Below are 920,144 nucleotides of genomic sequence, written 5' to 3' on the forward strand. Positions count from 1 at the left end.
AGACGGTGTCTTTTTCTCGGGAAGTTTGGCCATGCCCCAAATATGGGCAGAGTCCGCCAAAATGGAAAGAGTGCAGTGGCAAGGGACACTAAGCGGGTCGAAGCTCCTGACACAAGGGTGTCAGGAGCTGTGTCACGCAAAGCCGGGCCACCTGCTCAATTGAACCACAGCGCGAAGGTCAAAAACCCACCGCCACCGAACTGACGCTGGATCTGGTCGAACTCGCCGCTGGTCACGATCTCACCGCTCTCGAGGTAGGGCGCGATGGCCGGGCCGGTAATCGACAGCACGAGGTCGAAAGGCTTCGGTTCCTCGAAGAAACGCTTCATGTTGATGCCCTGGCCGGTGCTGGCCGTGATGCGGAAATGCGGCAGCAGCTTGCGGCCTTCCAAAAGGTCTTCGGCCATGGTCAGAGTGGCGAGCCAGGCCTCGACCTGCTCCTCGCCGACTTCGAGCCCGGTGAGCGGGTTCTCGCCCTTCTGCTGCGGTCCCGGCAGCCATTCGCGGTCATTGTCGGTCTCGGCGCGGATCGCCTTCCAGTCCTGGCGCGACAGCCGGATCATTTCGAGCAGATGGCGGCGCGCCGCTTGACGTCGCTCGGGCTCGACCACCGGCCAGTTGACGAGGTGAACCATGGAGATGAAATCCGCGATGCGCCATTCCGATGAGAAGATGCTGCTGCCCATGTCCCCGGCGGGAGGCACCAGAACGTCCTGCAGCGGCAGTTTGGCGTGCGGGAACAGCATGTGGAACGAGCCGTCGAACATGGTCCTGAAATCATGCGCCAGCCAGAAATCGGCCTGCGCCATCAGGAATTCGGCATAGCCCTGCAGCCAGAAACCGTCGGCCCGGTCGAAGCGGAATGTGAGCGAGGGAGCGGCGCCGTCCGACGAGATACCGCCGCGCGACAGCGAGGCCATGATCGCGGCCATGCTTTCATCCGGCGCGATGGCACCGTCTTCGTTGAGATCGATGCCGGCATGGGTGAGGTCGACGACCATGCCGATATCGGCATCGGCGGGTACCGAGCCCAGAGTGGCCGCGGATGTCTCCAGCCGGTCGCGGAAGGCGACCAGAATGGCGCGGAACTGCTCATAGGTCAGCGGTTCGGGATTGGGATTGTCCGGAATCGGCAGCCGCATCAGCGGCAGCATGAAGGATTGCGGGCTTTCGAACCCGTGGCGGTGCAGACCGCCGGCGAGGATTTCCAGCGCGGTGAAGAATTCGCCGGCGCCGGCGGCATAGGCTGACGCCGGATCGCCTTTCGCTGCAGACTCAAGCGTTGTGAGCGCACGGTTGCGCTCGGTCACCGTTTTGGCCTCGAACAAAGCGGTCGCTGCTTCGGGCGCGGCGGCGCGGGCCGAAGATAGCGGCATCAACAGGAGGAAGGCGGACGCCAGCAGGCCTGCAAAACGTGTCATCTCATCCCTCCACTATGCGATGCGCAGACATTACACGCATTTGGCGCCGTGTCTGCCGGCGGCAGTGTTTCAAGGACTGACGGTCGACACTCCCCGGGCAGACCGTCTACACAAGCTAACCGATTGGGCAAACGATTGGGCGTCGCGTGTCGAACTATCCGCTTTCCTACAAACTGTCATGGCTGCCGCGCTTCCTGAAGCCGTCGCTTGGCGGCGATGTCAGGGATTTTGCGCCGATCGCGGCGACGACACTCATCGATCCACCGCCAGGGCGGAAGGTGCGGCTGGCCTTTGTCGGCGATATTTCGGCGGTGGCCAACCATCGTGCGCCGGAGTGCGATCCGGCGATCGCAAAGCTCTTGGGCTCAGCCGATCTGGTGATCGGCAATTGCGAAAGTCCGGTCGTCGAGCGGCCGAGCGTGGCGTTTGGCACGCGGCTTGGCACTCACCATGCGATGAGCGAGCGGTTTCTTGCCGCGGCGCTTGCCGCCGTAGGCATCGCGCGCGAAAGGCTCGTGCTGTCGCTGGCCAACAACCATGTGCTCGACCAGGGCGTCGCCGGTTTCGACGAGACGGCTGCGGCGCTGAAGCGGCTTGGCATCCGCACCATCGGCACCGCGAAAGAAGGACCGGTCGAGCAGGTCAAGGCCGGGCCGCTGACGATCGGCTTTGCCGCCTTCACACTGTGGCGCAATGGCGACGCCGGGCCATTCACCGAGCTCGTCTCGATGCAGAGCGATCCGGCGGCATGGCCGAGAGGCGCGGCCGACAAGAACATCGATCTCACCTGTGCGGTGCCGCACTGGGACTGGGAGTTCCGGCATTTTCCGCAGCCGCAAACGCAAACGCTGGCGAGGTTGCTGGCCGGTCACGGCGTGGGGCTGATTGCCGGGCACCACGCCCATGTCGTGCAGCCGGTGCAATGGGTCGGCAAGACGCTCGTGGCTTACGGGCTTGGCGACTTCCTCGGCACGGCGCTGGCGCGGCAGCCCTGGCCCGGCCGCATCGCCGGCATTTTCGTCGTCGATGTCAGCGCCGATCTCGGCAAGCGCGGTGCGATCGCCGGCTACCGGATGCATCCCTTCATGCGGCTGCGCGCAGGCGGGCATGAGCGGCTGGTTCCGGTCGAGGCGCTGACTGGCCGGATGAAGGGCAAGGTCGAGGCCAGGCTGAAGGCGATCTTTGGCGACTGACAACTTTCCCGTTATCATAGGTATAATAGGACTTTGCGAGGGGGCGATGGAAGCAGCTGAGTTCATGCCTGATGAAGCGGTGGTCGCCGGCATCAGGAAGAATATCGAGATCTATGAGGCTGGACGGGCTTCGGCCTGCCGCCAGGTGCGCTGGCGGGTGCCGGTGTTTCTGGGGCTGCTGCTGGTTTTTGTCGTGCTGGTGGCCTGGCTGTTCAACAAGGTCGCCGACGTGAACGAGCAATGGTTCTCGACGCCGCATGTGTTCCTCTATGCCGGCGGTTTCTTCGCGGCGCTGCTGCTGTACTTCCTGGCGATCAGGCCGGCGACGCGGCTGCAGCAATCGTTCCGTGACACGCTGCTGCCGATCATCTTCGGCTTCATCAGGGATGTGCGCTATCAGCACAGCGTGACGCCAAATTCCTTCGACCGGCTGCCGCGCGCCGTGGTCGGCGCCTTCAACCGGCAGAGCTTCGACGACATCGTGTCAGGCCGCTACGAGGATTTTCCGTTCGAGCTCTACGAGGCGGAGTTGCGCCAAGGTTCGGGCAAGGGCTCGTCTACGGTCTTCAAGGGCGTCATCGTTGCGTTCGAGACGATCGCGCCGTTCCCCGGCATATTGGTCGCGACGCGCCGCAGCAACGCGGTGGTCGGTTTCTTCCGCGGCATCTTCGCCGGCAAGATGCAGGAACTGTCCAGCGGCGATCCGCTGCTCGACGGCGACTACGAATTTCGCACCGACAATGTCGCCGCCGCCCAGCCGTTGGTGAGCGGCCGGCTGGCGCAGGCGCTGAAATGGCTGCACGAGACATGGCGCGATGATCCGGCGCGGGTGGCGCTTAATGGCAGCGATGGTTTCCTGCTCTTGCCGCAGCCGAAGAATTTCTTCGAACTGCCCGCCATTTCCGTGCCGCTCGATTACACCAAGCACATCGCGCCGATGATCGCCGATATGGGCGCGATCCTGGCGACCGCGGCGCTGGTGCGCAAGACCGGCGCGACGGATGGCGAGGCCTAAAGCGCCGCGCGTCGAAACGAATTCATGCGACGCGCTTCAGGTCTTGTTTTCATGCATTCGTTGCCCCAAAACGGCGGTCCTGTTTGGGCGCATGCATTAGCCAGGCTGCCGCGCGTCAGCAGGCGAAGCCGTAGTTCTGGCGGTAATATTCGACGTCTTCTTGCGCCATCGTCTTGAACATCACGCAGACGGTGAAGCTCCCGACCTGGCGACCGTTTCTGGTGTAGCCCCAGTCGGAAATATCGTCCCGCTTGAATTCGAGTTCCTGGCCGGCCACGACATTGTGCACCGCTTGCGGTTCATTGGCCAATGTTCCTGCAAATCCGGTCGCGGTCTTGTGGAAGGGGATGATCCAGAAATGCTCCGAGGCGTCTCCGTCCCTGACCTCGACTTTCAACTTGTAGCTGGTTGTCCCGGCTGGCGGCGCATCCGACAAGGACAGGAATTCATCGAGGCTGGCGCGCGCCTGCGCAATGGCCGCCGCCATGTCCGGATCGTCCCTGGCGACGCCTACAACCTTGTCGCCGCCCTGGCCGGAATCCTGCGCACCGGCCGGAACCGGCCCCAACGCCAGCATCAGGGACAGCATGGTTCGAACTGCATGCTTCATGAAATGGCGCTCCTGCGTGTCGATGCCTGACACCATCATGCATTTATCTGGAGTTTTCAACGGCAGTGCGACAGCGTGGTATGGTCCGGCGGCAGCCCGCTCACAACCCGCTCGGCACCAGCCCTGCCAGCCAGTTCGCGGACCGCTTGGCCATGCCGACCGTTGTCGACGCGACGCGGCCGAGATCTGTCTTGACCACGGCGTAGCCGTTCCTGGTGCGGTAGAGCACGCCTGTTCCGCCATCGACCACTTGCTCGTAGGCGACGGGCCGTACCGCTGCTGCCTCCATGGCCGTCGTCGGGGAGCCGACGGGAACGCTCGGCCGATGGCTCAGTTCCGGCGGCAACGGGGTTTGGACATTCCGGCTGGCCGGCTTCAGTTCCGGGCGGGATGCGGCCGCCGCCAGTTGCGAAGAAGACGCCGACCCCTTGCTGCGGCAGATGCCAGAGACCAGCGGATAGTCGAAGTTCTTCTGGTGCAGCATCTGGCTTTTCATCGCCGCTTCGCAGTCGGCGATAGTCGCCCACTTCGCCGGCGTCTCGCCGATATATTCGCAAAGCTTGGCGTCGCAGTCACAGCCGACAATGGTCATGGCGACAAGGGCGGTCTTGAGCACGGTCTTGTCCTTCGGATTGCCCCCCGGCAGCCAGTCCTTCCATCGCGCGCGAACAAGGCGGGATTTTGGCCGCGATCACGCGATGAGCCGGGGGATGCGTTTTTCGGGTACGGCTCACTATAGGTGGATTTCTAGACACCCGGTAGCAGATAGGGCGGGGGCGTGATGCATTTGCAGGAAGAAGCCTGAATAAATCTTGTCGGCTATGGCCGCGACAACTGTTTCTTGGCCCGGTTTTCTACTACGATACTCACGGGGCGATACAACAATATAGGAGGGGTTTGTCATGGGAAGAATTGTCCGGTCCGCTGAGCCTGTGCCGAAAAGGGATTCAACGCTCGAGGGCATTCCAGGCGATGCTCCGCTCGGCGTCGACGATGACAAGCAAGAAGATCAAGGATCGAAAGGCGGCGACGGCTATCTCGACCGGGTTGCGAAGTACGTGCCTGCCGAAGTCGTGGCATTTTTCATCTTCGTCAACTCCATCCTGGTCAATGCCACTGAGCAGCCGGTTGCCAAGGCGTTGACCGATGCGGTGGCGGAAGAGACCAAAGGCAATCCGGGGGACATTCCGGGTAAGGTGCAGGCAGCCATCTATAAGATTGAAATGGCCGGTATCAGCGTCTGGACCATTTCATGGATCATGTTGATCGTCGCGCTGGCGATGACGCCGGTGTATCTGAAATCGGTCAGCGATTCAGCCGACAATGCGGAGGCTCCGGGAGCCAACATCGTCATGTCGATGCTCGCCTTCCCATTCTGGGCCTATGCCGTCAACGCGCTGGCCCTCAGGCCATGGCATGACGGTGCGCTGGCCAGCATCATGCTCGCCACCTTCACGCTCATCAGCGGCGCCATACGGCCGGAATATATAAACGCTGGCCTCAATTTGATCCCGGGCATCGGCCCGAAGAAGTAGCTTGGCCCGCCGGGCAGGCCGCGGTGCAGGGCGCGTCTTCAGTCGGAGAGGTGTTCCAGCCTGGCGCCTGCTTCGAACAGCGCCGACAGCACGATGTGCAGTCTTGCGCACGGCGACGATCAGCCGGTGCGACGGGTGGCCGGATCGATCGGAACCGGTTGGCTGAACGGCGTGCGGGAGCCTTTGGGCGGAGCGAAGTCCGCCGCCGAAACACGGTGAGCATGATCGCGTCGTTGCCACCGATCTCGACGAAGGACACGCCTCTGTCGATCAGGCGCGGGATCATGTCGGTGAATTGCTGACCGCGCCTGGTGATGAAGTGGTTCCGTCAGCGCCGAAATCGCGTTCCAGCAAAGTATCGGCTTCTTCACGCGTCGCTTCGCCGACCGGACCTTGGCCCAAAAGACAGTCGGCGCCGGGATTTCTCCCAGCGCCTCCCTGTCAGATCAGGACACGGTCGCGGCAGCAACTTCCGCAAAGTCGTCGCGCCATGCCGGCCTTGATTTTGACGGTCCTGCCAGTCACCGCCCGAGGGCAGTGCCCGTTCCAGACCACGCCGTTCTCCACCCTTGCGAGCTTCGTTCGGCGCGCCATCGAAGGTTTTCGCCGTCCTTCATGGCAGCATCGGTCCGCCGTTGGCGTTCGCACGCTTTCCGCGGCCCCGTAGGTCTCGGCATCCGTCCCTCGAACAAGCAAGCCTGCTCTCGCTTCGGGCCGTACGGGCCTCAGGAAATCCGCCTTTTCGCTTTGCCTTTCGGCGTGGCGATCGGTAGCCGCCTGAGATGGTTAAACTTACGCCGGGTAAGGGTTTTGGGGAATGGGCGTGAGCCTGTGGATAACGGGATTATCGGGGATCGTTTGCCACAAAGCTCGGAATTTCGACTCCAGCTGCATTAGACAGCCCGCCGGCTTTTTGGCGCCTGATCGGCTGTGCCCCTTGCTCCGCCGGCTGGCGCGGGCTTCAATGCAGGCAAAGCATCGAGCCTATCGGCTCGGTGCGGGGAGGGTGCGCATTGAAAGTCGGGGTGGTGCTCAATCCGATTGCCGGCGGCGGCCGGCTGAAACGGCATTGGCCGGAGGTCGCCGCATCGCTGAAAAAGCATTTCGGCGAATTCGAGCTGCGCGAGACGCAGGCCGAGGGCGACGCCGAAAGGCTGGCGCTCGACCTCGCGGCAAGCGGCTTCGGGCTGGTGATCGCGGCCGGCGGCGACGGCACCGCCAGCGAGGTGGCCGACGGATTGCTGCAGGCATTCGATGAGAGCGGCCGGACAACCGAACTTGCCTTGCTGCCTTGCGGCACCGGCATCGATTTCGCGCGCGGACTTGGCCTGCCGAAAGAGGTGGATGCGGCGTTGAAGCGGATCGCCGAAGCCAAGGCGCGCAAGGTCGATGCCGGGCGCATCTGCTACATCGACGACCATGGCGCGCTGGCCAGCCGGCACTTCATCAATATCGCCAGCCTCGGCCTGTCCGGCGCCACGGACCGTGCGGTCAATGCCGACAAGCGCAAGGGCAGGATGTCGGCCAAGGCGCTGTTTTTCTGGCGCACCGTGGTCGAGTTCATCCGCTACCGCTTCCAGGACGTCAGGATCACCGTCGACGATGGCACCCCGGTCGAGGCGCGCATGGCGCTGGTGGCGGTTGCCAACGGAAAGTTCTTCGGCGGCGGCATGATGATCGCCCCGGACGCCGAACTCGCCGACGGCCAGTTCGACATCGTCATCCTGCGCGCGGCCGGCAAGCTGAAGCTGATCTGGGATATTCGGCTGCTCTATGGCGGCCGGCACCGCAACCATCCGGCCATCACCATATTGCGTGGCCGGAAAGTGGTGGTCGAACCTAGCGGCGATGTCGAGAAGAACGGCGCGCTGGTCGACATAGATGGCGAGTCGCCGGGGCGTATACCCGCGACGTTTGAGATCCTGCCCGGAGCGCTGACGCTGAGATATTGAATCAAGGCGTTGAGGGATTGATTCAGGTGGTTTGAGCGGCGATTCCGGCGAACCGGCCAAGGGCCTGAAATCGCAGGACATATTTACCCGGCTTAGCTTTCCAGCTTGGCTGGGAAACCGGGCGCGCGCAGATCCATGTCGACGGCATCCTCGAGCAGTTTGATGATCTGGGTCGACCAGGCGCCGCCGCCATATTCCTGTTTGCCCATCAGGAAAATCTCACTCACAAGCGGCGCCAGTTGGAGTGGCAGTCTGAACTCCCTGCCCATCGCAAGCGCAAAGCCGAGGTCCTTCAGTGCCAGGTCCATGGTGAAGCCAATGTCGTAGGAGCCGTTGAGGATGAGCTGGCTTTCGGTCTCATGGACGAAGCTGTTGCCGGAGGAGGCGACGATGGCGTGGTAGGATTGCGCGAGGTCGAGGCCGCCTTGCTTGGCCAACATCAGCGCCTCGCCGGCGGCGACGAGATGGATGAAGGCCAGCATGTTGGTGATGACCTTGATCACCGCCGCCGAGCCGACCGGACCCATCAGGAACGACTTTGCGCACATCGCTTCGATGGCCGGACGATGGCGCTCGTAAAGCGCAGCATCGCCGCCGACAAGCGCGGTGATCTTTCCGACCGCGGCCAGATGCACGCCGCCGGTGACCGGGCACTCAAGCGTTTCGACGCCCTTGGCCGAGGCGAGGGCGGCGAGGCGCAGAATCTCGTCGCGGCCATTCGTCGACATCTCGATCCATGTGCCGCCCTTGGGCAATCCTTCCAGCAGTCCACCGGGACCAGCCAGCACCGCTTCACTGACCTCGGGCGAGGGCAGGCATGTGATGGCGTTGCCGGCTAGCGCTGCCGCTTCAGCCGGGCTGTTCGCTGCGATGGCGCCGAGCGCAACCAGGCGCTCGACGGCGGCGGGGTCGCGGTCGAAGACGATGACGACAAAACCGTTGCGCAACAGGCTGGCGGCGAGGTTGCCGCCGAGATGGCCAAGGCCGATGAAGGCGTAACGTTCGCTCACGGCATCAGCGGCATTTGCATCATCTGCAAATGCAGGTCCTTGCCGGTGTAGGGATGCGCCTCGCAGACCGCCTCGTTGAGCTCGACGCCGAGGCCGGGCTCCTTCGACGGAATGACATTGCCGTCCTGCCACTCGATCTTCTTCTTCAAGAGCGTGGCGTGGAAACCGTCCCACTGCTTCAGCGATTCCAGGATGAGGAAATTGGGCAGCGTCACCGCCAGCTGGATGTTGGCGGCGCCGACGATCGGCCCGCAATAGCAGTGCGGCGCGATCTGGATGTGGTATGCCTCGGCCATGGCGGCGATCTTCTTGGTTTCGAGAATGCCGCCGGAACGGCCAAGGTCCGGTTGCAGGATGGTGGCGGCGCGGTTCTCGATGATTCGGGCGAATTCGAACTTGGTCGTTAGCCGCTCGCCGGTGGCGATCGGGATCGACGTGCCTCGCGCCACCTGAGCCATCACTTCGGGCATGTCGGGCGGCACCGGCTCTTCGAACCACAAGGGATCGTAGGGCTCGATCGCGCGTGCCATCCGCAGCGCACCCGACGCGGTGAACTGGCCATGCGTGCCGAACAGAATATCGGCGCGGGTGCCGACGGCTTCGCGGATCGCCTTGACCATGCGGGTGGAGACATCGATGTCGATCAGGCGCGGCTGGTGGCCGTCGAAGGCGGTGTAAGGACCGGCCGGGTCAAGCTTGACGGCGTTGAACCCCTGCTCGACATATTCGAGCGCGCAGGCCGCCGCCAGTTCAGGGTCGTTATAGACGTTCCTGCCGTCCGGCGCGTCCTCCGAATGGACGCTGCCGGTGTGCGGGTAGAGATAGGTGTAGGAGCGCAGCGTCTCGTGCACCTGGCCGCCGAGCAGTTTGTAGACCGGCTTGTCGGCTTCCTTGCCGACAATGTCCCAGCAGGCCATTTCCAGCGCCGAGAAACAGCCCATGCCGGTAACGTCGGGGCGCTGGGTAAATCCTGAGGAATAGGCGCGGCGGAAGAAGGTCTCGATGTCATGCGGATCGTGGCCGATCAGGTAACGCTCGGCCATGTCCTCGACCAGCTTCGCTGTTATGTGAGCCGAGAAGGTGGCGTTGTAGGCCTCGCCGTAACCGACGACGCCGCCATCGGTGGTCAGCTTGACGAAGATGAAATACTTGCCGCCGATGCCGGGCGGCGGGTTGCCGACTACCCAGGTCTTGACGTCGGTGATCTTCATTTTTGGTCCTCCAGAACCAGTTCGGCGCCCTTCCATCCGGTCATGACCGAGGCGGCGTTGGTGTTGCCGGTGATGTTGGCGGGAAAGATCGAGGCGTCGATGACACGCAGACCTTCGAGCCCGTGCACTTTCAGGCGCGGGTCGACGACGGCGGCCCCGGCGTCCGGCCCCATGCGGCAGGTCGAGACCGGGTGATAGACGGTGCCTGAGCGCTTCCTGAAATCCTGGATCAGGTCGGCATCCGATTGGATCGATGGGCCTGGCAAAACCTCCTCAGTGATGATCTCGGCCATGGCGGGCATCGAGGCTATCTTGCGCACGAATTTCACCGCCGCCAGCATCTCGTCGACATCGGCGTTGGTGGAATAGGCGTTGGCGACGATCCTGGGATAGTCCAGCGGATTGCTGGAGCGGATCATGATCTCGCCGCGGCTGGACGGGCGGCAGTTGGAGAGGCCGATGGAAAAGCCCGGCCACGGATCTGGCGTCAGGATCGGCCGCTCGCCGCTCTTCGGAATGACGGTCGAGAAAGCCTGGAAATAAAGCTGCATGTTGGGGCGCGAAAACGCCGGGTCGGTTCGGAAGAAGCCGCCGCCATGGTTCATCGACAGCGACAGCGGGCCGGAGCGGGTGAGGATGTACTGCATGCCGACCAGCAGCTTGCCCCACCAGGGCCGCAGGATTTGGTTGAGCGTCGGCACGTTTCCCTTGAAGGTATAGTTGATGCCGACATGGTCCTGCAGATGCGCGCCGACATTTTCGTTGGCGTGGACGACCGGGATGCCAAGCCCCTTGAGCAGTGACGAGGGGCCGACGCCGGACAGTTGCAAGAGCTGCGGCGAGTTGATCGAGCCGGCGGACAGGATGACTTCGCGGCCGGCCCGCGCCGTCTTGGTCTCGCCGTTCTGCAGATATTCGATGCCGACGGCTCGCTTGCCCTCGAACAGGATCCTGCTCGCCAGCGCATTCGTCTCGACGCGGACGTTTTTGCGCTTCATCGCGGGGCGCAGGAAGGCGCGCACGGCCGACATGCGGCGGCCGTTTTTGGTGGAGATCTGGTAGGTGCCGACGCCTTCCTGGGCGGCACCGTTGAAGTCGGGGTTGAGCGGCAGCCCGGCTTGCTGGCCGGCGGCGAGGTAGCGCCTGGTCAGCGGATGGACGGCGTTCGTCGTGTCGGTGATATGCAGCGGCCCGCCGGTGCCGCGCCATCTATCGGCGCCGGCCTCATTGTCCTCAACCGCCTTGAAGCCCGGCAACAGATCGTCATAACCCCAACCGGGATTGCCGGCATCGCGCCAGTCATCAAAATCCTCGCGCGCGCCTCGGATCCAGACCATGGCGTTGATCGAGCTTGAGCCGCCAAGCAGCTTGCCGCGCGGCCAATGGTCGACATTGCCGGCAAGGCCGGGGTCCGGCTCGGGCTTGTAGTTCCAGTTGACCGCGGGGTCGAAGAAAGTCTTGCCGTAGCCAAGCGGCATCTGGACATAGAAGCGGCGGTCGCTGCCGCCGGCTTCCAGCACCAGCACGGAGTAACGGCCGGAAGCCGACAGCCTGTCGGCGAGAACCGAGCCGGCTGAGCCGGAGCCGACGATGATGAAGTCATAGGTCTGCATGATTGGTGTTGGCGGCTCCGCAAAACTGGCTGCAGCCTATCCGCGGCAGGCTTCCGAAGTCGCGGTGCCTTCCGGCATGCGTTGTGAAAAATGCGACCGTGAGACGCCTGGCCGGAAAAGCTGCCATGGAACCGACATTGCGCCGGGAGCCTCGCCCGTCGCGTTGACCTCTTGGGTCCATGACGCTAGGGGATCGAGGGCAATCGTTTCAGGGGATCCGGCAGATGGTGCATTACGCGGACGGACGGCCGATCGGCGATCTGACCTTGCGTACGCTCGCCATGCCGGCCGATGCAAATGCGGCCGGCGACATCTTTGGCGGTTGGGTGATGGCGCAGATGGATCTTGCCTGCGGCATCCGTGCGGCCGAGCGGGCCAAGGGTCGCGTGGTGACGGCGGCTGTCAAGGAAATGTCCTTCGCCAAGGCGATGAAGATCGGCGACACGCTGTGCATCTACACCCATGTCGAGCGCGTCGGCCGCACCTCCATGACGCTCAAGGTCGAGGCCTGGGCGCAACGCTACCTCTCCGACCTGATGGAGAAGGTCACCCACGCCGATTTCGTCATGGTGGCGCTGGATAGCGACGGCAAGCCGAAGCCGATTCCAACCGAAAGTTGACATCGTCGATTCTGCCAAGCTTGCGCTTATGTAACATCCCCCGCGCGGGCGATGCGCTGCGCGACATCCAATGGTTGCCTTCACATCCGATTCTGCGGGCGGCGGAGGGAAGACAATGCGTCAACACATGCTGAACGGCTGGCTCGTGGCGGCCCTCGTCGCGGTGATCTGCCTGCTTGGCACGACCGCTTATACCGAGATCAGGAAAGAGCTTCCAGGCGTTGCCTGCACGCACGACCGGACCGTTGGCAACGAGCGGACTGCCCAGCGGTCTGCAAGGGTAGAGACGTGCGGCGCAGTGTGTTGCAGCAACCCTGCGTCAAAGGCCTGAGGGCCCGTCAGCGGAAGACCTCGTCAGCCTCAAAATGATGATGCGCCAGCGAACGAAACGCTGCAGCTATGTCGCGATGGCGTGACCAACGATGCAAGGGCGGATCCAGTTAAACCCGGGTACGCGTCGTCGACGGCAAAATCCGTAAACTATTGCTGGACAACGGTTTTCAGGCGTGCACGCCATCGAATCTTTCACGCGCCGCCTGGACCCGCGAGGTGTTCTTCCGCGCCCATTCGCCGAGCGCGCCGACCGGCACCAGCAGCTCATGGCCGAGCTCCGTCAGCTCATAGTCGACGCGTGGCGGGATGGTCGGGAACACGGTTCGGGTGACGAAGCCGTCGCGCTCAAGACCGCGCAAGGTGGTGGTCAGCATCTTCTGCGAAATGCCGCCGACAGCGGCGCGCAACTCATTGAAACGCAGCGGTCCGCCGCCCAGCTTGCCGACGACCAGAACGGTCCATTTGTCGCCGACGCGCTGCAGGATTTCCGAGACGGCGCGGCAGTCTTCGGTGTTGTGCGGGTGCCTCAGTAACATAACGGTGCCTCCTTGCGCTGCCATTTGTCAGTATCTCATATAGCGCCGGTATCCAAACGATACCAGCTTTTGCATATATGGAGAGCCCCATGTCCAAGCCCAAAATCGCCATCGTCGTCGGTTCGACACGCGCCGCGCGTTTCGCCGATGTGCCCGCCCAGTGGATCGCCAAGATCGCGAAATCTCATGCCGACATCGACGTCGAGACCGTCGACCTGCGCGACTGGCCGCTGCCCTTCTTCGACGAGGTCGCCTCGTCCGCCTGGGCGCCGTCGCAGAACGAAGTTGCCCAGCGCTGGCAAAAGAAGGTCGCCGAATTCGACGGCTTCATCTTCACCGCCGCCGAATACAATCATGGCCCGACGGCCGTGCTGAAGAACGCCATCGATTACGCCGCCAATGAATGGAACAAGAAGCCGGCCGGTTTCGTCGGCTATGGCAGCGTCGGCGGCTCGCGCGCTGTCGAACATTTGCGTCTTGCCGCGGTCGAATTGCAGATGGCGCCGGTCAAATCCGCCGTTCACATTGCCTGGAGCGATTTCCTGGCGGTGCGCCAGGGCGAGAAGAAGCTCGAGGAGATCGAGCATCTGAACCAGGCTGCCACGGCGCTGGTCAACGACGTTGCCTGGTGGGCCCGCGTGCTCAAGGCAGCGCGTCAGGCCGACGCGATTGCCGGCGAAGCCCAGGCGGCCTGAGCCTTATCCTCCCAAGGATCGATGATTTTTCCAAAGGGCGGCGTTTGCGCCGCCCTTTTTCATTCGCGTGAAGAGGCGCTCTCGGCTCCCTTGGCCGGATGGTGGAGTCGGACCGGCAAACTCGCGCTGATGCCTTGACGATCCCGCGCGAAGGATCGCCGCCTGTCACAGCCAACCGCCGGAAAACCCGGCCCGGCGCAGTCCTGTGGTGATGGCCGGCACGCGGCGCATCAATCGCCACAGGAAGTCGGACCGGTAGTTCTCGATCATCAGGGCGATCGGCCCCTGGTTGATGCCGACATGGTCCGGCGATACCCAACCGCAGGCGCGGCCGTCGTCGGCAGCGATCGTCGGGTTGAAGCTCGCGGTGAAGCCGTAAGGGTTGCCGTCGCGCAGGTCCATCTCGTGGAAATGGCGCAGCGCCGGCAGCACGATTTCCGGCGCAAAAGGCAAGGAGGCGATTGCCGCCCATGGCGACAGCGTGCCGTCATCGGGGCCAAACGGTGCGCCGCGGGCGAGATAACCGAAGAAGCGGCGTCCATCGGCCCGCCGCGCGATCGGACCTGGGCCGTCGCTGGCGGTGACGCCCCAGCAATTCTCGCCATAGCCCGCGAACCCCCTCGGATTGCGGATTGCGTAATCGCGCTGCAGATACGTCGCCTGGCGGCTGTTTTCGAAATAGTCCCGGTCGTGATCGCGCATGAAGGCATCGCCGATGTCGCGAAAATCGATCCAGATATGCGAGAACTGGTGGATGAAAAGCGGGCCGGCATAGACCATCTCGCGGCCGTAGATGGTCTTCCATTTGTAAGTGGACAGCCAGGCCGCGTAGCTCTCGGGCGGCAGCGAGTGGGTCGGCGAACCGAGACCCAGGACGTACAGGATCAGCGCCTCGTCAAATCCTTCCCAGCGGTAGCGGAGAAAGCCTTTTCCAGGCCGCCAGCCATGGGTGACGGTGGCGCCGCCGTTCTGCGCCCAGCGCCAGTCGGCACGGCGGTAGAGCGCATCGGCAAGCTGGCGGATTTCCAGTTCGAGCTCATCGTCCTCGTCGAAATAAGCGCCGGCGGCCAGAACACCGGCAAGCAAAAGGGCGGTATCGATCGTGGACAGTTCGCAATTCCAGACGCGGCGGCCGGTCTTCATGTCGAGGAAATGATAGTAGAAACCCCTGTAGCCGGTGGCATCGGGCTCCGGCCCGTGCGGGGCGTTCCAGAAGAAGCGAAGCGTCGCGAGCGTCCGCTCGATTGCGGCATCGCGCGTCATGAAACCGCGCTCGACACCGACGGGATAGGACGACAAAGCGAGCCCGACGGCGGCTATGCTGGCAGGCGACGCCTGCGTGTTGCGGTCGGCGACCAGGCCGTTGGCAGGGTTGGCCTCGTTGAGAAAATACTCGAAGGACAGGCGCTGGATATCTTGGAGAAGCTCGTCGTTTAGCGCGTGTTCGTTCGATGCATCCATGACAATCGATATAGAGGCTTTGCCTGCTTTTGCCATTCTTCCAGCGGATCAATCATGGGTGAGGGCAGGCTGGGGCCGATAGCGAAAGGCGCTGCCGACGCACCGAATTCAAATCGAGGGGCTGCGAAGATCGGTTGGACCGCCATATGCACGGCCCTGCCATCTGGCCTGGCCGTCCTCCCCTGATATATCCGGCTGCGATCCATCACATGAGCATGCCCCGTGAAGTTACCCAGCCCGTCAGGCGTCGTTTCCCCCATGACCCCGGTGCTGGTCTGTGCACTTGCGATCTTCCTTCTGTCCGCCATGGATGCGGCAATGAAGATCCTGGTCATCGCCGTCGGTGTCTACAACACGGTGCTGTGGCGAAGCATGCTTGCGAGCGTGGTCGCGGGCACGGCCTGGGCGGCGGGGCCGCGTTCCCTTCCCACGCCTTCCGTGCTGCGGCTACACGCGCTGCGCGCCGTGGTCGTGGGCATCGTTCTGCTGTCGTTCTTCTGGGGCCTTGCCAGATTGCCGCTAGCGGATGGGATCGGGCTTAGTTTCGTCGCGCCGCTGTTCGCTCTCCTGCTGGCGGCGCTGCTTTTGGGCGAACGCATACAGCGCCAGGCGATCTGGGCGTCGCTGGCGGGCATCGCCGGCGTCGTCATCATCATGGCCGGACAGTTCGGGCAAGGGAACTATACCGGGGATGCCCTGCTTGGCACGGTGGCGGTGCTCGCATCGACGGTGTTCTACGCCTACAATCTGATCCTCTCGCGGCGGCAGGCGCTGGTGGCCAAACCAGTCGAGATCATGCTGTTCCAGAACCTGTGCGTTGTCGCCGTCCTTCTCCCCGCCGCTCCCTGGCTCGCGGTTGCCCTGCCGGGCAATCTCTGGCTTCCACTGGCCGGAGTGACGGCGCTGTCGCTCTCCGGCCAGTTCCTGATGAGCTGGTCCTACGCGCGGGCCGAAGCGCAATATCTAATCCCAACGGAGTATTCTGCCTTCATCTGGGCGATCGTGTTTGGCTGGCTGTTCTTCGACGAGGCGGCGACCTGGACCACGCTGGCTGGAGCGGCCCTGATCGTGGCCAGTTGCCTGATCGCCTCGCGCTCCAATCCGAAGCTTGCCGAACCGATCGAAGCCGCGGTCTGAGGGCGCTATTCGCTTTGACGGCAGAGTGTCAACGCACCACTTCGCGATGGCCGCTGGGCAGCCGGGTGGCGATCAGCTTGTCGATACGGCGGCCATCGAGGTCGACGACCTCGAAACGCCAGCCTTGCGCGTCGACGCATTCGCCGGTCGCCGGCAGATGGTGCATGTGCGACAGCACATAACCGGCGACGGTCTCGTAGTCGCGGTTTTCCGGCAGGTCGATACCGAGAACGTCAGCCATCTCGTCGGCTTGCATGTATCCCGCGAGCAGCCATGAGCCGTCCTCGCGCTTGACGGCGTTTTCCTCGTCGCCGGCATCAAGGTCGGCGCGGAAGACGCCGGTGATGGCCTCGAGAATGTCGGCAGGCGTGACGATCCCTTCGAAATGGCCGTATTCGTCATGCACCAGCGCCATCGGCACGTCGGATTCCTTCAGCTTCTGCAGCACATCCAGCGCGTCGGCCTGGTCGTAGACGATGGGGGCGGCGCGCACATGCTTGCGCGGATCGAGTGCGCGGCCGGCGAGCAGGGCGGCCAGCACGTCGCGCGTCTGAACAACGCCAACCATGACGTCGACGCCGCCATCGCCGGCCGGCAGGCGCGAATGCTGGGTCTCCATCAAGAGCTTGCGGATGGCACCCTCATCGGACTGCAAATTGATCCAGTCGACCTCGGTGCGCGGCGTCATCACGGCGCGCACGGCGCGATCGCCGAGCCGCATGACGCCGGCGATCATGCGCCGCTCGTCGGATTCGATGGTGCCGTGGTGCTCGGCCTCGGCGACCAGCATCTTGATCTCTTCGTCGGTGACTTTCTCCTCGCTCTCGCCGCGCTGGCCAAGCAGCCACAATATGGCGCGGCCGGAAACGTCGAGCAGGAACACCAGCGGCGCCGAGACGGTGGCTAGGATGGTCATCGCAGGCGCCGCGCGGGCCGCAACACGCTCGGGATCGCGCAGCGCGATCTGCTTGGGCACCAGCTCGCCGACGATCAGCGAGAAATAGGTAATGATCGCAACGACAATGCCGACGCCGAGCGGGTCGGCGATGTTTTCGCGCATGCCGGTCGTGGCCAGGTACACCGAAAGCCTGTCGCCCAGCGTGGCGCCGGAGAAGGCGCCCGACAGCACGCCGACCAGAGTGATGCCGATCTGCACCGACGACAGGAATTTGCCGGGATTGGAGCCGAGCGTCAGCGCACGCCCGGCGCCATTGACGCCGCGGTCGATCATCGCCTTGAGCCGCGCCGGGCGCGACGACACGATGGCGAGCTCGGACATCGACAGAAGGCCGTTCACACAGATGAGGACGACCACGGTGGCGATTTCGACGTATAGCATCAGGGCTCAATAGCATTGCGGCGGGCCGCAGGAAAATAGTCCGCGATGATTTTTGGGAAATGACGGTGGTTCAGGGGAATTGCCTGAGCACCCCGACAACAGCCTTGCCGTCGGTGAAATAGGGATCGCCGCCGCCGTTGCGTCCGGTCCTGGTGGCGCCGATGCCCGGGATGTCGCTCGCCGAGGTCACCATGCCGGCCGCCGACAGGTCGTGGATCACGAGATCGCGCTCGGCGTCGATGTCAGGGGCGATATGGTGGGTGATGGCGCCGGTATCGTGGCTGAGACCAACGCCGCGGTCGAAGCTGGCCGAGCCCATCCAGAGCGTTCGGCCGTCGTCGCCGGTCGCATCGCTGCGCCAGAAGCGGACATGATGGCGCCGGTCGGCGCTCCCGCCGACCGGCTTTTCGAAGGCGAGATCCTGGGCGCGGCCTTCGAACAGCAGCCGGCTGACCGGGGCGTCAGGATAGGGATGGTCGAACAGCACGCTCTCACCGATTTCGATCGCGGTCTTTAGCGTCACGCCATCGGCCGTATCCCATCCGGTCATGGCGAAGGCATGGACCATCTCTTTTTCGGTACCGACAAGGCCGATATTGATCGGGTCGCCCGGAATGCCTTGCGGCGTGTGTGTCACCATCTCGAAAGTCTGCGTGCGAAAGCCGCGGTCGCGAACCGTCCAGAATTCCGGCGCAGCGACATAGGCGAGGGCCAGCCAGACCGCCAGAAGAGCGGCGAGCCAGGTCAATGCGCGTCGTTGCAGGCTTCGTCGGCTCATGAAAGCGGCTCGATCCGTGCGGTATCTGTGCCTGACGGACCCTGGAAATCAATGGCCAGCGGCGAGCAGCCGTTCTATCGTCGGCCATCGTTTTTGCGGGGGGGTGAGCAGGAATGGATAAGAAGCCGGTGGGTCGCAGCTCGATGGCATTGACCGCGGACCTTGTCGCAAGGGTCGAGCGTGTCGAACCGGATCCGGGTCCCGAGCCCGGAACAACCGAGCATACAGACGCGGAGTTCGATAGTCTTGTCGAGCAACTTCTGTCGGAGCATCGGCCTGAAGCGCTATGGGTCTTTGCCTACGGGTCGCTGATCTGGAACCCCGAATTTGCCCATGTCGAGCAGCGCCCGGCCACGGCGCCAGGATGGCACCGCTCGTTTTGCCTGACGCTGACCCGTTGGCGCGGAACCCGTGATTTGCCGGCGCTGATGCTGGCGCTCGATCGAGGCGGCAGCTGCAACGGCATCGTCTATCGGCTGCCCGCGGAAGACCATGTCGGGCAACTTGGCCAGTTGATGCGCCGCGAGATCGATGCCAATCCGCCGACTAACGTGCCATGCTGGATCAAGGTCAAGACCAAGGATGGGCCGTTGCGGGCCTTGGCTTTCGTCGCCGCGCCCGACGGCAGGGCCTATGCCGGCCGGCTGCCATTGGAGCAGGTTGCCGACACGCTGGCGCGGGCTGCCGGGCATTGGGGCTCGTCGGCTCAATACCTGTTCCGAACCGTCAGCAAGTTGGAAGAAAGCGGTATCCGCGACAGGAACCTTTGGCGCATCCAGGATCTGGTGGCCCAGCAAATCATCGCTTCCATAGGGAACGCCAATCCGACTGATTTCTGAACGGTGAAACGCCTTAGCGGCAGGCGCGGTAGCCGCTTTTGCGGTTCTTGATGTCGAAATGGAAATGGTTGCGGTGATCGTAATTGTAGCCGGGACCGAGCACGGTGGTGAAATACTGGCAGCCGTCGGCGCGCACATTGTTGAGGAAGCCGCGGGTGCGGAAGGCAAACAGGCCGGGCTTGCGCACGTCGATGTCGTCGCCGTTGTTGAGCTCGATGCTCATGACGTCGAGGGCGTTGCCCTTGCCGTGCTCGGACAGGACACCTTCGCCGGCGATGTTGCGGCAGGAATAGCTCGAGCCCTGGTGGATGGTCTTGACGCCCGAGAAATAGCGCCAGCGGGCGGAGGGAACCAGTTCGTTGCTGGTCCAGGCGGCGAAACTTGCGGCCATGTCGCAGGTCAATGTTGCGGCGGGCTTCATCTGGATGCCGCCGATGGCGGATACCTTGACCGGCCAGTCTATGCCGCACTGTCCCTCATGGATCGGCTGGACATCGGTGTAGACGACGCGAAGGCGCTTCAACTCGCCACGGCAATCGGTTTCGCTGGCCGGCATCTGCTGCGGCTCCGACTCCGACATCGGCTCGTCCATGCGCGGATAGGCGGCAGTCATATAGGGATTGGACGGGACGAGCTTCTGCATGCCTTCATATTGCGGCACGGCCGCGGTCTGCGAGCCGACATCGACGGCCGGCTGCAGCGACAGCACGCTGCCAGTGTTGCAAGCCGAAACGGCGGCCAGCGCAAGACCGGCGGCCAGTATCGCTGCGCTTTTTGCCTTCGCGGCGCGAAATATTGCGGCCATGGGCGGAATCCTGTCCTTGATCGGTGGGATTTTAACGATCAAGGGTAAAGGAAAACTCAGCGTCCCCGTTCATGCCTGCGGCCGAAATGCGGCAGCCAGACCATCACCGGCATGACGATCACTGGAGGGCCATCACTGGCAGAAAGTGCCACCATTCCGGCGCGGTTCGAGATCGAGATGGAAATGCAGGGAATGGTCCGGGTCCGCGCCCGGTCCAAGCACGGTCTTGAACGGTCCGCAGGCGGCCTTGCGCACCGCATTGAGGAATTTGCCGTCCTTCTCGGGCGGCGTTGGACCGACTTCGACCTTTCTGCCATCCGACAACGTGAAGCTGGCAATATCGAGCGCGTTGCCGAAGGCATGTTCCGACAGATGGCGCGTGCCGTTGCGCGGCCGGCAGACAAAGGCCGATGCCTGGTTGATCGATTTCAGGTCGGCTCCGAACTCGGCTTTCGCCGCCGGCTGTATGATTTCGGCGGCAAAGCGGGCTGCCGCTTCGGCCATCGGGCAGTTGAGTTCGGTCGCGGGGCCGATGGCGATGGATTTTCCGAGCGACTTCAGCACCAGGGGATAGGGGATCGAGCAGCCGATGTCGGGATTGCTTTCCGCCTTATGCTCCTCGAATTCGACACCAAGGGCCGTCAGCCGCTCGCGACAGGCGACTTCCGCCGCCGGCATTTTTGCATCGGGCACATCGGCCGAGCGCGCATCGGGCAGCATCTTCTTGTCGCCGGCATCGGGTTTTTCAGGTGGTTGCGGAGCAACGGCCAGCGGCTGAGCTTCAGGTTCCGAAGTGTCTGGCTTTTGTGTCGGAATCGGCACCGCGGCCGGCGGCTCGGGCTCGCTTTGCCTATCGGTCGACGGCTTCGGGGCTGACGGTCCGGGCCGCGCCTGCTTTTTAAAACGGGACTTTTCTTCGTTGAATCGATCGTCATTGGACCGGTTGGGCGCGCCAAGGGGGTTCGGACCTTCGGCCTTTTGCTTTTCGATCGGTGCCGCGCCGGTCTTCGGCGCCTCTGAAGGACGCGCCTCGGGCAGCGGGACAACGCGCGAGGGCTGCACCGGAACATCGGCGGGCGAGGGCTCTTTATCCGGGGTCTTTTGTTCCACCTGCTTTGGCGTGATGTGCCGCTGTGGCCTGGGCTTCTGGCGGTGTTTGCTGCGCGGCTTAGGATGCGAGTCGACCCGCGGTGAAAACAGCTGCTCCAACCGCTGTGACAGCGGCGTGTAATGCTTTTTGCGCTGTTTGGCGTCAGCTTGCGTCAGCAGGGGCGCCAGCAGCAGAGCCGTGACGACCATGACCAGTGCAACCCTGCATGTTCGGGAAAGTACAACAGACCCCATCGTCCTCAACGGCGCGAACGCCTGGAGGTTGCCTGCGGCCCATCACGAACGGTAACGACGTCGTTACGCGCCAATCGCTTCCAGCCCTTCTTCCAGCCAGTCGGCCAAAAGCGGCATGCCGAGCAGGTATTTCGCCGTGCGCTTGTTGGCGCGGTCGCGCGCGGCGGCAACCGCATCGGACCATTCCGCTGCGTCATAGTCGCCGCGGCCGACCCAGGCCAGCGCGATCAACTCGGCCGCTTCGTCGACGTTGAGGTCGTTGATCAGCTCGCGCAGCTCTTCCTCGGTGAGGTCTTCCGCGCTTTCCTCCGCCAGACCGTCATGGTGGTGATTGGCATGTGATTCACCATCGAGCTCGACTTCATGCTCGGCACCGTCGGCATAGTCTTCGTTGACGGCAGCACTCAGTCCCTTTGCCTTGAGAATGAACAGGCGCACGGTGTCCGGGCCGATCGATAGCTCCCATTCCCGCTCACGGCGCTGTTGCACTCTCGGGCACCCCCGCTGATCATTTCCCGAATGATAGCGGATTTGCAGCGCGCGTCACGTCATGTTCTGATCCCTGGCTCCCGCCTTTGACCGAATTCAGGTTAGGCACGGCCGCACAAATAGTTTCGGCGGCTGCGGGTTTCCGGGATGAAAAGTCTGCATCCCGGCGTTAGCTTTTCATTATCGTCATTTTCCCTCAAGATCGTCATTATCCCTCAAGGAGGCTTCGATGCATAAAAGAGTGTTGATCCAGGCGGCTGCGGCGCTTGTGGCGCTGCAGTTCTTTGCGGTTCCGGTGTTTGCGGCCGGCGGCGGTGGCGGTGGTACCGAGACCACCACCCAGTGCAAGAAGGGGCAGGTCTGGGACAAGAAAAAGCAGAAATGCGTCGCGCCGAAGTACGGCATGCTGGACGACGACAACATCTACGATGCTGGTCACGACCTGGCCATGGCCGGGCGTTATGATGAGGCGATCGCCGTGCTCAGCCTTGCCGCCAACAAGCAGGATCCACGCATCCTCAACTACCTCGGCTATTCGCATCGCCATTCCGGCCGTGTAACCGTCGGCCTCGGCTATTACGAGGAAGCGCTCCGCATCAACCCGGACTACACGCTGGTGCGCGAATATCTCGGCGAGGCCCATCTGCAGATCGGCGATCTGGCCGGCGCTCAGGCGCAACTGGCCGAGATCGAGAAGCGGACGGGCAAGGATTCGCGCGAATACGGCATGCTGGCCGAACAGATCTACCATTTCATGAGAAGCTGACCCCACCCCAACGGCTTCTCTGGGCCGGCTGCGAGCAATCGCAGCCGGTTTTTGTTGTCGCAACTGCAACACGCTGCACATGCCGTGACGGCAATTGCGCAAGTCGGCTCATGATTTTTCAAAAAGCCTGCTTTTTGAGCGTGAAAAACGCGCGAGGATCGCTATATTGGGGAAAATTGCGGTGAAACGGTTCCGTTAGCCCGAGGCTGCCGGACCCGTTTTCTTTTTATACCCATCGACAAGGCTTTCCCCGAAATGCGGGGGTGGCGGCAGGAAAGGTCAGGCATCATGAACAAGGTCCCGATGACAGGCGAGGGATTCGCGTCATTGAAGGAAGAGCTGCGTTGGCGCCAGCAGGAGGAGCGGCCGCGCATCATCGAGGCGATCTCCGAAGCGCGCTCGCATGGCGACCTGTCCGAAAATGCCGAATATCATGCCGCCAAAGAGGCGCAGAGCCTCAATGAGGGCCGTGTCAACGAACTGGAAGACTATATTGCTCGGGCCGAGGTGATCGACGTCACCAAGCTTAGCGGCGACAAGGTCAAGTTCGGCGCCACGGTGGTGCTGGTCGACGAGGACACCGAGGAAAAGAAGACCTACCAGATTGTCGGCGACCAGGAAGCGGACGTGAAATCGGGCCGTATCTCGATCTCATCGCCGATCGCGCGCGCGCTGATCGGCAAGGAAGTCGGCGACGCCATCGAGGTCAACGCGCCTGGCGGCGCCAGGGGTTATGAGATCGTCCAGGTGCAATTTATCTAGCACCTCAGATACTTCTGAAAGGCTCTAGGCTGGTGCTCGTGATTTGAGCGCCAGTTGCTTCTTAGCTTCCGCCACCACCTTCGCCGGCGTTAGGCGCTCCCCCGATGCGGCCAGCAGCGTTGAGGCATATTGCCCGCGCGGGCCGGTCAAACCCGGCTCGGTCGCCAGGAACACCGCGACCGTCGGCAGGCCGAAGGCGCTGGCGAGGTGGGTCAGACCGGTGTCGGCGCCGATAACCAGCGTCGAGCGGCCAAGGATCGCGGCAATGTCTGCCAGCGGCGATCTCGGCACCACGATCGTTGACGGCACGGCTTTCGCGATTGCCTCGGCGACCGCCTTCTCACGCTCGTTCGACCAGGTGGTGACCGGCGTCATTCCGGTACCAACCAGCAGGCGAGCGGTTTCGATCCAGTCTTCGGCGGGCCATTTCTTGTCTTCGCGGCTGGTGCCGTGCAGCAGGAAGGCCGTCTTGCCGTCGATGCCGGCCAGGTGGCCCGGAGGCGGCACAATCCCGGATGCCAGGGTCGAAAGGTCGGGCTCGTAGCCGAGCGCCAGCCCGAACAGCCGGCGCGTGCGTTCGATGGCGTGCAGGTTGCGCGGCACGGCGTATTTGCGCTGGTAAAACAACGTTGCCGAGGGCTCCCGCGCGCTCGCGCGGTCGAAACCTGCGATTGGTGCCGCTGCCTGTTTCGCCACCAGGGCCGATTTCAGCAGCCCCTGCGCATCGATGACGAGGTCGTACTCGCCTGCTTGCAGAGCGCGGCGCAAGCTTGTCGCCTCCCGCCATGTGCGGGCGTTGAACAGATGCTTGCGCCAGCGCCGGATGGCGACGGTATGGATCTTTGCTATCGCCGGATGCAGCGCGACGATGGCGGCAAAGGCTTCTTCGACGCACCAGTCGAAGGCGATATCGGGGCGCTTGCGGCGTGCATCTTCGACGGCGGGGAAGGTGTGGGTGACGTCGCCCATCGAGGAGGACTTGACGATCAAAACCTTCATGCGGCGGCCGGGAGTTCCAGCAACCTGTCCGCCGCCGCTGCCACTTGGGCAACGTCCAGCGTCTTCAGGCAGTTGAGGTGGCCGAGCGGGCAGATCTTCCGGTGGCAGGGCGAACAGGACAGATGCAACCAGATCAGTTCGCGCTGTTCAGCCAACGGCGGCGTGTTTTCCGGCGAGGTCGAACCGTAGACGGCAACGACCGGTGTGCCGACGGCGGCCGCGACATGCATCAGCCCGCTGTCGTTGGACACCGCCAGCCTGGCCGCGGCGATCAGGTCGATGGCGTCCTCCAGCCGCGTCTTTCCTGCCAGATCGACGACACCGGGCGCGAGTGCTGCGATCTCGGCGGTGACGTCGCGATCGTTCTTCGAGCCGAACAACGCGACCTCGAATCCTTTCGCCATCATCTCTCCGGCGAGGCCGGCATAGCTTTCGCTAGGCCAGCGTTTGGCCGGACCGAATTCGGCGCCGGGCATCATGGCGACGAATTTTCCCGGCTGCAGGTCGAAGCGGGCGAGCAACTCTTTCTGATTGCCGCCATCGACGGTCAGGTGCGGCGCCCGGAAATGGCCACCCTGGGCAAGACCGAAATAGGCCTGCGCGGTGCGCCGTTTGACGGCATCGGGCAGCGGCACGATGTCGGTCAGCAGGCCGTAGCGCATTTCCCGGAGATTGCCGAAGCGGCGGGGGATGCGGGCAAAGAACGGGATCAGCGCCGATTTCCAGCTGCCCGGCAGGACGTAGGCCATGTCGTAGCGGCCGCGCAGCAGGCGGCCGAAGCGGCGGCGAATGGTGAATTCGAGCGCGCCCGGTTGCAGCGGGAAATCGATCTGCTGGCGAATCTCGGGCATGCGCTTGACCAGCGGGGCCGCCCAGGCCGGGGCCAGCACGTCGATGGCGGCGTTGGGATGGACGTCCTTCAGCGCTGAAAACAGGCACTGCGCCATGACCATATCGCCCACCCAGCGTGGGCCGATCACGAGGATCGTTGGGCTTTCAGCCATTCGACATAGTCTCTGACGCCGGTTTCCACGCTGCGGAATTGCCCATTATAGCCGGCTGCGCGCAAGCGGGACATATCAGCTTGGGTAAAACTCTGGTAGCTGCCCTTGAGGTGATCGGGGAATTCGATGAACTCGATCTCGCCCTGGCCCAGCGTATCGATCACGGTCTCGGCAATGGCGCGGAACGGCTGGGCGCGGCCGGTGCCGCAGTTGAAGATGCCGCTCGAGCCGCGCTTCCACAGCCACAGATTGACGTCGGCGACATCGCCGACATGAATGAAGTCGCGGCTTTGTTCGCCGGGGCCGAAGCGGTCATAGGCGCCGAACAGCTTTGGGTTTTCGCCGCGCCCGACCTGATTGAACAGATGGAAGGCGACCGAGGCCATCGCGCCCTTGTGCGCCTCGCGCGGGCCATAGACGTTGAAGTAGCGCAGGCCGGCGACCTGCGAATGATCGGTGTCGAACACAGTGCGCCTGACATAGTCGTCGAATAGTTTCTTCGAATAGGCGTAGACGTTGAGCGGCCGCTCAAGTGCGGGGTCCTCGCGAAACTCCGAACCGCCGCCGTAGACGGAAGCCGAGGAGGCATAGAGGAACGGTATGCGCAGCGAAAGACAGCCATGCAGCAAGCGCTTTGAGAAGGCGTAGTTCACGTCCATCATGAACTTGCCGTTCCATTCCGTGGTGGTCGAGCAGGCGCCCTGGTGGAAGACGGCCTCGACGCGGCCTAGGTCGCCGGCTTCCAAGGTGGCCAAGAATTCGTCCTTGTCGAGATAATCGGCTATCTGCAAATCGGCCAGGTTGGCGATCTTGTGGCCGTCGGTGAGGTCGTCGACGACGAGGATGTCATCATGGCCTTCGGCATTGAGTGCGGCGACGATGTTGGAGCCGATCATGCCGGCCCCGCCCGTGACGATGATCATGAATGCCTCTGGTTGCTTGCGATTCCGGTCCTTATAAGGGAGGCCAAGCGTACTGTCGATGAAGCACCACGACGCCACAGTGAGACCGCGAAGCGGCCCGCTTTATTCGAGGCCCGCAAGCTAGGGGACAAAAAATGCCGTCGACCGAACTGCTCATTGCGTTTTTCGCCACCACGGCGATCTTTGCCTATATTCCAGGACCGGCGATGCTCTATGCCGCCGCGCAGACCATGGCGCGCGGGCGCTGGTCGGGGCTGACGGCGGCACTTGGCATCCATCTTGGCGGTTATTTCCATGTCTTTGCGGCTGCCGCCGGGCTGTCGGTGCTCTTCCATGCGGTGCCGCCGCTCTACATGGCGGTCAAGCTCATCGGCGCGCTCTATCTGATCTGGCTTGGCGTGTCCTTGCTCCGCAAGCGCGGGGACGGTGACAGGGCGATGCCGGCGATCGAGCGCAAATCGGCGCGCCCCGCATTTTTCGAGAGCATCACCGTCGAAGTGCTCAATCCGAAGACGGCGATCTTCTTCATGGCGTTCCTGCCACAGTTCATCGATGCCTCGGCGGGGTTCCCGGTGTGGCTGCAATTCGTCGTGCTGGGCACCATCGTCAATTTAATGTTCTCTTCGGCAGATATTGTCTGCGTGTTGCTGGCAGGCATGGTGATCGCCCGGCTGAAGCGCTCCAGCCGTGCGCAGCGGATCATGCAGCGGGCGGGCGGGGCGGTGCTGATCGGACTGGGCGTCCACGTCGCGCTGCAGAAGAGCTGACGGCCGCCCTGACGTTGCGCTGCGCGGATTTGCGGTATATCGGCTTCGCCATGAACGATCCGGCCCGTAAATTGACAATTTTCAGCGTGATTGAGGTCGGCCTTTCCCTCGCATTGCCAGTGACATGATCAAGCACAATCCGCCTTCGCCCGAACCTTTGCACCGCGCCATTGCCCGCTTTGGCGACGTTGCCGTGCTGGTGGTCGGCGACTTCATCCTCGACCGTTTCGTCAACGGTGTCATCGAGCGCATCTCGCCGGAAGCGCCGATCCCGGTGCTGCACGGGCGCGGCGAGACCTCGACGATGGGCGGCGCAGGCAACGTTGTCGCCAACATCGTCTCGCTGGGTGCCAGCGCTATTCCCATATCGGTGATCGGCACCGATGTGGCCGGCGACAATCTGGTGCGCATGCTGCGCGAACTCGGCGCCGATACGGCTGATATGGCGCAGGAGCGCGGTCGCATGACGTCGTCGAAGAGCCGCTTCAGCGCGCTCAATCAGCAGGTGCTGCGCTTCGATGAGGAAGAGATCAAGCCGCTCGACGACAAGGAACGGGCGGACCTGGTCCGGCATTTTCGCGCCGCACTCACGCGCGCCGACATCGTCATTCTGTCCGACTATGGCAAGGGCATCTTGCTCGACGGCGTCGCCGCCGACCTGATCGCCATCTGCCGCGAGGCGGGAAAACCGGTGCTGGTCGATCCCAAGGGCCGCGACTATGCGCGCTATGCCGGCGCGACCGCCATCACGCCCAACCGCAAGGAGCTTGGCGAAGCTGTCGGTCGCCCGGTTTTCGCCGACGACGAGATCGTCGCGGCGGCACGCCAGCTGATTTCGGCACATGGCTTCGACTTCGTCGTCGCCACCCGCAGCGAAAAGGGCATGAGCGTCGTCGGCGCGGATGAGGCGCGCCACATCGCCACCCAGGCGCGCGAAGTGTTCGACGTTTCGGGCGCCGGCGATACGGTCATCGCGAGCTTCGCGCTGGCTCTGGCCGCGGGCGCCGATCGCGTCATGGCCGCCTCCATCGCCAATGCCGCCGGCGGTGTGGTGGTGGGCAAACGCGGCACCGCGCGGCTGACCGTGGAGGAACTCACCGGCGCGCTGTTCCGCTCGCACGGCCCCACCGCCCACAAGGACGCCATCCTCGATGCCGCATCGGCCGCGCGCATGGTGGCGGCGTGGAAGGACGAGGGCCTGAGCGTCGGCTTCACCAATGGCTGCTTCGACATATTGCATGCCGGCCATGTCAGTCTTCTCCACGCGGCGCGCAGCCAGTGCGACCGGCTGGTGCTCGGCCTCAACAGCGATGCCTCGGTGCGTCGGCTGAAAGGCGCCGGGCGCCCGGTCAACGATCAGCATGATCGTGCCTGCGTGCTCGCCGCCCTGGCCTCGGTCGATGCGGTCGTGGTGTTCGAAGAGGATACGCCGCTGGCGCTGATCGAGGCGCTTCTGCCCGACATTCTGGTCAAGGGCGCCGACTACACGGTCGAAACCGTTGTCGGCGCCGATGTGGTGCAGAAGGCGGGCGGGCGCGTCGTCCTGGTCGACCTTGTCGCCGGCAAGAGCACCACCGGCACGATCGGCAAATTGCGCGCCGGCGGCGGTACCAACTGAGGGATTTCATGTCCGGACTGAATGACTATCTGGTCCGCTCGGCGGCCGCGATCACCGCGACAGTCGAGCGTGACCTGACCGCCGAGATGGAACGTGCTGTGAGTGCGGTCGTCGCCGCGCTTTCCTCGGGCAAGGCGCTGCTGGTCTGCGGCAATGGCGGCTCGGCCAGCGACGCCATCCACATTGCCACCGAACTGGTCGGCCGCTTCCTTAAGGAGCGCAAGGCCTACAATGTGATTGCGCTGCCGGCCAACGCGGGCATGCTGACCGCCTGGGGCAATGACTATGGCTTCGACACCGTGTTTTCGCGCCAGGTCGAGGCGCATGGCGCGCCCGGCGGCGTGCTGCTTGCCATCTCGACCAGCGGCAATTCGCCGAGCATTCTGGCTGCCGCCGAACAGGCTCGGATGATGGGCATGACGGTGGTCAGCCTCACCGGCGACAGCGGTGGCAAACTCAAGCCGCTCACCGACATACTGCTCAACGTGCCCTCGACCTCGACGCCGATCATCCAGCAGGGACATCTCTGCCTCTACCACTATCTCTGCGAGGTGGTGGAAGACCGTCTGTCGAATGGCTGACACCGGGGCCTACGGTCCATACCCGCTGGCTGAGCCCGGCCTGTGGGTTGAGCGGGTGGGTTCGCGGGTGTTTCCAGCCAACGCGCCGGCGCTGTTCCTCGACCGCGACGGCACCATCAATGTCGACACCGGCTATCCCGACGATCCAGCCAAAATGGCGCTGCGCGACAGCATCGTGCCGGTCATCGCCGCCGCCAACCGGGGCAACATCCCGGTGGTCATCGTCACCAACCAGTCCGGCATCGCGCGCGGCTATTTCGGCTGGAAGGAATTTGCCGCGGTCAACGGCCGGGTTCTCAAGCTGCTTGCCGCCGGCGATGCCTTCGTCGACATGGTTCTGGCCTGCGCCTACCACGAGGCGGGCAGCGGGCCACTGGCGGTCGCCGACCATCCAATGCGCAAGCCCAATCCGGGCATGCTGCTACAGTCCCGGCAGCGCCTCGGCCTCGATCTCAAACGCTCGCTGATCGTCGGCGACAATCCCGCGGATATGCAGGCCGGACAACGTGCCGCCCTGCCGCGCGGCTGGCTGGTGGATGGCGAGGGAAGTAATGAGCCGGGCTTCGAGGTTCTGCCGCTGCGCAACCCCGATGATCTGGAAGGGCTTTTGAGGGCTGTCGAGTCGCTCGGATCGAGACTGATTTAGCTTTCCGGATCTGTTGCGACGCAATCTCAATGGGTTAGCTTGAGCGTTTCACCGTTTCGCAGAAACGGCGAGCCGATCCATTTCTTTGCTTTGACGCTATTCCCCAGGAAAGCACCACGCTCTTTTGCGGAAAACTGCAGAGATCAGACATCATTCAAGCAAGAAATTTGCAGATGTCATTCCATCGAAGAACGAGGGGAATTCATTGAAGAAAGCAATCTCTGTTGCCGTTGTCTTGTTGATATTGGCTGTGCTTTCAGCCGTGGGGTATGTCTGGCAAAAACACGGCGTGTATGGGCTCAATGCACTTCTTCGCCGCGGCGGAAGCTACTGGATCGCCGTTGCACCCGACGATGCGCGTCTCTCGCCTGCCATGCAGCTTGCGTTGAAATCGGAAATTCCTGATGTGACCGCTGGAGCCAGCTCATGGAATGAAACCGAGCCTGGATTTCAGGTCAGAGAAATCCCCGTCATGGTGGGCGACCGTGAAATTGACCGGCTCTATCTCAACCGTTTCGATCCAGCTAAATTCCGTTTCGTTGCCCGTAACGAGCCCAGTGGTGCCAAGGACATCGACCAGTGGGAAGCGGCACTCAATCCACAAGGCACAGGCGGCACCGTTCTGATCGTCAATGGCAGTTATTTCGGACTGAAGGGCGAAGCCGACACGCCCTTTGTCAGCATGGGTGCGAGGCTCGGGCCGGATGAATACGATGCGAAGGCCGGCGCCTGGTTCGTGAATGCCTCCGGCACGCATGTGGTCGATCTCAATTCACGTGAATGGCGCGCAGTCACGGAGAATGCCGAAAACGCTATGGTTTCCTATCCATTGCTTGTCGGTGAGGACGGCCGCAACAATGTACGCGCCAAGAGCAACTGGTTGGCCAACCGCACCTTTATCGCGGAAGATCGTCAGGGCTGGATCATCGTCGGTTCGACCAAAGACGCTTTCTTCTCGCTGGACCGGCTAGCAAACTTCCTGTTGCAGACCGACCTCGATCTCAAGACGGCGCTAAACCTCGATGGCGGGCCTGTTGCCTGCCTCAGCGTCCGCTCCGGGAACTACCGGTTGAAACACTATGCCAAGTGGGAAGCCCAGGTCGCGGATGGCGACGTCTCACTGCTTCAAGCACCGCTAGATGTGCCCTGGGGATTGCCTGTTGTTCTCACGGTGGAGCGCAGGTAGCAAATCCTGCCCTTGGCAGGGTGGGTCAAAGTACTCCCGATTCCGTAGCTGAAACCGGATGGCATATTCAACCTTGGCCGCTCATGTTCACGCAATCTGACCCGGAATACCCTACGATTTCGGCGCCAGAATTCGCTTTCTGGCTCATATTCGTCGTCAACATAATTGTGATCGGCGCGGCGTTTCTCGCGTCAAAAAACATTTTCCGTCTCGAATGGTTGCCGCATGTCATCACATTCGTCTGGCTTGCTTGCTCACCTATTTGCTAGCCTTTTTAGCTTTGCCGGAGATGTCCCCTGGTGAGAGCCCCGGCCTTGGCGACGGCTTCATTCTTTTGCCAGTTGTCGGAGAGGTAGCAGTGTGTCTGTTGGGGTATGTCTTGGTCGGCGTCGCACATGCTTTTTCGAAGTTAATCTCGCTTATCATGCGTTGAACGCAACCAGCCCCTCATCCTTGACGCGGCGGATGGTCAGCGCGGTGCGCACCGTGTCGACATTGGGGGCCGAGGCCAGTTCTTCAATGACGAAGGTCTGGAACGTGCCGAGATCGCTCGCCACGCAATGCAGCAGGAAGTCGGATTCGCCCGAGACCATCCAGGCGTCGCGCACGATCGGCCAGCCGCGAGTGCGCTCGGCGAAAGCTTTGAGCTCCGCGTCGGCTTGGTGATGCAGGCCGATCAGGCAGAAGGCGACGACATCCATGCCGAGCGCCGGCGCGTTGAGCAAGGCGCGATAGCCTCTGATGATGCCGGTTTCCTCCAGCCGCCGGACACGGCGCAGGCAGGGCGGGGCGGAAATGCCGACTCGGCTCGATAGTTCGACATTGGTCATGCGCCCGTCGGCCTGAAGCTCGCGCAGAATCTTCCAGTCGATGGCGTCGAGGTCGGCTTTCAGGGGCATGGCGGTCTCGGCTTAGCGCAAGAATCTTTCGCGCTCTCGTCCTTAAACGACTTTTGTGTCGATGCCAGCCCTTTGGTCGGGCGATTTCGCAACCGTAACGAAAGCGGCCATTGCGCGAATAAGCCTGTAGGCCGAAGCTTTCCGGGGACGACTGCCTGATCGTCTTGCTGGTGTGGTTGGCAACCCTTACATTACCAGCAACATTTCACGTCGTTTTCCAAGGCACACTCGATTGTCTGCCCGCAGAGGCTTTAGATGACCACCAAGCACGCGCCTGTCCTTATCATCGGTTCCGGCCCGGCCGGCTATACCGCCGCAGTCTACGCCGCGCGCGCCATGCTCAAGCCGATGCTCGTAGCAGGCTTGCAGCAGGGCGGGCAGCTGATGATCACCACCGATGTCGAAAACTATCCAGGCTTCGCCGATCCGATCCAGGGCCCGTGGCTGATGGAGCAGATGCTGAAGCAGGCCGAGCATGTCGGCACGGATATCATCAACGACATCATCACCGAGGTTGACCTCAATGTGCGGCCGTTCCGCGCCACGGGAGATTCCGGCACCACCTACACGGCCGACGCGCTGATCATTGCCACCGGCGCGCAGGCGAAATGGCTGGGCATCCCCACCGAACAGACCTTCATGGGCTTCGGCGTGTCGGCCTGCGCCACCTGCGATGGTTTTTTCTATCGCGGCAAGGATGTCGCTGTCATCGGCGGCGGCAATTCGGCGGTGGAGGAGGCGCTCTATCTCTCCAATCTGGCGAAGAGCGTGACCGTCATCCACCGGCGCAACGATTTCCGCGCCGAGCGCATCCTGCGTGAGCGGCTGTTGAAAAAGGACAATGTCCGAGTCATCTGGGACACGATCGTCGACGAGATCACCGGCCGGCCCGGCAAGACGCCGCTGCCGCCTTCGGTCGAAGGGCTGAAGCTCAGAAATGCGGTGACCGGCGAGGTCAGCCATCTCCAGGTGGACGGCGTGTTCGTGGCGATCGGCCATGCGCCGGCGGTGGAATTGTTTGTCGGCAAGCTGAAGCAGAAGCCGAACGGCTATCTGTGGACGGCGCCGAATTCGACCCGCACGGACGTTCCCGGCGTGTTCGCCGCCGGTGACGTGACCGACGATATCTACCGTCAGGCGGTGACCGCCGCCGGGCTCGGCTGCATGGCCGCGCTCGAGGCGGAAAAATACCTGGCCGGCATCGAGGTGCACCGCGAAGCGGCGGAATAAAATCTATCAAGACGGCGTCGCAAGCCGTTCAAAAGCCTGATTTTTCATTCAGACGCCAAAAACAGAACGAGGGGAACTCAATGGCGTTGGACTGGGACAAGCTTCGCGTGTTTCACGCAGCGGCGGAGGCTGGGTCGTTTACCCATGCCGCCGAGACTTTGCACCTGTCGCAATCGGCGATTTCACGCCAGGTCAGCGCGCTAGAACATGATGTCGGGGTGCCGCTGTTCAATCGCCATGCCCGCGGCCTGGTGCTGACCGAGCAGGGCGAAATGCTGTTCCGCACGGCGCATGACGTGCTGATGAAGCTGGAGACCATCAAGTCGAAGCTGACCGAGGCCAAGGACCGTCCCTCAGGCGTGCTGAGGGTAACGACCACGGTCGGGCTCGGCGCCGGCTGGCTGACCGAGCGGGTGCAGGAATTCATCGAGCTCTATCCGGAAATCAGCCTGCAGCTGATCCTGGCCAATGAGGAACTCGACCTCACCATGCGCCAGGCCGACTGCGCGATACGGCTGCGCCAGCCGCAGCAGCCCGACCTTATCCAGCGCCGCCTGTTCACCGTGCATTTCCACCTCTATGCCTCGCCGTCCTATGTCGGCAAGCACGGCAAGCCGACCTCGGTCGCCGATCTGAAGAACCATCGCATCGTCACTTTCGGTGTGCCGGTGCCGTCGCATCTGTCGGAGCTGAACTGGCTGGAAACGATCGGCGATTTCGACGGTGGGCAAAGGGTGCCGACGCTGCAGATCAACGACATCTTGTCGATCAAGCGCGCCGTGCAGGGCGGCGCCGGCATCGCCATGCTGCCCGACTACGTGATCTCCAAGGAATCGGATCTGGTGCAGCTTTTGCCGGAGACCGAGGTGCCGTCCTTCGACACCTATTTCGCCTATCCCGATGCAATGAAGAACCAGGCCAAGCTGCACGTCTTCCGCGACTTCATCATCGCCAAAGCGCGCAGCTGGTCATTTTAAACATGCCCTTGGGAGGTGCTGGTCACCCCCGCCAAGGCGTCAGCCGTGGCAGCCAGCCGGGAACATTGCGGCGGTATGTCTCGTATCCGCCACCGTAGCGGCGGGCGAGAGTCGGCTCCTCATAGAACCTGACGAAAGAGCCCATGACGATCGCGCCGATGGCGGCATAGGCAGGCAGCGACGCTCCAGCTTGAAAACAGCAACGCCTGGCCGAGGATGATCGACAGCACGGCGACGTACATCGGGTTGCGGACATGGCGGTACACGCCGCCGATCACCAGTCTCTCGGTGGGCGCGACAGGCGCCGGCGTGCCGAGGCCTTCGAGCGCGAAGCGGGCAAAGGAATGGACGAGCAGGGCGATGGCCGCGACAATCAGGATGGAGCCGGCCGGCACGAAGCCGGGCGCCGTCGACAGCGGCAGACGGTAGCGGTCCGTGAGCAGCCAGGGCACCAGCCCGGCGACGACACAAGGTGCGGCGATGAAGAAGACCGCGCTGCCGGCGATCGCCTGGGGTGTCCGCATGTCAGGTCTGCCTTCTTCCGGCCGACCCTTCCCATCCCGCTGCCGCAAAAATAAACGCCTGTTGCCCGATTCAACGTCATTCGGCTTTTTGCCCGCGAGCGCGAGAATCAGCCCGACTTGCGGTTCTGCGAAGGCAACAGCACGGTCGCGCCATTCATTTGGCAACTTTTCGTGGTCTTATGGCCCCTAGACATGGGTTAGTCCACAGCCTGTACCTTTTTGCATGCGTGTGTTGCAAAATAGATGCTTGTTTCTTGGGCATGAACAGCACATATATAGATCATCTCCTGGGCGCGTTCTCCTCCCATTAGCGCCCTCGAGTGTTCCCCTCTGGAGGTTAGCCTTAACAGGCACTTCCAATCAAACTCAGCCGGATCTTCATTGATCCGGCTTTTTTGTTTCCGGGCCTGCCGTAGCCAGCGAAAAATCGAGCAAAATCGCCGCGTAACAGTGACATGTAACCTCAGGTAACATGCCGCAGGCGCGATTCATCGTTTAAGCAGATCATAGGACGCGGTGTGGTTCGACCGGGAGATGGGGGCATCACTCGGAAGATCCGGGCTCAGGCGGCTACCGCGTCCGAACCTATTCGTCTGTCAGTGCCGTATGGCGCGGCGGATACGTGCGGCGGACCTGCCGTTTTCCTCCCAAGAAGACGGTCCGCAATAAGAGCGGCGTCCGGGTCATCCGGGCGCCGTTTTTTGTGCGGATCATCCTTCGGCCTGTCAGGCAGCCTTGCCGTTGGCGTTCATCGCCTCGTCGGCCAACCGTCCGGTCAGCTCGGCCATGTGATCGAAGGCGCAACGATAGCTGGCGACGCCGGAGGTCGCCGAGCGCAGTTCGATGATCAGGTCGCCGATCTCGGCCTGCGGCATGGTCGCCTCCACGACATCCCATCCCGGCCAGTCAGGCCGCGCGTCGTAGCCAAGGATCTGCCCGCGCCGTTGCGGGATCAGCGCGATGATCTTCGAAGTGGCTTCGGACGGCGTGACGATCTCGACTTTCATGACCGGCTCGAGCAGCACCGGCGAGCAGGCCGCCATGCCTTCCTTCATGGCCAGCTTGGCCGCCATCTGGAAAGCCATGTCGGAGGAATCGACGGCGTGGTAGGAGCCGTCGGAGAGGTTGACGGCGACATCGACGACAGGGAAGCCGAGCGGGCCGGATTTCAGATAATCGCGCACGCCGGTTTCGACCGACTGGATGTAGGTCTTGGGCACGACGCCACCGGTGATGGTGTCCGAGAACTGAAAGCCGGAGCCGCGCGGCAGCGGCTTGATCTCGATCACCACATCGCCGAACTGGCCATGGCCGCCGGACTGCTTCTTGTGGCGGCCGCGCTGCTGCACCGTCTTTCGGATCGTCTCGCGATAGGGGACGGCAGGCGCATGGCCTTCGACCGGAATCTGATTCTTGCCTTCCAGCCGCTCGCGCACGACCCGCAGATGCATCTCGCCATGGCCGGACAGCACGGTCTCGGCCGAGTCCTGGTTGTGGCGCAAGGTGAGCGAGGGATCTTCCTCGGCCAGGCGCTGGATGGCCGCCGACATCTTGACCTCGTCCTTGCGCTCCTTCGGCCGCAGCGCAAAGGCAAAGACCGGCTGCGGCGGCGTCAGCGTGACCAGCGGCTTGATACCGCCCTTCCTGGAGCTCAACGTCTGGCCGGTCTTGACCTCGTCCAGCTTGCCCAACGCCACCGTGTCGCCGCCCTTGGCAGCGGTGAGCTTGGACTGGTCCTTTCCGAGCATCTTGTAGATGCCGGAGACCTTCGCCGTCTCGCCATTCGACAAATAGAGTTCGGCTGCATCGGCGATCTGGCCAGAGAGTACGCGCGACACGGACAGCTTGCCGCCATGCGCGGTGTGGATGGTCTTCATCACCTGGACCACGGTGTGATTGCCGTCGGGGACGCCGAGCCGTTTGCGCGTCGCCTCGACATCCGGTGCATCATGGCGGATCGCCTTCAAAAGGCGCAGCACGCCGTTGCCTTTTTCTGCGGTGCCGATCAGCACCGGCGTTATGGCGCCGGCGCGCAGGTCGGCGGACAGATCGTCGAAGACCGCGTCTTTCGGCGGCTCGATCTCCTCCAGTAACTGCTCCATCAACTGGTCGTCATGGTCGGCAAGCGTCTCCAGCATGGAGAAGCGAGCCTCCAGTTCGCGCGCCTTGTCGTCAGTTGGAATTTCGGCAACCTGGCTTTCGGCATATTCGCGGTAGATGTAGGCGCGCTCCAGCGCCAGGTCGATCGAACCGATCACCACATTGTCCTTGCGCAGCGGGATCTGGCGCAGCAACAGCGGCGCCGCGCTCGTCGGCTGCAGCATCTTCAGCGTGTCGCGTACGCCGGCAATTGCCTTGTCGACCTTGTTGAGGAACAGGATGCGCGGCACGCCGAGATCGTCGAGCTTGCGCATGATGAGCTGCAAGGCTGGGATCTTCTTCTCGTCGGCCTCGGCGACGACCACCGCGAGATCGCAGGCTGCCAGCACCGGCTCGGCCTCGAAGGAGAATTCGATCGATCCGGGACAGTCGACGAAGGTGATCTGCTCGCCCATGAATTCGGTGGTGGCAAAGGTCGCCTCGACGCTCATGGCGTGCGCCCGCGCCTCGGGCGAATGATCGGAAACGGTGCTTCCCGATGAAACGGGATTTTGGCGGGGGATGGCGCCCGTACGGGCGAGGATGGCTTCGAGAAGTGTCGTCTTACCGCTTGCAAAGGGACCGACTATGGCAATGCATTTCGGTCCCGTGCGTCGTCCTCCGGCGCGAGTACCCATGGCTGACCTCCACTCAGGCGTTGCCCTTGGAGTGCGATCAGCAAAAGTGGAAACGGTTTTGCGCCGATCGCACCCTGTCGTGAGCGGCGGCCGGCCTGTTCGACCGTCGCGGGCGGTTTGTTTTCATTTAGCCACCTGCCCAACCCATCGTCCCACGGGTTAGCCGGCAGGGCAAGGAAAATAGAAATCGCGCCGCCGCCAGACGGACGGAGCGAGAGCCGGGGTCAGAACCGCCGGTAGATTTCAGCGGGCCTGGGTGCGGCGCGCCGGCCTGGCTGCGCTTTGCTTCACCACCGTCTCGGCGTAGCGCGACAGCAACGGGTTGAACAGGTCCGGACGTTCCCAGAAGGGCGCATGGCCGGCGCCTGGTATGACATGGCACTGTTCCCACAGCGAGCTGTAGGCGACGGTCTCGAAATAGCTCAGCCGCACCAGCGGATCATGCTCGCCATTGATCACCGCGACGGGGAACGGAGCGTGTTCGACCACCTGTTTCTGGTCGGCGCCCTTGCCGGCAAACATGGAGCGCGCCACGGCGGCGCGAAGCCGGCCGTCGGTGCGCCTGATGGCTTCGCGGAAAGACGGACTGGCGGTGTCGCCGTAGCACAGAGCCTCAAAACGCTCGATGTCGCGTTCGGAGTAGACCTTCTTGGAGGCGAGCAGCATGTCCCAGTTGGCGTGAAAGCCGCGCAGCATGCCAAGCGGCCCCCGCGACACCGGCGGCGCTCCGGTCAGCACCAGGCCGCTGACCGCATGGTGAAAGCTGGCCAGTTCGACCGCCACATGGCCGCCGAGCGACCAGCCGAAGATGATGGCGTGGCCGATGCCCAAAGCGTCGAGAAGCCGGGCTGTGGTCTGGGCAAGGCCGGTAATCGTATAGGCGGTCGCCGGGTCGCGGGCATCGGAGGACTCGCCGTGGCCGGGAAGGTCGAAGGCGATCAGCCGATGGGCGTCGGCAAGCGGGCTATCGAACTGACGGGCAAACACGGCGCGCGAACTGCCCGAGCCATGGATCATGACGATGGGCATGCCGGACCCAGACGACTGGCTGAGGCGCAAGTCGGCCTGCGGCGTGCGGATGGTGCGGTGAGTGATGCTCATGCTGGATTAGACCTTGAGATTTGCCTGACCGCCAACATCGCATCGCTGGCTCTATATGTTCTTTAAACATGTGGTTAAGAAACGATTTCTAAAGAGATAGCCGGCACGAACCTCCGGCTCCATGGCAACCACCCGCGGAATCCCGACAATGGAACCAGTCCTCGATCTTCTTGTCTCGATCTGCAGCATCGCGACGCTTGGCCAGTATGTCTGGTCGATGCGGGCGCATTTCCAATCGCAGGCGATGTCTCCAGGCGCCATGGTGATTTCGGCGGCGGTCATCGCCACGGCGCTGTTCTTTCTCGCCATCCTTTGGATCCAATCGCAGCCGGGTTCGGCAAAGCTCACCGGACTTGCCGTCGAACTGGCGAGCTCTGCCCTGTTCTGGTGGGCGATTGTCACGTCGCGCAAGGCGCGGTTGCGCTTCGCCTTCGCACCCGACGATCCGCACAGCCTGCTGACCGACGGCCCCTACGGCCATGTCCGCCACCCCTTCTATACGTCCTACATCGTCTTCTGGATCGGGTGGGGGATCGCGATCTGGTCGGTCTGGGCGTTGGTGCCGGTCGCCGGGATCGCTATCCTCTATGTGTTTGCGGCGCTGGACGAAGAGAAGAAATTTTCGCGCACGCCGCTGGCCGGAGCCTACGCGGACTATCGCGTACGTGCCGGCCTGTTCTGGCCCCGGCTGGGGTGGTAGCCGGCACCGGGGCAGGGTAGGTTCTGCCAAACTTAGGGGTCACCAGAGATGAAGATCATTGCCTGCGGCAGCGTGCCGACCCTCATCGCACCGGAGAAGTATTTCACTGGCCGCGTGCTGCAGACGCCCATCATCGAGAAGGAAGCGCCGGCGCGGCTGCGGGCCACGCTGGTCAGCTTCGAGCCTGGCGCGCGTACCCACTGGCACACGCATCCGCTCGGCCAAACGCTCTATGTCACGTCGGGCGCCGGCCTTGCGCAGACATGGGGCGGGCCGATCCAGCAGATCAAGGCGGGCGACGTGATCTCGTTCGAGCCGGGCGAGAAGCACTGGCACGGCGCGGGTCCAAAGACGACAATGACCCACGTCGCCATGCAGGAAGCGCTGGACGGCGTCCACGCAGATTGGATGGAAGCGGTCACCAGCGAGCAGTATGGCGGCTGAGGTCTGCTCCTGACAAAAACCCGGCTCGAAGCCGGGTTTCATGTCTCGGTGCCGCCAGTTCAGGTCAGCGATGCCGTGAACCGCTGGATGCGGGTGCAGGCTTCCTCCAGCAGCGTCTCCGACGTGGCGTAGGAGATCCGGAAGTTGGGGCCGAGGCCGAAGGCCGAGCCGAACACCACTGCGACACCCTCGCCTTCGAGCAATTCGGAGCAGAAAGTCTCGTCGGTGTCGATTATCTTGCCGGCTTTGGTCTTCTTGCCAATCAGCTGGGCACAGGACGGGTAGACATAGAAGGCGCCTTCCGGCGACGGGCAGGTTATGCCGCGCGCCTGGTTGAGCATCGACACGACGAGGTCGCGACGGCCCTGAAAGATCGCCTTGTTCCTGGCGACGAAATCCTGCGGGCCGTTGAGCGCCTCGACCGAGGCCCATTGCGCGATGGTGCAGGCGCCCGAGGTCTGCTGGCCCTGGATCATGTCCATCGCCTTGATCAGCTGGACGGGACCCGCGGCATAGCCGATGCGCCAGCCGGTCATGGCGTAGGCTTTCGAGACGCCGTTCATGGTCAGCGTGCGCTCGTAGAGTTTCGGCTCGACCTCGGCGATCGTCCTGAAGACGAAGTCGCCATAGGTCAGGTGTTCGTACATGTCGTCGGTCAGTGTCCAGACATGCAGATGCTTCAAGAGCACGTCGGCCAGCGCGCGCAGCTCGGCTTCCGTGTATGCGGCGCCGGACGGGTTCGACGGCGAGTTCATCAACAGCCATTTGGTCTTCGGCGTGATCGCCTTTTCCAGCACGGCGGGAGTCAGCTTGAAACCATTGTCGATCGAAGTATCGGCGAACACCGAGGTGCCGCCGCAGATCGCCACCATTTCGGGATAGCTGACCCAATAGGGGCGGGGGATGATGACCTCGTCGCCTGGGTTCAGCGTCGCCATGAAGGCGTTGAACAGGATCTGCTTGCCGCCGGTGCCGACAATGGTCTGCTCGGGCTTGTAGTCGAGATTGTTCTCGCGCTTGAATTTTTTCGCGATCGCCTCGCGCAGCGGCGCGATGCCCGAAACCGGCGGGTACTTGGTCTCGCCGCGGCGGATCGCCTCGATCGCCGCATTCTTGATGTTGTCGGGCGTGTCGAAATCCGGTTCGCCGGCGCCGAGGCCGATAATGTCGCGGCCGGCATTTTTCAGCTCGCGGGCTTTCTGCGTCACCGCGATGGTGGCGGAAGGCTTTACGCGGGCAAGGGCGTCGGCAAGAAAGGCCATGGCCAGATATCTCCAGAGGGGTCGGCGCAACCGCAAACAGCTGCGGCGCCTCTCATGTCGCATCGACCCGGCAAGTGCAAGCATTGTCGGATGCGCCAGGGTCAAGGACCCGTGGAGATCGGCTTTTTGGAGCGCGTGCATGACGGTTTCACTCTGCGTTGCGGGCTCTGCAATCGACGCCTATCCCCCGGCAAGACTAAATTCATCAACGGCCGCTAAAACCTTTGACGGCAGGATCGCCAGCCATTTCGCCTGTCTCGCGGAGCGAGGGACCCTTGTCGCGCAGCACCGGGCTTGCCCACATCATCCGTCACGATGACGGCACCGCTTCAGGTGTCTGGGGTCCCTACACGCTGCAGAGCGCCTTTCAGCCGATCTTCGCCTTCAAGGACGGCAAGCTCTCGATCGCAGCGTTCGAGGGGCTGATCCGGCCGTTTCGTGACGGCGAGCCGCAATCGCCGATGAACTTCTTCCGCACCTGTCCGGCCGGCGACCGCCTGCATATCGAGGCGCTGACGCGCACGCTGCATTTGCTCAATGCCGGCGCCTGCCTGCCGCAAGAGGCTTCGATCTTCGTCAATTTCGATCCGTCGGTGTTTACCGAGCGCTCCATCGCCGACAACGCGTTGCGCGACATGCGGCTGGTGCTGCACGAAGCCGGGATCGATCCGCGCCGCATCGTGTGCGAGGTGACCGAGCAGAAGTCGGCGTCGCAGGAAACGCTCTACAGCTTTGTCGAGGCGCTGCGGGCCAATGGCTTTCGCATTGCCGTCGACGATTACGGCGCCGATGAATCCGACATCAACCGCATCAAGGAGCTCAAGCCCGACATCGTCAAATTCGATGCGCACTGGATCACGCAGCTCATGGAATCCGGCGCCGGCTTTGCCCTGCTGACTGCCATGGTGACGAACTTCGAACTACAGGGCATCCGCACGGTGTTCGAAGGCATCGAGGAAGGCTGGCAGCTTGAACTAGCCGAGAAATCCGGCGCATCGATGGTGCAGGGCTTTGTGCTGGCAAAGCCGGAACTGGCGCCGACCAGCTTTCGCGCTTTCGGCAAGGATACGCAGCCGTCTGTCGCGGCGGCCGAGCCTGGCAAGACGCCTGCCGGCCCGACTGCAGCGCCTCCGGCGCGGCCGGGCAGGGTGTTCGGGCGCAGGACCGGGCCATGACCGGGCAGCGCGAGAGGCGTCGCGATATCGGCGAAGCGATCTTTGCCGACGAGGTCGGCATCGAATATGGCGTCTATGGCGCGTTCCGGCTGAAGAGCGCCTACCAGCCGATCTTTGCGCCACGCGGTGGCGCGTTGGCCGCGGTTGCCGTCGAGGCGCTGATCGAACCGCAGCGCGCTTCCATGCCGGTTGCACCGGCCATGTTCTTCGACAGCGTCGCGCCGGGCGACCGCCTGTTTGTCGAGACGATGTGCCGGATGCTGCATCTGAAAAACTTCCGCAACATCGGCGTCGACGGGCTCGACCTGTTCTTCAATTACAATCCGATGATCAACGATCATCTCGGGCGGGCGCTGGCCGAGATCCGGCTGATGACGCGGCATCTCGGCGATCTCGACCTGCATGCCGCCATGCTGGTCTGCGAGATCACCGAACAGGCGGCCGACGATAATGTGCTGGCCCCGCTGGCGCGCGAGATGCGGCGCCACGGCATCCGCATCGCCATCGACGATTTCGGCACCGGCCACTCGACCGCGGAGCGGATGAACCTGCTCCAGCCGGATATCGTGAAGATCGACGGCGGCTGGTTCGCCGAATTCTGCCGCCACGCTGCCGCCGAGCGCTTCTTCCGGCCGCTCGTCTCGTCGCTACACGATCGCGGCGCCAAGGTGCTGGTCGAAGGCATCGAGCAATCCGTGCATCTGCGCGTCGCGCTGGATGGCGGCGTCGACCTGCTACAGGGGTTCCATCTCGGCCGCCCGGCGCTGGCCGGCACGATCTTCAACCGGGAGCCGCTGTCGATCGAGGCGCTGCTTGGCGCCGACAACAAGGTGGTGCCGCTGCATCTGCGGCGCTGATTTGTGCTCGCGCTTGCCGCCGCTTCGCGGCTCGTTCCGGACCGGACGCCAACGGGCGCGATGCCCGGTTGGGCTTGCGGCCTTCGGCCGTAGCGCGCATTCAAAGAGGGCGAACTCGGCCCGCGTGAAGTTCAGCCAAAGCCTGCTCGGCAAACTTATCCAGCCGGCCAGCCTTGGCGTCCGCCTCGATCTGCATATCCCACACCTCTGCCTGATACGCTGCGAACCATTTGGTAAAGGCCTTTAGTTCTTTGGTCTTCAGGGCTGCGATGGATCTTTCAATCTGTTCGAGCTTGGTCATGGGGCGAAACTAGCATGGCCATCGTCCAATTCCAGACAAACAAAAAGGCGGGATAAATCCCGCCTTCCCATTTTCGGTAGCCTGATCGGAGCTTTAAGTCCGGGCCGGCAGCTATCTGCTGATCCAGCTTGTCGGGTCTTTCTGCTCCAGCGCGCTTCTCGCGCGACCGTCAGTACATCCGTGACTCGCCGCGCGCCCCGAACTCTCGTCCGGCGCGCGCTATCGCAAAATCAGGCTGCCTTGCTCAGAGAACCAGCGGACGACTTGCCTGTGCGGCGGTCCTGCTCGATCTCGAAGTTGATTTTCTGGCCTTCGACCAGGGTCGACAGTCCAGCGCGCTCGACAGCGGAGATGTGAACGAAAACGTCCGCACCGCCCGAATCAGGCTGAATGAAGCCGAAGCCCTTGGTGGCATTGAACCACTTGACCGTACCAGTTGCCATATGAATAGTCCTCGCATTTGCTTTGGTTTGACCGAACCGAGGTTCAGCCGGTTTGTATCGAGATTTTGGAGATAGACGTCAGCAAACGCGAAGATCGCGAGGCCCGGATCGATCGGCCGAAATATCAATGGAGCTGATATAGGCGGGTTTCGCACCAAAAACAAGATGGCTCGAAAAATGGCGTTGCGGTGGCGCCGCCCAAAGGCCGCCCCAATCGCATGAAAGCGTCGAGCAATCGGGAAGATCGGGACGCCCGACGGCGTTAGTCCGGTTTTGGGAGACTGTCATGAAAACGGTTGTGAAAACCATTCTGCTTGCCGCCTGCCTGACGCTGGCGGCCGCCGAGGCGCAGGCGATCTCGCGCTACGACCCCACTCGTATGAGCTGCGACAGGGTGCAAGGCACGATCGCCCGCCGGGGCGCGGTCATCCTGCGCTATCAGTCCAGGCGCGTGCCGGGGCTGCCGCTCTTCGACCGCTATGTGCAGAGCCAGCAATTCTGCAATATCGGCGAGGTCAGGAAGCGCGCCTATGTACCGAGCGCCGATACCGAGTCCTGCCCGGTCTATCTCTGCAAGCGGGTCGAGAACGACCATTTTCACCGCCGCTTCCTGCGCCGTCATTAGGCATATTGATATTCAGGTGAGGCCGGCCTGCGAACGATGGTCTTCTGCGCGTCCGGTGCCCACGTACATTAAGTACGCTCCGCTCCGGTTCTCGAAGACCATAGTTCTCGGTGCGGCCTGACCTGAATCTCAACATACCCAGCCGGCATACCATTCAAGCTCTTAGAACCCGAACGAGACCTGCGCCGCCGGCGGCGGGCCGACGCGCACGCCTTCCATGGCCAGCATCTTTGCCTTGGTGGCCGAGCCGCCGGGCGCCGAGAAGCCGCCGATCTTGCCGCCCGCGGCTAGTATCCGATGGCAGGGGATGACCAGCGGCACCGGGTTGGCGCCCAGCGCTGCCCCGGTTTCGCGCGGCAGGCCGGCTTGGCCGGCGCGCTTGGCCAGTTCGCCATAGGTGGTGGTTTCGCCGTAATGCAGTTTCCGCGCCGCGTCGTAGATGGCGAGACGGAAGTCGTCGACGCCGTCGAGATCGACCGGCACGCCGGAGAAATCGACGTCCTCGCCTGACGCATACGCCTTGATCGAGGCGATCAGCTCGACCACCCATTGCGGCTGCCCAATGTTCGCAGTCGTATTGGCGGCAACACCGGCATGCCGCATCAGCCGGCGCTCCACTGCTTCGCGGCTCCTTTCGGGCAGGCAGAGCCGGATCAGGCCCTTTTCGCTCCAGGCGATGCCCATGAAGCCGATCACTGTTTCTAACACTGCGTGGCCGGCTGTGATCGAAGATGCCGTTTCCATGATGCGCTCCTTTCCGCAAAGCGGCGAAAACCGGGATACCGACCGGTACATATGCAGAACAATATGGCATCTGAGCCCGGCTCTCGCCACCCGAAAACCACCAGATGGTCCCGATTGCCCACCAGGAATCGCTGGTGTAAGGACTTCTTAACAACCGACAAATCGGACCCGCGCGGCTTGCCAGCAAAATTCAACCTTTTCGCGATCTCTGTGATCGTCGGCGCAGCTGCCCTCAGCGGCTGCCAATCGACCTCGCAGATGAAGGCCACGCCTGCGCTGACCGAAACCGCGACCGCTGCCGGCAGCGATGCCGGCTTTACCGTGCCGCTGCCCGATACGGTTTCGGTGCTGCCGCAATCCTCGGGCATAACACCCGTTCAGTCGGCCGAAGCGACGCCGGGCACGCCAGCGCTCGATGCCGCTGCGCAGCCGGTTGCCGCGACCGCGGCCTTTGCCGGCGCGACGCCCACGGCCCCGGCCGTGCCTGCGGTGATGGCCGCCAATGCTTGGCAGGCGCCTGCGCCCGCCAAGGCCGGACAGCCGGTCGCGGCGCAATATACGACCGCCAGCCTTGTCATGCCGGCGACCGCCAAGGGCGGCCAGAACGCCATGCCCGGCGTGCAGCAGGTAGCCTATGTCGTGCCGCAGAACCCTGCTTCCCTGGGCCAGTTCCCCGCCGCGCCCCTCGGTCTCCCGGAAGAAGAGCATGCGACCGGCATGCGCGGCGACGTCGACCGGCTGATCCAGAAATACGCTGCTCTCTACGAGGTGCCGGTCGATCTGGTGCGCCACGTCGTCAACCGCGAAAGCACCTACAATCCCAAGGCTTACAATAACGGCCATTGGGGGCTGATGCAGATCAAGCACGCGACGGCGCGCGGCATGGGCTATGACGGGCCGGCCAAGGGCTTGTTCGACGCCGAAACCAATCTGAAATACGCGGTCAAATATCTGCGTGGCGCCTGGCTGGTGGCGGGTGGCAACGCCAAGAAGGCCGATTGGCTCTACCAGACCGGCTATTATTTCGACGCCAAGCGCAAAGGCCTGCTCGAGGCCACCGGCCTCGGTGTCGACCGCAAGCGCCGCCGGCTGCAGCCCGACGCCTGAGCGCGATGCCTGAACCGCGCCCGCCGGCTCCAAACGACATCCGGCTGCGCAAAATCCTCGACGAGACGCTCGTTGCACCGCACTGGCCGGCCGGCTTTACCATGCGCTGCTTCGAACATGGTGACGCGCAGCCCTTGCATGCGCTTTTGACCGAGGTGTTCGACGACGGCACCGACGGCCCGTTCGACGAATGGTGGCCGCGCATATCCAGCGATGCCGAATTCGACCCGGCGCTGTGTTTCCTGGTCATCGACGCCAAGGGACGGCTGGCGGCGGCAGCGCTGTGCTGGACGAGGGCCTTCGTCAAGGACCTCGCGGTCCATCCCGGAGCGCGCGGCAAAGGAATTGGCGAAGCGCTGATGTGGCAGGCCTTCAACGCCTTTCGCGATCGAGGCGCGGCCCATGTCGACCTCAAGACCAACACGGTCGAGAACGCCGCCGCGCTCCGGCTCTACGAGCGGCTGGGAATGATGCCTGTCGCCTGGGAAGGGTAAGGGCTTTTTTCTTGCCGCAATTCCCTGGGGAAAACGCTACGCGCTTTTCCCGGGAAAACCGGTTCCCACCTTTCCTGGAATTGCTCGAGCGCTGTTGAAAACCTCCGGATTGTGAACTGCTTCACATTGGCCGCCGCAACCGGATGCTACCTCACCATCCATGCCTTTCGACCGATGGCGGATCGACGACTGGCAGATGTGGAGGGGCTGCACCGGCATGTGTTCAGCCGCTCCTTGGCGGGTCCCAGGCGGGGGTTTGGGGCCCGCCAGTCGTTTTACGGTCGCCCTCAGATATCGGGCGCATTGCCGATCTTCTTTTTGAGCTCAATCGCCCAGGCGCGGCCCTCGTCGCCGCCCCACAACAGCCAGGCGATATGGCCGGCCGAAGGATTGTCTTCATTGCCGTAATTCTTGCCGCGCTTGTCGACCTCGTGGCGGGCGAAGTAGCTGACCATGCGGCGGATGGTGGATGGCGCCAGCTTTTCGCGGTTCTTGAGTTCCGTCCCCCGCGCGACGCCGATCTCGGTGCCGCCACGGCCGAACTGCTTGCGCAGCCTCAACCCCTTGGCGGCATTGTCGGCCACCACTTGCGGGCAGCGCAGATCGATCTCTTCATCCTCTTGCATGTGTCTCCCCAGCTCCGGAAGCCTAGCCTGCGGACCCAATGCGGGAAAAGCAACCGGTTCCCAATGCCGCGCCGTCCATCAGGACCAGGATCCGCGCGCCATCGGCGCGTGCGAGATCCTGTGGAACCTTATGGATGTCACGCCTGAGGTCGGCCGAACTGGACCGAACAGCTGCAATATGGCGAGGCGTGCTGTCCTGAGGTTTGTCCGCCAGGGGCTCGGGACGGCTCTTCGGCAGATGGTCGCTGACGAATAGTTCTCCGGACGCAACCCTGCCGCCAATGCCGCGTTTGATTAGCCGAGGGAAATTTTCAAATCGGAGACCTCAGATGAAAACGCTTCTCACCATTGCCGCCGTCGCCTTGTTCGCCGGTGCCCCTGCCGCCTTTGCGGCCAACTCGACTGCGGTCGCGCCTGCCTTGGCCGCCAGCAAGGTCGATACCCCAACCTTCGTCAAGACCGTGCCTAGCTCCAACGAATTCGAAATCCAGTCGAGCAAGCTCGCGGAGGAGAAATCCAAGGCGGCTGACGTGAAGAAATTCGCCAAGCAGATGGTCAAGGACCACACCAAAGCCGGCAAGGAGTTCAAGGCGGCGCTGAGCCAGGGCCAGACCACCGGTTCGACCAAAGCCGCGGGACCGGCCCTGCAGCCGAAGGAGCAGGCAATGCTCGACGAGTTGAAGAGCGCAAGCGGCAAGGATTTTGACGCCAAGTACATCCAGATGCAGACGGACGCGCACAAGGAGGCCGTTGCCCTGTTCAGCAGCTATGCCAACTCGGGCGACGACCCGGCGATGAAGGAATTCGCCAAGAAGACGCTGCCGACGCTGCAGATGCACGAGAAGCACGTGAAGGAACTCGCGGCCGCGCATCAGGGTTGAGGGTTGGTGACTGGCCAGCAATAGCATTCTACGGCGCCCCCTCTGTCCTGCCGGACATCTCCCCCACGAGTGGGGAGATCAGCAGCGTCGGCGCCGTGCTTTTCTTGCGACGGTGAAAATTGGCGAAGGCTGAGGCGACAGCCAATCTCCCTTCTTGTGGGGGAGATCTCCGGCAGGACAGAGGGGGCGCCGTAGAGTGCGACGGCCGATGCCTGCCGTTGGCAAGGCATTGCGGCAAAGTGGCTCTGTGGCTGCGCCGGCAGTGACATACACTGCCGCCACCAATTCAATGGAGCTCCCATGCCCAAGATCGACCTGTCCACCGTGCCTGTCCGCAAGGGCTCCGGCTACCCCGCGCCCTTCGACGCCCCTTGCGCCGAGCGCACACGCCACCGCCTCGGCGATGCCGGCGGCCTCACCGATTTCGGCGTCAACCTGATGACATTGCCATCAGGCGGCTGGTCCAGCCAGCGCCACTGGCACAGCCATGAGGACGAGCTCGTCTATGTGCTGGAAGGCGAACTGGTGCTGGTCGAGGATGGCGGCGAGACGCTGCTCAAGGCCGGCGACTGCGCGACCTTTGCCAAGAACAGCGGCAACGGCCACCACATGATCAACCGCTCGTCCACAACGGCGCGCTATCTCGAAGTCGGCTCGCGCAATCCGGATGATCTCATCACTTGCTCCGACATCGACATGATGAGCCCGAGTTCGGATGGCAGGTTCCTGCACAAGGACGGCATGCCCTATCCGGGGCAGGGGTGAAGGCTGGACTATGGTTCGGCGCTGGCGTTCGCTGGGCGGGGGGATAAGCTCCTCACAATCAAAGGTGGCGCAGGCCCCCTCATCCGACCGCTTCGCGGCCACCTTCTCCCCACTGGGGAGAAGAGGGAAGCGCTGGCGCTGACCGGCTCCTCTCCCCTCGGGGAGAGGTCAGCCGAGCGAAGCGGAGGCTGGGTGAGGGGGCCTTGGCGCCAGCTTGGCAAACAAAGGGAGCATCACCGTGAAAAAAGAAGTCATCGAAGTGCCCGTGATGTCGGCCAAAGTGCGGGCGCTCGGGCTGCCTTGCTCGACGGCGGTAAGGGCCAACGGCTTCGTGTTCATATCGGCGACGCCGCCGGTGGACATGGTTACCGGCGAGATGGTGCGCGGCGACATCGAGGTGCAGACCGAGGCGTCGCTGAAGGCGCTGAAACACTGCCTGGAGGCCGCCGGCACCTCGCTGGACAATGTGGTGATGGTGCGCATCTACGCCGTCAATTCCGGCTTCTACAACGCCATCAACCGGGTCTATGCCAGGTATTTCAGCGTCAACCCGCCGGCGCGGAGTTTCGTGCCGGTGGCGTCATGGCCGATGGAGTTCGACATCGAGATCGAGTGTGTGGCAGTGGCGTAAGCTTACCTGTAGAGTTGGTCGAAGGCGGCGGCGAGACGCTGCCCAAGCTAGGCGACTGCGCCGCCTTGCCCGCAGCAACGGCCACCACTTGATCAACCGCTCGTCGAAGACAGGGTGTTACCGTGGCTCGCGCAATCCTGACGATGTCATCACCTGCTCTGACATCGACATGATGGGCCCGGTTCGGATGGCGCTTACTGCACAGGGGGGACGCCGTAGCCGGAGGGGATGAACGATGCATCCGCGAGCATCCGCTAGGTGACAGGGTATTAAGAATCGCGGAGTCGGTGCTGGCCCCCTCATCCGGCCGCTACGCGTCCACCTTCTCCCCGTTGGGGCGAAGAGGTTGGTGCGGCGCTTCAAGCCTCCTCTCTCCTCGGGGAGAGGTCAGCCGAGCGAAGCGGAGGCTGGGTGAGGGGGGCTGCGCCAACCTCAACCAAGGGAAATCATAATCACCAAATAATCGTCGATATACCAGCGCTGTCGGCCGCCGTGCGCGCTGGGCGTGCCCTTTCGCTGGTGACCAAGGGACGCGCTTGTGTTCGTCTCCGGCACGCCGCACCTCGGTGGTGCGCATCCACGCGCCAACATGGGCTCCCACAGCGTCGTCAGTGGCTTTCTTGTCTAAGACAAAGACAATGTCTAACCAGACAAGAATTGTGTTGCATCTCGTCCGAATCGTGTTATTGCTTATCCAGAGGATGGCCCGATGGACGGAAAAAAGTCTCGCAAATCACTACTTGATTTCCTCGACTACCTTGCAAAAAAGGGGTTGATGAACAAGGCAACAGCTAATGCCCGCAAGGCTGCAGCTAATAATGTTCTAAGTATTTTGGATGAAAATGAGGCTGACGACGTCACTGTGGTTGATATCGATCAGCTTTTTGTCCGATTCGCTAATCTCCAAGGCTCTAAATATAAGCCTGAGAGTTTGAATGTTTACAAAGGTCGTTTGAAGGCGGCGATCGTAGACTTTAAGAGCTATCAGAACAATCCAATGACGTTCCGACCTTCGGTCCAATTTAACGGGCGCAAGGCAGCGGAGAGACCGAAAACCATCGGTCAGGGCGAGGTAGGTCCGCCCGACCCGCCTGTGTTCCGACCGGTGGCGAGTGTTTCGGGCCCTCCCCCAGCATCTGTATCCGTCTTGCCTATACCAATAAGGCCCGATCTCGTCGTTCAGATACAGGGATTGCCTTATGATTTGACAGCAGCGGAAGCCAGTAAGATTGCGAATGTGATTCGCGCGATGGCGTCGACCGAATAGTTTCCCAGTCCAAATGGGAGACTAGCTCAGCCCAGCTGAGACCACGGGAGCCGCTGGCTCGGTGTCCAAAACCGATGTCCAGCGGCCCTCCTTGCCCGTACAAGTACTGGCTAGGATAGGATAGCTTATCATTTTGACGGCTGCAATCTGCGAACAAAATTCACTAGGCAAAATACTCCTGCAGCGGCCTGACCTCCAGGCTCCCTGCCTTCAGCGCCGCAATCGCCTCGGCCACCGCCGCCGCCCCCGACAGCGTCGTGTAATACGGCACCTTCTGCATCAGCGTGGCGCGGCGGAGCGACTTCGAGTCCGACACCGCCTTCTGGCCGTCCGTCGTGTTGAAGACGATCTGGACCTGGCGGTTGCGGATGGCGTCTTCGATGTGGGGGCGGCCCTCGAGCACCTTGTTGATCTTCTGCGCGTCGACGCCGTTCTCGGCGAGGAAGCGGGCGGTGCCGGATGTGGCGAGCACCTTGAACCCCTGGCCGGCGAGGCGCTTGACCGCCGGCAATATGCCTTTCTTATCCTCGTCGCGCACGGAGACGAACAGCGTGCCGGAGCGTGGCAGGTCGACGCCGGCCCCTAACTGGCTCTTGGCGAAGGCGAGCGCAAAGTCGCGGTCGAGGCCCATGACCTCGCCGGTCGAGCGCATTTCCGGGCCGAGCAATATGTCGACGCCGGGGAAGCGGGCGAAGGGGAAGACGGCTTCCTTGACCGCGATGTGGCCGGGGTTGCGCGGGTCGGGCATGGCGCCGTAATGGGCGAAGGCGTCTTCCAGTTTTTCGCCGGCCATGATGCGGGCGGCGATCTTGGCGATCGGACGGCCGATGGTCTTGGCAACGAAGGGCACGGTGCGTGACGCCCGGGGGTTGACCTCCAGCACATAGACCGTGCCGTCCTTGATCGCATACTGCACGTTCATCAGGCCGCCGACGTTGAGCGCGCGGGCAAGCGCCGCCGTCTGGCGCTCCAGCTCGTCGACCAGTTCGGAAGGCAGCGAGTGAACGGGGAGCGAGCAGGCACTGTCGCCCGAATGGATGCCGGCCTCCTCGATGTGCTCCAGAATGCCTGAGACGAAGGTCGACGTGCCGTCGCACAGGCAGTCGACATCGACCTCGATGGCGCCCGAGAGATAGGTGTCGAACAGAAGCGGGTTCTTGCCCAGCAGCGTGTTGATCTGGCCGGTCTTGTCGTTGGGGTATTTCTGCTTGATGTCCTCCGGCACCAGGCCGGGCACGGTGTCGAGCAGGTAGCTCTGCAGCATGCCCTCGTCATGGATGATCTGCATGGCGCGGCCGCCGAGCACATAGGAGGGGCGCACCACCAGCGGGAAGCCGAGTTCGCCGGCTACAAGGCGGGCCTGCTCGACAGAATAGGCGATGCCGTTCTTCGGCTGGCTGAGGTTGAGCTTGTGAAGCAGCTTCTGGAAGCGGTCGCGGTCTTCGGCGAGATCGATCATGTCGGGCGACGTGCCGAGGATCGGGATGCCGGCCTTCTCCAGCGCGTCGGCCAGCTTCAGCGGCGTCTGGCCGCCGAACTGGACGATGACGCCGACCAGTTCGCCCGAGGCCTGTTCGGCGCGCAGGATCTCCAGCACGTCCTCGGCCGTCAACGGCTCGAAGTAGAGCCGGTCCGACGTGTCGTAGTCGGTCGACACTGTCTCGGGATTGCAGTTGATCATGATCGCTTCATAGCCGGCGTCGCGCAGAGCGAAGGCGGCATGGCAGCAGCAATAGTCGAACTCGATGCCCTGGCCGATGCGATTGGGACCGCCGCCGAGGATGACGACTTTTTTTCGCGACGACACTTGCGCTTCATTGGCCAGCGCGCCGGCGAAGGGCACTTCATAGGTCGAGTACATGTAGGCGGTGGGCGAGGCGAACTCGGCGGCGCACGTGTCGATGCGCTTATAAACCGGATGAACGTCGAGCTTTTCACGAATCTTCGCAATCACTTCGGCGTCGGTCTTCGTCAGCGAGGCGAGGCGGGCATCGGAGAAGCCCATCGCCTTCAGCATGCGCAGATTGACGGCGTCCTGCGGGATGCCGTGCTCGCGGATGCGGGCTTCCATGGATACGATGCCGGCGATCTGTTCGAGGAACCACGGGTCGATCTTGCACATTGCGTGCACGTCTTCCAGCGAGGTGCCCATGCGGATCGCCTGCGCCACCATGCGCAGCCGGTCGGGTGTCGGCGTGCCGAGTGCGGCGCGAATGGCGTTGCGGTCGTCGGCGTGGTTGGCAGCTACGGCGCCGTGGCCGAGGCCGGGGATCTCGATTTCGTCGAGACCAGTCAGGCCGGTTTCCAGCCCACGCAGCGCCTTTTGCAAGGACTCCTGGAACGTGCGGCCGATGGCCATGACTTCACCGACCGACTTCATGGCGGTGGTCAGCACCGGCTCCGCGCCGGGGAATTTCTCGAAGGCAAAGCGCGGGATTTTTGTGACGACGTAATCGATGCTTGGCTCGAAGGAGGCGGGCGTGGCGCCGCCGGTGATGTCGTTCTCCAGCTCGTCCAGCGTGTAGCCGACGGCGAGCTTGGCCGCGATCTTGGCGATCGGGAAGCCGGTCGCCTTCGAAGCCAAAGCGGAACTGCGCGAGACGCGCGGGTTCATCTCGATCACCACCAACCGGCCGTCGGCCGGGTTGACGGCGAACTGCACGTTGGAGCCGCCGGTCTCGACGCCGATCTCGCGCAGCACCGCGAGCGAGGCGTTGCGCATCATCTGGTATTCCTTGTCGGTCAAGGTCAGCGCGGGGGCGACGGTGATGCTGTCACCCGTATGCACGCCCATCGGGTCGATGTTCTCGATCGAGCAGACGATGATGCAATTGTCCGCCTTGTCGCGGACGACCTCCATCTCATACTCCTTCCAGCCGAGCACGCTTTCCTCGATCAGCACTTCGGTGGTCGGCGAGGCGTCGAGCCCGGACTGGACGATGTCGTAAAATTCGGCGCGGTTGTAGGCGATGCCGCCGCCGGTGCCGCCCATGGTGAAGGACGGGCGGATGATGGCGGGCAGGCCGACATGGTCGAGCGCCTGGGCGGCAATCGCCATGCCATGGCTGATGTAGCGCTGCTTGCGGTCGCCTTCGCCGAGGTTCCAGCGGGTTTCCAGCGCGTCGAGCGCGGCATCGAGGTCGGCAGGCGCCTCGGCCTTGACGGCGGCGCGCTCGGCCTCATGGGTCTTGCGGTCGGCGTTCTTGACGTCGGTGGCATTGGCCAGCATCGACTTCGGCGTTTCCAGGCCGATCTTCTTCATCGCCTCGCGAAACAGCGCCCGGTCCTCAGCCTTGTCGATCGCCGTGGCGTCGGCGCCGATCATCTCGACATTGTAGCGCTCGAGCACGCCCATGCGGCGCAGCGACAGAGCGGTATTGAGCGCGGTCTGGCCGCCCATGGTCGGCAGCAGCGCGTCGGGCCGCTCCTTGGCGATGATCTTGGCGACGACTTCAGGCGTGATCGGCTCGATATAGGTGGCGTCGGCCAGTTCCGGGTCGGTCATTATGGTGGCCGGGTTGGAATTGACCAGGATGACGCGAAAGCCCTCTTCCTTCAGCGCCTTGCAGGCCTGTGTGCCGGAATAATCGAACTCACAGGCCTGGCCGATGACGATGGGGCCGGCCCCGATGATCAGGATCGACTTGATGTCGGTGCGTCTTGGCATCGTTGTGAGTTCCGTTCGGCGAGCGGCTTGCACGAAAAACCGGGACGGGAAGACCCGGCCGGTTGTGCTTGCGATTCTGGTATCAGGCTAGGAGGGCCTTATAGGGAAGAGTTTTGGGAGATGTAACCCCGAAAATGAGGCTATGCAGTAGGGATCAGGCAGTAGGGCTCAGGCAGCAGGGATTAGGCAGGAGCGAGGTTAAGCCGTCTATTGCCTATCCCTACTGCTTAACACCTAATCCCCCAGCGCGAGCTGATCCGTAATCTCAAACCGCTCGGCAGCGCCGATCCGGATCATGTTGAGGCTGCCTTCCCTTGTGAAGCGGAACTCGCTGGGCGAATCCGAGTTGGCCGGCATGCCGGCAGAGAAGGAGATGACGCGCGTGCCGCCATCGGGCCAGGTCACGATGATGTCGGCCTTGTCAGCGCCCTTGTGGACGATGTTGACGGCGCAGCGGGTCATCGGCTGGCCGACATAACGGGCGCAGGGGATATCCGTGGTAGCGCCGAGGGCGGGCGGGGGTTCCAGCCGTGCAACGGTTTGCGTAGCGGTCGCAGCTTTGGCCTGGTCTGGCCGTGGCGTCGGGGATGGTACCCCCGGCGCGGACGCCGTATCCGGCGCTGCTCCCGCAGACGCGGCGGCGGCGAGTTCCGGCGTCCCTGTGGCCTCCGTTGCCGGAGCCTCTGTGGCGGGGATTTCGTCCATCGGCGGGCTTTCATTGGCTGCGAAGGCAAGGCCGTAAGCATCCTGCATGGCGGTCCTGCCGATCTCGGCGGCGGATTTCGGTGCGCCTGGATCCGTGCCGCCAAGGCGCTCCGTCAGGTCGAGTGGGGCCGGCGCGGGTGCAGCCGGGGTGGGTGCACCCCGAGTGGGTACAGGCGGAGCGGCAGAGGCGGCAGGTGCAGTTGCTGGGGGTGTTGCGGCCACGTCGGCCTGCTGCGTCGGCATGTCGGGCGCGACCGCCGGGCCGCCGGCTTCAGCGCTGGCGGTCACCTGGGGCGGCGCGGCGTCAACTTCGACCACGGTCGGATTGTCGGGGATAAGATATCGCGCGGGCGCCCAGCCTTTGACCAGTGGATTGTCGATCTCCTCGACCTTGCACCAGCGGTGGCCGTCCACTTCGTTGCAGCCGAAATTCCTGACGCTCGAGCCGATCGGCAGACGCGCCTGGGTTCTGCCGACCGGCGACGGCGTGGCGCGGATGTTGAGGAGATCGCCTGGGCCGAGCTCGGTCACTATGGAAACGATGTCAGCAGGCGCGTCCTCGGCATTGGCCGGCAAGCTCACCAACAACGGGCCCACCACCAACGGACCCGCCAACAACCGGGCTGCCCGCAGGAGCGGAGCGCCAGTCAGTCGATGCAAAATGGTTCGGATTGTGCGCCTCATCATTTGGCCGTGCGCCGATTACCCTTGCGGCAGCAGTCCTGCCGTATGCCAAGGCGGTTTTATAAGGGACGATACGCGGCCATGTAAGTCTGAAAATGCGTCCGATGTTTGGTGCCGCGAGGCGGAAGCAGGGCGCAGCCATGCGGTCAAGCGGAGCCTTGCCAAGAGGGTTTCGGCATGAAGCCGGTCCTCAGCGCATGCGCCCATTCCGGTCGGCCCGCCTGTGCGGCCTGTCTCGCCGCCGCTTCGTGGTCGTAGTCGACGGCGATGGTCTCGAAACGGTCTGGACCATCGCCATCCAAGGTGAGGATGCCGTAGCGCGCATGCGGGCTGCCTTGCTCCGAAACATGCGCCGGGGGCGTGTCATCTTCATAGGCGGGGGCGCCGACGCTGCCGGGATTGAAGAGCAAGGGGCCGCCGGGGAAGACGGACCAGTTCCGCGCGGTGGCTGTGGCCGCACAGCACGATGCGGCAGGCCGGGTCCAGCGCCTGCAACCGCCGCTGAATAGCGGCAAGCGGCGCGCGCACCAGTTGGCCATCGACGATCGCGTCGAGCAGGTATTTCTCGTCATGGTCGGGCCGCGCATGGAAAGCGACCACGCCGGGAACAATCTCCAGCGTGAAGGGCAGGGCGAGCAGGGCTTCGCGCTGCGCTGATGTCAGCCGTTCCTGCGCATAGCGGTCTGAAGCCCACATCACATCGTCGGCCGGATCGACCGCGACCCGGCGGTCATGGTTGCCGCGCACCGTCGGCAGGTCGAGCGCTTCGAGCCGCTCGAACGTCTCGCGCGGCCAGAGCGGGCCGGAGACACAGTCGCCAAGGTTGACGGTGAGATCGGCGCCGCCGCGCCGCGCCAGATCGGCGAGCACGGCATCCAGCGCCAGCACATTGCCATGGATGTCGGCGAGAACGGCAATGCGCATGCGGCGGGCTCCTTGGTGCAGCCCGTTGAGGCTTGCGGCCCGTCTTCGTTATCAAGCCCCTGCCTTCATTATCAAGCCCTTGAGATCGTTCGAGACAGCCGGGAGCCCCGCCTATCGCGGAAGCACTCCATCTGCTAGCGTCCACGCCGCTCCAGAGTTCATCCGGGGGAGGACAGGCGATGACCCGCGACCAGATGGTTGCCCACCTTCGCGCCGCCAATGACGTCGCGCGCGAGACTGCCGCGCACGGGCACCATCCTTTCGGCTGCGTGCTCGTCGGCCCCGACGATCGCATCCTGATGCGGCAAGGCAACATCAACACCGTGCGCCACGCCGAAACCGAGCTCTCCCGGCGTGCCGCCGACACCTATCCGCCGGATTTCCTCTGGTCCTGCACGCTGGTCACAACCGGCGAGCCCTGTGCGATGTGCACGGGAACGCTGTACTGGGCGAATATCGGCCGGCTGGTCTACGGCTTCGAGGAGACCAAGCTTCTCGCGCTGACTGGCAACCACGCCGAGAATCCGACGATGAACCTCTCGTCGCGCACAGTCCTCGGCTCCGGGCAGAAGCCGGTCGAGGTCCACGGACCCTTCCCCGAGATGGACGAAGAGCTCCTCGCCCCGCATATCGGTTTTTGGCAGCGCTAGGACCTTGACCTCTGAACCGGTTAGCCCGGCATTTCGATGTCGTGGCCACCGACGATGGGCAGAGCCGGATCATCTCCGGCCGCCGCAATCACGCTGTCGAGCAGGCCGGGGAAGCGGGCGTCGAGGTCGGCGCGGCGCAGCGTGATCATCCGGTTGGTGCCGGCCACTTCGGCGCGGGTGACGCCGGCCTCGCGCAGTTTGGCCAGGTGATAGCTGAGATTGGTCTTGGAGCCGAGGTCGAGGAACCGGCTGCAGTTCAGCGGCACGCCTTCCTTGCTGGCGAGATAGCGCACGATGGCGAGCCGGGTCGGGTCGCCAAGCACGCCGAGCACGACCGGCAGGCTGATCTGGTCTGTATTGGGGTGCGGCAAAGTCATGGCCCGAAACTAAGCACAGTCGGTGGCGATTTCAACGCGTCGATCTTTCGCGGGCATGCACAGTCCGTTTCGCGATTGGCCCAATGGCTGTCCTGACACAGGGCTGTCAGCAGGCTTCAGCTATTTTCACCTGGCTTCATTGACATCATGTCCTGTTATGTCCAATTGTTCAATAAGTTTTGAACTAAGGACACGCCCTATGGACAAGCGCCTCTTCTGGCTTGCGCTCGGATCGTTCACGATCTCGACCGAAGGCTTCGTCATCTCCAGCCTGCTGCCTGATATCGCCACCGACGCCCGCATTTCCATTCCGCTCGCCGGCACGCTGATCACCGCCTTCGCGCTGGCTTACGCCATCGGCACGCCGATCCTGGCAACGCTGACCGGCGAATGGGACCGGCGCCGCGTCATCTTGTGGACGCTGGCGTTCTTCGTCATCGGCAATGTGGTGGCGGCGCTGAGCTCGTCCTTCGAGCTGCTGCTCATTGCCCGCATCATCATGGCGCTGTCGTCAGGCCTGTTTGCCGCGACCGCTCAAGGCACGGCGGTGGCGCTGGTCGATGACCACCACCGGGCGCGGGCCATTGCAGTCGTCGTCGGCGGAACCACGGTGGCGGTTGCGCTGGGTGCACCGCTCGGCGCGCTGGTTGCCACGATAGCCGGCTGGCGCGGGACCTTCTTTGCCATTGCCGGGCTCGGCGCGCTGGTCGGCGCCATCCTGTGGTACCGGCTGCCGCGCGGAATTGTCGGCACCAAGCTGCCGCTCAGGCGGCGGCTGGCTGCGGCGCTGCGCCCCGGCGTCATGCCGATCCTGCTGACCACCGCTCTTGCCCTGATCGGCGCCTTCTCGGTGTTTTCCTATATCGCGCCGCTGGCCATCCAGAGCGGCGGCCTCAGCCCGATTGCGCTGCCCGGCATGCTGCTCGCCTTCGGTGTCGGCGCCGTCATCGGCAACATAGCCGGCGGCCAGGCGGCCGACCGTTTTGGTGCGACGCGCACCGTCGGCTGGTCGCTGGCGCTGAGCGCCGTCATGCTGGTGATGCTCTCGGTCATCCCGACCTTCCTGCCGCAGCATCTCGCCGGGCCGGCATTGATGGCCATGATGGTGCCGTGGGGCATGGTCGGCTGGGCATTTCCGCCGGCGCAGGCCAGCCGCATCATCAAGCTGGCGCCCGACGCCGCCCCGATCGTGCTGTCGCTCAACGCTTCGGCCCTCTATCTCGGCGTGGCGCTGGGCGCTGTGGCCGGCGGCGCCGTGCTTCGCTACGGCGTGCCGGCCGACCTCGGCCTAGTCGCCGCCATCTTCCCGCTGATCGGGCTTGGCGTGGTGCTGGCCGGCCGCTGGGCGGCCCGGCCGGTCGCCATGCCGGCGGAATAGATCTTTGCAAAGGACCGGCGGCCGTTCTTTCAGCTTGAAGGGGCGGCCGCCGGCACGTCGTAGTCCAGCGCCGCGACTTCATCCAGCATAGCGCGCAGATCTGCCGCTCGTTGCGGGCCGACCAGCGCCTCGAAGCGCTGCTGAGCAGTGCTCCACAATTGCGTCGTCTCCTCGAGCTTGGTCTGGCCTTGCGGCGTCAGCCGCACCCGCTTGACGCGGCGATCGTCCTTGTCAGCGAAGGTGTCGACATAGCCGTCGCGGATCAGCGGCTTCAGCGTGTGGCCGAGCGCCGAGAGATCCATGACCATCGCTTCGGCTATCGTGCCCATCGCCGGCTCGTTGCTGACATCGATCTGGTAGAGCAGGCCGTACTGCGTGCCCTTCAGACCCGAAGGCGAGATTACATCGTCATAGAAGCGGCCGAGCTTGCGCGCGGCGCGCCGCAGCGTGGCGTTGTTGCAAAGGCTGAATCCCGGCAGCACGGTCTTGCTCATCACGACTCCTTGCCGGCAAAACCGCTGCCGGCCTGTCGCAGAAATAGTTTCTGCCGCCTCCGTTGACAAGATGGTGGTATATGCCTACTTCCCGGAAAGTGGTATATGCCACTAATTGGAGATCAGGGCGGGACAAGGGTTCATCGACCTGTCTCGCCGGGCAGAAAAAAGGAACAGGACAATGAGTGGACAGGACAACAAGGGTACCGCAGTCGTCACCGGCGCATCGGCCGGCATCGGCGCGGTCTATGCCGACCGGCTGGCCGGGCAAGGCTACGATCTGGTGCTGGTAGCGCGGCGCGCCGACCGGCTGGAGGAACTGGCTGAAAAGCTGCGATATGCTTACAAGCGCAAGGTCAGCGTGATATCAGCCGATCTTGCCGACGACAATGATGTGCGCCGCGTCGAGCAGGCGATCGCAGCCGACGACAGCGTCACGCTGCTGGTCAACAATGCCGGCATTGGTGGCCAGGCCGTGGTGGCAACGGCCGACGCCGACGAGGCCGAGCGCATGATCAAGGTCAACGTCATCGCCTTGACCCGCCTGACCCGCGCCGTTCTGCCGGGGCTTCTTGCGCGCAACCGCGGCGCCATCGTCAACATCGCCTCTGTGCTCGCCTATGATACCTCGTTCGGCGGCATCTACAGCGGCACCAAGGCCTATGTCGTCAACTTCACCGAGGCCCTGCACCGCGAAGTCGCCGGCACCAATGTGAAGGTCCAGGCGGTGCTGCCGGGCGCGACCCGCACCGATTTCTGGGAGCTCGCCGGTGGCGATATCGACAATCTGCCGAAGGAGATCATCATGTCCGCCGACGATATGGTCGATGCCGCGCTTGTGGGCCTATCCAGGGGCGAAGCCGTCACCGTGCCGGCACTTGCCGATGCGACCAAGCTCGACGCCTTCCTCGGCGCAAGGCAAGTCTTCTACGGCAGCCTGCACGCCGACAAGCCTGCTGCCCGCTACGCGGTCTGAGGAGAGAGCTGGTTCGCTTCGCGAACCAGGACCCCCACCCCACTCACTTCGTTCGCGACCCTCCCCACAAGGGGGAGGGTAAAGTGCGCGCTCCCCTACCTCCCCTTTGTGGGGAGGTCGGACCGCAGGTCCGGGTGGGGGTACTGGCGCCGACCTCTGCGTTTACGCTCCCCGCCACATCGGAATGATCGACGCAGCCAGCACCAGCGCCAGCACGATGTTGAGCGCGCGCCATTGCCATTCGGTCTTGAGCAGCCGTGCCAGCACCATGCCCGCCACGCACCAGATCGACAGCGAGATGGCTGCGGTGAAGCCGAAGGTCGAGCCGAGCAGCAGCGCGAGTTGTCCCGGACCGTCGGCAAGGGCTGCGAACGAGGCCGCCGCACCCAGTCCCATCGCCCAGCCCTTCGGGTTCATCCATTGAATGCCGGCGCCGCCGAAGAAGCTGTTGGGTTTTGCCATCGCCACATCGAGATCAGGCGGCCCGGCGCGGCCGATCTTGATTGCCAGCCAGATGAGATAGAGCGAGCCGATGATTTTCATCGCCAGTTGCAGCGAAGGCATAGCCAGCAGCAGACCGGCGAGCCCGGCGGCGGCAGCAGCGGTCACGGTGGCGAGGCCGGCAGCGCTGCCGATCAATAGGGGAACGGAACGGCGAAAGCCGAACTGCGCACCTGAAGCGGTCGACAGGGTGGTGGCGATGCCCGGCGTGACGGTGGCCACGAAGGCAAACAGGATGAGCGGAAACATGGGCTGCAACATGAGGCGTCCTCCATCGAAGGCCCCACGGTAGACTTCTGCATACTTCAGTAAATGCAATGTTTGCGATGGTTGGCATTAGCAGATATAATGCCAACCATGATCCGTAACCTCGACACAGCGCTGATCCGCACCTTCGTCACTGTCGCCGACAAGGCCAGCATGACGGCGGCGGCGAACGCGCTGCATCTGACGCAAGGCGCCGTCAGCCAGCAGATCAAAAGGCTGGAAGAAGCGCTCGGCTGCAGCCTGTTCGAGCGCGACCGGCGTGGCTTGCGGCTGACGCGGCCCGGCGAGCGGCTGTTCGGCAAGGGCAAACGGTTGCTTGGCCTCAATGACGAGATCTGGGCCGAGATGGCGGGCACCGAGGTCGCCGGCCAGGTGCGGCTCGGTGTTCCCTATGACCTTGTCGGCACTTTGCTGGCGCCGGTGCTGAAGGCCTATGCCGAGACCTATCCGCAGGTCGAGATTTCACTGCTCTGTGCGGCTTCGCCGGACCTTGCCGCGGCCCTCGCGGCCGGCACCATCGACCTTGCCGTCATCGAGGAACCGGTCGGCCCGTCGGCCGGTGAGTGCCTGGCCATTGACCGGCTGGTCTGGGTCGGGGCCAAGGGCGGCGTCGCCCGCGCCAAGCGGCCGCTGCCGGTGTCGATCGTCGCCGATACCTGCGCCTTCCGCCCGGTGGTGCTGTCGGCGCTGAACGAGCACGGGCTGGAATGGCGCACCGTGTTCGAGAACGGCAACATCGACGCGACGACCGCGACAGTGCGCTCCGACCTTGCCGTCACCGCCTGGCTGGCCTCCACCGTGCCCGCCGACCTCGACATCCTGCCTTTCGATGCCGGGCTGCCGCCGCTGCCGAATTTTTCCATCAATCTGCATTTGCCGAGGTTTGGCGCGGCGCCTGCCGCGCAGGAGTTCGCGCGGTATATCAGGGATGGGCTGGAACGGCGGGCTGTGGCGGCTTAACAGAACTTGCCTTTCCTCTCCCCCGTCGATCGGGGGAGAGGAAAGGTGCCAAGCCTGTCCCTGTTACTTCCAGTTCTTACGCCGCTCGAGCTCGGCCTCTGACGGCTTCTGCGTAGCGAACGACCCGACCTTGACCTCACCCCCGCGTTCGTAGGTCGCCATGATAACGCCTGTGGTAGTGGCCTGCGACTTGACCAGCTTGAAAGCGGCGGGCATCGCAACACCATCGAACAGCCGCTTGCCCTTGCCCAGCAGCAGCGGGAAGATCATCAACCGGATCTCGTCGATCAGCCCGTTGGCGAGCAAAGTCTGGATCAGCTCGCTCGAACCCTGGATGAGCAGGTCAGGCCCATCTTCCTTCTTGAGGCGGCGCAACGCCGCGACGATATCTTCTCCAAGCCATTGCGTATTTTCCCAGGTGAGCGAATCCGGCCGATGCGTCGCCACATATTTAGTCGCAGGGTTGAAGGCATCTCCGATGGCATCTTTCTGATACGGCCAGTAAGCGGCGAAGATGTCGTAGGTTCTGCGGCCGAGCAGCAGGGCGAAGGGTTTGGAGAACAATTCCTCCATGGCCACCCCCGCCACCTCGTCGAAGTAGTGGAACGTCCAGCCGCCGAATTCGAAGCCGCCAACCGGGTCTTCTTCCGGGCCGCCTGGCGCCTGCATGACGCCGTCGAGGCTGACGAAGGTGGAAGCGATGATCTTTCGCATTGGATTTTCCTTTTCCAGGATCCGCGCCGTCAGGGCCGGATTTCGATCTAAGGACGGACAGGCCGGCGGCCGCCCGACAGGCGTTGGCAAAAAAACGCTGCGGCCGACAAGAGTACCTACCGCCGTCGCCCGCCGCCAAGCGCCTGCGACGAAAACCAGACATCGCCGATGATGGCGGTGGCGGTCCGGTCCGGCGCCCTGTCTGATGTCAGCCAGATCGAACGGCTGCGCGCGGCCTTCTGGAGGTCGGGGATTTTGGCCGCCGAACCGGCGACCGAGGCGCCGACGCAGGGGATGAACCACGAGCGCATGAAGGGGTCGCAGGCAAAACCTTGTTTGGTGCGGGTCACCATTACGGCCAGGCCGACGCCCTGGGACGGGCGCCAGGGAAAGATCATGCGGCCGCCCGCTTTCAGCGCCCTCAGCCAGGCAGCCGGCGGTGCGACGACACCGGCATTGACATAGATGATGTCGGACGGCGGCAGATCGCCGGTGACGGCATCGCCGTGGACGACGCTTACATTGCCGTAGGTTTCGAGCTTCTTTGTTGCTCTGGCAGCAAGATCGGCCTCCATTTCGAAGGCGGTCACCGGGCCGGGCGCAACCAGCCGGGCCAGCAAGGCGGTGTAGTAGCCGGTGCCGGCGCCGATATGGGTGACGGCCTCGTCCGGCCTGGGAGCGATCCTGCCTATCCACATGGCGTGCAGGGAGGGTTCGCCATTGTTGATGCCCTTGTCGGCATCGAGCGCCACCAGCACGTCCTGATAGATGTGAACAGGATCGGCGCTCGGCGTCATGATCTTGCCGTTGCCGGTGGTGAGCGCCCTGCCGGCGACGACCGCCCAGGGTCCGGGACCGAGAAAGGCCTCGCGCGGCACGGTGGCAAACGCCTCTTCGAGGCGCGGGTCGGCCGAGCCGGCATTGGCCGCCATCAGTTGCGCGTAAAATTTCCTGGCGTCTTCGACACTTGTCATGATGGCGATCAAGATAGCGCAAGCGGCCGGTTTGTCGCGGTCGGGAATGAAACTCAGCCGACGCCGAAGACGGTGTCGTAGAGCAGCTTGAAGTTGAGCACCAGGATGACCGCCGCGACGACCCAGGCGAGGACCGCCACGCCGCGGGGAATGGCAAGGTTGCCCATCTTCTTCTTGTCGGAGACGAACTGCACCAGCGGGATGACTGCGAAGGGCAGCTGCATCGACAGTACCACCTGGCTGAAGACCAGCAACTGGCCGGTGCCCTTTTCGCCATAGAGCGCGGTGACGACCACCACCGGGACGATGGCGATGCCGCGCGTCAGCAGCCGGCGCGCCCATTGCGGAATGCGCAGGCGCAAAAAGCCTTCCATGACGATCTGGCCGGCAAGCGTTGCCGTAACCGTCGAGTTGAGGCCGGAGGCCAGCAGCGCCACCGCAAACAGGATGGAGGCGATGCCGAGGCCGAGCAGTGGCGACAAGAGCTCGAAGGCTTGGCCGATCTCGGCGACATCCTGATGGCCGGTGCCATGGAAGGCCACCGCCGAGACGATCAGGATCGAGGCGTTGACGAACAGCGCCAAGACGAGCGCGATGGTCGAGTCCGTCGTCGCCCATTTAATGGCGTCGCGCTTGCCTTTTTCGGTCCGTTCATAGGCGCGTGTCTGTACGATCGAGGAGTGCAGGTAGAGATTGTGCGGCATCACCGTGGCGCCGATGATGCCGATGGCGATGTAGAGCATCGCCGGATTGGTGACGATCTCCGTCGACGGCACGAACATCGAATGCAGGATCGAGCCGACCGGAGGGGCAGCGGCAAAGATCTGGATGGCGAAACAGCCGAAGATGATGATCAAAAGCGCGATGACGAAGGCTTCGAGATAGCGGAAACCCTTGTTCATCAAGAGCAGCACGATGAAGGCGTCGAGCGCCGTCAGCAACGCGCCGCCGATCAGCGGAATGCCGAACAGAAGCTGCAGCGCGATCGCCGTGCCGATCACCTCGGCGAGGTCGCAGGCGATGATGGCGAGTTCGCAGGCGATCCACAGCACGAAACTGACGGGACGCGGATAATAGGCGCGGCAGGCCTGGGCGAGGTCGCGGCCGGTGGCGATGCCAAGCCGGGCGGCAAGCGCCTGCAGCAGGATCGCCATCAGGTTGGACAGCATGATGATGAACAATAGCGTGTAGCCGAACTGGGCGCCGCCGGCGAGGTCGGTGGCCCAGTTGCCCGGATCCATATAGCCGACCGAGACCATGTAGCCCGGTCCCATGAAGGCGAACAGGCGACGGAACCAGACGCCGGACTGCGGCACCGCGATCGTGGAGTTCACCTCGCGCAGGCTGGGAGGATTGTCCTCCGGCCTGTCAAATCGCCAGGATGATCCCAAGGTAGCGTCAGCTTCGGACATGGAGGGCTTTCCACTGGGTGGATCGGTTGACGTCATCCTATCTATGCCAGGGCTCAACATTATGCAATAGGCTATATTTCATTGTATGTGCTTCCTGTTGCGCCGACCGGCAGGCCGGCCGGGGATCGCAAACGCCGGTTGCGCCTACCATGGAATGGAAATAAACGGCTGGAACAGTTAAGCCCGTGCTATGAATGGCAAAGGGCGATTGCTTTGCCCAAAGCCGATTCTTGTCAAAAGATAGGAAGGAGCGCGTGTTGGCGCTGAAGCACAGACCGGTTGGACGCGAGGAGCCGCTGCCTGACGCCGAGATTCATTCGAAAGGGTTCCGGCAGCAGCGCGAAGCGCGCCGCGGCGCGCTGGTCGAGGATTATGTCGAGCTGATCGCCGACCTGATCGAGGACGGCAATGAGGCGCGTCAGGTCGATATTGCTGCGCGGCTCGGTGTCGCCCAGCCGACGGTGGCCAAGATGCTGACCAGGCTGTGCGCCGACGGGCTCGTTTCCAGAAAACCCTATCGCGGTGTGTTCCTGACCGACGCCGGGCGCAAGGTGGCGGAAGAGAGCCGCATCCGCCACCAGACGGTAGAAGCGTTTTTGCGTTCGCTCGGTGTCAGCGCCGAGACGGCGCGCATCGATGCCGAGGGCATCGAGCATCATGTCAGCGCCGAGACGCTGGAAGCCTTTCGCAAGGCGATGATCGCGCCGCGCTGAGGGGTGCCGGGGCCGCACCACTGGAACCTCCGCACGTCAGGCTCGTTGCTCCTGACGTTGCGCGTGATTGTCGCGCGCCAAGGAGGAAAACATGGGCGTCGAACAGGCACCGACCGCGAAGGGCAAGCAGGCGGCCGAGGGTTTGAGGCAGGCAGCGGCAAAGGACGAACGCAAGACCGAGGTCGAAACCGGCCATGCGCTGAAAAAGGGCGCCGCGCGTTTCGAGGAACGCTCCAAAAGCTCGGACGGCAAAAGCGCCGGCACCAAGCAGAAGATCTGAGTTCTGTTCGCAAGCGGCAACCTGCCGCTCATTCCTCGGTGTCCTGCACCCAACTGCGCGGATGGCCGTCGACGCGGAACTGGAATATGAAATAGGGCGGAATGCAGGAGCCCTTGCCAGGCTTGGCTGCGGCCAGATCGTCGTAGCCGGCGGTGCAGATATAGTCCTCGCGGCAGGGATGCGCCTTGTCGCAGGCGCGCAGGCCGGCGGTCTTGGTGAATTCCTTGGTGCAGAATTTGTGGTCCTTGCCCGACGCGATGCAGTCGTTGAAACCGGTCTTGGCGAGGCGGCCGCAAGTCGCCTCGTCGGGAAGCTTGTCGCAGCTTGCCTTGCGCAGCATGCCCCCGGGAAAGCCACCGGTCTTCTGCTCGGGGTTGTCGTAGCGTTGGCGCGCCGCGCCATAGCCGGCGAGCTTGATTACCGGTTTCTTGTCGCGCGCCGGATCGATGGCGCAGGCTTTTGCGGTGGCCGGCGACAGGCGGCAATATTTGTCGCTGCCCCAGCTCGACATCTTAATCTCGCCGAACTCGACGGGGTCGCCGACTGCGGTGGCCGCCTCGCTGACGCAGGTGCCGAAGCCCGGATGGATGTCGCTTTCATGGACGCCGGCGCAGCGCAGGCTTTCGCCGCAGCTCCAGTCCTTGAAGCTGGCATCCTTGCCGCTGTAGCAGATCGAGCCCCAGCCATTGTAGAGATCAGTGCCTTTCAGCGCTTCGGCGAGTTTGGCGTCCGGACGGGCGGCGAAGCCGCGTGAGAAATCCGGATGGCCGCCGGCGGCGAAGTCCTCGACGATGGCGCGGCGGCGAGGCAGGTCGGCGAAGAACACCGCCGAGCCGGGGACGAAGACGGCGTTGCGGCGCGGCTCGCTGGCCGGATCGGCGCCGGTGTAATGGAAGCCGGCAATGCCGTGCGTCTGGTGGCAGCCGGTGCAGGTCATTTCGTTGAGACGCAGATTGAAGCCGGCCACCGATTTCACGCTGCGCAGCTCGTTGCCCTTGGCGACATAGTCCTGCAGTGCCTTGTCGATGTCGGCATCGTCGAGCAGCCCATAGGCGATGTTGTTTTGCGATCTGGCCATGCCGCCGGGTGCGACCGAGACGGCGCTGGTCGCCAGGAATTTGTCGTCGATGACCAGCCGGCCGCGGTCGAGATCGTAGATGTTGCGGTCGGTGAGCAGCCATTTGGCGAAGGCCGGCCGGTCGGCCAGAACCACTTTCCGGTCGATCTGGTTCTCCATCTTCGATTCCTGGAAGGTGGACGTCGTTGGGTCCCATTTGAAAATCTTGAGGAGATATTCGGCGTGGCCACCGAAGTCGCGGCGGCTCGAGGCCGACAGCCGGAGAACCTGCATGTTCAGCTCAAGCCGCATGATCTGCGACGAATTCAGCATGGCGTTGGAGAGCGGCCCTTCGTCGGAGCGCAGCCAGGCTGCCAGTTGCTCGGGCGCAAGGTTCTTCTGGCCGGCGGCGAGCCAGCGCTTGGCGATTTCGGCACAGGAAACGGCGGTGGCGCTTGGACGGTCTCTCGAAGCGCGGGGGCGAGCCTCGCCGGGCCTGGCGTTGAAGACCAGACTCATGGTCAGCGGCAGCCGCGACGAGATGCGTTGCGCTGTCTTTCCCTTCGTGGGCTTCTCCGCCACCGAATAGTGGAAGCGGTAGATCAGCCTGATCTCGCCGCATTCGGTGTGGCCGAGATAGCCGCGGTCCATGCGGTTGACGACGCCGGTCAGGTCGAGCGTCGAGCCGTCATCGTCGATGTATTTCGGGTTGAATTTCTGGCTGGGGTCCTTCGACTTCGCCAGCGCAGCGACATAGGGATCGGGGCTATTGGCAGGCTCGTCGGCGATCTGCTGCTTGACGGCGTTGCGGACAGGGGTCAGCGCGCGCACCGAAAACAGGCCGCGATTGTCGACCTCGCGCGTGAGACCCAGCGCCGGGCCGAGCAGGCGGCTGATCGAGAGGCCGCCACGCTCAAGCGCCTGCAATGTCTCGGGATCGGTCACGGCGACGCTGGAATCGAGCGTCACGGCGCGCGCCGGCAACGGGCCGAGGCATAGCACCACCGCCAGCAGCAGAAATCGACCGATCGTCCGCAAGTCCCGACACCCCCGTTCGAACCGGATGCTACAGCGCGCATGCCGCCTCGACCAGAGTGCGAACGCGATGCCGCTGCCACGAAAAATACTGTGACTTGGCGCAACCATTGCGATAATTGTCTGTTGGGTCGGACTGGGCCACGACATCGGCCAGGCCAGCCGAAAATTTGCATACGGGGAGTTGCCATGCTCTGGAAGGGCCGCCGTCAGAGTGACAATGTCGAGGACGAGCGCAGCGACAGCGGCGGCGGTGGTGGTTTGGGCGGCGGCAGCCCTGGCCAGTTCCGCATCCCGATCGGCGGCCGCACCGGCGGCGGCGGCAGCATATTGCTGGTCGTCCTCGTGGTGCTGGCCGGATGGTATTTCGGCTTCGACCCGTCGCAGATCCTGGGCAGCGGCGACGGCGGCGGCGTGCTGCCGGGTGGCGGTGGCCAGATTACCGACAACAGCGGCGGCCAGGACGACGGCGCCGGCACGCCTGCTTCCGACGAGATGAAGCAGTTCGTGGCGACCGTGCTGGCCGAGACCGAAGAGACCTGGACCGGCATCTTCCAGTCGCAGGGCCTGAAATACGAGGACCCGAAGCTTGTGCTGTTCAGCGGCCAGATCCGCTCGGCCTGCGGCTCCGCCTCGACGGCAGCCGGACCGTTCTATTGTCCCGGCGACCACAAGGTCTACCTCGACACCACCTTCTTCCAGCAGCTCGACCAGCAGTTCGGCGCCTCGGGGGATTTCGCCCAGGCATATGTGATCGCCCATGAAGTCGGTCACCATGTGCAGAACCTCACCGGCATCCTGCCCAAGTTCAACCAGATGCGGCAGTCGATGGGTGAGGCGGAAGCCAACCAGATGTCGGTGCGCATCGAGCTGCAGGCCGACTGCTTCGCCGGCGTTTGGGCGCATTTCACCGCGCAGAAGGGCATTCTGGAACAGGGCGACATCGAAGAGGCGCTCAACGCCGCCAAGCAGATCGGCGACGATACGCTGCAGAAGAAGATGCAGGGCTATGTCGTTCCGGAAAGCTTCAACCACGGGACGTCGCAGCAAAGGCAGACCTGGCTGGCGCGCGGCTACAAGAGCGGCAAGCTGTCGGATTGCAACACGCTGACCGGTCCGGTTTGAGGCGCTCGCAAGTTCCAGCCGACCGCGGTTCAAAGCGCATCCGTCGGCGGGCCGATTCACCACCGGCAACAGATGTCAGGAGGAGAACGCCTGAGGCGTTCTCCTATTGTTCCAAAGTGGCGCCTCGCCTATAACGGGCGCCCGCCCAAGGGCGGTCTCAGGGAGCAGACGCCATCATGATCGACCCCAAAACCGCCAGGCGGGGCCTTGCGCTCGTCTTCACCACGCTGCTGCTCGACATTATCGGCTTCGGCATGATCATGCCGGTGTTGCCGGCCTTTCTCAGGGAGCTTTCCGGCGTCGGCATCAGCGAAGCGGCGATCGAAGGCGGCTGGCTGTTCTTCGTCTATGCGGCGATGCAGTTCTTCTTCGCGCCAATCATGGGTGGATTGAGCGACCGCTTCGGGCGGCGGCCGATCCTGCTTGCCTCGGTGCTTACATTCTCGATCGACAATCTGATCTGCGCCATCGCCTGGTCCTATCCGATGCTGTTCATCGGCCGCGTGCTGGCCGGCGTTTCGGGCGCCAGCTATTCGACGACGTCGGCCTTCATTGCCGACATCTCGAACGACGACAACCGGGCGAAGAATTTCGGTCTGCTCGGCATCGCCTTCGGCGTCGGCTTCGTCATTGGGCCGGTGCTGGGCGGGCTGCTCGGCACGTTCGGGCCGCGAGTGCCGTTTTACTTTGCCGCCGGGCTTGCCTTCGTGAACTTCCTCATCGCCATGTTCTTCCTGCCTGAAACGCTCGATGAAAAGCACCGCCGCCGCTTCGAGTGGAAACGCGCCAACCCGGTCGGCACGCTGCTGCAGATGCGCCAATATCAGGGCATCGGCTGGATCGGGCTCGCCTTCTTCCTGATGACGCTCGGCCACATGATGTATCCTGCGGTGTGGTCGTTCGTGTCCAATTATCGTTATGGCTGGAGCGAGCAGCAGATCGGCTTCTCGCTCGGCGCCTTCGGCCTGTGTGGGGCGATCGTCATGGCGACGGTGCTGCCGCGCGTGATCCCCAAACTTGGCGAATGGAGGACGGCGGTGATCGGCCTGACATTTACTGCGGCCAGCGCCTTCGGCTACGCCTTCGCCTCGCAAGGCTGGATGATCTATGCGGTGATCGTCGTCGGCTGCCTCGAAGCACTGGCCGATCCGCCGCTGAGAAGCCTTGCCGCCGCCAAGGTGCCGCCATCGGCGCAAGGCGAATTGCAGGGTGCGATGACGTCGATCTTCTCGATCACCTCGATCATCACGCCGCTGCTCTACACCGCGATCTTTTCCTGGTTCACCGGACCGAATGCGCCCGTAGTGTTCGGCGGCGCCCCCTATCTGGTTGGCGCGTGCTTCCTGACGCTTGCCGTCATTGTCTTTGTGACGAAAGTTGCGAGGCCGACGGCGGTGAGAAGCGTTGCCACCGGCGCTGCGGAAGATGGAGCCCAGATATGAGCCATGACAGCCGCATAGAGCTGACCAAGGACGGTTTGTCGCTGTCGCGGCTGGTGTTCGGCGCCTGGCGCCTGCTCGACAGCGCCGCGCGCCCGGACGCCGACCAGATCGCGCGGCTGATCGGCACTGCGGTCGATCTCGGCCTTACCAGCTTCGACCATGCCGATATTTACGGGCATTACCAGGTGGAAGCTGCCTTTGGCGCCGGCTTGTCGCGCTGGAAGGGCAAGCGCGATAGCATCGAGCTGATCTCGAAATGCGACATCATTCTGGCATCGGCCAACCGGCCTCAGAACCGGCTGAAGCATTACGACACCAGTGCGGCCCACATTGCCGCCTCGGTCGACCGTTCGCTCGCCAATCTCGGCACCGACTATCTCGACCTGTTGCTGCTGCACCGACCGGATCCGCTGATGGATGCCGACGAGACGGCGGCGGCCCTTGCCGGGCTGGTCAAGTCGGGCAAGGTGAGAGCGGTCGGGGTCTCCAATTTCACGCCGTCGCAGTTCGACCTTCTGGCTTCGCGGCTGCCGTTTGCCTTGGCCACCAACCAGATCGAGATGTCGGTGCTGAAAACCAATGCGCTGGTGGATGGCAGCCTCGATCACGCGCAACGCCTCGGCTATGCGCCGATGATCTGGTCGCCGCTCGGCGGCGGCTTGCTGTTCACCGGCAAGGAAGGGCGCGAGGCGCGGGTCAGGGCGGCAATCGCGGCGGTGGCTGCCGAGATCGGCGCCGGCGATCTCGCCGCCGTCGCCATCGCCTGGCTGCTGCGTCATCCGGCGCGGCTGGCGCCGGTGCTCGGCACGATGAAGCCCGAGCGGCTGGCCGTCATGGTCAAGGCGCTGGAGATCGACCTCGACCGCCAGCAATGGTTTGCCATACTGGAGGCCAGCGAAGGCCGGCCGGTGGCGTAAGGTTAGATACTAGGCTTCGATCCATTCGCTGGGCACGTCCAATGCCTTCGACAGCATGGTGCTGGTTTGCGCCGATGGCTTGCGGCGATTGGATTCAAGGTCCGACAGGAAGCCCTGGCTGACACCGATGGCATCAGCGAACTCGCCCTGCGTCAGCTTGCGCCAGTTGCGCAGCGCCTTGAGCCCGGCTGGAACCTCGCAAAATATCCATGGTCACCTCGGCGGGCAGAGGCTTTTCCGTTTTGAACTCGGCCTTCCGCTCATCGTAGATCGCCACATCCGCAGCGTCTTCTCTGGCTTCTTCGGCGGCATGCAGCAATGCCTCGTAGTCAGCCTTCGGGATGACGACCAGTTCTTCCCCGGTTGAAGTCCTTATGATTTGCGGAGCGTTCATGATGTGCTGTCCTATGGCCGGCTGTAGGTCGTCGTTTCGCGCTTGCCGATGTAGATCGCGAGGATTGTCGTGCGATCTTCATCAATATAACGCGGTAGCAACCGATCCGAAGTCTGTAACCGTCTCGGCCGGCAAGACGTTCTACATCCCCACGCCCGCTGATGGCATAAGTGTTCAAACCCTCAGAGACCTGCTCGCGGACATCGGCCGGCAGGTTGTCGAGATCGCGAGCTGCCGACACCGAGAGGATGATCGTCTTCACTCGCGCAATACCGCAGATTTATCGCTCGAGGCTAAGCGATATTATCGCTGCTACACAGAGGGCTCAGGCCCGTTCGGCCAGCAGTTCCTCGCCGCGCTTTTCGCGGATCAGGTTGACGAAGCGGCGGAACAGATAGTGCGAGTCCTGCGGGCCGGGCGAGGCCTCGGGGTGGTGCTGGACCGAGAACACCGGACGTCCGGTCAGCGCGATGCCGCAGTTCGAGCCATCGAACAGCGAGACATGGGTTTCCTCGACGCCCTCGGGCAAGGAGTCGGCATCGACGGCAAAGCCGTGGTTCATCGAGACGATCTCGACCTTGCCGGTGGTATGATCCTTGACGGGGTGGTTGGCGCCGTGATGGCCCTGGTGCATCTTGGCGGTCTTGCCGCCCAGCGCCAGGGCCAGCATCTGGTGGCCGAGGCAGATGCCGAACACCGGAATATCGGTCTTGAGCAGGTCCTGGATGACCGGCACCGCGTATTCGCCGGTGGCTTCCGGGTCGCCGGGGCCGTTGGAGAGGAAGATGCCGTCGGGCTGCATGGCCAGGATTTCTTCCGAACCGGTACCGGCCGGAACCACGGTGACCTTGGCGCCGAGGCCGGAAAGCAGGCGAAGGATGTTACGCTTGACGCCGTAGTCGATGGCGACGACGTGCATCGACGGCTCGGCCTGTTCGCCAAAGCCTTCGTTCCACACCCAGGGCGTTCCACGCCAGACCGAGGACTGGCCGGAGGTGACTTCCTTGGCGAGGTCAAGCCCGATCAGGCCCGACCAGGCGGCGGCCCGCCGCTTCAAATCGTCGAGGTCGAAGATGCCGTCGGGCGCGTGCGCAATGACGGCATTGGGCATGCCCTTTTCGCGGATCAGCGCGGTCAGCGCCCGGGTGTCGATGCCCGACAGCGCGACGATGCCGCGCTTCTTCAGCCACTGGTCCAGCCCGGTGTCGGCGCGGTAGTTGGACGGGTTGGTGACATCGGCCTTGAACACCGCGCCAACGGCGCCGGCACGGGCGACCGGGTTCAAGTCCTCGATGTCTTCGTCATTGGTGCCGATGTTGCCGATATGCGGGAAGGTGAAGGTGACGATCTGGCCGGCATAGGACGGGTCGGTGAGAATTTCCTGGTAGCCGGTGAGCGCGGTGTTGAAGCAGACTTCGGCAACGGCGGAACCGGTGGCGCCGAGGCCGCGACCCTCGATGACGGTGCCGTCGGCCAGCACCAGGACGGCGGTCGGCTTTTCGGTTGCCCAAGGCGGGGTCAGTTCGGGGGTCATCTCGGCCATGGCGACGCTCCTGTCACGCTGCGCGCTTCGATGGCGGGCCATCTGCGCAGCAAACGGCGCGGCCGATCTCTCGAGCCTGCGCGCATCAATTCTTTGTCTTGTGCAAGGCCGAGTACATAGGGGAAGGCGCCAGAGCGGTCAATGATGCCCGTGCCAAAAACGGCGAGCATTTGTTTCGTCGAACGATATCAGGGCTTTGGCGCGTTTGCTTTGCGGATGGGCCGCGGTTATTGTCCGCGCCGTTCGAAGGAGAAAGCATCATGCGCGCAAAAATCGCCGAATCCCTGAAAAGCGCGATGAAGGCGCAGGACAAGCACCGGCTGCCGACGCTCAGGCTGATCCAGGCCGCCATCCACGACCGCGACATCGCCAATCGCGGCTCGACCAAGGACCCCGCCAGCGACGAGGAGATCCTGCAGATCCTGGCCAAGATGGTGAAGCAGCGCGAGGAATCGGCCAAGGCGTTCGAGGACGGCAAGCGCCCGGATCTGGCCACGCAGGAGCGTGGCGAGATGGAGATCATCCGCGGCTTCCTGCCGACGCAGCTGGACGACGCCGCCGTAACAGCTGCGGCGCGCGAGGCGATCACTGCTACCGGTGCCGCCAGCCAAAAGGACATGGGCAAGGTGATCGCTGTGCTGAAGCAGAAATATGCCGGCCAGATGGATTTCGGCAAGGCCAGCGGCATCGTCAAAGGCCTGCTGCAGTAGGAGCCGACACCACTTCAATGGCGAAGGAGAGCAGGGGCATTACCTCTGGGCAAGAAACGGTCCGCACCGGCTTAAGCGAGCCAAGCCTTGACCTGCCGGAGAGACCCACCATAATCGAAATCGTCAAACCCACGCTCGAACATCTGCCCTCCTACAAGGCGGCGCTCGAGCGCGGCTGGTCGCCGGACAATGTCCGGCTGATGGAAGCGACGCGCGAGCAACTTGCGGCGATCGACGAGGATCCCGCGGCGTTCCTTGCCAGCCTCGACGATCCCGAGGCCAAAGGAGGCCCGATTACCTTGCCGGACGGCACGACAGTGCCGCGGCTGCCGGGCTTCCGGCGCTGGATCTGGGACGGCGAGGCCGCCGGCTCGATCGGCTTTCGCTGGCAGCCCGGTACGGCCGCACTGCCGTCGCATGTGCTCGGCCATATCGGCTATGCCGTGGTGCCGTGGAAGCGCGGACGAGGCTATGCGACCGAGGCGCTGCGGCTGATGCTGGACGAGGCGAGGGCTGTTGGTTTGCCATATGTCGAGCTCACCACCGACCTCGACAATCCGGCCTCGCAGAAGGTGGTGCTGGCCAATGGCGGCCGTGTGGTCGGTCCGTTCATCAAGGACGCCGCGTATGGCGGCGCCGAGAGTTTGTTGTTCCGGATCGATTTGTAGTCCGACGCTATTCGGCCGGTGCCGGCAGCGGCGGCGCTGCCCGGCTGCGCCCCTCCCAGATGTAGGAGGCAAGTGCCACCACCACCGCCACCAGCATGGCGGCAGCGCCCACAACCGGCAGGCTGCGATAGCCGTAGCCGGCATTGAGCATGGCAGCGCCCAGCGACGCGGCGAGCGCGATGCCGACATTGAAGCCGGAGGGGATGAGCGAGGAGGCGAGGTTGGAGGCGTCCGCCGTCCAGGCCAGGATGCGGGTCTGGATCGGCGTGCCTATGGCGAAGTTGAGGCCACCCCAGATAACGATGGCGATGACCATCGGCACGGGGTAGGGGCTGACGGCATAGATCACGCCCAACATCACCGCCTGCAGCGCAAGCATGGTGATCAGCGACGGCATCAGCTTCCAATCGGAAAGCTTGCCGCCGAGAAACACACCGACGGTGGCGCCGACGCCGTTGAGCAGCAGCACCCAGGGGATCAGGCCCTCGTCGAGATGGGTCACCTCAAGCAGTGTCGGGGTGATGTAGGTGAACAGGCCGAACTGGCCGATCATCAACATCAGCATCAGGATCAGCGAGGTCCAGACTTGCTGGCGCGCCAGCACGCGAACCTCGCTGCCAAGGCTGGTGGATGGACTCGATGCGCCCGTTTTGCGCGGCAGGAGGGCGGCCATGGCGGCAAACGCCACCACGCCCAGCGCGCACATCACCCAGAAGGTGGCGCGCCAGCCCCAGAGATTGCCGATTGCGGTGCCGGCCGGCACGCCGATGACATTGGATACTGTGAGGCCGGAGAGGATCACAGCCACGGCCATGCCGCGCTTGTCCTCGGGCACGAGGCCGACCGCCACCACCATGGCGACGCCGAAATAGGCGCCGTGTGCGACGGCGACCGCAATGCGCAAGAGCAGCATCGAGGTAAAATCGGGCGCCAGCGCGCAAGCGGGCTGGCCGATGGTGAAGGCGACGGTCAGGCAAAGCAGCAGCGTCTTGCGGGAAATGCCCTTGGTGGCGAGCGCCAGCAATGGGCCGCCAACCGCGATGCCGCCGGCATAGCCGGAGACGAGGTAGCCGGAGGTCGGGATCGAAACGCCAAGGCCGTCGGCCACTTGCGGCAATACACCGGCGATGACGAATTCGGTGGTGCCGAAAGCAAAGGCGGCAATGAACAGGGCAATGAGCGGGAGCATGGCGGAAGCGATCCTCGGATAAGGTCGCCTCAAACCATGGATGGGGTTCGTGGGCAATGCAGAAATTATCGACGCCGCTTTAGGTTTTCTTGATCAGCTTGCCTTCAACCGCGACCCACCCAGCAACCCGCGCTCTTCCAGCACCGGGTAGGCCATCGACGCCAGCAGCGAGTTGATCTGCTTCAGGTCGCGGATGGTGTCGAGGTGGATGGAACTTGTTTCGACGCTCTTGGCGGTGCCGTCGCGCAGGCGCACGAAATGGCTGGCGCTGGTTTCCTTTTCGCGGTCGCGCAGCCGGTCCTTTTCCAGCACCAGCTGGCGGGCGGTCTCAGGGTCGCGCGACACCAGCACGTTGAAAGCAAGCCTGGCATTGGCCAGCACCGAGGTGTGAAAGGCGAGCAGCTCGCTCCAGCCCTCGGGCGTGAACTCCAGCCCGCGCTCGAACTTCTTCTTCACATGCACCAGCATGTTGCGCACGATGATGTCGCCGACCTGCTCGAGCTTGACGCAGGCGCCTATCAGCTCCTGGCAGCGCAGCGCCTCGTCCTCTGTGAGCGAGTTCCTGGTCAATTTGGCCAGATAGAGCTTGATCGCCGCGTGCTTCCTGTCGACGCGGTCGTCAAGGGCGGCCAGCGCCTTGATCTTGTCGCCGTCGGCGCTTTCATACAGCTCGATGATGCGCTTGAGCATGATCTCGACCGTCTCGCAGACGCGCACCACCTCGCGGGTGGCGTTGGCCAGCGCCTGGCTCGGAACGTCGAGCGCGCCGTCGTTGAGGGCGGAGAGTTCGACCACATCGAGCTCTGTAGCCGGCGCTGGCTTGGTGCCCATTGCGACGATCTTCTCAGAGGCACGATAGATCAGGCTGGCAAGCGGCAGGCCGGCGAGCAGGATCAGCACATTGAACAGGATGTGGGCGTTGACGATCTGGTCGGGCACGGTGGCGCCGAGGAAGGCGACCGGCGGCTTCAGCGTCATGAACAGGATCAGCATCATCAGCGAGCCCATGCCGCGCATCAACAGATTGCCGATCGGCACGACGCGCACGCCAGGTTCGGCACTTCGGGTGAGCAGCGGCGCGATGATCGACGAGCCGAGATTGACGCCGAGCACCAGCACGATGCCGAGTTCGGGCGGGATGAAGCCGCGGCCGGCCAGCGTCACCATCAAAAGCACGGCGGCGATCGAGGAGTGGAAGAGCCAGGTAACGAGCGCGGCGAGCAGATAGGCGGTGACGTAGTCGCTGGAGAAATATTCGATGATGAGCGGCATCAGCGTGCTCTGCCGCAGCGGCTCCGACGCCTGGCCGATCATTTCCAGCGACAGTACCAGAAGGCCGATGCCGACCAGGATACGGCCGAACTGGCGCCAATCGCGCCGCTCGGTGGCCATGAACATGACCGTGCCGGCGACGAGGCAGATCGGCACCAGCAGCGTCAGATCGAAGGTCAAGAGCTTGACCACCAGCGCCGAGCCGATCTCGGCGCCGCGCACAGCCAATTGGCCCGACATGCCCGAGACGATGCCGGCGCCGGCGAAGGAGCCGACGAGAAGCGTGACGGCGGTCGAGCTCTGCAGCGCGATGGACAGGCCGCAGCCGGCCAGCACCGCCATGATCGGATTGCGCATGGTGGAGCGCAGCCGGTGACGCAGCACGTCGCCATAGGCGCGCTCGACGCCTGTCTTGACCATGCGGGTGGCAAACAGCATCAGCGCCACCGCGCCCGCCAGATGCAGCAGGACGACGGAGCCGCTCATTTCGAAACCCGCACGCAGACAGCTACCGCGACGCGGAGGGCGCGCAGTGCAGGGAGGAAAACGGGGCTGCGAATCATGGTCATGACAGTCTTGAACAATATCCGGAATATTTTAGCCGGGTAATAAAATCTTGTCGATTTCAAGAGCCGTCGCGGCGCGACAGGGCGTGTCGGAAAATGGACGGATGCGCAAATGGTTGCATGGCGGATCCCTGGTGATGGCAGCGGATCGTCCCGGTTTGCCGGACTCCCGGCAATCGCCTTTGCGATGATGTTCAAATATCCAGGATAAGCACCGGATTTCATTACGTAAATGTAATGCTAGTGTTCAGTTTCGGTTCATCCTTCGGGCGCTATTCCCTAGGCATCGACAACCAAGGAGCCCCGCTATGAAACGTATTGTTCTTTCCGCCCTCGCTTTCTCGATGCTGGCCGCCACTTCGCTTACCGGCCAGGCCGCACCGGTGAACGCACCGGTCGCACCGCAGTCGAATTACACGCAGGTCGACTGGCAGAGGCCCGGCAAGCATGTCGATATCAGGAAGCGCGTCGTGAAGAATACGGTGGTCGTCAAGCGCAGCCATTGGCGCAATGGCCAGAAATATTCCAGCTGGAAGCGGCACCAGCCGATCCGCGATTATGGCCGCTATGGCCTGCATCGCCCCGGCCGCGGCCAGGAATGGATCCGCGTCGGCAACGACTATGTGCTGGTCAGCGTCCTGTCCGGCATCATCTTCGGCGCCATTGCCGCGCATTAAGCCCGGCGCTCGTCCCGACGATGAAAGAAGGCGGTCTGCGATGGCCGCCTTCTTGTTGCGTTAAAACTTAATCATCGCAAAGCGTGTCGTTTTCCTCGATATCCTCTAATTGATTGAAAAACAGACGTGGCCAGTCCAGTTTGATATCTATAATCTGAATTTCCTAGGTTTTTTATCCTAGGTATGATATACTACCGAATCCCACAGACGGCTTGCCCCAGAGTACGTGATGCGTTTCCCAGATACATTTCTCGATGAGATACGCGATCGCGTGCCGATTTCATCGGTAGTCGGTCAGCGCGTCGCTTGGGACAGGAAGAAGACCAACGCCTCGCGCGGTGATTATTGGGCCTGCTGCCCGTTCCATGGCGAGAAGAGCCCGTCCTTTCATTGCGAGGACAAGAAGGGCCGCTACCACTGTTTCGGCTGTTCGGTTTCGGGCGACCACTTCAAGTTCCTGACCGAACTCGACGGGATAAGCTTCCCCGAGGCGGTCGAGAAGATTGCCGACATCGCCGGCGTATCGATGCCTGCGCGCGACCAGGAGTCTGAAAGGCGCGAAAAGCAGCGTGCAACACTCCACGAAGTTATGGAGTTGGCGACACAGTTTTTCCAGGAGCAATTGCAGGCTGCTTCCGGAGCCAAGGCCCGCGCCTATCTCCGTGATCGAGGTCTGACTTCTGTCACTGTCCAAAAGTTTAGGCTCGGATATGCGCCGGATAGTAGAAATGCGTTGAAAGAGCATTTGGCCGGGAAGGGAGTGGAAAAATCGCAGATTGAAGCCTGCGGCCTTGTCGTCTTTGGGGACGATATTCCCGTGTCCTATGACCGCTTTCGCGATCGCGTCATTTTTCCAATTGAGGATACAAGGGGGCGAGTGGTTGCCTTTGGCGGGCGCGCGCTCTCGTCTGAAGTGTCAGCAAAGTATTTGAATTCGCCTGAAACGGAGCTGTTTCACAAGGGCAACCTCCTTTACAATTTTGCGAGAGCGCGGAACGCCGCCACCAACGGTGGGACCGTGATCGCAGTGGAAGGTTATATGGACGTAATTTCGCTAGCTCAGGCTGGCATCGACAATGCGGTAGCTCCGCTTGGTACCGCTCTAACGGAAAATCAGTTGGAGCTCCTTTGGAAAATAAGCCCAGAGCCAATCATGTGTTTTGATGGTGACGCAGCGGGAAGCAGGGCGGCGCTGCGTGCGATTGATGTTTGTTTCCCTAAGCTCAGGTCCGGCTACAGCCTCAAGTTCGCTGCTTTGCCGGACGGCAAAGATCCTGACGATCTCATCAAGATGGATGGACGGGACGCATTTTACAAACACCTCGGTTCCGCCATTCCGCTGCATGAGTTTTTCATTCTTCGCCGCCGGCAATTAGGCTCTGAAATTTCGCCAGAGCAGATGGCTAGAGCTGAAACAGACCTGTACGCTGACGTCGATAGAATTGGGGATGCTACGGTAAAGCGATATTATCGTTCCCACTTGCGCCTCCGTCTGTACGAAATGTTTGGTCGTTCGCATCGGCTTTCGGCTGACACGAACACCAGAGCGCGGATTTCCCTCGACAAGCTTGGGGTAAATAGACTTCAACGTATATTGCTTGGTCTATGTGTTGAGTTTCCTGGCCTTTTGACAGACTATGTCGAGCAGCTTGCGGAATTTGAGTTTTCAAATGCGGAATTTCAACTTTTTGCGAAAGAGCTTCATAGGTTATATGTCGAGTACAGTGATCTAACTGTGGCATCAGTGTATGAGAAGATCGACAAACGGTTTATATTTGTCCTTGAAGCAATCCACGGCTCTGAAAAAACAATCAAAACCCGTGAAAATCGTCATGGCAATTTTTATGAATATCAAGTGACGCGCGGGCACAAATTGCGAACACTTTTTCCGATGCTTCGTTTTGAGCCGCCATATGAAACTATCAAACAGACTTTAGCGCATTTATTTTTAGAAATCGAAGTTCGGCAGTTTCGAGATCATTATTTATCAGTGGCGCACGAACTCGATCAGGCGGGTTTCGAATCGATGCAACGCCAACTCGATGCGATTGAAGCCACAAGGGCCGAATCAGAGATCGAGCTAGATCAGGAGTATCAAGCCTTGGCCGGCAGGCATCAATTTATGGCTGCTTAGACGTTCAACCAGGCGCTGCACTTGCAGCGCAGCGCGCGCACCTTACATAAGGAGCTGAAACAGGCGGAAGCAGCGCTCGCCAGCGATCCCACTGACGAAAACTACCGGCACCTCATCGAGATTCAGGCGCAGTTCCGTGATGTACAAGCAACGGAAGCGCTGATCGAAGGCTTCGGTGTGTCCTCGGGCAGGGGTGGGCGCGTGTAGGTCGAAACCTGCGCAAGAATGGATGATGTACGTGCTGCGCGTCGAATCGACGCCTCTAAGTCGGGTAATTGATTCGCTTTTTTGATGCGAATCATGCGAGAGGCGCTTGACCTTCTGGCAGAATGACGGAATCAGGACGATTCGAAACCTTAACCCGTGCCGGCGTCGATGGAAATGCACTGACGCGAGGTGCTGATCACTGGACAGGCTGTCAGCCTGCCACAGATATCAGGGTTAATCTGGACTTAATGCATATCGCCCAAAAGTGAAAACCGGTTTTGGGGGCACGATATGAACAAACAAAAGAGTTGATTCGGTTACCGGCCCGGTTAAGCGCCACCAGCGCATGTAGTTTGACCGGTGCGGCAGCTACGCGGCTTCGATGCTCGGCCGCTAGGAGAAGATAAAGACTATGGCGACAAAGGAAAAGGAAGAGGTCGAGACCGAACGTGAAGGCGCCACCGATGGGCCTCTGCTCGACCTTTCCGATGATGCTGTCAAGAAGATGATCAAGGCCGCCAAGAAGCGCGGCTATGTGACTCTCGACGAACTGAACGCGGTGCTGCCGTCGGAAGAGACCGATCCGGATCGCATCGAAGACATCAATGCGATGCTGTCCGACATGGGCATCAACGTGGTCGAGGACGACGATCAGAGCGAGGAGCCCGAGGCCGCCGACAGCAATGCCGACGCCGAGGAAGACGCCAACGAGCTGGCCGAGCAGACCGGCACCGCCGTCGCCGCCACGACCACCAAGAAAGAGCCGACCGACCGCACCGATGACCCGGTGCGCATGTATCTGCGCGAGATGGGCTCGGTCGAGCTCCTGTCGCGCGAGGGCGAAATCGCGATCGCCAAGCGCATCGAGGCCGGCCGCGAGACGATGATTGCGGGCCTCTGCGAAAGCCCGCTGACCTTCCAGGCCATCATCATCTGGCGTGACGAGCTCAACGAATCCAAGATCCTGCTGCGCGAGATCATCGACCTCGAAGCCACCTATGCCGGCCCCGAAGCCAAGCAGGCGCCGGTGGTCGAGCGCATCGAGGAGGCGCCCAAGGCCGAGGACAAGCCGAGGCGTGGACGCGACGAGGAAGACGACATCACCAATGTCGGCGCCGACACGCGCGGCCTGGTCGATGACGACGAGGAAGACGAGGATGAGGCGAGCCTGTCGCTGGCGGCGATGGAAGCGGAACTGCGCCCGCAGGTGATGGAGACGCTCGACGTCATCGCCGACACCTACAAGAAGCTGCGCAAGCTGCAGGACCAGCAGGTCGAGAACCGTCTGGCCGCGACCGGCACGCTGTCGCCAAGCCAGGACCGCCGCCTGAAGGAGCTGAAGGACCAGCTGATCAAGGCGGTGAAGTCGCTGTCGCTCAACACGGCGCGCATCGAGGCGCTGGTCGAGCAGCTCTACGACATCAACAAGCGGCTGGTGCAGAACGAAGGCAAGCTGCTGCGCCTGGCCGAAAGCTATGGCGTGCGCCGCGAGGAGTTCCTCAAGGAATATCAGGGCTCCGAGCTCGACCCGAACTGGACACGCTCGATCGGCAATCTCACCTCGCGCGGCTGGAAGGAATTCACCAAGAACGAGAAGGACGCGATCAAGGATCTGCGTTCGGAAATCCAGAACCTCGCCACCGAGACGGCGATCTCGATCCTGGAATTCCGCAAGATCGTCAACCAGGTGCAGAAGGGCGAGCGCGAAGCCGCTATCGCCAAGAAGGAAATGGTCGAGGCCAACCTGCGCCTCGTCATTTCCATCGCTAAGAAATACACCAATCGCGGCCTGCAGTTCCTCGACCTGATCCAGGAAGGCAATATCGGCTTGATGAAGGCGGTCGACAAATTCGAATACCGCCGCGGCTACAAGTTCTCGACCTATGCGACATGGTGGATCCGGCAGGCGATCACGCGTTCGATTGCCGACCAGGCGCGCACCATCCGCATCCCGGTGCACATGATCGAAACGATCAACAAGATCGTGCGCACGTCGCGCCAGATGCTGCATGAAATTGGCCGCGAGCCGACGCCGGAGGAACTGGCAGAAAAGCTCGCAATGCCGCTCGAAAAAGTGCGCAAGGTCTTGAAGATCGCCAAGGAGCCGATCTCGCTCGAAACCCCTGTGGGTGACGAAGAGGATTCGCATCTGGGCGATTTCATCGAGGACAAGATGGCGATCCTGCCGATCGATGCGGCGATCCAAGCCAATCTGCGCGAGACCACCACGCGGGTGCTCGCCTCGCTGACGCCGCGCGAGGAGCGGGTGCTGCGCATGCGCTTCGGCATCGGCATGAACACCGACCACACGCTGGAAGAAGTCGGCCAGCAGTTCTCGGTGACGCGCGAGCGTATCCGCCAGATCGAAGCCAAGGCGCTGCGCAAGCTCAAGCACCCGAGCCGGAGCCGCAAGCTGAGGAGCTTCCTCGACAGCTGATACCGGCAACAGACCAGAATTCGAAAAGGGCGCCGATGGCGCCCTTTTTGTTGCCGGGTGAAGGCTCTTGTCGCCCATCTCCGTCGGGAGGATACTTGCCTGGTCGGATGCATGTTCTGGGCGAAAAACCGGATGTCCGCCCCGGCTGATGTCCTCAGCCGTGCTCCGTGGCGCCGGAGGGAGGTGTGTGATGACAACCTACATCCTGCTGATGAACTGGACGGAACAGGGCGCCAGAAATATCCGAGAGTCGCCGAAGCGGCTCGATGCCGCCAAGAAGCAACTGGCCGACATGGGCGGCTCGTTCAAGGCGTTTTACCTGACTATGGGCGAATATGACATGGTGGCGATTATCGAGGCGCCCGACGATGCTGTGCTTGCTCGTTTCGCCCTGATGCTGGCAACGGGTGGCAGCGTCAAGACGCGAACGCTCAAGGCTTTCCCGGAATTTGCCTATCGCGAGATCGTCGCCTCGCTTGGATAGCGCTGGGCGCGGGTCCGTGCGGCTCGGCGTCATATTGCGGGGCCGTGCCGTCAGGGTGATAGTCGCGCCATGTCCAAGCCTGCGCTGACCGTCTGGTACAACACACGCTGCCCGGTTTGCGATGGCGGCATCACCCGGCAGAAACGGCGGCTGATCGAGGCGATCAAGGCCGGGCGGATCGAATTCCGCGACATCAACCTCGAACCGGCGGCGCTCTCTGGCTACAGCGCCTCGCTGGAGGACATACGCCGCCGGCTGCATGCCACCGATGCCGAAGGCAGGCTGCTGGTCGGCGCCGATGTCGCGGTTGCCGTCTGGCGGGCGACGCCGGGCGAGGGCTGGCTGGCGACGCTCTTCGGCAATCCGGTCGCGCTGCCGCTGACGCGGTTCGCGTACAATCGCTTCGCCGATCTTCTCTATGCCTGGAACCGGCGCAAGGGCCGCTGGTAGCGAGGCAAGGCCCGAAGATATCTGCGGGCCTTACCGTCATGGGCGTTACCGGGACGCCGGCTCGCAAAGCCAGCCGACAATGCGGCGCACCGCCGGCAGCACCATGAGCAACGTTGGGAACGCTACCAGCCAGGACAGGCCCCAGGCAGTGAGCCAGACAGCCGGCAAATCAGGTTGCAGTCCAAGGCTTTTCAGCGTCGATATGAACGAGACGATGAAGGTCATCAGCAGCGACAGCACCAGCGGGCTGACGATCGCGGCATAGCGCGCCGGCAGCTTGCCGCGCTTAGGGGTCGTGGTCATTTTTTGATTTTCCTGAAACATCCGGTCCGTCGCATTTGGCATCCATTGCGCCGGGTTTCCGGCGGAACTGCCCGGAAAGACCGGGGTGGATGCGTTGCTTGACGTCAGACGCTTACGGAGAGGTTTTGGCCCTCACGCGCTTTCTAGCTGCCGGCGGCGGCGAAATCAACCTTCTGGCGCCGCCTTTAGATACATCGTAAGATATATCTTGACTCGTCGGCGGGGCAAGCCTAATTAAGATGTATCGTAAGATATAACTCAAGGAGCAATTCATGCACAGACATCATCCCTTTGGCGAGCGCGCCGAGCGCGCATTCCTGCACATGGCAGGCAAATTTGGTGGAAGAGGGGGCGGCGGCTTTGGTCCGTTCGGCCACGGCGGACGTGGCGGTGGACGCGGCGGCCCGGGCGACATGTTTCGCGCCGGGCGCATGCTGGCCGACGGCGATCTCAAGCTGATCACGCTGTCGCTGCTGGCCGAGGCGCCTCGCCACGGCTACGACATCATCAAGGCGCTGGAAGAGCGCACCAGCGGCATCTACAGCCCGAGCCCGGGCGTCGTCTATCCGACGCTGACCTTCCTGGAAGAGGCCGGCTATGCGGCTTCAGCCGCCGACGGCAACAAGAAGGTGTTTTCGATCACCGAGGCGGGCCAGGCGCATCTCGCCGAGAACCGCGAGATGATCGACGGCGTGCTGGAGCATCTCGAGCGCTTCGGCCGCAAGATGGCGAAAGCGCGGGACTGGTTCGGCTGGAACGACGACGGCGAGGAAGGCGGACGGCGTGGTGGACGGGGTCGCTCGGAAGCCCGCGAGGAGTTCCGCGCCGTGCGTCACCGGCTGCGTGCCGCGCTCGGCGATCTCGTCGACGCGTCGGCTGAAAAGCAGGCCGAGGCGATTGCAGTCCTGGAAGCCGCCGCTGAAGCCCTGGAAGCGCTATCGCGCGGTTGACCCCTGGCGAGAACGCTTGCCCGTTCGACTGAGGAACGGTACTGAAAATCATCCTGCACCGCGAGACGTGGTGCAGGATGATTGCCGTTGGAGGAAGCCCCATGTCTTTTCTGAAGCGTCTTTTCGGTGGTGGCGGTGAGGGGGGCGAGCCCAAGAGTGCAGCACCGGCAAAGCAGGTTGAGCACAAGGGATTTTTGATCAGCGCCACGCCCTACAAGGCGGAGGGGGGCCAATACCAGACCTGCGGCGTGGTTTCGAAGGAAGTCGACGGCGTGATGAAGGAACACAAATTCATCCGCGCCGATCGCTTTGCCGGACTGGACGACGCCGTCGACATCTCGATCAAGAAGGGCATGCAGTTGGTCGACGAGCAAGGCGAGAGGATGTTCGGGTAGCCTACAGCCTCGGATCGATTGGCTCGCTCTCCAGCGCCAGGACGCCGAAAACACACTCGTGAACACGTCGCAGCGGTTCCTTGGCGACAAACCGCTTCAGTGCCTCGTGACCGAGCGCGAACTCTCTGAGCGCCAGGCTGCGCTTGCCNCGGTTCCTTGGCGACAAACCGCTTCAGTGCCTCGTGACCGAGCGCGAACTCTCTGAGCGCCAGGCTGCGCTTGCCACCCAAGCCTCGTTCGCGCAGGCGCACGAGATTGTCCGGCGCATCGTATTCGGGGCCATATATAATGCGAAGATACTCCTGGCCGCGCACTTTCAGCGCCGGTTGCATGAGCCCCTTCTTGTTTCGGCTGACGACGTCGTGCGGCTTCACTACCATCCCTTCGCCGCCTGAGTCGGTCAGCGTCTCCCACCAGGCGACGGCCTCCGCACAAGAACCGGCATCGGCCAGGTCAACCATCCGCCATTGCGTTCGCGTTACCACGCCGCCCCCGGCAGCCAGACGGTCCGCAAGCGTCATGTGCCAAACGTGGTTCTGGTCGTACCAGACGCATCCCTCACTTGCCAGCAGGTGGAACGGCGCGACCTTCAGGTCGTCGACGCCCGAGACCGGCCACACGTAAGGCGCCCAGGCAGTGGCGTATCTGGCGGCACGCGCGGCGCGGTCCTCAATGCGAGCCTTGAGCGCGGCCGTATCCACGCCGCGTGCCATCGCACGGGCCAGCGCTTCGCGGCTGGCCTGGAGCCCAGCGGCCGCAGACGTTGCCACTGGGGCGTACTGGCTTTCAATCAGGCTGCTTGCCTTGGCCGACCATGGCATGATCTCGGTGTCCAGCAGCAACCAGTCGCTGTTCAATTCCTGCCATAGATCCGCAGCGTCGACGCTGGCGCGCAGGCGATTGAGCAGGCGCTCCGTCATGCCGCTGTCGCTGAAAAAGGAGCGTCCGGTCCGGGTCCAGATCGCGCCTGTCTCGTCGCCAGATACCCCGAACCGGTCGCGCGCCGTCTGCGCGTTTCGGCACAGAGCGATGACTGCCCGCGAACCCATGTGCTTCTCTTCGCACAGGATTTGGGTGACGCCACGCTCGCGGAAATGACTGAAAGCTTCCTCGGGGCGTTCCAGCCAGCCGGCTTGGCTGCTGGTCTCGGATGGCGACATTGTCGGCGGCAGATATACCAGCCACTGCGGCGACAGCGCGAAGCGGCTCATCACCTCAAGTGCCGCCGACGCGTTCTCCTCGGCCACGACAACCCTGCCTTTCAGTTCGGTCTCGATCCAGCGTCGCCCAGAGACATCCTGATAGTCGAGCACGCCGTCGGCATCGGCCTGTGCCGATTTGCCAAGGCCCGGTCCACCGAGGGGACGCACGGGTTCGGACCAGGTCTCGACTGCCGGCACGTCGACCAGTTCGCGTTCCGGCCAGCGCAAGGCAGTCAGCTTGCCGCCGAACACGCAGCCGGTGTCGATGCAAAGCGTGTTGTTGACCCACTCCGCCGACAGCACCGGCGTGTGCCCGTATACTACGCTGGTTTTGCCCCGATAGGCGGCTGCCCAGTCGGCACGGACGGGCAGGCCAAATTCGTCGATTTCGCCCGTGGTTTCGCCATAGAGGGCGAACTCGCGCACCGCGCCGGAACCGCGCCCGATCATCTCTTCCTTGAGTCCGGCATGTGCCACGGCGAGGCGTCCGCCGTCCAGCCAGACGTGGCTGCGCAGGCTGTCGAGGAAGGCCGGCAAAGCCTCTCGCAGGCCGCGATCCTGAGCGTCCAACTGGTCGATGGTTTGCTGCAGGCCGTGGGCGATCGTGACCTTGCGGCCTTCCAGCCAGCGGCTGAGTTTGCGTTCGTGATTGCCCTGGACACAGTAGGCGGTTCCCGCCGCGACCATGCTCATGGCGATGCGCAAGACGTCGGGCACGTTGGGACCACGATCGACGAGGTCGCCGACAAAGACGATCTTGCGGCCTTCTGGCGGCGTTACAGTGACGGTCCGATCACCATGGCCGTCGGACCAGGCGATGCTGTAACCGAGCTGACAGAACAAGGTCTGAAGTTCGTCGGCGCAACCATGGACATCACCTATGACGTCGAAAGGACCGCAATCGTCGCGCTTGTCGGTCCATAATGGCTGACGCGAGACCTTGGCCGCGTCGATACTGGCCTCGCCGGTGAGCTTCCAGACCTGACGGAAACCTTCGCGTTGCAGGCCGCCGAGGCCCTTGCGAATTTCGTTCGTCATGCGCTGGGCAACGCCGGCGCCGAAGGGACGATCGGCTCGTAGCGCGTTGCGGGCGACGCAAACATCAACACCCGGATCGATGACCACGGCGACCGGCAAAGCGTGCCATTTGCGCGCCAGCTCGACCCACGCCTTGCGATCAGCGGGTCGCACATTGGTCGCGTCGATGACGGCCAGCTTTCGATGCTTGAGCCGTTTGCCGGCGATTTCGCGCACCAAATCAAAAGCGTCGGCCGAGACATCCTGATCAGTCTCGTTGTCGCTGACGAGCGCGCGGCAGCGATCCGACGAGATGATTTCGGTCGGCAGGAAGTGCCTGGCGGCGAAGGTCGACTTGCCCGATCCCGTCGAGCCGATCAGCACGACGAGGGCGAAGTCAGGGATGGTGAGGTCGGTCTTGTCTGGCTCTCTCATCGGGTGAACACCGCCATCTGCGTCGGCGCGCCGAGCACGGGGTCCACGGCTCCGATGCCACTTAAGGCGGCGCTATAGCCATAGATCTCGCCGATCCTGACCGCCCAGGCTTCAAACCGAACCCGGCCCCATTCGAAACGGTGATCCGGATGGCGAAAAGCGCCAGCGGCCAGACTGGGGAACAAGGGGTTGTAGTCAGCGTTCGGCGTAGTCACGATCACGAATTTTGGCGCTGTCTCGCCGAAGATAATACGCTCGATCATTGGCAGCCGGTCTTCGTCGAGATGTTCGATGACCTCGACCAGCACAGCGACGTCGGCTTCCGCCCATCGGCTGTCGCGATATGTCAGCGATCCGTGCAGCAACGTGACCCGGTCTTCAGGCGGCCCCCCGAACTCGTTCAGTTTGAGACGCTTGGCGGCCCATTCCAGTTCACGAATAGCGGGGTCGAGCCCGAACAGCTTGTGGACCCATTTTTCGCGCACGAGCCGATAGAGCAGCTTGCCTTCGCCACACCCCAAATCTGCAACACTGGCCCCTCCGGTCGCCCGAATGGCTTGCACCACGGCGTCCATGCGCAGGTCGTTCAGCCGGATGGGCGCCTCCAGCGCTTGCTCAGGTGCAGCCCGGGCTTCGGGGGGTAGGACCTCATTGGCCGTCTCCGGAGCCAGCCGCTCCAGGGCGATGCGGGCCAACGCACCTCGGTTGCGCAGATAACGGCGCACGATCAGGTCTTTGGCTGGGTGGTTTTCCAGCCAGCCCTCGCCCTTGGACAGCAGCTTGTCAATCTCGGCCTCGCCAACCCAGTAGTGCTTGGTGTCGTCCATCACCGGGATCAGGACATAAAGGTGGTTGAGCAGGCTGCTTAGGCGGCCGGTGCCAGTCAGCCTCAGATGACCGTATCGTGGTCCACCCGCGCCAGATCCGACAGTTTCGACCGGCGCCAGGTTGACGGTCCATCCCAGCGGTTCGAATAGATCTCGAACCAGGGCCTCGCCGCCAGGCATCGGCAGCGGGGTCACCACAGCTTCGAGCGGGAGGTCGCTATCGGCCAGTTGCTGGCGCTCTTTCGAGATGCCGGTCATCGCTGTCCGCAGTACCTTGTTCAAAGCCACAGACAGAAAAGACGATGCCGTATAAGGTCGGTCGTTTACATATTGATCCAGCAAGCCCTCTGCTTGGCCTTTGCCCCGAACGAGCCCTATCGGATCGACATCGAGCAGAAGCACAGCCTCACAACGCTCATCGGTCGCCTCCGGATAGAACAGCCAGGCCTTGCCGAAGGATAGGTCAGTCTCGTGCAGACGTTCGGGATGCTTGTGCAGCAAGAAGCCGAGATCTGTGGCTGGATGATGGGTTGTCGCGACGGAAAGGAACATCAGCGACCGATAACGCAGACAGGCCGAATAACCAATGGCGTTGCGCGGCAATCTAGTAACGCGATAGATCCGTTTTCGACACGCAACCTATCGCGCCGCCTGACAAGGAAAAAGGCAGGCGCCGAAGCGCCTGCCTTTCAATGCGAATGACGGGGTGTGCTTACGCGGCGATTTGCGCGCTCGCGGTCTTGGCCACCACGGCGTCGACCTTGGCCGTCGCATTGGCGAGCGCGGCGGTGACGGCATCAGGGCCCATGCCGACGCCTTCGATGCGGATGACGTCGACATCGGTCATGCCGAGAAAGCCGAGCACGCCGCGCAGATAGGGGATGGCGTGATCGAACTGCACGGCCGCACCTTCGGAATAGATGCCGCCCGAGGCGAGTACGATATAGACCTTCTTGCCGGTGACGAGGCCCTTGGGACCACCCTCGCCATAAGAGAAGCTCTTGCCGGAGCGGGAGATGTGATCGACCCAGGACTTCAGGGTCGAGGAGATGTTGAAGTTGATGAAGCCGGTGGCCAGGATCACGGTGTCGGCTGCGAACAGTTCGTCAAGCACGATGTCGGAGACGCCGACGACTTCGGCCTGGCGCGGCGTGCGGGCTTCAACGGGGGTGTAGATGCCGGTCGCATAATCGGTGTCGATATGCGGCAGCGGGTTGGCCACGAGGTCGCGTACGACGAGCGTATTCGACGGGTCGGCGGCGACGAGCTTTTCAGCGAATTCGGTAGCGATACGGGTCGAGTGCGAGGCAGCGCCGCGCGGGCTCGAGGTTACAAGCAGGATAGACATAGCGGTTCTCTCCAGTGGGAATTGATTTCTCCCGCCTGATATGGGCCTACCGACCCATCCAAAAAACTGGTATATTATCTATATGATCCATCCATAAAGTAGGTATGCCGTGCAGCCCAATCCGACGCTCGACCAATTGCAGATCCTGGTTGCGGTCGCCGACACCGGCAGCTTCTCAGCCGCCGGCCGCAAGCTTAACCGCGCGCAGTCCGTCATCAGCTACGGCATCGCCAATCTTGAAGCGCAGCTTGGCCTGAAACTGTTCGAGCGCGAGGGCACGCGCGAGCCGCAGTTGACCGAAATCGGCCGGGCGATGCTGGAGGACGCCCGGCGAATGGTCGGCGTGCTGCAGCGCATCCGTTCGCGTGCCGACGGTCACCATCAGGGGCTGGAGGCTGAAGTTTCGCTATCGGTTGACGCGGCGCTGCCCTCGCCGGTGCTGGTGCGGGTGCTGAAGGCGTTCGAGGCGCAGTTCCCGACCGTGATGATGCGACTGCATATCGGCACGCTCGGTCTGATCCCCGACCATGTCGTCAGCGGACAGTCGGATCTTGGCATCGGTGGCCTGCTGGGCGAGGTCGACGTGCATCTCGTGCGCATCGGCTTCATGTCGATCGTGCTGGCTGCCGCCCCCACCCATCCTCTGGCACTGCTGCCGAAACCGGTGGCGCTCGAGGATGCGCGCGAGCACACCCAGCTGGTTGTCACCGACCAGTCGGAACGCACCAAGGGACGAGACTTCGGCGTCTTTGCCTATCGTACATGGCGGCTGACAGACGTGCGTATCAAGCATACGTTGATGCGCGAGGGGCTGGGCTGGGGCGGGTTGCCGCGCTGGCTGATCGCGGACGATTTGGCCAGCGGCAGGCTGGTCGAACTCGACCTTGAACCCTTTAGCGAGGTGCGCTCATCGCTCTATGCCATGCACCGCGCCGACCGCAGCCCGAAACCGGCGGCGGCCTGGCTGATCGACCAGTTCAAACGCCAGCTCGGCTGCTTCAACGAGTTCGAACCGGACGACCTGCCTGAGGGCGAGCCGGAGACAGCCCATCGATCAGAGCCATGAGCACGGCGCGATAGTCTTCGGCCGAGGCGCCGGCCTCGACGGCAAGTGCTGCGCGGTCGAAGGCAGCGGCGAGCAAAGCGGTCAGCGCATCGGCAGGCAGTCTGGTCATCGACTGTTCGCGCATCGCCGCAACCAGGCCTTCGCGCAGCGACCGGTTGCCGTGGCGATTGTCGATCGCATCCATGGCGGCGCGGCCAAGCACGGCCGGCCCGTCGAGCAGCAAAAGCCGCGTGCGGCCGGGCGCGCGCATGGCGGCGAGATAGGCGTCCGAGCCGGCAATCAGCGCATTGCGGGCAAACAAAGAAGGCGGCGAGGCGCGCTCGATCTCTTGCGCCACCGCCGCCGCCTCCTGCTCGACCACGGCGGCAAACAGCGCCTGCTTGTCGGCAAAGTGGTGATAGAGCGCGCCGCGGGTGACGCCGGCGGCCGCAACGATCTCCGGCGTGCCGGTCTCGGCATAGGACTTTTCGATGAACAGTTTGCGCGCCGCAGCGATCAGGTCGGCGCGCGTCGCTTCGGTGCGGTCGCGGTTGGAGCGGCGCGGGGTTTCTCGTTGCATACATGCAGCCTGTATGTTATTTCGAATTACATGCAAACTGTATGTTGGCTGACGGGAGAAAGAAAGATGAAGACGACGAGCTATTATCCGGTGCTGATGACGGGCGACGTAGCCGGCACAAAAGCCTTCTATATCAATCACTTCCGCTTCAAGCCGCTGTTTGCGAGCGACTGGTATGTGCATCTGCAGTCTGCCGAGGATCGCCGGGTCAATCTCGGTATCGCCCAGGGCGACCACGAGACGATCCCCGAGGGGGGGCGCGGCCGCACATCGGGGCTGCTGATCAATTTCGAGGTGAGGGATCCTGATGCTGTCTATGAACGGATCGTTGCGGCCGGCCTGCCGATCCTGTGCCCGCTGCGCGACGAACCCTTCGGCCAGCGCCATTTCATCACCAGGGATCCCAATGGCGTGCTGATCGACGTCATCAAGCCGATCCCGCTCAGCCCGGAATTTCAGGCGCAATTCGCGGCGGGCGCGGCGGGCGCCTGAACGATGGCAGCAAATGTCGGCAGCGGCTCCGGCCGCTGTGGCCGGACCCGCACCATGCGGTCTATGTTGGTGATGTTGAAGCTGGGCCTGCCGCATGCGTGACATCTGCCTTGTTCGTGCGCCATCCAATCTCGGCCTTCGGCCCTTGGAGCCGGGCCATGTGCCCGGCACCTGGCGTGCGCCGCAGGCGCTGAGCGAAGCTGGTTTGATCGAGTCGCTGGCGCCGGGGCGGGTGGTCGATCTCGACAGACCCGCCTACAGTACCGAACCGCAACCGGGCACTAGGCTGCGTAATGGTCCGGCGATCCGCCGCTTCAACCTCGATCTTGCCGAGATCGTCACCCGTGCGCTTGGGCAAGGCGAGTTCCCGCTGATCATCGGCGGCGACTGCTCGATCCTGCTTGGCGCACTGGTCGCCGCGCGGCGCTCGGGCGCAGTCGCCCTGATCCATTTCGATGGCCACAGCGATTTCCGCCATCCCGGCAACTACGATGTCAATGCCTCACTCGGCTCGGTTGCCGGCATGGATCTGGCACTTGCCACCGGACGCGGCGAGGCTTTGCTGGCGCAATGGCCAGGTGTTGTCGGTCCGCTCGTCGCCGACGATGCGGTGGTTCAGATCGGCGAACGCGAGAGCCGCGATGCCGATTTTGCCTGGCCCGACATCAATGCGACCGCCGTGACGCGCATCGACGTCTTTGCCGCGCAGGAACTCGGCGCGGCTGGAGTGTTGCAAAAGACAAGAGCGACGCTGGCGCGCGCCGGCTGTCCCTACTGGCTGCATCTCGATGTCGATGTGCTCGACCAGACGGTGATGCCGGCGGTGGATTCGCCCGGCAGCCCCGGCATCGACCCCGATGAACTCGTTGCCATTCTGTCGGCGCTGGCAGCGGACCAGCGCTGCACCGGCTTGGACATGACGATCTACGATCCCGACCTCGACCCGACCGGTGACCTTGCGCGACTGCTGGTGTCGCTGCTCGGGCGGGTGCTCAAGCCTCGATAAAGGCTCAGCTCGCCCTTGCTACCGGCGTCACCGTCACCTGGCTGACGCCGGTGCGGCGCACCACTGTGCATAGCGTCTCGCGGCCGATGCGTTCGGCGTCGAGCATGCGCACGAGGTCGTCGACGCCGGTGACCGGGCGACCGTCTATCGCCGCGATGATGTCGCCTTCCCTGAGGCCGGCCTTCGCCGCGGGTCCGTCTTTCTCGACGCTGCGCAGCCGCACCGCAGTACTGGTGGTCACCTGCGACAGGAGCGCTGCGCGGCGCGGCAAACTGGTGGTGTCGGCCGAGATGCCGATGAAGGCGCGCCGCACGCGGCCGAAGCGGATGATCTCCGAAATGACGAAGTTGGCGGTGTTGGAAGCGACCGCGAAGGCGATGCCTTGCGCGCCGTGGATCATGGCGGTGTTGACGCCGATGACTTCGCCTGCCGACGACACCAGCGGTCCGCCGGAATTGCCGGGATTGAGCGCGGCATCGGTCTGGACGACATCGTCGATCAGCCGCCCGGTCGAGGCGCGCATCGAACGGCCAAGTGCGGAGACCACACCTGACGTTACGGTCCATTCGAAGCCGAGCGGATTGCCGATGGCAATGGCGATCTGGCCGCGCCGCAGCCGCTTGGAATCGCCGAGCGGCGCGACTTCGGTGAAGCTGCCATCGGCGCGCACCAGCGCGATGTCGGTGTCGGGGTCGCGGCCTAGCACACGGCCTTCGCTGGAGGCGCCGTCGGGCATAGAGACGCGCACCGTTTTGGCATCGCCAACGACATGGAAATTGGTGACGACCAGCCCGTCCGGGGTGATGACGAAGCCGGAGCCATGGCCACCTTGGCCACCGACGCGCTCGATGCGGCAGACGGCTGGGCCGATGCGGTCGACGGCGTCGGCGACTGTCGTCGAATAGGCGTCGAGCAGTGTGTCGTCGGTTTCGAACTCGTGGGCGGCGAGGGCCATTGGCGGGGCTCCGTGTTTTCAGGCGCGATGATGACTATATGTGCGGAGCGGCTCGAACTGCCGCGACCTGACCAGATGGCCAGTCAAACCAGTAACTAGCCGTCAGACGAGTACCTCCGGGCGCACTGCCGAGCGATATCTGGGGCATGAGAAAACCCAGGAGATCATCATGAGTGACTTCAACCTTAATGCATTTTCCGAGGCCATCGCCGATCTCGCCGCCAAGGCTGCGCCGGCAACGGCAAGTTTCACCACCCATCACCATCGCACCGCCAGCGCCTTCCACTGGCGTGACGGCTATTTCGTCACCGCCGAGGAAGCTGTCGAGGCCGGTGAGGAGATCGAATTGACATTGGCTTCGGGCGAAGCGGTGAAGGCCGAACTGGTCGGTCGCGATCCGTCGACCGGCGTAGCGCTTCTGAAGCCGGCCGGCGCTGCCGCAGCGCCTGCGCTGGCCAAGGCTGACGCGGTACGGCCCGGCAATCTTGCCATCGCCATCGGCAGTAGTCAGGGTTCGGCGCTGGCCGTATCGGGTTCGGTCGGCGAGGTCGGCCCCGCCTGGCGCTCGATGCGCGGCGGCAGCATCGATCGGCGCATCAATCTCGCCGTCAATGCCGGCGGCCGTTTCGAGGGCGGGCCGGTGCTTGACGCCAAGGGCGCGCTGATCGGCATGCTGCTGTTTGGGCCACGTGGTCGTGCGCTGGTCATGCCTTATGAGACGATCGAGCGGGCCGTGGCGACGCTGCGTGAAAAGGGCCATGTCGCGCGCGGCTATCTCGGCGCCGGCCTGCACCCGATCCGTGACGGCGCGGCGCGCGGCGCCATGGTCATGAGCCTCGACGACAATGGTCCGGCCAAGGCCGCCGGCCTTGCGCTGGGCGACATCATCGTGGCGTGGAATGGCGAGGCCGTGCACGGCCCGCGCGAACTGATCCGAAAGCTTGGGCCGGATAGCGCGGGCGCCGCGGTGACGCTCGGCGTGGTGCGCGGCGGCGAGCAGCGCGATGTCGCGCTGACCGTCGGTGAAAAGCCGCTGAGCTGAGAGGGGCGATGGAAAGCGACACGCTGACAAGGCCGGAGGCGAGTGGATCGGAGGCGGGTGGGCCGGAGGTGGCGGGCGGCGGACGCCAGCTCGTGGTGCTGATCGCGCTGCACGATGCCGCGCGTGCCGAGCGCCTGTCGGCTTCGCTTGCCATGGCGGACGATCTGCTTCCGGTCGTGGCCGGCAGCGGGATTGCCGACGTCGCTGTCGTCGATGACGCTGTTGCGAACAGTGCGGCCTGGCTCGATCGGGCCGATGGTGGCAACAGCGCAATCCCACGGGTGCTGCTATCCGCGAGCGGTGGCCGGCCGGAAAACCGGGTGCTTGCCGTGCTGCCTTTGGCGTCGGATGCGAATCTGATCGCGGCTGCCGTCAGACTGGCGGCGGCCGGCTACCGGGTGTCCAGGGATGGGCGTTCGACGCCCGCTCGCCACGACGATTTCGATGGCGCCGCCAACGGCGGAAGCCATAGCGGGCTGTTCGGCGAGGAGCCGTTGGACGATGGCGCTACCGCCCGTCCGGCGCTGTCGCCGCGCGAGGCCGAAGTGCTGGCGCTGCTGGCCGAAGGCGCGCCCAACAAGGTGATCGCGCGGCGGCTGAACATCTCCGTGCACACGGCAAAGTTCCACGTCGCCGCGATCCTGATCAAGCTGGGTGCTGCGAACCGCACGGATGCCATCGCGATCGCGATGCGGCAGGGCCTGGTGCTGGTCTAACCCCCTTATCCATTTGAGCCTACGTTGCGTAACCCGTTGCAGGCTGCCGAGGCCTTGCGCAGTGCATTGCCGCCGCGCAATGGTTCGCGTCAGTGATGTAGCAAGGGAGGTGCCAAGACATGTCGCTCAAGGGAAAGACGCTGTTCATCTCCGGCGGGTCGCGCGGCATCGGTCTTTCGATCGCGCTGCGAGCTGCGCGCGACGGCGCCAATGTGACGATCGCGGCCAAGACCGCCGAGCCGCATCCGAAGCTGCCGGGCACGATCTACTCGGCAGCTGAGGAGATCGAGCAGGCCGGCGGCAAGGCGCTGCCTGTTTTGTGCGACATCCGCGAGGAGGCGCAGGTGGCTGAGGCGGTTGCCAAGACCGTCGAAAAGTTCGGCGGCATCGATATCTGCGTCAACAATGCCAGCGCCATCCAGCTCACCGGCACGCTGGAGACCGACATGAAGCGCTACGATCTGATGCACCAGATCAACACGCGCGGCACTTTCCTGGTGTCGAAAATGTGCGTTCCCCACCTGAAGTTGGCTGAGAATCCTCACATTCTGAATCTGGCACCGCCGCTCGATATGAAGGCCAAATGGTTCAAGAACCATGTCGCCTACACCATGGCCAAGTTCGGCATGTCGATGTGCACGCTGGGGATGAGCGCCGAGTTTGCCAAGGACGGCATCGCGGTCAATTCGCTGTGGCCGATCTCGACCATCGACACGGCGGCGGTGCGCAATCTGCTCGGTGGCGCGACGGTCGCGGCGATGAGCCGCTTGCCCGACATCATGGCCGATGCCGCACACGCCATCTTCCTGCGGCCATCGCGCGAGACATCAGGCAATTTCTACATTGATGAAGAGGTGCTGCGGGCCGAGGGCGTGACCGATTTCGCGGTCTATGCGCCGGGCGCGACCGGGCCGCTGGCCGGCGACTTTTTCGTGCCGGACGCGGTATTTGCCAATTCGCCGACGAACGTCAAAAGCATCTACTGACGGAAATCACGGGCCGCCGGCGCTGCCCCCCATCCGCCTACCGGCGTTGTTCGAAAAACCAAGCAATTGGCTTTTCGCCCGCTGTGCGGACCAGCCTCACCTCCCTATGAACGGGGAGAAAGGGGCTCATCACTCCTCGCCCTTCTTGCCTTTGCTCAGTCCCATCAGCCGGTCGATATAGGCCAGCATCAGCGCCGAGACGACGAAGGCGAGGTGGATGATGGTCAGCCACATCAGCTGGTCGATCGTATAGGAAGAGGAATTCAGGAACACCTGCAGCAGGTGGATCGAGGAAATAGCGACGATGGTCGAGGCGACCTTGACCTTCAGCGAGCCGACATCGATGGTACCCAGCCAGTGTACGCCGCCATCCTGGTCGTCGAAACGGCTGACGAAATTCTCGTAGCCGGAGATGATCACCATCACCACCAGCGAGGCGACAAGTGCGGCGTCGATGAGGCCGAGCATTTTCAGGATGGTGTCGGTGTCGTCGAGTGTGAAGGCCACCATGACGAACTCGTAGAGTTTCTTGCCGAAGGACAGCGCATAGACGGCGAGCGCCAGGGCCAGCCCGATGTAGAAAACCACCAGCAGCCAGCGTGAGGCGAGGATGATCGATTCGATGGCGAGTTCGAGACGTTTCATGCAGCGGTTCCGGTCAGCTTTCTGAGGTCGACTGGGGTATTTCGATCAGCTTGCCGCAGTTTGCAAGGCAAATTGCGACGCAAAAAAACCCCGCCGGGAGGGCCGGCGGGGTTCAATGCATCCCGCTGGAGTCGGGACGGGGCAGGGAACGCCCAGGCTTGAATCTGGGGAGGGCGGCCGCTCTATTCAATGAGCCGGTTCTAATACCAGTACAATTCTTGCTGAACCGGGATTGCTGTCCGCAGCTCGACCCATCCCGATCTGCCGGGATGGGTCCTTGTTGTCGATCTGATTCCAGAAAGCTGCTCAAGCCATTGGAAAGCAGATCAATTGTTACTCGCCACCGGTGCCACCAGCGAGGTGATGCGACGGATGCCGACACGGCGGTTCTCGCGGTTGGGCGCCGTGGTGTTGACCTTCAGGTATTCCTCGCCATAGCCCTGAGTGGTCAGGTTTTCCGGCGGGATCCCGAAGGCATTGGTCAGCGCTTCGGCGACAGACTCAGCGCGCCGGTCGGACAGAGCAAGGTTTGCTTCCGGCGTGCCAACCGCATCGGTGTGGCCTTCGATCAGGAAGGTTTCGGCCGGGTTCTTCTTCAACAGTTTCTCCATGGCCGTGGCGACGCCTTCCAGTTTCTGCACTTCGGTGTCGGATATCGAGGCCGAGCCGAACTCGAAGTTCAATGTATCGAGGTCGACGCGACGGGCAATGTCGCGCACGCGCGCCGAACGCTTCACTTCGTCGATGGAGTAGAGGCGCTGGACCTTCTCCACCGGCGGTTGTTCGAGGAACTCGTAATAATCGTCCGGGCTTTCGACATCTTCCGAATCGAGGATGTACTCGCGGCGCGGGATGGTGAGCCGCATCGGCGGCAGGTCGTCACCGGGATCGCGCCAGTCATTGTCGTCGTCATAGCTGCGCTCGTCGACATAGCTCAGCACATATTCGTGCCCATCCGGCGTGATGCGCGATCGCCTGATGACGTCGCCATTGCGGTTGCGGATGGTGACGATCTGGATGCCATTGTCGCGCTCGACGATTTCCCGAGAGCGATCGCCCGACAGTTCCTCATAGTAAACATTCCTGGCGCCGCGGTGCATGCGCGGAGCGTCATTGCTTTCCACGATCGTCTGGTTGTTGAACTGCAGGATGACGCGGTCGCCGAGTTCCTTGACGACGTCGACGCCTTTCGGACGCCGGCGGTCGCGGACGTTCTCATCGGGTGCACGCTCGACGCGTTTGCCTTTTTCCTCCGTCACCGGGGCGATCTTTTCTGGCTGAATTGCCTGCTGAGCTGACTTGTCGTCGGTGGGCGGCGGTCCCTGGTCGACCGGAGCCGGCTTCGGGGCTTGCGCCTCGGTGCCGCCCTGCGCGGGCTGCTCGCCCGTCTGGCCGCCAGCATTCTGGCCGTTCCCATTTTGGCCGTCGCCATTCTGGCTGTTGCCGCCCTGGTCCTTGCGGTGCTTGCGCCTGGCATCCTTCTGGCTGTCCAGGATGGGTGCTTCGTCGGGGTTGGCCGTGGCTTCGCCTTGCGCCGGCGTCTCACCTTGCGCGGGCTGCTCGGCATTGGCCGGTTGCTCCGCAGGCTGTGGTTCACCGGTCGCAGGCTGCTGTTCGCCCGTCACCGGCTGTTCGCCGACAGTTTTTTTGCCGTGCTTTTTCGCCTGATCCTTCGGCTGTTCACCTTCGGCGGGAGCCGCTTGCTGATCGGCCGGGGGCTGAATCGGCTCGGCCTGCGGCGCGGGCTCTCCGGCAGGCGCAACTTTGACGTCTGGCGCTTTGTCGGCGGGCGCGGCCTCGATCTGCTGATCCTGCTTGCGCTTTTTCTTGCCCGACTTGTTGTCGTTTGCCGGCGCCACCTGTTCGGTGGGCGCTGCCTGCTCGGCAGGCTGCTGGGCCGGCTGTTCAGCGGGCGCCGCTTCGATCTGCTGTTGGTCGCGCTTCTTCTTGCGTGGCTTTAGCGGCTGTTCTTCATTTGCCGGAGCTACCTGTTCGGCCGGTTGTTCAGCCGGTGCTGCCTCGATCTGCTGCTGGTCACGCTTCTTCTTGCGTGGCTTGAGCGGCTGCTCATCGGTCGCCGGCGCTGCCTGGGCGCCGCCCTCATCCGCAGGCGCCGCCTCGATCTGCTGCTGTTGATTGCGCTTCTTTTTGCGCGGCTGCTGTTCCTCGGCGGCAGGTGCGGCCTGTTCGGCCGGGGCCTGCTCGGTCTGCTGCTGATCCCGCTTCTTCCTGCGCGGCTGTTGTTCCTCGGCGGCAGGGGCGGGTTGCTCTGCAGCCGGTGCAGGCTGCTCGGCGGCCGGCGCTGCCTGTTCGGCCTGCTGGCGTTTCTTTTTGCGCGGCAGTTCCTGGTCGGTCTGCTGACCATCTGCAGCAGGGTCGTCCTGGACCAGGATCAGTGGCGCGGCCGTGTGCTGCAAGGGGCCGAAAACGGCGTTGCCCTGCAACGGGGATGCGCCCAACGGCGCGGATGCCATAAGCAGGCCAAGTGCCGTACCTGCCAGTACCCGTGGTTGGCGTTTCATCTTAAATTCTCCTTGTGGGGTCCCATCCCTGCCCAAACTGTCCTTGACCGGATTGGTTCCGGTTTGCAGGCATTACCCGCACCCAAGGACGATTGACCGGCGTTTTGAAGGCAACTTCATGTTTTTCCTATGGTGCGGCCGGAACTTGAAGTCACACAACAGCTTGACCTTGCCGCATGCGGAGGCCACATCTCGACCCATAATGGAAACGCCGTTCTGGAAGACCAAGACGCTGGAAGCGATGACGCCCACCGAGTGGGAATCGCTGTGCGACGGCTGCGGAAAATGCTGCCTGTCTAAACTCGAGGACGAGGATACCGGCGAGATCTACTGGACATCAGTCGGCTGCCGGCTGTTCGATGGGCAAAGCTGCCGCTGTTCGGACTATGCCAACCGGCTGGCGCGCGTGCCGGACTGTGTCGGGCTGACGCCGCAGAATGTGCGCACCATCACGTGGCTGCCGAAAACCTGTGCCTACCGGCTGGTTGCCGAGGGGCACGACCTCTATTGGTGGCACAGGCTGGTGTCGGGAAGTGCCGAGACCGTTCATGATGCCGGCATCTCCATGCGCGGCCGCGTCCGCGCCAGTGAGACCGATCTGGCCGAGCCGGACAATTATTTCGACTATATGCTCGACGACGAGCCCTGAGCATTCTGGAACGGACGTTGCCATAGGGCGTTCCGCGCCATTGGACGTTTTTGACGGTCAGGATCGTTTGCAGCGGTGGAAGGGGCGGTTGCTTTTGACCTGTCGGGCAGATTAACCGAAAATGAACGGCCGGTTCGCGAAGAGTTCAGATTGCAAGGAGCATTCTCCCCCCATCGGTTCGACCAAGACGGGCGCAAGCCCTCAACAAGGAGAGAAGACAATGTTCAACTCATTCAAGACGGCAGCCCTTTCGGGTCTCGTAGCTCTCGGCACCCTTGCCGCAGTGCCCGCCCAGGCGGACTCGATCTATCTCGGCTTCGGCAACAACCATGACCGCCGCGTCGGCGTCTACACCGGCGACGATGAGGACGGCTTTCGCCGTGACCGCAATTGGCGCCGCTGCTCGCCGGACCGCGCCCTCGACAAGGCCGAGCGCATGGGCCTGCACCGCGTCCGTATCGTCGATGTCAATCGCCGCGTGGTGAAGGTCGCCGGCCGCCAGTATGGCGATCGCGTAGTGGTCGTGTTCGCCAATGAGCGCGGCTGCCCGGTTATCTATCGCTAGAGAACCAGACTGATCTTCTGCGAAGATCAGTCTGAGATACGACCTTCTGCGAAGGTCGATCCGGAGGCATGTTCCTCTGCGAGGATCAGCCTGGAGTAGCGGCATGACCCTTCTAGGGTCAGCCAGGAGCCCCTTTCCCTCCGCGGAAAGGTGCGGCTCGAAAAAACCCCGGAGGCCAGTCCTCCGGGGCTTTTCATGTCGGAAATCTGCGGTTCCGGCCGACGGGTTCAGCAGAACCGCGCCCGGCCCGGCGGCCTGCTACTTAAGCTCGAATGTAACTGTTACCTGCACGGCGTAGGCATTCTCGCCGGCCTGCACGGGAACCGCGGCGCCTGCCGCATCGAAGGCCTTGGCATTGATCGGCATCGGCGCCGGCGCAACGTTCTGGTCGGTGATTTCCAGCACCCGGCCGATGCTGACGCCGGCGGCTTCGGCCAGCGTCTTGGCCTTGGCCATGGCATCGGCGACCGCCTTCTTGCGGGCTTCGGTGACGGCAGCTTTCGGGTCTTCGTTGGAGAACGAAATGCCTCCGCCCTGATTGACGCCGAGCGACACAGCCTTGTCGAGAATCTCACCTGTTTTGTCGATGTCGCGGATGCGCACCGAGAGTGTGTTGGTCACCTGGTAGGCGACAAGCTCGGCTTCCTGGCTGCCGTCCGGTTTGTTGGTGTAGTTGTAACGCGGGTTGATCTGGATGCCGGCGGTCTGCAGGTCGCGGTCCTTGATCCCTGCCGACTTCATTGCCGCGATCACGGCGGCCATGGCGTCGTTGTTGGCGTCGAGTGCCGCGCGTGCGGTCTTGGCCTCGCGCATGACGCTGAGCGTCAGCAGCGCCAGGTCAGGCGCCACGGTCGACTGGCCTTCACCCGACACGATGATGCGGGGCGGGGGCAGCGAATCGGCAGCGCTTGCCATCGCCGGAAAAGCGATCGCGGCGGCAAGTGCGAGCGGCAAAATATGTCTGGTCATGAAAATCTCCTCGGTGTGCGATCCAGTCGCGCCTGTCGACTAGGGCGCGAATATGGGCTGATTTGGGCGATCTCGGCCAGCCCGTCCGGAAAGCCTTGTGCCGCGCAAGGAAAAACACTAATCCAGCGCGCGTGGGGCCTGTAGCTCAATGGTTAGAGCCGGCGGCTCATAACCGCTTGGTTGGGGGTTCGAGTCCCTCCGGGCCCACCATTCTTCATCCGACATGATGCGGCTAAGTGTGATACGCCGGTACAATCCTAAGCAATTGCTCAATTCCTCGGCCAGTAGCGTCTTGCTCAGTGCGAGGACATCTCGCTAGATTGTTGGTACATTTTTTGGTATGCCAACAGCGACTAACGGAAATGCCAACATATGCCTCTCTCTGATGCTTCTTGCCGAAACGCCAAGGCCGGAGATAAGCCGCGTAAGTTAAGCGACGGCGGCGGGCTGTTTCTGCTTGTACAGCCAACTGGAGGAAAACTTTGGCGGCTCGCCTATCGCTTCCAGCTGAAACAAAAAACGCTAGCTTTTGGAGCCTTCCCTGCGGTTGGATTGAAGGATGCGCGCCGCCTGCGCCAAGATGCAAAAGAACTCATGGCCAAAGGCTTGGATCCTGCTGAGCAAAAGAAGATCGCAAAGCGTGAAGCGAAACTTAAGGCTTCAAATACGCTCGAAAAGGTGGCTGAGGAGTGGTTTGGTGCGCGAAAACACGCTTGGACGCCAGGATACTCAGATCGAATATGGCGCCGCCTTCAGTCTGATGTTCTCGACGTCATGGGGCATCGGCCCATCAACGCGATTGAGCCACCTGAACTACTGCAAGTTATCCGCGCGATCGAAAAACGTGGTGCCATCGTACTGGCCAAACGTATACTGCAAATCGCCGGTCAGGTGTTTCGATTTGCGATCGCGAGTGGAAGAGCATCGAGAGATCCGTCTCAAGATTTGAGAGGTGCGTTGAGGAGTGCTGGAGCGCCAAAACATCGCGCCGCCCTTAAAGCAGGCGAGTTGCCGGCATTCCTTCGAAGCCTAGAACAATATCAAGGCGAGCGAGCGACGGCACTGGCTTTGAAGCTGATCGTGCACACGTTCCTGAGGACGGCAGAGCTGAGGTTTGGCCAGTGGCAGGAACTTGAGAGTCTTGATGGGAGTTCACCGGTGTGGCGCATTCCGGCGCATCGAATGAAAACACGAAATGAGCATCTGGTTCCGCTTACGCCGCAGGTGACGGCCATACTGAGCGAGTTAAAGCATCTTGCAGGGACAAGCCGGCACATTCTGCCGGCGCCGACCAAAGACGGTGTGATTTCTCAGAACACATTGATCTACGCTCTTTATAGAATGGGCTACCATTCTCGAGCGACTGTTCACGGTTTTCGCGGGACAGCTAGCACCATTCTGAATGAGCATGGGTTCAATCGAGATTGGATTGAGCGCCAACTTGCCCATAGCGAGCGAAGCGATGTTCGGGCAGCATATAACACGGCGGAATGGCTTGTGGACCGCCGTAAAATGTTAGGTTGGTGGTCTGAATATCTGGACAATGCACGGGGCTATCAGGCCTAAATTGTTTTCCATCAATTACTTTCCAATCTAGGAAATATAATTAAATTCTGAGGTGTCCATGAAAGTGACAAAAAAAAGAATTAGCGGGAAGGATGACCTTATCACCGATATTGTTGAACGAAGGTATCCCGAATTCATCGAATTGTGTGAGGGAATTCTGGACGAGTTTCAAGATATAGATGAAGATAACCCTCGAAAATTGCGTCTTGCAGTTCGTGACGCGATTCTTTCACCTTCAGGCACTGCTGTTGAGTTATCTGCTGACCAGCGAACGATCCTTATGGAGGCTGTTGATCTACAGGAAAAGCTTTACAAAAAACGAGAGTATGAACTAAAATTTATGAAAAATGAAGATTATTTTGCGAAGTCTTCACTAGAAGATGCGGAAAAAGACCGCTTTCAATTCTTCAATGAAGATCGAGCTATTGCGGATTTTCCGTATTGGAGCAAGATGCCGACTTGGTCTGTCGCAGAGACGGTATCATTATGTTTGGGGAAAGCGCCGGAGATTGTAAATGCTTCCAGTTTATCGAAATTGGACAAACAGTCGCCGTTTGTCTATAAATACCATCAGTTGTGCACGATAGTGCAGCGGGCGGTTGACGCAGGCCTGCTCGGAGATAGGCCTGTTAATGAGAACCCTATTGAGCCTCAGTTGTTTGTCGAGTGGGCAAAAACAGCGGAAATTGAAGTGGCATCAGAGCTGGAATCTGAGCTTAGAGCGAGGCGCAAAGTGACCCAAGGGCACGAAAATCGCCTGACTCAGTTGATGAATGAAAAAGAGGATCTCGCTCGCGCAGTTGAACATCTAAAAGGCCAGCTTGCTGAAAAGGTATTAAGTCAAACTGAACGAAAGACCTTTCTCGCGATAATAAAAGTAATGTCGGAGAGCTATAGATATAACCCTGCGACGGCGAAAAGTGATGTTACCGCGAGGATAAAGAGTGAAATGGATCTAAAGAGGCTACCAGGTTCGGATAATACCACCATCCTAAATAAGTTGCGGGAAGCCCACGACTTTGTGCCAAAAGAAAAGTCCAAGCGGTCATCCGATAACTAAGCGCATATCTTATTAAAACCGAGGAAACCGCTTCCAAAAATATACTATTTCGGCTTAACGCAATGAGGGCGCTTAGCGGACATGGGGCTGACCATGACTCAACGACGTCTTTGCGCCTCATCTCGGTTACTACACTAGCGGCGGTCGGAGCCCAGAAACGGACATGGGCGAGCCAGGGCACATTGGCACCTTTGCCCCCAGAGGTGGGATGGACTTCTGAGGACGGGGGCGCGGACTTTCGAATGGCTAGGGTGTCAAGACGCTATCGAAAGCGCTCGGCGGGGATGTGATGCGCTGGGTGAAACCAGTACTCGATCTCAGGCAGTTGCCCTGCGTCCCCGATCGCTGCCTCAAGCACATCTGGAATGCCGCCGTAGAATAGAAGGATCGCTCGCTCGTAGCCCGCACGATCCCGGAACTGCGATAGGGTCAGAAGGTCTTTTTCGATGCCCCCGCGGCGCGCGTTACCTGGCTTGATCTCAATGACGCAATGGTTGCCATCCATGTGGCCCGGCGTGTGCACCAGCATATCGGGAGCGGCGATGCGGGCCTGAATGCGCCCCCACTGAGGATGCGCTCGCTTATCGACTTCGCCGTTAAGGGAAAACCGAGAGTCTTGTGGCCAGAGCGATCTCATCTGATGATATAGTTCGTAGCAGTAGACGCGCTCGCGGTAGACAGGGTCGCCCCCATCCACAGGCAACTGGAAATAGACATCAATAGCTGCGGTGGCTTCCCGAATGATGCGGTCTAGTTGTTCCATTTTTCTCCCGTCAGTGTGATCCCTATTCGTCTTTCTTTCTAAATGACGCCAGCAGCTCCGTGACCCCTAACTTTGGCGGATTTGCTTTATCGAGCGGGACGACCGGAGGGGTATCTCGGTCGAGCTCAGATGCATAATATCTACCGGCCCGATAGCCCAAGCTTCGGGTGTTGTTACTGCCAAGTCGTCGAACAAGGCCACCTTGATCGGCTTTCGACGCCAACATAGATATAGTAAGCGGGAATCGCCGCGGGGCACTATCCATTCAGGTTCGTCCGTCGTGACGCACTTGGTCAGGTCTTGGGACATGGCCTATCCAAGTTGTCGGACGACATGCGCCTTCCGGCGCAAGCGCCGGTGGTCGTGCTCATCACTGGGTCAGCAGGATGAGGGCGCGATGGTTACGATTACAAAGGAAGCCGAGGGCTTCCTCGAAGCACTAGCAGACGAGCTCACGATCTCGCCCACCAGACATGAGCAGGCGGTCGCCCGATACGAGTCGCTGGGCAAGTGGCTGCATCGCGACGCTTCGAAGGTGAAACAATACGACCCGCAAGTCTACTCCCAGGGTTCGTTCCGACTGGGTACGGTAGTCAAACCCGAGGACGAAAGCGGGCACTACGACATCGACTCGGTTTGCGAGTTGACCGCCCTGACGAAGGGACAGTTGACCCAGTACACACTCAAGGAACTGCTTCGGGTCGAGATCGAGGCGTATCGCACGGCACAGGCAATGGTGAAGCCGCTCGGCGAAGGCCGTCGTTGCTGGACGCTAGAATATGCCGATGGCGCCCAGTTCCACATGGATATCGTGCCGGCGCTCCCAAATGGCGCGGCCACGCGGTTGTTGCTGGAGTCTCGCGGCCTAGACGCGCAGTGGGCCGGCACCGCGATCGCCATCACGGACAACAAGCACCCCCTGTTCTATCAGCCCACCACCGACTGGCCCCGTTCCAACCCAAAGGGCTATGCCAACTGGTTCCGTTCGCGGATGGCCGTGGCTTTCTCGCGCAAGCGCCGCAAGCTTGCCGAAGCGGCCCAAGCCAGCGTTGAGAGCATTCCCGAATACCGGGTTGTCACCCCACTGCAACAGGCGATCATGATCTTGAAACGGCATCGCGATCAGATGTTCGCGGAACGCAAGGATGTCAAACCGATCTCGGTGATCCTCACGACCCTGTCCGCCCACGCATACGAAGGCGAGGAAACAATCGGCCAGGCTCTCGTTTCGATCCTGACCAACATGCACAGCTTCATAGGCTTCGATGGCGTCCGGTCCTACATACCAAACCCGTCTGACCCCTTGGAGAACTTCGCCGACAAGTGGGCCGAACATCCGGAACGCCGGGCGGCGTTCTTCGAATGGCTGGAAGCAGCCAAGCGAGACTTCTTCTACGCAGCGCAGGTGACCAGTCGTCAGGTGATCACCGACTCCGTGGCCCCTCGCATCGGTCGTAGACTTGCGGAGCGAGCCAGGGATCGTGCGACGCCAAAGCCCGCTCCGACCCTCCTGCGCCCCGCCACTGCAGCGTCCGCAGCGGCTGCTGTACCAACCTTCCCCGCGGAGGCGCGTGTTCCGGGCAAACCGGCAGGGTTCGGCGGCGGATGATTTGGTGGGTTTCGGATCCGGGCCGGGGCCTGTCGGAGCGACTTGCGATCGCTCGGCTGGAGCAGTCCACCGGCTGGCTGCAGAACTTACGGTGGCGCCTTGACGGCCTGAAGTTGCTCTTGGATTTCGAGATTGTCGAAGCCGACTCCAGGTGGCGTCTCGTGATGCACTACCCGGACTTCTTCCCCTCCATCCCCCCGTTGATGTTCAACGCGGACGGCGAACCTCTATCCGGACATCAATATGGTCTGTCAGGCGAACTTTGCCTGGAGTTTCGGCCCGACAACTGGGAGCTCGGTTGGACGGGCGCGATGATGATCGAAAGCGCCCATCGACTCCTCGTCGGAGAGAGCCCGGAGTTGGTGGGTCACGGGGTTCCGTCTGCTCATGCGGTATCTGAAGGCCAGCGTCTTCGTGGGACCTATCTCAGGCTGGTCATACCCGAGGAACCATTGCGCCTGATCCAGGCGATGGCTGATGGCCACGTAGAGCCGATCGAGGTCGACGAACACTATTATGGCGAAGCCGCCGTGGCCCATCTGACTGCCCTGGGTCCGGACAGTGCTCGGATTTGGCATCGGAACAAGCCGGTCTCGACTGCATCCAACTACAAGGGTACCGCAATCCGTGTTCCACGGGGGCTGAAATTTCCAGGACCGGTCACCGAAAAGACCCTCGAGGTTGCTCTCCTGTCTGCGGGCATCACGACTGAATATCCGGCGTGGCCGCCTGCCACCTATCTGCTTGTAGACGACACGACCGCGTGGTTGGCGATGGTGAACCGCACGGCGGACGGTGGCGTTCAGGCTTACGGCTACGCCACGTTTGTTATCGACGCCGACCAACAGCGACTGCCCACTACGAACGCGGCGCTGGCCGAGAAGCGGATCGCGCTGATCGGCTGTGGGTCACTCGGATCGAGAACAGCGGCAATGCTTGTGCGATCGGGTGCCCGGAAGCTCGAACTGTTCGACGACGACATTCTCTCTCCCGGCAACCTGGTGAGGAACGAGCTGGATTGGCGCGGTGTCGGGGCCCACAAGGTCAAGGCACTGCGGGCGCGGCTGCTCGAAATTGCCCCAGAGGCGAAGGTCACGGTGCAGATCGTGAACCTGGGCGGCCAGGAAAGTTCCGAGTGGACCGTCACCGCGCTGGAGACGCTAGCCAACTGTGACCTGATCATCGACGCTACGGCGGACGCGACCGTTTTCGGCCTCGCTGCGGCGGCCGCGAGATTCAAGGTTCGACCCATGGTATGGGGCGAGGTCTTCGGCGGTGGAATCGGCGGAATAGTTGCACGATCCCGACCCGGCCACGATCCGTCTCCCGACATTGCGCGCCGCCAAATCTTGGCGTGGTGCGACGATAAGGGCGTCGAGTGGGAGATGCCCTCTCGACAGGTGGAGTACGGCGTCCTTCGGGCGGATCAGCCACCGTTGATCGCTGACGATGCAGACGTTTCCGTGATTGCCGGTCACCTAGCGCGTCTGGCGATCGACACGCTTCGCGGCGGTGGGAGCCAGTTCCCCGCTCCGGCGTATGCAGTCGGCCTCGGTGAAGGCTGGATATTCACTGCCCCGTTCGATACCCACCCCATTGTTTATAGCGGCACCGAAGGCTGGGACGCGGGATCGTCTCGCGATGAGGTGAAGCTGAAAGAGCTTGTGACCCTTCTCTTCCCCAAACAGGCCCAAGATGCAGATCGCCCTGCCTAGTTCTGTCCGCAAGAAAATTTGCAGGGAGCTGTCCCTATCAGGACGCCGGGAAACTGGGGGCCTGCTGCTCGCGGAGCAATTGGACGGCGAAGGGCGATTTCGGATAGTGGACGTCACTGTGGACCCGAGGGGCGGCGAGAGCGCGTACTTCGAGCGCCGCCCGGAACTGCACACCCAGGCACTGGAAGCCTTCTTCGAGAAGAATGGCAACGACTTCAGTCGTTTCAACTACTTGGGGGAATGGCATTCCCATCCAAGCTTTCCGGTAAGCCCGAGCACGACCGACATCAGGACCATGCAGGCAATGGTCGAGGACGTGGGCAACATCGACTTCTCGGTCTTGATGATCTTTCGGCTGAGGATGTTCGTGATGTTGCAGGTGGGAACATACCTGTTCATGCGCGGCCAGCACCCTCAACGCGTCGAGATGATCGACGACCCGGTGCCACGATCGAAGAGAAGATTCATTTGAAAGGCGTCGCCTTCGGTGCGGCAATTGAAAGGTCGACATGTCCAAGACTTCTATTCCACCAAAAGTTGCAAACGCGCTTTGGGCAAAGGCTGCGGGACGGTGCCAATTCCGTGGATGCAACAAGCTGCTGATCGGTGATCTGATCGCTGGTAAGCGCACGGGCAAGTTCGGTTATATCGCCCACATCGTCGCTGACGAGGCAGACGGGCCCAGGGGTGATGCAGTCAGATCGCCCCTGCTTGCCCAGGACATCGACAACCTGATGCTGATGTGCCCCGTCCACCATAAGGCGATCGATGTGGATTACCTGGCTGACTATCCCGAGGACGTCCTCCTGGCCATGAAAGCGGGACATGAAGACCGGATCGAGATCGTTACTGACATGGATGTCGACCGCGTCTCCCATGTCGTTAGGTTCGCGGCAACTATCGGCCAGCGCGACTCCTTGGTGACAACCCGTTCGATTTTCAGCGCTATGCCCCCGGATCACCATCCCGCGGAGGGTCGGACAATCGACATCGAGTTGATCGGGTCGGAGCGCCAGGATCATGAAGAGGCCTACTGGACCCAGCAGAACGAGAATCTGGAGCGCCTTTTTGCGCGCAAGATCAAGGAACGGATCGAGCAGCGGGAAATCCGCCAACTCAGCGTCTTCGCCTTGGCGCCTCAGCCCCTGCTCATCCGTCTCGGGACCCTTCTAGGCGACATAGTGCCGGTCGCCGTGCATCAGAAGCACCGCGAACCAGACACCTGGAAATGGTTGCCTGACCAGCCGCGCATCACCTACAACGTTAACGAGTATAGCGGCAGGAAAGACGTGCCGGTGGCGTTGAAGCTGGCCCTGAGCGCCACGGTGAATGACGACCGCATTACCTCGGTCTTGGGCGAAGATGCTGCCATCTGGTCAATCACCTGCGACCACCCCGGCAATGACATCATGCGGCGGAAGGACGACCTTGGAGCCTACAAGCATTTGCTGCGCGACCTATTCAACCGGATTAAGGCATATCATGGGGAAGGCGTGCTGCTGCATGTCTTCCCGGTAGTGCCGGCGTCCGTAGCGGTGGAAACGGGCCGAGTCTGGATGCCTAAAGCGGACCTCGCGATGAAGCTCTACGACCAGAACCGAACTGCACAGGCCTTCGTCCCGACGATCACAATCGGCTAGTACATAGCTGCAAGGTGAGCTGGCAACCTCTGATAATCCACATCCGGAGGGCTGGAGCGGAACATTTGCCACTCGATATCAAAAGGATCGCAATCAAAGAGCGCCTCAAAAGTACCGAATTTTTTCCAGGGTTTGTGCGGTAGTAGCCGAAGACGGCGTTGTTCTCTCTACAGGCTCCCGCCGCGAGGCTGGCAGGGCACACGCGGAAACTAGCGTCTACTTTTCATAGTTGATGGCCACATAGCGGACATTCCCCTATCGGCTCCAAAGCTGCCTGCCCGAAAAGCGCCTCATCTCGGTCATTCAAGTTGATTTTGCTGTCTCCGGAAATCGGACGTTGCCGGGGTCCCTCGACAGAGTTGCAAAGGCAGCTTGAGCGCCTGCCCGTTAGCCGGGAGCAGGGCAGATAGTTGGCTCTAAACCTTGGACAGTTGCGTGATTAGGGCGATCGTAACATCCAGTGAGTTCTGTGTAGCGAACGTTCCGACTGGCTTCGATGATGGAAACTTAGGACAGGCCGACAAGCATCCGGCAAAGCGGATAACTTTCAAGCGCCGTCGAAACTGCAATCGGCGCGTGCAAGGGCAGTACGCGCCTTTCACGAGGCCATTCGACGGGAGCAACCTAGTCGGATCAGACCACCACCTGTGTTCCGATTTCCACCACACGTCCGGTCGGGATCTGGAAATACTCCGTCGCATCGGCGGCTGTCCGCGCCAGGCCGATGAACAGCCGGTCCTGCCACACCGGCATGCCAGAATTGGGCGAGGCCTTGAGCGAACGTCGCGACAAGAAGAACGATGTCGACATGATGTCGAACTTCCAACCCTGCTTGCGGCAGATCGCCAGTGCGCGCGGGATGTTGGGCTGTTCCATGTAGCCGAAGGTCAGTGTCACCCGCATGAACAGTTCGTTGAGTGTCTCCATCTTGACTCGGTCGCTGTCGGGCACCACTGGCTGCGGCGCCGTCACCACTGAAAGGATGACGTTCTGCTCATGCAACACCTTGTAGTGCTTCAGGCTGTGCATCAGCGCGGTTGGAGCACTCAAGGGATCGCTGGTCAGGAACACTGCCGTACCTGATACGAGATGGGGCTGTTTCTTCAACAGATTGCCGGCGAGGAAATCGAGCGGGATCTCATTGCGGCGGGTCTTGTCGAACAGATAGCGGCCGCCGCGCACCCAAGTCCAGATAATGAGGCACATGACCAATGCAATGGTTAGCGTAACCCAGCCTCCTTCGATCACCTTAATGACGTTCGAGCCGAGGAATACCAGGTCCACGACCAGGAAGAGTGCCGACGCCATAAGGGCACCAGTGAGAGACCAGCTCCAGATTCGTCGCATAACAATGAAGAGAAGCAGGTCAGTGACCACCATCTGGCCAGTGACAGAGATGCCGTAGGCTGAGGCGAGATTGCCCGATTTCTGGAACCCGAGCACCAGCATCATGACGCCAATGCCGAGCAACCAATTGACCCTCGGAAGATAGATTTGACCCTCTTGCGTCTCGGACGTGTGCAGGATGCTGAATCGCGGCAGAAGATTCAGCTGGACAGCTTGGCGTACCAGCGAAAACGCCCCGGAAATAACAGCCTGACTGGCGATGATCGTAGCCGCGGTGGCCAAGGCGACCATCGGCACCAGCGCCCAGCGAGGCTGCATGTCGAAGAAAACATTCTCCGGTAGTTCGGTGCGGTTCAAAACAAAGGCGCCCTGTCCAATGTAGTTGAGCAGAAGGCACGGGAACACGATCCACAGCCAAGCCATCACAATCGGTCTGCGACCAAAGTGACCAAGATCCACGTAAAGCGCCTCAGCGCCGGTCACAGCTAGAAAAACAGCGCCGATTGTACCGAGCGCAAGTCCTGGATTGGCCACGAGATAGTGGACGGCGTAGTAGGGATTGACGGCCCACAACACTCCCGGATTGGTGACGATGTGGCTTACTCCGGAAACCCCTAGCGCGAGAAACCATGCGAATGTAATCGGCCCGAAAACGCCCCCAATGGCGCCGGTCCCGAATCGTTGGACCGCGAAGAGCCCAGCAAGAATGACAAGCGTGACTGGCAAGACGTATGGCTCAAGGGCTGGCGTGACGGTCTCAAGACCTTCCACAGCAGCGAGTACCGAGATCGCTGGCGTGATCATAGAGTCGCCCGTAAACAACGCCGCGCCGAGCACGCCCAAGACCAAAATGGCAGCTGAGCGAGCCGGAAGACTACTGCCGGCCAGGGACATCAGGGACAGCGTGCCGCCCTCGCCCTTGTTGTCCGCCCGGAGAACAAATGAGACGTATTTAACCGTTACGATGAGGGTCAGCGCCCAAATGATCAACGAAAGAATGCCAAGCACATCCTCACGTGTCGCTGATCCGTCCGATGCCGCAACAAACAGGGCTTCGCGAAACGCGTAGAGAGGACTTGTTCCAATATCGCCATAAACGATGCCGAGAGCTCCCAGAACCAGTATTCGCAGGTTCTGCTGGGAGTGGACGTCAGCCGCTGGCTGTGCTGCTGCATCGCCGCCGTCGCCCGCATCGGCATTGCTCATGAACTGCTTCTCCGCTTAGAGCAAGATCTCGTGTCGTTGTCTGGCGCCGTTTACCGATTTTCGCCCTCCGGGGTCTTTACGGTCGAGCATGCCGGAAATGTTGACGATCAAGGGCCAGGGCCAGGAAGCGGCCCACGATATCGACCGACGTCGAAGGCGCCGCGGGACGTTCTTCGGGGTCGAATGCGAGCCCAATGGCGGCGCGCGGGCCCCCTGCCGTTGTTTTTACGGGCCAAAAGTCAAAGCGCGAGGTCAGCGCCGGATACACTCCGGCGCTCACTACAAGTCCCGTTGCCAAGGACGATTGCGCCGCCTCGATCTCGGCTTCCTGAAGTTCTACGTTGCCGGCTTTCTCGACGGAAACCACTTTGCCGTCCAAAACGAGAATGACGACGGCAGGAACCTGGAAGAGCGCCGCAAGAGTGCGGCAAGTGATTGAGACGATCGCCTTCGCATTGTCGATTCCCGCGACGTCGCGACTATAGGTTTGCAGCATCGTTGCTTGCCTTCTCAGGAGCCCTCCTTCAATTGCGCGGCGACGGGAGGTAAAGGCAAGGCCACTGACGATAAGTCCGACGACGAAAAGCAGTCCGATCGCCCAGACATTTGCCGGGTCGTCGACGATCAGAGTGTAGCGAGGCTCGGTGAGGAAGAAATTGTAGGCGAGTGCGCCAAGTATCGCCGAAAAGAGCGATGGGCCCAGGCTTAGGCCAACGGCCGCTATGATCACCGGCACCACGAATATGAGCGAGATGTTCGGGATCGCCACCTGGGTGTCGACACCGACAGCCACGATCGTCGCGAAGGCGGTCATTGCAAACGAAGCAAGATAGCGTACCGCGGCGGGAGCCTCCGCCAAGCCGAAAAGCGAATCGCCACCTGGCGACGATGTGATGTCCAGTTGCATCCTCGGATTGCCCATCGTATCGCTCCCCGCCGGGGTTGCCGTATAAACCCAAACCTAGGCCGATACGCATAAAGATTCCATTCGTGCGGGAGGCCCAAGATATAAAGATCCCATATTCGAAAAGCGGCGGATTGCGCACTCCCTGCGCGCAATGTTGGCGAAAGGGGGGGCGTCGCTTCTCTCGCCGAGGAGGCTTCGGCAAGCCACCGCGCGTTCGCACGCCCGACAGGATTCGGCCTTGGCAGGCTTGGGCCGTGGTTGAGATGACTGCCCGCGCAACCTGAATGTCCGCTCTTGAGGAATCGCAGCGTGAAGCTGCCCGTCCCCTTGCGGCCCCAAAGCTGACGATGAGATGAAAATTGGCCGGGGGCGCGGTCTCAGACTCCAATTTGCGACCTCTGGTCCGTCGAATAGCTCCGTATCGCTAACTCCCCAAACGCTGACGTGAATGCAAACTGCTGCGCTTTACCCTCAAATTCGTAAGCTGCACCGCAGGACGAAATTGTCATCGGCTAAAGCGTCAGGACATTGCTTGCTCCGCCTGTATAAGAATTCCAACTCGCGTCGCTGGCCATCAATGGTAACGGGTTCGCTTTCTAGCAACAAATCGGATGCGCTAAGCCGAATCCTTCGGCCCTAAGCCGAATTCGGCTTAGCGGTTTTCCGCTCGGCCTCAACTCGCTCAATCTACGCTAGCACCGGCATCTTTCCACTGAAGGAGTGCCGCCGATGCTTAAGAATACCCCGCTGCCCGCGACCGGCTTTGTCCGACTCGCATCCATCCTCGCCCCTCACGGCCCGATCCCCGTATCTCGTTCGACTTGGTGGGCCGGCGTCCGCGCCGGCAAATTCCCGCCGTCGATGAAGCTCGGTCCCCGCACCACCGTCTGGCGCGTCGAAGATATTCGCGCACTTGTCGAAGGAGGCATCGATGACCGCTAATAACATTGATACCTACGGTGGTGTCGAAGCAACCGTCTCGCCCTCGACCGATGACGAGCGTACCGCCCCGACGGTTGAGGGCCCCGATGTGGGTTCGACCGCGGCCAATTTCGGTTCAACCGAAAAAGATGACGGCGACGGTGTGCTCGATAGCGCTGGATCCTCGCGTGCTCTCGTGGTCTCCGACGGCGGCACGGACGGTCCTGCTGACGCTCTGTGTAGCTCTTCTCCGCTGGCGGCCGCCATTGCACGTTGTGTCCACTGGAATGAAGGGAATGGCCTGTTTGGCATTGCCTGGAAGGACAAAGTTAACGAAGGATTGGTGCCGGCGCTTACTCTTGCTCTCCGTCTCAAGGAAGAAGGCAAAGAGGCCGTTGAGCAGGTCCTTCGCGAACCTTATTTCAAGAACACGAAGGGTAACACGCAGAAGGATAAGGTCTTTGTCATTGCGGTGCGCTTGACCTTCAAGCCCACGGAACCGAGCCATATGAAGCTCTGCTACGAATATGCCGCGATCATCCAGTGTGCAGAACAGCTGGAAATTCCTTTAGCCGACTTCGCTAGTTGGGTGGCCAACACGAGCATCGCGACCTGCAAGGCGAAGCTTGCCAAAATCAAACGCGAGTCTAGCCAGAACGATGTTGGCGGCGTCAACGCTCCAGCGACTGACACGCATCCGCCGAACGTCGTCAATGTTCCCGAAGATGTATCTGCTTCTAAGATGGCGATCGCCGTCGCGAACAAGGCGGAATGGCAGGCGATCATTGAAACGGCAGATCCCAGCGCGCTGAAGGGCGCGTTGGTGCAGACGATCGCTGATTACAAAGGCGACGATGTCGCCGGTCTTCTGAACGCTCTGCGGGAAAGGCTTGCCGCCTTCCCCCAGGCGTCCGCGCAGGCAAGCAATCAGTAAAATAGTGACGGCGCAGGCGTGCCGCGCCGTCCCCTCCCTTCCACCTGAATTAAGCGACGCACTCGATAGTGGCGTCGCCCGAGGACCCATACATGCACAAATTTCTGCTCGATCCGTACAACAAATTGGCCATTCCCAAGGCTGAGCCGATGGCCATTTCCGCCTTCTTTGAGACCAAGCAGTTCTGCAAGGATGAAGACGCCGTGCGCGTTGCTAAGATTGAGGCCGACCTACGACGCCGGACGTCCCAATCGGGCGGGCGCAAAACAAAGTCAGCACTACGGGTAGCAACGCTACTAGCACTACTTGAAAATGGTCTAGCCACTGGCAAACCATACCCGACTCTGGCATCCTCCCAGTACATGCGCCAAGTGCGGTCAAACACGATTGGCGCACTCCTCGACGCCGTGGTGCATTTTGCAGACAGCGATCTCCGCACCGTTACCGTGATCAACCGGAAATGGCGCTTCACTGCCCGCCAACTCCATAAAGTCACCGCGGCGCAGATCAAGCAACAGTTCCGCACTCACCTGCAGCGTGCAGGAATTCTCGACGAGCCGGGCTTTCTGGTCGCCTTCTTGCACGGCGAGTACGAGCCAACGACCGGCGAGTTCCAACTGCATTTCCACATCCTGACGACGGCTGAGAAAGCCGCTCTCTTTCTCAGTCGCCTTCGCGGGCGCTGGGGTTACGAAAAGACTGCCACGGGTGCGGTGCCGATCAAGCGTTGTAAAATTGAAAACCGCCCCAAGCAGTTCTCTTACCTGCTGAAGTCATTCTGGCCCGAGCGCCCGGTTGTCACCATCGACGGCGTCGAAAAGCGGGTGCGCGCGAACCGTCGTATCAAAAGAGAATTCCATACCATGTACTTGCAGTGGCTGGACCGCTGCGGTCTGGCCGACATTATGGTCTTGAACAACTGCGTCTTCCGTAATGAAAAATTTCATGGTTGCTGATTTGTATTTCTCGTTTTCTCTGCTTTCAGCGATCCTCTGCTCAAACAGTGCCTTAGGAGGCATGGAGATGTAGTTTCCTTCACTTGGTGCCGACAACACTGTGGTCGTGCGCCGAAGCTCGCGTCGTCGTGCTTTTGATCGCCGCGAAAAGCAACTGAAATCGGTGGGAAGGGTGGGAACGGTCTTCCCACTGCCACCTCAAATCACTCCACTTCAAAGGGAATTATCAATGTCGACCACACGAACAACTACAGGCCTCGTGTCATCTGACGACGGGCCACAGATTATAGACGCAGTCATCGATCAACACGGTAATTATTGGATCAAATTCGGCACGGCGACGAACTCTTGCTGGGTTTCGCTAGCCGAGTTGGCGACCGATGAGAAGGCGTTCTTCGCGAAGCTCACTAATGGCGGTGTCCGCCTTTATACATCCAAGAGCCGTAACAAATTTAAAGGAGCAGTCGAGGAACATAAGGAATATCGGAAGGGGCTGGTGGCGGCCACCTCAGGATGGGTTGGTAGGCACTTCGTTTTTGGCGATGGAACGGTCATTTCCCCGAAAAATGATGCTCGCGAACTCATCGTGACATTTCCCCCGGATCGGAAATTCACGCCAGTGGGAAGCTTGATTGCGTGGCAGGATGCTATGTCACCCGTCAAAAAGCAGCCGGTCTGCCTCTTTGTGCTGATCTATGCACTGGTTGCACCACTGCTCAAATTCGCGCCGCCGAATTTCCTCAACCCGCAGCTGGAACTCGTAGGTCCGCCAGAGTGCGGAAAAACGACAATCGCTGTGGCGGCGGCATCAGTGTGGGCGGGCAACCCTGACAGCGAAGTCGGGGGCGGTCAAACCTGGGACGTGACCGCGCTGTATCTCGATCGCGCCAAGGCAGCCCACGCTGGCGGAATTTTAGTTCTCGATGAAGGGAATTTGGCTGGCGCCGACAAGGCGGGCCAGAAGGAAGTCATTCGCCGCGGCATCTTTTCCATGTCGTCGAAGGGCATGCGCCGTCGTTTCATCGATGTGACTGAGACACCGCTGGTACATGTGGCTGTACTGAGCACAAGCAACACGCCCCTTCGAGATTTGGTCGAAGTCCCTGGAAATACTCGAGACGCTCTGATGTCACGCATGCCGACCATTCAAGTGGATGATCGGCACGAATACGGGGTGTTCAAGTTTCTTCCAAAGGGATTTGCTACATCGCGCGAGGCGGCCGACGCGATCCGCAACGCGGCTCTTGCCGACTACGGCGTGGCATCAAGGGCGTTTGTGGAGCATTTGATGAACGCCTCTGAAGATGAGGCCGGACTACGCATTCGTATCCAAGACCTGATTGGAAAGTTCCGCAAGGAGGTCGGTGAGGTCGAAGGGGTAGGGCTTAATCGCGTGCTCAACACCGTGGCCCTCACGTTCGCAGCAGGTGTTTTGGCCAAGGAATGGGGTGTAGTTCCAAAGGGCTGGGGCAGGTTGCTTCCCGCTTTCGCCGAAATTCTCCAGTCCATCCGCGGAGCAAAACAAGCGAAAGCCAAGCCCAGGGCAATAGACCGTGTAGTCGATTACGTAAGCCAGAATGACCTTGCGAACGCAAAAAATTTGCGCAAGCGGCCACTCACTGCTGAACAGTTCCATCAGGCTAGAGGGATCATGAAGGCCGACGACAGCGAAGTTCTGATCCCGACATCAGTCTTCACGTCGACGTTTTCTGATCATACCGCGATGCTGAACGAGCTGAAGAAAGAGGGTTACCTGAAGGGCGAAGGGGGGATGAAGCCCAAGATGAGCATCAAGACACCGAAAATGGTATGCGCGGTCGGTCGGGTCTACCGGATCGTACTTCCGGCACAAACTCTCTAACGCTCGTTGCGACGGGTTGGCTCACAACCTCTTGGGGGGCGCCGATAGGCGCCCCTTTCTGTTGATCGACCGGTTTGATCGAAAGCAACGCCGGACTGCGTTCTATTAGACGGGAGCCGCGGGCCGTGTCGGGGCGGCCTCACGGCGCGTTACCCCAAGTGTGCACTGTGGCGGTTGTTGTAGAGGCGGAATTCGTACTGCAAAGTTATTCCCCGGCCACCCCGCTATTTCCCTGTTCCTCATAGTATTAGGTGTAATTGATTTTTTATAATATATGTATCCATTTGACATCGCTTGATGTTCATGTTATGTTCTATATTGTGAACTGTGTTTATTAGCTGAAAGGATTTAGGTATGGAACGGTATGCTGTGGTTTTAGACGATGGCGTTGTAGGTAAGCCGCGCGCCTGCACGTTTGCGGGTGATGCGATCGACGGTGGGGCTGCTGCGGCCCATCTGCATGGTCTTTCGGTGGTTGTCCCAGCGACCGACGAATTGGTAACCGTCGCCAGGGAAATATCATCTGGCCGGGTATCATCGGCTGGCAAAGTTGTATGTGCATCCGTCAAGCAGGAAGTCTACGATAAGTTCGCAGCGCTGATCGGCACCGAACATCAGTTGAAGCCGGGTGATCAAAGCAGCGTTGGGAAGAGTGGCGCTACCAGCGCGCCTGCGACGCCGGATTTGTGGTCAACGATTGACGTGGGCTCGGTGGTGCTTGCCACGGTCGGCCGCGAAGACGGCTGGTGGGAGGCCGTGGTCCTTGCTGCCGATCCCTCTAGCGACCGCTTGACGTTGTCGTGGCGTGATTGGCCGAAAATGCCGTCGTTTGGCGCTTCGCGGCGCAGCGTGGCCGTTACTTCGCCCAAAGCCTAAGCATGCGCCAACCTTCGGCGGGAGGTTGCCCGCCGAAGGCGCTTTGTGCAACCAAAATTTGCTTATACAATCCTCGGTTGCATTTGGCTTGAACAAGTGCTATGATGGTGAATGCCGCCGGTTGGTGCTTCGGCTAAAGCCAGCCCGCGGTTTGACAGCAACCAATCCCAAGGAAACCCTTCATGCGAGGTCAGCCAGCAAAGTTGCTGCGGCCGTCGGAACTGCGCGCGCTTCTGACTTGGAGCAAGCGAAGCCGACTGCCGCTGAGAAATCGTGTAATAGTACTTTTGAGTTTCCGTGCTGGCCTCCGGGCTTGTGAAATCGCTGCCCTCGATTGGTCGATGGTATCGACAGCGAATGGCAAAATCGCGCCATTGATCGAGTTGCCTGGTTGGGCGGCGAAGAAGGGGAGCGGTCGACGCATTCCAATGCACCCCGAAATCAGCCAGGCGCTAAAGCAACTCGTTCGCGGTGCCGACCTGATCGGGCCAGTCATCGTATCGGAACGCAGAGACAGAATGAGTGCCAAAACCATCGTCAATTGGTTTGCTCGTGTCTATGGCGATCTAAGCCTCGACGGCTGCTCATCACATTCCGGCCGCCGGACATTTATCACCCATGCTGCTCGAATGATCCATAAGGCCGGCGGCTCGTTGCGCGACGTACAGCAGCTCGCCGGCCATAAGTCGCTGAATACCACCCAATCCTACATCGACGGCGACGCTACCGCTCAACGCAAGCTGATGCGTCTCCTCTAACCCCCACTGAACATCCAACGACCGTCACCTCGGCAGCAATCGCTGCCGTGCCGCCTTCGCTCGCGCTCAAGAAAGGAAAAGCTCATGACCAAGAAAGACAACGGAATGTCACCGGCAGATATCGAAATGATCCGCGGAATGCTCGATGAAAACCTAGTGAAAATCCGTCAACTCAACGACGACCTTAGGATCCGACGCCTTGGCGGAACAATTGTCATTACCGCTGGTATCGCCGGCCTTGGCGCATCGGCCGTAACGAAGACCATCGCCGCAATCGCCGCCTTCGATGCTTTCACGCCTGAGAACGATCCCAACGGCGAGCATGACTGCGCAGTCATGACCGTCGACGGCGTCAAAATCATTTGGAAAATCGACTATTACGACCTGAAACGGCAGTTTCTTTCACCAGATGCCGCCGACCGAAACGTCACCTCTCGCGTCATGACCGTCATGCGCGCCGATGAATATTGAGAGCGCATGACGATGGTGAAAACAATTGATGACGCCCGAGCGATAATGGCAGCGCTGGTCTCTCTGCCAGCCCAATCAAAACATCATGGCATTGATCCATTGGCGCTCGGCCAATCCTCAGATGCGTCAGAGGCAATTGCCAATTCCGATACTTCCTGGCTGTACCGATCACTGATTGACGGTTTTAGCTACCAGGGGATTCGTGACTCACACGCCCGCGCTTATATCGAAAAGCACGGCAACGCCGAATGGTACGGCGTCACCAATGCGCTCAGCAGAGAAGGGCGTTCCAGCGAGCAGGAACTCTGCCCGAAGCTGGCTGACTTTGATAGCTATCGCGGTTGCCGTTATCGCAAGGCAATTCAGACCTGCGCTAATCCCGACAGCCTGGCCACGTGCCCTGTGCCGAAGCTCGCATTGAGGAAGGGTGTTCTTAACGAGCAAGCTTTCTCGCTCTACCTGTTCATCCGGGACGAATGCCGCAGCGATCTGGTCGCGTTCATCGACCGCTTGCTCGATGTGACCAACACGAGCGAAGACCCGGTCTCTGCCGGGCGAGAGGAGCTTCTGGCGGCTTTCACGCAAGTCGTTGGCGTCTCACGCAAGCTTGCCGGCATGATGCTCTCACAAATCCTCCTCAACGCTGGTCCCGATCGCCAACGATGGCACGCCGTCGGCGCATCAGTTGTCGTAGTCGACTCGCTGGTGCATAACTTTCTGCACCGGACTGGCATCCATGCTGCCTATCAAGCTGACCATCTCTATGGGCAACGCTGCTACAGCGCTGTCGGCTGTGAGTTTATCTTGCGCGACCTCGCAGCAAAAATGGCTGACGAGCCGACCCTCTCCATCTCGCCACGAGCGCTGCAGCATGCCGTCTGGCGTTTCTGCGCCGCTGACGAACTATCCGTCTGCAATGGCAACAACATTCGTGACACTCTCCCCTGTGAACTCCATTGGTGCCCGCTCGGACACCATTGTAGCCGCCTTGCGCTCCGACCCGCCATGCCGTCGCAGGGGGAAGCCTGATGTCACATCACGCACTTCTCCCCTTTCGCCAAGGCGAACTTGATGGCCTCTGCGGCATTTACGCCGTCATCAACGCAATCCGGCTCGCGCTCGGCGTGCGTGCCAACCTTTTCCGGCCGCCCGTTTGGCAGGATCTTTTTGTCGCATTGCTGGAATCGGTTGATCAGTCAGTAGGGGCGGCCCACGCCGCGTCGAACGGTATCGATACACAGCCTCTAAGATATCTGTTGAAGGCCGCGATCTTGCATCTGGCGACCGAACACGACGTGGCCATCCGAGCCAAACCTATGCTGGGTCGAGACGAACAGCCATGTTTTGAAGAGCTCTTGCGTCGTCTCGGCGATTGGGTTGGACAACCAGGTCAGGCAGTAGTGTTGTCGGTCTTCGGCTCGCTTAACCATTGGACGGTCGTCCGCCGTATCAGCCGCAGCTCTCTCATCCTCTTCGATAGTAGCGGCTATGCTCGGATCTCGCTCGATGCATGCCGCATGGCCCACGAGCGGCCAAGGCCCAAAGGACGACAGCACATCGTCCCGCACGACGCCATTTTTTGCGTCGCGGCCACTCTGAGTAGGCTGGCGACTGTACCAACTCGACGTGGCTAACTCCCAACGCTTGGAGAGAGCGAATAGCGTCTCGACGGTAGGGTTCCGCTGGCCTCGCTCCAATCCGCTTACGTATTGCTGACTGAGGTTGGCCCGTTCGGCCACGGCCTTCTGCGTCAATCCTGACCGAGACGAAGGCGCGCAAAGTTTCGGCTTACGAGCTTGCGCATGTCCATCCGCAAGCAATCGTCGAATTACCGCTGGACGATCACCCAGCGTGCTTGTTCGCCGCCAGTTGCGGGAGCTGCGTTTTGGTCGGGTCAATCGACCAACGCTGATTTCCGCGCGACCAATTTGGGGGCCGGAAGCTGACCGACTGGTTTTAGGTCAAGGCGCGAAAACTCCGCCTACGACCTTCGCACGAATTCCCATCTGCAATAGCTCCGAAAGCCGGCGCTCAGTTGCATCATCCAGCGGCTGCGCTGGTCACAAACGGGAGTTGCAGGTCACCAAACTTGACGCTGGGCTGGCCAAAGCCGACACTGAGCAGAGAAAAAACAGGAGCACCTCAGTGGGAGGGCCTGACTCCGACTCTGAGGTCACGATCAGCTCGCTCCGGTCCGAGTTGATAGCGGCGCGCGAAGAAAATCAGGTACGCACCTCGGAGGTAGCCAATCTCCTTGAACAGCAGAATGCGACGAGTGCGATCCTCAGGGTGATCGCCGCATCGCCGACCGACATCCAACCGGTACTGCAGACGCTGGTCGACTCCGCTATACGCCTGGCCGGGGCGGACATGGGCGCAATCACGTTGCGCGTTGGCGATACGTTGCGGTTCATGGCAGGCGGGGGGCAGGCTGCTGAGCTGCATGCTTATGAACGGGCCAACCCGCATGTCGTGGGACGAGGGACGTTTCAGGGCCGCGCCGCGCTGGAGGGATTGACGATCCATGTGGCGGACGCGCTTGAAGACCCGGAATACGAAAGGCCGGAAGCCGCAATCATCGGCAGTTTCCGCGGAGTACTTTCTGTTCCGCTGAAGCGGGGTCAGGAGACCATCGGCGTATTCGGCATGGCACGGCGGACGATCGGGCTATTTTCACCGCGTCAAGTCGAACTGGTCGAGAGCTTCGCCGACCAGGCCGTGATCGCCATCGAGAATGCCCGGCTGTTCGAGAAAGTCGAGGGGCACAATCGTCAGCTGACCGAGTCGCTGGATCAGCAGACAGCGACGGGCGCAATATTGCAAGTGATCGCCGGGTCTCCCACGGACATTCAGCCTGTGCTGGACGCCGTCGCTGAAAGTGCCGCTCGGCTCTGCGACGCCTATGACGCAACGATCTATCTGCTGCGCTCCGACAGGCTGGCTGTGGGAGCGCATCACGGACCGATTCCGGTTGACAGTGCTGGCTTCCCGGTCGCGCGCGACATCGTTACCGGCCGCGCCGTATTGGATCGGGTGCCGGTCCACGTTCACGACTTGACCATCGCTGGAGAGGAGTTTGCAACCGGCCGAATGATGGCTCAACGTCTTGGTTTTCGCGCGATTCTCGCCACTCCGCTGTTGCAGGAAGGAAAAGCAATCGGAGCGCTTATGATCCGGCGCATCGAGGCGCGGCCCTTTAGCGACAGCCAAATTGGCCTGCTCAAAACTTTCGCCAACCAGGCCGTCATCGCGATCGGCAATGTGCGGCTCTTCGAAGAGGTGCAGGCTCGCACCGCCGATCTTGGCGAAGCATTACAGCAGCAGACCGCGACCGCGGATGTGCTCAAGGTCATAAGCCGCTCCGCGTTCGACCTGCAGAGCGTCCTGCAGACACTTATCGATTCTGCTGTGAGGCTCTGCGGTGCGAAAACGTCTGGCATCTTTATGCGGGACGGCGATGTCTTCCGGCTTGCGGCAGGCTACGACCAAACTCCGGAGTATCGCGCGTATGAAGAGGCGAATCCGAGTCCGATCAGCCGACAATCCTGGGTCGGCCGAACAGCACTTGACAAGGCAGTCGTCCATATTCCGGATGTTACAAAGGACACAGAACATGGCCTTCCCGAAGCTCCGCGACTCGGAGGTTATTCGGCTGTGCTCTGCGTACCGCTCATGCGCGAAGGATCGGTAATTGGCGTCTTCGCAATGACGCGACCTGAACCCGGGCCCTTCACCGATAGCCAGATCGAACTTGTCCAGACCTTTGCCGACCAGGCCGTAATTGCGATCGAGAACGTCCGCCTATTCGAGGAGGTGCAGCAGCGGACACGGGAGGCCACAGAGGCGCTGGAGTACCAGACGGCGACCAGCGATGTGCTTAGCGTCATCAGCCGCTCGCCCACCGATGGGCAGCCAGTGTTTAATATGATCGCGCAAAGCGCCGCCCGTCTATGCGAAGCACAGTTCTGCTTTGTTTACAGATTTGACGGCGAGCTTCTGCATTTCGTCGCGCATCACGGCATCACCGAAGAAAGCGTTGAGATCGTGCGCAACACCTTTCCCGTTGCACCTACTCGCGGCAGCGCTGCCGAAAGGGCAATTCTATATCTTGACGTGGCGCAGATCCCGGACCTCACCCTGGATAGTGAATTCACGCATCGCGCCGCAGCGGCTTTTTCAGGCCTGCGCAGTGCTGTTGCCGTGCCGATGCTGCGTGACGGCCTGCCCATCGGTTGCATAGCAGTCGGGCGTGCTGAGACGGGCTTTCTTGCCGCTAAGCAAGTCGAACTTCTGAAGACCTTCGCCGACCAGGCCGTGATCGCCATCGAAAATGTCCGCCTGTTTGATGAGGTCAAGGCGCGGACCGCGGAGCTGAGCGAGTCGCTTCAGCAGCAGACAGCGACAGCAGAAGTGCTCAAGGTCATCAGCCGGTCGGCCTTCGACCTGCAGAACGTCCTTGACACCCTGGCAGAGTCCGCCGCGCACCTCTGCGACGCGGACATTGCCGATTTCTATCGTCTGGTCGACGATGGATTTCAGTGGACCACGACCTTCAGCCGAAATCCGGAAGCGGCCCCTGCCCATACCAAGATCATGCGCCGGCCGGGGCGCGAATCGGTGTCAGGGCGCGTTCTGCTGGAACAGAAAACCGTTCACGTACCGGATTTCGAAGCCGATCCCGAGTTCACCTTCACCGACGTGGCGCGGCAGCGCGGCGTTCGCTGCATTCTCGGCGTTCCGCTCCTGCGCGGCACGGAGCTAATGGGGTTGCTTCTGGTCATGCGCAAGGCGCCCGGGCCGTTCTCGCCAAAGCAGATTGAGCTCGTCGAGACTTTCGCCGATCAGGCTGTCATCGCCATCGAGAACGCGCGGCTGTTCGAGGAGGTGCAGACGCGCACGGCGGAATTGAGCGAGTCGCTGCAGCAGCAGACGGCGACGGCCGACGTGCTGAAGGCGATCAGCCGCTCTACGTTCGACCTGCAGCCGGTTCTCGACACGCTGGTGGAATCGGCGGCCAAGCTGTGCGACGCGGACACGAGCGTCATCTTCAAACGCGACGGCGATCTCTACCGGTGGTCGGCCGAGTACGGCAATTTGCCTGAAGCCGCGGTTTTCGCCAAAGCCAATCCCTTTGCCCCTAGTCGCGACAGCATCACTGGAAGGGTGGCCCTCGAAGCCCGTGCCGTCCACGTGTCGGACGTGCTCGCCGACCCGGACTACGGGGCAACGCAGCTTCAGAAGCTCGGCGGCTACCGGACCATTTTATGCGTTCCGATCTTGCGCGAAGGCGCGCCGGTCGGCGTATTCGCGCTGACGCGGTCACAGGTACGGGACTTCACGCCGAGGCAGATCGAGCTCGTCGAGACGTTTGCCGACCAGTCCGGCATAGCGATCGAGAACGTCCGGCTGTTCGACGAGGTGCAGGCGCGTACCCGCGAATTGTCACGCTCGCTCGAAGATCTGAGGACCGCGCAGGACCGCCTCGTGCAAACGGAGAAGCTCGCCTCACTCGGCCAGTTGACCGCCGGTATCGCCCACGAGATCAAGAATCCGCTCAACTTCGTCAACAACTTCTCAGCGCTCTCCGGCGAACTCATCGATGATTTGAGCAGTGTGCTGGCCGGCGCGCCTTTGGAGGCATCCGTGCGCGAAGAGCTTGCCGAGCTGACAGGCATGCTCAAGAGCAATCTCGACAAGGTGGTCCAGCACGGCAAGCGGGCCGATTCCATCGTCAGGAACATGCTGTTGCATTCGCGCGCGGGTTCAGGAGATCATCGTCCGATCGATATCAATGCCGTCGTGGAGGAGAGCCTGAACCTTGCCTATCACGGGGCGCGCGCCGAAAAGCCAGGATTCAACATCACGCTGACGCGGAATTTCGACCCGCAGGCGGGGGATGTCGATCTCTACCCGCAGGAGATCACGCGGGTGCTTCTCAACCTCATCTCCAACGGCTTTTATGCAACGGCCAAGCAGAGCGCGGTGACGAATGGCACGGGCTATGAGCCGACGCTCTCCGCTATGACCAGAAGTCTCGGCGACCGTGTCGAAATCAGGATCCGCGACAACGGCATCGGCATTTCGCCGGAGGTGAAGGAGAAGATGTTCAATCCATTCTTCACGACCAAGCCAGCCGGCGAGGGCACCGGGCTCGGCCTGTCGCTCAGCCACGACATCGTCGTCAAACAGCATGCCGGCACGATCGACGTCGACAGCCAGCCAGGCGAGTTCACCGAGTTCCGGATTGTGCTGCCGCGCGCTGCCGCCTCGCTCGCAAAATCGGGAGGTGAAGCATGAGCCTCCTCATTCTGGTTGTCGACGACGAGCCCGACGTCGAGCCGTTATTTCGCCAGCAGTTCCGCCGCGACATCCGAGCCAGCCGCTTCACCATGGAGTTCGCGCAATCGGCGATCGATGCGTTGGAGCAGATCGACCACGCCGAAGGGGTGACACTGATCCTAGTGCTGTCCGACATCAACATGCCCGGCATGAGCGGGCTCGAGCTGCTGCCGAACATCAAGGTGCTGCGGCCCGACGTCCCGGTCATCATGATCACCGCCTATGGCGACGCCGAAACCAAGCGCAAGGCGTTGGAGAACGGCGCCGAAGCGCTGCTGACCAAGCCGATCGACTTTGCGATGCTCAGGCAACAGATCGAAACGCGGCTGGGAATGGTGGCGTGACGGCGCGCATCCTCGTGGTCGACGACGAGCCCGATCTTGAGGTTTTGATCGTCCAGAAGTTCCGGCGTCAGATCCGCGACGGTGCGGTCATTTTTCTCTTCGCCAGCGATGGTGTGGACGCCCTGTCCGTCATCGACGGCAACAGCGACATTGACGTGGTGCTGTGCGACATAAACATGCCCCGTATGGATGGCCTGTCGCTGCTGGAGAAGCTGCAGCAGGCCGAGGGGCAGCAGCTTTCGACCGTCATCGTCTCCGCTTACGGTGACATGGCCAACATCCGCACCGCGATGAACCGAGGCGCCTTCGACTTCATCACTAAGCCGATCGACTTTGCCGACCTCGAGACCACGATCGCCAAGACCTTGAAGCATCGCGAGGTGCTGCACGAGGCGCATCGGCGGCAAGCGGTCGCGGAGCGCGCGCATGCATCGCTGTCGCGCTACTTCTCGCCCAATCTGGCCGAGCGGCTGGCCGGCGACGCCGACGGGTTGGCGCTAGCCGGACAGTGGCGCGAGGTCGCCTCGCTGTTCACCGACATTACCAGCTTCACCACGCTGGTGGAAACGATCGACCCTGCCACGCTAGGCGCGCTCCTCAACGACTATTTGGCCGGCATGACCGACGTCGTGTTCGCTCATGAAGGCACCGTCGCCAAGATCGTCGGCGATGCGCTACATGTCTTGTTCGGCGCGCCTGGCGAGCAGCAGGACCATGCGGCGCGCGCGGTTACCTGCGCGCTTGAGCTCGACGCGCTGTCCCAATCGTTCCGCGACAGCTGGCGCGACAAGGGCGTCGCGGTCGGTACGACCCGCATCGGCGTCCATGCAGGTCCGGCGCTGGTCGGAAATTTCGGCGGAGGCCGCTTCTTCGACTACACGGCCTATGGCGACACCATCAATATCGCGGCGCGGCTGGAAAGCGCCAACAAGCAGTTGGGCACGCGTATCTGCGTCAGCGGGAGCGCGGCTGCAAGGGTCGACGGCTTCCGCGGACGGCCGGTCGGCGATCTGATGCTGCGCGGCAGGGCCGAGGCGCTACGCGCGTTCGAGCCCTTGTCGTCAAAGCAGTATGATGATCCTTCGACGGCGAGCTATCTCGAAGCCTTCGGTAGATTGGAGGCCGGCGATGCAAACGCGCTTACGGCTTTCGCCGCGCAGATCGGCAAATGTCCGGACGACCAGCTCGCTAGCTTCCATCTCAAGCGGCTGCTCAACGGCGCCAAAGGAACGCGGATCAGCCTCGACTGATCTTTGCGCCTGTCGCGACCGCGGGCGTCATGCCTCGTCGCCGACAATGTCCGTTTTCACAAGGTGGCAAAGGTGCCCTCAACGGCTCACAAGAGGCGCAAAGCTGTCACAATCCAACGTGGTCACTCACCCGTGTTCAATGGTAGCTTTTGCCACGAATCGCTTGAGGCGTGCATCCCGAAGTACTTGGGCTTCTCGTGAGAAACCGAGGACGAAATCCGCGGCGCTGTCATGCCGTGTTGGCGATCGAGTGTATCGCACCTGATGGCACGAAAAACATGTCACCAGCTATGTGCTTCCGACCGGAGCCGAAGGTGACGATTCGTTTGAGCGACGCATGAGGAAACAATCGGATTGAGGTCCACGTTGACATCTTCTCAGGATTGGAACAAATGTAGAACGTGCCAATTTTCTCGACGCTATTAACGGCTTCCGTGAAGAGCGATCGCTCAAGCCTTCTCAGGAATGGCATGCGTCGAACTGCGTAGCGGATATGAACCTGAATGAAGCTGCCTGTGTTGCCGGTCTATTATTATCATGATCATTTCACCGAAATGCTCGACATCGTCAGCGATACCTATGGTGCGGTGCTGACGGATCGACACCGCGCGTTTATCGCGACTTTTGCGACAATTTCGAAGGATGCGCAGTGCCTTCTGATCCGCATGATAAATCGGCGCGGAAGCATCTTTCGACAGTCGGCTTTTCGTTACGCCGAGATATCGAACCCTGGCCGCGCCGTGGCAGTGCTCCGGGCCCTTGGATATGTGCGGTCACTCGCGCACAGCGACTATGCATCCTTCATCGTCTGCCATGCGAAAGAAGCGCTCACGAAGGCTGGGAAGGACGCCGGCCTCACCGATCTGCGAACGTCCTGGGCGAAGGGAAAGGTGGTCGAATATTATCTGGCGAACGTCTCATTTGAGACAGCCTATCACCATTGCGGAGGCGATGATTTCATCGCGCTCGGCGACACGGCCCCGGTCGAATTCCTGCTGTACCTGTATTTCGGGAAGACCGAGCGAGATTTGAAGAACTTCGCCCTGCGCGACCTCGGCATCCTGCGCACCAACAAAAATGCAAACCTGAGTGCCCGCTTCACCGACGCTGAAGAGGCTCATGCAAGCTTCCACTACAGCCGGCTACTTGATCGATTTGAGATCAAATCCGAGGTTACCTTTCGCGCCTCTATTTCTGAAATTCTCGATGGTCCCGAATGCACAACCGACTACGCCGAGGAATTGAAAAGCCGAGCGGCGCACAAGGCAGGACAGTTTTTTGAAAAAGACGGCGAGAAGGGAATTGCGATACAACTGTATCGTGCCGGTTCATCCTTTGTTTGTAATGAGCGCCTGACGCGTTTGCTCTACTCAACGGGAGATAAAAAAGGGTCGGAAGAGCTTCTTCGCAGGATGATTGACGATCCGGCGAGCGATGATGAATTCGTCTTTGCAAATGATTTTTATGCCCGCAAGTTCAACGGTCGGAGAACAGGGCTTTGCACCGAACTACTGCGGGCCGGCCATACCGTCACAGTCGACGACAGCTGGCGCGGAAATCCTGAGGCTGGCGTAGCGGGCGTCATGCGAAGGCAGGGGCGCACGGTCTTCTATGCAGAGAATAAGCTCTGGCACTGCCTGTTCGGTTTGCTGTTCTGGGAAGAGCTGTTCGAGTCTGGCCAGCTCCATTCGAGCTTCGACTGGGTGCCGCATTGCTTGAAAGACAAGAGCTTCGCGCGTCTGTTCGCGCGCGATATTGACGCGAAGCTGTCTGCCGTGTCGTCGCAGTCCGTGCTCGCCCTAATTTTGCGCACCATCGCAGGAAAGTGGGGGACACCGAACGGGCTCTTTGCCTGGGATCATATCGACATGGATGCGATACGACCCTTGCTTGCCGCTCATCCCGGCGGGGTGAGCACCATCCTTCGGCTCATGAGCGAAGACTTTCGCGCTATGCGCGACGGATTTCCAGACTTGATGATCGAGTTCAATGGCGAGGTCGCTTTTCTTGAAGTCAAGGCGGAAGGAGACGCTGTACGCCGCAATCAACTCACGCGCCTGCGTCAGTTGTCCAGCGCAGGTATCAAGGCTGAAATCGTACGTGTCGATTTTCGCTTCGATCCTGATCAAGAATATGTCGTTGTCGACATCGAAACGACTGGAAGCTGGTCGAATGGCGACCGTGTTACCGAGATCGGTGCCGTAAAAATCCGCAATCATGAAATTGTCGATGAATGGACGTCGCTGATCAACCCGCAGCGGTCGATCCCGGCGGCCATCACACGGCTCACCGGCATTACAAACGCTATGGTAAGAGACGCTCCACTTTTCGCGGAGATCGCGGACAGCTTCATGCAATTCATGGGCGACGGCATCTTCGTCGCCCACAATGTCAACTTCGATTACGGCTTTCTCTCCGGCGAATATGAACGGCTCGAGCGTCGCTTCCGGTTTCCCAAACTCTGCACGTGCGCGACCATGCGCAAGCAATTCCCAGGTCATAAATCCTACAGTCTTGCCAATCTCTGCGACGTGTACGACATCGACCTCAAAGGACATCACAGGGCACTCTGTGACGCACGCGCCGCAGCTCATCTTCTCAACCTGATCAATGGGAAACGCGATACCGGTCCTGCAACGCTTGCGGAGCAAGCTGCATAGGCTGGCCCGGCGGTGAGTTTCGATTTGCACACGCGTCCATTGCCACTAATCGCCGCAGTTGCGATCTCGGCATCGCCCTAATTATGTCTTTGACACTTGCCGCACTCGCCCCGCGCTGATGGGCGACCAAATTCCGGCTAGCGGACTATTCCGGCGATCCGGCCAGTGACGCGCATGGACGTCCCGCGAGGGGACGCTCGACGATTTTGGGCTGTTTCCGAATGACCCTGATCTTACCTTGCTTGTGCAATCCTTGGAGCAGCTGGTAGCGCGGCCCCGCAAGCGCGTACTTGACGATTTCCGCGAGACAAAAAATTGCCGGTGTCGCAGCCGCCCGGGCGGCAGCAGCCCGACGCACCGATTATTGCCGTCGACGTCAGCGTCTCAGAATGGGGCACTATTGTTGGCTCCGTAATTGCAAGGCACATATCGGGGTAGGGCACGGGAAGGTCCGCCGTCTCGCGAATGGGACGGCGGCTTTCGTGTTAGGTAGTCAGGCGCGTTCCTTCGCTTTGTGCTTAACCGGTGCCTTTGCTGGCGTAGTCTTTCGACCTAGACCAATTGACTTTGCCATTGCGGACCGAACGGCAGCGTAGTTCGGCGCCACCATAGGGTAGTCGCGCGGCAAACCCCATTTGGTGCGATACTCGTCAGGCGTAAGATTGTGTGACGTCGCCAAGTGTCGCTTCAGGGATTTGAATTTCTTCCCGTCTTCTAGGCTTACGAGGTAGTCGGGGAATATCGACCGATTTGGATTGACCGCAGGGATCAGCTCTGCTCGATCGGCTGCGACTGGCTGGCGGATGCCAGACAATGACGCGTGCACAGAGGCTATGAGGTCAGGTAGGGCGCCTACGGGAACCGGGTTATTGGTCACGTAAGCAGAGACTACATCAGCGGTTAGCTCGGCCAGGTGAACGTCGTGGTTGTGTTCGTCCATCATAAGTCCCCGTTTGTGGGGTCTGTCTATTAGAACGCCCTCATCCGTGCAACCTCCTCCATGCGAGCCACAACGACATCGCTTCATCCCTTGGCCATTAAGGGGCACCGGCAGATAGGCGTTGGCAATTAGCCAGTCACCGATGATGGTTTTGACAAGGTCAAACTTCGACATGTCCATCTCGACCGCAATGACGGACAGCGAATCCTCCACTCTCGGAACGAGTTCGATACCGTCGGTTTTTCTAATTACGAGCGCCGCGTCGGAGCATGAATTGTAGATCGGCGCGCGTAATCATTTGCCGCGTTGCGCCCGTGGGGCTATGACTGGCTATGAGTGAAAAAACTGATGATCTAAAGATCGAAATTCAGAAAGCTGTCGCCATGCTCAATGAATGCGAGGCGGCTATGCGTCTTGGCGAAAGCAACCTTGCCCACGATTTGATTCGCCAGACGATTGTTAGGTTTGAGCGATTGCTTCACGAGGCTGAAACTGTTCCTCAGACTTGATGGACATGCGACTTCAGCTTCGATGAGCGGCCGAGTTTGGTGCTTCCGTTGTAATTGTAGTCCGTGCAAAGCGATATGACATGATTACCAATCTTTCAGCAGAATATCTCTGAGGACAACGGCATCGTTGTGGGCTTCATCATGAGCCGAGTAGACGAGCGTGATAGCTCCCTGCCGTATCATATCGCGCAGTCGGTCGAGCTCACCGCGATGCTCGTTGATCTCCGCAACATATCGCATGCGGAATTCCTCCCAGCGTGCTGGGTCGTGTCCAAACCATTTCCGAAGCTGGGTGCTCGGCGCGAGTTCTTTCATCCAAAAATCAATGCCCGCGTCCGTCTTCTTCACCCCTCTCGGCCAAAGCCTATCCACCAACACCCGCGTACCGTCGCTGACGTCACGGCTCTCATATGCCCTTTTTAATTTTACTGGGTGGAGAAGTTTTTCGCTCATCGATGCCCTTTCCTGTTCTGCCCGTCTTGGTGTCGTCAGCTGCACTCTCAGAAGCAAGCAGAATTCACTTCCGAGGCTGGGTTACTATTCTTTGCGCCGACCAGCCACACGTTCACACATAGTGGTGTTCCTTCGCGAAATTCGGAGACATTGAGCATTATCAGCCTGCCATGACCGCCATCTCTCAGCAATTTTGCAGGCTCTCAGCACGCTACCCCCGTCGCGGTGCGGATCCAATATGGTTTCGGGGACCATGGCCATTCAAAGATATCCCTACGCTCGCCGAAACCGGTGTAGCGGGCAACGCGACCGGAGAGTATCCATCATTGGTATCGGTGCAATAAAAGACGGCGGCATGGCTGTCCCACCGCCGGCAGATCGCTGACACCTATGATCACTTCAAGCAGCTGACGTTGAACGGCAGACACGTATAGGCAAAGCGTTGAAACCGAATTGCGGCGAAGGCTAAGCCCGGTCGCCAGTTGCACGTTCAGTGTCACCTGCCTTGCTCCTGCTTCTTTCGGTGGCGACAGGAATTGTTGATCGGCCACGTGCTGGGCCTGCGGCGCGCATTCACCGCGAGCACAAAGGGCAGTATCGTTTTGGCTGCTTTTGCTGCGGTCGGTGTCCCAGATTGTCTCTAACGCCACAACTTGGCTTGCTGCTGGCTTCGCTTGATACGCCCGTCTTGCCGGCAGATCGGGCAATGCGCTCGGCCGCCTGAGCCTGACAAGTTCGTCAAAGCACAAATCATTGAGGTCGTAATCCAATCGCGCGGATGTCCGCCCATTGACATCCTGTGTCTACGTCGAGCCACCCATTGCTCAATGGTATTGCCGATACGTTCGTTCAATAGATGTGTCCTCATCTCGGCTCAATTCTGTAGCGAAGCGGAGCCTTTTGTTGAAACGCCGGGAAACGGGAGTACGCGCGATGCCGCATGAACGATTGGATGTGACCCAGAGAGCGGTTGTCGCCGCGACGATGCTAGCGTTGTGTATCGGCGGTATCGAGCCCGCGTGGAGCTCTGATCACTTCGATTCCCCCGCCATGACCGCGAATCCCCAAGCGGATATTGCTGACGTGTACGCATGGACAGCGCCTGATGGTCGCCGGTTGAATCTCGTCATGACAGTGGTCGGACACAGCCTTTCCGACCGTTTGCAATATGTGCTGCATATCGATAGCGGGAAGACCTTTGGTCATACGACAGCTTCCACGACCATCACCTGCCGTTTCCCAACGCCTAAATTAGCGAGTTGCAAGCTTGGCAACTCGGATCGGGTGGACGGGGATGCCAGCAACATAGGTGGTCTACGGAGCCGCAATGGCAGGTTCCAGCTGTTCGCGGGACTGCGCGACGATCCCTTTTACAACAATGTCAAAGGTTCAATTAGCGCCTACGGCGTGGGGCTTGCTGCCATGAAAGGTGGAAGCGCCCCCCCCGATGCTGCCGGATGTCCTCAACTAGACGCTAAAGCCACGAAGGCGGTTGCCGATCAATGGCGGCACACGGATGGCGGTCCTGCAACCAATCTCCTTGGCAATTGGACGGCGTCCGCGATCGTTGTCTCCGTGGACCTGGACGCCATCTCGGCAGGGGGGTCGATATTGGCGGTCTGGGGTTCCGCCGCCACCTCGAAGCGACTACTCGATCGGATGGGCCGGCCGTTTGTTGGAAATACTTTGCTGGGCGTTTCTCCGTTTTCGACTGACGATGCGAGTGGTGATGAACGTGAGAAGTTCAACGAGGTCGGCGTGAAAGGAGGTGGTACCTTTGAGACGCGGATCGAAGGTTCGTTGGCATTCCAGGACAGTCTTGACGGAGAATGCGGCAATCAGCTGCTTGCGGAAAAGATGCCTGCTTCTCCGGCACGCTATCGCGCGCTTGCTAAAATGTTCGCTGACGACCGGCTCTGGGTCAACAGCGCGGTCCGTGAGTGCAAGCAGTTCCTGGCGGTCGAACTGGCAGCATTGGCCGGCCGGACTGCCTACCGCGCCGATTGCGGGGGCCGCAGCCCAGTTTACGACACACCGAATATGTGGCGATCTCTGTTAGTCCAAGGAACCACAAACGAAATCGCTTGGGACGGTCTGCTTGGCGATGAGCATCGACCTTCTGCAACAGACTTTCCGTTCCTTGCGCCGCCCGATCCGAAAGGGGTGGATCATTAAAATGCGCCGCGGTGCTCCGTGTCGCAGATCGACCATGAAGATCTTGGTTGGAATCGTGCTGATCTTCGCATCGAGTTCGGCGCAGGCCCACATGGGAACCGGTCTTCCTGGCGGGTTCGCGTCAGGGTTCTTGCATCCGCTCAGCGGCGCAGATCACATGTTGGCCATGGTTTCGGTGGGTCTATGGGGAGCCTATTTGGGACGCCCGCTCATCTATTTGCTTCCGGTAATTTTTCCGACGGTCATGGCAGGCGGCGCTCTGCTGGGAATGGTCGGCTTGCGCCTGCCGGCCGTCGAGGTTGGCATCGCGCTTTCAGTTCTGGTGCTGGGCGGCTGCATCGCCTTCGCTGCGGCCGCTCCAATCTGGTGTGCCGCCCTTATCGTCGGTGTTTTCGCAATCTTCCATGGCTATGCCCATGGGGAGGAACTGCCCTCGGCGGCCGACCCCGTGGCATATAGCACAGGCTTCGTGCTCTCCACCGGCTTGTTACACGTATTCGGTATCGGGATTGGCGCCCTCAACGGCTATCGTTGGGGCGCAGTGGCGACCCGCCTGACCGGTGGCTTCATCACAGCAAGCGGACTCTGGTTCCTATATGCGGCGACACGGCCGTGAGGGGAGGGGTACTTCCACCGGCGCTGTTGTTTGCGGCATTAGGTCTCGCGCTCGCTTTTGCTCCGCTTCGCGCGCGATTGTGGAGCTTGGTCGCACTCGTCGGCATACTTGCCTCAGTTTTGCGGGTGAATTTGCCGCCTGACTGGCTCGAGATGGCATTTCTCGGATGCTGGATAAGCACCGCTATCACCGCCGCGGCTGTTCACCTGCCTCGCGGGCTCGGCCTATCAGGCAGCGTTGCACTTGCAGTCAATGCAGGCGTTTGGGCTCACATGGTGGTAGCGTTCTCCGGCGTGCCCTCCGACGCCTTCTGGGCGCTGCTTGCGGTTACAGTGATCGTCCCAGCAGCCGGGTTGATCGCGTTAAATGCATCGATCGCTATCAAGGTGGCATCGAGTTGGCTCATCGCGATCGCTGTGCTTGCCGGAACACTGCCATTCCTTCATGTCACCCCCGGATATCTTCCTGACCACCTCGAATAGGAACTGTCATGACAAGAGATGGGCGAAGCCAATTTAGTCGGATTTTGCGCTCGCGCGGATGGCTCGCACTTTCTGTTCTGTTTGCTTGCAGTGCGTTTCCCGCAGGCGCCCATGATTTCTGGATTGCGCCAAGTTCATACTGGATTTCACCCGCCGGCGTCGTTGGGATGACTCTTCAGGTAGGGCATGGGCCATCTCGCCAGCGATCGCCAATCCCGCTGCGCCGCATAGTCCGTTTCGAAGCGGTGGGACCCGACGGTGCGAGAACAGATTTGAAGGCAGGGCTAAATTTGGGAGGCAGTGCGGAAGATGGCAGTTTCGCCCTTCAGAAACCCGGGTTGAACGTGATTGTTCTTCAGACGGACAGCCTCGCTCAAACACATTTGCCGTCAATCCGATTCAACGACTATCTCGAGGCCGAAGGACTGACCCCGGCGCTCGATTTGCGGACCCGTCTTGGTCGCATGGACCGCGATGGATCAGAAAATTACAGCCGATGTGCGAAATCGATAATGCAGGTCGGCCCCGTTGGCACAGGTCCTCAAGGGCAGATAACTCGCCCCCTGGGTTTACCACTGGAGATCGTACCGGACCGCAGCCCTTATGCACTCCCACGATCCGCGGAGTTTCCCGTGCGGGTTTTATATTTGGGCCGGCCGTTGGCCGGAGCGTTGGTCAAGTTGACCCATTTGGAGGACGACGCCGCGCCCTTGGAATCTCGCCTTACCGATCAGGCGGGCAGAGCGACCTTCACATTGCCGATTGACGGTTCATGGCTGCTGAATGTGATTTGGACGCGGTCTCAGCCGAGTTGGGCCGAAACGGACTTCGAAACCACTTTCTCCAGTCTCAGCTTCGGCTTCCTGCGGAGCGCGTCAACTCCAAGCCGTTAGGTTCCGCTCGAAAGATGGTCCATCGGACGTGAGGTGAACGCCGCACGGTCCATCCTGGACTTTCTCGTGGCGCTGCATAGGAAGGGTCAAGCCATGATCACGGCCTGCCATAGCGCCACCTTCGCATCCTATAAGCTGGCGTAATTTGGTTGTGTGCCACTGCCTTCGAAGCCGCTCTTGGTCACAAACCTGAACCGTATCTACGCTCAGCAGCAGATTGCGATTGATCGGCTCGACATGCTAACCATATCCATTGCGCCAGCGGCGACTTTTCCGATGGCTGCTGAGGCAATGAGACAGGATCCGCCGTCCCTGTTCAGATTCTCGTCCACGTATCTTTAACCGGTAGTAGAAAGTTCGGGACGACAGGGCGGCAGACGGAGCACTACGGGATTGCTAACCAGCCGCCTGCGAGAGGTCATGGTTTTGGTCACTCAAGGCTTGCGAGTCGAACCGGTGCGAGACGCGGCATAGGCGGATTGAGATGCAAGCACCTCATGGGAGAGTGATGCAAGAATGAAAGTTCGTTCGGTTACGGACATGGTGAGCACGGCCGCGAGCGTCAGTCTGGTGGCGGGAATGTCAGCAGAGCGTAACTGTCTTCGGAGGTGGTAGATGGCCACACCGCATGAGACGGACACAGGTCGGGCCACTGGCCAAAAGGTCCTAATCTCGATCATTGATGATGACGAGTCGATCCGCGAGTCCGTTGCGGGCCTAATTCTTTGGATGGGTTTCCGGGTCGCGACATTCGCATCTGGCCCCGAGTTTCTAGCCTCCCCTGAGGTCCTGGATAGCGCTTGCATCGTGTCCGACGTGCAAATGCCGGATATGAATGGCTTCGAGCTGCACCGTCGATTACGGGATCTAGGTCATAGTATTCCGACGATTCTGATTTCGGCATACCCCAATGACGAGGTCGATGTGCGCGCTTCGGCCGAGGGTATCATTGGTTACCTTTGTAAGCCCTTCAGCATCGAAGAATTGGTAATGTGTGTCCGTTCGGCTTCTCTAGCTCCCAAGGGATGATGCCGTAGCTTGGGGTCTCAGCAACAGTGAGGGATGCTATCTTGTGCTTAGAAGGCTTCGTCGGCAAAAATGACTTTGGAAGGTAGCCTGATGACTGCGATCGCTGGGTCTTCAACCAGCGTTCCGCTCCAATGCGCCGTTTGCTTCATCAATTTTGCCCGCCATCAGCCTCATCAGCTGGTTTTCCGTAAGGTCAGACCTCTTGAACGTTCCGAGTTGGCGCCCGAGAAACAGCACTACGAACGTATCTCCGATCGAGTACGCGTGCTGAGCGTTATGCGTAACCAAGATCACGCCGATTCCCGCCTCCTTCGCCTTCTGTATGTAGCCTAGGACGATCTCGGCCTGATTCACTCCAAGAGCCGACGTCGGTTCATCGAGAATGAGAATGCGAGCGCCAAAATGTACGGCTCGAGCGATCGCGACGCACTGACGTTGACCGCCCGAGAGGGTGTTGATCGACCTACGCACGGCGGCCGAGCTGACGCCTAGATCACGCAGCGCTTCCTCGGTCATCGCGATAGCGCTGCGGGAATCAAATCGCTGGAACGGTCCCCAGCCAATCCGTGGCTCTCGCCCGAGAAAGAAATTGCGATACACGGACATGATCGACACCAAGGCAAGGTCTTGGAAGACTGTTGCAATGCCCATGTCTAGAGCGTCGCTCGGCGACCCCAGACGCACTCCAACCCCTGATACGCGTACAGTCCCGTTGTCGGGCTTTGCCACGCCACATAGGATTTCAATCAGCGTAGACTTGCCGGCTCCGTTGTCACCTAGCAGGCAAACCACTTCCCCCGGCCGGACGGAGAGGCTCACGTCAACCAACGCTGCAACATTCTGGTACGATTTCGAGACGCAGACAGCCTCAAGGTAAGGGTCATCTTTTATGAGCCGCACCCTCCGGTTTCATCGCCTTTAATCGAGTGTAGTTATTGATAAGCACCGCTATCAGAAGCATGAGACCAAGAAATGTCATGAACCAGACATCGGGAAGCGGCGTGAAGAAGAAGCCTTGGTCGACCATGCCAAAGAGCAGGGCTCCGAAAAGGGATCCGATTGGCGACCCGTAGCCGCCGGTCAGGAGCGCACCGCCGATGACCGCAGCCGTGACCACCTCGAATTCGCGCCCGACCGCTGCGTTGGCATTGCTTTGGTTTATGGCAAAGATATCCAGTGCGGCAACTAACGATGCTGAAACCGCCACCGTCACATAGAGTAGGATTTTGACCTTTTTGACCGGGATACCCAGCCGCACAGCGGTCCGCGAATCTCCGCCGGTGGCATAGATCCAATTGCCGAAAGCGGTCTTTTCCAGGACCCACGCCGCTAAGATTGTTATGAGAACCCACCAGCACAGCGAAATGGAAAACGGACCGATCGAGGATGCAAACAATGCCGCCGACGCGTCCCCGGCCGTCACGTCTCGAACGCCATCCACCGTGCTTGTGCCAATCAACATCCGTAAGCCGCCTTGTGCAGCACCGCGCAGAATGAACAGCATCGCCAACGTTATTATGAAAGAGGGCAACCTGGTTGTCACGACAAGGAGGCCGTTGATTATTCCGACAACTGCTGCCGCCGAGATGGTGACGGCCAAAGCTGCTGAAAGTGGCCACCCACATTCAACTAAAAGGTAGCCTAAAATCGACTCGGCTGCCGCCACCATAGATCCAACAGAGAGGTCGAACTCGCCCGCTACCATCAGGAGCGTGACCGGTGCGGCAATAATGCCGATTTCCGCCGCGACCTCCAGATAATTGCGTGTCATCGGCAGTGTCAGAAACCCTGCCTCGCCTGTGAAAACGGCAAAGAAGACAAAAACGATTACCGTCCCGGCGACGGCGGTCAATTCTGGACGGGCCAACACTGAAGCAATGCGCTTGGCGCTCAGGATTCCCATGGTGGCGCCTTAGTATCAAACGACATGCAGCGCCTCCAGCCCTGGATTCTGGTTACTCCTAGCGAGCGGAAGCCTCAAGTCTGTTGACGTTGTTCGGAGTGATAACGACGGGCCCGGTCACGAGCACTGGCTCGGCTGGTTGAATGGCTTGGCGAATATACAGCGCCAGCATTATCACCGGATAGTAGCCTTGAGCGTACTGTTGCGCATCAAGGGCGAAATCTAGTTGGTGCGCCTTGAGGGACGAAACGGCGCCTGCTGTTAGATCGATCGTGCCCCAATGCATCGCCTTTCCGCGCTCACCTATGTCGGTGCGGACCTGGGTCATTGCCGCGATGCAACATCCACCGATAGAGAATACGGCGTCTATCGAGGGGTCTTTTTGCAGTTGCGATTCGGTAATCGTCTTGATCCGGTTTGAATTGTTGAAATCGGTGAGCGGGATCTCGGCCAAAGCTGAAGTTCCAGCAAATGCCGCCTTGAACCCGTTGGTACGCGCATCAAGGAAGGGCAATGCGCCAATAGGGGCGGTGATAATCAGCGCGTGTTTCGAGCCGAGAGCATTGAACTGCGCTGCGCCCACCGCGCCCTGTCTACCCGGGTCATCGCCAACGAACGCAAGCGCGCCGACATCGGCCACCTGGTCGCCTCCCTGATTAACGATAATTACTGGAATGCCGGCTTCCGACGCTTTCTTAATACTCTCGTTTAATGAAGCGGGCGTTGGATCGGACACGATAATACCGTCAGGTTTTGCGGCTATGGCGGCTTCAAGATTCCGGCGCTGCTGGTTCGGGTCGTTTAGATTGTTTTCGATGCCGCGATACTGCACATTCACGCCAAGGTCGTTGCCTGCCTGCTCTAGGCCTTTGATAACGCCCGACCAATACGTATCGGACGGCGGGGAATGGGTCACCATTATGAAGTTTGGCTTGGCGATGGCGACGCCTTCGACGCTGGAGACGCACGCAAGTGCGATGGCTATCATTGCAACCTTGTTGAACATGATCTTTCCCTCTGGTGCATCCCTTACGCTCTTCTGGCGCGCCGACCCGCTCATCGCGGCGAGCCGCGTATTTTCGGCATTCGTAGTAAATGTACCAAACCCCATTTTTTTGCAAATCAGAGGGCACTGTCTAGCGACGGAGAAGGGAGCCAGGTGAGGATCAACCGCTCGCGCAATGACATTGGCATATTGTTCGCCAGAACTCGCTGAAGTTTCCTTGCCGTGTACCAAGAAGCGGCCACGGGGATTGGTGTCCTTTTTTCATTTTACCGCATTTGGACAAACTAGGCTCGCCTGCCAGTCGCGGAACAGTCGCCCGGTGGCGAGTGGAGCCTAGTCAGCACGGTTTCTTTGTGAAACGCTCCTCCGCAATATCCAATTGGAAAAACCGTGGAGCGTGATGGATGGAGCCGCAGATCTCGCTTTTTGCGCGCGAAAGTGGTCCTGAAGTTCTGTGGAAGGACGGCGAGCGCGCGCTCCATCGAGAGCTAATGGCTTATGGTGATCAGCCGCCGCGCAATGTGCTTGCGCTCAGGTTGACCACAGTGCACCCACGTCCGACGAGCATCGCTCAGATCGCGCATGAGTTCGAACTCAAGGACCATCTCGACAGTGCTTGGTCTGCCCGTCCCATAGAGCTCGTTCCAGACCGCGATAGAACGATACTGATATTGGAAGATCCCGGTGGCGAAACACTTGACCGCCATATCGGTAAACCGATGTCGATACCTCAGTTCCTTCGACTGGGTATAAGCACTGCAGCGGCCCTAAGCCATGCACATCAACGAGGCTTGGTCCATAAGGATCTGAAGCCGATACATATTCTGGTGAACCAGATATCTGAGCGAGTGTGTCTGACGGGGTTTGGCCATGCCTCCCGACTGCCGCGTGAGCGTCAGGCACTTAGCCCACCAGAGTTCATCGCAGGAACGCTTGCGTACATGGCACCTGAGCAAACCGGACGAATGAACCGCTCGATCGACTCGCGTAGCGATCTCTACTCGCTCGGAGTGGTGTTCTACGAAATGTTGGCGGGCGTGTTGCCATTCACCACGTCCGACCCCCTCGAACTGATTCATTGCCACATTGCCAGGACTCCGGCGCCGCTGTGTGAAAGAGTGGCGAATATACCAGGCCCGATCTCCGATATAGTCACAAAACTGCTCGCGAAGACAGCCGACGAACGCTACCAGACCGCCACTGGCGTCGAGCATGATCTCCAACGTTGCCTGTCGCAGTGGCAAGCGGCAGGGAAGATCGTCCCATTTACCATAGGCGCCCGTGACACGCCTGATCGACTAATGATGCCAGAGAAGCTCTACGGAAGAGATATCCAAATTGCGTCCCTGCTAAATGCCTATGGTCGCGTCGCGACGACTGGGGCAACGGAACTGGTGATTATCTCTGGGTATTCCGGGATCGGAAAATCCTCCGTCGTGAACGAGATGAATAAGGCCATATTATCGTCTCGCGGCCTCTTTGCTTCCGGCAAGTTCGAACAGGAAAAGCGCGATATTCCGTACGCAACGGTCGCTCAGGCATTTCAGCGATTGATCCGCAGCTTCTTAGGCAAGGGCGACTCGGAACTGGCAGGCTGGCGCAGGGCATTGCGCGAGGCCGTAGGGTCACAAGGACAGCATCTAGTCGAACTCATGCCCGAACTGAAGCTGGTTATCGGGGAGCAACCGCCTGCTCCGGATCTTCCGCTGCAGCAGGCGCAGCAGGCTTTCCAAATAGCCTTCCGAGGCTTTGTCGGCGTGTTCGCAACGGAAGAGCATCCGCTGGTACTGTTCCTAGATGATTTGCATTGGGTCGATGCGGCATCGCTCGACCTCCTCGAAGATCTGATGACCCGTTCTGAGCTTCGCTACCTGCTGGTGATCGGCGCTTACCGGGACAACGAAGTCGATTTGGATCACCCGCTCCCCCGCAAGTTGGAGGCCATTCAAAGCACGGGCCTGAAAGTCGAAAAGACTAAGCTGACGCCTCTCAGCCGAAAACATCTTGAAGAGCTGGTGATGGACGCGTTTCATTGCGTTCGGGCTCGCGCTGTCGCTCTAGCTAGAATTCTTTTTGAAAAGACCGCTGGTAATCCTTTTTTTGTAATGCAGTTCCTGTCTGCCCTTGTCGATGAAGGCGTAGTTGAATTCGATCGGACAATAGGAGCTTGGACTTGGGATCCTGAAGGCATTCGAAGCAAATTATACACCGAAAATGTGGTTGAACTGATGGTGGGCAAGCTTGCCCAGCTGTCAACAGTTACGCAATCTGCACTGCTCCAATTGGCTTGTCTTGGGACCGCCGCTTCCACCGCGATGCTTGCGACGGTCCTCTCGAGGTCGGAGGATCACGTCCATGCAGCGCTTTGGGATGCCGTTCGGCGGAATTTCATCGAGAAGAGTGACGATAGCTACAGATTTATTCATGACCGAATACACGAAGCTGCCTATTCGCTGATCCCGCACGACAAACGGATCGAGATGCATCTCCACATCGGTAGAGTGCTGGTCTTGAACACGCCCTCTTCAATGCGAGATGAGTTGATTTTCGATATCGTCAATCAGCTCAACCGCGGCACTGCACTTATCTTCTTGAAGGAAGAGCAGGAACAACTCGCCGAGTTCAACCTGATTGCAGGCAGGCGAGCTAGGGCGTCGGCCGCCTTTCTTCCAGCACTCAATTATTTCGCTACCGGCGCATCACTTTTGGGAGCCCAAGCTTGGGTAGATCGCCATGAACTCGCGTTTGCCCTTGAGTTCTATCAGGCTGAATGCGATTTTCTTATCGGTCAGAAATGGGCTGCCGAAGAACGCCTCACTACGCTCTCTGTCCGAGCAGGAAGTACGCTTGAGAGAGCGACTGTCGCTTGCCTGCGCATTGATTTGTATACGACCCTCGATCAATGCGACAAAGCCGTTGACATCTGCATCGAGTATCTGGGTCACTTGGGAGTGAACTGGTCACCGCATCCGACGCGAACTCAGGTGAAGCGCGAATACGGCAAGATTTGGAAGCGGATCGGCGATCGGACGGTTCAAGAATTGGTCGATTTGCCGTTGATGAAAGACGCTGTTTCCCTCGGCACACTAGACGTGCTCACGAGGATCTTTCCGTCGGCGCTTTTCACCGATGCAAATCTGCTTTCGCTTGCCATCTGCCGCGCAATTAATCTGAGCCTGGACGAAGGGCACGGCGACGGCTCCTGTGTTGCCTACGTCTTTTTCGGCAAAATAGCCGGGCCCCAGTTCGGCGATTACAAAGCTGGGTTCGCGTTCGGTCATCTCGGTTATGAATTGGTGGACAGGCCGGGCCTGGAGCGATTTCGCGCCCGTGCCTATCTCTGGTTTGCGCAGTTTTCATTAACGTGGACCCGACATGTCAGCGTTAGTCGAGCGCTTATTTGGCGGGCATTTGAAACGGCGAAGGAGGCTGGCGACCTCACGTTCACCGTGTATAGTTTCGATAACCTTAACACGAATTTCTTAGCGGCGGGTGATCCGCTTGAAGAGACACAGCGTCAGGCGGAGCGAGGTTTGGAGCTCGCCGTGCGAGCGAAATACGACCACATAATCGATCTCATGAAGGCGCAAATGGGTGTTATACGATGTTTGCGGGGACTGACTTACAAATTTGGCAGTTTCGATGATGGGCAGGTGAGCGAGTTTGAGCTCGAACGGCGCTACGCGGCCAACTCTGCAACTAAACAACCCGAATGTTGGTATTGGATTAGGAAGCTTCAGGTCCGCTTCTTTGCCGGGGAATATTCTACTGCATTAGCCTGCGCGGCAAGAGCCCGTGAGTTGCTTTGGACATCCGCTGCGATGTTTGAGACAGCGGAATATCATTTCTACGCGGCGCTTTCTCTTGCTGCTTTCTGCAATCCAGTCCTGGCGAAATCCGCCGATCCAACATCGCACTTCTCCAAGAGGCCAGGTGCGCTCGAGGACCACTGTCGGACACTCGTGGCGCATCACAGACAGCTCGAGCTGTGGGCTGAGAATTGTCCAGAGAATTTTGAAAACAGAGCTGCGCTGGTTGGTGCAGAGTTAGCGCGGCTCGAAGGCCGCTATCTAGAGGCGGAGCAGCTGTATGAACAGGCAATTCGCTCCGCCCGTGTCAATGGGTTTTTCCACAATGAAGCGATCGCCTATGAGACAGCCGCGCGGTTTTACTCCGCCAGGGGGTTTGAAGACATCGCAGAAATGTATCTTTCAAAAGCCCGCGACGGCTATTTGAGATGGGGCGCACTGGGCAAGGTAAGACAGTTAGAGGCTGACCATCTCAGATTAAATATCGTCAACCGATACGTCGGAAGCAGCGACGGGGCGACGCCTGCCAAACACCTCGATCTCGCCGCCGTTCTGAAGGCTTCTCAGGCTCTATCAAGCGAAATTCTGTTGCCACGACTCGTCGAGCAGTTGATGACGATCGCCTTGCAGAGTGCGGGCGCTGACCGAGGACTGCTTATCCTACCGCGTCAGGACGATTACGTGGTCGAAGCTGAAGCTCGAATAGTCGGCGACGGCATCGTCCTGCAATATGGCCACTCCACAGAACTGGTGGCTCCCGAAACCATCCTTCGCTACGTCATGAGGACGCAAGAAGCGGTAATTCTCGATGACGCAACCAAGCAGCATCTCTTTTCAGTCGACCCATATATGACTTTTCGCAACCCGCGATCGGTTCTCTGCCTTCCGCTGGTTCGTCAGGGGGTTCTGGGCGGAATGCTTTACCTTGAGAACACCTTGGCATCGCACGCCTTCACGTCCGATCGCATAACACTCCTGGAACTCTTGGGAACCCAGGCGGCGATTTCTTTGGAGAACACGCGTCTCTACAGCGATCTGCAAGAACGCGAGGCGCGTGTTCAGCGGCTGTTCAACGCCAACATCATCGGGATATTCACTTGGGATCTTAATGGTAGAATCACCGATGCGAATGATGCGTTCTTGCGGATCATCGGATATCGACGTGAGGATCTCGAGTCTGGCTCACTGCGCTGGAAGAGCCTGATGCCCGATGAATGGGATCCGCAAGATGATCGCATTATGGACGAAATGCGCGCTACTGGCGCCGCGACGTCATTCGAGGGAGCCTACGTCAAAAAAGATGGCACCCGCGTTCCTGTCTTGATCGGTGCGGCACTCTTCGACATGCGGTCAACCGAGGGCGTTGCATTCGTCGTCGATCTGACGGATCGGCAACTAGCCGAGGAAAAAGCGCGCGAAAGTGAACGTCGATATCACGAAACCAAGCTGGCGCTCGCACACGTAAACCGTGTAACCACAATGGGACATCTGGCGGCCTCGATCGCCCACGAACTGAGCCAACCTATCTCAGGTGTGGTTGTCAGCGCGGAGACGGCGTTACTATGGCTGGGCGAAGCGCCAAACGTTCCTGAAGCTCAAAAAGCGATCGCACGAGTTGTCCGCGATGGCACCCGCGCTGGGCAGGTGTTCAGTCGGATCCGTACACTTGTTAAAAAGGCACCCTCGCTAAAATCGATTTTGGATATAAACGAAGTCATCCTTGAGACCATCAGCCTTACACATGGCGAAGCCATCAAAAGTGGCGTTTCAATCGAAATGCGGCTCAACGAGAGGCTGCCGCTGATCTTGGGCGATCGAGTCCAGCTGCAGCAGGTCGTTCTCAACCTCATTATGAACGCTCTTGATGCCATCAAGGGGACCGGCGACACTGCAGGAGAAATCCGAGTGAGCTCTGCGGTCACGGGCTCCGGTGAAGTCCATGTATCGGTGCAAGACTCGGGACCAGGCATCGATCCCGCAAACCTCGAACGCATTTTTGGAGCGTTCTATACGACCAAGGCTGACGGGCTCGGCATGGGGCTCTCGATTTGCCGCTCAATTATTGAGGCGCATGGTGGAAAACTATGGGCAACTATGGTCCAAACTCGAGGAGTAATCTTCCATTTTGTCGTGCCTGTTGAGGAGAGAAGTCATGCCAGGCAGTAACCAAAAATACGATTCCCGATCTTCCATGAGGACGCACTCACGATGCTAGATGCGTCGTGCGTGCGGGGAAAGGACGCATTTCATAATGAGTCACCAACAACCTGGCGGATTTTCTAGCAGTTTGGCCCATAGACTCCTGCCGAGCGTTCGATATGACGGCAACAAATGCGCTACGGCGATTTTTCAATTGGCAGCATAACGTTAAACACGGCGCCATGAGGTTTGTTCGGAGTTGCCCATAGCCTGCCGCCATGCGCTTCCACGATCGTGCGGCAGATCGGCAATCCCATCCCCAACCCACTGGACTTGGTCGTGTAAAACGCCTCGAAAATACTCTCAGGATTGGCCTGAGATAGACCCGGACCCGTATCGCTGACCGCGACAAGGACGCCGTCTGAGTCAACCTTGCTGGTGCTGATCGACAATTCGCGCAGTACCTGCCCAACCTCGCTCATGGCTTCGATGGCGTTCATGATCAAATTCAGGATCACCTGTTGTAATTGGACTCTGTCCCCCAAAATGCGCGGCAACCCCTCTGCCAGTTGCATCTTCGCCACGACGCCTCTCTCTGACATTGGGATACGGGCTAGTGCCGAAATTTCCAAAATTGTTTCGTTGATTTCCAAATTTTCCTTCCGGGCAGGGGCATTTTTGGAGAAGTCACGAATACGGCTTACAATATCAGCGGTCCTCTTACCGTCTCTCATAATGCGATCGATGGCGTGCTTGGCCCCATCCAAATCTGGCGGCTGACGAGCGAGAAAGCGCATCGCGGTTCCAGCATTCGTCAGCGTGGCAGCTATAGGTTGATTGACTTCGTGAACAATGGAGGCTGCGAGTTGGCCCATTGTCGCTACGCGGTTCGCGTGCACCAGCTCGGCCTCGGCGCGTTTTCGCTCCGTCAGATCTACAACGAATGCGACGCCCTGATGTCCGAGTTCGTCGAAGGTCGCCCCACCCACAAGCACGGGCACGAGATTGTCGTCTTTCCGAAGAAGATCCTTCTCGTACGGTCTGCAGGTTCCAGTAGAAGCCATGTCCGCGAATGCTCGTTCGTCCGCCCAGCTCCATTCGGCGGGTGTCAAGGAGGTCCAACGCAACGAGCCCGAAGCAACATCGCCGCGGCTATATCCCACGATTTGGAGAAAGGCCTCGTTGGCTTCCATGATGCGACCGTCGAGATCGAAAATACATATTCCGATGATATTGGAGTCGACAAGACGCCGAACCTTTGCCTCCCGCTCTTGGAGATCGCTATACAAGCGTGTGTTTTCAAGCGAGATCGCTGCTTGCGCCGCAAGCAGTTCCAGGACCCCGATTCGTCCCGGCGTGAACGCGTGTGAGGTCAGCGCGTTTTCCAGGAGGACAATTCCTGTCAACTCTCCCTGTTTGATCAGCGGTACGCACAGGATTGACTTTGATAGTTGATGGTGCAGATACCCGTCCACGGAGAACAGGTTAGGTTTGGAGGCATCATCGAGAATGACGCTTTCCCGTGTGCGGATGACGTAGCGCACAAGGGATTCTGGACACGTGATTGACGTGATCGGCTCTTGATTTAATGTGACTTCGATCTGATTTCCGGCCGCCCGCGCTTCCGCATGGATCAGATATTCACCCCCTGACGGCAGGATCAAAAGGCCGCGATCCGCGCCCGCGTTCTCGATCAAGGTCCTCATCAGCCGCTTGATTAACTTGGGCAGCTCGATCTCTCCAGACAAAGCCTGAGAGGCTGCTATGACACTCTCTGCGTCGAGATGTTGAACCCGGGAGCCAATGCCCGCGTCACGACCTTGCACTTCCGGAGCGGTCAGGTGCGGATAAAGCCGGTCTAGCTGCCGCGCCTTGCCGTCGGCGCCCCAGCGGACATAACATCGCCGAGCATGACCTAAATGGGCAATGGCGGAAATCTTTGAGCCGCGCGCATTGTAAAACCTCGCGGCCAACTCATAGGCAAGGCCTTCGTTCTGCACGAACCCTTGATCGCGAGCAGAGGAAATTGCCTCCTCGTAGAGCCGCATGGCTTCAGCATCCCGTCCTTCGATACGGGCGAGCTCCGCGGAAACAAGTGCGTGCTTGTCGCCGAAGGTCGGTGGGTAATTTGCAGCCCACTCTCTGAGTTGCTCCAGGTGCAGCGCCAGGAGATCATGCCAAGCTCCCTTCTCGCCGACCGAAGCGCTCTCATAGAGAGCAGTCACGGTCAGCGCGGTATAGTAAACATAGTCGAGCTTCTGGAAATGAACCGGTGCAGCCCAAAGCAATTCTTTCGCTGTCTCGGCCGATGCGAGCGCCTCGACGTAGTCGCCCGACAAGAACCGGGCTTGTAACTTCAAGATCCAGTACAGGCAGGTCGCCGTGGCCGTCCCGTCAGCCATGATCTGCGCCTCGAAATCCGCTTCGTCAAATTGCGCATCGCTGAAGGTAGAGAAAGTTAAGGACCGGCCCTGCATGGTCGCTACGAAGCGTTGCTGGGCCTCGATCACGGTAGCGACGTCATGGAACCGAGCTTTCCGGACAAAATCCAGGGCCCTTTCCGACTCCCGCCACACTGCGTCGAGCGGGTCGTTCCGCGTCAGAAAATTCGTTATCGACTTGTCCATGCAGTAGCAGGCGACAGTCAGATCACCGGTGTCGTTTGCTATACGAAAGGCCGTCTCAAGAAAATTTATCGAGGTTGCGATCGGTTGTGTCCAGACGGCGACAACGCCTTTCGCATGGTAGGCCTTCCCCCGGTAGGCGACGAAACCTTGCTTATTGACAAGCTCGCAGGCGAGCTCAGCGAATCGATAACCGTCGCCGTAACGGCCAAATACTGGTCCCAGGATTTGGCCGAGATCGGCATAGCCATGGGCCGATGCGCCGCAGGTTCCGTGCTGCATTGTCATCTTCGCTATCCGGCACGCGAGCAACGACCACAAATGGAAGTCGGTATGGTTAGCAGGGGAGAGGAGCACTGACAGCACATCCATCGCGGCCAGCATTTCTGGATCCGTCATAATTGGCAGATCAATCAAGTTTTCGATCGGCTGTCCGCCAAGAGTTTGCCAGACCGTTTCGTATTCCGCCTGGACTTGCGCCTCAGTCGGGTGCGCCGAGATGTCAATGCCGAACAGGCGCAGGCACGAGAGTGCGCTGTCGACGGCTTGGGCATTTTCCGATTTCAGAGTGTGGAGCAGGACTTTCAGACGATAGGTGGTCGCCAGGTCGACTTTCGACGCCGCGCGTTGCAGCAAATCAATTATCAATTGCTCAGCTTCTTCGAAGTTGCCGCTCAAGATTTCGCATTCCGCACGTTCTAACCAGAGGCCGAATGTCAGTTCGTATTGTTTGTTCCAGCTTGTTTTGTCGAGCATGGTCATGCCGGCCGCTAGATACACGGATGCGGACACATAGGCAGCGGACGCTTTGGCCTTTCTCCCTGCGCGCAGGTTGAGCGTCGCTAACTGGGATTTCTCCTGCGGTTTAATCAGTTGTCCAGCGCCCCGATTGAGCTGGCCGGCGACATCGAATAGGTGCTCGGCGAGCTGGTCATCCGTCATGTTCGCCAGAAGCGTGCGGCCGACGAGCAGGTGGGCGTCAACTCGATGTCCGTCGGGGATAAGCGAATAAACCGCCTGTTGAATTCGATCATGCAGAAACCTGTACGCGCCATCCTGCTGATCGATGAGACCTGCATAAACAGCTTCCCGGAGCGTCTCGTGCATTGCTTCCTCTGTCTCTTTCTGAACCAGAGTCAGGATGGCGACGTCGGTGGCGTGGCCAAGACAGGCGAGCTGTTTCAACACGTCTTGGGTCAGGGGAGAAAGTCGCTTCAGCTTCTCCACCATGAGATCCACCACATTATCGGTATAGCCCTTGGCGTGTATGAGATCGATTTCCCAATGCCAAGCTCGCGCAACAGGATCAAATGTGAGCAATCCCTCGTCGGCCAATTCCGTCAAAAACTGGATTGCAAAGAATGGATTTCCCCCGGTTTTCTCCTGAACCAGCTCCGACAAAGGCCGCGCACGCTCGATATCACAGCGGATTGCACTCGCGGTAAACTGGCTGATCTCGTCGGACCCGAGGGGACCCAGCTTTATCTCACCCACCCTCGCATCAGTTTTTTTGATCGTATCCAGCATATGCAAAAGCAGGTGAGCGGGCCCGACCTCGTCGTCTCGATAGGCGCCAACCAGCAGAAGGTTGCGCACCTCCGAATGCGTGATCAGGTGCCCGATAAGGTCGAGTGTGGCTGCGTCCAGCCATTGCAGATCATCCAGGAACAGCGCGAGCGGGTGCTCCGGCGTCGCAAACGCGCCAAGGAAGCGACGGAACACAGCCTTAAATCGGTTTTGCGCCTCTTGGGACGGCAGGTCGGAAACGGACGGTTGTTTCCCGATGATGAACTCCAGTTCGGGAACGAGGTTGACGATCAGCTGTCCGTCCACACCGACCGCCTCTGACAAGATACGCCGCCAGCGATCCACTTCCCCTTCGCTCTCAACGAGAATCTGACGGACCAGGGTCTGGAAGGCCTGTGCCAGAGTTGCGTATGGGCTATCGCGCTTGTACTGGTCGAACTTGCCTGCAGCGAAAAGTCCCCGCGACGGGACGATGACCTTATGTAACTCGTTCACCACTGAGGATTTGCCGACACCGGAATAGCCGGATATCAATACGAGTTCGGAGGTGCCTTCGACCACTACCCGATCGAACGACGCGAGCAGAGATTCGATCTCGCTTTCGCGCCCATAGAGCTGCTCCGGGATCATCAACTGGCCCGATGTGTCGTGGGCGGCTAGTGGGAATGGTTCGATGCGACCATGTAGCTGCCATTCCATTAGGCACCGACGCAGGTCGGCCTCGACCCCCCCCGCGGTCTGATAGCGTTCCTCGGCCGTCTTCAGGAGAAGCTTCATCACGATTGACGAGAGTACCTGAGGAATTTCGCTTATACTTTCAGTGGGCGAGACAGCACGCCTCGCAATATGGCAGTGCACCCATTCCATCGGATCAGAAGCGGTGAATGGGAGCCGGCTGGTCAAGATTTCGTACAGCGTGACCCCGAGAGAATAGAGATCGCTCCGGGAATCGATAGAACGGTTCATACGCCCCGTCTGTTCAGGAGCCATGTACGGAAGCGATCCGGCGATGAATTGGGGCGCTTCAGGCTGCTGACGCTCCCGCGGAAGCCGAGACGCAACCCCAAAGCCTGTAAGCCAAACGCGACCGCGGTCGTCTACAAGTGCGTTCGCCGGCTTGATGTCCTTATGGATGAGCCCTTGCTTGTGGACTTGACCAAGCGCCACTGCCAAACCAATGGCAATACGCAGCAAGTGGGATAAATCGATGGGGAGTCCTTTGTGCTCCTCTATTGCTTGGTCCAGGGGTTCACCGCCTGAATCCTCAAGGATGAGGAGCATTCGTCCTTGGTGGCGAGCAATGGCGAGGGGCCGGGCGGCCCATGCTGCATCAAGTCCGCTCGCCAGCGCGTATTCGTGTTCGAGCCGCCGAATACTCTGAAGTGACGGCTGCTCACCAGCGACCGACACCGCTAGAATCGGTGTCTGGTTGCCGACCTCTTTGCCGCGGTAGAGCGTGAACTCCGCCCCTTCGCGAAGCACCTCCAAGGCGTACTCGGAATCCTCGGCCATCAAGCTTCTTATTGCTAGGAGAATGAGCCCTTGTCACAGAAAGAGATTGGCCCGCGAAACCCGGAGTCGAGCACGACCCTACTGTCAATCTGCCGGAGCGTCCATCTTTATTGGTTTGCTGCGAATGAGCCGCAGCCCGATCCCAGCCTTGCAGGACAAACGCCACTTTACATAGACAGCCTTTCGTCCTGGAGTTCCACCTGTCAGGAGTCCGTCGCATTGATCAAGCTGACCGCTCTGATCCCGCAGCTCGGTATCGAGCAACTCGCTCTCGAGCTGTCGCTTGACGATGAGGCTTCGACAGGAAGGACGGCGCCACACAACTGGCCAAAGCGGCACATGGCGAAATGGCTAACTCGAAACTCAAGGCGCGGCTTTGAAGGAAGACGCCCGGAATTTTCGACACTCTGAGAGGCTCGCCGTATATCTGGCACATGTCGAGCCAGCAGAAATGCAGACGTCTACAAAACTGCGTGATGTGAGGCCGATCAATCGCGACACGCTCTTTCGATTCGAGACAATGCATCCGGCCAGGCGAGACCCCGTTATCGTCGATGCAAAGCTTGACTGGTCTCGGCGTCGAACAGGCTCACCTTGGCGATGTCAGGCTCTACAAAGAGAATCTCGCCGGGGCGGGCACTGATTCTCTCACGAAACACGGCGACCGCCGGCGTGCCGGCGATCCTCAAATGAACCTGTGTTTCGGAGCCTGTTGGCTCGACCACGTCAATCGATGCGGCAATACCCTTGCCCGAGAGAGGGATCCTGAGATGTTCGGGCCTTAAGCCGTAACGCACCTGCTTCCCCTCCGCCGCGCTGAAGCCCGGCGCGACCGGCAAAAGCGTGCCGTCGTTGGTTCGCACCGCCGGCGCGCCGTTGTTTCGCGTCACGACGCCATCTATGATGTTCATCGACGGCGAGCCGATGAAGGTCGCGACGAACAGATTGGCCGGATGATCGTAAAGCTCGAGCGGGCTGCCGATCTGCTCCACCCTCCCGTCATTCAACACGACGATCTGGTCGGCCATGGTCATAGCTTCGACCTGGTCGTGCGTGACGTAGACCGTGGTGGTGCGCAGGCGTTGATGCAGCGCCTTGATCTCGGCGCGCATGGCCACGCGCAATTTGGCATCCAGGTTCGATAGCGGCTCGTCGAACAGGAACACCTGCGGGTTGCGCACGATGGAGCGGCCCATGGCGACGCGCTGGCGCTGGCCGCCTGACAGCTGGCGCGGATAGCGATCGAGCAGCTGGGTCAGGCCAAGGATTTCCGCCGCCTTGGCCACCCGCTCGTTTTTTTCCGCCTTCGGCGCTTTGGCCAGCGTCATCGAGAACGCCATGTTCTCGGCGACCGTCATATGCGGGTAGAGCGCATAGTTCTGGAACACCATGGAGATGTCGCGCTTCTTTGGCGGCAGGTCGTTGACGACCTTGTCGCCGATGCTGATCGTGCCGCCCGAAATATCCTCCAGTCCGGCGATCATGCGCAGCAGCGTGGACTTGCCGCAGCCCGAGGGTCCGACCAGTACGACGAACTGACCGTCCGGGATCTTGACCGAGACGCCGTGCAGCACGGCGTGCCCGGCGTAGGATTTCAGCACGTTGTTGATTTCGACTGAAGCCATTCAGATCTTCCCTATGATCGTAGGTGCAGCACGTTCAGGCGCCGCTCACATGTAGTTCGTCGGTGGAGAGCGCACCTTCGGCGATGAGCAGTCCGATGCCGCCATCGGGCAATGCCTCGGCGCTGGTGTCGACCGCCTCGATCGCCACACCATCGAACAGCGCTTTGATGTGGCTGCCCTTTACGGTCAGCGTCACCGGGATCGCCTTTTCGAAAACGAGATCGTATGCCGTCTCCGCCAGAACGGCGGTGTCGGCGTCCCGTGTGCGCACGATTTGCAGCTTTCCGTCGCGAGTGGCGCGCACGGCGTAGTAACGCCGCAGGCCCTGAACGCGCGCGCAGACGCCACCATAATTGCCGAGGTGAATGACGATGTCGCCGAAGACTGTATAGTCGGTCCATTGCCGCGTCCCGTGAATCACGATGCCTTCGTCGCGGCTTTGCGAAATGCGGAAGCTCGGAGGATAGCGTTTGGAAAAGAAGCTGACGCCATTCACCCAGGCCATGCGCCAGAAATCGCATTCGCCGGCGGGACGGTGCAGCGTGAGTTCCGGCGCCCCGTCCCAGCGGAGATAGTCAAGCAGCACACGGCCATCCGCACGCTTGCCCCCGCTGGTGAGTACGATGCCGATCTCGGCGATCGGCTGGCCGTCCAGATCCGGCAGGCGCCATGACAGGACACGGTCTTCGCCCGCCTTCAAGATGACCGCATCGCCATCGAAATCGCGCAGACGATCCTCGCCATCATAGGCACGGATGCGCAGCCGCACCGACACCGCGCCCTGGTTGTGGCGATCGGCGACGACGCGCGCCTTGACCACTTGCCCGGGATAGACTAGCGGCGTCGCCATCAGATCGTAGGTGCGCATCGACAGCACCTCGCGCGGCGAGAAGGTCGGCGTCGTCACCGCGGCGCTCAGCCCTGGCGCCAGCGCCCCATAGTTTATGGTCAGTGCACGCGCGTTCTCGAATTCGACATTGCCGACGCGAACGCCGATCGCTGCGCCATGGCCTTCAACCGGGCGGAACCCTTGCTGGCTGCCGGACAGCGAGAAATGGAACTGCGCGCCGCCCTTGGGCGCATCGAGCGGATTGCCGCCGGCAAGCGTCATGCCGAGATTGGCGATGTAGTATGCCGTCCGCACCGCGTCGTTGATCGAATTGCCGCCATCGGCCGACGAGATCAGCAGCCGGTCGGCGATCGGCCCGCGCCAGTCCGGACCTGCCTCGACGCCATCGAGGCCCAGCATCAGCGCGAGCAGGCAGCCGACATTGCCGGCGTTGCAGTCGGTGTCCCAGCCGGACGTGTTGACGATCATCTGCGCCTTCTGGAAATCGTCAGGCGCATAAAGTACAGCCATCACCATCAGCGCGTGGTTAGGCACGACATGGCAATTGCCGGGATATTTGTCGTAGCCGTATTTGTCCTCGATCTTCTGACGCGTGTCGTGCCAGTCGGGATGCTGTTTCACCCAGCCTCTGATATCGGCGATGAGCTTGGCGATCAGGCTGTCGCGCGGGATCACCGACAGGCCGGTGTCGATGAGATGGTCGATGTCGCTGGACACGAAGGCTTCCGCCTCCATCGCTGCCCACAGCATCGCCGCATAGACGGATTCACCGTCATGCGAGACCTTGCCGGCCTGTTCGGCAAGTTTTGCCGCCAGAAGCGGCTGCCCCGGCGCCACCATCGCCCAGCCATCGATGAAGATCTGCGCGCCGATCTGCTCGGCCACGGTCGCACCATTGGTCGCGATCGACCCGGAATGTGGGGCAGGAATCCCCTTCTTGAGGTTGAGCCAGGCGGTATGCTCGGTCGAATTGCCCGAGCCGCCCCACCACAGGATCGAGCGTTCCTCGACGATGTAGTTCAGCCACGCCTTGCCGATGGCCTCGGCCGGCAAATCCGGCGAAATGCCGTAATCCTCAAGCGCGCGGATGAAGGTGAAGGTGCCGGCGACATCGTCATCCGTCACCACCAGCGGCTGGTTCAGCCGCTCATGCACGTAATAGTCGATCGGCCCGAGCTCTTTCATGATCTTCTGGTAAGTCCAGCCCTCGAACGGCCGGCCGAGATAAACCCCCACCAGCTTACCAAGCACGCCGGCATAGACCCGTTCCAGATAGTCATTGGGTAACTGCATGTTCTGCTCCAGATACTCGAAATATTTCAGCCCGGGTTTCAGCCCTTGACCGAGCCGCCCGCCATGCCTTCGATGAACCGCTTCTGCATGGCGACAAACAGCACCACCACCGGCACCACGATGATCAGCGCGGCGGCCATGATCTCACCCCAGTCGGAACTGTATTGCCCGCTGAGCAGGTAGAAGCCGATGACGGCAGTGACCTTGTCGGCCTTCTGCAGGAAGGTCGTCGCGATCAGGAATTCGTTCCAGGAATTGAGCCCGATGATCAGCGCGACTGTCAGAATCCCGGGTGACACGATCGGCAGCATGACCTTGGAAAACACCTGCCAATGGGTGGCGCCGTCGATCAGCGCGGCTTCCTCGAGCTCCTTCGGCACGGCGATGAAATAGGTCCTCAGCAGCATCACCGCGAACGGGCTGTAGAGCGCGGTGTAGATCAACGCGACGCCGAAGACATTGTTGACCAGGCCGAGCTTGGCGAAGCCGAAATAGAGCGGGAAAATGTAGAGCTGGATCGGCGCCGTGGTGGTCGCCAGCAGGTAGAACGTCCAGATCTTCCACGAGGCGACTTTCTTGCGCGCCAGCACATAGGCCGACAGCGAGCATGTCGTGCAGACGAGAATGATCGTGGTGCCCGACAACAGCAGCGAATTGATGAAGGTTTTCGAGAACTTGGCGTGCGCCCAGGCGTTGGTGAAATTCTCCCAGCGGATCGGGTTGGGCAGTGACAGCGGGTTCTGCACGATCTGCGCCGCCGGCTTCAGCGCGTTGAGCACCAGAAGCGCGATCGGAAACAGCGCGATGAAGGCGCCGATGCCCAGCACGATGTAGGAGATGGTGAGCGTCGTCCGGCTTTCGACCATTCTCATTGCTCGCCCTCCTGCGTCTGCAGCCGGACATAGAAGAAGGTGCCTACGAGGCCGAACAGGCTGATCACCAGGGCCGCCGCCGCTGCCTGGCCGACATTGAGGTCGTAGAAAGCGTGGCGATAGGCGAGCGTCGACAGCACCTCGCTTGAAAACGCCGGGCCGCCCTGGGTCAGGATGTAGACGAAGTCGAAGGCGAGAAAGCTCCAGATCACCGTCATGATCAGCATCAGCATGATGGTCGGCCGGATCCCCGGCAAAAGCACATAGCGCATCATTTGGCCGTAGCTGGCGCCCTCGATGCGCGCCGCTTCGATCTGCTCCTGAGGCACCTGCCGAAGGGCGGCGAAGAAGATGACGCACAGAAAGCCCCACCAGTGCCATAGGTCGACGGTCGCCACGCCGAACAGCGCGGTCGATGGCTGCGCCAGCGGATTGGCGACCGGCAGGCCCATGCGCTGCAGCATGCCGAACACGCCGGTGACCGGGCTGTAGATCATGCCTTGCCAGACGCGCGCGGTGATGACCGTGGCGATGACGACCGGCAGGAAGTAGACGACCTGGAAGAAATTGCTGCCGCGCCGCACGATCAAGAGCATCGACGCCGCCAGCAGCCCCATGGCGATCGGCACCACGAGGAAGATGCCGGTCCAGATGATGTTGTTGGTCAGCGCCGACCAGAACACGCCATCGGCGAGCAGCGCCCGGAAATTGTCCAGCCCGGAGAAAGTCGTCGTCGAAATACCGTCCCAGTTGCAGAATGCCAGGACAACCGTCAGCAGTGCCGGAACCAGCACGATGACGAAATTGATGATCAGCGTCGGGACGAGATAGAGCCGGTGCATGGACAATTGCCCTGGGTTTTGGAGCATGATGCCGAAAAGTGTGAAGCGGTTTTCGGACGACATCATGCTCTATTGATTTAGCGCCGGTCAGGCGCCGCTCCGTCGCTGGTTCGGTTGGGTTTTGCGGTGCCTCAAGCCCGCTTCGGTGCCGCCGGCACCTTGCCGGCCGTCTTTTCCTGCTGAAACGTTTCGTCGAGCTTCTTGAGGTAGTCCTTCGACGAGATCTTCTTCAGCCAGACTTCCTCCATGCCGCTGACCAGATAGGTGTCGGTGGCGGGCGGCAGGAAGGTCCATGTCGTGTAGCCATATTGGCCGGCGCCGACGGCGGTCGACAGGTTCTTCATCGACTCGGTGTAGAGCGGCAGCACCTTGTCGGAGAGTTTTACCCCTGACAGATCCTTCAAAGGCAGGTTCCACTCGCCCTGCCAGGCCGAGTTCATGGCGCCGTAGAATGTGTCGCTGAAGATATAGTCGAGCACCGCCGCCGCGCCGTCCGGATTTTCGGATTTCGCGTTGACCGAGAGCGTCGAGCCGATGCCGAGCGCATAGACCGGCGGGCCGCTCGTGCTCGGGAAACCGACGAAAGCCGGTTCGGCATTGTTGGGCGGGAAATAGGTCGGGACGTTGGTAAAGCTCCAGGTTCCGCTCGGCGCCATGCCGGCCTGGCCGGTTGCCACCTGGGCAAAGGCCTGCTCCAGCGTCAGCGAGAAATAGTTGGGGCCGAAATAGCCCTTCTGCCACCACTCATCGAGCTTATCGATGGCCGCCTGGATGGACGGATCGGTCCATGGAATGGCGCCCGTCAGCGCCTTGTAGACATTGTCGGGACCAGCCACCGAATTGAGCACGATCGAGACATGGTGCTCGTTGGCCGGCCGCCAGTCGGCATTGCCGGCGCCGAACGGCACCAGGCCCTTGGCCTTCATCTCGTCGGCCAGCGCCTCGAGCTCGGCGATGGTGGTCGGCGCCTTCCAGCTGCTCTTGTCGAACAGTGTCTTGTTGTAGAACAGACCGAGCGTCTCGTAGGTCTTGGCCAGCGCATAGAGCTTGCCCTCGTACTTGCCGAGTTCCGTGAACAGCGGCAGCAGCCGGTCGTTCCAGCCGAGCTTTGCCGCGTAGTCGTCGAGCGGCAGCAACTGCCCGGCCTGCGCCATCGACGCGACATAGCTCGGGCCGGCGGTGAAGACGACGTCCGGGCCATTGCCCGACAGCATGGCGATGCGCAATTGCTTGTCGAGGTCGGAGCCGCGGAAGTCGATCGACAGATCATCCTCCGGATGCGCCGCATTGAACGGGTCGATCAGAATGGTCTTGAGGTTGTCCTGGTTTTCCGGTGAAGCGGATTCGTACCAGAAGCCGACCGGCTTCTTGTCGTCGGCAAAGGAAAGGCGCGGCAGCAGCGGCAGGGCGACAAGCCCGAGGCCGGTCTTGACCAATGTACGGCGTTGCATGATGTTCTCCTCCGATATCGTTTCTTATGGCAGTCAGGTCGAACCGCGTTCGATCAGGCTGTAGGGCATTTCGAGCGCGGTCCCCGCGCCCGGTGAGGCGCCGCGCAGGCGCTCCATCAGGATCTGTGCAGCCTTTTCCCCCATGTCGCCCTGGAATTGCGCGACCGTGGTCAGCGATGGTGTGACCAGCCGCGCCGCCGAAATGTCGTCGAAGCCGGCAACCGCAATGTCGCCGGGAATGGCGATGCCGCGATCGCGCAGCGCCTGCATGACGCCGATGGCCATCAAATCGTTGGCGGCAAAGATCGCCGTCGGCGCATAGCCGCTGGCCAGCACCGCCTCGGCGGCACGGGCGCCGCCGGTCTCGCTGAATTCCTCGTCGACGAGGATGTAGGGCGTGCCGCCGGCCTCGGTCAGCGCGGTGCGATAGCCTTCGACCCGCACGCCCTGGGGGCCACCGCGGCCGGCGACCATGGCGATGCGCCTGTGGCCGCGGCCGATGAGAAACTGCGTTACCGAGAAGGCGGCGGCGTAGCTGTCGACAAAAATGTCGTCGATGGCGATGTCGCCGCCGCGCTTCTTGCTGGACTCGATACGCACCACCGGCACGCCGGCATCGAGCAGCGGTTTGAAGTCGCCGGCGCGCAAGGTGAAGAACACGCCGATCACACCGTCGACCCGCCCCTGACGGGACCAGTCGAGAAAATGCCGCTCGCGCTCGGCCGAGCCGTCGGTGCTGACCGCGATCACGTCATAGCTGAGGTTTTCGGCCACCGACTGGATGCCGCGCATCAGCGCCGGATAGAAAGGGTTGGTGATGTCGGGCACGACGCAGGCGATGGTCATGGTGCGGTTGGTCTTGAGCGCCTGCGCGAACCGGTTCGGCGTATAGCCAAGCTCCGCCGCCGCCTTGGTGATCCGCTCCCAGGTCTCCGACGAAATCGCCGGAGACCCGCCACCGCTCATCACCATCGACACGCTCGCCTGCGATACGCCCGCCAGCCGCGCAACGTCTTTCTGTGTGGCCCGACCAGTGCGCAATCAAAATCGTCCCTTATACGTAACAACAACCTATTAATACGTATTAAAGTACTGCGAATGGGGCGTCAAGAGGCGGAGTCTCGGGTCTAATCGCCGAAGGTACGCAGATGCATTTAGCCGGCGTCTTCGGGCCGATATTTCGCTCAAGACACCCGACCTGAGGGGCTTCATGATCGTCGTGGGGCAACGAGAAAGGCATTCGTTGCCCAGCGTGAGCATCGGTTGGTTCTTGGCCGATCGGATCGCACTGCGAAGCGAACTCATGACGGTACGGAGAAGCGTCAGGACCGCGTCCACCGGACGAATTGACGGCTCCCATATCAACCAGGGTCGCGACTCTATTCAGTGTTGCAAATGCTGCAATGTAGGTTCATCGGACTTGGATCTGCGCTTGTGACGCATTATCATTTTGCGTTCGCCGCATCCTCGATCAGAGCAGCCACCTCCCGAGGGTGGGAGACCATAACCAAATGGGAAGCGCCTGGGACGACCACTGTCTTCCGCGCATGGGCACGTTCAGCCATGAAAGCCATAGCGGCCGGCGGGATGTTGCGGTCTGAACCGCCGTAAATCGACCAGGACGGAATGGTTTTCCAGGCCGCACGAACTGCCCGTTCGGCCAGGGCGGCCTGATTCACTGGACGCTGCGCCGCACTCATCAGCCGCGCGTCCGCCTCGGGGAGGTCTGCGGCGAACTGGGCATGGAATTTGTCTTGCTGTATGTACAGGTCCTGGTCACCGTTCGGCAGATTGACTGGAGGCGCAAGCGTGGACCCGAGTGTGCTTCCCGGAAATTTACCAGTTAGTTCGAGGCTGCTCTCACCAATCTCGGGCTCGAAGGCAGCAACATAGACGAGCGCCCGCACATTAGATAACTGGCCCGCCATGGCGGAGATCACCGCCCCAGCGTAAGAATGGCCGACAAGAACGACCGGTCCCTTTACTGAACCAATGACGCTTGCGACATAAGCCGCGTCACCAGAGACGCTTCGCAAAGGGTTGGCCGCCGCGATCACAGTGAATCCGTCATGGATCAGATCCGCGATCACGCCGTTCCAGCTGGCAGACTCCGCGAATGCGCCGTGGACCAGGACGATTGTGGGCTTTGGCTCGTCGCCGAGGGCGACGGTGGCGCCGGCCAGACTAAATGCCCCGACTATCGCACCGATATTGACGAAACTGCGCATGATTCAACCTTTCTGTTAACTACTCCGCCACCAGAGCCGCTCAGTGTCGCCAAATCTATCGCACCAAGGTGTCGTCGACACCTTGGTGTAGGTGTGTTCAGCTTGAATAGGGCGAATCAGATCGGACTCGAACCGCCATCGCCCTTCCGTGGCTGGTCTCAATATTGAAATACGTGACCTGCCTTGCATTCAAATGTGCAACTGCCGGCTCGGGACTGACGGTATTGAGGAGATATGCAGAACCGGAGCTATCTGCCCTCCAAAGAAATCCTTGCGTGCGGATCAGCGAAAAAACGCTTCACCGTCGGACTACGTGGGTAAGTCAACAGACTACCGTCCTTCATGGATTTGTACCGCCAACGCTCGGCCCCTCATCTCTGATCTTTTTGGCCACCGGGAGCGCTGTGGCTCGTCCCCAAGCCCTACGACTTACCAACACTTGTTTGCCGCTCCATTTCCACCTCAGCTTCCAAGCTCTCGATGTCACGGAAGATCGAAGCAACGGCCAGCGTAAGCCCTGCGCGCTTGAAGCGCAGCAGGCAGTCTTTTGCACCAATGTCTCCATCAACCTTGATCTCGTCCCATCGCTCGGCATGACCAACGTAGTTGATCGGTATGTTGTAATGCTGGCTCCAAAAGAACGGCAGTGCGACGAATTTCTCGCTGTGGCCGAGCATATTGAGTGCTGCAGTTTGCCCTTGTCTCTCTGCAACCACCCAATGCTCGACACGAATCTTTTCGCCACTATTTGGATCGGGCCACCGCGCAATGTCGCCTGCCGCGAAGATCCCAGGCGCGCTCGTCTCCAGAAGGGCATTGACTGCGACACCGCGATCTATGTTGAGTCCAGCCTTTTCGGCCAGCCTAACCCGCGGTCGCACCCCGATACCGGCGACAACGAAATCCGCCTCAAGCATATTTCCGCTCCTGAGAGTCAGCTTCTTGCCATCGATGCTGCTCGCGATGTCCTCGAGATGGAATACGACACCGTTCTCCTCGTGGAGGGCGCGGATGAAGTCGCCCATTTGCGAACCAAGAACCCGCTCCATAGGACGTTTATCCGGCGCCACGACGTGAATTTCGATACCACGCGAGCGCAGGGCCGCGGCCACTTCCAGTCCAATGAAACTGGCGCCGAGCACGATGGCGCGGCGCGCGGTCGAGGCGTGCTCGATGATGGCCTTGCAATCCGCGAACGAGCGCAGCGTGTGAACGTGTGGCTGGTCGGCGCCGGGTATGTCCAAGCGAACCGGCTCGGCTCCGGTCGCAAGCAGTAGCCTGTCGTAGGGTGTCCGGGTCCCGTCCGCGAGTACAACCTCATGGGAACGTGCATCGATGCTGGCGACGTCCGCATTGAGACGCAGATCGATATCGTTCTTTGCGTAGAAGCTTTCCCGGCGAAGCGGAACCCAATCCTCCGGCGCATTGCCAGCCAAATAGTCTTTGGAAAGAATAGGCCGATCAACCGGCGGCGCGTCGTCGTTGCTGAGCATGACGATGCTGCCTTGATAGTTTTCGCGCCGCAGTTTTTCGGCTGCTGCGAAGCCTGCCGCGCCGCCGCCGACAATGACGATCTTCCCGGGAGGATGGCTGGACCCTCCTACGCGCTGCTTTGGTTCCGTCCGTTTTCGCTTTTCTCTCACGAATATCCGATCATCGCGCAGCTCCACCGACCAGCAAGCGAGTGGTTTTAAGGCAGGCGCGCGCAATGCTTCGCCCGTGCGCAAATCGAAGCACGCGTGATGCCATGGGCACCGAACCGTGCTCTCAACCAAAAGACCATCAACGAGTGGCCCGCCGTAGTGGGTGCATGTCGCCCCGATGGCGAAAACTTCAGTCCCGCGGCGTACCAACAACACCTGTTCACCGCCAGAATGACCGACGAGCTTTCCGCCATCGGGAAGGTCAGATAAAGCGATGCCGTTGACCAGATCCGGTCCGTTCGGTTTGGTATGATATTCAGCCATCTTCTTCTCCCTTCCCGATGCATTTGAGATCGCCTCCGACATTCCTGCCTCCAGCCCTTGGCCAGGCGGGCGGAGCTGATAGCTAGGGTCGCCTGTTTCAATCCGCCCCGGCCAACATACTGTGGATCTTACGGCGGCCATTGGGCCGGCGGTCCATGGCTAACGGCTCTCTGGCGTTGCTGTGTCGGTGACATCTTGCGCCTCAGTCAATGCGGACGGCAGGACGAATCAGCGCCGCGGCTCTGATTTCGTTTTCTCATTCCGAATCCATTTCGGAAAATCGAAGTCGCTGGCCATTATCGATTCGCGGGTATGAGACCCGCGCTGCCCCGCTAAATCAATTGGACCCAAGTATCGCCGATACCTTTGTGCCGACGATGAAATGCCCAATCCTTCGCGCTGTCTGCCGCAAGCGCCTCCGCAACAGCCCTGAGCTCGAGTGGCGGAGCCTCGGCGTTGTCGCGAGATGCACTTGGAGCATACCAAGGTATCGGCGATACCAACGTTCAATAGAAGTGACCGGTACTTACTGGCCTCATTGATTCGTGCTGTCTCGAGGCGAGCAGCTTTAGTCAAGTTATGAGGAGGTACAGATGTCATCATTATCTTCAATGTCCACCCGCCGGGAAGTTCTCGCGGCATCCGCCGCAGGGGCTATTGCGATGATTACCTTGCCGGGTGTCGCGGGAGCAATGAAGAGTGGCGGGTCTGAGACCATTCGCCCGTTCCGCGTCCACGTTGAGGACGCTGATCTCGTCGACCTCAAGCACCGCCTCAAAGCTACGCGGTGGCCTGAGCGCGAGACGGTGAATGACACCGCCCAAGGTGTTAGGCTCGCGACGATGAAGGCGCTCGCGCATTATTGGCAGACCGAATACGACTGGCGCAAATGCGAGGCGTACCTGAACGGCTTGCCGCAGTTCGTTACCGAGATCGACGGGCTGGATATCCATTTCATCCACATTCGCTCGAAGCATGCGAACGCGCTACCGGCCATCGTCACCCATGGATGGCCGGGCTCGATCATCGAGCAGTTGAAGATCATCGGTCCCTTGACCGATCCGACGGCCCATGGGGGCGGCGCTGCAGACGCCTTTGACCTTGTCATCCCCTCGCTGCCGGGACACGGCTTCTCAGGGAAGCCGACGGCAGCTGGCTGGGATCCAATCCGGATCGCGCGAGCCTGGGGCGAACTGATGACGCGGTTAGGGTACACGCGATACGTGGCGCAGGGCGGCGATTGGGGAAATGCCGTCACCGAGCAGATGGCGCTGCAGAGTCCGCCGGGTCTGATCGGCATTCATACGAACATGCCGGCCACGTTGCCGGATGAGGTCTCGAGTGCGCTCGCGGCGGGCGGCCCTGCGCCCTCCGGTCTATCGACCGACGAACGTTATGCCTGGGATCAACTCGACTTCTTTTGGAAGCATGGGTTGGCCTACGCCCAAGAGATGGCAAACCGACCGCAGACGCTGTACGCGCTGGCGGATTCACCCATCGGGCTCGCGGCCTGGATGCTCGACCACGATGCACGCAGCTACGACCTGATCGCCCGAGTCTTCGACGGAAAGTCCGAGGGTCTGTCCAAGGAAGACGTCGTTGACAACATCGCGCTCTACTGGCTCACCAACACTGCGGTCTCTTCGGCGCGCCTCTACTGGGAAAGCAAGCTAGCTTTCTTTGCGCCGAAAGGTGTGCCGCTCCCCACTGCGGTGAGTGCATTCCCGGACGAGATCTACACAGCGCCGCGCAGCTGGACTGAGAAGGCTTATCCAAAGCTGATCTATTACAACCGTCTCCCGAAAGGCGGCCATTTCGCGGCCTGGGAACAGCCGCAGGTTTTCGCCAACGAGCTCCGGGCTGCGTTCAGGTCGATACGTAGCGCCTGATCCCCGCCAGTGCAGACCTGCACGCCTCCCAAGTGGGCGTGGTGAGCGCAGAGTCCGGCCGTCCCCGCAGGCGGAGCGGCCGGCTCTGCTTCAGGACGTCATCATCGATGATCGTCACGAGCGGACGGTTGGTCATCGGACTGGGCGCCGCGTTTTCCGTATGCACGGTTTCAGGCCCGCGATTTGTTCCGAGATGTAAGGGATGGCGAACGGAACGCTCGCTCCCGGGCCGGTATGCGCTCTCCCAGATCTGTCCTTTGTGGTGCTCATCGATCGAGCGGCCAATGGAGAGCCCGACGCCGCCCTACTTGCTGCGACAGCAGCTGATCGGTGCGTCGGAAAACCCCGGTTTTTGTGATCCGACAACGATAATCCCAATATCATCCCGGTAGCCCGATTGGCATTGTCACGGGCGACACTCGGCGTCGCCAGAGCCGTACGTCCGGCAGCCGGCCACTGCGAGACAAGCCTCCGAGCGCCCCGACAACGACGTACCAACCTCGCCCGGCTGAAGGGTCTCTCCGAGCGATTGTGCGAGGGTGGCCACGGCGCAAATGCGCCGCTGCCACCATTGAGAAGCACGTAGACGAAGTCGACAGGGAGCATGCCGAGCAATGCGTACAGCAAGGTTCCCGTGGCAGGCAGCCAGTCCCCGAGGGCGCTTGCTAGTACCAGCAGAAATGCTGCGTCTGAACGAAATCATCTCCCAGAAGAAGGGAGGAAGAGTGATCCAAGGGACCTGACTTTCGAATTACGATTTCCAAGATTGAACCATTTTCTAGTCTCGGAAGAAGAGCGTGCACGCGCGATATTCTGTATCCTTTTACGAGCGAATCTTTGCCCAGCGACCGGCGAGAAAGACTCAGACCGATACCAAGGTGCTATGGAGTTTCGGAATGGGAGGGAGCAGCGTTACACGAAAGTCCTGCGCTGGGCAGTTAAGTGGCCACGTCAGGTCAGCCTGTGCTGGTTGAGGGCGCTCAGCTGGATCGAGCGCGTGCCGTTATGTATTCCTTCAATAGTGAGGACCAAGGATATCGCGTTTTATGTCATTAATAAAATGCTTCGACCGCGGCGATCGAGTAGTTCAGATGGCGGGTCGACGTCGCCATCGTCACAATGCTAACCAATGGGGTAGCGACGGGATCGATCACAGTGCAGCGCATTGACGAGTTGAAGTTTCGCAGAACTACCGGCTTGGACCCAGGCATCAGTCAGTTCGGTATCCTCGAGAAAAATTCTTTCGTACCCACCACGCAAGAGTTTCTTCAAAGACTGCTTCAACGCCGTGCCGACAAAGCGCTCTCGCAACGAACTGCAAGCTGATGATGCAAATCGACGTTCTCCTCGCCGAGAATAACCGACTTCAGCGCTGTCTCAGCGACCTGGGTAGCGTTATGGCGCTGCCCAGCACATGGGGTGGCCGCGAGCCATCCCTGATGGCCGGTCAACTACTCGACTTGGTTCTCGGCATGCTGGACCTCGACTTCGCCCATTTGCACTTCAAGGATGCCAACGACAATACGCGACGGCAAGTAACGCGACTGTCACAATGGGCGCGAAGCGTGGCCACATCGGAGGATTTCGGGGCGATGCTGGGGCCCTTGACGACCGCCGAGGCGACAGAATGGGCGCAACGACTTACGGTTGGCGGCAGTGTTCTTACGATCCTGCCTGTGCGCCTAGGCGCGCTTGGAGAGTTCGGGCTGCTGGTGACAGGTTCGCGGCGGGAGGATTTCCCGCGCGAGACCGAAACAGTTCTCCTGAGTGTCGCGGCCGCTCAGGCGACGATCGGCTTGCAGGCGGCTTTGCAACTCGACGAAGAGAAACGCTCTGCCCATGCAGAGCAAGCGATCGCTGCAAACGAGCGTAATCTTGCGCAGTTCGTAAACACGATTCCGGGTCTAGCGTGGTCCGCCCGGATCGATGGCTCGGCCGAGTTCTTCAACCAGCACTACCTCGACTACGTCGGGCTTACGGTCGACGAGGCGCTTGGGGCCGGTTGGGTGAACGCAGTTCATCCGGAGGATCTAGAGGGATTGATTGCGAGTTGGCATGCGATGTTGGCTTCACGTCAGGCAGGCGAAGCGGAGGCTCGGCTCAAGCGCTTCGACGGCGAGTACCGCTGGTTTCTGTTTCGTACAAATCCTCTGCACGACGAGGCCGGCGGAGTCGTCAAATGGTTTGGTGTCAACATCGACATCGAAGATCGCAAAAAAGCCGAGGAGGCGCTGCGTACTGGTGAGTGGAATCTTCGTCAGTTAACTGAAACCATCCCTCAGATGCTGTGGAGCGCTACACCCGATGGATCCATTGACTACTGCAATGCGCGCTTGTTGGATTACACGGGGTTCTCGGTTGGTGAAATCATCGGCGGTGGTTGGATCAAAATGCTGCACGCGGACGATGTCGAGCGGGCCAGGAAAGTCTGGCTTGCTTCCATTGAGAATGGGACGCCCTATCAGGTCGAAGTGCGGACGTTCCATGCTGCCGACCGCAGTTATCGCTGGGTTTTGACCGATGCGTTGCCGCTCCATGACGACTTCGGTCAAATTCTGCGATGGTATGGTAGTTGTATCGATATCCATGATCGAAAGGAGGCCGAATCAGCTATTGCAGCAAGCGAGCGAACCCTCGCACAAATTATCGATACGATTCCGGTCTATGTTTGGTCGGCTGGCGCCGATGGTAGCACCGATTTTCTCAACAGTGGCTATCTTGAATATCTCGGAATTGGGCGAGACCAGATGCAGGATTGGCCCTGGTCAGCCGTGGTTCATCCGGACGATCGTCAGGCAAGCGCCGGTGTCTGGAAGGACTTGTTAGTTTCGGGACGTGCTGGTGAAGTACAAGCCCGCTTCCGTCGTTTCGACGGGGAATACCGTTGGTTTTTGTTTCGGGCAAATCCGCTTCGTGATGAGACTGGTGCCGTCAAATGGTTCGGAGTTACGATAGATATCGAGGAATTGAAGCGTGCGGAGGAGAGGTTGCGCGCCAGCGAATGGAATCTGCGTCATCTCACGGAGACCATTCCTCAGATGCTCTGGAGCGCCAAACCTGACGGGGCGATCGACTACTGCAACACGCGTTTGCTTGACTATGCCGGATTCACTGCCGGGAAAATCACGGGCGACGGTTGGAAAAGTCTCGTTCATCCGGATGATCTCGCTCAAGCTGCGCGCGCGTGGTCCACGAGTGTCGTGACCGGCAGGCCTTATCAGGTGGAAGCGCGCCTCATTCACGCTGCCGACCGTTCGTTTCGCTGGTGTCTAACCACAGGCCTACCGCTGCGTGATGAAGACGGGCGAATCCTCAAGTGGTACGGCGTATGTGTCGACATGCATGAATGGAAAGAGGCGCAAGACGAACTACGCGAGACCCAGGCGGCGCTCGCTTACATAACGCGCGTGATGACCATGAGTCAGCTTACAGCATCGATTGCCCACGAGCTAAATCAGCCTTTGGCCGGCATCATGACGAATGCCGGTACGGCCCTGCGCATGCTGACTGCCGAACCGCCGAACATCGACGGAGCTCGTGAAACTGCAAAGAGAACAATCAGAGATGCTCAGCGCGCATCGGAGGTAATTTCTCGGCTACGCGCCCTCTTCACCAAAAGAATCACCACCTCTGAGGTCGTGGACCTGAATGCCGCCGCACAAGAGGTAGTTGCATTGTCATCGAACGAATTACACAAACGCAATGTGAGCCTTCGAGTCAATTTTGCCCAAAATCTACCACACGTAATAGGTGACCGCGTTCAGCTGCAGCAGGTAATTCTCAACTTCATACTGAACGGCGCTGAAGCAATGGATGAAGTGATGGATCGGCCGAGAGAATTGTTCGTCTCGACTGAGCTAGAACGAACGGGCCATGTTAGGGTTTCGGTCAAGGACGCCGGCGGCGGTTTCGATCCTGCTCTGGTCGAGAAGCTCTTCGGCCCGTTCTATACGACCAAAAGCGACGGTATGGGCATCGGTTTGTCCGTTAGCAAAACTATAGTCGAGAATCATCAGGGCCGTGTTTGGGCTGAGCGTAACGACGGCCTTGGCGCTACGTTCAACTTCTCAGTTCCTTCTCTGATTGCGCAAACATCATTCAACAGCTCTAGGAATGTCCCGTCGAGTTTGGCGGAAAGTACTGGACATACATGATGATAACACGGGCATACATCGCAGTTGTTGACGACGATGAGTCTGTTCGCGAGTCTCTGCCGGATCTAATCGGTATCTTTGGCCATGAAGCCGAAGCATTCTCCTCGGCAGAGGAATTCCTGGCTTCCAAACGGGTCAATCAAGCCAAGTGCTTGGTCCTTGACATCGCAATGCCTGGTATGTCCGGCATCGAGCTCCAACGCCAGCTGGCTCTCCAAGGTCGGCAGATTCCGATCGTCTTTATTACAGCACATGGAGATGATCGGGTCTGTCAGCGTCTGCGTCAGAGCGGGACAATTGAATGTCTCTTAAAACCGTTCACTGATACTGCGCTGCTTGATGCGCTCAACGCTGTTCTCCACTAGCTACTAGTTCAGGATGGTGGGGGCGTCGCCCTCGGACCGTGCTCTACTCGTCGCACACACCCCTCCCGAAGTCCGTTGACGCAGAGAATGGCGGGGATCGTCCTGCGCTTCATTCGTGAGCTTCGCGATGACTGATCCTAGTCGGCGCGTGACACTGAAGTGTTGTATGGCGGCCAAAGCAGGAGGGGGCGGTCTCTTATTCCTGATGCTCTGCCCGATATCGCCGGATCCGTGGGTCATCGCGTACGAGCCATAGCGGCCGTTCGCTATAAAGATCGAGCCCGTCGAGCGAATGATTGATCGGCAACGCCTGGGCGAGCCTTCCCGGTCCTCATGCCAGGTCGCTGAACCGCTCGATACCGCGATTGAGCCGCATGATCGCAGTGCCTTCGAGCGGCTCGAGCTTTCGACTCGGCATGCCCGGTCCGATCTCAGGGATCTAGCTCGAGACATTCAGCATGTCGAGATGCGGTAGGCGAGATAGAAATAGGCGTGACCGCGCTCGAAAAACAGCGAGCGATCGCACCCCAGTGGGGATCCAGAGCCGCTCGTATCTCAAGTCTTCCATGCTAGATCTTCTTAACATCCTCAGGCCAAAACCCCACACGGCGACTAAAGCTCGTCACCTTGCCAGCACGGACAGCGCGCACCCACAAATTTTCGAATTCATTCCTGTTCGCGAAATGTTTGAACGCGCGTCTTTCCGTAAGGATAGAAAAGCTCCTTACGACCAGTCTGCCACGCAGCCCTGAGTTCCGGCCTGTTGATGTCCCAGTCCGGCCGGCATTTCATAGTCACCGCTCGCATGTCCTGCCGCAGTTCCTCCACCGTGGGTCGCCCGAAAAACCAATACCCATTGTAGACCTTATAGACGACAAGACCCGGCTCCATGACGATAACGTGAGGGATCATGGGGTTGTGCGTCGGATCCGTGTACTCCGCGATGTCGAGGTCCTTCTGCACAACGCGCCGCGGGTCCGAGAGAAAAGGCCAATGGGCGCCCACGCCAGTACGATATTCGCTCGTCTCCAGAAGATTGTCCGTCGTAATGGTGACAAGCCGGCAATAACCCACGTCCATTTCTCGATGAAGCTGGACTAGCCCTTCAGCCTGCCGGCGGTCCTTGGGACAATACCCGCCCCTACCGAGAACGAGGACCAACGGATCCCGTCCCTGCAACTCGGAAAGCGTTCGCCGCGCGGCAGTGTGATCTGAGAGTTCATAATTCGGAAAAATAGAGCCGGGAACAATATCGGATCGCATAATAGCACCACTGATTCCGACTGATAAATGTCAAGTCGCTAACGCAAACAGCAAGTAGTATACAATAGCAGGAAAACCGCAAAATCCATTTATACGATAGTATTGACAATACCATTGGATGACAAAGTCCGTGTCCAATCCTGACCCCAGACCAGGTCTAGCCGATATCATCGCGACCGCCCGGAGCCGCCCCAAATCCTTGCGTTTTCACTGTGTCACCGCAGGAGGTTTGGATGAATACGAAAACGAAAATGCTGCACTTCGACTCACCCACTCGTCACTGCCTATTGCCGAGTGACGTTTGACAACCGCCGCTACACACGTCCGTCTAGATCGATCCAGGATTAGCCGAGTTGGAGCAAAAAGGTGATGGCCTGACGGTGGTTTCGATCCCTGGCGCGCGAGCGTGCAGGAATGGAGGACGATAAAGTCGCGTTACTAGAGACATGGACGAACCGTCGATCGCAGATCATTGTCTTGCAGCGTTGCACTCCTTTTTCCCATCGCGCATTCGATCTCGTCCCAAAACCGACACCTACGCATAATAGACGTTAGTGTTGTCCCGGGGGCATGGTGTGTCAGGACGTAGGCCTGTTCTGGTAGGCGGCAACGGTCATGAAGAAACTGCCGCATCCGCTCCCTTCGCTGGATCTGAACTCGGCGACGTGGGTCATGGCTGTTCTTTCTTCAACGGCGATGAGGTTTTTGGCGTGAGCGCGGCAGAACAGAAGAAGCACTGTGCAAAAAGCGATGAATCCCTCGTGACAAGCCAGCACGATTTCAAACTCATCATCGATACCATTCCTGCGATGGCATGGTCAGCTCGCCCAGACGGCCTCACTGAGTTTCTAAGCCAGCATTATCTAGAGTACACCGGCCTCTCCGGCGAGCAGGCGAGGGGGTGGGGCTGGACGACTGTGGTCCATACTGACGACCAGGATGGGCTGCTCACCCTATGGCAGACAATCATAGTGTCGGGCGAAGCCGGAGAAACCGAAGCCAGATTGCGCCGATTTGATGGAACTTATCGATGGTTTCTTATCCGCGCTAACCCGTTGCGGGATGAGTCGGGCAACATCGTCAAATGGTATGGGTTGAACATTGACATCGATGATCTGAAGCAGGCTGAGGACAAGGCCCTCGAAGCTGAGGGCGAGCTACAACGAACGATCGACGGGATACCGGCGCTGGTTGCGGCTTATTACCCCGACGGCTCGCGAATTTCTATTAAAAAGCGGGGGCGCGAGTTCACTGGACTGTGTGCTGAGGATGTGACGAATGGTGGCTGTAGGGGCGCAATCCACCCAGATGACATCGAGCTCGAAGAGAGCAAATGGCGCGCATGTGTCGCGACCGGAGAAACGTTCGAGCATGAGTACCGCGTTCGTGCGAGTGACGGGACATATCGCTGGCACATTGCCCGTCGCGTGCCGGTCCACGACAAAGCGGGTCGGGTGATCCGATGGTACGGTATCAGTCACGATATTGAGGGTCGGAAACGGGCGGAAGCTTTTCTCGCCAGCGAGAAGCATTTGCTGAAGATGATCGCGTCGGGCAATTTGCTTCGGGATGTTCTCAGCGCGTTGTGCGTTTTTGTCGAAGACGCCGCCCCCGACTGCTTCTGCGACGTCCACCTGATAAATTGGAGCAGCTCGACATTCGAATATGCCGTGGCTCCTTCCTTGCCTCCCGACTACAGCGCGCCGATTGCCGGCATGCCCGTCGACGGCGACCTGTTGCCATGTGGCATAGCGGCCTATCAAAAAACGCAGGTGGTCGCAGTGGACATGGAATCTGATCCCCGTTGGTATACGTCGCCTGTGCGGCTACATGTTCTGAAGCACGGATATAGGTCGGTGTGGAGCACTCCGATTTGTTCCAGAGAGGGGCGGGTGCTTGCCACCTTTTGCATCGTCCAACGGAAGCCTGCGAGCCCTTCGCCGCACCATCAGGATCTCATCGCGCACGCCACACAAATCGCCAGCATTGCAATCGAACGTTCCCTTATCGAGGCAGCGCTCAGGCGGAGCGAAACGTTGCTTTCGGAAGCACAACGCTTAAGTTCCACGGGCGCGTTCTCCTGGCGCTTGGACACTGACGAGATCGCCTTTTCCGAGGAACTCTATCATATCTTCGAACTCGATCCGAACTCCCCCGTGACGCTTGAACGGCTCCGTGAGCGAATCCACGCGGATGACCTCCAGTCGCTGTCCGCCCAGATGACTCGGGTTCGAGCCGGGCAGAGTTATCTCGGCTATGAGATCCGGCTGCGGATGCCGGATAGCAGGGTCAAATTTCTACGCACGTTTGGCAAGGTCATTCGCCATCAGGATGATCGCATGGAATGCCTCACCGCAGTGCAGGACGTGACGGGGCGGCGACAGGCTGAACAAGCACTTGGCAGAGCCCGGTCTGAACTCGCACATGTAACCAGGGTTTCGAGCCTCGGAGTATTAACAGCCTCGATTGCCCATGAAGTCAGTCAACCTTTATCGGGGATCATTACGAACGCCAGCACCTGCCTGCGCATGTTGGCGGCCGATCCTCCAAACATTGACGGCGCACGCGAAACCGCCCGCCGAACCATCCGCGACGGCAATCTAGCCGCAGATGTGATAACGCGATTACGCGCCCTCTTCAGCAAGCGAGCACCTACCCTTCAGTCGGTGGATTTGAACGAGGCGGCAAGGGAGGTGATCGCTTTGTCGTCGGGCGACGTTCAGAGCAGTCGCGTGGTTCTTCAGCCCCAATTGGCTGAGGGTCTGCCGCTCGTTGCGGGCGACCGTGTCCAGCTTCAGCAGGTGATCATGAACCTGATGCGAAACGCGGTGGACGCCATGAGCGGGGTAGATGATCGCCCAAGGCAGTTGATAGTAAAGACCGAGGCGGATGGAAATGACCATGTGCGCCTGTCTGTACGGGATTCCGGCACAGGTTTCGGCCCAGATGGTGCGGAGCGGCTCTTTGAACCCTTCTACACCACCAAGAATGAAGGCATGGGGATGGGATTGTCCGTTAGCCGTTCCATCATCGAGAGTCACTGCGGGCGTCTATGGGCAGCAGCAAATGATGGCCCGGGAGTGACGTTCACGTTCTCCGTGCCCGAATACTCCAGGGAGCGATTGTCTTTGCAGGATGTGAGTGTTGGTACGGCGTCCGCGGTCGGTGGTGTTCGAAGATCGGCGGGAGCGAGATGAAGCCTGCGGATGCACTGGTGTCAGTGGTTGACGACGACACGTCTGTGCGCGAGTCCTTACCAGATTTGCTCAAGGAGTTGGGCTTCAGGGTGGACACATTCGCTTCGGCAACGGAGTTTCTGGCGTCTGACAGCATTCATGAAGCCAAGTGCCTGGTTCTCGATGTCACCATGCCCGTCATGACAGGCCCCGAACTGCAACAGGAACTAGCGCGTCGCGGGCAAGAGATTCCGATCGTCTACATTACCGCGCAGCGGACCAGTGCCATGCGGCTTCGTCTCATCGAACAGGGTGCGGTCGAGTGCTTGTTTAAGCCGTTCAGCGATAGGGCCCTTCAGGAGGCTCTCCATCTGGCGGTTTGTAAGCCTTGAAAGTGATGGATTGTTAATGCCGGCTTAGGAGGATAATTGCCATGTACACGGGTGTAGCGGCTGAACTAGGCAGTGTCGCGATGTCGGACGAAGCATCCGTGGTGTTCATTGTAGACGACGACATTTCGGTGCGTGAATCATTAGAGTTGCTAATCTGCTCGTCAGGTTGGCAGCCGGAGGCGTTCGGTTCAGCAAAAGAATTCCTCGATCGACCCCAGGTTGCCCTGGTTTCGAGCTGCCTCATCTTGGACGTCAATCTACCGGATCTGAGTGGGCTCGACCTGCAGAGTCTGATGGCTAACGAGCGTACCCCTATGCCCATCATCTTCATAACCGGCTACGGGGACGTACCGATGACAGTCAAGGCGATGAAGGCCGGGGCTGTCGAGTTTCTAACCAAACCATTCGACGAAGAGGAACTATTGGGTGCAATCAAGCTGGCACTCCAAAGGAGCAAGACCGCTCTCGCTCTGGACGCCGATTTGCAAGCTCTCAGGCATCGCCACGGATCGCTCAGCCGTCGCGAGCAAGAGGTTATGACGCTGGTCGTCTCTGGTCTCTTGAACAAGCAGGTCGGCTTTGAGCTTGGCATCAGCGAAATCACAGTCAAGGCACATCGTGGCCAGGCTATGCGAAAAATGCAGGCCCGCTCGCTGGCCGAGCTGGTGAACATGGCAGCCCGACTCGCCACCGCTGAGTAGTCGCTTTTCTCCGCGACTGGGTACCGATTCAAACGCCATCGCGCGGTGGGAGGCTCCATCAATCCCAAGGTATTGACGATACCATGGTGCTATCGTCTCAGCCCCGACATTCGTACATTATTGTGGTGTCTGAAGTAGATTTTATATATAAAAGGGACAGTAGAGCTTCTGTTGCTGATAAGAGGCAGTGACGGGTGAGTTGTGCGCGTGAAGTGGCTTAACTGAACCCTTGGTGTCGCGATGTGATCATGTTGTATGTGGCGGATTTTGACATTTAGCGAGGTAAATTGGCTATGATGTATTCCAAGGTCAAAAAGTCAGTATTGTTGGCCGTTGTCGCATTCCTGCAGGGGCCTCCGAACGTTTTCGGACAGGAAACAACGTTGCCCAGTGTTGCTAGCGCGCCGCTTGCAGCGACACTGAGCAAAACGACCGAAAAGATCCGCCTGACACGCAAGAGCGAGGCCTACTGGGAAGTCACTTTCAATAATCCTCCACTCAATATCATTGGCCCGTCCGAGGTCCGCGAGCTTGCAAAAATTGTTGGGCAGATCGAAGCTGATGGGAGGGTCAAGGTAGTAGTGTTTGACAGCGCGGTCCCTGGTTATTTCATCGCCCACTACGACCTGTTAGGTCCCCTCAAGGATTCCACAGGCATGGAGCCGGGGCCAACAGGTATGCATCCCGTGCCTGATGTCATGGTACGCATCAGTCGGCTGAAGGCTGCGACGATCGTTTCAATTCGTGGGCGGGCGAGTGGTATAGGCAGTGAGCTTGCGCTCGCCGCGGATATGCGGTTTGCCAGTCGAGAGAAAGCGGTTGTGTCGCAGTTTGAAGTTGGCGCCGGCTTCGTCCCTGGGGGCGGCCCTATGGCGCGGCTGCCTCGGCTGGTCGGCCGCGGCCGCGCTATCGAGATGTTGATCGGTGCCGAGGGCTTTGATGGCGAATTAGCCGAGCGCTACGGTTATGTGAATCGGGCGCTGCCCGATTCACAATTGGACAGTTTTATCGACGCCTTGGCGACGCGAATTGCGTCGTTCGACGGGCAGGCGATCGCTGACGCTAAGACCTTGATCAACCAAGCTAGCCTGCCACCGGACTCTGAGATGCAGCCGGGGTGGGATGCGTTCATCACTTCCGTACAACGGCCTGCGGCCCAGGCGCGTCTAAAGGTACTCGTCAACGAAGGACTACAGCGGCCCGGAAAGGTAGAGAGAAACCTAAACGAATATACAGCCAAGTATCGGTAGCGGTCTACGGAGACTCGAATCAACGAGCAATATCAAGGGTTGTGAAGAGGACGGACCGTGACTCGCATGCGCAAGGAGACCGACAGTCTGGGTGTGGTGAACGTCCCAGCCCGCAAGCTGTGGGGGGCTCAGACGCAGAGGTCTCTCGATCATTTTTCCATCGGGAGAGATTTGATTCCGCGGGAAATGATCACAGCTTATGCGGTGCTCAAGAAAGGCGCTGCCAACGCCAATCAGGCAGGCGGACGGCTCGATGCTCAAGTCCATCGACTGATTGTGCAGGCATGTGACGAGATATTGGCGGGGCAGCATCAGGACATGTTTCCGCTCCACGTGTGGATGACGGGCAGCGGTACTCAGTTCAACATGAACGTTAATGAGGTGATTTCCAACCGGTGCTGTCAGCTGACCGGGACCGTCCTTGGGAGTAAGACGCCAGTTCATCCAAACGACCATGTTAATATGGCGCAATCGTCAAACGATTCATTTCCTTCCGCGATGAACATCGCGACGTCAACCAACGCTAAACGGCGCCTGATTCCGGCGGTCAAGCAGCTCGAGGAAGCCATCCGGTCCAAGTCCGAGGAGTGGAACGACATCATCAAGATCGGCCGTACTCATATGCAGGATGCAACGCCGCTGACTTTGGGCCAGGAATGGTCTGGATATGCTGAAATGCTGACCGACAACCTTGATCGGCTCGAGAGTTCATTAGGCGGCGTCTATCGTCTCGCCCTCGGCGGGACGGCGGTTGGCACCGGGATCAATTCCGCACCAGGTTTCGCAGAAGCAGCCGCGGCCGAAATCGCGAGGCTGACCCAGCTCCCATTTGTAACCGCGCCCAACAAGTTTGCCGTCCAGGGCGCACACGACGCCTTGGTACAGTTTTCTGGCACGATGCGCACTCTGGCAACTTCACTTTACAAGATTGGCAACGACATTCGTCTCATGTCGTGCGGACCCCGAACAGGCTTCGCCGAACTGATAATACCGGAGAACGAGCCGGGTTCCTCCATTATGCCCGGCAAGGTGAATCCCACCCAGGCCGAAGCGCTAACCATGGCTGCCGTGCAAGTGATGGCCAATGATGTTGCAGTGGGGTTCGGCGGGGCCGGCGGATATCTTGAGATGAACGTCTACAAGCCCCTGATCATCCACAACATCACCCACTCGATCACGATCATCACCGACAGCTGCACGAACTTTCGTCGGTTCCTGATCGAGGGTACGAAGCCCAACACGAAGAAGATTGCCCGGGATGTCCGCGATTCGCTGATGCTCGTCACCGCACTCTCGCCTGTCGTTGGTTATGATAAAGCTTCGAAGATTGCGCACTATGCGATGGACAACGATCTCACGCTGAAAGCAGCTGCTCTGAAGCTGGGCCTCGTTTCCGAAGCAGTGTTCGACCGCGTGGTTAAACCAGAAAAGATGGTGAGACCGTACGTCGCAACATCCGCCTAGGTGAGCGTTAGCTCGTCCAAGCCGGCGGCCGCTGCTGCCGTCCTGGGCAAGGCGGTCATCACCTTCAACTAGCTATTCCCAGGAGGATATCCATGAGCACCCATCCTGTTGGCTTCGGCGAGGCCGCTCTCGCACTGCAGATCGGCGAGTCTCGTTTCAACGCAAACTGGAAAAGTCCCCGACATCGGTTCAGGCGCCTATTGTCAGAGTTTATCGGCACTGCAGGATTGACTTTCGTATTATCAGCCGGTGCAGCCATTCTGGTTTTGCACGGCGGGATAAAGGTTGAGCCCATCATCGCTGCGTTCATCCTGTCGGCGATTTCTGCATTGTGGCTGGTCGCGGCGATCTATTTTCTCGGCGACATTAGTTCGCACTTCAATCCTGCCATGACATTTGCGTTTGCCTTGCGCGGCGATATGGGTTGGCCGATGTGCATGGCCTACGTCATTGTGCAGTTGATTGCCGCGGCGGCGGGATCACTTCTTGCCCGTTCGTTCTTCGGTATCGAAGGCAATCTCGCGGCCACGATTCCGCAACCTGAGCAACTCATCCAAGCAGTGTTCTTCGAGGCCATCCTGACATTTGGCATGGTTTTGATGGTGATCTCGATGGCAAACGGCCCGAAGCTCAATGGCCAGTTTATCCCTATCGCCGTGGGTGCCTACGTGATGTCGCTGGGGACCCTGGGGGGCCCCTACGAAGGAGCAGCGATGAACCCTGCCCGTGCTTTCGGACCCGACCTGGCGCGAGGCGATCTGTCAACGTGGTGGGTCTACGTCGTGGGACCGGTCGTAGGCGCGATTATTGCCGCATTCGCTGCCAAGATTCTCCGAGGCCCAGCCAATGCTCAAGAGGCACAGGCGGCGATGGGAACGCCCCAGGACGAGTCCTGAGTTAGGTCGACTATGTTTCGTCATCTGTTGAGTACAGATGTTTCCCCGGCGTTTCCGACAATAGCAGCCTAGATCCTCGGTAAACTTATTCGCCCGAGGATCGACGGCCAAGAACCCTCTTGCAGACGACTAGGCAAGGCCCCGCGATCAAGAACAACAGCACAAGCGCGAAGAAGGCCTCATTGAAGGAAATGGCGATCGCCTGCCTGTCGACAGCCTGCCGCAGAAGCGATAGCGCGGCCCTACCAGAGACAACACTGTCGAGGCCCCTGCCCGCAAGTTGGCCTGCCACCGCTTTCAGACGCTCCTCGAGCGAGACATCGCCAACGGCCAAGTGGGACGCCAGGATGGTCCTGTTATAAGTAAGTTGTCGATCGAGATAAGTTTGCAGCAGAGAAGTACCGGTCAGACCACCAATCTGTTTACCAAGACCGAAAAGACCGATCCCGAATGGCAAGGCCTTGACGGGAAGCCGCATGAAGGCAGACAGCGTCAGGCTGATGAACAGGAGACCCAGCCCAAAGCCGCGCAGGAGCAGTGGAAACTCCAGATCCACAGTTCCGCTGTCGCTTGTCGAACCCGACAGGAACCACATTGACGAGGCGAAACACACGACACCGACAGGAGCCAAAGCAAGCGGATTTATTCTGCTTTTCTGTACCCCGACCCCCGCCAGCAGCAGGGTGCACCCCAAGATTACTCCACTCGGCAAAAGGAGTGTTCCAGCATCCGTAGCCGTGAAACTGAGAACGTTTAGGGCAAAGGCCGGGATGAGAAAGGCGCTGCCGGACAACGCGAATCCGGCTACCAGACTGACGACAAATGCGAAGCGAAAGTCGGGATCACCCAAAGGCGACGTGGGGAGGATCGAACGGTCCGATGCAAATCCAAGTTCCCACAGCGGCAGGAGGATGACCGCCAGCAAGCCGCTCAGGGCGAAAAGAGTGATGGGCCCGTCATCGAACCAATTGAACCTGCTGCCTTGCTGCGACACATACGTCAAAGATGCAGCGGCGATTCCAACCAGCACGACCTGGGGATAGGGGAGGCGGATCTTGTCGCGGAACGCTTGCCTCCGGTCCGCCGCCAGCATGACCAGGGCGACAATGCCCACCGGCACGTTGCTCAGGAATATCCAGTCCCATGACCGGTGGTCGACAAGCCAGCCTTGCAGGGCTGGCGTCACGGTCGTCGGGGCCATCACCGAGCCCAGGGCTAAAACAGCTTGCACTACCGGTTGCTGAGGGCTTGAGAAACGCAAGAACAGCAGCGTCTGGCCTGCCACGAGCACAGTCGCGCCGGCAAGACCCTGAACGATGCGGCAGAAGTCAATCCAGGCAATATCGGCGGAAGTGATCATTGCAGCAGACGCCAGGAGAAGCGCGACCGCGCCGGCGCGCAAACAGGGTGTAGGCTTCAGCGCTGCAACAAACAGCGGCGCGACCAAGAAGCCGGTCATTTTGGCCGCGAGAAATGCGATGTCTAAAGTCGCGAATTCGTCGCTCGTGGCATGTATGTCGCCCAGCATATCCAGGCGCCCGATAGAGAGCGCCGTGCTGGCGATCGAATCCATGACGGCGGTCAGTACAACTCCGATCAAGACCAACACGTCGCCCAGCGCTTCGGGCTTCGCCACTGAGTGTCGCGGTCCGATCTGACGGCTCATTTCGCCGCACCAGGCCGATTTCCGGCAAGCTCGCCAACCGGGTTCGAAGAGGTGGTTGCGGGATCGGTCTCTCGGCTCACCCGGACAGCAATGCGGGCTGAAAGTCCGGGAAGCAGCCGGCCTGGCAACGGATTGTGTGTAAGTCTTATCTTGACTGGAACGCGCTGAACGACGCGGATGAAGTTACCAGTCGCATTGTCCGGTGGCAGCACGCTGAAGGCAGCCCCGCTACCCGGGGCAAAGCTGTCAACGACACCATCAATCTGAACACCAGGGTACTCGTCAATCATCACCCGAACTGATTGCCCGATTTCCATTCGATTTAGCTGGGTTTCCTTGAAATTGGCCACGACCCACACATCTTGTACCGGAACGATGTCCATACCCGGGGTGCCGGGAGTGACGTACCGCCCGACGCGAACTTGCCGATTGCCTACGACACCGTCGATTGGCGACTGTATGAGGGTATTGGCAAGATCCATCCTGGCCAGGCTGACTGACGCTTTCGCCTGAGCCATCGCTGCTTGGGCGCCGGCGAGTTGGGCACTTAGCACGCCAAGCTTGAGCCTCTGCGCCAGAGTATTGGCCGCCGCGGCTTTATCCGCAGCCTCGGCTTTTGTGAACCCGGTCTGTGCATCCTGGAGTTTTTGTTCGCTGGCTGTTCCGCTCTTCTGGAGAGCGGTGTAGCGGTCAAGATTGGCTCTTGCAAACAGCAGATCCGCTGAGACCGACCGCTCCTGTGCCGCCGCTTGTTCTATCAAGGCATCTTGCAGATTCTGCGTTGCTCCAATGTTTGCGATATCGGCTTGTCGCGTGGACAGGGTGGCAATGGCTTGGTCGAGTTTCGCCCGGTAGTCACTATCGTCGATGCGAAACAGCAAACTCCCCTTGCGAACGTTGGCGTTGTCTCCAACCGGGACTTCCACCACATAGCCGGAGAGCTTGGGCGCGATGCTCGTTATATCGCCGCGCAGATAAGCGTTGTCCGTGGTCTCCTCGAAACGGCCGTGAAAATACCATTGCCAGGCCCAGGCTCCCGAGAGCGAAATCGTTACAGTCGCCACCACCACGATAGCTACCTTCCGAGCCTGACCTATTGGTGCTCGCGTTGATGCAGACGAAGCCACAGAACCGATTGCGGGAGATGCCGCTGGTTGCGATTGGTCATCACTCTCAAACGGCGGTTGCGCGGGTCCTTCAAAGCCTTCAGCTCGGAGCATTTCAACGATCCAATCTCCAACATGTGGCTAGTCAACTTGCGAGTTGGCTCGGTGTGGCCGGATCGCGGATCAGTCGCCGTATTGGCTGCTAGTCCGGCAAACCCATTGAACGCCCCCGCACCGCCCCTCGACGAGATCGCCCAGAGGGACAACCCAGTCTGAAACCCTCGGATTGTAGGCCTTCAATCGATACGAAGGCTCTGCTCCATCGCGTAGCACTGGTCCCAGATGAACACGTCATACCCGGCCAGTCGGGACTGCCACTTGGGCGTGACCGCATTGACGCATTGCACGACGACGCGGTCGATATAATTGTCATAGACAGCCCAGAGGTTGGCCGTGTCTTCTGCTTCCATTTCTTCGCCGGGCGGCGTTGACTTCAGCGCAGCAGCTGCGGCGGCCTTCAGGTCATTCATGAATTCGAGCTGAGTACGGACGTCGGAATGCGTGCCTACGCGATTGACATGACCCCCAACAAGCGTTTCGAACGGCAATGTATCGATATAGGCCACTTGGTCGAAGTAGCCGGGGATGTCCTTGGCAAGTGCGAAGCGACGCCAAGGCATCCAGCCAGGAAAGATCACGTCCACCACCATCAGGACCTTCTGTTCTGGAGCATAGATGAAGATGTTGCCCGGCTCATGTGGACTGCTGCCGGGATAGGTCAGTTCAAGAACCTGACTACCGACGTTCAAGGTGTAATGGTCCTTGAATGTGACGCTCGGTAGGGGGCGCCTGGGATCTTTGGCCCGATCGAGCAGCCTCAAGGTTTCTTCCTGGGCGATGATAATTGGACGGCCGCCGAGGTCGTTCGCGCCGCCAATATGATCCACGTGCGCATGGCTGTAGACGAGATATGTGATAGGCCGATCCGTCACCTCAGCGATTGCCTGGCGTATGTGAGCCGAGTACCCCGGAGGGGCGTCGATCACAACCACACCTTTTTCATACACCAGGAACATCGACTGGTACCCGTTGTCGGTGACCATGTAGAGGCCGCGACCCAGCTTTTGGCTCCGGTATCCCTTCTTCCAGTCGATGGCGGGGGTTACGTCCTCCTTGGGAATCGGAAGGTACTGATCGACGCGCGCGCCTATCGGCGCCAACGACGGCATACTCTGGTAAGGGGCACCAGCCTGTCCGGGCAACGTGTCCGCGCGGGCACCGCCGATTGGCGCCAAGCCGAAGCCAATAGTGAGAATAAGACAACCGGCGCTTGCTGCTGCCCTCGAGATAGCGAAGCGGTATAGAAGCATAACAATCTCCTATCATCGAATAGTATTTAACATTGACGGTTTGTCGATAAATCTGAACATCATTTGATGATCGTAGATAGCGCCAATAACCTGGCGTTAAAGTAACGCCCTGACTGCGATTCTTAGAATGCACACCTCATGACCCGGCAATCACCCGAACCGATAGCGATAGACCGAATCACCTGGCACCTCGAACAATACTGACGGATAGGTGATCCCCTGTTCGATCGGAACAGCTTCAATGCCCCTGGCCAAGAGCATTCAGATCAGCACAGAATTCTGCGTAAGGTTTGGTCATCCCCGCGTCCTGACATTCTCTTATCATCGCCTTGCGCTTGCCCATTGGGAGGGTTCCAAGGGCTGCCCTAAACCTGCTCCTCATAACCGGATCCGTATGGGTCTGCCTCTTAATGGAACTGGTATGGCTAAACGACAGCTGGTTGATCGGGTCGATGACATCAAGTGCGCCGGCAAACGCGCTTCCCCCGATTACTGAGAGTGCAAATGCGGTGACGAGACATTTAGCTCTAACGTCCATGACGTATTCCTTTTCCTCACTGAGCAACCGCCGAGCTGACAATCGCCACGATAAACTACCGATACTTCTCCCGACCACGCTATAACGGGACGAATTGAAGTGTACCTGTAGACCGTCGCGAATCTATTGTTCGATGGTATCGCCGATACTTTGGCATTGTTCGTCGAGAAATGCTGACCTGAAGTGCGTCTGTCGGACGCCAAGGAAGGAATTCGGTGCGATCGGGGCTTGTTGCTCAGCTCTCCGATGGCTTCCCGCCGTGTGCAGGTAGTCCTTGGCGCGATGCCAAATGCTCCACCTGATACCAAAGCGTCATGGATCCCATACTTTAAGCGGCCCACAATTTCGGTTTGCACGATAATTGCATTCAGTAGGTGGCGCACGTGTCCGGAGATAGGTCCTTGATTTTCCATCGGGAGCAAATGAGGCCGAAGCTTATGCCAAGGAGATCATTGTTGCCTGCAGAGCGCGAGTTCCTGGCGGCGTTGGCGACGGTGGGGATCGTCGGCGCCCCTCCCGGAACGCTGAAGGCGTGGATCCAAGACGATTCTCAGCGAGCGGGCGAGGGCCGTGGCGAGGTGGCTGCTCGATCCAGTCATTGTGTACAGTGGAACGCCAACCACCGATACCATCGGGTAATTGATGGGGTCGCGTTGCTCTGCTCTCGTGTTGGCACTGGGGGGAGTGTTGCCGCCGAACCGATGGAGCTTGATATGAGCGATGATGTAGAGCGCACCGATGCAGTCAAGAAGCGCCAGGAATTGCCGGCGGTCGATATGAAGCTTGAGGTCGTTGTCATTCCTGTTTCGGATGTCGACCGGGCTAAGCGGTTTTACGGCGACCTGGGTTGGAGGCTCGATGCCGACATTGCCGTCGGTGACGCATTTCGGGTTGTCCAGTTCACGCCTCCCGGCTCGCCAAGTTCGATCCACTTCGGTATCGGCCTCACGTCCGCCGTGCCCGGTTCCGTACAGGGGCTCTATCTCGTCGTCTCCGATATCGAAGCGGCGCACGCCGAACTCGCGGCTCGCGGGGTCGATGCGAGCGAAGTGTCATATCGTACAGGGCCTGGACAGCCGACGATCAAAGGGAGGGATCCTGAGCGGCGAACCTACAACTCCTTTACTTCGTTCAAGGATCCCGACGGCAATGGGTGGCTGTTACAGGAAATCACCACAAGACTCCCGGGACGCGTCGATGGCGACACGACGTTTGCCTCGCCAGCCAAGCTTGCAGCTGCGCTCCGACGCGCGGCAGAAGCCCATGGGGAGCATGAGAAGCGGAGGGGCGGACAGAGGGACGACAGCTGGCCCGATTGGTACGCCGAGTACATTGTAGCGGAGCAGACCGGCAAACCGCTGCCGGCCTGAGTGCTGCCATACTCGTACACGCCGGCGCAAGAAGGATAACGCCCACGGTGCATCGGACGAGTTTGTGTTGTGGGAATCGTCGAAGTTCGTGGGTATCAGGGTAGTAATTAGTGCGGTGCGCGGCGTTGTTCGAGCAGGTGAAGCACAACGCAAAATTCGTCGACAAGCACACCCAGCCCGAGGATTGTTCGACAACGGCTTGACGGCCATTGGAGGATTTCGGCCGATGTCCAGCAGGTGCGCTTTCTAACCACGCAGTACCTGACGATTCTGGATGACGTGACAGCGCGTATTTGGCGCTTGATCCAACCAGCGAAAGTATCGCCGATACCATCGTTCTATAGATTTTTGCACCTTGGATAAAGACCTTGTAATTATTGTGTGGATAGACGTGAACCAGGAGGATTTAATGTCAGCGACGTCGTTATCACCAACTCGTCGCGATGTCGTTGTTGCGGTCGCTGCGGTTGGAGCTGTCAATCTGGCGCCAAGAGTGTTGCGGGCAGCTGCTAGCGAAGAATCCATCCGTCCGTTCAATATCCACGTTCCGACATGGGCGCTTGCAGATCTTCGCAGGCGTATCAAAGCCGTAAGGTGGCCGGAACGGGAGACCGTCGATGATCGTTCGCAGGGCGTCCAACTGGCGAAGCTTCAGGCCCTCGTTGAGTATTGGGGCAGCCGTTATGACTGGCGCAGGGTGGAGGCAAAACTGAACAAGTTGCCGCAATTCATCACCAGCGTGGACGGAGTGGATATCCAATTTGCGCACATTCGCTCACAGCATGACGGGGCACTACCCCTGCTTATGACGCACGGCTGGCCTGGCTCGATTATAGAGCTCTTGAAGGTCATCGGTCCGCTGACTAATCCTACTGCGCACGGGGGGAGGATCGAAGATGCTTTTCACCTCGTTCTTCCAACCATGCCGGGGTACGGCTTCTCGGGTAAGCCAACTGCCACTGGTTGGGCTCCGGCGCGGACGGCTGCCGCGTTTCATGAGTTGATGCTCCGGCTGGAATACACCGAGTACGTGTCGCAGGGAGGCGATTGGGGTGCGATTGTCTCGCAGTTGTTGGCTGTTCAGGCTCCGAAAGGTCTTCTCGGCATTCACGTTAATATGCCAAGTACTGTACCGCCGGGCATTCTTCGGCATCTCCGCAATTTCGACCCGGCGCCGGCCGAATTATCGGATCGGGAGAAGAACGCCTACGATCGGCTGCTGCACTTCTATCGCGATGGCTTTGGCTACGCGGCGATAATGAATCAGAGCCCCCAAACCATCGGCTATGCCCTCTCCGATTCTCCCGTCGCAATGGCAGCTTACTTTTACGACAAGTTCTCTGAGTGGACGGATAGCGACGGAGAGCCAGAACGGATCTTCACCCACAACGAGATGCTGGATGCCATCTCTTTCTATTGGTTTACCAACTCGGGAGCTTCATCATCGCGAACGTATTGGGAAAGCTCGCAAGCAGGCGGTGGCCCGTTTGACGCGTTTGACATCCCAAAGGTCCCTGTGGCGGTCACCGTGTATCCGGCCGAGATCTACCGCGCACCACGGAGTTGGGGCGAGAGAAGCTTCCGCAACCTCATTTATTGGAATGAAGTGGACAGAGGGGGCCATTTCGCGGCGTGGGAGCAGCCTTACGTCTTCACTGCCGAGCTCAGAGAGGCGTTCAGATCGTTACGCCGATCAATCTGAGGCGAAAGAGGCGATCCTCCCCCCATCGCCTTCGCCCAGTAGCGCGGCCGGGTCGCCCCTCCACCCGGCCGCGCGTTTGAGTTGCAGGGGGCAAGAAGACACGGATCATTTCCCTGAAGGAGGCTAACAATGAATGACGTGCCCCAACAAATTGACCACAATCGCCGTCGCCTACTCGGGACGGCTGTTGCGGCTATGACTGCGTTAGAGCTCGGGACAGGTAGTCCCGCCGCGGCGAGATCCTCTGTCGATCACACAAGCAAGGGTCTCGCGACCAAAGCGACACAACAGTTGCTGGATTCTTTGAGGCAGATCGACGCCGGAATGCTTAACATGGGATACGCGGATATGGGATCGCGAACCGGCGCGCCGGTGGTCCTCCTCCATGGCTGGCCATACGACATCCAGACTTATGCCGGTGTGGCGCCTTTGTTGGCTGCCGAGGGGTATCGCGTGATCGTTCCGTATCTGCGCGGATACGGCACAACGCGGTTCCTTTCGGACAGTACGATGCGCAACGGTCAGCAGTCGGCAGTTGCCCTGGACGTCGTTGCACTGATGGATGCGCTCGGTATTGAACGGGCAACTATTGCCGGCTGTGACTGGGGCGCCCGAACGGCAAATATAATGGCAGCCCTATGGCCGGAACGGTGCAAGGCTATGGTCTCGGTGAGCGGCTATCTGATCGGCAGTCAACAGGCCGGGAGGCAGCCGTTGCCACCGAGCGCGGAATTGCAATGGTGGTATCAGTACTACTTTGCGACCGATCGCGGGCAGGCTGGCTATCGGAAATTTACCCGCGATTTCGCAAAGCTGATCTGGCGTCTCGCCTCGCCGCGATGGGATTTCGACGATGCGACTTTCGACCGTAGCGCGGTCGCCTTTGACAATCCCGATCATGTGGCGATTGTGATACATAATTACCGTTGGCGTCTAGGCCTCGCCGAGGGCGAACCTCAATATGATAACCTGGAGAAGCGGCTTGCGCAGGCGCCCGTCATCACCGTTCCTACAATCACGCTGGAGGGCGACGCTAATGGCGCGCCTCACCCTGAAGCCAGCGCCTACGCGAAGATGTTCTCAGGAAGGTACTCTCACCGCCTGATCACGGGCGGCGTAGGGCACAATTTACCGCAGGAAGCGCCGCGGGCTTTCGCCGATGCAGTAATCCAGGTCAGTGCGGGCACATGACGGTCCGACAAGTCCTGTCTGACTACCTTAGAGATCAAGGACGACGTCCCCAGTAGGCTGGGAACAGCAGATCAAGGTGGTGCTGCTTGTCGGCGGCTCAATTGGATCAGGCTGAAAAGCGACTGTTCCAGCCACGAGCCCGGTCTGACAAATGTGACAAACCCCCGTGCGGCACGACCATCGCGTGGGGACGTCGCACGCTTCAGCAAGTTCAAGCAGACTCTTGAATCCTGACCCCCAATGGACGCTCAAGCCACTGCGTGCGAACGAAACTAGAGGGCCCGTGCCGGCGGATTCCGCAGGTGGATGGGGCGGCCGCCCTGGGGATGTAGTAATACCTGGTGTACTCGAAGGACGCGGGCCGAACAGCTCCGTATGGATTGCATCTGCGGCGACACCCCAGTCTGCAAGCGCTGCGCCGAGGTCGCCCATAAACGCAGATGGCCCGCAGAGATAGAAGGTGCCATGGCGCGGAACATCGAGTTGTTGAAGCACCTCGATGTTCAAGTGTCCGGCGGAATCAAAATCCAAACCTTGCCTGTCCTCGCGATCAGGCGCGCTGTAGCTTACATGGCTGTGGCTGCGGGGCAGGTCTTTCAGCAAGTCTCGAACCTCTTGGGCAAAAGCATGTTCGTGGCCACATCGAGCTCCGTGGAGCCACCAGACTTCCCTTGTCGAACCCGTTGCCGCCAACGCATGGAGCATCGCAATCACGGGCGTCGAACCCACCCCGGCACTTAGAAGCACGATTGGACCGTTGCCTGGGCGTAGAGTGAAGCTGCCGCGTGGTGCGCTGATCTCCAGCACGTCTCCGACTTCAACCCGGTCATCAATGTAGGCACTCGCCACACCTTGTATTTCCCGCTTTACGCTTATTCGGTAGTAGGGCTCACCGGGTTCACCCGACAAAGAATAACTGCGCATAATGGCCGGGGCGTCGGGCGTCATTTGCAGGCGCAGTACGACAAACTGCCCAGGAAGCGCCGCTGCGAGGCGAGGTCCATCAACGGGCTCTAAGACCAGTGACATCACACTGATGCTCTCGCGGATCTTGTGCATCACGCGCAGCGGGCGAAATCCCGTCCACGCAGGAGGTGATTCCGACATGGGATCAAGCCCGGCATTGCGTCTCGTGGCATCACGGTCCTTGCTTTGTGCGAGCAATGCCCGGAAGGATCCCTGCCAGCCTTCGCTTAGCGCGGGGATGCGCAATGCTCGCTCGATTTGGCTGCGAGGGTGACTGGGCAAATATAGCAAGGCATTGACCTCCGACACGGTCATTTGCTCAGGGCCGCTCGCGACCTGGACGATCTCGTCTCCAGCCTCGACCTGGCCTTCTTCCAGGACGCGCAGATAGAAGCCGGGCCTGGCTCGCGCAACCAGCAGCGCAGCCATACGCGGCTCATTCATGCGAATACCGATCCGGTAGCAAGTGACGCGCGGTTGGGTCACTTCGAACAAGGCGCTCCCAATCCGGTAGCGATCGCCAATGCACACATCATGGTCCGGCAGGCCATCGACTGTGAAGTTCTCGCCAAACTGTCCGTAGGAAAAATTATTGCGGCCCAGCTCGCGTTGCCAATACTGATAGGATTCGGATTGGTAGACCAAAACGGCCCGCTGTTCGCCGCCGTGCCCCACCATGTCTCCCTGCTTGTCGCCATCGACGTTGAGCCGTCGTACCTGGCGTGGGCCCTGAACGGATGTTTTCCAGACTGCAGTATCAACTGTCCTTCCGCTCCAAGGAACGCCACGCGGCAAACCCACATTGACCGACAGCAAGCGAGCCATCCCTGCGTCCTTTCTGCCAGCCACCACCAGCCAGTTGCGCTCGGGTAAGCCCTGATCGGGGGATACTTAGCGTCAGCGCCCACCAATGGAAACTAGCACGTCGGGCCACCGAATCGATCGACACCAAAGTATCGGGAATACCATCGTTCAATATATCCGGACTTTGACCGCTGTCAGTAATCTATTAGTTGAACGCTTTTGATTGGCATATGTACAGGTATCGAGATCGGACGACGCAAGGGACTGTCATCTCGAGTTCTCAACCGGTTCCATCAATCCTCCACTGACGTAACGATGTCATCATCTGTCTGGCTGCTGGCGCGGGATTGTATGCGGGAGCTGTGTGAAACAAACGGCGAGGAGAGCGCTCCTGGGATTCAGTTGGTTTGTCCTCGATCACGATACGCAGTGATTATGCTTGGTTTCTGAACGTAAGCGAATGTTGAATCGAACAAGCGGAGAAGTCGGATGTCGAGCCTGCAAGTAGATAATAGTATATTTGAAGGGCATCGGAACATTCCGCAAGGGCGCCTGGCCCTGCAGATGTCCACCGCCGGCGTCGTCCATGACCTCGGTAATCTCATTCAAGTCGCGTCATCCGCGTTAAACCACCTGGGCAGAGACCCTAACATCGCAACGGCTCCAGGCGCAGGGATGGTGATTGCTGGCGCCAAGACCGCTCTCGAAAAGGCGGGTTGTCTCGTCAGGCAGACCATTAGGACAGCTAGAGAGATTGAAGAGGTAGTATCCCATGCGAATGTGGGCATCTGCTTGGCCGACGTCGAAGCTCTTGTACGTAGCGCGTGGGATGAAAACCTCCGTGTGGAGGTTTGCATCGACCCCGACCTTCCTTTGGTAAGGTGCGATCGAGCCGGGCTGCAAAATGCCGTCCTGAATCTTCTGCTCAATGCGCGCGATGCGATGCCCGACGGCGGCTTGATATCAGTTCACGCCATGGTGTCGGGAAATCCCAGGGAGGTGAATGTTCGGGTTGAAGACCGAGGAATTGGGATGACGAGCGAGACGATGGTGCGAGCATTTGATCTCTTCTTCACGACCAAAGGCGAGGGGTTGGGTGGAGTTGGATTGCCGATGGTCAAACGTTTCGTTGAAGATTCGGGTGGAAGCATCGATCTAGCAAGCATCCTCGGGTCAGGCACAGTCGTGACGCTGAAATTGCCGGCGATGCGTTAGCGACCTAAGGCGTAGGGTGTGCATTCAACTGCCCATGTCCTTTGATTGGATGGCTCTGCGATTTTGGGGCAGGCTCGTGAGGATGCAATATTAAAGAGTGGTTCGAATCGGAAGGCGTTGCGAAAGTGACTGGACCGCATTCCAAGGGAAAGGTGGCGCTAGAGCACCAGGCCTTGATTCATCTCCCGACGGAGCGATCTCCAATAGCTCGGTTTCCCGCCTCGCTTTTTTCTATCGGCCTCGGGACAAGTTCGTTCTCCATAATGTGGCAGGTCGCGCATCAACTGTGGGCGGTCCCCAAAGGAATTGCTGTGGCGTCCGTGGTATTGGCCATGTGCATATGGACAGCTCTTTTGACGCTTTACGCTTTGAAGTTGTGGTTGGCCCTATTGGCCGTACGAGCTGAGCTCGCGGATCCTGTTCAGAGTTGCTTCCCTGGTCTGGTGGGTGTCGGGATGATGCTAACTGCGGTAAGCGTGTTGCCGTTCGACGCGACGGTAGCCACCATTCTGATATGCATCGGTGGAGTGCTCGCGATTGGATTTGGGTTTTGGCACTCGCAAAAGATCTGGAAACACGCAATTGCTCTATCGGACGCGACACCCGCCTTATATCTGCCTGTAGCCGCAGCGTCGTTCGTCCTTAGCATTGGCCTGTCGGCATTTGGGCAATTTGAGTGGGCCCAACTGGCTTTAGGCGCTGGGCTCTTCTCGTGGCTTACAATCGATTCCGTCTTGTTCCGTCGTCTCTATTTTGGCGAACCGCTCGGACATCACATTAGGCCGACCCTTGGCGTACAGCTCGCCCCTCCAGCGGTTTGTTCGCTAGCTTATGTCAACTCGTCGGCTATATCCGGAGATGTCTTTGTTCACTGTCTCATCGGTTACGCAATCCTGCAGGCCATTCTTCTTGCCGGCTTGCTTCCACGGATCATGGACCGCTTTTCCGCCGGTCTATGGAGCGTCAGCTTCGGCGCCACGGCGTTGGCGACAACGATTGAAAAATTGGCCGTTCGTGGCGACGCTGGTTTGGCTGGCATTCTGGCTGTTCCCATTTTTACGGCCGCAAACCTGCTGATTATATGGCTGGTTGTTAGGACAATAATTTTAGCCATGACAGGCTCATTATTGCCGTCACTTCCGGACGGGCAAGTACAGCATCCTGCATCTCGCTGAAGGGAGGCTACTTCCAGCGAAAAGCAGTTCCAGCAGGATGTGCAGCCTTGATCGCCGTGATCTTCCGGGAGCCAAGGACCAGGGGCACCCGGCTGCCAACCTTCGCCGAGAGATGGTCGCGCTGCACGATCCGGTCGGCCGCCGCGAGGCGCGCAAGCGGGCGTCTGGTATGTTGCAACATGTACCAGACTTCCGACGCTGATCCCGCGTCGACAGCTATATGCACCAGATAGCAGGCGATATATGCGTCAGCGCGTTATGATACCCATTGCGCTTGTGAAGTGTCTTTGCTTGTCCCTGATGAGCGAGCCGTTATGCTCGACGCACGATCCAGGCGCAAATCCTCGATCTGCTGAGCTACCGGAGCGATGGCGAGATGCTCGAGCCTCTGCCGATGCTAGTTCATTGAAACGAGCGGCGTCAGCCTGACCTCTTGAACTGAGGACAGTCCGGCGTTGCCGCCGTCCGAGCTAATTCTCCGTAGAACTTCGAAGGCGACTTGGTGAACTCGGCAACGAAAATGCTTTTTGGTTGCAGCAGAATGCCTGCGCCGAGCAACAAGCTCAACAAAACCGCTATTTATCGCCGCAGCCTGAGCCAGCGTCGTGATTGCCTCGACTTATAGCAACTCGGTCTGCTAGCCACCCAACGGCGGAGCGGAAAAGGCGTCCGCAGCCCGCCTTGTTCTACGCCTTTGTAAGCTGGGCCGCGTCGTCGAAAACGCCATGTTCCCGGCAATCATCATATTCAAAAAGGCATATGTAGTGGACGGCCCGCCGGTCGATAACAATCGTGCCCCGGGGATGTTTCTCAAAGCAAGGTTCAGCAAATCTTCCGCAGCAGATCTGGCGAGCAACCCATGAACTCGCCGTCGTACGTGTCCGAGAGACGCTGTGTACCTCGGTCAAAGTGCATGGCCTGGTGCGCTTGTCGATCATGACGTTAGCCACAAGACCGCTCCGACCAATATTTTGTGACAGGACGCAGGACCGCTATGGAAATCTCGGCTACTGCTCTCCCCCCACACCGATGTTCGGTTGGGCTCCAAGGTGATCCCGTCGCCCCTAGCCGAGGGTTCTGGCGAATTTGGCCGAAGCGCAGTTAGCGGACACTAGCTTCCACAATCCAAACATCCTCTTCTGCAGTGCCGCCGCTAACGCCGACACCTGCATACACATTTCCATGCTCGTCGAGCAGCGGAACACCTCCACCCATAGGGCAAAAGCGCCCCCCGCCGACTGTGGGCAACGCGTATAGCGATTGGCCCGGCTGTACGAGCGGCAGGATGTCCGCCGTGCGAAGGCGTACCAGTGCCGAAGTATACGCCTTGCGCTCGGAAATCTCGAGCGCGAAGACAGGCGCGCCGTTCATCCGGTGTTGGAGAACCAGATTGCCGTGAACATCGATAATACATACGGCGACAGGGACGTTGACCTTTGTCGCTTCTGCCTCCACACGTTCGGCAACCGACTTCGCTTTCGTGAGCAGATCCATGGAATGATCCTTATCGTTGAGGGGACGCCGTCGCCATCGACTGCGGTCTATCGCTGAGGCAGCTCGCCCAGGTGAAAAGCCAGCCGATTCTCGACATCTCCCGGCGACTGGAAGCCCTTGGCGGTCAGCGACTTGATGCCTTCCTGAGCGGCGGGTCGGCTTAGCGAAGCTATGCAGGCTTCCCATCCTGCGCCCAGCTCTACATCCGACGGAAGACTGGTATTGACCAAACGCTTGGTTTGCCCGATGGCCCATTTGTCGAACCTCGAAATCCGAGTGGCGAGCGCATCAACGTACGCGTCGAGCTCTGCGTCCGGCAGGGCTTTGTTCACGTAGCCATACGCCTCAGCCTGTTCTCCACGGATGTCCTCGGAGGTCAACAGAACCTCCATGGCGCGATTGCGACCGATCAGGTGAGGCAGGCGAGCCATCGGTCCGCCGCCGGCGACCATACCCACGCCAACCTCCCACTGTGAAATGATGGCCTTTTCCTTACTGGCGAAAGCCATATCGCAGGAAAGGGTGATTTCGCTCCCGTTGCCCGTAGCGCGGCCCCGGATGAGGGCGATCGAGGCCACCGGCGCGCGCGTCAGCCGCACAAGAAAATCCGGCCAGGGCGGCAGGCCCGTCGGTCCCGGCGGCAGCGCGAGCATATCCTCGATCCGCGCCTTGAAGTCTGAATGGTTGAGGAAGTATCCCTCGACGCTACTGTCGAACACCACCACCCGAAGATCTTCGTCAGCCTCAATGGCGTCAATCAGATGGGTGAACTCTTTCACCATCTGTGGACCCATGACGTTGAGCGGGGCATTGTCGAATGTGACTCGCCAATAGGTGGGCGTCCGGCGTGTCAGGCGAATCTGCGGGGTGGTTGTCGTGGTGTCCACTGGAAGCTCCTTGGATGTTTACCTGCTCGGTGCCTCGAAGATGATGCATTGGGTGCTGGCCCGCGATTGGACGAACGTGTCGCCAAGACCATGGTGTCGGTCTGGCAGGGCGGGCCCATCGCTCGGTGATCAAACGGGCACGACCCTCAATCGCGCTGCGAACCTCTGATCTGCAGGTCCCCTGCAGGATAAGCGCTGCATCAAGTGAACTGCGTAGTCATCGCGCAAAATATGGACGTGAGGGACGCTGTCCAACCGGACAGGCGATGGTACCACCCGATGCGATCTGAATATCGATCTATTGCTCGCGGCGGACGGCAGCCGGCTCCGGATCAATGGCGCCGGCCCTGACACGAACAGGTTTCAGCGGCTTGGCACCGGTGTCGTTGACGATTGTCAGGCCACGCGGAAAGAACCGGTTGTGATGCTGGCCGCGCCCGATATTGATGATCGCGGCTCCCTTCAGATGCTTTTCCAGCATCGTCAGCACGCGCCTCAGCGAGGGTCCGTCGAACGCATCCATCGCTTCGTCGATGATCACCCACTTCGGCTGCCGCAACGCGAGCCTGGTCACGCCCAGCAGGCGCTGTTCGTCATCGGCCAACTCATGGTCCCAGCGTCCCACGCGGTCGAGTGACGATGACAGCCGTTCAAGACCAACCTCGGTCAGCACGGCCGAAATGTCGGCATCGCTGGCGGGCGCATGCCCATTCGCGTGATTGAGCACCTCTCGCAACGTGCCGGCCGGCAAATACGGAACACGCGGCACGAAGATGAGAGTTTCTCCAGCCGGCAGGCCGATTTTCCCGCTGCCCCAGGGCCAAAGGCCGGCAATGGCGCGGAAGAACAATGTCTTGCCGGCGCCTGGGTCGCCGGNCCCGCTGCCCCAGGGCCAAAGGCCGGCAATGGCGCGGAAGAACAATGTCTTGCCGGCGCCTGGGTCGCCGGTGATCATGACGCGCTCACCGGGATGGATCTCGACATGGCTGTCTGAAAGTTTGGTGCAGCCCTCCGGCGAGGCCACTTGGAGCTTCTCGAAGGTCAGGCTGCCATTGGCGTTATCGCCGAATTCGATGCGCTTTTCCTTGTCGTGCAACACATCGGTTTCATCGAGCGCAATGCGGAAGTCGGCAACGCGCATCAGCGTGGCGCGCCAGTCGGCGATGCCGCCGATATTGTTGATGAACCAGCGCAGCGACGAGTGCACCTGGTTGAAGGCGCCGACCGCCATCATCAACCCGCCAAAGCTGATGTCGCCTGAAAAATAGACCGGCGATGCAACCAGGATCGGCGCCACCACGGTGATCCAGCCATAGGTATCGGTCACCCAGGAAAGGTTGATCTGCGCTTTGTAGATGNTGATGAACCAGCGCAGCGACGAGTGCACCTGGTTGAAGGCGCCGACCGCCATCATCAACCCGCCAAAGCTGATATCGCCTGAAAAATAGACCGGCGATGCCACAAGGATCGGCGCCACCACGGTGATCCAGCCATAGGTATCGGTCACCCAGGAAAGGTTGATCTGCGCTTTGTAGATGTTTCGCATCGCGCCCAGCACCGTGCCAAGGTCGATTTCGAGCCGTCTCTTGGCATCGGCTTCGCCGTGATAGAGCGCGATGGCGTCGACATTCTCGTTGACGCGCACCATCCCGGAACGCAGCTCGGCCTCGCGGGTGTAGCGGTCGCTGTTGAGGCGGATCNACATTCTCGTTGACGCGCACCATCCCGGAACGCAGCTCGGCCTCGCGGGTGTAGCGGTCGCTGTTGAGGCGGATCAGCGGCCGCCCGACCAGCCAGCTCAGCCAGGAGGCGATGCCGGCATAGAGGAACGCGGCCCAGACCATGTAGCCCGGTATCGCCAGCGACCAGCCGTTGATGTGGAAGACGAAGCCCGACGAGAGTTGCCAAAGCACGCCGACGAACGACACCAGCAGGATGAAGGATTGCAGCAGGCCGACGCCGAGGTCCGTCGACAGATCGGACAGATGCGCGGCATCCTGCTGCATGCGCTGGTCGGGATTGACGCCGATGGCGCCGGCATTGGCGAGCCGGAAGGCCCGCGCCGGCCGCATCCATTGGTCGATCAGGTCGAGCGTCAGCGCCTCGCGCAGCTTCAGCCGGATCATCTGGTTGAGCCAGGTCTGAGCGATGTTGAGCAGGAGCAGCGTGCCGGCAATCACGGCAAAGATCATCAGCTGATGCAGGAAGGCCGCCATGTCGCGACGCGCCAGCGCNCAGGTCGAGCGTCAGCGCCTCGCGCAGCTTCAGCCGGATCATCTGGTTGAGCCAGGTCTGAGCGATGTTGAGCAGCAGCAGCGTGCCGGCAATCACGGCAAAGATCATCAGCTGATGCAGGAAGGCCGCCATGTCGCGACGCGCCAGCGCATCGTAGAAAGGCTGGTTCCAGCGGTTGAGCAGAACCTGGCCGATCGACGTGGCGACGATGACCGCCATGATGCCGACCGACGTCCAGACCAGCCACTTGAACACCGGTGAGCCTATCAGCGCCCGTTTGATCGTCGCCACCTGATCGCGCAGGCTGCTGGCATCGACGGTTACCGGCTGAGCGGTGGCGGACTTGTCCGGTTGATCAGCCATGCACGAGGTCCTTGCGTTCAGAAGCGTTGCTGAAACCAGATGGAGAGNATGTCGCGACGCGCCAGCGCATCGTAGAAAGGCTGGTTCCAGCGGTTGAGCAGAACCTGGCCGATCGACGTCGCGACGATGACCGCCATAATGCCGACCGACGTCCAGACCAGCCACTTGCGCACCGGTGAGCCTATCAGCGCCCGTTTGATCGTCGCTACCTGATCGCGCAGGCTGCTGGCTTCGACGGTTACCGGCTGAACGGTGGCGGACTTGTCCGGTTGATCAGCCATGCACGAGGTCCTTGCGTTCAGAAGCGTTGCTGAAACCAGATGGAGATACCTGAAGGCATCCGCCGCTCAAACGGACCGCGAATACACTCGCCGCAGAGAGGCCGGGAACGGGCCCAACCCCAGTTTCCATCATGACGACGAGGACTTCATCGAGCGACGCGATGCTACGACGCGTCGTGCTTGGCCCAAGCGGTATCGGCGACAGGTCTTCGTCATTTGGACATCGGTTTAACGACGCGTACACGATGCCGGTACTGTCCGACACCGTCCATAGCACCTAGGTGTCGGCAAGCAGCTTGAGCTTAACCAAATACGGTAGTTTTTTACGGGGTTTGACGGTGAAGGCGGCCAAATCCTCCTTGCGCCAATTCACGCTTGAAGCCCAAAGTACGATGCGTAGCGTCCCTACGATCGTCCGACACCTTCGTCTGATTGGATCAGAACACGGCGTTTCCTATGTGGTTTGTCGAAACGGCGCCGGTGCGCGGCCTATAGAGGGAAGTTGAAAAATGACGCAACAGTTGAGCAAGACAGCCGGTTCGGATCGCTTCCTTCGCACTCCGACAGACCTTGGTTCCGAGGCAACCCGCGACATCGCTGCCGGCCTGGCCGGTCTGCTTGCTGACGTGTTCGCCTTGTATCTTAAGACCAAGAATTTCCACTGGCACATGAGTGGTCCGAATTTCCGGGACTATCATCTCTTGCTCGACGAGCATGGCGACCAGATTTTCGCGATGACCGACGCGATCGCGGAGCGTGCGCGTAAGATCGGCGGAACCACGATCCGTTCGATCTCCGATATCGCGGGACGCCAACGGATCCTCGACAACAACGCCGACTATGTTGATCCCCAGGACATGCTCTCAGAGCTTCATGGCGACAACAAGCAGTTGGTTGCGGAGCTGCGTCGTGTCCATGAGCTGTGCGATAGCTATTCGGACATTGCCACCGCGAGCCTGATCGAAGGATGGATCGACGAAAGCGAACGGCGCAGCTGGTTTCTCTACGAGGTTTGCCGCGCGTGAGCGGAACGTGGGCAAGGTGGCGGATGAGATCCTGCACGCCCGAAAAAAGCACCGGCAAGGATCGCGCACTCCGTTCCGCCGGTCGGGTAGCATGGATCCGTATCGACTCTGCCGCGTGAAACCGGCTCGCCCTCTGCTTGACTCCGATAGGGGACCCAGACCGCGCGATAGCAGTCTCGGGTGCAGAAGCTAGGGCGCTATCAGAGGGAAACGCACACCCACGATCGATCCACGCGGGGTGAATTTCCATTGCACCGAGCCCCCAATTTCCGCCGTCAGCGCGTGTATCAACCACCGCCCTCTTTCTTCTGGCCGATGATAGGCCGCGCATCCGTCGTCGCAGACAACACAACAGACACTGTTGCCACTCCTGTTCAGTGAGACACGGATTGAACCAGGGCTATCCCCTAGGCCGTGCCGTGCTGCGTTCCGGACCAACTCGGAGACGATCAGACCGACCGGCCAGCACCGCGCGGCGTCAAGCCGGATTTCGTCCGTTGCAACAGTCAGCTGAATGCTCCGCTCGCCAAGGGAGGCACGTGAAAGGCTGTGACACAGCTTCCCAACATGATCACCGAGGTCGATGTATCCCTCAGTGATGGGCACGAGAAGCGATTGATGCGCCTCTGCCATCGCCCGCAGACGATCCGCTGCGCGCCTTAACGCCAGCGTAGCCTCTCCGCTGGACGAGGCCAGCGACAGAATCGCTATCGCTTCGCCATATTCGTTGATTACCCGATGGCTAATCTCTTCGACAAGATGCCACGCCAGCGGCTGGCACGATGCCGATGATGGATTCGCACGTCCTGTTAGCATGACCAGATCCTCCGCTAACATCGCCGCACCTCGGAAGCACCGTTCGCGATGTTTCGGAAAATGACAGCAGACCGCGCCGAAACATTCTATTGGGCCAAGGTGTCGGCAATACTTAAGACGGACACACCCCCCTGTGGATGGGCATCGGAGTATTGGCGAGCAGTGCTCGTCCCAGTCAAAAATGCCCGGCGCTGTGGAGACGCCACCCGCCCGCAAAGCGGGTAGGTCGCTGTATAAACCCCGATACCTAAGTATATGCGATACCATTGGACGATGGTTGCCGGGCCATACTGCAGATACGTGTTACCTGGAAAATGACGGGACGCAGTCTGGTTGTTAGTGGTCAGTATCGCCGAGGTCTGTCATGGAAACTGGTCGTAAAGTCGTTGTCATCACCGGCGGGTCGCAGGGCATTGGCGCGGCGTTGGTTGAGGCGTATCTCGGCCGAAATTACCGCGTTGTCGCTACCTCTCGATCTATCAAATCTTCCGATAGGTCGGACTTGCTCACGATCTCGGGTGACATCGGCAACCCGGCGACGGGACCGAGGGTGATCGAGGAAACACTGCAGCGTTTCGGGCGGGTCGACACGCTGATAAACAACGCCGGAGTTTTCCTTGCCAGCAGTTTCACGCATTACACCGCGGAGGATTATGCCCGCGCCGTTGCTACCAATCTGACCGGTTTCTTTTTCGCCACCCAGGCCGCGATCGCCGCAATGGAACGTCAAGCGGGCGGCCATGTCGTCAACATCACAACCAGCTTGGTGAAGCAGGCCAGTTCGAAGGTGCCATCGGTGCTTGCTTCGCTGACCAAGGGCGGAGCTGACGCCGCGACCCGTAGTTTGGCGATCGAATATGCCCGCAGCGGAATCCGGGTGAACGCCGTGTCTCCGGGCGTCATCAGGACGCCGATGCATGCGCCAGAGACGTACGAGAGGCTGGCGGCCTTGCATCCACTGGGTCGGCTGGGTGAGATTTCCGATATCGTCGGAGCGGTCCTCTACCTGGAGGATGCCGCTTTCGTGACCGGAGAAACGCTTCATGTCGACGGCGGCCAGAGCGCTGGCCACTGAGCCATCAGTCAAGGGAGGTTCTTATGCCTATTGTCACCGTCCAGCTCACCCGCGAAGGCATCGAGCCTGGTGTGGATCATGTAACTGTGGAGCAGAAAGCAGCCATCTACAAGGGCGTGAGCGAGGTGCTGCTCGACGTCCTCGGGAAGCCGCTGGACTGGACCTGGGTAGTGTTTGAGGAAGTGGAGATGGAGAATTGGGGTTGGGGCGGGATGCCCGTCGCGGAATACCGCAAGTTGCTGGCCGCGAAGGGCGTTTGAGCCCTGATAGCCTTTCCTGAAAAACATGCTGGGGGTTCAGGTGGGATAGTTTCGTTTTCGACGTAAGCAGCCATGCTGTGTGACGCCGTGGAGGTGGAATGCCGTGTACGTCGCCGGCGTCGGCTAAGAGACGGATCATACAAAAGGCCAACTAAAACCCGTGTCGGCGGAGCGCTATTGAAATCTGTTCTCGCGGGCCATGGCGGATCGCGAAGACCTCGAAATAGGAGTCGCGGATGACGGAAGTACGAGTTGAGGATGAAATCTATGCAATGCCCCCGCAGCATGGCTTCACCGTCGCGCATTTTCTGACCGTCGCCGACATCGAACGCTCAGCTCGATTCTATGAGATGGTCTTCGGAGGACGCATTCTTAGCCTGGGCGATAGCAGCGGCGCGCCGGGATATATCCGCATCGCCAATACCTGGCTCATCGTCAACATCGGCGGCGGCCCCACACCTGACAAACCGTCGGTGACGCTCGGCGTTCCCCCAGATCCCGATTCACTCAGCAGCTTCATGAACATCCGCGTTGCTGATATTCATTACTGCTATCGACGTTGGCAAGGTCGGGGCGCTGAGTTCATCACGGAACCGATGGAAAAGTACGGCGAAACTCGCTGTTACATTCGCGATCCAGACGGCTACATCATCGAAGTGGGTCAGAGTAAGCCGCATGTCGTTTACGGTTAAGCCCTAGAAGGACGTATACCTTCTACTCGAGCCAGGCCTCGGTCTCCGCTAAGATGCTGAGCGGGTCATGCCGGAAATCTGGACGAGCGCCGTTCGGTAGATATGTTCGGGAGATCGCCTGGAAGGTTTCGGGCTATGCTCGCACAAGAAGTTCCATAGGTCGGCCGACATGATAGGTCGGAGACGCCGGGGATCGGTCTGCGCACAGCGAGCTTCCCGATGTCGGCCGTGCGCGTGAACAAAACCGACGTATCCCGGATGAATGGCTCGTCCGGAAAAGAGCAGAACCGCTGTCCTTCGGTGCGCAACGCGGCGAGCATTCCATCGCGCTCGCCGCGGACTAATTATCCAAGCGTGCCTAGTACGGGCTTTTGTCACTGATTTATGCTACAGGCGTGCTACTTTTTTAAAGAAATAGACCAATAAAATCAGCGCTTAGGCGAAGGCGCGCTGCGTCTCTTCGGGCGCGCCACTTTTCGCCACAAGTCGCTTGAGGCTTGCATCCCGGTACTCGGGCTTTCTCGTGAGAGAAACCCATGACGAAAGCTCGTCGCTCAGGCTCAGGTCGACGACCGCATCGCCGGCGTGCACGATATGACTGCTCGCGGCCGGGTAGTTCGCTTGGTCGTGGTGTAAAACAGCGGTTTAGAATGTTGGTGTTATTGTTGGTATCAAGCGCTACGGCGAGATATTAACTACAGGAAATCGCGAAACCAAATTGCGATAATGTGGGTTTCTCCGGGCCCACCATGACCTTTGATTTTGTTATTAAAAATATGCCTCGGCCCAAAACGTTTTGGGCCCATTATGGGCCCGAAGAAAAGGGCACCCGATATGGGACCCTGCTCATGGTCGGTTGATTTCACTTACTTGACGACGCGCAGCCGCTCGCTGCTTCATCGCATCGCGTTTGGTCTCGCGCTCGTTGATGGCGCGGGCTATGTCGACGGCCATTCGCTTCTTGTTAGCCTCCCGGACATATTCGTCCGTCACCGTCATGGAAGAATGCCCCATCGCCTCCATGATGGCACGCGATTGGATGTTGCATTCGGCGAGATACGTGCCGAAGGTGCGGCGTAGCCCGTGGAGAGTGTAGCCCTCCGGAATGCCGGCCTGCTTGTTCCAATGTGCCATCATGCCGGTGAGGCTCTTTTCCGCGAATGGACGCCCATAGGCATTCTTCAGTACCGTTCCGCCTTTCGAACGTCGAGCGGCGCCAAGGCTTGCGCCAGCTTGTCGAGGATGGGGATAAACATCTCGCGACCGCCGTGACGGTTGCGGTTCTTCTTCTGCCGGAAATCGAAGGCTTCGATCACCTCTAGGGAGCCATCGAACAGTTCGATCTCCTCGAAAACCAAATCGTCCCATTGCAACGAGGCGATATCGCCTCGTCGGTTGCCCAGCCAAAAGGCGAGCGCGTAACAGGTGCGCGGCGGGGAGCCGATCGGATGGCGCGCCTCGAACTTTTCACAAATGGGGACCGGCCACGCGGGATTGGTGGTGGATTTAGGAATGCGGACGCGGATCGACAGTGAGGGATTGTTCTGCGGTTTGATCCATTTCTCAACTTCGATCCCCACCCACAGGAGCTTCTTGATTGCGACCAGCAGGTGCTTGGCAACCGTCCGGTTGGCGGCAAAGGCGCTTTCGACAATCGCACGCAGATGGTCGGCGTCGAGATGTTCTACTGGCGTATCGCGCCAAGTCAGCGGGTAGGCAGGTTCGACCTGCATCCCAAGGAAGCGTTCAATCAGCCTGACATTCTTCCGCTGCGTTGCTTCGTCAAAGTCCAGCCATTCCATAGTCCCTTCAAGTCGCCGCGCTGCATGACCGAACGTCTTTGGCAACGCCCGACCGGGTAGGTCGATGATAATTGCCTTCAGGCCCTGGCTCTGGGTCGCCCTCCGTCATCAACAAGCGATTCGTGTGTCATCGCAGTGTAGAATCACACCCGATTCCGCAGGGCAATACCTATCTTAGCGCCTATGCCCTCCAGGGGGGCGATTGGCAGCTCGCGCNCCGTCATCAACAAGCGATTCGTGTGTCATCGCAGTGTAGAATCACACCCGATTCCGCAGGGCAATACCTATCTTAGCGCCTATGCCGGCCAGGCCGGGATGGTCGTTGGGCAACGTGTTGACGGCACTTGTCTTCACCTCACGCCCAACCCGGTTGAACTGCAGCTGACCGTCGATGTCGTGGCTGAGAATGTCCTTGAGGCTGACCTTGGGCGTCGCCGGTCCAGCTAGGCGTCATTGCATGCCGGTCGAGAATGAGAGGCTGTCGATCATGCAACTGCTTCATCGGGTCTGCGGCAGGCTCTGTAATGATGGTGCAGCTGGTTATGTCGAGATTGGACTTGTAAGCCCATATGCCTGCAAACGAGAAAGGCGCGTGGCCAGGCTGGTAGATGTGCCAAGGGTCTTTCTTCCCGTCGGCTGGCGATATCGTCCATTCATAGAAGCCACCTGCCGCGATCAGACATCGCTTTGACTTGAAGTCGTCGCGGAACGCTGACGCCGTGTCGGCCCCCTCAATCCACGCATTGAAAGGGACCGGCCACCAATTCCCCATGGGGATATTCGGTGTGCGTCGCAGTCCTAAGAGTGAGAGGGGTGCGCCCGTCTTAGGCCGGAAGGCGTAGTTGCATGCAATTTGAGCCTCAGCTAATGTTGTCCTGTGACGAGAATTCAAACCCCTCGTCAGCTTTTAATGAGATTTTACGCCCGCTGGCTCGCGCCGGCGGGTTTTTTCATCCTACGCGGGAATTTGATAAACGTCGCTTCGGTCTCTGGCTGAACCGGTTCACGCTAATCGACGGCTGTCCGCAGATCGGGCAGGCATAGACATGGTCGCGACGTGGGCTGGCTCGGCGTTGCATCGCTCGCCGGCAATCGGGCCGAGATCGGACAGTTGGTCGTTCAGTTAGGCCTTGTCGACAAGCGGCGTTTTCGCTTGGGTGCAACGTGGCTCTCCACCAAGCGAACGTGCTCGATTTCGACAGTCACCAGCGGCCGATCGGAGGCGCAAGTTTCTACATATCAGGCTCGTTTTGATCGCGCTTGTCGGCGCCCCAGCACGACCCTTATTTCGTTCGCATTTCCGCCTAATGGGCGCTGCAAGCCGGCGCCCTAGTTGCAAGGCTGCCAGCCGCGACCGCCGGCCTTGTTCTTGATGTTCATTCCAGGCCACGAAGGTCGGCCGCGCAACCGCAACCGGAGGCCTACCTATGGGTGAGGTTGTTGGCTAACGCTTGTTCAGCCGCGGGGTCTGGCTTTCGGCCCGGGAAAGGTAGCCGATGGGTTTGCAGCCAATCTGGCTGACCGCTTATCTCTGAGCCAGAGCGACATCGTTTTCCTTGCTAGCAACTCATCGCGGTCGCTATCCGCGCTGCTCTTGCCAGCAATTGCATAGTCGGCCCTGTTGGTTCGAAAGTCCTGTTTCTGCACGGGCATGGTTGCTACTCCCGTCGGCCTCCCCCTCGGCCCGACGGAGCCAGTAGCTGCCGATGCATCGCGAGAGTCTACCAATCGGGGATTGCGTTAAAAATGAAAACACTCAGCGGATGTTAAACGCCGGATTGACCGGCGCGCACCGCACCTGGCTCGCACGGGACAGCGCCGGCAAGGCACCCGTCGACACGCCGCGTCGGGCAATGGGTGACCTTCTGAGTCACGCGTCCGCTTCGGCGTACCCGACAGCGTCATGGCGGCAGGCGAAGGTCGAGACGACGCTGTCGCTCAGATGCGCCTTGCCTGACATGGCGATGGCTGCAGCACTCTCGGCAGCCCATCTTGCCGCCATCCTGTTCCCTCCGAACCTGCGGCGGCTCTACGTCATCCGCGACAACGATCCGGCCGGTGACGGTGCCAGAGACAGCCTGATGGAGCGCGCGACCGACGCCGGAATCGAGGCAATCGTGCTGTCGCCGGCTATGGAGGACTTCAACTAAGACCTCGGCCGTTTCGGACTTGCCGCCTTCCGTGCCCCGATTGCGGACCAACTGATGCGCAAGGACTGCCTCCGCTATCTGAAGCGGTTTACTTGAGCCGGCAGGGAAGCGTGCGGCGGCGCACGGTGCCGGCGGCGTTGCCTGGATGCGGTAGAGAACCGCGATCCGGCCTTCGAGAGGGCGATCAGCCCACAAGCTCGCCGGCCAGGCAATGGCGGCGGCCGACTATTCTCCGGCGGCGCGCGATTGCTGGCGAAAGCCAGCGATAGGGTGCGACGCCTTTCCATCGCGATGCAAAATAGCCGGCCGCCGCCATCCTTCGCTACGCTCCGGCCCTCCGCTTCGCTTCGGGTGTCCGGCCAACCCGCCCACGGGCTCTCGTCGCCATGAAGGCCGCGAGGGGCGCGGTCAAACCGACGGGAGCATCCCATGGCCGAGCACGACGACACCGAACCGCACCACGCAGCTTCTCCGACCGCTCACATCCTCACCGAACTCCAGCTCTATGGCTGGCGCCCCTATGCCGACGAGCCCGACCCGCGACTGCTTCCCAGCGGCGACCACGTGGCCGGAGCCGTGGCCGACATCTATGACGCTCTCATCGCCACCTTGGCCGACACGCGCCTCGAACCCGACCTCGATGACCTGCTCTGGTCCGTCACCAATGTCTTCCACCGAGCTGTACACCGGATCGAGCGGCAACTGGACGACAACGAGCATGCCCAGCGCTGCCTGCAGCGCGAACAGGATGGCAGCGAGATCAAGGCGGTTGAACTCGAGACACTCACCGCCCAGGGCCAGACCATGATCGACGGCGCGATGCCTTCGACCTGATGCGTGACCAGGCGGCCAACCACTACGATCAGGCCGGCGCAATCTTCGCCGCGAGCAGAACGCGGTTCGCCAATGTGTGGACGCTGAGTTCCTTACGATGTTGGGCGGAGAGATCGAGCGGTTTGAACGCGCCGCCGAGGTCGAGCGAGAGCAACTCGGCGTAGATCGGTCCGACCTCCGAGGGATGTTCCCCGTAACGTTGAACAATCGCGCGAAATTTTTCAGCGCGCATGGCTTCGCTGTCGGCGGATGAAAAGCCTGCAAGCCGGCTTAGGCGTTGGATGATGGGGTAGAAGGCTGAGGTGATGTGATAGGGGGAGCACTGCAGCCGGATTAGCTCATGATGGCTCTCATAAAGCCGTTCCTCGAGCGCATCCACGAGGCGCGACTTCCCGATGCCCGCTTCTCCCGACACGAAAACCGCCTGGCCTTGGCCGGCTTCGGCCAACTCCCAGCGCTCGAGCAGAATGCCGATTTCGCTGGTTCGGCCGACGAACTTCGACAAAGCGCGATCGTGCGCTGCGTCGAACCGGCTTTCCACCTCCCGCTCGCCACGAACCGCGAATAGGGCAATAGGCGATTTGAAGCCTTTCAACTCCTGCTCACCGAGGCTCTCGATCTCGAAGGACTGCCCGGCGAGCCGACGCGTGCTGTCGGCAACGACGATCTGACCGGGAGCGGCAGCGCTTTGCAGGCGCGCCGCGAGATTGGGTGTGTCCCCTGCGATTGAGGCGCGCTCGTTCACGCTGCTGCCCGCAATGTCGCCGACCACCACGTGGCCCGATGCGATGCCAATACGCGCCTTCGGTTGCTCGCCGTCGGGCGATTGGATGGCCTCGACTGCGGCGAGGGCCTGGAGGCAGCCCGAATGGAACGCTCTGCGTGATCCTCGTAAGCCATCGGCCACCCGAAATAGGCAAGCACGCCGTCTCCGAGATATTTGGCAACATCGGCCTCGAATTGTGGGGCAGGGAAGGGCGGGCACGCTCCCGAACGTTGATCATGCAGTAGCACGGCTATGACTGACGTCTGTGCACGAAAAGGGAAGGCAGGAAGGAGGGTAGTAGTGACGACGGATATGGCTGGACAGAAATCGGATGGCCTGCTCTTCCACAATCGGAGCCGTGAGGCTCGATCGAATTGCACCCATGATGGATGGAGCGGATAGATAAGTAATATCAGACGTTGCGGGAGACCGTGCAGAAATCGCACACGGAAGTCCTGCTTCTCTTCTTTTTCGTTCCCACGACGGAGCCGCCGACAGCCCCATTCGGACGTTCTTTGCCGACGATATTGCGTTGCAATAGACGTTTGAATACAAACAATCCGACAGGTCCATATCGCATGCTTTATACGCTAAGGGATTGGATTAGCCGAAGCAGGCCCATATCCTCGAAGGAGTCGATGCCATCCAGATCCGGTCTTGCCTCGGCATTTACCCGGGTTTTCCTGCCAATGTCGGTTTTGCGCTCATCCCTTCCTGCACACGTCGATGCGGCCTTGCCGGCGCCGCGCATCCGCTTCTCTCCAGGCGGCTGGCAGGTCCCCAACATGTCCTTGATGTGCCGCGAACGAGCCGCGGCCGCCAGCAAGGGTCCAAGCGATTCTAAGAGGCATTTTGCGCAGCAGATGTTTCAGGGTAAGGTCTGGAAGGAATACGACTGCACCGAAGCCCTTAGCCGCTGCGGGCGTTGTAGATGAGTGCGGATCTCGTCGGTGGCGCGTTCGCCAACGTTGTCCCAGATGTAGAACACGGCGGCAAGGATCAACAGAACTAATCGCATGATCTGCGCCTCGGTAACGTGGTTTGCCCACGGCGCTTAGGCGAGTTGAAGGTTTCGGCCCGAGTCCGCGCGCATCCTCAACACCAGCAGGCGCGTCGCTGCGAATGGCGTCAAAACAATAAGCGCCATCGTGGTGTTGACTAAGAGCGACAGCAAACAGATCGAGCTTTGGGCGTAGCAAACGGATTCCATGACGTTCCCCTTTTCCATCGTTACTGGTGGCCTCCGTGCGGCAAGAATGATCCTGGTTCACGAGAAATACAAGCAGTTGCTAATACGTTGATATTTCCCCTAGGGTTGGGGCAACGATGCGAAATCGACGCCGGTCAGTTGTTTGGATAGCGATTGCCCTTGTCCTGGCGGCGTTGGCGATCACGGCGGCGATCATTGGCTTTCAGAATTTACAGCGCTCGTCACCGATCATGGTCTCGGCTGTCTCGGCCTTTAATACTGGGGGGCTCGTCCCTGGCCCCACGGTTAAGGCGCCCTCGAAAAACCTTGGTGCTGTTGCTACCGGTAGGGATATCTGGCTCGAAGTCTCATGGAAGTTTTTCGGGGAGTTGCGGACGCTAGATACCGTAACTGTCGGCGACCTTCGGGCAAGGCGCCTGGTGCGCAGTCATGATGTGCCCTCAAGCGCCAATTCCGAGATCTGGTTCATATCAGCCGGCAGCGGCGACATATTGGAAAACACAACGTCGACCGACATCGGGTTCACTTTTGATGGCGGCAACCCGTCTGTCACGGCGCAGATTTACAGAGTGGTTGGAGCTTCTGAGATACCTGCCGCGATAGCTGCAGAAAGCGGCGACAGGATTACCATCACCATTCCAGCCGATGGCATCGCTTTTATCTCGCTCATCGCTTCCGGCACCACCTCCGGGTCCATGAGCAATGTCACCGAAGATTTTAGTGCCCTTTGTGGAAAGGATTTCCTTGGCATCCATGCATCAACAAGTTCGACCTCCGCTGAATCAGAGACTGCTACGTTTTCGGGAAACTCAACGGCAGATTTTGCAGCTGTCGCACTTCAGTCGGCCGCAGCGAGATAGCTAACCAGCCAGCGCCATTCCAAAGCAAACGCCTAGGCCGACAGCGAGGCCAAGGAACAGCTTGGCGGCAAGATCGAGGGCGAAGGCGCGGACTGGGCGCCACACGTCTGAGCGGGGCTCTCTGAGGGCATTGGCGATATCATCGAACACCGTTTCCATGGAATGATTCCAAATCGGAACTCCGGGAATGTGAATCCTCAGTTTGTTCCACTGTCGCCCCATTGGGCAACCTGCACGGTTCACCCGAAACCGTGCAGGCAGCAAAGGTGGCTTAACGCACCACTCTGAAGCCAGTCGACTCCAGCGACGCTAGTGCCGTCTCTGCAAAGGTCGCGCAATTGTCCAAAGGATCATTGTTTTCATAGAGCGTTGGCTTGATAGGCTGCTGCTATGCCTTCAAAAATGGCGGTTAGAACTTGGTCGCGGCCTCTGGCGGCGCCAGCGGCCGGTTCAACAGTCATCTTTGGTGTTTCTGGGTGTTTGCCTTCCATGAGGAACTCGAGGAGCGCCGACACCAGCCACTCGGTGCTGTCCCTGTCCAGGGTCCCGCAAGACTCGGCCGGGCTCGCGTCACCTCGCCGGGCGGTGCGAGCCCACAATCGCGGGCCATCTGGTCCGCTGCTTCAGCTTGGGCTTCATCAGAATGAAGGGCGACATGGTTCATCCGAATGTAGAAATTTGCGTTGGGGGGAAGTGAGAATGAGGCTACCAGGAAATGTGTTGGCTGGGAGAACGCCGAGGTGCAGTGCGGTCCGCGAAAGCGATCAATGAGGTTGAATGCACAGAACGTGCCGCCAAGACAGCCAGGTTGAAATCGCTACGCTTGGCTCAGATCTTGCCAGAGGCCGACCCGCACTTTTCGTTCAACGAGGAACTCGACTGCTCGGTACTTGTCGCCGTGCTGGCTCGGGAACCGCATTATAATCCAAAGCGGCCCGAATCCCATTCTTTCCGGCGGCTGCCCCTGCGACGAGGCCTTTGATCTCCTCAAGCAGCGCCGTTAGGCTTTGTTAACAATCGGCTTTTTTCGCCGTGGCGACCCCACATGGCTCTCAACAACGCGCACGTGCTCGGCGTCGACAGTCACCAGTGGCCGCAGGCTGACGGTTACCTTGTCGCCGATGCGCGTGACCGGGCCGACTAATTCCATATCTGGCCGATCACGGCCTTCGAAGTCGAATCGACAACCGCATGCGGGAAGTCATAGGAGGGAATCGTCACGCTTATGCGATCGGGTGTCACCCGGCCGCGGGCGGGTGCAGTGTCAAGGATGAGAGGTTGCTAACAAATGAGCGTCCGTGGCCTGAGGTTTCTCGATAAGTGGGTAGCCAACAACTGCCCATTGTGGCGCGGGGAGACCCCATCTCGGTTGGCGACTTGAAAGACCAGTTGATGACAGCTGCCGAGAAGGCCGGGATTCCTGCCGACGAGATCAACGGCGAGCTTGAAAGCGTCTTCGAATTGATTATCGAAGTGAATCGTCGTGTCGCCGAAAGGGTGGACTGAGCCTGAGGCTTCCCCGACGTGCCGGTCATGTCCTACATGCCGGACTGCCTGACAAGGGGCTCGCTTACCTAACCGGCCAGCGCCACGCCAATGCCATCTCAGAGCAAATGTAATCGACACCGCGAATCCGTGAATCCCCGGTTTGTTCTGGTCATGGCTTCTGCGCCGGTCCGGTCACACAGCGCTAGTGCGTTCACCCCTCCGGCTGGGCAGGGTCCGGTTCTTGGTGCCGCTCTCGTTGATTTTCGAGGAACAGCTTGGCGAGTTCGCCCCACTCAGGATGATCCGTGGTTTTATGCTCTTCTACGAACTCGAGGAAAGCCTTGCGCAAAGCGTCAAGGTCGAAAACCCCAAGATGCTCGCCCATACCGTCGTCCATGCCCGCGACTCTCAACGGTATTAGCTTGTCCTCTCGTTTGAGCCTTCAAGAGGGATTCCCTGAGTTTTGGCTTGGGAGCGCCTACATGGTTAATGGCGTGATTGCTGATATGACTATATCTAGGCAGCGCGGGGGCTCTATCTTCGCGCGCGGTGGCCGGTGCGGCCCCACACCCAAAGACTGCAGCGACCATTTCTGTGGATGGGTAGTGCTAGCCGATGCGACATCATGCTGCAGCGATATTTTAGAATCGGCTAATTGTGCAATCGCTAAATTAATGAAATGCGTGAGGAATGTATTTTCCACAGTTCCTGGTCGGCATGTCTGCCACTGCGATCATTGTGGCGATCTGGACCTACATCGAAGCCGGTTCAATTTGGACCGCGCTCGGCTGTGCGGTCCTTGCGCTGATCGTTCTGCAAGTCGGGTACGCCGGGCTGGTCGTTTGCTTGATATACTGGCGATCATCGGAAGCGGCTGACTCGACTAGTCGAATTTCGGTCGCGGCTCAAGAGAACGTCGACGGCATCTGATAGCCCGCGATCGTCTCGGCACGGTCACGTGACCCTGGGGCAGCAGTTTTGCCTCGCAGTGCCGCCAGCAAGTGGGCCTACAACGTGTTTGCGGTGACAGACACCTACCCCGAGCTTCGGGCTGAAAGCCCTATCATTGATCCAGACGCGGAACTGGAGGACGGGTGCGTTGTGGTCGCCATGTTTGGAGGCGGTCATCCGCAAACCATGAGCTGGTGCAACAATCACGGGCGAGGCTATGGGGGCCGCTTTGCCGCCAAGGGAAGTCTGCACGAGACGTTCCTTCTCGATTCCCTGGTGTGCGGACGAGGGCCATCTTCTTGCATTCGCATCCTCGGCCGGGTGTTCGGCTACCGGCCGCGCTTCCCGCGCTACAGAACCTGGAACGATCCAGTTTGCTTCTCGAATAATTTGGCTCGCAGCCTCACGGTGGCGGGCTTTTTTGTTGCTCAGCCCCAACGTCTCGACGCCGGGCTGCGGAACGCAAACGTCGTGATGTCGTCACGGGAAATCCCGATGTCGCTGAGCATGTCGTCTGGTGACGCGCTCAACTCGTCCGTTGCCTTCAACAGCGCGTTCTGCTCGGCTCGATGACGGACCCAATCGGCAAGGGGACCAACTGCGACAAGAGGAAGATTCACAAGCATAGGAAGGTTCACAAGCATCGGGACCACTCCCTTTACCCCTGCAGGAAACTGCACGTAGCCTACGCCGATACGTCGATGCGTCTGTGACAAACCTCACAGTCCGATCCGACGGGGCAAAAACTGCCCGGATGCCTGACGGTGGCGGGCTTTTTATATATTAGCAATGCATAAAATTCGAGAAGGTTCATGGCATGGTTGTTAGCAAACTCGCTGCTATCGTGCGACGCAGGTCTCGGTGGATGGTGTGCTGGAATGCGCGGGGCTGGATGGATCAGGGGTCTGATGGAAGCTGACGCTCGCGATCTGCGGAGCGAGATCAGTCGGCTCCAAATAGACTTGATCGCTGCCGCCAACTCTCAGGGTAAATCCAGGCTGCATGACGTCGCGCACACACTGCGATGCCAGAAGGCGCGGCTGGAACGTCTGGAGGAGTGCCTCGCTTCAATGACGTCGAATGTCCGGCCAGAGGCATCCGCAACCCCGCCCGATGAAGGCCGGCCGTAAAAGGCAGCTCATCATTTCCGAAAGAGAACCCGCTGCCTCACGGTGGCGGGCTTTTTATTGCTCAGCCCCTTGCCGGCAGCGTCTTGTCCGTGTTGCGGCGGAAGGTCATGCGAAGCCGGAAATTTTTTTGCCAGGAATGGTCGCCTCCGCGCCGATCGCCGGCTCCCGAGGCAGATCATCACCAGGCGACTCCTGCAAAAGCAGATAGTTTGGGAGACTGTGTGCAGAAAGCGCACAGATTCTTCTTCTCTTCCTTTTTTCGATCTGGAACCTGCCATTAAAGCAACCTTCGATGATCGTGCCAATGTCGTTAGGAGCGCTGGGGAACGCATGGCACGCTGTGCAGGCGCGAACTGAGGCGGGGCGGCGGGCGCGCGGCCGCTAGCAAGAGATCCTGGCGGTCTTCGCCGCACGGGTCGGCGAAACCATTGCCGCGTTATGAACTCGCCGGTGACGATTCGGAAGTCGGCGAGCGCACCATCGACGTCCAGATCAACCGCCTGCGCCGCAAGATCGAGCGCGATCCGTCCAATCCGGTCTGGCTGCAGACGGTACGCGGTATTGGGGACAGGCACCAGTGATCGCCTATGTACGGCGCCATTTTCGGACGAACGTCTTTTTGATGATTGGGAGCGGTGGCGGTTCGGCGCTGATAATTGTTAGTGTCGCCGGTCTGTTGACAACAGCCGCAAACGGGAACGCCACGGCACCAACAATCAATCCAGCCGCCAACCAGGCTACTGTCGACCGGTAATCCTGTATCATAGCCCACCCTCAATAGGCAGATAGACTGCCAGTTCGGCATTAAGCAAAGGTTACGTCGGCGCGCGCTTCGTGCAGCAGAGCGGACTGCCGAGGTTCAATTAAGCTGATCCAGGATTCCGGAGCTGCTCGCCAGCACCAGACTTTTGTAGATCACAAACGCGATCGTGCAGATTGCCGCGACCGAAATCGGCACGCCAAACGGCACGACGCCCTTGCGGTCCAAGTGCTGGACAAAGAGCCGGAAGGCGCCTGCCGGCAGCATAAGCGGGTTTCTCACGATCGCCGCGGTGGCGAGGGCGAGGATCAGCAACAACACTGAAAACATGGCGAGATTGCCGCCGCCGATCAGGAACGGCGTAACCGCCATCAGCTTGACGTCGCCGGCGCCGATCTTTCGCAGGCCCCAGAACGGGAAAAGCATGACAAAAAGCAGAAGCCCGGCAACCGCGCTCAGCCCCATTCCAAACCATGATCTCGAATAGAGCGAGAAAAGCGCAAGCGACCCCAAGCCCAGGCCAAGCAGCAGCAGTACATCGCGATTGGCTATCTTCTGGGTAGTAAAATCGAGCCAGGCGACTCTTGCGAGCAGCGGGACGGTGAGCGCCTTGAGCAGTACCGATCCAAAAAACAGCATGCTACTGCCGCTCGACGTTCTTCACACTGGACGACAGAAGCTTCAGATTGTTGACCACGGTCGGATCGTTGGGCGCCAGTTCATAGGCCTTGAGGAAATTCGCACGTGCGTCCTGCAGCTTGCCGCGCAGCAGGTAGGAATAGCCGACATTGTTGTAATATTCGGGCGACGCGCCAACCAGTTTGAAGGCTCGGGCGTAGGCTCGGTCGGCGAGGTCGAAGCGGTGGATGCGGTCGCTGCAGGCGGCCAGGCCCATCCATGCGCCACCATCGCTGGGTGCCAGTTGCGTCGCCTTGTAGAACAGCGCTCCGGCATTGCCGTAATTTTCCGCCCGGAACTGGTTCTTGGCCTCGGCAACGGCCTGGTCCGAGGCATAATATTCGACGTCACCGACAGTCTTCAGTCCGTCGAACGCATCACCAAACGAAGTCACATCGCCTTTTGAAGGCTCGTTGGTGCGAACGACACCGTCGGTGGTGACCGCCCCGTTCGTCTGGCAGCCGACGAGTGCCGCCATGAACAGGCAGGCCACGACTGCAATTGGCCTTTTCATACAATCTCCCCGTGAGTCCCCCGACCCATATTAGGACCAAAGCATATGCGCAACTAGAAGAAAATGCCCTTCATGCGAATGATCACCGGCAGCATGATGACCATCAGCACGACAGGAAAGATGCACAACCCTAACGGAATCATCATTTTGACGGGCAAGGAGTTGGCCTTCTCCTCTGCCGTCAGGATTCTCTGGCCTCGCATTTCGTCACTGTAGACGCGCAGCGCCTCCGTCAGGCTTGTGCCAAGCTCTTCCGATTGCCTAAACAGCACGGCTAGAGCCCGTGCCTCTTCAAGCCCGATGCGTTCCGCGAGCTCGCGCAGCGCATCCCGCAACGGCTTGCCGGCGCGCAGCTGCAGATTCATGATCGACAACTGAATACCCAGCCATTTGTGCGTGGCGGCAAGTTCCGCGCCGACCCGCTCGACCCCTGCTTCCAAGCTCATGCCGGCGTCCGCGCAGGTGATCATCATGTCCATGAAATCTGGAAACCCGCGACGATAGGTTTCCTTCTGAGCATTCTCGAAGCGATCGAGCAGAATGGCTGGGATCACTATGCACCCCAGCCCCAACAAGGCGGAGCCGGCTAGAGCCACGAAACCGGGTAAATGCGGTGGCAACACCCGGGGCAGGATTGCGTAGGCAGCCAAAAATCCGACACACACGGCGCCGAGCCGCGACAGGGTATAAAGCAACGGAGCGCTCGCTTGATAGAAGCCGGCGCGAAACAGCTTCGCTTCAAGCGCGCTGGGCTCCTGCCGCTCCTTTTCCATTGTTCGAAAATATGCGTCGACAGGTCGCTGCGCCGCAATCCTGGCCAGTTCTTCCTGACCCGCGAGCGAGCGGGCGTCGACCACACCTTCGCCTACAAGGCTTTGCGTGACCAGTTTTCGCGTCTGCAGGGCCGGCAAGAAGACAAGCGCGCCAAACAGGAAAAGCGCCACCGCCGCCACGAAAACGGCGATGGAGACCATGAAGCCCAAGTCGCTGGGGTTGGAAAGCAGGTTAATGGCTCGCTCCTCAGAAGTCGAAATTGACCATTCGATACATGATGAAGTCGCCCAACAGGGCCCACACTCCAAACCCAACAAAAACAGGGACAATCAGCGGGTCGTGCCATACTTTGCCATAATAAGACGGAGCCGTAACCTGAAGGATCAAGAACATCACAATTGGAAACAATGAGATGATCCAGGCCGAGACTCGCCCCTCGGACGAAAGCGCTCTGATTTTCATCCGTAGTTTTTGCCGTTCACGCAGCACGGATGAGAGATTTGCCAGTATTTCGGTGAGATTGCCGCCGGTCTTGGATTGAATTGACAGCGCTATCGAAAGCAGGTGGAGGCCCTCGAATCCTACCCGCTGAGACAGTTTTCGCACGGCCTGTTCCATGCTGAGCCCAAAGGTGATCTCGTCGGACACGATTCCGAATTCGGTTCCCAGGGGGTCGGGCATTTCCCGCGCCACAAGGCCAATTGCCACTGAGGCCGGATGTCCAGCGCGCAGCGAGCGTACGATCATGTCGAGTGCATTCGGGAGTTGCTTCGCAAATTTCTGGATTCGCTTGCTGCGGGCCCGGCGAAGCACGAGAAGGGGCAGCGCAAACCCGACAACAAGAAAAACGACGAGTGCGAGCAAGAACGACTTTCCCAAGACGAATGACAGCAGCAGCGCCAATGCCAAGGAAGCGCAGACGAACATCCCGCCGAATGTCAGCGGATTTCCGGTAATGCCGGACTGGGTATAGAGCCTATTCAGCCCTACCAGGCCAAAAAGAAAGTCCCCCGATTCCGTCAGTCCCCGCTCGCGCAGCAAGTTTTGCAAAGTCCGCTCAGCCGGAATTTCATCTGACAATCTCTTCAACCGACGATTGATCGCCCCGGCTGCCGCACGGCGACCGGCAAAGGAAAGATACAGAGCCTCGCCGGCGAGAATGACCGACGCCGCCGCAAGCACATAGATGAAGTAAAGCAGCCCCTGACCGGTCAGCATCAGAGGGCGACCTGCGGATTGAAGGCGTCCTTGGTGAAATGATGGCCGAGCGTCGCTGCTTCCGCTGCAAACCGGGGCCGGACGCCAGTGGCGCGAAAATCACCTATGATCTTGCCATCGGCCGCGACCTCGCGGCGGACGAATTGATAGATTTCCTGCAGCTGCACGATATTGCCTTCCATGCCGGTAATCTCGGAAATCGACGTTACGCGCCTGCCTCCATCGGCGAGCCGTTGCGTCTGCACGATAATGTCGATGGCCGAAGCAATCTGCGCTCGAATGGAATCGTGCGTCATCGGCATGCCGGCCATGCCGACCATCTGCTCCAGACGCGATATCGCGTCGCGCGGGGTGTTTGCGTGAATAGTGGTCATCGACCCTTCATGGCCGGTGTTCATCGCCTGCAGCATGTCGAAGGCCTCCTCGCCACGAACCTCGCCGACGATGATGCGATCGGGCCGCATGCGCAGCGCGTTCTTGACCAATTCGCGCTGGCGCACCTCGCCCTTGCCCTCGACACTGGGCGGGCGGGTTTCCAGTCGCCCGACATGCGGTTGCTGCAATTGCAGTTCCGCCGCGTCCTCGATGGTGATCAGGCGTTCCCTGGAAGGAATGTAGCTCGACAGCGCGTTAAGCAACGTCGTCTTGCCGCTGCCGGTGCCACCCGAAACCAGAATCGACTTGCGCGCCTGAACGGCAATCCGCAGCAGATCGATCATCGGCTGCTTGATTGAATTGAGCGTCATCAGTCGTTCGAGCGAATACGGATTCTTCGAGAATTTGCGGATTGAAACCAGCGGACCGTCTACCGAGATCGGCCGCACCGCGATGTTGACGCGCGAGCCGTCGTCCAGGCGCGCGTCAACCATTGGCGACGATTCATCGACCCGGCGGCCGATATTGGAGACGATCTTGTTGATGACGCGCAGCAGATGCGCCTCGTCACGAAATCGGATTGCCGTCTCTTCGATCATGCCGCGCCGCTCGATGAAGACACGCTTGTGTGTATTGATCATTATATCCGTGATGGAATCGTCCTTGAGCAGCGGCTCGATCGGACCGAGCCCCAGCATCTCGTCGGCCGTGTCGATGGTCAGTTGATCGAGCTCGCGGGCATTCAGCGGCACGTTTCGACCGCGAACGAACTCACGCACGATCGGCCGGATCTCATTGAGGATTTCATCCTTGGAGGCATTTTCAAGGGCAGTCAGATTGAAGCGATCGATCAGGTGCCGATGAAGCTCGACCTTGAGAGTCAGGAAATCGTCGCCGCGCGATTCAATATCAGCGGCCGGCGAAAGGGCCGGAGCGACATGCAGCACCGCCGGCTGCTCGGCTCTTGTCGCGACCTGCTGCTCGCTTGGTCCCTTGATAAACCGCCCCAGCATAATCCCTTATACCCCCGCTAGTCCCTTATTAGCGGAAACTAAACGTTAACCAAGCGAGGCACAAGCGCTGGAGGGTCTCACCTGAGGCCAATGCTTTCAACATAGTTAAGGAGGACGCCAGAAAAATGTCGTTTTATTTCGATCCGCCCGCTTAACCCTCTACCCCAACGTCCACCTCACGGAACCTTTCATGCCGCAACAAATGAGATGCGGGCGAAAAATCTCCGTAAACCCTTAGATATAAAGGAATATGCAGGTTTGCTAATACTGCTATCGTTTTGCCTTGGCTGCTGCCAAATTGTGAACGAATGGTTAAGGAGGATTGAAAAATCAGCAGAATCAAGCTCTTGTAAGGATTCAAGTCGCCCTTGAACTCGCGAGCATAGGTATTGGAAGGTTAAGGAATTGTTAATCCCGTTTGACTCTGCTTTTTCGCGAGCCTTAGGATTGAGGTGACGGGGGATGCTTGGGTATGGAGTTCATCCTTGGCTCTGTCTCGTCGGGTTCAACTCCAAAGGGGAGAAATTGACATGAAGAAGCTCATGACGATGACCCGGCAGTTCCGCGACGATGAAAACGGCGCTGCTATGGTCGAATATTCTATCTTGGTCGGCATTATCGCTGCGGCCTCGCTGCTGGCGATCCTGGCCATCGGCGGCTGGGTCGGTGATCAGTTTACAGGCCTTTGCGCCAATCTCGACGGCAAGGGCGTTGACGCCCTCGGCACCGGCACTGGCGCTTGCGATCCTACGCCGTGATATGAAGTGAACTCCCGGGTCGGGATCGATCTCGACCCGGTTTTTTCTGCATCAGGAAGAAACTTGCATCGTCCTGGGGGCGATTTGGGGGTGGAGAGATGCGCGCCAATACTCTTATCATGATTGTCCTCGCCGGCGTGTTCGGCGTACTTGCGGTCGTGCTTGCCAATATTTGGCTGGCGAACCAGCGCACCGCGATGGCGGCATCCAACGGAGCGCAGATCAGTACTGTCGTCGTTGCGGCAATGCCGCTGAAATTCGGCGACACGCTGGGTGCCGACAAGCTGCGCGAGATCCCGTGGCCGGCGGGCGCAATACCGGCAGGCGCGTTCAAGACAACCAAGGACGCGATGGCCGGCAACGGCACGCGGCAGGCGCTGCAGGCTATCAGCGCCAACGAGCCGGTGCTTGCTAGCAAGATCACCGGCCCTGGCCAACGCGCAACACTTTCGGCGGTGCTTGGTGAAGGCATGAAGGCCGTTTCCATCAGGGTCAATGACGTTCTCGGCGTCGCCGGTTTCGTCTTCCCAGGCGACCGGGTCGATATCTTGCTGACACGCACGGAGCGCGGCGATGACGGTGCCGACAAGAGTTTTGTCGACGTTCTGCTGCAGAGCATGAAGGTGCTCGCCGTCGACCAGGTCGCTGACGTGAGCAAGGACAACCCGACGGTGGTTAAGTCGGTGACTCTCGAAGCCAGCACAAAGGACGCGCAGAAACTGACGCTGGCCGCCGGCGCGGGGCAGTTGTCTCTTGCATTGCGCCAGGCGGCCGCCGGCAAAGGCGAAACCACCGAACGCGTCACGCTTTCCGACCTGACCGGCGAGACGCCGGATGATGTCGCAAAGAGGCAGGCCGAACTGGACAAACAGGCCGCAGCCGACGCCGCAGCCGCAGCCGAACGTCAGCGCGCGGATGACAAGATCGCCGGATTGGAAAAGGCCGTGGACAGGGTGGGAAGCCAGCTCGACGAGTTGAGCAAGGTCAAGCCGGTTCCAGCCGTGGTGACGGCACCCGCATCAAAAGAAGTCGTCAAGGAAGTTATCAAGTATGTGGAGCCGGCACCGCCGAAGAATGTTACAGTGGGCGTGTTTCGCGGTGTGAAGCTCGAATCCTATGACGTGCCGCGACAACCATAAAAGGACGCGGCGAAGCGGGGGCTGCCGGCGGCAGCAGTTTGGGAGATGGGGATGCAGGGGATTTGGATGAGGGTAGCGGCGGCCGTGCTGTCATGTTTGGCTGCGCTGCTGGCGTCGAACCTTGGGGCTGAAGCAGCCGACCGCTTCATCGACGTATCGAACCCGAGTGTCCATCGCATCTTCCTGCCCATGTCGCAGTCGGTGACCCTCCAGGTGAGCGCCAATCTCGGCGATATCGTTGTCGGCGACGAGAAGATCGCCGATGCCCAGCCGATGACCGACCGGACGCTTTATATCATCGGGAAAGGCGCCGGCACCACCACCGTCAATCTTTTCTCTCCGGAAAAGCGCTCGCTCGGCGTCATCCAGATCGAAGTCGGTGTCGACGTCAGCGACATGGCGCAGGCGATCCGTCAGGTGGCGCCTCGGGCGCGCATCGANATCGAGATCGGTTCGATTAACGGCAAGGTCAGGCTCGGCGGTCACGTCAAGGATGGAGCCACGCTGGCGTCAATCCTGGAAGTGGCGCAGCAGTATGGCCCCGACGCCATTATAAATTCCGTCATTGTCGACGACAGCCAGCAGGTCAATCTCGAGGTCCGCGTGCTTGAGGCCAAGCGTAATGCCGGTAGGGATCTTGGTGTTTCAATAAGGAGCACGAATCGCAGCGGCACAACCCGTACGGGCACGGGTGTTGCAGCCGCCGACGAAGATGGCGTGGTGCTGGGCCCGGGCGATCTGCTCAGCGGCCTCTTGTCGGGCAGCAATCCATTTGCGGCTTTGATCACCCGGGTTATCGACAGCAACATCAAGGTCGACCTGATTATCGAAGCACTCGAGGCCAAGGGTGTGGTACGCACGCTGGCTGAGCCCAACCTTACGACGCTTTCGGGCGAGCCGGCCAGCTTCAATGCCGGCGGCGAAGTGCCCATCCGTGTTATCGGCACCGATGGCCAGATAACCATCACGTACAAGCAATTCGGCGTCAATCTGCTGTTCACGCCGGTCGTACTCGACGACGGCAAGATCCATATGAAGCTGGCGCCGGAAGTGAGCGACCTCACCGGCTTCACCACTGCCGGCGACCCGATCTTCACCAACCGCAAGCTTGATACCGTCGTCGAATTGCGCGACGGCCAGAGCTTCGCGGTCGGCGGGTTGTTGTCCAGCAAGACCACCAAGCTGCAGAACCAGGTCCCATGGCTCGGTCAGGTGCCGGTCATCGGGACACTGTTCCGAAATTCGAGCAACCAGAAGGAAGAGACCGAACTGGTCGTCATCGTCACGCCGCACGTCGTGCGGCCGGTGAAACCCGGCGAACAACTGGCAACCCCGTTCGACAAGACACGGCCGGCCAACGATCCGGAATTCTTCGTGCTCGGTCAGCTGGAGGTTAACAAGGATATGATCCGCAAATACGAAACGGGCGACGGCGTGACCGGACCCTATGGCCACATGCTGGACTTCAAATCGAAGGACAAGATGCTCTATGTCAAGAAATAGCGTCCTGATCCTCCTCTTGTGTGCCGGCGCGCTGTCAAGCTGCGCCGCCGACTATCTGAACCATTACGATTCGGTGACCCTGGCCGCCGGCGACACACAGAAATATAATTCGCTGGCGCAGACGGTCGATCCGTTCAACCCAAACTCGAAGAACACACATATCGAAGGCGACGGCAGGCGGGCTGCCGCTGTTGCCCAAGGCTACAAATTTCCACCGCCACCACCGCCACCGCCTGCGATAACGGTCAATGTCGGCGGGGCGGTGAACAACGGAGCGAATTGAACAGAAGGATGCGGTCGCAATGCGCCGGGTGAGCGAGGGGCCTGGTGCAAGGAAGCAGAGAGTAAGGTCATGTTGGGGACCATTAGGGCGTTCTGGAACGATCAACGCGGCATAGCGATGATCCTTGTAGCGATTATGTTGCCTGTGCTTATCGGCTTCGCGTTGCTTGCCATCGATATGAGCCGGGCCAACGGGCTGCATAACGATCTGCAGAAGGGTGTCGATGCGCTTGCGCTTGCGACAGCCGCGGAACTTGATGGAAAATCGGATTCGATCACCCGAGCCAATCTGGCGAAAACGACCCTTCTGACCAGCCAGACGACCAAGTTTTCGACGTCAGGCGATCACACACTTGCTTTGTCTGACGTGACCATTACCTACCTGACCGGTATACCCGCGAGCGACAGCATAGCATTGGGCGCCGACGGCGTTGACGCGAATGGCGTCAACTGGGCAAGCACCGATCCCAAGGCCGTATCATTTTCCCTGGTGACGGTGAACGCTTCCGGACTTGCCGATGGCGCCGGTGCCTTTGAAACGATCTTCCCCGCCAGCTTTATCGGCAGCAAGGACACCATCGATATCCAGCCACAGGCCGTGGCCGGGTTCGTTCAGTCGATCTGCGAAACCGTGCCGATCTTCATGTGCAACCCGTTCGAGACGTCCGACCCGTTGACTAGTAAGACGATCCAACAGGCCTTTGCATCGGGCGATACTTACAGCCGTGAATTTCGTATTCTCAAAGTCGACAGCAACCCCGGCCCAGGCAACTTTGGCCTGCTGGACAACGGTTTGACGTCGGTACAGGACGGAATGGCCAGGGGATCCGCAGGTACCTGCTACAGTCGCACTTCGCTGACTTCCAAAACCGGCGTCACCTTGGGACAGGTCAACACTGGCCTTAACGTCCGCTTCGATCTCTATCAGGGATCTTTGAAAAATAACAAAGACCTTGGCTACCGCCCGGCGAGCAATGTACGCAAGGGAGCCAGCAAGAACAGCAATTGCAACAAGTTTGATGTCGCGACAGATGGTTCCGCAGTGCCTCTGCCGGTTGGCAGCGGCTATGACTCGGCTAAGGGCATGACGCTGCCGATCGCAGCGAATTCGTTCTGGACTGCCTACTGGGCCGCCAACCACAAGAACGCTGCCTATCCGAACCTCCCGGCGAAGACTGACCCGCTCAAGCGTAGCGTTCCCGCGTCCAGGTATGACGTCTACATGTATGAAATCACTGCCGGGATCGTGGCCGACAAGTCGAAAGGGCCTTCAAACGAAGTGGGAACGCCTTCCTGCTACAAGGGAGACCTCACCAAGGCAGATCCGAGCCGCCGGCTGATGAACATGGCCATCATCGATTGCAAGGCGAACCAGGCGAAGCTGAACGGGCACACCGCAGTCCGGCCGGATGGCTATGCCAGCGTCTTCCTAAACAACCCGATCCAGAAGGTGAATCCCAACGACGAGGACAATCCGGAAAGTACCGGCGCCGAAAAACCTATCAGCCTGGAGATCGTCGACGTCGATGGCGGCTTCGCCAACAACACCCTTGTCGACAAAGCATTCCGCAATGAAGCCCAGTTGTATCGGTAGAGCCGACATGACCAAGCTTGGCCAAATCATCCGGCGGTTCCAAGGCGACGAAAGGGGCGCCGCCTTGGTGGAAGTCGCGATCACCGTACCACTCGTCTTGCTGTTGTCGGCCGGTGTGTTCGAGTTCTCCAACGTTTTGAACACGCGCCTGCTCCTTGCAGCAGGCGTTGAGGATGCAGCCCGCTACATGGCGCGCTGCAGTAGCGATTGGGAGACTACTTGCAAGGGTCAGGCCCAAAACCTTGCTGCCAATGGCGCGGTCGTTGGCGGCAGCGCAAGAGTAGCTGGCTGGCTTCCACCGACAGTTTTGATCACCAAGACATCCACTCCTGCGACCGATGGCAGTGGCAACATACTTTATCTAAGTAATAGCGCCAACGTTGATGTTGTGCTGGTCAGCACCACTTTGCCATACAACGGCATGGTGTTCTGGGATTATCTGGGCTTTGGAAGCATCGACATCAAAGTATCGCATCAGGAGCGCGTCTTCGGATGGTGATGAAAGACCGAAGGTTCTGCGCTGAGCAGTCTGGCGCTACGATGGTCGAAATGGCCATCGCCCTGCCATTGCTGTTGACGCTTCTGCTCGGTTTCGTCGATTTCGGCTACGCCTTTTACCAATGGAACGCTGGAAACAAAGCTGTGCAAGCCGGCGCAAGACTCGCGCAGATTTTTACTCCTGTCGCCATCGGGCTTCCATCTGAGACGCTGACGCAGAGCGATATCACCAAGGTCGGCACCGCGGTCCCGGCCGGCACGTATGACTATGTCTGCGCTGCGAGCACAGCAGGTGTCGCTTGCTGCAGTATCGGAGGCGGCTTGTGCAACCCCGTCAACGCGAGCCAGGTCGCGTTCGACGCGATCTATGACGGCACCGCCAACCGTGCCGGAATGCATGACTTTCTGCCGATGCTGGAAAAGTCAGAGGTGCGGATCGAATACGCCGCCTCCGGCCTTGGCTACTGGACGCGGCCCAGCGGGCCGGTGCCGACGATCACCGTAAGCATCAAAAATCATCCCTTCCAATTCTTCTTCCTGGCCGGACTGCTCGGATTCGGAAACATCACCATGCCCTCCATGCTGAGCACGGTCACGGGCGAAGACATGAAGAGCACGTGGACACCATGAACGCCATCAACACCAAGGTTACACCGACCAAGCGAAAGCAGGTGGCGCTGTTCTCGTCGGATGCGAATTTCAAACGCGATGTGGCGACGCGCCTTGATGCGCTGGCGATCTACGACGTCAGGGTTTCCGAGACCGGCGACTTCCTTAAAGGGCCGCCCGCGGACACGCGCCCCGGCATCGTCATCCTCGACCTCGGCAATGGCGAGTTGCTCGGCAGGCCGGGCATCGTCGAGGCGCGCGCCCTTTGGGCAACCGTGCCGCTTATCGCGGTCTCGGACGAACTGTCGTCGGAGCAGACGCGAGTGCTGGTGCGCATGAACGCTTCGGACTGGCTGCACAAGCCGCTCGACGGCAAGGAACTGCTCAATGCGGTGACCTTCCACGACACCGGCAACCAGGGAACCAAAAGCCGTATCATCACCTTCATCAGTGCGAGCGGCGGCGCCGGCGCGACGACGCTCGCTTTGTCGGCGGCCGAGTTCCTGTCATCGAAGTCGAAAGAGCGGGCGGCTTCCACTTGTCTGGTCGACCTCGATTTCCAGAGCGCCAATTGCGGCGCCTATCTCAACCAGTTCAACCAGTTCGACCTCGGCGGCATCATCGGCCAGCCGGAGAGGCTCGATGTCGAACTGATGGACGTCATCAAGCTCTCGCGCCCGTCCGGGCTGACGCTCTATTCCTTCGAGAGGCCGCAATTGCCTTTCGAACCGCAGGGCAGTGATTTTGTCTTCCGCCTGCTGGACCTCGTCGCCTACCGGTTTGACGACATCGTCATCGACCTGCCGAACATCGAGACGCCTTGGCACAATTCCGTGCTGTCGACGAGCGATGAGATATTCATCGTCTTCGAACTCAACGTCGCCTCACTGCGGCAAGGCAAACGGCTCTACAAGAAGATCCGTGAGTTGCGTGGCAATGCTGTCAGCATCACGCTGGTGGCCAACAAGCACAAGCGCAAATGGTTCGGCAACCACTTTTCGCGCAGCGAGCTGGAAAAGATCTTCAAGGCGCCGCACATCAAGTCGGTCGCGCTGGACAATGCGCTTCTGACCGATGCGTTGAACCGTGCTATCCTGCCTGCCGAGGTGGATGGGCGTGCGCGCTTCAACAAGGACCTGAAGCGGATGTTCAAAGAGCGGCTCGATGACGCTGCTGCCAAATAGGTATCGGATCGTCCTTGGGTTGGTCTGTGCCATGGGCATGGCGCTGGCGATGTCGGTCCAGGATTTTGCCAGCGCGCGATCGGCACTTTCGGATCCGCCGCCGCTGCCGGCAATGGGCCCCAGCCTGCGCAAGACCGTCGCCTTTGAAACCACGGAACAACCCGGAACGATCATTATCCGCAAGGGCGAGAAAGCGCTTTACCTGGTGACCCGACAGGGCCAGGCGCTTCGCTATCAGATCAGCGTCGGACGCGACGGATTTGGCTGGACCGGGGTCGTCAAGGTGGGGGCGAAGACCGAATGGCCGGAATGGCGCCCACCCCGCGAAATGCGCGCCCGCCAGCCGGACCTGCCGCAAATGGTGCCTGCCGGTCCCTACAACCCACTCGGCGCCAGGGCGCTTTATCTGCTTCGGGACGGGCGTGACACGCTCTATCGGATACACGGAACCAACGATCCCAAGGGTGTTGGCTTCGACGGAACATCGGGGTGTTTTCGCCTTACCAACACCGATGTGATCGATCTCTTCAAGCGCGTCGCGATCGGCGCAAAGGTGGTGGTTCAATGACGATGATCAGCGAACCGGACATGCCGGCAATCGAGATTGGGACAGCAGCCCGCATCGGAGAGCAGGCTGTCACTGGGAAACCGAGCGACAAAAGCATTATCGGCGCGGTCATCATCGGCACGTCCCTGCTCACTTTGGTGAATATGGTAGCCGCGGTTTATCTCTACCGCGGCATCAGCGATATGCGCTTTCTGGAAGGGCGCCTGGAACAACTCGGGACGTTTGAACAACGAATCGGGGGCCGGCTGGACACGGTCAACAACGGTTTTCAGAGCCGATTTGAAAAACTGGACACTCAACTGCAGAGCAGCTTTGGCGAAATCAACCGGAGCATAGCCCGGCTGGAACAGAACCAGCCTATTGTCCATGACGAAATCACGTCGAGCGCAGCGGAACCTTCCGTCGACACGACCAGCAGCATGGCGGAGGCGCCTGCTGTTCTCGATGGTGAAGACGCGACCGAGCCCAGCGTCGTCGATACACCGCGTCCGCCCAAAAGGAGGATTGCAGCTGCAGCGCCTGCCCCAAGCCCCGACTACCAGCGCATAGAGCAGGCCGACGGCAAGGTTTACTACCGGAAGATCAACTAACGCCGGAAAAAGGTGGGGCTATCCTAGAGATCTCGCTGCAGAGCAACGAGCCTAGCGGCCAGCGCTTCGGACCGCTGTCGGGTTTCGCTGAGGAAGATGACATGGCAGTAGGCGCATGCCGTCACGCCCAGAAACAGCACAAGACTGTTCTTCAAGGTGAAATCGACCGTTAGTTGGAACGGAAGGCCGCCGGGTACCGTGAAAGAGGCGATCGTGCTGGCTGTTTCGGAATGGCTGGTGACAGCGATCATCAACCCGGCGAAAAGCAGGGCGACGTGGTTGGCAAGGAAGAAGAACGCGGCCGACCTTCTTGTGCGGCACGCCATCCAGCAAACCATCGACGCGGCGGCCAGCATCAAGGCATCAAGGACCATCGACGACCCGAGATAAAGATCGACCTGTTGCCAGAACATCGTCGACAGCGGCCTTAGTTCAAGCCAGATCCGCCACATTGCGGGACTGGCCGGATATGCTCCCAGCAAGAAAGTCGCCATGCGCTCCCCTGCCAAGATCAGCAGGATCAGAGCTGGGAAGGCAAAGAGCATTACCGACTTGCGCTTCATGTCACCCTCGACAAACTGGCGACAAGATAGCTTGCAGAGATTGAGCGAGGCTTAACGGAGCGTTGGTGGTCCCGCGGCAGCGCAGCCAGCGGCGCAAGCCAGCTGCATATCAGAAAGCGCCATGCGCCATTAGTTGTTTTGGGTGAGCACGAGCGTCACCACCTTCGGCTCGACTCGTTGCAGACATCGTTCCGGAATATTGGGCCACATCGCCTTGGCGCATCCCTCTTCGCCTGGCGCCGGCGCCAGCGAGAGTTCTGAGCTACGGGCTTCCTCGGCGGTCGACAGGAACACCTGTGTAGCCAGCGCGGTCGCCATGGATACCTGGACGAGGATAAGGGCGTAAGCGAAACTTCTGATCATCCGCTCGAAACGCTGAATTCGCGAGCTGGTTCCAATGGCCTGCCCACCGGGTAACCACGATCGCGATTTTTGCGCTTCAGTGCCTTAGCAGTCATCGAATTCTTAGATAGCAAACCTTCGTCCATGTCCCAGCTCCTCGCCCAGACCGCGGAAACGGACGCGGTGGTTGTGGGCTCAACGTAGGTCTTGCCATTGCTGATCAGCGTGATTGCGCGGCAGACGACCGGTTCGATCTTCCGCGCGTGGCGCAAGGACGATGTGGACGCGAGCCGCCTCCAAGTGCCGCTCAAGATTATCGAGATTCTGGACGATGGTGACATCGAGGAGATCGCGCCGCGCATCTCCCAGTCGGCCAACAATCAGAACAAGGTCGACATGGCCGACTTCTCGTCCAATCATCCTTCCACCGACGGATGCAGGAGCTTTCGGGTCGATCTGGGCGCGCCCGGCGGGCGGTATGCAACGTCAGTCACGCTGGTTCTACGAACGTGCGCGCGGTAGCGACGAAAGCTTCCTGCGCGGGCGTTTGACTGCGGCGTCGGCGCTGGCGCACCGGAGAAGTCTGCTGTTCGGGCTTCGTGCCGGCCGCTGCTCGCGCCAACTGTGGGTAAGTTCGCCGTCCCATCCGCTCGTCACGCCCTTCAGCATCGAACGCCTGGCTACCCTTCTCAGTCCATAATCGTTGGGCTTGCTCGCCTTCGGGGCTCTGGACCTTCGCGGTCATCCAGAGCATCGCGCCGTAGTTGGCAGCGCGATCGTAGTTGGTCAGATCAAGGATGCCTGCCTTGACGAGGAGGCCGATCGGACGAACATACACGAACAAACATATCGATTTGTGTTGCAGCCATGTTGCAGGCACAGCAAGGAATGGGCCGAGACATGCCCGGAAAGAAAGGATTTAAGCGACAGAGAGCCGGAAAGTTCGTGCAACATGGAACTAGCCCAACCGTTATCGCCGGAAATCGAAATAAGCTCCCGGACGGGTTGGGCCGCCTTGGAGATGGCGCAGACCATCGAATAAGATGGGTCTCGCCACCTACCTTGGACCGCGTCCGCAAATTGAAAAAACGCGAATATGTTGGGCGCGAAGCTCGTTACTTCTGGCGAAACGCGGAGTGGAACGACACAACCAGGGGGCCTAAAATGTAGTCCAGTGCGGTGCGTTCCTCGGTGACGATCATGACTGACGCCGGCATGCCCGGATAAAGCGCAATCTGTGGGGCCCCGGCCAATTCCGCGGGATCGACCGCTACGTCGGCAAGATAGTAGGGAAGCCCGGTCTTGCTGTCGGTGACGCGATCCGCCGAAATGCGGGTGACCCGTCCATGAATGACCGGTATCGAACGCTGCTTGTAGGACGTGAAGCGGACCTCGGCCGTCATGTCGGCGCGCAGGCTGGATATGTCCTCGACCTTCACCTGCGCCTGAACGATCAACGAATTCCTAGTCGGCACGATGTCGAGGATGGTCTGGCCGGGGGCGACGATCGCGCCGGTCGAGAAAACGGTGAGATTCATCACCTGGCCGTCATAGGGCGCCCGCACTTCGGCGCGGTCGACCGTGGCCTGCGCGGCGAACATTTTCGGTACCAGGTCGGCGAGGTTGGACTGAGCGTCGATCAGCATGGTTGAGAGTTTTGCGCGGCGCTCGTTGGTGAGCTGCGCAATCTGGCTTTCAAGCTCGGCCTTACTCTGGCGGTTTCCGGCTATATCGCCGAGAGCCTGGTCGATCAGGCCCTGCAGGTCGGAGGCGGAGCGGTCGAGCTCCAGGACACGCGTGCGCGTTGTCAGGCCGGCCTTCAGCAACTTGTTGAGGCCTGCCTTTTCGTCAATTGTCGACTTGAGCTGCGCACGAAAAGATTCGACGCGCGCCTGCTTTCCATCGATCTGCTCGTCGAGTTCGGCTATCCGTTTCTGCAGGATCTGCTTGGCACCGGCCATCGAGGCGCGCTGGCTCCCAAGGTCGGCAATTTGGTTGGCCATCGCGTCCTGCAGATAGGCCTGGTGCTCAGCGGTGATGTCCTTCGGAAAGGCGACTGCCTCATGGCCGTCGAGCTCCGCACGAATGCGGGCATCGGTAGCGCGCAACAACGCATATTGCTGCGAATAGAGGTTGAATTCGGAACGGGCGTGCGTGTCGTCGAGCACCACCAGCACATCGCCTGCCTTGACGATGTCGCCATCCTTGACGCGGATCTCCTTCACCGTGCCGCCGTCGAAATGCTGTACGCTCTTTCGATTGCCTTCCACCTTGACGATGGCGTCGGCGAGCACGGCGCCGTTCAGCGGGGCAAAAGCCGCCCAGCCGCCGAAGATGCCGAAGAAGGCAATGATGATCAGCAGGCCGACACAGGCCGGCACCCGGATCGAATCCGGGGCCAGGATACCGGTTTCGCCGGACAGGCTCCGGTAGGTGAGGGCGCCGTCGCTCATCGATCTCTCCGGCCACAGCTCATTGGGTTGCCACCGCCATTGGAGCCGCGCGCTGGTTGAGCAGCGCCACGATCTCGTTTCTCATGCCGAAGGCCTCGACAGCGCCATCGCGCAACAGAAGGATCTTGTCGACATTGGCCAAGGTCGAAGGCCGGTGCGAGACGATGATCACTGTGCTGCCGCGGCGCTTGAGCTCGATCGCGCACTCGCTCAGCGCGCGGTCGCCATCGGCGTCGAGATTGGAGCTCGGCTCGTCGAGAATGATCAGGTTCGGCGTTCCGAATACCGCACGAGCAAGAGCAATCCGCTGCCGATATCCTCCCGACAGCACTGCGCCGCCTTCGCCGATCTGGGTCTCGTAGCCCTGCGGCAGACGGATGATCATCTCGTGCACGCCGGCGAGCCGCGCGGCGGCTATCACCTCCTGGTCGACATTGGTCTTGAAGCGGCCGATGTTGGCGGCGACCGTATCGGCGAAGAGTTCGATATCCTGCGGCAGGTAGCCGATGTGGTCGCCGAGCGCGTCGTGCCCCCACTGCGACAGGTCGGCGCCGTCCAGCCTGACGGTGCCGCGGCTGGGTTGCATGACGCCCGCGAGATGACGCGCCAGCGTCGACTTGCCGGCGCCGGAAGGGCCGACGATTCCCAACGCCTCGCCTGCGTCCAGCCGGAATGATACGTCGCGGAGAAGCACTTTCTGCTGGCTGGCAATTGCAAAGCTGACCTGCTCGACCGAAATCTTGCCGGTGGGCTTCGGCAGGTTGAACGATCTTTCGTTCAGCGCGCCCCCGTCGACCAGCTTCTCGACCCTTGCCAACGCCGCCCGGGCCAGGATCAGGCTGCGCCAAAGGCCGACGGTCTGCTCGACCGGCTGTAGCCCCCGGCCCAGCAAGAGGCTCGCCGCAAACATGGTGCCGCCGGTGATCTGCCGCTCGATCACCAGATAGGCGCCGAGGCCGAGGATCAGCGACTGCATGGTGAGCCGCAGGAACCGGATCAGGCCGGACATCAGGGCGGCGCGGTCGCTTGCCTCCGCTTGGCGCCGCAGCGCCAGGTTACGGTCGCGCCCCCAGCGGCGGATGAGACCGTCGATCATCCCCATGGCGCGAACGACTTCCGAGTTTCTGAGGCTCATCTCGGTAAAGTTATAGTTGGTCGTCGCCAGATCGTTGGCCTGCTTCAGCGGCGAACGCACGAGATACTCGTTGAGCACGGCCATTGCGATCAGGAGCAGGGAGCAGCCCAGTGCGAAGAAGCCGAGCCACGGATGCAGCAGGAAGATGATGCCGATGTAGATGGGTGACCATGGCAGGTCGAACAGGGCATGGATGCCGCTGCCGGTGATCACCTGCCTGAACGTGTCGAAATCGCGGATCGGCTGGCTTTGTGAGGAGCCCGGCGATGGGGTCTCGACCGACGCGGCGAGGACTTTTGCCGAGAGCAACCGGTCGAGCCGCGCGCTGGCGCGCGTCAGGATGGAGGCGCGCACCAGGTCGAGGCCGGCCAACGAAAGGAAGGCCGCCAGCAACACCAGGGTGAGCATCACCAACGTGGTTTCGCTGCCGCTTGTGACGACCCGGTCGTAGATCTGCAGCATGTATAGGGGGGACGCGAGGTAGAGCAGATTGATCGCCAGGCTGAATGCCGCCGCAACCAGGAAATAGCGGCGGCATGCCCGAAGGGCGTCCCTCACGATCTTGGATTTGTTGTCGAGACTCAAATACCCAGCGGAAAACCGCCCCCCTGTCCACGCCCGGAACCGATACTACTCCTGATCGTCCAACCGGCCACGTGGTTCCCTTTCTATTCCTGCCGTAAACCTCAATTCGTAAGCTGAATCAGGAACCGGCAGCATGAGGAGAGCCGCGCCTGTCCGCGCGGCTCTCCTTTTGGTTCACATCACAAAGTCGCTCACTTGCACCACCGTCCTGCCGGTGCCGTCGTCGGCAAGTGTGAAGCTGTGGGCATCGTAGACGCCGAGCAGGTGGAGCGTGGCGTTGTGCGTGCCGTCCGAGACGGTCAACGTTCCTCCGGTGCCGTCGAGGTCCGCCTGATAGGCAGCGGACGTTCCGGTGCCGAACAGGATGTCTTCGAGGTTCACCTTGTCGTCATTGGTGATGCCGGCGATGCTTCCGCTGAAATCGAAGGAATCGTCCAGCTGCAATGTGCCGGCGGCATCCGCCGCGAACGTGACGTCGGTTGAAGAGGCCGCACCGAACTCGAGCTTCGACAGATCGCCGATCGTGGCATCGCCGTCGCCAGTGACCTGGCCGTTGATGGCAATGTTGCCGCCATTGGCCCAGATCATGCCGGAATTCGCCAGGCCGCCGGTGATAGTAAGGCCGCCGGAGCCCGTTGCCTCAAGCGTTCCCGAATTGACAACGACGCTGCCTCCGGTATCGATGACCAGCGCATTCGAGCCGGTGGCGATGATGGTGCCCCTGTTATCGAGGCTGAGCATCCCGCCGCCCAGCTGGCCGGCGCCCGAGATCGTGTTGTCGACATTGACCAGAGTGACGTCCGGCCCTGTGCCGGAGATGACGTTGGCGGCGCTGTCGGAGAGCAGGATCTGCCCGCCACCCTGCAGGGTCACGCCATGCTGGATGATCTGCAGCAGCGTATCGCCGCCGACCGAGTCGAGCGAGATGAGGCCGCTGTTGTTGATCGTGCCGCTCAGTGGCAGCAGAGCGCCGTCGCCGATCGTCATGGTGCCTGAATTGTTGACCACCGGCGTCTGGTCGAAGACGAAATTGCCGTCCGTGAGCGCGCTTGAGTGCACGCCATCAAGCGTGATCGACTGCCCGTCGCCGAGCGCTATCACCGCGTTGCCGTTGGCGTCGTCGACCATATGCGCCTGGACGTCGGCGAAGCTTGCCAATCCGTTGTACCCGATGAGGTCGATCTGGTCGGCCGCAGCGTCGAAGCTGTGCACCGTGTCGTTGCCGATCGGCTGCGAGAAGACGAAGAGATCGTTTCCGCTGGAGCCGGTCAGCACGTCGTCGCCGGACCAGGCAAAGATCGGCGAGCCCGGAGCGTAGGCCTCGACATTGTCGGCAACCGACGCGGTGCCCACGGTGCCGTCGACGTTGATCCAGGTCATCTGGACGTCGAGCACGGCTGCTCCGGTGAAACTGGCCGGCGTGGTGACGGTCAGGCCGTGCAGGTCGCTGGTCACAACCGTCCAGCTGCCGTCGGCGTTGTCGGTTGCGCCATCGATGCTCCAGCCCGAAGGCACGTCCTTCACTGTGACGGTGATGAGCGCGCCTTGCTGTGACGGATCGGTCAGGGCGAGATTGATGGGCTCGCCGGAGACGCCGGCGGGAAAGCTTTGGTTTCCGGGATTATTTATGGGAATTGCATTTGAGCCTAGGCCTGGGTTTCCGGCAACGTCGGTATAGCCGTTTGCGAGTACCGTAATCGAGTGAGTTCCCGAGCCGGAGTTGCCCACGCCTGTCACAACTACTGTAAATTGGGTTTGGGTGGCGTTCGCAGTCACTGAGAAAATCGTTCCACCTACGACCTGCAAATCTGCGGCGGTAAATGTACCTGCTGTCAAAGCTTCACTGAACGTGAGAACAACAGTTCTATCGTTATTTGTGGGTGCCTTAGTGACGGTGGCTGGTGATACGACGAACGGTTTTGTGGTATCGCCGCCGGTATCGATGGTGACCGTGTCGGAGCCGGCAGCGCCGGTGTTGCCGGCAGGGTCGGTGTAGCTGCCAGCCGCCACCGATACTGACCCCGTCGCAGAAACCCCGTCGGTCGCCGTGAAGGTGGCGTGGTAAGTGGTCGCGGTATCCTGTGTGAAGCCGGTGATCGTGCCATTCGTCGGCGTGATGTCGCCTACCGTGAAGCTGGCGCCTGGCGCCTCCGAGAAGGTGAAGGTGACGTTCGAGTTGTTGTCGGTGTCGCTGAGCGCGCCGTCGACGATGTTGACGATGACGCTCGGGTTGAGCGTGTCGATGGTGACCGTGTCCGTCCCGCTGGTGCCCAGATTGCCCGCCACGTCGGTGTAGCCGGCGTCAACCGTCACCGAGCCCGCCGTCTCGCTGGCGTCGGTCGCCGTGAACGTCGCCGTCGCCGCGGTATGCCCGGCGTTCCAGGTGAGAGCCGACAGCGTGCCGCCCGCCACCGTGATGCCGGCGCCGCTTGCCAGACCGGCAAACGTCGCGTCGCTGACCTTCTCCGAGAAGGTGAAGGTGACGTTCGAGTTGTTGTCGGTGTCGCTGAGCGCGCCGTCGACGATGTTGACGATGACGCTCGGGTTGAGCGTGTCGATGGTGACCGTATCGGAGCCCGCCGCGCCGGTGTTGCCGGCAAGGTCGGTGTAGCCGCTGGCCGTTACCGAAACGGAGCCAAGACCATCAAAACCGTCTGCCGCCGTGAACTTCGCCGTATAATGCGAAGCATCAATCTTCACAAAATCAGTCAGCGTGCCATTCATTGCCGTAACATCGGCAGAATCGAAGCCCGTCACCGGACCAAGAAAAGTGAACGTCACGACCGAGTTGTTGTCACCATCATTTAAGGAAGGGTAGACAATATTTACGGAGACAGGAACATGCCCGGCGTTATCGAGAACGACAACCCGCTCGATCGCGGAGACCTTGAGGTTGATCGTGGCGAATGTAAATTCTGCCTGACCTGCTTGGCCGGTATTCGTGTTCGAGTTCGCGGCAATGAAGGCACGAAACTGAGCAAGTTCGGTGTTAAACGCCGTCATGAATGACGTATTGGCTAGTTGATCATTGCTTAGATAGATAGCGAGCGTATCGATCTCGGCAGTGCCTTTCGCAGCATTGCCGTTACCGCCGTCGTAGGTGTCGTAGCCGGAAAAGGCTGTTTGTCCGACGGTTGTCCCTGTGCCGTAGACTTGGCTACCAAACTTGTACTGATTTTCCCACGCGCGATAGATGAGCGTGTCCGCTCCCGATCCGCCCAGGACCGTATCGAAACCACTGCCTCCATCGAGCGTATCGGCGCCTGAACCGCCATTCAGGCGATCGCTTCCGGCACCGCCCAAAAGCACGTCGTCTCCACTACCGCCGACCAGATTGTCGTTGCCGCTTGTACCAGTTGCCGTTGCCATACCCCGTCCCCTATCTCGCTAGTTGTTCTTGTCGATCGAGAAGTGCCGACATTGACCTGCCGCTTGCAGCGGCGTCGCTCAAAAATTGTGAACCTATGAGGGCAAGTTCGCCTTCGCCAACAAACGGCTTGATCCTGGGAAAGAGCGCCGGACCAAATGAGTTCGCATCCAGACCAATGGCATGTGTACCAATGCCAAACGCCCACGCTCGCGAGTCCGGCAAACACAGCTTGATGCCTGCTGAATCTGCGCAGGCAACAGCGGGCTTCTTCGGATCGGTCGAGGCGGAAAACTCATCATTCGGAGAGCAAAGTGTGATTTCGGCCAGATCGCTACTCGACCCATCGAGAGATATAATGGTCAGAACGGTGGAAATGGGGACGGGCGCATTTTCGGCTAAGCGGTAGGTATAGTCTCCGCCCTGTGGCGTATCGGGAAGCAACGTCGACATTCCGTCGGCGTTTATGATTTGAGAAGCAGCCATTATAACCCCCTTACTCATACACAGATGCCCCCACATCCGTTTACCGACCGCACTGAAAAGACAAAGCACTCGCTATCAAAGCTCATAGACTTAGTCAGCCCACCCAGCCACCGCTATGTTACGCCTTGCGAACGGCTGACTCAGCAGTACCGTTTACGGATGGCGGCTCGATGTTGATGATGATGATGATGATGTTGCGACGAGATTGGTCGTCGCGCTGCGTCTCCCCTTGCGTCGGCAAACTCGTCGGCTGCCGATCATGTTTTTAAGAAAATGCTTATATTAGGAGATTATTAACTCTTCCGAGGGGGAGTCGTCAACATTCGACTAGCGTGACAGTTAACAGTCAAAATAAAACGTGCACGGAACCGGCTGCGGACCGTGTGTAGCAGCAACCGCCGATCTCATGGACAATTGCGTTTCACTGTGTCGGTTGCTGTAACCATCTGAGAAGGTCCCAAGAGTCCGAATTTCCGCACCTTGGCCTTGTCTTTCGACCAGGAAGGGCAGGGATGGTCTGATTTCGATGCATCGTCTCCGGTAGGAGAGGTAATTAGGCGCGATCAATATCCGGTTTCGATCATTCTCAGGCCGGCTCGAATTGTCCTGGAAGTCTTAATTGGCATCGAGAAGGTGATGGGGCTGCCCGTCAAGGATCTGCTCCAAGCAGTTAATCCAAAACCTCACCAATCTTTTGGAAAACGCGGCGGCTGAAAAGGCGGGAGCAACCCAAAAATGGCCGGCACACTGATCTCCTTCAAAATTGCCGATATTGCGCGCGGATCAAGAGCGCACGCTAAGGCAACATGGAGCCTGGCAGGGTAGAGGCGACGGGCAAGATCGTGGTCATCGCCGCTACACATACGAGCGAACCGGAAAACCCCATCGACCAGTGTATAAAAAATCATGCGCGTTCGTCTTAAGGGGCTGAACAGCCGCACGAAACAACTCGCCGACGGCAGCCTCGTCACCTACTAGTGGGCTTGGAAGGGCGGGCCACCTTGCCTGGCAAGCCTGGAGATCCCGAATTCATCGCGGCCTACAAAGCTGCCGCCGCGACCAAGGCCAAGCCGCGCCAGGGCGCGCTCCTGTCCGTGATGAATGAATTTCAGGCCAGCTCGGATTTGGATGACCTGGCGCCGCGCAAGCAAGCCGACTATGTCAAGCTGATCAAGGTTATCGGAAAGAAATTCGGTGACTTCCCGCTGTCGGGCATGAGCGACCGCCGCACGCACGGCATCTTCATGGAGTGGCGCGACGAGCGCGCCAAGGCATCGCGCCGACAGGCAGACTATGGCTGGCAGGTGCTGGCGAGGATCCTGTCCTGGGGACACGGTCGCGGCCTTGTTCAGCCAATCCTTGCGAGAAGGGCGGGCGCCTCTATCGCGGCACCAGGGTGGCTAACGTCTGGACTGCCGCCGACGAGGCCGCATTCTATGCCAGCGCTCCCGCGCACCTGCATCTGCCGCTCACACTGGCCTTGTGGACCGGCCGGCGCCAGGGCGACCTGCTGCGGCTCACTTGACAGCAGTATGACGGCAAGGTGATCCGCCTGCAGCAATCCAAGACCGGAACTCGTGTGGTCATTCCCGTCGGAGGGCCGCTCAAGGCGTTGCGCGACAAGGTCGGGCAGATACTTTTGAACAGCGACGGCGTGCCATGGACCTCAGATGGCTTTCGATCATCGTGGCGCAAGGCCTGCGCCTCGGCCGGGGTGGTCGGAGTGACCCTCAATACATTCGCGGGACTGCTGTAACGCGCCTGGCGCTCGTCGAGGCCTGGGTGCCGGAAATCGCAACGATCACCGGCCACAGCCTTCCTCAACCGAGATCCGGCGCTCGGCGAAAGCGCCATCCGCAAGCTCGAAACGGGAACAAAAATTACCGACCGTGCGTCCGACTGACACGAAATGTTCTAATGATCAAACGGAAAAATCGCTTTCTGGGGAACCTGGATTCGAATCATAGCTGCAGGTCACGTCGCACCTTTACCGGATAGCCGTCGGCATCCTTGCGCTTGTCGAACTGCTTGGCGCGGCGATTGCAGCCGGCATCGAAGTAGTCTGCCGGCCAGCGAACTTCACCGGAGGGCAGGGTGCGCTTGCGGACTTTAGCCATTCCTATTCCTCGCGGTACTTTGGATTAGGTTGCGTGGTGTGGGAGCGAGCTTGCCAGACCGTATAGCGTTCCGCCTCTTTCGCCAACTCTCTATCATTTCTTTCCGCGACGCTCCGATGGCCTCGAAAACCTCTTGGCCGATGGGGACGTCTCCCGAGGCGTATTCATTCGCAAGCTTGATTGCTTCGCCTAACTTTGGATTGTTGGCGAATGGCGCAAGTTCAACGAAAAGATTGAACAGGTTGTCCAGACCGGAACAGTGCCGACTAACGGTTAATGTCGGCAGTGTCCCGAATCATGATTGGCTGGAGCGATGGCGGTACTGGCGTTCGATCTTGTCTATTTTTCCGGCCTGACCCTAGGCGACCTGCTGGGCAGCGTCATTTCGTTGCTGGCGTGTTTGGTGCTCTACAACGTTTTGGCTACGGACCGCCCGAACCGATAGGTCGGGTCTAACCCGCGTTCGCCATTCCAAAGCCAAGGCCCAGGCCGATTGCGACGCCAAGGAACAGCTTGCCGGCCATGTCGATGCGAAGGCGCATACAGGGCGCCATGCGTCTGTGCGGGCGCTCTGAGGCCGTTGCCGACGTCATCGAAGATCGTTTCCATCGGTCGAGTCTCCGAATCTGTGAATCCCCTGTTTGATCCGTCAAAGTCTAACGATCAGGGAAGCGCCATGAAAGCACGTGCAGTAACGGTTGATTCAACCATTGCTGGTATAAGTGTGGGGTGGGTGGCGGCTCCGACAGCTCGGGGGTGGAACTGAGTGCCGAAGCCGCCTGCGCAGCCAAGGTTGGGGTTTGACCGCGCCGTCCTATTCTGGGACAGCGCGGTCAACGATTCGTTAAAATTTTCCGGACCTAATTAAGTCGGTGCTAATTGCGCCCTTCGGCCTTTTTGGGTCAGCCGGGAACATCCCCGCTCCGAGGCTGTTCGGTCACACCCGGCTCGTTCTCAGCGGTCCCTGCCGGTGACCAAGATGGCCCCTCACTCATCATGGTCGGCCCGCGCTCGGAAGCAGGCGCGGGCCATCCCTGCACAAGCCCGGCGTCTCCAGATGTCAGCGCTCTGGCGCGAGCCGGACTGCATAACGATTGCGGATGTGGCTGTTAAAATAGACGCCCTTGGCAAGGCAGCTTTGAACGCAGCAACTGCCTCAGCAGGTACGTCCAAAAACTCGTAATGCTTCCCGCACCACTGCGGCCGTTCTAGAGCGTGCCTCAGAACGTTCTCAAACGAGGTTAGCTGGAATGGACTTCATAGCGTCACGGGAAACATACGGAACGATACGGGAAGATTTCTGATTTTGGCCCAAGAAAAAACTAATAAAATCAACGATTTTTAGACACCCTCCGGGCCCACCAGTCGCCTTCATGCACAAGGCTTTGCGTCGAGGGTAGACAACCTGGTTAGACAGTGGGTTAGACAAACCGCTTCAGAAGCTTCGCCATTCCATCCACGGCGAGCCGCTCCTGCTCCGTCCTTGCTGTAAAGCTCTACGTGGTCCAGGTCGTCGTGGCCGAGAATGCCTGCCGATTGTTTCGGGGTCGCGCCCTCCTTGGCCAGTACTTCCCCAGCGTCTTCCGAAGTCCATGCAGCGTGCAGCCGGGCCCCATGCTCGCCATCTTGCTCCAGTGCGCCATCATGCCGGTCAGCGACCTCTCCGAGAAGGAATTGCCGTAGGCGTTCAAAATCACCGTGTCGGCCGAGCCCCAATGCTTCGGTGAGCACATAGGTGATCGTTAGCGGACTTCAAATGCGATCCGCTGCTCACTAATTACTTGATCCCGTAAGTTACATGATCACGTACCGACTTTTTTATTGAAATCCCGAATTCGGTGGCCTTATAAGACCGATGTTGCCATTGCTCGTAGGTCGGCTGTGATGGATAACGTGGTTCCATTTCGCAAGGCCGTGCCTTGCGTCGAAGTGACAGAAACCTGCGGCGAATGGTTCGTCCGCGTGGTTGAGAAAGATCAGGAAATTGCCCGGTCATTCAATCAGGATCGTTCGCGTTGTCCTTTGCAGAAGGCCAGCGGATACGCCTAGGGCTAGCGAAGGTCGTGGGCCTGTAGGGCGCTGTGGTGCGGCATTGTAGGCATTCAAGCATGAGCGGAACCTAATTTGCAGCCGCAAATTAATTCCAATGGATGAACTCCCAAACCGGAAAAAACTCGTGGCTGACCCTCAACCTCGGCGGGGCTCCAACAAAGGTGTGTTGCTAGCGGCTGCAGCGCTGCTGTTTGCCTTTCTCGCTCTTATTCTGTTTGGTTTTTTTCAGTAAGTGTGCGCGGCGCCGGCTTCCCAGAGAGGGCAGAGCACCTGCCGACGTGATCTTCGATCCGCTCGCGTCCTTGCGGCGGGGCGACTATCCAAGCCGGCTCGGTTCGTCGCTCCTGACGGGTTCGGCGGTCCCACCGCAGCAGGATGATCATTCGGCAATTCTTGGCAGCGCCGGTATTCAACTCACGCCCAAAGCGATTGAACTGAAGCTGGCCGTCGATGTCGTGACTGACGCAGCATGAGCCGAACAGGCGAGGCAAGCGCAAGCCTTGGGGCCTAACCTCAGACAGACGAAGCACGCTCGTGCAGTCTGGAGACAGCGCAACGAGTTATTCATTCGGGCGCCTTCGCATCACCAGCGGAACGAAAGAGTTAATTGGCGGTTTACTAGGGAAGGATTGCAGGACGAAAAACATTGAGGATTTCTGCCATGACAATGTTGTTCGAACCACTCGACTCTGAAGGTTACAAGCGCAGCGTGGTCTACCATGCCGCACGCTTGTCCATGCTCCACAATCGAATGCTGAAGCGTTTCGACAAGGTCGATAAAGCGGCTGAAAAGGTTGAAGCCGAGGTGGAGCTGTTTGATGAAGCTGTTCGCACTCTCTACGAATGAGCGGCATGTTGACCGCCGACGTTCCTGCTAGCGCGTATACGGGCGCGGGGTTCACCGTTGCGTCACCAGGCGATGTCGCGCCGCGTATTTGGGCTTGATAAGCACGATCTAATGTATACGATTCACCCAGCCGGCCTGGCTCCCCCGCCATCGGGCCGGTCAGGCCCGACGGTTCAACGCACCACCCCAAACGACTGTCGGGCCGCCAGGACGCTCACTGCGCAGCCGGGTTCATGCTTTGCCTTTTTTTGTCGAAAAGCGCGAGCTTGGTCATATAACCAATTCTGATTTTTGCATGGCATTGGGTGCAGTTGAAGTTGGATATCACCTTCAACCACGATCCCTTTTTTATGATGACATGAGAACAGTTTGGACATTCCAGTTCCAGGTACTCGTCGCCCATATCGTTTGAAATCGGCACTACGACACTCCCCAACAGTTGCCCGTGAAACTTGCGCTTCGAGATCGGCCGGCACCTCCGTGCTCAAGCCCCGAACGTGGGTCCTTGGCAGATGTTCCGCAATCCGACCTCTGGCGACGGGATCGGACCTAAGTCCAAATCGCCGCCAACAGGCCGAGAAGTGGAACCCGGCGGATGCTTTTTGAACGCTGAATTTCCGTCCTCGCCGGTCGTAGTCCGCCGTCCTCGTGGCCAAAGCGCCAATGTTGCCTTTTGTGAAACTGACCTCGCCCGGCCTACCAGGTCGCCAGGGCGCAACTCCGGTAATGCTACGGTCGGAGCGAATGTCAGCGCGAAGCTGTGCGCAGGGACGCCAACTCGCTGACAGCAGCAAGGATGACAGCATCGGTTGCCGGCTTCGGCAGGAATCTGCAGTCGCGGAAAGCCGCGGGAACGTCGGCGGGGCCAAATCCCGACAAGAAGGCAAAGGGGATGCCTCGCGCCTGCAATATCCTCGCCACCGGCAGACCCGTTTCACCGTTCAGCTGGATGTCTAGCAACGCCACGTCAATCTTGTCCGATTCGACAAGACGCAGAGCGGCGGATACCGACGGCACAGGTCCGACCACCTGATAACCGGCGCGACGCAGCCGCGCGGCAGTGTCCTGCGCGACTAGCCATTGATCCTCAACAATCAGAACACTCACGCTTTCGCTCACGGCCCCTCTCTGCGATTGACCGGAAATGAGATGTCGATCCGAGACCTTCGGACAGTTGTTTCGACATGTCCGCAAACCTATAGGTAACCTCTCCATGCAGCAAGGTGAGGCTGATGCTGGAGCGGAGGCGCTTCCACCGACCACTTGCTGAATTACCGGAGCCGAAGATTAGCGCGTCAATGGAGCTGCGGTCCGCCTCCGCTCCATCAGAGTTGGATAGGCATTTACCCTCTCCACGATCCGCAAAATCTAAAAGCCTCCGTATCACGCCATTGGCTCTTCAAAGCATCAGCAGCACCTCTCTCTCTCTCTCTCTCTCTCTCCATCTTGGGCGACCTGAGATTGCGGTCGGTCAATGAGCGTCAGAAGTGCGATGCACCGAGTTTGTGCCTGCAGTTTTTCGAAGGAAAGGCTTGAGAATTCATGATTTCGGAGCAGGTTTGGCTGGCGCATGAGCGCCGCAGATCTATACTGGGGAGATCAAGCGATGGGGTCGGCCATGAGCAAAGAGTTCAGTGTAGCTGATGCCTATGGCGCCGGCCGCGCCATGTTCATGGGACTTGAACTGCTGGTTTCGCCCGGTGCGCTCGTCCCCAGACCTGAGACCGAGTTGCTCGGCAAGACCGCGCTTGGTGTGTTGCATCAGATGAACCTGCCGGCTCCGCGCATAGTTGATATGTGCTGCGGCACTGGGAATCTGGCGTGCGCGATCGCCTACCATGTGCCCAGCGCCCTTGTCTGGGCAAGCGATCTCACCGATGAATGCGTCGAAACGGCACGCCGCAACACCTCACATCACGGCATGGCTGAGCGTCTTTCGGTGCTTCAGGGCGACTTGTTCGACTCTCTCATCGGCCTTGGGCTAGACGGAACTATCGACGTAATCGTCTGCAATCCGCCTTACATTTCTGAAAAGCGGCTCGAGGGCGACCGCGCCCATCTGATCGAGCTTGAGCCGCGCGAGGCGTTCGCAGCCGGCCCTTACGGCCTGAGCATTCATATGCGCGTGCTGAAAGACGCACCGCGATACCTGCGGCGTGGCGGCATCCTGCTCTTCGAGGTCGGGCTTGGCCAAGACCGACAGGTAGCGGGTCTGCTGGAACGCAGCAAGGCATTCGAGAACATCCGTTCGGTCTCGAACGAAGCGGGCGAGGGCCGGGTGGTTCTGGGGCAAGTCAAGACGCAGGCATGAATCCTGCGACAGTCAGACCAAATACGGGGCTGCTCTGGGCGTTACGCTCACCCATCAGTTCATTTTGCGGATGATGTATTGCTCGATCCCCTGGATGGAATCGAGGTTTTCAGGCAGAAGTTCGCTGTCCTCGACGGTAATGCCAAAGGTCTCCTCGATGAAGCCGATAATCTCAAGCACACCCGTCGAGTCGACAATGCCTTGATCGAGCAAGGATGCGTCATCCAGCAATGCCTTGACGTCGCTGACGTAGAAATTTGAAACCAAGAAACTACGAATCTGCTCGCTGTAGATTCCGGTGCGTTCCTTGATGGTCAACATGAATTCGTCCTCCGTAGCGACGCCATTAAATCAGCGACTTGGTTCTGGCCCCGCATCATGACAGCGCCGTTTTCTTGAGTTTTCCCGTGTCCGTCATCGGCAGGTTCGCAACAACGACGATGGATTTCGGGACCATGAAGTTTTCCAGACGCTTCTGGCACTCCTTCTGCAGTTCCCTTTCGCCAATGGCTCTTCCATGCTCCATCACCACAAAGGCTTTCACCGCTTGCCCGAGGAGCTCGTCGGGAACACCGATGACAGCCGCTTCCCGGACTCCTGGAATGTCCATCAGTACGTTTTCCACTTCCCTTGGCGCCACCTTCTCGCCTCGCGACTTTATGATCTCATCCCCACGGCCAACGAAGTAGAGGTAACCCTCCGTATCCATCCGGCAGTAGTCGCCGGTGTATAGGACCTGCTCGCCGGGCAACGGGCCGGGTTTGAGTTTCCTGGCCGTTGCCTCGGGCTTGCCCCAATACCCCTTCATCACCGTTGCGCCGCGAATGACGAGTTGGCCGACAACGCCGGGGCCTATCCGCCTGTCATGCTCGTCAACGATCCACATCTCCGTATTCGGGATTGCGATCCCTACGCTCAATGGCTTTCGCTCGAGGTCCTCTGGCGGCAAATAGGTGCAACGTTTGCATTCGGTGAGACCGTACATCGAATAGATGCGTGCACCCGAAAACAGCTCGCGAAGCATGAAAATATGCTTGAGGGGCAGGGCTGCCGCAGTGTTTGTGACGTAGCGGATGCTCGAGAAATCCTGGTCTTTGAGGGACCTGAGTTCGGAGAGTGCGGCAAAGATTGTGGGCACGCCGGGAAAGCCCGTAACTCCCTCCTGCCTGATCAACCCGAGGATCTGTGCCGGGAAAGCGAACGAGCGTTCGAGCACCAGCCGGGCGCCGGTACGAAAAGCCATGATCATCTGGTACAGTCCATAATCGAAGGCGAGGGGTAGGACATTGAGGATCACCTCGTCCTCGGCAATCGCCAGGTAGGAAGCGACAGACGCGCACGCGGCCATCATGTTTCTGTGCGTCAGCATCACGCCCTTGGGTTCGCCCGTCGACCCGGACGTGTAGATGATGGCTGCCAGATCAACATCGATGCACTGCCGTGCCGGCGGCGTATCCGCGCCATTGGCGAGGGCGGCGTCCCAGCGCACGGCAAACGGCAGCTGGGCGAGTTCGACGTCGTCGATCGGTCCCGATACGATCACCCGCAGAAGTGACGGGCAGCCGCGCGCCGGCTCGCGGAAGATCGCGTGCAGATGGCCGTCCGTGATGAGCGCCGTCGGCCGGCAGTCGTTGAGCAGATAATCGAGCTTGTCGCTCTTGGTAAGCGGGTTGACGATGCACACCACCGCATTCGCCTTTAGCACCGCCCAGAAGCTAACCACCGTCTCGACGGTGTTGTCGGCGAAGATCATCACGCGATCACCGCGGACGACTCCGGATGCGGCCAGGTCCCGGGCGATCGCGTTGGCTCGCGTTTCCAGTTCGAGGTAGGTGACACGCTGCCTGTTGCACACCAGCGCCACCTTACTTCCGTGTCGGACGGCGGAATGGGCGAGGTAGTCATGTAGCAGTGGTATGGCATCATGCAACATACAGGCGCTCTTCCCGATGTTCGCAGTCGACGTCGACGCTGAGCGTGCATTCGAGCGTTGCACTGGGACAACCCGCGACGAACTGCTGATGAAGAAGTTGGGTCGACAACACGCCGACCAGCGCCATGTTGTCGGCATTGGACAGGTCGCCATCGCCAGTTCTGGCCTGGCATTTGGCAAGCAGGTGCGTGACCCCCTTTGGATCGAAGACATTCGCCTCGCGCAGGGCCGTCTGCGAAACGGCCTCGCGAGCGTAATCCGGAGCGTCTGCGCCGACGAAGCAAAGCGCGTTGGGCGCGCGGAAGGGCTGCTTCTTGCGGGCTACGATCTCGGAGGGCAGGATGGGTGCCGCCATGCGCTTCAGCACGTGCTTTTCGTCGAGGCCGCGGAGTTTGAAGGAGGGTGGCAGCGAATTCGCGAGCCTCACAAGTTCATCGTCCAGGAACGGGAAGCGCCCCTCGACGGAGTGAGCCATCAGCATCCTGTCGCCTTGCGAGGAGAGCAGATAGCCCGACATCAGTGTTTGGACCTCGAGATACTGGTCCTGCGCAAGAGGGCCCCAACGGGCAAACTGCGCGGGCAGACGGGCGAGCAACTCGGACACGGCGTCGCGGCCCTGCGTTTGAGCGCGCATGTCGGTCGTAAACAAGCGCTTGATGGCCCTGGTGGTTTGCCAGCGCGTTTCATGAGCAAAGCCCGGCGCGTCGTAAGCCTGAATATTTCGCCCGAAGAACTGACGCGCCATCGCCTGCTGTTGCACCGGCGAGCGGGTGAGATAGGGGTAAAGGCGTTCCAGGAGCCGAGAGCGGCGTGTCGATGTCGGGTGGCGCCCCCAGAAGCGGCGGACCTTGCCTTCGCGGAACAGGTCGTAGCCGGCGAACATTTCGTCAGCGCCTTCGCCGGTCAGCACGACCTTGATGCCACGCTCGCGCACCAGGCGCGAGAGCAGGAAGAGCGGCGCCGGGGCAGTCCTCAGTATCGGGCGTTCGGTGTGTTGGATTACCTCCGGAAAGATTCCGGCTATATCTCTGCGCGAAACGACCACTTCATGGTGCTCACTGCCGATCGTCTCGGCAACCATACGCTGGAAGCGGGTCTCGTCATATTCGGCGTCAGCAAAACGCAAGGAGAAGGTTTGGAAGCGCTCGCCCGCGAAGCGCCTTGCGAGCGCGGCCACAAGCGAACTGTCCAGCCCTCCGGAGAGGTAGCACCCGACAGGCACGTCTGCGCGCGCCATTCTGAGCGCCGTCGCGGCTTCAAGAGCGCTAGATACGCGGTCCACCGCGTCATCGCTGGACCCGGTGAACTCGCCCGGCCGCGATCCGAACTTGTCGGGATAGGAAGGCTGCCAAAAAATCCGCTCACGAACGGTGCCATCCTGATAGATGCGGACATGACCCGGCTCGAGTTCGTTGATTCCGTGGAAAACTCCTTGCGGCGGAACGACCGTCCAGAGCGTGAACGTCTGATCGATGCCGGCTGGATCAAGGGCGCGAGGTATGGTTCGATCGGCCGCGAAAATGGCTTTCACTTCGCTGGCGAAATAAAGCCGGTGCGCATGCTCGCTGAAATACAGCGGGCAAATGCCGAAGCGGTCGCGCGACAATATGAGACGATTGGCCACTGAATCCCAGATCGCAATTGCCCATTGGCCGTTCATCCGCTCGAAGGCCGTTTCTCCCCACTCACGATAGGCGTGTAGCGCGACCTCCGTGTCGCTGCGGGTTCGGAAGCGGTGGCCGAGCGCCGTGAGTTTTTCACGCAATTCGACGTAGTTGAATATCTCGCCGTTGAACACGATCCACGTCGTATCGCCTGTGTCCGCCATCGGTTGCTGGCCACTGGAAAGATCGACGATGGACAGGCGCACATGCGCCAGCCCCGCGCGTCTGTCCCGGTAGAGACCGCGCCCGTCGGGGCCGCGATGCGCCAGCGCGCCCATCATCTGCATCAGCGCCTGCCGCGAAGGAGAAGCCGCTGTGGCATTCAGCGCCACGATTCCAGCGATGCCGCACATGCTCGGTCAATCTCCGCCTTCCGCGGACAGCAAAGGCCGCGCGTGAAGATAGTGGGCCGCCCTTCGTTTCGCTTCGATGTCCTTGAACACTTTCTGAAGCTGGGGCTCGGTGAGGCCAGCAACCGCCGCGAGCTCATTGCTGGCGACCCCGTGGTTCAGGCCGTAGAGGCATAGATCCATCAGGTGATAGGGCAGCGCGAAATAGAATTCTTCCTGGCTTTGGGTCATGGAAAAGGTGTCGGTGGTCGGTGGCCGCTGCCGGATTTCATCATCCACCTCGAGATATTCCGCGAGTTGATAAACCTGGGTTTTGTAAAGGTGAACGATCGGCATCACGTCGGCGGCTCCGTCGCCCTGCTTGACGAAAAAGCCCTGGTCGTACTCGAGGCGATTTGGAGTGCCGACAACCGCGTATTTGAGGCGGTCGGCGTGATAGTATTCCGTCATCTTGCGCAGGCGCTGCTTGTAGTTTGTCGCAGCAACGATCTGCAGATAGGCAGCTGGCGGCAGACGCACGGTATCTACTTTACCCTGCGGATCCTGGACCGTGAGGCGGGTTATATTGAGCCCGCTGCTCTCCAGAACCGACGCGATCACCAGCTTGCATTTCCACCCTTCCCCATAGTCGGGAACGACGGTCTGGATCGCATCGATCTGCCGGCGGTAGGCGCCAATGGCCTCCAGTGCCGGTGCTATGTCCTCAAGGACGCTTTCAATGCCAAGCTGTGCCGCGACGCGGCGGCCAAGTCTCAGGGAGTCGCCGGAAGAATCCCGCTCCGGCATGAACAGTCCCAGGACCTTGTCTTTCCCGAACGCGCGCATGCACAAGGTCGCGACGACGGAGCTGTCGATACCGCCGGAAAGACCGACAACCACGCCGCGACGATGCAGGGTGCCGAGAACCTGAGTGCGCAAGGTGTCAACGATGCGATCGACCTCCGCGCGGGCATCGAGCGTCAGCATGTCCTTGCTGAATTCCGGAATTATGTCGATGACAAGTCCTCCCTTTTGCGAGATTCGGCGGGGGAATAGGTCTGCACGATGGCCGTCTCGATAAGCGGACGGTTGGTGGCAAGGTTTGGTTCGACGACAAGGTCGATGTGGCTGCCCGTGATCGAAATGACGTCCAGGTGTGCCAAGACGCTGTCCCAGCCCAAGGCCCGCGGCATTCCCTCCCTGCGACATCGGAACAAGGTACCGGAGAGGGGCAGAGCCGGTTTCGGTGCCTCAAGCCACTGGAAGAATGACTTCGCCCTTAAAACCTCCTGCAGTTCCAGTTTGGTCCTGAAGATCGTCGGGTTGAACTCTCCATTGGCAAATCTGTCCAGAATCCTGGCCAGACGCGCTTCGCCGCCCACGGCGACGGTGATCTTCGCAAGGGCTCTGCAAGCCATCCGGTGCGCGGATATGCGGTTGGTGCGAATACGATAGAACGTACGGGTAAGAGTCTCCCAATGGTTGCTCGGCTCGTCCAGAAGGCTCGTGTCGAGGATGCCCAGGAACCGCACCGTTCGCCCGGCCTTCATGAGCCGTGCGGCAACCTCGAATGCAACCGCGCCACCCAGAGAATGGCCGAGAAGTCGCACGGGGCCCGCAGGTTGGATGCGGCTTATCTGCTCGAGTGCGGCGCCAGCCATGGCGCTGAGGGTGTTGTGTCCGTCCAGTATCGCCGCAAGGCTCGGATATCGGATGGGGTTTACACGGGCGACTTTCCCCATGGCGGCTGCGAACGCAGCCAGGCTCGGACCATAGCCAACGGACCCTGGAAACAGGAAAAGAATCGGGGGGTGGTGCTTCTTTTCGCGCCCTTCGCCTAACCGTGCAGAGACGACCGCCTCAACCATCTCGTCCAAGCTCATGCCGACGGTGAATGCCTCGAGGCCCAGCTCTTGCCCGATGGCGTTTTCGATCGCCATGACGCAGTGCAGCAGCTGCAGCGAATCTCCTCCAGCATCATCCCAGTTTCCCGTGGCAGTGCCTGTGTTGAGAACCTGCGTCCACGCGTGCTGCACTATTTGACGCGTGTCCTTTGCTCCTCCGGCGGGCGGAGCATCGAGAGTGGACGACCGGGCGGCTCGCGCCCTCCTTCCGTGCGAACGATCTATCTCGGCCAGTGTTGCCAAATCGACCTTACCTCCCGACAGGCGTGGGATTGCGTCAACTGTGTGCAATCGCAAGGGACGCAATGGTGCCGGCAAGGTCATTCTGAGGAGCTTGCGAAGGTCGTCTGCAAAAGCGCCGCCTGCGAAGCGCTGGGGAACCGCGAAGGCGATGAGTTCCTGCGCGGCAGTTACCATCACCACGGCATCCGCCACCGAAGGCGCGCAACGCAAGACCCGTTCGAGTTCGGCGGGCTCGATGCGTCGACCATTGATCTTGATCTGGCGCCCTTTGCGGCCGACGATCCTCAAGATGCCATCATCGTCGAGCCGAACGAGGTCCCCGGTCGAAAAAAGCCGAGCCTCGGGATCGTCGGGGTCCGGCTGCGAGGGAACGACCACACCGTTCTCCCAATGACCAAGCAGGACATAGCGGCTTTTGATAAGAAGCTCTCCACTTTCGCCTGGCCCTACATTGCGCTCCGCTTCGTCGACGATAGCGAATGTCATACCAGGGAGCAGCCTGCCGACGGGAACCGACGCGTCTTGCTCGGGCCAGTCAGGCGGCAAGAACCATTGCGAACCGATGGTTTCAGTCGATGAGTAGCCGATCTGGATCAGACACTGGTCCGAAACGGCTTTGCGCAGCAAAGCGATGTCCGTCCATGACACTTTCTCCCCACCGATCCGGGCCACTCTGAGCGGCCAGGAAGCGTCGGCGGGCGCCTCAGCCAGGAGGGCTCGAAGCAGTGCCGGCACAAGATAGGCGATCGTCACACCTTCGGACTGCAATCGAGCGCGCGTAGCGCGCAGGCCGACAGCCTCCACCTCGAGAAGATGCAACGTGGCGCCCGTCAGCAGCGCCGCAAAGATCTCCCGGCAACCGGCGATCGTGGCTGGCCCGGTCAGCGGCAGGAAAACGTCATCCGCGCTGATATGGCACGCATCGACATATTGCCGGACCCGCCATAGCAGGCTGCGTTGGCTGTTGACGATTCCCTTGGGGCGCCCGGTGCTGCCCGAAGTGTAAAGCACCAATGCGGGCGCATCGACCGAAACCATAGGGGGCTTATGCTGCTGTTCTGGGTGTTGATCGTTGGACGCCACGGCGGCCGCAATTTCGATCCAGATGATCTCTTGGGCCAATTCGACCGGGCGAACATTTTCGGCGCCTATAATCGCGCCGAGCCCCGCGGCACTGACTATATCGAAAATGCGAGAGGCGGGATCTCTTGTGTTGAGCGGAACCGAAGGCCGTCCCGCCGCCATGGTCGCCAACATCGCCACAGGATACCAAGCGGAGTTTGCTTGCAGGATGCCGATGGCCTGCCCTTCGGGGACGACGGCAGCGATATGAGTTGCCAGCGTCTCGACCGCCCGGAAAAGCTCAGAAAAAGTCAGGCGGTTCGCGCCGTCGCTGATTGCGAGCTTGTCAGGATGCCGCCTGGCGACATCTCCAAGGTGGTCGAAGATTGGAATGTCTGCAAATTTGGCACCCATCTGTCGGTAACGGCGCCAGACTGGCCCCCCTTGGTCAAGGTCATATTCGGGAACGACTGACCACCTTCGGGTGGGTCGCAGATCCACCTGTAGGTTTTGATTTGCCACTTCCGAATGCAAACACACTGAGGACATTCAGGGCCCCGCCAAGCTGTCGGTCGAACATCGCTCGCCACGGAGATCTTTTCATCAATCATTCGGATGATGCCTCGATCTTGCCTAGCCAGCGCTTCCCGAGCGTCCTTCAGAAGTTTTGCCATTTGTGTCCAGCACCGGTCGTTTTTCCTTGCAAGCTCCGTGGAGCGCAAGACGGCTTGCCCAGGCGAACGGATGCGATCGGCATCTCCGCCAGAATCCGGGCTCGGTGCCTAGATTCACTGACTGGAACAATCATTCAAATGAACGTTGGTGTGATCTGAAATCCGGCTAAGCTTGATCCGTAGGGGAATGACTGCTCGTTCGGAGACGCTTGAGCATATGATCATCGAGTTGTTTGGGCCGCCTGGCGCGGGTAAAACCACGCTGCTTCGCGGCCTCTGCCAAGGGCTGGCGAGACACGGCATCAATGTGAAGACAGTAAATGGGTATCGCCTGATTGAACCTGGATCGGCTCAGGATGACGCTCCGGAAATCCGCCATGGCATAGGAAGAATTGGCAAAAAGATTGCCACATCCGGTCCTATCTTGCTGTCGACCTTGCCAAAGGACAGTGTCGCGGCCCGGCTTCTGGCATCGATCCCTCTTCGAAGCCGCGTGTGGTCATGGCGAATGAAGGTCGACATCGCCCAACTGTGCCAGTCCTGGCGCCAAGCGCGGGAGTCGCCCGGTTGCTTCATCTTCGAAGAGGGCATGATTCAGGCTTTGTGTGCGCTGGGTGTGCTGGCTAGAACTCCAAGCCTCGACGCGGTCCGCGAGTGCCTGGCGTTCCTGCCGCGGCCGGATCTCGTTGTGCAACTCGACGCGCCCCAGGAAACGTTACGCCGCCGTCTTGTGGATAGGCATGCGCAGCAACCGCTCCTCGAGGTTATGCTGTTCGAACTTGGCGTGGACAAAGGATTAAGGCAGGCCGAAATCTCAAGAGAGGTCGGCGAGTGCCTGCGCCAGGACCGATGGCCGTTGATACAAGTCAATGGTGCTGAACCTCACGACGTGGACGGGGTCGTCGCGCGCGTTCTGGGAGAGCATGTTGGTCATGCTGCCTAGGCTGGCCCATGACCTATGATCCACGACACATTTATGCATTTGGCGCCAAGCCGGGCAGCATCTGCCGCCAAGCGCGCAATCATGTCGAATCGTGCTGATCGAGCACTTCGAGCATGGTCGTCAACATGCTTCCGACTTCCTCAGAGATTTCCTCGGGGCGGATTCCCGCTCTGATGGCATCCGCCGTTGCTTGGTCCGCAAGTTTCGCCGCAAGAGCCGGATCGGCCTTGGTGTAGAGTGGGATCTTGTCCTCTACCCATTTCTGCAGGAATTCGATGCCGCGCGCGCTCATACCAAGTACAAGCTCGGCGGGGCTTCTTGGTTCCGTCAGCCATATTCAAGAACGTCAGACCATCTTGCTCAGCTGACGTTCCCACGGTCACGTCACGATGAACGAGGACGCCGTCAGAGCCAGATGTGGCGATAGAGTGGCAAATTGGATCTGATGTGCGCCGCCCGAGCCGTCGCTGTCAAAGGAAAGCGCGCCGGTCGTGCTGTTATAGACGATGTGATCGCCGCTGTCGTGCGCGGCCCTGCCGGCGTAAAACGCCGAAGAGGGAAGGGCGCCTGTATGCAGGCCGGCAAACACGGTGTGGTCGAGTTGGATCTTGTCGTGGCCCACTTTGAAATCGGTGACCTTGTCGATATTGCCGACCTTGAGAGCCGAATCGAAGACAAAGACGTCGTTGCCGCCATGTCCCGTCAGAACGTCTCTCCCGCCACCGCCGTTGATAGTGTTGCTCCCGGAATTGCCATCAATGGTTTGGGCGAATTCGTTTCCCGTGAGCTTGATGGCGGCAGTTCCCAATTTGCTGGTGGTCGCAAGATGCTCGACCTGCGAGCCGGCCGACAGCGCGTAGCTGACCGATGCCAGCACGCTATCGTTGCCGCTGTGCCGCAGTTCCACCACCTTGTCGCCGGCGTTGTTGACATAGTAGGTGTCGTTGTAGCCGCGGCCCATCATCGTGTCCGCGCCAGCGGTGCCGCGAAGCACATCCGCGCTACCCGTGCCGTAGAAAATGTGATCGCCGGTGCTGGTCGGAGGGACACTTGTGGGCGGAGGCACTGTGCTGGTAGGCGGCGGCGTCGGTTCGCTGGCCGAAGGACCGCCTGCGGTGCTCTGGTTGTGTTGAAGGAACAGAGCCTGCAGCGTCGGCGAGCTCTCAAGCGCCGTGTCGCCCTGTTGAGAACCCCAAGCATAGGCATAGTCGAAGGCCGGCGAAGGCGCTACCTTGGCCCAGTGGTCCAACATGGTCTTTTCCTGAGCAACGCTGGGCAGGACATAGCGACCGCCCGTGTCGGTCGTCCAGTCGCCGCCGCCGAAGGTCTGATACACGGGAACGACCTGACTGAGCGGGATGCCCGAGGCGACGGCCGCCGCCACAGTCCTGTCGATCATGTTGTAATCAATCGTGCTTGTTCCGGTCCGTACCGGGTAGGGATCCAAGCCGTAATAGTCGATATGCGTGTTGGCAGGATTGAATGTGTTTGAAAAGTCGGGGTTAGCGGAAGACCCCATGTTCATCATGGTTATGAAGGTCTTGGCGCCCGGCAGGTGGCTGTGGATCCAGTCTGACTCCGCCTTCAGATCAGCGGCGGTGGCATAAGTTCCCCATTTGCCGGTCGGGTCCGGCTCATCGACCAGGAAGAAGCCAAACACTTTCGGATTGCCGATGAAGGGCGTGACCTTCTGGATAAAGGAGGAGGTTGCACCATCGGCTTCATTGAGCCACACCAGGCCTTTCTGGCCGGCCGGCAAGGCGTTGAGCTGGTCCAAGGAAGATACATCAACAAGATTGAATCCGGCTTTCGCGACCTCGGAGGCCGACCCGCCCGAGGCGTAATGGAGTGTTGTCATTGACATACCCTTCGTCCGATTCGGTAGGCGCCCCACACCTGCCTAGGGAAAGGATCCATTAGCGACAAATCAAATACCGGCGTCCCTTGATAGAATCTTTGATCATCGTCCGGAAAACACAACAGCCTCGATGCTACGCTTGCGTTAGAGGTTTGTAGATGATCCAAGTATGTCGGGCGCTCAAGCCTGCAACGAAAGCATTGCAGCGAAGTCTGCCGGAGCGCCTGCGCATTTGCAGTGGCGGCAATCGGCCAATGCGCGCTTCGGTTGCGCGAGCCACCGCCCAAATGCGCGCTTCCGCAGGATTTATTCGAGCTCAGACCGCAAAAGGAACCGCGTCCTGGCGAAGCCCTCCCATTGCAGCCGCTCAATGCTCCTCGTAAAAAGCCTCGGCGCCAAAATGAGCAAGGCAGTACTCCACAAGGGCATGCGAGGCGCGCGCCGCTGGCAATTGCGGAGAGGCACTGAACTGGATCCCACCGGGTTCAACGGAAAGGCGGGCGTGCCGGTCCGGATGACGGCGAGCATGGCAACGCGGTCGCCTAGCCGCGGGAAGATGCGGCTGGTGGGTCCGACCATATCCAGAGACCGGGTGAAAGCCTGTTTCCAGACGAAGCGATCGGGAGAACTGGCGGTGCGAGTCATCACACCGCCTGGTCGCGATGTTGATCCGGCGAGAGAAGGCGGGCGGAAGTTGCTTTGAACGCGGCGCGCGGACCTTTCGAACACAGCCCTTTTTTATATCCGGCCCGCCGTGTCGTACGCGAAGATGTCGTCCTTGCACCGTCAGACCGGATGAACCCAACTCACTGACCGAGGCGACAGCGGTTGTGGCTGCATTGCCGCATCGTTGATCAGCTTGCTTCATGCAAACAGACGAGGACAGCACGAAAGCGTGCTCCTAGCGTGGGACTGGCTGTTGTGTGTTCAGGGGCGATGAAACCGGCCATGGAAACCGCGGATAGGATCAGCTGTTTTACGCGATTGGTATCGCATCCAGGAGCGACAGGATGAGTCCGCATCTGGTTTGCGTTGGAGGCGAGGATCATAGACTAAGAATCCCGTTTCTTTTGGCGCTTCGCGAAAGGGGTTTTCAAGTCACTGCCGTTTCGAGTGATCTCGGAGCCGCCTTTTCACCCCATGGCATTGCCCATCGCCGATTCGGGTTCGACCGCTTTGGCAGCGGCGGTGCAGAATGGGGTGCTGTCAGCGCGATCCGTGAACTGATGTCCGAACTGCGTCCGGACATCATTCAAAGTTTCGACACCAAGCCCAATCTCCTAACTCCACTGGCGGTGCGCGGGCACGTTCCCGTCGTTCGCACCATCAACGGGCTTGGTTGGACATTCTCGTCGCGGGAGCCGCGGGCCCTGGCATTGCGTCCTTTCTTTTGCGGCCTTCAGGGGGTGGCGTCTCGTTGGACAGCCATGACCGTCTTCCAGAATAGTGATGATCAGGCCTTCTTCGAGCGCTACCGGCTGGTGGCTCGCGGCAAAGGGCGACTGATCCGGAGTTCTGGCATCGACCCCGATGCATTCTCGATGGCAAGGTATCGTGGTCCTTCGGCTGCCACGATGCGCGAGGAACTTGGCCTACAATCGGCCCAGGTCATAATATTTGTCGGCCGGCTCACGCGGCAGAAGGGGATTCCAACCCTCATCGAGGCGGTTCCTCGCGTTATCCGCGAGAGGCCCAACGCGCGTTTCGTACTTGTCGGCCCGCAAGACTCCGAAGGTCCGTTTGCCGTCAGCAGAGCCGATATCGAGCGCCATGTTCCCCACGTTGTCGCATTGGGGCCAAGGCGCGACATTCCAGCCCTCCTTGGCATGGCGGATATCTTTGCGTTTCCGACGCAATATCGCGAGGGAATTCCGCGTGTCCTGCTGGAGGCGGGATTGTCCGGATTGCCGATCGTCGCCTCGAACATGCCGGGCTGCAACGATGTGGTTGAGGATGGCTGGAACGGCTATCTCGTGGCGCCGCGCGACGCGGGTGGCTTGGCCTCCCGGATAGTCGATCTTCTTTCCGACCCCGCCCGTGGCAAGACCATGGGCAGCCGTTCCGTCGGATTCGTGCGGGAGCGGTTCTCGCTGTCGTGGGTAATCGACCAGTATTGCGACCTGTACAAGACAATCCTGGGTGGCAGATATCGCAGCAGGCTTGTTCAAGCGGCGCAGGCGAATCCGAGGGAAGAGGCGGTGCCGAGCCCCCATCGACTGGGTGAGGCGCGGCAATGATGCGTGATGCGCTTCTGGCCTTCGGCGTCGCAATGTCCTACGCGGCGCAACTCAGCATCCCAGGGCTGCCCTTCGGCTACAGCGAACTGTGCCTCACGCTCTGGATAATGCTGTCGATGACGCGAATCCTTGCTGGCGGCCAACTGGAGGTTACGCCGGCACTGGCTAAGCTTGGGCTTTTCTGGCTGATCCTGGCGCTTGCCATGGGCGTGGGTTACATCATCGGTTTTCTGACAACCACGTTGTTCCTGGATCCGTTGTTGCACGACACGCTGGCCTATGTGCTGTTGGCGTGCGTCACCTGTCTGGCCGCTGCGGAGCCCAACGCGTCTTTCCGTTTGCGTCGTATCGCCTGGTGGATGGTTGCTGTCGCGAATGCGGGCTTCATCGTTCAGGTAGGGCTTGGATTCGGCTGGCTCCATCAGGCTGGGGTCGAACCCTGGTACTGGGACCGCTTCTGCGGGTGGTCCGATAATCCGAACCAGCTTGCGCTCTACTGCGCCCTGCTCGGTCCACTGGCCTTGCATCTTGCCACAACCACCAGCAATAAATGGGGAAGATGCCTTGCCCTATGCAGCCTCATATTCACCGTTTACGTCGGAAGGCTGACAAAAAGCGATACCTACCTTTATACCACGGTCCTGGCTTGTCTGATCCTTCTCGGGCTGCGGGTCCGGGCCTGGCTGGCGAGCGACGGCAATAAGGCGAGCCTTTCAAGGCAGCTTGCCGTCCTGATGGCCGTTGGCTTCCTGCCGCTGGCCCTGTCTATAGCGCCCTATGCCCTCAGCGAGGCCTCCAGCGCCGAAGACTTCGCCAAGAGCCTGACCAAAGACAAGGGCGGGGAAGCGACTGCCCAAACCGCGGCGCTTCGCCTCTACCTCTGGAATGCAGCCTTGGAGAAGGGGGCACGATCGGGATCGCTTGGACTGGGTCCGGGCCCGCACCTAGATAGTCCCCCCGTGGTCAATCAACAGTTTTTGCCGCGGCCCTTCGAGGCGCACAGCACCATCCTGGATCTCTACACTCAGGGCGGCCTGATTTCGGTTCTAGCCCTGATGTGGATCTTCGGCTCGGCTGCGTTGTCCGCCTGGCGGGCGAAGCTGGATGCTCTGGTGGCGCTCGTGGCATCGATCGCCGTCTTCAGTGCTCCGCATTTGGTCATCCGCCATCCGATCGTGTGGTTCTGTCTGACCCTCTGCCTTGTCGCTGGGACGCCGGAAGCGATCCCCGCGATTGTTCGCGAGAGGAGATGCTAGAATGTGTGGGATCGCCGGAATTTTGTTGGCGCCCGATGCACCCAACGCAAGTGCGCTTAGGGCCATCGGACCGATGGCGACGGCGCTTCGTCATCGCGGACCTGACGGTGAGGCCTTCTGGGTGAGCCGTGAAGGGGGGGTAGCCTTCGGCCACCGGCGACTGGCCATCGTCGATCTGTCCGGAGCGGGTCGCCAGCCAATGCTCTCCGCGAGCGGTCGGTATGTCATCACCTTCAATGGCGAGATATACAACTTTCGCGATCTGCGCCGTGAACTGGAAGGGGCGGGCCATCATTTCCGCGGCGCCAGTGACACGGAGGTCATGCTGTGCGCGATCGAAAGCTGGGGCCTTGATGCAGCCCTCGCGCGCTTCGCTGGCATGTTTGCTTTCGGGCTGTGGGACCTGGAGAACCGAACGCTTCAGCTTGCCCGCGACCGAATGGGCAAGAAGCCACTCTATGTCGCCTTGACACGTGACGCGCTTGTCTTCGCCTCGGAGCTGAAGGCGATCACTTGCTTCCCAGGCTTCACTCCGGAACTCGATGTCGATGCGGCGACGACGATGGTTTCCAACGGCTGGGTGCCGGATGACCGTTGCATTTGGCAGGGCGTGTTCAAGCTGCCGCCTGGTTCAATCCTGTCGGTCACTGCGGCGCAATTCGCCGACGCCCGCGGCACCGGTTCGCTTGCGCATCGCATTCACCCTTGGTGGTCGCTGGCCGATGTCGCCAGCAAGGGACAGCGCGATCCGATAGCCGCCAGCGACGAGGACCTCGCGACCGAGCTCGACAGCCTGCTCCGCCTGGCCGTCAAGCAACGAATGATTGCAGATGTGCCGCTGGGCGCCTTTCTGTCGGGCGGAATCGACAGCTCGACTGTCGTCGCGCTGATGCAGGCACAGTCCCGAAACCCCGTTCGTACGTTCACCATAGCGTTCGGCGAAGGTGGGTTTGATGAAGCTCCCCATGCGGCCGCGGTGGCTCGGCATCTGGGCACCGATCATACGGAACTTCATCTCTCGCCGGCCGCCGCGCTTGAGGTCATTCCGGAGCTGCCCCGGATTTGGGACGAGCCGTTTGCCGATGAATCGCAGATACCGACGCTGCTGGTGTCGCGGCTCGCGCGGCAACATGTAACCGTGGCGCTTTCAGGCGATGGTGGCGACGAGTGCTTCGCAGGCTATTCTCGACACTTCCTGGCAACCCGCCTCACAAAGCAGCATGAGCTGCCATTGTCATTTCGCCGGCTGTTGGCATCGGGGGCTGGGTTGCTGGCCCAAGCCTCTCAGAAAGATATCTTCGGCAATCTGCCGCTTTCATCGAATATGCGGCATGGCTTGCGCGGTGACCGCCTGGCTCGCCTTGCCCGCCTGCTCGCGGCGCGAGATGAGGACGAACTCCTTCTGCAACTGACCAAATCTTCAGCCAACGACCTTGTTCATCGCAAGCCGTCGACAGCACCTACCGACACGACAAAGCTCGACGGCCTGCTCTCGCGTCTCCTATTCGCCGACATGACAGGCTACCTACCGGGCGACATTTTGGTGAAGCTCGATCGAGCCACCATGGCCAGCAGCCTCGAGGGGCGATGCCCGATCCTGGACCATCGCGTCGTTGAATTCGCCTGGCGCTTGCCAGCCCGTGCCAAAGTCCGAAACGGGAAGGGCAAATGGTTGCTTCGCCGACTGCTTGATCGTTATGTACCACGCCGACTGGTCGACCGGCCCAAGCAAGGTTTCGACGTTCCGGTCGGGACTTGGTTGAAAGGGCCCTTGCGCGGCTGGGCAACCGATATAATCGCCACGATCGGCCGCTCCGGGGACGGGGTCATCGACCGTGAGAAGGTCGACGCATGCTGGCGCAATCATCTGCATGGAAGCCAAGATAATTTCCGCGACCTGTGGCCGGTGCTCATGTTTCAGGCGTGGCGCAACGAAGCCATGCGGCCATCGACGGTCGCCACGCACCCTTCTTACCATATCGAACTGACAGGGGATTGAGATGGAAGGTTCCATAGCCAACCGCGCCCGGCGTCCGCGCGCCAAGCAGATGGAAGCTGGGACACTTGAAACCAATCTGCGCTTGATGCGGCCGCCACGCGAGCCAACGCAATCGTCACCCTTCCACCAGCTCGTCATCATCCTGACGACGCGAAAATGGTTCTTGCTTGCCATGGCCCTTCTGGGCGGCATCCTGGCCGGACTGGCAGGCTTCACCCGCCCGGTGCTGTTCGAGGCAACTACCCAGGTCATTATCGATGCCCCGAGCAGCAGTGCTTCGGGCGGCGTGGCATCCGCCCAGGACTCGCTGGAATCGAACATCGATGATCATCTGACGATGCTCTCCTCGCAAGGCCACCTGCGTCGGGTCCTGGCAGCACTGCGCAAAGCCCAACCAGTCGACGGTAACGGAAAGACCGTCGTCAATGCCGTCCCGCCCGCGGCTGGCTCGTTCCTCATCGATCTCCTGAGCAGGGCCTGGAGACAGGATAACACGGTGGCGGAAAATCCGGACGCAGCGGACGCGCCCGAGCTGAAGGCGCTACGCAACGGAATGAGGGTCGGACAAGAGCTGCGATCACGCGTCATCACCATCGGCTTCACCGATCCAAGTCCGGCGCGTGCGGCACTTGTCGCGAACACGTTTGCCCAGGTCTACATTCAAGATCTGGTACAAAAAAGCCGGGCATCGGATCAGGTTAATCTGGATTCGATAGTCGCCAGCCTTCCGCAAGTACAAAGGGATCTTGTCGAAGCGACAGATCGGCTGGAGACATACCGGCTCACGCATGGCGCCGTCGATCAGACTGCGGCCAACAACGCAGCCAGTGAGACAGCGGAACTCGGCCGGCAGATATTCCTATCGAAAGCCAGTCTTTCCGCGTCGGAAGCGCGCCTTCGCCGTATTGAGGACCTGCGCAAGGCGGGCGCCCCGGTCACGGCCATCGCTGAAGAAATCGGGTCGCCCGTGTTGACGGACCTGGTGACACGCCAGTCGGGTGCCGCCGCCGACGGCGATCTGCGCAACGCGATCGCCCGCGAAATGGAGCAAAGCGTTGCCCGAATCGCTGCCGAGGCAAATGTCTACCGGTCTCAGGCTACGGCTCTTGAAAGTCGCAAGGCGATGCTCGACGCGGCCGTGGCCGACACGGCGAGCCAACTTTCGGGGCTGCGTTCCCTTGAGCCTAGGGTAGCCATCGTGACGCAGCATTACAACGAACTCCTGAGCCGGCAGCAGGATCTGATACGTCGCATCGCCGCTCCTTCGCCAGGCGTAGCGGTCCTTTCGACCGCCTGGCCGCCGTCGACCCCCGTGACATTGTCGCCGATTTTCCTGATTCCCCCCGGCATGGTCGTCTTTGGTCTCATGGGGGCGGTCATTGTCCTGGTCCGCAACGGTCTCAACCAAACCTTGCGCAGTGAAGCCGAAGCCGAGGCCGAGCTTGGGGTCCCGTGCGTAGGACTGCTTCCCAGGGTTGCGGGACTTAATGCCAGAAAGCTGCGGCATCTGGTTCTGAGCCAGCAGAACTTGCCGTTCAGCCGCGCCGTGACTTCGCTGCTCGTCACTGCGGCGCCAACTCAGGGGAAGGGGCAGCCGCCGCATATCATTCTCGTGACGTCCAGCATCCAGGACGATGCCAAGACCGAGTTGGCATGGAGCCTGGCGCTGGCGGCAACGCGGCTGGGAGGAAGAGTGCTTTTCCTCGATCTCGATCGCAAGGATGTACGGCTCACGAACGGGTTTCGTGGTGAATTCAGCACCGACAAGGCCCGGAACTCCTTCGGCGACTATGTGAATGAACGTTGCGTGCTGAAGGATGCAATTACGAGGATGCCGGAAATCGGTATCGACCTCATGGCCGCTCCAGCACCTTCCGATGATCTCCTGACGCTTCTGTCCACCGTCGACAAATGCCAGTTCACCGAGGAGCTGCGTTCGGCCTACGACGTGGTCATCATGAACGGTCCCCTGGGCCTCGGGGGGCCTGAAACCAGGCTGCTTAAGCGCTGGGCCGATTCGGTGCTTTTTGCCGTTCGCTGGGCAAGGACGAGGCGCAGCATTGCCCGTGGTGCTCTGGATGCAATAGGGGCCGGCGGATCCGCCACCGTTCCAGTAGGGAGTGTGCTCACCCGGGTGAACCTGAAGAGGCTAGCCGGCTCCAGGCTCGGAGACAACGCCGATCTTCTGTTGGAGAGGGTTTGAAGATGCGTGTGCGATCTTCAACAGAAGCTCCAGGGAGCGATCGAGCCCCTAAATCGAGCCAGCTACACGATGATCATTGAATTTTTCGGACCTCCAGGATCCGGCAAAACAACCTTCGCACATGCGCTTGCGCAGCAGCTGCGCGGGAAAGGCTATCACGCCAAGGTCGCTCTCAGCTACAAGCCAAGCACCAGGGCCGCCAAATATGATCTCGGAATCTTTCTGTTCATATCACGGATCGTATCGGCGATGTTTTCAACAGCCAGAATACTGCTTTTTTCGGCAGGGCGAGCCGATGATATTTCCAGTTCCTTTGCAATAGTGAGGATGATACCGCCAAAAAACCGAATATGGCGCGCGCGAATCTGGCGATACATCCTGCACCTTTCGCGTTGCTGGAAGTCTGCGGAGCAATCGCCCGAAATTATAATTTTCGATCAAGGATATGTTCAAGCGATTGGTTCGCTTGCGATGTTCAATGGGAGCACCAACCCCAGAGCGCTGGAAAAGGCGCTCAGCCTCGCACCGGCGGCCGATCTCACCGTCAGGCTCTTGGTGCCAGCTGCGGTCGTGGAAAGTCGCCTTCGTCGGCGGATGGAGCTTGAGCCGCCGGCGGAACGGATTTTCGAGGCCGACTTGAGCGTTAACATGCGCTCATTCGCCGTTTTTGAAGCGATGCATGACCTCCTGACAACATCTGGCCGGGAAATCATCTCCGTCGAAAACACCGATGGTCCATCGACCTTTAAAAGTATTTGTCGGATTGAGAGACAAATACTTTCTGCATTGTCGCGCTTCGATAGGTCGGTCGGCGAAAAGCAAATTGAGTTGCCGGCTCATCGCGCAGATGTAACTGGTTCAGCAACCGCACCGCCGCGCAACAAGGACATGGGCTCGCGGCTGGCTTGGGCAAGCATATTCGCCTTGCTGATCTATATTGGTGGCGCTGGTTTGACCAGTCTTGCACAGTTGGCAATTGCACGCCTTATCGGACCTCACAACTACGGTATCTATTCCTACGTTCAGGCTTGGACGTCAGTGCTCGCCTATCTGGCAACGCTTGGCTTTAATGTATCATTGTTGCGTTTCCTCCCGGCCTATAGGGCCAGTGGCAGGCTTGATCTGGCCCGCGGGGTGATAAGATTTGCGCTGCAGAGATCGCTGATAGCGGCAACCTTGTTCGGGATGATCGGCGCTGCGTCCGTCCTGTTCCTTTCAGATCCAACGGAAAGAGGGCTTGAGACAAGCATCGTGCTCGGCATGATGGCTGTGCCCTTGGTTACGGCCTATGCTCTCGGAGCCACGCTTGTGCGTGCTTTCGGCGGCGTTGTCTCGGCGTTGTTGCCGGAGCGCATCATGCGAGACGGACTCCTGCTCGTGTTGGTAGCGCTCCTGGCATTGTCGGGATTTCGAACAGTGGATGCGCCCTCGGTGACGATGGCGGTGCTTGTGAGTTCCGCTTTCACAGCGGCGCTGGTGTTCATCATCGCGAGGAGGTTTGAACCACCCGGCCTGGGACACGCCAAGCCAAGTTATGCCTCGAGGGAATGGTGGCTTGCCGTCCCCCCGCTCATGCTCATCACTGGGCTCGATGTTTTCGTCAGTCGGGCAGGAGTCCTGGTTTTGGGCTGGACAAGCCATATTGCTGAAGCGGGTATTTTCGCGCTGGCCTTGAATGTCGCGATGCTCGTGGGCCTGTCCCGTATCGCCGTGGCAACCATGTTTTCGCCAACAGCAGCCGATCTCTACGTCAGAGGCGATCGCAGAGGCCTACAACAACTGTTCGCGCGCGCAACCCTGCTTTCTGCTGGCGGTGCCATCCTGGTGGCCGTCCCAATGATGGTGATAGTCGAGCCGTTCTTGAGCTATTTCGGTGAGGGTTATAGCGCGGGAGCGCCGATCGCACGGGTTCTGATTTTGGGATATGTCTTTGTCGCGCTGTGCGGGCCCCAACAGAATCTCCTGACCATGACTGGAAATGAATGGGCTGCGGCAACGACGATGGTAGCGGGTGCTGTGGCCAATATAATTGCCTGTGCAGCCGGAGTTGCGGTGTACGGCCTGCTTGGCGCTGCGGTGGGTGTGGCACTTGCACTGAGCATCTGGAGCATTGCCATGGCCGTCTATATCCGCAAGCGACTGAAAATCATGCCAGGCTTGGTTTTTGCCTTGCTGTCGATGAGGCCGAGCGCGGTCGATGCCCGTCAATGGCATTGGTTCTTGAGGGCGAGCAAATGAGAGCACTGTTTTGGCTACGGTGATCGCCGTCGTTCGGGCAGGAAGTCACGAAGCCCGGATCGCACAAAGGCCATAGGGCTGCACAGACGCTTCGGCGTATCTCTGTTCCGGACACCCGCGCGGGCAGCCGATACTTCGCGGGCTGTGTCCGTCATTTGAAGGATGCATCAGTTTCGGAGGCGCCCCAGGGTGTGCTCACAATCTGCGGAGCATCCATGGAACAAGCCCGAATGGCGAGCGCCTCGGCGCCTGCAGTGCGCCGTCGCTCGGAGAGATCGACGCCTGTCGAGCGCAGCCAACGCGAAACCCTCACCCAGGTCCAGGTCCTGCGCGCCCTCGCGGCTAGTTCGGTCGCGCTGCGACACGCCCAGCATGATGCGGCCACCCTGGAATTACAGGCCGGCCGCACCTTTCAGAGCTGGAATCCGATACCATGGAGCGCTGGAGTCGATATTTTCTTCGTGATTTCCGGCCTTATCATGGTGCATACGTCGCGACAGCTGTTCGCAAAGCCCGGGGGCGCGCGTCTCTTCATTTCCCGCCGGATCGCGCGAATTGTCCCGCTATATTGGGCGCTCACCTCGCTCTACATTGCGGTAGCGGTGGCCGCCCCAAATCTTCTCAACCAGAGCTACGTCGATTTCAGGTTTGTAGTCGAATCCTACTTATTCGTTCCGGCCAGTCGCCCTGACGGCGTCGTTCAGCCGGTCTACGAGTTGGGTTGGACGCTCAATTATGAGATGCTGTTTTACGTGCTGTTCACGGCGACGATCGTGCTGCCCATGCGGTGGGCAGTTACGGTCCTGCTCACGATCCTGGTTGGGATGGTGCTCTCGGGCGCTCTTGCGGCTCCTTTGCCTGAGCCCTGGGGTTTCTGGACCAATCCGATCATCCTCGAATTCGCTTTCGGCGCGATGATCGGGGTCATGTGCGCCTCGGGCCTGCGGCCTTCCGGCCCAATCAGGGCCTGTGTCGCCGCAACGGGACTGGGTGCCCTGATGCTTGCGGCGGCGTTTCCCGATATCTCGGCCGGCCTTGGTCGCCCCGTCGTGTATGGCATTCCGGCGTCTCTAATAGTTTGGAGTGCTGCCTTGGCACCGCCGGGTAAACTGAGGCATGACAGCCTGGCGGCGAGGTGGGCCGCTGGCGTTGGCGATGCGTCATACGCTCTTTACCTCATGCATCCATTCGTGATCCGCGCCATGCGCATATTGTTCTGGCGTACAGGGTTGATCTTTGTGCTCGGCCCGTGGGCTTTCATCGGTTCGGCCTTGGCGATAACCCTGGGCGTGGCATTTGTCACCCACCGTCTGTTCGAGAAGCCGCTCACCCGCTATGCGCGGCGCCTTTTGGGGGTCGGGCACGGCACAGGACGGCAGCTTGGGTCCCTTCCAGTGCCGGCGTATCCCAAGACAGATTGAAGGCGAGCCGCGACCCTGCCACACCTGGGAACGGCGGCGTTGTGCTCACTATGCCGTTGCCGGAAGGCCAGCTGGTCGCACCTGTCCGACAGGGCGTGCATGGAATTCCCGATACCATTCCACGAAACGTTGCACGCCGTCCTCCAGTGTTGTCGCCGGTGCGAAGCCAACGGCGCGGCGCAGGTCCCTGACATCGGCGCGGGTTTCCAGGACGTCACCTGGCGGTAAAGGTACGTTGACGCGAACGGCGCGGCGACCAAGGGCCGTCTCGATGAGCGCGATCAGATGGTTGATTTCTTCCGGCCGATCATTGCCGATATTGTAGAGCCTATATGGCGCCGAACTGGTGGCAGGATCGGCAGCGCGACCGTCCCAACCGGGATCCTGACACGGTGGTTTGGCGAGCACGCGAACAACCCCCTCTACGATGTCGTCGATATAGGTGAAATCCCGCCATACGCGCCCGGCATTGGCGATTTCGATCGTTCGGCCCTCGGCGATGGCATGGGTGAACGTGTATACTGCCATGTCGGGCCTGCCCCAGGGACCATAGACGGTGAAGAAGCGCAATCCGGTTACGGGCAAGCCGAACAGATGGCTGTAGGAATGCGCCATGCATTCGTTGGCGGCCTTGGTGGCGGCGTAGAAGCTCACCGGATGATTGGCACCATGATGTTCGGAGAAGGGTATGCGTCGATTGGCGCCATATACGGAGCTCGACGAGGCATAAACGAGATGGCTGACGCCGGCGTGTCGGCAGCCCTCCAGAACGTTGAGAAATGCGACAATGTTTGACTCCACATAGGCATGCGGGTCGACGAGCGAATGACGCACCCCGGCCTGGGCGGCCAGATGCACGAAGTGCGATGGCTGGAATTCGCAGAACAGCGCTTTCACCAGCGACCGGTCCGCCAGGTCGAAGCGCATCGGCGTGAACCTCGGCTCGGCGCAGAGCCGTGTAAATCGCGCCTCCTTCAGCTTCAGGTCGTAGTAAGGCGTGAAGTTGTCGACGCCGATGACCTCGGCGCCGAGCCGCAAAAGGCGTGACGCAACATGAAATCCGATGAAACCAGCGGCGCCCGTGACGATGATCGGCCCCGTGTGCGTAAGGTTCGACGCAGCACCATCCTGCAGCGCGTGAACGATATCCGCCAGCTTGTTGACCTTCGAATCTGCTTCGGCCATGGCAAGTCACTCCCGTTTCCAGGTTCCGCGTTCTGCGCTATCTCGGCAGCGCCTTGAACGATCGGAAATGGCGCCGCCGGCCTTGTCATCTACGCGACAGCGCGCTCAATGCGGGCCGCCGCTGTCTGAATCAAAGCGGATGCAGACAGCAGTCGATTTCTCATGGCAAAACCGAAATGCGCCCCAAAAGAGCCACTAGTTCCGCCTGACGCCTCGTGTCGGTCTTGGCGAACAGCGAGGCGAGCTGAGAGCGGATAGTCGTGCGACTGAGATGCCAGCTACGGGCGATCTCCAGGGGCGCGTCGCCATGGGCGAGGCGTAGCGCCAACTGCGTTTCCGCGCTGGTCAAACCGAACATCCTTTGCAACGTGCGAGGGTTGGCCGCCGATTTGTTATCCCGGTCCAGCAATGCGACGACGGTTGTCCCATCCGGCGTAACGACCCCCGTCTCGTTCATGGTCACCGGCCTGTCGCCTCTGCTGTGGATCACTACCCATGAGAGTGAGCCCGGCTGGAGGTGGACCGGAACATTCGCGACCAGCCGCCTCAACCCGGCGGCAAGCTCGACGGCTGTATCAGTTGCTTCGCCCTGGCGTGCGAGGGTGTCCCGAGCGGCAGCGTTCCATTCTATTACTTTCTTGTCTCGGTCCAGGACGAGATAGCCGCAACCCATACGATCAAGCATGCCGGTGATGGATTCCAGGCTGCGTCGTCGAGATCCGCCGACCCTTGCGTCCGGTCGGTCCACAAGGCTTATCGGCCGTTCGTGGCGGGTATCGTTCAATACAATGTATTGCCTGCCTGCGAGCGTATCGTTTCGCGTTTCAATCAGTGTCATCGCTTCCACCCAACCCATTGCTACTGACGCAACTCAAATCGGTTGAAGTTGCTGCTTCAACTTGAATTTCCACATACTGCGAGAAATCTGCGAATGGTTTTTCCGCAGCGTCTCTTGGATATACCTTTCTGAAGAGCGCTCCTGACACATGATTTTATTCGCCGGCAAAGTCATGGCAATCGGGCATTGGGATTAGGTGCCACCTCTTCGGACTAGTCTCGACGGACTAGACCGAAAGTTGTAGTCTTTGCGCATGGGTTCGGACCTGCGCTGGCTCAAATCGAATGTGTCGAGCACTACGTTGGCTCATCTAGCTTCGCTGTTGGTGTTTGCAGCATCGATAGCATTCGAGGCGATAAGTACGGTATATGGCGGCCAGCCGTTGCCGCTTGTTGCGTTTATCCCCATAACCGTTGTCATCGTGTATCTTGAGGGCCGTTTTGTTGCCATCGCAGCAACGCTTCTGATGGCGGTCGCCGGCTTGTGGATGCGACACCTGCTGGACGGTCACCTCACTGGTGGAGACTGGACCGGGGCCGTCTTCCTCCTGGGTTCGGGTAGCCTGATCGCAGCTGTGTTCCACCGCCTGCGACAAGATCTGCACGGTGCGCTCAGGGTGGCAGAAGCGAGGCTCGCTGCCATCGACGCTGCCGCCTTGGGCTTTGCTAATACCAATCGCCATGGCGAACTGCTGCAGTCGAACAGACGGCTTTTGGAGATGACCGGCTACGCGCACAAGGAACTTGCCCAACTCGAGTTGCAGGAACTCATTGTCCCCGACGATCGAGGTACTGTGCGGAAACTTTTGGAAGATTTGGGCAATGGGACCGCGTCTGCGACGGATATCCGCGTTTTGCGCAAGGATGGCACGGCATTCTGGGCTCACCTGGCCCTGTCTTCGTCGCGGCCGGACGAGGCGCCAAATGAGAGCGTATTCGTGGTGGTTGACGATATTTCCGAGCGACAAGCGGCACGCGAGGCCCTTCGGGCTCAGAAGGAATGGCTTGATCTCGCCGTGTCTGCCGGGCGCCTGGGAACATGGCAAATAGACATTGACGATGGGACAGTCGCCGGCTCGAGCAAGTTCTGGGACATTCTTGGTCTGCCTCCGGCCCCAGTCCGCCGCTTGGAAGAACTCTCGGCTGTAATCCATCCCGTCGACTGGCCGAAGCTGTCCGCCTCGGCAAAGCCTTCATCGGCATTGAACTATGACGTCGAGATCCGTGTCCGGCAAGTGGATGGTCACACACGCTGGATTGCTTTGCGTGGACGGCAGGAAGAGCACGGCGACCGCAAAATGCGCATCGGGGTGGCGGCGGATCTGACCGAACGTCGACAAACAACTTTGCTTCGCGCCGCCGTAAAGAGACGCGAGCGCATAATGCGCGAAGAGCGCCATCGGTTCAGCAATGTGTTTCCAGTGATCAGAGCTCTGGTCAACATGATCGATATTCCCGACAATGACGTTGCCAAATACAAGGAGATGTTGATCGATTGGATTCGAACGCTGGAGGCGACCCATCGCATCCTTTCTCGTCACGCCAACCTGTCAGGGATGCTCCATGAGCTCGTGGACCGGGAATTGCAGCCCTTCAAGGAGACACGCGACATAACGATCAGTGGACCTTCCCTCACTGTGCCAAGCGGCGCCGCCGAGGGCTTGGCGATGATCCTTCACGAGTTGACGACAAACTCGGTGAAACATGGTGCGCTGGGTGACCCGAATGGCAGGGTCGAAGTTAAGTGGCGATTTGCATCCGAGGACGAAGGTGACGACCTCGTGTTCGATTGGGTGGAATCGGGCCGACGGAAGAGTTCAAAAGTCGTACGCCGCGGGTTCGGGTCACTGATAATCGGTGTGGACAGCACGCCGCTTGTCGGTCATTCCCCGAATATGGAAATAACCGAAGATGGCCTTCGATATTCGCTGCGTGTATCGCGCAAAGAAATTGAGGAATTTGGATTGCAATAGAGCCCCTCCAAGTCGAAGCCGAATTGGCCAATTAACGGATGGTGTGGGCCCTTTGCTGCGATTTCCTGCAAGCAAACTCGGGGCGGTTCGAGGGGCATACGTCAACTCGCCTGTCTCGTCAGCCAGCTTTGGAGCAACACAGCTGCTTCGGTACGGTTTCTAACCCCAAGCTCACGCAGCACGGCTGCGGCATGGATTTTCGTTGTCGCCTCGGCAATGTCCAGATTGCGGGCAATCTCCTTATTCGAGTACCCCTCTGCCATCAGCTTGAGGACGTCCTTCTGTCTAGATGTCAGCCTAGCGACGTCGCCCGAGCCCTCGTGCCGGCGGCTGGCATTTTGTACCGGAGGTGGGGGGGCATGCGATCTCTGGTCGGCAGACGTTCGAGATAGGAGAGATGGCACATAGATCCGGCCAGCGAGGATTTCGTTTACAGCCAGCACGACTTCTTCGTCGCTCTGCGATTTGACGATATACCCGTGAAGTCCGATCGAAAGCGCGGTCAGTATCTCCGAGCGGGAATCATCCCCGGAAACGATCGCAAAGCGAGTGTCAGGATAGGCAGCCATAAAGTCGCTGAGCACTTCCTGATGGAACAGCCCAGGCATGTTCAGATCGAGGATCGCAAGATCGATGGACGCCTGCTCCTCTAGAAGATTGACCGCGGCATCGAAACACGAAGCTTCGAATATTTCGGCGCTTGGAATTCCAGCCATGAGTGCCAGCCGGAGACCACGCCGATATAAGCCGTGATCGTCGGCAATGACGATCCGAGCCATGCAACTACCCCAACGCGTTACTCGGTTCCCGACGAGAAAACCCGCTGGAACCTCCCATTCGCCTATGATCGACAATCCGTGGTGGTCCTAAAATGGCGGCCATCCACTGGTCAACGCATCACAGTGATGTCCGCAGCGTCCCATCCACGCACATCCAGAACGTCTAATATAATACTAAATTGCGAAGCTCATCCATAGATTTTTAACCCTGGCGTGCGGTGCCTGTCCGCAAAACGATGCCGGTTCCCCATTTGTGGGTCCAAAGCCAGCTGTTCAGGACCATTTCTGTTATGTCGCCACCCGCTGTCGCTGGACCTGTAGGCCGGCCCGGCCCGGGCGGATCGCAGCTTTTTTGAAAGCAACTGCTTTCGTTTTATCGCCGTCATGATCAGTGCCCAATCGCGCTTCTATCGGCTGTTGATCTCGTGGCCATCTAATACCTTGAACGTTTTGAATCCCTACCATTCGAATGCACGACGACAGCCGCCCCGGCTGTCACATACCTTTTCACATATGATGTTCGGATTGCCGCCGAGGTTTGGCCGGATTTGAGGGTATGCCCTGGCCGGACAATGGAACACCGATCCCGAACAAAGCCAACTGCAGATCAGGAGGATCGAATGAAAGCGGTGATTCAATGTGGTGGGATGGGTACGCGCCTTCGACCGTTTACATCGGTCCTGCCGAAACCATTAATGCCGATAGGGGCCCGGCCTGTTCTTGAGTTGCTTTTGAAGTGGCTGCGGCGCAACGGCATTGAAGACGTGTATATTACGACAGGGTATCTAGGGCATTTGATCCGTAGCGTCTGCGGCGACGGATCGCAATGGAACTTGAAGATCAAATATACCCAGGAAATGGAGCCACTCGGCACCGTCGGACCTCTCTCTCTGATTAGGGATGAACTGAACGAAACATTTGTCGTTCTGAACGGCGATGTCCTCACAGATCTAAGCCTGAGCCGGTTTGTAGCCGCGCACCGCTTGCATAGGGATCCCGTTACGATTGCCACGGCGTGCCGTCATATCAAGATGGACTTCGGGGTCATCGACGAGATCGACAATACCGTCCAGCTCTTCCGGGAAAAGCCGACGCTTTCCCATCTCGTCAGCATGGGGATTTACTGCATGAACCCAGATGTCCTGCGGTTCATTCCGTCCGGGATCCCATTTGGGTTCGATGACCTGATGCTGCAGATGATGCAGGGCGGCACGACCGTGCATGTTTACAAGCATGACGGTCTTTGGCTCGACATCGGTCGTGTCGATGACTTCCAGAATGCACAGGCAATTCCCTGGGAAGATCAGTCGTCCTCAATCGAGGTCGCGGCTGCCGCTGCAGCCGCATGAAAGTCTGATGCAGAGGTCTAGCCACTAACAAGGCTTTCAGGAGGTCAAGATGCTCTTGGTGAGCGCCCCGATCCTAGGCGTGCCAGAGAAGGCAGCCCTGTCGCAGGTGATTGATAGCGGCTGGCTTACGATGGGGGACAGGGTACGAGAGTTCGAACAGGCCTTTGCCGGCATGCATGGCGCGCGAGATTGCGTTGCGGTTGGTTCCTGCACCGCAGCGCTCCATCTTGTCCTCCATGCTTTGGGCATCGGCCCTGGCGACGAAGTACTGGTTCCTTCGCTGACGTTCGTGGCGACGGCGAATGCGGTGCTGTATGTAGGGGCGACGCCGGTCTTCGTCGATATCGAGTCCGTCGACGTGCCGTTGATCTCGGTTGCGGAAGCCGAAGCGCGGTGCACGACGCGCACGAAAGCGGTCATTCTCGTTCACTTCGCCGGGTATCTCCCCGATCGGGAACAATGGCAGCGGTTCGCCCGGCTTCGCGGGCTGCATATCATCGAGGACGCTGCGCACGCGCCCGGGCTTAGGGAAGTCGGGACCTTCGGCGCCGCGGCCGCGTTCAGCTTCTATGGCAACAAGAACATGACAACGGCCGAAGGGGGCGCCGTGATCGCACGTGACCCCGATCTGCTCGACAGGGTTCGCCTGGCCCGCGGGCACGGAATGACCACGGGGACGCATCAGCGGCTGAACAGTCGTACGCCGCAATATGATGTCACGATGCTCGGGTTCAACTACCGAATGGACGAGATGCGAGCGGCAATAGGGCTGGTTCAGTTGCAGAACCTGCAAGAGTGGAACGAAATCAGGCGTATCATAGCTGTCTTGTACCGACGCCTGATCGCGGACCGTTGCCCAGCCATTGTCATTCCATTTAGCGAACCCCGGACGTCGGCTTACCACATCATGCCGATCGTCCTGCCGCGCTACGCGAGCCGGCAGGATGTCATCGACGAGCTGCGGACACAGGGCATACAGACCACCATCCACTACCCGCCGGTGCACCAAATGACGTTCTACCGCGAGCGCTTTCCCGGCGTGAGTTTGCCCCGAACAGAGGATTTCGCTGAGCGAGAGCTCACAATTCCGCTGCACCCCCAGATCACTTCCGCCGCCGCCGAATCAGTCGTGGCTGCCCTGGCAGCCGCGCTCAAAACAGGCGCGCTCAAAGCAGGCGCCCAAAGAGGAACTGCTGCATGAATGCGTTAGACCCTGCCTTTCACCGGATGTTCGTTCCAAATCCTGATCACGGCTTTGCGAGACGCGCAATCGATCTTGCGGTGGCGGGCATCGCTACCGTCGCATTGGCGCCATTGATGCTGCTGATCGCCGGAGCGCTTCTGCTCGAGGGCGGTGGCTCGATCTTGTTCGCTCAGACCCGCATCGGGGCCGGCGGCCGAACCTTCCGCATGTACAAATTTCGCAAATTCGGTGTGAACTGCGGCTCTCAAGGCCTTGCGCTGACGGTCGTGGGCGATACACGCATGACCACCGTTGGCCGCTTTCTCGCAGCGACGAAGCTGGACGAACTACCGCAGCTGTGGAATGTCCTCAAAGGCGAAATGGCGATCGTCGGTCCACGACCCGAGAGCCTGGCTTTCGCCGATTGTTTCCGGGGCGAGCTTAGGGCCGTGCTGCAATACAAGCCAGGCCTGCTGGGTCCAGCCCAGGTCGTTTTTCGGCACGAAGCACATTACTTCCCCCAATCCGTGGATCCGATCGTGTTCTACCGGGAGGTCATGTTCCCCGCCAAGGCAACACTGGACCTCTCGTATTATCCGCGACGCACCATCGTCTCCGACCTCGCGTGGATGGTGCGGGGAGTGCTGGCAGTGGTCGGTTGGGTTCCGGTACCGCCAATCGACGTTTGAATATCCAAGGGAAGCGTTCCAAACAGCCAAGGGAATGCGCAGTGATGAGCTACAATGGAAAGAAAGTCCTGGTGACCGGCGCGGACGGATTCATCGGTTCGCATGTCACGGAGGCGCTTGTTCGCAACGGGGCAGATGTCACAGCCCTTGCCCTTTACAATTCCTTCGACAGCCATGGATGGCTAGACGATCTGCCGGACACCATCCGCAGCCAGTTGAGGCTCGTCCGTGGTGACGTCCGCGACAGTGCGTTCCTTAACCGGATCATGCGCGGCCAAGCCGCGGTTTTTCATCTGGCGGCGCTTATTGCGATTCCATATTCCTACGCCGCTGCCCAGTCCTATGTGGAAACCAACATCCTGGGCACGGTGAACGTCCTCGAAGCGGCGCGCCTATGGGAGACGGAGCGGGTGATCCATACCTCCACGAGCGAGGTCTATGGAACTGCCCAAACCATGCCGATCGGCGAAACACACCCCCTGCAGGGACAGTCACCATATTCGGCATCCAAAATCGGCGCCGACATGATGGCGGAGTCTTACGCCAGGTCGTTCGATGTCCCTGTGGTCATCATGCGACCCTTCAACACGTATGGCCCGCGCCAGAGTGAGCGCGCCATCGTGCCGACCATTATCCGGCAAGTCCTCGACCCGAAATGTCCTGCGATCATGGTCGGCGATACCAGCCCGATCCGCGACCTGACCTATGTCGAAGACACCGCGACAGCGTTCCTGACCGCAGGTCTCGCCCAGCTCGAGTTCGGCCACGCCTACAACGCTGGCAGCCAACGCGCTGCGACCGTCTCGGACGTATTGGCCATTGTTCTTGAGTTGACCGATTGCAAGAAGCCGGTCCGTCGTGATGAAAGGCGCCTGAGGCCGCAAAATTCCGAAGTTCGCGCCTTGCTCGCCGACTCCTCGCGCTTTGAACGCGAGACTGGATGGCGGACACAGACCAGCCTGCGCGATGGGCTGGAGCGAACAATCACGTGGTGGCGCGAGCGCCTTAGTGAAGGCCGGGTACGGCGCGAAGTGGGTTACATGACATGACCCTGGGCGGCCGTCATGCGTTGGCGTTGTTGCTGGCTGCCGGTGCCATATCTCCCAACATCTACGTTGCCGGTGGCCGTCAAAGCAAGGCAGCGGAGGCGGCGGCCACCGCGGTTGTGGACAACCTGCCGGGCCATGTGCCCGAAACAAGGGATCCTTGGTCTGGCATGGTTTTCGCACGGATCACCAGACCGGGCGTTCTCGGCGGGGCGGGTGTATGCGGGAAGAAGTACTGCACCCACCGTTACTCAAGCGCACAGGCTTGGAATGCCGACCAGAGCCTGCTCCTGATCGCCAATGGCTGCGGTGGCCTGTGCTTTCTCGACGGACAAACCTACTTGCCTTTGTTCCACCGCAACCGCGCTACCGAATGCGAATGGCATCCCACTGATCCCGAGTTGATGATCTGCGTCGGGGGCCGGCAGATTGCGACATGGGCGCCACGTACCGATCATGAGGACGTCGTGTTTGCCTCCGCAGCGTACTCCAACCTCAAATTTGGACCCAACAAAGGCAATCCGAGCCGCGACGGCAGCCGGATTGCGGTGCGTGCAACGAACAATGACGGCAGAGCGGTGGTCTTTGGCTACGATCTAAAGCTACGGCAGAAATTCCCCGATATCGATCTTGCCGAATTCCCGGGAACAACCGGCTCCTGCTCAATCTCACCACTCGGAATCAACATATTGTGTTCCCACCAATTACCGGACGGAATCGAAGCGAGTTTCGTCTTCTCCATAGACGGCATATTGCGCCAGAAGTGGATGGAGCACCATCGACCAGGCCATGGCGACATGACGGTCGATTCCGACGGAAGCGAAATCTATGTCGGGATCAGCAAATCGGATCCTGACAAATATCAGGTGATCAAGCGCCGCTTGGCTGATGGCAAGGCTACCTCGCTGATGAAATATGGCGAGGCCATGCATGCGTCACTCAGGTCGCTCGGCAGGCCCGGCTGGGTGTTTCTGAGTTATGGCGGCACGCCAGCCGAACTATCGCAGCACCCGGATTGGGCGCCTTACGCTCAGCAAGTCATTGCGCTGCGTCTAGACGGCAGTGGAGAGGTCCGCCGTGTCGCAGACACGCACAACGCGCCCTTCGACTACTGGAGCGAGACGCATGCCTCTCCGTCTCCAGACGGCACCCAGGTGGTCTGGTCCAGCAACTGGGGCGTGCCCGGTGGCCCGGTATACGATTTCGTTACTCGTGTTGAATGGCCTTTGAAGCCGGTGTTCGACCGGAAGGAGATTGTCGCAAATGACCTTCAGTAGACGATACGTTCTTGGCGCAGTCGTGATGATGTCGCTAACCTCGATGGCTTGCGCAGGCGAGGTCGAGCCCTATCAACTGTCACCTGGCGATACGGTCGAGATAGGAATAGCGCCGATCCCTGATCGGACGCAGCGCGCCGTAGTCCAGATGGATGGCAATATCGCCCTTCCGGAGGCGGGGATGATCATGGTCGCAGGCCTGACGGCGTCTCAATTGCAAAGGCGAATGCAAGAGCTCTTGCCAAGCAAGATTTTTCACGTGCGTCTGACTGACGGGCGGGAGCAGACAGTTACTGTCGAGCCCGACGATGTCACAGCAATCATAGCGGACTATCGCCCGATCTATGTAACGGGCGATGTGCTCACCCCAGGACAACAGGCCTACCGTCCGCTCATGACTGTACGGCAGGCGCTGGCCGTTTCCGGCGGCTTCAGTTTTTTGCGATCACGGGCGGGCCAGGCCGGGCCTGATCCGGTCGATCTCAAGCGCGATTACGAAATGCTCTGGGGAGATTACACGAAAGAATACCTTCACGCTGCCCGCATTCGCGCCGAGCTTCAGGGCCAGGCGGATTTCGACAAGAAGACACCACAGGGATCACCTCTTTCGCCGAGCGTTGTAGCCGCGATGGCTCAGGCTGAAGCAGAGGCGCTAAAGGTTGCGCTGAGTGATTTCCGGCAAGAGCAGGATTTTCTGGAGAAGGGCCGGACGGACGCTGCCGAGCAAATTGGCGTTTTGCAGAAACGCGAACGAGTCGAGGGCGAGAGCGTGAAGGCGGATGAGCAAGATTTGGCGCGAGTGACGAAGGCATTCGATGCAGGCAATCTGACCAACACCCGGCTCGCGGATGTCAGGCGCGCGTTGCTTTTATCTTCAAGCGGCGCGCTTCAAACCTCGGTCGAACTGATGAGGGCGCGGCGCCAGCAGGAGGACTTTGTCAGACAGCACGAACGCAACGACAATCAAAGGAGGATTGGCCTGCTGACGGATCTGAAGGACACCAACGCCCGGCTGGCGGATGTCACCGCCAGGCTCCATGCCGCCAGCGAGAAGCTGCAGCCGACCGGAGCATCCACACAGCCATTGCCGATTGCCGGCGAAACGGTACGGGCCCAGGTGACCATCGTGCGCAAGATCGGCAATGAATGGCGCAAGCTGTTGGTTGACGAAGATGCGATTGTGCTGCCGGGGGATACTCTCGAAGCCAGATTCAGCAGTGAACTGCAAAGTGTGGCAGTCCAATAGGGCGTCAGCGCAGTCCGTGCGGAGCTTACTGTTCTATCGGGGGGGCAACCCAATTGAACGGAGATCCAAGGTGAGGCGCATTTTCAACCAGGGAGCGACCCTGACACCCTCAACGAACGCGGATCAGATGACGCAGTCTGCAAGTTATGCTTCCCATATGCCGTCAGCGCGAATTGTGCGGTCCAGGTCGCGCGCCGGTGAGTCCGGAAATTGGCAGGAATTTACGTCCAGCAAGGAGAGCAATGCGCAGGGCGGCTGGGTGTCGGACGGCTATAGGACCAGCCATTGCGCGCCCGGCTACGGCCTACATTACAACAAAACGCACAGTTCCGGCTATTATGGCGCGCTTTGGGAGAACATCGAAAAGCCCCTGATCCTCAACGTTCTTCGCCCCTTGAGCGGAGCGAGCCGAAACTGCCTCGATTTCGCATGCGGAACAGGTCGCATCGCCGAGGTAGCCGCCGGCCTCTTCAGCGAGGTGGTTGGCGCCGACGTTTCCAGAACTATGCTCGACAGCGCTCAAGTACCGCCCAATGTGAGTTTGCGTCACGTCGACGTGACAAGGGAGAAGTTGGGTATGACGTTCGATGTGGTAACCGCATTTCGTTTTTTCCTGAACGCAGAGGATGAACTGAAATGGCATGCACTGAAAGCGATCAATGAGCACCTGAAAGATGGCGGGCGGCTTGTGTGCAACGTTCACATGAATGCGACGTCGCCCGTCGGCCTGGCGTGCCGGCTGCTCAATCGAGTGTCTGGACGCACAATTCGCCACACGCTGAGCGCGGCGAGGTTCAAGGCCCTCCTGACTGCCTCGGGATTCACCGTCGAGCAGACGATACCGTACGGTTACCTGCCTCGGCCGGGAAACCTGTTGCCAGGGTTCTGTGAAATGATGATGCAGCCTGTCGAGAAGGCCTGCAGAAGGCTTTGCGTTCCTGGCCAGCTGGCGCAACACTTCCTGGTTGTTGCGAGGAAGCGCTAAAGCGCGAAAATGTCCCGAAAAAGGGCAGGGGGTGGTTTTCTTGGGCCGCTCCGCCCGGCATGAAGCCCCGCCCAAATACCATGGAACGGCAGTTTTCCCCCGATTTGACATGTGGGTTCCGGGTTTCTGAGGGCAGCGCCACGATTTTGCTACATTTTGACTAAAGTCCAAGCATGTTAGTGGGGCGTAATATTAGAAGGCTAAGGGGATACGCTCCTGAACAGCAAGAGATTGTCGGTGCCCAGTGGGGCCAGTGAGCTTGCGCAACGATCTCTCACGGGAGGTCGAAGCCTATGAACCCTGGTGGAAGGAGTTCGTCGGATCTGCGAGGCGCAATGCTTGGGACCGTGCCTGGCCTGGTAGGCGTCGGCATCTTCTCGGCAGTCATAAACCTTCTCGCCCTGACCGGCTCGGTCTATATGCTGCAAATTTACGATCGCGTTTTACCTTCGCAGAGCGTTCCGACGCTTGTCGGGTTCACCATCGGAATGCTGGGTCTTTACGCTGTCTACGGGCTGCTGGATTTCGTGCGGCTGCGCCTGCTGGTTCGAGTGGGCAATCGTGTCCATAGGAATTTGAAGCAGAGGGTGTTCGGCCTCTCGCTGTCCTTGCCGCTCATTGGCGGGCAGGATGCGAACCGGATACAGCCCCTCCGTGATCTCGATCAGTTACGCGGCTTCCTTTCCGGAATGGGGCCGACTGTTATATTCGACGCTCCGTGGATTCCATTTTACCTGCTGATCATCTATTTCCTGCATCCTGCGCTCGGTCTGTTGTCCACAAGCGGTGCGATCATTGTCGTGCTGCTCACGGTCATGGCGGAAGTTCTTGGCCGCACATCGGTGACACGCGCGTCCGAGACGCTGGTGTCGCAACGCAATCTCGCCGAATCCGGACGCCGCAACGCGGAAGTCGTACGCGCGATGGGCCTTTCCGCACGGCTTGCCCACCGCTGGGGCGAGATCAATAACGCATATCTGCGGCACCAAGAGAGGCTTTCCGACGTCGTCGGCGCCACCGGGGCACTCTCTAGGGCACTGCGTTTGGCCTTGCAGTCCTGCGTTCTTGGACTGGGTGCCTACCTGGTGATAGGAGGCGAAGCCTCGCCAGGTGTGATCATCGCATCCTCCATCTTGCTGGGCCGCTCATTGGCTCCTGTTGACGCCGCTATCGCGAACTGGCGAGGCTTCGCCGCGTTCCGGCAAAGCTATTCGCAACTGGCAACGGCGCTGGCCGCTTTTCCTGACCGGGACGAACATATGGAACTTCCGCGCCCCCAAGCGGAGCTTGCGGTCGAGGACCTGACCATAGCGCCACCGGGCCAGCAAAAACCGACGGTAGCCAATGTCAACTTCCGCCTGGCTGCAGGGACGGGAATGGCCGTTGTCGGCCCGAGCGGCTCTGGCAAAAGCACGCTTGTGCGCGCGCTGGTGGGCGTCTGGCAGCCACTTCGCGGCACGGTGAGGCTGGACGACGCCTCGCTTGACCAATGGGACCAAGAACACCTTGGAGCACATATTGGCTACCTGCCCCAGGACGTCGAACTGTTTGATGGAACGGTTGCCGATAACATTTCGCGATTTGGCGGGAAGGGCGACGCCAAGGGCGTGCTGGCAGCTGCCAAGGCAGCGGGCGTCGACAAAATGATAATGCGATTGCCGAACGGTTTTCAAACACGCATGGGCGAGGGAGGAACAGCCTTGTCGGCTGGACAGCGGCAACTCGTAGGGCTTGCAAGGGCACTTTACGGCGATCCGTTTCTTGTCGTTCTGGACGAGCCGAATTCAAATCTGGACGTCGATGGCGATACCGCCTTGGCCGGCGCGATCCTGGCAGTGCGCAGACGTGGAGGCATCGTCATCGTAGTTGCGCACCGTCCTTCTGCCCTTACCAACATCGACAGGGTACTCGTAATGTCCAATGGGATGCTTCACGCCTTCGGCTCACGCGAGGAGGTCCTGGCCAACGTCATCCGCCCCTTTGCTGCGCCGGTTGAACGCCCGGCAGCGGCCGTCGCGATGCACAAAGGGGTGAGCGGTCACGCATGAGGAATATTTTTTTGTCTGAGGCGACGATGGCTCCATCGGCCCCGATCGGCAATGGGAGCCGGCGCAACGCGATTTCGGGCACGCGCGATGGAATCGGGGCCAACCTGATCCTGGGTGCGGCGGTCACGGTTATGTTGCTTGCCGGCGGCGGGCTCTGGCTCGGTCTGACCAAGATTGCTGGCGCGGTAATTGCGCCGGCGACCGTGGTGGTCGAGAGCAACATAAAGAAGGTGCAGCATCTGACGGGCGGCACGATAGGTGGCATCTTCGCGCAAGACGGGGATCATGTACGGGCCGGCGATGTGATGGCACGGTTGGACGACACACTGACACGAGCCAATCTGCAGATAATTAGCAAGGATCTTGATCGGGCAACGGTTCGGCTTGTGCGGCTGGAGGCAGAGCGGCAAGGCCTGTCGGAGATGCAGCTTCCGTTCAGCCTTCAAGCGCGAATGGGCGAGCCGGAGCTGGCTGCGCTGGTGAACGGCGAGCGCACGCTGTTCGACAGCCGCGCTACGGCCCTCAACGGGCAGAAGGCACAATTGCAAAGCCGCTCAAAGCAACTCGAACGCCAAGTTGAGGGCCTCAAGGCGCAACAGACCGCGGAAGAACAATCCGTGGTCCTGCTGGATGGCGATCTTGTCGATGTACAGGCGCTTTTTACAAAGAAACTGGTGTCCAAAGAGCGACTTAGCAACATCAGACTGGATGCCACCCGGGCGCACGGAGAATCAGGGCGCCTCGCGGCGGCAGTTGCCGAGGCGCAGGCCCGGATCAGCGAGACCGAATTGCAGATTCTTCAGCTCGATGAACAAAGGCGTAGTGACGTAACGAGCGAACTTCGTGAAACGGAAGCCAAGCAAACCGAACTCAGCGAGCGCAAGGTTGTGGCACAGGACGAACTGGCCAAAACCACCATCCGCGCGCCGCAATCGGGAACCGTACAGGAATCTTCCATTCACACGATCGGCGGCGTGATTGCCGCGGGCGAGGTTCTCATGATGATCGTCCCTGACACCGGCAACCTTGTCGTCGACGCGCTGATTGCGCCGTCGCGCATAGATGACGTTCGTCCAGGTCAGCGGGTCTCGATCCGGTTTCCGGCTTTCGACGCCGGCACTACGCCTGCCTGCCAAGGGTCTGTCAAGCGCATCTCGGCGGACCTGATAAAAGATCAACAGCGCCAGCTTTCTTATTTCTCGGCGCGCATCAATGTCGAAGACAAGTCCACCTGTCTGACCGATGCCAAAGTGCTCAAACCCGGTATGCCAGCGGAGGTTCACATAAGTACGGACGAACACAGCGTCTGGTCTTATCTGCTGAAGCCGCTTACCGACCAGATGTCGAGGGCTTTCCGGGAATGACATGGCGGCTGTGAGCGGTCGACCGCGGGAACACGGCAGGCGTGCTTGCTGACATATTAGGGTAGGCGACGTGATGCCACAGGGGTGACGCCTGCGGCCGACGCGCGAGGCTCGTCTGGGACATTGTCCCGGCTACAAGGATGCCCCAACAGGATTTTCCTGGCCGCCTCACCAAGTCCTGCCCCGACAACAGCGTTAGTGTCCTGTCATCTTTTGCGCAACAAACAGCGCATACCGTTCCACGATCATCGACATGGGCAATTGCCTCACGAGGAGAGGTTCTTTGCTCCTACGACGCGGCGAGGGCCCTGCGGCGGACACGGCGTGCGGCATGCACCGTTCGGTCTGCAGTCACCGCTACATTTGCCACGTCAGATGTATGCGGCAAGGCGTTCGCGCTTCCATGCGACCTCTTGTAGGGCAGCAATTCCCTGACCCGAGCATTGACCGAGGCAATCTCGACCCGCAAGTCCTCGCATTCCTGCCGTCTCACATCGAGTTCAATCTGATCGGACGCCTGCTGCATGGACAGCTGTGCAAAATCTGCGGCGATCTTGGAAAGGTTCACCTTGTTGGTTTCGGCCTCCTCGGTGAGTGCGGCCAACCTTTCGTCGGTCACCTGTTTTTCGGCCAGGGCGTCGCTCCATTGTAGCTGGAGCCTGGCGATCTCGGCCGCGGCCTCGTTGTTTGCGTTTGAGGCGAGTTCGAGGCGCGATTGGAGACTTTGAATTTCTGAGCGCAATCCTCGGTTCTCAGCCTGGCAGCGTTTAAGCTCGCCATCCATGTCCGCCTGCATAATCCTGGCTGCTTCGGTCACCTCCCATAGCTTCGCCTGCGCAACCTCGAGTGAGGTGTGCAATTTGATTGCCTCTTTTTCGCTCTTGCCGAGCGCACTCAGCATTTCGGAATTTCGCGCAGCTTCGTTGGCATGGATCGTGGAGAAGGCATCCAGCCTATGCCGTGCCTCTTCCTCCCGCTTCATGGCCTTTTCCAGGTCAATAGACAGGCTCACATTCTTTTCACGCAGCTGTTTGTTCTCTCGGGAGCGCCTGTCGGCCTCGACATTTGCGGCGGCAAGCATGTTCGTGAGGTCGCCAAATTCCGCTTCGTTCTTTGTGGTGGTGTTCGCCGCTTCGACCAGCTCCAGCCTTGCCGCGGCCAACGCGCCACGGAGCACTTCACACTCCTGAACAAGGCTTGCCTGGCGCTGCTGCAATGTCTCGACGGTGCCTTGACGCTCACAGTACCGTCTGTTCAGGTCATTGAGTGTTTCCGACAAGTTCCTTTGATCTGCGATCAGATTTTGATTCGCCAGCTCCAGTTCGTTCGCACGGAGAATGTCCGCGTGAAGGATGTGAAAAAACTCGAACGTCAGTTGACATGTGCCTGTAATTTCGGAGATTTTTGCGTTGATGTCCTCGAAATGGAGCTTGGCATCGTGGAACAAGCCGTTAAACGAGCTCACGGCAGCAATTCGGCTCTGCGTGTGTGAGGTCAGCCGATGCGCTGGTATCGGCGAGCTATCATCGTCGTCGCCGGCACCGCCCTCACTCCGTACGCTGTCATCCTGTTCGTTGTTGTCGCCTGCCATGTTTGGCACGTCGGCGACATCCTCCAAATCGAGGCACTGGTCGACAGCGTTAGCCAAGTCAGCTTCGAGATCGTCGAACGACCTCTCCACATTGTCCTCGGCGCGTCTGATCAAATCCCTGAACTTCATGACTTCATCCCCTGCAGCCGCATGCCCGGAACCATTGAGGCACGAGGACTGAGATGCTTTTGTATCGAGAGCTCAACTCAGCGTCTTCGTTCAATCAAACGATGCCAGGGCGCCGGCGCCGCGAGGAGCCGAGAGCTGCGATTGGAAGGCCCTACATCGGTCTAGGTGCCTGCTGACTTATTCTTGAGGACTGCGCGACTCCCCTTCTTGCCATCGTCTTGGCGTCGATGGTGTGTTGCCTGGGCACATTAACGCTCAGGTGCAGAAGCCCCGACGAACGGCCCGGCACAGCCTCTTGTGGGGCGCATCAGGCGGCCGGGCCTAACCGGCGGTTGAGTGTTTTGGTTTGCCGGCTGACTCACCATGCGACCTTGGCGAGGCAAGCGCATCATTCGAACGAATTGGGGACCGGCCGCCTGGCCGCGCAATCACACTAAGCTTCCGTTGCCGGAGCTGGCGACGAGGTGCTTTGCCTTGAGCCTTGGTATCTACATACGAAGCGGCAATACGCGCCGGCGGAGCAGTGGCCCGACCCGTCAAACTAGCGCTGCAAAATGCGCGGCAGAGATATCCGAGAATATTGTCCAATCAGCGGTATGAGATCGAAGGCGGGCGATCTTGCTGAACTCCCAAACAATCCCGGCGTATATGTGTTCGGCAAGGAGGATCTGGAAACCATTGCGACATTGCCGAGCGGCACAATCTATGGATCATCAGCGATGAGGTTTACCGCAGCACAATATTCAACGGCGAGTTCCTCTCAATAGCATCCATCCCCGGAATGAGAGAGCGGACGATAATTGTGAACAGCCTGTCGAAGTCTCATGCAATGACCGGCTGGAGGCTAGGGTGGACGCTTGGGCCGGTCTCGGCATCAGTTCATCTGGAAAATCTTGCGCAATGCATGCTCTTCGGATCGCCGACCGTATTCAGGATGCCGCAGCGGTGACTCTCGATGAGGCGGTGACGCAGAGATGCGTTTCTTTTCGGACGCCCTTCTGCCGTTGATGTTGACCAATGCTGTGCGGATGTTCGCCGGGGATATGCGTGAACCTTATCGTCCGCTGCGGCGCTCAATTTGCTTGGGGTTCTTGGAACCGTTCCGAACTTTCTCCTTGCGCCTCCGATCGAGTTGCGCGTGCTCATGCGGGGCGCTGAGGTGTCTCGATCCGCAGTGGCGCGGCCATTATGCGACGATCAGCTTAGTTGAAATTTGTCCCCAGCGGACGGGAACGACGCTTGGCCATGTTAGTTGATGTGAATGGAGCAGCTAAGAAAAGATCTGGCATTGCTTACGCGACCCGGCTTCTGGATAGCTTTCGGCATTTTGTTGCTGCTTTACGGGATTCAGGTCTTTTTTCTAATTCGGGCATGCCAATGCCTTTAGCCTGGAACATCGATACCCCTAGCTGGAACGCGGTCTGTCCATCTCCCGGCGGCTGCGCCGATAGCGTTGATCAACGATATATTCATTTATAAGCCTGCTATTCCCGGGGATGCCGAGGTTGGCAGCGCCTGCATCGTTGACTACGCACGTGGCGCTCCCCTCAAGGTAGGTGGTTACCATTCTCGCGCAGCCGGTGAGCATTGGAGCCCGCACTGTGTTGGACGTGCGCTCATGCGTCGGGAAATTTCTTATAGACAGGGGAGGGTCTGTCAGGCTGGAAAATCACAAGCTGCCCCGCGAATGAGGAAGCAAAAAAGGTGCAAGACCAGATCGATTTCTTCCAGGCAACTCGGTCCTCGCATCATCGCCGATCAGCGGCCGTACCGTCGAGAACCAAAATGCGCACGATCTCAGCCGGTCGGCTTCGACCAAAACATGCGGACTACCGGACGGGGACAGTCGGTGCCGCGTCCCATCCTGTGGCCGGCGCTATGCTGACGCTCCTACGGTATCCCGTTCACCGCCCGCGCAGGAGGGCGAATTTCCTCCGTCCTGCGCGCGACAACCGTCCACTGTTGCGGCCGCACGCAGGACTGCGGCTTATACGCCGTTCTTCCTTTGAGCGGCGTCCAGTTCGCAGGGCTAAATCACCATTGGTATGCAGACGAGCCTCTCGGCGTCTGGACAGAGATCAATTGCGCTTTGCACCAGGGTTCCTGGATCGTAAGCTCCAAACACGCTGCAGTCGCCTGATATGGTCCACTACGTTGGCCGGCTCATACGGCTTCGCAAGGTGCGGGCCTTCCTGACAAAGGTCGCCCGCCGCGATCGCAGTTCGTTCTACTGCGGCGGAAAGCACTATTTTGACCTCGGGCTTGTTCTCGCGAACCCACTTCGACAGTTGGAACCCGTTCATGTTGCCCGGCAGGTCAACGTCACACAAGACGGTGTCGACACCGAACTCCGCATAGTTCAACGCTTGTTGCGCCTCACGTGCGAAATGGGCCTCAATCACCCTGTAGCCACAGTGGCGGAGATAGTCCGCGATGACGCATCGGGCGATGACGTCGCCGTCAACCACGAGGATCGTTTGGCTCTGTTGGTTCGGGGCTTCCATTGACGGAGAACGGTCAGCAACCGGCAGGGTTCCACGCATCATGACCTGCGCGGGATGCCGACCGAAGATCGCGGCGAGATCCTGCACGAAATGATCCCTGCCGGCGGGCGCATTCAATTCAGCGGAGCGATGCCGCACTGGTGACGCCGTCTACCACCTGGTCGACGAGACGGGCTAGAAGACGTGGTCTCGAAGCTCAAGGGCAGCCCATATCGCAGCGGCAAACGAGCGCTTGGCGCAAGATCAAGTGCTTTGAGGAAAAGGAAATGCAAATCATCGGTGCACAGCGCGAGCGCGGCAAAGCTACCCAGGTGATCATCGCTGAAAAGGGCCTCTATAAAGGCGGCGCACTCGTCAACTTCAGTGCCGATGAGCGGCAAGCGCTTTGGGATCGCGTCCAGGGCAAGGTTGGCGGCCCGGTCCCGAAGGGGCATAAAAAGGACAAGGCCGAGTGGCTGAAGCCCGGACTGGTTGGCTGGGTCAAGACCCTCAAAGGCGAAGAGAAGCTGGGGCACGCAAGGCTGCTGGATTTCCGGGAGGATGATGCAAATGGCCATGCCTAAGAAAGATCAGGAACGCGCCACCTACGCTTGGATGTACGGCGCCCAAGCGCGCAAGGATGGCAAGGAGCGTGAGGTGCTAGCTGGCTGCAGGGCTTGACGGTGTGGCGATGGACGGTTTTGGCAAGACCAAAACCGTCAACGACGAGATGGAGGCCGAGGTCGACGAAGCCGCCGTCGAGCGCCCCACGAATACCATTTGGTGTATGAATCTGTACGGTCGTTTTTGATTGAAGAAAGGGTTTCGGCGGGCCTATAAAGATTGCGTTTACCATTGCCTTTTTTGGGAGGATGCGATGGTTGCAACGCCCATAGATATCGCTCAAGCGGCCACTGCGACTACGGCTACCTTGCTGAAGTGGCAGAAGTCCATGGAGGAACGCGCCACGTTTCGCCAGAACATGGATCAACCGCGCAGGGCGATCCAAGCCTCACGCGAACTGCTGAAGCGCCTTCGCCAACGTCATCGCGACGAGATGTCGGAAAGTTCGGAAAATGCCGACCCGTCTACTGCGCCGATATCGCAACGCGCCGGCAGCTAGCGGGAGGCGACCAGAGCCGATGTGATGGGGAAAGTTTCACTGGCCGTTCCTTGGGTGGGCAGGCAAGTTAAACTTTGTCAACGAGCGGCCTTTTTCGCGCTCGCGGAAGCGCCACGTTGCTTTCGACCAGGCGCACGTGCTCGGCGTCGACAGTCACCAATGGCCGGAGGCTGACGGTTACCTTGTCCCCGTCGATGCGTGTGACAGGGCCGATCAATTCCATATGCTGGCCAATCACAGCCTTCCAAGTCGAATCGACAACAGAATGCGGGAAGTCGTAGGAGGGGATCGTCACGCTTATGCGATCGGGCGTCACCCGGCCGCGCACAATCGCCGTGACTGCGACCTCGTCGCCAACTTTGATACTTCCCCGAGCGATGCCCAAGACTTTGGAGCAGCCGGCGCCGGCGTCAAGATGAGGGGGAGCTAATAAAACCCCTCCGCGCCGCGATNATGCCCAAGACTTTGGAGCAGCCGGCGCCGGCGTCAAGATGAGGGGGAGCTAATAAAACCCCTCCGCGCCGCGATTGTGGCGCAGGGCGATCCGATCGCCGCCAGCGACTTAGCAGACCAATTGACGACAGCGGCCGAGAAGCCTGGCATCCCTGCCGACCAAATCAACGGCGAAATCGAAAGCGTCTTCGAACTGCTCTTAGAGGTGATGCGGCGCGAGAGTTGCGCGAGGAGAACCAGCCCGGAGGCTTCTCCGGGGCTGTGCCGGTCCTGTCCCGTTCCAGCGGATGAACTGCGCCTTCTGACCGGTGACCGTCTCAATCGACTTCAACAGGGGTCCATGGGCCTCAGGTAGAGCTTGGCAGTGCTCCCTGTGGTACGCCAGGAGCGGCCCGGCGATGCTCTTGTGCAGCGCTTCGGCTGCCGCCAGGAAGCGCTCGATTTCAGCCCGGGAAAGCTGTTCGGAAGGTTTGTTCTGGCCATTGGCGCTCTCCATTGAGGGCGTCGCCGCAACGAGGACCATAATTCTACATGCCAGGCCGTCTGACAAGCGCCTCGCCGGCCTTACCCGAAGGAAGACGCAGGGCCACGGCGCCAAGCGGAGCCATCAGGAGCAACCCGCAAAGATGAGCAACGGCAGGCCCGGCGACCTCCTTTGGCACACGGGACAAACAAGAAGGGCGCCGAGCCTTACCGGCGCTGCTTTGTGAGGGAGACGACGCCGGATGATGAGAGTATGCGATCGTGCTAATCTCTGCGAACCATGCGAATGAAGGAAAGCCGCGTGGCAGTGCCAATCAACGACGTTGAGACCAAGGTCGGCGGGTGCGATCAGGTTCGGACCATGATGACGGGCTGGTGGGCCTGCACATGGTGGTGGCTACCGCGCTACCGCCTTGCTTTGCGCCAGCCGGCGGCCCATGCCTCTGCCTCGCTGCACAGCCAGCGCTCGCTGTACTGAAACTGATCGTCGTCTTCCAGTAATGCTCCTGCCCTGGAACGTGATAAATCGCTCATCGGTACTGGTGGAAATGTTGCCCTTGATATCGCAGGCTCCCCGCGCCGGCCGTGCGGGTGCCACTCAGCCAGCCAGCTGGGATGAGCCGGTCAGGGAACCATCACCAGCGCCGGCAGATATTGCCGTCGCCACATCCACCGCCGCTTTGCGTTCTTGCGCCAGCGGTCGGCCTGATCCGCACCTTGATGACGCTGGACTTTGCCCACGCCCTCTCCCCCGAGTGCAGAATGCTTCCAAGGCGGTAGCGAGTCCCGACCGGAACATTAGCGCCGACTAACGGTTATTTCGGCAGTGTTCCGAACCGTGATTGGTAGAGCGTTGGTGGCGTTTCATCTTGTCTATTTTTCCGGCCTGACGGCAGACCAGCTGCTAGGCAGCGCCGTTTCTATGATAGTGTGTTTGCTGCTTTATCACGCTCTAGCTACGGACCCCTAACTGATGGTCCACTTCCCGGCTACCCGGCAATCGAAGCTCGCGCGACGTTCCCGACTTTTTCAGCATGATGAGAAGCGCCTCTAGGATTTGTTGTGCGCCCGTAGCCAGTGCCCATGCATTCGCGACGATCTCTTGCTCACGCTCTGTCATCCCGCCCTCCTAAAATATGTGGTCGGAGAGTGCTTTAGAAAGCTTCGCCCCAGCAGGGGCGTGCTTGACGATTTCGGCGAACAGAAAAAGTCGCCGGCTCCGCCCGACCAGGCCGGGATGGTCGTTGGGAAATTTGTTGACGGCGCTCGTGTTCACCTCACGTCCAACGCGGTTGAACTGCAGCTGACCGTCGATGTCGTGGCTGAGAATGTCCTTGAGGCTGGTCCTTTGGTCCCCGGGTCCAGCCAGACGTCATAGTATGCCTGGTAGAGAATGAGAGGCTGTTGATCATGCAACTGCTTCATCGGTTCTGCGGCAGGCTCTGTGATGATGGTGCAGCTGGTTATGTCGAGATTGGAATTGTAAGCCCAAAGCCCGGCGAACGAGAAAGGCGCGTGGCCTGGCTGGGGCAGCGAAGGGAGAGGCAATGAGCGCGTTCGCTATTGTTCTCCCTGAGCAGCACGTTCACGCGGCGGGTGCTCGGCCGGCAATCTGGGGAGCATGGCAGTTGCCGGCGCGGTTGATGTCGTCGACAATATCGTGCCATTCTACACCGATGCCTCGATGAAGACACTGAAGTCCATGCCCGAGTTCAAGGCGGTCTTCATGGCCAAGCCTAAGGCCATGCGCGAAATGATCATGCGCGAATGCAATGACGCGGCAATGAGCAAGCCCTACGCCGAGTTCTGCGCCGACGTGAATTCCCTCCGCGGAATGCAGTAGGTCATTCACGGCCGCGCAGTTTGACCACGAGGTGGGCGAATTGCCCTTATCACAATGACTGTCAGCTTCCGCCGGCAACAGCGTAATGCCAGCGGTGACCGACGCCGGCCCAGAGACTCCCCGGGCCGCTCCTCCCCAGCCTCCAGGCGAGCAGGCCGGCATCGGTCAGTAAGGTCCCGTCGGTGTGCAATATATCGTTGACGCCACGAATTGCGGACGTTCGAAACCGGCGATTGGCCATTTCGTGTGACCAAATTCCGCGACTGTTTACTTGCGATCACAAGGCCCCGCAACCTGGAGGTTCCGAAGCGCCATACTGGAGTACCATTGGCGTGGTCACGCGATTTGAACCCGACAACGGTACTTGAACCAGACCAGGTTAAACGTCCGTTATCGTTTTGCGCCAGAAGCGGCCAGTCAGCTTCCGGCCAAATGCGGCAGCGCTCATACTACCATGCTCAAATACAGCTCGCATGGAACTAGTTGTCTTCTTGGGCCTTTGGTTCGCCAGACCATACGAGAGAATACGAGAGAAACGGCTTGGCGAACCATCCACTAACGTACTGATTTCCTGTAGAAAACGCTGACCCTCCGGGCCCACAAACTTACTACATCAATGGATTACGCTTAATTCTCAAAGTTTGAATTGAGCGTTATTGGCTAAGTCTTTCCGCTAGAGTGAAATGGCTTTGGGCCTGTTCGTCAATTTGTCGGTCTTTCGTTGGCGCCTGTCACAGTAGCTAAGCCTCCCGGTCTCGAAAGAACCTGCAACGATGCGTGCGGTAATCGGCGGCAACCACGTGCAATTAGGCGGGTTCTGAACTCCGTATGGCGAGGACACGTATGAAGACGACTACCTGGGCGCATCCAGATCGTCATCCATAAGAATACGCTCGGCCTCGGATCGCCAAGATCTATGGCCTTCCGCATGCGATGACCGATGCCGGCATTTCCTATGAGTTTCACGGGCTTACCTATAGCCATATCGCTTCGCAGCTTCGGACCCGCTACGGACCCGCAGCTGGCGGCAAGGTGATCGTCGCCCATCTCGGCAGCGGTGCCAGTCTGTGCGCCATGAATGCTGGAATAAGTGTTGGGTTTTCGACATTGGACGGCCTCGTCATGAGCACGCGTTGCGGCGCGCTCAATCCTGGCGTCACCCTCCATTTGCTGAATGACCGGAAGCTGCAGACGGACGATTGGTCACCCTTCTCTACGAGCAATCCGGCCTGCTCGGAGTGTCGGGGATATCCGGTGATATGCGGACGCTAATCGACTCCGATGATCCTCTTGCCGCCGAAGCAGTCGATCTCTTCGTCTATCGTATCGCACGCGAGATCGGGTCGCTGGCCGCTGCGATAGGCGGACTGGACACGCTGGTGTTCAAGGCAGGCATACGCCAAAACGCGCCATATATTCGAGAGAGGGCCGGGGCTGTGGCCGGCTGGCTTGCGGTTAATATCGACCACAAGCTGAATGGGCGAGGCGACGAGGTCATCAGCCTTGCTGGTTCCGACGTCGACGCGCTTGTGATCCCCACCGATGAAGAGAGAGCCGTGGGGATCCAGCATCTGTGTGCCTCAAGCTTTGTCGCTCGTACCCTGAGCGCCGAACCTGATGCTACTCGCGCGGCGGGTGTCTCGACCTGTCAGGAGTTCGGCGGCAGCAGCATGGTCCGATAGCCGGCCATCAAGGCGATCAAGGTTGCTGCAACCAGCGGCAACCAGAACTTGGTCGGTCCGGCAAATACTGCCAGCGATGCGCGGCGATGCCGTCAGCACCGTCAGGAACCAGACCTCCCACGGGTTGAAACCGCCCATGGGTCAATCGTCCGGTTTGGCAACAAGGGCCAAGATGATCGCTGCCGCAGCCGTGCGGCAAGACATTTGCGGCGGTGTTCCTCCGGCAACGACTTGTTTCAGCTAGTTGTGGAGGTGCGACAATTGAAATCCGGGCTGGCGTTCGACGCCGGATAACAGCGATTCCGCCGATCGAAACATGTCCTCGAATTCCAACTCGTTTTCAAACACCACGCCGCCGACGCTGATGGTCAGCGTGTCCGCGGTTCCTTTTGGCGCGAAATAGGCTTGGGCCACGCGCGCCCGGATACGGTCGCCGATCTCCCTGGCGTCGTCTTCTGTCGCACCGGGCAGAAAGACCCCGAACATGGAGGTTCCGATCCGGCCCACCAGATCTTCCTTGCGTACCGATGACTGGATGGTCGAGGCTATGAGCCGCAAGGCTTCGTCACCCCAGCCAAGGCCGAAGCGCAGATTGATGGACCTGATGTGTTCGGGATGAATGACCAGGAAGGCGCCAGATCTTGGACCAGACGATTCCGGCCTGGTTGCTCTCCTTTCGACCATCGACGTGAAGACTGTCCGGTTGAGGCAGCCTGTCAGGCTGTCAAAGGTCGCCGACTTGTTGAGTTCTCTTCGATAACGGACGAGCTCGGTCCGCTGCAGTCCAATGAACAGGAAAAGTGGGCCACCGACGATGACCGGCAAGAGGATCGCTGTGACCATGCTGCGGCCGAAGGGCGTCAAGGCTTCCGAGAACAGAAGCAGATAATTTAGGCCAACCGAGAGGAGCAGAATTCCCGCCGATCCCAGGGCAGTCAGCCATGCGATATCTTTCCATTGCCGGGGCGAGCTATTCGCCATTGGTGTCATCATTAGCCAATCTCCCGCCTGATCGGCTGTCATAAGGCCAAGGTGCTGCACTTTCAGTTTCGAGGAAACATACAATTTTAGTAATGGCGCAATCACCTACCATCGGCCCGAAATCAGCCCTTCAAAAGCAAGGCTACGGCGGCAAAAGCAACGACACCGAATTATCGGCTATTGCGGCGGGCCGAATATCCCCATCTGCGCGTCTCTGGCCACTGCCTCCGCCTTGCCATAGATGCCACTCGCCAAGGCCGTCGCCCAGCCATTGGAAACAAGCCACGCGCCGACATCCTGCTTGCCCAAGCTGCACGGTGCCGCAATGGCAAAACGATCGATTTCCGGCGGCACGACGCATTTCAGCGCCCGGCCGCGCAGCCAGGAATTGAACGTCGCGCGCGCACGCTGGCCGCAAGGCCAGGCGATGCCACGAAAGGAACAGGTCTCATCCAGGTCAATGCCTTGGATCCCGCTGATGACTACCTTGCGCCCCATGGATTCGAAGGTTGCCGACGAGGTGGCAACCGGTTGGTAAAGCAAGACCCCTGGCCAATCCTTTGGCATTCGCATCCCTGCAGGCGCGGCCAGACCAAGGTCGCTGAGCGGCGGGCGCGGCTCGACCCGTTCGATTTGCGCCGAATCAAGCTGTGGCGGCGCGATAAGGTCCTGAGCAATCTTGCGTGCCCGTCCTCGCCATGGCGTATTGGCGACGGTCGCAACTGGTCGCATTGGCTGGCTATCGTCGATGGATTGACGCGGCGCTGGTATCGGCCGATCGATGGGAAGCAGATCGGCGGCCCGGATTATCAACAAGACCCCGGACAGGAGCAGCAGGCTTCCGAGCAATATCAAGCGATTGTGCCTCAGCCAGCCCATCAACTCAAGCAAGGTTCCTTGCCCCTCAATACCCCGATGTCGATTTGGCGACCAGCTTGAGTGCACCTTTTCGAACCTGGTAGAAGGGCATGGATCGCTCACTGGAGCCATCCGCCCGAAACCGGAACAGGCCGGTCGATCCGCGAAATCCGCTCCGATTTTCGAGCACCTGCTTGCTGAAGCCGTCAGGCCCGGCCGAACTTGCAATTCCTGCTGTCAGGGCGACCATATCATAGGCGTAGGCGACATTGGCGTCGGCTGGATAATTGTAGGTCGTCTTGAAGCGGTCGGCGATCGGGCCGGTTTCGGTTGGGTCGAGCGTGGCGATGTAGGAGCTCTCAAACAGCGGCTCCATCGGATGTTCCAGCCAGCGGTTGGTTCCAATGACGGCGACTGCTTTTCCAGGAATGCCTTTCGTTTTGAGCGCCGCAAGGATCTGCGCCGGATTGTCGTCGCCGCTGGCGATGATGATGGCATCGGGAGCCTCGACCAGCGAGCCCATATCATTGACCACTTTGGTGCCGCCATCGCCGGCCGGATACGGAATGGTGACGGCGAGCGTCGCGCCATAGATGCTGAGGCTGTTGGCGACCCGCGTTTCAACCGCGCCGGCATTCGCTCCTGCCGCGACGAGCAACACGAACTTCTTGCTGCCTTTGGCCGCCAGGCCGGCTGCGCCCGCGGCCGCGCTGTCGGCCTCGTTGAGGCGCACCGCATAGACGCCCGGGCCGCCGGCGAAATTGTCGGCCAGCGCCAGCACCGGCGGTCGCTTCGATCCCGAGAGCTTGGCTATGTGCTGCGCGGCCGCGAGTTCGACCGGGCCGATGACGATCTTGGTTCCAGTGGTGATCGCCTTCACAGCCAATTCGCTGGCGTGCGCGCTGTCGCCCTTGGTGTCCTCGACCGTGACCGTGAGCAGGACATTTCCAAGGTCGGCCATCGCCAGCTTGGTCGCATCGAGCATCTTCCGGCCGTTTTCGCCGGCGACTCCCGGGGCCGACAAAGGCAGCAGCATCGTGACCTTCGTCGACCCGGTGCCGAGCGATCGCGTGGCTTGGGCCGGGCTGGCAGCGGTGCCGGCGGCCGGCGCTCCGGGTGCGGCGATCGCCGCCTGGTCGAGCGCGTCCGAGACGCTGCCTTTCGACTGGCAGCCCGACACTATGCCCGCTAACGCAAAGACGATCGCCCACGTCCACGAACCGTGTCGCTGCCGGCCAGAATCCATGATGCCTCCCTCATATCCCGCCGGGTATTTGTCCCGGTCTCATCCGTTCATCTTACGGCAGACTTGCCTCGCCGTCTTTGCAATTGCTGGATTATGGCTCAGCCGTCGAAAAGTTTTGCCCGGAGCGCCTTGATCATTCTGGCTTGCCCGGCGCTTCGATAGTCGGTGCATTTCATGTATCGCGGGCCCGGCACGAACAGTCGGCGCACACAAATCCGCCTCGCCGGGGCAGGGGCACCATCGTCTCCTGCTGTCGGGAATGCGGAGAAGCCGAACGTCGCCACCGGTAGCGGGCCGGCCACCGCAAAACCTTCTCTCGCCAGGATTGCGCGCGCATGCCGGCAGTAGCGGACCGAAAGTTCAGAGAACCGGGTTTCACCGTGCCCGGCGCGATATTTCATGACGGTCGTGCAAAGATCGCCTGCGGCAAGGCTGTTTGCCTGCGCCAGATATCTGACGCCGAGCGCGATGTTGGTCGCAGGGACCGCGAGTTCGTCGAGCGAACCGCGAAAGCCGAGCATTCGCGCCGTCGCCGGCATCACCTGCATCAACCCGACTTCACCATCGGCGCCGTGCACATCGGGATCGAATCCGCTTTCGATCTCCATCACCGCGTGCGCCAGCACCGGCTCCAGGCCGTAGAGCGATGCCTGGCACGTCGCGAACGCCTTGAATGTCTCGCGCGTCCATTCCGGCGCGGCGTCGCAGCGGGCGGGCCGCGTCGAGCCGGACGGAGCTTGCTGCTCGAGGGCAGGTCGTTCCAGCCAGTTGGCGCGGGCTTCAGGGGCAAAAACGGCGAGTGCGATCGCTCCGGCAATCGCTCTCGACAATCTTCCATGGGTGATCATCGTCAGCCTGTCGGCGCGACTTGATCCCTTTCGGTCAGTTCATGTACTCGACCATGCGGTCGTGGAAGCACTCGCACTTGTTAAGCGTGTCCTCGTCCTTGTAGTTCGTCTTGAGGTAGCCGTAGGCCATGCCGCAGGCGACCTTGGCTTCCGATGCCCAGACGAAGGCGGGGCGGGACGAATTGATCCATTCCGAGCTGTTGGCGACGGCCACCGACTCGTCCATCAGCTTGACCACCTGGGCCTTGAGATCGACGATGTTGTCGTTCAACACCAGGTTCGACGTGCCGACGGTCCTGCAATAGTCGGCCACCGGCCCTTCGATGATGTCGGCGGCCTGAAGTCCTGTCGCGCACATCGACAGCAGCCCGGCCCCGAAAGCCACTCGCAAAATTCTGTTCATGCTCCTCACCCCGTCCCTTTCGCCCCTTAGGCCACGTCCGTCTTGGTGCCGTGGCTGTCATCGTAGAGTATTTTGACCGCATCGGCGGCGCTGTGGAATGTGTAGTTCTCCAGCACGGCGACCGTATGATAGTTGTCGCCGCCGCCGTCGGTATCGACCTTGACCTCGGCATTGGCCGCATTGGCCGAGGACTGCGCGATCTCCACGAAACCGCCGCCTACGAGATCGGTGACGCCGGCAAGGCCCTTGAGCAAGGAGGAAAGATCGATCTTGTCGCCATCGTGGAAGTCGGCGATCAGGTCGGCGACCTCGAGCGAGCCGATGGCAAAGGTCTTGCTGCCGTCGGAGGCGATGGGCGGCTGCGCCGGGGCGGCGAGCGAAGTGTCGAGCTCGACCTCGACGTAGTTGCCGGTCGTCCCGTCGGCCATCTGGAAGGTTCCGTTGCCGGTCACGGTCTGCCCATCGATTTCGCCGACAGCGGAGGTCGTTGTCGTGCTGATCGAAGTAATATCGTTATGGGCGAGGTTCGACAACTCCCCGGCGTCGCTTATGCCGTTGGCGTTGGCGTCTTTCCAGATCAGCAGGCTGTCGAATGCCGCGTCGCTGTGGTCGATGACGCCGTCATGGTTGCTGTCGAGCGAGGCAAGTGCCGCCGCGCCGCTGGCGAAGTTGCCGCCGCCGAAGCTCGGCGTGAACAGTTCGGTGCCGTCGTCGATCTTGCCATCGTGGTTGAGGTCGATGGCCAGCATGCCGTCGTTCGACGTGTTCCAGGCAACTTGGTCTTTGTGCCCATCGCCATTGATGTCGAATTGGACACCGTGGTTGAGGTCGGAGAAGGCGAAGCCGTCATGGTTGAGGTCGAGGATGATCGGATCGGTTGCGCTGTTGTAGACGACGAAATTCGTGTTGGTGAGCGCGGTAAGCTGCGCTTGCGTGGTGATGTTGTCGAAGGTTGCGACCTGCGTGCGGCCCGGGGCGTCGCTCCAATTCGTGTCGAACCAGAGTTCGCCGTGTCCGGTGGTCGAGTTGAAGACAAGCACATAGGTGTTGGCTGCCACCGCAGCTGTCGCCGCCGCGATCTCGGTCGACGTCTGCGCTGTGTCGATTCTGACGATATGCGCCGAGTCGCCGGCCGTGAGAACGGAGATCGATGCCCGGATCGCGAAGTCGCTGGCATTGAGAGCATTGCCGGCGGAAGTTCCGGTCGTCCCCGCGAAATTGACGCTGCCGGCTCCGGTTGAGCCGTTGTCTAGAAGGCCGATCTTGTCCGTCCCGACCACGAAGTCCTTGATGGTATCCGTCCCTGTGTTGGTCGCCAGCCGGAATTGATCGACACCGGTGCCACCAATAAGGACATCGTTACCGCCACCGCCGCAGATCGTGTCGTTGGCGGAACCTCCGGTCATTATTTCATCGTTTGCCGTGCCTTGCAGCGTATAACCAGGACCTTCGCCGCCCTGCAGGAGGACGCTCAGCGTAGCTGGCGCACTTACATCACCATCCCCATCCTGCGCCGCAATACCGAAGGTGAGCGGCTGATCTTCAGGAATGACAGTCGTAACGAGTTGTACGCCGTCAATTCTGGTGTTTCCGCTACCGCTCTGGCCGGTAAACCATACTTCCATCGTCGCGAATTCTCCGGGCGGGTTTATAGTGACAAACCCGGTGTTCGGCGACTTCACGACTGTAAAGGTTTGAGAACCCGATCCAGCGTTAAAGCCGGTGCCCCCTGAGATCAGATTTCCATCTGCGTCGAACGCGCGCCAGTTGACCACCATGGTGGTGGTGCCACCACCACCATTTCGATCTATTTCAAATGTCAACGCGTCCGCAACTGTGGGGTTTCCGTTTGATGTGACGTTTACAAAGAAACCTTCGTTGTTCTCGATCGTCGTTTGGGCTGTCGTGTCTCCTATGCCAAAACCGGTACCCGTCGGCTTAACGTCGTCATCGTTATCACCTGGCTGTCCTTCGCCCAGGTCGACCAAAGTCGTTCCGTTGAAGATACCGCCATTGAACGTCAGTTCGTAAGCGCCAGCGGGCACCGTCAAAGTCTCTGCGCCTGCGCCGCCACTTGCCGAGCTGAAGTCAAGTGGAATGGAGACGACAGGGCGCTCAGTGTGGGTCAGGGTATATGTGTTGTCGGTGTCGTTCAGGTTAAGTTTGAAAAACTCCTGGGTTTCGCCCGCGTCATGGATGCCGTCATTGTTGGTATCGATGAAGCCCGTCAGTGTTTGACCCCCGTTTGACAGAACTTCGACGATTCCAGCCAGGTCATTGTAGCTGGTGATGACCAGCGCGGAACCGGCATTCGGCCCATCTGCTCCATACTGAACATCGATGTGGCCGGTAACAGTGCCAGTCGTATTAGCTACGATTGCATTCTGGATCGAATTCAGCACCGGAATGTCGTCGACGATGGAGATGACGATCGAGGCCGGGGTGGCATCGCTGTCGCCTGTGGCATCCGTCACCNAACCGGAATGTCGTCGACGATGGAGATGACGATCGAGGCCGGGGTGGCATCGCTGTCGCCTGTGGCATCCGTCACCGCCATGGTGATGGTGTCGCTGAGCGGATTGATCTCGCCCTGGCCGGTATGGGTCAGCGCGGCCGTCAGCGTGTAGCTGTAGCCGTAGGTGACGACACCGCCGGCATCGGGCGCCGAGATCGAGGTGATCGTCAGCACGCCCTTGGAGGTGTCGACATGGTTGCCCACCGCCGTGATCGTCACCGGACCGCCGGCATCGCCGTCGAGGGTGAGTGTGTAGCCTTCGTTGTTGCCGTCAACCGTGAAGGTGCCGGTCTTCGTCTCGCTGGTCGCGCCATGCTGCACGCCGTCGGCAAGCCCGTCTTCGTAGACGGTGGCCGTCGAGCCTGTCGTCTCCGGCACGTTCAGATCCTGGTTGAGCCCGATCACCAGCTGCGCAAGGTCGGTGTCGCCGTCGCCGTCCTTGATCTCGTAGGTGAAGGTCTCGTTGGTCACACCCGCCGGGATCGACGCCGTCGTCAGCGCATAGGTGTAGGTTCCGTCGGTGTGCAGCGTCAGATTGCCATAGGTACCGGCAATCACCGTCGCTCCCGAGATCGTCGTGTAGGTCGCGCCGGCGGCATTGGCTTCGAGGCCAAAGTAGGCTCGCGTCACCGCACCGCCAACCGCGGCGCCATCGGCGCCGATGGTGTCGGCATCGTCGCCGGCACTTGCACCGGCAGCACCGAACACGTTGCCGCTCGTCGAATGGCCAAGCCCTTCCGTCACGCTGTTGGCATCGTTGTCGGCAACCGGAATGTCGTCGACGATGGAGATGACGATCGAGGCCGGGGTGGCATCGCTGTCGCCTGTGGCATCCGTCACNCCGGCAGCACCGAACACGTTGCCGCTCGTCGAATGGCCAAGCCCTTCCGTCACGCTGTTGGCATCGTTGTCGGCAGCCGGAATGTCGTCGGTAACATTGACCTGAACCGTTGCGGTCGCCTGATCGCCGTCCGTATCGGTGGCGACCACGTTGATGCCGGTCAGGTTGATGAGATTCTGCCCACCCGCGTCCGGATGCGGGAAGTTGTCGAGCAGCGTCACATTGACTGTCGCGGATCCGTCCGTGCCCGCCAGAATCGGCAGCGAGGGCGCGACAAGGTCGATCCGGATGGCATCGATGCCGTTGATAGAACCAATGATCTGGGTCGGGTCGACCAGCGTCCAGACGATGTCGGCGCCGGCAACCCCGTTGACGTCCGCCGTGATCCCGGCAACCGAAGTGAACGCCACCCCGGTGATGTTGTCCGAACCGGCATGGAACGATACCGTTCCGCTGCCATCCTCGACGTTGGTCGCGGCGGCGCTGCCGGTCGCATTGACAGTGCCGAGCCCTTCTTCGTCCACCGCGATGACCGCATTCGTCACCACCGACGGATCGGTCCCATCGTTGATGGTGATGGTCAGCGTCGTCTGCGAGGTGTCGCCGTCGCCGTCCTTCAGCGTGTAGGTGAAGGTATCCGTCACCGGCGATGCGTTGCTGATGCTGGAATTGGCGACGTAGCTGTAAGTCCCGCCCGGGCTCAGCGTCAGCGTGCCGTACTGGCCAACAACATGGAAGTCGCCACCCACTACCGTGGTTGCCCCGGCACCCGTCGCGCCGCTCACCGAAGCGTCGTCGGCACCCTTGGTGTCGGCGCCGGCCGGATTGCCGTCGCCGCCGAGCCCGGCGATCACATTGCCGCTCACCGTGCCGCCTTCGGTCACAGTGTCGGTATCGGCAACCGCCGTCGGCACGTCGTCAACGATGGCGACGGCAAAGGTTGTGCTGGCCGTATCGCCGTCGACATCCGTGACGGTGATGCTGAAATTGTCCGGAACCGTGTCGTTGGGATCAAACCCGTTTGTTGGATTCTGATGGGTAACCGACTCGGTGACAGTGTAATTATATTGGATAGCACCGGTGTTCGGATCGAAGGAAACGATCGTGATGTAGCCGAACTGCCCCGGAATTTGCTGGTTGACGCCGGTAACGGTGACGCCGTTGATGACGATCGACCCAATTCCATCCGGTGCGTCGATGGTGATTGATCCGATACCGGAGGTTTCCTCGCTGCTCGGCGCGTTGCTGCCCGGCGATTGGCCCTGGCTGGCGTCAAGACCGGTTTCGCTGGCCGCCTCGTCCGGGGCCAGCAATGATGTGGCCACCACTGAAACCCCTCTGTCGACGATAGACGGGAAGAGTTCACGCCGATCCAGAAGCCCAAATTGCAGAGCCGTGGGCGGCAACAGTGCCGACAGGTCAAACCCGTCGCCGATGCCACCGGGGGGGACGGAGAAGTCTGCGCCCGCGCTTGGGTTCGCACCTCCGGGGCCAGCCGATATCGAACCATCGGCACCGAAGGCGACATCGACATGGCTCGCCTCAAGAGCGGCCAGCAAGGCCACGCGCGGAACCTCGACATCGCCGATGATGAAGGTCGGCACGTTGAGCGCGCCATCCTTGATGACGATGACCGAACCGTCGGCCTGCTCCAGCAACAGATTGTGGCCGTCGACCTTGATATTGTCGATGGAGACATCGGCCGGAAGTTTCACGACATTGCTGGCGTCGGCGACATATTCATGCGGCGCGGCTGCCGCCGGCACCTTCGCCTCCGCGGGTGCTTCCGATTTGACGGGTGCGCCGCTGCCGACATCGACCGGCACCGGTTCGGCAGGCGCCGCCTGAGCGGCCTGCGCTACCTGGATGCCTGCCTGCGCTGGCGAGCCACCATGTTCATGTGAAGAGTGCTCGTCCCAAGAATTCGAGACGGTATCCAAATCGTTACTGGTCGTCATCGCCAAACCCCTCCGGCATTTCCCGGATAGAGACAACGACGACTTCTGTTTTGCAACTATCCCGCAATCAATTTCATATATTCGGATATGCACGTCTCGGCATTTTTTACACGTGGTAAACCCGAAAGATATAACCTGATATACATTGGCCGCGCTGCGTCTCGTTTGATGTACGCCGGTTGAGCTGGGTTGGTAAACAGAAGTATAAATTTGAATAAAGTTTTACACAAAATAGACGTTCTCGATTGCAAGAAACTTATCCACCTTCCTTTCCAGTAATTTGAGACAAGATTGGTAGCGTCCACAGTCAAAGGTGGGCGTTATGAAAAAAGAAAAATCTGCCCTGGGAATAACCGGGCTCAAACTCTTCCTGCTGGCAGTGGCGATCACAGGCCTGCCGCAGCCATCCTCCGCGAGAGCAGTTGCCGTGAATGCCGGCGCTGTCGCTGGGGTGCTGGCGGCTGTCGAAACCCCGTCCAGTCTCGGCGGCGTTTCGCTGGCTCGGCCGCAACCAGTGCAGCCCGTTTCAGCCTACCGGATCGGCATGTTTTTTGGCAGCTATGGTCCTGTTGCCGTTGATGAAAAGCGTGATTCTGCGCTTGCGCAGGACGACGCCGGGATCGACCCGATCCAGACGGCGGCGATCATTCCCGGCGTGTTCGGTTCGGTGGCCCTGTCGATGCGCAATTTCCCGGTCTCGGCGCGCTGGGCGCCGGTCTACAAGGCAATTGTCGACTGCACCACGGACAGCGCGTGCGAACGCAAGAACATTGCCTTTGCCGGAATCGTCAAGGCAGCCCGGGACAAGCGCTTCATCGACAAGCTGTCCTTTGTCAACTCAAGTATAAATCGCGCCATCGCCTACAAGAAGGACAGCGTGGTCTACGGCAAGCTCGACTACTGGGCCAAGCCCCGGGAAATCCTTGAGCGGCGGGCAGGGGACTGTGAGGATTTCGCCATCCTCAAGATGGCCGCGCTGCTGCATGCAGGCATCCCGGCGCAGAGCATGTCGCTGGTCGTCTTGCAGGATCGCAAGCGCGGTTTCTTTCATGCCGTGCTGTCGGTCAGCACCGGCAGCGGCGTCTTCATTCTCGACAGCCTGAGCAATGTCGTTTCGCGCGACACAGACCTGCCGACCTACGTGCCGCTCTATTCGTTCAGCACCGATCGCGCGTGGATCCATGGCTCGAAGACCGGTTCTGCTCAAATAGCCGATATCAAGGGCGGCCTTTCGACGGTCGCGCCTGGTGAAGGTGTGCAGCCGTAAGCTCCCATCAGAGAGTCTTGAGCGCTCTATCTCTTGTTTGACGCAATTTTCCACGGAAACCGCTCACATTTTTCCCGGAATTGCTCTAGCCGCCGAAGACGAACGCCATCAGCAGTTCCGGCTCGACCACCGGCGCCCGCACCGCGCTCAGTTGACCGCGGTAGCGGCGGTCGCCGGCGCCTATGACGAAACCGGTCGCGACCGGCGTCTCGCCATTGGCGTCGAGCCTGGCGAATATGTCGGCGACATTGAGGTCCAGCGCCAGCTTGAGATCCTGGCGCGCGTCCTCGTTCGGCGCCACCGGCAATTGCCGCCGCACCAGTTGCTGGAACGGCGCATTAAACGTCAGGATCTTCTTCGACGATGCCAGGGCAAAGGCGGGCGAGGGACAGGCGACGAGAATGGCGTTGATGGTTTTGATCGACGCCAGCTTCTGTAGTGTGAGGTTCTCGTCGGCCAGTCCGAGCATACAGGCCACCCGGATTGCCGATGTCAGGTTCCCGGCGTTGGCGTGGCTCTCTGCAATTTCCTCGATCAGTGTGCCGATCGTGCATTTGCGGCTTTCCGCCATCTGCTTCAGCGATGTCCAGAACGCCCGTTCCAGACGAATGCCGCGGCGCATGCCGCCACGCGCCACAACCCGGAACTCCAGTCCGAAATCCTCTGCCGCCAGCGGTGGCAGCAGCCGGTCGGCAGGAAGGGAGACCGCGCTATCGCTCACTCATTGCCTCCTCTCGCGCCTTGTTGATCGGCTTCATAAGGTAGGTGAGAATCGTTTTGCGTCCGGTCTTGATGTCGACCGAACAGATCATGCCGGGGATGATCGAATAGGTCTTGCCGTCGCGTGTCAGGGTCGATTTGTCGGTGGCGACACGGACCTGATAATAGGGTTCGCCGGTCTTCTGGTCGACCAGGCTGTCGGCAGTGATGTTCGAGACCTTGCCTTCGATGCCGCCGAAGATCGAGAAGTCATAGGCGGTCACCTTGATCAGGGCATCCTGGCCCGGCCGGATGAAGGCGACGTCCCGCGGTGAGACCCGGGCTTCGACCAGCAGGGTCTCGGACGTCGGCACGATACCCGCGACGACCGCGCCGGGCTGGACGAAGGCGCCGACCGTGTTGATGTCAAGCGTGTTGACGATACCATCGACAGGCGAACGGATATCGGTACGCGCCACCTTGTCGGTGGCACCGCGTATCGTCTCGTCCACCACCGAGAGATCGGCCAGCGCCTGCGTCAGATCGCTGAGCGCTTCCTGTTGCAGCTGGAGGCCAAGTTCGTCGACCTGAAGCTTGGCTTCCGTGATGGCAGACCTGGCTTTCTTGATGGTCTCTCCGGCAAGCGTCAGCTGACCATTGAGCTCGGTCTGCTCGCGCTCGACGCGGAGCTGCTCGGTTCGCGCCATCAGGCCCTTCTTGACCATCGCTTCGACCAGCTTCGCCTCCTGGTCGCTGACGGCCAGGTTCTTGGTGAGGCGATCGGCATTGGCGTTGGCTTCGTCGAGTTCCTTCTCACGCTGATCGAGGCGCGACTTGAGAACCGACAGTTTGACTTCGAAGTTGTCGCGCCGCGCGATTAGCAGCTTCTGCTCGTTGTCGCAGATTTCCGGCGCCACCTTCTGGATCTCGGGCGGGCAGGGAAACGCGCCCTCTAGACTTCCGGTCTGTTCGAATTTGAGCCGTGCAATGCGCGTCTGCAATGCCCGCGCCTTGGCCTGCTGCTCGCCAAGGCTGGAAGTGTTGAAGGTGTTGTCGAGACGAATGATGAGGTCATTCTTCTTGACGACCTGACCGATCGTCACGGCGATTTCCTGAACCACGCCCGGCTCGCTGGCCTGGATGATCTGGGTCTTCGACGCCGGTATGATCTTGCCGTCGCCGCGTGCGATTTCATCGACCTCGGCGAAGGATGCCCAGGCTACCGAACTCGCAAAAAGCGCTCCGATAATGAATATCGAAGCCGACGCAAAAAGCGGCGGACGGTCTTCCCTGGCTAGCATTTCCAACGCTCCAATGTGTTGAATTAACTCGGTAATTCTGTTCGGTCAGGCGCTTGTTTTCTGCAGCGCCTGTATCACCTGGTCTTTCGGTCCATCGGCAACGATCTTGCCCTGCTCGATGACAATCAGGCGGTCGGCCAGCTCGAGCATGCTGAAGCGGTGCGTCGATACGATCAGGGTCGTGTTGCGATCGAAAGCCACTTTGAGCTGCTTGATCAGCTGGCGCTCGGAAGCCAGATCCATCGAGCCGGACGGCTCGTCCAGGAACACGATTTTCGGTTTGGTCAGCAACAGGCGGGCAATTGCCATTGTCTGCCTCTGACCGCCCGAGAGATTGGTGCCGCGCTCGCCGACATTCATGTCGTAGCCTCGCGGATGGCGGGAGACGAAGTCGTCGACGCCGGCAGCCTTGGCCGCCTCGACGATCTGCTCATCGGTCGCCTCCGGGCACGCCATCAGGAGATTTTCCTTGATGGTGCCGGAAAACAGATCGTTGGCTTGCGCGACGATCCCGACCGCGGCGCGAACCTCAGATGGGTGGTATTGGCGGATGTCGATCCCGTCCAGCAGCAGCTCGCCGGAGGTCGGCAGGAAAAGCCTGCCGATCAGCCTCCCCATGGTCGTCTTTCCCGAGCCTATGCGGCCGATGATGCCAATCCGCTCACCGGGCTTCACCGAGAAATTCAGGCCGGTCAGCACTTCGTTTTCGGAACCCGGGTAGACAAAGCCGACATTCCTGAATGCCATTGCACCGTTGCGAATGGGGCGGTTGACGAAACCAACCGTGTCCGGCCGATCCTCAGGCTGCGCCATGATCGAATTCACCATTCGCAGGGACAGCATCGCCTGGCGAAGTCTGGACAAGGTGATCGCAATCTGCCCAAGCGGGGCCACCGCCCGGCCCGCCAGCATGACGGTGCCGATGATGGCGCCGGTCGAGACATGCCCTTCCGAAAAGGCATAGGCGCCGGCCACGATCAAAGCGACGGTGACCATCTGCTGGATGGCTTGCGTTATGTTGCCGGCGGCAGCCGAAAGCTGTTTGATCTTCTCGGACGTGTTGGATGCGTTCTTGGAATGCTCCGCCCATTTTCGCAGAAGGTACGCCTCTGCCCGCAGCGATTTGATCGTTTCCAGCGTGGAGATGGATTCCACCAGCAGGGCCTGGCGCTGCGAAGCCTCGTTCATGGAAGCGGCAACGCGTTTGCCGATGCGCCGTTGCGTGATCAGCCCGACGATCACCGAGGCGACAAAGGCAATGGCCGGTATGACGACCAGCCAACCGCCTATCGCATAGATGACAAGAAGAAAGACGAAGACGAAGGCTGTGTCGATGAAGACGCTGATGGTGTTCGACGTGAAAAACTCGCGCACGAACTCGTACTGGGTCACCCGATTTGCATATTCGCCGGTTGAGCCGGGCCTTGCCGACAAGGACGAGTTCAGCACCTTCTCGAAAAGCATATAGGAGATGCGAAGATCGGCCTTGCGCCCGGCATAGTCGATCAGTGACGCTCTGGCGGTCTTCAAGAGCAGGTCGAACAGAATGACCGCGCCGATCCCGATCGACAGCACCCAGAGCGTCGATATCGCCTTGTTCGGCAAGATCCTGTCGTAGACGTTCATGGTGAAGATCGGTGAGGCAAGAGCCAGCAGATTGATGAATACCGCCGACAGGATGACCTTCGAATAGGTGCGCCAGAACGGCCCCATCGTGCCGGTCAGCCAATGTCGCCGCTCGATCTTGGCCGCCGAACCGACGCTCATTGCCTCTACTGCGTTGGCATAGGTTATCGAGAAGGAAACGCCGCCACTAATATAACTTCCGGAAAACTCGGATTTGCTGATTGTCGTGCGCCCGTCTTCCTGGGGAGCGGTCGTAAATCCACCGTCCTCGGTCTGGGCAAGCAGCGCAACCGGCAACTGGCTGACGCGAAACAGAATGGCGGGAAGGTCGATGCGTCCGCGAAGAAAGTCGCGATGGCTGAATTCCGTGATTTCAAGACCGATGCGTTCGGCAAGATGCCGGATGGCGTCGATATCGATGCGGGTGTCTGACAGCGGCACGCCGGCAAACAGCACGGTCTCGGAACTCGGCCTGCCGAGGTACCCGGCAACAGCGGAGAAGCAGGCCTTGAACGCCTCTTTTGGGGAGAGGATTTTGGGTTGTGGGTTCACGATCGGCCCGCAGGACTATCGTTCGTCCTTGACCTTCCTACTTCTTTCTTACCGGTGCGAGGATGTCGAAAGGCAGATCGTTCGTCTGCTCCGACGGCGTGCGCGCATAGGTTTCGGTGTCGGCCGTTTCAGGCGCATTGAACTCGGCCTTGGCATAGGCGGTGGCCTGTTTTGCCGGCTGAAGATTCATGGTCTTCAGCAACTGCCCGGTTGCCGCCAGCAGCCGGTACTGCGCGAAAAGCGACGCGTAGGATGCGGTGTCGGCAAGCGTAGCTGTGTTGAACCGCGTGTTCTGCGCGTCGAGCACGTCGAGCAGCGAGCGCTGTCCGACCTTGAACTGCTCGCGATAGGACGCCACCAGCCTTTCGTTGGCGGCAGCCTGAAGCTTCAATGTCTTTGCCAGATCGGCCTGCCGGAAGCGGCGATCCCATGACGTACGGACGGCTTCCTCGATCTCGCGCAGAACCTGGTGCAGCACAAGGCGCTGCTCGCTGGTGCGGCGGACCTGCTCTTGCTCGTTGGCTTTGTCGATGCCGCCGCGATAGAGGTTCCAGCGCAGCACCAGCCGCGCCTGCAGGTCGCTAGCGTCGCCATCGTCGCCGTCGATGTCATAGCCGCCGCGGGCGCGGCCTTCGGCGATGACGGAGGGCCCGAATTTCGCCCGCGCCGCATCCACCAGGGAGGCGGCGGCGTCGATATCGCTGTTGGCCATGTGGACGCGCGGATTGTTCTGTCGCGCCAGCCCTAGCGCGTCGTCGAGCGACCTTGGCAGCGCGCTCGAGACATCGCTCGGCCTTGACGCGTTGGTCAGCGGCTTACCGACCGTCTTGAAGAACCGTATCTTGGAAGCCTCCAGTTCTTCGGTCGCCTCCTGCATACGTGCCTTGGCAGCGAACAGCCGCTCCTCGGCCTGCTGGCGATCAGCCTCGTTCAACGCCCCGCCTGCAATACCTTGCCGGATGTCGCCGAGGATTGCCTGGTGAAAGCCCAGATTCTTCTTCGCTTCTGAAACGATCGACGCCTGCAGCATGTATTCGAGATAGTCCTGGACGACAGACAGTCCAATGAATTCAGACCGTTCCAGCACCCGGAACGATGCGCCGTCGACCCGCGACGCCTGACGGTTCAGTTCCGCCCGCCTTGCGCCGCTGTCATAAAGCGTCTGCGTGACAACGACATCGGCTTCCGCCGGATAGAGCGCGTCATCCTCTATGGACAGCGAACGCCGGGAGGAATTGTCGAGACGACGAACCCCCGCCGACGCCTCGACATCGACGCTGGGAAGATAAAGTCCCTTCGCTTGGCGTAGCTCGAATTCGATTGCTTCGCGGTTTTCGATCGCTTGGCCAATTTCGGGGTTGGACTCCACCGCAACCGCCATCGCCTCCTGGAGAGTGAGCGCGTGAGCATTCCCACAACTCAATATGGCGACCGTCGTCAGCAGGCCGAGGCGCTTGCCTATCGCCGACATAGATGTCGTATTCATTTCACCCCACCCCAACGTTCCCCTGCGCCATTATTGCCAGGCGTTACAACTCAACCGTGATTGTTCACAAATTTGCAAAATATGGGAGCACTTATTGATTTAGTGACCGCTAAAACGCTAAATTCAAGCAAAATTCTATAGAATGTCGCAAAAATGGCACATAAAATACCCACTGCGGTTTTTGAGTAACAGCCGTCCGAGTTTGAACAGGCAAGCGAAACCGCTCCGGGAAGGAGGACCGCAAGGCCACCTTATGACCTATTTGCTCCTGATGGCTTGACTATTTCTGGGTGTACTTTTTCAGCGAGGTGACCGACAACATCTTGGTGGCAGCTACAATCGGCAGGATAATCTTAGCCCGCCTGCCAAGAGCCTGGAACGGACACCCCTGCCTTTCTTCGACCTGAAGCGTGGGCATAAATCCCTGAGCCGGCGAATAAACGCCGGCGACTGCTTCACTGGCCAGCGTGCCAGCATAGGGCTCGTATGACGGCCGATCAACGACTGGGTCAACCGAAGAGGTGACGGTACTTTTTGAGGCGGTTCTGTAGGCCATCGAATGCCGCAAGGTCCAAAAATCGCTCGATTGAGCCCATAGCTGGTGAAACCTCAAAATATTTCTTGCGGCGATTTTCCGTTAAAATCAAAAGCGTAATTTTTTTGACGGTTCTAGTGTCGGCCTTTCGCAGCTCAGAAAAAAATTTGACTGTAACGAGTCATACGCTGTTTAAACAATGCGGAACGAAGTGGTCGGTAGCGCCACCACTTTGCGGGACGACATACGAGAGTTGCAGGACGAGCGGTCAAACATCGAGGGGCCGCCGGCTCGTTAGATACCGCTACTCGTTCTTCCGCGCCATTCCAACAGGCTGAACTTCGAGGCAAGTGAGCCCGTCCTGGTCCGGCGCCTCGACTCGTAAATCCATTCCACCGATTACAACTGCCTGCAAGCTGCCGCTTGTTTGTTACTTCCCGAGTCTCATCGGCCATATCGAGGCGCTAGACCGTCAGCTGGTCGCGCGCTGTTGCCACAGCTGCCGATCTGCAACCGCCCCCATTTCCGCGGTTCTGGACCCTATCTCCCAACGTTTGCAAAACGAGGTCAGCTATGGTCGGCAGTTTGGGGTCGCGGGAGCATACGGAATGACACGGGAACCTTTCAGATTTTGGCCCACCAAAATTCAGCAAAATCAACAATTTCCGTTCGCCCTCCGGGCCCACCAATAACTCACGGCTTACGCCGAACTCTTTGTTTTGTGATCGCATCCGCGAAAAAGCGCTCTGCCGTCAAAGCCTTTCCCCACCTCTCGATGAGTTCCGCAAGCTGCTGCTGGCTATCGGCGGATCGTTGATGCGCAACTGTGACGGCGGTCGTTACCGTGGCTCGAGTGTCAGCAGATGTGGTAAGGCTGATTGTCGACGAGTAGCAGAGGGGTCCAGCGACAATGACTTTGAGACGAACCAGAGCTTACGGCGGATCCGGCTTGGTTCTGGCGGTTTGCACTGTATTGGCTTGGCAAAACGCCACCGCCGCTCAAGATTGCTACGCAGCCGCGACGCCTGGCGTCAATTGGCAGGAGTGTGACAAAAAGCTTCTCATCCTAGAAGGACAGGACCTGAGCGGGGCAAACCTGTTCGGTGTTGATTTCACTTCGACCGACCTCAGGAACAGCAATCTCCTTGCGGCAAATTTTGAGAAGGCAACGCTTGTGCGCGCTTCCCTGGCCGGCTCGACCGCCAAAGGCGCCCGGTTCGACAAAATCGAGGCGTACAGGACCGACTTCAGCCATATGGACGCGCAGGGCGCCGTGTTTACGGGCGCGGAAGTGCAGCGCTCGAATTTCCAGGACGCCAATCTGGTCAATGTTGATTTCACAAAGGCGGAATTGGGGCGTGCACAGTTCCATGACGCCGATGTCAGCGGCAGCCACTTTTCGTTTGCCAATCTCGCGCGGGCGGACTTCCGAGGAGCGAAGTTCACCGCACCGATAGACTTTGACGGCGCTTTTTTCTTTCTGACCCGTATCGAGGGCCTCGATCTATCCAATTCGGCGGGTCTGTCCCAGTGGCAGCTCAACATGGCTTGCGGGGACGCCCGGACCGAGTTGCCTTCTGGCATGACGAGGCCAGAAGATTGGCCCTGTCAATTCCAGCAGGAATAGCCCGCCCGTCCGCTTCCCGCCAAAGGCTGCCGGGCGGCAAAGCGCCTCAATTCAGTCCTCGGCCAGGGGGCAAAGCACGACACTGCGGGACATTTCCGGCAATCTCATTTACCGGCGAACGACAACGACCAAATGGAGGACGGATGCCCAAGGTCAAAGGTGATACCGCTCTGGACAAGGAGCGCGCCAAAACAGAGAAGCTCCTCAAAAAGGTTGGATACACCGCCTTGAAGGAGGCCGGTGTGGTATCCAAGCGACCCGACCTCCCAAATCTAAAGGTTGAAAAGCGAGGGAAATAGCGCGGACACTCGCGTGCTGATCTGACCGAAGGCACGCCCAAAATGTAGACGTCTGCTTTGCCTTCTCAAGCTAGGAGGGTGCAGGCGGCGCTTGCGAGAACCACAAGGCGGACTGCTGGGGCCGGAAGAAGCTGTCGTATTTCCGCCCCGGTGCGATCCGATACTTCACTACTTTTTCACTTTCAATTGCGGGGCCATATCATAATGAACGAAGAGACCGGCGTTCAGAAGTTGGTGCGCACGCTGCGTGCTCGAGCACCTGATGACGCAGCTGAATTGCTCGCTAAAGAGTCTCCCGAGTTCATCCGCGACACACTAAAGCTGTTGCCTGACGGGCACGCCCGTAAGGTGGCCGAGCATTTGCCACAGCATATGCGGCCCATCAGCTCTCATGATAGTGAGATGGGTTTCGCGATCCCCGAGTCGCTCATCGAGGTGATGGACCCGATCCCCGCCAGCGTTCCTGTCGGGACGACGGTTGCTGCCGCAGTGGAAGCTGTCAGAGGCGCCCAGGTGCCGACCGAGCTCACTTATCTCTACGTTACGGACAAGGGCAATAAACTGGTTGGCCTGGCGGTCCTGCGCGATCTGATGCTGAGCGAACCAGACGCGATTGTCGATCACATCATGCTGCCCAGGCCGTTCGCTCTTGATGTCGGTCTCTCTTTGAGTAACGCATGCAAAGCGGCGGTACGGCGTCACTATCCTGTCTATCCGGTGGTGGATGCGGAGAACCGGCTGCTCGGGCAGGTTCGCGGCTGGCGATTGTTCGAGCAGCAAATCATCGAGATTTCCGCCCAGTCTGGACAGATGGTAGGCCTCCAGAAGGAGGAGCGCTCTTTTACGCCGCTGTTTTCAGCCTTCCTGAAGCGTCATCCGTGGCTGCAGTTGAATCTCCTGACGGCCTTCATGGCCGCATTCGTGGTCAGTTCGTTCACAGGCACGATCGAGAAGATCGTCGCTCTGGCGGCGTTTCTCCCAGTCTTGGCCGGGCAGAGCGGAAACACCGGCTGCCAGGCACTGGCTATGACGCTGCGTGGCCTTGCCCTGGGGGATGTGGACAAACGACCGAAGCTGCACTTGGTGATGAGAGAAGGCGCGCTCGCGGCCGCCAACGGCGCGCTCGTCGGCGTTGTTGCGGCTGCGGCGATGTGGTTCTATGCCTCGAGGCAACCGGCGTCGGCGGCGCAGGCGCCGATGCTGGCACTTGTGATCCTGCTTGCCATGTCCGGATCGTGCCTCATGTCCGGCATCTCCGGCGTGCTGATCCCGTTGGGCCTGCGCCGGGTAGGCGCCGATCCGGCGGTCGCCTCGGCGATCTTCCTCACCACCGTGACCGATATTGTAGGCATGGGCCTGATGCTGGGGCTGGCAACCATGCTCGTGCTCTAGACTAGCAAGCTGCGTGCGGTGACGCGTCCCTGGGAGTCCGGGCAATGAGCTGACCTCGCGTTCAAAGAAATTGCAAGACCCGGGCCGAATCGCACACGCCTCGTGAGAAGCACCTTCCGGCAGCTCTCCGGCCTCTTGCGAAACGCGACGGAAGGCCTTTGGAGAAGCCGTGGGTGACCTTGAAGCCTGGTGACCAGATACGCAGAATCGCCCACCCAATATTAATCTTGTCGGCTGTGCGATCCACTACTGATGAGATTTGAGTTTGTTAAGCCTTGGGCCAAATACTTCAATCACGTGCAGCAATGTCGAGAAGAGTTTTTGACAATCAGCGCATCCGAAATAGGAATAAACCCGATATCTTGTTGCGCAGCTGCAACAGCTGCTGAGGACTCGCATAAGTCCGGCGACCGTTCAGTCGCCTTTTTCTTGCAGTCGTGCTAAATCTCTCGCACTAGTCGGGTTTGGGGTGGGTTCTCGGCATGCAATCTTCGTTTCGAACGATCTTCGGCGTCGCCGCAGCGCTGCTTTGTGCCGGCGTGTTGCCGGCCGGCGCACAAGGTCTTTTTGGGGCCTATGACGATGCGTTTGCGGCCCGCATCGCCAGTCCGGCCGACAATGGGACGCTCGCCCAATTCGTCACGGTTGCGGTCAACGCTGGGCAATACGATCAGGCGATCTCCTCGATCGAGCAGTATCTGATCCAATACCCGCGCGATGCGCGCGCCCGGCTTGCGGCCAGCCGGTTATATTATCATGTCGGGTCCTATGAATTGGCCCGGCGGCAGGTGCAGTACGGCATCGAAGTCGGAGGTCTGACCGCAAGTGAGCAACAGGAAGCTGTTCGCCTGCTCGCCCGCATCGAGCGCGCGTTGCGTGGCGTCACCTGGGAACTCGCCCTGACCGGCGGCGTATTCAGCGCATTCACCGATTTTGAGCCAGGCGGGGCGCAGGACGACGACAGCTTCGTCTCGCCTTACGGGCAGGCGGAAGGTTTTGTGCGGTGGGACCTCGGCACGCCAAGTGCCGACGCGCTCGTTCTTTCGGGGTCGTTGACCGCGACTGAGCGTCTTTTCACGGAAGACCTGTCGGTTCCGGGTGGCGAGAAGACTTTTATCCACGGCAACGCAGCGGTAACCTGGGACAAGGGACTGCCCAACAGCGGGATCGATTCGCTGCGCCTGCTGCTTTCCGCGTTCACCGTTACGGATCGTTTCGACAGCGACATTTACGAAACCGGTATCGGCCTCAGTGGACGTTTCGTCGTTCGCCCGACGGTCGAGACGACGCTCTTCGCCGGTGGCGGCTACATCGATCTAAGCGCCTCGCAAGGCATTTTCGCGGATAGCAGGGTCTTCTATGAGGCAGGCGGCAGCTACCGCTTCCGCAATGGCCAGGCGCTCGGCTTGCGCTTTGTCGGCTCGAATGACTTCGCTTCCGGATCGGGCGAAATCAGCCGCAGCTATACGGGCGAGGTCCGCTATGGCGGCCTGTTGATGAACGTACCGGATTTTTTCGCATGGTCGCACCAGATCGCCTTATCGGCCGGCCACAGCGACACTCCCGATCTGTCCGTCGGCATCGGCACAAATATCAAGAGCGACTTCTGGCGCATTGCCTCGGAAAGCGATTTTCAGCTGACGGAAGCGCAGAAGATCAGCGTCGATCTCGCCTACCGCAAAACCAACTTCGCCCTCGCCAACCGCGACCGAAAATCGTTCGAAATGCTCATGAGCTATACGTTGACGCTCAATTGAAAGAGGCCGCGATGAGGTATCATCAGATCGTCATTTTTGTCGCCTGCCTCGCCTTCGCGGCACCATCCGCTGCTGAGACGGTCGGGTCGATGACGGCCTACCAGACCATCATCGTCCGCAATAACGGCGGGACGATGAACGTTGGCGCCGGCGTCGAACTCGGCGACCAGTTGCGCAGCAATCCCACCGGTCTCGGAATGCTGGTGTTCCGGGATGAATCGAGCGCCAAAATTGGTCCAAACACCAGCCTGACGATCGATGAGTTCGTCTACAATCCGGGCTCCGGGTCGGGAAAGATCGACATCGGGATGAACAGCGGCCTGGCCCGTTTTTATGGCGGCCAGGTTTCGAAAGGGGGCGTCATGCAGGTTGCGACGCCGCACATGGTGCTCGGAGCGAGAGGCGGCATCATCGAAGTGCTGGTGGCAGCCGGCCAGACCGTCGGCATATTGCGCGCCGGCCGCATGACCTGCACGATCAATGGCAAACGGCTGGTCATCACGAACCCGGGCTACGCCTGCACGTCGGACGATGGCAAGCTTCTGGCCGGCTACGGCGGCATCGACGCCTTCCCGATCTTGGACAGTATCGACCGGATAGCGGGAACCGGCCTGCCGGGCGCACCGGGTCCTGGGTTGGACGTAAGCGCAATTTGTGCGTCGGCTCTAGGCTCCTCGCTCAAAGTCTGCGGGTCCAGGGACGGCGCACTGCCAGGAGTGGTCATGGAATTCCCTGACAGCCCAACGCCACCTGCGGGCAGCGGGGGGCGGCGGGGCGAGTGTGAGGGTGAGGGTTGCTGCTACTACTACAACTGCGATTAGGCCTGGCTGCACGAGATGAGCCACTCGGTCGGTAGGCGCTGGGCTGATTGGCGGCAAGCCGGCAGACGCAAAATATCCGGCCTTGTGGTCGTGCTCCTGCTGCTCGCTTGCCATTTGGCTTTTGACGGGCCGTTGTCGCGCCTGCGTGAGCGGACGTACGACTTCTATCAGTTTCTCGCCCCACGTCAGGCGACGAGCAATCCTGTCGTGATCGTCTCGATAGACGACGACAGCCTCAAGGCACATGGGCGATGGCCCTGGAACCGTGGCCTCTTGGCCGATCTGGTCGATGGCATCACGCAATCCGGCGCGGCGGTGGTCGGGCTTGCGCTGGTACTCCCCGAGGCTGACACCTCGCCTGAGGGCATGGCCGGAGACAAGCGCCTGGCAGCGGCGCTGTCCAAAAATCGAACGGCGCTTGCCGTCAGCCTGGGCAATGAAGCGACGGTTTCAGAAGCAGAACCCAAAGCCGGCTGGTCGATCGTCGGGCAAGTACCCGATACACTTCCCGGCTTCACCGGTCTTACCGGGTCGCTTGCCGAATTCTCGAACGCCGCCGCAGGCCTCGGCGTGATTCGCACCTTGCCCGATCCCGACGGCGTACTGCGCCATGTGCCGCTGCTCTGGCTTCGCAATACCCCTCAACGCGCGCAGCTGTGGCCGTCTTTCGCACTCGAGCTCCTGCGCCTTTACGCTGGACAGGACGGTTACACAGCCCGGATGAATGCAGCCGGGTTCGACGCACTCAGGATGGCAGGCGCCATTGTGCCGCTCGAGCCGGAGGGGAGCATCCGCCTCTGGGAAACCGCCACGGACACGCCTCGCCTGTCTGCCAGCACTATCCTTTCGGGCCATGGCGATCCGCGGCTGCGGGACGCCATCGCCATTGTCGACCTGTCGGCTGTGGGCCTGACGCAGTACCTGCCCACGCCGACGAGTCCAGCGCGACCAGGAGCGGAGATCCACGCCGATGCGATCGGCCAGATGCTTGCCGGGCGCTTCCTGGCAGAGCCAGCGCACGCGCGTATGCTCGAGCGGCTCTGGTTTCTCCTCAGTGCCGTCGTTTTCATCGGGGTTTCCGGAGTGCTCGCCGGGCGTGTCGTGCTTGGCGCCCTCTCCCTGGCGCTGCTGGCCGTCACGCCGTTCGTGTTCGGCGCTCTCGAGTACAGCCTGCAGGGTGCACTCTATGACCCGCTGCAGCCGGCGCTTGCAACCATCATGGTTGCGGGCTTCGAAGGCTATGTCCTCTACAGGCGCAGCGAGCAGCGCCGGTCCACCCTGACGCGACAGTTCTCCCAATATCTGTCGCCCTCCGTGGTGCAGCGCCTCGCAAGCTCGGACACCGAGGCAATCCTGTCCGGCGAGAAGCGCGAGATCACCATTTTGATCAGCGACATACGTGGCTTCACGACCATGAGCGAACAGCTCGACACCCAAGAGATCGCCAAGGTGGTCAACCATTTCCTCGGCATTGCGACCGATGAGATCCTCAAGCGCGACGGCACCATCGACAAGTTCATGGGCGATGCGGTGCTGGCCTTCTGGAACGCACCGCTAGATCAACCCGATCATCGTGAGCGTGCGCTCGACGCGGGCCTGGCCCTTATCGAGCGGGTGAGGCGCGAAGACGCCGCCTTCACCGCGGATGGCCATCGCTCCATCGAAATCGGCGTCGCCATCGAGACCGGCATCTGCTCGGTAGGCAATTTCGGCTCCGAACGGCGCTTCGATTACACCGCGATCGGCTCCCCCGTGAACCGCGCGGCACGGCTCGAATCGACGACCAAGAAGCTGGGCATCCCCCTGGTGCTTGGACCCGGCTTTGCGGCAGGAGCATCGATGCCGGTCGTCCAGGCGGGCGCCTTTGAGCTCCAGGGTTTCAAGGGCGAGGTGCCGGTTTTCACCGTTCCGGAGATGCAAGCTGCTCAACAAGGTATGAGCCGCGAAGTAGAGAGCCAACGTGGTGAGCAATCTGGCGCCCCCGCCATGGTGGTTGGTTCGCCGCCATCCGTGCAAATGGCGCCGCTTGACCTGACACCCCGAACCCGGAGCATCCGCTGATCGGATCCAGCGGATCGCAAGATGCGATTGTCACGGGCACAGACGGACATCTCGTTTCGGCGACCATCGAGGGATGCGACGGCTTGCGTCACTCGTCCTTGAAAGTCACCTTCATATGTTTGTGCACCATTGAGGCGAGGTCCTCGGCATCCCAGTTCGTTAGCCTAATGCAGCCGTGAGAGAAGGTCTTCCCGATCTTGCCGGGTTCGGGCGTGCCGTGAATGCCGTAGCTTTCGATGGAGAGGTCGATCCAGATTGATCCCACGGGATTGTTAGGGCCGGCAGCAATGGTGAAGGGCCGCTTGGTTTTGACTCCCTTGAATGCAAAATCGGGATCGTAGTGATAGGTCGGGTTGTGCACCACCCTTTGGATCTCTGCCTGCCCACTTGGTGCCGGCTTCTCGTCGCTCCCGATCGACGCAGGGTAGACGGCAAGCGCTTTATTGGAGGGGTCGAGCACGCGCACCTGATGAGCGCCTTTGTCGACTTCCACGCCGGCAATGGTGGCGGGAGGTTCACCTCGGCCAACATCTGGTACCAGCAGCGTGGTTCCAGCTTTCCTGAATCCGGTGCCTGGGTTTAGCCTCCTGAGCAATGGTTCGCTCACATGGAAGCGCTCCGCCAGCTTCTCGATCGAGTCGTGATAGCCAAGCCTTCTCAGGCGAGCCATCCTCTCCATGCGCCCCGGAATGCGTTTGGTGAAGGGGCCGCGTACATCTTTGCGGTTCAGTTCATAGGTGACCAGAGCTGGGCTGGTGGAGGTTGCCATCAGCTTGTCCCAAGTCGCCTGGGTGAGCTTGCCATCTGGCGCCAGTCCGTTCGACGCCTGGAAGGCCTTGACCGCCTTGGCGAAGTTCTCTCCAAGGCGGCCGTCGATAAGCCCCGGTGAGAAGCGCGCACGATCCAAAAAAATTTGCGCCTTCAGCACGGCAGGATCGAGCCCTTTCGGGTCGCCGGCGGAGAATTGCGCCTGATTTACCGCGGCTAGATCCAGCTTGGCCGCCTCCGTCCCGCCGCATGCGAAGGCGAATGCAATGGCGAGGAGGAGAAGGAGCCTGATCATCGATGTCACTCCTTGCGTTAAATCGCACCTGATCTGCTTCTATGACGCGCTGTGGCAGATCTGGTTCCATTCGCCGGTAGGAGGATCATAGGCAACCAGCCTTACGCCGCCGACCGGTCCGAGACGTTCGATGCCCAATGCCTTGCCCCTCACGAGAGGCGTTGCTGGCCTCGCAGATCGGCAGTGTAAAAATGGTCTGGCCATGTTGACGTGAGCTTCTACCTTCAAACTGCCCACTACCTGGACCGGCAGTCAAATGGTCTCAGGGCAGCAAGTGAGGAGATGCGCTGGGAACCGGCTTATCGGGCGGGTATTCTATTGATCTTCGGTATCGATAGATCCATGTTCCGTCGTCACTGTGATCGCGTTGTCGCCCGCGATTGCTCTAGCGTATTCGAAGCGCTCCAACTTCTGTTCTGCCGATAGGCCTTTGAACATCGCGGTGGCCGAGTTCGTGATTTTGAAGTCGCCGCAACTCGGACAGCGAAACTCCCGGATGTCACCAACTGTCTCCGAATTAACGAGCGCCTGCTCATCTGTAATCGGGCAAATTGCGGCCATCCAAGCCATCGTGGTCCTCCGTCCTAAGGCCGTCCTCGATTACCCAAAAGGCATCGTCGAGTGCAAAATCCATTTCTGCCGACGCTCACCCCACCTGGAGTACTCCACCGAGTAGATTGCGCTCTCCACTCTCCAACCCAGAATGTGGATTAAAGCCAGTTCCTCGGCGAGCGATTTGCTGGTGAGCGGTAGGCGCTCTCGCTCTGGAGCCTCTCCCAAACGATCGGAGATGTTCATGTAGCGTCGGGCAGGACCGAAGGGCCGGAACGTGGCGTTTTCATCTCTTCGGCAATCACCAGTAGCGCCTCCAGAGCGACGGCGATCCCCGACATCACCGTACTTATGTCTGCGCTGCCGCCGAGCGTCGAAAGTTCGGCCGCTCGCGTTTGCATGCTTTGGCTCAGCTCTTGTAACTTCAGGCGCAGCTCGTCATCCATGTATGTTCTCCAAGCTTGACGCTGGAGGAACGCGCCTGCTTACAACCCGTTCCGCCGGTGGCCGCAGAGAACCGGAGACACCGCAGATGCTACAACTTGCGCTGTGGCGGCGCTTAGGATGGGCGGTGGATTGAGCCTCAGCGACTGACCGTCGGCAAATAGCGGATGCTTCAGTCTCGAAAAGGTGCTGGACGGCTCGATATGCACCGCCCCTTGGCCCAGGGTGCTGGTCCCATGCACAGTAAGGCCGTGCAAGTGCGCGCGGCCTCTGGGCTCAACATTCCAGTCGTCATGGTCCAAAGTTGTCCCAAGGTGGGTTCTCACCAAAGCGGGCGGCGAGAAGCGTCACGAAGCTTTGAACTTTGGCGGAAAGATGCCTTCTTGACGGGTACATCGCGTATATCGACCGGCTTACCGGCTTGAACTGGGGCATCACTGTCTCCAGCTGGCCCGAACGAATGGCTTCTCCAACAAGGAAAGTGGGGCAAAGTACTATGCCTGCTCCACCCAGCGCCGCATCGCGCAGGAGCTGCCCGTTCGTTGCCGTCATCCGTGCAGTGATTTTTACCGCCACTTCCCCCTTTGGTCCGTCGAACCGCCATTTTCCGCGGCTGGCGCGCAACGCGTAGTCCAGACAATCATGGTCGTGGAGATCCGACGGCTTTGTGGGACGCCCGCGTCTGTCCAGATAGTCGCGCGAAGCGCAGACCACCTCGCGTGAGGGCGCGATTCGGCGAGCAACCAGATTGGAAACCGTGAGTGGAGCGATGCGTACCGCGACATCCAAGCCCTCTTCCACGATATCAACCACACGGTCGTCCAACACCAACTCAACCGACACCTCCGGATAGACCGCGAGATATTCTGCAACGACTCTCCCAAGGTGCATCGCGCCGAAGGAGATCGGCGCGCTGACACGCAGTGAGCCGGTCGGACGTGTCTTGCTCTCGGCCGCGCTCGTACGAACTTCCTCGACATCCTCGATTATGCGCAGACTGCGCTCGTAGACGGAGGCGCCGACCTCTGTCAGGCTGATGCGCCGGGTCGTCCGGTTGAGAAGGCGTGCGCCAAGCCACTCTTCCAGCATTTGGACATGCTTGCTCACGGCCGCTGGCGATAGTCGCATCCGCTTGGCCGCTCCAGCGAAGCTGCCTTCACCGACGACGTTGGCAAACACGGTCATGCTGGTCAGCCGGTCCAACTGCAATCACCTCTTTCATTCACGTTTCGTGAATTCACCATTCATATTTCCCTCCATTATCAATCCACGGTGGACAGATTATCTGAAGTCAGGCCGGGATCAATTGCCCGATCCGTCTCTCTAACATTTGCCCGAAACGTCGGCGTCGAGTGCCTTCTTGCGGGCTGGAGGTGATCATGTCTCTGACCAAAGCAGCCCTTCAGGAGAAACAGGGAGCCACTGTTCGCATGTGGCTCTCCGTGCTCACCGTATCGCTGGGTATTTTTTCGATGATCACTGCGGAGCAACTCCCTGTGGGGCTGATTCCGGCAATTTCTTCCGAGTTGAATGTCTCTATTGGGAGTGGCGGTCTCACGGTGACGATACCCGGCGTAATTGCGGCGTTCGCTTCTATCGGTTTGCCGTTGGCAGTGGGGAGGCTCGACCGGCGTATTCTGATGGCGGGCCTGCTCGCGGCAATGGCTGCGGCGAGCGTGATTTCAGCGCTTGCAACGAACTTTCCCGTTCTGCTCGCGTCCAGGCTGCTCGTCGGGATCACCATCGGTGGCTTTTGGGCGATAGCCGGGAGCATCGCAGTACGCCTTGTTCCTGGACCGTCCGTGCCGCGCGCCATGACTATTGTCTTCGGCGGTGTAAGTGCCGCTGCGGTGCTGGGCGTGCCGGCCGGCACGATCATCGGTGATCTAGTCGGCTGGCGCGGCGCGTTCTGGTCTCTCGCCGGTCTGAGCTTTGCCATACTGCTCGCCGCCCTGCTTGTGCTTCCGAAGCTGGAGGCGGCGCAGCCTGTGGAGGTGAAAGCCCTGCGTGCGCAATTGCGCAATCCCGCCCTTCTGGCGGGCGTGGTTGCGACCGCACTGCTGGTGGCTGCTCACTACGGTGCCTACACCTTCGTGAGCCCGGTGTTGCTGGAGGTCTCGGGCGTCACTGCAGGGAGCATAGGCTGGCTACTGTTGGGGTATGGCATTCTCGGAATGATTGGCAACGCCGTCGCAGGCGTCTGGGCCGCCAAATCCGTCGGTCGCACATTGGCCTGCATCGTCATTGGGCTCGGCGCCACGCTGGCTCTCTTCCCTTTGCTCGGGGTCACGCCGCTCACAGGAACCATCCTGCTGCTGGTGTGGGGCTTCGCGTATGGCGCGGCGCCCATCACGCTGCAGACGTGGGTGCTGAGTGCAGCACCAGAAAGCGCGGAGACCGCGACGGCCATCTACTGCTTCACTTTCAATCTTGCCATCTCCGTGGGTACCCTAGCGACCAGTCAGATCGTCGACACGATGGGCGTGAACAGGGTCCTCTGGGTCGACTCCGCCATCATCCTGCTGGTGCTGCTGCCGGTGTGCCGCGCACCCATGCTTAACCGGAACATCGGAAACTCGTAGACAGCAAGCCATCCTGTGCCGCCATCTGTCTATGATGCTGTGTAGGTTGAAGTAGACCTTCGTTCCTCTGTCTTGAAAGTCACGCGCGTCACATCAAACGCGGGTTCCGCCGCACCGTGCGGGTGCCGATGCTTGCGCCCCCGGAGGACAACTGGCTACTTGAAAAAGGACTTGATCCCCTCGTCGATATGTGTGCTGATATGAGATCGATCTCATGCCGCGCTCTCAATTGCTGTTTCTCTACGGGAGCGCGCTCTGGGAAGCATATGTCTGAATGACGATGAAGAGGGAGGTTCAAGTGAGGAAATTGATCGCGTGGCTGGCCTTGGCCACTACCACGCTCGCGTTCGCGTCTGCGGCGTCGGCGGGTGAAACCATCGACCGGGTTACCTCGAAGAAGGCAATGGTGGTCGCCACAAACAGCGGTTGGCCGCCGCAGAGTTTCCTCGACGACAGTAATCAGTTGGTCGGCTTCGATATCGACGTCTCGAAGGAGATCGCAAGGCGCCTCGGTGTGGAGGTCAGTTTCGACACGCCGGACTGGGCGACGATGACGGGCGGCCATTGGCAGGGACGCTACGATCTGGGTGTCGGCTCGGTGACGCCGACCAAAGCGCGGGCCAAGGTGATCGATTTCGAAGGCATCTATTATTATAGCCCCTACGTTTACGTGGTTCACAAGGACAGCCCGGCCAAATCGGTCGCCGACCTGAACGGTAAGATCATCGGCGTCGAGACCGCCACCACGTCGGAGGATTTCATCCGCAGACAACTCGAGATCGATGCTCCCGGCCTGCCGCCCATCGAATACAAGCTGGAGCCAGGTGAGATCAGGACTTTCGCCGACTCAATGCTGCCGTTCGACGATTTGAGGCTTGGCGACGGCGTGCGCCTCAACGCGGTCATCGCACCAGAACAGACGGCTCAGAACGCGATAAAGAACGGCTACCCGTTGCGTGTCCTGGAAGGCGGCTATGCCTTCCGTGAGCCGCTGGTGGTGATCGCGGAAAAAGGTGATGCCGAGTGGAATGCCAAGATCGGCGGCATTCTCGACGAGATGAAGAAGGACGGTACCCTCGCGAAACTGACCACCAAGTGGTACGGCAAGGATTACAGCGCCGACTGAGGAGCGTCGTGGATAAAGCTTGAGCGGGATGCATTCAATTGAACATCCCGCTCCATCTGTTTTGTTTCAGCCGCATTTCCACGACACCGGGCGGCCACCTCATCATATTGATCATGACATGTCCTGACACCTATTACCGACGCACGCTTGCCGACAACACCATCAGGCCGCCGCTGAGCGGCGTTTCCGAGTGCGAGACAGTCGTTGTCGGCGGCGGACTGGCCGGCCTGACGACGGCGTTGCAGCTGGCTCGCGCCGGCCAGCAGGTCGTCGTTCTTGAGGCGCAGCGGATAGGCTTCGGCGCCTCCGGTCGCAATGGCGGCTTCGTCAATCCCGGTTTCGCCACCGGCACCGACAACATCGCCGCGATGGCCGGCGTCGACGCGGCACAAAAACTGCACCGCCTGTCCATCGAAGGCGTCGACTTCGTGCGGCAGACGATCCGCGATCTAGACATCAAGGCGGCAGAGCCGCGCTCCGGTATATTGAGCGTGCTTCGCCACGATGGCGGCGCCGCGCTCAAGGCATATGCGGAGCAACTGGCGCGGGATTTCGACTATCGGCTCGACTATCTCGATCGCGACCAGGTGCGAGCGGTGCTGCATTCGGATCGCTACCACCAAGGCCTGCGCGATGCCAGCGCCTTCCACATGCATCCGCTTAACTATCTGCGCGCCGTTGCGGGCGAAATCGAACGGCTGGGCGGCAGGATATACGAGAGAACGGCTGCCGTTGAAGCTAACCTTGACGGCGCCGAAAAGATCTTGCGTACCGACAGCGGCGAAGTGCGCGCCCGCCAGGCCGTAGTTGCCACCGGCGGATATACGGGGCCACTGGTCGGTCGGCTGCAGCGGGCATTCCTGCCTATCGCCACTTACGTTATGGTGAGCGAGGAGGCGCCTGACCTCATCGCCAAGGCGATTACGACGACCGACGCCGTCGGCGATAACCGTCGCGCAGGCGATTATTACCGTGTTGTCGAAGACGGCAGGCGGCTGCTCTGGGGAGGGCGCATCACCACCCGGGCAGCCTCATCGGGCGTGTTGGCGAGGCAATTGCGCCGTGAGATGGTCACCACTTATCCGCAGCTCGAACACCTCAAGACCGAACTCGCCTGGTCCGGGCTCATGTCTTATGCCCGGCACATGATGCCCCAGATAGGCCCGTTGCAGCCGGGCGTCTGGTACCTCACGGCTTTTGGTGGCCATGGCATCAACACCACGGCGGTCGCCGGCAAGTTGATCGCCGAAGCCATACTGGGACAATCGGACCGGTACCGGCTGTTCGCACCCTTCGGCCTTGCCTGGGCGGGCGGCCCGGCTGGACTTGCGGTTGCGCAACTCACCTACTGGAAGCTGCAGGCGCAGGATTGGTGGCGCGAGCGGGCCCGCTGACCGCAGGGAGATCGAAGACGTGATCGGCCGACTATTGCTCAACCACCCGGACGCGGCGCGCCGCGTTGGCGTGTTCTTCGTGCTCGCCGCCATCGCCGCCGGCCTGTATGGGCTCGGCATCAAAGCGAGTTGGCTCGGCAAGCTCGTTCCGGGGTCGGTCGAGTGGCTCGCCGCCAACCCGGACGTCGGGCGGGCGGTCTCGGCGGTGCTGATCGCATTGATCTTGGTGGCGAACTGGAACGCGCTGCGGTATCTCAGCCGCAAACAGCAGATTGTGGCAGTTTGGATAGAGCTGTTCGTGTTGCTAATGTTGTTTTTCTATTCCTTCGACTTGTCCTTCGCGTTCATCGCCAAGAAGATCGGCTTCCTCGTCTCGAAGGGTGTGGTGACGACCCTCTACATTTCGGCCATTTCGATCGCCATCGCCACCCTCATCGCCTTCGTTGGCGCCATCGCCAAACTTTCCCGCAACGGCGTGGTCTATGGCTTGGCGACCTTCTATACCTCTCTGTTTCGTGGCTTGCCGTTGCTGATGCAGATCTACATCATCTATCTCGGCCTGCCGCAGATTGGCTATGTGATCGGCGCCGTGCCGGCCGGTATCATGGCGCTGTCGCTCTGCTACGGCGCGTACATGACCGAGATCTTCCGGGCCGGCATCGAAAGCATCTCGCGCGGCCAGACCGAGGGTGCTACGGCACTCGGCCTTAGCGCTAACCAGACGATGTTCCTGGTGATCCTGCCGCAGGCGATGCGGGTCATCGTGCCGCCAACCGGCAACCAGTTCATTGCGATGCTGAAGGATTCTTCGCTGGTCTCGGTGGTCGGGGTCTGGGAGATCATGTATCTCGCACGCACGCAGGGCCAGACCGAGTTCCGCCACATCGAGATGCTCATCACCGCCTCGATGATCTATTGGCTGCTCTCGATGGGGCTCGAGTTCCTGCAGTCGCGGATCGAGGACCGGTTCGGGCGCTCACTCAAGCGCTGATCGTCATCCGTGATTTTCGCCAAAGCGAGTTGCACAGCACCGCAACAGCCAGCTTCGGAGAGCAGCTGCAGATTGTACGCCACAGCACGCCGTTCGGCGACGCCGTCAAGGGTGAATCAACCCGGTATTTCATCGGCTTAGCCCGATCGGAGGGCAGAATAGAGCAAGTGCTGGACGAGCATGGTCGTTGGCCGACTGCCCGGCAACTTCGACCGATTGCTGGATTTCACCCGCGCCGACAAATCGATAAAATCAACGACTTTAACATGTCCTCCGGGCCAACCATTATCGCTATGTATCGATGGTAGCCGAGTTCGCCACGTGGTTCGCCAATAGGTTTGTCAGGCAGTGGTTTGCGCGTTACCAGCCGCACGACTCGGTCCATGCCCTGCACAGCCAAACGCACCGGCGAGGTTCCCGGGAATGAAGCTCGGCATGGTGTTTCGTTCCTTTGAAGTGGGCGTGTTTGGGGGAAGACCGTAGTCGGCGTGTTCGCGCCCGGTGGAATTTTCGAAGAGTTGTTTCCAACGGCGGGAACGAACCAAACTTCCATGCATTTAGCTCTGGCTTCGTTCATTCACTCTTTCTTCTGGGAGCTGGACCATTGTCATCCGGAGGCTATCTCTTGGCCGACCAACAAACCAATGACGTTTCCATCGTTGATCTGATACCTGCCCTGCGGGCTTTCGCGCGCACCTTCTGCCGCGTTCCAGACGATGCCGACGATCTGGTGCAGGAAACGTTGACCAAAGGGCTCGCCAACATCGACAAGTTCGAACCCGGTACACGCATGAAGTCGTGGCTCTTCACCATCATGCGCAACACCTACTACACGCGGATCAAGATCGCTGCACGGGAAGCGCCAGGCCTTCTCGACTGCGCGTCTTCGAGACCGATTTCGGAAGCTACCCAGGAATGGACCGTTCAGAGCAAGGAAGTTCACGGCGCCATCCAAAAGCTGCCCGAACATCAGCGCGAGGTGCTGATGCTGATCGGCGTTTTAGGAGTGGGCTACGAGGAAACCGCCGAAATCTGCGGCTGCGCGGTAGGGACCGTCAAGAGCCGGCTGAACCGTGCCCGCGCCAACATCCTTGAGCTACTCGGGGAGAGCTCGTTGCAGACATTGATAGAAAGGCGAAATCAGCTGTCGGATGGTCAGCTCGATATAGAGGTCGACAGCCGCAGATAATCAGCTCTTCACGTCTCGCCGATGCTTCTCGACGAGAGCATTTTGCAATTCGATCGCCAGCTTGGATAGGCGGTCTGGTATCTTTTCCTGCTCTATGGCGGCCAGCAGGGAAGCAATCTCCCGATCCACTGCCATCTCGACAAGCAGATCCGTGGTATCGTCGCTCGAATGAGACATCACGTTCTCTTGATAGCATCCCTAGATCCAAGTCTGGTGGATGAGCGCTCGGCACTACAAGGCGTTGTCGGCCGCTGAGAGGCTCACCGGCGGCCCTTGCACAGTTTTTCCTCCGTGCCGCGGCAAGACGCGGCGCGGTGGCGTCAGTCCTTCAGCAACCGGTTTGCGGCGTGATCCTGAAATTGATCGGACTTGGTTCGATTGCCGTCCAGCCCGCGCTCTCGGCCATGCTGCTTCCTGTCGCGGTTGGACAAAACCGCGTTTTCCTCGATCTTGTCCTTGTCCAAGGTGGTCATTGCGCCGGCGCCGGCACCTTTGCCTTGGCTGCCTTGGCCGAAATGCTTTTTGCCGCCGGATGCCATGATCTCCTCCTTCGAATCCAGGACACCGATCGGTGCCGACGCCCGAACCGGCATCGCGCTGTAATGTTCCGTCTCACCCAGCAAGCAGGAAGGCGTCGCCATCCCATGACCGAAACGGCTTCTCGCCGTCGATGACGACCCGCAATTGGTGAGCTTGCGCAAGACGGCCGATGTCGGCCCGGTCCAAAGAAAGCGATCCGCGATAAGAATAGTTCAGCAATGCGAGCCGGCCCGGCCGTTTGAGAACGCGCGCAATTTCATCGAAAAGCCGCTCAGCCATGCCGGCCAGGACCAGGTAGGGAAAGCTGTCGACCGCCAACACGCAATCGAAACTGTCGTCGTCGAAGTCGGCCAGATCGAGACCGGAGGTTTGGCGCAGTTCGACATTGCCGAGCGTTGCGCATTGCTCGGAGGCGATAGAGATCATCCGCGACGATATGTCGATGCCGACCATCCGCTTGAAGGAATTGAACAGCGCGCGCTCGAAACGTCCGATGCCGCAACCGATGTCGAGAATGTCTCGTTCAATTCCGGTGAATTCTCGCGCCTCGAGCCATTCAACGATTTCGTCGGTCATGGCTGTCAGCCGCTCGTCATCGCCAAGGGATCCTAACTGGACACTTGCGGCTGTCGAAATTGCTGCCGCGGCATCAAAACTCGAGGCCAGCCGCGTGACGACGGCGATATCCGTCTCGCCGTTACCGCGTTCATGCCGAACGGCGCCGCCTGTCGCTCGCAAAGTGGCAAGGACGCCCGGTTTGTGGCGCAGCAGTCCAGCGACCTTTCGCAGTCTTTCAGCATCGCCGGTATCCGCCGGACGGACTTTCAGCACGACCTCCGCCAATTCCGCCGCTTCAATTGTGGGCGGCAGGTGAAGCGCCAGCCTGACGAGAACAGCTTCGGCGCAGGCACCATCGGCCATGCAATCTTCGACCGCCCGTCTGACCGATGTCCGGCGCTGCGCGTGCACACTCATGACATCAACTCCGCGTCCAGATCCTCCGCATCGTCCACCTGTCAACGGCGCCCCAGCCGTATTTGTAGGGCTCCTGGCCGCGCAGGAAGTCGAACTCGCGCGCATCCTCGCGGATCGACTCCGCGATCGCGTGGCCGATCAGGATCGCCCCTGGGCTCTCCTCGGCATAAGCAGGATCGAGGCCGCCGAGATAGGCATAGGCGCGGCCGCGGTGGTGAAATCCGTAATAGGCGGCGACAGTCGTGCCATCGATCGCGAGCAACCAGCATCGGACCAGACCGTGAGCATCGAGCAAGGGAAGTGAAAGCTCATGGAAGTGCTGCACGGCGGGGTCGGCCAATACACCACCTCCATGTCCAACCCAGCGTGCATGGTGCAGGCGGATCAATTGATTCAGGAAGTTCTGGTGATCACCCCGAGCTGACGCCAACGCGAGCCGGCCGCGTCTGGACGCCGCTTGGCGCGCCCGGCGCAACTGGCGCCTGCGCCGAGCGGGAACGCAGCCGGCCAACGTTTCGTCGCCGGCAACAGCAAGCACGGGGCAGGCTGCATGAATTACCGGCCTCTCGACCGTTAAACCGGGATGCGCGATCGTAAGACCGGCACTGTTTTGCGGCAGATCAGACAAGATCCATTGTGACCACCCGACCGAGCAGATCGTTTCGGCAATTGTGGACACGACCGCCGCCTCGATATCCTGGACAGCCAGGATGTCCAGATAATCGCTGAGCGAAATGCCGACCGGAAGCAGCTTCGAACCGGCCGTTCCATGCTCGAGATAGAGTGGCGCCAGCCCGACCAGATCGCCGCCACGCCAGACCGCGACTGTCGCCAGTTCACCGGGTGCGAATGCGCGCCACCATGGCACCAGCCAGGCGGGGGATTGGAACGGCGTCGCAGAGGAACTCTGCTCCCACAGTTTCCACCAGTGCGGCGTCAAGGCATCGAATTTTACGGGGTCATCGATGATTTCGCTGCGCAACACTGCTTTTCTCACGGTGCCGCAGCGAAGCGCCGGCAATCTGTGCCAAGTTGTGCCAGCGCCTGATAGGCAGCCATATACGACGAGATCATCCGTTCCAGCGAAAACCGCCGTCGCGCCTCCACCCGGCACGCCTCGGCGTCCAGGCTGGGCGCCGCAAGAATGGCTTGGGCCATCTCGTCGACTGTGTTGACGAGAAAGCCCGTCCTGCCGTGCTCGATGACATCCGCAAGCGCACCATTCGGGAATGCGACCACCGGGGTACCGCAGGCGAGGGCCTCCATGGCGACAAGCGAGCTTGTCTCGGCGGCGAGGCTTGGAATGACCAGACAGCGGGCTGCGTTGAGAAAGCGCCTCTTGGCGTTAAAGCCGAGCGGGCCCAGGAAGCGGCGGCGAGCATCAAGACGGGATTGGACCTCGTCGCGAAAGTAGCGCGTATGTGTTTCGTAGGGATAGACCTTGCCGCCGATGACCAGGGGCACGCGCGCCTGTTTGGCCGCGTCCAGGGCCAGGTGAATGCCCTTTTCCGGGCAGACCCGGCTGAGAACCAGGGCAAAGTCTCGCTTCGGCTGCACCAGGCTCAGTGCTTCGATGTCAACGCCGTTGGGAATCGGCGCCACCAGTCTGGCCCCTGGTGGCGCCGTTTGCTGCTGGGTGGGCGAGACCGCATGGAGCCACAGGTCGTCGCGCGTCGGTCGCAGAGCCTCGGCCGGATACCAGTCCAAGGGCAGGTGGAGGCTCACCAGGGTCGGACCATCGTCGGGCAGATAGGCATGAAAATCGATGCCGTGCAGATGAACCACATCGATCGGCCATCGGGCGCGGGCAGCGGCGATCGCTTTGCGATGAGCCTGCTGCGCGCGGCTCTTCGCCGCCTCGTCGAGCACGCCGTTTTCAGCCGGTATTTCCACAAGGGTACCGCTCGCGCTGGAGCCGCGGCAGCCAATGACGATAGAGCGGTGGCCGGCGCGAACCAGCTCCCGATCGAGCATCGACAGAACCTGTTCGGCACCGCCGACAGCATCGGGTCCGACGGGTGCGAGAGGGTAGGCGACATTGAGGACAGTGAGCGCCGCGGCTGGTTGCGCCTCGGTCCCGTATGCCGCACCACCTGCCGATGATGCCGCTAATTCGTCCAATGTGTCAGGCGTCTGATGCATTGGCAGCATGACACTTTCACGCTGCCGAGGCCCGCCGCGTCGGGAGCGAAGCGGACGTCATGCCGGGCGCATAGCGGCGGATCATGGTTGCGCAGAATTCCGCGAACTCCTCCGGCGCCAGTGGCGGGCTGGTGTGGTGGGGCATCATTCCGCGATGCTGCGGTGTAAAGCAAAAGGTGACCGTCACGTCGAAATCGGCGAGTGCCTCCATCTGCCGGTCGAACCAGTCCAGCGCGTTCGGCCGGAAGCTGTCTGCCCAGGAAAGCCCCGTGCGCATATTGGTGACGCCCAGCCGCTTCATCCAGGCGACGGCATCGTCCAGCCGGGGGTCCTCGAAATGAAACCACTGCACCAGCCCCATTGCGGGCGTGTAGCGCAGGAACTCCTCCAGCGCAGGTTTTGGCGTACCGTCCTGGCGCAGCAGCCCCATGTGGAAATGTCGATAGTAAGAAGAGCCCTCCGCCTCGCGATGCCGCGTCGTTGCTTCCCATTCGCGCGGAAGATCGTAGAGGCTGTACCACTGGATGCGTGGTGCGTTGCCAATCAGCAACTCGGCGGTGCGCTTGAGCCCCCAAACCTGGATTTCTTCCGCGCCGAAGGTCGATACGCCGACTTCGCTGACCCAGATGGGAAGGTTGGTGACGGTCGCGATCTCGCCGATCTTCTGTGGCCATTCGTGGATCTGCCACAGGTTCCAGTCGAGCGGAAAGCCGTGCACGGCGACGGCATCGACATGGTCCAGCACGCCGAATTCCTTCATGCGGGTGATAAAGCCCGGATCTATCGGCGAGATGCCACCGAGTACTTTCGTCAAAGACGGGTTCTCCGACGCGATTGCGTCAGCCGACAAGATCGCCATCCTGGCAAAGCGGCTCCAATCGGGATCGAGCTCTGGGTCCCAATGCGATTTGTTGTTGGGCTCGTTCCAGATCATGGCGGCTTCAATCATGGAGCTGTCCTTTCGAGGGGTAGATGGCGCCGCCGCCGGCCGGGTCCCCGGCTGCGCGGCAGAAATAGACCTCCTGCTCGGGGTGCAGAACGATCTCGAAACCGGCGCTGCGCAGCATCGCTTCGGTGCAGGCGCGGTTTGGAATCCACCAGTTGGTGGGATCGTCGGCATAGCGGTGCTCGATGAAATGCAGCTTGGGAAACTGCGGCTGGTCGAACAGGTCATGCGTCCAGAAATGATAGTTTTCCTCCAACTCGGGCAGATCCGCGCTGCCGCGCTGCATGGACTGGAAGATCATCAGGTCACGGGCGACATGTTCGCGGATCAGGTCGAGCGCGAGCAAGGGGTGGCGCAAATGGTAAAGCACCCCCATGAACAGCACGACATCGAACGTCTCGCGCAGCGACCCGACATCGTAGACCGAAAGCTTCTGGAATTCGATCTCGCAATCGGCAACCTCGGCGGCAAAGCGAGCTTGGGCCAGATAGGCGTCATCGAAATCGATGCCGAGGACACGGTCAGCACCTCGCCGCTTCATCTCGATGGAGTAAAATCCTGCATTGCAGCCGATATCGAGTACCGCCTTGCCCGTCAGATCAGCAGGAATGGCATTGGCAAATTTGCGCCATTTGATCAGCGGGTAGTTGCCCAGAAAATGGTTGGGAGCGGTTTCGACGCCGGCAAGTTCCATGTTGTGGAACCACGGGCCGAGCGCATCGATGCGGCGGCGGATTTCGGCATGGGAATGCAGCATGGCTCAGGCTCCTTCGCCAGGAACGACGGGTACATGCGACTGCGCGCCGGGCATGATCATGGTGGGCCGGCGCTGCGCGGATGAGGCGTCGTTTTCAAGCAACCGCAGAGCTGTTCGATAGCCGTTGAAAGTGCCGACATCGACATAGTCCGACCCAGCCCTGACACCAAAAGCTGTACCGCCGGCCGCAATATAGGCGTTGACCAAAGTGCCGATATATTCGTCACTGCGCTCGCGCTCACGCCAGAGTGCCGCAAGCTGATGCAGGATATGGCCCGGCATCTTGAACGCACCCCAAACCCAGTTCGTGGCGGCATCCTGTCGTTTGACCTGGATTTCGATCACGCGCTCGTGGACGTCGGTGACGACGGCGTCGAAGAATTCCGGCTGATCCACCGGGAAAAGCAGAAATGAGAGCTGATCGTCGGGCAAATGGCGGAAACCGTCCTCGGGAAACCAGATCGTATCGGGAAGGCCGACCAGGACGACCTCGTCGGGCGCGACGAGGGGCGCCGCCCGGAAGATCGCATCGCACAGACCGACGGGGTTCGGCTGCACCACGAAGAGAGCCGCCGCGTCACCGTAGCCGGCGGCGTAGTATTCAAGGATGTCGGATTTGCCCGATCCGATGATGAAGCAAATCTTGTCGACGCCGGCCTGCACCATGCGCCGTACCAGATACTCGCTCACGGCGCATGGACGCTCGGTCTGTCCATCGATCCGGCTACCGACCGGCAGCAGCTCTTTCGAGAAGCCGAGCGGCTGAATGCGGCTGCCGCGCCCGGCAGCGGGTACGATGCCCAACATTAGACCGCTTCCCTCATCGGTTCGCCGGGAGATCTTTGAAAGGCCTCGTTCAGGATGCGATCCAGTTCCGCCGCGCGCCGTGCGGAAGTGTGTTCGCCCAAGACCCGGTCGCGGGCACGCCTTCGAATGCCGTCGAGCTCGCGCTCCGGCAATCGCAATGCGGCGACCACATCATCGGTGTCATGCGCCAACAAGATTTCGCGGCCGGGTTCGAAAAATTCGGCCAGGCCCGGCCATGCATCGGTGACGATGGCAGCCCCACACGCGGCCGCTTCGAAGAGCCGTCCCGACGGGCACCAGCCCTTTTGCGCCATCGCCTCCCGGGTGACGTTCAGTGTCAGGCGAGATGATGAGAAGAAAGCCGGATGGTCGGCTGGCGGAAGATGCCTGACAAAGAAGATGTTGTCGCTCCATGGGAATTCCTGCGGATATTGCGCGCCGCCAATGATGAAACGGTGGTCGGGCAGGCGCGCGGCCGGGCGGACCAGCAGCTTTTCGACGCCGGCCTGGCGATCCGCCGCGTAAGTTCCGAGATAGGACAGATCACCGGCGAATTCGGCCCGCTTCTCTGCCGGCCGGTGTTGGTCGGGATCGACATGCCCATAGAGAGGCACCACGTGACGCGCGCCTAAAACCGACTTAAGCGCCTCGATCGCAGAGCCGCCGGTGTAACTCAAAACGAGGTCGAAATCGGCAAGACCCTCAGGTCCGAAATAGGGCGGACGCTCGCCTTGCTCGATGCGGGCAAGCGTGACCGGAGTGTCGAGATCGTAGAAGACACGCAATCCGCGACCTGTCTGCTGCGCCAGCCGCGAGGCCTCCACGGCGTCGGCACAGTAGGAGGTAACGACGACGACATCCGCTTGCTTCATTGCCCGCTCCGCAACGCGACGGATGTCTTCCCAGTCCGGATAAATGACGACGTTGCCGCCATCGAGCCGATCGAGATCACGCGTCCCGGCATAGTAGGGGGTATCGCGTTCGAAGAAGGTGATGGACCATCCCAGCCGACCCAGGGCGCGGATCAGTCCGCGCCAGAGCGTGGCATGGCCGTTGCCCCATGATGATGTAACGGTGAGACCGAAAATGACCATCTGCATCCGGAAAGTCCTCGTCAGGCAGCTTCGTTCATTCGCAGGAGCTTGGAGCCCCAGTCACCCGACACGATCGTCGTGATCGAGGCTGGATCGATGTCGAAGCGGAAGCAGTCGCCGACCGGCAAGCCAAGCACCTTGCAGACGGCGGCTTTGATCACGTCGGCGTGGCTGACCAGGGCGACACACTGATTCGGATGCCGCTCGCGCACTGCGTTCATCAGTGCGACGATCCGCTCCTGGACATCCAGCATGGTCTCGCCGCTCGGTGTCCTGGCCTCCTGCCGCTGGTCGTTCCACGCCCGCCAACCGGCATCGCCATTCAACTCGTCGAAAGTCTTTCCCGACCAATCGCCGAAATCGATCTCGTCGAGTTCGGCGCAGATCGCGATTTCGCCGACGCCGCAGGCAAGCGCGATCGGCACGGCCGTCTCTTGCGTACGCTCACGCGGGCTGCACAAGATGGCTTCAATCGGCTCCCGGGCCATGCGGCCACCAAGATGCGCGGCCTGCGCCTTCCCAGCCTCGCCAAGGCAAACGCCGTCCATCCGTCCTGCAAGATAGGAGCCGACATTGTCGTGCGCTGCATGACGGATCAAAAAGAACGTTGTCGTCATTCCGCGGCATCCAGCAAAGGCTCGTCCTTGCCGGCGATGAAAGCGAGCGTGCGCTGCCGCGCTTCGGCGTCGGTGAACTGTTCGGGAGGCGACTTCATGAAATAGCTGCAGGGGCCGGTCAGTGCTCCCGCTATGCCACGATCGAGCGCAAGCTTGGCGCAGCGTATCGCATCGATCACCACGCCGGCTGAATTTGGAGAATCCCAGACTTCCAGCTTGAGTTCGGCGTTGAGCGGCACGCCGCCGAAGGTCGTCCCTTCCACCCGGATATAGGCCCATTTGCGATCGGTCAGCCACGGTACGTGGTCGCTGGGTCCGACATGAATATTGCCCGGCTCCAGGGGAACATCGAACTGGCTGGCCACGGACTGGGTCTTGGAAATCTTCTTTGATTCCAGCCGCTCGCGTTCCAGCATGTTGAGGAAGTCGGTGTTGCCGCCGAAATTCAGCTGATAAGTGCGATCGATGCGCACGCCGCGCTCGCGGAAGAGATTGGCCAGCAGGCGGTGAACGATGGTCGCCCCGACCTGGCTCTTGATATCATCGCCGACCAGCGGCAGCCCTCGCTGCTCGAAGCGCCGGCGCCATTCCGGACGTGAGGCGATGAAAACGGGTATGCAGTTGACGAAGGCGCAGCCGGCCTCGAGCGCGCATTCGGCGTAGAAGCGCGTCGCCTCCTCGGAGCCCACCGGCAGGTAAGAGACCAGCACGTCGGCGCCGCTGTTGCGCAGGATTTCGCTGACGTCGGCAACCGGCTCCGGCGCCTCCTCGATTTCGTCGCGCAAGTATTTTCCGATGCCGTCAAGTGTCGGTCCGCGCTCGACGCGAACGCCGTTTGCCGCCGCATCGGCAAAGCGGAACGTGTTGTTGGGGGCGGCGTAGATTGCTTCAGCGACGTCGAGGCCAACCTTGCTCCTGGCGACGTCGAACGCGCAGACAATCTCGACGTCGTCGACATGGTAGCCGCCGAGGTCGGCATGCATCAGCCCTGGGATTGGTTCGTTGCTTTTTGCGTGACGATAATAGGAGAGGCCCTGCACCAGGGAGGATGCGCAATTGCCGACCCCGACGATACCGACACGAACCTTTTTCGATCCCACGAAACTGCCGCCCTATGCTGTTCAAAGGTAAGTTCCTGCCGCCGAACCACCAGCGTGCCGGAATGTTCCTTGGCCTGCCGAAAAATTGCGCAAGACAGCATGGATCGAAGCAGCGCTCGCTGCGTTGCCGCAAGGCAAAGCATTGGAAAACCGATCGATGATCGTTTACGGCGACCAGAAGCGGAGGCAGAGCGCAGAACGGCTTCGCGAAGCTGCCAGCGAGATTGCTCAAAGTCTGGACCGCATGGCTCGTGGCCTCCGACGCCATGCCGCGTTGGTTGGACTATTCATCAGCGTATCGGAACTGGTTCGGGCGCTTGCCGATGTCGATTTCGAGACCAGCGGCATCGACATCTTTTCGCCGCGGCAACAGCAAGGCGCGAGATTGCTGGTTGGTCTTGCGGCCGAGGTGGCGAAGTCGTGGCGAAGCGGTTTCGCCGTGGGCGGTGGCATCGACCCAGGACTTCTCCAACTGCTGGACGGGTTGGATTGCGAGGCTGAGGTTCTGACCGGTTCTGCCGAGGGTTACGCGCATTACGCGCTTTATCCCGAAAGCTATTTGGGAGCGGCGCAGGAGTCAGGTCTCGATGCGAACACATGCGTGATCGGCATCCGCAGCATCGGCCTGGGGCTTGCCGCCATAGTGGCTGCCGCGATTGGCGCGCCGGCGCCGTTCAGCGTTCGTCCGGTCGGCCATCCTTTCCGCAGGCACATCAATGCCGATCCGCGCTCGATCGCTTCCTGGAAGAACAATCCATCGGCACGCTTCGCCGTTGTAGACGAAGGTCCCGGTCTGTCCGGCAGTTCGATGCACGCCGTCGTCGCGTGGCTGCGGGAACTGGGTATTGGTATGGACCGCATTCACCTGTTTCCCAGCCATCCTGGCAACCCGGGCATCGAAGCGTCACGGGAGGCCAGGGAGACATGGTCGCGCTGTCCGAAACATGTGGCGACGGCGCTCGAATGCACCTTCCCCGAAAGCTCGAACATTCCCACGCTTAGCGAATGGGTGGCCGAGGCGGTCGGCAGCCCCGAATTACGCCTGACCGAACTGTCTGGTGGCGAATGGAGGAGCGTCCACTACGTCGACGAAAAGCATTGGCCGCCGAGCCCGCGCGGCATCGAGCGGCGTAAATTCCTGGCGTCCGCGGGGTGTGGTCGCTGGCTCGTCAAATTCGCCGGCCTCGGCGAAACCGGACGGCGTAAGAGACGAGCCGCGGAAATGTTGGGGAAAGCCGGGTTCGGATCGCAAGTGGTCGGGCTTTGCCACGGCTTTCTGGTCGAACGGTGGATTGACGGCACCACGATGGACCAGGCGCCGCTGCCAAGAGGAAGGCTGGTCGCGGAGTTGGCGCGCTATCTAACCTGGCGGGCGCTCAATCTCCGAACCTGCGAACCGGGTGCATCATTGCTCGCACTCGCGGAAATGGCTGTTTCCAATACATCTGAAGCCCTGGGCGAGAACCGAGCGGCGACGTTGCGCCGTTGGCTCTCGAAAAAAACCCCTGCGTATGTTCTGCAGCGGGTGGAAATCGACGGAAAGCTTCACGCGTGGGAGTTTCTCGTTTGTGCCGACGGCACGGTGCTCAAGACAGATGCCGTCGACCATTGCCGGGCACACGATTTGATTGGCTGCCAGCCGATAGAGTGGGACATTGCCGGCGCCCGTGTCGAATATGGACTATCCGACAGCGATGTGACGACATTGGTCGAGGGGATGGGGCTCGATATTGACAATGGCCACATCGATTTTTTCGAACCCTGCTATTTGGCGTTCCAAATCGGGCTCTGGAGCACGGCTGCGCAATCCGAAAATGGCCAGGAAAAAGCAAGGCTGGCCGGGACGGCAGACCGATACAGGGCGGGGCTGATACGATTCCTGGACGAATCTCAGGTGTAACGTTTCGATCAATCCAGCCTTCGCAGCATGTCTGCTTCCTGCTCAAGAATAGCGGCCACTTCCTCGCGCTGCAGATGCGTCATCATCAAGCTGACGCAGCACTCGAGATAGGTGATCGAGGAGCGCCGCAAATAGGCAGCCGCCTCGCGTTCGGCAATCTTGTCGACATCCTTCGCGGGTCGCTTGGGTTGCATGAGGATGATCCTCCGTATCGGGTCCCTCCCGCCAAACTACAAGGTTGGATGGATGTTCCGCACGATCTCCGGGCAGGTCCGGCCGCGGCCCACGTCATGCAGGAAGGTTCTGCAGCCCGCCTGCGGGTCTCCTTTTGGCAAGGCCTGTCATCTGATCGCCGATGCCGGTGCCTTCGAGCGCCGCGAAATAATCGATCGTCAGCTTGAGCCCTTCGTTGAGCGGCACTCTCGGCGACCAGCCGAGCAGCGTTTTCGCACGCGTAATATCAGGCTGCCTGCGCCGAGGATCGTCTTGCGGCAGGGGCAGAAATTTCAGATCCGACTTGGTGCCGGTCATCGCCTTCACCAATGCCGCCAGTCGCACGATGGTGAATTCTCCGGGATTGCCCAGATTGACCGGCTTGCCCGGATTGGGGTCGATGTTCATCAGGCGCATCAATCCATCAATCAAGTCGGAGACATAGCAGAAGGATCGCGTTTGCTGGCCGTCGCCGAATATCGTCAGCGGACGCTTCTCGAGCGCCTGCATGATCAAATTCGAGACGATGCGACCGTCGGCCGGATCCATTCTCGGACCGTAGGTGTTGAAGATGCGCGCGACGCGGACGTCGGCCTTGCCGGCCCTTAGATAGTCGAAGCAAAGCGTTTCGGCGGTGCGCTTGCCCTCGTCGTAGCAGGCGCGTGGGCCGGTGCAGTTCACATGGCCGACATAATCCTCCCTTTGCGGGTGTTGTTCCGGATCGCCATACACTTCGCTCGTCGAGGCCTGCAGCAGTCGCGCGTCATTGCGGACAGCGAGTTCGAGCAGGTTGAGGGTTCCTATCACGCAGGTACGCGTGGTGTGTATCGGGTCGGCCTGATAACGCGGCGGTGAGGCGGCGCAGGCCAGGTTGAAGATGTGATCCACGGGCTCGCCGAGATCCAATGGCCGGCAGATGTCCTGCTCGATCAACCGGAAACCCGGCCGGTCCATGATCGAGATGATGTTTTCCATGCGCCCGGTCAGAAAATTGTCGACGCAGATCACGCGCCAGCCGTTGCGGAGCAATACTTCGCAAAGATGCGAACCGAGGAAACCCGCGCCGCCGGCAACAAGCACCGTCTTTGCCCTGTGCGCCTTTCTTGTCTGTCGCATCGCTGTTTTCTCCTGTCTGCCGTTCATGCTGCACTTCCAATGTCGAGATCGAGGGCCGTCGCCGTTGGTTGGGTCAGCGCCGCCACGAATTCGCGAGCCCTGGCCCCACCGGTGTGGGAAGCGAGGACGAGTTTGCGAGCCCGGCCGGCCATGGCCAGGCGTGCGCGCTCGGACTCGCCAACGAGGATATCGATGACTTCGTCCGTCTCCGCGGCGGTGTGGATCGCCGATGCGGGAAAGAAGCTGTCGAGCCCTGGCCAGTGGTCGCTGACGATGGGCGTGCCGCAAGCCGCCGCTTCGAACAGGCGCACGCTGGGCGACCATCCTGCGGTGATCATGGAACTGCGTGTGACATTCAGCGTGTAGCGCTGACGGCTATAGAACGCGGCGTGATCGGCTGGCGGCAAATGTTCGATGCGTTCGACATTGTCCGGCCAGATGATGTCGGATGGATATTGGGAGCCGGCCACGACGAAACGGAGGTTCGGCATATGCCGTGCGGGCTCGAGCAGCAGAGCGTTCAGCGTTGTCTGCCGGTCCATGCTGTAGGTGCCGAGATAGCCGAGATCCCAGCGGATCGGATCTCCTGTCGGGTGATGCCGTTCTGGATCGACCGAACAATAGAGAGGTTCGGCATGACGCGCGCCGAAGTCTTGCGCCAGATGGTTGAGCGTTGGTCCGCCAGTGAAGGAGAAATAGACATCGAAATACGGAATTTGCCGCGAACTCAGATAATCGCAATCGTCGGCTGAAACCTTGGCCAGGGTCACCGGGGTGTCGATGTCGTAAAAGCAGAGCTGCCCCTTGCAAAGCGAGGCGACGATGTCGATGACCTGGCGTCCTTCTGGAACAAAGGATCCGATGACGATGATGTCGGCCTGCTCCAGGCACTGTGCGTAGTCGCGTTGCAGCTCCGCAGTGGTTTCGTAGTAGCGCAAGGCGCAGAACTCCGGATCGCGCAGATCGCGGTGATTGGCGTACCAGGGCACGTTGCGCTCCAGAAAAGTCACCCGGTGACCGAGTCCGTGCAAGCCTTTCAAAAGACCCCGGAAAGTCGTGGCGTGGCCGTTTCCCCAGGATGAGGACAGCGACAGGCCGAGAAAGACGATGTCCAGTTTCTTGGTCATTCCGCTGCCTCCACGGCCCCGTGCTCGAAATGACGTTTGAAGACGGCATCCGCCACATCCGCCCGAAGCGCGTAGGTATGGTCCGCCAGCACGCGGTGAAGTGCGGCTTGGCCGATTGCCTTGGCCCGCCCGGGGGTCAGCGAGCGCATTATTTCGGCGACATCGCCGCCGTCACGCGCGACCAGGATCTCCTCGCCTGGTTTCAGGAACAGTTCCACGCCCAGCCATGCATCCGTGATGAGACAGGCGCCCGCGCCGGCCGCCTCGAACACTCGCGTGGCCGGTGAAAAACCGTTGGCGGCCATGCTGTCGCGGCTGATGTTCAACACGGCTTTTGGGGTGACATTGAAGGCGTTGTGATCGCGGGTGCCGACATGGCCGAGCCAGCCTACATTGGTGGGGAGCGGCTTGTCGCCCCAACCCGAGCCTCCGAGCAGGAAACGCTGTTTCGGCAGCTGGCTGGCGGGATCGAGGAAAAACGATTCGACACGCGCTTCACGGTCCGGCAGCCGGTTTCCGAGGAACGCCAGGTCGCAGGCAAAACGCGCTTTGCTGGCGACCGGATGGTGCGTTTCGGGATCGAGCGCATTGTAGATGGGCACGCACTCCTTGGCGCCCATGGCACGATAGGCCCAGACAACGGGATCGCCGCCACCATAGGTCAGCACGAGGTCGATCTCCTGCAGTGCACGATGGAGCGGGTGGTCCGGCTCGTCGCGCAACTGGGCAAGCGTGGCTGGCGCATCCACGTCCCAGAATACGACAAGCGCGTCGCTGCGGGCGTGGTCGAGAACGGCGCGAAGCAGCGCCTCGTCTTCGAAACCGACGCCACTCGCCTTGACGACGATGTCGGCGCCGGCGGCACGTGCCGCGACCTGCATCAGCGCATGCTGGGTCGCCTCATAAACGACGACAGTGCACCAGTCGGGAGCTTCGATGTCGCGGTTCTTCTGCCGGTCGTAGACATCGGGTTCGTAGAACGTGATCTCGTAACCCAATTGCGAAAGTGCCTTGAGCAAACCGCGATAGTACGTCGCGGCACCGTTCCAGTAGGACGACAAAAGGCTCGATCCATAGAATGCGATCTTCATGCGACGGCTTCCTTTGCGGCTGTCGGGACGGCGGTGTGTCGGTTCGCGCATTGCGTGAGCACGCCGAGCAACTCGTCGACGCGGTGGCGGCAGGTGTGCCGCGAGCGGATGGTCTCGAGACCCGAGGTCACCAGGGAGGCCGCAAAGTCCTCGTCGGACAACACCGTCCGAAGCTGTTGCCGCATTTGCGAGCCATTCTCGGCAAACAGGAAGTCGACACCGGGCCTGAAAAGCTGCTCGACATCGGACCATGGCGCTGAAATCAGCGGAATGCCGCAGGCGAGTGCCTCGAACATGCGGATCGTCGGGATTCCGGGCAACCTCTCGCGATAGGGGCGCCGTGGAACGTGAACGGTGACACGATGCGCGGCGAAGGCCTTCGGCACGTCGGCATTGGCGATCCACCCCTCATAGCGCAGTCCTGCGGTGGCCAGATCCGCAAGTGCGGTCTTGGGGTAGCGTACGCCGTGAACAGCGGCATGAAGGCCGAGATCGTGCACCGGCTCGATCAGAAACTCCTTGAGTTCGGCGGTCCGCTCATCATCGCCCCAGTTGCCGATCCAGACCAGATCGGAGGTGGGGTGGATCTCCGGGTGCGGCTTGAACAGGCGATCGTCCGCCGCTTCATGCCAAGTGAAGACGCGCTTGCCCCAGCCGGCGCGCAGATAGCTCTCGCGCAAGGTTTCGCCAAAGGCGAGAACGCCGTCATAGTGCTCCAGCCGGAGCGCCGAGAGTGCCTCGGTCGCAGACACGGCCCGGTGGTGGGTGTCGTGAAAAAGAAGGATGAAGTTGCCGCCGGCGGCCCGGGCACGGCCAATACGTGCGACAAGCTCCGGATCCGTCCACTCATGAACGATCACAACGTCGGCCTCGGCAATCCAGGCTTCGTGATCAAATCCGGCGTCGTAGGTCACCGGCATCAGTTCGGGAAAATCCTTGCGGAAGCGTTCGATGGCGAACGACCCCTTCTCAGCCAGCAGATTCGACCGGCTCCAGCCATTCGCCGGCTCCAGCGCAATAGTCTGATGCCGGCGCTGGACCAGCTCTCGCATGACGCCGCGCAGGAAATGGGCATTGCCATGGTTCCAGTCGGAAACGACCGAGTGGGTGTAAAACACAAAGCGCATGATCAGCGCTCCGCCATCGCTAAGGCCGCTTTGTCGTAGACGCCGCGCATAGCCGCTGTCTGCTTTGTCAGCCTAAACCTGCGGCTGCGTCGGATGGCTGCCTGGCCAAGCTCTCGCCGGAGCTCGGCATCGCTGGAGAGACGGTTGAGGCAGGCAGCGAGATCGTGCGGATCGCGCGCGTCAAAGAATATCGCGGCCCCGTCCCATAGTTCGCGATAGGTGGCGATATCGGAAAGCACCAGGGGCGTAGCCGACATGGCGGCTTCCAGCGCGGCCAGGCCGAATGGCTCGTAGAGCGATGGCGATACGAAAATACCCGCGCGAGCCATCAACGAACGCACCTCATCGGACGGCACTGCTCCCAGAGGAACAGCATGGCTGAAGCTGACATGCTCGCCGTTTGGGCCGTTCGTCGAACCGGCGGCAAACAGAGGCCATCGCGTCAGGGACGCCGCCTGATCGACCACCGCCGCATTTTTGCCCTCGTCCCACCAGCGGGCAGCGGCGAAGACGAGCGGTTGATGCTTTTCGGCCTTCGGCAGAGGACGGGCACCATTTGTGACCACACTCAAGCGCGCGATCGGGCCGTAGCAGGTCTCTAGCATGTCGGCATGGCTGCGGCTCGGCGCGATGACCGCGTCGGCCCGATCCATGCCGCGTCTGTTGCGCTCCTTCTGCCAGGCCCATGCCCCATCCGCCGCCTGTCCTCTGACCGCATGGAACCAGGTCGTCACGCAGGAATGGGAGACCACCACGACCGGGCATGGCGCGTCGAATCCCGCCGCCTGCGAAGGCGCGTTGAAATGGACAAGGTCGATGGCGTGGTCGCGCATGGGCGCATGCAACTCCCGCGGCAGCGCGTCGAGATCACCGCCGTTGCGGGTCATCCAATCCGGCGGCGTGTTCAGCCAGATCAGCTTCGCGAAAGCCTCCGCCTCGTCGGCCTGGTGCCTGGACGGTGGCGGACCGAGACCGGCAAGCACTACGCTATCGCCGCCGTTGACAAGTTCCCTGGCCAGGTCGAGCGCATAGCGCCACACGCCGCCCACGGCATCGACCGTCATCAGGATGCGCCGCGAGCGCGGCGTCAGTGTCCGCAACATGTCGCCTCCAGTTCCGCCAGCGGACGCGGGCGCCTTTCCTGGATATCGCTGAACTTCTGGAATGATGCGAGATAGTGATCATGGGCGCGCTCCCAGGCGAGGTCGTCGGGTTCGCCCCAAAGCTCGCGATAGCTTGGCGAACTCGGATATGGATAAAGCGGTACGGGTTCATTGGCCCATACGCCGTTGTCGATGAGGTGCGTTCGCCAGTAATCGACGAGGGCAGGGTCATCCTCGACGACGCCGATCAGATTGGCCTGTACGAATGGAACGTGACGCCTGGCATTGACGAGCAGCGCGGCGAGTTCCTCGGTACCCAGCCGGCAGCGCTTCGCGAGCATCGCACGACCTTCCACGGTCAGGCTTTCGAGACCGGCCTCGATGGAGACGCAGCCGGCCGCACCAAGCAATTCCAGCAGCTCGGGCTTCCAAAGGTCGATGCGGGTCTGCACACCGAACTTCACGTCGCGATGGATCAACGCTTCCAGCAGCGCTTTTTGCGGCAGGAAGATTTCATCGATGAAATAAATGTAGCCGACCCCCTGGGCAATCAGCCCATCGATTTCCGCTATGACAGCCTCGTGGTTTCGGCGGCGATAGGCATCGCGGAAATCGATCTTGGCGCAGAAGCTGCAATTGTAGGGGCAGCCGCGCGATGCTTCGACCTCCGCGCCGAACCCAACCTGCTTGTCATCGAACCTGTGATGGTGATGCGAATGGGCTGCGATCCAGTCTGATGGCCATTGGAGTGGCGGATGATCGACAAACGAGCTGGCGTGGACGCCGCCGTTCAAAACCACCTTGGCGTCGCGCAGGTAAGCGGTCGAGGGGACCGCGCTCCAGTCGTCGCGCCGGGCAAGTTCCGCGACGATTTCCTCGCATTCGCCGCGCACAACAATGTCGACGCCAAGCTTGCGCAAGGTTGGCGCGGGCGTAGCCGAGCCATGCGGCCCGACCGCGACTGTGCGTCCACCGCGCCCGGCGAGACGGTTGAGGAAATCGGCCGGCACGCGCAACTCGGGTGGTGCGCAGCGCCAGAACAGATAAGTCGGGGCGGTACTGACGACCGTCATTGCAGGCGCGAAATCAGCCACACGCTCGGAGAGGTCCGAGTTGTCGAGCTTCTGCAATTGCCCATCCAGCATCAACACCTCATGGCCGGCTGTTTCGAGGAGGGATTTCGAATAGCCGAGTTCCAGCGGGAGATGTGGTTGGCGGCAGCCGAAATAGATGCTGTCGTCATAGGTCCAGAACGGGTTTACCAGGGCGATTTTCATGCGACGTACCTCACGACTTCGGGGCGAGGCTGGAGCCGGTGTTGTTGCAGCCAGTCTGCGAGATCGCGAATGCCTTCGCGCCATGAAACACGAGCTTTCCAGCCAAGCATCGCTTTGATCTTGCGGGTGTCGGCGACGAAGAAGGGCTGATCGCCGGTGCGTTCGTCATCATGGCGGATCGAAAGCTCATGGCCGGTCAAGCTACGGATTTCGCTCAACAGCATGCGCAGGCTGATCGCATTATCGGGGCCGCCGCCAAGATTGAATGCCTGGCCTTTGGTCGTCTCGATACGATCGAGCGCGGCCCTGTAGGCGGCGACCGCATCGGAGACATGCAGTATATCGCGCACTTGTCTGCCGTCGCCGTAAATGGTGATTGGACGTCCCGTCAGCGCACTCAGCAGGAAGTGCGCGACCCAGCCTTGATCCTCGGTTCCGAACTGGCGCGGCCCGTAGATGCAGCTCATCCGCAGCACCGCCGTGGGCATGCCGTAGGATTTGGCATAGTCGAGCACATATTGGTCCGCCGCGCCTTTGGAGCAGCCATAGGGCGTGCAGAAATCCAGGCCGTGGGTCTCGTCGATGCCATTCGCTTGGATGATGCCGTCGCAAGGCAGGTAACGATCGCCGTCCTCGCGCACCGCGACGTCGGGCAGGCTGCCATAGACCTTGTTGGTGCTGGCGAAGACCACCGGAACAAACTCACTGCTCAGCCGCGCCGCCTCGAGGACATTGAACGTTCCTCGAAGGTTGATGTCGAAATCCTCGTCCGGTTGGACCAGGCTCGTTGTGACGGCGGTTTGCGCGGCCAGGTGGAAGATCGCCTTGGAACTCTTCAGAACGGGCGCAAGCGCGTTGGCGTCGCGCACGTCAATCGTTTCGACCATGAGGCGGCTTCCGTGTTTCTGCGCCAGCCATTCAAGGTTCTGTTCGACGCCGGGGCGGCTGAGATTGTCGATCACCAGCACCGGCTCGCCATCCGACAACAGGCTGTCGGCCAGGTTCGATCCTATGAAGCCGCTGCCGCCGACAATGGCGACGGGCGCGTCGCGTCGATTGCGCGTATTCATGACACCAGCCCACGTTCTTCAAGCTCGCGTTTCATGTCGGCGCCGCGGTCGATGGCGGACGAGTTGCGCACCCAGGAAACGAAATCGGCGAGCGAATTCTCCAGTTGTTGCCTCGGCTCGAAACCGAGCAGCTCACGGGCCTTGGAAATATCGGCGAAGCAGTTGCGGATATCGCCGGAGCGCGCCTTGCCGAGCAACTCTGGCGAGCGGTCCGGCGTTCCCATGGCCTCGGCAAGTACCCGCGCGACGTCGCTGATGGCATAGGCTCGGCCGCTGCCGATGTTGATGACGTGACCCCTTGCCTGGCGTTGCTGCAGCGCAAGACGAAAGGCGCGGGCGACGTCATCCACATGGACGAAATCGCGTTTCTGTTCGCCATCCTCGAAGATCATTGGACGTTGGCCGTTGGCGAGACGCGAAGCAAAATTGGCCAACACGCCGGTATAGGGGTTCGATAACGCCTGGCCGGCGCCGAAGACGTTGAACAGGCGCAGCGCCACCGCATCGACGCCATAGGCTTCGCCGAAGATCAGCACGGCGCGTTCCTGGGCGTATTTCGTCAGTGCATAGATAGAGGCGAGATCGACCGGCTTTTCCTCGTCCGTCGGCAGGGGGGAGAGGGGTTCGCCTTCCGGCGACAGCGGATTCCACTGCCCGTTTTTGATGTCGCTCGCTTTGCGCCGGGCGTTGTCGATGCGCCGGCCGTCCGATGTAGCATAGAGGCCCTCGCCATAGACACTCATCGACGAGGCGACGACAATGCGCTCGACCGGGTGTTTGATCAGCGCCTCAAGCAGCGTCGCGGTGCCGAGATCGTTGGTGCCGACATAGCGCGCGATCTCGTACATCGACTGTCCGACGCCGACTTCCGCGGCCAGATGAATGACCGCGTCAACGCCTTCCAGCGCATTGGCGACTGCCTCCCGGTCCCGAATGTCGCCCTTGATCAGCTCGGCCCCGGCGGGAAGGGCGACTGTTTCGCCTGCGTGCACCTGCTCCAGCAGCACATCCAAAATGCGAACCGAATAATCCTGCTCGATGAGTTCCTGGGCGACATGCCGGCCAATGAAGCCGCAGCCCCCTGTAACCAATATCCGTTTCACGACCACTCCTCAGACAGGTAATCTTGGCGACCCGAACTTTTCGGCAAAAGGTTTGTTCCCTTGGCTTCAACAAAGTTCCTTTGGCCGGCTTCGTTCGGAAGCAGCCACATCGCGCTCGCCGCGCCGTGCCGGAACATTGCCGCCCTTGTGCTGTTAGGACGCCGGCAGCCCCGACGATGCCCGATGTTGGCAACGCCGATGATCAAAGGAGATTTCAATGTCCCAGTCGCAAACGACCACCAATCACGACGAAATCCGCAAATGGGCCGAGGAGCGGGATGGACGGCCGGCAGTGGTTCGCACCAAAGGCGCGGGCGGCATCCTGCGGATCGACTTCGGCAAACCCGAGGAAGCATTCGAGCCGGTCGAATGGGACGAGTTCTTCCGCATATTCGACGAGAACGATCTGGCCTTTCTTTACCAGTCCAAGACTGGTGACGGACAAACCAGCCGTTTCAACAAGTTCGTCGAGCGCAACCAGAAAGGCGAATGACGCACTTCGAGCCGGCCGATTTGCCTGACCTGGTTCTCGGGCAAATTTTTCTGGATGCAGTGGAACAATAGAGGGCTCCGATCCTTCGGTCGCTGAACCACAGCCGCAGCAAGGATCGAAGGCCTGGGCCTGAGCGCAGGAGGCGGCGGGGCTGGATAGGCGTCAAAAGCTGGAAACCCGCTACTCGTCCTGCCGTGAAACCAAAACGCCGCTCATCAGTCGTCCTGCTGCCTGCGGTGGCGGTGTTTTTCGATTTCCTCGGGCTCTTCATCGTCGATCCGCGTGATGTTCGAGGCATTGTGGTCTGATCGCAGGATCTCATCCAGTTTGGCGTGAATGGCCTGAGTGTCGCGGTGCTCGGCACGCTGGATGAACAGCGTCATGGCCCACGTAAACAAGGTAGCCGCTCCATGCCAGTCCAGGGTCTGTCGCTCGAAGATCATCCAAAGGATTGCGTAGACCAACAGGATCAGGAATGCCGCGGGGCGGGAGGTTAATGTGCCGATTGAGGTAAGCACGCCGGTGACGGGATGACTGGCCATGCGAAAGAACTCGCGGCAGTGACCGTGGTTCCCGACCGCAGTGCATCGCGCCGGCAGGAGCCAGCTAGGCGCGACGGATGAATTCACGGCGCAGTGCTTGCCGATCACAGCTACAACGATGACCACTCGATTGCCGGGCGCGCAATCATCAGCCAGAAAATGGCGAGCACGGCGCCGAAAGCTGGGAAGCCGAAGACAAACCAGCGTCTGAACAGCTGATGGTAGCGCTCGGGAGGAGGTTGGTTGGAGAGTGCGGCCTGTGTGGCTAGATTTCGCATCTCGATCTGCATCCACACGACAGGCAGCCAGAACAGGCCCGTTAAGATGTAGAGCAGGATCGAGAGAACGATCCATCCTTCGGACAGCGAATACCCCGCAACCCTAGCGAGGCCCAGTCCGGTCAGAGGTTGTGCGACAACGGCCATAGCCGTGAACAGGAAATCAGCCAGCACGACAATGCGGGCGACGGCTGCGATCGTCGCGGCATTCCCGGTCCGGTGTGCCAAAAGCATGAAAAAAGCAATGCCGGCACCAGTTCCGAGCAGCACAGCAGCGCCGATCACGTGCAGGTATTTAAGCACGAAGTACGTCATCAGCGTTCCTCCAGAATGGCCAGCGCTGCAAAATGCAGAACGAGGATCGGGAGGATTTTGATCAGCGGCCCGAGTGGCTCAAGCCAAAGATCCGGCCGCAGAATGCTCCCAGCGATCGCATAGCAAAGCGATACCGCGATTGCGCCGAAAAGACCAAGCCGGCTGGTTGGGCGCCAGGCGATAAGCGCCCCGACGGCGATGTCAGCCAGCGCGCCGGCGACTACCGCCGGTTCGGCCAAGGGGCCGGCAGCAGTGCCAATCAGCAAGTCAACTCCGCTGCGCCAGCCGGCAGTGAGGGAAATGATGCCGGTCATGATCCAGAAGAGCGGCAAGATGACAAAGAGCGCCGGCTTGACGAAGTAAAGACCGGCGAACCATCGCTCCTGCACCGTCGCAGGATTTAAACGCAGTGCAGATGTAAGACTTGATGGTTGAATGCCGGTCGCCGTCATCCAGGGTTGGGGATCGCCGACAGCGCCACGGGCAATCTCTTTTGCTGCATTGCTGCGCATCGGCGGGCGCCAGCCCAGCTGAGCCGCGGCATCCCCGAACCTGTACAAGATAGCTGCGGCCCAATTCGGCAAGATGAACTCCCGAGCACTGCTCCATCCGAACCAGCGGCGATAGCGACCCACGACCTCGCTCATCGAAAGTGCCTCGGGCCCAGCCAGGTCCAGCGTGAGGTGCGATGGGCTGCCGGGTTTGAGGAAGAACAGGACGGTGGAGATGACGTCATCGAGTTGGACGACTTGGAGACGGCCCGTGCCGGGCATCAACGGCAAGAGCGGCAAAGCCGCGAGGCCGCGAACCAGTGCACTTGCGCCGAAGGCCGGCCTTCCCAGTACTACGGAGGGGCGCAGGATGACCCAGTCAAGGCTACGTGCCATCAGTGCCTCATCGCCGGCGAGCTTGCTGGCGGAAAAGGCGGACGGCTGCTGGCGATCGACCCCGATGGCAGAAAAGTGGATCACCTTGTTCACACCTTCTTGCTCACACGCGGTGAAGAGAGCCGAGGCGCCGGTAGAATGGACATGCCGGGTGTTTTCCCGGGCACTATCCTGCAGGACGCCGGCACAGTTTACGACGGCGTCCACACCGGCGAGGTAGGGGGTCCAGTCCTGAGGTCGCAAGCCCCGCGCCATATCCAGGGAAACGGTTTGGATCTCCGGGTGGACGCCAGTGTCTGCGTGGTGAAGCACGCGAACCACTTCATGACTCTCGCCGGCCAGGCGCGCGCAAAGCGCGGCTCCAATCAGACCTGACGCGCCGGTGACGAGAATTTTCATTCCTTCCTCCAGCCGTTCGCCAGCGCGTGCCCGTCCATCAACCCAGCGGCTGCGCCTGGGACAACTCTAGCAAAGCCGAAGCCGGTAGTCTCACGCCGGGTGGAACAGGTTCCGGGCATCAACGCAGCCAAAGGTGAGCCGGTACGGTGCGTTCGCATCTGCAGGTCAACTTCGCCGGAAGTTCGTCGCCGGCTCGGCGCAATCGCGGAGGTCGTTATGAATGTGAGTTGCAGCCTTGGCGGCGTCTCCGAACGCAACAGCAATTTGATTGAGCCCCTCGGCCACGTCGCCAATGGCATAGAGTCCTGGCGTTGAAGTCTCAAGGTGTCGGTTGACCAGGACATAGCCTTCTGCGTCACAGTTAGCCCCCAGAGCAACCGCTAGTTCGGAGCGTACGTCGCTGCCCATCGAAGGGTACACCACATCGATGTTGCGCATCGGGGCGCCCTCGGCCATGACGACATCGAACCCGGTTCGTCGAGGGATCAGGTCATCGACAGCGTCCCAGATTTCAACTCCGCCTGCCAAGGCGGCGCCGCGGGCAGCTTCGGAAACATCATCCTGGTTATTGGCGAGCAAGGCGACCTGACTGCCATATCCCTTCAGGAACAGAGCCTCCCTGACGGCGAGATGCTCCGGACCAACAACGCCGATGCGGCTACCCCGGGCCTCATATGCATCGCAAACCGGGCACAGTCTGACAATGCCGGTTGCGATCGCCTCCTCCAGTCTTTCAATGGGAGGTGCCTTGTCCACAATGCCCGTTGCCAGAATCACGCGCCTTGCTTGGACAATCCCGCAGGTGGTCGTCAGAACAAAAAACCCCTCGCGTTTTTCGGCGTGGCCTACGCAACCATGGACAAGGCTCGCGCCGTATAGCTGTGCCTGGGCTCGTAGGCGGCCGAGCAGTTCTTCCCCGCTGATGCCGTCGGGGAAGCCGGGACAGTTACGGGATTTTGGGATGAGCTTGGCACGCGCATGCCCCGCGTCGAGCGAGATCACCGAACGCAGAAACCTGGCTAAATACATGGCTGCAGCGAGCCCCGCGGGGCCGCCGCCGACGATGGCAACGTCAAAAACTTGTTCGCCCGAAAAACTTGGTTCGCCCGAAAAGCTTGGCATAGGGCCTAACTTCAACTCAACAAGCTTGTTCCACAGGGTCGAAATGGACGCAATCAGGATGCACACTGCGCGATAAGAGTGAACTCCAATCGAGTCGTGAAGAGAAAGGCCACTGCCTCATCAAGCCTGCAAAAACCTCGTGGCTCCCAACGCTGTGAGTACAGCACCACTGGGAAAGTGAACGCATCATGGAACTTCGGCTCATCGTCGCGCTTAGTTTGGCGAAAGGGTGGTCTGAGATGAGCGCGACCAGAGAGTTTTTTCAAAACTGGCTACAGGAGAATGTCGGCACACTTCCTGGTCGAGAGGAAGTCAGCGTCGCGGTGCTCGCTCAGCAATTCGAGCAAGATGCCGAGGTGGCTGGTTATGGGCGTGAAGTAAGGGAGGACGAACTCGGAAACATCGAAGATGCTATCGTGCAAGCGATCGAGAACGCCGGGTCCGGGGTGCAGAGCCCGAGCTCCGAAAAGAGCGATCCGGCACCTGTAATGGACGCGTTGGAGGTCGATGATGCCAAGAGCGGACCGTAGCCCCTGACACCTTCTTCTGTTCGCCTGAACAAGCCCCCCCGGGCTGCTTACGAGCTGAAAAACGGACCTTAGGTGCTTTCCCGTTAGTTCCATGCACCATTGAGGAACATTCCTGCCGCCACGGCGTTAGGAAAGTTCCTTCACACCCGGTGCGCCCGTGCTGACTGCTACCCTTCCAGGCGAATGGCTGACCCGGCATGATCAGGGTCACATCTCGCGGCGGGCCGCTCTTGCGGGTATTTGTTGCTGGCTATTGGGTGCTTCCGCAGAAGCCGCGCCACAGCCATCGCCGCTCGTGCGATTTGGCGTGCTGGGATTTGGCACCGCCGCCTGGGAAGTTGACGTCATGCGGCGACATGCGTTGGACACTGTGCACGGCGTATCAATCGAGGCTCAGCGGCTTGCCGGTACCGAAGCCGGTAAGACCGCATTGCTGGCGGGCAGCGTCGACGTCATCGTTTCGGACTGGGTGTGGGTCATGCGCCAGCGCAGCGAAGGCGCTGATCTGGTCTTCTATCCCTATTCTCGTGCCGTCGGCGCGCTGGAACTGCCGCAAGGCTCGCCCATTCGAACTCTTGCGGACCTCAAGGGCAAAAGGCTGGGGATCGCAGGTGGTCCGCTGGACAAAAGCTGGATCCTGTTGCGCGCGCTCGGCCTCCGTCAGGTGAAGCGCGATCTTGCTGAAGAGGTGGAGCCAGTGTTCGGCGCGCCGCCTTTGTTGGAGCAGGAATTTCTGGCGGGGCGACTGGATGCACTGCTGACGTTCTGGAATTTCGCCGCCCGTCTCGAGTCAGAGGGGGCAAGGCCTCTGCTCAGTGTCGCGCAAATCCTGCAGGGGCTTGGCGTATCCGTGGACTTGCCGATGCTCGGCTACGTCTTCCATGAAAGCTGGGCGCGGGCCAACCCGATAGCCCTCGCGCGATTCACGAGCGCGACCGCGGCAGCGAAGTCGCTGCTCGAGTCTTCGGACGACGAATGGCGGGTGCTCGCGCCCCAATTGGGCACGGACGATCCTCACCTACAGGCGGCGTTACGCGCCGCCTATCGAGCCGGAATCCCTCGTCGGTTCGGCAAAGCCGAACGTGATGGCGCGGCCCGGTTGTTTGCAATCCTGGCCGAATTGGGCGGCGAAGATCTGGTCGGCAAGGCGACGAGCCTCGATCCTGGTGTCTTCCGGGCCATACCGGCTTGAGCTCGCGCCAATGACCGATGTCCCAGCGTTCCCCATCACAATGCAGCGTTCGCAATCCACTGCGGCATTGCTGACCATGGTGCTCGTCTGGCAGATTGCATCATCGATCGCCGCCGATCGCCTGTTTCCTGGTCCGGTCCAGGTTGTTTCGGTTCTCCTGCACGAAGCGGTTCGGGGCGAGCTGCCATACCATTTGGGCATCTCGCTTGCGCGCGTCGTGGCAAGCCTCGGGTCGGCAATCGTCATTGGCGCGGCCCTTGGCTACGCGGCAGGCCGCTCGCACAGAGCCGACATATGGATGAGGCCTTGGATCGTGTTACTCCTCAACATGCCGGCGCTGATCACGGTCATTCTAATTTATATCTGGCTTGGTCTTGCCGAGACCGCGCTTGTCCTTGCGGTCGCGCTCAACAAGATCCCCAACGTCGTGGTGACTATTCGTGAAGGCGCCAGCCGGCTGGACAAGGACTTTGCCGAAATGGCTGAGCTCTATCGCTTCGGGCGTGCTGCAAAGCTGCAGCATGTCGTGCTGCCGCAATTGGCGCCGTTCTTTCTCGTCACCCTGCGCAGCGGGCTGGCACTAACGTGGAAGATCGTGTTGCTCGCCGAACTGCTCGGCCGCTCCAACGGCGTCGGGTTCCAGCTACAGGTCTATTTTCAGAACTTCGACGTCACCCACATCCTTGCCTATGCGATCAGCTTCGGCGTTGTGATGCTTGCCATAGAGTATGGACTGCTTGTGCCGTTGGAACGTCGTCTGTTCGCCTGGCGACGCTGATGCTGAGGATCAGGATCGAGGACAAGACTTTCCCCGGTGACGACGGCCAGCGCCGGACGATCTTTCGCGCGCTGTCGCTTGATATAGCCGACGGACAGGTCTGCGTCCTGACCGGCCCTTCCGGTGTCGGCAAGTCGACGCTGCTGTCGATCGTTTCGGGCGTCGACCGCGAATTTCGCGGCAGCGTGAGCGGACGACCGCTTCCGATAGGCATGCTGTTCCAGACACCGAGGCTGCTGCCCTGGCTCACCGCCTTGCGCAATGTAGAGCTGGCCATCCCGGATCGCGCGCCCGATGCGGCCCGGTGGCTTGCCGCTGTCGGCCTGAAAGGCAATGAGAAGAGCTATCCGCAGCGACTCTCGGGCGGTATGGCGCGGCGCGTAGCGCTTGCCCGGGCGCTCGCCGTGGAGCCTGCGCTCCTGCTCCTCGACGAGCCATTCGCTTCACTCGACGAGGCGACCGCGCAAGCCATGCGCCGCCTGCTGCAGGATTGTTTCGCCAGTCGGCGGACTACCACGCTGCTGGTTACGCATGATCTCGCCTATGCCTCGTCGCTGGGGGATCGGGTTATTGTTCTGGAGGGATCGCCGGCGCGCATCGTGCGCGATGTCGCAATCTCTCGTGGCGATGAAGCGGGATCGTCGCGCTTTGGGCTGGGGGCGACACAATGAGACTGTTGCTGGGCCTTCTCTTTCTTTTGCTGATCACCGGCCCTGGCGTCACCGAGCAACAGACGATGGTGATCGGGTATATCGGCCAGGAGCGCAAACCGGCTCTGCCCCTTGGACCCCTTGATGAAACCGTCACCGACGACGGCCTGCAAGGCGCACGGCTCGGCATTGCCGACGACGAAAGCACCGGCCGGTTTCTTGGGCAGAAATTTCGGCTGGAGGAAAGGATATTGAAACCAACCGAAACGCCGGACGACACGGTAAGACAATTCGCCGATGCCGGCATCGCCTTTGTCATCGCCGATCTCGACGCCCGTCAGCTTCTACAGGCCAGTGCCGCGCCCGGTGCCGAGCAGATGACGTTGTTCAACAGCCGGGCGCCGGACGACGAGCTTCGCCAGCAGGACTGCCGTCGGAACGTGCTGCACACGATCCCGAGCCGCGCCATGCTCGCCGACGGGCTGGCGCAATATCTCGCCTGGAAGCGCTGGCAGCGTTGGTTCCTGCTTGTGGGGCCGCATTCGCAGGATCAGGCGATGGCGGCGGCCTTTCGACGGGCGGCGGCTCGCTTCGGAGCCGAGATCACGATCGACCAGCCGTGGACATTCAGGCCCGCCAACGGACGTGCCGATACAGGGCATGTCACGCTGCAGACCGAAATACCCGCGGTCACGCAGGTCAGCGACTATGATGTGCTCGTGGTCGCCGACGAGGCGGATGAATTCGGCGCCTATCTGGAGGGCCGCACTGCGCTGCCGAGAATCGTCGCCGGCACGCAAGGGCTGGTCACCACAGGCTGGAGCGCTGTCAGCGAGGAATGGGGCGCCACGCAATTGCAGGACCGTTTCCACAGGCAGGCAGGGCGCTGGATGTTGCCCAGCGACTACGCGGCCTGGCTCGCTGTGCGCAGTACCGGCGAAGCGGCGACGCGCCTGCACAGTCTCGATCCCGCGGCAATCGGCAGATATATACGCGGCGACGCGTTTCTTCTCGCTGGCTTCAAGGGGCAGGGGCTTAGTTTCCGTCCCTGGGACGGACAGATGCGCCAGCCCATTTTGATCGCCGGGCCTCGCCTCTTGATTTCCAGCTCACCGCAACCGGGCTTCCTGCATCAGCGCACGCCGCTCGACACGCTGGGCATCGACCTGGAGGAGAGCACATGCAAGTTCTGATGACGCTGTTGTTGGCGGCGTTCGCTCTTGCTGCTCCCGCCGCCGCCGAGACCATCTACGTTTCCAATGAGCAGGATAATACCGTCGCGGTCGTCGACGGCGTGACAATGACTTTGCTGGCGACGATCGATGTCGGCCGCCGTCCGCGCGGGCTGGCGCTGTCGATCGACAACAAGATGCTTTTCGTCGCGGAAGGCGACGACAACCGCATCGACGTGGTCGACGTCGCGAAGCGGCGGGTCGTCGGGGAACTGCCTTCGGGAGCCGATCCGGAATTCTTCGCAGTCCATCCCGATGGCAAGCGGCTGTTCGTCGCCAACGAGAATGACAATCTGGTGTCGGTGGTGGACATCGCCGCGGCCAAGGTCATCGGCACCGTGGATGTCGGCGTCGAACCGGAAGGAATGGCGGCCAGCGCCGACGGCCGCTATGTCGCCTGCACTTCGGAGACCACCAGCATGGTGCATCTGATCGACGCAGGCACGCTTGAACTCGTCGACAATCTGCTGGTCGATACCCGGCCGCGCGCGGCTTTATTCTCGCCGGACGGTAAGCAATTCTGGGTGTCCTCGGAGATCCGGGGCACCGTCACCGTCTTCGACACGGCAACGCGCGCGCAGACCGGCAAAGTCGAGTTCGAGGTGCCGGGTATACGACGCGAGGGTGTGCAGGCGGTCGGCATGGCGACGTCCCGCGATGGCACGACCGTCTATGTGGCGCTCGGCCCCGCCAACAGGATTGCGGAACTCGATGTGAAAACGCTGGCGGTCCGTCGGCTCTACCTTGTTGGTCAACGACCCTGGCACGTTGCGCTCTCCGGCGACGAGAAGCGCCTGGTCAGCGCAAACGGGAATTCCGGCGATATTTCGTTTATCGATCTGGAAAACCAGGAGGTGGTGAAATCGCTGCCGGTGGGGCGGGGGCCGTGGGGCGTCGTGATCGGGCCATGAACGCCTTGTCGGTCGAGAATCTGGGCCATAGCTTCGGAAACCGGCGGGTTCTCGACGGCGTCTCTTTCTCTGTGGCCCAAGGCAGGATGTGCATCTTGCTAGGCCGCAATGGCGCCGGCAAGACGACGTTGTTCTCGCTGATCACCGGTCTTTATCACGCCCGCTCCGGCTCGGTGCATGTCTTCGACCAGGCGATGGATGTCAACCCGTCCGCCGCGTTGGCGCAGATGGGCGTCGTCTTCCAGTTGCCGACCCTCGACCTCGATCTGACGGCCGGCGAGAACCTGCGTTACCACGCGGCCTTGCATGGGCTTAGCCAGGCCTTGAGCAAGGAGCGCTCCATCCACGAACTCGGCCGGCTGGACGTGCTGGACAGGATCGACGATCCTGCCCGAGCGCTTTCCGGGGGGCAGCGTCGCCGTGTCGAGATCGCACGTGCTCTGATGCATAGCCCACGCCTTTTGCTGCTGGATGAGCCGACCACCGGGCTCGACGTGCCGGGCCGCCGCGCGCTCGAGCGGCACGTGCGGGAGCTTTGCCGCCAGCGCGGCATTGCCGTTCTGTGGACAACACATTTTCTGGAAGAACTAACGGCGGATGACGATGTGGTGGTGCTGCATCGAGGCACCATGCGGTGGGCCGGCCGCGCCGATCGCCTGGCTACCGATCTCGGTGTAGCGAGCACGGGCGAGGCCTTCGCGTCGCTGACGGAGTCCGAATGAAAACGTCTCACGCGGTGCGCGCGCTCAACGGCATCCTGCGCAGGGAGATGCTGCGCACGTTGCGGCAACGCGGCCGGCTGCTCTCGGCGATGGTACGGCCGCTGGTCTGGCTGGCAATCTTTGCCGCTGGCTTCCGCTCCGTTCTCGGTCTGTCGATCACGCCACCCTACCAGACCTATGTTCTCTATGACGTGTATGTGGTGCCCGGGCTAGCGGCCATGATGCTGCTCTTCCATGCCATGGCGAGTTCGCTGGCCATGGTCTACGATCGCGAGATGGGCAGCATGCGCTTGTTGCTGACCGCACCATTGCCGCGCTGGTACCTGCTTGCGGCGCGCCTGCTGGCCAGCGTGATCGTCGGCGTGCCGCTGGTCTATTTGTTTCTGTTGATCGCGCGTTTCTGGGATGTGCGGCCGCCCGTTCTCGGCTACGTCGCGGTATTTCCGGCGCTCGTGCTGGCGGGCCTGATGCTTGGCGCGTTCGGCCTGCTTGTCTCCTCGGTTTCGACACAGATGGAGAACTTTGCCGGTGTCATGAATTTCGTCATCTTTCCGGTGTTCTTTGCCTCGACGGCGCTCTATCCGCTGTGGCGGCTTGCCGAGGCGGGACCGGTGCTGGCAACAATCGCCGCCTGGAACCCGTTCAGCTCGGCGGTCGAGCTGATACGCTTCGCGCTCTATCTGCGGTTCGATCCTGTCGCGGCGATTGTGGTCCTTGGCTGCCTCATCGCCTTCTTCCTCGCGGCGGTCATCGGCTACGATCCCGGCCGCGGCTTGTGGTCCCGGCGCGGCGGCGAGGGCTGATTTACCTCAAAGCATAGAGATAAGCGGCGATGTCCCGCGCCTGTTGCTCGGTGATCCTCGTCGACGGCATGGCCGTGTGCGGATTGACTTCCCTCGCCGAGCGTATCCAGCGGATCATGTTCTCCGGATTGTTTGCCAGCAGGCCACCGATAAAGACCCTGTCGGCAAGGCCACCGTCCAGGCGGGGTCCGACCTGGCCTTGCGCACCCGGCACGCCGGGTATCGTATGGCAGCCGGAGCAGCCATTCGCCGTCATGATCGGAATGGCGCGAGCGCCTACGCCCCCGGTCGCCGCATCCGACTCGTGCCGGACACGGTCGCGCCGGTCGGACCACAAGGTCGCCGCTGCCACAGCCGCGGTCAGCAGCAGGATTGCGGCAAGGGCGCCCCCGATCAGCCTACCCAGGTCGGAGCGCATGTGTTGCCTCCCTGGTTGCGCTGCTGCTTATCCAAAGGCCGGCGAGCAGCAGGGCGGCGCCGCCATAGATCAAGCCGGCCGGAACCCACATTACCAATCCGGCGAGCTGCTGGTCCTCGATCGCGGTCATTCCCCACAATGCCGCGCCGGCGCCATTCTCCGGATACCAGAGTTTGGGCGACATCAGCAGCAGGACACCGAGCAGGCCGGTATGGAGCGAGGTGAAGAAAAGATGCATGACGGAGTTGCCATAGGTCTGCTGTCGACCGGGGCGCGGTAGGAGCGCCCACCAGAACAGCAAGGCTGTGCCGAGGAAGCTCGCATGCTGGGCATAATGAAGAAAGCCCTGCTGGAGCGCTGCCTGGAACAACGCCGGAATGTGCCAGATCCAGATGGCGACGCCGTGAATGATCGTCGCGTTGAGGGGACGGATCACCAGGGCCCAAACGGATTGCAGCGTCTTTGCGCGCGTGAGCTTGCCCGTCCCGCGGCGAAGTGCGGCCGGCAAGGACCAGAGCAGGACTGCGCCTGGGCAAGCGGCGACAAGGAGGGGCGCCGCCACCGCCATCAGCAGTTCATGCTCGATCATATGGGCGGCAAACACCCGCTCGCCGAGCGCATGGATGGGGCTGACCAGTGCTGCCGTCAGCACGCCCCAACCGGCGGCGAAAAACAACGCCTGCCGCATCCGCTCGGGACGGCCTCGGCTGCTGCGGCGCCACAACCGAGTCGCTCCGATGGTATAAAGGAAGGCAATCGCGGCCAGCGGAAACGTGATGGGAAATGCGAGCGTCCATCCGGCCTCGGGCGCGCCGGCGCCGTAGCAGATCGAGGTCGAGAAGAACGCGTCGAAGCTCATCGCAGGCACACGTCGAGAATGAGAGCCGCGCTGCCTTGCATGATGATGACGAGGGCAAACAGCAATGCCGCAAGCATGCCGAGATCGGCGACGAACTGCTCGGTGCTGCGCGTGCGCTCAGGCTTGAAGGCGGCGCCGCCCTGCCGCTTCGCCCGCCATGACAAGGCACCGCCGAGCAGCGAAAGCACGGCGAGCACCAGTGCCACGGGAAGCACCACCGGCACCTGGCGGTTGCACTGCCATGGTACGAGTGCGTAGTTCAGCTGCGTCGAGATTGCCCAAGCCATCGGCCCCGACAGAAGACCACCCCAGGACGTTCCCATTTTCAACGCACGCATCAGCCTAGCCTCGGCATCCAGTAGATGAGCAGATAGATCGGGATCCAGGTCAGCACCACGAAATCCCAATAGAAGACATTATCGCCGACATCGCCGAAGCGCCGGCCGCTATAGCCATGGCGTGTGAACATCAGCACCGTCAAAACGATGGTGTCGCCGACATCCGTGATCAGGTGTGTGGTGTGCAGCCCGAGCAGCACCCAGAGCATCGAGCCATAGGCGTTCGTGTCCCAGTAGATGTTCAGCGCCGGGAATTCGAACCAGCGCACGACAAGCGGGGCCAGACCGAGCAGCGACATCACCACCAGCCCGATCCGGACCGGTACGATCGCGCATTGCTTGGCATGGCCGTGGAGGATGTGATTCGGCACCACGCTGATGATAAACAGGATGGTGACGATCGTTCCGGGCCAATGGTTGGGGTGCGGGGCGCTTAGACGCCAGTTGGGCCACAAAGTGGCGAGATAGAGATATGCGCCGGCGGCCAACGCAAAGCCCATGCCTTCCAGCGCCATGAAGCCGAGCGTTCCCCACCAGGTCGGGCTGCGCGGACCATGTCCAAAGGTCGGGAGGTCCGAAAGATCCAAGCTGGGACGCTCACTCATCCCTCATCCTCCGGGTCGTCCTTGGGCCAGAACCAGCCGATCAAGGTGATGGCGATCGGCGCGGCGCCCCAGACGATCGCCCAGGGCGTGAAGATCGAATAGACAAACGTACCGCCGACAGCGATTGCCGCCAGCAGCGGCCAGATCGACGGTGTCGCCGATTTTTCGCGAATGTCGGGGTGGGCTTCCGCCACGGTTGAGATCAACAGCTCACGGACATCGACGCGGAGTCCGGTCGCCACAGGCGGCGCCTCCCGTTCGGCCCAGAGCGGCTCGACGTGTGTGACAATCGGTATCCGCGCGAAATTATAGCTTGGCGGCGGCGAAGACGTCGCCCATTCGAGCGTACCGGCATCCCAGGGATTGTTTCCGGCCAGTTCGCCCTTCAACGCGCCGTGTACAAGATTGAACGTGAACAGTACGAAGCTGAGGAAAAAGAGCACCGCGCCGGCGCTGATGAACAGGTTGATGTTGCCCCAGCCAAGCTCGGCCGGATAGGTGTAGACCCTGCGTGGCATGCCCCAGAGCCCGACGAGATGCATTGGGAAAAAAGCCGCGTTGAAGCCGATGAAAGCCAGCCAGAAATGCCAGCGCCCGAGACGCTCGCTCATCATGCGGCCGCTGATCTTGGGGAACCAGAAATAGGCCGCGCCCAGCAGCGGGAAGACCGAACCGCCGATCAGCACGTAATGGAAATGGGCGACGACGAAATAGGTGTCGTGCACCTGGAGGTCCAGCGGCACCGAAGCGAGCATGACGCCGGTGAGGCCGCCGATGACGAAGATGAAAAAGAAGCCGAACACGAACAGCAGCGGCGTGCGGATCACCGGCCTGCCGTCCCACAAGGTCGCCAGCCAGCAGAAGATCTGAACGCCATTGGGGATGGCGATCAGCATGCTCGACGCGGTGAAGAAGCTGGCGCCGAGCTTGGGTAGTCCCGTCGCGAACATGTGATGGACCCAGAGGCCGAACGAAAGGAAACCGACGGCGATCAGCGACAAGACCAGCCCGAGATGCCCGAACACGGGACGCCGGGCGAAGACCGGGATGATCGCCGAGACCATGCCCGTCGCCGGCAGGAAGATGATGTAGACCTCGGGATGGCCAAAGAACCAGAACAGATGCTGGAAGAGCAGTGCGTCGCCGCCCTCGGCCGGGTTGAAGATATGTGTGCCGACCAGCCGGTCGAGGATCAGGAAGGTCGAGGTGATCATCACCGCGGGCATGGCGAAGACGACGACGAAGGAGGTAACCAGCATTGCCCAGACGTAGAGCGGAATCCTGTCCAGCGACATGCCGGGGGCTCGCTGCTTGAACACGGTGACGATGGTTGCCACCGCGACGGCCAGGGAGGATACTTCTGTATAAGTGATCATCTGGGCCCAGACGTCGGCCCGCTTGCCCGGCGCGAATTCGGGGCCTGACAGCGGCACATAAGCAAACCAGCCGACGTCGGGCGCCATGTTGAGCGCGAAAGACACCCAGGCGAATATGCCGCCCGAAACATAGATCCAGTAGCTGAACGCATTCAGGCGGGGAAAGGCGATGTTGCGGCTGCCGACCATCAGCGGGACGAGATAGATGCCTGTCGCCTGCACGATGGGCACGGCGAACAGGAACATCATGGTCACACCATGCATCGTGAACAGCTGGTTGTAGAGGTCCGGGCCGATCAGACCGCGCTGCGGCCCTGAGAGCTGGATGCGCATGGCGACAGCGTTGAGCCCGCCCAGGCACAGAAACACGAAGGCGGTGATCAGATAGCGCCGTGCGACGACCTTGTGGTCGACGCTCGACAGCGCGCCGATGATGCCGGGGGGCGTGCGCCATGTCCGCGCCAGCCAGCGATCCAGGCTGGCATCGTCCATGCCGGTGTCGCGCGGTCCATCATGCTCGGGTGCGACGTCGCCCGCGGTAGAGGTTTCACGCACCGGCGGCAGGTCGCGTTCGCTTGTGAGATCCGCGCTGCTCATTTAAGCGCCTCGAGGTAGGCGACCATGGCGTTGAGTTCGTCGCCGCTGAGCTCCACCACCGGCATGTGGGATCCGGGCTTAATGCCCTGTGGGTCGGCTATCCAGGCGGCGAGATTGCCGCGGCTCATTGTCAATGTCCCGGCGGCAAGCGTCTGCCGGCTGGCTATATGGGTGAGGTCGGGGGCGACCGTTCCTCCGGCAGGCGTGCCGCCTATTCTGTGACACATCACGCAAGGGCGCTTCAGAAACAGATCCTGGCCGGCCTTGGCGTCGTCCCCCGTCGGAGTAGCGGCCGGCTGCAACTGGTGGTTCCACCAGGCGTCGAACTTCGCACGCGGCTCGGCGATGATGAAGGTGCCCATGTTTGCGTGCTGCGCCCCGCAGAACTCGGCGCATTGACCTCGGTAAACACCAGGCTTGTCTGCCTTGAGGTCGAGCACGTTCATGTGGCCGGGAATGAGGTCGAGCTTGCCCGAAAGGCTCGGGATCCAGAAGGAATGGATGACGTCGGTCGAGGTCAGAAGAAGCCGCACCGGCTCCCCGGCTGGGATATGGATCTCGTTCGCCGTGGTCAGGATGCGGCTTGGCGTGGCATCCTCATAGCGCACCTCCCACCACCATTGATGGCCGGTGACCCGAATGGTCAGTGCGGCATCCGAGCCGATCGCGGCGAGCGTCCTGTTGGCGAAGAAGCTCAGCAAGGTCAGTCCGATCAGGACAATGGCGGTCAACCCGACGGCGGTCATCACCGCGCGCAGCTTCCGGTCGTCGGCGCCGGCCTCGATCGCGAGCGGCTCCGCCTGCGCGCGCGACCGCATCATCAAGGGCACGACGAGGGCGATCATCACCAGCACCCACACCACGGCGCAGAGCGCGGTGAAGAACCAGATCAGCCATGCCAGTTCGCTCGCCGCGGGACCTTTCGGGTCGAGGGCGGATTGCCAGCCCGCGCATCCCTGGAGCAACAGAGCGCCGGCGGTGGCGAACGCCATCGAGACGAGACGTTTCACGGCGACTTCCCCAGCGTGGCCGCGTCGGGCATGCGGTTTTCCGACGGATGCGCCATCATGTCGTCATTGCGTTGCGGCGCGGCGGAAGACGGCGCGTTGCCGCTCAGCGAGCGCACGAAAGCCGAAAGCTCCCAGATCTGGTCGTCGGGAATCTTGTCGCGGAAGCTCGGCATGCCGTTTGGCCGACCGTCGCGGATCGTGGCATGGATGCTTTCGATCGAGCTGCCATAGAGCCACTTCTGGTCCATCAGGGCCGGCCCCATGCCGCCGCCGCCATTGGCGTGGCATCCCGAACAGTTGAACCAGCCGAAAAGCCGTTTCCCTTCGCTCATATGGAAGGCGTTGGCCTCGAAGCTCGCCGCCTTGTTATCGCTGGCGGGGGGGCGCTGTCCGCCGGGCTCCAGCGTGGTCACAGGCGTCGGCTGCTCGCCCGATCCGAGCGCCGATTGCGGGCGCGTGTCACGTTCCTCGCGCTGGCAGGCAGCGAGCGCCAGGACTGGAAACAGGAGCATGGCCACAACGGCTCTCATCGCACCGGGCTCCCCGGGGCATCGAGGCGCGGCACACCATACTGTGACAGCAAGGCATCTATCTCGACCTTGTGCCTGGACAGGGCACCATTGACATCGCCGCGCAGCGCATCGTCTTCGCGGCGGACGCCCATCGAGATGTCGTAGATCATCGGCAGTTGCGGTCCGTCGATGCGGGGCACAACCGGCGTGATGCGGAGCGGCACCTTCTGCCTGGCGGCGAAGTAGCCGGCGAGGGGGCCCCAGACCACGGCAAGGTCGATCTCGCCACTCGCCACCGCTTCGACGATGCGCGCCGGCGGGTTGGGGGCGGAATAATCGCCATACACCGGATAGCCGACGAGGTGCCCGACGATACCGCGGCGGCCAAGCGCCTGGACCGGAGGCGAATTGGCGCCATCGTCGCCGATGAGCTGAACACCGATCCGCATGTCGCGCAGCCGCGGATCATTGAACGATGCTACGTCGGGGCCGTCCCTGCGGGTGACGAAGACATAGGACGATCGGTAGTAGGGCGTGGTGGTGCGCAGCATTTCGAGGTTGCTCGGCGTGCCCGGCACGAGATCGCATAGACCGGCCTTCAGCGTGTTGCGGATGAAGCCGCGACGCTGCGCCCACCAGGTATAGGTCAGCTTCGCGCCGAGATCGGACGCAACGATCTCGGCGATCCTGTTCTCGAAGCCCTGACCTGCCGCGTTGGAGAACGGCAGGTTGTTCGGATCGGCGCAGACCCTCAGCTCACGTGCGTCGGCTGTGGCCGTCAAGAACACGAAGGCGATCGCGGCCATGCCGATCGCCAGCCGTTGACACCCCTTTCGCGCCGGACCTACGGTCAAGTACAATCCATCAAGGCAGCCGGAACACATAAAGCGTGCCTCCCGAGGTTGTCGCGTTCTTCAGATCTTTCATGGCATTGACGAAACCGAGCGCGGCGGTGGCGTCACGCGGGTCAAGATCGCCCGATACAATGGCGCCGGCCCAGCCGCCGACGCCTGAGAGGATGGCGACATACTGGTGCCCGTCGGGACCGCGATAGGTGATGGGCTGGCCGATGATCCCGGACGAGGTCTTGAACTGCCAAAGCAGGTCTCCGGTCTTGGCGCTGACCGCCTTGAACCAGCCTTCCATCGTGCCATAGAAGACAACGTCGCCGGCGGTCACCACCGCGCCGCTCCACACCGGGAAATTCTCCTTGAGGCTCCAGGCGGGTTTCTCCGCGGCGATGTCCCAGGCGGTGAAGGCGCCGCGATTACCGCCGGGCCCTGGTATCATGCGGACGTTCATGCCCACATAGGGCGTGCCGGCGATGTAGTTCACCTCGACGCCTTCTTCATCCATGCACAGATTGTTGTGCGGGATGTAGAGCAGGCCGGTCTTCGGCGAGAACGCGGAAGGCTGCCAGTCCTTGAGGCCCGACGCCGTCGGACAGATATCGCGAACGACCTTGCCGGTGCCGGTCTTCTTGTCCGGGTTTACGATCAGCCGACCGGTTTTCAGATCCACACCTTTGCTGGAGTTGACCGGACCAAACGGTTTTGCCGACAGCACCTCGCCGGTTGTCCGGTCGAGGATGTAGAGATAGCCGTTGCGCTCCGGCCGGATCAGCACCTTGCGCGGCTTGCCCTGCCAGGTCATGTCGAGCAGGATCTGCTCGTTGATGCCGTCATAATCGTGGAGGTCATGCGGGCTCCACTGATAGAACCATTTCGCCGCGCCGGTGTCGGGATCGCGCGCGAAAATGCCAGACGTCCACTTGTTGTCGCCCGGCCGCAAATCCGGATTCCATGGTCCGGGATTGCCGGTGCCGTGGAAGATCAGGTTCAGATCGGGATCATAGGAAATCCAGCCCCACATGTTGCCGCCGCCGATCTTCCAGGCTTCCGGCGGCCACGTCGTGACGCCAAGATCCTTGCCTTTGTCCATGTCATAGTGCGGCTTGAAGTCCGATCCGATCAGCACGTCCTTGTCCGGCCCGGTGCTATAGGCGATCCAGACGACATGACCGTCGCCGGCGTCGAGCGCCTTTACCCAGCCGCGAACGCCCATCTCGCCGCCGGAATTGCCGACCAGCACTTTGCCCTTCACCACAAGCGGCGCCATGGTGATGGTCTCGCCGATGTTGATGTTGCCGACATGAGTGTTCCAGATCGGCTTGCCCGTGTTCGCATCAAGGGCAATCGTGTGGCCGTCCAGCGTATTGAAAAAGATGCGCCCGTCGGCGAATGCCACCCCGCGGTTGACGACGTCGCAGCAGGCCACTCCCTGTGCCGCCGGCTCGGGATTGGGTTCGTACTTCCACTTCATCGGGGCGCCGGGCTTGGAGAGATCGAGCGCATAGACGAAGTTGGGAAAGGGCGTCACGATATACATGGTGTTGCCGACGACCAGCGGCGCTGCTTCCTGGCCCTTGTTCACGCCTGTCGAAAACGTGAACGCGACCTGCAGGTTCTTGACGTTGCCTTCATTGATCTCGGAGAGTTCGCTGAAGCGCGTCGACGCGTAGTTCTTGGCCGGCATCGTCCATTGGCCGTCATCGGGTGGCGAAGCTGCGGCTGGCGGTACGATCGCTGGTGTTTTAGGAGGCTCGGACGCAGCGCCCAGAAGCAGCAGGCAGGCGAGCAGCGTCACCAGAAGGATAGCGCCAAAGGAATTCCCGGCTGCCAATTTGCGGGTACGTCGTTCTACGTCAACGCGCGTTAATGCCAATTGCGGCATAACTTTCATTTATTGATCGAGCCTCCCACGCCGGCGCCGAGTTCGGCGGCGATGTCGGCCTCCGTTCCGGCACAAAGCGGATGGCCCCAGCCCGAAGCGCTTTTGCCGCCGGGGTCCAGATCGTAGACAATGGCATCCTTGCGATTTGGATTGACGCCTGCCGGGACCTTGTCGAAGCCGAGCGCCGCGCGGATACGCCAGGCGACATTGTGATCGGCGCATGAGGAGTCGCCTGAAACGCCGAGGCCGCCGACAATGCTCTTGCCGTCGTAGAGGGCAAGCCCGCCGCCAAACACCACGACGCCTCCGATCGGCTTGCCGACGAGCGGGTCGCCGGCGCTTCCGAACGTTTTGGGATCGCCCGTATAGGCCGCGGCCTGGTTGACGGGATTGGTCTCCTGCATGCCAAATAGCGGCCCGCCCGGCTGCACCCCCGCATAGAGATTGGCCGTAGAGAGGGCCATCTGAGCCAGGCTGAGACCGTTGGCCGTGTTGGCTTTCTCCGCTGCTATGAGCCGACTTCCCGGCCATTGCGAGTCGGGGGTGGGGCCGCTGAACGCAATCGCGCAGACAGTGCCGTCACGGGCAACGATGGCTGCCCATTCGTTGGTTTCAAAGCCGCCATTGGCTGGTCCGCCGCTTGCCTTCACGTTGGCTTTGAGGGCTGCAAGCAGCTTATCGTGATCGGCCGGACAGGGCTCCTGCGCCATGGCCTCGTGCCCGTGGAACAGGCCACCCATCAGCAACAGCAGGCCAAAAAGAGGTACGAAAAGCTGCGAGCGATACATTGTCCTGGCATTCGTTTACATAACAAGGACCACCCCGGCAGACCGCAGAATGCGAGGATACGTCCAGTGCGTCAGTGCCTAACTCGCGTAATGCTTCTATGTTCCTGCTTTGCATAAAATTCGTGCAGTTGGATTTGGGTGCAGGTGTTCAATCAAAGCATGGGACCTGGATACCCGTGGCCACAGGCCAAGCGGTGAGGCAACGCGGCTGATCCAGGAAAATGCGATCGGGATGGCGCAGACGCACCCGCCCTGACAAACGCTGTTGCCTTGTCACGGCGTTCGACGATGGATGATCTCTTCAATAAGTTTCGCGTCGGCTTCGTATTCCGCGGCCCGCGCAGCCATTTGACTGGCCAGGCTGTGTCTTTCCCGCGCGGCTTCGCGTTTTGCCATCCGTTTCGCCAACTCAGCCCGCTGCTGGTGCGCTCTTAAAAGGCTCCAAAGAGCCTGTTCCGCATCGTCAGCCTGGGCCTGCATCAAAACGTCTGCTCCGAACGCATGTCCGGTGTGGCAGCGGTAACGGGTAATCGGCCCGTCTTCTATCTCCCAAAGTGGTCCGTGACATTCGGGGCAGACAAATGTCGATGGGGTGCCAAGCTGGCCTTCTGTCTGTTCCATTGTGCCGTGCTCCTGAGCAGCAATCGCAGCCTCGAGGCGGATGACAGGCGGGATTTCTAGTGTCGGTCCCGCCATTTCGGAAGCAAGCCTGTGTAACAGGCCAGCCATCTCGGACAGGGCCACGCAATGGTCGATTTCCACATTCTGCAAAGCGCTCAGCGGCATATCGGGTACTGCAGCGTCGTCGGGATCCTGGACCACGCTGACGCCGCCACACATCTTGATGGCGCGCAGGCCGGCGGTGCCGTCGGAGAGGCTGCCTGTAAGCACGACCCCGATCACCCTGCCACCAAAGCTGCAGGCCACCGATCGAAACAGGGGGTCGATGGCGGGGCGCGCCAGGTTCTCGCGCGGCCCGCGCCGCAGCAGCATATGATCGTCGTGTAACAGAAGGTGAGCTCCCGGCGGTGCAACGAAGATGTGCCCGTTTTTAGCCTTCATGCCGTTGGAGGCATTTGCAACGGGCATGTTGGCAGCGCGACCGAGAATGTCGCCGAGGTAACTCGTGGGACCAACGTGCTGTACGACGAGGAGAGCCGCCGGGATGTCCGGCGAAAGATCGCGGACAAGTCTCTTCAGCGCGTCGACGCCGCCGGCCGATGCTCCGATTGTCACGATGCACCGGTTCTCGCAACCGTCGGGACGGACCTTGTCCGGCTGGCCCGCACGCTCCGAATCTGATCGTGGTGCGGCGGTGGCCATGGTTGCTTCACCCACATTCAGCACAGATGTCGATGCGAGCGCTCCGGCCAGTCCGTTGCTGGTCGGGCGCCCTGCCTTCGTCGGTGTTAGCTTCCGGCCGCATCGCGGAACATAGATGCCCGCGTCGGCTCTGTACTAACGCCTACGTGCGCGTTTGACAGCAGCCTCTGCCACGGCCGGGGCCTCCTGAATGCTTGCCGCGCCGCCGAAATCGGCGTTCTTGGTACGGCCAGCTCCCGGGCCTGCTCCTAGATCAGCGCCTGTTGTCGGATCGGAAGCCGGATCGGAAAGCGTACGGTCGGCCATCCNTCCCGGGCCTGCTCCTAGATCAGCGCCTGTTGTCGGATCGGAAGCCGGATCGGAAAGCGTACGGTCGGCCATCCTGGCCACCACCTTCATGTCTTTGGCCCCCAGCTTGACAGTTGCCAGGCCGTCTCCGCCGTCGACGGGCATCACCTCTTCAAGGTCATCGATCCGATCCCACTCTTCGCCGGAATTCCATGGGCCAGCGACATCGCCGTCGCCTTGAGAGGTGTTGACATACATGCTGGCGTACTTCTCTACGCCTGGGAGCTTGCCGGAAGGGAAATTGTTTTCGATCGCGTAGAGTGCTTTCTCAAACGACTTCTGGTGCGCGATCTCGCGGGTCATCAGGAAGCCGAGCGCGTCCTTGATTCCCGGGTCGTCGGTGATGTTGATGAGGCGTTCGTAAACGATCTTGGCGCGAGCTTCGGCCGCGATATTCGATCGCAAATCCACCGTAGGTTCACCGCGCGAATCGACATAGGCCGCGGTCCAGGGAACGCCGGCTGAGTCGCACAGCGCGGGAGCGCCGCCGAACAGAATTGATTCCTTGGCTGTTGTGCCGCTGGCGCCGATCATCAGGTAAAGGTCCGCTTCCTTCATTTGGCCCTCGGCCAGCTGTGCCTTGAGCCCCTTGTTGAGCATGGTGACGATTGATCCCACCACTTCGAGATGGCTGAGTTCTTCGGTCGCAATATCGAGCAACATGTCGCGACGGCCAAGATCGTCCTCGCCAAGCCCTTGCGTGAAATAGCGCATGGCCGCTGCAAGCTCGCCATCGGCGCCGCCGAACTGTTCCATGATCATGCAGGCCAGGCGAGGATTCGGCTCCGAGACGCGAACGGTGTATTGCAGGCGCTTGTTGTGCATGAACATGGACATCTCTCCGGTTAGATCATCCGAACATCCCGGCAAGTTGATTGTTCCATCCGGCCATCGGCCAGCGAGCATTTTTAACTTCAGTGTTGAGCATCGCAGCGAGCCAGAGGCGGCATTTATTCTCCGACCGGTGACCGGCGGCAACGAGATTTCGATCGTGCTGCGCCATCACAGCAATGAGCAAGGCCGCGGATGGGCAAGAGGTAGACAAAATCTGGAGGGATACTGGCTCGGAAAAGTGAAGCCGGGCCATATTAATACGATGTCGGTGTCGACACCTTCGGCCCGTTTCGCCGCACACCTTACGCGGCAAACGCCGGGTTCGGTCACACGGCGAGCGTCGCGGGCTGTTGCCCGTTCACTTTCGATCCAGCACCTTCCGGACTTTCTCTGCCAATTCGTCGATCGTGTAGGGCTTGGTCAAAAGTTCGGTTCCGAAATCGAGCGTGCCGTTGTGGACAATCGCATTTCGTGTGTAGCCGGTGGTGTAGAGCACTTTTAGCGACGGGTGCATTGTCTTGACCTGATCCACCAGCTCCCGGCCCGACATCTCCGGCATCACCACGTCGGTGAACAGAAGCGACGGCACTTGCCCGCTTTCGACGGCCACCAGCGCTTCGCGTGGACCTTGCATTTCCAGCACGGAGTAGCCCAGTTCCCGCAGCGCTTCCGCGGCCATCAGCCGGACGCGATCTTCATCCTCGACAACCATGATGATCTCGTCTGCACAGCCGGGGTGCTCGCCTGCCACGACGTCGATTTGGCTGTCGAGCACGCCATGGTGCGAGCGCGGCAAATATATTTTCAAGGTGGTTCCGATGCCCTGCTCGGAATAGATCTTCACACTGCCGCCGGACTGGCGAACAAACCCATAGACTTGGCTGAGTCCCAGCCCGGTGCCTTTGCCGACCCCCTTGGTGGTGAAGAACGGATCGAAGGCTCTTGCGACAACATCAGCAGTCATGCCCGTTCCTGTATCGGTGACCGCTATCATCACATACTGGCCGGAGGGGATCGCGTTCTCCCTGGCATAGCGATCGTCGACGTGGGCGTTTGATGTCTCGATCGTCAGCTTGCCGCCAGCAGGCATGGCATCCCTTGCGTTGACGCAAAGGTTGAGCAGCGCGCTTTCCAATTGCCCTGCGTCGGCCTCGACATGCCATAGGCCCGCAGCGAGCACGGTCTCGATCTGAATGGTCTCGCCAAGCGTCCGGTTCAGCAATTCGCTCATACCGGAGACGAGGCGATTTGGATTCAGCCGCTTCGGCGCCAGTGGTTGCTGGCGGGAAAAGGCGAGCAGTCGCCTGGTAAGTTCTGCGGCACGTTGTGCTCCATCGATCGCGCCGGTTACGAATTGGTGGACGTTGGTATCGCCGTTTCTGAGCTTGCGCTGCACAAGGTTCAGGCCGCCGATGGTGACGGCCAGCATATTGTTGAAGTCGTGCGCGATGCCACCGGTGAGCTGTCCGACAGCTTCCATCTTCTGGGCTTGGCGCAGGTGCTCTTCTGCTCTGGCGCGTTCCGCAACTTCATCTTTGACACGTTGTTCGAGCGTGCCGTTGAGTGTCTGCAGCGCCTTGAACAGCCGGGAGTTGTCGATGGCCGTCGCGGCATGGCCGGCAAGCCCCAGCAAGGCCGCTTCTTGCTGTTCGGCGAACACGCCGGTCTCTGAATGACCAAGGAAGAGGCCGCCCAGGACCTCGCCCGAACGCGAGACGACCGGCACGGCGAGATAGGAACGCACCGGCAGATGGCCCTCCGGCATTCCCTTGCGGGGCCAGTTCTTTCCGTAACGCGGATCGGTGAGGATATCGTCGGAACGCACCACGCTTGTGCCGCGGAAAGTGGGCTCGAACACCGCGGTGTTGCGCGGCATGGGAAAGTTTTCGAAAGCAGAACGAGGTGCCCCCGAAAGGGCGTAGAGCACATAGCTGTCGCCCTTGTCGTCGATCACGTTGTAGAAGAAAGCTCCGAATTGTGCGCCCGACAGCACCACGCCGGCATCGGTTACCGTCTGGACAATTCGCTCTACGTCAAGCTCGGCCGCCACGGCTGCCGCAGTGGCGTTCATCAACTGAAGCTGATGCTCCACCCGCTTTCGCGCGGTGACGTCGACCACGGTGCCGATGAAGCGGATCGCACGGCCGGACTGGAAAAGCGCTTCCCCCGTTGCGGCAATCCAGCGCTCCTTGCCATCCCGAAGGCCGATCGTCCGGTATTCGATGTCGTAGCGGGAGGGGGTGCCTGGCGCGAGCGACTGGCGTACGGCCTCGTCGGCCCGTGCGCGATCTTCCGGGTGGAGGCCCGCCAGGAAGGCGCTTTCATATGTCACCTCCGCGTCCGGCGGCAAACCAAAAAGGGCTTTGCACCGGTCGTCCCAACGCAGCACTCCGCTGATGGGATCGTAATCCCAGGTGCCAATAGCGGCCGCGTCGGTGGCAAGCCTCAGCCTCTCCTCGCTGGCCCGTGCCGCCTGTTCCGAGCGAACGCGCTCGATGTGAGCCCAGGACCGCTCCGTCACCTCGGTCAGCAAGGACAGTTCGCGTTGCGACCAGACGCGGCGCTGCTTGTCGTGGATGGCCATCAGGGCAGTCAGTCGGCCTTGTTTGACCAAAGGCATACAGATGGTTGCCGTTATCCCGATATCCTGAAAGGTCTTCGCTTCCTCGGGAGCAATTTCCTCAAGGTTGTTGTTGATGATAAGCGGCTTGTTGGCGCTGAGGTTGGTGACAGCCAGGCGACCGAAATCGGCAAGACTGTAATATCCCCTGATGCTGGGCGAGCCAGGTGCGCTCCAATCGCCGCGGATGGTGAAATGGTCTTGGTCCTGCTCCATGTCGGCATAGGCACAGATCGAGACGCCAAGATGTTCGCCGAGGAGCCGAGTGGTGATCTGCATGACAGCATCGGCGTCGGCCGCGAGGGCTATCTCCCTGCCGAGGCGGTCGAGAAAAGCAAGGCGTTCGGCGTTCTCACGGAGGGCCAGTTCGGCGCGAAGGCGTTCTATCGCCGTACGCGTCCGGTCCGCGACTGCCGAAATGAGGGCTACTTCCTCCGTCGCCCAGCGTCTGGGCGCGGAGTGGTTCAGGTATAACAGCGCCACCAGCCCGCCATGCTCGGTAACGGGCATGTTGATGACGGATTGGGCGCTGATGGCTTTGAGTGCCTCCGCATGGCTGCTGGTTCGCGGATCTGTCTCGGCGTTTTCAAAGACAACGGTTTCGCCTCGTTTCAAATCCTCGATATACGAGCCGTAGTTCCTGAAATTCAGCGTCCCAGCCAGGCTTTTGATGCCTGGCGCGTTCCAGTCCCTGTCAATGGTGATCGTTTCTTTCTCTAGATCGATCGTGCCGTATCCGGCTCGGCTGATGCCAAAATGGTTCCCCAGCAGTTCCGCGGCTGCGTAGGCCAGTTCTACGGGATCCGTAATCTCGCGAATACGGTCGCCCAGCGCTGCCAAAAGCTCGAAGCGCTGTAGTTCAGATCGCGGATTGCTTGAAGTGGCCCCCATTTCGCCCCCGTTTTGCCCGGACTTAAATGCAGTCTGGGGCCAAGAGTTCCCCGCAGGACGGCAGTTTCTTTGGCGGGCCGGTCAGCCGAACACGCCGCACCGGTCATAGGTTAATGACAGGTTGGCGCGCTGTGGCGGATAAAGGGGAAACCAGCGGGCACTTGACGAGCTCCCGCTGGCTGGGTGCCCGAACCGCACTTCACTCGTTTGGAGACGTTTTGATGCTTGACCGACCCATTCTTACGAATACGGACGCTCTCTATCCAGACGACCTGAAAACGCTTCGGTCGGTTTTCGACGCGCTGTGTGAGGAATTTGAGATTTCGTCGGACACTACCGCGGCAGAATCCATCGCGAGAGAGCTGGTCAGACTTTTCCAGACCGGGATGACGGAAGCGGCCATGCTGATCATTGCCGTGCGCGCACGTTGGCAGGGTGATTGGAAAATGGGAGGCAGCAGCGCTGCCCAGGCTTAACGGTCCCAACTCCATGGAGAAGGCCTACTTTAGCCGCTTGAGCCGGTTGTACAGCGTTGTCTTGTCTGGCGGAACAAGCTTTCGCCCCGAGAGTTGGGGTCGGCAGATGGTTTCCAACAGGCACGGGCATGGCGTTCGACAGAGATGGACCGAAACTCGCGACCGGGTTGCTCGCGGCCTCGTTGGCGGCGCTGGCGGCATACAATGCCATCCGCGCCAAACGTGCGATTGCCGGCCGGGCATGCGGACGTGTGATGGAGATCGATGGTGTGCGCCTGCATTTTATCGAAGCCGGAACCGGCATGCCGCTGCTTCTCCTGCATGGCAATGGATCCATGGCGGAGGATTTCAAGTCGAGCGGCATCTTCGATGAGGCGGCAAAGACCTATCGGGTGCTTGCATTTGATCGTCCCGGTTTTGGGCGAAGCTCACGGCCGCGCGGCCGGCGTTGGTCCGCTCGCGACCAAGCCGACCTTATACATGCCGCCGCCTGCGGGCTGGGTATAGAGAAATACCTCGTGCTTGGACATTCCTGGGGAGCTTGGATCGCCCTCGAATTGGCGCGCAGGCATTCTCAATCGGTCGCCGGCATCGTGCTGGTCTCGGGCTATTACTATCCGCCGCCGCGGCTGGATCTTGCACTGGCCGCACTCCCTGCACTGCCTGTGATCGGCACCGCGTTTCGTCACACCTTGCTGCCGCCGCTTGTAAGGCTTGCTTGGCATTGGGCAATGGAGAAGATCTTTAAACCCGCCGTCGTCGCCGGCGAGTTCGCCGCACTTGCCAAAGATGTCGCCAGCCGCCCTTCCCAACTGCGGGCGGTTTCTCTGGAGACAGCATCGATGCTGGCCGCGTCCCTGTTGGGAAAAGCCAACTATAGGGACATTGCCGTGCCCACCGGCATCATGGCGGGATCCGGGGATCGTTTGTTCGACGCGCAACGCGATGCACGACGCTTGCACGCGGAAGTCGGTGGGTCTCTCCTCGAGGTGGTTCCGGGCGCCGGCCATATGGTTCATCAGAGCGCCCCGCAGGCAGTGGTGGGCATGGTGCACACTATTGCAGGACGGCACGCTTTGTTCCAAGCGGGCCGTCGGCAGCGACCCAAGTCGTGTGCCGACGAGTTCAAGGCAGATCCGGCCTCGGGGGAGCCACCGGCGATAAGCGACGCCGCTTGCACGGAATGATCTCCAAACGGGGCTTTCAAATGAGCGACCAACGTCCAGCCGACATGCAGTCGGTGCTCCACCAGAACATACAGGCCCTGGTCGAGCACAGGCGACAGCAAGAGGAGCACCAAGGCGTTCAAGCGTGGGTCGCCGGCGCTGTTTCGCGCTTCGCGGGAAGCATGACTTTCGTCTATCTGCACCTTGCAATTCTTGTCGTCTGGGTCCTCGCGAACCTTGGCGCGATACCAGCCGTCCCAGCCTGGGACCCGACTTTCGTGATCCTGGCCATGGTCGCCTCGGTTGAGGCAATCTTCCTGTCTACTTTCGTGCTGATCAATCAGAACAGAATGGCCGCCCACAGCGAGCGCCGAGCCGAACTGGATTTGCAGATCAGCCTTCTAAACGAACATGAAACCACGCGGCTGATCGAGATGGTGGCTGCCTTGACGGCGCGTCTGAATATCTCGACCCCGGCCGACAAAGAGCTGCCGGAACTCGCCGAGAATGTGGATCCCCAAAAGGTCATGACGCAGATCCAGCAAGCTTCTGGAGATCAGGAGAACGCTTGATCAAAGCGACCTCGTCGGCAACGGTTAAGCGTCGGCTACAACCTGTAATTCAGCCTCATTGTCCAAGGCTGTCGAAGCAGCTAAGCCGGTGTCGGCCTTTTCCAGGGTGGCTTCCCGACGTCACAAGTCCGCCGCGCAATCGAGGCAGCGTAGAGCTTCGATAACCAACAGGCTGCTGCGCGTCAGATGGAACCAAGTTGACGCCGAACTCGTATTAGCGGTGGCGGCTTGGGGAGATTCCGGATGAGCGAAGGTGCTGTCCTGATCGTCGAAGATGAGACAATGATCCTGCTCGACCTCGAGTCAGCTTTGGAGGAGGCCGGCTTCCAGGTCGTCGGCACTCGGAGTGCCGCCGAGGCGCTGGCGGCTTTCGACCCCGATCCGACCAAGTTCAAGGCCGTGCTCACGGACATCCGTCTGGGAGCAGGACAGTCGGGGTGGGAGGTCGCTCGGCACTTGCGAAGGTCCAACTCGACCATCCCGGTTGTCTATATCAGTGGCGACAGCGCGGTACACTGGGGAGCGGAAGGCGTGCCCAACAGCACAATGATCACCAAGCCCTTTTTTCTGCCGCAGATCATAACTGCCGTTTCTCAACTTTTAAACGCGCAGCAAGGTGCAGAAACTCACCTCTAGGAATCCGACCGCGGCTCCACGAAACCACCGAACATTCTTTCTTCGGCCAATCGGCGCCGTCCGGCGTAAAGCATTCGCGTCTGCTTCGGTCAAATGTCGGCGGCCTCAACCAGATGTCGACCTCAGCTCCTTTCCCTCGCCACCGGCTCGCATCCACTCGGAAGCCCTCCCGAAAGCAGGGGCGCTCATTGGTTGAGCTTTCGGTCGAGTTCGTCAAGCAATGACCGATGCTCGCTGGGCATGTCCGCATCTGTCGGCAGATCCAGCAACTGGCGAAGCTGGCGACGATTGGCGTCCGATGAAATCCACTCCCGTATGAGGCGGGCTATGACCTTTTGTTGTGCCTTGCCGATTTCTTCCATGTTAGATTCCGAGCTTGTCCGTTGGACGAACTCGGCGGCTCTTTGATGGTTCCCCGTCCTGTACACAAATCGAGGCGAATCGAGGCACAATCTATGGGTTAATGCATGTCGCTCAAAAGTGGCCTTGGTTTTGAGACACGACATGCCAGTGGATGTTTGCAGTCCCAGTCCGCTCGCCTAACGCTGCGCGTAGAGTGCAAATTTATACGTTCGATTTTACCCGAAGCGAGAGGCTCAGCCGCAAAATCTTGGCGCCATTTTCATCGCGCACTTCGATAAACAATTGCTGCCCGTCGACGCTCTTCAGTGACTCTCTCGTGAGGTCGACAAGGCCCTCGAATCCCGCGCGGCGGACCTCCTCGAGGCCAGCGCATTCGACACCTATTTCGTCCTCGAAGACGAGATCGCCATCGCCGCTGTCGAAGAAAAATCGTGCCATCGGAGAGCTTCCGTCACTGCTAATCTGCGGGGTTCCTTTGGTGCAGGTAGGTCGTGTCGAAATCTCCTGCGTGAGTGAGGCCAGCCCAGTCCAGTGCGTGAACTTTTGATCCCGAGGTGGCAATGAGGCCTCTGCGTCGTAGTTCCTGGAGCATCCGGTTGACGTGGACCGTGGACAAACCCAGTGCATCGCCAAGGGCCGCCTGTGTAATGGGGATATCCGCCACGTGATCCTCAATGCGCCCCATGGAGCGCAAGCGAAAAATCAGTTCGCACAGGATGTGAGCCATGCGGGTGTATGCCTCGCGTCTTCCCACATTGATGACCCACTCCCTGTAAATCGCGGCATCTATCAACGTCGACCGCCAAAAAGCGGTGGCGATGCGAGGGTGCTGGTCGCAAACGGCACGCAGGGTGTCATGCCGCATGAAACCTATTCGCGCCGGCGTAAGGGTCGAGAAGTTACAATCCATGACCGACAGATGCAGCCCATGCAGATCAGGAATGTCGCCGGCGACGAAGAATGATGTGATTTGTCGCTTTCCTTCGCCCGTATGTTTGGTCGAACCGACCAAGCCATCAAGAACGACAAACGAGTAAACAGGACGGTCGCCCTCACGCACCAGATCGTGGTTGGCCAAATATTCCTTCTCCTGGATCGGAATGCCTTTCAGAACGCCGATGTCGGCCTCTCGAAGATCCGAGATGGTCTGAAGCTTGCGAATGAGTACATCCGAGGATGAGGTGGGGAACAAATTGACTACCTGGCTGATGTTGGTGATCGAACTATTATCCGCGCCAAAAGTTCCGACTGGCATGGGGACATATGCGCGGCGGCAGAAGGCGCCGCCGTGCGGCATGGTCCCATGCCTGGAACGTTTTGCCAGCGTCGAGCGTGGTTGAAGATCCCGGAATGATCGAAGCACCAGTTTTTTAGGACAGCCATAGGTGAGCAAGGCAGCAATGCATTAACCTATGACATAGGCTCGGTTAGAAATTTTCCCGCTGGGCAGCCAGCCCCAGGAGTTCGCCGATCACGGCGCAGCTTTGACCCTGTCGCTCCGCCCATTTCAAGGGCTGCACCCGCAGCCCGTCCTGGAACTCTTTGATGCGCCGCCAGGAACGGGGTGGCTCCGCTGACGTTGTCTCAGTGGCAAGGTGAGATTTCAGTGAACAGGCATATTTCGCGGACGGATGTCGAACAAATCGATCACACGGATGACAGCGGGTTTGCGATAGAGCACGGCGGACCGCCATCCTCAGCAATCGCGGTAGCGCTGGCCCGTGGCCTGGAGACCAGTCGGGACAAGCACATCATCCATATAGCTCCCTCGGAACGCAGTGCCGAGGAGATCACCGGCGCCTTGCGTCAGTTCCTGCCTGACGCGGATATAATCTTGCTGCCGTCCTGGGATTGCCTGCCCTACGACAGGGTGTGGCCCACACGCGCCAATATGGGGCGAAGGCTTCGTGCGTTGCGTGAGATCGCAACGAAGCCGGATCGCCCGCGCATCGCTGTAATGTCGCTCGAAGCCATTCTGCAGCGGGTGCCGCCTGCTCCGGTCATCGCTGGCGGTTTCACAATTCTGGAGGTGGGACAAAAGCTCGACCGTGACGATTTTAGAACCTGGTCCGAAGCCATTGGCTATGTCGTCGACGAGAGGGTCGACGAACCGGGTGAGATAGCCTTTCGGGGCGATCTCATCGATATTTTCCCTGCTGGCGCGGATGGCCCCGTTCGCGTCATCGTTGATCCCGATGCCTGCATCCGGCAGCTCAAGACCTACGACCCGCTCAGTCAGCTCAGCGATCAGGTTCGAGACTCGATTACGGTCGGACCGGCATCCGAGCTGATCTTTAAAGCTGGTGAGCATCCTGAGTTGACAGCGGTGCGCGCGACGTCGATGGAGGAGCGCCTGGTCGCATCGTATGGCGCTATGCCATCCGTCTTCGATGCGGCATCCAGCGCTTCGATCTCCTTCCTTGAAGGGACCGACGGGCAGCCGCTCGGCAGAATTCTGGATCTGGTCGAGGATGCACGTCGTGCCAGGCAGGAGGCAGCCGGAACGAAAAAACCTTTGCCGGGACGATTTTACCTATCCCGTGAAGAGTGGGACGCTGCTCTGCTTAACCGCTGCTGCGTGAGACTAGCCGTTTCTGCCGTGGGAGTTCCCAAATTCTTCCGCCAGGCCCGACCCGGGTATGATTTCGCGGAATTCATCAGAGGGCAGACGAGTGCCGGAGTCAGAGTAGTGTTCACCGGCGATGCCTCTGAACTGCAGCGAGCAGATCGCCTGCTCGATAGGAGACTAGGCCGGCGGGCAGAGGAAGCGGCCGACTTGCCGCAAATCCTTTCGGCCGCGAGGGGCTCTGTTCTCAAGGCTGAATTCGTCCTCGACGAAGGGTTTGTCGACGCGCAATCCAATATCGCCGTGGTGGCCGCATCCGACCTGTTTGGGCCCGCGTTAAAGGCGAGCGGGAGCGCGACCACGGGCATACTCGAACCCGAGTTGCGCATTGGCGATGTCGTCGTCCATGAAGACCATGGCCTGGGCGTGCTCGCCGCGGTCGAACAGGTCGAGTTGGCTGGCCAGCAACAGGATGTCGTCAGACTGGAATATCATGGCGGGGCTTCCTTGCTGGTTCCGGTCGACGACTTTGGACGAATATGGCGCTACGGCTCGGAACCGGAGGCAGTGTCGCTTGATCGCCTCAAAGGCGAGGGCTGGCCGAAGCGACGCGAAGCTGCGTTGCGCGAGATCGACAGGCTGGCCAAACGCCTCTTGAGTCTTGCCAAAATCAGGTCCAGCCAGCCTGCCGAGATCATAAAGCCCTCCCGCACGGACTTGGCCCGTTTTGCGGCGAGATTTCCCTATACGGAGACGCCCGACCAAGCGGCCGCCATCCGCGCTGTGCTCGATGATCTTTCGTCGGGAAGAACAATGAACCGGCTCGTCTGCGGCGATGTCGGCTTCGGCAAGACAGAGGTCGCCCTGCGTGCTTGCGCCGCCGCGGCTTTCTGCGGGAAACAGGTTGCTATCATAGCGCCGACAACGGTGTTGGCACGACAGCACTATGAGACGTTCAGCCGCCGCTTCGCAGGAACCGGCCTGCAGGTCGCCCACCTTTCTAGGATGGTCGGGGCAGCGGAGGCGAGAGCGGCAAAAGAGGGTCTGCGGAGCGGCCAGGTTGCGGTCGTTGTGGGTACTCAGGCCCTGGCGTCCAGGAGCGTCACCTTCGCCAATCTTGGACTGCTGGTGATCGACGAGGAGCACCGGTTCGGGGTCAAGTTGAAGCGGGCCCTGCGGACCATGACGCCTCGCCTCCATACGCTGAGCATGAGCGCCACACCGATACCCCGGACGCTGCAATCGGCGTTGTCGGGCATCCAGGACGTCAGCGTTCTAAACTCTCCGCCCGCCAAACGACGTCCCGTTCGCACGATCTTGGCAGCGTTCGATCCAGCATCGGTGCGCGCGGCCCTCCTGCGTGAATTTCACCGGGGTGGACAGAGCTTCTTCGTGGTCCCGCGGATCGAGGATATTGCCCCGGCCTGTGACCAGCTGAACAGACTGGTGCCGGAACTCGGGGTCAAGACGGCGCATGGTGAAATGAAGGGGAGACAGCTGGACGAAGTCATGGTCGGATTCGCCGACGGTGATGGCGACATTTTGTTGAGCACCGACATCATCGAGAGCGGCCTCGATGTGCCGCGGGCCAACACCATCATCGTTTGGCGCCCCGACCGGTTCGGTCTGGCGCAGTTGCACCAGTTGCGGGGCCGGGTCGGAAGGGGGGCGGTGCAGGCCGTTGCGTTTCTTCTGACCCAGCCTGGCGTTGAACTGGCCGACGGCACCAGGGCCCGGCTTTCGACGATGCTTGCGCTCGATCGGCTCGGCTCCGGCCTGGCAATCAGTCAAAGAGACCTCGACCTGCGTGGCGCCGGAGATCTTTTCGGCGAAGACCAGGCCGGGCATATGAAGCTGATCGGAGTGGGCTTGTACGAGCACTTGCTGGAGCGGGCGGTCTCGGCGGCTGGCGGAGGGGCCAACTTCAGCAAGCAACTTGCCGAGATCAATGGCTCGGGAAAGGGGGCTTTTCCCGAGAGCTATGTCGACGAGCCTACGGTGCGCGTTGGCCTCTATGCGCGGCTCTCCCGCATCCGTTCGGAGCCGGACCTCGATACATTCAGCGAAGAGCTCGAGGACCGCTTTGGAGACATGCCTGGCGAAGTAGCCCTTTTGCTGGAATTTACCAGGTTGCGAATAGCAGCGTCGGAATTGGGCGTCGGCAAAGTCGATGTCGGTCCCGAGGCCATCGCGATCACCCCTCGGAACAAGCCGTCGGCGTCCCAATGGCGGAACAGCAAGGCGTTGGGCCTGGACTACCGGAACGGCCGCCTGATTTTCAGGCCTATCCAGCCCAGCGTCTCAGGCATCGATGCGGTTCGCTTAGCGCTTGATGCCCTACGCGCAGCCCAGCCAAAGCACGAGATCTGACGAGCCTTTTGTCTCCTGGGGCCATCGGTGCGAATGGTGCACTGTGGGCGGCCGTGCGTTCGCAGGGCAGCGTTCAAGGCATGGTTCCGGTTTGATGGGGTGTCATGGCAGCCATGTTTTCATTCAGGTGGGCCATGATCCAGATAGAGCCCAGAACCACCAGCGCGACGATCAGCACGCCGAAGGCCAGGGCCAGGATGTTGTTGGTGTTGTCCGGCCCGGTGGTCAGGTGCAGAAAGAAGACAAGATGCACGCCCATCTGCGCAACGGCGAGCACCACCAGGGCCGAGATGACCGCGGGCTGGTAAATCAGGTCGGTTCGCGCCGCCAGGAATGACGCGATCGTGAGCAGGATGGCCAGGCCGAAGCCGAGCACATAGCCCGAGAGGCCCCCAGCCGTTTCGTGCTCGCTTATGTGTTCCTCGCCCGGCGCTGAATCGCGGCGGTCCTGCAACTCGCCGGTCTTGCTCTCGAACTCGGTCATGACGATGCTCCCAGCAGATAGACCAGGGTGAAGATGGCAACCCAGATGATGTCGAGGGCGTGCCAGAAGAGCCCGAAGCAGTGGAGCCGCCGCAAGATGTCGGGCCGAAAGCCCTTGACCCACAGCTGCGCCATCATCGTTCCCAGCCAGAGCAGGCCGAGACCGACGTGGGCACCGTGGCAGCCAACGAGCGCAAAGAAGGCAGAAAGAAATGCGCTGCGCGAGGGGCCTGCCTGCTCGCCGATCATTGCCGCGAACTCCTGTAGTTCCAGGAACAGGAACGCTGCCCCGAGCAACCCCGTGACGAGAAGCCAGAACTGCGTGGCAGCCATTGATCTGCGACGGGTGGCGAGTGTTGCCACGCCGCCGGTGAAGCTCGAAGTGAGCAGAAGGCCCGTCTGGACCGCAACCCGTGTCGGTTCGAACAGATCCTTGCCTGTCGGTCCGCCGGCGGTTGCCTTGGCGAGCACGGCGTAGGCGGCGAAAAATGCCGAGAACATGATGATGTCGGACAGGAGAAAGATCCAGAAGCCGTAGGTCACCGTGACGAACTTTGAGGCCGGGCCGCCTTCTCCGTGGCCCGTCGCAGAGCGCACCGCATGCCGACCGGTGTGATTAAGCCGATACGGGTCCCGTGCCTGGGTGCCGGCGCTGATGTCGCCGGAGAATGCGTGATCGCTCATGCCGGGCGCTCCCACCCGCGCAGCCAGGCAAACTGGGCTGCCTTGTGGTCATGATCGATGCGGGCGACCTCGTCGACAGGGATCTCGTAGTCTCCATGATCGCGCCAGGCGAATACGACGAAGGTTGCGTAGGCGCCGATGAAGCCGACGATCGCCAGCCACCATATATGCCAGATCAGCGCGAAGCCGATCAGTGTGCTGAAGAAGGCGGTGACGAAGCCAGTCGGGCTGTTGCGAGGCATCTCGATCGGCTCATATGCCTTTTCCTCGTCCGCGCTCTGTTCGATCCCTCGTTGCTTGATGCTCCAGTAGGGTTCTTCGTCTTCCACGTGAGGCAGCCGTGCATAATTGAAGACAGGAGGAGGGGAAGATGTCGACCACTCCAGCGAACGCCCATCCCACGGGTCGCCGGTTTCGTCGCGAAACTTGTCGCGATGCCGGATCGAAACGAATAGCTGTGTGATCTGCAGCGCCGCGCCGGCGATCATCACCACCACGCCGAAAGCGGCCACCACCAGCCACGGCGCCCAAAGGTCCATATCGATATGTTGCAGGCGCCGCGTCATGCCGAGCAGACCGACGATATAGAGCGGTACGAAGACCAGCATGTAGCCGGCCAAGGTGACCCAAAATGCCGCTTTTCCCCAGCCTTCGTGCAAACGGAAACCGAACGCCTTGGGGAACCAGTAGGTGAAGCCGGCGAATGCTCCAAACAACACGCCCGAGATGATGACGTTATGGAAATGCGCGACGAGGAAAAGGGAATTGTGTAGCACGAAGTCGGCCGGCGGGACGGCAAGCAGGACGCCAGTCATGCCGCCGACGGTGAAGGTGGTCACGAAAGCCAGTGCCCAAAGCATCGGCGTGTCGAAACGAACGCGCCCGCCATACATGGTGAAGAGCCAGTTGTAGATTTTCACACCGGTTCCCACGGCAATGACCGACGTGGCGATGCCGAAGGCGGCATTAACGTCCGCTCCGGCACCCATGGTGAAGAAGTGATGCAGCCAGACCATGAACGAGACGATGCAGATGAACATCGTGGCCGCGACCATCGAACGGTATCCGAACAGGGGCTTCGATGAAAAAGTCGAGAAAATCTCGGAAAAGATTCCGAAGGCGGGAAGCACCAGGATGTATACTTCGGGATGGCCCCACGCCCAGATCAGGTTGACGAACATCATCTGATTTCCACCAGCTTCGTTGGTGAAGAAGTGGAAGCCGAGATACCGGTCCAGCGTCAGCATTGCGAGCGTGGCGGTAAGGATCGGGAAGGCTGCGACAATGAGCAGGTTGGACGCGAGCGAGGTCCAACAGAACATCGGCATTCGCAGATAGCCCATTCCCGGCGCTCGCATCTTGAGGATGGTCGTCACCAGGTTGACACCGGTGAGCAGCGTGCCGACGCCGGAGATCTGGATCGCCCACAGATAATAATCGACACCGACGCCCGGCGAGTAGGCGGTTTCCGACAAAGGGGCATAGGGCAGCCAGCCGGTGCGCGCGAACTCACCGACCACAAGCGAGATGTTGACCAGCAGGGCTCCGGAAGCCGTCAGCCAGAAGCTGACGGAATTGAGCGTCGGAAAAGCGACATCGCGTACGCCAAGCTGCAGCGGCACGACGAAATTCATCAGGCCGATCATGAACGGCATCGCGGCGAAGAAGATCATGATCGTGCCGTGCGCGGAAAAGATCTGGTCGTAATGCTCCGGCGGGAGGTAGCCCGGCCCGTGAATCGCCAGCACCTGTTGTGTGCGCATCATGATAGCATCGATAAAACCACGAAGAAGCATGAGCATCGCAAGCACAATGTACATCACGCCGATGCGCTTGTGGTCGACCGAGCTTATCCACTCGCTCCACAGATATGGCCAGTAGCCCTTCACCGTTATCCAGCCAAGCACGGCGGCTGCTGCCAGAAAGACGCCAAGGGCTGCACCGAGGGGGATGGGTTGATCGAAAGGAACGACCGACCAGTCGAGCTTGCCCAGCATCGTCATTCTGCGCCTTGTGGATGATGGGTCATCGTTGCCGCCGCCGCGGGTAATGCCCTTGGGCTCACCTGTGGCTCGCCGCTGGCTGCGCTCTCAGCAGGCCCCGGACCCGGTGGGAGCGTCTGCTGAACGACCGCTTCGAACAGCCCAGGCTGGACATGACCGAAGGAAGCCGGCGCCACATTTGTGCTTTGCCGGGCGAGTTCGCGATAGGCGTTGGCGTTGAGCACGCCGCCCCCGCCACGCAGCGATGACGCCCAGCGGGTGAAGGCATCGGCTGAAACCGCGCTCACACTGAAATTCATATCCGAGAAGCCGTCGCCGCTGAAGTGCGCCGACTGGCCGAAAAAGCTGCCCTCGCGGTCGGCCTGCAGATGCAATTCGGTCTGCATGCCGTTCATGACGTAGACCATGCTGCCAAGCTGGGGCACGAAGAACGTGTTCATCACGCTGGCCGAGGTCAACTTGAAACGCACTGGAACACCGGCGGGGATAACCAGTTGATTGACAGCGCCCACGCCCTGCTCCGGATAGAGGAACAGCCATTTCCAGTCGAGCGCCACCACCTGAATGTCGAGCGGCGGCTGGCTAGAAGGGATCGGTTTGCGCGGATCGAGCTGATACGATCCGTAGTAGATCAGACCGCCAATGAACAGGATGGTGAGCGTCGGGATCGACCAGACGATCAACTCCACGCGTCCCGAATAGGTGAACTCCGGGTTATAGCGGGCGTTGCTGTTCGAGGCGCGGAACTTCCAGGCGAATGCCAGAAGTGCAACAAGCGTGGGAACAACGATCACCAGCATCACCGCCAGCGAGTTCAAAAGGATCGTGCGATTGCCGACGCCAATTGGTCCTTGGGGATCGAGCACTCCCCCCGCGCAACCGGGCAAGAATGCGCCTCCGAGGATCCAGAGCAGTTGGCGTGTCAACTTAGGGCTGGATGGCAACAACACCGGTTCTGCAATCTCTCTTTGCGGGAACGCGTGCTAGGGGCATGCGTTCATCGGGTTTCCATCTGAGCCTCCCCATGGCGCGGAACCTCGCGGCACTTCGCAGGGTGTCGCCCCCTGAGCGAGTGCCCCAACTGTCGCCGGCCGGGTTTGTTCCGCTGGACCGAGTTACTCTGTCCGATGGTCCCGCGTTCGCCAATCCGACCATAATTTCAGAACGATGGAGGCTCGATTGGCCTAGCTATCGGCGACGCTGGCTCCCGCACGAATTTCAATTTCGGCGGGACGGCGAATACCCTGAATCGCTCAGCCAGATTATCGAGAGCCTGACGCATGCCCACTCCCGCAGCAGCCGCACCGTGTCCACTGATGACCATCTGGGGGCCCAAGGCAGCCAGATGCTTCACGGACCTTTCCGCTGCATCCCAGTCTGGCGTGAAATAGCGCGGCGGACCGTGCATCTCGAGATCCTGAATGGCGACTTCATAGACCGACTCCTGACCGGTGGTGATGAAAGCGTCTCCTACGATGAGCGAGCGGTCTTGCTCGCGCCAGAGCGAGATATGCCCAGGGGCATGTCCGGGTGTGTGCAGCCATTGCCATCCGGGCATTCCGGGGATCGATCCATCGGCGGGCAAGGGTTCCAAACGGCTGCCAAGATCGATTGGCCCGCGTGGAAAAAGCGGTGAAAGCAGCGCCATCAGTCCACCCCCAACCCAGGGATCCGGTGGCGGATAGGATGTGGTTCCGTCCAAATAGGGGTGCTCGAGTGGATGGGCGAAGACAGGCACGTCCCAGCCATTTGCGAGTTCTAGAACCGTTCCCACATGGTCGAAATGGCCATGGGTCAGGATGATTGCAGCCGGCCGTGCGTTGACGCCGAACCGCTTTTCCGCGACCGCTAGAATGCTGCTGCGAGACGTCGGCAACCCGGTATCGATCAACACCCAGTTCCGATCTCCGCTCCCCGGTGCGCCGAAGAACACGACATTCACGATTGCTAGCCGCAAGTAACCCAGGTCCGGTGCGATGCTCCAAGCGCCGTCGCCACGATCCTCGCGCCTGGCGTGGTCGATCTCGGAAAGTCGAATCTGAACGGTCATGTGATCCCATGCCTCTGTTGTTGCCGAGCAGCCGCTCGAGTGGATGACGGCGGCGGTACATCGCCCCGAACTTGGGACGGGCCTCCTTGTTCCTCATTTGCCACGCGGCTCCCGGACAGTTCACCACCGGAACAAAGGCTCTACCAATGGGTTCGGCACTACCCGGCCACGCAAGGACGAGCTGGACTGAGCAACGAACATGGGGCGCGCCCGACTGAATTCGGTATTTCGCCAACGCGGTTCCCGGTCCGGACAAGGCGGCCGAGTTCGAAGCCGATTGCCCAAAGGAGACTTCGAAAAATGAGCGAAGTGGGACGCCAGACGGAGGCCTCGGTTCCGGAAGCTTCGCGCTTCGCCAGTTTTTTCATGGCAGGCTTTGAATGCTCCTCGCACCGGCGCAAGGACGGCGTTCGACTCGATCTTATTCGTGCGACCTCGCATAATTTGCATGCCCTGGGCGACTACCGCGGCTGCGCCGAACTCGGCCTTCGCACCATCCGCGACGGCCTGCGTTGGCATTTGATCGAAACCGCTCCCGGAACCTATGACTGGTCAAGTTGGGCGCCAATGGTGGAGGCAGCCCGATCGGCAGGTGTTCAGGTAATCTGGGACATCTTTCACTACGGATCTCCGGACCATGTCGATCAGGGCTCGCCGCATTTCATCGACGCCTATGCCTCGTTCGCGGCAGAAGCCGTCAAGGTACACCGTTCGATCACCGGAACATCGCCTCTGTTGTGTCCCATCAACGAAATCTCCTTTTTCGCATGGGCTGTTGAGGTCGGCTATTTCCCGCGCGTGGGGCCGAACAAACGTGGATGGTTCAAGCGGCACCTCGTGAAGGCCGCCATCGCGGGTGTTCGTGCAATGCGGGAGATCGACCCCGCCTGCAGATTTGTCTGGGCCGAGCCGCTTATCCATATCGCCCCTCGCGACCGAACCCGCAGCGAACGGCGCCGGGCCGAAAACGCCCGACAGGGGCAGTTCGAAGCTTACGACATGTTGCTGGGCCGCGTCGAACCTGAGTTGGGCGGGAGCGAAGATGTTGTCGATGTCGTGGGCTTGAATTTTTATCCGCACAATCAATGGTACGTAAACGGGCCGACGATTCCGATGGGACACCACGAGTACCGCGCCCTGTCGGAAATGTTGCTAGAAGTTGCTCATCGATACGGCAAGCCGATGTTCATTGCGGAGACCGGCTCCGAGGGATCCGGCGGGCCGGCTTGGCTCCATTATGTCTGCGACGAGGTGCGTTCCGCAATCAGTCTCGGAGCGCCGATCGAGGGTATTTGCCTGTACCCGATAACGGCCTACCCGGGCTGGGACAATTCGCGACATGCCGAGGTCGGTTTGTTTTCCGTCATCCAGGCTGATGGCAGGCGACACCTGCGCAAACCCACAGCAGATGAACTGGCCCGTCAGCAAGGTCTTCTCGTGGCGGACACGACACCTTGAAGAGGCCTAAAACGAGGGAGGGGCGGGCGAGCGTCTGTCTCGAAACGCCGCCCGCGCCGGTGCGGTGCATCAGCTTTTTGCAGTCGCCCCAGCCTCGCGCAGCCTGGCATATCGCATGGTAACGTCGCTCAGATTTTCCTTGAGCCAGTTGGCCATGGCTTCCTCTTCGTTCAGGTTCTGCTTGAGGGCCCTTTCAGCATCCTGGAAGCCCCCGGCGTCGGCCAGTACCAGCAGCGAATTGTAGGCAGCGATCTCGTAGTTCTCGAATGCGAAATTCGCCAGGCTGTTCTTGATGATCTCGTCGCCGGCCATCGAATGTCCAATGGCGGCCACGCTGCCAACCATCGACAAGGCAGTGTCCTTGAGGGTGGAGTGCTCCTCGCCAAGGCCCTCCAGGACGGACTCGAGTCTCGTGATCTGGCCTTCGGTTTCCTGAATGTGCCGGCGCAAGCGATCGGCCACCTCCGGATAGTTCTCTATACGCTCGACCTGAGGCTTCATGATCGACAGCGCTTGATTTTCCATGGCGTGCGCGTTGCGCAAGCCGACGATAAATATCTCACGGCTTTCCGAGTTGAAGTTTGTATCCATCGAGTTTCTCCTTCTGATACCCGCCCGATCTTCCGTCTTGAAAGAAACTATCTTCTCGGCTCGGCCAACAACGGCTCGTCCGTGCGCGCCCAGGCCGGGAGGCTTTTTTGGATGCGCGAGAAAGTGGCCAGAGCCTGTCCGACTACCTGGTCCATGTTGTAATAGCGGTAAGTTGCAAGCCGACCGACAAACCAGACGTCTGGGCAGCTTGCCGCGAGCGCTTCATAGCGCTTGTAGAGCACTTCGTTTTCGGGCCGGGGCACGGGATAGTACGGGTCCCCGATGTCCGTGGGGTATTCGTAGGTCAGGCTGGTCCGCGAACTCTGCTGGCCGGTCAGATGTTTGTACTCGGTAATGCGCGTGTAATCTTCCGTCTGGGGATAATTGACCACGGCAACCGGCTGAAATTGCTCGCAATCCAGTGTAACGTGCTCGAAACGAAGCGAACGGTACGGAAGGTGCCCGAGCTGCCAGCCGAAATATTCATCGATCGGGCCGGTATAAACCATGCGCCTGAACGGTATCTTCTCACGAATTTCACGGAAGTCGGTCTGCAGCATGATCTTGATGTTCGGATGATCGAGCATGCGTTCGAACATCCGCGTGTACCCGCCGGCCGGCATTTTCTGGAAGCTGTCGCTGAAATAGCGGTCGTCACGGTTGGTCCTGGTCGGCACTCGTGCCGTCACGGATTTGCTCAGCTGACTGGGATCGACGCCCCATTGCTTTCTTGTGTAGCCGCGGAAGAATTTTTCATAGAGCTCGCGCCCCACGGTGCTGACGACGACGTCCTCAGCCGTTCGGACATCCTCCACCGTTTCGCGTCGCGACGCGAAGAAATCCTCCAGCTGTGCCGAGGTCAGGTCTAGCCCGTAAAGCCGGTTGATGGTGTCGAGATTGATCGGGATGGGAACCAGTTGCCCGTCCACGGCCGCCAACACCCTGTGCTCGTACGGCCGCCATTGCGTGAACTGCGAAAGGTGGTCCACGATCGTTTGGCTGTTGGTGTGGAAGATGTGCGGGCCGTAGCGATGGATGAGGATGCCGGCTTCATTGTAGCAGTCGTAGGCGTTGCCTCCCACATGGCTGCGGCGATCGATCAGCAAAACGCTTTCCTGACGCTGCGACGCTATCCGTTCGGCAAGCACACTGCCGGCGAAACCCGCGCCGACGATCAGCCAATCGAACATGGCTATGCACTCCTGCGAAGGGGCACGACCTTCTTGCGTTGGTAGGCGCGCTCAATGTGAGCTGCCATGGCATTCCATGTCCGTTCCCAGGACATGTCCGCAAGATAGGCATCGACTTGCTGCAGGAGCATCTGACGCGGTCGCGAAAGGACGGAGCGCAGCTTGATTTCCAGATCGTCACAGTCGGCGATTTCCACCAGCCCGGCAGCACCGTAACTGCGCACCACGTCGACGATTGCCGTCGAGATCACCGGCAGACCCGCCGCGAGAAATTCCGGCGTCTTGGTCGGGCTGATGAAACGCGTCGCCTCGTTGAGGGCAAACGGCATCCATCCGGCGTCCCAATGGCGCAAATAGTCGGGCAGATCGCAGTAGGCTTTCGGGCCAAGCCAATGCAGGTTTTCGGCTTGCGGCAGGCTTGCAGGGTCGATCTTGACAACCGGACCGAGCATGACGAAATGCACGTCCGGCATTGTCTTTGCCGCTAGCGCCACGAGATCGACGTCCAGCCGCTCGTCGATGACGCCGAAATATCCAACCTTCGGGGAAGGAATGCCCGCCTGGTCGGCTGGGTCCCTTCCTGGCCGTCTTGCGGTGTGAAAGTGCCTCACATCGATGCTGCTCGGAAATGGAAAGATGGCGGGATGGAGGTGACGCTTGGTCTCGAACAAGCTTAGACCACCGGTGAAAACCAGATCCGCGCGGCGCAGAAGCGCCTTTTCCATCTGGCCCAGCTCGGGGGGCGCATTCCTGAACGCAGAGAGTTCGTCCATGCAGTCATAGACGCATATGTCTGGGTCGAGGAATTCCGTAAAGCGAAGAGCCATTGGGGTGTAGTACCAGGCGATCAGCCGGCTATGCGGCATAGAAGCGATGGTCTGCTGCACAAATCTCCGCTGGACGGCATCTGCTTTCGCGGCCGACGTGCCAAGCGGCAGCACTGGTGTGACAATCAGAATGTTTTCCGATGCCACGCTCGTCCGCATCAGCGGCTGCGGCAATTCTTCGAAAACGGGTTCTTCAAAGTAGACCACTCGCTGCTGAGCGGATGCGAGAGTGAGGAGATGCTGCGGACGCTGGTGAACAAAATTCCATCGTAAGTGGGAGAAGCAAACCAGTATATTTTCGCGACGAACATATTGACTGCCGGTTACCCCGCCAAAGGCCGCTTCCATTGACATACTCCCTCTGTGACACTATTTATGTTACGATTAACATTTGTTAATCGCGAATGGAGAGAACTACTTAGTTCCAGCTCCTAACTTTCGATCAGGTGAGTTGTTCCAACTGAAATGAAGAAGGCCCGGTCGCCCGCTTGGTCCACGCACGAAGCGGGATCTGGTTGCGTAGGCGAGGGCGGCTGTCGGGACCCGGCCGCCACTGAAAGCGTGGTTGAACGACGAATGCTGGTGGACAGCGGCATTGCCGTATTTGCGTTCAACTCGTTGGCTATAGAATGTGCCTAACATCAATGATTCGCCTGTATCTCTGCGCGTCTCCGACTGCCGAGGCGAATTCCGGGGCTGACATGAACATCAACTTTGAAACCAACGTTTTTCCACTGTTTCATCCGCAAAGCGTGGATGATCTCAAGGACCCGTGTCCTGTCTTCGATGGCCGTGTCTGGCACGTCTTCGGGTCAAGCGGCACGGTCACCACCGAGACGTGGAGAATCTTGCATGCCACGGCGCCCGATCTTTATGGGCCGTGGGCCGAGCATGATCCGATCGAACTTCCAATCAACGGCACTGGTGTTGCGGCTCCCGGTGTGACCCACGAGTGCGGCGTCTTCCACATGTTCATTCAGACGGAATTCATGAAGTCGGGTGGCCGTTGCGAGCATGCGGTTTCCAACGACGGGTTCCATTGGGTAGTCCTCAGTCCGGCCATTCTGGCCATCCCGGACACGGAAGAGGACGGCATTTACGATCCGCATCCAGCAGTCATTGGCGGTGGGCGCTACCTGGTTTATTCGGCGATGCCAAAATTCACCAGGGTGCCTCAGCCCGACATCTATCTGGCACGTAGCCAGTCCGACTCGTGGTTCGGTCCGTGGAAGCGGATCGGCAAAATCCTCGACCACAACGATGTTCCCCACCATAACACCAGAGATGATCCCGACTACGAATGGGGCATTGAGGGCGCGCAACTGATCGAGCTGCCGGACGGCCGGGTGCTTCTCAACGCCACTTGCTTTCTTCCGAATGGCCTTCGGGGAAACCGGCAACGGGTGTTTTTTGCCATCGCCGACGAGGTCAGCGGGCCTTACGTTTCGATCGGCCCGGTGCTGGAGCCAGGTCAACCGGGCGAGAACGGCCACTCGACAGTGATGATCGATGGCAGTCAGCTTTCACTGTTCTACCAGAGCCGGGTTGCCACAACCGATCACCGATGGCGCTATGGTTTAGCCAGATGCGACGTCGCTCTCTTTTCAAAGGTCGCGTAATTTCCAGGCTGCCATTAGCGCCTTCAGGCGGATGCGCGTCATGCGGCCATGAAACTCCTGAGGGTTGAAGGTGATCCGCGTCGGTGACGGCAAGTAAAGTGTCATCCGACGCAGTAGGAGACACGACATCGCCGATGCGGATTGACGATTGCCGCGATCGCACTTGGCGGGCGGCAAGTCGGGAAGGCCGGCCCTAACTCTGTCGCTCTTAGCGAAATGACTTGAGCCGTTCGTCAATTTTCTCCGTGGCATTGATGACACCGCCAGATGCCCTGCCAATGAGCTCATAGCTATTTCTTCGGTCCCTTGACAGGGAATGTCGCGTCGCCGTCTTTTTTGCCGGAGATCACCCGCGGATCGGCGCTGGCGACGCCATCGCTTCCGCCGCCCTTGTGGTCCTTTTCCGACTGACCCTTTGCGTCCTGCTCGGGTGTCCGTTTTGATGTTCGAAGCGTCTTGTCCGCCATCATGGCCTCGCGTTTGCCATCCAAACTTCCGGCAATTTCGAAAGTTCCACCGCCGCTTAGCAGGTCGAAGGAACCAGTGAGTTGGAACGTCGTGGCGGGACGTGAGTTGTCAGCAAGGATATTCACCCGCAGGAGGACATCTTATGGCTAACCGCCGAGAGCAGCAGACGGACCTCACGCCCGCCGAGGCAACAGACCGCATCTGGGAACTCGCCGAAAACATCGACGTCTGCATGTTCGTGACCTGGGACGGCGAGTACAATCGAGCCCGTCCGCTATCTGCGCGTGTGGTCCGTGAGGAAAACGCCATATACTTCCTCGTCAATGACGACAGCGCCAAGAGCAAGCAGCTGTCGACCTATCCAAAGGTCACATTGGCCTGGAGTGACAACAGCCACTACAAATACGTCACGATGTCAGGCCCGGCCACAGTGACAAATGACAGGGAAAAGATCGCCGAGCTCTGGGAGAAAACTGACTCAGCCTGGTGGGATAATGCCGATGATCCCGAGATTCGTCTGATAACGGTGAAACCCGAGGAAGGCGAATTGTGGGACAGCCCGGGGCTAATGATGGCTACCGCAACGATGGTGTTTGCGGCCGTTACCGGCGCCAAGCCGAATGTGGGCGACAACGCAAAGGTCGAGCTCTGAGCGAGCGGCTAAACTAACCTCTGCTTTAGAGGCAGCGTCGATGAGCATTTTGGAAACCAGCAAGAAAGTGATCGAGAACGTCACCGGTTTCGCAAGACCGCGCAAGCAAGCTGTCGCCGGATTTGTGAGGCAGCGAAAGTCGAATGAGTTCTGGTTCAAGGATGATGGACTTGTACCCAATAATCCAGCATGGCCGCTCGTCGTTTATCGAGGCGCCGTCGAATTGCCCGAAGGACTTGATCCAGCAGCCGTCATGGAGGTGCTTTTCGATGCAAACGGATGGGGCGATAGCTGGCGAAACGGCATCTATGATTACGTTCACTATCATTCGCAAATACACGAGGTTCTGGGCATTGCCCGCGGAAATGCTGAAGTCCGGTTTGGGGGCAAGAAAGGACGAACGCTGTCGCTGAAGGCTGGCGACGTCGCGGTCCTCCCGGCAGGCACCGGGCACCAATGCCTCTCGGCATCCGATGATTTTTTGGTTGTCGGCGCGTATCCTCCGTTTGGGACTTATGACGAATGTAGGAGCAAGGATCAGCATAGCGATGCGCTCGCAACCATCCCCAAGGTGGGGCGTCCGCGCAAGGATCCTGCATATGGTAGCCAAGGTCCGCTTCTGAAAAGTTGGAAGCGCTAATGCATGTCGCTCAAAAGTGGCTCCGGTTTTGAGACGACGAGATGCATAAAACAAAGACCCAAAGCGCGCGTTTTCTGAGTCCGTTCAAACGCGACGCGCTTTAGTCGTCGGGGTCGAAAGCCTTGGCAACTGCGTCTTTCTCAGCCTGCGGCAGGACTGTCATTGTGAGAATGAAGGCTGACAGCAGGAGACAGACGCCATTCGTGATTATGATCGGCCACTCTGCCTTCATGATGCCGAAGGCCAGCCACAAGGCGAAGCCCAACACAGTGATGGCATACATCGGTGCGGAGATGCCGCTTGTCTCTCGTGTCCTGATGATTTTCCAGGCTTGCGGGGTGAAACTGCTCATCGAGCAGACGGTCGCGAGATAGCCGATGAGCGTGACTGTCTGCATTGAAGCGGCCCTGACCTACGTCGCAGATACGCGCTTGAGATCAGATACGCGGACCACGCCGTGCTGGCTGACAAAGGTCAGGGTGGAGTCCGTGCTCTGGCTCTGCGAAACACCGGATATGCGATGGTCGCCTGTGTCATAAATCTCCATCTTTCCATGATCGTCGATGACCAGGCGGCTTTGCTCAGGAAACGCTGCGTAGCGCATATTGTTTTGAGAACCAGCGGCAGATGGGCTCCCAAACTCCTCAGGCCACCATGAGCCGGCGTGGGCCATAGCTGCAGAACGATAGCTCGTGTCGTCGCGTTGTGGCTTGGCGGGATGATCGCGCAGGTAGGCCGAGAGCTCCGCCGCGATAGTGTTGAGCTTCGCCTTGAGGCTGTCATCGAACATGTCGCCGACCATCGTGATGCCGGAGGACCATTGTGACATTCCTCCGAAGTCGACGTGGCTGAACTGGGCCATGGTTCCACCACCACGCCGCAACGCCTCAAGGACAGCCATGACAGCGCCATCAGTGACGCCATGCTGGCGTGCAAGGCGCGCAATCAGTTCAGCTTCCTTTTGAGTGTTTGTCATCATTGCGTCCTTTGAATCGCTTGGCGCCGGCAGTCCTCATTGTTGGCGATAGACATGCGGCCAAATCTAATCACGAAGGAGCGCCACCAGGTCTTCAGGCTCCTTGCCGAGGAAGCTCAATCAAGTTCTATCCAGGCTGGCGCATGATCGCTCGGCTTGTCCCATGCACGCGTTTCGGCATCTACTCCGGCATTCTTCAGGCGATCCAATAGGGATGAACTCAGCAAGAGATGGTCCATCCGGAGCCCGGAACTCCGATCGTACCCGCCGCGGTAGGAGAAGTTCCAATAGGTGTAAATTCCCTTTTCTGGATGAATGCGACGGACGGCATCGATCCAGCCCTGAGCAAGCATTTCGGCGTACGCGCTCCGGCTCTCGGGGAAGTAAACGGCATCGCCAACCCAGCGCCCCGGCACCGCCGCGTCGATCGAGCCTGGAACGACGTTATAGTCGCCGCACAGGATGGTCGGTGAGCTATCGCCGAGCAGCACCTGGCCATAGGTGATCAAACGTTGGAACCAGCGAAGTTTGTAGTCGAACTTCGGCCCCGGCGCTGGATTGCCATTGGGCAAATACAGGCAGCCGACAACAAGCCCATTCACATCTGCCTCGATGTAGCGGCTGTGCGAATCGTCGGGATCGCCCGGCAGACCTCGACGACGTTCCAGCGGCTCAATCCCGCGAGCGAGGATTGCCACGCCATTGTAGGACTTCTGTCCGTGCCAGATTGCGCCATAGCCGGCGTTTCTAATCGCATCGACGGGATATTTTTCGTCAGAGGTCTTCAGTTCTTGAAGGCAGACGATGTCATAGCCGGTTTCGCCAAGCCACTTGAGAAGCACTGGCAGTCGGCCGTTGACGCCATTGACGTTGAAGGTTGCGATGCGGGTCATCTCGACGATTTAACGTCTTTGCGCCGCTTCGATGCGACATAGGGTCGGTAGCCAAATCTTGCCTTTTGTCATCGTCCATCTGCATTTTTGCTCGAAGCATTGGTGCTTTGACCGGAAGCAGCGGATGTCTTTGCATCTTTGGAATGCGCGGCAATCGCCGGACCCGCGCCGGTAGCTTTACGCATATCGCCGCTCCCCTTGCCGTCAGTCGATTTCTTGCTCAACAGTCCTGAGAAATATTTTCCAAAGAAGCCCATCCGACTCTCCATCTTGGCGCTCATTCGGCGCCTTTGCGGGCCCTGAACTCATCTCTGCGCTGTTCTCGCAACTGCCGAGGATCGCTGCGCGAACCACCAAGGGCGCGGCGCCTGACCAGCGCGGCCGAACACTCAAGCAGGAAACATTCCAGTCCTTTATAGATATGCGTGATCATGTCCTTCATCTCCCGGGACCGCCTCGGCACATAGGTCGCCGAGGCGGTTGGGTAGGCGATCAATCAAGCCGCTTTCCGTTCTGCCGCTCGTTCGTTGACGCCGGCTTCACCGAGGGCAGTCAGCGCCTCGTCGGTGGCCTTCTCCTCCTCAAGTGTCGCATTGAGGAGCGCAACCACGTCATCCTTGCCGAGCGTCGTAGCCCAGGCAATCAGGGTTCCATACCTGGCAATCTCATAGTGCTCCACGGCTTGCGCGGCACCGACGAGCCCTGCATCGAGCGAAGTCGAACCCTTGTACTCCTGAAGGATTTCAGATCCTTCCTCCAGGATGCCGTCGATCGCCGGGCAGGTTTTGCCGCGCGCGGCCGCGCCGAGAATCTCGAAGACCTCCTCCAGACGTTCGACCTGCCCCTCGGTTTCAGCGAGGTGCTTCTCGAATGCTGCCGAAACTTGCTCTTCGGATGCGCCTTTGGCCATCTTCGGCAAGGCTTTCAGAATTTTCTTCTCGGCATAGTAGATGTCTTTGAGGCCATCGAGGAAAAGGTCCTCCAGGTCCTTGTTGTTGCCATTGGCTTTCTTGGCAGTGGGCATTGTGCCGTCTCCTCTGTTGAAAATTGCCCGTCGCGAGCATTTTCTTAACTCGGAAACCCGAACCCGGTTCCGGGATAATGGAGATATCTAAATTTAAAGGGTCCTGCGCTTCACTGAGAACAACGACCACGTCATTCTCGTCGAAGAGCCGCGGCGGGGCGCACGCCATCGGGCTCCCGCCAACGGTCGTGCGGTCTGACTGCAGGAGACGCAAGTTCCGCGGCGGCAGCAGAGCAGTCGGGGCAACGCCTCTCAAGCCTCCTGACCGCTCTGCAGCCGCTTGATTGCTGGCCCTGCTTGCATCCAGCAATTGGGTGATTGGACAATGCGTATGCAACCAGAATACCTCAGAATGGTTCTAGCTATGATTTGAGCGGGATGGCAGCGAGCACCGTCCAAAGGTGGCAATTTTTATGGACGTATCACTTTCGCGAACCGCAGACGACAACATCAAAACCGGCAAGAGCGGCTTGCTGCTTGTCTCGGACAATTATGACGCTTTCGCTGTGCGCGTGCTGGCGGCAAGGAGCGCTGAGCGCAGCCTCGACCTGATGTATTACCTTTGGCATGATGACCACACCGGCCGCTTGCTGCTTCGCGAGGTTTTTCGAGCTGCTGAGCGCGGTGTTCGGGTGCGCATGCTCCTTGACGACGTCAATCCGCGTAAAAATGATGCGGCATATCTGGCGCTGAACAACCATCCAAACATCGAATTGAAGTTGTTCAATCCGAGCGGTATCAGGCGCGGCCGGATCATGCGTGGTGTGGAAGTGCTGTTGCGGCTCTTTGCATTGACGCGACGGATGCACAACAAGGCTTGGATCGTTGACGACAAATTTGCCATTGTCGGCGGTCGGAATGTTGGCGATGCCTATTTCGATGCGGCAGAAACCAATTTCCGGGACCTCGATCTGCTGCTCCTGGGGCCTGCGGTACGGCAAACCGCGGCGATATTCGATGCCTTCTGGGCTTGCAATGAAGCCAAGCCAATCAAAACCTTGGGATCAGTGGCTGAGCATGAGCATGCCAAATGGCTTGAAGGAAGCGATACCGGCCCCGATCCCAAATTCTTGAACGGCATCGGCAACCGGGGCTCGATCACGGAGTTTATTGCGGCCAGCAACGACGTTCATTGGGTGGATGGCGTGCGGGTCATTTCCGATCCGCCGGAGAAGGTTCGTGGTTGGAGACGTCGCAGCTGGCTTATGAAAGAGCTGCGTCCGATCATCCAATCCACGCGCGGGTGTCTGGAAATTGTGTCGCCCTATTTCATCCCCGGCAAAAGGGGCACAGCGATCTTGCTGGACCTTGTCGGCGCCGGTGTTGACGTTTCGGTTCTGACCAATTCCCTGGCCGCCACGGACGTCGCCGCAGTCCATGGCGCTTACGCAAATTATCGCAAGCGGCTGCTGAGGAATGGCGTCAATATTTTCGAGCTTCAGCCGTTCAACCGGCGCTCCGCAATCTCGGTGTTTGGCTCGAAGGGCGCCAGTCTGCATACGAAAGCTTTCACCGTCGACGACAATATCGGCTTCGTCGGTTCCTTCAATTTCGATCCACGGTCAGTGTCCTTGAACTCGGAAATGGGCGTGCTGTTTGAGGATCCGAAATTGGTCGCCGAGCTGCGGCATCGATTCCAATCGGAAATATCTCCGGAAACAAGCTATCGGCTCGAACTGAAGCACAATGTTCTGCATTGGCATGGATGCGGCGAAGGCAAGATTCAGGACTATACGCATGAACCAGAAGCCGGATTTTTTCGCCGTATCCTGGCGGTCTTCGTCCGTCACCTCCCGATCGAATCTCAGCTCTAGCATCTGATGATGGCCGAGGACCTCGCGATCTCAGCGAATTGCCCTGCCGGGGATCGCGTGAGCGAAACGTGAAACCCTGATCTACCACGGGTCAGCCAGACCGCATCACACCCGGTTCTTCGACAACCGCGTCGCCAATCCCATGCTGTCCGGCGTCCGGATCACTCGGCAACACGTCGGAAAAATTGACTGTGGCGACCAGGTATCCGGCTTCATCGTAGACCTTGATAGTCGATCCCGATTGCTTGGTTCCTGACCCAGGATCCGCCGCCACCGCTACGCGCGCCATCTCTATTGCTCTCGGACTGGCCATCTCCGCACTCGCTAGCTCTTCCTCGAGAGCGGTAGTCTGGCCGGATACTGTCGTCTCAAAGCGGAATTTGGCATGGGCAACCTCCTGTTCCTATGCAATTCCGGTGTCCGGGTTGCGTTCCAAAGAAACAGAATTGGTGGGAAGCAGCTAAGATCGCCGCGATGGCCAGACCCGTGTCGCCACGAAGGTCAGCAAACCCGTGATCACAATCCAGGCCTGCACCTCGCGCTGGATGGTTGGCCCAGGGTTCGATGTCTGTCGCGACGGGCTCTCTGCCTCCACTATCGGTTGAAGGTCGGACCGACTGCCGAGACGGACGGAATAGGCCCGCGTGAACTCGGCGCCGAGCAGGAATATCTCAGACGAATAGTAAACCCAAAGCAGCACGACCAGCAGTGCACCCGCCGCGCCATAGGAGGATGCGATCGCGCTGGTTCCGATATACCAGCCAATCAGCGACTTGCCGATGGTGAAGAGCAAAGCGGTCACTGCCGCGCCAATTGCGACATCGCGCCAAGCGAGCGACCGGTCCGGCAGGATCTTGAAGATCGCGGCAAACAGAGCGGAAATCAGCACGAACGATACAATGCCGTTTATCGACGCGAGAATGATCGTGCCGAACGGCAGATGGGCGTTGATGGCAGCGCCAAGTGCGGAAATGGCGGCGCTCGCCGCCAACGAGACAAGCAGTAGAAATCCCAACGCTGCAACCAGACCCAGGCTGGCCGCCCGCGCCCGCACCAATCGCGACACAGACATGGGTGGTGGCTCAATCTTCCAGATTGTGTTGAGCGAAAGCTGCATTTCGCCAAACACCCCGGAGGCTGTCACGAAGAGGGTGACGATGCCCACCAAGGTGGCAAGAGTGCCGGCGGTTCTGTGAGAAGCGCTTTCGATGGTGCTGCGCAGAAGGTCGCCGGTTTGCGATCCCATCACGCCTGCGATTTCGGCCGACAGAGCGAGTTGAGCTGCTTCATGCCCAAAGACAAGTCCAGCAATCGCAACAACGATCAACAAGATCGGGGCCAGGGACGTAACGGCATAGAACGCCATCGCCGCACCGTGGCTGAGGGCATTGTCGTTGATGAATCCGAGGATGCTCTCCTTGCCAAGAACCCAGGCCTCGCGTGCCACCCGCATGGGGAATTCCTTTTGCCTCATGAGCAACCTAGTGCTGTCGGCAACGAAAGCGAGACCTGCCGCCAGTGCGCGAGGCGCGATTGCAGAGACACGCCCGCTTGTCTCTGCACGAACGGCCAGAAATGTTCCATGCGGCGCCGGAACTCGCCGGGCTCGTAATGGTTATCGGTCATCCGATTGGAGTGATCAAAAATGCCTGATAATGAAAACCGTCGCGAGACCGGCGCAACGAAGTACCCGGCTAGAACAGGTCCTGATCCTTCGGATGCGTTCTCTCAGGATGCGGCCGGCAACAAGAAACCCAAGAGTGGGGTCGGTCTGACGCGGCCAGTCAATGAGGTGGATGACAAGACGCACCAATCCGATGGCCAGAACGCCCCGGCGAGGCCGGGCGGCGGAAACACGGTCAAGCCATGAACGTTGCCAATCTTCAGCTTGAAGGGTTGATGATGGCGGTCGCGTCAATCAACAATCTGCTCGTTCACAAAGGTCTGCTGTCAATTGACGAGATCGATACCGCCCTGCGAAAGGCAGAGGCGTCCATGACAAGTGACGAGCGGACCTACGAAGATATGTCACCGGCCAACCGTGACGCGATCTGCTTCCCGATCCGGCTTCTGCAGATCGCAAACAACGCGCAAGGCGAACTGGACATCCCACCATTTCCAGAGCTTGCAAAAATGGTTGGGCAAACCAAGGAACCTTAACGTCAGCGGTGACGACATCACGTGTAATCTCCGTGAATGCCTACATTTGACGGCGATGCCACTCTGAAGCGGAAAAGCAGCATCGGCGCCGTCTCGGCTATGAACCGAACCAAATCTCACCCACTGCGTTGAGTTCGGCGTTGCGTCATTAGTCGGGGCACTTCCATGAAAACGGGCGAGCTTTCCACCTACCGGGCCAAAAGGGATTTCGCGAAGACGAAAGAGCCCAGCGGCGAAAGCTCGATTGCGGGTTCGAACCGACTCCGGTTCGTCATCCAAAAACACGCGGCCACGCGGCTGCACTATGATCTTCGCCTCGAGCTTGGCGGGGTCTTCAAATCATGGGCTGTGACCAAAGGTCCATCACTGGATCCTCACGACAAACGACTTGCCGTGGAGGTTGAGGATCACCCGCTGGAGTACGGCGACTTCGAAGGCACGATTCCCCAAGGACAATATGGTGGCGGCACGGTGCAGTTGTGGGATCGCGGATATTGGGAACCGGAAGGCGCCATGTCTCCCGAAAAGGCGTTGGAAAAAGGCGACCTGAAATTCACGCTGCAGGGCAAGCGCCTGCATGGAAGCTTCGTCCTCGTGCGCATGAAGCATGACCGCAATGGCGGGAAGCGGACCAACTGGCTGCTGATAAAACACCGCGACAAATACGCGACAGAGGGCAATGGCGATGCGGTGCTGGCTCAGGATCGATCCGTCGCCTCGGGTCGGAGCATGGAGAGGATTGCAGCGGGGAAGGGGGCAGGTCCGAAGCCGTTCATGATGAAAGGTTCATCGTTGGCCGATGCGGATGCCGTTTGGGACAGCAAGCGCGGCCATGCGGCCGACGAGCGCGCCGCCAGGTCGGCAATGCCTGCTCCGCGGCCGAAGCGAGCCGGTCCTGCCTCAGCGGCGAAGATGCCCGACTTCATCCCACCACAGCTTTGCGCGACGCTCTCCCGGCCGCCGGCCGGGACGAACTGGGTTCACGAAATCAAGTTTGACGGTTATCGCGTCCAGTTGCGCGTGGAAGACAAGGACATCGCCCTTAAGACCCGCAAGGGTCTTGACTGGACGGAGAAATTTGGCGCCATCGCAAAGGAGGCCGCCAGCCTTCCCAATGTCATCATCGACGGCGAGATCGTAGCGCTTGGCGAGAACGGGGCGCCCGATTTTGCCGCACTGCAGGCAGCGCTGTCGGAGCGCCGGACGAAGGATCTGATCTACTTTGCCTTTGACCTGCTCTTCGCAAATGGCGTCGATCTGCGAAAGATGCCTCTCTCACAACGGAAGGAACGTCTGAGCGAGATGCTCGGCGAAGTCGATCGCGGCGAGCAAAATCTCATCCGCTATGTCGAGCACTTCAGCAATGGCGGCGACGCGGTGCTGCGTTCTGCCTGTCGCCTGTCGCTTGAGGGGATTGTCTCCAAAAAGGCCGATGCGACCTATGTTTCGGGGAGGACCGACACCTGGGCCAAATCGAAATGCCGCGCCGGGCATGAGGTGGTCATCGGCGGCTGGTCGACGACCAACGGCAAATTCCGGTCATTGCTCGTCGGCGTCAATCGCGGTGAACATTTCGCCTATATCGGCCGTGTGGGGACCGGATTCAGCGAGGCAAAGGTCAAGCAGCTGATGCCCAGGCTGCAGGAGATGAAAGCCGCGACGTCGCCGTTTACCGGCGATGGCGCACCGAAAAGGAATTCAACCGTCTTCTGGACGAAGCCGGAATTGGTCGCGGAAATCGAGTTCGCCGGCTGGACCGGGGGTGGCAATATCCGGCAGGCCGCCTTCAAAGGCCTGCGTGAAGACAAGCCCGCAAAAGACGTCGAGGCCGAGCGTCCAGCCGATCCTCAAGAGACGCCGATTGCCGACCCTGCCAAGGTGACTGGCAAGACAGGAAAAAGCCCGGTTGTCATGGGCGTCATCATTTCCAAGCCGGACAAGCCGCTTTGGCCGAATGCCGGCGACGGTCAGCCCGTCGACAAGCTCGATCTTGCAGAATATTTCGAGACCGTTGGCCCCTGGATGATCAGACATATCAAAGGTCGTCCCTGTTCACTCGTGCGTGCGCCGGATGGCTACGCCGGCGAGCAGTTTTTCCAGCGCCACGCAATGCCAGGCACATCCAATCTGCTGGAACTGGTAAAAGTCTTCGGCGACCACAAACCGTATCTGCAAATCGACCGCGTCGAGGGTCTGGCCGCGATCGCCCAGATAGGCGGCCTTGAGCTTCACCCCTGGAATTGCCAGCCGGGTCATCCCGAAATACCTGGCCGACTTGTCTTCGACCTTGACCCCGGTCCGGAAGTCCCTTTTGCGAAGGTGGTCGCGGCAGCCAAGGAAATGCGCGATCGTCTCGAAGATCTGGGCTTGGTGAGCTTCTGCAAAACCACGGGCGGCAAAGGCTTGCATGTCGTGACGCCATTGGCGGCCGAACGCAGCAAGACGACATGGGCCGAGGCCAAGGCCTTCGCAAAGGCCGTCTGCATCCAGATGGCGGCAGATAGCCCGGATCTCTACCTCGTCAACATGGCCAAGAAGCTGCGGACATCCCGGATTTTTCTCGACTATCTCAGGAATGATCGCATGGCGACAGCCGTCGCCCCTCTCTCCCCTCGCGCCAGGGAAGGCGCGACTGTATCCATGCCGCTGACCTGGAGTCAGGTGAAGGCGGATCTCGATCCGAAAAAATACACCGTTCGCACGGTCCCGGGCCACCTGAAAAAGACCGTCGCCTGGGCTGACTACGACGATGGCGAACGGTCGATCAGCAGTGCCATCAAACGGATTGGTTCAGCGAAGCTCGCCGCATGACGACCTCGGTTCGCGCTGGCTTGCAGGTACGAGGCCCAAAGTCCAACCTCCTGCCTCACCGGTCTCTGGGATTGCCCAGGGTGGGGTCGCGCGCTCGGGTGTAGCCCTCGACGCGAGGCAAACCGTCATCCATCCTGATAAACGGCAGCCGCATTTCCCAATAGGCTTGAGCTTGGGGATGGAACTTCTCGGGCGCGTCCATGAATCCGATCGAGATGTAGAACTCATTTGGCAAGCCTTCATCGGTGTACCCAATCGAGGTGCCACATTCCGAACAGAAGGAGCGCACGACGCCCCTGGTTTTCGAAAATGTTTTTGGTTTGGAGCCGAGCCAATCGACCTGATCCGGACGATAGCCAATCCAGATCGTCAGTGGGCTGCCGATCGCTCGTCGGCAGTCATCGTCGTGGTCGAAACAAATCCAAAAGGGATCGCCACTGAATTCAGCTGTGATGGCTCCGCAAAAGCAATGCCCTCGATCAATCCGGGCCGGTTTTCTGATCGTCGTTCGGGGTTTGTCGTCCATGGTAATCTTCCGGCCAGCGTGGTGGCGTAACGCCGCGGACGGCAAGCAGTTCCTTTGGACGTCACAGAGCCGCAGATGCGCGCAACCGGCGGGCTGCTGGTCAATATCATTTGAGGCAGATCAGGCCTTAATTTGTTGGGAACATTTTTTCAGGTCCGCACTTTGTTCGCCGTCTGACCAAAGGAGGCGACCTTGAAAACACGACGCGTCGACAGGGAAAAGATCGAGAGGGCGGATCGAGAAGCCAAGTTGCTGTTGGAAGCGGAGCGGCATGCCAGGGAAGCCAAGACGGCGCGGCTTAGAGAACAGCGACAGTTGTTGGAGGCATCGATAGCGCAGACCCCGCCCGCGCCCGTAGCCGCAAAGCAGCCGCCCCGCCAACGAAAGCCGACGCGCAAGGTAATCGAGGTGGACTGACGGTTTGGTCACTTGGGGCGTTTGCCAAGGTGGGGAGTTGATATGACAGGGCAGGGGATCCGGCAGCATGAATACCAAAGCGGTAAGTCCGGCCGTCGCCAAAGCGGCTGCTCGGCGTGCTGGATCGGGGTCTCATCACCGGTGCGTCCGACGACGATCCTGCGAGAGCCGCTGAAAAAGGCGCCGAGCGGGCCGAGAATGTGATCCAGCGAGTCCGGCTGGACACTTACGTCGGGAACAATCGCACGCGCGGACCGTTCCCCAAGCGATCTTCACGCTCAGGATTTGCTCTTGTTGCAGCGACCGGATGAAATTTTCAACGAGGCCTCGCAAACGGTTGGTGATCCCCTTGAGCGCGACGCTTTAGGTGGGGAGGCTAAGCTAACTGGCGATCGCGCCATCCCGCGTCGTCTGGTTGTCGTCTCGAACAGGCTGGGGAACATTCGCGATCTGTCGCAAGCCGGCGGACTTGCTGTAGGCATCGGGGATGCGTTGGCCGAGCGTGGAGGCCTGTGGCTAGGAGCAAGCGCCGAGTATCAGGACTACGCCGCGAGCGACGAACCGCTGATCCGCTTGGAACGGGTGGGAAAGATCGAGACGGCCGCGCTTACCCTGCCCTATGAGGAGTATTCGCTCTATTACAATGGCTATGCCAACAGCACGCTGTGGCCACTTTTTCATTACCGACTCGACCTGGTGAACCACCGGGCAGAGTTTCTACACGCCTACCGGCAGATCAATGCGCGGTTCGCGAAGGCGCTCGCAGGACTGCTGTCGGGCAACGACGACCTGGTGTGGGTTCACGACTACCACCTTATCCCCTTGGCCGCCCAGTTGCGGCGGCTGGGAGTCCGGAATCGGATCGGTTTCTTTCTTCACATACCGTTCCCGCCGCCTGACCTGTTTGTAGCCACGCCCGACCATGAAGAACTCATCGATGACCTGCTTCAATATGACGTCGTGGGGTTCCAGACCGAAACGGACGTGGGGAATTTCCGGCGCTCAGTGCAGGCGGCCAACTCCATTACTTTTGATATCAATGGTTCGGCTGAGATGAACGGCCGCACGGTGTTGTCGAGGTGTTTTCCGATCGGCATCGACGTCGATTCAATCGCACGCATGGCCAATGAGGCGGCGGAGGATGTGCAGATCGATTCCATGCGCCGCCAGATTCTGGGTCTCAAGCAAATCATCGGCGTCGATCGACTGGACTACTCCAAGGGTCTTCCCGGCCGCATGCAGGCTTTCGCGCGTCTTTTGGAAAGGCATCCGGAACACGAGCGGGCGGCAACCTATTTGCAGATTGCGTCGCCGACGCGCGAGGAGGTCAGCGCCTATGCCGACATCAGGGCCCAGCTTGAAGCAACCGCCGGCGCGGTCAACGGAAGATACGCGGATTTGGCTTGGACCCCGATCCGCTACATCCACCGTGCCGTATCACGCTCTCGGCTTGCTGGCCTGTTGCGCGCTAGCCAGGTCGGATTGGTCACACCCCTGCGTGACGGAATGAACCTCGTAGCCAAGGAATACATAGCCGCGCAGGACGAAGCCGACCCCGGAGTGCTGATTTTGTCGCGTTTTGCAGGTGCGGCCGAAGAACTTGCCGAATCCTTGATCGTGAACCCGTATGCGGTCGACGAGGTTGCCGATGCGATCGCAAAAGCGCTCGCGATGCCGCTTGAGGAAAGAATTGCAAGGCATAGTGCACTGCTCAAGCGCATCAGGCGCAATGACGCAGCAGAATGGCGGCGGTCATTTCTCGCCACGCTCGCGGGCGAGAACTAGCGCCTGGCATCGATGCCTGAATCCGTCCGTGTGTCACGCGTCCCACACGGTCATAGCCCGGCCATAACCCGGCTTGCCTAGCAGTTCGAAGGCCTTGAAGCTGATCATGTACCTTGTCAGCCCGCATCAGAAACTTTTCGCTCGTTGCCGGAAGCGCGATAGCCCGCCTCAATCGGTGGACTATCGAAGGTTCCACGGAACACACCGCCGGTCCGGTCGTTTGGGCTCTGATAGGAGATCTGCGATGACAAGGAACCCCACGCGAAAGGACAGTGATCTCTCTGAAAAAGAGGCAATCAAGTTGGCCGAAGTCACCGACGTGTCACCCGGGCAGGCCAAAGAGCTTGCAGCCGAGCACGGCAAAGACGGCGCCAAGAAGGAAGCAAGAAATTACAAGGCGGAGGGCTGACTATGGCGGCCAGTGGATCCGCAAACGACAGAGACGCACGAGCCACCCTCTACGCACAAGGAGTAATGGAAGCCGAGCGTAAAGCGCGGGAAGAGAAAACGGCGCGATTGCGCAAAGCCCGTTTGGCGCATGAGGCGGTCAATCCGCCTGCACCCGAGCGGAAACCGGCAGTGCCGGAAACGCCAAAGCGGGTCGCCAAACCAGGCAGCCGAAAAGCTGGAGAAGATTAGCTTCAGCTTTCTTCAGCTGTGCCGGTGGCCGGCGCCGGGGAAGAGCAGACCGTGCGGTCGATCTGCACGATAAATTTGTACTTCATCGAATGACACAAAGGAGTCCAGTGATGACGGAGCATGTGTCCCGGAAGGAAGAACAGCGTGGCACCCGAAATGTACTCGGGTGGGGCGTCGTCATTGCGGCTGTGATCTTCGTCGCCCTGCTAGCCTTCTTTGTGTTCATACCCCTTTCAGGCGGATCGTGGCAGACATCGCCAGTAAAGCGCACCCCGGAACAGAACCAAGGCGGCAATGCCCCCGCCGAGACATCACCCGCGCCCGGCGTTAAAAAGAACCCGCAAGAAAATACCGAGATGCCAGGGCAGCAGTGATCGACCTTGGGCTGCGACCCAAGTCGGCTCTGATTTTCCAGGTCGTCTCATCGGCGCCATGATGGGATCAGGGCTTCTGGGGGCAGAACGGCTGAGCTATTGAGACTGGGCTTTCGCCCACATCGAGCGCTGAAAGATTACCGCAGCAGGGGTCTGGCGAACGAGGCGATGACGCCATCGTGGAGCTCGAGGCAAATCAAGATGCCTAGCTGCAGGCCGTTCAGTTGGGATTTTTCAGCTGCTTTGACAACAGCAGTTGCTGCTGCAGCTCAAGGGCGAGTTTCAACAGCCGTTCAGGTGTTTCCTCTTCCGCGATTTCGTCGAGCAGCGCTGCGAGTGCGTCGCCCTCAACAGGATCGCGAAATGAGTCAGGTTTGGTTTGCGGAGGTTTGGCCACGAGGATTTCTAGCAGGAATGCGGCCGTATTTGCAAGACGAAGCGAAGCGCTCTTGGGGAAGGGTACCGTGGCGGGGGCGGTCGACAGGGCGGCCTGCGGCAAACTATCGGACAATCTTAATTCATGATTCCAGACCTGTCGTTGCGGAGCACCTCCTCCATGAGTGTATTGAGCCATTCGCTCAAGGGAAGGTCATGCCGCGTCGACAACCGCTCCTCCAGCGCCGCCTTCAATGTCCGTTCGACGAGGCGATCGGCCGCTTGTGGGTCGCCTAACAACAGCCGGGCGGACAGCCTCAGTTTTGGAAGAGCGCGGAAAACATTGTCTTCACCAAGCGCTGTTGACTGCGCGGCGAGGATCCCGGCAACCGTCCTGAACCCGGCCGGCTTGGAGAGGTTTTGGGTGTACCGGAACCGCTCCGGTAGGGTGATCTGATCGTTTCCGGAGAAGAATACGAACGGGATGCCTCTGTCCGTCAGCTCATCGGCGAGGGGAAAAACAGTCTCACCGTTGAGGTCGATGTCCAGCACCGCCCCATCCGCTGAATCGATATATCGTCGAGCCCGGCTGACTGACGACACCGGCCCCAAAACGGTCGCCCCACAATCGCTGAAATAGGAGGCAAGTTCGCTTGCCAGCAAGAATTCGTCCTCGACGAGCAGAATTCGCATGCCTAATAACATAGCAGCCCTCCGGGCTTTAAACGGCGGTCGCGTCCATCGGTTCCGTGGCTATCGGCGGTGCGGGATGGGAATTCGACCAGGAACGGTTTACACATTGGATCGAAATCAGCGCTGCCGCGTTGCATTTCACTGAAGCAGGACAATTGATGCAAAAGCTGCCGAGGTTCCCCATAGTCGGTATTGGCGCCTCTGCGGGCGGCATTGCCGCCATGGAGGGATTTTTTCGCGGGATGCCGTCTTCGAGCGGGATGGCGTTCGTGATCGTCACGCATCTCAGCCCCGAACGGGAAAGTCTGCTGCACGAAGTGATTGCGCTTTACACCGGAATTCCGGTTCGTGTCGCTGAAGATGGAATGGGTATCCATCCTGACACCGTCTACGTGATGCCGCACAACGCGATCCTCACCATCGAAAATTCCAGCCTAAAGCTGCGCCAACCGAATTCCGTGTCCAGGGAGCGCAAGCCCATCGATATCTTTTTCAGCGCGCTGGCCGAGGATCAGGGCGAATACGCCGTCGGCGTCGTCCTGTCGGGCGGCGATTCCGACGGTACGTTGGGCATCAAGGCAATCAAGGAGAATGGCGGCCTGACGCTGGCGCAACTCTCCGACGAGTCGGGTCCGAGCAATCCCGACATGCCGCGCAGCGCGATCAGTTCCGGTCTGATCGATATCGCCATCCCAGCCGATGAGATGGGTGCGAAACTCATGGAATTTGCCCACAGCTTTGAACTGCTCGACGAGCTTGAAGCTGACGATGGCAAGGCCAGTGCTTTGAAACTCCGCAAGGGCCAGGAGGAAATCTACGCGATCCTGCGCAGCCATTCGGGACATGATTTCTCGGGCTACAAGGCCAAGACGTTCTTGCGTCGCGTCAGGCGACGCATGCAAATAACGCAGAACACCGCGATCGATGCCTATATAGAGTTGCTTCGTTCAAATGCGGAGGAAGTGCGGTCGCTGTTTCGCGACCTGCTGATCAACGTGACAAATTTCTTCCGCGACACGGACGCTTTCAAGACCCTGGAAGAAACCATCATCCCCAAACTTTTCGAAGGCAAGGACGCCAACGATACGATCCGCGTCTGGGTGCCCGGCTGCGCAACCGGCGAGGAAGTCTTCTCGATCGGAATGCTGATGCGCGAGCATATGGATACACTTTCGGCTGTGCCGCGCATCCAGATTTTCGCCACGGACATCGATGACGCGGCGCTGGGCATCGCACGTTCGGCGCGCTATCCGGAGTCATTGCTTGCGGGCGTTTCGCCTGGACGTCGCGAACGCTTCTTCAGCAATGACGGCACAAGTTTCATCTTGAGCAAGAGCGTACGTGATCTCTGCATCTTCTCGGCGCACAGCGTCATCCGCGATCCACCCTTCTCGCGCATGGACATGGTGTCGTGCCGGAACCTCCTGATCTATTTCGGCCCCGATGTGCAAAAGCAGGTTATTCCGACCTTCCACTATTCGCTGAAGCCCGGTGGCTATCTGTTCCTTGGCACCTCCGAAAGCATAAGCCAGCATGCCGACCTGTTTGCACCGGTCGACAAGAAACAACGGATCTTCAAGGCACGAGAACATTCGGCGCCGCCGCGGCTGCCGATCTTGTTGAATGCTGCGCCTGCAACCAACTTTTCCAGCGCCAATGACACACATGCCCGCCGCGGCTTGTCTTATTCCCTAAGGCAAACCGTTGAAGCGCAGGTTCTCGAACGCTTCGCTCCGGCTCACGTCGTCGTCAATGGTGATGGAGATGTCGTCTATTACTCGGTCCGAACCGGCAAATATCTCGAGCCGCCGCAAGGGGTGCCGAGCAGACAATTGCTCACAATGGCACGCAGCGGCCTGCGTCTGGAATTGCGCGGCGCTTTGCGGGAAGCCGCCGAGGGCCGGCGCACGGTTGTGCGCGAAGCGATAGCCATTGAAGAAGATGAAGATCGTGTCCAATTCGTCACATTGACGATCGAGCCCTTGACTGATCGCGGCAGCGGCGAGCCGCTGTTTCTCGTCCTGTTCGAGCCGGTGGGCCAGCCGCAGCCGCGGCTGGAGGCTCTAAAGGTTCGACAGCCGGTGGCATCTGGGATTGCTGATTTCGAACGCGAGCTCCGCGATACGCGCGAGCGCCTGCAATCGACGATCGAAGAATATGAGACCGCGTTGGAGGAGTTGAAATCCTCCAATGAGGAACTCGTCTCGGTCAACGAAGAAGCCCAGTCCTCCAATGAGGAGCTCGAGGCCTCCAAGGAAGAAATGCAGTCCCTCAATGAGGAATTGAACACCATCAATGCCGAACTGGTTTCCAAGATCGAGGATCTCGATCGTGCCAACAGCGATCTGAAGAACCTGTTCGAGAGCACACAGATCGCGACTGTTTTTCTCGATACCAAGCTGGTTATCCGCAGCTTCACGCCGGCGGCGTCTTCGTTCTTCAACTTGCTGCCGACCGACATCGGAAGACCGCTGACCGATCTTGCCAGCCGGCTCGATTATCCGCACCTGCGCGACCATATTGCCCAGGTTTTCAGGGCCGGCGAGATGATCGAGCACCAGCTGCCGCGCGATAGCAACGGCATCCACTATCTCGTGCGGCTGATCCCCTACCGCGACAGCGCGCGGAAAATCCAGGGCGTGGTGGTGACCTTTGTCGATGTGACGACCATGGCTGAAGCCGAAGCCCACCAGCGGGTATTGATCTCGGAACTCAACCATCGGGTCAAGAACATGCTGGCTGTTACGGTCAGCATTGCCAGTCAGACCCTGAAAAATGCTCCCTCTTCGGAGGCTTTCGCCGAAGCGCTCATCGGTCGCCTGCGCGCCATGGCGCGGGCCTACGGAGTGCTCTCGCGCGAAAGCTGGAAAGAGGTCTCGGTCGAGGAAATCGTGCGGCAGGAAGTCGAGCCGTTCGGGCTGGAACGCATCAACACCACAGGCGAGGACATTCGGCTCAAGCCTCAGCAGGGCCTGTCGCTTGGCATGGTGATCCATGAACTTGCCACGAATGCTGGAAAATATGGCGCCTTGTCCGTGCCAAACGGCGTGGTGTCCGTGACTTGGTCGGCGTCGGATCACGGTTTTCAGCTCGAATGGTTAGAAAGCGGCGGTCCCGCTGTCAGTCCGCCTGAGAAGACGGGATTTGGTCTTTCGTTGGTGAAAGGCGAAATTGAGTATCGGCTTGGCGGAAATTTTGAAACATCTTTCGGTTCCGATGGTTTGAGCTTGCGGATTGAGTTTCCGTTTGATCATCGGGAGAGCGAAACGTGACTGCATCTCGTATCCTTGTCGTCGAAGATGAATGGCTGGTCGCGGAGGAGCACCGCGCAATCCTGGAAGAGGCCGGCTTCGCCATCGCCGGGCCAGTGCCGTCCGTTGCTCGCGCGAAAAAGCTGATCGAGAGTGAAGTCATATCTGCTGCGGTCCTGGACATTGGTCTCGGCGGCGAGACCAGCGCTGCCCTTGTCCCTCTTCTAGCGCAACGCGGAATTCCGTTTGTTTTCGTCAGTGGGTACACGGCATCCGACATCCCGCAAGATTTGCGTCATCACAAGATGCTGTCAAAACCCGTGTGGGCTGCCGCGCTGGTCGAGGCCGTGCGAAATATGCTCGGTGTTCAACCGACAGCTTTGGCAAGACACCAGGACAGCGGAACGGTGCCAACCCAACGAGAAGCCCGATAACTGCACAAAGACACTGGTTTTTCACCAGAGATGCGACGACATTCGGGTCCAGGCCCGAGCCGGCGTCGCCGGCAAGTGCCTGCGATCCGGCCGGCACGATTGGCATGCTCGCGGTCTGGCGTACTCCAGCGCTGGGCGAAAGTTCGCCACCGCGCGACGATTGGTCAGCCGTGTGAGCTTATCAAACAACGGGCAGTTCGCCCTCGGTTTTCCTCGCGTCGAATAGGACGCCAAGGCCGTAAGTGACGGCGCCAGCGGCAATCATCTCTGCCAACGCTGCGCTCGACACCGGGCAATGCGGCATGACAGCCTTGATCGCGAGTTCGGCATTCGCGATCGACACGAAATCGTGCCGTCGCTTACGGGTCTCCAGATATTGTTCGATCAACATCTGCAGTCGCCTTCTTTCTATATCATCGCCAGCCATTGGTTCCTCCTGTAGACAGACTGAAAGCCCACCACGCCTAAGGAGCGGTGGGCCTGGCGGCCCTTTTTGAGGACCGTGGACTCGAGTGAGGCGGGCAGCGTTGCTGACCAGGATGTCGAGACCGCCGAGGGGCGTTGCTGCTTCATCGACCAGCTTTCTGCAAAAGGCCTCATTGCGGATATCGCCGGCAAGCCTTTTGACCTGCCGCTTTTATTAGGTCCACCAGTTCGTCGGCGTCTTCCTGTTCTTCGGGGAGGTAGCCGAAAGCAACGTCCGCACGCTCGCGCGCGAATGCAATCGCCGCCGCACGACCGGTTCCGGAATCGCCGCCGGTTATCAGCGCTTTGCGACCGGCAAGCCTGCCTGGTCCCTTGTAGGTCGTTTCGCCGTGATCCGGGCGCGGCACCATCTTGCTGGCCAAACCCGGCCACTTCTGTTCCTGTGGCTTGAACGGCGGCTGGGGATATTGCGTCACCGGATTCTGTTTGAGCATCGGGCTCGCAGGGCCTGCTTTAGCAGGCACTGTTCCCGTATCGGCTGACGCCGTGGAAGCATAAGCGGCGAGAATTCCTCCCGCCATGCTTCCAGCGACAAGTCTACGCGCTGCGTCTGGTACATTGTCATGCTGGTCGTGGTTCATCATGGGCTCGCTTTGACGGCAGGTGACCGTTACGGAAGTGGCACCTAACCGGCCGTCGACGCGAATGTTCCCTTGTGATTGCAGTGAGGTGTCGCTCGCCTTGCCCGTCTCGGCCGTGAGGCCGCATCACCACTTTGACACAACCTCCTGATTGTAGCGGAACGTCTTGTACAGACCGGCCCTGCTTCCAGATCGGCCGGTGGGTAATCAGAAAGAGGGATCGATTTCGCCGTTCTGGACCATCGCCAATAAAGGTTCCAGGTAGCGTTGCGTATGCGTCTGGCCCATCCGGAAAGCCGGTCCCCCATTCATCGCCGCCAAACGGGATGTGATCGACCAGGCCAACACAGACGCCGTGGGGACCGAGATGGTGCCGTCCTTGCGGCAGCGATTGATTGCGTCGCGCAGCACATGCGGTCTCTGCGAATGCCAGCCCGTTTGATGGCGCGAAATATTGGCTCAGTCGCTGGACGCCGACCCCGGCTCGGCCATCCTACGGTGCTGTTCGGCCAAGGTGCCTGCCGGCGTGACATGCGCGGCGGCGACCTGCAGCTTGTTTTTCCAACCGCTGACGACCTGTTCATCACCGGCCATCATCGCCTCGTAACCCGTCTTGGCGACATCGGCCGGATTGTCCTTTTCATCGGAGCCGACCTTGGTATCCATCATTTCAGCGCGCTCGAAGAATCGCGTCTGCGTGGGGCCAGGCATCAGCACGGTGACCGTCACGCCGCTATCTTTCAGCTCATGGCGGAGCGCGATCGAGAAGGAATCGATGAATGCCTTCGTGCCGTTGTAGACGGCCTGGAATGTTCCGGGCATGAAGCCGGCGATCGACCCGGTGAACAGGATGCGTCCGCGACCTCGCCGGGCCATCTTGGCGCCGAGTTCATGCGCCAGATAGACCGTTCCGGTGACATTGGTGTCGATGATCCGGCGGACTTTTCGCCAGTCCTGGTCGACGAAGCCGTTGCCGAGCCCGCGTCCCGCATTGAGAAACAACAGGTCGATATCGCGATCGCCGACCTGGGAGATCAACCGATCGGCGCCCTCGACGGTCGCCAGATCGGCCTCAATGGCTTCGACCGTTACATTGTGGGTCTCAAGTGCCTCTGCCGCCTGCCGGATAGCCGGCTCGTCGGCGGCGATGATCAGGTCGTAACCGTCTTTAGCGCACAGCTTTGCGAGTTCCCTTCCGATGCCACTCGAGGCGCCGGTCACCACAGCGAGTTTGGCGTCCGTCATCATATCCTCCATCTTCGTGCCATCGGAACCACGAGCGGGCACAATTGTTCCGCGGCGTTTGGGCTGGATTGATCGTGCGCTGTCATGACGGTCAGGCGACGGTCGTCATCGCGGTCGTCGCGCGCATTCATGGATGGGCCGTTGCGACAAAAACCGTTCTACGCCATGAGAACTCGCGATGGCCTACCTTCAAAAAAGGCCCCCCGAACGCATGGATTGAGTACTCAGAACGGATCAGTTGAAGTTGGAACAAGTGGCCCAGTTGGAAGTTCGAACCGTGCAGCGTTGTTGCCCTCCCATGTTGATGCTGCGCGATCGGGTCATCCCCTCAGCCCGATCTGCCCGCGCTTCTCCGCGCCAAAGAGAAGCGCGGGCCCCCCCACTTTCACGGCTGTCCGGGATGGAGCGTTTTGTTACGTGGGACTAGCCGACCTCACAGGCTCGTCGTCGGTTTCGTTGACGAGCTCTCCGAGGGCTCTAGATCATTGATGCCGGACGCAGTTGGTTCGGGCCGGGGAGGAAATCCGCGTGGTGCATACAACGCGCGCTGTACCCCATAACGACCGTCATTTTCCGGTTGGCTGCCTGTGCTTGCTGCTGATTCTAGCCGGGTTGGCCGGATGCTCGTCTTCCAATCAGGTGGCGCAGCAATCACGAAGCGCGGCCTCCGCGGCACAGACCGTATCGATGGTGCTGGATGCCTGGGGGGAGGGAGCGGCACCGTCCGCCTATGCCACGGCCGCACTGCACTCGGTCGGAAAAACGCTGGCCGATGTCGAGGCGGAAATTCGATCGGCCGAGACCGCTGAACCAGCCGGGCGAGCAGGACTGACGGCAGCAGTCAACAGTTTGTCGGTTGCGGTGGCGCATGCCGAGGCGGGATTGCGGGTGAACAATCGCACTGAGGTGAAAAGCGCACAACAGGATCTTCGGGCGGCCATGCGCTCGCTCGCCGCCGCTTACACCAGCGCTTTCGGACCAAAGCCGTGAAGAAGCTTCTGGAAATATCGCTTGGCGTCGTCACCAGTGTCGGAGGTTTCCTCGAAGTCGGGTCGATGGCTACGGCGGCGCAGGCGGGTGCCGCCTTCGGATTCCAGCTAATCTGGGCCATAGTTCTCGGCACCATATGCATCATCTTTTTGGTTGAAATGGCCGGTCGGTTCGCCGCGATGAGCCATCACACGATCTCAGAGGGCATTCGTGAAAGATTTGGGTTCAACGTCTTCCTATGGCCGTTGCTCGTCGTCCTTCTCGTCAATTTCATGGTGCTGTCCGCTGAGATCGGCGGTGTGGCCATCGCACTCGAACTTGCCACCGGCATAGGCTTCCAGTGGTGGGCACTGCCGGTGGCGTTGCTGGCATGGCTGCTGCTGTGGAAAGGCACGTTTGGCTTTATCGAGAAAGGCGTTTCGGTCCTCGGCCTCGTGACGCTGTGCTTCGTGGTTGGTGCGGTGTTGTTAAAGCCCGACTGGACAGCGGTCGCTGGCAGCGCCGTGCCTTCGCTGCCGGCTCACGATGCCATCAATTACTGGTTCATGGCGGCCAGCATTCTCGGCGCGTCGATATCGCCTTATCTTTTCATGTTCTATTCCTCGGGAGCTATCGAGGACAAATGGGATGAAAGCCACCTGGGAGCCAATCGTGCCATCGCCGGGCTGGGCATGACCTTCGGTGGGACCATTTCGATCGGCGTGTTGATCGTCGCTGCTCTCGTTCTCGCGACGCGCGGCATCGACCAGGTGGACGACTATCACCAACTGCCGTTGATGCTGATCCCTATATTCGGCTTCTGGGGGTTCGTTCTATTCGTTGCCTCGCTCGCCATTGCCTGTTTCGGCGCCGCACTCGAAGTAGGGTTGCAACAGGCATATCTGGTGGCACAGGGCTTTGGCTGGACCTGGGGCGAGGATCGCAAGCCGCGCGATGATCCGGGCTTCAGTGCCGTCTATACGGCATCATTGTTTTTGGCCGCCATTCCGATCATGCTTGGCCTCGACCCACTGAGGCTGACCATCTTTTCCATGGCGGTAACGGCGGCGAGCCTTCCGCTGACGGTAGTTCCATTTCTCTTCCTGCTGAATGACGAACGCTATGTCGGCGAACATCGCAACGGCATCATTTCGAATGCCGCCGTTGTCTTCATTATCGCGCTTGCCTTCGTGCTCGCCGTGGTGACGATTCCGCTGCAGATATTCGGAGGCACATGATGGAATTGATGCGTGATCTCCTGGACAAGCAGGTGTTCGACCGCCGGCGGGTCAAGATCGGCAAGGTCGACGGAGTGGTGGCCGAGTTGCGGCGGGGCAAACCACCAAGGATTGTCGCGATAGAACTCGGCTCCATCACTTTGGCGCGCCGCCTTGGCGCGCGGCCCGGGGAATGGATGGCGCAACTGGCGACGAGGGTGGGTGGCAAACGCCACGCCGTGCCACACAGGATTGCGTGGAAAAAGGTGCAGGACAACGGGCTCGACATCGAATGTGACATCGAGGTGGGCGAGACGTCGATTTTCGCCTGGCAGGACTGGTTGCGCGATCATGTCATCGGGCGCATCCCAGGAGCGTGATGATGAGGACAGTCAACCTCGAACATCTTGCCGGGCGACGCGTGCTCTCGCAGCGCGGAAAGAGCATCGGTCACATCGAAGAGATTCTCGCCGAACAGCGTGGCGACGAGCTCGTCGTTACTGAATTCCACGTTGGCATCTACGCCGCGTTCGAGCGTCTGTCGGCCTCGACCATCGGCATCGCGATGCTCGACCTGTTTCGGCTGCGCCGCCGCGACGGCCTGTACCGCATTCCCTGGGATAAACTCGATATCTCCGATCCGGCGCGACCGCGGCTGCTATGCCCGATGACCGAGCTTCCCGGATGGAAAGGGCAAAAGGACCTTCGGGAGTAGATGGCTACGGCTGGGAGGGCTAAGGCGCCGGCGTTTTGCCGGCGAACAGCCGTTCGTGCAGATGGCGCCTCCGCAAAGATTACTGCAGGTTCTTGCGAAGGAAGATGCGGGCGTGTCCTGGAATAACGAATTCGACCTTGCCGAATTCCTCAAACCCATGATGCCGGTAAAATTGAGGCGCCTGGAAACTGCTCGTCTCGACGACGGCTCTCTTGCATCCACGCCTAATGGCTTCCTCCTCAATCGCCATAAGAAGCTGTGATCCATAGGATCGGCCACGCAATTTTTCAGGCAAGAAGAACATGTCGAGAAACAGGAGCCCCAGTTCCGTTCTGCCCCAAATTCCACCCCAGAACTTTTCCGAGGGGTCGGTAAGCTCCGCGCCGATCACTGCCCGGTCATCGATTCCGGTTTGTTCGATGTTGTGTCGATAGAGCGCAGCGGCCGCCTGCGTTCGTGCATCCCCGTTGTGAGCCAGAGCGATTGTAAATCCTTCGGATCGAGCCGGCATGCGTTCTGCTCCTGCGTCGGAATGGTCTTGAGATTCAACCATCAGATTAACATCAAGGCGGCCGGTTCGCTCGCAGCTCTGATCGCCGCTTCTGTTGTAACCCGTCTTGCCCACATTCCGCATCGCGATCGCGTCGGATGCATGCAGCCGCGCCCAACATATCGCTTTGGTGTTGAACAAAGCCCATCCTGCCTTGTCAGGTCTCATCACAATTCGTGCGCCGGCAAGAGTATCCACCTCGACGAAGGCTGCTGCGGATCACAATCCATTACGCCGGGAACAATGAGAAAAACCTGTCGTTGGGAAAGCGATCGCAATTCGGCGATTCAAACACGGAGACTCCAATGTTGAAGAAAATTCTAGCCGCGTCGGTGCTAACTATTGCCTTGGCCGGTTCCGCCCTGGCGCAGACAAATGGAACGGGTGCTGGCGGCACGGCTGGCACGGGTAATGGAACTGGTACTGGAACTGTTGGCAGCGGCGGCGCCGCTGGCAATGGCACTGGCAGCGGAAATGCGGCCGTGCCAACCGATCCGAATTCCACAAACTCGAACGGCATGACCGACCGTTGCAAGGACGCCGCAGGCAATGACATCGATAACAACACTGCAAGTGGCGCAACGACCTCGACCGTGCAAAATTGCAACAAGTAGCCAATGGACCTAGCGGCTTCGGCCGCCCGAAGGCCCGCCATCAAGACAATGGCGGGCCTCCGAGTACGTACCTCGCATGGGTGGATACATAGGAGCACATGTGTCCAAAGAGACCCGGCGGGCCAAACTCGATCGCCTAGCAGCCTCGATTCCGAAGCACGAATTCGAATTCCTAATGAAGATTGCAAAGCTAAGCCGTCATGACCTACTTGGCCTGATCGCTAAACACGATGGCGGCAGGGACAAGGTCTATAGGGACCTTGCGGCCCACTTGGCAGCAACTGAGGCCGCCCCGGAGCCCGTACATGAGGCGGCAGCTGACGACGGCCAAACAGCTGGAGCATCTCCAGCCACGAACTCGCCCGCCGGCAAGTAGCGGCGAAGATCATTTCGGTGCCAGCCCTGACGCTCCACGGAAGCGACGACCGTGTCGTCCTTCCAAAGTCTTCGAATGGGTTGGACGAGCATTTCACCGCGCCTTACCAACGAGAACTGCTGGATACGGAAACCGGTAGGCGCTTTAAGTCCGGCCCGCCATTCAGCTTCATCGGACATGCCGGAACCTGAAGCGCCGCCGCGCATTTCGTCTCCAGGCATCTTGCGGTCATCGCCAGGGAGAAATTCAGATGCAAACTTCAGGCGCAACTTCACAGCAAAACCTTGGCCGATTGGCCATAGAACCGTTTTCCGGCACGGTGACGGTGCGGTTTTCCGACGCCATCGTCGCAGCTACGGAGCGGGCGAAGGTCCTGCGTGAAGACGGGCACGAGCCCGTTTTCTATATCCCCTTCGAGGACATCTATTTCGATCTTTTCGAAAAGACCGACACCACCACCCGGTGCCCGCTTAAAGGCACCGCAAGCTACTGGCGTGTCCACGCCGTCGGCAGTTCTTCCGACGATTTCATGTGGGCCTACGAAACGCCCGATGCGGCCGCTCTGGCTATTGCAGGTCACGGCGCTTTCGATCCGGAAAAGGCCCGTATCGATGTCGACCCTGCCGAGGACAAGCGACACACGCCACATATCGTCGAATAGGTTTCATCAGGCAGAGACAATCACGGTAAGGACAGGCGCGATGAGCATTTTCTACCAGGCGGCAAAGATTGCGGAGGAGGTTCACGCGTCGCAGCGCGATAAGACCGGGCGGCCCTATATCGAGCATTGCCGCCGTGTCGTCGACGCTGTCGAGACAATCGATCAGAAGACTGTTGCCTACCTTCATGACGTTCTGGAGAAAGGCGAAGGCTGGACCCGCGCCAAGCTCGAAGAAGCAGGCTTCGGACCGACAATTGCCGCGGCGGTCGATGCCATGTCGCGCAGTCCGGATGAGGAGTATTTCGCCTTTGTCCGGCGGGCTGCGTCGAACCCAGTGGCGCTCCCCGTAAAACGCGCCGATCTGGAGGACAACATCTGGCAGTCGAGGCAGGTCGGAGCGTCGGCGGCCAAATATGAAGAGGGCCTTCGCATACTTGACCAAGAGTTCTCCCGACAATAGTGCGCGCCCGGCGCTGGCATTGCATCTGCCGAAGCAGCCATCGCCTGCGAGAGCTTGCGGCGCACAGCACGTTTCGGCTCTCCTGGCCGTCAGTTTTTCCGCGCCGGCGTGCGCCTGAGGGTCCTCGTCTGGACCATGGAACGTGTGATCGGGTCAAAGCTCCTCCGGAGATGGATCGCAGCGTCCCGAAAAGGAGTAACGGCCGGCTCGGAATCAGGAACTCCTCCGGCACCGGTGCGTTGACCAGCAAGCCGGGACGAGTTCCCGGCCTCCGCGGGTGGCGGGCAAGCCGCCGCCGAACCCGAACTTCTGCACAATGAAAGGTAAGGCCATGGGCTTCTTTTCGAAGGACATCAAGACACTCGACGATCTCTTCGTGCACACGCTGCGCGACATCTATTACGCCGAAAAGCAGATCGAGAAAGCGCTGCCGAAGATGATCGGCAAGGCAACCGATCCGCAATTGAAGGCCGGATTCGAAAAACACCTCGAGCAGACCAAAGGCCATATCGAGCGCGTCGAACAGGTGTTCGAATTGCATGGCGTCAAGGCCAAGGAGGTCAACTGCCCGGCGATAGACGGCATTCTGGAGGAAGCCGACGATGTGAGCGGCGACGTCGACGACAAGGAGGTTCTAGACGCGGCGCTGATAGCGTCGGCGCAGGCGGTCGAACACTATGAGATGACCAGATATGGCACGCTCATCGCCTGGGCCAAGCAGCTTGGCCGCAGTGACTGCGCCAACGTATTGGCCAAGAACCTGAAAGAAGAGCAGGCGACCGATCGCAAGCTCACCGAAATGGCGGAAAGCAAGATCAACATGCAGGCTGCCGAGTAGACCGTCCCAGGTCATGATGAGATTGGTTGAAATCTCATCATGACCTAACCCTGTTGGAGCATGATTTTTTCCAAAGCCGGCACCAGTGCTGCGTTGAGTCGATCTCCATCGTTGTCCACGGAACTTTCATGACGGGCGAATCTGCCATCTCTCGCGATCTGCCGACGAGTGTAAAATCGTCTTTCGGCGTGGCGTTGAGCACGGCGCCGATGGAAGCAAAGGCTGCCGACACGTTGCCGGCCGATGCTGGCCGATGGCAATACGAACCCAAATGGGACGGGTTCCGCTGCCTGGCCTTTAAATCCGGCGCGGCCGTGGAGTTGCGTGCAAAATCCGGCAAGCCGTTAGGGCGGTATTTCCCGGAAGTCGTCGCGATGTTGCATGAACTGAAAACAAAAGAGTTCGTGGTCGATGGTGAGATCGTCATCGAAATTGCAGGCTCTCTTTCTTTCGACGCCTTGCAGATGCGGCTGCATCCGGCGGAAAGCAGGATCCGGAAACTGTCGGTCGCGACGCCGGCAAAGCTGATCCTCTTTGACATGTTGGCGACCTCCGAGGGCGCCTTGATGCAGCAGCCGCTCTCGGTTCGGCGCGCTGCACTCGAACTGTTCGTAAAGTCGGCCGCGCGAAAGGATCTCGAACTGTCTCGGGCGACGCGTGATTTGGCGGCGGCAGGCAGATGGCTTGGCCAATCCGGACAAGGTTCGACCGACGGGGTCGTTGCCAAGCTTCTCGATGACGAATATCGACCCGGCGAGCGCGCCATGGTCAAAGTCAAGCGCCTGCGCACGGCCGATTGTGTCGTCGGAGGGTTCCGCTACCTGGCGAATTCGCGTGAAGTCGGCTCCCTGTTGCTTGGCCTGTACAATGACCAGGGGCAACTCGACCATGTCGGGTTCACTTCGACGATCGCCCGGGAGGACAGGGCCAAGCTTACGCGACAACTTGAAGCTTTGCGATCGGCTCCTGGCTTCACGGGAAAAGCGCCGGGCGGTCCCAGTCGGTGGAGCACGGAAAGAAGCGGACAATGGGAGCCATTGCGGCCCGAACTGGTGGCGGAGGTGCGGTTCGATCATGTCACCGGCGATCGTTTCCGTCATGGCACCAAATTTCTGCGATGGCGTCCTGACAAAAGCCCGAAGCAATGCACGTTCGAACAGATACTTGGAAAATGAGGCTTGGCGAGGCGTCGACAGGTCCACACCATCGAGACCAAATCCGTCAAGCATTCGGCGCAGCCAAATCCAGTCGCATTTCACTGGCGATCTTGAACCCGGCGGCGAGATAAACGCCTTTGCAGGAGGATGCCGGACCAAACTCGTTGTTCAGTCTGTCACCACGCCTCGCTTTGGCGGATCACGGTTCTCGTCCGGATTAGGAACTGGCACTTCGTCGGGAAGAAGATCCGGCTCAGGCTCGCGTATGTCCGGCGTCCACGTCGGCGCATCCACTGGCGGCTCTTCGGTTGGCTCTGGTTTGGGGGGCACATCTATTCTCCGGGTTTCGCTTGGGCGTGGGGTTCGGCCCGCCACAGGTCGCGCGTCGCCGCGTCTGGAGGCGAAAGGGTCTTTTCACACCCCATGTATTTTTACCGATGGCCAGCGGTCCTGGGGCTTGTCGGCGCCCGATCAGAGTCCTGCGTTCCGGCTCCTTTGAGCGCAATGTTGGCATCCGCTGCCTCTGGCCCTTTGAGGACTGCCCTGTCGACGTTCTTGATCTCGGCCATAAGGCATCGTCCTTGGTGGCCAACGGGCAACCGCGAGAATTGTTCCGAGCTATTAAGGGCGGCTGGAGCTGCTGTGCGGACCTTCTGGCTGGGCAGTTATCAACTATGCTGTCTTGCGTTTCGGTGAGGCTCTCTTTGTGGATCTCGCCAGCCCTTCCTGTTTGAGGCTCTTCTTCAGCACCTCAGCGAGGTTGATGACATTCTCCTGTGGCCTTGGTGCGGGCTTCGGCAGCTTCTTGCCTTTGCGCTTTGCATCGATCATGGCGATCAGCGCGTCTTCATAGGTGTCTTCAAATTTCGAGGGATCGAAGGTCGTCACTTTTTTGTCAATAAGCATGCCGGCGATTTCGAGCAGATCGGGGTCGTATTTCTGCTTGGCCAATCCATCGAACACAGTGCTTTCCGAAACCATTTCGTTGTGGTTGCGAAGCTCGGTCATCACCATGCCCTTGCCATAGGGCTGAATCAGCACTTCGCGGCCGCGCTGGTAGAGCACCACGCAGGATCGAGCGGCCACGCCCTTGTTCTTCATGGCATCGCGGATCACTCCGTATGCTTCGATTGCGGCGCCGTCGGCCGGGATCAGATAGTAGGGCTTCTCGAGATAGCGCGTATCGATATCGTCAATCGATACGAATTCGCCGACTTCGAGCGTGTGCTTCGACGTCAGCTTCAACGCCTTTATGTCGTCAGGTTCGATCTGGAGAAATTCGTCTTTTTCGATCTCGAAACCCTTCACCTGATCCGCTGCATCCACCAGCTTTCCGGTCTCCTCGTCGGCGTAGACGCTCCTGACCGGCAGACCGTCCTTGCGGTTCAAAATCTTGAAATGGATCTTGGATGCTTCGCTGGTTGCGCCGACAATCTTCACGCCGCAAGTAACCGAACCAACCTTCAAGAAGCCCTTCCAGGCAGCACGTGGCGCGGCCATTTTGCGCTTATCCCGTTTCCAGCTAGGGCAACGCGTTTCCGTTCGAATTGTTCCTGCGGCGGGGGCTCGGTGCACGTCAATGTCCGGCGGGGAAGTCCTGTCGGTCTCGACAGCCGGGCCGGCGCCTGCATCCGCAGGAACCGAAAGCGCACCATGAACATTGTCAGACACAGGCAGGAGAGTGTCATGCAAGTCGTTCGGACCGAAGTGGTGAATGCCAGGGCGCCAGACGGGCAGTCGGTTCGCCGGGTGATATTTTGCGGCGAGGGCGGCGACTGCGTTACGGTGGACATGGCAAACGTCGGGATACAAGCTGAAGATGACGTGCTTGCCCGCGCAAAGGCAATCCTGGTCCAGACAGCGACCTTTGATCTCGCAGCCAATGAATATGACGCGAGCAGCAACGGCAATTTCGACCAGGTCGAGATAACCTCTGCAAGCGACGGCGCCGGCGACGTATATGTCTTTGAGTATCGCGATGGCGAAACCAGCCGACGCATACCGCCGTCGAGGATGGCGAGCCTTGAGGCGGCCCGGTCCGAAGCTATCCGCTGCGCAATCGATCTTCTCGCCGATCTGCAGCCTGGCACGGACGCTCTGTCCGGCTGGCTTGTGAGGGTATCCAACGAAAACGGTGAATTGCTTTACACTGTTGATGTGGCTGAGGCCGATGCAGCGCGGCAGGCAGGCCAGTAACCCAAACCCGACGGAATCCACCAGTGGCCGCCCAAGGATTGATTCACGGACCAATAGGCGACGATGGCCTGCATCTGTGCGTCGACATGCAGCGCCTGTTTGCGCCGGGTGGACCTTGGCCCGTGCCGTGGGCTGAAAAGGTGGTCCCGGCGATCGAAGAACTGGTCGCCAGACATGCCAGCCGTACCCTGTTCACGCGCTTCATTCCTGCCGCCCGCCCGGGCGAGGCGCCGGGAATGTGGGCAAACTACTATCGTCGGTGGGCGGAGGTAACCCTTTCCAACATCGATCCGCGCCTGATCGAGCTGATGCCTCAACTTGCACGATTTGTACCGCCGGCGACGGTGGTCGACAAACATGTCTATTCGCCCTGGACCGAGGGGCGGCTCGACGCGCTGCTGAGTGGCTCCGGCGTGCGTGCGCTCGTGATCACCGGTGGCGAAACCGACGTTTGCGTTCTCGCGACCGTGCTTGGCGCCATCGATCGTGGCTTTCGCGTCATTCTCGTCACCGATGCCATCTGCAGCTCTGCCGACCAGACCCATGACGCACTGATGGAAGTCTACCATTCCCGCTTCAGTGAGCAGATTGAGGCGGCCAGCATGGCGGAGGTGTTGGAGTGTTGGCCACAACTCACTCGCTGATCTGGGGGGCTTCAAGTGAAAGGGCCGACAATCGTCATTCTGGTCGGGCGGACTGTTTCAGTTGGCGGACGGCACTACAGTGAACCGGAAAACGTATATGAACGGCACGATTGCCTGATCTGCTCGCTCGCGTGAATCAGTGTCTGGAAGCGTACAAAGCCTTGCAGAGCTATCGACAGCGCGGCCAACCGTCATAGAATGGACAGGATACAGCGCCGAAGACTCGATGCCGGCATCTAGCAATCTTTGCGAGACATCCGGCGCCTCTGCCGTCGGCCTTCCGCTGGGAGGGTGATTTGCTGAAAAGCGAAGTCATTGACCTTGAAACCTAGTCGCTGGCAATCGCGCTGACGACATTGTGTCGACGGCGTTTGCGGTCGATGGAATCCGCGCAAGTTTCCTGAGTGTCGCTGCGACGACGAGGAATTGTCGGGCTTATGGTCCATGCCATGTCCGGCAAGAAAATTGCCGTGAGCTTCGACCACCGGGTGGCTGCCTCGCCTTCCGAGTTGCGCAACGCAATTCATGCCTCTCTGGCAATGGCAAACGGCTATGACGTGTCGTGGTCGGCTGAAGCACGATAAATCCACAACCGCATCATGAAAATCCGGCGTTCAAACCAAGGCGCAACCGTCGGCCTGGAATTCACGGCACGATGGAACAAAATTGAAGATGCCGCGTTTGGGGTCTTGCGGCGCGATCCACCATTGGCCGCGGGGGCAACTTTATCCGTATAAATCCATAGGGCTGGGAGTGGCGCTGTGACCGTGCAGGCATCCAAGAAGCAATTGGACCGTCGAAGCATCCTGAATTCTCTGAAAGCCTTCCGGCGCGGCGATTTCTCCGTCCGCATCGACAATGTTTATGAAGGCCTCGATTCTGAGATAGCTGAGACTTTCAACGAGATCGCTGACCTCAACGACCAAGTGACGCGCGAGTTCGAGCGCTTGAGCCGGGTCGTCGGCAAGGAGGGGCGGATAGGCGAGCGCGGCCGGGTTCGCAATGCCACCGGCAGTTGGGAATCCAGTGTCCGTTCAGTCAATGATCTCATCGAAGACATGGTTCAGCCAACGGCTGAGGTTGCGCGCGTTATCGGCGCCGTCGCCAAGGGCGACCTTTCGCAGACCATGATGGTCGAAATTGATGGCCGACCGCTGCGCGGCGAATTCCTGCGCATCGGCAAGATCGTCAACACCATGGTCGGCCAGTTGGCCTCCTTCGCCTCTGAGGTGACGCGCGTGGCGCGCGAGGTCGGTACGGAAGGCAAGCTCGGCGGCCAAGCCCGGGTCAAGGGCGTCGCCGGCACGTGGAAAGATCTGACCGACAACGTCAACGCGATGGCCACGAACCTGACCGGGCAAGTGCGCAACATCGCGGAGGTTACGACGGCGGTCGCGTCGGGCGACCTGTCGAAGAAGATCACAGTCGATGTCAAGGGCGAAATCCTAGAACTGAAGAACACCATCAACACGATGGTGGACCAGCTTAATTCCTTCGCTTCGGAAGTGACGCGCGTGGCGCGCGAGGTCGGCACTGAAGGCAAGCTTGGCGGCCAGGCGCGCGTTGAGGGTGTTGGTGGTACGTGGAAGGATCTGACCGACAATGTGAATTCCATGGCCGAGAACCTGACTGGCCAGGTGCGCAACATCGCCGAAGTGACGACCGCGGTGGCTTTGGGCGACCTGTCGAAGAAGATTACGGTGGACGTGAAGGGCGAGATTCTCGAGCTGAAATCCACGATAAACACGATGGTGGACCAGCTGAATTCATTCGCGGGCGAGGTCACGCGCGTGGCACGCGAGGTTGGCACCGAAGGCAAGCTTGGCGGCCAGGCGCAGGTGCGCGGCGTCGCCGGCACCTGGAAGGACCTCACCGACAACGTCAACTCGATGGCCGAGAACCTGACCGGTCAGGTGCGCAATATCGCCGAGGTGACCACGGCGGTCGCGTCGGGCGATCTGTCCAAGAAGATCACGGTCGCCGTGCAAGGCGAAATCCTGGAACTCAAGGACACCATCAACACGATGGTCGACCAACTGAACTCCTTTGCCTCGGAAGTGACGCGCGTGGCACGCGAGGTCGGCACCGAAGGCAAGCTGGGCGGCCAGGCAGAGGTGAGGGGCGTCGGCGGCACATGGAAGGATTTGACCGACAACGTCAATCTCATGGCCGCCAACCTGACTGGCCAGGTTCGAAACATCGCAGAAGTCACCACCGCCGTGGCGCGCGGCGACCTGTCGAAGAAGATCACCGTCGACGTCAAAGGCGAGATCCTGGAGCTCAAGGACACCGTCAACACGATGGTCGACCAACTGAACTCCTTCGCCTCTGAGGTCACGCGTGTGGCCCGCGAAGTGGGATCGGAAGGCAAGCTTGGTGGCCAGGCGCATGTCGAAGGCGTCGGTGGCACCTGGAAGGATCTGACCGACAACGTCAACGCCATGGCCGGCAATTTGACGGTGCAGTTGCGTGACGTGTCGAAGGTGGCAACGGCCATAGCGACCGGCGACTTGACCCAGAAGATCACCGTCGACGCGCTGGGCGAGATCTTGCAGATCAAGGACGTCATCAACACGATGGTCGACCAGCTCAATTCCTTCGCTTCGGAAGTGACACGTGTGGCGCGCGAGGTCGGCTCCGATGGCAAGCTCGGCGGCCAGGCCCAGGTGCGCGGCATCGGCGGCACGTGGAAGGATCTGACCGAAAACGTCAACGCCATGGCGGCCAACCTGACCGGCCAGGTGCGCAACATCGCCGAGGTAACCACCGCCGTGGCGCTCGGGGACCTTTCGAAGAAGATCACCGTCGATGTCCGCGGCGAGATCCTGGAGCTGAAGGACACCATCAACACAATGGTGGACCAGCTTAATTCCTTCGCTTCGGAAGTCACGCGCGTGGCACGCGAGGTCGGCACGGAAGGCAAGTTGGGAGGCCAGGCGCAGGTGCGCGGCGTTGCCGGCACGTGGAAGGATCTCACAGACAATGTGAACTCGATGGCCGAGAATCTGACCGGCCAGGTGCGCAACATCGCCGAAGTCACGACCGCCGTGGCGCGCGGCGACCTGTCGAAGAAGATCACCGTCGATGTGAAGGGCGAAATCCTGGAGCTCAAGTCGACCATCAACACCATGGTGGACCAGTTGAACTCCTTCGCCGGCGAGGTCACCCGAGTCGCGCGTGAGGTTGGCACCGAGGGCAAGCTTGGTGGCCAGGCGCGCGTCGAAGGTGTTGCCGGTACCTGGAAGGACCTGACCGACAACGTCAACCTGATGGCGACGAACTTGACCAATCAGGTGCGCGGCATCGCCGATGTCGTGACGGCGGTCGCGCAAGGCAATCTCAGGCGCAAACTGACGGTCGACGCGAAGGGAGAGATCGCCCTGCTGGCCGACACCATCAACGGCATGATCGAGACGCTTGCCACCTTTGCCGACCAGGTGACCAACGTCGCCCGTGAGGTGGGCATCGAGGGTAAGCTCGGTGGTCAGGCGCGTGTGCCAGGTGCCGCCGGCCTCTGGCGCGACCTGACCGACAATGTCAATCAACTCGCTGCCAATCTGACCACCCAGGTGCGTGCCATCGCCGAGGTTTCGACGGCGGTGACCAAGGGCGATCTTACCCGTTCGATCAGCGTCGAAGCCTCCGGCGAGGTCGCCGCGCTGAAAGACAACATCAACGAAATGATCCGCAATCTGAAGGATCAGACGCTGAAGAATGCCGAGCAGGACTGGTTGAAGACCAATCTCGCCCGGTTTTCGCGCATGCTGCAAGGCGAGCGCGACCTTGCCACCGTCTCGCGGCTCATCATGTCCGAACTCGCTCCTCTGGTGAACGCCCAGTATGGGGTGTTCTACGTCACCAATCGCGACGAGGAGGAATCCTATCTTGAGCTGGCGGCTTCCTATGGCGCCGAGAGCAAGGCTGCCATCAAGCAGCGGCTTGATCTGCGAGAGGGCCTGNTTGAGCTGGCGGCTTCCTATGGCGCCGAGAGCAAGGCTGCCATCAAGCAGCGGCTTGATCTGCGAGAGGGCCTGGTTGGGCAAAGTGCCGCCGACAAGCGCGCCATCATGCTGGACAATGTGCCGCCAGAATTCCTTCGGGTCACATCTGGTCTTGGCAGCGCCTCGCCAGCCAATGTCATCATCCTGCCTGCCCTGTTCGAGGATGAAGTCAAAGCCGTCATCGAGCTCGCCTCGTTCGGCGAGTTTCGTGACACACACCAGTCGTTCCTCAACCAGCTCATGGAATCCGTCGGCATCGTTCTCAACACCATCGCTGCGACGATGCGCACGGAGGGCCTGCTCAAGCAGTCGCAACTGCTGACGTCGGAATTGCAAGCGCGTCAAACCGAGCTGACAAAAAAGCAGGAAGAGCTGCATGCGACAAACGAGGAGCTGCAGGAAAAGGCGCAGCTGCTCGAGAACGAAAAGAAGCAGGTCGAAAACAAGAATCTCGAAATCGAGATGGCGCGACGCGCGCTGGAGGAAAAAGCCGAGCAACTGGCGCTCACGTCGAAATACAAATCCGAATTCCTGGCCAATATGAGCCACGAACTGCGCACGCCGCTCAATTCGCTGCTCATTTTGTCAAACCTGCTGGCGACCAACCAGCACGGCAACCTCAACGAAAAACAGGTAGAGTTCGCCCGCACCATCAATTCGGCAGGAACCGATCTTCTCAGCCTCATCAACGATATCCTCGATCTGTCGAAGATCGAGTCGGGCACTGTTTCCATCGACATCAACGATATGCCGGTGACGCATCTTCGCCAGCATATGGAACGAACTTTTCGTCAGCTGGCAGCCGACAAGGGACTTGGCTTCACCATCAAGGTCGATCCGGCGCTTCCCGACACGGTCCGCACAGATGAGAAACGCTTGCAGCAGATTGTCCTCAACCTGCTTTCCAACGCATTCAAATTCACCTCGGAAGGCGAGGTCAGCCTGAACTTCCGGGTTGAAAAGGCCGGCCGCCGCAATGGCGCGACGCAGCCGGTGAAGGCTCTCGCGATCGCCGTCACCGACACCGGCATTGGCATTCCAGAAGACAAACAGAAGCTGATTTTCGAGGCCTTCCAGCAGGCCGACGGCACCACCAGCCGCAAGTATGGCGGCACCGGCCTTGGGCTCTCGATCAGCCGCGAGATCGCTCGCTTGCTTGGCGGCGAATTGCGGGTCGAAAGCACGCCGGGCAAGGGGTCGGCATTTACCCTCATCATCCCGTTCGACGGCCCCCGCGTGACGACAGTACAGTCGACCTTGGCTCCGGCGGCGGAGGCGGTTGCTGCGACAGCTCTGCTCAGCAGTCCGCCCTCGGCAGAGCTGATCGACGACCGCGATTCAATCCTACCCACCGATCGGATCGTGTTGATCGTCGAAGACGATCCGACCTTTGGCGGGTTGCTGCTTGGCCTCGCCCGGTCGGCCGGGCTGAAAGGCGTTCTGTCGACTGCAGGTTCCGGCACGCTGGCATTGGCCCGCAAGCTCGTTCCCGACGCAATCACACTTGATCTCGGACTTTCGGATATCGATGGCTGGGTGCTTTTCGATCTGCTGCGGCATGACCAGAAGACGAGGGGAATTCCTATCCATGTCATCTCGGGTGCCGAAGACATCGACAGTCTCGCACGCAAGGGGGCGTCCAGCATTTCCACCAAGCCCGTTTCCTCGGACGAGCTGATGAAGGTGTTTCAGGATATCCACTCGAAGAAGCTCCGCGTTCAGCGCCGCGTTCTGGTCGTGGACCCTGACCCGGAGCGGCGTCTGGCTCTGGTCGAGGCAATCCGCGACGGCGTAACGTCGGTCACCGCGATCGGTCGTGTTGCGGCAAATGCAGAAGACGTTGGCCTCGCCTTCTATGATGCCGTCGTGCTCGGCTTTGGACGCTCCGCCAAGGACAACGCAAAGGCGCTGGACGAGATCACCGGCCAATTCGGCGAAGCCTTGCCGCAGCTGCTGTTCTTTACACCTCACCCGGACGCGCTTGAACAGGTACTGGCATTGAACCCGGCCTTGGCGGAAGCACCGCGGGCGGAGAACTTCGCTCAATTGGCGCTGCATATTTCGGCAACGCTGCCGGGAGAAGGTCGCCAAGAGGCCTGGGCAGGAACTGAACACAACGGCAAGTCCGATCTCGCCGGGGCGAAAGTTCTCATCGTCGACGACGACATTCGTAACATTTATTCGCTCACGAGTGTTCTGGAGACCTATGACATACAGGTTCTGCATGCCGAGCGGGGCCGTGATGGCATCGCGCTTCTTGAACAGGCGCCCGATGTCGACGTGGCATTGATCGATATCATGATGCCGGAGATGGACGGCTACGAGACGATGCGGCGGATTCGCGGCACACCGGCGATTGCTCATATCCCGCTGATTTCCGTCACCGCAAAGGCGATGAAGGGGGATCGGCAAAAATGTCTGGATGCCGGGGCTTCCGACTACATCGCCAAACCCGTCGATCTGGATCTCCTGCTGGCGCTGCTTCGTGTCTGGATCGGACGTGCCCGATCCCGTGTCGAGAGCCCGGAAAAAATTCTCCTGGCAGCGAACTGACGGCCGTTCGATGCAAAAGCTGGCAAGAAACAGGGTAAGGAAACTTGAGGTGGCAGCTCTTGCCGAAGGGCCGGCAAGAGCCCGTATCCTGGCGGTGGACGACGATGAGCGCAATCTGCTGGCGATCAGCGAAGTGCTCGCGACTATCGGAGAGGTCATCTGCGCCCAATCGGGCGAAGAGGCTCTGCGCTTTTTGCTGAAAGAGGAGTTCGCCGTCATTCTCCTGGATGTCCTCATGCCAGGGTTGGACGGGTATGAAACGGCCGCACTTATCCGCCAGCGCGAGCAATCCAAGCGCACCCCAATCATCTTCTTGACCGCCATCAACAAGGAGGATGCGCATATGCTGCGCGGCTATGATGCCGGCGCGGTCGACTATGTGTTCAAGCCATTCGATCCGATCATGCTGCGTTCGAAAGTCGCGGTTTTCGTCGAACTCCACGAGAAGACGCTCGAGATCCAGCGCAAGGCGGAGGTCGAGCAGGGACTATTGGCGCAGGCGTTGCAGGCGCACAAGGACAAGCTTCAGGCCGAACGCGCGCTGCGCAGCGCCGAGCAACGGCAGGATGCCATCCTGAATTCGTTGCCGGTCTGCTTTCATGCTCGGGCAGCCGAGCCACCCTTCGCGGCGCGCTTTGTTACGGAGGGCGTCGAGCGCTTGACCGGCTTTGCGCCTGAATACCTGACATCGGATCCGGAGTTCGGTCTCAACCGCGTTCATCCCGACGACCTGCCGCGATTGAAGCAAGCGCTGCTGGCGGCCAAAACCACCGGCTCCTATACGTGCGAGTTCCGCTGGCATTGCGCCAATGGCGAGTATCGCATTTTTCTCGACCAGGGCGTGATGTCGGACGGGTCAGATGGCCGTGAACCGGAAATTATCGGCACATTGCTTGACATCACGGAGCGGCGCGGTCTTGAGGATCAGCTGCTTCAATCCCAGCGAATCGACGCTATCGGCAAGCTAACCGGCGGCCTGGCGCATGATTTCAACAACCTGCTCGCCGCAATTCTCAGTGGGTTAGGGCTGCTTGAACGCCGGGCTACGTTGGATGATCAGGCGCAACAGGTACTCGACCTGACGCGGCGTTCTGCAAAACAAGGCGCTGACCTTGTCGCGCGAATGCTGGCATTCTCGCGGCGCCAGACCCTGAAGCCGGAAGCGGTGCGCCTTGCTGCGCTGGGCGACACGATGAATGGATTGGTGGCGCCCGTACTGGGGGGGTTGATCCGTTTCGACTGGCAGATCGATGACACGATCTGGCCGGTGCATGTCGATGCAGGCCAACTTGAATTGGCCCTGATGAATCTGGTTTTCAACGCGCGTGACGCCATGCCCTCTGGCGGGACAATAACCGTGCATGCGCAGAATCGATCGATCGTGACGCAAACAGAGGATATTCCGCCGGGCGACTATGTCCTGATCGCCGTCAAGGACACCGGATCCGGCATACCCCCCGATCTTGTCGCCAAAGTCGTCGAACCGTTCTTCACCACCAAGCCGGTCGGTAAGGGAACGGGCCTCGGCCTCAGCACGGTCTACGGCTTCATGAAGCAGTCAGGTGGGACACTTCGCATAGAAAGCGTCGTCAACCGCGGAACTACCATGCAACTCTGGCTGCCACGTTCGACCGAACAGCCGGTCGATCCTGCGGTGGAACCCGACATTGAACGAGCGTTCGCCGATGCCGGGATGGAGCACCCATCAATCCTCCTGATCGACGACAGCCATGTTTTGCGGCAATTGACCGCCGAGTCCCTTCGCCAACGTGGTTTCGAGGTGACCTGCGCGGGAGGAGGGGCGGAGGCGCTGGCCATGATGGAGCGCACTCCCAACCAGTTCGACGTCATTATCACCGACTTCGCCATGCCACTCGTATCCGGCGTCGACGTGATCCGCTTCGCGCGCAATTTGCGCTCGGACTGGCCAGCGGTCATGATCACGGGCTATGCCGATGCCCGGGAGATTGCCGATCGGCCGGCCGACGTGCCCTTGCTCGGCAAGCCCTTCCGCGACGAGGATCTGTTCGAAGCGATTTTCCTCGCGATAGAGAATGCGGCCCCCCAAAGGATCAAAACCGGCTAGCGCTTAGGGCTTGTCGACGGTCTGGCCACGTCGGTAGGCCGGGCAGATCGAGACCGCACTTTCGGGGCACGGCGACAAGGGCCGCATTCCTGATCGGCAATCTGGGTCATTCGCAACAGGCGGCGCTACCAGCGCTCCTCGGTGTCGCGGTCCGGTAGGTCTATTCCGCAGCACACCCAACCAAGGCGCTGCGCTGAACCGTAGTTGTACCGAGGCACCAGGTGAGCCGGATCATCGAAGGTACCGACGTGCAGCGCGATCTCGGTTGGCGACGCGTCGTAGCAAAGGCTGAGCGGCGACCCGCATTCTGGGCAGAAGCCTCTTTGCGCGATCGGCGAAGACCTTCGATATGTTGGCGTTCCGGAATTCCAGCTCAGGCTTTGGCAGGGCATCCAGGCAAGAACTGCAAACGCGCTGCCGGTCGCTCGTCTGCACATATCGCAGTGGCAGTAGTGAACCCTCGGTTCGATCCCGGCGCTGAATCGGATCCTGCCACAGAGACATCCGCCATGGATGGCCAAGGAGCCGGGCAGGCGCTTGCCAACCTCACGCATTAAGATCGATCAAGGCGGCGCCGAACGCTCCGATCGCAGTCAAAGAGGCACTGCCGAGGTTTTGGTCGGTTGCGAAGGCTGTCAGCGCGCCGAAGCCTTCGTCGCCGAGGTCGAGCACCACGACGAAAATTCTTTGCCCGCTGACCTGATTGACGAGCTTGGGTTTCATCGCGCTCCGAACCTGTTGCGGGGCAGTTAATGGGCATGGTGCTCGGCATTCCGCTTGCGGGTTGCCGCTGCCTTCTTTGCCGATTCCGATCGGCTTGCGGCTGACCGTGAAGCCGATGCCTTGCCGCCGCTTTTCCCACCCTTGTGGGCCGCGGGGTGTCCGGTGTGTTTACCACGACCCGAGCCGCCTTCTTTCTTGCCGCCGCCATCGTCCTTGTTGACGGTCGCCCATGCCCGGCGCTCGGATTCCTTCTCGGAAACACCGCGCTTCTCATAGCCTGCGGCAATGTGGTCGGCTTTGCGTTCCTGTTTGTCGCTGTATTTCGATTTGTCGCCTCGTGGCATGGTCGTTCTCCCGGCTCAATGATGTTTGAACGGTATGCCGGCGGGAGAGTTCCAAGCGGAAATTCAGAAAATTGAAAACGCGAGCGAGGATTTCGACCAACACGGAGCGTTATTGCTCCGGAGCCGTGGCGGGTGCCGTGTAGCGGCGGCGCACGGCACCGATCACGCGTTTCTTGAAGCGACCGAGCGCGGCAAGCGTCTCCCTGGAGACGACGTCGTCGCGTGCCGTCTACTCGGTAGCCCAATGCAATGAAATACGTTCCGCGACCTCAGTAGCCACCGACCACCGGCAGGATCTCTCCCGTGATGTAACTCGAGCAATGCGACGAGGCGAGGAACACGTAAGCCGGGGCAAGTTCTTCCGGTTGCGCTGGCCGTTTCATCGGCGTATCCGCGCCGAATTTCGAGACGTCGTTGGCTTCCTTGTCCGAAGGGTTGAGCGGCGTCCACACCGGACCTGGCGCGACCGCGTTTACCCGGACGCCCTTGCCGATCAGATTGCCCGAAAGCGCTCGCGTGAAGGCATGAATGCCGCCCTTGGTCATCGAATAGTCAACCAGTTGCTTGGAACCGTCGATGCCGGTCACCGAACCGGTATTGATGATCGCGGAGCCCGGCTCCATGTGCGGCACGCTCTCCTGCGCCATATGGAAATAGCCGTAAAGATTAGTCTTCAGCGTCGTGTCGAAATGTTCCTCGGTCAGGTCGTTGAAGTCACTGGAATGGATTTGGAAAGCGGCGTTGTTGACCAGCACGTCGATCCTGCCGAATTTTTCGACCGTCAGCGCCACGGCGTTGCGGCAATGCTCGCGTTCACTGACATCGGCTTTTATCAGTATGCAACGCCGGCCTTCCTTTTCGACGGCGTTTTTGGTCGCTTCGGCGTCCCTGTCTTCACTCAAGTATACGATCGCAATGTCGGCGCCCTCGCGGGCGAACAAGACTGCCACCGAACGGCCGATGCCGGAATCACCACCCGTGATAAGCGCTACCTTGTCGTCGAGTTTTTTCGATCCGAGGTAGTAAGGCGCATCGTAGAGCGGAGCGGGCTCGATCGCCCATTCATGCCCCGGTTTGGGTTGATGCTGCTCGGGAAAAGGCGGCTCGGGATATTTGCGGGCGCCGGCTTGCATCGCGTGTTGCATTTTGCCATTGCTCTTCGTCTCGTCTTTGGCGTCGATACCACGCTGGATATGGCGTTGCTTGGCGGCTTCAGCTGAAGTCTGCGACTTAGTCTGCATGGCTTTCTCCTGTGCTCGGAGAACGAACAACGCATGCCGGGCAAAAAAGTTTGCGCAAATATCTCGATCCCGAAAGGGCTCGCCATTGCGAACAGCCTGCGAAGAGCGTGGAGCATTGGTCGTCAATGAGATCGGAATTGCCATGCCGGCGGCGTTCAGACAAACACCACATTCATTACCCGCTCAAAGCACGCTTTTTTCAGAACCATAGGGTTTGGCAATGCGGACCATGCCTTTCGTCCGAAGGCGCTGGTATAAATAGAAAATCGTCATCAAGCCGATTGCTGTTCCAGCACCAAGACACAGCGCGAGCAATAGTTCTGCACCGACACGAAACGCAAGCAGAGTAACGCCCGCCGCAGCGACGATGGCATTTATGAATGCGATCATAGTCGCTGCAGTGGTCAGGTACGCCAGGAGAGGCCCAGTACGAAGAGAAGGTTCGGCGTCATTTTCGGGCCAGCGGCCGAATTCCTTGGAAAACTGGAAGGCAGCCTCGTCGCCCAAAGTTCGATAGTAGGCTCTGATCCGGGCAATGCCGATATGGGCCTGCATGTTCTCAGCGGCGATGTCGACCAACCTCAAGACGGTAAAGGCACCCAGTAAAAAGACCGATGGCAGCACAACCGCGACAAACGGCAGGAAGAACTCGGAGGACTGCGTAACAAAGCCCGTTGCCACCAGAGCGCTCGACAGAGACATAATGTAGATGGTCGTTCGCGACGCCATTTCACTTATGGACGTGCTGATCGCTGTCTGCTGCACGAAATGCTCTGTCGTCAGGGCCGCGAGAAACGAAGCATCGGGTGTCGGCGTGTCAGCCATGGAGCATGCTCCTGTCGGGTAGACCTGAGTTTTTCTTCGAAATAGTGCTTGCGAGGCTGGCCGCCACTGGATGCTCCCGACGTCTGACCATGCCGGTTTTATTGTGCCATATCCAGCGAGCCCGCATCACCGATCAAAAAGGGCCGATCATGTGGTCAGCAGATGCTGGCCATATCGCAGGCGAAATGTCTGCCGTGGTCAATCTGTATGGCCTTTTGGGGATCCGGGTCGAAGCGCATTCGCGGCGCGGTTGCAGTTGGGAGCGGTTCCGCGGCGGCGCTGATGCGAGTTCGCGCATTCGTGGCAGCGGCCTCGAAACAAATTCGGTCTCTAGGCCGGCAACGCGAATTCACCGGCAAGTTCGATGGTGCGGGCTTGCGGGCCGACTTTTCGGTGGCGAAGCCCATGACCACGGTCCACCAGACTCATAAATCAGCAGCCCGGATCCTGCCTACTGCGGTATCTCCAGGCCCTGCCGCAATCCTGTCGCGACGACTGAGACCCTGAATTTTCCGGCGAGTGCCCGGTCGAATATGGCGCCGACGATGATGTCGGCGTCGGCGTCGACCTCCTCGCGGATGCGGGTGGCGGCCTCATCGACTTCGAACAGCGTCATGTCCATGCCGCCCGAGATCGAGACCAGGACGCCCTTGGCGCCGATCATCGAGGCTTCGTCGAGAAGCGGGTTTGCTATCGCCGCTTCGGCGGCCTTCCTGGCGCGGTCCTCGCCCGTGGCTTCCCCGGTACCCATCATTGCGCGGCCCATGTCGCGCATCACCGACTTCACGTCGGCGAAGTCGAGATTGATCAGCCCCTCCTTGACGATGAGATCGGTTATGCAGCCGACGCCGGAATAAAGGACGCGATCAGCCATGGCGAAGGCGTCCGCGAAAGTCGTCTTTGCGTCGGCGATCCTGAAGAGGTTCTGGTTCGGAATAACGATCACGGTATCGGCGCATTCGCGAAGCTGCTCGATGCCCTCTTCGGCGGCTTGCATGCGGCGCTTCCCTTCGAAGGTGAACGGCTTGGTGACGACGGCCACGGTCAGGATGCCGGCTGCCCGTGCAGCGTTCGCTATGACGGGCGCGGCACCGGTTCCAGTTCCGCCTCCCATGCCGGCGGTCACGAAGCACATATGGGTTCCCGCAAGGTGGTCCCTGATCTCGTCGATCGATTCCTCGGCTGCCGCGCGGCCGACCGCCGGCAGCGACCCGGCGCCCAGGCCTTCCGTGACATGGGCACCCAGCTGGATCAGCCGCGATGCTTTCGACATGGTCAGTGCCTGGGCATCGGTGTTGGCGACGATGAACTCCGCACCCTGCAGATTTTCGGCAATCATGTTGTTGACCGCGTTGCCGCCGCCACCGCCCACACCAATGACGGTTATCTTCGGCCGCATTTCCGAGATGACGGGCCTTGCCGCGGTGCTCATCGTCTTGTCTCCTTGGAATTGATCGACAAAAAGTTCCCGGAACGCGCCGCTTGAACACGCCAGGTGCAAGAATCAGGTTCTATCGCCTTGGCACAGGGAATCAGAGGGTGAACTTTGCGGCAAGACAAGATGTGGGACCTTTTGGACGAGTCTCCAGCCAATTTCCGGAATTGGCCCGTTCTGGCCAGCGAAAATCCACAATCCGGGATCCAACCCCTTCAAGCTTCACGCGCCCGCCTCACGCGCCAGAACCTTGAGAATCTGGCGGCCGATCGACGCCTGAGGCTTAGCGGATCGGCATCTTGCCGCGAAACAACGGCTGATAGGCCCGCATCAGAGCGGCAATCCGGTCGGCAATCTTTCGTACTGGCGGGGAGTGGCGTTCCTCATGATGGGTGACGATCCACTGGTCGGTTTCGAGTTCGGGGATAGGCTGAGCGACGCGAACCAGCCGCGGATCGCTGTCGCCGACGAAACACGGAAACACGGAAAGGCCGGCGCCCGCGGCCACAAGTTCTCGCACCGAATGGGTGTTGTTGCCTCGCACGGCGATGCGGTCGCCGTGATGGGCTTGCAGCCAGCGCGCCGAGGCGACGTTTGCTCCTTCGCCGGTGACGCCGACGAACAAGCCGGCAGCGATGCCGTTGATCAGGTGGCGTCCGGAATAAATGGCATACGCGACCTTGCCGCTCTGGCGGCCGGCCAGCCACTGTTCGGTTGGACGCTCGCTGCGGATGCCGATATCGGCGGCGCGGCGACCGATGTCGACCCGGTCGGTGGTGGTGACGAGTTCCACCCTGATGCCGTCATCGACCGTCCAGATTTCGCCGATATGGGCCGAAACGAAGGCCGAGGTCCAAGGCCCGGCCGAGACGCGGACAATGCGGTCGGGCAGGTTTCCCTCGCGCCAGCGGGTCAGCGACTGCATTGCTGCTTCGACGTCTTCGGCGCGCCGCAGCAGTTCTTCACCGACCGGGGTTAGCCGGTAGCCGGTCTGCTGCCGTACGAACAGCGCTTCGCCGATCTGCTTTTCGAGCGCGGTGACGCGTCGTCCGAGTGTGGCTGCGCTGAGGCGCGTGGTTGCCGTAGCCGCGCTCAGGCCACCCAGCCGCGCAACGTCGAGAAACAACCTCAGATCGTCCCAGCCAATATCCATTTTGCAGAAATGAAAAACTCCTTGCGACCGTGGCTGTAGCGCGAAGCGGACATCATGCGCAAGTATGCAGCCATTGGAGGCGTTGGATAATCCTGCCCTGGCAGGAAAATGACAGGCACGCCTCGGTGGCCAGGAAGTCAGCCCAATCCGTTCGATCGTGCATACGCTTTGCGCGATTGCTTTGCGTTTTCGACCAATCCAAGAGCGTGGGTATCCCGCTCGCCAAGGAGACGATCATGTTGCATGAACTTCGACACCGTTTCGCCCGCTGGCTTGCCTATCGCCAGACGCTTGCGAACTTGAGGCGGCTTCCAGACAGCATATTGGCGGATGCGGGCCTTTCTCGCGAAGAGCTCCGCGAGCGTGCCCGCGACGCCAGCCTGCGTCGCTGAGATTGGTGGCGGGCATGCAGAGAATGGAGCCGGCGGCGAGAAGCAATCAGGCGTCGTCTCCTCACTGCTGAGCTGCGGCTGAATGCGCCAATACGGTTGCCACGCTTGATGCCGCCGCAGTTTCGCTCCACATCGTGAGGGATGAAGACCGAGAAATCCGAGCGGCGTCGGACCTTGCTGTGGGCCTTGCCCGCATCGCTGGTCCTGCATGCGCTCATCACCGCGTTCCTGGTCTATGGCCTGCCCGTTCCTGCCCAGCAGCCGCAGGAGGAGGAACCGGTCAATGTCGCACTCGTCCCGCCACCCGAACCGCCGAAGCCGAAACCCGCTCCCGCGCCGCGTCCACCGCAACCCGACAAGCCGCCGGAGCAGAAGGTTGAAAAGCCGGCACCGGAAAAGCTGCCGCCAATCGAGGTCCTGAAGCCTGTTTTTCAGTTCGGCGACAAAGACACTGGCCCCAAAAAATCCTTGAATGGAGGCAGCGCTCAAGACAATGTGCCATCGCCGGCCAAGGATAACGAGCCACAGTCGGCTGTCGCGCCAAAGGATGCGGAGAGTAAACCCGCCCCAGCGCCAGACCCCGGAGAGCCGACAGAGTCAGCCAAGACTAATGAGAAGCCGGAAGCGGACAAACAGGAGGCTGCGACCCCACCCTCTGACAAACAGGCATCCGCGGCCGCAATGCCTTTGGCTGCCCCTGGGGACAACGGTGAGATCGAGCTTCCCGCGTCGGCTCAGGCGCCTCGGACCAAACCCGAAAACGTGCCGAAACCCCGCCCCGCAAAGGCTACGAAGTCAGGACGCGGAATCACCGAAGAGCCAAACTCCACGGACGTGGCCGCGGCTACACCGCGGCCATATTCGGGCCTTCCGGGCGTTCGCAAACTCTTTTCGCAAGGCGCCACCGGTGATGTGTTCGCAACGAACTCGATGGCCGACGTGCCTCGCGATCAACGGGCCGCCAGACTTTGCGCCAGCGTTCTGGAGCAAGAGTTGAACGACGCCTCTTATTCTCCCCAATTGATCCCAAGCATTCCGCTTAAGGCCGGCAATGTTCTTGACGCCCCCGACACCGCTTTCCGGACGGCAACGACATGGTACCATCTGAGCTTCCGATGCGGTATCGACATCAATGCGACGCGGGTCACGTCGTTCGCCTTCCGTGTCGGAGCCGCCGCCTCGCCCGACGAAAGCGCCTTTCTTGATCGGGACGTTCGTCGGCGGCGCGGTCCCGGCTGAGACGGCTTCCCAGTAGTCTGTCGGGGCGCACATCAAGTTTCACCGCACATATGGATCGTCTTGAATGCCTGCTTCAATCCGCCGGGCGATTGGCTTTGCGCCACTCCTCATATTCGCCGCGGGCATCGTCATGCAGCGGATAGTAGCGCTGCAGCGGGGCGCCCTGCATGAGCTTCTCGCGCGAGAACTCCTCCCAATCGTGATGTTTTTTCGATTCTTCAATTACCTTTGCCGCCATTGCGACGGGAAGCACAACCGCCCCGTCGTCGTCTGCGATGATAATGTCGCCCGGGATCACCGTGACACCACCACAGGCTATCGGAACGTTGACGGCGTTCGGATAGATGCTGGTTTGCACATGGTAGTTGGGCGTCCAGCCGCGCAGCCATAGGGGCAGATCGAGCTTCTCGACATTGGGCCGGTCGCGCATGCAGCCGTCGATTACGATGCCCGCGCCGCCTCTGCCCTTGAAATAGGTCGACATCATATCGCCGAAGACGCCCGAGCTCATGTCGCCGCGCGCGTCGACGACGACCACATCGCCTTCCTGCGCGTTATAGAGCACGTGCCGGTGCAGTTGCGTTTCCGGGTCGGCGTATTCTCCCTCGCTGAAGAGGTCCGGCCGCTGCGGCAGGAACTGCAGCGTCAGCGCCGGCCCGACGATCGACTTCCCATGGTTCTGCGCCACCGGACCGACCATGTGAGGATTGCGGAAACCCATGTGGCCCAGCGTGCCGGCAACCGTCGCGGCGCCGATTTCCCTCAGGGCGTCAATGAGGTCTTTGGACGGTCGCGTGATGTCAGGGATATGCGTCATTGTGGACTCCGGTTGAGATGGAACTACCAGTTCGTAACAGACCCGTCCCGGCGCCTGAGGTGAGGCGCTTCCCAGAAACGAAAAGCCTCCGCCTGGACCGCCGCTTCGTTGACCTCGACGCCGAGGCCCGGCAGGTCGCTGACCGGATAGTCGGCACCGTCGAGCCGTGGCTGCACGGGGAAGAAGTCGGAATTGTCGAAGCCCAGCTTCGTCTCGGGTTCCCTGGTCTCGAGCCACGCGAAGTTGGGTACGGCGGCGGCGAGATGCAGGGTCGCGGCCGTGCACACCGGACCAAGCGGATTGTGCGGCATCAGGTCGACATAGTGCGCCTCGCTCCAGCCGGCGACTTTCATCGCCTCGGTGAGCCCGCCGACATTGCAGACATCGAGACGGTTGAACTGATGGATGCCGCGCTCGATGTAGGGCAGGAACTGCCACTTGCTGGCAAATTCCTCGCCGATGGCAAAGGGAATGTCGGTCATCCTGCGCAGGGATTCGTAGGCTTCAGGTGTCTCGTCGCGGATCGGCTCCTCGAGAAAATCAAGCACGCCGCGGCCGAGCTTGTTGCAGAAGCTCGCCGCCTCTGCCACCGACAGCCGATGATGATAGTCGATGCCGAGGACGACGTCGTCGCCCAGCGCCTCGCGCGCCTTGTTCAGCATGCTTGCGGTAGCGCCGATCGACTCGCGGGGTTCGAAGATGTCCCTGCTGCTTTGCCCTGCGGGGAAGAAGCGGATCGCCTGCCACCCCCGTGCGCGCAGCTCCCGGGCTCGTTCGACGGCGGCATCGCCCTCGGCCTCGTCTCCGGTCGAGGCGAAGGTGGGGATGCGATCGCGCTGCTTGCCGCCCAGCAGTTCGTAGACCGGCACCCCCAGCGCCTTGCCCTTGATGTCGTGCAGGGCGATGTCGATGGCGGAGATCGCCGCCTGCAGAACGCGCCCGCCTTCGAAGTACTGGCTGCGATATGCCTCCTGCCAGATCCGCCCGATCTGCATAGGATCGCGGCCGATGAGAAATTCGCGATAATGCTCGACCGCGCCGGCAACGGCCTTTTCGCGCCCGCTCAAGCCGCTCTCGCCCCAGCCGAAGACGCCTTGGTCGGTCTCGATCTTGACGAGCATCTGATTACGCGTTCCAACCCATACAGGATAGGGTTTGATCGCGGTGATCTTAAGCTTTTCAGTCATCCCCAACCTTCCCAATGAACCCCGTCTTGTCTCAGCCGGCCTTGAGGGCCAGTTCAGTTTCGCCATCGAACAGATGCAGCCGCTCCTGGTCGAACTCGAGCCAGATCTGCTCGTCAGGTGCGACGGCGATGTTGGGGGACACGCTGATGTTGACGATGGCGCCTGACAGCAACGCCTGCACGAAGGTGACGTCTCCGGTCGGCTCCACTGTATAGGCCCTGGCCGGGACGCTGCCTGGCACCGCGCTCTTGTGGAGCCTGATGGTCGAGTGACGTGCGCCGAGCACGACTTTCCTCGACGTTGCCTTCGCAACCTTCCGGGCGTTGAGCGGCGAGAGCTCAAGGCTCCAGCCCTCCGCGCCGGTCAACGCAGTGTTGCCGTTTGCTGTCGATGCCTCCAGTGGAACAAGGCTCATCGCCGGGCTGCCGATGAAGCTGGCGACGAACATGTTCACCGGATGGGCAAAGACCTGCGCCGGAGAATCGTATTGCAACAGGTAGCCGCCGTTCATCACCGCCATCTTGTCGGCCATGGTCACGGCTTCGAGCTGGTCGTGCGTGACATAGATGATGGTCGCCTTGAGGTCCTGGTGGAAGCGCTTGATCTCCGAGCGCATCTGGACGCGCAGTTTGGCGTCGAGGTTGGAGAGCGGCTCGTCCATGAGGAAAACGGCAGGGTCGCGGACGAGGGCGCGCCCCAAGGCGACACGTTGCTGCTGCCCGCCTGAAAGTTCGCGCGGCTTGCGCTCGAGCAGGTGCGTCATGTCGAGCACGCGCGCCGCTTCCTTGACCTTCCTGTCGATCTCGTCCCTGGGCAGCTTGCGCATCTGCAGCGGGAACGCCAGGTTCTTGTAGACCGATTTCTGCGGGTAGAGCGCGTAGTTCTGGAACACCATCGCGATGTCCCGGTCCTTGGGGTCGAGGTCGTTGACCACGCGGTCGCCGATGACGATGTCGCCCGATGTGACCGGGATCAATCCCGCGACAAGATTGAGCGTGGTTGTCTTGCCGCAGCCCGAAGGGCCGACGAGCGCAACGAACTCGCCGTCATTGACCGTCAGCGAAACGTCGTTGACAGCTTTGAAGCCGCCATAGGTCTTGACGAGATCTCTCAGGACCACGTGGGCCATCGGCAACTCCCTACGGCATGATGCCGAAAAGTGTGAAGCGGTTTTCGGACGACATCATGCTCTATCTCTTTGATTTAGAGGCGGATTCAGATTTGAGGTCGAACAGACCTGAAATCATCCGGCTCTAGTGTTTGACCGCGCCTTCTGTAAGGGCGCGTACGAAGTATCGTTGCAGGAGGAGGAACAGCACCACGACGGGCACGCTCATCATGAAGCTGGCCGCCATCAGGCCCGGAAAGTCCGTCGTATTCTCCGAGAAGAAACGCTGTATGCCGACCGGCAGGGTCAACTGCTCGTTCTTGGAAAGGAAGGTGTAGGCATAGATGTACTCGTTCCAGGCGCCAATGAAGGAATAGATCGCGGTGGCGATGATTCCGGGCGTCGAGAGCGGCATCACGATCAGGATGAAGGCCTGGAACCGGGTCGCCCCATCGATCCGCGCCGCCTGCTCGAGCTGCACCGGAATGTTGTCGTAAAAGCCCTTGAGCAGCCAGATCGCCAGCGGCAGGCCGAAGGTGAGATAGGTGAGAATGAGCGAGCCATGCGTGTTCACCAGCCCGATCGCGCGCATCAGGATGAAGAGCGGCACGAGAAAGATCACCGCCGGGAACATGTTGCGCAAAAGCACGGTGAAGAACAGGAAGTTTCGACCGGGGAAACGAAAGCGCGAAAACGCGTAGGCCGCAGGAACGGCCACGATCACCGAAAGGATTGTGGTGACCGTGGACACGTAGAGGCTGTTCCAGAAAAAACGCAGGAAGTCCTGGCCGACGCTGTTTTGCGGATCGAGCAGCTTCTGGTAGCTGGCCAGGGTAGGCTCTTCCGGCCACCATTGCGGCGGGAACTGCATCGCCGCGAAGCCGGACTTGATCGAGGTGATCAGCATCCAGATCATCGGCAACGCGGTGTAAAGCAGCATGAACACGAGGAAGATGCGCCCGGCCCAACGCCATCCGTCGATGCGCATGCGGCGCCGGGCCGGACGTCGAGGGACTGTCTCGACGATCGTGCTCATGCGCTCCCCTCTTTGCGCTCGTTGCCGGCCAGCGCACGGACGTAGAAGTAGCCCAGCACCATCAGCATGAGGAACAGGAGTACCGAATAGGCCGATGCGACGCCCCATCGCTGCCGGCCGAAGGCGAGCTCATAAATGTGGGTGATCCAGATGTGCGAAGCGTTCGACGGCCCGCCACCGGTCATGATCCACGGGATGATGAAGGAATTGAAATTGGCCACTGCGAGCAGCAGGATCGTCACCGTCGAGACGTTGCGCAGATGCGGGAAGGTGACGTGCCAGAAACGCTGCCATTCATTGGCCCCGTCGACTTCCGCGGCGCGCAACAACTGGTCGGGGACCGTCTGCAAACCGGCCATCATCATGATCATGGCAAACGGAAACTCGCGCCAGATATTGACGACGATCAAGGAGGGCAGCACCGTGCTGACGTTGTCGATGAAGTTCGGCGGCCGGTCAGCCAATCCGAGGCCGACCAGCACCGCGCCGATGATGCCGAAGTCCGAATGGTAGATCCACTTCCAGATATAGGAGGCGGCAACCGCGCTGATGACCCAGGGAATGATCAGGATAGCGCGCAGGACACCCCGGCCGATAAACTCGCGGTGGAGGGCCAGCGCGGCGGCAAATCCCAAGGCAAAGGCAACGAAGGTAGATGCGATCGTCCAGATCAGGGTGTTCAAGGTGACTTTCCAGAACACCTGACTGGTGAGGATGGCCGTGTAGTTGTCCAATCCGATGAAGGTCTTGTCGCGGAGCTGCAGGCCAGGCGGCGTCTTAAAGAACGACAGCTCGACCGTGTAGTAGATCGGATAGGCGATGACGATGAGCATCACGGCGATCGCTGGAAGCACGTATGCGTAGTCGGCGCGATGCTCCCAGATATTCCGCAGCATGCCGGAGCTACCGGGTTGCAATCTTCGGCGAGCCTCGGCCTTGCCGGTCACGATCGTCACGATGGCGTGCCCTTGTTCTTCGGAGCAAACCGGCTGCACGCACTATCGGCACAGCCGGTCGGATCGCAGGTCAGGCCCGGACTAGAGTCCGTCCATCAGGTTCTTCACCTTCTCGGCCGCGTCATCCGCTGCCTGGTCGACGGTCATCGCTCCGGTCAGGGCGTTCTGCAGCATGTCCGGGACGATGATATTCATGATCTCGGGCGATTGCGGCAGCGCCGGGAACGGAATGCCGTATGGCAACATCGAGGTGGTGACATCGAGGAACTTGATGTTGTCCAGACGTTCCTTCATCCATTTGGTCTTGAAGCCGTTGAGGTTGCCCGGGTTCGAGCCGGCATACGCCATCTTCAACGACCATTCAGGGCTCGTCCACATGCAGATGATGGCCTTTGCAGCCGGCTCGTCCACCTTGCCGCCCTCGACATATTCGGGCTTCAGGATGTGAATGTTCGAGCCGCCAAACACGACGGCGCGCTTGCCGTCGGGGCCGGTCGGGATCAGGCCATAGCGCATGTTGTCGATGACGGTCTGCGCCTTGTCCTTGTCGGCGCCCGTTGCCTTCTTCTGCAGGTCGAGCATGACGTTATAGTCGGACGGGTGCGAGACCATCATGCCGAGTTGGCCGGCGACGAACAGGGGCTGGTTATCGGCCTGCTGGTTGGTGAGCGCCGAAACCGGAACCGACTTGTCGCGAACATACATGTCGTAGGAGGCTTGCAACGCCGCCTTGCTTTGCGGGCTATTGAGTTCGACCTCCTTATAGGTCGGGTTCGCGGAGGCTTCGTCGAAGACACCGCCGCCATAGGCCCATAGTTGCGGCATGAAGCGGTACGGCGTGTTACCGGCGTTCTTGCGCGCCACGAGGCCGTAGCCGGCAATGCCGAGCTTGTCATGGATCTGCTTGGAATATTTGACGACGTCGTCCCAGGTCGCCGGAGCCTTGTCCGGATCGAGGCCCGCCCGCTTGAAGATGTCGGCGTTCCAGATGAACGCCATCGTCTCATTGTTGGTGGGAATGCCGTAGGTCACGCCATCCCAGGTTACCGCCTTCATGGCGCCGGGCCAGAAATCCTCCGTGGGATAGCCCACATCTTCCGGCTTGAGCGGCTGCAGATAACCCTTCGAGGCGAACTCGGTTCCGCCCAGGATTTGCAGGCGGACCGCCATCGGCGCGGCATTGCCGAGCAGCGCCGTGCGGAACTTGTCGAGAAGGTCGTTGTAGGTGAGGGCCTGATCCTCGAGCTGGATGTTCGGATAGGTCTTGCGGAAGGTCTCGAAGAAATCCTTGTAGTACTGGCGCAGGAGATCGGGGTCGCCCTCGAACACACCCTGATACCAGAACGTCAGTCGCCCCTTGTAGTCGAGCGGAGTGACCTTACCGCAATCGGCGGCCGTGTCGAAATCCTGTGTTCCGGCGATGGAGCGCACATATTCCGGCGACCACTTACTCAAATCGACCGGCGGCGAACCCAATGCCGATCCCGACATCAGCGACGCCATCAAAGCAGTGGCTACAGTGCCGCGCAGGACGGCACCGCCGAGTGTAATCCTCGTCATAGTATCCTCCCAGATTCTCCCATGCCGCCGTGCGCCAAGGGGCTCGTTCGATCGTGCGGGATGCGTCCTCAGCTCAATGTATCCCTTCGATCATCTGGTACGTTTTCAGATCGTGGATTGCCTGTCAACGCACCCGATCGTACATTGTTTGCAAAACCCGTGTATGATATCGAGCATGTGATGTACTAATCGGGGGGGCGGCTTTGGCCGAAACAAGTGATTTCAAAGCAGAGCCACCCGTGGGGATTGATCCCATCGGGGCGTCCAGCGAGGGCGCCTCGCTTTATGAGCTGATCCGGGAAGACATCATCGAGGGACGGCTCGCCGCCAACGAACGGCTTGTGGTCACCGATCTCGCCCGGCGTCACGGCACCTCGACCAACCCCGTACGCGAGGCGCTGCAGCTGTTGCGAGGGGAGGGCTTCGTCACCTTTGTCGCCAACCGTGGCGCGCGCGTCCGGCCCATAGACCAGGATTTTGTCCGGGATATCTACGAGATCGGAGTCCTGATCGAGCCGGCCCTGACGCGATGGTTCGTGAACATGGCGACCGGCGAGGACATCGCCGAACTCGAACGCATCCAGGCTCTGATCGAAGAGAACAACTTCACCGACACATTGCGGCACAGTGAACTGGATACCGCCTTCCACACCGTAATGTACCAGCGCCACTACAACCGCCATGCCGCCGAGCTTTGGTGGAAGCATCGCGAAGTGCTGCGAGCCGTGAGCCGGCGTTTCAATTTCACGCTCGCGCGGCGGGCCGCCATCATGCGTGAACACCGCGAGCTCATCGCGCATATCAAAGCCGGAAATGCCGACGAGGCGGCCGAACTCATTGCCCGCCATGTCGAGGGTTCCGGCCGGCACGTTCTCGAACAGATGCGTGCGCGCAACGCCGCTCGGGCCGGATAGAATTTCCAGCCCAGAAAATCATTGGTCCGGCCATCAGACAGAGGTAGTTGAGAGATGAAAATCACGAGCGTTCGGCCGTGGCTGATCAAGTCCGATGCTTCCTATTGGGGAGAGTTCCTGTTCGTCGAGGTGACGACCGACGAAGGGGTGAGCGGCTGGGGGGAAATCACCACCACCACAAGGCTCGCCAACCGTGCCCTGTGCACGATCTTGCGGCAGATCGGTGTCGCCGTGACAGGCGAGGATCCGGCGCGTATCGAGCATCTCTGGCACAAGATTTTCCGCAGCTTCACCTATATGGGCAGCCGCGGCGCCGCAGTCGAATGCGTGAGCGCTATCGACATAGCGCTCTGGGACATTCGCGGCAAAGTTCTCGGCAAGCCGATCTACGAGCTGCTGGGCGGACCGGTGCGCGACGAAATCGCGCTCTATACCCACCCCAACCAGGCCAAGTTTACCAGCAAGGAGGCTGTGGTTCGCGAAATTCGAGACATCGTCGAATCCGGACACACCGGGCTGAAGTTCGATCCTTTCCCCCACCAGGGCCGCATCGCCGATGGCTTGGCGCGCGAACAGCGGGACGGCTACCTCGATGGCGGCATGACCCGCAAGGACGAGCGCGAGGCTGCCGAACTAACGGCTTTGATCCGTGAAACGGCGGGGCCCGATGTCGACATTCTCATCGACGCGCATGGCCGCTTCGACGTCCCCACCGCCATTCGCCTCTGCCGAAGCCTCGAGGAAGCCGGCCAGATCGACTGGTTCGAGGAGCCTTGCCCGCCCGAGAGCCTCAATGCCCTGAAGCAAGTGCGCGAGAAGGTCAGCGCCCCTATCTCGTGGGGCGAGCGCGGCCACACCAAGTGGGATTTCGTGCCGGTGCTCGAGAACAGGCTTGCCGACTACATCATGCCGGACGTCACCTGGACCGGCGGCATTACCGAACTGAAGAAGATTTCCGCTCTGTGCGAAGCCTATTACATCCCGGTCTCGCCCCATGACGCCGCCGGACCGATCAACGTGGTTGCGGGAGCGCAGGTGATGATGACGGTTCCCAACTTCTACAAGCTCGAAACGTCCGAGTGGAACCTGGACAAATATAATCACCTCATCGACGAGCCACTCGATGTCTCGAACGGCAGCCTCAAGCTGGCGTCGAAGCCGGGTCTCGGTGTCGAGATGAACCGAGACTACCTGCAGGCCCACGAGATAGAGCTTGGCTAGCAACGCTTATGCAGGCCGGGGGTGCGGGGCGCCACCAATCAGAACGAGGATAAGCCATGGCAAAGACGGGTAGCGCCGGCGAGGCGCTCAATCGGGTAAATACGAACTCCAGGCCGAGCGACCTGCGCATCACCGACCTGCGCGTCGCCGAGATCGTCGGCGCGCCGTTCACCTCCGCGCTGGTCAAGATCTACACCAACCAGGGCATTGTTGGTCTCGGCGAAGTGCGCGACGGCGCCAGCGCGACCTATGCGCTGATGCTGAAGAGCCGGCTGCTGGGCGAGAACCCCTGCGACGTCGACCGGCTGTTCCGCCGCATCAAACAATTTGGCGGCCATGGGCGGCAAGGTGGCGGTGTCTCGGCGATCGAGATNGATCGAGATCGCGCTTTGGGACCTCGCCGGCAAGGCGTACGGCGTGCCGATCTACCAGATGCTGGGAGGACGGTTTCGCGACAAGGTGCGTGTCTATTGCGACACCGACGCGGACAAGCCCATCGGCACCGAGACCGGAAAGCGGCTCAAGGCGCGGATGGATCTCGGTTTCACCTTCCTCAAGATGGATCTCGGCCTGGCGCAGATTTCGCACATATCGGGCGCAGTGGTGGCGCCGGCCGGCGTGCTCGACGGTTTCCGCAGCCATGCCGCGCGCGGTCCGGCACGCACGCTGGACGAGCGCCGGGCGCGTAATGCCGCCTATGACGCGCAAAACGTGCCGCATCCCTTCACCGGCCTCCACTTCACCGAAAAGGGCATCGACCTGCTCGACCAATATATCCACGAGGTCCGCGAGGTGATCGGCTACGAGGTTCCGCTCGCCATCGACCATGTCGGCCACATCTCGCTGCAGGACGGCATCCGTCTCGCCCGGCGGATCGAGAAATACGCACCGGCCTGGCTCGAAGACGTGATCCCCTGGCAATACACCGAGCAGTATCGGCAGTTGCAGCAGGCGACCTCGGTGCCGATCTGCACGGGTGAGGACATCTACCTCAAGGAAGGCTTCGAGCCGCTGCTCAACGCCGGCATCTCGGTCATCCACCCGGATCTGCTGACCACCGGCGGCATCCTCGAGACCAAGAAGATCGGCGACGCGGCGCAGGAGCATGGCGTCGCCATGGCCATTCACATGGCGGAAAGCCCGATCGCGGCAATGGCCGCCGCGCATGTCGCGGTGGCGACGGAAAACTTCATGGCGCTCGAATATCACAGCGTCGAAGTCGACTGGTGGGACGATATCGTCACCGGCCTGCCCAAGCCGCTGGTCAAGGACGGCTTCACCACCGTGCCCGACAAGCCTGGTCTGGGCATCGACGACATCGTCGACGAAGTGATCAGCCAGCACCTGCAGCCCGGCGTCACCGGCATCTGGCAACCGACCGATCACTGGGACGACGAATACTCCTGGGACCGCACCTGGAGCTGACTCTACACTTCTCTCCTCGGAGGGAGAGGTGAACAGAAGGATGGACCATGATCTACGAACTTCGCATTTACGACTGCGTGCCGGGCCAGCTGCCGGCGCTGCTCAGGCGTTTCAACGACCATACCTTGGCGCTGTGGGATAGACATGGCATTCGCCAGGCCGGGTTCTTCACCACGGTGGTCGGCGAAAGCAGCAATCGACTGACCTATTTCATCGCCTGGGAATCCCTTGCCGAGCGCGAAGTGAAATGGAAGGCCTTCACCACCGATCCGGCATGGCTCGAGGCCCGCGACGAGTCCGAGCGCGATGGCCCGATCCTGGCCAATATTTCCAGCCAGTTTCTCGCGCCAACCGCCTTCTCGTCGGTGAAATAGAGGACATCATGAAGATCACCGATCTCAGGTGCGCCGTCATCGGCAAGCATCCCATCGTGCGCATCGTCACCGACGAAGGCCTCCATGGCCTCGGCGAGGTTGAGTACACCAAGTCTTATCTCAAGCCCTGGGTGCTGCATTTCCGCGACGCGCTGATCGGCGAGGACCCGACCGATGTCGAACGCGTGATGTTGAAAATCCGCCAGCGCGGCTCGTTCAAGCCCTACGGCGCCGCCGTCAGCGCTATCGAGCATGCTCTGTGGGACATCGCCGGCAAGGCGGCAGGCGTTCCGGTCTACAAGCTGCTCGGCGGCAAGGTGCGCGACAAGGTGCGGGTCTATAACGGTTCCATCCGCAAGAAGCGCACCGGCGACAGGCCGGAGGATTACGCGGCCGACGTCAAATGGATGATGGAGCGGCCGGAAAACTTCTTCATGGTCAAGCAAGGCATCAGCTTTCATTCCAACATGAAGACCAGCGTCCCCGACTTCCACTACGGCGTGCGTCAGCCGCCGACCTATCACGGCGCGATGGACCAGGGGCAGATCAGCGAGCGCGGCATGGCGCATATGATCGAATGCGTCATCGCCATGAAGGAGGTGCTCGGCGACAAGGTCTCGCTGGCGCTGGATTGCGGCCCCGGCTGGTTCCTGCCGGACGCCATCCGCTTCGCTCAGGCGGTGGAAAAACACAATCTGATGTGGCTGGAGGACATGCTGACCGGCGACTACGTGCCGTGGGTCAACCCGCAAGCCTACCGCGAACTCACCACATCGACGTCCACCCCCATCCACACCGGCGAGCAGATCTACCTGCGCCATAACTTCAAGGAACTGATCGAGACCCAGGCGGTCCGTGTCATCGGTCCGGACCCCGCCGATATCGGCGGCATCGCCGAGCTCAAATGGGTGGCCGAGCACGCCTACATGCACTCGATCATGATGGCGCCGCACGGCACGGCGAACGGTCTGCTGGGCCTCGGTGCGCTGATCAATGTCTGCGCCACGCTGCCGGCCAACTACATCGCCTTCGAATATCCCAGCGCCTCCGACCCCTGGTGGGAGGACATCGTCATCGGCCTGCCCAAGGGGCAGATCGTCAGGGACAGTATGGTCGACCTGCTCGAAGCTCCGGGACTCGGCCTCGACATCGATGCCAAAGCGGCGAAGAAATACCTGTCGGAAGAGGACGCCGGTTTCTTCGACCGATAACGATCCGAGGCGACCTGAGCGTCAAGGGCTATCGAACGGCTCGCACACATGGGTGAGCGTCCACGCCGTGCCGCCTATTTCGTTTCGGGCAGCATCTCGTCCATCAACTGCTTGACGGCCTCGGCGGATCTTTTCATCCCGGCTTCGTCCATGGCCCAACCGGCGAAGCGTTCCAGCAAGGTGGCGAACCTTACTAGGTCCTGCTCATCCCACTGTGCCAGCGATCCGGCGAAAATCCGCCATTTGGTCTGGCGCACCGCCGCCACGAGGCGCTCACCCTTGGCGGTGAGTTTGAGGCAGATGCGGCGGGCATCGCGTTGCGATGCGACACGGCAGGCATAGCCGCGTTCGACGAGGTCGGCCGCGATGCGGCTGGCGCGCGACGGATCGATCTCGAGGCGCTCGGCGATGACGCCAACCGTCACCTCATCCTGCTGGGTAGCGCTGAAAACCGGATTGTTCGCGATGGCGCTGATCGCATCGAGATGGCTCACTTCCAGCGAAGGGTCTACGCGCGCCAGGATCATGCGGCCGAAGTCGCGGCGCTGGATCGAGCGGCGCACCTTGCTCATTACCGCATCGATGGCGGCCACGGCCTCGGCCGCCGGTTCGGACAGGCCGCTGCCGCGCGCCAGACCGGCGAGGTCCCGATCGCCGCGCGTCTGGAACAGGGATGGAAATCGGTCCGGACTGCTGGATGCGTTGCTGCTCATCCATAGCGCGTTAGCAAGAATATATGCTGATGTCAATTATATGCTGAGCGCACATATCTGGTTGACACCTCTCGGCTGTGGGCACATAAATCGCGCCCCAAGCTACGGAGACACCGATGACTGTCGAGCAGACGCTGCCGGACGCGCGGCCCGTTGAGGCCCAAGTCAGGCCCGACCTTACGACCTTGATCGTCTATTTCGGCGCGCTGATCGCCATGTTCATGGCAACCATCGACATGCAGATCGTCGTCACCGCCTTGCCCACCATTGCCGGCGAACTCGGCAATCTGCATTTGTTCGGCTGGGTCGGTGCCGCCTACCTGCTCTCGACCGCCGCGGTCTCGCCATTCTACGGCAAGCTCGGCGACATGTATGGCCGCAAGAATGTCGTGCTGACGGCGATCGGCCTGTTCCTGCTGGGCTCGCTGGTCTGCGGCATGGCATGGTCGATGGAGAGCCTCATCGCCGCGCGCGTGCTGCAAGGCATCGGCGGCGGCGGCCTGATGGTCTCGGCCTTCGCCATGATCGGCGAACTGTTTTCGCCGCGCGACCGCGCGAAATATCAGGGCTACAGTTCGGCGGTGTTCGCGCTGTCATCAGTGCTCGGCCCGCTGGCCGGCGGCTACATCACCAGCCTGTTCGGCTGGCGCTGGGTGTTCCTGGTCAATCTGCCGATAGGCATCATCGTGCTGGCGGTGCTGGCGCAGCCGGTTCAACGAAAAGCGGCACCGCATCGACTATCTCGGCGGCGTGCTGCTCGCCACCGGCACGACGGCGATCGTCTATTGGGGCTATCATGTGCTCGACCCCAGCGGGCCGGACCTGCTCACCTTCGTATTGCCACTCCTCGCGCTGGTCGCCATCACCTTGTTCATCATGGTGGAGCGCCGGGCCGAAGAGCCGATCGTGCCGTTGCGGCTGTTCGGCAATTCGACGGTCAGCATCGTCTCGGGCGTGTCGCTGGTCGCCGGAACGGTGACGCTGGGCATGTTCTTCTATTTCGCCCTCTACATGCAGACGCTGACGGGTCTCAGCCCGGCCGAAGTCGGCTTCCTGTTCCTGCCGGCGTCGCTGACATCGATGGTCATCTCGATCGTCGCCGGGCGGGTAATTGCCGCAACCGGACGCTACAAATGGATGCCGGTGGTCGCCATGGGTATTGGCGGGTTTCTGATGCTGGGCTTTGTCCTCACCAACCAGCACACGCCGATCTGGGTGCTGGCAACGATGATGGCTGTGTTCGGCATCAGCATGGGCCTGCAGTTCCAGGTGCTGATCGTGGCGATCCAGGCGGCGGCACCGCTGCAGGATATCGGCGCGGTGACGTCGCTGATCACCCAGGCGCGGACGCTCGGAGCATCGCTGGGTCTGGCGCTGAACGGCGCGGTGATGATCTGGGCGCTGAACCGGCAGACAGCCGAGCTTCCTGCAGACGCCGCCGCCCGGCTGCCGGGTGGCCTGAACGGGTTGACGCCGCACCTCGCATCGAGCCTGCCGGGCGCGATCCGCGAAGTGGTGCTCGACCATTACTCCAGTGGCTTCAACGTGATGTTCATCTGGGTGGCGGCGCTCTATTTCGTCGCCATGGGGCTGACGCTGCTGCTCGAGGACAAAGAGATCCCGAAGCGGGCCTGAGCCAAAGCTTGTGTCATGCGCTGGGTTTAGGCATTTGGCGATGATCTGAAATCACCGAGGAGGACAGCCATGATCATCGACACTCATCTGCACCTGATCGACCTGTCGGCGCTGCGCTATCCCTGGCTCAGCCGCGAGCCGGCGCTCAACCGCGATTTCCCGCACGCAGAATATGCGATCCAGGCCCGCCGGGCCGGCATCGAGGCCGCGCTGCATATGGAGGTCGACGTCGATGAAGCCGACATCCAGGCCGAGACCAGCCATGTGAAGGCGCAGTCGCTGGAGAAGGGCAGTCTCTTGCGCGGGGCGATCGCCTCCTGCCGCCCGGAGGAGGCCGGTTTCGCCGCCTATCTCGAGCGCCAGCAGGCCGATCCCTTCGTCAAGGGGTTCCGTCGCGTGCTGCACGTCATGCCGGACGAGCTTTCGGACAGCGCGCTGTTTCGCGAAAACATCAAGCGGCTTGCCGGCACCGGCCTGACCTTCGACCTCGTCGTGCTGCCGCATCAGATTCCGCTAGCGATTGCGCTTGCCGATCTCGCGCCGGACGTACAGTTCGTGCTCGACCATTGCGGTGTGCCCGACATCAAGGGCAGCAACGAGCATCCGTGGCGCGAGCATATGACCGAGATCGCGCGGCGTCCCAATGTCATCGGCAAGATCTCCGGCGTCGTCGCCTATGCCGATGCCGGCTCATGGACCGTCGAGACCTTGCGCCCCTATGTCGAACACACGATCGGCTGCTTCGGCTGGGACCGCGTCGTGTGGGGCAGCGACTGGCCGGTGTGCACGCTTGGCGGTGGCCTTGCGACCTGGGTGACAGCGACGCATGCGCTGATCGCGGGAGCCAGTCCCGACGAACGGGCGAAGCTGCTTTCGGGCAATGCCAGGCGGACGTGGAAGCTATAGAGGCGGTACATAGCGCTCGAGATCGCCGGCAAGCGTGCAGAGCACGATCAGTGCTCTATCTGACGCCGATGCCGGCGGTCAGTCCGCCATCAATCCTGTAGTCCGCGCCGGTGCAGAAGCCGGCCTTCGACGAGCAAAGGAAGGCGATGAGTTCCGCCACTTCCTCCGGTTCGCCGATGCGGCCGAGCGGATGCGCCGCGCCGAAGCGCTTGTAGGCCTCTTCGACATCGGCATCGCTGCCGCCGTCGCCGCGCGCGGCCTTCTCCAGGATCGGCGTGCGGATCGAGCCCGGGCTGACCGAATTCACCCGGATGCCTGATGCCGCATAGTCGAGCGCCAGCGAGCGGGTCAGCGTGTGGATGGCCCCTTTGGTCGTGGCATAGGCGGCGACGTTCTGCTGGCAGGCAAAACCCTGCACCGAGGCGACGTTGACGATGGCGCCGCCACCGCGCTTGATCATTTCGGGGATGCCGAAATGCGCGGTCAGGTAGATCGAGCCGACATTGACCGTCATCGTTCGGTTCCAGGTTTCCCAGTCGGTCGTCGTCGCGGTGCCATAGGGATGGACGGCGGCTGAGTTGACGATGACATCCAGGCCGCCGAACCTTGCGACGCCAGCCGCCACCGCGTCGCGCACCTGGTCGGAAACGGAGACGTCGGTGTCGATGACCAGCACCGCTGCTCCAGCGCTTTCCAGTTGCGCTTTCATCGCCGCATTGGCGGCGCGGTCGATGCCGCAGGCGATGATTGCGGCGCCACCGGCCGCAAGGCGTCTGGCGGTTGCCAGGCCAATGCCGGTCGTCCCCGTCACCAGGGCGACCTTGCCGTCGAAATCCATCATTTCTAAAAACTCCTCCATTTTCTATCGACTCCCATCGGGGTCCAACAATAAGTTGCCAACCTCTCGCAGAAGGAAAGCCGAAAATGGAACAATGCTGGCGCTGGTATGGGCCTGATGATCCGGTGACGCTCGATCATGTCAAGCAGGCGGGCGCCACCGGCGTGGTCTCGGCGCTCCACCATATCTATGACGGCCGGGCGTGGCCTGAGGCCGAAGTGCTGGAGCGCAAGCGCATTATCCAGGAAGCAGGACTGACCTGGTCGGTCGTCGAGAGCATTCCGGTCCACAATTCCTTCAAGATCGGCGCGCAGGAACGCGAGCGCTATGCCGGCTATTACCGCGATTCGATCCGCGCGCTGGCCAAGGCCGGCATCGCCACGATCTGCTACAATTTCATGCCGGTGGTGGACTGGACCCGCACCGATCTAGCCTACCGTCTGCCGACGACAGGCTACGCCCTGCGTTTTGATGCCGTTGATTTCGCCGCCTACGATCTGTTCGTGCTGAAGCGCAAGAACGGAGCTGACAGCTACACGCCGGCGCGTATTGCGCAGGCGGAAGCGCGGCTGAAGGAATTGCCGCCCGAGAAGATCGACCAGATCGAGCGCAATCTGATCGCCGGCCTGCCGGCTACAGAGCGCAAGTATGACCGCGACAGTTTTCGCGAGGCGCTTGCGGACTATGACGGAATCGGGCCGAAGGAGTTGCGCGGCAACCTCGCGTGGTTCCTGCGCGAGATCATTCCGGTGGCGGAAGAGGAGGGGGTGCGCATGTGTATCCACCCCGACGATCCGCCGTTTTCGCTCTACGGCCTGCCGCGCGTCGTTTCGACCGCCGAGGATGCGCGTTTCATTCTCAATGCCGTCGACAGCCAGGCCAATGGGCTGACGTTCTGCACCGGGTCCTACGGCACGCGCGCCGACAACGACATCGTCGCCATGGTCAAGGAATTCGCCGACCGCATCCACTTCGCCCATCTGCGCAACATCACCATCGAGGATGACGGCTCGTTCTACGAGGCCGAGCATCTCGAAGGCGGCACCGACATGGCGCATGTCATCCTGGCGCTGATGCAGGAGGAGGCGCGCCGCCGCAAGGAGGGCCGCGCCGACTGGCAAATCCCGATGCGGCCGGACCATGGCCACCTGCTCGCCGACGATATCGGCAAGACAAGGATCAATCCCGGCTACTCGCTGATCGGCCGCCTGAAGGGCTTGGCCGAATTGCGCGGCATCATGCGGGCCGTGGAAACGTTTGGGCTGGCTTGAAGGGGCAACGAACTTGCGTTCAATGCCGACGCCGGCTCAGCGTGCGTCGCTGTAGATAATGCGGCCGGCGCGGACGCAAGACACCTCCGATTGCCAGGTTGACAGAAAGCTGACAATGTATCATATCCGGAAAAGCTGACTATGTATCATATTATCTAGCGCTAGGAGAAAGACCGGCAAAGCCGGCGCCCCAGGGAGGGATCGTGGGAGAGGCTATCAGCCAGTGGAGCAATTGGTCGGGCTATGTCACGGCCACGCCGCAGGCTTTTGCCGAACCGCAGAGTCTCGATGAGCTGAGTGGTGCCATTCGCAACTCGCCGGGACCAGTTCGATTTGTCGGCACGGGCCATTCCTTTACGCCGCTGGTCAAGAATGACGGCACCATCCTGTCGCTCGACCGCTTCGAGGGCCTGAGGTCGCACGATCCCGAAAAACTGACGGCGCGGGTCGGCGCCGGCACCAAGATCGGCGCGCTGGCAAAGCTGTTGCACGGCGTCGGCCAGGCGCTGCCGAACATGGGCGACATCGACAAGCAGGCGTTCGGCGGGGCGCTCGGCACCGCCACGCACGGCTCGGGCATCACACTTGGCGCGTACCACACCCAGCTCGAGGCGATGCAGATCGTCGACGGGCGTGGCGCGCTGAAAGAGTTCGACCGTGCCAAGAGCCCCGACATGATCGAAGCCATGGGCGCTTCGCTCGGCGCTTTCGGCGCCGTCACCGAAGTGACGATCCGCAACGTGGCGAGCTACCGGATGCGGCACCGCCGCTGGACGGCGCCGATCGCCGATGTGCTTGCGCAATTCGAAAGCACCATGACGGCGCATCGTTCGGCCGAGTTCTACTACGTGCCGTTTTCGGGCCAGGCGCTGCTGATTGCCAGCGACATCACCGAGGCGCCGGCGACGGTGCGTCCGCCGACGGAAGACGACGATGCGGTGACGACGCTGAGAAAACTGCGCGACTATCTCAGCTGGCTCCCTTGGCTGCGCCGCCGTCTCATCTGCTCGGCCTTCGCCAAGGTCCCGGCCGAGGATTATATCGAGGAGTGGCTGAAGGTCTTCACCTCCGAGCGCAACGTCAAGTTCAACGAGATGGAGTACCACCTTCCGTTCGAGGAAGGGGCGGCCGCACTCAGCGAGATCATTGCGCTGCTCGAGACGCGGTTTCCAGAGGTCTATTTTCCGATGGAAGTGCGCGTCGTCGCGCCTGACAATGTCTGGCTCAGTCCCTTCTACAAGCGCCCAACCTGTTCCATCGCCATCCATCACGGCGTCGAGCGCGATCCGATGGCGTTCTTCAACGCCGCCGAGCCGATCTTCAGGAAGCGCGGCGGCCGCCCGCATTGGGGCAAGATGCACAGCCTGACATCAAGGGAATTGAGCGCGCTCTATCCGCGCTGGAACGATGCGATGGCGGTCCGCCGCGAGATGGACCCGGACAACCGCTTCGTGTCGCCCTATATTGCCAGGCTGCTCGGCGTCGCGGCATGAGCCTGACCGACACCTATTTCGCGGAAATGTCGGGCGCGCTCAGGGCAGCCGGGATCTTTCAGCCTTGCCTGGTGCTCGATCTCGACCGGCTCGATCACAACATCGCTGCGATCAAGGCGAAGTTCGCCACGGGCCTCGATCTGCGCCTCGTCGACAAGTCGCTGCCATGCCTGCCGCTGATCGACCATATCCGCGCGGCGTTTGCGACCGACAGGCTGATGACCTTTCATCTGCCGATCAGCGCCGAGATGCTGAAAGTGTTTCCCCAAGTCGATCTCCTGTTGGGCAAGCCGATGCCGGTTGCCGGCGCCAGGCACGCGCTGACGAAGGGCGTTCTCGCCGGGCTCGGCGAAGCTACGTCGCGCATCGTCTGGCTGATCGATGCCGAGGAGCGGCTGGCCGCCTATGGCTCGCTTGCCGCCGAGCTCGACCGCGAGCTGCGCGTCTGCTTCGAGGTCGATGTCGGCCTTCATCGCGGCGGTATCAGCGATCCCGACTCACTGGCCCGGGCAGTTTCCGCGTTGGCGAATTACCCGCGGCTGAAATGCGAAGGCGTCATGGCCTACGAGGCGCATATCGGCCATATCCCCAAACTGCTGGGAGGACCGGCCAAGGCGCGCGTCAAGGCGATCAGCCTGTTTCGCCAGTATGTCGCTTGCCTTGCCGCCGACCGGCGCAAGATCCTCAATCTTGGCGGCAGCAGCACCGCATTGCTCTATGACAGCTGGGTCGGCGCCAATGAATTGTCCATCGGATCGGCTTTTATGCTGCCGACCGATTTCGATGTGCCGAGCCTCAGCCAATTGCGGCCTGCCGCATTCATCGCGACGCCGATCCTGAAGGTGGTCGATGTCCAGGCGCCGGGCCTCGACCAGCGCTCCTGGCTGCTGCAGAAGCTCGGGCTGTTGCCGCGGCGCGGCTGTTTTCTCTACGGCGGAAAATGGATGGCCAAGCCCGTCCATCCCGTGGGGATGAAGACCGACAAGACGTTCGGCTTTTCGACCAATCAGCAATTTATGGCGCTGCCCGACGACGCCAGTGTCGGGCCCGACGACTACGCCTTCCTGCGTCCGACGCAGAGCGAATTCGTGCTACAGCAGTTCGGTTCGATCCAAGTCTATTCCGGCGGTAAGATCGCCGCGCAATGGGCCACACTGCCGTTTTCGTAGAGCAATTCCAGGAAAAGTGTGAAGCGGTTTTCCCACAGGAATTGCGTCAAACAAAGAGATCGAAGTGGAGGAGGATACGATGGTCGCCAAGGCAGTCAGAACTCAGCCCGTGCAGCCTGAATGGGCAGCCGAACTCGACCTCGCGCTCACCGATCTCGACGCCAGGAAAGACGATTGGGCGCAGACCTCGAATGGCGAGCGGATTGCCTTGCTGCGGCAGGTCAAGGATCACATCCGCGAGGTCGCCGAGGCGTGGGTCAAAACCGCGACGCGCAAGAAGGGCATCCCGACCGGCTCGCCGCTGGAAGGCGAAGAATGGCTGGCTGGCCCGGCGGCGCTGATGGATGGCTGCAACCAGTTCATCCACACGCTCAGCCTGATGGAGGGCAAGAAGTTCCTCGACAGACTGCCGGTCCGCACCTTGCCTAGCGGACAGGTGGCGGTGACGGTGGTTCCGAATTCGCTCTGGGACAAGGTGTTGTTCACCGGGCTGAAGGCCGAGATCTGGATGCAGCCCGGCGTGACCAAGGCGAACCTAGCCGCAAACACCGCATCGGCCTATGACGCGCCGCGCACCAGCCGCAAGGGCAAGATCGGCCTCGTGCTCGGCGCCGGCAATGTCGCCTCGATCGCGCCGCTCGACTGCCTGCACAAGCTGCTCGTCGAACATCAGGTCGTCCTGCTCAAGATGAACCCGGTCAATGATTACCTCGTTGATTTCCTGCGGCCGGCGCTGCGGCCGCTGATCGAATTCGGTGCGCTGCGCATCGTGCGCGGCAGCGCCGATGTCGGTGCGTATCTGTGCAACCACGATCTCGTTGACGACATCCACATCACCGGTGCCGCCGCCTCGCATGACGCGATCGTCTGGGGTCCCGGCGAGGAGGGCCGCAAGAACAAGGCGGCGGGCACGCCGCGCAACAGCCGGCGTATCACCTCTGAGCTTGGCGGCGTGGCGCCGACCATCGTGGTGCCCGGCCCATGGTCGAATGCCGACATCGCCTACCATGCCGAACTGATCGCCACACAGAAGCTCAACAATTCCGGTTTCAACTGTATCGCCTGCCAAATGCTCGTGTTGCCCGAACGCTGGGACAAATCCGACGCGCTTCTGGCGGCCCTCGAAAAGGTGATGCAGAAAGCCCCGTCGCGCCCGGCCTATTATCCCGGCGCGACCGAGCGCCTCGCCGCCTTCGAGGCGCATGCCGACAGCGTACAGAAATTCGAGCGGCCCGGCGGGCCGGCCTGCGTGGTGGTGCCGTTCCGGCCGGGCACGGATACCTATCTCGAAAATGCCGAGGTGTTCGCGCCGGCGCTCAGCGTCATGCGGCTGCCGGCGGGCAATGCGGAATCCTATCTGCGCGCCGCTGTCGCCTACGCCAATGAAAAGCTGCACGGCACGCTTGCCGCCAACATCCTCATCCATCCCAGGACGATCGCCGAGATCGGCCGGCAGCGCTTCGAGGAAATCATTGCCGAACTGCGCTATGGCGGCATCGGCATCAATTCCTGGAGCGGCGTTCTGTTCGCGCTGCTGCGCCCGACCTGGGGTGCTTTCCCTGGCCACACGCTCGACGACGTGCAGAGCGGCATCGGCGTCGTCCACAACACCTATTTGTTCGACAGACCGGAACGCAGCGTGCTCGAAGCGCCGTTCCGCATCATGCCGAAGCCGGCCTGGTTCCTGACCCACAAAAGGGCACACATGGTCGGCCGCCTGATCACCGAGTTCAACTACCAGCCGAGCCTCCTGAAGCTGCCGCGCATCATCTGGAACGCGCTGCGCGGCTAGCAACGAGCATCCGATCTCGAAAACAAAAGCCGGCACAGGAGCTACGACAATGGCTGACGCGGACGCAATCATCGTTGGCGGCGGGCTGGCCGGCCTGGCCGCAGCCGCGGAACTGGGCGATGCCGGCAAGCGCGTGATCATCGTCGAGCAAGAGGGTGGCGGTTTTCTCGGCGGCCAGGCATTCTGGTCGCTCGGCGGCCTGTTTTTGGTCAACACGCCCGAGCAGCGCCGCCTGCGCATCAAGGACAGCCGCGACCTCGCCTGGCAGGATTGGCTGGGTTCTGCCCAGTTCGACCGGCCCGAGGACCATTGGCCAAGGAAAGTGGCGGAAGCCTATGTCGATTTCGCCGCCGGCGAGATGCGGCCGTGGCTCTACGCCATGGGCATGCGCTGGTGGCCGGTGGTCGGCTGGGCCGAGCGCGGCGGCGCGCTGGCCAATGGCCACGGCAATTCAGTGCCGCGCTTCCACCTGACATGGGGCACTGGGCCGGGCGTGGTCGCGCCGTTCGAAAGGCGCGTGCGCGAGCACGTCGCCAAAGGGCTGATCACTTTGAAATTCCGTCATCAGGTCAGCCGGCTGATCAAGACCAACGGCGCGGTCACCGGCGTCGCGGGCGAAATCCTGGAGGCATCCGATGTCGAGCGCGGCAAGCAGTCGAGCCGCACGGCCGTCGGCGATTTCGACCTTTCGGCCGGTGTCGTGATCGTCACCTCCGGCGGCATCGGCGGCAATCATGAGTTGGTTCGCAAGGTCTGGCCGGTCGGGCGGCTGGGGCCGGCGCCGAAGCGTATGGTTGCCGGCGTGCCGCACCATGTCGACGGCCGCATGGTGGCGATCACCCAGGACGCCGGCGGGGCCGTCATCAACGCCGACCGCATGTGGCACTATGTCGAGGGGATCAAGAACTGGAATCCGATCTGGCCGAACCACGGCATCCGCATCCTGTCTGCGCCGTCGCCGCTATGGTTCGACGCTCTCGGACAACGCATGGAGGCGCCGTTCTTCCCGAGCTTCGATTCGCTCGGCACCTTGAAGCGTATCCTGTCGACGGGACACGATTATTCCTGGTTCGTGCTGACCAAGACGATCGCTTCGAAGGAGTTCGTGCTCTCGGGTTCGGAGCAAAACCTCGACTTTACGGCCAAGGATTTTCGGGCCGTGCTGAAGAACCGGCGCGGCGGCAAGGCGCCGCCATCGGTGGCGGCGTTCCTGGAAAAGGGCGAGGACTTCGTCGTCCGCGACAACCTGGCCGACCTGGTCGCCGGGATGAACGCGCTGTCAGGCGACAATCTGCTCGACTACGACCGGCTCAACGCCCAGATCGTGGCGCGCGATCGCGAGGTCGACCATGCCTATACCAAGGATGCGCAGGTCACAGCCATCCGCGGCGCTCGCAACTACATTGGCGACAAGATCTTCCGGGTGACCAAGCCGCACAAGATACTCGATCCCAGGCACGGGCCGCTGATCGCGGTGCGCCTCAACATCCTGACGCGCAAAATGCTTGGCGGCCTGCACACCAATCTCAATTCGCAGGTTCTCGACGGCAATGGCGAACCCATTGCCGGGCTCTATGCGGCAGGCGAGGTGGCCGGCGGCGGTGGCGGCGGCTATCACGGCTACAATGCGCTGGAAGGGACATTTCTCGGCAGCTGCATCTTCTCCGGCAGGAACGCAGGCCGGCACGCCGCGGGCAGGTGACGCGGCTGGCGGGCCAAGAAAAGGTCGATGAGAACAGGACATCCGCCATGTTCATGGATAGCGACTGCTTTCGATCGCTTGCGGCAACCCAGGCGGTCAGCGAGTTGCGGCTTGCCGGCGCCGACGGTTCCCATGCGCTGGTGCTCGGCGCTGCGGCCCATCAGAGGCCTGCGTTACGCTGGCGCCACCGCGAAATTGAGCTTGAGGTCCTGAAGGCCTGGCCGCAAGGTCGGCCGGGCTACCACTCGGCGAAGGAGCCGTCCTTGTGGCGCCAGATCGGGTTGCGCCAGCGGTGGCCTTCCTTGGCGCGTTCCTTGACGTAGTCCTCGTCGATTTCGACGCCCAGACCCGGGCCGTCGGGAATGGCGACATAGCCATCCTCGTAGCGGAAGACATCCTTGTTGGCGGCATAGTCGAGCAGGTCGTTGGCGGCGTTGTAGTGGATACCCAGGCTCTGTTCCTGGATGAAGCAATTATAGCTGACGGCGTCGAGCTGCAGACAAGCGGCAAGCGCGATCGGCCCGAGCGGGCAGTGCGGGGCGACTGCAATGTCATAGGCCTCGGCCATCGCGGCGATCTTGCGGCATTCGGTGATGCCGCCGGCATGCGACAGGTCGGGCTGGATGATGTCGACGGCGCCTTGCTCGAACACCGACTTGAAATCCCAGCGGCTGTAGAGCCGTTCGCCGAGCGCAATCGGCGTCGAGCCGAGCGCCGCGATCTCCTTCAGTGCCTCGCGGTTTTCGCTGAGCACCGGCTCCTCGATGAACATCAGCCTGTACGGCTCGAGTTCCTTGACCAGCATGCGTGCCATCGGCCGGTGCACGCGGCCGTGGAAATCGACGGCGATGCCGATATTGGGACCGACAGCTTCGCGCACCATGGCGACGCGCTCGACGGCGGCGTCGATCTTGTCATGGCTGTCGACGATCTGCAGTTCCTCGGTGCCGTTCATCTTCAGCGCCTGAAAACCGCGCGCCACCACTTCCCTGGCGCCATCAGCCACTTCCGCCGGCCGGTCGCCACCGATCCAGGAATAGACCTTGATGGTGTCGCGCAGCTTGCCGCCGAGCAGTTCGTGCACGGGAACGCCGAGCGCCTTGCCCTTGATGTCCCACAGCGCCTGGTCGATGCCGGCAATGGCGCTCATCAGGATCGGCCCGCCGCGGTAGAAGCCGCCGCGATGCATCACCGTCCAATGGTCCTCGATCAGACGCGGGTCCTTGCCGATCAGGTAGTCGCCAAGCTCCTTCACAGCCGCCTCGACGGTCAGCGCCCGGCCTTCGACGACAGGCTCGCCCCACCCGGTGACGCCCGCATCGGTCTCGATCTTCAGGAACAGCCAGCGTGGCGGAACGATGTAGGTGGTGAGCGAAATGATTTTCATGCTGGTCTCAGTTGTTCTTGAGTTTCTTGGCGCTGACGAGGTCGCGCGCGGCAAGGTCGAGGATCCGGCCTGCCGCAGCCCGCGCCGCCACCGCATCGCGCATGCGCAGCGCCTCGACGACTTCGCGATGCGCCGCGACCGCTTCCATGCGCCGGCCGAGCGAGATGGTTGCCGTCGCTTCCAGCGAGAATTTCAGCCCGGTGTCGATGAGGTTGCCAATCTGGCGGAAGATCGGATTGTGGCTCGCGGCATAGACGATCTGGTGGAAGGCGATGTCGCTGCGTGAAAACATGACGAGATCCTCGCCGGCGTTGGCCATGCCGCGCCAGGCGGCTTCGAGATCGGCAATCTCCTGCAGCGTCGCGCGGGTGGCGGCGAGTTCGGCGACCAGCGGCTCGATGGCGCGGNTTCGAGATCGGCAATCTCCTGCAGCGTCGCGCGGGTGGCGGCGAGTTCGGCGACCAGCGGCTCGATGGCGCGGCGGGTTTCGAGGATGGCGTCGAACAGCTTGTCGTCCAGCGCATGCGGCGCGTGCCAGGCCAGCACTTGCGGGTCGATGATGTTCCAGTTGTCCTGTTCGCATACAACCGTGCCGATGCGCGGCCGCGACAACACCAGCCCCTTGGCGGCCAGCACCTTAAGCGCCTCGCGAATGACGGTGCGGCTGACGCCATATTCGACGCCGAGTTCGTTTTCGGTCGGAAGCGAAGAGCCGGCGGGATAGCGGCCGGAAAAGATGTCGGAGGCAAGCGCCTTGGTCACATCGGGCATGACGCGCGGGCGGCGGGTTGGCGTGTCGCCTGAAGCCTTCTTCGAAGTCTCGGTCACCTCAGCCCTCCTCCAAGGCGGCGAACCCGCTGTTTCGCGCAACCGGCCCGGCCTTACCGGATGCGGATCATTTGCGCCAGCGATCCCTGGTCAGAGCATGTAGCTTAATTATCATACCAGATCAATTGACGAGTATGATAAAAACGATTAGAGACTCCAGCACCCGGGCCTGAGCGCCCGGCCTATCGCTGGGAGGTAATCATGCGACTTCTGAAGACCGCGCTCGTCGCGGGCGCGCTTGCCGTGCTGTCCGTCACGACCATCGCTGCATATGCTCAGGACACCAAGATCGGTTTCATCGTCAAACAGCCGGAGGAACCGTGGTTCCAGGACGAATGGAAATTCGCCGACCAGGCCGCCAAGGAAAAGGGTTTTACCCTCGTCAAGATCGGCGCCGAGGACGGTGAGAAGCTGATGTCGGCAATCGACAATCTCGGCGCGCAGGGCGCGCAAGGGTTCATCGTCTGCACACCGGATGTGAAACTCGGCCCCGGCATCGTCGCCAAGGCGGCCGCCAACAATCTCAAGCTGATGACTGTCGATGATCGCCTCGTTGGCGCAGACGGCAAGGCGCTGGAAGACGTGCCGCATATGGGCATTTCGGCCACCAAGATCGGCGAGGCCGTCGGCCAGGCGATCGTCGATGAAATGAAGGCGCGCGGCTGGAAGGCCGACGAGGTCGGCGCCATCCGCGTCTCCTATGACCAGCTGCCGACCGCCGTCGACCGCGTCGAAGGCGCCATCTCGGTGCTCAAGGCGAATGGCTTCAAGGCCGAGAACATCTTTGACGCCCCGCAGGCCAAGACCGACACCGAGGCTGCGCTCAACGCGGCGACGGTGGTGCTCAACGCCCACGCCGACATCAAGAAGTGGGTCTCCTTCGGCCTCAACGATGAAGCCGTGCTCGGTGCGGTGCGTGCTTCCGAAAGCGTCGGCATCCCGGCCGACGGCATGATCGGCGTCGGCATCGGCGGCGCGGATTCGGCGATCAACGAGTTCAAGAAGCCGACCGCCACCGGCTTTGTCGGCACGGTGATCATCTCCCCGAAGCGGCATGGCTACGAGACGGCGCTCAACATGTATGACTGGGTCGCCAACAACAAGGAACCTGAGAAGCTGATCCTGACCGCCGGTGCGCTCGCCAAGCGCGACGACTACCAGACGGTCCGCAAGGGTCTCGGCATCGAATAATCCTCCCTGTACAAACAGGCGGCGGCTCATCCCGCCGCCTGTTTTGCATCACGCAGAAGGATCGACGCCAGTGTCCTTTCTCGACTTCTCGCGCATCACCAAGACCTATCCGGGCGTCAAGGCGCTGTCGGACGTCTCGTTCGGCGTCGACAAGGGCGTCGTGCATGGCCTGATGGGTGAGAACGGCGCCGGCAAATCCACGCTGATCAAAATCCTGTCCGGTGACCAGCATGCCGATGACGGCGAGATACGCATAGACGGCAAGGTACAGGCCTATTCATCGACGCGAGATGCCTTCGACAATGGCGTCATCGTCATCCACCAGGAACTGCAGCTCGTTCCTGAGCTCACCGTTGCCGAAAATCTCAGCCTCGGCCGTTTTCCCGCCAGCGCCGGCATCATCGCGCGCACCAGGATGCTGGAGGATGTCGGCGCCAAGCTGAAATCAGCCGGCATCGACATCGATATCAGCCGCAAGGTCAAGACCCTTTCCATCGGCGAGCGCCAGATGGTGGAGATCGCCAAGGCGATCATGGTCGACGCGCGCGTCATCGCGCTGGACGAGCCGACCTCGTCGCTGTCGTCACGCGAAAGCGAAATCCTGTTTGCCCTGATTGACCGCCTGCGCGGCGAGGGCAAGGTGATCATCTACGTCTCGCACCGGCTGGACGAAGTGTTCCGCCTTTGCGACAGCTTGACCGTGCTGCGCGACGGCAAGCTTGCCGCGCATCACGCCTCGCTGAAAGATGTGACGCGCGACCAGGTCGTCGCCGAGATGGTCGGCCGCGAAATCTCGGATATCTGGGGTTTTCGTCCGCGCAAATCAGGCGCTGTTCGTCTAAAGGTCGAAAGCCTCTCCGGGGCAAAATTGAAGACGCCTGCCAGCTTCGAGGCGAGGGCAGGCGAAATCGTCGGCTTCTTCGGCCTGATCGGCGCCGGGCGCTCGGAACTGATGCGGCTGGTGTTCGGCGCCGATCCGCGTTCGGGCGGCACCATCAGCGTCGACGGCAAGGTGGTTCATGCCACCGATCCGTATGACGCGATCCGGGCCGGCATCGTGCTGTGTTCGGAAGACCGCAAGCATGACGGCATCATCCAGGGCCGCTCGATCGAGGAAAACATCAACATCTCGTCGCGGCGCCATCACACGCGCTTCGGCGTGCTGAACCGCGCCAGCGAGATCGACACGGCCGAGACCTTCATCAAGAAGCTCAAGGTGCGCACGCCGTCGCGCAAGCAGGACATCATCAACCTTTCCGGCGGCAACCAGCAGAAGGTCATCCTGGGCCGCTGGCTGTCGGAGCAGGGCGTGCGCGTGCTTATCGTCGACGAGCCGACCCGCGGCATCGACGTTGGCGCCAAATCGGAAATCTACGAACTGCTCTACCAGCTTGCCGAGGACGGCATGGCGATTGTCGTCGTCTCGTCCGAACTGCCGGAAGTGATGGGCATTTGCGACCACATCCTGGTGATGTGCGGCGGGCGCGTCAGCGCCGAACTCACGCGCGACCAGTTCGCCGAAAAGGCGATCCTGGCCGCCGCTCTTCCCGACCAGAAAACACCCGACGCGATCGCATCCTGAGGATTCTTGCCATGACCGACCAGTTGAAGAAAATCCTGCTCGGCGAACAGGGCCTCGTCGTCATCTTCATCGCCGCCTTTGCGCTGGTATCGCTGCTGGTGCCGAATTTTCTGACCGACCGCAACATGCTCGGCCTGCTGCAGTCGGTGGTCACCGTCGGCATCGTCGCCTGTACCATGATGTTCTGCCTTGCCGCGCGCGACTTCGACCTGTCGGTCGGCTCCATCGTTGCCTTTGCCGGCATGGTCGCTGTCATGGCGTCGAACTACACCGGGTCGATCCTGCTCGGGCTTCTGGCGGCAATCGCCTGCGGCGCCTTTGTCGGCTTCATCAATGGCGTCGTCATCGCCAAATTCCGCATCAACGCGCTGATCACGACGCTTGCCACCATGCAGATCGTGCGCGGCTTCGCCCTGATTGCATCCGACGGCCGCGCCGTCGGCATCAACAGCCCGGATTTCTACCAGCTCGCGCTGTCGAAGCTGCTCGGCATACCGACGCCGATATGGGTGTTGGCGGTTCTCTTCGGCATCTTCGGCTTCGTCTTGAACCGTACGGTGTTCGGCAAGAACACGCTGGCCATCGGCGGCAACCCGGAGGCGTCGCGGCTGGCCGGCGTCAATGTCGACTGGACGCGCATCTGGATCTTTGCGCTGCAGGGCGTCATCTGCGGCAGGCCGGCATCCTCTTGGCTTCGCGCATCACGTCGGGCCAGCCCAACGCGGCGGTCGGACTTGAACTCTCGGTCATCTCGGCCTGCGTGCTCGGCGGTGTCTCGCTTGCCGGCGGCCGCGCCACCATGTCGGGCGTCATCGTCGGCGTGTTGATCATGGGCATCGCCGAAAACGCCATGAACCTGCTCAACATCCCGGCCTTCTACCAGTACATTGTGCGCGGCGTGATCCTGCTGCTTGCCGTTTTGCTCGACAATCTGCGTTCGTCGGCACTGGGCCGGCGCTGACCATCTTCCAGGGGAGTGACAGCCATGGCTGAGCGCCTGTCCGGCAAACGCATCTTCCTGACCGGCGCTGCGCAAGGCATCGGGCTTGCCATCGCGCAGGCCTGCCTGGCCGAAGGCGCAAATCTGTTCCTGGTTGACCGTGATGGCGCGCTGCTGGGCAAAACGGTTGCCGGGCTTGCCGCGCCGCGTGGTCATGTCGGGCATGTTGCGGCCGACATCAGCGACGGGACCGCGATTGCCGCCGCCGTCCGACATGCGACCGACGCAATCGGTCCGATCAACGCGCTGATCAACAATGCCGGGATGAATGTGTTCTCGACGCCGCTCGATGCGACCGAAGAGGAGTGGAACCGCAATTTCGACGTCAATGTCAAAGGCGCCTGGAACTGCGCCAAGGCGGTGCTGCCAGGAATGATCGCAAATGGCGGTGGCGCGATCCTCAACATCGCCTCGACGCACAGCTTCACCATCATCCCTCATACCTTCCCTTATCCCGTGGCCAAGCACGCGCTGCTTGGGCTGACCAAATCGCTGGCGCTGGAATATGCCGGGCAGGGCGTGCGCGTGAACGCGCTGGCGCCCGGTTATGTCGAGACGCAGAAGGCGACCGACTATTGGAACAGTTTTGCCGATTCGGTTGCGGCGCGCGCCAGGACGCTGGCGCTGCATCCCGGCGGCCGCATCGCCTCGGCGCGCGAGATCGCGCTGGCCGCTGTGTTCATGATTTCTGAGGAGTGCCCGTTCATGAACGCGGCGACCCTCGTCGTCGATGGCGGGCTCAGCCAGCTACAGCATCCCGCCTGAACGCTGGAGAGGCTCTATTTCTACGGCGTCGACCGCCGGCTTAATGGCGCAAGCCGTCGCGATCAGAAACGCTCGCGATAGGCGCGCGGGTTGGTGCCCAGCACGCGCAGAAAGCCGCGCCGCATGGTTTCTTCCGAGCCGAAACCGCAGCGGCGGGCCGTCTGGTTGACGGGCTGGCCCCGCTCCAGCATCCGCCGCGCCGCCTCGATCCGGATCTCCTCGATCGCGCGGGCAGGTGTCCGGCCGGTGGCCTCGCGATAGCGCCGCGAGAAGCTGCGCGGGCTCATATTGGCGTGGTCGGCCAACTGCGTGAGCGACAGGTCACCGGCCAGATTTTCGAGGATCCAGCCATGCAGCCGGTCGAAGCGTCCGTCGCCTTGCTGCAGCTTGAGGGTCTGGCTGAATTGCGCCTGGCCACCGGGACGTTTCAGGAAGACCACCAATTCGCGCGCCACGGCAAGCGCCGTGTGCCGGCCAAGGTCGGCCTCGACGAGGGAGAGGGCGAGATCGATCCCCGCCGTTACACCAGCTGATGTCCAGACATTGCCGTCACGAATGAAGATCGGGTCAGGTTCGAGGCGGACCGCGGGAAAGCGGCGGGCGAACTCCGCGCAGCGTCCCCAATGGGTCACCGCGCGACGCCCGTCGAGCAGGCCAGCCGTCGCCAGCAGCATGGCGCCGCTGCAGACGGAAGCGGTTCGCGTGGCATCGCGCGAGCGGCTGGCGATCCACTGGATCAGCACGGGATCGTCGCAGGCCGCGTTGACGCCCCATCCGCCGGGCACGACCAGCGTGTCGATCTTACCTCCGTTCGCCGGCAGCACTGCTGCCTCCAGCACGAGACCGGCCGATGTCCGGATGCGCGGTGAGGCGGCGACGACCACGACCTCGTAAGGAGCCGGTTCGCCGGCCTGCCTTTTGAAATCATTGGCGCTGGCAAAGACCTGCAGCGGTCCGCTGACGTCGAGGAGCTGGATGTCGGGATAGGCAAGTACTTCAATACGGCGCATTGGTTTGGCCCGAAGCGAGGGATGAATGGCAATCGTGCCAAACCATGATGCCGTAGATTGCCGGAAGTCAACCCACGGAGATTTCCATGCCCCTTCGTTTCGGCATCCTCGTATTCCCCGACGTCCAACAACTCGACCTCACCGGCCCATACGAGGTCCTGGCATCGGCCAAGGATGCCGAGGTGGAACTGATCTGGAAGGATCGCAACCCGGTGACGTCATCGACGCGCCTCTCGCTGACGCCAACCGCGACCTTTGACGATTGCCGGCCCCTCGACGTGCTGTGCATTCCTGGCGGGGGCGGGGTCAACGCGCTGCTGGAGGACCAGACAGTCCTCGATTCGTGTGGGAGCGCGCGGGGCAGGTGCGCTACATCACCTCCGTTTGCAGCGGTGCCCTGGTGCTTGGGGCGGCCGGACTGCTGAGGGGCAAGCGCGCGACCACGCACTGGTATGCGCATGATTTCCTTGAGGAGTTCGGAGCGATCCCGGTCGACGAGCGTATCGTCGAAGACGGCAAGCTCATCACCGCCGGCGGCGTCACTTCGGGGATCGACTTCGGCCTGGCGCTGGTTGCGAGGCTGCTTGGACAGGAGGAGGCCGAGATCGTGCAGCTCTCGCTCGAATACGCCCCGGCTCCTCCCTTTCGGTCCGGCACGCCCGCCGAGGCGTCGCCTGCGGTGCTGGCGCAGGCAAAAAAGCGCCTCTCTGGTTCGAGGCGGGTTCGCGAGGCAATCTTCGCTCGCTGGCGCGAGGCTCGCGCCGCCGCTGCGCCGGCGCGCGTCCACGGCTGAAGCAGCAAGGCCGAAGGTGCATCCCCTGGCCCTTCGGCCTTGCTGCGTTTCCACTGTTGACAGGTCCCTTCGTCTGTGCAGAAATTGGTTGGACCATTGAACCACTTCGGTAATAGCCCCGGTGACCGAATTCAGCCTTCCGCCGATCCAGACGACGGCCCGCGACGACGCGGTGCTGAAGGCGTTGGCCGGCTTCGTCATGCGCGAGAAGCTGGAACCCGGTGAGAGGCTGCCGACCGAACGCATCCTCGCTGAGCGTCTGAAGGTCAGCCGCAACACGGTGCGCGAGGCGCTGACGCGCTGGGAAGGGCTTGGCCTGGTCGAGCGCCGGCAGGGCTCGGGCACCTATCTCAAGGCCGCCGTCTCGCTCGACATGCTGCACATGCCGCTGACGCTTGCCGGCGGCAATGATTTCACCGGCCTGATGCGCACGCTGGAAATCCGCCGCGCGCTGGAAGCGGAAGCCGCCGCCCTTTGCGCCATTCGTGCCGACAAGGACGACCTCGCCGAGATTGAGCGCAAGCTCGACATCATGGAGGAAGAGTTTCTCAGCCGCGCCGGCATGTCGTCGGAAGAGGACTGGGAATTCCATCAGGCGATCTACCGCGCCTGCGGCAATCCGCTGTTCGAGCAGATTATCGCCGCCATGCACGAACTGTTCCACCGCTTCTGGGAACATCCGCTCGGCGTGCGCGATTTCGGCCACGCAAGCTTTCCCTACCACCGCACCATGTTCGACTGCATCGCCGCGCACGATCCGGAAGGCGCCCGGGCCGAAGCGCTGAAGCTGATCGCCACGGTCGAGGACGATTTGAAGCGCGGCGCCGCCAACCTCAAACTTTCGGTCCGCACATGAACGAGCACAGCTTCGACCCAGGCATTTCCGGCAGCGACTATCTCGCCGAGGCGGCGACGCTTCTGGCGCATGACGACCCGTTCCCCGGCAATGCGGTGGTGCCGCCGATCTACCAGACCTCGCTGTTCACCTTCGCCAGCTATGCCGACATGGCCGACACCTTTGCCGGGCGCAGGAAACAGCCGATCTATTCGCGCGGCGACAATCCGACGGTGATGGAATTCGAGTCGCGCGTCGCAGCGCTTGAAGGTGCTGAAGCCGCACGTGGTTTTTCGAGCGGCATGGCTGCGATCAGCGCGACGTTGCTGGCTTTCGTCGGCGCAGGCGAACGCATCCTTGCGGTGCGCAATTGCTATGGCGACGCCTACCGACTGTTCGAGCGGTTGTTCCCGCGCCTGCACATCAAGGTCGACTATGTCGACGGCTCCGATCCGGATGCGGTGGCCGCGGCTCTTCCCGGCGCCAAACTGCTCTACCTGGAAAGCCCGACCTCGATGACGTTCGAGCTGCAGGATCTCGAACATCTGACGCGGCTGGCGAAAGAGCAGGGCATCGTCACCACCATCGACAATTCCTGGGCGACGCCGGTGTTCCAGAAGCCGATCCTGCACGGCGTCGATCTGGTGCTGCATTCCGCCTCGAAATATCTCGGCGGTCACAGCGACACCGTCGCCGGCGTGGTGGCCGGCTCGGCCGCTCACATCAAGCATATCAACGACCAGACCTATTCGCAGCTCGGCGCAAAGCTGTCGCCCTTCGAGGGCTGGCTGCTGTTGCGCGGCCTGCGCACGCTGCCGCTGAGACTGCCGCATCACATGAAGAGTGGGCTCATCATCGCCGAGCGCTTGAAGGCGCATGACAAGGTCGAGCGGGTCAATCATCCCGCCTATTCCAACCATCCCGGCAAGAAGACGCTTGCCGGCTATGCCGGGCTGTTCTCCTTCGAGGTGGCGGAGGATGTCGACATTCCCGCTTTCGTCGATGCGTTGAAATTTTTCCGCATCGGCGTCAGCTGGGGCGGTCATGAAAGCCTGGTCGTGCCGGCAAAGGCCTCGCTCGAGCAGACACCGGGTCTCAATTCGATGGCGCGCTTCGGCGTCAGCCCCCGAACCATCCGCTTCAATGTCGGATTGGAAAGCGTCGAAGACCTCTGGGCCGACATCGGCCAGGCCTTCGACAAAGCAAAAAAATGACTGGGTTCAAAATGGGAGTTCTGAACATGAAACGACTGAGCATCATGCTTGCCACCGCTGCCGGCCTGGCGATGTCCGCCAGCGGCGCGCTGGCCGATACCACCCTCAAGCTGGTCGAGGTCATCACCAGCCCGCAGCGCACCGAATTCCTGAAGAAGCAGATCGCCGAGTTCGAGGCCGCCAATGCCGGCGTCAAGGTCGAGGTGGTCTCGCTGCCCTGGGGGCAGGCTTTCGAGAAATTCCTCACCATGGTGCAGGCCGGCGATACGCCCGACATCGTCGAGATGCCGGAGCGCTGGATGGGCCTGTACGCCACCAACGGCCAGCTCGAGGATCTCGGCCCTTACATGGCCAAATGGGACGACGCCAAGACGCTGGGCGACCGCGCCAAGCAATTCGGCTCGACCGTCAACAACACCCAGTTCATGATCCCGTACGGCTACTATGTGAATGCGCTGTTCTGGAACAAGAAGTTGTTCAAGGAGGCCGGTCTCGACGGCCCGCCGGCGACACTCGACGACTTCATCGCCGACTCCAAGAAGATCTCCGCCATTCCAGGCAAGTACGGCTATTGCCTGCGCGGTGGGCCGGGCGCCTTCAACGGCATGCACATGTTCATGAACATCGCCGCTGGCAAGGGCGGCTACTTCAACGAGGACGGCACCTCGACCATCAACGAGGAGGGCTCGGTCAAGGGCCTGCAGATGCTGGCCGACATGTACAAGGACGGGCTGGCGCCCAAGGATGCGGTGAGCTGGGGCTTTAACGAGACCGTCACCGGCTTCTATTCCGGCACCTGCGCCATGCTCAACCAGGATCCGGATGCGCTGATCGGCATTGCCGACAAGATGAGTGCCGACGATTTTGCAGTGGCGCCGCTGCCTGTGGGGCCAAGCGGCAAATCCTATCCGACGCTGGGCTATGCCGGCTGGGCGATGTTCGCCAACTCGCAGCACAAGGACGATGCCTGGAAGCTGATGGCGACGCTGTTGTCGCCCAAGGACAATCTCGAATGGGCCAAGGAAGTCGGCGTCGTGCCGATCCACAATGGCGCCGACCAGGATGCCCACTTCAAGACCGAGCAGTTCAAAGGCTGGTTCACCGAACTCAGCGACGCTTCCAAATATGAAATGGTGACGCCGCCGACACATCTGGAGAACCTCGGCAATTTCGTCGACCAGGTGGCGATCAAGAATTTCCAGGAAGTGCTGCTCGGCCAGAAGTCGGCCAAGGACGTTGCCGATCAATGGGCCGCGTTCCTGACCAAGGAACAGCAGGACTGGCTGGCCAAGAACAAGAAGTAGTTCTTCCACCTTCTCCCCGTTTACGGGGAGAAGGTGGCCCGAATGCATGTCGCCCAAAAGTGCGTAGCGGTTTTGGGACAACGACATGCACAGACAGGCCCGGATGAGGGGCAGCTCGAGCACCCCAAGGCTGGCGCCGCCCCTCATCTGCCTGCCCGTCCTCCGCAGCAGCTGTGCTGCAGCTACGGAGGGTGGACCGGCATCTGTTCCCCAATGAACGGCGACGCTTGTTGCCAATCCGCTCCTCCAGGAGACGATCCAGAAGCCAATGACCTACGCCGTACCCGAAATACGATCCGCAGGCCGACCGCGAAAGAAGCGGCTGACGCATGCAGCAATCGAGCCCTGGCTTTATCTCAGCCCGGCGATCGTTCTGCTGGTCGTGGTGCTGCTGGTGCCGCTGATCATCGGCATCAGCTATTCGTTCCGGAAGTTCTCCGCCTTCAAATCCGAATATGTCGGCCTCGGCCAGTATCAGGCGATGCTGACCGACCAGGTGCTGGGGCAGGCGCTGGTCAACACGCTCTGGTGGACCGTCGCCAGCCTGTTCTTCCAGTTCTTCCTCGGCCTGGGTCTGGCGTTGCTGCTCGACAAACCGTTTGTCGGGCGCAAGTTCGTGCAGGCGGTGGTGTTCCTGCCCTGGGCGGTGCCATCTTTCCTGTCGGGCCTGACCTGGGCGTGGCTGTTCAATCCGATCATCGGACCACTGCCGCATTGGCTCTTCACGCTCGGGCTGAAGGCCGAGCCGACCAATGTGCTGTCCGATCCGGCGACCGCCATGTGGGGGCCGATCATCGCCAACATCTGGTTCGGCATTCCGTTCTTCGCCATCACGCTGCTGGCGGCGCTGAAGTCGATCCCGTCGGAACTGCATGAGGCGGCCGCAATCGACGGCGCTTCGCCTTGGCAGCGCTTCACCAAGGTGACGCTGCCGTTCCTGGCGCCGACCATCGTCATCACCGTCATGCTGCGTACGATCTGGATCGCGACCTTCGCCGATCTGATCTTCGTCATGACCGAGGGCGGGCCGGCAGGCTCGACCAGCACGGTGCCGGTCTACATCTATGTCAGTGCCTTCAAGTCGCTGGACAAGGGCTATGCCTCCGCGGTGGCGGTGCTGCTCTTGATCTTGCTGATCGCCTATGCGATCGCGCTGATCGCCATCCGCCGCTTGCTGGTGAGGCACGTCTGATGATTGCCGGACGCTCCACCTCCTCGCGCATCTTCAGCGGCATCGGCCTCTACGCGGCGATTGCCGCCTATATGATCTTTGCGCTGTTTCCGATCTTCTGGACGCTGAAGATTTCGGTAACGCCGGAGCGGCTGCTCTATTCCGAGGGCATCACGCTGTGGCCGTCGCAGACCTCCTTCCGCAACTTCATCACTGTCCTGGAAGCCTCTGACTTCCCCCGCTATTTCCTCAACAGCGTTATCGTCTCGGTGTCGACGGCGGCCCTGGTGACAGTCATCGCCACGCTCGCCGGCTACGCCATGTCGCGCTTCACCTTTCGCGGCAAGGCAACGCTGGCGATCATGCTTTTGCTGACGCAAACCTTCCCGCTGGTGATGGTCATTCCGCCGATCTACCGCGTCATGGGCGAGCTTGGCCTGACCAACAGTCTGGTTGGTCTGATCATCATCTACACCGCCTTCAACACCGCCTTCGCCACCTTTCTAATGCAGTCCTTCTTCGACGGCATTCCGAAGGATCTGGAGGAAGCGGCGATGATCGACGGCTGCACGCGGGCGCAGGCGATGCGCAAGGTGATCGTGCCGCTGACCTTGCCCGGCATGGGCGCCACGCTCGGCTTCGTCTTCACCGCCGCCTGGAGCGAATTGCTGTTCGCGCTGATGCTGATCTCCAGCGACGACCAGAAGACCTTTGCCGTCGGCCTGCTCACCTATATCGGCAAGTTCGCCGTGGACTGGGGGCAGATGATGGCGGCGTCGATCCTGGCGCTGATCCCGGTCTGCATCTTCTTCGCCTTCCTGCAACGCTATCTCGTCACCGGCCTCACCGCCGGCGCGGTCAAAGGATAATCGATGGCTTCCGTCACGCTGCAAAACGTCGAGAAGGATTACGGTTCGCTGCGCATCCTGCACGGCGTCGACCTCGAGATCGCCGATGGCGAGTTCGTCGTGCTGGTCGGCCCGTCCGGCTGCGGCAAGTCGACCCTTTTGCGCATGATTGCCGGGCTGGAGGAGGTGTCGGGCGGCGAGATCCATATCGGCGATCGGCTGGTCAACGATGTCGCGCCGAAGGACCGCGATATTGCCATGGTGTTCCAGTCCTACGCGCTCTATCCGCACATGGATGTGTCGTCGAATATGGGTTTCAGCCTGCTTTTGAAGAAGGCGGAGAAGACGACGATCGACGGCAGGGTAGGGGCGGCGGCCAAGCGCCTCGGCCTCGACAGTTTCCTCGGCCGTCTGCCCAGGCAACTGTCCGGCGGCCAGCGCCAGCGCGTCGCCATGGGCCGCGCCATCGTGCGCGATCCCAAAGTGTTTCTGTTCGACGAGCCGCTCAGCAATCTCGACGCCAAATTGCGCGTGCATATGCGCGCCGAGATCAAGGCGCTGCACCAGCAGCTCAAGACCACATCGGTCTATGTCACCCACGACCAGATCGAAGCCATGACTATGGCCGACCGCATCGTCGTCATGCATGACGGCTATGTGCAGCAGGTCGGCCATCCGCTCGAGCTCTACGATCGGCCGATCAATACTTTTGTGGCCGGCTTCATCGGCTCGCCCGGCATGAATTTCTTTCCGGCGACAGTGGCCAAGGGCGGCAAGGTGGACGCGGTGCTGGCCGACGGCCAGAAGCTGCGGTTGCCTGATGGCTTGCCGTTGAAGGATGGCGATGTGCTTACTGTCGGGCTACGGCCGGAGCACATCCAGCTTGCCGACGATGGTCCGCTCAGGGCAGAGGTCGAGGTGGTCGAGCCGCTCGGCCTGTCGACGCAGTTCTATGTCCGGCTCGCCAACCAGCTGGTTTGTGTCTTCGTCATGGGACGCAGCACTATCCGGCCTGGCGATAAGGTGCGGCTGTCTGCCGATCCGGCGGCGCTGCATCTGTTCGATCCCGCAAGCGGCAACCGCATCGGGTAATCCTATCGAAGGCTGCCCAGGCTGGCATACATGCCGGTGGTACGGAACTGCGTCGGGTTGATGCCGTAGAGCCGGCGGAAGACTTTCGAGAAATAGTTGGCGTCCTCGAAGCCGCACAGGATGGCGACCTCCTTGACCGGCAGGAAATCGGCTTTGGTTAGCAGCTTCGCCGCCCGCTGCAGCCGCTGCTGCAGCACGAACTCGGCCGGCGGAACGCCTTCGCTCTCGGCGAAGCAGCGCGAGAAATGGGCGCGGCTGAGGCCGCTGATCTGGACGAGCTCGGCCACGGGCAAGGGCTTGTCGAGATTGGCGTTGATATGATCGATGACCGGCTGCATGACGCTCTGTTTCTCAGTGAAGGCGTGCGAGCCGAAGACATCGTCGTAAAGCGCCATCGCCGCCTCATAGGCGATTGCCGAAGCAGCGCCAGGCGAAGCGCCGCCCTTGATCAGGCGCAGGCTGCAATCGGCGAGACGATCGATCGTCTCCGGCTGCAGCCGAAACACCGGGCCGGAGACGCTGAGTATGGATTTGTGGACGCGCAGCGCCTCCTCGCCATTCATCGAGATCCAGAAATATTCCCAGCGGTCGCCCTTCTCCAGCCAGTAGCGATGGTTGTGTGGCACCAGCACCAGCAGCGTGTCGTTGGCCTGCAGGCGGTAGTTGCGGTTCTCGTAGCGCAGCTGGCCGGTGCCGCTGATCGTGTGCTGCAGCACGGTGAACGGTGTCTGGCCGCGCTTGCGCCCATCCCAGTCATAGGTCACGCCCTCGCGTACTTCATAGCCGGTGCTGGTTGGCATGGCATGCAGGCGCTGGCGGCCGCGCGGCAGCGAGATGGTGCGCATCAACTGTCCGTTGGCGATCAGATCATGCAGCACAAAATTACCCTCGAAAGCATAATCGTTCTCTGGCCGCGCCCTGGAATAACGGCATAATCCAAATCCTGAGAACGCGAAAGACCCGCGGTCGAGGAGCGGGCGGGGAGGAGAACGAGCCGGAATTCCGGCTCGAATGGCATGCGCGCCGAGGCGAGCCGCCATTCCCTTTCCTGTTGCTCCTTACCCGGCATTCGAATGCATCGAGGTGAGGTGATGAGTTTCAAAATCGCTATTATCGGCGCCGGCAGCGTCGGCTTCACCAAGAAGCTGTTCACCGATATTTTGTGCGTCCCGGAATTCAGCGACATCGAATTCGCGCTGACCGATCTCAGCGAACACAATCTGCAAATGATCAAGGCGATCCTCGACCGCATCGTCGAGGCCAACAAGCTGCCGACCAGGGTGACGGCGACGACCGACCGCCGCAAGGCGCTGGAAGGCGCGCGCTACGTCATCAGCTGCGTGCGGGTGGGCGGGCTCGAAGCCTATGCCGACGATATCCGCATTCCCTTGAAATACGGCATCGACCAGTGCGTCGGTGACACGATTTGCGCCGGGGGCATCCTCTACGGCCAGCGCAACATCCCGGTCATCCTCGACTTCTGCAAGGATATATTGGAGGTCGCCGAGCCAGGCGCCAAATTCCTCAACTATGCCAACCCGATGGCGATGAACACCTGGGCGGCGATCGAATATGGCAAGGTCGATACGGTCGGCCTCTGCCACGGTGTCCAGCACGGCGCCGAACAGATCGCCGAAGTGCTCGGCGCCAAGTCGCACAGCGAACTCGATTATGTCTGCTCCGGTATCAACCACCAAACCTGGTTCATCGATTTGCGGCTCAACGGCCGCAAGATCGGCAAGGACGAACTGGTGGCTGCCTTCGAGGCGCATCCGGTCTATTCGCAGCAGGAAAAGCTGCGCATCGACGTGCTGAAGCGCTTCGGCGTCTACTCCACCGAAAGCAACGGTCATCTCTCCGAATATCTGCCCTGGTATCGCAAGCGGCCGGACGAAATCACCCGCTGGATCGACATGTCCGATTGGATCCATGGCGAGACCGGCGGCTATCTTCGCTACTCCACGGAAACCCGCAACTGGTTCGAGACGGAATATCCGCAATTCCTCGAAGCGGCGTCGAAGCCGCTCGACGTATCGAAGCGCTCGAACGAGCATGCCAGCCATATTCTCGAAGCGCTGGAGACGAACCGCGTCTATCGCGGCCACTTCAACGTCAAGAACACCGGCATCATCACCAATCTGCCGCAGGACGCGATCATCGAATCGCCCGGTTTCGTCGATCGCTTCGGCATCAACATGGCGTCAGGCATCACGCTGCCGGAAGCCTGCGCGGCCACCTGCATGGCTTCGATCAACGTTCAGCGGATGTCGGTGCATGCGGCTGTTACGGGCGACATTGACCTGCTCAAGCTCGCGGTGCTGCACGATCCGCTGGTGGGTGCGGTGTCGACGCCGGAAGAGGTCTGGCAGATGGTCGACGAGATGGTCGTCGCCCAGGCGCGTTGGCTACCGCAATACGCCGATGCCGTGCCGGCCGCCAAGGAGCGGCTTTCGAAATCGATGGTGAAAACCCGCGACTGGGCGGGTGCGGCGCGGCGCAAAGTGCGCTCGATCGAGGAACTGCGCGCCGAAAAAACGGCCCTGAAACAGGCCGGCTGAGAATGCTGGCAGGCGGACAGCGGGAGGCCGGTTCGCCAATCAGCCGTCATGAATAGATGCGGGCAGCAGCAGACGTCGAAACATCTGGGAGGAACACAATGAGGAACTTTCGTGGAATTGGCATTCTCGCCGGGCGAAGAATTGGCATTCTCGCCGGGCTGGCGCTGAGCGTCTCGGCATTGGCGCTTGGCAGTGCATACGCGTCCGAGCCGACCACGCCGCCGGCGCCGGCGGCGTTTCCCGCCGAGGGCAAAATCAAATACGTCGCCCGCGATTCCATCCTGGAGTTCAAGGCGCTGCCCGAATATCACGAGCCCGAGTGGGTCACCGAGAAATACGTCAAGACTGGCAAGCTGCCGCCGGTCAAGGATCGCCTGCCGAAGGAGCCGCTGGTGTTCAAGACCGGCAACATGCCGGACGGCATCGGCGTTTATGGCGACACCATGCGCCACGTCATTGGCGGCCGGCCGGAAGGCTGGAATTATGGCGCCGGCCAGACCCAAGGATGGGGCGGCATCGACATCGGCCTTTCGGAATGCCTGACGCGCACCGCGCCTTTGTTCCAGGTCGAGGCCAAGGACACCGAGCCGCTGCCCAACCTCGCCAGGAGCTGGGACTGGTCGAAGGATGGCCACACGCTGACCATGCACCTGGTCGAAGGCGCCAAATGGTCTGACGGCGTTGCCTTCAATGCCGACGATGTCATGTTCTACTGGGACGATGAGGTCGTCGACCCCAATGTCTCGCCGTTGAACGGCGCCACAGCGGAAACCTTCGGTGTCGGCACGACGCTGAAGAAGGTCGACGACTACACCGTCGAGTGGACCTTCAAGGACGCTTTCCCCAAACAGTATCTCTACGCCATGGCCTACGGCACCTTCTGCCCCGGCCCGGCGCATATCCTGAAGCCGCAGCATCCGAAGTACTCGAAGAATACCTACGAGCAGTTCAAGAACGCGTTCCCGCCGGAATATATGAACATTCCGGTGATGGGTGCCTGGGTGCCGGTGGAGTATAGGCCCGACGACATCATCGTCTTGCGCCGCAATCCCTACTACTGGAAGGTCGACGAGAAGGGCAACCAGCTGCCCTATCTCAACGAACTGCACTACAAGCTGTCGACCTGGGCCGACCGCGACGTGCAGGCGGTGGCAGGGGCCGCCGACTTCTCCAACCTCGAGCAGCCGGAGAATTTCGTCGCTTCGCTGAAGCGAGCGGCGGACAAGGACGCGCCGGCCCGGCTCGCCTTTGGCCCGCGCCTGATCGGCTACAATCTGCGCATGAACTTTTCCGCCAATGGCTGGGGCAATCCCGACGAACGCGGCCAGGCGATCCGCGAGCTCAATCGCAATGAGGACTTCCGCAAGGGCATCACCATGGCGCTCGACCGCAAGGCGCTCGGCGACTCGCTGGTCAAGGGGCCGTTCACCGCCATCTACCCCGGTGGCTTTTCCTCGGGCACCAGCTTCTATGACCGCAACTCGACCGTCTACTATCCCTTCGACATCGAGGGCGCCAAGGCGGAACTGGCCAAGGCTGGTCTCAAGGATACGGATGGCGACGGCTTCGTGAACTTCCCGGCCGGGACCGCCGGCGGCAAGAATGTCGAGATCGTGATGCTGGTCAACAATGACTACGGCACAGACAAGAGCCTCGCCGAAGGCGTCGTCGGCCAGATGGAAAAGCTTGGCATCAGGGTCGTGCTCAACGGCCTCAACGGCACCCAGCGTGATGCCTCGCAATATTCCGGCCGCTTCGACTGGCTGATCAGGCGCAACGAGCAGGAGCTGACTTCCGTCGTGCAGAATACCGTGCAACTCGCGCCCGTCGGACCCAAGACCAGCTGGGATCACCGCGCGCCCGAAAGCGGCGTGGTCGACCTGATGCCGTTCGAAAAGGAGCTTGTCGACATCGTCAACAAGTTCGTCTCCTCGTCAGACAATGACGAGCGCGCCAGCCTGATGAAGACGTTCCAGAAGATCTCGACGGAGCATGTCTACAATATCGGACTGACCGAATATCCCGGCGCCCTGATCATCAACAAGCGCTTCTCCAACATCCCGCAGGGAACGCCGATCTTCATGTTCAACTGGGCCGAGGATTCGATCGTGCGCGAACGCGTCTTCGTCGCCGCCGACAAGCAGCAGAAATACGAACTCTTTCCCGACCAGCTTCCCGGCAAGCCCGGCGACAAGGGTCCGACGAACTGAGTTTCCTCCCCTGGCTGACGCCCGGCCGCGCTGCGCGCGCGGCCGGGACGGAGTAAGGTCAGCGGCAACAGATTAGATCCAAGGAGGAGAAACGGTCCGATGCTGCGATTCCTGGCCATGCGCATAGCATCGGCGGTGCCGGTCATGGTCATCCTGAGCCTGGTCACCTTTGCCATCATCCAGGCGCCGCCGGGCGACTATGCCGACTATATCCGTTCGCAGCTCATCAACCAGGGCGGGGCGTCTTTTGCCGAAGCCGACGCGCAGGCGCAGGCCTATCGGGTCGAGCACGGCCTCGATAAACCGCTGCCCGTCCAGTACCTGAACTGGGTCGCCGGCATCATCACCCGCGGCGATTTCGGCTACAGCCTCTATTACAACAAGCCGGTCGCCGCAGTGGTCGGCGAGCGGCTGCCGCGCACGCTGCTGCTGGCATTGGTCTGCCATCTGCTGGCGTCGGTGCTCGGCATCACCTTCGGCATCTGGGCGGCGACCAGGCAATACACATGGATCGACTCGGTGCTGTCGGCCATCTCCTTCCTCGGCATGACGGTGCCGCGCTTCCTGATGGCGCTGATCATCGTCTATCTCCTGGTCTTCCAGTTCAACGTGTCGGAGATCGGCAGCTTCTTCTCGCCGCAATATGGCGGCGCGCCGTGGTCGTGGGCGAAATTCGCCGACCTCGTCAAGCATGTCTGGCCGGTGGTGGCGATCGCCACCTTCGGCGGGCTCGCCTACAATATGCGCGTCATGCGCGGCAATCTGCTCGATACGCTGAACGCGCAATATGTCGAGACGGCCAAGGCCAAGGGCCTGACCGGCAGCGCCGTCGTCATGCGCCATGCCGTGCCCAACGCACTGCACCCGCTCATCATGTATCAGGGCGTGGTGCTGCCCTACATGCTGACCGGCGAGATCGAGACGGCGATCATCTTTGCGCTGCCGACGGTCGGGCCCGCCATCGTCGGCTCGATGGCGGTCGGCGACGTTTATGTCACGGCGACCTTCATGATGGTGCTGTCGGCAACGCTGATCGTCGGCAACATCATCGCCGACATGCTGCTCGCGCTGCTCGATCCGCGCGTACGCCAGTTCAGGGAGAGCTAGATGCTGGCGCGTGACCCATCCCCGCCGCCGCCCCCGGCTGAAGCAACCGCGATTGCGACCCCACGCGGCAATGAGAGCTATATGGCGCTGGTCTGGCGCCGGCTGAGGCGCTCCTGGACCGGCATGGCCGGGCTGATCCTGGTCGTGCTTCTGGTGCTGATGGCGCTGTTCGCCGATTTCTTCGCGCCGATGGACCCCAAGGTGACCGATGTCGCTTTCGCCCCGCCGCAAGTGATGAGTTTTCACGACAGAGACGGGAATTTCGTGCTCCAGCCGCGGGTCTATGCGCTGGCGGATTCTGCAGACCTCGACCCGGTCACCTTCCAGCCGGTCGTCGGGCCGGATTACGAGCATCCGCGCCTGCTCGGCTTCTTCGTCAAGGGCGCCGACTACCGGCTGCTTGGCCTGATCCCCGCCAACCGGCATTTCTTCGCTTCGGCCGACGGCCAGCCGGTGCATTTTCTCGGCACCGACAAATTCGGCCGCGATGTGCTGTCGCGCGCCATCCAGGGCTCGCGCGTCTCGCTGATGATCGCGCTGACGGTGGTGTTCATCATCACCGTCATCGGCACCACGGTCGGCATGGTCTCGGGCTATTTCGGCGGCCGCTTCGACGTCTGGATGCAGCGCTTTGTCGAGCTGGTGCTCGCCTTCCCGCAATTGCCGCTCTATCTTGCGCTGACGACGCTGATCCCGGTGACCGCGCCGACCAACGTCTTCCTCGCCTTCGTCATCATCGTCATGTCGGCGCTGGGCTGGGCGCAGATGTCGCGCGAGGTGCGCGGCAAGACGCTGGCGCTGGCGCGGATCGACTATGTGCGCGCTGCCATGGCGGTCGGCGCCACCGACATGCGTATCATCATGCAGCACATTTTTCCCAATGTGATGAGCCACGTCATCGTCGCCGTGACGATCGCGATCCCGACGGTGGTACTGCTCGAAGCCTTTCTCGGCTTCCTCGGCTTCGCCGTGAAACCGCCGCTGATCTCATGGGGGCTGATGCTGCAGGACACGGCTACCTATTCGGTCATCGGCACCTATCCGTGGATCCTGTCGCCGGTCGGCTTCGTGCTGATCACCGTCTTTGCCTTCAACGCGCTGGGCGACGGCCTGCGCGATGCCGTCGATCCTTATTGAGGTGGCCGGGATGACTGTAGCGCTCGCAGCCACCTTCGCCCCAGCCGTCCGGTTCGACCATGCCGGCCGCCACGACCAACCCATCATCGATGCCCGCAACATCGAGGTCGCCTTCAAGGTCGAGCACGGCGTCGTCGACGCTGTGAAGGATGTCTCGTTCCAGCTTTATCGCGGCGAGACGATCGCCATCGTAGGTGAGTCCGGTTCCGGCAAGTCGGTGACGGCGCGTGCTGTCATGGGGCTCTTGTCGAAGCGGGCCACCGTGTCGCCGAAATCCACCATCCACTATTGCGGGCAGGACATACTGAAATTCCCCGAGAGCGCCCGGCGCAAGTTGCGCGGCAATCGCATCTCGATGATCTTCCAGGAGCCGATGAGCTCGCTCAACCCGATCTATACGGTCGGCAGCCAGATCGTCGAGGCGATCAGAGTGCATCGAAAGGTCAGCCGCAAGCAAGCCTGGGCGCGGGCGCTCGAGCTTTTGCGGCATGTCCAGATCCCCGAGCCGGAAGCGCGCATCAAACAGTATCCGCACCAGATGTCGGGCGGGCAGCGCCAGCGCGTGATGATCGCCATGGCGCTCGCCAACGACCCCGATGTGCTGATCGCCGACGAGCCAACGACAGCGCTCGACGTCACGGTGCAAGCACAGATCCTCAATTTGATCCGCAATCTGCAAAAAGAACTCAGGATGGCGGTCATCCTGATCACCCACGACCTCACCGTGGTGCGGAAATTCTCGGACTATGTCTATGTCATGCAGCATGGCGAGATGTGCGAGCACAACGTTACCGAGCGGCTGTTCGCCGACCCGCAGCATGCCTATACCAAGCGGCTGCTCGCTTCAGAGCCGCACGGCAAGCCGCACCCGCTGCCGGAAAACAGCGGCACCATCCTCGAGGCCCGCAATATGCGCGTCTGCTTCATGCTGCGCCATGGCAGCTTCCTGAAGCCGGACTGGCGCGAGCTGGTCGCCGTCGACGATCTCGGCCTGAAGCTTTGCCGCCACGAGACACTGGGGCTGGTCGGCGAATCCGGCTCCGGCAAGACCACCTTCGGTCTCGCCTTGCTCAAGCTCACCGAGGCCAAGCGCGGCGAGGTCAGCTTCGACGGCCAGCCGATCCACGGCCTGTCGCGCGCCGAGATGCGGCCGCTGCGCTCGCGCATGCAGGTCGTTTTTCAGGATCCGTTCTCGTCGCTCAACCCGCGCATGACGATCGGCCAGATCATCGAGGAAGGGCTGGTCGTCAACAGGATCGGCACGACACGGCGCGAGCGGGTCGATCGGGTTCGCGACGCCCTGGTCAGCGCCGGCATGCCCGGCGATATCCTGTCGCGGTTCCCGCACGAATTTTCCGGCGGCCAGCGGCAGCGCATCGCCATTGCCCGAGCCATCGCGCTGGAGCCCGAATTCATCCTGCTCGATGAACCGACATCGGCGCTCGACCTTTCGGTGCAGGCGCAGATCATCGACTTGTTGCGCAAGCTGCAGGACGAACGCGGCCTTAGCTATCTCTTCATTTCGCACGACCTCAAGGTGGTGCGCGCGCTCTGCCATCGCGTCATCGTCATGCAGAACGGCAAGATCGTCGAACAGGGACCCGTCGACGAGGTCCTCACCCATCCCAAGACCGCCTACACCGAACGGCTCGTCAGGGCCGCCTTCGACGTGGCGTAGCAAAGTGCCGGAGGTTTAATAGTGGCAAGACATCCCAGGATCACCTTCATTGGCGCGGGTTCGACCGTGTTCATGAAGAACATTGTCGGCGACGTGCTGCAGCGGCCATCGCTGTCAGGCGCGACGATCGCGCTGATGGACATCAATCCGCAGCGGCTGGAAGAGAGCGCCGTCGTCGTCAACAAGCTGATCGCGACGCTGGGCGTGAAGGCGAAGGCCGAGACCTATTCCGACCAGCGCAGGGCGCTCGCCGGCGCCGACTTCGTCGTGGTCGCCTTCCAGATCGGCGGCTATGAGCCCTGCACCGTCACCGATTTCGAGGTGCCGAAGAAATACGGCCTGCGCCAGACCATTGCCGACACGCTCGGCGTCGGCGGCATCATGCGCGGCCTCCGGACCGTGCCGCATCTGTGGAAGATCTGCGAGGACATGCTGGCCGTCTGCCCCGACGCGATCATGCTGCAATACGTCAACCCGATGGCGATCAACACCTGGGCGATTTCAGAGAAATTTCCTGACATCAAACAGGTCGGCCTCTGCCATTCGGTGCAAGGCACGGCGATGGAACTGGCGCACGATCTCGACATTCCCTACGAGGAGATACGCTACCGCTCGGCCGGCATCAACCACATGGCCTTCTACCTGAAGTTCGAGCACCGGCAGCCGGATGGCTCTTACCGCAACCTCTATCCGGACCTCGTCCGCGCCTATCGCGAGGGCAGGGCGCCGAAGCCGGGCTGGAACCCGCGCTGCCCCAACAAGGTGCGCTACGAGATGCTGACGCGTCTCGGCTATTTCGTCACCGAAAGCTCCGAGCATTTCGCCGAATACACGCCCTATTTCATCAAGGAAGGCCGCCCCGACCTGATCGAGAAATTCGGCATTCCGCTCGACGAATATCCCAAGCGCTGCATCGAACAGATCGAGCGCTGGAAGGGCCAGGCCGAGGCCTATCGCTCGGCCGACCGCATCGAGGTCGAGCAATCGAAGGAATACGCGTCCTCGATCATGAACTCGGTGTGGACCGGCGAGCCTTCGGTGATCTACGGCAATGTCCGCAACAATGGCTGCATCACCTCGCTGCCGGACAATTGCGCCGCCGAGGTGCCGTGCCTGGTCGACGGCTCCGGCATCCAGCCGACCTATATTGGCGAACTGCCGCCGCAACTCACCGCGTTGATACGCACCAACATCAATGTGCAGGAACTGACGGTGCAGGCGTTGATGACCGAAAACCGCGAGCACATCTACCACGCGGCGATGATGGACCCGCATACGGCGGCCGAACTCGATCTCGACCAGATCTGGGCGCTGGTCGATGAGTTGCTGGCGGCGCATGGCGACTGGCTGCCGACCTGGGCGCGTGTGAGCGCCAAGGTCCGGGCCGCCTGAGCGCTGCTGCGGCGGTATCTACTCCACCGTCAGGCCTCCGGTGGCGCCGGCAACCGGTGGCGCAGTTCCTCGACCAGCACGCGCTCGTTCTCCGAATAGTCGATCGGAACGACGACGAGATGGACGCCACCGCCGGCAAAAGCCTGTTCAAGCGTCGATTGTATTTCTGAGACGGCGCCGACCCTGGTTCCCTTGGCGCCATAGGCCTCGGCATATCTGACGAAATCGGGATTGCCGAAGGTCATGCCGAAATCGGGGAACTGGTCGACCGCCTGCTTCCAGCGGATCATGCCGAAAGCATTGTCCTCGATGATCAGCACGACCAATTTGAGCTTCAGCCTGACGGCGGTTTCCAGTTCCTGGCTGTTCATCATGAAGCCGCCGTCGCCGCAGATCGCCATGACGCGGCGGCCGGGATAGAGCATCGCGGCCGTCATCGCCGAGGGCAGGCCGGCGCCCATCGTGGCCAGGGCGTTGTCGAGCAACAGCGTGTTGGCGACGCGCGTGCGGTAGTTGCGCGCAAACCAGATCTTGTACATGCCGTTGTCGAGCGCCAGGATGCCATCGGCCGGCATCACCGCGCGCACGTCATGCACCAGGCGCTGCGGCGTGAAACGGTCTTCGGTGGCGCGCGCGGCAATGCGGCTCAAAATGCTTTCGCGCAGCGGCAGCAGCGCCTGCGCGTTGGGGATCTTGCCCTCGAGGCGATCGGCAAGCAGCCGCAGTGAAGCGCCGATGTCGCCGACCACTTCGGTCTGCGGGAAATAGACCTGCTCGACATTGGCTGGCTGGTAACCGACATGGATCACCTTCGGTCCCTTGTCGCCCATAATGAAGGGCGGCTTCTCGATCGTGTCGTGGCCGATGGTGATGATGAGGTCGGCCTGTTCTATCGCCTCATGCACATAGTCGCGCTCCGACAGCGCCGCTGTGCCCATGTAGAGTTCGGTGCCGCCGGGCACCGTGCCCTTGCCCATCTGGGTGGTGAAATAGGGAATGCCGGTTCTGATGACGAACCGGGCGAGGTCGGAGGTCGAGCGCGGCCGCGACGCGGCGGCGCCCAGCATCGCCAGCGGCCGCTGCGCCTTGATGATCATCTCGGCGGCGCGGTCGAGCGCCAGCGGGCTGGCCAGCGGAAGCTCGACCGGATGCGGTGGGATCAGCGCGACATCGTCGCACTCCTCGGCCGCGATGTCTTCGGGCAGTTCCAGATGCACCGGTCCCGGACGCTCCTCCTCGGCAATCCGAAACGCTTCGCGCACCACGGCGGGAACGGTCTTCGCCGAGATGATCTGACGTGACAGCTTGGTCAACGGCTTCATCGCGGCGACGATGTCGACGATCTGGAAGCGGGCCTGGCGCGACGACCGGATGCCCTTCTGCCCGGTGATCATGATCATCGGCATGGCGCCCAGCAGCGCATAGGCGGCACCCGTCGTCAGGTTCAGGGCGCCAGGCCCGAGCGTGGTGATGCAGACGCCCGGCTTGCCGGTGAGCCTGCCATGGGTGGCGGCCATGAACGCCGCCGCCTGCTCATGACGGGTGAGGATGAGCTGGATCGAGGATTTGCGGATGGATTCGACGACGTCCAGGTTTTCTTCGCCGGGAATGCCGAAGATGCGATCGACGCCCTCATTCTCGAGGGCGGCAACAAGCAGGTCAGAACCTTTGGGCACGAAGCATCTCCTGGGGCAAAGCGGCGGCGAACCGCGGCGGGATATGATCAGACATAGTGCTGGCAAAGCCCTAGCGCGAGGCGCGGCCGCCGCCAATATCGCTCTGCCTTACAGATCCTTCCGTTTCCTGAATTGGCCGGGCGAGACGCCGGCGTGGCGCCTGAAGGCGGTGGAGAAGGCGGCTTCCGAGCTGTAGCCGACCGCCTCGGCGACTTGGCCCAGGCTCTTGCCCTCGTGCAGCAGCCGGCTGGCCTGCCGCATGCGGCAGCCGAAGAGATAGGCCATGGGCGCTTCGCCGACGAGATCGCGAAAGCGGGCGGCAAAGGTTGCCCTGGAGAGTCCGACCGCGCGTGCCAGGGTCTCGATCGTCCAGTCGTGGCCATAGGCTTCATGCAGGGTGGCGAGCGCTCTGGCGATCGCGGGGTCCTGCAATCCCCTCAGCCAACCTGGATTGTCCATGCTTTCCAGACCGGAGCGCAAGGCGCGCGTGACGATGGCCCCAGACAGGCGAGCCATGACCACGTCGCTGCCGGGACCTTCGTCGGTCGCTTCCACCAGCAAAGCCTCGACATAGCCACGCAGCCATTTGGGCAGACGGCCATTCGATCCCCGGATGTGAACGATGCGCGGCAGGCCGGCAAGTGCCGGATGGTCGACGTCGCGAAAGGCGAAGGCGCCGCACAGGATGACGGTCTTTTCGCCTTCGCCGCCGCTGCGAATACGCCCGGCTGCGGTTTGGGTCGCCAGTTCGGCGGCGGGGACGTTCGCGCTTTTGAGCGCGCCGGGCGACCGCAGCACATGCGGATCGGCGCGCGGTGCAATGATCAGGTCGCCGGCATCGAGAGGCTCCACATCTTCCTCACCGAACACCGCCTCGCATCGCCCCTTGATGACGACGTGAATGCCGCGAAGCCCAGCCTGGCTGAACGAGATCGCCCAGGGCGCGGCCAGTTCGAGGCGCCGGTACCCGGCGGCTGCGAAGTGCAATTCGCGCATGAGGGTAGCCAGGAGATCCACGCTCCGCTCCAGAAACAGACGATCGATAAATCAATCTAGACGCTGTCGAATAGCGCGCCGGCCTTACTGGACCTAGCTATGCCCGACAGGCCGCTTGTCGGCGATAACGAAACTCAGGAGTTATTCATGCCGCCAATCGAGCTTTTTGTCGCGCAGCTTTGTCCCTATGCGCACCGTGTCAGGCTCGCCCTTGCCGAGAAAGGCCTGCAGGCGACGGAAATCGAAATCGATCTGCGCAACAAGCCGGCGTGGTTCCTGAAACTCACGCCGACTGGAAAGGTGCCGCTGCTGCGCCATCAGGGGCAATATGTCAGGGAGTCGGCGATCATCTGCGAATATCTCGATGATGCATTCCCCGAACGGCCGATTTTCCCCAGGGATGCTCAGGCCCGCGCTGAGGCGCGCATCTGGATCAGCTTCGCCGACACACAGCTTTACGCCCGGACGGCAACCATGATGCACAGTTCCGACGCTATGGTTCATAAGCGGATCAAGGCCCAGCTTGCCGACGATCTGCGCTTTGTGGAACAGCATGCCTTCGCCCTGCGAGGGGCGGACGAACGGTTTTTGCTGGGCTCGGAATTCAGCGCCGCCGACATCGCCTTCTATCCCTGGTTCGAACAGCTGTGCGTGCTTGAGAAATATCTGGGCTTCGTCATGCCGACCGAATGCGAGCGCCTGCTGCGGTGGCAGGAAACGGTTGCCGCAAGGGAGGCGGTGCGGACCTGCGCGAGGTCGCCCGGCTTCTACCTGGAATCCTATGGCCCGCTTCTCGCGGCCTGAGACGAGCGGGCAACGGAAAAAAATTCCTCACTATGGTGCTGCAAGGTCAGTCATTTGCTTCTTGCGGCAGGCGCAAGCCTGTAAATATGCGGCATCAAGCAGGTCCCGCGAGAGGTGAGAGAAACATGCCCAATCCAACCGTCGTCGGGTTTTCCGGCAATTTCACCCGGCCGTCCAAGACGCGCGGCTTCGTCGACCAGGTCGTGAGGGACATTGCGCGCCAGCATGGATTGTCGGCGAGTACCTACGACGTCGAAGACCTCGGCCCCTCACTTGGCGCTGCCAAATGGGCGCGCGATCTCGACGGTCAGGCGCGGGCAATCTTCGACAGCGTCGTCAATGCCGATGTGCTGGTGGTGGGGTCGCCGACCTACAAGGGCAGCTACACCGGCCTGTTCAAGCACTTCTTCGATCTGTTCGATCCCGCTTCCTTGCGCGGTAAGCCGGTGGTGCTGCTTGCCACCGGCGGTAACGATCGCCACGCGTTGATCGTCGAGCACCAGTTGCGGCCGCTGTTCGGCTTCTTCGAGGCGCTGACGCTGCCGACAGGGGTCTATGCCACGGACAAGGACTTTTCCGACGGCGTGCTGCGGGCCGAACCCATCCTGAAGCGCGTCGATCAGGTTGTCGGCGAGGTCGGGCTGGTGCTGGCCAATCGCTCGGCAGCCGGCGTTGCTGCCGGATAGCACGCAGATTTTTACGTCATCCGCAAATCAATACCCCGCCGGCCAGGCCTGGCGGGGTATCGCCGTGCAAAGGTTCCCGCGCTTGCGGTCATCCTGAGCGACGATGACAACGCGGCTTGGCCAACTCCGAAATCCATTTCAGACGGATTTATCGCGATAACTAGTTCCTGTCCGCCGGCTTCGAACGCATCCTTGACACGGTCTCGCGCTCGGCGCGCTTGGAGCGCAGCGGCGGCAGGCCACGGTCGATCAGGTCCATGTCTTCCAGAACCATGTCGCCCATGCGCTTGAAGGCGATGTCAAGCGCACCGGCGCGGTGGGCGGAGCGCAGGAAGCCGGGGATCGCACGGACCGGATGGTCCTGCGCCAGCGGTTCTTCAGGGAAGACATCGCTGGCGGCGACGATGTGGCCGCTTTCCACCGCCGCCATCAGGGCAGGGAAGTCGACGACGCCGGCGCGGCTGAGCAGGATGAATGCGGCGCCCTTGCGCATGGAGGCAAAAGCATTGGCACCGAGAAAGCCCTGATTCTCTGAGGTCACCGAAGCGACGACGAAGACGAAATCGCTGGTCGACAGCACCTCGTCCAGCGAGGCCGGCTCGACGCCACTGTCGATCAGGATCGATGGCGGCAGCCAGGGATCGAAGACCTTGGTGCGGGTGCGAAAACCCGACAGCAGTCGGTTGAGCGCACGGCCGAGATCGCCGAAGCCGATGATGCCGACATCGGCGCCGGAGAGAAGCCGCGCCGTCAAATTGCCATCGCCGCCCCACAGCTCCTCGCCTTTGCGGAAAGCGAGGTCGGCATCGACAATATTTCGGGCAAGGTTGAGCGCCATGGCGAGGCCAAGCTCGGCCACCGGCTCGGCGAAGACGAGGCCGGTGGTGACGACATGGATGCCGCGCGCAAACAGCGTCTCATAGGGCATGTTGTTGATGAGGTTGGTCTCGACATTGAAGACGCAACGCAGCGCCTGCATCTGGTCCAAGGTCTCGGGCGAGATCGGCGGCTGGCCGATAATATAGCGGGCTTCGGCAAGCACGTCGGCGGGCAAGTTCGCCACGCCCTCGGCCGTCGTCTCGACGACGCGGTAATGCGCCTTGAGGCGCGCCAGCTGCGGTGGGGTGAAGATCAGGTTGAGCGTGCGTGGTTCCGGCGCGCTGATGACCAGCGGCAGGGCCTTGTTTGGCATGACGATTCCTCCCCGGCGCGATCCGCATCGCGTATTTTGCTTTGCACTTGTGGTAGTCCCAAAACCGCTTGCCGCCGTCCGGCGGCATGTGCTTGAGGGGTAAAATACCCACGATTAAACGATTTACAACTCCGGGAGGGGCCGCCGATCGCGTGGCTCGAGCCTTGCCGGGTTTTGATGCGGGAATCCGTTGGCTCGCCAGGCAACGGCCCTGAGGGCTCCTTTCCTTCTCCCCCTGTGAGAGAAGGTGCAGTCAAAACGGATAGTGCTGCCCCGGATCCTCGATCGTCAGCCAGCGCAGGTCGGTGAATTCGGCGATCGAGGCCTTGCCGCCGAAGCGGCCGTAGCCTGAACCCTTGACGCCGCCGAACGGCATTTGCGCCTCGTCGCCGACGGTCGGGCCGTTGATGTGGCAGATGCCGGCTTCGATGCGCGCGGCGACCGTCATGGCACGGCGGATATCGCGGCTGAACACGGCTGAGGACAGGCCGTATTCGGTGTCGTTGGCGACACGTACCGCTTCGTCCTCGCCCTCAACGCGGATCACGGGCTTGACCGGGCCGAAGGATTCTTCCGAATAGACGCGCATCGCCGGCGTCACGTGGTCGAGCAATGTCGCCTCGACCACGGTTCCGGTGCGCTTGCCGCCGGCCACAAGCCTGGCGCCCTTGGCGACGGCGTCGGCAACCAGTTCTTCCATCTTGTCGGCGGCCTGGCTGCTGATCAGCGAACCGAGCACGACATGGCCGCGCGGGTCGCCGGCCGGCAGCTGCGCCGCGCGGACGGCGAGCTTGGCGACGAATTCGTCGGCGACCTTTTCATCGACGACCAGACGCTCGGTCGACATGCAGATCTGGCCCTGATGCATGTAGGCGCCGAAGGTCGCCGCATTGACCGCGGCGTCGATGTCGGCATCGTCCAGCACGACCAGCGGCGCCTTGCCGCCAAGTTCGAGCAGCGCTGGCTTCAAGTGACGGCCGGCGAGTTCGGCAATGATCCTGCCGACCTTCGTCGAGCCGGTGAAGTTGACGCGTCTGACTGCTGGGTGCGCGACCAGTGTTTCGACGATTGCCGCTGCGTCCTTGGGGTCATTGGTGACGACATTGATGACGCCCTTGGGCAGGCCGGCCTCGACCAGCACCTGGCCGATCAGCCGGTGTGTGCCTGGGCACATTTCCGAAGCTTTCAGCACAACCGTGTTGCCGCAGGCGATCGGCATGGCGATGGCACGGGTTCCGAGGATGACCGGTGCATTCCACGGCGCGATGCCGAGGCAGACGCCGGCCGGCTGGCGGATCGCCATGGCCAGCGTGCCGGGCTTGTCGGAGGGAATGACCTCGCCCGAAATCTGCGTCGTCATGGCGGCTGCCTCGCGCAGCATTTTGGCGGCGAGCATGACGTTGAAGCCGGCCCAAGGGCCGGTGGCGCCGGTTTCTTCCATCATCAATTTGGTGAACTCGCCGACCTTGGAATCCATGACATCGGCTGCCCTGGACAGCAAAGCGCGGCGCTCGCCCGGTCCGGTCTTCGACCAGCTCTTGAAGGCAACGGCCGCGGCTTCCACCGCGGCATTGGCGTCGGCGATGCTGGCTGCGGCAGCGCGGGTCGCCAGCTTGCCGGTGAACGGGTCCATGCGCTCATAAGAGGCTGAGCCGGAGGCATCCCTTTTGTCGCCGTCGATCAGTAGTCCGATGTCCATTGTTCTCTCCCTCGCTCGCCGTCGAGCGTCTTTTCTATCTATTATCGACCACGATCTGATCCGAACACCGGCTCCCACTTTTCGGGATCATGGTCTAGAAGCCGAGTACCTCGGCATTGATCGATGCTTCAAGCCCACCGTCAACCGGCACATTGACGCCGTTGACCCAGCGTGCGCCGTCCGAGCACAGGAACAGCACGACAGGCGCGATGTCGCCCGAGGTTCCGGCGCGCCCGACCCTGGCGATGTCGCTGTCCACGCGGGCGTCACCCAGCACATTGCGGAACTGTTTGAGGATCGGCGTCTCGACCGGGCCGGGGCTCACTGCATTGACGCGGATGCCGCGGCTCCTGAACAGGTCCTGATGTGCGGCGCGCTGCGTCCACAACAGCAGCAGCTCCTTGGAAACGGGATAGCCTTCCTCGTTCTTCACCTGATGGTCGGCGATCATCTTCGCCACATCGGGAAAGCCTTCGATGCCGACCATCGATGCCGCGCGGTTGAGATTGGCGCGCCAGCCATAGCCGGCGATCGAGGCGACGTTGACCACGGCGCCGCCTTCACGAAGTCTTGGTGCGAGGCCTTCCGAGAGCGCGCGCAGGCCGTAGAAGTTGACGGCCAGTGTCGACACCGCACCGGTGTTGCCGGGGAGGCCGGCGACATTGCAGAGCGCATCGATGCGCTGCGGCAGGCGCCCGAGGAGATCGTCGACGCCGGCCTTGGATGAGATGTCAGCCTTGACGAAACTGCCGGCCGATGCTGCCGGTTCACGCATATCGACGCCGATCACGTCAGCGCCCAGTTGGCCGGCAAGTTCGGCCGTGCGAGCGCCGATACCAGAGGCGACACCGGTGATGAGGATGGTCTTGCCGAACAGCATGGTCACGCCTTTTCTGGATGCGTTGCGGCCTGTTGCGGCGAGGGCGCCGCGTCGCCATCTGCGGCGTTTGGCGGGAGCCTGACGCGATAGCCGACCGGCAGCAGGCGCAGGCCAAAGCGCTCCTCCAGCGTTCCCCACAGGCCGCGCGGCAGGAAGAGCGAGAACAGCACCGCCGTGGCGCCGAGGCCGATCAGATACCAGACGCCGGTGCCGCCGAACCAGGTCTCGATGAGGAAGAACAGCAGCGCACCCAGAATGGCGCCCTCGAAGGTGCCGATGCCGCCGACCAGCACCATGAAGATCATGTAGGCGGTCCACTGGACGTTGAAGTAGGTTTTCGGCTGGAAGGTGATCGACGTGGCCAACCACAGCGCGCCGGCCATGCCGATGCCGAAGGCGGCGAGCACGAAGAGCAGCCGCTTGGTTCCGGTGACGCGCACGCCGACCGATGCCGCGGCCTCCTCATTGTCCCTGATGGCGCGGATGGCCGCACCCGTGCTGCCGCGCAGCAAGCTAAACAGGGTGGCGAGCAGCGCCGTCATCGCGGCCAGCGCCAGCCAGTAGATCGTCGCCCGCCTGGAACCGGCGTCATAGACGTTGAGCGAGATCAGCGACGTCCCGGTCTCGCCTTGCACCAGCCGGTCGAGATTGACCAGGAGATGGGTGAGCGCCGCGATCACCCACATGCCGATGGCGAACTCGCCGTTCCTGAGCCGCAGCATGAACAGCGACATCGGCCAGGAGATCGCGCCGACAATGATCCCGGAGACGAACAGCGAAGCGAACGGGTTGAGGCCGGCATCGGCCAGGCGGATGGTGAAATAGGCGCCGAGGCCGAAGAACACTTGCTGTCCCACCGAAACCAGCCCGCCGAAGCCGGCCAGCGCGTTCCACATCGCTGCCAGGATCACATAGATGAACAAGGCGGTCACGCGGTCGACGGCGCCGGCCGACAGGAAATGCGGCGCGACGCCAAGTAGCGCGATGATGACGACGACCGCAATCGCCGAGATGCGCGAGGCGGAGGTGCCGCGCTCGATGACGGGGTCGTTTAAAACCGCGCTCATGATGCTTTCCTCGCGGGCAGGCGCAGCAGGCCGCGCAGGCCGAGGCCGGAGGTGGAGAGCCGGATGAACAGCACGATCAGGAAGGCGACATGGCCGCCGATCAGAAAACCTTGCGGATGGATCTGCGCGCCGAGCGTCTGGGCGAGCGCCAGAACGATGCCGCCGACCAGCGTGCCCCATAGCGAACCGGCGCCGCCGATCACGGCCGCCTCGAAAGCGAACAGCAATTGAGGTGCGCCGGTATAGGGATCGAAGGTGGCGCGCATGCCGAGGAAGGCACCGGCAAGACCGACCGTGACCATGGCGATGGCGGCCGCGAGGGCGTTGGCGCGGCGCGCATCGACGCCGACGAGACCGGCCGTGTCGGGATCTTCCGACGTGGCGCGGATCGAGCGGCCAAGCCTGGTGCGGGTGAGGAACAGCTGCAGTCCGCCAAGCAATATGACGGCGGCGGCGAACATGATCACGGCAAGCTTGCCGACATAGATGCTGCCCGGCCATTCCCAGGAATCGTAGGAGAGGCTGCCGATATAGGGCGCCAGCGAACGTGTGTCGGCGCCGAACTGCTCGAACAGCGCATTGTCGATGACGATGGCGAGGCCGAACGTGGTCAGGATCGGCAGGAGCGCGCCGCCGCGGGCGCTGCGCTCGAGCAGGAAGCGCTGCAGCGCCCAGCCGATGGCCGCCATCAGCGGCAGCACGATGAGCAGGCCGACGAAGGGCGAGATATGGAATTGCGAGGCGAGCCACCACAGCGCGTAGGCGGAAAACACGGCCAGGCTGCCATGCGCGAGGTTGATTATGCGCATCACCGAAAACATGAAGGAGAGGCCGCAGGCGATCAGCGCGTAGTAGCCGCCGAGCAGGATGCCCTGGACGATCTGGTTGCTCATGCCGGCACACTCCCGGCGCTTTTCCTGTGCAGGCCGAAATAGGCTTTCGTCACTTCATCGCGGGACATGCCCTTGCTCGGGCCTTCCAGCGCGACGCGTCCTTCGAGCATGCAGATGACCTTGTCCGAGACCGAGAGCGCGCGATTGAGGTCCTGTTCGACCAGGATGATCGTCGTGCCGGAGCTGATCAGCCCTTGCAGCGAAGCGTAGACGCGATCGACCACCAGCGGCGACAGGCCGAGCGAGACCTCGTCGAGCAGCAGCAGCTCCGGATTGCTCATCAACGCGCGGCCGATGGCGGTGGCCTGCTGCTCGCCACCGGAGAGATGCCCGGTCTTGGCGTGGCGGCGCGGCTTCAGATTGGGGAACGTGTCGAGCACTCGTTCCACGCTCCAGTCGCCGGGACGGCCGGCGGCCTTGCCAAGCAGGAGGTTCTCCTCGACCGTCATCTGCACGAACAGTTTTCGCCCTTCCTGCACCAGCGCGACGCCCATGCCGACGCGCTTGTGCGAGGGAACGCCGGTGATATCGGCGCCATTCAGCAGCACGCGGCCGGCCGTCGGCTGGTGCGCGCCGGCGATCGCCCGCAGCAGCGTCGTCTTGCCGGCGCCGTTGGCGCCGACCAGCGCCAGCGTTTCGCCGCGCTCGATCGTAAAGCTCACACCGCGCACCGCCTGCAACAGGCCATGGCGGACGACCAGATTCTCGATTGCGAGCAGGCTCATTTCGGGCCTCCGCCGAGATAGGCGCGCACGACTTCCGGGTCGGCCATCACCGCTTGCGGCTCGCCATCGGCGATGATCTTGCCGGCGTCCATACAGATCAGCCGCTCTGCCACCTGCAGCAGGATGTGGACGATGTGCTCGATCCAGACGATGCCGATCTTGCGGCGGCGCAATTCCTTGATGGTATCGACAAGTTCGCTCGCCTCGCCATCGGTCAGGCCGCCGCCGATCTCGTCGAGCAGAAGCAGCGTAGGCCTTGCCGCGAGCGCGCGGGCAAGTTCCAGCCGCTTGCGGTCGAGCAGGCCGAGCGTTTCGGCGCGCCGGTTGGCCACGCCCATCATGCCGCACAGTTTCAGCGCCTCCAGCGCCTCTTCATAGGCCTCGTCGCGGGCGAGACCGGCGCCATGCGACGCGGCAACAAAAACGTTCTCGAACGTGGTCATGCCGCTGAACGGCTTGGGCACCTGGTGCGTGCGCACCAGGCCGAGACGACAGCGCGCTGTAGCCGGCATCGCGGTCACATCGCCACCCTTGAAGGCGACCGTGCCGGCGCTCGGCGGGAAGGCGCCTGACAAGATGCTGAGCAGCGTCGTCTTGCCGGCGCCGTTGGGGCCGACGATGCCGACGGCCTCATCGGCATTCATGGCGAAGTCGACATCGTCGAGCACCACCAGCGCGCCGAAGCGTTTCTGGATGCCGGCAGCGCGGAGGATCGCGGCGTTTGCTGAACCGTTCACGATGCGATCCCCGTAACCGACCGTCAGCTGTTATACGGCTGGAGCTTGGCCTCGACCGGAACCTTCGGGTCGGTGGCGTTCTCGGTCACGACGTAGTCGAGCGGGAATTTGCCGCCTTCCTTGGCCGCCACCCATTGCGTGCCGATGATCGGGCCGGGAGAGACATTGGCGACCGGGCCGCTGGTGAAGTCGACCTTGCCGATCATGGTCTCGGTGTTGAGCGTGCTCAGCGCCTGGGCGACGGCCGCCTTGTCCTTGGCGTCGGTGCTTGCCTTCAGCGCCTCGAAGCCGGCGTCGAGCAGCGACATCGAGGCGCCGAGCTGCTGCGTCCACTGCTTGCCGCTGGCGGCCTCATAACCGTCGGCCAGTTCGATCCCCGAAACGCCGGTCAGCGGCGACTTGTAGGGAAAGGCCTTGTGCCAGTAAGCGGCGCTCGAAATCTTGTTGCCGAGATCGCCCAGCGCCTCGATGTCGGACGGGAACAATCCGGTCTTGGCGACCTGGCAGATCTTGATCTGCTTGATCAGGCCTTGCTGTGCAGCCTGACGCCAGAAGGCGGCGAAGTCCGGCGGGATCGGGAAGGAGTTGAAGATCTCGACGCCTTCCTGCTTGAACAGCGCGATCTGCGAGGAATAGTCGGTGGTGCCGGTCTCGTAGGCGCCGGGATCGACGATGGTGAAACCCTGCTTTGCCAGCAACGGCGCCAGATGGGTGCGGATGGCATTGCCGTCTGCGTCGTTGGGGTACATGACGCCGACCTTCTTGTTGGTCTCGATCAGGTTCCATTGCGAGATGTAGGTCCGGAAGAACTCGTCGACGCCGAAGCCGAAATGATAGGTCCATTTGAACGGCGAGGGTTCGCCGGGCTTGGCGCCGCGGCCGAAATACCAGGCCTCCCACGGCATGACGGTGGAGAGGCAAGGCACGCCGGCGGCTTCGCAGGCGTCGGCGACCGGGTTGATCACCTCCGGCGTCGACACCGCCAGCATCAGGTCGACGGCTTGGTTGTTGATGAGGTCCTTGGCGAGCTGGCCGGCGCGCGACGGGTCGGATTGCGTGTCCTGGTCGATGATCTCGACACTGTATTTCTTGCCGCCGATGTCGAGGCCGTTGGCGAGCGCCTTGCGGGCGAGATCGAGCACATAGCCGTCGGTCTGGCCGAAGCCGGCGAGCGGCCCGGTGCGCGGGCTGACAAAGCCGACCTTCAGCGTGTCGGCGGCCTGCGCGAAGGCCTGGCCGCGGCTGAGCGCAAGTGCCGCGCCGCCGGCGAGCGATGTGGCGATGAACTGGCGCCGCGAGACGCCGGATTTGCTTGAGGTCATGCTGGTATTCCTCCCGTTCCTGACGGCACCTGGAGGTCACCGCCGGCCTGCTCAAAATCGATGCCGCCCGTTCTTAAGATCGGAGATCGCCCCGGCAGGCCTTGAGGCGGCAGCGGAACGCCGCCAATGCCGATAACGGCACGATTTCGATCCTCCCATGGTCACAGTGCCCTAGGTGTTTGGTTTGGTAAAATGATATTTTGCGGTGTTTCGTTAACCAACAGGTTATGGAAATACGGCTGAAGGCCCGCTCTGCGCCAGATTGGCGAAAGGTGCTCAGGCGTTCTGGCTGGCCGCCTCGCGAATGGTCTGCAGCAGGATGGTGAAGGCCGGCGAAGGCGCAGTGTCGGTCCGCATCGTCAGGCCGACCGGCCCTTTGGTTTCCTCGGTGTTGACGGGCAAGGCGACGAAGGCGCCGCTGGAGAGTTCGTTGGCGACGACGCCTGTCGATATGATCCAGACCGCGTTGCTTTGGCGCAGGAAGGCACGGCCGAAGGAATCCGAGACGGTCTCGATCTCGGTCGCAGGCGCCGTCATGCCGTTGGTGATGAACAGGCGGTCGACGAACGGGCGGATGACCGATTCCCGCGTCGGCATCAGCACCGGAAATTCATCGAGCCGGGCGAAGATGTCCTGGCCCGGCTGCAGCAGCGGATGGCCGGCCCTCACCACGAACAGCACCGGTTCGGAATAGAGATGCTCGAAGAAGAAGCCGGTCATGTTTTCCGGCGCCGCAAGCCGGCCGACGACGAGATCGAGCGCACCGACGCGCAACTGTTCCAGCAGGACCGCGTTCTCGCCGGTGACGATCTTGATCGCAGCACCGGTATTTTCACTCAGGAACAGGCTTATGGCGCGTGGCATCACCTTGGCCGACACTGTCGGGAGCGCGCCGATGCGGATCGGATGCCGGTTGATGGCGCCGTCCTGGCGGACGGAATCGACGCCGCGCTTCAGTGCCGTGATCGCCGTGCCGGCATGGCCGAGAAAGATTTCGCCAAGCCGTGTCACCCTGATGCCGCGGCCGTCGCGTTCGACGACAGCGATGCCAAGCGCCTCCTCCAATTCGCGCAACGTCTTGGTCACGGCCGGTGGGCTGACATGGAGAAAGTCGGCCGCCCTCGCCACGCTGCCTTGCCGCGCTACCTCAAGGAATGCCTGCAGGTGACGGAACCTTATGCGGCTTTCGGACATGTTCTCATAACCTAGCAGTTAATGAAACGGCGTAAAATATCATTTTACCAAACCAAATGCCTTGTGCAATGTGAACACGGAGGATCGAAATCGTGCCATTCGTCAACATTGGCGGCATCACGCTGCACCATCGCCATATCAAGGCGAAGGGAAATGCGCGGCCGATCGTGTTCATCAATTCGCTGGGCACCGACTTCCGCGTCTGGGACGAGGTGTTGTCCGAACTGGGTGGCGAAATGCCTGTGTTGGTCTACGACAAGCGCGGCCATGGCCTGTCCGACATTGGTGGCGTCAGCTCGATCGACGAGCATGTCGATGATCTGTCGGGCCTGATCGATCATTTCGAACTGAACAATGCGGTGCTGTGCGGCCTGTCGGTGGGCGGCCTGATTGCGCAAGGGTTTTATGCCCGGCGCCCCGAAATCGTCGACGGCCTCATCCTGTGCGACACCGCCCACAAGATCGGCACGGCCGACAGCTGGAACACCCGCATCGAAACGGTCGAAAGCAAAGGTATCCAGGCCATCGCCGATGCCGTGCTCAAAATGTGGTTTACGCCTGCCTTCCACGCGGACCGTGTCGCCGAGCTCGACGGCTACTGGAACATGATGACCCGGCAAGCCGTCGCCGGCTATGTCGGCACCTGCGCCGCGGTGCGCGATGCCGATTTCACCGAGGCCGCGCAGGGGATAGCGGTACCCACGCTTTGCGTCGTTGGCGACCAGGACGGCTCGACGCCGCCGGATCTCGTCCGCTGGCTGGCCGATCTGATCCCAGGCGCACATTTCGAAATCATTCGTGACGCCGCGCACATCCCTTGCGTCGAACAGCCCAAGGCGCTGACCACCCTGATCCGCGATTTCGTCGCGGCGCTTCCCCTGAGAAAGCAGACCCATGGATGAACTGCCCAAAAACGAAACCAGATATCAGACCGGGCTGACCGTCAGGCGCTCGGTGCTCGGCGACCCGCATGTTGATCGCAGCGAGGATGCCGTCACCGATTTCGACCGGCCGTTCCAGGAGCTGATCACCGAGGCAGCCTGGGGCACTGTGTGGGCGCGTCCGGGCTTCAGCAGGCGCGAACGCTCGATCGTGACGCTGGCACTGCTGGCCGCCCTTGGCCATGATGAAGAGGTCGCCATGCATGTGCGCGCCACCGCCAACACCGGTGCGTCGCGCGACGATATCTGCGAAGCGTTCCTGCATGTCGCGATCTATGCCGGCGTGCCGGCCGCCAACCGCGCCTTCAGGATCGCCAAGGAGGTGTTTTCGGAAATGGACGGAAGCAGGGCTGGCCATGCCAGCTGATGCCGGCTCGAACCGCAGGCCCGAGAGCGGAGCCTTCTTCCAGCGCGACCGTGGCTGGCATCCGCCGGCGCTGACGCCCGACTACAAGACGTCGGTGTTGCGCTCGCCGCAAAAGGCGCTGCTGGCCTTCGACAACACGGCGTCCGAAATCACCGGTCCGGTGTTCGGCCACGCCATGCTCGGCGAACTCGACAATGACCTGATCCACAACTTCGCCAAGCCCGGCGAGAGCGCAATCGGCGAGCGTATCATCGTCTATGGCCGCGTGCTCGACGAGCGCGGCCAGGGCGTCTCCGGCGCGCTGCTCGAATTCTGGCAGGCCAATTCAGGCGGCCGTTACCGCCACAAGAAGGACGGCTATCTCGCGCCGCTCGATCCGAATTTCGGCGGCTGCGGCCGCACCATCACCGATGCCGATGGCGGCTATGCCTTTCGCACGGTGAAGCCAGGTCCCTATCCCTGGCCGAACGGGCCCAATGACTGGCGGCCGTCGCACATCCATTTCTCGGTGTTCGGCCACGGCTTCGCACAGCGGCTGATCACCCAGATGTATTTCGAGGGCGACCCGCTGATCTGGCGGTGCCCGATCGTGCGCGGTATCCGCGACAGGGCGGCGATCGAAACGCTGGTCGCCGCGCTCGACATGCAGGCGACGATCCCGTTCGACGCGCGCGCCTACAAGTTCGACATCGTGCTGCGCGGGCGTCGCGCCTCGCTGTTCGAAAACCGGCCGGAGGGCAATTGATGGCGCAGGCGCTCAGCCGGCTGAAGGAGAGCCCGTCGCAGACCGCCGGGCCCTACGTGCATATCGGGCTGACGCCGAATTTCGGTGGTATCGGCGGCGTCTACCCGACAGACTTGGGCGCGACGATGCTCAACGACAACGCCAAGGGCGACCGCATCGGTTTGCGCATTCGCGTGCTCGACGGCACCGGCACGCCGCTCAAGGACGCGTTGATCGAGATCTGGCAAGCGGATGCCAATGGCTTCTACAATTCGCCGGCCGAATTGCGCGGCGATGCCGATCCGGATTTTCAGGGCTGGGGCCGTCAGCCGACCGACATGGAAACCGGCCTGTGCAGTTTTCAGACGATCAAGCCGGGACGCGTGCCGTATGGCGACGGGCGGCTGATGGCGCCGCATATCAGCCTGTGGATCGTCGCCCGCGGCATCAATATCGGCCTCCACACGCGGCTCTATTTCTCCGACGAGGCCAAGGCCAATGCCGAGGATCCGATCCTGGCCCGCATCGAGCACAAGGTGCGCGTGCCGACGCTGATCGCCGAGCGGCAAGGCGACGACTATATTTTCGACGTCCATCTCCAGGGGGAGAAGGAAACGGTCTTCTTCGACAGCTGACGGAGGAAACCAATGACATGACCGTATCGCCCTTCGACCATCCGCTGCTTTCCGGCCTGCTCGGCGACGAGGAGGCGGCTCGGCATTTTTCGGTCGATGCGGAAATCGCCGCCATGCTCGATTTCGAGCGCGCGCTGGCGCAAGCGGAAGCCGAAAGCGGGATTATCGGCACGGATGCCGCCGCGGCGATTGTACCTGTCCTGTTGTCCTACAAGCCGGACACCGCGCGGCTGCGGGCCGGTGTGGCGAAGGATGGCGTGATCGTGCCCGAACTGGTGCGCCAGTTGAAGGCAGCGGTCGGCGCGCCGCACGACGCCGGCGTGCATTTCGGCGCAACCAGCCAGGACGTCATCGACACTGGCCTGGTGCTTCGGCTGCGCCGGCTCATTGAACATCTCGACCTGCTGCTGACTGAAAACATTCTGCGGCTGGTGGGGCTGGAAGAACGTTTTGGCAGCCGAGCATTGACAGCGATGACGCGCATGCAGCCGGCGATCCCAATTCAGGCGTCGAATCGCGTGGCGGTGTGGCGCACGCCGCTGCAACGGCATCAGCAGAGACTGTCGGAGCAATCCAAGCGTCTGATCGTGGTGCAGTTTGGCGGCGCCGCCGGCACGCTGGAGAAGCTGGGCGACAAAGGACCTGCCGTGCGCGCGGCCCTTGCCGCAAAGCTCGGCCTTGGCGACGCGCCGCAATGGCACAGCCAGCGGGATGCGCTGGCCGAATTCGCCGGGCTGCTATCGCTCATCACCGGCAGCCTCGGCAAGTTCGGCCAGGACATTGCGCTGATGGCGCAAGATGGAACCGACATCAAGCTGTCCGGCGGCGGCGGCTCGTCGGCCATGCCGCACAAGCAGAACCCGGTGAAGGCGGAAGTGCTGGTGACGCTGGCGCGCTTCAACGCCACCCAGCTTTCCGGCATGCATCAGGCGCTGGTGCATGAGCAGGAGCGCTCCGGTGCTGCCTGGACGCTGGAATGGCTGCTCTTGCCGCAGATGGCGGTTGCGACCGCGGCTGCGCTACGGCTCGCCGCCGAACTCGCCGGACAGATCGAAAGCCTGGGACACTGATGCGCACCCGGATTGTCATTGTCGGCTCCGGACCGTCCGGGCTGCTGCTTGGCCAGCTTCTCGGCACCATTGGCGTCGAGACGGTGATCCTCGAACGTTCGAGCCGGGAGCATGTGCTTGGCCGGGTGCGGGCAGGGGTGCTCGAACAAGGCACCGTCGAGTTGCTCGAAGAGGCTGGCGCAGCTGCAAGGCTGCATGCCGAGGGCCTGCTGCATGCCGGCATCTCGCTTGCCTTCGGCGGCGGCCCGCACCGGCTCGACCTCACGGCACTGACTGGGGGAAAGCATGTCACCGTCTATGGTCAGACCGAAGTGACGCACGATCTGATGGACAAGCGCGAGGCGGCCGGGCTGACCACCGTCTATGAGGCGGCCAACGTCGCGCTGCATGGTTTCGATGGCGAAGCGCCTTACGTCACCTATAGCAAGGACGGCGTCGGCCATCGCATCGACTGCGACTTCATCGCCGGCTGCGATGGCTATCACGGCGTCAGCCGCAAATCGGTGCCTGGGCGGGCGCTGAAAACCTTCGAGCGGACCTATCCCTTCGGCTGGCTCGGCGTGCTGGCCGAAGTGCCGCCGGCCGATCACGAACTGGTCTACGCCAACCATGAGCGGGGCTTTGCGCTATGCTCGATGCGGTCGACGCATCGCAGCCGCTACTATGTGCAGGTCCCCGCTGACGAACAGGTCGAGTCCTGGAGCGACGATCGCTTCTGGGACGAGTTGCGCAGTCGCCTGCCGGAACCGACCGCAGCCGCCGTCGTTACCGGCCCGTCCTTCGAAAAATCGATCGCGCCGCTGCGCTCCTTCGTAGCCGAACCGATGCGCTTCGGCCGGCTGTTCCTGGTCGGCGACGCCGCCCATATCGTGCCGCCGACGGGCGCCAAGGGGCTCAACCTCGCCGCCAGCGACGTGCGCTATCTCTTTGCCGGGCTTCGCGAATTCTATCTGGACAAGTCGCCGGCCGGGCTCGACGCCTATTCAGCCAAAGCGCTGGCTCGGGTGTGGAAGGCGGTGCGCTTCTCCTGGTGGATGACGACGATGCTGCACCGCTTTCCCGATACGGGCGAGTTCGGCCAGCGCATCCAGGAAGCCGAGCTCGACTATCTCGTGCATTCGCAAGCGGCGTCGACCGCGCTGGCTGAGAACTATGTCGGTTTGCCCTATTAAGGGCGGTGCAAACTCAAACCCGTTCAAGCGCCACCGCGATGCCCTGGCCGACGCCGATGCACATGGTGGCCAGCGCATAGCGGGCGCTGCGCTCGCGCAGTTCCAGTGCCGCGGTGCCAGTGATACGCGCGCCCGACATGCCCAAGGGATGACCAAGCGCGATGGCGCCACCATTGGGGTTGACGTGCTCCGCATCCTCGGCGATGCCGAGTTGGCGGAGCACGGCGATGCCTTGGGAGGCGAAGGCTTCGTTGAGTTCGATGACATCGAATTGGTGCGGTGTCAGGCCGAGGCGAGCGCAGAGCTTTTGTGTCGCCGGAGCAGGGCCGATGCCCATGATGCGCGGCGCCACGCCGGCGGCAGCGCCGCCGAGGATGCGGGCGATCGGCGTCAGGCCGTGTTTTTTCACAGCCGCTTCGGAGGCGATGATCAGCGCCGCCGCGCCATCGTTGACGCCCGATGCGTTGCCGGCGGTGACCGTGCCGTCTTGCCGGAACGGCGTCGGCAATTTGGCCAGCGACTCGACCGTGGTGCCGGCGCGGGGATGCTCATCCTTCGATACGATAGTCGCATCGCCCTTTTTCTGCGGGACCGACACCGGGGTAATCTCCTTCGCCAGCCGGCCATTGGCCTGTGCCGCGACGGCCTTGTCCTGGCTGCGCACGGCAAAGGCGTCCTGGTCGGCGCGCGACACTGAAAAATCCTCGGCGACGTTCTCGCCGGTCTCCGGCATGGAATCGACGCCATATTGTTTCTTCATCAGCGGGTTGATGAAACGCCAGCCGATGGTGGTGTCATGGATCTCGGCATGGCGTGAAAAGGCGGTCTCGGCCTTGGGCATGACGAAGGGCGCGCGGCTCATCGATTCGACGCCGCCGGCGATCATCAACTCGGCTTCGCCCGCCTTGATGGCGCGGGCGGCAATGGTGAGCGCGTCCATGCCGGACCCGCAGAGGCGATTGACGGTCGAGCCTGAAATTTCCTTCGGCAGTCCGGCCAGGAGCAGCGACATGCGGGCTACATTGCGGTTGTCCTCGCCGGCCTGATTGGCGCAGCCATAGACGACGTCGTCGGCAGCCTGCCAGTCGATGCCGGCATTGCGCTCGACCAGCGCCTTCAGCGGGATGGCGCCAAGATCGTCGGCCCGCACCGACGACAGCGAGCCGCCGAAACGGCCGATCGGGGTGCGGATGTAATCGCAGATGAATGCCTCGGTCATGTCATGCGGCCTTTTCTTTTCCGCTTCCCTCATGCGCCGCCTTGGTGCGGGCCTGCAGGTCGCGCAATGTCGTCAGCTCGAGTTCCGTCGGCGCCGGCGTTTCGTCAAGCGCCTCGGCGAACTTTACGATCCAGCCACAGCTGTCCTGCACCTGCTGCCGCGTTGCGCCGGGATGCAACGACACCACGGTGAATTCCTTGCTCACCGGATCTGGCTTCCAGATGGCAAGGTCGGTGATCAGCAGCGTCGGCCCTGATGTCTCGATGCCGAGGCGCTGGCGATGGTCGCCGCCATTGCCATGGCCGAAGGAGGTGAAGAAGTCGATCTTCTCGACCATGCCGCGCTTGGACTGCGCCATGGTGATGTAGATCTCCTTCGACGAGGTGGCGATCTCCGGCGCGCCGCCGCCGCCGGGCAGGCGGGTCTTGGGATGCGCATAGTCGCCGATGATGGTGGTGTTGATGTTGCCGAACTTGTCGAACTGGGCGGCACCGAGGAAACCGATCGAAATGCGACCGCCCTGCAGCCAGTAGCGAAACATCTCCGGCACCGAGACGGTCGTGACGGCGGTGTCGCAAAGTTCGCCGTCACCGATCGACAGCGGCAAAACATCGGGCGCGGTGCCGATGGTGCCGCTTTCATAGATCAGCGTGATGTCGGGCGCATGCGTCAGTCGCGCGACGTTGCAGGCGGCCGACGGCGCGCCAATGCCGACGAAGCAGACATCGTCGTTTTTCAGGGCTCGGCTGGCGGCAATCGTCATCATCTCATTGGGAGTAAAGCCGCTCATGCCGCGCTCCTCAGATGCTTTACGCGGCCGGCGAAATCGTCCGCCGTGCGCTCAAGGACATTGGCCTGCATCCAGGTCTGGAATTTTTCACGGTCGGCGGCGATGTCGTCCCATTCGAGATAGGCGGCGTTGTCCCTGGCATAGTAGCCGTGCGTGTAGGAGGGATGCGAACCGCCTGATACCACCGAGATCGCAGCGATGGTCCAGCGCGGCAGCACGGTGAGGTTGGGATGCAGGTCGTCGAAATTGTCGACGACTTCCTCTACCGTCACCACGGCGCGCTTGGCCGCGAGCACCGCTTCCTTCTGGATGCCGATAATGCCTTCGACCAGCACATTGCCTTTTTTGTCGGCCTTCTGAGCGTGGATGAAGGTCACGTCCGGTCGGATGGAAGGAACGGCGGCAAGCACCTCGCCGGTGAACGGGCAGGTGACCGAGCGGATGTTGGGATTGACTGCCGCCAGCCCGGCGCCGCGATAGCCGCGGAACACCGCGCAAGGCAGGCCGGCAGCTCCCGCCTCGTAGGCGTTGGCCATGCCGGCATGGCTGTGCTCCTCGATCTCGATCGACCGGGGGAAGCCGTTCTCGATGGCGTCGCGGGCGCGGCGCAGCAGGCCGACGCCGGGATTGCCGACATAGGAGAAGATGATCTTCTTGGCCATGCCCATGCCGATCATCTGGTCGTAGATCAGGTCGGGGGTCATGCGGATGAGCGTCAGGTCGCGAAAGCCCTGGCGGATGGCCTCATGCGCCGCCGCCGTCGGGATCAGATGCGTGAAGCCTTCGAAGGCGACCGTATCGCCATCATGCAGGTTCTCAGCCACGGCCTGTTTGAGCGGCAGGAAATTGACCATCGCCAAGAACTCCGAAGTTCAAAAAGTTCGTATTGCGAACATTTGTTTTGTATGAGATATTTTTACATCGCGCCGCCGAGACGAGTCAAGGCGGCGCATTGTCTTGCGGAGGCCGCATGGAGGACGAGGCAACGACACGCGACCATGTCGGCTCGCTGGAGCGCGGCCTTGCAGTCATGGAGATACTGGCCCGGCATCCGGCCGGGATGACGCTGACCGAAATGGCGGAGGAGGCGGGGCTGACCCGCGCCGGCGCGCGTCGCTTCCTGCTGACGCTGACCGCGACCGGCTATGCCACGCAATCCGGCCGGCAGTTTTCGCTATCGCCGCGCCTGCTCACCATCGTGCGCTCCTGGCTCGGCGGCGCCTCGCTGTGGACATTCGCCGCACCCATCATGCGCGACGTGGCCGCCCAGTTCGACGAGGCCTGTAACGCGGCGGTGCTGTCGGGCGAGGAAGTCGTCTATGTCGCGCGCATTCCTGGCCGCCGCATCCTCAGCGTTTCGCTCGATGTCGGCACCAGGCTGCCGGCGCATTGCACCTCGATGGGGCGCGTCCTGCTTGCGGGGCTGGGCGCGGATGAGCTGAAGGCCTTGCTTGCAGAGGCGAGGATCGAGCGGCGCACGCCGAAGACGATCACCAGCCGCGCCGCGCTGGCCAAGGCCATCGACGCGGCGAGGGCGGATGGCTTTGCCGTCGTCGATGAAGAGCTGGAACTTGGCCTGCGCTCGATAGCGGTGCCGATCTATGGCCGCGCCGGCAAGACCGTGGCGGCGATCAACGTCTCGACGCAGTCGGCGCGGCTCTCCGTCGAGGCGATGGAGCGGGATATCCTGCCAGCGCTGCGGACGGCCAAGCAACGGATCGAGGAATTTTTCTTCGTGTGAGCGCAAGGCTAATCGCCTGAGGGAAGCGCTGCCCCCGCTCTGTCTCGGAGACGGGAGCGCCCTACGCGGTTAGCGTCGCCATGCGAACAAACGATGCCTTGGGGCACCTGAGCACAACGCATATGCGTGAATCCAAATATATCGTTGACGTCGCCCTTCAACTCCAATATCGAACAGGACTATACAGGTTTACTGAACAGGTACCCATATGAAGCGGCGCGCGGTTCAACTTTCTCCCGGCACGGGCAAGCCCGAGCAGATCGCCACCGTTCTCGAACATGAGATCCGCTCCGGCGTGCTTGGCTTCGGCGACCGCCTGCAAAGCGAGAACGAACTCGTCCAGCGCTTTTCCGTCAGCCGCAACACGGTCCGCAAGGGCCTCGAGGAGTTGTCCAGCCGTGGGCTGATCACGACCAAGGTCGGCATCGGCTCCTTCGTCACTTTCGACGGCAAGCCGGTCGATGACAGCATTGGCTGGTCGCGGGCGCTGGCCAATGCCGGCGCCAATGCCGAGACGCGGACGCTGCGGCTTGAAGTGATCGAGGATGCCGATCTTGCCGCGCTGCTTGGCATCGAAAGCCCGTTCTTCATCGCCGTCGACCGGGTGCGCACCAATGCCAGCGACGGCCATGCGATCTCCATCGAACGCAGCCGCCTGCCGCTGTCGCCCGAACTGGAGGACGTGCCGCTGCGCGGTCTGCGCGAAGGCTCGCTGCACCAGACGCTGCGCGGCGCCGGCCTCATCCCAGACCATGGCGAGGAATGGGTCGGCATCGAGATGCTGAATGCCGAAGACGCCGCCATTCTCGGCTGCCCGCAAGGCACGCCGTTCCTGCGCGGACGCCGGCTGACGCGTGCGGCTGACGACCGGCCGATCGAATATGTAACCAGCCTGCTCAACCCGGCGCATTTCGCGCTGCATATGAGGTTTTGAGCGATGCCGGACAGAACCAACGACACGCTCGATCGCGCCATGGGCGCGCTTGTCGGTGGGGCGCTCGGTGATGCGCTGGGCATGCCGACGCAGCTTCTGTCGCCGGCGCGGATCGCCGAGCTATACGGCCATGTCGAGGATTTCGTGGCGCCGTTTGCCGATCATCCGGTGTCGAAGGGGCTCGTTGCCGGCACCATCACCGACGATACCGAACAGGCGCTGCTGCTTGGTCGCATTCTCGTCGAGTCCGGCGACCGCTTCGATCATGCGCGCTGGGTGAACGCACTGCTCGACTGGGAGCGCGAGGTCAAGGCGCGCGGCAGCTATGACCTGCTGGGACCATCGACCAAGCGCGCCATCGACGCCATCAATGACGGCGTGCCGGCGGAAGAGGCGGGAAGCCGGGGCGACACCAATGGCGCGGCCATGCGCATCGCGCCGGTCGGCATCATGATGCCGCTGGAACCGCTCGACGCTTTTATCGCCAAGGTGGCGGAGACCTGCCGCGCGACGCACAACACCTCGATCGCCATTGCCACGGCTGCCGCCGTCGCCGCCGCCGTCAGCCGTGGCGTCGCCGGCGGCGACTGGCGTGCCGCTTCCGACAGCGCGGTAGCAGCCGCGCGGCGAGGCGCCAGGCTCGGACATTGGGTGACTGGTGGCGATATCGCCGCGCGTATCGCCTGGGCGCAGGAGCTCGTGCGCGGCAAGACCACGCGGGATGCGATCGGGCTCATCACCGATCTCGTCGGCACCGGTGTGGCCAGCCAGGAGTCCGTGCCGGCAGCTTTCGCCGTGCTTGAAGTCGCGCAGGGCGATCCCTGGCAAGCGGCAATCATCAGCGCCAATCTCGGCGGCGACACCGACACGATCGGCGCGATTGCCTCAGGCATGGCCGGCGCCTGCGTCGGCTTTTCGCAACTGCCGCAACAACACATTGCCGGGCTCGTCGGCATAGATATGGGGGAGGTGCGCTCGCTTGCCGAAGACCTCGTCGCGGCGCGCACGGCAAAGGCCAGCAAGGATGCCGCGGCATGAGTGGGCGTCTGGTCCATATCGGCAGCGCCGTCGTCGACTATGTCTACCGCATCGACGCCTTGCCGGCGCCGGGCTGCGAGAAGACCGCGTCGAGCTTTGCGCAGGTCGCCGGCGGCGGCTTCAACATGATGGTCGCGGCCAGCCGCACCGGCATGACGGTGGTGTTCGGCGGCCAGCTCGGCAGCGGACCGAATGGCGATTTTTTGCGCGCCGCCTTTGCGGCCGAAGGCATCATAACGCTGACGTCGCCATCGCCGGTCATGGACAGCGGCAATTGCGTCGCCATGATCTCCGGGGATGCCGAGCGCACCTTCGTGTCGTGGCCCGGTGCGGAGAGCATTCTCAGCCTCGAGATGATGAGGCCCGTGGTGGTCGCGCCTGATGATTGGGTGTTCACGTCGGGCTATACGCTTAGCTATTCCGGCAGCCGCGACGCGCTGACCGACTGGATCGAGGCGCTGCCAGAAAACATTCCCTTCGTTTTCGATCCAACGCCGGTCATCGCGGATATCCCACGTCCCATCCTGTCGCGGGTGCTTGCCCGTACGACATGGCTGAGCTGCAACATGACGGAAGCGGTCGAGATCGCTGGGCAAGGCGATGTCGAGGCACTCGCCGCCCGGCTGCTCGCCGACCACTGCCCAAAGGCCGAAGGCGTCGTTATCCGCGCCGGCGCCAAGGGCTGTTTCGTGAGGTTGGTCAATGGCGAGACGCAGACCATTGCCGGCTTCAAGGTCGATGCCATCGACACCAATGGCGCCGGCGACACCCATATCGGCGGTTTCGTCAGTGCACTCTCGCGCGGCGTGCATCCCTTCGAGGCGGCGCGCTATGCCAATGCGGCGGCAGCACTTTCCGTCACCCGCCATGGCGGCTCATCGGCGCCGACCGACAGCGAGATCCAGACTTTCCTGAGCCAGGCCGCCACGGGCGAGCCGGGCCAGAACCAGAAGGCCCATCAGACAGCCTGACCCGCCAAGCGGGCAAACAAGAGAGGAACGAACATGCGCATGCCAAGACTGACTGCCCTGCTGACGGCGACCGCCGTCATCACCTCCGCGCTCACGCTGGCCGCCAGTGCCGCCGAAGTGCATGTGCTCAACTGGAAGGGCTACGGCGCCGACGAGCCGTGGGCGATCGAAGCCTTCGAAAAGGCGACCGGCAACAAGGTCGTCAACGACTTCTTCAATTCCGAACAGGAAATGCTGACCAAGATCCGCACCAATCCGGGCCTCTATGACGTGGTCATGATCAACGCCGCCTTCAACGATCAGGCGATGGCGGAAAAGCTGATCCAGCCGATCGATGTCTCGAAGCTGCCGAACTATGCCGACATCAGCAAGGACAAGGCGCAATCGCCGATGCTCGACCATGACGGCAAGGTCTATGGCGTGCCGTGGGTGTGGGGCCTGACGGCGCTGGCAATCAACGAAAAGTCCTTCGACAAGCCACCGACCTCGATCGCCGAAATGTGGGACCCAGCGCATAAGGGCCGGGTCGTCATTCGCGACGACGCTGTCGAAGCGGTGCAGTTCGGCGCCATCGCCACCGGTCAGAATATCAACGACATCAAGGATATGGAAGCGGTCAAGGCGAAGCTTACCTCGCTGATGCCGCAGATCAAGACGTTCTGGAGTTCGGAGAACGACTGGAACCAGATGGTCGCCTCCAACCAGATCGACATCGGCACCTATTGGAGCGGCTCGGCCGATCGCGCCAAGACCCACTTCAAGCTGCCGGTCTCGCTGGTCGTTCCGCAGGAAGGCGCCGTCGCCTGGCTCGACGCGTTCTCGATCCCGGTGGGCTCGAAGAATGTCGAAGGTGCGCAGGCCTTCATCAACTGGATGATCGATCCGAAATTCTATGTCGAATGGGTCACCAAGGTCGGCGCTCCGGTGTCGGCCAACACCAAGGCGGTGGAAGCGCTGCCTGAAGACTCCTTCAACCGCAAGGTGATGGGCGATCCCGAGGTGGCCAAGCGCATCCAGTTCCAGGCGCCGATCACCGACGCGCAGCGCGAGGCCTATCTGGCGCTGTGGCAGCAGCTCAAAGTCGACGTGAAGTAACGCTCACGTCCGGACCAGCCGGCGGTTGGCGCCGGCTGGCCCTTCAATCCTGGGGAGGAGGGTATCATGGCAGTACAGGGTGCGGTCGCGTCGCGCAGCGGGCTGAGATCGGCCCTGCCGCTGCTGGCGCCGGCCTATCTCTGGCTGATGGTGGCGATCTTCCTGCCGCTCTCGGCCATGGTATTCTTCTCCTTCATGACCGACCTGCCGCTGTCGGGAAAGCCGTGGGCGGTCACCCTTGGCAATTACGCCGCCTTCTTCTCGCAGAGCCTGTACCTGACGCTGCTGCTCGCTTCGCTGCGGCTCGGCCTCGAAGTGACTTTGTGGTGCGTCGTCATCGGCTACCCCGCCGCCTATGTGCTGGCCAAGGTGCTGAAGGGGCGCAGCCGCGAGGCGATCTTCCTGCTGGTCATCCTGCCGTTCTGGTCGAACGGGCTGGTGCGCATCTTCTCCTGGGCGATGGTGCTGCGCGAGGGCGGCATCCTCGACACGGCGCTCAACGCCGTGCTGCCGTTCAAGATCAACATCGACCTGATGTATTCCTATCCCGCAATCATCATCGGCCTGGTGCACTCCTACGTGCCCTATATGGTGCTGACCTGCTATCTCACGCTGCAGGCAATCGACGACTCGCTGATCGAGGCCGGGCGCTCGCTCGGCGCCTCGCGGCTGCAGGTGCTGAAGCGGGTGATCATCCCGCTGTCTATGCCCGGCCTGGTGGCAGGTGCGGCACTGATCTTCGTGCCGGTCGTCGGCTCGTTCATGGAGCCGCGCATTCTCGGCGGTCGCACCGGCACCTTCTACGGCACGGTGATCGAAGACCAGTTCGTCGCCGTGTTCAACTGGCCGCTTGGTGCGGCATTGTCGTTCATCCTGCTCGCCGTCGTGCTGGTCATCCTCGCAGTTGCCTCGCCGGTGCTGAAGAGGGCCGCGTGATGAAGACCACCCGCATCCTCCAAGGGCTGGGCCGGTTTTACATCTTCCTGCTGCTCGCCTTCCTCTATCTGCCGATCATCATCATGGCGCTGATGTCGTTCAACGTCTCGCCCTTCTACCAATTGCCGTTCGAATGGACGACGGAATGGTATGCCTCGCTCTGGCAGAATGACCAGCTGATCGCGGCGACCTGGAACAGCCTCGAGATCGCAATCATCACCACGCTCATCTCAGTGGTGCTGGGCTCGGCGGCATCGCTGGCGCTGTTCCGCTATGATTTCCGCGGCAAGAAAGTCCTGCAGGCACTGCTGTTTCCGCCGATCGCCATTCCATGGCTGATCACCGGCACGGCGATGCTGATCTTCTTCTTCGGCGTCGGCATTGGCCGCGGCCTGTTCGCCATCCTGCTCGGCCATGTGGCGCTGGCGCTGCCCTATGTCATCGTCGTCGTCTCGGCCCGGCTGCAGACTTTTGCACCGGAGCTGGAAGAGGCGGCGCGCTCGCTCGGCGCCAACCAGTGGCAAGTGACGAGGCGTGTGACGCTGCCGTGGATCATGCCCGGCGTCATTGCCGGCGGCTTGTTCGCATTTGCCGTGTCGTTCGACCAGTTCGTCGTCTCCTACTTCCTGGCGACCCCGGGGCAGACGACGCTGCCGGTCGAAATCTACGCCGCGATCCGCAAGGGGTTCACGCCCGAGATCAACGCGGTCTCGACCATCATCATCGTCGTGTCGATGGCGCTGATGCTGCTCACGGCGCGCTTCTTCAAATTCGGCGGAGAGAAATAATGGCCGGCGTGCAGGTATCGAACGTCTCGCGCAGTTTTGGCGCGCACAAGGCGCTGGACGACGTCTCCATCGATTTCGCCGATGGCGGCTTTTATGCGTTGCTCGGCCCATCGGGCAGCGGCAAGACCACGCTGCTTCGCCAGATCGCCGGCTTCGACTTTCCCGATACTGGCCGCATTGCCATTGGCGGCGAGAGTGTGGAACGCGTGCCGGTCGAAAAGCGGCGCATCGGCATGGTGTTCCAGAACTATGCGCTGTTTCCCAATATGAGCGTTGCCGACAATGTCGCCTTCGGCCTGTCGGTGCGCGGCGAAACGAAAGCGACGATCGCCACCGAAGTGCAGCGCGCGCTCGATCTCGTCCAACTCGGGAAGCTCGGCGAGCGCCGGCCGCACCAGCTCTCCGGCGGCCAACGCCAGCGTGTGGCGCTGGCGCGCGCCATCGTCACCAAGCCGCGCGTGCTGCTGCTCGACGAGCCGCTCGGCGCGCTCGACAAGGCGCTGCGCGTTGACATGCAGATCGAGCTGAAACGCATCCAGCGCGAGGTCGGCATCACCACCATCTTCGTCACCCACGACCAGGAAGAGGCGCTGACGATGAGCGACCGCATCGGCATCTTGCGCGACGGCAAGCTCGTGCAGGAAGGGCCACCGGAGGAGATCTACAACCGGCCGAAGAGCGAGTTCGCCGCCACCTTCCTTGGCGACGCAAACATTTTTCGCGGCGATGCGACCGGCAACGGCATCCGGCTGCCTGACGGCACGGCGATCGCCGCCGGGGTGGGTGATCGGCTTGCCGCCGGTACGAAGGCCAGCTGCGCCGTGCGTCCCGAACGCATTCGCATCGCGACCGATGCCGGGGTTGCGGATGCGGCCAATGCCAACGCTCTGAAGGGCCAGATCTCCAAGCGCATCTTCGCCGGCAACAACAGCACCTATTTCGTCGAGCGCGCCGGCCAGACGCTGAAGGTCATCGTCCAGAATACCGGCAATGACCGGCTGGCCGAGGGCCAGGATGTAATGCTCAGCTGGTCGCCGGAAAGCACTGTGCTGATTGCCGCAAACTAGTTCGCACCGTCACCCCGGCATGGTTCTGATGGGAATTGATGGAGCGGACCTTGGCTGATCGACGGGCCATGACGTTATATCCGTCCTCCAGGGAGGAATGGATGGCAGGCCAGGGTTTCGAGCCGGATGTAAGGGTTCGCACCAGCGAATACCGGATCGGCTGCATCGGCGCCGGCATGATCATGGCCGAATGCCATCTTGCCGCCTATGCGCAGGCCGGTTTCCCAGTCGTCTCCATCGCTTCGCGCACCAAGGCCAGCGCCGAGAAGGTAGCTGCACGCTGGAGCATTCCGACCATCCACGACACACCGGAACAGCTGATCGAGGATTCCGAGGTCGAGATCGTCGACCTTGCCTTTCCACCCGACCAGCAGCCGGCGCTGATCCGCCATGCGCTGAAGCAGCCCCACATCAAGGCGATCCTGGCGCAGAAGCCACTGGCGCTGTCGGTCGATGAAGCCGTGAAGCTGCGCGACGAGGCAGCCAAGTCAGGCAAGATCCTCTCGGTCAACCAGAACATGCGCTACGACCAGTCGATGCGCGTCCTGAAGCAGATCATCGACAGCGGCGCACTGGGCGACATCGTCTTTGCGCAGATCGACATGCATGCGATCCCGCACTGGCAGACTTTCCTTCAGGACTACGACCGGCTGACGCTCGCCAATATGAGCGTGCATCATCTGGACGTGCTGCGCTTCCTGTTCGGCGATCCCTCGGAAATCACCACGCTGACGCGCAAGGATCCGCGCACGACATTCGACCATTCAGACGGCATCACCGTCTCGACGCTGCGCTTTCCCTCCGGCGTGCTCGCCGTGTCGCTGGAGGATGTCTGGTCCGGACCGCGCCAGGAGGGCTATNCGCTGCGCTTTCCCTCCGGCGTGCTCGCCGTGTCGCTGGAGGATGTCTGGTCCGGACCGCGCCAGGAGGGCTATGAGGACGACCAGCACATCAACTGGCGCGTCGACGGCACCAAGGGTGTCGCCAAAGGCACGATCGGCTGGCCGAAAGGCGTGGCCTCGACGCTGACCTATGCGTCGACCAAGACGACCGGCGGCGAATGGGTCAGCCCGAGCTGGGACACGATGTGGTTCCCGCATGCCTTCATCGGCGTGATGGAGCAATTGCAGCATGCGGTGAAGACAGGCGCGCCGCCGGCGCTCTCCGTCGCCGATAACGTCAAGACAATGGCACTGGTCGAGGCGGGCTACCGCTCGATGGCGCAAGGCCGCACCGTCAAACTGTCCGAGATATCGATCGACTGAACATGCCGCCGAATAGTGTGGCGGCTGAATCGCTTACCGGGAGGAGTTCACATCATGATGCAGGCAGGTATCTTCACCGGCTATTTCCCTATGAGCTGGCGGAGGCCGCCCGCCGCATCCGTGCACTCGGCTTCAACACAGTGCAGCTCGACATGCATTTCAGGGATGTCGATCTCACGGCCGGGCAGATCACCGGGGACAAGGCGAGGACAGTGCGCGACACGTTTCGCGACCACAATCTGCCGGTCTGCTGCATCTCGGGCTACACCAACATCATCCATCCCGACAAATCCGAGCGCGAGAAGCGCGTCGGCTATCTCAAGGAAATCATCCGCAATGCGCGCGACTTCGGCTCGCCCTACGTGATCTCGGAGACCGGCACCTACAACACCGAATCCGACTGGGTGCATCNTGCGCGCGACTTCGGCTCGCCCTACGTGATCTCGGAGACCGGCACCTACAACACCGAATCCGACTGGGTGCATCATCCCAAAAACAAGACCGAGGAAGGCTTCGAGGAATGCCGCAAGGTGATCTCGGATCTTGCCCAGACGGCTTACGACCATGGCGCGGTGTTCCTGCTCGAAACCTATGTCAACAATGTCGTCGGTTCGGTCGAGGAGACGGTCAAAATGTTCGCGCAGGTCGACCATCCGGGCCTCGGCCTGCTGATGGATCCGACCAATTATTTCGAGGCGCACAATATCGACCGCATGGACCAGGTGCTGAACCAGGTGTTCGACACGCTGGCCGACAAGATCCGCATCGCGCACGCCAAGGACGTCAAGCGCTCAGGCAGCGACAAGACCGAGAAGCATGCCGATATCGGCGACGCGGACGCGCATGAGGGGCTGACCTTCCGCGGCGTCGGCGAGATCGAGCTGCCGGCGCCCGGGCTGGGATCGCTGAATTACGATCTCTATCTGCAGCGGCTCAGTGAGAAGCACCCGAACATCCCTGTTATCATCGAGCATCTGACCGAGGACGACGTGCCGCGCGCAAAGACATTCCTCGACGGGAAATTCCGCGCCAACGGTCTCTAAGGGCAGGGCGAGACGGTGATGGCGACGGCCAAGACAAAGCGCGATTACGGCCTGGTCGGCGAAAGCACCCGCCGGGCGATCGAGACCGGGCTGGCCTCGGCCGAGTGGTATCACACCGACGTGCCGCGCAAGGCAATGAAGGAAATGATGCAGCGCTCCGACGGGCCGGCGATCCGCGATACGGTGATCTGGATCGCAGCCATCCTGGGCTCGGCCGCCGGCATCGTGTGGTTCTGGGGCACGTGGTGGGTGGTGCCGTTCCTGCTCGTCTATGGCGTGCTCTATGGATCGTCGAGCGATTCGCGCTGGCACGAATGCGGCCATGGCACCGCCTTCCGCACACGCTGGATGAACGATGCGATCTACGAAATCGCCAGCTTCATGGTGGTGCGCAATCCGGTGCAATGGCGCTGGAGCCATGCGCGGCATCACACCGACACGATCATCGTCGGCCGTGACGCCGAGATCGCGGTAATGCGGCCGCCAAATCTGGTCAAGGCGGCGCTTGCCTTCACCGGCATTCTCGATTTCCGTTATTCGCTGCCGATCCTGGCGCGCCAGGCGTTGGGCAAGCTGTCGGACGACGAAAAGAGCTACATTCCTGAGACCGAACAGGGCAAGGCCATCACGGCGGCGCGCTGGCATGTCGCCGTGTACGTTGCGACGATCGCCCTCGCGATCGCGCTGGGTTCATGGCTGCCGCTGGTGCTGATCGGCCTGCCGCGTTTTTATGGCAGCTGGCACATGGTTCTGACCGGCCTGCTGCAGCATATCGGGTTGGCCGACAATGTCGTCGACCACCGGCTGAACACGCGCACCGTCTACATGAACCCGGTCAGCCGCTTCATCTACTGGAACATGAATTACCACGTCGAGCATCACATGTTTCCGATGGTGCCCTACCATGCGCTGCCGAGGCTGCACGAGCTGGTCAAGCACGACCTGCCGGCGGCGAACCCGTCCATGTGGCATGCCTATCGCGAGGTCTGGCCGGTGCTGCTGAAGCAGCTGCGGTACGAGGATTATTTCCTCAAGCGCGAATTGCCGCCGACGGCGCGGCCCTATCGCGGTGAATTTCACGAGCTCGATATGTCGGCGGCGGCCGAGTAGCGAATAAACCACCCGCCTTCTATCCGGCCTGTTACGGGGCCGGTAAGGTGACCGGGAAAAGCAACCAGCCAACAGGGACATCCCGATGAGCCGAAAGAGACCGACCGTCGCCGATCTGCGCGCCATGAAGGGCAAGCGCCAGCTGACCATGCTGCGCGTCCTGACCATGGACGAGGCCGAGGCTGCCGAGCGGGCAGGGGTCGATATCGTCTCGGTGCCGCCCGAGCTGGTGCTCAACCCTGAGTATCGCGATGCGGCGCCCAGCCTGTTCACCATGCCGGGCGAGAATTTTTATGAGATCGGCACGGCGGACGATTTCCTGCGCTGGGCGTTCCGGCTCTACAAGGCCGGCGCCGACGCCGTTTATTGCAGCGCCGGTTTCGCCACCGTGAAGCGGCTCGCCGACGACGCGATCCCCGTCATCGGCCATGTCGGCCTCATTCCGTCCCGCGCCACCTGGACCGGCGGCTTCAAGGCCGTCGGCAAGACCGCCGACACCGCCATGCAGATTTTTGAGGCGGTCAAGCAGTATGAGGCCGTTGGAGCTCTCGGCGCCGAGATCGAAGTGGTGCCGATCGAGGTGGCGAAGGCGATCTCGGAACGGACCTCGCTGATCATGCTGTCGATGGGTGCGGGCACCGGCTGCGACGCGCAATATCTGTTTGCCGACGATATTCTTGGCCAGAACCGGGGCCACATGCCGCGCCATTCCAAGGTCTACCGCAACTTCGCCGCCGAGTACGATCGTCTGCAGGCGGAACGCGTCGCGGCGTTTTCCGAGTACGTTGCCGACGTCGATAGCGGCGCCTATCCGGAAGACAGGCATGTCGTGCGCATGGATCCGGCCGAGCTCAGCCTGTTCATGAAACGGGTGGACGCAAAGGGCTGACTACTCGGCCTCCTTGCCGATCATCGCTGCACCTTGCCATGTTCCGTCGGCGAGCATGGCATGGAGCACCTCGGCATCCGTTCCCAGCGGCCGGTCCTCCCTGAGCATCGCTACATGCGCGCGCACCGCGGTATGGACCGCTGCTGTGCCGGGCGCCAGCTTGAGACCGTCGCGCAGGTCCACGGCCTGTGCGGCGGCCATCAGTTCGAAGGCGATCAGCCGTCGCCACAGCGCGATCATCCCGGCGCATTTCGACACGGCAAGCGGCGTCTGCGTGGCGTGGTCCTCTACGCCTTCGGACACGGCCAGGAAATCCAGCATCACCGGATTGGCCTTGTGGCGGATGCCGGCCAGGATTGCCGTTGCGGTCTTTTGCAGCGGCACGAAACCGGCCGAGGCGCCGCCGACCGGCGACAAATATCTGGGCAGACCGTTGCGGCCGGAGCCGGCGAGCTGGATGAAGCGGGCAACGCTTGCCGCGGCACATTGCGCGATCGCCAGGCCGAGCGTCTCGAAGGCAAGCGCCAGCGATGCGGTGTGGAAATTGCCGGTCGACAGGACCAGCCCGTCATCGCCCAGCACCAGCGGATTGTCGGCGGCGGCATTGAGTTCGATCTCCAGCGCCAGCCGCGCCTGGTCGATCGCCTGGATCAGCGCGCCATGGATCGACGGCATGCAGCGGATCGACAGCGGGTCCTGCAAGGTGGTCGGCGTCGGCTCCTCGTCACGAGCAAGCAGGTCGCGCAGGCCCTTGGCCGCGAGTTGCTGGCAGGCTGCCGGCCGCGCCAGATGCAGGCGCGGATCGAGGATGGTGCGGTTGGCGCCAAACCCTTCCATGGTCAGCGCGCCGGCCTGCTGCTGTTGCGCAAAGGCCGACAGCGCGTCGGCCAGTACCAACGCGCCAGTGCCGGCTGATACCGCCGAGGCGTTGATCAGCGACAGGCCGTCTTTCGGCGCCAGGCTGATCGGAGCCAACCGCGCCATCATCAACGCCTTGGCCGCCGGCATGCGCCGACCCTGATAGTCAGCTTCGCCGTCGCCGGTCAGCAGACGGGCGAGCGCCGCCATCAGCACGAGATCGCCGGCGCCGATCGAGCCCAACTGCGGCATTACCGGATGCACGCCTGCATTGAGCGCATCGACAAGGGCGGTGAAAGCCGCCGGCGAAATGCCGGAGCCGCCGACTGCCAGCATCGCTGCGCGCGCAAGCATGGTCGCCCGCACCGCCTCTTGGGGCAACGGTTCGCCGACAGCGCCGCTTCGCCCTTCCAGCAACTGGCGCTGGAAGGCGCTGGCATCGCCCTCGACCGATGTGCCGAGATTGGCGCCGAGCCCGGTGTTGAGCCCATAGATTTGCTGACCGGACGCGGCGACCTGATCGAGCACTTTTCGCGCTTTGTCGAGTCTCTCGATGACAGCAGGCTCAACCTCGACCTTGCGGCCGCCGCGGGCAACCTGCCCAACGTCCTCGACGCTGACGCCGGCGCCGGTGAGGACGAGCGCGCTCATGCGAAGCGCAGCCTCTGGCCGATACCTTTATCTCCTGCTTTGGCCAGCATCGCCTTGCCCAGCGCAATGTCGGACAGCGACAGGCCGCGATGCCAGAACAGGATCGTCTCGTCGTCGCTTTCGCGTCCAGCTTTGAGGCCGGCGGCGATCTGGCCGAGTTCGGCATGCAGCGTCTTTTCGCTCAGCCTTCCGGTTTCGACATGGGCGCGCAGCGAGCCGAACTTGCCGCCCTTGCACTGGCCCCAATCGTCGACGACCATTTTCTGCATGATGTCGGTCAGCGACAGCTCCACCGCGCTCATCGTGCCGTAGGGCACGACCAGTGCACCAGGCTTGATCCATTCGGTCTTGAGCAGCGGCTGCGGCTCCGGCAGCCGTGAGGCTTCGACGACGATGTCGGCGCCCTTGATGCAGCTTTCCCAGTCGGCAACCGCGGTAACTTTCTTGCCGAGATCGGCCGAGAGTTTGGCAGCGAAGCCGTCGCGGCTTTCCGGGCGGCGCGAATGGACGCGGATCTCGTCGAAGTCGAAGAGATGGTCGAGCAGGCGCACATTCCAGTAGGCGGTGCCGCGCGCGCCGATATGGGCCAGCACCTTGGAGTTCTTGCGCGCCAGATGTTTGGCGCCGATAGCGGTGACGGCGCCGGTGCGCATGTCGGTGATGACGGTGGCGTCGAGAATGGCGCGCGGCGTGCCGGTGCGCGGATCGAACAGGTTTAGAATGCCAAATTCTGAAGGGAGCCCGTGCAGATAATTGTCGACATAGTCGCCGACGATTTTCACGCCCGCCGTATCGAGCGGCGCAACGTAGCCGCGCAGAACGTTGAAATGGCCATGGAAGGAAGGGTCGGGTTCAAGATGGACGCGCGGCTCGATCACCGTCTGGCCATTGCCTTGCGCCATAAGCCCGGCTTCGACAGCGGCAATGATTTCGCCGTCGGTCATCTCCAGGGCTTCGATATCGAGGCCATTGAGGTAGTCGATATAGATAGGCTTCATGCAATGTCCTTGGCCGCCCGCCCATCCATAACAGGCTGCGAGCCGACACGGAAGTTTGTTGGATAAGCTCTGGACGGGGCCAGCCATATGCTGTTCAACGCGGTTCGCCATGACTGCCGTTCCCGACACCGAGGCCTCCGCCGCCACCGCCAGCAATGCGCGGCGCGTGGCGTTGATCGTTGCCATCGCCTTTTTCATGCAGCTGCTGGATTCGACGATCATCTCGACCTCACTGCCGCAGATGGGACAATCCTTCGGCGTGACGGCGGTGGCGATGAGCATCGGCATCACCGCCTACATGCTGACCATGGCGGTGTTCGTGCCGCTGTCGGGCTGGCTTGCCGACCGCTTCGGCGCGCGCAACATCTTCCTGCTGGCGATTGTGCTGTTCACGCTGGCCTCGCTCGCTTGCGGCTTCTCGCAAAATCTGACCCAGTTTGTCGCCGCCCGTGTCGTGCAAGGTCTTGGCAGCGCGCTGATGACGCCGGTCGGGCGAATTCTGGTGCTGCGCAATACGTCGAAATCGGAGCTGCTCAATGCCACGGCGCTGATCACCTGGCCGGCGTTGTTTGCGCCCGTGGTCGGGCCGGTGCTTGGCGGCTTCATCACAACCTATCTCTCCTGGCACTGGAATTTCTTCATCAACATCCCGCTTGGGCTCGTCGGGCTGGCGCTGGTCGCGCGCTTCATTCCGGGCGACCGCGCGGCCGATCCCAAGCCGCTGGATTGGCCGGGGTTTTTCCTCACGTCGCTGGGGCTCGCGCTGCTGCTCTACGGCCTTGAGCGCATCGCACATCCGGAAGACGGCGCCTTGCCCGCCGTGCTGCTGGTTGCCGCCGGCATCGTCATCGGCTGGCTGGCGGTGCGGCATCTCCGGCGCGCGCCGCATCCGCTGCTCGATCTCAGCGCGTTCAGGGTGCAGACCTTCGCCATCTCTACGCTTGCCGCCGGCACCATTTTTCGCGTGGCGATCAACGCCACGCCGTTCCTTTTGCCGCTGCTGTTTCAGGTCGGCTTTGGCCTTTCGCCGGTCGATGCCGGCTTGATGATCCTGGCCTACTTCCTCGGCAATCTCGGCATGAAGACGGTGACGACGCCGACGCTGCGACGCTTTGGTTTTCGCACGGTCATGGTCGTCAACGGCCTGATCGCCTCGGCCTCGATCATGGGCTGCGCGGCGATCTCGCCCGAAACGCCGCAGGCGCCGGTAGTGATGCTGATGCTGATCGCCGGCCTGACGCGCTCGATGCAGTTCACAGCGCTGAATACTCTGGCCTTCGCCGATATCGATGCGGCGCAGCGCAGCTCGGCGGCAACTTTGTCGTCCATGCTGCAGCAGATGTCGATGCTGTTCGGCGTAGCGGTGGCGGCTGCCATTCTGAACCTGTCGCAGATCGTCAGGCACCGGCCGGCGCTCGACCTCGTCGATTTTCGCATCGCCTTCCTGGTCATCGGCGCCATCGGGCTGGCGGCGGCGTTGCGGTTCCTCGTGCTGCCGCCCGGTGCAGGCGCCGAAGTTTCAGGCCACACGTCCAGGACCTGAATTCGCGATTTTCGCCGCTCAGGCGGCAATTAATTCCGCCTTGTGCTTTCGCCTCAGAACGGCACCTTCGCGCATACGCGCAATGGTGCAACCAAATGCCAAAAGCGCAGCCTTTTCCTAGGATTGCGCCAGTTCTAGCAATCGGTGCGTCCACTGGAAGATTATCACTGCCAACGGGTGTTCCGAGCGCGGATTCATTTGACGAAGCGGCGCCGAGCCGATTAGCTTTCTTCGGAAGGGGTGGCAGAGCTGCCATCGGGGCGAATGCAGACATGAACACGATTGGCTGGCCAAATGTCAGGAGCCTGAATCAGGAAGGCATTGTCTTTGCCATCGCCGTGGTGCTGTTCGTCGCCGCTGCCATTGGGCTGCCTGGTTTCATCGCTGCCAACAATCTCGTTGCCATCGTCCGCTCGGTGTCGGTGCTGGGCATTTTGGCGCTCGGCATGGCGGTCGTCATAATCGGCAGGGGCATCGACCTGTCGGCGGTGGCGATCATGGCGATGTCGGTCGCCTGGTATCTGCAATTGCTCAACGCCGGAACGCCTGATGGGCTCGCCTTCGCCTATGTGCTGGCAGGCGTGCTCGCCATCGGCCTGCTCAACGGTTTTCTCGTCGCCTATGCCGACGTGCCGGCGATCTTCGTGACGCTGGCGACCGGCTCCTTCGTCTTCGGCTATGTCCGCTCGCAACTGATCACGCAGGATGCGGTGCCGGTGCCTCAGGGCCATTGGGTGGAGTTGCTCGGCGGCCTGCGTTTCCTCGACATTCCGATCGAAGTGTTCGTCTTCGCCGGGCTCGCCTTCCTGTTCTTCCTGTTCCTGCGCTACACCAAATGGGGCCGCTACATCTATTTCGCCGGCGACAATCCGGTCGCCGCGCGCAACATCGGCATTCCGGTGCGGCCAATGCTGGTGCTGCGTTATGTGGTTTCGGCCTTCGTCGCGCTGATCGCCGGCCTGCTGACGGCGTCGAGCCTGCACTCGATCAACACCCGCGTCGTCAACTCGACGCTGCTCTATGACATCGTGCTGGTGGCGGTGATCGGCGGCATCGGCCTGTCCGGCGGGCGGGGCGGAGTGCGCAATGTGCTGGTGGGCGCTGCACTTATCGGCATCCTGTCGAACGCGATGACCATCATCGACATTCCGCTGCTCTATCAAAACCTGATCAAGGCGGCGATCCTGCTCGGAGCCATCATCGTCGACGGCATCATCAATCCGCGCGACGAACAGACCGCGCAGCAGGGCGACATCTAAGGGGTACCCGACGGGTCATGCGGACCGGCCGGCAATAAGTGAAAAACAGAGGATGTGACATGAAACTGATCAGAACACTGATGGCGGCCGCCACGGCGCTGGCCGCTACCGCCTTCGTCGCGCCGACCTTCGCCGCCGACGATCCGGGCCCGGCCGCATACGCGCAGGCGCTCAAGGGCAAGCGCGTCATGCTGGTGCCGCTGGCGATGGGCTTCGACCTTGCGCAGGGCTGGTCGCACTATCTGAAGACGGAAGTCGAGGCCTGGGGCGGCACCTTCGAAACACGCGATCCGAACTGGGTCGTCGATGCCGGCGCACAGGCGATCACCGACGCGATCTCGTCCGACACAAGGCCGGACGTGCTGATCATCCATGCGCCGGATCTCAACTCCTATTCCAAGCTGATGAAGAAGGCGCAGGCTGCCGGAACCTACGTCATACTGGTCGACAATCCCGCCAACTTCCCGGCCGACGCCTTTGTCGGCAGTGACTGGGACCGGCTCGGCCAACTCGAGGCCGAAGCGGCGATCAAGGGCTGCGGCGAGAATTCGTCGAAGAAGATCGGCCTTGTGCAGGGTGATCAGGCCAACTCGTCCAGTCTCTACCAGTATGCCGGCATCATGAAGGTGCTGGAGAAGCACCCCGACTTCAAAGTCGTGGCCAAGCCCGACTCCAACTGGGATCCGACGACGTCGCGCAACGTGACGACGACAATGCTGCAGCAGAACCCCGACATCTGCTCGATCATCGACTTCTGGGATGGCGACGCCACCGGCGCATCCGCCGCCATCCGCGACGCCAAGCTCGACGGCAAGGTCTTTTTGGTCACCACCGGCGGCGGCGAGAAGGCGGCCGATTGCGACAAATTGCAGGACGGAACTTACGGCGCCGTGGTGATGACCGATCTGGCTCGCCAGTCCGGCGACATGAACGCTATCATCAAGTTCCTGCTGCAGAGCGGCCAGCCGGCCGGCACGTCGCACACCTACATCTACACACTGGAGAAGGCTACGACCAAGGCCGACCTCAAGCCCGACAGCTGCTGGGACCTGAAGGCGCTGCAGGCCGAAGCGGCGGCGAAGTAAGCCGCGCTTTTTCGACTGAAATAAACGAGGTGGCTGGACAATCCGGTCACCTCGTTCCCTCATGGAATAGCAGCCGCCGATGTCCTTTCGCGAACGCCTCCAGTCCTGGCGCTACAATCTCGTGCCCGACCATCTGGTCGGCGAAATCCTGACAAAACGCTGGACCGACAACGCCATTCCGTTCCTGGCGCTGGTGGCGACGCTCAGCGTGTTCGGCTCGATCATTCCCGGCTTCTTCAAGCTGACCTCGCTACAGGAATCGACCCGCCAGCTCGGCGAGTTCTCGATGGTGGTCACCGGCATGACGGTGGTGATGCTGGGCGGCGGCATCGATCTGTCCGTCGGTTCGATCTTCGCGCTGTCCTGCTTCTCCGCCGTCTATGTCTTCTTCATTCTCGAACAGTCTATCTGGCTGGCGGTGGCGGCATCGCTCGCCACCGGCCTCATCTTCGGCGCCGTCAACGGCTACCTCGTCGGCTATCTCAGGCTGCGCGCCTTTCTGACTACGCTGGTCACCTTCATTTTTGGCCGGGCGCTGTTCGATATTCTCGTCACCACCTATGCCGCAGACGTGCAGCTTTCCCAGGCGACATCCGATGTGCTCGACTTCATCGGCGACAGCACCTTCTGGGGGCTTTCGGTCTCGGTGTGGCTGGCGATCATTCTTGCCATCGTCACCCATATCGCGCTGACGCGCTCACGGCCGGGCTGGCATGTGCTGGCGGTCGGCGGATCCAGGCGCTCGGCGCACAATGCCGGCATTCGCGTGCGCCGCACCGTGTTCATGACCTATGTCTTTTCCGGCTTCTGCGCCTCGATCGGCGGCTTCCTGATCGCTTGCCGCCTGAGTGGGGCAGGGCCGGGCACCGGCCTCAACCTTGAGATCATGGCGCTGACGGCGGCGGTGGTCGGCGGCGTCAGCCTGGGTGGTGGCCGCGGCTCGGTCATCAAGGGGCTGATGGGCGCCATCATCGTGCTGACCATGACCAACGGGCTGATCCGGCTGGGCTATGGCACCGGCACCAACCAGATGGTGCTGGGCATCATGCTGGCGATGGCGGTGACGATCGACATTCGCTGGCTGAAGAACCGCCATAAGGTGCTCAACGAAGTCTATGTCGCGCCGGTCTATCTCAAGATGGGCGAGACACAGTCTGCGGTGCCGGGCTCAGGCACGCCCTACGCGCTCGACAACCGGCTGTCGGCGGCCGACCATATCGGGCTCGGCGAGTTGGAAGGGCCGGAAGACGTCATCCTCGACCGCGACGATCACCTCTATTGCGGCACGCGCCATGGCGAGATCGTCCGCTTCTTCGCGCCGGACTATGTGAAATCGGAGGTGTTTGCCCACATCGGCGGCTTTCCGCTGGGCCTGGCCTTCGACAAATCGGGCAATCTGATCAGCTGCGTCGGCGCCATGGGGCTCTATTCCGTCTCGCCGGATCGGGAAGTGAAGCGCCTGTCGGCCGAGACGTCGCGCTCCTGGACCTCGATCGTCGACGATGCGCGGCTGCGCGACCCCAATGATTGCGACATCGCGCCGGACGGGCGCATCTATTTCACTGACTCCACCAAGCGCTATGACGCCCACGATTGGGCACTGGACTCGATCGAGAACCGCGCCACCGGCCGGCTGCTGGTCTATGACCCGAAGGACGGTTCGACGAAGACACTGCTCGACGGCTACCGCTACACCAACGGTGTGTGCATGGCGCATGACGGCAAGTCGCTGTTCTTCGCTGAGAGCTGGGCCTGCCGCGTGCATCGCTACTGGCTGGAAGGGCCGAAGGCGGGCGCCGCCGAATGCGTCATCCGCGACATGCCGGGCTATCCCGACAACATCAACCGCGCCTCCGACGGCAATTACTGGATGGCATGGCTCGGCATGCGCACGCCGAGCTTCGACCTGTCGCTGCGCCATCCCGATATGCGCAAGCGCATGACGCGCCGGCTGCCGCAGGACGAGTGGCTGTTCCCCAACATCAACACCGGCGGCGTGGTGAAATTCAACGACAAGGGCGGCATTATCGAGGCGATGGGCGACCTCACCGGCGGCGCGCATCCGATGGTCACCTCGATGCGCGAGCACAAGGGTTTCCTGTTCGTCGGCGGCATCCTCAACAACCGCATCGGCCGCTACAAGATTGCGGGCGCGGACCCGACCTGGACCAGCTCCGCTTCTTATTGGGGAACGCAGCCATGATCCTCGATCCCATCTTGGACATGTTTCGCGGCAAGGCCGTCACCATCCCGCCGCTCGACGGCGCCTTCCGGCCCAACACGCGGCTCGATGATGCGCCGGTTTTTGCCGGACTGATCGAACCCGACAATCTGCTGGTTGCCGATGGCCGGCTGCTCGCTTCCAGCGGCAACGCCATCTATTCGCTTGCCGCAGAAGTGGAGCCGAAGGTTGTCGAGACCTTTCCTTCCCCCATCACTGCGCTGGCTCTATCACTGTCGGGAGAACTGACGGTCGGACTTGAGAGCGGCAAGCTGCTGGTCGCCGGCAAGGAGGTTTCGCTGCCGTCTGGCGTCAGCTGCATCACCGCGCTTGCCTATGCCGAGGACGACACGTTGTGGCTGGCCAATGGCTCGGCTGAGCATGCGCCGTCGCTATGGGCCGCCGACCTGATGAAGAAGGGCGCGTCCGGATCGCTTTGGAGGCGGGACGCAGCCGGCGGCGGGTTCCGCAAAGTGGCCGGCGAGATCGCCTTTCCCTATGGGCTCCATCCCACGGGGCGAGATGTGCTGGTCAGCGAAAGCTGGCGTCACCAGCTCGTTCGCTTCGATGGTGCAACCGGTAGCCGCTCGACCGTGCTGACGCATCTGCCCGGCTATCCCGCGCGCCTTGCGCCGGCCGGCGATGGCGGCGCGTGGCTGGCCCTGTTCGCGCCGCGCAACCGGCTGATCGAATTCGTGCTGCAGGAAACGCATTACCGGCGCGACATGATCGACCAAGTGCCGCCGGCCTATTGGATCGCGCCGGCGCTGGCCTCCAACCGCAGCTTCCTCGAACCGCTGCAATGTGGCGGCATCCGCACCATGGGCATCCACAAGCCCTGGTCGCCGAGCCGCTCCTACGGGCTGGTGGTGAAGCTCGACCGGACCATGCAGCCGCAATTCAGCCTGCACAGCCGCGCCGACGGCACGCGCCACGGCATTTGCAGCGTGGCGGAGAAGGACGGACTTCTATTCATCGCCTCCAGGGGCGGCGATTGCGTGCTCGACGCGGGAGGTTTCTGATGGAACCGATCGTGCGCCTGGAAAATGTCACCAAGAACTATCGCGGCGTGCCCGCGGTCAGACAAGTCAGCTTCGAACTGCGCAAGGGCGAAATCCACGCGCTGCTCGGCGAGAATGGCGCCGGAAAATCGACACTGACCAAGATCATTGCCGGCGTCGTCGACGCCACTTCCGGCAAGATGTTCCACAAAGGCCGCGAGATCGCCTACGCCTCGCCGCATGCGGCGCTCGAGGCCGGCATCGCCATGGTGTTCCAGGAGACCAGCCTGGTGCCGTCGATGACAGTGGCGCAGAACCTCTATCTCGGCACCGAAAAGTTTCTCAACCGGCTGCGCGGCACCTACATTTCGGCGCAACAGTTTTTGCAATCGCTGAACTTCCCGGTCGACCCGAACGCCATGGTGGCAACGCTCGGCGCGGCCAAGCGTCAGATGGTCGAGATCGCGCGCGCCGTTCACCACAATGCCGAGATTATCATCTTCGACGAGCCGACGGCGACGCTGACGCCGGAGGAGAAGCGGCACTTTTTCGCACTGATCCGGCGGCTGAAGGCGAACGGCGTCTCGATCGTCTTCATCAGCCATGCATTGGAAGAGGCGCTAATGATCGCCGACCGCATCACAATCCTGCGCGATGGCGAGTTGGTCATAACCGACGACACATCGGCCTTCGATCGCGACAAGATCGTCGCCGCCATGGTAGGGCGCACTTTGTCGGGACAGATCTACCGCCAGCGCGACGAGGCGAAGCTGCACAAGGCCGGCAAGAAGGTGCTGTCGGTGCAGGACATTTCGATGAGCAATGTCGTGCGCAACACCTCCTTCTCGATCTTTCAGGGACAGATCACCGGCGTGTTCGGGCTGATCGGCTCGGGCCGCACCGAGACCTTCAAGATCGTGTCGGGCATCTACAAGCGCGATTTCCTGCGCGGCGGCGCCATCGAGCTGGACGACCGGCCGGTACGCTATCTCGTGCCGAGCGAAGCGGTCGCCGACGGCATCGTCTACGTCTCCGAGGACCGCAAAAGCGAGGGCATTTTCGAGACGATGGGCATTGCCGAGAATTTGTTCGGCGGGCTCCTGGCGGCGGGCCGCGAAAAGGCCTGGGTGATCAACCAGCAGGAGATGCGCACGCTTTCCGCAGAATGGACGAAGACGCTGAACATCAAGGCGATAAACGACAACGCCCGCGTGGTCGAGCTTTCCGGTGGCAACCAGCAGAAGGTGGTGATCGGCAAGGGGCTGGTGCAGCAGCCGCGCATCGTCATCTTCGACGAGCCGACGCGCGGCGTCGATGTCGGCGCCATCGCCGAGATCCACCAGATCATCAACCGGCTGGCCGATGAGGGGCTGGCGGTGGTGGTGATCTCGTCCTACCTGCCGGAAATCATGAACCTGTCGGATCGGATTCTGGTGTGCCGACAGGGGCGCATCGTGGAGGAGTTCTCGCCGGCGGAGGCGACGGAGGAGAAGATCATGTATGCGGCAGTGCACTAGGTTGCCGGTCGGTGTTTGACGGTGCGCATACGTCACCAATTGGCGAAGGCCTCAGCGCCTTCGTCATCCTCGGGTCTCCGCGACGGCGCTTCGCGCCTGCTTCGCCCGTGAATGACGAAGCTGAGATGCTTCGGCCAATCGCCATGGTTCTGTCAGCATCAAAAACTGAATCGGAATAGCCGGTTAGCCGCCCTTGCTCGAAACCTGATTCAACCACCTGATCCACCGATTCAACGAAAGGAAACGCCATGGCCGCCACAAAACTCCTCAGCGATGCCGAGGTCGAAAAAATCCCGGTTGCGAAGGCTGTGTTCGACGACATCCGCGCGACGCGCAAGTCGGACTTCGTCAACAATTTCTGGCGCGGGCTGGCCAACGATCCGGCCTTGCTGAAACGGACATGGGACCAGGTGAAAGTGGTGATGGCTACGGAAAGCGCCATCGATCCGCTGACCAAGGAGATGATCTACATCGCTGTGTCGACCGCCAATGGCTGTTCCTATTGCGTCCATTCGCATACGGCAGCTGCCCGCGCCAAAGGCTTGACCGATGCGCAGCATGGCGAGCTGGCGTCGATCATCGGGCTGGCCGGGCAGACCAACCATCTGGTGACTGCGATGCAGATTCCGGTCGATCCTGAGTTTGAAGTGAAGTGAGGGGCGGCTTTCGCTTCTCCCCTGTGGGAGAAGGGAAAGCGTGCGCTATGCCGGTCTGTAAACCTTCTCTGCTGTATTCCAAAAGATATCCGCTTCCGCCACCGGACCGTGCTTCGCCACGGCTGCACGATGCGCCTTGATCAGTTCGGCGTGGCTGGTCCAGAGCTTCTCTATCGGGAAGTTGGAGCCGAACATCAGGTGGTCAGCGCCCAGAATGTCGATCGCATTGTCGACGATGTAGGCAATCAACGCCGGATCGTTGCGGTGGGCGAAGGTGCCGAGGCCCGACAGCTTGGCGTAGAAGTTCGGCGCTGTTGATAGAGTACTCAGGCCGGCTTTCCAGGCCTCGGTGGTTTCCGGCTCCATGCCGGTCAGCATGCCGGCATGGGTGAGGATGAAGTTGATCTGCGGGTTCTCGCCGACCAGCGTCAGCCCGTCCTTCATCTGGGCAGGGAAAAGCTGCAGGTCGAAGGACAGGCCATAGTCTTTAAGCCGCGCGACATTGGCCCGCACCTTGGGGTCGATGACCTGATCGGCCGAGGCAGCGAAGCGGAAGGCCGGCGTCTCGTGCCAATGCAGCTGCATGCGCACGCCGCGCAGCAGCGGGTACTTTTTCAATCGATCGATCTGGGGCCGGACATCGTCGACAGTCATATCGGTATAGCCGACGATAGCGTGCGGCCAGCCGGTCTCGTCGGCAGTCTTCTGCAGGAAGGCGACTTCTTTTTCGAAATCCTCCTTGGCCCAGTTGGTCTGGACATAGACGGCCTTCTCGACACCTGCGCCTTGCTGATCGGCGAGAAATTCCTCGATCGGATAGTCGCGGCGAATCGGCTCGTAGGGGCCAAAAATGCGCGGCACCATCGGGCCGACCAGCCAGGGCTGATCCTGCTGGCGCCAGATGTGGAAATGCGCGTCGATGGCTTTCTGCATCACGATACCCTTTTCCAGATTGCCGACGCCGCCGGGGCCGGGCGGGCGAGCGACAGGATGAAATCGGTGAGGCTCCCGGGCGACGAGCCGTCGATGAGATCGTCGAGATCAGGCAGGATGGCGCGGAGTGCTGCCGTGGCGGGAAGGAAACGCGGGTCACCGGCCAGCGGTGTGGCCAGCGACAGGCGAAAGGCGCGGGCGCTCAGGCGGCGTATCGCGGTCTCGAGATCGGCATGGTCGCCGCGCTCCAGCGCGTCCGACAGGATGATCACAGCGGCACCGCGCGTGAAGGCCGAGAACCGCGGCACCGAGAGGAAGGCGAGCAGGGTCGGTCCCATGCGCGTGCCGCCGTCCCAGTCGTCTACGAGTGCCGCCGCGCGGGCGAGAGCCTGGTCGCGATCGCGGATACGCAGTGCGGACGTGATTCGGGTGAGCTGCGTGCCGAAGGTGAAGATTTCGGCACGGTCAGCACCTTGTACGGCGGCGTGCGCCAATTTGAGATAATCCGATGTGTGCAGCTTCATCGAGCCGGAGACGTCGATGAGGATCAGCAGTTTGCGCGGCACCGTCTGGCGGCGGCGGAGCTGCGGCGAGGGGATATCGCCATCGGCGCTGACGATTTCCCTGAGCGAGCGGCGCAGGTCGAGCTTGCCGCGCGAATGGGTGCGCACGGTGCGGAATGAGCGGCGCGCGGGGAGGGCAGCCGACAGCTTGCGGCGAAAGGCGGTCAGCCTGTCATCGTCGCGCTGAAAATCGCGCGTGCTCAGTTGCTCCAGGCCCGACGACAGCTCGCCGCCTTTCTCCTGGCGCGTCGTCTGTTTCTCCTCCTGGCGCGTGCCGTAATCGTCTTTGATGCGGGTTTCCTCGTCTTCCTCGCCTTCGATCGAGGGTTGGCCATCGCCATGGAAGTGATTGCGAAAATGCGCCTCGAATTCGCCGCGGCGATCGGGCGGGGGGGCAAGCGTTGCGAGCGCCGCCTCGCGGATGTCGGCCATGGAGCGCGGGCCGAGCAGGGTTATGGCCTGCATGAAGCTGCAGACCTGCTCGGGGGCGACGGCAAAGGCGTGGCGGCGCAGCAGCCGGGCGAAGTCGAGGAAGGGCGCGGAGGCGAGAGGAAGGGTTCCCTGACGCATCATTCCTTCGCGCCCCCCTCTGTCCTGCCGGACATCTCCCCCACAAGGGGGGAGATCAGCAGCTTTGGCGCTTCGGTTCTTTCTGCGCCGCTGGAGATTGGCGAAAGCCAGGATGACGGCTGATCTCCCCCCTTGTGGGGGAGATGTCCGGCAGGACAGAGGGGGGCGCTGTCCCGCCAGCGTTGCAGAGTGCCCAGGTGAGGCCACCTCGCTGTGAACGAGCTGTTGACCTCACACGTCACCCCAGCGCCTCCTCGACGATGGCACCAAGCTCCGGCGCGATCGCGGACAAATCCTCCTCGTCCTTGATCAGCACGCCGATGGCGCGGCGGAAGGCTTGCGGCCATGGGCTGCCGCCTTTCTCCAGTATGGTGGCGGCGTTGGCCCATTCGACGGCCTCGGAGATGCCGGGCGGCTTGGCCAGCGGGCGGACGCGGATCTCCTGCACAGCGGCCGCCACGGCGCGGGCGGTGGTCTCGGCGACATCGCCGGCGCGCAGCATGATGATGGCGGCTTCGCGCTCGGCGTCGGGATAGCCGATCCAGTGATAGACGCAACGCCGACGCAGCGCCTCCGCCAGTTCGCGGGTTCGGTTCGAGGTCAGGATGACGATCGGCTGCGCCTCGGCGCGGATCGTGCCGCGCTCAGGGATGCTGATCTGGAAGTCGGAGAGGAATTCGAGAAGCAGCGCTTCGAATTCGTGGTCGGAGCGGTCGATCTCGTCGACCAGCAGCACGCGCTGCTCCGGCGCCCGCAGCACCTGCAGCAATGGCCGCGCGATCAGAAAGCGGTCGTCATAGATGTCGATCTCATGCTCGCCGGCATGGCGGATGGCGAGCAGCTGGCGCTGGTAGTTCCATTCGTAGAGCGCGTGTGCTGCGTCGATGCCTTCATAGCATTGCAGCCGCACCAGATCGCGGCCGAGGGCTTCGGCGATGGCCTTCGCCGCTTCCGTCTTGCCGACGCCCGGCGCGCCTTCGAGCAGCAGCGGTTTGCCCAGCCGTATCGCCAGGAAGATCGCGGTTGCGAGGCTGTCGTCGGCGAGATAACGCGACGCGGCGAGATGGGACGCCACCGCCTCCGGCGAGGTCGCGACAGTCTCTGCGTTCACCTCTGGCGTCATCAGTTCGCCGCTTGCGCCTTCAGCGCGCGCAATATGCGCTCCGGTGTGATCGGCAGCGTGTCGATGCGCACGCCGACGGCGTCGAAGACGGCATTGGCAACCGCGGGGATCTGCGGGTTCGCGCACATTTCGCCTGGCCCTTTGGCACCGTAAGGACCATCCGCCGACGGCCGCTCCAGCACGATGATCTCGGTTTGGGCGAGATCGCCCGGTCCCGGCATCAGATACTGGTTGAAGTCGGTGCCGCCATGGTCGCGGTTGGGATAATAGGGCTCGGTCGTTTCGTAGAGCGCGTGGCTGATGCCCATCCAGGAACCGCCGACCAGTTGCTGCTCGACCATTTTCGGGTTCAGCGCGCGGCCGATCTCAAAGACGTTCTTCACGGTCAGCACCGTAACCTCGCCCGTCTCGTCATCGACCTCGACCTCGGCCACCGTGCAGGCATGGGCGTAGCAGGTCGACGGCTTCATCGCGCCGGTCTCTTTCTCCGGATAGGAGCGCGGGATTAGGAACATGCCGCGGCCTGAGATCGAGCGGCCACGCTTGAAATGAGCCGACAGCGCGACATCGAAGATCGAGATCGACTTTTGCGGCGCGCCCTTGACCAGAATGTTGCCCTCGCCATCAGTTTCGAGATCGGAGGCGTTCACCTCCAGCTCTTCCGCCGCCACTTCCAGCATCACCTGGCGCGCTTCCTTGGCCGCCTGGATGACGGCGTTGCCGGCGCGGTGGGTGCCGCGCGAGGCGAAGGTGCCCATGCAGTGCGGACCGGTGTCGGTGTCGGCGGTGTCGATGGTAACCCGGTCCGTCGGCACGCCGATGGTCTCGGCGCAGATCTGCGCCATGATCTGCTTCAAGCCCTGACCGAGATCGACGCTGGAAAGCGTCACCATGAAATTGCCGGTCGGCGTCGAATGCACCAGCGCCTGCGTCGGGTCGCCGCCAAGGTTCATGCCCGTCGGGTAGTTGATCGCGGCGACGCCGCGTCCGCGCCTTATCGCCATCTCAAGCTCCCTCCGTGTAGGAGGACATCGCCATATACTTCTCCGCCACCGGCCAGTTGGCGGCGCGCGACGCCTCCTGCATGCACTCGATCAGCGCCGCCCCTTCGGTCGGCTGGCGATGCGCCTTCATGTCGCCATCGCGATAGGCGTTGATGAAGCGGAATTCGAGCGGGTCCATGCCGATCAGCCGCGCCAGCTTGTCCATCTGCACCTCAAGCGCGAAGTCGCCGATGGTGACGCCGAAGCCGCGCATGGCGGAGGAGGGGGTGCGGTTGGTGTAGACGCAATAAGTGTCGATCCAGACATTGGGAATGGTGTAGGGCCCGGGATAGTGCGCCGCTCCCTTCTGCGCGCCATAAGGCGAGTGGCGCGAATAGGCGCCGGCATCGGTGTAGCCGGTCACCTTGCGCGCAACGATGCGGCCGTCGTTCATCACGCCGTCCTTGACGATTATCTTTTCGGCGGCGCGCGGCGAGGAGATCTGCATCTCCTCCTCGCGGCTATAGACGAAACAGACTGGGCGTCCGGTTTGTTTAGCGCCAAGAATGGCGATCGGCTCGACGATGACGTCGACCTTGCCGCCAAAGCCGCCGCCGACAGTGCCGCCGACGAAATGCAGTTTTGAGCCGGGCATCTGCAGGATGATCGAGGCGTTGTCGAGGGTGAAGAACATCGCCTGGGTGTTGGTGTAGCAGGTGAAGCGGTCATTGCCTTCGGGCACCACGACGCAACCGGTGGTCTCGGTCGGCGCATGCTCGATGGGCGAGGATTGATAACTCTGTTCGAGGATGTGGTCGGCGCCGGCGAAGCTCGCCTCGACATCGCCGAAGCGCACCTTGCGGCATTCGCCGCTGTCATAGAGATAATAGTTCTGGCCGTGATATTCGTTGACCAAAGGCGCGCCAGGCTTCAGCGCTTCTTCCATGTCGAAGACGGCCGGCAGCACCTCGTAGTCGACCTTGACCTTGGCTGCCGCTTCCTGAGCCGCGCGCTCGGTCTCGGCCAGCACCGCCACCACCGCCTCGCCCTTCCAGCGTACCTTGCCGTCGGCCAGCACCGTCTCGTCTTCCGGTCCGACCTGGATCAGGATCAGGATGGTGTAGACATTGTGCGGCACATCCTTGGCGGTGAGGATTTTCACCACGCCGGGATGCTTCTCCGCTTCGGAAGTGTCGATCGAACGGATGCGGGCATGGTGGTGCGGACTGCGCACCATTTTCAGGTGAAGCATATTCGGGACGTTGCGGTCGGCGAAATAGGCGGTCTTGCCCGTCACATGACCCGGCGAATCCAGCCGCGGCCGCCCATGGCCGATCTCGTGCAGGCCGTCCTTGCGCTGATCGGCGAAATAGTTTTTGCGCAGTTCCATTCTTTTGGTCCTTAGGCCGCGTTCTGCGAATTGGCTCGGGCCGTCGTCAGCACCGCCTCGATGATCGGCTCGTAGCCGGTGCAGCGGCAGATGTTGCCGGACAGCGCCTCGATCACGTCCTCGCGGCTCGGATTGGGCGTGTGGTCGAGCAGCACCTTGGCGGCCATGATCATGCCCGGCGTGCAGAAGCCGCATTGCGTGGCGAAGGCGTCGAGGAAGGCACGCTGCAGCGGATGCAGGACGCCGGCCTCGGCGAGGCCCGATGTGGTGCGGATGTCGGCGCCGCTGCAGGTCTCGGCCACGGTCAGGCAAGAGAGCCGGAGTTCGCCGTCGATGATCACCGAGCAGGCGCCGCAGGTGCCCTGGTGGCAGCCGCCCTTGGGCGAGGTGTCGCCGATCTTGTCGCGCAGCGCGTGCAGCAGCGTCGTGCCGCTGTCGACAAATTCGGCCTTCTCCGAGCCGTTGAGCGTGAACTGAACCGGAACCTTTGCCATGTTTTCCTCCCAGCGCGCCTGCCCGATTGATCGGACAGACGCGCGCCCCCCAAGCGGTGGTTAAGTAAGCAGCAGCCGGCCGAGATGGACCGGGAGAACCTCGGCGCGATACCAGGCGCTGGCGATCGGATCGGTGATTGGCGAAGTGCCTTCACCGGCTGCAGCCAGCGCCGCTGCGACGCCGTCCTGGTCAAGCCTGCTGCCGATCAGTGCCTTTTCCGCAGCGCGGGCGCGCATCGGCCGGTCTGCCATGCAGCCGAGCGCGATCCGCGCCGAGGAGACAGTGCCGTCGCCGGCCTGTTCGAGAACGGCGGCGATGCTGAGCACGGAGACGCCCTTCGGCTTGACCCGCGACACTTTCAGAAAGCGGAAATTCTCGGCCTTCGGCAGCGCGAAGGCGACTGACGTGACGATGGCGCGGCTGCCGTCCCGCCTGGCCAGAAAATCCTCGACAGGCAATTCCCCATCATCGGTGCCGACCGTCGCATCCAACGCCAGCAGGGCGACAGCGAAATCACCGTAGGGCGCGGGTGCGAACAGATTGCCGCCGACAGTCGCCATATTGCGGATCGCCGGGCCGCCGACGGCGCGTGCGGCCTTGGACAGCGCCGCAAGCTCCGGATGGCGGGCGATAGCCGCCATCGTCACCGAGGCGCCTATGCGGACCTTGCCGCCGGCAACGGTAATCTCGGAAAGGGTCGGATCGGTCGAGCGGACGAGGCCGGTGACGGAGACATCGCCTTCATTGGCGGCACGCACGACCAGCGTGCCGCCGCCGAGATAGCGGGTGCCGGGCGCCTTCAGCGCCGCGTTGGCATCCCTGACGGCCGAAAAGGTCTGGAGGGCAAGCGCCATGGCAGTCTCCCCTGGTTCAGCTCTGGCCAGAAAAATGGCTCTTCAACGCATTGAAGCCACCCTGGAAGACATTGGCGGCCATGCCGGCGGCGATCTTGTCGGCCTCTTCGGGCGCCGCGTCGAAAGTTGCTGTCCATTCGGCATAGGTGCGGTCGCCGTCGGTAACGCGGCGCAATTGCAGCGTCGCTTTGTGATTGGTCAACGGCTGCGGCGTCTCCAGGATGGAGTAGCTGACGCGGAAATTCGCGTCGGAGAAGTCGAGCAGTTTTTCGCGGATACGCGCGCCGCTGGCGAGCTCGAAATTACGCACGCAGCCGATGGTTTCGGCGCTCTTGCCGTCTTCGATATGGCTCTTGACCATGCGCGGATGCCAGCCCGGCAGGCCGTTGAAGTCGCGTATGCGCGCCCAGACCTTTTCGACCGGCGCGTCGATGACGCTGGAGACGGTGACTTCAGCCATATGATCATTCCCCTACGAATTCGATACGCAGCAGGGTAGGGCGGCGGGCGGTGCTGCGCTTATCAATGGGTCTTGCGGCCCTATCAAGGAGTCTGAAAAACGAACGGCCCGTTCAGGCCATGGCACGCGCCGCTTCGCGGTAAAGCGTCGGCGGCACGCCGACATGGTCGCGGAAGAAGCGCGAGAAATTGCCCTGGGTGGTGAAGCCGAGATTGCAGGCGACCGAGATCAGCGGTTCCTGCGACCACTGCAGCTGCCGCACGGCTTCCTCCATGCGCAGCGTGTTCCAGTAGACATTGGGCGTCAGATTGGTCTGTTCCTTGAATAAAGCAAAGAAGTGCGGCCGCGACAGACCGACACTGCGGGCGACGTCGTCGAACGAGATGCGTTCGCAGACATTGGCCTTCATCAGCTGGATTGCCTTGCGGACGCGAAAGTCCTGCATTGTGTTGACCCGGATGCGCGCCTCCTGCGGCGCCGAGGCGTCGGCGGCGTCGAGCACGCTATCGATGAAGCGCTCGATCTCGTAATTGGCGACGTCGTCGATGCTTTCATTATCGCTCAAATGGTCGAGCAGGTTGGCGGCGGCCTGGTGCAGCCAGGGTTCGAGGGTGATTGCAGCCTGTGCAAACAACGGCGCCGACGAAGGCAGGTCGCGGCGCCGGCGCGCCCAATCCGGATCGATGTAGAAGGCGAGGAACAGGCCGGGCCTGCCGTTCTGCGACAGAATGTGGCTGTGCGGCTGGTAGGAATTGATGCCGGCGGCGGTGCCGGGACCCAGCGGCACCGTCTCGCGGCCGACGGTCATCTCGCCGGCCGTGCCTTCCAGCCAGATGATGATGTGGGCCTCGACATGCGCATGGGTGACGAAGTCGCTGGCGACATTCAGGACAGAAACATGTCCGAACCGGCCCCAATAGAGCCTGATCGCGTCCGTCATGGGTTATACCTCCCGCAGACGACTGGCCTCCCTTCGCCTGCGACGGGATTGTGCGGCTGAGTTCGGGCTCGCGTCAAGGCGCGGGGCGAAAGCCGCTGTGTGCTGCCGGCCGTAGTGGTGGATTTTCAGACTGAGCGATAGGGTTTCCCGTCAAACCGAAGCCGTCATGCCGCCGTCGACATAGAGCGTATGGCCGTTGACGAAGGACGAGGCGTCGGAGGCGAGGAACACGGCGGCGCCGATCAGTTCGTCGACATACCCCCAGCGGCCGGCCGGCGTGCGCTTTTCCAGCCAGGCGGAGAATTCCTGGTTGTCGACCAGCGCCTGGTTCATCTCGGTGCGGAAATAGCCGGGGGCGATGGCATTGATCTGCAAGCCGTATTTCGCCCAGTCGGTGCACATGCCGCGTGTCAAATTGCGGATTGCGCCCTTGGTGGCCGTATAGGGCGCGATGTTGGGCCGGGCGAGTTCGCTCTGCACCGAGCCGATGTTGATGATCTTGCCCTTGCCGCGCGCGATCATGTTGCGGGCGACCGCCTTGCCGGCATGGAAGGCGCCGGAGACATTGGTCTTGAACAGCCGCTCCCACTGCTCCTCGGGAAAGTCCTCGAGCGGGGCGCGAAACTGCACGCCGGCATTGTTGATCAGGATGTCGATGGCGCCGATCTCGGCCTCGATGCGGGCGACATCGGCATCGACCGCGCGAAAATCAGTCACGTCGAAGGTCGAGGGGTGCGCTTTGAAGCCGGCGTCGCGCAAGCCGGCGACGGCCCCGGCAACCTTGCCGGCATCGCGGCCGTTGAGCACGACACTTGCGCCATGCTCGGCAAGGCCGCGCGCCAGCGCCAGGCCGATGCCTTGGCCGGAGCCGGTGATCAGCGCCAACCGCCCGTTGAGGTCGAACAGGGATTTCGATGTCAAAGCAACGGTTTCCAGCCGGAAGATTCAGTCCAAAAACATTCAGTCATTGCGCCTGAAGTTGCGGATCCGGTCGAACAGCACCGCGAGCAGGATGGCGCCGCCGATGAACACGCCTTGCCAGAAAGCATTGATGCCGAGCAGACCAAGGCTGTTGCGGATCACTTCGATGAGCGCGGCACCGACAATGGCGCCGAAAGCGGTGCCGACGCCGCCGGCGAGATTGGCGCCGCCGATCACGGTGGCGGCGATGACCTGCAGTTCCATGCCGGTTCCGAGATTGGTGGTGACGGCACCCAGCCATCCGGTCTGGATGATGCCGGCAATTCCCGCCGCCAGCGCCGAGATCATATAGACGGCGACCTTGATCTGCTTGACGGGAACGCCGGTCAGCGTCGCCGCGTGCTCATTGCCGCCAATGGCGAAGATGTGGCGGCCAAACTTGGTCCAGCGCAGCGTGAATCCGGTGATCAGCGCCAGAAGGATCATGTAGAGGACCGGATTGGCGATGCCGAACACCCACGCGCCGCCGCCCAGCGCCAGAAGCTTGTCGTGATCCGGGCCGAACTGGAAGACGACGGTGTTGTTGGAGGCGACCATGGCCAGGCTGCGGGCAATCGACAGCATGCCGAGCGTCACCACGAAGGGTGGAAAGCCGAGATAGGCGATCATGATGCCGTTGAAGGCGCCTATGGCGAGCGCGGTGGCGATCGAGGCGAGGATGCCGACTTCTATGGAGTAGCCGGCATGCATGGTGACGGCCAGCACCATCGACGACAGGCAGAGCACCGAACCGACCGACAGGTCGATGCCACCTGTGATGATGACGAAGGTCATGCCGAGCGCGATGATGGCGACGAAGGTGATGTTGCGAGTGATGTTATAAAGGTTCTTCGACGTGGCGAAGGCGTCGGTGGCAAAAGACAGGAACAGGCAGGCCAGGATGACCGCGATCACCACCCAGAAGGTCTGGCTGGCAAACAGTCTTGCCGGCAAGGATTGCTGCTTTTGTTCGATCGGCTGGTCAATTGTCAGTGCCATCGTCGACCTTCATGTGCTGTGCGTGGTGAAATTCGCTGAGATCAAACCTGTTCGATGGCGCCGGTGATCAGCCCGGTGACTTCCTCGGGCGAACTTGACGCAATCGTCTTGTCGGCGACCTTGCGGCCGCGCCGCATGACGATGACGCGGTCGGCGACGGTGAACACGTCAGGCATGCGGTGGCTGATCAGCACCACTGCGATGCCCTGGTCGCGCAAATGGCGGATCAGGTTCAGCACTTCGGCGACCTGGCGCACCGAGATCGCGGCCGTCGGTTCGTCCATCAACACGATCTTGGCCTGCGACAGCATGGTGCGGGCAATCGCTACTGCCTGGCGCTGGCCGCCCGACATCTGCTTGACGAGGTCGCGCGGACGGGTCTCGGACTTCAACTCGGCGAAGAGCTGGCCGGCGCGCTTGTACATGGCGGCATAGTCGAGGATGCGTAAAGGGCCGACGCCGCGGCGCAATTCACGGCCGAGATAGACATTGGCGGCAGCGGTCAGATTGTTGCACAGCGCCAGGTCCTGGTGGACGATCTCGATGCCGTGCTGGCGAGCTTCGGCCGGCTTGTGCAGGATCAACTCCTTGCCGTCCATGCGCATGACGCCATGGCTGGGGCGGAAATTGCCGGCGATCATCTTGACCAGCGTCGACTTGCCGGCGCCGTTGTCGCCCATGAGGCCGACCACCTGTCCGGGCTCGATCGACAGCGATACGTCGTTGACCGCCTGGATGGCGCCGAAATGCCTCGAGATGTTGGTGAGTTCGAGAACCGCCACCAGTCTTTGCCTCCCCGTGTTTGCGACCCGCTGCTGTTCCCGGCGTGAATGCCGGCGCTGCTTTGGCCCCGCTCTCCCCATCTCCTCCCGGAAACAGCGTCAGCGTTCTTTTACGCAAAAGCCGGCGCTCGTCAATCAATTGTCGGACGAATTGAAGCCTTGGTTATCCAAAAATCCGTTTTGTAGGACAAATAGCATTGACGTTGGCCGCAAGCCGATATTAGCTAAGCGTCGGAGGAGATTATGCCGATGCCGCTGGCGGTTAGCCGGGCGGAATCGGCGGAGGTTTATCGGTCGAGGTTGCGGCGCCACCCATGTGTTGAGCCGGCCAATGCCGCATCTGGAAATGCTTATCGATCTGTCTTGGCGACACGAGTGCTCGTGAAACGAACCTCGGTCATTAAGCATCCGGTCGATCTGTGTGGCGGGCACGCCGTGTCCGTCTGTTTCAAGGGAGGACTGACATGAGGAAAACACTTTTGCTCGCCGCCGTCGCCGCCATGGCGCTGGGCGCCGGGCCGGCTTTGGCCAAGAAACAGCTCGTCATCGTGGTGAAGGGTCTCGACAATCCATTCTTCGAAGCCATCCACCAGGGCTGCGAGAAATGGAACAAGGAAAATGCCAGCTCGGAATATGAATGCTTCTACACCGGCCCGGCATCGACCTCCGACGAGGCCGGCGAGGCGCAGATCGTTCAGGACATGCTGAGCAAGGCCGACACGGTGGCAATGGCGATTTCGCCATCCAACGCGCCGCTGATCGCGCAGACGATCAAGACCGCCAATCCGACGATCCCGATCATGACGCTCGACGCCGATCTCAGCAAGGAAGATGCCGCGCTGCGCAAGACCTATCTCGGCACCGACAATTATTTGATGGGTCACAAGATCGGCGAGTACATCAAGAAGGGCAAGCCGAACGGCGGCACGATCTGTACCATCGAAGGCAATCCCGCGGCCGACAACATCCTGCGCCGGGCGCAGGGCATGCGTGACGCGCTGTCGGGCAAGGAAGGCCTGGCGGCACTTGCCGGCGAAGGCGGCTGGACCGAAGTTGCCGGTTGCCCGGTGTTCACCAATGACGACGGCGCCAAGGGCGTGCAGGCGATGACCGACATCCTCGCCGCCAACCCCAAGCTCGACGCCTTCGGCATCATGGGCGGCTGGCCGCTGTTTGGCGCACCGCAGCCCTATCGTGACTTGTTCGGGCCGCTCAAGGACCGCATCGCCAGCAACGACTTCGTCATCGGCGCCGCCGACACGATCGGCGATGAAGTGGCGATCGCCCGTGACGGCCTTGTGACCGCTCTGGTCGGTCAGCGGCCGTTCGAAATGGGCTACAAGGCACCATCGGTGATGATCGATCTGGTCGAAGGCAAGGCCGTCGCCGATCCGGTGTTCACCGGCCTCGACGAATGCACCAAGGACACGGTCGACACCTGCATCCAGAAGTAGGTTCTCGATTTCGGGGCGCCCTTTGACGGGCGCCCCGTCTCTTCCCGAACGGACGCAACGGTTGGGGCAGCAGGCTCCGGCTTTGACGCGCTTGTAGTTTGGATTTTCGGCAACGAGATCGGCGCGCCGTGCAGGTTCGGACCAGTCCGGACGCAGACGGCCGACGCATTGGAACGTGAATGCCGGACGAGAAATCAAAGAAGCGAGCCGAGCGGGCCAAGGCACAAGCCAGCCGCGGTCCGGCTGTCATGCGCAGGGCCGGTGCCGCGCATTTTCCGGGAGCGAGCGTCCATGTCTCGCTGGCCGGCGAGATCGGCCTCAGAATCGTGCGTGGCGACTATCCGCCCGGCACCATTCTGCCCAACGAGGCCAAATGGGCCGAGACCTTCGATGTCAGTCGTTCGGCGGTGCGCGAAGCCATCAAGATGCTGATGGCCAAAAGCCTGCTGGCTTCACGGCCCAAGATCGGCAGCTGGGTCGAGCCCAGGGAACGCTGGAACCTGCTCGACCGCGATGTGCTGGCCTGGTACGCGACCGGGCCGGACCGGGAGGCCTTCCTGCGCACGGTGCAGGAGTTCCGTCACATCATCGAGCCGGAAGCGTCGGCCTTTGCCGCCACGCGGCGCAGCGACGAGCAGATGGACGAGATCAGCCAGGCCTGTCGTGAGATGGGCGAGGCTCTGAACCTGCAGGAGCGTATCCGCGCCGATACGCGTTTTCACCTCGCCATACTACGCGCCTCGGGCAACGATCTGCTGGTGCCGCTTGGCGTTCTGATCGAGTCGGCGCTCGATCATCTCTTTGTCTTCGTCACACGCGAGACCAGCGATCAGCGGCGGGCGCAGGCGCTGCATGAGGCGATCGAGAAGAACATCCGCCTGCAGCGCCCTGCGGCCGCGCGCAATGCGGTGCACAAACTGCTCGCCAACACCGACGATGTTATCGGCCGGTCGAGGCGCTGACACAGGCTTTTCGCCGCCTTCAAATCGTCTGCTTCTTGCCGTCCTTGCTGGGCATCAGGTCGACGCCGTTGACCTTGCCGATATATGTCGCCAGCATCGGCACGAATTGCTCGGCCGGGCCAGTGGCATAGGCACCGGCGAAGGAGTTCTTGGTGGCGTTGCCGAGCGGGTTGGCGATGCCGGCCGCACCCGCCATCGATTCCAGATAGGTCAGGTCCTTGAAGGCGTTGGCGATGGTGAATTTATGTGCGTCGCGGTCGCCCTCCAGCGTCCAGCGCATGAAGGTCTGGTAGAACCCGCAATCCATGCGGCCGTTGCGGATGACGCTGTCGAAACGCGGTGGCGAGATGCCGACCTTTTCGGCCAGCGCCAGCGCCTCGGAATAGATCGCGGCATAGCCCAGCGAGATGAAGTTGTTGAGCAGCTTCATGCGGTGGCCGTCACCGGTATCGCCAATATGGACGATGCGGCCGGCCCAGGTTTCGATGACCGGCTTCACACGGGCAAACAGCGCGTCGGGCGCGCCGACCATGGCGTCGAGCGTGCCTTCCCAGGCTTCCTTCGGGGTGCGGCTGAGCGGTGCATCGACGAAGTCGACGCCGATCTCCTTCAGTTCCGCCGCCAGCGCCACCGTCGAGACCGGATCGGCGGTCGAGCAGTCGACGACGACCGANGCCGATCTCCTTCAGTTCCGCCGCCAGCGCCACCGTCGAGACCGGATCGGCGGTCGAGCAGTCGACGACGACCGAACCCTTCTTCAAGCCCTCCTTGAGGCCGCCGGGGCCGCGGATGATGGCTTCCACTTCGCGCGAGCCGGTGACGCAGATGAAGACGATGTCGGACGCCGCCGCCACGTCGCGCGAAGTCGCCGCCTCCTTGGCGCCCCGGCCAATCAGGTCCTCCGCCGGCTTGCGGTTCTTGCGGCCGAGGAAGGTCAGGCCATAGCCCTTGTCGACGATGTTCTTGGCAATGCCGTGCCCCATCAGGCCAAGGCCGATAAAGCCGATCTTTTCGCTCGCGGCGGTCGTGGTCATGTCTTGAAGTCCTGTTGCGATGATTGATATTGGGCGCCGCCGTCTGGCGGGCGAGGGTGGTTGCGGAATGCCATATTGTCTGACAATACACGGAAATCCTAGGCATTGGAGACGAAAATGACGAAGCGGATCATGTTCACCGGCGGCAGCGGCAAGGCCGGTCGCCATGTCGTGCAATATCTGGTCGAACAGGGCTGCCAGGTGCTCAACATCGACACCAAGCCGCTCGACAATCCCAAGGTGCGCACGCTGATCACCGACATCACCGACAGCGGCCAGGTGTTCAACGCGCTGTCGAGCTATATGGGCCTGCATGAATTCGACCCGTCGCTGCGGCCGCAGCCGGTCGATGCCGTGGTGCATTTCGCCGCCATACCGCGCATCATGATCACGACCGACAATGAGGTGTTCCGCATCAATGCGATGGGCACCTACAACGTCATCGAGGCGGCGGTGAAGCTTGGCATCCCCAAGGTGGTGATCGCGTCCAGCGAGACCACCTACGGCGTGGTGTTCGCCAATGAACCGCGCGACCCCAAATATTTTCCCCTCGATGAAGAATACGACGTCGATCCGATGGACAGCTATGCTCTGTCCAAGGTCGTCAACGAGCACACGGCGCGCGCCTTTGCGCAGCGCAACGGCACCGATATCTATGCCTTGCGCATCGGCAACGTCATCGAGCCGCACGAATATTCGCTGTTTCCGAAGTGGTTTGCCGATCCGGGCTTTCGCAAGCGCATCGCCTGGAGCTATGTCGACGCGCGCGATCTCGGCCAGATCACGCTGCGCGCCGTTGAAACGGACGGGCTCGGCTTCCAGGTGTTCAACGCCGCCAATGACGACACCTCGTCCGACCTGCCGACGGCCGAACTTTTGAAGCGGTTTTACCCCGACGTGCCGGTCAAAGCGGATCTCGGCGAATATGAAACGCTGCTCTCGAACCGCAAGGCCAGGGACATGCTCGGCTTCCGTCCCGAGCACAGCTGGCGCAAATACGTCAAATAGGGCTGGCAAATTGGGCTTTGGGGCAAGGTTGTAACCTGATCTGTGCACAGGCGCAGGCTTTGCCGTCTGCGCCCGGCACTCTGCTTGACAGCTTTCGAAATCCGGACTTTGTGGAGGCATGAGGGACGGAAAGCCGAATAAGGGAACGAAGCCTGAAAAGGGGGCATCCGCCGAGCGCCCGGCGGCCCTTCGCCGGGCTGACGCGACCCGGATGCCCGGCACCAGCGTGCATGCGTCACTGGCCAGCGAAATCGGGCTTCGGATCGTGCGCGGCGACTATCCGCCGGGCACCATCCTGCCCAATGAAGCCAAATGGTCCGAAACCTTCAACGTCAGCCGCTCGGCGGTGCGTGAGGCGATCAAGATGCTGATGGCCAAAAGCCTTCTGGCATCGCGCCCCAAGATCGGCAGCTGGGTGGAGCCCAGGGAGCGCTGGAACCTGCTCGATCGCGATGTGCTCGCCTGGTACGCGACCGCGCCCGACCGTGAGGTGTTCCTGAAGACGGTGCAGGAATTCCGCCATATCATCGAGCCAGAAGCGACTGCCTTCGCCGCCATGCGACGCACCGAGGAGCAGATGGCCGAGATCAGCCAGGCCTGCCGCGAGATGGGCGAGGCGCCGAGCCTGCAGGAGCGCACGCGCGCCGATACGCGTTTCCATCTGGCCATCCTGCGCGCCTCCGGCAACGATCTGCTGGTGCCGCTCGGCGTGCTGATCGAATCCGCCTTCGATCATCTGTTCACCTATACGACGCGCGAACTCGACGATCTGCAGCATGCACAGCAACTGCACGAGGCGATCGAGAAGGCCATCCGCCTGCAGCGGCCGGAGGCGGCCCGCAACGCGGTGCGCAAGCTGCTCGCCAATACCGACGGCGTCATCAACACCCGGTAGGATATGCTGATATTCAGGTGAGGCCGGCCTGCAAACGCCGGCTTGCGCGCTTCACGTACTTAAGTACGCTCCGCTCCGGTTCTCGAAATCCAACGTTTTCGGCGCGGCCTGACCTGAATCTCAACACATCCTGCGAGCGCTCAGCCGGCCTGCGAAGTGGCCAGGTGCTGCCTGGTCAGCGCGACCAGCAGCGCCTGGTCGCGGGCGGCGTGCTCGGGGCGGTTGACCACCTCGTCGCCATTGACGATCGCACCCCAGAAGCCGCGCAGTTCCTCGACGAAGGCTTCGCCGTAGCCGGCACGCAGATCCCTTGTCGACAGTGTGTGGCCGTCCGAGGTCTTCACAGTCAGCCGGGTCGGATGATGGTTGAGCCAGGGCGAGGGGAATTCGAGCTCAAGGCTGGCATCGTCGAAGAAGAGCGTGATGCGTTCCTTGTAGTCGGCGAGCTTCGGCACGGTGAGATGCGTCATCGTCCACAGCGCCTGGCCGTCGAGCAGTTTTACCGCGCCCTGGCCGCCATCGCCATTGGCGAAGATCTGCGCGCCGACAACCTCGCCCTCCGGCACGCTGAGCGCGTCGAGCAGGCCGTGCACGGCATTCACATCGTGAATCAAGGCGGAGCTGTAAGCGCCGGTAAACCCACGGAAAGCCAGATCGGTCATGGGCTGGCCGATGGCGCGCTCGACCTGTTGTTTCTGCTTGCTTTGCGCGGCGGCAATCAGCTCCTCGGGAATGTCGTTGCCGCGCTTGTAGCGCTGGTGGGCGATGAACGGCCAGGCATCGGGATCGTTGACCTCGACCGAGACGGACCGCAACGTCTTTGCCGTGCCGGGCAGCGAGGCCAGCGCCAGCCGGTAGCTCGGATCGAAGCGCTTCATATAGCCGACCTGCATGACCTTGCCGGCCTTGTCCCGCGCGGCGATGATCTCGGCGATTTCCGCCGGGGAATAGCAGAGCGGCTTTTCGCAGAAGACATGCAGGCCGCGCCCGAGTGCGGCCAGTACCTGCTCGTGATGCAGCGGGTCGGGCGAGCCGATGACGACGGCGTCGAGCTTCTGGCCGAACAGTTGCTCCGGCGTTTCGAAATTGGCGATGCCGTGAATTTCGCTGACATATTCCCGCGAAATCCTTGACGGGTCGGCAACGCCGACCAGTTCGAACAGGTCGCCGAGCCGCAACAGGTTTGGAATATGCTCGACCTGCGAAATCATGCCGGCGCCGATGACGCCGACGCGTATCCTGCTCATGCTGTTAATACTCTCTGCAAAAGTGTTCCAGGCTCAGGGTGCGGCGGCCGGCCGGTTGCCGATCTGCGCCAACAGCCCGGCAATCTCAGCTTCCACCGCCTTCAGATCCTCGCCGCCCGACATGATGGAAATCACCTCGTCGCGCGAGATCTCGGACTTTGCGTATGTGCCGCGATTGCGGCCGCGGTTGAGCAGCGTGAAAGTGTCACCGACAGGGTAGGCGTGGTGGATGTTGTGGCTGATGAAGATCACCGCCAGCCCGCGCATGCGCGCCTCGATGATGAATTTCAGCACCATGGCCGCCTGATGCACGCCGAGCGCCGAGGTCGGCTCGTCAAGGATCAGCACCTTTGCGCCGAAGTGGACTGCGCGCGCGATTGCCACCGATTGGCGCTCGCCGCCCGACAGCGTGCCGACGGCCTGCGTCGGGTCGCGCACGTCGATGCCGATATCGGCCATCGCCTGGCGGGCAATTGTGTTGGCGCGCTCCTTGTCGAAGCGCGAGAAGGGCAGGCGGCTTCTGGTCGGCTCGCGGCCGAGGAAGAAATTGCGCGTGATCGACATCAGCGAGATCATGCCGAGGTCCTGGAAGACCGTCGCGACGCCGAGGTCCTGCGCGTCGCGCGGGCTGCGGAACGTGACGGGCTTGCCGTCGACGAAAATCTCGCCCTTGGTCGGCCGGTGCACGCCCGACAGAACCTTGATCAGCGTCGACTTGCCGGCGCCGTTGTCGCCCAGCAAGCAGTGCACCTCGCCGGGATAGACCTTGATGTCGATATCCTGCAGCGCGCGCACCGAGCCGAAATTGACCGACACACCACGCAATTCCATGGCTGGCTGGATGGCCGGGGACGGGTTTGGGTAGGTCATTTGCCGCCTCCGCGTCCGAGCGCCTTGAGGCGGATGTAGTTGTTGACCAGCACGGCCATCAAAATGACGATGCCGAGGAAGACCTTGAACCAGTCGGTGTCGATGCCGGTGTAGAAGATGCCCATCTGCACCAGGCCGAAGATCAGCGCGCCGAACAGCACGCCATAGACGGTGCCGTAGCCGCCGGTGAGCAGCACGCCGCCGATGACCGCGGCGATGATCGCCTCGAATTCCTTGAGCAGGCCGCGCGTGGTGTCGGCGGAGCCGGCCTCCATCACCTGGATGGTGGCAAGCAAGGTCGCGGCACAGGCGGTGTAGATGAACAGCGCGATCTTAACCCGGTCGACCGGCACGCCGACATTGCGGGCGGCATTGAGGTCGCCGCCGGTGGCGAAGATCCAGTTGCCGTATTTGGTCTGGGTCAAGACATAGCCGGCAAGCGCTGTCAGTCCGAGCCACCAGACGATCGACATCGGAATGCCGACGACGAAGGGAATGCCGTCGGTGCGGGTGGCGATCCAACCTTGCGTGCCCATCCATTGGAAGAAGCCGGTCAGGAGATGGCCGTTGAACAGGCCCGCGGTTGCCGGGTCCGGCGCGCCGTCGAGGATGTAGGGGATCTGCGTGCGGCCGGTGACGGCGCGGGTGATGCCGATCGACAGGCCGCGCAGGATGTAGAGCGACGCCAGCGTCACGATGAAGGAGGGCAGGCGGGTCTTCACCACGATCAGGCCGTTGACGTAGCCGGTGAGGATGGCGACAGCGAAGGCGCAGGCGATGCCGCCCCACAGCGGCAAGCCCCAGTATTTGACGGTCAGGCCGATGACGACGCCGGCGAAGCCGACCATCGAGCCGACGGAGAGATCGAACTCGCCGGCGATGATGAGAAGGGCTGCGGCCGTGGCGATGATGCCGAGTTCGGCTGCCAGCGTCAGGAAGGTCATCGACCCCTGTAGCGAATAGAGGTTCGACGCACCCGGCAGCAGGGCGAAGATGATGACGGTGGCGATGAGGCCGCCGGCGGCACCGGCTTCGGGCCGGCGCAGCCATTGCGTCAGCCGGCCGGTGCTGGCCAGCCGCTCGTCAGTGCCGGCAGCCCGTTTCGACGTCATGCCGAAACGGTCCTTGCCCAGTACCCCGGGGGCCGGCGCTTCTGGAGGTATCGCCTTGTCTTCCACAACAGCCATTAGGCTCCCCAATCGCTCACTTCGCAATCTCGACCAGAGACGGGGAGCGCATGGCGGCTCCCCGATCCGTTTTGGTCTTGCCTTAGCGGATGCCGTCCTTGGCGAGCGCCAGGATCGCCTTGGCCTTGTCGGGCGAGTCGATGAACAGCGGCCCGGTGTAGGCGTTGTTCTGCGGCCAGAAGCCATGTGTGGCATGCTCGACCAGATAGATCACCGGCAGGTATCCCATCAGATATTGCTGGGCGTCCATGCCGAAGCCCATTTCGCCGGCGACGACGGAATCCAGGACTTCGGGGCTGATGTCGAAGGTGTAGAGCTTGATCTTGCCGAACAGTTCCTTCTGCCGGAAGAACGGGATCAGCGGATTGGCGGCGGTGGCGCCGAGCGCAAACACCGCCTGGGTGTCGGGATGCGCCGACAGATAGGCCTCGGTGCGGCGCTGGATGTCGGCCGGATCGGGCGACACGGTAAGCACCTCGGTGCCGCCGCCTGACGGCTTCAGCCCGTCATTCAACCCCTGGCAGCGCTGGTCGAGGCTGACATTGCCGACCTCGTGGTTGATGCAGACGACCTTGAGCGTGCCTTCCTTGGCCAGCCGCTCGCCCGCCTTCTTGCCGGAATCATATTCGGAGACTGTGCCGACGTAGAGAGAGGTGCCGAGTTCGGCGCCTTCCTTCTCGCCGGAATCCAGGACGACCATCGGAATGTTGGCGGCAAGGCCGGCCTTGACCGATTTACCAAGCGCATTGGCGTCGGCAATGGAGACGGCGATGCCGTCGGGATTGGTGGCGATGGCCGCGTCGAGCAGGCGGGCCTGTTCGACCACGTCGAACACTTGCGGCGCATAATATTCGACCTTGGCGCCGGTGAGCGCCGCCGCATCGTCGACGCCGCGCTTGACCACCGACCAGTAGGGATCGGAGGCCGAGCCATGCACCACGAAGGTGATGCGGACATCCTTCGGGTCCTTCAGGCCCGCGGCCTGCACGACGCCCGCCAGCATACTCATCGAGACAAGCGCGCCGAGCGCCAGTTTCAGAACAGTCTTCATGTCATTCTCCCATTGTCGTTGCAGTTCCAAATCCCTCTTTGCGCTGTTGGCCGACGGATCGGCTTACGGCGCTGACCGGGTGGCCGCTTTGCGGGCCTTTGCCGGTGTCGATGCCCCGAGCCGTGCACGCAGTTCCTCGCGCAACGGCTTCATGCCGATGATGTCGATGTCCTGCGCGCCGAGCCAGTCGCGAAAAGCCTGGTCGCGGAAGAGTTCATATTCCTCGGTGCGGATATAGGCGGAGCGCGGCTCGATCAGTTCGAGCTCGCCCGGCGCGTTGAAGTGCAGGCAAAAGAAGGTCAGGCCTTCACGGACCCCTTCGACCAATGCCTTGTAGGCTGGCTCTATCGGCTTGGAGCGTGGACGGCCCCAGGTCGTCTGAATGGCGGCGTCGAAGATGACAAAGCCTTTGGCGCGGGCTCCAGTGACGCCGCGCTGGAACGCCGCTTCGGTGACGCCGACCAGATTGTCGTTGGGCGAATAGGCCGACAGCGTTTTGGTCAACAGCACCGGCAGCCGATATTCCAGGCCGAGCTTGATGTAGACGTCGCAAAACTCCGGCGACAGCGCTGCCCCCATATGGGCGTCAAGATGAGTGACGTCGATGCCGGCGCGGTAGGCGGTGTCGATCTGCGCGCGAAGCTCGGTTTCCACCGCTTGCGGTGCTGCCTTGCGGCGGGTGGTCGCTACATCGGGCCAGAAATAGCCGAACTCGTCCGTCAGGCCGGCCGCGCGCGACGGCGACGTCAGCGGCCGCCATTTGTAGTGCTGCTTTTCGCTGTTCAGCGTCAGGTGGACGCCGAGATCGAGCCGGGGATCGGCGGCTGCCGCTTCGGCCATCTCAGGGAACCATGGGCACGGCACCATCACGGCGCCGGAGCTGCAGGCGCCGTGTGCGGTCAGTTCGAGGAAGGCGCTGTTGGCGCCATGGCACATGCCGACATCGTCTTCATGCAGGACGAGCTGTCGCGTCATGGACGGCCACCGTCTTGCCGGCCACCATCTTGCCGGCCACCATCTTGCCGGCACGCCGGTTTCGAGGGTCTTCCAAAGTGTGTCCCGTGCTGCATGGAACCGACCGTTTGCCCAACTGGACGCGATGGAACGCCCAATGCCGGCTTTCCGACAGGGCCACTTCGACGAATTCGGATGGGTACGATTTTTCCGCGGGCCTGCATTCTGGAATGTCGATTTCATTCGATATGCCCACATTCGGCGTCAAACCCGGCCATCAAGCAACCGGGATGGCTTGGTCAGATCGCAGCGGAGTGGTTCTTTCAAACAGCGGCCGCAGGCGTACTGCTTTCATACCATCAGCGATGTGGAGACTTGCCATGTACACTGCCGGCGAAGAAGAGATCGAAGCCATTGCCAGGGTGATCCGCTCGGGTGCGCTGTTTCGCTATGGCGAGAACAGCGAGTGCAACCGCTTCGAGGCCCGCTATGCCAGGCATCTCGGCGTCGAGCATTTTGCGCTGGCCGCCAGCGGCACCTATGGGCTCGCCGCCGGCCTGATCGGCCTCGGCATCGGCCCGGGCGATGAGGTGCTGGTGCCGGCGCACACCTATATGGCGACCGCAACGGCAGTGCTGTCGGTCGGCGCCATTCCGGTCATTGTCGACATCGACGAGAGCCTGACCATTGACCCGGCCGCTCTGCGCGACGCCATCGGCCCGCGCACCAAGGCGGTCATCCCGGTGCATATGTGGGGTGCGGCCTGCAACATGAACGCGATCATGGATATCGCTAAAAAACGCGGTCTGCTCGTGCTGGAAGATGTCTGCCAGGGCATTGGCGGCGGCTATGAGGGCAAGAAGCTCGGCTCCATCGGCCATGCCGGCGCCTACTCCTTCAACTACTTCAAGAACATCACGTCGGGCGAGGGCGGCGGCATCGCCACCAGCGATCCGAAAGTGGCCGAGCGCGCGCGCTGCGCCATCGACCCCTGCCACTTCTACTGGCAGGGCCGCAGCGACAGCATCAAGCCGTTCGCCGGCATCGGGGCGCGCGCCTCGGAACTGATGGGTGCAATGCTCAATGTCCAGCTCGACCGTCTGGACGGCATCATCGAGGCGATGCGGGCGGAGAAGAAGAAGGTGCTGGCCGGCACGCGCCATCTCGGCAATCTCGGCCTGACGCCGTCGCCGATGAACAGCCCCGACGACGATTGCGCGGCACAGGTAATGTATCTGCTGCCCAGCGAACAGGCGGCGCAGACTTTTTCGAAGACCATTCCGAGCGTCATTGCCGGCAAGACCGGCCGCCACAATTTCACCCAGTGGGACCAGGTGCTGATGCATGAGGGCGCGCATCATCCGGCGCTCAATCCGTACACGCTGCCGGAAAACAAGGGCCTGCGGCTGACCTATGCCGACGACCTCGGCAAGGGTTCTCTCGACATCCTCAACCGCACGGTGATGATCGCGATGAATCCGGCGCATGGCGACGCCGACATCGACGACATGATCCATAACATCGATGCGGCGGCCCGTGTGGCGCTGGAGAATGCCTCGCTGGACGATGTCGAGGTGCGCAAGGCAGCACCGGTGGACCTGCAGAAATTCGACAGCGTGAATTGAAGAGCCGCGTTGGACCGGCTTATTGCCGGTCCAGTCGCATAAAGGCGGCGCGCAGCGCCAGCACTGCGCGCAGGATCTGGCGTTCGTCCATCGCGGCATAGCCGAGCAGCAGGCCGTGTTCCGGCTCGCTCGAATGGTAGTTGATCGAGATGCCCTGCACGTCGAGGCCCTCCTTGACGGCAGCGGCGACGACGTCGCTGTCCTTGTAGGGTCGGATAAAACTGGCCAGCAGCTGCATGCCGGAATCGTTCTCGGTCACAGTCAGCCATTCGGCCAGATGCTCCTGGCACAGTTTTACGAAATTGGCCTGCCGGCGCGCATAGAGCCGGCGCATACGCTTCAGATGCGTGGCGAAATAGCCTTGCGTGATGAAGTCGTTGACCGTCGCCTGCAGGATCAGCGGCGCGAACTGGCCGGTGATCGAGACGGCGCGGTCGAAGGGGACCGACAGTTCGCGCGGCACGATGAGATAGCCGATGCGGAGCGCCGGGATCAGCGTCTTGCCGAAGGAGCCGATATAGACGACCCGGTCGGCGTGATCGAGGCCGCGCAGCGCCGGTACCGGCCGGCCACGGTACCGGTACTCGCCGTCATAATCATCCTCGACGATCCAGGCGCCGTGGCGCTCGGCGATGTCGAGCAGCTGCAGCCGTTCCTCGATGCGCATGATGGTGCCGAACGGCCACTGGCAGGATGGCGTCACATAGATCAGGCGCGGCGGCGGCAGCTCTGGGTCTGCGAGATGCCATCCAAGGCGATCGACCTTCAAGGGCGCAAGCTGCGCGCCGCTGGCGAGAAAGGCGCTCTTGGCGCCGAGATAGCCGGGCTCCTCCATCCAGACATGGTCGCCTTCGTCCATCAGCACGCGCGAAGCGAGGTCGAGTGCTGCCTGCGCGCCGGTGACGATGATGACCTGGTCGGCGGTGCAATTGATGCCGCGCGACAGGCTTATGGTCGAGGCGATGGCCTGGCGCAGGCCGGGATGGCCGGCAAAGGAGATATAGCCGAGCAAATTCTCATCGCGGCTGCGCGCATTGCGCACCAGAAGGCTCGACCAGATGGTGAAGGGAAAGGATGCCGATTCCGGCACGCCCGGATGGAAGTTGATGACGCCGGCATTGCGTGGCGGCTGCGGGCCGTTGACGATGGTCTGACCGCGCCGCGAGAGTTTTTGCGGGGCGGCGAGGCCGGCGCGCAGCGCGGCCGGCGGGCGTTTCTGCTGGATCGGCGCCACCCAGGTGCCGGACCCGGCGCGCGCCTCTATAAACCCTTCGGCGAGCAGCTGGTCGTAGGCGGCGATCACCGTGTTGCGGCCGACCTTGAGATCCTCGGCCAGCGAGCGTGTCGAAGGAAGCAGCGTGTTCTGCTGGATCTGGCCGTCGAGGATGAAGCGCCGCAAGGCGCCGTAGATCTGCCGGTGCATCGGTTCGTCCGAGCCGCGGTCGACCGACATGATGTCGAGGGAAAGGCGCATATGGTCGGCCAAGCTAGTCTCCGACCAACCTGGCGGCGCGGGCGATCTTCTCTTCGTTAAGCAGGCAGACAGTCTCCAGCACCAGCCGTCTGGTTTCGGGACGGACCTCGCGGCTGTTCTTCAGCGCGCGGTGAACGGTTGCCGCGCCGAGTTCCGCCTTCTCGGCGATCTCACGGATGGTGCAAAGCCGTTCCATGCCGAGTGCCGCCTCGAATGCCATGTCGCTCCTCCATCTGCATCAAGGCATGCCTCGTCCCCAGCCTCAAGCTGGAAACGCCGGGCCGGCAACTCGGGGGCAAAAATTTCGATGCCAAGAACTGTGCGATCCGCGCCGCCAAGGGAGGGCGGCGGCGCGGATCGCCGGGCGCTTTCGCGTCGCTACCCCTACCGAGGCGCGCGCCCAACCGGCCCAACCACCAGCCCCCCGGCGGTGGTTAGGCCATGTCTCGTATTGCCACGTCGAACCCGGCCGCGCAGGCCGTTTTGAGAAGCGAAGCGTAACCTTTCGTGGCATAGGTCAAGGGGTGTGCCTTGGCCGGATCCTGCTCGGCCTCGACGACGATCCAGCCTTCGAAGCCATGGCTGGCCAGAGGCTGCAGCAGCGACAGGAAATCGACGGAGCCATCGCCGGGCACGGTGAAGATTCCTTCCATCACTGCCGCCATGAAACTCATGTCCTCGCGCCGTGCCTTCTCCAGCACGGCCGCGCGGACGTCCTTGCAATGGAAATGCACGATGCGGTCGAGATGCCGGTTCAGGAGGGAGGCCGGGTCGCCGCCTGAGAACAGACAATGGCCGGTATCGAACAGCAGGCCGACGCTCTTGCCGGTTGCGGCCATCAGCCTGTCGACCTCGTCATCGCTCTCGACGATCGTGCCCATATGGTGATGGAAAGCCATGCCGACGCCGAAGGCAGCCATGCGGTCGGCGAGTTCGGTCAGCTTCTCGCCATAGGCGGTCCATTCGCCGTCAGCGAGGCGCGGACGCTGTGAGATCGGCGCGAAAATGCCGTCATGACGGCCGCGCGAGGTGTCGGCATAGACGACGACCTTGGCGCCGAGGTCGCGCAGCAGGGTCAGATGCGAGGTGAGGGCGGCGAATTCCTCGTCGACCGTGCGGTCCAGAATGCGGCCGTCATACCAGCCGGAGACGAGTTCCAGTCCGTAAGAAGACAGGATCGGTCCAAGCTCGTCGCTTCGCCTGGGGAATTTGCCGCCGAGTTCGGTGCCGCGATAGCCGGCCTGCCTGGTTTCCGACAGGCATGTCGCGAGCGGCGTATCGCCGCCGAGTGCGGGAACATCGTCATTGCTCCAGGTGATGGGATTGATGCCGATCTTGACCGTCATGCCGCTACTTCAAAGGGCTCGGGGAAACACAAAGCCGAGGCCGGCAAACTGAGGGGAAAGAGGACCTGTCACTAGGTCCAGTTGAGGTGAATTTGGTAGAGCCAATCGGGAGCGCTAAAGCGCGTCCCGTTTGAACGGACTAAGTCGACGCGCTTAGGTCTTTGCATGTCGTTGTCTCAAAACCGGCGCCACTTTTGAGCGACATGCATTAATCCTGCTGCGGCCTTCCGAAGGCCGCGCGCAGTTCGTCCTTGGCGTCCTCGAGCACTTTCCGGCGCGCCTGCGGCAGGTTCTTGCCGGCGCGGTTGATGTAGAAATTCAGCATCGACATGGCCGACTGAAACGGCTCGGCCTTGCGGCGGTCGCTGTGCTCGGCCGAGCGCTTGAGCGAGGCCGCGATCTTCCTGGCGTCGTCGGCTTCGAAGATGTGGTCCTCGAGGTCCATCGCATCGCTGTGCTCGGTCACCTCGGCCGACCATTTCTTTTTCGCGGTCATGACAAACTCCTTCCTGTCGCAAAAACTCGAGCAGGCCGCCGCCGGTTCCCGAGAAAGTCGCCGGGCCGCTGGAGCCACGGATCATGGCCCTGTGGCGCTGCCCATCGCGGTGAATGCGCCGATAGTGGCGACACAACGGTCGACTTCCCAGGACCGTAAACAGGAAACGCCTTGACCCCGATCGTCGCCAATCAGGCGGATAGCCCCGGCATCGACAGCAGCTACGCCTGGATGCGGCTTGCCATCTCCATGCTGCTGGCGACGATCGGTGCGGTCGGCATGTGGGCCGTCGTCGTCGTGCTGCCGGCCGTGCAGGCCGAGTTCGGCGTTGACCGCGCCGCGGCATCGATGCCCTACACCGCAACCATGGTCGGCTTCGCCGCCGGCAATGTGCTGGTTGGCCGCGCGGTCGATCGCATGGGGTATTGGATCCCGGCACTGCTATCCTCGGTGGCTCTCGCCGCCGGCCTGCTGCTCGCCGCGCTGTCGACCTCTATCCTGCAATTCACCCTTGCCCAGGGCGTGCTGATTGGTGTCGGCACATCGGTGATCTTCGGGCCGCTGATCGCCGACATCTCGCACTGGTTCAACCGTCGGCGCGGCGTCGCCGTCACAGCTGCGGCGGCTGGCAACTATCTCGCCGGAGCGCTCTGGCCAACCATCATGCCGACACTGATCAAGGCGGAAGGCTGGCGCTTCACCTATGCCGGCATCGGTGTCTTCTGCCTGGTCACCATGGTGCCACTGGTGCTGTTGTTGCGGCGCGCTGCTCCGGCGGCGGCTGCCGCCGGTTCGCCCGGAAGCCGGCCAGTGCAGTCGATTTCGCTGTCGCCGGCGGCGTTACAGGTGCTGCTGATCGTTGCCGGTCTCGGCTGCTGCGTGGCGATGTCGATGCCGCAGGTGCACATCGTCGCCTATTGCATGGATCTTGGCTACGGCATTGCGCATGGCGCCGACATGCTGTCGATCATGATGGCGGCGGGTGTCGTCAGCCGGCTCGCCTCCGGCTTTGTCGCCGACCGCATCGGCGGCGTGAAAACCCTGCTTATCGGTTCCGTGCTGCAATGCCTGTCGCTTTTGTTTTACATCCCGTTCGATGGGCTTGCCTCGCTCTATGTCGTGTCGCTGGTGTTCGGCCTGTCGCAAGGCGGCATCGTGCCTTGCTATGCCATCATCGTGCGCGAATACCTGCCCGCCAGGGAGGCCGGCCAGCGTATCGGCATCGTCATGATGGCGACCATCTTCGGCATGGCGATCGGTGGCTGGATGTCGGGCTGGATCTACGACCTGACCGGCTCTTACGCCGCCGCGTTCCTCAACGGGATCGCGTGGAACTTGCTGAACATAGTGGCCATCGGGCTGCTGCTGTGGAAAGCAAAACGCAGTGCTGCCCTGATGGCTTAGGAAGGCAGGATTGCCCTGTTGCTTGACAAGGGCGATTGGCTGCGCGACGCCAGCAGGCGAGTGGGTGCGGCAGCAGCCGGTTGGCATGGTGGCAGTGGAAAAGCTGAACATGGTTTCGCAAGGGCGCAGCGGCCGGGGCCTGGCACGTGGAGGATGTCCATGACCAAGCCGCGCTCGCGTCGTGGGGGCGGCCGCCCGACCCTATCAGATGTGGCGCGCAAGGCCGGCGTCGGCGCCATTACCGTGTCGCGGGCGCTGCGCGAACCGGAACGCGTCAGCCAGGATCTGCGGCGCCAGATCCAGGCCGCTGTCGACGAACTTGGTTATGTCCCGGATCCCAATGCACGGGCACTGGCCTCGGCGCGCGCCGATGTGTTCGGCGTGCTGGTGCCGTCGCTGACCAACAACGTCTTCGCAGAAGTGGTGCGCGGCATCTATGACAGCCTGTCGGACGGCCCGTTCCGCGTCCAGCTCGGCAACACCCATTATTCCGGCCTCGAGGAGGAGCGCCTGCTGCAGGTGTTCGCACCGCAGCGCCCGGCGGCGCTGATCGTGGCCGGCATCGACCAGACGCCGACCTCGCGAAAGCTGCTGGAGAGCGCGGGCTGCCCGGTGGTGCAGGTGATGGAGACCGGGCCCGATCCGGTCGACATGCTGGTCGGCTTCTCGCATTTCGACGGCGGCCGCACCGCGACCGAGCATCTGATCGAGGCGGGCTGCCGGCGGATCGGCTTCATCGGCGCACGCATGGACCCGCGCTCGCAGCGGCGGCTTGCCGGCTATCGCGCGGCAATGGAGAAGGCCGGCCTGTTCGACCCGCGGCTCGTCACCACCACTCCGCTACTGTCCAGCGTGACGCTCGGCCGCGAGCTGCTTCGCGATGCGCTGGCCAAGATGCCGGCGCTCGACGGCGTTTTCTGCAACAATGACGACATCGCGCTCGGCGTTTTGTTCGAATGCCATAGCGCCGCGCTCAACGTGCCGAAAACAATCGGCATTGTCGGCTTCAACGACCTCGAAATGATGCAGGCGGCGTTCCCGCCGCTCACCAGTATCCGCACCCCTCGCTATGAAATCGGCCGTCGGTCTGTCGCCATGGCGCTGGCGGCGATCGCAGGACGAAGGCCTGAGCAGCGGGTCGTCGATCTCGGTTTCGAACTCAAGCCCCGCGAGAGCACCGCACGCTGAACACGCTTTGGCTGCCTCAGCAAATGGTGCTTTACACAACGTCATGGTAGCGCTACCATTTTCGTCGGGCAGACGTTTTGATGAAAGGCCGCCCCTGTTTATTATACATAAGCAACAGCTCATGCTTGTTTATTATGTATAATATGCTAGTTTCGTTTCTCGCCTGTGAAGCGGCGAGGGGGAGGGGATCGGGCCGGCTTCGGGCCCTTGAGACGTGGCGCCGGCCAGGCTGGAGGGCCTTCGGCAGGCGTGGAAAACACACCACGACAAACAGCATCAAATAAACAAGCAGCAGCAAACAAAACTACAACTGGGAGGAATATCGATGATCAAGTCACTTGTTGGTGGCATCGTTGCCGCCACTGCATTCGTCATGCTGAGTTCGTCGGCCATGGCCGACCCGGAAGTTGTCAAGGGACCGTCGGCTGAGCCGGATTGCTTTGCGCCCTGGGCGGCCGATACGCAGTTCTTCAAGTTCCCCAAGAAAGACGGCCCATACCGCATCGCGCTCGCCAATGGCTATATCGCCAACACCTGGCGCATCCAGATGGTGCAGACCGCCAAGGCCTATGCGGCCCAGCCGGAGGTCGCCGCGAAACTGAAGGAATTCAAGGTCGTCTCGACCGGCGAGGACGTGCCGGCTCAGATTTCGGCGATCAACAACTTCATCGATTCCGGCTATGACGCGATCGTCGTCAACGCCCAGAACCCGACCGCTTTCGGGCCGGTCATCAAGCGCGCCAGGGAAGCTGGCGTCATCCTCGTCGCCTTCGACAATATTCTCGACACCAAGGACGCCATCAACGTCAATGTCGACCAGAAGGGCCTTGGCGAATTGTGGGGCAAATGGCTGGTCGGCCATGTGCCGAATGGCGGCAAGGTGCTCGAAGTGCGCGGCGTTGCCGGAACTTCCGTGGACACCGACCGTCACAACGGCATCCATGAAGCGCTCGATGCCTCCGGCAAGAAATGGGACGTCACCGAGGTGGTCGGCAAATGGGACGACGGCGTGGCGCAGAAAGCCACGGCCGACGCCATTGCCACCAACGGCCCGTTCGACGGCATCACCGGGCAAGGCGGCGACACCGGCATCGTGCAGGCGATGATCGATGCCAAGCATGCTTTCGTGCCGTTCGGCGGGGAGACCGAGAACGGTTTCCGCAAGTTCTGCGCGGCACATGCCGGTGACGGGCTGAAATGCTCATCGGCCGGCACCGGTCCGGCGCAGGTCGCGGTCGCCATCAAGACGGCGATTGCCGCGCTCGAAGGCAACGTCGTGCCGCAGGCGGTGAAACTGCCGCTGGCGATCGTCGAGGATCCGAACTTCAAGGCCGGTCAGGATTTCTTCCCCGACCAGTCCGACAATTTCTTCGTCGGCAATTCCTTCCCGACCTGCGGCATCAATTTCACCGCGCAGGAAATCATGGGCCAGACCAAAGCTGACCAATAGGGCTGACCAATAGGCGGCATATCCGGCGCCGCGGGATCTCCGCGGCGCCGGCCACTCGATATCCCTTGAAGTCAAACTGCCTCGGGAGGGCCGATGGACGGTGCGGTTCCGCTCTTCCGGATGGAAGGCATATCCAAGCGCTATGGTGGTGTGCGGGCGCTGGAAAAGGCCGAGCTTTCGGTCGCGTCCGGTAGCATCCACGCCATTCTCGGCGAAAACGGCGCCGGCAAATCGACGCTGATCAAGGTCATGGCGGGCGTCGTCGCGCCCGACGAAGGCCGCATGATGCTGAACGGCGGCGAGGTGACGTTCGCTTCGCCTGCTGCTGCAAACAAGTCCGGCATCGTCTGCATCTTCCAGGAGCTGTCGCTGGTTCCCGAACTCAGCGTTGCCGACAACATCGTCATCTCCGATCCGCCGAAGCGTTTCGGCATGATCGACCGCAAGGCGCAGCGCCGCATTGCCGAGGATGCGCTGGCACGCGCAGGTGCGGCCGATATCCATCCATTGGCGCTGGTCAAGGATCTTCCGCTTTCAAGAAGACAGATGGTCGAGATTGCCAAGGCATTGGCCAGGAAGCCGCGCATCCTGATCCTCGACGAGGCGACCTCGGCGCTGACCGCGACGGACGTCGCCAGGATATTCAGCGTGCTCAAGCGGTTGCGCTCGGAAGGGTTGGCGCTGCTTTACATTTCGCACCGCATGAACGAGATCGCCGAGCTTGCCGACCACTGCACGGTGTTTCGCAACGGCCGCAATGTCGCCAGCTACAAGGCAGGCACAAAGAGCGACAACGAAGTCGTCGAACTGATGATCGGGCGCGAATACAGCCATATTTTCCCGCCCAAACCCGCGCGCACCGCAGCCGCCGCCGTTCCTGTGCTGGAGGCGCGCAAGCTGTCCTGGACGGACCGGCTGGACAATGTCTCGCTGACGGTCGGGGCAGGCGAGGTCGTCGGCCTTGGCGGCCTGGACGGCCAGGGCCAGCGCGAATTGCTGCTTGCCTTTTTCGGTGTGCTGCGCGGCCTCGGCGGCCAGATCCTTATCGACGGCAAGCCTGTTTCGATCGCCAGCCCCCAAGCGGCGCGCGACGACCGCATCGGCATGGCGCTGATCCCGGAGGACCGCAAGACCGAAGGCCTGATGCTGCCGATGACGGTGCGCGAGAACCTCTCCTTTGCCGCCCTAGACCGGCTGTCCAAGGCCGGCATCATCGACCGCGCCGCCGAACAGCGGCTGATCGACGACATGGTCGGGCTGCTGGCGATCAAGACGGGCGGCCTCGACATTCCGGTCGGTGCGCTGTCGGGGGGCAACCAGCAGAAGGTGGTCATCGCCAAATGGCTGATGCGCCAGCCGCGTATCATCCTGCTCAACGATCCGACGCGCGGCATCGACGTCGGCACCAAGCAGGAACTCTATCAACTGATGCGCAAGCTGGCGGATGCGGGGGCGGCGATCCTGTTCTATTCGACCGACTATGACGAACTGATCGGCTGCTGCGACCGCGTGCTGGTGCTCTATGACGGCGCGGTCAAGCGCGAGCTGGTCGGGGCCGAGATCACCGAGCGGGCGCTCATTGCAAGCGCGCTCAACATCCACGGCGATGACGGCGCGAGAGACGATGCCGGCGCAAGACAGGGAGCGGACGCGTGAAAGAGTGGCGCTACTGGCTGGCCGAGCAGCGCGGAACACTGATGGCACTCGGCATATTCATTGTCATGTTCGTCATCTACACCTCGAACCATCCGGCGGGCTTCACCGCCAATGTCGTGCAGACGGCGTCCAACAAGGGCGTGCTGCTCGCCTTCGTCGCCATGGCGCAGACACTGGTCGTGATCACCGCCGGCATCGACCTCTCCGTCGGCATGATCTTCACGCTGACCAATTGCCTCGCCTCCTGGCTGGTCATCGGCACCGGCCTCGAGACCGCTTTCGGCGTCATCGCCGTGCTCGGCACCGGGCTCCTTTGCGGAGCGATCAACGGCGCCATCGTCATCTACGGCCGCCTGCAGCCGATCGTCGCCACGATCGCCACGGGTGCGGTCTATTTCGGCATCGCGCTGCTGCTGAGGCCGTTTCCCGGCGGTTCGGTCAACGAAGGTCTCGCCGACGCGCTGACCGGACGCCTGTTGGGCGTGGTGCCGGCGAGCCTGGTCGTGCTGCTCGCCGTCGTGCTCGTGGTCTGGGTACCGTTCAGCCGCTCGGTGCTCGGGCGCGCGGCCTATGCGGCCGGATCCTCGGAGACGGCGGCCTACATGTCCGGTGTGCCGATAAGGCGCGGCAAGTTCGCTGCCTACGCGCTCGCAGGCCTGTTGGCCGCGATCGGCGGACTGTTCCTGACCTTCTTCACCTATACCGGCGATGCAGCCTATGCCAGCGGCAACGCCTATACGCTGTTTTCGATCGCCGCGGTGGTGCTGGGCGGCGTCTCGCTGTTCGGCGGGAAAGGCAGCGCCATCGGCGCCATCTTCGGCGCGCTGGCCTTCCGCACCATCGGCGACCTGTTGTTCGTGTTCGATTTCGACCCGCTATGGCAGCCGCTGTTCCAGGGCGTGATCCTGCTGGTCGCGGTCAGCCTTGGCGCGTTTGCGCTGTTTCGGGTCCGCAACCGGCTGGAGTGGTTCCTGTGAGCGAAACGACATTGGGCGGTATCGCCGGCCGCGTGCCGAAATTCATCCGCCGCGCCGATCCGGCGGTGCTGACGGCCTTCGCCTGCATCGTGCTGTTGCTGTTCCTAGGCAGCCTCTATTCCAGGAGCTTTCTGTCGCCTGAATATCTCTTGCAGCAGCTCAAGGTGGCCTCGTTCCTCGGCGTCATCGCCACAGGCATGATGCTGGTCATCCTGCTAGGCCAAATCGACCTGTCGGTGCCGTGGGCGGTGGCGGCGGGCGCGATGATGGCGTGTGCGGCTGCCGCCTATGGCCCGATCGGTGTGGCGCTGGCCATCCCGTTCGGCATCTTTTGCGGGGTGCTGATCGGCATCGTCAACGGCTTTGGCGTCGCCTATCTGCGCATACCCTCGATGATCATCACGCTCGCCACCAACGCTGTCGCGCAAGGGCTCATGGTCGTTTATACCGGCGGCTACTCGCCACAGGATTCGGCCACCGGCGCCATGCGCTATCTTGCGACAGGTTTTACCATTCCTGGCGTGCCTAACGCCGTCATCATCTGGGCGCTGATTGGCGCTGCGATGGTGTTCGTGCTGTCCCGCACCAGCTTCGGCCGCACCGTCTACGGCATCGGCAACCGCGAGCGTGCCGCCTATCTCTCCGGCATCGATACAAGGCGCGTGGTGATGATCGCCTTCGCTATCTCAGGCGGGCTGTCCGCCTTTGGCGGGGTGCTTCTCGCCGGCTATGCCTCCAAGGCGGCGCAATCGATGGGCGATGCCTATCTCCTGCCGTCGATCGCCGCCGTGGTTCTGGGCGGCACCTCCATCCTGGGTGGCCGCGGCTCCTATCTCGGCACCGTCGCCGGTGTCATTCTGATCACCCTCCTGCAGTCCATACTCTCGGTCATGCAGATGCCGGAGGCGGGGCGGCAGATCGTCTATGGCCTGGTCATCGTCGCCATGCTCCTGCTCTACGGCCGCGCGCCGGCAAGCCGCTGACCGTGGACGAAGAGACGGCACAGGCGCCAATGGGCGCTACCGGCTCAGTGCCTCGGGCCATTGTGGTGATGGGCGTCGCCGGCTGCGGAAAGTCGGCTGTCGGCAAAGCATTGGCAGCAGAGGAAGGGGCCGTCTTTGTCGAGGGCGACAGGCTGCACCCGCCCGAAAACGTCGCCCGCATGGCGAGCGGTGAGCCGCTCACAGATCAACTGCGTGAGGGCTGGCTCGATGCCATCGGCGAGCGGATCGCCGACCTGACCGGCAGCGGCCAAAGCGTGGTTGCCGCCTGCTCGGCGCTGAAGCGCAGCTACCGCGATCGTCTGCGCGGCTTCCGCCGGGATATCGTTTTCATCTATCTGGAGATCGATCCCGCTACCGCCAAGCAGCGTGTCGCCAGCCGCAAGGGGCATTTCATGCCGGCAAGCCTGGTCGAAAGCCAGTTCGCCATCCTTGAACCGCCTGGCGCCGACGAGCGGGCGCTGACGGCCGACGCCACACTTCCAGTGGCTGAGATCGTCACCGCCGTTGCCAGCCTGCTGGCCGGCGCAAAATCATGAACCACCCTCGTCGGGCAAGGCGGTTTCCGGCCGTTCGGTGAACCGGTCATGGCCTGACCAGACCATCATTTGCTCGGGATAGAGTTTCAACGCCTCCAGCAAGCGGTCGCGCTTGAGCAATATGTACTCGGCCTGAAGCGCCGTGTTCTTGGCGCCGCCGGCTCTGGTCGCGGGCTCGCCGGCCTCTGCCGGGGCCGGCACCAGTTCGGGACTTAGGACGGCGCGGTATTGGCGGAACGGATCGGTCTCGAAGGTCGACATGGAAAACAGCGCCGCCTTGCCTCTGGCAGCGAAATTCGTCGGCGCCGAGGCGAGGTGGGTCCAGCCGCTCTCGCCAAGGCCGACTTCGGTGAATGTCGAGCCGGCATGCACCGTGTTGGTCACCAACACCACGCCGTTGCTGCCAAGGATCTTCTGGATCCGGCCGGTGACCTGGTAGGCGTCGCTGCGGTCGAACACGATCCGGCTTTTCAGGAAACGGTTCTCGACCCGAACCATCGGCGGGTTCAGGAAGCGCAAGCCGAAGGTCGAATCGGATATGCCGTGAGCCCTGACACTGAGCTGGTGTGTCTCGATTCCGGCTTCATGGAGAGCGCGTTTGCCGATTATGGTCTGGGCCGTGAACTGATCGCACCAGATGATAGCGCCGTGGCCGCGCTTCAGCGCCGCTTCCAGACCTTCCAGGCCTTCCAGCCGGATATCAGGCGACCACCGGCGGCCGATGAGATGCGCGGCAAGCAGCAGACGCCGACGGTGGTTGGCGCAGAGCAAGGCCCTGAACTGCCTTTGCGCATCGATGCCATTGCCGAGCACGGCGCGCGTCGCGGCGGCGTAGCGCACGAAATCCTTGCGGATGTGGCGCTTGAGGCGCAGTCCCGATACGCGGCTGCAGATCGCGGCCCACCAATTGACCGGCAGCAATGCCGCGACCCCGAGATAGAAGGCGGCCAGCAGCAGCTCGCGGAAATCCCTGTTGTTGAAGGTGCGCAACTTGCCGGCGCGGACCAGCTTGCGGCTGAAGAAGCGAACATTCTCGGCGCGTTGGGGCACCAGGATGTCGGCGATGATTTCCGTATGATAAATGACGGCGGACGATGGTGTCCGGTCGGCTTTCCGGGATTTTCCCAGCCACGGCAGCCTCATCCGATCGGTGTCCACCTGTTCTTGCGTGCGTCCGGAAATCGCTTTACTGCGTCTGCCACGGGCGCGCAATCGGCGCCGGCAAGGCCATGGTGAACGCCATTCAGGGTTCGAACTTGAAACAGGCCCTATCGGTAGCACTTCCTCAACTGGAGCCCTGGCAGCCGGCTGCTGTGGCGCTGATGGCGCCGGACCGGCCATCCCTGAGCTTTGCCGGCCTCGCCAATCTTGTCGACAAGCTCTGCGGCGATCTCGCCAGGCGTGGCGTTGCCCGCGGCACGGCCGTCGGCATCGTCTTGCCCAACGGCCCGGAAATGGCGGCCTGTTTCCTGGCGGTCTCGGCGTTGGCGACGGCTGCGCCGCTCAATCCGGCTTACGGCGAAGACGAATTCCGCTTCTATCTCGGCGATCTCGATGTGAAGCTGCTGCTGTGCGGACAAGGCATGGGCGATGCCGCGCGCAACACCGCAAAGGGGCTCGGCATTGCGGTGCTCGACGTCGTCGTGACTGACGGCGCCAAGGCCGGCGAGTTTCTCCTCTTGGGCGACGCCGAACTTGCGGCTGCCGGCGAGGCACGCCGCGACAAGGTGCAGCTCAACGGGCCCGACGATTTCGCGCTTGTCCTGCACACATCGGGAACCACGGCGCGGCCGAAGATCGTCGGCTTGCGGCAGCGCAATCTGCAGGCATCGATGGCCAACATCGCCAGCACCCTGGCGCTGTCGGCAAACGATATGTGTCTCAACGTGATGCCGCTGTTCCACATTCACGGGCTGATGGCGGCGCTCAGCGCACAGCTGGCAGTCGGCGGCGCTGTTGTCTGCACGCCGGGCTTCAACCCGCTCAAATTCTACGGCTGGCTGGGCGATTTCCGGCCGAGCTGGTACAGCGCGGTGCCGACCATGCATCAGGCGATCCTGGCGCGCGCCGCCCGCAATGGCGAAACCATCGCGGCTGCGCGGCTGCGCTTCATCCGCTCGTCTTCGGCAGCGCTTCCCGACACCGTGTTCCGCGACCTCGAGCGCGTCTTCGGCTGTCCGGTGGTCGAGGCCTATGGCATGACCGAGGCGGCGCACCAGATGACATCCAACGGCCTGCCGCCGGCACGCCGCAAGCCAGGCTCGGTCGGCCTGCCTGCGGGTCCGCAGGTGACGATCCTGGACGACAAGGGGACGATCCTGCCGGCGGGTGAAAAGGGCGAGATCGCGGTGCGCGGCGCCAACATCCATGATGGCTATCTCGACAATCCGGTGGCCAATGAAGCTGCCTTCAGCGATGGCTGGTTCCGCACCGGCGACCAGGGTCTCATCGACGAGGATGGCGATCTGAAGATCACCGGGCGGCTGAAGGAGATCATCAACCGCGGCGGCGAAAAGATCTCGCCGCTCGAGGTCGACAATGTGCTGCTCGATCATCCGCTGGTGGCGCAGGCGGTGACCTTCGCCGTGCCGCATGCCATGCTCGGCGAGGAGGTGGGTGCGGCTATCGTGCTGGCCGAGGGCGCCATCGCCGACGCCGATGAGATACGCGATTTCGCGCGCAGCCGCATTGTCGAGTTCAAGGTGCCGCGCCACATCTTGTTTCTTCAGGAGATACCCAAGGGTCCCACAGGCAAGATCCAGCGCGTCGGCCTGGCCGGCAAGCTCGGCCTGGTCTGAGGACTCTCATTTGAGCATGATCTTGTCCGAAAACCGGTTCCCACTTTTCGGGACCATGCTCTAATTTAGATCTGCGATGTCAGCTCGACCGGAAAATCATCATTGTCGGCGTCGCGCATGGCGGCGAGGCTGCGATTGTCCAGCACTTCGGCGATCGCCTGGCGCACTTCCAGCATCATGTGCCGGACCTGGCAGGTCGCCTCGTCGCAATCCTCGCAGCGCTGGTATTGCGTGCGGCTGGCGCAGGGTATGGGAGCGAGCGGGCCGTCCAGCACGCGCACGACGTGGCCGATCTTGATTTCGGAAGCCGGCCGGGCGAGGCGATAACCGCCTTCCTTGCCCTTGCGACTGAGGACGAAACCGGCATTGCGCAGCTCGCCCAGAATGGCATCCAGAAATTTCTTCGGGATGTTGTTGGCGATCGCGATGTCGTTGACGAATGCAAGCTGGCCGACCGGCAGGCCGGAAAGATGCACGAGGGCCTTGAGGCCGTATTTGCCTTTTTTGGTAAGCATGCCCGCTTCAGTTCATGAAAACCCCAACCACCCGCATCTGGCGGTTGTTTGTGTGCAAATCATGACGTTTCGCCTGAACAACCCGGTTTCGCGTAGAACAAGCCGCCCGGTTGAGATGTTAGGCACAAAGGCGTTGATTCTTTGTAACGTTTTCGCCGATCGCGACAGATTCCGCCTGAAAGCCGTTTGTCGGCGCGCGAAATCAAAAAAGCCGGCAAAGCGCCGGCTTTCTTGTGAGGTGAGGTCGAACGCTGCTGATATCAGCGGCTGCCATAGGTCTGGTCGAGCAGACCGCCGGCGGCGAAGTGCTCCTTCTGTACCTTGTCCCAGCCGCCAAAGACGTCTTCCACCGTCAGCAGGCGGACATCGGGGAAGTCGGCCTTGTATTTTGCCGCGACTTCAGCGTTGCGGGCGCGCAGGCCATTTTCAGCCGCGATGGTCTGGCCCTCGGGCGTGTAGAGGAAGTCGAGATAGGTCTTGGCGAGGTCACGGCTGCCGTGCTCGTCGGCGACCTTGTCGACGATCGCCACCGGGAATTCGGCGAGCAGGCTGACCGTTGGCGTGACCTGTTCGAACTTGTCGTTGCCATACTCCTTGCGGATGCCGCGCGTTTCCGACTCGAAGGTGATCAGCACGTCGCCGATCTCGCGCTGCACGAAGGTGGTGGTGGCGGCGCGCCCGCCGGTGTCGAAGATCGGCACGTTGTTGAACAGCTTGGTGACGAACTCCTTCACCTTGGCGTCGTCGCCCTTGAAGGCTTCCTTGGCGTAGGCGGTTGCGGCCAGATAGGTGTAGCGCGCATTGCCCGACGTCTTGGGGTTGGGGAAGATCACCTGCACGTCGTCGCGCACGAGGTCGTTCCAGTCCTTGATGTGCTTGGGGTTGCCCGCGCGGACGAGAAAGGATGGGAGCGAATAGAAGGGCGAGGCGTTGTCGGGGAAATCCTTCTGCCAGTCGGCGGAGACGAGGCCTTTCTTGACCAGAAAGTCGATGTCGGTGACCTGGTTGAAGGTGACGACATCTGCGCCGAGGCCTTCGGCAATGGCGCGCGCTTGCGCTGAGGTGCCGGCGTGCGACTGGTCGACGGTGAAGCCCGGATGGCCGGCGACGAAAGCCTTGTTCACCTGGGCGAACAATTCGCGGCCGACATCATAGGAAGCGTTGAGCAATTTGTCGGCCGACCAGGCCTGCGAACAGGCGAGGATCAGGCCGGCGACAGTGGCGACGCTGAGGAAAAATCGCTTTATGAAAACAGGCTCCGATGTGCAATGCGTTGCCAGAACATAGCTGGGCCGGAGGGTGTACTGCGAGGCACACGGGGCAGACGTATGGCGTTGCAGCGAAAAAGAAATCGCTGAAGCAGGTTATCGGCGAAATTTCATTCCAGCCGAAATGCCGATGCGTTGGGGTTTTCTGTGGTTTGCAATTCGAGGCCGAGTGGCATATACAAATGGCATATACAAGTGGAACAGACAGGGGAGGCTGCCATGCCGCAGCACCGTCACTCAATACCACCGTCCAGGGAGGCGAAGTTGTTTCGCAACAACCGCAGTCAGGCGGTTCGCATCCCTGTCGAATTCGAGCTGCCTGGCGAGAAGGTCCTGATCAGCCGCGATGGCGACCGGCTGATCATCGAGCCGGTCCGTCAACCAGGCCTCACCGCCTTGCTCACCCAATGGGCGAAAGAGCCGCCGCTTGGTCCTGAAGACGACTTTCCCGAGATCCATGATGCGCCCGTGGGGCCTGAGGATATCTTTTGATTCGGTTCATGCTGGACACCAACATTCTCAGCGACATGATCCGAAACCCTGCCGGCAAGGCTGCCAGTGCGGCGGTTCGCGCGGGAGACGGTGCCCTGTGCACCAGCATCGTTGTCGCCTCGGAGCTGCGTTATGGCTGCGCCCGCAAGAGATCGGCCAAGCTGCTCGCCAAGGTGGAGGAATTGCTCGCCGAGGTTCCTGTGTTGCCGCTCGATGTGCCGATGGATAACGAATACGGAGCACTTCGTGCCGAGCTGGAGGCCAGAGGCCAGCCAATCGGCCACAATGATCTTTTCATTGCTGCCCATGCCTGTGTGTTGGGGACGACACTGGTGACGGCCAACACCGAGTTCCGTCGGATCAAGGGCCTGACGGTCGAGAACTGGCTGGAGTAGCGCCGGATCGATGTCTATGCCGCCGGGAAAAGCTTCCAGCGCCTCGGCCTGAACGCCACCCGGCTCTTCTGCGCCGCAGGATGGTCCACAGGCAGTTCGATCTCGACGCGCTGGCGCTCGCCGCCGATTTCCAGTTCGACGCGTCTTGTGCCGGCGACGCGGCGGCTGGCGGCGACCGTGCCGGCGATGCAGCCGCTGCAGCCGTCGAGCAGTTCGATATCGTGCGGGCGGAAGTACAGCGTCGCATCGCCCTCGGGTGCGTGCGGCGCCGACACGCCGATCGGACGGTCGGCGAGCCAGATCTCGCCATTCTCAACCTTGACCGGCAGCATGCTCGATTCGCCGATGAAGGAGTAGACGAAGGGCGAGTTCGGCGTGTCGTAGATCTCGTCGGCGGAGCCGACCTGCTCGATGCGGCCCTGGCTCATCACCACGACGCGGTCGGCAAGCTCGAGCGCCTCTTCCTGGTCGTGGGTGACGAAGACGGTGGTGTGGCCGGTACGGTCATGGATCTCGCGCAGCCAGCGGCGCAGTTCCCGGCGCACCTGCGCATCGAGCGCGCCGAACGGCTCGTCGAGCAACAGCACCTTGGGCTCGATGGCCATGGCCCGGGCGAGCGCCACGCGCTGGCGCTGGCCACCCGAAAGTTGCGCCGGATAGCGCTTTTCCAGGCCGGAAAGCTGAACGAGATCGAGCAGTTCGGAGGCGCGTCGGCGGATTTCGGCCGCCGGTGGTCGCGACGGTCCATGCCGCACCTTGAGGCCGAAGCCGATATTGTCGGCGACCGTCATGTGCCGGAAGAGCGCATAGTGCTGGAAGACGAAGCCGACATTGCGCTCCTGGATCGAGCGGTGCGAGGCGTCCTCGTCGCCGAAGAAGATCTTTCCGCGCGTCGGCCGCTCCAGGCCGGCGATAAGCCTCAGCAGCGTCGTCTTGCCGGAGCCGGATGGCCCAAGCAGCGCGATCAGCTCACCCGACTTGATGTCAAGCGATACGTCATGGAGGGCCGGAAACCGGTCAAACTCCTTGCGTACGTTGGCAACGCGAACTTCCATGTAGATCCCTCAGTAATTTGGTGCATGTCGTTGTCCCAAAACCGGTTCCCAGTCTTGGGCGACATGCATTTAGTCAGTGCCCGCGCGTCGCGGCGATCTCGGCGCCGTAGCGCATCTCGAGAAGTGTTTTCAAGACCAGCGTGACCAGCGCCAGGCCGGCAAGCAGCGAAGCGACGGCAAAAGCGCCGACGGCGTTGTACTCGTTGTAGAGGATTTCGACATGCAACGGCATGGTGTTGGTCAGCCCGCGTATGTGGCCCGACACGACCGAGACCGCGCCGAATTCGCCCATCGAGCGGGCGTTGCACAGAAGCACGCCGTAGAGCAATCCCCATTTGACGTTGGGCAGCGTCACGTACCAGAAGGTCTGCCAGCCATTGGCGCCCAGAGAGAGCGCGGCTTCCTCGTCGCCGTTGCCCTGTTCCTGCATCAGCGGGATCAGTTCGCGGGCAACGAAGGGGAAGGTGACGAAGATGGTCGCGAGCACGATGCCGGGCACGGCGAACAAGATCTGGATGCCGTGCGCCTTCAGCCATTCACCGAACAGTCCCTGAGCGCCAAACAAAAGCACATAGACCAGGCCGGAAATGACCGGCGAGACCGAGAAGGGCAGGTCGATCAGCGTGGTTAGAAAAGCCTTGCCCTTGAACTCGAACTTGGCGATCGCCCAGGCAGCCGAAATGCCGAAGACGACGTTGAGCGGAACGGCGATCACCGCCACCAGCAGCGTCAGCCGGATCGCCGAGCGCGTATCGGGATTGGAGAGCGATTCCGTGTAGGCGCCAATGCCTTTCGCCAGCGCCTCGTGGAAGACGATGATCAGCGGCAGCAGCAGGAAGATGGCGAGGAAGGCGAAGGCCACCGCCATCAGCAGCAGCCGCACCGGCCGGCTTTCGGTCACCGCCGCCGACCGGCTCTCGTGATGCGGTTCGTAGGATTTGATCTCGGGGTCAGCCATAGCGCTTGCGACTCCATGACTGCGCCAGGTTGATGACCAGCAGCATCACGAACGACAGCAAAAGCATGATCGCCGCGATCGCGGTGGCCGCCGGATAATTGTACTCCTCGAGCCGGATGACGATCAGAAGCGGTGCGATCTCCGACTTGTAGGGAAGGTTGCCGGCGATGAAGATGACCGAGCCGTATTCGCCGACGCCGCGCGCGAAGGCGAGTGAGAAGCCGGTGATGATGGCCGGCGCCAGGCCGGGAAACAGGATGCGGGTGATGATCTGGAAGCGGTTGGCGCCGAGCGTCGCGGCGGCTTCCTCCACTTCCTTGTCGATCTCTTCCATGATCGGCTGCACCGTGCGCACGACAAACGGCAGGCCGATGAAGACAAGCGCCACGACGATGCCGAGCGGCGTGTAGGCGACCTTGATGCCGAGCGGCGCCAGGAGATGGCCGATCCAGCCATTGGGCGCATAAAGAGTGGTCAGCGCAATGCCCGCGACCGCGGTCGGCAGCGCGAAGGGCAGGTCGACCATGGCGTCGACGACGCGGCGGCCGGGGAAGCGGTAGCGCACCAGCACCCAGGCGACGAGCGTGCCGAAGACGACGTTGACGGCGGCTGCGATGAAGGCTGTGCCGAAGCTGATTTCGAGTGCGTTGATGGTCCGGCGGTCGGTGGCGATCGCCCAGAAATCGGTCCAGCCGAGGGCTGCCGAGCGCCAGATCAGGCCCGACAGGGGGATGAGGATGATGAGCGTGAGGTAGGCAAGCGAGAAGCCGAGCGTCAATCCGAAACCCGGAATGACACTCGGCTGTCTGAATCGCCACCCCGCCTTGGCGGGTGCTATGGTCATGTCGTCCTGATCTAAATCCTACTGGGCCGGCTTGTAGATCTGGTCGAATATACCACCATCGCCGAAATGATAAGGCTGTGCCTTCTTCCAGCCGCCAAAAAGCGGATCGTCGATGGAGATCAGCTTGATTTCGGGCGTCTTCGGAATGTCAGCCGCATCCACCAGCTCGGGCTTGGCCGGACGATAGTGGTTCTTGGCGATGATCGTCTGGGCTTCCTTGGAATAGAGCCAGCCGAGATAGGCTTCGGCGACCTTGCGGGTGCCCTTGGCATCGACATTGGCGTCGACGATCGCCACCGGCGGCTCGGCCAGGATCGAGGTCGGGGGATAGACGATCTCGAAATTGTCGGCTCCGAATTCATTGAGCGCCAGATAGGCGTCGTTTTCCCAGCCGATCAGCACGTCGCCGATGCCCTTTTGCGCGAAGGTGACCGTCGAGCCGCGCGCACCGGTGTCGAGCACCGGAGCATTGGCGTAGAGCTTGCCGACGAATTCCTTGTTCTTGGCTTCGTCGCCGCCATCATTGGCGTTGGCATAGGCCCAGGCGGCAAGGTAGTTCCAGCGGGCACCGCCGGAGGTCTTGGGGTTCGGCGTGATCACCTGGACGCCGTCCTTGACCAGATCGCTCCAGTCGTGGATGCCCTTCGGGTTGCCCTTGCGGACCAGGAAGATGATGGTCGAGGTGTACGGCGCCGAATTGTTCTCGAACTTCTTGCGCCAGTCCGGGTTGATCTTCTTCGACTTGGTGACGATGGCGTTGATGTCGCCTTCGAGCGCCAGCGTGACCACATCGGCATCGAGGCCGTCGATCACGGCGCGGGCCTGGGCGCCGGAGCCGCCATGCGATTGCTGGATGGTGACCGTCTCGCCGGTCTCGGCCTTCCAGTGTGCGACGAAGGCTTCGTCATAGGCCTTGTAGAGTTCGCGTGTCGGGTCGTAGGACACGTTCAGAATGGTCGTATCGGCAAACGCGAAACCGAGCGTGCCGAACTGGATCGATGTGGCGACCAGTGCGCCGAGCAGTTTCTTGAAATGAGGTTTGGTCATTTCCGCCTCCGTTGATGACGGCTGAACTCTATCGAATTGATAGAAATTAGATGCATTCAACGTTGCATTTTTTGTCCCCCCGAAGGAAATTTTCGCCGATATTGGGTTTCGGAAGGAAATATTTTCCTCATATTGGTCTAACCCGAATCCGGCCGGTTTGACGCTATCTAGGAGCTGACACCGCAGAAGCAAGGCCGAGCGAGGGAAGGCTCGCTGTAGCACCGGGCACTTCAGCCCGCAGTGATGGGAAAATCGAAGCGCAGTTTTGGAAACGGCTCATCCCGAAGCGTGTAGTGCCACCACTCGCGCGCATAATTCTTGAAGCCGCCGGCGCGCATGGCGTCGAGCAGCTTTTTGCGGTTTGCCGCTGCTTCTGCCGCCAATGGGCGATGGGCGGTTTCGCTCGCCGGGTCGAAACAGTCGAAGCTGGTGCCGAAATCGAGCGTGCCGGCGCCGGCCGCGCCGCAAGCGGCGGATGACTTGTTCTTGCCGTCGCTGCGGGCGATGGCGACATCGACGGTCGAGCCGCGCGAATGGGTGGACAATTCGCCGATATAGCCCTTGGCGATGAGGTCGCCGCGCGGCACCAGAGGGTACCATTGCGGATCGGGCGGGCCGCCCTCTCTGGTCCATTTGCCCATGTCGGCAACGGCGCAGGCCGGGCGGTAGCAGTCGAAGACGACCAGCGTCAGGCCGTCGGCGGCGAGCGCTTTCTGCACGCCGGACAGCGCTTGCGCAGCTTGCTTCGTGAGGATGCAGACTGGGGCGTCGTAGCCATCGGCCTTGCGATGCAGGAAATTTTCCAGGCCGGCATAGCGGATGTCCTGGCGGATCGAGGGATCGACATCGGCCAGGCGGACGAAGCCGGCGGGCAGGGGATCGGCGGCGGCGGGGGAGCAAGTCGAAACGAACATGGATACGGCTAAGGCCAATCCTCGATGCAAGCGCTTCGGCACACCCCTCGCGCCGGGCCTCGGGCGAAGAAGCCCAATCCCCTTTACCGCTTGGCGCCCTCTATTCAACGAACACCTTCACGCTTGCCGCGCGTCCCACGGCGTCGATGACGGTGAGCGTCGAATAGCCAGCGCCGTCGGGCAGCCAGGTCGCGGTGCGGCGGCGGTCGATGCCGACGAGCGGCTTGCCATTGGCCAGCCAGCGGAACGGCGCGCGGCCGCCTTGCAGTTTCAGCACCAGCGGCGAGGCCTCGGCGGAATTGGTGGCGAGATCGACGCGGGCGCCGTTGGGCGGGAAAATGATCGTTGGCGCCGGTTCCGTCGGGCCTGCCTGCACCAGTCCGTCGGCGCCGGCGCCGAAGCGCGCCAATGTCACCGGCAGGTCTTCGCGCCTGGCCTTGACGACGCCGGCCGGCTGGCTGGGCAACGGGACGGCGGTGAGGCCTGAACGGACGAAGCCCTCGAACAGGATGGGGGCGGCCGAGACATAGCCGGACAGGCCGGGCACCGCACCGGCATCGGCGCGGCCGACCCAAACACCCAGCACGTAGCGGCCGTCGAAGCCGACCGACCAGGCATCGCGATAGCCGTAGGACGTGCCGGTCTTGTAGGCGATGCCGCGCTGCAAGGCGCCCTCGGGCGGCTTTACGCCCGACAATATGTCGGTGATCTGCCAGTTCGCCTGGGCGTCGAGGATGGTGGCGGTGGTGCGCTCGGCATTGGCCGGCTCGGTGCCGTCATGCAGCGTGTTTGCCTTCCCGCCATTGGCGAGGCCGGTATAGAGCTGGACGAGATCGCGCAGCGTTACGCCGACGCCTCCGAGGCCGATGGCGAGGCCCGGCGCCTCGTTGACCGGTAGCACCGGGCTGACGCCGGCCTGGCGGAAGCGCGCCATCAGCCGTGCCGGGCCGACCGAGTCGAGCACGCGGATCGCCGGAACGTTGAGCGACAGCTGCAGCGCCTGGCGGATCGAGACATCCCCCTGATAGCCCATGTCGAAATTCTTTGGCCGGTAGCCGCCGAAATCGACCGGACTGTCCTCGATCAGCATTTCCTGGGCCACCAGCCCCTGCTCGAAGGCGAGGCCATAGATGAACGGCTTCAGCGTCGAACCGGGCGAACGCACGATCTTGGTCATGTCGATCCAGCCGGAGCGGCTGGCGTCGAAGAAATCGGCCGAACCGACTTCGCCGAGGATGTCGCCGGTGCGGGCATCGGCCATCACCATGGCGACGGAGAGGCGCGGCCCAAGCTTGATGGCGGCATCGCGCGCCACCTGCTCCAGTCCTTGCTGGACGCTTTTGCGGATAGTCAGCTGCAGCGGCTTGCCGGGTATGGCCTTGGGCAACATGGCATAGGCGGCGTGCGGCGCCAGCGCCGGCAGTTTGCGGCGCAAGCCCGAGACATCATCGAGCGCTGCGCGCGCGGCCTCGCGCTCGCCAAGCAGGCCAGCCGAAACCATGCGGGTCAGCACGCGGTCACGGGCGGCATGCGCAATGGTGAGATTGCGGTCGGGCCGGCGCTTTTCCGGCAATTGCGGCAGCGCCACCAAGAGGGCTGCTTCCGAAACCGTCAGCCGCTTCGGCTCGTTGCCGAAATAGGCAAGCGAGGCAGCGCGCACGCCTTCGAGATTGCCGCCATAGGGCGCCAAGGTCAGGTAGCGTTCGAGGATCTCCTGCTTAGACAGCCGCCGCTCGATCTGGATGGCACGCAGCATCTGCTTGATCTTCGAGCCGAGGCTGCGGTTTTCGCGTGGCTCGATCAGCCGGGCAAGCTGCATCGACAGGGTCGAGCCGCCGGAGACGATATGGCCGCTGGTGGCGAACTGGCCGGCGGCGCGCGCCAGCGCCAGCACATCGACGCCATCATGGTCCCAGAAGCGCTTGTCTTCATAGGTGACCAGCATGTCGACGAACTGCTTGTCGACCTGGTCGAGATGAGTGTCGAGCCGCCAGTAACCGTCCGGCGTGGCGAAGGCGCGCAACAGCTGGCCGTCGCGGTCCTGGACCTCGGTGGAGACGGTGAGCCTTCCGGGCAGCGGCGGCGGAAAAGCGCGGTCGAGTTCCCAGAGAGAAGCGGCAGCGATCGCCGCAATGCCGACGAGGGAGGCGGCGGCGATGCCTGTTCGACGGAGAAATTTTCTGGAGAGCATGGTGGTGCCCTTCATCCGCCTGCCGGCTCCTTCTCTCCGCATAGCGGGGAGAAGGAGATGGTCGCGGACATCGGCGTGTTCATCTTCGTCAAGGCGCCTTACGGCGCCTTGATCTCCATCATGCCGGTGGCGGTGCGGGCCGAATATTGCGGCCGGTACATGTCCTCCACCGTGGTTGCCGGATGGGCATAGGTGCCCGGCGTTACCGCACGCACGACGTAGGCCAGCATGATGTTGCGGTCGCCATCGCCGTCATTGGGATTGAATGCCGCGACGAAACGGTCGTCGCGGAATTCGAGATGGGCTGCGTCCGTTTGCGCCAGCCAGGTGAAGTTCGACAATTGGGCGCTGGAGACAAGGCCCGGATTGTCGATCTCGAAGCCGGCCGGCAACAGGTCGGTGATCAGCAGGCGCGAAGGCCAGCGGTTCTGCTCGTAAACCTTGAGCACGACCACGTAGCGTTCGTTCTGCGTCGCCTCGGTGACGTTGGCTTCGGTGCCATCGAGCTTGTAGTAGGTGCGGTCGATGGTGAAGCCGTCGCCGCCGGCCGGCAAGGGCTCTACCGGCGAGGCGACCGTGGTGACGACCGCCTGCAGCGGCGTGGCGCCGGTGTTGGCGATGGTCAGCGGGCTGTCGGCAATGTCGGTGCCGCTGAGGTGGTTGGAATATCCACCTGCATGCGGCGCGCCGTTGACCGACAGCGTGATCGAGTCGTTGCCCGACTTCAGCGCGCGGGCCGCCAGAAGCATCCAGGACTCGTCCTGCGTGCTGGTCCAGCGGGCATCGGCGCGTTCCCTTGCCACCAGCCGGATCAGCTCCGGCACGATGGTCGGCACCGGCTTCGATTCGGCGGCGAGCGCCAGGATCGCGGCGCCATCACGCAGCCGCGAGCCATAGTCGGACCGGTAGTAGTCGTATTCGGTGGTCGACTTGGCCAGCTGCAGCGCCGTCTGGAAGGTTGCTTCCGAACGCTGCGCGTCGCCGTAGAGCGCCAGGCTCGCCGCCAACTGGGCGACGGCCATCGGGCTCGAGAAGGCTTCGAGCTTGGTGTCGGCGTAGTAGCGCAGATCGCCGACCGAGGCCTTCTTGTTGCGGGCCAGAACATAGAGCGCGTAGGCGATTTCGCTGCCGCGATCCTGGACGTCCTGGTCGTAACCGACCGAGTTTTGCAGATTGCTCAGCGCCTGGCTCATCGCCAGCGCCGGCACGTCGTAGTTCTGCTCGCGCGCCCGGGTCAGGAAGTCGGTGACGTAAGAGTCAAGCCACAGGTCGCCGGAGCCCGGACCCCACAGGCCGAAGCTGCCGGCCGAAGCCTGGTAGCTCAGCACCTTGTAGATGGCGGCCTGCACGCGGCCGTGCAGTTCGGGATCGCTTTGCATGCCAACGCCGGACGCCAGATCGTTGACGTAGAGAAGCGGCATGGCGCGGCTGGTGGTCTGCTCGGCGCAACCATAGGGGTAGCGGTCGAGCGTCATCAGCAGTGACGGCACGTCGAAGGCGGCAGCCTGCGAAACGCCGACGCTGATCGAGGCGCCGTCGAGCAGGCTTGCCGCGAGCAGCTCCTTGTCGACGCGCAGAGAGCCGCCATTACCCTTGAGGTCGACGACCAGACGGGTGGTGACCGGCAATTGCGCCGGACGCACCGGGACATACAGCGTCTGCTCGACGGAGGTGCCGTCGCCATGGGCGAGCTTGATGGTGATCGAGGCATTACCCGCCGTCTGTGCAACCAGCGGCACGGTCAGCGTCTGGCGCTTGCCCTTGGCGAGAGTCAGCTTTTCGGGCAACGGCTTGTCGCCGGTCGAGAGGTCGCCGGTCGTGGCGATCGACAGGGCATAGTCGCCCTCCGGACCGTCGGTGTCGGCGACATCGAGCCGCATGATCGCTGCATCTCCAGGCGCCAGGAAGCGGGGCAGGCCGGCGGTGATCACCACCGGATCGCGCACGATGACATCGGTCGTGGCATGGCCGACGGCCTCCTTGGTCCAGGCGACGGCCATGACGCGCACGGTGCCGTTGAACTGCGGGATGTCGAAGTCGATCCTCGCCTTGCCGTCGGCGTCGAGCTGGACCGGGCCGGAGAAGAAGGCGACCAGCTTTTCGGTCGGCGGACTGCCTTGCGGCTGCATCGAGGCGCCGTCGCCGCCGGTCCTGAGCTTGCCGCTGGTGCCGAGCGAGCCGTCGATGAGACGGCCATAGATGTCGCGGACTTCGAGCCCGAGCATGCGCTGGCCGAAATACCAGCCCTCCGGATCCGGCGCCTTGTAGTTGGTGAGGTTCAAAATGCCGACATCGACGGCAGCGACCGTGACATAGGCATTGCTGCCCGGCGCTACGCCGGCGACCGAAACCGGGATCGACAGCTGCTGGCGCGGCATCGTCTTGTCCGGCGGCGTCAGGGTAACCGCGAGCTTTTTCGAGCCTGGGTCGACCGTCAGCCATTTTACGCCGATGGCGCGCGCCGGCATGCGGGTTTCCTGCGCATCGCCGGGCCGGAACAGGGTTGCGGTGATGTAGGCGCCGGCGCCCCAGTCGTCGCCGACCGGGATCTCGACCGTGCTGCCGCCGGCCGGCACGGTTGCCGTGACGGTCTTGAGCAGCTTGTCGGCGCCGATGGTGACCAGCAGTTCGCCGGCAAAATGCGGCGACACTTTCAGCTTGGCCACGTCGCCGACGGCATAGCTGTCCTTGTCGAGAGCGATCTCGAGCCCGTCAGGCGTTTCGGTGGAGGTCGAGGAGACATACCAGCCGGCGTCGAACTCATAGCTGGTCGCCGGGCCCTCGGGATCGGCAGTCTCGATCTCGAGCCGGTACTGGCCCCAGTCGACCGGCATCGTCACGGTCGCCTCGGCATCGGCGCTGAGATCGACCTGGCCGTTGGCGATCGATTTGGTGAAGGTGACCGGTTCGTAGTTCCACGAGTTGTTGTTGCGATACCACTGGTAATTGCGTTCGACCTTGACCAGCGACCACTGCGCGCCCTTCAGCGTCTCGCGCTTGCCGTCGGGATCGACCGCGATGAGGCTGAATTTGGCGGTGCCGCCCTGCGGCACCTCATTGTCGGCGAAATCCGGACGAATGCCGATCATGTGGCCTTGCGGGCGGATGCCGATGTTGAGCGAGCGCTCGATGGCGCGGCCGCCGGTTTCGCGCATGCGAACCGTGACCTTGGCGTCGACCAGCTTGGTGGTCGCGGGCAATTGGTCGACCGTGACCGGGAAGGTCGCCTTGCCGTCGTCGCCGACCACCGGCAGACCGGTGAACGGGGTGACCGAAGGCTCGGCCGACTGCTCGTCGGCAAGGCCGAACGAATAGCCGGCGAAACGGTCCCAGTCGCGCGCCGTCGACAGCGTCAGCTCGCCTTCGAGCGCGAGGCCGGCGGCCGGCGCGCCATAGAGGAAGCGGCCGTCAATGTCGATGTTGGCGGTTTCGCCCTGTGCGATCTCCTGCTTGTCGGACTTCATGTCGAACTCGATGCGATCCGGCACGAAGTCTTCGACCAGGAACATCTGGCTGGAAACGGCCGCCTGCTTGGGATCGGTATAGATCGACACCGTCCAGGTGCCGCGCATGGCGTTGGCTTCCAGCGGCAGGTCGACGGCATAGCCGCCGGCCGAGACGCCATCGGCAACGATGCGGCGGTTCTCGACGCCGTCGGGACGGGTGAAGATGAAGGTCAGCGGCAGGTTTTCCACCGCTTTGGAGGCGCCGTCGCGGGCAAGGGCTGCGACATGCACATCCTCGCCGGCGCGGTAGATGCCGCGTTCGGTCCAGGCATAGACATCGAGCGCGCCCGGTGCGGCGCGTCCGGCGACGCCGCGATCGGACAGATCGAAGCCGGCGCGGCCCATGTCGAGGAAGACGAAATCGTTGTCGCCCTGCTTGGCCATCAGAACGGCCGGCATCATGCCGCCGTCGCCGCGCGTCAGGCCGGGGTTGAAGACAGCATGGCCTTCGGCGTCCGACGTGGCTGTGCCGAGGAGTTCATTGTTCCTGGCCAGCAGCGTCAGTTCGGCGCCGGCGATCGGCTTGGCGGTTCCGAGCGAGCGGGCAAAGACATTGAGGCCATCCTGGCCGGTATAGGTCGACAGGCCGATGTCCGAGACGACGAACCACTGCGTGGCAAGCGAATTGTAATTGTCCTCGTCATTTTCATTTACCGCTTGCGCGGTCAGCACGTAGACGCCGGGCTTGCGCTGCGGCAAGGCTTCGTCGACCGGGAACGAAGTCGTGACGTCCTTGTTGAGGTCGTTGGCGATATCGAGCTGCCCCTGCCAGACCGGCTCACCCATCTGGTCGGAAATGCTGGAGATATCATAGCCGTCGAGCTGCTTCAGGAACTGATAGCCGGACAGAAGCTGCGCCAGCGAACGATCGCCGATGCGGTAGAGCTTCATCTGCGCGGCATTCATGTTGACGGTGACGACCGGGATGCCGCGGCGGGCGCCGGCGGGCAGCACGAAGCTGTCGCCGGTGAAGCGGGCGGACGGCGCGCGGTCCTGCACATAGATCGACAGCACGACCGGAGCGGCGGTGACCTCGCCAATGGCGGCCGGCAGGCCGGCGCGGAAGGTCACTTCGTAATGTTGGCCGTGCTCCAGGCCTTCGACGCAGATCTGCTTGTCCTTGGCCTCGACGCCCTTGGGCGGCTGGTTGTCGACGGTGACGAACTGGGCGTAGTCGACGCCGGTCTTGACCAGCTCCTCGGAAAACTGCGCGCAAATGCGCGGCGCGCTGGTGTCGGCGTCGATCGAGTGATCGATGACGCGGAAGCCCTTGCGGGCCTTGAGATCCTCATATTCGGCCTTGACCGCCGGCGAACTGACCAGCGCGAGGCTGGCTTCATAAGCCTGCAGGGCTGGACGGTAGAGATCGCGGCGGTCGAGGCCGTTGCCGAGCAGCGCCAGCACTTCGGCGCGGGTCTTGGTGGTGCGCAGCAATTTGTAGGCGTTGATGGCGGCGGAGGTGCCTTTGACCGGCAGATTGTAGGATTCGGAGGTGCCGTTGGCCGGCTGTATGGCAAGCGTTTCACGCGCCAGACCGAGCCAAAGCTGGCCGTCGTCAGGCAGGACCGAGACCGCGGCCTCGTATTTGTTCATGGCCTGGCCATGGTCGCCGGTCAGTGCAGCCTGTTCGGCGGCGGCGCGGAGTGATTCCAGCCCGTCGGTCGGCTTGTCATAGGCCGGATCGGTCAGCTTGTTGCGGTATTGCTGGGCCTGGTCGGCCATCCAGTTGGGGAAGAAGGCGAGTTCCGGCGGGGCGCCGATATCGGGGTCGCCATCGACATTGACGACCTTGCCCGCGACCGCGCCGCTGAAGGGTTTCAACTGGTTATAGTCGGATTTTAGGAAGCACCATTTGGCCTTGTTGTTGTAAGTAAAGGCGCGGCAGGCGGGGTCGCCGAGGCATGTCGTCTTGCACTGATCGAGGCTGACATTCTGGTCCGATCTGAGATCGAAGCCGAAATAGTCGGAATTATTTGAGGTCACCACCCGGCGGGCTTCGGCCGCTTGCGCTACAGACCCCCAGGCGAAAATGAGAAGAATCAAGATCGACAGACCACGAGCCGCCGCGCGCATCGCCATAACACCCTCCAGACACTGCTACGTCCGCGGCATGTTCAAGCTTCAGTCAAGCTTGTCAACACGAGGACGGGCAGGTTTCCGCCCGCCAACGGTTCCCAAACCGGCCAATGACCGGTATGCCGATAGTTCATCCACGGGAAAGGGATCACGCTTTCTTGCGAAAACGCAGAAGGTGTGAATTCCAAGCCCTGCCTATTTCAGACAATTGGATTGTGGCCCCTTTACGAGCGCTTCAAAACTTCATTCCAATTTTAGTTTTGTAACCTAGGTTGTCCTGATGCCGGCGTATGAAGCGCAGATGTCGAAGGTAAGTGCGCCACGGCGCACGCTTTCGCGTGCGCTGATTGTGGCGTTGGCGTGCTCGACCGTGCTCGTTGCCGAATCGGGGTCGGCGGCCGCCTTCGAGCTCTTCGGCATCAAATTGTGGGGCTCTTCGAATGACGAGGACGCCGATATCGTCGACCCGCTGCGCTATGCGGTGACCATCGAAGCGCCCGATGCCGACAAGGACCTGGTCAAGAAGCTCGAAAACGCCTCGTCGCTGAAATCCGACGAAGACCGCCCGGTTTCCGGCTCGCTCGGCCTTTTGGCGAAGGCGCGTAGCGACCGCGAACAGCTGGTCGCCGCGCTTTATGCCGACGCCCGTTATGAAGGCGTCGTCACTATCACCATCCAGGGCAAGGCGCTCGACGATTTGCCGCCCGATGCCGAATTTACGGGTCCGCAGCCGATCCCGGTGGTGATCAGCATCTCGAGCGGGCCCAAATTCACGCTCGGCAATATTCGGCTGGAGGGCGATGCCGCCGGGCTGGCGAGCGCCGATTTCGGCCTGATAGCCGGCGGCGATGCCGGCTCGGGCGCCGTGCTCAAGGCCGAGGCGCTGATCGTGCGGGCGCTGAAGCAGGAGGGCCGGCCGCTGGCCCGGATCACCGACAGGCAGGTCGTGGCCGAGCACACCACCTCGACGCTCGACGTGACGCTGACGGTGGCCGCCGGGCCGGTTGCCGGTTATGGCGACACCACCGTCGATGGCACCGAGAAGGTCAATCGCGAGTTCACCGAATATATGACCGGGCTGAAACGCGGCCGGCAATATTCGCCCGACGAGATCGACGATGCCCGCGACCGGCTGCTGAGGCTCGAAGTGTTCAACAGCGTGACGCTGAAGGAAGCCGACAGTCTCGACGCCGACGGCAACATTCCGATCGGCGTTCAGGTCAGCGAGCGCAAACCACGCTATTTCGGCGTTGGCGGCACTTTCTCCAACACCGAAGGGCTAGGCCTGGAAGGCTATTGGGGCCACCGAAATCTGTTCGGCCGGGCCGAAAAGCTGCGCATCGAGGGCAAGATCAGCGGCATCGGCAGCAACGATCTCAGCGAGCTCAACTACAATGCCGGCATCATGTTCGAGAAGCCGGGCGTGGTCGGGCCGGCCTCGAAATTCATCGCCAGCGTCAAGACCGTCCTCGAACATCCCGATGCCTACGACCATTTCTCGGTCAAGGGCAGCACCGGCCTGTCCTATGAGATCGACAAGAAGCAGACGGTTTCGGCTGAAATCGCGCTGGACTATTCCAGGATCACCGACGCCTTCGGCAAGCACAAATACCTGATCGCCAGCATTCCGCTGCAATATGTCTATGACAACAGGGACAACCGGCTCAATCCGACCAGCGGCTTCAGGGTTCTGGCCTATGCCGAACCGAGCTACGACATTCTGAGCNCATTCTGAGCGGCGCCGCCTTCCTCAAGCTCAGGGGCGAGGGGTCGGCCTATCAGTCGCTCGACACGGCCTCGAAATTCGTGCTTGCCGAACGCGTCGCGCTGGGTTCGATCGTCGGCACCGGCCTTCAGAACGTTCCAGCCGACAGGCGCTTCTATTCCGGCGGTGGCGGCTCGGTGCGGGGCTATGCCTATCAGGGCATCGGACCGAAGGACATCGACAATCAGCCGATCGGCGGGCTTTCCTTCTTCGAAACATCGGTCGAAATGCGCATTGCGCTGACCGACACGATCGGCATCGTGCCGTTCGTCGACGCCGGCACTGTCTCGACCACAGCGACGCCGGACTTTTCCGACGTGAAGGTCGGCGCGGGCGTTGGCCTGCGCTACATCACGCCGTTCGGGCCGCTGCGCATCGACGCCGCCGTGCCGCTCAACCGCGACCGTGGCGACCCGCGTTTCGGCATCTATGCCGGGATCGGACAGGCGTTCTGACGATGAAGATTTTGAAACGCATCCTTCGCCTGTTTTTCTACACGCTGCTGATCGTGGCGGCGGCGGGCATCGGCGCGCTGGTCGTGCTGACCAAGACCGAGCGCGGCCGCGAAAATCTCGCCGGCATCATCTCTGACATGGCCTCGTCAAGGGACAGCAAAGTCACGGTCAGCGGCATTAACGGTATCTGGTCCGGCGCGCTGACGGTCGACCATGTCGTGCTGGAAGACCGCGAGGGCGCCTGGCTGGTGGCCCGCAAGGTGGCCATCGACTGGTCGCCGCTGGCGCTGCTGTCGAAGAATTTCAGCGCCGACCGCATAGCGGCCGAACGGATAGAATTGGCACGGCTGCCTGTGGCGAGCACCGAGCCGAGCAAGAGCGGGTCGGGCGGCCTGCCGGTTTCGCTTGATATCAGAGCGATCGATTTGCCGGAGATCGCGCTCGGCCAGCAACTTGCCGGCAGCGGCATTGCCGAACTTGCGGCCAAGGGATCGGCCAAGGTCGATGCGTCGCCACTGGCGATCCAGACGGTGCTCAACGTTACCCGCCATGACGGCAAGCAAGGCAATGTCGACGCCAACATCCACTTCGCGCCGGATGAAAACAAGCTCGACCTCGATCTCAAGGCTTCCGAGCCGGCCGGCGGCATCATCGCCAACCTGCTCAAGCTACCCGGCGCGCCGCCGGTCAACATCGTCGTCTCGGGCACCGGGCCGCTGGCCAACTGGAGCGGCATCGGCACCTTCATGGTCGACGGTCAGATCGTTACCCAGCTCACCGGCCGGCACCAGCTCACCGACAAGGGCAACCGGATCGAGGCCAAGGGCGACGGTTCGTTCGAAGGCTTCCTGCCGGAACGGTTCAAGTCGCTGTTTGCCGGCAAGACCAGCTTCGACCTAGCCGGCACCGCGACCGCGGCCGGCGGCGTCGACATCGAGCGCGCTGCGATCGAGAGCGACGCAGTTCATGGCACCGCTGCCGGCATGGTCGACCCCAAGGGCGCCAGTGACCTTTCGGTCGAACTCGTGGCCAAAGCCAAGCCGGTCACGGTCAATGTCGGTACCCAGGCGCAGCCGATCATGGTGGCCATCAACAATGTGACCGCGCGCGCCTTCGGTGACGGCAAGGCGCCGATGATCGATGCCGGCGCTTCGCTCGTCTCGGTGGTTGCGGGCGGTTCTCAGGTGAACAATCTCGATGCGCGGATCCATTCCGACGGTTTCGACATCGAGAACCGCAGCGGCCCGGTCAGCGTGTCGCTGGCGGCGGCCGGGCTGAAGACCGACGTGGCGACGCTGGCGCCGCTGATCACCGGCAAGCTGACGGCCTCTCTTGCCGGTTCGATCAGCAGGGACGAGATTTCGCTCGACGAAGGCACGCTGCGCAGCGATGCTCTCAATGCCGGGCTGACGGCTAAGGTGACGCTGGCCGATCTCGCCATGACGCTGAAGATGAATGCGGATGCTGTGTCGACGGCGCTGCCGCCGCAGATCAGTTCGCTGCTTGGCGAACGGGTCAAATTCTCGGCGACCGCGACGCGCGATCCGCAGGGCTCTTTCGCCGCCAACTCGATCGAACTCACTTCCGGTTCGCTGAGCGCCAGCGGCACCGCCAGCGCGCAAGGCAGCGATATCCAGGCCGACATCAAGGGCAAGCTCGGCGACGTCTCGGTGCTGTCTTCGCTGGTCGGCGTGCCGATCGCCGGCGGGGTCGATTTCGCGCTGACGGCAAGCGGCGCGCGCAACGCACCGGATTTCTCGGTTTCGGCCGACAGTGCCAGCCTGACGGCCTCCGGCCGCACCGTCAAGGACATCAAGCTGACCGCATCGGGCAAGGCCGACATTGTGAGCCCGGCCGCAGATGTCTCGCTGACCGGCGCGGTCGACGAACAGCCGCTCGCCATCAAGGCGGCGCTGGTGACGAGCGATGGCAAGCGCTCCATCAAGGGGCTCAGCGTAGCGCTGGGCGACAACAAGGTGTCGGGCGACCTCACGCTCGATGAAAAATTCCTGCCGCTGGGGACGCTGACGATCTCCGCCCCCGATATCGCGCCGCTGGCGTCGCTGGCCGGGCAGACGGCGGCCGGCGATATCGGCGGCACCGTGGTGTTCGCCAAAGACGGCGAGGCTCCCACTGTCACCATCAATGCAGCCAGCGTGTCGATCGCGCGCGGTGATGTGGCAGCCAAGGCAGTCACCGTCAGCGCACTGATCGCCAACTATCTCAACAGCCCTGCGATCTCCGGCACGATCAAGGCCGAGAGCGTGACCTCGGGAACGACCGTCGTCAGTGGCATCGGCGTCGACCTCAAGCGTGACGGCGACTGGACGAATTTCACCGGCGGCGCAACGATATCAGGCATTCCGGCGACAGCTGCCGGGCGGGCGAAGATTGCCGGGGGCGCGACCAGCGTCGAGATCGCGTCCGGCGAGGCGACGGTGCGCGGCATCAAGGTGGCGATCGCCGAGCCGTCGAGCCTGACCATTGCCGATGGCATAACCAACATTCAAAGGCTGGTAGTCGATCTCGGCGGCGGCTCGGTGACGCTGTCGGGCACGGCGGGCCAGACGCTCGATCTGGCGGCGACCTTCTCGGCGCTGCCGGCTGCGCTTGCCAATGGCTTTTCGCCCGGCCTCGATGCCGCGGGCACGCTCGACGGCACGGCGCAAATCACCGGGCCGTCAGCAAATCCCGACATTCGCTTTAATGCAAAACTGGCCGGCGCCGAGACCAGCCAGACCCGTCAGGCCGGGCTCGGACCGCTCGATGTCGATGCGGCCGGCAGCTATTCGACGGCCGGCGGCGTCGTGCTGGATCAGGCGACGCTGTCGGGCCAAAAAATCTCCGGCAAGGCCGCCGGCACCGTCAACCCGAACGGCGCCAGCGATTTCGCGCTCGATCTGACATCGTCCGGTCCGAGCCTGCCGTTGACGCTGGGCAGCGCGGAAAGCCCGATCAAGCTCGAATTGCAGGCGCTGTCGGTGAAGGCGGCCGGGCAGGCTGCGCAAGCCAAGCTCGACATCTCGGCGGTACTGCCTTCGGTGGCGACGGATGACGCCAAGGTCGAGGGCATTGCGCTTGCGCTGCATTCCGATGCATTTGATATGAAAAGCCGAACCGGTCCGATCTCGGGCACGGTGACGGCGGACAAGATCGGTCTAGACAATCCGACCATCGCGCCGCTGATCGTCGGCAAAATCACCGCCAAGGTCGCGGGCAGCCTGGCGGCCGATGCGATCACCATCGACAGCGGCTCGGTGCAGGGCGATGCGCTGGGCAGCGCCTTCAATGGCCGTGTCGGCTTTGCCGATGGAGCAATCGACCTCAACCTCAACGCCGACGTGCTGTCGGCGGCGTTGCCGGCGGCGGCGCGCAGCGTGCTGGCAGAGCGCACGCAGCTCAGCGCCACGCTGAAGCGGGATGCCAATGGCAATGTCAGCGCCAATCCGGTCACGCTGGCGTCGGGCGCACTGACCGCGGACGGTCAGGCCAGCCTCGCCGACAACAAGCTTAGCGCAAATATCAAGGGTGCACTGGCCGACATCTCGCTGTTGTCGAAAGATGCCAAAGGCGCGATCAGCTTTGCACTCAACGCGCAGGGGCCCAGCCTGGCCCCGGATCTGTCGCTGACGGTCAGCAGCGACCGGCTTCTCGTGGCGGAACGCGAAATCACCGGGTTGAAGCTGACCGCCACCGGCAAGGCCGATGCCGCCAATCCGGCGGCCAATGTGCAACTGACCGGCAATGTTGCTGGGCAGGCGCTGCAAGGCAGCGCGGTGCTGGCGACGGCGGACGGCAAGAGCGCCATCAACGGCCTGCTGCTGTCGCTCGGCAAGAACAAGATTTCCGGCGACCTTGCGCTCGACGAGGCTTTCGTGCCGGTCGGCACCATCGCGCTCGACCTGCCGGATATCGGGCCCCTGGCGGCGCTGGCGCTGGAAAAGGCCGAAGGCGACGTGCGCGGCACCATCGCCTTCTCAAAGACCGCGGATGGCCCGAACGTCGCCGTCAAGGCTGCGACCGCTTCGATTACGCGCGGCGACCTGCAGGCGAAGACGGTGTCGATCGATGCGCTGGTCGCCAACTATCTCGCCGCGCCGGTCATCTCGGGCAAAATTCGCGCCGACAGCGTCATTTCCGGCGGCACCGCCATCAGCGGCATCGATGTCGATTTGAAGCGCGACGGCGACTGGACCGGGTTTTCCGGCGGCGCCACCGTCAAGGGCATTCCGGCGAAGGCTGCGGGCAGGATAAAGGTGGCTGGCGGCACCACCACCATCGAACTCGCTTCCGGCCAGGCCACGGTGCAGGGCATCAAGGCGGCCATCGCCCAGGCCTCGACCGTCAGCATCGCCAACGGCACAACGACGCTGGACAAGCTGGTGCTCAATCTCGGTGGCGGCACGGCGACGGTGACCGGCAAGGTCGGGCAGGCACTCGACATCAGTGCCGCGCTGTCGAAGGTGCCGGCTTCGCTGGCCAACAGTTTTTCGCCGGGCCTCCAGGCCGCCGGTTCGATTTCAGGGACTGTGAAGGTGACGGGCGCGTTGGGCAATCCGGCTGTCGCCTTCGATATCGATGCCGGCGGGGTGCAGACCTCGCAGACGCGCAGCGCCGGTCTTGGCGGCATGAATATCTCTTCGTCGGGAACATTTGCCGGCAAGAAGCTCACCTTCAACGCCGACATCAGCGACGGCGCCGGGCTTGGCCTCAAGGGCGGCGGTACGGTGACGACGGCCGGCACACCAGCGCTGGTGCTCGACTTCAACGGCAAGGTGCCATTTTCCTTCCTGGCCGCCAAGCTTGCGGCGCAAGGCCTGTCGCTCAGCGGCACCGCCAACGTCAATATCCAGATGCGCGGCCCGGCGGCGTCGCCGGTGATCGGCGGCACGGTCAGCACGTCGGGCGCCCGCCTGGTCGACGCGCGCTCCGGCCTTGCCGTCAACGACATTGCCGCCGACATTTCGATCGGCAACGGCGTTGCCCGGATCAACCGGCTGACCGGCACGCTGTCGACACGCGGCAGCCTGTCGGCCTCCGGCACCCTCGGCATCAATCCGGCGCAAAGTTTCCCAGCCGATTTGTCTATCAAGCTGGTTGACGGCCGCTATACCGACGGCAGGGTGGTGACAGCCAATCTCGGCGGCGACCTGACCATCAAGGGGCCGCTCACCTCGGCGCCGGTGATTTCGGGCACCGTCAATCTGGCCAAGACCGTCATCACCGTTCCCGATAAGCTGCCGGGCTCGCTGGCAGCGCTCGGTGTCAAGCACAAGAACGCGCCCGCCTCCGTGCGGGCGCAGGACAAGGCCTTGCGACCGGCGGCGGCCAGCGGTGGTGGCGGCAGTGGGCTTGTCCTCGACGTCACGGTCAATGCGCCGAACCAGATCTTCATCCAGGGCAGGGGCGTCGATGCCGAGTTCGGCGGTTCGCTGAGGCTGACCGGCCCGGCGGCTTCGCCGCAGGCGGTCGGCACCTTCACCTTGCAGCGTGGGCGGCTGTCGATCCTCGGCAAGCGGCTGACCTTTACCGAAGGCACGGTCGGCTTTTCGGGCTCGCTGGTGCCCTACCTCAACTTGACCGCGACATCGACCACGACCAGCGCCACCGTCACCATCGTCGTCTCGGGCGAAGCGACCAATCCGAAATTCGACTTCTCATCGGTGCCGGCGCTGCCCGAGGACGAGGTGCTGGCGCAGCTGATTTTCGGCCGCTCTATGTCGAACCTGTCGCCGCTGCAGATCGCGCAGCTGGCCGAGGCCGCCGGCCAACTGGCCGGCGTCGGCGGCTCGACCTCGCTGCTCGAAAACCTGCGCAGTGCAATCGGCGTCGACGACCTGGATGTGACCACCGATGACCAGGGCGGCACCGCCGTGTCGGCGGGCAAGTACCTCAATGACCGCACCTATGTGACGATCCAGAAAGGCGACAGGCCAGGGTCGGGCAAGGCGACGATCGACCTCAATGTCGGACGCGGCGTCAAGCTGCGCGGCGAGGCCAATGATGGCGGCGAGGCCAAGGGCGGCATATTCTACGAAAAGGAATATTGAGTTCCTGGCCCTTACCGCCACCGGAACTGGCGCTGTGTCAACCCGCCCAAATGTATCAATTACTCGCCTAAGCAGATTCCGGCGGAATCTGGGCGCGCTAGCACTTTTGCGCCAAGTCTGTCGTTATCACGCGAACCGCTCCCTTTTCAAAGTTGCACATTCCCTAACAGGTTCCGTAGCCATGCCGTCTTTGACATCACGGCAGGGATGCGGAATGTTAAAAGGCGGAAAGCCAACAATGGGAGTTAAGGTATGACAAATTACAAGAGTAATGGCGATCGCGTTCCCGATCACATCCTGGCCATGGCCGAAGAAGCCAAGGCAGGCAAAGTCGATCGCCGCGAGTTCCTCGCCATGGCGAGCGTGTTCGGCGCGTCGACTGCGATGGCCTACGGCATGCTCGGCGTAGCCGTGCCGACCCAAGCCAGGGCCGAAGAGGTGCAGGGCAAGAAGGGCGGCATCCTTAAAGTCGCGCAATGGGTCAAGGATCCCAAGGATCCGCGCAAGGCCGACTGGTCGGAAATCGCCAATGCCGAGCGTCAGGCGCTTGAGCCGCTGGTCAAGTACACCAGCGAATACACGTTCCGCCCGTACCTTCTGGAGAGCTGGGAGGTCAACGACGACGCCACCGAGTACACGTTGCATGTGCGCAAGGGTGTGACCTGGTCGAATGGCGATGCCTTCACCGCCGATGACGTCATCTTCAATCTCAAGCGCTGGGCCGACAAGAAGGCCGAGGGCAATTCCATGCCTGGCCGTCTCGGCACGCTGGTCAAGGACGACAAGCTCGACGAAAGCGCCGTGACCAAGGTTGACGACCACACCGTCAAGCTGAAGCTCGGCAAGGCTGACATCGCGCTCATTCCGAACATGTGCGACTATCCCGGCCTCATCGTGCACAAGAGCTTCGACGAGAAGGGCGGCGACTTCAAAGCCTGCCCGATCGGTACCGGCCCGTTCGAGCTCGTCTCCTACGATGTCGGCCAGAAGGTGGTCTACAAGCGCCGCGAGGACAACAAGTGGTGGGACGGCGAGGTGTTCCTCGACGGCATCGAATTCGTCGACTACGGCACCGATCCGGCAGCCATGGTCAGTGCCTTCGAGGCCGGCGAAGTCCATACCAATTTCGAGACCTCGGCCGACTATGTGTCAATCCTCGACGGACTGGACCTGGTCAAGTCCGAAATCGTCACCGCGTCGACCATCGTGTGCCGCACCAACATCAACAACAAGCCTTACGGCGACCAGAAGGTACGCAACGCGCTGCAACTCGCGGTCGACAACAATGTCGTCCTGCAGCTTGGCTACGGAAATGCCGGCACGGTGGCTGAAAACCACCATGTCTGCCAAATCCACCCGGAATATTACGAGCTGCCCAAAGTCGCTCGCGATCCGGCCAAGGCCAAGGCGCTGATGGCGGAAGCCGGCCAGGCCGACTTCGAGCATGAGCTGATCACGGTCGACGAAGACTGGCACAAGAATACCGGCGACGCCATCGCCGCGCAGATGCGCGACGCCGGCCTCAAGGTAAAGCGCACGGTGCTGCCGGGCTCGACGTTCTGGAACGACTGGACCAAGTATCCGCTGTCGATGACCAACTGGAACATGCGCCCGCTCGGCGTTCAGGTTCTGGCGATCGGCTACCGCACCGGCGAGGCGTGGAACGAGTCGGCCTATTCCAACCCCGAATGGGATGCCAAGCTCAATGCAGCATTGGCCGTTGCCGATGCGGCCAAGCGCAAGGAGATGATGAAGGACATCGAGCAGATCCTGCAGGATTCCGGCATCATGATCCAGCCATACTGGCGCAAGCTCTACAGCCACTCGGTCAAGGCGGTGCAGAATTACAAGATGCATCCGACCTTCGAGCGCGACTACGGCAAGGTCTGGCTCGACCAGGCGTGATCGGAACGTCAGGGAAGGGGCGCTTCGCTCCTTCCCGTCACGCCTCGCTTGGTCCAGAACCGGAAGCCGCCGCAGCAAAAAGTTGCGGACTCTCCTGAAAGACCGTTCAATAAAACTGGGTTGATTGCATCCGAGTGCCGATTTGACGGCCAACTCTGCCGGCAACGGCAAAGCTGGTTTTTCGAACTGGCTCCAACCCCAACCAGACCGGCAGGGGACCGCCATGCTTTCTTTCGTAATCCGGCGTCTCGGCACCATGGCATTGACGATGCTGTGCCTGACGATGATCGTCTTCTTCCTGATCAACCTCGAGCCGAATTTGAAGAAGCTGGCGATCAGCCAGACCGAAATGCACACATCGGCCGAACAGCTCGAAAGCTGGCTGGTCAACCATGGCTACCGGCAGAACTTCTTCGTGCGCTACGGGCAATGGCTGGGCGTCGTCCCGAAGCAACCGGTGACCGATCCGGCGACCGGCAAGCCGACGCAGCGTTTCTCCTTCTGCAACGATCCGCTGGAGCCGAAATTCTCCGGCATCCTGGAAGGTGATTTCGGCTGCTCGACGAAGTTCAAAACCTCCGTTGCGTCAAAGCTCTTCCCCGCACTCGCCGCCACCGGCATTCTGATGCTCTGCGTGCTGTTGGTGATGGTACCGATTTCGCTGCTGATCGGCATCCTGGCCGGCATGCGCGAGGGCTCGCGAACGGACCGAACGCTGTCCGTCGCCTCGATCGCGTCGACGGCGACGCCCGAATATGTGTCCGGCGTCATCTTCACCGTCATCTTCGCCTCCTGGCTCGGCTGGCTGAACGGTTCGGCCGCCTCGGCAAGCCAGGGCATCACCTTCTACAATTTCACCCTGCCGGTGATGACGCTGGCGATCTACGGCATCGGCTACATCGCCCGCATGACGCGCGCCTCGATGGTCGAGGTGATGACGCAGCAATATATCCGCACCGCCCGGCTGAAGGGGCTTTCCTTCGGCAGCGTCGTCGTCAAGCACGCGCTGCGTAATGCGCTGATCGCGCCGTTCACCGTCATCATGCTGCAATTTCCCTGGCTGCTTACCGGCGTCGTCATCGTCGAGGTGATGTTCCGCTACCAGGGCTTTGGCTACACGCTGGTCGAAGCCGCCGGCAACAACGACATCGATCTGCTGCTTGGCTGTTCACTGGTCTCGGTGTTCATCGTGCTGATCACGCAGCTCATCTCGGATGTCGGCTACGCGTTCCTCAATCCGCGTATCAGAGTTCAATAGGGGGCTGGGGCAGATGCAGGTCGAATATATCGGTGCCTTCAATGTCGTGCTCGGCGTGATTGGGCGTTTCTGGCCGGTCTGGTTAGGGCTTGCCCTGGTGATGGGAGCGAGCTTCGCCTACAAGAAAAGGCTAGGCCTCTACGGCCAGCTGTTCGATAGCGGCGTCGGCATTGTCGGTGTCGGCATCTGCCTGTTCTGGCTGTTCACTGCAATCTTCGCGTCGACCGTCGCGCCCTTCGATCCGCTCGCCCAGGTCCCGATCATGAAGGATGCGCTGCCGGGCGCGCTCGAGCCGGTATCGAAACTCATCTACTATTTCGGCGGCGACAAGCTCGCCCGCGATGTCTTTTCGCGCATGGTCTATGGCAGCCAGATCGTGCTGATCATCGCACCGGCTGCGACCGGTTTCGCGCTGATGGTCGGCATTACGCTCGGTCTGCCCGCCGGCTACTATGGCGGCCGGATCGACACTGTGCTGTCCTTCCTGGCCAATCTGGTGCTGGCCTTCCCGGTGATCCTGCTGTTTTACCTGCTGGTGACGCCGGGCATCATGGATACGCCGATCCCCTACGCCATGGCCGGGCTGTTCTTCCTGTTCCCGATCATCTTCTTTTCGGTGCTGTTCTGGACCCGCTACAAGAACCGGCCGGACCGCCTCTATATATTGCTCGGGCTGACGCTGGTCATCGGCGGCTGGGTCTATGCCGGCCTGGTGTTCGACGCCGATCCGTTCAAGATCATCCACATCGATCCCAACCAGCTCAACATCTTCGTGGCGGTGGTGTTCGCCTCCAGCCCCGGCGTGTTCCGCATCGTGCGCGGCCTGGTGATGGACATCAAGACGCGCGACTATGTGGCGGCGGCGCAGACGCGCGGTGAATCGCCCTGGTACATCATGCTGTGGGAGATCCTGCCCAATGCGCGCGGACCGCTGATCGTCGATGCCTGCCTGCGCATCGGCTACACCACGATCCTGCTCGGCACGCTCGGCTATTTCGGGCTGGGCCTGGCGCCGGAGAGCCCGGATTGGGGCACCGCGATCAAGGACGCCAGCCGCCTGCTGCGCTCGTTCATCCACCCGGCGCTGCCGCCGACAATCGCGCTGATGTCGTTCGTGCTGGGCTTGAACCTGCTTGCCGACTCGCTGCGCGAACAATCGATGAAAGACTGATCTGCGGGTTTCGGCCCCGCGAGCATAAAAATAGGATTGGAGCGACCCATGAATGAGGCAGTTCGAAATCCCGGCAACCCGACCCTTGGGCCAAGCGCTGCGCCGATCATCGAGATCGAGAACCTGTCGATCTCCTTCTTCACCCGCAAGGGCGAGATCCCTGCCGTCATGGACTTTTCCTGCACGGTGATGCCGGGCGAAGCCATGGGCATCGTCGGCGAGTCCGGCTGCGGCAAGTCGACCGTGTCGCTCGGCATCATGCGCGACCTCTCCAACATCGGAAAGATCGTCGGCGGCAAGATCAAGTTCCAGGGCAAGGACATGGGCGAGCTGTCCGACGAGGAGTTGCGCTCCATCCGCGGCAACAAGATCGCCATGATCTACCAGGAGCCGATGGCGAGCCTCAATCCGGCGATGAAGGTCGGCCAGCAATTGATGGAAGTGCCGCTGATCCACGACAAGGTGTCGAAGGAAGAGGCTTACAAAAGGGCGCTCGAAATGGTGCGCTCGGTGAGATTGCCCGATCCCGAACGCATGATGCGTTCCTATCCGCACCAGCTGTCCGGCGGCCAGCAGCAGCGCATCGTCATTGCCATGGCGCTGCTGTCGAAGCCGGCGCTGCTTCTGCTCGACGAACCGACGACGGCGCTCGACGTGACGGTGGAGGCCGGCATCGTCGAACTGGTCAAGGGGCTGGGCGAGAAGTTCGGCACGTCGATGATCTTCGTGTCGCACAATCTGGGCCTCATCCTCGAGACCTGCGACCGCATCACGGTGATGTATTCAGGCGAAGCGGTCGAGACCGGCAAGATCAAGGACGTGTTCGACCGGATGCGTCACCCCTATACGCAAGGGCTGTTCCGCTCGATTCCGCTGCCGGGCGCCGACAAGAATTCGCGGCCGCTGATCTCTATCCCTGGCCAGTTGCCGCTGCCGCATGAGCGGCCCAAAGGCTGCAATTTCGGGCCGCGCTGCCACCATTTCGTCGAGGGCGTCTGCAACGCCGCCGAAATCCCGATGATCGAGGTCGCCGGTCACGAAGGGCATTTCTCGCGCTGCGTGCGCTTCAACGAGATCGACTGGGAAGCGCTGCCTCCCGGCGCCAAGAAGGTCAATGAGAAGGTCGTGCCCGGCGCCCCGGTGCTCAAGATCGAGGATTTGAGAAAATACTACAAGGTCGGCGGCAGCGAAGTGTTCGGCTCCAGCGAAGGCCGCGTCGTCAAGGCCAATGAGACGATCTCGTTCATGGCGCGCGAATCCGAGACCGTCGCCATCGTCGGCGAGTCCGGCTGTGGAAAGTCGACACTGGCCAAGGTCCTGCTGGGGCTGGAGACGGCAAGTGCCGGCACAGTGACGCTGGGCAACAAGGAGATCCAGTCGACCGGCATCGAAAAGCGCAGCGTCGAAACGGTGTCGTCGATCCAGATGGTGTTCCAGAACCCGTTCGATACACTCAATCCCAGCCACTCCGTCGGTTCGCAGATCATCCGCACGCTGGAAAAATTCAAAGTCGGCAACAATGTCGCCGAGCGGCGCAAGCGCATGCTGGAGCTGCTCGACCTGGTGAAGCTGCCGCGGGCCTTCGAGACGCGCAAGCCGCGTCAGCTCTCAGGCGGCCAGAAGCAGCGCATCGGCGTGGCGCGTGCCTTTGCCGGCGATGCCAAGGTGGTGGTGGCCGACGAGCCGGTGTCGGCACTCGACGTCTCGGTGCAGGCGGCGGTGACCGAGTTGCTGATGGACATCCAGCGCAAGAACAAGACGACGATGCTGTTCATCAGCCACGATCTGTCCGTCGTGCGCTACATCGCCGACCGCGTCGTCGTCATGTATCTCGGCTACATCGTCGAACAGGGCACGACCGACCAGATCTTCGCGCCACCCTATCACCCCTACACAGAGGCGCTGCTGTCGGCGATCCCGATCGCCGACACCAGCGTGGTCAAACGGCACATCGTGCTCGAAGGCGATATCCCGTCGGCGATGAACCCGCCGAGCGGCTGCCCGTTCCAGACGCGCTGCGGCTACAAGAGGCTGGTGCCGGACAATCTGTGCGAGACCAAGGTGCCGCCGGTGAAGCATCTCGGCAATGGCCATATGAGCCTGTGCTGGCTGTCGGACGATGTGCTGGCGACGATGGAGCCGGTGATCAAGTTCGACAGGGAACACGCAGCGCATGAGGGCGTGCCGGAAGACGCACCGCATGGGATCGGCCCCGGTTTCGCCGGCGAACCGCCGAAGCGCCCGCATGGCAAGAAGCCGAGCTGACCAGCCATAGAGGCAATGCCGCTCGTTGGCGCATTGCCGCAGCGTCGCCATAGCTCAAGGAACGACAGGCCACGTTCGCTTGAATATTGCTGTCAATTGGCTTATGTGATGCGTGATGTTTGATGCGCGATAGGGAGCATGTTGTGAGAACGACACTTGCAATCGATGACGATGTCCTACTTGCGGCCAAGGCCATGGCGCGACAGCAGGATCGCAGCGTTGGCGATGTCATTTCCGATCTGGCTCGCCGCTCACTGCGCAGGCCACCGACCGGCGGTGAACGCAACGGCATCCCCTTGCTTGCATCGCGGCCCGACGGCCCGATGGTCGATCTCGAAATGGTCAATGCGCTTCGCGACGAATTGCCGTGACCTTCCTGCTCGACGTCAATGTCTTGATTGCGTTGATCGATCCAGCTCACGTCGCGCATGAAGATGCCCATCGGTGGTTTCAATCCACCGGGCATTTATCATGGGCAACATGTCCCATTACCGAGAATGGCGTCATCAGGATTGTAAGCAACCCGAAATACCCCAATTCTCCGGGTTCGCCCGCCGTGGTGGCGCAGATTGTCGGCAAGCTGCATGCCCTTTCAGGACATCAGTTCTGGCCTGACGAGATCAGCCTTGTCGGTTCCAACGACATCGATGCAGCCAGGATCCTCACCCCGGCACAGGTAACGGATAGCTATTTGTTGGGACTCGCCAAGGCGCGGGACGGCCAATTGGCGACGTTTGACCGAAAGCTGTCGACGGCAGCGGTAAAGGGAGGGAGGTCGATCCTCCACCTGATCCCAAGCGAATGAATGGCTGAGTTCTGCTTCGATCGCAAACTGCGTGGCTGCAAGACCGCTTGGCAACGTCAGCTGCCGCATTGCTGCAGCTGTTCGGCATAGTCGCGGGCCATCTTTTCGGTCGCCCTGGCATAGCCCTGCACGCCGGCATCGCCACGGTTGCCGCGGCCGTAGGCGGTCCAGCCGAGATAGTAGGCGAGATAGAGATTGTAGGTGTCGTTGCGGGCGACGCCGAACGTGTCTGATGTCTTGGAATGATACCAGCCGACGAAATCGACGGCATCGGCAAACTTGGTCCGCCGCGCCGCCCAGCTGCCGGTTTCGCTCTGATATTGCGACCAGGTGCCGTCGAGCGCCTGCGAGAAACCGGTGGCCGACGAGACATGTTTCCACGGAATGAAGCCGAGCAGTTTGGTACGCGGCGGCCTGGCATTGCTCTTAAAACCGGATTCCTTGCGCACCGTCGCCATCAGCACGGGGACAGGGACGCCGTATTTCTGCGAGGCGCGCTCGGCGGCCGACTGCCAGTTGTCGAACCAGCCGTCGTTCTGGTCGAAGACGGCGCAGACATTGTTGATATGGTTGGGCGGCGTCGCGCAGGCCGGCAAAGCCAGCAGCACGCCAACCGCTACAATTTTACTCAAATTCGAACTACGCATGGAAGACGGATAGGCTGAAATCATAAAGGGAATCTTGCGGCGTTTCTTAACGGCTTGCCGGCCCGGCTCCGCTGAGTGGGACCTGTATCATTATTCCGACCTTTTGCGTCGCCTCTGTCTCCACACGAATTCAAAAATGCCGCCTTGGCTAAAATCACGCCCGCGAAGGGCGGATTTCTGACAGCGATATCCGGATGCCGGCGCTCTGATGCCAGGCATGAATGAACCAAGACGAAAGCGCGGCGCGGAGCGAACCAGCAACCGGGGGCCTGCCGCCATCCCGCAACTTCCACTGCGGCGGGTGACCAATCCCTATCCGCCGATGGCGATGCTCTCAGTCGACCAGGTCGAAACGATCCACCAGGCGTCGATGCATATTCTGGAAAATTTCGGCATCGAGGTGATGTCTCAGCGGGCGCTGGCGCTGTTCGAGAAGGCGGGCGCAAAGGTCGACCATGCAACGGCGAACGTCCGCATCGACCGGGGCCTTGTCGCCGAGGCGCTGAAGACCACGCAGTCCAGCTATCGGCTGACGCCGCGCAATCGCGCCAACACCATTCATCTCGGCGGCAACACGATCAATTTCACCCTCGTCGCCGGGCCGCCCAATGTGCACGACATGGAGCGCGGCCGGCGCGCCGGAAACTTGCACGACTATGCCGATCTGACCCGGCTGGCGCAGCATTTCAACTGCATCCACATGCTCGGCAACCAGGTCTGCGCGCCGGTGGAACTGCCGGCCAACACCAGGCACATGGATACCTATTTCACCAATCTGACGCTGACCGACAAATCCTTCCATGTCTCGGCGATCGGACGAGGCCGGGCGCTGGACGGCATCGAGATGATGGCAATCGCGCGCGGGCTGACGCTGGACGAGATGCGCGATGATCCCGGCATTGCCACCATCATCTCGGTCAACTCGCCGCGGCGTTTCGACGAGATGATGGCCGAAGGGCTGATGACCATGGCTGAGTTCGGCCAGTCGGTGGCGGTGACGCCGTTCACGCTGATGGGCGCGATGAGCCCGGTGACGCTCGCCGGCGCCCTGGCGCAGCAGAATGCCGAGGCGCTGTTCGGCGTGGTGCTGACGCAACTGGTGCGCCCCGGCGCGCCAGTGATGTACGGCGCCTTCACCTCCAACGTCGACATGAAGTCGGGCGCGCCGGCCTTCGGAACGCCGGAGAACACCAAGGCCAACATCGCCTCGGGGCAATTGGCGCGGCGCTACAATCTGCCCTACCGCACGACACCGGGGTCGGCATCGAATGCGGCGGACGCGCAAGGCGCCTACGAGACGCTGATGGCGCTGTGGGGCGCTGTGCTCGGCCACGGCAACCTCGTCTATCATGCCGCCGGCTGGCAGGAGGGCGGGCTGACGGCATCGTTCGAAAAGCTCATCATCGATGTCGAGATGATCCAGCACATGATGGAATTCCTGCGCCCGATCGTCGTCGACGAGGCGGAGCTTGCTGTCGAGGCGCTGGGCGCGGTGCCGACCGGCGGCCATTTCTTCGGCGAACCGCACACGCTGGAACGCTATGCCACCGCCTTCTACCAGCCGATACTGTCCAACTGGCAAAATTACGAGGCATGGCAGGAGGCCGGCGGCCTCGACACGACGGCGCGCGCGACCCGGCTGTGGAAGAAGGCGCTGGAAGACTATGTCGAGCCGGTGATGGATATCGCCGTGCGCGAGGCGCTGGAGGCGTATGTGGCCAGGCGCAAGGAAGCGATCGGGCAGGGCGAGCCGTGACTTTTTCAGCGTCGGCGCGCGGCGCTGCCTTTCTGATTCACCTTATCTCCTCAACTCATTGATAACAGAGCAAAACTCATGAAATCGCATGCAAAGGTCGTGGTCATTGGCGGTGGCGCCGTCGGGTGTTCGGTGCTGTTCCATCTGGCCCGCCATGGCTGGACCGATGTCGTGCTGCTGGAGCGCGACGAGCTGACCTCGGGCTCGACCTGGCATGCGGCCGGCGGCATGCACACGATCAATGGCGACCCCAACGTCGCCAAGCTGCAGAAATACACGATCTCGCTCTACAAGGAGATCGAGGAGCTTTCGGGACAGGCGACCGGCGTGCATCTGACCGGCGGCGTGCTGCTGGCGGCGACCGAGGCGCGGCTCGACTGGCTGCGCGGCGTCGTTGCCAAAGGGCGTTACCTCGGCATCGATCTCGAGGAAATATCGGCCAACGAAGCGGCTGAACTGATGCCGCTGATTGATCCCAAGCAGTTCGTCGGCGCCGTTCGCAACAAGGAAGACGGCCATCTCGATCCCTCCGGTGTGACGCATGCCTATGCCAAGGCCGCGCGCAAGCTTGGCGCCGAGGTCGAGCGCTTCACCAAGGTGGAAGACATTGTGCGCCGGCCCGACGGGATGTGGCGGGTCATCACCAACAAGGGCGAGGTCGTGGCCGAGCATGTCGTCAATGCCGGCGGGTTATGGGCGCGCGAGGTCGGCCGCATGGTCGGGCTGGAACTGCCGGTGCTGGCCATGGAGCACATGTACCTGATCACCGAGGATATGCCGGAAGTCGCGGCGTGGAACGCCAAGACCGGCACCGAGATCATCCACGCCGTCGATTTCGACGGTGAGCTCTATCTGCGCCAGGAGCGCGGCGGCATGCTGATGGGCACCTATGAGAAGGCCAACAAGGTGTGGTCCGAGTTCCAGACGCCTTGGGATTTCGGCCATGAACTGCTGGAGCCGGACATCGACCGCATCGCGCCGTCGCTCGAGGTCGGCTTCCGGCATTTCCCGGCCTTCGAGAGGACCGGCATCAAGCAGATCATCAACGGGCCCTTCACCTTTGCACCGGACGGCAATCCGCTGGTTGGGCCGGTGCGCGGGCTACCGGGTTTCTGGGTCGCCTGCGGCGTCATGGCGGGCTTCAGTCAGGGTGGGGGCGTTGGGTTGGCGCTGTCCAACTGGATGATCGAGGGCGATCCCGGCGCCGACATCTGGGCCATGGATGTGGCGCGCTACGGCGACTGGGCGACGATGGCCTACACCAATGCAAAGGTGCGCGAGAATTATTCGCGCCGCTTCTCGATCCGCTTCCCTAATGAGGAGCTGCCCGCCGGGCGGCAGCTGAAGACGACGCCGATCTACGATCTGCTGTCGGCCAAGGGCGCGCAATGGGGCGTGTCCTATGGGCTGGAAGTGCCGCTCTGGTTTGCGCCCGAGGGTGTCAAGGACGAGTTCTCGTGGCGGCGGTCTAGCGATTTTTCCCATGTCGCCAATGAGGTCGCGACGGTTCGTGAGAGCGTCGGCCTGGCGGAGATTTCGAACTTCGCCAAATACAAGGTGACGGGAGAAGGGGCGGCCGCTTGGCTCGACCGGATCTTTGCCTGCAAGTTGCCGAAGCCCGGCCGCATGACGCTGGCGCCGATGTTGAAGGACGACGGCAAGCTCATCGGCGATTTCACGCTGGCCAATATCGGTGCCCCCAATTCCAACGGGACCGAGTGGTTCATCGCCGGCTCCGGTATCGCCGAGCAGTATCATATGCGCTGGTTCGAGGCACATTTACCTGCGGATAGCTCAGTGCGCATAGAGGCGCTGGGGCAGAAACTGACCGGTCTGGCGATCGCCGGACCCAAGGCGAGGGAGGTGCTGGCGAAGGTCAGCCGCGCGGATGTCGCCAACACCGCATTCCCCTTCATGGCGGTCGCGAAAATGGACATCGGCCCGGCGCCGTGCCTGGTCGGCCGCGTCAGCTACACCGGCGATCTCGGCTACGAGATCTGGGTGGCGCCGGAATATCAGCGCGCTGCCTTCCAGGCGTTGATGGCGGCAGGCGCGGAATTCGGCCTCGGCCTGTTCGGCTCGCGCGCGCTCAATGCGCTGCGGCTGGAGAAAAACTACGGCTCATGGGCGCGCGAATACCGGCCGATCTACGGGCCGCTGGAGGCCGGGCTCGACCGTTTCGTCGCCTATGGCAAGGATGCCGATTTCATCGGTAAAACCGGCGCTCTTGCCGAGCGCAAGCAGGGCGGCAAGCTCAGGCTGCGCACATTTATCCTCGATGCTGACGATGCCGATGTCATCGGCGACGAGCCGATCTGGTACGATGGCGCGGTGCGCGGCTGGGTGACGTCAGGCGGCTATGCGCATCACTCGAAGAAATCCGTCGCCATCGGCTATGTGCCGAAGGAGATCGCCGATGAGAGCGACGGCTTCGAAATCGAACTTTTGGGCAAGCGCCACGCGGCGCGCGTTCAGGCAGCGCCGCTCTTTGACGCGAACTTCGAGCGAATGCGCGCCTGAAGCGCTTCGGCTTTCGCCGAGGCGCTTCAGATTCCTTTGTGCATGTCGTTATCCCAAAACCGCTGCGCACCTTTGGGCGACATGCATTGCGCGTCAGGCGTTGCGGCGGTTGTCGAGCGCGAAAGCGCCGGCGCCGGCAAACACCAGATAGAGGAAGATGAAGCAGAAGGAGATTGCCGCGTCGCCGCTGTTGTTGACCGGGAAGAAGTCGCGCGGGTAGTGCGCCATGAAATAGGCGATGGCCATCTCGCCGGCCAGAAGGAACGCGACCGGGCGGGTGAACAGACCGAGCGCCAGCAGGATGCCACCGGCGAACTCCAGGATGCCTGCAGTCATCGTCAGGCCGGTAAGAGCGTGAGGCTCGGCGCTGACCGGAAAATTGAACAGTTTCTGCGAGCCATGCTCGAGGAACTGCAGGGCTGTGATGATGCGCAGGACGCCGAGCGCCTGCGGCTGAAATCTGGCGAGACCGTCAAAAAGCTTCATCTAAACTCCATTTTTCCAACCATGTGGCCCGGCCATAAATCATCACCCGGCGCTGGACCATTCACTTCCCATGGCCTGTCATCAACAATCGGTGATTGCAATTATTTCCAGTCTGACTTCGAAATTTGCTCTCGTTATGGTTGCATACATCTCGTTAAGGTTGTATATCTGCGTGTAGACACTTCAAACCAGACGGGTTCCTTCGCCATGAAAAAAGTCGCCATCAGCCTGTTCGCAATCCTCGCAAGCACCAGTTTCGCCATGGCCGCTGATGCTGGCTGCGATGCCTTCAAATGGCCGGTGACACGCGAGCAGGAACTGTTTCCGGCAGCGCCCGCCGCGCAGTCCGGTGCCTCTCTTGCTTTCGGCGAAGCCGCGGATATGGCGCTGGAGCCGGTCGATGCGGTCAGCTTCACGGTCTCACCGCAACGCGCGCCGGCAGCCGGCACGTTCGGCGCGACGGCAAACGTGGCCGTGCCAACGGAAGGAGAGCTCCAGATCAGCCTGTCCGATGAGGCCTGGGTCGACGTCATTCAGGAGGGCCAAGCCGTGAAATCAGCGGGTTTCAGCGGCGTGAAGACCTGCCCCGGCATCCGCAAGAGCGTGCGCTTCAAGCTGACGCCTGGCGCAGCCACGATCCAGCTCAGCGGCGCCAGGAAAGAGAACCTCAAGGTCGCGGTGCTGGCGCCGGAGTGACCGCGCCCGGACGCGCCTCTCATCGCACCGGCAGTGCGATGAGAGCAGTTTCCGTGCAGGCGAGTACCGGAGGGGATCAGCGGCCCGGCGCGATCAGCGCGAAATAGGCGCCTTGCGGATCGGTGAACTGGGCAATCCATTGGCCGGTCGGCACCGGCATCGGACCCATGACAATCTTGCCGCCATTGTCGGTGACGCGTTTGGCGGCTGCGTCGATGGCGTCGACATTGAAGTAGAACAGCCACACCGGCACCGGCAGCTGTTGTGGCTTGTTCATGATGCCGCCGCCATTTTCGGGGCCGGCCGAGAAGGTCTGATAGATGCCCATCTCGCCGATGTCCATGCTACCGGCATCGGTCCAGCCGAACTGGCTGGAGTAGAAATCGAAGGCCTTCTGGCGGTCGGACGCATAAAGCTCGTGCCAGCCGACATGGCCCGGCGTCGTTGCCGGAAGGACGGGCTGGTCGGCACCATTGGGCTGCAGGAACATGAAGGCGGCGCCTTGCGGGTCGGCGACGACGGAGAAGCGGCCGACGCCGGGAATGTCGTCGGGTTTGCGGTGAACAGTCCCGCCGGCGGCTTTCAGTGCCTCGGTCGAGGCATCGGTATCGCTGGTGTGGACATAGCCGAACCAGGCCGGCTTCAGACCCGTCCTGGCTGCTTCCTCGGGCAGGGTCATCAGCCCGCCGACGCCACGCTCGGCGGAGTTCACCACGATATAGCGCGGCATGCCGGGCGCCTTGTCGAAGGGCTCGGCCCGCCAGCCGACCACGGTGGTGTAGAACGCTTGCGCCGCATCGAGGTCGCTGGTCATCAACTCGTACCAGAAGAAGGGCATTGGGGATCTCGGCATTCTCGGTCTCCTCACCTATGCATCGATCGTCGTCCGATCTATCAAAGGACGTTTTCAGCGACGCGAATCCGACAGCGAACCGGAGCAAATTCAACGGCTGCGTTGACACATCGTTCCGCACTTCGCCCCACCGGCGGCTTGCACTTGGGGCGGTTTTCGACTTTCCTTGGGGCAAACGAGGGGTAGTCGTTTCATGCGCCTTATGTCGCTCACGCCTGAGCTTGTGTCACTGTGTCATCGCGAAGAGGTCGATCCCGGACCCGACTGCAGTTGGACGCAGCTGAACGATGAGGATTACCGGACATTAGCCTTGCGGCTGTCTGAAGAAGCAGACGAGGGGCCTTTGTGGGTGTTCGCCTATGGCTCGCTGATCTGGAAGCCGGCTTTCGAATCCGTCGAACGCCAGCGCGCCACCGCTTTCGGCTGGCACCGCTCCTTCTGCCTCGACATGGTGCGCTGGCGCGGCAGCGTCGCGCAGCCGGGGCTGATGATGGCACTCGAACGCGGCGGCCGATGCGACGGCGTCATCTACCGCCTGCCCGACGGCGACAAGCCGGAGCAGATCGAAAGACTGTTGCGGCGCGAGATCGACGACCATGAGAGTGTCAGCTCGGTCCGGTGGGTTCCGGTGCGCACGGAGCAGGGCCGGATACGGGCGCTCGGCTTCTGGGTCGGGGTGACGGGCAGGGGAACCTCGCTCGGGCAGCCGCTGGACACCGTGGCGGGGGTGCTTGCCAGAGCCTGCGGCCATGTCGGCTCAGGCGCGGAATATCTCTACAACACCGTCAGCCACCTCGAGGAATTCGGCATCCGCGACCGCAATCTGTGGCGGCTGCAGCAACTGGTCGCCGATGAGATCAGGTCGATTCATGGCGGCGCTACGAACTCCGGCCTTTCGCCCGTGATGTAGGCCATAACATGATTGAAAAAATCATATTATCAGCTAGTCTTTTCAGCGGCTTGGGTCGAAAATTGACCAATTGATAAAAAAATAAAACGTGCTAGCCTTCCCCAAAACGAAAACAGGGGAACTGACGATGCCAGAAGGCCAGTTCAAGGACGGCATTGCCGGCGGCCGGCTTGCCGCCGACCAGTACGCCGAGAATTTTTCCGATCTGCATCCGCCGCTCGATCACCACGAAGCGCTGGTCGAATCCGACCGCTGCTATTTCTGCTACGATGCGCCGTGCATGAACGCGTGCCCGACCTCGATCGACATTCCGCTGTTCATCCGCCAGATATCGACCGGCAACCCGATCGGTTCGGCCAAGACGATTTTCGACCAGAACATACTAGGTGGCATGTGCGCCCGCGTCTGCCCGACCGAGACGCTTTGCGAAGAGGTCTGCGTGCGCGAGGTGGCGGAAGGCAAGCCGGTGCAGATCGGCCGCCTGCAGCGCTACGCCACCGATGTCGCCATGGCCGAGCACAAGCAGTTTTATTCGCGCGCTGAAACAACCGGCAAGTCGGTCGCCGTGGTCGGCGCCGGGCCGGCCGGCCTCGCCGCCGCGCACCGGCTCGCTCGCCACGGCCATGACGTCACCATTCTGGAAGCCCGCCCGAAGGCCGGCGGCCTCAACGAATACGGCATCGCCGCCTACAAGAGCATCGACAATTTCGCCCAGGCCGAGGTCGACTATGTCACGGGGATCGGCGGCATCGACATTCAGAACGGCAGGGCGCTCGGCCGCGACTACCAGCTGTCGGACCTGATCCGGAATTACGATGCCGTCTTCCTCGGCATGGGGCTTGGCGGCGTCAATGCGCTGCGCGCCGATGGCGAGGACGCCGGTGGCGTCGTCAATGCAGTGGAGTTCATCGCCGAACTGCGGCAGGCCAGCGATCTCGCGAGCCTGCCGGTCGGCCGGCGCGTCGTCGTCATCGGCGGCGGCATGACGGCGATCGACGCCGCGGTGCAATCGAAGCTGCTCGGCGCCGAGGAGGTGACGATCTGCTACCGGCGCGGCCAGGAACACATGAACGCTTCCGAGTTCGAGCAGGATCTGGCTGCCGCCAACGGCGTCACCATCCGCCATTGGCTGCAGCCGAAGCGGGTGATCGCTGAGGGTGGCAAGGTGTCGGGCATCGAACTCGAATACACCGCGATGAACGGCGACAAGCTCGCCGGCACGGGAGAGCGGCTGACGCTCGTCGCCGACCAGGTGTTCAAGGCGATCGGCCAGAGCTTTGTGCCGGCGGCACTTAACGGCAGCGGTGCTGCGATCGAACTCGAAGCCGGCCGCATCAAGGTCGACGCGGAAGGGCGCACCTCGCTCGCCAATGTCTGGGCCGGCGGCGACTGCATCTTCGGCGGCGACGATTTGACGGTATCGGCCGTCGCGCAAGGCCGCGATGCGGCGGAGAGCATCAACCGGGCCCTGCGATGATGGCGCCGCTCCTCGCTGCCGTCATCGGCACCGCGGCAATGCCGGCGGCTTCAGGGGATTATTGGCTCTATGCGCAATGGTGCGACCAGAAGGGTGAAGAGCGGATGATCGTCGAGGCGTCCGGTGTCGGCTTCAGCGAGCACACGATCTGCCAATGGACAGCCGGGTCGCCAACTGGCGACCTGGTACAAACGACGGTTTCATGCGCGAGCGTCTATCTCAACGGAGAAGAGACCATGCGCATGGATGAAAAGACGGTCGGGCTGGAAGCGCGCAAGGGCGATCCGGACCAGATCACGGTAACGGTCGAAGGCGAACCGCCATCGGTTTTTCTTCGATGCGAGGAATGATCCGATAGGCAACGCTTTAAGGTGGCGGTAAGCCCGCCACGGCCAGAGGAGAAAGACCCATGGCAGACATCCGCAACAATTTCGTCGGCATCAAATCGCCCAATCCGTTCTGGCTGGCTTCGGCGCCGCCGACCGACAAGGCCTACAACGTCATCCGCGCCTTCAAGGCGGGCTGGGGCGGCGTCGTGTGGAAGACGCTGGGCGAAGAAGGTCCGCCGGTGGTCAACGTCAACGGCCCGCGTTATGGCGCGATCTGGGGGGCGGACCGGCGCCTGCTCGGCCTCAACAATATCGAGCTGATCACCGACCGCGATTTGCAGGTCAATCTGCGCGAGATCAAGCAGGTCAAGAAGGACTGGCCCGACCGCGCCATCGTCGTCTCGCTGATGGTGCCATGCGTCGAGGAAAGCTGGAAGGCGATCCTGCCGGTGGTCGAGGAGACCGAAGCCGACGGCATCGAGCTCAATTTCGGCTGCCCGCACGGCATGTCGGAACGCGGCATGGGCGCGGCCGTCGGCCAGGTGCCGGAATACATCGAAATGGTGGTGCGCTGGTGCAAGGCCAACACCCGTATGCCTGTCATCACCAAGCTGACGCCGAATATCACCGATGTGCGCAAGCCGGCGCGCGCCGCACTCTCCGGCGGAACCGACGCGGTGTCGCTGATCAACACCATCAACTCGATCACCGGCGTCGACCTAGACAGTTTTGCGCCGCAGCCGACCATCGACGGCAAAGGCTCGCATGGCGGCTATTGCGGCCCGGCGGTGAAGCCGATTGCCATGAACATGGTGGCCGAGATCGCCCGCGATCCGGAAACGCGCGGCCTGCCGATCTCCGGCATTGGCGGCATCACCACCTGGCGCGATGCGGCTGAATTCATGGCGCTCGGCGCCGGCAATGTGCAGGTGTGCACGGCGGCGATGACATACGGCTTCAAGATCGTGCAGGAGATGATCGCCGGTCTCGAAAACTGGATGGACGAGAAAGGCCACGCCTCGCTCAACGACATTGTCGGCCGCGCCACGCCCAACGTCACCGACTGGCAGTATCTCAACCTCAATTACATCGCCAAGGCGCGTATCGACCAGGACGCCTGCATCAAATGCGGCCGCTGCCACATCGCCTGCGAGGACACTTCGCACCAGGCAATCACCAACATGGTCGACGGCGTCAGGCATTTCGAGGTGATCGAGGCCGAATGCGTCGGCTGCAATCTGTGCGTCAATGTCTGCCCGGTCGAGAACTGCATCACCATGGAGCCGCTGGCCGCCGGCGTCATGGACCAGCGCACCGGGAAGCCGGTGTCGCCGATCCATGCCAACTGGACGACGCACCCGAACAACCCGATGGCCAAGGTGGCCGCGGAGTAGACTTGGGTTCCTCGCCCCGATCGACGTCTACGTTGTGCACTCATCTTCTGTGACTGGTCGGCGTGAGGGCTTGGTTGCCACGTGGTTCCCCCAATCCGTCGCTGCTTCGCAGCGCCGCCTTTCCTCCCTCCGGAGGGAAAGGAAGGGAGCTTTACTGGACGAACGTTGGACGGCAAAAAACTTGGCGCCGTTCCTCTCCCCCGTCGATCGGGGGAGAGGTGGCTCGGCGAAGCCGAGACGGAGTGGGGGTCGATCAGCGCAATATAAGACAATGCATGCGCCAAGCCGCCATACACGCTATCGCCACAGACCAGCCGCCCGGAAATGTGTGCAGGCCGCAGACCGGGATGCCCAAGTTCTGTGAAGCCATTGCTATATGTGAATTTCCGCATTCCCCTATTGCAGATAAAATTTATCCACGATATAAGATATCCATGAATAGGAGCGCAACATCGTGAAGCTGGGCGAGGGTGTAGAAGCGGCCATCCATTGCGCGGCCACACTGGCCAGCGTGGAGGGCAACAGCACGATGCCGGGTGCTGCTTTGGCAGAGTCCTTCGGCCTGTCGCCGAGCTATCTGCTGAAACATCTGAACCAGCTGACTGCTGCGCGCATCCTGGAATCGGTGCCGGGACCGGCGGGCGGCTACCGGCTGGCGCGTCCGGCCGAGCGCATCACGCTGCTCGATATCGTGCTTGCGGTCGAGGGTCGCGAGCCGGCCTTCCGCTGCGGCGAGATCCGCCAGCGCGGCCCGGTCAAGATCGATGCTTCGGCCTATGTGAAGCCGTGCGGTATCAATGCCGCGATGCTGAAGGCCGAGCGCGCCTATCGCGCGGCCCTCGCGGAAACCCGGTTGTCCGACATCGTGGCTGATTACAAGGCCGAAGGCGATCCGCGATCGTTTGCCGCCAGCTGTGCCTTTGTCGCGCGCCATCAGCGGCCGCAGAAACCCGCTTCGACCAAACAGATTTAATCCCCGCCAAACAGATGTGAAAGGAAAGACGATGAAACAGAGACTGCAATTCTTCGCCAAGGCGCCTGAGATCATGAAAGCCGTGTCGGCGCTCAACAAGGCGGTCGACGAATGCGGGCTTGAAGTGAGCCTGCTGCATTTGATCAAGCTCCGCGCCTCGCAGATCAATGGCTGCTCCTACTGCGTCGAGATGCACAGCCGCGAGGCGAGGCGCGATGGCGAAACCGAGACACGGCTCTATCTGGTTTCGGCCTGGAAGGAGTCGCCGCTGTTTTCCGAGCGCGAACGCGCGGCGCTTGCTTGGACCGAGGCAACGACCCTGATCGCCAACAATGGCGTTTCGGACGAACTCTATGCCCGCACGCTAGAGCACTTCTCGGAAGAGGAACTGGTCAAGCTGTCGGTCGCGATCGGCATGATCAACACCTGGAACCGGCTCTGCATCCCGTTCCACGCCATTCACCCGATGCCGGCGGCCAAAGCAGCCTGACCGTCCGGTTAGTCATGGAGCGCCGTGGAAAGGGCGGCGCTCCACCTGTTTCATGCTTAAGTACGGGGAAGATTTCATGCCTGTCGATTTGCCTTCGACCTTTTTGTTTCTCGGCCGCCTGTTGCTCGGCGGCGCCTTCGTTTGCGCCGGCCTGCGCAATGTTCAGAACGAGACCTTCCTGACCGGGCTGATGACCGCGCGCGGCGTGCCGCAGGCGAGATTGGCGTTGTGGGCCGGCATCGTCCTGCAGACCATTGCCGGCGCGCTGTTGATGGCCGGCCTGTGGACTGCGACCGCCTGCGCCGTGCTGCTGCTGTTTCTCATCGTCGCCACGCCGATGTTCCACAATTTCTGGGACCATCAGGGCCCGGACCGGGCCTCGCGCATCAACGGCTTCGTCGGCAACGTCGCCCTGGCCGGAGGCTTTCTCACGCTGATCGCACAGTCGCTGTAAGGTCACGCCGCGAAGCGCAAACCGCCATCGCAGGTCAGCACTTGGCCGGTCATGAAGCCGTTGGAGACGAGAAAGGCGATTGCGCCGGCGACGTCCTCGGCGCGGCCGATCCTGCCCACCGGGGTTTTGCCGGCATATTCGCTGAACACCGCCTGCTGCTGGTCTTCGGCCAGAAAATCCCACCATGGCGTGTCGATGACGCCGGGCGCCACGACGTTGACGCGCAGAGGCTTCAGTTCGACCGTCAGGATCGGCACCACCGTCAGCAGCATGCCGTTGACGGCGGCAATGCCAGCCACGCCGGGCGCCGACAATTGGGCGGACACCGCCGAGATGAAGGTGACCGATCCCGATCTGTCGAGCGTCGGCAAGGCAGACTGCAGGCAGGACAGCTGCGGCCGGACTTTCTCGTCGACGCCGCCGGCGATGTCTGAGAGGTCGAGGGTTTCGAACGGCCCAAGTCCCTTGCCGCCGCTGGCGGCCAGCACGAGGTGATCGAACGGTCCGAGTTCCCCAAAGAACTGGCGAACTTCGTCCGGCTTCGAAGCATCGAAGGCAGCTTTTTCGGCGGCGCCGCCGAGGCTCTTCCAGGCGCTGGTGAGCTTGTCCTGGTTTCGTCCGGTGATGGTCACCTTCATGCCTGGGCCCAGCAGTTTTCGCGCCGTTGCGAGGCCGATGCCGGATGAGCCGCCGATGACGACCGTGTGTTCGATCTTGCCGGTCATGAATGCTGTTCCTTCGATTTTGGGGAAGCCTGGCCGACGAGGTCGAGGCTCAGGGTTCGCAATTGCTGTCTGGCCTTGGCATCATAGGCTTGTGCGTCGGCGCGGGCCTCCCTTTGGCCGTCGAAATAGAGGCCACTGCGGCCCTCCAGGGCGGGCGATGTCGCGAGGTTGAGAATGGCGTCGGCGCCGGTCTCGACCGAGCTCCATGGCGTCACGCCGGCTTGGCGGACCATGGTGGTGTTCATGTAGCTCGCTGGATGCAGAGCGTTGACGGTGACGCCGCTGCCTTTCAACTCTCCGGCCAGGTCGATGGTGAACAGGATCTGCGCCAGCTTGCTCTGGCAATAGGCGCGCACGCCGTCATAGGAACGTGTCAGCATGACATCGCCGAAATCGATCGCCTGCTGGCCGGCCGAAGCGACGTTGATGATGCGCGCCGGCGAACTCGCCTTGAGCAGCGGCAGCAGTTCCGAGGTCAGCAGGAAACCGGCGAGATAGTTGACCGCAAAGCGCAGTTCGAAGCCGTCGGCGCTGAGCTGTCGCTTGGCGCCGGCCGTGCCGATGCCGGCATTGTTGATGAGGATGTCGAGCCGGTCGGTTTTTGCGCGTACGGCCTCGGCAAGGCGGCGGACCTCGGCTAGCGAGGCGAGGTTGGCGGCGAGGAACTCGGCCTTGCCGCCGGCGGATTCGATTTCTGCGACGGTTGCCTTGCCGCGAGCCGCGTCACGGCCATGCACCAGCACGCGCGCGCCGCCGGCGCCCAGCCTTTGCGCGACGACACGGCCGACGCCGTCGGTCGAACCGGTGATGAGGATTGTCTTGTCTTTCAGATCCATATTCAGAGCCTCCATCTCTCTGGATGGAAGATGGGGCGCCTGACCCAGCCCAAACAGTTCAAACTTTATCCTGGTATCAATACTGCTATAATAGCTCTCATGGATGCCCCCACGCACTCCGCTGAAGACAGCCGCCGGCGCGAGCTTGGCGCCTTCCTGCGCTCGCGCCGCGAAAGATTGACGCCGTCCGCCACCGGCATCGCGACCGGCCTGCGGAGACGCACGCCAGGCTTGCGTCGCGAGGAAGTGGCGATGATCGCCGGCGTCGGCACCACCTGGTACACATGGCTAGAGCAGGGGCGCGAGGTCAGACCCTCGGTGGAGGTGCTAGCGGCGCTCAGCGAAGCGCTGCGCCTCGACGCCGTTGAAAGGCGGCATCTGTTCATCCTGGCAGGCCGCCAGCAACCGGAGAACCGCGTGGCTGCGCCGGAAAAGGTCGATGGCCCGCTGATGCATATGCTGGAGAGCCTGGTGCTGCAGCCGGCCTATGTCGTCGGGCGGCGCTGGGATGTGCTGGCCTGGAATCCGGCTGCGGTAGCGGTGTTCGGTGATTATGGCCTGCTAGAGGGCGACGCCCGCAACATCGTCCACATGGTGTTCACCAATCCGCATCACCGGCGCCTGCTGGTTGACTGGGAGCAATTGGCGCGCACCTTGCTGGCCTCGTTCCGGGCGGAAAGCGCCCGCTATGTGGGCGATGCGGATTTCGAGCGGCTGATCGTGCTTATGACGCGCTCAAGTCCGGAGTTTCGCGACTGGTGGCCGCAACGCGACGTGGCACGCCGATTGTCGGGGGTGAAACATGTCCGACATCCGAGCGCCGGCGCCATGACGTTCGAGCATATGAGCCTGTCGATCGACGACGGCTCGGACATGAAGCTGATCGTCTACACGCCGCTGGCCGAACAGAATTCGATCGAGAAGCTGCAGAATTTGCTTGAGGCGATGCCGGCGGAGCGCCGCAGCGCCTGACGCCCAAGGTCAGCCCTTCGGCTTCAGCCCATCAATGAACAACTGCTCCAGAAACCGCGCCGCATCCTCGAAGCGGCCGTCGCCGCCGCGATCGGGCCCGAGCACCGAGCGGACCTGGACATCGAAATCGGCATAGTGCTGCGTCGTCGCCCAGATCGAAAAGATCAGGTGCCAGGGATCGGTGCGGGCGATTTTTCCTGCGCGCATCCAGCCCTTGATGACGTTGGCCTTCTCGTCGACCAGCGTTTTCAGCTCACCCGCCAGCAGCGGCATGATGCGCGGCGCGCCTTGCAGGATCTCGTTGGCGAACAGCCGGCTTTCCCTGGGAAAATCACGCGCCATTTCGAGCTTGCGCCGGATGTAGCTCCTGAGCTCGGTCAGGGGGTCGCCGATGTCGTCGAGTTCACGTAGCGGCGCCAGCCACGTCGCCAGCAGCCGCTCCATCAGCGTTTCGTGGATGTCTTCCTTGCGGCGGAAATAGTAGAGCAGGTTCGGCTTCGACATCCCGGCGGCCTCGGCGATCTGGTCGATGGTCGAACCGCGAAAGCCGTTGGCGGAGAAGACTTCGAGGGCTGCCTCCAGGATCAGTTCGCGCTTTTCCTGCTGGATGCGGGTGCGGCGAGGGGCTGAGCCTTCCATGGCGCCGCTCACCCCTGCAAGCCTTGGCCGCAGGGTTCATCTGGACCAATTCTCTGGACCAGTTTTTCTCTTACCCGTGGAGCGCACTTCGCAGGCCGCATTTCCGCTAGTAATCCCTTGACCGCCGACAGGGCGGTGCTAACGTTTGTCCAATCGGTCAAAAATTTGCGTAGCATGAAAACGCAGCAAAGACCAAGCTTTGGAAAGACCAAGCGTTAGCCGCACCGAAACAGGTTACAAGGGGAAGTCTTGGTCATGTCCAACCGGCTGAAAGTCACGCCGAACGATCTCAGCGCATTCTGGATGCCGTTCACGGCAAACCGGCAGTTCAAACAGGCGCCGCGCATGTTCGTTTCCGCCAAGGACATGCACTACACCACCAGCGACGGCCGCAAGGTGCTCGATGGCACCGCCGGCCTCTGGTGCGTCAATGCCGGCCATTGCCGTCCCAAGATCACCGAGGCGATCCAGCACCAGGCGGCCGAACTCGACTATGCGCCGGCCTTCCAGATGGGCCACCCGATCGTGTTCGAACTGGCAAACCGCCTGGTCGATCTCGCGCCCAAGGGCATGGACCATGTCTTCTTCACCAATTCCGGTTCGGAATCGGTCGAAACGGCGCTGAAGATGGCGATCGCCTATCACCGTGTGAAGGGCGAGGGCGCGCGCACCCGCCTGATCGGCCGCGAACGCGGCTATCACGGCGTCAATTTCGGCGGCATCTCGGTCGGCGGCATCGTCACCAACCGCAAGATGTTCGGCACGCTGCTCGGCGGCGTCGACCACATGCCGCACACGCATCTGCCGGAAAAGAACGCCTTCTCCAAGGGCGTGCCGGAATATGGCGCGGAACTCGCCAACGAGCTGGAGCGCATCGTTGCCCTGCATGACGCCTCGACCATCGCCGCTGTCATCGTCGAACCGGTCGCCGGCTCCACCGGCGTCATCCTGCCGCCGAAGGGCTATCTGCAGAAACTGCGCGAGATCTGCACCAAGCACGGCATTTTGCTGATCTTCGACGAGGTCATCACCGGTTTCGGCCGTCTCGGCGCGCCGTTCGCAGCGGATTATTTCGGCGTCACGCCCGACATCATGACCACCGCCAAGGGCGTCTCCAACGGCGTCATCCCGATGGGCGCGGTGTTCGTGAAGAAGGAAATCCACGACGCCTTCATGACCGGCCCCGAGCACATGATCGAGTTCTTCCACGGCTACACCTATTCGGGCAATCCGATTGCGTGCGCCGCGGCACTCGGCACGCTCGACACCTACAAGGAAGAGGGCCTGCTGACCCGCGGCGAGGAACTGGCGCCCTACTGGGAAGATGCGCTGCATTCGCTGAAGGACGAGCCGCATGTCATCGACATCAGGAATATCGGCCTGATCGGCGCGATCGAACTGGCGCCGATCGCCGGCAGCCCGACCAAGCGGGCCTTCTCGGCCTTCGTCAAGGCGTTCGAGCGCGGCGCGCTGATCCGCACCACCGGCGACATCATCGCGCTGTCGCCGCCACTGATCATCACCAAGGGCCAGATCAACGAATTGATCGACCATGTCAGAGAAGTGCTGAGGGCGATCGATTGACAAACCGGGCGCGGATAGCCCTCCCCCTCGAGGGGAGGGTGGCCGCGAAGCGGTCGGGTGGGGTCGGTGCGACCGGACGCCGACCTGCTCTTTTGTTCCGAGGCCGCTCCTGATGCCCCGTACCCGCGTGAGCTTCGAAATGCGCCAAAAGGCGCGAGCGCTTCGAATTCACGCGACCAAGGGAGAATCGCTGCTGTGGTATGAACTGCGGGACCTGAAATCAGCCGGCATCAAGTTTCGCCGTCAGTGCCCGATTGGCCCGTACATCGTGGATTTTGCCTGCTTGGCGGTGAAGCTGATCGTTGAGGTCGATGGCGACATGCACGAACACGACAGGGGTAGTCGGCACGATGCCGTTCGCGATGCTTATCTGCGATCGCTCGGATTTGAAGTCTTCCGTGTTGACGAGCCCGATGTCATAAACAGCGCTTGGCACGTCGCGCAGGTGGTCAAAGAGAAGGTCGCGCGCGTCGCGGGCGACCCCACCCGACCGCTTCGCGGCCACCCTCCCCTCGAGGGGGAGGGGGACGCCGCCGCCCCGCAACCGATGAGGTTTTAGAGCATGGCCGCCCCAGGCGAGAATCTGCGAATCAATTCAGACCGTTTGTGGGATTCCATCATGCAGATGGCGAAGATCGGCCCCGGTATTGCCGGCGGCAACAATCGCCAGACCGTGACCGACGAGGACGGCGAGGGACGGCATCTGTTCAAGCGCTGGTGCGAGGCGGCCGGGCTCGAAATGGGGCTTGACGAAATGGGCACCATGTTTGCCCGCCGGGAAGGCGCTGATCCCAGCCTGCCGCCGGTTTATGTCGGCAGCCATCTCGACACGCAGCCGACCGGCGGCAAATATGACGGCGTGCTCGGCGTGCTCGGCGGGCTGGAGATTATTCGCTCGCTTAACGATCTCGGCATCCAGACCAGGCATCCGATCGTCGTTACCAACTGGACCAATGAGGAAGGCTCGCGCTTTGCCCCGGCTATGATGGCGTCCGGCGTGTTCGCCGGTGTGCTCGATCAGGCGGACGTGTATCAGCACACTGATAAACAGGGCAGGAAATTTGGCGAGGAGCTGGAGCGCATCGGCTGGAAAGGCACCGAGAAAGTCGGTGATCGCAAGATCCACGCCTTCTTCGAACTGCATATTGAGCAGGGGCCGATCCTCGAGGACGAAGGCATCGACATTGGCGTCGTCACCCACGGCCAGGGCCTGAAATGGCTGCAGGTAACGCTGACCGGCAAGGAGGCGCATACCGGCTCGACCCCGATGCCCAAGCGCCGTAATGCCGGGCTCGGCATGGCTCGGGTCATCGAACTGGTGCACGAGATCGCCATGGACTACCAGCCCGACGCCGTCGGCGCGGTCGGCCACATGGAGGTGTTTCCGAACTCGCGCAACATCATCGCCGGGCGCACCGTCTTCACCATCGACATCCGCTCGCCCGAGAAGGAAGTGCTGGACGCGATGGATGGGCGCATACGCGAAGGCATCGACACGATCTGTGAGGCGCTCGACATCCAGTACAAGGTCGAGCAGGTCGGCGCTTTCGATCCGGTCACCTTCGATGCCGGCTGCGTCAAGGCGATCCGCGACGCCGCCGATCGGCTCGGCTATTCCCACCGCAACATCGTCTCCGGCGCCGGCCACGACGCCTGCTGGATCAACCGCGTTGCGCCGACCGCCATGGTGATGTGCCCCTGCGTTGACGGGTTGTCACACAACGAGGCTGAGGAAATCACCAAGGAATGGGCCGGCGCCGGCGCCGACGTGCTGTTCCATGCGGTGGTAGAGACAGCGGGGATCGTGGCGTGAACTAAGATCTGTATTCAAAACGACGCTCACAAGAAGCGCGAAGAGAACAAGGGAACACGACAATGACCAAAGTCATCCGAAACGGCACCATCGTCACCGCCGACCGCACCTGGAAGGCCGATGTGCTGATGCAGCACGGCAAGATCGTCGCCATCGGCTCGAACCTGCATGGCGACCATGAGTTCGACGCCAGCGGCTGTTACGTCATGCCGGGCGGCATCGATCCGCACACCCATCTCGAAATGCCGTTCATGGGCACCTATTCGGCCGACGATTTCGAGTCCGGGACGCGTGCGGCCCTTTCCGGTGGCACCACGATGGTGGTCGATTTCTGCCTGCCGGCGCCGCAGCAGTCGCTGCTGGAAGCGTTGCAGATGTGGGACAACAAGACCTCGAAGGCTGCCTGCGACTACTCCTTCCACATGGCGATCACCTGGTGGGGCAAGCAGGTGTTCGACGAGATGGCCACCGTCGTCGACAGAGGCATTACCTCGTTCAAGCATTTCATGGCCTACAAGGGCGCGCTGATGGTGGACGACGACGAGATGTACGCGTCGTTCCAGCGCTGCGCCGATCTCGGCGCGCTGCCGCTTGTTCATGCCGAGAATGGCGACGTGGTTGCGGCGCTGTCGCAAAAGCTGCTCGCCGCCGGCAATAATGGCCCCGAGGGACACGCCTATTCGCGGCCGCCGGAAGTGGAGGGCGAGGCGACCAACCGCGCCATCATGATCGCCGACATGGCCGGCGTGCCGCTCTATGTCGTGCATGTGTCCTGCGAGCAGAGCCACGAAGCCATCCGCCGCGCCCGCCAGAAGGGCATTCGGGTTTTCGGCGAGCCGCTGATCCAGCATCTGACGCTGGATGAAAGCGAGTATTTCGACAAGGATTGGGACCATGCGGCGCGCCGCGTCATGAGTCCGCCCTTCCGCAACAAGCTGCACCAGGATTCGCTGTGGGCCGGCCTGCAGGCGGGATCGCTGCAGGTGGTGGCGACCGACCACTGCGCCTTCACCACCAAGCAGAAGCGCAACGGCGTCGGCGATTTCACCAAGATCCCGAACGGCACTGGCGGGCTTGAAGACCGCTTGCCCGTGCTGTGGACGACGGGCGTCAACACCGGGCGGCTGACGATGAACGAGTTCGTCGCGGTGACTTCGACCAACATCGCCAAGATCCTCAACATGTATCCTAGGAAGGGCGCCATCGTCGAAGGCGCGGACGCCGACATCGTGGTGTGGGACCCCAGCGCCAAGAAGACCATCACCTCGAAGAAGCAGCAATCGGTGATCGACTACAACGTCTTCGAAGGTTTTGAGGTGACCGGCCTGCCGCGCTTCGTCTTTTCGCGCGGCGAATTGTCGGTCGAGGAAGCGGAGGTCAAGGCCAAGCCCGGCCATGGCGAATTCGTCGCCCGCGAGCCGAACGCGGCGGTCAACCGGGCTCTATCGACCTGGAAGGACATCACCGCGCCGCGCAAGGTCGAACGCACCGGCATTCCGGCGACAGGCGTTTGACGTTGCGGAGCCCGGGGGCGCTCATTTCACTGGTCGTGGCGATGGTGGTCGCTGGTCCGGCAACAGGGGCCGAGAGGCTGGTGGGCTTCTGGGGCAACGATGCCGGTTGTGTCTTTGCAAAGGCCGGCTTTCAGGGCCGCGACGATTATATCGTGCTGACCGCCGAGGGCATCGAGACCTATGGCAGCGGCTGCCGGTTCGCGCAGCAATTGACGTGGGCGCCGGGCACGCAATCACTTGATGCGACCTGTTCCGCCGAAGGCGAGGCGGGGACGACGGCTGAAACCGTTGTGGTCACCAACAAGGGCGAGGGTGGGTTCTTCGTGACCATTCCCGGTCTTGAAGAAATGGGGCCGTTGCAACCGTGTTCGTGACGTTGGAGCTGGGGGAATGAGCGCGCGCGGTTTGGGGCCATCTGTTGCGATGGTAGTCGTTCTGGCTGCGGGTCAGGCCCTTGCGGCAGGCATCGACCTGACGAAACCCTATGGGGACAAATATGGCTGCATCAACCGCAACGGCCAGGAAGTCGCCGCCGATCGGATGCTGCTTTTGACCGACGAGGCATTGGTCACCGCCGCCAGCGCCTGCACCTTCACGGAGAAGCAAGCGCAGGCTGATGGTTCGCTGGTGGTGACGGCGACATGCGAGGCCGAAGGTGAAGACGGACAGGAGCCGACCAAATTCACCATCAAGCGCAGCGCCAAGAACGCCAAGAAGCTGACGGTCGCCGACGAGGACGGCAATGTCATGGGCGAAGTGGCGCGGTGCAAATGACGGCAGTCCCGTCAGCGTCAGGCCACCAGCGCATCCAGCTCCGGCAACAGGACGACGCTTTCCTGTTCATTGGGATCGGTGCGGGCGATGACGGCCGAGGACGGGGCGTTGCTCATATTGGCCGGCAGATGCGGTACGCCGGCCGGGATGTAGAAGAGGTCGCCGGCCTTGACGACGATGTGGTTCTCGAGCCTGTCGCCATACCATGTGTGGACCTCGCCCGAGAGCACATAGATCGCCGTCTCATGGCTTTCATGCAGATGCGCCTTGGCGCGGGCGCCGGGCGGCAGGGTGAGCAGATGCATGCAGATGCCGGACGAGCCGACCGTCTCGGCTGCAATGCCGGCAAAATAGGTCAATCCCTGCTTGCCTTCATAAGTGCTTTCAGGACGGATAAGGTGACAAGTGGGTTTGGGCGACATCGGCAAGGCTCCGGGCGTCGAGTGGGTGGGATTGGACGAGTGGAAAGCAACATCAACGCGAATGCAACGGCATTTCATCCTGGGCGGCTGCGAGAGGCAGGCAGCAAGCGATGACGGGACAATCGCCAGCCGTCGTCTCGGCAAGCAGACTTGGCCTTACCTTTCAGACCAATGACGGTCCGGTAGAGGCGCTCTCCAATGTCGACCTGACCATCGGCAAGGGCGAGTTCGTCTCCTTCATCGGCCCATCGGGCTGCGGCAAGACCACCTTGCTGCGCGTCATCGCCGATCTGGAAAAACCGACATCGGGCATGATCTCGGTCAACGGCATGACGCCGGAACAGGCGCGCGAGAAACGCGCTTATGGCTACGTCTTCCAGGCGGCAGCCCTTTTCCCGTGGCGCACGATCGAGCGTAACGTGGCGCTGCCGCTGGAGATCATCGGCCTTTCGAGAGCGGAGCAGGCCGAGCGCATCAAGCGCACGATGGAGCTCGTCAACCTCTCCGGCTTCGAGAAGAAATACCCTTGGCAGCTTTCCGGCGGCATGCAGCAGCGCGCTTCGATCGCCCGCGCGCTCGCCTTCGACGCCGACCTGTTGCTGATGGACGAGCCCTTCGGCGCGCTGGACGAGATCGTGCGCGACCATCTCAATGAACAGCTTCTGGAATTGTGGGCGCGCACCAACAAGACGATCTGCTTCGTCACCCATTCCATCCCCGAGGCGGTGTATCTGTCGACGCGCATCGTCGTCATGTCGCCGCGCCCAGGTCGGGTTACCGACATCATCGAATCGACGCTGCCAAAAGAGCGGCCACTGGATATCCGCGAGACGCCGGAATTTTTGGCGATCGCGGCCAGGGTACGCGATGGCTTGAGGGCAGGGCACAGCTATGATGATTGAGGGGGTAGCGAATGAGTGCGGACGTCGCCGCCACGCCTTCGTCATCCTAGGGCGAAGCAAGGAGCGAAGCGACGCGGGGCAGACCCTAGGATCCATACCGTTACCTATACGGTCCGCAACGGTGCAAAACGGTGCACACGCCGCTGCGCCCGCGAAGGCGAACATTCTCAACCGCTTATACCCCTCGGCCAACGTCACGGAATGGATCCTAGGGTCTGCACGACGCTTCGTGTCGCTCCGCCCTAGGATGACGAACGCGGAGGTGGTCGGCCTCCGCTTCGCTCCGGCCACCCTCTTCCCGGCGGGGAGAGGAGAAGGGGAGCGCGCCTGATGGACACCTTCCGCGAAAAATTCATCCCCGTGACCTCCATCCTCCTGGGCGTGGTGGTGCTCTGGTATGTCTTCGCCGTCATCCTAAACGCGCCCTTCCAGCGCGACCTCGACCGGCGCGCCGGGGAAACCCACGACACCGTCGAATTCATCGGCAAGACGCTGTCGCAGCCCAAGCCGACGCTGCCGGCGCCGCATCAGGTGGCGGTGAACTTCTTCGAGAACACCTTCCTGCGGCCCATCACATCGAGCCGAAGCCTCGTCTACAATGCCTGGGTGACCCTGTCGTCGACGTTGCTCGGCTTTGCCTTCGGCACGGCGCTCGGCATCGTCATCGCGGTTGGCATCGTGCATGTGGCGACGCTCGACCGCAGCCTGATGCCGTGGATCATCGCCTCCCAGACGATTCCCATTCTGGCGGTGGCGCCGATGATCATCGTCGTGCTGGGGGCGATCGGCATCAGCGGTCTGATCCCAAAGGCGATGATCTCGACCTACCTGTCGTTCTTCCCGGTGACGGTTGGCATGGTGAAGGGCCTGCGCTCGCCCGAACTCATGCATCTCGACCTGATGCACACCTACAATGCCAGTGTCTCGCAGACCTTCTGGAAGCTGCGGGTGCCGGCCTCGGTGCCGTTCCTGTTCACCTCGATGAAGGTGGCGGTGGCGGCGAGCCTGGTCGGCGCCATTGTCGGCGAACTGCCGACCGGTGCTGTCGCCGGCATCGGCGCCAAGCTTTTGGCAGGCGCCTATTACAGCCAGTCCATCGACATCTGGTCCGCCCTTGTGGCGGGCTCGGTGGTGGCGGCCCTTCTGGTCATGGTGGTCGGCATAGCCGGGCGCCTCGTTGACCGCGCGATGGGCGGGAGGCCGGCATGAACTGGCTGAAGCCCTCCTGGCAAGCCGTGCTGGCCATTGCGCTGTGCCTCGTCGCCGTCGCGCTCGGTGCGATGTCGAAGCCGGAAGCGGCCGCCCTTGCAGACCCGACAGCAAGCTTCGACTACCCCTATTTCGGGATAAAGACCCCGATGATCGGCCTGGCCGTGCTGGCAGGGCTGATCTCGATGATCAGAATTTCGCCGCTGGCCGAGGCTGCGGTGCTGTTCATCGGCGCTCATCTCGTCGCCTGGATGCTGATCTCGGGCATTACAGGTTTCGAAGGCACGGCATTGGCGCCTTATTTCCTGCTGCTCGCCGCTGCCTGGCTGCTGGCCTGGCGCTGTGTGGCGGTGCTGTCGGGGCTTCGCCCGATGGCAAAAGGGGCGCGGATGGCGCTGCGCCTCATCATCCCGGCGATCTTCGGCGCCTGGATCCTGATCATATGGGAAGCGGTGACGCGTGGCGCCGGCATTCCCTTCATCCTTTTGCCGCCGCCGAGCGCCATCGGTGTGCGCATCGCCAGTTCCCTGCCGGTGCTCGGCGCCGATATCAGGCAGACCATCTTCAAGGCGGTGATCTTCGGTTATGTCATCGGCAGCGGCGCCGGCTTCCTGGTGGCGATTGCGGCCGACCGCGTGCCGTTCCTGCGCCGCGGTCTGCTGCCGATCGGCAATATGGTCTCGGCGCTGCCGATCATCGGTGTGGCGCCGATCATGGTGATGTGGTTCGGCTTCGACTGGCCGTCCAAGGCCGCGGTCGTCATCATCATGACCTTCTTCCCGATGCTGGTGAACACGGTTGCCGGTCTTGCCGCCTCCGGCCATATGGAGCGCGACCTGATGCGCACCTATGCGTCGGGCTACTGGCCAACACTCTTGAAGCTCCGGCTGCCGGCGGCAGCGCCCTTCATCTTCAACGCGCTGAAGATCAACTCGACGCTGGCGCTGATCGGCGCCATCGTCGCCGAGTTCTTCGGCACGCCTGTGGTCGGCATGGGCTTTCGCATCTCGACCGAGGTCGGGCGGATGAACATCGATATGGTCTGGGCCGAAATCGCAGTTGCAGCACTGGCGGGTTCGGTCTTTTATGGCGTGGTCGCTCTCGTCGACAGAGCCGTCACGTTTTGGCATCCCTCTGTCCGTGGTGGATAGGGCGGTGGGTTCGGGTGTTAACTTCAGAGGGTAAAAACATGAAAAGACTGATCATTCCGATGCTGGCCGGCGCGATGTCGCTGGCCGCGTTCCAGGCAATGGCCGCCGACAAGGTGACCTTGCAGCTGAAATGGGTCACGCAGGCGCAGTTTGCCGGCTACTATGTCGCCAAGGCCAAGGGTTTTTATGAAGCAGAAGGCCTCGACGTCGACATCAAGCCGGGCGGTCCCGATATCGCACCCGAGCAGGTGATCGCCGGCGGTGGCGCCGACGTCATCGTCGACTGGATGGGCGGGGCGCTCGCCGCGCGCGAAAAGGGCGTGCCGCTGGTCAACATCGCCCAGCCGTTCAAGAAGGCCGGCATGGAGCTGGTCTGCCCGAAGGATGGCCCGATCAAGACCGAAGCCGATTTCAAGGGTCACACGCTCGGCGTCTGGTTCTTCGGCAACGAATATCCTTTCTACGCCTGGATGAACAAGCTCGGCCTGAAGACCGAAGGCGGCCCGGATGGCGTCACGGTTTTGAAGCAGAGCTTCGACGTGCAGCCGCTGATCCAGAAGCAGGCGGATTGCATTTCGGTCATGACCTACAACGAGTACTGGCAGCTGATCGATGCCGGCTACAAGCCGGACCAGCTCACCGTGTTCAACTACTCGGCGATGGGCAACGACCTGCTTGAGGACGGGCTCTATGCCTCGGAAGACAAGCTCAAGGATCCGGCTTTCGAAGACAAGATGGTGCGTTTCGTGCGCGCCTCGATGAAGGGCTGGAAATATGCCATCGACAACAATGACGAGGCCGCGGGCATTGTCATGGACGGCGGTGGCCAGGACGAAAACCACCAGAAGCGGATGATGAGCGAAGTCGCCAAGCTGATCGACAATGCCGACGGCAAGCTCGACCCGGCGACCTACGAGCGCACCGCCAAGGCGCTGCTCGACCAGAAGATCATCACCAAGGCGCCGACCGGCGCCTACACCACGGCCATCACCGACAAGGCGATCAAATAAGCCTGGCCAGGCAATTTCGACCTCGAGAGCGGCGCCTTTGACCAAATGTCAGAGGCGCCGTTCCTTTATGGTGTTCATGACGAAGCTGGTCTCGATCGAAGCGACGCATTTCAGCCGCGCGATCTTTTCCTTGATGAAGCGCTCGTACTGTTCGAGGCTGCCGGTCACCACCTTCAGCACATAGTCGCGCGACCCGGTGACGAGGTGGCATTCCAGCACCTCCTCCCACCCGCGGATGGCGTCCTCGAACATGACGATCTCGTCCTCGTTCTGGCGGCTGAGCCGAACGGTGGCGATGGCGACCATGTTCCAGCCGAAGGCGGCCGGGTCGACCAGCGTGGTATAGCCCCGGATAATGCCGGCCTCCTCCAGCCGGCGTACCCTCCTCAAACATGGCGACGGCGACAGGCCGATGCGCTCCGCAAGCTCATTGTTGGTGATGCGGGCGTCGGCCTGCAGCTCGCGCAGGATCTTGCGGTCGAAATCGTCGGCTATCTTCTGCTGCACTTTTGCTCTCGCTCGGCAATTTGTTGCCGGGATGCAGCCATGCGAGGCCGAAAATAGCAAGGACTGGTGGACCGGGATCGCATAAATTGCTGGACGAGACTCCTCTAGAACGCAGGAAAAGCCATGACCGCGCCGCGCCCGTCGAAAACCCACATCGGCAACCACAAGCTCCATCCGGAAACGTTGATGTTGAGCTATGGCTTCGATCCGCAACTGTCGGAAGGCGCCGTCAAGCCGCCGGTGTTCCTGACCTCGACCTTCGTGTTCAAATCGGCGGAGGAGGGGCGCGACTTCTTCGACTACACATCCGGCCGCAAGGAGCCGCCGAGCGGCACGGCGTCCGGCCTGGTCTATTCGCGCTTCAACCATCCCAACTCGGAGATCGTCGAGGACCGGCTGGCGGTCTATGAGGGAACGGACGCCTGCATCCTGTTCTCGTCGGGCATGTCGGCGATCGCCACGACGCTGCTCGCCTATGCCCGCCCGGGCGATGTCATCTTGCATTCGCAGCCGCTTTACGGCGGCACTGAGACGCTTTTGACGCGCACGCTGTCCGGCTTCGGCATCGGCGCTGTCGGCTTCGCCGACGGCGTCGACGAGAAGGCGGTGCGGGCCGCTGCTGATGCAGCGGTGGCGAAGGGGCGTGTCTCGGTCATTCTCATCGAAACGCCGTCAAATCCGACCAACAGCCTGGTCGACATCGCACTGATCCGGAAGTTTGCCGACGAGATCGGCGCAAGCCAAGGATCAACGCCGATCATCGTCTGCGACAACACGCTGCTCGGCCCGGTGTTCCAGCGGCCGATCGAACATGGCGCCGATGTCTCCGTCTATTCGCTGACCAAATATGTCGGCGGCCATTCCGACCTGATCGCCGGTGCGGCGATGGGCAGCAAGGCGGTGACCAAGCCGATCAAGGCGCTGCGCGGCGCCATCGGCACGCAACTCGACCCGCATTCCTGCTGGATGCTCGGCCGCTCGCTGGAGACGCTGTCCATCCGCATGGAGCGCGCCAACGACAATGCGCGGCTCGTGGCCGAATTCCTGCGCGATCACGCCAAGGTCGAGAAGGTGCATTACCTGCCGTTCCTGGGCGAGGATACGGCAGCGGGACGGGCCTACAAGGCGCAATGCAGCGGCGCCGGGTCGACATTTTCTTTCGATATCAAGGGCGGAGAGAAGGCGGCCTTCGCCTTTCTCAACGGGCTGCAAATATTCAAGCTGGCGGTGAGCCTTGGCGGCACGGAGTCACTCGCCAGCCACCCGGCGGCGATGACGCACTCCGGCATTCCCTTCGACGTGCGCCAGCGCATCGGCGTGCTGGAGACCACGGTCAGGCTGTCGATCGGCGTCGAGCATCCGGACGATCTTATCGCCGACCTGACGCAGGCGCTGGCAGCGGTCTGATAGCTCGCTTGTAGATATCAGGAAAGGGGCGATCGCCTTGGCAGCGTCGGCGGGACCACCCCCCTCTGGCCTGCCGGACAGTTCGGCAGGACAGAGGGGGGTGTGACGGAACTCGGCTTTAGCTGCTAACTTCTCAGCTCTTGTCGCGGATCTGCGTCATCGTCCGCGTCGGCGTGATCGCCTCGGGGTCGAGCCTGATTTCGACGATCGCCGGCTTGCCGCTGGCGCGGGCACGCTCGAAGGCAGGGGCAAAATCTGCCGTGTTCTCGACCGTCTCGCCGTGGCCGCCATAGGCGCGGGCAAGAGCGGCAAAGTCAGGGTTCTTCAGATCGGTGGCGACGACACGGCCGGGATAGTCGCGCTCCTGGTGCATGCGGATGGTGCCGTAGATGCCGTTGTTCACGACGATAACGATGATCGGCAGGTCGTATTGCACGGCGGTAGCGAATTCCTGTCCGTTCATCAGGAAGCAGCCGTCGCCGGCAAAGGCGATCACGGTGCGGTCGGGATGGAGCGCCTTGGCGGCAACCGCGGCCGGCGTGCCATAACCCATCGAACCGGAGGTCGGCGCGCCCTGCGTGGCGAAGCGGCGAAAGCGGTGGAAGCGGTGCAGCCAGGTGGCGTAATTGCCGGCGCCGTTGGTGAAAATGGCGTCGTCGGGCAGAACCTTTTCCAGGTAATTCATGATCGGTCCCATCTGGACCGTGCCGGGGCCGGTCTCAGGAGGCGTCGACCAGTCGAGGTAGGCAGCGTGTGCTTTCGCTGTCTCATCCGCCCAGGCTGGCGCGGAGGCTGGCTTGCGCTTGGCGAAGGCTTCGACGAAGGCTGACGGCGCAGCGTTGATCGCCAGGGTCGGCCGGTAGACACGGCCGAGTTCGCCGGCATCGGCATGGACATGGACCAGCGTCTGGTCGGGATAGGGGCTTTTCAGCAACGTGTAGTCGGAGGACGGCATCTCGCCCATGCGGCCGCCGATCAGCAGCACCAGGTCGGCCTGCTTGATGGCGGTGGCCAGCGTCGGGTTGATGCCGATGCCGACATCGCCGGCATAGTTCGGGTGCAGATGGTCGAACAGCATCTGGCGGCGGAAGGAGCAGCCGACCGGCAGCGACCAGGCCTCGGCAATGGTGCGCATACGTGCCACCGCTTCCTCGTCCCAGCGTGTGCCGCCGAGGATGACGAAGGGACGCTTGGCTTTGGCCAGAAGCTTTTCCAAAGCATCGAGTTCGGCTTCGCCGGGCCGGGTTTCGACCGGCGTGTGCGGCAAGGCCGCGGGCGCGTCGACAAGACTGGTCAGCATGTCCTCCGGCAGCGAGACGACGACGGGGCCGGGGCGGCCCGATGTCGCGACAGCAAAGGCGCGGGTGACGAGTTCGGGGATGCGCGCGGCATCGTCGATCTCCACCACCCATTTGGCGATGTCGCCGAAGAAGCGCTTGTAGTTGACCTCCTGGAAAGCCTCGCGCTCCTTGGCGTGGCTGGCGACCTGGCCGATGAACAGGATGACGGGTATCGAATCCTGCATGGCAATGTGAATGCCGGCCGACGCATTGGTGGCGCCGGGGCCGCGGGTGACGAAGCAGATGCCGGGCTGGCCGGTCAGCCGCCCCTGGCAGTCGGCCATCATGGCGGCGCCGCCTTCCTGTCGGCAGACAATGGTGCGGATGGGCGAGTCATGCAATGCGTCGAGCACCGCGAGATAGGATTCGCCGGGCACGCAGAAGATGCGGTCGGTGCCGTTCGCCTCGAGTGCGTCGACAATCAGTTGTCCACCGGTCTTCATCGTCCAGACTTCTCCAGTTCGGCAAGAATTTCTTCGGTATGTTCGCCAAGGCGTGGCGAAGGGCGTTCATAGACCAGCGGTGTGCCGGACATCACCATCGGCGCGCGCACCGAGGGCAGACGATTGCCATGGCCATCGTCGAGGTCGAGGCGCATGCCGCGTGCGATCGTCTGCGGGTCGGCAAACATCTGGCCGATATTGTTGATCGGGCTCGCCGGCACGCTTGCCGCTTCGAGCTTGGCCAGCAACGGGTCTCGGTCCCAGTTCTTCAGCGTCTCGATCATGTGCTCGCGCAATTTCACCCGGTTGGCGACGCGGGCCGGATTGGTGGCGAAATCGGGATTCGCTGAGAGATGGTCGAGTCCGACGGCGGCGCAGAATTTGGCGAACTGGCCGTCATTGCCGACCGCCAGGATGATATGGCCGTCCCTGACCGGGACAACCTCATAGGGCGCAATGTTCATATGCGCATTGCCCATCTGCACCGGCGCCTTGCCGGAGACGAGATAGTTGAGGTTCTGGTTGCCGAGTGCGGAAATCTGCGTGTCGAACAGCGCCATGTCGATATGCTGTCCCTGGCCGGTCTTTTCGGCATGGCGAAGCGCTGCCTGGATGGCGATCACCGAATAGAGGCCGGTGAAGATGTCCGATATGGCGACGCCGGCTTTTTGCGGCTCGCGCCCGACCTCGCCGGTGATCGACATCATGCCGGCCATGGCCTGGATGATGAAATCATAGCCGGCGCGGGGTGCGTAAGGCCCATCCTGGCCGAAGCCGGTGATCGAGCAGTAGACGAGCTTTGGATTGATCGCCTTCAGGCTCTCGTAATCGAGCCCGTATTTCTTGAGGCCGCCGAGCTTGAAGTTCTCGATCAGAATGTCGGCCGTGGCAACCAGCCGGCGCACCGTCTCGGCCCCTTCGGGCGTCGAGAAATCGACGGCGATGGAGCGCTTGCCGCGATTGCAGGAGTGGTAATAGGCGGCCGACAGGTTCTCGCCATCATGGCTCATGACGAAGGGAGGACCCCATTTGCGGGTATCGTCGCCGCCATCGGGGCTCTCGACCTTGATGACATCGGCGCCGAGATCGGCCAGCAATTGTCCTGCCCAGGGGCCGGCCAGGATGCGGGCGAGTTCGACGACGCGGACGCCTTTCAGCGGAGGTTCAGCCATAAATCACCAAAAACGGGTCGGAACCGCAGCCTCTATCAACCCGGGATGCCGCTGTCACGGGCCTTGCTGTGGGCCAGCGATGTCAGCGTTTGAGCACGCTATCGGCCCAGGCAGCGAAATCGTCCATGACGACATCGCGGTTCACCTCGTTCAAGCTTTCGTGGCGGGTGTCGGCGTAAACCTTTGAAACCAGATTCGAAAAGCCCATCGCACGCATGCGCTTGGCGAGATGGTCGATGCCCTTGCCATAGTCGGAGGCCGGATCCTTCTCGCCGCCGACGATGCTGACGGGCAGGTCGCGCCTGATGCCGGCAAAGCCCGCATCCTTGCCGCCTTTCTGCGCCATCTCCACGACATCGCGCCACATCGAGATCGAGGCATCCCAGCCGCACAGCGGGTCGGCAATGTACTTGGCCACTTCAGCCTCGTCGCGCGACAGCCAGTCGAACGGCGTCTTGTGGTTGGGCACCGCCTTGCCCCAGGCCTGGAAGGTCAGTTTGGGCAAGACGCGTGAGGGGACATCGGAGCCGAGCCTGAAGCGCTCATAAGCGAGGATGGCGAGCGCAAGCCGGCCGAGCAAGCCTTGTGAGAAATTGCCGTTCCAGATCGCCGCGGCGTGGACGCGCGGCGAGTGCGCCAGCAGGTAGTTGAGCGCCACCGACGCACCCATCGAATGGCCGAACAGGATGACCGGCAGGCCGGGCTGCTCCCTTGCGATCAAATCGTGGACGGCATCGACATCGGCGATCACCTTGGCCGGGCCGCCTGTGCCGGCGAACCTGCCGAGCGGGGCATCGGGCGCCTTGGTCGCGCCATGGCCGCGATGGTCGTGGACGTAGACATGAAAGCCGCGGGTGCTGAGGTAATCGGCGAAGCGGGCATAGCGCGCCGCATGTTCGGCCAGGCCGTGATTGACCTGGACTACCGCGCGTGGAGAGCCCCCCGCGTGCTTCACATAGAGGTTGAGCGTGGCCCCGGTCGGAGAGGCCAGCGTCGTCTGCTTGTCAAATGCCATGTCTCGCTCCTCGGCGACTGTTGGGCGACGGCGGGACCGACGTCAAGGGGAGGTCGAAATCAGCCGGGGTCACTATTGACAGCTTGCTGTCAATTTGGTTATATGACAGCATACTGTCAAATTACATCGGGAACATGAGTATGAAAACCGTTTCGACCGTTTCGCGCCGCGCGTTTCTGCTGGCGAGCCTTTCATCCGCAATGCTCCTGCCCGGCATTGCTTCCAGCCAGACCAGGGAGATGACCATGAAGACCTCAACCATTGCCGGCCCGCAGGGCCAGCTTGCCGGCTACGACATCAAATCCGGCGACGGCCTGCCGATCCTGTTCGCGCATGGCGACTGCAGCCGCGCCACACAGTGGAACCGGGTGATGCAGCTCACCGCAGGTGGCCGTGAGGCGGTCGCCTTCGATTTTCGCGGCCATGGCGCATCGGCGCCTGCAGCTGATGCCGACTACGGCTATGACGGCCGTGCCGACGATATTGGTGCGGTGGCCGATGCGTTCGGCCTGAAGCGGTTTGTCCTCGTTGCACATAGCGGCGGCAGTGGGGCCGCGCTCGCCTATGCCGCCGGCCATGCCGACCGTGTTGCCGGCATCCTGCTGGTCGATCCGGCGACCGATCCGCGCGCCCTGCCCAAAGAGATTCGCGACGGGTTCGTGCGCGATCTGGCGGGGCCAAACGGCGGCGATGTCCTGAGCGCTTATTACACCTCGATCGCCGGCTCCAACCCAGATGTCCGCAAACAGGTCATCGCCGATGCGGCGGTGGTCGATCCGGCGGCTCGGGCAGGCGTCGGCAAGGCGCTGGCGGAATGGAATCCCGAACCGACGCTCGACGCCTATCACGGGCCGATCTTCGTGCTGGCCACGGAGGCCAATGACAATGCGGCGGCCCTGTTTCGGCTGCGCAGCGGAATTGGCCACAGAACCGTCGCCGGTTCCGGCCATTGGGTGATGCTTGACAAGCCGGAGGCGGTGGCTGAAGCCGTCAACACTTTCGTTTCCACCATCGAGGCCGGCCAGAAATGACAAGCAGGACCGAAGCCGGAGATGTGCTCACCGAACTGGTGCTTGCCGTGTTCCGGCTGAATGGCGGGTTTCTCGACGCGGCCGACCGGCTGGCGGAGCCTGCCGGGTTGACGGCGGCGCGCTGGCAGGTTCTGGGCGCGGTGCTGAAGGAGCCGAAATCGGTTGCCGACATTGCCCGCCACATGGGGCTTGCCCGCCAGAGCGTGCAGCGCCTTGCCGACATTCTGGCCGCCGAAGGGCTCGCCGCCTATGCGGACAACCCGGCGCACCGCCGCGCCAAGCTCCTGGCGATGACCGATGCGGGCCGGGCCGCGATCAGGGATATCGGCACGCGCCAGCATGTCTGGGCCAACCGCATCAGCGAGGGCATCGAGCCTCGCGTGCTTGAGACCGCGCTTGATCTGCTGCGTATGTTGACGAAGCGGGTCGAGGAGGGCGGGGTCTGATCGACCGAGCGATTGTTTTTTGCGGCGGACGAAAGAAATCGTAATTCTGACATGTCACACGTTTCTAGCTTGCGCTATGAAACGCTAGGAGTGCTGGAATGCGGATATCGGCGATATGGGGTGCGGTGTTGGTGGCGCTGGCCGGTGTCGGCCTAGCGCGCGCCGATGTGAAGATGAGCGGCTCCTTCGTGGCCGATGCTGCCTGTCCAGCAACGCAGGCAATCAAGAGCGGCAAGAACCCCGGCAATATCGCGACAACGGCTGGACAGAGCTACGACCTCCTGGCCGGCAACAAGGATGCGCCGACGCATTACCTCATCCGCGTGCCGGGCGCCGATCCTGAGCGTCGCTGGGTCAAGATCAGCTGCGGTCATGTCACCGGCGGCAGCGCAGCCGCCCAGCCGGCCGCGCCCGCCGATCAGGGCAAGCCTGCGGCGCCGGCTTCAGGAAAACCCGAATATGTTTTCGCGCTGAGCTGGCAGCCGGCCTTCTGCGAAACCAAGTCGAGCAAGCCCGAATGCCAGGCGCAGACGGCGGGCGGCTTCGACGCGTCGCATTTCACATTGCATGGGCTCTGGCCGCAGCCGAACGGCAATTTCTATTGCCAGGTGCCGGCGAGCGACAAGGCCAATGACAATCCGGCCCATTGGGCAGACCTGCCGCCGGTCGATCTCGATGCCGCTACGCGCGCCGAGCTCGACCAGGTTATGCCGGGCACCGCCTCCAAGCTCGAACGGCATGAATGGATCAAGCACGGCACCTGCTACGGCAAGAGCCAGCAGGAGTATTTTGCCGAGGCGCTGAACCTGATGCGGGCGGTGAATGCCTCGCCGGTGCGCGAGCTCTTCACCAGGAATGTCGGCAAGCAGCTGACTTCGGACCAGATCCGCAGCGCCTTCGACAGCGCCTTCGGCGCCGGGTCGGGCGCGCGGGTGCGTGTCTCCTGCCTGGTCGATCCGTCGAGCGGCAGGCGGCTGATCGGCGAGCTGACGCTCGGCCTGACCGGCCCGATCGGCCCCGACAGTTCGCTGGGCACTCTCATGCTCGCCTCGGCGCCGACGACCAAGGCGGGCTGTCCGAAGGGCTCGGTCGATGCGGCCGGGTTCCAGTAGGATATCCGTCTGTCGCTTGGCAGTGACGCGGTGATATGGTCTGGATGTGTTTCATTCGGCGGGGGTGGCGATGAGTGGCATGACATCAGGCGCGCTGGCGCGGCTGGCTTTCTGGGCCAGGGGGATGACCGCCATTAAAGACGGCCGCATGGAATGGCCGGGCTTTTCCTATACCGATGCCGAGTGGGCGCGCATGCGCGTGCTTGCCGCGCCGATCGGGGCAAGCCGCTACCAGCTGTTCACTTGGGTCAATGCCGCGATCTTCATCGCCATTGCCGCGCTCGGCATCGTCTGTGTCTTCCTGCCGCTGGCGACACTTTTGTTTCCGGTGCCGGCCGACACCAGCGCGCTCAAATTCTCGGCTCTGCTGGCGGCGTGTGCCTTCCTCATAATCGGGCTCGGCTTGCCGATCTCCATGCGCCTGTCGAGCGCGTTGGCCATCTCTCGGGAGATGCGCGCCGGTCTTGTCGGCGAAGCCGGTGACGAAGCGCTGGCAGCAAAAGTGTCTTGGCAGATCAACCGCATCATGCTGGTCATGTGCGGCCTGCTGGTGCCCGGCATTCTGTTGTTCATCGCTTATGACATCGATGCCAGTCCGATCATCACCGTGCTGAAATGGCTGGCCATCGCGCTGATAGCCGTTTCAGTTGCGGTCGGCGCGTTGCAGCAGCGCAAGCGGAGCTGACAGCCTTATCCGCTGACGCCACGCGTGGGCAATGTCCACGCAGTTAGGTCTTCGGCATCGTCATGCGCTTCGCCGACGACGCGGTCACGCCCGGTGGACTTGGCCCTGTAGAGACGCTCGTCGGCAAGGGCGAAGAGATCGGCAAGCGAGCCTACGGTCTCATCGACAGTGGCGATGCCGGCGCTGACGCTGATGTCGAACCGGTTTACGCACGCTTTGACGGCCTGGCGGAGGTTTTCTCCGAGCAACCTGGCGACCGCATGCGGCTGCGAGCAAAGGATGGCGAACTCCTCGCCGCCGATCCTGAAAACCTGATCGTGTGCGCCGGCCGCCTGGGTCAGCACCTGGGCGATCGATCTCAGCACCCTGTCGCCCTCGGCATGGCCGAAGCGATCGTTGATCGACTTGAAATGGTCGACGTCGACGATCAGCAGGCTGAGCGGTTGGGCCGTGCGCAGGCTGACGGCAACCAGACGTTCGCCGTCGCTGTCAAAGCGTCCCCTGTGCAACAGGCCGGTGAGGCCGTCGCGGCCGACATGTTCGACCAGGGCTTCGTAGCGCTCGCGATAGGTCAACGTGTCGAAGACGTCGGACAGCCCGCGGGGTGCCACGACCTGACGCGTTTCGAACCATCTGAGGTAGGCGACAAGCATGGCGCTGTAGGCAAAAGCGGCACCCATCTTGGCCAACCAGCCGCCGAAGAAGACCGCAATCGGTGCGCCTGCGACGAAATGCAGGGCGGTGAAAAATCCGGCCTGGTCGAAGGTGAGCACGCAGGCGACGCAAATCAAGATGCGGGAGAACGGCGCCTTGCGCAGATAACGCCCGAGCTTTTCGTAAAGCAGGATGATCAGGATGGCGTCGATGAAGAGCAGCGTCGTGCCCCACACCATCAGCCAGCCCAACTGGTCGATGAAACCGATATCGGGAAGCTTGCCGTCGGAAAGGGCTGAAATATCGTGCAGGCGCAGGATCAGGACCAGCCCGATCATCAAGGCGTTGCCGAGCAAAAGGCCATAGATCGGCTGGCGCACCGTGGCCGCATCTTCCTTCACGTAGAGCAGAAGCAGCATCACCAGCTTGCCGGAAAACAGCACCGCCGAGCCTGGCGAGACCATGCCGAAGGGCAGGGCGACATAGAAGACGCTGGCGAGATAGGTTTCGAGGAAATGCATGGCGCCCAGCGCGCAGACGAAGACGCCGAGGCCGATGCGATCCCTGAAGCGGAACAGCGTGACCATGACGCTGAAGTAGACGACCGCTTCGGCAAGGAGCAGGAAACTGTTCAGCACTACCTTCGGTCCGATCTCTACTTTCGATCGCGACAGGCCAGCGATCGATCCTGTTTTGACGCTGAAGGGTTAACCGGGGATTTCAACGCTCCCTACAACCGGCGGAAAACTTAACGTGCGGTGTACACCCGGCTTGAAATGGCAAAAGCGATTGCCGTTCGGCCCGGCATCGCCTACATAGCGGCCAACCTCCATTCAATCCGACATTTTCGGTCAATCATCAAGGAAAGCGCGCGTGGCACGCCAGTTCATCTATCACATGGCCGGCCTCAACAAGGCCTATGGCACCAAGAAGGTGCTTGAGAATGTCCATCTCTCCTTCTATCCCGACGCCAAGATCGGCATCCTCGGCCCCAACGGCTCGGGCAAGTCGACGATCCTCAAGATCATGGCCGGGCTCGACAAGGAGTGGAACGGCGAAGCCTGGCTGGCCGAAGGCGCCACCGTCGGCTACCTGGCGCAGGAGCCGGCACTCGACCCGGACAAGACCGTGTTCGAGAACATCATGGAAGGTGTCGCCGCCAAGACCGCCATCATCGAGCGCTACAACGAATTGATGATGAACTACTCCGACGAGACGGCCGATGAGTCCGCCAAGCTCCAGGACGAGATGGACCGGCTCAATTTGTGGGATCTCGAACAGCAGGTCGAGATGGCGATGGAAGCGCTGGGCTGCCCGCCCAAGGATTCCGAGGTCACCAAGCTTTCGGGCGGTGAGCGCCGCCGCGTCGCGCTCTGCCAGCTGCTGCTGCGTCAGCCCGACCTCTTGCTGCTCGACGAACCGACCAACCATCTCGACGCCGAGACCACGGCGTGGCTGGAAAAGCATCTGCGCGCCTATCCCGGCGCCGTGATGATCATCACCCACGATCGCTACTTCCTCGACAATGTCACCGGGTGGATCCTCGAGCTCGATCGCGGCCGCGGCATCCCCTATGAGGGCAACTACACCAAGTACCTCGAAGCCAAGGCCAAGCGCCTCAAGCAGGAAGGTCGCGAGGACGACGCCCGCCAGCGCGCCATCGGTCGCGAACGCGAGTGGATCCAGTCCAGCCCGAAAGCCCGCCAGACCAAGTCCAAGGCGCGTATCCAGGCGTTCCAGGACCTGCTGGATGCAGCCGACAAGCGGCGTCCGAGCGATACGCAGATCGTCATTCCGCATGGCGAGCGGCTCGGCAATGTGGTGATCGAGGCGGAAGGCCTGTCCAAGGGCTTTGGCGACACGCTTTTGATCGAAGGCCTGGAATTCAAGCTGCCGCCGGGCGGCATCGTCGGTGTCATCGGCCCGAACGGCGCCGGCAAGACGACGCTGTTCCGCATGATCACCGGCCAGGAAACGCCGGATGCCGGCTCTGTGCGCGTCGGCGAAACGGTGAAGCTCGGCTATGTCGACCAGAGCCGCGATGCGCTCGATCCGTCAAAGACCGTCTGGGAAGAAATCTCCGGCGGCGCCGAAGTGGTCAAGCTCGGCAAGTTCGAGGCCAACACGCGCGCCTATTGCGCGTCGTTCAACTTCCGGGGCGGCGACCAGCAGCAGAAGGTCGGCAACCTCTCCGGCGGCCAGCGCAACCGCGTGCATCTGGCAAAAATGCTGAAGACCGGCGGCAATGTTCTGCTGCTCGACGAACCGACCAACGATCTCGATACCGAAACGCTGGCGGCACTTGAAGACGCGCTGGAAAATTTCGGCGGCTGCGCTGTCATCATCTCGCATGATCGTATGTTCCTCGACCGTCTGGCCACCCACATCCTCGCCTTCGAGGGCGACAGCCATGTCGAATGGTTCGAGGGCAATTTCGAGGACTACGAGCAGGACAAGATCCGTCGTCTCGGCCCCGAAGCCGTCAACCCGCACAGGATGACGTACAAGAGGCTGACGCGGTAGGGCTGCGGCGATCCGTTGCAGGCGGTGTGCGTTTGACCTAAATTGATCGGATGGAGTCGTCCATGATCACAGTCAAACTGCCGCAAAAAGCCGAGAAACTGCTGGCCGAAATGGCCAAGGCCAGCGGTCGCACCGCCGACCAGGTTGCAGCCGAAGCGATCCTCGAGGCCATCGAAGATTGGCACGACGCCGCAATTGCGGACGAACGCCTGAGAGATGATGACGGTGTGCGCATTCCGCTGGATGAAGTGATCCGGAAGCTCGAACGTCGTGAAGCCGAGGAGCGTCGCAAGAAGCCTGCCGCTGAATGACCTGGCGTGTCGAGTTCACGCCGCGCGCCGAGAAAGACATCGAACGGCTTTCGACGAAAGATCAACGGCGCATCCTGGAGTTCCTGAATCAGAGAGTTTCAGCGCATCCCAATCCGAGAGCCCTTGCCAAGCGCCTGACGGGCACAAAGGAAGAAGCTTGGCGGTTTCGTGTCGGTGACCACAGGATCATTACTCAGTTCCAGGACAGCCGGCTTGTCGTGCTGGTCGTGGAGGTTGGCAACCGTCGTGAGGTTTATCGATGAACAGCACAGCCGCAAAACCTGACTGGTCCGCCGCCCAATATCTGAAATTCGAGGATGAGCGCACGCGGCCCGCGCGCGATCTTGTTGCGCAGGTGCCGGTGGATTTCCCGCGCCGGGTGGTCGACATCGGCTGCGGCCCGGGCAACTCGACCGAGCTGCTGGTCGAGCGCTGGCCGGATGCTGAGGTCATCGGTTTCGACAGCTCTCCCGACATGATCGAAAAGGCGAGGGCGCGCCTGCCCAGCGTCAATTTCGACCTCGCCGATGCCTCGACCTGGCAGCCGGCCGGGCCGGTCAATGTCATCTTCGCCAATGCGGTGTTCCAGTGGCTGCCGACCCATCCGGCAGTCTTCCAGCGGCTAATGGGCTTTCTTGCGCCGGGTGGCGCGCTCGCCGTCCAGATGCCCGACAATCTGCTTGAGCCGTCGCATCGGCTGATGCGCGAGACGGCCGCCGAAATGCCGTTCGCCGCCAAGATGGCAGGTGCTGCGCGCGGCCCGCTGCCGGCCGTGTCGTTCTATTATGATCTCTTGTCGCCGCTCTCCATCCGGGTGGATATCTGGCATACGGCCTACAATCATCCGCTGACCGACGCCGAGGTGATCGTCGAATGGGTGAAGTCGACGGGGCTGAAGCCGTTTCTCGATCCGCTCGACGCCGGCGAGCGCAAGATATTCCTCGACAATTACACCGCCAAGATCACCGAGGCCTATCCGAAGACCGCAAACGGCAAGGTGCTGCTGCGCTTTCCGCGTATCTTCATCGTCGCCAAGCGGGCCGGCTAGCACTCTGCACCCGAGGATATCCGCCCACAGCCTGTGGCTTAAGCCGGCGTAAACCGGCGGGGTGAGAAAAGTGTTGTGTCGCGCCCCTTCGTCGTTCACATGAGAACGACAATGCCTGCGCATGGACGGACTGGATATGCATCGCGTCATCATCAGCGGCATCGGCGTTGAAATCCCTGAAGCCAAGATCACCAATGAAGAACTGGTCGCCAGTTTCAACGCCTGGGTCGACACGGAGAATGCGCGCCGGCAAGGCACGGATGAGACGCTGCTGCAGAAATCCGACAGCGCCTTCATCGTCCATGCCTCGGGCGTCCAGACCCGGCATGTGATCGAGCGCGAAGGCATTCTCGATCCGACCCGCATGGCGCCGCGCATTCCGGCGCGGCCCGATGATGCGCTGTCGCTGCAGGCCGAGTTTGGAGTGGCCGCGGCCCGGAAGGCGCTCGACCATGCCGGCCTGAAGCCGTCCGACATCGACCTGGTGATCTGCTCGGCCTCGCACCAGCAACGGCCCTATCCGGCGATCGCCATCGAAATGCAGGAGGCGCTGGGCACCAAGGGCGCCGGCTTCGACATGGGGCTTGGTTGTTCATCGGCCGCGGCCGCCTTGCACATTGCGGCCAATCTCGTGCGGGCGGGCGCGCACAAGCGCGTGCTGGTGGTCACGCCGGAGATCATCACCGGCCATCTCAATTTCCGCGACCGGCAGACGCATTTCATCTTCGGCGATGCATCGGTGGCGATGGTGGTCGAGGGGCTGGGCGAGGGCGAGAGGCGGCCGGGGCGTTTCGAGGTGCTGGACACGCGCACCTGGACGCAGATGTCGAACAATATCCGCACCAATCTGGGCTATCACACCCGAACCGCCCAGGACGATCCTTACATGATCAACCTCGAAGGCAATCTGATCAAACAGGTCGGCAACAAGGTGTTCAAGGAAGTCACCGTCGCCGGCCACAAATTCATTGTCGAATTCCTCGCCGAACACGGGCTGACGCCGCAAGCCATCAGGCGATTCTGGCTGCATCAGGCCAATGCGCGAATGAACGCCATGATCCTGAAACTGGCCTTCGGCCACGAGGTCGACCATGACCGCGCGCCGATGGTGCTGGAGCGGCTCGGCAACACCGCCGGCGCTGGCGCCATCATCGCGCTGTCGGAAAACCACGCCGACATGAAGCCCGGCGATTTCGGCGTGCTGTGCGCCTTCGGCGCCGGCTATTCGATCGGCGGCGCGCTTTTGCGGATGCTGTAATCAGGCCGGCATGAACGGCACCAGCATCGGTACGCGGCGGGCATAGTCGTCATAGGCGTTGCCGAGTTCTCCGCGCAGAAAGCGTTCCTCCAGCCTTGCCTTCATGACGATGCCGATGGACGCTATCAGCCGGTTTGATCGAATCATCATCGCTTTCGACTGGACCCGAGCCCACGGCTACGGCTATTTGCGACGTCATCCTGCAGAAGGAACGAAGCCATGCTGGACCTCTTCCCGGAGTCTGAGAAGCCGGTCGACATCATCCCCGCCAGGAAGCTGTCCGCCAAAGTGGCCGCTTTGTACGTCGCACCGTCGAATCACTTCCAGACGCGCCCGGTGGAAGCATTGCAGCTCGGTTTCGAAGGCATCGACGGCGACTTCCACGCCGGCGCCACCCGTCGTTCCGGCGGTCGCGAACCCTGGTATCCGCGCGGCACCGAAATCCGCAACGAGCGGCAGATATCAATCGTAGCAGCGAATGAACTCGGCGTCGTTGCCGAGCGGATGGGGCTGGCCGAGATCAAGCCGGAATGGATCGGCGCCAATCTGCTGATCGAAGGCGTGCCGCATCTCTCGATGCTGCCGTCAGGCACGCTGCTGTTCTTCAGAGATGGCGTGACGATCAAGGTTGATGCGCAGAACGGACCTTGCCGGCTTGCCGGACGTTCGATTGCCGAAAACGCCGGGATGGCCGATCCGGAGGCCGGCGCGCTGGCCTTCCCGAAGGCGGCGAAACGGCTGCGCGGCCTCGTTGCCTGGGTCGAGAAACCGGGTCGTATGACAACAGGGGAAGAGATCTCGGTGCGCGTGCCCGAGCAGTGGATTTATCGATCCTAGCACCGGGCTAGGGCAAGGGCTGCGCCGCCGGGGCGACGCAGCCGGATTTCAAGACGCGCTCAGGCCGCCTTGCGGTTCTTCTTGGCGCCCTGCGCCTCGACGGAAACGTAGTCCACTTTTCCCACAGCGCGATGCGGTTGGCGTATTCCTGCTTGATCATCGGCAGGCCGCCATCGCCGAAGAAGACGCGCAGCGGCGGCTCGGCCGCGTCGACGATTTCAAGCATCGCCGGTCCGGTGGCCTCGGGGTCGCCGGCGACCGAGTTGGCGCGGCGTTCCGCCATCTTGGCGCGGGCCGGCGCGTAAGCCTCGATCGCTTTGGAGACCTTGGCCGAGGCGCCGGACCAATCGGTGGAGAAGCCGCCCGGTTCGACAAGCGTCACATGGATGCCGAATTCGGCGACCTCGATGCTGAGCGACTGGCTGAAGGCTTCGAGCGCCCATTTCGAGGCATGGTAAAGGCCGAGCGAGGCAAAGGCGTTGACGCCGCCGATCGACGAGATCTGGATGATATGGCCGGAGCCCTGCGCCCGCATGATCGGCAAAGCCGCCTGGGTGACCCAGAGCGCGCCGAACACATTGGTCTCGATCTGGTCGCGGGCTTCCTGTTCGCTGACTTCCTCGATGGCGCCGAAATGGCCATAGCCGGCATTGTTGATGACGACGTCGAGCCGGCCAAAGCGCTTGTGCGCCTCGGCGATGGCCGCATCGACAGCCTTCTTGTCGGTGACGTCGAGCTTGATCGCGGCGACATTATCGCCGTATTTCGCGACGAGATCGGCGAGCGTGCCGGCATCGCGCGCGGTTGCGGCGACACGGTCGCCGCGAGCGAGTGCGGCCTCGGCCCAGACTCGGCCAAAACCTTTCGACGATCCGGTGATGAACCAAACCTTGCTTGTCATGACGTGGAATCCTTGCCCATGCGGGCCGTGAACTGGGAAGCGGAGGCTTCTCCGCTTCCGCGATATACGGTGCGTCGAGCGATTTTCCAGAGGCGAGGGGGAATCTTTTTGGTCACGTCATCGTGTGGAGCAGGACCTTCGCCGGTCAGGGATAGCGCACCGGGCTCGACCAGGCCGGGTCGTCATGCTTTTGCCAGTAGAGCGCCATCAAGCGCTTTGTGATCCCGCCTATCTTGCCGTCGGCGACAGCAGCGCCGTCGATCACTGTCACCGGCATGATGCCGCCGGCGGTGGAAGTGATGAAGACTTCGTCGGCAGCCTTCAGCGCGGCAACGCTGACGTCGACGGCCGTGGTGGGAAGCGCTGCCTCGGCGCAGAGGTCGAAGACGGTGCGCCTGGTGATGCCGGGCAGCACGCCGGCGGCTGGCGTCGACAGCCTGCCGTCCTTGACGCAGAACACGTTGAAGCCGGGGCCTTCGGCGACATTGCCGTTGAAGTCGAGAATCAATGCGGTTTCGGCCCCACGGTCATAAGCGTCGTAGAGGCCGCGGACGAGGTCGAGCCAGTGGTAGTTCTTGATCGCCGGATCGATCGAGACCGGCGGAATGCGCACCTTGTCGCTAATGGCGACATGCAGGCCGCGCCGCAACTGCTCGGCATTGGCGACCGAGCCGAAGGGAACTGCGAAGGCCATGAAGCGGTGGACCGCCTGGCGCGGATCGCGGCTGAAGGTCGGCGAGGCGCCGCGTGTGCACAGCATTTCGACATAGGCGGCGCGATGGCCCGACAGCGCCACGCAATTGTGCAGAATCTCGGCCACACCATCGCGGTCGGACGGGATCGTCATGCGCAGTTCTTGCAAGCCGGCGAAGAAGCGGTCGAGATGCAGGTCGAGTCGGAAGAAGCTCCCGTCCCAGACATGCACGGTGTCGTAGGTGGCGTCGGAATGCAGGAAGCCCCAATCCAGCACCGAGATCTTGGCTTGCGACATCGGCAGATACTGACCATCGAGAAAGGCGATGCCGTCGGGATAGGAATGCGGATCGATATGGCGATCCGACAAAGCCGGCAATGGCACAATGCTACCGGCTGCTGCGCTTCGGTTCATGGCGATTGGTCCCTTCGGCTTGATGCGGCAGATTCAAGCTAGTGGTCCCCTGCAGGCGGCATAGGGCCACCCAACCATCGCTGTTTGTCCTAGGTAGCACATTCGATATGCCCTATGGTCCGGCTTGAAAATATCCGGCCGGGAGGGGCAAAATGGGCAGATCTTTTCGGACCATCAGCTTTGCAATTTTCCTCGTCTTCGTCACTGGCCATGCCTTCGCGCAATGCGCTCGCGAGGGCGAGGCGCTGTGCCAGAACGGCCAGACCTATCGTTGCGAGAAGACGGGCAGCGAGCTGACGCCGATCTTTCAGAACGTGCCTTGCGTGGTCAACGCGGCGGGGCTCAACGGCGTCTGGACCGGCAGCGGTCATCAAAGTCCGGCCGGTGCTGCCGGCGCCGATTGGGCGATCGCAATGACAATCGGCGATGGCGCCGCGTCGATCGACTATCCGTCGCTCGGCTGCGGCGGATCGTTGACCCAGATTTCTCGCGACGACAGTTCGGCGGAATACCGGGAAAACATCAGCTACGGCCAGGACAAGTGCATCGACGGTGGCGGCATCACCGTCCGATTTTTCAAAGGGAACCTGTCCTGGACCTGGGTTGGCCAGGCCGACGGCCAGCCCTACAATGCGGTTGCCGTATTGAAGCGACGGTAGCTGAAGTTATTCCTCTTCGTCCTCTGCATCGAGCAGGCGCGTGGCGCGCCAACGGGTCAGCACCATGTTTGTTTGCTCGATGACGAAGAACCGCGCCGAGTCGCGGTCATAGCCCTCGGCCAGCAGCTTTTCATAGTCGGTATGGCCGTGCCTGATATGGGCGATCGTCGCCAGCCAGACCGCGATGCCCGGCGGCAGCGTCTTCATGTGCACGGCGCCGGCCTCGGTGCGGATTTTCTCCATATCGGCATAGGGTGCCAGGGGCAGCAGTGCGGTCAGCGCCTTGGCGATGGCGCGGCGGCGGCCGGTGGGCGCGCTCATTTTTCGTCACGCCCGGCAATGGTCGCCTCGGGAAAGGCGTCGGTCGAGGCGAAATAGGGCTTGATGTCGATCACCGGGGTGCCGTCGAGCACATCGATGGCGTCGATGGCGATGCGGCCGTGGTCGATGTCGACGGCGATCAGGCCGGCGATATGCAGCCCGACTGGGTTCGGCCGGGCAGGGGAGCGCAGCGAGAAAACGCCTTTCGGCTCAGCCGCATGGCGGGGTCTCTGGACAATCAGTGCCCGCGGCGCGTGATGCAGCCAGGACAGGAGGACGATGTGGCTGGCCCGCTCCAGCGCAAGCAGGCCGTCGCGATAGGGTGGGTCGATGAGAACGGTGGCCGCCTGTCCGGCCTCGCGCGCCGCGCGCATGTTCTTTGGGCAGGTTTGCCTGGATGTCCATGGCGAGGCGATGCGGCCGATGAACACGATATGGCCATCCGCCGGCATGTCAGCCGGGTCGGCCTGCAGGAGCTTTTCGCCGTCGCGCTTCTCGAACATGGCTTTCGCCCTAGCACAAGTTTCCAGCCGATCGTCAGGGAAAAGCGGTTCTCTCAGGCCGGGATCATGTGTGCGGCATTTTCTTGTCAGGAAGCGACATAGGCCTTGCCATGTCGCCAAAGCTGACATAAACATATGTTTATATCTTTTTCAACGAGAACGCGCCGATGCATGTTTCGCTCGATACGATGGTTGATACGTTGAAGGCTGCGGCCGAATCGAGCCGGCTCCGCATCCTGGCGCTGCTGTCGCGCGGCGATCTCACCGTGTCCGACCTCACCGAGATCCTCAGCCAGTCGCAACCGCGGGTGTCGCGGCATTTGAAGCTGCTGCTGGAGGCCGGGTTGATCGGCCGCTACCAGGAGGGCTCGTGGGCCTTCTTCCGGCTGTCGGATACGGATTCCGCGCGCGACTTCGTCATGGGGCTGGTCTCCGGCATTCGCGGCGCCGATCCGCAGGTCGAGCGCGATCTCGAGCGGTTGGCATCGGTCAAGCGCAAGCGGCAGGACCGTGCCGCCGAGTATTTCTCCGAGAACGCCGCCAGCTGGGATCACATCCGCTCGCTGCATGTGCCGGACCGCGCCGTGGAAGCCGCACTCCTCAAGCTGGTCGGCAAGCGGCCATTCCAGTCGATGCTCGACCTCGGCACCGGTACCGGGCGGCTGCTGGAGATATTTTCGCCGCTCTACCGGCGCGGCGTCGGCATCGACATGTCGCGGGAAATGCTGACGGTGGCGCGGGCCAATCTCGACAAGGCAGGCATCGCCAATGCGCAGGTCCGCCAAGGCGACATTTTCGCGCCGCCGGTCGAGCGCGACGCCTTCGACCTCGTCACCATCCATCAGGTGCTGCACTATCTCGACGATCCGGCACGCGCCATTCGCGAGGCGGCGCGGCTGCTGCGTCCGGCGGGCCGGCTGGTGATCGTCGACTTCGCGCCGCATGCGCTGGAATTCCTGCGCGACCAGCATGCGCATGTCAGGCTGGGCTTTTCCGACCGCCAGATCTCCGAATGGTTTGCCGAGGCCGGGCTCGATCTCGAGGATGCCCAGGAATTCGAGCCGCGCGGCGGCAACGAAGCCAGGCTGACCGTCAAGCTGTGGCTCGGCCGCGACCGCCGCATGCTGATGGCCGAGCCTTCAAATGACACCCAACCCACCAAAGCGTACCCTATGGGGGAAATCGCCTGATGAACCAGTTCCGCTTTTCCCGCCGTCCCGACATCGGCGACAAGGTGCGCGTCTCCTTCGAGTTCTTCCCGCCGAAGACCGACGAGATGGCAGCCAGGCTCTGGGACACCGTCACCAGGCTGGAGCCGCTGAAGCCGAGATTCGTCTCGGTGACCTATGGCGCCGGCGGCTCGACGCGTGAACGCACGGCGCGCACGATCAAGCGCATCCTGAACGAGACGACGCTGACGCCGGCGGCTCACATGACCTGCGTCGACGCCGCCCGCCATGAGGTCGACGCCGTCGTCCGCGAATTCGCCGATATGGGCGTGAAGCGCTTCGTCGCCTTGCGTGGCGATCCGGCGGCCGGCGTCGGCACCGCCTACCGGCCGCATCCCGATGGCTATGCCAATGGCGCCGAACTTGTCGGAGCGCTGAAGGACGCCGGCGATTTCGACATCTCGGTCTCGGCCTATCCCGAAAAGCATCCGGAAAGTCCGGACTTTGCCACCGACTTCGACATGCTGAAGCGCAAGGCCGACAATGGCGCGACGCGGGCGATCACCCAGTTCTTCTTCGACAACGATCTCTACGAGCGTTACGTCGAGAAGGCGCGCCGCGCCGGCATCTACATCCCGATCGTGCCCGGCATCCTGCCGGTGCACAATTTCACCCAGGTCGCCAATTTCTCCGCACGCTGCGGCGCGCTGGTGCCGGCATGGCTGGCCGAGCGGTTCGAAGGGCTGCACAACGATCCGCAGACGCATGCGCTCGTGGCGTCTGCCGTGGCGGCCGAGCAGGTGCTCGATCTCGTCGAGCGCGGCGTCAGCGACTTCCATTTCTACACCATGAACCGGGCCGACCTGGTGTTTGCCATCTGCCATATGATCGGCATCCGCTCCCACGAAACAGAGGCAGCTGGATCCGCCGCCGCCTGAGCTTCATCGTGGTATGAAATCTGAAATGCAAAAGGCCGGGCGAAACACCCGGCCTTTCGAATTTGTGGGCTATTGCTGCTGTTCTTCCGCTCCGGCGGTTACGGAAGAACACCTATGATAAGGGCGCCAATGAAGGCAAATGCAGCACAGATCATCAATGCGTTGATTGGCCTCGTAAGTCCCATGTCATAGTCTCCTCTTCAAGAGCTATGGGTGGAGTCTAGGGGCATTTGTGCCACAGGCAAGCGGAAAATATGCTGCAATGCGACGCGATTGTGGAATTTGCGACCTGCCACCTGTCGTTAGGCATTGAAACTCTTCGGCAAAAGCCGCTGGCAGCCTGTGAATAAATTGTGACGCGGCCGTGGCGAAAGCGAGGCATGGCAGCGCTACCAGACCTAAAGCGCGTCGTTGTCCCAAAACCGCTGCGCACTTTTGGTCGACAGGCATTAGCGCCGACCAAACAACCGCCCGTCGATCGTCAACAGGCCAAGCGCGATCAGTGCCATGCCGCAGAACTCGAACAGAGCGAGCCGCTCGCCGAGGAACAGGAGGCCGAGCAGGATGGCGCTGGCCGGGACGATGAGCGTGACCAGCGAGGCGTTGGTGGCGCCGGCCGAGGCGACGAGGTTGAAATAGAGGATGTAGGCGAAGGCGGTGGAGAGCAGCGCCAGCGCCAGCACCGCCGTCCAGACCGGCGGCGAGGCCGAGAACAGGCCGGCCGGGCCATAGGTGAGCAGCACCACCGGGATCATGATGATGGTCGACGCCGTCAATTGTCCGGTGGCGATGACCGGCGAGGGCACGCCCTTGAAGCGGCGGGCAATCATCAGCGCGACGGCGTATGACAGCGAGGCGCCGATCAGCGCGAATTTCGCCCAGACCGGGCCGCCGAGCCCGGCCAGCAGGCCGGGGCCGATCATGACAGCGGTGCCGGCGATGCCGAGCCCGATGCCGGCAAGCTTGTTCCAGGAGAGCTTTTCGTCCGCTGTCAGCGCGTTGGCGAGGATCAGCGTCCAGAACGGCGTCGTCGCATTGAGCACCGAGGCGACGCCGGCGCCAAGCGCGGTCTGGCCGGCAAAGATCAGCGAGAACGGGACGACATTGTTGGCGAGCGCCAAAAGGAAAAACAGGCCGGCATGCGGGAAGGCGAGGCGGAAGGACGGACCGCGAATGCCGAGATAGAGCTGCAGTGCAATGGCCGCAATGGCAACGCGAAACAGCACCAGCACCAGCGGGTGCATTTCGGCAACGGCGATGCGGGCAAAGAAGAACGAGCCGCCCCAGATGGCGCCGAGCAGCAGAAGCTGTCCCCAGTCCCTCAGCGTCATCGGTCCGCGCTGCACGGCTGTCGTGGCTATTGCCATCGTGAACGTCCTTCCCCGCGGCATCAATGCCAGCCACTCAGGCAGAAGGCATATCGGGTCCGGCGACAAGAGCCACCCGAAACCTGATTGCTGGCAACAATGCTGCCAGAGGGTGCGCCGCTGGGTCAGTGCCCGCCAGACACAGAATTGTTTTCTTTGGCCGCTAGCTTGGATTAATTGTGCGCAGCCGAGAAGTCAGGGGATTCGTCCATGCAGCGATTCGAGAATGCCCGCGAGGCGGCGCTGGCGCTTCGGCCGGACGATCCGGTCTACTGCTTTCGCCCGCAGGTGCTGAAGGCGGATGCCAAACAGTTCATGGGCATGTTTCCCGGCAAGACAGCCTACGCAGTCAAGACCAATGGCGAGCAGATCGTGCTGAAGGCGCTGGTCGAAGCCGGCGTCACCGCCTTCGATGTGGCCTCGCCCGGCGAGTTCGCCGCAGTGCGCGCCGTCTCACCCGACGCCGAGATGCTCTACATGCATCCGGTCAAGGCGCAGTCGGACATCAAGCTTGCGCTGGAAAAATACGCCATCCGCGTCATTTCGCTCGACCATGAGGACGAGATCACCAAGCTGACGCGGGTGGTGCGGGCGCTTGACATCGATCCGGGCTCCATCAGCGTGTTCGTGCGAATCCAGACCAAGGGTTCGGCGGCCTATGAACTGTCGAAGAAATTCGGCGCCGGGCCGGCCTATGCGGTGGAACTCGCCGAGCGGCTCAACCGCACCGGCTACAAGGTCGGCCTGTGCTTCCATGTCGGCAGCCAGATCGAGGATCCCGACACCTATGAACGGGCGCTGGCCTCCGCCGATTGGGTGCGCAACCGGCTGACCTTCGACATTGCGGGGCTCGATGTCGGCGGCGGCTTTCCCGCCGAGTACGGCCATGACCCCAATCGCAAGCAGATCGAGATGCCGTCGCTCGGCCAGATCATGTCGCGGCTGTCGGGCGACCTCAGGGAATACCAGTTCGACCAGATCCCGTTGGTGGCCGAGCCCGGCCGGGTGATCGTGGCGCGCTGCCTCTCGCTGATCGTGCGGGTGCTGCTGCGCAAGGGCAAGCGGCTCTACATCAATGACGGCATCTGGGCGTCGCTGTCGGATTCTTGGACCGGCAAGATCACACTGCCGGCCCGCTTCATCCCCGATCCGGCGATCCGCTCGCGCAATGGCGAGGAGAAGAACATCGTGCCGTTCAAGGTCTGCGGCGCGACCTGCGATTCCGTCGACATCCTGTCGCGGCCGTTCTGGCTGCCGGAAACCGTCGACACCGGCGACTGGATCGAGATCGGCCATATCGGTGCCTATTCGCTGTCGCTGAGAACCCGCTTCAACGGCTTTTATCCCGATACCTTCGTCGAGGTGACGACACCCTTCGATGAAGGCGATGCGCCGCAGGGATTCGCCAGCCTGGAGACAATGGCGGATTAGGCGACGCCTCCACCGGCCTGGATATTCTCGCCGGTCAGCCAGCGGGCCTCGTCGCTGGCCAGGAAGACCGCGACATCGGCAACGTCGCGGGGCGCGCCGATCCTGCCAAATGGAGACATGCCGGCCGCCACGGCGCGATCGCGCTCGGGAAGCAGGTCCGTGTCGGTGAAGCCAGGCGACAGCGCATTCACGGTGATGCCGCGCGGTCCGAGTTCACGCGAGAGCACACGGACGAATTGTTCGACGGCGCCCTTGCTGCCGAGATAGAGCGCCGTTTGCGTGAAGAACATCTTGGTGCCGCCGGTGGAGACCGCGATGATGCGGCCACCGTTTCGCACACGGCGCGCTGCTTCCTGAAGCACGAAGAAGGTGCCCTTGGCATTGGTGCCGAAGACATGGTCGAAATCGGCTTCGGTTGCCTCCGTCAGAGGCTTGATGACGGCGACGCCGACATTGGCAACCACGATGTCGATCGCGCCGAACTCACTCTCAGCCTCGTCAAACAGGCGATGAATATCCGAGACGCTTGATATGTCGGCCTGGACGGCGATCGCCTTTCCTCTCCTGCCGGCGATGGCGGCCACGACCTCGTCAGCGGCTTCGTGGTTGCCGACATAGTTGACGACGACGGCAGCGCCCTTGGAGGCGAGTCCTTCGGCGATGGCTCGCCCAATGCCGCGCGAACTGCCGGTGACGAGTGCGGTTTTGCCTTGCAAGGACTTGGGCATGATACGTTTCCTTCAATCATTCAGGCCCGTGCCGGTTTCATCTGACGGGTCCGCTAGTCGAGAAATAGGGCCATGCAACTGATCAGATAATGGCCTATTATCTGACTAGCTTGTTAATCTAGGGATACACAATGCGCGGTTCTGAATTCGCCGAGCTCAAGGCATTCGCCGCAATCGTGGAAGAGCGTAGTTTCGTCCGCGCCGCCGCCCGGCTGCGTGTTTCCCCGCCGGCGCTCAGCCAGTCGATTCGGCAACTGGAGGCTCGCATCGGCATCAGGTTGCTGAATCGCACGACGCGTAGTGTTTCACCCACTGGTGCCGGCGAGACGCTGTTTGCGCGCCTTGCCGTTGCGTTCGAAGAGCTGGAGGGCGCCGTAGCGGACATTCAAGCCGCGCGTGATCGGCCGGCGGGTTCGCTACGAATAAACGTGCCGCGTGTTGCCGCGGTGCGGTTCATCGGCCCGATCCTTGGCGACTTCCAACGCGCCTATCCTGATATCGCGCTGACCGTCATCGTCGACGATACGCTGACCGACATTGTTCGAGGACGGTTCGATGCCGGAATCAGGCTTGGCGAGCGGCTGGAGAAGGACATGGTGGCAGTGAAACTGAGCGGGGATTTGCAGATGGCGGCGGTGGCCGCTCCCGTCTATCTCGAAAATCGGGCCATACCGCGCCATCCGCAGGAGTTGCATCAGCACCAATGCATAACATTCCAGTGGCCTGGTGGCGGCAACCTCTATCGATGGGAGTTCGCGCGCGGCAAACGGTCTCTGGAAATCGCCGTCGAGGGCAGCCTGACTGTTAACGACACCGAGCTGATGCTGAACGCGGCGCTGGGTGGAGCAGGCGTTGCCTACATGATCGACTATCAGGTCCAGTCCTGGATCAATGCGGGCAGGCTGATGAGATTTCTAGAGCCCTGGTCGCCCAGCTTTCCAGGCTTCTTCCTGTATCACCCGAGTTCGAGGCACGTCCCCCCGGCTTTGCGGGCATTTATCGACTTCGTCCGGGCAAGGAGTAGGGAATAAGGAACCCAGCTTGGGCAGATTCTACTCACAGTTTCCCCAAAAGCTCCGGCGTCGGCCAGCCGTCGACCGGCATGCCGAGCCGCATCTGTTCCTTGCGGATGGCTTCGCGGGTGTTGGTGCCCAGAATGCCGTCGACGGTGCCGACGTCATAGCCCCTGGCTTCGAGCTTGGTCTGCAATTCCTTCATCTGGTCGCCATTGAGCCCGGTTTCGGGATTGCGCGGGTCGAACTGCTTTGCCCCGGCCAGCCGGCTGGCGAAGTTGGCGGCGGTCAGCGCGTAGGTGAAGGACTGGTTCCATTCGAGATAGACGTCGAAATTGTCGTAGGCGAGGAAGGCCGGACCTTTGCGGCCCATCGGCAGCGCCAGGCCGGCCTTCAGGCCATTGTCGATCAGCGGCGTGCCATCGGGATTGGTGACGCCCCACGCGGCCCATTGAGACAGCGGCAGCTTGTTGGTGCGGCCGGTCTGCTCCCAGGGCATGTCCTCGGGCACGCGCACTTCCTCGATCCACGGCTGGTCGCGTTTCCAGCCGCGCGACAGCACCTTGTTGGCCGTGGTCATGATCACGTCGGGTACGCTGCGCCTGAGGTCGACGATGCCGTCGCCGTCGCCGTCGACGCCGCGCGCGAGATAGTCGGAAGGCAGGATCTGCGTCTGGCCGATCTCGCCGGCCCAGGCGCCGGTGACGTCGGCCGGAACGACGCCGCGATCGATCAGCGTCAACAGCGGCAGCAGTTGCGGCCGAAACAGCTGCGGGCGGCGGCAGTCATGCGACAGCGTCACCAAGGCGCTCAGCGTGTGGAAATCGCCCTGTACGGCGCCGAAATCGGTCTCCAGCCCCCAGAAGGCGGTGATGATCGGCGCCTGGACACCGAACTGCTGGTCGGCGCGCGCAAAGATTTCGGCGTATTTCTTCAGATTGGCCGCGCCCTGCTTCAGCCGGTAGGCCGAGATCATGCGGTTGGAGAACTGAATGAAGGTCTGGGCGAAGACGCCCTGGGCGCGGTCACGCGCGAGCACCTTGTCGTCGATGGTGGCGGCCTCCAGCGCGTTAAGGCCGACAGCGCCGACACCGGCTGCCTTGGCTTCGGCCGCCACGCCTTGCTTCCAGGTTTCGAAGTCGCCGCCGCATTCCTGCGCCGCCGCCGGCATCGCCGTAGCGCCGAGCAGCAGGGCCGCGAGCAGCCCGGAGCGCAGGCGGCTCTTCGACTGTTTCCGGCGTAAATATCCCAGTGGCTGCAGGTAGGTGCGCATGGGACGTCGAAAAGCAGGCGGTAGAGCCGGTGTCAACGGGTGTTCTGCCGCAGCCACTTTTTCCAGGCTGCCTCAGTGCCGTTGAAGACGTTGATATCGGACTTGCCGGTCATGCCGGGAACGATACCGGTTCCGGTGTATTGCCAGAAGGTGAAGGGGTGGCTGCCGTACTTCTGGCGGGGGTGGCCGGCGACCGAGCGCAGCCAGTAGGGATAGCCGCGGAAGGTCGAAAGGTCGTTATCGTCGAAGAAGTCGACCGAGGTGTAGATGATCGGCTTCTTGCCATAGTGCCGCTCGATCATCTCGAGAAAGGTGGTCATTTCGGCCCGCACCGTCGCTGAATCCGGGCGCAGCCGGCAGGTCGGCGATTGCGGGTTCCACTCCATGTCGAGCACCGGCGGCATGGCCGAGCGGTCGACGGGCACGTTCTGGATGAACCAGCGCGCCTGGGTGGCGGCAGGCGTGCAGAAATAGAAGAAATGGTAGGCCGCGCGCGGAATGCCATTGGCCTTGGTGCGCGACCAATGCTCGTTGAAATACTCGTCGAAACGGTCGCCGCCCTCGGTCGCCTTGATGAAGGCGAAGGAGATGCCGCTGGCCTTGGCCGTCGGCCAGTCGACCGAGGTCTGGTATTTGGAGACGTCGGTGCCGTGAACGGCATAGTTCCAAGGCGCGCCGCTATCCCATTCATGCGGCTTGGAGTCTTCGAAACGCGGTGCGCGCACGGCAACCGTCGGGCTGCTGGATGGCGACATCGAGGGCACGAGATCGCCGGCGGTCGAGCAGGCGGCCAGCAGCGTCAACGTGATGAGGGCCGCGAAACGGCGCATCGCATTTCCCGAGCCGGAATCAGCCGGTCGCTGTTGGGTTGTCGTTGCAGGTGCCCCTCAGGCGATCGCCCCACAGCATCGCCTGATACGCTATTTTCGTGCATGTCGTTGTTCCAAAACCGCTGCGCACTTTTGGGCGACATGCACCAGTGATCGCCGATCATGGTTGATAACAGGTTGACGGCGCTCGACAAGAACACCGATTTGGCGGAAGCAATGGCGGCAAATCGATGACATAAATCGGGCCGCAAGCCACGGGCAGCGGAAAAGCAGGGACGGAAAGATGCGGACCGCCGTGAAGATCATCAAATGGCTGCTCGGCCTGGTCGTGTTGGCCATAGCCGCCCTGTTTGCCTGGCTCTACGTCGCTCCGCCCGACCTGATCCGCGTCGGTTCCGGCTATTCCGCCAAGATCGTCTGCTCGAATGTTTTTATCGCCGGCCGTGATCCCAATGAGGTGCTGGCCATCGACGTGCAGGCGCCCGGCCATCCGCTGCTCAGGCTGATGAAGGTGTCGGTCGACAAGAACAGGGGGACCGTCTCGGCCGGGCTGCTTGGCTTCCTCGGCAAGAGCGTTGCCGTTGCGCGCGCCGGCCTGGGTTGCGCCTCGGTTCCCGATGGCGACGTCGGCAAGGCACGGCGCACGTCAATCTCTGCCGAGGCGTCGGCGGCCACCAAGGGCGATCTGTGGCCCGAGGGAGATCGAGTCGATGCCTCGCAAAATCCCGAAATCAACAAGATCCTCGACGGTGCGGCGATGACCGGCATCGGCATGCGCGCCGTGGTGGTGGTCAAAAATGGCCGCATTGTTGCGGAGCGTTATGGCGACGGCTTTTCGGCGAAAACGCCGCTGCTGGGCTGGTCGATGACCAAGACAGTCAACGCCGCGCTCGTCGGCACGCTGGTCAAGGACGGCAAGATGGCGGTGACCAATCAGGGCCTGTTCGGCTCATGGAAGGCGGACGGCCGCGCCGCCATCAGCCTTGCCGATATGATGGCGATGTCGAGCGGACTCGAGTTCAACGAGGATTATGGCGACGTTGCCGATGTGACGCGCATGCTCTACCTCGAACCGGATATGGCGGGCTTCGCCGAGGCCAAGCCGCTGACCGGCGACGTCGGCAAGGTCTTTTCCTATTCGAGCGGCACGGCGGTGATGCTGTCGCGGCTGTGGCAGGATGCTATCGGCGACAAGGACAAGGCGCTGATGTGGCCAAGGGCAGCGCTGTTCGGGCCGCTCGGCATGCAAAGCGCGGTGCTCGAAACCGACGAGGAGGGTACCTTTGTCGGCTCATCCTACCTCTATGCCACGGGGCATGACTGGGCGCGGTTCGGCCAATTCCTGCTGCAGGGCGGCGTCTGGAACGGCAACCAGATCCTGCCGGCCGGTTTCGTCGACTGGATGCGCGAACCGGCACCGGCCTCGAAAGTCTACGGCAAGGGGCAACTTTGGATCGAAGCCCCGGGGGACGAAGGAAATCCCGGCGCCGGCGTCGCCGCCGGCCTGCCCAACGATACCTACTGGATGGAGGGCCATGACGGCCAGACGGTCGCCATCATCCCGTCGGAGCAACTGGTGGTGGTGCGGCTGGGGTTGACGCCGGCCAAGCTCGGCTACCGGCCGCAGGTGATGGTCGGCGCGCTGATGAAGGCACTGCGCTAGCTCCCTTTACCCTCCCCTTGATGGGGAGGGCGGGGGCGTAGCGCCGGGCGGGGTGCCTGGCACTTCACCCCTACCCGCGCCTTCAGCGCGACCTCCCCCATCGAGGGGGAGGTAAGAGTGCGCGATCTTGACGACCGCCAGCCAGGCATAGCCGCGATAAAGCGCGCGGAAACAGAAGCTTGCGCCGGTTCGCCGAGATTCCGATTCCAAGACTTCGCGCAATGATTCACGTGGGGTGACATGGAATTTCTTGAGCCAGCCGCGCAGCAATGTCCGGAACCAGTTGGGCAAGCCTTCCTGCTGGCCGAAATCGACGACATGCAGCGAGCCGCCGGGCGCGAGTGCCGCAAGGGCTGCCGAAACCGTCTTTTCCCAACCGGGGATCATCGACAGCGAATAGGACACGAAGATGCGGTCGAAGCGCTCGACGCCGAACAGCGTCTTGGCGTCGAAATCGGTGGCGTCGCCGCGCGCCAGCACGGCGCGGCCGGACAGGCCGTCGCGGCCGATCGCCTTGCTCGCCGTCTCCAGCATCTCGGCCGAGATGTCGAGGCCGTAGAGGCGGGCGTCGGGATAGCGGCGGGCGGCAAGCGCGATGTTGCGGCCGGTGCCGCAGCCAAGTTCGAGCACTCTGCCATTCGCCGGCACATCCAGCTCGGCTATCATCTGGTCGCGGCCAAGCAGATAGTATTTGCGGGTCAGGTCGTAGATATGGCGTTGCCAGCGATAGACGCCGTCCATCAGTTCGGCATGGTCGGCCGGCAGCTCGCTCGCGCTCATGCCGCGCGCTTCACATAGAGGTGGAAGCCGCCATAGATGGCCGAGCGGTCGCGGGCCGAACAGTCGCGCGAGGCCTCGTCCTCGTAGGTCCACTGGTCGAGCAGCGAGATCGAGACGCGGCCCGGCAGCAGGCTGGGCTCGGCGGCGGTACGGAAGATGACTCGGGCGCCGACCGAGGCGGTGCGGGTGATCTCCGACCAAAGGGCATTGAGCTGGTCGTTCGTCATCCAGTCCTGCGCGTCGAGCAGGACGAAACGATCGACGGTGCTTGCGTCCTTGCCGGCCAGAAATTCGATCAGATTGGCGTGGTGGATGCCGACGCGATCGACATTGTTGCGGATTGCCTTGTAGTTGGCCTCTTCTAGATAGGCGGGCAGGGCGGCCTCACCCGGATTGGGATAGCGACGGGCGAAGGCTTGCCAAGCGAAGTAGTTGTTCTTCAGCGGAAAATCGCAAGCGAGCTTTTCCAGCCGGGCCTTCAGCACGCTGGCCATCGAACCATCGCCCGAGGTGATCAGCGAATCGTACTGCGCCGGCGGAATGCCGAGGCCGAACAGCGAAGCCTTGCGCGAGGTAGCCCAGCGCAACAGCTTCTTGTCGAAGACCGGCGCCAGCTCTTCGTTGAAGAAGCGGCGCTGGTCGGCGAGGCTCTTCGACGCCATGATACCGGCGGGATCGACGCCGAAGAATTTGGCGATGCGGTGGCCCATGGCGATGAACAGGCCGAGCAGGCCGGTCTGGTAGAAATTGCGGTCGAAGACGGTGATGCGCCGGCGGCCGCGCCAGCTGCGACGCTCCCAATAGTGGCGGCTGACCGGGTCGAGATGCGGCGCGATGAAGCGGTCATAGGCTTGCGAATTGTGGTTGGTGTCGGCGGCGCCGAAGAAACGGAACAGATCGCCCTGCGAGGGCAGATGCCGCACCGCCTCCAGCTTCATCCGGTTCAAGGCGATGTGGGCGGCGTTGAGGTCGACCGCATCGACGCGTTCAGGCGAGCGGGTGAGGTAGGCGAGGATGTTGCAGCCGCCCGACGCTATGGTGACGACGCGGTGGCCCTGGCCAAGCTGCATGGCCTCCATGTCGACTTCAGGGTCTTCCCAGATCTGCGGATAGACGAGACCGGAAAACAGAAGCGCAAACAGCCGTTCGGAAAGGCCGGCCTTCGACAGCGGGCGGTTCTGGTAGACGGCCTTTCCAACTTCCTTGCCGCGGCGAAAAACGAGATCCGAGGAGACGTCCGTCATGGCAAAGTGATTCCCCATTTGCTTTGCCGCAAGCGGGTAACTCAGGGGCATGACAGGCGGGTGACAGCCTGTTGACGCGAGTTCAGGCTGTAGCGCGCAAAATCGTTTGGCACCTCCGCGCAACTTCATTTGGCATCAGAAAGCTACTCTCGGCCGGCGGCCGCGATCAGCTTTCAAATACCGAGTTGCTTGAAGAACGCCTCGTTTCTCATTCGTGCGTCTTTCAGCACGTAGCGGTAGCTCAGCGCTTGAATGAATGCCTTATAGTCATCGTTATAGCCGTAGAACCCGCCGCCTCCGGGTAGCGGGACGTTGATCTGGGCCATCCTCAACCATTTTCGGAGATTGGGTGTTAGGTCCGCGATGATGTAGCAAAAGAACGGTGTGGTTTCCGAAATCTCTTGGATAAGGCCGCCAGACCGGTCCAGGACTTTGCCAGCGCGAAGCTCCTCGATATAGCCGTAGATCTGAGTGAATGGATTCTCGTCATCATTGTAGTCGTTTCGAACCGGCTTTTTAAATTCAATGATGACGACCGGTTGGTCAGTTCCTGGGCGGTGATAGGCAGTTCTGCCTCCGAACAGGAGAACGTCCGGCCGACTGCCTGAATCGCTCTCGGCCAAAAGGGTTTTCAGCTTTTTGTCCGAGGCCCAATGCTCATAGTACGTAAGTTTGTCATCGATGATCCAAAGGTTGTGCTTGTCGATATGGATTTCGCTATTCGTAACCCTCATAGGAACGACGAAGCTATGCAGAGCCTCCTCCGCATGCTGTTTCATTGTGCCGTCAGGCCGGTAGCCCAGCCTTCTTTCCAACAGGTCCAACACCACCTTTCTTCGTACCGTATAGTCCGCAAGCACTGAGAATTCTTGGGCTGTCAACCGGCTCACAATAGCTTGAACACCGCTTTGGACCGGATCTTCATCAGAGACTTTCTCTTTCGAGAGCACCTCGACCTTACGTTCAATGTCGCGGTTCTCCCGAAAATCGTACAATGCCAGATGCTGGTAGATTTGTTCGGAAGTGCGAAAATTGCGCGGGATTTTATCGGCCACGAAATCCCTGGGATTGCTCAGCAGATATGAAAAGCGAGGATATTTTTTGACCACATTTCGCAAGAGATCTGTTTGCTTGTCTATGACCCTGTCGAGTTGCGGGCCTAAGATAATTTTGATCTCAGCAAGTGCCCCCCTCTTTGTCAATTCGATGGTTTCCGCATCCAGGTCGAATGCTGTCCTTTCCGAATTCACAGCCTCATCCAGAAGGCTTCCACTCACAACGCCTGCATAGGCATAACGCTGTCCGTCGCGTTCGATATATGTCGCTAGGCCGAGCGCCAAGCCGATGTCGAAGGATGCTACCACTCGATCATGGGCCGCAAGATACAGCGTATGACTTACCTTGCCTTCGAGGACGCCCTGCCGAAGAAGATTGTGTTCAAGATGCAGCTCCTCGGTCTCAGAAACTGGGAAGTCGAGCTCTCCCAGTTCTACTCCTTGGGAACCCAAAAACTCGCCTAGATCGTAGCTCTCAGTCGCGGTCTCGATCGTTATGGACGGTTTCGCCTTTGAAACAAGGTAGGGTAGGAAGTGAGCCGCAATTTTCCGTAAAATGGTATCGGTGCGTGACGGCATATGTCGCGCATATTCCGGTTTCATTCGAATGAGCTTAACGACCGTGCCGATCTGGCCATCTGGAGCCGGCTTCACTGTGTGCTGTTGAATCGGTCTAAGGTTGTCCAGCAAAATGTAGAAGTGCCGAACATACAGTTCTCCGGCCAGCGCAAAGACGCTCGTGACCTCGGCGGAATCGAAAACTTTAAGCCAGGAGAGCCGGCCAACTCCTTTGCCACCACGCTTAGCTTTGTGATCACTATCGTAGGTCCGAAAAGACGTGAAATTATCGTTGTCTAGGCCGATTCCGTTGTCTCTGATTTCAACGCTTGGAGCGCCATTATCCATGAAAATTGAGACGCCGATCCGGCCGCCTCTCACCCACTCCTGTAGGAAGCGATCTTGAACGGCGTGAATTGAATTATAAATTGCCTCGTAAAGAGGGACCAGGGCGTTTGAAGGCGTCGTCGGACCGAGCGCGAGGTTCTTGACCCGGCGCACCAAGTTTGACTGGAAAAGAAGCTCTTCGGTTTCTTCTAGCACGTCACCCTCCATGCATCCCTGGTATTCATCCCCGCTAGACCTCGTGACACCACAGCGTCTAGCCCGGCTTACCAGCTATAGGCCGCTGCGCCGGGCCTGTCCCGTTCCATTGAATGAACTGAGCCCGCGGCGGTCGTCGAGGTCCATACCCCGCAAGTCATGGCCGTTAAGGTGCAGCAGATCGAATGCGACGAAATAGAGGTCATGCTGGCGCAATTATCGACGGCGAGATCGTTGTCCTGAATGACGCAGGCTTGTCGGACTATGCTGCTCTACGCAAGGCCATCACCCGCCCCTTTTACCGGCGGGATGTTTGTGGCTATGGTGGATTATGCCTCCAAACGCTTCAATCTCCAGGTCCCCAAGCAGACGGTGAACCATCCGATATGGCCGAGAGATGGGCCTTGTCGTAAAGCATTTGAAGTCTGGACCGCGCTGCGTCCCCTTCATGACCCCATCGACCTGGAAGAGCTCTGACACCCAAGCCGACAAACTCATTAAATACGCCAACTCTTTCTTCCAACGTCTCGGCTTTAAGAAGCGAAAAAAGTTCAACCCTCAGTTTCTCCATTTCCAGTCGAATACCTTCCGCCCGGTCTGAGCCATTCCCGATGCTGTCCCGCATTCCCACAAAATTGCAGTACCTCATCAACAGCCGTATAAAACGCTCAGGTTCTGCTGTGCACTCAACAGAGCGGTTTTTCAGCGAGTTCGCAGCATGCGCCCACGACGAAGCGACGGCGTCGAGTTCAGCTCGCCGCATCTCCTTCACCGTCTCGGGCGAGACGATATTTTTCGTGCGGTCTGCAACCAGCGCCAGGAATCGCGCTGGCGCATAAGAGTAAAACAGCTGTCCAGTTTCTGCGAAAAATTCCTGCCTTAACTCAGGGCGCGGACCTACTGTCTTTCCGGACTGGATAAGCCACCAATCCTCCTTGGCGTCGTCTGTGATGAAGAGGATCGGTGCATTGGTCGATTTGGCCTTTTGCTTCATCTCGGCCCAAATGAGATAGTCGCCCGGTCGCTTGTCCATGTAGCCGGGAGGTATCTCGGCAGCTGCACGCCGAGTTCCCTCCTTAGCGCGACCCTCTATATCTTTGGGCTGATCGGCGACCTTTCCTTCAAATAGATCTGTCACAGCAGCAAACACGCCTTGGGCGTCGGGGAGCTCGCCGACGGCATCGTCAACCTCTTTCGCGAGGTGATCGAAGAACCCACCGATATTCTTCATCCCAGAACCAGCGGGCCACGGATCGTATCGACTGAAAGCGCTCACGAGAGATTCGACTTCCCCTTTTTTCGTCGCGAGCTTGTCCTTCAGTTTTCGATACTCGCCTCTGTTGGAACTGTCGGCCGAGCGCCAGTTCAACTGAAACTCCTGACCTACCTGATGCGGCAGCCAAAGCCTTTGACCAAACGATTGGAATGCAGCCAGGACCTCCGCCCGTTGTTTCGGCATGAATCTGAAAAGATGCAACAACACATTGGTGTCGGGAACGAGCAGCCCTTCTGACCAGATTTTTTCAAACTCTGCCGCCGTAGGCTCGTAGAATCCGTGAAAAGTCTTGCGCATCAGCCTGCACCAAGTCTGAAGGCCTTGTCGCCATGGTGGTCGAACAGGATGGCTTTGCCGAGTGTTGTTGCGATCGTCCCGATGAACTGTTCCAGATCAACGTCGGAGAGAATGGTGCCAGTTCGATCCCTCAGCATGGCGATAGAAGCCTTGATCGAGATGCACGCAGCAGCTTTGTTTTCGGTCAAATAGCGGTCCATAGTAGGACCTAGCATCTCTACGTCTGCTGTCATGGCCAAACCCTCAACCCAAGCGGACTATCACGCCGGCAGGTCGATGAGTCGAGTCCCATTGAAAGGCCGTTTAATGTGACTTAAATCTGTCGGCAAAATGGGCAGCTTTAAGAGTTCGCCACGCATCCGCTGCAGCCAGGCTAACCACCCCATTACTGGTTGCAAAGGCGGATACAGCCGATCGGCCATCCCATCAACGAGTCCGAAAAGTTCGGGTTGAAGCTCAGATCGCCGGCCGAGTACCTCAGGAATGTTCGTCACCCGGTCATGGGTACTTATCCTCAAAACGCAATTCTCGCGCGCCCAGATTGTCCGTTGATCGGCACCTAGCAAGACTCCGTCATTGCTTGCCAAACCCGCCCGGCGTCGGCGTCGTCAGGATGACGGCGTCGCCGGCGTCGAGCACGGTCTGGTCGCAGGCCTTCAGCACATCGATTGTACCGTCCTGGCGCCGCACCTTGGTCGAGCCGACCTCGCCGTCGCCGCCACCGTCCAGGCCTTGCGGCGGCCGGTTGCGGTGCGAGGACAGGATGGCGCATTCCATCTTTTCGAGGAAACGGATCGTCCGCCTGGTGCCGTCACCGGCATCCCATTTGCCTTTGCCGCCGGAGCCTTCGCGGATGTGGAAATCCTCGAGCATGACGGGAAAGCGCAGTTCCAGCACCTCCGGATCGGTGAGGCGCGAATTGGTCATGTGGGTGTGGACGCCGGATGTGCCGGCAAAGCCGCGGCCGGAGTTCATCCGGCCTGCCGGCGAACCGGAGCAGATGGTCTCGTAATACTGGTACTGCTTGTTGCCGAAGGTCAGGTTGTTCATCGTGCCTTGCGCGTTGGCCATGGCACCCATGGCGCCGAACAGGGCGTTTGTGACATGCTGCGAGGTCTCGACATTGCCGGCGACGACGGCGGCGGGGTAGGCGGGCTTCAGCATCGAGCCGTCGGGGATGATGATGTTGATCGGCCGCAGGCAGCCGGCATTCATCGGGATCATGTCCTCGACCATGACACGGAAGGCATAGAGCACGGCGGCGCGGGCGACGGGCTCGGGCGCGTTGAAATTGTTCTTCTCGACCTTCGAGGTGCCGGTGAAGTCCACGGTCGCCTCGCGCTTTTGCCGATCGACGGTAATCTTCACCTTGATCACCTGGCCGGTGTCGGTCGGGTATTCGTACTCGGAACTATCGGGCAGCCGCTCCAGCACGCGGCGCACGCTTTCGGCGGCGTTGTCCTGGACATGGCCCATATAGGCTTCGACGACATCGAGGCCGAAATGGCCGACCATCTTGCGCAGTTCGGCCACGCCCTTTTCATTGGCGGCGATCTGCGCCTTTAGGTCGGCGATGTTCTGATGCGGGTTGCGGGCGGGGTAGGGATGGTCGGTGAGCAGCGTCTGCAGCTCCGCCTCGCGGAATTTTCCGCGATCGACGACGCGGAAATTGTCAAATAGCACGCCTTCCTCATCGACAGTGGTGGCGAGCGGCGTCATCGAGCCGGGCGCGGTGCCGCCAATATCGGCGTGATGGCCGCGTGAGGCCGCCCAGAACAGGATTTCCTCCCCCCTTGAAGGGGAGGTGGCGGCGGAGCCGCCGGAGGGGGGCGCTGCGGCAGTGCTCGACGCCCTTGCGGTGCCTTCTGAGAGGACCCCACCCGGCCGCTGCGCGGCCACCCTCCCCTCAAGGGGGAGGGAAAACACCGGCGTCACCACGGTGATATCAGGCAAATGCGTGCCGCCATTGTAGGGGGCGTTTAGCGCAAAGACGTCGCCGGGATGGATGTCGCCGGAGTTCAGCCGGATGATGGTTTCGACCGAGCGGTCCATGGAGCCGAGATGCACCGGCATGTGCGGCGCGTTGGCGACCAGCGCTCCATGACGGTCGAAGACGGCGCAGGAAAAGTCCAGCCTTTCCTTGATGTTGACGGAATAGGCGGTGTTCTGCAGCGTGACGCCCATCTGCTCGGCGATCGACATGAAGAGGTTGTTGAAGACCTCCAGCATCACCGGATCGGCTTCGGTACCGAGGGCAGCCGTGCGAACTTTCCGTTCCGTGCGGCGAATGACGACGTGATTGAGGTTGGTGATTTCGGCCTGCCAGCCCGGCTCGACGACGATNACGATGGTCTGGTTCGGCTCGATGATCAAAGCGGGGCCTGGGACCAGATTGGATGGGCGCAGGTTTTCGCGGCGATGGATGCCGGCCTCATGCCAGCGGCCCTCGGTGTAGATGCGCCGCGTTCCCGACGCACCCGCTTCAACCATTGCCGGTCCGGCGGGCGCAACGGCTTCGGCCGTGGTCTCGACGATCTCGGCGCCTTCCACGCCAACGGTCTCGACGATCATCGGCTTGTCGTCATAGACGAAACCGAACTGCGCCTTGTGGGCCAATTCGAAATCGCGCCTGGCCTGGAAGATAGAGTCCTGTTCGAAATTCACCGGCAGCGTGGTGTCGGTGCCGTCATAGCGGATGTGCAGCACCGGCTTTGCCGCAATCTTGTCCTGCGCAATGCCTTGCGCTGCCAATTCGGCGATGACGGCTTTTTTCAACGTGCCGATGAGGCTGCCGATCTCGGTCCTGGATTCTTCGGCAAGCGGCTTCAGGAGTGCCTGCTGGCGCGACGCGAAAACCGACGACAGGCCGATACCATAGGCTGAGAGCAGACCGGAGAAGGGGTGGATCAGTACCGCCTCCATGCCGAGCGCGTCGGCAACCAGGCAGGCATGCTGGCCGCCAGCGCCGCCAAAACAGTTCAAGAGATATTCGGTGACATCGTAGCCGCGCTGCACGGAGATCTTCTTGATAGCATTGGCCATGTTTTCCACCGCGATGGTAACGAACCCTTCGGCGACGGCTTCCGGCGTGCGGCCATCGCCGATTTCGGCGGCGAGCGCCGCGAATTTTTTATGCACGGCGGCGACGTCCAGCGGCTGGTCCTGGCCTGGGCCGAAAATTGCCGGGAAGAAATCGGGCTGCAGCTTGCCCAGCATGACATTGGCGTCGGTGACGGCAAGCGGGCCGCCGCGCCGGTAGGCGGCGGGGCCGGGATTGGCGCCGGCGGAATCCGGCCCGGCGCGGAAGCGGCCGGCTTCGTAATGCAGGATCGAGCCGCCGCCGGCAGCGACGGTATGGATGCGCATCATCGGCGCACGGATGCGCACGCCGGCAACCTCGGTGTCGAAGGCGCGCTCATACTCGCCGTCAAAATGGGCGACATCGGTGGAGGTGCCGCCCATGTCGAAGCCGATGACTTTCTCGAAACCGGCGAGTTTCGCCGTTTCGACCATGCCGACGACACCGCCGGCCGGGCCGGACAGCAGCGCGTCCTTGCCCTGAAACATGTCGGCGGCGGTGAGCCCGCCCGACGACATCATGAACATCAGGCGAGGGTTCTCCCTCCCCCTCGAGGGGAGGGTGGCGGCGAAGCCGCCGGGTGGGGTCGCCGCGGCAGTGCTCGACGCTTTGGTGGTGCCTCCTGAGAGAACCCCCCCTGTCGGCTTTGCCGACTGCCCTTCGCTATGGCTCCGGGCGTTCGTCGCTGAAAAAGCCAAATCGTCGGCTTTTTCTCGGCCTTTGGCCGACCGCTCCTCACCCTCCACAAGTGGGGAGATTGGCATCGCGCCCAGTTCTCCCGCCACCCTTTGCACATAGCGCGACAGGATCGGCGACAGATAGGCATCGACCACGGTAGTGTCGCCGCGGCCGACCAGCTTGATCAGCGGCGAGACCTCATGGCTGACCGAGACTTGGCTGAACCCGATCTTGCGGCAGACTTTCGCCACCGCCTTCTCGTGGTCGGGATATTTCCAGGCATGCATGAAGACGATGGCCACCGCATCGATGCCGTCGGCCTTCGCCTGTTCGATGGCGGGCCGGCAGGCGGCGATGTCGAGCAAGCGCTCGACCTCGCCATTGGCGCGCACACGCTCGTCGATCTCGATGACTCGCTCGTAGAGCTGTTCCGGAAGGATGATCTCCTTGGCGAAGATGTCCGGCCGCGCCTGATAGGCGATCTTCAGCGCATCGCGAAAGCCCTTGGTGATGAGCAAAAGCACACGGTCGCCCTTGCGCTCCAGCAGCGCATTCGTGGCAACGGTGGTACCCATCTTGACGTCACCGACCAGGCCCGGAGGAATAGCGGTGCCGGATTTCAGCCCCAGAAGCTCGCGGATGCCGGCTATGGCCGCGTCGGGATAGGCTTCGGGATTTTCCGACAGGAATTTCCTGGGATGCAAACCGCCTTGCGGATCACGTCCGATCACGTCGGTGAAGGTGCCGCCGCGGTCGATCCAAAAATCCCATTTCTTGTCCACGCAGAACTCCGGCATTGCATTTGGGTCCAGACTGTTAGTTCGGCATCGCCCGGCCCGCAATCGGTAGTGCGCGGATGTTACATCAGGAAACGCAACGTTACGAAACTCATGGCCGTTTGATGCATTTTGCCTTCGACCGTTCACCGCAACGTGAGCGTGTGTTGAAGGAGAGATGTCATGAAAAAGCTCATTCTTGCTTCCGTTTCCGCCCTGGCCCTGTTCGGCGTTGCCGCCTGCAGCGACAGCGGTACGGATAACACCACCACCCAGAGCACCAATCCGCCAGCCGCCGAGCCCATGAAGCCGGCGACGCCGGATGCACCGAAGCCTGCAGAACCGGCTCCGGCAACACCTGCTCCTGCCCCCGCGCAGTAGCAGCAGTCTCGGTCACTTTGACGTGACGAGAGAGGAGGCCGGCTTCGCGCCGGCCTTCCTGCGTTTAGGTCGATTCGGGGCTCAAGGGTCTTGAACCGGCTCTTTCCTACGGTTTGGGATCTGGCGCGTCGGTTGCTTGCGTGAATTCGATCCACTCTGCGGCGCTGTCTTGGCTTGATAGCGATGGCCGGCGGCCCTAATAAGCGCTCATGTCGATTTGGGATCGCCTCGGCGACTTCATCAACCGCGTTTCATCTTCAGCCACGTCCGGCGTAGCCGATGTGGTCGAGGCCGTGCGCACGGTTTTCTCCGGTGACGCCGATCTGCGCCGGCGCGTCGCCTTCTCTGTGGCGATGATTGCGCTGTCAGCCAAGATGGCCAAGGCCGATGGCATCGTCACCCAGGACGAGGTTCGCGCGTTCCAGGAAATATTCGAGGTGCCGCGAGAACAGACCCGCAATGTGGCGCGGCTTTACGATCTGGCCAAGCGCGACGTCGCCGGGTTCGAGACCTATGCCGAGAGTATGGCGCAGATGTGCGGCTCGGGCCATTCGAACTGCGTCATGCTGGAAGACATACTCGACGGTCTGTTCCATATCGCCAAGGCGGACGGGCTGGTGCATGAGCGCGAAGGGATTTTCCTGCACCGTATTGCCGAGATTTTCCGCATCGACGAGGTGCACTACGAGGCCATCCTGGCCAGGCACGTCAATCTCGGCGCCGGCGATCCCTATATCGTGCTCGGCATTGAGCGCGGGAAACCGTTCGAGGAGGTCAGGAAGCGATACCGCAAGCTGGTCTCCGACAATCATCCGGACCGGCTGATCGCGCGCGGCCTGCCGCAGGAATTCATCAAGATTGCAACGACCAGGGTCGCGGCGATCAACGCGGCCTATGAAATGATCGAGCGGGGCCTCAGGCACGCATGAGCGGCTTCCCGCCCGACGAGCCAAGCGCGGAGGTCAGGGTATCGCCGAATTTCGGCCCGCGGCGCGAAACCCTCAGGCCCGACATGATCGTGCTGCACTATACCGGCATGGCGACTGGTGCTGCCGCGGAAGCCTGGTTGTGCGACCCCGCAAGCGAAGTCTCGTCGCACTACCTCGTCCATGAGGACGGTCGCATTATCCAGATGGTGCGCGAAAGCGACCGCGCCTGGCATGCCGGTGCAAGTTCCTGGTTCGGGCGTACCGACATCAACTCCTGTTCGGTCGGCATCGAAATCGTCAATCCCGGCCATTCGCTCGGCTATTCGGCCTTTCCCAAGCGGCAGGTGGAAGCGGTGATCGGGCTTTGCCTTGGTATCATCGAACGCCATTGCATTTCGGCGCAAAGGGTGCTTGCCCATTCCGACATAGCGCCGGGGCGCAAGATCGACCCGGGCGAGAAATTCCCCTGGAAGGCGCTGTTTGCGGCCGGGGTCGGCCATCTCGTGCCTGCGGCGCCGGTCCGGCGCGGCGCGGTGCTGAAAGCCGGCGATACCGGCGCCGAGGTCGAGACACTGCAGTCGATGCTGGCGCTCTATGGCTATGGCGTCGAGATATCAGGTGTCTTCGACCGCCAGACCGAAATCGTCGTCGAAGCTTTTCAACGGCATTTCCGACCGCGCCTGGTGGATGGTGTCGCCGACGGCTCTACGTCTAGCACGCTGCAAAGCCTGCTGACTTCCCTTGGGTCAGTTGCGTCTAAATAATCGTTTCCTGATATTCAAGTTACAGCCTGTCACTGAAAGTGAATTGCCTCGCCTTGTTCGACACAAATTCCGCCCTCAAAGGCAGTTCGTGCAAGTTATCGGACCTCCAGCCCCCCGGATGCTCCGATATTGATTAGGCGTTGCTGCGTGAAGATCTTCGCGCGGCCAAACAGAACGGGACCACATGCAGAAATTGACCGTTGTAACGGCAGCTATTGCTGCCGGCGTAATGACTTTTACCTTCAGCACGGCCGATGCCGCACCACTGAGCCAGAGGGCAGACCAGGGCTTCATCGCCGCACCCGCCAAAGCCACCATGACGAAGGCAAACCCGAAAGCAAAAAGGGCAACCACCGCGAATGTGCGCAAAGCAGCCGTGGTGAAGGCCAGAAAAGCCACGGCCAAGAGGCATTTTAAGCGCAACAGGAAGAGCGTCGACCTGACGACGACCGCATCGATCCGCCCAAGCACCGCTGCGGAGTCGACTGCGGCAGCCGCGCTTGGCGGCCAGTATTCGGCAATCATTGCCCGCTATGCCGCGGCCGAAGGCGTGCCGGTGTCGCTGGCCCAGGCGGTCATCAAGATCGAGAGCAACTACCGGCCGAACATCGTCGGCAGCGCGGGTGAAATCGGCCTGATGCAGATCAAGCCGGCAACGGCGCGGATGATGGGGTATAGCGGCTCCGCCAAGGGTCTGTTCGATCCCGACACCAACATCAAATACGGCATGAAGTACCTTGCCATGGCGCGCAATCTCGGCGGCGGCACCACCTGCGGCACGATCCTGAAATACAATGCCGGCCATGCCGCGACGCGGATGAACCCGGTGTCGGCGGCCTATTGCGGCAAGGTCAAGGTGCAGTTGGCGGCATTGGGATCGCCGGCATAAAGTCTGCTTTTTCATTTGCGTTTTGGAACGTGAACCCCTTTATACGCTGTGCCAGCTGGCCGGGCGGCCGCACCCGCAAAGCCGAAAGGCTGCGGGTGAGGAAAGTCCGGGCTCCATGGAGACACGGTGCCGGTTAATGGCCGGCGGGGGCGACCCCAGGGAAAGTGCCACAGAAAGCAAACCGCCCCGATTTATCGGGGCAAGGGTGAAAGGGTGGGGTAAGAGCCCACCGCGCGACTGGCAACAGGAGCGGCACGGTAAACCCCACCGGGAGCAAGACCGAATAGGGACGGTGCGAGGGGAAACCTTCGAGGGCTGTTTCCGGCTCACCGTCCGGGTAGGTTGCGTGAGGCGCATGGCAACATGCGCCCAAGATGAATGGCCGCCACGTTCTCGCCCCGAAAGGGGCGAGGGCCATACAAAACCCGGCTTACAGGCCAGCTGGCAATTTCTCCCCATATCGCGATTAATCCTTTGGGATCAGCAGTCTGCGCCTTCGGGCGCAGCTGACGATTCAGGTGCTTGAGCGATTGAATCAACTGCACCGGGTGGGTCGAGACAAACGCATTCTTGAAGCTGGTACGATTTAATCGTACCATGATCGTCGTGGTTTGATCAGGAGCACGCCATGGGTCATGTCGACAAACGCAGCATCACGCTTTCGCCGGAACTGGCGGCGGCGGTCGACGATGTCGTGGCCGCCGGCGAATATGCCTCGGCCAGCGAAGTCATCCGTGATGCGCTGCGGCAATGGAAAGACCGCCGCGATCTGCTCGGCTATACGGTCGAGGAACTGCGCAGGCTGGTTCAGGAGGGGATCGACAGCGGACCGGCGGTGGACGGCCAGCCCTTCATGGACCGGCTGCGAGCCAAATATCACAGGATGTCGGAAGCTGCAGGCTCGGAAGAGTGAAATATCGGCTGCTTCCTCAGGCGATATCAGATGTCGAAGGCATCGGTGACTACATTGCGGAACATAGCCCAAAGGGAGCCATGCGCCTTGTGGACGCTTTGGAGAGGCGCTGGACACTGCTCACCTTGCACCCGTTCTCAGGTGCGCCGCGCGATGATATCGCGCCCGGCATTCGTCATCTGATCGTCGGCGAATATGTCACTCTGTATCGCATGGGCGAAGACGCGATCGGAATCGTCCGCGTTTTGCACGGCAGGCGCGATATTGGCGCCGACGACTTGGTGACCTAACCGCCAGCTCAGATGCCGATCTTGTCCAGCGATGCCTCGATCGCCTGCCAGAGTTCTTCCACCGGCTCGCAGCCCACCGACAGGCGCACGAAGCCGGGCGGAACCGAATCTCCTCGCTTGGCCCGCCGCTCGGCGGAGGTGTGGACACCCCCGAACGACGTTGCCGCCTGCATCAGCGTGCAGTTGTTGATGAAATCCTCGGCCTTTTCCTGGGAGAGGAGTTCGAAGGACATGAGGAAGCCGAAGCGCTCCATCTGCGCCCGGGCGAGGTTGTGCGACGGGTCGCCCTCCAGCCCGGGGTAGCGCAAGCCGCTAACGGCGCGATGGTTTTTCAGCCGCTTCGCGATCACCTCGGCAGAAGAACACATGCGGTCGAAGCGTACCTCCAGCGTCTCCAGGCCGCGATGCACCAGCCAAGCCTCGAACGGGCCGGGAATGCCGCCCGCGGTCTCGCGCCAGCCGGTGACGGCCGCGATGATATCTGGATTGCGGCTGGCGACATGGCCGAACAGCACGTCGGAATGCCCATTGGACGCCTTGGTGTCGGCAGCAACGACAATGTCGGCGCCGAGATCGAGCGGGCGCTGGCCGAACGGCGTCATCGTGGTGTTGTCGACGACGACGATCGCGCCCGCTTGGTGCGCGGCCTCGGTGACGGCTGTGATGTCGCAAATGTCCAATCGCGGATTTGACGGGGTTTCAACGTAGACAAGGCGGTAGCCGCCGAAGCCGCCATCGAGGAATGTAGCTGTCGGCCGCAGATCATAGGCGACGCCGAAGGGCTTGAGGAAGCGTTCGGCCAGCGCGCGTGTGGCATGGTAGCCGTCCGAAGGCAAAAGCACGCGGTCGCCGGATTTCAACAGGCCGAAAAACACCGCCGAGATTGCCGCCATTCCGGATGGGAAGCCGACGCATGGCGCGTCTTCGAGATGCGCCAGCATGTGCTCGACTGCATCCCAGGTGGCGTTGCTGTAGCGGCCGTACTGGCTGTAGCCGGCGCCGTCGCCCGGGTTGTGGAAAATAGCGGCCATGGTCAGCGGCAATGGGATGGGGTCGCCTTTGGCAAGTCCGTCGCGCCGCAGATGGGCAAGGGAGGCCGCGCGGGACCTTGCTGTTTCGGACATGGATTTCTGACCTTGTTGCTCAGCGAAAAGACTGACGACGCTATTCGCGGCAGTGATGCGCGGCAAGCCGCTTCCGCTTGGGCCAGCCCGCTCTAAACGGTTCGTTAGGCTTAATGGGAGATAAAGACGGGAGTGTTGTCAGAGCTGCTCTCACCGGTTGTGGCGCGCGCGTTTGTGAAGCCTGTTCCCGTTGACGCCCATAGTGCCCCATGATATCCCATTTCGATACCAAAGCCTTCGTTCCGCGTCAGGGTAAAGCGTACGCCAATCGGGCAGCCGCGGCGGCTGTGCGTTTGCGGGGTTTTGCCGCTGGGATCGAAGCGGATTTTCGGCAGGGGACGCGCTTCGGCGCGGACGAAAACATGGAGAGGGGTGCGGCGGCGGAAGCGGCTGCAGCGTGTCATGGACCGGTTTCTGTCAAGCGCGGTGAACAGGATCGATGCGAAGGGGCGGGTCTCCGTTCCGGCGCATTTCCGCGCGGTCGTGCAGAAGCGCGGCTATTCGGAACTCTATGCGCTGCGCGGCCTGGACGTGCCTGCGATGGATGTCGGTGGGCTCGATCTGCTCGACCGCTACGAGCAGCGCATCGCGCTGGAAGACCCTTTTTTGCAGACGGCGGACGATATGTCGTTCTTCTGCCATGGCGACGGGACGTTCCTGAAGCTCGATCAGGATGGCCGCATCACGATGAGCGATTTCATCCGCGAGCATACGGGCATCACGAGCGAAGTGGCCTTTGTCGGCCGTGGCAATTTCTTTCAAGTTTGGGAGCCTGGACGGCTGGCCGCCTATGGGGCGCAGGCGCGCGCTCGGCTTTTGCAGCTTCGGCAGGGGACGAAGGCTCACGAGGCCAAGGCTGGGGAGCGGCCGGAATGATGGCGGATCACGGCGATGATCTCAGCGCCGTTGGCGGACCGGTCCGCCACATTCCGGTCCTCCTCGCCGAAGTGCTGGAGGCGCTCTCACCCAAAGCCGGCGATGTGATCGTCGACGGCACGTTTGGCGCCGGCGGCTACACCAAGGCGATCCTGGCGAGCGGCGCCTCGGTGGTGGCGATCGATCGCGATCCCGATGCGATTGCCGCCGGGCGCGGGCTGGAACAGCAATCCGGCGGCAGGCTAAGGCTGGTGCAGGCGCCATTTTCGACGCTGGACGAGCAGGTCGAAAGCGCCGACGGCGTTGTCCTCGACATCGGCATTTCCTCCATGCAGGTCGACCAGCCCGAGCGCGGCTTTTCGTTCCGCACCGACGGGCCGCTCGACATGCGCATGGCGCAGGCGGGCTTGAGTGCTGCCGACGTCGTCAATTCGTTCAAGATAGGCGACCTGGCTCGCATCTTCGGCTTCCTTGGCGAAGAGCGTAACGCCGGGCGCATTGCCCGCATGATCGAGAGCCGCCGCGAAAAACGGTTGTTCGAGCGCACGCTCGATCTCGCCGACGCCATCGAGACGCATATCGGCCGCGCGCCGAAAGACAAGATCCATCCGGCCACCCGCGTCTTCCAGGCGCTGCGCATTTTCGTCAATGACGAGTTGGGCGAATTGGCCAAGGCTCTGGTGGCGTCGGAGCGGATATTGAAGCCCGGCGGGCGGCTTGCCGTGGTGACGTTCCATTCGCTGGAAGACCGCATCGTCAAGCGCTTCATCGCCGACCGCGCCGACGTCGCCACCGGCTCACGTCATTTGCCTGAGGCGCATGCGCGCACCGCGACCTTCCGCAAGGCCGGTGGCGGCGTGACGGCAGGCGATGCGGAGGTCGCTGCCAATCCGCGGGCGCGCTCGGCCAGGCTGCGTACCGCCATCCGCACCGAGGCGCCGGCGCGCGCCGGTGATCTCACCATTTTCGGCCTTCCAAAACTTCCCGGCATCCAGGCGCCGCGAGAGAGGTGAATACGTGTTTCGAACCAGCGACATAGTCCTGATCGCCGTCATGGTCTCGGCCGCGGCCCTGACCTACAAGGCCAAGCGCGAGGCCGAGGAACAGCTGGCTTCGGTGCAGAAGATCGAGGCGCAGATCCGCTATGAGGAGGACACGATCGACCTGCTCAAGGCCGACTGGAGCCTGCTGACCCAGCCGTCGCGCCTGCAGAAGCTGGCTGAAATCTACAAATCGCAGCTCGCACTCGAGCCGGTCAATGCGCGGCAGATCGTCGGGCTCGACGACCTGCCGGCAAAACCGCTGAACATCGAGGACCTGTCGTCGCAGCGGCTTGGCGGCATGGCCGACAATTCCGGCAAAGGACCAGCCGACAAGGATCCCGTGGTGACCGGAGCCATCGTCCAATGATCGCTGGATTTCCAATGCGCGCCAAACTTCCGTCGGTCGGCAAATTGCTGAAGCGCCGCGCACGGACCGGCGAGGACGGCTCCATCGTGGTCGAAGGCGCGCGCAAGGCGACCGGCGGCAAGGCCAAGACCCGCATCGTGATGACGATGGCGGTGTTCTTCGGCATCTATTCGACCATCGCCGGGCGGCTGGTCTATCTCGGTTTCCAGTCCCCCGACATGTCGAATGGGCCGCAAAGCCGGGTGACGGCGTCGCGTCCCGACATCGTCGACCGCAACGGCGAGGTGCTGGCGACCGACATCAAGACGGCATCGCTGTTTGCCGAGCCGCGCCGCATCGTCGATGCCGACGAGGCGATCGAAAAGCTGTCGACCATTCTGCCAGATATCGACCCCGAGCAGACCTATCACAAGCTGAAGAGCGGCGCCGGCTTCGTCTGGCTGCAGCGGCAGCTGACGCCCAAGCAGCAGGCCGACATCATGCAGCTCGGCATTCCCGGCATCGGCTTTCGCACCGAAAAGCGCCGCTTCTATCCTGCCGGCGTGACCTCGTCCTACATTGTCGGCCTCACCAACATCGACAATCAGGGCATCTCCGGCATGGAGAAGTACATTGACGAGCAGGGCCTGAGCGACCTGCAGGCCTCAGGCTTGGCGATCGCCAAGGATCTGAAGCCGGTTCAGCTGTCGATCGACCTGCGCGTCCAGCATGTGGTGCGCGACGAGATTGCCGCCGGCCTCGAGCGCTATCGCGCCATGGGCGCCGGCGCCGTCGTGCTCAACATCAAGACCGGCGAAGTGGTGGCGATGGCCTCGGTGCCGGATTTCGATCCGAACAATCCCTTCAATGCGCAGGACAAGGACCGCCTGAACCGCATGTCGGCCGGCCTCTACGAGATGGGCTCGACCTTCAAGAGCTTTACCTCGGCCATGGCGCTCGATTCCGGCAAGGCGAACATGAACAGCCGTTTCGACGCCTCGCACCCAATCCGGGTCGGCCATCAGGCTATCCACGATTTCCATGGCAAGAACCGCGTGCTGTCATTGCCGGAGGTGTTCCTTTACTCCTCCAATATCGGATCGGCCCGTGAGGCCGAAATGGTCGGCATCGAGGGGCACCGCGAATTCCTGCATCGCCTTGGCCTTCTGGACAGGATGCAGACCGAACTGCCTGAGGTCGCGCGCCCGACCGAACCGAAGGTCTGGAAACAGGTCAACTCCTTCACCATCGCCTTCGGCCATGGTGTGTCGACGACGCCGCTGCAGGCCGCTGTCGGCTGCGCGGCGCTGATGCAGGGCTATTTGATCCCGCCGACTTTCCTGGTCCGCAGCGAGCAGGATGCCATGGCGGTGGCCAAGAGAGTGGTCAGCGAAAAGACTGTGGAGGGTATGCGCTACCTCTACACGCTCAATGCCGAGAAAGGCTCGGCCAGAAACGCCAGAGCCCCCGGCTACCGCGTTGGCGGCAAGACCGGAACCGCCGAGAAGGTCATCAATGGCCGCTACTCGAAGGAACTGAATTTCAACACCTTCGTCGCCGCCTTCCCGATGGACGATCCGCAATATCTGGTGTTTACGATCGCTGACGCTCCGCACCCGGAAAAGCCCGGGATGACCGACGTCGCCGCCAACAATGCGGGTGTCATGGCCGGAAACATCATCAGGCGGGCAGCCGCCATGCTTGGCGTGAAGCCAGATTTCAGCCATGAAAATGGCGCAACGCTGGTTTCCTATCAGTGATTCTTAGGGCGCGCCGGCAACTGCGCGCCATTTTGTTGAGATAAACGGGGTTCGATGCACCTGAGAGATTTAGCCGGTATCCTGCCTCTCGAGGGAACATCTTCCCGCGATGTGGAGGTAACCGGGATTTCGTCGGATTCCCGCACGGTCAAGACCGGCGTGGTCTTTTTCGCGCTCGCCGGCAGCAAGGCGGATGGTTCGGCCTATGCCGCCGATGCGGCAAAGCGCGGCGCGGCGGCGGTTGTCGTTGGCAACGCCAGCGCCGTTTCCGGCCTGTCCGTCCCGGTGCTCAGCGTCGACGACCCACGCCTGGCGCTGGCGCTGAGCGCGGCACGTTTCTTCGGCAGCCAGCCGGAGACCATGGTCGCGGTTACCGGCACCGCAGGCAAGACCTCGGTCGCCGCCTTCACCAGGCAGATCTGGGAGCAGGCCGGCTTTGCCGCCGCGTCCATCGGCACCACCGGCGTGGTGGCGCCGGGCCGCAACGACTACGGTTCGTTGACCACACCCGATCCAGTGGCTTTGCACCAGTTGCTCAAGGAATTGGCGGAGGCCGGCGTCACCCACGCCTCGATGGAGGCTTCCAGCCATGGTCTCGACCAGCGCCGCCTCGATGGCGTCAAGCTCGCCGCGGGCGGTTTCACCAATCTCGGCCGCGACCATATGGACTATCATCCGACGGTCGAGGACTACCATCGCGCCAAATTGCGCCTGTTCGACACGCTGCTGCCGAAAGGCGCGCCGGCGGTCATCTTTGCCGACGATCCGTGGTCGGCGCCGACCATACAGGCTGCGCAGGCCGCGGGGCTCAAGGTGCTGACTGTCGGCCGCCATGGCGATTTCCTGCGCCTGAAGCGGGTCGAGCACGAGCGCCACCGCCAGCGCGCCGAGGTCGAAGCCGACGGCGTGCTCTACGAGATCGACCTGCCGCTCGCCGGCGACTTCCAGATCGCCAATGCCCTGGTTTCGGCAGGGCTGGCCATTTCCACTGGAACGCCGGTCGCCAAAGCTTTGATGGCATTGGAGAAACTCCAGGGTGCGCCGGGACGGCTCGACCTGGTCGGCGCCACCGCCAATGGCGCGCCCGTCTATGTCGACTATGCCCACAAGCCGGATGCGCTGGAAAATGTGCTGGCCGCCGTGCGCCCATTCACCACCGGCCGCGTCATCGTCGTGTTCGGCTGCGGCGGCGACCGGGACCGGGGCAAGCGGCCGATCATGGGCGAAATCGCCACGCGGCTGGCCGACGTCGTCATCGTCACCGACGACAATCCGCGCTCGGAAGTGCCGGAAACGATCCGTGCCGCGATCCTGGCAGCCGCACCCGGCGCCATTGAAATCGGCGACCGCCGCAAGGCGATCCACGAAGCGGTCGCCATGCTCAAAGCGGGCGATACGCTGATCGTTGCCGGCAAGGGCCATGAAGAGGGCCAGACCATCGGCGCCGAGACATTTGCGTTCTCCGACCACGAAGAAGTCCGCTCGGCGCTGCGGGAGCGGGCCGCATGAGCGTGCTCTGGACTTCCGAGGCGCTGGTCGACGCGATGGGCGGTCGGCCGCTCGGGCCGATGCCGGAGGGAATTTCGGGGATCTCGATCGACAGCCGCAGCCTGCAGCCGGGCGACGCCTTCTTCGCCATCAAGGGCGAGGCGATGGACGGCCATGACTTCGCGACCGCAGCGATCAAGGCCGGCGCCGGCGTTCTGGTCGTCGCCGAGGGCAAATTGCCGTCGCTCGGGCGGCTGACGGCGCCGATGATCGTCGTGCAGGATGTGCTGGCAGCACTGGAGAAACTCGGTGTTGCCGCCCGCGCCCGTTCCAGCGCAAAAATCATCGCGGTGACCGGATCGGCCGGCAAGACCACCACCAAGGAGGCGCTGCGTCATGTGCTGTCGGCCGTCGGCACGGTGCATGCCTCGGCGCAGTCCTTCAACAATCATTGGGGCGTGCCGCTGACGCTGGCGCGCATGCCCGGCGATTGCGACTATGCGGTGTTCGAGATCGGCATGAACCATCCCGGCGAGATCCGGCCGCTGGTCAAGATGGTCCGGCCACATGTGGCCATCGTCACGATGATCGCCGCGGCGCATCTCGGCTTCTTTAGAAATCTCGACGAGATCGCCAAGGCCAAGGCCGAGATTTTTGAAGGCATCGAGCCCGGCGGTGCGGCCTTGCTCAACCGCGACGATGCGCGATGGAAGCTGCTCGACAAGATGGCGCGAGCCGCCGGCGTCGAACATGTCTTTGGCTTCGGCGAGAATGCACGGTCGACCTACAAGCTGACCAAATGCGAGCTGCATGCCGATCATTCCGACATCACCGCCAGGATCGGCGGGCAGGATGTGACGGCGCGCATCGGCGCGCCCGGCCGCCACATGGTACAGAACGTCCTGGCGGTGCTCGGCGCCGCGCATTTGGTTGAAGCCGACATCGGCAAGGTGGCCTTGGCACTGGCCGATCTGTCGGCCGAGCGTGGCCGTGGGAAGCGCCATATGCTTCGCCACCCCAAGGGACCGATCACACTGATCGACGAGAGCTACAACGCCAATCCGGCCTCGATGGCTGCTGCCATGGCGCTGCTCAACGCGACGCCTGTCACGGGCGAGGGCCGGCGCATCGCCGTGCTCGGCGACATGCTCGAGCTCGGCGGCCATTCGGCCAAGCTCCATGCAGCCCTTGCCGAGCTGATCGTCGGCACCGGCACAAACACGGTCTTTCTCGGCGGTCCGGAAATGCGGACGCTGGCAGACATCCTGCCCGACGAGATCAAAACGGAATACCGCGCCGGCGCCGAGGAATTGAAGCCGCTGCTGTTGTCGACGCTGAAGGCCGGCGACGTGGTGATGATCAAATCGTCGAAAGGCATCGGCTTTTCAAAGCTGGTCGAGGCCTTGCTCGGCAAATATCCGGCGGAAGCCGCAGGCACGAAACAGAACTAGTCCGGGGAACGGAATCGTATGTTTACATTGCTCGTCGATTTTGCGGACAAGGTCTCGGTCTTCAATGTCTTCCGCTACATAACCTTTCGCACCGGCGGTGCGCTGATCACCTCGGCGCTGATCGTCTTCATCTTCGGGCCGACCATCATCAATTCGCTGAGGCTGCGGCAAGGCAAGGGCCAGCCGATCCGTGCCGACGGCCCGCAGACGCATTTCAAGAAGGCCGGCACGCCGACCATGGGCGGGCTGATGATCCTGTGCGGCATCGTCGGCTCGTCGCTTCTATGGGCGAACCTGTCCAGCATCTATGTCTGGGTGGTGCTCTTGGTGACGCTGGGCTTCGGCTCGATCGGCTTTTACGACGACTATCTCAAGGTAACCAAGCAGTCGCATCTCGGCTTTTCCGGCAAGGCGCGGCTGGCGCTGGAATTCGTCATCGCCGGCATTGCCGCCTGGGCGATCATGCATAATGGCCAGGCGCCGTTCTCATCGTCGCTGACTTTCCCCTTCGCCAAGGAATTCATCATCAATCTCGGCTGGTTCTTCGTGCCGTTCTCCTGCTTCGTCATTGTCGGCGCCGGCAATGCGGTGAATTTGACCGATGGCCTCGACGGGCTGGCGATCGTGCCGATCATGATTGCGGCGGCATCCTTCGGCGTCATCGCCTATCTCTCCGGCAACGCGGTGTTCGCCGAATACCTGCAGATCCATTTCGTGCCCGGCACCGGCGAGCTGGCCGTCGTGCTCGGCGCCGTCATCGGCGCCGGCCTCGGCTTCCTCTGGTTCAACGCGCCACCGGCGGCGATCTTCATGGGCGACACCGGTTCGCTGGCCATGGGCGGCCTGATCGGTACGGTCGCGGTTGCCACCAAGCACGAGATCGTGCTGGTCATCGTCGGCGGATTGTTTGTCGTGGAAATCCTGTCGGTCATCATCCAGGTCGGCTACTTCAAGATGACCGGCAAGCGCGTGTTCCTGATGGCGCCGATCCATCATCATTTCGAAAAGCTCGGCTGGACCGAAAGCCAGGTGGTGATCCGCTTCTGGATCATCGCCGTCATCCTGGCGCTGGTCGGCCTGTCGACCCTCAAGCTGAGATAGGAACCCGCTTGATCCCCGCCGCATCCTTTTCGGGCAAACGCGTTTCGCTCTTCGGGCTCGGTGGCTCGGGGATCGCCACGGCGCGCGCGCTGATCGAGGGCGGCGCCGACGTGCTTGCCTGGGACGACAATCCCGATAGCGTCGCCAAGGCTGCTGACCAAGGCATTGCGACCGCCGATCTGCGCGGCGCCGACTGGTCGAAATTCTCGGCCTTCGTGCTCTCGCCCGGCGTGCCGCTGACGCATCCCAAGCCGCACTGGACGGTGGAGTTGGCGCGTGGCTCCGGCGTCGAGGTGATCGGCGATATCGAATTGTTCTGCCGCGAGCGGATTGCGCGCGCGCCTGATGCGCCGTTCATCGCTATCACCGGCACCAACGGCAAGTCGACGACCACGGCGTTGACCGCGCATATCCTCAAATCGGCAGGGCGCGACACGCAAATGGGCGGCAATATCGGCCGGGCCATCATGACGCTCGATCCACCGCAGGCTGACCGGGACTATGTCGTCGAGTGTTCGTCCTACCAGATCGATCTCGCGCCCTCGATCAACCCGACGGCCGGCATCCTGCTCAACCTGACGCCCGACCATCTCGACCGCCACGGCACCATGCAGCATTACGCTTCGATCAAGGAGCGGCTGGTTGCCGGCAGCGAGACGGCGATCGTCGGCGTTGACGATTCCTGGTGCGCGCAGATCGCTGACCGGCTGGAGAGGGCGGGCCGGGAGGTGATCCGCATCTCCAAGCGGCTGCCGCTGACCGACGGTTATTTCGCAGACGGTTCCGATCTGATGGAAGCCGTCCATGGCCGCTACAGCCGCGTCGCCTTCCTCGAAGGCATAGGTTCGTTGCGCGGCCAGCACAATGCGCAGAACGCGCTTGCCGCTGTTGCCGCCTGCCTCAGGGTCGACTTGAGCCTGGGCGAGATCCAGGCGGGACTGGAGAGCTTTCCAGGCCTCGCGCATCGCATGGAGCAGGTCGGACGCAAGGACCACGTGCTGTTTGTCAACGATTCCAAGGCGACCAATGCCGATGCGGCGGCACCCGCGCTGTCGAGCTTCCCGCGCATCTACTGGATCGCCGGCGGACTGCCCAAGGAAGGCGGCATCGAGCCGCTGCGCGGTTTCTTCCCACGCATCGCCAAGGCCTATCTGATCGGCGAGGCGGCGCCCGCGTTCTCGGCGACGCTCGGCGAAGCCGTGCCCTATGAAATCTCGGGCACGCTGGCCGCCGCGGTCGACCATGCCGCGAAAGACGCGGCCAAGGATGACAGCGGCGAGGCGGTGGTGCTGCTGTCGCCGGCCTGCGCCAGTTTCGACCAGTTCAAGAATTTCGAAGTTCGCGGCGAAGCCTTCAGGCAAGCTGCGAATGCTATCGAGGGCGTGAAACCCATCGGAGGGGCACGATAATGCAAAGCCGTCTCGACAAAAGCCCAGTTGCAACCTGGTGGTGGACGATCGATCGCTGGTTCCTGGCGGCGTTCCTGTCGCTGATGGGGCTTGGCATCGTCTTGTCCTTTGCGGCAAGCCCGGCGGTGGCCGAACGCATCGGCCTCGACAGTTTCCACTTTGCCACCAGGCAGATCATCTTCACCGTGCCGGCGCTCGGCGTGATGCTGGCAGTGTCCTTCCTGGAATCGCGGCAGATCCGGCGCATGGCGCTGATCATCCTGGGCATCATGCTGGTGCTGATGGTGGCCGTGCTCTATATCGGCGTCGAGGTGAAAGGCGCGCGGCGCTGGGTGTCGTTTGTCGGCATGTCGATCCAGCCGTCGGAATTCCTGAAACCCGCTTTCGTCATCGTCTGCGCCTGGCTGTTCGCCGAACACAAGCGCCAGCCCGACATTCCGGGCAATTTGTTTGCCATGCTGCTGCTGATCCTGGTCATCTCGCTTCTGGTGGCGCAGCCCGATCTCGGCCAGACCATGCTGGTGACCGGCACTTGGGGCGTCATGTTCTTCATGGCCGGCCTGCCCTGGCTATGGATCATCGCGCTTGGCGCCACCGGCGCCGGCGGCCTGTTTGCCGCTTATACGGTGTTCCCGCACGTCGCCGCCCGCATCGACAAATTCCTGACCGGCGAAGGCGACACGTTCCAGGTCGACATGGGCCGCGAGGCGCTGATCAACGGCCACTGGTTCGGCGTCGGGCCGGGCGAGGGCACGGTCAAGCGGGTCATTCCCGACGCGCATGCCGACTTCGTGTTTTCGGTCGCCGGCGAAGAGTTCGGGCTGATCATGTGCTTCTTCATCATGTCGATCTTCGCCTTCATCGTGCTGCGCGGCTTGAGCACGGCATTGAAGGAACATGATGATTTCACCCGCTACGCCGTCGGCGGTCTCGTCACCGTGTTCGGCCTGCAGTCGGTCATCAACATGTGCGTCAACCTGCAACTGATGCCGGCCAAGGGCATGACGCTGCCTTTCATCTCCTATGGCGGCTCCTCGCAGATCGCCATTGCCATCTCGATGGGCATGGTGCTGGCGCTGACCCGCAAGCGACCGGAAAAGCGCAAGCAGATGGGCTTTGCCCTGTCGCAGCGCGCCCTGCCGGCGGAGTGATATGGCGCGGGGTGTCATCCTTCTCGCGGCTGGCGGAACCGGTGGACATCTGTTTCCGGCCGAGGCGCTGGCGCATGAGCTGATCGAGCGCGGCTGGGGCGTGCATCTGGCGACGGACGACCGCGCCGAGCGCTTTGCCGGCCATTTCCCGGCCACCGCCATCCATCCGATCCAGTCGGCGACGATGGGCTCGAAAAACCCTGTCGCGCTGCTTGGCGCGTTCTGGAAGATCTGGCGCGGCGTGCGCCAGGCCTCCGCCGTCATCGCCAGGATCAAGCCTGATGCGGTCGTCGGCTTTGGCGGTTATCCGACCTTGCCACCGCTCTATGCCGCGACGCGGCGCAAGCTGCCGACGCTGATCCATGAGCAGAACGCAGTGATGGGCCGCGCCAACCGGGCGCTGTCCGGGCGCGTCGATGCCATTGCCGGCGGCTTCCTGCCGCAAGATGAAAGTGCCACAGGCGCCAAGACGGTGACGACAGGCAATCCGGTCAGGCCGCCAATCCTGGAGGCGGCCAAGACGCCCTACACCGCATCCAAAGGGGCGGATCCGTTCAGGCTCCTGGTGTTCGGCGGCAGCCAGGGCGCGCAGTTCTTTTCCGACGCCATGCCGACGGCGATCGCACTTCTGCCGGAGGCGCAGCGCAAGCGGCTGGTGATCACCCAGCAGGCCCGCGCCGACGACGTGGCGCGGGTGAAGGCTGGCTATGCGGCACTCGGCGTCCATGTCGAGGTCTCGCCCTTCTTCACCGATATGGCACAGCGCATGGGCGCGGCGCATCTGGTGATCTCGCGCTCCGGCGCCTCGACGGTTTCGGAGATCGCCGTCATCGGCCGGCCGGCGCTGCTGGTGCCTTATCCCTATGCGCTGGATCACGATCAGGCGGCGAACGCAGCCGCCCTTGCCGCGGCGGGCGGCGGCGAGGTGCATCCGCAATCGTCACTGTCGCCGGAGCGCATCGCGGCTCTCATTGGCGGGCTGATGGACACTCCCGAGCGGCTGACGGCCATGGCTGCCGGAGCGAAGTCGGCTGGCCGGCCCAACGCGGCACGGTTGCTCGCTGATCTCACAGAGGCTATTGCGTCCAGAAAAACCGTTTCGGATTTCAGGAAAGGGACGCATTGATGAAGATGCCGCAGACCATCGGCCTTGTGCATTTCATCGGCATTGGCGGCATCGGCATGAGCGGCATCGCCGAGGTTCTGCACAATCTCGGCTACAAGGTGCAGGGTTCGGACCAGGCCGACAGCGCCAATGTCCAGCGGCTGCGCGACAAGGGCATCGAATGCTTTGTCGGCCACAAGGCCGAGAATATCGGCGCGGCCGAAGTGGTTGTCGTCTCCACCGCGATCAAGAAATCCAATCCCGAGCTGAAGGCCGCGCGCGAAAAACTGCTGCCGATCGTGCGCCGGGCCGAGATGCTGGCCGAACTGATGCGCTTCCGCCAGGCGGTCGCGATCGGTGGCACGCATGGCAAGACCACAACCACGTCGATGGTGGCGACGCTGCTCGATGCCGGCGGGCTCGACCCGACGGTGATCAATGGCGGCATCATCAATGCCTATGGCACCAATGCCCGTATGGGCGATGGCGAGTGGATGGTGGTCGAAGCCGACGAAAGCGACGGCACCTTCCTCAAGCTGCCGGCCGAGATCGCCGTCGTCACAAACATCGATCCCGAGCATCTGGACCATTATGGCAGTTTCGACAAGGTGCGCGAGGCGTTCCGGCAATTCGTCGAGAACGTGCCGTTCTACGGTTTTGGCGTGATGTGCACCGACCATCCGGAAGTACAGGCGCTGGTCAGCCGTATCGAGGACCGCCGCGTCATCACCTATGGCGAGAACGCGCAGGCCGATGTGCGTTTCACCAACCACCGCATGGCCGGTGCCGTCTCGGCATTCGACGTGGTGATCCGCGACCGCAAGACCGGCGGCCAGACGACGATATCTGATCTGCGGCTGCCGATGCCCGGCCGCCACAACGTCTCCAACGCCACCGCCGCAATCGCGGTCGCGCATGAACTCGGCCTGTCGGCCGAAGCGATCAAAAAAGGGCTGTCGTCCTTTGCCGGCGTCAAGCGGCGCTTCACCCACACCGGCTCGTGGAACGGCGTCGACATCTTCGACGATTACGGCCACCACCCGGTCGAGATCACGGCGGTGCTGAAAGCGGCGCGCAGCGCCACCAAGGGCCGCGTCATCGCCATTGCGCAGCCGCACCGCTTCACCCGGCTGCATGATCTGTTCGACGAATTTTCGGTCTGTTTCAACGATGCCGACACCGTGATGGTGGCGCCGGTCTATGCGGCGGGCGAGGAGCCGATCGACGGCGTGACCTCGGAGGCGCTGGTGTCGCGCATCCGCTCCGGGGGCCATCGCGATGCGCGCTACGTCGAAACCCCTGCCGCGATTTCGCCCGTCATCCGCGCGTTGGCGAAACCGGGCGACTTCGTCATCTTCCTGGGCGCCGGCAACATCACCCAATGGGCCTATGCGCTGCCTGGGGAACTCGGCGGTACCGTCTCATGATGCGCGGCCAGGACCTGCTCGACAAACTTGGCGACCGGCTTGCCGGCCTGCGCGGCCGCATCACGCCCAATGCCGAGATGGACAAGATCACATGGTTCCGCGCCGGCGGTCTGGCGGACGCCCTGTTCCAGCCGGCCGACGAGGAGGATCTGGCTGCCTTCCTGCGCGCCGTGCCGGAGGACATCCCGCTCACCATCGTCGGTGTCGGCTCCAACCTCCTGGTGCGCGACGGCGGCATTCCGGGTTTCGTCATCCGGCTTTCGGCCAAGGGCTTTGGCGAAGCCGAGGTGGTTTCGCCGACCGTCATCAAGGCCGGTGCTGCGACGCCCGACAAGCGCGTCGCGGCCGTCGCTTATGAGGCCGGTATTGGCGGCTTTCATTTCTATCACGGCATTCCCGGCGCCATCGGCGGGGCGCTGAGGATGAATGCCGGCGCCAATGGCGTCGAGACGCGGGAACGTGTCGTCGAGGTTCGGGCGCTCGACCGCAAGGGCAATCTCCACACCCTCAGCAATGAAGACATGGGCTATGCCTATCGTCACTCGGCCGCACCTGCCGGGCTGATCTTCACCTCCGCCGTTTTCGAAGGTGTTCTGGAAGACCAGGAGGCGATCAAGGCGGCCATGGACGCCGTCCAGACGCATCGCGAGACGGTGCAGCCGATCCGCGAGAAGACCGGCGGCTCGACCTTCAAGAATCCGGAAGGCACCTCGGCCTGGAAGGAAATCGACAAGGCCGGCTGCCGCGGGCTGATGATCGGCGGCGCGCAGATGTCGCCGATGCACTGCAACTTCATGATCAACACCGGAACAGCGACCGGATACGACCTCGAATATCTCGGCGAGACGGTGCGCGCCCGCGTGCTTGAAAATTCAGGCATCCGCCTGCAGTGGGAAATCAAGCGGCTCGGCAATTTCCGCCCCGGCCATGCCGTGCAGGAATTCCTCGGACAGCTTCTTTAGCGCAAGCTGAAGTTCATGTGATGCTTGAACTTCAAACGGTCTGAAACAACAGCGCCACCGTTGCTCCAAAGACTCACAACACGCTTTTTCCGGCCGTTTTCGCGGAAAGTGAATCTGTCGGAATCATAAGCACTTGCCAGCGAATCAACTCTCTGATTCTCTGCCTTAAAGCGTTTCCTGATTTGAGTCGTTCGACGCGTCGACCGCGTTTTCCGTCTGGGGGGGGCAACCTGCCGGGAGACTCGGACTCAATCTGGTCGCTGAATGCGTGGTTGCGGGCCCGCCGTGAGAGGGATGACGGGATATGAAGAACAAGCATGTGGCTGTCCTCCTGGGCGGATTCTCGTCCGAGCGGCCCGTGTCTCTGTCTTCGGGAAAGGCGTGTGCGGATGCGCTTGAGAATGAAGGCTACCAGGTTACGCGCGTCGATGTTGCGCGCGATGTCGGCGCCGTGCTCACCGAACTCAAGCCCGATGTCGTCTTCAACGCACTGCACGGCCCGTTCGGTGAAGACGGCACCATCCAGGGCATCCTCGAATATCTGGCCATTCCCTACACCCATTCGGGCGTGCTCGCCTCGGCGCTCGCCATGAACAAGGAGCAAGCCAAGAAGGTCGCCAAGGCTGCCGGCATCGCGGTGGCGGAATCGAAGGTTGCCAGCCGCTTTGCCATCCAGAACAAGCATCCGATGAAGCCGCCCTACGTGGTCAAGCCGGTCAATGAAGGCTCAAGCTTCGGCGTCGTCATCGTGCATGAAGGGCAGTCGCATCCGCCGCAGGTCATCGGCTCGTCCGAATGGAAATATGGCGAGACCGTCATGGTCGAGCGCTACATCCATGGGCGCGAGCTGACCTGCGCCGTCATGGGCGACGTGGCGCTCGGCGTCTGCGAGATCATTCCGACCGGCCATTCCTTCTACGACTATGATTCAAAATACGTCGCCGGCGGATCAAAACACGAAATCCCTGCTAAAATTTCATCAAATATTTACCAAAAAATACAGACACTGGCGCTCAAGGCACATCTGGCTATCGGCTGCCGGGGCGTTTCCCGATCGGACTTCCGCTATGACGACCGTCACTCCGAAAACGGCGAGATTGTCTGGCTCGAGATCAACACTCAGCCGGGCATGACGCCGACGTCTTTGGTGCCTGAAATCGCCGCCCAGGCCGGGCACTCGTTTGGCAAATTGTTGAGTTGGATGGTGGAGGACGCTTCGTGTCTGCGTTGAAATGGGGACAGGACAAGGGCAGGGGCGGCGCCGGGCCGGCGCTGTTCGGCATGCCGTTGTCGTTCGACCATTTCGTGCTGCCGCGCGTGCTGCGCCGGCCGGTGCGCGTGCTGGCGCGCCTGGGCGGCGGCGACTTCGTCGCGCCGCGCTTTTCCGCGGCCATCCTGTCGGCTTCGCTCATTGCATCAAGCAGCCTCTATGGCGCCATTCTCGGCGGTCATGCCGACGACATCGTCCAGAGCATCACCGCCCGGACCGGCTTTGCCGTCGACCAGATCAAGGTGGTCGGCAACCGCCAGACTTCGGAGATCGACATATTGGACCGGCTCGAGCTCGACGGCTGGACGTCACTGATCGGCTTCGATGCCGAGGCCGCGCGTGAACGTATTGATACCTTGCCCTGGGTCGAAGTGGCGGCGGTGCGCAAGGTCTATCCACATACGCTGGAAGTGCGTGTCGAGGAGCGCGAGCCCTTCGCGCTCTGGCAGCAGGGCGCGGAGCTTTCGGTCATCGAACGCTCCGGCGCGGTGATCGCGCCGTTCTCCGGCGGCAAGCAGGCGCTGCTGCCGCTGATCATCGGCACCGGCGCACCGGCCAAGGCGCCCGACTTCGTGGCCAAGATCAAGAAATTTCCCGAGCTCGCGGCTCGGGTCAAAGGCTATATCCGCATCGGCGAACGGCGTTGGGACCTGAAGCTGGAAAACGGCATCACGATCAAGCTGCCCGAGGATGGCGAGGATCAGGCGATCGCCGACCTGGTTCGGATGGACCACGACAACGGGCTTCTGACGCGGGACATCGCCGCCGTCGACATGCGCATCTCCGATCGCCTGGTGGTGCAGCTGACGCCGGAAGCGGCGACGCAGCGCCAGGCCGCGCTCAATGAAAAGCCGCAAAATCTGAAGCGCAAGTCGGGGACGAAGATATGAGCTGGCTTGGCGGCAACAGCGATGCCTCTTCGCGGCGTTCCGGCACGCTCACCGTGCTGGATGTCGGCTCGAGCAAGGTTTGCTGCGTGGTGGCGAAACTGAAGCCGCGCGAGGACGGCAAGCTGTTGCGCGGCCGCTCGCACCGCATCCAGGTAATCGGCATCGGCCACCAGAAATCGCAAGGCGTGAAGTCGGGCGTGGTCGTCGATCTCGACCGTGCGGAGCACGCCATTCGCCTGTCCGTCGACGCCGCCGAACGCATGGCGGGACTGACGGTGGATTCGCTGATCGTCAACATGACGGCGGGCCGGCTGAAGAGCGAAACCTATTCGGCCACGATCAATCTCGGTGGCCATCAGGCCGACGAAGCCGACATCAAGCGCGTGCTTGCCGCCGGCGCCAAGCAGGCGCTCAAGGCCGAACGCGACGTGATCCATTCGCTGCCCGTCGGCTTTTCGCTGGACGCCGAGCGCGGCGTGCGCGATCCGCGCGGCATGGTCGGCGACCAGCTCGGCGTCGATATGCATGTGCTGACGGGCGATGCCGCGCCGCTGCGCAATCTGGAGCTCTGCATCAACCGCTCGCATCTTTCGGTCGAGCGCATGGTGGCGACGCCCTATGCCAGCGGGCTTGCGGCCCTGGTCGACGACGAACTGGAAATGGGTGCGGCCTGCATCGACATGGGCGGCGGCACGACGACCATCTCGGTGTTTTCGGAAGGCAAATTCGTCCACGCCGATGCCATTGCCATCGGCGGCAATCATGTGACGCTCGATATGGCCAAGGGCCTGTCGACCTCGCTCGACGCCGCGGAGCGGCTGAAGGTGATGCATGGTTCGGCGCTGCCTGGCAGTGCCGACGATCGCGACCTGGTCTCGATCCAGCCGATCGGCGAAGACGGCGAGATGCCGCTGCAGATCCCGCGCTCGGTGATGACGCGCGTCATCCGCGCCCGCATCGACGAGACGCTGGAACTGTTGCGCGACCGGCTGAACAAGTCGGGCTACGGCAATGCCGTGGGAAAACGCGTCGTGCTGACCGGCGGCGCCAGCCAGCTTGCGGGTCTCCCCGAGGCGGCGCGCCGCATTCTGGGACGCAATGTGCGCATCGGACGCCCGCTCGGCGTGGCGGGCCTGCCGGAAGCTGCCAAGGGGCCGGCTTTCTCGACGGCGGTCGGGCTGCTGATCTATCCGCAGATGGCGAGCTTCGAGAGCCATCCGGCGAAAGGAATTTCCGGTCTCAGGATGACCGGGACGGGCGGAAAACTGCATCGCATGAGTCAGTGGTTGAGAGACAGTTTCTAATTGACGGGGACAGCCCCATAGGCGGCCGCGGCGGCGAAGCGGCGGGAAAGGCAAAGGACGGAGACAATGACGATCAATCTGCAAAAGCCGGACATCACCGAGCTCAAGCCGCGGATCACCGTATTCGGTGTCGGCGGCGGCGGCGGCAATGCCGTCAACAACATGATCACCGCGGGCTTGCGCGGTGTCGAGTTCGTCGTGGCCAACACCGATGCACAGGCGCTGACCATGTCGAAGGCCGAGCGGCTGATCCAGCTCGGCGCGCATGTCACCGAGGGGCTCGGCGCCGGCTCGCAGCCTGAAGTGGGCCGTGCGGCGGCGGAAGAGTGCATCGATGAGATCATCGATCATCTCTCCAACACCCATATGTGCTTCGTCACCGCCGGTATGGGTGGCGGCACCGGAACCGGTGCGGCTCCCGTGGTTGCCCGCGCGGCGCGCGAACGGGGTATCCTCACCGTCGGCGTCGTCACCAAGCCGTTCCATTTCGAAGGCCAGCGCCGCATGAAGACGGCGGATCTCGGCATCGAGGAGCTGCAGAAATGTGTCGATACCCTGATCGTCATCCCCAACCAGAACCTGTTCCGGCTGGCCAATGACAAGACCACCTTTGCCGACGCCTTCGCCATGGCCGACCAGGTGCTCTACTCCGGTGTTGCCTGCATCACCGACCTGATGGTCAAGGAAGGTCTGATCAATCTCGACTTCGCCGACGTGCGTTCGGTGATGCGCGAAATGGGCAAGGCGATGATGGGCACCGGCGAAGCTTCGGGCGAGGGCCGCGCGATGGCCGCCGCCGAGGCGGCGATCGCCAATCCGTTGCTCGACGAGACCTCGATGAGGGGCGCCAAGGGCCTGCTGATCTCGATCACCGGCGGCCGCGACCTGACCCTGTTCGAAGTCGACGAGGCCGCGACCCGCATCCGCGAGGAAGTCGATCAGGACGCCAACATCATCCTCGGCGCCACCTTCGACGAGGAACTCGAAGGCGTCATCCGCGTCTCGGTGGTCGCCACCGGCATCGACAAATCGGCAGCTGAAATTGCCGCGGCGCCGATCTCGATCCGGGCCGTGCCGCCGCAGCAGAAGCCGGTCAGCCGCCCAGCGGCTTCGGGGGCGGAAGGCCGTCCGGCACCGGTCCAGCAGCAGACCTATGAGCAGCGCGCGGCCGATCCGGTGGCCGAGGCGATCCAGCTTGCCGAGGCCAATGCGGCGGCAATGGCTCGTCCGGCGCCGATGGCCCAGGCGGAAGATTTCCGCCCGCAGAGCAAGATCTTCCAGGCCCCGCCTGCCCAGCCGCAGCCTGTCGTGCAGCAGGTGATGCAACCGGCGCCGCTGCGGGAAATGCCGCAGCCGGTGGCTGCCGCACCGCAGCGCATGCCGCGGGTGGAGGATTTTCCGCCGGTGGTGCGGGCCGAGGTGGAAGCCAAGGGCCGTCCGGCCGACCATGAAAACAGCGGGCCGATGGGGCTGCTCAAGCGGCTGACCAACGGACTGACGCGCCGCGAAGAAGAGCCGGCCCGGTTGCAGCCGGCACAGCCGCGCGAACCGAAACTGCGCCAGGCGGCGCCGGAAATGCGCCGCCTTGCCAGCCAGGATCCGCAGCTTTACGCGCCGCGCCGCGGCCAGCTCGACGATCAGGGCCGGTTGACGCCGCAGACCAGGTCGACCCAGGAAGACGACCAGCTGGAGATACCGGCTTTCCTGCGCCGCCAGGCCAACTGAGCCGTTAACGGTATGTAACACTTGTTAACAGGCAGACGAGAGATTGTCTGCCTGTTAACGTTAAAGGGGTTTAATAACAAGGCGTTACGATGTGACGCTCAAGGTCTGTCGCGGTTACACAGAGTAAGAAACCGTGATTTGGAGTCTCCCTGACGGACCATTATCTTTGCCGCAGCACTTTCGGTGTGCTGGGATTCGGGGAAGTGGCCCTGCCTGCCGATAAAAAAGAGCCGCGCCTTTTGGGTTAAAGCGGACTTAGGCGTTTGGGCTATGGGGTTTGTCTTGCAAGACTATCAGACGACACTGAAATCGCGTGCAACGCTGACCGGTACCGGCGTTCACAGCGGCAAACCGGTCACCGTCAATTTCCTCCCTGCGGACGCCGACACCGGCGTGCTCTTCCACCTTTCGAACGGAAGCGAGAGCCGCGAGTTCCGCGCGCTGGTTGCTGAAGTCGGCGCGACCGATCTCTGCACCATGCTCGGCGATCCGGCAGGCGAGCATATCGCCACCGTCGAACATCTGATGGCGACGCTTTTCGGGCTCGGCANCCATGCTCGGCGATCCGGCAGGCGAGCATATCGCCACCGTCGAACATCTGATGGCGACGCTTTTCGGGCTCGGCATCGACAACATCGTCATCGAGATCGACGGTCATGAGGTTCCGATCCTCGATGGCAGTGCGGTGGCGTTCGTGGAAGCCATCGACCAGGCCGGCATCGAGACGCTGGCGGTCAAGCGCCGCTACATCAGGGTGGTCAAGCCCGTCCGCATCGAGAATGGCGCGTCCTGGGCCGAGTTCAGGCCCTATAGCGGCACGCGCTTCGAGGTCGAGATCGATTTCGAAAGCCCGGCGATCGGCCGCCAGCTATTCGCCTCCGACATCAACCCCGACATCTTTCGCCAGGATATCGCGCGCGCCCGCACCTTCGGCTTCATGAAGGATGTCGAGCGGCTGTGGGCGGCCGGCTATGCGCTGGGCTCCTCGCTGGAGAACTCGCTGGTGATCGGCGACGACAACCGGGTGATCAACATGGGCGGCCTGCGCTACCCCAATGAGTTCGCTCGCCACAAGACGATGGACGCGATGGGCGATCTGGCGCTGGCCGGCGCCCGTTTCATCGGTTGCTTCCGCTCCTATCGCGGCGGTCACCGGATGAATGCGGCTGCTTTGCGGCGGCTTCTGTCCGACCGTTCGGCCTTCGAGGTCGTCGAGACCACGCGCCGCGAGCGCGGCCGCACCGCCGAGATGAGCGCCGTCACCGGCCCTGTCTTTGCGCCCTGGGTGATCTGATTCTTAACGATTTTCTGGCTCTCTGAACGCTGGCCGGTGTTGCACGAAAGCATCACCGGCCAGTGAAAGTGCGTAGCATTCGGGGCAACACCAAGCCGCCACAAAAATGTGCGATTGGCTAGACATAGCGTTGCTGGGCAAGGCAGTTATGGTTTATGGCTGCTGCCGTCTGTTAGGCGCATGTCGCTCAAAAGTGGGGATCAGTTTTGAGGGAACGCCATGCGAAAGGCATTGAACTAACGCCGAAAGGGCGCAATCCAATCATGTTCTTCAAGCGAGTTGGTCAATCGAAAGCGCCGTATCGGGCTGTTTTCCTGGCGCTTTCGGTGGTTGTGCCATCGCTCTTCCTCTCGGCCTGCATGTCGTCCGAGAAAGACGTCGACCTGTCGACCTATGTCGACCAGACCGAACCGGCCGACGTCCTTTACAATCAAGGCCTTGCCAATCTCAATGCCGGCCGCCTGGATGAGGCGAGCAAGAAGTTCGACGCCGTCGACCGCCAGCACCCCTATTCGGAATTCGCCCGCAAATCGATGGTGATGGGCGCCTTCGCCGACTATCGCGCCGGCCGTTATGACGAAGCGATCGGCTCGGCCAAGCGCTATCTCACGCTCTATCCGTCGACCGACGACGCGGCTTACGCCCAGTATATTATCGGGCTGAGCTACTACAAGCAGATCAAGGACGTCACCCAGGATCAGAAGGAAGCACGCCAGACCGTGCAGACGATGCAGGATCTGGTGACGCGCTGGCCGACGTCGGAATATGTCGACGACGCCAAGGAAAAGATCCGTTTCGCCAACGACCAGCTGGCCGGCAAAGAGATGCAGATCGGCCGCTATTATCTCGAGCGGCGCGAATACATTGCTGCCGTCAAGCGCTTCCGCAACGTTGTCGAGAACTATTCCAACACCCGCCATGTCGAAGAGGCGCTGGCGCGTCTGGCCGAAAGCTATTACGCCATGGGCTTGACCTCGGAAGCGCAAACCGCCGCTGCTGTGCTCGGCACCAATTATCCCGACAGCCAATGGTACAAGGATACCTACAAGCTGTTGCAGAGCAACGGGCTTGAGCCGCGCGAGAATGCCGGATCGTGGATATCCAAGGCCGGCAAGCTGATCACCGGCGCCTGACGCCCGAGCATCGACTGAGGCGGAACGCGCTTTTCGGATTGATCCGACGCTCAAACAAAAAGATAGTGCGGCGCTGCGACTCCATCGGTCGCATGCCGCTTCACAGCGGTTCAGTGGTTTGATTGAGGCGCTGAACCGTCCTAACTTTTTGTTCTACGCAATTCCGGACGGAAAACCGCTACGCACTTTTCCTGGAATTGCTTGAGGTCCAGGTTCTGATGCTTTCCAGACTGTCGATCCGCGATATCGTCCTGATCGAGAAGCTGGATATCGACTTCCAGCCCGGCCTTTCTGTGCTGACCGGTGAAACCGGCGCCGGCAAATCCATCCTTCTCGACGCGCTGTCGCTGGCGCTTGGCGCCCGCGGCGACGCCTCGCTGGTGCGGCACGGTGCTGCCCAGGGCCAGGTCATTGCCGTCTTCGATGTGCCGCGCAACCACCCGGTGCGCGCGCTGCTGGCCGAAAACGCCATCGGGGATGACGGCGACATCATCCTGCGCCGGCTGCAGACCGCGGATGGCCGTACCCGTGTCTTCGTCAACGACCAGCCGTCCAGCGTCACGCTGATGCGCGACATAGGCCACGCGCTGGTCGAGATCCACGGCCAGCATGACGAGCGCGCCCTGGTCGATCCAGGCGCGCATCGCGAATTGCTGGACAGTTTTGGCGGCCATCTCGGCGCCGCCCGCGCGACCGGCGAGGCGTGGCGCTACTGGCGCGGCGCCGAGCAGGAGTTTGCCAGGCACCGCGCCAAGGTCGAGGCAGCGGCGCGCGAGGCCGATTATCTCAGGGCCTCGGTGGCGGAACTGGCAAAGCTCGATCCGCAGCCCGGCGAAGAGACACAGCTGGCGGAATTGCGTGCAACGATGATGCGGGCGGAAAAGATCGCCTCGGAAATACACGATGCACAGGATGTGCTGTCAGGCCCGTCCTCGCCGCTGCCGCAACTGGCCAGCCTGCTGAGGCGCCTGCAGCGCAAGGCCAGCGAAGCGCCGGGACTGCTCGAGGATGTGGTGAAGTCGCTGGATGAGGCGATGCTGTCGCTGGATGCCGCGCAATCGGGCGTCGAGGCGGCATTGCGCGCCACCGAATACGACCCGCAGCGGCTGGAGAAGGCGGAAGAGCGGCTGTTTTCGTTGCGCGCGGCGTCACGCAAGCACAGTGTCGCTGTCGACGATCTGGCGCAACTGCGCGACACCATGTTGGCCGACCTTGCCGATCTCGATGCCGGCGAGGGGCGCCTGCATGTCCTGGAAAAGCAGGCCGCGGCGGCGCGCGAGGCCTACGATATCTCCGCAGCCCAGCTGTCCTCGCTTCGCCATGCCGCGGCGGTTGGGCTGACCAAGGCTGTCATGGCCGAGCTGCCAGCGCTGAAGCTGGAACGGGCCGAGTTCATCGTCGGGCTGACCAGCGATGGCGAAAACCGCACGGAAGAGGGCATCGACCAGGTCGAGTTCTGGGTGCGCACCAATCCCGGTACCAGGCCCGGCCCGATGATGAAGGTCGCTTCCGGCGGCGAGCTGTCGCGCTTCCTGCTGGCGCTCAAGGTGGCGCTGGCCGACCGTGGCTCGGCGCCGACATTGGTCTTCGACGAGATCGACACCGGCGTCGGCGGCGCCGTGGCCGATGCGATCGGCCAAAGGCTGGCCAGGCTGTCGAAGCGCGTGCAGGTGCTGTCGGTCACGCATGCTCCGCAAGTGGCGGCGCGCGCGGCAACGCATTTCCTGATTTCCAAATCCGGTGGCACCGACAGGGTCGCCACCGGCATTGCCGAGATGGACCGGGCGGCGCGCCAGGAAGAGATTGCGCGCATGCTGGCCGGCGCCACCATCACCGAAGAGGCGCGCGCAGCCGCCGAACGGCTGCTACGCGAGAATATTGCTGCAGCGTAGTCGTCGCAAGGCTTTCGGACTGAGTCAGGATATGGCTCCATCCCGCTGTTCAGGAATGCTTTTTCCGAAATCCTGATTTATGGTGTCGCGCCACTGTCCAGGGACCGCTGCATGTCTGAAAAACCAGTCGAATCGTTGAGCGAAAGCGAAGCCGCGGATGAGCTCCAGCGGCTGGCCGAGGAGATCGCCGGTCATGACAGGCGCTATCATGCCGAGGACGCGCCGACGATTACGGACGCGGAATATGACGCGCTGCGGCGGCGCAATCTTGCCATCGAGGAGCGCTTTCCCGGTCTGGTGCGCGAGGATTCGCCCTCGCTGCGGGTCGGCGCCGCGCCGGCGGAAGGCTTTGCCAAGGTGCGCCATGCGGTGCCGATGCTCAGCCTCGCCAAGGCCTATACCGACGAGGACGTCACCGATTTCATCGAGCGTGGCCGGCGCTTCTTCGACCGCGACAAGGATCTCGACATCGCGTTTACGGCCGAGCCGAAGATCGACGGCCTGTCGGCGTCGCTGCGCTATGAACGCGGTGTGTTCGTGCAGGGTGCTACCCGCGGCGACGGCGCTGTCGGCGAAGACATCACCGCCAATCTCAGGACCATCGCCGACATCCCCGCCAAGCTGAAAGGATCGGGCTGGCCCGAGACCATCGAGATCCGCGGCGAAGTCTACATGACCTATGCGGAATTCGAGGCACTGAAGGCCCGCTCGGCGGCGGTGGGCGGCCAGGACTATGTCAATCCGCGCAACACGGCAGCGGGCTCCTTGCGACAGAAGGATGCGTCCGTCACCGCCAGCCGCAATCTTAAATTTTTTGCTTATGCCTGGGGCTACACGACAGCGGATCCGGCGCCGACCCAATATGATTCGGTGCAGAAATTCGCCGAGTGGGGGTTCAAGGTCAGCCCATTGATGGTGCGGGCGAAGTCGGTCGAGGAGCTGATCGCGCACTACCACAAGATCGAGGAGCTGCGTTCGTCGCTCGGCTACGACATCGACGGTGTCGTCTACAAGGTCGACCAGCTGGAATTGCAGCGTCGCTGGGGCTTTGTCACCGGCGAGCCGCGCTGGGCGGTTGCGCATAAATTCCCGGCCGAACAGGCGATGACGACGGTGCAGAAGATCGACATCCAGGTCGGCCGTACCGGTACGCTGGCGCCGGTGGCGCGGCTGGCGCCGGTCACGGTTGGCGGCGTGGTGGTCGAAAACGTCACACTGCACAATGAGGACTACATCAAGGGCTTCGACAGCTACGGCCTGCCGATTCGCGACGGCATCGATGTCCGCATCGGTGACACGGTTGTCATACAACGGGCGGGCGATGTCATTCCGCAGATCGTCAGCGTGGTCGTCGACAAGCGGCCGGCTGATGCGGTGCCTTACGAATTCCCGCACATTTGTCCGGTCTGCGGCTCGCCGGCGACGCGCGAAATCAACGAGAAGACCGGCAAGGAGGATTCGCGCCGGCGCTGCACCGGCGAGCTGATCTGCGCCGCGCAGGCCGTGGAGCGGCTGCGTCATTTCGTGTCGCGCGGCGCGCTCGACATCGAGGGGCTGGGCGCCGAGAATATCGACCTGTTCTTCAATTCGGGACTGGTCAAGACCGCCGCCGATATCTTCACCCTCAGGGATCGCCGCCCGGCCGTCACCAGGGCGCTGGCCGAGCGGCGCGAGGAGCAGGCGCGGCTGCGCGAGGCGGCATCGGGCAAGGCGCGCAAGAATGTGCGCGGTGTCGAGGACCGCAATTATGAAGGTCTCGACAAGCTGTTCGCGGCCATCGATTCGCGCCGCGAGCCGGAGCTCGACCGCTTCATCTTCGCACTCGGCATCCGCCATATCGGCGAAACGACGGCGGCCGTGCTTGCCCGGACGTTTTCGACCATCGAGGAGTTGATCCGCGTCGGCAAGGAAACGGCGGCGGCTGAGGATCCGCACAGCGTCTTCCCCTCCATCAACGGCATTGGCGATACAGTGATCGATGCGTTGCGCGATTTCTTCGGCAATGAACGCAATGACGACGTGCTCGACAGACTGCTCGAACAGGTCAAGCCGAAGCCGTATGTCGTCACCGTGTCGACCGACAGCGAGGTTGCCGGCAAGACCATCGTCTTCACCGGCACGCTGGAAAAGATGACACGCTCCGAAGCCAAGGCGATGGCCGAACGGCTCGGCGCCAAGGTGGCGGGTTCGGTGTCGGCGAAGACCGATCTGCTGGTGGCCGGGCCGGGCGCCGGCTCCAAACTGAAGCAGGCCAGCGAACTCGGCGTCGAAGTCATCGACGAGGACACCTGGCTGCAACGGGTCGGCAAGGCGTGATGGCCGGTTCGTTCAAAGGGTTCGGGCAAAAGGCCATACCGTTCCTCAAGGCGCTCGACTTCCACCAGAGCCGCGAATGGTTCCAGGAAAACCGCGCGCTTTACGACAGCGAGTTGCATGAGCCGTTCTGCGATCTGGTCGAGACGCTGACCGAGCGCTTCGCGGCGGCGGGTCTGGGCTTGCGCGGAGACCGCAAGAAGTCACTGTTTCGCATCAACCGCGACGTGCGCTTCGCCAAGGACAAGCGGCCCTACAACCAGCATTTGTCGGCCATGCTGTCGCCGGATGGCACCAAGATGGAGCAGGGCGTGTTCTTCGTCTATGTCGGGATCGACCGCTGCTTTGCCGACGTTGCCTGGTGGAACCCGGAGCCGCCCCTGCTGCTGGCGATGCGCAAGGCGATTATCGCCCGGCCAGCCGAGTTCCGAAAACTGCTTTCAACGCTGAAGAAAAACGGCTTCGAACTCGAAACCGAGGGTCGGTTGAAGCGCACGCCGCGCGGATTCGAGCAGGTCAACGAACCCGATCTTGTCGACGCCATCCGCAACCGGCACTTCTATGTCCAGCACATCATCGATCCGGCTGGAATTCACGCGCCGACGCTGGTCGACGAGCTTGTCGATTTCGCCTTGCGCGCCAAGCCGCTGCTTGACTGGGGCAGGGCGATCCAGGGCACGGCACCGCGGAGCTAAATCAGCCCCGCGCGCTGCACGGCTACATCCGCATCAAAAGCCCACCGTCGACTGCCAGCTCGATGCCGGTGATGTAGCTTGCCGCATCGGAAAGCAGGAAGAGCGTGGCATTGGCCATGTCCTGCGGCGTGCCGATGCGGCCGAGCGGCGCATAATTGGCAACGGCCGCGCGTTTCTCCTCGGTGTCCCAGCGCGCCTGCAGCGGCGTCAACGCCATGCCCGGGCAGATGGAGTTGGAGCGGATGCGGTCACCGGCAAGCTGCATGGCGAGCGACTTCGACAGTGCACAGACGCCGGCCTTGGAGGCCTGGTAGGCATCCTGCGGGGTCGGGTCGCCGCGATACCACTGGATGGTGGAGAAGTGCACCATGGCGCCGCCGCGTCCGCCGACCCGCATCTGCGGAACCACCGCCCGCGCGGTGTGGACGAAGGACTTCAGATTGATGTTGAAGACCTCATCCCAGACATCGAGGTCCATCTCGAGGGCCGACTTGTCGCGGCCAAACCAGAGCACGCCTGCGACATTGGCGAGATAATCGATGCCGCCGCGCTCGCGGCCCGCGGCATTGATGGTCTGCTCGACAAAGGCGGCGTCGGTGAGGTCGCCCTGGGCAAAGGTGAGCCGGTCGTCATAGGCGGCAAGCGACGCCGGACGCGGCTTGACGTCGATGGCGGTGACCGAGGCGCCGGCCTCGAGCAGCGCCAGCGAGATCGCCTCGCCCATACCGCCACCGGCGCCGGTGACGACCGCGTGCCTGCCGGTGAAATCATAAGCGATCATCCGAACCCCTCATTTTTTTACAACATCAGTTTCGCTGATTTGTTGGCTCAAGCGAATTCGTCTGACTTTTCAAACGCCGGCTCCTACATAGCAGCGCGAGATGGGAATGTGACATGTCGGCAGAGACCTTAAGCGAAAATTCCGTGGCCAGCGACTTCTGGGACGGCGTGCGGCTGTCGATGCCGGTGGTTGTCGCCGCGGCGCCATTTGGGCTGCTGTTCGGCGCCATCGCCGTCGACAACGGCTTTTCCGTTCTCGAAGCTTTCTTGATGAGCGCGCTGATCTTCGGCGGCGCCAGCCAGATGGTAGGCATCGAATTGTTCGGCCAGCATGTCGCGCCATGGCTGATCGTGCTGTCGATCTTCGCGGTAAACTTCCGTCACGTGCTTTACTCCGCCAGCATCGGCCGGCGAATCGCGCACTGGCCGGTTATCAGCCAAGCGCTGGGCTATTTCGTGCTCACCGATCCGCAATTCGCGGTGGCCGAGCGCAGGGCCGAAGCCGGCGAGACCGTTGGCTTTGCCTGGTACATGGGGCTTGGCCTGCCCGTCTATGTGTTCTGGGGGATCGAGAGCGCGCTGGGCGCGGTGTTCGGCAAGCTGATCCCGGACACGCATGCGCTCGGCATCGACTTCCTGCTGCCGATCTATTTCCTCGGGCTGGTCATGGGCTTTCGCAACCGGCCACTGTGGCTGCCGGTGGTGATCGCCAGCGCCGCGGCGTCGATCATTGCCTACAAAACTGTGGGATCGCCATGGCACGTCTCCATCGGCGCCGTTGCCGGCGTGCTGCTGGCCGTCATCCTGCCGCCGCACCATAGCGGTGTGGAGGCAAAACGATGAGCGCGACTTTGTGGATCATCATTGCCGGCGCGATCGCCACCTATCTCACCCGCGTCGGCGGCCATCTGGTGATCTCGCGCTTCGACCACATCCATCCACGCGTCGAGGCTGGCTTGAACGCCGTGCCGGCGGCGGTGTTGACGACGCTGGTGGCGCCCGCCGCACTCAGTGCCGGACCGACGGAATGGGCGGCGCTGGTCGTCGCCGCTGTGGTCTCGCCGCGCGGCGGCCTGATGGCGATGTTTCTGGCCGGGGCGGTGGTGCTGGTCCTCGCGCGGCAGTTTGTGCCATAGGGCGCCTGCGCGCGGAACAGTTTCGAACTGTCGGCGCCGCCCCTCATTGCCCTGCCGGGCGTTCGTCACTCGAAAAGCCAAGCAATTGGCTTTTCGTCCGCTTCGCGGACCGCTCCTCACCTCCCCGTATAGTGGCGGGGAGAAAGAAGCTCATTTCAGATCTTGGCGTCGTGCGGCAGCGGCGCTGTTGCCTTCTCCAGCCAAGCCAGCGTCTCGCCGTCGAGCATCGGGCCGATCTCGGCCAGCACCCAGGCATGGTAAGTATCCAGCCAGTGCAACTCCTCGCGCGTCAGCAGGTCGGTGCGGATCAGCCTGATATCGATCGGCGCCAGCGTCAGCGTCTCGAAACCGTGCATGGCGATGTCGCCGCCCTCCACCTGTTCAGCCGGCGTCACCAGGATCAGGTTCTCGATGCGGATGCCGTAGGAGCCTTCCTTGTAATAGCCGGGCTCGTTGGACAGCATCATGCCGGCCAGCAGCTTTTCGGTGCCGGTGCGGGCGATTCGCTGCGGCCCTTCATGCACGGCCAGATACGAGCCGACGCCGTGGCCGGTGCCGTGGGCAAAGTCGCAGCCATGCTTCCACAGCGCCATGCGCGCCACCGCGTCGATTTCCGAGCCGCGCGTGCCGGCGGGAAAGCGCAGCGTGGAAATGCCGATCATACCTTTCAGCACCAGTGTGAAGCGCTCGCGCATCTCCTCGGTCGGCTGGCCGATCGGCACCGTGCGGGTGATGTCGGTGGTGCCGTCCTGATACTGGGCGCCGGAATCGAGCAGGAACAGCTCGCCCTTTGTCAGCTTGCGATTGGTGGCGCGCGACACACGGTAGTGCATGATGGCGCCGTTCGGCCCGGCGCCGGAAATGGTGTCGAAGGAGACGTCGCGCAGCGGCATCTGCGTTTCCTCGCCGGTCTGCCGGCGCGTTTCCTCCAACTTGGTGACAACGGTTATTTCGTCGAGCGTGCCCGGCTTCTGCCGTTCCAGCCAGCACAGCAGTTTCGCCACCGCCGCCCCGTCTCGGCGGTGCGCCGCGCGGCTGCCGGCGATTTCCGCCTGGTTCTTGGTGGCGCGCGGGATGCGGGCGGGATCGGCTGCTGAAACAAATGTGCCGCCATTGTCCTCGACCAGCATTCTCAGCTTTTCCGCCGCCAGCACCGGATCGAGCGCGATCTTGGCGCCGCCCTCGGCAAGGGCTGCGACCGCCGCCTCGAATTCCCCGGGCTCGTGCAGATCGGCGAGTTGGGTGAGATAGGCGGCGACCGTGCGCGAAAACTTGCGCTGGTCCATGAACAGCTGGTGCTTGCCATCTGCTGCAAGGATCGCAAAGCCGAGCGCCAGCGGCGTGTGCGGCACGTCGCCGCCACGGATGTTGAAGGCCCAGGCGATCGAGGAGGGGTCGGTGAGCACGGCGTGCGACGCGCCCTCCTTGCCGATTACCGCCGCCAGCCGCGCCAGCTTGTCCTTGGCGAGTTCCCCGGCAAAGCCGATCGGGTGGATTTCGACCGGCGCCACGGGCGGCGCCGGCTGATCCTTCCAGATGATGTCGATCGGGTTCCTGTCGAGCGGCACCAGCGTCGCGCCGGATTGCTCGGCCGAGGTTTTCAGCGCCTTGACCTCAGCGATCGTGTGCAGCCAGGGGTCGAAGCCAAGCCTGGCGCCCTTGCCGAGATTGTCCTTGATCCAGGAGGCCGGCGGGTTGTCGACGAGACTCTCGATTGAAAAAATGTCGAGATCGACTTCGTGGCGCACTTGCAAGGTATAGCGGCCATCGACGAACATGAAGGCGCGGTCACGCTGCACAAGTGCTACGCCGGCCGAGCCGCTGAAGCCGGTCAACCATTTCAGCCGCGCCGAGCGATCGGCGACATATTCGCCCTGGTGCTCGTCGGCGCGCGGCACCAGGAAACCGTCGAGGCCATTATCCGCCAGCCATCGCCGCAGCAACGTCACGCGCGGCTTGCCGACGCTGGGGTCGCCTGCGGAATCGAAGGTCTGGAACATGGTATGCCTCCTGTATCGGGCGCGACCGTAGCGCATGACCCGGAAAACCGGAATCGATTTTCGCCAATCGCAACAGGCTCGGATTGGTCCAAAGCGCGTTGCGTCTCAGTGCTTGAGGTGGATCGTCACCCAGCCTTCGCGGTGCAAGGTCCTGACATGCCGAAAAGTCTGGCCGACATAGGCCGAGATCACCGCATTGCACTGGCGCTCGAGGATGCCGGACAGCACGATCGAGCCGCCGAGGCTGATATGCCTGGCCATCTCAGGCGCCAGCCGCATCAGCGGCCGCGCCAATATGTTGGCGACGATGAGGTCGAAAGGCGCGCGCTTGCCGAAGATCGGGTGGTGGAAGCCGGGCGCCGTCACCGTTTCGACCAGCGCCTTGACGTGGTTGAGGCGGGCGTTGGAGGCGGCGACCCTGACGGCGATCGGATCGATGTCGGTCGCCAGCACCGGAATATGCGCCAGTTTGGCGACGGCGATCGCCAGCACCGCGCTGCCGGTGCCGAGGTCGAGGGCATTCCTGGGACGTTCGCGGCGCACGACCCGCTCCAGCATTTCGAGGCAGCCGGCCGTGGTCCCGTGATGGCCGGTGCCGAAGGCAAGGCCGGCCTCGATCTCGATGGCCAGTTCGCCGCTGTGGCGCTTCCTGCGGTCATGCGCGCCATGGACGAAGAAACGTCCAGCGCGCACCGGCTTCAGTCCCTCCAGCGAGCGCGCCACCCAGTCGATGTCGGGCAAAACCTCGCGCTCGATCGGCTTCGACAGGGACAGTCCGGCAAGGCTGTCCCTTAGCCGCGCCTCAACCGCGTCGACATTGCCGTCGGTGTAGAGCGAAACCTCATAGATGTCGCGGTCTTCATCGACTTCGAGCACGGCGATCGGCAGGCCTTCATCCTCGAAAGCCGGTTCGAGCGCGGCAAAGATGCGGTCGGCCTCGACCTTCCCGGCGATGAAGTGGAGCCTGGTCTGACCCATCAGCTGGTCTCTTGCTTGAGCATGATCTCTGGACAACACTTTTCTGTCCGAGAAAACCGGATTCCACATTTAGGGATCATGCCTAGCCTGCCGCCAGCCGCTTCAGCTTGGCGATCGCGGTATCGGCGCTTTCGCCATAGGCTATGGTGCCCGAAAACTCGCCCTTGGCATTGAGCAGCAGCGCCGAGGCCGTGTGGTCCATCGTGTAATCGCCGTCGCCGGTGTCGACCTTCTTCCAGTAGATGTTGAAGGACTTCGCCATGGCGTGCACCTTGTCGGGATCGCCCGATATGCCGACGATGCGGTCGGAGAAATTGCTGACGTAAGTGTTCATCACCGGCGGCGTGTCGCGCTCTGGATCGACGGTAACGAAGTAGGCGTTGAGGTTCTTGCCGTCGTTGCCCAGCGTCTTCAGCCAGCCGGCCATTTCGAACAAAGTGGTCGGGCAGACTTCCGGGCAATGGGTGAAGCCGAAGAAGACGATGCTGGGTTTTCCCCGGAAGGCGGCTTCGGTGATTGGCGCGCCTTTCTGGTCGACCAGCGTGAATGGCGCGCCATACGGTTCGCCACCATAGTGGCCGCGATAGAAGTCAAAGGTGAGCCAGCCGATGCCCGCCGCCATCAGAACGAGAATGCCGACCAGAATTGAACGCATCATCAGGAATTGTCCGTAGCAGAAATCATCGAGCGCCGGATCGGCGCCTCTCTGCCGGCAGTCTTAGCCGGTCGCAGGGGGCAAGGCAAAGATGCCGCGTTGCCGCAACCGGGCTGGGCGCTACCTTGCAAACAGCTGGCCCTTATCCCACCTGAGACCGGCAAACTGAACCTGAGGAGGCTCCCTTGCAAAGACGGACTGGGCAGAGACGGATTGGGCAGAAACTGATCGGCGGCGCGCTGGCCGCATGCATTGCCCTTGGTGCCGGTGCCGCAGCGGCAGAGGAAGTCGGCAAGGTCGGCGTCGATTGGGTCGGCAACGACATCATCGTCGAGGCGATCAAGGATCCCAAGATCGACGGCGTGACCTGCCATGTCTCCTATTTCGACCGCAGCGTCATCGACCGGCTGCACAAGGGCAACTGGTTCGAGGATCCGTCTGATTCCTCGATCTCCTGCCGCCAGACCGGGCCGATCACCATCGGCGACATCGACATGAGCGAGGGCGGCGAAGAGGTGTTCAAGCAAGGCATCAGCCTGATCTGGAAGAAGCAGGTGGTGAACCGCATCTACGACAAGAAGAACGAGACGCTGATCTATCTCTCGCATTCGCGGCAGGTGCAGGACGGCTCGGCGAAAATGTCGGTGACGACCGTGCCGCTGTTCAGCCAGAACGTGGTGTGGACCGGCGGCAAGCCGAAATAGCGGATTCTCCGGGCGCAACGCGACAATTGCTTCCGCAATTGTGCGGGGGTAAATCCGCCAGATGGACCGTACCGAAAACCTCGTCCTGAAAGATCCGGAGCCGCGCATCCATCCGACCGCGGAGCTGAAAGCGTGCAAGCTTGGCCGCTATGCCTCGATCGGCGAACGGGTGGTGCTGCGCGAGGTCAATGTCGGCGATTTCTCCTATTTCGAGCGCCACGCCGAGGCGATCTACACGACGATCGGAAAATTCTGCTCGATCGCCGCCAACAGCCGCATCAATGCGCTAGAGCATCCGATCGAGCGGATCACGCAGCACAAGCTCAGCTACCGGCCGAACGAGTATTTCCGCTGGCTGGGCGTCGACGCGGCGTTCCGCGCGCGGCGGCAGGCCAAGGCGGTCAGCATCGGCAACGATGTCTGGATCGGCCATGGCGCCGTCATCATGCCCGGCATCAGCATCGGCAATGGCGCCATCGTCGGCGCCAATGCGGTGGTGACGCGGAATGTACCGGCCTACACAATCGTCGCCGGCGTACCGGCAAAGCCGTTGCGCATGCGCTTTCCCTCCGAGATCGCGGCGCGGATCGAAAGCCTCGCCTGGTGGGACTGGCCGCCGGAGAAACTCGCCAAAGCGGTTCCCGACATGCAGGCCTTGCCGATTGAGGATTTCCTCCATCGCTGGGAGTAAGAGCATTCCTGAGAGCTCGCCGCGCGTGCGCGGTTTCATCGACTGGCTGGCCGAAATCCTGGCGCCAAAATTCTGAACGGCACGTGTCGGGAAGAGTTCCGCCGGCTGCGGCAACGCAACGAACCCCTTCCGCCATGCGGGGGTGGCGCAGCGGAAGGGGCTTGGAGACAAATCCGCGTGAAGCGGAAGGAACAGGTTTTGGCCTGCATGGCGACTATGGCAACAAACCGATAAGGCGGCTTTTCACGGCGCTGCGCCTTTGGCGTGCATACAATTGCATCAGGGATGCCATCTGCGACAGGGAACCGGAAGCGGCTGCCGGTTGTTTATTGTTGGAGCGATGAATGCGGCCTTGGTCAGCTCATCGCGCTTTGACCCGTTGAGGATGTGAATGATCGAAAAGCTGTTTACCAGAATCGCCAACACCGTTTCGCACTTGGCGGGCCTGCCACCGACTTTCATCGCCTGCTGCGCCATCGTTATCGTCTGGGCGGTAAGCGGGCCATTCTTCGGCTTTTCCGATACGTGGCAGCTCGTCATCAACACGGGAACGACGATCATCACCTTCCTGATGGTGTTCCTGATCCAGAACACCCAGAACCGCGACGGTGCCGCGGTTCAGGCCAAGCTCGACGAACTGATCCGCGTCAGCGAGGGCCACAATCATTTCATCGGCATCGAGCACCTGACCGAATCCGAGGTCGAGGAGATCAGAGACAAATGCGAGCGGGCGGCAAAACGCCATGACCACGAGCTCGCCGAACTGGCGGGCAAGAAGGCCGTCGCGCAAAAGCGCACCGCGAAAAAACGCGCGCCCGCCTGAGTCTCGGCTTTGGCTGAGTTCGACGATCAGTTTCCCATAAAGGCCGCGAAAGCGTCCTTATGGTCGGGGTGCCAGCGCGAGAGAGCAGGCCGGTTCTCGATGATGTCGCCGATCGCCCAGGCCATGCGCTTTTCATCGGTCGGCCGCATCACCTCATTATCGGGGCACAGGATGTAGAAGTCCCCACGCGCCAGCGAAGCCAGCATGAAGTCGACCACCTGCTCGCCGGTCCAGGCGCCAGCCGGTTTTTCGACCGCTCCTTCGGTGAGGCCGGTGAAGGTGAAGCCGGGAATGAGAAGATGCGCCGCGACCTTCGCGCCCGGCTCGTTGCGCAATGCGTGCGCCAGGCCTTCGGTGAACGTCTTCAATGCCGATTTGGAGACGTTGTAGGCGAGATTGCCGGGTGGCGTGGTGATGCCTTGCTTGGAGCCGGTGTTGATGATCAGGCCAAGCTCTCCGGAGGCCAGCATGGCCGGAGCGAAGGCCTCGACGCCATGTACGACACCCCAGAAATTGATGTCGATCAGCCGCTTCCAGGCGTCGCCGTTCTCCCACGGTTTTCCCGGATTGTTGCCGACGCCGGCATTGTTCATCAGCAGCGATACGGCGCCGAAAGCGGCATGCGTCTTTTCCGCCAGCCGGCCGAGTTCGTCGGCCTTCGACACGTCTGTGGCGACGGCAAGCACGGCATTCTCGCCGGTGATCGCGGCGACTGCCTGGCGGGCCGCATCGAGGCGCGCGCCGCCAATGTCGGCCAGCACCAGTCTCATGCCCATAGCCGCCAGCCTTTTGGCGGCGGCAAGCCCGATGCCGCTGGCGCCCCCGGTGACGACGGCGACGTTGCCTCGGCTGAGGGCGGGCAAAGCGGATTGGATTTCGGCGTCGGAGGTCATGTTCTTTTTCCTAGGGTTCGGGTGGCGCCGAACTTAGCGCGGGACGCGCATCGTGCAAGGCCGTCCCGCGTGTTCGGGTTGACCGCATCAACGGCGGCCGTGCATGCTGCGGCTGAACAGGAGACTGCCGATTGACCGACTGGGTTGCGATCCTGAAGGAGCAGACCGCCACCGGCGACCAGATGGGCCGCGAGGTGCCACAGATGCTTGCCAATCCGGACATAAGCGAAGCGCAGGTGAAGACCTTGTTTTCGGCACTCGAAAAACAGGCCGAGTTCGTCGAGAAATTGCGCATGGCGCTGGAAAAATTCGGCCATGATTTTTCGATCGTCAAGGCGGCCGAGCGGCTGGAGGAGCGCTATGCCGACCTTGCGGCGTCGGTTGCCGAAAAGCTGAAGGCGATGCGCAAGTAGAGACGTCCTACGCTACTTTTCCAGCACCCGCGAAAAACGCGTGTCCGGCACGAACCAGACGGCGGCCACCAGCACAAAGATCGCAACGCCGATCCATTGGTTTACGAAGGCAAGCGGGACGGCGGCGGCGTAGAGGGCCACCGAGATCTTGCCCTTGCGGTCATTGCCCAGCGCCTTGGCGAAGGCGGTGTCGTTGCCGTGCAAATGGTGCAGCTTGGTGGCGAGAAAGGTGTAGGCGACCGCGCACAGCACCAGGTCGATGCCATAGACGGCGACGGGGACCGGCGCGAAATGGTTCTCGCCCATGAAGGCCGTCGTCGCCGGCATCAGCGACAACCAGAACAGAAGGTTGAGGTTGGCCCACAGCACGCGGCCGTCGACCCTTTGGACGGTGTGGAACATGTTGTGCAGATTGTTCCAGTAGATACCGACATTGATGAACGACAAGACATAGCTGAAAAAGATCGGCCACAGCGGCAGAAGCGCTGAAAAATCCTCCCCATGGGGCACTTTCAGCTCCAGCACCATGATGGTGATGATGATGGCGACCACCCCATCGGTGAATGCCTCGACTCTACCTTTTCCCATGGATTCTCCCTCTCGATGGAAGACGTTAAGCGAGGATTTCGGGCAAGACCATCCTGACAAGGTTGTCAGGATGAAGTTCGGCGCGTGGAACGGCCATCCTTACATGGACGTTGGGGCGCAATTGGGCGTTGGGCGATTGGCCGGAGGTTGCCATGACCAGCTATGCCGAGACCATAACGCGCGACAACGGACTCGATGGCCGGCCCGCGATGGCCGCGGTTGCCGCCATGATCGCCGCGCTGTTCGCCGGCAGCACGGTGCTGACGCCGCTTTACGTCATCTACAAGCAGGCCTTCGGTTTCTCGCAGATCACGCTGACGCTGGTCTACGCCGTCTATGTCGTCGGCAATCTCGGCGCATTGCTGATGTTCGGGCGCTTGTCCGACGGCATTGGCCGCCGTCCTGCGGCGCTGGCGTCGATGGCCATAGCGGTGGTCAGCGCGCTGGTGTTCCTGTTGGCCGAGAACGTCGCATGGCTCGATGTCGCCCGCATATTGAGCGGCCTTGGCATCGGCGTCGGCGCGGGAACCGGCACGGCCTGGCTTGCCGAATTGATCGAGGGTAAGGACAAATCGCGCGCGGCAATCATCGCCACCAGCACCAACTTCGTTGGCCTTGGCCTCGGCGCGCTGGCATCGGGCCTGCTCGCCGAATATGCGCCCTGGCCGTTGAGACTAACGTTTGCGGTCTATCTTGCCTTGCTCGTGGTGGTGACGCTGTTGATCTGGCGCACCAGGGAAACCGTTTCGCGGCCGGGAAGGCTGGCCGACGTTTCGCTGCGGCCGCGGCTGTCGGTGCCCGCTGATATCCGCGCCGCTTTCGTGGCGCCGGCCGTCACCGGCTTCGGCGCCATGGCGCTGGTCGGCTTCTATGCAGCCCTGGCGCCGAGCATCCTGGCGCAGCAGCTGCATGTGGCCAACCATGCCGAGGCCGGCGGGCTGTTCTTTGAACTGTCGATCGTTGCGGCCGCGACCATTCTGGCCACGGTCCGACTGTCCAGCCGCGCCGGCATGCTAGCCGCGCTGGCGCTGATGATCCCGGCCGTAGGGCTGATGGTTGCTGCTCAGTTTTTCGCGTCAATGTCCCTGATGGTTGCCGCCACCGCTGTGTGCGGCGTGGCGGCGGCGCTCGGCTATCGCGGCGGCCTGCAGGTGGTGAACCAGATCGCACCTGCCGAGCGTCGCGCCGAATTGGTGTCGGCGTTCTTCATCTGCTGCTTCTGCGGCAATGCGCTGCCGGTGATCGGCATTGGGCTGCTGTCGAGTTGGGCCACTCCGACGACGGCAAGCCTGGCCTTCGCCGGCATGATCACGCTGTTCTCTGTCGTAGCGCTGGGGTTTCGGCGTCAAATACGCGCGCTGAGCCTCACCCGTTTGGCGTCCCGGGCGCCATGTTTGCCCGTCCGCGCGGGATGCCGAGGCCGGTGTCGGGCGGCTCGCCGGCGGCCGGCCGGTCCTCGATCATGTGCATGGTGCGCCAGCGGCCGAAGCGATAATAGGCGGCGGCCAGCACCAGCGAGGTGATCGATCCCGCCGGAAAACTCCACCACAGCGCTTCCTCGCCGATGTAGCTCCTGAAGAAGTAGGCAAAGCCGGTACGCACGACCAGCACGGAAATCACCAGAATGATCAGCGGCGGCATCACGGCACCGGTGGCGCGCACGGTGGCGAACAGCACGATGGTGACGCCGAACAGGATGAACGACCAGGACGCCACCTTGTTGATGTGGGCTGCAATGTCGATTGCGGTGCTGTCGCGGCTAAGGAACAGGCCGAGCACCGGCCTGTCGAAGAGGAACAGCAGCGCCACCAGGGCGCCGGTGAGCACCAGGTTGAAGCCGACGCCGGACGCCGCGATGCGACCGATGCGGTCCCAGCGCCCGGCGCCGACATTCTGGGCCGCCATCGACGAGACTGCGGCTCCGATCGCCAGTGCAGGCATCTGGATATAGGTCCACAGCTGCGCTGCGATGCCGTAGGCGGCGGCGACCTGCGAGCCGTAGGAGTTGACGATGCCCATGACGGTCAGCGCCGCCGCCGAAATGACGATCATCTGCAGGCCCATCGGCACGCCCTTGAAGACGACGATCCTGAGCAGCGCCGGATCCGGCCGCAGCAGAGCGAGGTTGGCGCCGGCGAGCCGCAGCGGATGCTTTCTGGCATAAAGCACGACGAGGATGGCGATCACGCTCACTGTCTGGCCGATCAGCGTCGAGGTGGCGGAGCCGGCGATGCCGAGCTCGGGGAAGGGGCCGATGCCGCGAATGAGCAGCGGATTGAGGATGATGTCGAGCACGACGGCGAGCGCCATGAAGAAGAATGGCGTGCGCGAATCACCCGCACCGCGCAGCACCGTCATGACGAAGGACAGAAGATTCATCATCGGCACGGCGACGAAGATGATACGCAGATAGGAGCGCGCCAGCGGCAGCGCATCGGGCGGGGTGCCCAGTGTGTTGAGGATGGCGTCGACCCAGATCCAGCCGCAGACGGCGAAGATAGCCGAGACGAGGAAGAAGAAGCTGGCGCTGGTGCCGACGATGCGCCGCGCCTCGGGCAGGTCGCGGGCGCCGACCGATTGCGCCACCAGGATGGTCGCGGCCATGCCGATCCCGAACACGGTGCCGAGAATCAGGAACAGCACCAGATTGGCGTTTGAGGTCGCCGTCAGCGCCGATTCACCGAGGAAGCGGCCGACCCAGACGGCGTTGATCGAACCGTTGAGCGACTGCAGCACATTGGAACCGAGCACCGGAAGCGCGAACAACAGCAGCGTGCGAGGGATTGGGCCGCTGGTGAGATCGCCGGTGCGCCGGCGCGGTGGTATTTTTTCGTCCATGGGCTGTTCGGCGAAGGTTCATCTCAAAGTCCGCCCGGCAATGATCGCCGATTTAACGGACAAGGTCGATGCGGCATCGGAACATCAAGCTTAACGCGGCTGAGGCGATCAGGTTCTCAAAGCTTGCGTAATGGGCTATGGGTCATCGCCGCGAGGGGCCGCAAACCGGGGGGATCATGTCCGACAATCCATTATTTTCCGAGCGCCTGAATAGGCGCGCGTTTCTGGGAGCATCCGCTTTGGGTGCCGCTGCCATGGCACTTTCGGCCTGCACAACCACTGATGTGGCAGTACCGCCGACGCCGGCGCCGGCACCCGCACCCGAGCCCGCTTTCGGCGATGCCGCCACCATGTATTCGGCGCGCGTCGATGAGGGCTTTTCATTGCCGGCAATCCCGGTGGCCAAGCTCGATCCGAAGTTCGTGCGCCAGATCGTGGACGATCCGACCGGCGAAAAACCCGGCACGATCGTCGTCGATACATCCGAGCATTTTCTCTATCTGGTGCGCGACGGCGGCAAGGCAATGCGCTATGGCGTCAGCCTCGGCAAGGCCGGGTTTGGCTGGACCGGCAGCGCCGTGATCCAGGCGCGCAAGAAATGGCCGGTGTGGACGCCGCCGCCGGAAATGATCCAGCGCCGGCCGGAACTGGCGAAATATAAGGACGGCATGCCGCCGGGACCGAAGAGCCCGCTCGGCGCGCGTGCGCTCTATCTGTTCCGCGACGGCAAGGACACGATGTACCGGCTGCACGGCACGCCGGAATGGGATTCCATCGGCAAGAACGCGTCGTCGGGCTGCGTGCGCTTCATGAACCAGGACATCATCGACCTCTACAGCCGGGTCAACGGCGTAGCCCAGGTCTATGTGCGCCCGAACCTGTCGGCCGCGGGCAAGATCATGGCTGTGTCGAGCCGGACCGCCGAGCCGATCGATGCCGGCGTGCCAAGGGATGCGGAGATTTTGAAATAGGTGCCTTCACGGCATCGCTGATCGCCGACAGACGGTTAGAGGCGGACGCGCCGGGCGCGTCCGCCTTTCCGTATACGGCTACTTGTTGGCGAGGCCCGGAAGCGTGACCTGATAGACCAGGAACATGGTGTCGACATCGGCGCCGTCGTCGGCCTTGTAGGGCGCGCCGACCTGAAAACCGTCTTGGGTGAGAAAATCGTTATCGTTGCCGACGAACAGGAAATAGTCGTCGGGCAGCGCCGGATCGAGCAGGCTGACCACAGACATTGCTTCCCACTTCTCCGAGAGATTGTTCTTGTCGTTCGGCTTGCCGTCATGCAGGCCGAAACGGCCGAGTTCCTTGTTGTCGTTGATGTCGATGAACGGCGTCAGCTTGGCCGGCGTCACCGAGGGGTCGAGCACGCCCTTGGGCGCCAGCGGCTTGTCGGCGGCATCGAAGGCGCCGCCGGCAATGTCGGTGGCGCCAGAGACGTCGACGACGAAAATCTGGCGCAGCAGCGAAGTATCGCCCTTCACCCCCTGGCCGTTTCCGCTGTCGCGCGCCAGCATCAGGAAGGTCTTGTCGGACAGCGCCACGATTTCGCTCTGCGCGGCGACCTTGGTCTTGTCCTTGGCGTCCTTGAACACCGGCAGCGGCACGGCATATTCATGCACCAGCTTGAGATGGGCCGGGTCGGAGGCGTCGTAGACCAGCGCGCGGGTGTTCTGGCGCGTCGCGGGCGAATCGCCGCCATCCTGGCGGGGCGCCGACTGCAGCACAGTGATCAGCGACTTGCCGTCCGGCGTCAGCGCCATGCCTTCGAGGCCTTGATTGTTCTGGCGGCCGGTTTCGGGATCCTTCGGATCGGGTTCGGCTGCACCGGGGCCCGGATTGTCGGAGGCGAAGTTCGGCGCGCCCTTGCGCATCGGCACCAAAGCGGCGGGCGGCTGCGTTGCCGACAACAGATGGCCGTCGGCCGAGAAGCGGTAGATGTTGGGGCCGTATTCGTCAGAGATGAACATGGTGCCGTCGGGCAGCCGCGCGATCGCCTCATTGTCGAGCGCCAGCTTGCCATTGGCCTCGGGCAGGATCGGCAGGTCGCCATTGGCCGCGCGCACGCCGTTGAGCGGATCGAGGCCGGTGGCGTCAGCGCCCTTGTCGTCGGTGAGGAGCAGGGAATCGGCAAGCGTCGCCTTGACGCCTGTCTGTTCCTGGCCGGAGGTGGGCGTGGCGCCTAGTGCGGCCGGCGTGAACTCGATGCGAATAGTGTTGAGGCGCGGCCGGTAGTCGGTGGTGCCGACGACATTGTAGCCGCGGTCGGGCAGCAACCAGAGCGAGCCCTTGTAGCCGTCCGCGCCACGGGTCCAGCTTGCGGCGTCGATCGACATGCCGGAGCCGGAGCCGAAGGTCTCGCCGAACTTGTCCTTCTGATCGGCCGGGATGCGGCCGACGCCGACCAGGCCCTTGTTGACGAAGCCACCAACGGTGGCTGTGCTGTCGGCAAGGGCAGGGGTCAGGGCGGTAAACAGCGCCAGCGCGGCGCCGAGCGACACGGTTCGGTGCGAGATTTTCATGGAGATCCTCTTTGTGACAAGCCTTGAGCGGCGCAAAGGGGCCACCGCATCGCATCGACGATGTCGCCCTCTCGCAAAGCGGTCTAGGACGCGAACATGATACTTGCGTGACAGAGCGGGCCTCTTCCTTCTCCCTTGTGGGAGAAGGGAGAGACGCACTATCAATCGCTGTCGCGCGCGATCAGCTCCAGCGGCCAGACTTCGCGGATGATGCGCGGACCTTCCGGGCCGGCAAAGGCGGGAAGCGAGGCCAGCAGCATTTCGGCCAGCCGCCGGCCCATCGGCTCCAGCGACGGACGGAAGGCGGTCAGCGCCGGTGAAAAGTAGCGGCAGAGCGGCGTGTCGACGATGACGATCACCGCGATGTCGTGGCCGGGCCTGATGCCCATCTCGGCCAGTGCCTTGCAGCCGCCGAGCGCCATTGCGTCATTGTTGAAGATGATGGCTGTGGGCCGGTCCTTGGAGAGCATCACGCGCGGCGTCACCTGGTAGCCTCCGGCCTCGTTGATGAAGCCGTCGGCGATCAGGCCGGGGTCGACTTCGATGCCATGCCGCTCCAGCGCCTTGCGGTAGCCGTCGAGGAACAGGTAGCCGAAGTTGAGATCAAGCGAAGGGCGGATGGCGGCAATGCGGCGGTGGCCGCGCGCGACCAGCCGGTCGACGGCTTCATCACCCGCCCTCTCGAAATCTATATCGAGCGAAGGATAGGTGTCGTCGCCGGATTGACTTCGGCCAAGCGTGGCGAAGGGAAAGCCGGCCTTGCTGAGATAGTCGATCCGATCGTCTTCCCGCCGTGTATTGGCCAACACGACCGCGTCGGCCCGGCGCGTCTCAACCACGCGGCGCAGCCTCTCCTGCTGATATTGGCCGGGCTCGCCCATGACGACCATCAGATCCAGGTCATCCTCGGCCAGCCGGCCCTGCAGACCGATCAGGAACGGGATGAAGAACGGTTCGCCATATTGCTGGTCGCCCGGATGCGGCTGCAGCATGAAGGCGATCGAATGGGTGGTGCCTTGCCGCAGGCTGCGGCCGGACTGGTTGGGCGAATAGTTCAATTGCTTGGCGGCGGCGAGCACGCGCTGGCGGGTGTCGGCATTGACGTCGGCGCGGCCGTTCAACGCCCGCGACACGGTGCCGATCGAAATGTTCAGGTGACGCGCTAGGTCATGGATACTGGACGCCAAGGACAGTTCTCCCCCTGTCTTGGCTAGCACCGGCTGCCGCCCAGGCCAAGGCTTCGGGATGATTTTCGCTGACAGCCGATTGACATTCTACGCCATCGGGTGTGTTCTCGTAAACGTTTACGGAGAAACGTTTACGGTGATGCCGGAAATGCCGTGACATTCGGTCTGGAGGGACCGGACGGGAGGAATGCCGGATGATGAATGCCGTCCTCGTCGGCTGTGGTGCGATGAGCAAGGCCTGGCTCGATGCCGCGAGGCAGATCGACGGGCTGGCCATTGTCGGCCTTGTCGATCTCGACGCCGAACGGGCGAAGGCGAGGGCGCACGAATACGGGCTCGACGGCGCGGTAATCGGCACCAGCCTCGACGCGGTGCTCGACCAGACCAGGCCCGACGCGGTGTTCGATGTCGTGGTTCCAGCCGCCCGGCGTGATGTCGCCTTTGCCGCCTTTGCCCATAATTGCCATCTGCTGACGGAAAAGCCGCTGGCCGATACTCCGGAAAATGCCCGCGCCATCGTCGATGCGGCACGTAACGCGGGGCGTATCCATGCGGTCGTGCAGAACCGCCGCTACGTCGCCAATGTCCGGCGCATCAGGCGCTTTCTCGACTCCGGCGCCATCGGCAAGCCAACCAGCATCCATGCCGATTTCTTCGTCGCGCCGCATTTCGGCGGCTTCCGCGAGGAGATGGCGCATGTGCTTTTGCTCGACATGGCGATCCATACTTTCGACGCCGCCCGCTACATGGTCGGCGGCGATCCCGCCGGCGTCTTTTGCCAGGAATGGGAGCCGGCGAATTCCTGGTACCGGCAGGGATCGTCGGCCAGCGCTATCTTCGATCTCGGCGGCGGCAAGGTGTTCACCTATGCAGGCTCTTGGTGCGCGGCGGGCTTCCGCACCAGCTGGGAGAGCACGTGGCGCATCGTCGCCGAGCACGGCAGCCTGGTCTGGGACGGCGAGGACGGACTGAAGGCCGAGGTTGTGTTGTCGGTCCGCGACGGCCTGTTCGACCTGACCCAGCCCATCACAGTACCGCCGCTCGATTCCGCCGACCGCGTCGGCGGTCATCTCGGCATCATCAAGGATTTCATCCACGCCATCGAGACCGGCAGCGAGCCGGAAACCCGTGGCAGCGACAACATCAAAAGCCTGGCCATGGTTTTTGGCGCCATCGAAAGCGCCGAGACCGGACGGCGCGTCGCAATCACACAGGAAGCATCATGATGCCAAACCCGCTTCTCGACATCCGGATCGGCACCATGGTGCGGGCCAATCTCGAAGACCCGGCCGCCTACATCAAAGAGATTCTGCCGCTCGGCTTCGAGAGCATCCAGCCCTTCTTCTGGCAGACGCTGGGCGGCAAGGATTTGCCGCGGCTCGCCGGCGAGATCCGCGAGGCGATCGGCGATGCCGATGTCGTCGTGTCGTCGATCGGTGTGTTCGGCAATCCGCTGGAGGATGGCGAGGTCGATCGCGGCGTGCTCGCGGCCTGGGAAACGGTGATCGACAATGCGCATCTGTTCGGCGCCTCGACGGTCAGCGGCTTCACCGGCCGCCTGCGCGGCAAGAAGCTGACCGACAGCCTGCCGCGCTTCCGTGAGGTCTGGGGGCCGCTGGCCAAACGCGCCGCCGACAAGGGCGTGCGCATTGCCTTCGAAAATTGCGCCATGGACGGCAACTGGGCCGCCGGCGACTGGAACATCGCCCACAATCCGGACGCCTGGGAGCTGATGTTCAACGAATTGCCCGACGACAATCTCGGCCTCGAATGGGAGCCCTGCCACCAGCTTGTCTACCTCATCGACCCGATGCCGCAGATCCGCAAATGGGCGCCGCGCATTTTCCATGTCCACGGCAAGGACGCGACGGTGCGCTGGGATGTGATCCGCGAGCACGGCGTGTTCGGCAAGCTGCCCTTCGTGCAGATGCGCACGCCCGGGTTTGGCGACAGCGACTGGACGCGGGTGATCAGCGAATTGCGGCTGGCCGGTTACAAGGGCGCCATCGACATCGAGGGCTGGCACGACCCGGTCTATCGCGGCGACCTCGAAATCACAGGCCAGGTGCGCGGGCTGGAATACCTCAAGCAATGCCGGGGAGGAGCGACCTACCTGCCGAACCCGGCGTGACCGAGGGCCGGTGGGAGGAGCCGGCCTGACAGATTCCCAAGCACTGCCGACAAGCACTGCCGACAGGCGAACGACGAAACCCCTCGGCTCACCGAGGACAAAAGGGAGGAACGTGCATGAGCATCGCAATGAGAACGACACTTCTGCGCTCGACCGTCGTGGCCGCCGCCACGGCGCTGTGCGCTGCCATCTCCACTCTGCCGGCGCAGGCGCTCGACGCCCAGTGGTGCAAGGATGTCCACATCCGCTTTTTCGTCGGCGGCGCCGAGGGCGACGCTTTCGGCACCATCGTCTACAATGGCGCCAAGCAGGCGGCGTCCGATCTCGGACCCAAGGTCGACTACATCTTCTCGCAGTGGGACGTCGAGAAGATGGTTCAGCAATTGCGCGAGGCCGTCGCCGTGAAGCCCAACGGCATTGCCATGATGGGCCATCCCGGCGACGCCGCGATCATGCCGCTGGCCGAACAGGCGCACAAGGACGGCATCAAGATGATGTACCAGAACGTGCCGGTGCCGACGGTGGTGGCTGCGTTCGGCGGCGGCTATGTCGGCGCCCAGCAGGAGCAGCAGGGCCGCGCGCTCGGCGTCGAAGCGTTCAAGCTCGGCAATCTCAAGTCCGGCGACAAGGCGATCATGATCGGCCCGTTCGAGAACGAGGCCCGCGGCGCGCGCGAGCGCGGCACGGTGGCAGCACTCAAGGAAGCCGGCGTCGAGGTCATCCAGCTGTCGTCGCCGCCGAGCGGCGAATGGGCGTCCGACCCCAATCTGGCGATACCGGTGATCACCGCGGCCCTGCTCAACAATCCCGACGTCAAGGCGGTCGGCTATCCCGGCGGCCAGATGCTGGGCAACGTCGCCACCTACATGCAGGCGGCGGGGCGCAAGCCGGGCGACATCTTCAATTTCGGCTTCGACACCAGCCCGCAGATCGTCGAGGCGTTCAAGGGCGGCTGGGTGCAACTGACGGCCGATCAGCAGCCGTTTCTGCAAGGCTATCTGCCGATCCTCAGCCTTTGCCAGCAGGTGGTGCTGGGCCTGGCGCCGATGAATGTCGACACTGGCGCCGGCTTCGTCACGCCGCAGAATTACGAGATCGTCGCCGAGCTCGCCAAGCAGGCGCTGCGCTGACCTCCCAAACTGCCGGCTGGGCGCAAGCCCGGCCGGCAGGACCGCCGGCACCAGGCCGGGATGATACCACAGGAGCGAGGATCGCCATGGCCGAACGCATCATCGAACTGCGCGACATCAGCAAATCCTATGGCCAGGTCTATGCGCTGGGCGGGGTCAATCTCTCGGTCGACCGCGGCGAGGTGGTTGGCCTGATCGGCGACAATGGCGCCGGCAAATCGACGCTGATCAAGATCCTGTCCGGCGTCGTCAAGCCGACCAGCGGCGAGATCCTGGTGCGCGGCAAGCCGGTGACCGGCTGGAGTGCGGCACGCTCGCGCGACGCCGGCATCGAGACGGTCTTCCAGGACCGGGCGCTGGCCGTGCAGCAGACCATCGTGCGCAACATCTTCATGGGCCGCGAACTCACCGGCTTCATGGGCTTTCTGAAGGTCAATAAAGAGATAGAGGAGGCGAGCCGGCTGATGCGCGAGATCGGCTTTACCTCGAAAGTGTTCACGCCGCATTCGATCGTCGGCCAGCTCTCCGGCGGCGAACGCCAGGGCGTGGCGATCGCGCGCGCCATCTACAAGCAGGCCGAGCTGATCATCCTTGACGAGCCGACGACGGCGCTGTCGCTGACCGAGACCGCCAAGGTCTTCCATTTCGTGCGCCAGGTGCGGGCGAGCGGCCGTTCGATCCTGTTCATCGGCCACAACATCCACCATGTCTTCGACATCGCCGACCGCTTCGTGGTGATTGACCGCGGCAAGGTGGCGCTGACCGCCGATCGCACCGAGGTCAAGTCGGCCGAAGAGCTGATCAATTTCATGGAAGACGTTGCGCATCCCGGAGGATTGCCGGGGCTGCACGAGGCCGGCGACGCGGAGAGGGCAGCACGATGAGCAAGACCATGGAACCCGATCTGCAGAGCCCGCTCGGCGGCAAGGCGGCCCGGCCTGAGTGGAAGCACCCGTCCGACCATTGGCTGCGCGGTTTCGTCATCGACAACCGCGCAGCGCTCGGCACGCTCGCCGTGTTCATCATCATGATGGCGGCGTTCCTGATCGCCAACCCGACCGTGTTCACCACCTGGTATCTCTACAGATCCGTGCTGACCACGCTGCCGGTTGCCCTGTTCGTGGTGGTGCCGCTGGTCTTCGTCGTCACCTGCGGCGAGATCGACCTGTCGTTTCCCGCAACCATGGGCTTTGCCTCCTGGGTGTTCGCGCTGGTGGTGCAGGCCGGCTACGATCCGTTTCTCGGCATCGCAGCGGCGATTCTCACCGGCACGCTGCTCGGCTTTCTCGTCGGATCCCTGGTCGTTTATGGCGGGCTGTCGTCGCTGATCGCCACCCTCGGCATGAATTTCCTGCTGCGGGGACTGATCCAGATCATCAACGAGGGCAGATCGACGGCATTGACCGGTCTCAGCGACAGCTGGGCGTACACCATCTTCTCCGGTCAGGTGTGGGGTTTTCCGGTACAGGTCTTATGGGCACTCGCCTTCGTCATTTTTTCGGCAATGCTCTACAACCGGCACCGCTTCGGCGCGCAGGTGAGGGTCGTCGGCGACAACCCCGACAGCGCCCAGCAAATGGGCATCGACGTCAAGCGTGTGCGGGTGAAAGTGTTCATCTTCACCGGCATCGGGGCCGCGATCGCCGGCACGTTTTCGGTGATGATCAACTTCACCTGGTGGCCGACCGCGGGCGACGGCTATCTCTTGCCGGTGCTGGCTTCGGTGTTCGTCGGCGGCACGCCGACCTGGGGCGGCATCGGTACGGTTGCCGGTGGAGCGATCGGCGCGGTCACCGTGTCGTTCATCCAGACCGGCGTCGTGGCGGCGGGCCTGAGCGGCTTCTACGTCCAGTTCTTCAACGGGCTGATCATCATCCTGTCGCTGCTGGGGCACAAGTGGAACCAGGCGCGGTACAGGTGAGGGGCGGGCTAAATTGACGGGGACGCTCATGTTGCGGACCGCATGCCCCGACGACTGGGCAGACGCCCGTCGCTTCGTCATTCTAAGGCGGAGCAGGAGCGAAGCTCCGTCGCGTAGACCCTGGAATCCATTCCGCGACCTTGGCGTGCAGCTGCGCAGGATTCCGCACCGTGGCAACGCGTTGAAGACGCGGGATGGATCCTCGGGTCTACGCTGCGTCGCTACGCTCCTTGCTCCGCCCGTGGATGACGAGGCGGGGAGGGCTCCGCCAGACTACAACAATGTGGTCGCTTGTAGGACAACAGGACAAGCGGGCGCTCACACCGCCGCCACAAACCCGTCCAGCACGCGTTTCTGGCCGGCCTTGTCGAAGTCGATGGTCAGCTTGTTGCCTTCGATGTTGGAGATGTTGCCGTTGCCGAATTTCTGGTGGAAGACGCGGTCGCCGACGCTGAAGGGCGACGGCGTGTCGGCGACGGATTTGGCGACCAGTTCGCCGTCAATGGTGCGGCCTTTGACGCTGGTTCGGCCGGCGCCGTAGCCGGAGTCGGTCTCGCCATAGCCGATGCGCTCGACCTGGTGGCCGGAGCGCGAGCCCCAGTTGCGGTCGGTCGCCTCGGTGCGGTTGGCCTGCGCGCGCTGCCAGCCGGGCGTCGCATAGGTGTTGGAGAAGGCGCCGGATTTTTCCGCGCCGACATTGTCGAAGCGCGAGGCGCCGTAGGGGTTCTGCCGCCCTGCGCCCTGGCCGCCACGGCCCGACGCGAACGAACCGCCGCCATAGGAATTGCCGTAGCCGCCATAGGAGTTGCCGCTTTCGGCGACCTCGACATGGGCTTCCGGCAGTTCGTCCAGAAAGCGCGACGGGATGGTCGACTGCCACAGGCCGTGGATGCGGCGGTTGGAGACGAACCACAGATGCAGGTTCTTCTTGGCCCGGGTCAGGCCGACATAGGCGAGACGGCGCTCTTCCTCCAGGCCGGAGCGGCCGCCTTCGTCCAGCGCGCGTTGGTGCGGGAACAGGCCTTCCTCCCAGCCGGGGAGGAACACGGTCTCGAATTCGAGGCCCTTGGCCGAATGCAGCGTCATGATGTTGACGGCGTCAAGCTCGGCGTTCTGCTCGGCGTCCATGACCAGCGCGACATGCTCGAGGAAGGAGCGCAGCGATTCGTACTCCTCCATCGAGCGGATAAGCTCTTTCAGGTTTTCCAGCCGGCCCGGCGCCTCGACCGAGCGGTCGTTCTTCCACATGTCGGTGTAGCCGCTCTCCTCCAGAATGGTCTCGGCGAGTTCGGTGTGCGGCGTGGTTTCCAGCGCCTTCTGCCAGCGCTCGAAATTGGCCGCCACTTCGCGCAAGGCCGCGCGGGGCTTGGGCTTCAGCTCGTCGCTTTCTGCGAGCTTGGCGGCTGCCTCCAGCATCGGGATGCGCAAGCTCCGCGCCGTGTCGTGGATCTGGCGGATGGTGGCTTCACCCAGGCCGCGCTTGGGGACATTGACGATGCGCTCGAAGGCGAGGTCGTCGGCGCCCTGCGCGACGACGCGGAAGAAGGCCAGTGCATCGCGGATTTCCATGCGCTCATAGAAGCGCGGGCCGCCGATGACGCGGTAGTTGAGGCCGAGCGTGACGAAGCGATCCTCGAATTCGCGCATCTGGAAGGAGGCGCGGACCAGGATGGCCATATCATTGAGCTTGTGCTTGGCACGCTGGTAGGTCTCGATGGTCTCGCCGACGGCGCGCGCCTCCTCCTCGGAATCCCAGGCGGCGTGGACATGCACCTTCTCGTCGTCCTCGGCGACCTTCTCGGTGAACAGCGTCTTGCCGAAGCGGCCCTCATTGTGGGCGATGAGGTGCGAGGCAGTGCCGAGGATGTGCGCGGTCGAGCGATAATTGCGCTCCAGACGGATGATGGTGGCGCCGGGAAAATCCTTGTCGAAGCGCAGGATGTTGTCGACCTCGGCGCCACGCCAGCCATAGATCGATTGGTCGTCGTCGCCGACGCAGCAGATGTTGACTTTGTTTTCGCTCACGGGCCGTTCCGCGCCTGCCGGCGCGGGCCCTCGCAACGGCTCGGACGCCCGGTCGGGCATGCGGCCTTTGGCCGAGCGCGCTTTACCCTCCCCTGGATGGGGAGGGTCGCCGCGAAGCGGCGGGGAGGGGTGACTGGCGCCGGCGCTGCCACCCCCACTCGCGCCGCTACGCGGCGCGACCTCCCCCATCGAGGGGGAGGTAGGTCTTTGCGCCAGCAGCCGCAGCCACATGTATTGCGCGGTGTTGGTGTCCTGGTACTCGTCGACGAGGATGTATTTGAAGCGCTTGTGGTAGTCCTTCAGCACGTCCGGATTGGCGCGGAAGATGCGGATCGGGTGGCAGAGCAGATCGCCGAAGTCGCAGGCGTTCAGCGTCTTCAGCCGCTCCTGATAGGCCTTGTAGAGTTCCCGGCCCTTGCCGTTGGCGAAGCTGCGCGCGTCGCCCTCGGCAATGTCGGCGGGGCCTTGGCCCTTGTTCTTCCAGCCGTCGATCATCTGCGCGAACTGCTTGGCCGGCCAGCGCTTGTCGTCGAGGCCTTCGGCCTGGATCAGCTGCTTGATCAGCCGTACGACATCGTCGGTGTCGAGGATGGTGAAATCGGATTTGAGCCCGGCCAGCTCAGCGTGGCGGCGCAAGAGCTTGACGCCGATGGAGTGGAAGGTGCCGAGCCACGGCATGCCCTCGACGGCTTCGCCGACGAGATGGCCGATGCGCTGCTTCATCTCGCGCGCGGCCTTGTTGGTGAAGGTCACCGCCAGGATCTGCGAGGGGAAAGCCCTGCCGGTGGCCAGGATATGGGCGATGCGGGTGGTCAGCACGCGGGTCTTGCCGGTGCCGGCGCCGGCCAGCACCAGGACCGGGCCTTCGGTGGTTTCCACCGCCAGCCGCTGCTCGGGGTTGAGGCCGTTGAGATAATCGGGCGCGCTGTTGGGTCCGCTGCGGGCCGCCATGGCGCGCGCGGCTATGCCCGACGGGGCCGCGGGCCGCGCATTGGGTTCGTCGAAAAAGGGCATTTCTTCCGCAAAGCCGGACATCTCCCCCGAATGTAGTGATTCGGGAGCGAAAGACCAGAAGTGTCTACGTTTTGTTCTGCTAAAGTGCCCGATACCGCGGCTCAGGCCTTTCGGTAACCGAGCGCGACGAACAATCGATGTCCGAACGAGCGCGCTTCCTCTGTCATCACCATGCCAAAGGCCGTCAGCATCTGGTCGTAATAGCGGCTGCCCGCGGGTGACTCCAGGAATGTCGAGTACAGTCTGAGATCGCCGAGCGGGAGATCCCGGTACGTATAAGCGCTACCCTGCATGGCATTCTGTTCGATGTTCTGGCGAATTTTCACGGATTGCTGACGCACCAGCGCCATGATCTGTTCGTCCGACCGAGGCTTTCCGGCTGCGCCCAGCATCCCCGTAACCATCGCGTAGCTCATGTTCAGCGCTATCGCCTCGCCGGTGTCGACAGCGCTGATATCGTCGATGATCTTGCGGTACAATTCAAGCCGGGCTGGATCCTTGGTCGGAAGCTCGGCGAGGATTTGCTTGCCCTCTGTCTTCTTGCTTTGCCTGCCTTCCGGGCCAGACGACTGAATTTCCAAAGCGGTGACGTGCTTGCCCAACGGGGAAGCGTAAAACGCTGCGAGGTCGGACAGATCGGTGGCCGACAGCCTGTCCGCCATCCGCGATTCGATGGCAGTCTCCATTTTGACTGCGTCGAAGGCGCCTTCCAGCGCGACCGACAAGGCGTCCTGGAAATTTGCCGGTAACGGTTCGGGTATGGATTTCGTGGCTGCGGCGATGCCGGGACCGATGCCCATCAGCATCTCGTGAAAGCCGTTTGCCTTATTGATCTCGCTCAGCGTCTGTGCCGGCGCGGCCACTGTGCCGGCCGTGAGCGCGACGAAGCTACAGAGGACAAGGACTACGCGCGTCAGAGGCGAGGCGAATGACGTCACTCTGGTTGCTCCTGATGGTTGGTCCAAAGCAGACTGCTGGAAAACCCGGATGCCGGCAAGGCGGGATTGCCACCTTGGCGTGTGGCCTCGAAAAACGCCCTGTTACGCAAGAGAGCCTGCGGCATGGCCTTTTGGTTTCGCCGTGGATCGCTCCCCGGCGGCTTGACAGGCACGGCGGCCGGGAGAAGGTTGTACCGCCGGGGGCAGGATTGGCATACCTTTGCCCATGGCCGCGTCGCGGAATGCGCATCAGTCGAAGGAGTATCGTCTTGGCTGTCGTCATCACCTCCCTCATTCTGTTCCTCATCGGCCTCGCACTTGGCGGCGGCGGCGTCTGGCTCGTGATGCTGGGCGGCAGCTGGTACTATGTCATCACCGGTCTCGCCTTCCTGATCGCCGCATGGCTGCTCTTCCGGCGCAAATCGACGGCGCTCTGGCTCTACGCGGCGATCGTGCTCGGCACGCTGGCCTGGGCGGTGTGGGAAATCGGCTTCGACTGGTGGGAACTCGGACCGCGCGGCGGCATCATCGTGCTTCTGGCGCTGTGGCTGCTGACACCTTGGGCAAGGCGGGGCCTGACCGGCCCCGACGCGCGAGCGCCGCTCATTCTGGCCGTGCTCGCTTCGCTCGCCGTCGCCGGTTATTCGATGACGGCCGATCCCAAGGACATCGCCGGCGACCTCAGCGCCGACAAGGTGACGCCGACTGCCGATCTCGGCGGCAATGTGCCTCCGGGCGAATGGCATTTCTACGGCCGTACGCAATTTGGCCAGCGCTATTCGCCGCTCGACCAGATCACGTCCGACAATGTCGCCAAATTGCAGCCGGCCTGGACCTACCAGACCGGCGACGTGAAAGGGCCGGACGATGTCGGCGAAACCACCTACCAGGTGACGCCGCTGAAGGTGGGCGACGCGCTCTATATCTGCACGCCGCACAATTTCGCTATCGCCATCGATGCCGCCACCGGCAAGGAGAAATGGCGTTTCGATCCCAAGATCAAGCTCGACAAGGACCGCCAGCACCAGACCTGCCGCGGCGTGTCCTATTATGCCGATGCCAAGATCGCCGCCGGCCAGCCTTGCGCGACGCGCGTCTATCTGCCGACCTCGGATGCGCGGCTGATCGCGCTCGACGCCGCCAACGGCCAGGTCTGCCCGTCCTTCGCCGAAGCCGGCACGCTCAATTTGTTGACCAACATGCCGTATCCGAGGTCGGGCTATTATTACTCGACCTCGGCGCCGCTGATTGCGGGCGGCAAGATCATCATCGGCGGCGCGGTCAACGACAATTATTCGACGCAAGAGCCGTCCGGCGTCATCCGGGCCTTCGACGTCGACACCGGCGCCCTGGTGTGGAACTGGGATTCCGGCAATCCGGACCAGACAACGCCGCTGGCGGCAGGCCAGACCTACACCCACAACTCGCCCAACATGTGGTCGACGGCAAGCGCCGACGAGAAGCTCGGCTTGCTCTATGTGCCGCTCGGCAACCAGACGCCGGACCAGCTCGGGATGGGCCGCAGCGCCAATGTCGAGAAGTTTTCCTCCTCGATCACCGCGCTCGATCTGGCCACCGGACAAGTGCGCTGGGTGCGGCAGACCGTGCATCACGACCTCTGGGACATGGATGTGCCGGCACAGCCGACCCTGGTCGACATCACCACCGCTGCCGGCGTCGTTCCGGGCCTGGTTGGACCGACCAAGCAGGGCGACCTCTACGTGCTCGACCGGCGCAGCGGCGAGCCGATCATCCCGATCAAGGAAGTGCCGGCGCCGGGCGGCGCTGTCGAGGGCGATCACACGTCGCCGACGCAGCCGGTCTCGGATCTCTCCTTCAATCCGAGGCCGCTGACCGGCGCCGACATGTGGGGCATCACCATGTTCGACCAGCTGGCCTGCCGGATCGAATTCCAGGGCCTGCGCTACGAGGGCCGCTACACCCCGCCATCGGTGCAGGGGTCGCTGGTCTATCCCGGTAATTTCGGCACATTCAACTGGGGCGGCGTCGCCGTCGATCCGGTGCGGCAGGTGATGTTCGGCATGCCGACCTATCTGGCGTTCAAATCGCAGCTCATTCCGCGCGACCAGGTGCCGCCGCCGGATGAGGGGCGCGGCAGCGAGCAGGGGCTGAACCGCAATGAGGGCGCACCCTATGCGGTGGTGATGGGGCCGTTCCTGTCGCCGCTCGGCGTGCCCTGCCAGGCGCCGCCATGGGGCTATGTGGCGGGAGCGGACCTCAGAACCGGCAAGATCGCCTACAAGCACCGCAACGGCACCGTCTACGACATGACGCCGTTGCCCTTGCCGCTGAAGGTCGGTGTTCCCGGCATTGGCGGGCCGATGATCACCGCCGGCGGCGTCGTCTTCCTGGGCGCGGCGGTCGACGACTATCTGCGCGCCTATGACCTGACATCGGGCAAGCAGCTTTGGCAGGCCAGGCTGCCGGCCGGTGGGCAGTCGACGCCGATGACCTACACCGTCGCCGACGGCCGCCAGTTCGTGGTCATCGTCGCCGGCGGCCATGGCTCGGTCGGCACCAAGCCCGGCGACTATGTGATGGCCTATACGCTGCCGAAGTAGCAGCGATGTGACTTAGGTAAGTGATCGGCCCGGCAGATATTCTGTCGCGCCGCCCCTCATCTGCCTGCCGGCATCTATACGGGGAGAAGTGCCCGGCAGGGCGATGAGGGCAGCAGCAGCCTTGGTCAGCTTGCGTAAGAGATGGCCTTTGAGGCTGGGCACGGAGCCCAGTACTTCATTGGTTAGCTGCGGCCCTGTTTCGGCCTGCTGGATCAGCGTGGTGCCGGCCGACGCCGGTCGACGCGGACCTTCACCATCCGAGCGGCGGCTGCGGCAGCAGCGGAGCGCATTGCCAGCAAGGCAGCAACAGCAAGCACGAGCGCGCTTGCAAGGATCGGAGTAGACAAGGTCATGGCGTTGTTCCTTCTCGTCGGGCTCGCCGCTACGAGCGAGACCATCATCAGCTTCCTTCCATATTGTGGCGGCACCATCGACATTCTCTGAAATGACCAAAATGTGATGGGCGCGTTCGGCGGGGCGGCCGCATCGTTCGATGGCGCAAGCGTCACCCATCCGAGACTGGACCGTGCGAGCTTGCACCCTATCTTGATCCGCGAGTCATCCCGGAGTGACCGCGAGGTCATCCCGGAGTGACCGCGAGGTCATCCCGGAGTGACCGTGAGATCATCTCCTAACGAGGAGCACGCCATGACGAAACCCACCGCCGAAGCCGTCAAACCTGCCAAACCTGCCATCACCCAGGCGATGATCGATGCCTATGACGAATACACGCATCTGACGCTCGACCGCCGCCGCTTCATGGAACAGCTGACCAGGCTTGCCGGATCGGGCGCGGCGGCGGCCGCGATCGCGCCGCTGCTTGCGGCGAATTCGGCGCAGGCGGCAATCGTCGCCGACAACGATCAGCGCGTGAAGGCTGAAGATATCACCTATTCCGGCAGCAGCGGTGAGATGAAGGGCTATCTGGTCAGGCCGGCGGACCAGTCCGGCAAGCTCGGCACCGTCATCGTGGTGCATGAGAACAGGGGGCTCAACCCGCATATCAAGGATGTGGCGCGGCGCGTTGCGCTGGAAGGGTTCGTGGCGCTGGCGCCGGATTTCCTGTCGCCGCTCGGCGGCACGCCCGCTGACGAAGACAAGGCGCGCGACATGTTTACCAAGCTCGAAGCCAGCCAGGTCACCGCCGATGGTGTGGCGACCATCGCCTATCTCAAGGGCGAGAAGGACGGCAACGGCAAGGTCGGTGCTGTCGGCTTCTGCTGGGGCGGCGGCACGGTCAACAATCTGGCGGTCAACGCGCCCGATCTCGCCGCCGGCGTCGCCTATTACGGCATGCAGCCGAAGGCCGAGGATGTGGCGAAGATCAAGGCGGCGCTGTTGCTGCACTATGCCGGGCTCGACGAGCGCATCGACGCCGGCATCGATGCCTACAAGAAAGCGCTCGACGCCGCCCATGTCGAATACACGCTCTATGTCTATGACGGCGTCAACCATGCCTTCAACAACGACACCTCGGCCGCGCGCTATGACAAGAAGGCAGCCGATCTCGCCTGGGGCAGGACGATCGCTTTCCTCAAGGAGAAGCTGGCGTAAGCTTCAGGCCGCCGACGACGCCCATACGCTTTCATAGGCCGGCGACAGCGTAAAACCGGCCGGCAGCACCGAGACCGGGGGCGGGCGCCGCACGCCCTCCTGCAGATAGCGCAACGCCGACACCAGTCCGTTCATCGTGTAGGGCTTGGCGATGACGCCGATCGCACCGGCGAAATGGTCGGGGATGCGTTTTGGATTGGCGGTCATGAACACCACCATGGAACGGTTACCCTCGCGGATATGCTCGGCAACCTCGACCCCGGTTGGTCCGTCGGCGAGGTGGATATCGACAAAGGCAATATCGGCATCGGCGGTATCAATCATACCTCTTGCTTCGGCCAACGATGTCGCCCAACCCACAACGCTGTGGCCGGCTTCCTCGACGAGGCTTTCCAGTTCCATCGCCAGCAACGCCTCATCCTCGACGATCAGGACCTTGAGCGGTTCGTTCATGACAGCTTCCCTTTCTGCTGCGGTTCGTTCGGCATCGAGATGACGACCTTTGTGCCCGGGCCGGCGTCGCGCCATTCGATGTCGGCATGCAACTGACGGGCAAGCGACTTGATCAGCCGCATGCCGAAAGAAGCATCGCCACTGGCCTCGGCCATGCCGACGCCGTCATCGGAAACCTCGATGTTGAAGTGGCCGTCGGGCTGGCTCATCTTGATGCCGATGCGCCCCGCGGTGGTGCCGTCCGGCTTTTCCTTGAAGGCATGCTTCAGCGCGTTGGTGACAAGCTCATTGACCATCAAGGCAACAGGCGTGGCTTTTTCGGCCGGAATGACGATGGGTTCGAGGTCCAGCGTCGGCTTGATCTCGGCGCGCCCCGATGCGGTCAGCAGGTCGGTGACCAGATCCCTGGCGAAATCCGAGACATCGAAGCGGCTGACATCCTTTGACTGGTAGAGACGGCGATGCACAGTGCTCAGCGCCTCGATGCGCTCCAGCATGGTGGTCAGGGATCGCTTCGTCGCTTCATCCTTGATTGCCCGGCTTTGCATGATGATCAGCGAGGAGATCATCTGCAGGTTGTTTTTCACCCGATGGTCGACCTCGTGCAGCAGCGTGGTCTGCGCCTCAAGGGCGGCCTCAAGCTCGCGTGTGCGTTCCTTGACAGCCTTTTCAAAACGGTTCTTGTCGGCGGTGATGCGATCCTCCGAGCGCTTGCGATCCGAGACGTCGAGCTGTGAGGCAAAGAAGAACAGGAGTTCGCCTTTGTCGTTGGAAACCGGGCTGATGTAGAGCGCATTCCAGAACGTCGAGCCGTCCTTGCGGTAGTTCAACAGATCGATGGCGATATCGGTTCCCGCTGCTATCGCGTCGCGCACGCTAGCCACAGCTGCCTTGTCTGTCTCTGGCCCCTGCAGGAAGCGGCAGTTCTTGCCCATGACCTCTTCGCGCTCGTAGCCGGTCAGGCGCAGGAACGCGTCATTGGCAAAGACGATCGGATTGTCCGCCTGACGGGGATCGGTGATGACCATCGACATGCGGGTGGCGCGGATGGCGGCCGCGAACGGATCGCCCTTGCCGTGCTCGGCATGCAGATTGTCCGTCATGTGCCATGCGTCGGCCGGTTCCCTGGTCCTTTTCCAGTCCATGCTTTCACTCCAAGCCGTTTTTCAGGGGTCACAACGGCTTAGACGTGGAATTGGTTCAATCTTGATCTTCTTGTCGCAGGCAGCCATTTGCGGAACCGAATCGCCGGTTCCACAACGGATTGAAATAAATGGGTTTGAAGGTTGTCGGATGTAGCCGATTCGCTGAAAGCAGGGCTGGCGCCGACCTATAGAAATGATCAGATCGCAATTGTCCGTGGCGGCGCTCGCCGGTGGCGGCTTTCTCAGAACAGCGGAAACATCAGGCGTGGCCACGCTTCATGCGCGCCTGCTTCAGGATGGCGCGCCAGCGGATCATGTCGAAGGGGATAGGCTCGTTGTTGTTGGCGATGTGGAAGATCTCGTTGTTGACGTTCTTCAACGAGCGCCAGAAATCATAGTCGGTGATGCGCGGATCGGCAGCCAGCCTGTCCACCTCGACCTTAATGTCGGTTTTCATGCACGTTCCTCGAACCGCCTGTTGCCCGCCGCCCGCGTCACAACTCGCATGGCACCGTTCTCAAACGGTCAGCTGAGTCGTTCAATGGCCCAAATGGCTTGTTCACGTTAAAACCTTGGTAAGGTTAACGCGGGCGCGGCAGCGCTTCAAGCGGTCCTGCGGCGAATACCGATCGAACGGCCGGCGCGCTCGGGCATCGGCAGTGCAGAATGGGCGGCGCGCATGGCTTCCACCTTGGCCTGCACATCGGCGGGGAAGGGCGCGACTTTCGGCCCGGACATGTCGACATGCAGCGACAGGGTTTCGGAGGTGGCGGCAAGCCAGCCATCGACATGGCGGATTTCCTGGTAGGCCCGCAGCCGCTTGTCGTCGTGATCGATCAGCTGGAAGGATACGACGACCTTGTGTTCGAGGTGCAGTTCCTGGACATAGCAAACATGGACTTCGGCCGTGTAGATGGTCAGGCGCCGCTCTTTGACATAGTCCAGCCCCATGCCCATCGCCTCGAACGCCTCATCCGACCAGCGGTCGAACAACACGTTGTAATAGGCCATGTTGAGATGGCCGTTGTAGTCGATCCAGTCCTTCTCGATGTCCATCGGTTTGGAAACGAAGGGGGCAGGGATGGGCATGGAAACTTCCTTGTTCTGGTGCTGGACCGAGTTCAGGGGCTGGACAGGGCGTGGACGCTGAGACTAGAGCGGTTCACCGTCTCGCGGAAACGGTGAACCGCTTTAGTTTTTGTTTTGACGCAATCCCGGACGGAAAACCGCTTCACACTTTTCCTGGAATTGCGTCATGTGCATCCATAATCGCATAACAAGCGTGGACGCTGGTCCATTCGCGGAGGAATTCATGGCTCTGAGCGACCTAAATCCGGTCGAACGCAACGAGGAAGGCATCGCCGTCGTGCTCGGCATTCTCAAGCAGCAGCTCGGCGAACGCTTCCAGACCGGCGCGGCGATCCGCTCGCAGCATGCGCACACCACCACCTATATTCCGACGCAGGCGCCGGACGGTGTCGCCTTCCCGGAGACGACGGACGAGGTGCAGGAGATCGTGCGCGCCTGCGCCGCGCACCGCGTGCCGGTCATCGCCTTCGGCGTCGGTTCCTCGCTGGAGGGCCACACCAACGCGCCGGGCGGCGGCATCTCGGTCGACACCTCGCGCATGAACCGCATCCTGGCGGTCAACCCGGAGGATCTCGACTGCACGGTCGAGCCTGGCGTAACGCGCGAGGATTTGAATCGGCACCTGCGCGATACCGGCCTGTTCTTCCCCATCGATCCCGGCGCCAATGCCTCGCTCGGCGGCATGGCGGCAACGCGGGCCTCCGGCACCAATGCGGTGCGCTACGGCACGATGCGCGAGAACGTGCTGTCGCTGACAGCTGTCATGGCTGATGGCGAGACGGTGACGACCGGCAAGCGGGCGAAGAAGAGCTCGGCCGGCTACGATCTGACGCGGCTTCTGGTCGGCTCGGAAGGCACGCTCGGCATCATCACCTCGCTGACCTTGAAGCTGCAAGGCATTCCGCAGGCGATCTCCGGCGGCGTCTGCCCGTTTCCGAGCCTCGAGGCAGCTTGCAACGCGGTGATCGCGACCATCCAGATGGGCATTCCGGTGGCGCGCATCGAACTGGTGAATGGACTGCAGATGCGGGCGATGAAGAATTACTCGAAGCTCGATTACCCCGAGAGCCCGTGCCTGTTCGTCGAGTTCCACGGCAGCGATGCCGGTGTCGCCGAACAGGCCGAAACCTTCGGTGCCATTGCTGAAGACAATGGCGGCGGGCCATTCCTTTGGACCAGCGTCGCCGAGGAGCGCACGAAACTCTGGAAAGCCAGGCACGATGCTTATTGGGCGTCGCTGACGCTACGGCCGGGCGCCAAGGGCCTTTCGACCGATGTCTGCGTGCCGATCTCGCGGCTGGCCGAATGCGTTGCCGAAACCGAGGCCGACATTGCCGAGATGGGCCTGGTTGCGCCGATCGTCGGCCATGCCGGCGACGGCAATTTCCATGTGCTGGTGCTGATGGATGTCAACGACCCCAAAGAGATCGCGCTGGCGGAGAAATTCGTCTCGCGGCTGAACATGCGGGCGATCGCCATGGACGGCACCTGCACCGGCGAACACGGCATCGGCCAGGGCAAGATCGGCTTCCTGCGCCATGAGCTCGGCCATGGTGTCGACATCATGCGCTCCATAAAAAAAGCGCTCGACCCGCAAGACATCATGAACCCAGGCAAGATATTACCTGCATAGCCGAAATGTGAGGAGCGGCAATGGATACCCTGATTATAAGGGCATCGCTTGGCAAGACACTGTTATTGCTGTCGGCCAGCCTCTTCTTTGTCCTGGCCTGCGCTTTCCTGATTTATGTCTCCGAGGACGGCGACACCGCCGGCCTTTGGTGGTGCGTGGCCTTTTTCGGGCTGGTCGCGTTGGTGTTTGCCTGGCAGCTTGTGCGGCCGCAGATTCTGGTGCTGAACGGACAAGGTTTCAGTCTCGGCGGAGGCCTTGTTCGATCGCCCAACCTGGTCCCCTGGAAGGATATCGAAAGCTTCTTCGTCGTCCATCGCCGGCGCAGAATCGGCGATATGATCGGGTACAATTTCGCACCGGGGGTCAAGAAAAGCTCCGTCATGGGCAGCGTGACCAAAAGCCTGGGCGCCGAAGCCGCATTACCCCAGGGCTGGACATTGTCGCCCGAGGAGATGGTGGTGCTGCTGAACGAATATCGCCGACGCGCCATGGCAGGATAGTCTCTTACGCACAGGCCGGACCACGGTCAAAGGCGTCCAAAAATCTCTGCTCTTCCAGATACATCAGAGATCAAGCAACTCTGGATGAATTGCCTCTTTATCGACACGCTGATGCGGGTAGAGTGCGGCTGACTTTCAATCAACCCGTTCGGAGCTGATGCTCGCACGCCTGTTCGTGATCTTCGGTGGCTTGTTTGTGCTGGTGCTGGTTGCGGCGCTGGTGGTGCCGTATTTTGTCGATTGGACCGGGTACCGCGCCCAATTCGAGCGCGAGGCGAGCGCCATTCTCGGCCGCAAGGTGACGGTGCAAGGCGACGCCACGGCGCGGCTGTTGCCGTTCCCCTCGGTGACCTTCTCAAACGTCACGGTCGCCGGCGGCCCCGGCGGCCAGCCGGCAATGACCGTCGAGACCTTTTCGATGGACGCGGAACTGGCGCCGTTCCTGCGTGGCGAAGTGCTGATTTTCGACATGCGGCTGGTGCATCCGAAGGCGACGATCGACATCGCCGATAACGGCACGGTCGACTGGGCGATACGGCCGTCCTCGCCCTTCGATCTCAACCAGATCTCGATCGAGAAGCTCACGGTGACGGAGGGAGAAATTGCGCTCCGCCATGCCGCAGGCGGGCGCAGCCATCTGATTTCCGAGATCAATTCGACCATCTCTGCCAAGTCGCTGGCCGGGCCGTGGCGCATGGATGGAACGTTGCTGCTCGACGGACTGCGTTCGACTGTTGCGGCTTCGACCGGCAAGGCCGAAGGCAGCGGCCAGATGCGGCTGAGGCTCAAGGTCGATCCCGATGCCTATCCACTGGTCATCGAAACCGACGGCAATGCCGGCATCGTCAATGGGGCTGCCGTCTATTCCGGCCAGTTCAAGATTTCCGGCAACGACAAAAACAGCGCCGAACTGCGCGGCGGCGATGGCGAGAGCGTCAAAATCAGCGCCGGCAAACCCGATCCGGGGTTCAGGCTGAACGGCAAGTTCTCGCTCGACCATCAGAAGCTCGGCGTCGACGAATTCCGCTTCGAGACCGGGCCGCTCGACAATCCCTACACAGCCGACGGCAAGGCTTCGGTCGATCTCGGCCTTAGGCCGAACTTCGCCATCGAGGCCAATGGCGCGCAGGTGCAACTGGACGAGGCGGTGGGCGCTGAGAAGGGCGCCGGCCTGACGCTGGACCAGCGCATTGCCGGGATCGAGCAGGCGCTGCTCGAACTGCCGAAGCCGAGTATCCCCGGCACTGTCGAGGTCAAGCTGCCGGCGGTGGTGGCCGGCGACACCACGGTGCGCGACGTGCATCTCTCGGCCGAGCCGGTCGAGGGCGGCTGGTCGGTGAAATCGCTGGCCGCGACCTTGCCCGGGCGCACGACGCTGGAAGCCAGCGGCATGCTCAGCGTCGAAGATCATTTCGGTTTCAGCGGCTCCATGCTGCTGGCGGTGGCGCAGCCTTCCGGCTTTGCTGCCTGGTTGTCCAAAGATGTCGACGAGGCGATCCGCCGGCTGCCGGCCGCCGGCTTCAAGGCCAAGGTGGACCTGTCGGAGAAGCGGCAGGCGTTCAGCGATCTCGAACTGATCCTCGGCAAGTCGAAGTTCACCGGCCGCATCGATTCCAGCCAGCCCGACGACGCCAAGTCCTCGGTGCTGATGCGGCTCGAGGGCGGCGAACTCGATGTCGACGGGCTGACGGCCTTCGCCTCGATCTTCGTCAGCGACAAGGGCGCCAACCGCTTTTCCGACCGCGACCTCGATTTTCAGATCAAGGCAGGGCCGGTCAATGCCGGCGGGCTCACCGCCGACACGGTCGATACCGCGCTCCGGCTCCGCGACGGGCTGCTCGAAATCGACCGGCTGTCGATTGGCGGCCTTGCCGGCGCCTCGATCAGCGCCACCGGCCGGATCAAGGATTTTCCGGCAAGCCCGACCGGCAAGCTCGATGCCTCGGTGGTCGCAGTCGATCTGAAGCCGCTGATCGACATTGCCGCGCAACACTATCCCGACAATCTGATGCTGAAGGGACTGGCTGGCCGCACGGCCGCCTATCCTGAACTGTTCCAGGACGCGCGCGTCGATCTGGTGGCGAGCGCCGCCGACAATGGCGACGGCACCACCGGGCTGGCGGTGAGCGGACAAGGCAAGGCCGGCGGTTCGGCCTTTTCGGCGTCGCTGTCGGGCAAGGGTGCCGTCGGCCAGTTGCTCGACGCGCCGGTGACGGTGACCTTCAACGCCAAAAATCCCGACGCCACCGTGCTGCTGGCGCTCTACGGCCTGCCGGCGCTGCCGCTCGGCATGCTCGGCCAGGCAAGCACCGATATTTCGGCCAAAGGCACGCTCGGCGGCGGCCTGGCGACGAGCTTCAATTTCGCCGCCGATGACTTCAAGGCGACGTTCGACGGCACCGTCGCTCAGACGCCGCAAGGCGCCACCGCCAAGGGCAAGATCGGCCTCGACGCTTCCGATATCGAGCCCTGGCTGATGACGACCGGCGCCGGCCTGCCGGGTATGGGAACGGGCACCTCGACCTCGCTCAGCGCGGATGCCGATTTCGGCAACGGCCTGCTGGTGTTGAGCGGCCTCAGCGGATCCATCAACGAGTCGGAGATTTCGGGCGACGTCAACATCGATGCGAAGCAGGGGCTGCCGCATTTTGCCGGTGCGCTGGCGCTCGACGAACTGGACCTCGACCCGATTGCGGTTGCGCTGTTCGGTGACCAGTCGTTCCTCAGCAGCAACGCGAACTGGCCGACGGCGCCATTCAGCCAGAAATCCAGCCTGCCGTTCAGCGCCGATCTCGACCTGGCGACGGCGACACTTGCCGCCGGACCGCTGGCGACAGCCTATGACGCGTCGCTGTCGTTGAAACTGGACCAGGAAGGCATCCGCGTTTCGGACCTGAAGGCAAAACTGCTCGGCGGCGCGCTCACCGGATTGTTCGAGTTGAAGAACACAGACGGCACGGGGCTGTTCTCCGGCCAGATGAGGCTTGCCGGCGCCGACCTGGCGACTGTGCTGCCGGCTGCCGGATTGAGTGGCAACGGCGATTTCTCGACAGGGCTGTCGACCAGCGGCAAATCGGTCGACGCGATGATTGCCGCACTCTCCGGCTCGGGCACGGCGGCGCTGAAAGGCCTCACCATTGCCGGCGTCAATCCCGATGCCTTCGGCGCGTTGATTGCCAAGGCCGATGCGATCGGGCGCGACATCGACGTGGCCAAGACCGCGGGCTTTGCACCTGAGATCGCTGGCGACGGCAGCTTTGCTGCCGGCGATGCCGACATCGCCTTCACGGTCGCCGGCGGCACGTTGCGGGCACCACCGATCAAATTCGAAAACCAGGCGGCGACGCTGTCTGCCGACATCACGGCCGACCTCAACACCGGCACCGTCGCCACCAAGGGCGCTGTCACCTACAAGCCTGGCGACGAGGCGCTGATCGGCTCCGATCCGACGGTCAATTTCAGCGTCGATGGGCCGTTCGGGGCGCTGAAGAAGCAGTTCGACAGCGAGCCGCTGGCGCAATTTTTGACCCAGCGCGCGCTGGAAAAGGAGCAGCAGCGGGTCGAGGCGATGCAGGCCGCACTGCTCGAGAAGCAGCGGCTGCGGCGCGAGGTGCGCTACTACGCCGCCCTGCAGACCGAGCGCGACAACGCGGCCGAGGAATTGCGCAAGCAGGAGGAAGCGGCACGGCTCAAAGCCGAGGCCGACGCCAAGGCGAAGGCACAGGCCGATGCGAAGGCACAGGCCGAAGCGGATGCGAAGGCCAAGGCGGATGCCGAAGCAAAGGCCAATGCCGATGCGAAAGCGCAGGCAGAGGCTGACGCAAAGGCCAAGGCAGATGCGGACGCGAAAGCCCAGGCCGAAGAGCAGGCTGCCGAAGACGCCGCCAAGGCCGAGGACGAACGGAAGAAGGCCGAACAGGCTCGGATCGCTTCGCAGGAAAAAGCCAGGCTGGAGGCCGAGCGCAAGGCTCAGGAGCAGGCGCCGAAGGTCGACCGCTCACTTCCCGGCGTCAATGACGGTTCGGCCCCGGCGCCGCCGAAGCCCAGGACAAATCCGTTCTCCGTCGACAATCTGCTGAAGTCGCTGGGCAATTAAGAACCATTCAGACCGCGCCGCGCTTGGCCCAGTCCAGCACATGAAGCCTGAGCGCCGAGGACAGGTTCGCATCTCGCGGTCTTGTCTCGTCGATCTCCGCGACCAGGGCAGCAAGGGTCAGCTTGCGCGCGGCGGCGATGGCGACGAGATCGTCATAAAAGGGTTTTTCGAGGGAATAGCTGGTGCGATGGCCGCGGATGGTCACGGAGCGTTTTTCGACCGGGCTCACCGCAGGCGGTCCATCAATCGCCCTGGTCTTCCGGGCGTTCGCGGCGGTGGCCGGCGACGAATTTTTCGGCCTTGTCCAATGTCAGCCGGTCACGAGTTCTTTCGGCTTTGGAACGGCCGTGCAGAGCGCGGTTCTCGCCGGCGAGCTTTTCCTTTTCGGTGCGCGCCTTCTGCTTGCGGACCTGGCGAAGGTTGACGATTTCGCCCATGTCGCGCCGTCCGTCCCGCTACTTCTTGCGGAAGGCGTCGAGCGACACGACGTCGGCGCCCTTGCCGGCATCGGCCACGGCGGGCTTTTTCTCCGCCTCAGTGGCAGCTGCCTTCTTCTCGGCCTTCGGCTTTTTCTCGGAGACGATAGGCAAGGGCTCGGGAGCCGGCTGGGCGGCTGCATCGTCTTCCGCCGGGACGTCGGTCTTGACGTCGAATTCGAGTTCGAAATTGACCGATGGGTCGTAGAAGCCGCGTACGGCCGAGAACGGGATTTCCAGCTTCTCCGGCACGTCGGAGAAGGACAGCCCGACCTCGAAGCCGGTATCGGTCACCTTGAGGTCCCAATACTGGAACTGGATGACGATGGTCATCTGTTCGGGATAGCGCTCGCGCAACCTGGAGGACACCCGCACGCCCGGCGCGCCGGTCAGGAATGTGATGAAGAAATGATGATTGCCGGGAAGGCCGGTGCGCGCGACTTCGGCCAGGACCTTGCGCATCACGCCGCGCAATGCCTCCTGGGCCAGAATGTCGTAGCGGATGTGGTCGTCGGCCATGTGCTGGTCGGGTTCCGTTGAATCGTCCGCATAGCTGTAATCAAGCTTGAGCGCGGCGTAAACCGGATATAGATCGCTGATGCGCCGAAGCGAAGCCCGTAACGGACGATTTGATCGCCGGCTTTGACGTTCAGGCGCTGGCCAGCTGTTTTTCCACCGCTGCCGCTGATCTGCGCTTGCCGAAGGCGCGCAGGAATGTGCGCACGCCGTGGGTGGCGGATTGCAACACTTCGTCTTCCGACGGCATGCCGCCTAGCATGAAGGTGGTCTGCAGTTCGGCGTTGGCTAGCGCCAGGAACTGGCGTGCGGCGACATCGGGATCGTCGACCGCGAGATGGCCGGCATGGGCGAGGCGGGCAAAACGGGCGGCAAGTGCGGGCCAGGTCCGGCCCGGCCCTTGGTCGCGCCATTCTGCGAAGAGCTCGGGATAGCGCTCGCCTTCGGTCTGGATCAGCTTGCGCAGGAAGCGTCCGTCGCGGTTGCAGATGCAGTTCTGATTCATGCGCACGGCAAAGCCGATCAGGTCGGCTTCCAGATCCTTCGGCTGGTCTGGGAAAGAGGCGAAGGTGGCGAAGATGCCGGCATTGCAGCGCTCCGTCAGATCGCGCACCACAGCCATGAAGAGCTTTTCCTTGTCGCGGTGGTGATTGTAGATGGTCTGGCGCGACACGCCGGCCTCCACCGCGATCAGGTCGATATTGGCGCCGGCAAAGCCTTCCCGGCAGAAGACCGAAGCCGCCGCATCGATGATCGACATACGCTTGGCCTCGTGGCCGCGTGGCGGGAAAATGTCAGGAGAAACGGCAAGCTTCATAGAAATCTATATAGAGGTGATTGACGAATTAGACAAGGCTGTCTAAATTTGTGGACACAATAAATGGGAATTCGCTCCGTAGAGACGAATAATCTCGCTCTGAGCCGTCGGATTTCAACGGGATGGAACGTCCTAGGGTTAGTCGTCGCGTTGGCGGCGCCAACCAGACTTGAAAGAAGCCTTTATCATGAGTCCCAAATTCCTCCGCATCGCGGTCGTGCTCGGCCTGTTGTCCGCTATCGGCCCCTTCGCCATCGACATGTATCTGCCGGCGTTGCCTTCGATCGGCGAGGATCTGCATGCCGGCACCGCCGCCGTTCAGATGAGCCTTTTGATCTTCTTCCTGTCGATGGGCTTCGGCCAGATCGTCGTCGGACCGATCTCCGACATGGTCGGCCGCAAGCTGCCGCTTTACGGCGGCCTTGCGCTGTTCATGGTCGGCGGTATCGGTTCGGCCATGAGCCCGACCATCGAATGGCTGATCGCCTTCCGCTTTCTGCAGGGACTGGGCGCCAGCGCCGGCATGGCGGTGCCGCGCGCCATCGTGCGCGACCTGCACACCGGCACCGAAGCCGCCAAGCTGATGTCGCTGCTGATGCTGGTGTTTTCGGTGTCGCCGATCCTGGCGCCGCTGACCGGCAGCCAGATCATCGAGAATTTCGGCTGGCGCGCCGTATTCTGGACGGTGACGGGCGCGGCCCTGCTGGCCACCATTCTGCTGGCGACCTCGCTGAAGGAGACGCGGCCGGCGGAAGAACGCGTCGGTTCCTCCTTCGGAACCGCACTCGCCGGCTATCGCTTCCTCATGGGTGACCGCAATTTCCTCGGCCTGGTGGCGATCGCCGGCTTCGGCATCGCCAGCTTCTTCGTCTACCTCTCGAGTTCGTCCTTCATTCTGATCGACCATTACGGGCTGTCGCCTTCCGTCTACAGCGTGTTCTTCTCGATCAATGCGGTCGCCTTCATCGGCATGTCGCAGCTGACGGGACTGCTGTCGGAGCGCTTCGGGCTGAAGCGCGTCGTCTGGGTGGCGGTGACCGGCTATGCCACGACGATGGTGGTGCTGTTCGCAGTCATGGCGACCGGCGTCGACCGGCTCGATGTGATGGCGGCACTGCTGTTCGTCGGCTACGGCTTCCTCGGCCTGGTCATCCCGACGACGTCGGTGCTGGCCATGGAAGAGCATGGCGAGATCGCCGGCACGGCCTCGGCGCTGATGGGCACCCTGCACTTCGCCATCGGTGCGCTGGCGATGGGCGTCGCCGGCATCTTCTTCGACGGCACCCCGCTGCCCATGGTGGCCGGCATCACGCTCTGCGCGGTGATCTCGTTCACGCTGGCCAAACTGACGCTTGGCCGCTCGCGCGAAGCCGTTGAAGCGCCGGCCGAGTAAGCTGACCGCAATCGACCGGAAAGGCCGGGTCATCCCGGCCTTTTTCACGTCTGGGGTAATCCGGCCCCGGCCAGAACCACGGCCTTCGACCGACGCCAGCGGCAAATTGCACCAGCTCATGGCTCAATTTGGTGTAGGCTTCGCGGCCCATCGTCATGCGAAATCCGGCCAGCGGCAGCCGGCATTGAGCGTACGATATCGAGGAGGGGAGAAGTGGAGGTTTCTGTTGCCAGGTACCTCCGAACCCCGCCTAGAAGTGCGAACCTCTAGGGCTTGATTTGAAGCTATCGCACCGCTTACGCGGCGAGACGTGCTTCCGCATAGTTGTCATTTGCAACTACAGGTTTAGCCCGATGACGGTGGTACCATGCCGGGCAAAAGTACGATCTTTACACCTTCGTCGATCCTATTTCGCCCCCAGCAACAGCCGCTCTGATCACAGAACGGTTCTTGGTGGAGGCGCCGGGTACCGCCCCCGGGTCCGAACGGCTTATTACATCGCCCATTTATCGCCATAGTCGGTCAAGCCGACAAAACGAATATAGGGGGCGGGCGCACAAAATGAAAGGCCGCAATGACACTTCTTGGCCGCACCAAACTGCGGCGCCGAGGGTTGACTCGCGGGCGGTCTCAACCGAAGCTTTGCGATGGTGAGGAGTATCGACCGAGCGCACAAGTTGCGGCAGCGCGCCACAGCCCTCATCGATCGGATCCCGTGGCGCCGACATGGGGAAATTTGATGGCCGATTATCTCGCAGACGTGAAGAAATACGACGCCGCCGCAAATGCCGATGTGGTTGCCAAGATTGTGAAACATCTGGGCATCGCGCTGCGCAACCGCGATTCCTCGCTGGTATCCTGCACCGACCCCAAGGAATTGGAGCGCGTCAAGACCAACTGGGTTGCCAAGAAACTTGGCGTGACCGACGGGGCGAAAGCGGACTCAGCGATCGAGAAGACCTGCAAGGCGTTGGCCGCCGACAGCTCCAAGAGCCGCGTGACTTTCTACTATCTGGTCGCCAAGGATCTGGGCAAGCTCGGCTCTTTGTAGAGATTATTGCCGATAGGCAGAGCGCGCGTTTGATTTTGCTCCTCACCGGAGGTCAGCACCGCCCCTCATTGCCCTGCCGGGCATTTCTCCCCGTATAGTGACGGGGAGAAAGGGCTGACCGCAGCCTTGGCTCTCTCTCTCGAACGCTTGTGATTGGCGAAACCGCTGATCACAGCGCCCCTCTCCCCGTCCCTATACGGGGAGAGGATGCCGGCAGGCAGGTGAGGGGCAACGCTAACCCTTGAAGAGTGATGGGGCAAGCCGCGTTCTGGTCCTTTTGCTGTGTTCGGCCGGCGGCCAGTCGGTTATGATGGCGGTAACCCCGAATCGAGGCGAAGCCGATGCGCCAGTATCTCGACCTTTTGCAGCATGTGCTGGACAATGGCGCCGACCGTGGCGACCGCACGGGCACCGGCACGCGTGGGGTGTTCGGGTACCAGATGCGCTTCGACCTGTCGCGCGGCTTTCCCGTCACCACCACCAAGAAGCTGCATCTGAAGTCGATCATCCATGAACTCCTGTGGTTCCTGGCCGGCGACACCAACATCAAATACCTTAGAGATCATGGCGTTTCGATCTGGGACGAATGGGCCGACGAGAATGGCGATCTCGGCCCGGTCTATGGCAAGCAGTGGCGCTCCTGGCCGGATGGCCATGGCGGGTCGATCGACCAGATTGCCAATGTTCTGAAGGAGATACGCAGGAATCCGAATTCACGCCGGCTGATCGTTTCGGCGTGGAACCCGGCCGAAGTGGAGGCGATGGCGCTGCCGCCCTGCCACTGCCTGTTCCAGTTCTACGTCTCGGACGGCAAGCTGTCCTGCCAGCTCTACCAGCGCTCGGCCGACATTTTTCTCGGGGTACCCTTCAACATCGCTTCCTACGCGCTGCTGACCCTGATGGTGGCGCAGGTGACCGGGCTAAAGCCCGGCGAGTTCGTCCATACGCTGGGCGATGCGCATCTCTATTCCAACCATTTCGAGCAGGCGCGCGAGCAATTGCGTCGCACGCCCAAGGCGCTGCCGACGCTGTGGATCAATCCGGAGGTGAAGGACCTGTTCGCCTTCCGCTTCGAGGATTTCCGGCTGGAAAACTATTTTGCCGACGCGTCGATCAAGGCGCCGATCGCGGTCTGATCCGTCCACCGTCAATCAATTCCGACCCTCAATCGATGTCGACCATGACGTCGGTTGCCTTGATCATGGCATAGGCTGCTTGCCTTTTTCGAGCTTGAGATCGGCAACGGCCTCGTTGGTGATCGAAGCGTGACGACGGAGCCGGCGACATCACCGCGGACAGGCGAGGTGCTTTGACGATCTCGACGATCGTTCCCTTGAGGATGTTGCGGGCGCTGATCTTCATCGGAGTTCCTTTCCGGGTTTCGGTGCACGTCCAAACCAGAACAATCGATGCCGAACATACGCTTTCGCAGGAGGCGGCCTTCCCTTGTTATATTCATCCAGATATATCGGTCGGCAGGAGTCGAGCCAGCAGATTTCAAGCCCAGGGAGAGTTTTCATGTTGGGGCACAAAGGTTTTGGTATGAGGGCAATCGCGATTGGCGGCTTTGCCGTAGCTCTGATGGCCGCGATGCCGGCGGCTCACGCGGGAGACAAGGTGATCGTGTTTGCCGCAGCCAGCCTCAAGGACGGGCTCGACGCCGTCACCAAGGCCTGCGAAGCCGATGTCGGTGAAGCGGCGACCGTCTCCTACGCCGCGAGCTCGGCGCTGGCCAAGCAGATCGAAAGCGGGGCGCCCGCCGATGTGTTCATTTCGGCCGATCTCGACTGGATGAAGTACCTCTCCGACAAGAGACTGACCAAGCCGGAAACCGAGGTGAAACTGCTCGGCAACCAGATCGTGCTGGTGGCGCCACAGGATTCCAAGGTCGAGACCAGGATCGAGAAAGGCTTCGACCTCGCCAAGCTGATCAGCGACGGCAAGCTCGCCATGGGCGACGTCAAGGCGGTGCCGGCCGGCAAGTATGGCAAGGCGGCACTTGAATCGCTCGGCGTCTGGTCGTCGGTCGAAGGCAAGGTGGCGCAGGCCGAGAATGTGCGCGCCGCGCTGAAGCTGGTTTCAACGGGCGAGGCCGCGCTCGGCATCGTCTATGCCACCGACGCGCATGCCGACAAGGGAGTCAAGGTGGTCGGCACCTTCCCGGAGGATTCGCACCCGCCGATCATCTATCCGGTTGCCCAGACCACCGATTCGAAGGACAAGGATACCCCGGCTTTCCTGAAGTGCCTGCAGTCCGCCAAGGCGGTGGAGCTGTTTAGGGATCAGGGTTTCACCGTGCTCACGCCGAGCAATTAAGGTAGCGGCTGACGCATGAACTGGCTGCTGGACCTCACTCCCGACGAATGGAATGCGGTCCGGCTGTCGATCAAGGTGGCGACGGTGGCGATGCTGTTCAGCCTGCCGCCGGGCATCTTGATGGCGCTTTTGCTGGCCCGCGGAAAATTCTGGGGCAAGACGCTGCTCAACGGTGTGGTTCACCTGCCGTTGATCCTGCCGCCGGTGGTGACAGGTTATCTCTTGCTGCTTACCTTCGGCCGGCGCGGGCCGGCGGGAGCGTTCCTGGCCGAGCATTTCGGCATCGTCTTCTCGTTTCGCTGGACCGGCGCCGCACTGGCCTGCGGTATCATGGGCTTTCCCCTGATGGTGCGGGCGATCCGGCTGTCGATCGAGGCGGTCGACCGCAAAATGGAGGCAGCGGCGGGAACGCTCGGCGCCAACCCGATTTGGGTCTTCGCCACCATCACGCTGCCGCTGATCCTGCCCGGGCTGATCGCCGGCTCGATCCTGTCCTTCGCCAAGGCGATGGGCGAGTTCGGCGCCACCATCACCTTCGTCTCCAACATTCCCAACGAGACGCAGACGCTGCCTTCGGCGATCTACACCTTCACGCAGGTGCCTGGCGGCGATGACGGGGCGCTCAGGCTGACGCTGATCTCCATCGTCATCTCGATGGCCGCATTGGTCGCCTCGGAAGTGCTGGCGCGGCGCGTCGGCCGGCGGATGGACATCGAATGAGCGTGCTGGTGGACATCAGCCATCGGCTCGGCGGTTTCGCCGTCGACGCGCGTTTCGAAAGCGCCGGGCGGCTGACGGCGCTGTTCGGGCCATCGGGCTCCGGCAAGACGACGCTGATCAACGTGATCGCCGGCCTGATCCGGCCGACCAAGGGCCGTATCGCGGTCGACGGCTGTGTGCTGGTCGACACCGATGCCGGCATTTTCGTGCCGAAGCACAAGCGCCGGATCGGCATGGTGTTCCAGGACGCGCGGCTGTTTCCGCATATGAGCGTGGCCGGCAATCTGCGCTATGGCCGCTGGTTCACGCCACCGGCGGAGCGCTATGCGGATATCGACGCGGTCGTCGAACTGCTCGGCATCGGTCCTCTGCTCGACCGGCGACCGGCAAAGCTCTCGGGCGGCGAGAAGCAGCGCGTGGCGATCGGCCGGGCGCTGCTTGCCAGCCCGAAACTGCTGTTGATGGACGAGCCGCTGGCCTCGCTCGACGATGCGCGCAAAGCCGAGATCCTGCCCTATATCGAGCGGCTGCGCGACGAGACCAAGCTGCCCATCGTATATGTCAGCCACTCCGTCGCCGAGGTGGCGCGGCTGGCCAGCGACGTGGTGGTGATGGCGCAAGGCAAGGTCGCTGCCTCAGGCCCGACCGGCGCGATCATGCAACGGCTCGAATTGCTGCCGGCGGAGGAACGCGGCGAGGGCGGCGCGGTTCTCGACACCAAGGTGCTGCGCCATGATGAGATCTTCGGGATGACCGTGCTCGGCTCGGCGGCGGGCGAAATCCGGGTGCCGCAATTGGCGGTCTCGGTCGGCGCGCCTGTGCGCATCCGAATCCGCGCCCGCGACGTGATGATAGCCACCGAACAGCCGAAAGGTCTCAGTGCGCTCAACATCCTGCCGGGCGCCATCGTCGCAATCGGCTCGGGCGAGGGGCCGACGGTCGAAATCGGCATCGACTGCAATGGCGCAACCGTGCTTGCGCGCATTACCGAACAATCCAGGCAGGTACTGAACCTTCAACTCGGCGGCAAGGTGTTCGCGGTGATCAAGACGGTCAGTTTCGACCGTGCCAACACCGGCGCCGGCCTGCCGGCCGAAGCGGATGGCTGATAGCCGCTATATCGTTTTGGAATAGCGCTATGGGTCGAGAGGGGCTAGTGTGACTGTGGAGGACAAGAGATGCCGTCGCTGAGCCTGCGGATAAATCTCGATCCGGACGGGCGCATAGGTCCGGGCAAGATCGAATTGCTGGAGCAGATCGACACTTTCGGCTCGATCTCGGCTGCGGCACGCGGCATGGAGATGTCCTACAAGCACGCCTGGGATCTGGTGGAAGATATGAACCGTGTGTTCGGCAAGCCACTGGTCGCGGCGCAGACCGGCGGCAAAAAGGGCGGCGGCGCACAGCTGACCTCAGTTGGCCTTGCAGTTGTCAGCCGTTTTCGCGCTATCGAGCGCGCTGCGGCGGCAGCGGCGGCCACGCATATGGACGCCTTGCAGGCGGAGATTGATGCTGGGTGAGGGTTGAAGCTTGCGATCCGTCACACCCCCCTCTGTCCTGCCGGACATCTCCCCCGCAAGGGGGGAGATCAGCTAGCCCGTAGACGGGCGCTAATCTGTTAGGCGATTGGCGAAATCCTCCGTGACGGCCAATCTCCCCACTAGAGGGGGAGATGTCCGGCAGGACAGAGGGGGGCGCGAAGGAACTCGACCTTTGAGCGCGCTATTCCTCGGGCTCTCCTGCTTTACGCAGCAGATAGGTGTCCATGATCCAGCCCTTTCTTTTCCGGGCTTCTTCTCTCGTCCTCTCAATCTCCTCGCCGACATCACCCAGGCGACCGGAAACGATGATCTCGTCCGGTGTGCCGAGATAGGCGCCCCAATGGATGATCAGATCCTTGTCTGCCAGCGTGTTGAAGGCGCATTTGCCGTCGAGCATGACCACGGCGCTGCCGGCATTGTGCGGCATGCCTTGTTCGGCGAGGCGGCGGCCGGTGGTGATCAGCACGGGGTCGCCGATGCGGTTCAGCGCCATCTTGTGGCCGGCGGCTAGCGCCTGGACGGCGGTGATGCCGGGAATGACCTCCAGTTCGAATGCGACATTGCCCCTCAGTCGTACGCGCGCGAGGATGCGCAGCGCGCTGTCATAGAGCGAGGGGTCGCCCCAGATCAGGAAGGCGCCGCAGCCGTCCTCGGCAAGGTCGTCGCGGACCAGGCTCTCATAAATCTGGGCGATGGCCTCGTGCCAGTCATCGACGGTCGAGCGATAGGAAGGCGCCGGCTCGGCGCGCACCGGCACGTCGAACTCGACGCGGCGCGATTTCGGATTGCTGACGAAACGGTCGCAGATATGGCGGCGCAATTCGGCAAGGTCGTTCTTCTTCGCCCCCTTGTCGGGGATAAACAGGACGTCCGCCCGGTTTAGGCCTGATATGGCCTGCACGGTCATATGGTCGGGATTGCCGGCGCCGATGCCGATGACGAGAAGCTTGCGCATGACGCGAACTCCTGCCCGATCGAAACCTGTTAGTCCAGACCGCCGATTGGCGTGTCCAGACACTGTGGCGTCCTGCTGGGAGACGGAAGGCTTTGAAACGCCACATTGAAACGGCTAGGGTCGCGGCATTCTTGGCGAGGGGCTTCGATGTTGCAATATGTTCTGTCCGTAGCGCTGGCGCTTTTAGCTGTGCCCGCGCTGGCCAATGATACGACCGCCGAACTCGGCACAGGTGGCCTGATCCTGTCGCGTAGCGACGCGGTGTCGATGCAAAGCGAGGACCTCTATATCTCGCCGGAAAAGATCACGGTCGACTACGTCTTCCACAACAACACCGACAAGGATGTAAATGCCATCGTCGCTTTTCCGCTGCCGGACATCGAAGGCAATCCGGAGGAAATGCCGGCCATCCCGGAAAACCAGAGCGACAATTTCCTTGGCTTCGAGGTGACGATCGACGGAGCGCCGGCAAAGCCGCAGCTCGAGCAGAAAGTGTTTGCTGTCGGCATCGATATCGGCGCCGATCTGAAGGCGCAGAACGTGCCGTTCAATCCGTTCGGCGATGCGGCCAAGGCGGCCCTGGCGAAGCTGCCGAAAACGGTCGCCGAGGATTGGGAAAACCGCGGCATCATCATCGAGGATACGGGCAGCGACGGTACCGAGGCGAACAAGGTCTATACGCCGTGGTGGCAGTTGCGCTCGACCTATTGGTGGCGCGCGATATTTCCGGCCAACAAGGATGTCCACGTCTCGCACCGCTACAAACCGAGCGTCGGCGGCACGTCATCGGTGAGTTTCTTCTATGACGGCAAGTTCACCGAGGGCAGCCAGTACACGAACTACAAGACCCGCTACTGCATGGACGACAGCTTCGAGAATGCGGTGCGGCAGGCCGCCAAGGCCGACGGTTATCCGCATTTTTACGAGAACCGCATTGCCTATATCCTGACCACCGGCGGCAACTGGGCCAATGGCAGCATCGGCAAGTTCAAGCTGACCGTCGACAAGGGCAACCCGAAAGCGCTGATCTCGTTTTGCGGCGGCAATGTCAAGAAGGTTGGGCCGACGACCTTCGAGACGAAGGCGCAGGATTTCTATCCCGAGCACAACATCGACATATTGCTTTTGGAGCCGTCGGATGACGGCGCCGGGGAAGCCAACTGATGGACGTCGCAATCTATGTCGCCATTGCTCAGAACGGCGTCATCGGGCGCGACGGCGGCTTGCCGTGGCGGCTGTCCACCGATCTCAAGCGCTTCAAGGCCGATACGATGGGCAAGCCCGTCATCATGGGCCGCAAGACTTATGAAGGCATCGGCCGGCCGCTGCCGGGCCGATTGAACATCGTGGTGACCCGCGACAAGGCCTGGCGCGCCGAGGGCATCGAGGTGGCGCACTCGCTGGAAGCCGCGATCCAGCTGGCCACGGTGCGCGGGCGTTGCATGGCCGGCGTCGACGAAATCTGCGTCATCGGTGGCGGCGAGATCTATGCGCAGGCGCTACCGCTGGCAGACCGGCTGCACGTCACCCATGTGCTGGCGACGGTCGATGGCGACGCGCATTTTCCCGACATAGATCCGGATTTGTGGCGCCTTGTCAGCGCTCAGGACGTTCCGGCCGGTGAAAAGGACAGCCATGCGACGCGCTATTCGGTTTACGAGCGACGCCGCGGCGTGCATTGAGACGATAAAAGGGTCGCGAACGTCCAAAACGGACATGCTCGGCAGCGGATCGCGTTGAAAGCGCATCGCTGCGTCCCTATAGAAGAACAACTGGATTTTGCGCCGCAACGTCGGCGCTGAGGGAATCCCAAGCGAAAGGACATTCATGCCCTGGAACGACAAGAGCGGCGGCGGCGGCCCATGGGGCGGCGGCGGCAACAATCAGGGACCCTGGGGGCAGGGACCGAAGGGGCCTAGCGGCCCGCCGGGGTCACCTCCCGATCTCGAAGACATCATCCGCCGCGGCCAGGACCGGCTGCGGCGCGCGCTGCCCGGTGGTGGCGGCGCCAGCCCGGCCGTCTTTGCGCTGATCGCAGCGGCTCTGATCGTGCTGTGGGCGTTCAAGGCGGTCTACACCGTGCAGCCGGACGAGGTTGCGGTCGAGCTGCGCTTCGGCAAGCCGAAGGCGGAGCTGTCGCAGCCAGGTCTGCATTTCCATTGGTGGCCCGTCGAAACCGTCGAGACGGCCAACATCGCCGAACAACTCGTCGATATCGGTGGTGGCGGCGCGACGAGCGGCAACTCGTCGGGGCTGATGCTTACCGGCGACCAGAACATCGTCAACGTCCAGTTTTCGGTGGCCTACCAGGTCTCCGATCCCCGGGCCTATCTGTTCGACGTCTCCGACCCAGAAGGCATGCTGCAGCAGGTCGCAGAGAGCGCCATGCGCGAAGCGGTCGGCCGGCGACCGGCCCAGGACATCTTCCGCGACGACCGTCAGGGCATCGCCGCGTCGGTGCGTGAAATCATCCAGACGACGCTGGACGGCTACAAGGCCGGCCTGAATGTCAACGCGGTTTCGATCGAGGACGCGGCGCCGCCGCGTGAAGTGGCCGACGCGTTCGACGAAGTGCAGCGCGCCGAGCAGGACGAAGACAAGTTCGTCGAGCAGGCCAACCAGTATTCCAACCAGAAGCTTGGCCAGGCGCGTGGCGCCGCGGCGCAGATCCGCGAGGACGCGGCAGCCTACAAGAACCGTGTCGTCCAGGAAGCCGAAGGTGAGGCGCAGCGCTTCATCTCGGTCTATGACGAATACGCCAAGGCGCCCGATGTTACGCGCCGGCGGCTTTATCTGGAAACGATGGAGAAGGTGCTGAAGGATTCCAACAAGGTGATCGTCGAACAGGGCAATGGGCAAGGGGTCGTTCCCTATCTGCCGCTGCCGGCACTGCAACCGAAGGCGCCGCCGCCTGCGACCACGGGAGGAGCCCAGTGATGGCCAATCGTCATCCCATCATCGCGGTCATCGCGGCCGTGCTTCTGTTCCTGCTCTACTCCTCGGTCTTCGTGGTCAACGCGCGCCAGCAGGCGCTCGTGCTGCGGTTCGGCGAGATCGTCGACGTCAAGAATGAACCCGGCATCTATTTCAAGGCGCCTTTCGCCTTCTTCGACGCCGACAGCGTGCAGTTGATCGAAAACAGGGTGCTGCGCTTCGATCTCGACAACATCCGCGTCCAGGTTTCGGGCGGCAAGTTCTACGAGGTCGACGCTTTCATCGCGTACCGCATCTCGGATCCGCGCGTGTTCCGCTCAGCCGTGTCCGGTCAGATCACACTGGCCGAAGCACGACTGAGGACGCGTCTCGATGCGGCGCTGCGCCGTGTCTACGGTCTGCGCGACTTCGAGGCGGCGCTTTCGGAAGAGCGGGCCGTGATGATGCGCGAAGTGCGCGATCAGCTTCGGCCCGACGCCACCTCGCTCGGCCTGCAGATCGAGGATGTGCGCATCCGCCGAACCGATCTGACGGCCGAGGTTTCGCAGCAGACCTTCGACCGCATGAAGGCCGAACGTTTGGCCGAGGCCGAACGGCTGAGGGCACGCGGCAAAGAGGCCGCGCAGCGCATCACCGCCCGCGCCGACCGCGAAGTGGTGGAAATCGTCGCCGAAGCGCGCAAGGAATCGGAAATCCTGCGTGGTGAAGGTGAAGCCCAGCGCAGCGCGACCTTTGCCGACGCCTACAAACGCGATCCGGCGTTCTTCGACTTCTACCGGTCGATGAATGCCTATGGCACGGCGCTGGACAACTCCGGGACGACGATGGTGCTGTCGCCGAACTCGGAGTTCTTCCGCTTCTTCCGCAATCCGGACGGGACGGACGCGAAGCCGGCGGCGCCTGCGGCTCCGGCGACGGCACCTGCCGCGCCGGCGACGGCACCTGCCGCGCCGGCTGCACAACCTGCACCCGCCCAGTAGGGCGGTGCAGGATTTCCTTGCGGCCATAGGCCTGGTCCTCGTTGTCGAGGGCCTGGTCTATGGCGGCTTTCCCGGCCTTGCCAAACGTCTTGCCGGCGAAGTGCTGTCGACGCCGGAAATTGCGCTGCGCATCGTCGGGCTGGTGGCGATCGCCATCGGCGTCGGCATCGTCTGGTTGGTGCGTGGCTGAAGACCGCTGATCTGCAATTCCAGGAAAGTGTGAGCGGTTTTCCGTCCGGAATTGCGTAAAAGCAAAGGGATTGAACGGTTCGCCGTTTCCGCGAAACGGCGAACCGCTCTAAGGTGTAACGGAGGATTTATCCTCCTGATGTGGCCATAGCCGCAAACGTGCCGTATTTCTTGCCAACATGACGCGACGCGGCGTTTTGCCGAAGCGCTTTTTCTTTTCAGATTCCGGGAGGCTTTCGATGACATCCAACACCCTTCTGCGCGCGGCGCGGCGGACGTTCATCGCAGGTGCTGCGGCACTTATGGTCGGCGCGCTTGCCGTTCCGGCTTTCGTGACGCCGACGGTGGCCGCGGACGGACCGGCTTCGGTTGCCGACCTCGCCGAAGGCCTGCTCGGTGCGGTGGTCAACATCTCGACCTCGCAGACCGTGAAGGGCACGGAAGGTCCGGGCGCGGTGCCGATGCCGCAGCTGCCGGAGGGTTCGCCGTTCCAGGATTTCTTCGACGACTTCTTCAAGAACCGTGGCGGCGACAAGGATGGCGGCGCGCAAAAGGTGCAGTCGCTGGGCTCCGGCTTCGTAGTCGACGCCGAGCAAGGCATTGTCGTCACCAACAACCACGTCATCGCCGATGCAGACGATATCGAGGTGAATTTCTCCGACGGCGTGACGCTGAAGGCGACGCTGGTCGGCACCGACACCAAGACCGACGTGGCGGTGCTCAAGGTCGACCCGAAGGGCCACAAGCTGACGGCGGTGAAATTCGGCGATTCCAACAAGATGCGCGTCGGCGACTGGGTGATGGCGATCGGCAATCCGTTCGGCCTTGGCGGCACGGTGACGGTCGGCATCGTCTCGGCCCGCAACCGCGACATCAATTCCGGCCCCTACGACGACTTCATCCAGACCGACGCCGCCATCAACCGCGGCAATTCCGGCGGGCCGCTGTTCAACAGCCTGGGCGAGGTCATCGGTATCAACACGGCGATCATCTCGCCGTCGGGCGGCTCGATCGGCATCGGTTTCTCCATCCCCTCGCAGCTTGCCTCGGGCGTCGTCGACCAGCTGCGCCAGTTCGGCGAGACCCGTCGCGGCTGGCTCGGCGTGCGCATCCAGCCGGTGACCGACGACATCGCCGAGAGCCTCGGCATGGCGACCGCCAAGGGCGCGCTGGTGGCCGGCGTCATCAAGGGCGGACCGGTCGACAACGGCACAATTCTCGCCGGCGACGTCATCATCAAGTTCGATGGCAAGGACATCCATGAAATGCGCGACCTGCCGCGCGTCGTGGCGGAAAGCCCGGTCGGCAAGGCGGTCGACGTGATCATCGTGCGCAAGGGCGTCGAGCAGACGGTGAAGGTGACGCTCGGCCGGCTTGAGGACGGCGAGAAGGTCGCTGCCGGTGAGGACGGCACTACCGATGAGGACAAGGGCGGCGACAAGGCGCCCGCGGTCTCCACGGCCTCGGTGCTCGGCATGACCGTCGGCGAGCTCAATGACGACACACGGAAAAAATTCGGCATCGCGGCCGACGTCTCCGGCGTCGTCATCACCGACGTCACCAAGGATTCGGCCGCCGCCGAGCGCGGCATCCAGGCCGGCGAGGTGATCACCGAAATCGCCCAGGAATCGGTCGCGACCCCGAAGGACGTGATGGACCGGATCGGCGCGCTGAAGGAGCAGGGCCGCAAGAATGCGCTCTTGATGCTGGCGTCCAAGACAGGCGAGTTGCGCTTCGTGACGATCCGGATGGATTGAGTCCGGAAAGCCCCATAACCGATTGTCTTCAGGGAAAGGGCGGCTAGCGAGCCGCCCTTTTTCGTGCCTGCCAGTCCGTGCGCGACAGTTTGTAGAGGACATGCCGCTTGAGGTGCGGGTGGCTGTCAGGGATGGATGGGTGATCGAAATCGCGAGCCGGGTCAGGGCTCATGCCAAGACGCTCCATGACGGCCGTCGAGCGGCGGTTGGCCGCGACGGCGAAGGAGACGATCTCGTCGCGGTCAAGCGTTTCGAAGCCAAAGGCGAGCCAGGCTTCGGAGGCCTCCGTGACATAGCCCTTGCGCCAGAATTCCGGCGCCAACCGCCAGCCGATCTCGATCGTATCGGAAGGCAGGGACGGCACGTGATCGGTCTTTAAGAGACCGACGAAGCCGATGCATTCCCCAGTCGCGGCGATCTCGGCGGCGGCAAAACCAAAGCCGTCCTCGGCGATCCAGCCCCGAAACTCGTCCATCTTGGCATCCGTCTCGGCGCGGTCGCGGCGGAACGGAAAGAATTCCATCACCCGCTCGTCCGAATTGATGCGGTGGAAGAGTTCGCGATCGCGGTCTTCCCAGTTGCGCAGGATGAGGCGCTCGGTGCGCATCGGTTTCATTGGGCGAACTCTTCCTGGCGGTAGCCCTGGAGATAAAGCAGCGCGGTGAGATCGCCATGGTCGATGCGGACCTTGGCTTCGGCAGCAACGGCCGGCTTGGCGTGGAGCGCGACACCGGTGCCGGCCAGGCGGATCATGTCGAGGTCGTTGGCGCCGTCGCCGACCGCAATCGCATCGAATGGCGTCAGGCCGAGGCGGGCCGAGATATCGTTCAGCGCATCGGCCTTGGCGGCGCGGCCGAGGATCGGCTCGGCGACCAGGCCGGCAAAGCGCCCGTTCTCCTCGATCAGGCGGTTGGCACGGTTTTCCTCGAAGCCGAGCATGGCGGCGACACGGCTGGTGAAGACGTCGAAGCCGCCGGAGACAAGCGCCGTCCAGGCGCCATTGGCGCGCATCGTCTGCACCAGAGCGCGGCCGCCCGACGCCAGCGTCAGGCGGTTCGCGATGATGCGGTCGACGACGGCGGCATCGAGGCCTTTCAGCAGCGCCACGCGTTCACGCAGCGCCGGCTCGAAAGCGATCTCGCCGTTCATCGAGCGTGCGGTGATGGCGGCGACGCGGTCCTTGACGCCGATCTCGTCGGCGAGTTCGTCGATGCATTCCTGGTCGATCATGGTTGAATCCATATCGGCAAGCAGGATTGTCTTGCGGCGGCTTTCGGCCTGCTGAACGATCACGTCGACCGGCTCTGAACCAAGTGCTGTGCGCAAGGCCGCACTTGCCTCAGCGGCTTCTGCCCCCTCGGGCAACACCAGATCGCAGGCGACGCCTTCGCCCAGCCAGCGAACAGCGCTTGCGCCGACCGACCGTGAGGCCATATTCGCAAGCGAGGCCGACATCGCGCGGCGGACGGGGTGAGACACAAGCGTGGCAATGAGCGGCATCGAGACTTCCAAGCAGCTAGGCGAGGGCGGGCAGGCGGGCGAGGGCCGCGTGAAGAACGCGATCCTGATAGCCGGGCCGACCGCCAGCGGCAAGTCGGCGCTGGCGCTCGATCTCGCCGAACGCAAGGGCGGTGTCATCGTCAACACCGATTCCATGCAAGGCTACTCGGTGCTCGACGTGCTGACGGCGCGGCCGAATGCCGCCGATCTCGCCCGCGCGCCGCACTTTCTCTATGGCCACGTGCATCCCTCGACCGCCTATTCCACCGGCGCCGGGCTGCGCGACGTGATGAAGCTGATCGATGACGGCACGCTTGCCCGGCGACCCGATGGCGCCGGCTTCGAACGTCCGGTGATTTTCGTCGGGGGCACCGGGCTCTATTTTCGCGCACTTGCCGAGGGCATTTCGGAAATGCCCGACATTCCGCAGCAGGTACGCGACCGCTGGCGCTACGAGTTAAAGGAGCAAGGCGCAGCCAAGCTGCACCGCATCCTGATGCATGAAGATTCGGCGGTCGCCATGCAGCTGAAGCCGACCGACGGCCAGCGCATCGTGCGGGCGCTGGAGGTGCTCGACGCATCCGGCCGCTCCATCCTAGAATGGCAGGCAGCGCGCGGCCGGCCGCTGATCGACCGCGACAGCGCTCGGTTCTTCGTTATCGAGCCGGACCGCGCCCCCCTTGTCGAGCGGATCGAAACAAGGTTCGACCGCATGCTCGATCTCGGCGCGCTCGATGAGGTCAAACGGCTTGCGGCGCTTGGCCTCGATCCCGACCTGCCGGCGATGAAGGCGATCGGCGTTCGCGAACTTTCGGCTGCCATGGCGGGTGACATCAGCTTTCCTCAGGCCATCGCGCGCTGCAAGGCAGCGACGCGGCAATATGCCAAACGGCAAACGACGTGGTTTCGCCATCAGCTGGGACCGGAATGGCTGAGATTGCAGCCCGGCGACGGCCTGCAAGCCGTGATTTGATTTTCGTGCTGCTGATACAATTAAAGAAACAGAAGTAGGAATGAACATTCCCGCTCCGGTTGTCTGGATTAACCGTCCGTAAGGCGCCGGCATGCCATAGATCCGGGGGGTACTTTTCCAACGGGGAGCAGATGCGTTTCCACAAGGCGGAATCCGCATTTTTCGTCTTTATTTTCGTGATCCTGGCCGCAGGCCTGGTGACGCTTTATGCCTATGGTCAATTGCAGTCCATCGCGGTCGGTCACGATGCGACGTCCCGGGTCGAGAGGATCGCCTATCTCAACACGCTGCTGTTTGTCACCGGGGTGCTGCTGGCGACAGCGCTGTTCTTCGGCGTGTTCTTCATCTACCCGCTGATTCGTAGGCAGGCCACGGAAGAGGGCAAGCTGCGCGCCATGACGGTTTCGCTCAGCGCCCGCTCGGAAACGCTGCAACATGCGGCATTGACCGACGGCCTTACCGGCATGCAGAACCGGCGCTATTTCGATGATGCGCTGAAGGAATATCTCGAGGAATTCCGCCGCATCGAAAAGCCCGTCGGGCTCATGATCCTCGACCTCGATCATTTCAAGCAGGTCAACGACACGCATGGCCACGATGTCGGCGACGAGGTGCTTAGGGCAGTCGCCAATTGCCTCAAAGGCATGACGCGCTACCACGATGTGGTGGCGCGGCTTGGGGGCGAGGAGTTCGCCGTCGTTACGCCCAACATGGATGCGGAGTTGTTGGGGAAGTTCGCCGAACGCATCCGCAAAGCGATTGCCAACATGTCGGTGCTGTCGGGCAATGTCCGCCTCAAGATCACCACCAGCGTCGGACTAGCCGTCTGGGATCGGAAGGAAACCGCCGAGGAATTCTACCGCCGCGCCGACCGCCAGCTCTACGAGGCGAAGAGGCAAGGCCGCAACCGCGTCTGCGCCTGAAATCCCGGCATTAAATTCGTGAGGCTGGCCGTTTGATGCCGTCTTCTGCGCTTCCGGCCTTCGCCGGCCGAAGCACTCATGAGGTGGTGGCGGCAGCTATGGCTACGGCCGGCGTAGGCCGGTGCTCACGGACTCAATGTCCGCTCCGCTCCGGTTCTCGAGGTCGACACCGACCGACTCAGCCTGACGAATTTTCTGGCGTGATTTACCCAAGCTGGCTGACGAAGCTGATCTCGGAAGTTGACGCGGCTTGCCGGTGGCCAGAAGGGTGTGCAGGCTAATCGTTCTGCGGGCGCATGCCGAAGGTTGTGGGCTTGAGGCCGTAGCGCAGGTCGAAATCGTCGTCCGGCTGGACGCGCTGGGCGGTCGCCGGCTTGCGGTAATCGGGATCGCCGGCCTGGCGGCCGGAATCCACTGCTTCGAGATCGGAAGAGCACACGTCTGNGCTCGACGATGGCGGCGAGATCGACGTCGTTGCCGTCCTGCGAGAACTCGTCCTGCTCTCGCTTGGCGGTGCCGGGGATCAGGTTCTCCGCCAGTTTTTCGAACTTCAGCCGCATGGTCGTCGCCACGCCTTCACCGAAGGCGATGGCTTCGCGCTGGCCCATGGAGGACAGGAAGGCCAGCGTCGAGGCGGAGGAATCGGCGATCGCCGAGCGGATGATCGCCTGGTCCTGCTCATTGGCCAGCCGCATTGCGAAGAAGGTCGAGCATTGCGACAGGATGGTCGGATCGAGTTCACCCGGGCGCTGGGTGACGACGCCGAGATAGCAGCCATATTTGCGGCCTTCCTTGGCGATGCGCGACAGTGCATGCCTTGTCGGGGCGAAGCCAAGGCGTGGATCGGCCGGCATATAGCGGTGTGCTTCCTCGCACAGCAGCAAGAGCTTCAGCCGGCCCTCGCTCCACAGCGCAAGGTCGAAGGCGAGCCGAGCCAGCACCGAACAGACGGAGTTGACCACTTCGGACGGCATGCCGGCCATCTCGAAGCAGGTCACCGGGCGGCCATGATGCGGCACACGGAAAATATTGCCGATCGTCTCGTGGATCGTGTCCTCGATCAGCCGCGAATTGAACATGAAGCGATAGCGCGGGTCGGACGCGGCGGACTCGATGCGCGTCTTCAGCGATTTCAGCGTCGGGCGGTCGTTCTTGCTTTCCAAGAGGCCCATGCGCTCGTCGATCTGCTTGATGAGATCGACCATGCGGTAGGGCACCGGCGTGTCGGCGGTCAGCGCATCGCTGCCGCGGCGCACGTAAGAGCCTGAACTCGGATTGCGATAGAGGTTCTTGGCGGCGGGGATCAGGTCGCGCAGGACATCGACTTCTTCCGGCACGACCTCTCGGCCGCGAAACAGCACTTCGGCGAATTCTTCAAGCCTGAACATCCAGAACGGCAGGTCAAGCGTCTTGGAATCGACCCGGACGCAGAACTCAGGCAGGGACGCCGCGAATTCATTGTGCGGATCGAGAATGAGGATTCGCAGATCGGGCCGGGCGGCGATCGATTTGCGCAGCAGCAGCGAGATGGCGGTGGATTTGCCGACGCCGGTTGTGCCGACAACGGCAAAATGGCGCGCCAGCGTGTCGTCGATAGCGATGTTGGCGTCGATCGACTCATCCTGCGACAGCGTACCGATGGTGATCGAATGACGCCCGGCGAGATCGTAGATCGCCTGCAGATCACGGGTACGGATGCGGTGCGCTATGGCGCCGATATGAGGATAGGTGGTGATGCCGCGGTCGAACACCGGTTTGGCCCCCGGTTCGGCGCCGTCGCGCACTTCGCCGATCAGCTCGACGCTGACCTCGATGGGGTTTTGTCCCTCATTGCTCCAGGCGCGATCCGACTTGCCGATTTCGTAGACCAGACCAACGGTGCGCGATGTCCCGAGATTGATGGAGATCATCTTGCCGACGGTCCACAGGCCGGTGACCGCGCCTTCGATGTCGTCGGCATAGGCGCTGATGGTGGCGCGCGCACCGTCGCACTGCACGACGTTGCCGAGAATGCGCTTGTCGCTCTGCTCTGCGCGGCGGCGCTCCTGCGAGGTCGGTTCGCCGACGGAGGCTTCGCGCTCGACAAACATACGATCCGATCCCCATTCCCGTGGAGCCTGGATCCTACACAGACGGGGTTAAGGTGGCGTGATGCGGGATGGTGTAGCAGCGGTTAACCCGTCAGCGAAAATTCAACCGGCCGACCTCTTTTCCGAATCCAAATATTCGATATATTGGACGAATGACTGATATAGCGAATGACATGTCGGCCACGATAGGCAGACGAATCCACGCCGAAAGAGCCTTGCGGGACTGGTCGTTGGCCGACCTGGCGAACCGCTCCGGCGTCTCCAAAGCCATGCTCAGCACTATCGAGCGCGGCATGACCAGCCCGACGGCCGCGCTGCTGGTGCGCATCGCCGCTGCTTTCGGCATGACGCTGTCGACGCTGATAGCACGCGCCGAGCAGCAAGGTGGCGGCCTGCTGCGCGAGAGTGAGCAGCCGGTTTGGCGCGACCCCGGTACGGGCTATGTCCGTCGGCATCTGTCGCCGGTTTCAGACACGCCGCTCGAATTGATCCGGGTGCAACTGCCGGCTGGCGCCAGTGTGAGTTTCCCGGCGGCGTCCTATGCCTTCATCAAGCAGCAGATGTGGCTGATCTCCGGGCGGCTCGAATTCACCGAGGGTGATATGGTGCATAGTCTCGAGCCCGGCGACTGCCTGGCGCTCGGCGCGCCGTCGGACTGCACGTTCCATGCCGTCGGGCAGCTGCCCGCCGACTATCTGGTCGCGCTGGTCAGGGGCTGAAATCGTGGCAAGACGTCCCAAGCGCTCCGACAATGGCGGACCGCCGCTCGATGATTACAAGGGCCCGCCATGGGGCAAGGGCGATCCCTACATCTTCCTGGCCTGGCAGGCAGCGCATGCCAAGGCGTGGAAGGCGCCAAGCCGTGACGTGATGCTGATGCGCATGGAAAAGGCCGAGCGGCTTGGCCTGACCTATGAGGAATACACGCTCGAAATCCTCGAACGCGGGCTGCATCTGCAGCCGAAAGACACCGATCGCATCGCCGCGATCAAGGCGAGACGAAAACGGCGCCGCGTCGCGCGTCTGGATTAGCAAGGGAAGGTGCCGGCATGAGTTCCATCGAAATCAGGTCGCTGACTGCTGAAACGCGCGGCATGCTGGCCGACCTCCTGATCGAGACGGTGGCGGCCGGCGGCTCCGTCAGCTTCATGCATCCCTTATCCAGGCAATCGGCGGAGGCCTTCTGGGGCAACTCGTTGGTGGCAGCAGAGAGAGGTGAAAGAGCGGTGCTGGGTGCATGGAAGGGCGAGGTTCTGGTCGGCACCGTGACCGTGCTGCTCGACTTTCCTGATAATCATCCGCACCGGGCCGAGATCGCCAAGCTGATGACCCGCGTCGAACACCGCGGCAAACGCATAGCGAGCCGGCTGATGCGGGCGGCCGAAACGCTCGCCGTCGAGAAAGGCCGCACGCTTCTGGTGCTGGACACCGCAACCGAGGAGGGCGCTTCCGGCCTTTACGAAAAACTCGGCTTCACGCTCACTGGCGAAATACCGGACTTTGCCTTGAAACCCCATGGCGGGCTGACCGGCACGCTCATCTACTGGAAGCGCATCGGCGGCGCTACCTAACCCTTGTGATGAACCTCTTGCAGCGCGTAGACCGGCGTCGCGATGCCTTCCATGCGCGCCTTCAGCTGCAGCGCCAGGAACTGGGAATAGTGGCGTGACTGGTGCAAATTGCCGCCATGGAACCACAGCGCCTCCTGCTGCGTCGGCTTCCACATGTTGCGCAGCTCGCCTTCCCAGGGGCCTGGGTCCTTGGTGGTGTTGGAGCCGAGGCCCCAGCATTTGCCGACCTTGTCTGCGACCTCCCGTGAGATCAAATCGGCCGCCCAGCCATTCATCGAGCCATAGCCGGTGGCGTAGACGATGAGATCGGCCGGCAGTTCCGATCCATCGCTGAGCAGGACCGAATGCTCCTTGATCTCCTTCACGTCGACACCGCTTTTCAGCTTGATCGACCCGTCGATGATCAGGTCGGATGCGCCGACATCGATGTAATAGCCCGAGCCGCGCCGCAGATATTTCATGAACAGGCCGGAGCCGTCATCGCCCCAGTCAAGCATGAAGCCGGCCTTTTCCAGGCCCTTGTAGAATTTGTCGTCGCGCTTCTTCATCTCGGCATAGGCCGGGATCTGGAATTCGTGCAGGATCTTGTAGGGCAGGGAGGCGAAGACGAGGTCAGCCTTGGCGGTGGTCATGCCGCTCGCGACCGCCTTTTCCGAATAGAGCGAGCCCAGCCCGATCTCCATCAGCGTGTCGGACTTGACGATATGCGTGGTCGAGCGCTGCACCATGGTGACATCAGCGCCGGCTTCCCAAAGGGCTGCGGCGATGTCGTGGGCGGAGTTGTTCGAGCCGATGACGACGGCTTGTCTGCCGACATAGGCATCGGGTCCCGGATGCTTCGAGGAGTGATGCTGGTCGCCCTTGAATGTGTCCATGCCCTTGAAGTTCGGCATGTTGGCCTTGCCGGATTGCCCCGTGGCCAGCACCAATTGTTTCGGCTTCAGCGTGATGTCCTTGCCGTCGCGGCGCACCACCACCGTCCATTCCTTCTTCCCTTCGTCATAGACAGCGCTCATGGCCTCGGTCGACGACCAGTAGTTCAGCTCCATTACCTTGGCGTACATTTCCAGCCAGTCGCCGATCTTGTCCTTGGGCGCGAAGACCGGCCAGTTCCTGGGAAAGTCGATATAGGGCAGATGGTCGTACCAGACCGGATCGTGCAGGCAGAGCGATTTGTAGCGCTTGCGCCAGCTGTCGCCGGCCCGTTCGTTCTTCTCGACGATGACGGTCGGCACGCCGAGCTGCCGCAGCCGCGCGCCGAGCGCGATGCCGCCCTGGCCGCCGCCAATGATGAGCGTATAGGGCTGCGTCTTGAAGCCGAGCTCGGCGGCTTCCTTCTCGCGCTCCTCCTTCCAGGTCGGGCGGTTCTTGCCATGGCCGTGCTTGGCGCCGAGCGGGCGGTCGAAACCGGCCGGCTCCTCATGGCCCTTGAGCTCGACCATGGTGGTGAGCAGCGTCCAGATCTTGCCGTCCTTCAGCCGGATGTGGCCCAAGCCGCGCGCGACAGACGTTTCGAAACTGATCCAGCCGTCGAGCACGCCGTCGCTTTCCGTGGCATCCTCGCCCCTGGCGATCGCCCAGTTCGACGGTTTGGTCCTGGCCAACTGGCTGACCAGCATGTCGCGCACCTGATCGCGGCCTTCCATCGTCTTGATGTTCCAGGTGAAGGTGACGAGATCGCGCCAGTAACAATCCTCCTGGAAGCAGGCGACCGCCTTGTCGATGTCGCCGGCGGCGAGTGCCGCGCCGAAGCGATCGAGCAGGTCGGAAAGCTTCTTGTTGGGGGCCTTGTCGAGCATTGAATTTCCTCCGCGATTTTTCCTGGCCGCCCGTAGCGAGCGGAACCCTGCCGAAGCTTGACGTCCGGCCTGGCGCAGTATCGCGGCAAATTATGCGCCGCGTCACGTCGTCCAATAGTTTGCCGCGTATTCAGGGGCTTATCGGGAAATCGGGACGCCGAAGACCGTTGCGAACCAGCGGCGGACCGCTTCCTCGGCCGGGCTCAGATGCGCGCCCGAAGGTGCGGTCAGATAGTGGCCGGCACCGCTCGACAGCGTAAAGCCGGACAGGGTGACGAGAGATCCTTCGCGCAGTGCCGCGTCGGCCAACGGTCGCGATCCCAGCACCATGCCGGCGCCGTGCTTCGCCGCCTCCAGTGCGGTAACGAAACTGTCGAATTTGTGCGTCGGCCCCAGCGCCGGCTTCATCCGGGCGACGGCGAACCACTCGCCCCACATTTCCCGCGCGCCGACCACTGTAAGTCTCGGCAATCCTGTCCAATCCTTGGCCTTGGCGAGATGCGGCGACGCCATCGGCGTCAAGGTTTCGCGGGTCAGGCGGTCGGCCTGCCGTCCGGCAAAAGAGCCGGAGCCAATGCCGAATCGGATGTCGAGACCCACAAAGCGCTCGCCATAATCGGCCGGTGTGTGGATGGTCTCGATCTGCAGCTGGACGAAGGGCAGGTCCTTGGCCATTTGCGGCAGCTTCGGCGCGATCATCAGCACGGCAAACGAGATCGGCGAGCGTATCGTCACGCTCTGGACGGTCTTGGGTTCAAACAGCTCGCGCGTGCTGTTGGCGATCACGGCGAAGGCCGATTGCAGATGCGGCAGGTAGGCGGCACCCTCCGGCGTCAGTTCGACGCCGCGCGCCAGGCGGATGAACAGCGGCTGCTTCAACCGCTCTTCGAGAGAACGGATGTGCTGGCTGACCGCAGCCTGGGTCAGGCCAAGCTCGGCCGCGGCGGCGGTGAAATTCGACAGCCGAGCGGCGGCCTCGAAACTGCGCAGCCAGTCGAGCGGGGGCAAGGGCAGGGTTGTTTCAGTCATAAACCGTTTAGGGCCTTTGGCTGCAAAATGATAATTTGAGTTATGCCTTCGACATCATCACGATGCAACCGCAAACCCTGCGGAGTTGGCTGCGGGGCGCAGCGGACAGGAACGGATCCCCATGCTTAGCCAGGCGCTGATCGGCGACGAAGGAAGAACGATCGACCTCGGGTGGAAGGACGGCGCGCGCACTCGCTTTCACGCAGTGTGGTTGCGCGACAATGCGCTCGACGACAAGACGCGCAGCGCCGGCAACGGCCAGCGGCTGATCACCATTCTCGACATTCCCGCGCAGACATGGATCGGCGCAGCCGCGATCAAGGGCGATGCGCTTGAAGTCAGTTTCGAACCGGAGGGAAAGACGGTGCGCTTTCCTGCGGCATGGCTGAGCGCCAATGCCTATGACCGCGATGCCGCCCGACAGCCCGGCTGGACAGGCGAGGGCACCGTGCGATGGACCAGGGCCTCTATGCAGAATTCGGTGCCGCGCGCCGGCTATCTCGCTGCCAGCCGCGACCGCGCCGTCTTGCGGCAATGGCTGTCGGCGGTGAAGACCTACGGCTTCGCGGTGATGGACGATTTGCCGCCCGAATCCGGGGCGCTGTGCAAAGTGTCCGATCTGTTCGGCTATATCAGGGAGACCAATTACGGCCGATGGTTCGAGGTGCGCGCCGAGGTCAATCCAACCAATCTGGCCTACACCAATCTTGGCCTGCAGGCGCATACCGACAATCCCTATCGCGATCCGGTGCCGACCTTGCAGATCCTGTCCTGCATCGAAAACACCGTGGAGGGCGGCGAATCCAGCGTCGTCGATGGTTTTGCCGTGGCGGCCGCGCTGCAGGCCGAAAACCCCGAAGGCTTCCGGCTGTTGAGTTCATACCCGGCGCGTTTCGAATATGCGGGGTCGTCGGGCGTGCGATTGCAGGCCAAACGGCCGATGATCGAGCTCGGGCCGGATGGCGAACTCATCGCCATCCGTTTCAACAACCGCTCGCTGGCGCCGACCGTCGATGTGCCGTTCGCGGAGATGGAGGCCTACTACGCCGCCTATCGCCGGATTGCCGAACTGATCGAGGATCCTTCCTTCGAAGTCACCTTCAGGCTCGAGGCAGGCCAGGCCTTCATCGTCGACAACACCCGCGTCATGCATGCCCGCAAGCAATTCTCCGGCGCCGGCAAGCGCTGGCTGCAGGGCTGCTACGCCGACAAGGATGGCCTTTTGTCGACGCTGTCGGCGATCGAACACAGCTTCAAGGAGGCTGCGGAATGAGCGGCCAGGATTTGAACGCGGGCAACATCGTCGAATTCATCGCCGATATTTTCGAACGCCGAGGGGCGGAATCCTATCTCGGCGAACCCGTCACCATGTCGGAGCACATGTTGCAGGGCGCCTGGTTCGCCGAAAAGGACGGCGCGCCCGATGTGCTGGTGGCGGCAGCACTGCTGCACGATATCGGCCACTACACCAGCGAGTTCGGCACCTATTCGCCCGACGATGTCGAGGACAAGCATCATGACGAAGCCGGCGGCGAGGTGCTGGCGCCGTTCTTTCCACCGGTGATCGTCGAATGCGTCAGGCTGCATGTCGCGGCCAAGCGCTACCTCTGCGCTACCGACCCGACCTATTTCGGCAGGCTGTCGCAGGCCTCGGTCCACACGCTGTCGCTGCAAGGCGGGCCGATGAATGCCGAAGAGGTGGCCGAGTTCCGCAAGAACCCGTTCCACGAGGAAGCGGTTCGGGTCCGCATCTGGGACGAGGCCGGCAAGATCGCCAACATGAAGACCCGGGCATTTCGCGACTACATGCCGCTGCTGCAACGGGTTGTCCGCGACTTCGCCAATCGCGCCTGATCATAATCCGGGGAAGGAACGGCATGTGCTACCGCTTCGACGGCGAGCATGCGCAAACCGTATGCCGCCGCAGACTTGCCGCGAGCGTCTGCGTGCGCAGGCGCTCGCGCCTCGCTGCCGATCCCTACCGGTGACGAGCCTTGTCACCGCGGATTTTATTGCGACATCCGTCGGCGCGGCCCAAGATCAGTAGGTCAGACTTCGGTGTATATTTGACTCAGACGAAGGTCTGAGAATCGAGCTGCAAGCACGAAAGGAGAGTTTCCTCAGCGTTTGTGAGCCGCAATTTTGGGCTGTTCATTCTTGAATACCGTGACACATCATGATGTGATGGTGGCATGAATGGAGAAAGGCAGCCCCTGTTTTCATCCGTGCGTCGCCGGGCGTACTTTAGCTTGCGCGTATTCGCGGCGGTTGCGGTGACGATGCCGGTGCTTGGTCTGCGGTTGAGCCATGTCGACGGTTACAAGATCGAATTCGCCGCTGCCAGCGCCAAGAGCGGAAACAATGGCAATGGTAACGGTGGTGGCAACGGTAGTGGTAACGGTAATGGCTCAGGCGGCAACGCCGGGAATGGCAACGCCAACGGAAAGGGAAAAAATGGTGCCGGCGACAACGCCGCCGGTAGCCAAGCTCCCAGTAGCCAAGTCAATGCCGCTGGCGACACGGTGACGGTACAGGGCGCCAAAATCCAGGTCGTGCATCGCGATGGATTCAGCGAAAGCATCGAGGCCGGCCGCTTCACTATGAAGGATCCGCTTGGAAGGACAATTGTCGAACGCGCCGTAAGGGCCTCCGACATTGCTCGTCTGAAAGGGCTGTAACTGTTGGTTCGCCAACCAGCATCCGACCTTCAGACAAGCCCCGATCTCCCTATACAAGACCCGTTTTGGGCGCGTGCATAAGAATGGCTGCTTCGGTGCGGTTTCGCACCTTTAGCTTTTGAAATATCCGAGTCATGTGGTGTTTTACCGTTTTCTCCTGCAGGTTGAGACGTTTGGCGACTTCTTTATTGCTCAGTCCTTCGCCTACCAAGGAGATTATCCCAAGCTCGCGTCCCGAGAGATTGGCAACGAGATCGGTAGTGCGCTTTTCCGGCCGGATCAGTTCATTCAAAAGCTGCGCTGACAGGGTCGGCGAAACATATTTTTTTCCTGCGGCTATATAAGTCAGCACCTCGGCCAGCGATGCCGCCCCAATCCCTTTCAGCACATATCCGCGTACGCCCAGCCTGAGCGCCGTTGCCAAATCGGCGTTCGCCTCCGAGACGGTGAGCATGACGATCTTGCAGTCAGGCTGAGTTGCAAGAATATTTTCCGCTGCCGCCAGACCCCCTCCCGGCAAACTGATGTCTAGCAGCAATATGTCGGGATTTGCCAAGGCCGCAAGCTGTTCGGCATCCGTCGCGGTTTCGCCCGCACCAACGACTTCGAAGCCGCCGATTTCGGCGAGGCTGCGAGCCACACCCTCGCGAAACAGCGGATGATCATCAACAATGGCAATCCTTATGGGAGCGGTCATTTCTGGTCCTCGATGTTGAGCGTTATGGTCAGCCGGGTCCCCCTGGGGCTCGAAAAGGTCTCGAAGTGACCTCCGATACTTTCGATACGTTCCCTCATACCGGCGAGTCCAAGTCCTTCACACGATCCCGACTGGAATCCAGGGCCGTGATCAAGCACTTGAATGAGGAGCTTGCCCTGCGTCACTCTCGCCTTGACAGCCTGCCCCTTGCCCAGACCGTGTCGCCAGGCATTGTTCAGCCCCTCCTGCGCGAAGCGAAAGATGCTTATTTTCTCGGACGTCCCCAGGTCGGGCAGGCGAGATGGCAGTGAAAGCGATACGGAGGAGGCCGTCCGGCGTTCATGTTCGGCAACCGCAAGCCGCAATATCTCCGCGACTGTCGAAGCTTCGATCTGTGGCAGCACGAGGCCGGTGCAGATGGCGCGGATCTCCCGCATCGCCTCGTCCAACGTATGATGGATATCGGCGATCTCGGTCTTCCGGTGGCTTGGGGATGCGGCGGGATCGAGCAGCAGAGGGCTGTCCATGCGCAGCGCAGCCAGTGCGACCAGCTGAGCTGGACCGTCATGCAAATCAGACCCGATGCGACGCAAGTAACGCTCGTTGATTGCCGTTGCGCGGCGCGACGCCTGCTGGACGCGCTCCCGCAAAGCGGAATTCTGCTCCAAAAGCAACTGAAGTTCGGCCACTTGTGTCTCAAGCGCTGAACGCTGCGTTTCGATAGTGCTGCTGCCGCGAAGCACGATTCCCGAGAGCATCGCCAAGGCGACCGCGGTCGCGCCAGCCACGAGCAGCCAGCTCGACCATAGTGCCGAGTTTAAAGTGCCCTGAAGATCGTCGGCTATCTCGTAGAACTCGGAAACGGCCACAACATCGCCCGACCACGGCTCTCGAACCGGATTGTAGATCTCGAGCAGCGAGGCGGTGGGGCTCTTCCGTTCCTTCCTTTCATTTTCGTCCAGATCATTGAATTGCGCCACCACGTTTCCACCGAACGCATGCAGCAAGTTCGCATTTGGCTCGAAGGTCTGGCCGATAAGAGCCGCGTCTTTGGCGTACAGCACCTTGCCATCACGCCGCCAAAGCACGAACGACGCCAGTTTTTTGCCGAGAGCACCCTGGTCCAGGGTTTCATCGAGCGCCCGTTTAACGGTGTCGCTGAGCTGCTGGCTTTTGCGCATATCCGGCAGGATTGGCGCGATGACACTGTCGACGTAAAGCGCGGTCGTGCTTGCAGAGTTGCGGATCACTCCATCTCGTATTTGCGAGGTGACCCATAGGCCGACGACCAGCATCAGCGACAGCAGCCCAATGCTTCCGACTATGATGAACTGCCAAGCCAACGATAGCCTGTTCCAGTTTTGATAGAGACTATCAATGTAGCGCACGTCTCAACCGACCCCGCGACTTTGGCCGCGCCAAAATGCCTAAGCCATCCTACATCTAGAACGGTCGATGGTGCGAGCAAGCGCTAGGTTGAATTGCCGGGGAAACCGCAATTTCAGGGCATGATCCCACCGCCACCCGCGGGGAACGGCGGTGGGATCAGCGTTACTGTATGATCTTGACGATCTTCCGCGTGCCGGGGTCGACCAGCACGGTTCGCCCGTCGACCACAACGTAGCGATACTTGACGCTCGGCACTTCATGCAGTTCCACCGTGTCGGGAATGGCGGTCCCCACGTTCAATTCGACACCTGGAATCTTCACCGACGCAAGGGGCTGCTTTTTCACGTATTCGCGCACAACCGTTTCCTGCTCCGGCGCGATGATGACGTCTTGAGCGGCAACTACGCCCGCGCTCGCGAGCAGCAAGAATCCGGCAATTGCGGTCGACTGGTACATGGTCGTCATGATTCTCTCCTTCATCAACGCTCATGCATCTTGCGCGAGCTCGATTCCGATACGGTGGTTGTTGGTGAGGTTGATGCACACCGCAAGCCGAACGGGCTTTTCGCGGCTGCGTTCCCGCGTGGGGCTTCGGTCCGGGCGTCATCGGGCCAATGGACTATAGGGAGAGGGACCAAAGTCTGGTGCCAGGCTGTAGAGGTCCTAGAGCCTCCTCAGGGCGGAACACAGGGTTCTCGGCATCGTTGAGATCAGCACTTGTGGGAGGCGTTANTTCAATTCGACACCTGGAATCTTCACCGACGCAAGGGGCTGCTGGGAGGCGTTAATGGACAACAGCGTCCATCAGGCACGATGGTTGCTCTTGCCTGTTTTCGGGGTAGCCATCCTGGTCATGACGACGGGAGTACTTCTAAGCTTGTGAGGCTGGTGTCATCGCTATGGGATCACAAGCTCAGAAAAAAGCAAAAATCTTGCGTTGCATTAATTTTTTGATGCAATTTGTAGCTGATTGTTGGCAAAACTACTGCCTACATTTATTGGTCTTCTTAGAAGCCCGATTTTATTCGCAAAATGCGGAACAAAGTATTTTTGACAGAGTTGGCTAGGCTGAGGGACCGACTCTTTAAGGAGAAAGCAGATGAAACATGTGTTGATCACGAGCATGATTGCGCTTGGCGTCGGGTGCGGCGCCGCGATCGCCCAGACCCAGGCTGTGCAGCCGAGCGGCGGCGACAACTGCGCCGCCGGCGCGGCCGATTGCCAGAAGGGCGGCAAGGCCGGCGAACAGGCGCAAGGCAAGATGAAGTCACAGACCGATCAGAATGCACAGGGCCAGGCTGGCGCCACGACCGATCAGCAGGCTCAGGGCAAAGCCAAGCTCAAGACGGATGAACAGGCACAGGGCAAGGCCGGGACCAGTACCGAGCAGAATGCTCAGGGTCAGGCCGGCGCCACGACCGATCAGCAGGCTCAGGGCAAGGCCAAGCTCAAGACGGATGAACAGGCCCAGGGCAAGGCCGGGACCAGCACCGAGCAGAATGCTCAGGGCCAGACCGGCACCAGCACCGAGAAGCAGGCTCAGGGCAAGGCCAAGCTCAAGACGGATGAACAGGCCCAAGGCAAGGCCGGGACCAGCACCGAGCAGAACGCTCAGGGCCAGACCGGCACCAGCACCGAGAAGCAGGCTCAGGGCAAAGCCGGGACCAGCACCGAGCAGAACGCTCAGGGCCAGACCGGCACCAGCACGGACCAGCAGGCCCAGGGCAAGGCCGGGACCACCACCGAGCAGAACGCTCAGGGCAACACAAACGTCCAGACCGACCAGGGCAATACGGCCTCGATCAACAACGTGACAGTCGAGCAGAAGACGCAGGTCACGCAGATCATCCACGAGACCAGGGTTGAGCCGGTGAAGAACGTCGACTTCGACATTTCGGTCGGCATCGAGGTGCCGCGGCACAAAGTGCGCCTGCACCGTCTGCCGGCGCGCATTGTCAAGATCGTCCCGGCTTACGAATCCTATGAGTACTTCGTGCTGGCCGACGGGCGCATCGTCATCGTCGACCCGGACACGTACAAGATCGTGCTGATCCTGACGTGACACGGCAGTGGCTCTTGTTCCCGGCGCGGTGCGATTGAGGGGTATCGTATGCGCCGCGGTGGCCCGCCGACCAGAGGCGGCGGGCCACTTGCTTTGTCTTTCGCATCGCGCGTTTTTCCCGTTGACACCTTGCCTTTCACCCTCGTAGTGTCCGCCACGATGAAAAAGGCACTCATTCTCGTAGGAAAGCGCGTGGGCAAGGCGGTGTAACCGCCGGGCGAAAACCTCCCATGCGCAACACACAGGCTCCCATCGGGGGCCTTTTTTATTGCCCGAAACACGACTAAACGACCAGCAATCGCCTCATGGCTAGAAGTACGGGACCAGACCGATGAGCAACGGACAGAACGAACGGCGCGAAATGCCAAACAGGGAAATGACTGGCGCCGAAATGGTGGTGCAGGCGCTGAAGGACAATGGCGTCAAGCATGTCTTCGGCTATCCCGGCGGCGCGGTGCTTCCGATCTATGACGAAATCTTCCAGCAGGACGAGGTCGAGCACATCCTCGTCCGCCACGAGCAAGGCGCAGGGCATGCGGCCGAAGGCTATGCCCGCTCGACCGGCAAGGCCGGCGTCATGCTGGTGACCTCCGGCCCGGGCGCCACCAATGCGGTGACGCCGCTGCAGGATGCGCTGATGGATTCGATCCCGCTGGTCTGCCTGACCGGGCAGGTGCCGACTTCGCTGATCGGCTCCGACGCGTTCCAGGAGTGCGACACGGTCGGCATCACGCGCCCCTGCACCAAGCACAACTGGCTGGTGAAGGACGTCAACGAATTGGCCGCCACCATCCATGAGGCCTTCCATGTCGCGACGACCGGCCGCCCCGGCCCGGTGGTGGTCGACATTCCGAAGGATGTGCAGTTCGCCAAAGGCATCTATGTGCCGCCGCAGGCGGCGCCGCGCACCAGCTACCAGCCGAAGGTCCAGGGCGACCTGGAAAAGATCAAGGCCGCCGTCGAACTGATGGCCAGCGCCAAGAAGCCGATCATCTATTCGGGCGGCGGCGTCATCAACTCCGGTCCGGAGGCCAGCCATCTTCTGCGCGAACTGGTCGACCTCACCGGCTTCCCGATCACCTCGACGCTGATGGGCCTCGGCGCGTATCCGGCATCGGGCAAGAACTGGATGGGCATGCTGGGCATGCACGGCACTTATGAAGCCAATATGGCGATGCATGATTGCGACGTGATGATCTGCATCGGCGCGCGCTTCGACGACCGCATCACCGGACGGCTGACCGCCTTCTCGCCCAACTCGAAGAAGATCCACATCGACATCGATCCATCGTCGATCAACAAGAACGTGCACACGGAAGTGCCCATCATCGGCGATGTCGGCCGGGTGCTGGAGGACATGGTGCGGCTGTGGCGGGCGAGCGCCAAGGCCGACAAGAAGGCGCTCCATCCCTGGTGGGAGCAGATCGCCAAATGGCGCGCGCGTGACTCGCTCGCGTTCAAGATGAACCACGATGTGATCATGCCGCAATATGCCATCCAGCGGCTCTACGAACTGACCAAGGACATGGACACCTACATCACCACCGAGGTCGGCCAGCACCAGATGTGGGCGGCGCAGCACTATCATTTCGAGAAGCCGAACCGCTGGATGACGTCGGGCGGGTTGGGCACGATGGGCTACGGTCTGCCGGCTGCGCTCGGCGTGCAGATCGCGCACCCGGATGCGCTGGTCATCGACATCGCAGGCGATGCCTCGGTGCAGATGACGATGCAGGAGATGAGCGCGGCGGTGCAGCACAATGCGCCGATCAAGATCTTCATCCTCAACAACCAGTATATGGGCATGGTGCGCCAGTGGCAGCAGCTGCTGCACGGCAACCGTCTGTCGCATTCCTACACCGAAGCGATGCCCGACTTCGTCAAGCTGGCCGACGCATATGGCGGCCATGGCATTCGCTGCGAGAAGCCGGACGAGCTGGACGATGCGATCAAGGAGATGATCGCGGTGAAGAAGCCGGTGCTGTTCGATTGCCGGGTGGCGACGCTCGCCAACTGCTTCCCGATGATCCCGTCGGGCAAGGCGCATAATGAAATGCTCCTGCCCGACGAGGCGACCGACGAAGCCGTGGCCAACGCCATCGACGCCAAGGGCAGGGAACTGGTCTAGGTCCAAGCCGGGGCAGGGCTGTCGCGAGAAGCCGTGCGCAAACAGAGAATTAGCTCAAAGTCTGAAATCGAGATTCATGTCATGAACGCACAGCTTCAACCGACCGGCTCCGCCTATTTCATCGCCAAGGAAACGGAAAAGCCGGAGAACCACACGCTCTCCGTGCTGGTCGACAATGAGCCCGGTGTGCTTGCCCGGGTCATCGGCCTCTTTTCCGGCCGCGGTTATAACATCGAGAGCCTCACCGTCTCCGAGACCGAACACGAGAAGCACCTGTCGCGCATCACCATCGTGACGCGCGGCACGCCGCATGTGCTGGAGCAGATCAAGCACCAGCTCGAACGCATCGTACCGGTGCATCGCGTCGTCGATCTCACCGTGCGCTCGCACGAGTTCGGCCAGGAGCGGCCGCTGGAACGCGAGTTGGCGCTGGTCAAGGTCGCCGGCACCGGCGAAGCCCGCGTCGAGGCGCTGCGTCTGGCGGACGCTTTTCGCGCTTCGGTCATCGACGCCAACACCGAGCACTTCATCTTCGAGATTACCGGCAAGGGTTCGAAGCTCGACCAGTTCATCGCCATCATGAAGCCGCTCGGCCTGGTCGAGATCTGCCGCACCGGCGTGGCGGCGATGAACCGCGGCCCGCAAGGGATGTAGTCTCAGTCCAACTATTTTACCGGCTTGGGATCGACCTTGCCGCTCGCCAGATTCTTACTCTCCCTTTTGATCGGGCGCGATACCGGACAGACGTCCTGGACGAAGCCGTTCAGCGTGTTAACCAGATTGTTCTGGACCAGCGAGTAGCGGATGAATTGTCCCTGCCGCTCCCTGGCGATGAGGCCGGCCGTCTCCAGGATGCTCAGATGCTGCGAGATCGACGGCTTCGACATGTCGAAGCGCGCCGCGATCTCGCCCGCGGTCAGCGAGGAGTGGGCGAGATAGGCGAGGATCTTGCGCCTCGGCTGCGATGACAGCGCCTCGAACACGCGCTGTATGGCGCTGCTTGCCCCGATAGCCGTGTCGCCATCCGCTGCATTGTCTTCGATCACCGCCTGCCTCTGTCGTTTCGCTTCCGGTATTTAGTCTATTGCCTAAATACCTAAATCGGAATAGTAGATAGTTAGCTTATTGCCTAAATAAGCGCCGGCGCGCCGGAAGGCAAGGCTCTTTGGTCCGGAAATGTTTCCTGCAGAGGAGGGGTACCGATGAAGACCATATCCACAGGCAGAATGATCTCGCAGCCCTTGAGCGATGCCGAAGATGGCGAGGTCGTCTGGATGCCGGCCAAGTCGATCTGGGTCGGTGCGATGACGCTGATTGCGTTGGTGTTCGGGCCGCTGACCTTCAGCTGGAGCGCTTTCGCCCTGTTCGTAGCGACGACGGCGGTGACGATCTGCGCCGGACACTCGGTCGGCATGCATCGCCTGCTCATCCATCGCTCGTTCAAGGTTCACATCTGGCTCAAACACGCGCTGGTCTATCTCGGCACGCTCGTCGGCATGGCCGGTCCGTTCGGCATGATCTATGCGCATGACATACGAGACTGGGCGCAGCGCCAGACGGCTTGTCACGACCTGCACGCCCACCGCCGGCCTTTCTTCACCGACGCTTTCTGGCAAATGCATTGCGCCGTGGCGTTGCGCAATCCGCCTGACTTCGTCATCGAGCCGTCGATCCGCAACGACCGCTTCTACAGATTTGTCGAGCGGACCTGGATGCTGCAGCAACTGCCGTGGACGATCCTTTTCTTTCTGCTCGGCGGGTGGAGCTGGGTGGTCTGGGGCATTGCGGTGCGGATCTCGGTGTCGCTGACCGGGCATTGGCTGGTCGGGCATTTCGCACATCGCAGCGGGCAGCAGGGCTGGCGCGTCGATGGCGTTGCCGTGCAGGGCTACAACCTGCCGCGTTTCGGCCTGGTGACCTTTGGCGAGAGTTTCCACGGCAATCACCATGCGTTTCCCGAATCCGCAAAGCTCGGCCTGGAACGCGGGCAGATCGATCTCGGCTGGCTCTTCATCCGCATCCTGGCTGCCCTCGGCCTCGCGCATGGCGTGAAGCTTCCCGGGAACACGCCGAGGCGCAAAGGCCTGCGGCGTGTGGCTGGCCATCAGGAGGCGGCCGCCGCTCCCAGCCTGTTGTCGGCGCGGGCCCACGGCAGGTAGACTGTGCCGGCCTGGCTGGCTCGGGATAGACGGATCACGGCGGGGCGCTTTGGACCAATGGAATGAGGTTGCGTCCAGCGCTCTGTCGATTTAAGTCAGCATTGCTGACCTTTGTGAGCCGTCATGACCCTCGACGCTTTCCTTGCCCTTTTGGTCTACGCCTTCGTGACCTCGATCACGCCGGGGCCGAACAACCTCATGCTCTTGGCGTCGGGCGTGAATTTCGGCCTCGTCAGAACCATTCCGCATATGCTGGGCATCAGCATGGGTTTCCTGGTGCTGTTGCTTGCCGTCGGCTTCGGCCTGGGCGCGGTGCTGACGGCGTTTCCGGCCTTGCACACCGGATTGAAGATCGCCGGCGCTGCCTATCTGCTCTATCTCGCCTGGAAGATCGCCATGTCGCGCTCGCTGTCCAGCAAGGGGGAGACGGAGGCACGGCCGATGCGCTTCATCGAGGCAGCCGCATTCCAGTGGGTCAATGCGAAAGCCTGGGTGATGGCGATCACCGCCATGGCCGTCTACTCCAATCCGGACCACCCGTTCCTGTCGGTGGCGCTGATCGCGATCGCCTTCACCGTCGTCAACCTGCCGAGCGTCTCGGTGTGGGCCGGTTTCGGCACGGCGCTGCGCGGGTTCCTGTCGGATCCGGTGAGGCTGAAATGGTTCAACATCGCCATGGGTGTGCTCTTGGGGGCGACGCTCTGGCCGATGCTGAAGTAGACGCATCCCGCCTGAGATCTCAACCGCATCCTGGCTGGTTTTCCGACTGCTGAGCCGGCTGCATAGTCATTGTGCAGTGCACATTAAATCTTCGTAATGCCGTGTTTTGGCCCTTTTCCGACAAATGTGCGTCCTATCTACTTCGGCGAGATCGCGGCAAGACGCCGTGATTGGGTAGAATGAGACCACCGGGTTCGGCGTGTCGGATCATAGGGCTTTCAGTCGATGCGCGGAAAAGTCGTTCTGGCGGTGGTGGTGGCAGCGGCCTGTGTCGCCGCGGCATGGGTCTATTTTTCGCCGGCGGCAATGAGCAGTCTGCGGCAGATGCTGCCGGGCGCCAGGCAGGCGGCAGCAACGGACAAGCCGGCTGGATCGGACAAGGCTTCGGCCGACAAGGCTGGGGGCAAATCCGGCGCCGGCGGTAATGCCGCCCGTTCGGCCTCGATCGTCTCGGCCACCGCGACAATGGCCGATTTTCCGATCCGCCGTTACGCCATCGGCTTCGTGTCTTCGCCGGCCGTGGTCAACATCAACGCCCGCGTGTCCAGCCAGATCGTATCGATCGACGTCAAGGACGGCCAGATGGTGAAGGCGGGCGACCTGCTGTTCTCGCTCGACGACAGGGCGCTCAAGGCGCAGCTTGCCAAGGATCAGGCGACGCTCGCCAAGGACCAGGCGCTGCTAACCAGTTCGGGCTCCGACCTTCAGCGCGCCAAGGATCTCGTCGCCAAGCAGGCCGGCACGCAGCAGACTTACGATCAGGCGGTGGCGGCGCAAAAGGCTGCGGCGGCGACGGTCGATGCCGACAAGGCGACGATCGACGCCGACAATGTCCAGCTCGGCTTTGCCAGCATCAAGGCGCCGATTGCCGGCCGGCTGGGCGCGGTCAACGTTTCGGTCGGTGACCTGGTTACCTTGAGCAACGGCAACTCGAGCACGGCCACGCCGCTGGTGACGATCACCGAGATGGATCCGCTGCAAGTCAACTTCAACCTGCCGGAGAGCAACCTGGCGCTGCTGCACAAGGCGCTGGCCAACCCGCAGCAAGGCGCGGTGACGCTGACCAAGGATGGCGATCCGATGCCGATCGGCAAGGGCACGCTCGACTTCGTCGATTCCAGCGTCGACACCGCGTCCGGTACGATCGCGACACGGGCGAGCATTCCCAACGCCGATCTTTCACTGTGGCCCGGCCAATATGTGAATGTCGTGCTCGACGCTGGCATCATGCCGCAGATGACATCCATCCCGACCGTTGCCGTGCAGCCCAGCCAAAAGGGACCGTTCGTCTATGTCGTCAAGCCCGACAACACGGTCGAGATGCGACCGGTGCAGGTGGCGCTGACCGAAGGCGAAAACAGCGCCATCAGCGAGGGCGTCAAATCAGGCGAGAAGGTGGTGGTCGAGGGCCAGACCAGGCTGAAGGACGGCGCCGCCATTCACGAAGGCAAGGCGGCCGGCGGTGATCAAGCTGCTCCCAAGGTCGCCGAGGCCGGCAAGGCGGCTGCCCAATGATTTCCGAATTCTGCATAAGAAGGCCTGTCGCGACGCTGCTGATGTCGTTCGCCCTCGTGCTGGGCGGGCTGTTTGCCTACAAGTTCCTGCCGGTGGCGGCGCTGCCGAGCGCCGAATTCCCGGTCGTCAACGTCTCGGCCAACCTGGCCGGCGCGTCACCCGAAACCATGGCGACATCGGTGGCGACGCCGCTGATCAAGCAGTTCGCCACCATTGCCGGCATCGATTCGATCTCAACCAGCAATTCGCTGGGACGCACGTCCATTGCCATCCAGTTCGTGCTCAACCGGGATATCGACGCGGCGGCCGCCGATGTGCAGGCGGCGATCGCGCGCACGCAGCGGCAGTTGCCGCCGGAGATGACGTCGCCGCCGAGTTATCGCAAGGTCAATCCGGCCGACGCGCCGATCCTTCTGATGTCGCTGGTCAGCGACACGGTTCCGCTCACCGACCTCGACGCCTTCGCCGAAAATGTCATCTCGCCCTCGCTGTCGACCATCGACGGCGTGGCGCAGGTGTCGATCTTCGGCCAGCAGAAATATGCGGTGCGCGTGCAGATCGATCCGACCGCACTTGCCGCGCGCGGCATTTCGATCGATCAGCTGCAGACGGCGATCGCGTCGGCCAACTCCAACACGCCGCTCGGCGTCTTGCAGAACGACAAGCAGCAGCTGACCATCACGGCCAATACGCAGCTCACCGATGCCGCCGGGTTCTCCAACCTCATCATCGCCACCAAGAACGGCCATCCGGTGCGGCTGGGCGAGGTGACGCGCGTCATCGACTCGGTCGAGACCACGACGACTGCAAGCTGGTATGACGGCACGCGCGCCATCATCCTGGCGGTGCAGCGCCAGCCCGACGCCAACACGGTCGACGTCGTCGACAAGGTCAAGGCGATGCTGCCGTCGTTCAAGGACCAAATGCCGGCCGCCGCCGACATCAAGCTGCTCAACGACCGTTCGACCTCGATCCGCCAGGCCGTCGACGACGTCCAGTTCACGCTGCTTCTGACCATCGCTTTGGTGGTGATGGTGATCTTCGTCTTCCTGCGCCGGGTGACTGCAACCATCATTCCGGCCGTGGCGGTGCCGATCTCGTTGATCGCGACGCTCGGCGCCATGTTCCTGTTCGGCTTTTCCATCGACAACATCTCGCTGATGGGCCTGACGCTCGCAGTCGGCCTCGTCGTCGACGACGCCATCGTCATGCTGGAAAACATCTTTCGCCACATGGAGGAGGACGGTCTCTCGGCCTTCGATGCCTCGCTGAAGGGCGCGCGCGAAATCGGCTTCACCATCATCTCGATCTCGATCTCGCTGGTGGCGGTGTTCATCCCCGTGCTTCTAATGGGCGGCGTCATCGGCCGCATNATCATCTCGATCTCGATCTCGCTGGTGGCGGTGTTCATCCCCGTGCTTCTAATGGGCGGCGTCATCGGCCGCATCTTCAACGAATTCGCCGTCGTGGTGACGGTCGCCATCCTGGCTTCGATGTTCGTGTCGCTGACACTGACGCCAATGCTGTGTTCGCGCTTGCTGTCGGTGACCAAGGCCGATCGCGACAAGCATGCCCCCGGCCACAAGCAGGATATCGTCACCCGCGGCTATGACCGGCTTTTGACCTTCTGCCTGCGCCACACTTTTCTGGTGTTCTTCGTCTTCGCCGGCACGGCGGCAGGGTCGGTCTGGCTGATCGAGGTCTCGCCGAAAGGCTTTTTCCCGCAAGAGGATATCGGCCAGATCTCGGTTACGACGATCGCCAGGCAGGACATCTCCTACGACGCCATGGTCAAGCTGCAGAACCAGGCGGCAAGTGTCTTCTCGCATTCGCCCTATGTCTCGCATGTCGCCTGGTCAGCCGGCGGCGGCAACAATGCGCTGAACCAGGGCCAGCTCTATGTGCAGCTGAAGGACAAGAGCCAGCGCCCCGACATCGACAAGGTGCTGTCGGATCTGCGGCGGCAACTGGCCACTGTGCCGGGGATCGATGCCTATATGCAGCCGGTGCAGAACCTGCGGCTTGGCGCGCGTTCTTCCGCCAGCGCCTACCAGCTCGTCGTTCAGGGCCTCGATACCGGCCTGACCGACACATGGGCGCAAAAGCTCAACGATGCGATGGCGGCCGATCATGCGAATTTCACCGACGTCACCAGCGATCTGCAGAACAATTCATTGCAGGCGACGCTGGTGGTCGATCGCGACAAGGCGGCGTCGCTCGGCATCGACACCGACACGCTGCGCTCCAGTCTCTATGGCGGCTTCGGCACGGAGCAGGTCTCGACGATCTTTGGCTCGGCCGACAGCTACGAAGTCATCATGGAGCTCGATCCCAACATCGAATGGTCGCCCGAGCGCATGCTGGCCATCCAGGTCAGGACGGCAAGCGGCAGCCTGGTGCCGCTCGGCGCCTTTGCCCGCGTCGACCGCACCGCCGGCGCGCTGACGGTCAACCAGCTCGGCCAGCTGCCCGCGGTGACCATCTCCTACAACCTGCCGCAAGGCGTGGCGCTGGGCGACAGCACGGCCCGCATCGCCGCGCTGAAGGAGCAGATCGGCATGCCGCCGGCGATTTCGACCAGCTTTGCCGGCACCGCCAAGACCTTCCAGGATTCGCTGGCCAATCAGGGCCTGCTGATCGGCGGCGCCATTCTGACCATCTATATCGTACTCGGCATCCTCTATGAGAGCTTTATCCATCCGCTGACCATTCTGACCGGCCTGCCTTCGGCGGTGCTGGGCGCCGTGGTCGCGCTGCGCTTTGCCGGCATGGACCTGTCGGTGATCGCGGTGATCGGCATCCTGATGTTGATCGGCATCGTCAAGAAGAACGGCATCATGATGGTCGACGTCGCGCTGGAGCTGCGACGAGAAGGCATGTCGGCCAAGGAGTCCATACACAAGGCGTGCCTGATGCGTTTCAGGCCGATCATGATGACGACGTTGGCGGCGCTGATGGGCACGTTCCCGATCGCGCTCGGCACCGGCGCCAGTGCTGAGCTGCGCCAGCCGCTCGGTGTCGCGGTGGTTGGCGGTCTCCTGGCGTCGCAGGCGCTGACGCTGTTCGTCACCCCTGTCATCTATGTCTATTTCGAGAATTTCTCCGGCTGGCTGGTGAGCTTCTTCTCTTCGAAAAAGAACAGGCCGGAGCTGCATGCGGTCGAGAGCGGCGAGCAGGCCTCGCTGTTCGCTCCCGAGGATCGGCTCGAGCCGCAAAGGGCCGCCGCCGAATAGGCGATAGCCCGTGGCCCAAGCTGTCATGCTTGCGGCCGCGTGCCGCCGATCCTAATCTGAGGTCATGTCCCATGATCATGACCACGACAACGAACTCGACCCGTTTGCGGCGCGCGTGCGCGCGCTGGAGACCATCCTCACCGAAAAAGGCCTGATCGATCCGGCCGCAATCGACGTCATCGTCGACACCTATGAGACCAAGATCGGACCGCGCAACGGCGCCAGGGTGGTGGCGAAAGCCTGGAGCGATCCGGCCTTTGCCGAGTGGCTGAAGCGCGACGCGACTGCGGCGATCACCTCGCTGGGCTACACCGGCCGCCAGGGCGAGCACATGCAGGCGGTGTTCAACACGGACGAGACGCACAACCTCGTCGTCTGCACGCTGTGCTCCTGCTATCCGTGGTCGGTGCTCGGCCTGCCGCCGGTCTGGTACAAGGCGCCGCCCTATCGCTCGCGCGCCGTGATCGATCCGCGCGGCGTGCTGGAGGAGTTCGGGCTGACCTTGCCGGCGGAGAAAAACATCCGCGTCTGGGATTCGACTGCCGAACTGCGCTATCTCGTGGTGCCGATGCGGCCTGACGGTACCGAAGGCTGGAGTGAGGACCAGCTCGCCGAACTGGTGAGCCGCGATGCGATGATCGGCACGGCGGTGGCGAGAGAACCGGCATGAACGGGCCGCAGGATCTCGGTGGGCAGATGGGTTTCGGGCCGGTCGCGCCCGAAAAGGACGAACCGTATTTTCATGCGGATTGGGAGAGGCGGGCGCTCGGCGTGACGCTGACTGCCGGCGCCATGGGCGCGTGGAACATCGACGAGAGCCGGCACGCCAGGGAATCGCTGCATCCGGCCGTCTATTATTCCTCAAGCTACTACCAGATATGGATCAAAGCGCTCGAGGTGCTGCTGAAGCGCCATGGCTTCGTCAGCGAGCGCGATCTGACGGAAGGTCGGGCGGTCGATCCGGCGGCGACGCCCAAAAGGGTGTTGAAGGCCGAAAACGTTCCGGCGGTGCTGGCCAAGGGCAGTCCCTGCGACCGGCCGGTCGAGACAGCGCCGCGCTTCAAGGCCGGCGACCCGGTGCGGACAAGGAATTTCAATCCCACCGCCCACACGAGGCTGCCGCGTTATGCGCGCGGCAAGCACGGAGTGATCGAGGCCGTGCGTGACGGTTTTGTGTTCCCCGACAGCAACGCGCATGGAAACGGTGAAAACCCGCAATGGGTCTATACCGTGGTCTTCGATGGCTCGGAAATCTGGGGCGAGGGCGCCGACCCGACGCTTACCGTCTCCATCGACGCTTGGGAGAGCTATCTTGAGCCGGCCTGAAGGTGCATTGCCGGCGGGTCTGGACGAACCGGTATTCGCCGAACCCTGGCAGGCCGAAGCCTTCGCCATGACGGTGGCGCTGCACGACAAGGGCCTGTTTTCCTGGGCCGAATGGGCCGATGCGCTGTCGGCGCAAGTGAAGAAGCCGGGCGCCGCAAGCGACGGCCACGATTATTACGAGCATTGGCTGGCTGCGCTGGAGACGCTGCTGGCGGCCAAGGGCGTCGCGGGAAAAAGTGACGTCGACACGCTCGCCGCCGCCTGGGAACGCGCCGCGCATGCAACCCCGCACGGCAAGCCGATTTTGTTGGAGAACGATCCCGGGCCGACCAGAGGTAGCGGCGGCGGCGCGAACATATAGTCCGCCTGTGGTTGGTGTTTGAAATCTGGCGGCCGATGCAACTAATTTTCGACGACCATGCCTTCGTCGTCCCCATAGACAAACGCCTCAACGACGGCGAAGCGGCCACGGTTTTTGGAAATGGCGACGAAGTCGTTGTCAGCCAAGTGGAGGATCACTTGCTCGTCGCTGATGGTAACACGTTCTATGGTTCTGGCATTTTCGTCACTCAGACAGGCCGTGACCTCGGTATATATCGCGAACCCTGCGTCATCCGACAAGGAGACAACGATGCCATAACCAGGTTCGCCGATTTCGATCTTCTTTATCGACTTTCCGATCAGCCTGTCTGCGAACGACCTCATCAATATCCTCGCTTATAGGTGTCTGCGCCGATCTGCATCTCGATCATGTCCGTGATAGTGGCATTGCCCGATCTAGGTTCAAATGCCTGAATTCAAATCGTTCGTTATCCGCTTGCATGTTCACTTTACGTTCGCATTTGCGCCTGCTAGTTTGTCCCGTTGAAGGTGAGGCAATCCCATCGTTTTAAGCGGTGGTTGGCACCAAGCTTGTCTTTCTCTCGCGAATCCGGTCTGTCGAATCGATGGAATTCTCTCCCCAACAGGACGAGGCTCTGAAAGCGGTCGCGCGCTGGCTCAAGGAGGGCCGGCCGCAGGTCTTCCGGCTGTTCGGCTATGCCGGCACCGGCAAGACCACGCTGGCGCGCTATTTTGCCGAGCATGTCGACGGGCAGGTGCAGTTCGCCGCCTTCACCGGCAAGGCGGCGCAGGTGCTGCGTTCCAAGGGCGCGGTCAATGCCCGCACCATCCATTCGCTGATCTATAGGCCGAAAGGCGAGGAATCGGTGTCGGACGAGGTGACCGGCAAGACCTCGATGTCGCCGACCTTCTCGCTCAATCGGCAAAGTCCTATTTCACGGGCGAAGCTGGTGGTCATCGACGAATGCTCGATGGTCGACGAGCAGCTTGGCCGCGACCTTCTGAGTTTTGGCACGCCGATCCTGGTGCTTGGCGATCCGGCGCAGCTGCCGCCGATCTCGGGCGGCGGCTTTTTCACCGAGCATGAGCCGGATGTGCTCTTGACCGAAATCCACCGCCAGGCGCGCGACAATCCGATCATCCAGCTGGCGCTCGACGTGCGCGAGGGCCGCGAGTTCATGCGTGGCGACTACGGCACCGCGCAGGTCATCGGCAAGGAGGACGTCACCCAGGAGCTGGTGCTGAAGGCGGACCAGGTGTTGGTCGGCACCAACCGCACACGCCGCCGCTACAATCAGCGCCTGCGCGAGCTGAAGGGTTTCAATGCCGATTATCCGCAGGCCGGAGACAAGCTGGTCTGCCTGCGCAACGACCCCGCCAAGGGCCTGCTCAACGGTTCGCTGTGGAAGGTAATGACCTCGTCGCGCGAAACGGTGAAGCCGGGCATCAACCTTCTGGTCTCGCCCGAGGAGGACGATCCCGACCGCGGCGTCGCCAAGATCAAGCTGCTCAAGTCGGCTTTCGAGGATCCGGACGCCGATATCCCCTGGCAGCAGAAGAAGCGCTTTGACGATTTCGACTATGGCTACGCGCTGACCGTGCACAAGGCGCAGGGTTCGCAGTGGAACGATGTCGTGCTGTTCGACGAGAGCTGGGCGTTCAAGGAAACCCGCCAGCGCTGGCTTTATACCGCCATCACGCGGGCGGCAGAGCGCCTGACGATCGTTAGATAGCTGGCGTTAGATAGCTGGCGTCAGGTAGCAGCCGGCGCAGCAGGGCTGAGTGGCGTCGCACCCAGCCATTGCCAGGCATCCGCTTCATCCTCGGCCGCGAAGTGCCTGAACTCGATGGGTGGCGAAGCCGGAAGGAAGTTCCGCGCATCCGCTATCCAGTCGGGCTCACCGATCGTCGCGCACCGGGCGATATGCTCTAGCGCATGAACCGTACCTTGTTTCAGCGTCTCGTCGTCCATATCGATCCAGTCGACGCCCTCATGGTCGACCAGCCGCACCAAGACGTCGATCCTCGGGTGCAGCGCGTAGGCAGCCTCCAGCAATCCGAACAGATTTTCGCCGTCGGCGGCAGAGACATGGCCGACGACGTCGATGGCGAAAAGGTCCTCACGGTCGGTTTCGAGGCGGCGGATTGCGGGCACGGACTGGAGAAAATTCATTGGCTGGGTTCCCCCTTGCGAGCAGATGTCATCACTGGAACACCCGAAAGCCCCTGTCTGTTCCCATCAAAGGCAGTATAGATGCGCTGCACAAACAGCCGGACCTCACGCCATGCCCGCGAAACTCTCGGTCAATCTCAACGCCATCGCCATGCTGCGCAACCGCCGCAACCTGCCATGGCCCAGCGTCACCGGGCTCGGCCGCCTGGCGTTGGCGGCCGGCGCGCACGGGCTGACGGTTCATCCGCGGCCCGACGAGCGCCACACCAGGCATTCCGACCTGCCGGAGATCCGGGCGCTTATCGACGACGAGTTTCCCAAGGCGGAATTCAACATCGAGGGCTACCCGACCGAGGATTTTCTGGCGCTTGTGGAAAGGCACCAGCCGGAGCAGGTGACGCTGGTGCCCGACGATCCGGCGCAGGCGACATCGGACCATGGCTGGAACTTTGCCGCCGAGGCGGCGTTCCTTAACCCGATCGTCAAGCGTCTGAAAAAAGGGGGCTTCCGCGTGTCGCTGTTTTCCGATCCGGATCCCACCGGCGTCAATGCCGCGCGCGACACCGGCGCCGACCGCATCGAGCTCTATACCGGGCCCTACGGCAGCTACCATTCCGATTCCGCCAAGGCGCGGAAGGAGCTGGAAAGATTGGGAAAAACCGCGGATGCCGCAGTCGCCGCCGGGCTCCAGGTCAATGCCGGGCACGATCTGGTGGTGAACAACCTTCCGGCATTGGCAAAGCGCATTCCGGCATTGGCCGAAGTGTCTATCGGACACGGGTTGACAGCCGATGCGTTGGAGTATGGCATGGCCGGCACGGTGGGGCGGTTTCTGAAGGCTTGCGGTTGGTAGCGGTGGAAGGCTCGTGTCGAAGGTGATATCGCATGACAGCAAGCAAGGCGCACCGCGCGGTGATCGGGGAGTAGTCGATGGCTCTTTCCAGCATCGGTAGCGAGGCTGAACCCGTCGAACAACCGAACCACTCCCACACTGAACAGCACAGCACCAAAGTTCTGATGCTGGGCGCGCTTGGCGTCGTCTATGGCGATATCGGCACCAGCCCGATCTATGCCTTCCGCGAGGCGCTTCACGCTTCGCCTGGTACCGACACGCGTATAGATGTCCTGGGCGTGCTGTCGCTGATCGTCTGGGCGCTGACGATTATCGTCACCATAAAATACGTCGCTTTCGTGCTTCGCGCCGACAACAAGGGCGAGGGCGGCACGCTGTCCCTGATGGCGCTGGCGCGCAGCGCCTATCCAAAAGGCGCCAAGCTTATCCTCGGCATCGGACTTTGCGGGGCGTCGCTTTTTTTCGGAGACGCTATCATAACTCCGGCCATTTCCGTGCTGTCGGCAGTTGAGGGCCTGGAAGTGGTGACACCGACGCTGGAGGCCTATGTCGTTCCGATCACCTTGGTCATCCTGGCATTTCTGTTCTCCGTGCAGCGCTTCGGCACGGGGAAGGTGGCGGCAGTATTCGGGCCGGTGACGGCGCTATGGTTCCTGGCCATCGGCGTTTCCGGGCTCTACCACCTGATGGATGATCCTTCGGTGCTGTTGGCGATCAACCCGTATTATGCGATCGCCTACTTAGCCGGCACGCCGACCGCCGCTTTCGTGACCGTTGGTGCAGTGTTCCTGGCGGTAACGGGGGCCGAGGCGCTTTATGTCGACCTTGGACATTTCGGGCGCAAGCCGATCGTGCTCGCGTGGTTTTCCGTGGTGTTTCCTTGCCTGCTGCTCAACTACTTCGGCCAGGGCGCCTTTGTATTGGCGAATGGCGGCAGGCCGACCAATCCATTCTTCGAGATGTTGCCGGATTGGGCGCTGATGCCAATGGTCGGCTTGGCAACGGCCGCCACCGTGATCGCCAGTCAGGCGGTGATCTCGGGTGCTTTTTCGCTGGCACGTCAGGCAGTGCAACTCAACCTGCTGCCCCGCATCGAGGTGCAGCACACGTCCGAAATGCAGAGCGGCCAGATTTATATGCCGCGCGTCAACCTGCTCATCGCCCTGGGAGTGATGCTGCTGGTTGTCGGCTTCGGCAGCTCGAGTTCGCTGGCTTCCGCTTACGGAATTTCGGTGACCGGCGAGATGCTGATGACAACCATTCTGCTGTTCGTTGTCATGCGCAATTTGTGGAAATGGCAGCTTGGGCTCGCCCTGGCATTGGCGCTGCTGTTCGGCACCATCGACATGGGTTTCTTCCTGGCGAATGTCGTCAAGATCGTGGAAGGCGGATGGGTGTCAATATCCGTTGCCTGCCTCATGGGGCTGATCATGACCACCTGGATACGCGGCAGCCGCTATCTGTTCGACAAGACCCGGCGCAACGAAATCCCGCTCGATTTCCTCGCCGGCAATCTGCTGAAGAAGAAGCCGCAGCTGGTGTCCGGCACCGCCGTGTTCCTGACCAGCGATCCGCAAAGCGCGCCGACAGCGCTGATGCACAGCCTGAAGCACTACAAGGTGCTGCACGAGCAGAACGTCATTCTGTCGGTGGTCACCGCACCGCAGCCGCTGGTGCCCGACAGCGAGCGGGTCAAGATGGAGACAGTCAACGAGTTGTTCATGCGGGTGACGCTGACCTTCGGCTATATGGAGCAGCCCAACATTCCGCGCGCGCTGGCGATCTGCCGCAAGCAGGGCTGGAAGTTCGACATCATGACGACGTCGTTCTTCCTGTCGCGGCGCTCGCTCAAGGCATCGCCCAATTCCGGCATGCCGGTGTGGCAGGGCAAGCTGTTCATCGGGCTCGCCCGCTCGGCGGNTCATGACGACGTCGTTCTTCCTGTCGCGGCGCTCGCTCAAGGCATCGCCCAATTCCGGCATGCCGGTGTGGCAGGACAAGCTGTTCATCGGGCTCGCCCGCTCGGCGGCCGATGCGACGGAGTATTTCCAGATCCCGACCGGACGTGTGGTCGAGATCGGCACGCAGGTGGCGATNCTCGGCGGCCGATGCGACGGAGTATTTCCAGATCCCGACCGGACGTGTGGTCGAGATCGGCACGCAGGTGGCGATCTGAGGGTCTCGAACGGATAAATCGTCGAGGAGGCTAATATGAGCGGCGAATTGGTGCTGGTCACCGGCGGGTCCGGCTTCCTCGGCGCTCACTGCATCCTCGAACTGTTGAAGGCCGGCTACCGCGTCCGCACCTCCGTGCGATCGGCCAGGCGCGAAGCCGATGTGCTCGCCATGCTCAAGGCAGGTGGCACGGAGCCCGGTGACGCCCTTTCATTCGCCCATGCCGATCTGATGGCCGACGCAGGCTGGCCGGCGGCGGTGGCCGGCTGCGATTACGTGCTGCATGTCGCATCGCCTTTTCCGCCCGGCGTGCCCACGCATGAGGATGACCTGATCCTTCCGGCGCGCGAGGGCGCGTTGCGCGTGCTGCGGGCGGCGCGGGATGCCGGGGTCAGGCGCGTCGTGCTCACCTCATCCTTCGCGGCCGTCGGCTATGGCAAGATGCGCGCGGATGGGCAGCCTTTCAACGAGGAAAACTGGACCGATCCGGCAGGCAAGGTCAGCGCCTATGTGAAGTCCAAGACGCTCGCCGAGCGCGCGGCCTGGGATTTCATCGCCGAGCAGGGCGGCGCGCTGGAGCTTGCGGTCGTCAATCCCGTCGGCATCTTTGGACCGGTGCTCGGCGCGGACCATTCGACCTCGACCGAATTTGTCCAGCGCATGCTGAACGGCGCCGTGCCTGGGCTGCCGCGCCTGTCCTTCGGCGTCGTCGATGCGCGCGACGTGGCGGATCTGCATGTTCGCGCCATGACCCACCCCGCCGCCAAGGGCGAACGGTTCCTGGCTGTCGCCGGCGATTTCATGACGGTGCGCGAGATCGCGCAGACCCTGAAGACGCGGCTCGGGCCGGCGGCGTCGCGCGTCTCGACGCGGGAGTTTCCCGATTGGCTGGTGCGCATCATCGGGCTGTTCAATCCGGAAGCGGCACAACTCGCAACGGAACTGGGCAAGATCAAGAACGCCACCAACGCCAAGGCGGTGCGCGTGCTCGGCTGGGCGCCACGCTCGCGCGAAGATGCTTTGATTGCCACGGGCGAAAGCCTGATCCGGCTGGGACTGGTCAAGCGACGTAAGTAATTGTGCGGGAGGCCGGACCTTAAGGGCTCGGCGTCCCGCAATGGCAGCTTTCAGCCGGCCAGTGCAGCCTTGTTCGTCTCCAGAAACTGCTTCAGCGGCACCGACTTTCGGCCGGAGAGTTTTTCGACCGCGTCGGTCACCATGCCGAGGTCACCGGCGCGGGCGGCGGCGTCGAATGAAACCAGCACCTTGGCGAAGGGTTCAGGCAGGCCGGCCGACTTCATTCCCTCGGTCAGGGCTTCGTCGGAAAGCTGGATGACCTTGATCGGCTTGCTGGTGACCTCGGTGACCAACGCCGCCACTTCGGCAGCCGTATACGCACTGGGGCCGGTGAGCGTGTAAGTCGCGCTTTCGCTGCTGTCCGAGGCGAGCCCCGCTGCGATCGCCGCCGCGAAATCGTCACGCGTGCCGTAGGAAATGGCGCCGTCGCCGGCGGAGGTGTACCACTGACCCGACGCCAGAACCTGCGGCAACGCCATGAACAGGTTCTCGTTATACCAGCCATTGCGGAATATTGTGTAGGGGATTCCGCTCGCCTTGATCGCCTGTTCGGTGTCGTAGTGGTCGGGCGCGAAAACAACCGGCGAACCAGGCTCGGGGTTGGGCATCGAGGTGTACAGCAGGTGGCCGACGCCAGCCTGTTTGGCCGCCGTCACCGCCGCAAGCTGCTGCTCGCGCCGCTTCCCCTGTACCTCAAGTTCGTTGGTCGAGATGACGAGTGCCCGGTCGGCTCCCGCGAAGGCCTCGGCAAGCGATTGCGGGTCGTTGAAGTCAGCGGCTCTGACGACGACGCCGCGCGCCGCCAGATCGGCAAGGTTGGCGGGTGTACGGGTGGTGGCGATGATGCGGTTTGCGGAGATCTTTAATGTGTCCAGCAGGTGGTTGATGACGCCGCGGCCAAGCTGGCCGGAAGCGCCGGTGACGAGAAGGGTTGCGGTCATGGGGGATCCTGAAATTGCGCCGGGTGGCGGGTGCTTCTGACAGTCTCAAAAAGAGACCAGCACTAAAATAAGAATTGACCGGCCACCGTAAAGAAGGCAGTTTTTAGGGAGGTAGGCACCGCCAGGGAACCAGCAGCCATGGACGGCAAGGTCGTCAATCTGAGAACCAAGCTCAATATATTCAAAGCCACCAGCGATGGCGCAAACATTGCCGATTGCCCGGTTCGCGACGTGATGCAGGGCGTGAACGGCAAATGGAGTTCGCTGCTGATGGCGGCGCTCGCAGAGCAGCCCTATCGTTTCGGCGAGTTTCGGCGCCTGGTGCCCGACATCTCGCAGCGCATGCTCACCCAGACGCTCCACGATCTGCAGCGCGACGGCTTTGTTCATCGCGAAGTGTTCCCGACCAAGCCGCCAAGCGTCGAATACAGCCTGACCGATCTCGGCCGTTCGATGTTCGGCGCCTTGCATCAATTGATCCTGTGGGCCGAACTCAACCATGGTGCGGTGCGCAAGGCGCGCGCTGCCTTCGACGCCGGTGGCTATATTTTGGTCCATGCAGCAAAGGCTTGATTTGACAATGGCGCTGAAGGATTGTCCGGCCAGTAGTTGGGCGGGCAATGGAAAAATCTCTCGACATCGCGATTGCGGGCGCCGGCCCGGCGGGGCTCGCCACCGCGCTCTATCTCAAGCGCGCGGGCCACAACGTCACCATCTTCGAACGTTTCGAGGAACCCAAGCCCGTCGGTTCCGGACTGATCCTGCAGCCGACCGGGCTGAGCGTGCTCGCCGATCTCGGCCTGCTCGACGACATTCTGGCGCTGGGGAGCCGCATCGAGCGTCTGCATGGCGCCGATGCCTCGAGCGGCCGCACCGTGCTCGCCGTGCGCTACGATGCGCAGCCTGGCGGCCGTTTCGGGCTGGCGGTGCACCGGGCGGCGTTGTTCAACGTGTTGTTTCGCGCCGCGCAGCGCCAAGGCATCGCCATCGAAACCAGTGTCGAGATCGAGGCGCTGGACGTCGGTGAGCGGGCGATCCTGATCTTCGACCAGAACCGAACGGTGGGGGGCCGCAGGGCAGGGCCGTTCGACCTCGTGGTCGACGCCAGCGGCTCGCGTTCGAAGCTGCGCCGGTGCCTCAACGATCCGGCCGAGCCGCGGCAGCTCACTTACGGCGCGTTCTGGGCCTCGCTCGGCTGGCGCCAAGGCTTCGACGAAAATGCGCTGCTGCAGCGCTACGACAAGGCCAGCGTGATGATCGGCGTCCTGCCGATCGGCCGACCGGAACCGGGCGGGGACAAGATGGCGGCGTTCTTCTGGAGCCTGAAGCCGGCGGATGCCGAAAACGTGCGCGCGGCAGGGCTCGACGCATGGAAGGCGCGACTGGTCTCGCTGTGGCCACAGTGCGAGGCGTTCACCAGCCAGATCGACAGCTTCGACCAGCTGTCGCTGGCGCGCTACGGCCACCACACGATGAAGCTGCCGGCCGGCCGCAGGCTGGCCGTGATCGGCGATGCCGCGCATTCGACCAGCCCGCAGCTCGGGCAAGGCGCCAACATGGCGCTGCTCGACGCGGCAGCACTCAGCCATGCCTTGGCACAAACGGGCAACGTCGAGGCAGCGCTGGAAAGCTACGCCCGGGCGAGGCGATGGCATGTTTGGATCTTCCAGCTGCTGTCGCTGGCGCTGACGCCGTTCTACCAGTCGGACGGCACGATGCTGCCCTTCTTCCGCGACAGGCTGGTGGCAACCATCGCCAAAATCCCGCCAGTGCCAAGCGTGCTTGCCTCGATGGTGGCCGGCACGCTGATCGATCCGTTCAGGCGGATCGGGCTAGAGGAGGTGCACTGGCCAGATCATCCGGCGGGATCAGGGTCGAGAGAAACGAATTTCTCGCACGCAGGAATAGACGCAGCCGCTGCGGATAGCCCGGCGCCACGGCACCCTTGATCGAGGCGCGTTCGCTCAACGCCTTGCGCCAGGCCTGGACCAATGGCTTGCCGTCCAGAATGCCGAAATTGCCGATCCCGTCGAAGGCGTCGAGATAGCGGAAGACCGGGCCGTAGACGGCGTCGACAAGGCAAAAGCGCTCGCCGTTGAACCACGGTCCGGTCTGGTCGGCCAGTTCGTCCTCCAGACGATCGAACATGGCCGAAAGTGCCGTGGACTCTGCCAGGAAGGCGGCCTCCGTCGAAGCCGAGTAGAACCGGCCGATGGTGTTCAATGTCGCCGAGCCGAACTCGATCCAGGCGCGATGCCGGGCACGGGCGTAGGCGTCGGCCGGATGCAGAGGATTGGCTTGCGTCTCCTCGAGGAATTCGAGAATGACGGCGGATTCGAAGATCACTGTCTTCTCGCCATTTGCGTGGACGATCAGCAGCGGCACCTTGCCCAGCGGCGAAATCGCCTTGAACCAGTCCGGCTTGTTGGCGAGGTCGATGGTGACGCGTTCGAACGGCACGCCCTTCTCAGTCAGCGAGATCGCGGCGCGCTGGACATAGGGGCATAGATGATGGCTGACGAGAATGAGCTTGCCAGTCATTTCATTCTTATCAGGCATTTCATTCTTCTCAGGCATGTCACTCTCCCCAGACATAGTTCAACGCGCCGTCCTCGACGCGCGTCGACAGGAACATCAGTCGCGACGCTTTTGGCGCCGGACCTTCGATCCGGTCGCCTGATGTCATGTCGAAGGCGGCGCCGTGCCACTGGCAGACCAGCTTGCCGTCCTTGCAGTCGAGCGGCCCGCCGAAATGCAGGCAGACATTGGCGGCGGCGCGGATGCGCTCACCGCTGCGCCAAATATGGACCTCGCGGCCGAAGAATGGCGCGATCAGGCTGCCCGTCTGTGGGACGTCGGCGACTTTGCAGATTTCGTGTTTCATGGATCTTTCCCGGATTGATGCAATTGCATGCATATAGATGCAAGTGCATTGACCGTCAAGCTTGATGCAACTGCATCTATCGCCTAGGATGGGTCATGACCAAAACAACCACGCCTTCGCCCGAAGCCGTCAAGGCCTGGGCCCGCCTGATGCGGGTTTCGCGCCAGCTCATCGAAAAGGCGGAAGAGGCTTTGAAGACCAGCGGCTTGCCGCCGCTCGACTGGTATGACGTGCTGCATGAACTCGCCGAGGCGGGCGAGGGCGGGCTGCGGCCATTCCAGCTGACCGAGCGCACTCTGTTTGCGCAGTACAACATCTCGCGGCTCCTGGCGCGCCTCGAGGCCGATGGACTGGTCGAGAAGCTCAGGGTTGCCGATGACGGCCGCGGCCAGACCATCCGCATCTCGGCCAAGGGCCGTCAGACGCGGCGACGGATGTGGGCTGTCTATGGACGGTCGATTGCGGAATTGGTCGGCGCAAAACTCTCCGCGGAGGAGCTGAAGATACTGGCGAGCCTGCTTGGAGAGCTGCGCCATCCGCCCGCCGATGATTGATCCGTCAGAATCTCGTGGTTTGCTCGGCGGCTCTCACGTCGACGATTTTTCTACCTAACCCCTTGCGTCGAGCACAGGATTGCGCAATATGCCGAACCGTAACGTACGGTACGCCGTTTGAGGCGACCCGGCGAGCTCATCGAATGGGCAGGAAATTGTTGCAGGCAAGGGCCGAGATCGATACCAGCGAAGTGCTGACAGAGCGGCAAACGGCCGTCCTGGACGCGGCTTTGCGGCTGCTGGTCGAGAAGGGCGACAATCTGACCATGACGGCGGTGGCGCGCCGCGCCAGCTGCTCGAAGGAAACGCTCTACAAATGGTTCGGCGACCGCGACGGACTGCTGACGGCGACCGTGCAGTGGCAGGCATCGAAAGTGCGCGTGGTGCCGGTCGACGGTGAGCGGCTCGATCTTGCCTCGCTGACGGCAAGCCTGGAAGGCTTCGCCTCGGACTGGCTGAAGGTGATTTCGAGCGATACCTCGATCGCGCTGAACCGCGTCGCGGTCGGCCATACCGGATCCGGAAAGGACGATCTCGGCGCGATCGTGCTGGAGAATGGCCGTTTCGCGCTGGCCAGACGGTTGAAGCCGGTGCTGCTTGCCGGCAAGCAGGCCGGGCTGCTCGACTTTACGGACGCCGAAATGGCGTTCCGGACCTTTTTCGGGCTGGTCGCCCGCGACGTGCAGATCCGTCTCCTGCTCGGCGACCGGCTGGAATTGACTGAAGCGGCGATCGGCGGCGATGCCGCCCGGGCGACGCAGCAGTTTCTCGCTCTTTATGGAGCAAAAACCGGGCCGCAAGGCCTCTAATCTCTGTGGGAAGGAAGCAAAAGATGCGTGTCTATTACGATCGCGACGCCGATCTCAATCTGATCAAGGGCAAGAAGGTCGCCATTATCGGCTATGGCAGCCAAGGCCGGGCGCACGCGCTCAACCTCAAGGATTCCGGCGCCAAGGAAATCGCCATCGGCCTCAAGGCTGGATCGGCGACCGCCAAGAAGGTCGAGGCCGACGGGCTCAAGGTGATGAGCGTGACGGACGCTGCCAAATGGGCCGATTTGATGATGATGGCGACGCCTGACGAATTGCAGGCCGACATCTACAAAAACGAAATCGCGCCAAACATTCGTGACGGCGCCGCGATTGCCTTCGCGCACGGCCTCAACGTGCATTTCGGCCTCATCGAGCCGAAGTCGACCGTCGATGTCGTCATGATCGCGCCGAAAGGCCCCGGCCACACGGTGCGCGGCGAATACCAGAAGGGCGGGGGCGTGCCGTGCCTGGTCGCCGTCAACCAGGATGCTTCCGGCAACGCGCTCGATCTCGCTCTGTCCTACGCCTGCGGCGTCGGCGGCGGCCGTTCGGGCATTATCGAGACCAATTTCCGCGAGGAATGCGAGACCGATCTGTTCGGCGAGCAGGTCGTGCTCTGCGGCGGCCTGGTCGAACTGATCCGCGCCGGTTTCGAGACCCTGGTGGAAGCCGGCTATGCGCCCGAAATGGCCTATTTCGAGTGCCTGCACGAGGTCAAGCTGATCGTCGACCTGATCTATGAAGGGGGCATCGCCAACATGAACTACTCGATCTCGAACACAGCCGAATGGGGCGAATATGTCTCTGGCCCGCGCATTATCACCGCCGAGACCAAGGCCGAGATGAAGCGCGTGCTGAAGGACATCCAGACCGGAAAATTCACCTCGGAGTGGATGCAGGAATACCGCGCCGGCATGTCGCGCTTCAAGGGCATCCGCCGCAACAATGACAGCCACCAGATCGAGGAAGTCGGCGCCAAGCTGCGCGCCATGATGCCCTGGATTTCCAAGAACAAGCTGGTCGACAAGGCCAAGAACTAACCCGCAGTCGTCGGGATTGGGAGCAAAGAGCCGGCGGAGCGATCCGCCGGCTTTTGATGCCGGTTTATCGATCAGGATACTCAGCCATAGTGCCAATGCGGCTTCGGCTCGGTGCCGGTGAACTCGACGCCGATGCGGTCGTCGCGGCGCCAGCGCACGATGGCCTTGTAGCCGATGCCGTCGACCGGCACATAGAGCAGGAACTCGTCCGGCACGCGCGCGTCTATAGACACTTTCAGCTCGGCGCCGCCGGCATGCATGTTGCGCACCGTGCACTTGACCTCGGAATTGGTGAGGCCGGTCAGAATCGTCGCGCCTTTCAGCACGCGCTGCCGGTGTTTGTTTCGCAATTCGTTGTCGGCCATGACGGCACGTCCTTCGCGACCGGATCGGCGCGATCGTCAGATGGGGCACGATATCACGGATAGGCTGAGCCGATAAACATATGGTTAGCGGTGACCGAGACCAGCCGTCTTTCCCAAATGAAAACGGCGCCGCGATGGGGCGGCGCCGTCGTTTATTGTCGTTTATAGTTCAGCTGTAGGGCGACCAGCATTGCTGGCGCGGGCCACCATAGGGCTGGAACGTGTTGTCCCAGGCCCGGTAGGACCGATAGCGGTCGTAGCACCACTGTACATGGGCGCTGGACAGACGCTGCGTGCGGTAATAGCGGCGGGGCGCCGGCTGCACGTAATAGCCGTCATTGTAATAGCCGTTATTGTAGTAGCCGTTGTTGTAGATGCTGCCGAGGCCGAGACCCAGGCCGAGGCCGAGAACTGCTGCGGCGCCGGTGTCAAAATCACGGCCGCGATGGTGGCGGTGATGGCGCCAGCGCCAGTTGTCGCCGCCGTTCCAGTTGCCGCCATTCCAATTGCCGTTGTTCCAGTTGCCTGACCGGGCAAAGCGACGGCTGTCGTGGCGGCGCCACTGCCAATCGTTGAAGGAGCGGCGGTCATTGCCGCCCGCCCAGCTGTCGCGAACCGGTGTGATGTCAGACAATGCGGTGCTTGCCGGCATCGACAAGTCCGGCTGCAGGATCGGGCCCGCGGCGGATGGCGCCGTGAGACCCGAGAAAAGACCGAGCGCTAACAGCCCGGATTTGACTGTGGACGAAAAGAGCGAGCTCATTGCACTCTCCAAGTGATACAGGCCCCACGCCCGGATACCCCAGGGAAGTGGCCTATTGATGGACCTTGGCGTCTGAACGGAGGATGAACAGAAAGGTTCCATCAGCCATGACGAGCAGCCCTTGTTTTCATTGGCGCTTGCGGGCAAAGGTCAGTCCATGTCGCTGCGCCTCGCCACTTTCAATGTCGAAAACCTGATGAACAGGTTCGATTACTCGGGCTTCCGCAACCAGCTCAACGAAGACCGCACGCTGGCGCTTTTCGACATTCAGAGCGAAGCCGAATACCGGATGCTGGAGCAGGCGCGCGCCATCGCGCAATCCGACGATACGCGCCAGTTGACCGCGCTCGCCATTGCCGCCACCCGTGCGGACATCATCTGCATGCAGGAGGTCGACAACATCGAGGCGCTGAAGGCCTTCGAGTACGGCTATCTCTTCAAGATGGTGGGCGAGGGTTACCGGCAGAAATACACCACCGCCGGCAATGATTCGCGCGGCATCGACGTTGCCGTGATGATGCGCAACGAGACAGCGCAAGGTCAGCCGATCGAATTCGTGCGCATGACCAGCCATGCCTATGTCACGTTCGAGCAGTTCGGGCTGCACACGCCCGAACTCGAGGCGCTCGGCAACCTGGCCAATGAACGCATCTTCCGGCGCGATTGCCTGGAGGTCGACATCAAGGTCGGCGGCGTGCCGCTGACGCTTTATCTCGTCCATTTCAAATCGATGGGCTCGCCGCGCAACGGGCTCGACGGACGCGAGGCGACGATGCCGGTGCGCATCGCCGAGGCGCAAGCCGTGCGCCGCATTATCGAGGAGCGCTTCGGCAAAGAGCACGCAGCCGACAAAAACTGGGCGATCTGCGGCGACATGAACGACTACCGCCAGCGGGTGAAGATCGAGGGCGACGCTATCGACGGCTACCGCTTCCAGGTGATCGACGAGAGCCAGTCCTGTATCGATGTGCTCACCGCCGGCGGCTTTTGCGAGAATGTCGTCGAACGCCGGCCGGAGATGGACCGCTGGAGTTTCTACCACACGCGCGGGCCGAAGGAGCGGCATCTGTGCCAGCTCGACTACATCCTGCTGTCGAAAGGGCTGGCGGCGAAGAATGCGACGGCGGTTCCCGACATCATCCGCAACGGCCAGCCCTGGCGCACCATCTTTCCGGCCGGACAGGCGGTGGAGCGCTTTCCGCGCGCCGGCTGGGACCGGCCGAAGGCGTCGGACCATTGTCCCGTCGCAATTACCCTGGACATGGCTTGAGCACGGTGAGCTTCAACCTGCCGCGCAACGTCATCCTGCCCGTCGACGAAATCGACGTCCGGCTCGACCCCGGCCCGCATCCGTTCGAGCGCGACAACGCGCAGGCGATCACTGACAACTGGCGGCGCGAGGTCACGGCCAATCCGGCGTTGTTCGACGGCACGGTGGTGCTGCTCTCGGCGCTCGCCTGGCGCGACAACCGGATCGTCGGGCGTTGTCACGCGGTGAAGTACTCGACCTTCCTGCTGTGGCGAAAGAACCGGCAGGGGACGGGCGCCGAGCATGCCTATGGCCACGCCATGCTGGTCGCCGGCGACAACGCCCTGGTGGCGATCCGCATGGGCGCGCACACGGTCCCGGCCGGCAGTGTCTACTTCGCTGCCGGCTCGTTCGAGCCGATCGATTTTCGCGATGGCCGCGTCGATGTCGATTTCAACATGATCCGTGAAGTGCGCGAGGAGACCGGGCTTGACCTGACAGGCGCTGCGCGCGGCAAGCGCTACCATGCGCTGTCGACTTCGACCGGCACGGTCCTCTTCCGCCGCTACCACGTCGATGCGCCGGCCGACGAGATTGCGCGGCGCATCGGCGCCTTCGTCGCGACCGAGACCGAGCCGGAGATCGAGGGGCCGGTGATCATCCGCCACGCCGCCGACCTGCCGGAAGGGTTGGCGCCGCATATGAAGCCGCTGGTCGAGTGGCATTTTGGCGGTGGCGGGGGCTAACGGCGCGGATTGTTCTGCGCCGCCTTGCGGTTGTTGCGGGCGGCGACGAGGAACAGGATGACGCCGATGCCCAGCAATCCACCCATGACCATGCCCATCGTCTGGCCGACGACTGCCTGAAAATCGGCGGTGACACGATCGGGATTGGCCATGCCGTAGCGGGCGAGATACCACCAAAGTCCCGCAAGGGCGCCTTCGATGATCACCATCGTCAGAATCAGCCGCGCCTTCTTGCTCATTGCCACTCCTTGACCAGATGCTTTGCTCTAAAATTAGCATCGCAGACCGGACGACAACAAGTATTGCCGATGTCGACAAGCACCCATCCTTGTGGATAGCGGTTGGTTGCGGTGGAGCTGATCTGGCGCTTATTCGTGGCGCAGCGCGTCGATCGGGTCGAGCCTGGCGCCGCGCAGCGCCGGGAAGAAGCCGAACACCATGCCGATCAGCGCCGAAAAACCGACGGCGAGCAGGATGACCGCCGGGCTCGGCGCAAACGGTATGGCCAGCGTTGCCGAGGCGAGGCCGGCCAGCGCCAGGCCGATCAGGATGCCGATAATGCCGCCGAGCAGCGACAGCACCGTCGCCTCGACCAGGAACTGGATGAGGATGTGCTTTTCATGCGCGCCGATGGCGAGCCTGATGCCGATCTCGCGGGTGCGCTCAGTGACCGAGACCAGCATGATGTTCATGATCCCGATGCCGCCGACCAGCAGGCTGACGCCCGCGACGGCGCCCAGCATGCCGGTCATGGTGGTGGTGGCGCTGGCCATGGCGTCGGCGATCTGGGTCATGTCGCGGATTGAGAAATCGTCTTCGCGGTCCGGCGTGATGCGGCGGGTGTCGCGCAAAATGTCCTCGACTCGCGGCTGCAATTCGGTGGTCGGGGTGCGATCGTCGGCGGCGACGTAGATGTTGTCGATGTCGCGGTTGCCGGCGATGCGGCGCTGATAGGCGGCAAGCGGCATCAAGACGACATTGTCCTGGTCCTGGCCGAAGCCGGTATAGCCCTTGGGTTCGAGCAGGCCGATGATCTTGCACGAGGTGCGGTTGACGCGGATGATCTCGCCCTCGGGTTCGCCGGCGCCGAAGAATTGCTGGCGCACCGTTTCGCCGATCAGGCAGACGCCGGTGCCGGAGCGTGTTTCCGAATCCGAGAACGGGCGGCCCGACACCAGCTTCCAGTCGCGGGCGTCGAGATAGGCGCTGTCGGTGCCGGTGACGCCCGAGGTCAGGCTCTCGGTGCCGAAAATGACGCGGACTTGTTTCTGCGACGCCGGCGCAATGGCGCGCGCTCCGGTCAGGTGGGCTACGAGGGCGGCTACATCCTTGTCGGCCAGAGGCCGTACCGCCTGGTCGAGCCCGCCTGGTCCGCCGGTGCCTGCCGGGCGGCCGGAACGGACGACGAGCAGGTTCGAGCCGAGCTTGGCGATGTCCGACTTGACCTTGGCCGTGGTGCCCGAACCGATGGTCAGCATGGCGATGACGGCGGCGACACCGATGACGATGCCGAGCAGCGTCAGGAACGAGCGCAGCACATTGCGGCGGATGGAGCGCAGAGAGAGGCGGACGGTTTCCCAGATCATGACGCCAACTCCGACTTGGCCGTGTCGGACGCGACGTGGCCGTCGAGGAAGCGGATGGTGCGCTCGGCATAATCGGCGACATCGGCCTCGTGGGTGACCATGGCGATGGTCAAGCCGAGCTCCCGGTTCAGCCGCGTCAACAACTCCATGATCTCATGCGTGCGGGCGGTGTCGAGATTGCCGGTCGGCTCGTCGGCGACGAGCAGCGTAGGCCTGGTGACGATGGCGCGCGCGATCGCCACGCGCTGCTGCTGGCCGCCGGAGAGTTCGGCCGGCGTGTGGTGTTCGCGCCCGACCAGGCCGACCTCCGCCAGCGCCTGCATGGCAAGATCGCGGCGCTCGCGGGCCGGCGCGCCGCGATAGATCAGCGGCAGCTCGACATTTTCCGCCGCCGTGGTGCGCGGCAACAGATTGTAACCCTGGAAGACGAAGCCGATATAGAGATTGCGCAGAAGCGCCCGGCGGTTGCGGTCGAGCCGCCCGGCGTCGATGCCCATGAAGGAGTAGGTTCCGGCCGTCGGCGTGTCGAGGCAACCGATGATGTTCATCGCGGTCGATTTGCCCGAACCGGACGGGCCCATGATGGCGACGAATTCGCCACGCTGGATGGCGAGGTCGACGCCGGCCAGCGCATGGACCTTGGCTTCGCCCTGGCCATAGCTCTTCCAGACCGAGTCGAAACCGATGAGGCCCGCGGCCATGGCGTCAGCTCCGCAGCTGCGAGGTCGTGATAACCTCTGCACCTTCATCCAGCCCGGAGGTGATCTCGGTCAGTTCGCCGTCGGTGGAGCCGATCTTCACGTTGACCGGGTGCGGCCGGCCGTTCTCCAGCACATAGAGCGTGCGTGAGCCGTCGGTGGGCGCCTTCACCGGCTGGCGGCGGTTGCCGCCACGGCCCATGCGGCCGGTGAACAGATCGCTGAGGCTCCACGCGCGGGCAGCAGGTGCCGATGGCCGATAGCGAAACGCTGTTGAAGGCACGGTGAGCACGCTCTTGGCCTGCCTGGTGACGACCGAAACCGTGGCGGTCATGCCGGGCCGCAGCAAAAGCTCGTTATTGTTGACTTCCAACCGTGCATTGTAGGTGACGACGCCGTCGGTGGTGACCGAGGCGTAGGAGATGTCGCGGATCTCGGCGTCGAACGGCCGCTCGGGAAAGGCATCGACGGTGAAGCGTGCATGCTGGCCTGGTTTGACCGCGCCGATATCGGCCTCGTCGACCGCCGCCACCAATTCCATGTTCCTCAAATCGGCGGCGATGATGAACAGAACCGGCGCCTGCAGCGAGGAGGCGACCGTCTGGCCGGGGTCGACGGAACGCGTCAAGACGATGCCGTCGATCGGCGCATAGATGGTGCTCTTGGCAAGGTCGGTCTGCTGCGCCTTGAGATCGGCCTGGGCGATGGCGAGATTGGCCTGCGCACTATCGAGCGCCGCCTTGGAGCGGTCGCGCGTGGCAGTCGCCGCCTCGAGCGACTGATCGGTCGCCATGCCACGCCTGGTCAGTTCGGCCGCGCGGGTGAGGGCGCTTTCGTTCTCCTTCAGGGTTACCGTGGCGTCCTCGACATTGGCGGCAGCGGCCTTGGCCGAGGCTTCGGCGCGTTCGATCTGGACCTCGAGTTTCACCGTGTCGAGCGTCGCCAGCACGTCGCCCTTCTTGACCTGCTGGTTCTCTTCGGCCGAGACCGAGCGGATGATACCGGACAGCTCGCTTGAAATGTCGACCTGGGTGAGGGGCTGCAGCGTGCCGGTCGCCGAAACCGCGACGGTGAGGTCGGCAATGGTAGCCGGCGTGGTGGTGTAGTCGATCTTGGCCGGGGAGCCGGCAAACCACTGGTAGCCAGCCAACCCGGCGGCAAGTGCGATCAGCGCCAGCAGCGCGTAAAGCCAGCCCCGGCGGCGCGTCTTGCGCACGCCGCTCTGATCAAGCCCGAGCGCCGCCTCGATGGCGGAATCCGATTCCGTCTTTGGCAGATTGACAAGCTGGTCCACGCCGGACCCCTATGAAAGCGTAATGTCCCTAGTTGTGCACAGATCAGGCTTGGTGGTTCGAATATCAAATTAAATTTCGGCCATGTTCGGATTGAGGCGGAAGGTTTTTCAAGATGCAGACCCGCAATTACTTGCTCTACGATGTGTTTACGACGGAGCGGCTGGCCGGCAATCCGCTGGCTGTCGTACTCGACAGCCAAGGGCTGGATACAGCCGCCATGCAGGCCATTGCGCGCGAGTTCAACCTGTCCGAATCGGTCTTCGTGCTGCCGCCGGACAATCCAAAACATCGCAACCGCATCCGCATTTTCACGCCCGACTATGAGATGCCGTTCGCCGGACATCCGACAGTTGGCGCCGCGATCGCGCTGGCCGAACTGACAGGCGAGGGCGAAGCCGGCATCTTCGTGCTGGAGGAGAATATCGGCCCGGTGCGCTGCGCCGTCAGCCGGCACGATGGCGCCACCTTTGCCGAGTTCGACCTGGCGAAGCTGCCCGAGCCGCTGAAGCTCGATGCCGACCCGGAGGCGATCGGCGCCGCCCTCGGGCTGGCGCCGCACGAGATCGGCTTCGAGAATCACCTGGTGTCGTTCTGGTCGGCAGGCGTGCCTTACGTCACCATCCCGGTCGCCAATCTGGAGGCTGCGGCCCGGGTCAAGCTCGATAACCAGGCCTGGTCCGAACTGGCGCCGCGCAAGAGCGAATGGGCTTTCGCCAGCCCGTATGTCTATTGCCGCCAGACGGTGAACCATGACAGCGCCTTCCATGTCCGCATGATCGTGCCGGGCACGCCGTCCTATGAAGACCCGGCGACCGGTTCGGCGGCAGCCGCCTTTGCCGGCGCCATCATGCATTTCGATGCGCCCACCGACGGCATTTCGCAGCTGTGGATCGAGCAGGGGCTGGAGATGGGCCGCCCGTCACGTATCCGCTTGGAATTCACTGTCGAAGGCGGAAAACTGGCCTCCGCGCGCATCGGCGGCCATGCCATCAAGGTGGCGGAAGGCAGGCTGTTCGTGTGACCGCCTGCGGCAGTTCAGCGATTTGTCGGGAAATGATTCCGGCAGGGCTGGACAGGACCGGTATCGGCGGCTATATGCCCGCCAACGCCGGTTTTACCGGTCGAGTGGGTGCGTAGCTCAGTTGGTAGAGCAGCTGACTCTTAATCAGCGGGTCCACAGTTCAATCCTGTGCGCACCCACCAAATTTCTAGAAGAGTTGGTGGAAGACCTTGGAATGCCGGACGCGTTGACGCGCCTCGACATGCTGGGGCAGGTTTGCCTTAAACTCGGCGGCCGGTAAGCCGGTGCGCTATTTGGCGAAGGAGTGAAGGCCGCGCTGGATTAAGAAAAGCCCGGAAGCCGAAGCCGCCATCAATTAAAGCCAGTTTGAAACCACGGACTGGTGTCATACCCTAAGCGCGGATTATAATGATCCAGGAAGTTTTCGGCCCTATTTGACGGTCGCGCAACCACGGTGCCCGTCGATTTGCAATCCGGTTTCGCGGTCGGCTTGCTGCCAGCCTTCTTATGAGCTGTAGAACACGAGGTTGTAGCCTGAGCGGTGGCCACCTTTTTCTTCTCTTTCGCAGCAGCTGCTCCGGTAGCGGCCAATACTATTGCTACGCCAAAGACAACGAGTTTCATTGAAAACGCCCTCACCCTGCCCAATCCGTAATGATTGCGCCTGGTCACCGTTACGTCAATCACATTTTGTCGGCAACGGCGGCGAATAGTGCCAGTAAAAAGAGCCCACCACAGAAGCAGCGGGCCAACCCCCAGGTGGGGAATCTTTCAGCGGCCGTGCTGTTCGAGCCACCAGCCCGGAATGCCAGTGATCGGCCCGACGATGGTCAGTGAAGGTTCGGGCCGGCGCCCTCCCGTCAAATCGCTCTAGCTACTTCTCCGAAACACCAGCCTCGGCAAAGCTCGCCATGCCCGTGTGGCACTCCAGCGCCGAGCGGACGATGTTGACGGCTAGGCAGGCGCCGGAGCCTTCGCCGAGCCGCATGCCGAGGTCGAGCAGCGGCGGCAGGCCGAGCACTTCGAGCAGGCGGCGGTGGCCGGATTCGGCCGAGACATGGGCGGCGATGGTGTGGGCGAGGCCAGACGGGTGCAGCCGCGCCAAGGGCGCTGCCGCGGCCGTGCAGACGAAGCCATCGAGCAGCACCGGGACATTGTTGCGGCGGGCGGCGAGCGTGGCGCCGAAGGTGGCGGCGAGTTCTCGTCCGCCAAGGGCGGCGGCGATCTTCAGCGGGTCGGACAGCGCGTCGGCATGGCGCTTGAGGCCGGATTCAATGGCGATGACCTTGCGCTTCAGCCCGGCATCGTCGACGCCGGTGCCGCGCCCGGTCCATTTTTCAGCGCCGCCGCCGAACAGGGCGGTCGAGATGGCGGCCGCCGGCGTGGTGTTGCCGATGCCCATCTCGCCGAAACAGACGAGGTCGAGGTCTTTCGTCACCGCGTCATAGCCAGCCGAGACGGCGGCGAGGAAGTTTTTTTCGTCCATTGCCGGCACGTCAGTGAAGTCGCCGGTCGGATGATCGAGATCGAGCGGGATGACGTCGAGTTCCGCGCCGGCGATGCGGGCAAGCTGGTTGATGGCGGCGCCGCCGCCGGCGAAATTCGCCACCATCTGCACCGTCACTTCCGAGGGAAAGGCTGAAACGCCTTGCGCCGTCACACCGTGGTTGCCGGCGAACACGAAGACTTTGACGCGGTCGAGTTTCGGCATGTCGCGACCCTGCCAGCGCGCCAGCCAGGCGGCGAGAGTTTCCAGCCGGCCCAGGCTGCCTTGAGGCTTGGTCAGCGTGTCCTGGCGGCGGGCGACGGCGTTGGCGGCGGTATCGCTGCCGGCAGGCAGATCGAGACAGGCGGCGCGCAGTTCGTCGAATGATTTGAATGGCATGGGGAAGGAATCTCCGGGGAAGAATCAGGACAGGGAAACGGAAGCGACGAGCAGGACAGTGATCTCGCCCAGCTGCTGCAGGGCGCCGATCGTGTCACCGGTGTGGCCGCCAATCTGGTTGAGGCAGAGCGCGCGCAAGGCGCTGAACACGAGAGCGAGCAGGATCAGTGCGGCAAAGGCGCCGCCGAGCCCCAGAGTCAGAAGCGGGATGGCCCCGAGCACGGCGCCGAGAACAGCTGTCTGGGTCGAGACGGTCCCGGCGCCGGCAGACAGGCCGTCACTGCGCGCCGCCGGCGCCAGATGCATGAACGCGCCGAGCAGGCCTCGCGAGGCGGCATGGGCGGCGATCAGCGCGAAGAGAACGCTTGTCGGATCGGCCAGTTGCGACAGCGCGCTCCAGCGAATGAGCATCGACAGGCCAAGCGCCGAAGCGCCATAGGCGCCGATACGGCTGTCGCGCATGATCTCGAGTTTTTTATCGCGCGTCTTGCCGCCGCCAAAGCCATCTGCGACATCCGACAGCCCATCCTCATGCAGGCAGCCGGTGGCGAGCAGGGTTGCTGCAAGCGCAAGTGCGGCCGCCGGCCCAGCGGCGAGACCGAGCTTTACCCCGATGGCGTAGACGACGGCGCCGACCAAAGCGACCGCGAGGCCGGCGGCAGGCGCCGCCCAGATCGCATCGGCCAGGCTGCGGCCACGAAAGTCGAAGACCGGCAGCGGCAGCCGGGTGAAGAAGACGAGGCAAAGCGCGACGTCGTCGAGCGCTTGCCGGGGTGAGGGCACGGCGGTCATGCACTCCTCGCAATGGCGTGGAAGAAGGTGCCGCTGACAAGGCCGCGGCGATAGCCGGAGGCGCCGAGCGGATTGCCCTGGCCATCGGCTAGGTCGGCCAGCGGCTCGTCATTGCCGGTGGCGATCATCTGCGCATAGTGGAATTCATGGCCACGGATCAGCGCGCCTTGCGGCCCCAGCGGACAGGCGGCGCGCAGGCGTGCCTCGCGGTAGCCGAGGTTCATCTTGCGCTTGGCAAAGCTGGTAGAATGGCCGAGCAGGCCAAGCATGGCGTGCGTCTCGCCGGCCGCGTCCTCCAGCGCTTCGCCCAGCACCATGAAGCCGCCGCACTCGCCATGGATGGGTTTGGTCTCGGCAAACCTTGCCATGCCAGCTCGGAAATTGGTCGCCGCCGCGAGGCGGCCGGCGTGAAGCTCGGGATAGCCGCCGGGCAGCCAGCAGACATCGCAATCCTGCGCCGGTGCTTCGTCGGCGAGCGGCGAGAACGGCACGATCTCGGCGCCGGCCTGACGCCAGTGGGCGGCGACGTGCGGATAGAGGAAGGTGAAAGCGGCATCTTCGGCGAGTGCGATGCGCTGGCCGGGCGGCTGCAAGGCATTTTCGAAACTGCCCGGTGACGGCGAAAACGGCGCGGCCAGCGCCATGATGGCGTCAAGGTCGAGGGATTTCTCGACCATGTCGGCGAGGCGGTCGAGATGCGTCATCAGGTCGGCATATTCGCCGGCTTGGACGAGGCCGAGATGGCGCTCCGGCAAATTGAGCGTGGGATCGCGCAGGATGGCGCCGACGACCGGCAGGCCGAGCGCTTCGATAGCCTCGCTGCACAGCTTGCGGTGGCGCTCGCTGCCGAGGCGGTTGAGCACGATTCCGGCCATGCGCACATCGGAATCATAGGTGGCAAAGCCCTTGGCGACGGCGGCCGCCGTCGTCGACTGTCCCGAGACGTCGAGCACCAAAAGCACCGGCAGGTGGTAGAGCCGCGCCAGATCGGCGGCCGAGCCGGTGCGGCCTTGTCCGGCCGGGATGCCGTCGAACAGGCCCATGGCGCTTTCGAGGAAGATAAAATCGGCGTCCTCGGTGGCATTGCCGGCCAACGCGTTGAGCAGGTCAGGCGACATCGCCCAGCTGTCCAGGTTGACGCCGGACAGGCCGGTGGCGGCGGTATGAAAACCCGGATCGATATAGTCGGGGCCGGACTTGGCGCCGCGCACCTTGATGCCGCGCCGGGCGAGTGCGCGCAAAATGCCGATGGTGACGCTGGTCTTGCCGGAGCCGGAACGCGGCGCGCCGATGATGATGGCGCGGGTCATGCGTTACCCGCCAGTGCCGCGCGCATGGCGACGATGCCGCCGACGACAATGAGGGCCGGCGAGGCCAATTCCGCCGCGGCGGCCGCTTCGGAAATGGTGGCGAGTGTCGCGACGACGGTCCGCTCCTGCGGTGTCGTCGCCGAAACGATGACAGCCGCCGGCGTCGACGGCGCCAGCCCGCCTTCGAGCAGCGACGCGGCGATAACAGGCAGATTGGCCATGCCCATATAGATGACCACCGGCTGGCCGGTGCGGGCGATCGCGCCCCAGTCGAGATCGTCATCTGTGCCGGCGGCATGACCTGTCGCCAGGATGATCGCCTTGTTGATGCCGCGCATGGTTGCGGGAATGCCGGTGGCGGCCAGCGCGCTCAGCCCCGATGTCAGGCCGGGCATGACGCGGAAAGGGATTTTTTCGCGCGCCAGCGCCAGCGCCTCTTCGCCGCCGCGGCCGAAAATATAGGGATCGCCGCCCTTCAGCCGGACGACGCGGCGGCCCTCGCGTGCCAGCCGCACCAGCAAAGCGGTGATATCGTCCTGCCTCATGGACGGTTTGCCGCCGCGTTTTCCTGCAAAGAACAGCTGGGCATTGTCCGCAACGGCGACAACGTCAGAGGAGACCAGCGCGTCATAGACCACAGCGTCGGCCTCGGCCAATGCCGCCAGCACTTCCAGCGTCAGGCAGCCGGGATCGCCGGGGCCGGCGCCGGCCAGCCAGACATGGCCCGGCTCAAGCCGGCGCGGCTTGAAGTTCAGCCGGGCAAGGGCCTGTTCGAGCGTGGTGTTTTCGCTTTTGGTCTTGCCGCTCACAATCCGTCCCGTCCCCGGAAACGCCGCTGGTAGTGGGCGTCGTACAATGAACTCTCGCCAAAACCTTCCGCTGCCAGCGAGCGGCCGACGAAGATGATCGCCGTGCGCTCCATCGGGTCGGCGGCGAGCAATGCCTCGATCGTGGCGAGCGTGCCGGTCAGCACGTGCTCGTCCGGCCATGAAGCGCGAAAGACGATCGCCACCGGGCAATCGCCGCCATAATGCGGCGACAATTCGGCGACGACTCGGTCGATGGCGTGGATGGCGAGATGAATGGCCAGTGTGGCGCCGGTGCGGCCGAAGCCGGCCAGCGTTTCGCCCGGCGGCATTTTCGAGGCGCGGCCGGAGACGCGGGTCAGCACCAGGCTTTGCGCCACCTCGGGAATGGTCAGTTCGCGGCGAAGGGCTGCGGCTGCGGCGGCGAAAGAGGGAACGCCCGGCGTCAGCGTGTAAGGAATGCCGTGTTTTTCCAGCCGGCGGATCTGCTCGGCCACGGCGCTCCACACCGAGAGGTCGCCGGAATGCAGGCGGGCGACATCGTGGCCGGCCTGGTGGGCTGTCACATATTCGACCTCGATTTCGTCGAGTGACATCGGCGCCGTATCGATCAGTTTGGTCCCCGGTGCGCAGTGTTGCAGCAATTCCGGCGCGACGATCGAGCCGGCATGCAGACAGACCGGGCAGCTTGCCAGCAGCTTGGCGCCGCGCAGTGTGATGAGGTCGGCGGCGCCGGGACCGGCGCCGATGAAATGCACGGTCATGGCGCGTCTCCGCTGATGGCGATGGCGCAGGTGACCGGGCCGAGCACGGTGCGTGGACCAAGCAGCTTTGCACCGGGGCCGGCAACGGTAAGGGCGGAGGCTTCTGAGACGGAGGGTGTGCCGGCGAGATCCTGCGAGAGATCGGATTTGCTGAGTGCCTCCGACGAGACGGCCTGAAGTGCTGCGTCATCAACGATGATGACGGGAAGGTTGAGCGTGCGGCCAGCGGCAGAGATCGCTTCTTCGTCTTTCTTGAGCGCGGCGGTCGCCAAGGCCGACAGCGCCGTTATCGCCAGCCCGTGCGCTTCGAGGGCGGTTTCGATCGCCGCGAGCACGTCTTCGACGCTCACGCCCTTCCGGCTGCCGATGCCCGCCACCATCATGGCTTCACCCAGCTCCACTGGGTGACCGGCATGGCCGGGCGCCAGGCCTGCATCGAACCGACAGGAGAAGCGCGGGAAATGGTGACGCGGGTAAGGTCGCCGCCGCGCTTGATGTGCTCCGCGAGAAGCAGCGCCTCCATCTCCAGCGTCACCGCATTGGCAACGAGACGGCCACGGGATGGCAGCGCCTTGATGGCGGCGTTCAGTACGCCGGCGTCGCTGCCACCTCCGCCGATGAAGATCGCATCCGGCGTGTCCAGCCCGGCCAGTGCCTTGGGCGCCGACCCTTCCACCACGACAAGACCGGGCACGCCGCAATGCGCGGCGTTGCGGACGATGCGGGCGGCGCGGTCGCTGTTGGCCTCGATGGCGATGGCGCGCATCGAGGGGTGAGCGAGCATCCATTCGATGCCGATGGAGCCGGAACCGGCGCCGATGTCCCACAGCAATTCGCCACGCCTCGGCGCCAGCGCCGCAAGCGTGATGGCGCGGATGTCGTGCTTGGTGATCTGGCCGTCGTGCTCGAACAGATGGTCGGCGCGGCCAACGGTCAGCGGCAGGATGCGGGCCTCTTGTGTCGATTCAAGCTCAAGCGCCAGCACGTTGAGCGGATTGATGTCTCTGAGATCGAAAGCGTCGGCACGTGCCGAGCGAAGCTTCTCGTTCGGTCCGCCCAGCGCTTCCAGAACGGTCAGCCGCGAACCGCCGAAGTCGAGCTCTACGAGCAGGCGCGCTATTGTCGCTGGTGCGTCGCCGTCCGATGTCAGCGCCAGGATGCGCGCCCTGGGATGCAGCAGCGGCCGGATCAGGTCGAGCGGCCTTCCATGCAGCGAGATCGTCTCGATGTCCTGCAACGCCCAGCCGAGCCGGGCGGCAGCCAGCGAAATCGCCGATGGCGCGGGGATGACATGCATCTCTTCAGGCTTGACCTTGCGGGCAAGGGTGGCGCCGACCCCGTGGAAGAATGGATCACCGGAGGCGAGCACGCAGACGCGCCGGCCGGCCAGCGCCAGCACGTCTGCCATGCCGGCATCGAATGGCACCGGCCATGGGCGCTGCTCACCCTTGATGAGCGAAGCCACCAGCGCCAGATGCCGCTTGCCGCCGAAGACGGTCTCGGCGTCAGCGATCTGCCGCTTGGCCTCGTCGCCGAGACTCGCTAAACCGTCCTCGCCGATGCCGACGATTGTAAGCCATTTTGGCGTGGGCTGTTTTTTTGACATGTCGCGCCGCCCCTCATCCGCCTGAGGCGTTCGTCGTTCGAAAAGTCAAGCAATTGACTTTTCGTCTGCCAGCCAGACCACTCCTCACCTCCCCGTGTGGTGACGGGGAGAAGGGAGACGCTCCGGCGCTGACGCCTCCCTCTCCCCGTTCTTCACGGGGAGAGGGTAGGGGTGAGGGGCAGCGCAGACGCTGTTCAACATGGTGCTCATGAAGAAGATTCTGATCCTTGGCGGCACGACAGAAGCGCGCCAATTGGCCGGAAAACTGGTGGAAGATTTCCTCGTCACTCTGTCGCTGGCCGGCCGTACCGAAAGCCCGGTCGCGCAAGGCGTGCCGGTGCGCAGCGGCGGCTTTGGCGGCGCCGACGGGCTGGCGGCCTATCTCAAGGAGACGCGAACCGATCTGCTGATCGACGCGACGCATCCCTATGCCGCGCGAATTTCCGCCAATGCGGCGCAAGCCGCGCGCACTTCGGTTGTGCCGATCCTTGCTTTGCGCCGCCCTGGCTGGGAGCCAATAGATGGCGACCGCTGGACGCAGATCGATACGACAGGCGATGCGGTGCACGCGCTTGGGTCGCCGCCGCGCCGTGCCTTCCTGGCGCTCGGCCGGCAGGAGGTCGCGGCTTTCGAGGCGGCGCCGCAGCATCATTACCTTGTCCGCAGCGTCGATCCGGTCGAGCCGAAACTGGCGGTGCCTGATGCGACCTACCTGCTGGCGCGTGGGCCGTTTCGCGAGGCGGATGAACGCGCGCTGCTCGAGGAGCACCGCATCGATGTCGTCGTATCCAAGAACAGCGGCGGCGAGGCCACCTACGGCAAGATCGCGGCGGCGCGGGCGCTCGGTATCGAGGTGGTGATGGTGCGCAGGCCCATCCTGCCGGAGGTGCCGTCGGCCGAAACTGTCGAAGCATTGGCCGCGATGATCGATCATGGTCTCGACCCCGTCGCGGAACGCGGTGTGTAGACCAGCGCCGGTTTGTCACCGCGCTTGATGATCCTTGTCTCCGGCGAGCCGATGATGATGCAGGTCGCCATGTCGGCCCTTTCCGCCTCGACATCGGCCAACAGAAAAACCTCGATGCGCTCGTCCGGGCGGCCGGCGGCGCGGCCGAAGATGACCGGCGTGGTGCCGGGCAGGATGGCGCGCAGGCATTCGAAGGCACGGCCGAGCTGCCAAGGGCGCGCCTTGCTGATCGGATTGTAGAGCGCGATGACGAAGCCGGCGCCGGCGGCAGCGAGCAGGCGCAGTTCGATCAGCTCCCACGGTTTGAGATTGTCGGATAGCGAGATGGCGCAGAAATCATGGCCGAGCGGGGCGCCGATGCGGGCGGCGACAGCCAGCATCGCAGTGATGCCCGGCACGACGGCGACATCGACCGCGCGCCACTCGGCCGGACCGGCCTCGATCGCCTCACAGACCGCGGCGGCCATGGCAAAGACGCCGGGATCGCCGCCGGAAACGACGGCGACGTCATGGCCCTCGGCGGCCTTGACCAGCGCGTCCTTGGAGCGGGCGAGTTCCTCGCGATTATCCGAGGCGACGCGGGTCTGGTCCGGGCGCAGCTCCAGCCGGTCGAGATAAGGCTTGTAGCCATAGAAGAACTTTGCCTCGGCGACGGCGCGGCTGGCTTGCGGCGTCACCTGATCGGCATTGCCGGGCCCAAGGCCGATGACGGTGAGGCGGCCGCTCATGGCTTGGCTCCCATAACGCCAGGCCGGCCGGACCAGCCGGCGACCAGCACGATGGCGAAATAGGGGGCCTTGTCGTCCGGCTTGTCGGCAAGCTTCATCGAGATGCTGCCGGCCATGGTGCCGCGCTCGACATAAACGGCGCGGGCGAGCTTGCCGGTGGCCTCCAGCGCCCGCCTGATCTTGGGCAGATTGCGGCCGACCTTCATGATGACGGCGGCATCCGTGTCGGCGAGACGGCGCGTCAGCTCGAACTCGCTCATCGTGCCGGGCAAAACCGTCAGGACATCGTCGCCCTGGACGATCGGCACGCCGGTCTGCGACCAGCAGCCGGACATGGCGGTGACGCCGGGGATGACCTCGGTCTGGAAGCGATGGGCGAGGCGGACATGCAGGTGCATGTAGGAGCCGTAGAACAGCGGATCGCCTTCGGAGAGCACGGCGACCATGCGGCCGGCTTCGAGGTGCTCGGCGACCTTCTCGGCCGACTCCTCGTAGAAATCGGTGATCTGCGAGCGATAGTCGTCGTGATCCTTGTCGATCTCGGTGGTGACGGGATAGAGCAGCGGCAGCTCCAGCATGTCCGGGCGGAAGCGCGCCTCGACGATGGCGCGGGCATTGCTGTTGTTTCCGCGCTTGGCGAAGTAAGCGACGACGTCGGCCTCGGCCAGGATGCGCGCACCTTTCAGCGTCAAAAGTTCCGGATCGCCGGGACCGGTGCCGACGCCGACGAGGCGGCCTTTTGCCAGATCTTCTTCGACAGCCGCGTTCACAGGCCGGGCCTCGCTAGCGAGTTGAGCGCGGCGGCGGTCATGGCGCTGCCGCCGAGGCGTCCCCGCACGATGGCGTAGGGCACGCCATAGGAATTCTCGGCCAGCGCATCCTTGGATTCGGCCGCACCGACGAAGCCGACCGGCATGCCGATGATCGCAGCCGGCTTCGGCGCGCCGTCGCGCAGTTTTTCGAGCAGATAGAACAAAGCGGTCGGCGCGTTGCCGATGGCGACGACCGAACCGGCCATGCGCTCGCCCCACAGGTCGATCGCGGCGGCCGAGCGGGTGTTGCCGATGTCTCTGGCGATGTCGTGCGTGCGCGGATCGCGCAAGGTACAGATCACCTCGTTGCCCGCCGGCAGCCTGGCGCGGGTGACGCCATGCGACACCATTTCCGCGTCGCAGAAGATCGGCGCGCCCGCCGCTAAAGCGGTCCGCGCCGCGGCGACGAAATCGCTGGAGAAGACAAAATGACTTGATGCCTCGACCTGGCCGCAGGCATGGATCATGCGGATGGCGACATCGGCCTCGGCCTCCGAAAAGCGCGACAAATCGGCCTCGGCGCGGATGATGGCGAAGGAGCGCTCGTAGATCGCGTTGCCGTCATGGATGTAATCGTAGGCGGCCATGCTTATTCCTGTCGGTAGCTTTCGGCGATTGCCGCCGGCCCGAGCCTTGTCAGGCAAGCGGCGGCGGTTTCGCCCTGAAATCGTGCGCTGCGGACCATCGCCGCGACGCGACTGACGCCGCGTGCGGCGTCATAGCCCGGCCTGTAGCCCGCAGGAAGGGCCTTTGCCGTCGCGTTCACGACAAGTCCGGCTCCGTTTTCGCCGCCGACGATTGTTAGCGCGGCAGAGCCGGGGTGAGCGCAGCCCTTGGCGCAGCCGGAAATGTGCAGTGTGAAGTCGAGGATATCAGCGTTTTCGGCGGCGATTGTCTCGGCGATGTCGCGCGTGGCGATGCGGCCGGAGGCACACGCAGGGGTGCCGGGGCAGGCGGCGATGCGGGTGCGCGGGTCGGCGGCGGTGGTGACGAAGCCGAGCGCGGTGGCGGTGGCTTGCAGGAGGTGGTTTGCGGACGATGGTTGGCCGAGGAAAAGCAAGGCGCGGCCGGGGGCGAGACGGATTTCGGCGACGCCGAGGGACAGGGCGCTTTGGGCGAGGGCGATGGGTTTTTCGGCCGGCATGCTGCCGAAGGGGAGGGCTATGCCGAGAGCGGTGGTGTCGTTGGATAAGGGGAAAAGACCGATAGGCCGGCGATCCTGCACACCCCCCTCTGTCCTGCCGGACATCTCCCCCTCAAGGGGGGAGATCGGCAGCTTCGATGCCGGCTTTTCCTTAACAACACCGGAGATTAGCGAAATCATCGGTGAAAGCGTAATCTCCCCCCTTGAGGGGGAGATGTCCGGCAGGACAGAGGGGGGCGCCTCGCGCAAACTTGTCAAACATAGCCAATCGGCAAGAGATGCCAATTGCCTCTCAGACAAATCCTTTGCATGGGCGTCGCGGCCCTTCTCTGCAACCATTCGAAGAGCAGCGACAGTGATATCGCGCGCTGCATCGTCCCCAACCGTCGCAAGCAGTCTCGCGCTTTGGCCGTCAACAGCGACAGATACAGTCCACAGAACGCTAGCGCTGAATCGCACCGCCTTCAGCCTGACATCGGCCGTCACCCCATCCATCGTCAACTGCCCGCCGCCATCGACAACCACCGAAACCTTCGGCCCGAGCCTTGGCGTCAGCCCAGCTTCCTCGACCGCAGCCCTGACCCGCTCAGCCAAAGCTCGCGGATCGGCAATCTCCCGCGGATCGATGCCGGCCAGCGGCCCGGTCTCGACCGGCACGCCGGTGCGCACGGCGATGCCCAGCGCATCCACCTCCGCCGCCAGCAGCCCAGCACTTTCCGCTGTCAGGCCGCGTATCTGCAGGCTGCCTCGTGCGGTCACTTCCATGATGCCGTTGCCGTGCCGCAGGGCGGATTCGGCGAGTCGGATCAAAAGCTTGGGCGAAAGACCTCCAGCTACAGGATTAAGCCGCACCAGCAGGCCATCGCCGGTCTGCATCGGCGCCGAGAGAGCCGGACAGGCGCCGCGGCGCGAGAAGGCGTTCATACCGCGACCCCGAGCGCCTCGGCCTCGGCGATCAACGCCGCGAGATCGTCGTCGATCGAGTTGCGCAAGGGATGCCACAGCCCGCGCCGGCGCGCCGACAGGAAGCGTTCGGCGATGACTTTGGCTGCGGCCGGGTTTTCGCGCAGGATGAAAGCGCGAACGTTGGCGTCGCCGACATAGGCGTCATGTACAGCCTCGATCAGCGCGCCTGAAATGGCGTGGGTGGTTTCGGCGAAACCGATGAGACGGTCGACGGTCTCGGCGAATTCCGAGGCGCCGCGCGGGCCGTGCCGCATCTGGCCGGCGATGAAACGCGCATTGACGGCTCGCGCCCGCACAACCCGCGACACAGCCTCGCCGACCGAGCGCGGCTTCGGCTTTTGCGGGTCGGTGGTGTCGAGCACGATGACATCGGCATTGCGGCCCAGCGCCGCCAGCGCTGCCGAAAAGCCGCCGATGAAGGCGACGTCGGCGGAGCCCTCGAGAATGTCGCGGCCGGGATCGTCGCCGGTGTGGACCAGCAGATCGGCCTCGGCGACGCGGGTCTCGAAAGCGCCGGGGGAGGCGATGCCTTCGCCCTCTGCGCCGCCATAAGCATGTGATGTCGCATCGAGATAGGCGCGGCCGATTTCTTCGCGCCCGACCCAGTCGCCGCTGGACAGCAGGTCCTCGACGCCGGCGCCGTAGGTGCCGGGCGAGGTGCCGAAGATGCGCGGGCCGATCTTGCCATCGGCACGGGTTCTGGCGGCGAGCGGGTTTTCCGAATCGTCCTCGTCGCGCGCGGCAACGGCGTTGGCGGCGGCGTCGATCAGCGCGATCTGGGTCGGGAACATGTCGCGGAACAGACCCGAAATCCGCCAGGTGACATCGACGCGAGGGCGACCGAGCGTGGCCGGCGGCAGCACTTCGATGCCGGTGATGCGGCCGGTGGCCGAATCCCATTGCGGCCGGCAGCCCATCAGCGCCAGGCCTTGCGCGATCTCCTCGCCGCCGGTGCGCAGCGAGGCCGAGCCCCAGAGGTCGATGACCAGCGAGCGCGGCCAGTCGCCATGCGACTGCATATAGCCGCGCACGACTTCTTCTGCCGCCGCCTTTCCCAGATCGTAGGCGGTCGGCGTCGGCATGGTGCGCGGGTCGGAGGTGAACAGGTTGCGGCCGGTGGGCAGCACGTCGGAGCGGCCACGCGCCGGTGCGCCCGCCGGACCCGCCTTGATGTGACGGCCGTCGAGCGCCGCCAGCAGCGCGGCCTTCTCGGCTTCGGCGCTTTGCCGGCGCATGGCGTCGGGTTCGTCGTCTGGCGCGCGGCCGTAAATATGCAGGCCGTCCTTGATGGCGAAATCCTTGAGGTCGCAGAGCCAGGCGTCGATGCGGCGCAGCGCCTCGTCGGGCGCATCGGTTCCGGCGACGCCGGCTTCGGAGGCGAAGCCGGTCTTTTGCGCCGTGTCGACGATCAGCTTGGCCAGACGATCGCGGCGGCGGCGGTCGAGGCCGTCGGCCTGGGCATATTCGTCGACGAGGCGTTCGAGCTTGTGCTGCCCTTCGTCGAGGCCGGCACCGGTCAGCCGCGGCGGCAGATGGCCAAGCGTGACGGCGGCGATACGCCGCTTCGCCTGCGCCGCTTCGCCGGGATTGGAGACGATGAAGGGGTAAATGACGGGCAACGAGCCGGTGACGATCTCGGGGAAGCAGTTTTGTGAGAGCGCTACCGTCTTGCCGGGCAGCCATTCCAGCGTGCCATGGGCGCCGACATGGATGAGAGCATGGATGCGGAGCGATTTGCGCAGCCACAGGCCGAAGGCCAGCAGATCGTGGCGCGGCGGCAGCGTCGGGTCGTGGTAGTCGGCGCGGCGGTCGGCCGAGCGGCCACGGTCGGGGGCGAGAGCGACAGTGATGTTGCCGAAGGTGGCGGCGCGGAAAGGGAAGCCGCTCTTGCCCTCCCCCTTGTGGGGAGGGTGGCCCGCAGGGCCGGGTNGGGGGTGGTGCACCGCTACCCCCACCCCGTTTCGCGCCATCCGCTTCGCGAATGTCGCGAACCGACCCTCCCCACAAGGGGGAGCGTGAAGGAGCACCCCATGCCGCCTCGACTGCAGCCAGTGCCTCAGCCGGCAAATCCTTCGAGAAGTCCAGATACTCTTCCAGCCCCAGCCCACCATCGCTCCGCTCCAACGCGTCCAGCAGCGCACGCGGCGTTTCTGGAATCCCGTCAACGCGATAGCCCTGCTCCTTCAGGTCATGCAGCATGGCCAGCACGCTGGACGGCACATCCAGGCCCACTGCATAGCCAGTGCGGCCGGGCGCGCTCGGATAGTCCGGAATGAGGATCGCCAACTTACGCGTCGCGCGGGGCGTCTGCTGCAACCGTGTGAACGCCGCTAGCCTGTCCGCCACTTGCGCCACGCGATCCGGTTCCGGGCGGTTGGCGAAGGCGCGGTGGCCGAGCGCCGGGTCGGTCTCGCTCTCGCCCTTGAAGGAAATCGCGCCGGCGAGGATGCGGCCGTCGAGTTCGGGCAGCACGACATGCATGGCGAGGTCGGCGGGCGCCAGGCCGCGCTGGTTGTTGTCCCAGACGTCGCGGCGGGTGGTGGCGACGATGACCTGGAAGACAGGCACGCCGGCGCGGTCGAACAAGGTTTCGACGCCCGGTTCGGCGCCGGAAGCGAAGGCGGTCGCGGTGATGATGGCGGCGGGGTTGAGCGCGGCCAGAGCAGTTTCGACGAAGGCCAGGGAGGTCGGGTCTTTGAGGCTGGAGACGAAGATCGGGATCGGTCTCATGCCGCGCTGGCGGAGTGCATCAAAGAGGGCATCGATTGGCGCGACATCGGCGGCCAGCAGCATCGAGCGGTAGAAGAGGATGGGGATGATGGGAGGGTTGATGTTGTCTGCGCCGAGTTCCCGCCCACCCCCCTCTGTCCTGCCGGACATCTCCCCCGCAAGGGGGGAGATTGCGCTGTCATCGACGCTTTCGCCGATCGGGGATGTTGCAGAGGAATCTATTATCGGCTGGGCAGAAAAAGTGCCGAGGTCCGCGCCGGCTGATCTCCCCCCTTGAGGGGGAGATGTCCGGTAGGACAGAGGGGGGTGTGACGGAACGCCGACATCGGCAAATTCGACCACGCCGCAGCAAGGCTCATAAAACCCGGCTTTCGGCACGCTAACCGGGTCAGCCGAAGCCGCATCCTGCCCAGCCAACCCCGCCAGCCGCTGCATCAGCGCTGCCATATTCTCCGGCCCGCCCTCGCGGAAATAGCCCAGCAGGCCGTCCAGCTCCTCGCGCGGCAGCGTCGAGGCTTCGATCAGCCTGAGGTCCTCGTCATGGCTTTCACCAGGCAGCAGCGCCAGCTTGATGCCACGTTCGCGAGCAGTCACCGCGAGTTGGTCGCAGCCATAGCGCCACCAGTCATAGCCGCCGAGGATGCGCGCCAAGATCACCTTGGCCTGGCGGGCGACGCTGTCGATCCAGAGGTCCACGGACATGGGATGGCGCAGGTCGCGCAGCGCCGCCAGCCGCATNCCAGCCGCATCGACGGCAGGCGGGCGGCATCGGCCTTCCACGCCGCCGCGAGGCCGGCGAGGTCGCTGTCGGTGAAGGACAGCGCCACGATATCCGCCGGCGTCTGCCCGAGATCGACGGGCTCGGCGAGATCGTCGAGCGAGGCGGATGTGGTGGTGAGTATATGCATTTCGGCTCGTGGTTTGGATCAGCCGGCGAGTATACGCTCGATCGCCGGGCGGTTCAGTCCTTTCAGGCCAATGACGACAAGACGCGAGCGGCGGTCGTCCTCAGCCGCCCAGGCGCGGTCATAGTAATGATTGACGCGCGGGCCGACGGCCTGCAGCAAAAGCCGCATCGGCTTGCCGCCGACATCGACGAAGCCTTTTACACGCAACACGTTTTCCTGTTCGGCGGCGGTGGCGACGCGCTTGGCCAGGTCGTCGGGATTGGCGATCGAGGGGATGTCGACGATGAAGGTGTCGAAATCGTCATGCTCATGATCGAAAGCGCCGTCGTGATGCGACTTGCGGTTCTCGATGTCGTCTTCGACGGCGAGACCGAGGCCAAGCAGCACCGACGGGTCGACCTTGCCATGCGCAGTCGGCACGATTTTTACCGCGCGGGCGGAATGTTCATTGATGATGGCGTTGGCGCGGGCCGAACCGGGGGCGTCCATCAGATCGCTCTTCGACAGGATGATCAAATCGGCGCAGGCGATCTGGTCCTCGAACACTTCTTCGACAGGATCGTCATGGTCGAGCGTCTCGTCCTGAGCGCGCTGTGCCTGCAAAGCGTCCATGTCGTTGGCGACGCGGCCTTCGGCCAGCGCCGGGCCGTCTACCACGGCGATGACACCGTCGACGGTTACCCGGCTCTTCACGCTCGGCCACTGGAACGCCTGGACCAGCGGCTTGGGCAGAGCCAGGCCCGAGGTCTCGATCAGGATGTGGTCAACCTTCGGTGTCAGCGCGAGGATCTTGTCGAGGGCGGGCACGAAATCGTCGGCGACTGTACAGCAGATGCAGCCATTGGCCAGTTCGACGATGTTTTCCTCGGGGCAGGTGTCGATGCCGCAGCCTTTCAGGATTTCCCCGTCGATGCCGATGTCGCCGAACTCGTTGACGATGATGGCGATGCGCTTGCCGCCGGCATTTTCCAGGAGATGGCGGACCAGCGTCGTCTTGCCGGCGCCGAGGAAGCCTGTAACGACAGTGCAGGGAACACGGGAGAGGTTGGCGGCCGGGTTTGAAGCGTTCATCGTCAGTCCTTCAGCATGTCGAGGGGTGGGATGCGGGCAACGAGGCCGCGCTTGAGGCTATCGGGCCGGCCGCGCCACGGGATGAGGCCGTCGGCCGAAGTCGCGAAGAGCTTTGCGCCGGTAACGAGGTCGGCGCCGCTGGTTGCGGTCAGATCGCCGAAGACATAGCTCCAGCAGCCATCGCGCAGGATCGCGGCGCTGAGGCGGCGCTTGCAATTGCCGAGACATTCGGCGGTGCGGACCCGGATATCGCCGGCAGCGGCGCGGCCTGTGTCCTCAGCCAGCAATTCGCCGGCGCGCGGATGGGCGTCGGAACCGGTCTCATCGCGGCAGGAGGCGCAGACGATGACGGTCACGCCGGTCAGGGCGTCGTTGTCGCCGGACGCAATGTCCGTTGTGCCAGCCGAAAAACTGCTGTTCTGGTCCAAAAACCGTGCTCCTTGCCCGGAAACCCGCCAGGCGATCGGATACTTTGTCTCAGACGGCAGGTCTCCTGGCTCGCGAGTCATTGCCTTGGTTAGCCGCCTTCCCGGTGTTACCCAGTGGCTTTCGGCCTTGGCTCTTCGCTTACAGTTGCGGGGACAGCCGCGGATTTGGGATTTTTTCGTCCCGCACCGCATTCCCTCTTGGCCCTTGCCGTTGCGGGCAGGGGACCGTCTGGAGCGGATTTAGGCTTTTGCAGGCAGCGGTGTCAACGCACGGCTACGACATGGCGATGTCGGCAGGGGCTGTCATGTCCCGGCTTCCGGCAGTGCCAGGATGACCTGTCGGATAGCTTGATAGCCATCGCTATAGTCCCAGTCATGACCGACAGCCAGATTCTGTCCCTCATGCCAAACCGCGTTGTCCAGAAGGACTTCGGCACTAATCAGCGTGCCCTTCAAGCCTGCCAGAAAGGTCCGGACAAAATGGCTTCCGGGGGGTACCGAAGCTGTGAACAGCTTTTCCAGCTTGGCATAGAATGCTGGATAGCCTGGTGTCAGCGAGCATAGCTCGGTTGTGGCCTGGGAAATGACCGGGCCGCTATAGATTTTCCAGCGGGCATCTTTTCGCCAGATCTTCCAACTGGCGCTGCTTCGCTGCCAAAGCTCTATTTCGGCCTGCATGTTCTCGCAGACGTGATCGGCCAGTCCCTCAATGGCCACATGGAAAACACCACGGAGAAACTTTTCAAACGCCTGGTTCAGTTCCTGTTCGCGCGTGTCGCCGAAGCCAGCAAAGGATTCAATGACCGGCTGAACATCAAGCAGCGGAGAAAAAATGTAGATTTCCAGGACCAGCCGGTCAGAACTCGTCTCGAACACCTCAGCCTCAAACCGAAGCTGCTTCGATTGGAGCATGACGTCCCTATCTCTGCGGACTGCATCTATTCCATGCGCAATGAGGGCGCCATGGATCATGTCGAGCACTTTGTCCGATGCCATTGCACAACCTACGAGGCTTATTGAGGCGTCTATGACAGACGCTGCAAGGGTTGGCCATCTCTCTCGCTAGCCAATGCCGGCCCCAGATTGCCGGCCGGCGTCACTTCGATGCGCTCAAGGCCAAGCCAGCCCTGCATCTCCTTTAGTTCCTCGAAAAGCTGTGCGGTGGTCTCAGGCGGTGCGCCTGCTTCGGCATAGGCGGCGTGGACGCGTAAGACACTCGCAGGCCGGTCGGCCTTGAGGTCGACGCGGGCGACGATCTTGTCGCCGAGCAAGAAAGGCAGCACGTAATAGCCATATTGCCGCTTGTCGGCCGGGGTGTAGATCTCGATGCGGTAGCGGAANAAGAGACGCTCGGTGCGCGCGCGCTCGAAGACCACCGGATCGAAGGGGGCCAGCAAGGCGCGGGCCTCGATCTTTCGCGGCAGGCGGGCGTCCCTATAGAGGTAAGCCGGCTTGTCCCAACCTTCGACGTTTACCGGCAGCAACTCGCCCATCTCGACCAGTTCCTCCAACCGGCCCTTCATGTCGGCCGGCGACAAGCGGAAATAATCGCGCAGGTCACCCGACGTCGCGATGCCGTGGGCGCGGGCAGAAATGCGCAGCAATTCGCGGTGCGCGTCCTCGGCGGCCGGCACCGGCAGATCGAGGATCGCCTGCGGCAGCACGCGCTCGGGCAGGTCATAGAAGCGTTCGAAGCCACGGCGGTGCGCCGTGGTGATGCGTCCGGCCCAGAAGAGCCATTCGAAGGCGTGCTTGGCGTGGCTCCAGCCCCACCAGCCGCCCGAACCTTTCTGGCCTTCCAGTGCCGAAGCGGCAATCGGGCCGCGCTCGGCGACCGCGCGGTAGATCTCTTCGATATAGGCGGCGTGCTCGCGGCCCCATTTGGCGAGGCCGAGATACATTTCGTCGCCTTGCTCGGCCCGCTGCATGCGCCAGCGCATCAGCGGGTAGGTCTCGACCGGCAGGAACGAGGCCTCATGCGCCCAGTACTCGAACACGGTGCGCTTGCGGGTGATTGCGGCATTGTCGAGCAGGGTGAGCGGGTAGGGGCCAAGGCGCGAATAGAGCGGCATATAGTGGGCGCGCACCACGGCGCTGACGGAATCGATCTGCAGCAGGCCGGTGCGCGACAGCACGCGGGCGAGGTGGCGGCGATCGGGCGTGCCGACCGGGCGGGGATCGAGAAATCCTTGCGCGGCGAGCGCGATGCGCCTGGCCGTCGGGAGTGAGATATTGTCCTTCGTCAAAGTGTCTTGCCTCGAACCATTTTCCCCGACTTTAGCCGGCGATTCCGGTCATGCTAGCAGGCAAATGGCGGGAGATGTGTCAGGAGACAAAAGTGGAGTGAAAGATGAAGGAAATCAAACAGGAGGAGATCGGACCAGTTTTTCCCGGCCTGCCGTCCAGCACTGTCTTTTGAACAAGGTTTGACTTGCTTCGCTGAAAGCCCTGCGCTAACCCTCGCCGCGTCGCAGCAAAGGCACCTAAAACGGTTCAGCGGTTAAACTGTCGCGCTTCCGCATTAGGGTTGGTTGCTGTAATCAAAGTGGATTGGCCGCCAACGGAAAGCCGAGCATGAACGTACTCCTCAGTTCATACCTGCCCATCGTCCTCTTCATCGCCGTGGCCGCAGTTGTAGGCCTGGCGCTTATCATCGCGCCGTTCCTGGTGGCTTATCGCAATCCCGATCCGGAGAAGCTTTCCGCCTACGAGTGCGGGTTCAACTCGTTCGACGATGCCCGGATGAAATTCGACATCCGCTTCTACCTCGTGTCGATCCTGTTCATCATCTTCGATCTGGAAGTGGCCTTCCTGTTTCCGTGGGCGGTGTCGTTCTCGAAGATCGGCATGCTCGGTTTCTGGTCGATGATGGTGTTTTTGGCGGTGCTGACCATCGGCTTTGCCTATGAGTGGAAAAAAGGAGCGCTGGAATGGGATTGAACGACAGTTCCGGAACGCTCGTCGCGCCGAAGCCCAAAGGCCTGATCGACCCCAATACCGGACGTCCGGTCGGTTCCGACGATCCGTTCTTCCTCGAGATCAACAATGAACTGGCCGACAAGGGTTTTCTGGTCACCTCGACCGAGGCGCTGATCACCTGGGCACGCAGCGGCTCGCTGATGTTCATGACCTTCGGTCTCGCCTGCTGTGCCGTCGAGATGATCCACACCTCGATGCCGCGCTATGATTCTGAAAGGTTTGGCGTGGCTCCTCGCGCGTCGCCGCGCCAGTCCGACATCATGATCGTGGCGGGAACGCTGACCAACAAGATGGCCCCGGCTTTGCGCAAGGTCTACGACCAGATGCCGGAGCCGCGCTACGTCATCTCGATGGGTTCCTGCGCCAATGGCGGCGGCTATTATCACTATTCCTATTCGGTGGTGCGCGGCTGCGACCGCATCGTGCCGGTCGACATCTATGTGCCCGGCTGCCCGCCAAGCGCCGAAGCGCTGCTCTACGGCATTCTTCTCCTGCAGAAGAAGATCCGCCGCACCGGCACGATCGAACGGTAGACCCATGGCCGCATCCCTGAGCGAACTGTCGACCTATCTCGGCGAAAAGCTGCCGGGCCGCGTCACCGATGCAGTGCTTGCCTATGGCGAACTGACGATCTCGGTTGCTACAGACAATCTGATCGAGGTGACAAGCTTCCTGCGTGACGATTCGGGCTGCCAGTTCATTTCGATCATCGATATCTGCGGCGCCGACTACCCGTCGCGCGTCAAGCGTTTCGATGTCGTCTATCATCTGCTGTCGCCGAAGCAGAATTTGCGCATCCGCATCAAGGTGCAGGCCGACGAAGAGACGCTGGTGCCGTCGCTCACCGCTGTCTATCCCGGCGCCGACTGGTATGAGCGCGAAGCCTACGATCTCTATGGCGTGCTGTTCTCCGGCCATCCGGACCTGCGCCGCATCCTCACGGATTACGGTTTCGAGGGCCATCCCCTGCGCAAGGACTTCCCGCTGACAGGTTTCGTCGAGGTGCGCTACGACGACGAAGCCAAGCGCGTGATCTACGAGCCGGTGGAATTGAAGCAGGAATTCAGGAACTTCGATTTTCTCTCGCCATGGGAAGGGACGGACTACGTCCTGCCGGGCGATGAGAAGGCGAAACAGTGAGTAGGAAGTAGTGAGTAGTCAGTAGCAAAAGATTTGGAGCAACGGATCGAATCTTATCGCGACTTGAAGGTGTGGCAATCGGCGATGACGCTTGCTGAGGATTGCTACCGTTTCACCAAAGAGTTTCCGAGGGATGAGATTTACGGCATGACCTCTCAGATGCGCCGATCGGCGGTTTCGGTCGCAGCGAACGTCGCGGAGGGATACGGTCGGGAGAACAGAGGGTCGTTCGTTCAATTTTTGCGCATGGCGCAAGGCTCGTTGAAGGAACTGGAGACACACATACTGCTGGCATGTCGGGTTGGCCTGCTGCGAAAAGACAATGAGATTGAGCTGCTGCTGCGATGCGAAGAGATTGGAAAAATGATGAGATCTCTTATCCGAACGGTGCAGGCCAAGCAGGCGGAATGAAGCAGGCATTGAGATTGATGATCACTACTCACTACTCACTACTGACTCTTCGCCAGAGGCGCCAGAATGGCTGAAACCTCCGTCCGCAACTTCAACATCAACTTCGGACCGCAGCACCCTGCGGCACACGGTGTTTTGCGTCTTGTGCTGGAGCTTGACGGCGAGGTGGTCGACCGCGTCGATCCGCATATCGGCTTGCTGCATCGCGGCACCGAAAAGCTGATCGAGCACAAGACCTATCTGCAGGCAGTGCCCTATCTCGACCGGCTCGACTATTGCGCACCGATGAACCAGGAGCATGCCTTCGCGCTCGCCACCGAGCGGTTGCTCGGCATCGAAGTGCCGAAGCGCGGCCAGTTGATCCGCGTGCTCTATTCCGAGCTCAGCCGCATCATGTCGCACATCCTCAATGTGACGACGCAGGCGCTGGATATCGGCGCGCTGACGCCGCCGCTGTGGGGTTTTGTCGAACGCGAAAAGCTGATGGTGTTTTATGAGCGCGCTTCCGGTTCGCGCATGCACGCGGCCTATTTCCGTCCGGGCGGTGTGCACCAGGATCTGCCGGCGAAGCTGGTCGAGGACATCGGCAAGTGGATCGACCCGTTCCTGAAGTCGCTTGACGACCTCGACAAGCTGCTTACCGGCAACCGCATCTTCAAGCAACGCAATGTCGATATCGGTATCGTGTCGCTTGCCGACGCCTGGGCCTGGGGTTTTTCCGGCGTCATGGTGCGCGGCTCGGGTGCTGCCTGGGATTTGCGCAAGTCGCAGCCCTATGAATGCTATTCCGAGATGGATTTCGACATCCCGATCGGCAAGAACGGCGACTGCTACGATCGTTATCTCGTGCGCATGGAAGAAATGCGCCAGTCGGCCAAGATCATGCGTCAGTGCGTCGACCTTCTGCTAGGCAAGGAGAGCACCGGGCCGGTGTCGAACCTCGACGGCAAGGTGGTGCCGCCCAAGCGCCAGGCGATGAAGCGCTCGATGGAAGCGCTGATCCATCATTTCAAGCTCTATACTGAGGGTTACCGCGTGCCGGCCGGCGAGGTCTATGCCGCGGTCGAGGCGCCGAAGGGGGAGTTCGGCGTCTATCTCGTCTCCGACGGCACCAACAAGCCCTACCGCTGCAAGCTGCGCGCGCCCGGCTTCGCGCATCTGCAAGCCATGGATTTCCTCTGCCGTGGCCACATGCTGGCCGACGTCACTGCCGTCCTGGGTTCCCTCGACATCGTGTTTGGTGAGGTCGATCGCTAAATGTCAGTCCGCCGTCTCGCAGAAGCAAGCGTCCAGCCAGCCACCTTCGCCTTCAACCGGGCGAATGCGGCGGTTGCGAAGCAATGGATCAAGAAATATCCGAAGGGCCGCGAGCAGTCGGCGATCATTCCCTTGCTGATGATTGCGCAGGAGCAGGAAGGCTGGGTCACCAAGGCGGCGATCGAGACGATTTCGGACATGCTCGGCATGCCGCGCATTCGCGGGCTCGAAGTCGCGACCTTCTACACGCAGTACCAGCTCAATCCGGTCGGCACGCGCGCGCATATCCAGGTCTGCGGCACCACGCCCTGCATGCTGCGCGGCTCGGAAGCGCTGATGGATGTGTGCCGCTCCAAAATCCATCACGACCAGTTCCACACCAACGACAAGGGCACGCTGTCGTGGGAGGAGGTCGAATGCCTCGGCGCCTGCGTCAACGCGCCGATGGTGATGGTCTTCAAGGACACGTTCGAGGATCTGACGCCTGAGCGGCTGGCCGAAATCATCGATCTTTATGATGCAGGCAAGGGCGCCTCGGTTCCCACCGGACCGCAAAACGGCAGAACCGGCTCGGAGCCGGCGCCTGGCCTGACGACGCTGAAGAGCGAAAAGGCGATCCTCAAAGCGACGCGCGACAAGGAAGCCAGGGCGGCGAGCAAGGCTGCCCACGCGGCGCCCGACGCGATCATTGCAGCGCCTGTTCCGGCGCCTGCCGCTCCTGCAGCGGCCGCCCCGGTGGCGCCATCCAACGCCGGCAAGCCGAAAACCGATGCGCCGGAAACCAGCTCGGCGTTGAAGTCGCCCTCCAGGGCCAAGGTTGCACCGGCGGCGGAAAAAGCGGCGAGCGTCCCGGCGCCCCTGCATTCGGCCGCCAACGCCAACACCGCGGCGCCTGAAGTCGAGAAGGTCGCCAAGCAGCGTAATGGCCCGAAGACCACCGCCACGCCGGCAACTGCCTTCACTGCGCCGGAATTCAAGGCGCCAGCGGTCAAGGCCGCGGTGGCCCCGGCCGTCAAGGCGCCGGCAGCCAGGCCCGCAAAGCCGTCGCTCGAGGACAAGAACCGTCCGGCCGGAATCGACAGGCCGGCTGCGGTCGACGATCTCAAGCTGATCTCGGGCATTGGCCCGAAGATCGAGGGCATCCTTCATTCGCTTGGCATCTTCACCTTCACACAGGTCGCATCCTGGAATAAGGCCGAGCGCGACTGGGTGGATGGATATCTCGCTTTCCAGGGCCGCATCGAGCGCGACGACTGGGGCAAGCAGGCCAAGGCGCTCGCCAAGGGCGGCGTCGCCGAATACATCCGCGTCTTCGGCAAGGAGCCACGTTGATGGCTGAAGCGCAAAGCACCGGATCTTTGCTGACGCTGCGCAGCATTGTCATCGGCGTTGTCTGCATCGCTGCTGCCAACATCCTTCTGGAGGGGCTTCGGCGCCTCGTCGAATTGCCGTTTTCGGATACCCTGGAATCGATGGCCGCGACCGGCATAGGCGTGCTGGTGTGGGTCTCGATCGTCTTGCGGGGAAAGAGGTAAGTCATGCTGGCTGACAAAGACCGCATCTTCAACAACATCTACGGGCTCTTCGACAAGTCACTGGCCGGCGCGATGGCGCGCGGCGCCTGGGACAACACGCCCGGCATCATCGCCAAGGGGCGCGAGTGGATCGTCAACGAGATGAAGGCGTCAGGCCTGCGCGGCCGTGGCGGCGCCGGTTTCCCGACCGGGCTGAAATGGTCGTTCATGCCCAAGCAGAGCGACGGAAGGCCGAGCTATCTCGTTGTCAACGCCGACGAATCCGAGCCCGGCACGTGCAAGGACCGCGATATCCTGCGCAACGATCCGCACACGCTGGTCGAGGGCTCGTTCATCGCCGGCTTCGCCATGGGCGCGGTCGCCGCCTACATCTATGTGCGCGGCGAGTTCATCCGCGAGCGCGAAGCGCTGCAGCGCGCCATCGACGAGGCCTACGAGGCCAGGCTGATCGGCAAGAACAACACGTCCGGATACGATTTCGACATCTACATGCATCACGGCGCCGGCGCCTATATATGCGGCGAGGAAACAGCGCTGCTCGAAAGCCTCGAAGGCAAGAAGGGCCAGCCCCGGCTGAAGCCGCCATTCCCGGCCAATGTCGGCTTGTACGGTTGTCCGACAACCGTGAACAATGTCGAGTCCATCGCGGTCGCGCCGACCATTTTGCGCCGTGGCGCCGCCTGGTTCTCGTCCTTCGGCCGGCCCAACAATGTCGGCACCAAGCTGTTTTGCATCTCCGGCCATGTCAACAATCCGTGCACCGTCGAAGAGGCGATGTCGATCCCGTTCCGCGAGCTGATCGAAACCCATTGCGGCGGCATTCGCGGCGGCTGGGACAATCTCCTGGCGGTTATTCCGGGCGGCGCTTCGGTGCCGCTGGTGCCGGCCGAGCAGATCATCGATGCGCCGATGGATTTCGATGCGCTGCGCGACCTGAAATCGGGTCTCGGCACGGCGGCTGTCATCGTCATGGACAAGTCGACCGATATCGTGAAGGCGATCGCCAGGCTGTCCTATTTTTACAAGCATGAGAGCTGCGGCCAGTGCACACCGTGCCGCGAAGGCACCGGCTGGATGTGGCGGGTGATGGAGCGGCTGGTGCGCGGCGAGGCGCAGAAGCGCGAGATCGACATGCTGCTCGACGTCACCAAACAGGTGGAGGGTCATACGATCTGCGCGCTGGGCGATGCCGCGGCATGGCCGATCCAGGGCCTGATGCGGCATTTCCGCGGCGAGGTGGAGCGGCGCATCGACGAGTTTTCGCGCAACGCGCACCGGGCCGAACCGGTGATGGTGGCTGCTGAGTAGATTGAAATCGGGCGCAAGCCCCGGACGGAAATATAGGGGCGGGGCTGACGAAGAAACGACCAGGAGATGTCTATGGCGCCCTATTCGAACCCTTTGATGCCCAATTTGGACCAGCTTGAGAAGATGAACCAGGATTTGACAAGGATGATGCCGAAGGAGATGGCCAGCGCCGTCAACCTTCTCGCGCATCCTGTCGCGGGTGCCGCCGCGATGTCGGCGCTGGGCTTCGGCCTTGCCAACCATGCATTTGGCGTGTGGCTCGGCGCCTTGTCGGGTGCTGCCGAGGCATCGCAGCGGATTTTCCAGCCGATCATCGACGATTTCGAGCAGCGCACCCAAGAGTTCTCCGAGACCGCGCCGGCCACCAAGGCGCGCGCGGCGACCAGAACCCTGATCGCCGAGGCGCAGACTTTTGCCCAGGATGTGACCGATATTGCCGCTCGCACCGTCGATGCCGAGCCGGAGAAGACCGATGCCGTCGCCGAAGGCGCGACGATCGGATTGATGCCGGAGGATTTCAGACAGCCCAAGGCCGTGGCTCGTCCGGCCAAGCCGTCGGATCTCAAGGCGATCACCGGCGTTGGGCCGAAGCTGGAAAAAGTACTGAACGGCCTTGGCATCTGGACCTTTGCCCAGATCGCCGCCTGGGCACCGGAAGAGATCGCCTGGGTCGAGGACTACCTGTCGCTCACCGGCCGTATCGGCCGCGACGAGTGGACCCAACAGGCCGCGGCGCTGACGCTGGCTGCCAAGGCGAAGAAGTAGGGGTGGCAGGCATGGAGATCCACGACAGGAGCGATGTTCTCGATGTGCGCAATGCCATCGTCAGCAACTCCAGATTTGACGATGTGAACTTGTCGAACACGCAGTTTCACAACGTCGACCTGTCGGCGGCCGTGGTGGACGACGCGAACCTCTCGAACGCGGCGTTTTTCAGCAATGTGAATATGAGCAATTTGAAGATAGAAAACGCTGAAGTCGCCGGCATGATGATCAATGGCATCAGGCTGAGCGATCTGTTTCAGGCATATGAGACGGCGCAGACCGCCAGGGGCAATTGATGGCAAAGCTCAAGGTCGACGGGAAAGAGATCACTGTACCCGACCACTACACGCTGCTGCAGGCGGCCGAGGATGCCGGCGCGGAAGTGCCGCGCTTCTGCTTCCATGAGCGGCTGTCGATCGCCGGCAATTGCCGCATGTGCCTGATCGAGGTGAAGGGCGGGCCGCCGAAGCCGCAGGCCTCCTGCGCCATGAATGTGCGCGACCTCCGTCCGGGACCCAATGGCGAGGCGCCTGAAATCTTCACCAACACGCCGATGGTCAAGAAGGCCCGCGAAGGGGTGATGGAATTCCTCTTGATCAACCATCCGCTGGATTGCCCGATCTGCGACCAGGGCGGCGAATGCGACCTGCAGGACCAGGCGATGGCCTTCGGCGTCGATTCCTCGCGCTATCAGGAGAACAAGCGCGCGGTCGAAGACAAATATATCGGCCCATTGGTCAAGACGGTGATGAACCGCTGCATCCACTGCACGCGCTGCGTCCGCTTCACCACGGAAGTTGCAGGCATTTCCGAGCTTGGCCTGATCGGCCGCGGCGAGGATGCCGAGATCACCACCTATCTCGAAAGCGCCATGACCTCGGAGCTGCAGGGCAATGTCATCGACCTTTGCCCGGTCGGCGCGCTGACCTCGAAGCCGTTCGCCTTCCAGGCGCGGCCGTGGGAGTTGACCAAGACCGAATCCATCGACGTCATGGACGCCGTCGGCTCGGCAATCCGCGTCGACAGCCGTGGCCGCGAGGTGATGCGCATCCTGCCGCGCGTCAATGAAGCGGTGAACGAGGAGTGGATTTCCGACAAGACCCGCTTCATCTGGGACGGATTGCGCACGCAGCGCCTCGACCGCCCCTATGTCCGCAAGGACGGAAAGTTGGCGCCGGCCAGCTGGGCCGAAGCGTTCGTTGCGATCAGGGATGCGATGTCGAATGCTGCGCCCGAGAAAATCGGCGCGATTGCGGGCGATCTTGCCGCCGTCGAGGAAATCTACGCACTGAAGCAGCTTATGGCTGCGTTGGGCTCAAGGAACACCGATTGCCGCCAGGACGGCGCCGCACTCGATCCGGCGCTCGGCCGCGCCAGCTACATCTTCAACCCGACCATCGAAGGCATCGAGCAGGCCGACGCGGTGCTGATCATCGGCGCCAATCCGCGCTTCGAGGCCTCGGTGCTCAATGCCCGCATCCGCAAGCGCTGGCGGATCGGCAATCTGCCGGTCGGCGTCATCGGCGAGGTCGGCGACACGCGTTACGACTACGAACAGCTCGGCGCCGGCCCGGAGTCGCTGAAAGACCTCGCCGACGGCAACGGCAAGTTCTTCCAGGTGCTGAAGAAGGCGACGCATCCGCTGATCATCGTCGGCCAGGGCGCGCTGTCGCGTGCCGACGGCGCGGCGGTGCTCGGCCAGGCGGCGAAACTCGCCACGGCCGTCAACGCTGCCCGCGCCGACTGGAACGGCTTTGCCGTGCTGCACACTGCAGCCGCGCGCGTCGGCGGTCTCGATGTCGGCTTCGTGCCTGGCAAGGGCGGCAAGAACGTTGCCGGCATGCTGGGTGAGAGCGAGGTTCTGTTCCTGCTCGGCGCCGACGAGATCGACATGTCCAAGACCGGCGGCGCCTTCGTCGTCTATGTCGGAACGCATGGCGACGCCGGTGCGCACCGCGCCAATGTCATCCTGCCGGGAGCCGCCTACACCGAAAAGTCCGGCACCTATGTCAACACCGAGGGACGCGTGCAGCAGACCAACCGCGCCGGCTTCGCGCCGGGCGATGCGCGCGAAGACTGGGCGATCCTGAGGGCATTGTCCGATGTGCTGGGCAAGAAACTACCCTTCGATTCGCTGCAGCAACTGCGCGCCAAACTCTATGGCGAATATCCGCATCTCGCCCGTATCGACCATGTTGTCTCAGGCAACCCCGACGACATCGCCAGGGTGGCGAAGCTCGGCGGGCGGCTGAACAAGGGCACTTTCACCTCGCCGGTCACGGATTTCTATCTGACCAACCCGATTGCGCGGGCCTCCGCCGTCATGGCGGAATGCTCGGCGCTGGCGAAAAACGGCTTCAGGCAGGCGGCAGAGTAGACATGGACACCTTCTTCTCCTTCTACGTGCTGCCGACGCTGATCATCCTTTTAAAGTCGGTCGTGCTGATCGTCGTTTTGCTGATCGGGGTTGCCTACCTGCTTTACGCCGACCGCAAGATCTGGGCGGCGGTGCAATTGCGCCGCGGCCCGAACGTCGTCGGCCCGTGGGGCACGCTGCAGGCTTTCGCCGATCTGCTAAAATTCGTCTTCAAGGAACCGGTCATTCCGTCCGGCGCCAACAAGGGCGTGTTCCTGCTGGCGCCGCTGGTGTCGGCCGTGCTGGCAATCTCGGCCTGGGCGGTCATTCCCGTCAATGCCGGCTGGGGGATCGCCAACGTCAATGTCGGCATCCTCTACGTCTTCGCCATCTCCTCGCTCGAGGTCTATGGCGTGATCATGGGCGGCTGGGCGTCCAATTCGAAATACCCGTTCCTCGGCGCGCTGCGCTCGGCGGCGCAGATGGTGTCCTACGAAGTCTCGATCGGCTTCGTCATCGTCACCGTGCTGCTCTGCGTCGGCTCGCTCAACCTGTCGGACATCGTGCTGTCGCAGCAGGATGGGCTGGGCACCAAGCTTGGCCTGCCCAACAGCTTCCTCGACTGGCACTGGCTGGCGCTGTTCCCGATGTTCGTCATTTTCTTCATCTCGGCGCTGGCCGAGACCAACCGCCCGCCCTTCGACCTGGTGGAAGCCGAGTCCGAATTGGTCGCCGGCCATATGGTCGAATATTCGTCGACGCCGTTCCTGTTGTTCTTCCTCGGCGAATATGTCGCCGTGGTGATGATGTGCGCGCTGGCCACCATCCTGTTCCTCGGCGGCTGGCTGCCGCCCTTCGACTTCGCCCCCTTCACCTGGGTGCCCGGCGTGATCTGGTTCGTGCTCAAGATCTGCCTGATGTTCTTCATGTTCTCCATGGTGAAGGCCTTCGTGCCGCGCTACCGCTACGACCAGCTGATGCGCCTTGGCTGGAAAGTGTTCCTGCCGATCTCCCTGTTCATGGTCGTTGCCACCGCGGCCTTCCTCAAAATCACGGGGTTTGCGTGATGTCCGCTTTTGGCCAGGCCGCAAAATCGCTGCTGCTGCAGGATTTCGTCAGCGCCTTCTTCCTGTCGATGCGCCAGTTCTTCGCGCCGAAGGAGACGATCAACTATCCGCACGAGAAAGGGCCGACCAGCCCGCGCTTCCGGGGCGAGCATGCTTTGCGCCGTTACCCCAATGGCGAAGAACGCTGCATCGCCTGCAAATTGTGCGAAGCGATCTGTCCGGCGCAGGCGATCACCATCGAGGCCGGCCCGCGCCGCAATGACGGCACGCGCCGCACCGTGCGCTACGACATCGACATGGTGAAGTGCATCTATTGCGGCTTCTGCCAGGAAGCCTGCCCGGTCGACGCCATCGTCGAGGGGCCGAATTTCGAGTTCGCGACGGAGACGCGCGAAGAGCTTTACTACGACAAGGACAGGCTGCTGGCGAATGGCGACCGCTGGGAGCGCGAACTGGCGCGCAACATCTCGCTGGACTCGCCCTACCGCTGACATTTGACGCATGGACGGGGCGAGGGGCCTCGTCTAAGGACAACGCAACTTGCCGACCGGAGGCGGTCGCAGAAATCAAACAGGACGGATGTCCTGTTTGGACAGGAACCCGGGGGATCCCCAATGCTGAGTGGACTAGAGGCGGCCTTTTTCTACCTCTTCGCCTTTGTCGCGGTGGCGTCGGCCTTCATGGTCATTTCGTCGCGCAACCCCGTGCATTCCGTGCTGTTCCTGATCCTGACCTTCTTCAACGCCGCCGGCCTGTTCATGCTGACCGGCGCCGAGTTCCTGGCGATGATCCTGCTTGTCGTCTATGTCGGCGCGGTCATGGTGCTGTTCCTGTTCGTCGTCATGATGCTCGATGTCGACTTCGCCGAGATGAAGGAAGGCGCCCTGCAATATGCGCCGATCGGCGCGCTGGTCGGGCTGATCCTGGCGGCCGAGCTGATCGTGGTGCTCGGCGGCTACACTTTCGCGCCGCAACTGGCCTCGACGGTCTCCAAACCCATCCCGGATCTTGCCGCGCGGACAAACACCGCAGCACTCGGCGACATCCTCTATACGGACTACCTCTACTACTTCCAGATTTCGGGCCTCATCCTGCTGGTCGCCATGATCGGCGCCATCGTCCTGACGCTGCGCCACAAGCAAGGGGTCAAGCGGCAGTCGATCGCAGCCCAGGTCGGCCGCACGCCGGCGACAGGCATGGAAATCCGCAAGGTCAAGTCGGGCGAGGGGCTCTGAGATGGTCGTCGGCATCGCACATTACCTGACCGTATCGGCGATCCTGTTCACGCTGGGCGTGTTCGGCATCTTCCTGAACCGCAGGAACATCATCGTCATCCTGATGTCGATCGAGCTGATCCTTTTGGCGGTCAACATCAATTTCGTTGCCTTCTCGGCGGCATTGGGCGATCTCGTCGGCCAGGTGTTTGCCCTGTTCGTGCTGACGGTCGCCGCCGCCGAAGCGGCCATCGGTCTTGCCATTCTCGTCGTCTTCTTCCGCAACCGCGGCTCGATCGCGGTCGAAGACGTGAACCAGATGAAGGGTTGACGGGGCTAACATGTATCAAGCGATCGTCTTCCTTCCGCTGCTCGGCTTCCTGATCGTCGGCCTGTTCGGCAATTCGCTGGGCGCCAAGGCATCGGAATACATCACCTCGGGCTTCCTGGTGATCTCGGCCGTGCTGTCCTGGGTCGCCTTCTTCTCCGTCGGCTTCGGCGAAGGCGAGGTGTTCACCGTGCCGGTACTGCGCTGGATCCAATCCGGCGGGCTCGACGCGTCCTGGGCGCTCAGGATCGATACGCTGACGGTGGTCATGCTGGTGGTGGTCAACACGGTGTCGGCGCTGGTCCACATCTATTCGATCGGCTACATGCACCACGATCCGAACCGGCCCCGCTTCTTTGCCTATCTGTCGCTGTTCACCTTCGCAATGCTGATGCTGGTGACGGCCGACAATCTGGTGCAGATGTTCTTCGGCTGGGAAGGGGTGGGTCTCGCCTCCTATTTGCTGATCGGCTTCTGGTACAAGAAGCCGTCGGCCAATGCCGCTGCGATCAAGGCCTTCGTCGTCAACCGCGTCGGCGATTTCGGCTTTGCGCTCGGCATTTTCGGCGTCTTCGTTTTGTTCGGCTCGGTCAATCTCGGCACCATCTTCGCCAATGCCGCGACGTTCATTCCGGCTGAAGGCGCACCACAAGGCGCCGCCGTGCTGACCTTCCTCGGCTATGCGCTGGACAAGCAGGCGGCCATGACCATCGTCTGCCTGCTGCTGTTCATGGGCGCTATGGGCAAGTCGGCGCAGGTGCCGCTGCACACCTGGCTGCCGGACGCGATGGAAGGCCCGACCCCGGTCTCGGCACTGATCCATGCCGCCACCATGGTGACGGCCGGCGTGTTCATGCTGGCGCGGCTGTCGCCGCTGTTCGAACTGTCGCATTCGGCGCTGACCGTGGTGACCTTCATCGGCGCCTTCACCGCCTTCTTCGCGGCGACCGTCGGCCTGGTCCAGAACGACATCAAGCGCGTCATCGCCTATTCGACCTGTTCGCAGCTCGGCTACATGTTCGTCGCGCTCGGCGCCGGCGCCTATGGCGCGGCGATCTTCCATCTGTTCACGCACGCCTTCTTCAAGGCGCTGCTGTTCCTGGGCTCCGGCTCGGTCATCCATGCCGTCTCCGACGAGCAGGACATGCGCAAGATGGGCGGCCTGCGGAAGCTCATTCCGAAGACCTACTGGATGATGGTGATCGGCACGCTGGCGCTGACCGGCGTCGGCATTCCGGTGACCGTCATCGGCACCGCCGGCTTCTTCTCCAAGGATGCCATCATCGAGGCTGCCTTTGCCGGCCACAATTCGGTCGCCGGCCTCGCTTTTGTCCTGCTGGTCATCGCCGCCTGCTTCACCTCCTTCTACTCCTGGCGGCTGATCTTCATGACCTTCCATGGCGAGCCGCGGGCGAGCCACGACGTCATGCACCATGTCCATGAATCGCCGCCGGTGATGCTGGTGCCGCTGTTCATCCTGGCCGCGGGCGCGCTGTTTGCCGGCGTTATCTTCCATGGTGCCTTCATCGGCGAAGCCTATGCCGAATTCTGGAAGGCCTCGCTGTTCACGCTGCCGGACAACCACATCCTGCACGATATCCACGAATTGCCGCTGTGGGTCGAGCTGGCACCGTTCGTCGCCATGATCATCGGCTTTGCCGTCGCCTGGAAGTTCTACATCCGCTCGCCGGAACTGCCCCGGAGCGTCGCCGCCAACCATCGGCTGCTGTATGCCTTCCTGCTCAACAAATGGTACTTTGACGAGCTCTACGACGTCCTGTTCGTGCGGCCGGCAAAGGCGCTGGGCCGGTTCCTGTGGAAGACCGGCGACGGCACCATCATCGACGGGCTCGGTCCTGACGGCATTTCGGCGCGCGTCGTCGACGTCACCGACCGCGTCGTCAAGCTGCAGACCGGCTATCTCTATCACTATGCCTTCGCCATGCTGATCGGCGTGGCCGCACTCGTCACCTGGATCATGCTCTGATGACCGCCTGGCCAATCCTCTCGCTGGTCACCTTCCTGCCGCTCGTAGGTGTGCTGCTGATCCTGTTCATCAGGGATGACAGCCCGAATGCGCGTCGCAACATCCGCGCCATCGCGTTCACGACGACGGCGGCCACCTTCATCATCTCGCTGTTCATCTGGACCGGCTTCGACAATTCGCAGGCCGGCTTCCAGTTCGTCGAGAAGTTTGCCTGGCTGGATTCCGGCATCTCCTACCATATGGGCGTCGACGGCATTTCGATGCTGTTCGTCATCCTGACGACGTTCCTGATGCCGCTCTGCATCCTGGCGTCGTGGGAAGCGATCGACAAGCGCGTCAAGGCCTACATGATTGCCTTCCTGCTCTTGGAAACGCTGATGATCGGCGTGTTCTGCGCGCTCGACATCGTGCTGTTCTACGTTTTCTTCGAAGCCGGCCTGATCCCGATGTTCATCATCATCGGCGTCTGGGGCGGCAAGCGCCGCGTCTATGCCTCGTTCAAGTTCTTCCTCTACACGCTGGCCGGCTCGGTGCTGATGCTGCTCGCCATCATGGCGATGTTCTTCCAGGCGGGCACCACCGACATCCCGACGCTGCTGACGCACAACTTCCCGGCCCACATGCAGACATGGTTATTTCTAGCCTTCTTCGCCTCCTTCGCGGTGAAGATGCCGATGTGGCCGGTGCATACCTGGCTGCCCGATGCGCACGTCGAAGCGCCGACGGCGGGCTCGGTGATCCTGGCGGGCATACTGTTGAAAATGGGCGGGTACGGCTTCCTGCGCTTCTCCCTGCCGATGTTCCCGCTGGCGTCGGAAATGTTCGCGCCGCTGGTGTTTACGCTGTCGGTCGTCGCCATCATCTACACCTCGCTGGTGGCGCTGATGCAGGAGGACATGAAGAAGCTGATAGCCTATTCCTCCGTCGCCCATATGGGCTTCGTCACCATGGGCATCTTCGCCATGAACCAGGAAGGCGTGCAGGGCGCGATCTTCCAGATGCTGAGCCACGGCCTCGTCTCGGGCGCGCTGTTCCTGTGCGTCGGCGTCATTTACGACCGCATGCACACGCGCGAGATCGACGCCTATGGCGGCTTGGTCAACAACATGCCGAAATACGCCACGGTGTTCCTGATCTTCACCATGGCCAATGTCGGCTTGCCGGGCACGTCAGGTTTCGTCGGCGAGTTCCTGACCATGCTCGGCGTGTTCCGGGTCAACACCTGGGTGGCTTTCTTCGCCGCCACCGGCGTCATCCTGTCGGCGGCCTACGCGCTCTGGCTCTACCGCCGGGTGATCTTCGGCGCGCTGACCAAGGAAAGCCTGAAGGGCCTGCTCGATCTGTCGACGCGCGAGAAGGCGATCATCTACCCGCTGGTCGTGCTGGTCATCTTCTTCGGCGTCTATCCCGCTCCCGTCTTCGATGCCACGGCCCAGTCGGTCAAGGCGCTCGTCACCAATGTCACCGCATCCATCGGCGCCGCGCAGACCGCGGCGGCGAACTGACCAGAGGTTTTGCGAACCATGACGCCGGACCTTTATTCCAGCCTTTCGCTCTCGACGCCGGAGCTGATCCTCGCCATCGGCGCGCTGGCGCTGTTGATGGTGGGCGCCTATTCGCGCGCCAACACTGCCATTCTGGTGACTGTCCTTGCCGTCGCCGTGCTGGTGATCGCAGGCCTATGGCTGATCTTTCCCACGGGACAGGGCGCAGCCTACGGCAACGCCTTCATCCAGGATCCGTTCTCCCGCTTCATGAAGGTGCTGTCGCTGATCGGTTCGGCGGTGACGCTGGTGATGTCGATGCGCTTCGCCAGGCAGGAGCATTTCGACAAGTTCGAATACCCGGTGCTGATCCTGCTCTGCACGCTCGGTATGATGCTGATGATCTCGGCCAACGGCATGATCGGGCTCTATCTCGGCCTCGAGCTGCAGTCGCTGGCGATCTACGTGCTGGCCGCGATCAACCGCGACAATCTGCGTTCGACCGAGGCCGGTTTGAAGTATTTTGTGCTGGGCGCGCTGTCGTCGGGCATGCTGCTTTACGGCATCAGCCTCATTTACGGCTACACCGGCAATGTCGGCTTCCAGGAAATCGCCTCGGCGCTTGGCAGCGGTGAGCGCCAGCTCGGCCTCGTCGTCGGCCTGGTCTTCGTTTTGGCCGGCCTCGCCTTCAAGATTTCGGCGGTGCCGTTCCATATGTGGACGCCCGATGTCTACGAGGGCGCACCGACGCCGGTCACCGCTTTCCTGGCGGCTGCCCCCAAAATGGCGGCGATGGCGCTGATCGTGCGCGTCACCATGGGCGCCTTCAAGCCGATCGCTTCCGACTGGCAGCAGATCATCGTCTTCATCTCGATCGCCTCGATGGCGCTCGGCTCCTTTGCCGCCATCGGCCAGACCAACATCAAGCGGCTGATGGCGTACTCCTCGATCGGCCATATGGGCTACGCGCTGGTCGGCCTTGCCGCCAACAGCCAGGCCGGCGTGCGCGGCGTCGCCATCTACATGCTGATCTATCTGGTCATGACGCTCGGCACCTTCGCCTTCATCCTCGCCATGCGGCGCAAGGAAGGCAATGTCGAGCAGATCAGCGATCTCGCCGGTCTGTCGTCGACCAACCCGATCATGGCGACGATCCTGACCATCCTGATGTTCTCGCTGGCCGGCATCCCGCCGCTCGCCGGTTTCTGGGGGAAATGGTACGTGTTCCTCGCCGCCATCAACGCCAACCTCTATGCGCTGGCGATCATCGGCGTGCTGGCCTCTGTGGTGGGCGCTTTCTACTATCTGCGCATCATCAAGATCATGTGGTTCGACGAACCGGCCGGCGGCTTCGTGCCGATGGCGGTTGAGCTGCGCCTCGTGCTTGGTGTCTCCGGCGCTTTCGTGCTGTTCTATGTGCTGATCGGCGGTCCGATCGCGACCTACGCCGAAGCCGCCGCCAAGACATTTTTCTGACCGGATGGCATTTCGGCTGGCTCCAACCTCTGAGACGGAAGGGTTCCGGCTCGAGGCGCATGACAGTGTGGGTTCCACCAACACGCTGGCGCTGGACCATGCAAGGGCAGGCGATCCCGGCAAATTGTGGGTCGTTTCCAAGAAGCAGGAAAGCGGCCGTGGCCGCCGCGGCAGGGCCTGGGTATCGCCCGAGGGCAATCTGGCGGCGACATTGCTGGTCATCACCGGCGGTGAGTTGCGTCTGGCGGCGACGCTGGGCTTCGTCGCCGGCCTGTCGCTGGCCGATGCGCTCGACGCCGTGGTGCCGAAGGGCAGGATCGCCATCGGCCTCGACGGCGCCAGCCAGGGGCAGAACCGCTTCGAGCTGAAATGGCCGAACGATGTGCTGGCCTCCGGCGCCAAGCTGGCCGGCATCCTGCTGGAATCGGCCATTCTCGATNCTGAAATGGCCGAACGATGTGCTGGCCTCCGGCGCCAAGCTGGCCGGCATCCTGCTGGAATCGGCCATTCTCGATGGCGGCCGTTTCGCGGTGGCGGTGGGCATCGGCGTCAATGTGGTGGCGCATCCGCCGGATTTGCCGTATCCGGCGACATCGCTTCAGGCACTGGGCGCGACATGCGACGCCGAAACGCTGTTCTTGGCGCTGTCCGATGCCTGGACCGACAATGCCCGGCTGTGGGACGACGGACGCGGGCTCGACGCCATCCGGCGTCGCTGGCTGGCGCGCGCGGCGGGGCTTGGCGGCGAGGTTGCTGTCAGGATTGACGGGAATGTGGTGCGCGGTACCTTCGAGACCATTGACGCGGACTGCCGTTTCGTGATCCGCGATGATGAGGGGTCGGTCGTGACGGTAGCCGCCGGCGACGTGCATTTCGGCGCCGTCGCGTCGGCAAAGATTTAGGGCTGGTCGCAAGGGCCGGGAAGGGAAATTTGATGGCGAAAGCGCAAAACGCCGAACTCGTCTTCGTGCCGCTCGGCGGCGTCGGCGAGATCGGCATGAACTTCGCCCTTTACGGCTATGGGCCGCCTAGCGCGCGCGAGTGGATCGTCGTCGATGTCGGCGTGACCTTTCCCGACGCAGCGCACCCGGGCGTCGACCTGATCCTGCCCGATACCCGCTTCATCGAGGAGAACCTCGCCGGCCTGCGCGGCATCATCATCACCCATGCGCATGAAGACCATTACGGGGCGCTGCTCGACATCTGGCCGAAGCTGAAGGCGCCGGTGTGGATGACACCGTTCAGCGCCGGCCTGCTGGACGCCAAGCGCCAGGGCGAGCAGGGCGCGCCGAAGAAAATTCCGGTGACGATCTACCGGGCAGGCGAAACATTCACTGTCGGCCCGTTCTCGATCGAGGCCATTCCGGTGGCGCACTCGATCCCCGAGCCGATGTCGCTGGCGATCACCTCGCCGGCCGGCACCGTCATCCATACCGGCGACTGGAAGATCGATCCGGAACCGACGATCGGTCCGAAAACCGACGAGGCGCGGTTTCGCGCCTATGGCGACAAGGGTGTGCTGGCGCTGGTCTGCGATTCGACCAATGCGCTCAGGGAAGGCGAATCGCCGTCGGAAGTGGCGGTCGGCGAAGGCCTCAGGGGCGTCATTCAGAGCGCTGTCGGCCGTGTCGCCGTCACCACCTTCTCCTCCAATGTCGGACGCATCGTCTCCATCGCCAAGGCGGCGCGCGATGCCGGCCGCCAGTGCCTGGTGCTCGGCCGCTCGCTGAAGCGGGTCATCGATGTCGCCGGCGAACTCGGCTACATGGACGGGCTGCCGGAGTTCATCGCCGAAGAGGATTTCGGCTTCATCCCGCGCGAGAACCTGGTCATCATCTGCACCGGCAGCCAGGGCGAGTCTCTGGCGGCGCTGGCAAAACTTTCGCGCGACGAGATGAAATCGGTGTCGCTGACGGCGGGCGACACGGTGGTGTTTTCCTCACGCACCATTCCCGGCAACGAGAAGGCGATCCTCGAGATCAAGAACCGCCTAATCGACCTCGGCATCAAGATCATCGAGGATGGCGACGCGCTGGTGCATGTCTCCGGCCATCCCCGCCGCAGCGAATTGCGCAGGATGTATGAGTGGGTGCGGCCGCAGATCGGCGTTCCCGTGCATGGCGAAGCCGCGCATCTGGTGGCGCAGGGGTCGCTGATGTCGACCTCCGGCATCGGCCAGGTGGCGCAAGTGCGCGACGGCGACATGCTGCGGCTGGCGCCGGGTCCGGCCACGATCATCGACCAGGTGCCGTTCGGCCGCATCTACAAGGACGGCAGGCTGATCGGCACCGACCAGGCGATGGGCATACGCGACCGGCGCAAGTTATCCTTCGCCGGCCATGTCGCGGTCAATGTCGTGCTCGACGACAAATATGAGCTCGCCGGCGATCCAGACCTGGTCGCCATCGGCGTCGCCGAGGCCGATGCCCGCGGCGACAACATGGAAGATCTGATGCTCGACGCGGCCGTCGGCGCGGTGGACTCGATCCCTCGCCAGCGCCGCAAGGACCTCGACCTGGTGCAGGAAGCGGTGCGCCGCGCCGTGCGCGGCGCCGCCAACGAAGCCTGGGGCAAGAAGCCGCTGGTGACGGTGTTTGTGACGAGGTGAGGGAATAGGCAGTAGGCAGTAGGCAGTGGAGAAAAATGCAGATGTATCACTACTGCCTACTGCCCATTCCCTACTCCCTTAACTTGTGGAGCACTTCATGCTGGGACGCCTGAACCATGTAGCGCTTGCCGTGCCGGACCTGGCCGCGGCGATCGCGGCCTATCGCGATACGCTTGGCGCGAAGGTCACCGCGCCGCGGGCTTTGCCCGAGCATGGCGTGACGGTGGTGTTCGTCGATGTCGGCAACACCAAGATCGAACTCCTGGAGCCGCTGGGCGAGGGGTCGCCGATCGCGGCCTTTCTGGACAAGAACCCCTCGGGCGGCATGCATCATGTCTGCTACGAGGTCGACGACATCCTTGCCGCGCGCGATCACCTCACAGCGAGCGGCGCCCGCGTGCTGGGCGACGGCAATCCCAAAACCGGCGCTCACGGCAAGCCGGTGCTGTTCCTGCATCCCAAGGATTTCTTCGGCACGTTGGTCGAACTGGAACAGGCATGAGCTGGATTTCATTTGCCGCGCTGTTCTTCATCACCTGGTGGCTGATGTTGTTCATCGTGCTGCCGTTCAGCGTCAAGACGCAGGATGAAGACCAGGACGTGACGCTGGGCACGGTTGCGAGCGCGCCGCGCGGACCGCATATGCTGCGCGCCGTGATCCGCACCACCATCGTCACGGCTGTCGTCATGGGGGTTTTCTACAGCCTGACGCACGGGCTGGGCTACAGCCTCGACGAAGTCCCGCACATCATCCCCGAAGCCAGCCAGGCACCGGCTAACTAAACACTTTCACGCCGGCAGATCGGCTGGGATGTTTGTGCCTGTTTCGGAGCGCCAAACTCAGGTTTTGTCTCACCAGCTTGCGATGCGCAATCGGCGGTCAGGCATGGCCCACCCGCATTAGAATCACGCCTTGGTGTCAGGCTGACGCAAGCTCACGTGATTTGGGAACAGGTTGATCTAACCAAATGATCCGGCAAAAAAAATGCAAGGCACAAGGCCTTGCAATTTAAACGCGTTCCGATCTGTTTTCCGGTTTCCGGCGGCAGCGGGTAACCGCGCCTAGATCGCATCCTCCCAAGACTTTGACCGCGTAGGAGAGCAGATTTTTCTCTACCCTCTCGGTTATCGGGGCACACTAGCCTAACCCTGATGAAATTGTCACGCAGAATTTTGCCCGCAATCGGGCAATCTGTGCTGCAGTGCACAATAGTGCGGCAGGCTTTGCTTGCGAAACGAACAACACCGGGGCTGCCGCCTTAATCTGGTCAGGTGTGCCGCGTCGCCCGGACGCGCAAAGCGTGTGTGAGGACTTTGCAGTCAGGCGATCACTTTGCGTCAGAAGCATTATCGTTTTCGGTGCGAAGGTCTTTGGAAGAAGAATCGATTTTTGCGATTTCGGGCCGATACGGCCGGTCGGGTTTCCATTCCGTCACGAAATAGCTATGAAGCCGGGGCAAGCAAGCCAGCCGCGCCGATTCCGGCGCAGCCTCCTCTCTCACGGACCTGTCCATGCGTTTGTCGCAGTTTTTCCTGCCCATCCTGAAAGAAAATCCGCGCGAGGCCGAGATCGTCTCGCACCGGCTGATGCTGCGTGCCGGCATGATCCGCCAGCAGGGGCAGGGCAGCTTTTCCTGGCTGCCGCTGGGCAAGCTGGTGCTGGACAAGGTCTGCCGCATCATCCGCGAGGAGCAGAACCGCGCCGGCGCTCTGGAAATCCTGATGCCGACCATCCAGTCGGCCGATCTGTGGCGCGAAAGCGGCCGCTATGACGATTACGGCAAGGAGATGTTGCGCATCAAGGACCGGCAGGACCGCGACATGCTCTACGGTCCGACCAATGAGGAAGTGGTCACCGAGATCGTGCGCGCCTACGTCAAGTCGTACAAGGACTTGCCGCTAAACCTCTACCACATCCAGTGGAAGTTCCGCGACGAGGTGCGGCCGCGCTTCGGCGTCATGCGCTCGCGCGAATTCCTGATGAAGGATGCCTATTCCTTCGACCTCGATTTCGAGGGCGCGAAGGCCGCCTATAACCGCATGTTCGTATCCTATCTCCGAACGTTCACGCGCATGGGGCTGCAGGCCATTCCGATGCGGGCCGACACCGGGCCGATCGGCGGCGATCTCAGCCATGAATTCATCATCCTGGCCGACACCGGCGAGAGCCAGGTCTATTGCGACCGCGAATATCTGTCGCTGCAGGTGCCCGGCGAGAAAACCGACTTCGGCAATGACGGCGAGATCGCCGACATCGTGAAGACGTGGACGATGCCTTACGCCGCCACCGACGAGATGCATGACGAGGCGGCCTGGGACAAGCTTGGCGAGGCCGACCGGGTCTCGGCGCGCGGCATCGAGGTCGGCCACATCTTTCATTTCGGCGACAAATATTCCAAGCCCATGGGCGCCAAGGTGACCGGGCCCGACGGCAAGGATCATTTCGTTTCCGGCGGCTCCTACGGTATCGGTCCGTCGCGGCTGGTCGCAGCGATCATCGAGGCCAGCCATGACGATAACGGCATCATCTGGCCGGAAGCGGTGACGCCGTTCGACATCGGCCTGATCAACATGAAGGCCGGCGACGCCGAGTGCGACCGCGTCTGCGGCGAGCTCTACGCCGCCTTCACCGGCGCCGGCAAGGATGTGCTTTACGACGACACCGACCAGCGGCCGGGCGGCAAGTTCGCCACCGCCGACCTGATCGGCCTGCCCTGGCAGGTGGTCGTCGGGCCGCGCGGCGTGGCCGCCGGCGAGATCGAGATCAAGAACCGCCGGACCGGCGAGCGCGAGACGCTGCCGGTCGCGGAGGCCAGGAAACGCTTCGGTGCAACCGCATGAGCGAAGCCGCGGCAGCGAAGTCTTCGGTAGCCCAGTCTCCGGTTGGCAAGTCTCCGGTCGCCAAGTCTCCGGTCACCAAGTCTCCGGTCGCCGGCCCGTTCTCCATGTTCGAACGCATGGTCGCCTGGCGTTATTTGCGGTCGCGCCGCAAGGAGACGGTGATCTCGGTCATCGCCTCGATCTCCTTCCTCGGCATCATGCTGGGCGTCGCCACGCTGATCGTCGTCATGGCTGTCATGAACGGGTTTCGAGCCGAACTTCTGACCCGCATCCTCGGCGTCAACGGCCATCTGATCGTGCAGCCGCTGGATTCGCCGCTTGAGGATTATGCGCAGGTCGCAGCCCGCATCAACGGCGTGGCCGGCGTCAAATACGCGATCCCGCTGATCGACGGCCAGGTGCTGGCGCAAGGCAATGTCGGCGGCGGCATGGGCGCGCTGGTGCGCGGTATCAGGGCCGAAGACCTCGGCAAGATCGCCATCGTCGCCCAAAACGTCAAGCAAGGCACGCTTGACGGCTTCGACTCCGGCGAGGGCGTCGCCATCGGCAAGCGCATGGCGGAGAATCTCGGCCTTGTGCTCGGCGACACCATCACGCTGATCTCGCCGGAGGGCGACGTCACGCCGATGGGCACGACGCCGCGGCTGAAGGGCTACAAGGTGGCGGCGATCTTCGAGGTCGGCATGTCGGAGTATGACAGCTCCATCGTCTACATGCCGTTTTCCGAAGCGCAGCTCTATTTCAACATGGACGGCAGGGCGCAGACGATCGAGATCTATGTCGACAATCCCGACAATGTCGACGCGCTGAAACCGCTGGTGGATGCGGCGGCGCAACGGCCGATCGACATGGTCGACTGGCGCCAGCGCAACGAGACGTTCTTTTCAGCACTGCAGGTCGAGCGCAACGTCATGTTCATGATCCTGACGCTGATCGTGCTGGTGGCGGCGCTCAACATCATCTCCGGCCTGATCATGCTGGTGAAGGACAAGGGCCACGATATCGCCATCCTGCGCACAATGGGCGCCTCGCGCGGCGCCATCCTGCGCATCTTCCTGATGACGGGTGCTGCGATCGGCGTAACCGGCACGCTCGCCGGCGTGCTGCTCGGGGTGCTCATCTGCACCAACATCGAATCGATCCGCCAGTTCTTCTCCTGGATGACCGGCAAGGTGCTGTTCAATCCGGAACTCTATTTCCTCAGCCAACTGCCGGCAAAGATGGACCCGCGCGAGACCACCTATGTCATCCTGATGGCGCTCGGCCTGTCCTTCCTAGCAACGGTGTTTCCGGCATGGCGCGCCGCACGGCTCGATCCGGTCGAGGCCTTGAGATACGAATGAAGTCCGAGATCATTATCGAGCTGAAGAGCGTCGAGCGGCACTATGTCCAGGGGCCGCGCAAGCTCACCATTTTGAACGGCGCCGACTTTTCGCTGAAGCGCGGCGAGATGGTGGCGCTGGTGGCGCCGTCGGGCACCGGCAAGTCGACGCTGCTCCATACGGCGGGCCTGCTCGAGCGCCCCGACGCCGGTGACGTCATTCTGGCCGGCCGCGCCTGCGGACGGCTCTCCGACGACGAACGCACGGCGATCCGCCGCAACGATGTCGGCTTCGTCTATCAGTTCCATCATCTGCTGCCGGAGTTTTCGGCACTGGAAAACATCATGATGCCGCAGCTGATCAAAGGGCTTTCGCGCAAGGAGGCGTCGGAGCGCGCAGCACAGCTGCTCGACTATATGCAGATCGGCAAGCGCGCGTCGCACCGGCCGTCGGAGCTGTCCGGCGGCGAACAGCAGCGCGTCGCCATCGCCCGTGCCGTCGCCAACGCGCCCTTGCTGCTTTTGGCCGACGAGCCGACCGGCAATCTCGACCCGGTCACCGCGTCCTATGTGTTCGAGGCGCTTGGCGCGCTGGTCAAGCAGTCCGGCCTTGCCGCGCTGATCGCCACCCACAATCACGAGCTCGCCTCGCGCATGGACCGCCGGGTGACGCTGGCGGACGGCAAGGTCGTTCCGTTGTAGGCCCCAACTTCGTCATCCTAGGGCGAAGCAGGAGCGGAGCTCCGTCGCGAAGACGCTAGGATGACGAAGTGATTGGGGCGTGTCGGCCATGCGATGCGCCCTCCGTCAACACTGTCGTCACCCCGTCAACCTTTCCTTAACCCTGCTCAAACCAGCTGTCAGGATTCGTCGGCATGCCGTCTCCTGATCGTTGACATTCGAACAAAATTAGAACAAAATACGAACATAGCAACAACAGGAGAGAGTTATGAGCGATCTTGTTCAGGACGTCGTTTCGTTGGTGTGCATGAGTGCGTTTCTCGTTTCCATGGCCGTCTGGATCGGCGCCATGTGATGCAACTGCGGTTCGCCGCACTGTTTTAGGCGGGCAGGAAGGCGCTGTGCTGTTAAGCCTTTCTTGCCGCCATGACGCTATGCTGCCCCGCCAAGACAGGGAGCAAAAACCTCAGGTGTCGCCGATCGTGACGGCCCTTCTCGTGGCCGGTAATCTCGGACTGATTTTCCTTCTGATGACCGCGCCTCTCGGTTTGCGCACGGTGCGGCTGAGCCGCGTGGTTGCCGTGGACCGGCAGCGCCTCTGGCAGGCGCTGTGGCCGCTCGGCAGCGATGCCGGCTGGTCCGGCGAGATACTCTCGGCCCAGCCGCTGGACGGGCAGGGCACGGCCCGCATCCTGCTGTCCTGGGAGGGCCGGGACGGCCAGCCGATCGAGCGAAGGTCGCGCTTCGAGGACGTGGTCGAAGGCAGTCGTTTTTCGATGCGGGTCATCGAGGATACCGCGCTCGACGCGTCGTTCTGGAAGGATTTTTACGAGACCACCGAACTCACCTCGGAAGGTGCCGGCACGCGGGTGACGCTCAGTCAGACCGATCGCTATCGCGGCGTCGCCTTCCTGGTGTTCCGCTACTTCGCCATGCGCCGCGAGCTCGGCAAGCTGGAGATCTGGGCGAGGACCGGACAGTATCGCAAGGGCGGCTGGTTCGAGCATCCGCTGAGCCAGGTCGGTTTCGCCGTTCTGTCGGCTTTCATCCTTTGGCCGTTCTTCGGGCTCAATCTCGGCGGCCTGGCGCTGGCCGCGATCCTGACCTCGGTGGTTGCCCTGCATGAGCTCGGCCACATGGCGGCCTTTCGGCTAACCGGTCATCGCAAGGCGCGGATGATCTTTATCCCGCTGCTCGGCGGCATCGCCATTGGCGGCCGGCCTTATGACAGCCGCTTCGAGGTCGCCTTCGTGGCGCTGATGGGCGCTGGTTTTTCCGCGTTCCTGGTACCGCTGCTGATCGTCGCCAGCGGGCTCGCATCCGGCGAGGGACATCGGCTCGCCGCGGCCTTTCTGGCGACGCTTGCCGGCTTTGCCGCATTGTTCAACATCGCCAATCTGGTGCCGGTTTGGAAATTCGACGGCGGCCAGGTACTGCGCCAGATCTGCCCGGGGCCGGTCGCCCTGGCGCTCGCCTCGTTTTCGCTGCTCTCGGCCTTGCTGTGGCTTGGCTGGCTGGCCGGCTTTTCCCAAACCTTTCTGCTGGTGGCGGGCGCCGTCTTTGCCATCCTCAGCCTGATGACAGTGGGTAGCGGGGTAAAACCGCGCTACGAACTGAAACCGATCCGCACCTTCGATCGTTTCGCCATCGCCGGCGCGCTGCTGGCCGTCTTCGCCGTTCACGGTTTCGGGCTGTTGTGGGCCTCGGCGCGGTTGCTTTGAGCGTTGGTCGAGGCGAGACTCAGCCGGCCTTGCGAGCCGGTTCTGCAGAAGTTGACTCCGCTGCCCCGAAAACATCCTCGAAGGCGGATTTCAGCGCCAGGTCGAAATCGCCCATGGTCACGGGCAGGCCGAGGTCGACGAGGCTGGTGACGCCGTGATCCGGCACGCCGCATGGCACGATGCCGCTGAAATGGCTGAGATCCGGCTCGACATTGACGGCAATGCCATGAAAGCTCACCCAGCGCCGCAGCCGGATGCCGATGGCCGCGATCTTGTCTTCAGCCGGCGAGCCGTCGGGCAGGGACGGGCGCTCGGGCCGCACCACCCAGACTCCGACGCGGTCCTCGCGGCGTTCGCTGCGCACATTGAAGGCGGCAAGCGTGCCGATGATCCACTGCTCGAGCGCGGCGACGAAGGCGCGCACATCCTCACGCCGGCGCTTCAGGTCAAGCATGACATAGGCAACCCGCTGCCCCGGCCCGTGATAGGTGTATTCGCCGCCGCGCCCCGCGGCAAAGACCGGGAAACGGTCGGGGTCGATCAGGTCCTCGATGCGGGCGCTGGTCCCGGCGGTGTAAAGCGGCGGATGCTCGACCAGCCAGACCATCTCGGCAGCTGCACCCGCGCGGATTGCCTCGGCGCGCGCTTCCATCAGGGCCAGCGCATCGGTGTAGCCGGTCAGGCCGGGCTCGATGCGCCATTCGACCGGCGCCGAACCCGGCAAGGGCAGGAACGACGTGGCGATCTGGCTGCGTTCGGTCATGGCTTTTTCGTTTTTCGCGTGATGCACACCGGCTTGGCGAAACCGCCTTGCGCTCTGGGGTCAAATGCATTTGCCCTTCATATGGCGGTATCCGGCTGAAACGTCCAGTTCGCCGTCCTTTGCGCGTCCCACAGGACGCGCGGCGCTGTAGAGGCCGATATGCCAATTCGCGGCGATTATTGCGCGCCGCGCCCTTGTTTCGCAGGAAACGATTTGCTACACGCCGCGAGCCGGTTCGTTCCGGCTCCTACCACGGGCGGTCGTGGCGGAATTGGTAGACGCGCAGCGTTGAGGTCGCTGTGGGGCAACCCGTGGAAGTTCGAGTCTTCTCGACCGCACCATAATTTTTCGGCCATTGAAATCATTGCGGCTTCTCAGGCCGTCGACGCCAAATCATCGCCTTTGGCGCTTGAACCGGCCGCAGCAGAGTTGCAACAAGAGGTCGCAGAGCCGCACGCGAACGCCGCTTGGCTCGCACCGGCCAGCCTCCTGCACCCGAGTCCCCGGCTTTGCCGGTGGCGGGGCAGGGGATGTGGGTGACCTAAGCGGCGCGTCGTTGCGGGAAATGGAGACCCGGACGGGCTCGACGAGGATCAACGGCCGTCACGACGGTGTGGTGGTGATCGCAATAGACGCGATCCGGCGACGTCGGCCCGGCACAAAAACGGTAACCACCGGGTACCAACCGGTCTTCGCTCACCGGGAAGCGGCACTGGTTGAGGCCTAGCTGAATGAGGGGGACGTCTCTCGACGCTGGTCTGATATTTTCATGCATGATGGTTTTCAGTTTCCTGGTTCATAGCCATTGCCGGCTGACGGCCGCGGTGCGACCCGCCGGAGCGAGCTTCTCTCGTTTTGGAGGGCTGTGGACCACATATGGTGCTGATCGCACCGTCAAAGAAGCCCGGCGCCCCGCTTCTGCAGCCAAATCGTTTGCGACTTAAGGCCACACCCGCGAGCGCCCGAAGCACCTGTCCGGCCGGGATTTCCCGGCGCGCCGTTGCATAGCCTCAGTCCGTCGCCGCCGATCGCTTGAAGACGATGGTGACCCTGGTTCCCTCGCCGGCACTCGACTTGACGTCGAATTGCGCCTTGGCATTTTCGGTCAGCGACCGCGCGATCAGGGAGCCGAGCTTGCCGGGCCTGGGCCAGGTCTCACCCGTCGGCAGACCGATCCCATCATCGGCGACAGTCACCCGGCAACCATCGCCGCTGACGACGCTGTGCAGCGTGATCGTGCCGCCGTCGCGCCCGACGAATGCATGCTTGAGAGCGTTGGTCAGCAACTCATTGACGACCAGGCCTGTCGGCATGGCAACGTTGATGGATACCGGATAGGTATCCACCTTAAGGTCGAGGCGGATACCTTCGACTGCGTGCGACGCCATGACGGCGGACGCGATCTGGCTAAGATACACACCAAGATCCACCTCATCCTTCTGCTGGTCAGCCGACAAGGTCTGGTAAAGGATTGCCAATGCGTCTACCCGGCCGGCAAGCCTTTCGAAACGCTTCTGGTCCGGTTCGGTGGCGTTGCGGGTTTCCATCCGGATCAAAGCGGTGATCATCTGCAGATTGTTTTTCACCCGATGCTGCAGTTCGCGCAACAGGGTGTCCTTCTCCCGGATGAGCTCCTCCGCGGGTCGCGCGTCCTCGGTCTCACCGTGTGCCGTGACGTCGACAAGCGCCACCAGCCGGAAGCAGAGCTTGCCGTTGTCGTCCTCGATAACGTTGGAATAAACGTCGACGATTGCCGGCTTGTCCTCGCCGCGCTCGAGGCGAAACGTGCCGACGAAATCGGTGTCTTCAACGACAGCCTCGGCGAGCGGCCTGTCCTTCTGCCGATGAAGCCCCCTGCCGGAAAGGGCCGCCCAGTTTTCCCGCGCAAGCTTCGGCGCCTTGAGGTCCGAGAGCTTCTCGAATTCGGGATTGGCGTAGACGACACGTTCCTTCGCGATCAATTCCGAGACGGCGATCGCGATCGGCATCTGGTCGAGAAATTTCTTGAACTGGTCGCTTTCCAGCGCGGTGGCGAGGTCAGGCGTATCGAGCAATTGCTCGACAGCGTCAGCCTTATCGGAGTCTGTCATCTCGGCGCCTGCGTGATGCGTGGAAGCCATCAATATCAGGCATGCAATTCACCCGCCATCTCCAATATCGAAGGGGATACGACAGCGTCACTACTGGTGCGGGCCGCGTCGCGCAGCGCTCCACCGCCTGCCGCTCACGAACGAATTGGACAGAAGGCATTTTTCTCAGGGCCGCCGAACTTTGAAAAGAAATGTCTATGGAATTTGTAGAATTACGCTTTGAATGGGATCTCGGTACTGCTCGCAAGCCTTGGCGGCCTTCGCCTCCTGAGTTGAGATCAGTGCTCTCGTTGCCAAGCAAGTCGGCTCCCGATGAGGGAGTTGCTCCGCCGATCGCTATGCGGCCGGCAGACGGCGGAGCATTGCCACCAGCCCGCGGCTTTAGAGGAAGAGGTTCCCATGACCAGACTTACCCCCGTAGAGCAGATCATCCCGGATGCCGATATTGTCCCGCTTACCGGACGCGTCGGCGCAGAGATCAGGAACATTCGGCTCTCCGGCGACCTGCCGCAGCAGACGGTCGCGGCGATCAACCAGATCCTGTTGCGGCACAAGGTGGTGTTCTTCCGCGACCAGGCGCATCTCGACGATGCCGAGCAGGAGCGCTTTGCCCAGCGTCTCGGCGACCTCGTCCCGCATCCGACCCAAGGTCCCGTCAAGGGAACGGCGTCCATTCTCGAACTCGATTCCAGCCGTGGCGGCGGTCGCGCCGACCAATGGCATACCGATGTCACCTTCGTCGACGCCTATCCGAAATTCTCCGTTCTTCGCGGCGTCGTCATACCGCCGGCCGGCGGCGACACCATCTGGTCGAACACCGCGGCCGCCTATCAGGACCTGCCCGAGCCGTTGAAGCTGCTGGCCGACAATCTCTGGGCGGTGCACAGCAACGCCTACGATTACGCCGCGGTGCGGCCGCGTGCGAGCGCCGCGGAAAAGAAGCACTTCGAGGAAATCTTCACCTCGACGATCTACGAGACCGAGCATCCCGTTGTCCGCGTCCATCCCGAAACAGGCGAGCGCTCGCTGCTGCTCGGCAATTTCGTGCAACGGCTGATCGGTCTTTCCAAAAGCGATTCGGCGAAGCTCTACGAGGTGTTCCAGTCCTATGTCACGGCGCCGGAGAACACCGTGCGCTGGCGCTGGAAGGCCGGCGATGTGGCGATCTGGGATAACCGCGCGACGCAGCACTACGCCGTCAACGATTACGGCGACCAGCACCGGGTGGTCCGTCGCGCCACGGTCGACGGCGACATTCCGGTCAGCGTCGACGGCCGCCGCAGCGCCACCCGCACCAAGGTCGCGAAGCCGGCAGCCGACAAGGCGGCATGAGGCGCGGTCGAACGCGAAGGCCGCTGTTCAGGCGGCCTTCTTCATACGTGACAGCGTATCGGCGACCACCTCACCAAACGAGGACGGCGTCGGCACGATGATCACACCGGCCTCCTTCAGGATTTCGACCTTTTCCTGCGCCGACTCGCCGAAGGCCGAGATGATGGCGCCGGCGTGGCCCATGCGGCGGCCTTTGGGGGCGGAGAGGCCGGCGATGTAGGCGATCAGGGGCTTGCGCATATTATCGCGCGCCCAGATCGCGGCTTCGGCTTCCTGCGGTCCGCCGATCTCGCCGATCATCACCACCGCGTCGGTGTCGTCATCCTGTTCGAACAGTTTCAGCATGTCCTTGAAGGACGAGCCGTTGATCGGGTCGCCGCCAATGCCGACGCTGGTCGAGACGCCGATGCCGAGCGACTTCATCTGCGACGCCGCCTCGTAGCCCAGGGTTCCCGAGCGGCCGACAATGCCGACGCGGCCAGGCAGATAGATGCTGCCGGGCATGATGCCCATCAGCGCCTGTCCGGGCGTGATGACGCCGGCGCAGTTCGGCCCGATCAGCCGCATGCGGTCCTCGTAGCGGTAGCGCAGCATGTAGCGCTTGACCTGCATCATGTCCTGCGACGGGATGCCGTCGGTGATGCAGACGCAGAGTTTTATGCCGGCGTCGGCCGCTTCCATGATCGAATCGGCGGCAAAAGGCGGCGGCACGAAGACGATGCTGGCCTCCGCGCGGGTCTCGCGCACCGCGCCCTTGACCGTGTTGAAGACGGGCAGGCCAAGATGCTTCTGGCCGCCTTTGCCGGGCGTAACGCCGCCGACCAGCTTGGTGCCGTAGCGCTTCATGTCCTCGGCATGGAAGCTGCCGATCTTGCCGGTGAACCCCTGGACGATGACGCGGGTGCTGCGGTTGAGCAGGATTGCCATTTTCTCGACCTCCCTAGAGCATGATGCCGAAAAGTGTGAAGCGGTTTTCGGACGACATCATGCTCCATCTGTTTGATTTTAGAGACGGATTCAGATTTCAGGTCGATTCGACCTGAAATCATCCGGCTCTAGGCTGCTTTTTTCTTGGTGGCCGCGCGCCAGGCAGCGACGGCTTTTTCGGCGGCTTCGGCCAGCGTGTCGGCAACGATTACCGCCTCGCCGGAATCGGCCAGGATGCGGCGGCCTTCCTCGGCCTTGGTGCCGGAGAGACGGACCACCAGCGGCACGTTGACGCCGACCTCGCGTATCGCCTTGATGATGCCTTCGGCGACCCAGTCGCAGCGGTTGATGCCGGCGAAGATGTTGACCAGGATGGTCTCGACATTCTTGTCGCCGAGCACGGCGCGGAAGGATTTCGCCACCCGCTCCGGCGAGGCGCCGCCACCGATGTCGAGGAAGTTGGCCGGTTCGCCGCCGGCGATCTTGATCATGTCCATGGTCGCCATGGCGAGCCCTGCGCCATTGATGATGCAGCCGATGTTGCCGTCGAGGCCGACATAGGAGAGGCCACGGTCGCTGGCAAAAGTTTCGCGCGGATCTTCCTGGCTTTTGTCGCGCAGCTCGGAGATTTCCGGCCGGCGGAACAACGCGTTCTCGTCGAACGACATTTTGGCGTCGAGCGCGATCAGATTGCCGTCGCGGGTCACCACCAGCGGATTGATCTCCAGCATCGAGGCGTCGTAGTCGCGGAACACCTGATAGCAGGCGAAGATGGTTTCGGTCGCCTTGCCGATCAGATTGTGGTCGAGGCCGAGCCCGAAGGCGATCTCGCGCGCCTGGAAACGCTGCATGCCGACGCCGGGATCGACCGATGTGCGCAGGATGGAGTTCGGTGCCTTCTCGACGATGTCCTCGATCTCCATGCCGCCGGCAGCGGACGCCACGATCATGACGCGCTCTTCCTTGCGGTCGAGCACGAAGCCGACATAGAGCTCCTGCGCGATATCGACGGCTTCCTCGAGATACAGGCGCGAAATCAGCTTGCCGCGCGGGTCGGTCTGCTGTGTCACCAGCTTGCGGCCGAGCATGCCCTCGGCCGCGCTGGAAATCTCCTCGTCATTGGCGCACAGTTTGATGCCGCCGGCCTTGCCGCGGGCGCCGGAATGCACCTGCGCCTTCAGCACCCATTTGGCGCCGCCGATCTCGCGGGCCCTGTAGGTCGCCTGCTCGGGGCTGTAGGCCAGCCCGCCGCGCGGCACATGCACGCCGTGGCGTGCCAGCAGTTCCTTGGCCTGATATTCGTGGATGTCCATTTTGTCCTCCCTGAACAGTCAATGCGTGGCGACGCGCGGCTCGCTAGAGAATTGGCTGGCCCGTTCGATTGCCTCGTTGACCACCAGAACATTGCGCGCCATGCGTTCCGACGCTGCGTCGATCATCTTGCCGTCGAGTGCGGCCGCTCCCTTGCCCTGCGCCTCCGCCTCCTTCAGCACTTCGAGGATGCGCCGGGCGCGGGTGACCTCTTTTTCCGGTGGAGAGAAGACGTCGTTGGCAAGCGCGATCTGCGAGGGGTGGATCGCCCACTTGCCTTCGATGCCCAGCGCCGCCGCGCGCCTGGCGCCAGCGATGTAGCCCTCCGGATCGGAGAAGTCGCCGAACGGCCCGTCAATGGCGCGCAAGCCATAGGCGCGGCAGGCGACGGTCATGCGCGACAGAGCGAAATGCCACTGATCGCCGGGATAGTCGGGGTTGAGGCCGCCAATGTTGACCGTGCGCGCCTTGCAGCTTGCCGCATAGTCGGCGACGCCGAAATGCATGGCTTCCAGCCGGCCGGGTGTCGCGGCAATCGCCTCGACATTGGCCATGCCGAGCGCGGTCTCGATCAGCGCTTCGAGGCCGACGCGGGTCCTGAAACCCTTTGCCATCTCGATCTGGTTGACCATGGCCTCGACCATGTAGAGGTCGGCCGGCACGCCGACCTTCGGCACCAAAATGGTGTCCAGCCGGTCACCGGCCTGCTCCATGACGTCAACCACGTCGCGGTACATGTAGTGCGTGTCGAGGCCGTTGATGCGCACCGAGACGGTCTTGCCCTTGGCGCGCCAGTCGATGTCGTTGAGCGCCTGGATGATGTTCTTGCGGGCGCGTTCCTTGTCGGGCGGGGCGACCGCATCCTCGATGTCGAGGAAGATGAAGTCGGCGGCGCTGTTGGCCGCCTTGTCGATCATTTCCGGGCTGGAGCCTGGAACCGCCAGCTCGCTGCGCTGCAGCCGTAATTTCTTGAGGTGGTTGATGGTGTGGCTCATTGTCGGCTCCTCAGGCGGCTTCGGCGACCGGCACGGCGGCCGAGGCGCGGAAGTGCTGGATGGCGGCGCCGACGCCGGAGCCGGGCGCCAGCCGTACGCCGCAGTCGAGCAGCGCCATTTCGGCGGCCGAGAGCGAGGCCAGCACCATCACCTCGTTCAGCCAGCCGAGATGGCCGATGCGGAAGACCTTGCCGATCACCTTGTTGAGGCCGCCGCCGAGCGCGGTCTGGTATTTCTGGTAGGCGCGCTTGACCACATCGCCGCTGTCGACGCCGTCCGGCACCAGGATGGCGCTGACGGTGTCGGAGTGCCATTTAGGCGTCTTGGCGCAGAGCTTCAGGCCCCAGGCGTCGACCGCCTTGCGCACGCCTTCGGCGAGGCGATGGTGACGGGCGAAGATGTTTTCCAGCCCTTCCTCGGCGATCAGGTCGAGCGAGGCGCGCAGGCCGCGCAGCAGCTGAGTAGCCGGCGTATAAGGGAAATAGCCGGCGTCGTTGGCGCGGATCATATCTTCGAAGGAGAAGAAACAGCGGCGGTGGGTGGCGCTCCGCGAGGCCACCAGCGCCTTCTTGCTGACGGAGAGGAAACCGAGGCCGGCGGGCAGCATGAAACCCTTCTGCGAGCCGCTGACCGCGCAATCGACGCCCCATTCCTCCTGGCGAAAGTCGATCGAGCCGATCGACGAGACGCCGTCGACGAAGAGCAAAGCAGGGTGGTTGGCGTCATCGAGCGCGGCGCGGCAGCCGGCGACGTCGCTGGTCACGCCGGTCGCGGTCTCGTTTTGGGTGCAGAAGACTGCCTTGATGCGGTGCGCCTTGTCGGCCCTGAGCCGCTCGGCATAGAGCTCGAGCGGCACGCCGGTTCCCCATTCGCAGTCGATGACATCGACCTCGAAGCCGAGCCGTTCGGCCATGTCGACCCACAGATGCGAGAACTGGCCGAAGCGCGACATCAGCACGCGGTCACCGGGGCTGAGCACATTGGTCATCGCCGCTTCCCAGGCGCCGGTGCCGGAGGAGGGATAGATGAAGACGCGGCCGGTCTCGTTCTTGAACACCGTCTTGATGTCTTCGAACAGCGGTAGCGTGAGATCGGGGAAGGATGCTGCACGCATGTCCTCCATCGGCAGGTTCATCGCCTGGCGGACCTGTTCGGGAATGTTGGTCGGTCCGGGAATGAAAAGATGGGTGAAACCGGCCATGTCGCGAACTCCTCCTGATCCAGCAAAGCGGTGATGGGGAGTTTCGTTTCGACGGCTAATGGCAACAACACCTCAAGAGGTAACATCTTGCCGCGCGCGGGTGGGGGTTGCCTACCCGGGTGACCTACCCGCGGCTCATCGCTTTCCTACCCGAACGGCTGCTTCTGGGTACGCCGCTCGCGCGCATAGAGCGCGACGGCCATCGCCCGGTTGCGGACGTCGAGCTTGTCGTAGAGATTCTTGAGGTGATACTTCACCGTGTTCTCGGAAATCCCCGTACGCGTCGCGATCTGCAAATTGGTCCAGCCGTCGGACAGCACGGCCAGCAGTTCGCGCTCGCGCACGGTGAGCAGCGACAAGGGCGTGTCGTTGACCTTATTGATGTCGATGTAGGGGATGCAGATGCGTCCATGCGCGACGGCCAGGATGGTCTCGAAGATGATCGCTGGATCGTCGAACTGGAAGCAGTAGCCCTGGGCGCCGAGGCGCACGCACTGCTTCAGGATGCCGATGTCGTGGTCGTTGGAAAACACCGCGATGCGCACGCCGAGCTTGCGGCTGTGAACCTCGGCCAGCACATCGGCGCCGTCCATGTCGGCAAGCTTCCACCCGATGATTGCGACGTCGAATTCGCCTTCCGCTGCCAACTCAAGAAAATGCCTGCCGCTTTGCACGCAGGCCAGGAGCTCGAAGCGCCCGTCGCAGTCCAGCATGTCGCGCAGCGCCGATATCACGAGCGGATTGCGTTCGGCCACGACCACGCGCACGCGCCGTTCCTCGATTGCTTTCTGCGTCTGCGACCTGATCTTCAAGGGCTTCCGGCTGTTCTGGTTCCTGGCCTGGGCGGGTCCGGCAGATGGCAGGACCTGCATCATGACAATTCTGCCCCAACCGTGCTCGGGTGCTCTTTCCCCAGCGACATGTGCTGTCGCGCCGCCTGAATCCTGGGCGGCGTCATATCCTGATGAAATCGCTCCCGGCCCATATGCAGGGCGGGGCGCATTTCGTTTGATATTCCCGTGCGTTGCGCGCTAGACCTGACAGGCACCTTTTCCGAAATTCCCATGGCGGGAGCCGCTGGTGGAACGCCAGGACGACCAGACGACCGGCGCCAAAGCCGCTGACGACGCCCACGCCGACATCTATGGCGAGGACGGCGCCGTCCTGTCATCATTCCTGGCCCAGATCGGGGCGGCGATCGCCGATCGCGATACGCTGACGCTGAAGCGCGAAGTCGACGACCTGCACCAGTCGGAACTTGGCGATCTGCTCGAGGCCCTGCACCCCGAACAGCGTCGCGCCCTAGTCGAACTGCTCGGCGCCGACTTCGACTTCTCGTCGCTGACCGAGGTCGACGAGGCGATCCGCCGCGATATCGTCGACAATATGCCCAATGAGCAAATTGCCCAGGGCATGCAGGACCTCGATTCCGACGACGCGGTCTACATTCTCGAAGACCTTGAAAAGGAAGACCAGGACGAGATCCTGTCGCAGCTGCCGTTCACCGAGCGGATCAGGCTGCGCCGCTCGCTCGACTACCCGGAAGAGACCGCCGGTCGCCGCATGCAGACCGAGTTTGTCGCCGTGCCGCCGTTCTGGACCATAGGACAGACCATCGACTACATGCGCGAAGACAAGAACCTGCCCGAGCGCTTCAGCCAGATCTTCGTCATCGATCCAAGCTTCAAGTTGCTCGGCGCCATCGACCTCGACCAGATCCTGCGCACCAAGCGCACGACCAAGGTCGGAGACGTGATGCACGAGACGAGGCACGCCATTCCGGCCACCATGGACCAGGAAGAGGCGGCGCGGGACTTCGAGCAATACGATCTTCTGTCCGCCGCCGTCGTCGACGAGAACGAGCGGCTGGTCGGCGTGCTGACCATCGACGACGTCGTCGACGTCATCCAGCAGGAGGCCGAGGAAGATCTGCTGCGCATGGGCGGCGTCGGCGACGAAGAGTTGTCCGACAGCATTCTTTCGACCTCGCGCTCGCGCGTGCCCTGGCTGCTGGTCAACCTGTTGACGGCGTTCCTGGCGGCATCGGTGATCGGCCTGTTCGACCGCACCATCGAGCACATTGTGGCACTGGCCGTGCTGATGCCGATCGTGGCCGGCATGGGCGGCAATGCGGGTTCGCAGACCATGACCGTCACGGTACGCGCGCTGGCGACCAGGGATCTCGACATCTACAATGCCGGCCGCATCATCCGCCGCGAAATGGGCGTGGGTTCCATCAACGGCATCATCTTCGCCGTGCTGATCGGCATCGTCGCGGCCGTCTGGTTCCGCGATCCCAATCTGGGCGGCATCATAGCGGCGGCGATGATCATCAATATGTTCGTGGCAGCCCTTGCCGGTATCCTGATCCCGCTATTGCTCGACCGGTTCAAGATCGACCCGGCGGTGGCGTCGGCGGTTTTCGTCACTACGGTCACCGACGTCGTTGGCTTCTTTGCCTTCCTCGGGCTGGCCACCTGGTGGTTCGCTATCCCTTGAGAAAGAGGCGTTGCGGGTTCAATTGACTTTTACGTAAATGTGGTGCGAGGCTTGCGCGGGGTTTCATGCCGAGTCCGGCTTGGAACGGGGTTGATCGGAATGCGTTGGAAATCCCGGGCGACCGGGCGTTTTCCGATGTTCCGACATTTGGAGCAAAGATGCGGGAATATTATTCGATCACCGAACTGACCCGCGAATTCGACGTGTCGACGCGGACGCTGCGCTTCTATGAGGACGAGGGGCTGGTGCAACCGGTCCGGCGGGGCCGCACAAGGCTGTTTCGCCCATCTGACCGGCATCTGATCCGTCAGATCATGCGCGGAAAACGGCTCGGCTTCTCGATCAACGAGATCCGCGAAATCATCCAGATGTACAAGGAACCGCCCGGCGAGGTCGGTCAACTCAACCTGATGATCAAGCGCATCGAGGAAAAGCGCGAGGATTTGCGCCAGAAGCGCCGCGATCTCGAGGAGACGCTGGCGGAGCTCGACCAGGCGGAGGAGTCTTGCGTCGAGCGGCTGGTGGAGTTGGGGGTAAATACCTGAGCGGATCGTCGAGCGTTTGCGCGCCCGTCGCAAACGTTCGCGATTAGCGGAGCCCTTCCACACTTCGTCATTCTAGGGCGAAGCAGGAGCGAGGCTCCGTCGCGGAGACCCTAGAATCCATTCCGTGACATTGGCCGTGGAGTGCAGCGGTGCAGAATTCTGGACGTGGCAACGCCTGTACTTCGCGGCATGGATCCTCGGGTCTGCGCTGCGCCGCTACGCTCCTTGCTTCGCCCGTGGATGACGAAGAGATGGGCGTTTCGGCTAGTCGCCAAGGCATGCGAACCCTGCCAGCGATCACACCCGCCTCAGATCCAGCGCCTGACCCGCTTCGCATAGTCGCGGTACTTCTTGCCGAATTTGGCGAACAGCACCTTCTCCTCGCTCTCGATGGCGACCTTCTGCGTTGCAAAAGCCGCGATCAGGGCCAGCGGCAGGAACCATACGATCCCCGAGACGAAGGCGACGCCGATCAAAAGCAGCGTGTTGGCCAGATACATCGGGTTGCGCGTGATGCCGAACGGGCCAGACGTCACCAGATGCTCCGGCACGCCATTGGGGTTCATCGTCGTTTTGGCCCGGATCATGGTGCGGATAGCGGTGAACCAGAGGGCTGCGACGGCAAACAGCACCACAAAGCCGGCGGCAAACAAAAGGTCGCCCAAGAGGTCGCCGATCCAGGGCAGGGGATAGAACAGGCCGAGCACGATGCTGATGGCGATGGCGNAAAAGGTCGCCCAAGAGGTCGCCGATCCAGGGCAGGGGATAGAACAGGCCGAGCACGATGCTGATGGCGATGGCGGCGATGTAGATCAGCGGCGGCCACGGGATCAGCCGTGGTCTCGGTAGATCGGGTTTTGCCAGCCCGGGTTTTGCTAGCTTGTCGGTCATTGTTGCCCTCCCTGCGTCATCGGACTCTCCTCCGTCCTTGCGGTGCAGATGCCGGCGAGTTCACCGAGATGCGCTTTGAACTCCGGGGTCTGGTCACCATTGTAGAGCCGGTCGAATGCCGCTTCGCTTTGCAGCGTGTCCAGCATGCACACACAATAGCTGGTGCAGAACTCCGTGTCGCGCTGCTGTTCGCAGGATACCTGGCATTCCTTGAGGAAGACCACTTCCCGTGTCTCGACCGGCGCCGGCGCGATCTGCGAGAACAGCCAGACGCAGCCGAACAGCAGCGGCTGGTGAATCAGGTAGAAAGCCAGGCTGTGGCGGCCGATGAAGGTGAGCGGCCTGGTCCAGCTTCCCGATCCCAGCGTGGCCAGCCGCGCCAGCAGGCCGGTGGTGGACGCAAACTTTGCCGCGGCGATGCCGAGAAGCACGGCGCCGAACCAGGGAAACAGCGGCACGTAATCGTTGGAGCGCGGGTTGATCGCCGACAGGCCGACCCACCACAGCGCCGGATGATCGAAGGCTTCGGATCGGAAATAGATCGGCCCGGCGATCACCACCGCCGCCACGACAAGCGTCAGCAAGGACGGCAGCCGCAAGAACAAAAGGCCGAGCAGGCTGGCCAGCGCGATCTGATGCAGGATGCCGAAGAAGATGAAGCTGTCCGGCGTGATGAAGTACGTGACCGCCGATATAGCGGCGGCCGCGACGGCGACCATGGCAAAACGTTTCCAGAAGCCGGTCCAGCGGATCTGCCTGCCATGAGCGAGAAACAGGCTGACGCCGACCAGGAACAGGAAGGTCGAGGCGATGCAGCGCGCATAGATCTTCCACCAGCCGACGGCGGTGAGGCCGGGGTCGGTGTAATGGAAATTTTCGAGATCCCAGGTGAAGTGGTAGCTCGCCATGGCGATCAGCGCGATGCCGCGTACGAGATCGATGGCGACGATGCGCTTCGGTTGATCTCGCTTCAGTTGATCTCCAGGGGGTGCGGTATGGATGCTCATGGTCTCGCGATCTGATTCAGCCCCAAAGACGACTATCACGGTTGCACCGGACAAAAGAAGGCCGCCCTCTACGGTCCGGGTCGCGCCGTGCGGCTGCATCGGGCGGCGCTTTAGGCCAGAGCCGGAAAGCCTTTGGCCGAATTCGCTTTTTGCCGGGAAGGGGTCGGTTTCCTGTTACCGGCGGAGGAAGCGCCAGCGCAGATTTGACGCCGCGAGTCTGATTTGGGGATCAAATGTCCACCCATGTGCGCCATCCGATCTGGCTTCCGGCCCTGCGTCCGGCGGATGCGCGCACCTTTGCCTCGCTCTATGCGGTCGAATCCTTCGCCCGTGCCACGGTGTCGAGCGTCATCCCGATCCAGGCCTATGAGATTCTGCACAACGAGCAGATCGTCTCGATCCTCTACACCATCGTGGCGCTGCTCGGCCTGTCGGTGACCTTGTTCATGCCGATCTTGATCCGCAGGTTTGCCCGGCGCTGGGTCTATACCGCCGGCGCCTGCCTGCTGGCGATAGGCTCGCTGTTCTTCGTCACCCACACGCTTGCCGGGCAACTGGCAGGCATGCTGTGCCGCGTCATGGGGGCGAGCGCCCTGTCGATCACGCTCAACCTCTACATCATGGACCACATCCGCAAGACCGATTTCATGCAGGCCGAATCGCTGCGCATGGCGTGGTCGATGCTGGCCTGGACCGGCGGGCCGACACTCGGCATCTTCCTCTACACACGCTACGGCATCTATGCCGCGCATGGCGCGGTCGCGGTGTTTGCGTTGGCCTTGCTGGCGCTGTTCTGGACCTACAGGCTGGGCGACAACCGGTCGATCCGGCCGGGCAACACACGGCCGGCCAATCCGCTGGCCAATATCGGCCGCTTCGTAGCACAACCCAGGCTCAGGCTGGCCTGGCTGATCGCCTTCGGCCGCTCCTGCTTCTGGACGACGTTCTTCGTCTACGGGCCGCTGTTCATGGTGATTACCGGCGAGGGCAAGCTTGCCGGCGGCCTGCTGGTTTCGGCCGGCAATGCGCTGTTGTTCATGGCGATCTTCTGGGGCAAAGCGGGAAAACGCTTCGGCGGCCGGCGCACCATGACCTTCGCCTATTTCGCGATGTCGGCGACGCTGCTTGCGGCGGGCGCGGTCGGCACTACCGCGCCGCTGCTTACGGGCTTTTTCCTGCTCTGCGGCGCCTTCTTCACCATCGCGCTCGAGGCACTGGGCTCGACCGCCTTCATGCGCTCGGTGCGGTCCTATGAGCGGGCGCAGATGGCCGCGGTCTACCGCACCTATCTCGACTTTTCCGAGCTGACGCCGCCGCTGGTCTATTCGGTGGTGCTGGCGTTTTTCGGCCTCGGCTCGGTGTTCGTGACGCTGGGCATTCTGGCCGCGGTTTGCGGCTTTATCTCCTGGCGCTATCTGCCGAAGTCGCTTTAGTCGCCGATCAGGCGGTTGCCTCAAGCGCTGCATGCCGCTCGCGCACCCAGTTGTGGAAGCGGTGCAGATCGTACTCCTCCGGCATTAGCACGCCGGCCTGGTGGCGCATCGAGCGCAGGCCTTTCTGATTGATCTCGCAGATCGCGGCATCCTCCTCCAGCACCTGGGTGCCGAAGGCGACGACATTGTCGATGTCCGTCTCAGCCAGCGCCTCGGGCGCGAACAGCCACTCGGCGGTGAGTTCGGTCTGTTCGGGACCGAGCGGCATCAGTCGCACCGTCCTGACATAATCGACATGGCCGACGATGAACATCGAGGGCAGGCTGGTGGCATAGGTCTGTCCGGCCGCACGCTCGGCCGGCGTCAGGCCCGGGAAGACCGGGCCATGGGCATGTCCGTCGCGCGACCAGGTCTCGGCGCCGGCGCGCAGGCCACCCGAAAACTCCGGTGCGTCATTGTCGGCATGGCGGACCCAGTCGGGGTCGTCGTGCCGGCTCATCAGGCCGCGGCCGTATATCGGCACCAGCCGAGACAGGTCCTTGTGGACGCCTGGGCAATGCAGGCACTCGTTGAAGTTCTCCCAGAAGATCTTCCAGTTGCAGTTCATCACCTTGCGCAGGACATGGCCTGATACCAGAGTTTCCAGCGGCCAGTTGGCGAGGTCGCCGGATGCGGGATCGAAGGAGGTCCCGGCGGAGCCGGCCGCAGCCTGCTGAAGGTTCACAAAGACAAAGCCGCGCCATACCGACAGCGCCACCCGGTAGAGCGGATGATCTGCCTTGTCGAAACCATCTGGCAGCGATTTCGAGGGAACGCGCACGAGATCGCCGCGCAGCGAGTAGGACCAGGCGTGGTAGGGGCACGTGATGAGCCGCGCTTTCAGCCGGCCCTCGCTTTCCTGGCAAAGCTGCGAGCCGCGATGCCGGCAAGTGTTGTGGAAGGCGCGCAGTTCGCCGGTCTCGTCCCGCAGAATGACGATTTCCTGCGTGCCGACGCGGAATGTCCTGAACGCCAGCGGCTGGGCGAGGTCGGCCTCGCGGCAGACGAGCAGCCAGCTTTTGTGCCAGATGGCGTCGAGATCGCGCTGGTAAGCCTCGCTATCCCAATAGGCCGACGACGGTAGCGTCGGTTCGGCCCGGCTCAGGCCGTTATAGGGGTCGCGCTCGCTCGGGCTGGGATGCATGGCTGGCTTCCTATGAAGCGTCAGCCGACACCCCGGCAAATCGTTTGTCAATCAGAGTGCCGCATTGCCGGTTGCAGGCGCGGCGCATAATCATGTCCTGGACACGGGACATTCGGAAATTGGGGGGATTCGGAAGTGGCCGCACGACAGATGTCGCTTACGCCGGAGCTGGTCGCGCGCTGCTGGCGCGAGATCAGGGACCCCGGGCCGGATCCGGACGCGATGCATCTCGATGAAGCCGACTATGACGCGCTGCTGGATGAATTGCAGGTCGAACTCCCGGACAGCGAACCGCTATGGCTGTTCGGCTATGGATCGCTGATCTGGAAACCGGAAATAGATTATGTCGAGGACCGCGTTGCGCTGGCGCGCGGCTGGCATCGGTCCTTTTGCATGAACATGACGCGCTGGCGCGGCACCAAGGACAGCCCCGGCCTGATGATGGCGCTGGACCGTGGCGGACAATGCAAGGGCGTCGCCTTTCGGCTGACCGACAATAACCGGCGCGAGCAGTTGGGCCGGCTTTTCCGGCGCGAAGTCACGCTGAAGCCGACAAGCTACCGGCCGCGCATGCTCAAGCTTGCAAGCGAGGCCGGACCGCTCAGGGCATTGGCCTTCGTCATCAACCGCAACGGCCTGACCTATTCAGGACCGCTCGACGAGGGCAAGGTCGTCGAAAGGCTGGCAACGTCCTGCGGGCACTGGGGGTCGGGCGCCGACTATCTCTACAACACGGTGAAAAACCTTGAAGAGCGCGGCATTCACGATCGCCATCTGTGGCGGCTGCAGCGGCTGGTTGCCGAGCGGATCACCGCGTTGAACCCGTAACGCCGCATGGCGCATTCGCGCTGTTGGCCGGCGGAATTTGGTTTGCCGGATGCGACCGTTTCAGCCTATAGTCATGCATGTCGTCGGTTCCGTTAGGGACCAAGAGGGAATGCGGTGAGGGCTGACTTGTTGCCCAATGCCGTGGCTGCCCCCGCAACTGTGTGCGGTAGTCCTCTCCAAGCCACTGGGGATTTTTTCTTCGGGAAGGTGGGGAAGGGCGCTGATCCGCGAGCCAGGAGACCTGCCGGCGACAGGGAACTGACTTCGATGCCCTCGGGTGGAGGGCGAAAGGACAAGATATGAATACCGCTTCCGTCTCCCTCGGCGCTTCCGTCTCCTCGCAGTCGCGCTTCATGCAGCTCGTGCTTAGCGCGTTTCTGGGCATTTTCGTCGTCGGCGTTGTCGGTTTCTCGCACATCGATGCGGTCCACAATGCGGCGCACGACTATCGCCATTCGATGGCGTTTCCCTGCCACTGACGAGGATCTGACATCATGAACCTGTTTCGCAACGTCGTGTTCATCGCGGCGATCGCAGGGCTCGTGGCCGGTGTCGCTCTCGCCTGCATGCAGGCCTATGCCACCGTGCCGCTGATCCTCAAGGCGGAGGTCTACGAAAAGGCTGGTGGCGGCCATGAGCATCAGCATGCCGCGGCGCCCGCCGCCAACGCTGCGGACACCGATGCCATGAGCACCGCCGCGCCGGCGGAAAATGCGGTGAGCAGCGCAGCACCGGCTGAAGCAGCCGCGCCGGCGGAGGACGAAGGCTGGGCGCCGGCCGACGGCTTCGAGCGTTTCGCCTTCAGTGTCGTCGCCAATATCGTCACCGGCATCGGCTTCGCGCTGGTCCTGGTGGCGGTTTCCGAGTTCGCCGGCGGCATCGGCAGCTGGCGCCAGGGCGTGTTCTGGGGTCTGGCGGGCTTTGCCGTGTTCACGCTGGCGCCGGGACTCGGCCTGCCGCCGGAACTGCCGGCAATGCCGGCGGCCGATCTCATACAGCGCCAGATCTGGTGGTGGGCAACGGTGATGGCAACCGCGATCGGCCTTGCCCTTATTACCTTCCGCACGTCGGCGCCCCTGACCGTGCTCGCCGTCGTCCTGATCGTCGCCCCGCATATTGTCGGCGCGCCGCAGCCTGACAGTTTCGTAACGCCGATCCCGGAGAGCCTGCATCATCAGTTCGTGGTGGCGGTGACGGTGACCAATCTGGTGTTCTGGCTGGTGCTCGGCGCAGTTGTCGGCATAGTGCACTCGCGCTTCACCGGCACCGCGACCAGCCTGCGCGACAGCTTTGCCTGATCGCAGTTTGACCTTCATCATCGGCGGTGCGCGCTCCGGCAAGAGCGCGCATGCCGAAACTTTGGCGACGGCGTTGCCGCCGCCATGGGCCTATATCGCCACCGCGCAAGCCTATGACGGCGAAATGCGCGAGCGCATCGCGCAACACCGCTCGCGCCGCGGCGAGGGATGGGCGACCATCGATGCCCCGCTTGATCTTGCAGGTGCGCTCGAGGCATTGCCGGACAACCAGCCGGTGCTTGTCGACTGCCTGACGCTTTGGCTGACCAATCATATGCTGGCCGATCATGATCTAGAGGGGGAGTGCCGGCGGCTGGCCGATGTGCTTTCGCGGCCGCGCGGGCCGTGGTTCGTGGTCTCCAACGAAGTCGGACAAGGCATTGTGCCCGACAATGCGCTGGCACGCCGGTTCCGCGATGCCGCCGGCAGGCTCAACCAGCAGATCGCGGTGGTAGCTGATATGGTGCTTCTGATGGTGGCGGGGCTGCCGCTCAAGGTGAAATGAGATGACCGATATCGACGCAAAAGATGAAGAGCGCCATCGCGCCAAGATGGCCAAGCGCAAGGCGGTGCAGGACGCCGAGGTCGCGGAAAAGACGGTCGAGAAGGGGCTGCTGATCGTCAACACCGGACCCGGCAAGGGCAAGACCACGGCTGCCTTCGGGCTGGCGCTACGCATGCTCGGCTATGGCAAGCGCGTCGGAATCGTCCAGTTCATCAAGGGCAAATGGCACACCGGCGAGAAGGATGCCTTCGCGGCGTTTGGCGACCGCGTCGTCTGGCACACGATGGGCGAGGGTTTCACCTGGGAGACGCAGGATCTGAAGCGCGACATTAAGGCGGCCGAAGCCGCCTGGGCCAAGGCGCTGGAGCTGATCGCCGATCCCTCGATCAGCCTCGTCGTGCTGGACGAACTGAACATCGCGCTGCGTTACGACTATCTCGATCTCTACAGAGTGGTGGCGGCGCTGAAAGCGCGGCGCGAAGGTCTGCATGTCGTCGTCACCGGCCGCAACGCCAAGCCGGCGCTGGTCGAGGCGGCGGATCTGGTGACGGAGATGGGCGTGACGAAGCATCATTTTTCGGCCGGCGTGAAGGCGCAGCAGGGGATCGAGTTTTGAGGGGTTTCGTACCCTCCCCCTTGCGGGGAGGGTCGATCCGCGAAGCGGATCGGGGTGGGGTTCTCGTAGGGTCGCAGTCCCCCACCCCGGCGCTTCGCGCCGACCCTCCCCACAAGGGGGAGGGTAAAGGAAGGGCGACGGTAAGCTCTCAGAACGTCACCGCGATAAGCACCGCCGACAGCAACCCGAACAGCCCAATCAGCAGATAGTCCGCCACCTGGTACAATTTCAGCGCCTGCCTGATGTCCTGGCTTTCCGCCGCGCGCCTACCGCCTTCGCCCATATAGGCGTCCTCGACGATGACGCCGCCATAGCTGCGCGGGCCGGCGAGCGCCAGGCCGAGTGCGCCGGCCATTGCTGCTTCCGGCCAACCGGCATTGGGTGAGCGGTGCTTTTTGGCGTCGCGCCGCATTGCTTGCCAAGCGTTGCGGGGATCGGCGCCGTCAACGAGAAAGGCGGCGGCAACGATCAGCAACGCGGTCAGCCGGGACGCCGGCAGGTTGATCCAGTCGTCGAAGAGTGCCGCCGCGCGGCCGAAGGCCTCGTGGTGCGGGGTGCGGTGGCCGATCATCGAATCGGCGGTGTTGGCGGCCTTGTAGGCGACGCCGCCGGCCAGACCGCAGACACCTGTCCAGAAGGCGGGCGCAACGATGCCGTCGGAGAAATTCTCGGCCAGGCTTTCGATGGCGGCGCGGCTGACGCCGGCATGGTCGAGCTTCTCTGGATCGCGGCCGACGATGCGCGCAACCGCAATGCGGCCGAGCGCCAGCCCGCCGGTATCCAGCGAATCGGCCACCGCCTCGACATGTTCGGTAAGGCTCTTTTGCGACAGCAGCGACGAGGCCAGGATTGCCGTGATGATCATGCCGGCAGGAAAGAGCTGCCAGAGCAGGATTTGCACGATGAAGGCGATTGCCGCCGGCACCAGCACGATCACCAGCAGCGCCTGCGCGCCGCGGCGGCGACGCAGCGCGTCGGAATCAGTGTCGCGGTTGAGCCTGAGGTCGAGAAAGGCTATCAGCCTGCCGAACCAGGTGACGGGATGGCCGACGGCACGGAACAGCCAGTCCGGGTAACCCAGGATGCGTTCGATGGCCAGCGACAGGAAAGCGATCAGGATCGACATGAAGCTTTCTGATGGAGCGATTACTGTGGTGGATCACGGTGGATCCCTTGGCCGGGCGAGGGCGCTCTTCCCTCACGCGCCACAACCTTTCGTCGATCTCTCGACAGGTATCAATCCGCACTCCTACCCGCTTTTCGAGCTGCCCGCCACCGCCCTGTCACGATTGCCGGAGGCCGCGCGCCTGCGTGAGCTGGCCAGAGTCGCGGCCGGCGCCTATGGCGCGCCTTCGGCCGAGAATGTGGTGGTCGCCCCGGGCACGCAGATCCTGCTGCCGCGCGTCGCCTCGCTGGTCAGCCCCGGCAAGGCGCTCGTGCTCGGGCCGACCTATGCCGAGCATGCCAGGGCCGCCGCGATTGCCGGCCATGCGGTGGCGGAGGTCGACGATTTCGAGGCGCTTGCCGGAGCCGAAATTGCCATCGTCGTCAATCCCAACAATCCCGACGGGCGAGTCGTGTCGCGGGAAAGGCTGCTTCGGCTTGCCGAGACATTGCGCGCCATACGCGGTCTGCTGGTCGTCGACGAAGCCTTCATGGATGTCGGCCCGCACGCGGAAAGCCTGGCCGGCGATGTCGGGCGGGGCGGCATCGTCGTGCTGCGCTCGTTTGGCAAGTTCTTCGGTCTCGCCGGCCTGCGGCTCGGCTTCGCACTTTCCGATGCAGCGACGGTCGAAAGGCTTGAAACGCAATTCGGCCCTTGGGCGGTCGCCGGCCCAGCGCTCGAATACGGCATCCGCGCGCTTGCCGACAGCGGCTGGCAGGCCGACATGCGGCGGCGGCTGGCGCAGGATGCGGCGCGGCTCGATGCGCTGCTTTCGCGCTTTGGCGTTGCTGTCGCCGGCGGCACGACGCTGTTTCGCTATCTCCGGCTTGCCGATGCACCGGGGCTGTTTTCGACGCTCGGTGAGCGCGGCATATTGCTCAGGCATTTTTCCGAGCGTCCTCAGGTGCTCCGCGCGGGGCTGCCTGGAAGTCAGGAGGAATGGCAGCGGCTCGAATCGGCGCTTGCCGACTGGCACGCACGGCGCGACGATAGCGCCAGGGAGATTGCGCCATGATCCATGTCTGTTCGCTGGCAAAGCTCGAGGAGACTGTGGCCAGAAGCCGCGCCGAGCGCGTGCTGTCGCTGCTTGCCGCCGGCACCGAGGTGACGCGCCCGGCCTCGATATCGAGGGAAAACCATCTGCACCTGGTGATGCACGACATTGCGGTGGCGCAGGACGGCATGACCATGCCGGGCGAGGAGCATGTGCGCAATCTGCTCGATTTTGCGCGCCGCTGGGACCGCGCGAAGCCGATGGTCGTGCATTGCTATGCCGGCATCAGCCGCTCGACGGCGTCGGCCTACATCATAGCCGCGGCACTGGCGCCCAAGCGCGACGAGGCGGAACTGGCTCGGACTTTGCGAAAGCTTTCGCTGTCGGCAACGCCCAATCCACGATTGATTGCCGTCGCCGATGCGCTGCTGGGGCGCGAGGGCCGGATGATTGAAGCGATCGAGGCGATCGGTCGCGGCGCCGATGCTTTTGAGGGCACGCCTTTCGTTTTGAAGATCGACGGCTAACTAGCTTGGCCAATGGCGAGATCGGTTGGGCCGATGCCTTTCCCGCCCAAAACTAGGTCAAGCTGCCTGGCTGTGAATGCTTGAATCGGCCTTGCAATCAGCGCCGCCAAACTCAATGTTCAGTCTTAAATCTTGTGCCGTTGGATCAACTCATGCCATTTTTAGAAGGAATGAGCACCAGTGAAACTACGGATAGCCCCCAACAAACGCCTTACTGTTCACGCCAACCTTTGTGCGCATAGTTATAAGTTCGTATCCGCTGCTGACGACGTAGGCTTGTAAAAATTCGAGGGAAAATCCACTACGTCGTATATATTTAAATCTGCAATATGATACGTATTGCTTGCGGTATCAAAACAAAACTAGATAGCCGCCGGAAATTCGATTGTTCGGGGGGATTGAAAATGAGCATGACGAGTACATTGCGATTAGCAGCTTGTGCGGGTATTGTTACTGGATCGGCGATGCTGGCGACCTCTGCAGCGGGGAAGCAGCCCGCATGTCCTGCGCCAGACGCCAACGGACGTGTGACGTTCGGCGACGGCTCCATCTTGATGAAGACTGGGCTTGAGGTGAATCCTGACGGGGCTGCTGCGTCCTATACTCCAGGTGATCACGGCTACACCTACATCAACAATGGCGTAAATCTGCATATCCACGGCAAGAAGCTGGGCTGTTCCGCTCAGGGCAACCAGTCATTATGCCATACCGAATGGACCAAAGCAGAGGCAGGCAACTTCGGTCCGGGCACGGCGGAGTTTTGTGTGTATGCGATGGAGGTCGAACCGCCTGCCGGTGGCACAAAAACGGCGTGTGAGCTGCCAAGAAAAGGCCGGTACTTCGTGGGCAACGGGAAAGGGCGACCGAAGGCCGGGGAGCAGGTGCCGACAGCCTCGGGAGATATGGTGGCGTCGTATCTATCAATGACTCACTTGACGCATACAGTGCATGGCCAAGTTGCTTATATAGATTCTGCAGCCATACCCGGCCTTGTCACCCCGCAGTCCAATCTCGTTGGTGCACTGGCGTGGGTGCGCTATGGGGATCATGAAGTCTTCGCGATCGTCAATGATAGCGGACCTGCTTTTGGCGAAGGCTCAGTGGCGCTTCATCAGCAATTGCGAAATGGGCAAGTAGGATCGATCCAACCCATTGGGCCTATACCCATCGACCTGCGCTGCTCGTCGGTGGAGACCGGCCTCAAGCCGCCCTTCGTCTCGAGACCGGACGGAGGAGCTAATGATCTTTGCAAAGCCGGACACAAGGCAAAGACCTCCTCCGACATTCGCGCCTACCAAGGCATCGGCAGCGGTGTCACCTCGATCATTTTGGCATCCATTAAGCCACCTATGTCAGGCACAACTGTGACCGAAGAGGTGACGCTAGAACGGCTACGTGAATGGGTCACCAAAGCCGGATTTACCCCCGAAAAATTGCATCAAATGGCGACATGTCTGGCGCATTGACTTTCCTAGATGACTTCTCCGTCCGCCTTCAGGAGGTGGAGAAGCACTCTTGCAATCATTATTTGTTTTGACACAATTTCAGACGGAAAACCGCCACGCACTTTTCCCGAAATTGCTCTACGCCAGCCACTCGGCCAATTTCGCCTTGCGCACATCCCTCAGCAGGGTGATGAACCCTTCGGCCTGATGCTCTGCCGTCAGCCGGCCTTTTTCGGCCGTTGCAATCGAGGCATCGCCGACGACGCCATTGGGGTTGAGGTCGCTGGCGATCCAGGCGAAGGCGTGCGTGCCTGTGTGGCGCAGCAGCGCAAATTCGGTTTCGGCGCGGGCGACCTTGGAGGCGAAATTGTCGGCCTTGGCCATGTCGACTAACTCCGGGCGAAAATGCAGCATCAACGAGGTCTCGACGTCGCCGCCATGGATGCCATGGCGGTCTTCCAGCTCGGTGTACATGCCGGCGGGGCGGCCGAAGCGCTGCCAGCTGGTCTTCACCGCCAGCATCCTCTCACGCACGCGCAGCTCGCGCGTGACGATGCCCATGATCTCTTCATTGCCGCCATGCGAGTTGACGACGATCAGTTTCCTTACGCCTGCGCGGGCAACGGACAGGCCAAGCTCGGTCCAGGCATCGACCAGGGTGGCCGCCGGCAGGGTGAGCGTGCCCGGCGCCTGCAGATGCTCGTTCGACTTGCCGACCGTTTGGACCGGCAGGATGCGGATGTCGAGATCGCCGGGCAGGCGGGCGATGACCGTCTCCAGCATGCCGTTCATGATCGAGGTATCGGTTGATACAGGCAGATGCGGGCCGTGCTGCTCAATCGCCGCCACCGGCAGCACGGCAACCGTCGCCTCCGGATCGATCGCGGCGTATTCGGTGGTCCGGTAGTCGCCCCACCAAACGCGTCTGTTTGCAACGGTCATGTGATGCCTCTTGACTGTGAGGGAGACCTAGCGCGCCAAACGTCGCCTGTCGATCACCCAGCCGCAATCGCCTCGACCTCGACCTTGAACTCCGGCCGCGCAAAGCCTGACACGATCATCAGCGTCGAGGCGGGCGCGGGGCTGGCAAACAAGCGGTCGCGGACGTCCATATAGGGCCGCAGAAAGGCGCGGTCGGTGACGTAGGCGTTTATGCGCACGATGTCGCCTAGCCCCAGCCCGGCTTCAGCCAGAATCGCCGCTATGTTTTGAAAGCAGAGCTCGGCCTGCGCGCCGGCATCCTCGGGGATCTGGTCGTCCGCCGTGATGGCGACCTGACCGGAGCACAGAACCAGCCGCTTGCCTGGCGGCACCTCGACGCCGTGGCTATAGCGGGCGAAAGGCGGCTTGATCGACTTCGGCGCGAGGTATCTGAACATGGCAATCTCCTGTCTGCGAGACCAGCCTAAGACGTGACCGATAGTACGTTCAAGATGTGGTGCATGGCACAAGGGCGATTGTGGACAGGCGTCCAAAAAATAGGCACGATGCCTCCCGCACAGCATGACCCGTCCGGTGTTGGCAGTGACTGCCGCGCAAGCAGGCGGCCCGGGCGGTGGCATGTGTCTTGCTTCTTGGATCAATGGTGTCGAGCCCGGCGCGTGACGCTCCGGAGCCAACAAAGGGTGGTGTCGATGTACGGAAAACAGAAGATTTCAGCGCTTGCGGTCGCGCTGCTTGGAGCCGGCACGTTCGGCGCGGCAGCAAACGAGAAGGTCACCTTCGGCACCAACTGGCTGGCCGAGCCCGAGCATGGCGGCTACTACCAGGCCGTCGCCGACGGCACCTACGCTGCATGTGGCCTCGACGTGACGATTTCGCAGGGAGGTCCGCAGGTCAGCGGGCGGCCGCTGCTGCTGGCCGGCAAGCTCGATTTCTACATGGGCGGCAATCTGCTGTCGGCCTTCGACGCCGTCCAGCAGGGCATCCCGATGCGCGTCGTCGCCGCCGATTTCCAGAAGGACCCTCAAGTCATCATGTCCCACCCGGGGCAGGGGCTGGACAAGTGGGAGGATTTGAAGAACGCCGACCAGTACATTCTCGGCGACGAGGGCGTCCAGACCTTCTTCCAGTGGATGGTCATCGAACTCGGTTTCGATGCCGCCAAGCGCGTGCCCTACACCTACAACACCGCTCCATTCCTGGCCAACAAGAAGTCGATCCAGCAGGGTTACGTCACCTCGGAGCCTTTTGCGGTCAAGAAGGAAGGCGGCTTCGTGCCCAACCAGTTCCTGCTCGCCGACTATGGCTGGGACACCTATTCGACGACGATCGAGGTGATGCAGGACACGATCGACAAGCGGCCGGAGGTGGTCCAGTGCTTCGTCGATGGCTCGGCCAAGGGCTGGTACAACTACCTCTACGGCGACAACAAGGCCGCCAACGAGATGATCAAGAAAGACAACCCCGACATGAGCGACGAGCAGATTGCCTTCTCGATCGAGCAGATGAAGAAGTTCGGCCTGGCCGATTCCGGCGACACCGAAAAGCTCGGCATCGGCGCCATGAACGAAGACCGGATCAAGAGCTTCTATGACAAGATGGTCAAGGCCAAGGTCACGCCCGAGGGCATCGATATCAAGAAGGCCTACACGCTGGCCTTCATCAACAAAGGTGTCGGGATCGAGCTGAAGAAGTAGTCGTGAAGCTGGAAAAGATGGCGCAGGCGCCCATGACGGCATCGGGTGAAGGCCCGATGCTGCTGACGCTGCGCCATGTCGGCAAGGTGTTTTCCAATGGCGTGACTGCATTGAGCGACGTCGATCTCGCCATCCGCGAGGGCGATTTTGTCAGCCTTCTCGGGCCGTCCGGCTGCGGCAAGTCAACGGCGTTGAGGCTGATCGCGGGCCTGTCGACGCCGACATCCGGTCAGCTCGACTGGGGCGGTTCGATCGACCGCGCCAATATCGGCTTCGTCTTCCAAGAACCGACGCTGCTGCCCTGGGCCAATGTATTCGACAATGTCTGGCTGCCGCTCAGGCTGAAAGGCGTGTCGCGCGCCAAGGCGGCGCCGGCGGTGACGGAGATGCTGGAGCGGGTGCACCTGACCGGCTTCGAGAACGCCGTGCCGCGCGAGCTTTCCGGCGGGATGAAGATGCGCGTCTCGATCGCACGCGCGATGGTGACGAAGCCGCGCATTCTGCTGATGGACGAGCCGTTCGCCGCACTCGACGAGATCACCCGCTTCAAGCTCAACAACGACCTTCTGGAGCTGTGGCAGGACGAGCGCTTCACCGTCGTCTTCGTCACCCACAGCGTCTTCGAAAGCGTGTTCCTGTCCAACCGCGTCGTCGTCATGGCGGCGCGGCCGGGCCGCGTCCATGCCGAGCTTGCCATCGACGCCTCCTATCCGCGAGACGAGGTTTTCCGCACTTCGCCCGACTATGCCGCGCTCTGCCGCCAGGCCTCGGACATCCTGGTCAACGCCATCAACACATCAGCCGGACCGCACCATGACGGCCATTGACCAGAATGCCGCAACGCTCGACGCGGAAGAGGCGGGCCGCGTACGCCAGGAGCGGCTGGAGCGGATCGGCCGGTGGGTCTTGCCTTTGGCGATCATGATCCTGGCGATCTGGCTGTGGGACCGCATTTGCGTGTGGAACGCGATCCCGCAATATATCCTGCCGCGCCCCGGCGTGGTGCTGTGGACGCTCTATAGCGATGCGGGGCTCCTGTTCTCCGCGCTGCTGGTCACGTTGCGCATAACCTTTCTCAGCCTGCTGCTCGCGGTCGTCGGCGGCGTCGGACTGGCGGTGCTGTTTGCGCAATCGAAATGGGTGGAGATGTCGTTCTTTCCCTTCGCCATCGTGCTGCAGGTAACACCGATCGTGGCGGTCTTCCCGCTCATCAACATCTATGTGGACAACCAGACGGTGAAGCTTTTGCTTTGCGCCTGGATCGTTGCGTTCTTCCCGATCCTGTCCAACACCACGCTCGGCCTCAATTCGGTCGACCGCAATCTGCGCGACATGTTCAAGCTCAACGGCGCGACGCGCTGGCAGCAATTGCGCTATCTCAGACTGCCGGCGGCCATGCCGTATTTTCTAGGAGGCTTGAAGATCGCCGGCGGTCTGTCGCTGATCGGCGCCGTGGTGGCCGAGTTCGTCGCCGGCGCGCAGGGACAATCCTCAGGGCTCGCCTCGCGCATCATCGAGGCCGGCTACCGGCTCAACGCGCCAAGGCTTTTCGCGGCGCTGATCCTGATCTCGCTCACCGGCATATTGATCTTCCTGGTGCTGTCGCTGGTGTCGCATCTCATCCTGCGCCGCTGGCACGAGAGCGCGCTGAAGCAGGAGCGGTAGGGGGTTGGGTGACGTGATTGAGATGCTGGCGCGAAACACCCCCCTCTGGCCTGCCGGCCATCTCCCCCTCAAGGGGGGAGATTGGACGTCATCCGGGATTTCGCCAATTATCGACGTTGGAAGACGGGTGCTGTCGGAAAAGCTGCCAATCTCCCCCCTTGAGGGGGAGATGCCCGGCAGGGCAGAGGGGGGCGGTCCTTGATACCGACCTCTGGCTCGTACCATCTCACCAACGTCCGCCTTCACCGGTCGCTGACATCAGGTCTTGCCACCACTTACGACGCCGACGGTTTCGCGCTGGCCGACATTGCCGTTGCCGATGGCAAGATCTCGGCCATCGCCGCGCACTACAAATCAAAGGCGCCGACCGATGCCGTCGATCTCGCCGGCCGCATCATCCTGCCGTGCTTCGTCGACTGCCACACCCATATCGACAAGGGCCAGATCTGGCCGCGCAAACCCAATCCCGACGGCAGTTTCATGGGCGCGCTCAATGCCACCGGCGCCGACCGTGCAGCGCGCTGGAGCGCCGAGGACGTGGCGCGGCGCATGGATTTCTCTTTGCGCTCGGCCTACGCGCACGGCACCAAGGCCTTGCGCACTCATCTCGACAGCGTGCCGCCACAGGAGGAAATCTCCTGGCCGGTGTTCGAGGCGATGCGGGAGAAATGGCGCGGCCGCATCGAGCTGCAGGCGGCCTGCCTGCTCGGCATCGAAGGCGTGCGCGACAGAAAGTGGTTCGAGAGGCTGGCCAAGCGTGTGGCTGCGGCCAAGGGCGTGCTCGGCGTCGTCACCTATATGGTGCCGGATCTCGAAGAGCTTCTCGACAAGGTGTTCGCCGAGGCGAACAAGCACGGGCTCGATCTCGATTTCCACGCCGACGAGACCGACGACATCGCGGCGATCTCGCTGAAGAAGATTGCCGAGGCTGCACTCTGGAACGGTTTTGAGGGCAACATGCTGGTGGGACATTGCTGCTCGCTGGCGCGCCAGCCGGATCTCGACGTGCTCGACACGCTGGACAAGGTCGCCAAGGCCAAGCTTGCCGTGGTGTCGCTGCCGATGTGCAATCTCTATCTGCAGGACCGGCGCGCCGACCAGACCACGCCACGCTGGCGCGGCGTGACCTTGCTGCACGAGATGAAGGCGAGGGGCATTGCGGTCGCGGTCGCCTCCGACAACACCCGCGATCCTTTCTATGCCTATGGCGATCTCGACATGCTGGAGGTCTACCGCATGGCGACGCGCATCCTGCATTTCGACCATCCGGTCGGCGACTGGCCGCAGACGGTGGCGGCGACGCCGGCCAAGGTGATGCGGCTCGACGGTGTCGGGACACTGGCAGCCGGTGGCAGCGCCGATTTCATCGTCTTCAAAGGGCGGAGCTGGACGGAATTGCTGTCGCGGCCCGAATCGGATCGCATCGTCGTGCGCAACGGCCGAGCGATCGACAGGCAATTGCCCGACTATGCCGAGCTCGACGAACTGATGGTGGAATGATGGATGTTTCGGCGCTCAAACGCGATCTCGACGGGATAAAGCTCGACGACAATCCGGCCATCGTCCAGCAGAAGAGCCGCGACTTCTACTGGTACAGCCCGGTGCTGAAGCAGCAGCTCGACCACGTCACCGGCGACCTGATCGTGACGCCCAGGAACGAGGCCGAACTGATCCGCGTGCTTGCCGCTTGCCACCGTCATGGCGTTCCGGTGACGCCGCGCGGCAGCGGCACCGGCAATTACGGCCAGGCGATGCCGCTGTCGGGCGGCGTGGTTTTGAACCTCGCCGAGATGAACGAGATCAAGGCCATAGCGCCGGGCCGCGTCGTCACCGGGCCGGGCGCGATCCTCGCCGACATCGACAGAGCGACGCGCGCGCATTCCGGGCAGGAACTGCGGCTGTCGCCGTCGACCTACAACACCGCCTCGATCGGCGGCTTCATCGCCGGCGGCTCGGGCGGCGTTGGCTCGATCAATTTCGGCGGTCTGCGTGATTTCGGCAATGTGCTGCGCCTGCGCGTCGTCACTATGGAGGCGGAGCCGAAGGCGCTCGAACTCGCCGGCGAGGACCTGCACAAGGTCACCCACGCCTATGGCACCAACGGCATCATCACCGAGGTCGAGATGCCGCTGACTGCAGCCTATGAATGGATCGACGTGATCGTCGGCTTCGACGCTTTCATGCCGGCAGCCCGCTACGGCAACGCGCTGGCACGCCAGGACGGCATCCTGACCAAGCTGATCACGCCGATCGCCGCGCCCGTGCCGCAGCTCTATTTCAAGCGCCACCAGAAGTTCTTCCGGGACGGGCAAAGCATCTGCGTCGTCATGGTTGCCCGGCATGGGCTAGACGCGTTCCTCGCCTTCACCCGCCGCGCCGGCGGCGAAGTCATCTTCAATGCGGCGACGGCAACGGACGAAGAGAAAAAGGGCCTGCCGCCGGGCTTCGAACTGGCGTGGAACCACACCACGCTCAGGGCACTGCGGGTCGATCCCGCGATCACCTATCTGCAATCGCTCTATCCGTTTCCCAACCAGCTGGCGCTGGTGGAGAAGATGGACGCGATGTTTCCGAACGAGGTCTTTTCGCATCTCGAATTCGTGCGCCTCGACGGCAACATCACCTGCTTCGGCCTGCCGCTGGTGAAATTCACCACCGAGGCGCGGCTCAACGAAATCATCCGGCTGCATGAGGAGAACGGCTGCCCGATCTTCAACCCGCACCGCTACACGCTGGAAGAGGGCGGCATGAAGCAGACGGATGAAATCCAGCTCGCCTTCAAGCGCGAGACCGATCCGCAAGGCCTGCTCAATCCCGGCAAGATGATCGCCTGGGAAAATCCGGATTACGACTATCGCTCGGGCCGGACTTTTTTGTTCAAGGGTTTGCAGAAAGCAGAATGAGCAGAGGTTTGAGCTTGAGCACCCCCCTCTGTCCTGCCGGCACAGGCCCTACGCTGCCGCTTCGGGCGTTCGTCGTTTGGAAAGCCAAGCAATTGGCTTCCCATCGGCTTCGCCGACCACTTCTCACCCCCCGCAAGGGGGGAGATTGGCAGCCTGAACGCCGCGGCCAATCTGACACGCTGACAATTAGTGAAAGCGATGCGGCAGTCCGATCTCCCCCCTTGCGGGGGAGATGCCCGGCAGGGCAGAGGGGGGTGCCTCGCGCCCACCTCGCAAGCATTTCCCCATGAAAGTCCTCGTCCTCTACGCACACCCGGTGGAGACCAGCTTCAATGCAGGCCTGCACCGCACGATCGTCGAGCGGCTGACGGCCGCCGGCCATGAGGTCGACGATTGCGATCTCTATGCAGAGGATTTCGACCCCAGGCTGACGCGCGGGGAGAGGCTGGATTATCATAACCAACGCAGCCCTGCGGACCCGGCCGCGCCCTATGTCGAGCGGCTGCTCAAGGCCGAGGCGCTGGTGCTGTCATATCCCGTCTGGAACTACGGCTTCCCGGCCATCCTGAAAGGCTTTTTCGACCGCGTGTTTCTGCCCGGCGTGTCGTTCAAATTGGTCGACGGCAAGGCGCAGCCTTCGCTCCACAACATCCGCAAGCTGACCGCCGTCACCACCTATGGCGGCAGCCGCTTCCGCGCCATGCTGATGGGCGATCCGCCACGCAGATTGGTCAAGCGGATGCTGCGCGCGACGATCAGGCCCGGCGCCTCGGTGTCCTACCTCGCTCATTATTCGATGAACCTGTCGACCGACGAGACGCGGGCAGCCTTCATGGCCAAGGTCGCGGCCGGGATGGATGAATTCTGATGCGCGTGCTGGTGGTCTATTGCCATCCGGTGCCCGAAAGCTTTTGCGCCGCCATCAGAGATGCCGCAGTCGATGTGCTGAAGGCACGCGGCTGGGAGGTGCGGCTGCTCGACCTCTATGCGGAGAAATTCGATCCGGTGATGGGCTGCGAAGAGCGACGCGCCTACAATGAGCGGGCGCCGGAGGATCCGGCCCTAAAACCGCATTTCGAGCATCTCGCCTGGGCTGAGGCGATCCTGTTCATCTATCCGACCTGGTGGTACGGGCTGCCGGCCATGCTGAAGGGCTGGCTCGACCGGGTCTGGGCGACCGATGTCGCCTTCAAGCTGGGCAAGGGGCGCATCACGTCGCTGATGACACATGTCACCAGGGTCGGCGTCATCACCACCTGCGGCGCGCCGACCTGGTGGAGCGTCGTCGTCGGCCAGCCCGGCCGCAAGACCTTGCTGCGCGGTATGCGCGCGCTGTGCGCCCGCCGCTGCCGGACGTTTTTCCTGGCGCACTACCTGATGGACGCCTCGACGCCAAGGACGAGGGCGGCGTTTCTGGTGAAAGTGCGGGCGAAGCTGGAGCGGTTTTGAGCTTCTTCACCCTCGCCCTTGTGGGGAGGGTCGCGCAGCAAATGCCGCAAGGCGGCATTTGCGAAGCGGGGTGGGGGGTCTCGTAGGGCGCACCCCCACCCCGGCTCGCAATCGCCGCTTCGCTCCGACTGCGAGCCGACCCTCCCGACAAGGGGGAGGGTAAAAAGGTGCTACATCCTCGTCCGTTCCGCCTTGGGATCGTACATCGGCTTCAGCGATGCTTCCGCCGCAAAACGCTCGCCGGCGATCTCGATCTCGTAGGACGAGGCCAGCACATCCGCCTCGCTCTCGCCCTGGCAGGGCACATAGCCCAGTCCGATCGCGCCGCCGAGATGGTGGCCGTAATTCCCCGATGTGATCGGGCCGACGATCTTGCCGTCGCGCAGGATCGCCTCGTTGTGGAAGAGCAGGGGTTCAGGGTCTTTCAAACGGAACTGCACCAGCCGGCGCGACAGGCCGGCTTCTTTTCTCTTCAGCACCGCATCGCGGCCGATGAACTCGCCCTTGGCGGTTTTGACCGCAAAGCCGAGGCCGGCCTCCAGCACATTGTCCTCGTCGGTGATGTCGTGGCCGAAATGCCGAAACGCCTTTTCGAGGCGACAGGAATCCAGCGTGTGCAGGCCGCAAAGTTTCAGGCCGACATCGCCGCCGGCCTCGTCGATCGCCTCGAAGACATGAGCCGCCTGGTCGGTCGAGACATAAAGTTCCCAGCCGAGTTCGCCGACATAGGTGACGCGGTGGGCACGGGCGAGGCCCATGCCGATCTCGATCTCCTGGAAGGTGCCGAATGGATTGTTGTCGTTGGAGAAATCGTTGGGGCTGACTTTCTGGATCAGCTTTCGCGCATCCGGACCCATCAGGCAGAGCACGGCCTCAGCTGCCGTGACATCGGTGATGACTACGAATTCATCCCCGACATGCCGGCGCAGCCAGGCGAGGTCGCGTTGCAGCGTCGCGCCCGGCACGACGAGGAAGTAGGCGGTCTCAGATAGCCGCGACACCGTGAGGTCGCTTTCGATACCGCCGCGCTGGTTGAGCATCTGGGTGTAGACGATCTTGCCCGGCGCCACGTCCATATCGTTGGCGCACAGCCTTTGCAGGAAGGCACAGGCGTCGCGGCCTTCGACACGGATCTTGCCGAACGAGGTCATGTCGAACAGGCCGACCTTGTTGCGGACCGCCAGGTGCTCCTCGCGCTGGTTGTCGAACCAGTTCTGCCGCTTCCAGGAATAGCGGTATTCGCGCTCCTGCCCCTCTCGCGCAAACCAGTTGGCGCGCTCCCAGCCGGCGACTTCGCCGAACACGGCGCCGCGCGCCTTCAGGTGTTCGTGCAGGGGCGAGCGCCTGACATTTCTGGACGTTGCCATCTGCCGGTAGGGGAAGTGATCCGCATAGAGCAGGCCGAGTGTTTCGGAGACACGCTCCTTGAGATACCTACGGTTCTTCTGGAATGGCTGGGCGCGGCGGATGTCGACTTCCCAGAGGTCGAAGGGCGCTTCGCCGTCATTGATCCACTGCGCCAGCGCCATGCCGGCGCCGCCGGACGAGACGATGCCGATGGAATTGTAGCCGGTCGCCATCCAGTAGCCCGACAGCTCCGGCGCTTCGCCGAGATAGTAGCGGTCGTCGGGGGTAAAGCTTTCGGGGCCGTTGAAGAAGGTGTGAATGCCGGCGGTTGCCAGCATCGGCATGCGATTGACGCCCATTTCGAGGATCGGCTCGAAATGCTCCATGTCCTCCGGCAACTGGTCGAAGCAGAAATCCTCGCTTATGCCGTCCATGCCCCAGGGCTTGGCCACCGGCTCGAAGGCGCCGAGCATCATCTTGCCGGCGTCTTCCTTGTAGTAGGCGCATTCATCGGGAACGCGCAGCACCGGTAGACGACCGAGCCCGGGGATCGGCTCGGTGACGAGATAAAAATGTTCGCAGGCATGCAGCGGGATGGTGACGCCGTTCTGGGCGCCGAGCTCGCGCGCCCACATGCCGGCGCAGTTGACGACGATGTCGGCCTCGATCGTGCCCTGGTCGTCGCCTTGCGCCCACGACACGCCGGTGACGCGACCGGCCTTGGTATGGACCTTGGTGACCTTCACATTTTCGACGATGGCGGCGCCACGCTGGCGGGCGCCCTTGGCCAGCGCCATGGCGATGTTGGCCGGATCGCACTGGCCGTCGAGCGGCAGATGCACGGCGCCGACCACATCGGACACGTTGAGATGCGGGTACATCTCCTTGACTTCACCAGGCGAAATCTCGCGCACATCGACATCGAAGGCGCGGGCGAGCGAGGCCTGACGGTAAATCTCGTGCTTGCGCTCCTCGGTCAGCGCCACGGTGATCGAGCCGACCTGGCGCATGCCGGTGCCGACTTCCGTTTCGGCTTCCAGCTTGACGTAGAGGTCGGCCGAATATTTCGCCAGCCGCGTCATGTTCTGCGAGCCGCGCAGCTGGCCGATCAGGCCGGCGGCGTGCCAGGTCGTACCCGAGGTCAGCTGCTTGCGTTCGAGCAGCACGATGTCGGTCCAGCCGAGCTTGGCCAGGTGGTAGGCGACCGAACAGCCGGAGACACCGCCGCCGATAATAACCGCGCGGGCCTTGGTGGGAATGCTTCTGGTCATGCGGCCTCGCGGCGATAGCCGGATGCGAAGTGGCGCAGGCGTTTTGCGGCTTCCTGAAGCACCGGCTCCGGTTGGCAGAGGCTGATGCGGATGTGGCCGGCAGCGGCCTTGCCGAAGCTGGAACCCGGCATTACGCCGACACTCTCCTGGTCGAGAAAGGCCCAGGCGAATTTCTCGTCGTCGGGCTCGACGGCGGAGATGTCGAGCATGACATACATGCCGCCCTCCGAGCCGTGCACGCTGATATTGTTCATGCCGCGCACGGCGTCGAGCAGGACGGTGCGGCGCGCCGCATAGCGCTCGGCGATCTCCTTGACGCCATAGCGGTTCTCCAGCGCCTCGGCGCAGGCGATCGAGATGAAGGCCGGCAGGCCGTAGGTCGTCACCAGATTGAGATTGGTCAACAGCGTGATCATCTGCGCCGGGCCGGTCAGCCAGCCCATGCGCCAGCCGGTCATGCCATGGCTCTTGGACATCGAATTGATGACCAGCGTGCGCTCCGCCATGCCGGGCAGGCCGCGCGGCGAGATGTGCTCGCCGCCGCCGAGCGTCCAGTAGACCTCGTCCGACAGCAGCCAGAGATCGTGCTCGCGGCAGATCTCGGCCAGCTCTTCCAGACGCTCACGCGAATAGACGGCGCCGGTCGGGTTGTTCGGCGTGTTGATCAAAATGGCGCGCGTGTTGGGCTTGAGCGCAGCGCGGATCATCTCGGCGTGCGGCTGGAAACCGTCTTCGGCCGGCGTCTCGACGACGGTGAAGCTGGCGCCGGCGGCGCTGAACGTGTTGGGATAAGTCGCGTAGTAGGGCGCCACCACGATGGCGTGGTCGCCCTGGTCGAGAACGGCCTGCACGGCAGCGTAAAGGGCGGCCTGGCCGCCCGGCGTGGCGATGACTTGGTCAGGCGCCGTCTCGACCCCGGTGCAAGCGGTCGAGGCCGCCGCCATCGCCCTGCGCAGGCGCGGAACGCCGGGAAGCGGGGTGTAGTGGTGGTTGCTGCCGCGAACCGCCGTCACGCAGGCTTCGATGGTCTGGCTCGGCGTATCGAAATCATGGTCGCCGACCGACAGCATGATGATGTCCTGGCCCGCCTCCTTGCGGGCCCATGCCTCGGTGTGGACCTCCCAGCCATCCTTGCCCGAAGGCACGATGCCGGAAATGCGCGATGATGGTCTGGGCATCAGGATACTCCCGAGATTTCGTGGCCGGCCTGTTCGAGCCGGTCGCGCAAGGCGGCGATGTGGGCAGGGCCGACTTCGCAGCAGCCGCCGACGATGGTGGCGCCAGCGGCGACCCAGCCGAGCGCCTGGTCGGCATAGGCATCCGGATCAAGGTCGTGGCGTGCGTGCAGCACTTCCACCGTTCCACCATGCTTGAGCGCTTCGACAGAGGTGAAGCCATTGGCATAGGCGCCGACCGGGCCGCCGAGAGCAATCAATTCGGGCAGTGCCGCGGCGATAGCTTCTGGCCGGCAGCAATTCACCAGGCGCGCTGCAACCGTCAGGCCGTCGAGGGCGTCCGCCGCTGCCGCTATTGTTTCGCCGCTGCGCAGCCGCGGCGCGCCGTGATCGGCGAGCGTCCAAGACACCCAGACAGGTTTGCCGCTTTCCGACGCAGCGGTGACGGCCGCACGGCCTTCCTCGGCTGAGGCCATGGTCTCGCACAGGAACAGGTCGACGCCATCGGCCTGCTCGGCGACGATGCGGCGATAGATTTCCAGCGTCTCCTCGAACGATATGGTCAGCGCCGGCGCATAGCTGCCGAACAGCGGTGACAGGCAGCCGGCGATCGCTGCATCGCCTGCCTCCTCGCGTGCCTGTCTTGCCAATTCGATGCCGCGCTTCTGCAAGGGCCTGAAGAGGTCTTCTGCTCCTTCCCGCGCGAGCCGCTCCGGCGTCGCCGAATAGGTGTTGATGGTGATGACGCGAGCGCCGGCCCGGATGAATTCGGCATGCAGGCCACGCACCAGATCCGGCTCGTCGATCAGCACCCTGGCCGACCAGAGCGGCGTCGGCTCGGAGCTGCTGCGGCGGACCAGTTCCTGGCCCATGCCGCCATCGGTGAGAATGACTTTCTTCATGCTCTCAATCTTTCGTTTTTCGGATCCCACAGCGGCTCGTCTTTCTGCACGACCGCCTTGAAACGATCGCCAAAAATTTCAATCTCGATCGCGGTATTGGGTTCAGCCAGGTCGGCGCGCAGCATGCCGAGCGCGATCGATTTGTCGATGCGATGCCCCCAGCCGCCGGACGTCGTCTCGCCGACGATCTTGCCGTCATGCCAGAGCGTCGACACCGACGGCGCGTCGCAATCGCCGGGGTTTTCGACCACCAGCGTGACGAAGCGCTTCTTTACGCCTTGCTGCTTTTCGTTCTGCAGGGCTGCCTTGCCGCGGAAGTCGGGCTTGTCCCATTTTACGAAGCGCTCGAGCCCGCCCTGCAGGACCGTATAGTCGGTCGACAGGTCGCCCTTCCAGGTCCGGTAGCCCTTTTCGAGGCGCAGCGAATCCAGCGCATACATGCCGAACGGTTTCAGACCGTGTTTTTGTCCCGCCGTCCAGACGGCGTCGAAGATGGCGGCGGTGTCTCCCACCTTGGTGTGGATTTCCCAGCCGAGTTCGCCGGCGAAGGATACCCGCACCAGCTTCGCCCAGCGGCCGGCGATGGTGGTTTCCTGATGCGTCAGCCAGGGCAGCGAGAGATCCGCGCCACAGACCTCGGCCAGGATCTTGCGCGAATTGGGGCCGGCGAGGATTTGCGTCGAATAGTCTTCGGTCCTGTCGGTGAGGGTGAAAGCTGCGTCCTTCGGCAGGCGCGACTTCAGCCATTCGAAATCGTGCCACTGCGCTACCGCCGCGGTGATCAGGGTCATCTGCTCTTCGCCATGGCGCACCACCGACATCTCGGTGACGATGCGGCCCTTGTCGTCGGCGAAATAGGCGAGGCCGATGCGGCCGGGCTTGGGCACCAGGCCGGTGACCTGCAGCGCCAGCCATTCGGCTGCGCCAGGACCTTCGAGGTTGAAGCGCGAGAAGCCGGGCAGGTCCAGAATGCCGGCGGCGTCGCGCACCGCCAGGCATTCTTCGCGCACGCGGTGCTGCCACGGCCCGTCGCGGCGGAAGGTGAGTGTTGCTTCTTCCGACGTGTCGTCACCGGGTTGCGCATACCAGGTGGCACGCTCCCAGCCATTATAGGCGTCGAACTGGGCGCCGAGCGCCTTGATGCGATCGTGGATCGGCGACAGCTTGCGGTCGCGCCCGGCCGGCCAGGCATGGCGCGGAAACTGGATGGCGTATTCGTTGCCGTAGATCTCCATACCCTTGGCGACGCTATAGTCGGGGGCGGCCGCAAATGAGGTGAAGCGGCGCGGGTCGCAGGACCACATGTCCCATTCGGTCTGGCCTTGCGTCACCCATTCGGCCAGCACCTTGCCGGCACCGCCGCCCTGGGCGATGCCGAAGGTGAAGACACAGGCCTCGAACGCGTTGGGAACGCCGGGCATCGGACCGATCAGCGGATTGCCGTCCGGCGCGTAAGGGATCGGCCCGTTGATCACCTTGGACAGGCCGGCAGTGCCCAGGATCGGCACGCGGGCTACGGCATCGGCAAGGTAGTGCTCGAGACGGTCGAGATCGTCGGGGAAGAGCTGGAAGGAAAAGTCCTCCGGCATCGGGTCGTTGTGGGTTGCCCAATGCGCGCGGCAATTGCGCTCATAGGGACCGAGATTCATGCCGTTCTTTTCCTGGCGCAGATAGTAGGATGTGTCGACGTCGCGCAGCAGCGGCAGTTTCTTGCCCTGCTCCTTCGACCAGGCCACCAGTTCGGGGATTTCCTCGAACAAGATGTACTGATGGCTCATCACCATCATCGGGACGTCGCGGCCGAACATTTTGCCGACTTCCGCGGCTCGGTAGCCGGCGGCGTTGACGACGATCTCGCAACGGATCTCGCCTTGCGGCGTCCCGACAACCCATTCGTCGTTCTCGCGGCGCACACCTGACACCGGACAGAAGCGGACGATCCTGGCGCCCATGTCGCGCGCACCCTTGGCCAGTGCCTGCGTCAGCTGCGCGGGGTCGATGTCGCCGTCGTTTGGATCGTAGAGCGCACCTTTGAGGTCATGCGTCTCGATGAAGGGATAGCGGCGCTTGATCTCGTCGGGGCCGACGATGTCGATGTCCATGCCCTGGTAGCGGCCCATGCCCTTGGCGCGCTGGAACTCCTGCATGCGCTCCTTGGTGTGGGCGAGGCGGAGCGAGCCGGTAACGTGGTAGTTCATGGGATAGTCGACGGCATCAGCCAAGCCGCGATAGAGCTCGGTCGAATAGCGCTGCATGTTCATCAGCGACCAGGACGACGAGAAGGTCGGCACATTGCCGGCGGCATGCCAGGTCGAGCCCGATGTCAGCTCGTTCTTTTCAAGCAGCACGCAGTCGGTCCAACCCGCCTTGCACAGATGGTAGAGCGAGGAGGTGCCGACGACACCGCCTCCGATGATCACCACGCGTGCCGTGGTCGGCAAACCGGCCATATTCTTCTCCCAAACCTGAAGCGCGCTGCGCTTCTATCTTTTTGCTTGATGCATGTCGTTTCCCAAACCGCTGCACACTTTGGGCGACATGCATTCAATAAACAGGCGGCGAAACCACCCAGATGATTACGGCCGGCTCGCTGCCGGGATTGCGCCAGCGGTATGGCTTGCGCTCGAAGCGGAAGGAATCGCCTTCGACAAGACGGTGCCAGACGCCCGCGATCTCGATCTCGAAAACGCCAGAGGCGATGTAGCCGGCTTCCTCGGTCGGCCGCAGCTGCTCGCTCTTCATCTCGGCGCCCGGCGCAAAGATCGAACGCACCATCTCGAAACTACCGCCGAGATCGGGCGACAGAAGCTCCTCCACCAGGCCGGATTCGCTTGTGCCAAGCGTGCGCCGGCTGCCGGCGCGCACGACAAAACCGCGCTCCTTTTCGATCGGCACGTCGTGGCTGAAGAACAGGCTGAGCGGCACGCCGAACAAATCGGCGAAAGCCCTGAGGTCGCCAAGCGAAGGGATAGACAGGCCGCGCTCGACCTGGCTGACCCAGCCGACGGAGCGACCAAGCTTCAGCGCGATCTCAGCCAGCGTCAGCCCGCGCGCCTTGCGCAGCGCACGGATGTCGCTCGCTAGCAGGCGCTCGTCGGGTCCCTGCAATGTTTTGGGGATAGCTGGGGGCAAAAACGCTCACTTGATGAAAATCTGGAAACGAATTTCATGAGAGCTCATATCCGTGAAAAAATCAAGCAAATTTTCATGGACACACAAGATTTGCTTGCGCGATTTTGGCGGTTCATGCAAAGGCTCTGGCACGAGCGGCGGTGTGGGAATGCGGGTCGGCGACCAAGGATTCAATCTGCGCAAGGTCTTCTCCGATAGCCGGTTCGGCTTTCGAAGTGTGCGCAAAGGGACGGCCCATGCTGGAAAAAAACGGCCTGGCAGCGCATAACGCCGCTGTTGTCGACGAGGCGATCATCTCGCGCCGTTCAGTGCGCGCCTTCCTGCCCGACATGGTCGATGACGAGACGATCCGAGCCATTCTCGGCGTCGCCGCGCGCGCGCCTTCGGGCACCAATATGCAGCCTTGGCGGGTCTATGTCGTCAAGGGCGAGGTCAAGCAGCAGATCACCGATGCCATCCTGAATTCCGGTATCCGCGCCGAAAAGGCCGATTGGGACGAGTATCGCTATTACCCCACCCAGTTCTTCGAGCCGTATCTCACCCGCCGCCGCGCCAACGGTTTCGGGCTCTATGGGGCACTCGGCATCGGCCGCCGCGAGGTCGACAAGATGCGCGCCCAGCACGACCGCAACTTCGTCTTCTTCGACGCGCCGGTCGGCATGATCTTCACCATCGACCGGCGGCTGAACCAGGGCTCGTGGATCGACTACGGAATGTTCCTGCAGAACATCATGGTGGCGGCGCGAGGCAGGGGCCTGCACACCTGCCCGCAGGCCGCCTTCGCGCCCTATCACCGGCAGATCCGGCCGGTGCTCAACATCCCCGACGAGGAGATCGTCGTCTGCGGCATGGCGCTCGGCCTCGAGGATACGTCGAAACCCGAAAACGAATTCCGCACCGACCGCGTGCCGCTGGAAGAGTGGGTGACGTTCAGCGGCTAGGCCTCGGCTACCGGCGCCTTATTCCACGTTCATCTGCGCGCCATGGCCGCTGACATGGGCGCCGTCCTGCGGTGTCAGTCTGAGATAGGCGATCAGCGCGCACAGCGTGATGACGCCCTCGACCACGAACAGGATGCGGAAATCGTTGGTCACCGCCGGCCCGCCGCCAGCCAGGAACGACAACAGCGCCGCCGCCAGGCCGACGCTGATCGCCACCCCCAACTGCCACAGTATGTAGTAGAGTGCGCTGAAGCGGGCGAGCTGGTCGGGCGCGATGTCGGAATAGGCGAGGTTGCCGGTCGAAGCCCACTGCGCCGAGCGCAGAACGCCGAAGGCGAAGATATAGGCTAGCACAATCCAGACCGGCGTGGTCGCCTCAATCAAGGCGAAGCCCGCTACCATGGCAGCAACGATCGGCGTGTTAACGACCAGCACGCGGCGAAAGCCGAAACGGTTGAGCAGGCGCGGCATGAAGACACGCATGATCAGCGAGCCGATTGCGGCGACGAAGGTCAGCGATCCCGCCTGCACCGCGCTCATGCCGAAGCCGAGCTGGAACATCAGCGGCAGAAGGAAGACGACAGAGCTCAGGCCAATCGTGTCCAGTCCGCCGCCGGTGAGGAAGGAGATGCGAAAGGTGCGGATGCGCAGGAGCTTCAGGTCAAGCAAAGGGTTGCGGGCGCGCAGGCAGTAGAAGGAAGCAAGCGTCAGGATGACGATCGCCAGCGCCAGCTCGGCCGCGATCATGCTGCCGGCGGCGTCTTTGGCCGCAAGCGAATCCATGCCGAAGACCAGCAGGACCATGCCGCTGCCGACCAGCAGGAAGCCCGGGAAATCGAACGGCGTGCGCACCGGTTTGGTAACGGCCGGAAACAGCGACGCGGCAAGAACGGCCGCGGCCAGCGCGAACGGCACGTTGATGAAGAAGATCCAGCGCCAGGAAGTGTAGGTCGTCAGCGCGCCGCCGACCAGCGGGCCGACCAGCGGTCCGGACTGGCCGGCCAGCGAAATATACATGTTGATCTTCAGCGTGCGGCTGCGCGGGAAGGTCGACAGGATGACGACCTGGCCGAGCGTCCCCATCAAGGCGCCGCCGAAGCCTTGCAGCGCGCGGGCGCCGACCAGCGTCCAGATGTCGTTGGACAATCCGCACAGCGCCGATGACGCGGCGAACACCAGCAAGGCGAAGCAGTAAACGTTGCGCAGGCCGAAACGGTCGGCGGCCCAGCCGCCGAGCGGCATAGAGATGATCAGGCTGGCGACATAGACGGTGATCAACAGGCCGAGCTGGCTCGGCGGCCGGCCGAGGCTGTCGCTGATGCCGGGCAGGGCGGTGACCACGACATTCTGGTCGAGGCTGGTCATGAACACGCCGCAGGCGACCGTCAGCGGCAGCAGGAGCAAGGCTCTGGCCGACACATCGGCGCAATCCGTGGCGCCGGCGGATAGTTCTGCGGTCATGGGGATGTTCGAACCAAACGACGATGCCGACTCTGAGACGGGATCTTTTTAATCCCCTGGGCCGGTTGGGCCACGTTCCCCACCATGGGCTTCCATTGGAGCATTCTCTAGCGGCAGAACCGGCTGGCCTTGAGGCCAGAACGGCTTTTGGCCCTACTGAACCTCGTAGCCGACCTCCTCGCTGGCATGGCAGAGCGCCTTCCAGAACGAGCGGGCGAAGGAGCGGAAGACATAAATGTCGAACTGGTCGGCGCGGGTGCGCTGGATCTGCGCAAAGACGTCGTGATGGGTGGTCGAACGGCCGGAGCCTATGGGGAAGGCGGGCAGCGCAAAGTCGATGGCGAAGAATTTCGCCAGCACCCATTCGGCCTTAGGGCCGGCGATGCGGATAGCGGTGCGGCCATGCGACAGGTCGGTGATCGTGCCGATTGCCGGGGTTACGTCCCCGGCAAAACTCGCCGCCAGGCCCTCGGCATCGTCGACGACGGTGAATTTTCCAGGCGCGAAACCGAACACGGCCTTGCCGTCCTTGGCGAGACCGCCGCCGGCGCCATCGGGCAAATCGAGGCCGGTGACCTTGCCGATCACGTCGATCAGTTGCTTTTCCGCGCCCGGCCACGCGGCCAGCTGCAGGATCGAGCCCGGCCGGGTCTCGGTCAGGATGACTTCAACGCCATGCTCGAAATTGCCGTGCGAACCCGGATGGGACACCGGCTCGAGCGGCGAGAGGCGCTCGGGTGATTGGCGTTCGGGTGATTGGCGCTCAGCCATGCATGCGGCTCCCGTCCGGGTCGTAGAAATGGTTGGAGACGATCTCGACGGGCCCGAACCGCTTGCGCAGCGGATCGGAGACAAACGCGCGGGTGCCATGGCGCGCCTTGCCGCCTTCGACCAGGGCCAGCGCAATGTGCTTGCCCAGCGCCGGCGAGTAGCAGCAGGCGGTGATATGGCCGATGGAATCGTGCGGATTGGCCTCGTCCAGTTCCTCGACGATATGCGCGCCGCCATTGAACGGCCGGTTGTCGAGCGAGACCAGGCCGACCAGCTGCAGCCGCTCGGGCGCGATCAGGCCTTCGCGGTCCATCATCGCCGAGCCGATGAACGGCTTCTTCTTCGACAGCATCCAGTCGAGATGCAGGTCGCGCGCCGTGGTGCGGCCGTCGATCTCCGCGCCGGTGACATGGCCCTTTTCGATGCGCATCGTGCCCAACGCCTCCAGCCCGTAGGTGACCAGGCCGAACGGCTTGCCGGCTTCGACAAGCGTTTCCCAGACATGGGTGCCGTAGCCGGCGCCGCAATAGACCTCGAAGGCCATTTCTCCGGAGAAGGACAGCCGGCAAATCATCACCGGCACGCCTGATATCTCGCCGCGCACGATGCCCATGAAGGGCAGGGCTGTGTTGTCGACGGCGGTGCCGGTGACGCAGGCGGCGAGGATGGCCCGCGCCTTCGGCCCGCCGATGGCCGCGCCCGCCCATTCGTCGGTTACCGAGGTGACATGCACTTTGAGTTCCGGCCAGATGACGTCGAGGAAATATTCCAGATGCTGCATCACCTTGCTGGCGTTGGCCGTGGTGGTCGTCATCAGGAAATCCTGTTCGCCAAGCCGCCAGGTGGTGCCGTCGTCGAAGGCCAGCCCGTCCTCACGCAGCATCAGGCCGTAGCGGGCCTTGCCGACGGGGAGGGTGGAAAACATGTTGGTGTAGACGCGGTCGAGGAATTCGCCCGCATCCGGCCCCTGAACGGCGATCTTGCCCAGCGTCGAGACGTCGACGATGCCGGCGCTTTCGCGCGTCGCCCTGGCTTCACGGACATAAGCCTGCTCGACCGTCTCCCCGGCAAGGCCGTAGATCATTGGTCGATACCAGAGGCCAGCGGAATACATCGTCGCGCCATTGGCGAGGTGCCAGTCATGCATCGGCGTCAGCCGCTCCGGCTTCAGATCGCCGAAACGCTCGGCAGCGAGCGAGCCAATCGACACCGCGGAGTAGGGCGGGCGGAAGCGGGTCGTGCCTACTTCGGGGATCGGCTTGCCCAACGCCTCGGCCATGATGGCGAGACCCGGAACGTTGGAGTTCTTGCCCTGGTCGGTCGCCATGCCGAGCGTGGTGTAGCGCTTCAGGTGCTCGACCGAGACGAAGCCTTCGCGATGCGCCAGCCGCACGTCTTCGGCGGTGACATCATGCTGGAAGTCGACGAAGCTTTTGCCTTTCACCTTGATCTCGAACACCGGAGCCGGATCTGGGTTTCCCGGGGCTGCTTCGACATCCGGCAAGGCTGCCGGCGCAGCCGCTCCGCCCGCTGCGGACAGGCCGGCTGCGCGGCCCTCAGTGATCGCTTCGATGGTCGAGAAGCTGCCGTTGAAAGCACCCGCACCAATCCATTGCTGATTTGGCCAGCGCTGTTGCGTTTGCTTTGGCGGCAGGAAGGCCTGGCGGGCAGGGTTCCACTCGGCTCTCGCGCCAGCCTGGCTGGCGAGGTGGATGGTCGGCGACCAGCCGCCCGACATCAGCAGGCTATCGGCGTGGATGCTGCGGGCGTCACCGCTGAGCGCGCCCGAGGTCATGTCGAAGCGCTGCACCTTGAGGCCGGAGAGCGCCTTGCCGCCTTCGGTGGCGACCACGGCATGGCCGGAGAGGATTTCGGCTTCGGCCTCGGTGGCGAGGCTGCGCATTTCGGCCGAAAGCTCGGGGCGCACATCGACGATGGCGACAATAGCCGCCCCGGCCTTCCTCAGCGCCAGCGCCGAGCGATAGGCGCTGTCATTGTTGGTGAACAGCGCGATCCTGTCGCCGGGCAGCACGCCATAATCGTTAGCATAGCGCTCGGCGGCATGCGCCAGCATGACGCCCGGCCGGTCATTGCCGGGGAACACAAGCGGCCGCTCGAAAGAGCCGGTGGCCAGCACCACCGTCTTGGCGCGGATCGCCCAGTAGCGATGGCGCGGCTCGCCCTTGCCGGGCGTTTCCTTGTGGTCGGTGACGCGCTCGAGCGCGGCTAGCGTGTTGCCGTCGTAATAGCCCCACACCGTGGTGCGCGGCAGCAGGCGGACCGTGTCATGTCCTTCGAGCTGGCTGACGGCGCGCGCCGCCCAGTCGGCGGCCGGCGCGCCGTAGATGGCCTCGCCGGACCAGTTGGCCGAGCCGCCGAAACGCGGCTCGAGTTCGGCCAGGATGACGCGCGCGCCCTGGTCGGCAGCGGCCTTGGCGGCTGACAGGCCGGCCGGGCCGGAGCCGACCACCAGCACGTCGCAAAACGCGTTCATGCGCTCGTAGCGCGAGGTGTCGGCAGCAATACCGGCGCGGCCCAGGCCGGCGGCGCGGCGGATGAAATGCTCGCAGAACATCCAGAAGCGGGTGCCTTTCAGGGGGCCGAAGACAGGGCCCATGAAGGTCTTGTAGTAGAAGCCGGCGGCCAGGATCTTGCCGCCGAGCTGGTTGACGGCGTTGATGTCCCAGGCGAGCGAGGGAAAGCGGTTCTGGCTGACGGCCACCAGCCCGTCATAGATCTCGACCATGGTTGCGGCGATGTTGGGCTCGCGCACTTCGCCGCGCAGCACCGTCACCAGCGCGTTCGGTTCCTCGACGCCGGCCGAGAGCAGGCCGCGCGGGCGGTGGTATTTGAATGAGCGGCCGAAAAGCGTGACGCCGTTAGCAAGCAGCGCCGAGGCCAGCGTGTCGCCGGCATTGCCGGTGTAGGGCGTGCCGTCGAAGGTGAAGCGGATGGTGCGCAGCCGGTCGACGCGGCCGCCGGTCTCGGTGCGGCGCGGGCTCACGACTTGCCTCCGGCTTTGTGCCGGGCGGCGGCATTGTGGTCGCCGCGGGCGAAACCGGTGCTGGAAATCTCATGCGTGACCGTGTTGCGCACCATCCTCAGATGGGTGCGGCAGCCGCCCGAATGCTGCCAGATCTCATTGTGGTCGCCGGCCGGGTTCAGCCGATCGTAGACATAGGCGTTCCAGGCGTCGAGGTCCTGCGAGTTGGGCTGCGGGCGCTCGCGGTTGCCGTCGCCCTGATAGGTGAACTCGATGACGTCGCGCGGGCCGCAATAGGGACAAGTGATAAGCATTTGTTTGAACCCTAATGCAGCCGGGGCGTTGCGCCCTGGCCCTTGTCGTCAATCACTAGGCCGCGATAAAAACGGTCGAGCGTGAACGGCGCGTTGAACGCGTGCGGTTCGTCTTTGGCGATGGTGTATGCGAAGCACCAGCCCGAGGCCGGCGTCGCCTTGAAGCCCCCATAGCACCAGCCGCAGTTGAGATACATGCCGGGCAGCGGGCCGGTGGTGATGATCGGCGAACCGTCCATCGACATGTCGCAGACGCCGCCCCAGGAGCGCAGCATGCGTACACGCGCAAGGCCGGGAAACAGTGCCAGCATCTCGCTCATGACCTCGTCGACGATGGGCAGATTACCGCGCTGGGCGTAGCTGTTGTAGCCGTCGATATCGCCGCCATAGACAAGGCCGCCCTTGTCGGACTGCGACATATAGAAATGGCCCATGCCGAAGGTCAGGACCGTGTTGCAGAACGGTTTCAGCGATTCGGTGACGAAGGCCTGCAGCACATGGCTCTCGATCGGCATCCTGTCGATGCCGGCAAGCTGCATCACCCGTCCGGTGCTGCCGGCAACGGCCACGGCGACTTTCTTGCCGCGGATCTCTCCGCGCGTCGTCTGCACGCCGGTGATGCGGTCGCCGTCGCGCAGGAAGCCGGTGACCTCGCAATTCTCGACGATGTCGACGCCGCGTCGGTCGGCGCCGCGGGCATAGCCCCAGGCAACCGCATCGTGACGGGCGGTGCCGGCGCGCGGCTGCATCAGGCCGCCGACGATGGGAAAGCGCGCGGAGGCCGACATGTCCAGCGCCGGGACCAGGCGCGCGATCTCGGCGGTGCTCATCAGCTCGGCATCGACGCCGAGATGGCGCATGGCGTTGCCGCGCCTTGCCAGGTCGTCGAACTGGCCCGGCGTGTGAGCCAGATTCAGGCAGCCGCGCTGCGAGAACATGACGTTGTAGTTGAGGTCGTGCGAAAGGTTCTCCCACATCTTCATCGAATGTTCGTAGAAGCGGGTGTTGGACGGCAAAAGGTAGTTGGAGCGCACCGCCGTGGTGTTACGGCCGACATTGCCGGAACCCAGCCAGCCCTTTTCCAGCACCGCGACATTGGTGATGCCGTGCTCCTTGGCCAGATAGTACGCCGTCGACAGGCCGTGGCCGCCGCCACCGATGATGATGACGTCATAGGAAGCCTTGGGGTCGGGCTTGCGCCAGGCCGGCTTCCAGTCCTTGTTTCCCTTGAGCGCGTTCGTGAGAAGCGAAAGGGCTGAATATTCCGCCATTCTTCATGTCATCCCTAGAGCATGATGCCGAAAAGTGTGAAGCGGTTTTCGGACGACATCATGCTCTATATCTTTGATTTGTAGAGCCGGATGATTTCAGGTCCAACAGACCTGAAGCCATCCGGCTCGGGTGCGATGCGGCAGACTATAGAGCAGGCGGCGGGCGCAAAGCCAAGATTGCGCCATGGCTTTTCGACTGGCCGACTCCCGCAAGGCGCCCAACTGTCATGACTTCGCCACGACTTGCTCCACGGGATGAGCGTCTCTATCAAGGACCGCTTTAGAAGCGGCCTTGCCGCCCTTTGAGTCGCCACCATTATGCTTTTTCGCTTCTTTCGCCTGATCCTGATCCTCGCGCTCGTTGCCTTGGCGCCGCATTCGTTCGGCGCGATGGCGCAGGGGCTGGGCCAGGCGCCTGCCGGGCTGGTCGCCGACCAGCAGAAAATCCTGCAGGGTTTGACGACGAAAACCGACGCTCTGGAGAAGAAAGTCCAGGAGGACGGCGTCGACGACACCACCCTCGTCGAGATCCGCCTGCAGCTGGAAGAGCTGTCGCGCGGTGCGCTGAACAGCGCGCTGGCGTTTCGTTCGCGGCTGGGAGAGATCAATTCGAGGCTCGAGCAGCTTGGCGCCCCGCCGGCTGCCGGACAGCCCCCTGAACCGGACATCGTGACCGGCGAGCGCCAGGCGCTGGCGTCGGAAAAGGCGGAGATCAACGCCGTCATCGCCGGGGCGCAGAACCTGTCGATTCGCATCAATTCGCTGATCGAGAAGATCGGTAATATGCGCAGCGAGCTGTTTCGCAGCGGCCTAACCAAGCGCTATGTGCTGTCCGATGCACTGAGCCCGCAGGTGTTTTCCGACGCAAGGGACGAATACGCCAATTTTTACAGGGCGGTGTCGTCGTGGCTGAGCTTTGCCTTCAAGTTCAAGTTCCAGGCGATGCTCGCGGCGACCCTCATGGCGCTTGCGTTGGCCGTGGTGCTTCTGGTCGGTGGGCGCCGCCTGTTTGGGCGCATCTTCGAGCCCGACGCGTCGGTTGAAGATCCGACGTATCTCAGTCGCCTGTCGGTGGCGTTCTGGTCGACCTTGCTGCCGACGCTGGCGGTCAGCGCCTTCCTCGCCTCGACGGTGTTCCTGTACAACTACTACAATGTGCTGCGCGGCGACATAGGCGTGTTCCTCAACGCTCTGGCAGCCGTCATCGCCATAGTGTTCTGTGTCAACCGCCTGACCAATGCGGCTCTGTCGCCCAGCATGCCGAACTGGCGTCTGATCCAGGTCGAGACCGGCCCGGCGCGTTGGCTGGTGCGGCTGACGACGGCCATGGCAGTCGTCATCGGCATCAACAATTTCCTGTCGATCGTCAACGACAAGATGGGCTCGCCTCTGTCGCTGACGGTGGCCAGGAGTTTTGTCGCCACCGTGATCGTCGGGGTCATCCTGATCCTGATGGCGCTGCTGAAGCCTTACAAGGACGTCGCTGGGCGCTGGCGCCGCTGGCCGGCCTGGCTGCGCTACACCTGTGTCGCGCTCGGCCTGTTCACGATTGCGGCGGCGCTGTTCGGCTATATCGGTCTTGCCATCTTCGTCTCGTTGCAGGTCGTGGTCACTGGCACCATCCTGCTCACCGCCTATATCGGCTTCCTGTCGGCGCGCGAGATCGGCGAGGAGGGTGGTTTCGCCGGCACGTCCATCGGGCGCTGGCTGAAGACCAATTCCAGCTATGAGGACACCGCGCTCGACCAACTCGGCCTCGTCGTCAGCGTCGCCATCAACCTGATGATCGTGCTGGTGTTCCTGCCGCTGATCCTGTTGATGTGGGGCTTCCAGCCCGGCGATATCCAGGCCTGGGGCTATAAATTGGCGACAGGCGTCACCGTCGGTTCGGTGACGATTTCGGTCACCGGCATCCTCACCGGCATCGTCGTCTTCATCATCGGCTATTTCCTGACCCGCTGGTTCCAGGGCTGGCTCGACGGCTCGGTTATGGCTCGCGGCAAGGTCGATACCGGCGTGCGCAACTCGATCCGGCTGGCGGTCGGCTATGCCGGCGTCGCGCTCGCCGGCCTGGTCGGCATCTCGGCGGCGGGCATCGATCTTTCCAATTTGGCGCTCGTTGCCGGCGCACTCTCGCTGGGTATCGGCTTTGGCCTGCAGAATGTCGTGTCCAACTTCGTGTCGGGCCTGATCCTTCTCGCCGAGCGGCCGTTCAAGGTCGGCGACTGGATCGTCGCCGGCGACACATCAGGCACGGTCAAGAAGATCAGCGTGCGCGCCACCGAAATCGAGACCTTCCAGCGGCAATCGGTGATCCTGCCCAATTCGAACCTCATCAACAACGCCGTCGGCAACTGGACGCACCGCAACAAGCTCGGACGTGTGGAGATCAAGGTCGGGGTCGCCTATGGCAGCGACGTCAAGCGGGTACACGCGGTCCTGCTTGAGATTGCGCGCGGCCATGCGCTGGTGCTGAAGAACCCGGAACCCTTCGTGCTGTTCACCAATTTCGGGCCGGCAGCACTCGAGTTCGAGATCCGCGTGTTCCTGGCCGATGTGCTGAACGGCGCCATCGTTCAGAACGATATCCGCTTTGCCGTTCTCGATGCTTTTGACGCCGAGCACATAGAAATCCCCTCGACGCCGCGCGCCGAGGTCAAGGTCAAGCAGACCGACGCATGGCCGATCGACGACGACAAGATCGAAGTCGAGTTCGCCGAGAAGGAGCAGGCGGAGGCCAGAGCCGCCACCGAGGCGAAGCGGCTGGCCAAAACTGGTCGCAAGGCCCGCAAACCCGATCCCAGCTAGGCCCCAAGCTCCTCCCAAACCGATTGCGGCATGAATGCGGCATTCAGTTGCGGTTCAGCTTGCATCTCATATAAGCTCACATGCAAAGGCGAGAATGCCTTGCGAAATGCAACAGAGGCGGTGTGGAAACACCGATATTGCAAAATGTGGAAGTCGCTCGTCGTCGCCATCGCTCTTACCGCAGCGAGTGGCTCGGCCTTTGCCGCCAGCGCGGTCAACAAGGATGCTGAGACCCGTACGCTGATCGTGACGGAAGGCGGCGGCAAGACGGAGTTGGCGCTGGCCGCCGGCGAAACCGTGGAATTCTGCCCGAACGGCTGTTTCGTCACCTTGCCCAATGGTGACCTCGAGGCCCTGACCGGCTCGGAAACGGTCGAAATCTCGGGTGGCGTTGCCCGCATCAAGTAAAGTCGGCAAGCAGATGTAGTAAAGGCCGGGCAATGCCCGGCCTTTATTGTTCGCGGTAGCGANCCGCATCAAGTAAAGTCGGCAAGCAGATGTAGTAAAGGCCGGGCAATGCCCGGCCTTTATTGTTCGCGGTAGCGATTGCTTAACAATGACGCGGGAAATATCGTGGCGCCTACCGGCTGCAACCGTGCGTTTTAACGTTCAATACGCCGTTCCGCCGCTATACCGGTGCGAAGACGCCGAAACACGGCGCAACCGGTTATGAATAGGGCAGAACGGACATGGATGCGCGGTCGGACAAGAACGCAATCCCGCTTGCGGTCGACCTCGACGGCACGCTGATTGCGACCGATCTTCTTTGGGAAGGCCTGTTCATCCTGCTCAAGAAGAATCCGCTCTATGTTTTCCTGGTCCCGTACTGGCTGGCCGCCGGCCCGGCGCGGCTGAAACAAGCCATCGCCGACCGCATCGATATCGATCCGGCCTCGCTGCCCTATCGCGAAGCGCTGCTGCAGCGGCTGCTCGCCGACCATAGCGACGGACGCAAGATCGTGCTGGCGACCGGTACGCCACGCAAGTTCGCCGAGGCGATCGCCGCGCATCTGGGCGTCTTCGACTATGTGCTGGCGACCGACGGTCCCCACAACATGACCTCGGGCCGCAAGCGCGACGCGCTCATCGCCGCCTATGGCGACGGCGGTTTCGACTATGCCGGCAACAGCCGGCACGACCTCAAGGTTTTCGGAGCCGCACGCAACGCCATCGTCGTGGCGCCCGACCGCCATGCGAGGCGCTGGCAGGCCGCGCATAGCGCCGAAAGGATGCCGGCGCCGAAAAGCACATTGAAGACATTCGTCAAGATGCTGCGGGTGCATCAGTGGCTGAAGAATTCGCTGATAGCGGTGCCGATGGTGCTGTCGCATGAATACTTCAACATCAACATGATCTGGCAATGCCTGCTGGCGTTCGTCTCCTTCAGCGCCGTGGCTTCCGCCATCTACATCCTCAACGATTTCTTCGACCTTGCGCTTGACCGCAAGCACCCGACCAAACGCAACCGGCCTTTCGCCAGCGGCGCGCTGTCGATACCGTTCGGTCTCGGCGCGATGGCGGTGCTGCTGGCGATCGGCATTGCCGCCGGGCTTCTGTTGCCGATCGAGTTCCTGGGCGTGCTCGCCGGCTATCTGGTGGTGACCACAGCCTATTCGCTGTCGTTCAAGCGCATGCTCCTGGCCGACGTACTGACGCTGGCCGGGCTCTACACGGTGCGTGTGCTGGCAGGTGCTGCGGCGACCGGGGTCGAAGTCTCGTTCTGGCTGCTCGCCTTCTCGATTTTCTTCTTCCTGTCGCTGGCGCTGGTGAAGCGCTATGTCGAACTGCGCACCACAGCCATTCCGGTGGGCGAGCGCATTGCCGGTCGCGGCTACCGCATCGAAGATCAGGAGATCGTCGCCCAGGCAGGAATGGCGTCGGCCTTCTCCTCGGCGCTGGTGCTGGCGCTCTACATGGACAGCGTCGCGGTACGCGAACTCTATCCGCATCCCTGGCTGGTCTGGCCGCTGGCGCCGATCGTGCTGTATTTGACCATGCGGGTCTGGATCCTGGCGCGCCGCAACGAGATGAATGACGATCCGGTCATCTTCATCATTCGCGACTGGCGAAGCCAGATCGTCGTGGTGATCGGCGCCGCCCTTCTGGTCGCGGGAGGCTGGTAGGGCATGGCCGGCGAACGGTACCGGAGTTTTGGCCTCGCCACGCCGGCCGCAAAGCGAGCCATCGCGGCCGACGATGCCATCGCGCTGATGCGAAGCGGCAAGGCGACAAAGAACGCTCTGCTCGCCTATGGCAATGGCCGCTCCTACGGTGATTCCTGCCAGAACGAGCCAGGTGCGGTCGTGGACATGCGGCCGCTGAACCGCATCGGCGCCTTCAATGCCGAGACCGGCCTGCTCGAGGCGGAGGCCGGCGTGTTCCTCTCCGATATCATTGCGCACACTGCACCTTACGGTTTCTTTCCCACGGTGGTCCCAGGCACCCAGTTCGTCACCCTTGGCGGCGCGATCGCCAATGACGTCCATGGCAAGAACCATCACCGGCGCGGCACTTTCGGCTGCCATGTCGAGTCTCTCACCCTGCTGCGCTCGGACGGGCGGACCTACACCTGCTCGGCAACCGACAATGCAAGGCTGTTTGCGGCGACGATCGGCGGCATGGGGCTGACCGGCCTGATCCTGTCGGCCTCGATCCGGCTGATGCGGGTGCATTCGCTCGATATCGCCGAGAAGGTAACGCGGTTTGCCGATCTCGGCGAATTCTTCGAACTGGCCGAGGCCGCCGACCAGGCCAATGAATATGCCGTCGCCTGGATCGACCAGCTTGCCGGCGGCCATGGCCGCGGGCGCGGCCTGTTGTTGACAGGCAATCATGCCGAGTATGGTTCGCATGCGGCGTCTCGCGCCGGCTCCCGTTTTTCAGTGCCGTTCCAGCCGCCGTTCAATGTGCTCAACCGGCCGTTCCTCACCGCCTTCAACGCCGCCTATCGGTGGAAGAAGGGGCGCTCGCCGGGGCCGAGCCAAACCGGCTACCAGGGCTTTTTCTTTCCGCTTGATGGTGTCGGCGACTGGAATCGGCTGTATGGCCCGAAAGGTCTCTACCAGCACCAGAGCGTGGTGCCGGAAAATGTCGCGCGTCAGACCGTGCCGGCGCTGCTCGAGGCGGCGCGACGGGACGGGCAGGGCTCTTTCCTCACCGTGTTGAAGCGCTTCGGCTCGATCCGCTCGCCGGGGCTGCTGTCCTTTCCGCGGCCAGGCTTCACGTTGACGCTGGATTTCCCCAATCGCGGCGACAGGACGCTGGCCCTGCTCAGCGAACTCGACCGCATCACGGTCGCGGCCGGCGGCGCGGTCAACCCGTACAAGGATGCGCGCATGGGCGCTGATACTTTCGCGGCCTCCTTCCCGAATTGGCAGCGGCTTGAAGCGCTGCGCGACCCGGCGTTCGTGTCCAGTTTCTGGCTGCGGACGGCGAAAAAGCTCAACGGCCGGCCAGGGCGTGTCAAGGCAGCTGAATAGGTACAATCCGAATAAGTCATGGTTAATAGATCGTAAGTTCCGTGGTTTACTCAAAGCATTGTCGTGACTTCATGAAATGTTTGCAGGTTCGTAATAGGACCGTTGCGAGTGGCGGGTGCAAAATATGAAATACATCGTCTTCATTCTGTTCACGGTCATGACCAATGCCGCCGCGCAGCTGATGCTGAAGCAAGGCATGATGTCACTCGGGCCGATTTCGTTCGAAGGCACCAATCCGCTGTTGAGGCTGTTGCAGGTCGTTTTCAGCCCATGGGTGTTTCTCGGCCTGTGCACCTTCGTCATCTCGATGGCTTCGCATCTCTATGTGCTGTCCAAGGTCGAGCTCAGCTTTGCCTATCCGTTCCTCAGCCTTGCCTATGTCGCGGTTGCGATCTTCGCCTATTTCATCTTCCGCGAGGACCTCAATGCCTGGCGCATTGCCGGCATCGCCTTCATCTGCGTCGGCACCGTGCTGATCGCGCAAAGCGGTCGAGACTTGGGCGGGCGCGGGCATGACGACCAAACCGCTTCCATCATCCCCGACAAGACCAGCGAGATCGTTCGATGAGACATGTTATTTTCGGTGGCGACGGCTTTGTCGGCCGTCATCTTGCCCCGAAGCTTGTGGCCGATGGTGAAGAGGTTGTCGTTGCCGACATCGTCAAGAGCGACCTGACGCACTATCGCAACGTTCGCTTCGTCACCTGCGATGTCACGGATACGGCCTCGGTGGCCAACATCGGATTGAAGGCCGACGACATGGTCTACAACCTGTCGGCCAAAATGCTGTCGCCGATCCAGGTGCGGGCCAAGCGTCACGACTTCTTCTTTCCGGTGAATTTCCACGGCACCGAACACATCATGCAGGCGATGGACAAGGCCGGCGCGTCCAAGCTCGTCCACTACACCACCGACATGATCTACGGCCACACGGTCACCCAGCCGATGACCGAGGAGCACCCGGTCGCACCGCTCGGCGAATATGGCTGGTCGAAGCAGAAGACCGAGGAGCTCGCCGCTCAATGGCGCAAGCGCGGCATGTCGATCTCGCTGTTTCGCCCGCGTCTCATCATCGGTCCCGGCCGGCTCGGGATCCTGGAAAAGCTGTTCAAACTGATCGACTGGAATTTTCCTGTGCCGATGATCGGCTCGGGCAAGAACCCCTATCAGTTCATCTCGGTGTTCGATTGCGCGGAAGCTGCCCGCGCGGCCTGGAAGGCAGGCGTGCCCAACCAGGCCTATAATCTGGGCTCCCTCAATCCGCCGCCGGTGAAGAAATTGCTGGGCGACCTGATCAAGCATGCCGGCTCGAAGTCGCTGCTGATCCCGACGCCGGGCTGGGCGGTCAAGCGCACCCTCGACCTGCTCGATCTCATGAACATGCCGATCATGGATCCCGAACAATATCTGATCGCCGATGAGGAGTGCGTGCTCGACGTATCCAAGGCCGAGCGTCAGCTCGGCTGGGTGCCGCAATATCGCGACGAAGACATGCTGATCGCCGCCTACAGCGAATACCGCGCCAAGAAAGACGGGCTTGCCGTCACCGCCAATCATGCCCCCGCCGAATAAGTGGAACGACCAGGAGAACTCCGAAATGACCGTCATGGCCAAGCCTGAGCAGACGAACGCGCGCACCATGGTCGGCGCGCCGGCGTTGTCGCCTACCGCCATCGCCAAGCCCGACCTGATCAGCGTCGAGCAGGCGAAGGCGATGGATGTCGCGCGCATGACCGACCTGTTCAAGGCGCATCTCAATCCGGGCCAGCTGCATTTCATGAAGCTGCTCGGCTTCCACAAGATCAAGATCGAGCGTGCCGAAGGCATGTTCTACATCGACCAGAACGGCCGCAAGATTCTCGACTTCTTCGGCGGCTTCGGTTCGCTGGCCTTCGGCCACAACCATCCGCGCATCCTGGAGGCCCGGCGCAAATTCCAGGAGGAGAAGCGCCAGGAAATCGCCATCGCCTTCATGTCGCAATATGCATCGGCCCTTGCGCACAACATCGCCAAATGCTCGCCCGGCGATCTCGACATGGTGTTTCTGGGCTCGTCGGGTTCGGAAGCGATGGAAGCGGCGGTGAAGCTCGCCGAGCGCGCCGCCGGGCCTAAGAGGCCAAAAATCGTCTATGCCGAGAATTCCTTCCACGGCAAGACCAAGGGCGTGCTCGGCATTACCGATGGCCAGCTCTACCGCGCGGACTTCAAGATGGCTGAGAACACCGTTCGCATTCCGTTCGCCGATATCGAAGCGGTCGAGCGGCTGTTCCGCTCCGACCCGGAGGTCGGCGTCATCGTGCTTGAGACAATCCAGGGCGGCGGCGGCATCATCCAGGCAGAGGCGCAATATTGGCAGAAGCTGCGAGCGCTGTGCGACCAGTATGGCGTGCTGTGGGTGGCGGACGAAGTGCAGTGCGGCTATGGCCGTTCGGGACGCTTCTATGCCTTCGAGCATTATGGCGTCGTGCCCGATGTGACGGCGCTGGCGAAATCGCTCGGCGCCGGCAAGGCGGCGGTCGGCGCGATGATCGCCCGGCGCGAGGTCTATATGAAGGCCTATGGCACGCCGAAGACGGCGATGATCCATGCCATGGCCACCTTTGGCGGCATGGGCGAGGCCTGCGTCACCGCGATCGAGGGCATCAACGTGCTCTATGATGAGGGGCTGATCGACAACGCCGCCACTACCGGCGACTATCTGCTTCAGCGCCTGCAGGCGCTGAAGGAGAAGTACCCGAAGATCATCAAGGATGTGCGCGGCAAAGGCTTTATGGTCGGGCTCGAGTTCCACGACTTCTCGCAGACCTTACCGATGGTGCTGCGTCCGATCGTCAGCGTCCTCGACGACAAGCTGAAGGGCTCGCTGTCGGGCTTCGTCGGCGCGCTGTTGCTGCGCGACTATGACGTGCTCGTCGCCTTCACCGAATACAACCGCAACGTCATCCGTCTCGAGCCGCCGCTGATCTGCCAGCGCGAGCATGTCGACCATTTCGTCGATGCCTTCGATAGCCTGCTGTCGCGCGGCATCGTGGGGATCGTGAAGGATTTCGTCAAAAGCCAAGTCCGTTAAAGAAGTCCGTTGAGCGAAGTCCCGAGTCCGACAATGCTGAGCACGTCTCCCGCCCCGCAAAACACACTCGACCGGCTGACCGCGGCCGCTCTGGCGTGGGGCGAGGGGACTTATGCGCGATGGGCCGCGCCAATCGGCGCGATCGCGTTTTCGCTCTATATCCTGCTGACAGCGTTTACCGCCTGGACGATGCCCGATGCCAATTGGGACATGCTGCCTTATCTCGCAATCGCCGAGGAGGGCGCTTACCCAGATGCGCAGGCGCTGCATGACTATGCCTACAGGACGGTCCAGGCCGGCGTTTCGGCCGCCGACTACAAGGCGCTGACAGACGATGGCGGCGGCTTCCGCAGCCATATGGCGCAAAATGCCGCCGACTTCCACTCGCTGCTTGGCATGTACCGGATCAAGTTCCTCTATGCCGAGATGCTGTCGACGATGAGTTCGGTGATGTCGCCGGTCGAGGCGATGCGGGTGCTGCAGGTGGTCTCGGTCCTGCTGTTCGGGATGATCACGCTGCTGTGGCTGCGAACCGAAGGTGCGCTGGCGCTGGCGCCGGCGGCCGGCGCGGTACTGATCATGGCCGATTTCGGCGACGCGGCGCGCGCCTCGACTCCGGATCTGATGTGCTCGGCCCTGTTCCTCGGCGGGCTGTTTGCTTATGTGCGCGGCCGCGAGGCAGCGACCGCTTTCCTGCTTTTCATGGCCTTCATGGCGCGGCCGGACAACATCGTGTTCCTGGCCATTTTCGCCGTGCTGCTGCTGGTCTTCCGGCAGCGGGCGTGGGGCGCGCTGGCCGGCTTTGCCGCGTCCTTCGTCGCCTATTTCGCGATTTCGCACTGGGCCCAACATCCCGGCTGGTGGCCGCATCTGTGGTTCTCCAGCATCGAGCAGCACTACAATATGGATGGCTTCGAGCCGCCGTTCTCGGTTGGCGCCTATCTCAAGGCGTTTGCCGCATCCTTCATTCGCGCCATCAGCATCAACAGCTGGGTCGGGGTCTCGGTTCTGGCGCTGGCCGCGTGGTTTGCGCTCGGCCGCGCCGGCTTCCGGCTCGATCGTCGCGCCGGCATCCTGCTTGCAGCACTGGTGCTTGGCGTGCTGGCGAAATTCACCGTCTTTCCGATCCACGACACCCGCATCTACTTCCCGAACCTTCTGCCGCCCTACCTTTTGCTCGTCGGCCCGATCATTGCGCTGTGGGCGTCGGCAAGCCTGAATGGAAGGCGGCCCATCGCCTTGCAGGCCATACCTGGAGATAAGCCATGAGTTCCATTTCCGGCCTGGCGCGCATCGCCCTTTCGCTCGGCCTGCCCGCTGGTCTGCTGGATCGCGGGCCGGCGTTGCGCGGCACGAAATTCCTGGCCAAGGCTGCACTGAAGGCGCGGTTCAGCAGCGGGCAACCCTTCCAGATGGTCAATGTCGGCGCTTGCGACGGCGCGCTGTTCGACGACGTCACGCCGTGGCTGCACCGCATTCCGCGGGCGCGGGCCGTGCTGGTCGAGCCGATCCCGTACAATCAGAAGCGGTTGCGCGCCAACTATCCCGACACGGAACGCTTCGTCATCGAGCCGGTCGCGGTGACAAAAATCAAAGGCACGATCACCGTCCACACTTTCGATGCCGCGGCACTCGAGGCCGGCACGCTGCCGATCGAGTTCATCGGCTGCTCGTCGGTCACCGACACCAATCTGATGTCGGGCAAGAATGCCTGGGGCGAGGCCGACGTAAATTTCAACAAGTTCGCGCCGCACCTGAGGGATATCGAGGTGCCGTCGGACACGCTGCAGACGCTGCTCGACCGCAACGGCATCACGCATATCGACGCCTTCCTGGTCGATTGCGAAGGCGCCGACTGGATCGTCTTCGAACAGCTCGATCTCAAGCGCTATCGTCCGGGCATGATCAAGGTCGAGGTCGGCGCGCTGCCGGCTGCCGAAATCGGCCAGGTCGTGGTCAAGCTGAAGACATCAGGCTACCAGGTCGGCTTCCAGGCCGAGGACATCTGGGCCTTCGCCTGAGATAGATCGCCACTGGCGGCACGCCCGGTCGCCGGGTCGCGTCGCATCTGCGACGTGTCGCAAACAGGCGGTAGCTCCATCCACGTCCTCTGCATATTGTGCGCCATTCGAACGGGCGCGGACACGCCCGCTTTATCCCCTTGGAGTCGCGGCAATGGCAGAGTTTCCGAAACAGGCGAAGGTCGTCATCGTCGGCCTGGGTGGCATTGTCGGCGCATCGATCGCCCATCATCTGATCGAACGCGGCTGGACCGACATTGTCGGCATCGACAAGTCGGGCATCCCGACCGACATCGGCTCGACCGCGCACGCCTCGGACTTCTGCTACACCACCAGCCATGATTTCCTGTCCTGCTGGACGACGCTCTACTCCATCGATTTCTACGAAAAGATAGGCCATTACGCCCGCATCGGCGGCCTTGAAGTGGCGCGTGTCGGTGACGACAGCCGCATGGACGAGATCAAGCGCAAGATCGCCTCGGCCAAATCCTTCGGCACCCGCGCCCGGCTGATCGAACCGGCCGAGATCAAGGAAAAATTCCCGCTGATCGAAGAGTCCATGGTGCAGGGCGGCCTGTGGGATCCGGACGCCGGCCTGGTCATCCCGCGCTCGCAGACCGTCGCCGGCAAGCTGGTCGACCAGGCGGAAGCTACGGGGAAACTCAAATCCTTCGCCAACACGCCCGCCAAATCTCTCATCGTCGAGGAAGGCCGCATCAAGGGCGTCGTCACCGACCGCGGCACGATCATGGCCGATTATGTCATCGTCTGCGCCGGCATCTGGGGCCGGCTGATCGCCGAGATGGTCGGCGAAGACCTGCCGGTCATGCCGATCGACCATCCGCTGACCTTCTTCGGGCCTTACAATCAATTCGCCGGCACCGGCAAGGAGATCGGCTGGCCGCTGCTGCGCGACCAAGGCAATTCGGCCTATATGCGCGACACCGGCGATCCCAAGACCGCCGAAGGCGGCCAGATCGAATGGGGTTACTACGAAGAGACCAATCCGCGTCTTTGCCATCCGCGCGATTTGCTGGAAAAGGATCAGGCGCGGCTGTCGCCGTCGCAGCGCGATCTCGACATGGAGCAGATCCTGGCGCCGCTGGAGCGCGCCATGGAACTGACGCCGATCCTGGGCGAACTCGGCTACAACGAAAGCCATTCCTTCAACGGCCTGTTGCAGGTGACCGCCGATGGCGGCCCGTCCATGGGCGAGAGCCAGAAGGTGAGGGGCCTCTGGTACGCCGTCGCCATCTGGGTCAAGGACGGCCCCGGCATGGGCAAGCTGATCGCCGACTGGATGACGGACGGCCGCACGGAAATCGACCATCACGCCATCGACTATGCGCGCTTCTATCCGCACCAGACGAAAGAGCAGTTCATCTGGGATCGCTGCACCGAGACGGCGATGAAGGTCTACAATCCGGCGGTGCATCCGCGCGAGCCGTTCTCCAAAGGCCGCAACATCCGCCGCTCGCCGTTCTGGGAGCGCGAGAAGGAGCTTGGCGGTTACTTCATGGAGCTGGGCGGTTGGGAGCGCGCGCATGGCTATGCCGCCAACGAGCATCTGCTGGAGAAGTATGGCAACCGGGTTCCCATACGTGAGAACGAGTGGGACAATCGCCATTTCTGGCGGGTGTCCAATGCCGAGCACCTGGCGATGAGCGAGGATTGCGGCATCGTCAACCTCTCGCATTTCTCGATGTACGACATCGAAGGGCCGGATCATGTCGCGCTGCTGGAGTGGCTGTGCGCGGCCAAGATCGGTGGCGACAACAACATCGGCAAGGGTATCTACACCCACTTCCTCGACGAGGAAGGCATGGTGCGCGCCGACTTCACCGTCATCCGCATGGCCGACCGCTGCCGCCTGATCGACGGCGCCGACGCCGGCCCGCGCGACTTCCGCTACATGCAGCGCACCGCGCAGGACAAAGGCTTTGACGTCACCATCACCGACGTGACGGAAAAATATGTCACCATCGGCATCTGGGGACCGAACGCGCGGGCGACGCTGCAGAAAGTGGTCGAAAATCCGGATGGTCTCTCGCTCGAGAACTTCCCGTTCGCGGCGATCAAGCCGGTCAGGATCGGCGGCAAGGACGTCACCGCCTTCCGCATCTCTTATGTCGGCGAGCAGGGCTGGGAACTGCATATGCGTTACGAAGACGGCCTGGCCGTTTGGGACGCGCTGCGCTCGACCGGGGTCATGCCGTTCGGCGTCGAGACCTATGCCAACACCCGGCGCATGGAAAAGAGCCTGCGCCTGCAGAACGCCGACCTGTTGACCGAGTACAATCTGCTCGAGGCCGACCTTGCCCGACCGAAGGTCAAGGAGAACGATTTCTGCGGCAAGGCAAAACATGTCGAATACCGCGCCCGCGAGCACCAGCCGGCGATCCTGTGCACGCTGGTGATGACGGAAAACGTCGATTCGAAGGGTGTTGCCCGCTATCCCGTCGGCACCATGCCGGTGATGGATCCGAAGACCGGCGAGACGCTGGTCGACGAACTCGGCCGCCGCTCCTTCACCACATCGATGGCCTATGGCCCGACCATCGGCAAGAACATCGGCCTCGCCTATCTGCCCTGGGCCCATGCCCAGGAGGGCCGCAAGTTCGCCATCGAATATTTCGGCGAGACCTACCCGGTCGAGGTGGCTGCCGTCGGCTACAAGCCGCTCTACGATCCGGAGAATTTGAAACCGCGGAGTTGAGCGTCATAGGTTCCAACCAACACATCGAAAAGCCCGGCACCTCTCCGGGCTTTTTGCTTTGTCAGCAGCCGGTTTTCGCTTACCTTCGGGCATGTCTGCTTTTTCTTGCGCACGACATTTCCTTTCAGGCAGCGCCGCGCTGGCGCTGGGGCTCTGGCTGGTGCCGCCGGTTCAAGCCGCCGAGCCGGTCGACGTCGAGCTGGTGCTGGCCGTCGACGTGTCGCTGTCGATGTCGCCGGGCGAACTCGAAATCCAGCGTCACGGCTATGTGGCGGCGCTGACGCACGACAATGTGCTGCAGGCTATCGCCGATGGCGCCTACGGCAAGGTCGCCGTCACCTATGTCGAATGGGCGGGAGCGACCACGCAGCAGGTCGTCGTGCCGTGGACGGTGATCGCCAGCCGGGCCGATGCCGAGCGGGTGGCCGCGCAGCTTTCCGCCCATCCGCCGGCCAGCGCCCGGCGCACCTCGATTTCCGGCGCGCTGGAATTCGGCAGCGATCTGTTCGCCGAAAGCGGTTTTCAGGGGACAAAGCGCGTCATCGATATTTCCGGCGACGGCCCCAACAACCAGGGCGCGCCCGTCGACATCACCCGCGACGCGGTGGTCAAGCAAGGCATCATCATCAACGGCCTGCCGCTGATGACGCGCGGCGGGTTCGGCGGCGCCTATGACGTCAACAATCTCGACCGCTACTACAGCGACTGCGTCATCGGCGGTCCCGGATCCTTCATGATCCCGGTCAATGACTGGACGCAGTTTCCCGAAGCGATCCGCCGCAAGCTGGTGCTGGAGCTGGCCGGCGCCGCTTCGCCGCAACGGGCGAGCGAGGAGGCCGGGCATCCGCTGGTGATGCTGGCGCAGGACCGGCCGACCGACTGCCAGGTCGGCGAAAAGATGTGGCGCGACCGCAGCTGGATGTTCGATGCGCGTTAGTGTGCGCATCATCACGCTGCCGTGAAGGGCCGGCTTCATTGACAAGCCCATGGGCGTCTGTGACACAATTCGACATCCGAAAAAACAAGGGGAACCGACATGAACAAGACCATCGTCGCTGCCGCGGCATTGGCGCTTGCGGCTGCAATATCCGTGCCGGCCGAGGCTGCCACATCGGTCACCATCGGCATCAGCGGATGGACCGGCTTTGCGCCGCTGACGCTCGCCAAGCAGGCCGGCATCTTCGAGAAGCATGGCCTCGACGTGACCCTGAAGAAGGTGCCGCAGGCCAGCCGGCCGCTCGCCATCGCCAGCGGCGACCTGCAATGCGCCGCCACCACGGTCGAGACCTGGCTGGTGTGGAACGCCTCAGGGGTGACCACCAAGCAGATCTTCCAGCTCGACAAATCCTATGGCGCCGACGGCATTGTCGTGCGCAACGACATCAAGACCGTCGCCGACCTCAAGGGCAAGAATGTCGCGTCCTCGGCGCCGGGCACGTCGCCTTATTTCATGCTGGCCTGGGTGCTGAACAAGAACGGCCTGTCGACCAAGGATGTGACCGTCGTCAACCTGGAACCGGATGCGGCGGCGCAAGCCTTCCTCGCCGGCCAGAACGATGCGGCGGTCACCTATGAGCCGTTCATCTCGGCGGTGCGCGACAAGTCCGATCAGGGCCACATATTGGCGACCACGCTCGACTACCCGATGGTGCTCGACACGGTCGGCTGCACGCCTGAATTCCTCACCGCCAATCCCGACGCCGCCAAGGCGCTGGCCGACAGCTATTTCGAAGCGCTCGACCTGATCAAGAGCGATCCGCAGAGATCCTACGAGATCATGGGCGCCGACGTGAAGCAGTCTGCGAAAGAATTCGAGGATTCGGCGAAATACCTGAAATGGGCCGACAAGGCGGAGAACAAGCAGTTCTTCACCAAGGAATTCCAGGACTTTTCCAAGACCGCCGGCGAGCTTCTGCTGCAGATGGGGTTGATCAAGGAAGCGCCAGATGTTGCAGCGCTTGCCGATACCAGCGCGGTGGCGAACTGATAGTCCGGCCTTTGACCATCATGCGGCGGTGCCAGCGCGCCGCCGCTTTCTACCGGGCAACGCGACTGAGCATGGGGACGATCTGACGATGCGGACGATCTGAAGATGCGCCCCTTGCATCCGGTGTCGCCGGGCATTCGAACCGTGCTTGGCATTTCCTTCTTCGTGCTGTTCGTCGCCTTCTGGGCGTGGATCACGCTTGGCGGCCACGTCAACCGCATCTTCCTCGCCGACCCGCTGTCGATTCTGCGGGATGGTTGGCGGCTGCTGGTCGAGGATCGCTTCTGGCTCGACATATTGATCACCATCTGGCGGGTCTTCGGCGGGTTCCTGCTGGCGTCGATCGTCGCCGTGCCGATCGGCATCGCCATGGGCGCCTGGAAGCCAATAGAAGCGTTTCTGGAGCCGTTCGTCTCCTTCGCCCGCTACCTCCCGGCTTCGGCCTTCATTCCGCTGCTCATCCTGTGGGCCGGCATTGGCGAGCTGGAAAAGCTGCTGGTCATCTTCGTCGGCTCGGTGTTCCAGATCATCCTGATCGTCGCGGTCAAGGTGGGCTCGACGCGGCGCGACCTGGTCGAGGCGGCCTATACGCTGGGCTCGACCAACAGCGGTATCGTCAAACGGGTCATCATGCCGGCCAATGCGCCCGAGATTGCCGAGACGCTGCGGCTGGTGCTCGGCTGGGCCTGGACCTATGTCATCGTCGCCGAGCTGATCGGTTCGTCCTCAGGCATCGGCTACATGATCATCAACAGCCAGTCGCGGCTGGCGACAGGGCAGATCATCTTCGGCATCATCGTTATCGGGCTGATCGGATTGTTGTCCGACTTCGCCTTCAAGGCGTTCAATCGCTGGCTCTTCCCCTGGAGCCTGGCATGAGCAAGTTGCTTATCGAAGGCGTCTCGCGAACCTTCGCCGGCGTGCGTGGCGGGCAGCCGGTCAAGGCGCTGATGCCGGTCGACCTTGCGGTCGCCGCCAACGACTTCATCACCATTCTGGGGCCGTCCGGCTGCGGGAAGTCGACGCTGCTCAGGATCGTTGCCGGCCTGGAAGCGCCGAGCGAAGGCCGTGTGCTGCTTGACGGCAAGGCGGTGACGCGGCCGGGACCGGATCGCGGCATGGTATTCCAGTCCTACACGCTGTTTCCGTGGCTGACGGTGGCGCAGAATATCGCCTTCGGCCTGCGCGAACGCGGCATGGCCGAAAAGGAGCGAGACGGGATCGTCGCTTCCTATGTCGACCTCGTCGGGCTCAAGGGCTTCGAGAACCATTGGCCAAAGCAGCTGTCCGGCGGCATGCAGCAGCGCACGGCGATCGCCCGGGCGCTCGCCAACGACCCCGAAATCCTGTTGCTGGACGAGCCGTTCGGTGCGCTCGACAACCAGACGCGCGGGCTGATGCAGGAACTGCTGCTCGGCATCTGGGAACGGCGCAAGAAGACGGTGCTGTTCGTCACCCACGACATCGAGGAGGCGATCTTCATGGCCTCGCGGGTGATCGTGATGAGCGCGCGGCCAGGCCGCATCAAGTCGGATGTCGCCATCGACCTACCGCATCCACGCCACTACACGCTGAAGACCAGCCCGGAGTTCTCGGCGCTCAAGGCGCGGCTGACCGAGGATATCCGCGTCGAGGCTATGCGGACGGCGCAGGCGCAGTGACCTAAGCTGGGTCGCCTACGGAAAAGATGCTCGGTTCGCTCAGCAATCGCTTCAAGCGTGGTAGGTCACGCGCAGGAGTTTCCAACGCCGCCATGAATGCTGCCCATTTTTCGACGTCGAGGCGGAAACTCTGCCGGTCGGCGAGTTCTTTGGAGAGTGCCGTTCGCGCGGTCACGTGACTCTCAAGCCGCCAGCAATTGCTTGCGGTCGACGCGCTCCTGCTGCGGCGAGCGGGCGTAGAGCTCGCGGTAGCATTTGGAGAAATGCGACGCCGAGACGAAGCCGCAGGCGACCGCCACTTCGACCACCGGCATCGACGACTGGATCAAAAGGTGTCGCGCGCGGTCGAGGCGGATTTCCAGGTAGTAGCGGGCAGGGGACCTGCCCATCTCGGTGCGGAACAGCCGCTCGATCTGGCGGCGCGACAGGTCGACATGGTCGGCGATTTCGATCAGCGACAGCGGCTCGGAGAGGTTGCCTTCCATCAGTTCGATGATGGTCAGCACCTTGGAATTCTGCACGCCGAGGCGGGCGCGCAGCGGCAGGCGCTGGCGGTCGGTGGGGCTGCGCACGCGGTCGGTCAGCACCTGCTCGCACACGCGGTTGACCAGATTGTCGTCGAAATCGTCGCCGATCAGCTTGAGCATCATGTCGAGTGCCGCAGTGCCGCCGGCGCAGGTGTAGATGTTCTGGTCGATCTCGAAGAGGTCGGCAAAGACGTTGGCCTTCGGAAAGGCCTCGGAAAAGCCCGGCAGGTTTTCCCAATGGATGGCGCAGCGCTTGTTGGAGAGCAGGCCGGCGGCGGCAAGGATATGCGCGCCGGTGCACAGGCCGCCGACCGCGACGCCTCTGTTGTATTCCTCGCGCAGCCAGGCGAAGGCCGACCTATTCTGGTAGCGCTCGACATTCATGCCGCTGCAGACGATGGCCATGTTCGGCCGATCCGGCCCGGCCATCTTCTTGCGCTCTTCCTCGAGCGAGGTGTTGACGGCGCATTCGACGCCGTTGGAGGCGCGCACCGGCTTGCCGTCGATGCTGGCGAGGCGCCAGCGATAGGCCTCATAGCCAAGCATGCGGTTGGCCGAGCGCAGCGGGTCGAGCGCCGTCGCAAAGGCGATCATGGTGAAGTCCGGGACAAGGAAGAATACAAACGATCGCTTGATCGGATGCTTTACGGCGTTCAAGGGAACCTCACGCAGCCATGGCGCGAACAGGATGTCGCGAACAGCACAGCGACATCAGGAAAAACCATTCCTGTCAATTGGCTAGGGGGCTAAGCGGAAACTATATTTGCGACATGGGTCGCAAATGAGCAATCGTCCGGGATGACAGGCACGGGCTGCCGCCGGATTGAGCATCGCTCTCCCGGCGACATCGGCTTCAGAACGAAAAACGCCGCTTCGGTCAAACCGAAGCGGCGCTGTTATCGACTGTCGGCAGCGGCAGGGAAGCGCTGAGCGCTAGCCGTTATCTCAGGCAACGAAACCGAGGCGCACCGCATTCATGGCGCCGGTCTGGCCGGGCATGGTATTGGCAAGGCGCTGGCGCTCGAGAGCGGTCGTCAGGTTGATTTCGCGGCGGGCAAAGAGGCGGGCAAAAAGCTTCATCATCATCTCCTATCGGTTGCTCAGACGGGTCGCCTTCGCTTGATGGAGTGGGGCAGCTCGTTTGCTGGCGTCGATATAGGCCTGCGTGAGCAGAAACTAAATCGCAAATGCGAAGCGCTTGAATGGAAATGCGACATCGTTTGCGACATTATTGGGCATGGTGCCCAAAATTTACGATTACTTACAGCGTGTTACCGGCGACATTGAGGCGCCATGCAAGTGACGCATATACGCCATGCAGCGGCGACATGGCTCTGAAAATCATTTGAATGCAAATAAGTTGGAGAAAGCCTGCGAGGCAAAATAGAGAAGGCCTGCCGGGCTGGTCTGCGCGGCAGGCCTTCAGCGCATGGTACACAATGGTTTACTTTGCTCCAGCCCAGGATCCGACGCCGCGGCGTGCACCGGTCTTGGTGTCGGCAGCTTCAGGCCAGCCGATATCCTTCTGCAGTTCGATCGGCAGCGAGCGGATCGCACGTTCGGTCTGGAAGCGAGCGCGGGCCGCGCTGAATTCGATCGCAAGCCGACCGATGGATGACAGGATAGACATCTCATTCTCCTTTGGTTGTGGCACGTCCCGCATGAACGCGTTCCGTCGCCTGGATATTCCGCATCGAGTGCAATTCCGTGTCAGGAGCGTTGGAGCCATGGCACGTCCTGCCTTCGATGGAGTTGACTATCCTCCCAATCTGATGTTCAATCAAACGAAATGGAATGATGCTTCACATCAGAAAAATTGAAGGTCGATCCCGATGAACGCCCCACTCAATCATCCGCTGCCGCTGCTCGATCTCGACGTTTTGCGCACCTTCGTGGCCATTGCAGAGACCGGCAGTTTCACCACGGCGGCCAATGCGGTGTTCCGCACGCCGTCGGCGGTCTCCATGCAGATCAAGAAGCTCGAGGACATTCTCGGGCGCTCTGTTTTCGCGCGGGATGCGCGCTCGGTGACGCTGACCACGGATGGCGAGATGCTGCTCGGTTATGCCCGCCGGCTGTTGTCGATCAACCGCGAGGTGGTGTCGAAGTTCATCATCCCCGAGATCGTCGGCGTGGTGCGGCTCGGCTCGCCGGACGACTATGGCGAGCGCGTGTTGCCGCATGTGCTGAAGCGTTTCGCGCAGTCGCATCCGTCGATCGCCGTCGACGTCACCATCGACCAGAGCAGCAATCTGCGCCGTCGCATGGACGACCGGGCGCTCGACATCACGCTGCTGACCAATTCCTACAAGACCAGCGCGCTCGGCGCCGAGGTGCTGCTCACCGAGCCGATCGTCTGGGCCGGCGCCAAGGGCGGCAGCGCGCATCTGCGCGAGCCTTTGCCGGTGTCGCTGTGGGAAGAGGGCTGCGCCTGGCGGGCCGGCGCGCTCGATGCGCTGAGCCGTGAAGGCCGCAATTACCGCATCGCCTATATGAGCGCCCACACGGCCGGCCAGCGCGCCGCCATCATGTCCGACCTCGCGGTTGCGCCGCTGCCGAAGTCATTCCTCGGCAACGACATGGTCGAGCTTTGCCCGAAGGACGGCATGCCCGATATCGGCACCTACAATCTGGCGATGGTGGTGTCGCCGGACGCCAGCGCGCCGGTCAAGGCCGTCGCCGACCATATCCGCGCGACGTTCGAGCTTTTCCGCGAAACCGGCAAGTTCTAGAGCGGTTCACCGTTTCACGGAAACGCGAGCCGCTTTAACTCCTTGTTTTGACGCAATTCCCAAGGGAAAGCGCTACACGCTTTTCCCGGGAAAACCGTTTTACACTTTTCCTGGAATTGCTCTGCTATTCCGCTGCTTGGGCGGGGCGCGCCGCGAGAGCGGGTCGCGCCGTGCGTCGCGCAGTTGCGCGCCGCTTGGTGGGCTCACCTTCAAGGAAGGTGACGATGCTGTCCCTGGCGCGACGCGCCTCCGGCATCTCGATCAGCGGCCAGACGTGGAACATGCCTTCCTCGTAGACGACCTCGACGTCGACGCCGGCAGCGCGCGCCTTTTTGGCGAAGATCAGATTGTCGGGGCTGAGCAGGTCGTGCGAGCCGGTCAGAAGCAGGGTCTTCGGCAGCACCGCGAGGTCGCCATAGAGCGGGCTGATGTGCCAGTCGCTGCGATCGATGCCGGCACTGTACATGCGGATCGCTTCCAGCCCGCCGGAAATGCCGANGGCTGATGTGCCAGTCGCTGCGATCGATGCCGGCACTGTACATGCGGATCGCTTCCAGCCCGCCGGAAATGCCGAGCCACGGATCGTTGCGTTCCGCCTCGAACACTTCGGGGTTGGACAGCGACATGTCGAGGCCGGGTGAAATCAGCACGTGGCGCGACGGCAAGGGCAGGCCTTCCTCAGCCGCCATCATGGTCAGCACGACGGCCATGTTGCCGCCCGCGGAATCACCCATGAAGACGATGTCTTCAGCGTCGGTCTCATCCAGCATCTGCCGGTAGACGTCGCCGACCATGCCGAACATGGCGTGGAAATCATGCTCCGGCGCGATGGGATAGATCGGCACGGTGATTCCGAAACCCAAGCGCTCGGCCATCTCGGCGATCAACCCCCAATGATAGGATGTGATCTGGAAGACATAGGCGCCGCCATGCATGTAGAGGATGCGCCTGCGTTCGCCGGCCTTCGGCGCGATCTCGTAGACAGGGAAGCCATCGACGCTGCGCTCGGTGATATCGAGCCGCTCCCGCAGCAATGCCGGGGGATGATGATCCTCGGTCTTGCGCGCATAGGCGATCCAGCGCTGCAGGTTTTCCGGGCTGGCAAATGCCTTCTTGCGGCTGTGCCGGAGGATGAAGGAAACGAGGTGGCTTTTGAAACTGGGCATTCGAATACACAAGCTCGGCAGCAGCCGACTAAGAGAATTCCCCACTATCTCGAAGATCGTACCTCCAGCCGAAATGTCAAGATTCTGGCCCAAGCTAACACGGTTGTTTGATCAGCCATGTCCGCGGTTCTGCGCAGCGCGGCTCAGCGCCGGGGCAGCAGCGCGGCGCACAGCTTGATGTCGGTCGCAGCCGGGACCATGCGGCGGCCCCGGCGCTTGGTCAGCAATTTGCACTTGTCGGCGAAGGTCATCAGCGGCCCGAGCCCAGGATCAGACGCGACAGGTTGGTCTGGGCGTCGATGCGCGGCGACACGGGCCAGCCGATGTCCTTCTGGATTTCGGGTGGCAGGTTGTTCATGGCGCGCACGGCCTGTGCATTCTTCATGGCCGCACGAAAACGGCCCAGGGTCTCGAACATCTCTATTCTCCTTTGGAGCGTTGTGGCGGCGGAATAGTCCGGTCCGCCATTCGATGTCCGTTAAATGCTTCACGTCTGTATCGGACGGATTGCGCCAAAACAGCGTTTCGGTTTCCAGATCGGTGCGATCTGGA

General features: G+C 61.9%; 818 protein-coding genes, 3 tRNA genes, 2 other RNA genes, 34 pseudogenes and 2 riboswitches (1 of these 859 running past the window's edge). Of the genes and pseudogenes, 473 read left to right on the forward strand and 384 right to left on the reverse strand.

Features of this window, described 5'->3' with window-relative positions:
* Together uvrB and X751_RS155390 are read right to left on the reverse strand one after the other, a co-directional pair.
* Nucleotides 1-33, reverse strand: partial view of an excinuclease ABC subunit UvrB gene (gene uvrB / locus X751_RS155395; RefSeq protein WP_023744307.1) — the 5' end (the start) only. Its footprint begins 3,144 nt before the window's first position; the window shows 33 of its 3,177 coding nt (coding positions 1-33); its start codon is at nt 31-33; the stop codon falls past the left edge of the window.
* A gap of 122 nt (nt 34-155) precedes the next feature.
* Nucleotides 156-1,421, reverse strand: coding sequence for a hypothetical protein (locus tag X751_RS155390; protein ID WP_023744308.1), 1,266 nt, complete (start codon nt 1,419-1,421; stop codon nt 156-158).
* Nucleotides 1,422-1,567: 146 nt separating this feature from the next.
* Here X751_RS155390 and X751_RS155385 point away from each other — a divergent pair, with 146 nt between their 5' ends.
* Together X751_RS155385 and X751_RS155380 are read left to right on the forward strand one after the other, a co-directional pair.
* Nucleotides 1,568-2,614, forward strand: coding sequence for a CapA family protein (locus tag X751_RS155385; RefSeq protein WP_023744309.1), 1,047 nt, complete (start codon nt 1,568-1,570; stop codon nt 2,612-2,614).
* A gap of 46 nt (nt 2,615-2,660) precedes the next feature.
* The gene (locus X751_RS155380; protein ID WP_023744310.1) at nt 2,661-3,629 is read left to right on the forward strand and encodes a DUF3137 domain-containing protein; all 969 of its coding nucleotides are present in this window, start codon (nt 2,661-2,663) and stop codon (nt 3,627-3,629) included.
* Nucleotides 3,630-3,744: 115 nt separating this feature from the next.
* On the opposite strand, the gene X751_RS155375 is transcribed toward X751_RS155380, so the two are convergent.
* Together X751_RS155375 and X751_RS155370 are read right to left on the reverse strand one after the other, a co-directional pair.
* Nucleotides 3,745-4,239: a DUF2314 domain-containing protein gene (locus X751_RS155375; RefSeq protein WP_023744311.1), complete on the reverse strand. Its 495-nt coding sequence runs from the start codon at nt 4,237-4,239 to the stop codon at nt 3,745-3,747.
* 100 nt (nt 4,240-4,339) lie between these two features.
* Nucleotides 4,340-4,855 carry a hypothetical protein gene (locus tag X751_RS155370; protein ID WP_023744312.1) on the reverse strand — a complete coding sequence of 172 codons (516 nt, stop codon included), beginning with the start codon at nt 4,853-4,855 and terminating at the stop codon, nt 4,340-4,342.
* A 286-nt stretch (nt 4,856-5,141) separates the two neighbouring features.
* On the opposite strand from X751_RS155370, the gene X751_RS155365 reads away from it, so the two are divergent.
* Nucleotides 5,142-5,774: a hypothetical protein gene (locus X751_RS155365; RefSeq protein ID WP_155923215.1), complete on the forward strand. Its 633-nt coding sequence runs from the start codon at nt 5,142-5,144 to the stop codon at nt 5,772-5,774.
* A 1,013-nt stretch (nt 5,775-6,787) separates the two neighbouring features.
* A complete protein-coding gene (locus tag X751_RS155360) occupies nt 6,788-7,726 on the forward strand; it encodes a diacylglycerol kinase family protein (protein ID WP_023744313.1) in 939 nt (312 codons plus the stop codon).
* A gap of 92 nt (nt 7,727-7,818) precedes the next feature.
* Here the strand turns inward: X751_RS155360 and X751_RS155355 are convergent, their stop codons facing one another.
* Genes X751_RS155355 through X751_RS155345 form a run of 3 tightly spaced genes read right to left on the reverse strand, consistent with a single transcriptional unit; the run spans nt 7,819 to nt 11,560 of the window.
* Nucleotides 7,819-8,736, reverse strand: a complete 918-nt coding sequence (locus tag X751_RS155355; RefSeq protein ID WP_023744314.1) for an NAD(P)-dependent oxidoreductase — start codon at nt 8,734-8,736, stop codon at nt 7,819-7,821.
* Entirely contained in the window at nt 8,733-9,947 is a 1,215-nt protein-coding gene (locus X751_RS155350; protein WP_023711165.1) for a mandelate racemase/muconate lactonizing enzyme family protein, read from the reverse strand. Before X751_RS155350 ends, X751_RS155355 begins: the two co-directional genes overlap by 4 nt.
* Complete coding sequence (locus X751_RS155345) at nt 9,944-11,560, reverse strand: GMC family oxidoreductase N-terminal domain-containing protein (protein ID WP_023744315.1); 1,617 nt, start codon at nt 11,558-11,560, stop codon at nt 9,944-9,946. Before X751_RS155345 ends, X751_RS155350 begins: the two co-directional genes overlap by 4 nt.
* A gap of 224 nt (nt 11,561-11,784) precedes the next feature.
* Between X751_RS155345 and X751_RS155340 the strand changes: the two genes are divergently transcribed.
* Nucleotides 11,785-12,180 carry an acyl-CoA thioesterase gene (locus X751_RS155340; protein ID WP_023671995.1) on the forward strand — a complete coding sequence of 132 codons (396 nt, stop codon included), beginning with the start codon at nt 11,785-11,787 and terminating at the stop codon, nt 12,178-12,180.
* A gap of 500 nt (nt 12,181-12,680) precedes the next feature.
* Here X751_RS155340 and X751_RS155330 read toward each other — a convergent pair whose 3' ends face one another.
* Entirely contained in the window at nt 12,681-13,049 is a 369-nt protein-coding gene (locus X751_RS155330) for a helix-turn-helix domain-containing protein (RefSeq protein ID WP_023683744.1), read from the reverse strand.
* Between the two features lie 89 nt (nt 13,050-13,138).
* On the opposite strand from X751_RS155330, the gene X751_RS155325 reads away from it, so the two are divergent.
* Nucleotides 13,139-13,744, forward strand: coding sequence for an NADPH-dependent FMN reductase (locus tag X751_RS155325; RefSeq protein ID WP_023671992.1), 606 nt, complete (start codon nt 13,139-13,141; stop codon nt 13,742-13,744).
* Between the two features lie 165 nt (nt 13,745-13,909).
* Here the strand turns inward: X751_RS155325 and X751_RS155320 are convergent, their stop codons facing one another.
* Entirely contained in the window at nt 13,910-15,205 is a 1,296-nt protein-coding gene (locus X751_RS155320; protein WP_023705879.1) for a glucoamylase family protein, read from the reverse strand.
* A 258-nt stretch (nt 15,206-15,463) separates the two neighbouring features.
* On the opposite strand from X751_RS155320, the gene X751_RS155315 reads away from it, so the two are divergent.
* Nucleotides 15,464-16,342, forward strand: coding sequence for a DMT family transporter (locus tag X751_RS155315; protein ID WP_050587720.1), 879 nt, complete (start codon nt 15,464-15,466; stop codon nt 16,340-16,342).
* Nucleotides 16,343-16,370: 28 nt separating this feature from the next.
* Here X751_RS155315 and X751_RS155310 read toward each other — a convergent pair whose 3' ends face one another.
* Together X751_RS155310 and X751_RS155305 are read right to left on the reverse strand one after the other, a co-directional pair.
* Nucleotides 16,371-17,681, reverse strand: coding sequence for a hemolysin family protein (locus tag X751_RS155310; RefSeq protein ID WP_023744316.1), 1,311 nt, complete (start codon nt 17,679-17,681; stop codon nt 16,371-16,373).
* A 70-nt stretch (nt 17,682-17,751) separates the two neighbouring features.
* The gene (locus tag X751_RS155305; RefSeq protein WP_023709077.1) at nt 17,752-18,459 is read right to left on the reverse strand and encodes an LssY C-terminal domain-containing protein; all 708 of its coding nucleotides are present in this window, start codon (nt 18,457-18,459) and stop codon (nt 17,752-17,754) included.
* Nucleotides 18,460-18,602: 143 nt separating this feature from the next.
* Between X751_RS155305 and X751_RS155300 the strand changes: the two genes are divergently transcribed.
* Entirely contained in the window at nt 18,603-19,298 is a 696-nt protein-coding gene (locus X751_RS155300; RefSeq protein ID WP_245264429.1) for a gamma-glutamylcyclotransferase, read from the forward strand.
* Nucleotides 19,299-19,311: 13 nt separating this feature from the next.
* Here X751_RS155300 and X751_RS155295 read toward each other — a convergent pair whose 3' ends face one another.
* The 3 genes from X751_RS155295 to X751_RS155285 form a co-directional block, all read right to left on the reverse strand.
* Nucleotides 19,312-20,103: an extensin family protein gene (locus X751_RS155295; protein ID WP_023733327.1), complete on the reverse strand. Its 792-nt coding sequence runs from the start codon at nt 20,101-20,103 to the stop codon at nt 19,312-19,314.
* Between the two features lie 132 nt (nt 20,104-20,235).
* Nucleotides 20,236-21,312: an extensin family protein gene (locus tag X751_RS155290; RefSeq protein WP_023728209.1), complete on the reverse strand. Its 1,077-nt coding sequence runs from the start codon at nt 21,310-21,312 to the stop codon at nt 20,236-20,238.
* Nucleotides 21,313-21,510: 198 nt separating this feature from the next.
* Nucleotides 21,511-21,936, reverse strand: a complete 426-nt coding sequence (locus tag X751_RS155285; RefSeq protein WP_023683751.1) for a DUF3775 domain-containing protein — start codon at nt 21,934-21,936, stop codon at nt 21,511-21,513.
* Between the two features lie 229 nt (nt 21,937-22,165).
* On the opposite strand from X751_RS155285, the gene X751_RS155280 reads away from it, so the two are divergent.
* Entirely contained in the window at nt 22,166-22,702 is a 537-nt protein-coding gene (locus X751_RS155280; protein WP_023683752.1) for a tetratricopeptide repeat protein, read from the forward strand.
* A gap of 288 nt (nt 22,703-22,990) precedes the next feature.
* A complete protein-coding gene (gene greA / locus X751_RS155275; protein WP_023671981.1) occupies nt 22,991-23,464 on the forward strand; it encodes a transcription elongation factor GreA in 474 nt (157 codons plus the stop codon).
* A 24-nt stretch (nt 23,465-23,488) separates the two neighbouring features.
* Here the strand turns inward: greA and waaC are convergent, their stop codons facing one another.
* From waaC to rfaD, 3 genes are read right to left on the reverse strand one after another with little or no spacing between them, the layout of a single operon-like run.
* On the reverse strand, nt 23,489-24,463 hold the full coding sequence (waaC, locus tag X751_RS155270; RefSeq protein ID WP_023744317.1) for a lipopolysaccharide heptosyltransferase I: 975 nt from the start codon (nt 24,461-24,463) through the stop codon (nt 23,489-23,491).
* On the reverse strand, nt 24,460-25,467 hold the full coding sequence (waaF, locus tag X751_RS155265) for a lipopolysaccharide heptosyltransferase II (RefSeq protein ID WP_023744318.1): 1,008 nt from the start codon (nt 25,465-25,467) through the stop codon (nt 24,460-24,462). Before waaF ends, waaC begins: the two co-directional genes overlap by 4 nt.
* Nucleotides 25,440-26,390: an ADP-glyceromanno-heptose 6-epimerase gene (rfaD, locus tag X751_RS155260; protein WP_023744319.1), complete on the reverse strand. Its 951-nt coding sequence runs from the start codon at nt 26,388-26,390 to the stop codon at nt 25,440-25,442. Before rfaD ends, waaF begins: the two co-directional genes overlap by 28 nt.
* Nucleotides 26,391-26,524: 134 nt before the next feature.
* Between rfaD and X751_RS155255 the strand changes: the two genes are divergently transcribed.
* The 5 genes from X751_RS155255 to X751_RS155235 all read left to right on the forward strand — a co-directional run bounded on the left by X751_RS155255 (nt 26,525) and on the right by X751_RS155235 (nt 31,188).
* Nucleotides 26,525-27,157: a LysE family translocator gene (locus tag X751_RS155255; protein WP_023744320.1), complete on the forward strand. Its 633-nt coding sequence runs from the start codon at nt 26,525-26,527 to the stop codon at nt 27,155-27,157.
* A 124-nt stretch (nt 27,158-27,281) separates the two neighbouring features.
* A complete protein-coding gene (gene rfaE1, locus X751_RS155250; RefSeq protein WP_023671976.1) occupies nt 27,282-28,775 on the forward strand; it encodes a D-glycero-beta-D-manno-heptose-7-phosphate kinase in 1,494 nt (497 codons plus the stop codon).
* Between the two features lie 8 nt (nt 28,776-28,783).
* Entirely contained in the window at nt 28,784-29,356 is a 573-nt protein-coding gene (locus tag X751_RS155245; protein ID WP_023671975.1) for an SIS domain-containing protein, read from the forward strand.
* Entirely contained in the window at nt 29,349-30,002 is a 654-nt protein-coding gene (locus tag X751_RS155240; protein ID WP_023744321.1) for an HAD family hydrolase, read from the forward strand. Before X751_RS155245 ends, X751_RS155240 begins: the two co-directional genes overlap by 8 nt.
* A 205-nt stretch (nt 30,003-30,207) precedes the next feature.
* A complete protein-coding gene (locus X751_RS155235) occupies nt 30,208-31,188 on the forward strand; it encodes a phosphodiester glycosidase family protein (RefSeq protein ID WP_245260586.1) in 981 nt (326 codons plus the stop codon).
* A 422-nt stretch (nt 31,189-31,610) separates the two neighbouring features.
* Here the strand turns inward: X751_RS155235 and X751_RS155230 are convergent, their stop codons facing one another.
* On the reverse strand, nt 31,611-32,087 hold the full coding sequence (locus X751_RS155230; protein WP_023744323.1) for an Lrp/AsnC family transcriptional regulator: 477 nt from the start codon (nt 32,085-32,087) through the stop codon (nt 31,611-31,613).
* A gap of 255 nt (nt 32,088-32,342) precedes the next feature.
* Between X751_RS155230 and trxB the strand changes: the two genes are divergently transcribed.
* Both trxB and X751_RS155220 read left to right on the forward strand, forming a co-directional pair.
* Complete coding sequence (trxB, locus tag X751_RS155225) at nt 32,343-33,317, forward strand: thioredoxin-disulfide reductase (RefSeq protein ID WP_023711176.1); 975 nt, start codon at nt 32,343-32,345, stop codon at nt 33,315-33,317.
* An 80-nt stretch (nt 33,318-33,397) separates the two neighbouring features.
* The gene (locus tag X751_RS155220) at nt 33,398-34,294 is read left to right on the forward strand and encodes a LysR family transcriptional regulator (protein ID WP_023671970.1); all 897 of its coding nucleotides are present in this window, start codon (nt 33,398-33,400) and stop codon (nt 34,292-34,294) included.
* A gap of 22 nt (nt 34,295-34,316) precedes the next feature.
* Here X751_RS155220 and X751_RS01000000163620 read toward each other — a convergent pair.
* The 3 genes and pseudogenes from X751_RS01000000163620 to X751_RS155210 all read right to left on the reverse strand — a co-directional run bounded on the left by X751_RS01000000163620 (nt 34,317) and on the right by X751_RS155210 (nt 38,696).
* Nucleotides 34,317-34,818 (reverse strand): annotated as a pseudogene (locus tag X751_RS01000000163620) (isoprenylcysteine carboxylmethyltransferase family protein).
* A gap of 725 nt (nt 34,819-35,543) precedes the next feature.
* Complete coding sequence (locus X751_RS155215; RefSeq protein ID WP_023744324.1) at nt 35,544-37,595, reverse strand: elongation factor G; 2,052 nt, start codon at nt 37,593-37,595, stop codon at nt 35,544-35,546.
* 243 nt (nt 37,596-37,838) lie between these two features.
* Nucleotides 37,839-38,696, reverse strand: a complete 858-nt coding sequence (locus X751_RS155210) for an alpha/beta hydrolase (protein WP_023744325.1) — start codon at nt 38,694-38,696, stop codon at nt 37,839-37,841.
* A gap of 148 nt (nt 38,697-38,844) precedes the next feature.
* Between X751_RS155210 and X751_RS155205 the strand changes: the two genes are divergently transcribed.
* Both X751_RS155205 and X751_RS155200 read left to right on the forward strand, forming a co-directional pair.
* Complete coding sequence (locus X751_RS155205) at nt 38,845-39,396, forward strand: isoprenylcysteine carboxylmethyltransferase family protein (RefSeq protein WP_023744326.1); 552 nt, start codon at nt 38,845-38,847, stop codon at nt 39,394-39,396.
* Between the two features lie 48 nt (nt 39,397-39,444).
* Nucleotides 39,445-39,840, forward strand: coding sequence for a cupin domain-containing protein (locus tag X751_RS155200; protein WP_023695758.1), 396 nt, complete (start codon nt 39,445-39,447; stop codon nt 39,838-39,840).
* A gap of 59 nt (nt 39,841-39,899) precedes the next feature.
* Here the strand turns inward: X751_RS155200 and X751_RS155195 are convergent, their stop codons facing one another.
* Entirely contained in the window at nt 39,900-41,102 is a 1,203-nt protein-coding gene (locus tag X751_RS155195) for a pyridoxal phosphate-dependent aminotransferase (RefSeq protein ID WP_023744327.1), read from the reverse strand.
* A 275-nt stretch (nt 41,103-41,377) separates the two neighbouring features.
* On the opposite strand from X751_RS155195, the gene X751_RS155190 reads away from it, so the two are divergent.
* Both X751_RS155190 and X751_RS155185 read left to right on the forward strand, forming a co-directional pair.
* Nucleotides 41,378-42,277 (forward strand): EAL domain-containing protein, encoded by a 900-nt coding sequence (locus X751_RS155190; protein ID WP_023683766.1) that lies wholly within the window; start codon nt 41,378-41,380, stop codon nt 42,275-42,277.
* A complete protein-coding gene (locus X751_RS155185; RefSeq protein ID WP_023713921.1) occupies nt 42,274-43,134 on the forward strand; it encodes an EAL domain-containing protein in 861 nt (286 codons plus the stop codon). The genes X751_RS155190 and X751_RS155185 overlap by 4 nt, the downstream gene beginning before the upstream one ends.
* A gap of 100 nt (nt 43,135-43,234) precedes the next feature.
* Here the strand turns inward: X751_RS155185 and X751_RS155180 are convergent, their stop codons facing one another.
* Both X751_RS155180 and X751_RS155175 read right to left on the reverse strand, forming a co-directional pair.
* Nucleotides 43,235-43,435: a hypothetical protein gene (locus X751_RS155180; protein WP_023713920.1), complete on the reverse strand. Its 201-nt coding sequence runs from the start codon at nt 43,433-43,435 to the stop codon at nt 43,235-43,237.
* 230 nt (nt 43,436-43,665) lie between these two features.
* On the reverse strand, nt 43,666-43,878 hold the full coding sequence (locus X751_RS155175) for a cold-shock protein (RefSeq protein WP_015316174.1): 213 nt from the start codon (nt 43,876-43,878) through the stop codon (nt 43,666-43,668).
* 298 nt (nt 43,879-44,176) lie between these two features.
* Here X751_RS155175 and X751_RS155170 point away from each other — a divergent pair, with 298 nt between their 5' ends.
* Nucleotides 44,177-44,503 carry a hypothetical protein gene (locus tag X751_RS155170; RefSeq protein WP_023713919.1) on the forward strand — a complete coding sequence of 109 codons (327 nt, stop codon included), beginning with the start codon at nt 44,177-44,179 and terminating at the stop codon, nt 44,501-44,503.
* A gap of 162 nt (nt 44,504-44,665) precedes the next feature.
* On the opposite strand, the gene X751_RS155165 is transcribed toward X751_RS155170, so the two are convergent.
* Entirely contained in the window at nt 44,666-45,247 is a 582-nt protein-coding gene (locus X751_RS155165; RefSeq protein ID WP_023744328.1) for a methylated-DNA--[protein]-cysteine S-methyltransferase, read from the reverse strand.
* A 177-nt stretch (nt 45,248-45,424) separates the two neighbouring features.
* Between X751_RS155165 and X751_RS155160 the strand changes: the two genes are divergently transcribed.
* Nucleotides 45,425-46,354: a lytic transglycosylase domain-containing protein gene (locus tag X751_RS155160; RefSeq protein ID WP_023744329.1), complete on the forward strand. Its 930-nt coding sequence runs from the start codon at nt 45,425-45,427 to the stop codon at nt 46,352-46,354.
* A gap of 5 nt (nt 46,355-46,359) precedes the next feature.
* A complete protein-coding gene (locus X751_RS155155; protein ID WP_023744330.1) occupies nt 46,360-46,848 on the forward strand; it encodes a GNAT family N-acetyltransferase in 489 nt (162 codons plus the stop codon).
* Nucleotides 46,849-47,135: 287 nt separating this feature from the next.
* Here the strand turns inward: X751_RS155155 and X751_RS155150 are convergent, their stop codons facing one another.
* Entirely contained in the window at nt 47,136-47,474 is a 339-nt protein-coding gene (locus X751_RS155150) for a hypothetical protein (RefSeq protein ID WP_023744331.1), read from the reverse strand.
* Nucleotides 47,475-47,803: 329 nt separating this feature from the next.
* Here X751_RS155150 and X751_RS155145 point away from each other — a divergent pair, with 329 nt between their 5' ends.
* From X751_RS155145 to X751_RS155130, 4 genes are all read left to right on the forward strand, one after another.
* Nucleotides 47,804-48,355, forward strand: a complete 552-nt coding sequence (locus X751_RS155145; protein WP_023744332.1) for a DUF4142 domain-containing protein — start codon at nt 47,804-47,806, stop codon at nt 48,353-48,355.
* Between the two features lie 300 nt (nt 48,356-48,655).
* A complete protein-coding gene (locus X751_RS155140) occupies nt 48,656-49,120 on the forward strand; it encodes a cupin domain-containing protein (protein WP_023672418.1) in 465 nt (154 codons plus the stop codon).
* Nucleotides 49,121-49,358: 238 nt separating this feature from the next.
* Nucleotides 49,359-49,751 (forward strand): RidA family protein, encoded by a 393-nt coding sequence (locus tag X751_RS155135; protein ID WP_023744333.1) that lies wholly within the window; start codon nt 49,359-49,361, stop codon nt 49,749-49,751.
* A 709-nt stretch (nt 49,752-50,460) separates the two neighbouring features.
* Nucleotides 50,461-51,018, forward strand: coding sequence for a hypothetical protein (locus X751_RS155130; RefSeq protein WP_023744334.1), 558 nt, complete (start codon nt 50,461-50,463; stop codon nt 51,016-51,018).
* A gap of 163 nt (nt 51,019-51,181) precedes the next feature.
* Here X751_RS155130 and carB read toward each other — a convergent pair whose 3' ends face one another.
* The 3 genes and pseudogenes from carB to X751_RS01000000163625 all read right to left on the reverse strand — a co-directional run bounded on the left by carB (nt 51,182) and on the right by X751_RS01000000163625 (nt 56,998).
* Entirely contained in the window at nt 51,182-54,685 is a 3,504-nt protein-coding gene (carB, locus tag X751_RS155125; RefSeq protein ID WP_023744335.1) for a carbamoyl-phosphate synthase large subunit, read from the reverse strand.
* Nucleotides 54,686-54,919: 234 nt separating this feature from the next.
* A complete protein-coding gene (locus X751_RS155120) occupies nt 54,920-55,972 on the reverse strand; it encodes an SH3 domain-containing protein (protein WP_348524483.1) in 1,053 nt (350 codons plus the stop codon).
* A 248-nt stretch (nt 55,973-56,220) separates the two neighbouring features.
* Nucleotides 56,221-56,998, reverse strand: a pseudogene (locus tag X751_RS01000000163625) (metallophosphoesterase family protein).
* A gap of 179 nt (nt 56,999-57,177) precedes the next feature.
* Between X751_RS01000000163625 and X751_RS155115 the strand changes: the two are divergent.
* On the forward strand, nt 57,178-57,648 hold the full coding sequence (locus X751_RS155115) for a nucleoside deaminase (RefSeq protein WP_023672423.1): 471 nt from the start codon (nt 57,178-57,180) through the stop codon (nt 57,646-57,648).
* A gap of 20 nt (nt 57,649-57,668) precedes the next feature.
* Here X751_RS155115 and X751_RS155110 read toward each other — a convergent pair whose 3' ends face one another.
* Nucleotides 57,669-58,025 carry a helix-turn-helix transcriptional regulator gene (locus tag X751_RS155110; protein WP_023689740.1) on the reverse strand — a complete coding sequence of 119 codons (357 nt, stop codon included), beginning with the start codon at nt 58,023-58,025 and terminating at the stop codon, nt 57,669-57,671.
* Between the two features lie 199 nt (nt 58,026-58,224).
* On the opposite strand from X751_RS155110, the gene X751_RS155105 reads away from it, so the two are divergent.
* Nucleotides 58,225-59,403, forward strand: a complete 1,179-nt coding sequence (locus X751_RS155105; RefSeq protein ID WP_023744337.1) for an MFS transporter — start codon at nt 58,225-58,227, stop codon at nt 59,401-59,403.
* Nucleotides 59,404-59,432: 29 nt separating this feature from the next.
* Here X751_RS155105 and X751_RS155100 read toward each other — a convergent pair whose 3' ends face one another.
* A complete protein-coding gene (locus X751_RS155100; protein WP_023744338.1) occupies nt 59,433-59,897 on the reverse strand; it encodes a MarR family winged helix-turn-helix transcriptional regulator in 465 nt (154 codons plus the stop codon).
* A 181-nt stretch (nt 59,898-60,078) separates the two neighbouring features.
* On the opposite strand from X751_RS155100, the gene X751_RS155095 reads away from it, so the two are divergent.
* A complete protein-coding gene (locus tag X751_RS155095; protein WP_023689743.1) occupies nt 60,079-60,873 on the forward strand; it encodes an SDR family oxidoreductase in 795 nt (264 codons plus the stop codon).
* A 162-nt stretch (nt 60,874-61,035) separates the two neighbouring features.
* Here X751_RS155095 and X751_RS155090 read toward each other — a convergent pair whose 3' ends face one another.
* Nucleotides 61,036-61,635, reverse strand: coding sequence for a LysE family translocator (locus X751_RS155090; protein WP_023744339.1), 600 nt, complete (start codon nt 61,633-61,635; stop codon nt 61,036-61,038).
* A gap of 96 nt (nt 61,636-61,731) precedes the next feature.
* Here X751_RS155090 and X751_RS155085 point away from each other — a divergent pair, with 96 nt between their 5' ends.
* Nucleotides 61,732-62,601, forward strand: coding sequence for a LysR substrate-binding domain-containing protein (locus X751_RS155085; protein ID WP_023744340.1), 870 nt, complete (start codon nt 61,732-61,734; stop codon nt 62,599-62,601).
* 63 nt (nt 62,602-62,664) lie between these two features.
* Here the strand turns inward: X751_RS155085 and X751_RS155080 are convergent, their stop codons facing one another.
* From X751_RS155080 to X751_RS155070, 3 genes are all read right to left on the reverse strand, one after another.
* Complete coding sequence (locus X751_RS155080) at nt 62,665-63,315, reverse strand: dihydrofolate reductase family protein (RefSeq protein WP_023744341.1); 651 nt, start codon at nt 63,313-63,315, stop codon at nt 62,665-62,667.
* A gap of 116 nt (nt 63,316-63,431) precedes the next feature.
* Nucleotides 63,432-64,289: a protein-L-isoaspartate O-methyltransferase gene (locus tag X751_RS155075; protein WP_023744342.1), complete on the reverse strand. Its 858-nt coding sequence runs from the start codon at nt 64,287-64,289 to the stop codon at nt 63,432-63,434.
* A gap of 53 nt (nt 64,290-64,342) precedes the next feature.
* On the reverse strand, nt 64,343-65,701 hold the full coding sequence (locus X751_RS155070; protein ID WP_023672432.1) for an Nramp family divalent metal transporter: 1,359 nt from the start codon (nt 65,699-65,701) through the stop codon (nt 64,343-64,345).
* A gap of 257 nt (nt 65,702-65,958) precedes the next feature.
* Between X751_RS155070 and mntR the strand changes: the two genes are divergently transcribed.
* Entirely contained in the window at nt 65,959-66,414 is a 456-nt protein-coding gene (mntR, locus tag X751_RS155065; RefSeq protein WP_023672433.1) for a manganese-binding transcriptional regulator MntR, read from the forward strand.
* Between the two features lie 91 nt (nt 66,415-66,505).
* Nucleotides 66,506-66,694: a hypothetical protein gene (locus tag X751_RS155060; protein WP_023672434.1), complete on the forward strand. Its 189-nt coding sequence runs from the start codon at nt 66,506-66,508 to the stop codon at nt 66,692-66,694.
* A gap of 28 nt (nt 66,695-66,722) precedes the next feature.
* Here the strand turns inward: X751_RS155060 and X751_RS155055 are convergent, their stop codons facing one another.
* Nucleotides 66,723-68,789, reverse strand: a complete 2,067-nt coding sequence (locus X751_RS155055) for a hypothetical protein (RefSeq protein ID WP_031203825.1) — start codon at nt 68,787-68,789, stop codon at nt 66,723-66,725.
* A 186-nt stretch (nt 68,790-68,975) separates the two neighbouring features.
* On the opposite strand from X751_RS155055, the gene X751_RS155050 reads away from it, so the two are divergent.
* The 3 genes from X751_RS155050 to X751_RS155040 all read left to right on the forward strand — a co-directional run bounded on the left by X751_RS155050 (nt 68,976) and on the right by X751_RS155040 (nt 72,270).
* Entirely contained in the window at nt 68,976-69,911 is a 936-nt protein-coding gene (locus X751_RS155050) for a neutral zinc metallopeptidase (RefSeq protein WP_023744344.1), read from the forward strand.
* Nucleotides 69,912-70,087: 176 nt separating this feature from the next.
* The gene (locus X751_RS155045; protein WP_023733296.1) at nt 70,088-71,353 is read left to right on the forward strand and encodes a tetracycline resistance MFS efflux pump; all 1,266 of its coding nucleotides are present in this window, start codon (nt 70,088-70,090) and stop codon (nt 71,351-71,353) included.
* The gene (locus X751_RS155040; RefSeq protein WP_023672438.1) at nt 71,350-72,270 is read left to right on the forward strand and encodes an aldo/keto reductase; all 921 of its coding nucleotides are present in this window, start codon (nt 71,350-71,352) and stop codon (nt 72,268-72,270) included. The genes X751_RS155045 and X751_RS155040 overlap by 4 nt, the downstream gene beginning before the upstream one ends.
* A gap of 9 nt (nt 72,271-72,279) precedes the next feature.
* Here the strand turns inward: X751_RS155040 and X751_RS1000000168575 are convergent, their stop codons facing one another.
* The 3 genes from X751_RS1000000168575 to carA form a co-directional block, all read right to left on the reverse strand.
* Nucleotides 72,280-72,477 (reverse strand): helix-turn-helix transcriptional regulator, encoded by a 198-nt coding sequence (locus X751_RS1000000168575; protein ID WP_348524580.1) that lies wholly within the window; start codon nt 72,475-72,477, stop codon nt 72,280-72,282.
* Nucleotides 72,404-72,664 carry a hypothetical protein gene (locus X751_RS01000000163630; protein ID WP_245260143.1) on the reverse strand — a complete coding sequence of 87 codons (261 nt, stop codon included), beginning with the start codon at nt 72,662-72,664 and terminating at the stop codon, nt 72,404-72,406. Before X751_RS01000000163630 ends, X751_RS1000000168575 begins: the two co-directional genes overlap by 74 nt.
* A gap of 325 nt (nt 72,665-72,989) precedes the next feature.
* On the reverse strand, nt 72,990-74,207 hold the full coding sequence (gene carA, locus X751_RS155035) for a glutamine-hydrolyzing carbamoyl-phosphate synthase small subunit (protein ID WP_081726027.1): 1,218 nt from the start codon (nt 74,205-74,207) through the stop codon (nt 72,990-72,992).
* Nucleotides 74,208-74,467: 260 nt separating this feature from the next.
* Between carA and X751_RS155030 the strand changes: the two genes are divergently transcribed.
* Nucleotides 74,468-74,917, forward strand: coding sequence for a GatB/YqeY domain-containing protein (locus X751_RS155030; RefSeq protein WP_031193012.1), 450 nt, complete (start codon nt 74,468-74,470; stop codon nt 74,915-74,917).
* A gap of 110 nt (nt 74,918-75,027) precedes the next feature.
* Nucleotides 75,028-75,585, forward strand: a complete 558-nt coding sequence (locus tag X751_RS155025) for a GNAT family N-acetyltransferase (RefSeq protein WP_023672441.1) — start codon at nt 75,028-75,030, stop codon at nt 75,583-75,585.
* Between the two features lie 7 nt (nt 75,586-75,592).
* Here the strand turns inward: X751_RS155025 and X751_RS155020 are convergent, their stop codons facing one another.
* Together X751_RS155020 and X751_RS155015 are read right to left on the reverse strand one after the other, a co-directional pair.
* Nucleotides 75,593-76,774: an MFS transporter gene (locus X751_RS155020; RefSeq protein ID WP_023744345.1), complete on the reverse strand. Its 1,182-nt coding sequence runs from the start codon at nt 76,772-76,774 to the stop codon at nt 75,593-75,595.
* Nucleotides 76,775-76,867: 93 nt separating this feature from the next.
* Nucleotides 76,868-78,532, reverse strand: coding sequence for a Na/Pi cotransporter family protein (locus tag X751_RS155015; RefSeq protein WP_023691517.1), 1,665 nt, complete (start codon nt 78,530-78,532; stop codon nt 76,868-76,870).
* A 388-nt stretch (nt 78,533-78,920) separates the two neighbouring features.
* On the opposite strand from X751_RS155015, the gene X751_RS155010 reads away from it, so the two are divergent.
* The 6 genes and pseudogenes from X751_RS155010 to X751_RS154990 all read left to right on the forward strand — a co-directional run bounded on the left by X751_RS155010 (nt 78,921) and on the right by X751_RS154990 (nt 85,001).
* A complete protein-coding gene (locus tag X751_RS155010; RefSeq protein ID WP_023744346.1) occupies nt 78,921-79,289 on the forward strand; it encodes an RcnB family protein in 369 nt (122 codons plus the stop codon).
* A gap of 229 nt (nt 79,290-79,518) precedes the next feature.
* Complete coding sequence (dnaG, locus tag X751_RS0132950; protein WP_023744347.1) at nt 79,519-81,423, forward strand: DNA primase; 1,905 nt, start codon at nt 79,519-79,521, stop codon at nt 81,421-81,423.
* Between the two features lie 6 nt (nt 81,424-81,429).
* Nucleotides 81,430-81,630 (forward strand): annotated as a pseudogene (locus tag X751_RS155005) (DNA primase); the annotation flags it as partial.
* A gap of 412 nt (nt 81,631-82,042) precedes the next feature.
* Nucleotides 82,043-84,067 (forward strand): RNA polymerase sigma factor RpoD, encoded by a 2,025-nt coding sequence (gene rpoD, locus X751_RS155000; RefSeq protein WP_023672446.1) that lies wholly within the window; start codon nt 82,043-82,045, stop codon nt 84,065-84,067.
* A gap of 190 nt (nt 84,068-84,257) precedes the next feature.
* Nucleotides 84,258-84,551, forward strand: coding sequence for a GYD domain-containing protein (locus tag X751_RS154995; RefSeq protein WP_023733294.1), 294 nt, complete (start codon nt 84,258-84,260; stop codon nt 84,549-84,551).
* Nucleotides 84,552-84,620: 69 nt separating this feature from the next.
* The gene (locus X751_RS154990; RefSeq protein ID WP_023683796.1) at nt 84,621-85,001 is read left to right on the forward strand and encodes a DCC1-like thiol-disulfide oxidoreductase family protein; all 381 of its coding nucleotides are present in this window, start codon (nt 84,621-84,623) and stop codon (nt 84,999-85,001) included.
* Between the two features lie 45 nt (nt 85,002-85,046).
* Here X751_RS154990 and X751_RS154985 read toward each other — a convergent pair whose 3' ends face one another.
* Entirely contained in the window at nt 85,047-85,304 is a 258-nt protein-coding gene (locus tag X751_RS154985) for a DUF2798 domain-containing protein (RefSeq protein ID WP_023744349.1), read from the reverse strand.
* A 272-nt stretch (nt 85,305-85,576) separates the two neighbouring features.
* Between X751_RS154985 and X751_RS154980 the strand changes: the two genes are divergently transcribed.
* Nucleotides 85,577-86,254 (forward strand): PadR family transcriptional regulator, encoded by a 678-nt coding sequence (locus X751_RS154980; protein ID WP_023734953.1) that lies wholly within the window; start codon nt 85,577-85,579, stop codon nt 86,252-86,254.
* A 101-nt stretch (nt 86,255-86,355) separates the two neighbouring features.
* Entirely contained in the window at nt 86,356-86,649 is a 294-nt protein-coding gene (locus tag X751_RS154975) for an HlyU family transcriptional regulator (protein WP_023672451.1), read from the forward strand.
* A gap of 1 nt (nt 86,650) precedes the next feature.
* Here the strand turns inward: X751_RS154975 and X751_RS1000000167860 are convergent, their stop codons facing one another.
* From X751_RS1000000167860 to X751_RS154965, 4 genes and pseudogenes are all read right to left on the reverse strand, one after another.
* Complete coding sequence (locus X751_RS1000000167860; RefSeq protein ID WP_245265770.1) at nt 86,651-86,815, reverse strand: hypothetical protein; 165 nt, start codon at nt 86,813-86,815, stop codon at nt 86,651-86,653.
* A 37-nt stretch (nt 86,816-86,852) separates the two neighbouring features.
* Nucleotides 86,853-89,303 (reverse strand): annotated as a pseudogene (locus X751_RS01000000163635) (polynucleotide kinase-phosphatase); the annotation flags it as partial.
* Nucleotides 89,300-90,733, reverse strand: coding sequence for a 3' terminal RNA ribose 2'-O-methyltransferase Hen1 (locus X751_RS154970; protein ID WP_245265744.1), 1,434 nt, complete (start codon nt 90,731-90,733; stop codon nt 89,300-89,302). The gene X751_RS154970 and the pseudogene X751_RS01000000163635, both read right to left, overlap by 4 nt.
* A gap of 109 nt (nt 90,734-90,842) precedes the next feature.
* Nucleotides 90,843-91,478 (reverse strand): FMN-dependent NADH-azoreductase, encoded by a 636-nt coding sequence (locus X751_RS154965; RefSeq protein ID WP_023672454.1) that lies wholly within the window; start codon nt 91,476-91,478, stop codon nt 90,843-90,845.
* Nucleotides 91,479-91,587: 109 nt separating this feature from the next.
* Between X751_RS154965 and X751_RS154960 the strand changes: the two genes are divergently transcribed.
* On the forward strand, nt 91,588-92,544 hold the full coding sequence (locus X751_RS154960; RefSeq protein WP_023744351.1) for a LysR family transcriptional regulator: 957 nt from the start codon (nt 91,588-91,590) through the stop codon (nt 92,542-92,544).
* Here X751_RS154960 and X751_RS154955 read toward each other — a convergent pair.
* Nucleotides 92,477-93,103 carry a TetR/AcrR family transcriptional regulator gene (locus X751_RS154955; RefSeq protein WP_023691512.1) on the reverse strand — a complete coding sequence of 209 codons (627 nt, stop codon included), beginning with the start codon at nt 93,101-93,103 and terminating at the stop codon, nt 92,477-92,479. The genes X751_RS154960 and X751_RS154955 overlap by 68 nt on opposite strands.
* A gap of 66 nt (nt 93,104-93,169) precedes the next feature.
* On the opposite strand from X751_RS154955, the gene X751_RS154950 reads away from it, so the two are divergent.
* The gene (locus tag X751_RS154950; protein ID WP_023744352.1) at nt 93,170-93,595 is read left to right on the forward strand and encodes a VOC family protein; all 426 of its coding nucleotides are present in this window, start codon (nt 93,170-93,172) and stop codon (nt 93,593-93,595) included.
* Nucleotides 93,596-93,689: 94 nt separating this feature from the next.
* The gene (locus X751_RS154945; RefSeq protein WP_023744353.1) at nt 93,690-94,601 is read left to right on the forward strand and encodes an arginase family protein; all 912 of its coding nucleotides are present in this window, start codon (nt 93,690-93,692) and stop codon (nt 94,599-94,601) included.
* A 4-nt stretch (nt 94,602-94,605) separates the two neighbouring features.
* Here the strand turns inward: X751_RS154945 and X751_RS154940 are convergent, their stop codons facing one another.
* Nucleotides 94,606-95,556, reverse strand: coding sequence for a trypsin-like peptidase domain-containing protein (locus X751_RS154940; RefSeq protein ID WP_023744354.1), 951 nt, complete (start codon nt 95,554-95,556; stop codon nt 94,606-94,608).
* Between the two features lie 169 nt (nt 95,557-95,725).
* Between X751_RS154940 and X751_RS154935 the strand changes: the two genes are divergently transcribed.
* The 3 genes from X751_RS154935 to X751_RS154930 all read left to right on the forward strand — a co-directional run bounded on the left by X751_RS154935 (nt 95,726) and on the right by X751_RS154930 (nt 98,300).
* Nucleotides 95,726-96,598 carry a S1C family serine protease gene (locus X751_RS154935; protein ID WP_023744355.1) on the forward strand — a complete coding sequence of 291 codons (873 nt, stop codon included), beginning with the start codon at nt 95,726-95,728 and terminating at the stop codon, nt 96,596-96,598.
* Nucleotides 96,599-96,606: 8 nt separating this feature from the next.
* Entirely contained in the window at nt 96,607-97,314 is a 708-nt protein-coding gene (locus X751_RS1000000166845) for a helix-turn-helix transcriptional regulator (RefSeq protein WP_156936368.1), read from the forward strand.
* Between the two features lie 119 nt (nt 97,315-97,433).
* Complete coding sequence (locus tag X751_RS154930; protein WP_023744356.1) at nt 97,434-98,300, forward strand: NAD(P)-dependent oxidoreductase; 867 nt, start codon at nt 97,434-97,436, stop codon at nt 98,298-98,300.
* A gap of 129 nt (nt 98,301-98,429) precedes the next feature.
* On the opposite strand, the gene X751_RS154925 is transcribed toward X751_RS154930, so the two are convergent.
* The gene (locus X751_RS154925; RefSeq protein ID WP_023672463.1) at nt 98,430-98,945 is read right to left on the reverse strand and encodes a TIGR00645 family protein; all 516 of its coding nucleotides are present in this window, start codon (nt 98,943-98,945) and stop codon (nt 98,430-98,432) included.
* 326 nt (nt 98,946-99,271) lie between these two features.
* Nucleotides 99,272-101,467, reverse strand: a complete 2,196-nt coding sequence (locus tag X751_RS154920; protein WP_023744357.1) for an OmpA family protein — start codon at nt 101,465-101,467, stop codon at nt 99,272-99,274.
* 202 nt (nt 101,468-101,669) lie between these two features.
* On the opposite strand from X751_RS154920, the gene X751_RS154915 reads away from it, so the two are divergent.
* Together X751_RS154915 and X751_RS01000000163640 are read left to right on the forward strand one after the other, a co-directional pair.
* Nucleotides 101,670-102,116, forward strand: a complete 447-nt coding sequence (locus tag X751_RS154915) for a YcgN family cysteine cluster protein (protein WP_023744358.1) — start codon at nt 101,670-101,672, stop codon at nt 102,114-102,116.
* A 220-nt stretch (nt 102,117-102,336) separates the two neighbouring features.
* Nucleotides 102,337-102,681, forward strand: coding sequence for a hypothetical protein (locus X751_RS01000000163640; protein WP_023672466.1), 345 nt, complete (start codon nt 102,337-102,339; stop codon nt 102,679-102,681).
* Nucleotides 102,682-102,939: 258 nt separating this feature from the next.
* Here the strand turns inward: X751_RS01000000163640 and X751_RS154910 are convergent, their stop codons facing one another.
* Nucleotides 102,940-103,650, reverse strand: coding sequence for an SIMPL domain-containing protein (locus X751_RS154910; RefSeq protein WP_023672467.1), 711 nt, complete (start codon nt 103,648-103,650; stop codon nt 102,940-102,942).
* Between the two features lie 134 nt (nt 103,651-103,784).
* Between X751_RS154910 and X751_RS154905 the strand changes: the two genes are divergently transcribed.
* The 3 genes from X751_RS154905 to X751_RS154895 all read left to right on the forward strand — a co-directional run bounded on the left by X751_RS154905 (nt 103,785) and on the right by X751_RS154895 (nt 106,276).
* A tRNA-Ile gene (locus tag X751_RS154905) sits at nt 103,785-103,860 on the forward strand.
* 162 nt (nt 103,861-104,022) lie between these two features.
* Complete coding sequence (locus X751_RS154900; RefSeq protein ID WP_023744359.1) at nt 104,023-105,216, forward strand: integrase arm-type DNA-binding domain-containing protein; 1,194 nt, start codon at nt 104,023-104,025, stop codon at nt 105,214-105,216.
* Nucleotides 105,217-105,274: 58 nt separating this feature from the next.
* Nucleotides 105,275-106,276, forward strand: a complete 1,002-nt coding sequence (locus X751_RS154895) for a hypothetical protein (RefSeq protein WP_023744360.1) — start codon at nt 105,275-105,277, stop codon at nt 106,274-106,276.
* Between the two features lie 262 nt (nt 106,277-106,538).
* Here X751_RS154895 and X751_RS0132965 read toward each other — a convergent pair whose 3' ends face one another.
* A complete protein-coding gene (locus X751_RS0132965; RefSeq protein WP_023744361.1) occupies nt 106,539-107,039 on the reverse strand; it encodes a hypothetical protein in 501 nt (166 codons plus the stop codon).
* A 397-nt stretch (nt 107,040-107,436) separates the two neighbouring features.
* Between X751_RS0132965 and X751_RS154890 the strand changes: the two genes are divergently transcribed.
* The 4 genes from X751_RS154890 (at nt 107,437) to X751_RS154875 (ending at nt 112,003) form a co-directional block, all read left to right on the forward strand.
* Nucleotides 107,437-108,648 carry a nucleotidyltransferase gene (locus tag X751_RS154890; RefSeq protein ID WP_023744362.1) on the forward strand — a complete coding sequence of 404 codons (1,212 nt, stop codon included), beginning with the start codon at nt 107,437-107,439 and terminating at the stop codon, nt 108,646-108,648.
* Between the two features lie 119 nt (nt 108,649-108,767).
* Nucleotides 108,768-110,363 carry a ThiF family adenylyltransferase gene (locus X751_RS154885; RefSeq protein ID WP_198022432.1) on the forward strand — a complete coding sequence of 532 codons (1,596 nt, stop codon included), beginning with the start codon at nt 108,768-108,770 and terminating at the stop codon, nt 110,361-110,363.
* Complete coding sequence (locus X751_RS154880; RefSeq protein WP_023744364.1) at nt 110,344-110,835, forward strand: Mov34/MPN/PAD-1 family protein; 492 nt, start codon at nt 110,344-110,346, stop codon at nt 110,833-110,835. Before X751_RS154885 ends, X751_RS154880 begins: the two co-directional genes overlap by 20 nt.
* A 37-nt stretch (nt 110,836-110,872) precedes the next feature.
* The gene (locus X751_RS154875) at nt 110,873-112,003 is read left to right on the forward strand and encodes an SAVED domain-containing protein (protein WP_023744365.1); all 1,131 of its coding nucleotides are present in this window, start codon (nt 110,873-110,875) and stop codon (nt 112,001-112,003) included.
* A gap of 633 nt (nt 112,004-112,636) precedes the next feature.
* On the opposite strand, the gene X751_RS154870 is transcribed toward X751_RS154875, so the two are convergent.
* Together X751_RS154870 and X751_RS154865 are read right to left on the reverse strand one after the other, a co-directional pair.
* Nucleotides 112,637-114,556, reverse strand: a complete 1,920-nt coding sequence (locus X751_RS154870) for a potassium transporter Kup (protein ID WP_023744366.1) — start codon at nt 114,554-114,556, stop codon at nt 112,637-112,639.
* A gap of 76 nt (nt 114,557-114,632) precedes the next feature.
* The gene (locus X751_RS154865; protein ID WP_032892698.1) at nt 114,633-115,463 is read right to left on the reverse strand and encodes a DUF4118 domain-containing protein; all 831 of its coding nucleotides are present in this window, start codon (nt 115,461-115,463) and stop codon (nt 114,633-114,635) included.
* Between the two features lie 729 nt (nt 115,464-116,192).
* Here X751_RS154865 and X751_RS0132970 point away from each other — a divergent pair.
* From X751_RS0132970 to X751_RS1000000167870, 9 genes are all read left to right on the forward strand, one after another.
* Entirely contained in the window at nt 116,193-116,405 is a 213-nt protein-coding gene (locus X751_RS0132970) for an AlpA family phage regulatory protein (RefSeq protein WP_031247014.1), read from the forward strand.
* On the forward strand, nt 116,395-117,318 hold the full coding sequence (locus X751_RS154860) for a hypothetical protein (RefSeq protein ID WP_023744368.1): 924 nt from the start codon (nt 116,395-116,397) through the stop codon (nt 117,316-117,318). Before X751_RS0132970 ends, X751_RS154860 begins: the two co-directional genes overlap by 11 nt.
* Before the next feature lie 92 nt (nt 117,319-117,410).
* Complete coding sequence (locus tag X751_RS154855; protein ID WP_156936369.1) at nt 117,411-118,274, forward strand: hypothetical protein; 864 nt, start codon at nt 117,411-117,413, stop codon at nt 118,272-118,274.
* A gap of 229 nt (nt 118,275-118,503) precedes the next feature.
* Nucleotides 118,504-120,135 carry a DUF927 domain-containing protein gene (locus X751_RS154850; RefSeq protein ID WP_084558258.1) on the forward strand — a complete coding sequence of 544 codons (1,632 nt, stop codon included), beginning with the start codon at nt 118,504-118,506 and terminating at the stop codon, nt 120,133-120,135.
* A gap of 354 nt (nt 120,136-120,489) precedes the next feature.
* On the forward strand, nt 120,490-121,011 hold the full coding sequence (locus X751_RS1000000166850; RefSeq protein WP_023744371.1) for a hypothetical protein: 522 nt from the start codon (nt 120,490-120,492) through the stop codon (nt 121,009-121,011).
* 182 nt (nt 121,012-121,193) lie between these two features.
* A complete protein-coding gene (locus X751_RS154845) occupies nt 121,194-121,769 on the forward strand; it encodes a site-specific integrase (protein ID WP_023744372.1) in 576 nt (191 codons plus the stop codon).
* Between the two features lie 84 nt (nt 121,770-121,853).
* Nucleotides 121,854-122,240, forward strand: a complete 387-nt coding sequence (locus X751_RS154840; protein WP_245265745.1) for a DUF3768 domain-containing protein — start codon at nt 121,854-121,856, stop codon at nt 122,238-122,240.
* 6 nt (nt 122,241-122,246) lie between these two features.
* Complete coding sequence (locus tag X751_RS1000000164725) at nt 122,247-123,269, forward strand: hypothetical protein (RefSeq protein ID WP_050592351.1); 1,023 nt, start codon at nt 122,247-122,249, stop codon at nt 123,267-123,269.
* Complete coding sequence (locus X751_RS1000000167870) at nt 123,269-123,874, forward strand: hypothetical protein (RefSeq protein WP_245265776.1); 606 nt, start codon at nt 123,269-123,271, stop codon at nt 123,872-123,874. Before X751_RS1000000164725 ends, X751_RS1000000167870 begins: the two co-directional genes overlap by 1 nt.
* On the opposite strand, the pseudogene X751_RS1000000167875 reads toward X751_RS1000000167870, so the two are convergent.
* A pseudogene (locus tag X751_RS1000000167875) lies at nt 123,852-124,050 on the reverse strand (helix-turn-helix transcriptional regulator); the annotation flags it as partial. The gene X751_RS1000000167870 and the pseudogene X751_RS1000000167875 sit on opposite strands and share 23 nt — an antisense overlap.
* A gap of 335 nt (nt 124,051-124,385) precedes the next feature.
* Here X751_RS1000000167875 and X751_RS1000000164730 point away from each other — a divergent pair.
* From X751_RS1000000164730 to X751_RS154820, 4 genes are all read left to right on the forward strand, one after another.
* Nucleotides 124,386-128,537 (forward strand): GAF domain-containing protein, encoded by a 4,152-nt coding sequence (locus tag X751_RS1000000164730; RefSeq protein WP_198022433.1) that lies wholly within the window; start codon nt 124,386-124,388, stop codon nt 128,535-128,537.
* Nucleotides 128,534-128,923 (forward strand): response regulator, encoded by a 390-nt coding sequence (locus X751_RS154830; protein WP_023744377.1) that lies wholly within the window; start codon nt 128,534-128,536, stop codon nt 128,921-128,923. The genes X751_RS1000000164730 and X751_RS154830 overlap by 4 nt, the downstream gene beginning before the upstream one ends.
* Nucleotides 128,920-130,173 carry an adenylate/guanylate cyclase domain-containing protein gene (locus X751_RS154825; RefSeq protein WP_023744378.1) on the forward strand — a complete coding sequence of 418 codons (1,254 nt, stop codon included), beginning with the start codon at nt 128,920-128,922 and terminating at the stop codon, nt 130,171-130,173. The genes X751_RS154830 and X751_RS154825 overlap by 4 nt, the downstream gene beginning before the upstream one ends.
* A 503-nt stretch (nt 130,174-130,676) precedes the next feature.
* Entirely contained in the window at nt 130,677-132,833 is a 2,157-nt protein-coding gene (locus tag X751_RS154820; protein WP_023744379.1) for an exonuclease domain-containing protein, read from the forward strand.
* Between the two features lie 493 nt (nt 132,834-133,326).
* Here the strand turns inward: X751_RS154820 and X751_RS154815 are convergent, their stop codons facing one another.
* The gene (locus tag X751_RS154815) at nt 133,327-133,776 is read right to left on the reverse strand and encodes a MucR family transcriptional regulator (RefSeq protein ID WP_023744380.1); all 450 of its coding nucleotides are present in this window, start codon (nt 133,774-133,776) and stop codon (nt 133,327-133,329) included.
* A 329-nt stretch (nt 133,777-134,105) separates the two neighbouring features.
* Between X751_RS154815 and X751_RS1000000166855 the strand changes: the two genes are divergently transcribed.
* Entirely contained in the window at nt 134,106-134,282 is a 177-nt protein-coding gene (locus tag X751_RS1000000166855) for a hypothetical protein (protein ID WP_155923335.1), read from the forward strand.
* 84 nt (nt 134,283-134,366) lie between these two features.
* On the opposite strand, the gene X751_RS154810 is transcribed toward X751_RS1000000166855, so the two are convergent.
* On the reverse strand, nt 134,367-134,735 hold the full coding sequence (locus X751_RS154810) for a DUF488 domain-containing protein (RefSeq protein ID WP_023744381.1): 369 nt from the start codon (nt 134,733-134,735) through the stop codon (nt 134,367-134,369).
* Nucleotides 134,736-135,058: 323 nt separating this feature from the next.
* Nucleotides 135,059-135,505: a hypothetical protein gene (locus tag X751_RS1000000166860; RefSeq protein WP_156936371.1), complete on the reverse strand. Its 447-nt coding sequence runs from the start codon at nt 135,503-135,505 to the stop codon at nt 135,059-135,061.
* Nucleotides 135,506-135,668: 163 nt separating this feature from the next.
* Here X751_RS1000000166860 and X751_RS154805 point away from each other — a divergent pair, with 163 nt between their 5' ends.
* The 4 genes from X751_RS154805 to X751_RS154790 all read left to right on the forward strand — a co-directional run bounded on the left by X751_RS154805 (nt 135,669) and on the right by X751_RS154790 (nt 139,930).
* Nucleotides 135,669-136,910 (forward strand): hypothetical protein, encoded by a 1,242-nt coding sequence (locus X751_RS154805; protein ID WP_023734902.1) that lies wholly within the window; start codon nt 135,669-135,671, stop codon nt 136,908-136,910.
* Nucleotides 136,911-136,944: 34 nt separating this feature from the next.
* The gene (locus tag X751_RS154800; protein ID WP_023734901.1) at nt 136,945-137,526 is read left to right on the forward strand and encodes a HupE/UreJ family protein; all 582 of its coding nucleotides are present in this window, start codon (nt 136,945-136,947) and stop codon (nt 137,524-137,526) included.
* 86 nt (nt 137,527-137,612) lie between these two features.
* On the forward strand, nt 137,613-138,008 hold the full coding sequence (locus tag X751_RS1000000166865) for a hypothetical protein (RefSeq protein ID WP_155923333.1): 396 nt from the start codon (nt 137,613-137,615) through the stop codon (nt 138,006-138,008).
* A 1,508-nt stretch (nt 138,009-139,516) separates the two neighbouring features.
* The gene (locus X751_RS154790; RefSeq protein WP_050590565.1) at nt 139,517-139,930 is read left to right on the forward strand and encodes a response regulator; all 414 of its coding nucleotides are present in this window, start codon (nt 139,517-139,519) and stop codon (nt 139,928-139,930) included.
* A gap of 111 nt (nt 139,931-140,041) precedes the next feature.
* On the opposite strand, the gene X751_RS154785 is transcribed toward X751_RS154790, so the two are convergent.
* From X751_RS154785 to X751_RS154775, 3 genes are read right to left on the reverse strand one after another with little or no spacing between them, the layout of a single operon-like run.
* The gene (locus X751_RS154785; protein WP_031247018.1) at nt 140,042-140,821 is read right to left on the reverse strand and encodes an ATP-binding cassette domain-containing protein; all 780 of its coding nucleotides are present in this window, start codon (nt 140,819-140,821) and stop codon (nt 140,042-140,044) included.
* Nucleotides 140,811-141,833 carry an ABC transporter permease gene (locus tag X751_RS154780; RefSeq protein WP_031199895.1) on the reverse strand — a complete coding sequence of 341 codons (1,023 nt, stop codon included), beginning with the start codon at nt 141,831-141,833 and terminating at the stop codon, nt 140,811-140,813. Before X751_RS154780 ends, X751_RS154785 begins: the two co-directional genes overlap by 11 nt.
* 58 nt (nt 141,834-141,891) lie before the next feature.
* Nucleotides 141,892-142,839 carry a sugar ABC transporter substrate-binding protein gene (locus tag X751_RS154775; RefSeq protein ID WP_196813636.1) on the reverse strand — a complete coding sequence of 316 codons (948 nt, stop codon included), beginning with the start codon at nt 142,837-142,839 and terminating at the stop codon, nt 141,892-141,894.
* A 404-nt stretch (nt 142,840-143,243) separates the two neighbouring features.
* Here X751_RS154775 and X751_RS154770 point away from each other — a divergent pair, with 404 nt between their 5' ends.
* Complete coding sequence (locus tag X751_RS154770) at nt 143,244-148,814, forward strand: ATP-binding sensor histidine kinase (protein WP_023734893.1); 5,571 nt, start codon at nt 143,244-143,246, stop codon at nt 148,812-148,814.
* 170 nt (nt 148,815-148,984) lie between these two features.
* On the opposite strand, the gene X751_RS154765 is transcribed toward X751_RS154770, so the two are convergent.
* Entirely contained in the window at nt 148,985-154,450 is a 5,466-nt protein-coding gene (locus X751_RS154765) for an ATP-binding sensor histidine kinase (RefSeq protein WP_023744385.1), read from the reverse strand.
* A gap of 219 nt (nt 154,451-154,669) precedes the next feature.
* On the opposite strand from X751_RS154765, the gene X751_RS1000000166870 reads away from it, so the two are divergent.
* Complete coding sequence (locus X751_RS1000000166870) at nt 154,670-154,861, forward strand: hypothetical protein (protein ID WP_155923332.1); 192 nt, start codon at nt 154,670-154,672, stop codon at nt 154,859-154,861.
* Nucleotides 154,862-154,995: 134 nt separating this feature from the next.
* Here X751_RS1000000166870 and ugpC (X751_RS154760) read toward each other — a convergent pair whose 3' ends face one another.
* The 8 genes from ugpC (X751_RS154760) to X751_RS154725 form a co-directional block, all read right to left on the reverse strand.
* Nucleotides 154,996-156,075, reverse strand: a complete 1,080-nt coding sequence (gene ugpC / locus X751_RS154760; protein ID WP_023734891.1) for a sn-glycerol-3-phosphate ABC transporter ATP-binding protein UgpC — start codon at nt 156,073-156,075, stop codon at nt 154,996-154,998.
* Nucleotides 156,076-156,109: 34 nt separating this feature from the next.
* Nucleotides 156,110-158,218: an ADP-ribosylglycohydrolase family protein gene (locus X751_RS154755; RefSeq protein ID WP_023734890.1), complete on the reverse strand. Its 2,109-nt coding sequence runs from the start codon at nt 158,216-158,218 to the stop codon at nt 156,110-156,112.
* A 38-nt stretch (nt 158,219-158,256) separates the two neighbouring features.
* Complete coding sequence (locus X751_RS154750; RefSeq protein WP_023744386.1) at nt 158,257-159,090, reverse strand: carbohydrate ABC transporter permease; 834 nt, start codon at nt 159,088-159,090, stop codon at nt 158,257-158,259.
* Nucleotides 159,087-159,932: a sugar ABC transporter permease gene (locus X751_RS154745; protein WP_023744387.1), complete on the reverse strand. Its 846-nt coding sequence runs from the start codon at nt 159,930-159,932 to the stop codon at nt 159,087-159,089. The genes X751_RS154750 and X751_RS154745 overlap by 4 nt, the downstream gene beginning before the upstream one ends.
* Before the next feature lie 131 nt (nt 159,933-160,063).
* The gene (locus X751_RS154740; protein ID WP_023734887.1) at nt 160,064-161,383 is read right to left on the reverse strand and encodes an extracellular solute-binding protein; all 1,320 of its coding nucleotides are present in this window, start codon (nt 161,381-161,383) and stop codon (nt 160,064-160,066) included.
* Nucleotides 161,384-161,416: 33 nt separating this feature from the next.
* A complete protein-coding gene (locus X751_RS154735) occupies nt 161,417-162,424 on the reverse strand; it encodes a LacI family DNA-binding transcriptional regulator (RefSeq protein ID WP_023744388.1) in 1,008 nt (335 codons plus the stop codon).
* A gap of 404 nt (nt 162,425-162,828) precedes the next feature.
* The gene (locus X751_RS154730; protein ID WP_023734885.1) at nt 162,829-163,611 is read right to left on the reverse strand and encodes an alpha/beta hydrolase; all 783 of its coding nucleotides are present in this window, start codon (nt 163,609-163,611) and stop codon (nt 162,829-162,831) included.
* Between the two features lie 422 nt (nt 163,612-164,033).
* Nucleotides 164,034-165,578 carry an FAD-dependent oxidoreductase gene (locus X751_RS154725; protein ID WP_023734884.1) on the reverse strand — a complete coding sequence of 515 codons (1,545 nt, stop codon included), beginning with the start codon at nt 165,576-165,578 and terminating at the stop codon, nt 164,034-164,036.
* 593 nt (nt 165,579-166,171) lie between these two features.
* On the opposite strand from X751_RS154725, the gene X751_RS154720 reads away from it, so the two are divergent.
* From X751_RS154720 to X751_RS154715, 3 genes are all read left to right on the forward strand, one after another.
* Nucleotides 166,172-167,467: an epoxide hydrolase family protein gene (locus tag X751_RS154720; RefSeq protein WP_023734883.1), complete on the forward strand. Its 1,296-nt coding sequence runs from the start codon at nt 166,172-166,174 to the stop codon at nt 167,465-167,467.
* A gap of 1,325 nt (nt 167,468-168,792) precedes the next feature.
* Nucleotides 168,793-171,621 carry a PAS domain-containing protein gene (locus X751_RS0133010; RefSeq protein WP_050592352.1) on the forward strand — a complete coding sequence of 943 codons (2,829 nt, stop codon included), beginning with the start codon at nt 168,793-168,795 and terminating at the stop codon, nt 171,619-171,621.
* Complete coding sequence (locus X751_RS154715; protein WP_031199892.1) at nt 171,618-171,986, forward strand: response regulator; 369 nt, start codon at nt 171,618-171,620, stop codon at nt 171,984-171,986. Before X751_RS0133010 ends, X751_RS154715 begins: the two co-directional genes overlap by 4 nt.
* Nucleotides 171,987-172,652: 666 nt before the next feature.
* Here the strand turns inward: X751_RS154715 and X751_RS154710 are convergent.
* Nucleotides 172,653-173,249, reverse strand: a complete 597-nt coding sequence (locus X751_RS154710; RefSeq protein ID WP_023734878.1) for a redoxin domain-containing protein — start codon at nt 173,247-173,249, stop codon at nt 172,653-172,655.
* A gap of 575 nt (nt 173,250-173,824) precedes the next feature.
* Between X751_RS154710 and X751_RS154705 the strand changes: the two genes are divergently transcribed.
* From X751_RS154705 to X751_RS154685, 6 genes are all read left to right on the forward strand, one after another.
* The gene (locus X751_RS154705) at nt 173,825-176,446 is read left to right on the forward strand and encodes a PAS domain-containing protein (RefSeq protein ID WP_155923331.1); all 2,622 of its coding nucleotides are present in this window, start codon (nt 173,825-173,827) and stop codon (nt 176,444-176,446) included.
* Nucleotides 176,443-176,817 carry a response regulator gene (locus tag X751_RS154700; RefSeq protein WP_023734875.1) on the forward strand — a complete coding sequence of 125 codons (375 nt, stop codon included), beginning with the start codon at nt 176,443-176,445 and terminating at the stop codon, nt 176,815-176,817. The genes X751_RS154705 and X751_RS154700 overlap by 4 nt, the downstream gene beginning before the upstream one ends.
* A 41-nt stretch (nt 176,818-176,858) precedes the next feature.
* Entirely contained in the window at nt 176,859-177,518 is a 660-nt protein-coding gene (locus X751_RS154695) for a response regulator (RefSeq protein WP_023734874.1), read from the forward strand.
* A gap of 293 nt (nt 177,519-177,811) precedes the next feature.
* Nucleotides 177,812-178,768, forward strand: coding sequence for an enoyl-CoA hydratase/isomerase family protein (locus X751_RS01000000163655; protein ID WP_023744391.1), 957 nt, complete (start codon nt 177,812-177,814; stop codon nt 178,766-178,768).
* 66 nt (nt 178,769-178,834) lie between these two features.
* Nucleotides 178,835-180,232 (forward strand): class II fumarate hydratase, encoded by a 1,398-nt coding sequence (fumC, locus tag X751_RS154690; RefSeq protein ID WP_031199887.1) that lies wholly within the window; start codon nt 178,835-178,837, stop codon nt 180,230-180,232.
* Between the two features lie 92 nt (nt 180,233-180,324).
* Nucleotides 180,325-181,128, forward strand: coding sequence for an MIP/aquaporin family protein (locus X751_RS154685; protein ID WP_023734871.1), 804 nt, complete (start codon nt 180,325-180,327; stop codon nt 181,126-181,128).
* An 85-nt stretch (nt 181,129-181,213) separates the two neighbouring features.
* On the opposite strand, the gene X751_RS154680 is transcribed toward X751_RS154685, so the two are convergent.
* From X751_RS154680 to X751_RS154665, 4 genes are all read right to left on the reverse strand, one after another.
* The gene (locus tag X751_RS154680) at nt 181,214-182,794 is read right to left on the reverse strand and encodes an MFS transporter (RefSeq protein ID WP_023734870.1); all 1,581 of its coding nucleotides are present in this window, start codon (nt 182,792-182,794) and stop codon (nt 181,214-181,216) included.
* Nucleotides 182,791-183,864, reverse strand: a complete 1,074-nt coding sequence (locus X751_RS154675) for an HlyD family secretion protein (RefSeq protein WP_023734869.1) — start codon at nt 183,862-183,864, stop codon at nt 182,791-182,793. The genes X751_RS154680 and X751_RS154675 overlap by 4 nt, the downstream gene beginning before the upstream one ends.
* Nucleotides 183,865-184,196: 332 nt before the next feature.
* On the reverse strand, nt 184,197-185,270 hold the full coding sequence (locus X751_RS154670; RefSeq protein WP_023734868.1) for an MBL fold metallo-hydrolase: 1,074 nt from the start codon (nt 185,268-185,270) through the stop codon (nt 184,197-184,199).
* Nucleotides 185,271-185,508: 238 nt separating this feature from the next.
* Nucleotides 185,509-185,808, reverse strand: a complete 300-nt coding sequence (locus X751_RS154665) for a hypothetical protein (RefSeq protein WP_023734867.1) — start codon at nt 185,806-185,808, stop codon at nt 185,509-185,511.
* A gap of 713 nt (nt 185,809-186,521) precedes the next feature.
* Between X751_RS154665 and X751_RS0133020 the strand changes: the two genes are divergently transcribed.
* From X751_RS0133020 to X751_RS154655, 3 genes are all read left to right on the forward strand, one after another.
* Complete coding sequence (locus X751_RS0133020) at nt 186,522-187,178, forward strand: VOC family protein (protein WP_050590574.1); 657 nt, start codon at nt 186,522-186,524, stop codon at nt 187,176-187,178.
* A gap of 409 nt (nt 187,179-187,587) precedes the next feature.
* Complete coding sequence (locus X751_RS154660) at nt 187,588-188,880, forward strand: epoxide hydrolase (RefSeq protein WP_023734865.1); 1,293 nt, start codon at nt 187,588-187,590, stop codon at nt 188,878-188,880.
* Nucleotides 188,881-189,009: 129 nt separating this feature from the next.
* The gene (locus tag X751_RS154655) at nt 189,010-190,071 is read left to right on the forward strand and encodes an alpha/beta hydrolase (protein ID WP_031199882.1); all 1,062 of its coding nucleotides are present in this window, start codon (nt 189,010-189,012) and stop codon (nt 190,069-190,071) included.
* Nucleotides 190,072-190,098: 27 nt separating this feature from the next.
* Here X751_RS154655 and X751_RS1000000165435 read toward each other — a convergent pair whose 3' ends face one another.
* Nucleotides 190,099-191,862, reverse strand: coding sequence for an MOSC and FAD-binding oxidoreductase domain-containing protein (locus X751_RS1000000165435; protein ID WP_023744394.1), 1,764 nt, complete (start codon nt 191,860-191,862; stop codon nt 190,099-190,101).
* Between the two features lie 468 nt (nt 191,863-192,330).
* Here X751_RS1000000165435 and X751_RS154650 point away from each other — a divergent pair, with 468 nt between their 5' ends.
* Both X751_RS154650 and X751_RS154645 read left to right on the forward strand, forming a co-directional pair.
* Nucleotides 192,331-193,056 carry an ATP-binding protein gene (locus X751_RS154650; protein WP_023734862.1) on the forward strand — a complete coding sequence of 242 codons (726 nt, stop codon included), beginning with the start codon at nt 192,331-192,333 and terminating at the stop codon, nt 193,054-193,056.
* Nucleotides 193,057-193,208: 152 nt separating this feature from the next.
* Nucleotides 193,209-194,231, forward strand: coding sequence for a tellurite resistance protein TehA (locus tag X751_RS154645; protein WP_023744395.1), 1,023 nt, complete (start codon nt 193,209-193,211; stop codon nt 194,229-194,231).
* Nucleotides 194,232-195,332: 1,101 nt separating this feature from the next.
* Here X751_RS154645 and X751_RS154640 read toward each other — a convergent pair.
* The 5 genes and pseudogenes from X751_RS154640 to X751_RS1000000166875 form a co-directional block, all read right to left on the reverse strand.
* The gene (locus X751_RS154640; RefSeq protein WP_023734859.1) at nt 195,333-195,725 is read right to left on the reverse strand and encodes a heme-binding protein; all 393 of its coding nucleotides are present in this window, start codon (nt 195,723-195,725) and stop codon (nt 195,333-195,335) included.
* 47 nt (nt 195,726-195,772) lie between these two features.
* A complete protein-coding gene (locus X751_RS0133035; protein WP_031199880.1) occupies nt 195,773-196,612 on the reverse strand; it encodes an enoyl-CoA hydratase/isomerase family protein in 840 nt (279 codons plus the stop codon).
* A gap of 298 nt (nt 196,613-196,910) precedes the next feature.
* A pseudogene (locus X751_RS1000000165440) lies at nt 196,911-197,969 on the reverse strand (ATP-binding cassette domain-containing protein); the annotation flags it as partial.
* Nucleotides 197,970-197,972: 3 nt separating this feature from the next.
* Nucleotides 197,973-198,846 (reverse strand): annotated as a pseudogene (locus tag X751_RS1000000165445) (SbmA/BacA-like family transporter); the annotation flags it as partial.
* Nucleotide 198,847: 1 nt separating this feature from the next.
* Nucleotides 198,848-199,210: pseudogene (locus X751_RS1000000166875) on the reverse strand (ABC transporter ATP-binding protein/permease); the annotation flags it as partial.
* Between the two features lie 790 nt (nt 199,211-200,000).
* On the opposite strand from X751_RS1000000166875, the gene X751_RS154625 reads away from it, so the two are divergent.
* From X751_RS154625 to X751_RS154610, 4 genes are all read left to right on the forward strand, one after another.
* Complete coding sequence (locus X751_RS154625; protein WP_023737320.1) at nt 200,001-200,516, forward strand: DNA starvation/stationary phase protection protein; 516 nt, start codon at nt 200,001-200,003, stop codon at nt 200,514-200,516.
* A 1,180-nt stretch (nt 200,517-201,696) separates the two neighbouring features.
* Nucleotides 201,697-202,407 carry an SDR family oxidoreductase gene (locus X751_RS154620; protein WP_023744398.1) on the forward strand — a complete coding sequence of 237 codons (711 nt, stop codon included), beginning with the start codon at nt 201,697-201,699 and terminating at the stop codon, nt 202,405-202,407.
* Between the two features lie 23 nt (nt 202,408-202,430).
* Nucleotides 202,431-202,667 (forward strand): 4-oxalocrotonate tautomerase family protein, encoded by a 237-nt coding sequence (locus X751_RS154615; RefSeq protein ID WP_023737317.1) that lies wholly within the window; start codon nt 202,431-202,433, stop codon nt 202,665-202,667.
* Between the two features lie 236 nt (nt 202,668-202,903).
* Nucleotides 202,904-203,359 carry a VOC family protein gene (locus X751_RS154610; RefSeq protein WP_023744399.1) on the forward strand — a complete coding sequence of 152 codons (456 nt, stop codon included), beginning with the start codon at nt 202,904-202,906 and terminating at the stop codon, nt 203,357-203,359.
* Nucleotides 203,360-204,205: 846 nt separating this feature from the next.
* Here the strand turns inward: X751_RS154610 and X751_RS1000000167880 are convergent.
* The 3 genes from X751_RS1000000167880 to X751_RS1000000165450 form a co-directional block, all read right to left on the reverse strand.
* Complete coding sequence (locus X751_RS1000000167880) at nt 204,206-204,544, reverse strand: site-specific integrase (protein WP_245265772.1); 339 nt, start codon at nt 204,542-204,544, stop codon at nt 204,206-204,208.
* Entirely contained in the window at nt 204,541-205,161 is a 621-nt protein-coding gene (locus X751_RS1000000167885; RefSeq protein WP_245265777.1) for a hypothetical protein, read from the reverse strand. Before X751_RS1000000167885 ends, X751_RS1000000167880 begins: the two co-directional genes overlap by 4 nt.
* Before the next feature lie 355 nt (nt 205,162-205,516).
* Nucleotides 205,517-205,933: an SOS response-associated peptidase family protein gene (locus tag X751_RS1000000165450; protein ID WP_245265746.1), complete on the reverse strand. Its 417-nt coding sequence runs from the start codon at nt 205,931-205,933 to the stop codon at nt 205,517-205,519.
* A 1,006-nt stretch (nt 205,934-206,939) separates the two neighbouring features.
* Between X751_RS1000000165450 and X751_RS01000000163670 the strand changes: the two are divergent.
* Together X751_RS01000000163670 and X751_RS01000000163675 are read left to right on the forward strand one after the other, a co-directional pair.
* A pseudogene (locus X751_RS01000000163670) lies at nt 206,940-207,407 on the forward strand (toprim domain-containing protein); the annotation flags it as partial.
* 333 nt (nt 207,408-207,740) lie between these two features.
* A pseudogene (locus X751_RS01000000163675) lies at nt 207,741-208,177 on the forward strand (hypothetical protein); the annotation flags it as partial.
* Here X751_RS01000000163675 and X751_RS1000000165460 read toward each other — a convergent pair.
* Entirely contained in the window at nt 208,174-209,130 is a 957-nt protein-coding gene (locus X751_RS1000000165460; protein ID WP_348524575.1) for an AAA family ATPase, read from the reverse strand. The pseudogene X751_RS01000000163675 and the gene X751_RS1000000165460 overlap by 4 nt on opposite strands.
* 649 nt (nt 209,131-209,779) lie before the next feature.
* Nucleotides 209,780-209,929, reverse strand: coding sequence for a hypothetical protein (locus X751_RS1000000166880; protein WP_023833475.1), 150 nt, complete (start codon nt 209,927-209,929; stop codon nt 209,780-209,782).
* Between the two features lie 308 nt (nt 209,930-210,237).
* Between X751_RS1000000166880 and X751_RS154595 the strand changes: the two genes are divergently transcribed.
* A complete protein-coding gene (locus X751_RS154595; protein ID WP_023744401.1) occupies nt 210,238-210,981 on the forward strand; it encodes a hypothetical protein in 744 nt (247 codons plus the stop codon).
* Here X751_RS154595 and X751_RS1000000166885 read toward each other — a convergent pair whose 3' ends face one another.
* Nucleotides 210,982-211,140, reverse strand: a complete 159-nt coding sequence (locus tag X751_RS1000000166885) for a hypothetical protein (RefSeq protein WP_023706897.1) — start codon at nt 211,138-211,140, stop codon at nt 210,982-210,984. It abuts the gene before it with no gap.
* Between the two features lie 1,218 nt (nt 211,141-212,358).
* On the opposite strand from X751_RS1000000166885, the gene X751_RS1000000165475 reads away from it, so the two are divergent.
* Nucleotides 212,359-212,487: a DUF768 domain-containing protein gene (locus X751_RS1000000165475; RefSeq protein ID WP_023744403.1), complete on the forward strand. Its 129-nt coding sequence runs from the start codon at nt 212,359-212,361 to the stop codon at nt 212,485-212,487.
* Between the two features lie 193 nt (nt 212,488-212,680).
* Here X751_RS1000000165475 and X751_RS1000000166890 read toward each other — a convergent pair whose 3' ends face one another.
* Nucleotides 212,681-212,866 (reverse strand): hypothetical protein, encoded by a 186-nt coding sequence (locus X751_RS1000000166890; protein ID WP_023833470.1) that lies wholly within the window; start codon nt 212,864-212,866, stop codon nt 212,681-212,683.
* Nucleotides 212,867-213,159: 293 nt separating this feature from the next.
* On the opposite strand from X751_RS1000000166890, the gene X751_RS154585 reads away from it, so the two are divergent.
* The 3 genes and pseudogenes from X751_RS154585 to X751_RS1000000168425 form a co-directional block, all read left to right on the forward strand.
* Nucleotides 213,160-213,399: a hypothetical protein gene (locus X751_RS154585; protein WP_023706903.1), complete on the forward strand. Its 240-nt coding sequence runs from the start codon at nt 213,160-213,162 to the stop codon at nt 213,397-213,399.
* 93 nt (nt 213,400-213,492) lie between these two features.
* Nucleotides 213,493-213,993, forward strand: coding sequence for a hypothetical protein (locus X751_RS1000000166895; protein WP_155923512.1), 501 nt, complete (start codon nt 213,493-213,495; stop codon nt 213,991-213,993).
* Nucleotides 213,994-214,929: 936 nt separating this feature from the next.
* Nucleotides 214,930-215,131: pseudogene (locus X751_RS1000000168425) on the forward strand (helix-turn-helix domain-containing protein); the annotation flags it as partial.
* Nucleotides 215,132-215,409: 278 nt separating this feature from the next.
* On the opposite strand, the gene X751_RS154575 reads toward X751_RS1000000168425, so the two are convergent.
* The 5 genes from X751_RS154575 to X751_RS154555 are packed head-to-tail and all read right to left on the reverse strand — an operon-like array spanning nt 215,410 to nt 219,882.
* The gene (locus X751_RS154575) at nt 215,410-215,949 is read right to left on the reverse strand and encodes a prepilin peptidase (protein WP_023744408.1); all 540 of its coding nucleotides are present in this window, start codon (nt 215,947-215,949) and stop codon (nt 215,410-215,412) included.
* 1 nt (nt 215,950) lies between these two features.
* The gene (locus X751_RS154570) at nt 215,951-216,502 is read right to left on the reverse strand and encodes a tetratricopeptide repeat protein (protein ID WP_023744409.1); all 552 of its coding nucleotides are present in this window, start codon (nt 216,500-216,502) and stop codon (nt 215,951-215,953) included.
* Between the two features lie 53 nt (nt 216,503-216,555).
* Nucleotides 216,556-217,476, reverse strand: coding sequence for a type II secretion system F family protein (locus tag X751_RS154565; protein ID WP_245265748.1), 921 nt, complete (start codon nt 217,474-217,476; stop codon nt 216,556-216,558).
* Nucleotides 217,477-217,522: 46 nt separating this feature from the next.
* Nucleotides 217,523-218,494 (reverse strand): type II secretion system F family protein, encoded by a 972-nt coding sequence (locus X751_RS154560; protein WP_023744411.1) that lies wholly within the window; start codon nt 218,492-218,494, stop codon nt 217,523-217,525.
* On the reverse strand, nt 218,494-219,882 hold the full coding sequence (locus X751_RS154555; RefSeq protein WP_023744412.1) for a CpaF family protein: 1,389 nt from the start codon (nt 219,880-219,882) through the stop codon (nt 218,494-218,496). The genes X751_RS154560 and X751_RS154555 overlap by 1 nt, the downstream gene beginning before the upstream one ends.
* 530 nt (nt 219,883-220,412) lie before the next feature.
* Between X751_RS154555 and X751_RS154550 the strand changes: the two genes are divergently transcribed.
* The 10 genes from X751_RS154550 to X751_RS154505 all read left to right on the forward strand — a co-directional run bounded on the left by X751_RS154550 (nt 220,413) and on the right by X751_RS154505 (nt 228,607).
* Nucleotides 220,413-220,640: a Flp family type IVb pilin gene (locus X751_RS154550; protein WP_023744413.1), complete on the forward strand. Its 228-nt coding sequence runs from the start codon at nt 220,413-220,415 to the stop codon at nt 220,638-220,640.
* 98 nt (nt 220,641-220,738) lie between these two features.
* Complete coding sequence (cpaB, locus tag X751_RS154545; protein WP_023744414.1) at nt 220,739-221,779, forward strand: Flp pilus assembly protein CpaB; 1,041 nt, start codon at nt 220,739-220,741, stop codon at nt 221,777-221,779.
* A 51-nt stretch (nt 221,780-221,830) separates the two neighbouring features.
* Nucleotides 221,831-223,282 (forward strand): type II and III secretion system protein family protein, encoded by a 1,452-nt coding sequence (locus tag X751_RS154540; protein WP_023744415.1) that lies wholly within the window; start codon nt 221,831-221,833, stop codon nt 223,280-223,282.
* A complete protein-coding gene (locus tag X751_RS154535) occupies nt 223,269-223,565 on the forward strand; it encodes a hypothetical protein (protein WP_023744416.1) in 297 nt (98 codons plus the stop codon). Before X751_RS154540 ends, X751_RS154535 begins: the two co-directional genes overlap by 14 nt.
* Nucleotides 223,566-223,634: 69 nt before the next feature.
* On the forward strand, nt 223,635-225,158 hold the full coding sequence (locus X751_RS154530) for a pilus assembly protein TadG-related protein (protein WP_081726023.1): 1,524 nt from the start codon (nt 223,635-223,637) through the stop codon (nt 225,156-225,158).
* 7 nt (nt 225,159-225,165) lie between these two features.
* On the forward strand, nt 225,166-225,657 hold the full coding sequence (locus X751_RS154525) for a TadE/TadG family type IV pilus assembly protein (protein WP_023744418.1): 492 nt from the start codon (nt 225,166-225,168) through the stop codon (nt 225,655-225,657).
* Entirely contained in the window at nt 225,657-226,286 is a 630-nt protein-coding gene (locus X751_RS154520; RefSeq protein ID WP_280806705.1) for a pilus assembly protein, read from the forward strand. Before X751_RS154525 ends, X751_RS154520 begins: the two co-directional genes overlap by 1 nt.
* On the forward strand, nt 226,283-227,449 hold the full coding sequence (locus X751_RS154515) for an AAA family ATPase (protein ID WP_023744420.1): 1,167 nt from the start codon (nt 226,283-226,285) through the stop codon (nt 227,447-227,449). The genes X751_RS154520 and X751_RS154515 overlap by 4 nt, the downstream gene beginning before the upstream one ends.
* Nucleotides 227,430-228,017, forward strand: a complete 588-nt coding sequence (locus X751_RS154510; protein ID WP_023744421.1) for a L,D-transpeptidase — start codon at nt 227,430-227,432, stop codon at nt 228,015-228,017. Before X751_RS154515 ends, X751_RS154510 begins: the two co-directional genes overlap by 20 nt.
* Entirely contained in the window at nt 228,014-228,607 is a 594-nt protein-coding gene (locus tag X751_RS154505; RefSeq protein WP_023744422.1) for a hypothetical protein, read from the forward strand. Before X751_RS154510 ends, X751_RS154505 begins: the two co-directional genes overlap by 4 nt.
* 23 nt (nt 228,608-228,630) lie before the next feature.
* On the opposite strand, the gene X751_RS154500 is transcribed toward X751_RS154505, so the two are convergent.
* Entirely contained in the window at nt 228,631-229,170 is a 540-nt protein-coding gene (locus X751_RS154500; protein WP_023681012.1) for a hypothetical protein, read from the reverse strand.
* Nucleotides 229,171-229,299: 129 nt separating this feature from the next.
* Nucleotides 229,300-229,533 carry a hypothetical protein gene (locus tag X751_RS154495; protein ID WP_023681013.1) on the reverse strand — a complete coding sequence of 78 codons (234 nt, stop codon included), beginning with the start codon at nt 229,531-229,533 and terminating at the stop codon, nt 229,300-229,302.
* Nucleotides 229,534-229,725: 192 nt separating this feature from the next.
* On the opposite strand from X751_RS154495, the gene X751_RS154490 reads away from it, so the two are divergent.
* Entirely contained in the window at nt 229,726-230,034 is a 309-nt protein-coding gene (locus X751_RS154490) for an AIPR family protein (protein WP_023741151.1), read from the forward strand.
* On the opposite strand, the gene X751_RS1000000168580 is transcribed toward X751_RS154490, so the two are convergent.
* The 5 genes from X751_RS1000000168580 to X751_RS1000000166900 form a co-directional block, all read right to left on the reverse strand.
* Nucleotides 230,003-230,350, reverse strand: coding sequence for a conjugal transfer protein TraD (locus X751_RS1000000168580; RefSeq protein ID WP_348524581.1), 348 nt, complete (start codon nt 230,348-230,350; stop codon nt 230,003-230,005). The two genes, X751_RS154490 and X751_RS1000000168580, sit on opposite strands and share 32 nt — an antisense overlap.
* A gap of 277 nt (nt 230,351-230,627) precedes the next feature.
* Nucleotides 230,628-231,965 carry an HlyD family type I secretion periplasmic adaptor subunit gene (locus X751_RS154480; protein ID WP_023681016.1) on the reverse strand — a complete coding sequence of 446 codons (1,338 nt, stop codon included), beginning with the start codon at nt 231,963-231,965 and terminating at the stop codon, nt 230,628-230,630.
* A 19-nt stretch (nt 231,966-231,984) separates the two neighbouring features.
* Nucleotides 231,985-233,658: a type I secretion system permease/ATPase gene (locus X751_RS154475; protein WP_245259977.1), complete on the reverse strand. Its 1,674-nt coding sequence runs from the start codon at nt 233,656-233,658 to the stop codon at nt 231,985-231,987.
* Nucleotides 233,659-233,859: 201 nt separating this feature from the next.
* Nucleotides 233,860-237,054 (reverse strand): Ig-like domain-containing protein, encoded by a 3,195-nt coding sequence (locus X751_RS154470; protein WP_023744424.1) that lies wholly within the window; start codon nt 237,052-237,054, stop codon nt 233,860-233,862.
* Nucleotides 237,055-237,064: 10 nt separating this feature from the next.
* Nucleotides 237,065-237,538: a hypothetical protein gene (locus X751_RS1000000166900; protein WP_155923510.1), complete on the reverse strand. Its 474-nt coding sequence runs from the start codon at nt 237,536-237,538 to the stop codon at nt 237,065-237,067.
* Between the two features lie 486 nt (nt 237,539-238,024).
* Here X751_RS1000000166900 and X751_RS1000000166905 point away from each other — a divergent pair, with 486 nt between their 5' ends.
* The 3 genes from X751_RS1000000166905 to X751_RS1000000167905 all read left to right on the forward strand — a co-directional run bounded on the left by X751_RS1000000166905 (nt 238,025) and on the right by X751_RS1000000167905 (nt 239,294).
* Nucleotides 238,025-238,252 (forward strand): hypothetical protein, encoded by a 228-nt coding sequence (locus X751_RS1000000166905; RefSeq protein ID WP_155923509.1) that lies wholly within the window; start codon nt 238,025-238,027, stop codon nt 238,250-238,252.
* 287 nt (nt 238,253-238,539) lie between these two features.
* Nucleotides 238,540-239,085, forward strand: coding sequence for a hypothetical protein (locus X751_RS1000000167900; protein ID WP_245265751.1), 546 nt, complete (start codon nt 238,540-238,542; stop codon nt 239,083-239,085).
* Nucleotides 239,082-239,294 (forward strand): hypothetical protein, encoded by a 213-nt coding sequence (locus X751_RS1000000167905; RefSeq protein ID WP_245265752.1) that lies wholly within the window; start codon nt 239,082-239,084, stop codon nt 239,292-239,294. Before X751_RS1000000167900 ends, X751_RS1000000167905 begins: the two co-directional genes overlap by 4 nt.
* Nucleotides 239,295-239,499: 205 nt before the next feature.
* Here X751_RS1000000167905 and X751_RS1000000166910 read toward each other — a convergent pair whose 3' ends face one another.
* On the reverse strand, nt 239,500-239,655 hold the full coding sequence (locus X751_RS1000000166910) for a hypothetical protein (RefSeq protein ID WP_023744425.1): 156 nt from the start codon (nt 239,653-239,655) through the stop codon (nt 239,500-239,502).
* A gap of 313 nt (nt 239,656-239,968) precedes the next feature.
* Here X751_RS1000000166910 and X751_RS1000000168430 point away from each other — a divergent pair, with 313 nt between their 5' ends.
* On the forward strand, nt 239,969-240,100 hold the full coding sequence (locus X751_RS1000000168430) for a hypothetical protein (protein ID WP_023707393.1): 132 nt from the start codon (nt 239,969-239,971) through the stop codon (nt 240,098-240,100).
* Between the two features lie 1,051 nt (nt 240,101-241,151).
* On the opposite strand, the gene X751_RS1000000167470 is transcribed toward X751_RS1000000168430, so the two are convergent.
* A complete protein-coding gene (locus X751_RS1000000167470) occupies nt 241,152-241,388 on the reverse strand; it encodes a hypothetical protein (RefSeq protein ID WP_031247035.1) in 237 nt (78 codons plus the stop codon).
* A 597-nt stretch (nt 241,389-241,985) separates the two neighbouring features.
* Between X751_RS1000000167470 and X751_RS154465 the strand changes: the two genes are divergently transcribed.
* The gene (locus X751_RS154465) at nt 241,986-242,180 is read left to right on the forward strand and encodes a hypothetical protein (protein WP_023697124.1); all 195 of its coding nucleotides are present in this window, start codon (nt 241,986-241,988) and stop codon (nt 242,178-242,180) included.
* A gap of 188 nt (nt 242,181-242,368) precedes the next feature.
* Nucleotides 242,369-242,554: a hypothetical protein gene (locus tag X751_RS19725; protein ID WP_023681021.1), complete on the forward strand. Its 186-nt coding sequence runs from the start codon at nt 242,369-242,371 to the stop codon at nt 242,552-242,554.
* 747 nt (nt 242,555-243,301) lie between these two features.
* On the opposite strand, the gene X751_RS154460 is transcribed toward X751_RS19725, so the two are convergent.
* Nucleotides 243,302-243,673, reverse strand: a complete 372-nt coding sequence (locus X751_RS154460) for a response regulator (RefSeq protein WP_023670881.1) — start codon at nt 243,671-243,673, stop codon at nt 243,302-243,304.
* Nucleotides 243,674-244,172: 499 nt separating this feature from the next.
* Between X751_RS154460 and X751_RS154455 the strand changes: the two genes are divergently transcribed.
* Complete coding sequence (locus tag X751_RS154455) at nt 244,173-244,865, forward strand: class I SAM-dependent methyltransferase (RefSeq protein ID WP_023689767.1); 693 nt, start codon at nt 244,173-244,175, stop codon at nt 244,863-244,865.
* A gap of 54 nt (nt 244,866-244,919) precedes the next feature.
* On the opposite strand, the gene X751_RS154450 is transcribed toward X751_RS154455, so the two are convergent.
* From X751_RS154450 to X751_RS154430, 5 genes are read right to left on the reverse strand one after another with little or no spacing between them, the layout of a single operon-like run.
* Entirely contained in the window at nt 244,920-245,186 is a 267-nt protein-coding gene (locus X751_RS154450) for an acyl carrier protein (protein WP_023670883.1), read from the reverse strand.
* Nucleotides 245,187-245,241: 55 nt separating this feature from the next.
* Nucleotides 245,242-246,798 (reverse strand): AMP-binding protein, encoded by a 1,557-nt coding sequence (locus X751_RS154445; RefSeq protein ID WP_031247038.1) that lies wholly within the window; start codon nt 246,796-246,798, stop codon nt 245,242-245,244.
* Nucleotides 246,788-248,815 (reverse strand): asparagine synthase (glutamine-hydrolyzing), encoded by a 2,028-nt coding sequence (gene asnB / locus X751_RS154440; RefSeq protein WP_023744429.1) that lies wholly within the window; start codon nt 248,813-248,815, stop codon nt 246,788-246,790. Before asnB (X751_RS154440) ends, X751_RS154445 begins: the two co-directional genes overlap by 11 nt.
* A gap of 6 nt (nt 248,816-248,821) precedes the next feature.
* Complete coding sequence (gene nadE, locus X751_RS154435; protein WP_280790677.1) at nt 248,822-249,802, reverse strand: NAD(+) synthase; 981 nt, start codon at nt 249,800-249,802, stop codon at nt 248,822-248,824.
* Entirely contained in the window at nt 249,799-252,414 is a 2,616-nt protein-coding gene (locus X751_RS154430; RefSeq protein WP_348524576.1) for an AMP-binding protein, read from the reverse strand. Before X751_RS154430 ends, nadE begins: the two co-directional genes overlap by 4 nt.
* Before the next feature lie 477 nt (nt 252,415-252,891).
* Between X751_RS154430 and X751_RS154425 the strand changes: the two genes are divergently transcribed.
* Nucleotides 252,892-253,617 carry an AAA family ATPase gene (locus tag X751_RS154425; protein WP_023670888.1) on the forward strand — a complete coding sequence of 242 codons (726 nt, stop codon included), beginning with the start codon at nt 252,892-252,894 and terminating at the stop codon, nt 253,615-253,617.
* Between the two features lie 79 nt (nt 253,618-253,696).
* Here the strand turns inward: X751_RS154425 and X751_RS154420 are convergent, their stop codons facing one another.
* Complete coding sequence (locus X751_RS154420) at nt 253,697-253,909, reverse strand: DUF768 domain-containing protein (protein WP_023670889.1); 213 nt, start codon at nt 253,907-253,909, stop codon at nt 253,697-253,699.
* 87 nt (nt 253,910-253,996) lie between these two features.
* On the reverse strand, nt 253,997-255,475 hold the full coding sequence (locus X751_RS154415; protein ID WP_023744431.1) for a calcium-binding protein: 1,479 nt from the start codon (nt 255,473-255,475) through the stop codon (nt 253,997-253,999).
* Nucleotides 255,476-256,485: 1,010 nt separating this feature from the next.
* On the opposite strand from X751_RS154415, the gene X751_RS154405 reads away from it, so the two are divergent.
* The 6 genes from X751_RS154405 (at nt 256,486) to X751_RS154385 (ending at nt 266,829) form a co-directional block, all read left to right on the forward strand.
* Nucleotides 256,486-257,712 carry a glycosyltransferase family 4 protein gene (locus X751_RS154405; RefSeq protein ID WP_023744433.1) on the forward strand — a complete coding sequence of 409 codons (1,227 nt, stop codon included), beginning with the start codon at nt 256,486-256,488 and terminating at the stop codon, nt 257,710-257,712.
* The gene (locus tag X751_RS154400; RefSeq protein ID WP_023670893.1) at nt 257,709-258,968 is read left to right on the forward strand and encodes a polymerase; all 1,260 of its coding nucleotides are present in this window, start codon (nt 257,709-257,711) and stop codon (nt 258,966-258,968) included. The genes X751_RS154405 and X751_RS154400 overlap by 4 nt, the downstream gene beginning before the upstream one ends.
* Before the next feature lies 1 nt (nt 258,969).
* The gene (gene asnB / locus X751_RS154395) at nt 258,970-260,967 is read left to right on the forward strand and encodes an asparagine synthase (glutamine-hydrolyzing) (RefSeq protein WP_023733256.1); all 1,998 of its coding nucleotides are present in this window, start codon (nt 258,970-258,972) and stop codon (nt 260,965-260,967) included.
* A 1-nt stretch (nt 260,968) separates the two neighbouring features.
* A complete protein-coding gene (locus tag X751_RS154390; RefSeq protein ID WP_023744434.1) occupies nt 260,969-263,170 on the forward strand; it encodes an exopolysaccharide transport family protein in 2,202 nt (733 codons plus the stop codon).
* A gap of 69 nt (nt 263,171-263,239) precedes the next feature.
* A complete protein-coding gene (locus X751_RS1000000164740) occupies nt 263,240-265,408 on the forward strand; it encodes a polysaccharide biosynthesis C-terminal domain-containing protein (protein WP_031247041.1) in 2,169 nt (722 codons plus the stop codon).
* A gap of 215 nt (nt 265,409-265,623) precedes the next feature.
* Entirely contained in the window at nt 265,624-266,829 is a 1,206-nt protein-coding gene (locus X751_RS154385) for an acyltransferase (RefSeq protein WP_084558262.1), read from the forward strand.
* Nucleotides 266,830-266,877: 48 nt separating this feature from the next.
* Here X751_RS154385 and X751_RS154380 read toward each other — a convergent pair whose 3' ends face one another.
* Nucleotides 266,878-268,014, reverse strand: coding sequence for an NAD-dependent epimerase/dehydratase family protein (locus tag X751_RS154380; protein WP_081725364.1), 1,137 nt, complete (start codon nt 268,012-268,014; stop codon nt 266,878-266,880).
* Nucleotides 268,015-268,174: 160 nt separating this feature from the next.
* Nucleotides 268,175-268,852, reverse strand: a complete 678-nt coding sequence (locus X751_RS154375) for a helix-turn-helix transcriptional regulator (protein WP_023706589.1) — start codon at nt 268,850-268,852, stop codon at nt 268,175-268,177.
* 253 nt (nt 268,853-269,105) lie between these two features.
* Here X751_RS154375 and X751_RS154370 point away from each other — a divergent pair, with 253 nt between their 5' ends.
* Nucleotides 269,106-270,824 carry a PAS domain S-box protein gene (locus tag X751_RS154370; RefSeq protein WP_023744436.1) on the forward strand — a complete coding sequence of 573 codons (1,719 nt, stop codon included), beginning with the start codon at nt 269,106-269,108 and terminating at the stop codon, nt 270,822-270,824.
* 101 nt (nt 270,825-270,925) lie between these two features.
* Here the strand turns inward: X751_RS154370 and X751_RS154365 are convergent, their stop codons facing one another.
* Nucleotides 270,926-271,603 carry a response regulator transcription factor gene (locus X751_RS154365; protein ID WP_023681040.1) on the reverse strand — a complete coding sequence of 226 codons (678 nt, stop codon included), beginning with the start codon at nt 271,601-271,603 and terminating at the stop codon, nt 270,926-270,928.
* A 620-nt stretch (nt 271,604-272,223) separates the two neighbouring features.
* Between X751_RS154365 and X751_RS154360 the strand changes: the two genes are divergently transcribed.
* The 9 genes from X751_RS154360 to X751_RS154320 all read left to right on the forward strand — a co-directional run bounded on the left by X751_RS154360 (nt 272,224) and on the right by X751_RS154320 (nt 282,790).
* The gene (locus tag X751_RS154360) at nt 272,224-272,952 is read left to right on the forward strand and encodes an NDP-sugar synthase (RefSeq protein ID WP_023744437.1); all 729 of its coding nucleotides are present in this window, start codon (nt 272,224-272,226) and stop codon (nt 272,950-272,952) included.
* A gap of 49 nt (nt 272,953-273,001) precedes the next feature.
* Nucleotides 273,002-274,153, forward strand: coding sequence for a DegT/DnrJ/EryC1/StrS family aminotransferase (locus X751_RS154355; protein WP_023744438.1), 1,152 nt, complete (start codon nt 273,002-273,004; stop codon nt 274,151-274,153).
* Nucleotides 274,150-274,824 (forward strand): sugar transferase, encoded by a 675-nt coding sequence (locus X751_RS154350; protein WP_023681043.1) that lies wholly within the window; start codon nt 274,150-274,152, stop codon nt 274,822-274,824. The genes X751_RS154355 and X751_RS154350 overlap by 4 nt, the downstream gene beginning before the upstream one ends.
* A gap of 44 nt (nt 274,825-274,868) precedes the next feature.
* Nucleotides 274,869-275,873, forward strand: coding sequence for an SDR family NAD(P)-dependent oxidoreductase (locus X751_RS154345; protein WP_023691489.1), 1,005 nt, complete (start codon nt 274,869-274,871; stop codon nt 275,871-275,873).
* Nucleotides 275,870-277,147 carry a hypothetical protein gene (locus tag X751_RS154340; protein ID WP_023744439.1) on the forward strand — a complete coding sequence of 426 codons (1,278 nt, stop codon included), beginning with the start codon at nt 275,870-275,872 and terminating at the stop codon, nt 277,145-277,147. Before X751_RS154345 ends, X751_RS154340 begins: the two co-directional genes overlap by 4 nt.
* Complete coding sequence (locus X751_RS154335) at nt 277,134-278,393, forward strand: polysaccharide biosynthesis/export family protein (protein ID WP_023701104.1); 1,260 nt, start codon at nt 277,134-277,136, stop codon at nt 278,391-278,393. Before X751_RS154340 ends, X751_RS154335 begins: the two co-directional genes overlap by 14 nt.
* Before the next feature lie 70 nt (nt 278,394-278,463).
* A complete protein-coding gene (locus tag X751_RS154330) occupies nt 278,464-279,378 on the forward strand; it encodes a class I SAM-dependent methyltransferase (protein ID WP_023805942.1) in 915 nt (304 codons plus the stop codon).
* A gap of 335 nt (nt 279,379-279,713) precedes the next feature.
* The gene (locus tag X751_RS154325) at nt 279,714-281,426 is read left to right on the forward strand and encodes a type I secretion system permease/ATPase (protein WP_023737037.1); all 1,713 of its coding nucleotides are present in this window, start codon (nt 279,714-279,716) and stop codon (nt 281,424-281,426) included.
* A gap of 26 nt (nt 281,427-281,452) precedes the next feature.
* Entirely contained in the window at nt 281,453-282,790 is a 1,338-nt protein-coding gene (locus X751_RS154320; RefSeq protein WP_023701101.1) for an HlyD family type I secretion periplasmic adaptor subunit, read from the forward strand.
* A gap of 289 nt (nt 282,791-283,079) precedes the next feature.
* Here X751_RS154320 and X751_RS154315 read toward each other — a convergent pair whose 3' ends face one another.
* Both X751_RS154315 and X751_RS154310 read right to left on the reverse strand, forming a co-directional pair.
* On the reverse strand, nt 283,080-284,510 hold the full coding sequence (locus tag X751_RS154315; RefSeq protein ID WP_023744441.1) for a hypothetical protein: 1,431 nt from the start codon (nt 284,508-284,510) through the stop codon (nt 283,080-283,082).
* 2,078 nt (nt 284,511-286,588) lie between these two features.
* Entirely contained in the window at nt 286,589-287,101 is a 513-nt protein-coding gene (locus tag X751_RS154310; RefSeq protein WP_023753040.1) for a response regulator, read from the reverse strand.
* Between the two features lie 179 nt (nt 287,102-287,280).
* Between X751_RS154310 and X751_RS1000000167910 the strand changes: the two genes are divergently transcribed.
* The 3 genes from X751_RS1000000167910 (at nt 287,281) to X751_RS1000000166915 (ending at nt 289,530) form a co-directional block, all read left to right on the forward strand.
* A complete protein-coding gene (locus tag X751_RS1000000167910) occupies nt 287,281-287,577 on the forward strand; it encodes an ATP-dependent DNA ligase (RefSeq protein ID WP_023701099.1) in 297 nt (98 codons plus the stop codon).
* A gap of 293 nt (nt 287,578-287,870) precedes the next feature.
* Complete coding sequence (locus X751_RS154305; RefSeq protein ID WP_023744442.1) at nt 287,871-288,116, forward strand: hypothetical protein; 246 nt, start codon at nt 287,871-287,873, stop codon at nt 288,114-288,116.
* Nucleotides 288,117-289,353: 1,237 nt separating this feature from the next.
* The gene (locus X751_RS1000000166915; RefSeq protein ID WP_155929682.1) at nt 289,354-289,530 is read left to right on the forward strand and encodes a hypothetical protein; all 177 of its coding nucleotides are present in this window, start codon (nt 289,354-289,356) and stop codon (nt 289,528-289,530) included.
* Here the strand turns inward: X751_RS1000000166915 and X751_RS1000000168585 are convergent.
* Together X751_RS1000000168585 and X751_RS1000000165520 are read right to left on the reverse strand one after the other, a co-directional pair.
* Nucleotides 289,458-289,793: pseudogene (locus X751_RS1000000168585) on the reverse strand (hypothetical protein). The gene X751_RS1000000166915 and the pseudogene X751_RS1000000168585 sit on opposite strands and share 73 nt — an antisense overlap.
* 531 nt (nt 289,794-290,324) lie before the next feature.
* Entirely contained in the window at nt 290,325-290,600 is a 276-nt protein-coding gene (locus tag X751_RS1000000165520; RefSeq protein WP_245265753.1) for an SOS response-associated peptidase family protein, read from the reverse strand.
* A gap of 73 nt (nt 290,601-290,673) precedes the next feature.
* On the opposite strand from X751_RS1000000165520, the gene X751_RS154285 reads away from it, so the two are divergent.
* Both X751_RS154285 and X751_RS1000000165525 read left to right on the forward strand, forming a co-directional pair.
* Nucleotides 290,674-290,895, forward strand: coding sequence for a hypothetical protein (locus X751_RS154285; protein ID WP_023744445.1), 222 nt, complete (start codon nt 290,674-290,676; stop codon nt 290,893-290,895).
* Between the two features lie 933 nt (nt 290,896-291,828).
* A pseudogene (locus tag X751_RS1000000165525) lies at nt 291,829-292,577 on the forward strand (hypothetical protein).
* A 240-nt stretch (nt 292,578-292,817) separates the two neighbouring features.
* Here X751_RS1000000165525 and X751_RS154280 read toward each other — a convergent pair.
* The 7 genes from X751_RS154280 to X751_RS154250 form a co-directional block, all read right to left on the reverse strand.
* A complete protein-coding gene (locus tag X751_RS154280; RefSeq protein ID WP_023687765.1) occupies nt 292,818-293,570 on the reverse strand; it encodes a GGDEF domain-containing protein in 753 nt (250 codons plus the stop codon).
* A gap of 165 nt (nt 293,571-293,735) precedes the next feature.
* Complete coding sequence (locus X751_RS154275; protein WP_245260260.1) at nt 293,736-294,449, reverse strand: thermonuclease family protein; 714 nt, start codon at nt 294,447-294,449, stop codon at nt 293,736-293,738.
* 13 nt (nt 294,450-294,462) lie between these two features.
* On the reverse strand, nt 294,463-295,662 hold the full coding sequence (locus X751_RS154270; protein WP_023736104.1) for an ABC transporter substrate-binding protein: 1,200 nt from the start codon (nt 295,660-295,662) through the stop codon (nt 294,463-294,465).
* Nucleotides 295,663-295,760: 98 nt separating this feature from the next.
* Complete coding sequence (locus X751_RS154265) at nt 295,761-296,510, reverse strand: transglycosylase SLT domain-containing protein (protein WP_023744447.1); 750 nt, start codon at nt 296,508-296,510, stop codon at nt 295,761-295,763.
* Nucleotides 296,511-296,544: 34 nt separating this feature from the next.
* Nucleotides 296,545-296,868 (reverse strand): hypothetical protein, encoded by a 324-nt coding sequence (locus X751_RS154260; RefSeq protein ID WP_198022444.1) that lies wholly within the window; start codon nt 296,866-296,868, stop codon nt 296,545-296,547.
* Between the two features lie 71 nt (nt 296,869-296,939).
* Entirely contained in the window at nt 296,940-299,387 is a 2,448-nt protein-coding gene (locus X751_RS154255) for a type I secretion C-terminal target domain-containing protein (protein WP_023744449.1), read from the reverse strand.
* Nucleotides 299,384-302,227 (reverse strand): VCBS domain-containing protein, encoded by a 2,844-nt coding sequence (locus X751_RS154250; protein WP_023744450.1) that lies wholly within the window; start codon nt 302,225-302,227, stop codon nt 299,384-299,386. Before X751_RS154250 ends, X751_RS154255 begins: the two co-directional genes overlap by 4 nt.
* A gap of 322 nt (nt 302,228-302,549) precedes the next feature.
* On the opposite strand from X751_RS154250, the gene X751_RS154245 reads away from it, so the two are divergent.
* Nucleotides 302,550-303,494 carry a transglutaminase-like cysteine peptidase gene (locus X751_RS154245; protein ID WP_023744451.1) on the forward strand — a complete coding sequence of 315 codons (945 nt, stop codon included), beginning with the start codon at nt 302,550-302,552 and terminating at the stop codon, nt 303,492-303,494.
* 85 nt (nt 303,495-303,579) lie between these two features.
* On the opposite strand, the gene X751_RS154240 is transcribed toward X751_RS154245, so the two are convergent.
* The 5 genes from X751_RS154240 to X751_RS154220 form a co-directional block, all read right to left on the reverse strand.
* Complete coding sequence (locus tag X751_RS154240) at nt 303,580-304,215, reverse strand: ribbon-helix-helix domain-containing protein (protein ID WP_023744452.1); 636 nt, start codon at nt 304,213-304,215, stop codon at nt 303,580-303,582.
* Nucleotides 304,205-305,494: an HlyD family type I secretion periplasmic adaptor subunit gene (locus X751_RS154235; RefSeq protein WP_023744453.1), complete on the reverse strand. Its 1,290-nt coding sequence runs from the start codon at nt 305,492-305,494 to the stop codon at nt 304,205-304,207. The genes X751_RS154240 and X751_RS154235 overlap by 11 nt, the downstream gene beginning before the upstream one ends.
* Before the next feature lie 45 nt (nt 305,495-305,539).
* Complete coding sequence (locus tag X751_RS154230; RefSeq protein ID WP_023691465.1) at nt 305,540-307,672, reverse strand: type I secretion system permease/ATPase; 2,133 nt, start codon at nt 307,670-307,672, stop codon at nt 305,540-305,542.
* 37 nt (nt 307,673-307,709) lie between these two features.
* Entirely contained in the window at nt 307,710-309,158 is a 1,449-nt protein-coding gene (locus X751_RS154225) for a TolC family protein (protein ID WP_023744454.1), read from the reverse strand.
* A 280-nt stretch (nt 309,159-309,438) separates the two neighbouring features.
* A complete protein-coding gene (locus tag X751_RS154220) occupies nt 309,439-309,714 on the reverse strand; it encodes a hypothetical protein (protein ID WP_023744455.1) in 276 nt (91 codons plus the stop codon).
* 889 nt (nt 309,715-310,603) lie between these two features.
* Here X751_RS154220 and X751_RS154215 point away from each other — a divergent pair.
* The 6 genes from X751_RS154215 (at nt 310,604) to X751_RS154195 (ending at nt 317,650) form a co-directional block, all read left to right on the forward strand.
* A complete protein-coding gene (locus X751_RS154215; RefSeq protein ID WP_023744456.1) occupies nt 310,604-311,320 on the forward strand; it encodes a pentapeptide repeat-containing protein in 717 nt (238 codons plus the stop codon).
* 143 nt (nt 311,321-311,463) lie between these two features.
* Entirely contained in the window at nt 311,464-311,619 is a 156-nt protein-coding gene (locus X751_RS1000000166920) for a hypothetical protein (protein WP_023681074.1), read from the forward strand.
* Between the two features lie 204 nt (nt 311,620-311,823).
* On the forward strand, nt 311,824-313,011 hold the full coding sequence (locus tag X751_RS154210) for a magnesium transporter (protein WP_023744457.1): 1,188 nt from the start codon (nt 311,824-311,826) through the stop codon (nt 313,009-313,011).
* 542 nt (nt 313,012-313,553) lie between these two features.
* Nucleotides 313,554-314,768, forward strand: a complete 1,215-nt coding sequence (locus X751_RS154205) for a tetratricopeptide repeat protein (RefSeq protein WP_198022435.1) — start codon at nt 313,554-313,556, stop codon at nt 314,766-314,768.
* Nucleotides 314,765-315,589: a FecR domain-containing protein gene (locus tag X751_RS154200; RefSeq protein ID WP_031247047.1), complete on the forward strand. Its 825-nt coding sequence runs from the start codon at nt 314,765-314,767 to the stop codon at nt 315,587-315,589. Before X751_RS154205 ends, X751_RS154200 begins: the two co-directional genes overlap by 4 nt.
* 90 nt (nt 315,590-315,679) lie before the next feature.
* Entirely contained in the window at nt 315,680-317,650 is a 1,971-nt protein-coding gene (locus X751_RS154195) for an adenylate/guanylate cyclase domain-containing protein (RefSeq protein WP_196814981.1), read from the forward strand.
* An 88-nt stretch (nt 317,651-317,738) separates the two neighbouring features.
* Here the strand turns inward: X751_RS154195 and X751_RS154190 are convergent, their stop codons facing one another.
* From X751_RS154190 to X751_RS154170, 4 genes are all read right to left on the reverse strand, one after another.
* Nucleotides 317,739-318,713, reverse strand: a complete 975-nt coding sequence (locus X751_RS154190; protein ID WP_023744460.1) for a L,D-transpeptidase — start codon at nt 318,711-318,713, stop codon at nt 317,739-317,741.
* A gap of 315 nt (nt 318,714-319,028) precedes the next feature.
* The gene (locus tag X751_RS154185) at nt 319,029-319,283 is read right to left on the reverse strand and encodes a hypothetical protein (RefSeq protein ID WP_023699977.1); all 255 of its coding nucleotides are present in this window, start codon (nt 319,281-319,283) and stop codon (nt 319,029-319,031) included.
* A 224-nt stretch (nt 319,284-319,507) separates the two neighbouring features.
* Nucleotides 319,508-319,711 (reverse strand): hypothetical protein, encoded by a 204-nt coding sequence (locus tag X751_RS154175; RefSeq protein ID WP_023667962.1) that lies wholly within the window; start codon nt 319,709-319,711, stop codon nt 319,508-319,510.
* Nucleotides 319,712-320,000: 289 nt separating this feature from the next.
* Nucleotides 320,001-320,912 (reverse strand): LysR family transcriptional regulator, encoded by a 912-nt coding sequence (locus X751_RS154170; protein ID WP_023744461.1) that lies wholly within the window; start codon nt 320,910-320,912, stop codon nt 320,001-320,003.
* Between the two features lie 176 nt (nt 320,913-321,088).
* On the opposite strand from X751_RS154170, the gene X751_RS154165 reads away from it, so the two are divergent.
* The 5 genes from X751_RS154165 to X751_RS154145 all read left to right on the forward strand — a co-directional run bounded on the left by X751_RS154165 (nt 321,089) and on the right by X751_RS154145 (nt 326,991).
* Nucleotides 321,089-322,291, forward strand: coding sequence for an MFS transporter (locus X751_RS154165; protein WP_023712240.1), 1,203 nt, complete (start codon nt 321,089-321,091; stop codon nt 322,289-322,291).
* Nucleotides 322,292-322,589: 298 nt separating this feature from the next.
* Nucleotides 322,590-323,417, forward strand: coding sequence for a transporter substrate-binding domain-containing protein (locus X751_RS154160; protein ID WP_023736090.1), 828 nt, complete (start codon nt 322,590-322,592; stop codon nt 323,415-323,417).
* 113 nt (nt 323,418-323,530) lie between these two features.
* On the forward strand, nt 323,531-324,811 hold the full coding sequence (locus X751_RS154155) for an FAD-binding oxidoreductase (RefSeq protein WP_023744462.1): 1,281 nt from the start codon (nt 323,531-323,533) through the stop codon (nt 324,809-324,811).
* Between the two features lie 19 nt (nt 324,812-324,830).
* Nucleotides 324,831-325,802: an amino acid ABC transporter permease gene (locus X751_RS154150; protein WP_023687785.1), complete on the forward strand. Its 972-nt coding sequence runs from the start codon at nt 324,831-324,833 to the stop codon at nt 325,800-325,802.
* Nucleotides 325,803-326,427: 625 nt separating this feature from the next.
* Nucleotides 326,428-326,991 carry a sigma-70 family RNA polymerase sigma factor gene (locus X751_RS154145; RefSeq protein ID WP_023667968.1) on the forward strand — a complete coding sequence of 188 codons (564 nt, stop codon included), beginning with the start codon at nt 326,428-326,430 and terminating at the stop codon, nt 326,989-326,991.
* On the opposite strand, the gene X751_RS1000000165530 is transcribed toward X751_RS154145, so the two are convergent.
* The 11 genes from X751_RS1000000165530 to X751_RS154095 all read right to left on the reverse strand — a co-directional run bounded on the left by X751_RS1000000165530 (nt 326,992) and on the right by X751_RS154095 (nt 335,969).
* Complete coding sequence (locus tag X751_RS1000000165530; protein ID WP_023696378.1) at nt 326,992-327,168, reverse strand: hypothetical protein; 177 nt, start codon at nt 327,166-327,168, stop codon at nt 326,992-326,994.
* 143 nt (nt 327,169-327,311) lie between these two features.
* Nucleotides 327,312-327,530: a hypothetical protein gene (locus X751_RS154140; RefSeq protein ID WP_023741848.1), complete on the reverse strand. Its 219-nt coding sequence runs from the start codon at nt 327,528-327,530 to the stop codon at nt 327,312-327,314.
* A 73-nt stretch (nt 327,531-327,603) separates the two neighbouring features.
* Nucleotides 327,604-328,506: a class I SAM-dependent methyltransferase gene (locus tag X751_RS154135; RefSeq protein WP_023744463.1), complete on the reverse strand. Its 903-nt coding sequence runs from the start codon at nt 328,504-328,506 to the stop codon at nt 327,604-327,606.
* 4 nt (nt 328,507-328,510) lie between these two features.
* The gene (locus tag X751_RS154130) at nt 328,511-329,491 is read right to left on the reverse strand and encodes a GNAT family N-acetyltransferase (protein ID WP_023696375.1); all 981 of its coding nucleotides are present in this window, start codon (nt 329,489-329,491) and stop codon (nt 328,511-328,513) included.
* A gap of 8 nt (nt 329,492-329,499) precedes the next feature.
* Complete coding sequence (locus X751_RS154125) at nt 329,500-330,657, reverse strand: glycosyltransferase (protein WP_023744465.1); 1,158 nt, start codon at nt 330,655-330,657, stop codon at nt 329,500-329,502.
* Between the two features lie 7 nt (nt 330,658-330,664).
* The gene (locus X751_RS154120) at nt 330,665-331,597 is read right to left on the reverse strand and encodes a beta-xylosidase (protein ID WP_023699985.1); all 933 of its coding nucleotides are present in this window, start codon (nt 331,595-331,597) and stop codon (nt 330,665-330,667) included.
* Nucleotides 331,590-332,351, reverse strand: coding sequence for a TIGR04290 family methyltransferase (locus X751_RS154115; RefSeq protein WP_023687791.1), 762 nt, complete (start codon nt 332,349-332,351; stop codon nt 331,590-331,592). Before X751_RS154115 ends, X751_RS154120 begins: the two co-directional genes overlap by 8 nt.
* 3 nt (nt 332,352-332,354) lie before the next feature.
* Nucleotides 332,355-333,158, reverse strand: a complete 804-nt coding sequence (locus X751_RS154110; RefSeq protein WP_023667976.1) for a sugar phosphate nucleotidyltransferase — start codon at nt 333,156-333,158, stop codon at nt 332,355-332,357.
* On the reverse strand, nt 333,158-334,258 hold the full coding sequence (locus X751_RS154105) for a glycosyltransferase (protein ID WP_023699986.1): 1,101 nt from the start codon (nt 334,256-334,258) through the stop codon (nt 333,158-333,160). The genes X751_RS154110 and X751_RS154105 overlap by 1 nt, the downstream gene beginning before the upstream one ends.
* 14 nt (nt 334,259-334,272) lie before the next feature.
* Complete coding sequence (locus X751_RS154100) at nt 334,273-334,869, reverse strand: histidine phosphatase family protein (protein WP_023667978.1); 597 nt, start codon at nt 334,867-334,869, stop codon at nt 334,273-334,275.
* On the reverse strand, nt 334,866-335,969 hold the full coding sequence (locus tag X751_RS154095; RefSeq protein WP_023736084.1) for a myo-inositol-1-phosphate synthase: 1,104 nt from the start codon (nt 335,967-335,969) through the stop codon (nt 334,866-334,868). Before X751_RS154095 ends, X751_RS154100 begins: the two co-directional genes overlap by 4 nt.
* Nucleotides 335,970-336,054: 85 nt before the next feature.
* Here X751_RS154095 and X751_RS154090 point away from each other — a divergent pair, with 85 nt between their 5' ends.
* Nucleotides 336,055-337,869, forward strand: coding sequence for a hypothetical protein (locus X751_RS154090; protein WP_245265754.1), 1,815 nt, complete (start codon nt 336,055-336,057; stop codon nt 337,867-337,869).
* Between the two features lie 8 nt (nt 337,870-337,877).
* Here the strand turns inward: X751_RS154090 and X751_RS154085 are convergent, their stop codons facing one another.
* The 9 genes from X751_RS154085 to X751_RS154045 form a co-directional block, all read right to left on the reverse strand.
* Nucleotides 337,878-338,063 carry a hypothetical protein gene (locus X751_RS154085; protein WP_023667982.1) on the reverse strand — a complete coding sequence of 62 codons (186 nt, stop codon included), beginning with the start codon at nt 338,061-338,063 and terminating at the stop codon, nt 337,878-337,880.
* A 94-nt stretch (nt 338,064-338,157) separates the two neighbouring features.
* Complete coding sequence (locus tag X751_RS154080) at nt 338,158-339,198, reverse strand: UDP-glucuronic acid decarboxylase family protein (protein ID WP_023744467.1); 1,041 nt, start codon at nt 339,196-339,198, stop codon at nt 338,158-338,160.
* Nucleotides 339,199-339,221: 23 nt separating this feature from the next.
* Nucleotides 339,222-340,325, reverse strand: a complete 1,104-nt coding sequence (locus X751_RS154075; RefSeq protein WP_023744468.1) for a glycosyltransferase — start codon at nt 340,323-340,325, stop codon at nt 339,222-339,224.
* Nucleotides 340,322-341,416: a glycosyltransferase gene (locus tag X751_RS154070; RefSeq protein WP_023667985.1), complete on the reverse strand. Its 1,095-nt coding sequence runs from the start codon at nt 341,414-341,416 to the stop codon at nt 340,322-340,324. The genes X751_RS154075 and X751_RS154070 overlap by 4 nt, the downstream gene beginning before the upstream one ends.
* Nucleotides 341,413-342,543: a glycosyltransferase gene (locus X751_RS154065; RefSeq protein WP_023744469.1), complete on the reverse strand. Its 1,131-nt coding sequence runs from the start codon at nt 342,541-342,543 to the stop codon at nt 341,413-341,415. Before X751_RS154065 ends, X751_RS154070 begins: the two co-directional genes overlap by 4 nt.
* 2 nt (nt 342,544-342,545) lie before the next feature.
* A complete protein-coding gene (locus X751_RS154060; protein WP_023744470.1) occupies nt 342,546-343,646 on the reverse strand; it encodes a glycosyltransferase family 4 protein in 1,101 nt (366 codons plus the stop codon).
* A complete protein-coding gene (locus X751_RS154055) occupies nt 343,631-344,923 on the reverse strand; it encodes a TIGR04295 family B12-binding domain-containing radical SAM protein (protein ID WP_023725527.1) in 1,293 nt (430 codons plus the stop codon). The genes X751_RS154060 and X751_RS154055 overlap by 16 nt, the downstream gene beginning before the upstream one ends.
* A complete protein-coding gene (locus tag X751_RS154050; RefSeq protein WP_023744471.1) occupies nt 344,920-345,993 on the reverse strand; it encodes a GDP-mannose 4,6-dehydratase in 1,074 nt (357 codons plus the stop codon). The genes X751_RS154055 and X751_RS154050 overlap by 4 nt, the downstream gene beginning before the upstream one ends.
* On the reverse strand, nt 345,990-347,096 hold the full coding sequence (locus X751_RS154045; protein ID WP_023729530.1) for an SDR family NAD(P)-dependent oxidoreductase: 1,107 nt from the start codon (nt 347,094-347,096) through the stop codon (nt 345,990-345,992). Before X751_RS154045 ends, X751_RS154050 begins: the two co-directional genes overlap by 4 nt.
* A gap of 217 nt (nt 347,097-347,313) precedes the next feature.
* Between X751_RS154045 and X751_RS154040 the strand changes: the two genes are divergently transcribed.
* A complete protein-coding gene (locus X751_RS154040; protein ID WP_023667991.1) occupies nt 347,314-347,589 on the forward strand; it encodes a hypothetical protein in 276 nt (91 codons plus the stop codon).
* A 215-nt stretch (nt 347,590-347,804) separates the two neighbouring features.
* On the opposite strand, the gene X751_RS154035 is transcribed toward X751_RS154040, so the two are convergent.
* From X751_RS154035 to X751_RS154020, 4 genes are all read right to left on the reverse strand, one after another.
* Nucleotides 347,805-348,131, reverse strand: coding sequence for a low affinity iron permease family protein (locus tag X751_RS154035; RefSeq protein ID WP_023744472.1), 327 nt, complete (start codon nt 348,129-348,131; stop codon nt 347,805-347,807).
* Between the two features lie 110 nt (nt 348,132-348,241).
* The gene (locus X751_RS154030; protein WP_023667993.1) at nt 348,242-348,724 is read right to left on the reverse strand and encodes a DUF2269 domain-containing protein; all 483 of its coding nucleotides are present in this window, start codon (nt 348,722-348,724) and stop codon (nt 348,242-348,244) included.
* Nucleotides 348,724-350,010 (reverse strand): SDR family oxidoreductase, encoded by a 1,287-nt coding sequence (locus X751_RS154025; RefSeq protein ID WP_023744473.1) that lies wholly within the window; start codon nt 350,008-350,010, stop codon nt 348,724-348,726. Before X751_RS154025 ends, X751_RS154030 begins: the two co-directional genes overlap by 1 nt.
* Nucleotides 350,011-350,175: 165 nt before the next feature.
* Nucleotides 350,176-351,132 carry an NAD(P)/FAD-dependent oxidoreductase gene (locus X751_RS154020; RefSeq protein ID WP_031214590.1) on the reverse strand — a complete coding sequence of 319 codons (957 nt, stop codon included), beginning with the start codon at nt 351,130-351,132 and terminating at the stop codon, nt 350,176-350,178.
* Between the two features lie 188 nt (nt 351,133-351,320).
* Here X751_RS154020 and X751_RS154015 point away from each other — a divergent pair, with 188 nt between their 5' ends.
* The 8 genes from X751_RS154015 (at nt 351,321) to X751_RS153980 (ending at nt 357,950) form a co-directional block, all read left to right on the forward strand.
* A complete protein-coding gene (locus X751_RS154015; protein ID WP_023667997.1) occupies nt 351,321-351,662 on the forward strand; it encodes a DUF768 domain-containing protein in 342 nt (113 codons plus the stop codon).
* A 157-nt stretch (nt 351,663-351,819) separates the two neighbouring features.
* Nucleotides 351,820-352,854, forward strand: coding sequence for an ABC transporter substrate-binding protein (locus X751_RS154010; protein ID WP_031214592.1), 1,035 nt, complete (start codon nt 351,820-351,822; stop codon nt 352,852-352,854).
* Between the two features lie 10 nt (nt 352,855-352,864).
* Nucleotides 352,865-353,632, forward strand: coding sequence for an ABC transporter permease subunit (locus X751_RS154005; protein ID WP_023667999.1), 768 nt, complete (start codon nt 352,865-352,867; stop codon nt 353,630-353,632).
* Complete coding sequence (locus tag X751_RS154000) at nt 353,632-354,303, forward strand: ATP-binding cassette domain-containing protein (RefSeq protein ID WP_031204093.1); 672 nt, start codon at nt 353,632-353,634, stop codon at nt 354,301-354,303. The genes X751_RS154005 and X751_RS154000 overlap by 1 nt, the downstream gene beginning before the upstream one ends.
* Nucleotides 354,300-355,475: a branched-chain amino acid ABC transporter substrate-binding protein gene (locus X751_RS153995; protein WP_023744476.1), complete on the forward strand. Its 1,176-nt coding sequence runs from the start codon at nt 354,300-354,302 to the stop codon at nt 355,473-355,475. The genes X751_RS154000 and X751_RS153995 overlap by 4 nt, the downstream gene beginning before the upstream one ends.
* Nucleotides 355,463-356,425: a PQQ-dependent catabolism-associated beta-propeller protein gene (locus X751_RS153990; RefSeq protein ID WP_023744477.1), complete on the forward strand. Its 963-nt coding sequence runs from the start codon at nt 355,463-355,465 to the stop codon at nt 356,423-356,425. The genes X751_RS153995 and X751_RS153990 overlap by 13 nt, the downstream gene beginning before the upstream one ends.
* Nucleotides 356,422-357,147, forward strand: coding sequence for an ATP-binding cassette domain-containing protein (locus X751_RS153985; protein ID WP_023744478.1), 726 nt, complete (start codon nt 356,422-356,424; stop codon nt 357,145-357,147). Before X751_RS153990 ends, X751_RS153985 begins: the two co-directional genes overlap by 4 nt.
* Nucleotides 357,144-357,950 carry an ABC transporter permease gene (locus tag X751_RS153980; protein ID WP_023681112.1) on the forward strand — a complete coding sequence of 269 codons (807 nt, stop codon included), beginning with the start codon at nt 357,144-357,146 and terminating at the stop codon, nt 357,948-357,950. The genes X751_RS153985 and X751_RS153980 overlap by 4 nt, the downstream gene beginning before the upstream one ends.
* 1 nt (nt 357,951) lies before the next feature.
* On the opposite strand, the gene X751_RS153975 is transcribed toward X751_RS153980, so the two are convergent.
* The 13 genes from X751_RS153975 to X751_RS153915 all read right to left on the reverse strand — a co-directional run bounded on the left by X751_RS153975 (nt 357,952) and on the right by X751_RS153915 (nt 373,202).
* Nucleotides 357,952-358,368 carry a c-type cytochrome gene (locus tag X751_RS153975; RefSeq protein WP_023712217.1) on the reverse strand — a complete coding sequence of 139 codons (417 nt, stop codon included), beginning with the start codon at nt 358,366-358,368 and terminating at the stop codon, nt 357,952-357,954.
* Nucleotides 358,349-359,227 (reverse strand): cytochrome c oxidase assembly protein, encoded by an 879-nt coding sequence (locus X751_RS153970; protein ID WP_023744479.1) that lies wholly within the window; start codon nt 359,225-359,227, stop codon nt 358,349-358,351. Before X751_RS153970 ends, X751_RS153975 begins: the two co-directional genes overlap by 20 nt.
* On the reverse strand, nt 359,224-359,565 hold the full coding sequence (locus X751_RS153965; protein WP_023691432.1) for a hypothetical protein: 342 nt from the start codon (nt 359,563-359,565) through the stop codon (nt 359,224-359,226). Before X751_RS153965 ends, X751_RS153970 begins: the two co-directional genes overlap by 4 nt.
* A complete protein-coding gene (locus X751_RS153960; protein WP_023681116.1) occupies nt 359,565-360,170 on the reverse strand; it encodes a cytochrome c oxidase subunit III in 606 nt (201 codons plus the stop codon). The genes X751_RS153965 and X751_RS153960 overlap by 1 nt, the downstream gene beginning before the upstream one ends.
* Entirely contained in the window at nt 360,167-362,143 is a 1,977-nt protein-coding gene (gene ctaD, locus X751_RS153955; protein WP_023744480.1) for a cytochrome c oxidase subunit I, read from the reverse strand. The genes X751_RS153960 and ctaD overlap by 4 nt, the downstream gene beginning before the upstream one ends.
* Nucleotides 362,140-363,153 (reverse strand): cytochrome c oxidase subunit II, encoded by a 1,014-nt coding sequence (coxB, locus tag X751_RS153950; RefSeq protein ID WP_023744481.1) that lies wholly within the window; start codon nt 363,151-363,153, stop codon nt 362,140-362,142. The genes ctaD and coxB overlap by 4 nt, the downstream gene beginning before the upstream one ends.
* The gene (locus tag X751_RS153945; protein WP_023687809.1) at nt 363,150-363,683 is read right to left on the reverse strand and encodes a c-type cytochrome; all 534 of its coding nucleotides are present in this window, start codon (nt 363,681-363,683) and stop codon (nt 363,150-363,152) included. Before X751_RS153945 ends, coxB begins: the two co-directional genes overlap by 4 nt.
* The gene (locus X751_RS153940) at nt 363,680-364,471 is read right to left on the reverse strand and encodes a substrate-binding domain-containing protein (RefSeq protein WP_245265755.1); all 792 of its coding nucleotides are present in this window, start codon (nt 364,469-364,471) and stop codon (nt 363,680-363,682) included. Before X751_RS153940 ends, X751_RS153945 begins: the two co-directional genes overlap by 4 nt.
* A gap of 58 nt (nt 364,472-364,529) precedes the next feature.
* Entirely contained in the window at nt 364,530-366,407 is a 1,878-nt protein-coding gene (locus X751_RS153935; RefSeq protein WP_023744483.1) for a methanol/ethanol family PQQ-dependent dehydrogenase, read from the reverse strand.
* Nucleotides 366,404-367,186, reverse strand: coding sequence for a heme-binding protein (locus X751_RS153930; RefSeq protein WP_023696350.1), 783 nt, complete (start codon nt 367,184-367,186; stop codon nt 366,404-366,406). The genes X751_RS153935 and X751_RS153930 overlap by 4 nt, the downstream gene beginning before the upstream one ends.
* Before the next feature lie 273 nt (nt 367,187-367,459).
* Nucleotides 367,460-368,509, reverse strand: a complete 1,050-nt coding sequence (locus tag X751_RS153925; RefSeq protein WP_023744485.1) for a chemotaxis protein CheB — start codon at nt 368,507-368,509, stop codon at nt 367,460-367,462.
* Nucleotides 368,510-368,644: 135 nt separating this feature from the next.
* Nucleotides 368,645-369,688 (reverse strand): manganese catalase family protein, encoded by a 1,044-nt coding sequence (locus tag X751_RS153920; RefSeq protein ID WP_023744486.1) that lies wholly within the window; start codon nt 369,686-369,688, stop codon nt 368,645-368,647.
* Between the two features lie 361 nt (nt 369,689-370,049).
* Complete coding sequence (locus X751_RS153915; RefSeq protein WP_023744487.1) at nt 370,050-373,202, reverse strand: GAF domain-containing protein; 3,153 nt, start codon at nt 373,200-373,202, stop codon at nt 370,050-370,052.
* A 221-nt stretch (nt 373,203-373,423) separates the two neighbouring features.
* On the opposite strand from X751_RS153915, the gene X751_RS153910 reads away from it, so the two are divergent.
* The 4 genes from X751_RS153910 (at nt 373,424) to X751_RS153900 (ending at nt 376,052) form a co-directional block, all read left to right on the forward strand.
* Nucleotides 373,424-373,678, forward strand: a complete 255-nt coding sequence (locus X751_RS153910; RefSeq protein ID WP_023681126.1) for a hypothetical protein — start codon at nt 373,424-373,426, stop codon at nt 373,676-373,678.
* A gap of 128 nt (nt 373,679-373,806) precedes the next feature.
* Nucleotides 373,807-374,865 carry an alpha/beta hydrolase gene (locus X751_RS01000000163705; protein ID WP_023681127.1) on the forward strand — a complete coding sequence of 353 codons (1,059 nt, stop codon included), beginning with the start codon at nt 373,807-373,809 and terminating at the stop codon, nt 374,863-374,865.
* Nucleotides 374,866-374,885: 20 nt separating this feature from the next.
* Nucleotides 374,886-375,416 (forward strand): DUF1003 domain-containing protein, encoded by a 531-nt coding sequence (locus X751_RS153905; RefSeq protein ID WP_023681128.1) that lies wholly within the window; start codon nt 374,886-374,888, stop codon nt 375,414-375,416.
* A gap of 243 nt (nt 375,417-375,659) precedes the next feature.
* Entirely contained in the window at nt 375,660-376,052 is a 393-nt protein-coding gene (locus tag X751_RS153900; protein WP_023681129.1) for a response regulator, read from the forward strand.
* A gap of 185 nt (nt 376,053-376,237) precedes the next feature.
* Here the strand turns inward: X751_RS153900 and X751_RS1000000166925 are convergent, their stop codons facing one another.
* From X751_RS1000000166925 to X751_RS153890, 3 genes are all read right to left on the reverse strand, one after another.
* Nucleotides 376,238-376,414 carry a hypothetical protein gene (locus X751_RS1000000166925; RefSeq protein WP_023687819.1) on the reverse strand — a complete coding sequence of 59 codons (177 nt, stop codon included), beginning with the start codon at nt 376,412-376,414 and terminating at the stop codon, nt 376,238-376,240.
* A 202-nt stretch (nt 376,415-376,616) separates the two neighbouring features.
* On the reverse strand, nt 376,617-376,853 hold the full coding sequence (locus tag X751_RS153895; RefSeq protein ID WP_023681130.1) for a hypothetical protein: 237 nt from the start codon (nt 376,851-376,853) through the stop codon (nt 376,617-376,619).
* Between the two features lie 19 nt (nt 376,854-376,872).
* On the reverse strand, nt 376,873-377,712 hold the full coding sequence (locus tag X751_RS153890) for a Crp/Fnr family transcriptional regulator (protein WP_023714650.1): 840 nt from the start codon (nt 377,710-377,712) through the stop codon (nt 376,873-376,875).
* A 309-nt stretch (nt 377,713-378,021) separates the two neighbouring features.
* Here X751_RS153890 and X751_RS153885 point away from each other — a divergent pair, with 309 nt between their 5' ends.
* Nucleotides 378,022-381,351, forward strand: coding sequence for a DEAD/DEAH box helicase (locus tag X751_RS153885; protein WP_198022436.1), 3,330 nt, complete (start codon nt 378,022-378,024; stop codon nt 381,349-381,351).
* 73 nt (nt 381,352-381,424) lie between these two features.
* Here the strand turns inward: X751_RS153885 and cyoD are convergent, their stop codons facing one another.
* From cyoD to X751_RS153865, 5 genes are all read right to left on the reverse strand, one after another.
* Nucleotides 381,425-381,835: a cytochrome o ubiquinol oxidase subunit IV gene (gene cyoD / locus X751_RS153880; RefSeq protein ID WP_023687822.1), complete on the reverse strand. Its 411-nt coding sequence runs from the start codon at nt 381,833-381,835 to the stop codon at nt 381,425-381,427.
* Complete coding sequence (locus X751_RS153875; RefSeq protein WP_023681134.1) at nt 381,832-382,518, reverse strand: cytochrome (ubi)quinol oxidase subunit III; 687 nt, start codon at nt 382,516-382,518, stop codon at nt 381,832-381,834. Before X751_RS153875 ends, cyoD begins: the two co-directional genes overlap by 4 nt.
* A complete protein-coding gene (cyoB, locus tag X751_RS153870) occupies nt 382,515-384,515 on the reverse strand; it encodes a cytochrome o ubiquinol oxidase subunit I (RefSeq protein ID WP_023744489.1) in 2,001 nt (666 codons plus the stop codon). The genes X751_RS153875 and cyoB overlap by 4 nt, the downstream gene beginning before the upstream one ends.
* A 2-nt stretch (nt 384,516-384,517) precedes the next feature.
* Nucleotides 384,518-385,483, reverse strand: a complete 966-nt coding sequence (cyoA, locus tag X751_RS19120) for a ubiquinol oxidase subunit II (protein WP_084627195.1) — start codon at nt 385,481-385,483, stop codon at nt 384,518-384,520.
* Between the two features lie 197 nt (nt 385,484-385,680).
* On the reverse strand, nt 385,681-386,571 hold the full coding sequence (locus X751_RS153865) for an MBL fold metallo-hydrolase (RefSeq protein WP_023741832.1): 891 nt from the start codon (nt 386,569-386,571) through the stop codon (nt 385,681-385,683).
* Nucleotides 386,572-386,871: 300 nt separating this feature from the next.
* Between X751_RS153865 and X751_RS153860 the strand changes: the two genes are divergently transcribed.
* Complete coding sequence (locus tag X751_RS153860; RefSeq protein WP_023744490.1) at nt 386,872-388,029, forward strand: hypothetical protein; 1,158 nt, start codon at nt 386,872-386,874, stop codon at nt 388,027-388,029.
* A 69-nt stretch (nt 388,030-388,098) separates the two neighbouring features.
* Here the strand turns inward: X751_RS153860 and X751_RS153855 are convergent, their stop codons facing one another.
* From X751_RS153855 to X751_RS153845, 3 genes are read right to left on the reverse strand one after another with little or no spacing between them, the layout of a single operon-like run.
* Complete coding sequence (locus tag X751_RS153855; protein WP_023687824.1) at nt 388,099-388,620, reverse strand: ferritin-like domain-containing protein; 522 nt, start codon at nt 388,618-388,620, stop codon at nt 388,099-388,101.
* Between the two features lie 47 nt (nt 388,621-388,667).
* The gene (gene glf / locus X751_RS153850) at nt 388,668-389,810 is read right to left on the reverse strand and encodes a UDP-galactopyranose mutase (protein ID WP_023668033.1); all 1,143 of its coding nucleotides are present in this window, start codon (nt 389,808-389,810) and stop codon (nt 388,668-388,670) included.
* Nucleotides 389,811-389,812: 2 nt separating this feature from the next.
* Nucleotides 389,813-390,985: a glycosyltransferase gene (locus tag X751_RS153845; protein ID WP_023744491.1), complete on the reverse strand. Its 1,173-nt coding sequence runs from the start codon at nt 390,983-390,985 to the stop codon at nt 389,813-389,815.
* 353 nt (nt 390,986-391,338) lie between these two features.
* Between X751_RS153845 and X751_RS153840 the strand changes: the two genes are divergently transcribed.
* Nucleotides 391,339-392,256: a hypothetical protein gene (locus X751_RS153840; protein WP_023668035.1), complete on the forward strand. Its 918-nt coding sequence runs from the start codon at nt 391,339-391,341 to the stop codon at nt 392,254-392,256.
* A gap of 290 nt (nt 392,257-392,546) precedes the next feature.
* Here X751_RS153840 and X751_RS153835 read toward each other — a convergent pair whose 3' ends face one another.
* Complete coding sequence (locus X751_RS153835) at nt 392,547-392,849, reverse strand: hypothetical protein (RefSeq protein WP_155929678.1); 303 nt, start codon at nt 392,847-392,849, stop codon at nt 392,547-392,549.
* 17 nt (nt 392,850-392,866) lie between these two features.
* Between X751_RS153835 and X751_RS153830 the strand changes: the two genes are divergently transcribed.
* Together X751_RS153830 and X751_RS153825 are read left to right on the forward strand one after the other, a co-directional pair.
* On the forward strand, nt 392,867-393,376 hold the full coding sequence (locus X751_RS153830) for a pyridoxamine 5'-phosphate oxidase family protein (protein ID WP_023739555.1): 510 nt from the start codon (nt 392,867-392,869) through the stop codon (nt 393,374-393,376).
* Nucleotides 393,377-393,416: 40 nt separating this feature from the next.
* Complete coding sequence (locus X751_RS153825) at nt 393,417-394,016, forward strand: cupin (RefSeq protein WP_023739554.1); 600 nt, start codon at nt 393,417-393,419, stop codon at nt 394,014-394,016.
* A gap of 100 nt (nt 394,017-394,116) precedes the next feature.
* Here the strand turns inward: X751_RS153825 and X751_RS153820 are convergent, their stop codons facing one another.
* The 6 genes from X751_RS153820 to X751_RS153805 all read right to left on the reverse strand — a co-directional run bounded on the left by X751_RS153820 (nt 394,117) and on the right by X751_RS153805 (nt 396,909).
* Entirely contained in the window at nt 394,117-394,413 is a 297-nt protein-coding gene (locus X751_RS153820) for a SemiSWEET transporter (protein ID WP_023687830.1), read from the reverse strand.
* Nucleotides 394,414-394,428: 15 nt separating this feature from the next.
* Complete coding sequence (locus X751_RS153815) at nt 394,429-394,992, reverse strand: hypothetical protein (protein WP_032892718.1); 564 nt, start codon at nt 394,990-394,992, stop codon at nt 394,429-394,431.
* A 116-nt stretch (nt 394,993-395,108) separates the two neighbouring features.
* The gene (gene xth / locus X751_RS153810; protein WP_023700027.1) at nt 395,109-395,885 is read right to left on the reverse strand and encodes an exodeoxyribonuclease III; all 777 of its coding nucleotides are present in this window, start codon (nt 395,883-395,885) and stop codon (nt 395,109-395,111) included.
* A 68-nt stretch (nt 395,886-395,953) separates the two neighbouring features.
* On the reverse strand, nt 395,954-396,166 hold the full coding sequence (locus tag X751_RS1000000165535) for a hypothetical protein (protein ID WP_245259911.1): 213 nt from the start codon (nt 396,164-396,166) through the stop codon (nt 395,954-395,956).
* The gene (locus tag X751_RS0133130; RefSeq protein ID WP_155929676.1) at nt 396,163-396,318 is read right to left on the reverse strand and encodes a hypothetical protein; all 156 of its coding nucleotides are present in this window, start codon (nt 396,316-396,318) and stop codon (nt 396,163-396,165) included. Before X751_RS0133130 ends, X751_RS1000000165535 begins: the two co-directional genes overlap by 4 nt.
* 63 nt (nt 396,319-396,381) lie before the next feature.
* Nucleotides 396,382-396,909, reverse strand: coding sequence for a ferritin-like domain-containing protein (locus X751_RS153805; RefSeq protein ID WP_023681150.1), 528 nt, complete (start codon nt 396,907-396,909; stop codon nt 396,382-396,384).
* A 413-nt stretch (nt 396,910-397,322) separates the two neighbouring features.
* Here X751_RS153805 and X751_RS153800 point away from each other — a divergent pair, with 413 nt between their 5' ends.
* Nucleotides 397,323-398,723, forward strand: a complete 1,401-nt coding sequence (locus tag X751_RS153800; protein WP_023700029.1) for a phospholipase D family protein — start codon at nt 397,323-397,325, stop codon at nt 398,721-398,723.
* A gap of 91 nt (nt 398,724-398,814) precedes the next feature.
* On the opposite strand, the gene X751_RS19045 is transcribed toward X751_RS153800, so the two are convergent.
* Nucleotides 398,815-399,012: a hypothetical protein gene (locus tag X751_RS19045; protein WP_023700030.1), complete on the reverse strand. Its 198-nt coding sequence runs from the start codon at nt 399,010-399,012 to the stop codon at nt 398,815-398,817.
* A gap of 171 nt (nt 399,013-399,183) precedes the next feature.
* Nucleotides 399,184-400,176: a YihY/virulence factor BrkB family protein gene (locus X751_RS153795; RefSeq protein WP_023744493.1), complete on the reverse strand. Its 993-nt coding sequence runs from the start codon at nt 400,174-400,176 to the stop codon at nt 399,184-399,186.
* Between the two features lie 192 nt (nt 400,177-400,368).
* Here X751_RS153795 and X751_RS1000000166930 point away from each other — a divergent pair, with 192 nt between their 5' ends.
* The 3 genes from X751_RS1000000166930 (at nt 400,369) to ligD (ending at nt 403,694) form a co-directional block, all read left to right on the forward strand.
* Entirely contained in the window at nt 400,369-400,593 is a 225-nt protein-coding gene (locus X751_RS1000000166930; protein ID WP_155921617.1) for a hypothetical protein, read from the forward strand.
* A complete protein-coding gene (locus X751_RS153790; protein ID WP_023681153.1) occupies nt 400,590-400,883 on the forward strand; it encodes a hypothetical protein in 294 nt (97 codons plus the stop codon). The genes X751_RS1000000166930 and X751_RS153790 overlap by 4 nt, the downstream gene beginning before the upstream one ends.
* Before the next feature lie 165 nt (nt 400,884-401,048).
* Nucleotides 401,049-403,694, forward strand: coding sequence for a DNA ligase D (gene ligD, locus X751_RS153785; protein WP_023712195.1), 2,646 nt, complete (start codon nt 401,049-401,051; stop codon nt 403,692-403,694).
* 55 nt (nt 403,695-403,749) lie between these two features.
* On the opposite strand, the gene X751_RS0133140 is transcribed toward ligD, so the two are convergent.
* Nucleotides 403,750-404,220, reverse strand: coding sequence for a GFA family protein (locus tag X751_RS0133140; RefSeq protein WP_050588111.1), 471 nt, complete (start codon nt 404,218-404,220; stop codon nt 403,750-403,752).
* A gap of 192 nt (nt 404,221-404,412) precedes the next feature.
* Between X751_RS0133140 and X751_RS153780 the strand changes: the two genes are divergently transcribed.
* From X751_RS153780 to X751_RS153770, 4 genes are all read left to right on the forward strand, one after another.
* Complete coding sequence (locus X751_RS153780; RefSeq protein ID WP_023681156.1) at nt 404,413-404,637, forward strand: hypothetical protein; 225 nt, start codon at nt 404,413-404,415, stop codon at nt 404,635-404,637.
* A gap of 291 nt (nt 404,638-404,928) precedes the next feature.
* Nucleotides 404,929-406,422, forward strand: coding sequence for a trehalose-6-phosphate synthase (locus X751_RS153775; RefSeq protein ID WP_023744494.1), 1,494 nt, complete (start codon nt 404,929-404,931; stop codon nt 406,420-406,422).
* A gap of 244 nt (nt 406,423-406,666) precedes the next feature.
* Nucleotides 406,667-406,831: a hypothetical protein gene (locus tag X751_RS1000000167475; protein WP_023668056.1), complete on the forward strand. Its 165-nt coding sequence runs from the start codon at nt 406,667-406,669 to the stop codon at nt 406,829-406,831.
* 340 nt (nt 406,832-407,171) lie between these two features.
* A complete protein-coding gene (locus tag X751_RS153770; protein WP_023681159.1) occupies nt 407,172-407,435 on the forward strand; it encodes a hypothetical protein in 264 nt (87 codons plus the stop codon).
* A gap of 220 nt (nt 407,436-407,655) precedes the next feature.
* On the opposite strand, the gene X751_RS153765 is transcribed toward X751_RS153770, so the two are convergent.
* Nucleotides 407,656-407,946, reverse strand: a complete 291-nt coding sequence (locus X751_RS153765; protein ID WP_031247054.1) for a hypothetical protein — start codon at nt 407,944-407,946, stop codon at nt 407,656-407,658.
* Between the two features lie 2 nt (nt 407,947-407,948).
* Entirely contained in the window at nt 407,949-408,515 is a 567-nt protein-coding gene (locus X751_RS153760) for a response regulator (protein ID WP_023668059.1), read from the reverse strand.
* Nucleotides 408,516-408,661: 146 nt separating this feature from the next.
* On the opposite strand from X751_RS153760, the gene X751_RS153755 reads away from it, so the two are divergent.
* Both X751_RS153755 and X751_RS0133145 read left to right on the forward strand, forming a co-directional pair.
* Nucleotides 408,662-411,775 (forward strand): CheR family methyltransferase, encoded by a 3,114-nt coding sequence (locus X751_RS153755; RefSeq protein WP_023744496.1) that lies wholly within the window; start codon nt 408,662-408,664, stop codon nt 411,773-411,775.
* Nucleotides 411,772-412,188 (forward strand): response regulator, encoded by a 417-nt coding sequence (locus X751_RS0133145; protein WP_023700039.1) that lies wholly within the window; start codon nt 411,772-411,774, stop codon nt 412,186-412,188. Before X751_RS153755 ends, X751_RS0133145 begins: the two co-directional genes overlap by 4 nt.
* A 181-nt stretch (nt 412,189-412,369) precedes the next feature.
* Here X751_RS0133145 and X751_RS153750 read toward each other — a convergent pair whose 3' ends face one another.
* From X751_RS153750 to X751_RS153740, 4 genes and pseudogenes are all read right to left on the reverse strand, one after another.
* Nucleotides 412,370-412,615, reverse strand: a complete 246-nt coding sequence (locus tag X751_RS153750; protein WP_023725497.1) for a hypothetical protein — start codon at nt 412,613-412,615, stop codon at nt 412,370-412,372.
* Nucleotides 412,616-412,705: 90 nt separating this feature from the next.
* Nucleotides 412,706-413,108: pseudogene (locus X751_RS1000000164750) on the reverse strand (SDR family NAD(P)-dependent oxidoreductase); the annotation flags it as partial.
* Between the two features lie 354 nt (nt 413,109-413,462).
* Complete coding sequence (locus tag X751_RS1000000167480; protein ID WP_023744497.1) at nt 413,463-413,666, reverse strand: hypothetical protein; 204 nt, start codon at nt 413,664-413,666, stop codon at nt 413,463-413,465.
* Between the two features lie 48 nt (nt 413,667-413,714).
* Nucleotides 413,715-414,500 (reverse strand): SDR family NAD(P)-dependent oxidoreductase, encoded by a 786-nt coding sequence (locus X751_RS153740; RefSeq protein WP_031201470.1) that lies wholly within the window; start codon nt 414,498-414,500, stop codon nt 413,715-413,717.
* A gap of 528 nt (nt 414,501-415,028) precedes the next feature.
* On the opposite strand from X751_RS153740, the gene X751_RS153735 reads away from it, so the two are divergent.
* The 4 genes from X751_RS153735 to X751_RS153720 are packed head-to-tail and all read left to right on the forward strand — an operon-like array spanning nt 415,029 to nt 417,401.
* Nucleotides 415,029-415,490: a hypothetical protein gene (locus X751_RS153735; RefSeq protein ID WP_245260111.1), complete on the forward strand. Its 462-nt coding sequence runs from the start codon at nt 415,029-415,031 to the stop codon at nt 415,488-415,490.
* Entirely contained in the window at nt 415,487-416,707 is a 1,221-nt protein-coding gene (locus X751_RS153730; RefSeq protein WP_023681168.1) for a divalent metal cation transporter, read from the forward strand. Before X751_RS153735 ends, X751_RS153730 begins: the two co-directional genes overlap by 4 nt.
* Nucleotides 416,704-417,066: a hypothetical protein gene (locus tag X751_RS153725; RefSeq protein ID WP_245260609.1), complete on the forward strand. Its 363-nt coding sequence runs from the start codon at nt 416,704-416,706 to the stop codon at nt 417,064-417,066. Before X751_RS153730 ends, X751_RS153725 begins: the two co-directional genes overlap by 4 nt.
* Before the next feature lie 2 nt (nt 417,067-417,068).
* Entirely contained in the window at nt 417,069-417,401 is a 333-nt protein-coding gene (locus X751_RS153720) for a hypothetical protein (RefSeq protein ID WP_023681169.1), read from the forward strand.
* Nucleotides 417,402-417,480: 79 nt separating this feature from the next.
* On the opposite strand, the gene X751_RS0133155 is transcribed toward X751_RS153720, so the two are convergent.
* Nucleotides 417,481-418,092 (reverse strand): GNAT family N-acetyltransferase, encoded by a 612-nt coding sequence (locus X751_RS0133155; protein ID WP_023833971.1) that lies wholly within the window; start codon nt 418,090-418,092, stop codon nt 417,481-417,483.
* A gap of 164 nt (nt 418,093-418,256) precedes the next feature.
* On the opposite strand from X751_RS0133155, the gene X751_RS0133160 reads away from it, so the two are divergent.
* The 5 genes from X751_RS0133160 to X751_RS153695 all read left to right on the forward strand — a co-directional run bounded on the left by X751_RS0133160 (nt 418,257) and on the right by X751_RS153695 (nt 422,075).
* Nucleotides 418,257-418,565 carry a hypothetical protein gene (locus X751_RS0133160; RefSeq protein WP_031247055.1) on the forward strand — a complete coding sequence of 103 codons (309 nt, stop codon included), beginning with the start codon at nt 418,257-418,259 and terminating at the stop codon, nt 418,563-418,565.
* Between the two features lie 626 nt (nt 418,566-419,191).
* Nucleotides 419,192-419,602: a DUF427 domain-containing protein gene (locus tag X751_RS153710; RefSeq protein WP_023704637.1), complete on the forward strand. Its 411-nt coding sequence runs from the start codon at nt 419,192-419,194 to the stop codon at nt 419,600-419,602.
* A gap of 40 nt (nt 419,603-419,642) precedes the next feature.
* Nucleotides 419,643-420,062, forward strand: coding sequence for an HD domain-containing protein (locus X751_RS153705; RefSeq protein ID WP_023744501.1), 420 nt, complete (start codon nt 419,643-419,645; stop codon nt 420,060-420,062).
* A gap of 331 nt (nt 420,063-420,393) precedes the next feature.
* Nucleotides 420,394-420,900: a ferritin-like domain-containing protein gene (locus X751_RS153700; protein WP_023668075.1), complete on the forward strand. Its 507-nt coding sequence runs from the start codon at nt 420,394-420,396 to the stop codon at nt 420,898-420,900.
* Between the two features lie 128 nt (nt 420,901-421,028).
* Complete coding sequence (locus X751_RS153695) at nt 421,029-422,075, forward strand: ATP-dependent DNA ligase (protein WP_023815880.1); 1,047 nt, start codon at nt 421,029-421,031, stop codon at nt 422,073-422,075.
* Nucleotides 422,076-422,729: 654 nt separating this feature from the next.
* Here X751_RS153695 and X751_RS1000000168590 read toward each other — a convergent pair.
* The gene (locus X751_RS1000000168590) at nt 422,730-424,274 is read right to left on the reverse strand and encodes a Ku protein (protein WP_348524577.1); all 1,545 of its coding nucleotides are present in this window, start codon (nt 424,272-424,274) and stop codon (nt 422,730-422,732) included.
* Between the two features lie 2 nt (nt 424,275-424,276).
* Between X751_RS1000000168590 and X751_RS153680 the strand changes: the two genes are divergently transcribed.
* The 4 genes from X751_RS153680 to X751_RS153670 all read left to right on the forward strand — a co-directional run bounded on the left by X751_RS153680 (nt 424,277) and on the right by X751_RS153670 (nt 433,537).
* Nucleotides 424,277-424,897 carry an isochorismatase family cysteine hydrolase gene (locus tag X751_RS153680; protein WP_023687850.1) on the forward strand — a complete coding sequence of 207 codons (621 nt, stop codon included), beginning with the start codon at nt 424,277-424,279 and terminating at the stop codon, nt 424,895-424,897.
* A gap of 437 nt (nt 424,898-425,334) precedes the next feature.
* Nucleotides 425,335-425,481 carry a hypothetical protein gene (locus X751_RS1000000166935; protein ID WP_023687851.1) on the forward strand — a complete coding sequence of 49 codons (147 nt, stop codon included), beginning with the start codon at nt 425,335-425,337 and terminating at the stop codon, nt 425,479-425,481.
* 183 nt (nt 425,482-425,664) lie between these two features.
* Nucleotides 425,665-431,451, forward strand: a complete 5,787-nt coding sequence (locus X751_RS153675; RefSeq protein WP_032892719.1) for a HAMP domain-containing protein — start codon at nt 425,665-425,667, stop codon at nt 431,449-431,451.
* Between the two features lie 10 nt (nt 431,452-431,461).
* A complete protein-coding gene (locus X751_RS153670) occupies nt 431,462-433,537 on the forward strand; it encodes a response regulator (RefSeq protein WP_023744503.1) in 2,076 nt (691 codons plus the stop codon).
* A 125-nt stretch (nt 433,538-433,662) separates the two neighbouring features.
* On the opposite strand, the gene X751_RS1000000168435 is transcribed toward X751_RS153670, so the two are convergent.
* From X751_RS1000000168435 to X751_RS153645, 7 genes are all read right to left on the reverse strand, one after another.
* Nucleotides 433,663-434,091 (reverse strand): GFA family protein, encoded by a 429-nt coding sequence (locus X751_RS1000000168435; protein WP_156936373.1) that lies wholly within the window; start codon nt 434,089-434,091, stop codon nt 433,663-433,665.
* The gene (locus tag X751_RS1000000166940; RefSeq protein ID WP_023744504.1) at nt 434,084-434,260 is read right to left on the reverse strand and encodes a hypothetical protein; all 177 of its coding nucleotides are present in this window, start codon (nt 434,258-434,260) and stop codon (nt 434,084-434,086) included. The genes X751_RS1000000168435 and X751_RS1000000166940 overlap by 8 nt, the downstream gene beginning before the upstream one ends.
* 26 nt (nt 434,261-434,286) lie before the next feature.
* Complete coding sequence (locus X751_RS153665; RefSeq protein WP_023687854.1) at nt 434,287-434,604, reverse strand: hypothetical protein; 318 nt, start codon at nt 434,602-434,604, stop codon at nt 434,287-434,289.
* A gap of 269 nt (nt 434,605-434,873) precedes the next feature.
* Complete coding sequence (locus tag X751_RS153655) at nt 434,874-435,845, reverse strand: SDR family oxidoreductase (RefSeq protein ID WP_023744506.1); 972 nt, start codon at nt 435,843-435,845, stop codon at nt 434,874-434,876.
* A gap of 183 nt (nt 435,846-436,028) precedes the next feature.
* Nucleotides 436,029-436,670 carry a hypothetical protein gene (locus X751_RS153650; RefSeq protein WP_023702102.1) on the reverse strand — a complete coding sequence of 214 codons (642 nt, stop codon included), beginning with the start codon at nt 436,668-436,670 and terminating at the stop codon, nt 436,029-436,031.
* Between the two features lie 451 nt (nt 436,671-437,121).
* A complete protein-coding gene (gene ftsZ, locus X751_RS0133165) occupies nt 437,122-438,102 on the reverse strand; it encodes a cell division protein FtsZ (protein ID WP_023702103.1) in 981 nt (326 codons plus the stop codon).
* 286 nt (nt 438,103-438,388) lie between these two features.
* Complete coding sequence (locus X751_RS153645; RefSeq protein ID WP_023744507.1) at nt 438,389-439,258, reverse strand: LysR family transcriptional regulator; 870 nt, start codon at nt 439,256-439,258, stop codon at nt 438,389-438,391.
* Between the two features lie 533 nt (nt 439,259-439,791).
* Here X751_RS153645 and X751_RS153640 point away from each other — a divergent pair.
* The gene (locus X751_RS153640; protein WP_023744509.1) at nt 439,792-440,889 is read left to right on the forward strand and encodes a DUF930 domain-containing protein; all 1,098 of its coding nucleotides are present in this window, start codon (nt 439,792-439,794) and stop codon (nt 440,887-440,889) included.
* Between the two features lie 73 nt (nt 440,890-440,962).
* Here X751_RS153640 and X751_RS153635 read toward each other — a convergent pair whose 3' ends face one another.
* The 6 genes from X751_RS153635 to X751_RS153610 form a co-directional block, all read right to left on the reverse strand.
* Nucleotides 440,963-441,706, reverse strand: a complete 744-nt coding sequence (locus X751_RS153635; protein WP_023744510.1) for a ribonuclease activity regulator RraA — start codon at nt 441,704-441,706, stop codon at nt 440,963-440,965.
* Between the two features lie 23 nt (nt 441,707-441,729).
* Nucleotides 441,730-442,893, reverse strand: a complete 1,164-nt coding sequence (locus X751_RS153630) for a mandelate racemase/muconate lactonizing enzyme family protein (protein WP_023712168.1) — start codon at nt 442,891-442,893, stop codon at nt 441,730-441,732.
* A gap of 31 nt (nt 442,894-442,924) precedes the next feature.
* Nucleotides 442,925-444,022 carry an ABC transporter ATP-binding protein gene (locus X751_RS153625; RefSeq protein ID WP_023739523.1) on the reverse strand — a complete coding sequence of 366 codons (1,098 nt, stop codon included), beginning with the start codon at nt 444,020-444,022 and terminating at the stop codon, nt 442,925-442,927.
* Between the two features lie 124 nt (nt 444,023-444,146).
* Nucleotides 444,147-445,037, reverse strand: coding sequence for a carbohydrate ABC transporter permease (locus X751_RS153620; protein ID WP_023714612.1), 891 nt, complete (start codon nt 445,035-445,037; stop codon nt 444,147-444,149).
* Nucleotides 445,034-445,993, reverse strand: coding sequence for a sugar ABC transporter permease (locus X751_RS153615; RefSeq protein ID WP_023744511.1), 960 nt, complete (start codon nt 445,991-445,993; stop codon nt 445,034-445,036). The genes X751_RS153620 and X751_RS153615 overlap by 4 nt, the downstream gene beginning before the upstream one ends.
* An 81-nt stretch (nt 445,994-446,074) precedes the next feature.
* Entirely contained in the window at nt 446,075-447,553 is a 1,479-nt protein-coding gene (locus tag X751_RS153610) for a sugar ABC transporter substrate-binding protein (RefSeq protein WP_023668101.1), read from the reverse strand.
* Between the two features lie 203 nt (nt 447,554-447,756).
* Between X751_RS153610 and X751_RS153605 the strand changes: the two genes are divergently transcribed.
* From X751_RS153605 to X751_RS153590, 5 genes and pseudogenes are all read left to right on the forward strand, one after another.
* On the forward strand, nt 447,757-448,467 hold the full coding sequence (locus tag X751_RS153605) for a GntR family transcriptional regulator (RefSeq protein ID WP_023681193.1): 711 nt from the start codon (nt 447,757-447,759) through the stop codon (nt 448,465-448,467).
* A 54-nt stretch (nt 448,468-448,521) separates the two neighbouring features.
* Nucleotides 448,522-449,688, forward strand: coding sequence for a mandelate racemase/muconate lactonizing enzyme family protein (locus X751_RS153600; protein WP_023725476.1), 1,167 nt, complete (start codon nt 448,522-448,524; stop codon nt 449,686-449,688).
* 56 nt (nt 449,689-449,744) lie between these two features.
* Nucleotides 449,745-451,113: pseudogene (locus tag X751_RS01000000163715) on the forward strand (mandelate racemase/muconate lactonizing enzyme family protein).
* Between the two features lie 47 nt (nt 451,114-451,160).
* The gene (locus tag X751_RS153595; RefSeq protein WP_023744512.1) at nt 451,161-451,487 is read left to right on the forward strand and encodes an NIPSNAP family protein; all 327 of its coding nucleotides are present in this window, start codon (nt 451,161-451,163) and stop codon (nt 451,485-451,487) included.
* Between the two features lie 8 nt (nt 451,488-451,495).
* Complete coding sequence (locus X751_RS153590; protein WP_023744513.1) at nt 451,496-452,698, forward strand: mandelate racemase/muconate lactonizing enzyme family protein; 1,203 nt, start codon at nt 451,496-451,498, stop codon at nt 452,696-452,698.
* Nucleotides 452,699-452,772: 74 nt separating this feature from the next.
* Here the strand turns inward: X751_RS153590 and X751_RS01000000163720 are convergent, their stop codons facing one another.
* The gene (locus tag X751_RS01000000163720) at nt 452,773-453,411 is read right to left on the reverse strand and encodes a MarR family winged helix-turn-helix transcriptional regulator (RefSeq protein ID WP_023744514.1); all 639 of its coding nucleotides are present in this window, start codon (nt 453,409-453,411) and stop codon (nt 452,773-452,775) included.
* Nucleotides 453,412-453,647: 236 nt separating this feature from the next.
* Here X751_RS01000000163720 and X751_RS1000000168440 point away from each other — a divergent pair.
* The 3 genes and pseudogenes from X751_RS1000000168440 to X751_RS153585 all read left to right on the forward strand — a co-directional run.
* Nucleotides 453,648-454,052: pseudogene (locus tag X751_RS1000000168440) on the forward strand (MFS transporter); the annotation flags it as partial.
* Nucleotides 454,053-454,161: 109 nt separating this feature from the next.
* Nucleotides 454,162-455,046 carry an MFS transporter gene (locus X751_RS1000000168445; protein WP_280806699.1) on the forward strand — a complete coding sequence of 295 codons (885 nt, stop codon included), beginning with the start codon at nt 454,162-454,164 and terminating at the stop codon, nt 455,044-455,046.
* Nucleotides 455,047-455,115: 69 nt separating this feature from the next.
* Nucleotides 455,116-455,952 carry an amidohydrolase gene (locus X751_RS153585; protein WP_023744515.1) on the forward strand — a complete coding sequence of 279 codons (837 nt, stop codon included), beginning with the start codon at nt 455,116-455,118 and terminating at the stop codon, nt 455,950-455,952.
* Between the two features lie 55 nt (nt 455,953-456,007).
* Here the strand turns inward: X751_RS153585 and X751_RS153580 are convergent, their stop codons facing one another.
* Nucleotides 456,008-456,793 (reverse strand): glucose 1-dehydrogenase, encoded by a 786-nt coding sequence (locus tag X751_RS153580; protein ID WP_023744516.1) that lies wholly within the window; start codon nt 456,791-456,793, stop codon nt 456,008-456,010.
* A gap of 83 nt (nt 456,794-456,876) precedes the next feature.
* Here X751_RS153580 and uxuA point away from each other — a divergent pair, with 83 nt between their 5' ends.
* The 5 genes from uxuA to X751_RS153555 all read left to right on the forward strand — a co-directional run bounded on the left by uxuA (nt 456,877) and on the right by X751_RS153555 (nt 464,217).
* A complete protein-coding gene (gene uxuA / locus X751_RS153575; protein ID WP_023744517.1) occupies nt 456,877-458,061 on the forward strand; it encodes a mannonate dehydratase in 1,185 nt (394 codons plus the stop codon).
* Between the two features lie 203 nt (nt 458,062-458,264).
* Nucleotides 458,265-459,554 (forward strand): D-arabinono-1,4-lactone oxidase, encoded by a 1,290-nt coding sequence (locus X751_RS153570; protein ID WP_023744518.1) that lies wholly within the window; start codon nt 458,265-458,267, stop codon nt 459,552-459,554.
* The gene (locus X751_RS153565) at nt 459,551-460,723 is read left to right on the forward strand and encodes an alanine racemase (RefSeq protein ID WP_023804885.1); all 1,173 of its coding nucleotides are present in this window, start codon (nt 459,551-459,553) and stop codon (nt 460,721-460,723) included. Before X751_RS153570 ends, X751_RS153565 begins: the two co-directional genes overlap by 4 nt.
* 79 nt (nt 460,724-460,802) lie before the next feature.
* Nucleotides 460,803-462,515 carry an aldehyde dehydrogenase family protein gene (locus X751_RS153560; RefSeq protein ID WP_050592359.1) on the forward strand — a complete coding sequence of 571 codons (1,713 nt, stop codon included), beginning with the start codon at nt 460,803-460,805 and terminating at the stop codon, nt 462,513-462,515.
* Between the two features lie 49 nt (nt 462,516-462,564).
* Nucleotides 462,565-464,217: an FAD-binding dehydrogenase gene (locus tag X751_RS153555; RefSeq protein WP_023744521.1), complete on the forward strand. Its 1,653-nt coding sequence runs from the start codon at nt 462,565-462,567 to the stop codon at nt 464,215-464,217.
* Between the two features lie 238 nt (nt 464,218-464,455).
* Here the strand turns inward: X751_RS153555 and dgoD are convergent, their stop codons facing one another.
* Both dgoD and X751_RS01000000163730 read right to left on the reverse strand, forming a co-directional pair.
* Entirely contained in the window at nt 464,456-465,604 is a 1,149-nt protein-coding gene (gene dgoD, locus X751_RS153550; protein ID WP_023744522.1) for a galactonate dehydratase, read from the reverse strand.
* A gap of 7 nt (nt 465,605-465,611) precedes the next feature.
* A pseudogene (locus X751_RS01000000163730) lies at nt 465,612-466,375 on the reverse strand (FadR/GntR family transcriptional regulator).
* Between the two features lie 258 nt (nt 466,376-466,633).
* Between X751_RS01000000163730 and X751_RS153545 the strand changes: the two are divergent.
* The 4 genes and pseudogenes from X751_RS153545 to X751_RS153535 all read left to right on the forward strand — a co-directional run bounded on the left by X751_RS153545 (nt 466,634) and on the right by X751_RS153535 (nt 470,970).
* On the forward strand, nt 466,634-467,623 hold the full coding sequence (locus X751_RS153545) for an arabinose ABC transporter substrate-binding protein (RefSeq protein ID WP_023744523.1): 990 nt from the start codon (nt 466,634-466,636) through the stop codon (nt 467,621-467,623).
* A 70-nt stretch (nt 467,624-467,693) separates the two neighbouring features.
* Entirely contained in the window at nt 467,694-469,205 is a 1,512-nt protein-coding gene (araG, locus tag X751_RS153540; protein ID WP_023744524.1) for an L-arabinose ABC transporter ATP-binding protein AraG, read from the forward strand.
* An 11-nt stretch (nt 469,206-469,216) separates the two neighbouring features.
* A pseudogene (gene araH, locus X751_RS01000000163735) lies at nt 469,217-470,166 on the forward strand (L-arabinose ABC transporter permease AraH).
* Nucleotides 470,167-470,190: 24 nt separating this feature from the next.
* Nucleotides 470,191-470,970: an SDR family oxidoreductase gene (locus X751_RS153535; RefSeq protein WP_023744525.1), complete on the forward strand. Its 780-nt coding sequence runs from the start codon at nt 470,191-470,193 to the stop codon at nt 470,968-470,970.
* Nucleotides 470,971-471,032: 62 nt separating this feature from the next.
* On the opposite strand, the gene X751_RS153530 is transcribed toward X751_RS153535, so the two are convergent.
* A complete protein-coding gene (locus tag X751_RS153530) occupies nt 471,033-471,980 on the reverse strand; it encodes a GlxA family transcriptional regulator (protein ID WP_023712134.1) in 948 nt (315 codons plus the stop codon).
* Between the two features lie 86 nt (nt 471,981-472,066).
* Here X751_RS153530 and X751_RS01000000163740 point away from each other — a divergent pair.
* The 7 genes and pseudogenes from X751_RS01000000163740 to ugpC (X751_RS153500) all read left to right on the forward strand — a co-directional run bounded on the left by X751_RS01000000163740 (nt 472,067) and on the right by ugpC (X751_RS153500) (nt 479,237).
* Nucleotides 472,067-472,773: pseudogene (locus tag X751_RS01000000163740) on the forward strand (DJ-1/PfpI family protein).
* Between the two features lie 121 nt (nt 472,774-472,894).
* Nucleotides 472,895-473,629, forward strand: coding sequence for a FadR/GntR family transcriptional regulator (locus tag X751_RS153525; protein WP_023668124.1), 735 nt, complete (start codon nt 472,895-472,897; stop codon nt 473,627-473,629).
* On the forward strand, nt 473,626-474,822 hold the full coding sequence (locus X751_RS153520) for a PLP-dependent transferase (protein WP_023744526.1): 1,197 nt from the start codon (nt 473,626-473,628) through the stop codon (nt 474,820-474,822). The genes X751_RS153525 and X751_RS153520 overlap by 4 nt, the downstream gene beginning before the upstream one ends.
* A 26-nt stretch (nt 474,823-474,848) precedes the next feature.
* Nucleotides 474,849-476,126: a sugar ABC transporter substrate-binding protein gene (locus X751_RS153515; RefSeq protein ID WP_023687906.1), complete on the forward strand. Its 1,278-nt coding sequence runs from the start codon at nt 474,849-474,851 to the stop codon at nt 476,124-476,126.
* 268 nt (nt 476,127-476,394) lie between these two features.
* On the forward strand, nt 476,395-477,318 hold the full coding sequence (locus tag X751_RS153510) for a sugar ABC transporter permease (protein WP_023687907.1): 924 nt from the start codon (nt 476,395-476,397) through the stop codon (nt 477,316-477,318).
* The gene (locus X751_RS153505) at nt 477,318-478,166 is read left to right on the forward strand and encodes a carbohydrate ABC transporter permease (protein WP_023687908.1); all 849 of its coding nucleotides are present in this window, start codon (nt 477,318-477,320) and stop codon (nt 478,164-478,166) included. Before X751_RS153510 ends, X751_RS153505 begins: the two co-directional genes overlap by 1 nt.
* A 3-nt stretch (nt 478,167-478,169) precedes the next feature.
* Nucleotides 478,170-479,237, forward strand: coding sequence for a sn-glycerol-3-phosphate ABC transporter ATP-binding protein UgpC (gene ugpC, locus X751_RS153500; RefSeq protein ID WP_023687909.1), 1,068 nt, complete (start codon nt 478,170-478,172; stop codon nt 479,235-479,237).
* Between the two features lie 2 nt (nt 479,238-479,239).
* Here ugpC (X751_RS153500) and X751_RS153495 read toward each other — a convergent pair whose 3' ends face one another.
* Nucleotides 479,240-480,115 (reverse strand): AraC family transcriptional regulator, encoded by an 876-nt coding sequence (locus tag X751_RS153495; protein ID WP_023744527.1) that lies wholly within the window; start codon nt 480,113-480,115, stop codon nt 479,240-479,242.
* A 213-nt stretch (nt 480,116-480,328) separates the two neighbouring features.
* On the opposite strand from X751_RS153495, the gene X751_RS153485 reads away from it, so the two are divergent.
* The 6 genes from X751_RS153485 (at nt 480,329) to X751_RS153460 (ending at nt 489,319) form a co-directional block, all read left to right on the forward strand.
* Nucleotides 480,329-481,795: an alpha-glucosidase/alpha-galactosidase gene (locus X751_RS153485; protein ID WP_023687911.1), complete on the forward strand. Its 1,467-nt coding sequence runs from the start codon at nt 480,329-480,331 to the stop codon at nt 481,793-481,795.
* Nucleotides 481,796-481,893: 98 nt separating this feature from the next.
* A complete protein-coding gene (locus X751_RS153480) occupies nt 481,894-484,005 on the forward strand; it encodes an ABC transporter substrate-binding protein (protein WP_023725460.1) in 2,112 nt (703 codons plus the stop codon).
* Between the two features lie 99 nt (nt 484,006-484,104).
* A complete protein-coding gene (locus X751_RS153475) occupies nt 484,105-485,112 on the forward strand; it encodes an ABC transporter permease (protein ID WP_023668135.1) in 1,008 nt (335 codons plus the stop codon).
* Nucleotides 485,113-486,249: an ABC transporter permease gene (locus tag X751_RS153470; protein ID WP_023687914.1), complete on the forward strand. Its 1,137-nt coding sequence runs from the start codon at nt 485,113-485,115 to the stop codon at nt 486,247-486,249.
* Nucleotides 486,250-486,259: 10 nt separating this feature from the next.
* Nucleotides 486,260-487,927 carry an ABC transporter ATP-binding protein gene (locus X751_RS153465; protein WP_023744528.1) on the forward strand — a complete coding sequence of 556 codons (1,668 nt, stop codon included), beginning with the start codon at nt 486,260-486,262 and terminating at the stop codon, nt 487,925-487,927.
* Between the two features lie 21 nt (nt 487,928-487,948).
* Entirely contained in the window at nt 487,949-489,319 is a 1,371-nt protein-coding gene (locus X751_RS153460; protein WP_023744529.1) for an alpha-glucosidase/alpha-galactosidase, read from the forward strand.
* Between the two features lie 29 nt (nt 489,320-489,348).
* Here the strand turns inward: X751_RS153460 and X751_RS153455 are convergent, their stop codons facing one another.
* Together X751_RS153455 and X751_RS153450 are read right to left on the reverse strand one after the other, a co-directional pair.
* Nucleotides 489,349-490,995: an acetolactate synthase large subunit gene (locus X751_RS153455; protein WP_023744530.1), complete on the reverse strand. Its 1,647-nt coding sequence runs from the start codon at nt 490,993-490,995 to the stop codon at nt 489,349-489,351.
* A gap of 108 nt (nt 490,996-491,103) precedes the next feature.
* Nucleotides 491,104-492,012, reverse strand: a complete 909-nt coding sequence (locus X751_RS153450; protein WP_198022437.1) for an AraC family transcriptional regulator — start codon at nt 492,010-492,012, stop codon at nt 491,104-491,106.
* A gap of 126 nt (nt 492,013-492,138) precedes the next feature.
* On the opposite strand from X751_RS153450, the gene X751_RS153445 reads away from it, so the two are divergent.
* Both X751_RS153445 and msuE read left to right on the forward strand, forming a co-directional pair.
* On the forward strand, nt 492,139-492,795 hold the full coding sequence (locus X751_RS153445; RefSeq protein ID WP_023687919.1) for a glutathione S-transferase family protein: 657 nt from the start codon (nt 492,139-492,141) through the stop codon (nt 492,793-492,795).
* A gap of 125 nt (nt 492,796-492,920) precedes the next feature.
* The gene (msuE, locus tag X751_RS153440) at nt 492,921-493,481 is read left to right on the forward strand and encodes an FMN reductase (RefSeq protein ID WP_023744532.1); all 561 of its coding nucleotides are present in this window, start codon (nt 492,921-492,923) and stop codon (nt 493,479-493,481) included.
* Nucleotides 493,482-493,641: 160 nt separating this feature from the next.
* On the opposite strand, the gene X751_RS153435 is transcribed toward msuE, so the two are convergent.
* From X751_RS153435 to pcaQ, 9 genes are all read right to left on the reverse strand, one after another.
* Complete coding sequence (locus X751_RS153435) at nt 493,642-494,673, reverse strand: hydroxyacid dehydrogenase (RefSeq protein WP_023744533.1); 1,032 nt, start codon at nt 494,671-494,673, stop codon at nt 493,642-493,644.
* 253 nt (nt 494,674-494,926) lie between these two features.
* Nucleotides 494,927-496,372, reverse strand: a complete 1,446-nt coding sequence (locus X751_RS153430; RefSeq protein ID WP_023744534.1) for an aldehyde dehydrogenase — start codon at nt 496,370-496,372, stop codon at nt 494,927-494,929.
* A gap of 94 nt (nt 496,373-496,466) precedes the next feature.
* Nucleotides 496,467-497,252, reverse strand: a complete 786-nt coding sequence (locus X751_RS153425; protein ID WP_023744535.1) for a coniferyl-alcohol dehydrogenase — start codon at nt 497,250-497,252, stop codon at nt 496,467-496,469.
* A gap of 2 nt (nt 497,253-497,254) precedes the next feature.
* The gene (locus tag X751_RS153420) at nt 497,255-498,319 is read right to left on the reverse strand and encodes a branched-chain amino acid ABC transporter permease (protein ID WP_023744536.1); all 1,065 of its coding nucleotides are present in this window, start codon (nt 498,317-498,319) and stop codon (nt 497,255-497,257) included.
* On the reverse strand, nt 498,316-499,212 hold the full coding sequence (locus X751_RS153415; RefSeq protein ID WP_023725449.1) for a branched-chain amino acid ABC transporter permease: 897 nt from the start codon (nt 499,210-499,212) through the stop codon (nt 498,316-498,318). Before X751_RS153415 ends, X751_RS153420 begins: the two co-directional genes overlap by 4 nt.
* Nucleotides 499,209-499,937, reverse strand: coding sequence for an ABC transporter ATP-binding protein (locus X751_RS153410; protein ID WP_023744537.1), 729 nt, complete (start codon nt 499,935-499,937; stop codon nt 499,209-499,211). The genes X751_RS153415 and X751_RS153410 overlap by 4 nt, the downstream gene beginning before the upstream one ends.
* Nucleotides 499,934-500,677 carry an ABC transporter ATP-binding protein gene (locus X751_RS153405; RefSeq protein WP_031214635.1) on the reverse strand — a complete coding sequence of 248 codons (744 nt, stop codon included), beginning with the start codon at nt 500,675-500,677 and terminating at the stop codon, nt 499,934-499,936. Before X751_RS153405 ends, X751_RS153410 begins: the two co-directional genes overlap by 4 nt.
* 20 nt (nt 500,678-500,697) lie before the next feature.
* Nucleotides 500,698-501,996 carry an ABC transporter substrate-binding protein gene (locus tag X751_RS153400; protein WP_023744538.1) on the reverse strand — a complete coding sequence of 433 codons (1,299 nt, stop codon included), beginning with the start codon at nt 501,994-501,996 and terminating at the stop codon, nt 500,698-500,700.
* A 276-nt stretch (nt 501,997-502,272) separates the two neighbouring features.
* On the reverse strand, nt 502,273-503,190 hold the full coding sequence (gene pcaQ / locus X751_RS153395) for a pca operon transcription factor PcaQ (protein ID WP_023685275.1): 918 nt from the start codon (nt 503,188-503,190) through the stop codon (nt 502,273-502,275).
* 92 nt (nt 503,191-503,282) lie between these two features.
* Between pcaQ and pcaD the strand changes: the two genes are divergently transcribed.
* The 6 genes from pcaD to pobA are packed head-to-tail and all read left to right on the forward strand — an operon-like array spanning nt 503,283 to nt 508,099.
* Entirely contained in the window at nt 503,283-504,092 is an 810-nt protein-coding gene (pcaD, locus tag X751_RS153390; RefSeq protein ID WP_023687922.1) for a 3-oxoadipate enol-lactonase, read from the forward strand.
* Nucleotides 504,085-504,498: a 4-carboxymuconolactone decarboxylase gene (gene pcaC, locus X751_RS153385; RefSeq protein WP_023685273.1), complete on the forward strand. Its 414-nt coding sequence runs from the start codon at nt 504,085-504,087 to the stop codon at nt 504,496-504,498. Before pcaD ends, pcaC begins: the two co-directional genes overlap by 8 nt.
* Complete coding sequence (gene pcaH / locus X751_RS153380) at nt 504,488-505,243, forward strand: protocatechuate 3,4-dioxygenase subunit beta (RefSeq protein ID WP_023744539.1); 756 nt, start codon at nt 504,488-504,490, stop codon at nt 505,241-505,243. Before pcaC ends, pcaH begins: the two co-directional genes overlap by 11 nt.
* Nucleotides 505,243-505,857, forward strand: coding sequence for a protocatechuate 3,4-dioxygenase subunit alpha (pcaG, locus tag X751_RS153375; protein ID WP_023744540.1), 615 nt, complete (start codon nt 505,243-505,245; stop codon nt 505,855-505,857). The genes pcaH and pcaG overlap by 1 nt, the downstream gene beginning before the upstream one ends.
* A gap of 17 nt (nt 505,858-505,874) precedes the next feature.
* The gene (locus tag X751_RS153370) at nt 505,875-506,927 is read left to right on the forward strand and encodes a 3-carboxy-cis,cis-muconate cycloisomerase (protein WP_023729439.1); all 1,053 of its coding nucleotides are present in this window, start codon (nt 505,875-505,877) and stop codon (nt 506,925-506,927) included.
* On the forward strand, nt 506,927-508,099 hold the full coding sequence (gene pobA / locus X751_RS153365; RefSeq protein ID WP_023744541.1) for a 4-hydroxybenzoate 3-monooxygenase: 1,173 nt from the start codon (nt 506,927-506,929) through the stop codon (nt 508,097-508,099). Before X751_RS153370 ends, pobA begins: the two co-directional genes overlap by 1 nt.
* Before the next feature lie 13 nt (nt 508,100-508,112).
* Here pobA and pcaF read toward each other — a convergent pair whose 3' ends face one another.
* Genes pcaF through X751_RS153350 form a run of 3 tightly spaced genes read right to left on the reverse strand, consistent with a single transcriptional unit; the run spans nt 508,113 to nt 510,962 of the window.
* Nucleotides 508,113-509,318 (reverse strand): 3-oxoadipyl-CoA thiolase, encoded by a 1,206-nt coding sequence (pcaF, locus tag X751_RS153360; protein WP_023744542.1) that lies wholly within the window; start codon nt 509,316-509,318, stop codon nt 508,113-508,115.
* Between the two features lies 1 nt (nt 509,319).
* A complete protein-coding gene (locus X751_RS153355; protein ID WP_023744543.1) occupies nt 509,320-510,108 on the reverse strand; it encodes a CoA-transferase subunit beta in 789 nt (262 codons plus the stop codon).
* A complete protein-coding gene (locus X751_RS153350) occupies nt 510,105-510,962 on the reverse strand; it encodes a CoA transferase subunit A (protein ID WP_023685266.1) in 858 nt (285 codons plus the stop codon). Before X751_RS153350 ends, X751_RS153355 begins: the two co-directional genes overlap by 4 nt.
* A 116-nt stretch (nt 510,963-511,078) precedes the next feature.
* Between X751_RS153350 and X751_RS153345 the strand changes: the two genes are divergently transcribed.
* The 12 genes and pseudogenes from X751_RS153345 (at nt 511,079) to X751_RS153295 (ending at nt 522,985) form a co-directional block, all read left to right on the forward strand.
* Entirely contained in the window at nt 511,079-511,849 is a 771-nt protein-coding gene (locus X751_RS153345; protein WP_023744544.1) for an IclR family transcriptional regulator C-terminal domain-containing protein, read from the forward strand.
* Between the two features lie 208 nt (nt 511,850-512,057).
* On the forward strand, nt 512,058-512,783 hold the full coding sequence (locus tag X751_RS153340) for a GntR family transcriptional regulator (protein ID WP_023687928.1): 726 nt from the start codon (nt 512,058-512,060) through the stop codon (nt 512,781-512,783).
* A gap of 3 nt (nt 512,784-512,786) precedes the next feature.
* Nucleotides 512,787-513,821, forward strand: coding sequence for an ADP-ribosylglycohydrolase family protein (locus tag X751_RS153335; RefSeq protein ID WP_023714832.1), 1,035 nt, complete (start codon nt 512,787-512,789; stop codon nt 513,819-513,821).
* Entirely contained in the window at nt 513,818-514,792 is a 975-nt protein-coding gene (locus X751_RS153330; protein ID WP_023733150.1) for a PfkB family carbohydrate kinase, read from the forward strand. The genes X751_RS153335 and X751_RS153330 overlap by 4 nt, the downstream gene beginning before the upstream one ends.
* Before the next feature lie 33 nt (nt 514,793-514,825).
* Nucleotides 514,826-515,887: an ABC transporter substrate-binding protein gene (locus tag X751_RS153325; RefSeq protein ID WP_023687931.1), complete on the forward strand. Its 1,062-nt coding sequence runs from the start codon at nt 514,826-514,828 to the stop codon at nt 515,885-515,887.
* A 66-nt stretch (nt 515,888-515,953) separates the two neighbouring features.
* Nucleotides 515,954-516,823 carry an ABC transporter permease gene (locus X751_RS153320; RefSeq protein WP_023744545.1) on the forward strand — a complete coding sequence of 290 codons (870 nt, stop codon included), beginning with the start codon at nt 515,954-515,956 and terminating at the stop codon, nt 516,821-516,823.
* On the forward strand, nt 516,823-517,611 hold the full coding sequence (locus X751_RS153315) for an ABC transporter permease (RefSeq protein ID WP_023744546.1): 789 nt from the start codon (nt 516,823-516,825) through the stop codon (nt 517,609-517,611). The genes X751_RS153320 and X751_RS153315 overlap by 1 nt, the downstream gene beginning before the upstream one ends.
* Nucleotides 517,611-518,678: an ABC transporter ATP-binding protein gene (locus X751_RS153310; protein WP_023690769.1), complete on the forward strand. Its 1,068-nt coding sequence runs from the start codon at nt 517,611-517,613 to the stop codon at nt 518,676-518,678. Before X751_RS153315 ends, X751_RS153310 begins: the two co-directional genes overlap by 1 nt.
* 101 nt (nt 518,679-518,779) lie before the next feature.
* A complete protein-coding gene (locus X751_RS153305) occupies nt 518,780-519,943 on the forward strand; it encodes a Gfo/Idh/MocA family oxidoreductase (RefSeq protein WP_023744547.1) in 1,164 nt (387 codons plus the stop codon).
* Between the two features lie 54 nt (nt 519,944-519,997).
* Nucleotides 519,998-520,986: pseudogene (locus tag X751_RS01000000163745) on the forward strand (sugar phosphate isomerase/epimerase).
* Nucleotides 520,987-521,004: 18 nt separating this feature from the next.
* Complete coding sequence (locus X751_RS153300) at nt 521,005-522,096, forward strand: fatty acid desaturase family protein (protein ID WP_023712101.1); 1,092 nt, start codon at nt 521,005-521,007, stop codon at nt 522,094-522,096.
* Nucleotides 522,097-522,181: 85 nt separating this feature from the next.
* The gene (locus X751_RS153295) at nt 522,182-522,985 is read left to right on the forward strand and encodes a 3-methyl-2-oxobutanoate hydroxymethyltransferase (protein WP_023682254.1); all 804 of its coding nucleotides are present in this window, start codon (nt 522,182-522,184) and stop codon (nt 522,983-522,985) included.
* Here the strand turns inward: X751_RS153295 and hutH are convergent, their stop codons facing one another.
* The gene (hutH, locus tag X751_RS153290) at nt 522,986-524,494 is read right to left on the reverse strand and encodes a histidine ammonia-lyase (RefSeq protein WP_023744548.1); all 1,509 of its coding nucleotides are present in this window, start codon (nt 524,492-524,494) and stop codon (nt 522,986-522,988) included.
* A complete protein-coding gene (locus tag X751_RS153285; protein ID WP_023744549.1) occupies nt 524,491-525,492 on the reverse strand; it encodes an ornithine cyclodeaminase family protein in 1,002 nt (333 codons plus the stop codon). The genes hutH and X751_RS153285 overlap by 4 nt, the downstream gene beginning before the upstream one ends.
* 109 nt (nt 525,493-525,601) lie before the next feature.
* On the opposite strand from X751_RS153285, the gene X751_RS153280 reads away from it, so the two are divergent.
* The 7 genes from X751_RS153280 (at nt 525,602) to X751_RS153250 (ending at nt 534,774) form a co-directional block, all read left to right on the forward strand.
* Entirely contained in the window at nt 525,602-527,035 is a 1,434-nt protein-coding gene (locus X751_RS153280; protein ID WP_023744550.1) for a DHA2 family efflux MFS transporter permease subunit, read from the forward strand.
* A gap of 272 nt (nt 527,036-527,307) precedes the next feature.
* Nucleotides 527,308-528,294 carry an ABC transporter permease gene (locus X751_RS153275; RefSeq protein WP_023668176.1) on the forward strand — a complete coding sequence of 329 codons (987 nt, stop codon included), beginning with the start codon at nt 527,308-527,310 and terminating at the stop codon, nt 528,292-528,294.
* A 59-nt stretch (nt 528,295-528,353) separates the two neighbouring features.
* Nucleotides 528,354-529,379: a sugar ABC transporter substrate-binding protein gene (locus X751_RS153270; RefSeq protein ID WP_023668177.1), complete on the forward strand. Its 1,026-nt coding sequence runs from the start codon at nt 528,354-528,356 to the stop codon at nt 529,377-529,379.
* Nucleotides 529,380-529,458: 79 nt separating this feature from the next.
* Complete coding sequence (locus tag X751_RS153265) at nt 529,459-531,582, forward strand: SMP-30/gluconolactonase/LRE family protein (protein ID WP_023744551.1); 2,124 nt, start codon at nt 529,459-529,461, stop codon at nt 531,580-531,582.
* A complete protein-coding gene (locus X751_RS153260; RefSeq protein ID WP_023696217.1) occupies nt 531,579-532,622 on the forward strand; it encodes a hypothetical protein in 1,044 nt (347 codons plus the stop codon). The genes X751_RS153265 and X751_RS153260 overlap by 4 nt, the downstream gene beginning before the upstream one ends.
* On the forward strand, nt 532,622-534,118 hold the full coding sequence (locus X751_RS153255; RefSeq protein ID WP_023744552.1) for a sugar ABC transporter ATP-binding protein: 1,497 nt from the start codon (nt 532,622-532,624) through the stop codon (nt 534,116-534,118). The genes X751_RS153260 and X751_RS153255 overlap by 1 nt, the downstream gene beginning before the upstream one ends.
* A gap of 248 nt (nt 534,119-534,366) precedes the next feature.
* On the forward strand, nt 534,367-534,774 hold the full coding sequence (locus X751_RS153250; protein WP_023736013.1) for a carboxymuconolactone decarboxylase family protein: 408 nt from the start codon (nt 534,367-534,369) through the stop codon (nt 534,772-534,774).
* Between the two features lie 45 nt (nt 534,775-534,819).
* Here X751_RS153250 and X751_RS153245 read toward each other — a convergent pair whose 3' ends face one another.
* The 12 genes from X751_RS153245 to X751_RS153190 form a co-directional block, all read right to left on the reverse strand.
* Nucleotides 534,820-535,707, reverse strand: coding sequence for an amidohydrolase (locus X751_RS153245; RefSeq protein WP_023687944.1), 888 nt, complete (start codon nt 535,705-535,707; stop codon nt 534,820-534,822).
* On the reverse strand, nt 535,707-536,843 hold the full coding sequence (locus tag X751_RS153240; RefSeq protein WP_023744553.1) for a VWA domain-containing protein: 1,137 nt from the start codon (nt 536,841-536,843) through the stop codon (nt 535,707-535,709). The genes X751_RS153245 and X751_RS153240 overlap by 1 nt, the downstream gene beginning before the upstream one ends.
* A gap of 235 nt (nt 536,844-537,078) precedes the next feature.
* Complete coding sequence (locus tag X751_RS153235) at nt 537,079-537,963, reverse strand: MoxR family ATPase (protein ID WP_023744554.1); 885 nt, start codon at nt 537,961-537,963, stop codon at nt 537,079-537,081.
* Entirely contained in the window at nt 537,963-538,967 is a 1,005-nt protein-coding gene (locus X751_RS1000000168450; RefSeq protein WP_023690781.1) for a molybdopterin cofactor-binding domain-containing protein, read from the reverse strand. The genes X751_RS153235 and X751_RS1000000168450 overlap by 1 nt, the downstream gene beginning before the upstream one ends.
* A 1-nt stretch (nt 538,968) precedes the next feature.
* Nucleotides 538,969-540,336 (reverse strand): xanthine dehydrogenase family protein molybdopterin-binding subunit, encoded by a 1,368-nt coding sequence (locus X751_RS1000000168455; protein ID WP_023744555.1) that lies wholly within the window; start codon nt 540,334-540,336, stop codon nt 538,969-538,971.
* Nucleotides 540,337-540,347: 11 nt separating this feature from the next.
* On the reverse strand, nt 540,348-540,830 hold the full coding sequence (locus X751_RS153220; protein WP_023707708.1) for a (2Fe-2S)-binding protein: 483 nt from the start codon (nt 540,828-540,830) through the stop codon (nt 540,348-540,350).
* Between the two features lie 60 nt (nt 540,831-540,890).
* Nucleotides 540,891-541,685 carry an FAD binding domain-containing protein gene (locus tag X751_RS153215; protein ID WP_023744556.1) on the reverse strand — a complete coding sequence of 265 codons (795 nt, stop codon included), beginning with the start codon at nt 541,683-541,685 and terminating at the stop codon, nt 540,891-540,893.
* Nucleotides 541,686-541,701: 16 nt separating this feature from the next.
* Nucleotides 541,702-542,145, reverse strand: coding sequence for an SRPBCC family protein (locus X751_RS153210; protein WP_023673045.1), 444 nt, complete (start codon nt 542,143-542,145; stop codon nt 541,702-541,704).
* A gap of 112 nt (nt 542,146-542,257) precedes the next feature.
* Entirely contained in the window at nt 542,258-543,085 is an 828-nt protein-coding gene (locus X751_RS153205; protein WP_023733130.1) for an AraC family transcriptional regulator, read from the reverse strand.
* A 150-nt stretch (nt 543,086-543,235) separates the two neighbouring features.
* A complete protein-coding gene (locus tag X751_RS153200) occupies nt 543,236-544,006 on the reverse strand; it encodes an SDR family oxidoreductase (RefSeq protein WP_023712093.1) in 771 nt (256 codons plus the stop codon).
* Between the two features lie 39 nt (nt 544,007-544,045).
* Entirely contained in the window at nt 544,046-545,044 is a 999-nt protein-coding gene (locus X751_RS153195; RefSeq protein WP_023673048.1) for an ABC transporter permease, read from the reverse strand.
* Between the two features lie 41 nt (nt 545,045-545,085).
* The gene (locus X751_RS153190) at nt 545,086-545,826 is read right to left on the reverse strand and encodes an ATP-binding cassette domain-containing protein (RefSeq protein WP_023696206.1); all 741 of its coding nucleotides are present in this window, start codon (nt 545,824-545,826) and stop codon (nt 545,086-545,088) included.
* A gap of 464 nt (nt 545,827-546,290) precedes the next feature.
* On the opposite strand from X751_RS153190, the gene X751_RS153185 reads away from it, so the two are divergent.
* Both X751_RS153185 and X751_RS153180 read left to right on the forward strand, forming a co-directional pair.
* A complete protein-coding gene (locus X751_RS153185) occupies nt 546,291-547,280 on the forward strand; it encodes a sugar-binding protein (protein WP_023673050.1) in 990 nt (329 codons plus the stop codon).
* 179 nt (nt 547,281-547,459) lie between these two features.
* Nucleotides 547,460-548,242 (forward strand): FadR/GntR family transcriptional regulator, encoded by a 783-nt coding sequence (locus X751_RS153180; protein ID WP_023712091.1) that lies wholly within the window; start codon nt 547,460-547,462, stop codon nt 548,240-548,242.
* 19 nt (nt 548,243-548,261) lie between these two features.
* On the opposite strand, the pseudogene X751_RS01000000163750 reads toward X751_RS153180, so the two are convergent.
* Nucleotides 548,262-549,276: pseudogene (locus X751_RS01000000163750) on the reverse strand (NAD(P)-dependent oxidoreductase).
* 117 nt (nt 549,277-549,393) lie between these two features.
* Between X751_RS01000000163750 and X751_RS153175 the strand changes: the two are divergent.
* Both X751_RS153175 and X751_RS153170 read left to right on the forward strand, forming a co-directional pair.
* Nucleotides 549,394-550,284 carry an NAD(P)-dependent oxidoreductase gene (locus X751_RS153175; protein WP_023744557.1) on the forward strand — a complete coding sequence of 297 codons (891 nt, stop codon included), beginning with the start codon at nt 549,394-549,396 and terminating at the stop codon, nt 550,282-550,284.
* 118 nt (nt 550,285-550,402) lie between these two features.
* Nucleotides 550,403-551,179, forward strand: coding sequence for a FadR/GntR family transcriptional regulator (locus X751_RS153170; protein ID WP_023725423.1), 777 nt, complete (start codon nt 550,403-550,405; stop codon nt 551,177-551,179).
* A 140-nt stretch (nt 551,180-551,319) separates the two neighbouring features.
* Here the strand turns inward: X751_RS153170 and X751_RS153165 are convergent, their stop codons facing one another.
* The 5 genes from X751_RS153165 to X751_RS153145 form a co-directional block, all read right to left on the reverse strand.
* Entirely contained in the window at nt 551,320-552,426 is a 1,107-nt protein-coding gene (locus tag X751_RS153165; RefSeq protein WP_023744558.1) for a Gfo/Idh/MocA family oxidoreductase, read from the reverse strand.
* Nucleotides 552,427-552,459: 33 nt separating this feature from the next.
* Nucleotides 552,460-553,296 carry an ATP-binding cassette domain-containing protein gene (locus tag X751_RS153160; protein WP_023712088.1) on the reverse strand — a complete coding sequence of 279 codons (837 nt, stop codon included), beginning with the start codon at nt 553,294-553,296 and terminating at the stop codon, nt 552,460-552,462.
* The gene (locus X751_RS153155) at nt 553,293-554,483 is read right to left on the reverse strand and encodes an ABC transporter permease (protein WP_023829208.1); all 1,191 of its coding nucleotides are present in this window, start codon (nt 554,481-554,483) and stop codon (nt 553,293-553,295) included. The genes X751_RS153160 and X751_RS153155 overlap by 4 nt, the downstream gene beginning before the upstream one ends.
* A gap of 82 nt (nt 554,484-554,565) precedes the next feature.
* Nucleotides 554,566-555,534, reverse strand: a complete 969-nt coding sequence (locus X751_RS153150) for a sugar ABC transporter substrate-binding protein (protein WP_023687959.1) — start codon at nt 555,532-555,534, stop codon at nt 554,566-554,568.
* Nucleotides 555,535-555,597: 63 nt separating this feature from the next.
* Complete coding sequence (locus X751_RS153145; protein WP_023673060.1) at nt 555,598-556,509, reverse strand: polysaccharide deacetylase family protein; 912 nt, start codon at nt 556,507-556,509, stop codon at nt 555,598-555,600.
* Nucleotides 556,510-556,868: 359 nt separating this feature from the next.
* Here X751_RS153145 and X751_RS153140 point away from each other — a divergent pair, with 359 nt between their 5' ends.
* A complete protein-coding gene (locus X751_RS153140) occupies nt 556,869-558,113 on the forward strand; it encodes an aminotransferase class I/II-fold pyridoxal phosphate-dependent enzyme (RefSeq protein WP_023673061.1) in 1,245 nt (414 codons plus the stop codon).
* A gap of 19 nt (nt 558,114-558,132) precedes the next feature.
* Here the strand turns inward: X751_RS153140 and X751_RS153135 are convergent, their stop codons facing one another.
* From X751_RS153135 to X751_RS153120, 4 genes are all read right to left on the reverse strand, one after another.
* A complete protein-coding gene (locus tag X751_RS153135) occupies nt 558,133-559,599 on the reverse strand; it encodes a PLP-dependent aminotransferase family protein (protein ID WP_023673062.1) in 1,467 nt (488 codons plus the stop codon).
* Between the two features lies 1 nt (nt 559,600).
* Nucleotides 559,601-559,807, reverse strand: coding sequence for a LacI family DNA-binding transcriptional regulator (locus X751_RS153130; RefSeq protein ID WP_023673063.1), 207 nt, complete (start codon nt 559,805-559,807; stop codon nt 559,601-559,603).
* Between the two features lie 214 nt (nt 559,808-560,021).
* Nucleotides 560,022-560,933 carry a myo-inosose-2 dehydratase gene (gene iolE, locus X751_RS153125; protein WP_023673064.1) on the reverse strand — a complete coding sequence of 304 codons (912 nt, stop codon included), beginning with the start codon at nt 560,931-560,933 and terminating at the stop codon, nt 560,022-560,024.
* A gap of 208 nt (nt 560,934-561,141) precedes the next feature.
* Complete coding sequence (locus tag X751_RS153120; RefSeq protein WP_023673065.1) at nt 561,142-561,429, reverse strand: DUF3175 domain-containing protein; 288 nt, start codon at nt 561,427-561,429, stop codon at nt 561,142-561,144.
* 231 nt (nt 561,430-561,660) lie between these two features.
* Here X751_RS153120 and X751_RS153115 point away from each other — a divergent pair, with 231 nt between their 5' ends.
* From X751_RS153115 to X751_RS153085, 7 genes are all read left to right on the forward strand, one after another.
* Nucleotides 561,661-562,833, forward strand: a complete 1,173-nt coding sequence (locus tag X751_RS153115) for an MFS transporter (protein ID WP_050587434.1) — start codon at nt 561,661-561,663, stop codon at nt 562,831-562,833.
* Between the two features lie 159 nt (nt 562,834-562,992).
* Nucleotides 562,993-564,021, forward strand: coding sequence for a LacI family DNA-binding transcriptional regulator (locus tag X751_RS153110; RefSeq protein WP_023712085.1), 1,029 nt, complete (start codon nt 562,993-562,995; stop codon nt 564,019-564,021).
* Nucleotides 564,022-564,346: 325 nt separating this feature from the next.
* Nucleotides 564,347-565,471: a sugar ABC transporter substrate-binding protein gene (locus X751_RS153105; protein WP_023673068.1), complete on the forward strand. Its 1,125-nt coding sequence runs from the start codon at nt 564,347-564,349 to the stop codon at nt 565,469-565,471.
* A 93-nt stretch (nt 565,472-565,564) separates the two neighbouring features.
* Nucleotides 565,565-567,127 (forward strand): sugar ABC transporter ATP-binding protein, encoded by a 1,563-nt coding sequence (locus X751_RS153100; RefSeq protein WP_023744559.1) that lies wholly within the window; start codon nt 565,565-565,567, stop codon nt 567,125-567,127.
* Nucleotides 567,124-568,104 (forward strand): ABC transporter permease, encoded by a 981-nt coding sequence (locus X751_RS153095; RefSeq protein WP_023690800.1) that lies wholly within the window; start codon nt 567,124-567,126, stop codon nt 568,102-568,104. The genes X751_RS153100 and X751_RS153095 overlap by 4 nt, the downstream gene beginning before the upstream one ends.
* On the forward strand, nt 568,101-569,087 hold the full coding sequence (locus X751_RS153090; RefSeq protein WP_023696194.1) for an ABC transporter permease: 987 nt from the start codon (nt 568,101-568,103) through the stop codon (nt 569,085-569,087). The genes X751_RS153095 and X751_RS153090 overlap by 4 nt, the downstream gene beginning before the upstream one ends.
* Nucleotides 569,088-569,089: 2 nt before the next feature.
* On the forward strand, nt 569,090-569,644 hold the full coding sequence (locus X751_RS153085) for a gluconokinase (protein WP_023733120.1): 555 nt from the start codon (nt 569,090-569,092) through the stop codon (nt 569,642-569,644).
* On the opposite strand, the gene X751_RS153080 is transcribed toward X751_RS153085, so the two are convergent.
* Nucleotides 569,639-570,787 carry a hypothetical protein gene (locus tag X751_RS153080; RefSeq protein ID WP_023744560.1) on the reverse strand — a complete coding sequence of 383 codons (1,149 nt, stop codon included), beginning with the start codon at nt 570,785-570,787 and terminating at the stop codon, nt 569,639-569,641. The genes X751_RS153085 and X751_RS153080 overlap by 6 nt on opposite strands.
* 86 nt (nt 570,788-570,873) lie before the next feature.
* Between X751_RS153080 and X751_RS153075 the strand changes: the two genes are divergently transcribed.
* On the forward strand, nt 570,874-572,442 hold the full coding sequence (locus X751_RS153075) for an acyl--CoA ligase (protein WP_081839900.1): 1,569 nt from the start codon (nt 570,874-570,876) through the stop codon (nt 572,440-572,442).
* 65 nt (nt 572,443-572,507) lie between these two features.
* On the opposite strand, the gene X751_RS153070 is transcribed toward X751_RS153075, so the two are convergent.
* Both X751_RS153070 and X751_RS153065 read right to left on the reverse strand, forming a co-directional pair.
* Nucleotides 572,508-572,957 (reverse strand): Rrf2 family transcriptional regulator, encoded by a 450-nt coding sequence (locus X751_RS153070; RefSeq protein WP_023673075.1) that lies wholly within the window; start codon nt 572,955-572,957, stop codon nt 572,508-572,510.
* 260 nt (nt 572,958-573,217) lie between these two features.
* Nucleotides 573,218-574,204, reverse strand: a complete 987-nt coding sequence (locus X751_RS153065) for a sulfate ABC transporter substrate-binding protein (protein WP_023744562.1) — start codon at nt 574,202-574,204, stop codon at nt 573,218-573,220.
* Between the two features lie 240 nt (nt 574,205-574,444).
* Here X751_RS153065 and X751_RS1000000165560 point away from each other — a divergent pair, with 240 nt between their 5' ends.
* Together X751_RS1000000165560 and X751_RS153060 are read left to right on the forward strand one after the other, a co-directional pair.
* Nucleotides 574,445-574,717, forward strand: a complete 273-nt coding sequence (locus X751_RS1000000165560; protein ID WP_023690806.1) for an AbrB/MazE/SpoVT family DNA-binding domain-containing protein — start codon at nt 574,445-574,447, stop codon at nt 574,715-574,717.
* Entirely contained in the window at nt 574,714-575,112 is a 399-nt protein-coding gene (locus X751_RS153060; protein ID WP_198022438.1) for a type II toxin-antitoxin system VapC family toxin, read from the forward strand. Before X751_RS1000000165560 ends, X751_RS153060 begins: the two co-directional genes overlap by 4 nt.
* Before the next feature lie 14 nt (nt 575,113-575,126).
* Here X751_RS153060 and X751_RS153055 read toward each other — a convergent pair whose 3' ends face one another.
* The 7 genes from X751_RS153055 to X751_RS153025 all read right to left on the reverse strand — a co-directional run bounded on the left by X751_RS153055 (nt 575,127) and on the right by X751_RS153025 (nt 587,706).
* Complete coding sequence (locus X751_RS153055) at nt 575,127-576,167, reverse strand: sulfate/molybdate ABC transporter ATP-binding protein (RefSeq protein WP_023673079.1); 1,041 nt, start codon at nt 576,165-576,167, stop codon at nt 575,127-575,129.
* 73 nt (nt 576,168-576,240) lie between these two features.
* On the reverse strand, nt 576,241-577,125 hold the full coding sequence (gene cysW / locus X751_RS153050; protein ID WP_023690809.1) for a sulfate ABC transporter permease subunit CysW: 885 nt from the start codon (nt 577,123-577,125) through the stop codon (nt 576,241-576,243).
* On the reverse strand, nt 577,118-577,969 hold the full coding sequence (gene cysT, locus X751_RS153045; protein ID WP_023687973.1) for a sulfate ABC transporter permease subunit CysT: 852 nt from the start codon (nt 577,967-577,969) through the stop codon (nt 577,118-577,120). Before cysT ends, cysW begins: the two co-directional genes overlap by 8 nt.
* An 18-nt stretch (nt 577,970-577,987) precedes the next feature.
* The gene (locus X751_RS153040; protein ID WP_023673082.1) at nt 577,988-579,016 is read right to left on the reverse strand and encodes a sulfate ABC transporter substrate-binding protein; all 1,029 of its coding nucleotides are present in this window, start codon (nt 579,014-579,016) and stop codon (nt 577,988-577,990) included.
* 230 nt (nt 579,017-579,246) lie between these two features.
* Nucleotides 579,247-579,930 carry a M15 family metallopeptidase gene (locus X751_RS153035; RefSeq protein ID WP_023744564.1) on the reverse strand — a complete coding sequence of 228 codons (684 nt, stop codon included), beginning with the start codon at nt 579,928-579,930 and terminating at the stop codon, nt 579,247-579,249.
* A gap of 100 nt (nt 579,931-580,030) precedes the next feature.
* Nucleotides 580,031-582,136, reverse strand: a complete 2,106-nt coding sequence (gene pbpC / locus X751_RS153030) for a penicillin-binding protein 1C (RefSeq protein WP_031247064.1) — start codon at nt 582,134-582,136, stop codon at nt 580,031-580,033.
* A gap of 83 nt (nt 582,137-582,219) precedes the next feature.
* The gene (locus X751_RS153025; protein WP_023744566.1) at nt 582,220-587,706 is read right to left on the reverse strand and encodes an alpha-2-macroglobulin family protein; all 5,487 of its coding nucleotides are present in this window, start codon (nt 587,704-587,706) and stop codon (nt 582,220-582,222) included.
* 277 nt (nt 587,707-587,983) lie between these two features.
* Here X751_RS153025 and X751_RS01000000163755 point away from each other — a divergent pair.
* The 8 genes and pseudogenes from X751_RS01000000163755 (at nt 587,984) to X751_RS152990 (ending at nt 603,377) form a co-directional block, all read left to right on the forward strand.
* Nucleotides 587,984-589,923 (forward strand): annotated as a pseudogene (locus tag X751_RS01000000163755) (autotransporter assembly complex family protein).
* Nucleotides 589,924-589,925: 2 nt separating this feature from the next.
* Nucleotides 589,926-595,973: a translocation/assembly module TamB domain-containing protein gene (locus tag X751_RS153020; RefSeq protein ID WP_023744567.1), complete on the forward strand. Its 6,048-nt coding sequence runs from the start codon at nt 589,926-589,928 to the stop codon at nt 595,971-595,973.
* A gap of 252 nt (nt 595,974-596,225) precedes the next feature.
* A complete protein-coding gene (locus X751_RS153015; protein ID WP_023668187.1) occupies nt 596,226-597,878 on the forward strand; it encodes an ABC transporter substrate-binding protein in 1,653 nt (550 codons plus the stop codon).
* Nucleotides 597,879-598,101: 223 nt separating this feature from the next.
* Nucleotides 598,102-599,136 carry an ABC transporter permease gene (locus X751_RS153010; protein ID WP_023668188.1) on the forward strand — a complete coding sequence of 345 codons (1,035 nt, stop codon included), beginning with the start codon at nt 598,102-598,104 and terminating at the stop codon, nt 599,134-599,136.
* A gap of 13 nt (nt 599,137-599,149) precedes the next feature.
* Nucleotides 599,150-600,307 (forward strand): ABC transporter permease, encoded by a 1,158-nt coding sequence (locus tag X751_RS153005; protein WP_023682205.1) that lies wholly within the window; start codon nt 599,150-599,152, stop codon nt 600,305-600,307.
* A 48-nt stretch (nt 600,308-600,355) separates the two neighbouring features.
* The gene (locus X751_RS153000; RefSeq protein ID WP_023744568.1) at nt 600,356-602,572 is read left to right on the forward strand and encodes an ABC transporter ATP-binding protein; all 2,217 of its coding nucleotides are present in this window, start codon (nt 600,356-600,358) and stop codon (nt 602,570-602,572) included.
* A gap of 143 nt (nt 602,573-602,715) precedes the next feature.
* Nucleotides 602,716-602,943, forward strand: coding sequence for a hypothetical protein (locus tag X751_RS152995; protein WP_023668191.1), 228 nt, complete (start codon nt 602,716-602,718; stop codon nt 602,941-602,943).
* Entirely contained in the window at nt 602,940-603,377 is a 438-nt protein-coding gene (locus X751_RS152990; RefSeq protein ID WP_023682204.1) for a TA system VapC family ribonuclease toxin, read from the forward strand. Before X751_RS152995 ends, X751_RS152990 begins: the two co-directional genes overlap by 4 nt.
* 56 nt (nt 603,378-603,433) lie before the next feature.
* Here the strand turns inward: X751_RS152990 and X751_RS152985 are convergent, their stop codons facing one another.
* A complete protein-coding gene (locus X751_RS152985; RefSeq protein ID WP_023682203.1) occupies nt 603,434-604,024 on the reverse strand; it encodes a transglycosylase SLT domain-containing protein in 591 nt (196 codons plus the stop codon).
* A 217-nt stretch (nt 604,025-604,241) separates the two neighbouring features.
* On the opposite strand from X751_RS152985, the gene X751_RS152980 reads away from it, so the two are divergent.
* Nucleotides 604,242-605,780: a trimethylamine methyltransferase family protein gene (locus tag X751_RS152980; RefSeq protein WP_023714801.1), complete on the forward strand. Its 1,539-nt coding sequence runs from the start codon at nt 604,242-604,244 to the stop codon at nt 605,778-605,780.
* A gap of 78 nt (nt 605,781-605,858) precedes the next feature.
* Entirely contained in the window at nt 605,859-608,300 is a 2,442-nt protein-coding gene (locus X751_RS152975; RefSeq protein WP_023744569.1) for an FAD-dependent oxidoreductase, read from the forward strand.
* Between the two features lie 93 nt (nt 608,301-608,393).
* On the opposite strand, the gene X751_RS152970 is transcribed toward X751_RS152975, so the two are convergent.
* On the reverse strand, nt 608,394-608,786 hold the full coding sequence (locus tag X751_RS152970) for a DoxX family protein (RefSeq protein WP_023690818.1): 393 nt from the start codon (nt 608,784-608,786) through the stop codon (nt 608,394-608,396).
* A gap of 207 nt (nt 608,787-608,993) precedes the next feature.
* Here X751_RS152970 and X751_RS152965 point away from each other — a divergent pair, with 207 nt between their 5' ends.
* Nucleotides 608,994-609,482: a hypothetical protein gene (locus X751_RS152965; protein WP_023699015.1), complete on the forward strand. Its 489-nt coding sequence runs from the start codon at nt 608,994-608,996 to the stop codon at nt 609,480-609,482.
* A gap of 76 nt (nt 609,483-609,558) precedes the next feature.
* Here X751_RS152965 and X751_RS152960 read toward each other — a convergent pair whose 3' ends face one another.
* Complete coding sequence (locus X751_RS152960; RefSeq protein WP_023733105.1) at nt 609,559-610,335, reverse strand: VOC family protein; 777 nt, start codon at nt 610,333-610,335, stop codon at nt 609,559-609,561.
* A gap of 193 nt (nt 610,336-610,528) precedes the next feature.
* Between X751_RS152960 and X751_RS152955 the strand changes: the two genes are divergently transcribed.
* The 7 genes from X751_RS152955 to X751_RS152925 all read left to right on the forward strand — a co-directional run bounded on the left by X751_RS152955 (nt 610,529) and on the right by X751_RS152925 (nt 616,362).
* A complete protein-coding gene (locus X751_RS152955; RefSeq protein WP_023744570.1) occupies nt 610,529-611,245 on the forward strand; it encodes a gamma-glutamylcyclotransferase in 717 nt (238 codons plus the stop codon).
* Between the two features lie 127 nt (nt 611,246-611,372).
* Nucleotides 611,373-612,722, forward strand: a complete 1,350-nt coding sequence (locus X751_RS152950; protein WP_023744571.1) for an NAD(P)-dependent oxidoreductase — start codon at nt 611,373-611,375, stop codon at nt 612,720-612,722.
* Nucleotides 612,719-613,072 carry a hypothetical protein gene (locus tag X751_RS152945; protein ID WP_023744572.1) on the forward strand — a complete coding sequence of 118 codons (354 nt, stop codon included), beginning with the start codon at nt 612,719-612,721 and terminating at the stop codon, nt 613,070-613,072. Before X751_RS152950 ends, X751_RS152945 begins: the two co-directional genes overlap by 4 nt.
* Nucleotides 613,073-613,131: 59 nt before the next feature.
* Complete coding sequence (gene preA, locus X751_RS152940; RefSeq protein ID WP_023744573.1) at nt 613,132-614,445, forward strand: NAD-dependent dihydropyrimidine dehydrogenase subunit PreA; 1,314 nt, start codon at nt 613,132-613,134, stop codon at nt 614,443-614,445.
* Nucleotides 614,446-614,899: 454 nt separating this feature from the next.
* On the forward strand, nt 614,900-615,418 hold the full coding sequence (locus X751_RS152935; protein WP_023697058.1) for an Rrf2 family transcriptional regulator: 519 nt from the start codon (nt 614,900-614,902) through the stop codon (nt 615,416-615,418).
* 31 nt (nt 615,419-615,449) lie between these two features.
* Nucleotides 615,450-615,908: a carboxymuconolactone decarboxylase family protein gene (locus X751_RS152930; protein ID WP_023668206.1), complete on the forward strand. Its 459-nt coding sequence runs from the start codon at nt 615,450-615,452 to the stop codon at nt 615,906-615,908.
* A 76-nt stretch (nt 615,909-615,984) separates the two neighbouring features.
* Nucleotides 615,985-616,362 (forward strand): DoxX family protein, encoded by a 378-nt coding sequence (locus X751_RS152925; protein ID WP_023744574.1) that lies wholly within the window; start codon nt 615,985-615,987, stop codon nt 616,360-616,362.
* 2 nt (nt 616,363-616,364) lie between these two features.
* On the opposite strand, the gene X751_RS152920 is transcribed toward X751_RS152925, so the two are convergent.
* Nucleotides 616,365-617,087, reverse strand: a complete 723-nt coding sequence (locus X751_RS152920) for an SDR family oxidoreductase (protein ID WP_023744575.1) — start codon at nt 617,085-617,087, stop codon at nt 616,365-616,367.
* Nucleotides 617,084-617,923, reverse strand: a complete 840-nt coding sequence (locus tag X751_RS152915; RefSeq protein ID WP_023744576.1) for an SDR family oxidoreductase — start codon at nt 617,921-617,923, stop codon at nt 617,084-617,086. Before X751_RS152915 ends, X751_RS152920 begins: the two co-directional genes overlap by 4 nt.
* A 99-nt stretch (nt 617,924-618,022) precedes the next feature.
* Between X751_RS152915 and X751_RS152910 the strand changes: the two genes are divergently transcribed.
* On the forward strand, nt 618,023-618,895 hold the full coding sequence (locus tag X751_RS152910) for a helix-turn-helix transcriptional regulator (RefSeq protein ID WP_023744577.1): 873 nt from the start codon (nt 618,023-618,025) through the stop codon (nt 618,893-618,895).
* A gap of 9 nt (nt 618,896-618,904) precedes the next feature.
* On the opposite strand, the gene X751_RS152905 is transcribed toward X751_RS152910, so the two are convergent.
* Nucleotides 618,905-619,534 (reverse strand): TetR family transcriptional regulator C-terminal domain-containing protein, encoded by a 630-nt coding sequence (locus X751_RS152905; protein WP_023744578.1) that lies wholly within the window; start codon nt 619,532-619,534, stop codon nt 618,905-618,907.
* A 255-nt stretch (nt 619,535-619,789) separates the two neighbouring features.
* Between X751_RS152905 and X751_RS152900 the strand changes: the two genes are divergently transcribed.
* The 6 genes from X751_RS152900 (at nt 619,790) to X751_RS152875 (ending at nt 625,219) form a co-directional block, all read left to right on the forward strand.
* A complete protein-coding gene (locus X751_RS152900) occupies nt 619,790-621,118 on the forward strand; it encodes an aspartate aminotransferase family protein (RefSeq protein ID WP_023705584.1) in 1,329 nt (442 codons plus the stop codon).
* A gap of 139 nt (nt 621,119-621,257) precedes the next feature.
* The gene (locus tag X751_RS152895) at nt 621,258-621,677 is read left to right on the forward strand and encodes a DUF559 domain-containing protein (RefSeq protein WP_245261377.1); all 420 of its coding nucleotides are present in this window, start codon (nt 621,258-621,260) and stop codon (nt 621,675-621,677) included.
* A 3-nt stretch (nt 621,678-621,680) separates the two neighbouring features.
* Nucleotides 621,681-622,931 carry a Zn-dependent hydrolase gene (locus X751_RS152890; protein WP_023744579.1) on the forward strand — a complete coding sequence of 417 codons (1,251 nt, stop codon included), beginning with the start codon at nt 621,681-621,683 and terminating at the stop codon, nt 622,929-622,931.
* Nucleotides 622,932-622,993: 62 nt separating this feature from the next.
* Entirely contained in the window at nt 622,994-624,445 is a 1,452-nt protein-coding gene (gene hydA / locus X751_RS152885; RefSeq protein ID WP_023699634.1) for a dihydropyrimidinase, read from the forward strand.
* Nucleotides 624,446-624,525: 80 nt separating this feature from the next.
* Nucleotides 624,526-624,819 (forward strand): hypothetical protein, encoded by a 294-nt coding sequence (locus X751_RS152880; protein WP_245260000.1) that lies wholly within the window; start codon nt 624,526-624,528, stop codon nt 624,817-624,819.
* A gap of 16 nt (nt 624,820-624,835) precedes the next feature.
* Complete coding sequence (locus tag X751_RS152875; protein WP_031197044.1) at nt 624,836-625,219, forward strand: hypothetical protein; 384 nt, start codon at nt 624,836-624,838, stop codon at nt 625,217-625,219.
* Between the two features lie 17 nt (nt 625,220-625,236).
* On the opposite strand, the gene X751_RS152870 is transcribed toward X751_RS152875, so the two are convergent.
* A complete protein-coding gene (locus X751_RS152870; RefSeq protein WP_023682183.1) occupies nt 625,237-625,647 on the reverse strand; it encodes a cupin domain-containing protein in 411 nt (136 codons plus the stop codon).
* 104 nt (nt 625,648-625,751) lie between these two features.
* Here X751_RS152870 and X751_RS152865 point away from each other — a divergent pair, with 104 nt between their 5' ends.
* The 4 genes from X751_RS152865 (at nt 625,752) to X751_RS152850 (ending at nt 629,913) form a co-directional block, all read left to right on the forward strand.
* A complete protein-coding gene (locus X751_RS152865) occupies nt 625,752-626,543 on the forward strand; it encodes an ABC transporter ATP-binding protein (protein WP_023682182.1) in 792 nt (263 codons plus the stop codon).
* Between the two features lie 330 nt (nt 626,544-626,873).
* Nucleotides 626,874-627,752 (forward strand): ABC transporter permease, encoded by an 879-nt coding sequence (locus X751_RS152860; protein ID WP_023690837.1) that lies wholly within the window; start codon nt 626,874-626,876, stop codon nt 627,750-627,752.
* Complete coding sequence (locus X751_RS152855; RefSeq protein ID WP_023744580.1) at nt 627,749-628,903, forward strand: ABC transporter permease; 1,155 nt, start codon at nt 627,749-627,751, stop codon at nt 628,901-628,903. The genes X751_RS152860 and X751_RS152855 overlap by 4 nt, the downstream gene beginning before the upstream one ends.
* A 38-nt stretch (nt 628,904-628,941) precedes the next feature.
* Complete coding sequence (locus X751_RS152850; RefSeq protein ID WP_023682178.1) at nt 628,942-629,913, forward strand: ABC transporter substrate-binding protein; 972 nt, start codon at nt 628,942-628,944, stop codon at nt 629,911-629,913.
* 48 nt (nt 629,914-629,961) lie between these two features.
* On the opposite strand, the gene X751_RS152845 is transcribed toward X751_RS152850, so the two are convergent.
* On the reverse strand, nt 629,962-630,420 hold the full coding sequence (locus X751_RS152845) for an Lrp/AsnC family transcriptional regulator (protein ID WP_023682177.1): 459 nt from the start codon (nt 630,418-630,420) through the stop codon (nt 629,962-629,964).
* A 123-nt stretch (nt 630,421-630,543) separates the two neighbouring features.
* On the opposite strand from X751_RS152845, the gene X751_RS152840 reads away from it, so the two are divergent.
* On the forward strand, nt 630,544-631,827 hold the full coding sequence (locus tag X751_RS152840; protein ID WP_023688001.1) for a cystathionine gamma-synthase family protein: 1,284 nt from the start codon (nt 630,544-630,546) through the stop codon (nt 631,825-631,827).
* Between the two features lie 133 nt (nt 631,828-631,960).
* On the opposite strand, the gene X751_RS152835 is transcribed toward X751_RS152840, so the two are convergent.
* The 3 genes from X751_RS152835 to X751_RS152825 form a co-directional block, all read right to left on the reverse strand.
* Nucleotides 631,961-633,610: a thiamine pyrophosphate-binding protein gene (locus X751_RS152835; RefSeq protein WP_023735984.1), complete on the reverse strand. Its 1,650-nt coding sequence runs from the start codon at nt 633,608-633,610 to the stop codon at nt 631,961-631,963.
* The gene (locus X751_RS152830; RefSeq protein WP_023668227.1) at nt 633,607-634,782 is read right to left on the reverse strand and encodes a CaiB/BaiF CoA-transferase family protein; all 1,176 of its coding nucleotides are present in this window, start codon (nt 634,780-634,782) and stop codon (nt 633,607-633,609) included. The genes X751_RS152835 and X751_RS152830 overlap by 4 nt, the downstream gene beginning before the upstream one ends.
* 82 nt (nt 634,783-634,864) lie before the next feature.
* Complete coding sequence (locus tag X751_RS152825; RefSeq protein WP_023735983.1) at nt 634,865-635,797, reverse strand: alpha/beta hydrolase; 933 nt, start codon at nt 635,795-635,797, stop codon at nt 634,865-634,867.
* Between the two features lie 140 nt (nt 635,798-635,937).
* On the opposite strand from X751_RS152825, the gene X751_RS1000000164755 reads away from it, so the two are divergent.
* From X751_RS1000000164755 to X751_RS152810, 4 genes are all read left to right on the forward strand, one after another.
* The gene (locus X751_RS1000000164755) at nt 635,938-636,828 is read left to right on the forward strand and encodes an alpha/beta hydrolase (protein ID WP_023735982.1); all 891 of its coding nucleotides are present in this window, start codon (nt 635,938-635,940) and stop codon (nt 636,826-636,828) included.
* Nucleotides 636,825-637,274 (forward strand): MarR family transcriptional regulator, encoded by a 450-nt coding sequence (locus X751_RS152820; protein WP_023714791.1) that lies wholly within the window; start codon nt 636,825-636,827, stop codon nt 637,272-637,274. The genes X751_RS1000000164755 and X751_RS152820 overlap by 4 nt, the downstream gene beginning before the upstream one ends.
* Before the next feature lie 98 nt (nt 637,275-637,372).
* Complete coding sequence (locus X751_RS152815) at nt 637,373-638,386, forward strand: ribonuclease (RefSeq protein WP_023735981.1); 1,014 nt, start codon at nt 637,373-637,375, stop codon at nt 638,384-638,386.
* A gap of 70 nt (nt 638,387-638,456) precedes the next feature.
* Nucleotides 638,457-639,071, forward strand: coding sequence for a hypothetical protein (locus X751_RS152810; protein WP_031194875.1), 615 nt, complete (start codon nt 638,457-638,459; stop codon nt 639,069-639,071).
* A gap of 5 nt (nt 639,072-639,076) precedes the next feature.
* On the opposite strand, the gene X751_RS152805 is transcribed toward X751_RS152810, so the two are convergent.
* Complete coding sequence (locus X751_RS152805; protein ID WP_023744581.1) at nt 639,077-640,363, reverse strand: GGDEF domain-containing protein; 1,287 nt, start codon at nt 640,361-640,363, stop codon at nt 639,077-639,079.
* Between the two features lie 235 nt (nt 640,364-640,598).
* Here X751_RS152805 and ettA point away from each other — a divergent pair, with 235 nt between their 5' ends.
* The 5 genes from ettA (at nt 640,599) to X751_RS152780 (ending at nt 644,865) form a co-directional block, all read left to right on the forward strand.
* Entirely contained in the window at nt 640,599-642,248 is a 1,650-nt protein-coding gene (gene ettA, locus X751_RS152800) for an energy-dependent translational throttle protein EttA (RefSeq protein ID WP_023744582.1), read from the forward strand.
* Between the two features lie 62 nt (nt 642,249-642,310).
* Nucleotides 642,311-642,559, forward strand: coding sequence for a DUF6290 family protein (locus X751_RS152795; protein WP_023668236.1), 249 nt, complete (start codon nt 642,311-642,313; stop codon nt 642,557-642,559).
* On the forward strand, nt 642,556-642,822 hold the full coding sequence (locus X751_RS152790) for a type II toxin-antitoxin system RelE/ParE family toxin (protein ID WP_023668237.1): 267 nt from the start codon (nt 642,556-642,558) through the stop codon (nt 642,820-642,822). The genes X751_RS152795 and X751_RS152790 overlap by 4 nt, the downstream gene beginning before the upstream one ends.
* Nucleotides 642,819-643,607 carry a trans-aconitate 2-methyltransferase gene (gene tam, locus X751_RS152785; protein WP_023744583.1) on the forward strand — a complete coding sequence of 263 codons (789 nt, stop codon included), beginning with the start codon at nt 642,819-642,821 and terminating at the stop codon, nt 643,605-643,607. Before X751_RS152790 ends, tam begins: the two co-directional genes overlap by 4 nt.
* A 136-nt stretch (nt 643,608-643,743) precedes the next feature.
* Nucleotides 643,744-644,865, forward strand: coding sequence for a beta-ketoacyl-ACP synthase III (locus X751_RS152780; RefSeq protein ID WP_023668239.1), 1,122 nt, complete (start codon nt 643,744-643,746; stop codon nt 644,863-644,865).
* On the opposite strand, the gene X751_RS1000000166945 is transcribed toward X751_RS152780, so the two are convergent.
* Nucleotides 644,866-645,015 (reverse strand): hypothetical protein, encoded by a 150-nt coding sequence (locus X751_RS1000000166945; protein ID WP_023705569.1) that lies wholly within the window; start codon nt 645,013-645,015, stop codon nt 644,866-644,868.
* Between the two features lie 69 nt (nt 645,016-645,084).
* Here X751_RS1000000166945 and X751_RS152775 point away from each other — a divergent pair, with 69 nt between their 5' ends.
* Entirely contained in the window at nt 645,085-645,702 is a 618-nt protein-coding gene (locus tag X751_RS152775) for a molybdenum cofactor sulfurase (RefSeq protein WP_023705568.1), read from the forward strand.
* Nucleotides 645,703-645,761: 59 nt separating this feature from the next.
* On the opposite strand, the pseudogene X751_RS01000000163760 reads toward X751_RS152775, so the two are convergent.
* Nucleotides 645,762-646,603: pseudogene (locus X751_RS01000000163760) on the reverse strand (SDR family oxidoreductase).
* A 145-nt stretch (nt 646,604-646,748) separates the two neighbouring features.
* Nucleotides 646,749-647,711 (reverse strand): aminotransferase class IV, encoded by a 963-nt coding sequence (locus X751_RS152770; RefSeq protein WP_023744584.1) that lies wholly within the window; start codon nt 647,709-647,711, stop codon nt 646,749-646,751.
* A 152-nt stretch (nt 647,712-647,863) separates the two neighbouring features.
* Here X751_RS152770 and X751_RS152765 point away from each other — a divergent pair, with 152 nt between their 5' ends.
* On the forward strand, nt 647,864-648,370 hold the full coding sequence (locus X751_RS152765) for a hypothetical protein (RefSeq protein WP_023682159.1): 507 nt from the start codon (nt 647,864-647,866) through the stop codon (nt 648,368-648,370).
* Between the two features lie 6 nt (nt 648,371-648,376).
* Here the strand turns inward: X751_RS152765 and X751_RS152760 are convergent, their stop codons facing one another.
* Together X751_RS152760 and tsaA are read right to left on the reverse strand one after the other, a co-directional pair.
* A complete protein-coding gene (locus tag X751_RS152760) occupies nt 648,377-648,691 on the reverse strand; it encodes a DUF2293 domain-containing protein (protein WP_023668245.1) in 315 nt (104 codons plus the stop codon).
* Nucleotides 648,688-649,194, reverse strand: coding sequence for a tRNA (N6-threonylcarbamoyladenosine(37)-N6)-methyltransferase TrmO (tsaA, locus tag X751_RS152755; protein WP_023744585.1), 507 nt, complete (start codon nt 649,192-649,194; stop codon nt 648,688-648,690). Before tsaA ends, X751_RS152760 begins: the two co-directional genes overlap by 4 nt.
* Before the next feature lie 167 nt (nt 649,195-649,361).
* On the opposite strand from tsaA, the gene X751_RS152750 reads away from it, so the two are divergent.
* Together X751_RS152750 and metF are read left to right on the forward strand one after the other, a co-directional pair.
* On the forward strand, nt 649,362-650,384 hold the full coding sequence (locus X751_RS152750) for a metalloregulator ArsR/SmtB family transcription factor (protein WP_023688015.1): 1,023 nt from the start codon (nt 649,362-649,364) through the stop codon (nt 650,382-650,384).
* Nucleotides 650,384-651,301 (forward strand): methylenetetrahydrofolate reductase [NAD(P)H], encoded by a 918-nt coding sequence (gene metF, locus X751_RS152745; RefSeq protein WP_023744586.1) that lies wholly within the window; start codon nt 650,384-650,386, stop codon nt 651,299-651,301. The genes X751_RS152750 and metF overlap by 1 nt, the downstream gene beginning before the upstream one ends.
* Nucleotides 651,302-651,750: 449 nt before the next feature.
* On the opposite strand, the gene X751_RS152740 is transcribed toward metF, so the two are convergent.
* Complete coding sequence (locus X751_RS152740) at nt 651,751-652,668, reverse strand: DMT family transporter (RefSeq protein WP_023699616.1); 918 nt, start codon at nt 652,666-652,668, stop codon at nt 651,751-651,753.
* A gap of 210 nt (nt 652,669-652,878) precedes the next feature.
* Here X751_RS152740 and X751_RS152735 point away from each other — a divergent pair, with 210 nt between their 5' ends.
* Nucleotides 652,879-654,099: an alanine racemase gene (locus X751_RS152735; protein ID WP_023668250.1), complete on the forward strand. Its 1,221-nt coding sequence runs from the start codon at nt 652,879-652,881 to the stop codon at nt 654,097-654,099.
* Here the strand turns inward: X751_RS152735 and X751_RS152730 are convergent.
* Nucleotides 654,096-654,827: an SDR family oxidoreductase gene (locus tag X751_RS152730; RefSeq protein ID WP_023682154.1), complete on the reverse strand. Its 732-nt coding sequence runs from the start codon at nt 654,825-654,827 to the stop codon at nt 654,096-654,098. The genes X751_RS152735 and X751_RS152730 overlap by 4 nt on opposite strands.
* Before the next feature lie 131 nt (nt 654,828-654,958).
* On the opposite strand from X751_RS152730, the gene X751_RS152725 reads away from it, so the two are divergent.
* The gene (locus X751_RS152725) at nt 654,959-655,858 is read left to right on the forward strand and encodes a LysR family transcriptional regulator (protein ID WP_023682153.1); all 900 of its coding nucleotides are present in this window, start codon (nt 654,959-654,961) and stop codon (nt 655,856-655,858) included.
* 25 nt (nt 655,859-655,883) lie between these two features.
* On the opposite strand, the gene X751_RS152720 is transcribed toward X751_RS152725, so the two are convergent.
* Nucleotides 655,884-657,113 carry a lytic murein transglycosylase gene (locus X751_RS152720; RefSeq protein WP_023682152.1) on the reverse strand — a complete coding sequence of 410 codons (1,230 nt, stop codon included), beginning with the start codon at nt 657,111-657,113 and terminating at the stop codon, nt 655,884-655,886.
* 32 nt (nt 657,114-657,145) lie between these two features.
* Entirely contained in the window at nt 657,146-657,868 is a 723-nt protein-coding gene (locus X751_RS152715; protein ID WP_245259982.1) for a glycoside hydrolase family 25 protein, read from the reverse strand.
* A 358-nt stretch (nt 657,869-658,226) separates the two neighbouring features.
* Here X751_RS152715 and X751_RS152710 point away from each other — a divergent pair, with 358 nt between their 5' ends.
* Nucleotides 658,227-659,606 carry a serine hydrolase gene (locus X751_RS152710; protein WP_023744587.1) on the forward strand — a complete coding sequence of 460 codons (1,380 nt, stop codon included), beginning with the start codon at nt 658,227-658,229 and terminating at the stop codon, nt 659,604-659,606.
* A gap of 123 nt (nt 659,607-659,729) precedes the next feature.
* Here X751_RS152710 and X751_RS152705 read toward each other — a convergent pair.
* From X751_RS152705 to X751_RS152680, 7 genes and pseudogenes are all read right to left on the reverse strand, one after another.
* Nucleotides 659,730-660,386 (reverse strand): annotated as a pseudogene (locus tag X751_RS152705) (methyltransferase domain-containing protein); the annotation flags it as partial.
* Nucleotides 660,383-661,681, reverse strand: a complete 1,299-nt coding sequence (locus tag X751_RS152700; protein ID WP_031196373.1) for a DUF3419 family protein — start codon at nt 661,679-661,681, stop codon at nt 660,383-660,385. The pseudogene X751_RS152705 and the gene X751_RS152700, both read right to left, overlap by 4 nt.
* A 122-nt stretch (nt 661,682-661,803) precedes the next feature.
* Nucleotides 661,804-663,786 (reverse strand): ATP-binding protein, encoded by a 1,983-nt coding sequence (locus X751_RS152695; RefSeq protein ID WP_196814977.1) that lies wholly within the window; start codon nt 663,784-663,786, stop codon nt 661,804-661,806.
* 120 nt (nt 663,787-663,906) lie between these two features.
* A pseudogene (locus X751_RS1000000167935) lies at nt 663,907-663,999 on the reverse strand (ATP-dependent DNA ligase); the annotation flags it as partial.
* A 133-nt stretch (nt 664,000-664,132) separates the two neighbouring features.
* The gene (locus tag X751_RS152690) at nt 664,133-665,359 is read right to left on the reverse strand and encodes a PIN-like domain-containing protein (protein WP_023744590.1); all 1,227 of its coding nucleotides are present in this window, start codon (nt 665,357-665,359) and stop codon (nt 664,133-664,135) included.
* Nucleotides 665,359-665,592, reverse strand: coding sequence for a hypothetical protein (locus X751_RS152685; protein ID WP_155923539.1), 234 nt, complete (start codon nt 665,590-665,592; stop codon nt 665,359-665,361). Before X751_RS152685 ends, X751_RS152690 begins: the two co-directional genes overlap by 1 nt.
* A 340-nt stretch (nt 665,593-665,932) precedes the next feature.
* Entirely contained in the window at nt 665,933-669,898 is a 3,966-nt protein-coding gene (locus tag X751_RS152680; RefSeq protein ID WP_023744592.1) for a hydantoinase B/oxoprolinase family protein, read from the reverse strand.
* A gap of 177 nt (nt 669,899-670,075) precedes the next feature.
* Here X751_RS152680 and X751_RS0133235 point away from each other — a divergent pair, with 177 nt between their 5' ends.
* The 7 genes from X751_RS0133235 to X751_RS152655 all read left to right on the forward strand — a co-directional run bounded on the left by X751_RS0133235 (nt 670,076) and on the right by X751_RS152655 (nt 674,058).
* Nucleotides 670,076-670,273: a hypothetical protein gene (locus X751_RS0133235; protein ID WP_023668260.1), complete on the forward strand. Its 198-nt coding sequence runs from the start codon at nt 670,076-670,078 to the stop codon at nt 670,271-670,273.
* Between the two features lie 209 nt (nt 670,274-670,482).
* A complete protein-coding gene (locus tag X751_RS152675; protein ID WP_023744594.1) occupies nt 670,483-671,202 on the forward strand; it encodes a DnaJ family molecular chaperone in 720 nt (239 codons plus the stop codon).
* The gene (locus tag X751_RS152670; protein WP_023744595.1) at nt 671,199-671,966 is read left to right on the forward strand and encodes an N-acetylmuramoyl-L-alanine amidase; all 768 of its coding nucleotides are present in this window, start codon (nt 671,199-671,201) and stop codon (nt 671,964-671,966) included. Before X751_RS152675 ends, X751_RS152670 begins: the two co-directional genes overlap by 4 nt.
* Before the next feature lie 184 nt (nt 671,967-672,150).
* On the forward strand, nt 672,151-672,855 hold the full coding sequence (locus X751_RS152665) for a transglycosylase SLT domain-containing protein (protein WP_023744596.1): 705 nt from the start codon (nt 672,151-672,153) through the stop codon (nt 672,853-672,855).
* Between the two features lie 51 nt (nt 672,856-672,906).
* Nucleotides 672,907-673,304, forward strand: an RNA gene (gene rnpB / locus X751_RS1000000164765) — RNase P RNA component class A.
* A 179-nt stretch (nt 673,305-673,483) separates the two neighbouring features.
* Entirely contained in the window at nt 673,484-673,768 is a 285-nt protein-coding gene (locus X751_RS152660) for a type II toxin-antitoxin system ParD family antitoxin (RefSeq protein ID WP_023668264.1), read from the forward strand.
* Nucleotides 673,765-674,058 (forward strand): type II toxin-antitoxin system RelE/ParE family toxin, encoded by a 294-nt coding sequence (locus X751_RS152655; RefSeq protein ID WP_023744597.1) that lies wholly within the window; start codon nt 673,765-673,767, stop codon nt 674,056-674,058. Before X751_RS152660 ends, X751_RS152655 begins: the two co-directional genes overlap by 4 nt.
* An 8-nt stretch (nt 674,059-674,066) precedes the next feature.
* Here X751_RS152655 and X751_RS152650 read toward each other — a convergent pair whose 3' ends face one another.
* A complete protein-coding gene (locus tag X751_RS152650; protein WP_023744598.1) occupies nt 674,067-675,182 on the reverse strand; it encodes a cystathionine gamma-lyase in 1,116 nt (371 codons plus the stop codon).
* Nucleotides 675,183-675,584: 402 nt separating this feature from the next.
* Here X751_RS152650 and mraZ point away from each other — a divergent pair, with 402 nt between their 5' ends.
* From mraZ to X751_RS152550, 21 genes and pseudogenes are all read left to right on the forward strand, one after another.
* Nucleotides 675,585-676,058 carry a division/cell wall cluster transcriptional repressor MraZ gene (gene mraZ / locus X751_RS152645; protein WP_023682144.1) on the forward strand — a complete coding sequence of 158 codons (474 nt, stop codon included), beginning with the start codon at nt 675,585-675,587 and terminating at the stop codon, nt 676,056-676,058.
* A complete protein-coding gene (gene rsmH, locus X751_RS152640; protein WP_023744599.1) occupies nt 676,055-677,071 on the forward strand; it encodes a 16S rRNA (cytosine(1402)-N(4))-methyltransferase RsmH in 1,017 nt (338 codons plus the stop codon). Before mraZ ends, rsmH begins: the two co-directional genes overlap by 4 nt.
* A gap of 4 nt (nt 677,072-677,075) precedes the next feature.
* A complete protein-coding gene (locus X751_RS152635) occupies nt 677,076-677,468 on the forward strand; it encodes a hypothetical protein (protein ID WP_023682142.1) in 393 nt (130 codons plus the stop codon).
* A 14-nt stretch (nt 677,469-677,482) separates the two neighbouring features.
* On the forward strand, nt 677,483-679,207 hold the full coding sequence (locus tag X751_RS152630) for a penicillin-binding protein 2 (RefSeq protein WP_023682141.1): 1,725 nt from the start codon (nt 677,483-677,485) through the stop codon (nt 679,205-679,207).
* Between the two features lie 54 nt (nt 679,208-679,261).
* On the forward strand, nt 679,262-680,716 hold the full coding sequence (locus X751_RS152625) for a UDP-N-acetylmuramoyl-L-alanyl-D-glutamate--2,6-diaminopimelate ligase (protein WP_023744600.1): 1,455 nt from the start codon (nt 679,262-679,264) through the stop codon (nt 680,714-680,716).
* Nucleotides 680,713-682,146 carry a UDP-N-acetylmuramoylalanyl-D-glutamyl-2,6-diaminopimelate--D-alanyl-D-alanine ligase gene (locus X751_RS152620; RefSeq protein ID WP_023744601.1) on the forward strand — a complete coding sequence of 478 codons (1,434 nt, stop codon included), beginning with the start codon at nt 680,713-680,715 and terminating at the stop codon, nt 682,144-682,146. The genes X751_RS152625 and X751_RS152620 overlap by 4 nt, the downstream gene beginning before the upstream one ends.
* A gap of 18 nt (nt 682,147-682,164) precedes the next feature.
* The gene (gene mraY, locus X751_RS152615) at nt 682,165-683,247 is read left to right on the forward strand and encodes a phospho-N-acetylmuramoyl-pentapeptide-transferase (RefSeq protein ID WP_023668273.1); all 1,083 of its coding nucleotides are present in this window, start codon (nt 682,165-682,167) and stop codon (nt 683,245-683,247) included.
* 8 nt (nt 683,248-683,255) lie between these two features.
* Complete coding sequence (murD, locus tag X751_RS152610) at nt 683,256-684,656, forward strand: UDP-N-acetylmuramoyl-L-alanine--D-glutamate ligase (protein WP_023744602.1); 1,401 nt, start codon at nt 683,256-683,258, stop codon at nt 684,654-684,656.
* A complete protein-coding gene (gene ftsW / locus X751_RS152605; protein WP_023668275.1) occupies nt 684,656-685,807 on the forward strand; it encodes a putative lipid II flippase FtsW in 1,152 nt (383 codons plus the stop codon). The genes murD and ftsW overlap by 1 nt, the downstream gene beginning before the upstream one ends.
* A gap of 1 nt (nt 685,808) precedes the next feature.
* Nucleotides 685,809-686,933, forward strand: a complete 1,125-nt coding sequence (gene murG, locus X751_RS152600; protein WP_023744603.1) for an undecaprenyldiphospho-muramoylpentapeptide beta-N-acetylglucosaminyltransferase — start codon at nt 685,809-685,811, stop codon at nt 686,931-686,933.
* Nucleotides 686,933-688,339, forward strand: a complete 1,407-nt coding sequence (murC, locus tag X751_RS152595; protein WP_023668277.1) for a UDP-N-acetylmuramate--L-alanine ligase — start codon at nt 686,933-686,935, stop codon at nt 688,337-688,339. The genes murG and murC overlap by 1 nt, the downstream gene beginning before the upstream one ends.
* Nucleotides 688,336-689,301, forward strand: coding sequence for a UDP-N-acetylmuramate dehydrogenase (murB, locus tag X751_RS152590; RefSeq protein ID WP_027050618.1), 966 nt, complete (start codon nt 688,336-688,338; stop codon nt 689,299-689,301). The genes murC and murB overlap by 4 nt, the downstream gene beginning before the upstream one ends.
* 304 nt (nt 689,302-689,605) lie before the next feature.
* Nucleotides 689,606-690,532 carry a D-alanine--D-alanine ligase gene (locus tag X751_RS152585; protein WP_023744604.1) on the forward strand — a complete coding sequence of 309 codons (927 nt, stop codon included), beginning with the start codon at nt 689,606-689,608 and terminating at the stop codon, nt 690,530-690,532.
* Nucleotides 690,520-691,461 (forward strand): cell division protein FtsQ/DivIB, encoded by a 942-nt coding sequence (locus X751_RS152580; protein WP_023725356.1) that lies wholly within the window; start codon nt 690,520-690,522, stop codon nt 691,459-691,461. The genes X751_RS152585 and X751_RS152580 overlap by 13 nt, the downstream gene beginning before the upstream one ends.
* Complete coding sequence (gene ftsA, locus X751_RS152575) at nt 691,458-692,765, forward strand: cell division protein FtsA (RefSeq protein ID WP_023688034.1); 1,308 nt, start codon at nt 691,458-691,460, stop codon at nt 692,763-692,765. The genes X751_RS152580 and ftsA overlap by 4 nt, the downstream gene beginning before the upstream one ends.
* Before the next feature lie 66 nt (nt 692,766-692,831).
* Entirely contained in the window at nt 692,832-694,490 is a 1,659-nt protein-coding gene (gene ftsZ / locus X751_RS152570) for a cell division protein FtsZ (RefSeq protein ID WP_023744605.1), read from the forward strand.
* 270 nt (nt 694,491-694,760) lie between these two features.
* Nucleotides 694,761-695,784 (forward strand): annotated as a pseudogene (gene lpxC, locus X751_RS01000000163765) (UDP-3-O-acyl-N-acetylglucosamine deacetylase).
* A gap of 263 nt (nt 695,785-696,047) precedes the next feature.
* Nucleotides 696,048-696,917 carry an outer membrane protein assembly factor BamD gene (locus tag X751_RS152565; RefSeq protein WP_023668284.1) on the forward strand — a complete coding sequence of 290 codons (870 nt, stop codon included), beginning with the start codon at nt 696,048-696,050 and terminating at the stop codon, nt 696,915-696,917.
* Between the two features lie 218 nt (nt 696,918-697,135).
* Entirely contained in the window at nt 697,136-698,809 is a 1,674-nt protein-coding gene (recN, locus tag X751_RS152560; protein WP_023744606.1) for a DNA repair protein RecN, read from the forward strand.
* 111 nt (nt 698,810-698,920) lie between these two features.
* On the forward strand, nt 698,921-701,125 hold the full coding sequence (ligA, locus tag X751_RS152555; protein WP_023744607.1) for an NAD-dependent DNA ligase LigA: 2,205 nt from the start codon (nt 698,921-698,923) through the stop codon (nt 701,123-701,125).
* Nucleotides 701,125-701,817, forward strand: coding sequence for a TIGR02453 family protein (locus X751_RS152550; RefSeq protein WP_023744608.1), 693 nt, complete (start codon nt 701,125-701,127; stop codon nt 701,815-701,817). Before ligA ends, X751_RS152550 begins: the two co-directional genes overlap by 1 nt.
* Nucleotides 701,818-701,839: 22 nt before the next feature.
* Here the strand turns inward: X751_RS152550 and X751_RS152545 are convergent, their stop codons facing one another.
* Complete coding sequence (locus X751_RS152545) at nt 701,840-702,598, reverse strand: SDR family oxidoreductase (RefSeq protein WP_023744609.1); 759 nt, start codon at nt 702,596-702,598, stop codon at nt 701,840-701,842.
* A 113-nt stretch (nt 702,599-702,711) separates the two neighbouring features.
* Here X751_RS152545 and X751_RS152540 point away from each other — a divergent pair, with 113 nt between their 5' ends.
* Both X751_RS152540 and X751_RS152535 read left to right on the forward strand, forming a co-directional pair.
* Entirely contained in the window at nt 702,712-703,440 is a 729-nt protein-coding gene (locus X751_RS152540; RefSeq protein ID WP_023712442.1) for an AzlC family ABC transporter permease, read from the forward strand.
* Entirely contained in the window at nt 703,437-703,733 is a 297-nt protein-coding gene (locus X751_RS152535) for an AzlD family protein (RefSeq protein WP_023744610.1), read from the forward strand. Before X751_RS152540 ends, X751_RS152535 begins: the two co-directional genes overlap by 4 nt.
* Nucleotides 703,734-703,888: 155 nt before the next feature.
* Here X751_RS152535 and X751_RS152530 read toward each other — a convergent pair whose 3' ends face one another.
* From X751_RS152530 to X751_RS152520, 3 genes are all read right to left on the reverse strand, one after another.
* Nucleotides 703,889-705,733 carry an aminopeptidase P family protein gene (locus tag X751_RS152530; RefSeq protein WP_023744611.1) on the reverse strand — a complete coding sequence of 615 codons (1,845 nt, stop codon included), beginning with the start codon at nt 705,731-705,733 and terminating at the stop codon, nt 703,889-703,891.
* A 105-nt stretch (nt 705,734-705,838) separates the two neighbouring features.
* Complete coding sequence (locus X751_RS152525; RefSeq protein WP_023744612.1) at nt 705,839-706,711, reverse strand: 50S ribosomal protein L11 methyltransferase; 873 nt, start codon at nt 706,709-706,711, stop codon at nt 705,839-705,841.
* Between the two features lie 82 nt (nt 706,712-706,793).
* Complete coding sequence (locus tag X751_RS152520) at nt 706,794-707,369, reverse strand: SCO family protein (protein WP_023712445.1); 576 nt, start codon at nt 707,367-707,369, stop codon at nt 706,794-706,796.
* A gap of 182 nt (nt 707,370-707,551) precedes the next feature.
* On the opposite strand from X751_RS152520, the gene X751_RS152515 reads away from it, so the two are divergent.
* The 3 genes from X751_RS152515 to X751_RS152510 all read left to right on the forward strand — a co-directional run bounded on the left by X751_RS152515 (nt 707,552) and on the right by X751_RS152510 (nt 709,584).
* Nucleotides 707,552-708,070: a CreA family protein gene (locus X751_RS152515; RefSeq protein ID WP_031204048.1), complete on the forward strand. Its 519-nt coding sequence runs from the start codon at nt 707,552-707,554 to the stop codon at nt 708,068-708,070.
* 61 nt (nt 708,071-708,131) lie between these two features.
* Nucleotides 708,132-708,761, forward strand: a complete 630-nt coding sequence (locus X751_RS0133245) for a DapH/DapD/GlmU-related protein (RefSeq protein WP_031204046.1) — start codon at nt 708,132-708,134, stop codon at nt 708,759-708,761.
* 391 nt (nt 708,762-709,152) lie between these two features.
* Nucleotides 709,153-709,584: a low affinity iron permease family protein gene (locus tag X751_RS152510; protein ID WP_023750938.1), complete on the forward strand. Its 432-nt coding sequence runs from the start codon at nt 709,153-709,155 to the stop codon at nt 709,582-709,584.
* 26 nt (nt 709,585-709,610) lie between these two features.
* On the opposite strand, the gene X751_RS152505 is transcribed toward X751_RS152510, so the two are convergent.
* Nucleotides 709,611-710,477, reverse strand: a complete 867-nt coding sequence (locus X751_RS152505) for an SDR family NAD(P)-dependent oxidoreductase (RefSeq protein ID WP_023744614.1) — start codon at nt 710,475-710,477, stop codon at nt 709,611-709,613.
* A 131-nt stretch (nt 710,478-710,608) separates the two neighbouring features.
* Between X751_RS152505 and X751_RS152500 the strand changes: the two genes are divergently transcribed.
* On the forward strand, nt 710,609-710,890 hold the full coding sequence (locus tag X751_RS152500) for a hypothetical protein (RefSeq protein ID WP_023705540.1): 282 nt from the start codon (nt 710,609-710,611) through the stop codon (nt 710,888-710,890).
* Between the two features lie 12 nt (nt 710,891-710,902).
* On the opposite strand, the gene X751_RS152495 is transcribed toward X751_RS152500, so the two are convergent.
* A complete protein-coding gene (locus X751_RS152495) occupies nt 710,903-711,478 on the reverse strand; it encodes a TMEM175 family protein (protein WP_023682120.1) in 576 nt (191 codons plus the stop codon).
* A 227-nt stretch (nt 711,479-711,705) separates the two neighbouring features.
* Between X751_RS152495 and X751_RS1000000165565 the strand changes: the two are divergent.
* Nucleotides 711,706-712,500, forward strand: a pseudogene (locus X751_RS1000000165565) (MFS transporter); the annotation flags it as partial.
* Between the two features lie 343 nt (nt 712,501-712,843).
* On the opposite strand, the gene X751_RS152490 reads toward X751_RS1000000165565, so the two are convergent.
* Nucleotides 712,844-714,316 carry an MATE family efflux transporter gene (locus X751_RS152490; RefSeq protein WP_023744616.1) on the reverse strand — a complete coding sequence of 491 codons (1,473 nt, stop codon included), beginning with the start codon at nt 714,314-714,316 and terminating at the stop codon, nt 712,844-712,846.
* 176 nt (nt 714,317-714,492) lie between these two features.
* Between X751_RS152490 and X751_RS152485 the strand changes: the two genes are divergently transcribed.
* Nucleotides 714,493-715,287, forward strand: a complete 795-nt coding sequence (locus X751_RS152485) for a L,D-transpeptidase (RefSeq protein ID WP_023744618.1) — start codon at nt 714,493-714,495, stop codon at nt 715,285-715,287.
* A gap of 78 nt (nt 715,288-715,365) precedes the next feature.
* On the opposite strand, the gene X751_RS152480 is transcribed toward X751_RS152485, so the two are convergent.
* On the reverse strand, nt 715,366-716,841 hold the full coding sequence (locus X751_RS152480; RefSeq protein WP_023688051.1) for an esterase-like activity of phytase family protein: 1,476 nt from the start codon (nt 716,839-716,841) through the stop codon (nt 715,366-715,368).
* A gap of 161 nt (nt 716,842-717,002) precedes the next feature.
* Nucleotides 717,003-718,028: a LacI family DNA-binding transcriptional regulator gene (locus tag X751_RS152475; protein WP_023688052.1), complete on the reverse strand. Its 1,026-nt coding sequence runs from the start codon at nt 718,026-718,028 to the stop codon at nt 717,003-717,005.
* Nucleotides 718,029-718,222: 194 nt separating this feature from the next.
* Here X751_RS152475 and X751_RS152470 point away from each other — a divergent pair, with 194 nt between their 5' ends.
* From X751_RS152470 to X751_RS152450, 5 genes are all read left to right on the forward strand, one after another.
* Complete coding sequence (locus X751_RS152470) at nt 718,223-719,254, forward strand: Gfo/Idh/MocA family oxidoreductase (protein WP_023744619.1); 1,032 nt, start codon at nt 718,223-718,225, stop codon at nt 719,252-719,254.
* Entirely contained in the window at nt 719,251-720,159 is a 909-nt protein-coding gene (locus tag X751_RS152465; protein WP_032885446.1) for a sugar phosphate isomerase/epimerase, read from the forward strand. Before X751_RS152470 ends, X751_RS152465 begins: the two co-directional genes overlap by 4 nt.
* 116 nt (nt 720,160-720,275) lie before the next feature.
* Nucleotides 720,276-721,289: a substrate-binding domain-containing protein gene (locus tag X751_RS152460; RefSeq protein ID WP_023682113.1), complete on the forward strand. Its 1,014-nt coding sequence runs from the start codon at nt 720,276-720,278 to the stop codon at nt 721,287-721,289.
* 86 nt (nt 721,290-721,375) lie between these two features.
* Complete coding sequence (locus tag X751_RS152455; protein WP_023668308.1) at nt 721,376-722,173, forward strand: ATP-binding cassette domain-containing protein; 798 nt, start codon at nt 721,376-721,378, stop codon at nt 722,171-722,173.
* Nucleotides 722,170-723,210: an ABC transporter permease gene (locus X751_RS152450; RefSeq protein WP_023682111.1), complete on the forward strand. Its 1,041-nt coding sequence runs from the start codon at nt 722,170-722,172 to the stop codon at nt 723,208-723,210. Before X751_RS152455 ends, X751_RS152450 begins: the two co-directional genes overlap by 4 nt.
* 318 nt (nt 723,211-723,528) lie before the next feature.
* Here X751_RS152450 and X751_RS152445 read toward each other — a convergent pair whose 3' ends face one another.
* Entirely contained in the window at nt 723,529-726,270 is a 2,742-nt protein-coding gene (locus X751_RS152445; RefSeq protein ID WP_023744621.1) for a UvrD-helicase domain-containing protein, read from the reverse strand.
* Nucleotides 726,271-726,350: 80 nt separating this feature from the next.
* Nucleotides 726,351-727,187, reverse strand: coding sequence for a DUF2059 domain-containing protein (locus X751_RS152440; RefSeq protein ID WP_023744622.1), 837 nt, complete (start codon nt 727,185-727,187; stop codon nt 726,351-726,353).
* Nucleotides 727,188-727,456: 269 nt separating this feature from the next.
* Here X751_RS152440 and X751_RS152435 point away from each other — a divergent pair, with 269 nt between their 5' ends.
* The gene (locus X751_RS152435; RefSeq protein ID WP_023744623.1) at nt 727,457-729,769 is read left to right on the forward strand and encodes a glucose/quinate/shikimate family membrane-bound PQQ-dependent dehydrogenase; all 2,313 of its coding nucleotides are present in this window, start codon (nt 727,457-727,459) and stop codon (nt 729,767-729,769) included.
* A 12-nt stretch (nt 729,770-729,781) separates the two neighbouring features.
* Here the strand turns inward: X751_RS152435 and X751_RS1000000166955 are convergent, their stop codons facing one another.
* Nucleotides 729,782-730,282, reverse strand: coding sequence for a hypothetical protein (locus tag X751_RS1000000166955; RefSeq protein WP_155923825.1), 501 nt, complete (start codon nt 730,280-730,282; stop codon nt 729,782-729,784).
* 135 nt (nt 730,283-730,417) lie between these two features.
* Between X751_RS1000000166955 and X751_RS152430 the strand changes: the two genes are divergently transcribed.
* Nucleotides 730,418-731,323, forward strand: coding sequence for a dienelactone hydrolase family protein (locus X751_RS152430; RefSeq protein ID WP_023705527.1), 906 nt, complete (start codon nt 730,418-730,420; stop codon nt 731,321-731,323).
* Between the two features lie 3 nt (nt 731,324-731,326).
* On the opposite strand, the gene X751_RS152425 is transcribed toward X751_RS152430, so the two are convergent.
* From X751_RS152425 to X751_RS152410, 4 genes are all read right to left on the reverse strand, one after another.
* Nucleotides 731,327-731,776 carry a response regulator gene (locus X751_RS152425; protein WP_023668313.1) on the reverse strand — a complete coding sequence of 150 codons (450 nt, stop codon included), beginning with the start codon at nt 731,774-731,776 and terminating at the stop codon, nt 731,327-731,329.
* Nucleotides 731,773-732,921, reverse strand: coding sequence for a histidine kinase dimerization/phosphoacceptor domain -containing protein (locus X751_RS152420; RefSeq protein WP_023744624.1), 1,149 nt, complete (start codon nt 732,919-732,921; stop codon nt 731,773-731,775). Before X751_RS152420 ends, X751_RS152425 begins: the two co-directional genes overlap by 4 nt.
* A gap of 259 nt (nt 732,922-733,180) precedes the next feature.
* On the reverse strand, nt 733,181-733,378 hold the full coding sequence (locus X751_RS152415; protein ID WP_013531006.1) for a hypothetical protein: 198 nt from the start codon (nt 733,376-733,378) through the stop codon (nt 733,181-733,183).
* Nucleotides 733,379-733,524: 146 nt separating this feature from the next.
* On the reverse strand, nt 733,525-734,010 hold the full coding sequence (locus X751_RS152410) for a thioesterase family protein (protein WP_023714755.1): 486 nt from the start codon (nt 734,008-734,010) through the stop codon (nt 733,525-733,527).
* A gap of 223 nt (nt 734,011-734,233) precedes the next feature.
* Here X751_RS152410 and X751_RS152405 point away from each other — a divergent pair, with 223 nt between their 5' ends.
* The 3 genes from X751_RS152405 (at nt 734,234) to X751_RS152400 (ending at nt 740,239) form a co-directional block, all read left to right on the forward strand.
* Nucleotides 734,234-735,643 carry an FAD-linked oxidase C-terminal domain-containing protein gene (locus tag X751_RS152405; protein WP_023714754.1) on the forward strand — a complete coding sequence of 470 codons (1,410 nt, stop codon included), beginning with the start codon at nt 734,234-734,236 and terminating at the stop codon, nt 735,641-735,643.
* 65 nt (nt 735,644-735,708) lie between these two features.
* Nucleotides 735,709-736,143 (forward strand): hypothetical protein, encoded by a 435-nt coding sequence (locus tag X751_RS17640; RefSeq protein WP_156936375.1) that lies wholly within the window; start codon nt 735,709-735,711, stop codon nt 736,141-736,143.
* Nucleotides 736,144-736,300: 157 nt separating this feature from the next.
* The gene (locus X751_RS152400; protein WP_023744626.1) at nt 736,301-740,239 is read left to right on the forward strand and encodes an AsmA family protein; all 3,939 of its coding nucleotides are present in this window, start codon (nt 736,301-736,303) and stop codon (nt 740,237-740,239) included.
* A gap of 7 nt (nt 740,240-740,246) precedes the next feature.
* On the opposite strand, the gene X751_RS152395 is transcribed toward X751_RS152400, so the two are convergent.
* The 4 genes from X751_RS152395 to X751_RS152380 all read right to left on the reverse strand — a co-directional run bounded on the left by X751_RS152395 (nt 740,247) and on the right by X751_RS152380 (nt 742,048).
* A complete protein-coding gene (locus X751_RS152395) occupies nt 740,247-740,468 on the reverse strand; it encodes a ribbon-helix-helix domain-containing protein (protein ID WP_023668319.1) in 222 nt (73 codons plus the stop codon).
* 13 nt (nt 740,469-740,481) lie between these two features.
* Nucleotides 740,482-740,676, reverse strand: a complete 195-nt coding sequence (locus tag X751_RS152390) for a DUF4169 family protein (protein WP_023699586.1) — start codon at nt 740,674-740,676, stop codon at nt 740,482-740,484.
* Between the two features lie 18 nt (nt 740,677-740,694).
* On the reverse strand, nt 740,695-741,234 hold the full coding sequence (locus X751_RS152385) for an SspB family protein (RefSeq protein ID WP_023744627.1): 540 nt from the start codon (nt 741,232-741,234) through the stop codon (nt 740,695-740,697).
* 130 nt (nt 741,235-741,364) lie between these two features.
* Nucleotides 741,365-742,048 (reverse strand): TetR/AcrR family transcriptional regulator, encoded by a 684-nt coding sequence (locus X751_RS152380; RefSeq protein ID WP_023668320.1) that lies wholly within the window; start codon nt 742,046-742,048, stop codon nt 741,365-741,367.
* A 187-nt stretch (nt 742,049-742,235) separates the two neighbouring features.
* On the opposite strand from X751_RS152380, the gene X751_RS152375 reads away from it, so the two are divergent.
* On the forward strand, nt 742,236-743,441 hold the full coding sequence (locus X751_RS152375) for a multidrug effflux MFS transporter (protein WP_023667417.1): 1,206 nt from the start codon (nt 742,236-742,238) through the stop codon (nt 743,439-743,441).
* A gap of 212 nt (nt 743,442-743,653) precedes the next feature.
* Here the strand turns inward: X751_RS152375 and ssrA are convergent.
* Nucleotides 743,654-744,012: a transfer-messenger RNA gene (gene ssrA / locus X751_RS1000000165570) on the reverse strand.
* A gap of 168 nt (nt 744,013-744,180) precedes the next feature.
* Here ssrA and X751_RS152370 point away from each other — a divergent pair.
* Together X751_RS152370 and X751_RS152365 are read left to right on the forward strand one after the other, a co-directional pair.
* Nucleotides 744,181-744,492 (forward strand): DUF2853 family protein, encoded by a 312-nt coding sequence (locus tag X751_RS152370; protein WP_023668323.1) that lies wholly within the window; start codon nt 744,181-744,183, stop codon nt 744,490-744,492.
* A 341-nt stretch (nt 744,493-744,833) separates the two neighbouring features.
* Nucleotides 744,834-745,628 carry a thymidylate synthase gene (locus X751_RS152365; RefSeq protein ID WP_023688064.1) on the forward strand — a complete coding sequence of 265 codons (795 nt, stop codon included), beginning with the start codon at nt 744,834-744,836 and terminating at the stop codon, nt 745,626-745,628.
* A gap of 28 nt (nt 745,629-745,656) precedes the next feature.
* Here the strand turns inward: X751_RS152365 and X751_RS0133255 are convergent.
* Nucleotides 745,657-745,854: pseudogene (locus X751_RS0133255) on the reverse strand (TOBE domain-containing protein).
* A gap of 159 nt (nt 745,855-746,013) precedes the next feature.
* On the opposite strand from X751_RS0133255, the gene modA reads away from it, so the two are divergent.
* From modA to X751_RS152345, 4 genes are all read left to right on the forward strand, one after another.
* A complete protein-coding gene (modA, locus tag X751_RS152360; RefSeq protein ID WP_155923552.1) occupies nt 746,014-746,808 on the forward strand; it encodes a molybdate ABC transporter substrate-binding protein in 795 nt (264 codons plus the stop codon).
* 15 nt (nt 746,809-746,823) lie between these two features.
* Nucleotides 746,824-747,528: a molybdate ABC transporter permease subunit gene (gene modB, locus X751_RS152355; protein ID WP_023667413.1), complete on the forward strand. Its 705-nt coding sequence runs from the start codon at nt 746,824-746,826 to the stop codon at nt 747,526-747,528.
* On the forward strand, nt 747,525-748,637 hold the full coding sequence (gene modC, locus X751_RS152350) for a molybdenum ABC transporter ATP-binding protein (protein WP_023668327.1): 1,113 nt from the start codon (nt 747,525-747,527) through the stop codon (nt 748,635-748,637). The genes modB and modC overlap by 4 nt, the downstream gene beginning before the upstream one ends.
* Before the next feature lie 69 nt (nt 748,638-748,706).
* A complete protein-coding gene (locus X751_RS152345; RefSeq protein ID WP_023682094.1) occupies nt 748,707-749,048 on the forward strand; it encodes a winged helix-turn-helix domain-containing protein in 342 nt (113 codons plus the stop codon).
* Nucleotides 749,049-749,250: 202 nt separating this feature from the next.
* Here the strand turns inward: X751_RS152345 and cobF are convergent, their stop codons facing one another.
* Complete coding sequence (gene cobF, locus X751_RS152340; RefSeq protein WP_023682093.1) at nt 749,251-750,024, reverse strand: precorrin-6A synthase (deacetylating); 774 nt, start codon at nt 750,022-750,024, stop codon at nt 749,251-749,253.
* A gap of 147 nt (nt 750,025-750,171) precedes the next feature.
* On the opposite strand from cobF, the gene X751_RS152335 reads away from it, so the two are divergent.
* The 6 genes from X751_RS152335 to X751_RS152310 all read left to right on the forward strand — a co-directional run bounded on the left by X751_RS152335 (nt 750,172) and on the right by X751_RS152310 (nt 755,884).
* Nucleotides 750,172-751,188: a DUF4424 domain-containing protein gene (locus tag X751_RS152335; protein ID WP_023682092.1), complete on the forward strand. Its 1,017-nt coding sequence runs from the start codon at nt 750,172-750,174 to the stop codon at nt 751,186-751,188.
* Nucleotides 751,188-751,706, forward strand: coding sequence for a dihydrofolate reductase (locus tag X751_RS152330; RefSeq protein ID WP_023744629.1), 519 nt, complete (start codon nt 751,188-751,190; stop codon nt 751,704-751,706). The genes X751_RS152335 and X751_RS152330 overlap by 1 nt, the downstream gene beginning before the upstream one ends.
* A gap of 145 nt (nt 751,707-751,851) precedes the next feature.
* Entirely contained in the window at nt 751,852-752,961 is a 1,110-nt protein-coding gene (hflK, locus tag X751_RS152325; protein ID WP_023682090.1) for an FtsH protease activity modulator HflK, read from the forward strand.
* Nucleotides 752,961-753,938: a protease modulator HflC gene (locus X751_RS152320; protein ID WP_023744630.1), complete on the forward strand. Its 978-nt coding sequence runs from the start codon at nt 752,961-752,963 to the stop codon at nt 753,936-753,938. Before hflK ends, X751_RS152320 begins: the two co-directional genes overlap by 1 nt.
* 4 nt (nt 753,939-753,942) lie before the next feature.
* Entirely contained in the window at nt 753,943-754,128 is a 186-nt protein-coding gene (locus X751_RS152315; protein WP_023668333.1) for a DUF2065 family protein, read from the forward strand.
* Nucleotides 754,129-754,366: 238 nt separating this feature from the next.
* Complete coding sequence (locus tag X751_RS152310; protein WP_023682088.1) at nt 754,367-755,884, forward strand: DegQ family serine endoprotease; 1,518 nt, start codon at nt 754,367-754,369, stop codon at nt 755,882-755,884.
* Nucleotides 755,885-755,927: 43 nt separating this feature from the next.
* Here X751_RS152310 and X751_RS152305 read toward each other — a convergent pair whose 3' ends face one another.
* Together X751_RS152305 and serB are read right to left on the reverse strand one after the other, a co-directional pair.
* Nucleotides 755,928-756,500, reverse strand: a complete 573-nt coding sequence (locus tag X751_RS152305; protein ID WP_023744631.1) for a GNAT family N-acetyltransferase — start codon at nt 756,498-756,500, stop codon at nt 755,928-755,930.
* Nucleotides 756,497-757,384 (reverse strand): phosphoserine phosphatase SerB, encoded by an 888-nt coding sequence (gene serB / locus X751_RS152300; protein WP_023725332.1) that lies wholly within the window; start codon nt 757,382-757,384, stop codon nt 756,497-756,499. Before serB ends, X751_RS152305 begins: the two co-directional genes overlap by 4 nt.
* On the opposite strand from serB, the gene miaA reads away from it, so the two are divergent.
* Together miaA and X751_RS152290 are read left to right on the forward strand one after the other, a co-directional pair.
* Nucleotides 757,374-758,357: a tRNA (adenosine(37)-N6)-dimethylallyltransferase MiaA gene (gene miaA / locus X751_RS152295; RefSeq protein ID WP_023744632.1), complete on the forward strand. Its 984-nt coding sequence runs from the start codon at nt 757,374-757,376 to the stop codon at nt 758,355-758,357. The genes serB and miaA overlap by 11 nt on opposite strands.
* A gap of 131 nt (nt 758,358-758,488) precedes the next feature.
* On the forward strand, nt 758,489-759,280 hold the full coding sequence (locus X751_RS152290) for a GGDEF domain-containing protein (protein ID WP_023744633.1): 792 nt from the start codon (nt 758,489-758,491) through the stop codon (nt 759,278-759,280).
* A 277-nt stretch (nt 759,281-759,557) separates the two neighbouring features.
* On the opposite strand, the pseudogene X751_RS17520 reads toward X751_RS152290, so the two are convergent.
* Nucleotides 759,558-761,370 (reverse strand): annotated as a pseudogene (locus tag X751_RS17520) (ATP-binding protein).
* 152 nt (nt 761,371-761,522) lie between these two features.
* Between X751_RS17520 and X751_RS152285 the strand changes: the two are divergent.
* From X751_RS152285 to X751_RS152275, 3 genes are read left to right on the forward strand one after another with little or no spacing between them, the layout of a single operon-like run.
* Nucleotides 761,523-762,089, forward strand: coding sequence for an XRE family transcriptional regulator (locus X751_RS152285; RefSeq protein ID WP_023705521.1), 567 nt, complete (start codon nt 761,523-761,525; stop codon nt 762,087-762,089).
* Nucleotides 762,090-762,093: 4 nt separating this feature from the next.
* On the forward strand, nt 762,094-762,402 hold the full coding sequence (locus X751_RS152280; RefSeq protein ID WP_023682084.1) for a hypothetical protein: 309 nt from the start codon (nt 762,094-762,096) through the stop codon (nt 762,400-762,402).
* Nucleotides 762,403-762,419: 17 nt separating this feature from the next.
* The gene (locus X751_RS152275; RefSeq protein ID WP_023744635.1) at nt 762,420-762,941 is read left to right on the forward strand and encodes a GNAT family N-acetyltransferase; all 522 of its coding nucleotides are present in this window, start codon (nt 762,420-762,422) and stop codon (nt 762,939-762,941) included.
* Here X751_RS152275 and X751_RS152270 read toward each other — a convergent pair.
* Both X751_RS152270 and X751_RS152265 read right to left on the reverse strand, forming a co-directional pair.
* Nucleotides 762,938-764,740 (reverse strand): NAD(P)/FAD-dependent oxidoreductase, encoded by a 1,803-nt coding sequence (locus tag X751_RS152270; protein ID WP_023744636.1) that lies wholly within the window; start codon nt 764,738-764,740, stop codon nt 762,938-762,940. The two genes, X751_RS152275 and X751_RS152270, sit on opposite strands and share 4 nt — an antisense overlap.
* 138 nt (nt 764,741-764,878) lie before the next feature.
* Complete coding sequence (locus X751_RS152265; RefSeq protein ID WP_023744637.1) at nt 764,879-765,769, reverse strand: LysR family transcriptional regulator; 891 nt, start codon at nt 765,767-765,769, stop codon at nt 764,879-764,881.
* Between the two features lie 121 nt (nt 765,770-765,890).
* On the opposite strand from X751_RS152265, the gene X751_RS152260 reads away from it, so the two are divergent.
* The 3 genes from X751_RS152260 to X751_RS152250 all read left to right on the forward strand — a co-directional run bounded on the left by X751_RS152260 (nt 765,891) and on the right by X751_RS152250 (nt 768,447).
* On the forward strand, nt 765,891-767,042 hold the full coding sequence (locus X751_RS152260; RefSeq protein ID WP_023744638.1) for a gamma-butyrobetaine dioxygenase: 1,152 nt from the start codon (nt 765,891-765,893) through the stop codon (nt 767,040-767,042).
* Entirely contained in the window at nt 767,039-767,623 is a 585-nt protein-coding gene (locus tag X751_RS152255; RefSeq protein WP_023707197.1) for an HD domain-containing protein, read from the forward strand. Before X751_RS152260 ends, X751_RS152255 begins: the two co-directional genes overlap by 4 nt.
* A gap of 395 nt (nt 767,624-768,018) precedes the next feature.
* Entirely contained in the window at nt 768,019-768,447 is a 429-nt protein-coding gene (locus X751_RS152250; protein WP_023731683.1) for a hypothetical protein, read from the forward strand.
* 49 nt (nt 768,448-768,496) lie between these two features.
* Here X751_RS152250 and X751_RS152245 read toward each other — a convergent pair whose 3' ends face one another.
* From X751_RS152245 to X751_RS152235, 3 genes are all read right to left on the reverse strand, one after another.
* Nucleotides 768,497-769,144 carry a response regulator transcription factor gene (locus X751_RS152245; RefSeq protein WP_023668347.1) on the reverse strand — a complete coding sequence of 216 codons (648 nt, stop codon included), beginning with the start codon at nt 769,142-769,144 and terminating at the stop codon, nt 768,497-768,499.
* Nucleotides 769,141-770,532, reverse strand: coding sequence for a sensor histidine kinase (locus tag X751_RS152240; protein WP_023690914.1), 1,392 nt, complete (start codon nt 770,530-770,532; stop codon nt 769,141-769,143). The genes X751_RS152245 and X751_RS152240 overlap by 4 nt, the downstream gene beginning before the upstream one ends.
* A gap of 163 nt (nt 770,533-770,695) precedes the next feature.
* Nucleotides 770,696-770,989 (reverse strand): DUF1236 domain-containing protein, encoded by a 294-nt coding sequence (locus tag X751_RS152235; protein WP_023668349.1) that lies wholly within the window; start codon nt 770,987-770,989, stop codon nt 770,696-770,698.
* A 643-nt stretch (nt 770,990-771,632) separates the two neighbouring features.
* On the opposite strand from X751_RS152235, the gene X751_RS152230 reads away from it, so the two are divergent.
* From X751_RS152230 to ilvN, 3 genes are all read left to right on the forward strand, one after another.
* Nucleotides 771,633-772,595, forward strand: coding sequence for a DUF1236 domain-containing protein (locus X751_RS152230; RefSeq protein WP_023668350.1), 963 nt, complete (start codon nt 771,633-771,635; stop codon nt 772,593-772,595).
* A gap of 331 nt (nt 772,596-772,926) precedes the next feature.
* The gene (locus X751_RS152225) at nt 772,927-774,723 is read left to right on the forward strand and encodes an acetolactate synthase 3 large subunit (protein WP_023668351.1); all 1,797 of its coding nucleotides are present in this window, start codon (nt 772,927-772,929) and stop codon (nt 774,721-774,723) included.
* A gap of 81 nt (nt 774,724-774,804) precedes the next feature.
* Nucleotides 774,805-775,377, forward strand: coding sequence for an acetolactate synthase small subunit (gene ilvN / locus X751_RS152220; RefSeq protein WP_023668352.1), 573 nt, complete (start codon nt 774,805-774,807; stop codon nt 775,375-775,377).
* 11 nt (nt 775,378-775,388) lie between these two features.
* Here ilvN and X751_RS0133260 read toward each other — a convergent pair whose 3' ends face one another.
* Nucleotides 775,389-775,769, reverse strand: a complete 381-nt coding sequence (locus tag X751_RS0133260) for a metalloregulator ArsR/SmtB family transcription factor (RefSeq protein ID WP_023702997.1) — start codon at nt 775,767-775,769, stop codon at nt 775,389-775,391.
* 156 nt (nt 775,770-775,925) lie between these two features.
* On the opposite strand from X751_RS0133260, the gene X751_RS152215 reads away from it, so the two are divergent.
* The 7 genes from X751_RS152215 (at nt 775,926) to X751_RS152185 (ending at nt 784,037) form a co-directional block, all read left to right on the forward strand.
* Complete coding sequence (locus X751_RS152215) at nt 775,926-776,882, forward strand: acyl-CoA desaturase (RefSeq protein WP_023744639.1); 957 nt, start codon at nt 775,926-775,928, stop codon at nt 776,880-776,882.
* A 123-nt stretch (nt 776,883-777,005) separates the two neighbouring features.
* Complete coding sequence (locus X751_RS152210; protein WP_023735940.1) at nt 777,006-777,602, forward strand: LysE family translocator; 597 nt, start codon at nt 777,006-777,008, stop codon at nt 777,600-777,602.
* A 225-nt stretch (nt 777,603-777,827) separates the two neighbouring features.
* A complete protein-coding gene (locus X751_RS152205) occupies nt 777,828-779,117 on the forward strand; it encodes an efflux RND transporter periplasmic adaptor subunit (RefSeq protein ID WP_023744640.1) in 1,290 nt (429 codons plus the stop codon).
* Nucleotides 779,114-782,350, forward strand: coding sequence for an efflux RND transporter permease subunit (locus X751_RS152200; protein ID WP_023744641.1), 3,237 nt, complete (start codon nt 779,114-779,116; stop codon nt 782,348-782,350). Before X751_RS152205 ends, X751_RS152200 begins: the two co-directional genes overlap by 4 nt.
* 64 nt (nt 782,351-782,414) lie before the next feature.
* Nucleotides 782,415-783,020, forward strand: a complete 606-nt coding sequence (gene nthA / locus X751_RS152195) for a nitrile hydratase subunit alpha (RefSeq protein WP_023744642.1) — start codon at nt 782,415-782,417, stop codon at nt 783,018-783,020.
* The gene (nthB, locus tag X751_RS152190; RefSeq protein ID WP_023744643.1) at nt 783,017-783,676 is read left to right on the forward strand and encodes a nitrile hydratase subunit beta; all 660 of its coding nucleotides are present in this window, start codon (nt 783,017-783,019) and stop codon (nt 783,674-783,676) included. The genes nthA and nthB overlap by 4 nt, the downstream gene beginning before the upstream one ends.
* Nucleotides 783,663-784,037, forward strand: coding sequence for a nitrile hydratase accessory protein (locus tag X751_RS152185; RefSeq protein ID WP_023744644.1), 375 nt, complete (start codon nt 783,663-783,665; stop codon nt 784,035-784,037). The genes nthB and X751_RS152185 overlap by 14 nt, the downstream gene beginning before the upstream one ends.
* A gap of 41 nt (nt 784,038-784,078) precedes the next feature.
* Here the strand turns inward: X751_RS152185 and X751_RS152180 are convergent, their stop codons facing one another.
* Nucleotides 784,079-784,381 (reverse strand): hypothetical protein, encoded by a 303-nt coding sequence (locus X751_RS152180; protein ID WP_023714736.1) that lies wholly within the window; start codon nt 784,379-784,381, stop codon nt 784,079-784,081.
* 242 nt (nt 784,382-784,623) lie between these two features.
* Between X751_RS152180 and X751_RS152175 the strand changes: the two genes are divergently transcribed.
* Entirely contained in the window at nt 784,624-785,751 is a 1,128-nt protein-coding gene (locus X751_RS152175; protein WP_023668361.1) for an ATP-dependent RecD-like DNA helicase, read from the forward strand.
* Nucleotides 785,752-785,771: 20 nt separating this feature from the next.
* Here X751_RS152175 and X751_RS152170 read toward each other — a convergent pair whose 3' ends face one another.
* Nucleotides 785,772-786,191 carry an STAS/SEC14 domain-containing protein gene (locus X751_RS152170; protein ID WP_023682069.1) on the reverse strand — a complete coding sequence of 140 codons (420 nt, stop codon included), beginning with the start codon at nt 786,189-786,191 and terminating at the stop codon, nt 785,772-785,774.
* A gap of 112 nt (nt 786,192-786,303) precedes the next feature.
* Between X751_RS152170 and X751_RS152165 the strand changes: the two genes are divergently transcribed.
* From X751_RS152165 to X751_RS152160, 3 genes and pseudogenes are all read left to right on the forward strand, one after another.
* Nucleotides 786,304-787,044 (forward strand): pyridoxine 5'-phosphate synthase, encoded by a 741-nt coding sequence (locus tag X751_RS152165; RefSeq protein ID WP_023714735.1) that lies wholly within the window; start codon nt 786,304-786,306, stop codon nt 787,042-787,044.
* Between the two features lie 77 nt (nt 787,045-787,121).
* A pseudogene (locus X751_RS0133265) lies at nt 787,122-788,963 on the forward strand (potassium transporter Kup); the annotation flags it as partial.
* 292 nt (nt 788,964-789,255) lie between these two features.
* A complete protein-coding gene (locus tag X751_RS152160; RefSeq protein ID WP_023712682.1) occupies nt 789,256-790,296 on the forward strand; it encodes an aldehyde reductase in 1,041 nt (346 codons plus the stop codon).
* A 50-nt stretch (nt 790,297-790,346) separates the two neighbouring features.
* Here X751_RS152160 and X751_RS152155 read toward each other — a convergent pair whose 3' ends face one another.
* Complete coding sequence (locus X751_RS152155) at nt 790,347-791,237, reverse strand: SDR family oxidoreductase (RefSeq protein WP_023744645.1); 891 nt, start codon at nt 791,235-791,237, stop codon at nt 790,347-790,349.
* 138 nt (nt 791,238-791,375) lie between these two features.
* Between X751_RS152155 and X751_RS152150 the strand changes: the two genes are divergently transcribed.
* Nucleotides 791,376-791,810, forward strand: a complete 435-nt coding sequence (locus X751_RS152150; RefSeq protein WP_023744646.1) for a helix-turn-helix domain-containing protein — start codon at nt 791,376-791,378, stop codon at nt 791,808-791,810.
* Between the two features lie 47 nt (nt 791,811-791,857).
* A pseudogene (locus X751_RS152145) lies at nt 791,858-793,090 on the forward strand (NAD(P)/FAD-dependent oxidoreductase); the annotation flags it as partial.
* On the opposite strand, the gene X751_RS1000000165580 reads toward X751_RS152145, so the two are convergent.
* Nucleotides 793,056-793,814, reverse strand: coding sequence for a glutathione S-transferase family protein (locus X751_RS1000000165580; RefSeq protein WP_245265756.1), 759 nt, complete (start codon nt 793,812-793,814; stop codon nt 793,056-793,058). The pseudogene X751_RS152145 and the gene X751_RS1000000165580 sit on opposite strands and share 35 nt — an antisense overlap.
* Nucleotide 793,815: 1 nt before the next feature.
* Nucleotides 793,816-794,121 carry a Rieske (2Fe-2S) protein gene (locus tag X751_RS0133270; protein WP_023690332.1) on the reverse strand — a complete coding sequence of 102 codons (306 nt, stop codon included), beginning with the start codon at nt 794,119-794,121 and terminating at the stop codon, nt 793,816-793,818.
* Nucleotides 794,122-794,216: 95 nt separating this feature from the next.
* Between X751_RS0133270 and X751_RS152140 the strand changes: the two genes are divergently transcribed.
* The 3 genes from X751_RS152140 to ilvC all read left to right on the forward strand — a co-directional run bounded on the left by X751_RS152140 (nt 794,217) and on the right by ilvC (nt 796,527).
* A complete protein-coding gene (locus X751_RS152140) occupies nt 794,217-794,675 on the forward strand; it encodes a MarR family transcriptional regulator (protein WP_023731255.1) in 459 nt (152 codons plus the stop codon).
* A 155-nt stretch (nt 794,676-794,830) separates the two neighbouring features.
* Nucleotides 794,831-795,484 carry a TetR/AcrR family transcriptional regulator gene (locus tag X751_RS152135; RefSeq protein ID WP_023744649.1) on the forward strand — a complete coding sequence of 218 codons (654 nt, stop codon included), beginning with the start codon at nt 794,831-794,833 and terminating at the stop codon, nt 795,482-795,484.
* A gap of 23 nt (nt 795,485-795,507) precedes the next feature.
* A complete protein-coding gene (ilvC, locus tag X751_RS152130) occupies nt 795,508-796,527 on the forward strand; it encodes a ketol-acid reductoisomerase (RefSeq protein ID WP_023744650.1) in 1,020 nt (339 codons plus the stop codon).
* Nucleotides 796,528-796,607: 80 nt separating this feature from the next.
* On the opposite strand, the gene X751_RS152125 is transcribed toward ilvC, so the two are convergent.
* Together X751_RS152125 and X751_RS152120 are read right to left on the reverse strand one after the other, a co-directional pair.
* Nucleotides 796,608-796,892, reverse strand: coding sequence for a PilZ domain-containing protein (locus X751_RS152125; protein WP_023685169.1), 285 nt, complete (start codon nt 796,890-796,892; stop codon nt 796,608-796,610).
* A 169-nt stretch (nt 796,893-797,061) separates the two neighbouring features.
* Nucleotides 797,062-797,655: a BA14K family protein gene (locus X751_RS152120; RefSeq protein ID WP_023744651.1), complete on the reverse strand. Its 594-nt coding sequence runs from the start codon at nt 797,653-797,655 to the stop codon at nt 797,062-797,064.
* 157 nt (nt 797,656-797,812) lie between these two features.
* On the opposite strand from X751_RS152120, the gene X751_RS152115 reads away from it, so the two are divergent.
* On the forward strand, nt 797,813-798,925 hold the full coding sequence (locus X751_RS152115) for an endonuclease/exonuclease/phosphatase family protein (protein ID WP_023744652.1): 1,113 nt from the start codon (nt 797,813-797,815) through the stop codon (nt 798,923-798,925).
* Between the two features lie 5 nt (nt 798,926-798,930).
* Nucleotides 798,931-799,650 carry a hypothetical protein gene (locus tag X751_RS152110; protein ID WP_023744653.1) on the forward strand — a complete coding sequence of 240 codons (720 nt, stop codon included), beginning with the start codon at nt 798,931-798,933 and terminating at the stop codon, nt 799,648-799,650.
* Here X751_RS152110 and X751_RS152105 read toward each other — a convergent pair.
* The 4 genes from X751_RS152105 to X751_RS152090 all read right to left on the reverse strand — a co-directional run bounded on the left by X751_RS152105 (nt 799,647) and on the right by X751_RS152090 (nt 803,228).
* Entirely contained in the window at nt 799,647-799,889 is a 243-nt protein-coding gene (locus X751_RS152105; protein WP_023744654.1) for a hypothetical protein, read from the reverse strand. The genes X751_RS152110 and X751_RS152105 overlap by 4 nt on opposite strands.
* A gap of 129 nt (nt 799,890-800,018) precedes the next feature.
* Nucleotides 800,019-801,236: an ABC transporter permease gene (locus X751_RS152100; RefSeq protein ID WP_023685173.1), complete on the reverse strand. Its 1,218-nt coding sequence runs from the start codon at nt 801,234-801,236 to the stop codon at nt 800,019-800,021.
* Nucleotides 801,233-801,937 (reverse strand): ABC transporter ATP-binding protein, encoded by a 705-nt coding sequence (locus X751_RS152095; RefSeq protein ID WP_023744655.1) that lies wholly within the window; start codon nt 801,935-801,937, stop codon nt 801,233-801,235. The genes X751_RS152100 and X751_RS152095 overlap by 4 nt, the downstream gene beginning before the upstream one ends.
* Before the next feature lie 4 nt (nt 801,938-801,941).
* Nucleotides 801,942-803,228, reverse strand: coding sequence for an efflux RND transporter periplasmic adaptor subunit (locus X751_RS152090; protein WP_023744656.1), 1,287 nt, complete (start codon nt 803,226-803,228; stop codon nt 801,942-801,944).
* 113 nt (nt 803,229-803,341) lie between these two features.
* Between X751_RS152090 and X751_RS152085 the strand changes: the two genes are divergently transcribed.
* Together X751_RS152085 and X751_RS152080 are read left to right on the forward strand one after the other, a co-directional pair.
* A complete protein-coding gene (locus tag X751_RS152085; protein ID WP_023744657.1) occupies nt 803,342-804,250 on the forward strand; it encodes a PhzF family phenazine biosynthesis protein in 909 nt (302 codons plus the stop codon).
* Between the two features lie 106 nt (nt 804,251-804,356).
* Nucleotides 804,357-804,432: transfer RNA gene (locus X751_RS152080), tRNA-Lys, on the forward strand.
* Nucleotides 804,433-804,601: 169 nt separating this feature from the next.
* Here X751_RS152080 and X751_RS1000000166960 read toward each other — a convergent pair.
* The 8 genes from X751_RS1000000166960 to X751_RS152045 form a co-directional block, all read right to left on the reverse strand.
* The gene (locus tag X751_RS1000000166960) at nt 804,602-804,874 is read right to left on the reverse strand and encodes a hypothetical protein (RefSeq protein ID WP_155923538.1); all 273 of its coding nucleotides are present in this window, start codon (nt 804,872-804,874) and stop codon (nt 804,602-804,604) included.
* A 250-nt stretch (nt 804,875-805,124) separates the two neighbouring features.
* Entirely contained in the window at nt 805,125-806,135 is a 1,011-nt protein-coding gene (gene cobT / locus X751_RS152075; protein ID WP_023744658.1) for a nicotinate-nucleotide--dimethylbenzimidazole phosphoribosyltransferase, read from the reverse strand.
* A gap of 24 nt (nt 806,136-806,159) precedes the next feature.
* Complete coding sequence (gene cobS / locus X751_RS152070; protein WP_031194701.1) at nt 806,160-806,927, reverse strand: adenosylcobinamide-GDP ribazoletransferase; 768 nt, start codon at nt 806,925-806,927, stop codon at nt 806,160-806,162.
* A complete protein-coding gene (locus X751_RS152065) occupies nt 806,924-808,237 on the reverse strand; it encodes a cobyrinate a,c-diamide synthase (RefSeq protein ID WP_023744659.1) in 1,314 nt (437 codons plus the stop codon). Before X751_RS152065 ends, cobS begins: the two co-directional genes overlap by 4 nt.
* A complete protein-coding gene (cobA, locus tag X751_RS152060) occupies nt 808,234-809,046 on the reverse strand; it encodes a uroporphyrinogen-III C-methyltransferase (RefSeq protein ID WP_023744660.1) in 813 nt (270 codons plus the stop codon). Before cobA ends, X751_RS152065 begins: the two co-directional genes overlap by 4 nt.
* Complete coding sequence (gene cobM / locus X751_RS152055) at nt 809,043-809,807, reverse strand: precorrin-4 C(11)-methyltransferase (protein ID WP_023685182.1); 765 nt, start codon at nt 809,805-809,807, stop codon at nt 809,043-809,045. The genes cobA and cobM overlap by 4 nt, the downstream gene beginning before the upstream one ends.
* Entirely contained in the window at nt 809,804-810,190 is a 387-nt protein-coding gene (locus X751_RS152050; protein ID WP_023685183.1) for a cobalamin biosynthesis protein, read from the reverse strand. Before X751_RS152050 ends, cobM begins: the two co-directional genes overlap by 4 nt.
* A complete protein-coding gene (locus X751_RS152045) occupies nt 810,187-811,413 on the reverse strand; it encodes a bifunctional cobalt-precorrin-7 (C(5))-methyltransferase/cobalt-precorrin-6B (C(15))-methyltransferase (protein ID WP_023744661.1) in 1,227 nt (408 codons plus the stop codon). Before X751_RS152045 ends, X751_RS152050 begins: the two co-directional genes overlap by 4 nt.
* A gap of 208 nt (nt 811,414-811,621) precedes the next feature.
* On the opposite strand from X751_RS152045, the gene X751_RS152040 reads away from it, so the two are divergent.
* Nucleotides 811,622-812,380, forward strand: a complete 759-nt coding sequence (locus tag X751_RS152040; RefSeq protein ID WP_031247073.1) for a cobalt-precorrin-6A reductase — start codon at nt 811,622-811,624, stop codon at nt 812,378-812,380.
* Here the strand turns inward: X751_RS152040 and X751_RS152035 are convergent.
* The 9 genes and pseudogenes from X751_RS152035 to X751_RS152000 form a co-directional block, all read right to left on the reverse strand.
* Nucleotides 812,344-813,108, reverse strand: a complete 765-nt coding sequence (locus tag X751_RS152035) for a precorrin-3B C(17)-methyltransferase (RefSeq protein ID WP_023685186.1) — start codon at nt 813,106-813,108, stop codon at nt 812,344-812,346. The two genes, X751_RS152040 and X751_RS152035, sit on opposite strands and share 37 nt — an antisense overlap.
* Nucleotides 813,105-813,878, reverse strand: a complete 774-nt coding sequence (locus X751_RS152030; protein WP_031247074.1) for a precorrin-2 C(20)-methyltransferase — start codon at nt 813,876-813,878, stop codon at nt 813,105-813,107. Before X751_RS152030 ends, X751_RS152035 begins: the two co-directional genes overlap by 4 nt.
* Entirely contained in the window at nt 813,875-814,507 is a 633-nt protein-coding gene (locus X751_RS152025; protein ID WP_023744663.1) for a precorrin-8X methylmutase, read from the reverse strand. Before X751_RS152025 ends, X751_RS152030 begins: the two co-directional genes overlap by 4 nt.
* A gap of 2 nt (nt 814,508-814,509) precedes the next feature.
* The gene (gene cobG, locus X751_RS152020) at nt 814,510-815,988 is read right to left on the reverse strand and encodes a precorrin-3B synthase (protein WP_023744664.1); all 1,479 of its coding nucleotides are present in this window, start codon (nt 815,986-815,988) and stop codon (nt 814,510-814,512) included.
* Nucleotides 815,985-819,668 (reverse strand): annotated as a pseudogene (cobN, locus tag X751_RS1000000167940) (cobaltochelatase subunit CobN). Before cobN ends, cobG begins: the two are co-directional and overlap by 4 nt.
* A gap of 18 nt (nt 819,669-819,686) precedes the next feature.
* Nucleotides 819,687-820,739, reverse strand: coding sequence for a cobalamin biosynthesis protein CobW (cobW, locus tag X751_RS152015; RefSeq protein ID WP_023698338.1), 1,053 nt, complete (start codon nt 820,737-820,739; stop codon nt 819,687-819,689).
* A 2-nt stretch (nt 820,740-820,741) separates the two neighbouring features.
* The gene (locus X751_RS152010) at nt 820,742-821,167 is read right to left on the reverse strand and encodes a DUF1636 family protein (RefSeq protein ID WP_023685191.1); all 426 of its coding nucleotides are present in this window, start codon (nt 821,165-821,167) and stop codon (nt 820,742-820,744) included.
* A 37-nt stretch (nt 821,168-821,204) separates the two neighbouring features.
* A riboswitch (cobalamin riboswitch) is annotated at nt 821,205-821,412 on the reverse strand.
* Between the two features lie 58 nt (nt 821,413-821,470).
* Nucleotides 821,471-822,163 carry a DUF6348 family protein gene (locus X751_RS152005; protein WP_023690307.1) on the reverse strand — a complete coding sequence of 231 codons (693 nt, stop codon included), beginning with the start codon at nt 822,161-822,163 and terminating at the stop codon, nt 821,471-821,473.
* Between the two features lie 29 nt (nt 822,164-822,192).
* Nucleotides 822,193-823,413 carry a winged helix-turn-helix domain-containing protein gene (locus tag X751_RS152000; protein ID WP_023744665.1) on the reverse strand — a complete coding sequence of 407 codons (1,221 nt, stop codon included), beginning with the start codon at nt 823,411-823,413 and terminating at the stop codon, nt 822,193-822,195.
* Between the two features lie 328 nt (nt 823,414-823,741).
* Between X751_RS152000 and X751_RS151995 the strand changes: the two genes are divergently transcribed.
* The 26 genes and pseudogenes from X751_RS151995 to X751_RS151875 all read left to right on the forward strand — a co-directional run bounded on the left by X751_RS151995 (nt 823,742) and on the right by X751_RS151875 (nt 849,646).
* On the forward strand, nt 823,742-824,107 hold the full coding sequence (locus X751_RS151995) for an NADH-quinone oxidoreductase subunit A (RefSeq protein WP_023670825.1): 366 nt from the start codon (nt 823,742-823,744) through the stop codon (nt 824,105-824,107).
* Nucleotides 824,098-824,679, forward strand: coding sequence for an NADH-quinone oxidoreductase subunit B (locus X751_RS151990; protein WP_023670824.1), 582 nt, complete (start codon nt 824,098-824,100; stop codon nt 824,677-824,679). Before X751_RS151995 ends, X751_RS151990 begins: the two co-directional genes overlap by 10 nt.
* Before the next feature lie 4 nt (nt 824,680-824,683).
* The gene (locus tag X751_RS151985; protein ID WP_023670823.1) at nt 824,684-825,286 is read left to right on the forward strand and encodes an NADH-quinone oxidoreductase subunit C; all 603 of its coding nucleotides are present in this window, start codon (nt 824,684-824,686) and stop codon (nt 825,284-825,286) included.
* A 33-nt stretch (nt 825,287-825,319) separates the two neighbouring features.
* The gene (locus X751_RS151980) at nt 825,320-825,697 is read left to right on the forward strand and encodes a four helix bundle protein (RefSeq protein ID WP_031193090.1); all 378 of its coding nucleotides are present in this window, start codon (nt 825,320-825,322) and stop codon (nt 825,695-825,697) included.
* 66 nt (nt 825,698-825,763) lie between these two features.
* Complete coding sequence (locus X751_RS151975) at nt 825,764-826,954, forward strand: NADH-quinone oxidoreductase subunit D (RefSeq protein WP_023670822.1); 1,191 nt, start codon at nt 825,764-825,766, stop codon at nt 826,952-826,954.
* The gene (locus X751_RS151970; protein ID WP_023744666.1) at nt 826,955-828,286 is read left to right on the forward strand and encodes an NADH-quinone oxidoreductase subunit E; all 1,332 of its coding nucleotides are present in this window, start codon (nt 826,955-826,957) and stop codon (nt 828,284-828,286) included.
* The gene (locus X751_RS151965) at nt 828,286-828,489 is read left to right on the forward strand and encodes a hypothetical protein (RefSeq protein ID WP_023744667.1); all 204 of its coding nucleotides are present in this window, start codon (nt 828,286-828,288) and stop codon (nt 828,487-828,489) included. The genes X751_RS151970 and X751_RS151965 overlap by 1 nt, the downstream gene beginning before the upstream one ends.
* 3 nt (nt 828,490-828,492) lie before the next feature.
* Entirely contained in the window at nt 828,493-829,797 is a 1,305-nt protein-coding gene (gene nuoF / locus X751_RS151960; protein WP_023670819.1) for an NADH-quinone oxidoreductase subunit NuoF, read from the forward strand.
* Between the two features lie 72 nt (nt 829,798-829,869).
* Nucleotides 829,870-830,562 carry an NADH-ubiquinone dehydrogenase subunit gene (locus X751_RS151955; protein ID WP_023744668.1) on the forward strand — a complete coding sequence of 231 codons (693 nt, stop codon included), beginning with the start codon at nt 829,870-829,872 and terminating at the stop codon, nt 830,560-830,562.
* Between the two features lie 11 nt (nt 830,563-830,573).
* Complete coding sequence (locus X751_RS151950) at nt 830,574-830,858, forward strand: pentapeptide repeat-containing protein (protein ID WP_023712709.1); 285 nt, start codon at nt 830,574-830,576, stop codon at nt 830,856-830,858.
* On the forward strand, nt 830,858-832,939 hold the full coding sequence (gene nuoG / locus X751_RS151945) for an NADH-quinone oxidoreductase subunit NuoG (RefSeq protein ID WP_023744669.1): 2,082 nt from the start codon (nt 830,858-830,860) through the stop codon (nt 832,937-832,939). The genes X751_RS151950 and nuoG overlap by 1 nt, the downstream gene beginning before the upstream one ends.
* A gap of 2 nt (nt 832,940-832,941) precedes the next feature.
* Nucleotides 832,942-833,985, forward strand: coding sequence for an NADH-quinone oxidoreductase subunit NuoH (nuoH, locus tag X751_RS151940; RefSeq protein WP_023685202.1), 1,044 nt, complete (start codon nt 832,942-832,944; stop codon nt 833,983-833,985).
* Complete coding sequence (nuoI, locus tag X751_RS151935; RefSeq protein WP_023685203.1) at nt 833,985-834,476, forward strand: NADH-quinone oxidoreductase subunit NuoI; 492 nt, start codon at nt 833,985-833,987, stop codon at nt 834,474-834,476. Before nuoH ends, nuoI begins: the two co-directional genes overlap by 1 nt.
* Nucleotides 834,477-834,599: 123 nt before the next feature.
* Complete coding sequence (locus X751_RS151930; RefSeq protein WP_023744670.1) at nt 834,600-835,220, forward strand: NADH-quinone oxidoreductase subunit J; 621 nt, start codon at nt 834,600-834,602, stop codon at nt 835,218-835,220.
* 1 nt (nt 835,221) lies between these two features.
* Entirely contained in the window at nt 835,222-835,530 is a 309-nt protein-coding gene (nuoK, locus tag X751_RS151925; protein WP_023670810.1) for an NADH-quinone oxidoreductase subunit NuoK, read from the forward strand.
* A 10-nt stretch (nt 835,531-835,540) separates the two neighbouring features.
* Nucleotides 835,541-837,514 (forward strand): NADH-quinone oxidoreductase subunit L, encoded by a 1,974-nt coding sequence (gene nuoL / locus X751_RS151920; protein ID WP_023744671.1) that lies wholly within the window; start codon nt 835,541-835,543, stop codon nt 837,512-837,514.
* Nucleotides 837,514-839,019, forward strand: coding sequence for an NADH-quinone oxidoreductase subunit M (locus X751_RS151915; RefSeq protein WP_023670808.1), 1,506 nt, complete (start codon nt 837,514-837,516; stop codon nt 839,017-839,019). Before nuoL ends, X751_RS151915 begins: the two co-directional genes overlap by 1 nt.
* An 18-nt stretch (nt 839,020-839,037) precedes the next feature.
* The gene (gene nuoN / locus X751_RS151910; RefSeq protein ID WP_023706136.1) at nt 839,038-840,474 is read left to right on the forward strand and encodes an NADH-quinone oxidoreductase subunit NuoN; all 1,437 of its coding nucleotides are present in this window, start codon (nt 839,038-839,040) and stop codon (nt 840,472-840,474) included.
* A 4-nt stretch (nt 840,475-840,478) separates the two neighbouring features.
* A pseudogene (locus tag X751_RS01000000163775) lies at nt 840,479-841,376 on the forward strand (biotin--[acetyl-CoA-carboxylase] ligase).
* Between the two features lie 32 nt (nt 841,377-841,408).
* Entirely contained in the window at nt 841,409-843,082 is a 1,674-nt protein-coding gene (locus X751_RS151905; RefSeq protein WP_023744672.1) for a ribonuclease J, read from the forward strand.
* Between the two features lie 97 nt (nt 843,083-843,179).
* Entirely contained in the window at nt 843,180-843,584 is a 405-nt protein-coding gene (gene mce, locus X751_RS151900; protein ID WP_023744673.1) for a methylmalonyl-CoA epimerase, read from the forward strand.
* Entirely contained in the window at nt 843,581-843,865 is a 285-nt protein-coding gene (locus tag X751_RS151895) for a DUF1467 family protein (RefSeq protein WP_023744674.1), read from the forward strand. Before mce ends, X751_RS151895 begins: the two co-directional genes overlap by 4 nt.
* 729 nt (nt 843,866-844,594) lie before the next feature.
* A complete protein-coding gene (gene proS, locus X751_RS151890) occupies nt 844,595-845,923 on the forward strand; it encodes a proline--tRNA ligase (protein WP_023744675.1) in 1,329 nt (442 codons plus the stop codon).
* Complete coding sequence (locus X751_RS151885; RefSeq protein ID WP_023685210.1) at nt 845,920-847,266, forward strand: lipoprotein-releasing ABC transporter permease subunit; 1,347 nt, start codon at nt 845,920-845,922, stop codon at nt 847,264-847,266. The genes proS and X751_RS151885 overlap by 4 nt, the downstream gene beginning before the upstream one ends.
* Nucleotides 847,263-847,946: an ABC transporter ATP-binding protein gene (locus X751_RS151880; protein WP_023685211.1), complete on the forward strand. Its 684-nt coding sequence runs from the start codon at nt 847,263-847,265 to the stop codon at nt 847,944-847,946. The genes X751_RS151885 and X751_RS151880 overlap by 4 nt, the downstream gene beginning before the upstream one ends.
* Nucleotides 847,947-848,395: 449 nt before the next feature.
* On the forward strand, nt 848,396-849,646 hold the full coding sequence (locus X751_RS151875; protein WP_023685212.1) for a peptidase M50: 1,251 nt from the start codon (nt 848,396-848,398) through the stop codon (nt 849,644-849,646).
* A gap of 19 nt (nt 849,647-849,665) precedes the next feature.
* Here X751_RS151875 and lipB read toward each other — a convergent pair whose 3' ends face one another.
* Nucleotides 849,666-850,409: a lipoyl(octanoyl) transferase LipB gene (gene lipB / locus X751_RS151870; RefSeq protein ID WP_023744676.1), complete on the reverse strand. Its 744-nt coding sequence runs from the start codon at nt 850,407-850,409 to the stop codon at nt 849,666-849,668.
* A gap of 256 nt (nt 850,410-850,665) precedes the next feature.
* On the opposite strand from lipB, the gene X751_RS151865 reads away from it, so the two are divergent.
* Nucleotides 850,666-850,750, forward strand: a tRNA-Leu gene (locus tag X751_RS151865).
* 669 nt (nt 850,751-851,419) lie between these two features.
* On the opposite strand, the gene X751_RS151860 is transcribed toward X751_RS151865, so the two are convergent.
* Nucleotides 851,420-852,499: a histidine kinase dimerization/phosphoacceptor domain -containing protein gene (locus X751_RS151860; RefSeq protein ID WP_023685214.1), complete on the reverse strand. Its 1,080-nt coding sequence runs from the start codon at nt 852,497-852,499 to the stop codon at nt 851,420-851,422.
* Nucleotides 852,500-852,898: 399 nt separating this feature from the next.
* Here X751_RS151860 and X751_RS151855 point away from each other — a divergent pair, with 399 nt between their 5' ends.
* Nucleotides 852,899-853,831, forward strand: a complete 933-nt coding sequence (locus tag X751_RS151855) for a TauD/TfdA family dioxygenase (protein ID WP_023685215.1) — start codon at nt 852,899-852,901, stop codon at nt 853,829-853,831.
* Nucleotides 853,832-853,858: 27 nt separating this feature from the next.
* On the opposite strand, the gene sucD is transcribed toward X751_RS151855, so the two are convergent.
* From sucD to X751_RS151830, 5 genes are all read right to left on the reverse strand, one after another.
* Complete coding sequence (gene sucD, locus X751_RS151850) at nt 853,859-854,758, reverse strand: succinate--CoA ligase subunit alpha (RefSeq protein WP_023670795.1); 900 nt, start codon at nt 854,756-854,758, stop codon at nt 853,859-853,861.
* Between the two features lie 128 nt (nt 854,759-854,886).
* The gene (locus X751_RS151845; RefSeq protein ID WP_023712720.1) at nt 854,887-856,071 is read right to left on the reverse strand and encodes a malate--CoA ligase subunit beta; all 1,185 of its coding nucleotides are present in this window, start codon (nt 856,069-856,071) and stop codon (nt 854,887-854,889) included.
* Between the two features lie 18 nt (nt 856,072-856,089).
* Complete coding sequence (locus X751_RS151840) at nt 856,090-857,064, reverse strand: CoA ester lyase (RefSeq protein ID WP_023670793.1); 975 nt, start codon at nt 857,062-857,064, stop codon at nt 856,090-856,092.
* A 10-nt stretch (nt 857,065-857,074) separates the two neighbouring features.
* Nucleotides 857,075-858,265 carry an aminotransferase class V-fold PLP-dependent enzyme gene (locus X751_RS151835; protein ID WP_023731220.1) on the reverse strand — a complete coding sequence of 397 codons (1,191 nt, stop codon included), beginning with the start codon at nt 858,263-858,265 and terminating at the stop codon, nt 857,075-857,077.
* A gap of 146 nt (nt 858,266-858,411) precedes the next feature.
* The gene (locus X751_RS151830) at nt 858,412-859,032 is read right to left on the reverse strand and encodes a response regulator transcription factor (RefSeq protein ID WP_032885522.1); all 621 of its coding nucleotides are present in this window, start codon (nt 859,030-859,032) and stop codon (nt 858,412-858,414) included.
* A 313-nt stretch (nt 859,033-859,345) separates the two neighbouring features.
* On the opposite strand from X751_RS151830, the gene mgtE reads away from it, so the two are divergent.
* Complete coding sequence (gene mgtE, locus X751_RS151825; protein ID WP_023741622.1) at nt 859,346-860,764, forward strand: magnesium transporter; 1,419 nt, start codon at nt 859,346-859,348, stop codon at nt 860,762-860,764.
* A 158-nt stretch (nt 860,765-860,922) separates the two neighbouring features.
* Nucleotides 860,923-861,309: a MerR family DNA-binding transcriptional regulator gene (locus X751_RS151820; protein ID WP_023685221.1), complete on the forward strand. Its 387-nt coding sequence runs from the start codon at nt 860,923-860,925 to the stop codon at nt 861,307-861,309.
* Between the two features lie 308 nt (nt 861,310-861,617).
* Here the strand turns inward: X751_RS151820 and X751_RS151815 are convergent, their stop codons facing one another.
* Both X751_RS151815 and X751_RS151810 read right to left on the reverse strand, forming a co-directional pair.
* Nucleotides 861,618-862,076: an isoprenylcysteine carboxylmethyltransferase family protein gene (locus X751_RS151815; RefSeq protein WP_050591274.1), complete on the reverse strand. Its 459-nt coding sequence runs from the start codon at nt 862,074-862,076 to the stop codon at nt 861,618-861,620.
* 120 nt (nt 862,077-862,196) lie between these two features.
* On the reverse strand, nt 862,197-863,207 hold the full coding sequence (locus X751_RS151810) for a DUF1624 domain-containing protein (protein ID WP_023744678.1): 1,011 nt from the start codon (nt 863,205-863,207) through the stop codon (nt 862,197-862,199).
* A gap of 233 nt (nt 863,208-863,440) precedes the next feature.
* Between X751_RS151810 and X751_RS151805 the strand changes: the two genes are divergently transcribed.
* Nucleotides 863,441-864,640 carry an MFS transporter gene (locus tag X751_RS151805; protein WP_023744679.1) on the forward strand — a complete coding sequence of 400 codons (1,200 nt, stop codon included), beginning with the start codon at nt 863,441-863,443 and terminating at the stop codon, nt 864,638-864,640.
* A 7-nt stretch (nt 864,641-864,647) separates the two neighbouring features.
* Here X751_RS151805 and X751_RS151800 read toward each other — a convergent pair whose 3' ends face one another.
* Nucleotides 864,648-865,823, reverse strand: coding sequence for an aromatic ring-hydroxylating dioxygenase subunit alpha (locus tag X751_RS151800; protein WP_023744680.1), 1,176 nt, complete (start codon nt 865,821-865,823; stop codon nt 864,648-864,650).
* A gap of 135 nt (nt 865,824-865,958) precedes the next feature.
* Between X751_RS151800 and X751_RS151795 the strand changes: the two genes are divergently transcribed.
* The 5 genes from X751_RS151795 (at nt 865,959) to cobO (ending at nt 869,070) form a co-directional block, all read left to right on the forward strand.
* Entirely contained in the window at nt 865,959-866,651 is a 693-nt protein-coding gene (locus X751_RS151795) for a gamma-glutamylcyclotransferase (protein ID WP_031196360.1), read from the forward strand.
* A 67-nt stretch (nt 866,652-866,718) separates the two neighbouring features.
* Nucleotides 866,719-866,915: riboswitch (cobalamin riboswitch) on the forward strand.
* A 35-nt stretch (nt 866,916-866,950) separates the two neighbouring features.
* On the forward strand, nt 866,951-867,130 hold the full coding sequence (locus tag X751_RS151790; protein WP_023670784.1) for a CbtB domain-containing protein: 180 nt from the start codon (nt 866,951-866,953) through the stop codon (nt 867,128-867,130).
* Between the two features lie 15 nt (nt 867,131-867,145).
* Entirely contained in the window at nt 867,146-867,949 is an 804-nt protein-coding gene (locus X751_RS151785; protein ID WP_023744681.1) for a CbtA family protein, read from the forward strand.
* Entirely contained in the window at nt 867,942-868,454 is a 513-nt protein-coding gene (gene cobU, locus X751_RS151780; protein ID WP_023731213.1) for a bifunctional adenosylcobinamide kinase/adenosylcobinamide-phosphate guanylyltransferase, read from the forward strand. The genes X751_RS151785 and cobU overlap by 8 nt, the downstream gene beginning before the upstream one ends.
* A 1-nt stretch (nt 868,455) precedes the next feature.
* Nucleotides 868,456-869,070, forward strand: coding sequence for a cob(I)yrinic acid a,c-diamide adenosyltransferase (gene cobO, locus X751_RS151775; protein ID WP_023744682.1), 615 nt, complete (start codon nt 868,456-868,458; stop codon nt 869,068-869,070).
* Between the two features lie 148 nt (nt 869,071-869,218).
* Here cobO and cbiB read toward each other — a convergent pair whose 3' ends face one another.
* A complete protein-coding gene (gene cbiB / locus X751_RS151770; protein ID WP_023741615.1) occupies nt 869,219-870,196 on the reverse strand; it encodes an adenosylcobinamide-phosphate synthase CbiB in 978 nt (325 codons plus the stop codon).
* Here cbiB and cobD point away from each other — a divergent pair.
* The 3 genes from cobD (at nt 870,195) to X751_RS151755 (ending at nt 873,222) form a co-directional block, all read left to right on the forward strand.
* On the forward strand, nt 870,195-871,250 hold the full coding sequence (cobD, locus tag X751_RS151765; protein ID WP_023744683.1) for a threonine-phosphate decarboxylase CobD: 1,056 nt from the start codon (nt 870,195-870,197) through the stop codon (nt 871,248-871,250). The two genes, cbiB and cobD, sit on opposite strands and share 2 nt — an antisense overlap.
* Complete coding sequence (locus X751_RS151760) at nt 871,247-871,756, forward strand: tyrosine phosphatase family protein (protein ID WP_023744684.1); 510 nt, start codon at nt 871,247-871,249, stop codon at nt 871,754-871,756. Before cobD ends, X751_RS151760 begins: the two co-directional genes overlap by 4 nt.
* 404 nt (nt 871,757-872,160) lie before the next feature.
* Nucleotides 872,161-873,222, forward strand: a complete 1,062-nt coding sequence (locus X751_RS151755) for a hypothetical protein (RefSeq protein WP_155923536.1) — start codon at nt 872,161-872,163, stop codon at nt 873,220-873,222.
* A 117-nt stretch (nt 873,223-873,339) separates the two neighbouring features.
* Here X751_RS151755 and X751_RS151750 read toward each other — a convergent pair whose 3' ends face one another.
* Together X751_RS151750 and X751_RS151745 are read right to left on the reverse strand one after the other, a co-directional pair.
* A complete protein-coding gene (locus X751_RS151750) occupies nt 873,340-874,143 on the reverse strand; it encodes a creatininase family protein (RefSeq protein WP_023744686.1) in 804 nt (267 codons plus the stop codon).
* A 53-nt stretch (nt 874,144-874,196) separates the two neighbouring features.
* Nucleotides 874,197-874,580, reverse strand: a complete 384-nt coding sequence (locus X751_RS151745; protein ID WP_023670775.1) for a RidA family protein — start codon at nt 874,578-874,580, stop codon at nt 874,197-874,199.
* A 255-nt stretch (nt 874,581-874,835) separates the two neighbouring features.
* Here X751_RS151745 and X751_RS151740 point away from each other — a divergent pair, with 255 nt between their 5' ends.
* The 7 genes from X751_RS151740 to X751_RS151710 all read left to right on the forward strand — a co-directional run bounded on the left by X751_RS151740 (nt 874,836) and on the right by X751_RS151710 (nt 881,857).
* Nucleotides 874,836-875,840 (forward strand): ABC transporter substrate-binding protein, encoded by a 1,005-nt coding sequence (locus tag X751_RS151740; protein ID WP_023670774.1) that lies wholly within the window; start codon nt 874,836-874,838, stop codon nt 875,838-875,840.
* Nucleotides 875,841-875,842: 2 nt separating this feature from the next.
* Nucleotides 875,843-876,667, forward strand: a complete 825-nt coding sequence (locus X751_RS151735) for an ABC transporter ATP-binding protein (protein WP_023685233.1) — start codon at nt 875,843-875,845, stop codon at nt 876,665-876,667.
* Nucleotides 876,654-877,505 (forward strand): ABC transporter permease, encoded by an 852-nt coding sequence (locus tag X751_RS151730; RefSeq protein WP_023670772.1) that lies wholly within the window; start codon nt 876,654-876,656, stop codon nt 877,503-877,505. The genes X751_RS151735 and X751_RS151730 overlap by 14 nt, the downstream gene beginning before the upstream one ends.
* A 198-nt stretch (nt 877,506-877,703) precedes the next feature.
* Nucleotides 877,704-879,005, forward strand: a complete 1,302-nt coding sequence (locus tag X751_RS151725; protein WP_023744687.1) for a cytosine deaminase — start codon at nt 877,704-877,706, stop codon at nt 879,003-879,005.
* Nucleotides 879,005-880,408: an FAD-binding oxidoreductase gene (locus X751_RS151720; protein WP_031247077.1), complete on the forward strand. Its 1,404-nt coding sequence runs from the start codon at nt 879,005-879,007 to the stop codon at nt 880,406-880,408. Before X751_RS151725 ends, X751_RS151720 begins: the two co-directional genes overlap by 1 nt.
* 286 nt (nt 880,409-880,694) lie before the next feature.
* On the forward strand, nt 880,695-881,276 hold the full coding sequence (locus X751_RS151715) for an NAD(P)H-dependent oxidoreductase (RefSeq protein WP_023700354.1): 582 nt from the start codon (nt 880,695-880,697) through the stop codon (nt 881,274-881,276).
* On the forward strand, nt 881,276-881,857 hold the full coding sequence (locus X751_RS151710; protein ID WP_023690990.1) for an NAD(P)H-dependent oxidoreductase: 582 nt from the start codon (nt 881,276-881,278) through the stop codon (nt 881,855-881,857). The genes X751_RS151715 and X751_RS151710 overlap by 1 nt, the downstream gene beginning before the upstream one ends.
* A gap of 170 nt (nt 881,858-882,027) precedes the next feature.
* On the opposite strand, the gene X751_RS151705 is transcribed toward X751_RS151710, so the two are convergent.
* From X751_RS151705 to X751_RS151685, 5 genes are all read right to left on the reverse strand, one after another.
* Nucleotides 882,028-884,475: an FAD-dependent oxidoreductase gene (locus X751_RS151705; RefSeq protein WP_023744689.1), complete on the reverse strand. Its 2,448-nt coding sequence runs from the start codon at nt 884,473-884,475 to the stop codon at nt 882,028-882,030.
* The gene (locus X751_RS151700) at nt 884,472-885,653 is read right to left on the reverse strand and encodes a pyridoxal phosphate-dependent aminotransferase (RefSeq protein WP_023744690.1); all 1,182 of its coding nucleotides are present in this window, start codon (nt 885,651-885,653) and stop codon (nt 884,472-884,474) included. Before X751_RS151700 ends, X751_RS151705 begins: the two co-directional genes overlap by 4 nt.
* Nucleotides 885,653-886,552, reverse strand: coding sequence for a homocysteine S-methyltransferase family protein (locus tag X751_RS151695; RefSeq protein ID WP_023744691.1), 900 nt, complete (start codon nt 886,550-886,552; stop codon nt 885,653-885,655). Before X751_RS151695 ends, X751_RS151700 begins: the two co-directional genes overlap by 1 nt.
* Nucleotides 886,549-889,002 carry an FAD-dependent oxidoreductase gene (locus X751_RS151690; protein ID WP_023744692.1) on the reverse strand — a complete coding sequence of 818 codons (2,454 nt, stop codon included), beginning with the start codon at nt 889,000-889,002 and terminating at the stop codon, nt 886,549-886,551. The genes X751_RS151695 and X751_RS151690 overlap by 4 nt, the downstream gene beginning before the upstream one ends.
* 94 nt (nt 889,003-889,096) lie before the next feature.
* On the reverse strand, nt 889,097-889,639 hold the full coding sequence (locus X751_RS151685; protein WP_023670763.1) for an XRE family transcriptional regulator: 543 nt from the start codon (nt 889,637-889,639) through the stop codon (nt 889,097-889,099).
* 281 nt (nt 889,640-889,920) lie between these two features.
* Between X751_RS151685 and X751_RS151680 the strand changes: the two genes are divergently transcribed.
* Nucleotides 889,921-890,625 (forward strand): nitroreductase, encoded by a 705-nt coding sequence (locus X751_RS151680; protein WP_023744694.1) that lies wholly within the window; start codon nt 889,921-889,923, stop codon nt 890,623-890,625.
* An 18-nt stretch (nt 890,626-890,643) separates the two neighbouring features.
* Here X751_RS151680 and X751_RS151675 read toward each other — a convergent pair whose 3' ends face one another.
* The 5 genes from X751_RS151675 to X751_RS151660 all read right to left on the reverse strand — a co-directional run bounded on the left by X751_RS151675 (nt 890,644) and on the right by X751_RS151660 (nt 897,425).
* Entirely contained in the window at nt 890,644-892,086 is a 1,443-nt protein-coding gene (locus X751_RS151675) for an MFS transporter (RefSeq protein ID WP_023744695.1), read from the reverse strand.
* A 153-nt stretch (nt 892,087-892,239) separates the two neighbouring features.
* Nucleotides 892,240-892,857 carry a sarcosine oxidase subunit gamma gene (locus tag X751_RS0133290; protein WP_050592361.1) on the reverse strand — a complete coding sequence of 206 codons (618 nt, stop codon included), beginning with the start codon at nt 892,855-892,857 and terminating at the stop codon, nt 892,240-892,242.
* Nucleotides 892,850-895,861 (reverse strand): sarcosine oxidase subunit alpha, encoded by a 3,012-nt coding sequence (locus tag X751_RS151670; protein ID WP_023744697.1) that lies wholly within the window; start codon nt 895,859-895,861, stop codon nt 892,850-892,852. The genes X751_RS0133290 and X751_RS151670 overlap by 8 nt, the downstream gene beginning before the upstream one ends.
* Nucleotides 895,858-896,154, reverse strand: a complete 297-nt coding sequence (locus tag X751_RS151665) for a sarcosine oxidase subunit delta (protein WP_023670367.1) — start codon at nt 896,152-896,154, stop codon at nt 895,858-895,860. Before X751_RS151665 ends, X751_RS151670 begins: the two co-directional genes overlap by 4 nt.
* 11 nt (nt 896,155-896,165) lie before the next feature.
* A complete protein-coding gene (locus X751_RS151660) occupies nt 896,166-897,425 on the reverse strand; it encodes a sarcosine oxidase subunit beta family protein (RefSeq protein WP_023699269.1) in 1,260 nt (419 codons plus the stop codon).
* Between the two features lie 318 nt (nt 897,426-897,743).
* Here X751_RS151660 and X751_RS151655 point away from each other — a divergent pair, with 318 nt between their 5' ends.
* From X751_RS151655 to X751_RS151590, 14 genes are all read left to right on the forward strand, one after another.
* Nucleotides 897,744-900,233, forward strand: coding sequence for a mechanosensitive ion channel family protein (locus X751_RS151655; protein WP_023744698.1), 2,490 nt, complete (start codon nt 897,744-897,746; stop codon nt 900,231-900,233).
* A gap of 144 nt (nt 900,234-900,377) precedes the next feature.
* The gene (locus X751_RS151650; RefSeq protein WP_023670370.1) at nt 900,378-900,641 is read left to right on the forward strand and encodes a hypothetical protein; all 264 of its coding nucleotides are present in this window, start codon (nt 900,378-900,380) and stop codon (nt 900,639-900,641) included.
* Between the two features lie 281 nt (nt 900,642-900,922).
* The gene (locus X751_RS151645; RefSeq protein ID WP_023744699.1) at nt 900,923-902,356 is read left to right on the forward strand and encodes a UbiA family prenyltransferase; all 1,434 of its coding nucleotides are present in this window, start codon (nt 900,923-900,925) and stop codon (nt 902,354-902,356) included.
* 3 nt (nt 902,357-902,359) lie between these two features.
* Nucleotides 902,360-903,712, forward strand: a complete 1,353-nt coding sequence (locus tag X751_RS151640; RefSeq protein WP_023744700.1) for an FAD-binding oxidoreductase — start codon at nt 902,360-902,362, stop codon at nt 903,710-903,712.
* Nucleotides 903,713-903,836: 124 nt separating this feature from the next.
* Entirely contained in the window at nt 903,837-904,280 is a 444-nt protein-coding gene (locus X751_RS151635) for an EamA family transporter (protein ID WP_023741597.1), read from the forward strand.
* The gene (locus tag X751_RS151630) at nt 904,277-905,284 is read left to right on the forward strand and encodes an NAD(P)-dependent oxidoreductase (protein WP_023739101.1); all 1,008 of its coding nucleotides are present in this window, start codon (nt 904,277-904,279) and stop codon (nt 905,282-905,284) included. The genes X751_RS151635 and X751_RS151630 overlap by 4 nt, the downstream gene beginning before the upstream one ends.
* Before the next feature lie 67 nt (nt 905,285-905,351).
* Complete coding sequence (locus X751_RS151625; protein ID WP_245260644.1) at nt 905,352-906,782, forward strand: aspartate aminotransferase family protein; 1,431 nt, start codon at nt 905,352-905,354, stop codon at nt 906,780-906,782.
* Nucleotides 906,783-906,815: 33 nt separating this feature from the next.
* A complete protein-coding gene (locus X751_RS151620) occupies nt 906,816-908,051 on the forward strand; it encodes a DUF2029 domain-containing protein (RefSeq protein WP_023744701.1) in 1,236 nt (411 codons plus the stop codon).
* On the forward strand, nt 908,048-908,803 hold the full coding sequence (locus tag X751_RS151615; protein WP_023744702.1) for an FkbM family methyltransferase: 756 nt from the start codon (nt 908,048-908,050) through the stop codon (nt 908,801-908,803). Before X751_RS151620 ends, X751_RS151615 begins: the two co-directional genes overlap by 4 nt.
* A gap of 154 nt (nt 908,804-908,957) precedes the next feature.
* Nucleotides 908,958-911,519: an FAD-dependent oxidoreductase gene (locus X751_RS151610; RefSeq protein ID WP_023744703.1), complete on the forward strand. Its 2,562-nt coding sequence runs from the start codon at nt 908,958-908,960 to the stop codon at nt 911,517-911,519.
* A 91-nt stretch (nt 911,520-911,610) separates the two neighbouring features.
* Nucleotides 911,611-912,456: a DUF1194 domain-containing protein gene (locus X751_RS151605; protein WP_023744704.1), complete on the forward strand. Its 846-nt coding sequence runs from the start codon at nt 911,611-911,613 to the stop codon at nt 912,454-912,456.
* A 99-nt stretch (nt 912,457-912,555) separates the two neighbouring features.
* Nucleotides 912,556-913,506, forward strand: coding sequence for an ABC transporter substrate-binding protein (locus X751_RS151600; RefSeq protein ID WP_023730687.1), 951 nt, complete (start codon nt 912,556-912,558; stop codon nt 913,504-913,506).
* Between the two features lie 105 nt (nt 913,507-913,611).
* The gene (locus tag X751_RS151595) at nt 913,612-914,385 is read left to right on the forward strand and encodes an ABC transporter permease (RefSeq protein WP_023744705.1); all 774 of its coding nucleotides are present in this window, start codon (nt 913,612-913,614) and stop codon (nt 914,383-914,385) included.
* Nucleotides 914,382-915,167, forward strand: coding sequence for an ABC transporter ATP-binding protein (locus tag X751_RS151590; RefSeq protein ID WP_023741590.1), 786 nt, complete (start codon nt 914,382-914,384; stop codon nt 915,165-915,167). Before X751_RS151595 ends, X751_RS151590 begins: the two co-directional genes overlap by 4 nt.
* A gap of 1 nt (nt 915,168) precedes the next feature.
* Here X751_RS151590 and X751_RS1000000165595 read toward each other — a convergent pair whose 3' ends face one another.
* The 4 genes from X751_RS1000000165595 to X751_RS151580 all read right to left on the reverse strand — a co-directional run bounded on the left by X751_RS1000000165595 (nt 915,169) and on the right by X751_RS151580 (nt 917,324).
* Nucleotides 915,169-915,342 (reverse strand): DUF1778 domain-containing protein, encoded by a 174-nt coding sequence (locus tag X751_RS1000000165595; protein WP_023741589.1) that lies wholly within the window; start codon nt 915,340-915,342, stop codon nt 915,169-915,171.
* Nucleotides 915,343-915,349: 7 nt separating this feature from the next.
* Nucleotides 915,350-916,288: a GlxA family transcriptional regulator gene (locus X751_RS151585; RefSeq protein WP_348524244.1), complete on the reverse strand. Its 939-nt coding sequence runs from the start codon at nt 916,286-916,288 to the stop codon at nt 915,350-915,352.
* 351 nt (nt 916,289-916,639) lie between these two features.
* The gene (locus tag X751_RS1000000168460) at nt 916,640-916,774 is read right to left on the reverse strand and encodes a hypothetical protein (RefSeq protein WP_023691011.1); all 135 of its coding nucleotides are present in this window, start codon (nt 916,772-916,774) and stop codon (nt 916,640-916,642) included.
* Nucleotides 916,775-917,138: 364 nt separating this feature from the next.
* The gene (locus tag X751_RS151580; RefSeq protein ID WP_023670388.1) at nt 917,139-917,324 is read right to left on the reverse strand and encodes a hypothetical protein; all 186 of its coding nucleotides are present in this window, start codon (nt 917,322-917,324) and stop codon (nt 917,139-917,141) included.
* Nucleotides 917,325-917,526: 202 nt separating this feature from the next.
* On the opposite strand from X751_RS151580, the gene X751_RS151575 reads away from it, so the two are divergent.
* Nucleotides 917,527-918,426: a LysR substrate-binding domain-containing protein gene (locus tag X751_RS151575; protein ID WP_023670389.1), complete on the forward strand. Its 900-nt coding sequence runs from the start codon at nt 917,527-917,529 to the stop codon at nt 918,424-918,426.
* A gap of 124 nt (nt 918,427-918,550) precedes the next feature.
* Here X751_RS151575 and X751_RS01000000163780 read toward each other — a convergent pair.
* Both X751_RS01000000163780 and X751_RS1000000167490 read right to left on the reverse strand, forming a co-directional pair.
* A pseudogene (locus X751_RS01000000163780) lies at nt 918,551-919,592 on the reverse strand (alpha/beta hydrolase).
* 250 nt (nt 919,593-919,842) lie between these two features.
* Nucleotides 919,843-920,010, reverse strand: coding sequence for a hypothetical protein (locus X751_RS1000000167490; protein ID WP_196813564.1), 168 nt, complete (start codon nt 920,008-920,010; stop codon nt 919,843-919,845).
* Nucleotides 920,011-920,144: the final 134 nt, after the last annotated feature.

The organism is Mesorhizobium sp. LNJC394B00 (genome assembly GCF_000502555.1).
GTDB lineage: Bacteria > Pseudomonadota > Alphaproteobacteria > Rhizobiales > Rhizobiaceae > Mesorhizobium.

What these genes read in the sequence shown, in the direction of transcription:
- ugpC (WP_023687909.1), top strand. Translation starts at nt 478,170, where the DNA reads ATGGCTTCCGTCACGCTGCAAAACGTCGAGAAGGATTACGGTTCGCTG.
- X751_RS1000000165530 (WP_023696378.1), bottom strand. Translation starts at nt 327,168, where the DNA reads ATGTCTCATTCGAGCGACGATACCACGGATCTGCTTGTCGAGATGGCA.
- X751_RS1000000166910 (WP_023744425.1), bottom strand. Translation starts at nt 239,655, where the DNA reads ATGGCTAAAGTCCGCAAGCGCACCCTGCCCTCCGGTGAAGTTCGCTGG.
- X751_RS153515 (WP_023687906.1), top strand. Translation starts at nt 474,849, where the DNA reads ATGAAACGACTGAGCATCATGCTTGCCACCGCTGCCGGCCTGGCGATG.
- X751_RS153610 (WP_023668101.1), bottom strand. Translation starts at nt 447,553, where the DNA reads ATGACGAGGATTACACTCGGCGGTGCCGTCCTGCGCGGCACTGTAGCC.
- X751_RS152385 (WP_023744627.1), bottom strand. Translation starts at nt 741,234, where the DNA reads ATGGCCGACGACCACATCCGCTACGACATTCTGGCCCAGGAGGCATTG.
- X751_RS152205 (WP_023744640.1), top strand. Translation starts at nt 777,828, where the DNA reads ATGCGCGGAAAAGTCGTTCTGGCGGTGGTGGTGGCAGCGGCCTGTGTC.
- X751_RS153160 (WP_023712088.1), bottom strand. Translation starts at nt 553,296, where the DNA reads ATGACCTACCCAAACCCGTCCCCGGCCATCCAGCCAGCCATGGAATTG.
- pcaC (WP_023685273.1), top strand. Translation starts at nt 504,085, where the DNA reads ATGGATGAACTGCCCAAAAACGAAACCAGATATCAGACCGGGCTGACC.
- X751_RS155300 (WP_245264429.1), top strand. Translation starts at nt 18,603, where the DNA reads ATGGCATTGACCGCGGACCTTGTCGCAAGGGTCGAGCGTGTCGAACCG.
- waaF (WP_023744318.1), bottom strand. Translation starts at nt 25,467, where the DNA reads ATGGCTGAAAGCCCAACGATCCTCGTGATCGGCCCACGCTGGGTGGGC.
- pcaF (WP_023744542.1), bottom strand. Translation starts at nt 509,318, where the DNA reads ATGACCGAGGCATTCATCTGCGATTACATCCGCACCCCGATCGGCCGT.
- X751_RS151800 (WP_023744680.1), bottom strand. Translation starts at nt 865,823, where the DNA reads ATGCATCCCAGCCCGAGCGAGCGCGACCCCTATAACGGCCTGAGCCGG.
- X751_RS151915 (WP_023670808.1), top strand. Translation starts at nt 837,514, where the DNA reads ATGACCGCCTGGCCAATCCTCTCGCTGGTCACCTTCCTGCCGCTCGTA.
- waaC (WP_023744317.1), bottom strand. Translation starts at nt 24,463, where the DNA reads ATGAAGGTTTTGATCGTCAAGTCCTCCTCGATGGGCGACGTCACCCAC.
- nuoG (WP_023744669.1), top strand. Translation starts at nt 830,858, where the DNA reads ATGGCAAAGCTCAAGGTCGACGGGAAAGAGATCACTGTACCCGACCAC.
- X751_RS152420 (WP_023744624.1), bottom strand. Translation starts at nt 732,921, where the DNA reads ATGGACTGGAAAAGGACCAGGGAACCGGCCGACGCATGGCACATGACG.
- preA (WP_023744573.1), top strand. Translation starts at nt 613,132, where the DNA reads ATGGCAGACATCCGCAACAATTTCGTCGGCATCAAATCGCCCAATCCG.
- X751_RS154910 (WP_023672467.1), bottom strand. Translation starts at nt 103,650, where the DNA reads ATGACCAGACATATTTTGCCGCTCGCACTTGCCGCCGCGATCGCTTTT.
- X751_RS0133140 (WP_050588111.1), bottom strand. Translation starts at nt 404,220, where the DNA reads ATGGACGACAAACCCCGAACGACGATCAGAAAACCGGCCCGGATTGAT.
- X751_RS152290 (WP_023744633.1), top strand. Translation starts at nt 758,489, where the DNA reads ATGCGTTTCCACAAGGCGGAATCCGCATTTTTCGTCTTTATTTTCGTG.
- X751_RS153805 (WP_023681150.1), bottom strand. Translation starts at nt 396,909, where the DNA reads ATGCCCACTGCCAAGAAAGCCAATGGCAACAACAAGGACCTGGAGGAC.
- X751_RS155310 (WP_023744316.1), bottom strand. Translation starts at nt 17,681, where the DNA reads ATGCTATACGTCGAAATCGCCACCGTGGTCGTCCTCATCTGTGTGAAC.
- X751_RS154990 (WP_023683796.1), top strand. Translation starts at nt 84,621, where the DNA reads ATGTCCAAGCCTGCGCTGACCGTCTGGTACAACACACGCTGCCCGGTT.
- X751_RS154190 (WP_023744460.1), bottom strand. Translation starts at nt 318,713, where the DNA reads ATGATCAGGCTCCTTCTCCTCCTCGCCATTGCATTCGCCTTCGCATGC.
- X751_RS155320 (WP_023705879.1), bottom strand. Translation starts at nt 15,205, where the DNA reads ATGGATGCATCGAACGAACACGCGCTAAACGACGAGCTTCTCCAAGAT.
- X751_RS153475 (WP_023668135.1), top strand. Translation starts at nt 484,105, where the DNA reads ATGCTGCGATTCCTGGCCATGCGCATAGCATCGGCGGTGCCGGTCATG.
- X751_RS151860 (WP_023685214.1), bottom strand. Translation starts at nt 852,499, where the DNA reads ATGACAGACTCCGATAAGGCTGACGCTGTCGAGCAATTGCTCGATACG.
- X751_RS154865 (WP_032892698.1), bottom strand. Translation starts at nt 115,463, where the DNA reads ATGCAACTGGACATCACATCGTCGCCAGGTGGCGATTCGCTTTTCGGC.
- X751_RS154360 (WP_023744437.1), top strand. Translation starts at nt 272,224, where the DNA reads ATGAAAGCGGTGATTCAATGTGGTGGGATGGGTACGCGCCTTCGACCG.
- mraZ (WP_023682144.1), top strand. Translation starts at nt 675,585, where the DNA reads ATGGACCGGTTTCTGTCAAGCGCGGTGAACAGGATCGATGCGAAGGGG.
- X751_RS154775 (WP_196813636.1), bottom strand. Translation starts at nt 142,839, where the DNA reads ATGTTCAACAAGGTTGCAATGATAGCCATCGCACTTGCGTGCGTCTCC.
- X751_RS154325 (WP_023737037.1), top strand. Translation starts at nt 279,714, where the DNA reads ATGCTTGGGACCGTGCCTGGCCTGGTAGGCGTCGGCATCTTCTCGGCA.
- nuoN (WP_023706136.1), top strand. Translation starts at nt 839,038, where the DNA reads ATGACGCCGGACCTTTATTCCAGCCTTTCGCTCTCGACGCCGGAGCTG.
- X751_RS153985 (WP_023744478.1), top strand. Translation starts at nt 356,422, where the DNA reads ATGAACGCCTTGTCGGTCGAGAATCTGGGCCATAGCTTCGGAAACCGG.
- X751_RS152040 (WP_031247073.1), top strand. Translation starts at nt 811,622, where the DNA reads ATGAAGAAGATTCTGATCCTTGGCGGCACGACAGAAGCGCGCCAATTG.
- X751_RS154720 (WP_023734883.1), top strand. Translation starts at nt 166,172, where the DNA reads ATGTCATCATTATCTTCAATGTCCACCCGCCGGGAAGTTCTCGCGGCA.
- X751_RS151835 (WP_023731220.1), bottom strand. Translation starts at nt 858,265, where the DNA reads ATGGCCGGTTTCACCCATCTTTTCATTCCCGGACCGACCAACATTCCC.
- X751_RS151840 (WP_023670793.1), bottom strand. Translation starts at nt 857,064, where the DNA reads ATGAGCCACACCATCAACCACCTCAAGAAATTACGGCTGCAGCGCAGC.
- X751_RS152405 (WP_023714754.1), top strand. Translation starts at nt 734,234, where the DNA reads ATGGCTCTGAGCGACCTAAATCCGGTCGAACGCAACGAGGAAGGCATC.
- X751_RS154930 (WP_023744356.1), top strand. Translation starts at nt 97,434, where the DNA reads ATGTCGCTCAAGGGAAAGACGCTGTTCATCTCCGGCGGGTCGCGCGGC.
- X751_RS153150 (WP_023687959.1), bottom strand. Translation starts at nt 555,534, where the DNA reads ATGAAGACTGTTCTGAAACTGGCGCTCGGCGCGCTTGTCTCGATGAGT.
- X751_RS1000000166890 (WP_023833470.1), bottom strand. Translation starts at nt 212,866, where the DNA reads ATGGACGACGGTATGGGCGAGCATCTTGGGGTTTTCGACCTTGACGCT.
- X751_RS154445 (WP_031247038.1), bottom strand. Translation starts at nt 246,798, where the DNA reads ATGTTGCATGATGCCATACCACTGCTACATGACTACCTCGCCCATTCC.
- cbiB (WP_023741615.1), bottom strand. Translation starts at nt 870,196, where the DNA reads ATGTCGATCCTGATCGCTTTCCTGTCGCTGGCCATCGAACGCATCCTG.
- X751_RS154035 (WP_023744472.1), bottom strand. Translation starts at nt 348,131, where the DNA reads ATGGCCAGTCATCCCGTCACCGGCGTGCTTACCTCAATCGGCACATTA.
- xth (WP_023700027.1), bottom strand. Translation starts at nt 395,885, where the DNA reads ATGACCCGCATCGCAACCTTCAACGTCAATGGCGTCAACGGCCGACTG.
- X751_RS154390 (WP_023744434.1), top strand. Translation starts at nt 260,969, where the DNA reads ATGGAAGGTTCCATAGCCAACCGCGCCCGGCGTCCGCGCGCCAAGCAG.
- uxuA (WP_023744517.1), top strand. Translation starts at nt 456,877, where the DNA reads ATGGAACAATGCTGGCGCTGGTATGGGCCTGATGATCCGGTGACGCTC.
- X751_RS154335 (WP_023701104.1), top strand. Translation starts at nt 277,134, where the DNA reads ATGACCTTCAGTAGACGATACGTTCTTGGCGCAGTCGTGATGATGTCG.
- X751_RS155070 (WP_023672432.1), bottom strand. Translation starts at nt 65,701, where the DNA reads ATGTCCGAAGCTGACGCTACCTTGGGATCATCCTGGCGATTTGACAGG.
- X751_RS01000000163640 (WP_023672466.1), top strand. Translation starts at nt 102,337, where the DNA reads ATGTTCAACTCATTCAAGACGGCAGCCCTTTCGGGTCTCGTAGCTCTC.
- X751_RS153840 (WP_023668035.1), top strand. Translation starts at nt 391,339, where the DNA reads ATGAACATCAACTTTGAAACCAACGTTTTTCCACTGTTTCATCCGCAA.
- X751_RS151740 (WP_023670774.1), top strand. Translation starts at nt 874,836, where the DNA reads ATGTACGGAAAACAGAAGATTTCAGCGCTTGCGGTCGCGCTGCTTGGA.
- X751_RS1000000166945 (WP_023705569.1), bottom strand. Translation starts at nt 645,015, where the DNA reads ATGATGATTCGATCAAACCGGCTGATAGCGTCCATCGGCATCGTCATG.
- X751_RS151680 (WP_023744694.1), top strand. Translation starts at nt 889,921, where the DNA reads ATGCTGGAAAAAAACGGCCTGGCAGCGCATAACGCCGCTGTTGTCGAC.
- X751_RS153000 (WP_023744568.1), top strand. Translation starts at nt 600,356, where the DNA reads ATGAATGAGGCAGTTCGAAATCCCGGCAACCCGACCCTTGGGCCAAGC.
- X751_RS155175 (WP_015316174.1), bottom strand. Translation starts at nt 43,878, where the DNA reads ATGGCAACTGGTACGGTCAAGTGGTTCAATGCCACCAAGGGCTTCGGC.
- X751_RS154670 (WP_023734868.1), bottom strand. Translation starts at nt 185,270, where the DNA reads ATGCTTCTATACCGCTTCGCTATCTCGAGGGCAGCAGCAAGCGCCGGT.
- X751_RS154040 (WP_023667991.1), top strand. Translation starts at nt 347,314, where the DNA reads ATGTCCCAGTCGCAAACGACCACCAATCACGACGAAATCCGCAAATGG.
- X751_RS152820 (WP_023714791.1), top strand. Translation starts at nt 636,825, where the DNA reads ATGACAAGCAGGACCGAAGCCGGAGATGTGCTCACCGAACTGGTGCTT.
- rpoD (WP_023672446.1), top strand. Translation starts at nt 82,043, where the DNA reads ATGGCGACAAAGGAAAAGGAAGAGGTCGAGACCGAACGTGAAGGCGCC.
- X751_RS154995 (WP_023733294.1), top strand. Translation starts at nt 84,258, where the DNA reads ATGACAACCTACATCCTGCTGATGAACTGGACGGAACAGGGCGCCAGA.
- X751_RS155085 (WP_023744340.1), top strand. Translation starts at nt 61,732, where the DNA reads ATGATCCGTAACCTCGACACAGCGCTGATCCGCACCTTCGTCACTGTC.
- X751_RS155255 (WP_023744320.1), top strand. Translation starts at nt 26,525, where the DNA reads ATGCCGTCGACCGAACTGCTCATTGCGTTTTTCGCCACCACGGCGATC.
- X751_RS152320 (WP_023744630.1), top strand. Translation starts at nt 752,961, where the DNA reads ATGGCCAATCGTCATCCCATCATCGCGGTCATCGCGGCCGTGCTTCTG.
- X751_RS152540 (WP_023712442.1), top strand. Translation starts at nt 702,712, where the DNA reads ATGTCGGCAGAGACCTTAAGCGAAAATTCCGTGGCCAGCGACTTCTGG.
- X751_RS153355 (WP_023744543.1), bottom strand. Translation starts at nt 510,108, where the DNA reads ATGAGCGGCTTTACTCCCAATGAGATGATGACGATTGCCGCCAGCCGA.
- X751_RS151805 (WP_023744679.1), top strand. Translation starts at nt 863,441, where the DNA reads ATGTCCACCCATGTGCGCCATCCGATCTGGCTTCCGGCCCTGCGTCCG.
- glf (WP_023668033.1), bottom strand. Translation starts at nt 389,810, where the DNA reads ATGTTCGATTGGCTGATCGTCGGCGCGGGTTTCGCCGGCAGTGTGCTT.
- X751_RS153025 (WP_023744566.1), bottom strand. Translation starts at nt 587,706, where the DNA reads ATGGCGATGCGCGCGGCGGCTCGTGGTCTGTCGATCTTGATTCTTCTC.
- X751_RS152790 (WP_023668237.1), top strand. Translation starts at nt 642,556, where the DNA reads ATGACCTGGCGTGTCGAGTTCACGCCGCGCGCCGAGAAAGACATCGAA.
- X751_RS151590 (WP_023741590.1), top strand. Translation starts at nt 914,382, where the DNA reads ATGAGCAAGTTGCTTATCGAAGGCGTCTCGCGAACCTTCGCCGGCGTG.
- X751_RS155165 (WP_023744328.1), bottom strand. Translation starts at nt 45,247, where the DNA reads ATGGAAACGGCATCTTCGATCACAGCCGGCCACGCAGTGTTAGAAACA.
- X751_RS154755 (WP_023734890.1), bottom strand. Translation starts at nt 158,218, where the DNA reads ATGCAGTTACCCAATGACTATCTGGAACGGGTCTATGCCGGCGTGCTT.
- X751_RS152720 (WP_023682152.1), bottom strand. Translation starts at nt 657,113, where the DNA reads ATGCGCACCTACCTGCAGCCACTGGGATATTTACGCCGGAAACAGTCG.
- X751_RS154560 (WP_023744411.1), bottom strand. Translation starts at nt 218,494, where the DNA reads ATGCTGACCGGTCAGGGGCTGCTTTACTTCATCTATGTGCTTGCGGCG.
- X751_RS151595 (WP_023744705.1), top strand. Translation starts at nt 913,612, where the DNA reads ATGCGCCCCTTGCATCCGGTGTCGCCGGGCATTCGAACCGTGCTTGGC.
- X751_RS151785 (WP_023744681.1), top strand. Translation starts at nt 867,146, where the DNA reads ATGAACCTGTTTCGCAACGTCGTGTTCATCGCGGCGATCGCAGGGCTC.
- X751_RS1000000165560 (WP_023690806.1), top strand. Translation starts at nt 574,445, where the DNA reads ATGCCGCAGCACCGTCACTCAATACCACCGTCCAGGGAGGCGAAGTTG.
- X751_RS155210 (WP_023744325.1), bottom strand. Translation starts at nt 38,696, where the DNA reads ATGAGCATCACTCACCGCACCATCCGCACGCCGCAGGCCGACTTGCGC.
- hflK (WP_023682090.1), top strand. Translation starts at nt 751,852, where the DNA reads ATGCCCTGGAACGACAAGAGCGGCGGCGGCGGCCCATGGGGCGGCGGC.
- X751_RS1000000166850 (WP_023744371.1), top strand. Translation starts at nt 120,490, where the DNA reads ATGGAACGGTATGCTGTGGTTTTAGACGATGGCGTTGTAGGTAAGCCG.
- X751_RS1000000166935 (WP_023687851.1), top strand. Translation starts at nt 425,335, where the DNA reads ATGGTCCATGCCATGTCCGGCAAGAAAATTGCCGTGAGCTTCGACCAC.
- X751_RS153315 (WP_023744546.1), top strand. Translation starts at nt 516,823, where the DNA reads ATGAAGACCACCCGCATCCTCCAAGGGCTGGGCCGGTTTTACATCTTC.
- ftsZ (WP_023702103.1), bottom strand. Translation starts at nt 438,102, where the DNA reads ATGAGCACCGCGGCAAGGCCCGTCATCTCGGAAATGCGGCCGAAGATA.
- X751_RS154165 (WP_023712240.1), top strand. Translation starts at nt 321,089, where the DNA reads ATGTCTCTGACCAAAGCAGCCCTTCAGGAGAAACAGGGAGCCACTGTT.
- rsmH (WP_023744599.1), top strand. Translation starts at nt 676,055, where the DNA reads ATGATGGCGGATCACGGCGATGATCTCAGCGCCGTTGGCGGACCGGTC.
- X751_RS151610 (WP_023744703.1), top strand. Translation starts at nt 908,958, where the DNA reads ATGGCAGAGTTTCCGAAACAGGCGAAGGTCGTCATCGTCGGCCTGGGT.
- X751_RS153270 (WP_023668177.1), top strand. Translation starts at nt 528,354, where the DNA reads ATGAAACTGATCAGAACACTGATGGCGGCCGCCACGGCGCTGGCCGCT.
- X751_RS152725 (WP_023682153.1), top strand. Translation starts at nt 654,959, where the DNA reads ATGCGCGGTTCTGAATTCGCCGAGCTCAAGGCATTCGCCGCAATCGTG.
- X751_RS151975 (WP_023670822.1), top strand. Translation starts at nt 825,764, where the DNA reads ATGGCTGAAACCTCCGTCCGCAACTTCAACATCAACTTCGGACCGCAG.
- X751_RS153800 (WP_023700029.1), top strand. Translation starts at nt 397,323, where the DNA reads ATGGACGTATCACTTTCGCGAACCGCAGACGACAACATCAAAACCGGC.
- X751_RS154340 (WP_023744439.1), top strand. Translation starts at nt 275,870, where the DNA reads ATGACCCTGGGCGGCCGTCATGCGTTGGCGTTGTTGCTGGCTGCCGGT.
- X751_RS1000000166885 (WP_023706897.1), bottom strand. Translation starts at nt 211,140, where the DNA reads ATGGAAACGGTGTTCGATGATATCGCCAATGCCCTCAGAGAGCCCCGC.
- X751_RS152520 (WP_023712445.1), bottom strand. Translation starts at nt 707,369, where the DNA reads ATGATGCGTTCAATTCTGGTCGGCATTCTCGTTCTGATGGCGGCGGGC.
- cobW (WP_023698338.1), bottom strand. Translation starts at nt 820,739, where the DNA reads ATGAACGCTTCAAACCCGGCCGCCAACCTCTCCCGTGTTCCCTGCACT.
- X751_RS153235 (WP_023744554.1), bottom strand. Translation starts at nt 537,963, where the DNA reads ATGACGCCAGAGGTGAACGCAGAGACTGTCGCGACCTCGCCGGAGGCG.
- X751_RS153335 (WP_023714832.1), top strand. Translation starts at nt 512,787, where the DNA reads ATGCCGGACAGAACCAACGACACGCTCGATCGCGCCATGGGCGCGCTT.
- X751_RS154950 (WP_023744352.1), top strand. Translation starts at nt 93,170, where the DNA reads ATGAAGACGACGAGCTATTATCCGGTGCTGATGACGGGCGACGTAGCC.
- X751_RS154725 (WP_023734884.1), bottom strand. Translation starts at nt 165,578, where the DNA reads ATGGCTGAATATCATACCAAACCGAACGGACCGGATCTGGTCAACGGC.
- X751_RS152210 (WP_023735940.1), top strand. Translation starts at nt 777,006, where the DNA reads ATGACCCTCGACGCTTTCCTTGCCCTTTTGGTCTACGCCTTCGTGACC.
- X751_RS151965 (WP_023744667.1), top strand. Translation starts at nt 828,286, where the DNA reads ATGGCTGAAGCGCAAAGCACCGGATCTTTGCTGACGCTGCGCAGCATT.
- X751_RS152120 (WP_023744651.1), bottom strand. Translation starts at nt 797,655, where the DNA reads ATGAGCTCGCTCTTTTCGTCCACAGTCAAATCCGGGCTGTTAGCGCTC.
- X751_RS154495 (WP_023681013.1), bottom strand. Translation starts at nt 229,533, where the DNA reads ATGATCAGAAGTTTCGCTTACGCCCTTATCCTCGTCCAGGTATCCATG.
- cobG (WP_023744664.1), bottom strand. Translation starts at nt 815,988, where the DNA reads ATGAACGCCTTCTCGCGCCGCGGCGCCTGTCCGGCTCTCTCGGCGCCG.
- X751_RS153740 (WP_031201470.1), bottom strand. Translation starts at nt 414,500, where the DNA reads ATGACGGACGCCAAACTCGCTGTGGTGACCGGCGCCTCGAGTGGCATC.
- X751_RS154050 (WP_023744471.1), bottom strand. Translation starts at nt 345,993, where the DNA reads ATGAATACGCGCAATCGACGCGACGCGCCCGTCGCCATTGTCGGCGGC.
- X751_RS153760 (WP_023668059.1), bottom strand. Translation starts at nt 408,515, where the DNA reads ATGTTATTAGGCATGCGAATTCTGCTCGTCGAGGACGAATTCTTGCTG.
- X751_RS154415 (WP_023744431.1), bottom strand. Translation starts at nt 255,475, where the DNA reads ATGACAACACTCCATTACGCCTCGGGCGGGTCGGCCTCCGAGGTCGCG.
- X751_RS152780 (WP_023668239.1), top strand. Translation starts at nt 643,744, where the DNA reads ATGCATCGCGTCATCATCAGCGGCATCGGCGTTGAAATCCCTGAAGCC.
- X751_RS154500 (WP_023681012.1), bottom strand. Translation starts at nt 229,170, where the DNA reads ATGAAGCGCAAGTCGGTAATGCTCTTTGCCTTCCCAGCTCTGATCCTG.
- X751_RS152480 (WP_023688051.1), bottom strand. Translation starts at nt 716,841, where the DNA reads ATGAAAATCTCGCACCGAACCGTGTCGCTCGGCGCCGCGCTGGCGCTG.
- X751_RS154740 (WP_023734887.1), bottom strand. Translation starts at nt 161,383, where the DNA reads ATGCAACGCCGTACATTGGTCAAGACCGGCCTCGGGCTTGTCGCCCTG.
- X751_RS154260 (WP_198022444.1), bottom strand. Translation starts at nt 296,868, where the DNA reads ATGTGCGCGACAGGACTTCAGGCCGCCGACATCATCGAAGGGCCGGTG.
- X751_RS151810 (WP_023744678.1), bottom strand. Translation starts at nt 863,207, where the DNA reads ATGAGCATCCATACCGCACCCCCTGGAGATCAACTGAAGCGAGATCAA.
- X751_RS151755 (WP_155923536.1), top strand. Translation starts at nt 872,161, where the DNA reads ATGAGCATGACGAGTACATTGCGATTAGCAGCTTGTGCGGGTATTGTT.
- X751_RS154695 (WP_023734874.1), top strand. Translation starts at nt 176,859, where the DNA reads ATGTACACGGGTGTAGCGGCTGAACTAGGCAGTGTCGCGATGTCGGAC.
- murC (WP_023668277.1), top strand. Translation starts at nt 686,933, where the DNA reads ATGAAGATGCCGCAGACCATCGGCCTTGTGCATTTCATCGGCATTGGC.
- X751_RS153415 (WP_023725449.1), bottom strand. Translation starts at nt 499,212, where the DNA reads ATGAGCAACCAGATCGTCCAGGGCATCCTGCTCGGCGGCTACTACGCG.
- X751_RS152470 (WP_023744619.1), top strand. Translation starts at nt 718,223, where the DNA reads ATGATGAATGCCGTCCTCGTCGGCTGTGGTGCGATGAGCAAGGCCTGG.
- ftsW (WP_023668275.1), top strand. Translation starts at nt 684,656, where the DNA reads ATGCAAAGCCGTCTCGACAAAAGCCCAGTTGCAACCTGGTGGTGGACG.
- cobS (WP_031194701.1), bottom strand. Translation starts at nt 806,927, where the DNA reads ATGACCGCCGTGCCCTCACCCCGGCAAGCGCTCGACGACGTCGCGCTT.
- X751_RS0133245 (WP_031204046.1), top strand. Translation starts at nt 708,132, where the DNA reads ATGGACCGTACCGAAAACCTCGTCCTGAAAGATCCGGAGCCGCGCATC.
- X751_RS154025 (WP_023744473.1), bottom strand. Translation starts at nt 350,010, where the DNA reads ATGAAAATTCTCGTCACCGGCGCGTCAGGTCTGATTGGAGCCGCGCTT.
- X751_RS152865 (WP_023682182.1), top strand. Translation starts at nt 625,752, where the DNA reads ATGACGGGACAATCGCCAGCCGTCGTCTCGGCAAGCAGACTTGGCCTT.
- X751_RS154620 (WP_023744398.1), top strand. Translation starts at nt 201,697, where the DNA reads ATGGAAACTGGTCGTAAAGTCGTTGTCATCACCGGCGGGTCGCAGGGC.
- X751_RS152115 (WP_023744652.1), top strand. Translation starts at nt 797,813, where the DNA reads ATGTCGCTGCGCCTCGCCACTTTCAATGTCGAAAACCTGATGAACAGG.
- X751_RS152905 (WP_023744578.1), bottom strand. Translation starts at nt 619,534, where the DNA reads ATGGAAGGCTCAGCCCCTCGCCGCACCCGCATCCAGCAGGAAAAGCGC.
- X751_RS152685 (WP_155923539.1), bottom strand. Translation starts at nt 665,592, where the DNA reads ATGACAGCAGACGTAGAGATGCTAGGTCCTACTATGGACCGCTATTTG.
- X751_RS153565 (WP_023804885.1), top strand. Translation starts at nt 459,551, where the DNA reads ATGAGCCTGACCGACACCTATTTCGCGGAAATGTCGGGCGCGCTCAGG.
- X751_RS154810 (WP_023744381.1), bottom strand. Translation starts at nt 134,735, where the DNA reads ATGAGCGAAAAACTTCTCCACCCAGTAAAATTAAAAAGGGCATATGAG.
- X751_RS151580 (WP_023670388.1), bottom strand. Translation starts at nt 917,324, where the DNA reads ATGTCTATCCTGTCATCCATCGGTCGGCTTGCGATCGAATTCAGCGCG.
- X751_RS152795 (WP_023668236.1), top strand. Translation starts at nt 642,311, where the DNA reads ATGATCACAGTCAAACTGCCGCAAAAAGCCGAGAAACTGCTGGCCGAA.
- X751_RS151585 (WP_348524244.1), bottom strand. Translation starts at nt 916,288, where the DNA reads ATGATCGCCTTTGCGACGGCGCTCGACCCGCTGCGCTCGGCCAACCGC.
- X751_RS153470 (WP_023687914.1), top strand. Translation starts at nt 485,113, where the DNA reads ATGCTGGCGCGTGACCCATCCCCGCCGCCGCCCCCGGCTGAAGCAACC.
- X751_RS154530 (WP_081726023.1), top strand. Translation starts at nt 223,635, where the DNA reads ATGTTGGGGACCATTAGGGCGTTCTGGAACGATCAACGCGGCATAGCG.
- X751_RS154480 (WP_023681016.1), bottom strand. Translation starts at nt 231,965, where the DNA reads ATGAGCGACGGCGCCCTCACCTACCGGAGCCTGTCCGGCGAAACCGGT.
- X751_RS153345 (WP_023744544.1), top strand. Translation starts at nt 511,079, where the DNA reads ATGGAGGACGAGGCAACGACACGCGACCATGTCGGCTCGCTGGAGCGC.
- X751_RS151690 (WP_023744692.1), bottom strand. Translation starts at nt 889,002, where the DNA reads ATGGCCGGTTTGCCGACCACGGCACGCGTGGTGATCATCGGAGGCGGT.
- X751_RS155325 (WP_023671992.1), top strand. Translation starts at nt 13,139, where the DNA reads ATGTCCAAGCCCAAAATCGCCATCGTCGTCGGTTCGACACGCGCCGCG.
- X751_RS151745 (WP_023670775.1), bottom strand. Translation starts at nt 874,580, where the DNA reads ATGTTCAGATACCTCGCGCCGAAGTCGATCAAGCCGCCTTTCGCCCGC.
- X751_RS152050 (WP_023685183.1), bottom strand. Translation starts at nt 810,190, where the DNA reads ATGATGGTGGCGGGCATCGGCAGCCGGAAGGGCGTGAGCGTCGAAGAC.
- X751_RS01000000163705 (WP_023681127.1), top strand. Translation starts at nt 373,807, where the DNA reads ATGGCGTTCGACAGAGATGGACCGAAACTCGCGACCGGGTTGCTCGCG.
- X751_RS154305 (WP_023744442.1), top strand. Translation starts at nt 287,871, where the DNA reads ATGGTTGCAACGCCCATAGATATCGCTCAAGCGGCCACTGCGACTACG.
- X751_RS0133160 (WP_031247055.1), top strand. Translation starts at nt 418,257, where the DNA reads ATGTTGAAGAAAATTCTAGCCGCGTCGGTGCTAACTATTGCCTTGGCC.
- X751_RS154535 (WP_023744416.1), top strand. Translation starts at nt 223,269, where the DNA reads ATGTCAAGAAATAGCGTCCTGATCCTCCTCTTGTGTGCCGGCGCGCTG.
- X751_RS154850 (WP_084558258.1), top strand. Translation starts at nt 118,504, where the DNA reads ATGTCGACCACACGAACAACTACAGGCCTCGTGTCATCTGACGACGGG.
- X751_RS0133235 (WP_023668260.1), top strand. Translation starts at nt 670,076, where the DNA reads ATGAAAAAGCTCATTCTTGCTTCCGTTTCCGCCCTGGCCCTGTTCGGC.
- greA (WP_023671981.1), top strand. Translation starts at nt 22,991, where the DNA reads ATGAACAAGGTCCCGATGACAGGCGAGGGATTCGCGTCATTGAAGGAA.
- rfaE1 (WP_023671976.1), top strand. Translation starts at nt 27,282, where the DNA reads ATGATCAAGCACAATCCGCCTTCGCCCGAACCTTTGCACCGCGCCATT.
- X751_RS152265 (WP_023744637.1), bottom strand. Translation starts at nt 765,769, where the DNA reads ATGACTGAAACAACCCTGCCCTTGCCCCCGCTCGACTGGCTGCGCAGT.
- X751_RS153900 (WP_023681129.1), top strand. Translation starts at nt 375,660, where the DNA reads ATGAGCGAAGGTGCTGTCCTGATCGTCGAAGATGAGACAATGATCCTG.
- X751_RS154920 (WP_023744357.1), bottom strand. Translation starts at nt 101,467, where the DNA reads ATGAAACGCCAACCACGGGTACTGGCAGGTACGGCACTTGGCCTGCTT.
- ligA (WP_023744607.1), top strand. Translation starts at nt 698,921, where the DNA reads ATGTCTGAAAAACCAGTCGAATCGTTGAGCGAAAGCGAAGCCGCGGAT.
- X751_RS154830 (WP_023744377.1), top strand. Translation starts at nt 128,534, where the DNA reads ATGAGCCTCCTCATTCTGGTTGTCGACGACGAGCCCGACGTCGAGCCG.
- X751_RS154030 (WP_023667993.1), bottom strand. Translation starts at nt 348,724, where the DNA reads ATGACGTACTTCGTGCTTAAATACCTGCACGTGATCGGCGCTGCTGTG.
- X751_RS153695 (WP_023815880.1), top strand. Translation starts at nt 421,029, where the DNA reads ATGACGGGCGAATCTGCCATCTCTCGCGATCTGCCGACGAGTGTAAAA.
- X751_RS155015 (WP_023691517.1), bottom strand. Translation starts at nt 78,532, where the DNA reads ATGAGCGGCTCCGTCGTCCTGCTGCATCTGGCGGGCGCGGTGGCGCTG.
- X751_RS152740 (WP_023699616.1), bottom strand. Translation starts at nt 652,668, where the DNA reads ATGGCAATAGCCACGACAGCCGTGCAGCGCGGACCGATGACGCTGAGG.
- X751_RS152215 (WP_023744639.1), top strand. Translation starts at nt 775,926, where the DNA reads ATGAAGACCATATCCACAGGCAGAATGATCTCGCAGCCCTTGAGCGAT.
- X751_RS154640 (WP_023734859.1), bottom strand. Translation starts at nt 195,725, where the DNA reads ATGGATCTGCTCACGAAAGCGAAGTCGGTTGCCGAACGTGTGGAGGCA.
- X751_RS154430 (WP_348524576.1), bottom strand. Translation starts at nt 252,414, where the DNA reads ATGGGTGCCAAATTTGCAGACATTCCAATCTTCGACCACCTTGGAGAT.
- X751_RS151855 (WP_023685215.1), top strand. Translation starts at nt 852,899, where the DNA reads ATGACCAGACTTACCCCCGTAGAGCAGATCATCCCGGATGCCGATATT.
- X751_RS0133130 (WP_155929676.1), bottom strand. Translation starts at nt 396,318, where the DNA reads ATGATCACGCATATCTATAAAGGACTGGAATGTTTCCTGCTTGAGTGT.
- X751_RS153925 (WP_023744485.1), bottom strand. Translation starts at nt 368,509, where the DNA reads ATGGCCACCGCCGCACCACGATCAGATTCGGAGCGTGCGGGCCAGCCG.
- X751_RS154110 (WP_023667976.1), bottom strand. Translation starts at nt 333,158, where the DNA reads ATGTTGGGCATCGTACCCGCTGCCGGGCGCGGCAGCCGCATTCAGCCG.
- X751_RS152235 (WP_023668349.1), bottom strand. Translation starts at nt 770,989, where the DNA reads ATGTACCAGTCGACCGCAATTGCCGGATTCTTGCTGCTCGCGAGCGCG.
- serB (WP_023725332.1), bottom strand. Translation starts at nt 757,384, where the DNA reads ATGCCGCTCATTGCCACGCTTGTGTCTCACCCCGTCCGCCGCGCGATG.
- X751_RS154780 (WP_031199895.1), bottom strand. Translation starts at nt 141,833, where the DNA reads ATGGGAATCCTGAGCGCCAAGCGCATTGCTTCAGTGTTGGCCCGTCCA.
- X751_RS152335 (WP_023682092.1), top strand. Translation starts at nt 750,172, where the DNA reads ATGTTGCAATATGTTCTGTCCGTAGCGCTGGCGCTTTTAGCTGTGCCC.
- X751_RS154700 (WP_023734875.1), top strand. Translation starts at nt 176,443, where the DNA reads ATGAAGCCTGCGGATGCACTGGTGTCAGTGGTTGACGACGACACGTCT.
- X751_RS155350 (WP_023711165.1), bottom strand. Translation starts at nt 9,947, where the DNA reads ATGAAGATCACCGACGTCAAGACCTGGGTAGTCGGCAACCCGCCGCCC.
- X751_RS152245 (WP_023668347.1), bottom strand. Translation starts at nt 769,144, where the DNA reads ATGACCGCTCCCATAAGGATTGCCATTGTTGATGATCATCCGCTGTTT.
- fumC (WP_031199887.1), top strand. Translation starts at nt 178,835, where the DNA reads ATGCGCAAGGAGACCGACAGTCTGGGTGTGGTGAACGTCCCAGCCCGC.
- X751_RS155095 (WP_023689743.1), top strand. Translation starts at nt 60,079, where the DNA reads ATGAGTGGACAGGACAACAAGGGTACCGCAGTCGTCACCGGCGCATCG.
- X751_RS151630 (WP_023739101.1), top strand. Translation starts at nt 904,277, where the DNA reads ATGAGACATGTTATTTTCGGTGGCGACGGCTTTGTCGGCCGTCATCTT.
- X751_RS152505 (WP_023744614.1), bottom strand. Translation starts at nt 710,477, where the DNA reads ATGACCTCCGACGCCGAAATCCAATCCGCTTTGCCCGCCCTCAGCCGA.
- X751_RS154115 (WP_023687791.1), bottom strand. Translation starts at nt 332,351, where the DNA reads ATGCTGCATTCCCATGCCGAAATCCGCCGCCGCATCGATGCGCTCGGC.
- X751_RS1000000166960 (WP_155923538.1), bottom strand. Translation starts at nt 804,874, where the DNA reads ATGAAACTCGTTGTCTTTGGCGTAGCAATAGTATTGGCCGCTACCGGA.
- X751_RS153175 (WP_023744557.1), top strand. Translation starts at nt 549,394, where the DNA reads ATGACGAAGCGGATCATGTTCACCGGCGGCAGCGGCAAGGCCGGTCGC.
- X751_RS152735 (WP_023668250.1), top strand. Translation starts at nt 652,879, where the DNA reads ATGCAGCGATTCGAGAATGCCCGCGAGGCGGCGCTGGCGCTTCGGCCG.
- X751_RS153435 (WP_023744533.1), bottom strand. Translation starts at nt 494,673, where the DNA reads ATGCCAAACAAGGCCCTGCCGCTGGTCATCAGCGCGCCGGAACCACGC.
- X751_RS154570 (WP_023744409.1), bottom strand. Translation starts at nt 216,502, where the DNA reads ATGAAAAGGCCAATTGCAGTCGTGGCCTGCCTGTTCATGGCGGCACTC.
- X751_RS151600 (WP_023730687.1), top strand. Translation starts at nt 912,556, where the DNA reads ATGAACAAGACCATCGTCGCTGCCGCGGCATTGGCGCTTGCGGCTGCA.
- X751_RS154975 (WP_023672451.1), top strand. Translation starts at nt 86,356, where the DNA reads ATGTCTTTTCTGAAGCGTCTTTTCGGTGGTGGCGGTGAGGGGGGCGAG.
- X751_RS153505 (WP_023687908.1), top strand. Translation starts at nt 477,318, where the DNA reads ATGATTGCCGGACGCTCCACCTCCTCGCGCATCTTCAGCGGCATCGGC.
- X751_RS152270 (WP_023744636.1), bottom strand. Translation starts at nt 764,740, where the DNA reads ATGCTCGACAAGGCCCCCAACAAGAAGCTTTCCGACCTGCTCGATCGC.
- X751_RS151605 (WP_023744704.1), top strand. Translation starts at nt 911,611, where the DNA reads ATGTCTGCTTTTTCTTGCGCACGACATTTCCTTTCAGGCAGCGCCGCG.
- X751_RS154875 (WP_023744365.1), top strand. Translation starts at nt 110,873, where the DNA reads ATGTCCAAGACTTCTATTCCACCAAAAGTTGCAAACGCGCTTTGGGCA.
- X751_RS1000000167470 (WP_031247035.1), bottom strand. Translation starts at nt 241,388, where the DNA reads ATGTGCTCACCGAAGCATTGGGGCTCGGCCGACACGGTGATTTTGAAC.
- X751_RS152380 (WP_023668320.1), bottom strand. Translation starts at nt 742,048, where the DNA reads ATGAAGCTTGCCGTTTCTCCTGACATTTTCCCGCCACGCGGCCACGAG.
- X751_RS153935 (WP_023744483.1), bottom strand. Translation starts at nt 366,407, where the DNA reads ATGAAAGTTATGCCGCAATTGGCATTAACGCGCGTTGACGTAGAACGA.
- X751_RS154585 (WP_023706903.1), top strand. Translation starts at nt 213,160, where the DNA reads ATGTATTTTCCACAGTTCCTGGTCGGCATGTCTGCCACTGCGATCATT.
- X751_RS1000000164755 (WP_023735982.1), top strand. Translation starts at nt 635,938, where the DNA reads ATGAAAACCGTTTCGACCGTTTCGCGCCGCGCGTTTCTGCTGGCGAGC.
- X751_RS154385 (WP_084558262.1), top strand. Translation starts at nt 265,624, where the DNA reads ATGGAACAAGCCCGAATGGCGAGCGCCTCGGCGCCTGCAGTGCGCCGT.
- nthB (WP_023744643.1), top strand. Translation starts at nt 783,017, where the DNA reads ATGAACGGGCCGCAGGATCTCGGTGGGCAGATGGGTTTCGGGCCGGTC.
- X751_RS155050 (WP_023744344.1), top strand. Translation starts at nt 68,976, where the DNA reads ATGCTCTGGAAGGGCCGCCGTCAGAGTGACAATGTCGAGGACGAGCGC.
- X751_RS154980 (WP_023734953.1), top strand. Translation starts at nt 85,577, where the DNA reads ATGCACAGACATCATCCCTTTGGCGAGCGCGCCGAGCGCGCATTCCTG.
- X751_RS152525 (WP_023744612.1), bottom strand. Translation starts at nt 706,711, where the DNA reads ATGGGTCAGACCAGGCTCCACTTCATCGCCGGGAAGGTCGAGGCCGAC.
- X751_RS152400 (WP_023744626.1), top strand. Translation starts at nt 736,301, where the DNA reads ATGCTCGCACGCCTGTTCGTGATCTTCGGTGGCTTGTTTGTGCTGGTG.
- X751_RS155345 (WP_023744315.1), bottom strand. Translation starts at nt 11,560, where the DNA reads ATGCAGACCTATGACTTCATCATCGTCGGCTCCGGCTCAGCCGGCTCG.
- X751_RS154000 (WP_031204093.1), top strand. Translation starts at nt 353,632, where the DNA reads ATGCTGAGGATCAGGATCGAGGACAAGACTTTCCCCGGTGACGACGGC.
- X751_RS154140 (WP_023741848.1), bottom strand. Translation starts at nt 327,530, where the DNA reads ATGGCATCCGGCGGCAAAAAGCATTTCGGCCAAGGCAGCCAAGGCAAA.
- X751_RS153510 (WP_023687907.1), top strand. Translation starts at nt 476,395, where the DNA reads ATGACCTACGCCGTACCCGAAATACGATCCGCAGGCCGACCGCGAAAG.
- X751_RS153635 (WP_023744510.1), bottom strand. Translation starts at nt 441,706, where the DNA reads ATGACGCATATCCCTGACATCACGCGACCGTCCAAAGACCTCATTGAC.
- X751_RS155040 (WP_023672438.1), top strand. Translation starts at nt 71,350, where the DNA reads ATGAGCCATGACAGCCGCATAGAGCTGACCAAGGACGGTTTGTCGCTG.
- X751_RS154615 (WP_023737317.1), top strand. Translation starts at nt 202,431, where the DNA reads ATGCCTATTGTCACCGTCCAGCTCACCCGCGAAGGCATCGAGCCTGGT.
- X751_RS153075 (WP_081839900.1), top strand. Translation starts at nt 570,874, where the DNA reads ATGGTGAACGCCATTCAGGGTTCGAACTTGAAACAGGCCCTATCGGTA.
- X751_RS155155 (WP_023744330.1), top strand. Translation starts at nt 46,360, where the DNA reads ATGCCTGAACCGCGCCCGCCGGCTCCAAACGACATCCGGCTGCGCAAA.
- X751_RS153965 (WP_023691432.1), bottom strand. Translation starts at nt 359,565, where the DNA reads ATGCGTGCGTTGAAAATGGGAACGTCCTGGGGTGGTCTTCTGTCGGGG.
- X751_RS152585 (WP_023744604.1), top strand. Translation starts at nt 689,606, where the DNA reads ATGAAGAACAAGCATGTGGCTGTCCTCCTGGGCGGATTCTCGTCCGAG.
- X751_RS153105 (WP_023673068.1), top strand. Translation starts at nt 564,347, where the DNA reads ATGATCAAGTCACTTGTTGGTGGCATCGTTGCCGCCACTGCATTCGTC.
- X751_RS154730 (WP_023734885.1), bottom strand. Translation starts at nt 163,611, where the DNA reads ATGCGCAGTTTCGTCAATATCGGTGCGATAGTCGGGGCATTTAGTCTG.
- X751_RS154400 (WP_023670893.1), top strand. Translation starts at nt 257,709, where the DNA reads ATGATGCGTGATGCGCTTCTGGCCTTCGGCGTCGCAATGTCCTACGCG.
- X751_RS152095 (WP_023744655.1), bottom strand. Translation starts at nt 801,937, where the DNA reads ATGGCCGCGGGCCTCATCGGTTTCGACTCGGTCTGGAAGAGCTATGGC.
- X751_RS154860 (WP_023744368.1), top strand. Translation starts at nt 116,395, where the DNA reads ATGACCGCTAATAACATTGATACCTACGGTGGTGTCGAAGCAACCGTC.
- X751_RS152915 (WP_023744576.1), bottom strand. Translation starts at nt 617,923, where the DNA reads ATGGATCTGAAAGACAAGACAATCCTCATCACCGGTTCGACCGACGGC.
- X751_RS154425 (WP_023670888.1), top strand. Translation starts at nt 252,892, where the DNA reads ATGATCATCGAGTTGTTTGGGCCGCCTGGCGCGGGTAAAACCACGCTG.
- X751_RS153015 (WP_023668187.1), top strand. Translation starts at nt 596,226, where the DNA reads ATGACAAATTACAAGAGTAATGGCGATCGCGTTCCCGATCACATCCTG.
- metF (WP_023744586.1), top strand. Translation starts at nt 650,384, where the DNA reads ATGAACCAGTTCCGCTTTTCCCGCCGTCCCGACATCGGCGACAAGGTG.
- modC (WP_023668327.1), top strand. Translation starts at nt 747,525, where the DNA reads ATGAGCGTGCTGGTGGACATCAGCCATCGGCTCGGCGGTTTCGCCGTC.
- carA (WP_081726027.1), bottom strand. Translation starts at nt 74,207, where the DNA reads ATGGCCGAGATGACCCCCGAACTGACCCCGCCTTGGGCAACCGAAAAG.
- X751_RS01000000163655 (WP_023744391.1), top strand. Translation starts at nt 177,812, where the DNA reads ATGATGTATTCCAAGGTCAAAAAGTCAGTATTGTTGGCCGTTGTCGCA.
- X751_RS1000000167870 (WP_245265776.1), top strand. Translation starts at nt 123,269, where the DNA reads ATGTCACATCACGCACTTCTCCCCTTTCGCCAAGGCGAACTTGATGGC.
- X751_RS152140 (WP_023731255.1), top strand. Translation starts at nt 794,217, where the DNA reads ATGACCAAAACAACCACGCCTTCGCCCGAAGCCGTCAAGGCCTGGGCC.
- mraY (WP_023668273.1), top strand. Translation starts at nt 682,165, where the DNA reads ATGTTTACATTGCTCGTCGATTTTGCGGACAAGGTCTCGGTCTTCAAT.
- X751_RS154380 (WP_081725364.1), bottom strand. Translation starts at nt 268,014, where the DNA reads ATGGCCGAAGCAGATTCGAAGGTCAACAAGCTGGCGGATATCGTTCAC.
- nuoF (WP_023670819.1), top strand. Translation starts at nt 828,493, where the DNA reads ATGCTGGCTGACAAAGACCGCATCTTCAACAACATCTACGGGCTCTTC.
- X751_RS1000000165580 (WP_245265756.1), bottom strand. Translation starts at nt 793,814, where the DNA reads ATGCCTGAGAAGAATGAAATGCCTGATAAGAATGAAATGACTGGCAAG.
- X751_RS154745 (WP_023744387.1), bottom strand. Translation starts at nt 159,932, where the DNA reads ATGCACCGGCTCTATCTCGTCCCGACGCTGATCATCAATTTCGTCATC.
- X751_RS152025 (WP_023744663.1), bottom strand. Translation starts at nt 814,507, where the DNA reads ATGGCCGCCTACGATTACATCCATGACGGCAACGCGATCTACGAGCGC.
- X751_RS153960 (WP_023681116.1), bottom strand. Translation starts at nt 360,170, where the DNA reads ATGAGTGAGCGTCCCAGCTTGGATCTTTCGGACCTCCCGACCTTTGGA.
- X751_RS153040 (WP_023673082.1), bottom strand. Translation starts at nt 579,016, where the DNA reads ATGACCAAACCTCATTTCAAGAAACTGCTCGGCGCACTGGTCGCCACA.
- X751_RS153625 (WP_023739523.1), bottom strand. Translation starts at nt 444,022, where the DNA reads ATGGCCCACGTGGTCCTGAGAGATCTCGTCAAGACCTATGGCGGCTTC.
- X751_RS152675 (WP_023744594.1), top strand. Translation starts at nt 670,483, where the DNA reads ATGTCGATTTGGGATCGCCTCGGCGACTTCATCAACCGCGTTTCATCT.
- X751_RS152490 (WP_023744616.1), bottom strand. Translation starts at nt 714,316, where the DNA reads ATGGACGAAAAAATACCACCGCGCCGGCGCACCGGCGATCTCACCAGC.
- X751_RS153145 (WP_023673060.1), bottom strand. Translation starts at nt 556,509, where the DNA reads ATGACGCGACAGCTCGTCCTGCATGAAGACGATGTCGGCATGTGCCAT.
- X751_RS154750 (WP_023744386.1), bottom strand. Translation starts at nt 159,090, where the DNA reads ATGAGAATGGTCGAAAGCCGGACGACGCTCACCATCTCCTACATCGTG.
- ligD (WP_023712195.1), top strand. Translation starts at nt 401,049, where the DNA reads ATGAAAACGGGCGAGCTTTCCACCTACCGGGCCAAAAGGGATTTCGCG.
- X751_RS1000000167910 (WP_023701099.1), top strand. Translation starts at nt 287,281, where the DNA reads ATGCAAATCATCGGTGCACAGCGCGAGCGCGGCAAAGCTACCCAGGTG.
- X751_RS154985 (WP_023744349.1), bottom strand. Translation starts at nt 85,304, where the DNA reads ATGACCACGACCCCTAAGCGCGGCAAGCTGCCGGCGCGCTATGCCGCG.
- X751_RS151720 (WP_031247077.1), top strand. Translation starts at nt 879,005, where the DNA reads ATGGATGTTTCGGCGCTCAAACGCGATCTCGACGGGATAAAGCTCGAC.
- X751_RS1000000168430 (WP_023707393.1), top strand. Translation starts at nt 239,969, where the DNA reads ATGGCGGTACTGGCGTTCGATCTTGTCTATTTTTCCGGCCTGACCCTA.
- X751_RS151970 (WP_023744666.1), top strand. Translation starts at nt 826,955, where the DNA reads ATGTCAGTCCGCCGTCTCGCAGAAGCAAGCGTCCAGCCAGCCACCTTC.
- X751_RS154510 (WP_023744421.1), top strand. Translation starts at nt 227,430, where the DNA reads ATGACGCTGCTGCCAAATAGGTATCGGATCGTCCTTGGGTTGGTCTGT.
- X751_RS151645 (WP_023744699.1), top strand. Translation starts at nt 900,923, where the DNA reads ATGGATGCGCGGTCGGACAAGAACGCAATCCCGCTTGCGGTCGACCTC.
- pcaQ (WP_023685275.1), bottom strand. Translation starts at nt 503,190, where the DNA reads ATGTCCGAAAGCCGCATAAGGTTCCGTCACCTGCAGGCATTCCTTGAG.
- X751_RS152760 (WP_023668245.1), bottom strand. Translation starts at nt 648,691, where the DNA reads ATGAGCGCGCCCACCGGCCGCCGCCGCGCCATCGCCAAGGCGCTGACC.
- X751_RS153655 (WP_023744506.1), bottom strand. Translation starts at nt 435,845, where the DNA reads ATGCAGACTAAGTCGCAGACTTCAGCTGAAGCCGCCAAGCAACGCCAT.
- X751_RS152670 (WP_023744595.1), top strand. Translation starts at nt 671,199, where the DNA reads ATGAGCGGCTTCCCGCCCGACGAGCCAAGCGCGGAGGTCAGGGTATCG.
- X751_RS151710 (WP_023690990.1), top strand. Translation starts at nt 881,276, where the DNA reads ATGCGCGTGCTGGTGGTCTATTGCCATCCGGTGCCCGAAAGCTTTTGC.
- X751_RS153215 (WP_023744556.1), bottom strand. Translation starts at nt 541,685, where the DNA reads ATGGCGCTTGCCCTCCAGACCTTTTCGGCCGTCAGGGATGCCAACGCG.
- X751_RS152160 (WP_023712682.1), top strand. Translation starts at nt 789,256, where the DNA reads ATGAGCGGCGAATTGGTGCTGGTCACCGGCGGGTCCGGCTTCCTCGGC.
- X751_RS154345 (WP_023691489.1), top strand. Translation starts at nt 274,869, where the DNA reads ATGAGCTACAATGGAAAGAAAGTCCTGGTGACCGGCGCGGACGGATTC.
- X751_RS0133270 (WP_023690332.1), bottom strand. Translation starts at nt 794,121, where the DNA reads ATGAAACACGAAATCTGCAAAGTCGCCGACGTCCCACAGACGGGCAGC.
- X751_RS153990 (WP_023744477.1), top strand. Translation starts at nt 355,463, where the DNA reads ATGCAAGTTCTGATGACGCTGTTGTTGGCGGCGTTCGCTCTTGCTGCT.
- X751_RS154955 (WP_023691512.1), bottom strand. Translation starts at nt 93,103, where the DNA reads ATGCAACGAGAAACCCCGCGCCGCTCCAACCGCGACCGCACCGAAGCG.
- X751_RS153590 (WP_023744513.1), top strand. Translation starts at nt 451,496, where the DNA reads ATGAAGATCACCGATCTCAGGTGCGCCGTCATCGGCAAGCATCCCATC.
- pcaH (WP_023744539.1), top strand. Translation starts at nt 504,488, where the DNA reads ATGCCAGCTGATGCCGGCTCGAACCGCAGGCCCGAGAGCGGAGCCTTC.
- X751_RS153700 (WP_023668075.1), top strand. Translation starts at nt 420,394, where the DNA reads ATGGGCTTCTTTTCGAAGGACATCAAGACACTCGACGATCTCTTCGTG.
- X751_RS154815 (WP_023744380.1), bottom strand. Translation starts at nt 133,776, where the DNA reads ATGATGGACGAACACAACCACGACGTTCACCTGGCCGAGCTAACCGCT.
- X751_RS154790 (WP_050590565.1), top strand. Translation starts at nt 139,517, where the DNA reads ATGGCCACACCGCATGAGACGGACACAGGTCGGGCCACTGGCCAAAAG.
- X751_RS153545 (WP_023744523.1), top strand. Translation starts at nt 466,634, where the DNA reads ATGCGACTTCTGAAGACCGCGCTCGTCGCGGGCGCGCTTGCCGTGCTG.
- X751_RS151695 (WP_023744691.1), bottom strand. Translation starts at nt 886,552, where the DNA reads ATGAAGAAAGTCATTCTCACCGATGGCGGCATGGGCCAGGAACTGGTC.
- X751_RS155390 (WP_023744308.1), bottom strand. Translation starts at nt 1,421, where the DNA reads ATGACACGTTTTGCAGGCCTGCTGGCGTCCGCCTTCCTCCTGTTGATG.
- X751_RS152390 (WP_023699586.1), bottom strand. Translation starts at nt 740,676, where the DNA reads ATGGGCGAAATCGTCAACCTTCGCCAGGTCCGCAAGCAGAAGGCGCGC.
- X751_RS151905 (WP_023744672.1), top strand. Translation starts at nt 841,409, where the DNA reads ATGGCGAAAGCGCAAAACGCCGAACTCGTCTTCGTGCCGCTCGGCGGC.
- X751_RS153195 (WP_023673048.1), bottom strand. Translation starts at nt 545,044, where the DNA reads ATGGCACTGACAATTGACCAGCCGATCGAACAAAAGCAGCAATCCTTG.
- X751_RS153650 (WP_023702102.1), bottom strand. Translation starts at nt 436,670, where the DNA reads ATGGCTGACACGCCGACACCCGATGCTTCGTTTCTCGCGGCCCTGACG.
- X751_RS154820 (WP_023744379.1), top strand. Translation starts at nt 130,677, where the DNA reads ATGAAGCTGCCTGTGTTGCCGGTCTATTATTATCATGATCATTTCACC.
- X751_RS153130 (WP_023673063.1), bottom strand. Translation starts at nt 559,807, where the DNA reads ATGGCATTCGAGGCGGCACTCGGCATGGAACGGCTTTGCACCATCCGT.
- X751_RS154455 (WP_023689767.1), top strand. Translation starts at nt 244,173, where the DNA reads ATGAGCAAAGAGTTCAGTGTAGCTGATGCCTATGGCGCCGGCCGCGCC.
- X751_RS1000000165435 (WP_023744394.1), bottom strand. Translation starts at nt 191,862, where the DNA reads ATGGCTCGCTTGCTGTCGGTCAATGTGGGTTTGCCGCGTGGCGTTCCT.
- X751_RS152085 (WP_023744657.1), top strand. Translation starts at nt 803,342, where the DNA reads ATGCAGACCCGCAATTACTTGCTCTACGATGTGTTTACGACGGAGCGG.
- X751_RS153425 (WP_023744535.1), bottom strand. Translation starts at nt 497,252, where the DNA reads ATGCTGTTCGGCAAGACCATCCTCATCACCGGTGTCGCCTCTGGTATC.
- X751_RS154710 (WP_023734878.1), bottom strand. Translation starts at nt 173,249, where the DNA reads ATGCGATCCGATATTGTTCCCGGCTCTATTTTTCCGAATTATGAACTC.
- X751_RS154100 (WP_023667978.1), bottom strand. Translation starts at nt 334,869, where the DNA reads ATGACGACAACGTTCTTTTTGATCCGTCATGCAGCGCACGACAATGTC.
- X751_RS154855 (WP_156936369.1), top strand. Translation starts at nt 117,411, where the DNA reads ATGCACAAATTTCTGCTCGATCCGTACAACAAATTGGCCATTCCCAAG.
- cysT (WP_023687973.1), bottom strand. Translation starts at nt 577,969, where the DNA reads ATGACCATAGCACCCGCCAAGGCGGGGTGGCGATTCAGACAGCCGAGT.
- X751_RS154015 (WP_023667997.1), top strand. Translation starts at nt 351,321, where the DNA reads ATGGAACTTCGGCTCATCGTCGCGCTTAGTTTGGCGAAAGGGTGGTCT.
- X751_RS153820 (WP_023687830.1), bottom strand. Translation starts at nt 394,413, where the DNA reads ATGCAGACAGTCACGCTCATCGGCTATCTCGCGACCGTCTGCTCGATG.
- trxB (WP_023711176.1), top strand. Translation starts at nt 32,343, where the DNA reads ATGACCACCAAGCACGCGCCTGTCCTTATCATCGGTTCCGGCCCGGCC.
- X751_RS153530 (WP_023712134.1), bottom strand. Translation starts at nt 471,980, where the DNA reads ATGCGCCGTATTGAAGTACTTGCCTATCCCGACATCCAGCTCCTCGAC.
- murB (WP_027050618.1), top strand. Translation starts at nt 688,336, where the DNA reads ATGATGCGCGGCCAGGACCTGCTCGACAAACTTGGCGACCGGCTTGCC.
- X751_RS151700 (WP_023744690.1), bottom strand. Translation starts at nt 885,653, where the DNA reads ATGCCCAGACCATCATCGCGCATTTCCGGCATCGTGCCTTCGGGCAAG.
- X751_RS154075 (WP_023744468.1), bottom strand. Translation starts at nt 340,325, where the DNA reads ATGACCAAGAAACTGGACATCGTCTTTCTCGGCCTGTCGCTGTCCTCA.
- X751_RS154355 (WP_023744438.1), top strand. Translation starts at nt 273,002, where the DNA reads ATGCTCTTGGTGAGCGCCCCGATCCTAGGCGTGCCAGAGAAGGCAGCC.
- X751_RS152450 (WP_023682111.1), top strand. Translation starts at nt 722,170, where the DNA reads ATGAGCAAGACCATGGAACCCGATCTGCAGAGCCCGCTCGGCGGCAAG.
- X751_RS153600 (WP_023725476.1), top strand. Translation starts at nt 448,522, where the DNA reads ATGAAAATCACGAGCGTTCGGCCGTGGCTGATCAAGTCCGATGCTTCC.
- X751_RS154105 (WP_023699986.1), bottom strand. Translation starts at nt 334,258, where the DNA reads ATGCAGATGGTCATTTTCGGTCTCACCGTTACATCATCATGGGGCAAC.
- X751_RS152925 (WP_023744574.1), top strand. Translation starts at nt 615,985, where the DNA reads ATGCCTGTCGATTTGCCTTCGACCTTTTTGTTTCTCGGCCGCCTGTTG.
- X751_RS152895 (WP_245261377.1), top strand. Translation starts at nt 621,258, where the DNA reads ATGCGCCAAAAGGCGCGAGCGCTTCGAATTCACGCGACCAAGGGAGAA.
- X751_RS154685 (WP_023734871.1), top strand. Translation starts at nt 180,325, where the DNA reads ATGAGCACCCATCCTGTTGGCTTCGGCGAGGCCGCTCTCGCACTGCAG.
- pobA (WP_023744541.1), top strand. Translation starts at nt 506,927, where the DNA reads ATGCGCACCCGGATTGTCATTGTCGGCTCCGGACCGTCCGGGCTGCTG.
- X751_RS1000000166925 (WP_023687819.1), bottom strand. Translation starts at nt 376,414, where the DNA reads ATGGAAGAAATCGGCAAGGCACAACAAAAGGTCATAGCCCGCCTCATA.
- X751_RS153005 (WP_023682205.1), top strand. Translation starts at nt 599,150, where the DNA reads ATGCAGGTCGAATATATCGGTGCCTTCAATGTCGTGCTCGGCGTGATT.
- X751_RS152815 (WP_023735981.1), top strand. Translation starts at nt 637,373, where the DNA reads ATGCGGATATCGGCGATATGGGGTGCGGTGTTGGTGGCGCTGGCCGGT.
- X751_RS1000000164740 (WP_031247041.1), top strand. Translation starts at nt 263,240, where the DNA reads ATGATCATTGAATTTTTCGGACCTCCAGGATCCGGCAAAACAACCTTC.
- X751_RS152750 (WP_023688015.1), top strand. Translation starts at nt 649,362, where the DNA reads ATGCATGTTTCGCTCGATACGATGGTTGATACGTTGAAGGCTGCGGCC.
- X751_RS152415 (WP_013531006.1), bottom strand. Translation starts at nt 733,378, where the DNA reads ATGAAAACCGACATTAAGGTCGAGGTGGACAGGCTGGCTGCCGATCCG.
- X751_RS154215 (WP_023744456.1), top strand. Translation starts at nt 310,604, where the DNA reads ATGACTTTGAGACGAACCAGAGCTTACGGCGGATCCGGCTTGGTTCTG.
- X751_RS153845 (WP_023744491.1), bottom strand. Translation starts at nt 390,985, where the DNA reads ATGGAAGCGGCCTTTGGCGGGGTAACCGGCAGTCAATATGTTCGTCGC.
- X751_RS152890 (WP_023744579.1), top strand. Translation starts at nt 621,681, where the DNA reads ATGGCCGCCCCAGGCGAGAATCTGCGAATCAATTCAGACCGTTTGTGG.
- X751_RS1000000168435 (WP_156936373.1), bottom strand. Translation starts at nt 434,091, where the DNA reads ATGCGTGAGGTTGGCAAGCGCCTGCCCGGCTCCTTGGCCATCCATGGC.
- X751_RS155315 (WP_050587720.1), top strand. Translation starts at nt 15,464, where the DNA reads ATGACCCCGGTGCTGGTCTGTGCACTTGCGATCTTCCTTCTGTCCGCC.
- X751_RS153485 (WP_023687911.1), top strand. Translation starts at nt 480,329, where the DNA reads ATGAGTTTCAAAATCGCTATTATCGGCGCCGGCAGCGTCGGCTTCACC.
- nuoH (WP_023685202.1), top strand. Translation starts at nt 832,942, where the DNA reads ATGGACACCTTCTTCTCCTTCTACGTGCTGCCGACGCTGATCATCCTT.
- X751_RS154935 (WP_023744355.1), top strand. Translation starts at nt 95,726, where the DNA reads ATGAGTGACTTCAACCTTAATGCATTTTCCGAGGCCATCGCCGATCTC.
- X751_RS153930 (WP_023696350.1), bottom strand. Translation starts at nt 367,186, where the DNA reads ATGTATCGCTCGCAGCTTTTCGTACCTCTTTTTGGCCTGCTGTTGCTG.
- X751_RS154575 (WP_023744408.1), bottom strand. Translation starts at nt 215,949, where the DNA reads ATGCTGTTTTTTGGATCGGTACTGCTCAAGGCGCTCACCGTCCCGCTG.
- X751_RS151615 (WP_023744702.1), top strand. Translation starts at nt 908,048, where the DNA reads ATGAGTTCCATTTCCGGCCTGGCGCGCATCGCCCTTTCGCTCGGCCTG.
- X751_RS153035 (WP_023744564.1), bottom strand. Translation starts at nt 579,930, where the DNA reads ATGTTCGTTTCGACTTGCTCCCCCGCCGCCGCCGATCCCCTGCCCGCC.
- X751_RS153940 (WP_245265755.1), bottom strand. Translation starts at nt 364,471, where the DNA reads ATGGCCGCGATCGCCTTCGTGTTCTTGACGGCCACAGCCGACGCACGT.
- X751_RS153910 (WP_023681126.1), top strand. Translation starts at nt 373,424, where the DNA reads ATGCTTGACCGACCCATTCTTACGAATACGGACGCTCTCTATCCAGAC.
- X751_RS154270 (WP_023736104.1), bottom strand. Translation starts at nt 295,662, where the DNA reads ATGGATTCTGGCCGGCAGCGACACGGTTCGTGGACGTGGGCGATCGTC.
- X751_RS0132965 (WP_023744361.1), bottom strand. Translation starts at nt 107,039, where the DNA reads ATGGAACAACTAGACCGCATCATTCGGGAAGCCACCGCAGCTATTGAT.
- X751_RS154515 (WP_023744420.1), top strand. Translation starts at nt 226,283, where the DNA reads ATGAACGCCATCAACACCAAGGTTACACCGACCAAGCGAAAGCAGGTG.
- X751_RS154680 (WP_023734870.1), bottom strand. Translation starts at nt 182,794, where the DNA reads ATGAGCCGTCAGATCGGACCGCGACACTCAGTGGCGAAGCCCGAAGCG.
- X751_RS154370 (WP_023744436.1), top strand. Translation starts at nt 269,106, where the DNA reads ATGGGTTCGGACCTGCGCTGGCTCAAATCGAATGTGTCGAGCACTACG.
- X751_RS154715 (WP_031199892.1), top strand. Translation starts at nt 171,618, where the DNA reads ATGATGATAACACGGGCATACATCGCAGTTGTTGACGACGATGAGTCT.
- X751_RS153140 (WP_023673061.1), top strand. Translation starts at nt 556,869, where the DNA reads ATGTACACTGCCGGCGAAGAAGAGATCGAAGCCATTGCCAGGGTGATC.
- X751_RS153165 (WP_023744558.1), bottom strand. Translation starts at nt 552,426, where the DNA reads ATGAGCAGGATACGCGTCGGCGTCATCGGCGCCGGCATGATTTCGCAG.
- cobD (WP_023744683.1), top strand. Translation starts at nt 870,195, where the DNA reads ATGAAGCTTTCTGATGGAGCGATTACTGTGGTGGATCACGGTGGATCC.
- X751_RS155195 (WP_023744327.1), bottom strand. Translation starts at nt 41,102, where the DNA reads ATGGCCTTTCTTGCCGACGCCCTTGCCCGCGTAAAGCCTTCCGCCACC.
- X751_RS153325 (WP_023687931.1), top strand. Translation starts at nt 514,826, where the DNA reads ATGCGCATGCCAAGACTGACTGCCCTGCTGACGGCGACCGCCGTCATC.
- X751_RS153295 (WP_023682254.1), top strand. Translation starts at nt 522,182, where the DNA reads ATGAGCCGAAAGAGACCGACCGTCGCCGATCTGCGCGCCATGAAGGGC.
- tsaA (WP_023744585.1), bottom strand. Translation starts at nt 649,194, where the DNA reads ATGTTCGAGAAGCGCGACGGCGAAAAGCTCCTGCAGGCCGACCCGGCT.
- X751_RS153825 (WP_023739554.1), top strand. Translation starts at nt 393,417, where the DNA reads ATGAGCATTTTGGAAACCAGCAAGAAAGTGATCGAGAACGTCACCGGT.
- X751_RS151990 (WP_023670824.1), top strand. Translation starts at nt 824,098, where the DNA reads ATGGGATTGAACGACAGTTCCGGAACGCTCGTCGCGCCGAAGCCCAAA.
- X751_RS153865 (WP_023741832.1), bottom strand. Translation starts at nt 386,571, where the DNA reads ATGACCGTTCAGATTCGACTTTCCGAGATCGACCACGCCAGGCGCGAG.
- ftsZ (WP_023744605.1), top strand. Translation starts at nt 692,832, where the DNA reads ATGACGATCAATCTGCAAAAGCCGGACATCACCGAGCTCAAGCCGCGG.
- dgoD (WP_023744522.1), bottom strand. Translation starts at nt 465,604, where the DNA reads ATGAAAATCATTTCGCTCACCACCTACATCGTTCCGCCACGCTGGCTG.
- X751_RS153100 (WP_023744559.1), top strand. Translation starts at nt 565,565, where the DNA reads ATGGACGGTGCGGTTCCGCTCTTCCGGATGGAAGGCATATCCAAGCGC.
- X751_RS1000000165535 (WP_245259911.1), bottom strand. Translation starts at nt 396,166, where the DNA reads ATGAGCGCCAAGATGGAGAGTCGGATGGGCTTCTTTGGAAAATATTTC.
- X751_RS154665 (WP_023734867.1), bottom strand. Translation starts at nt 185,808, where the DNA reads ATGGACGTTAGAGCTAAATGTCTCGTCACCGCATTTGCACTCTCAGTA.
- X751_RS152965 (WP_023699015.1), top strand. Translation starts at nt 608,994, where the DNA reads ATGAAAAAAGTCGCCATCAGCCTGTTCGCAATCCTCGCAAGCACCAGT.
- X751_RS154350 (WP_023681043.1), top strand. Translation starts at nt 274,150, where the DNA reads ATGAATGCGTTAGACCCTGCCTTTCACCGGATGTTCGTTCCAAATCCT.
- X751_RS154520 (WP_280806705.1), top strand. Translation starts at nt 225,657, where the DNA reads ATGAAAGACCGAAGGTTCTGCGCTGAGCAGTCTGGCGCTACGATGGTC.
- X751_RS152155 (WP_023744645.1), bottom strand. Translation starts at nt 791,237, where the DNA reads ATGACCGCAACCCTTCTCGTCACCGGCGCTTCCGGCCAGCTTGGCCGC.
- X751_RS151750 (WP_023744686.1), bottom strand. Translation starts at nt 874,143, where the DNA reads ATGACCGTTGCAAACAGACGCGTTTGGTGGGGCGACTACCGGACCACC.
- X751_RS154020 (WP_031214590.1), bottom strand. Translation starts at nt 351,132, where the DNA reads ATGCCAAGCTTTTCGGGCGAACCAAGTTTTTCGGGCGAACAAGTTTTT.
- ilvC (WP_023744650.1), top strand. Translation starts at nt 795,508, where the DNA reads ATGCGTGTCTATTACGATCGCGACGCCGATCTCAATCTGATCAAGGGC.
- X751_RS152255 (WP_023707197.1), top strand. Translation starts at nt 767,039, where the DNA reads ATGAGCGGCCAGGATTTGAACGCGGGCAACATCGTCGAATTCATCGCC.
- X751_RS152730 (WP_023682154.1), bottom strand. Translation starts at nt 654,827, where the DNA reads ATGCCCAAGTCCTTGCAAGGCAAAACCGCACTCGTCACCGGCAGTTCG.
- X751_RS1000000167885 (WP_245265777.1), bottom strand. Translation starts at nt 205,161, where the DNA reads ATGGAATGGCTGGACTTTGACGAAGCAACGCAGCGGAAGAATGTCAGG.
- X751_RS1000000167490 (WP_196813564.1), bottom strand. Translation starts at nt 920,010, where the DNA reads ATGTTCGAGACCCTGGGCCGTTTTCGTGCGGCCATGAAGAATGCACAG.
- cyoB (WP_023744489.1), bottom strand. Translation starts at nt 384,515, where the DNA reads ATGCTGGGCAAGCTCGACTGGTCGGTCGTTCCTTTCGATCAACCCATC.
- X751_RS155375 (WP_023744311.1), bottom strand. Translation starts at nt 4,239, where the DNA reads ATGAAGCATGCAGTTCGAACCATGCTGTCCCTGATGCTGGCGTTGGGG.
- X751_RS153445 (WP_023687919.1), top strand. Translation starts at nt 492,139, where the DNA reads ATGCCGCCAATCGAGCTTTTTGTCGCGCAGCTTTGTCCCTATGCGCAC.
- X751_RS1000000167475 (WP_023668056.1), top strand. Translation starts at nt 406,667, where the DNA reads ATGACAAGGAACCCCACGCGAAAGGACAGTGATCTCTCTGAAAAAGAG.
- X751_RS155280 (WP_023683752.1), top strand. Translation starts at nt 22,166, where the DNA reads ATGCATAAAAGAGTGTTGATCCAGGCGGCTGCGGCGCTTGTGGCGCTG.
- X751_RS152900 (WP_023705584.1), top strand. Translation starts at nt 619,790, where the DNA reads ATGTCCAACCGGCTGAAAGTCACGCCGAACGATCTCAGCGCATTCTGG.
- X751_RS153905 (WP_023681128.1), top strand. Translation starts at nt 374,886, where the DNA reads ATGAGCGACCAACGTCCAGCCGACATGCAGTCGGTGCTCCACCAGAAC.
- X751_RS154220 (WP_023744455.1), bottom strand. Translation starts at nt 309,714, where the DNA reads ATGGCCTACAGAACCGCCTCAAAAAGTACCGTCACCTCTTCGGTTGAC.
- X751_RS153915 (WP_023744487.1), bottom strand. Translation starts at nt 373,202, where the DNA reads ATGGGGGCCACTTCAAGCAATCCGCGATCTGAACTACAGCGCTTCGAG.
- X751_RS152170 (WP_023682069.1), bottom strand. Translation starts at nt 786,191, where the DNA reads ATGAATTTTCTCCAGTCCGTGCCCGCAATCCGCCGCCTCGAAACCGAC.
- X751_RS154660 (WP_023734865.1), top strand. Translation starts at nt 187,588, where the DNA reads ATGTCAGCGACGTCGTTATCACCAACTCGTCGCGATGTCGTTGTTGCG.
- X751_RS152950 (WP_023744571.1), top strand. Translation starts at nt 611,373, where the DNA reads ATGCCAGAAGGCCAGTTCAAGGACGGCATTGCCGGCGGCCGGCTTGCC.
- X751_RS152005 (WP_023690307.1), bottom strand. Translation starts at nt 822,163, where the DNA reads ATGGCATCGGACAAAGTGCTCGACATGATCCATGGCGCCCTCATTGCG.
- X751_RS1000000168460 (WP_023691011.1), bottom strand. Translation starts at nt 916,774, where the DNA reads ATGAAGCTTTTTGCCCGCCTCTTTGCCCGCCGCGAAATCAACCTGACG.
- X751_RS1000000166855 (WP_155923335.1), top strand. Translation starts at nt 134,106, where the DNA reads ATGAGTGAAAAAACTGATGATCTAAAGATCGAAATTCAGAAAGCTGTC.
- X751_RS153770 (WP_023681159.1), top strand. Translation starts at nt 407,172, where the DNA reads ATGACGGAGCATGTGTCCCGGAAGGAAGAACAGCGTGGCACCCGAAAT.
- nuoK (WP_023670810.1), top strand. Translation starts at nt 835,222, where the DNA reads ATGGTCGTCGGCATCGCACATTACCTGACCGTATCGGCGATCCTGTTC.
- X751_RS154655 (WP_031199882.1), top strand. Translation starts at nt 189,010, where the DNA reads ATGAATGACGTGCCCCAACAAATTGACCACAATCGCCGTCGCCTACTC.
- X751_RS152910 (WP_023744577.1), top strand. Translation starts at nt 618,023, where the DNA reads ATGGATGCCCCCACGCACTCCGCTGAAGACAGCCGCCGGCGCGAGCTT.
- X751_RS153155 (WP_023829208.1), bottom strand. Translation starts at nt 554,483, where the DNA reads ATGGCTGTTGTGGAAGACAAGGCGATACCTCCAGAAGCGCCGGCCCCC.
- X751_RS153320 (WP_023744545.1), top strand. Translation starts at nt 515,954, where the DNA reads ATGGCAGTACAGGGTGCGGTCGCGTCGCGCAGCGGGCTGAGATCGGCC.
- X751_RS155205 (WP_023744326.1), top strand. Translation starts at nt 38,845, where the DNA reads ATGGAACCAGTCCTCGATCTTCTTGTCTCGATCTGCAGCATCGCGACG.
- X751_RS153120 (WP_023673065.1), bottom strand. Translation starts at nt 561,429, where the DNA reads ATGACCGCGAAAAAGAAATGGTCGGCCGAGGTGACCGAGCACAGCGAT.
- X751_RS155020 (WP_023744345.1), bottom strand. Translation starts at nt 76,774, where the DNA reads ATGCTCCCGCTCATTGCCCTGTTCATTGCCGCCTTTGCTTTCGGCACC.
- X751_RS152495 (WP_023682120.1), bottom strand. Translation starts at nt 711,478, where the DNA reads ATGGGAAAAGGTAGAGTCGAGGCATTCACCGATGGGGTGGTCGCCATC.
- X751_RS153815 (WP_032892718.1), bottom strand. Translation starts at nt 394,992, where the DNA reads ATGACAAACACTCAAAAGGAAGCTGAACTGATTGCGCGCCTTGCACGC.
- X751_RS153205 (WP_023733130.1), bottom strand. Translation starts at nt 543,085, where the DNA reads ATGACGGACGCGATCAGGCTCTATTGGGGCCGGTTCGGACATGTTTCT.
- X751_RS154800 (WP_023734901.1), top strand. Translation starts at nt 136,945, where the DNA reads ATGAAGATCTTGGTTGGAATCGTGCTGATCTTCGCATCGAGTTCGGCG.
- pcaG (WP_023744540.1), top strand. Translation starts at nt 505,243, where the DNA reads ATGGCGCAGGCGCTCAGCCGGCTGAAGGAGAGCCCGTCGCAGACCGCC.
- X751_RS154610 (WP_023744399.1), top strand. Translation starts at nt 202,904, where the DNA reads ATGACGGAAGTACGAGTTGAGGATGAAATCTATGCAATGCCCCCGCAG.
- X751_RS152260 (WP_023744638.1), top strand. Translation starts at nt 765,891, where the DNA reads ATGCTTAGCCAGGCGCTGATCGGCGACGAAGGAAGAACGATCGACCTC.
- X751_RS151625 (WP_245260644.1), top strand. Translation starts at nt 905,352, where the DNA reads ATGGTCGGCGCGCCGGCGTTGTCGCCTACCGCCATCGCCAAGCCCGAC.
- X751_RS153310 (WP_023690769.1), top strand. Translation starts at nt 517,611, where the DNA reads ATGGCCGGCGTGCAGGTATCGAACGTCTCGCGCAGTTTTGGCGCGCAC.
- asnB (WP_023733256.1), top strand. Translation starts at nt 258,970, where the DNA reads ATGTGTGGGATCGCCGGAATTTTGTTGGCGCCCGATGCACCCAACGCA.
- X751_RS151760 (WP_023744684.1), top strand. Translation starts at nt 871,247, where the DNA reads ATGATCCATGTCTGTTCGCTGGCAAAGCTCGAGGAGACTGTGGCCAGA.
- X751_RS151575 (WP_023670389.1), top strand. Translation starts at nt 917,527, where the DNA reads ATGAACGCCCCACTCAATCATCCGCTGCCGCTGCTCGATCTCGACGTT.
- X751_RS151660 (WP_023699269.1), bottom strand. Translation starts at nt 897,425, where the DNA reads ATGGCGGAATATTCAGCCCTTTCGCTTCTCACGAACGCGCTCAAGGGA.
- X751_RS152920 (WP_023744575.1), bottom strand. Translation starts at nt 617,087, where the DNA reads ATGACCGGCAAGATCGAACACACGGTCGTCATCGGCGGCTCATCCGGC.
- X751_RS154225 (WP_023744454.1), bottom strand. Translation starts at nt 309,158, where the DNA reads ATGAATACGACATCTATGTCGGCGATAGGCAAGCGCCTCGGCCTGCTG.
- X751_RS152365 (WP_023688064.1), top strand. Translation starts at nt 744,834, where the DNA reads ATGCGCCAGTATCTCGACCTTTTGCAGCATGTGCTGGACAATGGCGCC.
- X751_RS153555 (WP_023744521.1), top strand. Translation starts at nt 462,565, where the DNA reads ATGGCTGACGCGGACGCAATCATCGTTGGCGGCGGGCTGGCCGGCCTG.
- X751_RS153890 (WP_023714650.1), bottom strand. Translation starts at nt 377,712, where the DNA reads ATGCCGCACGGCGGCGCCTTCTGCCGCCGCGCATATGTCCCCATGCCA.
- X751_RS151880 (WP_023685211.1), top strand. Translation starts at nt 847,263, where the DNA reads ATGAAGTCCGAGATCATTATCGAGCTGAAGAGCGTCGAGCGGCACTAT.
- X751_RS154900 (WP_023744359.1), top strand. Translation starts at nt 104,023, where the DNA reads ATGCCTCTCTCTGATGCTTCTTGCCGAAACGCCAAGGCCGGAGATAAG.
- X751_RS153020 (WP_023744567.1), top strand. Translation starts at nt 589,926, where the DNA reads ATGAAGATTTTGAAACGCATCCTTCGCCTGTTTTTCTACACGCTGCTG.
- X751_RS153340 (WP_023687928.1), top strand. Translation starts at nt 512,058, where the DNA reads ATGAAGCGGCGCGCGGTTCAACTTTCTCCCGGCACGGGCAAGCCCGAG.
- proS (WP_023744675.1), top strand. Translation starts at nt 844,595, where the DNA reads ATGCGTTTGTCGCAGTTTTTCCTGCCCATCCTGAAAGAAAATCCGCGC.
- dnaG (WP_023744347.1), top strand. Translation starts at nt 79,519, where the DNA reads ATGCGTTTCCCAGATACATTTCTCGATGAGATACGCGATCGCGTGCCG.
- X751_RS152330 (WP_023744629.1), top strand. Translation starts at nt 751,188, where the DNA reads ATGGACGTCGCAATCTATGTCGCCATTGCTCAGAACGGCGTCATCGGG.
- X751_RS154405 (WP_023744433.1), top strand. Translation starts at nt 256,486, where the DNA reads ATGAGTCCGCATCTGGTTTGCGTTGGAGGCGAGGATCATAGACTAAGA.
- X751_RS152455 (WP_023668308.1), top strand. Translation starts at nt 721,376, where the DNA reads ATGGCCGAACGCATCATCGAACTGCGCGACATCAGCAAATCCTATGGC.
- X751_RS154550 (WP_023744413.1), top strand. Translation starts at nt 220,413, where the DNA reads ATGAAGAAGCTCATGACGATGACCCGGCAGTTCCGCGACGATGAAAAC.
- X751_RS152775 (WP_023705568.1), top strand. Translation starts at nt 645,085, where the DNA reads ATGCTGGACCTCTTCCCGGAGTCTGAGAAGCCGGTCGACATCATCCCC.
- X751_RS153110 (WP_023712085.1), top strand. Translation starts at nt 562,993, where the DNA reads ATGACCAAGCCGCGCTCGCGTCGTGGGGGCGGCCGCCCGACCCTATCA.
- X751_RS153975 (WP_023712217.1), bottom strand. Translation starts at nt 358,368, where the DNA reads ATGCGCTCCGACCTGGGTAGGCTGATCGGGGGCGCCCTTGCCGCAATC.
- X751_RS152370 (WP_023668323.1), top strand. Translation starts at nt 744,181, where the DNA reads ATGGCCGATTATCTCGCAGACGTGAAGAAATACGACGCCGCCGCAAAT.
- ugpC (WP_023734891.1), bottom strand. Translation starts at nt 156,075, where the DNA reads ATGGCTTCAGTCGAAATCAACAACGTGCTGAAATCCTACGCCGGGCAC.
- X751_RS151845 (WP_023712720.1), bottom strand. Translation starts at nt 856,071, where the DNA reads ATGGACATCCACGAATATCAGGCCAAGGAACTGCTGGCACGCCACGGC.
- X751_RS151950 (WP_023712709.1), top strand. Translation starts at nt 830,574, where the DNA reads ATGGAGATCCACGACAGGAGCGATGTTCTCGATGTGCGCAATGCCATC.
- X751_RS1000000166955 (WP_155923825.1), bottom strand. Translation starts at nt 730,282, where the DNA reads ATGGGTGACGCTTGCGCCATCGAACGATGCGGCCGCCCCGCCGAACGC.
- cysW (WP_023690809.1), bottom strand. Translation starts at nt 577,125, where the DNA reads ATGGCTGACCCCGAGATCAAATCCTACGAACCGCATCACGAGAGCCGG.
- X751_RS153830 (WP_023739555.1), top strand. Translation starts at nt 392,867, where the DNA reads ATGGCTAACCGCCGAGAGCAGCAGACGGACCTCACGCCCGCCGAGGCA.
- X751_RS153855 (WP_023687824.1), bottom strand. Translation starts at nt 388,620, where the DNA reads ATGGATACAAACTTCAACTCGGAAAGCCGTGAGATATTTATCGTCGGC.
- X751_RS152650 (WP_023744598.1), bottom strand. Translation starts at nt 675,182, where the DNA reads ATGTCCGAAACAGCAAGGTCCCGCGCGGCCTCCCTTGCCCATCTGCGG.
- X751_RS154245 (WP_023744451.1), top strand. Translation starts at nt 302,550, where the DNA reads ATGAAAAAAGAAAAATCTGCCCTGGGAATAACCGGGCTCAAACTCTTC.
- X751_RS155220 (WP_023671970.1), top strand. Translation starts at nt 33,398, where the DNA reads ATGGCGTTGGACTGGGACAAGCTTCGCGTGTTTCACGCAGCGGCGGAG.
- X751_RS155200 (WP_023695758.1), top strand. Translation starts at nt 39,445, where the DNA reads ATGAAGATCATTGCCTGCGGCAGCGTGCCGACCCTCATCGCACCGGAG.
- X751_RS151620 (WP_023744701.1), top strand. Translation starts at nt 906,816, where the DNA reads ATGCTGAGCACGTCTCCCGCCCCGCAAAACACACTCGACCGGCTGACC.
- X751_RS155075 (WP_023744342.1), bottom strand. Translation starts at nt 64,289, where the DNA reads ATGACAAGTGTCGAAGACGCCAGGAAATTTTACGCGCAACTGATGGCG.
- X751_RS1000000166900 (WP_155923510.1), bottom strand. Translation starts at nt 237,538, where the DNA reads ATGGCTGCTTCTCAAATCATAAACGCCGACGGAATGTCGACGTTGCTT.
- X751_RS152425 (WP_023668313.1), bottom strand. Translation starts at nt 731,776, where the DNA reads ATGAACGAACCGCTCAAGGTCCTGATCGTCGAGGATGAGGCGTTGCTG.
- X751_RS153115 (WP_050587434.1), top strand. Translation starts at nt 561,661, where the DNA reads ATGCGGCTTGCCATCTCCATGCTGCTGGCGACGATCGGTGCGGTCGGC.
- X751_RS154085 (WP_023667982.1), bottom strand. Translation starts at nt 338,063, where the DNA reads ATGCAACCCAAGCGACCCGCGAAGGATGTCGACAAGATTGCCGAACGC.
- X751_RS154365 (WP_023681040.1), bottom strand. Translation starts at nt 271,603, where the DNA reads ATGGCTCGGATCGTCATTGCCGACGATCACGGCTTATATCGGCGTGGT.
- X751_RS154055 (WP_023725527.1), bottom strand. Translation starts at nt 344,923, where the DNA reads ATGAAAATCGCCCTGGTAAACCCGTTCTGGACCTATGACGACAGCATC.
- X751_RS154650 (WP_023734862.1), top strand. Translation starts at nt 192,331, where the DNA reads ATGTCGAGCCTGCAAGTAGATAATAGTATATTTGAAGGGCATCGGAAC.
- X751_RS154525 (WP_023744418.1), top strand. Translation starts at nt 225,166, where the DNA reads ATGACCAAGCTTGGCCAAATCATCCGGCGGTTCCAAGGCGACGAAAGG.
- X751_RS155245 (WP_023671975.1), top strand. Translation starts at nt 28,784, where the DNA reads ATGTCCGGACTGAATGACTATCTGGTCCGCTCGGCGGCCGCGATCACC.
- X751_RS155130 (WP_023744334.1), top strand. Translation starts at nt 50,461, where the DNA reads ATGGACGGAAAAAAGTCTCGCAAATCACTACTTGATTTCCTCGACTAC.
- X751_RS1000000166880 (WP_023833475.1), bottom strand. Translation starts at nt 209,929, where the DNA reads ATGCGATTAGTTCTGTTGATCCTTGCCGCCGTGTTCTACATCTGGGAC.
- X751_RS153790 (WP_023681153.1), top strand. Translation starts at nt 400,590, where the DNA reads ATGAACGTTGCCAATCTTCAGCTTGAAGGGTTGATGATGGCGGTCGCG.
- X751_RS155340 (WP_023671995.1), top strand. Translation starts at nt 11,785, where the DNA reads ATGGTGCATTACGCGGACGGACGGCCGATCGGCGATCTGACCTTGCGT.
- X751_RS153720 (WP_023681169.1), top strand. Translation starts at nt 417,069, where the DNA reads ATGAGGACAGTCAACCTCGAACATCTTGCCGGGCGACGCGTGCTCTCG.
- X751_RS155240 (WP_023744321.1), top strand. Translation starts at nt 29,349, where the DNA reads ATGGCTGACACCGGGGCCTACGGTCCATACCCGCTGGCTGAGCCCGGC.
- X751_RS151640 (WP_023744700.1), top strand. Translation starts at nt 902,360, where the DNA reads ATGGCCGGCGAACGGTACCGGAGTTTTGGCCTCGCCACGCCGGCCGCA.
- X751_RS0133020 (WP_050590574.1), top strand. Translation starts at nt 186,522, where the DNA reads ATGAGCGATGATGTAGAGCGCACCGATGCAGTCAAGAAGCGCCAGGAA.
- X751_RS154175 (WP_023667962.1), bottom strand. Translation starts at nt 319,711, where the DNA reads ATGGATGACGAGCTGCGCCTGAAGTTACAAGAGCTGAGCCAAAGCATG.
- X751_RS154595 (WP_023744401.1), top strand. Translation starts at nt 210,238, where the DNA reads ATGCGAAATCGACGCCGGTCAGTTGTTTGGATAGCGATTGCCCTTGTC.
- X751_RS152430 (WP_023705527.1), top strand. Translation starts at nt 730,418, where the DNA reads ATGACGAAACCCACCGCCGAAGCCGTCAAACCTGCCAAACCTGCCATC.
- X751_RS152765 (WP_023682159.1), top strand. Translation starts at nt 647,864, where the DNA reads ATGGGCAGATCTTTTCGGACCATCAGCTTTGCAATTTTCCTCGTCTTC.
- X751_RS151705 (WP_023744689.1), bottom strand. Translation starts at nt 884,475, where the DNA reads ATGACCAGAAGCATTCCCACCAAGGCCCGCGCGGTTATTATCGGCGGC.
- X751_RS155180 (WP_023713920.1), bottom strand. Translation starts at nt 43,435, where the DNA reads ATGACCAAGCTCGAACAGATTGAAAGATCCATCGCAGCCCTGAAGACC.
- X751_RS152375 (WP_023667417.1), top strand. Translation starts at nt 742,236, where the DNA reads ATGAGTCCCAAATTCCTCCGCATCGCGGTCGTGCTCGGCCTGTTGTCC.
- X751_RS154120 (WP_023699985.1), bottom strand. Translation starts at nt 331,597, where the DNA reads ATGATTGAAGCCGCCATGATCTGGAACGAGCCCAACAACAAATCGCAT.
- X751_RS1000000168450 (WP_023690781.1), bottom strand. Translation starts at nt 538,967, where the DNA reads ATGGCGATAAGGCGCGGACGCGGCGTCGCCGCGATCAACTACCCGACG.
- X751_RS152630 (WP_023682141.1), top strand. Translation starts at nt 677,483, where the DNA reads ATGCGCGCCAAACTTCCGTCGGTCGGCAAATTGCTGAAGCGCCGCGCA.
- X751_RS152970 (WP_023690818.1), bottom strand. Translation starts at nt 608,786, where the DNA reads ATGAAGCTTTTTGACGGTCTCGCCAGATTTCAGCCGCAGGCGCTCGGC.
- X751_RS152945 (WP_023744572.1), top strand. Translation starts at nt 612,719, where the DNA reads ATGATGGCGCCGCTCCTCGCTGCCGTCATCGGCACCGCGGCAATGCCG.
- X751_RS154315 (WP_023744441.1), bottom strand. Translation starts at nt 284,510, where the DNA reads ATGAAGTTCAGGGATTTGATCAGACGCGCCGAGGACAATGTGGAGAGG.
- X751_RS153665 (WP_023687854.1), bottom strand. Translation starts at nt 434,604, where the DNA reads ATGCCACGAGGCGACAAATCGAAATACAGCGACAAACAGGAACGCAAA.
- X751_RS155380 (WP_023744310.1), top strand. Translation starts at nt 2,661, where the DNA reads ATGGAAGCAGCTGAGTTCATGCCTGATGAAGCGGTGGTCGCCGGCATC.
- X751_RS1000000166930 (WP_155921617.1), top strand. Translation starts at nt 400,369, where the DNA reads ATGCCTGATAATGAAAACCGTCGCGAGACCGGCGCAACGAAGTACCCG.
- X751_RS153580 (WP_023744516.1), bottom strand. Translation starts at nt 456,793, where the DNA reads ATGATGGATTTCGACGGCAAGGTCGCCCTGGTGACGGGGACGACCGGC.
- X751_RS153640 (WP_023744509.1), top strand. Translation starts at nt 439,792, where the DNA reads ATGAAGACCGAGAAATCCGAGCGGCGTCGGACCTTGCTGTGGGCCTTG.
- X751_RS152665 (WP_023744596.1), top strand. Translation starts at nt 672,151, where the DNA reads ATGCAGAAATTGACCGTTGTAACGGCAGCTATTGCTGCCGGCGTAATG.
- X751_RS152125 (WP_023685169.1), bottom strand. Translation starts at nt 796,892, where the DNA reads ATGGCCGACAACGAATTGCGAAACAAACACCGGCAGCGCGTGCTGAAA.
- cobM (WP_023685182.1), bottom strand. Translation starts at nt 809,807, where the DNA reads ATGACCGTGCATTTCATCGGCGCCGGTCCCGGCGCCGCCGACCTCATC.
- cobT (WP_023744658.1), bottom strand. Translation starts at nt 806,135, where the DNA reads ATGCCATTCAAATCATTCGACGAACTGCGCGCCGCCTGTCTCGATCTG.
- X751_RS153620 (WP_023714612.1), bottom strand. Translation starts at nt 445,037, where the DNA reads ATGAGCACGATCGTCGAGACAGTCCCTCGACGTCCGGCCCGGCGCCGC.
- X751_RS152230 (WP_023668350.1), top strand. Translation starts at nt 771,633, where the DNA reads ATGAAACATGTGTTGATCACGAGCATGATTGCGCTTGGCGTCGGGTGC.
- X751_RS155215 (WP_023744324.1), bottom strand. Translation starts at nt 37,595, where the DNA reads ATGGGTACTCGCGCCGGAGGACGACGCACGGGACCGAAATGCATTGCC.
- X751_RS152840 (WP_023688001.1), top strand. Translation starts at nt 630,544, where the DNA reads ATGACCGCGCCGCGCCCGTCGAAAACCCACATCGGCAACCACAAGCTC.
- lipB (WP_023744676.1), bottom strand. Translation starts at nt 850,409, where the DNA reads ATGACCGAACGCAGCCAGATCGCCACGTCGTTCCTGCCCTTGCCGGGT.
- X751_RS155230 (WP_023744323.1), bottom strand. Translation starts at nt 32,087, where the DNA reads ATGCCCCTGAAAGCCGACCTCGACGCCATCGACTGGAAGATTCTGCGC.
- X751_RS152035 (WP_023685186.1), bottom strand. Translation starts at nt 813,108, where the DNA reads ATGAGCGGCCGCCTCACCGTCATCGGCCTTGGGCCCGGCAATGCCGAT.
- X751_RS153945 (WP_023687809.1), bottom strand. Translation starts at nt 363,683, where the DNA reads ATGAGAGCCGTTGTGGCCATGCTCCTGTTTCCAGTCCTGGCGCTCGCT.
- X751_RS152830 (WP_023668227.1), bottom strand. Translation starts at nt 634,782, where the DNA reads ATGGCTGAACCTCCGCTGAAAGGCGTCCGCGTCGTCGAACTCGCCCGC.
- X751_RS1000000168455 (WP_023744555.1), bottom strand. Translation starts at nt 540,336, where the DNA reads ATGGAACTGCGCAAAAACTATTTCGCCGATCAGCGCAAGGACGGCCTG.
- X751_RS154060 (WP_023744470.1), bottom strand. Translation starts at nt 343,646, where the DNA reads ATGTTGCGGACACTGACGCCGCGCTCGCGGCGCATCCTGATGACGGTC.
- X751_RS153995 (WP_023744476.1), top strand. Translation starts at nt 354,300, where the DNA reads ATGAGACTGTTGCTGGGCCTTCTCTTTCTTTTGCTGATCACCGGCCCT.
- X751_RS153970 (WP_023744479.1), bottom strand. Translation starts at nt 359,227, where the DNA reads ATGAGCTTCGACGCGTTCTTCTCGACCTCGATCTGCTACGGCGCCGGC.
- msuE (WP_023744532.1), top strand. Translation starts at nt 492,921, where the DNA reads ATGCCCAATCCAACCGTCGTCGGGTTTTCCGGCAATTTCACCCGGCCG.
- X751_RS153255 (WP_023744552.1), top strand. Translation starts at nt 532,622, where the DNA reads ATGGAACCGATCGTGCGCCTGGAAAATGTCACCAAGAACTATCGCGGC.
- X751_RS153410 (WP_023744537.1), bottom strand. Translation starts at nt 499,937, where the DNA reads ATGAGCCTGCTCGCAATCGAGAATCTGGTCGTCCGCCATGGCCTGTTG.
- cyoD (WP_023687822.1), bottom strand. Translation starts at nt 381,835, where the DNA reads ATGACCGAGTTCGAGAGCAAGACCGGCGAGTTGCAGGACCGCCGCGAT.
- hutH (WP_023744548.1), bottom strand. Translation starts at nt 524,494, where the DNA reads ATGAGCGCGCTCGTCCTCACCGGCGCCGGCGTCAGCGTCGAGGACGTT.
- X751_RS152850 (WP_023682178.1), top strand. Translation starts at nt 628,942, where the DNA reads ATGAAAAGACTGATCATTCCGATGCTGGCCGGCGCGATGTCGCTGGCC.
- X751_RS153070 (WP_023673075.1), bottom strand. Translation starts at nt 572,957, where the DNA reads ATGCTTACCAAAAAAGGCAAATACGGCCTCAAGGCCCTCGTGCATCTT.
- X751_RS155080 (WP_023744341.1), bottom strand. Translation starts at nt 63,315, where the DNA reads ATGCGAAAGATCATCGCTTCCACCTTCGTCAGCCTCGACGGCGTCATG.
- X751_RS153465 (WP_023744528.1), top strand. Translation starts at nt 486,260, where the DNA reads ATGACTGTAGCGCTCGCAGCCACCTTCGCCCCAGCCGTCCGGTTCGAC.
- X751_RS152855 (WP_023744580.1), top strand. Translation starts at nt 627,749, where the DNA reads ATGAACTGGCTGAAGCCCTCCTGGCAAGCCGTGCTGGCCATTGCGCTG.
- X751_RS155305 (WP_023709077.1), bottom strand. Translation starts at nt 18,459, where the DNA reads ATGAGCCGACGAAGCCTGCAACGACGCGCATTGACCTGGCTCGCCGCT.
- nuoI (WP_023685203.1), top strand. Translation starts at nt 833,985, where the DNA reads ATGTCCGCTTTTGGCCAGGCCGCAAAATCGCTGCTGCTGCAGGATTTC.
- X751_RS153400 (WP_023744538.1), bottom strand. Translation starts at nt 501,996, where the DNA reads ATGACCTCAAGCAAATCCGGCGTCTCGCGGCGCCAGTTCATCGCCACA.
- X751_RS153245 (WP_023687944.1), bottom strand. Translation starts at nt 535,707, where the DNA reads ATGCAGAAAGCCATCGACGCGCATTTCCACATCTGGCGCCAGCAGGAT.
- X751_RS152625 (WP_023744600.1), top strand. Translation starts at nt 679,262, where the DNA reads ATGCACCTGAGAGATTTAGCCGGTATCCTGCCTCTCGAGGGAACATCT.
- X751_RS152700 (WP_031196373.1), bottom strand. Translation starts at nt 661,681, where the DNA reads ATGCCCCTGAGTTACCCGCTTGCGGCAAAGCAAATGGGGAATCACTTT.
- tam (WP_023744583.1), top strand. Translation starts at nt 642,819, where the DNA reads ATGAACAGCACAGCCGCAAAACCTGACTGGTCCGCCGCCCAATATCTG.
- cobF (WP_023682093.1), bottom strand. Translation starts at nt 750,024, where the DNA reads ATGCGCAAGCTTCTCGTCATCGGCATCGGCGCCGGCAATCCCGACCAT.
- X751_RS153710 (WP_023704637.1), top strand. Translation starts at nt 419,192, where the DNA reads ATGCAAACTTCAGGCGCAACTTCACAGCAAAACCTTGGCCGATTGGCC.
- X751_RS155045 (WP_023733296.1), top strand. Translation starts at nt 70,088, where the DNA reads ATGATCGACCCCAAAACCGCCAGGCGGGGCCTTGCGCTCGTCTTCACC.
- X751_RS152980 (WP_023714801.1), top strand. Translation starts at nt 604,242, where the DNA reads ATGAATGAACCAAGACGAAAGCGCGGCGCGGAGCGAACCAGCAACCGG.
- X751_RS152835 (WP_023735984.1), bottom strand. Translation starts at nt 633,610, where the DNA reads ATGAAGACCGGTGGACAACTGATTGTCGACGCACTCGAGGCGAACGGC.
- X751_RS152545 (WP_023744609.1), bottom strand. Translation starts at nt 702,598, where the DNA reads ATGATCGCTTATGATTTCACCGGCAGGCACGCGGTCGTCACCGGCGCC.
- X751_RS154505 (WP_023744422.1), top strand. Translation starts at nt 228,014, where the DNA reads ATGACGATGATCAGCGAACCGGACATGCCGGCAATCGAGATTGGGACA.
- X751_RS155090 (WP_023744339.1), bottom strand. Translation starts at nt 61,635, where the DNA reads ATGTTGCAGCCCATGTTTCCGCTCATCCTGTTTGCCTTCGTGGCCACC.
- X751_RS152710 (WP_023744587.1), top strand. Translation starts at nt 658,227, where the DNA reads ATGCGGACCGCCGTGAAGATCATCAAATGGCTGCTCGGCCTGGTCGTG.
- X751_RS151995 (WP_023670825.1), top strand. Translation starts at nt 823,742, where the DNA reads ATGAACGTACTCCTCAGTTCATACCTGCCCATCGTCCTCTTCATCGCC.
- X751_RS152065 (WP_023744659.1), bottom strand. Translation starts at nt 808,237, where the DNA reads ATGACCCGCGCCATCATCATCGGCGCGCCGCGTTCCGGCTCCGGCAAG.
- X751_RS153750 (WP_023725497.1), bottom strand. Translation starts at nt 412,615, where the DNA reads ATGGCTGGCGATGATATAGAAAGAAGGCGACTGCAGATGTTGATCGAA.
- X751_RS153535 (WP_023744525.1), top strand. Translation starts at nt 470,191, where the DNA reads ATGGCTGAGCGCCTGTCCGGCAAACGCATCTTCCTGACCGGCGCTGCG.
- X751_RS153795 (WP_023744493.1), bottom strand. Translation starts at nt 400,176, where the DNA reads ATGCGGGTGGCACGCGAGGCCTGGGTTCTTGGCAAGGAGAGCATCCTC.
- X751_RS153895 (WP_023681130.1), bottom strand. Translation starts at nt 376,853, where the DNA reads ATGGCACGATTTTTCTTCGACAGCGGCGATGGCGATCTCGTCTTCGAG.
- X751_RS153860 (WP_023744490.1), top strand. Translation starts at nt 386,872, where the DNA reads ATGAGCGAAGTGGGACGCCAGACGGAGGCCTCGGTTCCGGAAGCTTCG.
- X751_RS151665 (WP_023670367.1), bottom strand. Translation starts at nt 896,154, where the DNA reads ATGCTTATCACTTGTCCCTATTGCGGCCCGCGCGACGTCATCGAGTTC.
- X751_RS152860 (WP_023690837.1), top strand. Translation starts at nt 626,874, where the DNA reads ATGGACACCTTCCGCGAAAAATTCATCCCCGTGACCTCCATCCTCCTG.
- X751_RS154375 (WP_023706589.1), bottom strand. Translation starts at nt 268,852, where the DNA reads ATGACACTGATTGAAACGCGAAACGATACGCTCGCAGGCAGGCAATAC.
- X751_RS155105 (WP_023744337.1), top strand. Translation starts at nt 58,225, where the DNA reads ATGGACAAGCGCCTCTTCTGGCTTGCGCTCGGATCGTTCACGATCTCG.
- X751_RS154420 (WP_023670889.1), bottom strand. Translation starts at nt 253,909, where the DNA reads ATGAGCGCGCGCGGCATCGAATTCCTGCAGAAATGGGTAGAGGACAAG.
- X751_RS154770 (WP_023734893.1), top strand. Translation starts at nt 143,244, where the DNA reads ATGGAGCCGCAGATCTCGCTTTTTGCGCGCGAAAGTGGTCCTGAAGTT.
- X751_RS0133290 (WP_050592361.1), bottom strand. Translation starts at nt 892,857, where the DNA reads ATGGCTGAGCGCCAATCACCCGAACGCCAATCACCCGAGCGCCTCTCG.
- X751_RS152985 (WP_023682203.1), bottom strand. Translation starts at nt 604,024, where the DNA reads ATGCGTAGTTCGAATTTGAGTAAAATTGTAGCGGTTGGCGTGCTGCTG.
- X751_RS153055 (WP_023673079.1), bottom strand. Translation starts at nt 576,167, where the DNA reads ATGGAAGTTCGCGTTGCCAACGTACGCAAGGAGTTTGACCGGTTTCCG.
- X751_RS155145 (WP_023744332.1), top strand. Translation starts at nt 47,804, where the DNA reads ATGAAAACGCTTCTCACCATTGCCGCCGTCGCCTTGTTCGCCGGTGCC.
- X751_RS154155 (WP_023744462.1), top strand. Translation starts at nt 323,531, where the DNA reads ATGACATGTCCTGACACCTATTACCGACGCACGCTTGCCGACAACACC.
- X751_RS153280 (WP_023744550.1), top strand. Translation starts at nt 525,602, where the DNA reads ATGACTGCCGTTCCCGACACCGAGGCCTCCGCCGCCACCGCCAGCAAT.
- X751_RS151655 (WP_023744698.1), top strand. Translation starts at nt 897,744, where the DNA reads ATGCTTTTTCGCTTCTTTCGCCTGATCCTGATCCTCGCGCTCGTTGCC.
- X751_RS152565 (WP_023668284.1), top strand. Translation starts at nt 696,048, where the DNA reads ATGTTCTTCAAGCGAGTTGGTCAATCGAAAGCGCCGTATCGGGCTGTT.
- X751_RS154080 (WP_023744467.1), bottom strand. Translation starts at nt 339,198, where the DNA reads ATGCGACAGACAAGAAAGGCGCACAGGGCAAAGACGGTGCTTGTTGCC.
- X751_RS153260 (WP_023696217.1), top strand. Translation starts at nt 531,579, where the DNA reads ATGATCCTCGATCCCATCTTGGACATGTTTCGCGGCAAGGCCGTCACC.
- X751_RS152285 (WP_023705521.1), top strand. Translation starts at nt 761,523, where the DNA reads ATGACTGATATAGCGAATGACATGTCGGCCACGATAGGCAGACGAATC.
- X751_RS153980 (WP_023681112.1), top strand. Translation starts at nt 357,144, where the DNA reads ATGAAAACGTCTCACGCGGTGCGCGCGCTCAACGGCATCCTGCGCAGG.
- X751_RS0132970 (WP_031247014.1), top strand. Translation starts at nt 116,193, where the DNA reads ATGCTTAAGAATACCCCGCTGCCCGCGACCGGCTTTGTCCGACTCGCA.
- X751_RS152165 (WP_023714735.1), top strand. Translation starts at nt 786,304, where the DNA reads ATGCCCGCGAAACTCTCGGTCAATCTCAACGCCATCGCCATGCTGCGC.
- X751_RS151885 (WP_023685210.1), top strand. Translation starts at nt 845,920, where the DNA reads ATGAGCGAAGCCGCGGCAGCGAAGTCTTCGGTAGCCCAGTCTCCGGTT.
- X751_RS153350 (WP_023685266.1), bottom strand. Translation starts at nt 510,962, where the DNA reads ATGGTCAATTTCCTGCCGCTCAAACAGGCCGTGGCTGAGAACCTGCAT.
- X751_RS151650 (WP_023670370.1), top strand. Translation starts at nt 900,378, where the DNA reads ATGTGGAAGTCGCTCGTCGTCGCCATCGCTCTTACCGCAGCGAGTGGC.
- X751_RS154915 (WP_023744358.1), top strand. Translation starts at nt 101,670, where the DNA reads ATGGAAACGCCGTTCTGGAAGACCAAGACGCTGGAAGCGATGACGCCC.
- X751_RS154555 (WP_023744412.1), bottom strand. Translation starts at nt 219,882, where the DNA reads ATGCTGGGGCGGTTTATCAAGGGACCAAGCGAGCAGCAGGTCGCGACA.
- X751_RS153520 (WP_023744526.1), top strand. Translation starts at nt 473,626, where the DNA reads ATGAACGAGCACAGCTTCGACCCAGGCATTTCCGGCAGCGACTATCTC.
- X751_RS152510 (WP_023750938.1), top strand. Translation starts at nt 709,153, where the DNA reads ATGATCGAAAAGCTGTTTACCAGAATCGCCAACACCGTTTCGCACTTG.
- X751_RS1000000166940 (WP_023744504.1), bottom strand. Translation starts at nt 434,260, where the DNA reads ATGAAACCCAAGCTCGTCAATCAGGTCAGCGGGCAAAGAATTTTCGTC.
- X751_RS153275 (WP_023668176.1), top strand. Translation starts at nt 527,308, where the DNA reads ATGAACACGATTGGCTGGCCAAATGTCAGGAGCCTGAATCAGGAAGGC.
- X751_RS19045 (WP_023700030.1), bottom strand. Translation starts at nt 399,012, where the DNA reads ATGGCGCGCGTAGCGGTGGCGGCGGATCCTGGGTCAGGAACCAAGCAA.
- X751_RS152150 (WP_023744646.1), top strand. Translation starts at nt 791,376, where the DNA reads ATGGACGGCAAGGTCGTCAATCTGAGAACCAAGCTCAATATATTCAAA.
- X751_RS153285 (WP_023744549.1), bottom strand. Translation starts at nt 525,492, where the DNA reads ATGAAGCCTATCTATATCGACTACCTCAATGGCCTCGATATCGAAGCC.
- X751_RS154450 (WP_023670883.1), bottom strand. Translation starts at nt 245,186, where the DNA reads ATGTTGACCATCAAGGAACGCACCGGAATCTACAGCGAGCAGATTCGT.
- X751_RS154805 (WP_023734902.1), top strand. Translation starts at nt 135,669, where the DNA reads ATGCCGCATGAACGATTGGATGTGACCCAGAGAGCGGTTGTCGCCGCG.
- X751_RS153330 (WP_023733150.1), top strand. Translation starts at nt 513,818, where the DNA reads ATGAGTGGGCGTCTGGTCCATATCGGCAGCGCCGTCGTCGACTATGTC.
- X751_RS154890 (WP_023744362.1), top strand. Translation starts at nt 107,437, where the DNA reads ATGGTTACGATTACAAAGGAAGCCGAGGGCTTCCTCGAAGCACTAGCA.
- X751_RS154005 (WP_023667999.1), top strand. Translation starts at nt 352,865, where the DNA reads ATGACCGATGTCCCAGCGTTCCCCATCACAATGCAGCGTTCGCAATCC.
- X751_RS155295 (WP_023733327.1), bottom strand. Translation starts at nt 20,103, where the DNA reads ATGGCCGCAATATTTCGCGCCGCGAAGGCAAAAAGCGCAGCGATACTG.
- X751_RS153250 (WP_023736013.1), top strand. Translation starts at nt 534,367, where the DNA reads ATGGCCGCCACAAAACTCCTCAGCGATGCCGAGGTCGAAAAAATCCCG.
- X751_RS153370 (WP_023729439.1), top strand. Translation starts at nt 505,875, where the DNA reads ATGACCGTATCGCCCTTCGACCATCCGCTGCTTTCCGGCCTGCTCGGC.
- X751_RS154845 (WP_023744372.1), top strand. Translation starts at nt 121,194, where the DNA reads ATGCGAGGTCAGCCAGCAAAGTTGCTGCGGCCGTCGGAACTGCGCGCG.
- X751_RS154625 (WP_023737320.1), top strand. Translation starts at nt 200,001, where the DNA reads ATGACGCAACAGTTGAGCAAGACAGCCGGTTCGGATCGCTTCCTTCGC.
- X751_RS154185 (WP_023699977.1), bottom strand. Translation starts at nt 319,283, where the DNA reads ATGGCTTGGATGGCCGCAATTTGCCCGATTACAGATGAGCAGGCGCTC.
- X751_RS155060 (WP_023672434.1), top strand. Translation starts at nt 66,506, where the DNA reads ATGGGCGTCGAACAGGCACCGACCGCGAAGGGCAAGCAGGCGGCCGAG.
- X751_RS155010 (WP_023744346.1), top strand. Translation starts at nt 78,921, where the DNA reads ATGAAACGTATTGTTCTTTCCGCCCTCGCTTTCTCGATGCTGGCCGCC.
- X751_RS153630 (WP_023712168.1), bottom strand. Translation starts at nt 442,893, where the DNA reads ATGACTGAAAAGCTTAAGATCACCGCGATCAAACCCTATCCTGTATGG.
- X751_RS155100 (WP_023744338.1), bottom strand. Translation starts at nt 59,897, where the DNA reads ATGAGCAAGACCGTGCTGCCGGGATTCAGCCTTTGCAACAACGCCACG.
- X751_RS153420 (WP_023744536.1), bottom strand. Translation starts at nt 498,319, where the DNA reads ATGAGCGCGGTTTTAAACGACCCCGTCATCGAGCGCGGCACCTCCGCC.
- X751_RS152345 (WP_023682094.1), top strand. Translation starts at nt 748,707, where the DNA reads ATGCCGTCGCTGAGCCTGCGGATAAATCTCGATCCGGACGGGCGCATA.
- cpaB (WP_023744414.1), top strand. Translation starts at nt 220,739, where the DNA reads ATGCGCGCCAATACTCTTATCATGATTGTCCTCGCCGGCGTGTTCGGC.
- X751_RS152410 (WP_023714755.1), bottom strand. Translation starts at nt 734,010, where the DNA reads ATGCCCATCCCTGCCCCCTTCGTTTCCAAACCGATGGACATCGAGAAG.
- X751_RS152955 (WP_023744570.1), top strand. Translation starts at nt 610,529, where the DNA reads ATGCGCCTTATGTCGCTCACGCCTGAGCTTGTGTCACTGTGTCATCGC.
- X751_RS155330 (WP_023683744.1), bottom strand. Translation starts at nt 13,049, where the DNA reads ATGTTACTGAGGCACCCGCACAACACCGAAGACTGCCGCGCCGTCTCG.
- X751_RS152930 (WP_023668206.1), top strand. Translation starts at nt 615,450, where the DNA reads ATGAAACAGAGACTGCAATTCTTCGCCAAGGCGCCTGAGATCATGAAA.
- X751_RS153300 (WP_023712101.1), top strand. Translation starts at nt 521,005, where the DNA reads ATGGCGACGGCCAAGACAAAGCGCGATTACGGCCTGGTCGGCGAAAGC.
- X751_RS152225 (WP_023668351.1), top strand. Translation starts at nt 772,927, where the DNA reads ATGAGCAACGGACAGAACGAACGGCGCGAAATGCCAAACAGGGAAATG.
- iolE (WP_023673064.1), bottom strand. Translation starts at nt 560,933, where the DNA reads ATGACGGTCAAGATCGGCATCAATCCCATCACCTGGAGCAATGACGAT.
- X751_RS152100 (WP_023685173.1), bottom strand. Translation starts at nt 801,236, where the DNA reads ATGATCTGGGAAACCGTCCGCCTCTCTCTGCGCTCCATCCGCCGCAAT.
- X751_RS152690 (WP_023744590.1), bottom strand. Translation starts at nt 665,359, where the DNA reads ATGCGCAAGACTTTTCACGGATTCTACGAGCCTACGGCGGCAGAGTTT.
- miaA (WP_023744632.1), top strand. Translation starts at nt 757,374, where the DNA reads ATGAGCGGCATCGAGACTTCCAAGCAGCTAGGCGAGGGCGGGCAGGCG.
- X751_RS154840 (WP_245265745.1), top strand. Translation starts at nt 121,854, where the DNA reads ATGACCAAGAAAGACAACGGAATGTCACCGGCAGATATCGAAATGATC.
- X751_RS155150 (WP_023744331.1), bottom strand. Translation starts at nt 47,474, where the DNA reads ATGCAAGAGGATGAAGAGATCGATCTGCGCTGCCCGCAAGTGGTGGCC.
- X751_RS154125 (WP_023744465.1), bottom strand. Translation starts at nt 330,657, where the DNA reads ATGCTGCCAATGCATCAGACGCCTGACACATTGGACGAATTAGCGGCA.
- X751_RS151730 (WP_023670772.1), top strand. Translation starts at nt 876,654, where the DNA reads ATGACGGCCATTGACCAGAATGCCGCAACGCTCGACGCGGAAGAGGCG.
- X751_RS153430 (WP_023744534.1), bottom strand. Translation starts at nt 496,372, where the DNA reads ATGGACATCGGACTACTGATCGACGGCGACAAAAGGGATGCCTCCGGC.
- X751_RS152045 (WP_023744661.1), bottom strand. Translation starts at nt 811,413, where the DNA reads ATGTCAAAAAAACAGCCCACGCCAAAATGGCTTACAATCGTCGGCATC.
- X751_RS152875 (WP_031197044.1), top strand. Translation starts at nt 624,836, where the DNA reads ATGAGCGCGCGCGGTTTGGGGCCATCTGTTGCGATGGTAGTCGTTCTG.
- hydA (WP_023699634.1), top strand. Translation starts at nt 622,994, where the DNA reads ATGACCAAAGTCATCCGAAACGGCACCATCGTCACCGCCGACCGCACC.
- X751_RS154925 (WP_023672463.1), bottom strand. Translation starts at nt 98,945, where the DNA reads ATGAAACGTCTCGAACTCGCCATCGAATCGATCATCCTCGCCTCACGC.
- ftsA (WP_023688034.1), top strand. Translation starts at nt 691,458, where the DNA reads ATGAGCTGGCTTGGCGGCAACAGCGATGCCTCTTCGCGGCGTTCCGGC.
- X751_RS154280 (WP_023687765.1), bottom strand. Translation starts at nt 293,570, where the DNA reads ATGATGACACCAATGGCGAATAGCTCGCCCCGGCAATGGAAAGATATC.
- X751_RS151985 (WP_023670823.1), top strand. Translation starts at nt 824,684, where the DNA reads ATGGCCGCATCCCTGAGCGAACTGTCGACCTATCTCGGCGAAAAGCTG.
- X751_RS152535 (WP_023744610.1), top strand. Translation starts at nt 703,437, where the DNA reads ATGAGCGCGACTTTGTGGATCATCATTGCCGGCGCGATCGCCACCTAT.
- X751_RS154765 (WP_023744385.1), bottom strand. Translation starts at nt 154,450, where the DNA reads ATGGCCGAGGATTCCGAGTACGCCTTGGAGGTGCTTCGCGAAGGGGCG.
- nuoL (WP_023744671.1), top strand. Translation starts at nt 835,541, where the DNA reads ATGTATCAAGCGATCGTCTTCCTTCCGCTGCTCGGCTTCCTGATCGTC.
- X751_RS155365 (WP_155923215.1), top strand. Translation starts at nt 5,142, where the DNA reads ATGGGAAGAATTGTCCGGTCCGCTGAGCCTGTGCCGAAAAGGGATTCA.
- X751_RS152105 (WP_023744654.1), bottom strand. Translation starts at nt 799,889, where the DNA reads ATGAGCAAGAAGGCGCGGCTGATTCTGACGATGGTGATCATCGAAGGC.
- X751_RS152770 (WP_023744584.1), bottom strand. Translation starts at nt 647,711, where the DNA reads ATGAACCGAAGCGCAGCAGCCGGTAGCATTGTGCCATTGCCGGCTTTG.
- X751_RS151820 (WP_023685221.1), top strand. Translation starts at nt 860,923, where the DNA reads ATGCGGGAATATTATTCGATCACCGAACTGACCCGCGAATTCGACGTG.
- X751_RS154880 (WP_023744364.1), top strand. Translation starts at nt 110,344, where the DNA reads ATGCAGATCGCCCTGCCTAGTTCTGTCCGCAAGAAAATTTGCAGGGAG.
- X751_RS153595 (WP_023744512.1), top strand. Translation starts at nt 451,161, where the DNA reads ATGATCTACGAACTTCGCATTTACGACTGCGTGCCGGGCCAGCTGCCG.
- X751_RS153180 (WP_023712091.1), top strand. Translation starts at nt 547,460, where the DNA reads ATGCCGGACGAGAAATCAAAGAAGCGAGCCGAGCGGGCCAAGGCACAA.
- X751_RS151955 (WP_023744668.1), top strand. Translation starts at nt 829,870, where the DNA reads ATGGCGCCCTATTCGAACCCTTTGATGCCCAATTTGGACCAGCTTGAG.
- X751_RS153670 (WP_023744503.1), top strand. Translation starts at nt 431,462, where the DNA reads ATGCAAAAGCTGGCAAGAAACAGGGTAAGGAAACTTGAGGTGGCAGCT.
- X751_RS154285 (WP_023744445.1), top strand. Translation starts at nt 290,674, where the DNA reads ATGGCAGTTGCCGGCGCGGTTGATGTCGTCGACAATATCGTGCCATTC.
- ilvN (WP_023668352.1), top strand. Translation starts at nt 774,805, where the DNA reads ATGAACGCACAGCTTCAACCGACCGGCTCCGCCTATTTCATCGCCAAG.
- carB (WP_023744335.1), bottom strand. Translation starts at nt 54,685, where the DNA reads ATGCCAAGACGCACCGACATCAAGTCGATCCTGATCATCGGGGCCGGC.
- X751_RS154945 (WP_023744353.1), top strand. Translation starts at nt 93,690, where the DNA reads ATGCGTGACATCTGCCTTGTTCGTGCGCCATCCAATCTCGGCCTTCGG.
- X751_RS152825 (WP_023735983.1), bottom strand. Translation starts at nt 635,797, where the DNA reads ATGGCATTTGACAAGCAGACGACGCTGGCCTCTCCGACCGGGGCCACG.
- mce (WP_023744673.1), top strand. Translation starts at nt 843,180, where the DNA reads ATGCTGGGACGCCTGAACCATGTAGCGCTTGCCGTGCCGGACCTGGCC.
- X751_RS153480 (WP_023725460.1), top strand. Translation starts at nt 481,894, where the DNA reads ATGAGGAACTTTCGTGGAATTGGCATTCTCGCCGGGCGAAGAATTGGC.
- X751_RS154565 (WP_245265748.1), bottom strand. Translation starts at nt 217,476, where the DNA reads ATGGTCTCCATCGCCGTTTTCGTGGCGGCGGTGGCGCTTTTCCTGTTT.
- X751_RS151715 (WP_023700354.1), top strand. Translation starts at nt 880,695, where the DNA reads ATGAAAGTCCTCGTCCTCTACGCACACCCGGTGGAGACCAGCTTCAAT.
- X751_RS154235 (WP_023744453.1), bottom strand. Translation starts at nt 305,494, where the DNA reads ATGCTAGCCAGGGAAGACCGTCCGCCGCTTTTTGCGTCGGCTTCGATA.
- X751_RS152445 (WP_023744621.1), bottom strand. Translation starts at nt 726,270, where the DNA reads ATGTCCGGCTTTGCGGAAGAAATGCCCTTTTTCGACGAACCCAATGCG.
- X751_RS154470 (WP_023744424.1), bottom strand. Translation starts at nt 237,054, where the DNA reads ATGGCAACGGCAACTGGTACAAGCGGCAACGACAATCTGGTCGGCGGT.
- X751_RS152975 (WP_023744569.1), top strand. Translation starts at nt 605,859, where the DNA reads ATGAAATCGCATGCAAAGGTCGTGGTCATTGGCGGTGGCGCCGTCGGG.
- X751_RS152460 (WP_023682113.1), top strand. Translation starts at nt 720,276, where the DNA reads ATGAGCATCGCAATGAGAACGACACTTCTGCGCTCGACCGTCGTGGCC.
- X751_RS153560 (WP_050592359.1), top strand. Translation starts at nt 460,803, where the DNA reads ATGGTCGCCAAGGCAGTCAGAACTCAGCCCGTGCAGCCTGAATGGGCA.
- X751_RS155030 (WP_031193012.1), top strand. Translation starts at nt 74,468, where the DNA reads ATGCGCGCAAAAATCGCCGAATCCCTGAAAAGCGCGATGAAGGCGCAG.
- X751_RS154895 (WP_023744360.1), top strand. Translation starts at nt 105,275, where the DNA reads ATGAAAGTGACAAAAAAAAGAATTAGCGGGAAGGATGACCTTATCACC.
- X751_RS152550 (WP_023744608.1), top strand. Translation starts at nt 701,125, where the DNA reads ATGGCCGGTTCGTTCAAAGGGTTCGGGCAAAAGGCCATACCGTTCCTC.
- X751_RS151635 (WP_023741597.1), top strand. Translation starts at nt 903,837, where the DNA reads ATGAAATACATCGTCTTCATTCTGTTCACGGTCATGACCAATGCCGCC.
- X751_RS153185 (WP_023673050.1), top strand. Translation starts at nt 546,291, where the DNA reads ATGAGGAAAACACTTTTGCTCGCCGCCGTCGCCGCCATGGCGCTGGGC.
- X751_RS151790 (WP_023670784.1), top strand. Translation starts at nt 866,951, where the DNA reads ATGAATACCGCTTCCGTCTCCCTCGGCGCTTCCGTCTCCTCGCAGTCG.
- modB (WP_023667413.1), top strand. Translation starts at nt 746,824, where the DNA reads ATGAACTGGCTGCTGGACCTCACTCCCGACGAATGGAATGCGGTCCGG.
- X751_RS151930 (WP_023744670.1), top strand. Translation starts at nt 834,600, where the DNA reads ATGCTGAGTGGACTAGAGGCGGCCTTTTTCTACCTCTTCGCCTTTGTC.
- X751_RS19725 (WP_023681021.1), top strand. Translation starts at nt 242,369, where the DNA reads ATGACAATGTTGTTCGAACCACTCGACTCTGAAGGTTACAAGCGCAGC.
- X751_RS154135 (WP_023744463.1), bottom strand. Translation starts at nt 328,506, where the DNA reads ATGAGTGTGCACGCGCAGCGCCGGACATCGGTCAGACGGGCGGTCGAA.
- X751_RS153875 (WP_023681134.1), bottom strand. Translation starts at nt 382,518, where the DNA reads ATGAGCGATCACGCATTCTCCGGCGACATCAGCGCCGGCACCCAGGCA.
- X751_RS1000000166845 (WP_156936368.1), top strand. Translation starts at nt 96,607, where the DNA reads ATGGAAAGCGACACGCTGACAAGGCCGGAGGCGAGTGGATCGGAGGCG.
- X751_RS01000000163720 (WP_023744514.1), bottom strand. Translation starts at nt 453,411, where the DNA reads ATGAGCAGCAACGCATCCAGCAGTCCGGACCGATTTCCATCCCTGTTC.
- X751_RS1000000165450 (WP_245265746.1), bottom strand. Translation starts at nt 205,933, where the DNA reads ATGGGGAATTGGTGGCCGGTCCCTTTCAATGCGTGGATTGAGGGGGCC.
- X751_RS153585 (WP_023744515.1), top strand. Translation starts at nt 455,116, where the DNA reads ATGATCATCGACACTCATCTGCACCTGATCGACCTGTCGGCGCTGCGC.
- X751_RS153265 (WP_023744551.1), top strand. Translation starts at nt 529,459, where the DNA reads ATGTCCTTTCGCGAACGCCTCCAGTCCTGGCGCTACAATCTCGTGCCC.
- X751_RS152175 (WP_023668361.1), top strand. Translation starts at nt 784,624, where the DNA reads ATGGAATTCTCTCCCCAACAGGACGAGGCTCTGAAAGCGGTCGCGCGC.
- X751_RS153725 (WP_245260609.1), top strand. Translation starts at nt 416,704, where the DNA reads ATGATGGAATTGATGCGTGATCTCCTGGACAAGCAGGTGTTCGACCGC.
- X751_RS153705 (WP_023744501.1), top strand. Translation starts at nt 419,643, where the DNA reads ATGAGCATTTTCTACCAGGCGGCAAAGATTGCGGAGGAGGTTCACGCG.
- X751_RS0133010 (WP_050592352.1), top strand. Translation starts at nt 168,793, where the DNA reads ATGATGCAAATCGACGTTCTCCTCGCCGAGAATAACCGACTTCAGCGC.
- rfaD (WP_023744319.1), bottom strand. Translation starts at nt 26,390, where the DNA reads ATGATCATCGTCACGGGCGGGGCCGGCATGATCGGCTCCAACATCGTC.
- X751_RS152810 (WP_031194875.1), top strand. Translation starts at nt 638,457, where the DNA reads ATGAGTGGCATGACATCAGGCGCGCTGGCGCGGCTGGCTTTCTGGGCC.
- X751_RS155185 (WP_023713921.1), top strand. Translation starts at nt 42,274, where the DNA reads ATGACCGGGCAGCGCGAGAGGCGTCGCGATATCGGCGAAGCGATCTTT.
- X751_RS153010 (WP_023668188.1), top strand. Translation starts at nt 598,102, where the DNA reads ATGCTTTCTTTCGTAATCCGGCGTCTCGGCACCATGGCATTGACGATG.
- nthA (WP_023744642.1), top strand. Translation starts at nt 782,415, where the DNA reads ATGTCCCATGATCATGACCACGACAACGAACTCGACCCGTTTGCGGCG.
- X751_RS153080 (WP_023744560.1), bottom strand. Translation starts at nt 570,787, where the DNA reads ATGAGGCTGCCGTGGCTGGGAAAATCCCGGAAAGCCGACCGGACACCA.
- X751_RS154210 (WP_023744457.1), top strand. Translation starts at nt 311,824, where the DNA reads ATGAACGAAGAGACCGGCGTTCAGAAGTTGGTGCGCACGCTGCGTGCT.
- X751_RS153645 (WP_023744507.1), bottom strand. Translation starts at nt 439,258, where the DNA reads ATGGATATTGGCTGGGACGATCTGAGGTTGTTTCTCGACGTTGCGCGG.
- X751_RS154940 (WP_023744354.1), bottom strand. Translation starts at nt 95,556, where the DNA reads ATGGCCCTCGCCGCCCACGAGTTCGAAACCGACGACACACTGCTCGAC.
- X751_RS154265 (WP_023744447.1), bottom strand. Translation starts at nt 296,510, where the DNA reads ATGATCACCCATGGAAGATTGTCGAGAGCGATTGCCGGAGCGATCGCA.
- X751_RS152305 (WP_023744631.1), bottom strand. Translation starts at nt 756,500, where the DNA reads ATGAAACCGATGCGCACCGAGCGCCTCATCCTGCGCAACTGGGAAGAC.
- X751_RS01000000163630 (WP_245260143.1), bottom strand. Translation starts at nt 72,664, where the DNA reads ATGAACGCTCCGCAAATCATAAGGACTTCAACCGGGGAAGAACTGGTC.
- X751_RS154070 (WP_023667985.1), bottom strand. Translation starts at nt 341,416, where the DNA reads ATGAAGATCGCATTCTATGGATCGAGCCTTTTGTCGTCCTACTGGAAC.
- X751_RS152530 (WP_023744611.1), bottom strand. Translation starts at nt 705,733, where the DNA reads ATGTTCCAGACCTTCGATTCCGCAGGCGACCCCAGCGTCGGCAAGCCG.
- X751_RS151675 (WP_023744695.1), bottom strand. Translation starts at nt 892,086, where the DNA reads ATGACCGCAGAACTATCCGCCGGCGCCACGGATTGCGCCGATGTGTCG.
- X751_RS155115 (WP_023672423.1), top strand. Translation starts at nt 57,178, where the DNA reads ATGACCCGCGACCAGATGGTTGCCCACCTTCGCGCCGCCAATGACGTC.
- X751_RS154065 (WP_023744469.1), bottom strand. Translation starts at nt 342,543, where the DNA reads ATGCGCTTTGTGTTTTACACCCACTCGGTCGTTTCCGACTGGAACCAT.
- X751_RS154965 (WP_023672454.1), bottom strand. Translation starts at nt 91,478, where the DNA reads ATGTCTATCCTGCTTGTAACCTCGAGCCCGCGCGGCGCTGCCTCGCAC.
- X751_RS152620 (WP_023744601.1), top strand. Translation starts at nt 680,713, where the DNA reads ATGAGCGTGCTCTGGACTTCCGAGGCGCTGGTCGACGCGATGGGCGGT.
- X751_RS152180 (WP_023714736.1), bottom strand. Translation starts at nt 784,381, where the DNA reads ATGAGGTCGTTCGCAGACAGGCTGATCGGAAAGTCGATAAAGAAGATC.
- X751_RS152660 (WP_023668264.1), top strand. Translation starts at nt 673,484, where the DNA reads ATGGGTCATGTCGACAAACGCAGCATCACGCTTTCGCCGGAACTGGCG.
- murG (WP_023744603.1), top strand. Translation starts at nt 685,809, where the DNA reads ATGGCGCGGGGTGTCATCCTTCTCGCGGCTGGCGGAACCGGTGGACAT.
- X751_RS1000000166920 (WP_023681074.1), top strand. Translation starts at nt 311,464, where the DNA reads ATGCCCAAGGTCAAAGGTGATACCGCTCTGGACAAGGAGCGCGCCAAA.
- X751_RS152960 (WP_023733105.1), bottom strand. Translation starts at nt 610,335, where the DNA reads ATGCCGAGATCCCCAATGCCCTTCTTCTGGTACGAGTTGATGACCAGC.
- X751_RS154870 (WP_023744366.1), bottom strand. Translation starts at nt 114,556, where the DNA reads ATGAGCAATGCCGATGCGGGCGACGGCGGCGATGCAGCAGCACAGCCA.
- X751_RS152485 (WP_023744618.1), top strand. Translation starts at nt 714,493, where the DNA reads ATGTCCGACAATCCATTATTTTCCGAGCGCCTGAATAGGCGCGCGTTT.
- X751_RS152275 (WP_023744635.1), top strand. Translation starts at nt 762,420, where the DNA reads ATGAGTTCCATCGAAATCAGGTCGCTGACTGCTGAAACGCGCGGCATG.
- X751_RS153240 (WP_023744553.1), bottom strand. Translation starts at nt 536,843, where the DNA reads ATGATGCGTCAGGGAACCCTTCCTCTCGCCTCCGCGCCCTTCCTCGAC.
- X751_RS153210 (WP_023673045.1), bottom strand. Translation starts at nt 542,145, where the DNA reads ATGGCTGAAGTCACCGTCTCCAGCGTCATCGACGCGCCGGTCGAAAAG.
- cobO (WP_023744682.1), top strand. Translation starts at nt 868,456, where the DNA reads ATGACCGATATCGACGCAAAAGATGAAGAGCGCCATCGCGCCAAGATG.
- X751_RS154320 (WP_023701101.1), top strand. Translation starts at nt 281,453, where the DNA reads ATGGCTCCATCGGCCCCGATCGGCAATGGGAGCCGGCGCAACGCGATT.
- asnB (WP_023744429.1), bottom strand. Translation starts at nt 248,815, where the DNA reads ATGTGCGGCATCGCTGGAATCGTGGCGCTGAATGCCACAGCGGCTTCT.
- X751_RS155110 (WP_023689740.1), bottom strand. Translation starts at nt 58,025, where the DNA reads ATGACTTTGCCGCACCCCAATACAGACCAGATCAGCCTGCCGGTCGTG.
- recN (WP_023744606.1), top strand. Translation starts at nt 697,136, where the DNA reads ATGCTTTCCAGACTGTCGATCCGCGATATCGTCCTGATCGAGAAGCTG.
- X751_RS151895 (WP_023744674.1), top strand. Translation starts at nt 843,581, where the DNA reads ATGAGCTGGATTTCATTTGCCGCGCTGTTCTTCATCACCTGGTGGCTG.
- ctaD (WP_023744480.1), bottom strand. Translation starts at nt 362,143, where the DNA reads ATGAGCAGCGCGGATCTCACAAGCGAACGCGACCTGCCGCCGGTGCGT.
- sucD (WP_023670795.1), bottom strand. Translation starts at nt 854,758, where the DNA reads ATGGCAATCCTGCTCAACCGCAGCACCCGCGTCATCGTCCAGGGGTTC.
- X751_RS152715 (WP_245259982.1), bottom strand. Translation starts at nt 657,868, where the DNA reads ATGTCGCCATCCAGCAGCCCGACGGTTGCCGTGCGCGCACCGCGTTTC.
- pbpC (WP_031247064.1), bottom strand. Translation starts at nt 582,136, where the DNA reads ATGAAGGGCACCACCATGCTCTCCAGAAAATTTCTCCGTCGAACAGGC.
- X751_RS155140 (WP_023672418.1), top strand. Translation starts at nt 48,656, where the DNA reads ATGCCCAAGATCGACCTGTCCACCGTGCCTGTCCGCAAGGGCTCCGGC.
- X751_RS153170 (WP_023725423.1), top strand. Translation starts at nt 550,403, where the DNA reads ATGAGGGACGGAAAGCCGAATAAGGGAACGAAGCCTGAAAAGGGGGCA.
- X751_RS152465 (WP_032885446.1), top strand. Translation starts at nt 719,251, where the DNA reads ATGATGCCAAACCCGCTTCTCGACATCCGGATCGGCACCATGGTGCGG.
- X751_RS152310 (WP_023682088.1), top strand. Translation starts at nt 754,367, where the DNA reads ATGACATCCAACACCCTTCTGCGCGCGGCGCGGCGGACGTTCATCGCA.
- X751_RS1000000164725 (WP_050592351.1), top strand. Translation starts at nt 122,247, where the DNA reads ATGACGATGGTGAAAACAATTGATGACGCCCGAGCGATAATGGCAGCG.
- X751_RS153220 (WP_023707708.1), bottom strand. Translation starts at nt 540,830, where the DNA reads ATGGCAAAGGTTCCGGTTCAGTTCACGCTCAACGGCTCGGAGAAGGCC.
- X751_RS153755 (WP_023744496.1), top strand. Translation starts at nt 408,662, where the DNA reads ATGCAAAAGCTGCCGAGGTTCCCCATAGTCGGTATTGGCGCCTCTGCG.